This window comes from Fibrobacter sp. UWB10 (genome assembly GCF_900182935.1).
GTDB lineage: Bacteria > Fibrobacterota > Fibrobacteria > Fibrobacterales > Fibrobacteraceae > Fibrobacter > Fibrobacter succinogenes_O.
This window is the reverse complement of sequence record NZ_FXUE01000002.1, coordinates 1-922,746: the sequence shown is the minus strand read 5'-3', so window position 1 is coordinate 922,746 and position 922,746 is coordinate 1. Positions and strand designations below refer to the sequence as shown.

General features: G+C 49.9%; 745 protein-coding genes, 13 tRNA genes, 2 other RNA genes and 5 pseudogenes (1 of these 765 only partly in view). 310 read left to right on the top strand and 455 right to left on the bottom strand.

The genetic code is table 11. The features are described from left to right. Nucleotides 1-5,596, top strand: partial view of a tandem-95 repeat protein gene (locus QOL41_RS08415; RefSeq protein ID WP_283429396.1) — the 3' portion only. Its footprint begins 1,670 nt before the window's first position; the window shows 5,596 of its 7,266 coding nt (coding positions 1,671-7,266); the start codon falls outside the window, past its left edge; its stop codon occupies nt 5,594-5,596. A gap of 246 nt (nt 5,597-5,842) precedes the next feature. Then, nucleotides 5,843-8,698, top strand: coding sequence for a T9SS type A sorting domain-containing protein (locus QOL41_RS08410; protein ID WP_283429395.1), 2,856 nt, complete (start codon nt 5,843-5,845; stop codon nt 8,696-8,698). A 79-nt stretch (nt 8,699-8,777) separates the two neighbouring features. Here QOL41_RS08410 and QOL41_RS08405 read toward each other — a convergent pair whose 3' ends face one another. The 8 genes from QOL41_RS08405 to QOL41_RS08370 form a co-directional block, all read right to left on the bottom strand. Further along, entirely contained in the window at nt 8,778-10,373 is a 1,596-nt protein-coding gene (locus tag QOL41_RS08405) for an ABC-F family ATP-binding cassette domain-containing protein (protein ID WP_283429394.1), read from the bottom strand. A 17-nt stretch (nt 10,374-10,390) separates the two neighbouring features. Beyond that, complete coding sequence (locus tag QOL41_RS08400; protein WP_283429393.1) at nt 10,391-14,824, bottom strand: acyl-CoA dehydratase activase; 4,434 nt, start codon at nt 14,822-14,824, stop codon at nt 10,391-10,393. An 84-nt stretch (nt 14,825-14,908) separates the two neighbouring features. Next, entirely contained in the window at nt 14,909-15,400 is a 492-nt protein-coding gene (locus tag QOL41_RS08395) for a phosphatidylglycerophosphatase A family protein (RefSeq protein ID WP_502846878.1), read from the bottom strand. A 114-nt stretch (nt 15,401-15,514) separates the two neighbouring features. Next, nucleotides 15,515-15,721, bottom strand: a complete 207-nt coding sequence (locus tag QOL41_RS08390) for a hypothetical protein (protein ID WP_073054201.1) — start codon at nt 15,719-15,721, stop codon at nt 15,515-15,517. Between the two features lie 131 nt (nt 15,722-15,852). Next, nucleotides 15,853-17,589: an EAL domain-containing protein gene (locus QOL41_RS08385; RefSeq protein ID WP_283429391.1), complete on the bottom strand. Its 1,737-nt coding sequence runs from the start codon at nt 17,587-17,589 to the stop codon at nt 15,853-15,855. A 114-nt stretch (nt 17,590-17,703) separates the two neighbouring features. Continuing rightward, entirely contained in the window at nt 17,704-18,285 is a 582-nt protein-coding gene (locus QOL41_RS08380) for a TIGR01440 family protein (protein ID WP_283429390.1), read from the bottom strand. Between the two features lie 182 nt (nt 18,286-18,467). Beyond that, the gene (gene guaA, locus QOL41_RS08375; protein WP_283429389.1) at nt 18,468-20,303 is read right to left on the bottom strand and encodes a glutamine-hydrolyzing GMP synthase; all 1,836 of its coding nucleotides are present in this window, start codon (nt 20,301-20,303) and stop codon (nt 18,468-18,470) included. A 20-nt stretch (nt 20,304-20,323) separates the two neighbouring features. Further along, entirely contained in the window at nt 20,324-21,790 is a 1,467-nt protein-coding gene (locus tag QOL41_RS08370) for a leucyl aminopeptidase family protein (RefSeq protein ID WP_283429388.1), read from the bottom strand. Between the two features lie 162 nt (nt 21,791-21,952). On the opposite strand from QOL41_RS08370, the gene QOL41_RS08365 reads away from it, so the two are divergent. Then, nucleotides 21,953-22,972 (top strand): outer membrane beta-barrel protein, encoded by a 1,020-nt coding sequence (locus tag QOL41_RS08365; RefSeq protein WP_283429387.1) that lies wholly within the window; start codon nt 21,953-21,955, stop codon nt 22,970-22,972. A 3-nt stretch (nt 22,973-22,975) separates the two neighbouring features. Then, on the top strand, nt 22,976-23,947 hold the full coding sequence (locus tag QOL41_RS08360; RefSeq protein WP_283429386.1) for a calcium/sodium antiporter: 972 nt from the start codon (nt 22,976-22,978) through the stop codon (nt 23,945-23,947). A gap of 380 nt (nt 23,948-24,327) precedes the next feature. Here the strand turns inward: QOL41_RS08360 and QOL41_RS08355 are convergent, their stop codons facing one another. From QOL41_RS08355 to serS, 3 genes are all read right to left on the bottom strand, one after another. Then, nucleotides 24,328-25,572, bottom strand: coding sequence for a spore maturation protein (locus tag QOL41_RS08355; RefSeq protein ID WP_088628438.1), 1,245 nt, complete (start codon nt 25,570-25,572; stop codon nt 24,328-24,330). A gap of 69 nt (nt 25,573-25,641) precedes the next feature. Continuing rightward, nucleotides 25,642-26,991 (bottom strand): hypothetical protein, encoded by a 1,350-nt coding sequence (locus QOL41_RS08350; RefSeq protein ID WP_283429385.1) that lies wholly within the window; start codon nt 26,989-26,991, stop codon nt 25,642-25,644. A gap of 179 nt (nt 26,992-27,170) precedes the next feature. After that, nucleotides 27,171-28,457 (bottom strand): serine--tRNA ligase, encoded by a 1,287-nt coding sequence (gene serS, locus QOL41_RS08345; RefSeq protein WP_163439063.1) that lies wholly within the window; start codon nt 28,455-28,457, stop codon nt 27,171-27,173. A gap of 210 nt (nt 28,458-28,667) precedes the next feature. Here serS and QOL41_RS08340 point away from each other — a divergent pair, with 210 nt between their 5' ends. Together QOL41_RS08340 and lptE are read left to right on the top strand one after the other, a co-directional pair. Continuing rightward, nucleotides 28,668-29,813 (top strand): PHB depolymerase family esterase, encoded by a 1,146-nt coding sequence (locus QOL41_RS08340; protein WP_283429384.1) that lies wholly within the window; start codon nt 28,668-28,670, stop codon nt 29,811-29,813. A 63-nt stretch (nt 29,814-29,876) separates the two neighbouring features. Further along, nucleotides 29,877-30,389, top strand: coding sequence for an LPS assembly lipoprotein LptE (lptE, locus tag QOL41_RS08335; RefSeq protein ID WP_173654625.1), 513 nt, complete (start codon nt 29,877-29,879; stop codon nt 30,387-30,389). A gap of 190 nt (nt 30,390-30,579) precedes the next feature. Here the strand turns inward: lptE and QOL41_RS08330 are convergent, their stop codons facing one another. From QOL41_RS08330 to QOL41_RS08305, 6 genes are all read right to left on the bottom strand, one after another. Further along, nucleotides 30,580-31,074 carry an NUDIX hydrolase gene (locus tag QOL41_RS08330; protein ID WP_173654624.1) on the bottom strand — a complete coding sequence of 165 codons (495 nt, stop codon included), beginning with the start codon at nt 31,072-31,074 and terminating at the stop codon, nt 30,580-30,582. Between the two features lie 4 nt (nt 31,075-31,078). Continuing rightward, entirely contained in the window at nt 31,079-31,720 is a 642-nt protein-coding gene (locus QOL41_RS08325) for a hypothetical protein (protein ID WP_283429383.1), read from the bottom strand. Nucleotides 31,721-31,834: 114 nt separating this feature from the next. Then, entirely contained in the window at nt 31,835-32,926 is a 1,092-nt protein-coding gene (gene leuB, locus QOL41_RS08320; protein WP_283429382.1) for a 3-isopropylmalate dehydrogenase, read from the bottom strand. A 51-nt stretch (nt 32,927-32,977) separates the two neighbouring features. After that, a complete protein-coding gene (locus tag QOL41_RS08315) occupies nt 32,978-34,252 on the bottom strand; it encodes an endo-1,4-beta-xylanase (protein WP_283429381.1) in 1,275 nt (424 codons plus the stop codon). A 129-nt stretch (nt 34,253-34,381) separates the two neighbouring features. Beyond that, on the bottom strand, nt 34,382-36,037 hold the full coding sequence (locus QOL41_RS08310) for a hypothetical protein (RefSeq protein ID WP_283429380.1): 1,656 nt from the start codon (nt 36,035-36,037) through the stop codon (nt 34,382-34,384). Nucleotides 36,038-36,146: 109 nt separating this feature from the next. Next, nucleotides 36,147-37,040: a tyrosine recombinase gene (locus QOL41_RS08305; RefSeq protein ID WP_283429379.1), complete on the bottom strand. Its 894-nt coding sequence runs from the start codon at nt 37,038-37,040 to the stop codon at nt 36,147-36,149. A 128-nt stretch (nt 37,041-37,168) separates the two neighbouring features. Between QOL41_RS08305 and QOL41_RS08300 the strand changes: the two genes are divergently transcribed. Beyond that, nucleotides 37,169-37,241: transfer RNA gene (locus QOL41_RS08300), tRNA-Lys, on the top strand. Nucleotides 37,242-37,368: 127 nt separating this feature from the next. Then, nucleotides 37,369-38,292, top strand: a complete 924-nt coding sequence (locus QOL41_RS08295; protein ID WP_283429378.1) for a sugar nucleotidyltransferase — start codon at nt 37,369-37,371, stop codon at nt 38,290-38,292. A gap of 61 nt (nt 38,293-38,353) precedes the next feature. On the opposite strand, the gene QOL41_RS08290 is transcribed toward QOL41_RS08295, so the two are convergent. From QOL41_RS08290 to QOL41_RS08270, 5 genes are all read right to left on the bottom strand, one after another. Next, entirely contained in the window at nt 38,354-40,996 is a 2,643-nt protein-coding gene (locus QOL41_RS08290) for an FISUMP domain-containing protein (RefSeq protein ID WP_283429377.1), read from the bottom strand. A gap of 119 nt (nt 40,997-41,115) precedes the next feature. Further along, nucleotides 41,116-41,191 (bottom strand) — tRNA-Asp (locus tag QOL41_RS08285). Between the two features lie 202 nt (nt 41,192-41,393). After that, complete coding sequence (locus QOL41_RS08280; RefSeq protein WP_283429376.1) at nt 41,394-42,038, bottom strand: thiamine pyrophosphate-dependent enzyme; 645 nt, start codon at nt 42,036-42,038, stop codon at nt 41,394-41,396. Nucleotides 42,039-42,276: 238 nt separating this feature from the next. Next, entirely contained in the window at nt 42,277-42,711 is a 435-nt protein-coding gene (locus tag QOL41_RS08275) for a HepT-like ribonuclease domain-containing protein (protein ID WP_283429375.1), read from the bottom strand. Next, nucleotides 42,708-42,986 (bottom strand): nucleotidyltransferase family protein, encoded by a 279-nt coding sequence (locus tag QOL41_RS08270; protein ID WP_073322213.1) that lies wholly within the window; start codon nt 42,984-42,986, stop codon nt 42,708-42,710. Before QOL41_RS08270 ends, QOL41_RS08275 begins: the two co-directional genes overlap by 4 nt. Before the next feature lie 266 nt (nt 42,987-43,252). Here QOL41_RS08270 and QOL41_RS08265 point away from each other — a divergent pair, with 266 nt between their 5' ends. The 6 genes from QOL41_RS08265 (at nt 43,253) to QOL41_RS14250 (ending at nt 47,412) form a co-directional block, all read left to right on the top strand. Further along, nucleotides 43,253-44,461: an FISUMP domain-containing protein gene (locus QOL41_RS08265; protein ID WP_283429374.1), complete on the top strand. Its 1,209-nt coding sequence runs from the start codon at nt 43,253-43,255 to the stop codon at nt 44,459-44,461. Nucleotides 44,462-44,485: 24 nt separating this feature from the next. After that, complete coding sequence (locus tag QOL41_RS14255; protein WP_502846879.1) at nt 44,486-44,572, top strand: LEPR-XLL domain-containing protein; 87 nt, start codon at nt 44,486-44,488, stop codon at nt 44,570-44,572. A 67-nt stretch (nt 44,573-44,639) separates the two neighbouring features. Beyond that, complete coding sequence (locus QOL41_RS08260; RefSeq protein WP_283429373.1) at nt 44,640-45,785, top strand: FISUMP domain-containing protein; 1,146 nt, start codon at nt 44,640-44,642, stop codon at nt 45,783-45,785. Between the two features lie 31 nt (nt 45,786-45,816). Next, nucleotides 45,817-45,906, top strand: a complete 90-nt coding sequence (locus QOL41_RS08255; protein WP_283429372.1) for an LEPR-XLL domain-containing protein — start codon at nt 45,817-45,819, stop codon at nt 45,904-45,906. Between the two features lie 67 nt (nt 45,907-45,973). Next, nucleotides 45,974-47,242: an FISUMP domain-containing protein gene (locus QOL41_RS08250; RefSeq protein ID WP_283429371.1), complete on the top strand. Its 1,269-nt coding sequence runs from the start codon at nt 45,974-45,976 to the stop codon at nt 47,240-47,242. A gap of 68 nt (nt 47,243-47,310) precedes the next feature. After that, nucleotides 47,311-47,412 (top strand): LEPR-XLL domain-containing protein, encoded by a 102-nt coding sequence (locus QOL41_RS14250; RefSeq protein WP_405334321.1) that lies wholly within the window; start codon nt 47,311-47,313, stop codon nt 47,410-47,412. Nucleotides 47,413-47,671: 259 nt separating this feature from the next. On the opposite strand, the gene QOL41_RS08245 is transcribed toward QOL41_RS14250, so the two are convergent. Both QOL41_RS08245 and nifJ read right to left on the bottom strand, forming a co-directional pair. After that, the gene (locus tag QOL41_RS08245) at nt 47,672-48,871 is read right to left on the bottom strand and encodes an ATP-binding protein (protein WP_283429370.1); all 1,200 of its coding nucleotides are present in this window, start codon (nt 48,869-48,871) and stop codon (nt 47,672-47,674) included. Between the two features lie 230 nt (nt 48,872-49,101). Beyond that, nucleotides 49,102-52,671, bottom strand: a complete 3,570-nt coding sequence (gene nifJ / locus QOL41_RS08240; protein WP_283429369.1) for a pyruvate:ferredoxin (flavodoxin) oxidoreductase — start codon at nt 52,669-52,671, stop codon at nt 49,102-49,104. 525 nt (nt 52,672-53,196) lie between these two features. Here nifJ and QOL41_RS08235 point away from each other — a divergent pair. Further along, nucleotides 53,197-54,228 carry an FISUMP domain-containing protein gene (locus QOL41_RS08235; protein WP_283429368.1) on the top strand — a complete coding sequence of 344 codons (1,032 nt, stop codon included), beginning with the start codon at nt 53,197-53,199 and terminating at the stop codon, nt 54,226-54,228. Between the two features lie 130 nt (nt 54,229-54,358). Here QOL41_RS08235 and QOL41_RS08230 read toward each other — a convergent pair whose 3' ends face one another. Further along, complete coding sequence (locus tag QOL41_RS08230) at nt 54,359-54,496, bottom strand: hypothetical protein (RefSeq protein WP_283429367.1); 138 nt, start codon at nt 54,494-54,496, stop codon at nt 54,359-54,361. A gap of 164 nt (nt 54,497-54,660) precedes the next feature. Here QOL41_RS08230 and QOL41_RS08225 point away from each other — a divergent pair, with 164 nt between their 5' ends. Next, nucleotides 54,661-55,284: a thiamine phosphate synthase gene (locus QOL41_RS08225; RefSeq protein WP_283429366.1), complete on the top strand. Its 624-nt coding sequence runs from the start codon at nt 54,661-54,663 to the stop codon at nt 55,282-55,284. A 42-nt stretch (nt 55,285-55,326) separates the two neighbouring features. Here QOL41_RS08225 and QOL41_RS08220 read toward each other — a convergent pair whose 3' ends face one another. After that, nucleotides 55,327-57,129 (bottom strand): glycoside hydrolase family 43 protein, encoded by a 1,803-nt coding sequence (locus QOL41_RS08220; RefSeq protein ID WP_283429365.1) that lies wholly within the window; start codon nt 57,127-57,129, stop codon nt 55,327-55,329. Nucleotides 57,130-57,391: 262 nt separating this feature from the next. Between QOL41_RS08220 and QOL41_RS08215 the strand changes: the two genes are divergently transcribed. Continuing rightward, nucleotides 57,392-58,459, top strand: a complete 1,068-nt coding sequence (locus QOL41_RS08215; RefSeq protein WP_283429364.1) for an HD-GYP domain-containing protein — start codon at nt 57,392-57,394, stop codon at nt 58,457-58,459. A 12-nt stretch (nt 58,460-58,471) separates the two neighbouring features. Next, nucleotides 58,472-62,443 carry a response regulator gene (locus QOL41_RS08210; RefSeq protein WP_283429363.1) on the top strand — a complete coding sequence of 1,324 codons (3,972 nt, stop codon included), beginning with the start codon at nt 58,472-58,474 and terminating at the stop codon, nt 62,441-62,443. Here the strand turns inward: QOL41_RS08210 and QOL41_RS08205 are convergent. From QOL41_RS08205 to QOL41_RS08190, 4 genes are all read right to left on the bottom strand, one after another. Further along, nucleotides 62,440-62,679: a zinc ribbon domain-containing protein gene (locus QOL41_RS08205; RefSeq protein WP_173823389.1), complete on the bottom strand. Its 240-nt coding sequence runs from the start codon at nt 62,677-62,679 to the stop codon at nt 62,440-62,442. The genes QOL41_RS08210 and QOL41_RS08205 overlap by 4 nt on opposite strands. Nucleotides 62,680-62,807: 128 nt before the next feature. Beyond that, on the bottom strand, nt 62,808-63,809 hold the full coding sequence (locus QOL41_RS08200; protein WP_283429362.1) for a class II fructose-bisphosphate aldolase: 1,002 nt from the start codon (nt 63,807-63,809) through the stop codon (nt 62,808-62,810). Between the two features lie 157 nt (nt 63,810-63,966). Further along, nucleotides 63,967-64,992, bottom strand: coding sequence for an OmpA family protein (locus QOL41_RS08195; protein ID WP_283429361.1), 1,026 nt, complete (start codon nt 64,990-64,992; stop codon nt 63,967-63,969). Then, the gene (locus tag QOL41_RS08190) at nt 64,992-65,387 is read right to left on the bottom strand and encodes a hypothetical protein (protein ID WP_283429360.1); all 396 of its coding nucleotides are present in this window, start codon (nt 65,385-65,387) and stop codon (nt 64,992-64,994) included. The genes QOL41_RS08195 and QOL41_RS08190 overlap by 1 nt, the downstream gene beginning before the upstream one ends. A gap of 182 nt (nt 65,388-65,569) precedes the next feature. Between QOL41_RS08190 and QOL41_RS08185 the strand changes: the two genes are divergently transcribed. Continuing rightward, nucleotides 65,570-66,685, top strand: a complete 1,116-nt coding sequence (locus QOL41_RS08185) for an RICIN domain-containing protein (protein WP_283429359.1) — start codon at nt 65,570-65,572, stop codon at nt 66,683-66,685. Between the two features lie 165 nt (nt 66,686-66,850). Here the strand turns inward: QOL41_RS08185 and QOL41_RS08180 are convergent. From QOL41_RS08180 to QOL41_RS08155, 6 genes are all read right to left on the bottom strand, one after another. After that, nucleotides 66,851-66,926 (bottom strand) — tRNA-Asp (locus QOL41_RS08180). 23 nt (nt 66,927-66,949) lie between these two features. Continuing rightward, nucleotides 66,950-67,024 (bottom strand) — tRNA-Val (locus tag QOL41_RS08175). A gap of 8 nt (nt 67,025-67,032) precedes the next feature. Beyond that, nucleotides 67,033-67,221 (bottom strand): hypothetical protein, encoded by a 189-nt coding sequence (locus QOL41_RS08170; protein ID WP_088628316.1) that lies wholly within the window; start codon nt 67,219-67,221, stop codon nt 67,033-67,035. Between the two features lie 103 nt (nt 67,222-67,324). Continuing rightward, entirely contained in the window at nt 67,325-69,610 is a 2,286-nt protein-coding gene (locus QOL41_RS08165; protein WP_283429358.1) for an HD family phosphohydrolase, read from the bottom strand. A gap of 6 nt (nt 69,611-69,616) precedes the next feature. Then, nucleotides 69,617-70,570: a PhoH family protein gene (locus tag QOL41_RS08160; protein ID WP_283429357.1), complete on the bottom strand. Its 954-nt coding sequence runs from the start codon at nt 70,568-70,570 to the stop codon at nt 69,617-69,619. Nucleotides 70,571-70,592: 22 nt separating this feature from the next. After that, complete coding sequence (locus QOL41_RS08155) at nt 70,593-70,886, bottom strand: hypothetical protein (protein WP_173654844.1); 294 nt, start codon at nt 70,884-70,886, stop codon at nt 70,593-70,595. A 112-nt stretch (nt 70,887-70,998) separates the two neighbouring features. On the opposite strand from QOL41_RS08155, the gene QOL41_RS08150 reads away from it, so the two are divergent. From QOL41_RS08150 to ahbA, 10 genes are all read left to right on the top strand, one after another. Next, nucleotides 70,999-72,360 carry an aminopeptidase P family protein gene (locus tag QOL41_RS08150; protein WP_283429356.1) on the top strand — a complete coding sequence of 454 codons (1,362 nt, stop codon included), beginning with the start codon at nt 70,999-71,001 and terminating at the stop codon, nt 72,358-72,360. A 64-nt stretch (nt 72,361-72,424) separates the two neighbouring features. Next, nucleotides 72,425-74,119 (top strand): proline--tRNA ligase, encoded by a 1,695-nt coding sequence (locus QOL41_RS08145; RefSeq protein WP_283429355.1) that lies wholly within the window; start codon nt 72,425-72,427, stop codon nt 74,117-74,119. 195 nt (nt 74,120-74,314) lie between these two features. Beyond that, on the top strand, nt 74,315-75,148 hold the full coding sequence (locus QOL41_RS08140) for a TIGR02147 family protein (protein ID WP_283429354.1): 834 nt from the start codon (nt 74,315-74,317) through the stop codon (nt 75,146-75,148). After that, nucleotides 75,132-76,667 (top strand): hypothetical protein, encoded by a 1,536-nt coding sequence (locus QOL41_RS08135; protein ID WP_283429353.1) that lies wholly within the window; start codon nt 75,132-75,134, stop codon nt 76,665-76,667. The genes QOL41_RS08140 and QOL41_RS08135 overlap by 17 nt, the downstream gene beginning before the upstream one ends. Nucleotides 76,668-76,761: 94 nt before the next feature. Continuing rightward, nucleotides 76,762-78,045 (top strand): FKBP-type peptidyl-prolyl cis-trans isomerase N-terminal domain-containing protein, encoded by a 1,284-nt coding sequence (locus QOL41_RS08130; protein ID WP_283429352.1) that lies wholly within the window; start codon nt 76,762-76,764, stop codon nt 78,043-78,045. Nucleotides 78,046-78,054: 9 nt separating this feature from the next. After that, nucleotides 78,055-79,974 carry a tRNA uridine-5-carboxymethylaminomethyl(34) synthesis enzyme MnmG gene (gene mnmG / locus QOL41_RS08125; RefSeq protein ID WP_283429351.1) on the top strand — a complete coding sequence of 640 codons (1,920 nt, stop codon included), beginning with the start codon at nt 78,055-78,057 and terminating at the stop codon, nt 79,972-79,974. Nucleotides 79,975-80,071: 97 nt separating this feature from the next. Then, on the top strand, nt 80,072-80,359 hold the full coding sequence (locus tag QOL41_RS08120; protein WP_163438035.1) for a hypothetical protein: 288 nt from the start codon (nt 80,072-80,074) through the stop codon (nt 80,357-80,359). 160 nt (nt 80,360-80,519) lie between these two features. Then, nucleotides 80,520-81,125 carry a penicillin-binding protein activator LpoB gene (locus QOL41_RS08115; protein WP_173654361.1) on the top strand — a complete coding sequence of 202 codons (606 nt, stop codon included), beginning with the start codon at nt 80,520-80,522 and terminating at the stop codon, nt 81,123-81,125. A 75-nt stretch (nt 81,126-81,200) separates the two neighbouring features. Then, nucleotides 81,201-82,373, top strand: coding sequence for a putative heme d1 biosynthesis radical SAM protein NirJ1 (gene nirJ1 / locus QOL41_RS08110; RefSeq protein ID WP_283429350.1), 1,173 nt, complete (start codon nt 81,201-81,203; stop codon nt 82,371-82,373). Between the two features lie 71 nt (nt 82,374-82,444). Next, nucleotides 82,445-83,428, top strand: coding sequence for a siroheme decarboxylase subunit alpha (gene ahbA / locus QOL41_RS08105; RefSeq protein WP_283429349.1), 984 nt, complete (start codon nt 82,445-82,447; stop codon nt 83,426-83,428). Between the two features lie 9 nt (nt 83,429-83,437). Here ahbA and QOL41_RS08100 read toward each other — a convergent pair whose 3' ends face one another. Further along, the gene (locus tag QOL41_RS08100) at nt 83,438-84,247 is read right to left on the bottom strand and encodes a hypothetical protein (RefSeq protein ID WP_283429348.1); all 810 of its coding nucleotides are present in this window, start codon (nt 84,245-84,247) and stop codon (nt 83,438-83,440) included. A 124-nt stretch (nt 84,248-84,371) separates the two neighbouring features. On the opposite strand from QOL41_RS08100, the gene QOL41_RS08095 reads away from it, so the two are divergent. From QOL41_RS08095 to tgt, 4 genes are read left to right on the top strand one after another with little or no spacing between them, the layout of a single operon-like run. Continuing rightward, on the top strand, nt 84,372-85,637 hold the full coding sequence (locus QOL41_RS08095; protein WP_283429347.1) for a CotH kinase family protein: 1,266 nt from the start codon (nt 84,372-84,374) through the stop codon (nt 85,635-85,637). Between the two features lie 20 nt (nt 85,638-85,657). Continuing rightward, nucleotides 85,658-86,986: a glutamyl-tRNA reductase gene (locus QOL41_RS08090; RefSeq protein ID WP_283429346.1), complete on the top strand. Its 1,329-nt coding sequence runs from the start codon at nt 85,658-85,660 to the stop codon at nt 86,984-86,986. Next, nucleotides 86,979-87,932 (top strand): hydroxymethylbilane synthase, encoded by a 954-nt coding sequence (hemC, locus tag QOL41_RS08085; RefSeq protein WP_283429345.1) that lies wholly within the window; start codon nt 86,979-86,981, stop codon nt 87,930-87,932. Before QOL41_RS08090 ends, hemC begins: the two co-directional genes overlap by 8 nt. A gap of 12 nt (nt 87,933-87,944) precedes the next feature. Next, nucleotides 87,945-89,084 carry a tRNA guanosine(34) transglycosylase Tgt gene (tgt, locus tag QOL41_RS08080; protein WP_283429344.1) on the top strand — a complete coding sequence of 380 codons (1,140 nt, stop codon included), beginning with the start codon at nt 87,945-87,947 and terminating at the stop codon, nt 89,082-89,084. Between the two features lie 26 nt (nt 89,085-89,110). On the opposite strand, the gene QOL41_RS08075 is transcribed toward tgt, so the two are convergent. The 4 genes from QOL41_RS08075 to dnaK all read right to left on the bottom strand — a co-directional run bounded on the left by QOL41_RS08075 (nt 89,111) and on the right by dnaK (nt 93,668). Continuing rightward, entirely contained in the window at nt 89,111-89,695 is a 585-nt protein-coding gene (locus QOL41_RS08075) for a flavodoxin family protein (protein WP_283429343.1), read from the bottom strand. Between the two features lie 58 nt (nt 89,696-89,753). Continuing rightward, nucleotides 89,754-90,410 carry a hypothetical protein gene (locus QOL41_RS08070; RefSeq protein WP_283429342.1) on the bottom strand — a complete coding sequence of 219 codons (657 nt, stop codon included), beginning with the start codon at nt 90,408-90,410 and terminating at the stop codon, nt 89,754-89,756. A 103-nt stretch (nt 90,411-90,513) separates the two neighbouring features. Beyond that, nucleotides 90,514-91,656 carry a molecular chaperone DnaJ gene (gene dnaJ, locus QOL41_RS08065; RefSeq protein WP_283429341.1) on the bottom strand — a complete coding sequence of 381 codons (1,143 nt, stop codon included), beginning with the start codon at nt 91,654-91,656 and terminating at the stop codon, nt 90,514-90,516. Nucleotides 91,657-91,766: 110 nt separating this feature from the next. Next, a complete protein-coding gene (dnaK, locus tag QOL41_RS08060; protein ID WP_283429340.1) occupies nt 91,767-93,668 on the bottom strand; it encodes a molecular chaperone DnaK in 1,902 nt (633 codons plus the stop codon). 382 nt (nt 93,669-94,050) lie between these two features. Here dnaK and QOL41_RS08055 point away from each other — a divergent pair, with 382 nt between their 5' ends. Beyond that, entirely contained in the window at nt 94,051-94,296 is a 246-nt protein-coding gene (locus tag QOL41_RS08055; RefSeq protein WP_283429339.1) for a type II toxin-antitoxin system prevent-host-death family antitoxin, read from the top strand. After that, entirely contained in the window at nt 94,297-94,611 is a 315-nt protein-coding gene (locus QOL41_RS08050; RefSeq protein WP_283429338.1) for a type II toxin-antitoxin system RelE/ParE family toxin, read from the top strand. A gap of 101 nt (nt 94,612-94,712) precedes the next feature. Here QOL41_RS08050 and QOL41_RS14190 read toward each other — a convergent pair whose 3' ends face one another. Next, nucleotides 94,713-95,354, bottom strand: coding sequence for a carbohydrate-binding protein (locus tag QOL41_RS14190; protein ID WP_349362400.1), 642 nt, complete (start codon nt 95,352-95,354; stop codon nt 94,713-94,715). A gap of 165 nt (nt 95,355-95,519) precedes the next feature. Then, nucleotides 95,520-96,821: pseudogene (locus QOL41_RS14185) on the bottom strand (family 43 glycosylhydrolase); the annotation flags it as partial. Nucleotides 96,822-97,136: 315 nt separating this feature from the next. Between QOL41_RS14185 and QOL41_RS08040 the strand changes: the two are divergent. Further along, nucleotides 97,137-97,520: a hypothetical protein gene (locus QOL41_RS08040; RefSeq protein WP_283429336.1), complete on the top strand. Its 384-nt coding sequence runs from the start codon at nt 97,137-97,139 to the stop codon at nt 97,518-97,520. 145 nt (nt 97,521-97,665) lie between these two features. Here QOL41_RS08040 and QOL41_RS08035 read toward each other — a convergent pair whose 3' ends face one another. Then, complete coding sequence (locus QOL41_RS08035; protein ID WP_283429335.1) at nt 97,666-98,817, bottom strand: FISUMP domain-containing protein; 1,152 nt, start codon at nt 98,815-98,817, stop codon at nt 97,666-97,668. A 113-nt stretch (nt 98,818-98,930) separates the two neighbouring features. On the opposite strand from QOL41_RS08035, the gene QOL41_RS08030 reads away from it, so the two are divergent. Beyond that, on the top strand, nt 98,931-99,977 hold the full coding sequence (locus QOL41_RS08030) for a virulence RhuM family protein (protein ID WP_283429334.1): 1,047 nt from the start codon (nt 98,931-98,933) through the stop codon (nt 99,975-99,977). Between the two features lie 34 nt (nt 99,978-100,011). Here the strand turns inward: QOL41_RS08030 and grpE are convergent, their stop codons facing one another. Continuing rightward, nucleotides 100,012-100,665, bottom strand: a complete 654-nt coding sequence (gene grpE, locus QOL41_RS08025; RefSeq protein WP_283429333.1) for a nucleotide exchange factor GrpE — start codon at nt 100,663-100,665, stop codon at nt 100,012-100,014. Between the two features lie 218 nt (nt 100,666-100,883). On the opposite strand from grpE, the gene QOL41_RS08020 reads away from it, so the two are divergent. The 6 genes from QOL41_RS08020 (at nt 100,884) to QOL41_RS07995 (ending at nt 112,107) form a co-directional block, all read left to right on the top strand. Continuing rightward, on the top strand, nt 100,884-101,420 hold the full coding sequence (locus tag QOL41_RS08020) for a hypothetical protein (RefSeq protein WP_283429332.1): 537 nt from the start codon (nt 100,884-100,886) through the stop codon (nt 101,418-101,420). Nucleotides 101,421-101,577: 157 nt separating this feature from the next. After that, the gene (locus tag QOL41_RS08015) at nt 101,578-105,006 is read left to right on the top strand and encodes an MFS transporter (RefSeq protein ID WP_283429331.1); all 3,429 of its coding nucleotides are present in this window, start codon (nt 101,578-101,580) and stop codon (nt 105,004-105,006) included. 85 nt (nt 105,007-105,091) lie between these two features. Then, entirely contained in the window at nt 105,092-106,051 is a 960-nt protein-coding gene (locus tag QOL41_RS08010) for a hypothetical protein (RefSeq protein ID WP_283429330.1), read from the top strand. A gap of 137 nt (nt 106,052-106,188) precedes the next feature. Beyond that, a complete protein-coding gene (locus tag QOL41_RS08005) occupies nt 106,189-108,495 on the top strand; it encodes a T9SS type A sorting domain-containing protein (protein ID WP_283429329.1) in 2,307 nt (768 codons plus the stop codon). Between the two features lie 157 nt (nt 108,496-108,652). Then, the gene (locus QOL41_RS08000; protein WP_283429328.1) at nt 108,653-110,902 is read left to right on the top strand and encodes a DUF6055 domain-containing protein; all 2,250 of its coding nucleotides are present in this window, start codon (nt 108,653-108,655) and stop codon (nt 110,900-110,902) included. Nucleotides 110,903-111,036: 134 nt separating this feature from the next. Beyond that, nucleotides 111,037-112,107 carry a sialate O-acetylesterase gene (locus QOL41_RS07995; RefSeq protein WP_173654140.1) on the top strand — a complete coding sequence of 357 codons (1,071 nt, stop codon included), beginning with the start codon at nt 111,037-111,039 and terminating at the stop codon, nt 112,105-112,107. Nucleotides 112,108-112,213: 106 nt separating this feature from the next. Here the strand turns inward: QOL41_RS07995 and QOL41_RS07990 are convergent, their stop codons facing one another. Continuing rightward, entirely contained in the window at nt 112,214-113,599 is a 1,386-nt protein-coding gene (locus QOL41_RS07990) for a TrpB-like pyridoxal phosphate-dependent enzyme (RefSeq protein WP_283429327.1), read from the bottom strand. Between the two features lie 152 nt (nt 113,600-113,751). On the opposite strand from QOL41_RS07990, the gene QOL41_RS07985 reads away from it, so the two are divergent. Next, on the top strand, nt 113,752-113,919 hold the full coding sequence (locus QOL41_RS07985) for a hypothetical protein (protein WP_283429326.1): 168 nt from the start codon (nt 113,752-113,754) through the stop codon (nt 113,917-113,919). A gap of 158 nt (nt 113,920-114,077) precedes the next feature. Here the strand turns inward: QOL41_RS07985 and QOL41_RS07980 are convergent, their stop codons facing one another. Next, complete coding sequence (locus tag QOL41_RS07980) at nt 114,078-114,623, bottom strand: methylated-DNA--[protein]-cysteine S-methyltransferase (RefSeq protein ID WP_173654137.1); 546 nt, start codon at nt 114,621-114,623, stop codon at nt 114,078-114,080. Between the two features lie 183 nt (nt 114,624-114,806). Between QOL41_RS07980 and QOL41_RS07975 the strand changes: the two genes are divergently transcribed. Continuing rightward, nucleotides 114,807-116,213 carry a UDP-N-acetylmuramate--L-alanine ligase gene (locus tag QOL41_RS07975; protein WP_283429325.1) on the top strand — a complete coding sequence of 469 codons (1,407 nt, stop codon included), beginning with the start codon at nt 114,807-114,809 and terminating at the stop codon, nt 116,211-116,213. A 224-nt stretch (nt 116,214-116,437) separates the two neighbouring features. Here QOL41_RS07975 and QOL41_RS07970 read toward each other — a convergent pair whose 3' ends face one another. From QOL41_RS07970 to QOL41_RS07960, 3 genes are all read right to left on the bottom strand, one after another. Next, nucleotides 116,438-117,463 (bottom strand): agmatine deiminase family protein, encoded by a 1,026-nt coding sequence (locus tag QOL41_RS07970; protein WP_283429324.1) that lies wholly within the window; start codon nt 117,461-117,463, stop codon nt 116,438-116,440. A gap of 3 nt (nt 117,464-117,466) precedes the next feature. Then, the gene (locus QOL41_RS07965) at nt 117,467-118,333 is read right to left on the bottom strand and encodes a carbon-nitrogen hydrolase (protein WP_283429323.1); all 867 of its coding nucleotides are present in this window, start codon (nt 118,331-118,333) and stop codon (nt 117,467-117,469) included. Between the two features lie 102 nt (nt 118,334-118,435). Next, nucleotides 118,436-119,971 carry a DUF2914 domain-containing protein gene (locus QOL41_RS07960; RefSeq protein WP_283429322.1) on the bottom strand — a complete coding sequence of 512 codons (1,536 nt, stop codon included), beginning with the start codon at nt 119,969-119,971 and terminating at the stop codon, nt 118,436-118,438. 103 nt (nt 119,972-120,074) lie between these two features. On the opposite strand from QOL41_RS07960, the gene QOL41_RS07955 reads away from it, so the two are divergent. The 9 genes from QOL41_RS07955 (at nt 120,075) to QOL41_RS07915 (ending at nt 130,885) form a co-directional block, all read left to right on the top strand. Next, complete coding sequence (locus QOL41_RS07955; protein WP_283429321.1) at nt 120,075-121,013, top strand: hypothetical protein; 939 nt, start codon at nt 120,075-120,077, stop codon at nt 121,011-121,013. An 85-nt stretch (nt 121,014-121,098) separates the two neighbouring features. Further along, nucleotides 121,099-122,355 (top strand): putative DNA modification/repair radical SAM protein, encoded by a 1,257-nt coding sequence (locus QOL41_RS07950; protein WP_283429320.1) that lies wholly within the window; start codon nt 121,099-121,101, stop codon nt 122,353-122,355. A 104-nt stretch (nt 122,356-122,459) separates the two neighbouring features. Beyond that, nucleotides 122,460-123,218 carry a TIGR03915 family putative DNA repair protein gene (locus QOL41_RS07945; RefSeq protein ID WP_283429319.1) on the top strand — a complete coding sequence of 253 codons (759 nt, stop codon included), beginning with the start codon at nt 122,460-122,462 and terminating at the stop codon, nt 123,216-123,218. A 99-nt stretch (nt 123,219-123,317) separates the two neighbouring features. Beyond that, nucleotides 123,318-124,940: a cellulase family glycosylhydrolase gene (locus QOL41_RS07940; RefSeq protein WP_283429318.1), complete on the top strand. Its 1,623-nt coding sequence runs from the start codon at nt 123,318-123,320 to the stop codon at nt 124,938-124,940. Nucleotides 124,941-125,084: 144 nt separating this feature from the next. After that, a complete protein-coding gene (locus tag QOL41_RS07935) occupies nt 125,085-126,500 on the top strand; it encodes a GGDEF domain-containing protein (RefSeq protein WP_283429317.1) in 1,416 nt (471 codons plus the stop codon). Next, entirely contained in the window at nt 126,497-127,903 is a 1,407-nt protein-coding gene (locus QOL41_RS07930) for a GGDEF domain-containing protein (protein ID WP_283429316.1), read from the top strand. The genes QOL41_RS07935 and QOL41_RS07930 overlap by 4 nt, the downstream gene beginning before the upstream one ends. Nucleotides 127,904-128,242: 339 nt before the next feature. Beyond that, nucleotides 128,243-129,082, top strand: coding sequence for a TIGR02147 family protein (locus QOL41_RS07925; RefSeq protein ID WP_173654127.1), 840 nt, complete (start codon nt 128,243-128,245; stop codon nt 129,080-129,082). Continuing rightward, nucleotides 129,075-130,397 carry a hypothetical protein gene (locus tag QOL41_RS07920; protein ID WP_283429315.1) on the top strand — a complete coding sequence of 441 codons (1,323 nt, stop codon included), beginning with the start codon at nt 129,075-129,077 and terminating at the stop codon, nt 130,395-130,397. Before QOL41_RS07925 ends, QOL41_RS07920 begins: the two co-directional genes overlap by 8 nt. After that, nucleotides 130,394-130,885 (top strand): PAS domain-containing protein, encoded by a 492-nt coding sequence (locus QOL41_RS07915; RefSeq protein WP_173654125.1) that lies wholly within the window; start codon nt 130,394-130,396, stop codon nt 130,883-130,885. The genes QOL41_RS07920 and QOL41_RS07915 overlap by 4 nt, the downstream gene beginning before the upstream one ends. Before the next feature lie 112 nt (nt 130,886-130,997). Here QOL41_RS07915 and QOL41_RS07910 read toward each other — a convergent pair whose 3' ends face one another. From QOL41_RS07910 to QOL41_RS07880, 7 genes are all read right to left on the bottom strand, one after another. Further along, nucleotides 130,998-131,315: a hypothetical protein gene (locus QOL41_RS07910; protein ID WP_173654124.1), complete on the bottom strand. Its 318-nt coding sequence runs from the start codon at nt 131,313-131,315 to the stop codon at nt 130,998-131,000. Between the two features lie 24 nt (nt 131,316-131,339). Continuing rightward, nucleotides 131,340-131,424 (bottom strand) — tRNA-Ser (locus QOL41_RS07905). Between the two features lie 105 nt (nt 131,425-131,529). Next, nucleotides 131,530-133,224 carry a M3 family oligoendopeptidase gene (locus tag QOL41_RS07900; protein ID WP_283429314.1) on the bottom strand — a complete coding sequence of 565 codons (1,695 nt, stop codon included), beginning with the start codon at nt 133,222-133,224 and terminating at the stop codon, nt 131,530-131,532. A gap of 32 nt (nt 133,225-133,256) precedes the next feature. Continuing rightward, on the bottom strand, nt 133,257-133,847 hold the full coding sequence (locus QOL41_RS07895; protein WP_283429313.1) for a hypothetical protein: 591 nt from the start codon (nt 133,845-133,847) through the stop codon (nt 133,257-133,259). A 259-nt stretch (nt 133,848-134,106) separates the two neighbouring features. After that, nucleotides 134,107-134,952, bottom strand: a complete 846-nt coding sequence (locus QOL41_RS07890) for an HD-GYP domain-containing protein (protein WP_283429312.1) — start codon at nt 134,950-134,952, stop codon at nt 134,107-134,109. 133 nt (nt 134,953-135,085) lie between these two features. Further along, the gene (locus tag QOL41_RS07885; RefSeq protein ID WP_283429311.1) at nt 135,086-137,677 is read right to left on the bottom strand and encodes an InlB B-repeat-containing protein; all 2,592 of its coding nucleotides are present in this window, start codon (nt 137,675-137,677) and stop codon (nt 135,086-135,088) included. A gap of 129 nt (nt 137,678-137,806) precedes the next feature. After that, nucleotides 137,807-139,573 carry a PA14 domain-containing protein gene (locus QOL41_RS07880; RefSeq protein WP_283429310.1) on the bottom strand — a complete coding sequence of 589 codons (1,767 nt, stop codon included), beginning with the start codon at nt 139,571-139,573 and terminating at the stop codon, nt 137,807-137,809. A gap of 165 nt (nt 139,574-139,738) precedes the next feature. Between QOL41_RS07880 and ruvA the strand changes: the two genes are divergently transcribed. From ruvA to QOL41_RS07860, 4 genes are all read left to right on the top strand, one after another. After that, nucleotides 139,739-140,347 (top strand): Holliday junction branch migration protein RuvA, encoded by a 609-nt coding sequence (gene ruvA / locus QOL41_RS07875; RefSeq protein WP_283429309.1) that lies wholly within the window; start codon nt 139,739-139,741, stop codon nt 140,345-140,347. A 38-nt stretch (nt 140,348-140,385) separates the two neighbouring features. Continuing rightward, nucleotides 140,386-141,429, top strand: coding sequence for a Holliday junction branch migration DNA helicase RuvB (ruvB, locus tag QOL41_RS07870; protein WP_283429308.1), 1,044 nt, complete (start codon nt 140,386-140,388; stop codon nt 141,427-141,429). Nucleotides 141,430-141,542: 113 nt separating this feature from the next. Then, complete coding sequence (locus QOL41_RS07865) at nt 141,543-142,610, top strand: glycoside hydrolase family 16 protein (protein WP_502846877.1); 1,068 nt, start codon at nt 141,543-141,545, stop codon at nt 142,608-142,610. A 206-nt stretch (nt 142,611-142,816) separates the two neighbouring features. After that, nucleotides 142,817-144,208 (top strand): GntR family transcriptional regulator, encoded by a 1,392-nt coding sequence (locus QOL41_RS07860; RefSeq protein WP_283429307.1) that lies wholly within the window; start codon nt 142,817-142,819, stop codon nt 144,206-144,208. A gap of 13 nt (nt 144,209-144,221) precedes the next feature. On the opposite strand, the gene QOL41_RS07855 is transcribed toward QOL41_RS07860, so the two are convergent. From QOL41_RS07855 to gatB, 6 genes are all read right to left on the bottom strand, one after another. Then, a complete protein-coding gene (locus QOL41_RS07855; RefSeq protein WP_173654609.1) occupies nt 144,222-144,956 on the bottom strand; it encodes an IMP cyclohydrolase in 735 nt (244 codons plus the stop codon). Nucleotides 144,957-145,007: 51 nt separating this feature from the next. Then, on the bottom strand, nt 145,008-146,429 hold the full coding sequence (locus QOL41_RS07850) for a hypothetical protein (protein WP_283429306.1): 1,422 nt from the start codon (nt 146,427-146,429) through the stop codon (nt 145,008-145,010). A gap of 24 nt (nt 146,430-146,453) precedes the next feature. Next, complete coding sequence (locus tag QOL41_RS07845) at nt 146,454-146,954, bottom strand: hypothetical protein (protein WP_283429305.1); 501 nt, start codon at nt 146,952-146,954, stop codon at nt 146,454-146,456. A 67-nt stretch (nt 146,955-147,021) separates the two neighbouring features. Next, nucleotides 147,022-147,855: a TIGR02147 family protein gene (locus QOL41_RS07840; RefSeq protein WP_283429304.1), complete on the bottom strand. Its 834-nt coding sequence runs from the start codon at nt 147,853-147,855 to the stop codon at nt 147,022-147,024. 239 nt (nt 147,856-148,094) lie between these two features. Then, entirely contained in the window at nt 148,095-148,406 is a 312-nt protein-coding gene (locus QOL41_RS07835; protein WP_173654613.1) for a hypothetical protein, read from the bottom strand. A gap of 7 nt (nt 148,407-148,413) precedes the next feature. Continuing rightward, nucleotides 148,414-149,868: an Asp-tRNA(Asn)/Glu-tRNA(Gln) amidotransferase subunit GatB gene (gene gatB, locus QOL41_RS07830; RefSeq protein WP_088628381.1), complete on the bottom strand. Its 1,455-nt coding sequence runs from the start codon at nt 149,866-149,868 to the stop codon at nt 148,414-148,416. A gap of 125 nt (nt 149,869-149,993) precedes the next feature. Between gatB and QOL41_RS07825 the strand changes: the two genes are divergently transcribed. Further along, complete coding sequence (locus QOL41_RS07825; RefSeq protein ID WP_073321890.1) at nt 149,994-150,587, top strand: L-threonylcarbamoyladenylate synthase; 594 nt, start codon at nt 149,994-149,996, stop codon at nt 150,585-150,587. A gap of 420 nt (nt 150,588-151,007) precedes the next feature. On the opposite strand, the gene QOL41_RS07820 is transcribed toward QOL41_RS07825, so the two are convergent. From QOL41_RS07820 to QOL41_RS07795, 6 genes are all read right to left on the bottom strand, one after another. Further along, nucleotides 151,008-152,276, bottom strand: coding sequence for an FISUMP domain-containing protein (locus QOL41_RS07820; protein ID WP_283429303.1), 1,269 nt, complete (start codon nt 152,274-152,276; stop codon nt 151,008-151,010). Between the two features lie 157 nt (nt 152,277-152,433). Beyond that, entirely contained in the window at nt 152,434-152,919 is a 486-nt protein-coding gene (locus QOL41_RS07815) for a 3-hydroxyacyl-ACP dehydratase FabZ family protein (protein WP_283429302.1), read from the bottom strand. Further along, nucleotides 152,894-153,796, bottom strand: coding sequence for a UDP-3-O-acyl-N-acetylglucosamine deacetylase (locus QOL41_RS07810; RefSeq protein WP_283429301.1), 903 nt, complete (start codon nt 153,794-153,796; stop codon nt 152,894-152,896). Before QOL41_RS07810 ends, QOL41_RS07815 begins: the two co-directional genes overlap by 26 nt. A 113-nt stretch (nt 153,797-153,909) precedes the next feature. After that, nucleotides 153,910-154,983, bottom strand: a complete 1,074-nt coding sequence (locus QOL41_RS07805; protein WP_283429300.1) for a UDP-3-O-(3-hydroxymyristoyl)glucosamine N-acyltransferase — start codon at nt 154,981-154,983, stop codon at nt 153,910-153,912. After that, nucleotides 154,983-155,945: a diacylglycerol/lipid kinase family protein gene (locus QOL41_RS07800; protein WP_283429299.1), complete on the bottom strand. Its 963-nt coding sequence runs from the start codon at nt 155,943-155,945 to the stop codon at nt 154,983-154,985. Before QOL41_RS07800 ends, QOL41_RS07805 begins: the two co-directional genes overlap by 1 nt. Before the next feature lie 3 nt (nt 155,946-155,948). Continuing rightward, nucleotides 155,949-156,461: a gamma carbonic anhydrase family protein gene (locus tag QOL41_RS07795; RefSeq protein ID WP_173654832.1), complete on the bottom strand. Its 513-nt coding sequence runs from the start codon at nt 156,459-156,461 to the stop codon at nt 155,949-155,951. A gap of 99 nt (nt 156,462-156,560) precedes the next feature. On the opposite strand from QOL41_RS07795, the gene QOL41_RS07790 reads away from it, so the two are divergent. Then, nucleotides 156,561-157,997 (top strand): aldehyde dehydrogenase family protein, encoded by a 1,437-nt coding sequence (locus QOL41_RS07790; RefSeq protein ID WP_283429298.1) that lies wholly within the window; start codon nt 156,561-156,563, stop codon nt 157,995-157,997. Between the two features lie 83 nt (nt 157,998-158,080). Here QOL41_RS07790 and QOL41_RS07785 read toward each other — a convergent pair whose 3' ends face one another. Next, nucleotides 158,081-158,512, bottom strand: a complete 432-nt coding sequence (locus QOL41_RS07785; protein WP_283429297.1) for an acyl-CoA thioesterase — start codon at nt 158,510-158,512, stop codon at nt 158,081-158,083. A gap of 6 nt (nt 158,513-158,518) precedes the next feature. Continuing rightward, nucleotides 158,519-159,352 (bottom strand): pyridoxamine kinase, encoded by an 834-nt coding sequence (locus tag QOL41_RS07780; RefSeq protein WP_283429296.1) that lies wholly within the window; start codon nt 159,350-159,352, stop codon nt 158,519-158,521. An 87-nt stretch (nt 159,353-159,439) separates the two neighbouring features. On the opposite strand from QOL41_RS07780, the gene glgB reads away from it, so the two are divergent. Further along, nucleotides 159,440-161,656, top strand: coding sequence for a 1,4-alpha-glucan branching protein GlgB (gene glgB, locus QOL41_RS07775; protein WP_283429295.1), 2,217 nt, complete (start codon nt 159,440-159,442; stop codon nt 161,654-161,656). A gap of 322 nt (nt 161,657-161,978) precedes the next feature. On the opposite strand, the gene QOL41_RS07770 is transcribed toward glgB, so the two are convergent. The 6 genes from QOL41_RS07770 to QOL41_RS07745 form a co-directional block, all read right to left on the bottom strand. Further along, a complete protein-coding gene (locus QOL41_RS07770) occupies nt 161,979-165,167 on the bottom strand; it encodes a carbohydrate binding domain-containing protein (protein ID WP_283429294.1) in 3,189 nt (1,062 codons plus the stop codon). Between the two features lie 114 nt (nt 165,168-165,281). After that, nucleotides 165,282-166,016, bottom strand: a complete 735-nt coding sequence (locus QOL41_RS07765; RefSeq protein WP_283429293.1) for a DsbA family protein — start codon at nt 166,014-166,016, stop codon at nt 165,282-165,284. 182 nt (nt 166,017-166,198) lie between these two features. After that, on the bottom strand, nt 166,199-167,764 hold the full coding sequence (locus QOL41_RS07760) for a peptide chain release factor 3 (RefSeq protein ID WP_283429292.1): 1,566 nt from the start codon (nt 167,762-167,764) through the stop codon (nt 166,199-166,201). 129 nt (nt 167,765-167,893) lie between these two features. After that, nucleotides 167,894-167,966, bottom strand: a tRNA-Lys gene (locus QOL41_RS07755). Between the two features lie 225 nt (nt 167,967-168,191). Next, nucleotides 168,192-168,653, bottom strand: coding sequence for a 23S rRNA (pseudouridine(1915)-N(3))-methyltransferase RlmH (locus QOL41_RS07750; RefSeq protein WP_088628394.1), 462 nt, complete (start codon nt 168,651-168,653; stop codon nt 168,192-168,194). Between the two features lie 4 nt (nt 168,654-168,657). Next, on the bottom strand, nt 168,658-169,386 hold the full coding sequence (locus QOL41_RS07745; RefSeq protein WP_283429291.1) for a metallophosphoesterase family protein: 729 nt from the start codon (nt 169,384-169,386) through the stop codon (nt 168,658-168,660). A gap of 247 nt (nt 169,387-169,633) precedes the next feature. Here QOL41_RS07745 and QOL41_RS07740 point away from each other — a divergent pair, with 247 nt between their 5' ends. The 6 genes from QOL41_RS07740 to rpiA all read left to right on the top strand — a co-directional run bounded on the left by QOL41_RS07740 (nt 169,634) and on the right by rpiA (nt 173,282). Beyond that, nucleotides 169,634-169,909: a DUF4258 domain-containing protein gene (locus QOL41_RS07740; RefSeq protein WP_173654581.1), complete on the top strand. Its 276-nt coding sequence runs from the start codon at nt 169,634-169,636 to the stop codon at nt 169,907-169,909. Then, nucleotides 169,909-170,214 (top strand): BrnA antitoxin family protein, encoded by a 306-nt coding sequence (locus QOL41_RS07735; RefSeq protein ID WP_163414445.1) that lies wholly within the window; start codon nt 169,909-169,911, stop codon nt 170,212-170,214. Before QOL41_RS07740 ends, QOL41_RS07735 begins: the two co-directional genes overlap by 1 nt. A gap of 75 nt (nt 170,215-170,289) precedes the next feature. Further along, nucleotides 170,290-171,441, top strand: a complete 1,152-nt coding sequence (locus QOL41_RS07730; protein ID WP_283429290.1) for an FISUMP domain-containing protein — start codon at nt 170,290-170,292, stop codon at nt 171,439-171,441. 80 nt (nt 171,442-171,521) lie between these two features. Next, entirely contained in the window at nt 171,522-171,617 is a 96-nt protein-coding gene (locus QOL41_RS07725; protein ID WP_163453453.1) for an LEPR-XLL domain-containing protein, read from the top strand. A 346-nt stretch (nt 171,618-171,963) separates the two neighbouring features. Further along, on the top strand, nt 171,964-172,593 hold the full coding sequence (locus QOL41_RS07720; RefSeq protein WP_283429289.1) for an FKBP-type peptidyl-prolyl cis-trans isomerase: 630 nt from the start codon (nt 171,964-171,966) through the stop codon (nt 172,591-172,593). After that, entirely contained in the window at nt 172,593-173,282 is a 690-nt protein-coding gene (gene rpiA / locus QOL41_RS07715; RefSeq protein WP_233144359.1) for a ribose-5-phosphate isomerase RpiA, read from the top strand. Before QOL41_RS07720 ends, rpiA begins: the two co-directional genes overlap by 1 nt. A gap of 114 nt (nt 173,283-173,396) precedes the next feature. On the opposite strand, the gene QOL41_RS07710 is transcribed toward rpiA, so the two are convergent. Then, nucleotides 173,397-174,038, bottom strand: a complete 642-nt coding sequence (locus QOL41_RS07710) for a hypothetical protein (RefSeq protein WP_283429288.1) — start codon at nt 174,036-174,038, stop codon at nt 173,397-173,399. 288 nt (nt 174,039-174,326) lie between these two features. Then, on the bottom strand, nt 174,327-174,551 hold the full coding sequence (locus QOL41_RS07705) for a hypothetical protein (RefSeq protein ID WP_283429287.1): 225 nt from the start codon (nt 174,549-174,551) through the stop codon (nt 174,327-174,329). 56 nt (nt 174,552-174,607) lie between these two features. Here QOL41_RS07705 and QOL41_RS07700 point away from each other — a divergent pair, with 56 nt between their 5' ends. Beyond that, entirely contained in the window at nt 174,608-177,172 is a 2,565-nt protein-coding gene (locus tag QOL41_RS07700) for a U32 family peptidase (protein WP_283429286.1), read from the top strand. A 171-nt stretch (nt 177,173-177,343) separates the two neighbouring features. Here QOL41_RS07700 and QOL41_RS07695 read toward each other — a convergent pair whose 3' ends face one another. Continuing rightward, nucleotides 177,344-177,928 carry a ribonuclease H1 domain-containing protein gene (locus QOL41_RS07695; RefSeq protein WP_173654574.1) on the bottom strand — a complete coding sequence of 195 codons (585 nt, stop codon included), beginning with the start codon at nt 177,926-177,928 and terminating at the stop codon, nt 177,344-177,346. A 25-nt stretch (nt 177,929-177,953) separates the two neighbouring features. Between QOL41_RS07695 and QOL41_RS07690 the strand changes: the two genes are divergently transcribed. The 3 genes from QOL41_RS07690 to QOL41_RS07680 are packed head-to-tail and all read left to right on the top strand — an operon-like array spanning nt 177,954 to nt 181,401. Beyond that, complete coding sequence (locus QOL41_RS07690) at nt 177,954-178,502, top strand: hypothetical protein (RefSeq protein ID WP_173654573.1); 549 nt, start codon at nt 177,954-177,956, stop codon at nt 178,500-178,502. Then, nucleotides 178,502-179,374, top strand: coding sequence for a PHP domain-containing protein (locus QOL41_RS07685; protein ID WP_283429285.1), 873 nt, complete (start codon nt 178,502-178,504; stop codon nt 179,372-179,374). Before QOL41_RS07690 ends, QOL41_RS07685 begins: the two co-directional genes overlap by 1 nt. Then, entirely contained in the window at nt 179,365-181,401 is a 2,037-nt protein-coding gene (locus tag QOL41_RS07680) for a hypothetical protein (RefSeq protein ID WP_283429284.1), read from the top strand. The genes QOL41_RS07685 and QOL41_RS07680 overlap by 10 nt, the downstream gene beginning before the upstream one ends. A 42-nt stretch (nt 181,402-181,443) precedes the next feature. Here the strand turns inward: QOL41_RS07680 and QOL41_RS07675 are convergent, their stop codons facing one another. After that, nucleotides 181,444-182,190: a glutaminyl-peptide cyclotransferase gene (locus QOL41_RS07675; RefSeq protein ID WP_283429283.1), complete on the bottom strand. Its 747-nt coding sequence runs from the start codon at nt 182,188-182,190 to the stop codon at nt 181,444-181,446. A 47-nt stretch (nt 182,191-182,237) separates the two neighbouring features. Here QOL41_RS07675 and QOL41_RS07670 point away from each other — a divergent pair, with 47 nt between their 5' ends. The 3 genes from QOL41_RS07670 to QOL41_RS07660 are packed head-to-tail and all read left to right on the top strand — an operon-like array spanning nt 182,238 to nt 184,193. Beyond that, a complete protein-coding gene (locus QOL41_RS07670; protein WP_283429282.1) occupies nt 182,238-182,804 on the top strand; it encodes a DUF4416 family protein in 567 nt (188 codons plus the stop codon). 6 nt (nt 182,805-182,810) lie between these two features. Further along, nucleotides 182,811-183,182, top strand: a complete 372-nt coding sequence (locus QOL41_RS07665) for a DMT family protein (RefSeq protein ID WP_283429281.1) — start codon at nt 182,811-182,813, stop codon at nt 183,180-183,182. A gap of 30 nt (nt 183,183-183,212) precedes the next feature. After that, nucleotides 183,213-184,193 (top strand): M23 family metallopeptidase, encoded by a 981-nt coding sequence (locus QOL41_RS07660; RefSeq protein WP_283429280.1) that lies wholly within the window; start codon nt 183,213-183,215, stop codon nt 184,191-184,193. Nucleotides 184,194-184,242: 49 nt separating this feature from the next. On the opposite strand, the gene thiE is transcribed toward QOL41_RS07660, so the two are convergent. The 8 genes from thiE to QOL41_RS07620 all read right to left on the bottom strand — a co-directional run bounded on the left by thiE (nt 184,243) and on the right by QOL41_RS07620 (nt 194,060). Next, nucleotides 184,243-184,878, bottom strand: a complete 636-nt coding sequence (gene thiE, locus QOL41_RS07655; protein ID WP_283429279.1) for a thiamine phosphate synthase — start codon at nt 184,876-184,878, stop codon at nt 184,243-184,245. An 85-nt stretch (nt 184,879-184,963) separates the two neighbouring features. Continuing rightward, on the bottom strand, nt 184,964-187,483 hold the full coding sequence (locus tag QOL41_RS07650) for a glycoside hydrolase family 94 protein (protein WP_283429278.1): 2,520 nt from the start codon (nt 187,481-187,483) through the stop codon (nt 184,964-184,966). A gap of 117 nt (nt 187,484-187,600) precedes the next feature. Then, nucleotides 187,601-188,200: a PadR family transcriptional regulator gene (locus tag QOL41_RS07645; RefSeq protein ID WP_173654155.1), complete on the bottom strand. Its 600-nt coding sequence runs from the start codon at nt 188,198-188,200 to the stop codon at nt 187,601-187,603. Between the two features lie 323 nt (nt 188,201-188,523). Further along, nucleotides 188,524-189,966: an ATP-binding protein gene (locus QOL41_RS07640; RefSeq protein WP_283429277.1), complete on the bottom strand. Its 1,443-nt coding sequence runs from the start codon at nt 189,964-189,966 to the stop codon at nt 188,524-188,526. Nucleotides 189,967-190,151: 185 nt separating this feature from the next. Then, nucleotides 190,152-190,529: a hypothetical protein gene (locus QOL41_RS07635; RefSeq protein WP_283429276.1), complete on the bottom strand. Its 378-nt coding sequence runs from the start codon at nt 190,527-190,529 to the stop codon at nt 190,152-190,154. Between the two features lie 192 nt (nt 190,530-190,721). Beyond that, nucleotides 190,722-191,144 carry a hypothetical protein gene (locus QOL41_RS07630; protein ID WP_283429275.1) on the bottom strand — a complete coding sequence of 141 codons (423 nt, stop codon included), beginning with the start codon at nt 191,142-191,144 and terminating at the stop codon, nt 190,722-190,724. A gap of 158 nt (nt 191,145-191,302) precedes the next feature. Then, nucleotides 191,303-191,908 (bottom strand): hypothetical protein, encoded by a 606-nt coding sequence (locus QOL41_RS07625; RefSeq protein WP_283429274.1) that lies wholly within the window; start codon nt 191,906-191,908, stop codon nt 191,303-191,305. A 292-nt stretch (nt 191,909-192,200) separates the two neighbouring features. Beyond that, nucleotides 192,201-194,060, bottom strand: coding sequence for a phosphoenolpyruvate carboxykinase (GTP) (locus QOL41_RS07620; protein WP_283429273.1), 1,860 nt, complete (start codon nt 194,058-194,060; stop codon nt 192,201-192,203). 270 nt (nt 194,061-194,330) lie between these two features. Here QOL41_RS07620 and glgC point away from each other — a divergent pair, with 270 nt between their 5' ends. Next, nucleotides 194,331-195,581, top strand: a complete 1,251-nt coding sequence (gene glgC, locus QOL41_RS07615; RefSeq protein ID WP_173654158.1) for a glucose-1-phosphate adenylyltransferase — start codon at nt 194,331-194,333, stop codon at nt 195,579-195,581. 100 nt (nt 195,582-195,681) lie between these two features. On the opposite strand, the gene QOL41_RS07610 is transcribed toward glgC, so the two are convergent. Both QOL41_RS07610 and QOL41_RS07605 read right to left on the bottom strand, forming a co-directional pair. Further along, a complete protein-coding gene (locus QOL41_RS07610) occupies nt 195,682-196,092 on the bottom strand; it encodes a hypothetical protein (protein ID WP_283429272.1) in 411 nt (136 codons plus the stop codon). Between the two features lie 139 nt (nt 196,093-196,231). Further along, entirely contained in the window at nt 196,232-197,056 is an 825-nt protein-coding gene (locus QOL41_RS07605) for a hypothetical protein (RefSeq protein WP_283429271.1), read from the bottom strand. A gap of 145 nt (nt 197,057-197,201) precedes the next feature. Here QOL41_RS07605 and QOL41_RS07600 point away from each other — a divergent pair, with 145 nt between their 5' ends. From QOL41_RS07600 to QOL41_RS07580, 5 genes are all read left to right on the top strand, one after another. Next, on the top strand, nt 197,202-198,041 hold the full coding sequence (locus QOL41_RS07600) for a NifU family protein (protein WP_283429270.1): 840 nt from the start codon (nt 197,202-197,204) through the stop codon (nt 198,039-198,041). A gap of 5 nt (nt 198,042-198,046) precedes the next feature. Next, complete coding sequence (locus QOL41_RS07595) at nt 198,047-199,132, top strand: IMP cyclohydrolase (RefSeq protein WP_349362399.1); 1,086 nt, start codon at nt 198,047-198,049, stop codon at nt 199,130-199,132. 9 nt (nt 199,133-199,141) lie between these two features. Next, nucleotides 199,142-199,597, top strand: a complete 456-nt coding sequence (locus QOL41_RS07590; protein WP_283429269.1) for a hypothetical protein — start codon at nt 199,142-199,144, stop codon at nt 199,595-199,597. 28 nt (nt 199,598-199,625) lie between these two features. Next, a complete protein-coding gene (gene trmFO / locus QOL41_RS07585) occupies nt 199,626-200,957 on the top strand; it encodes a methylenetetrahydrofolate--tRNA-(uracil(54)-C(5))-methyltransferase (FADH(2)-oxidizing) TrmFO (protein ID WP_283429268.1) in 1,332 nt (443 codons plus the stop codon). Nucleotides 200,958-201,056: 99 nt separating this feature from the next. Then, entirely contained in the window at nt 201,057-201,989 is a 933-nt protein-coding gene (locus tag QOL41_RS07580) for a hypothetical protein (RefSeq protein ID WP_283429267.1), read from the top strand. Nucleotides 201,990-202,263: 274 nt separating this feature from the next. Here QOL41_RS07580 and QOL41_RS07575 read toward each other — a convergent pair. Then, nucleotides 202,264-202,337, bottom strand: a tRNA-Pro gene (locus QOL41_RS07575). Between the two features lie 86 nt (nt 202,338-202,423). Continuing rightward, nucleotides 202,424-202,496: transfer RNA gene (locus QOL41_RS07570), tRNA-Lys, on the bottom strand. A 126-nt stretch (nt 202,497-202,622) separates the two neighbouring features. On the opposite strand from QOL41_RS07570, the gene QOL41_RS07565 reads away from it, so the two are divergent. Together QOL41_RS07565 and QOL41_RS07560 are read left to right on the top strand one after the other, a co-directional pair. After that, nucleotides 202,623-203,633 carry a PorV/PorQ family protein gene (locus QOL41_RS07565; RefSeq protein ID WP_283429266.1) on the top strand — a complete coding sequence of 337 codons (1,011 nt, stop codon included), beginning with the start codon at nt 202,623-202,625 and terminating at the stop codon, nt 203,631-203,633. A 12-nt stretch (nt 203,634-203,645) separates the two neighbouring features. Further along, nucleotides 203,646-204,380 (top strand): hypothetical protein, encoded by a 735-nt coding sequence (locus QOL41_RS07560; RefSeq protein ID WP_283429265.1) that lies wholly within the window; start codon nt 203,646-203,648, stop codon nt 204,378-204,380. Nucleotides 204,381-204,424: 44 nt separating this feature from the next. Here QOL41_RS07560 and QOL41_RS07555 read toward each other — a convergent pair whose 3' ends face one another. The 5 genes from QOL41_RS07555 to QOL41_RS07535 form a co-directional block, all read right to left on the bottom strand. Continuing rightward, nucleotides 204,425-204,871: a hypothetical protein gene (locus tag QOL41_RS07555; RefSeq protein ID WP_283429264.1), complete on the bottom strand. Its 447-nt coding sequence runs from the start codon at nt 204,869-204,871 to the stop codon at nt 204,425-204,427. Then, on the bottom strand, nt 204,855-206,645 hold the full coding sequence (nrfD, locus tag QOL41_RS07550) for an NrfD/PsrC family molybdoenzyme membrane anchor subunit (protein ID WP_283429263.1): 1,791 nt from the start codon (nt 206,643-206,645) through the stop codon (nt 204,855-204,857). The genes QOL41_RS07555 and nrfD overlap by 17 nt, the downstream gene beginning before the upstream one ends. After that, nucleotides 206,645-207,526 (bottom strand): 4Fe-4S dicluster domain-containing protein, encoded by an 882-nt coding sequence (locus tag QOL41_RS07545; protein ID WP_283429262.1) that lies wholly within the window; start codon nt 207,524-207,526, stop codon nt 206,645-206,647. The genes nrfD and QOL41_RS07545 overlap by 1 nt, the downstream gene beginning before the upstream one ends. Nucleotides 207,527-207,548: 22 nt before the next feature. After that, the gene (locus tag QOL41_RS07540; RefSeq protein WP_283429261.1) at nt 207,549-208,022 is read right to left on the bottom strand and encodes a cytochrome c3 family protein; all 474 of its coding nucleotides are present in this window, start codon (nt 208,020-208,022) and stop codon (nt 207,549-207,551) included. Nucleotides 208,023-208,104: 82 nt separating this feature from the next. Then, nucleotides 208,105-208,470, bottom strand: coding sequence for a c-type cytochrome (locus QOL41_RS07535; RefSeq protein WP_173654170.1), 366 nt, complete (start codon nt 208,468-208,470; stop codon nt 208,105-208,107). A gap of 87 nt (nt 208,471-208,557) precedes the next feature. Here QOL41_RS07535 and QOL41_RS07530 point away from each other — a divergent pair, with 87 nt between their 5' ends. The 6 genes from QOL41_RS07530 (at nt 208,558) to fabF (QOL41_RS07505) (ending at nt 216,216) form a co-directional block, all read left to right on the top strand. Then, on the top strand, nt 208,558-209,358 hold the full coding sequence (locus tag QOL41_RS07530; RefSeq protein WP_283429260.1) for a hypothetical protein: 801 nt from the start codon (nt 208,558-208,560) through the stop codon (nt 209,356-209,358). 2 nt (nt 209,359-209,360) lie between these two features. After that, on the top strand, nt 209,361-209,924 hold the full coding sequence (locus QOL41_RS07525; protein ID WP_283429259.1) for a manganese efflux pump MntP: 564 nt from the start codon (nt 209,361-209,363) through the stop codon (nt 209,922-209,924). Nucleotides 209,925-210,019: 95 nt separating this feature from the next. After that, nucleotides 210,020-212,179, top strand: coding sequence for an NAD-dependent DNA ligase LigA (gene ligA / locus QOL41_RS07520; protein ID WP_283429258.1), 2,160 nt, complete (start codon nt 210,020-210,022; stop codon nt 212,177-212,179). 46 nt (nt 212,180-212,225) lie between these two features. Then, on the top strand, nt 212,226-212,996 hold the full coding sequence (locus tag QOL41_RS07515) for a DUF2334 domain-containing protein (RefSeq protein WP_283429257.1): 771 nt from the start codon (nt 212,226-212,228) through the stop codon (nt 212,994-212,996). A gap of 18 nt (nt 212,997-213,014) precedes the next feature. Further along, nucleotides 213,015-214,748 (top strand): AMP-binding protein, encoded by a 1,734-nt coding sequence (locus QOL41_RS07510; RefSeq protein WP_283429256.1) that lies wholly within the window; start codon nt 213,015-213,017, stop codon nt 214,746-214,748. 217 nt (nt 214,749-214,965) lie between these two features. Beyond that, entirely contained in the window at nt 214,966-216,216 is a 1,251-nt protein-coding gene (gene fabF, locus QOL41_RS07505; RefSeq protein ID WP_283429255.1) for a beta-ketoacyl-ACP synthase II, read from the top strand. Here the strand turns inward: fabF (QOL41_RS07505) and ruvX are convergent. The 3 genes from ruvX to QOL41_RS07490 form a co-directional block, all read right to left on the bottom strand. Beyond that, nucleotides 216,213-216,623, bottom strand: coding sequence for a Holliday junction resolvase RuvX (gene ruvX / locus QOL41_RS07500; protein ID WP_073054247.1), 411 nt, complete (start codon nt 216,621-216,623; stop codon nt 216,213-216,215). The genes fabF (QOL41_RS07505) and ruvX overlap by 4 nt on opposite strands. A 6-nt stretch (nt 216,624-216,629) precedes the next feature. Continuing rightward, nucleotides 216,630-218,072: an adenylosuccinate lyase gene (purB, locus tag QOL41_RS07495; protein ID WP_085490310.1), complete on the bottom strand. Its 1,443-nt coding sequence runs from the start codon at nt 218,070-218,072 to the stop codon at nt 216,630-216,632. Between the two features lie 104 nt (nt 218,073-218,176). Continuing rightward, entirely contained in the window at nt 218,177-219,670 is a 1,494-nt protein-coding gene (locus QOL41_RS07490) for a BamA/TamA family outer membrane protein (RefSeq protein WP_283429254.1), read from the bottom strand. Between the two features lie 121 nt (nt 219,671-219,791). On the opposite strand from QOL41_RS07490, the gene QOL41_RS07485 reads away from it, so the two are divergent. The 5 genes from QOL41_RS07485 to QOL41_RS07465 all read left to right on the top strand — a co-directional run bounded on the left by QOL41_RS07485 (nt 219,792) and on the right by QOL41_RS07465 (nt 227,571). Continuing rightward, nucleotides 219,792-222,212, top strand: a complete 2,421-nt coding sequence (locus QOL41_RS07485; RefSeq protein ID WP_283429253.1) for an MMPL family transporter — start codon at nt 219,792-219,794, stop codon at nt 222,210-222,212. Beyond that, a complete protein-coding gene (locus tag QOL41_RS07480; protein WP_283429252.1) occupies nt 222,184-223,377 on the top strand; it encodes a pyridoxal phosphate-dependent aminotransferase in 1,194 nt (397 codons plus the stop codon). Before QOL41_RS07485 ends, QOL41_RS07480 begins: the two co-directional genes overlap by 29 nt. Nucleotides 223,378-223,443: 66 nt before the next feature. Next, entirely contained in the window at nt 223,444-225,534 is a 2,091-nt protein-coding gene (locus QOL41_RS07475) for an ATP-binding cassette domain-containing protein (RefSeq protein ID WP_283429251.1), read from the top strand. Further along, entirely contained in the window at nt 225,531-227,033 is a 1,503-nt protein-coding gene (locus QOL41_RS07470) for a serine/threonine protein kinase (RefSeq protein WP_283429250.1), read from the top strand. Before QOL41_RS07475 ends, QOL41_RS07470 begins: the two co-directional genes overlap by 4 nt. A gap of 106 nt (nt 227,034-227,139) precedes the next feature. Further along, on the top strand, nt 227,140-227,571 hold the full coding sequence (locus tag QOL41_RS07465; protein ID WP_283429249.1) for a YraN family protein: 432 nt from the start codon (nt 227,140-227,142) through the stop codon (nt 227,569-227,571). A gap of 42 nt (nt 227,572-227,613) precedes the next feature. Here the strand turns inward: QOL41_RS07465 and QOL41_RS07460 are convergent, their stop codons facing one another. Both QOL41_RS07460 and QOL41_RS07455 read right to left on the bottom strand, forming a co-directional pair. Then, complete coding sequence (locus QOL41_RS07460) at nt 227,614-228,048, bottom strand: type II toxin-antitoxin system VapC family toxin (RefSeq protein ID WP_283429248.1); 435 nt, start codon at nt 228,046-228,048, stop codon at nt 227,614-227,616. Beyond that, nucleotides 228,041-229,123 (bottom strand): hypothetical protein, encoded by a 1,083-nt coding sequence (locus QOL41_RS07455; protein WP_173654182.1) that lies wholly within the window; start codon nt 229,121-229,123, stop codon nt 228,041-228,043. The genes QOL41_RS07460 and QOL41_RS07455 overlap by 8 nt, the downstream gene beginning before the upstream one ends. A 100-nt stretch (nt 229,124-229,223) precedes the next feature. Between QOL41_RS07455 and QOL41_RS07450 the strand changes: the two genes are divergently transcribed. Next, a complete protein-coding gene (locus tag QOL41_RS07450) occupies nt 229,224-230,774 on the top strand; it encodes a hypothetical protein (protein ID WP_283429247.1) in 1,551 nt (516 codons plus the stop codon). Between the two features lie 171 nt (nt 230,775-230,945). Here the strand turns inward: QOL41_RS07450 and QOL41_RS07445 are convergent, their stop codons facing one another. Further along, nucleotides 230,946-231,143, bottom strand: coding sequence for a hypothetical protein (locus tag QOL41_RS07445; protein ID WP_163439096.1), 198 nt, complete (start codon nt 231,141-231,143; stop codon nt 230,946-230,948). Nucleotides 231,144-231,265: 122 nt separating this feature from the next. On the opposite strand from QOL41_RS07445, the gene QOL41_RS07440 reads away from it, so the two are divergent. After that, nucleotides 231,266-232,006, top strand: a complete 741-nt coding sequence (locus QOL41_RS07440) for a TatD family hydrolase (protein ID WP_283429246.1) — start codon at nt 231,266-231,268, stop codon at nt 232,004-232,006. Nucleotides 232,007-232,010: 4 nt separating this feature from the next. On the opposite strand, the gene mfd is transcribed toward QOL41_RS07440, so the two are convergent. Further along, entirely contained in the window at nt 232,011-235,385 is a 3,375-nt protein-coding gene (mfd, locus tag QOL41_RS07435; protein ID WP_283429245.1) for a transcription-repair coupling factor, read from the bottom strand. 269 nt (nt 235,386-235,654) lie between these two features. On the opposite strand from mfd, the gene ssrA reads away from it, so the two are divergent. Both ssrA and lexA read left to right on the top strand, forming a co-directional pair. Further along, nucleotides 235,655-236,015: a transfer-messenger RNA gene (gene ssrA, locus QOL41_RS07430) on the top strand. A 173-nt stretch (nt 236,016-236,188) separates the two neighbouring features. Then, the gene (lexA, locus tag QOL41_RS07425) at nt 236,189-236,839 is read left to right on the top strand and encodes a transcriptional repressor LexA (protein ID WP_173654186.1); all 651 of its coding nucleotides are present in this window, start codon (nt 236,189-236,191) and stop codon (nt 236,837-236,839) included. 120 nt (nt 236,840-236,959) lie between these two features. Here the strand turns inward: lexA and QOL41_RS07420 are convergent, their stop codons facing one another. Together QOL41_RS07420 and QOL41_RS07415 are read right to left on the bottom strand one after the other, a co-directional pair. Beyond that, nucleotides 236,960-238,021, bottom strand: a complete 1,062-nt coding sequence (locus QOL41_RS07420; RefSeq protein WP_283429244.1) for a hypothetical protein — start codon at nt 238,019-238,021, stop codon at nt 236,960-236,962. A gap of 3 nt (nt 238,022-238,024) precedes the next feature. Then, the gene (locus tag QOL41_RS07415; RefSeq protein WP_283429243.1) at nt 238,025-238,564 is read right to left on the bottom strand and encodes a peptidylprolyl isomerase; all 540 of its coding nucleotides are present in this window, start codon (nt 238,562-238,564) and stop codon (nt 238,025-238,027) included. Nucleotides 238,565-238,709: 145 nt separating this feature from the next. Between QOL41_RS07415 and lepA the strand changes: the two genes are divergently transcribed. Continuing rightward, on the top strand, nt 238,710-240,530 hold the full coding sequence (lepA, locus tag QOL41_RS07410) for a translation elongation factor 4 (protein ID WP_173654189.1): 1,821 nt from the start codon (nt 238,710-238,712) through the stop codon (nt 240,528-240,530). A gap of 5 nt (nt 240,531-240,535) precedes the next feature. Next, a complete protein-coding gene (locus QOL41_RS07405; RefSeq protein ID WP_283429242.1) occupies nt 240,536-241,735 on the top strand; it encodes a S26 family signal peptidase in 1,200 nt (399 codons plus the stop codon). A gap of 237 nt (nt 241,736-241,972) precedes the next feature. Here the strand turns inward: QOL41_RS07405 and QOL41_RS07400 are convergent, their stop codons facing one another. From QOL41_RS07400 to QOL41_RS07395, 3 genes and pseudogenes are all read right to left on the bottom strand, one after another. Continuing rightward, a complete protein-coding gene (locus QOL41_RS07400; RefSeq protein ID WP_349362397.1) occupies nt 241,973-243,217 on the bottom strand; it encodes a DUF1015 domain-containing protein in 1,245 nt (414 codons plus the stop codon). A 99-nt stretch (nt 243,218-243,316) separates the two neighbouring features. Beyond that, a pseudogene (locus QOL41_RS14180) lies at nt 243,317-243,814 on the bottom strand (DUF2062 domain-containing protein); the annotation flags it as partial. Between the two features lie 511 nt (nt 243,815-244,325). Further along, the gene (locus tag QOL41_RS07395; RefSeq protein ID WP_283429240.1) at nt 244,326-245,366 is read right to left on the bottom strand and encodes an FISUMP domain-containing protein; all 1,041 of its coding nucleotides are present in this window, start codon (nt 245,364-245,366) and stop codon (nt 244,326-244,328) included. 412 nt (nt 245,367-245,778) lie between these two features. Here QOL41_RS07395 and greA point away from each other — a divergent pair, with 412 nt between their 5' ends. Beyond that, nucleotides 245,779-246,246 carry a transcription elongation factor GreA gene (greA, locus tag QOL41_RS07390; protein WP_073322025.1) on the top strand — a complete coding sequence of 156 codons (468 nt, stop codon included), beginning with the start codon at nt 245,779-245,781 and terminating at the stop codon, nt 246,244-246,246. Between the two features lie 3 nt (nt 246,247-246,249). Continuing rightward, nucleotides 246,250-247,053, top strand: coding sequence for a TatD family hydrolase (locus QOL41_RS07385; RefSeq protein WP_283429239.1), 804 nt, complete (start codon nt 246,250-246,252; stop codon nt 247,051-247,053). Here the strand turns inward: QOL41_RS07385 and QOL41_RS07380 are convergent. The 3 genes from QOL41_RS07380 to QOL41_RS07370 all read right to left on the bottom strand — a co-directional run bounded on the left by QOL41_RS07380 (nt 247,041) and on the right by QOL41_RS07370 (nt 251,320). Beyond that, nucleotides 247,041-249,086 (bottom strand): putative bifunctional diguanylate cyclase/phosphodiesterase, encoded by a 2,046-nt coding sequence (locus tag QOL41_RS07380; protein ID WP_173654805.1) that lies wholly within the window; start codon nt 249,084-249,086, stop codon nt 247,041-247,043. The genes QOL41_RS07385 and QOL41_RS07380 overlap by 13 nt on opposite strands. Before the next feature lie 145 nt (nt 249,087-249,231). Continuing rightward, a tRNA-Glu gene (locus QOL41_RS07375) sits at nt 249,232-249,304 on the bottom strand. A gap of 69 nt (nt 249,305-249,373) precedes the next feature. After that, nucleotides 249,374-251,320 (bottom strand): peptidylprolyl isomerase, encoded by a 1,947-nt coding sequence (locus tag QOL41_RS07370; protein ID WP_283429238.1) that lies wholly within the window; start codon nt 251,318-251,320, stop codon nt 249,374-249,376. A 147-nt stretch (nt 251,321-251,467) separates the two neighbouring features. Here QOL41_RS07370 and nadB point away from each other — a divergent pair, with 147 nt between their 5' ends. Genes nadB through QOL41_RS07355 form a run of 3 tightly spaced genes read left to right on the top strand, consistent with a single transcriptional unit; the run spans nt 251,468 to nt 254,874 of the window. Beyond that, the gene (gene nadB / locus QOL41_RS07365) at nt 251,468-253,051 is read left to right on the top strand and encodes an L-aspartate oxidase (RefSeq protein ID WP_173654807.1); all 1,584 of its coding nucleotides are present in this window, start codon (nt 251,468-251,470) and stop codon (nt 253,049-253,051) included. Nucleotides 253,052-253,085: 34 nt separating this feature from the next. After that, on the top strand, nt 253,086-254,147 hold the full coding sequence (locus QOL41_RS07360) for a serine/threonine protein kinase (RefSeq protein WP_283429237.1): 1,062 nt from the start codon (nt 253,086-253,088) through the stop codon (nt 254,145-254,147). A 25-nt stretch (nt 254,148-254,172) separates the two neighbouring features. Beyond that, nucleotides 254,173-254,874, top strand: a complete 702-nt coding sequence (locus QOL41_RS07355) for a CvpA family protein (RefSeq protein WP_283429236.1) — start codon at nt 254,173-254,175, stop codon at nt 254,872-254,874. A 9-nt stretch (nt 254,875-254,883) separates the two neighbouring features. On the opposite strand, the gene QOL41_RS07350 is transcribed toward QOL41_RS07355, so the two are convergent. From QOL41_RS07350 to QOL41_RS07300, 11 genes are all read right to left on the bottom strand, one after another. Beyond that, nucleotides 254,884-256,143: an amidohydrolase gene (locus QOL41_RS07350; RefSeq protein ID WP_283429235.1), complete on the bottom strand. Its 1,260-nt coding sequence runs from the start codon at nt 256,141-256,143 to the stop codon at nt 254,884-254,886. Between the two features lie 79 nt (nt 256,144-256,222). Further along, nucleotides 256,223-257,512: a histidinol dehydrogenase gene (hisD, locus tag QOL41_RS07345; protein WP_283429234.1), complete on the bottom strand. Its 1,290-nt coding sequence runs from the start codon at nt 257,510-257,512 to the stop codon at nt 256,223-256,225. A gap of 3 nt (nt 257,513-257,515) precedes the next feature. Further along, the gene (gene cimA, locus QOL41_RS07340; RefSeq protein ID WP_283429233.1) at nt 257,516-259,219 is read right to left on the bottom strand and encodes a citramalate synthase; all 1,704 of its coding nucleotides are present in this window, start codon (nt 259,217-259,219) and stop codon (nt 257,516-257,518) included. Nucleotides 259,220-259,228: 9 nt separating this feature from the next. Beyond that, nucleotides 259,229-261,391 carry a polysaccharide biosynthesis tyrosine autokinase gene (locus tag QOL41_RS07335; RefSeq protein WP_283429232.1) on the bottom strand — a complete coding sequence of 721 codons (2,163 nt, stop codon included), beginning with the start codon at nt 261,389-261,391 and terminating at the stop codon, nt 259,229-259,231. Between the two features lie 393 nt (nt 261,392-261,784). Further along, complete coding sequence (locus QOL41_RS07330) at nt 261,785-262,429, bottom strand: adenylate kinase family protein (protein WP_283429231.1); 645 nt, start codon at nt 262,427-262,429, stop codon at nt 261,785-261,787. A gap of 125 nt (nt 262,430-262,554) precedes the next feature. After that, nucleotides 262,555-265,095, bottom strand: a complete 2,541-nt coding sequence (locus tag QOL41_RS07325; RefSeq protein ID WP_173652632.1) for an ATP-dependent Clp protease ATP-binding subunit — start codon at nt 265,093-265,095, stop codon at nt 262,555-262,557. Between the two features lie 14 nt (nt 265,096-265,109). Beyond that, nucleotides 265,110-265,781, bottom strand: a complete 672-nt coding sequence (locus tag QOL41_RS07320) for an ABC transporter ATP-binding protein (protein WP_283429230.1) — start codon at nt 265,779-265,781, stop codon at nt 265,110-265,112. Then, nucleotides 265,774-267,021: an FtsX-like permease family protein gene (locus QOL41_RS07315; protein WP_283429229.1), complete on the bottom strand. Its 1,248-nt coding sequence runs from the start codon at nt 267,019-267,021 to the stop codon at nt 265,774-265,776. The genes QOL41_RS07320 and QOL41_RS07315 overlap by 8 nt, the downstream gene beginning before the upstream one ends. Before the next feature lie 6 nt (nt 267,022-267,027). Then, nucleotides 267,028-268,533, bottom strand: coding sequence for a lysine--tRNA ligase (lysS, locus tag QOL41_RS07310; RefSeq protein WP_283429228.1), 1,506 nt, complete (start codon nt 268,531-268,533; stop codon nt 267,028-267,030). Nucleotides 268,534-268,589: 56 nt separating this feature from the next. Then, nucleotides 268,590-269,387 (bottom strand): hypothetical protein, encoded by a 798-nt coding sequence (locus QOL41_RS07305; RefSeq protein ID WP_283429227.1) that lies wholly within the window; start codon nt 269,385-269,387, stop codon nt 268,590-268,592. A gap of 2 nt (nt 269,388-269,389) precedes the next feature. Next, on the bottom strand, nt 269,390-270,166 hold the full coding sequence (locus tag QOL41_RS07300; protein WP_283429226.1) for a YkgJ family cysteine cluster protein: 777 nt from the start codon (nt 270,164-270,166) through the stop codon (nt 269,390-269,392). A gap of 151 nt (nt 270,167-270,317) precedes the next feature. Between QOL41_RS07300 and QOL41_RS07295 the strand changes: the two genes are divergently transcribed. Beyond that, nucleotides 270,318-271,715 (top strand): hypothetical protein, encoded by a 1,398-nt coding sequence (locus QOL41_RS07295; protein WP_283429225.1) that lies wholly within the window; start codon nt 270,318-270,320, stop codon nt 271,713-271,715. A gap of 3 nt (nt 271,716-271,718) precedes the next feature. Continuing rightward, nucleotides 271,719-272,969, top strand: a complete 1,251-nt coding sequence (locus QOL41_RS07290; protein ID WP_283429224.1) for a hypothetical protein — start codon at nt 271,719-271,721, stop codon at nt 272,967-272,969. Between the two features lie 83 nt (nt 272,970-273,052). On the opposite strand, the gene QOL41_RS07285 is transcribed toward QOL41_RS07290, so the two are convergent. From QOL41_RS07285 to QOL41_RS07180, 22 genes are all read right to left on the bottom strand, one after another. Then, the gene (locus tag QOL41_RS07285) at nt 273,053-273,709 is read right to left on the bottom strand and encodes a hypothetical protein (RefSeq protein WP_173652625.1); all 657 of its coding nucleotides are present in this window, start codon (nt 273,707-273,709) and stop codon (nt 273,053-273,055) included. Then, nucleotides 273,710-274,348 (bottom strand): OmpA/MotB family protein, encoded by a 639-nt coding sequence (locus tag QOL41_RS07280; protein WP_173652624.1) that lies wholly within the window; start codon nt 274,346-274,348, stop codon nt 273,710-273,712. A gap of 2 nt (nt 274,349-274,350) precedes the next feature. Next, complete coding sequence (locus QOL41_RS07275; protein WP_283429223.1) at nt 274,351-276,096, bottom strand: fimbrial protein; 1,746 nt, start codon at nt 276,094-276,096, stop codon at nt 274,351-274,353. Between the two features lie 16 nt (nt 276,097-276,112). After that, nucleotides 276,113-277,021, bottom strand: a complete 909-nt coding sequence (locus QOL41_RS07270; protein ID WP_173652622.1) for a hypothetical protein — start codon at nt 277,019-277,021, stop codon at nt 276,113-276,115. A gap of 10 nt (nt 277,022-277,031) precedes the next feature. Next, nucleotides 277,032-277,757, bottom strand: coding sequence for a right-handed parallel beta-helix repeat-containing protein (locus QOL41_RS07265; RefSeq protein WP_283429222.1), 726 nt, complete (start codon nt 277,755-277,757; stop codon nt 277,032-277,034). After that, nucleotides 277,754-278,584, bottom strand: a complete 831-nt coding sequence (locus QOL41_RS07260; protein WP_173652621.1) for a hypothetical protein — start codon at nt 278,582-278,584, stop codon at nt 277,754-277,756. Before QOL41_RS07260 ends, QOL41_RS07265 begins: the two co-directional genes overlap by 4 nt. Nucleotides 278,585-278,599: 15 nt before the next feature. Further along, complete coding sequence (gene tadA, locus QOL41_RS07255) at nt 278,600-279,094, bottom strand: tRNA adenosine(34) deaminase TadA (protein WP_283429221.1); 495 nt, start codon at nt 279,092-279,094, stop codon at nt 278,600-278,602. After that, nucleotides 279,091-280,080 (bottom strand): putative heme d1 biosynthesis radical SAM protein NirJ2, encoded by a 990-nt coding sequence (gene nirJ2, locus QOL41_RS07250; RefSeq protein ID WP_283429220.1) that lies wholly within the window; start codon nt 280,078-280,080, stop codon nt 279,091-279,093. Before nirJ2 ends, tadA begins: the two co-directional genes overlap by 4 nt. A 36-nt stretch (nt 280,081-280,116) precedes the next feature. Beyond that, nucleotides 280,117-281,403: a glutamate-1-semialdehyde 2,1-aminomutase gene (hemL, locus tag QOL41_RS07245; protein ID WP_283429219.1), complete on the bottom strand. Its 1,287-nt coding sequence runs from the start codon at nt 281,401-281,403 to the stop codon at nt 280,117-280,119. A gap of 71 nt (nt 281,404-281,474) precedes the next feature. Next, nucleotides 281,475-281,858, bottom strand: a complete 384-nt coding sequence (locus QOL41_RS07240) for a hypothetical protein (RefSeq protein WP_283429218.1) — start codon at nt 281,856-281,858, stop codon at nt 281,475-281,477. Nucleotides 281,859-282,048: 190 nt separating this feature from the next. Further along, nucleotides 282,049-283,020, bottom strand: coding sequence for a porphobilinogen synthase (gene hemB / locus QOL41_RS07235; RefSeq protein WP_283429217.1), 972 nt, complete (start codon nt 283,018-283,020; stop codon nt 282,049-282,051). Between the two features lie 20 nt (nt 283,021-283,040). Then, nucleotides 283,041-283,970 carry an NAD(P)-dependent oxidoreductase gene (locus QOL41_RS07230; RefSeq protein WP_283429216.1) on the bottom strand — a complete coding sequence of 310 codons (930 nt, stop codon included), beginning with the start codon at nt 283,968-283,970 and terminating at the stop codon, nt 283,041-283,043. Then, nucleotides 283,970-285,496 (bottom strand): uroporphyrinogen-III C-methyltransferase, encoded by a 1,527-nt coding sequence (gene cobA / locus QOL41_RS07225; RefSeq protein WP_283429215.1) that lies wholly within the window; start codon nt 285,494-285,496, stop codon nt 283,970-283,972. The genes QOL41_RS07230 and cobA overlap by 1 nt, the downstream gene beginning before the upstream one ends. A gap of 5 nt (nt 285,497-285,501) precedes the next feature. Further along, complete coding sequence (locus QOL41_RS07220) at nt 285,502-286,620, bottom strand: hypothetical protein (protein ID WP_283429214.1); 1,119 nt, start codon at nt 286,618-286,620, stop codon at nt 285,502-285,504. Between the two features lie 34 nt (nt 286,621-286,654). Further along, nucleotides 286,655-287,968: an MFS transporter gene (locus QOL41_RS07215; protein ID WP_283429213.1), complete on the bottom strand. Its 1,314-nt coding sequence runs from the start codon at nt 287,966-287,968 to the stop codon at nt 286,655-286,657. Between the two features lie 19 nt (nt 287,969-287,987). After that, nucleotides 287,988-288,938 (bottom strand): tetratricopeptide repeat protein, encoded by a 951-nt coding sequence (locus QOL41_RS07210; RefSeq protein ID WP_283429212.1) that lies wholly within the window; start codon nt 288,936-288,938, stop codon nt 287,988-287,990. Between the two features lie 184 nt (nt 288,939-289,122). Then, nucleotides 289,123-289,764 carry an energy transducer TonB gene (locus QOL41_RS07205; protein WP_173652612.1) on the bottom strand — a complete coding sequence of 214 codons (642 nt, stop codon included), beginning with the start codon at nt 289,762-289,764 and terminating at the stop codon, nt 289,123-289,125. 11 nt (nt 289,765-289,775) lie between these two features. Then, nucleotides 289,776-290,180: an ExbD/TolR family protein gene (locus QOL41_RS07200; RefSeq protein ID WP_173652611.1), complete on the bottom strand. Its 405-nt coding sequence runs from the start codon at nt 290,178-290,180 to the stop codon at nt 289,776-289,778. Beyond that, a complete protein-coding gene (locus QOL41_RS07195; protein ID WP_283429211.1) occupies nt 290,180-290,842 on the bottom strand; it encodes a MotA/TolQ/ExbB proton channel family protein in 663 nt (220 codons plus the stop codon). Before QOL41_RS07195 ends, QOL41_RS07200 begins: the two co-directional genes overlap by 1 nt. Continuing rightward, the gene (locus QOL41_RS07190; protein ID WP_173652610.1) at nt 290,842-292,353 is read right to left on the bottom strand and encodes a MotA/TolQ/ExbB proton channel family protein; all 1,512 of its coding nucleotides are present in this window, start codon (nt 292,351-292,353) and stop codon (nt 290,842-290,844) included. Before QOL41_RS07190 ends, QOL41_RS07195 begins: the two co-directional genes overlap by 1 nt. Then, entirely contained in the window at nt 292,354-293,148 is a 795-nt protein-coding gene (locus tag QOL41_RS07185; RefSeq protein WP_283429210.1) for a DUF3450 family protein, read from the bottom strand. 81 nt (nt 293,149-293,229) lie between these two features. Next, on the bottom strand, nt 293,230-293,967 hold the full coding sequence (locus QOL41_RS07180) for an ankyrin repeat domain-containing protein (RefSeq protein ID WP_072799154.1): 738 nt from the start codon (nt 293,965-293,967) through the stop codon (nt 293,230-293,232). A 168-nt stretch (nt 293,968-294,135) separates the two neighbouring features. Between QOL41_RS07180 and QOL41_RS07175 the strand changes: the two genes are divergently transcribed. Continuing rightward, nucleotides 294,136-294,906 (top strand): hypothetical protein, encoded by a 771-nt coding sequence (locus QOL41_RS07175; RefSeq protein ID WP_173652608.1) that lies wholly within the window; start codon nt 294,136-294,138, stop codon nt 294,904-294,906. Here QOL41_RS07175 and QOL41_RS07170 read toward each other — a convergent pair. Beyond that, the gene (locus tag QOL41_RS07170) at nt 294,903-297,161 is read right to left on the bottom strand and encodes a LysM peptidoglycan-binding domain-containing protein (RefSeq protein ID WP_283429209.1); all 2,259 of its coding nucleotides are present in this window, start codon (nt 297,159-297,161) and stop codon (nt 294,903-294,905) included. The two genes, QOL41_RS07175 and QOL41_RS07170, sit on opposite strands and share 4 nt — an antisense overlap. A 15-nt stretch (nt 297,162-297,176) precedes the next feature. Beyond that, entirely contained in the window at nt 297,177-297,335 is a 159-nt protein-coding gene (locus tag QOL41_RS07165; RefSeq protein ID WP_173652606.1) for a hypothetical protein, read from the bottom strand. A gap of 98 nt (nt 297,336-297,433) precedes the next feature. Here QOL41_RS07165 and QOL41_RS07160 point away from each other — a divergent pair, with 98 nt between their 5' ends. Beyond that, nucleotides 297,434-299,566 carry an OmpA family protein gene (locus tag QOL41_RS07160; protein ID WP_283429208.1) on the top strand — a complete coding sequence of 711 codons (2,133 nt, stop codon included), beginning with the start codon at nt 297,434-297,436 and terminating at the stop codon, nt 299,564-299,566. A gap of 63 nt (nt 299,567-299,629) precedes the next feature. After that, nucleotides 299,630-300,208 carry an FKBP-type peptidyl-prolyl cis-trans isomerase gene (locus QOL41_RS07155; protein ID WP_283429207.1) on the top strand — a complete coding sequence of 193 codons (579 nt, stop codon included), beginning with the start codon at nt 299,630-299,632 and terminating at the stop codon, nt 300,206-300,208. A gap of 77 nt (nt 300,209-300,285) precedes the next feature. On the opposite strand, the gene QOL41_RS07150 is transcribed toward QOL41_RS07155, so the two are convergent. The 6 genes from QOL41_RS07150 to QOL41_RS07125 all read right to left on the bottom strand — a co-directional run bounded on the left by QOL41_RS07150 (nt 300,286) and on the right by QOL41_RS07125 (nt 307,590). After that, nucleotides 300,286-301,446 carry a hypothetical protein gene (locus QOL41_RS07150; RefSeq protein ID WP_283429206.1) on the bottom strand — a complete coding sequence of 387 codons (1,161 nt, stop codon included), beginning with the start codon at nt 301,444-301,446 and terminating at the stop codon, nt 300,286-300,288. 89 nt (nt 301,447-301,535) lie between these two features. Beyond that, on the bottom strand, nt 301,536-302,417 hold the full coding sequence (locus tag QOL41_RS07145; RefSeq protein WP_283429205.1) for an NAD-dependent epimerase/dehydratase family protein: 882 nt from the start codon (nt 302,415-302,417) through the stop codon (nt 301,536-301,538). Nucleotides 302,418-302,419: 2 nt separating this feature from the next. Next, a complete protein-coding gene (locus tag QOL41_RS07140) occupies nt 302,420-303,889 on the bottom strand; it encodes a DnaA ATPase domain-containing protein (protein WP_283429204.1) in 1,470 nt (489 codons plus the stop codon). A gap of 369 nt (nt 303,890-304,258) precedes the next feature. Next, nucleotides 304,259-304,693 carry a hypothetical protein gene (locus QOL41_RS07135; protein WP_173652600.1) on the bottom strand — a complete coding sequence of 145 codons (435 nt, stop codon included), beginning with the start codon at nt 304,691-304,693 and terminating at the stop codon, nt 304,259-304,261. Nucleotides 304,694-304,722: 29 nt separating this feature from the next. Next, nucleotides 304,723-306,036, bottom strand: coding sequence for a U32 family peptidase C-terminal domain-containing protein (locus QOL41_RS07130; protein WP_283429203.1), 1,314 nt, complete (start codon nt 306,034-306,036; stop codon nt 304,723-304,725). A 3-nt stretch (nt 306,037-306,039) separates the two neighbouring features. Then, a complete protein-coding gene (locus tag QOL41_RS07125; protein WP_283429202.1) occupies nt 306,040-307,590 on the bottom strand; it encodes a hypothetical protein in 1,551 nt (516 codons plus the stop codon). 234 nt (nt 307,591-307,824) lie between these two features. On the opposite strand from QOL41_RS07125, the gene QOL41_RS07120 reads away from it, so the two are divergent. Next, entirely contained in the window at nt 307,825-310,032 is a 2,208-nt protein-coding gene (locus QOL41_RS07120; RefSeq protein WP_283429201.1) for a carbohydrate-binding domain-containing protein, read from the top strand. A 69-nt stretch (nt 310,033-310,101) separates the two neighbouring features. Here the strand turns inward: QOL41_RS07120 and QOL41_RS07115 are convergent, their stop codons facing one another. The 14 genes from QOL41_RS07115 to QOL41_RS07050 all read right to left on the bottom strand — a co-directional run bounded on the left by QOL41_RS07115 (nt 310,102) and on the right by QOL41_RS07050 (nt 327,279). Further along, complete coding sequence (locus tag QOL41_RS07115) at nt 310,102-311,214, bottom strand: type IV pilus twitching motility protein PilT (protein ID WP_173652596.1); 1,113 nt, start codon at nt 311,212-311,214, stop codon at nt 310,102-310,104. Next, on the bottom strand, nt 311,214-314,033 hold the full coding sequence (locus tag QOL41_RS07110; protein ID WP_283429200.1) for a hypothetical protein: 2,820 nt from the start codon (nt 314,031-314,033) through the stop codon (nt 311,214-311,216). The genes QOL41_RS07115 and QOL41_RS07110 overlap by 1 nt, the downstream gene beginning before the upstream one ends. A 9-nt stretch (nt 314,034-314,042) precedes the next feature. Next, nucleotides 314,043-314,288 carry a Trm112 family protein gene (locus QOL41_RS07105; protein ID WP_173652594.1) on the bottom strand — a complete coding sequence of 82 codons (246 nt, stop codon included), beginning with the start codon at nt 314,286-314,288 and terminating at the stop codon, nt 314,043-314,045. 82 nt (nt 314,289-314,370) lie between these two features. Next, nucleotides 314,371-316,062 carry a glycosyltransferase family 2 protein gene (locus QOL41_RS07100; RefSeq protein ID WP_283429199.1) on the bottom strand — a complete coding sequence of 564 codons (1,692 nt, stop codon included), beginning with the start codon at nt 316,060-316,062 and terminating at the stop codon, nt 314,371-314,373. 45 nt (nt 316,063-316,107) lie between these two features. After that, a complete protein-coding gene (locus QOL41_RS07095; protein ID WP_173820191.1) occupies nt 316,108-316,821 on the bottom strand; it encodes a polyprenol monophosphomannose synthase in 714 nt (237 codons plus the stop codon). A gap of 14 nt (nt 316,822-316,835) precedes the next feature. Beyond that, complete coding sequence (locus tag QOL41_RS07090) at nt 316,836-317,771, bottom strand: glycosyltransferase family 2 protein (protein WP_173652591.1); 936 nt, start codon at nt 317,769-317,771, stop codon at nt 316,836-316,838. Between the two features lie 31 nt (nt 317,772-317,802). Beyond that, nucleotides 317,803-320,895, bottom strand: coding sequence for a glycosyltransferase family 117 protein (locus QOL41_RS07085; RefSeq protein WP_173652590.1), 3,093 nt, complete (start codon nt 320,893-320,895; stop codon nt 317,803-317,805). A gap of 1 nt (nt 320,896) precedes the next feature. Then, complete coding sequence (nusB, locus tag QOL41_RS07080) at nt 320,897-321,331, bottom strand: transcription antitermination factor NusB (RefSeq protein WP_283429198.1); 435 nt, start codon at nt 321,329-321,331, stop codon at nt 320,897-320,899. 17 nt (nt 321,332-321,348) lie between these two features. Continuing rightward, on the bottom strand, nt 321,349-321,810 hold the full coding sequence (gene ribH / locus QOL41_RS07075) for a 6,7-dimethyl-8-ribityllumazine synthase (protein ID WP_072799326.1): 462 nt from the start codon (nt 321,808-321,810) through the stop codon (nt 321,349-321,351). Between the two features lie 3 nt (nt 321,811-321,813). Then, on the bottom strand, nt 321,814-323,052 hold the full coding sequence (locus tag QOL41_RS07070) for a bifunctional 3,4-dihydroxy-2-butanone-4-phosphate synthase/GTP cyclohydrolase II (protein WP_283429197.1): 1,239 nt from the start codon (nt 323,050-323,052) through the stop codon (nt 321,814-321,816). Beyond that, nucleotides 323,039-323,638, bottom strand: coding sequence for a riboflavin synthase (locus QOL41_RS07065; RefSeq protein ID WP_072799199.1), 600 nt, complete (start codon nt 323,636-323,638; stop codon nt 323,039-323,041). Before QOL41_RS07065 ends, QOL41_RS07070 begins: the two co-directional genes overlap by 14 nt. A 72-nt stretch (nt 323,639-323,710) precedes the next feature. Further along, nucleotides 323,711-324,643 (bottom strand): YfiM family lipoprotein, encoded by a 933-nt coding sequence (locus QOL41_RS07060; RefSeq protein ID WP_283429196.1) that lies wholly within the window; start codon nt 324,641-324,643, stop codon nt 323,711-323,713. A 135-nt stretch (nt 324,644-324,778) separates the two neighbouring features. Further along, nucleotides 324,779-326,011, bottom strand: a complete 1,233-nt coding sequence (fabF, locus tag QOL41_RS07055) for a beta-ketoacyl-ACP synthase II (RefSeq protein ID WP_073322241.1) — start codon at nt 326,009-326,011, stop codon at nt 324,779-324,781. A 176-nt stretch (nt 326,012-326,187) separates the two neighbouring features. Then, on the bottom strand, nt 326,188-327,279 hold the full coding sequence (locus tag QOL41_RS07050; RefSeq protein ID WP_283429195.1) for an Rpn family recombination-promoting nuclease/putative transposase: 1,092 nt from the start codon (nt 327,277-327,279) through the stop codon (nt 326,188-326,190). A 173-nt stretch (nt 327,280-327,452) separates the two neighbouring features. Between QOL41_RS07050 and orn the strand changes: the two genes are divergently transcribed. From orn to QOL41_RS07005, 9 genes are all read left to right on the top strand, one after another. Next, nucleotides 327,453-327,989, top strand: a complete 537-nt coding sequence (gene orn / locus QOL41_RS07045; RefSeq protein ID WP_349362396.1) for an oligoribonuclease — start codon at nt 327,453-327,455, stop codon at nt 327,987-327,989. Nucleotides 327,990-328,004: 15 nt separating this feature from the next. Continuing rightward, nucleotides 328,005-329,354: a penicillin-binding transpeptidase domain-containing protein gene (locus QOL41_RS07040; RefSeq protein ID WP_283429194.1), complete on the top strand. Its 1,350-nt coding sequence runs from the start codon at nt 328,005-328,007 to the stop codon at nt 329,352-329,354. Between the two features lies 1 nt (nt 329,355). Further along, nucleotides 329,356-330,237, top strand: a complete 882-nt coding sequence (gene lgt / locus QOL41_RS07035; protein WP_283429193.1) for a prolipoprotein diacylglyceryl transferase — start codon at nt 329,356-329,358, stop codon at nt 330,235-330,237. 106 nt (nt 330,238-330,343) lie between these two features. Next, complete coding sequence (locus tag QOL41_RS07030; RefSeq protein ID WP_283429192.1) at nt 330,344-334,201, top strand: DUF3857 domain-containing protein; 3,858 nt, start codon at nt 330,344-330,346, stop codon at nt 334,199-334,201. A gap of 196 nt (nt 334,202-334,397) precedes the next feature. Further along, nucleotides 334,398-335,693 carry a histidine--tRNA ligase gene (gene hisS / locus QOL41_RS07025; protein ID WP_283429191.1) on the top strand — a complete coding sequence of 432 codons (1,296 nt, stop codon included), beginning with the start codon at nt 334,398-334,400 and terminating at the stop codon, nt 335,691-335,693. A 53-nt stretch (nt 335,694-335,746) separates the two neighbouring features. Continuing rightward, on the top strand, nt 335,747-337,459 hold the full coding sequence (locus QOL41_RS07020) for an SGNH/GDSL hydrolase family protein (protein ID WP_283429190.1): 1,713 nt from the start codon (nt 335,747-335,749) through the stop codon (nt 337,457-337,459). Then, nucleotides 337,456-339,138, top strand: a complete 1,683-nt coding sequence (locus QOL41_RS07015; RefSeq protein WP_283429189.1) for a GDSL-type esterase/lipase family protein — start codon at nt 337,456-337,458, stop codon at nt 339,136-339,138. The genes QOL41_RS07020 and QOL41_RS07015 overlap by 4 nt, the downstream gene beginning before the upstream one ends. Before the next feature lie 66 nt (nt 339,139-339,204). Further along, entirely contained in the window at nt 339,205-341,055 is a 1,851-nt protein-coding gene (locus QOL41_RS07010) for an MBOAT family O-acyltransferase (protein ID WP_283429188.1), read from the top strand. 354 nt (nt 341,056-341,409) lie between these two features. Then, nucleotides 341,410-341,988, top strand: coding sequence for a GNAT family acetyltransferase (locus QOL41_RS07005; RefSeq protein ID WP_283429187.1), 579 nt, complete (start codon nt 341,410-341,412; stop codon nt 341,986-341,988). A 94-nt stretch (nt 341,989-342,082) separates the two neighbouring features. Here QOL41_RS07005 and QOL41_RS07000 read toward each other — a convergent pair whose 3' ends face one another. From QOL41_RS07000 to QOL41_RS06915, 18 genes are all read right to left on the bottom strand, one after another. Further along, a complete protein-coding gene (locus QOL41_RS07000; RefSeq protein ID WP_283429186.1) occupies nt 342,083-344,026 on the bottom strand; it encodes a polysaccharide biosynthesis protein in 1,944 nt (647 codons plus the stop codon). A 49-nt stretch (nt 344,027-344,075) separates the two neighbouring features. Further along, nucleotides 344,076-345,563: a hypothetical protein gene (locus QOL41_RS06995; protein ID WP_283429185.1), complete on the bottom strand. Its 1,488-nt coding sequence runs from the start codon at nt 345,561-345,563 to the stop codon at nt 344,076-344,078. 96 nt (nt 345,564-345,659) lie between these two features. Continuing rightward, nucleotides 345,660-347,771 (bottom strand): OmpA family protein, encoded by a 2,112-nt coding sequence (locus tag QOL41_RS06990; RefSeq protein ID WP_283429184.1) that lies wholly within the window; start codon nt 347,769-347,771, stop codon nt 345,660-345,662. Between the two features lie 53 nt (nt 347,772-347,824). Beyond that, nucleotides 347,825-349,969, bottom strand: a complete 2,145-nt coding sequence (locus tag QOL41_RS06985) for a polysaccharide biosynthesis tyrosine autokinase (protein WP_283429183.1) — start codon at nt 349,967-349,969, stop codon at nt 347,825-347,827. A 98-nt stretch (nt 349,970-350,067) separates the two neighbouring features. Beyond that, on the bottom strand, nt 350,068-350,223 hold the full coding sequence (locus QOL41_RS06980; protein ID WP_283429182.1) for a hypothetical protein: 156 nt from the start codon (nt 350,221-350,223) through the stop codon (nt 350,068-350,070). Nucleotides 350,224-350,451: 228 nt separating this feature from the next. Next, nucleotides 350,452-351,138, bottom strand: a complete 687-nt coding sequence (locus tag QOL41_RS06975) for a hypothetical protein (protein ID WP_283429181.1) — start codon at nt 351,136-351,138, stop codon at nt 350,452-350,454. Nucleotides 351,139-351,344: 206 nt separating this feature from the next. Next, nucleotides 351,345-352,496: a polysaccharide pyruvyl transferase family protein gene (locus QOL41_RS06970; protein ID WP_283429180.1), complete on the bottom strand. Its 1,152-nt coding sequence runs from the start codon at nt 352,494-352,496 to the stop codon at nt 351,345-351,347. Between the two features lie 13 nt (nt 352,497-352,509). Further along, the gene (locus tag QOL41_RS06965; protein WP_283429179.1) at nt 352,510-354,201 is read right to left on the bottom strand and encodes a thiamine pyrophosphate-binding protein; all 1,692 of its coding nucleotides are present in this window, start codon (nt 354,199-354,201) and stop codon (nt 352,510-352,512) included. Between the two features lie 10 nt (nt 354,202-354,211). Next, entirely contained in the window at nt 354,212-355,063 is an 852-nt protein-coding gene (locus tag QOL41_RS06960) for an SDR family NAD(P)-dependent oxidoreductase (RefSeq protein ID WP_283429178.1), read from the bottom strand. Next, nucleotides 355,047-356,573 carry a lipopolysaccharide biosynthesis protein gene (locus tag QOL41_RS06955; protein WP_283429177.1) on the bottom strand — a complete coding sequence of 509 codons (1,527 nt, stop codon included), beginning with the start codon at nt 356,571-356,573 and terminating at the stop codon, nt 355,047-355,049. Before QOL41_RS06955 ends, QOL41_RS06960 begins: the two co-directional genes overlap by 17 nt. Before the next feature lie 23 nt (nt 356,574-356,596). Continuing rightward, complete coding sequence (locus QOL41_RS06950) at nt 356,597-357,688, bottom strand: glycosyltransferase WbsX family protein (RefSeq protein WP_283429176.1); 1,092 nt, start codon at nt 357,686-357,688, stop codon at nt 356,597-356,599. 16 nt (nt 357,689-357,704) lie between these two features. After that, entirely contained in the window at nt 357,705-358,655 is a 951-nt protein-coding gene (locus QOL41_RS06945; protein ID WP_283429175.1) for a glycosyltransferase family 2 protein, read from the bottom strand. A 3-nt stretch (nt 358,656-358,658) separates the two neighbouring features. Continuing rightward, nucleotides 358,659-359,615 carry a glycosyltransferase family 2 protein gene (locus QOL41_RS06940; protein ID WP_283429174.1) on the bottom strand — a complete coding sequence of 319 codons (957 nt, stop codon included), beginning with the start codon at nt 359,613-359,615 and terminating at the stop codon, nt 358,659-358,661. Further along, a complete protein-coding gene (locus QOL41_RS06935) occupies nt 359,616-360,662 on the bottom strand; it encodes an EpsG family protein (RefSeq protein WP_283429173.1) in 1,047 nt (348 codons plus the stop codon). A 3-nt stretch (nt 360,663-360,665) separates the two neighbouring features. Next, nucleotides 360,666-361,475, bottom strand: a complete 810-nt coding sequence (locus QOL41_RS06930) for a glycosyltransferase family protein (RefSeq protein WP_283429172.1) — start codon at nt 361,473-361,475, stop codon at nt 360,666-360,668. A 12-nt stretch (nt 361,476-361,487) separates the two neighbouring features. Continuing rightward, on the bottom strand, nt 361,488-362,684 hold the full coding sequence (locus QOL41_RS06925; RefSeq protein ID WP_283429171.1) for a CDP-glycerol glycerophosphotransferase family protein: 1,197 nt from the start codon (nt 362,682-362,684) through the stop codon (nt 361,488-361,490). Between the two features lies 1 nt (nt 362,685). Beyond that, nucleotides 362,686-363,504 carry a glycosyltransferase gene (locus QOL41_RS06920; RefSeq protein WP_283429170.1) on the bottom strand — a complete coding sequence of 273 codons (819 nt, stop codon included), beginning with the start codon at nt 363,502-363,504 and terminating at the stop codon, nt 362,686-362,688. 2 nt (nt 363,505-363,506) lie between these two features. Further along, complete coding sequence (locus QOL41_RS06915; RefSeq protein ID WP_283429169.1) at nt 363,507-364,190, bottom strand: sugar transferase; 684 nt, start codon at nt 364,188-364,190, stop codon at nt 363,507-363,509. Nucleotides 364,191-364,451: 261 nt separating this feature from the next. Here QOL41_RS06915 and QOL41_RS06910 point away from each other — a divergent pair, with 261 nt between their 5' ends. Further along, complete coding sequence (locus tag QOL41_RS06910) at nt 364,452-365,732, top strand: AAA family ATPase (protein WP_283429168.1); 1,281 nt, start codon at nt 364,452-364,454, stop codon at nt 365,730-365,732. 1 nt (nt 365,733) lies between these two features. Further along, a complete protein-coding gene (locus QOL41_RS06905; protein ID WP_283429167.1) occupies nt 365,734-366,363 on the top strand; it encodes an RloB family protein in 630 nt (209 codons plus the stop codon). Here QOL41_RS06905 and QOL41_RS06900 read toward each other — a convergent pair. After that, a complete protein-coding gene (locus QOL41_RS06900; RefSeq protein WP_283429166.1) occupies nt 366,344-367,609 on the bottom strand; it encodes a DegT/DnrJ/EryC1/StrS family aminotransferase in 1,266 nt (421 codons plus the stop codon). The genes QOL41_RS06905 and QOL41_RS06900 overlap by 20 nt on opposite strands. 214 nt (nt 367,610-367,823) lie before the next feature. Then, nucleotides 367,824-368,318 carry a hypothetical protein gene (locus QOL41_RS06895; RefSeq protein WP_283429165.1) on the bottom strand — a complete coding sequence of 165 codons (495 nt, stop codon included), beginning with the start codon at nt 368,316-368,318 and terminating at the stop codon, nt 367,824-367,826. A 58-nt stretch (nt 368,319-368,376) separates the two neighbouring features. Here QOL41_RS06895 and QOL41_RS06890 point away from each other — a divergent pair, with 58 nt between their 5' ends. Both QOL41_RS06890 and QOL41_RS06885 read left to right on the top strand, forming a co-directional pair. Beyond that, nucleotides 368,377-368,547, top strand: a complete 171-nt coding sequence (locus QOL41_RS06890; protein ID WP_283429164.1) for a hypothetical protein — start codon at nt 368,377-368,379, stop codon at nt 368,545-368,547. 256 nt (nt 368,548-368,803) lie between these two features. Then, nucleotides 368,804-369,283: a hypothetical protein gene (locus tag QOL41_RS06885; protein WP_283429163.1), complete on the top strand. Its 480-nt coding sequence runs from the start codon at nt 368,804-368,806 to the stop codon at nt 369,281-369,283. Nucleotides 369,284-369,474: 191 nt separating this feature from the next. Here the strand turns inward: QOL41_RS06885 and QOL41_RS06880 are convergent, their stop codons facing one another. Beyond that, nucleotides 369,475-369,696: a hypothetical protein gene (locus QOL41_RS06880; protein WP_283429162.1), complete on the bottom strand. Its 222-nt coding sequence runs from the start codon at nt 369,694-369,696 to the stop codon at nt 369,475-369,477. A gap of 246 nt (nt 369,697-369,942) precedes the next feature. On the opposite strand from QOL41_RS06880, the gene QOL41_RS06875 reads away from it, so the two are divergent. Genes QOL41_RS06875 through QOL41_RS06865 form a run of 3 tightly spaced genes read left to right on the top strand, consistent with a single transcriptional unit; the run spans nt 369,943 to nt 372,409 of the window. Continuing rightward, nucleotides 369,943-370,833, top strand: a complete 891-nt coding sequence (locus QOL41_RS06875) for a virulence RhuM family protein (RefSeq protein ID WP_283429161.1) — start codon at nt 369,943-369,945, stop codon at nt 370,831-370,833. 30 nt (nt 370,834-370,863) lie between these two features. Continuing rightward, nucleotides 370,864-371,034 carry a hypothetical protein gene (locus QOL41_RS06870; protein ID WP_283429160.1) on the top strand — a complete coding sequence of 57 codons (171 nt, stop codon included), beginning with the start codon at nt 370,864-370,866 and terminating at the stop codon, nt 371,032-371,034. A gap of 1 nt (nt 371,035) precedes the next feature. Then, nucleotides 371,036-372,409, top strand: a complete 1,374-nt coding sequence (locus tag QOL41_RS06865; protein ID WP_283429159.1) for a THUMP domain-containing class I SAM-dependent RNA methyltransferase — start codon at nt 371,036-371,038, stop codon at nt 372,407-372,409. Here QOL41_RS06865 and QOL41_RS06860 read toward each other — a convergent pair. The 8 genes from QOL41_RS06860 to QOL41_RS06825 all read right to left on the bottom strand — a co-directional run bounded on the left by QOL41_RS06860 (nt 372,406) and on the right by QOL41_RS06825 (nt 379,393). Then, complete coding sequence (locus QOL41_RS06860; RefSeq protein ID WP_349362395.1) at nt 372,406-372,945, bottom strand: DUF5662 family protein; 540 nt, start codon at nt 372,943-372,945, stop codon at nt 372,406-372,408. The two genes, QOL41_RS06865 and QOL41_RS06860, sit on opposite strands and share 4 nt — an antisense overlap. 2 nt (nt 372,946-372,947) lie before the next feature. Continuing rightward, nucleotides 372,948-374,570, bottom strand: a complete 1,623-nt coding sequence (locus QOL41_RS06855) for an ABC transporter ATP-binding protein (RefSeq protein WP_283429157.1) — start codon at nt 374,568-374,570, stop codon at nt 372,948-372,950. Next, nucleotides 374,567-374,836 carry a PqqD family protein gene (locus QOL41_RS06850; RefSeq protein WP_173652552.1) on the bottom strand — a complete coding sequence of 90 codons (270 nt, stop codon included), beginning with the start codon at nt 374,834-374,836 and terminating at the stop codon, nt 374,567-374,569. Before QOL41_RS06850 ends, QOL41_RS06855 begins: the two co-directional genes overlap by 4 nt. A 14-nt stretch (nt 374,837-374,850) precedes the next feature. Further along, nucleotides 374,851-375,303: a S24/S26 family peptidase gene (locus QOL41_RS06845; protein WP_283429156.1), complete on the bottom strand. Its 453-nt coding sequence runs from the start codon at nt 375,301-375,303 to the stop codon at nt 374,851-374,853. An 11-nt stretch (nt 375,304-375,314) separates the two neighbouring features. Next, nucleotides 375,315-376,208: a hypothetical protein gene (locus tag QOL41_RS06840; RefSeq protein WP_283429155.1), complete on the bottom strand. Its 894-nt coding sequence runs from the start codon at nt 376,206-376,208 to the stop codon at nt 375,315-375,317. A gap of 11 nt (nt 376,209-376,219) precedes the next feature. Beyond that, a complete protein-coding gene (locus QOL41_RS06835) occupies nt 376,220-377,326 on the bottom strand; it encodes a nucleotidyltransferase domain-containing protein (protein WP_283429154.1) in 1,107 nt (368 codons plus the stop codon). 93 nt (nt 377,327-377,419) lie between these two features. Then, complete coding sequence (locus QOL41_RS06830) at nt 377,420-377,560, bottom strand: hypothetical protein (protein WP_283429153.1); 141 nt, start codon at nt 377,558-377,560, stop codon at nt 377,420-377,422. Nucleotides 377,561-377,572: 12 nt separating this feature from the next. Then, nucleotides 377,573-379,393, bottom strand: coding sequence for a hypothetical protein (locus QOL41_RS06825; RefSeq protein WP_283429152.1), 1,821 nt, complete (start codon nt 379,391-379,393; stop codon nt 377,573-377,575). Between the two features lie 430 nt (nt 379,394-379,823). Between QOL41_RS06825 and ilvD the strand changes: the two genes are divergently transcribed. Together ilvD and thiC are read left to right on the top strand one after the other, a co-directional pair. Continuing rightward, on the top strand, nt 379,824-381,680 hold the full coding sequence (gene ilvD, locus QOL41_RS06820; protein ID WP_283429151.1) for a dihydroxy-acid dehydratase: 1,857 nt from the start codon (nt 379,824-379,826) through the stop codon (nt 381,678-381,680). Between the two features lie 11 nt (nt 381,681-381,691). Further along, nucleotides 381,692-383,398, top strand: a pseudogene (gene thiC / locus QOL41_RS06815) (phosphomethylpyrimidine synthase ThiC); the annotation flags it as partial. A 2-nt stretch (nt 383,399-383,400) separates the two neighbouring features. Here thiC and QOL41_RS06810 read toward each other — a convergent pair. From QOL41_RS06810 to rplU, 7 genes are all read right to left on the bottom strand, one after another. Continuing rightward, a complete protein-coding gene (locus QOL41_RS06810; RefSeq protein ID WP_283429149.1) occupies nt 383,401-385,398 on the bottom strand; it encodes an FISUMP domain-containing protein in 1,998 nt (665 codons plus the stop codon). Nucleotides 385,399-385,736: 338 nt separating this feature from the next. Next, nucleotides 385,737-387,086, bottom strand: coding sequence for an NADP-specific glutamate dehydrogenase (gdhA, locus tag QOL41_RS06805; protein ID WP_283429148.1), 1,350 nt, complete (start codon nt 387,084-387,086; stop codon nt 385,737-385,739). A gap of 333 nt (nt 387,087-387,419) precedes the next feature. After that, entirely contained in the window at nt 387,420-389,219 is a 1,800-nt protein-coding gene (locus QOL41_RS06800; protein ID WP_283429147.1) for a glycoside hydrolase family 9 protein, read from the bottom strand. Nucleotides 389,220-389,320: 101 nt separating this feature from the next. Then, entirely contained in the window at nt 389,321-390,106 is a 786-nt protein-coding gene (locus tag QOL41_RS06795) for an inositol monophosphatase family protein (RefSeq protein WP_283429146.1), read from the bottom strand. Between the two features lie 6 nt (nt 390,107-390,112). Then, a complete protein-coding gene (locus QOL41_RS06790) occupies nt 390,113-392,446 on the bottom strand; it encodes a fibronectin type III domain-containing protein (protein ID WP_283429145.1) in 2,334 nt (777 codons plus the stop codon). 79 nt (nt 392,447-392,525) lie between these two features. Further along, entirely contained in the window at nt 392,526-392,786 is a 261-nt protein-coding gene (gene rpmA / locus QOL41_RS06785) for a 50S ribosomal protein L27 (protein ID WP_173652540.1), read from the bottom strand. A gap of 3 nt (nt 392,787-392,789) precedes the next feature. Beyond that, a complete protein-coding gene (rplU, locus tag QOL41_RS06780) occupies nt 392,790-393,275 on the bottom strand; it encodes a 50S ribosomal protein L21 (RefSeq protein ID WP_173566654.1) in 486 nt (161 codons plus the stop codon). Between the two features lie 121 nt (nt 393,276-393,396). Between rplU and QOL41_RS06775 the strand changes: the two genes are divergently transcribed. The 10 genes from QOL41_RS06775 (at nt 393,397) to QOL41_RS06730 (ending at nt 406,515) form a co-directional block, all read left to right on the top strand. Beyond that, nucleotides 393,397-396,246, top strand: a complete 2,850-nt coding sequence (locus QOL41_RS06775) for a glycoside hydrolase family 2 protein (protein WP_283429144.1) — start codon at nt 393,397-393,399, stop codon at nt 396,244-396,246. A 224-nt stretch (nt 396,247-396,470) separates the two neighbouring features. After that, the gene (locus QOL41_RS06770) at nt 396,471-397,751 is read left to right on the top strand and encodes a glutamate-5-semialdehyde dehydrogenase (protein WP_283429143.1); all 1,281 of its coding nucleotides are present in this window, start codon (nt 396,471-396,473) and stop codon (nt 397,749-397,751) included. Nucleotides 397,752-397,753: 2 nt separating this feature from the next. Further along, nucleotides 397,754-398,104: a phosphoribosyl-AMP cyclohydrolase gene (hisI, locus tag QOL41_RS06765; RefSeq protein ID WP_173823315.1), complete on the top strand. Its 351-nt coding sequence runs from the start codon at nt 397,754-397,756 to the stop codon at nt 398,102-398,104. Between the two features lie 97 nt (nt 398,105-398,201). Then, nucleotides 398,202-398,741: a hypothetical protein gene (locus tag QOL41_RS06760; RefSeq protein WP_283429142.1), complete on the top strand. Its 540-nt coding sequence runs from the start codon at nt 398,202-398,204 to the stop codon at nt 398,739-398,741. 39 nt (nt 398,742-398,780) lie between these two features. Next, nucleotides 398,781-400,109 carry a histidine phosphatase family protein gene (locus tag QOL41_RS06755; protein ID WP_283429141.1) on the top strand — a complete coding sequence of 443 codons (1,329 nt, stop codon included), beginning with the start codon at nt 398,781-398,783 and terminating at the stop codon, nt 400,107-400,109. A gap of 228 nt (nt 400,110-400,337) precedes the next feature. Next, nucleotides 400,338-401,363 carry a tRNA lysidine(34) synthetase TilS gene (tilS, locus tag QOL41_RS06750; RefSeq protein WP_283429140.1) on the top strand — a complete coding sequence of 342 codons (1,026 nt, stop codon included), beginning with the start codon at nt 400,338-400,340 and terminating at the stop codon, nt 401,361-401,363. 17 nt (nt 401,364-401,380) lie between these two features. Continuing rightward, nucleotides 401,381-403,522 (top strand): ATP-dependent zinc metalloprotease FtsH, encoded by a 2,142-nt coding sequence (ftsH, locus tag QOL41_RS06745; RefSeq protein ID WP_283429139.1) that lies wholly within the window; start codon nt 401,381-401,383, stop codon nt 403,520-403,522. Further along, entirely contained in the window at nt 403,522-404,403 is an 882-nt protein-coding gene (gene folP / locus QOL41_RS06740; RefSeq protein WP_173652532.1) for a dihydropteroate synthase, read from the top strand. Before ftsH ends, folP begins: the two co-directional genes overlap by 1 nt. Beyond that, entirely contained in the window at nt 404,390-405,229 is an 840-nt protein-coding gene (cdaA, locus tag QOL41_RS06735; protein ID WP_283429138.1) for a diadenylate cyclase CdaA, read from the top strand. Before folP ends, cdaA begins: the two co-directional genes overlap by 14 nt. Nucleotides 405,230-405,267: 38 nt before the next feature. Continuing rightward, nucleotides 405,268-406,515 carry an SUMF1/EgtB/PvdO family nonheme iron enzyme gene (locus QOL41_RS06730; protein WP_283429137.1) on the top strand — a complete coding sequence of 416 codons (1,248 nt, stop codon included), beginning with the start codon at nt 405,268-405,270 and terminating at the stop codon, nt 406,513-406,515. Nucleotides 406,516-406,737: 222 nt separating this feature from the next. Here the strand turns inward: QOL41_RS06730 and QOL41_RS06725 are convergent, their stop codons facing one another. Continuing rightward, nucleotides 406,738-407,229, bottom strand: a complete 492-nt coding sequence (locus QOL41_RS06725) for a hypothetical protein (RefSeq protein ID WP_173652530.1) — start codon at nt 407,227-407,229, stop codon at nt 406,738-406,740. A gap of 83 nt (nt 407,230-407,312) precedes the next feature. Between QOL41_RS06725 and QOL41_RS06720 the strand changes: the two genes are divergently transcribed. Continuing rightward, nucleotides 407,313-407,666 carry a hypothetical protein gene (locus QOL41_RS06720; RefSeq protein ID WP_173652529.1) on the top strand — a complete coding sequence of 118 codons (354 nt, stop codon included), beginning with the start codon at nt 407,313-407,315 and terminating at the stop codon, nt 407,664-407,666. Here QOL41_RS06720 and QOL41_RS06715 read toward each other — a convergent pair whose 3' ends face one another. Both QOL41_RS06715 and QOL41_RS06710 read right to left on the bottom strand, forming a co-directional pair. Next, complete coding sequence (locus tag QOL41_RS06715; RefSeq protein WP_173652528.1) at nt 407,667-408,428, bottom strand: thioredoxin-like domain-containing protein; 762 nt, start codon at nt 408,426-408,428, stop codon at nt 407,667-407,669. A 2-nt stretch (nt 408,429-408,430) separates the two neighbouring features. Next, on the bottom strand, nt 408,431-409,618 hold the full coding sequence (locus tag QOL41_RS06710) for a beta/alpha barrel domain-containing protein (RefSeq protein ID WP_283429136.1): 1,188 nt from the start codon (nt 409,616-409,618) through the stop codon (nt 408,431-408,433). 95 nt (nt 409,619-409,713) lie between these two features. Between QOL41_RS06710 and QOL41_RS06705 the strand changes: the two genes are divergently transcribed. Continuing rightward, nucleotides 409,714-411,099: a M20/M25/M40 family metallo-hydrolase gene (locus QOL41_RS06705; protein WP_283429135.1), complete on the top strand. Its 1,386-nt coding sequence runs from the start codon at nt 409,714-409,716 to the stop codon at nt 411,097-411,099. Further along, the gene (locus QOL41_RS06700; RefSeq protein WP_283429134.1) at nt 411,099-411,800 is read left to right on the top strand and encodes an SIR2 family NAD-dependent protein deacylase; all 702 of its coding nucleotides are present in this window, start codon (nt 411,099-411,101) and stop codon (nt 411,798-411,800) included. The genes QOL41_RS06705 and QOL41_RS06700 overlap by 1 nt, the downstream gene beginning before the upstream one ends. Nucleotides 411,801-412,077: 277 nt before the next feature. Here QOL41_RS06700 and QOL41_RS06695 read toward each other — a convergent pair whose 3' ends face one another. The 3 genes from QOL41_RS06695 to QOL41_RS06685 are packed head-to-tail and all read right to left on the bottom strand — an operon-like array spanning nt 412,078 to nt 416,744. After that, nucleotides 412,078-413,085, bottom strand: coding sequence for an ABC transporter ATP-binding protein (locus tag QOL41_RS06695; protein ID WP_283429133.1), 1,008 nt, complete (start codon nt 413,083-413,085; stop codon nt 412,078-412,080). Then, nucleotides 413,082-414,161: an ABC transporter permease gene (locus QOL41_RS06690; protein ID WP_283429132.1), complete on the bottom strand. Its 1,080-nt coding sequence runs from the start codon at nt 414,159-414,161 to the stop codon at nt 413,082-413,084. The genes QOL41_RS06695 and QOL41_RS06690 overlap by 4 nt, the downstream gene beginning before the upstream one ends. Nucleotides 414,162-414,167: 6 nt before the next feature. After that, on the bottom strand, nt 414,168-416,744 hold the full coding sequence (locus QOL41_RS06685; protein WP_283429131.1) for a hybrid sensor histidine kinase/response regulator: 2,577 nt from the start codon (nt 416,742-416,744) through the stop codon (nt 414,168-414,170). A gap of 57 nt (nt 416,745-416,801) precedes the next feature. On the opposite strand from QOL41_RS06685, the gene hflX reads away from it, so the two are divergent. The 8 genes from hflX (at nt 416,802) to QOL41_RS06645 (ending at nt 426,110) form a co-directional block, all read left to right on the top strand. Then, the gene (gene hflX / locus QOL41_RS06680) at nt 416,802-417,971 is read left to right on the top strand and encodes a GTPase HflX (RefSeq protein ID WP_283429130.1); all 1,170 of its coding nucleotides are present in this window, start codon (nt 416,802-416,804) and stop codon (nt 417,969-417,971) included. A gap of 94 nt (nt 417,972-418,065) precedes the next feature. Then, the gene (locus tag QOL41_RS06675; RefSeq protein WP_283429129.1) at nt 418,066-419,130 is read left to right on the top strand and encodes an ABC transporter permease; all 1,065 of its coding nucleotides are present in this window, start codon (nt 418,066-418,068) and stop codon (nt 419,128-419,130) included. Between the two features lie 8 nt (nt 419,131-419,138). After that, nucleotides 419,139-419,924, top strand: coding sequence for an ABC transporter ATP-binding protein (locus QOL41_RS06670; protein ID WP_173652519.1), 786 nt, complete (start codon nt 419,139-419,141; stop codon nt 419,922-419,924). A 12-nt stretch (nt 419,925-419,936) separates the two neighbouring features. Further along, complete coding sequence (locus QOL41_RS06665) at nt 419,937-420,863, top strand: MlaD family protein (protein WP_173652518.1); 927 nt, start codon at nt 419,937-419,939, stop codon at nt 420,861-420,863. 3 nt (nt 420,864-420,866) lie between these two features. Then, a complete protein-coding gene (locus tag QOL41_RS06660) occupies nt 420,867-421,460 on the top strand; it encodes an ABC-type transport auxiliary lipoprotein family protein (RefSeq protein ID WP_283429128.1) in 594 nt (197 codons plus the stop codon). A gap of 121 nt (nt 421,461-421,581) precedes the next feature. Next, on the top strand, nt 421,582-423,066 hold the full coding sequence (locus tag QOL41_RS06655; protein ID WP_283429127.1) for a hypothetical protein: 1,485 nt from the start codon (nt 421,582-421,584) through the stop codon (nt 423,064-423,066). 107 nt (nt 423,067-423,173) lie between these two features. Further along, complete coding sequence (locus tag QOL41_RS06650) at nt 423,174-425,720, top strand: DNA gyrase/topoisomerase IV subunit A (protein ID WP_283429126.1); 2,547 nt, start codon at nt 423,174-423,176, stop codon at nt 425,718-425,720. Between the two features lie 54 nt (nt 425,721-425,774). Beyond that, nucleotides 425,775-426,110, top strand: a complete 336-nt coding sequence (locus tag QOL41_RS06645; RefSeq protein ID WP_283429125.1) for a hypothetical protein — start codon at nt 425,775-425,777, stop codon at nt 426,108-426,110. Here QOL41_RS06645 and QOL41_RS06640 read toward each other — a convergent pair. The 4 genes from QOL41_RS06640 to dapF form a co-directional block, all read right to left on the bottom strand. Continuing rightward, the gene (locus QOL41_RS06640; RefSeq protein ID WP_283429124.1) at nt 426,094-428,037 is read right to left on the bottom strand and encodes an NAD(+) synthase; all 1,944 of its coding nucleotides are present in this window, start codon (nt 428,035-428,037) and stop codon (nt 426,094-426,096) included. The two genes, QOL41_RS06645 and QOL41_RS06640, sit on opposite strands and share 17 nt — an antisense overlap. Before the next feature lie 29 nt (nt 428,038-428,066). After that, on the bottom strand, nt 428,067-429,587 hold the full coding sequence (locus tag QOL41_RS06635; protein WP_283429123.1) for a sigma 54-interacting transcriptional regulator: 1,521 nt from the start codon (nt 429,585-429,587) through the stop codon (nt 428,067-428,069). A 29-nt stretch (nt 429,588-429,616) separates the two neighbouring features. Then, entirely contained in the window at nt 429,617-430,825 is a 1,209-nt protein-coding gene (locus tag QOL41_RS06630; protein ID WP_283429122.1) for an LL-diaminopimelate aminotransferase, read from the bottom strand. A 123-nt stretch (nt 430,826-430,948) separates the two neighbouring features. Then, the gene (dapF, locus tag QOL41_RS06625) at nt 430,949-431,809 is read right to left on the bottom strand and encodes a diaminopimelate epimerase (RefSeq protein ID WP_283429121.1); all 861 of its coding nucleotides are present in this window, start codon (nt 431,807-431,809) and stop codon (nt 430,949-430,951) included. 336 nt (nt 431,810-432,145) lie between these two features. Here dapF and QOL41_RS06620 point away from each other — a divergent pair, with 336 nt between their 5' ends. The 7 genes from QOL41_RS06620 (at nt 432,146) to QOL41_RS06590 (ending at nt 441,913) form a co-directional block, all read left to right on the top strand. Further along, nucleotides 432,146-433,087, top strand: a complete 942-nt coding sequence (locus tag QOL41_RS06620; protein WP_283429120.1) for an Rpn family recombination-promoting nuclease/putative transposase — start codon at nt 432,146-432,148, stop codon at nt 433,085-433,087. Between the two features lie 91 nt (nt 433,088-433,178). Beyond that, on the top strand, nt 433,179-434,210 hold the full coding sequence (locus QOL41_RS06615) for an FISUMP domain-containing protein (protein WP_283429119.1): 1,032 nt from the start codon (nt 433,179-433,181) through the stop codon (nt 434,208-434,210). A 338-nt stretch (nt 434,211-434,548) separates the two neighbouring features. Next, nucleotides 434,549-436,339, top strand: a complete 1,791-nt coding sequence (gene aspS / locus QOL41_RS06610; protein WP_283429118.1) for an aspartate--tRNA ligase — start codon at nt 434,549-434,551, stop codon at nt 436,337-436,339. 97 nt (nt 436,340-436,436) lie between these two features. Continuing rightward, nucleotides 436,437-437,168: an aquaporin Z gene (aqpZ, locus tag QOL41_RS06605; protein ID WP_283429117.1), complete on the top strand. Its 732-nt coding sequence runs from the start codon at nt 436,437-436,439 to the stop codon at nt 437,166-437,168. A 259-nt stretch (nt 437,169-437,427) separates the two neighbouring features. Then, nucleotides 437,428-439,821 carry a CotH kinase family protein gene (locus QOL41_RS06600; RefSeq protein WP_283429116.1) on the top strand — a complete coding sequence of 798 codons (2,394 nt, stop codon included), beginning with the start codon at nt 437,428-437,430 and terminating at the stop codon, nt 439,819-439,821. 177 nt (nt 439,822-439,998) lie between these two features. Further along, nucleotides 439,999-441,663, top strand: a complete 1,665-nt coding sequence (locus QOL41_RS06595; RefSeq protein WP_085534894.1) for a diphosphate--fructose-6-phosphate 1-phosphotransferase — start codon at nt 439,999-440,001, stop codon at nt 441,661-441,663. A gap of 79 nt (nt 441,664-441,742) precedes the next feature. Next, nucleotides 441,743-441,913 (top strand): hypothetical protein, encoded by a 171-nt coding sequence (locus QOL41_RS06590; RefSeq protein ID WP_283429115.1) that lies wholly within the window; start codon nt 441,743-441,745, stop codon nt 441,911-441,913. A 70-nt stretch (nt 441,914-441,983) separates the two neighbouring features. On the opposite strand, the gene prfB is transcribed toward QOL41_RS06590, so the two are convergent. The 3 genes from prfB to QOL41_RS06575 all read right to left on the bottom strand — a co-directional run bounded on the left by prfB (nt 441,984) and on the right by QOL41_RS06575 (nt 444,803). Beyond that, a protein-coding gene (prfB, locus tag QOL41_RS06585; RefSeq protein ID WP_283429114.1) for a peptide chain release factor 2 occupies nt 441,984-443,091 on the bottom strand; the annotation gives its coding sequence in 2 pieces (ribosomal slippage) (nt 441,984-443,018 and nt 443,020-443,091; 1,107 coding nt in all). Beyond that, nucleotides 443,091-444,101, bottom strand: a complete 1,011-nt coding sequence (locus QOL41_RS06580; protein ID WP_283429113.1) for a peptidylprolyl isomerase — start codon at nt 444,099-444,101, stop codon at nt 443,091-443,093. The genes prfB and QOL41_RS06580 overlap by 1 nt, the downstream gene beginning before the upstream one ends. Before the next feature lie 180 nt (nt 444,102-444,281). Next, nucleotides 444,282-444,803, bottom strand: coding sequence for a nitroreductase family protein (locus QOL41_RS06575; protein WP_173566733.1), 522 nt, complete (start codon nt 444,801-444,803; stop codon nt 444,282-444,284). Between the two features lie 96 nt (nt 444,804-444,899). Here QOL41_RS06575 and QOL41_RS06570 point away from each other — a divergent pair, with 96 nt between their 5' ends. After that, nucleotides 444,900-447,263, top strand: coding sequence for a sodium-translocating pyrophosphatase (locus QOL41_RS06570; RefSeq protein ID WP_283429112.1), 2,364 nt, complete (start codon nt 444,900-444,902; stop codon nt 447,261-447,263). A 17-nt stretch (nt 447,264-447,280) separates the two neighbouring features. Here the strand turns inward: QOL41_RS06570 and QOL41_RS06565 are convergent, their stop codons facing one another. Both QOL41_RS06565 and QOL41_RS06560 read right to left on the bottom strand, forming a co-directional pair. Then, on the bottom strand, nt 447,281-447,547 hold the full coding sequence (locus QOL41_RS06565) for a hypothetical protein (RefSeq protein ID WP_163438152.1): 267 nt from the start codon (nt 447,545-447,547) through the stop codon (nt 447,281-447,283). Between the two features lie 32 nt (nt 447,548-447,579). Beyond that, the gene (locus QOL41_RS06560; protein ID WP_283429111.1) at nt 447,580-448,491 is read right to left on the bottom strand and encodes a DMT family transporter; all 912 of its coding nucleotides are present in this window, start codon (nt 448,489-448,491) and stop codon (nt 447,580-447,582) included. A gap of 135 nt (nt 448,492-448,626) precedes the next feature. On the opposite strand from QOL41_RS06560, the gene QOL41_RS06555 reads away from it, so the two are divergent. Continuing rightward, nucleotides 448,627-452,241 carry a hypothetical protein gene (locus QOL41_RS06555; RefSeq protein WP_283429110.1) on the top strand — a complete coding sequence of 1,205 codons (3,615 nt, stop codon included), beginning with the start codon at nt 448,627-448,629 and terminating at the stop codon, nt 452,239-452,241. An 84-nt stretch (nt 452,242-452,325) separates the two neighbouring features. Here QOL41_RS06555 and smc read toward each other — a convergent pair whose 3' ends face one another. Further along, nucleotides 452,326-455,880: a chromosome segregation protein SMC gene (gene smc, locus QOL41_RS06550; RefSeq protein ID WP_283429109.1), complete on the bottom strand. Its 3,555-nt coding sequence runs from the start codon at nt 455,878-455,880 to the stop codon at nt 452,326-452,328. A gap of 174 nt (nt 455,881-456,054) precedes the next feature. Here smc and QOL41_RS06545 point away from each other — a divergent pair, with 174 nt between their 5' ends. After that, nucleotides 456,055-458,361, top strand: a complete 2,307-nt coding sequence (locus QOL41_RS06545; RefSeq protein WP_283429108.1) for a putative bifunctional diguanylate cyclase/phosphodiesterase — start codon at nt 456,055-456,057, stop codon at nt 458,359-458,361. A gap of 343 nt (nt 458,362-458,704) precedes the next feature. Continuing rightward, the gene (locus QOL41_RS06540; RefSeq protein WP_283429107.1) at nt 458,705-460,774 is read left to right on the top strand and encodes a putative bifunctional diguanylate cyclase/phosphodiesterase; all 2,070 of its coding nucleotides are present in this window, start codon (nt 458,705-458,707) and stop codon (nt 460,772-460,774) included. A 13-nt stretch (nt 460,775-460,787) separates the two neighbouring features. Here the strand turns inward: QOL41_RS06540 and QOL41_RS06535 are convergent, their stop codons facing one another. Together QOL41_RS06535 and QOL41_RS06530 are read right to left on the bottom strand one after the other, a co-directional pair. Next, nucleotides 460,788-461,162, bottom strand: a complete 375-nt coding sequence (locus QOL41_RS06535) for a hypothetical protein (RefSeq protein ID WP_173653862.1) — start codon at nt 461,160-461,162, stop codon at nt 460,788-460,790. Beyond that, nucleotides 461,162-462,394, bottom strand: coding sequence for a hypothetical protein (locus QOL41_RS06530; protein WP_283429106.1), 1,233 nt, complete (start codon nt 462,392-462,394; stop codon nt 461,162-461,164). The genes QOL41_RS06535 and QOL41_RS06530 overlap by 1 nt, the downstream gene beginning before the upstream one ends. 182 nt (nt 462,395-462,576) lie before the next feature. Between QOL41_RS06530 and QOL41_RS06525 the strand changes: the two genes are divergently transcribed. Then, on the top strand, nt 462,577-463,452 hold the full coding sequence (locus QOL41_RS06525; protein WP_283429105.1) for a radical SAM protein: 876 nt from the start codon (nt 462,577-462,579) through the stop codon (nt 463,450-463,452). 32 nt (nt 463,453-463,484) lie between these two features. On the opposite strand, the gene QOL41_RS06520 is transcribed toward QOL41_RS06525, so the two are convergent. Both QOL41_RS06520 and QOL41_RS06515 read right to left on the bottom strand, forming a co-directional pair. Beyond that, complete coding sequence (locus QOL41_RS06520; protein WP_173653859.1) at nt 463,485-464,075, bottom strand: inorganic diphosphatase; 591 nt, start codon at nt 464,073-464,075, stop codon at nt 463,485-463,487. Nucleotides 464,076-464,193: 118 nt separating this feature from the next. Next, nucleotides 464,194-465,501: a POTRA domain-containing protein gene (locus tag QOL41_RS06515; RefSeq protein WP_283429104.1), complete on the bottom strand. Its 1,308-nt coding sequence runs from the start codon at nt 465,499-465,501 to the stop codon at nt 464,194-464,196. 136 nt (nt 465,502-465,637) lie between these two features. Between QOL41_RS06515 and QOL41_RS06510 the strand changes: the two genes are divergently transcribed. Next, nucleotides 465,638-466,102 (top strand): hypothetical protein, encoded by a 465-nt coding sequence (locus QOL41_RS06510; RefSeq protein WP_173653858.1) that lies wholly within the window; start codon nt 465,638-465,640, stop codon nt 466,100-466,102. A 27-nt stretch (nt 466,103-466,129) separates the two neighbouring features. Continuing rightward, on the top strand, nt 466,130-468,688 hold the full coding sequence (locus QOL41_RS06505; RefSeq protein ID WP_283429103.1) for an ATP-dependent helicase C-terminal domain-containing protein: 2,559 nt from the start codon (nt 466,130-466,132) through the stop codon (nt 468,686-468,688). Here QOL41_RS06505 and QOL41_RS06500 read toward each other — a convergent pair. The 15 genes from QOL41_RS06500 to thiL form a co-directional block, all read right to left on the bottom strand. Beyond that, nucleotides 468,681-470,231: a choice-of-anchor I family protein gene (locus QOL41_RS06500; RefSeq protein WP_283429102.1), complete on the bottom strand. Its 1,551-nt coding sequence runs from the start codon at nt 470,229-470,231 to the stop codon at nt 468,681-468,683. The two genes, QOL41_RS06505 and QOL41_RS06500, sit on opposite strands and share 8 nt — an antisense overlap. Before the next feature lie 22 nt (nt 470,232-470,253). Further along, nucleotides 470,254-470,652: a hypothetical protein gene (locus QOL41_RS06495; RefSeq protein ID WP_283429101.1), complete on the bottom strand. Its 399-nt coding sequence runs from the start codon at nt 470,650-470,652 to the stop codon at nt 470,254-470,256. Between the two features lie 82 nt (nt 470,653-470,734). Beyond that, on the bottom strand, nt 470,735-471,805 hold the full coding sequence (locus QOL41_RS06490) for a hypothetical protein (RefSeq protein ID WP_283429100.1): 1,071 nt from the start codon (nt 471,803-471,805) through the stop codon (nt 470,735-470,737). A 35-nt stretch (nt 471,806-471,840) separates the two neighbouring features. Next, nucleotides 471,841-472,803: an adenosine kinase gene (locus QOL41_RS06485; protein ID WP_283429099.1), complete on the bottom strand. Its 963-nt coding sequence runs from the start codon at nt 472,801-472,803 to the stop codon at nt 471,841-471,843. Next, nucleotides 472,803-473,657, bottom strand: a complete 855-nt coding sequence (locus QOL41_RS06480; protein WP_283429098.1) for a rhomboid family protein — start codon at nt 473,655-473,657, stop codon at nt 472,803-472,805. Before QOL41_RS06480 ends, QOL41_RS06485 begins: the two co-directional genes overlap by 1 nt. 105 nt (nt 473,658-473,762) lie before the next feature. Beyond that, nucleotides 473,763-474,260 carry a pantetheine-phosphate adenylyltransferase gene (gene coaD / locus QOL41_RS06475; protein WP_283429097.1) on the bottom strand — a complete coding sequence of 166 codons (498 nt, stop codon included), beginning with the start codon at nt 474,258-474,260 and terminating at the stop codon, nt 473,763-473,765. Between the two features lie 64 nt (nt 474,261-474,324). Next, nucleotides 474,325-474,873, bottom strand: coding sequence for a 16S rRNA (guanine(966)-N(2))-methyltransferase RsmD (gene rsmD / locus QOL41_RS06470; protein WP_283429096.1), 549 nt, complete (start codon nt 474,871-474,873; stop codon nt 474,325-474,327). 6 nt (nt 474,874-474,879) lie between these two features. Further along, entirely contained in the window at nt 474,880-475,893 is a 1,014-nt protein-coding gene (locus tag QOL41_RS06465) for a hypothetical protein (RefSeq protein ID WP_173653850.1), read from the bottom strand. Beyond that, nucleotides 475,890-476,804, bottom strand: coding sequence for a type IV pilus biogenesis protein PilM (locus tag QOL41_RS06460; RefSeq protein ID WP_283429095.1), 915 nt, complete (start codon nt 476,802-476,804; stop codon nt 475,890-475,892). The genes QOL41_RS06465 and QOL41_RS06460 overlap by 4 nt, the downstream gene beginning before the upstream one ends. A gap of 37 nt (nt 476,805-476,841) precedes the next feature. Further along, nucleotides 476,842-477,291 carry a ComEA family DNA-binding protein gene (locus tag QOL41_RS06455; protein WP_283429094.1) on the bottom strand — a complete coding sequence of 150 codons (450 nt, stop codon included), beginning with the start codon at nt 477,289-477,291 and terminating at the stop codon, nt 476,842-476,844. A gap of 30 nt (nt 477,292-477,321) precedes the next feature. Beyond that, a complete protein-coding gene (locus QOL41_RS06450) occupies nt 477,322-478,035 on the bottom strand; it encodes a 3-deoxy-manno-octulosonate cytidylyltransferase (protein ID WP_173653847.1) in 714 nt (237 codons plus the stop codon). 30 nt (nt 478,036-478,065) lie between these two features. Next, nucleotides 478,066-478,353 (bottom strand): Asp-tRNA(Asn)/Glu-tRNA(Gln) amidotransferase subunit GatC, encoded by a 288-nt coding sequence (gene gatC, locus QOL41_RS06445; protein WP_072797429.1) that lies wholly within the window; start codon nt 478,351-478,353, stop codon nt 478,066-478,068. 35 nt (nt 478,354-478,388) lie between these two features. Next, complete coding sequence (locus QOL41_RS06440) at nt 478,389-480,896, bottom strand: ATP-dependent helicase (RefSeq protein WP_283429093.1); 2,508 nt, start codon at nt 480,894-480,896, stop codon at nt 478,389-478,391. 95 nt (nt 480,897-480,991) lie between these two features. Continuing rightward, on the bottom strand, nt 480,992-482,926 hold the full coding sequence (locus QOL41_RS06435; protein WP_283429092.1) for a GspE/PulE family protein: 1,935 nt from the start codon (nt 482,924-482,926) through the stop codon (nt 480,992-480,994). Then, entirely contained in the window at nt 482,923-483,918 is a 996-nt protein-coding gene (thiL, locus tag QOL41_RS06430) for a thiamine-phosphate kinase (RefSeq protein ID WP_283429091.1), read from the bottom strand. Before thiL ends, QOL41_RS06435 begins: the two co-directional genes overlap by 4 nt. A gap of 200 nt (nt 483,919-484,118) precedes the next feature. Between thiL and QOL41_RS06425 the strand changes: the two genes are divergently transcribed. The 3 genes from QOL41_RS06425 to QOL41_RS06415 all read left to right on the top strand — a co-directional run bounded on the left by QOL41_RS06425 (nt 484,119) and on the right by QOL41_RS06415 (nt 486,356). Then, nucleotides 484,119-484,541, top strand: a complete 423-nt coding sequence (locus QOL41_RS06425) for a hypothetical protein (RefSeq protein ID WP_072797422.1) — start codon at nt 484,119-484,121, stop codon at nt 484,539-484,541. A gap of 84 nt (nt 484,542-484,625) precedes the next feature. Continuing rightward, nucleotides 484,626-485,600, top strand: a complete 975-nt coding sequence (locus QOL41_RS06420) for a hypothetical protein (protein ID WP_283429090.1) — start codon at nt 484,626-484,628, stop codon at nt 485,598-485,600. Nucleotides 485,601-485,618: 18 nt separating this feature from the next. After that, nucleotides 485,619-486,356, top strand: coding sequence for a hypothetical protein (locus QOL41_RS06415; protein ID WP_283429089.1), 738 nt, complete (start codon nt 485,619-485,621; stop codon nt 486,354-486,356). A 7-nt stretch (nt 486,357-486,363) separates the two neighbouring features. On the opposite strand, the gene QOL41_RS06410 is transcribed toward QOL41_RS06415, so the two are convergent. The 4 genes from QOL41_RS06410 to efp form a co-directional block, all read right to left on the bottom strand. Continuing rightward, nucleotides 486,364-487,944 (bottom strand): sialate O-acetylesterase, encoded by a 1,581-nt coding sequence (locus QOL41_RS06410; protein WP_283429088.1) that lies wholly within the window; start codon nt 487,942-487,944, stop codon nt 486,364-486,366. Between the two features lie 103 nt (nt 487,945-488,047). After that, nucleotides 488,048-489,022, bottom strand: coding sequence for a fibrobacter succinogenes major paralogous domain-containing protein (locus QOL41_RS06405; RefSeq protein WP_283429087.1), 975 nt, complete (start codon nt 489,020-489,022; stop codon nt 488,048-488,050). A 120-nt stretch (nt 489,023-489,142) separates the two neighbouring features. Beyond that, nucleotides 489,143-489,829, bottom strand: a complete 687-nt coding sequence (locus QOL41_RS06400) for a fibrobacter succinogenes major paralogous domain-containing protein (protein ID WP_283429086.1) — start codon at nt 489,827-489,829, stop codon at nt 489,143-489,145. Nucleotides 489,830-490,162: 333 nt separating this feature from the next. Further along, a complete protein-coding gene (gene efp, locus QOL41_RS06395) occupies nt 490,163-490,747 on the bottom strand; it encodes an elongation factor P (protein WP_072797414.1) in 585 nt (194 codons plus the stop codon). Nucleotides 490,748-490,788: 41 nt separating this feature from the next. Here efp and QOL41_RS06390 point away from each other — a divergent pair, with 41 nt between their 5' ends. Beyond that, a complete protein-coding gene (locus QOL41_RS06390; protein ID WP_283429085.1) occupies nt 490,789-491,763 on the top strand; it encodes a KamA family radical SAM protein in 975 nt (324 codons plus the stop codon). Between the two features lie 139 nt (nt 491,764-491,902). Here the strand turns inward: QOL41_RS06390 and QOL41_RS06385 are convergent, their stop codons facing one another. The 7 genes and pseudogenes from QOL41_RS06385 to rpsT form a co-directional block, all read right to left on the bottom strand. Next, nucleotides 491,903-493,252 (bottom strand): BamA/TamA family outer membrane protein, encoded by a 1,350-nt coding sequence (locus QOL41_RS06385; protein WP_283429469.1) that lies wholly within the window; start codon nt 493,250-493,252, stop codon nt 491,903-491,905. Between the two features lie 20 nt (nt 493,253-493,272). Continuing rightward, nucleotides 493,273-496,161: a DUF8818 domain-containing protein gene (locus tag QOL41_RS06380; protein WP_283429084.1), complete on the bottom strand. Its 2,889-nt coding sequence runs from the start codon at nt 496,159-496,161 to the stop codon at nt 493,273-493,275. A gap of 5 nt (nt 496,162-496,166) precedes the next feature. After that, a complete protein-coding gene (locus QOL41_RS06375; RefSeq protein WP_283429083.1) occupies nt 496,167-496,628 on the bottom strand; it encodes a hypothetical protein in 462 nt (153 codons plus the stop codon). 22 nt (nt 496,629-496,650) lie between these two features. After that, a complete protein-coding gene (locus tag QOL41_RS06370; protein ID WP_163438098.1) occupies nt 496,651-497,070 on the bottom strand; it encodes a roadblock/LC7 domain-containing protein in 420 nt (139 codons plus the stop codon). 425 nt (nt 497,071-497,495) lie between these two features. Next, nucleotides 497,496-498,059, bottom strand: a pseudogene (locus QOL41_RS14175) (GTP-binding protein); the annotation flags it as partial. 95 nt (nt 498,060-498,154) lie between these two features. Further along, nucleotides 498,155-498,991 carry a mechanosensitive ion channel family protein gene (locus tag QOL41_RS06360; protein ID WP_283429082.1) on the bottom strand — a complete coding sequence of 279 codons (837 nt, stop codon included), beginning with the start codon at nt 498,989-498,991 and terminating at the stop codon, nt 498,155-498,157. A gap of 93 nt (nt 498,992-499,084) precedes the next feature. Beyond that, on the bottom strand, nt 499,085-499,345 hold the full coding sequence (gene rpsT, locus QOL41_RS06355; protein WP_072797405.1) for a 30S ribosomal protein S20: 261 nt from the start codon (nt 499,343-499,345) through the stop codon (nt 499,085-499,087). 102 nt (nt 499,346-499,447) lie between these two features. Here rpsT and QOL41_RS06350 point away from each other — a divergent pair, with 102 nt between their 5' ends. Next, a complete protein-coding gene (locus tag QOL41_RS06350; protein ID WP_283429081.1) occupies nt 499,448-500,587 on the top strand; it encodes a DegT/DnrJ/EryC1/StrS family aminotransferase in 1,140 nt (379 codons plus the stop codon). Nucleotides 500,588-500,597: 10 nt separating this feature from the next. Here QOL41_RS06350 and QOL41_RS06345 read toward each other — a convergent pair whose 3' ends face one another. The 5 genes from QOL41_RS06345 to QOL41_RS06325 form a co-directional block, all read right to left on the bottom strand. After that, complete coding sequence (locus QOL41_RS06345; RefSeq protein ID WP_283429080.1) at nt 500,598-501,875, bottom strand: pyridoxal phosphate-dependent aminotransferase; 1,278 nt, start codon at nt 501,873-501,875, stop codon at nt 500,598-500,600. A gap of 29 nt (nt 501,876-501,904) precedes the next feature. Continuing rightward, the gene (locus tag QOL41_RS06340; RefSeq protein ID WP_283429079.1) at nt 501,905-502,894 is read right to left on the bottom strand and encodes a fibrobacter succinogenes major paralogous domain-containing protein; all 990 of its coding nucleotides are present in this window, start codon (nt 502,892-502,894) and stop codon (nt 501,905-501,907) included. A gap of 22 nt (nt 502,895-502,916) precedes the next feature. Further along, the gene (locus QOL41_RS06335; protein WP_283429078.1) at nt 502,917-503,282 is read right to left on the bottom strand and encodes a hypothetical protein; all 366 of its coding nucleotides are present in this window, start codon (nt 503,280-503,282) and stop codon (nt 502,917-502,919) included. Nucleotides 503,283-503,291: 9 nt separating this feature from the next. Further along, the gene (gene leuA2 / locus QOL41_RS06330) at nt 503,292-504,860 is read right to left on the bottom strand and encodes a 2-isopropylmalate synthase LeuA2 (protein WP_283429077.1); all 1,569 of its coding nucleotides are present in this window, start codon (nt 504,858-504,860) and stop codon (nt 503,292-503,294) included. 366 nt (nt 504,861-505,226) lie between these two features. Then, complete coding sequence (locus QOL41_RS06325; RefSeq protein ID WP_283429076.1) at nt 505,227-507,335, bottom strand: pectate lyase family protein; 2,109 nt, start codon at nt 507,333-507,335, stop codon at nt 505,227-505,229. 460 nt (nt 507,336-507,795) lie between these two features. Between QOL41_RS06325 and QOL41_RS06320 the strand changes: the two genes are divergently transcribed. The 3 genes from QOL41_RS06320 to QOL41_RS06310 all read left to right on the top strand — a co-directional run bounded on the left by QOL41_RS06320 (nt 507,796) and on the right by QOL41_RS06310 (nt 511,618). After that, nucleotides 507,796-509,370, top strand: coding sequence for an NfeD family protein (locus QOL41_RS06320; RefSeq protein ID WP_283429075.1), 1,575 nt, complete (start codon nt 507,796-507,798; stop codon nt 509,368-509,370). Between the two features lie 480 nt (nt 509,371-509,850). Next, nucleotides 509,851-510,822 carry a flotillin-like protein FloA gene (floA, locus tag QOL41_RS06315; protein WP_283429074.1) on the top strand — a complete coding sequence of 324 codons (972 nt, stop codon included), beginning with the start codon at nt 509,851-509,853 and terminating at the stop codon, nt 510,820-510,822. 16 nt (nt 510,823-510,838) lie between these two features. After that, nucleotides 510,839-511,618, top strand: a complete 780-nt coding sequence (locus QOL41_RS06310) for a hypothetical protein (RefSeq protein WP_283429073.1) — start codon at nt 510,839-510,841, stop codon at nt 511,616-511,618. On the opposite strand, the gene QOL41_RS06305 is transcribed toward QOL41_RS06310, so the two are convergent. From QOL41_RS06305 to QOL41_RS06245, 13 genes are all read right to left on the bottom strand, one after another. Continuing rightward, a complete protein-coding gene (locus QOL41_RS06305) occupies nt 511,619-512,416 on the bottom strand; it encodes a transporter substrate-binding domain-containing protein (RefSeq protein ID WP_283429072.1) in 798 nt (265 codons plus the stop codon). A gap of 60 nt (nt 512,417-512,476) precedes the next feature. Further along, nucleotides 512,477-513,241 (bottom strand): amino acid ABC transporter ATP-binding protein, encoded by a 765-nt coding sequence (locus QOL41_RS06300; protein WP_173653829.1) that lies wholly within the window; start codon nt 513,239-513,241, stop codon nt 512,477-512,479. Between the two features lie 8 nt (nt 513,242-513,249). Beyond that, on the bottom strand, nt 513,250-513,909 hold the full coding sequence (locus QOL41_RS06295; protein WP_283429071.1) for an amino acid ABC transporter permease: 660 nt from the start codon (nt 513,907-513,909) through the stop codon (nt 513,250-513,252). Then, entirely contained in the window at nt 513,909-514,697 is a 789-nt protein-coding gene (locus QOL41_RS06290; RefSeq protein WP_283429070.1) for an amino acid ABC transporter substrate-binding protein, read from the bottom strand. The genes QOL41_RS06295 and QOL41_RS06290 overlap by 1 nt, the downstream gene beginning before the upstream one ends. Before the next feature lie 159 nt (nt 514,698-514,856). Continuing rightward, nucleotides 514,857-516,191, bottom strand: a complete 1,335-nt coding sequence (locus QOL41_RS06285; RefSeq protein ID WP_283429069.1) for a LuxR C-terminal-related transcriptional regulator — start codon at nt 516,189-516,191, stop codon at nt 514,857-514,859. Nucleotides 516,192-516,417: 226 nt separating this feature from the next. Beyond that, the gene (locus QOL41_RS06280) at nt 516,418-517,194 is read right to left on the bottom strand and encodes a succinate dehydrogenase/fumarate reductase iron-sulfur subunit (RefSeq protein WP_283429068.1); all 777 of its coding nucleotides are present in this window, start codon (nt 517,192-517,194) and stop codon (nt 516,418-516,420) included. Then, nucleotides 517,194-519,107, bottom strand: a complete 1,914-nt coding sequence (locus QOL41_RS06275) for a fumarate reductase/succinate dehydrogenase flavoprotein subunit (protein ID WP_283429067.1) — start codon at nt 519,105-519,107, stop codon at nt 517,194-517,196. The genes QOL41_RS06280 and QOL41_RS06275 overlap by 1 nt, the downstream gene beginning before the upstream one ends. A gap of 11 nt (nt 519,108-519,118) precedes the next feature. Then, nucleotides 519,119-519,970, bottom strand: coding sequence for a succinate dehydrogenase cytochrome b subunit (locus QOL41_RS06270; RefSeq protein ID WP_283429066.1), 852 nt, complete (start codon nt 519,968-519,970; stop codon nt 519,119-519,121). 37 nt (nt 519,971-520,007) lie between these two features. Next, nucleotides 520,008-520,460: a nucleoside-diphosphate kinase gene (ndk, locus tag QOL41_RS06265; RefSeq protein WP_173447832.1), complete on the bottom strand. Its 453-nt coding sequence runs from the start codon at nt 520,458-520,460 to the stop codon at nt 520,008-520,010. 42 nt (nt 520,461-520,502) lie between these two features. Continuing rightward, nucleotides 520,503-522,572: a peptidyl-prolyl cis-trans isomerase gene (locus tag QOL41_RS06260; RefSeq protein WP_283429065.1), complete on the bottom strand. Its 2,070-nt coding sequence runs from the start codon at nt 522,570-522,572 to the stop codon at nt 520,503-520,505. Nucleotides 522,573-522,627: 55 nt separating this feature from the next. Continuing rightward, nucleotides 522,628-526,503 carry a phosphoribosylformylglycinamidine synthase gene (gene purL, locus QOL41_RS06255; RefSeq protein ID WP_283429064.1) on the bottom strand — a complete coding sequence of 1,292 codons (3,876 nt, stop codon included), beginning with the start codon at nt 526,501-526,503 and terminating at the stop codon, nt 522,628-522,630. A 147-nt stretch (nt 526,504-526,650) separates the two neighbouring features. Further along, nucleotides 526,651-527,226, bottom strand: coding sequence for a hypothetical protein (locus QOL41_RS06250; protein WP_283429063.1), 576 nt, complete (start codon nt 527,224-527,226; stop codon nt 526,651-526,653). Nucleotides 527,227-527,238: 12 nt separating this feature from the next. After that, on the bottom strand, nt 527,239-527,796 hold the full coding sequence (locus QOL41_RS06245; RefSeq protein WP_283429062.1) for a hypothetical protein: 558 nt from the start codon (nt 527,794-527,796) through the stop codon (nt 527,239-527,241). Between the two features lie 124 nt (nt 527,797-527,920). Here QOL41_RS06245 and QOL41_RS06240 point away from each other — a divergent pair, with 124 nt between their 5' ends. From QOL41_RS06240 to QOL41_RS06230, 3 genes are read left to right on the top strand one after another with little or no spacing between them, the layout of a single operon-like run. Continuing rightward, entirely contained in the window at nt 527,921-528,427 is a 507-nt protein-coding gene (locus tag QOL41_RS06240; RefSeq protein WP_173654672.1) for a hypothetical protein, read from the top strand. 12 nt (nt 528,428-528,439) lie between these two features. After that, nucleotides 528,440-529,396, top strand: a complete 957-nt coding sequence (locus QOL41_RS06235; RefSeq protein WP_283429061.1) for a glycosyltransferase family 2 protein — start codon at nt 528,440-528,442, stop codon at nt 529,394-529,396. Next, complete coding sequence (locus QOL41_RS06230) at nt 529,393-530,157, top strand: glycosyltransferase family 32 protein (protein ID WP_283429060.1); 765 nt, start codon at nt 529,393-529,395, stop codon at nt 530,155-530,157. The genes QOL41_RS06235 and QOL41_RS06230 overlap by 4 nt, the downstream gene beginning before the upstream one ends. Here QOL41_RS06230 and QOL41_RS06225 read toward each other — a convergent pair. From QOL41_RS06225 to QOL41_RS06215, 3 genes are read right to left on the bottom strand one after another with little or no spacing between them, the layout of a single operon-like run. Then, on the bottom strand, nt 530,154-531,119 hold the full coding sequence (locus QOL41_RS06225; protein WP_283429059.1) for a glycosyltransferase family 2 protein: 966 nt from the start codon (nt 531,117-531,119) through the stop codon (nt 530,154-530,156). The genes QOL41_RS06230 and QOL41_RS06225 overlap by 4 nt on opposite strands. Then, a complete protein-coding gene (locus QOL41_RS06220) occupies nt 531,104-532,378 on the bottom strand; it encodes an O-antigen translocase (RefSeq protein ID WP_283429058.1) in 1,275 nt (424 codons plus the stop codon). The genes QOL41_RS06225 and QOL41_RS06220 overlap by 16 nt, the downstream gene beginning before the upstream one ends. Continuing rightward, nucleotides 532,362-533,480, bottom strand: a complete 1,119-nt coding sequence (locus tag QOL41_RS06215; RefSeq protein ID WP_283429057.1) for a DegT/DnrJ/EryC1/StrS family aminotransferase — start codon at nt 533,478-533,480, stop codon at nt 532,362-532,364. Before QOL41_RS06215 ends, QOL41_RS06220 begins: the two co-directional genes overlap by 17 nt. Nucleotides 533,481-533,566: 86 nt before the next feature. Between QOL41_RS06215 and QOL41_RS06210 the strand changes: the two genes are divergently transcribed. After that, nucleotides 533,567-534,523, top strand: coding sequence for a GNAT family N-acetyltransferase (locus QOL41_RS06210; protein WP_283429056.1), 957 nt, complete (start codon nt 533,567-533,569; stop codon nt 534,521-534,523). A gap of 43 nt (nt 534,524-534,566) precedes the next feature. Here the strand turns inward: QOL41_RS06210 and QOL41_RS06205 are convergent, their stop codons facing one another. Further along, complete coding sequence (locus tag QOL41_RS06205) at nt 534,567-534,992, bottom strand: sugar 3,4-ketoisomerase (protein WP_173654667.1); 426 nt, start codon at nt 534,990-534,992, stop codon at nt 534,567-534,569. 172 nt (nt 534,993-535,164) lie between these two features. Between QOL41_RS06205 and rpsD the strand changes: the two genes are divergently transcribed. The 4 genes from rpsD to QOL41_RS06185 all read left to right on the top strand — a co-directional run bounded on the left by rpsD (nt 535,165) and on the right by QOL41_RS06185 (nt 538,479). Next, a complete protein-coding gene (gene rpsD / locus QOL41_RS06200; protein ID WP_073320591.1) occupies nt 535,165-535,770 on the top strand; it encodes a 30S ribosomal protein S4 in 606 nt (201 codons plus the stop codon). Nucleotides 535,771-535,916: 146 nt separating this feature from the next. Continuing rightward, nucleotides 535,917-537,572: a two-component system response regulator gene (locus QOL41_RS06195; RefSeq protein WP_283429055.1), complete on the top strand. Its 1,656-nt coding sequence runs from the start codon at nt 535,917-535,919 to the stop codon at nt 537,570-537,572. A gap of 26 nt (nt 537,573-537,598) precedes the next feature. Continuing rightward, a complete protein-coding gene (locus tag QOL41_RS06190) occupies nt 537,599-537,793 on the top strand; it encodes a hypothetical protein (RefSeq protein WP_283429054.1) in 195 nt (64 codons plus the stop codon). After that, nucleotides 537,793-538,479 (top strand): MauE/DoxX family redox-associated membrane protein, encoded by a 687-nt coding sequence (locus QOL41_RS06185; protein WP_283429053.1) that lies wholly within the window; start codon nt 537,793-537,795, stop codon nt 538,477-538,479. Before QOL41_RS06190 ends, QOL41_RS06185 begins: the two co-directional genes overlap by 1 nt. On the opposite strand, the gene QOL41_RS06180 is transcribed toward QOL41_RS06185, so the two are convergent. The 8 genes from QOL41_RS06180 to QOL41_RS06145 form a co-directional block, all read right to left on the bottom strand. Beyond that, nucleotides 538,457-539,605: a glycosyltransferase gene (locus tag QOL41_RS06180; RefSeq protein WP_283429052.1), complete on the bottom strand. Its 1,149-nt coding sequence runs from the start codon at nt 539,603-539,605 to the stop codon at nt 538,457-538,459. The two genes, QOL41_RS06185 and QOL41_RS06180, sit on opposite strands and share 23 nt — an antisense overlap. An 82-nt stretch (nt 539,606-539,687) precedes the next feature. Beyond that, nucleotides 539,688-540,164 carry a hypothetical protein gene (locus tag QOL41_RS06175; protein WP_283429051.1) on the bottom strand — a complete coding sequence of 159 codons (477 nt, stop codon included), beginning with the start codon at nt 540,162-540,164 and terminating at the stop codon, nt 539,688-539,690. Next, nucleotides 540,157-540,690 carry a type 4a pilus biogenesis protein PilO gene (locus QOL41_RS06170; protein ID WP_283429050.1) on the bottom strand — a complete coding sequence of 178 codons (534 nt, stop codon included), beginning with the start codon at nt 540,688-540,690 and terminating at the stop codon, nt 540,157-540,159. The genes QOL41_RS06175 and QOL41_RS06170 overlap by 8 nt, the downstream gene beginning before the upstream one ends. Further along, the gene (locus tag QOL41_RS06165) at nt 540,687-541,889 is read right to left on the bottom strand and encodes a PilN domain-containing protein (RefSeq protein WP_283429049.1); all 1,203 of its coding nucleotides are present in this window, start codon (nt 541,887-541,889) and stop codon (nt 540,687-540,689) included. Before QOL41_RS06165 ends, QOL41_RS06170 begins: the two co-directional genes overlap by 4 nt. 20 nt (nt 541,890-541,909) lie before the next feature. Next, nucleotides 541,910-543,859: a secretin GspD/PilQ domain-containing protein gene (locus QOL41_RS06160; RefSeq protein WP_283429048.1), complete on the bottom strand. Its 1,950-nt coding sequence runs from the start codon at nt 543,857-543,859 to the stop codon at nt 541,910-541,912. Between the two features lie 174 nt (nt 543,860-544,033). Then, complete coding sequence (locus tag QOL41_RS06155; RefSeq protein WP_283429047.1) at nt 544,034-544,801, bottom strand: hypothetical protein; 768 nt, start codon at nt 544,799-544,801, stop codon at nt 544,034-544,036. Between the two features lies 1 nt (nt 544,802). Next, entirely contained in the window at nt 544,803-549,275 is a 4,473-nt protein-coding gene (locus QOL41_RS06150) for an RHS repeat domain-containing protein (RefSeq protein ID WP_283429046.1), read from the bottom strand. Nucleotides 549,276-550,046: 771 nt separating this feature from the next. Beyond that, a complete protein-coding gene (locus tag QOL41_RS06145) occupies nt 550,047-557,780 on the bottom strand; it encodes a hypothetical protein (protein WP_283429045.1) in 7,734 nt (2,577 codons plus the stop codon). Nucleotides 557,781-557,939: 159 nt separating this feature from the next. Between QOL41_RS06145 and QOL41_RS06140 the strand changes: the two genes are divergently transcribed. The 9 genes from QOL41_RS06140 to QOL41_RS06100 all read left to right on the top strand — a co-directional run bounded on the left by QOL41_RS06140 (nt 557,940) and on the right by QOL41_RS06100 (nt 567,175). After that, entirely contained in the window at nt 557,940-558,827 is an 888-nt protein-coding gene (locus tag QOL41_RS06140; protein ID WP_283429044.1) for an FISUMP domain-containing protein, read from the top strand. A gap of 184 nt (nt 558,828-559,011) precedes the next feature. Beyond that, a complete protein-coding gene (locus tag QOL41_RS06135) occupies nt 559,012-559,317 on the top strand; it encodes a hypothetical protein (RefSeq protein ID WP_283429043.1) in 306 nt (101 codons plus the stop codon). Nucleotides 559,318-559,322: 5 nt separating this feature from the next. After that, on the top strand, nt 559,323-560,699 hold the full coding sequence (locus QOL41_RS06130; RefSeq protein ID WP_283429042.1) for a GspE/PulE family protein: 1,377 nt from the start codon (nt 559,323-559,325) through the stop codon (nt 560,697-560,699). A gap of 97 nt (nt 560,700-560,796) precedes the next feature. Then, nucleotides 560,797-561,930, top strand: a complete 1,134-nt coding sequence (locus QOL41_RS06125) for a hypothetical protein (RefSeq protein ID WP_283429041.1) — start codon at nt 560,797-560,799, stop codon at nt 561,928-561,930. 339 nt (nt 561,931-562,269) lie between these two features. Continuing rightward, the gene (locus QOL41_RS06120; RefSeq protein WP_283429040.1) at nt 562,270-562,674 is read left to right on the top strand and encodes a pilus assembly FimT family protein; all 405 of its coding nucleotides are present in this window, start codon (nt 562,270-562,272) and stop codon (nt 562,672-562,674) included. A 40-nt stretch (nt 562,675-562,714) separates the two neighbouring features. Continuing rightward, the gene (locus QOL41_RS06115; RefSeq protein ID WP_283429039.1) at nt 562,715-563,656 is read left to right on the top strand and encodes a glycosyltransferase; all 942 of its coding nucleotides are present in this window, start codon (nt 562,715-562,717) and stop codon (nt 563,654-563,656) included. Beyond that, a complete protein-coding gene (locus QOL41_RS06110; protein ID WP_283429038.1) occupies nt 563,656-564,774 on the top strand; it encodes a glycosyltransferase family 4 protein in 1,119 nt (372 codons plus the stop codon). The genes QOL41_RS06115 and QOL41_RS06110 overlap by 1 nt, the downstream gene beginning before the upstream one ends. Beyond that, nucleotides 564,771-565,736 (top strand): glycosyltransferase family 2 protein, encoded by a 966-nt coding sequence (locus QOL41_RS06105; RefSeq protein ID WP_283429037.1) that lies wholly within the window; start codon nt 564,771-564,773, stop codon nt 565,734-565,736. Before QOL41_RS06110 ends, QOL41_RS06105 begins: the two co-directional genes overlap by 4 nt. After that, nucleotides 565,730-567,175 carry a capsule assembly Wzi family protein gene (locus tag QOL41_RS06100; RefSeq protein ID WP_283429036.1) on the top strand — a complete coding sequence of 482 codons (1,446 nt, stop codon included), beginning with the start codon at nt 565,730-565,732 and terminating at the stop codon, nt 567,173-567,175. Before QOL41_RS06105 ends, QOL41_RS06100 begins: the two co-directional genes overlap by 7 nt. 36 nt (nt 567,176-567,211) lie before the next feature. Here QOL41_RS06100 and QOL41_RS06095 read toward each other — a convergent pair whose 3' ends face one another. The 15 genes from QOL41_RS06095 to QOL41_RS06025 all read right to left on the bottom strand — a co-directional run bounded on the left by QOL41_RS06095 (nt 567,212) and on the right by QOL41_RS06025 (nt 586,207). Continuing rightward, nucleotides 567,212-567,640: a PTS sugar transporter subunit IIA gene (locus QOL41_RS06095; RefSeq protein ID WP_283429035.1), complete on the bottom strand. Its 429-nt coding sequence runs from the start codon at nt 567,638-567,640 to the stop codon at nt 567,212-567,214. Beyond that, on the bottom strand, nt 567,641-568,654 hold the full coding sequence (locus QOL41_RS06090; RefSeq protein WP_283429034.1) for an aminoglycoside phosphotransferase family protein: 1,014 nt from the start codon (nt 568,652-568,654) through the stop codon (nt 567,641-567,643). Between the two features lie 72 nt (nt 568,655-568,726). Further along, a complete protein-coding gene (locus tag QOL41_RS06085) occupies nt 568,727-569,743 on the bottom strand; it encodes an ABC transporter permease subunit (RefSeq protein WP_072797323.1) in 1,017 nt (338 codons plus the stop codon). Nucleotides 569,744-569,758: 15 nt separating this feature from the next. Beyond that, entirely contained in the window at nt 569,759-570,589 is an 831-nt protein-coding gene (dapB, locus tag QOL41_RS06080; RefSeq protein WP_088627742.1) for a dihydrodipicolinate reductase, read from the bottom strand. 61 nt (nt 570,590-570,650) lie between these two features. Next, entirely contained in the window at nt 570,651-572,696 is a 2,046-nt protein-coding gene (locus QOL41_RS06075; RefSeq protein ID WP_283429033.1) for a DUF4129 domain-containing transglutaminase family protein, read from the bottom strand. Continuing rightward, nucleotides 572,693-573,826, bottom strand: coding sequence for a DUF58 domain-containing protein (locus QOL41_RS06070; RefSeq protein ID WP_283429032.1), 1,134 nt, complete (start codon nt 573,824-573,826; stop codon nt 572,693-572,695). The genes QOL41_RS06075 and QOL41_RS06070 overlap by 4 nt, the downstream gene beginning before the upstream one ends. Before the next feature lie 76 nt (nt 573,827-573,902). After that, a complete protein-coding gene (locus tag QOL41_RS06065; protein WP_283429031.1) occupies nt 573,903-575,150 on the bottom strand; it encodes a fibrobacter succinogenes major paralogous domain-containing protein in 1,248 nt (415 codons plus the stop codon). A gap of 34 nt (nt 575,151-575,184) precedes the next feature. After that, entirely contained in the window at nt 575,185-576,096 is a 912-nt protein-coding gene (locus tag QOL41_RS06060) for an AAA family ATPase (protein ID WP_283429030.1), read from the bottom strand. A 41-nt stretch (nt 576,097-576,137) separates the two neighbouring features. Continuing rightward, nucleotides 576,138-576,941, bottom strand: coding sequence for an FISUMP domain-containing protein (locus QOL41_RS06055; RefSeq protein WP_283429029.1), 804 nt, complete (start codon nt 576,939-576,941; stop codon nt 576,138-576,140). 563 nt (nt 576,942-577,504) lie between these two features. After that, the gene (locus tag QOL41_RS06050) at nt 577,505-578,260 is read right to left on the bottom strand and encodes a glycosyltransferase family 2 protein (protein WP_283429028.1); all 756 of its coding nucleotides are present in this window, start codon (nt 578,258-578,260) and stop codon (nt 577,505-577,507) included. Beyond that, complete coding sequence (locus tag QOL41_RS06045; protein WP_283429027.1) at nt 578,250-579,311, bottom strand: NAD-dependent epimerase/dehydratase family protein; 1,062 nt, start codon at nt 579,309-579,311, stop codon at nt 578,250-578,252. Before QOL41_RS06045 ends, QOL41_RS06050 begins: the two co-directional genes overlap by 11 nt. A gap of 2 nt (nt 579,312-579,313) precedes the next feature. Continuing rightward, entirely contained in the window at nt 579,314-579,751 is a 438-nt protein-coding gene (locus QOL41_RS06040; RefSeq protein WP_173654044.1) for a hypothetical protein, read from the bottom strand. Nucleotides 579,752-579,768: 17 nt separating this feature from the next. Further along, nucleotides 579,769-581,637: a GDSL-type esterase/lipase family protein gene (locus QOL41_RS06035; protein WP_283429026.1), complete on the bottom strand. Its 1,869-nt coding sequence runs from the start codon at nt 581,635-581,637 to the stop codon at nt 579,769-579,771. A 3-nt stretch (nt 581,638-581,640) separates the two neighbouring features. After that, a complete protein-coding gene (locus tag QOL41_RS06030; protein ID WP_283429025.1) occupies nt 581,641-583,500 on the bottom strand; it encodes a GDSL-type esterase/lipase family protein in 1,860 nt (619 codons plus the stop codon). 67 nt (nt 583,501-583,567) lie between these two features. Further along, entirely contained in the window at nt 583,568-586,207 is a 2,640-nt protein-coding gene (locus QOL41_RS06025) for a rhamnogalacturonan lyase family protein (protein WP_283429024.1), read from the bottom strand. 510 nt (nt 586,208-586,717) lie between these two features. Here QOL41_RS06025 and groES point away from each other — a divergent pair. Both groES and groL read left to right on the top strand, forming a co-directional pair. After that, nucleotides 586,718-586,999 (top strand): co-chaperone GroES, encoded by a 282-nt coding sequence (groES, locus tag QOL41_RS06020; protein WP_163438702.1) that lies wholly within the window; start codon nt 586,718-586,720, stop codon nt 586,997-586,999. Between the two features lie 39 nt (nt 587,000-587,038). Next, on the top strand, nt 587,039-588,670 hold the full coding sequence (gene groL, locus QOL41_RS06015) for a chaperonin GroEL (RefSeq protein ID WP_173654041.1): 1,632 nt from the start codon (nt 587,039-587,041) through the stop codon (nt 588,668-588,670). Nucleotides 588,671-588,946: 276 nt separating this feature from the next. Here groL and QOL41_RS06010 read toward each other — a convergent pair. Continuing rightward, nucleotides 588,947-589,020 (bottom strand) — tRNA-Arg (locus QOL41_RS06010). 412 nt (nt 589,021-589,432) lie between these two features. Next, nucleotides 589,433-589,506, bottom strand: a tRNA-Arg gene (locus tag QOL41_RS06005). A 194-nt stretch (nt 589,507-589,700) separates the two neighbouring features. On the opposite strand from QOL41_RS06005, the gene QOL41_RS06000 reads away from it, so the two are divergent. Then, nucleotides 589,701-595,154 (top strand): DEAD/DEAH box helicase, encoded by a 5,454-nt coding sequence (locus QOL41_RS06000; protein WP_283429023.1) that lies wholly within the window; start codon nt 589,701-589,703, stop codon nt 595,152-595,154. Nucleotides 595,155-595,227: 73 nt separating this feature from the next. Here QOL41_RS06000 and QOL41_RS05995 read toward each other — a convergent pair whose 3' ends face one another. After that, nucleotides 595,228-595,863: a recombinase family protein gene (locus QOL41_RS05995; protein ID WP_283429022.1), complete on the bottom strand. Its 636-nt coding sequence runs from the start codon at nt 595,861-595,863 to the stop codon at nt 595,228-595,230. 886 nt (nt 595,864-596,749) lie between these two features. Here QOL41_RS05995 and QOL41_RS05990 point away from each other — a divergent pair. After that, the gene (locus QOL41_RS05990; RefSeq protein ID WP_283429021.1) at nt 596,750-597,973 is read left to right on the top strand and encodes a tyrosine-type recombinase/integrase; all 1,224 of its coding nucleotides are present in this window, start codon (nt 596,750-596,752) and stop codon (nt 597,971-597,973) included. Between the two features lie 11 nt (nt 597,974-597,984). Here QOL41_RS05990 and QOL41_RS05985 read toward each other — a convergent pair whose 3' ends face one another. From QOL41_RS05985 to QOL41_RS05940, 10 genes are all read right to left on the bottom strand, one after another. Beyond that, nucleotides 597,985-599,040, bottom strand: a complete 1,056-nt coding sequence (locus QOL41_RS05985) for a tyrosine-type recombinase/integrase (protein ID WP_283429020.1) — start codon at nt 599,038-599,040, stop codon at nt 597,985-597,987. A 227-nt stretch (nt 599,041-599,267) separates the two neighbouring features. After that, nucleotides 599,268-601,298 (bottom strand): TonB-dependent receptor, encoded by a 2,031-nt coding sequence (locus tag QOL41_RS05980; RefSeq protein WP_283429019.1) that lies wholly within the window; start codon nt 601,296-601,298, stop codon nt 599,268-599,270. Next, nucleotides 601,228-601,791: a hypothetical protein gene (locus QOL41_RS05975; RefSeq protein ID WP_283429018.1), complete on the bottom strand. Its 564-nt coding sequence runs from the start codon at nt 601,789-601,791 to the stop codon at nt 601,228-601,230. The genes QOL41_RS05980 and QOL41_RS05975 overlap by 71 nt, the downstream gene beginning before the upstream one ends. A gap of 122 nt (nt 601,792-601,913) precedes the next feature. Next, nucleotides 601,914-602,180 (bottom strand): hypothetical protein, encoded by a 267-nt coding sequence (locus QOL41_RS05970; RefSeq protein ID WP_283429017.1) that lies wholly within the window; start codon nt 602,178-602,180, stop codon nt 601,914-601,916. Nucleotides 602,181-602,217: 37 nt separating this feature from the next. Further along, nucleotides 602,218-602,643, bottom strand: a complete 426-nt coding sequence (locus tag QOL41_RS05965) for a hypothetical protein (protein ID WP_283429016.1) — start codon at nt 602,641-602,643, stop codon at nt 602,218-602,220. A 1-nt stretch (nt 602,644) separates the two neighbouring features. Continuing rightward, entirely contained in the window at nt 602,645-603,496 is an 852-nt protein-coding gene (locus QOL41_RS05960; RefSeq protein WP_283429015.1) for a metal ABC transporter permease, read from the bottom strand. A 2-nt stretch (nt 603,497-603,498) separates the two neighbouring features. Then, nucleotides 603,499-604,224, bottom strand: coding sequence for a metal ABC transporter ATP-binding protein (locus QOL41_RS05955; protein ID WP_173654036.1), 726 nt, complete (start codon nt 604,222-604,224; stop codon nt 603,499-603,501). A gap of 48 nt (nt 604,225-604,272) precedes the next feature. After that, entirely contained in the window at nt 604,273-605,334 is a 1,062-nt protein-coding gene (locus QOL41_RS05950) for a metal ABC transporter substrate-binding protein (protein WP_283429014.1), read from the bottom strand. A gap of 65 nt (nt 605,335-605,399) precedes the next feature. Continuing rightward, nucleotides 605,400-605,666 (bottom strand): hypothetical protein, encoded by a 267-nt coding sequence (locus QOL41_RS05945; protein ID WP_283429013.1) that lies wholly within the window; start codon nt 605,664-605,666, stop codon nt 605,400-605,402. After that, nucleotides 605,659-606,060: a Fur family transcriptional regulator gene (locus QOL41_RS05940; RefSeq protein ID WP_173654033.1), complete on the bottom strand. Its 402-nt coding sequence runs from the start codon at nt 606,058-606,060 to the stop codon at nt 605,659-605,661. The genes QOL41_RS05945 and QOL41_RS05940 overlap by 8 nt, the downstream gene beginning before the upstream one ends. Nucleotides 606,061-606,263: 203 nt before the next feature. Here QOL41_RS05940 and metF point away from each other — a divergent pair, with 203 nt between their 5' ends. Then, the gene (gene metF, locus QOL41_RS05935; protein WP_088627729.1) at nt 606,264-607,154 is read left to right on the top strand and encodes a methylenetetrahydrofolate reductase [NAD(P)H]; all 891 of its coding nucleotides are present in this window, start codon (nt 606,264-606,266) and stop codon (nt 607,152-607,154) included. 12 nt (nt 607,155-607,166) lie between these two features. Here the strand turns inward: metF and QOL41_RS05930 are convergent, their stop codons facing one another. The 5 genes from QOL41_RS05930 to rapA form a co-directional block, all read right to left on the bottom strand. Beyond that, complete coding sequence (locus QOL41_RS05930; RefSeq protein ID WP_283429012.1) at nt 607,167-607,670, bottom strand: HD domain-containing protein; 504 nt, start codon at nt 607,668-607,670, stop codon at nt 607,167-607,169. Beyond that, entirely contained in the window at nt 607,667-610,279 is a 2,613-nt protein-coding gene (gene mutS, locus QOL41_RS05925) for a DNA mismatch repair protein MutS (RefSeq protein WP_283429011.1), read from the bottom strand. The genes QOL41_RS05930 and mutS overlap by 4 nt, the downstream gene beginning before the upstream one ends. Then, nucleotides 610,279-610,986, bottom strand: coding sequence for an SMC-Scp complex subunit ScpB (scpB, locus tag QOL41_RS05920; RefSeq protein WP_072797100.1), 708 nt, complete (start codon nt 610,984-610,986; stop codon nt 610,279-610,281). The genes mutS and scpB overlap by 1 nt, the downstream gene beginning before the upstream one ends. Nucleotides 610,987-611,063: 77 nt before the next feature. After that, complete coding sequence (proB, locus tag QOL41_RS05915) at nt 611,064-612,203, bottom strand: glutamate 5-kinase (RefSeq protein ID WP_173654030.1); 1,140 nt, start codon at nt 612,201-612,203, stop codon at nt 611,064-611,066. Between the two features lie 3 nt (nt 612,204-612,206). Then, nucleotides 612,207-615,191 (bottom strand): RNA polymerase-associated protein RapA, encoded by a 2,985-nt coding sequence (gene rapA / locus QOL41_RS05910; RefSeq protein ID WP_283429010.1) that lies wholly within the window; start codon nt 615,189-615,191, stop codon nt 612,207-612,209. Nucleotides 615,192-615,231: 40 nt separating this feature from the next. Between rapA and QOL41_RS05905 the strand changes: the two genes are divergently transcribed. Both QOL41_RS05905 and murA read left to right on the top strand, forming a co-directional pair. Beyond that, entirely contained in the window at nt 615,232-616,005 is a 774-nt protein-coding gene (locus tag QOL41_RS05905; RefSeq protein ID WP_283429009.1) for an RDD family protein, read from the top strand. A 139-nt stretch (nt 616,006-616,144) separates the two neighbouring features. Next, nucleotides 616,145-617,422, top strand: a complete 1,278-nt coding sequence (gene murA, locus QOL41_RS05900; RefSeq protein ID WP_283429008.1) for a UDP-N-acetylglucosamine 1-carboxyvinyltransferase — start codon at nt 616,145-616,147, stop codon at nt 617,420-617,422. A 176-nt stretch (nt 617,423-617,598) separates the two neighbouring features. Here murA and tnpA read toward each other — a convergent pair whose 3' ends face one another. From tnpA to QOL41_RS05850, 10 genes are all read right to left on the bottom strand, one after another. Next, nucleotides 617,599-618,036: an IS200/IS605 family transposase gene (gene tnpA / locus QOL41_RS05895; RefSeq protein ID WP_283429007.1), complete on the bottom strand. Its 438-nt coding sequence runs from the start codon at nt 618,034-618,036 to the stop codon at nt 617,599-617,601. Nucleotides 618,037-618,222: 186 nt separating this feature from the next. Next, complete coding sequence (locus QOL41_RS05890; RefSeq protein ID WP_283429006.1) at nt 618,223-619,167, bottom strand: tetratricopeptide repeat protein; 945 nt, start codon at nt 619,165-619,167, stop codon at nt 618,223-618,225. A gap of 75 nt (nt 619,168-619,242) precedes the next feature. Further along, nucleotides 619,243-619,830, bottom strand: coding sequence for an OmpA family protein (locus tag QOL41_RS05885; RefSeq protein WP_283429005.1), 588 nt, complete (start codon nt 619,828-619,830; stop codon nt 619,243-619,245). A gap of 3 nt (nt 619,831-619,833) precedes the next feature. Further along, nucleotides 619,834-621,117: a beta-propeller domain-containing protein gene (locus QOL41_RS05880; RefSeq protein WP_283429004.1), complete on the bottom strand. Its 1,284-nt coding sequence runs from the start codon at nt 621,115-621,117 to the stop codon at nt 619,834-619,836. A gap of 69 nt (nt 621,118-621,186) precedes the next feature. Next, nucleotides 621,187-621,936: an energy transducer TonB gene (locus QOL41_RS05875; protein ID WP_283429003.1), complete on the bottom strand. Its 750-nt coding sequence runs from the start codon at nt 621,934-621,936 to the stop codon at nt 621,187-621,189. Beyond that, the gene (locus tag QOL41_RS05870; RefSeq protein ID WP_283429002.1) at nt 621,937-622,344 is read right to left on the bottom strand and encodes an ExbD/TolR family protein; all 408 of its coding nucleotides are present in this window, start codon (nt 622,342-622,344) and stop codon (nt 621,937-621,939) included. A gap of 8 nt (nt 622,345-622,352) precedes the next feature. Continuing rightward, nucleotides 622,353-623,045, bottom strand: coding sequence for a MotA/TolQ/ExbB proton channel family protein (locus QOL41_RS05865; protein WP_283429001.1), 693 nt, complete (start codon nt 623,043-623,045; stop codon nt 622,353-622,355). A gap of 139 nt (nt 623,046-623,184) precedes the next feature. Further along, nucleotides 623,185-623,943, bottom strand: a complete 759-nt coding sequence (gene rnhB, locus QOL41_RS05860) for a ribonuclease HII (protein WP_283429000.1) — start codon at nt 623,941-623,943, stop codon at nt 623,185-623,187. A 3-nt stretch (nt 623,944-623,946) separates the two neighbouring features. Further along, entirely contained in the window at nt 623,947-624,537 is a 591-nt protein-coding gene (gene purN, locus QOL41_RS05855; RefSeq protein WP_283428999.1) for a phosphoribosylglycinamide formyltransferase, read from the bottom strand. A gap of 279 nt (nt 624,538-624,816) precedes the next feature. Then, nucleotides 624,817-626,718 (bottom strand): SulP family inorganic anion transporter, encoded by a 1,902-nt coding sequence (locus QOL41_RS05850; RefSeq protein ID WP_283428998.1) that lies wholly within the window; start codon nt 626,716-626,718, stop codon nt 624,817-624,819. Between the two features lie 91 nt (nt 626,719-626,809). Here QOL41_RS05850 and QOL41_RS05845 point away from each other — a divergent pair, with 91 nt between their 5' ends. The 5 genes from QOL41_RS05845 to serC all read left to right on the top strand — a co-directional run bounded on the left by QOL41_RS05845 (nt 626,810) and on the right by serC (nt 635,619). Further along, nucleotides 626,810-629,950 (top strand): cellulase family glycosylhydrolase, encoded by a 3,141-nt coding sequence (locus QOL41_RS05845; RefSeq protein ID WP_283428997.1) that lies wholly within the window; start codon nt 626,810-626,812, stop codon nt 629,948-629,950. 36 nt (nt 629,951-629,986) lie between these two features. Further along, the gene (locus QOL41_RS05840; RefSeq protein WP_283428996.1) at nt 629,987-631,276 is read left to right on the top strand and encodes an FISUMP domain-containing protein; all 1,290 of its coding nucleotides are present in this window, start codon (nt 629,987-629,989) and stop codon (nt 631,274-631,276) included. 59 nt (nt 631,277-631,335) lie between these two features. After that, entirely contained in the window at nt 631,336-633,609 is a 2,274-nt protein-coding gene (locus QOL41_RS05835) for an aconitate hydratase (protein ID WP_283428995.1), read from the top strand. Nucleotides 633,610-633,764: 155 nt separating this feature from the next. After that, a complete protein-coding gene (locus tag QOL41_RS05830; protein ID WP_173653459.1) occupies nt 633,765-634,289 on the top strand; it encodes a hypothetical protein in 525 nt (174 codons plus the stop codon). Nucleotides 634,290-634,512: 223 nt separating this feature from the next. Beyond that, on the top strand, nt 634,513-635,619 hold the full coding sequence (serC, locus tag QOL41_RS05825) for a 3-phosphoserine/phosphohydroxythreonine transaminase (protein WP_072797053.1): 1,107 nt from the start codon (nt 634,513-634,515) through the stop codon (nt 635,617-635,619). 112 nt (nt 635,620-635,731) lie between these two features. Here the strand turns inward: serC and QOL41_RS05820 are convergent, their stop codons facing one another. From QOL41_RS05820 to QOL41_RS05800, 5 genes are all read right to left on the bottom strand, one after another. Next, nucleotides 635,732-636,061: a GerW family sporulation protein gene (locus QOL41_RS05820; protein WP_173364933.1), complete on the bottom strand. Its 330-nt coding sequence runs from the start codon at nt 636,059-636,061 to the stop codon at nt 635,732-635,734. A gap of 23 nt (nt 636,062-636,084) precedes the next feature. Next, the gene (locus tag QOL41_RS05815) at nt 636,085-636,924 is read right to left on the bottom strand and encodes a glycosyltransferase family 61 protein (RefSeq protein WP_173653460.1); all 840 of its coding nucleotides are present in this window, start codon (nt 636,922-636,924) and stop codon (nt 636,085-636,087) included. Nucleotides 636,925-636,978: 54 nt separating this feature from the next. Then, nucleotides 636,979-637,845, bottom strand: a complete 867-nt coding sequence (locus QOL41_RS05810) for a hypothetical protein (protein WP_283428994.1) — start codon at nt 637,843-637,845, stop codon at nt 636,979-636,981. Between the two features lie 17 nt (nt 637,846-637,862). Beyond that, nucleotides 637,863-638,714, bottom strand: a complete 852-nt coding sequence (gene asd, locus QOL41_RS05805) for an archaetidylserine decarboxylase (RefSeq protein WP_283428993.1) — start codon at nt 638,712-638,714, stop codon at nt 637,863-637,865. A gap of 334 nt (nt 638,715-639,048) precedes the next feature. Further along, on the bottom strand, nt 639,049-640,212 hold the full coding sequence (locus QOL41_RS05800; protein ID WP_283428992.1) for an FISUMP domain-containing protein: 1,164 nt from the start codon (nt 640,210-640,212) through the stop codon (nt 639,049-639,051). A 324-nt stretch (nt 640,213-640,536) separates the two neighbouring features. On the opposite strand from QOL41_RS05800, the gene QOL41_RS05795 reads away from it, so the two are divergent. Further along, nucleotides 640,537-642,381 carry a DNA topoisomerase IV subunit B gene (locus QOL41_RS05795; RefSeq protein ID WP_283428991.1) on the top strand — a complete coding sequence of 615 codons (1,845 nt, stop codon included), beginning with the start codon at nt 640,537-640,539 and terminating at the stop codon, nt 642,379-642,381. Nucleotides 642,382-642,547: 166 nt separating this feature from the next. Here QOL41_RS05795 and QOL41_RS05790 read toward each other — a convergent pair whose 3' ends face one another. From QOL41_RS05790 to QOL41_RS05780, 3 genes are read right to left on the bottom strand one after another with little or no spacing between them, the layout of a single operon-like run. Continuing rightward, entirely contained in the window at nt 642,548-643,897 is a 1,350-nt protein-coding gene (locus QOL41_RS05790) for a hemolysin family protein (protein WP_283428990.1), read from the bottom strand. Continuing rightward, complete coding sequence (gene ybeY / locus QOL41_RS05785) at nt 643,897-644,379, bottom strand: rRNA maturation RNase YbeY (protein ID WP_083564456.1); 483 nt, start codon at nt 644,377-644,379, stop codon at nt 643,897-643,899. The genes QOL41_RS05790 and ybeY overlap by 1 nt, the downstream gene beginning before the upstream one ends. Beyond that, entirely contained in the window at nt 644,379-644,663 is a 285-nt protein-coding gene (locus QOL41_RS05780) for a hypothetical protein (RefSeq protein WP_163438680.1), read from the bottom strand. The genes ybeY and QOL41_RS05780 overlap by 1 nt, the downstream gene beginning before the upstream one ends. A 245-nt stretch (nt 644,664-644,908) precedes the next feature. Between QOL41_RS05780 and QOL41_RS05775 the strand changes: the two genes are divergently transcribed. The 6 genes from QOL41_RS05775 (at nt 644,909) to pheT (ending at nt 657,923) form a co-directional block, all read left to right on the top strand. Then, nucleotides 644,909-646,690: a FecR domain-containing protein gene (locus QOL41_RS05775; protein ID WP_283428989.1), complete on the top strand. Its 1,782-nt coding sequence runs from the start codon at nt 644,909-644,911 to the stop codon at nt 646,688-646,690. Beyond that, nucleotides 646,690-649,809: a right-handed parallel beta-helix repeat-containing protein gene (locus QOL41_RS05770; RefSeq protein ID WP_283428988.1), complete on the top strand. Its 3,120-nt coding sequence runs from the start codon at nt 646,690-646,692 to the stop codon at nt 649,807-649,809. Before QOL41_RS05775 ends, QOL41_RS05770 begins: the two co-directional genes overlap by 1 nt. Nucleotides 649,810-649,827: 18 nt before the next feature. Then, entirely contained in the window at nt 649,828-651,432 is a 1,605-nt protein-coding gene (locus tag QOL41_RS05765; protein WP_283428987.1) for an NAD(P)/FAD-dependent oxidoreductase, read from the top strand. Continuing rightward, nucleotides 651,429-652,493 (top strand): RluA family pseudouridine synthase, encoded by a 1,065-nt coding sequence (locus QOL41_RS05760; RefSeq protein WP_283428986.1) that lies wholly within the window; start codon nt 651,429-651,431, stop codon nt 652,491-652,493. The genes QOL41_RS05765 and QOL41_RS05760 overlap by 4 nt, the downstream gene beginning before the upstream one ends. A 78-nt stretch (nt 652,494-652,571) precedes the next feature. Continuing rightward, nucleotides 652,572-655,415, top strand: coding sequence for a TIGR02171 family lipoprotein (locus tag QOL41_RS05755; protein ID WP_283428985.1), 2,844 nt, complete (start codon nt 652,572-652,574; stop codon nt 655,413-655,415). 72 nt (nt 655,416-655,487) lie between these two features. Beyond that, nucleotides 655,488-657,923, top strand: a complete 2,436-nt coding sequence (gene pheT, locus QOL41_RS05750; RefSeq protein ID WP_283428984.1) for a phenylalanine--tRNA ligase subunit beta — start codon at nt 655,488-655,490, stop codon at nt 657,921-657,923. Between the two features lie 99 nt (nt 657,924-658,022). Here the strand turns inward: pheT and QOL41_RS05745 are convergent, their stop codons facing one another. After that, nucleotides 658,023-658,400, bottom strand: a complete 378-nt coding sequence (locus QOL41_RS05745) for a hypothetical protein (RefSeq protein ID WP_283428983.1) — start codon at nt 658,398-658,400, stop codon at nt 658,023-658,025. Nucleotides 658,401-658,618: 218 nt separating this feature from the next. Between QOL41_RS05745 and dnaX the strand changes: the two genes are divergently transcribed. The 8 genes from dnaX (at nt 658,619) to QOL41_RS05705 (ending at nt 671,179) form a co-directional block, all read left to right on the top strand. Next, the gene (gene dnaX, locus QOL41_RS05740) at nt 658,619-660,379 is read left to right on the top strand and encodes a DNA polymerase III subunit gamma/tau (RefSeq protein ID WP_283428982.1); all 1,761 of its coding nucleotides are present in this window, start codon (nt 658,619-658,621) and stop codon (nt 660,377-660,379) included. 41 nt (nt 660,380-660,420) lie between these two features. Then, the gene (locus QOL41_RS05735; protein ID WP_073055755.1) at nt 660,421-660,729 is read left to right on the top strand and encodes a YbaB/EbfC family nucleoid-associated protein; all 309 of its coding nucleotides are present in this window, start codon (nt 660,421-660,423) and stop codon (nt 660,727-660,729) included. A gap of 157 nt (nt 660,730-660,886) precedes the next feature. Continuing rightward, a complete protein-coding gene (locus QOL41_RS05730) occupies nt 660,887-662,296 on the top strand; it encodes a TolC family protein (protein ID WP_283428981.1) in 1,410 nt (469 codons plus the stop codon). An 18-nt stretch (nt 662,297-662,314) separates the two neighbouring features. Beyond that, the gene (locus tag QOL41_RS05725; protein ID WP_283428980.1) at nt 662,315-663,358 is read left to right on the top strand and encodes an efflux RND transporter periplasmic adaptor subunit; all 1,044 of its coding nucleotides are present in this window, start codon (nt 662,315-662,317) and stop codon (nt 663,356-663,358) included. Nucleotides 663,359-663,371: 13 nt separating this feature from the next. Further along, complete coding sequence (locus QOL41_RS05720; RefSeq protein ID WP_283428979.1) at nt 663,372-666,518, top strand: efflux RND transporter permease subunit; 3,147 nt, start codon at nt 663,372-663,374, stop codon at nt 666,516-666,518. A gap of 292 nt (nt 666,519-666,810) precedes the next feature. After that, nucleotides 666,811-668,085: a GspE/PulE family protein gene (locus tag QOL41_RS05715; RefSeq protein ID WP_283428978.1), complete on the top strand. Its 1,275-nt coding sequence runs from the start codon at nt 666,811-666,813 to the stop codon at nt 668,083-668,085. 22 nt (nt 668,086-668,107) lie between these two features. Continuing rightward, nucleotides 668,108-669,121 (top strand): MlaD family protein, encoded by a 1,014-nt coding sequence (locus tag QOL41_RS05710; protein WP_173653477.1) that lies wholly within the window; start codon nt 668,108-668,110, stop codon nt 669,119-669,121. A gap of 9 nt (nt 669,122-669,130) precedes the next feature. Beyond that, the gene (locus QOL41_RS05705; protein ID WP_283428977.1) at nt 669,131-671,179 is read left to right on the top strand and encodes an ATP-dependent DNA helicase RecG; all 2,049 of its coding nucleotides are present in this window, start codon (nt 669,131-669,133) and stop codon (nt 671,177-671,179) included. A 9-nt stretch (nt 671,180-671,188) separates the two neighbouring features. Here the strand turns inward: QOL41_RS05705 and QOL41_RS05700 are convergent, their stop codons facing one another. The 8 genes from QOL41_RS05700 to ilvC all read right to left on the bottom strand — a co-directional run bounded on the left by QOL41_RS05700 (nt 671,189) and on the right by ilvC (nt 678,830). After that, complete coding sequence (locus QOL41_RS05700; protein WP_283428976.1) at nt 671,189-671,494, bottom strand: hypothetical protein; 306 nt, start codon at nt 671,492-671,494, stop codon at nt 671,189-671,191. 225 nt (nt 671,495-671,719) lie between these two features. Next, nucleotides 671,720-672,089: RNase P RNA component class A (rnpB, locus tag QOL41_RS05695), an RNA gene on the bottom strand. A 66-nt stretch (nt 672,090-672,155) separates the two neighbouring features. Beyond that, complete coding sequence (locus QOL41_RS05690) at nt 672,156-673,493, bottom strand: carboxylesterase family protein (RefSeq protein WP_283428975.1); 1,338 nt, start codon at nt 673,491-673,493, stop codon at nt 672,156-672,158. A gap of 59 nt (nt 673,494-673,552) precedes the next feature. Beyond that, a complete protein-coding gene (locus QOL41_RS05685) occupies nt 673,553-673,870 on the bottom strand; it encodes a hypothetical protein (protein ID WP_283428974.1) in 318 nt (105 codons plus the stop codon). After that, nucleotides 673,867-675,555 (bottom strand): pectate lyase family protein, encoded by a 1,689-nt coding sequence (locus tag QOL41_RS05680; RefSeq protein WP_283428973.1) that lies wholly within the window; start codon nt 675,553-675,555, stop codon nt 673,867-673,869. Before QOL41_RS05680 ends, QOL41_RS05685 begins: the two co-directional genes overlap by 4 nt. After that, entirely contained in the window at nt 675,548-676,492 is a 945-nt protein-coding gene (locus QOL41_RS05675) for a TIGR02147 family protein (RefSeq protein WP_283428972.1), read from the bottom strand. Before QOL41_RS05675 ends, QOL41_RS05680 begins: the two co-directional genes overlap by 8 nt. A 123-nt stretch (nt 676,493-676,615) precedes the next feature. Next, on the bottom strand, nt 676,616-677,176 hold the full coding sequence (locus QOL41_RS05670) for a deoxycytidylate deaminase (RefSeq protein WP_283428971.1): 561 nt from the start codon (nt 677,174-677,176) through the stop codon (nt 676,616-676,618). A gap of 175 nt (nt 677,177-677,351) precedes the next feature. Next, on the bottom strand, nt 677,352-678,830 hold the full coding sequence (gene ilvC, locus QOL41_RS05665; RefSeq protein ID WP_072800835.1) for a ketol-acid reductoisomerase: 1,479 nt from the start codon (nt 678,828-678,830) through the stop codon (nt 677,352-677,354). Between the two features lie 507 nt (nt 678,831-679,337). Here ilvC and QOL41_RS05660 point away from each other — a divergent pair. Next, a complete protein-coding gene (locus QOL41_RS05660; protein ID WP_283428970.1) occupies nt 679,338-679,682 on the top strand; it encodes a hypothetical protein in 345 nt (114 codons plus the stop codon). Nucleotides 679,683-679,728: 46 nt separating this feature from the next. Next, nucleotides 679,729-680,478 (top strand): ribonuclease domain-containing protein, encoded by a 750-nt coding sequence (locus QOL41_RS05655; RefSeq protein ID WP_283428969.1) that lies wholly within the window; start codon nt 679,729-679,731, stop codon nt 680,476-680,478. A 58-nt stretch (nt 680,479-680,536) separates the two neighbouring features. Here the strand turns inward: QOL41_RS05655 and QOL41_RS05650 are convergent, their stop codons facing one another. The 9 genes from QOL41_RS05650 to QOL41_RS05610 all read right to left on the bottom strand — a co-directional run bounded on the left by QOL41_RS05650 (nt 680,537) and on the right by QOL41_RS05610 (nt 688,717). Further along, nucleotides 680,537-680,902: a helix-turn-helix domain-containing protein gene (locus QOL41_RS05650; protein WP_283428968.1), complete on the bottom strand. Its 366-nt coding sequence runs from the start codon at nt 680,900-680,902 to the stop codon at nt 680,537-680,539. Next, nucleotides 680,871-681,134, bottom strand: coding sequence for a type II toxin-antitoxin system RelE family toxin (locus QOL41_RS05645; protein WP_283428967.1), 264 nt, complete (start codon nt 681,132-681,134; stop codon nt 680,871-680,873). Before QOL41_RS05645 ends, QOL41_RS05650 begins: the two co-directional genes overlap by 32 nt. 23 nt (nt 681,135-681,157) lie before the next feature. Continuing rightward, on the bottom strand, nt 681,158-681,403 hold the full coding sequence (locus QOL41_RS05640) for a DUF2442 domain-containing protein (RefSeq protein ID WP_283428966.1): 246 nt from the start codon (nt 681,401-681,403) through the stop codon (nt 681,158-681,160). A gap of 173 nt (nt 681,404-681,576) precedes the next feature. Continuing rightward, the gene (locus QOL41_RS05635; protein ID WP_283428965.1) at nt 681,577-683,193 is read right to left on the bottom strand and encodes a fibrobacter succinogenes major paralogous domain-containing protein; all 1,617 of its coding nucleotides are present in this window, start codon (nt 683,191-683,193) and stop codon (nt 681,577-681,579) included. Between the two features lie 91 nt (nt 683,194-683,284). Continuing rightward, complete coding sequence (locus QOL41_RS05630; RefSeq protein WP_283428964.1) at nt 683,285-683,500, bottom strand: BrnA antitoxin family protein; 216 nt, start codon at nt 683,498-683,500, stop codon at nt 683,285-683,287. A gap of 454 nt (nt 683,501-683,954) precedes the next feature. After that, nucleotides 683,955-685,097, bottom strand: a complete 1,143-nt coding sequence (locus QOL41_RS05625) for a fibrobacter succinogenes major paralogous domain-containing protein (protein ID WP_283428963.1) — start codon at nt 685,095-685,097, stop codon at nt 683,955-683,957. A gap of 141 nt (nt 685,098-685,238) precedes the next feature. Next, on the bottom strand, nt 685,239-686,552 hold the full coding sequence (locus QOL41_RS05620; protein WP_283428962.1) for an ATP-binding protein: 1,314 nt from the start codon (nt 686,550-686,552) through the stop codon (nt 685,239-685,241). A gap of 113 nt (nt 686,553-686,665) precedes the next feature. After that, a complete protein-coding gene (locus QOL41_RS05615) occupies nt 686,666-687,262 on the bottom strand; it encodes an alpha/beta fold hydrolase (protein WP_283428961.1) in 597 nt (198 codons plus the stop codon). Between the two features lie 3 nt (nt 687,263-687,265). Beyond that, nucleotides 687,266-688,717 (bottom strand): fibrobacter succinogenes major paralogous domain-containing protein, encoded by a 1,452-nt coding sequence (locus QOL41_RS05610; RefSeq protein WP_283428960.1) that lies wholly within the window; start codon nt 688,715-688,717, stop codon nt 687,266-687,268. A gap of 114 nt (nt 688,718-688,831) precedes the next feature. Between QOL41_RS05610 and QOL41_RS05605 the strand changes: the two genes are divergently transcribed. Continuing rightward, the gene (locus QOL41_RS05605; RefSeq protein ID WP_283428959.1) at nt 688,832-689,164 is read left to right on the top strand and encodes a DMT family transporter; all 333 of its coding nucleotides are present in this window, start codon (nt 688,832-688,834) and stop codon (nt 689,162-689,164) included. 32 nt (nt 689,165-689,196) lie between these two features. On the opposite strand, the gene QOL41_RS05600 is transcribed toward QOL41_RS05605, so the two are convergent. After that, nucleotides 689,197-689,907, bottom strand: coding sequence for an SDR family NAD(P)-dependent oxidoreductase (locus QOL41_RS05600; protein WP_283428958.1), 711 nt, complete (start codon nt 689,905-689,907; stop codon nt 689,197-689,199). A gap of 47 nt (nt 689,908-689,954) precedes the next feature. Here QOL41_RS05600 and QOL41_RS05595 point away from each other — a divergent pair, with 47 nt between their 5' ends. After that, nucleotides 689,955-690,845, top strand: a complete 891-nt coding sequence (locus tag QOL41_RS05595; protein WP_283428957.1) for a YhjD/YihY/BrkB family envelope integrity protein — start codon at nt 689,955-689,957, stop codon at nt 690,843-690,845. Nucleotides 690,846-690,850: 5 nt separating this feature from the next. Continuing rightward, on the top strand, nt 690,851-691,381 hold the full coding sequence (locus QOL41_RS05590) for a GNAT family N-acetyltransferase (protein ID WP_283428956.1): 531 nt from the start codon (nt 690,851-690,853) through the stop codon (nt 691,379-691,381). Nucleotides 691,382-691,385: 4 nt separating this feature from the next. Here QOL41_RS05590 and QOL41_RS05585 read toward each other — a convergent pair whose 3' ends face one another. Further along, nucleotides 691,386-692,489 (bottom strand): PDDEXK nuclease domain-containing protein, encoded by a 1,104-nt coding sequence (locus QOL41_RS05585; protein ID WP_283428955.1) that lies wholly within the window; start codon nt 692,487-692,489, stop codon nt 691,386-691,388. A gap of 1,140 nt (nt 692,490-693,629) precedes the next feature. Between QOL41_RS05585 and QOL41_RS05580 the strand changes: the two genes are divergently transcribed. Beyond that, nucleotides 693,630-694,076, top strand: coding sequence for a GNAT family N-acetyltransferase (locus QOL41_RS05580; protein WP_283428954.1), 447 nt, complete (start codon nt 693,630-693,632; stop codon nt 694,074-694,076). Nucleotides 694,077-694,252: 176 nt separating this feature from the next. Here QOL41_RS05580 and QOL41_RS05575 read toward each other — a convergent pair whose 3' ends face one another. After that, a complete protein-coding gene (locus QOL41_RS05575) occupies nt 694,253-695,239 on the bottom strand; it encodes a RelA/SpoT-related domain-containing protein (RefSeq protein ID WP_173654329.1) in 987 nt (328 codons plus the stop codon). Nucleotides 695,240-695,512: 273 nt separating this feature from the next. Here QOL41_RS05575 and QOL41_RS05570 point away from each other — a divergent pair, with 273 nt between their 5' ends. The 4 genes from QOL41_RS05570 (at nt 695,513) to QOL41_RS05560 (ending at nt 698,214) form a co-directional block, all read left to right on the top strand. Continuing rightward, the gene (locus QOL41_RS05570) at nt 695,513-695,908 is read left to right on the top strand and encodes a hypothetical protein (RefSeq protein ID WP_283428953.1); all 396 of its coding nucleotides are present in this window, start codon (nt 695,513-695,515) and stop codon (nt 695,906-695,908) included. Between the two features lie 159 nt (nt 695,909-696,067). Beyond that, a complete protein-coding gene (locus tag QOL41_RS14245; protein ID WP_502846876.1) occupies nt 696,068-696,340 on the top strand; it encodes a DUF4143 domain-containing protein in 273 nt (90 codons plus the stop codon). A gap of 32 nt (nt 696,341-696,372) precedes the next feature. Continuing rightward, nucleotides 696,373-697,479, top strand: a complete 1,107-nt coding sequence (locus QOL41_RS05565; protein WP_283428952.1) for an iron-containing alcohol dehydrogenase family protein — start codon at nt 696,373-696,375, stop codon at nt 697,477-697,479. 114 nt (nt 697,480-697,593) lie between these two features. Beyond that, the gene (locus tag QOL41_RS05560; RefSeq protein WP_283428951.1) at nt 697,594-698,214 is read left to right on the top strand and encodes a formate/nitrite transporter family protein; all 621 of its coding nucleotides are present in this window, start codon (nt 697,594-697,596) and stop codon (nt 698,212-698,214) included. Between the two features lie 12 nt (nt 698,215-698,226). On the opposite strand, the gene QOL41_RS05555 is transcribed toward QOL41_RS05560, so the two are convergent. After that, nucleotides 698,227-699,102, bottom strand: coding sequence for an MBL fold metallo-hydrolase (locus QOL41_RS05555; RefSeq protein WP_283428950.1), 876 nt, complete (start codon nt 699,100-699,102; stop codon nt 698,227-698,229). A gap of 74 nt (nt 699,103-699,176) precedes the next feature. On the opposite strand from QOL41_RS05555, the gene QOL41_RS05550 reads away from it, so the two are divergent. Genes QOL41_RS05550 through fliB form a run of 3 tightly spaced genes read left to right on the top strand, consistent with a single transcriptional unit; the run spans nt 699,177 to nt 701,844 of the window. Further along, entirely contained in the window at nt 699,177-700,082 is a 906-nt protein-coding gene (locus QOL41_RS05550) for a hypothetical protein (RefSeq protein ID WP_349362394.1), read from the top strand. A 58-nt stretch (nt 700,083-700,140) separates the two neighbouring features. After that, nucleotides 700,141-700,875, top strand: a complete 735-nt coding sequence (locus QOL41_RS05545; protein WP_283428948.1) for a hypothetical protein — start codon at nt 700,141-700,143, stop codon at nt 700,873-700,875. Then, entirely contained in the window at nt 700,876-701,844 is a 969-nt protein-coding gene (gene fliB, locus QOL41_RS05540) for a flagellin lysine-N-methylase (RefSeq protein WP_283428947.1), read from the top strand. It abuts the gene before it with no gap. A gap of 2 nt (nt 701,845-701,846) precedes the next feature. Here the strand turns inward: fliB and QOL41_RS05535 are convergent, their stop codons facing one another. From QOL41_RS05535 to QOL41_RS05520, 4 genes are all read right to left on the bottom strand, one after another. Next, a complete protein-coding gene (locus QOL41_RS05535; RefSeq protein ID WP_283428946.1) occupies nt 701,847-703,274 on the bottom strand; it encodes an MATE family efflux transporter in 1,428 nt (475 codons plus the stop codon). A 43-nt stretch (nt 703,275-703,317) separates the two neighbouring features. Next, nucleotides 703,318-703,671 carry a MetQ/NlpA family ABC transporter substrate-binding protein gene (locus tag QOL41_RS05530; protein WP_283428945.1) on the bottom strand — a complete coding sequence of 118 codons (354 nt, stop codon included), beginning with the start codon at nt 703,669-703,671 and terminating at the stop codon, nt 703,318-703,320. A gap of 10 nt (nt 703,672-703,681) precedes the next feature. Further along, nucleotides 703,682-704,779: a hypothetical protein gene (locus QOL41_RS05525; RefSeq protein WP_283428944.1), complete on the bottom strand. Its 1,098-nt coding sequence runs from the start codon at nt 704,777-704,779 to the stop codon at nt 703,682-703,684. A gap of 117 nt (nt 704,780-704,896) precedes the next feature. Continuing rightward, on the bottom strand, nt 704,897-706,255 hold the full coding sequence (locus tag QOL41_RS05520) for an alpha/beta fold hydrolase (protein ID WP_283428943.1): 1,359 nt from the start codon (nt 706,253-706,255) through the stop codon (nt 704,897-704,899). A 183-nt stretch (nt 706,256-706,438) separates the two neighbouring features. Here QOL41_RS05520 and ffh point away from each other — a divergent pair, with 183 nt between their 5' ends. Then, nucleotides 706,439-707,803, top strand: coding sequence for a signal recognition particle protein (gene ffh / locus QOL41_RS05515; RefSeq protein ID WP_283428942.1), 1,365 nt, complete (start codon nt 706,439-706,441; stop codon nt 707,801-707,803). A 44-nt stretch (nt 707,804-707,847) separates the two neighbouring features. On the opposite strand, the gene QOL41_RS05510 is transcribed toward ffh, so the two are convergent. The 8 genes from QOL41_RS05510 to QOL41_RS05475 all read right to left on the bottom strand — a co-directional run bounded on the left by QOL41_RS05510 (nt 707,848) and on the right by QOL41_RS05475 (nt 715,377). Continuing rightward, nucleotides 707,848-708,699 carry a hypothetical protein gene (locus QOL41_RS05510; RefSeq protein WP_283428941.1) on the bottom strand — a complete coding sequence of 284 codons (852 nt, stop codon included), beginning with the start codon at nt 708,697-708,699 and terminating at the stop codon, nt 707,848-707,850. Between the two features lie 38 nt (nt 708,700-708,737). After that, nucleotides 708,738-709,634 carry an NAD(+)/NADH kinase gene (locus QOL41_RS05505; protein ID WP_283428940.1) on the bottom strand — a complete coding sequence of 299 codons (897 nt, stop codon included), beginning with the start codon at nt 709,632-709,634 and terminating at the stop codon, nt 708,738-708,740. Further along, nucleotides 709,634-711,010, bottom strand: coding sequence for a carboxyvinyltransferase (locus QOL41_RS05500; RefSeq protein ID WP_283428939.1), 1,377 nt, complete (start codon nt 711,008-711,010; stop codon nt 709,634-709,636). Before QOL41_RS05500 ends, QOL41_RS05505 begins: the two co-directional genes overlap by 1 nt. Continuing rightward, the gene (locus tag QOL41_RS05495; RefSeq protein WP_283428938.1) at nt 711,010-712,152 is read right to left on the bottom strand and encodes a prephenate dehydrogenase/arogenate dehydrogenase family protein; all 1,143 of its coding nucleotides are present in this window, start codon (nt 712,150-712,152) and stop codon (nt 711,010-711,012) included. The genes QOL41_RS05500 and QOL41_RS05495 overlap by 1 nt, the downstream gene beginning before the upstream one ends. Next, nucleotides 712,152-712,406 (bottom strand): chorismate mutase, encoded by a 255-nt coding sequence (locus QOL41_RS05490; RefSeq protein WP_283428937.1) that lies wholly within the window; start codon nt 712,404-712,406, stop codon nt 712,152-712,154. Before QOL41_RS05490 ends, QOL41_RS05495 begins: the two co-directional genes overlap by 1 nt. Before the next feature lie 36 nt (nt 712,407-712,442). After that, entirely contained in the window at nt 712,443-713,993 is a 1,551-nt protein-coding gene (locus QOL41_RS05485) for a glycosyl hydrolase 53 family protein (protein ID WP_283428936.1), read from the bottom strand. Between the two features lie 157 nt (nt 713,994-714,150). After that, nucleotides 714,151-715,014, bottom strand: a complete 864-nt coding sequence (locus tag QOL41_RS05480; RefSeq protein ID WP_283428935.1) for a hypothetical protein — start codon at nt 715,012-715,014, stop codon at nt 714,151-714,153. A gap of 60 nt (nt 715,015-715,074) precedes the next feature. Then, nucleotides 715,075-715,377 (bottom strand): type B 50S ribosomal protein L31, encoded by a 303-nt coding sequence (locus QOL41_RS05475; RefSeq protein WP_072977299.1) that lies wholly within the window; start codon nt 715,375-715,377, stop codon nt 715,075-715,077. A gap of 91 nt (nt 715,378-715,468) precedes the next feature. On the opposite strand from QOL41_RS05475, the gene QOL41_RS05470 reads away from it, so the two are divergent. Together QOL41_RS05470 and QOL41_RS05465 are read left to right on the top strand one after the other, a co-directional pair. Then, nucleotides 715,469-716,059 carry a hypothetical protein gene (locus tag QOL41_RS05470; RefSeq protein WP_283428934.1) on the top strand — a complete coding sequence of 197 codons (591 nt, stop codon included), beginning with the start codon at nt 715,469-715,471 and terminating at the stop codon, nt 716,057-716,059. A gap of 26 nt (nt 716,060-716,085) precedes the next feature. Further along, nucleotides 716,086-717,696: an FISUMP domain-containing protein gene (locus tag QOL41_RS05465; RefSeq protein WP_283428933.1), complete on the top strand. Its 1,611-nt coding sequence runs from the start codon at nt 716,086-716,088 to the stop codon at nt 717,694-717,696. An 80-nt stretch (nt 717,697-717,776) separates the two neighbouring features. Here the strand turns inward: QOL41_RS05465 and hisB are convergent, their stop codons facing one another. The 10 genes from hisB to QOL41_RS05415 all read right to left on the bottom strand — a co-directional run bounded on the left by hisB (nt 717,777) and on the right by QOL41_RS05415 (nt 729,959). Next, on the bottom strand, nt 717,777-718,361 hold the full coding sequence (gene hisB / locus QOL41_RS05460; RefSeq protein WP_283428932.1) for an imidazoleglycerol-phosphate dehydratase HisB: 585 nt from the start codon (nt 718,359-718,361) through the stop codon (nt 717,777-717,779). 9 nt (nt 718,362-718,370) lie between these two features. Next, nucleotides 718,371-719,357 (bottom strand): helix-turn-helix domain-containing protein, encoded by a 987-nt coding sequence (locus tag QOL41_RS05455; RefSeq protein WP_283428931.1) that lies wholly within the window; start codon nt 719,355-719,357, stop codon nt 718,371-718,373. Further along, nucleotides 719,357-719,929 carry a Maf family protein gene (locus QOL41_RS05450; protein ID WP_173653355.1) on the bottom strand — a complete coding sequence of 191 codons (573 nt, stop codon included), beginning with the start codon at nt 719,927-719,929 and terminating at the stop codon, nt 719,357-719,359. Before QOL41_RS05450 ends, QOL41_RS05455 begins: the two co-directional genes overlap by 1 nt. A 65-nt stretch (nt 719,930-719,994) precedes the next feature. Further along, a complete protein-coding gene (locus QOL41_RS05445; RefSeq protein WP_283428930.1) occupies nt 719,995-722,421 on the bottom strand; it encodes a putative LPS assembly protein LptD in 2,427 nt (808 codons plus the stop codon). A 273-nt stretch (nt 722,422-722,694) separates the two neighbouring features. Next, on the bottom strand, nt 722,695-723,507 hold the full coding sequence (locus QOL41_RS05440; RefSeq protein WP_283428929.1) for a PDZ domain-containing protein: 813 nt from the start codon (nt 723,505-723,507) through the stop codon (nt 722,695-722,697). 131 nt (nt 723,508-723,638) lie between these two features. Then, nucleotides 723,639-724,751: a hypothetical protein gene (locus QOL41_RS05435; protein WP_283428928.1), complete on the bottom strand. Its 1,113-nt coding sequence runs from the start codon at nt 724,749-724,751 to the stop codon at nt 723,639-723,641. A gap of 173 nt (nt 724,752-724,924) precedes the next feature. Next, complete coding sequence (locus QOL41_RS05430) at nt 724,925-725,578, bottom strand: HAD family hydrolase (RefSeq protein WP_283428927.1); 654 nt, start codon at nt 725,576-725,578, stop codon at nt 724,925-724,927. 6 nt (nt 725,579-725,584) lie between these two features. Next, the gene (locus QOL41_RS05425; protein ID WP_173653358.1) at nt 725,585-726,892 is read right to left on the bottom strand and encodes a deoxyguanosinetriphosphate triphosphohydrolase; all 1,308 of its coding nucleotides are present in this window, start codon (nt 726,890-726,892) and stop codon (nt 725,585-725,587) included. A 17-nt stretch (nt 726,893-726,909) separates the two neighbouring features. Continuing rightward, nucleotides 726,910-728,961: a cytochrome c biogenesis protein gene (locus QOL41_RS05420; RefSeq protein WP_283428926.1), complete on the bottom strand. Its 2,052-nt coding sequence runs from the start codon at nt 728,959-728,961 to the stop codon at nt 726,910-726,912. Further along, a complete protein-coding gene (locus QOL41_RS05415) occupies nt 728,958-729,959 on the bottom strand; it encodes a metallophosphoesterase (RefSeq protein WP_283428925.1) in 1,002 nt (333 codons plus the stop codon). The genes QOL41_RS05420 and QOL41_RS05415 overlap by 4 nt, the downstream gene beginning before the upstream one ends. A gap of 43 nt (nt 729,960-730,002) precedes the next feature. Here QOL41_RS05415 and QOL41_RS05410 point away from each other — a divergent pair, with 43 nt between their 5' ends. From QOL41_RS05410 to gatA, 4 genes are all read left to right on the top strand, one after another. Next, entirely contained in the window at nt 730,003-731,298 is a 1,296-nt protein-coding gene (locus QOL41_RS05410) for a THUMP-like domain-containing protein (RefSeq protein ID WP_283428924.1), read from the top strand. 7 nt (nt 731,299-731,305) lie between these two features. Next, a complete protein-coding gene (gene ung, locus QOL41_RS05405; RefSeq protein WP_163415143.1) occupies nt 731,306-731,983 on the top strand; it encodes a uracil-DNA glycosylase in 678 nt (225 codons plus the stop codon). 122 nt (nt 731,984-732,105) lie between these two features. Then, nucleotides 732,106-732,429: a DUF4321 domain-containing protein gene (locus QOL41_RS05400; protein ID WP_173653362.1), complete on the top strand. Its 324-nt coding sequence runs from the start codon at nt 732,106-732,108 to the stop codon at nt 732,427-732,429. Then, complete coding sequence (gene gatA, locus QOL41_RS05395) at nt 732,429-733,847, top strand: Asp-tRNA(Asn)/Glu-tRNA(Gln) amidotransferase subunit GatA (protein WP_283428923.1); 1,419 nt, start codon at nt 732,429-732,431, stop codon at nt 733,845-733,847. The genes QOL41_RS05400 and gatA overlap by 1 nt, the downstream gene beginning before the upstream one ends. A gap of 74 nt (nt 733,848-733,921) precedes the next feature. On the opposite strand, the gene QOL41_RS05390 is transcribed toward gatA, so the two are convergent. From QOL41_RS05390 to ispE, 7 genes are all read right to left on the bottom strand, one after another. After that, a complete protein-coding gene (locus tag QOL41_RS05390) occupies nt 733,922-734,725 on the bottom strand; it encodes a hypothetical protein (RefSeq protein ID WP_283428922.1) in 804 nt (267 codons plus the stop codon). Continuing rightward, on the bottom strand, nt 734,725-735,363 hold the full coding sequence (locus tag QOL41_RS05385) for a hypothetical protein (RefSeq protein ID WP_283428921.1): 639 nt from the start codon (nt 735,361-735,363) through the stop codon (nt 734,725-734,727). The genes QOL41_RS05390 and QOL41_RS05385 overlap by 1 nt, the downstream gene beginning before the upstream one ends. 96 nt (nt 735,364-735,459) lie before the next feature. After that, nucleotides 735,460-736,917, bottom strand: coding sequence for an IMP dehydrogenase (gene guaB, locus QOL41_RS05380; RefSeq protein WP_173653366.1), 1,458 nt, complete (start codon nt 736,915-736,917; stop codon nt 735,460-735,462). A gap of 88 nt (nt 736,918-737,005) precedes the next feature. Then, nucleotides 737,006-737,560 carry an aminoacyl-tRNA hydrolase gene (gene pth, locus QOL41_RS05375; RefSeq protein ID WP_283428920.1) on the bottom strand — a complete coding sequence of 185 codons (555 nt, stop codon included), beginning with the start codon at nt 737,558-737,560 and terminating at the stop codon, nt 737,006-737,008. 67 nt (nt 737,561-737,627) lie between these two features. Continuing rightward, a complete protein-coding gene (locus tag QOL41_RS05370) occupies nt 737,628-738,245 on the bottom strand; it encodes a 50S ribosomal protein L25 (RefSeq protein WP_283428919.1) in 618 nt (205 codons plus the stop codon). A gap of 39 nt (nt 738,246-738,284) precedes the next feature. After that, nucleotides 738,285-738,356, bottom strand: a tRNA-Gln gene (locus QOL41_RS05365). Nucleotides 738,357-738,404: 48 nt separating this feature from the next. Then, nucleotides 738,405-739,271: a 4-(cytidine 5'-diphospho)-2-C-methyl-D-erythritol kinase gene (ispE, locus tag QOL41_RS05360; RefSeq protein ID WP_283428918.1), complete on the bottom strand. Its 867-nt coding sequence runs from the start codon at nt 739,269-739,271 to the stop codon at nt 738,405-738,407. A gap of 148 nt (nt 739,272-739,419) precedes the next feature. On the opposite strand from ispE, the gene QOL41_RS05355 reads away from it, so the two are divergent. Genes QOL41_RS05355 through QOL41_RS05310 form a run of 10 tightly spaced genes read left to right on the top strand, consistent with a single transcriptional unit; the run spans nt 739,420 to nt 753,104 of the window. Beyond that, nucleotides 739,420-739,827: a DUF2147 domain-containing protein gene (locus QOL41_RS05355; protein ID WP_088628224.1), complete on the top strand. Its 408-nt coding sequence runs from the start codon at nt 739,420-739,422 to the stop codon at nt 739,825-739,827. A 24-nt stretch (nt 739,828-739,851) separates the two neighbouring features. After that, nucleotides 739,852-740,640 carry an outer membrane lipoprotein-sorting protein gene (locus QOL41_RS05350; protein WP_283428917.1) on the top strand — a complete coding sequence of 263 codons (789 nt, stop codon included), beginning with the start codon at nt 739,852-739,854 and terminating at the stop codon, nt 740,638-740,640. Nucleotides 740,641-740,642: 2 nt separating this feature from the next. Next, nucleotides 740,643-743,042 (top strand): efflux RND transporter permease subunit, encoded by a 2,400-nt coding sequence (locus QOL41_RS05345; protein WP_283428916.1) that lies wholly within the window; start codon nt 740,643-740,645, stop codon nt 743,040-743,042. Further along, nucleotides 743,039-744,385 carry a DUF1302 family protein gene (locus QOL41_RS05340; RefSeq protein WP_283428915.1) on the top strand — a complete coding sequence of 449 codons (1,347 nt, stop codon included), beginning with the start codon at nt 743,039-743,041 and terminating at the stop codon, nt 744,383-744,385. The genes QOL41_RS05345 and QOL41_RS05340 overlap by 4 nt, the downstream gene beginning before the upstream one ends. Before the next feature lie 18 nt (nt 744,386-744,403). Further along, nucleotides 744,404-745,390: a hypothetical protein gene (locus QOL41_RS05335; RefSeq protein ID WP_173653374.1), complete on the top strand. Its 987-nt coding sequence runs from the start codon at nt 744,404-744,406 to the stop codon at nt 745,388-745,390. Nucleotides 745,391-745,434: 44 nt separating this feature from the next. Further along, entirely contained in the window at nt 745,435-745,734 is a 300-nt protein-coding gene (locus QOL41_RS05330; RefSeq protein WP_173653375.1) for an STAS domain-containing protein, read from the top strand. Beyond that, the gene (locus QOL41_RS05325; protein ID WP_283428914.1) at nt 745,735-746,868 is read left to right on the top strand and encodes a PLP-dependent aminotransferase family protein; all 1,134 of its coding nucleotides are present in this window, start codon (nt 745,735-745,737) and stop codon (nt 746,866-746,868) included. Further along, on the top strand, nt 746,868-749,879 hold the full coding sequence (locus QOL41_RS05320; RefSeq protein ID WP_283428913.1) for an amino acid adenylation domain-containing protein: 3,012 nt from the start codon (nt 746,868-746,870) through the stop codon (nt 749,877-749,879). Before QOL41_RS05325 ends, QOL41_RS05320 begins: the two co-directional genes overlap by 1 nt. A gap of 40 nt (nt 749,880-749,919) precedes the next feature. Further along, nucleotides 749,920-751,641, top strand: coding sequence for an MATE family efflux transporter (locus QOL41_RS05315; protein WP_283428912.1), 1,722 nt, complete (start codon nt 749,920-749,922; stop codon nt 751,639-751,641). 2 nt (nt 751,642-751,643) lie between these two features. Then, nucleotides 751,644-753,104, top strand: a complete 1,461-nt coding sequence (locus QOL41_RS05310) for a PP2C family protein-serine/threonine phosphatase (protein WP_283428911.1) — start codon at nt 751,644-751,646, stop codon at nt 753,102-753,104. 14 nt (nt 753,105-753,118) lie between these two features. On the opposite strand, the gene QOL41_RS05305 is transcribed toward QOL41_RS05310, so the two are convergent. Next, the gene (locus QOL41_RS05305; RefSeq protein ID WP_283428910.1) at nt 753,119-756,118 is read right to left on the bottom strand and encodes an FtsK/SpoIIIE family DNA translocase; all 3,000 of its coding nucleotides are present in this window, start codon (nt 756,116-756,118) and stop codon (nt 753,119-753,121) included. A gap of 50 nt (nt 756,119-756,168) precedes the next feature. On the opposite strand from QOL41_RS05305, the gene QOL41_RS05300 reads away from it, so the two are divergent. After that, nucleotides 756,169-759,300, top strand: a complete 3,132-nt coding sequence (locus QOL41_RS05300) for a CHASE2 domain-containing protein (protein ID WP_283428909.1) — start codon at nt 756,169-756,171, stop codon at nt 759,298-759,300. A 3-nt stretch (nt 759,301-759,303) separates the two neighbouring features. On the opposite strand, the gene panC is transcribed toward QOL41_RS05300, so the two are convergent. The 3 genes from panC to folK are packed head-to-tail and all read right to left on the bottom strand — an operon-like array spanning nt 759,304 to nt 761,316. Beyond that, nucleotides 759,304-760,155 carry a pantoate--beta-alanine ligase gene (panC, locus tag QOL41_RS05295; protein ID WP_173653381.1) on the bottom strand — a complete coding sequence of 284 codons (852 nt, stop codon included), beginning with the start codon at nt 760,153-760,155 and terminating at the stop codon, nt 759,304-759,306. Then, nucleotides 760,155-760,805, bottom strand: coding sequence for a deoxynucleoside kinase (locus tag QOL41_RS05290; protein ID WP_173653382.1), 651 nt, complete (start codon nt 760,803-760,805; stop codon nt 760,155-760,157). The genes panC and QOL41_RS05290 overlap by 1 nt, the downstream gene beginning before the upstream one ends. Nucleotide 760,806: 1 nt before the next feature. Then, nucleotides 760,807-761,316 carry a 2-amino-4-hydroxy-6-hydroxymethyldihydropteridine diphosphokinase gene (gene folK, locus QOL41_RS05285; protein ID WP_173653383.1) on the bottom strand — a complete coding sequence of 170 codons (510 nt, stop codon included), beginning with the start codon at nt 761,314-761,316 and terminating at the stop codon, nt 760,807-760,809. A 305-nt stretch (nt 761,317-761,621) separates the two neighbouring features. On the opposite strand from folK, the gene rho reads away from it, so the two are divergent. Genes rho through QOL41_RS05270 form a run of 3 tightly spaced genes read left to right on the top strand, consistent with a single transcriptional unit; the run spans nt 761,622 to nt 765,757 of the window. Beyond that, nucleotides 761,622-763,547 (top strand): transcription termination factor Rho, encoded by a 1,926-nt coding sequence (rho, locus tag QOL41_RS05280; RefSeq protein ID WP_283428908.1) that lies wholly within the window; start codon nt 761,622-761,624, stop codon nt 763,545-763,547. 15 nt (nt 763,548-763,562) lie between these two features. Continuing rightward, complete coding sequence (gene proC, locus QOL41_RS05275) at nt 763,563-764,369, top strand: pyrroline-5-carboxylate reductase (RefSeq protein WP_283428907.1); 807 nt, start codon at nt 763,563-763,565, stop codon at nt 764,367-764,369. A 41-nt stretch (nt 764,370-764,410) separates the two neighbouring features. Further along, nucleotides 764,411-765,757, top strand: a complete 1,347-nt coding sequence (locus QOL41_RS05270) for a sigma-54 interaction domain-containing protein (protein WP_283428906.1) — start codon at nt 764,411-764,413, stop codon at nt 765,755-765,757. 4 nt (nt 765,758-765,761) lie between these two features. On the opposite strand, the gene QOL41_RS05265 is transcribed toward QOL41_RS05270, so the two are convergent. From QOL41_RS05265 to QOL41_RS05255, 3 genes are read right to left on the bottom strand one after another with little or no spacing between them, the layout of a single operon-like run. After that, the gene (locus tag QOL41_RS05265; RefSeq protein ID WP_283428905.1) at nt 765,762-766,490 is read right to left on the bottom strand and encodes an ABC transporter ATP-binding protein; all 729 of its coding nucleotides are present in this window, start codon (nt 766,488-766,490) and stop codon (nt 765,762-765,764) included. Then, on the bottom strand, nt 766,487-767,446 hold the full coding sequence (locus QOL41_RS05260) for a FecCD family ABC transporter permease (RefSeq protein ID WP_283428904.1): 960 nt from the start codon (nt 767,444-767,446) through the stop codon (nt 766,487-766,489). Before QOL41_RS05260 ends, QOL41_RS05265 begins: the two co-directional genes overlap by 4 nt. A gap of 12 nt (nt 767,447-767,458) precedes the next feature. Next, nucleotides 767,459-768,292, bottom strand: coding sequence for a hypothetical protein (locus QOL41_RS05255; RefSeq protein WP_173653388.1), 834 nt, complete (start codon nt 768,290-768,292; stop codon nt 767,459-767,461). A gap of 83 nt (nt 768,293-768,375) precedes the next feature. Between QOL41_RS05255 and nspC the strand changes: the two genes are divergently transcribed. Both nspC and tsaE read left to right on the top strand, forming a co-directional pair. Beyond that, nucleotides 768,376-769,515, top strand: a complete 1,140-nt coding sequence (nspC, locus tag QOL41_RS05250) for a carboxynorspermidine decarboxylase (RefSeq protein WP_283428903.1) — start codon at nt 768,376-768,378, stop codon at nt 769,513-769,515. Nucleotides 769,516-769,555: 40 nt separating this feature from the next. Next, on the top strand, nt 769,556-769,963 hold the full coding sequence (tsaE, locus tag QOL41_RS05245) for a tRNA (adenosine(37)-N6)-threonylcarbamoyltransferase complex ATPase subunit type 1 TsaE (RefSeq protein WP_173653390.1): 408 nt from the start codon (nt 769,556-769,558) through the stop codon (nt 769,961-769,963). 91 nt (nt 769,964-770,054) lie between these two features. On the opposite strand, the gene QOL41_RS05240 is transcribed toward tsaE, so the two are convergent. The 3 genes from QOL41_RS05240 to QOL41_RS05230 are packed head-to-tail and all read right to left on the bottom strand — an operon-like array spanning nt 770,055 to nt 772,306. Then, on the bottom strand, nt 770,055-770,645 hold the full coding sequence (locus tag QOL41_RS05240; protein WP_173653391.1) for a hypothetical protein: 591 nt from the start codon (nt 770,643-770,645) through the stop codon (nt 770,055-770,057). A gap of 7 nt (nt 770,646-770,652) precedes the next feature. Further along, a complete protein-coding gene (locus tag QOL41_RS05235; RefSeq protein WP_283428902.1) occupies nt 770,653-771,087 on the bottom strand; it encodes a SufE family protein in 435 nt (144 codons plus the stop codon). 22 nt (nt 771,088-771,109) lie between these two features. Further along, nucleotides 771,110-772,306: an NAD(P)/FAD-dependent oxidoreductase gene (locus QOL41_RS05230; protein ID WP_283428901.1), complete on the bottom strand. Its 1,197-nt coding sequence runs from the start codon at nt 772,304-772,306 to the stop codon at nt 771,110-771,112. A gap of 119 nt (nt 772,307-772,425) precedes the next feature. Between QOL41_RS05230 and QOL41_RS05225 the strand changes: the two genes are divergently transcribed. Then, a complete protein-coding gene (locus QOL41_RS05225) occupies nt 772,426-773,817 on the top strand; it encodes a pentapeptide repeat-containing protein (protein ID WP_173653394.1) in 1,392 nt (463 codons plus the stop codon). Between the two features lie 69 nt (nt 773,818-773,886). On the opposite strand, the gene radA is transcribed toward QOL41_RS05225, so the two are convergent. Both radA and QOL41_RS05215 read right to left on the bottom strand, forming a co-directional pair. Next, nucleotides 773,887-775,281 carry a DNA repair protein RadA gene (gene radA / locus QOL41_RS05220; RefSeq protein ID WP_283428900.1) on the bottom strand — a complete coding sequence of 465 codons (1,395 nt, stop codon included), beginning with the start codon at nt 775,279-775,281 and terminating at the stop codon, nt 773,887-773,889. A gap of 353 nt (nt 775,282-775,634) precedes the next feature. Beyond that, nucleotides 775,635-776,345: a type 1 glutamine amidotransferase gene (locus QOL41_RS05215; protein WP_072830128.1), complete on the bottom strand. Its 711-nt coding sequence runs from the start codon at nt 776,343-776,345 to the stop codon at nt 775,635-775,637. Between the two features lie 304 nt (nt 776,346-776,649). On the opposite strand from QOL41_RS05215, the gene QOL41_RS05210 reads away from it, so the two are divergent. Next, the gene (locus QOL41_RS05210) at nt 776,650-777,039 is read left to right on the top strand and encodes a hypothetical protein (RefSeq protein WP_283428899.1); all 390 of its coding nucleotides are present in this window, start codon (nt 776,650-776,652) and stop codon (nt 777,037-777,039) included. 8 nt (nt 777,040-777,047) lie between these two features. On the opposite strand, the gene QOL41_RS05205 is transcribed toward QOL41_RS05210, so the two are convergent. Then, on the bottom strand, nt 777,048-779,093 hold the full coding sequence (locus QOL41_RS05205) for a fibro-slime domain-containing protein (RefSeq protein WP_283428898.1): 2,046 nt from the start codon (nt 779,091-779,093) through the stop codon (nt 777,048-777,050). Nucleotides 779,094-779,212: 119 nt separating this feature from the next. On the opposite strand from QOL41_RS05205, the gene QOL41_RS05200 reads away from it, so the two are divergent. The 4 genes from QOL41_RS05200 (at nt 779,213) to QOL41_RS05185 (ending at nt 787,251) form a co-directional block, all read left to right on the top strand. After that, nucleotides 779,213-779,713 carry a hypothetical protein gene (locus QOL41_RS05200; protein WP_283428897.1) on the top strand — a complete coding sequence of 167 codons (501 nt, stop codon included), beginning with the start codon at nt 779,213-779,215 and terminating at the stop codon, nt 779,711-779,713. 36 nt (nt 779,714-779,749) lie between these two features. Continuing rightward, nucleotides 779,750-781,312: a right-handed parallel beta-helix repeat-containing protein gene (locus QOL41_RS05195; protein ID WP_283428896.1), complete on the top strand. Its 1,563-nt coding sequence runs from the start codon at nt 779,750-779,752 to the stop codon at nt 781,310-781,312. Between the two features lie 150 nt (nt 781,313-781,462). Then, a complete protein-coding gene (locus QOL41_RS05190; RefSeq protein ID WP_283428895.1) occupies nt 781,463-785,347 on the top strand; it encodes a translocation/assembly module TamB domain-containing protein in 3,885 nt (1,294 codons plus the stop codon). Then, entirely contained in the window at nt 785,344-787,251 is a 1,908-nt protein-coding gene (locus QOL41_RS05185) for a BamA/TamA family outer membrane protein (RefSeq protein WP_283428894.1), read from the top strand. Before QOL41_RS05190 ends, QOL41_RS05185 begins: the two co-directional genes overlap by 4 nt. Here QOL41_RS05185 and QOL41_RS05180 read toward each other — a convergent pair. From QOL41_RS05180 to QOL41_RS05165, 4 genes are all read right to left on the bottom strand, one after another. Continuing rightward, complete coding sequence (locus QOL41_RS05180; RefSeq protein ID WP_283428893.1) at nt 787,248-788,078, bottom strand: ABC transporter ATP-binding protein; 831 nt, start codon at nt 788,076-788,078, stop codon at nt 787,248-787,250. The two genes, QOL41_RS05185 and QOL41_RS05180, sit on opposite strands and share 4 nt — an antisense overlap. Nucleotides 788,079-788,217: 139 nt before the next feature. Beyond that, nucleotides 788,218-789,501: a serine hydroxymethyltransferase gene (glyA, locus tag QOL41_RS05175; protein ID WP_173653405.1), complete on the bottom strand. Its 1,284-nt coding sequence runs from the start codon at nt 789,499-789,501 to the stop codon at nt 788,218-788,220. 311 nt (nt 789,502-789,812) lie between these two features. After that, a complete protein-coding gene (locus tag QOL41_RS05170) occupies nt 789,813-790,940 on the bottom strand; it encodes an FISUMP domain-containing protein (protein ID WP_283428892.1) in 1,128 nt (375 codons plus the stop codon). A 96-nt stretch (nt 790,941-791,036) separates the two neighbouring features. After that, nucleotides 791,037-791,267 carry a hypothetical protein gene (locus QOL41_RS05165; RefSeq protein ID WP_173653407.1) on the bottom strand — a complete coding sequence of 77 codons (231 nt, stop codon included), beginning with the start codon at nt 791,265-791,267 and terminating at the stop codon, nt 791,037-791,039. Nucleotides 791,268-791,454: 187 nt separating this feature from the next. Between QOL41_RS05165 and QOL41_RS05160 the strand changes: the two genes are divergently transcribed. Together QOL41_RS05160 and QOL41_RS05155 are read left to right on the top strand one after the other, a co-directional pair. Beyond that, a complete protein-coding gene (locus QOL41_RS05160; RefSeq protein WP_283428891.1) occupies nt 791,455-793,212 on the top strand; it encodes a BamA/TamA family outer membrane protein in 1,758 nt (585 codons plus the stop codon). 100 nt (nt 793,213-793,312) lie between these two features. Next, a complete protein-coding gene (locus QOL41_RS05155; RefSeq protein ID WP_173653409.1) occupies nt 793,313-793,858 on the top strand; it encodes a TlpA disulfide reductase family protein in 546 nt (181 codons plus the stop codon). A 188-nt stretch (nt 793,859-794,046) separates the two neighbouring features. On the opposite strand, the gene QOL41_RS05150 is transcribed toward QOL41_RS05155, so the two are convergent. Then, entirely contained in the window at nt 794,047-796,353 is a 2,307-nt protein-coding gene (locus tag QOL41_RS05150; RefSeq protein WP_283428890.1) for a penicillin-binding protein 1A, read from the bottom strand. Nucleotides 796,354-796,538: 185 nt separating this feature from the next. Between QOL41_RS05150 and QOL41_RS05145 the strand changes: the two genes are divergently transcribed. From QOL41_RS05145 to QOL41_RS05105, 9 genes are all read left to right on the top strand, one after another. Next, a tRNA-Arg gene (locus QOL41_RS05145) sits at nt 796,539-796,612 on the top strand. A gap of 406 nt (nt 796,613-797,018) precedes the next feature. After that, on the top strand, nt 797,019-797,375 hold the full coding sequence (locus tag QOL41_RS05140; RefSeq protein WP_283428889.1) for a helix-turn-helix domain-containing protein: 357 nt from the start codon (nt 797,019-797,021) through the stop codon (nt 797,373-797,375). Between the two features lie 53 nt (nt 797,376-797,428). Next, nucleotides 797,429-798,496 (top strand): dual-specificity RNA methyltransferase RlmN, encoded by a 1,068-nt coding sequence (gene rlmN, locus QOL41_RS05135; protein ID WP_173653412.1) that lies wholly within the window; start codon nt 797,429-797,431, stop codon nt 798,494-798,496. Further along, entirely contained in the window at nt 798,496-799,116 is a 621-nt protein-coding gene (locus tag QOL41_RS05130; RefSeq protein WP_072800714.1) for a methyltransferase, read from the top strand. Before rlmN ends, QOL41_RS05130 begins: the two co-directional genes overlap by 1 nt. Nucleotides 799,117-799,240: 124 nt before the next feature. Continuing rightward, the gene (locus tag QOL41_RS05125; RefSeq protein WP_283428888.1) at nt 799,241-799,738 is read left to right on the top strand and encodes a YchJ family protein; all 498 of its coding nucleotides are present in this window, start codon (nt 799,241-799,243) and stop codon (nt 799,736-799,738) included. Between the two features lie 153 nt (nt 799,739-799,891). Further along, nucleotides 799,892-800,854, top strand: a complete 963-nt coding sequence (argC, locus tag QOL41_RS05120; RefSeq protein ID WP_173653414.1) for an N-acetyl-gamma-glutamyl-phosphate reductase — start codon at nt 799,892-799,894, stop codon at nt 800,852-800,854. Next, nucleotides 800,854-801,981, top strand: a complete 1,128-nt coding sequence (obgE, locus tag QOL41_RS05115) for a GTPase ObgE (RefSeq protein WP_283428887.1) — start codon at nt 800,854-800,856, stop codon at nt 801,979-801,981. Before argC ends, obgE begins: the two co-directional genes overlap by 1 nt. 3 nt (nt 801,982-801,984) lie before the next feature. Then, nucleotides 801,985-802,455 (top strand): SsrA-binding protein SmpB, encoded by a 471-nt coding sequence (gene smpB / locus QOL41_RS05110; RefSeq protein WP_173653416.1) that lies wholly within the window; start codon nt 801,985-801,987, stop codon nt 802,453-802,455. Beyond that, a complete protein-coding gene (locus QOL41_RS05105) occupies nt 802,455-803,618 on the top strand; it encodes an N-acetylmuramoyl-L-alanine amidase family protein (protein ID WP_283428886.1) in 1,164 nt (387 codons plus the stop codon). The genes smpB and QOL41_RS05105 overlap by 1 nt, the downstream gene beginning before the upstream one ends. A 42-nt stretch (nt 803,619-803,660) precedes the next feature. Here the strand turns inward: QOL41_RS05105 and QOL41_RS05100 are convergent, their stop codons facing one another. The 8 genes from QOL41_RS05100 to QOL41_RS05065 form a co-directional block, all read right to left on the bottom strand. Continuing rightward, on the bottom strand, nt 803,661-804,476 hold the full coding sequence (locus tag QOL41_RS05100) for a hypothetical protein (RefSeq protein ID WP_283428885.1): 816 nt from the start codon (nt 804,474-804,476) through the stop codon (nt 803,661-803,663). Between the two features lie 143 nt (nt 804,477-804,619). Continuing rightward, nucleotides 804,620-805,363 (bottom strand): YebC/PmpR family DNA-binding transcriptional regulator, encoded by a 744-nt coding sequence (locus tag QOL41_RS05095; RefSeq protein ID WP_173653419.1) that lies wholly within the window; start codon nt 805,361-805,363, stop codon nt 804,620-804,622. Between the two features lie 31 nt (nt 805,364-805,394). Next, nucleotides 805,395-806,201, bottom strand: coding sequence for a hypothetical protein (locus QOL41_RS05090; RefSeq protein ID WP_173653420.1), 807 nt, complete (start codon nt 806,199-806,201; stop codon nt 805,395-805,397). Nucleotides 806,202-806,225: 24 nt separating this feature from the next. Continuing rightward, complete coding sequence (locus QOL41_RS05085; RefSeq protein ID WP_283428884.1) at nt 806,226-807,839, bottom strand: phosphohexomutase domain-containing protein; 1,614 nt, start codon at nt 807,837-807,839, stop codon at nt 806,226-806,228. A 578-nt stretch (nt 807,840-808,417) separates the two neighbouring features. Next, nucleotides 808,418-809,584, bottom strand: coding sequence for an FISUMP domain-containing protein (locus QOL41_RS05080; protein WP_283428883.1), 1,167 nt, complete (start codon nt 809,582-809,584; stop codon nt 808,418-808,420). Nucleotides 809,585-809,685: 101 nt separating this feature from the next. Beyond that, on the bottom strand, nt 809,686-810,630 hold the full coding sequence (locus tag QOL41_RS05075) for an Rpn family recombination-promoting nuclease/putative transposase (protein ID WP_283428882.1): 945 nt from the start codon (nt 810,628-810,630) through the stop codon (nt 809,686-809,688). A 355-nt stretch (nt 810,631-810,985) separates the two neighbouring features. Further along, on the bottom strand, nt 810,986-811,594 hold the full coding sequence (locus QOL41_RS05070; protein ID WP_283428881.1) for a nuclease-related domain-containing protein: 609 nt from the start codon (nt 811,592-811,594) through the stop codon (nt 810,986-810,988). 1 nt (nt 811,595) lies between these two features. Then, nucleotides 811,596-813,278: a hypothetical protein gene (locus QOL41_RS05065; RefSeq protein ID WP_283428880.1), complete on the bottom strand. Its 1,683-nt coding sequence runs from the start codon at nt 813,276-813,278 to the stop codon at nt 811,596-811,598. A 135-nt stretch (nt 813,279-813,413) separates the two neighbouring features. Between QOL41_RS05065 and dapA the strand changes: the two genes are divergently transcribed. Both dapA and QOL41_RS05055 read left to right on the top strand, forming a co-directional pair. Beyond that, nucleotides 813,414-814,370 (top strand): 4-hydroxy-tetrahydrodipicolinate synthase, encoded by a 957-nt coding sequence (gene dapA, locus QOL41_RS05060; protein ID WP_173653426.1) that lies wholly within the window; start codon nt 813,414-813,416, stop codon nt 814,368-814,370. A gap of 18 nt (nt 814,371-814,388) precedes the next feature. After that, nucleotides 814,389-815,084, top strand: coding sequence for a hypothetical protein (locus QOL41_RS05055; RefSeq protein WP_283428879.1), 696 nt, complete (start codon nt 814,389-814,391; stop codon nt 815,082-815,084). A gap of 169 nt (nt 815,085-815,253) precedes the next feature. Here QOL41_RS05055 and QOL41_RS05050 read toward each other — a convergent pair whose 3' ends face one another. Both QOL41_RS05050 and QOL41_RS05045 read right to left on the bottom strand, forming a co-directional pair. After that, a complete protein-coding gene (locus QOL41_RS05050; RefSeq protein WP_283428878.1) occupies nt 815,254-816,738 on the bottom strand; it encodes a DUF1846 domain-containing protein in 1,485 nt (494 codons plus the stop codon). Between the two features lie 44 nt (nt 816,739-816,782). Next, the gene (locus QOL41_RS05045) at nt 816,783-818,111 is read right to left on the bottom strand and encodes a GGDEF domain-containing protein (protein ID WP_283428877.1); all 1,329 of its coding nucleotides are present in this window, start codon (nt 818,109-818,111) and stop codon (nt 816,783-816,785) included. 342 nt (nt 818,112-818,453) lie between these two features. On the opposite strand from QOL41_RS05045, the gene QOL41_RS05040 reads away from it, so the two are divergent. From QOL41_RS05040 to QOL41_RS04990, 11 genes are all read left to right on the top strand, one after another. Then, the gene (locus QOL41_RS05040; RefSeq protein ID WP_283428876.1) at nt 818,454-819,920 is read left to right on the top strand and encodes an amidophosphoribosyltransferase; all 1,467 of its coding nucleotides are present in this window, start codon (nt 818,454-818,456) and stop codon (nt 819,918-819,920) included. 219 nt (nt 819,921-820,139) lie between these two features. Further along, nucleotides 820,140-820,580: a 30S ribosomal protein S16 gene (gene rpsP / locus QOL41_RS05035; protein WP_173653431.1), complete on the top strand. Its 441-nt coding sequence runs from the start codon at nt 820,140-820,142 to the stop codon at nt 820,578-820,580. Between the two features lie 113 nt (nt 820,581-820,693). Continuing rightward, nucleotides 820,694-821,251: a ribosome maturation factor RimM gene (gene rimM, locus QOL41_RS05030; protein ID WP_173653458.1), complete on the top strand. Its 558-nt coding sequence runs from the start codon at nt 820,694-820,696 to the stop codon at nt 821,249-821,251. After that, entirely contained in the window at nt 821,248-821,952 is a 705-nt protein-coding gene (gene trmD / locus QOL41_RS05025; RefSeq protein WP_173653432.1) for a tRNA (guanosine(37)-N1)-methyltransferase TrmD, read from the top strand. Before rimM ends, trmD begins: the two co-directional genes overlap by 4 nt. 15 nt (nt 821,953-821,967) lie before the next feature. Further along, nucleotides 821,968-822,315, top strand: a complete 348-nt coding sequence (gene rplS, locus QOL41_RS05020; RefSeq protein WP_072978956.1) for a 50S ribosomal protein L19 — start codon at nt 821,968-821,970, stop codon at nt 822,313-822,315. 21 nt (nt 822,316-822,336) lie between these two features. Then, nucleotides 822,337-823,254 (top strand): cyclic nucleotide-binding domain-containing protein, encoded by a 918-nt coding sequence (locus QOL41_RS05015; protein ID WP_173653433.1) that lies wholly within the window; start codon nt 822,337-822,339, stop codon nt 823,252-823,254. Further along, nucleotides 823,251-824,192: a cyclic nucleotide-binding domain-containing protein gene (locus tag QOL41_RS05010; protein WP_283428875.1), complete on the top strand. Its 942-nt coding sequence runs from the start codon at nt 823,251-823,253 to the stop codon at nt 824,190-824,192. The genes QOL41_RS05015 and QOL41_RS05010 overlap by 4 nt, the downstream gene beginning before the upstream one ends. A gap of 90 nt (nt 824,193-824,282) precedes the next feature. Then, nucleotides 824,283-824,663, top strand: coding sequence for a preprotein translocase subunit YajC (gene yajC, locus QOL41_RS05005; protein WP_173653435.1), 381 nt, complete (start codon nt 824,283-824,285; stop codon nt 824,661-824,663). 3 nt (nt 824,664-824,666) lie between these two features. Then, nucleotides 824,667-825,206, top strand: a complete 540-nt coding sequence (gene def, locus QOL41_RS05000; RefSeq protein ID WP_173653436.1) for a peptide deformylase — start codon at nt 824,667-824,669, stop codon at nt 825,204-825,206. Between the two features lie 93 nt (nt 825,207-825,299). Next, entirely contained in the window at nt 825,300-826,853 is a 1,554-nt protein-coding gene (locus QOL41_RS04995) for a SpoIID/LytB domain-containing protein (protein WP_283428874.1), read from the top strand. A 4-nt stretch (nt 826,854-826,857) separates the two neighbouring features. After that, nucleotides 826,858-828,114 carry a MiaB/RimO family radical SAM methylthiotransferase gene (locus QOL41_RS04990; RefSeq protein ID WP_283428873.1) on the top strand — a complete coding sequence of 419 codons (1,257 nt, stop codon included), beginning with the start codon at nt 826,858-826,860 and terminating at the stop codon, nt 828,112-828,114. A 97-nt stretch (nt 828,115-828,211) separates the two neighbouring features. Here QOL41_RS04990 and QOL41_RS04985 read toward each other — a convergent pair whose 3' ends face one another. Beyond that, nucleotides 828,212-830,926 carry a fibro-slime domain-containing protein gene (locus QOL41_RS04985; protein WP_173653439.1) on the bottom strand — a complete coding sequence of 905 codons (2,715 nt, stop codon included), beginning with the start codon at nt 830,924-830,926 and terminating at the stop codon, nt 828,212-828,214. Between the two features lie 343 nt (nt 830,927-831,269). Here QOL41_RS04985 and QOL41_RS04980 point away from each other — a divergent pair, with 343 nt between their 5' ends. Both QOL41_RS04980 and QOL41_RS04975 read left to right on the top strand, forming a co-directional pair. Next, nucleotides 831,270-831,806, top strand: coding sequence for a hypothetical protein (locus QOL41_RS04980; RefSeq protein WP_173653440.1), 537 nt, complete (start codon nt 831,270-831,272; stop codon nt 831,804-831,806). Next, nucleotides 831,803-834,592, top strand: a complete 2,790-nt coding sequence (locus QOL41_RS04975) for a type IA DNA topoisomerase (protein WP_283428872.1) — start codon at nt 831,803-831,805, stop codon at nt 834,590-834,592. Before QOL41_RS04980 ends, QOL41_RS04975 begins: the two co-directional genes overlap by 4 nt. A gap of 491 nt (nt 834,593-835,083) precedes the next feature. Here the strand turns inward: QOL41_RS04975 and QOL41_RS04970 are convergent, their stop codons facing one another. Then, nucleotides 835,084-836,382, bottom strand: a complete 1,299-nt coding sequence (locus tag QOL41_RS04970; protein ID WP_173653442.1) for a hypothetical protein — start codon at nt 836,380-836,382, stop codon at nt 835,084-835,086. 111 nt (nt 836,383-836,493) lie between these two features. Between QOL41_RS04970 and mutL the strand changes: the two genes are divergently transcribed. Further along, nucleotides 836,494-838,392 (top strand): DNA mismatch repair endonuclease MutL, encoded by a 1,899-nt coding sequence (gene mutL / locus QOL41_RS04965; RefSeq protein ID WP_283428871.1) that lies wholly within the window; start codon nt 836,494-836,496, stop codon nt 838,390-838,392. On the opposite strand, the gene QOL41_RS04960 is transcribed toward mutL, so the two are convergent. The 3 genes from QOL41_RS04960 to QOL41_RS04950 form a co-directional block, all read right to left on the bottom strand. Continuing rightward, on the bottom strand, nt 838,360-839,445 hold the full coding sequence (locus QOL41_RS04960) for a lipid-A-disaccharide synthase (RefSeq protein WP_283428870.1): 1,086 nt from the start codon (nt 839,443-839,445) through the stop codon (nt 838,360-838,362). The two genes, mutL and QOL41_RS04960, sit on opposite strands and share 33 nt — an antisense overlap. Before the next feature lie 6 nt (nt 839,446-839,451). Then, nucleotides 839,452-843,312 (bottom strand): DNA polymerase III subunit alpha, encoded by a 3,861-nt coding sequence (gene dnaE / locus QOL41_RS04955; protein WP_283428869.1) that lies wholly within the window; start codon nt 843,310-843,312, stop codon nt 839,452-839,454. 61 nt (nt 843,313-843,373) lie between these two features. Continuing rightward, nucleotides 843,374-845,122 carry a LamG-like jellyroll fold domain-containing protein gene (locus tag QOL41_RS04950; protein WP_283428868.1) on the bottom strand — a complete coding sequence of 583 codons (1,749 nt, stop codon included), beginning with the start codon at nt 845,120-845,122 and terminating at the stop codon, nt 843,374-843,376. 136 nt (nt 845,123-845,258) lie between these two features. On the opposite strand from QOL41_RS04950, the gene QOL41_RS04945 reads away from it, so the two are divergent. Beyond that, entirely contained in the window at nt 845,259-846,353 is a 1,095-nt protein-coding gene (locus tag QOL41_RS04945) for a glycosyltransferase family 4 protein (protein WP_283428867.1), read from the top strand. 4 nt (nt 846,354-846,357) lie between these two features. Here the strand turns inward: QOL41_RS04945 and QOL41_RS04940 are convergent, their stop codons facing one another. After that, nucleotides 846,358-846,981, bottom strand: coding sequence for a class I SAM-dependent methyltransferase (locus QOL41_RS04940; protein ID WP_173653447.1), 624 nt, complete (start codon nt 846,979-846,981; stop codon nt 846,358-846,360). A 60-nt stretch (nt 846,982-847,041) separates the two neighbouring features. Between QOL41_RS04940 and QOL41_RS04935 the strand changes: the two genes are divergently transcribed. From QOL41_RS04935 to QOL41_RS04925, 3 genes are all read left to right on the top strand, one after another. Then, entirely contained in the window at nt 847,042-847,983 is a 942-nt protein-coding gene (locus QOL41_RS04935) for a lysylphosphatidylglycerol synthase transmembrane domain-containing protein (protein ID WP_283428866.1), read from the top strand. Nucleotides 847,984-848,082: 99 nt separating this feature from the next. Then, entirely contained in the window at nt 848,083-849,909 is a 1,827-nt protein-coding gene (locus QOL41_RS04930) for a hypothetical protein (protein ID WP_283428865.1), read from the top strand. Continuing rightward, on the top strand, nt 849,909-851,372 hold the full coding sequence (locus QOL41_RS04925) for a hypothetical protein (RefSeq protein ID WP_283428864.1): 1,464 nt from the start codon (nt 849,909-849,911) through the stop codon (nt 851,370-851,372). The genes QOL41_RS04930 and QOL41_RS04925 overlap by 1 nt, the downstream gene beginning before the upstream one ends. Nucleotides 851,373-851,377: 5 nt before the next feature. Here the strand turns inward: QOL41_RS04925 and QOL41_RS04920 are convergent, their stop codons facing one another. The 4 genes from QOL41_RS04920 to QOL41_RS04905 form a co-directional block, all read right to left on the bottom strand. Then, nucleotides 851,378-852,409: an NAD(P)H-dependent glycerol-3-phosphate dehydrogenase gene (locus tag QOL41_RS04920; RefSeq protein ID WP_173653451.1), complete on the bottom strand. Its 1,032-nt coding sequence runs from the start codon at nt 852,407-852,409 to the stop codon at nt 851,378-851,380. Between the two features lie 42 nt (nt 852,410-852,451). Then, the gene (plsY, locus tag QOL41_RS04915; protein ID WP_283428863.1) at nt 852,452-853,087 is read right to left on the bottom strand and encodes a glycerol-3-phosphate 1-O-acyltransferase PlsY; all 636 of its coding nucleotides are present in this window, start codon (nt 853,085-853,087) and stop codon (nt 852,452-852,454) included. Then, a complete protein-coding gene (gene der, locus QOL41_RS04910; protein WP_283428862.1) occupies nt 853,020-854,462 on the bottom strand; it encodes a ribosome biogenesis GTPase Der in 1,443 nt (480 codons plus the stop codon). The genes plsY and der overlap by 68 nt, the downstream gene beginning before the upstream one ends. An 80-nt stretch (nt 854,463-854,542) precedes the next feature. Continuing rightward, nucleotides 854,543-857,581, bottom strand: coding sequence for a CotH kinase family protein (locus QOL41_RS04905; RefSeq protein ID WP_283428861.1), 3,039 nt, complete (start codon nt 857,579-857,581; stop codon nt 854,543-854,545). Between the two features lie 142 nt (nt 857,582-857,723). Between QOL41_RS04905 and QOL41_RS04900 the strand changes: the two genes are divergently transcribed. The 3 genes from QOL41_RS04900 (at nt 857,724) to QOL41_RS04890 (ending at nt 861,726) form a co-directional block, all read left to right on the top strand. Beyond that, nucleotides 857,724-858,932, top strand: coding sequence for a glycoside hydrolase family 18 protein (locus QOL41_RS04900; protein ID WP_283428860.1), 1,209 nt, complete (start codon nt 857,724-857,726; stop codon nt 858,930-858,932). A gap of 76 nt (nt 858,933-859,008) precedes the next feature. Then, a complete protein-coding gene (locus QOL41_RS04895; protein WP_283428859.1) occupies nt 859,009-860,529 on the top strand; it encodes a hypothetical protein in 1,521 nt (506 codons plus the stop codon). 102 nt (nt 860,530-860,631) lie between these two features. Further along, complete coding sequence (locus QOL41_RS04890; protein WP_283428858.1) at nt 860,632-861,726, top strand: hypothetical protein; 1,095 nt, start codon at nt 860,632-860,634, stop codon at nt 861,724-861,726. Between the two features lie 23 nt (nt 861,727-861,749). On the opposite strand, the gene QOL41_RS04885 is transcribed toward QOL41_RS04890, so the two are convergent. Then, nucleotides 861,750-862,820 carry a hypothetical protein gene (locus QOL41_RS04885; RefSeq protein WP_283428857.1) on the bottom strand — a complete coding sequence of 357 codons (1,071 nt, stop codon included), beginning with the start codon at nt 862,818-862,820 and terminating at the stop codon, nt 861,750-861,752. A gap of 258 nt (nt 862,821-863,078) precedes the next feature. Between QOL41_RS04885 and QOL41_RS14170 the strand changes: the two are divergent. Both QOL41_RS14170 and QOL41_RS04875 read left to right on the top strand, forming a co-directional pair. Beyond that, nucleotides 863,079-863,345, top strand: a pseudogene (locus tag QOL41_RS14170) (ORF6N domain-containing protein); the annotation flags it as partial. A 220-nt stretch (nt 863,346-863,565) separates the two neighbouring features. After that, on the top strand, nt 863,566-865,017 hold the full coding sequence (locus QOL41_RS04875) for an FISUMP domain-containing protein (RefSeq protein ID WP_283428855.1): 1,452 nt from the start codon (nt 863,566-863,568) through the stop codon (nt 865,015-865,017). A 263-nt stretch (nt 865,018-865,280) separates the two neighbouring features. Here QOL41_RS04875 and QOL41_RS14240 read toward each other — a convergent pair whose 3' ends face one another. Continuing rightward, nucleotides 865,281-865,457, bottom strand: a complete 177-nt coding sequence (locus QOL41_RS14240; RefSeq protein WP_502846875.1) for a DeoR family transcriptional regulator — start codon at nt 865,455-865,457, stop codon at nt 865,281-865,283. Nucleotides 865,458-865,795: 338 nt separating this feature from the next. Here QOL41_RS14240 and QOL41_RS04870 point away from each other — a divergent pair, with 338 nt between their 5' ends. Next, nucleotides 865,796-866,449, top strand: a complete 654-nt coding sequence (locus QOL41_RS04870) for an SIMPL domain-containing protein (RefSeq protein ID WP_173654713.1) — start codon at nt 865,796-865,798, stop codon at nt 866,447-866,449. Nucleotides 866,450-866,458: 9 nt separating this feature from the next. Here the strand turns inward: QOL41_RS04870 and QOL41_RS04865 are convergent, their stop codons facing one another. The 3 genes from QOL41_RS04865 to QOL41_RS04855 are packed head-to-tail and all read right to left on the bottom strand — an operon-like array spanning nt 866,459 to nt 872,421. Next, the gene (locus QOL41_RS04865; RefSeq protein ID WP_173654714.1) at nt 866,459-869,479 is read right to left on the bottom strand and encodes a DEAD/DEAH box helicase family protein; all 3,021 of its coding nucleotides are present in this window, start codon (nt 869,477-869,479) and stop codon (nt 866,459-866,461) included. Nucleotide 869,480: 1 nt separating this feature from the next. Beyond that, complete coding sequence (locus QOL41_RS04860; protein WP_283428854.1) at nt 869,481-871,205, bottom strand: phospholipase D family protein; 1,725 nt, start codon at nt 871,203-871,205, stop codon at nt 869,481-869,483. After that, nucleotides 871,198-872,421, bottom strand: a complete 1,224-nt coding sequence (locus tag QOL41_RS04855; RefSeq protein WP_283428853.1) for a DUF6361 family protein — start codon at nt 872,419-872,421, stop codon at nt 871,198-871,200. Before QOL41_RS04855 ends, QOL41_RS04860 begins: the two co-directional genes overlap by 8 nt. 413 nt (nt 872,422-872,834) lie before the next feature. Between QOL41_RS04855 and QOL41_RS04850 the strand changes: the two genes are divergently transcribed. From QOL41_RS04850 to QOL41_RS04835, 4 genes are all read left to right on the top strand, one after another. Further along, nucleotides 872,835-873,137, top strand: a complete 303-nt coding sequence (locus QOL41_RS04850; protein ID WP_283428852.1) for a type II toxin-antitoxin system RelE/ParE family toxin — start codon at nt 872,835-872,837, stop codon at nt 873,135-873,137. Then, a complete protein-coding gene (locus QOL41_RS04845; protein WP_283428851.1) occupies nt 873,124-873,480 on the top strand; it encodes an addiction module antidote protein in 357 nt (118 codons plus the stop codon). The genes QOL41_RS04850 and QOL41_RS04845 overlap by 14 nt, the downstream gene beginning before the upstream one ends. An 84-nt stretch (nt 873,481-873,564) precedes the next feature. Next, nucleotides 873,565-876,312: a valine--tRNA ligase gene (locus QOL41_RS04840; RefSeq protein WP_283428850.1), complete on the top strand. Its 2,748-nt coding sequence runs from the start codon at nt 873,565-873,567 to the stop codon at nt 876,310-876,312. A gap of 288 nt (nt 876,313-876,600) precedes the next feature. Further along, nucleotides 876,601-877,476 (top strand): hypothetical protein, encoded by an 876-nt coding sequence (locus QOL41_RS04835; protein ID WP_283428849.1) that lies wholly within the window; start codon nt 876,601-876,603, stop codon nt 877,474-877,476. Between the two features lie 2 nt (nt 877,477-877,478). On the opposite strand, the gene QOL41_RS04830 is transcribed toward QOL41_RS04835, so the two are convergent. Then, a complete protein-coding gene (locus tag QOL41_RS04830) occupies nt 877,479-878,021 on the bottom strand; it encodes a hypothetical protein (RefSeq protein ID WP_283428848.1) in 543 nt (180 codons plus the stop codon). Between the two features lie 17 nt (nt 878,022-878,038). Further along, nucleotides 878,039-878,683: an ABC transporter permease gene (locus QOL41_RS04825; protein ID WP_283428847.1), complete on the bottom strand. Its 645-nt coding sequence runs from the start codon at nt 878,681-878,683 to the stop codon at nt 878,039-878,041. Between the two features lie 78 nt (nt 878,684-878,761). Here QOL41_RS04825 and QOL41_RS04820 point away from each other — a divergent pair, with 78 nt between their 5' ends. Both QOL41_RS04820 and rdgB read left to right on the top strand, forming a co-directional pair. After that, on the top strand, nt 878,762-878,953 hold the full coding sequence (locus QOL41_RS04820) for a TM2 domain-containing protein (RefSeq protein WP_283428846.1): 192 nt from the start codon (nt 878,762-878,764) through the stop codon (nt 878,951-878,953). A gap of 68 nt (nt 878,954-879,021) precedes the next feature. Beyond that, nucleotides 879,022-879,651: an RdgB/HAM1 family non-canonical purine NTP pyrophosphatase gene (rdgB, locus tag QOL41_RS04815; protein WP_283428845.1), complete on the top strand. Its 630-nt coding sequence runs from the start codon at nt 879,022-879,024 to the stop codon at nt 879,649-879,651. A gap of 82 nt (nt 879,652-879,733) precedes the next feature. Here rdgB and QOL41_RS04810 read toward each other — a convergent pair whose 3' ends face one another. Further along, nucleotides 879,734-880,606 (bottom strand): DUF3078 domain-containing protein, encoded by an 873-nt coding sequence (locus QOL41_RS04810; protein WP_173653346.1) that lies wholly within the window; start codon nt 880,604-880,606, stop codon nt 879,734-879,736. Between the two features lie 114 nt (nt 880,607-880,720). Here QOL41_RS04810 and QOL41_RS04805 point away from each other — a divergent pair, with 114 nt between their 5' ends. Further along, nucleotides 880,721-881,224: a hypothetical protein gene (locus QOL41_RS04805; RefSeq protein WP_173653345.1), complete on the top strand. Its 504-nt coding sequence runs from the start codon at nt 880,721-880,723 to the stop codon at nt 881,222-881,224. Between the two features lie 70 nt (nt 881,225-881,294). On the opposite strand, the gene QOL41_RS04800 is transcribed toward QOL41_RS04805, so the two are convergent. From QOL41_RS04800 to QOL41_RS04790, 3 genes are read right to left on the bottom strand one after another with little or no spacing between them, the layout of a single operon-like run. Next, nucleotides 881,295-882,566, bottom strand: coding sequence for an argininosuccinate synthase (locus tag QOL41_RS04800; RefSeq protein WP_072798409.1), 1,272 nt, complete (start codon nt 882,564-882,566; stop codon nt 881,295-881,297). Between the two features lie 48 nt (nt 882,567-882,614). Continuing rightward, nucleotides 882,615-883,649 carry a monofunctional biosynthetic peptidoglycan transglycosylase gene (mtgA, locus tag QOL41_RS04795; protein ID WP_283428844.1) on the bottom strand — a complete coding sequence of 345 codons (1,035 nt, stop codon included), beginning with the start codon at nt 883,647-883,649 and terminating at the stop codon, nt 882,615-882,617. Further along, on the bottom strand, nt 883,649-884,764 hold the full coding sequence (locus QOL41_RS04790) for a toprim domain-containing protein (RefSeq protein WP_283428843.1): 1,116 nt from the start codon (nt 884,762-884,764) through the stop codon (nt 883,649-883,651). The genes mtgA and QOL41_RS04790 overlap by 1 nt, the downstream gene beginning before the upstream one ends. Nucleotides 884,765-884,809: 45 nt before the next feature. Here QOL41_RS04790 and murB point away from each other — a divergent pair, with 45 nt between their 5' ends. Further along, on the top strand, nt 884,810-885,718 hold the full coding sequence (gene murB, locus QOL41_RS04785) for a UDP-N-acetylmuramate dehydrogenase (RefSeq protein WP_283428842.1): 909 nt from the start codon (nt 884,810-884,812) through the stop codon (nt 885,716-885,718). Here murB and QOL41_RS04780 read toward each other — a convergent pair. After that, nucleotides 885,715-886,143: a VanZ family protein gene (locus tag QOL41_RS04780; protein WP_283428841.1), complete on the bottom strand. Its 429-nt coding sequence runs from the start codon at nt 886,141-886,143 to the stop codon at nt 885,715-885,717. The two genes, murB and QOL41_RS04780, sit on opposite strands and share 4 nt — an antisense overlap. A gap of 62 nt (nt 886,144-886,205) precedes the next feature. Between QOL41_RS04780 and QOL41_RS04775 the strand changes: the two genes are divergently transcribed. Both QOL41_RS04775 and QOL41_RS04770 read left to right on the top strand, forming a co-directional pair. Beyond that, a complete protein-coding gene (locus tag QOL41_RS04775; protein ID WP_283428840.1) occupies nt 886,206-887,399 on the top strand; it encodes a class I SAM-dependent rRNA methyltransferase in 1,194 nt (397 codons plus the stop codon). Nucleotides 887,400-887,429: 30 nt separating this feature from the next. Beyond that, nucleotides 887,430-889,145, top strand: coding sequence for an MATE family efflux transporter (locus QOL41_RS04770; protein ID WP_283428839.1), 1,716 nt, complete (start codon nt 887,430-887,432; stop codon nt 889,143-889,145). Between the two features lie 2 nt (nt 889,146-889,147). On the opposite strand, the gene QOL41_RS04765 is transcribed toward QOL41_RS04770, so the two are convergent. Both QOL41_RS04765 and QOL41_RS04760 read right to left on the bottom strand, forming a co-directional pair. After that, entirely contained in the window at nt 889,148-890,653 is a 1,506-nt protein-coding gene (locus QOL41_RS04765) for a family 16 glycosylhydrolase (protein WP_283428838.1), read from the bottom strand. A gap of 231 nt (nt 890,654-890,884) precedes the next feature. Further along, a complete protein-coding gene (locus QOL41_RS04760; RefSeq protein ID WP_173653337.1) occupies nt 890,885-892,252 on the bottom strand; it encodes a tetratricopeptide repeat protein in 1,368 nt (455 codons plus the stop codon). Between the two features lie 68 nt (nt 892,253-892,320). Here QOL41_RS04760 and QOL41_RS04755 point away from each other — a divergent pair, with 68 nt between their 5' ends. Beyond that, on the top strand, nt 892,321-892,536 hold the full coding sequence (locus QOL41_RS04755; protein ID WP_173653336.1) for a hypothetical protein: 216 nt from the start codon (nt 892,321-892,323) through the stop codon (nt 892,534-892,536). 72 nt (nt 892,537-892,608) lie between these two features. On the opposite strand, the gene QOL41_RS04750 is transcribed toward QOL41_RS04755, so the two are convergent. Continuing rightward, complete coding sequence (locus QOL41_RS04750) at nt 892,609-895,368, bottom strand: putative glycosyltransferase family protein (protein WP_283428837.1); 2,760 nt, start codon at nt 895,366-895,368, stop codon at nt 892,609-892,611. A gap of 84 nt (nt 895,369-895,452) precedes the next feature. Continuing rightward, complete coding sequence (locus QOL41_RS04745; protein ID WP_255370601.1) at nt 895,453-895,575, bottom strand: hypothetical protein; 123 nt, start codon at nt 895,573-895,575, stop codon at nt 895,453-895,455. Between the two features lie 104 nt (nt 895,576-895,679). On the opposite strand from QOL41_RS04745, the gene QOL41_RS04740 reads away from it, so the two are divergent. Then, a complete protein-coding gene (locus QOL41_RS04740; RefSeq protein WP_283428836.1) occupies nt 895,680-896,510 on the top strand; it encodes a fibrobacter succinogenes major paralogous domain-containing protein in 831 nt (276 codons plus the stop codon). 20 nt (nt 896,511-896,530) lie between these two features. On the opposite strand, the gene QOL41_RS04735 is transcribed toward QOL41_RS04740, so the two are convergent. Next, on the bottom strand, nt 896,531-897,478 hold the full coding sequence (locus QOL41_RS04735) for an ArsR/SmtB family transcription factor (RefSeq protein WP_283428835.1): 948 nt from the start codon (nt 897,476-897,478) through the stop codon (nt 896,531-896,533). A gap of 55 nt (nt 897,479-897,533) precedes the next feature. Here QOL41_RS04735 and QOL41_RS04730 point away from each other — a divergent pair, with 55 nt between their 5' ends. Beyond that, complete coding sequence (locus QOL41_RS04730) at nt 897,534-898,334, top strand: phosphatase PAP2 family protein (protein ID WP_283428834.1); 801 nt, start codon at nt 897,534-897,536, stop codon at nt 898,332-898,334. 83 nt (nt 898,335-898,417) lie between these two features. Next, nucleotides 898,418-899,116, top strand: a complete 699-nt coding sequence (locus QOL41_RS04725) for an FISUMP domain-containing protein (RefSeq protein ID WP_283428833.1) — start codon at nt 898,418-898,420, stop codon at nt 899,114-899,116. A 76-nt stretch (nt 899,117-899,192) separates the two neighbouring features. On the opposite strand, the gene QOL41_RS04720 is transcribed toward QOL41_RS04725, so the two are convergent. Beyond that, on the bottom strand, nt 899,193-900,149 hold the full coding sequence (locus QOL41_RS04720; protein ID WP_283428832.1) for a hypothetical protein: 957 nt from the start codon (nt 900,147-900,149) through the stop codon (nt 899,193-899,195). Nucleotides 900,150-900,168: 19 nt separating this feature from the next. Next, on the bottom strand, nt 900,169-900,969 hold the full coding sequence (locus QOL41_RS04715) for an HAD-IIA family hydrolase (RefSeq protein WP_173653332.1): 801 nt from the start codon (nt 900,967-900,969) through the stop codon (nt 900,169-900,171). 98 nt (nt 900,970-901,067) lie between these two features. On the opposite strand from QOL41_RS04715, the gene QOL41_RS04710 reads away from it, so the two are divergent. Further along, the gene (locus QOL41_RS04710) at nt 901,068-901,781 is read left to right on the top strand and encodes an RsmE family RNA methyltransferase (protein WP_283428831.1); all 714 of its coding nucleotides are present in this window, start codon (nt 901,068-901,070) and stop codon (nt 901,779-901,781) included. A gap of 7 nt (nt 901,782-901,788) precedes the next feature. Here QOL41_RS04710 and QOL41_RS04705 read toward each other — a convergent pair whose 3' ends face one another. From QOL41_RS04705 to QOL41_RS04630, 16 genes are all read right to left on the bottom strand, one after another. Then, nucleotides 901,789-904,086 (bottom strand): hypothetical protein, encoded by a 2,298-nt coding sequence (locus QOL41_RS04705; protein ID WP_283428830.1) that lies wholly within the window; start codon nt 904,084-904,086, stop codon nt 901,789-901,791. Between the two features lie 72 nt (nt 904,087-904,158). Then, nucleotides 904,159-905,343, bottom strand: coding sequence for a formate-dependent phosphoribosylglycinamide formyltransferase (gene purT / locus QOL41_RS04700; protein ID WP_173351855.1), 1,185 nt, complete (start codon nt 905,341-905,343; stop codon nt 904,159-904,161). 37 nt (nt 905,344-905,380) lie between these two features. Next, nucleotides 905,381-906,352 (bottom strand): hypothetical protein, encoded by a 972-nt coding sequence (locus tag QOL41_RS04695; protein WP_283428829.1) that lies wholly within the window; start codon nt 906,350-906,352, stop codon nt 905,381-905,383. Nucleotides 906,353-906,385: 33 nt separating this feature from the next. Continuing rightward, entirely contained in the window at nt 906,386-907,930 is a 1,545-nt protein-coding gene (locus QOL41_RS04690; RefSeq protein WP_283428828.1) for a hypothetical protein, read from the bottom strand. A gap of 195 nt (nt 907,931-908,125) precedes the next feature. Then, nucleotides 908,126-909,757: a cell division protein FtsZ gene (gene ftsZ / locus QOL41_RS04685; RefSeq protein ID WP_283428827.1), complete on the bottom strand. Its 1,632-nt coding sequence runs from the start codon at nt 909,755-909,757 to the stop codon at nt 908,126-908,128. 36 nt (nt 909,758-909,793) lie between these two features. Next, complete coding sequence (gene ftsA / locus QOL41_RS04680) at nt 909,794-911,035, bottom strand: cell division protein FtsA (RefSeq protein WP_173653327.1); 1,242 nt, start codon at nt 911,033-911,035, stop codon at nt 909,794-909,796. Continuing rightward, nucleotides 911,028-911,870: a cell division protein FtsQ/DivIB gene (locus QOL41_RS04675; protein ID WP_173653326.1), complete on the bottom strand. Its 843-nt coding sequence runs from the start codon at nt 911,868-911,870 to the stop codon at nt 911,028-911,030. The genes ftsA and QOL41_RS04675 overlap by 8 nt, the downstream gene beginning before the upstream one ends. A 25-nt stretch (nt 911,871-911,895) precedes the next feature. Further along, nucleotides 911,896-913,278, bottom strand: a complete 1,383-nt coding sequence (gene murC, locus QOL41_RS04670; protein ID WP_283428826.1) for a UDP-N-acetylmuramate--L-alanine ligase — start codon at nt 913,276-913,278, stop codon at nt 911,896-911,898. Then, a complete protein-coding gene (gene murG, locus QOL41_RS04665) occupies nt 913,278-914,348 on the bottom strand; it encodes an undecaprenyldiphospho-muramoylpentapeptide beta-N-acetylglucosaminyltransferase (RefSeq protein ID WP_173653324.1) in 1,071 nt (356 codons plus the stop codon). Before murG ends, murC begins: the two co-directional genes overlap by 1 nt. Beyond that, nucleotides 914,345-915,520, bottom strand: coding sequence for a peptidoglycan glycosyltransferase FtsW (locus tag QOL41_RS04660; protein ID WP_173653323.1), 1,176 nt, complete (start codon nt 915,518-915,520; stop codon nt 914,345-914,347). Before QOL41_RS04660 ends, murG begins: the two co-directional genes overlap by 4 nt. Before the next feature lie 18 nt (nt 915,521-915,538). Next, nucleotides 915,539-916,921 carry a UDP-N-acetylmuramoyl-tripeptide--D-alanyl-D-alanine ligase gene (locus QOL41_RS04655; protein WP_283428825.1) on the bottom strand — a complete coding sequence of 461 codons (1,383 nt, stop codon included), beginning with the start codon at nt 916,919-916,921 and terminating at the stop codon, nt 915,539-915,541. Then, the gene (locus QOL41_RS04650; protein WP_283428824.1) at nt 916,914-918,341 is read right to left on the bottom strand and encodes a UDP-N-acetylmuramoyl-L-alanyl-D-glutamate--2,6-diaminopimelate ligase; all 1,428 of its coding nucleotides are present in this window, start codon (nt 918,339-918,341) and stop codon (nt 916,914-916,916) included. Before QOL41_RS04650 ends, QOL41_RS04655 begins: the two co-directional genes overlap by 8 nt. After that, the gene (locus QOL41_RS04645; RefSeq protein WP_283428823.1) at nt 918,341-920,239 is read right to left on the bottom strand and encodes a PASTA domain-containing penicillin-binding protein; all 1,899 of its coding nucleotides are present in this window, start codon (nt 920,237-920,239) and stop codon (nt 918,341-918,343) included. The genes QOL41_RS04650 and QOL41_RS04645 overlap by 1 nt, the downstream gene beginning before the upstream one ends. Next, complete coding sequence (locus tag QOL41_RS04640) at nt 920,236-920,544, bottom strand: hypothetical protein (RefSeq protein WP_173653319.1); 309 nt, start codon at nt 920,542-920,544, stop codon at nt 920,236-920,238. The genes QOL41_RS04645 and QOL41_RS04640 overlap by 4 nt, the downstream gene beginning before the upstream one ends. Next, nucleotides 920,541-921,578, bottom strand: coding sequence for a 16S rRNA (cytosine(1402)-N(4))-methyltransferase RsmH (rsmH, locus tag QOL41_RS04635; RefSeq protein ID WP_283428822.1), 1,038 nt, complete (start codon nt 921,576-921,578; stop codon nt 920,541-920,543). The genes QOL41_RS04640 and rsmH overlap by 4 nt, the downstream gene beginning before the upstream one ends. Next, nucleotides 921,565-922,041 (bottom strand): division/cell wall cluster transcriptional repressor MraZ, encoded by a 477-nt coding sequence (locus QOL41_RS04630; RefSeq protein WP_283428821.1) that lies wholly within the window; start codon nt 922,039-922,041, stop codon nt 921,565-921,567. Before QOL41_RS04630 ends, rsmH begins: the two co-directional genes overlap by 14 nt. Before the next feature lie 500 nt (nt 922,042-922,541). On the opposite strand from QOL41_RS04630, the gene QOL41_RS04625 reads away from it, so the two are divergent. Continuing rightward, a partial coding sequence (locus tag QOL41_RS04625) for a hypothetical protein (protein WP_283428820.1) occupies nt 922,542-922,746 on the top strand: 205 nt, incomplete at its 3' end.

The following is a 922,746-nucleotide window of genomic DNA, read 5'->3' as shown; positions in this document are numbered from 1 at the left end:
CTATCTCTCCGATGCCGACCACGATCTCTCCCAGTTGAAGATCGACATCGCAGGTAACAAGGACATCAAGGTTAACCTGAATAACAAGACTCGCGAAATTTCTTTCAAGACTCCGTCCGAACTCTGGAACGGTTCTGAAACCATTACCCTTACTGCTACTGACCCTGAAGGTGGCAAGGCTTCCACTCAGTTCAAGCTTTCCATTAAGTCTATCAACGACCCTCCGTCCATGAAGGATATTGCTGAACAGACCATCAAGGAAAAGGGCTCCTTCAAGCCGGTCGAACTTGACAAGTATGTCGAAGACCTTGACCACTCTAAGGATAAGCTCAAGTGGACTGTTACGGGTAACCGCGAACTCAAGGTATCTCTTGAAAACCGCGTGATGAAGGTGACTCCGCCGTCTCCGCAGTGGAACGGTTCTGAAACCCTCACCATCAAGGTCACTGACCCGGAAGGTGCAACCGATGAACGTACCGTTGCTTACACGGTTGAATCCGTGAACGACGTGCCGGAATTCACGAAGCAGATTGCTCCGCAGACCATCAAGGAAAAGGAACAGTTTAAGCCGATCAAGCTCGGTGAAATGGTTCGCGACCTCGATAACAAGCTTTCTGACCTTCAGTTCACTGTCGACGTGAAGTCTGCTAACGGCAAGAACGCTGGCCTCACGGTTGAAATCGATGCTCAGCATGTGGCTAACATCAAGATTCCGAACAAGTACTGGAATGGTGCAGACGAAATCATCTTTACGGTCACTGACCCTGAAGGCGCTAAGGCAACCTCTAAGGCTCTCTTCACGGTGCAGTCTGTGAACGACGTTCCGACTCTCAAGAAGATTCCTGACCAGATGATCGAAGAAAAGCAGGAATTCGCTTCCATCAAGCTTGCTGATCTCGCTTCTGACCCGGATCACTCCTTCAAGAGCCTCAAGTGGACTGTTTCTGGCAACAAGCAGCTCAAGATTGATATCGACGCCAACGGTGTTGCAACAATCAAGAAGCCGACCAAGAACTGGAACGGTTCTGAAAAGGTGACCTTCACGGTGACCGACCCGGAAGGCGCTTCTGCTAAGTCTGACGCTGTGTTCACTGTCAAGTCCATCAACGACCCGCCGGTCATGAAGGATATTGCTAACCAGACCATCAAGGAAAAGGGCGAATTCAAGCCGATCGAACTCGACAAGTTCGCATCTGACGAAGACCACGACCTCTCCAAGCTCAAGTGGACTGTGTCCGGCAACAAGGACCTGAAGGTTGTTATCGACCCGAAGCATGTTGCTACGATCACCACTCCGAACAAGTACTGGAACGGTACTGAAAAGATCACTTTCACGGTGACTGACCCGGAAGGCGCTTCTGACAAGCGTACGGTGACCTTCAAGGTTGAATCTGTGAACGATATTCCGGAATTCGTGAAGCCCATCAAGGACCAGAGCATTCCGGAAAAGCGTGAATTTGCAATCATTAACCTGAACGACATCGTTAAGGATGCTGACCACAAGCCTGATCAGCTCACCTGGAACTTTGACGTGAAGCCGGCTAAGGGTGCTCCGAAGGGTTATACCCCGAAGCTCAAGGTTACGGTCGACGGCCAGCGCATGGCTAAGATCGTGATTCCGGACAAGTACTGGAACGGTTCTGAAGAAATCACCTTCCGCGTGGAAGACCCGGAAGGCGGCAAGGCTCATTGCACTGCAACCTTTACCGTCCAGTCCGTGAACGATGCTCCGACCATCGGCAAGATTGATGATCAGAACGTTAAGGAAAAGGAAACCTTCAAGCCCTTCAACCTGAAGCAGCTCGTGAAGGATCCGGATCACTCTTATGCTCGTCTCAAGATCGAAGTCACTGGCAACAAGGACCTCAAGGTTAATATCGATAACGACGGTAATGTTTCTGTCAAGGCTCCGAGCCCGATGTGGAACGGTAAGGAAACTTTGACCTTCACCGTGACCGACCCGGAAGGTGCTTCTGCCAAGGCTACTGCTACTTACTCTGTGCTGTCTATCAACGACCCGCCGGTCATGAAGGATATTGCTAACCAGACCATCAAGGAAAAGGGTAGCTTCAAGTCTATCGCTCTCGACAACTATGTGGAAGACCTCGACCACCCGAAGGCTAAGCTCAAGTGGAAGATTGAAGGTGCCAAGGAACTCAAGGTTGCTATGGACGCAAGCCACAATGTGTCTGTGATTCCGCCTAACCCGAACTGGCATGGTTCTGAAACCGTCAAGTTCACGGTTTCTGACCCGGAAGGCGCAACTGATAGCCGCTCCGTGACCTTCACGGTTGAATCGGTGAACGATGCTCCGCAGTTCGTTCGCGAACTCAAGGATCAGTCCATCGACGAAAAGAGACAGTTCCAGCAGATCAAGCTTGACGATCTCGTTAAGGACCCGGACCACAAGAACAGCGAACTCAAGTGGACCTTCGATGTGAAGGCCAAGTCTAACGCTGCTCCGGCTCCGAAGGGCAAGAAGGCTGCTCCGACTGCAGAACCGGCTAGCACCAAGCCTGGCTTGACTGTTAAGGTGGACAACAACCACGTTGCTACGATTGCTATTCCGGACAAGTACTGGAACGGTGCTGCCGACATTACCTTCACGGTGACTGACCCGGAAGGTGCCAAGGCTTCCAAGACCGCTCATTACGAAGTTCGCTCTATCAACGACCCGCCGGTTATTTCTGCTAACGCCCCGAAGGGTGAATCCATCCGCGAAAACGGCGTGTTCAAGACTATCGATCTTTCGAACCTTGCTTCTGACCCGGATCACAAGGCTTCTCAGCTCAAGTGGTCTGTCTCTGGCAACAAGTTCCTGAAGGTGAACATGCTCAAGGACAACACCGTGAAGGTGTCTGTGCCTGACGCTCAGTGGAACGGCAAGGAAACGGTGACCTTCACCGTGACTGACCCGGAAGGTGCTTCTGCCAACCACAAGATGCTCTTCGAAGTGTCTCGCGTGAACGATCCTCCTGTTATCGCCAAGAAGATTCCTGACCAGAAGGTTAAGGAAAAGGAACTCTTCAAGCAGATCAAGCTTGACGAATACGTGAAAGACCCGGATAACAAGCCGAGCGAACTCAAGTGGACCGTTTCTGGCAACCGCCAGCTCAAGGCTGAAATTTCTCCGAGCCGCGTGCTTACTGTTACCGCTCCGGATAAGAACTTCTGGTGCGCTCCGGAAACCATGGTTCTCATTGTGAAGGACCCGGATGGTGCAGAAACTTCTCAGACTGTGACCTTCGAAATCACTTCTGTGAACGACGCTCCGGTGCTCAAGAATATTCCTGACCAGAAGATCAAGGAAAAGGGTCAGTTCAAGGAAATCGACCTGAACAAGTTCGTGAACGATCCTGACCACAAGCTCTCTGAACTCACTTGGTCCGTCAAGGTTGCCAAGGTGGGTGCTGCTCCTGCTCCGAAGCCGGTTAAGAAGCCCGCTAAGAAGAGCAAGAAGGGCAAGGAAGAAAAGGCTGAAGAACCGGCACCTGCTCCGGTTGACGAATTCCAGATTGAAATTGATAGCCGTAACATTGCTCGCGTGAAGATTGATAACAAGTACTGGAATGGTGAACGCAACGTGACCTTCACCGTGAAGGACCCGGAAGGTGCTTCCGACTCCAAGACGGTTAACTTCAAGGTTGAATCCGTGAACGACGCTCCGGAAATCAAGCCGATTGCTATCCAGAGCATCCAGGAAAAGGAACGCTTCAAGCCGATCGATCTCTCTCAGTATATCTCTGACCCGGATCATCCGCTCTCCGCTTTGAAGATTGAAGTCTCTCCGGCTCGCGCCCTCAAGGCTTCTGTCAACGCCAAGAAGGAACTCATCGTTTCTACTCCGGACAAGTTCTGGAGCGGTACCGAAAAGATCAAGATTGACGTGTTTGACCCTGAAGGAGCTCGCGCTTCTCAGCAGATTACCTTCGAAGTGACTCCGGTCAACGACCCGCCGGTCGTGAAGCACATTGCTGGCCAGAGAATCAAGGAAAAGGAACGCTTCGAAATTGTTGATCTCTCCAAGGCTGCCGAAGACCCGGATAACAAGCCCAATGAACTCCACTGGACCGTTACCGGCAATAAGGACCTTAAGGTTGATATCAAGGGTAGCCGTGCCCAGATCTTGACTCCGAACCCGAACTGGTTCGGTAAGGAAACCCTCACCTTCACGGTGAAGGATATCGCAGGTGCTACCGCTTCTACGCAGGCAACCTTCGAAGTTGTCGCTGTGAACGACCCGCCGACCCTCAAGCCGGTTCAGCCGTTCGTAATCGAAGAAAAGAAGACATTTGCTCCGTTCGACTTCAGCAAGGTTGTAAACGATCCGGATAACAGCCTCGAAGAACTTGTTTGGACTCTCGATAACGAAGTCCCGGCTCTTAAGGGTAAGAAGGCTGGCAGAAACGGCCCGGCTGTGAAGCATGAAATGAACTTCTCTATCGATGAAAAGGGTGTTCTCCATGCTGAAACTCCGAACCCGTACTGGAACGGTATGGAAATCGTGACTGTGAACGTGTTTGACCCGGCTGGCGAAAGCGCCTCTATCCAGGTGAAGTACACGGTGAAGCCCGTGAACGACCCGCCGATCGTGAAGGAAATTCCTGGCCAGGAAACCCTGCAGGGCACTACCTTCAAGCCGATCAAGCTCGACAACTATGTAACTGATCCTGACCATAAGGTTAGCGAAATCCGTTGGGGCGTGTCTGGTGCTAAGAACCTCGCTGTCCAGATCAACGGTAACCGCGAAGCTATCGTGAAGCCGAAGAAGGCTGACTGGTTCGGTGACGAAACCCTCATCTTTACCGCTAAGGACCCGGCTGGTGGTTCTGACAAGGCAATGGTGAAGTTCGTTGTGAAGCATGTGAATGCCGCTCCGATTATGCGCGATATTCCTGACCACACGATCAAGGAAGACGACAACAACGGTGTCGTGGCCGTGATCAAGCTCGATCAGTTTGCTCGCGATAAGGATAACCGCTTCGATGAACTCAAGTGGACCTTCACTGGCAACAAGTACCTGACTGTCAAGTATGACAAGTTCAAGAAGACCGCAACTGTTGCTCAGCCGCACGAAAACTGGAACGGTAAGCCGGAACGTATCACCTTCACGGTGACCGACCCGGATGGCGCTAAGGCTTCTAAGACCGCTCTCTTCACGGTGATTGCTGTGAATGATCCGCCGGTAGCCAACCCGCAGACTTACATGACTCAGGAAGGCGAAGAACTCAAGGTTAGCGCCGCCGAAGGTCTGATGTCTGGCGTGACGGATGCCGATGGTGAAAAGCCGGTGTCTGTGCAGCTCGTGCAGAAGCCGCGCAACGGTAAGATCAACCTGAACGAACGCGACGGTTCCTTCACCTACATGCCGAACAAGGGCTTCTCTGGCCTCGATGAATTCAGCTTCAAGGTCCGTGACCCGGCTGGCCTCGCCTCTCAGGTGACGACTGCTGAAGTCAACGTTTCCTTCAAGATGAAGGACCTCCGCGGTGGCGAAACCAAGAAGGCCGAAAAGAAGGAAGAAGTGAAGGATGATCCGAAGGAAGACGCTGCCCCGGCTAAGGGTAAGGCCAAGAAGCGCCGCAAGAGAAAGTAAAATTTTGAAGTAGGCGTCGCATAGCTTTGTTCTGCTCGCTTCCTTCAAAATTTCGATTTTTCTTGAAAATGAATTTGAAGAATCCCGCTCGTTGAGCGGGATTTTTTGTTTCAAAAATTGGGGTGTTGAAAAGTTCAAAACGGATATTTGGGGTGTGTGCGAAAAATTTGCGTGTTTCGGGGCTGCTGAAGGTATTTTATAGCTTGGTTATTTGGGCGTGGTGCCCAATAGTGTTTTGGGATGATTATGAAAAAATTTGGCGCAAAACAGACTGTTTTGACTATGATGGCGGCTGCCGCTCTTTCGCAGGCGGCCACGGCAGATTTCAATTGGAGCAACGTGAGCATGGGCGGGGGCGGATTCGTCTCCGCCGTGATAGCCTCTCCGGTAGACAAGGGGCTGTTCTACGCCCGTACCGACGTAGGCGGCGCGTACCGCTGGAATGAATCGACTGCCCGCTGGGAATCGATGATGGACTGGGTCGATGTTTCCGAGCGCGGCCTTTTGGGAATCGAGGCCATTGCCGTTGACCCGCAGGAATCGGGCGTCGTTTATATGGTGGCGGGAACCAGTTACTGGAATAGCGGCCGTACGGCGTTTCTCCGCAGTAGCGACAAGGGTGAATCCTGGGAAGTGATTTACACCTGGGACGAAGACGGGACCAAGGGCACCAAGGTGGCGCGCTTTGGTGCACACGGCAACGGTATGGGCCGCGGAAACGGCGAAGCCTTGGCGGTCGACCCGAACGATTCCAAAATTATGTTCTACGGTTCCAAGAACAAGGGCCTTTGGAAATCGACGGACAACGGTTCTAGCTGGAGCCATGTGGATGCGTGGACAAAGGCCGCCGGGAGCGATACGACTTGGAATGGTTCGGGGTTCAGCTTTGTGCAGTACGCTCCGGGCAGTTCCAAGGTGCTTTACGCCGGATTCTTGCGCGAAGGGACGACGGCCAAGGGCACGTTTGAAAACGTGTTCACCTCGACCGACGGCGGTGCAAGTTGGAAGGCTTTGCCGATTCCCGATTCGTTGCGCCGCACGGCCGGCGGGAGCATGGTGCGCTTGATGCCGCAGCGTGCGGTAGTTTCGGGTGATGGCTCGAAGATGACGGTGACTTTTGCCGATGGCGCGGGTCCGCATTCCATGATGTGGGACGAAGGCTGGGGTATGATTTACGACGGCTTTGGTCGCGGTGTCGTGTTGCAGTATGATGTGGCTTCGGCGACTTGGTCCGACGTTTCTCCTGAAAACTTCTTGGACGAAGGTGGCGATGCCAAGTACGACAAGGTGGACGTGAAAGGCATGGTCGACTGCGAAGCCGCAGGCGGCACCGGCAAGACTTGCGAAGAATATTACCCCTACATAGCTCCTTATGGTGGCATAGCCATCAATCCGAAAAATGCAAACGAAATGGTGGTGACCACCGAAGGCTATCGTGGCCCGCAGTTCTGGTACACGGCTACAAGTGACACCAGCGGCAAGTGGAGCGACCAGTGGGGTACTAACATTTACCACACGACCGATGGCGGCAAAACCTGGATTGCAAGCTTCAAGTATTACTGGATGGAAGGCGGTGTGTATCCGACGACCAAGCAGATGGATGCCAATGGAATTGGCTGGATGCATAACGGTTCTATTCACTGGTCCGGTAGCGTTGCCATGGATCCGTTCGACAACAACCGCGTCTTTGTGACTTCGGGTAACGGTATTTTCCGCTGCGACAACCTGAGCGATTATGTGTACAAGGAAGCGGAGAATTCTTGGGAAGAACCGCAACTCACCATGAACCAGGTGTGGCATTTCTCGGCGCATGGTGTCGAAGAAACGGTGCCTTTCGAAGTAGTGAGTATTCCGGGCGGACCGATGGTTTCGATTATCGGCGACTACGACGGATTCCGTCACGATGACATCGCAAAATATCCCGCCTTTAGGCACCAGACGAATGTGGGCGGCTCTAATGTATCGCTGGGCACGACGCAGGGCCTCGCTTACGCTCCCAAGAGCGGTAAGCTTGCAAAGGTGGCTGACAAGCGTGCCTATGAAGGCCTGTACAATGCAATTCCCATTGCCCCGGTGCAGTATTCGCTTGACTCGGGTAAGACTTGGACGGTAGAAACTTATACAGGACCTGACGAAAAGGCCGCTAAGGGCACGGTAGCTCTTTCGGCAAAAGGTACTTACACTATCTGGGTTCCGATGGAAGGAACGACCGATGTCTACCGCAATTACAACGGAACGACCTGGGAAAAGGTTTCGGGTATCGACAATTCTGCTTATGTGGTGGGCGATCCCGAAAATGACGATGTGTTCTATGCCTATACCAAGGCTGACGGCAAGTTCTACAAGAGCTCCGATGCGGGCGCAAGTTTCAAGGCAATCAGCACGCCGGGTGAAAGCGCTTTCAAGAAGTTCCGCGCAATTCCTGGCTTCGAAGGCGACTTGTGGCTGCCTGTCGCTATCCAGGATCCGTCTAATGGCAAGGCTGTCAGCGGTAAGCTGTTGCATTCGACTGATGGCGGTGCCACTTGGGCGGCTGTTGCTGGTGTCGGTTACTGCGAAGCCGTGGGCTACGGCGCTCCCAAGGAAAAGGGCGGCTATCCGGCGATTTATGTGTTTGCAACTGTCGGTAACGTGACGGGTGTGTTCGGCTCTGACGATAAGGGTAAAACCTGGACTCGCGTCAATGACGACGGTCACGAATACGGCGGACTTGCCAACGGCGAATTCGTGATGGGCGACATGAATACCTACGGCGTGGTGTACATGAGTACGGCGGGTCGCGGCATCGCTGCTCGCGTGCCGAGCAATTGGAAAATGGGTACGTCTAATTCGGACGGCACGACTAAGGTCGCTCCGGCTGCGAAAACGGTGGCTGACGCTTCTGTCGGCTATAGCCACGGAAATTTGGAACTCCGCCTGAATGCAAGCGTTGCCCGCGTAAGTGTGTTCGACATGCGTGGCAAGAAACTTTCTAGTCGCTATTACAGCAGTTCTGTGACGATTCCGGTCAAAGATCTGGTGAAGGCGAAGGGGAGTTACTTCGTGCGCGTCGATAACGGAAAGAAGGTCCTGTTTGCAAACCGTGTGATTGTGACGCGATAATTGAATTAAGACAACAGCTCTGCAAAATTAAAAAGTCCCGCTCATCAAGCGGGACTTTTTGTGGTCTAAACTTTATAGACTACTTCTTCTTGGTCTTCTTGCTTTCGAGCCATTCGTCGAAGGTAATGCTGCGATCGAGCACTCCGTTCGGCGTGAGTTCAAGCACGCGGTTTGCAACCGTCTGCACGAATTCGTGGTCCTGCGAGCAGAAGATAATCGGGCCCTGGAAAGCGGTGAGGCCGTTGTTGAGGGCTGTGATGGCTTCCAAGTCGAGGTGTGCGGTCGGTTCGTCGAGGAGCAAGCAGTTTGCGTTTGCAAGCATCATCTTAGAGAGCATGCAGCGCACCTTTTCACCACCGGAAAGAACGTTGGCGCTTTTGAGGGCTTCTTCGCCGGTAAAGAGCATACGGCCGAGGAATCCGCGGATGAACGTTTCGTCCTGTTCCTTGCTGTATTGGCGCAGCCAATCCACGAGGGAAAGGTCCGTGCCGAAGTAGGCGTCGTTGTTCTTCGGGAAGTAGCTGTAGCTAATGGTGTTGCCCCACTTGAGCACGCCTTCCGGGCACTTGGTTTCTTCGGCAATGAGCTGGAAGAATGCGGTCTTGAGGGTGTCGTATTCACCGACCAGGGCCACCTTGTCGCCGCTGTTCAGGCTGAAGTCGAGGCCCTTGCAAATGATGCCGTCACCGCCGTCAATGGTGGCGTTCTTGACTTCGAGCACAATCTTACCCGGTTCGCGGTCCATCTTGAAGTTGACCCACGGGAACTTACGGCTAGAGGCCGGCATTTCTTCGACAGTCATCTTGTCCAAAAGCTTCTTACGGCTAGTGGCCTGCTTGGCCTTTGCGGCGTTAGAAGCAAAGCGACGGATGAACGCCTTCAATTCTTCAATTTTTTCTTCGGCGCGGCGGTTCTGATCCTTGCGCTGCTTCTGGGCGAGCTGGCTTGCTGCGTACCAGAATTCGTAGTTACCACCGTAAATGTTAATCTTGCCGTAGTCGATATCGCAAGTGTGGGTACAGACTGCGTTCAAGAAGTGACGGTCATGGCTCACCACGATGACGATGTTTTCAAAGCGTTCGAGGTAGTCTTCGAGCCAGCCGACGGTTTCCAAATCCAAGTGGTTCGTCGGTTCGTCAAGCAACAGAATGTCCGGGTTGCCAAACAGAGCCTGGGCGAGGAGCACACGGATCTTCTGGCCACCATCGAGGTCTGCCATCAGGCTGTAGTGCAATTCTTCGGGAATGCCCAAGCCCTTCAGGAGCACGGCTGCGTTGGAATCGGCTTCGTATCCACCGATTTCGCCAAAGCGTGTCTCGATTTCCATGGCCTGCATGCCCTGTTCTTCGGTCATTTCGGGGAGCGCATAGAGTTCGTCGCGCTTCTTGCCGAGCTCATAGAGTTCGGGGAAGCCCATCATGACGGTTTCGAGAACGGTGTTCTGTTCGTAGGCGAAGTGGTCCTGCTTCAAGACCGCGATACGTTCGCCTGGGTCCTTAGTGACTTCACCTGTGTTGGGTTCGAGTTCGCCCGAAAGGATTTTCAGGAACGTGGACTTTCCGGCGCCGTTCGCACCGATGACTCCGTAGCAGTTGCCGCGCTTGAAGGAAAGGTTCACTTCTTTGAAGAGAACGCGGCTACCGTATTGAAGACTGACATTAGAGACGTTGAGCATGTATTATATAATTGGGGTTAGGCTTGATTTGCTTTTTCTAGTTCACGTGCGTTGATGATGAGCATCTGCAGACGGTTTTCGATGTTCGCGAAGCTCGTATCCGGATCGTAGTCGAGACTCAGAATCTGGATATGCGGGCAACGTTCCTTGACGGCCTTGGTGAGGCCGCGGCCACTGATGTGGTTTGCAAGGCAGGCGAACGGCTGCAAGATGATGTAGCTGTTGATACCATGCTGCGAGTTGTACAGGATTTCGCCCGGAATCAACCAACCTTCGCCAGTGTTGTAGGTCGGGTCGATGATGTCGGAAACATAGTCCTTGAGTTCCACGCAGTCGGCATGGTGTTCGTACAGCTTGAACTTCTGCATGGACTTGCGAGCGGTTTCGACGGCATGCGTATAGACCTTGGCCGTCACGCCGCCTTCCACGCGGTCCATAATCGGGTTTGCCGAGAATCCGCGTTTGATCTTTTCGGCTCGAACAACTTCGTCCACACGGAAGAAGTCCGTCATGCCTGGCAGGTAGACTTCCATGCCGTTCTTCATCAGGTAATCTTCGACGAAGCCGTTGGCACTCGGGTGGTAGTTCATGAGAATTTCACCGAGCACGGCAACGCGCGGCTTGCGGATACCCTTCTTGCGTTCTTCAGTGATTTCGATAGCGTTGAATGCATCGATGCACTGTTCGAATACTTCGATGAGCTTGGAGGGGCGTACAAGCTGTGTGGTAGAAAGGTGGCCTGCAACGCCGATTACCTTCGGCATCCATTCGTTGTAAACCTTCTGGGTGTCGCCTTCATGTACTTCGTACGGGCGGACTGCACGATACATGATTTCGATGGCATCCATGGTCACGAGGCCCCAAAGCATGTGGAGGCGGAAGTCGAGACCCAGCTGGAAGCCCGGGTGCATGCCCTTGTAGTCGACACCGGTCGTAATGATGGTCACATCCTTGAATCCCGCTTCATCCAAAGCCTTACGGGCGAGTACTGCGTACTGCACGGCGCGGCAGTTTTCGCAGTTCTTGGCAAGGCACATGGAAACTTGGTTCTGCGGAACTTCGGGGTGATCGACGAGCCAATGGAGGGCTTCGCCAATGTTCACCTGGCAGGGGAAGCAGATGTCGTTATGCACGTACTTCTTGCCGAGTTCGATTGCCTTCTTGTCGGCGACCGGCAGGTATTCGGCGATGAATCCTTCGCGCTTCATGTATTCGCTGGCGAGTACGGAGAAGGCGGGGGAGAGGTTCGGCGTCAGAATGCGGCGGCGGGTCTTGTCTTCGGGCAAGAACGGTGTATGGAACAGCGGTTCGTTGCTTTCCGGCTTGTCGGGCAGGTTCGCTGCACGGCGGGCCTTCACGGTTTCGATAAAGCTCTTGATACGGATTCCCACGGGGCCGCGGGCATCGCCTTCGTCGAGCTTCAGCATGAGCATTTCCTTGTTGGAATCAAGGTGCAGCATGCGCATCATTTCGTCGGTCAAAATCGAGTCATGTCCGCAACCGAAGCTTACGATCTGCGCAAGTTCGATGTTCGGATCCTTCGCCGCAATCATGGTCGCACCGATCATGCGCAAGTGGAAGGTGTTCTTGATTTCGATACGGGTGTGGCTCGGTACATCCTGGTCGTAAACGCCCGGGAGCGATTCGGTGGTAAGCACCGGAATGCCCATGGCGGTAAAGTGGCTTGCGATGTTGTGGTTGATGAGCGTGTCCGCATGGTACGGGCGGCCTGCAATCACCACGGCAAAAGAGTTCTTTGCGCGTACATCGTCCAAAATCTTCTGGCCTTCTTCAAGGAGCGTGGTGCGGTAGCTGTTGAGAGCCTTTTCACCTTCGGTCACTGCCTTGTCCAAAAGCTTCTTGTCGAGCTTCCAGTGTTCGTGGAACCAGTCAATGGTCTGGCTACGACGGAGCTTGGCGTTGAACCAGTGGAAAATCGGCTGGTCCATCGGAATGCCGTAATTCTTTTCAGGTTCGTCGGTGTTCTTACACACGTTCGGGTAGGCCTGCACCACCGGGCAAACAGACGTTGCCGTGAACTTGGTGTGGTCACTTGGCACAGCAACCATCATCGGGAAGAAGATTCGGTCGACCTTCTTTTCAATGAGGCTAAGCACGTGGCCGTGCACAAGCTTTGCCGGGAAGCACACCGTGTCAGAAGGCACGCTATGGAGGCCGGCTTCGAACATCTTGTAGTCACTCTGGCGGCTCACCACGACGGTGTAACCAAGGCTTGTAAAGAAGGCCTTCCAGTAGGGGAGCGATGCCCAGAATTCGAGAGCACGCGGAATACCGATGGTCTTGCCGTTGTTTTCAACGAGTTTGGCCGGAGCGTAGTCCTTGACCAGGAGCTGGTTCGTGCGCTTGATCATGTCGGGCACGGACTGCATCTTCTTGTTGATTTCGGCAATGAGAGCCTTGGTCTTCGGATCGTTCGGGTCGGCTGTGACTTCGCCGCGTTCGCAACGGTTACCCGTCACGAAGCTCTGGCCGTCGCTAAAGGTCACGATGGTACGAGAGCAATGGTTGGTGCAGTACTGGCAGAGCTGGCCCGGCTGGTTGTGCCAGCTGAAGGTCTTCATGGCTTCAAGACCGATGAACTTGGTCTTGAGTTCCGGTTCGGTCTTGCGCTTTTCTTCCATGAACTTCTTGGTAAGGAGGGCAATACCGATAGCGCCCATTTCGCCCGGACGTTCCGGACGGATAGGCTTGAGGCCGGTGTACTGTTCGAAGGCGCGGAGCACCGCGTTGTTCTTGAATGTACCGCCCTGCACCACGACCTTCTTGCCGAGGGTATTCAGGTTACGGATACGAATCACCTTCGTAAACACGTTGTTGATAATGGAGCGGCAGATACCTGCAATAATGTCTTCAGGCTGCTTACCGTCGCGCTGTTCGGTGATGATGGAACTGTTCATGAACACCGTGCAACGGGAACCCAACTGCGAGGGGCTCTTAGCGTTGAAGGCGAGTTCAGCAATCTTTTCCATCGGAATGCCGAGCGAGCGGGCATAAGTTTCGATAAAGGATCCGCAACCCGAGGAGCAGGCTTCGTTCAAAATGATACCCGTCACCACGCCGTCCTGCACGGAGATGGCCTTCATGTCCTGGCCACCAATGTCGAGGATAAAGCTTACGTCTGGGCAAATCTTCTGAGCGGCGTTGGCGTGAGCGACCGTTTCCACCGTGTGGAAGTCGGCATGCACGGCCTTAGCGAACAGCTGTTCGCCGTAACCTGTGGTACCTACGCCCAAAATGTTGAGCTTGCAGCCATATTCTTCGTAGCGGTCCGAAAGTTCATTCAAGGCGTTCTTGAGCACCTGCAGCGGTTCGCCGTTGTTGCTTGCGTAGAAACCGTCCACGATGTTTTCTTGTTCGTCCATGAGCACGAACTTCGTGGTGGTAGAGCCTGCGTCGATACCCAGATACACGTTGAGCGTAGAGCCCGATACGGGCTGCGGGTAGTGGTTGCCGGCCATCTTGTGTTCTTCGAGGAACATCTTGTATTCGGCTTCGTTTTTGAAGAACAAGTCGGCAGCGGCCTTGGCCTTGTTTTCGGCCTGGCGGGTTTCGTTAAAGTGGATGAGGGCGTCGAGAGAGCCATCCTTGCGGTAGAAGCATTCCTGGTCGGCGAACATGGAACCCAAGGAAAGGGCTGCACCCATGGCCACAAGCACTTCGGAATGTTCCGGCACAATAGCCTGCTCGTCATTAATACCCAAACGTTCCTTGAACGCACGCACGAGAGTCGGGTTAAAGGTCAGCGGGCCACCTTCGAAAATCACAGGCGGCTTGATTTCCATACCCTGAGCAAGGCCACCGATGGTCTGCTTGGCAATGGCATGGAAGCTGGAAAGTGCGATGTCTTCCTTGGCGATGCCGTTGTTCAGCATCGGCTGGATGTCGGTCTTGGCGAACACGCCGCAACGGCCCGAAATTTCGTAAACCTTCTGACCGCGCTTTGCGAAGCCTTCGAAGGCTTCGGTCTTGATGCGCAGAAGTTCGGCCACCTGGTCAATAAATGCACCCGTACCGCCGGCGCACACGCCGTTCATGCGCATGTCCGAGGCGATGAGTTTGCCGGTGGTCTTGTCCTTTTCGAAGAACACTACCTTTGCATCTTGTCCACCGAGTTCGATGGCAACCCTAGATTCCGGGTAAGTTGCACGTACAGCAAGGGCATTTGCCACCACTTCTTGTACAAAGAAGGCGTGAGTGGCTTCGGCAAACGGCTGACCGCCGCTACCGCAGAAAGCGACCCTGAAATTCTTATCGGGGAAAAGTCCATGCGCCTCGCGCAGCACTTCGAAAACCTTCTGTGCCTGCATAGCGTTGTGGCGCTGGTAAGTATAATGCAAAAGTTTATTGGTCTCTGGATCGACGACCGCAATCTTCACGGTGGTGGAACCTACGTCCACGCCGACCCATAAATCGTTCTTCAAATTGCTCATAGTGGGCGTAAAGATAGAAAAATGTAAACATTTTACACCCCCAATTATCGCCTAAAATCGTATAAAAACGAAAAAATCGTCGAATTAAGTAAGCGCGACGACAAGCACTAATCCAAGATAGAGAACGATTCCTGCGTAGAGACCGCCGAGCAAGTCATCGGCCATTACGCCCCATGCTTTGGGGAACTTTTCAAATCGGTGGATGCCGAGCGGTTTCAGGATATCGAAAAAGCGGAATAGGGCAAATGCGATGGCGAGAATCCAAGGCTGAGCGAGAATAAATTCCGTTGGAATGAACGCGAGAGCCATGAATATTCCGCAGACTTCGTCAATCACAATCCAGCCGGGGTCTTCGGTGGCGGTATCTTTCATCGCTTTGTTCACGAACGGAATTGCACCGAAGAAAACGATAAGTGCCGCACAGATAAAGAATAAATTAAAACACCAACCGAAATTAACACTTCCGACCATATAGTCGGTTTGTCCAAGAGGTTCTTTTGCTGCAAAAATAGCCATGGGGTAGGCGACAATAGTAGCGGCCAAACTTCCCATGGTTCCAGGAGCTTTGGGCGACATGCCCGAGCCAAAAAAGGTTGTTATGAGAGTAGACAACAAATCAGTACCCCGCCACTCACGGGGTACACGCTTTTTGCCGTATTTCTCTTTAAGTTCCTCGCGGTTCACGAGAAATTAGTTGTCCTCATATTCGGAGCTGCCCCAGCCGTCGAGGTCACCTGCAGCACGGCCAAGAGTTGCACCGCCGAGGATTTCGTCGATACCCTTGTCTTCGGAATCGTCGTCCTCTTCTTCGAAGATGGAAGCTTCTTCCATTTCGAGGTCGTCGTTCGGAATAATCGGATCGTCATCCAGCGCGTTCTTGCTCTTCTTTCCAGCCATATTTTCTCCTTGGTAAAGGCGTTTTCGTATTCTTTAACGCTATATTATAAAATTTTTCGGAAAAAAGTAAATTTTCCCCAAAAAAAAGTGAAAAATTTTGCACATTTTTATAGTTTGTGCGTTTTTTTGCTCTATTTTTTCGCTGACAAGACCTTAATGACGAACGCGTAGGCAATTTTGTCGCCCATTCGGGTCAAGAAACGAGCTTTGCTTACAATTTTAACGTCACCGAAATCTTCGAAGAATTCGACAATTTCGTGTGTTTCTTCTGAATGAATGAGTCCTTCATAACGTTTACGAAGGATTCCTGGGTCGTTTTTGTGTAAACGGTTGAGAACTTCGTCTGTGGTATCGGCTCCGAATGTCCTCATCACTTTCTTGAAGGCGTTGTTCACGAAAATAAATCTGTATTTACGGTTTTCACCTTCAATAATGGCAATCGGGATATCGCTTGCAATTTCGAGCTTGTGTTCGCGGAGCGGTGTGTTGTCCAGGAAGTTGATGCGGCCAATTTCGTCAAAGTAATGGCGTTCTTCAGGGCTCTCGTTTGTTTCGAAACTGCAGAGCTCCGCACGCTTTGTGTGGTAATCTTCAAGCGGAATGGGTTTGTAGAAATAGTAACCTTGAATGAGTTCGCAGCCGATACGCTTCAGGAATTCGTACTGTTCCTCGGTTTCGACCCCTTCGGCAAGCGTATGGATGCCGAGTTTTTTCGCCATATCGACAATCGAGGCGATAATCACCCTTGACTTCGGGTTCTGGTCGAATGTGCGCAAGAAATTCATGTCGATTTTGAGGAAATCAAAATCGTAGATCTGCAGGTTGTTGAACGAACTGAATCCGGAACCGAAGTCGTCTAGCCATACCTGGTATCCGTCATCACGGAATTCCTTGATTGTCTCACCAAGGCTTTTCTGATCCGAGGCAAAAGCGCTTTCGGTGACTTCCAACACCAGGTATTCCTTGGGAACGTTGTACTTGGCAACGACCCTGTCAATGACGCTCTTGATGTCGCTTAATTCAAAGTCAAGTCTAGAAAGGTTGACCGAAATGGGCTGGTAGGCGTATCCGCTATCGATGTCGTCACGAAGGTCCTTGCATGCTTGTTCGATAATGTAGGCGTCTAACTTGTGGATCAGGTGGACTTTCTCAAGAACATCGATGAAGATTAAGGGGGAAATCATTCCTTTTACGGGGTCAATCCAGCGGGCGAGGGCTTCGTATCCGCATACCTTTCCGGTAAGGGCGCGAACCACGGGCTGGTAATAGACATGGAAGTAGCCTTTTTCGAAAGCTTCTTCAAAATGGTCCAGCACATATTGCTTTTCTTCTAGCTTAATCTTGAGGGCATCATCAAAAACGGCGTATTCTTTATTGAAAATGCCGTGAACCTCGCGACAGGCTAGGGATGCTCGGTCCATCATCACGATGGGCTTTTGCGGTGAGCCGTCGGAAACGTAGATGCCCGCCTTGATCTGATTTCTAAGTCCGCCTTCGAAGCGTCCCATTACCAGGTTTAATTCTTTGATTCTGTCGGCTATATCTTCGATAGCGAGATTTAGGCTGATGACTACAAGATGGTCTGCGCCGGCTCGTAATACGTTTTCACCTTCAAAAATGCGCCTGAGTTCGTCCCTAAACTTGCACAGGTAGGCGTTTCCGCCCGGGTAAGAAAATCTTTGGTTAATCGTCTTGAAGTTCATTACGTTAAAGAACGTAATGGTGGATTTATGAAGCGGGTAGAAGTTTGGGTCTCTTTGGGTTTGTGAAAAGAACCAAGCCGTAGTATCTAGGCCTGTAATGGGGTCTGTTTTTTCAAGATTTATGTTACCACGATTTAAGTCGGGACCTTCTTGCATAACAAACATTTTCTCCTTATCTCGAACTCAATTTAACTAAACGAGACGAAAAAAGGGGCTTTTCCTTGAAAAAAGTCCCTTTTTATTACAATTTTCTTACTCCAAATTGGAATATTTGAATTTCTATTTCATTGTTTCGTCGTAGTGGGCGCGTTCGCCGCCAATGAATTTTGGGCGGGTGCGGGCCGCAATCAGGATTGCCTTGCCGACATGAGTTTGCTGCATGTGCAGGGGAACGGCGACTTCTTTCAGGTGCATGCCGATAAGCGTGCCGCCGATGTCGAGGCCTGCGTCTGCCTTGATATGCTCGAGGGCAACGGGATGCTCGAATGCTCCGTAGCAGGCGGTGGCGAACGAGCCCCCGGCCTTGGGTTGCGGAACTACGTTCACAATTTCGGCGTTCGGCACGGCCGCGCGCTCAATGATGATGGCACGGTTTAGGTGCTCGCAGCACTGCGCAGCAATGTAGATGCCGAGTGGTTTGAATACAGACTGCAAGCCCTCGAAAATGGCCTTGCCAACTTCGGGCACAGAATGGCTACCGATGTCGTTTCCGAGAGTGGAACTCGTGCTGCAACCGATAACCACGATATTGCCTGCCGTGAGGCGGGCCTTTTCGACAACTTCCTTCGCGGCGTTTTGTGCGTCGTTACGAATTTGTTCGACAAGGTTCTTGTCGTCTATTTCGTATGTAATACCAGCCATGTCTTACTCCCATTGCGCTTTCACTTTGTTCAAGCGCGTGTTCGCGCGGCTCGGTCATGACAAAAGCAATTTTTTGTCGCGACACTCGCCTTATTGACGCTTACGCCTACGGCTTCAGCGTCTGCTTGTTCGCCTCGGTCATAAAAATGAGCAAGCTCATTTTTGCGACACTCGGCTCCGCGCTACTCCCACTCGATAGTTCCGGGCGGCTTGTGGGTCACGTCGTACCACAGGCTGCCTGCGCCTTCGGCTTCGAACTTGCGCCAGAGTCCGGCGAGCATTCCCTGGTCGATTTCGGCGAAGTTTGCGGTCATGGCTTCGGTGGAGTTCACCGGGCGCATCACAATGCAGGGCTTGTTTGCCGTGCGGAGCGGCACGAGCACGACCGGCATCTGCCAGATCTTTTCGTACAAATCATTTGCCTGCAAGAATTCAGTACAAATGTTGTCGAACTTGCGGAGCGTATCGAAGTTTTCGCGGGTGGCGTACTGTTCAACGAGCTTCGGATCTTCATCGGCGACGCTACCAATCTGGTAGATGACGCGGTTGATTGCCTTGAAACGGTTGGCAAGTTCAGTAGAGAACTTTTCGCAATCCTTCCAGCTAAGGCCCGGAGTGGTGATGAGGAACGGCTGTGCGTAAGTACGGCCATCGCCCTGCACGCCCACGCTCTTGATGGGGAGCATGCGGCCTGCAATGTTGTTTGCCTTCAGGTAGTCGGCGAGGCTGTTGCCTGCGGTGTCCTTCACGTCTTCGAACTTGACCATGTCATCGGAGAGCTTGCCTTCGCTGCAGAGCAGACGAACGCCGAGGCCCGGACCCGGGAACGGGTGACGCCACACGAGGTTGTGCGGAATGCCGAGCTCTTCACCGAGGGCACGGACTTCGTCCTTGTACAGGTCGGCCAGCGGTTCGAGCACGAGTCCCTTTTCCATGAGGTCCAAGACTTCCTGGACGCGGTTGTGGTGCGTCTTGATCTTGTCGGCGTTCTTGGTGCCGCCGCTTTCGATGGTGTCGGGGTAGATGGTGCCCTGCGCCATCATCCACTGGTTCGGATCGAGGTTGAGTTTCGCCATTTCCTCGTCCTTCACCGTCAGGAATTCCTTACCGATGATGCCGCGCTTGGTTTCCGGCGCAGTCACGCCTTTGAGCTTTTCAAGGAAGTGTTCGCTGGCGTCGCGGACCTTGAGGTTGTTCATGCCTTCCTTCGTGAGGAAGTCCATAATCTTCTGGGATTCGCCGAGGCGCATCATGCCGTTATCCACATGCAGGCCGAGGACCTTTTCCGGTCCGAGCACGCGGTTCAAAAGAACGAATGCTACGGTGGAGTCTACGCCGCCAGACACGAGCAAGAAGACCTTGCGGTCCTTGACCTGGTCCTTGATTCTCTGCGTGATGAGCGGTAGGTAGCTCTTCATGTTCCAAGTTTTCTTGGCGCCCGTGAAGTCGATGAAGTTTTCGAGCAACTTCATGCCGAACTTGCTGTGTGTGACTTCCGGGTGGAACTGGATGCCGAAAATCTGGCGTTCGGGCTTGTCGCTGTCGAAGGCGACGGCGGCGATTTCGCAGTCCTTGGTGCTGGCCACAATCTTGTAGCCCTCGGGGAGCTTGGTGACTTGGTCGCCGTGGCTCATCCACATGGGGGAGGCCTTCGGGAGGTCCTTCAAAATCGGGCACTTCTCGTCGCCCACGATAAGGTCGGCGATGCCGTATTCCTTGACCTTGCCCGGTTCCACGTGACCGCCCAACTGCTGGGCGATGAGCTGGTGACCGTAGCAGATGCCAAGCTTCGGCACCGGGAGGTCCAAAATTTCGGGATTGTATTCCGGGGCGTCGGCCGCGTACACGCTGGAAGGGCCGCCACTGTAGATGATTCCCTTCACGCCTTCCAGTTCAGAGACCGAGGCGGCAGGGGAGTGGATTTCGGTAAACACGCCCAAGCGGCGCACACGGTTAGCAATCAGGTGGGCATACTGCCCGCCAAAGTCCAAAACGGCAATCGTATCAACGTTTTTCATACAATTCCAAAGATAGAAATTTACTCAGCGCAACTCATTTCGCGGGCAAGTTGAATCAAGGTCTGCACGCCAAATCCGGTTGCGCCGTATTCGGTGTACTTCCAGGCCTTGGTCACGAATGCCGTGCCGGCGATGTCCCAGTGCGTCCAAGCGGTATTTTCGGGCACGAATTCCTGGAGGAACAGGGCGGCAGAGATTGCGCCTGCGTCACTTCCCGTATTCTTGAGGTCGGCGAACTTGTCCTTGAGGGCATCGGCGTATTCTTCTTCGAGCGGCATGCTCCAGAATTTTTCGCAGCAGGCTTCGCCGCAGTTAATCACCTTGAGGCCAAGGTCGTCGTCATTGCTGAAGAATCCAGTGACAGCGTAGCCGAGGGCGCGGACCATGGCGCCCGTAAGGGTGGCGAGGTCCACGATGTGCGTTGCGCCGATTTCGCCGGCTTCGGCAAGTCCGTCGCTGAGAACCAGACGGCCTTCGGCGTCGGTGTTGTCGACCATGACGGTCTTGCCGTTCTTGGCGGTAAAGATATCACCCGGGAGAACCGACTGATTGCCGATTGCATTTTCGGCGAGGCAGCAGACGGCGCTCACGCGAATTGGGAGTTTGAGTGTGGCGATAGCCTGAATGGCGGCGAGCGCGGTCGCGGCACCACTCATGTCGCTAATCATTTCGGGCATGGATTTAGGCGGTTTCAGGCAGAGGCCGCCCGTATCAAAAGTGAGGCCCTTGCCGACAATCACCAAGTGGTCCTTGGAGGTGCGCTTTGCAGGCTTGTATTCGAGCGTAATCATGTGCGGCTCGTGAGAGCTGCCTTTGCCAACAGTCACGTGGCCCATGAAGCCTTCCTTTTCGAGCTGCTTCATGTTGCGAACCTTGATGCTCAAGCCTTCGGTGTACTTGGCAATGGTCTTTGCGCGTTCCACGAATTCGGCGGGGTAGAGGTCCGATGCGCTTGTGTTGATCAAGTTCTTGGCAAGCGTCACAGCCTTCTGTTCCACGGCCACGTCTTCGGCAATCTTCTTGAAATCCTTGACGTGCTCGCCAGCGACGATTTCGTAGGTCACCTGGAAGTTCGGCTTTTGCTTGCTCTTGTAGGCGTCAAACTTGTAGTCGGCGTAATGCAGACCATGCAAAATGGCTTTGAACTGTTCATCGGCGGCATCGGCTAGGAACAGGCTCACGCAGGGAACCTGCTTTTTCATGGCGCGCTTGGCTAGGCGGTAGGCGGCCATGCGCAGGTGGTCGAGGGCAGAAAGGCCGCGTTCCTTGGCTGCATTTACAAAGAAGGTGTTGCAACCATCAATTTCTAAGTATTCAAGATCTTCGAAGGGACCGTCATTCATGCCCTTCAGAATTGCTTCTACCTGTTCTTCGCCTTCAGGGGAGAGAACCGTGGAAAACTGGATAGATTGCTTGACAAAAAAGAGGGCGTATGCCTTATTGTCGACGTTTTTGAGATTTTCAGAGGAAACAATATTCAGATTCATGCTATAAATTTAGATAAAATGAATAATTAACAAGGATTATCTGTAGCCTTCATTTTTCATTTTATCGCTCAATGATACGATTTTGTCCTGTTTTTGGCCTTTAAACAGCTCTTTTAATAAAAAAATATGCTATAATAAACTTCAAGAAAATGGAGGCTCAATATGAATCGTAAACTTACTGGTATTCTCACCGTTCTCGCCTTTTCGGCAATGTCTTTCGCTCAGGATGCGGCCCCTGCCGCTGCGCCTGCTGAAGAATCTGCTCCTGTTGCAGTTCGTGGAGCCGAAACTGCTGCTCCTGCTGAACAGGCTGCACCCGTTGCAGAAGCCCCTGTTGAACAAGCCGCTCCTGCAGCAGCTCCCGTAAGCACAGTTGAAGAACCTGCCGTGGTTGTTGCTCCGAAGGCCGTTCGTAATGCCGATTCGGACGCCGATAGAACGGCTGCCTCCGCAAGGGCTGTTGAACAGTTCCGTGATGCAAGAAATGCGGTTCTTTACGAAACGGTCTACACCCGTGATGATGGTGTTCCTGTTCGTACTGTTTATGTTGCTCAGCGTGAAGGTAAGGATACGGTCACTATGGATGAACTTAGGGGCCTTTATCCGATGAAACTTAAAGTCGGTGCTCACGGCTCTGTTGGCGCTTACCAGTTGTCGGGTAACGATTGGGATGGCGACCAGTACAGTGGCTTAAGCTGGAGAGCGGGTATCATGTCGATTATTCCGCTGAACCAATATACGATGGGTATCAAGCTTGGCGTTCTTTATGAACAGAGTAAGGCTAGTGAATCTTATTATGTTAATGACGTTCCGACGAACTTCAGATTCAGCCAAAAGAAAATCGATGTCCCGGTTTTGTTCACCTTTAAGGCTGCATCTTCGAGAATATACTTCGACCTCGGTGTCGAAATGTCTATCCCGCTGTATGACAAGCTCCGTATTTCTTACACCGACAGTAAAGATGAAAAGCATACTAGTCGAATTGACATGATGGATGAATACCGTACTAGCGCCGATTGTGCGTTTGTCTTCGGCTTCTCCGTGCTTGCAAATGACTATCTTTCGCTTGATGTTTCTGCAAACCTCGGTGTGTCCGACTTGTACGACGGCCATCTTAAGTACATGAACTTGAACTTGGATGCGTCTTCGCTCAATCTCGGAATTACCGTTTATCCTTTTTAATATATGATTCTTGCAATTGTTGCTGTAATTGTTGGCTTAGCTGTTCTCGTTTGGAGTGCAGATAAATTTGTGGATGGAGCTGTTGGTATCGCCGAATATTGCGGCATGTCAACACTCCTCATAGGAATGGTAATCGTAGGCTTTGGAACCTCTGCTCCGGAGCTTACGGTTTCTGCTATATCGGCCTCCCAAGGGAATCCCGAGCTTGCGCTTGGTAACGCCTACGGTAGCAACATTGCAAACATAGCCTTGATTCTTGGCGCTACGGCTTTGATTTCTCCGATTCTAATGCAGCGCTCCGTGATTCGCGGTGATTTGCCGATTTTGATTGCGGTGTCGATACTTTCAATTGTGCTTGTGTGGGATGGAAGCGTGGTGCGCTGGAATGGCGTGCTTTTGCTGGTCGTCTTTGCGCTTGTAATGGGTTACAGCATTTGGCGTGAATTGAAGAAAGCGAAAGCCGAGGCTTCAAATTCTGCTGAAGATGAATCTGCTGGAAACCAGGCTTCGCTGGGCAAGTCTATTTTGTGGCTTGTTCTGGGACTTGCTCTGCTGGTTGCTAGTTCACGAGCCCTTGTTTGGGGCGCTGTTGAAATTGCCCGTACGCTTGGTGTGAGCGATCTTTTGATTGGTCTTACGATTGTTGCTATTGGTACGTCGTTGCCGGAACTTGCTAGTTCTATTGCCGCGGCCCGTAAGGGCGAAAATGATTTGGCTCTTGGCAATATCATTGGCTCGAATTTGTTCAATACGCTTGCGGTAGTTGGCCTTGCAGCAACCATTTCTCCGATGGATGAAATTGAAAAGGCTGTCACGTATCGTGACATGCCTTTAATGACTGCTTTGACGGTTGCCTTGATTGTGCTTGGCTTTAGGCGTAAAGGCGATGGTCGTTTGAACCGCATTGCCGGCGCTATTCTCTTAGCTATCTATGCTGGCTATCTTGCCCTGCTTATAGCTCAAGCGAAAGGCTAATTTTTTTATTGTCACACGGATGAACTAAAGTACTAAATGCTAGGCTCAGTTATAGGTCTGCAAGCAGACCTGCAGCATTCGCCTTACGCATTTATCGGATTTTACTAACGTAAAATCTGTTTGATAAAATACTTATCAATAAAAATTTTTTTTATAAAAAAGCCTTGAAAAAACGTTAGTTTTTAGTTCATAGAACTTAACTCAACTAAAACAAAGGCTCTTGTTTAGTTTCGTATATCGAATCCGTATGGTGTATAAAGATTCTTGCTATACGATACTCTGTTTGTTGTTGTTCAAGCTAGAACATAAAAAAATGAAGAATTTTCTTTCTTCATTTTCTTTCGTCTCTCGTCTGTAGGTGCGTAGCACCGTCCTCAAGTCTAATTAGGTGGGAAGAACAGGTAGGCGATTGCGATTGCGGCAATCACGCCTGCAGCATCAGCAATTAAAGCGCATGTGACTGCATGGCGAGTCTTTTTAACTCCAACTGATCCAAAGTAAACGGCGATAATGTAGAACGTCGTATCTGCTGCACCCTGGAACATGCAACTCAGGCGACCAGCGAAACTATCCGGTCCAAGAGTCTTCATGGCATCAATCATCATGCCGCGGGCACCGCTACCGCTCAAAGGTTTCATGATGGCGGTGGGGAGTGCGGGCACGATATCGTTACCGACGCCGCAAAGACCCAAAATCCAAGAGACTCCGTTCAGTAACAAATCCATTGCTCCGCTTGCACGGAATACGGCCACGCCCACAAGAATGGCAACCAAGTTCGGAATAATCATGACGGCGGTGTGGAATCCGTCTTTAGCGCCTTCGACAAAGGCTTCGTAGGCTTGCACCTTCTTGTACACGGCAAGTCCAAGGAAGGCGACAATAATTCCAAATAAGGCAATTCCGCTAATCAAAAGGCTGGTGGTGCCAATAGCTTCGGCGCTCAGGTGGCTGAAGTACACCATAATCGAAATAACGCAGGCCGAAAGTCCGGCGAGCCAGGCCACTGTGACAGGGTCTTTGAGCTTTACTTTCTGGAAGAAACTGAGTGCGAAAATACCGGCCAAAGTGCTAAAGAATGTTGAAAGCAAGAGCGGCAAGAACACATCGCTTGGGTTTGCGGCTCCCATTTGGGCGCGGTAAGTCATAATGCTCACCGGAATCAGCGTAAGGCCGCTGGCGTTCAGCACAAGGAACATAATCTGGGAATTGCTTGCGACGGACTTGTCTTCGTTCGGATTGATTTCTTGCAACTGCTTCATGGCTTGCAGACCCATGGGGGTGGCGGCGTTATCGAGTCCGAGCATGTTGGCACTGATATTCATGAGCATGGTGCCAATCACAGGGTGGTTCTTCGGAATCTCGGGGAAGAGCCTGCTGAACAGTGGCGAAACAATCTTTGCGAGAATTTGGACTGCGCCCGCTTTTTCACCAATCTTCATGATGCCAAGCCAGAGCGAAAGAATGCCGGTAAGACCGATGGCGATTTCGAATGCGGTCTTGGACATATCGAAGGCACCGAGAATGGCTTTGTTGAAAATTCCAGAGTCGCCAAAAGCAATCCACTGGACCATACAGGCGACAAATGCGCCAAAGAAGAAAACGAGCCAAATAATATTTAAAACCATGTCGAGAAAAATAAAAAAAGGCGAACCTTTTATTTTCAAAGGTTCGCCTTAAATCCGTTCTAGACGTACTTAGAACATGAAGAAGATGCCGAGGTTGCCAACGAGGCCACTCCATGCGGCAGTGCCCAGGTTGTCAGCAATGGATGCTTCGATGACCAAGTGGTCGTAGCTGAAGCGGAGACCGGCATTAGCGTTAGTCGTGTTGGTACGCATCGAAATGACGGAGGTGTCATCATAGTTGGCTCCAGATTCTTCAGATTCGGTATGGTAGTCAATGACCTTCCATTCGAAGGCTGCACCACCGAAGAGGATCCAGTGTTCGCCGAGGGTCATTTCAGCAAGCAGGTTCGGAGTAGAGAAGAGACCGAAGTCGTAGACGTTTGTGCTGTTGTCGCCGTTTTCGATTTCGTCGAAAATGAAGATCGGCAAGCGAGTATTCAAGCCAACGAACACCTGAGCGTTTTCAGCAACAAATACCGGGAGCGCGAAGTTGAAGCGCGGCTGGATGAAGAGGAATGCATCGTTGTTGGTGGTTTCAACGGTGTTCGGACCGGCCTTCTGGCGACGGTCACTCTTTTGACGCAAGAAGTCGAGGCCAGTAGACCAGGCAAAGTTCGTTGCGGAAGGACCGTTAGAGAGGGTCACGCTAGCACCGAGATCCCAGTAGTCCGGATCATTTTCGGTCTTGGCACCATCGTCGTTGGTTTCAACATCGACTTCCTGTCTGAAGGTGAGCCAGTAGACGTTTGCAGTAATGTCGAATGCACCGAGCGGGGCACCGAACTTCACGTTGATGTAGTCGCCAGCTTCAGTGACGGAGCGATCTTCGGTGTTCTTGGTGTTGCCGATTTTTTCTTCGTCGGACTGCCAAGCCTTATCGATTGCGATGTCGACTGCGACACCGAAGGCCGGAGTTGCGATACCAGCGGTGAACAGGCCCATGGCAACATACGGATCATCCGGGTGAGAAATGCCAGCCGGCAGCGGATCACGAGAAATGTTGTTGTCGAAAGCAACCAGGTAAGTCATAGCGCCAGAGCTGAGTGCGAGATCAGCTTCTTCGCCAGACGGTTCGATGTAGATAAGCTTGCGGCCGTACATCTTATAGACGGCGTTCATGTCGCCACCGATCGTGGAGGCGCCGAGTTCGTTGCCCTGCAGGTTGTATGCGTTGCCGTGAAGAACTTTGAAACCTGCAGCAGACGGTGTCGGAACACTTTCAGAAGCGGCAGGAGCTTCGAAGCTGGTGGTAGAAGAGGTTTCTGCTGCCGGAGCAGGGGCCGGTTCCGGTGCCGGAGCGGCAGGGGCTTCTTCCTGAACACTTTCGGTAGAAGAAGTTTCGTATTCGTCATCATAGTCCTGAGCGACTGCAGCAGACACTGCGAGCGCGGAGACGACAGAGATAAGCTTAATGTTCATACAATTCTCCTTTGGAGAGAGGTTGGGGGGATTTTAAGCAAAAGATAATAAAATGGTTATGGCACTGCAAGCCATAACCATATACTTTGTATTTAGCCTTCAATACGAGTGTATTGAAAAATTTTACTATGTAAAACTACTTTAATAAAGTTTGTTTTTTAGTAAAATAACTTTTTCGATTACTTCTTCGGTTCAATCACTTCCATGCCACCCATGTACGGACGCAGCACTTCAGGAATCTTGAGCGAGCCATCTTTCTGCTGGTAGTTGTCGCAGATACCGACCATCACGCGCGGGGTAGCAAGGCCAGAACCATTCAGCGTATGAACGTAAACGTTCTTGCCGCCGATTTTGGTCTTGATATTTGCGCGGCGAGCCTGGTAGTCTTCGAAGTTGGAGCAGGAGCTGACTTCAAGCCACTTCTTTTCGACCGGAGCATAAACTTCGAGGTCGTAGCACTTGGCGGCACCGAAACCGAGGTCACCCTTGCAGAGTGCCAAGCGGTGGTAGGGGAGGCCGAGCTTTTCCAAAAGCATTTCACCGAAGCGGGTGAGTTCTTCGTGGTCTTCGTAGCTACGATCCGGATGAGCGAAGTAAACCATTTCAACCTTGTTGAACTGGTGCAAGCGGAGAAGACCGCGAGTGTCCTTGCCGTAGCTACCAGCTTCGCGGCGGAAGCAAGCAGAGTAGGCGCAAATGCGCTTCGGAAGTTCAGATTCCGGAATCACTTCGCCGGAGTAGAGGTTGGTCAGAGGCACTTCTGCAGTCGGGATGAGGAACAGGTCGTCGTCCTTGTCGCAGCGGTACATGTCTTCTTCGAACTTCGGGAGCTGGCCCGTGCCGCGCATGGTATTGCGGGTCACCAGGTACGGCGGCGTGAATTCTTCGAAGCCGTTCTTCATGTGTTCATCGAGGAAGAACTGGATGAGGGCGCGTTCGAGGCGAGAGCCCCAGCCGCGGTAAACCGGGAAGCCGGAACCAGAAATCTTGGCGCCGCGTTCAAAGTCAAAAATGCCGAGGCGTTCGCCGAGGGTCTTGTGGTCCACGCGGGCGAAGTCATCGTTCTTGGTGTAGTAGTCGGCGGGAATCGGGCCGTCTTTTTCAACAACGTTGTCCGAGCTGTCCTTGCCTTCCGGAGAACGCGGAGCGATGTTCGGCACGTGCATGAGCATTTCGGTCTGCTTGTAGTCGAGGTCCTTGAGCTTCTTGTCAAGTTCGTCGATCTTGTTGCCGAGTTCACGCGTGGCGGCCTGAGCTTCGTCAGCGTTTTCGCCCTTCTTCTTGAGTTCGCCAATGCGCTTGGACTGAGCGTTGCGTTCGCTCTTGAGGCGTTCGACTTCGGTGAGGAGCGGGCGGCGTTCGTTATCGACAGCCAGCACGTCACGAAGGCTTACGGTCGTATATTTCTTTTCGGTTTCAGCAATATAATATTCCGGATTTTCGCGGATTTTCTTAATGTCAAGCATTTTATGCCTCGGTTGGAAAAATTTTACGCGGAAAAGATAGTTAATTCGGGATTCTGATTTCGAAATTCGAATTTCAAAATGCAGAAAAAAGGAGTGCAAATTATTTTTCTGTGTTGTCTTTTGCAACAACACAATTGAATCGTGGAATATTTTAATCCTATTTTTTCGGTATATATTATCCCTAGGTATTATATACATAGGGAGTGAAAAATGAAATACTTGTTACCAATTTTGGCAGCAGCGTCGATGTCTTTTGCTCAATGGGGCGGCTGGGGCGGAGGCGGTGGTGGAAAATCCATCAATGACTATAAAAAGGTGTCTGTTTCGGGCCGAGATGTCTACGTCTATGCTCCGTCCGGTATCGCCGACAATAGTCCGTTGCTCATGTCGTTCCACGGCATGGACCAGGATCCCAATTATCAGCAGTCCAATACCCACTGGGAAGCCGTTGCCGATACGGCGGGCTTTGTTGTAGCCTATCCCAAGGGCGCAACGGGTTACGGCACCTGGGATATCAGCGGTGACCAGGATACCAAATGGATTACGCAGATTATCGACCAGTTGGCCAACGACTACAAGATCGACAAAAAGCGCGTGTACATGTCGGGCTTCTCCATGGGTGGCATGCTCAGCTACCATGCCATGGGTAAGATTGCCGACAAGATCGCTGCCTTTGCTCCCTGCTCCGGCTACCTGATGATGGGAGCCGGCACGGCTCAGCGTCCGGTGCCTATTTTCCATACTCACGGAACCAGCGACAACGTGGTGGGCTATGATGGTCTCGAAAACAACCTGAAGAGCTACCGCGACCAGTTCAAGTGCCCGTCTCAGGCGGAAGTCAAGAGCAATCACCCGAACAGCGAGAACAGGGCTACGCTTTACACCTGGGGCCCGTGCGAAAACGGCATCTATGTGAAGCACCTGAAGCTCGAGGGTCGTCAGCATAGCCCCTCCAAGGCTGATGTTTCGGATATCTGGAACTTCGTGAAGCAATGGGACGTGAATGGCCTTATCAGTGATAAGCCTGAACCGGAATCTTCTTCTAGCGTCGTTGCCTCTTCCTCGTCTGAATCTCCGAAGTCTTCTAGCAGCGAAGCTCAAAAGCAGTCGTCTTCTAGTGAAGGTACTGAAGCTTTGGCCTTAGATGCTAGCATGGCATCGGTCTCTGTCTACAAGTCTTCTGACAACGGCATTATGGTTTCCAATGCGGAAGGCAAGTCCATTATGGTGTTCAACAGCCTCGGCCATCTTGTTCGTACTACCCGCGGTACCGCAAACGCTCGGAAGGTCTATACCGGAGCTAAGGGCGTGTACATTGTGAAGGTCGGTTCTAGGACGTTCAAGACATCGCTCTAAGATTTAGCCTAATTGTTGCCTAAAAGACACTCCCTCTGGGAGTGTTTTTTTTAAATTTGCAGTATGCTTTCAAAGAATCTGTCTCGTTTGATGTATTTGGTCTTGGTGGCTTTTGTGGCATGCCTCTTGTCTGGCTGTTATAGCTTTACGGCGTCTACGCTTCCGAGTCACATCAAAACGGTCAAGATTCATGAAGTTGACGACAAAACGCTTGATCCGGTGCTTGCAAACAATATTCGCGAGGGCGTTGTCGAAATGTTTCGCAAGAATGCGGGCGGTGTGCGCCTTGTTACCGGCGATGCCTCGGCAGACTTCGAGATGACTCTTTTGAGCTACACGAACAAGCCTGAAAACTATACAAGCAATAGCGATGTCGAAACTTACCGTGTGACCATTCGCGTGAGTGTCAAGTTCTTTGATAACGTGAAGGAAAAGGTCATTTACGAATCTAAGTCGCTCAGTGCTGAAGGCACCTACGACGTTCAGGCGAACGAGACTGAAGACCGTCATGGTCAGGCCCGAGCCATTGAAAAACTCCAAAATCTGATTATCACTAATGCTCTAGCCAAGTGGTAATTGCTGGGTAAAAAAATACACCGCCTTTGATTAAGTCGCTGGCGGTGCTAGGGGTTGGTTTGGAGTATTAATAAAGATAGTTCTTTTTACGTTAATAGTTTAATACAATCACGTAAAATATTTTTTCACAAGGACTTACATACTTAATTTGCCCTAAATTGGGGCATTTTGACCCATTTTTTTAAGAGGGTCATTTTCCTTGTGTGACCCCGCTCACAGTCACGGGTTCTTCGTTTAGCAACGCTTCGGTCAAGGTGCTGCCTTTATAGGTTAGTTTGAGCGAAAAGAACGGCTCTCCGCGTTCGAGTAACGCCAGGAAAATCAAGTCGCCATCCCAGTGGGGGAGTTTTGCCACGTTTTCCTTGGGGACCCATTCGAGCGTGCCTTCGTCGCATTCTTTGAGTTCACCGGTGAATTCGGTTGCTGTAAACAGGTGCATGAATTCCGTTTGATCCATGCCGTCGCTAATGAAGGTGACTATCCCTCTGTATTTGGGGCGAATCAGCGTGAGGCCCGTTTCTTCAAGTGCTTCGCGCTTGATACAGTCCTCGGGAGATTCCCATTCCTCGAACTTGCCGCCAATGCCAATCCACTTGTCTTTGTTGATGTCGTTCTTTTTCTTGACGCGGTGGAGCAGCAGGTACTTGCCGTCTTGTTCGATGTAGCAGAGGGTGGTGTTGAGCATAATTTTATTTTGTATAAGTGTAAGTCAAGCCGATTGTCCAGCGTTTTTTATCCGAAAAATCGATGAGTCCAAAATGGCTTTCTACAGCAAATCGGTGTTGTCGAGTTCTAAAGCTGATATACGGACCAATGCCGCATTCAACATTAGAGAAATCTTCTTGGGTCAGGTGCGCAATCCAGAAGTTGCGTGAAATGTATTCTTCAACGCCAATGCGCAGGTGATCGCCGATGGGGAGTTGTTGAATAAATGAGAATCCTCCTGAAAACAGCTCGAATACAAATAAAGTCAACTCATCGAGAGTTTCTTCATCGTCGGAATCGCTTTCGGTGGCTTCGGAACTGTTATCTTCGTCATCGGCATAAAGGGCGGTAAAAGCAGCGAGCCAGATGGTTGAAACCCAGCCTTTTATGGCTATGTACTTGTTGCCACCGCCGGCATGAAAATATGGAGACGGAAGCAAGCCCCAGCCTACAACATAGCCTGGCGAAACGGCGGTACTCTTTTCGAATCCAACCGGCAAGTCCCATTCATCGGCGGAATGACTATATTTAATGTGTTGAACTTTAACAGAATAACTCGACGAATTGTTTCCGTCATAGCTTTGTTCCAAGGCTTCCATAAACGCAGTAGAGCTAGGAGGGTGCATAGAGCATCCTGCCAAAATCAAAAGTGCTATTGCGTATAGGAGTATTCTCATTTTTTTGATAAAGGGTTCCCTTTTGCGGGAACCCTTAAAATTTAAATATATTGGGCTTTTTAATTAGCCGAGAGCTGCGATGATAGCGTCACCCATGCCGGTCGTGCCGACCTTGGTGCAACCTTCCTGGTAGATATCGCCAGTGCGGTAGCCCTGAGCGATGACCTTTTCGCAAGCAGCTTCGATAGCCTTTGCTGCTTCTTCTTCCTTGAAGGTGTAGCGGAGCATGAGGGCCACGGAGAGGATCTGGGCGAGCGGGTTAGCGATACCCTTGCCTGCGATGTCCGGAGCAGAACCACCGGCCGGTTCGTACAGACCGAAGGAACCTTCGGCGATAGAAGCGGACGGGAGGAGGCCCATGGAACCCGTGAGCATGGCGCATTCGTCGGTGAGGATGTCGCCGAAGAGGTTCGGGCAGAGCAGCACGTCGAATTCGCGCGGGCGCTTGAGGAGCTGCATGGCGGCGTTGTCCACGTAGAGGTGTTCGAGAGTCAGTTCCGGATAGTCCTTGATGACTTCGTTCACGACTTCGCGCCAGAGCACGCTCGTGGTGAGCACGTTGGCCTTGTCGATGGAGGCAACCTTCTTGTTGCGGAGCATGGCGGCGTCGAAAGCGAAGCGGGCAATGCGTTCGACTTCGTAGCGGCTGTACTTCATGGTGTCGAAGCCGATTTCTTCCTTGGAGCCCGGAACGCCTTCGCGGCCCTTCGGCTGGCCAAAGTAAACGTCACCCGTCAGTTCGCGGACGGTGAGGATGTTGAAACCGTCACCCACGATGTCAGCGCGGAGCGGGCAAGCGCCTGCGAGTTCCTTGTAGACACGGGCCGGGCGGAGGTTGCAGAAAAGCTTGAAGTGCTTACGGAGCGGCAGAAGTGCACCGCGTTCCGGCTGCAGGTTCGGGGGGAGGTGTTCCCACTTCGGGCCGCCCACGGAACCGAAAAGAATACAGTCAGAAGCTTCGCCCAGCTTGAGGGTGCTTTCCGGCAGCGGGGAACCGCTTTCGTCATAGGCGGCACCACCGACGTTTGCCCATTCGGCGTTCACGTCGAAACCGAACTTCTTGGAAACCACGTCCAGCACGCGGACAGCTTCTTTCATGACTTCGGGGCCGATACCGTCGCCCGGAAGCACTGCAATCTTGTAATTCTTGCTCATTGTTAATCCTTGGTTTAAATTTTGACCAAGGCAAAGATAGAAAAATTGCTTCTACCGTGCAATCCGCACTTGCTTTACTGAGCCGTTCTTGACGGAGCGGAGCATGTAGATGCCTTGGACCTTGATGTCGCTGGTATTCTGGAGCACGGAAACGGCCTCGTCCATGGTGTAGGCGCGCAGGCGGCCAAGGCGGACCCCGTTCAGGTCAAACACGTCGTATGCCTGGAGGGTATTCGCTTGCAGGTGGAGGCTGCTGCCGATTGAAATCGTGGAATCCGCGATAGTCGAATCCCTTGCGGTGGTATCTTCCTGAAAATTGAAATACTCCTTGAGCCAGGTCATTGCCGGGCGGTCTATGCCATCCCTGATAATGCCGGAACACCCTTGTTCCCTTGCGTTGCAAGATGCCCATGTCTTGCCGTAGATATAGCCCCAAAGGGTAATGCCAGCAATATGCTCCTCTTCCATGAAGAGGGGGATTTGTTCTGAATAGCATCTTTTCTGAATTTCATCGTCCAAAGTCGCAATATCGTATTCGGTAATGAACAATGGAATCTGCGTACTGTCTATAATTTCTTGTAGGTATTTTTTTAGGATATTGAAGTTGAGACAGTTTGTCGGGCTGGAGCCCGTAGCCATTAAATCATGTCCTTGCATTCCGTAGCCGTCGACTGGCGCACCGTTCTTTTTGATGGTATTGATAAGATTTATTCCGACATCTCTTTGCCATTGGAACGTATTGTAGTCGTTGTAAATGAGGATCGCCTTGGGCCAGCGCTCGCGAGCCATCTTGAAGGCTGTAGTGACGAAATTGTAGTCGCCATCGTTGTCACCGCCTAGGGCATCGATAAAGAGATTGCCTCTACCGAATCCAGAGTGGTACTGGTTTGTCGCTGATCGGCCAGCCTCGGTTACCACATCGATCATTTCTAGGTCGGGGTAATGCTCCGCGACAGCATCAAACCAGGCGGTAATGGCATCCTTGGTTTCTTCAACATTAAGTTGACTGACCCAACCTGGGTAGCGTGAGCCCCGTACGAGTGTGTTGAACTTGAATAGGACTCCGTTCTCTTTTGCCCAGTTGTAAATCGCGTCGCACTTGGAAAAGTCGAATTCGCCACGAGTCACTTCGATTTGGACCCACAGGCATTCGTATTCAGGGGTAATCTGGTTCCAGTATTTCGCGAAATCAGACGGGACTTCGCCATCAACCGGAATGTTGCCGACGAACTTTGCCGCACCGTCGGCAAGGCCGGGGCCGGCAAATACACCCGTAAATGCGTATAAAAGCGCAAGAGTGACAATTTTTAAAATTCGAGAAGTCATAGTTATCCATTATAAACATATATTCCCTTTAGGGATAAATTCCCAGGGCGGCGCCGTTTATCGTGGACAATACGTCAATATGCCAAAAAGGAACCTTGCGGTTCCTTTCTGCTTGTTTTGGCTTTGAAATTATTCGTCGGCAGCGGTGCTCTGTGGCTTAGCGCAGCGGTCCCTAGACCAGTTGGTTTGCTTGAAGCAGGCACTTCTGGTGTAACAACATCCCTCGGCGTTGTTAGTTGTTATTTCGCAATTGCAAGCGATTCCGTCTCCTTCCTTCTCTTCGTCGATAAGTTCACCGTTAGCGCAGACCACCATGAATCCCCCAGTGTGATAAGCCTTGTTAATGCAGGTCTGCAGGGTGTTGTGGCATTTGCCGAAGTAGGTTCCCAAGGCGTTGCACGATACGCGGCGCGTCTCGTTTGTAAGGTCAAACTCGAAAGGCCCCACTCGGTCATTAACGTCAGTGTGGGTATAGTCTTTCCAGTTGTATCCTGTAACGGTCTTCACAGCCATTTTTTCTTCGGGAATCAGGGCCTTCCATTTATTTTTCGTTTCGAAATCCCTGAACGGAGGGTAGGCGGGGTCTTCATCCTTGAGAATTTGTTTGCAACGTTTCTCATCGTAGCAGGGATTTGGATTGGAGGGAGCTCCCAGCATTGGCTCACCCCAGCATGGATCACAATCAGAACATTGGTCTATGTCGCATTCGATTTCCATCTTCTGTGGATCGGTGCCTTCTCTACAAGCGACGGGACATTTGTAATAATCCTTGTCGAGCGGGTCGAACTTGTTGTGGAGCCTTTCCCATTGCCCGTCGACGCACCTATACATGATGGCGTTGTTGTTGATGTCGTTGTCGCACCTCAGTTCGCCGTTAAGGCATTCGCCGCAGATGGCCTTGTCGGTACGGCATGACTTGTTGCCGCATATGGAAACGGCCTTCTTGGCTTCGCCGGCGACGCATTCGTAGACAGTTCCCTTTCCGGCTTCATCGTTGGTGCAGGTGTGTTCGTAGTTCGTGCACTCGCCGCAACCGTTGTCGCGCGGGTCGCAGGATTTATCGCCGCAGCTTTCGGTCACCTTCTTGCCCTTTTCGCAGCGGGTGACTGTTGCGTGGAATTTCTTGTCTTCGGTACAGGTCTGCACGTCGTCGAGGCATTCGCCGCAGTCTGTACCCTCTTCGTTGCAAGAGAGTGTAGCGCACGAGCGGTTCACGAGAACGCCCTTCACGCATTCCTTGACAATACCGATGCCCACGGGACTGTTGGAGCAAGTGCTTTTGTAGCTTTCATCGCATTCGCTTTCGTCGCTTGTAATTTGGTTGGCGCATTTCTTGGTCACGGTGTTACATACGGAACCGATGTCGCAAACTTCTTCGCTACAGGTGCAAACGCCGTCTTTCTCTTTACCGCCTGAGGCTTCACAGAGCTTGGCAAAATTCTTGAGATCTTCTTCGGAAGCCTTAGAGGAACTGCTTTTTGAGCTTGTTTTTTTACTGCTAGAAGAGGACTTTGCTCCTTTTTCGGCACTCGAAGAACTTTTGTCATCATCGGAGGCTACTGGTGCCCAGTTTTCTCCGTCGCAGAAATATTCTGCATTTTGTTCTTTAGCGTAAACGGTATCGCCTTCGTTTTCTTCACCGCAAAGGCCAAGTTCGTAAATCGAGTTGACTTCGGTAACAGGCTCTTTTTTCTTGTCGCTGCTGCTGGAATCTTTGTCGCTACAGGCTGCAAAGAATGCGGCGACAGTCAGAGCCGGAAACAAAAGGAGTGACAGCTTTTTCATTTTAGCCTCTTTTTATATTTTGTCCAAATATACCTAGAATTTAGGGAGGCGTCAAATCAGGGTATAGGCCGATGGAAAGAATTTGTCTGTTTGCAGACCGTGCGGTTGTTTATTTCCCGGCTAATTCTCTGGGATGGTAAGCGCGGTGTTCCTGCTTAATGAATTCCTTGTCGATATGCGTGTAAATCTGTGTGGTGCTGATATCGGCATGCCCGAGGAGTTCCTGCAAAACACGTAGGTCCATGCCCGCTTCAAGGCAGTGCGTTGCAAAACTGTGCCGGAATGTATGCGGTGAGACCTGTTTTGAGAGATGCATGGTATGCTGCTGTACGATTTTCCAAGCCCCCATGCGAGTCATGGGCTTGCCTCGAGAATTGAGAATTATGTTGTCTGTGGTCGGGTGGGTGAGCGGGCGTCCGAGTTCTATCCAAGCTTTCAAGTTTTCTTTTGCCTTGCTTCCGAGCGGTACCAAGCGCTGTTTGTTGCCCTTGCCAATGGGCGTGAGCCATTCGTTGTCCAGGTCGAGCTGGGCTAGCTTGATGTTCAGTGTTTCCGAAATACGGAGTCCGGCGCTGTACATGAGCTCGAATAGGGCGGTGTCGCGCAGCGGGTTCTTGCCGTTTGCGGCGCTCTCGAACACGCTGTCGATTTCTTCGCGGGTCAGGTATTGCGGCAGGTAATGCCCGAGCTTTGGGCGTTCAAGCATCGATTCGGTGCTGTAGTCGTACTCGCCCTGATTCTGCATGTACTTGAGGAACCCGCGCAGGCTTGAAAAATGCCTTGCGATCGATGTGGGGGAGTATTCCTCTTGTCCGGCGGTGAGCGTCAGGAATTCGTCCAGCTTTTCGGGCGTCAAATCCTTAAGGTCTAGGTTAATTTCGTCGAGCCAAGCTACAAAATGCCGCAAGTCTTCCTGATAGCTCTGGATGGTGGCGGGCGAAAGATTCCGTTCCACTCCCAAAAATGCCAAATAGGCATCCATGCGGTTTGAATTCAGGCTCATGGCCATAATATAGAACATAGAACCTAGAGCTTAGTGCTTAGAATTAGAAATTTTTTGAAAAAATGCGTTTTCACCCCTTGACAGCGGACCATTTTAATTCTATTATTGTGCGCGTCCTAAGCGACTATGGATGATTAGCTCAGTTGGTAGAGCAGCTGACTCTTAATCAGCGGGTCGCAGGTTCGACCCCTGCATCATCCACGAAAAACCGTCTCACCCCGAGGCGGTTTTCTTTTATTACAACAATATTATTATTTTCAGATACTCTCTCTCCATATAAAATGCTATATTGCGAGTGTAAAGTTTTGTTTTTGAGGAATTGGATTTAATGAAGATTGTTCTGCCCGTCGCTGGAAACGGACTGCGTCTGCGGCCTTACACTGAGAATGTGCCGAAGTGCTTGCTGCCTGTTGCTGGTAAGACGATTTTAGATTGGATTGTTGAAGATTCCTTGAGCTTGAAGCCCACGGAAACGATTTTTATTACCGGCTACAAGGCCGAAGCTGTAGACAATTTTTTGACCAAGCGTCCTGCCTGGGGTAAAACTCGCGCTGTGGTGCAGTCCAACCCGCAGGGACTGGGCGAAGCAATTAGCCTCGCACTGCCATACGTGGACGACGATGAACCTGTTCTCATTATTCTTGGTGATACCCTTTTTGAAGCGGATCTTTCGATTCTCCATAATGTAGACGAAAATATCCTCTACACGTTCAAGGTAGAAGACCCGCGCCGTTTTGGCGTTGCTGTGACCGAAGCCGATGGCCGCATTACGCGCCTGGTCGAAAAGCCGCAAGAATTTGTGTCTGACGAAGCCATTGTGGGTATCTACTACATTAAGGACACCAAGGTGCTCAAGCAGTGCCTCAAGTTCTTGATGGACAATGATATCCGCACCAAGAACGAATTCCAGCTGACCGATGCTCTCGAAATGATGCTCGAAAAGGGCTGCAGGTTCCGTACGGCTCCGGTACAAAAGTGGCTGGACTGCGGCCTTGCTGAAACGCTTCTCGAAACTAATGCCCACGTACTGACTCGTTGCGACAACTCCGCCTCGGTCAATGTTCCGGGCGTCAAGGTGATTGCTCCGTGCTATATTGGCAATGGCGCTAAGATTTCGAACAGCACCATCGGTCCGAATGTGTCGGTTGGCGATGGCTGTGTCGTTGAAAACAGCACTATCAGCAACGCTGTCTTGTGGGATGGCGTCAAGGTCGAAGGAAAGACGCTGGACAACGTGATTGTTCACGAATAGTCGTTTGGCTTTGGTTCAAAATTTTAAAAGCACCCTCAAAAGGGTGCTTTTTCTGTGGGCTTTATTTCAAGTCTTTTACGCAGCGGATGGGGAATGCGTAAGACTTTGAAACTCGGAATGCTGAGGGGTGCTTATCGCCTGAACCTATGGTTGTAAACTGGTCCGAGGGTGTATTGCTTGTCCAAGATTGGTTGTTTGAGTATCCATAGGCTTCAACGTAAACATTTCCTGCGGCAGATTCATCTGAGAACCATATTCCTCCAACACGATTTATAAATTCAAAACCTCCAGAAGCGTTCATCATGCCAGCAGCTTTGATTTCGAGTCCTTCGATTCTAGGATAGGCACTGGAGTAAGACGATGTTGGTGCGCCTTCTTGCCAAGACACATTTGATGTTATTGAAGGGGATAGAGGATGTTGCGTGTAAGTCCAGAAATCGTTTACACTCGGAACATGCCATCCTGTGGGGCAGGCGTCGCTGATATTGTTCCATGTGTATAGTCTTCCGAATTCGTCGCAATTATCGCTTTGGTTATTATAGCACCAACTATTGGCCGATTCATAATTCAGGTTTTCGGCAATCCAAAGCTGTTTGCCTACTTTGAGCGTTTTGTAGCTTTTTGATTTGCCTCTTGAATCTGTCATTTCTCCGTAGATCGGGGTCCAGATATTTTCTCCAGTGCACTTGTATTTCTGTCCAACAACATCTACGGTTCTTTCGCCGCTGCATCCGCCAAGGATTTCACGAAGTTGTTTGGTATCCCAATAGCTATCAAAGGAACCGCTTTTTCTACAGGTGTAATAGATTGAATCCTTGGATAATACAGTCTTTCCGGTGTTTTTCTGGGTGCAGGCGTAACCGACTTCCATGCCGACAGGACCGACGGCTCGCCATTTGTTAAGGGCCCACGGACAAAAGTAAATCATGTCGTTGTACAGTCCGATAGTACTATCTTTCATGCAATCTCTGGTTGTATCGATAGTGATGTTTTTGAGTTGGACCCAGTTCCCTAGGTAGCAGACTTTTGTCATAGAGGTGTTTTTAAGAATGCGCCCTTCGTCGGAGCAGGCTCCCATAGAGTTCATTTCTTCGGTAGCAGAAACCCAGCCTTTAGCTTGGCATGTATAGCTTTCTCCTGCATAATCTGCTCTTGTGCCAATTTTACTGTGAGAGCATGTTTCGCCGATATTTTTTTCTCTAGTAGTTTGCAGTCTCCATTTGGTGCTGTCACAAACGTAACCTTGGATGAGTTCGCCATCGTTTAGAGCGGTGCATTCTGCTCCTAATTGTTCCGCAATTGTGAGTTTAACCCACTGGTACGTACCTGATTTGTCCCTACATTCGTAATTCGACTTTCTAACGCCAACGCTGTCCTTGTTGCACATTCCGATTGTGTATGATAGCGAGTCGATCTTTTGCCATTGGTAGTTGTCGCAGATGTAATAGGCCTTAGGGCTTGTCGTTTTGGTCTTGGACCCTTGGTTTTTCTTGGTGCAGTAGGCGAGGGTGCTAAGGGGCGGTTCTGGGAGAACGGTCCATTTTTTGTTGATGCAGGCGTAGAGTTTGCTGTCATAAGAATATGTGGTATCCTGGAGCGCGTCAGTGCAGGCTCCATAGTATTCCTCGGCGTTCGTAATGCGCCATGTGCCCTTGTCGCAGATGTATTTCGTGCTGCCCGATTTTTTGATAGAGTCCTGGTTTTTGGCGTTGCAGAAGCCGTAAGAAATTTCCATTGAGGTTGGTGCGCGCCAGGTCCCGTTATCGCACACGTATTTGACGCTCGATACTATATAAATGGAGTCTGCTGTTTTAGTGCTGTCGCATTTCCCGATAATGTCTTCGGCTGCGGTGGTGGTGGTCCATTCGTATTCGTTGCACTTGTAGTATGTTGTATCCCTGTTGGAATATAAGGGCTTCACGCGTAGAACTTCGCCAAAGCGGTCCTTGCTGCAAACGCCCGAATCCTGCTCGATCTGGGTCAGTTTTTGCCAGGTGGTGCCGCGGCAAATGAAGTTTGTGTCGTTGTAAGATGTTGTTGTTCCGTTCTTGGCAGAGGTGCATTCGCCCTTGACTTCGGAAATGGTCGTGAGTCGCCACTTTGTGCTGTCGCAAACGTAGTTTTTATTATCGGTTGACTTGGTTGTGCCCGAAAGGGCCTTGGTGCACACGCCTAACTTGGCTTCGATTTCGGAAATGACTCTCCAGTTGCTGTTTATGCAAACGTACGGGTCGTTCTTGTAGAAGGTTTCGGCTTCGTTCTTTTTAGTGCAATCGGGAATATTCTTGAGTATCTTAAACCAAGTGCTGTAAACGCAGCGGTAAACGCTGGAATCTGCCGATACCGTTTTCTCTTCGCCGTCGGAGCAGGAATCCGCTAGATCGGTGACTGTTTTCACGGTTGTGGTGTCGATGTAGCTGCTGCTAGACGATTTTTCGCTAGAGCTACTGTAACGGCTTGAAGAACTGGAAGACTTGTTGCTAGAAGAGCTTGATTTTCCGTAGCTCGAGGAACTCGATTTGGCGTAGCTCGAAGACGATTCATCGTCGTCGTCATACCAGTTAGATTGGTTATTGTTGTTGTATTCGGAACCGTAGCCGCTGCACGAAGTGACAACGTTGATTCCGATAAAAAGAGTTGCGCATGCAATTGCGGCTTGCAGGTAATGGCGTAGAGATTTGTTCTTGCGTAAGACTTTGCGCATAGATCCTCCTGAACAAAATAAATTATAGAATTTTTACATTGAATTTAGGAGGGGTAAAATAAACGAAATAAAATAGGGGCGTAAACGAAAAAGACCCTCGAATCGAGAGTCTTTTTTCGCGGGATAGACGAGGCTTGAACTCGCAACCTCCGGCGTGACAGGCCGGTGCTCTAACCAAAATTGAGCTACCACCCCAGTGGTTTTTCGTTTGGTCAGTTTCCTAACCGAACTGAGCCAAATATAAAAAGTTTATTCGCGCTTGTCAAGGGATATTGGCGAAAAAAGATGAAAAAATGCAAAAAAAAAGGCCCCGTTCTTTCGAACGGGAGCCTTTTCGTAAAGGGGAGATCCTTCGACTTCACGCCTTGCGGCGTTCCGCTCAGGATGACACTTCCGATTACAGGCTGATCAACCCTTCGGTGTCCTTGCTCATCGCATCGTAGAATGCATAGCGTGCATCAACTTCCTTCTGGAGGTCGTCGGCGAGCTTCTTGGCCACTTCCGGATTGTTACGGGTGAGCTGCTTGTAGCGGTTTTCGGTGTAGATGTATTCTGCGACCGGGATCGTCGGCTTCTTGGAGTCGAGGATAAGCGGAGCCTTTCCTTCGGCGGCGAGAGCCGGATTGTAACGGAGCAGAGTCCAGTAACCGGAATCCACAGCCATCTTCTGGTGCTGAAGCTGGCTGTTGAGATCGAAACCGTGGTTGATGCAGGGGCAGTAGCAGATGATCAGAGACGGACCATTGTGTGCTTCTGCTTCCTGGAGAACCTTTAGGGCCTGAGCGTCGTTTGCGCCGAGGGCGATACGGCCCACGTAAACGTTCTTGTAGCTCATGGCGATAAGGCCGAGGTCCTTCTTGCCAGCGCGCTTGCCAGCGGCAGCGAAGAGGGCGACTGCGCCACGGTTCGTGGCCTTGGATGCCTGTCCACCGGTGTTGGAATACACTTCGGTATCGAGGACGCAGATGTTCACGTTTTCACCGGTGGCCCTATGATGACCGTTCGCGCTAGATTCTTGCGTGGCACTCCGGTCGGCGCTCACTCTCGCCTCCGACGACTCGTTATGACGAGTCGCCTACGGCTCACGGCGTGGTCGAGACCACCGTAACCGATGTCTCTTGGGCGTTCCCGCACATATATGTGCGGTCGGACTATATTTTAGGGGCGGCCGCCATCGCTTCGCTTGCCACCCGCCGCCTAAAACCAAGCCCCGCTACGCGGGTCTTGTCCCCAAGGGGTCACTATCCCTAACGCAAAACGACGGGACGGTGAAGCAGGCCTTAAAATATATTGAAATCAATGAACTTGTAAAAGCCGGAGCTTTTCGCCGCTTCAAATTCACCTTCGTCAAAGGACTTGTTTACTAGACCTTCATGAATGATTTTCACAAAGGTATCCTTTAGCGGGTCAAGGTCATTCTTTATAGTGTTGTAAACGATAAACGAGTCAAGCCCAGCATAATCGTGGACAATCCTATTTCGCATTCCGCGGATTGCCTGAATATTTTCACTTGCAATTCCTGCTTTGGCTGTGTCCGAGAGTTTGTTGATGGATTCGCCTATGTTTGCAAGCAAGGTCAGACACGCATTGAATACCATTTGATCTTCTTTCTCAAGAAGTTCTTCGGTGGAATGAATGTCCTGTGTATATTTCTGAATTTTCAGCAGGGACCTCGAGCATCCCCAACAAATGGAAAAGGTCGTTCCTGGGGTCATTCGACACGGATGGACTCCTTGTTTGCTCGATACAGGATAATGGGGTTTGCAAACTTCTCTATGACGACATCCACGGACTTGCCGGTCTTTTCGGAAAGTTCCTTCCGCAAGGACAACAGATCATTGTAGTCCTGGTAATCACGAACTAACAGGTCAATGTCGTTGGGTGTTGCAGTCCGGACAGACGAACCGAATACAAAGACATCCTTCAGGCGATACTTCGCAAGAAGTTTGTTTTCACGGAATATCCGTAGTATGTTTTCGGCAAATACCATATTTATCCCTTATTACATTACCAATATATATTTTTCTATCCGTTTGTGCAAGCTTTGGTGAGATAATCCTTTTTCATAAATTCGAAAATAGCCCGCGTATAATTCGCCAAATCTACCATAATGACGGAAAACCTTGAAAAAAGTTGTTTTTCTGCGTTATTCTGGACTCTTGTCTTGTTTCCTAAATTTTACAATGGGGGAGGTATGGACTTTGGCAGGGGCATTACCTATATTTAACAGGATAAACTATAGACGGGGATGTTTTTATGAAAAAGTCTTTCCAGCGTGTCATTGCGACCCTGAACTTGTTTCAGGGGAAGCAATCTCTAACCATCTTCTTGTTCGCGGCACTCTTCGCCCTTTCGGCTTGCGACGACTCGTCGTCGGCAAGTTCCGATGAAACAAGTGTTTCCAGTTCGTCTGTAGAGTCGTCTGATTCGAGTGTCACCCTGAGTCCTTCGACAAGTTCAGGACAGGCTCCGGAGTCAGCGGAGTCGAATGGGTCTAGTGACGAAAATATGGAAAAAGACCAGTCATCGAGTAGTAACGCTAAGTCGAGTAGTTCCGCGAAAGAAACAAAGAATTCATCTGACTCCAAGAGTTCAAGTTCTGTGAAGTCCGATGACTCATCCAGCAGCAACAAGGACAACTCTAGTTCATCGGTGAGTTCGTCTTCGAGTGAAATGCAAAGTAGCAGTTCTTCTGTGAAACAGTCTAGTTCAAGTTCTGTCTTGCCTAAATCCAGTAGTTCCGTTTTTGAAGTTGACTCTTCCAGATTATGCACGCCTGGGTATGCTTTCTGCAATCGAGCATTAGGGGCTGATAGTATGCATGCTGGGGCGTACAAAAAGTTTACATATGAGGGACGATCCTACTATTATCTGACAATCAATGGTAAAAATCAGGATGGTAAAGCTGCCTCTGTAACTGTCATGGCGGAAAATCTAAATGTCGGCGAAATGGTCGACGGCAATAAGGATCAAAATGATGATTCCAAGATTGAGCGGTATTGTTATGACAATGATACAATGAAATGCGAAGAGTATGGCGGACTCTATCAATGGGCGGAAATGATGAAGTTGCCGAGCGAATGCAACACCAAGAGTTGTGCTGACTCTATTAAGCCAAACCATCAGGGAATTTGCCCAGATGGATGGAGACTTTTAACTTATGATGATATGTATGTCGTTGTGCATGCAAATGGAAATAGAAATGGTGTTGCCGATATTCGGAGCATGGGCTTTGGTGGCTTTAATTATAGTGGATATGGACTGATTGGTGCTGGATATAATTGGAACTATGAATTTAGAAATATAGAAGAGTCTGCTTATTGGCACTATCCGGAAGAAGGTCGTTCTAATGATAATAATATTGCTTCTTTTGTTGGGCTTCAAACAAGAAGTTCGAAATCAAACAGTACGCAGGATACATACAAAACGCATGGATTCTCAGTTCGGTGCGTAAAAGTAGACTAACGGTTCTGTTAAAAAGGATGACATATGGCTAAGAAAAAATACAATCGCGGAATGAACAATTTCAAAATCGAACAGCTTGAACCTCGTCTGATGATGGATTTTGCGGTATAAATTCCACATTCCATATTTTACATTGCTTGGTTTGTGGGTGGTGAAAATTTTTACAGGAGATAATGGTATGAAGTGTGTCAAGGGTCTTGGTTTCTTGTGGGTGGCGGTGCTCGCGGCGTTCTTCGCCCTTTCCGGTTGCGATGACTCATCGTCGGCCTCTAGCAACGGACCGGATGAAAGTGCGGCGGTTGATTCTTCATCTTCGGTCTGTAAGGATTGTGATGACGAATCAAGTAGCTCTGATAAAAAGATTGAATCTTCTGATAATCAGAGTAAAGATTCTTCAAGCGATGCCAAATCAAATAGTTCGTCATCAAAAAAAGAAAACACAAAAAACAGTAGCTCGTCGCAGAAGGGAGAAAGTAGCAGCTCTGAATTTGTGTTCAAACTTTGTGAAGACGGTGATACCTCATCGATTGTTCTTGCCGGTAAAATCTATTACAATAGTTGCAAAAATGGCCAATGGAATCAAGATTCCATTGGTGAATATGTGAAACCCAAGGTTTACCCGAATATGGATAGCGTATTTGGGTCGGAGTTTAAAGCATACGGCACGTACGAAGATTTGCGTGATAACAATGTTTACAAGACAACCAAATATTATGAAAAGTTCCAGCAGAATGGTGGAACTGTAATAGACAGTTTTACCGTAATGGCTCAGAACCTGAATTACGCAGAAATAATGATTGACAGCACCACGACAGTATTTGATGACAGCAAGGTCGAAAAACGCTGCTACAAGGATGACCCCTGGTATTGCGACAACTACTTTGGTGCCCGTTACACCTGGAGCGAGGCGATGGGACTCCCCAAGGTGTGTGACAGCGTTGGTGTTGCAGATAACCCCAAGTGCAACATTGACCTTAGCAAAAAAGTTCAGGGGGTATGCCCGACGGGTTGGCACGTGATGACGGAAACCGAATGGAAGCACTTTGCCTACACAAACGGATTAAATATGAGTTATTCTCTACTATCTCATGCAGTATGGGAAAAGAAGAGAGGAAATAATCCTTATGGAATGTCCGTGCTACCAAGCGGTGATGAATACCCTTATAATAAAGTGTCCAGTTTTTGGATCCCCTACGAAAAGTCTGAGAGTAATGGCGGAGTAGTTGATTTTACTATTGATGATTTCACAGTAAGTTCGGCAAGAAAGTATGGTTTTATGAGTATTCGATGTGTACAAGACGAAGGCGATACTTTTTTAAGGTAAAAACAAGAAAAATAAAGAACGGAGCAGACTCATGGCTAAGAAAAATCCGAACGACAAGAATCTAAACAATTACAAAATAGAGGCACTTGAGCCTCGTCTGATGATGGATTTTGCGGTATAAATTCCACATTCCATATTTCACATTGCTTGGTTTGTGGGTGGTGAAAATTTTTACAGGAGATAATGGTATGAAGTGTGTCAAGGGTCTTGGTTTCTTGTGGGTGGCGGTGCTCGCGGCATTCTTCGCCCTTTCCGCCTGCGATGACTCTTCGTCGGCGAGTGGCGACGAAACCGGTACTTCCAGTTCATCGGTAGAAACTTCTGATTTGGATGAGTCATCATCTTCTGTTGACAAGAAGTCGTCAGGAAATGAATCTACGGAAAAAGACAAGTCTTCCAGTAGTGTCAAGGGTTCCGAGCCCGCCGAAGTGTCCAGTAGTTCCGCAAAAGAAACAAAGAACTCGTCCGACTCCAAGAGCTCAAGTTCTGTGAAGTCGGGTGAATCTTCTAGCAGTAGTAAGGATAAGTCCAGTTCGTCAGTTAGTTCATCTTCGAGTGAAATTTCCGTATCTTCTTCTAGTTCTAAAGATGTAATGGGGGGACCTTGCCCAAAAGAAGGCTTAAAGAAAAAAATAGGAGATGAATTCGCCAAATGTGTAGATGGTGTGTGGGTCGTTTATCTTCCTCCCTCATCTAGTTCCGTCGCCCGCAGCAGCAGTAGCCGAGGCTATGAACCCCTGCCGAGTCCATTGGGTTATAACTTGTCTTATGGTGAATATGAAGACACTCGTGATGGAACGAAGTATGCGACCATTGAAATAACGAACAAGTACGGCCCGGACAGCGTTCCTAAAATCACTTTTACAGTTTTTGCGCAAAACCTAAAATATCATGAAAAGATAACGCTCGGTGCAAATGAACAGGACGATGATACCAAGGTTGAAATGTATTGCTATAACGATAGCGTTGAATATTGTAACGACTGGTGGGGCGGACTCTACCAGTGGGCCGAAATGATGGCGTTGCCGTATGAGTGCAATAGCAAGAGTTGTGCCGACCAGATAGATCCCGACCATGATGGGTTCCACCAGGGAATTTGCCCGAGCGGTTGGCACTTGATTACTAAGCTGGAAATGCTCGCCGTATCTTATGCGACAGGCGGAAGCACTTATATTGAAGATCGAATGAGTACGCTTGCGTCGGAGGTCTCGTATTCGATTAGTTTTGGGTACAATACCTCTGGATTTAGTTTTATTGCTGCGGGATATAGATGCTTTGAGGAAAATGGAGATTCTTTTTTTGATAATATTGGAGGGGGGGGGTATTATGGTTTTCCAAGGGAAACCGAGCCTGTAGAAAATAAAAGCATGGGAGGTGGCATTTCAAAATACTCTACGTTTGATGCAGCTAATCCCAAAAAATATGGAGTCTCTGTTCGTTGTGTAAAAAATTATTAAAGTCGTGGTTTGCAAGGCCTTTGAAATATCACACATCTGTTAATTAAGAAACTCTAGAGGAATTCATTATGTCGAAAAAAGGAAAGATTTCTAATAACTATAGTGTTGAACCTCTTGAACCGAGATTCATGCTTAGTGCCACGGCTGAAGATGCTGCTGTCTCCGATTGATTTTTCTGTTCGTTGCGTCAAGGACTCGGACTAACCCGCCGATAAACAATCATCCCACACCCCACACTACACATTTCACATTGTTTCTGCGTTAGGGGGCGTCGCACCGCTGTGCGGTGGCGAGACGCGTAGCGGCTCGATGAGCCGACCCCGGATCAGGTCCGGGGTGACGAGAGGCGAGCAGCACCCGCCCCGGCCCTTCGGCAGGCTCAGGGACCTGGCCGGGGAACGCCCAAGGGAGGGCTTAATCCGTTGGGGGCTAATCCATGCCAAGAAGCCATCTTGAGACATCGACGATTCTGATTCCTTCGTACTGGGTCGTTTCGTGGTTTGTTCTCGCGATGAGCATTTTGGGGTATGCGTCTTTTATTCCGAGCAGCGGGGCCGTTTCCCTTTCAAAAGTCTTCTTGTCCGAGATGTTGTCCGATACCTGGATATACAGCTTTTCGTCATGTTTCATTGCTACAAAGTCGATTTCTTTCTTGTATAGGACTCCGACGTAAAGTTGGTAACCCCTTCGAAGTAATTCCATGGCAACCATGTTTTCGTACACGTGGCCGTAGTCCATGTTGCGGGTCCCGAGTCTTGCGTAGCGGAACGAATGGTCGCTCAAGTAGTATTTGTCTTCCGTGGTCAAGTATCTTTTTCCGCGAATGTTGAATCTTCGGATTTTGTAGAAGGCGAATGCCTTGCATAAATAATCGATGTAAGAACCTATGGTTTTATGGTTCGTCTTGTCGCCTGTGGTGCTGATTGTCTTGGCGACATTTCGGATGGAGGTGATGTTGCCGACATTGTCCATCAAAAAGTCAATCAGTTTTTCAAGAAAGACCTTGTTCCGAATCTTGTATTTTTTGACGATGTCGCGGATAACCAACGTGTTGAAAACATCTTCGTTCACATAACGGAACTTTTCGCTTTCAGTCTTGTATAAGAAGGAACCCGCCATCCCCCCTTCTTTAAGGTAGGATTCGAACGAGTCTTCCATTTTTTTCGGCTTGTAGTATTTTGTGTATTCCGCAAACGAAAACGGGAAGACGGGTATCTCAAAAGTTCTACCCGTAAAGAGCGTTGCCAGATCGCTACTAAGCAGGAATGCATTTGAGCCGGTTACATAGATGTCGAATTTTTCCGTGGCGTGCAGGCTGTTCAAAGCCTTTTCGAACGAGTCGCAAAGTTGAACTTCGTCGATGAACAGATAGTTTGTCTTTTTAGGCTTGTACGCCTGTTCTGCATATTCTTCGAGTGCGGAATAGTTCTGTAATTTTTCAAACTTCGTCAAGTTGAAGTTGATCTTGATGATGTTTGCCTTTTTATCATTTTTTGCAATCCATTCTGCAAAGGATTCTAATAATTTTGATTTGCCGGAACGACGGATTCCGGTTATCACCTTGATGTCGGGTGTACCCCTGACATTTTTCAATGTGTCCAAATACTCTGTTCTTTCAATCAGTTTCATTTGTTGACTCCCGAATTTCTATTTCCCAAAAATAAAAATATATAAAATTTGGGAAATTGTCTAGATGGGCCGGGCCGGGGAACGCCCAGGTCATTTCGGATTTAGAGAAAAGACTGCTTGTAATCGGTTGGCATCACAAAAAAAGACGGGTGATTGTTCATCACTCGTCTTTTGTGTGAGATCCTTCGACTTCACGCCTTGCGGCGTTCCGCTCAGGATGACACTTCCGATTACAGGCTGATCAGCCCTTCGGTATCCTTGCTCATGGCATCGTAGAATGCATAGCGTGCATCGACTTCCTTCTGGAGGTCGTCGGCGAGCTTCTTGGCCACTTCCGGATTGCTACGGGTGAGCTGCTTGTAGCGGTTTTCGGTGTAGATGTATTCTGCAACCGGGATCGTCGGCTTCTTGGAGTCGAGGATAAGCGGAGCCTTTCCTTCGGCGGCGAGAGCCGGGTTGTAGCGGAGCAGAGTCCAGTAACCGGAATCCACAGCCATCTTCTGGTGCTGAAGCTGGCTGTTGAGATCGAAACCGTGGTTGATGCAGGGGCAGTAGCAGATGATCAGAGACGGACCATTGTGTGCTTCTGCTTCCTGAAGAACCTTGAGGGCCTGAGCATCGTTTGCGCCGAGGGCGATACGGCCAACGTAAACGTTCTTGTAGCTCATGGCGATAAGGCCGAGGTCCTTCTTGCCGGCGCGCTTACCAGCGGCAGCGAAGAGGGCGACTGCGCCACGGTTCGTGGCCTTGGAAGCCTGTCCACCGGTGTTGGAGTACACTTCGGTATCGAGGACGCAGATGTTCACGTTTTCGCCCGTGGCCATCACGTGGTCGAGACCACCGTAACCGATGTCGTATGCCCAACCGTCACCACCGAAGATCCACACGGACTTCTTCACGAGGTAGTCGGCGAATTCGTCGCGGAGGCTGACGGATGCTTCGTCGGTTGCACCGGCGAGAGCAGCCTTAAGGGCGGCAACGTTTTCACGCTGGGCCTTGATGCCGGCTTCGTCGTCCTGTTTTTGGGTCGTGAGCTTTTCCTTGAGTTCGGCAGGAACGTTCACGGCTTCGAGGAGGCTGAGAGCCTGCTTGGCATGCTTCGTGATAGCGAGACGCATACCGAGACCGAATTCTGCGTTGTCTTCGAAGAGGCTGTTGGCCCAAGCGGGACCGCGGCCTTCCTTGTTCTTTGCCCACGGAGTGGTCGGGAGGTTACCGCCGTAAATGGAGGAGCAACCCGTAGCGTTGGCAACGACCATGCGGTCACCGAACAGCTGAGAAACGAGACGCACGTAAGCGGTTTCGCCGCAGCCTGCGCAGGAGCCGGAGAATTCGAACAGAGGTTCGAGGAGCATGGCCTGCTTGACGAGGTTCTTGTTGACCTTGGTGCGGTCGAATTCCGGGAGATCGACGAAGAAGTCCCAGCACTTGCCTTCCTGGACCTTGATGGGTTCCTGCGGCACCATGTTGATGGCCTTCTTGGTTTCGTCGGCCTTGTCCTTACCGATACAGGCCTGCGTACAAACGCCGCAACCCGTACAGTCGTAGCTGGACACGGAAATCGCGAATACCGGCTTGTCGGAACCTTCGAGTTTGAAGCCCTTGGCCGGAGTGAACTTGAAGCCTTCCGGAGCGTTCTTCACGGCGGATTCGTCCACAACCTTCACGCGGATGGCTGCATGCGGGCAGACCATGGCGCACTTGCCGCACTGCACGCAAGCGTCCGGATTCCAGGACGGGATGTTGAGGGCGAGGTCGCGCTTTTCGTACTTGGTGGTAGCGGTCGGGAACACGCCGTCGCAAGGCATCTTGGAAACAGGGAGGAGCTCGCCGTTGCCCTTGATGATTTCTGCGGTGACTTCGTTCACGAACTTCGGAGCGTCGCCGTGGATCGGAGCGCGGAATTCCTTCGTGCTGGTGACAGTGGCCGGAACCTTGACTTCGAACAGGTTAGCAAGAGAGGCGTCGATAGCGTCCCAGTTCTTCTGGACCACTTCCTGACCCTTCTTGGCGTAGGTCTTTTCGGCGTACTTCTTGATGTACTTGATGGCGGTTTCGGCATCGAGCACGTTACCGAGCTTAGAGAAGAAGCAGGTCTGCATCACGGTGTTGATGCGGCGGCCCATGCCGGTCTTCGCGGCAACGGCGTAGGCGTCGATCACATACACCTTGAGGTGCTTCTTGATGATTTCTTCCTGTACCGGACGCGGGAATGTATCCCACACGGTGTCGGCGGAGTGCGGGGTATTCACGAGGAAGGTAGCGCCATCCTTCGCGTACTTCAGCATGTTCACGGATTCCAGGTGCGGAGTGTGGTGGCATGCCACGAAGTCGGCTTCGTTTTCGCCAATCAGGTACGGGGCGTCGATGATGCTCTTACCGAAGCGGAGGTGAGAGGTGGTCATGGAGCCGGACTTCTTGGAGTCGTAAACGAAGTAGCCCTGTGCGTAGTTGTCGGTTTCGTTACCGATAATCTTGATGGAGTTCTTGTTGGCACCCACGGTACCGTCGGAACCCAGACCGAAGAACATGGCCTGGAAGAAGTCGCTTTCCAGCTTGAAGTTCGGGTCGATGGTGAGGCTCGTGTGGCAGACGTCATCGTTGATACCGACGGTGAAGCGTGCCTTCGGGTCGGCCTTGGCAAGTTCGTCGTAAATGGCCTTGACCATGGCCGGGGTGAATTCCTTGGAAGAGAGACCGTAGCGGCCGCCGATCATCTTCGGCATAGCTATCTTGCCGGCCATCACGGCTTCGGAGATAGCGGTCAGGGCATCCTGGAAGAGCGGTTCGCCAGCGGAACCCGGTTCCTTGCAGCGGTCGAGGACGGCAATCTTCTTGACGGTCTTCGGGAGGGCTGCAACGACGGCTTCCATCGGGAACGGGCGGTACAGGCGGATGTTCACGAGACCGACCTTTTCGCCCTTGGAGTTGAGGTACTTGACGGTGTCACCGATGGTGCAGGTCGAAGAACCCATGGAAATGATCACGCGTTCGGCGTCGGGTGCACCGACGTAGTCCACGATGTGGTACTGACGGCCAGTGTAGCTTGCGACCTTGTCCATGTACTTCTGGACAATTTCCGGAACCTTCAGGTAGAACGGGTTCACCGTTTCGCGGCCCTGGAAGTAGACGTCCGGGTTCTGGGCGGTACCGCGCATGGTCGGGCGGTCCGGGGTGAGGCAGCGTTCGCGGCAAGCCTTCACGTACTTTTCGTCGATGACGTTACGGATAACGCCGTCTTCGAGAGCTTCGATCTTCATCACTTCGTGGGAGGTGCGGAAACCGTCGAAGAAGTGCATGAACGGAACGCGGCTTTCGAGAGTGGATGCGTGGGCCACGAGAGCGAGATCCTGGCATTCCTGCACGCAGCTGGAGGCGAGCATGGCAAAGCCGGTCTGGCGGCAAGCCATCACGTCGGAGTGGTCACCGAAAATAGAAAGGCCCTGCATGGCAAGGGCACGAGCAGTCACATGGAAGACCGTGGGGGTCAGTTCGCCCGCAATCTTGTACATGTTCGGGATCATCAACAGAAGACCCTGGGAAGCGGTGAAGGTCGTGGTGAGGGCACCGGCCTGCAGAGCACCGTGAACGGTACCGGCAGCGCCACCTTCGGACTGCATTTCAAACACGCGGGGAACCTGTCCCCAAATATTCTTCTTGCCTGCAGCACTCCAGTTGTCGGCGTGCTCAGCCATAGGACTAGACGGTGTAATCGGGTAGATAGCCGCAACTTCGCTAACAGCAAACGCTACGCTAGCGGTGGCCTCGTTACCATCACACGCAATCATCTTTTTTGCCATGTGTGTCTCCAATTTTTAGGTTTTTTCGAAAAAATCTGATTTAAGTGCACTTTCGGCCCATTTGGAGCCAAAAGCGAAAAATCCAAGATGAAAAATATAAAGATTAAAGGGGAATGAACATACATTTTTTGAAAAAATGCGTAAATCTGAGTACTAAAGGGGGAGGAATCCCCCTGCTTGCAGCCCCGGCTATAAATCAAGCAATGGCCTTCACGATGTCTTTACCCGCTCAATGACAGACTGTTCGGCTTTACAGCCTCTCTCTCGCAATCGCCCTCGCTTAACGCTTGGGGCTTATTGCTCACAGACGGAAAAACCCGTGAATCGTTCGCTTGCTAAAAACATTCGCTTCGGCCATCAGCATTCTCCGCCGGGTCTTCCAGCACCCCCTCTGCGGGCGCTCGCCGCCCCGCAACGCCCCGGCATTCTCCGCCTGTTGTCATGCTGACGAAGGTCAGCATCAGCATTCTCCGCCGAGAAAATGCTACATTCTGCCCGAATTCATGAGGTTATCGGAGGTTTTCTGTGAAATATTTTGTTGCATTGTTGCTTTCTGCGGTTTTGTTTGTTGCTTGCGGCGATGAATCTAGCAGTTCTGCGCCTGCTCCGGACCCGAGCGAGGAATCCTCTTCTTCGGTGGAAATGACGAAGGAATCTAGCTCCTCGGCAGCAACCAAGAATTCTTCTAGCTCCGTTGATGGCGACAAGAGCAGTTCTTCAGTCAAAAAAGAAGATTCTAGCAGCAGCGTTGTGAATGAGTCTTCTTCCAGCGCCACGCCGAAGTCGAGCAGCAGCGAAGATGTAAAGCAGTCTTCTTCGAGTGTTGTTGCTTCGAGCAGTAGTGAAGAGGAAGAATTGAGCAGTAGTTCTTATGATCGAACTGTTGCTTTTAAAGGGATTCTTTGGCGTGCAGGTGATTATATCAAGTTTGTTGATCCGCGAAACAGCCGCGAATATTATTACATCCAAATTGATGGTAAGGACACTGCTGGTAAGGCTGCCTCTATCAAGGTGATGGCTGAGAATTTAGATATAGGTGAATTTGTTTGGGGCTTTGAAGATCAAGAAGATGATTCTAAAATTGAAAAGTATTGCTACAAAAATGACACGGCTAATTGCAATAACTACGGTGGTTTATACCAGTGGGCCGAAATGATGCAGTTGCCGAGTCGATGCAACACTGAAAGTTGCGCTGATTTAATCAAACCCAATCACCAGGGAATTTGCCCTGATGGCTGGAGACTGCTGACTTATAACGACTACTATATTGCCGTGCACGCTGATAACAATAAGGATGGAGTAAAGGGAACTCGTTCTGCATACGGCTTTGGCGGTAGTAATGATAGTGGCTTTAGCCTTGTTGGTGCAGGATATAATTGGAACCATAGCTTTACTAGTCTTCAAGAAGGTACGTATTGGCATTATCCAGAAGAACAATCTTTGAATGGGGCTCAGATGTCAAAGGCTTCTTGGCAAGACTTTTATTCGACGGCAAATCCTGTAACGAAAACACTTAAAATCCATGGTTTTTCTGTCCGTTGTGTAATGGTTGAATAACCATCACTTTCAAACTGTAAAATTTTAAATAAAAAAAAACTAGGCATTCCTGGGGAGGAATGCCATTGGGAGTTATTATGTCCAAGCATAGCGTGCTAAACGAGTGTCGCAGAATCAAACTTGTTTGATTCTATGACCGAGTGACGCCGCGGACGGCGTAGCCGTCAACAACATCAAGAGCCGCGCCTGATACATAAATAATCCTTTCAGAAATCACGTTAGTGATTTCGATAAATGCGTAAGGCGAGAGAAGCAGGATTGCTTGCAAGCCTACTTCCGAACCTAGCATTTAACGCCGTTGGCGTTCGTGGCTACGGTTATGCCATAACAGAAAACAAGTTTTCTGCTGCGTCATAACCTTGCACACTTTTAGTACGTAGTACAATCCGTGTGGCGATTAAAATTTGGCAGTCCATTTCTTATATTTGTTGCATGCGATTGTGGCTTACGACATCTCCTGACGATTTTGCTTCGGAATTTGACGATATTGAGCAAATGTTTTCCCGCGGGCTTTCGCGCTTGATTCTCTCGAAGCGCGGGCGAGGGGGCTCTCCTTATGCCACTGAAAGCGATTACGAACGCTGGCTTTTGTCGCTCCCGATGGATTGCCGTGACCGTATTTGGGTGCGTGGCACGCCGGATTTGGCGGAACGCCTGGATGTTCGCGGGTGTGTTGCCGAGGCGGGCTCGTTGTTGGGCGATGTTCCCGAAAGTTGGAAACGCGTGAATACGGTTGCTTTTTGCCGGAGCCTGGATCAGCTGGAACAGTTGCCGGAATGGGTGGCTGGGGCGCTTGTGGGGCCGGTATTTCAGCCGCAGTCGGTGTATGAGCCGGTCAAATTTCATGGAATTGAGCCGGTTTTGGGCAAATTGAATGCTTTAGCCGGTTCAAAAATCCCCCAGGTAATCGCTTTTGGCGGCGTTGACCACGAAACGCTGGATGAAATCAAAAAACTCCCGGTGCAGGGAGTCTCTGTTCTCGGGGGCATCTGGAATTATGCCGACCCGGTAAATGCTTTTATTAAATTAAGTCGTGCAGTAAATGTTAATGTGTAGTGACTGATGTGAAGTGTGAAATGATATACACCTCACATTGCTTTATCGTTGGATATAAACCGCGTTTCTTGGCTTGGCCTTGAGTCTATTGCCCAGCAAGTCAAAGTAAACCGGATTACGGTTCAAACGCGTGGATTTGCTGTAGTCACGGAGCCTTTTAGAAACGATTGTCGTTGTGGTGTCCGGTTCCTTGTAGGGCTTGTCGGGGTCGTCTACGATCATTCTGATTTTGGCGATGCTTTTGCAGCCGGTTTCGTTGGTGTAGGTCACGGTGTAGTAACCGCTAAAGTCTCCGTCCACATTCTTGAGCGTGTTTTCGCGGGTGGTGGACTTGAATCCGTTCGGACCTTCCCAGCTCCAAATCTTGCCGTCCCATGGGTGCGGCCCAAATGTGACTGACGCGCCCTTGGCAACCTTCAAGTCTAGCGTCTCGTTCCAGCCGTCATTGCCGACCTTCACGTAGGGGATAATCTTAGTGCCGCTGCACGGAGCTACGACCTTCTTGCCATCGCAAACACCGATAGAATCGGGAATGTCAATCACTCGCGGTTCAAAATCTGGCGTGGGGAAGGCCTTCATGAGGGCTGCCGTCTCCTGGGCGGTAACCGGGAGGATTGTCCCGTGGCGGGGCGTGAATGCGCCGCTCGTCTTGGTGTCCTGTACGAACTTGAAGTTTTCGAGGTCAGAACTGCTCGTAAATTGATAATGTCCGTTCATGTAGCAATCGTACATGAGCACCCAGGAATTCTGGTTGATAAGCTTGAATACGCCTGCACCTTCTACAGCTTCGGTCGTTTGCTGTAGGGCCTTACTCGGCTTGCTCCACTGCGAACCCGAGGTAGCTCCGCTCTTGGGCATGAGTGTCTGTGCGGTCACCTTGCAGATTCCGCCGTCGCCTTCGTTCTTGTAAAAGGCATGGTACTTCTTGTCGACCGGGTTATAGACGATATCCATATCGATAGTCGATTTGCCGCGGTCAAAGAAATGCTGCGGGTCGCCTTCCAGGTCGGTAAAGTCCTTGTTCGAGTAGGCATAGAAAACCTTGTCGTAGCTGATGGTGCCATCGTTGGTCAACAGCGAAAAATACACGAGCGGGCGACCCTTGGTTCCGTCGCCGTTGTCGTAGGTGTCGTCCCAGAAGGTTTCGGGGGCCCAGACACGGGTCACGTTCGCAAAATTTTTGCCTTTATATTTGTCAGGGAAGTGTACGGTGGCGTGCTTCCAGTTGATGAGATCGCGGGAGCGCATGAGCACCATGCCGCGATTGCTTGCCCAGCCCTCGGCACTCTTCATGTCGGTATTCACCATGTAGAACCAGCCGTCGGGCGCACGTAGCACGTGCGGGTCGCGGAGCCCCTTCTTGATGCTAACCGTGTCGGCGGCCACCACACGCTTTCCGTTGTTCATGGCGGTAAAGCTGTAGCCGTCGTTGCTCAGCGCGTAGTAGATATTCTCGTTGTCGTTGGCCGGGAAATACGCGAAAAGGTAGTTGGAGTAGGGTTCGTACCCATGGATGGAGATTTTGAAAGGTACGTCCTGTGTCTTTGCGCTCAGGCCATCGAGGATAGTCGCCGTGAGGGTCACTTCCTTGTTTTCGCCCACAAATCTGCCGTTAATGTGGCCATCGTTGGTGAGGAACAGTGTGTCGCTGCTTTCCCAGGTGATGGGGAAGATTTCCCCGGCAAGTTTTATGGTGTCGAGGAGGGAGAGGTCGGTATACAGGTCGTTGACTGAGTTGCCAAAACTCTTGCTTACGCTGTCAACTGCGCGCCAGAAGGGGGCTACATCGACTTGCGCAAAAGACGCTCCTGCTAAAGCGATTGCCAACGGTATAATTTGCTTCATCTCAAAAAATCTCCAAACCTGTAAAAGTATAGGCTAATGACCATCCATAAATATAATTCCACTTTTAGAGGGCGTTTTGTTAATTTTAATAAGAATGTTGACTTTTTTTCCATACCCCTTTTGTACATTATATCACATGTTGTAAAGGGGAAAACATATAAAAATGTTGCAAAAGGGCTTTTTCTCAAAAAAAATTGGATATTCCAAATTGGAATAAGTTAAGTTGGTCTATTCAGGCCGCTAAACATTATATTAGGGTTATATGGAACGGAAGCGCGCAAAGATTTTGGTAATTGACGACACGAAGACGAATATCGAAGTGCTCGAAGGAATTTTGTCCGGCGAGTACGACGTTTTTGTGGCCCTGGATGGCAAAAAAGGCCTATTTTTGACCGAAAAAGTCAAACCGGACCTGATTTTGCTTGACGTGATGATGCCAGAAATGGATGGCTACGAAACGCTTCGCCAGATGAACGAAAAAAAACTCGTCGAAAATACGCCCGTACTGTTCCTGACTGCAAAAGCCGATTCCAAGAGTGAGCAGACTGGCCTGGACCTCGGCGCCGTCGATTATATTACCAAGCCGTTCCATCCGAATTTAGTGCAGCTCCGTATCAAGAATCAATTGGAATTTAAGCACCAGCGCGATCATTTGCAAGAACTGGTCGAAGAAAAGACCCTCGATTTGCGTAAAACCCTCAAGGTCATGCTGACAAGTCTCGGTGCGCTGGCCGAATACCGCGACCCCGAAACGGGCGCCCACATTAAGCGTACGCAGGTGCTGGTGCAGATGCTTGCCGAAACCCTTCGCGAACATCCACGTTTTAAAGATGCGATTCCGAATAACGAATATATCGATTATTATGCGACAGCCGCTCCGCTCCACGACATTGGCAAAGTCGGCATTCCCGATGAAATTTTGCGTAAACCGGCCCGCCTGAATGCCGAAGAATGGGCGGTGATGAGTACGCATGCTCAAAAGGGTTACGATGTGCTGGTGAATGCCACGCATGAACTCAAGGACCATCCGTTGGTCAAGATTTGTGCCGATATTATCTTGAATCACCATGAGCGCTTTGATGGAACGGGTTACCCGAACAAGCTCAAGGGTGACGATATCCCCGTAGGGGCGCGCTTGATGTCGGTGGCCGACGTGTACGACGCCTTGGTTTCGAAGCGCCCCTATAAAGAAGCTTTCCCGCACGAAGTGGCTGTCGAAGAAATCTTGAAAGGCAGGGGGACTCAGTTTGACCCTGATGTCGTTGATGCCTTCATGTCGTTAGAATCTAAATTGCCCGAGATTTACGATCATTTTAAGGAAAATCCTTAAAAAGGAGTGGTCGTGTCCCGTAACCCGCTGAACGCCCAACGTCGTCGTTTACGTAACCGCATTTCTGTGGTTTATATGCTTCCGACATTGCTTGCGGCAGTGGCGATGGTCCTTATTTTTTCGCATGCGGTGCGTTCCATGCTGGTGGATTCTGCCGTCGCGAATACCGAAACAGCTCTCCGTGAACGCGTGCAGACCGAAGTCGAAGCTTTCTTGAAGGTCCGCGAAGAAAAATTCCTGACAACGGTCAAGCGTGTGCAGCAGGTGACCAAGGAAAAGGCTGTCAAGCCAGTTCTTTATAAGCAGACCCAAAGTGACGAAGGCATTGTCGATGTGTATTTCGGAACGACTACCGGCGAATTTGTTTCGGGCAGAGGAATCAAGCTTGAAAGTGATCAGGCTGAATTCCGTACCAAGGGCTGGTATCTAGAAGCTTCCCGTAAAAGGGGACTTGCCTACACGGGACCGACGATTCGCAAAAGTCTCAATCGTCAGGTGCTTTCGCTTTCTTACCCGATTTGGGACTACTATCAAAAATTCAGGGGCGCTGTCGGCGAAGATATCAACCTTCACCAGTTAAGGCTTGCGATGGGTGCGCTTGCCAAGGAAGAAGGCGGCATTACCATGTTGGTGGGCAGTGAAAACGATAATCTGTTCACGTATTTCCCGTACGAAACGAACCGCGGTAAGGTCTTGCAGGACAGTGTCGAAGAATTGTTGGAACTTGTATCTGACAAATTCAGTTCCGATACGCTGATGGATGGGCGCATTTTACGCTTTGAAAAGACGAATGAACACCACCAACAGTTGATTTTTATGGTGACGCCCTTGAAGCAGTTGCCGTTCTACTTGGTTCATGTAAGTCAGCATAACAAGATTGCTGCTAGTATCGATAATAATTCTTCGACCGTGCTTGGCATTGTGGCGATTTTAGTGTTCGCCTTGGTAGCGCTTGCGGCGATTACCTCGCACTTACTGTTCCGCCGCTATATTCAGCGCGACTTGAATGACAGCGTGAATTCCAGTACACTTTTCGATACGCTTTTGTGGAAAGGCGATAACTTCACGATTATTTTAACGAACGAAAACTTTGATATTCTGCATGCGAGTGCACATGTGGTCGATTTCTTGAACAATGGCGATGACATGAAAGAAGAAAGCCTGTTCAAGTTCTTCCCCTCGGATGCGTTCAAGAAGTTTGCGCATCGCGTGGCCATGGGCGGGCAGATGCTTGCAAGTGAACGTAAGACCATTGTGCGGGTGCAAAATGCTGATGGTGAAGTAGCATGGTGGGGCATGTCGTTCCAGGCGCTTGTCGAAGACAACGGTGCGACGCGATTCCTGATCATGATCAACGATGAAACGAGCGGAATCCAGAAAGATACGATTCTGGATACGATCATGCTTTCGGGCGATCATTCGATCCTGATTATTTTCGACAAGAACCTGCATATTAAATATATGTCACGCCAACTGGCGGAATTCTTGGGCAAGGAATGGCGCTCGTTTGTCGGAATTTCGATTAATGAACTGAAAGACATGGGCCTCCCGGAATCGATGATTCAGGCCATGATCAAGTCTTACCAGAATGACGAAGTCTGGAAAGATTCTTTGATGCTCAAGCCCGAAAACGGCACCGAAGAAACTTGGTTCCGCGGCGAAGGCTGTACCTTGAAGGTGCAAGAGACTGTTGTTGGCTACATGCTTTCGATGATTGATATTTCGGAAGTGGTGGCCGCCCGTGAAATTGCAGAACAGGCAACTCAGGCCAAGAGCGAATTCCTGGCCAACATGAGTCATGAAATCCGCACGCCGATGAATGCCATTATTGGTATGGCTCACCTGATTTCGGAAACGAATTTGGATAACCACCAGCGCGGTTTTGTAGACCGCATTGGACATGCTGCCAAGTCTTTGCTCGGAATTATCAATAATATTCTTGACTTCTCGAAGATTGAAGCGAAAAAGCAGGATTTGGAAATCACGCAGCTTGTGCTGCAAGATGTCATTGGTGAAGTGGCGGCGCTTGCCGAGGTGCGTATCGCTGGCCGCCCGATAGAATTGATTGTCGATATCGACCCGGATATTCCTGAAATCTTGATGGGCGACCCGCTTCGTCTTTCGCAGATTTTTACGAACCTGATTAACAATGCGACCAAGTTTACCGAAAAGGGTGACATTACCCTGAGCGTCAAGCTGTTGCAGCAGGCGAACAACATGGTCAAGCTGTATATCTGTGTCAAGGATACGGGTATTGGCATGACGCAGGAACAGGTGTCGCGCTTGTTCAACGCATTTACGCAGGCAGATGGTTCTACCACGCGCAAGTACGGCGGCACGGGCCTCGGACTTGTGATTTCTAAGTCGCTGGTGGAACTCATGGGTGGTCAACTCCAGGTTTCGAGTGAATCGGGTGTAGGTTCGCAGTTCTTCTTTACGATTACGCTACCGATTGCGCCGCAGGCGGGCGAAGAGCCCAAGTGGAAAAACGAAGACCGCTTTACGAACAAGAATGTGCTTTTGGTGGATGACTGCGCGAACCTGCGTACGATTTTAAGGCATTATTTGAATAGGTTGCACTGTGTGGTTGAAGAGGCTAGCTCTGTAGACGAGGCTTTGGATTTGATTCAGGCGCACGAAGAAGCGGGCGAGGCCCCGTACGATTTATTCCTGGTCGATTACAGCATGCCGATTTTGAACGGATTTGACTTTGTGCATGGCTTGACAGATAACATGAAGTCGATTCCGAAGGTGTTGATGCACCCGATTCATTTCGATGAAAACGAACTGAATACGGCAAAGAGCTTGGGCTTTAACAGCAATGTGTCTAAGCCGCTCCAGATTAGTACGCTCTTGAGTGCACTGCAAGAAGCCTTCGGTTATTCGCTGACTTACAAGAAGGTGGAAAAGAAGGAAAAGGGCAAGATTTACTTTAAGGAAGCGAAAATCCTGCTGGTTGAAGACAACCAGATGAACCAGGAACTGGCCGTGTCGCTCTTGAATAGCGTTGGCCTTACCGCGATGATTGCGAATAACGGTAAAGAAGCGCTCGACATGCTCAAGAAAGACGCCTTCGACATGGTGCTCATGGATATCCAGATGCCGATTATGGATGGCCTTACCGCGACTAAGGAAATCCGTGCCCGCGAAGATGAATACTTTAAGAAGGTGCCGATTTTGGCCATGAGTGCCCGCGCCTTCCAGAAAGATACCGAAGAATGCCTTGAAGCGGGCATGAACGCACACATTGTAAAGCCGATTGATCCGACGGTCTTGTACGAAGAAATGGCGAAGTTCTTGCCAGTGGCCGCCGAAACGCCGCATGCAAGCAACGGGCATGATTCTGACCTGTCGCAAGATGACAAGAATTTCATTTCGTATTTCCAGAAGGTGCGCGACTTTGATGCGGAATCGGGCCTTTACCATGCCAACAATAACCGCAATATGTACCTCAAGATTATGCAGGGATTTGTGCGCGACTATGGCGGAAATTCGTTCAATTTGCGCTCGCTTATCGAAGAATTCCATTACGAAGAAGCAACCCGCATTGTGCATACCATCAAGGGCCTGTGCGGAACAATTGGGTCTACCCATGTGCAGAACTTGGCGGCCTCGCTCGAAGCGGAACTCGAACAGAAACAGTGTAATTTTGGCAATTACAATGTGTTCGAAGAAAAACTGCATGCGCTAATCGAAGACTTGCAGATTGTGCTTGCTGATATTGCCTCGGAACAGAATGCGACGGTACAAAAGTCGCATGACCCTGAAGCCGCTCAAAAGCTCGCTTCTGCGGTCAAGGCGCTAAAGGATGCGGTGGATACCTGCTCTTCGACCCAGTGCAAGCGTATTCTCGATGGCATTGAAAATATTGCGTTTGAGCCGAACCAAGAAGTTCTGCTCCACAAGTTGAAGGAACTGCTGGACGATTACGACTTTAACGAAGCGTCCGAAATTCTGGAAACTCTCGAAAAGACTCTTGTCTAGTGTAGGATCATCGCCGCGATAAAAGCGAGCGCCACAATCACTGCCGCCGCTATGGCGAGCGGGTTTGCTTTGTTCTTCTTTTCGCCAAATTCATTCTCGACAATTTCGTCGTAATCCGGTGTTTCGAGGTCGGTAAATTCTGCGCCCTCGGACCAGCCGGTATCTTTGTCGCTCCCGCAATGCGGGCAGAACGTGGCGTTGTCTTTAATTTCTGAATGGCAATGAGGACAGAGCATGGCGATGTGAAATGTGGAATGTGGGGTGTGTGATGTATAATGAGAAAAGATTCAGATTTTATTGTTTAAAATAGAAAAACCGCGCGGTTTTACCCGCACGGTCTTTTAAGCTTATAGCTTCGTAGCGATTACAGCTTGTTGTTGGAACCAAGAACGTCGACGATCTTGTGTTCGTACATCTTCTGCATGTTTTCGCGAGCCGGCTTGAGGTACTGGCGCGGGTCGAAGTGTTCCGGATGTTCGTCGAAATACTTACGGATAGCGGCAGTCATGGCGAGACGGCTGTCAGAGTCGATGTTGATCTTGCAGACAGCGGACTTGGAAGCTTCGCGGAGCTGTTCTTCCGGAATACCGACGGCATCCGGGAGCTTGCCACCGTGGGCGTTGATGGTGTCCACTTCGTCCTGCGGCACGGAAGAAGAACCGTGGAGAACGATCGGGAAGCCCGGGAGCTTTTCTTCGATAGCGTGGAGCACGTCGAATGCCAGAGGAGGCGGAACGAGCTTGCCAGTCTTCGGGTCGCGAGTGCACTGTTCCGGCTTGAACTTGTAAGCACCGTGAGAAGTACCGATGGAGATAGCGAGGGAGTCGCAACCAGTACGGGTTGCGAAGTCGATCACTTCTTCCGGCTTGGTGTAGTGGGATTCTTCAGCCTGGACTTCGTCTTCCACACCAGCGAGCACGCCGAGTTCAGCTTCGACGGTCACGTCGTGCTGGTGAGCGTATTCAACAACCTTCTTGGTGAGGGCGATGTTTTCTTCGTACGGAAGAGCAGAACCGTCGATCATCACGGAAGAGAAACCGTTGTCGATGCAGTCCTTGCAGAGTTCGAAAGAGTCACCGTGGTCGAGGTGGAGCACGATCTGAGGATTGGCGCAGCCGAGTTCCTTGGCGTATTCAACAGCACCCTGGGCCATGTAGCGGAGGATGGTGCCGTTTGCGTAGTTACGAGCACCCTTAGAGACCTGCATGATCACCGGAGACTTCTGCTTGACAGCAGCCTGCACGATGGCCTGCATCTGTTCCATGGTGTTGAAGTTGAAAGCCGGGATAGCGTAGCCACCCTTAACAGCCTTTGCAAACATTTCCCTGGTGTTCACCAGGCCGAGTTCCTTGTAAGAAACTGCCATTGTTTTACCTCTTGATTTGATTGGCGACTTGCATCGCCGGTTTAAAAGTTACGGGGCTAAAAATAGCAAATTTAAACTGCTTTGTCACGCAAAATGCAAAAAAAGAAACCCCGCACCAAGTGCGGGGTGACTTTAGTGGAAAAGTATTCCGTTAGGCTTACTTAGCTTCCTGCTGCTGAAGAGCCTTGTCCTGGATCACGAGGTCCACGCGACGGTTCTTCTGGCGGCCTTCCTTGGTGGAGTTGTCGGCGACCGGCATGGTCATACCGAGACCCTTGGCTGTGAGTCGATTTTCGGCGATACCCTGTTCCACAAGGAAAGCCTTCACGTTATCGGCACGCTGCTGGGAAAGCTTCATGTTGTGTTCTTCGGAACCAGTGTTGTCGGTGTTACCTTCAATGGACACATTGAACTGCTGGTACACAGAAAGAATACCGGCCACCTTGGCAAGGCTCGTCTTGAGGTCTGCCTTAAGGTCAGCCTTGTTCACGGCGAACAAGATGTCGGACATGGAAAGGATAATGCCGCGGGCGGACTTGGTCACCTGAATCATCTGGGACTGCAGTTCGTTCAGCTTGTTCATGGCTTCCTGCTGGCGAGCTTCGGCCTTGGCACGTTCTTCGGCAAGTTCCTTCTGGAGGTCGGCTTCACGCTGGTTGGCAGCCTTCAAGGCGGCTTCCTGAGCGGCGGCTTCGGCCTGGAACTTTTCCTGGTTCTGCTGCATTTCGGCCTGCAGACGGGCTTCCTGGTCCTTCATCTTGGCCTTTTCGGCTTCGAGGTCGTTCACCTTACCAGTGCGAGCCTTGTTGATCTGTTCCTGAATGGCTTCGATAGAACGGGCCGTTGCGGCGCGCTTTTCCCACTTTTCTGCGGTGCTGTTGCGAACTTTCTGGGTTTCGGCCTGGGCGGCAATCGTCTTGGCGTAAGTGTCGCACTTGGCGGCGAGAGCCTTGGTTTGGTCAGATTCGGCATCGTCGTTGTAGGCGGCGTCAAGTTCCATGAGGTTGGCCTTGGCCGCTGCGAGCGTGTACTTGGCAGAGGTGGCGTTGGCCGGAATATTCTTGGCTGCGTTATCGATTGCGGTCTGGCAAGATTCTACGGCGTTCGGACCTTCTGCTTCTTCGGCAGCAAAAGAGAATGCGGCTGCCATGGCGCTAATGACTAAAAGATTTCTCGTTTTCATTACTTGGCACCTCCGTTCTTGGTTTCCTGGTCAAGGATATTCTGGTAAAGGAGCTTGCGTTCGACATCGCCCCTCAGTTCCTTTTCAACTTTTTCGTCTTCTTTCTTGGCGGCGTCAAGTTCAGCGTTAGCAATAGCAAGCTTGTATTCAAGAGAGCTCTGTTCGGCGAGTGCAGCGGCATCTTCTTCGTCACCATCGGCCTGCAGGGCTTTGGCTGAGTCAAGTTTTGCGTTTGCAGATTCGAGCTGGGCTGCATCGACCTTAGCATCTTGTGCAATCATCTTGTTGGAGTCGGCAAATTCAATCGACTTGGTAGCATTTACGCCACCGGCACAACCGGAAAGTGCGGCGAGGGCTATAATGGCCATTCCCGCAACGAGTATTCTGGATTTCATTAAAATCTCCTTTTGGGGTTTAAAAGTCGGTTTTTAATATACAAAAAAAAGAACAAAGAGCTTAGAACTTAGTGCTTAGATTATCTCTAAGTTCTACCAACTTAAATCTTCCAACTAAAAATTTACTTGATTTACCCTAACTTTGTATATAAATTTATACACGTGTTTGGATTGGAGATTGCATGAGATTTTTTAGCCCTGCATTATGTTCTTTTGCCTTAGTTGCTTGCCTTGCGGGCAACGCCTTTTCGGCTGTTGAATACACTTTGCACAAGTCTGCGAACCCGACCTCCGACGAGCAAGACGCCTACAAGCGAATTACGACCGTGATGGATTCTGCAGTCAAGCTCTACAACACCTATTCGAATCTTTCCAAATACATCAACGTGTATTATGCGCCTGGCGTGCCCACAGCCGAGGCCAGCAGCAACGGTGATTTGCGTTTTGGCGAAAACCGCAGCTACATGGTGGTGCCCACCGCCATGCACGAAATGGCGCACACGATGGGTGTCGGAACTACGTCGGAATATGCGGCAACATGTGTAGACGGTGTCTTTAGGAATGACAAGGTTCAGGCAAAACTCCGTGAAATGGACGGCCCGAACGCGGAGCTCCATTGCGACCGTCAGCATATCTGGCCGTACGGTTTGAACCAGGCTAGCGAAGCCAAGTCCGAGCAGGACCTGATTAACCATGTGATTCTTGTTGAAACCATTTACCAGCAACTGTTCAAGGTGGCGTTTTTCAAAGAGGGGAGAATCAAGTCTCTCGGCGATACAAAGAAATGCATGGGGATTACTTCGTCCAACGCTCTGGAATTGATGGATTGTAGAGATACGGCGACCTTCGTGAAGATTTTCTCGGTGGGCGACAATCCGGTTACATATTACATTCAACTCGGGAACCGCGTCGTGGATATCCCGAACGAATCCACAGCGGCTGGCATTAGAGCGGCAACCTACGGTTATAATGGCGGTGCTCACCAGCGGTATGTATTTGAAGGCGCTCCGGTCAATACGCCGAATGCGTTCTACCTCAAGAATTACAAGAGTGGACATTATCTGCAGGCGGTCGGAACGACGGTGGTTCAGAACCCGAAGAGCTCCGGCGATGATTTTATTTGGCAATTGATTGAAAGCTCTGCCGAAGTGGCTGACACGAGCGATACCTCGACGACTGCGATTCCGCTGGTTCGTAAAGTGGAACCGCCGGCTTTAATCAGGAAGGCCAAGTTCGATGCCATGGGCAGAACGCTTGCTCCGGCCCGCAGAACCCCGCGCGGCATTCGCTTGTATTAGCTGACCTCAAGAAGCTGACCCTGAACCGAGTTCAGGGTGACTTTTGGCGAACCAAGTTCGGGATGACTACAAACGAAAAAAACTCTCGAATCGAGAGTCGAGATTTTGTTTGTCCCGCTTCGCGGTACAAACGAAAAAGACCTTTCAGAGAAAGGTCTTTTTTCGCGGGATAGACGAGGCTTGAACTCGCAACCTCCGGCGTGACAGGCCGGTGCTCTAACCAAAATTGAGCTACCACCCCAAATCGTTTCCGATTTTCGGTAGTGGGCGATAACGGATTCGAACCGCTGACATTCTGCTTGTAAGGCAGACGCTCTGAACCAACTGAGCTAATCGCCCGAAAGGGTTTACTTGTCCTGCTTCTTGCCTTTCCAGAGGATTCCGACCGGAATCACGACCAGGTAGGCGGCAACCAGGATAAGCGGTGCAACCGTGAGAGATACCGGATTGTCTGCAGGGCCAGTGGCGAGGCAAATGAAACCGATAGCGAGGAGCAACACACCGACTGCAATCAGAATGATATTCTTTTTATCCATCAGTAAGTCCTCATCTCAAGATTACGAAGCCAAATATACAAAGTTTATGGCGTTTGTCAACCGAATTTGGCCTAAAAACGCACTTTTTTTTAGTCGAACGGCCTTATTTTTGGCCTGGATATTTAACGCGAGTATGGTAGGTTCCGTCCAAACTATCCAGGAATGCTCGTTCGAGCTTGAACAGTTCCCTAATAGACAGGTTACATTCGTTGAATTGGCCTTCGGTAAAGCGGCTTTCGATGGTCTTGTGGATCATGGCGGCCAATGCTTCGGGGCTAGTATCGGTCATGGAACGGCTAGTCGCTTCGATAATGTCGGCAAGCATCAGAATTGCGGTTTCCTTGCTCTGCGGCTTGGGACCCTTGTAGCTGTAATCTTCGACCTTGACTTCTTCGCCGGTTTCCTTGGCGTTTTCAAGAGCCTTGTGGTAGAAGTACTGAATAATCGAAGAACCATGGTGTTCGCGAATGCCTGCGGCCACGAGCGACGGAATGTTGTATTCGTTGGCAAGGGCTGTACCCTGTTCCACGTGTCCGGTAATAATCTTCACGGACTGGAGCGGATCGATGTTGTTGTGCGGGTTGATTCCTTGCTTCTGGTTTTCGGTAAAGTATTCGGGGCGCATGGTCTTACCGATGTCGTGGTAAAGCGCCATCACGCGTACAAGCAGGGAATTCGCGCCAATGCTGTCGGCCACGTGTTCGGCAAGGTTAGACACCTGAATACTGTGGTGGAATGTACCGGGGGCATATTCCGAAATGCGCTTGAGGGCCGGGCGGTTAAAGTCCGACATTTCCATAAGCGTAAGCACCGTGGTGATACCGAAAATACGTTCCATCAAGTGAATGAGCGCCACAGAAGTCAGGGCGTAGCAAAGCACGATGTTTGCACTTGCGGCCATCAGGTTCTGATAGAATGCTTCGAACGAAAGTCTGTTACGCAGCAGGAACATCACGCTAATGGCTGCGGCCATCGCCACAACGCCAACGATAATTCCCCATACGAACTGCACTCTGTAACGCATGCGGGCAATTGGTGCGGTTGCAGCGATAGTCACGGCAATTGCACAAGTCATGGCTGCCAAATCGTAGCCGTTCAAAATGCCGAAAATCATGGCAGAAAATACGGTGAACGCAAGGCCGATATGGCGGTCGTAAAGCACGGTTGCAGTAATCGGCGCAAAGGCAAACGGATAAATCCACATAAGATCCAGATTTTCTGGAATGATGGAAATATTGATGTTATTGATGCTTCCGGAAAGGTGATGCATGACCCAGAATGCGATAATCTGGAGCATGGCAAGAGCGATCAGACTCCAAAGCTGGCGAGCATTCTTGAACATTCCTCTAGACGGCGTGTTGTAAAGGAACAAGAAGAAGAATGTAATGATCAGGACAAAGATAAGGGCGTTACCGTAAATGGCGGTAAAGGTCTTGGAGTTTTCTTCTTTCTGCTGGGCGCGCTGCAAAGCGTCGATTTTTTCAAGAATTTCCTTGGTAATGGGTGCGCCCTGTGCCACGATTTCCATGCCGCGCGGCACCATGCCCTTAATGAGTGTCACCTTGTTGCGGGCTTCTTCGCGACTAGAAATGGTTTCTTTTTCCAAGTAGAAAACGTTCGGCATCATGAACACGAACAACGTTTCGTAGAAGGCGCTCAAGAGTCCCTGTTCGTTCGGGAAACTCATCTGGAGCTGAGCGAAAGCTTCATCGATGCGGCGGCGGAGCGGCTGGATACTGCTTGCTTCAACAGTTGTCTTTTCGTTGTCCTTGATAAGCGTGATGTTCGGCTTGGTGTAAACGATGTACTTGAAATCTTGCAGGTTGTAGTTGTCGCGGTAAAGCTGGGCTGCCGTTTCGGTGCTTGCAATGAATGTGTTCGAAACGCCTGCCTGAAGCATGCGGTTGAATACCATCAAGAGCGAGTCGCGGGCCTTGGAATTCAGGCTCAAGGGCTTAATTGCCGAGGTCGAAATACGCTGCTTTAAAACTTCGTAAATGCGTGAAGCCTGCACGACCTTGGATTGCAGGGTAGAGTCGCTTTCGCCGCTTGCGGTAAGCTGGTTGATTTGAATTTGCAGAGAACCATACTGGGAGAGTTTGTGCAGGAACGACTTGAGGTCTTCGTAGACGCGGTTGGTTTCATCGCTGTTGTAGCCAAAGATGGCGTTCACCTTTTCGGCGGCGCGGGTCTTTTCGGCTTCGATTTCTTGTTCGGACTTGGGAACTTCGAAGTTGATGGGAGCCACAATCGTGCGTGTACTCACCTGGCCCAAGTGCGGGCGTTCAGACTGGAGAGCGATGTTCTTGTCGGGGAACATGAAAATCGACGCGGCCACAATAAGTGCCCAGCCGATAATAAAGTGAAGTCTAGTCTGTTTCTTTTTCATAGGAGTTTATTTCTCCTTTTCGTATGCGTTCAAAATATCTTTCACGAGCGGGTGACGGAGTACGTCGGTTGCCTCGAATTCCACTTGGGCGATTCCATGAATACCTTTCAAAAGCTTCATGGCGTGCACAAGGCCCGACTTTTGGCCCTTGCCGAGGTCGATCTGCGTGGCGTCACCTGTGATAATTGCCTTGCTGTGTTGGCCGAGGCGCGTGAGGAACATTTTCATTTGTTCGGGCGTAGTGTTCTGTGCTTCGTCCAGAATGATAAAGGCGCGCTTGAGCGTGCGGCCGCGCATGTAGGCGAGCGGGGCGACTTCAATTGCACCGGTTTCTTCGTAACGGCGAAGTTTTTCCACTGGCAGGAGCTCGGCGAGGCTATCGTGAATGGGGCGCAAGTACGGCGCGATTTTTTCTTTGAGGTCGCCGGGCAGGTAGCCCAAGGATTCGCCGGCTTCAACTGCCGGGCGCACTAAGCAAATGCGTTCTGCCTCGTGGCGTTCCAAGCTTGCAACGGCGAGTGTTACGGCCAAGAAGGTCTTGCCGGTCCCGGCAGGGCCCTTGGCAAAGATGATGTCGTTGTGTTCGACCGCCCGTACCAGTTCGGCCTGAGCTTTGGTCTTTGCGAATACCGAGACACCCATGCGGTTCCTGAAAATCGGAGTCGAGGGAATTGTGTCCGGGTCTTTGAAATCGCTTACAGAAGAATCTGCCGGATCAATCAGCTTTTCGAGTTGGTTTGCCGTCAGGACTTTTCCGTTTTTTGCGGCCATTTTAAGTTGGTCAAGTACAGCGCAAACTCCCGCCGTGTCGCCGTTTTTCTTTTCGATAATACGGAGTCCCGGGAGTCTTGTCTGTATTTCAACACAAAAACGGCTCTCCAATAAGCGGAAAACCGTTTCGTTCTCACCTGAAATAGTTCGTTTCAGGTCGTCTGATAAAGAATAGCGCAGTTCGTTCATCGAGAACGTTGTCAGCTATAAATTATTCTTCGGAAGCAGGAGCCGTAGAGATACCGAGCTTGTTCTTGGCTTCGAAGATTTCCTTGCGGAGCTTGTGGTTTTCTTCGGTAATAGCGACAGCTTCGTCTTCGGTCTTTTTCAGCTTGTTTTCGTCAATCTTTTCCTTAGGAGCAGATCTCTGGGCAGAAGGCGTTCCGCTATCGTCGCTATAATCTTCGTCGCTAGAAGAACCACCACCGGAAGAACCGGCGCAAGCGGTGAACAGTGCTACAGTTGATGCTGCAAGGATCAATTTCCAATTTTTAAAAAGAGACATTTAATCAGGCTCCATTCTAGTCTGTGATGCCTCAAATGTATATAATTTAAAGCAAAAGCGGTGCGAAAAAGGTAAATTTATACCGAAATTTTACCTATTTAGAGGCAAAAAAATGGTCGAAAAGTCAATTTCTAAGCCCTATTCGCAAGTTTTTATATCGTCTGACCGCTACAATTCCAAGAATTTGTACAGAAAACGCCGTAAGGCCATGCTCAAGGAACTCGATTCGTTCTGCGTTTTTGCAGGAATCCCCATGGACCCCGGAACCGAGGAAGCCTACGTGCAAATCTGGAATAAAATGGTGCAGGAACCGGCCTTCATGTTCCTGACGGGAATCAATCAGGCGGGCTGCTACCTGCTGCTTGACCCTAAAACCGATGAAGAAATCCTGTTCGTGCCGCCCAAAGACCCGTTCAAGGAATTCTGGAATGGCAAACGTTTAGGTTTTTTGGAAGGCGATAACGAAGTTGCCCGCATTACGGGAATCCAAGATGTGCGTCCGGTGGATGAACTCATGGATACGGTGGTTGCCCGCGCGAAAAAGCTCCCGAAGGGAAGCTACGCTTACGCCTACTACTTTGAGAAGTTCAAGGAAGACCACAACGACCGGTTCAGGCACCAGCTGCTCAAAGCGCTCAGGCCTACAGGAATCAAGCTCAAGAGTGCTGCTGCTCTGCATTGGTCGCTTCGACTCCCGCTGGAACCTGAACGCATTATGGATGCCGTGGCAGCGCAGGCGGTAACGAATAACGCCTTCCGTAAGGTGCTCGCCGAAATGAAGACTTTCAAGACTGAACGCGATTTGGGCCTGAAGCTGGATTATGAAATGCAGCGTGAAAGCGATGGCGATTTGGCTTTCCCGACGATTGTCGCGGGTGGAGCAAACGCTTGCTGCTTGCACTACGTCAAAAAGGATGAACCGCTTAAAGCAGGGGAGTTGGTGCTGTTAGATTTCGGTATCCGCATCGGAAGCTTGCATAGCGATATTTCCCGCACTATTCCTGTGTCCGGCAAGTTTAGCCCGCTACAGAATTTGCTGTACCAGATTGTGCTCGATTCGGCGCTGGAATACCAAAAGCATGTGCGTCCGGGCGTTTCGCTTAAGGAAATCGGGACGGTCCCTTGGGATTACATTATGCAGGAACTGGAAACCCGCCTGGTCAAAGGCGCGAAGGGTTCGTACAAATTATTGTACGACAAACGCCCGCATGGGGTAAGCCACTTTATCGGCGAACAGATTCACGAAGGTGAACCGGGAACCCGCTCCTTGGATACTGTTTTAAGGCCCGGAATGCTCATTTCTTGCGAACCGGGGCTTTACGGCGAATTCAAGGCGACCATTGGGGGCAAGACCTACCGCGAAAAAATCGGCATCCGTATCGAAGACGACCTGCTGATAACCAAGGACGGCTTCAGGAATATTTCTGAAGATATCCCGAAAACGGTCGATGATTTGGAACGGCTGATGAAGTAGGCTTGTTGCTAAAACCATTGTATTTTCCTAAATTTTCGCCGAAAAAATTTAAAAGGTTACAACCATGAAACTCTCCAAGTACTTTTATGTGACGCTCCGCGAAACGCCGAGCGATGCCACCATGCCCTCCCACATCTTCCTCATGCGCGGCGGCTACATCAAGCCCGTTTCTACCGGTATCTATTCCATGATGCCGATGGGCTTCCGCGTTATCCAGAAGATCGTAAACATCATCCGCGAAGAAATGAACAAGATTGGCGGTATCGAAGTGGACTTGCCGGTGGTGCAGACCGCTGAACTCTGGAGCGAATCGGGCCGTTACCAGGCTATAGGCGAAGAACTCCTTCGCTTCAAGGACCGCAACAACCACAACATGGTGCTCGCCATGACCCACGAAGAAGCCATGACCGACCTCGTGCGCTACGTGCTCAACAGCTACAAGCAGCTGCCGGTGATGCTCTACCAGTTCAAGACCAAGTACCGTGACGAAGCCCGTGCCCGCGGCGGCCTTATCCGCGTCCGCGAATTCCTGATGAAGGATGCCTACAGCTTCCACACCAGTCAGGAAGACCTCGACCGTCACTACCAGGAAGAATACGACGCCTACCTCCGCATTTACCGTCGCGTGGGCATTGAACCGGTGGTGGTGCAGAGCGATACGGGTATCATGGGCGGTAAGGTCGCTCACGAATTCATGCTGGACACCCCGAACGGCGAAGATTACTTGATTCTTTGTAAGAAGTGCGGCTACCAGGCGAACCGCGAAATCGCCAAGTTCCAGCGTGTTCCGTTCAAGGGCGACGAAAATGCGGCCCTCGAAAAGGTCGCCACGCCGAACAGCGAAAGCATCGACGAACTCACCAAGTTCCTGAACGTCCCGGCTGAATCGACCGCCAAGTGCGTGTTCTTCGACTTCGAAGGCAAGCTCATCACGGTTGTTGTTCCGGGCAACCTCGACGTTTCCGAAATCAAGCTCCACAACTTGCTGAAGGCGAAGGAACTTTACCCCGCCGAAGACAGCCTCATCAAGGCTTGCGGCATGGTTCCGGGCTTTGCTTCCCCAATCAATTCTCACGACACGCGCATCATCGTGGACGAAGCGATTGCTGATTCCTTCGACCTCGTGACGGGCGCAAACGAAGAAGGCTTCCACTTCAAGCATTGCAACCCGAAGCGCGACTTCCCGAAGTTCGAAGTGGCCGACATCGCCGAAGCTTCCGAAGTCTGCAAGTGCCCCTGCTGCGGTGAACTCCTCACCGAAACACGCGGTATCGAAATGGGTAACATCTTCAAGCTCGGCACCAAGTTCTCCGAATCCATGGGCGCCAAGTACCTCACTGCCGAAAAGACCACCGCTCCGGCTATCATGGGCTGCTACGGCATCGGCGTGGGCCGCTTGATGGCTTCTGTTGTTGAAAACAGCCACGATGACTTCGGACCGATTTGGCCCAAGTCCATCGCTCCGTTCCAGGTGGAAATCGTCCCCATCGGCAAGGAAGCCGAACTCATGGAACTCGCTGAAAAGTTCGAAAAGGAACTCGAAGCTGCCGGCATTGACGTGCTCGTGGACGACCGCGACGAACGTCCGGGCGTGAAGTTCAAGGACGCCGACCTGTGGGGTTCTCCGGTGCGCATCGCCATCGGCAAGAAGGGCCTCGCCAACGGTGAAGTGGAATGGAAGTTCCGCAACGAAAAGGAATTCTCCATGGTCAAGGTCGAAGACGTTGTCGCCAAGGCCAAGGCATACTTCGCTGAATAAATCGGCCTCTTGGCTCTATCTAAATCGATTTGCCCCGGCTTAACAGCCTGGGGCTTTTTGTTTACTCCTAAAAAGTGTATCATGAAAGTACAGATTTTGATTTTTTTATAAAAAGTGTTGAAATTTATGAAAAATATTTAATTTTTGTATCATAAACTATTGACTTTCTTGAAATTTGGGTTTATATTTGTGGACATGAAAGCGATTACAGAATATCAAGATTATCGCTGCTATATGCAGGATTTTTATAACGAGAAAAAGCGCTTGTCGGCTTTTTCTTGGCGTGAATTTGCGCATGCGGCAGGCTTTTCGTCGCCAACGTACCTGAAATTGGTATGCGAGGGGAAAACAAGGCTTTCGCCCGCGGGCGCTACCAATGTGGGTGTTGCAATGAATCTTGCTGGTTTTGAACTAGAATATTTTGTGCGCATGGTGGATTACGGCCACGCCAAAACGGACCAAGAAAAGAAAATTGCCTATGAATCCATGTTGGAGCTTGCGAAGAACTGCAAGGCAAAAATTGTGGATGGCGAGGCTTTCCAGTATTTTGAATCTTGGTTGCATCCGGTGGTGAGGGAACTTGCTCCGGCCATGCACGGAGCGACTCCGGGTGATATCGCCAAGCGATGCTGTCAGGGGGTTACTGCAGGAGAAGTCCGTGAGTCGCTTGATTTTATGGTAAAGACGGGCTTGCTGAAAAAGAATGGTTCGGACTATGAACAGTCGGATAAGCATTTGAAAGGCTCGTCAGAGGTGATGCCGGTGGCATTACGCTCTATGCACCGTGAAATGGCGGACTTTGCAAGAGAAGCGATAGACAAATTCCCGCCTTCGGAACGTAATTTTACGGGCCTTACCATGGGGGTGTCTGCCGAAGACTACGAACAGATTTTAAAAGAACTCGAGGCGTGCCGCAAAAGGATTTCGCAAATTGCCTTACAAAGTAAGGCTGTTGAACGGGTTTATCGTTTGAATTTACAATTATTCCCACTGACGTGGGGGGAGGATAAAAATGAAGAAGTTCACTAAAATATTGGCAGGCACGATTGTGCTCAGCCTTGTCGCCTGTTCCGAAGGAAACAAAACTTCGGGAGTTACCGAAGATGACAATGCCATCGGAGAAAACGAAAGCAGTTCTTCTGTGGTGCAATTGAGCAGCTCCAGTGTGCTAGAATCTTCGAGTAGTTCTGAAGTGCAGGGTTCTTCAAGCAGCACGGTTGTGATTGTACCGGAACTCTGGAATGGTGCGAAGGGTATGACTCGGGTAAATGTCGGAAACGATGATGCCGGCTATTGGTTTAGTTTTGCTGATAGTGAAATGGGTGGCATGTCTAGAGTTCGGTATCCGGTAAATGTTGGAAATGAGTCCTCTGATGAAGATATGGAAGAACTCGTGTCCTATTGCGGAGGCATTTGCGCGACGATAGAACTGAATGGTGGTTCGATGCCTATGGCCGGTATTGGCTTTACCGTGGCTGAAAATGGTGCAACGGCGGACATCTCGGAATGGGAGGGGGTTTGCGTAACCTATTCGTCTGACTTTGCGATGAATGTTTTGCTTAGTGCTACCGGTGCAGGCGATACTTTGAATCTGGATGCGCCGTTTATCACGCTTCCGAAAACGATTAAGAATGCTCCTACACTAGACCAGTTGCTCAGTGCCGACAAGGTTGTGACGCGTTGCGCTAAGTGGAGCGATTTCGAGGCTCCGTTATGGGTTCCGGATAGCTCAAGACTTTCCGGCGAAGCGGCAGCAAAGCAAATCAATGCAATTGTGTTCGTTTACAAGAGCGACTCCGAAAAGGTTGGTATGTTCGATATCAAGGGAATTGGTAAATACGATGCGACTTTGCCGCAATGGAGTGAACCCGTGAAAGTGACGGATTTTGTGCCAAACAGTTCTAGTAGTGAAACTGATAGCTCGCTATGCCTGTGGAATGGCGCTAACGGCGATTATCGCGTAAATACCGGATTTGGCGATGGCTCCGAAACGAGCAGGGCCGGGTATTGGTATAGTTTCGATGATGCTGAACAGGGGGGAGCCTCTTGGTTCGAATGGAAAGCGGATTGTTCCATGAATGAGGCGGATTGTATGGAATATCTGATTGATGTTTGTGGTGGTTTATGCGGAAAAATGCATGTCAACAAGGGGACTGCTAGGGATGCGCATATTGGCGTGGCATTCCGTTTAGACGACTCTGAGCCTGGTGAGGCTCTCCCGAGATCGGTCGATATTACTGACTGGGGTGGAATTTGCGTAACATACATGTCTAAAATCGGTTTAGACCTTGTCTTGGGCATTGATTCCGTGGATTACTTTTCTTTTGAATTGGATGATTCGGCGGAATTGGTAGAAAAATGCATGACTTGGGATGATTTTGATGAATACGAAAACGAAATTCCGGGTGCAGAAGCCGCAAAACAGGTTCGCTTCATCAGTCTTGAACAATGGAGCGGTGAATCAATGACTGGAGATATCAACATCGTAGCCATTGGCAAATATTCTGAAACAGGAGCTTGTGGCGTAGGAAGGTTGCTGAAAGAATAGCCCTATTTTATACGCAAACAACCCCCTGTAGTAGCCCGCTACAGGGGATTTTTCTATATTTTCGCTCGGAAAAATTTTCTCTAAGGAGATACTTATGGACATGAAGAAGATTGCTCTTGGTTCTGCAGCATTGGCTGCATTTGGTCTTATGGCATGTGGTGAAAAGCCTATTGCAAAAGCCCCTGCTGCCATTACCGCTAATACGACCGACGACGAAAAGTTTGCTTATATGCTCGGTGCTCAGTTCGGTGGCCAGAACTTTACGATTATTCCGCGCCAGATGGGTGAAAAGATTTATGAAGATGCCCTTGTTCAGGCTATTCGCGACAACGTGAAGGCTAATAAGGACACGAACTTCAAGGTGCAGATGGATAACGACAGCTTGCAGGCTGTTGGCAACCGCTACACGGCAATTGCTCGTAAGCGTGTCGATGAAACTCGCCCGGATAGCGCTATGTTGGCCGAAGGCGATAACGACAAGATTAAGGCTTACATTGATTCTGTGGCTCGCTCTCAGCCGATTGCCGAAGCTCCGGCTTCTACGGGTGCAGAAGTGGTTATTAAGGGCGATTCTCCGGATAACACCAAGTTCTCTTACTTGCTCGGTCTCCAGTTTGCCAACCAGCTCATTGCTATCGGCAACCAGTTCCAGACTGAATTTGATGTAGACTACTTCATTCTGGGTATCAAGGAATCTGTGGCCAAGGTGGCTGATTCCACGTACGCTCTCCAGCTTCCGCAGGATTCTTTGGCCGCTGTCGGTCAGCGCTACCAGCAGAAGATGCAGGATTTGCGTGCCGCAGCAATCAAGAAGCAGCAGGAAGAAGAAGCCAAGCTCAAAGAAGAAATTGCTCCGCTCCGTGGCGATACGCTCTCTAACGGTATGCCGCAAAAGGTGAACTTCAAGGTGAAGGCCACGAAGATTTCTGTGGATAAGGCCATTGCGAAGGATCTCGAAAACCTCGAACCGTTTGCAGGCAAGCCGCTGTTCATTATGTACTTCTCTGCTACTTGCGGTCACTGCGCCCATGCAGCACCCGAAGTGCTCGAAATGGCCAAGGAATTTGCTCCGAAGGGCTTGATTACGCTCGCCGTTGCTAGCGGTGGTAACCAGAAGGTGGGTATCCGTAAGTTCATGGATAACGCCAAGTGGGACGAAACCATTAACGTGGTTTGGGACGAAGCTCGCCAGTTCGGTGAACTCTACAGCGATGGCTATGTTCCCAAGGTTTACGCGGTGAATCCGGATGGCACATACAAGATGTATGCTGCATTCGAAAGCCAGAAAGATATGATGAAGAAGGACCTCGCTGATCTTGTCGCTGGCAAGAAGGTTGAATGGGCTCCTGAAGCTCCGAAGGCTGAAGAAAAGAAGTAATCGCTTCTAATGTCACTTGTTGCTGAATTTGACGTTGTAGTCGTCGGTGGCGGTCATGCCGGCATCGAAGCGACTCATGCCGCCTGGAAGTTGGGCGTAAAGACTGCCATGCTCACGATGGATATTAATGCCATCGGGCGTATGAGCTGTAACCCGGCCGTAGGCGGGGTAGCGAAGGGCCAGATTGTTCGAGACATCGATGCGCTCGGTGGCTTGATGGGGCTCTTGACCGACAAGGCGGGCATCCAGTTCCGCATGCTCAATATGAGCAAGGGGCCGGCCGTGTGGGGCCCGCGTGCCCAGTGCGACATGAAGTACTACAGCGAAGTGGCCCGCGAAGTCATTACGAACTTGCCTGGGCTTTCGGTCATTCAAGGCGAACTTGCCGCGTTTGAACGTATGACTGATGGTCGCTTGGAACTCACGCTTTTGAGCGGTGAACGCTATATTACCCGTTCGCTTGTGATTACGAGCGGTACGTTCCTTGCTTCCAAGATGTTTACCGGGCTTGAAACGAGCATCGGCGGGCGAGTGGGCGAGCCCAGCGCCGACAAACTGTCGGAATGTCTTGCCCGCGAAGGGATTGCACTCCGTCGCCTTAAGACGGGTACGCCGAGCCGCTTGGATCCTGATTCCATTGATTTTAACGAATGCGACGTGCAACGTGGTGACGATGCTCCGTGGCCTATGAGCGACCGCCATTTGGCAGAAACCGTTCCTGGCCGCGATGCAAATTATTTCTGGGGTGACCCGGCAAATAAATTTATCCGTAACGATTGCGTGTGCTGGATTACCCGCACGAACCTTAAAACGCACGACATTCTGCGTAGCGGCTTTAAGGATAGCCCCATGTTCAGCGGCCGCATTCACGGCAAGGGCCCGCGTTATTGCCCGAGTATCGAAGACAAGATTAACCGCTTTGGCGACCGCGACGGCCACCAGTTGTTCCTTGAACCGGAACAGGCGGATATCGGTCGTGTCTATATCAACGGCTTTAGCTCTAGCCTTCCGGCAGACATTCAGCTGGCCGCTATCCACACGATTCCGGGACTTACCCGTGCCCGCGTGTTGCAGATTGGTTATGCGGTGGAATACGATTCCGTAGACGCCACGCAGCTTTACCCGACGTTTGAATGCAAGAAGGTTCCCGGACTCTATTTCGCAGGTCAGGTCTGCGGCACGAGCGGTTACGAAGAAGCCGCCGGTCAGGGTCTTTTGGCTGGCATTAACGCCGCCCTTAAGATCAAGGGCGAAGAACCTTTGATTCTTGGCCGTTCGGATAGCTATCTAGGCGTGATGGCCGATGATCTGGTGAATATTCTGCTTGATGAACCTTACCGCATGTTCACGAGTCGCGCCGAATACAGATTGTTCCTCCGTAGTGATAACGCAGAAACTCGCCTCAAGGAACGTGCCCACAAGATTGGCATGATTTCGGACAGCGACTACTCCGATTGGAAGCGCCGTCAGGAATTGATGGCGACCGCCCGCACCCGCATGACCGAAGAATCGGCAACGCCCGACCAGGCAAATCCGATTCTCGAAGCCGGTGGTCAGGCTCTTTCGACCGAGCGCACCCGCTGGATTAACGTGCTGCGCCGTCCGGGAATCGACCCTGAGCAACTGTTCCGGACCGCGCTGCCCGACCTGAATCTTACTCGCCGCGACCAGTGGTTCATGTACGCCGAAGAAATCTACGCAGGATTCTTCGACCGGCAGGCCCGCGAAATCGACGACCAGAAGAAGATGGAATCCGTGCGCCTGCCCGTCGACTTTGACTACATGCAGGTGACCGCGGTCAGTATCGAAAGCCGCCAGCGCTTAAACGCCCACAAGCCCTTAACGCTCGGCCAGGCTAGCCGTGTTCCCGGCGTACGCCCCGCCGACATTACCGTGCTTGCTCATTGGCTCGAAAATAGGCGTTTTTAGCCTAAAAAACATAATTTTTAATTGCAAAACCTAGGAATGGCCAGAAATTTTACTATTTTTGCGCCGTCAAATTAACAATATTTCCAAGAGGTCTATTATGTCAGAAGAAACTGAAGTCAAATCCACAGAAGAAGTCAAGCCTCAGGAAACAAAATCCCAAGAAAAGAAGGCCCCGGCCAAGAAGAAGCGCCCCCTGAACGCCAAGCGTAAGGGTCCCGCAGCTCCCAAGAAACCGGCTGTCTTTAGCGATTCCCTGGAAGAACGTTTCCCCGCCCTCGCCGCCAAGCTCAAGAAGCAGATTGAAGACGGTATCAAGCAGAAGATCAAGGACGCCCAGAATGACCCGAAGGTCAAGGCTGCCTCTAAGAAATTCGCTGAGAAGTAATTCGTTCTAACAAAACTGTTGGATTTAAAAGTCCCCGGGTTAAAGCCTGGGGATTTTTTTGTCTGCAAAATCCGGCGTCTTATCGGCGAAAGTCCAAGGTCTATTGACCAATAAACCATTTCTTGTTACATTTCTTAAAAATTTTACAAGGAGAAATCTAATGCGTAAACTATTTGCTATCCTCGCTCTCGGTTGCAGCCTCTGCATGGTTGCTTGCAGCAGTGGCGGTAAGACTGTGTCTCGTATCGATGAAACGTCCACGACCGACCTTTCTGGTAAGTGGAATGATACGGACTCCCGCTTGGTGGCCGACGAAATGATTCTGAGCTGCTTGAAGAGCGCAAAGATTGAAAAGGTTATCGGCGAAATGGGCAAGACCCCGACCGTCGTGATCGGTAAGGTTCGCAACAAGAGCCACGAACACATTAGCGTTGAAACCTTCATTAAGGACATGGAACGCGCTCTTCTGAATTCCGGTGCTGTTGACTTTGTTGCCAACTCCCGCGAACGCGCCGAACTTCGCACGGAAGTTGCTGACCAGCAGGGTAACGCTACCGAAGAAACCGCCAAGGAACTTAACCAGGAAACGGGTGCTGACTGGATGCTGACCGGTACCATCAACACCATCGTGGACCAGGAAGGCGGCCAGGCCGTTATCTTCTATCAGGTGGACCTCGAACTCACCGACCTCCAGAGCCACAAGAAGCTTTGGATGGGCGACAAGAAGATCAAGAAGTTCATCTCTAAGGATTCTGTGAAGCTTTAATCGCAACACAACACTTAATAGAGAAAGCTTTTAATAACCTCGGGCAACCGGGGTTATTTTTCTATCTTTGGGCTCATGATCAGTATTACCAAGCTTTTGATGGACACGCCGAATTACGGCGACCAGCTGCGTTACGAACCCAAGGCCCATGAATGCAAGAACGGCGTTGCGCCGGGTCGTGGCCCTGTGGTGGTGTGGAACTGCACCAAGACTTGCAACCTGAGCTGCGTGCACTGCTACGCCCGCTCCGAGGCCATCAAGTACCAGAACGAACTGACCCACGAAGAAGGCTTGGCTTTGATTGACCAGTTGGCCGATTTCAAGGTCCCGGTTATTTTGTTCAGTGGTGGAGAACCGTTACTCCGCCCGGATTTTTTTGAACTCGCGAACTACGCTGCCAGCAAGGGAATTCGCCCGACGATCAGCACGAACGGCACCTGCATTACGCCCGATGTGGCCCAAAAACTCAAGGATATGGGCGTGGGCTACGTGGGTATTAGCTTGGATGGCTGCGAGGCTACGCACGATAAGTTCCGCGGCAAAGAAGGCGCTTACAGGCTTGCCTTGCGCGGGATCCGCAACTGTGTGGCGACTGGCCAGAAGGTGGGCCTGCGCTTTACGATTACGCGCTACAATGTGCAAGATCTGAACGCCATTTTCGACTTGCTTGAAGCTGAAAACATTGACCGCGTGTGCTTCTATCACCTGGTTTATAGCGGCCGTGGTTCGGCCATGGTTGCAAACGACTTGAATCATGAAGAAAGCCGCAAGGCGATGGACTTGATTATCGACCGCACGCTCGACTTCAAGAAGCGTGGAATCGACAAGGAAATTTTGACGGTGGACAACCACGCCGATGCAGTCTACCTGTACCGCCGCATGTTGCGCGAAGACCCTGCCCGTGCCGAAAAGGTTCTGGAACTTATCCAGCGCAATGGCGGTAACCGCAGCGGTATGGCATTCGGCAACATCGATAGCATTGGTAATGTGCACCCCGACCAGTTTACGCAATACATTACGCTGGGTAACGTGCGCGAACGTAGCTTTGGTGAAATCTGGAGCGATGAATCGAACCCGATTATGGCTGGCCTCAAGAACCGCAAGCCGATTCTGAAGGGCCGCTGCCCCAAGTGCGCTTACTTGAATCTTTGCAATGGCAACTTCCGTACTCGAGCCGAAGCGGTGACAGGCGATTTCTGGGAACAGGATCCGGCTTGCTACCTGACGGACGAGGAAATTAATGGATAATGTGTAGTGTGGAATGTGTAATGAAAATCATTTCACACCTCACACTCCACACCACTCACTTCTAGTTTTACATGACTGAACTTGAACAGCTTCTTCTCTCTGTCATCCAGGACGCTTTTCCGCTGGAAGAACGCCCGTATCAGGTGCTGGCGGAGCAGCTTGGTTCCGACGAACAGAGCGTTTTTGCTGCAGTCGAGAATTTGCGCCAGTCGGGCATAATCCGCCGTATTGGGGGAGTGTACGACTCCAAAGCGCTCGGGTTTATTTCTCGCCTTTGTGCGGGCAAGGTGCCGTCAACCGTTTCCGGCGCTGCCGACGATTCTGCTCTAGAAAAATTTGCTGCCGTTGTTAATGTGATTCCTGCCATTACCCACAATTACGTGCGCAGCCACGAATACAACGTGTGGTTTACGGTCATCGCCCAATCCGAAGCGGAGATTCAAAAGATTGTCGATGAAGTTTGTGCGAATACGGAATTGCACGATGTCCATATTCTAAATGCGACCGAGAAGTTCAAGATTAACACGGTGATGAAGGGCGCTGGAGCGCCAGTAGACAGTAAACCGTTGGCAGTAGGTAGGAAGAATGCTGTTGAATCGTGTACGGAACTTTCCTCTTCCGACCACGTCCGTATTCGTATTGCTTGCAACGACATTCCGCATACACTTACCCCGTTCAAGGATTGGGACGTTTCTTGTGACGAACTACGCGAGGACTTGGCGTTAAGACGTATGCGCCGCTTCGGGGCGATTCTTCGACATCAAGAGGCCGGTTTTGCTTTTAATGCCATGGTCTGCTTTGCGGAAACAGTAGACAGGAACTCGGTTAATCCTGCTGGTGCAATTCTTGCAAGCAAGCCATTCATTTCGCATTGCTACGAGCGCCCGGCTTTCGAAGGTTTCCCGTACACGCTTTATGCTATGATGCATGCCCAGTCAGCTGAAGAGCTTGACCGCAATATTAAAGAGGCTGCCGAATCAATCGGCAACCCTGATTATGTTGTTTTGCATTCTGTGCGTGAACTCAAGAAAACGAGCTTTAAATTTTTCGCTTAAAAAGCCCGATTATCGGACTTTCATTTCGATTCCGACGCGGTGACCAGCTTCGAAGCCGAATAGCGTGCCTTCGTGAATTTCGTAATTCATCCCGAATCCGGTAGAAAAGCCTGCAATGTTGAAGTAGCGCATGGCGTCAAACTTCATTTTCATGCCGCGGTATTTGTCTTTCATGCCGCGATAGGGCTTGTCCAAGTTCCTGTTTTCGGATTCTTCGATTCGCGCTTGGTAAAGGAATACTTCGCTGAATTCCCAGCCTTTTTTTAAGGAATCGTTCCAGCCCGGTTTCCAAACGAACGAGGCCATGAATCCGATTTCGTCACCAGGCTTATAGTTTTTGTCTTCGAGGGATGTGTTGTAGCGGATTGCAGTGCCGACCGTCAGATTCTTGGAAACTCGCAACAGGCTGAACGGCTCTATATTCAGGCGGTGAAAGCGGTTCTTTTGGGAGCCTTCGCCGGGTGGGAATCGCCAGCCGAGATTCAGTCCTAAATAAGGGAAAATCAGGCCTTTTGCTCCCACATAAGTTTCGTTAAAGCCGTTCACATGCAGATTGCAGTAATTGTGAATGTAGCCACTGGTTGAAAACTCGTAGCTATAGCTCAAGAATCGGAATGCTCCATCTATGTAAAGGCTGAAGCGTGGGTGCACTGCGTATTCTGCCGAGACTTCCAAATCACCGCTGTAAACGTCTTCGTCAAGTTCGACCGTCCCTTGAATGCCAACTTGGGTCGTGGGCGCTGCAATCGGGTGCAGGCTCTCCGTAGCAAAGCATGCTACGCAAGCAAATAACAGAAAGCACCCGAAGAATTTGTTCATGCTCTGAAATATATAAAAGTAAATAGTAGACAAGTGAATAAAAAAGTTTGTATTAATCGAAAAAGCAATTTCACGTTACAGAAATCACAGCCGTATGACCCGTAAAAGAATTATATTTCGGCTGATGCGTTTAATGGCCCGCAAAATAAACTTGTACAAACAGCTTGCCGCAATCCTTTGCTGCATTTGTTTTACTGCATGTTTTTGGACCGAAACCGAAAGTGACCCTGATATTCTCCCTATGGATGATTCGATGTACCCGTATGCCGGAGTGCCGCGAGTCGTGATTGAAACCGAAGATTTTGCGGGCGTTCGTGACCGAGAAACCGAAATTCCTTCGCGTATGCAAATTTACGGCGAAAAATCGCCCGAAAGCGAAGTCTACGAACTCACCGTGCGTGGGCGTGGCAATTCCAGCTTTAAAATGCCCAAGTATGGCATGAAATTGGAATTCTCGGACAAAGTGTCGCTTTTTGGAATGCCTAAGAATAAAGATTGGGCTCTTATTGCAAATTTTGGCGATAAGTCTCATTTGCGAAATTACATGATGACGCGCCTTTCGGAATGGCTTGGTGCCAAGTATACGCCCAAAATGCAGTTTGTGGAACTCTACCTGAACCGCAATTATATGGGGTTGTATTTGTTGGCAGAAACCATTAAGGTGGGCAAAAATCGCGTAGACATCGAAAAAAGCGACACGACATTCCTTGCTGAAAAAGAAGACTCCAAGAAATACGACCCGCCGTACATTCAGACTAAAAACGACTACTATTATCACATCAAGTCACCCAAAAATCCGTCGCCCGAAACGGAACAGCTTTTGCTAGACCATTTGAATGATTTTGAAGATTTGGTTCAGTACCACCGATACGAGCACAAAAGTATTGAAATTCTGGATTGGCTTGATGTTGAAGATTACGTGTTGTTTTATTGGATGCAAGAATATTCCAAGAATGAAGATGGTAACTACGGCCGCAGCATTTATTTGACTTGGAAAAAAGGCGAGACAATCCATTATGGGCCTGTATGGGATTTTGATTTGGCTTTTGGAAATGCATCGCGTGAACAGAACAAAAATCCGGAAGATTGGTATATTCGCAGGTATCGACTGAATTACTACATCATGCGTAATGCGGTCGTTGATTCAGCTGCCTCGGTTTATTGGAGAGAACATCGCGAAACGTTCAAGATGCTTATTGATAGCATTCCGATTTATCGCGCGATTATTGAAAAAGCGGTCAAGAACGAATACCGTCGCTGGCCAGTTATCGGAAATACAGAAAACTGGGCGCTCAAGGATCCGTACGATTCGTATGATGAAGCGGTGAAGGTCATGACCGAGTGGATGAAAAAACGTTACCAGTGGATTGATAACGAAATAGGCCAATGAGTTTTTTCTAAATTTAGCCTATGCGCAAAATCTACATGGCAGGCATGAGCCACAAGGTGGCCGAAATCGCAGTCCGCGAAAAGTTCTACATCCCGATGGATGTCAAAACCAATGCGTTGAGCAATTCTCCCTTCGATGAACTTTTGATTCTTGCGACCTGTAACCGCACCGAGGTTTATGTAGCCTCTGACCGCGACTTGACCGACGCCGAACTTGTCCAGTATGTTTGCAAACTGGCGGGGCAGAGTTACGACGATTTTGCGAAATTCTTTTATTTTAAGTCGGGCGACGAGGTGGCGCACCACGTTATGAACGTGTGTGCGGGTCTTGATTCGGTGGCAATGGGTGAAGACCAAATCTTACACCAGATTGGCCGCGCCTACGAAACGGCGCACCAGTTGCATGCAACGGGGAATACCCTGAACAAGCTCTTTCAGAGCGCCATTCACACCACCAAGCGCATCAAGACAGAAACCAACTTGAGCAAACTCAGCTGCAATATTCCGTTCCTAGCCATGAAACAGGTGCAGCACACTTTCGATGACCTAGAAAATCGTACAGTGTACATTGTGGGCCTCGGCGAAATGGGCTCCTTGATGCTCAAGTATGTGCAAGAGAATACCACCAAGATTTTTGCGAGCAGCAAGACCTTTGCAAATGCTGAAAAATTTGCAGACGTGCTCACTCCGGTCAAGTTTGAAGACCGCTACCAAGTGCTTGGCAAATGCGATGTGGTGATTCTTTGCAGCGCTTGCCAAGAGCCAATCATTACGAAAGAAGAATTCACCGAGGCTTGCGGATTTGTTAAAAGTACAGATAGTTCTACCGCGAAAAAGGGTGCACTCGATGTCGTATTCGAACATCATTGCAGCAAGGTCGCAGAACATCCTGGTGTAAGCAATAAGACAAAGCGTTTGATTGTTGACTTGGGAAGCCCGCGTAATGCTGAATCTAGCATTGGGGATCTTCCGGGCGTTGAATACGTTTGCGTCGATGACCTTGAAAAGGTCGTGTCTGAAAATCGCCGCCTGCGCATGATCGAGCTTGAAGCCGCCCAGAAGATTCTGAAAGAAGGCATTGACGAATTCTTGCAGTGGATGCGCATGGACGAAGTCTCGAAACAGATTAGTGTGCATGCTGAAAGAATGCTGAAGTCGGCGAATGAAGAATCCGAAAAATTGCTGCGCTCCATGCCTGACTTGCCGGAAGAAGATCGCCACCGCGTGCAAATGATGTATGAACGTTTTGCCAAAAAGATGGCCAACGATTTCTTGTATAAGGTGAAGGCCGAAAATTCGCCTGAAGATGTGCAGGTGTTCCTCAAGTGCTTGGGGGCGAACAATGACTGAATGTAAGCTGCGTGTTGCAACCCGCAAGAGTGCGCTTGCCTTGGCACAAACGACTATGGCGGCCGATGCCATTGTGGCGGTGAATCCGGGACTGAGCTATGAACTTGTCTCGATGACGACCGAAGGCGACCGCCGTCTTGATAAATCTTTGGCTAGCTTTGGGGGCAAGGGCGTTTTCATTAAGGAACTTGAAGTTGCCCTTTTAGAAGGCCGCGCCGACATTGCGGTTCACAGCCTGAAGGATATGCCGGCTGAAGTTTTGCCTGAATTTAAGCTTGCGGCGGTATTGAAGCGTGAAGACCCGCGCGATGCATTTATTGCCCGTGGGGGAGCCGCCGGAATTAAGTTTATGGATTTGCCCGCCGGGGCCCGCGTCGGCACTGGTAGCATTCGCCGTGTGGTGCAATTGAAGGCGCTTCGCCCGGATTTGGAATACGTGCCTATTCGCGGGAATATCCAGACTCGCCTCGGTAAACTTGCGGAACTTGACGCCGTTGTGCTCGCCGCCGCCGGCCTCAAGCGCATGGGGCTTGCCGACCAGGTGACTGAATACTTTAGCACAGAACAAATGCTCCCGGCTTCTGGCCAAGGCATCCTTGCGATAGAAACTTTGTCATCGTGTCATCCTGAGCAAAGCGAAGCGAAGTCGAAGGATCTGGATGCAATTCTTGCGCGAGTCAATGACGCCGAAACTTATTGCATTGCTGTCGCCGAAATGGCCTACCTCAAGGCCCTCAACGCCGGCTGTCAATTCCCGGTCGCAAGCTTCGCTGAATTTAGCGATGCGTGCACCCTCGCGCTTCGCGGCATTTACTGGGATGAATCCTGCAAACGCCTGCTCCGCGCTCAAGTTACGCAGCCCCTTGACGCCCGCGCCGCTGACTCTGTTTCACAGGCCCGCGCCGCTGGCATCGCCCTTGCACAAAAAATCCGCGAACAACTTTAAGTCGGTTGCCCCGTGAATCAGAATCCCTTCGAACTCATAAAGACAAGCGACAAGAGCAAAGCCCGCCGCGGCCGGCTTCACACCGCCCACGGCGTGGTGGAAACGCCGATTTTTATGCCGGTGGGCACTCTTGCAAGCGTGAAGGGACTTTCTTCGCGGGACTTGCGCGAAATGCAGGCGCAGATCATTCTCGCGAATACGTACCACTTGTATTTGCGTCCGGGCACGAAACTTGTGGCCAAGATGGGCGGCGTGCAGAAATTCATGGGCTGGAATGGCCCGATGCTCACGGACAGCGGTGGATTCCAGGTTTGGAGCCTCAAGGAACTCCGCCACATTACTGAAGAAGGCGTGGAATTCCGCAGTCATTTGGACGGATCTCGCCATCTGTTCACGCCGGAATCGGTCATGAAGGCTCAGCGCGAAATCGGTGCGGACATCATTATGGCCTTCGATGAATGCACGCCTTACCCGAGCACCGTCGAAGAGGCTTCGCACTCGCTCGACTACACGCTCAAATGGACGCGCCGCGCAGTGGATTGGCTCCGCGAAAATCCGCCGGTCCACGATTACGCGCAATATTTCTTCGGGATTGTGCAGGGCGGCATGCACAAGGAACTCCGCCAAAAATCCATTGACGCCCTCAAGGAAATCGCTCCCGACGGATACGCGATGGGAGGTCTTTCCGTAGGCGAGCCTGTGGAAACCATGTACGAAATTGCGGATTTCTGCACGAATTCACTGCCTGCCGACCGTGCACGCTACGTGATGGGGGTGGGCACGCCCTGGAATCTGCTGGAACTAATCAAGCGCGGCGTCGACATGTTCGACTGCATTCTGCCCGCCAAGAACGCGCAGGATGGCCTCGTGTATACCAGCAGGGGAGTGCTCCGCTACAAGAACGCCAAATTTGCCGATGACGACCGCCCGCTCGACCCGGAATGCAACTGCCATTGCTGCCGGAACTACACCCGCGCCTACGTGCGTCACCTGTTCAAGACCAAGGAACCCCTCGGCTGGACGCTTTCAACGCTCCACAACTTGCATTTCTATCTGCATTTGATGCAACAGGCCCGCGACCATATCGAGGCCGGCGATTTCGAAGAATGGTCTGACAAAATGATCCCGCAACTCCAGCGCGAAGCGGAATAATTTAGCCCGATTGCGTTTTCACGCCTTTAATGCGAACCAAGTGACAAAGCAATTTTCTTGCACTTGGCAATTTCTTTGGGCGAAAGACCGGGCCTTTTGTGGGTTGCGCCTTTTTGAATCACGCCTGCAATCTTGAATCCGCTCCAGCAAAGGATTTCCTTGAGGGCACGGACGGTGCCCGCTGACTGCTTGAAAATGAGGTTGAATGGCCATTGGGTAGTGCATGTCGTCACAATGACAGCTTTCTTTCCTTTTAACAGTGGAATCGGGTAATCGCGTTCGCTGTGGTCCATCATTCCATAAACCCAGCGGTCAAATAGCATTTTGAGTTGTCCGGTCATGTTGCCCCAGTAGCAAGGTGAACCGACCACAAGGGCGTCGCTTTCTTGCACCAGGCGCAAAATTCGTTTCGCGTCGTCTTCAGGCATCACGCAATCGTGAGTGCTACGGCATTTCATGCAGCCGATACACGGGCGAAATTCCAGCTTGCAGACATCAACAATATTGACTTCGGAGCCATTTTCAAACAAAGTGTCGCCTATGATATTCAGCATTTGGCTGATGTTTCCGTCTTTGCGCGGGCTCGCATTCAAAATGACCACTTTTCTCATTGTGTCTCCCACCAGAAGAATTTGTTCTCCTGTTAAACACCTCACAATCTACAAAATGTCACTCATGGGGAAATCTTTCAAAAAATATGGGGAAAAGCTTTATATGAAAGAAAACGCCGAGATTCCGCCGTCTATTCGTTACTTCAAACTGAACACCTCCACCGACAAACATAAAAAGTAAATTGGCCTGCAGGCCGACGCTTTCCATAAATCCAACTTCTCTCATATCCCAATCGTCTTTGTCTATCCACCATTCAAATAGATGATTTTCGAATATGGATAGGCCAATCATGTTGTTTCCCAAAAGAGCATAATAGGATGTACCTGAAGAAAGCCATAATGATCCGAAAACAATGTAGTAGGCAACAGATTTTTCTTCTTTTTCCTCTTTGTAGCTTTCATTGGCTTGCAATATTAGATTTGCCGTGCCTGCAATCGCAAAAACACTTAAGCTACCATAAGATGGCTCATCAGCATCTAACCTTAAATCTAGCCGTGGGGAATATTCAAGATATAAGCCTATGTTTTTAAACGGCTGAAATCCATTTAAAATAAATCCTTCGATTGCAATTCTGTCTAGAGAGGAATATCCGAAACCTCCCAAAATAAGGGCGGGGTCAATTTGTCTTTTCCTATCTACTTCGGGGACTACGCCATCTTCGTCCGCAAATGCGATGGTGCATATTAAAAGTACGATGGCGATGAATTTGTTCATGAATGTAATTATAAAAAAATCCCGGGCATTGCTGTCCGGGAGAATCTTTTTTGGGGATTTCGGGGCGACGCCCCGTCACTTCCTACCATCTACTGTCTACTTCCTACTTGAACAGGTTCTTCATCTTCTCGAGGAAGCTTTCTTCCTGTGCGGTTTCCTTGTCGTGACGCAGTTCCGCGAGTTTCTGGTAGAGTTCCTTCTCTTCGCGGCTAAGGTCCTTCGGGATTTCCACGCCGATGTTCACGTAGAGGCTTCCACGGTCGCCGCGCTTGTTCAGCGGGTACAGGCCCTGTTCGCGCAGGCGCAAGATGCTCCCGGCCTGAGTGCCGGCCGCAATCTTGATCTGCACTTCGCTACCGTCCAGCGTCGGGATTCGCTGCGTACCGCCAAGAACCAGCTTGTGGACCGGCACCTTGATTTCGCAGTGTAAATCGTCGCCTTCGCGGGTGTAGAAGTCGTCGGGCTTTTCGGCAATCACTGCCAACAAATCGCCGCAGGCACCGCCGCGAGGCCCGCAGTTGCCTTCGCCACGCAGGTTCAGGTACTGTCCCTCGGCAACGCCCGCCGGAATCTTGATGGAAATTTCTTCCGTTTCCTGCACACGGCCCTCGCCGCGGCAACGGCTACACGGGTTCGCGATGACTTCGCCCATGCCGTTACAGGTGGGGCAGGCGCTTTCGGAAACCATCTGGAAGAACCCGCCAGATACGCGGCGCACGCGCCCCGTACCCTTACAGGTTTCACAAGTCTTGATGTCGGTGCCGCCCTTGCCGTTACATTCCGTACACGGCGTGTAGCGTTTCAGGCGAACCTTCTTGGTGCAGCCCTCGAAGATTTCCTTGTAGCTGAGCGCCACCTTGATCTGCAAGTCGTTACCGCGCGGAGGCCCGGCCTTGCGACCGCCCCGACGGCTGCCGCCAAAACCACCGAATCCGCCACCGAAAATATCGCCGAAGTTCGCAAAGATATCTTCGAAAGAGAATCCCTGGCCACCGAATCCGCCGCCACCAAAACCGCCACCGGGGGCGTTAAAGCCGAACTGGTCATACTGCTTACGCTTCTCGGGGTTGCTGAGCACATCGTAGGCCTCGGCAGCCTCCTTGAACTTCTCTTCGGCTTCCTTGTCGCCCGGGTTCTTGTCCGGGTGGTACTTGATGGCAAGCTTCTTGTACGCGTGCTTGATTTCATCAGCACTTGCGTCCTTGCCGACGCCTAGAACTTCGTAATAATCTCTTTTTTCAGCCATTTTGCCCTCCGGGCAAACTCGTCATATAAAAAATCAAGAATCGTTTCTTTACAACAAAAGGATTGCCCCTTTTTGGGAGGCGAATCCTGTTTGATTTTTCAAGGTTGAAATTAGTCAACCACTTCCGCGTCGACGACTTCCGGGCCATCGCCCTTCTTGTCGTTCTTCGGCTGTTCAGAAGCACCCGGTTGCGGACCCGGCTGAGCCTGGTTTGCACCGGCGGCCTGGGCCATGGAGCTGATCATGCCCTGGAGCTTGTCCATAGCGGCCTTGATCTCTTCCTTGGTGCCGTTGTCCTTCTTGGCCTTGATGTCGTCGATAGCAGCCTGGAGCTGGCTCTTGGTGTCAGCCGGGAGCTTGTCGCCAAATTCCTTGAGCTGACCTTCGGCCTGGTAAGCCATCTGTTCGGCCTGGTTCCTGATATCCACCAGTTCGCGCTGTTCCTTGTCCTTGGCAGCGTTGGCTTCGGCATCCTTCACCATCTTGTTGATTTCATCTTCAGACAAGCCGCTGGAAGAAGTAATCTTGATGGACTGTTCCTTGCCGGTTTCCTTGTCCTTGGCAGACACGTGCACAATGCCGTTCGCGTCGATATCGAAAGTCACTTCAATCTGCGGCACGCCACGCGGCTTCTTCGGGAGGTCAGTCAGGTCGAACTTGCCGAGCGTACGGTTGTCGCGGGCAAATTCGCGTTCGCCCTGCAGCACGTGAATCGTCACGGCCGGCTGGTTGTCTTCGGCGGTAGAGAACACCTGGCTCTTCTTGGTCGGAATCGTGGTGTTACGGTCGATGAGCTTGGTCATCACGCCACCGAGAGTCTCGATACCCAGGGAAAGCGGGGTCACGTCGAGGAGCAACACGTCCTTCACGGAGGAGTCACCGCTAAGCACGGCGCCCTGGACGGCGGCACCGATAGCCACCACTTCGTCCGGGTTCACAGTCTTGTTCGGTTCCTTGCCGAAGAACTTGCGCACAGCTTCCTGCACGGCCGGAATACGGGTAGAACCACCGACCAGGATCACTTCGTCGATTTCGCTCAGGGAGAGGCCGGAGTCCTTGATAGCCTTGCGGCACGGTTCCATAGAACGTTCCACGAGGTGAGCGGTCAGCTGGTCAAACTTTGCACGGCTGAGCGTGAGGTCCAAGTGTTTCGGGCCCGAAGCGTCGGCAGTGATGAAGGGGAGGTTGATGTTCGTAGAAGTCGTAGCAGAAAGGTCGATCTTCGCCTTTTCCGCGGCGTCTTTCAAACGCTGCAGGGCCATCTTGTCCTTCTTCAGGTCGATGCCCGGATTGTCCTTCTTGAATTCGTCGTTGATCCAGTCGATGATGACTTCGTCGAAGTTGTCACCGCCGAGCATCGTATCGCCGTTGGTGGCCTTCACGCTGAACATGCCATCGTCGATTTCCAAAATGGAGATATCGAACGTACCGCCACCGAGGTCATACACGGCGACCTTTTCGCTCTTCTTGGAGTCAAGACCGTAGGCGAGGGCGGCAGCCGTCGGTTCGTTCACGATACGGAGCACTTCAAGGCCAGCGATCTTGCCGGCGTCCTTCGTAGCCTGACGCTGGGAGTCGTTAAAGTAGGCGGGGACCGTAATCACGGCCTGCGTCACCGGCTGGCCCAGGTAGTCTTCGGCAATCTTCTTCATGGTCTGGAGAACCATGGCCGAAATCTCGGGAGGAGCGAACTGCTTGTCGTCCACCTGCACGCGCACCGGGTCGGAACCCGTGCCCACCAGCTTGTAGGGCATGTTCTTTTCGGCAGCGGAGCATTCGCCGGCGGTGCGGCCCATGAAACGCTTGATGGAGTAAATTGTCTTTTCGGGGTTGGTGATGGCCTGACGCTTTGCCACGTGGCCCACCAGACGTTCGCCGTTCTTGCCGAAAGCGACAATGGACGGGGTGGTGCGGAAACCTTCCGCGTTAGCGATCACGACCGGCTTGCCGCCTTCCATCACGGACACGCAGCTGTTGGTCGTTCCCAAGTCAATACCGATAATCTTGCTCATAATGAGTCTCCTATTTTTAAATTCTTGCCGCCCGCGAATCAATCTGAACGGGGCGATTTTTTACGCCCATACATAAGCAAAACCCGTGCCAAATGCTAATAACTGGCAAAAAACGGCCATTTTGTTTCGTTCTGAAACAAGAAAAGCCCCTAAATCGGGGCAAAAAAGGCGTGTTTCATATTAAAACGCTCTGTGTAGGAGGGGAGGGGGAAGCCTCCCCCTGGTTCGCACTCCGTCGCTCTCCACCCCCTCGCCTAAGGGGACACCCCTTAAAAACCCCGGCCCTTCAAAAAATATTGCACAAAAGCAATCTTTTTTATTTTACTACAAATTCTTCTTGTAATTTTACTTAAAATTATGTATATTTATGATGGAGGTTGTTATGCCCTGTATTTTACCTGTTTCAGACTTGCGCAATTACAATGAAGTGCTACAGAAGGTGTCCGAGGATGCTCCGGTTTTTTTGACGAAAAACGGCAGGGGGTGCTACGTCGTCATCGATATCAACGAATACGAACGGATGGTTGCCGAACTCAAGTTGAAGCACTCCCTTGAAGAAGGCGAACGCTCCGCAGAGCAGAATGGCTGGATGATGGCCGCCGATGTCCGAAAGAAATACGAGGTCTAGATGGCCGCAATCGTATTTTCGCCAAAGGCAAGCGAAGATCTGGACAACATCAAGGAATACATCGAGAAAGAATTAAAGAGTCCCATTGCTGCAAACAATAGGATTATTGAAATTCTTGATGCGATTGATCAGTTGGCCATTTTTCCGGAACTTGGACCTTCCTTGAAGGGAATAGTAAAAACACTTGCTCGCTATAGATATTTGTCTGTCGCGAACAGTATTGTCTTTTATAGAATTGAACTTGACAAGGTATTGATAATCCGTATTCTCGGAAGCAAGATGGATTATTTGAAAAATTTGGGAATAATTTGCTAAGTTCAAAAATACATTAAACATTGACGCTAAAAACCCCGGCCTTCTTTACGAGAGGTCGGGGTATTTTAAAGTATGGGGGAGGCGGATTGTCTCGCGGGAACTTATTCCCCGACTTGCAATTTCAAAGTCTTTCCAGCAGGGTTGCGGACGACGTAGACGCCACTCCCGAAGCCGGCGGTCTTGAGTCCGGCCTTGAGGTCCGTCAGCGTCGCGCCGGCGTTCAGGCGGATGTTCCCGAGTTCGGAGCCCATCAGGTCGAATACCTTGTAGCTGCCCGCGGCCCTCGCGAAAGCGTTTGCCACGCCCGCGGCTCCGGCGGCGATTTTCGGCACGATGCCCGTGGTTCCGTTCCTGATGTCCTCGGCGCTGCCTTCGCTTTCACCAAAGGCAATCCAGTCGAGGTTCACGTAGTCACTTGTCACCATCACCTTGAGCACGTGTTCGCCCGTGGTGAGTTCCTTGGTGGTCGTGCCCTTGAAGGTGCCGTAGGTGTCGAAATCCCCGGTGCCCGTGAGCGCGAGCGTGTCGGTAATCGGCTCGTCGTCCATGAACAGGCGCACGCCCGTGTTGTCCATGCCGCTTGCGTAGCTCAGTTCAAAGGGAAGCTTCCCGCCGGCCTGCACGTTCACGGTGTATTCGAGCCATTCGCCCTTCTGCGTGTAGCCCACGGCAAATCCGTCGCCGTTCTTCACGATGTCCACGCGGTCTTCGCGGTATTCGCCGCCCTGGTTCTTGGTGTCCATGTCGTAGTAAGCCTTGCCCGCACCGCCCACATCGTAGTTCTCGAAGTCGATGAAGTTGGCCGTGCCCTCGACCTTCGCGCCCACAACCGGCAAATTGCATTTTGCCTCGGGGTCGTTGAGTTTCGCCTTGCAGAACGGCCCCTGAGGAACTGCGGTCTTGCTGTCTTCAAATTCCCAGTAATCGGCTTCGAAATCACCTGCGAACATGAAGAATACATCATGCTTGCCAACTGCACCTTCGGCAGGCACGGTCACCAGACCGTCCTTACTGAATTCAGCCTTGGCAACCACGGGGCCATCCACCTTGTCCAGGCGAACCGTAACGGAGGATGCCCTCTTAACGCTCAAAACGGAAGCCGAGAAGGATTCTGCGCCGGCGTCACCGAATTCCACGCCGCTAATCTTGGTGTACTTGCCTTCGGTAAGGTTGGTGAGAACCGTATTGCCGGCAGCACCGCTCTTACGGACCCTCACTTCTTCGCCCCACGACATGGTTTCCGCTTCCACGCGCTTGTACGGGTCAAAATCTTCCAGCTGGGCCACACCATTATCCGGCCACCACTCAATCTTCTGGATGGTTCCGTCGGCATTATACTTCATCTCGGCAACGCCAACAGAACGGCGTTCCTTGTGCTGGAACTTAAGGCCCATTTTATCGGATTTCTGGTGCCAAAGCTGGTAATGATGGCCAAAAACGTATGATTTCCCCTTGTAATCCACAATTCCCGGGTGGTTTCCATTACTGCGGGAGGAATGAGGCATAATGTCGCCCTTGTAGGTCCAGGGGCCCGTGGGGGAGTCGCTCATGGCGTAACCGATGCCTTCGGCACAGCAGGTGGAAGCAAAAGCCATATAGTAATGTTTATCGTGCTTGTAGAGCCAAGGGCCTTCCTGGTAATCCTTGATCTTGGGGTAGGTAACAATATTGCCGGAAGTACTGATCATGTCTTCGTTAAGCTTGATCATATAGAGGTCGGGATTTCCCCAGTACAAATAGGCCTGGCCGTCATCATCCACCCATACGGTGGGGTCGATGTCGTTCCAATGTTGCCGCTGCCAAACCAAGGCCTTGTTCAGAGGTTCCTTGAAGGGGCCGTAGGGACTATCTGCCACCAAGACGGAAATGCCGTTGCCGTGAATGGGGACGTACATGTACCATTTGCCATTGCGAAACACAACCTGCTCGGCCCAAGCGCCATTGGTCTTAGTACTCCACTGGATATCGTTCAGGGAGGCCACAGCCCCGTGGCTAGTCCAGTTGACCATGTCTGTAGACGTGTGTAACAGCCAGTCGTACATGACGAACCCTTCGGCATTGTCCTCGTCGTGGGTCGTGTACAGGTAAACCGTATCCCCATGGACATAGGGCGCCGGGTCACACGTGTAGTTGGTTGTAATGATTGGTTGCTGGGCAAAGGCCATTCCAGCCAAAGCCAATACAGAAGTAACGGATAAAATATTTTTCATCTTAATCTCCAAACATGTTTTACACCAGAGATAAAGATATATCGCGAAAAGCCCCGCGGAACGCCCCGGGATTAACTTATCATTGACATTTTTACAAAGGTGGGGGAAGGCTCCCCCTGCTTGCAGCCTTGCCCTTGTGTCATCCTGAGCGGAACGCAGTGGAGTCGAAGGATCTAGACTGAACCAGGGCAAGTCTTCCAGCACCCCCTCGAACGGGCGCTCAATCGCCGCGCCCGTAACGCCTTGGGCTACAAATGCCCACGGCTCCAGAGCTAAGCTCGCCTCGCTCACATGGCCTCGGCCTTCGGCCGACGAATGTTCGCTCGACGACTTATCTTCTTCCGCCTTAGGGCATTCATTTCCGGTTGTCTTGCCGCACTTGCCAATAGCCACTTGCAGCTTTGCTGCTTAGTGGATATGGTCCTCGGAACGGGGAAGCCGGCACCTCCTTTCCCCGCCCGCGTCATGCCGATGGAAATCGGCATCAGCTTTTCATGTCCGAAAAAAGCGCTCCGGCTCAGCCTGCTCCGCACGCTCGCATGGCCTCGGGCTTCGCCCGACGAATGTTCGCTTAGCGGCCAGGCATTCGCCGTCGCTTTAGTGCAGACGCGGTTCAAGAGCTTCAGTAACGTGCAAGTGAGTGTCGCGACAAAACGCTTGCGTTTTGGCATGACCGAACGCAGCCGTAGACGCCTTTAGGCGTCCATTTTGTAGTTCTTGCGGGTGGAATTTTTCTTGTTGTTCTTGATGTTCTTCTTGGACATAATAACTCCCAATGGCATTCCCCCCAGGAATGCCTAGTTTTTTGTTTTTTATTTAAAATTTTACAGTTTGAAAGTGATGGTTATTCAACCATTACACAACGGACGGAAAATCCATGGGTCTTGTAAGTACTTTGCGTTCCTATTTTAGTCGAAGTACGACCCTGATACCCAACAAATGATGTATTATTCCCTATAGATCCTTCCTGTGGATAATGCCAATATGTAGATTCATTCAATCGTTCAAAAGAATAATCCCAATTATATCCAGCACCGACAAGACTGTAACCAGTTGTATTATACCCACCAAAGCCAAAGGAAGAACGTACGCCCTCAACGCCATGCGTATTTCCGTTACTGTTGACAATGATGTAGAAATCATTATATGTCAGCAAGCGCCAACCTTCAGGACATACACCTTGATGATTGGGCTTTATCGAATCGGCACAACTCTTACTATTGCATTCGAACGGCAATTGCATCATTTCAGCCCACTGATAGAGGCCTCCATAATAAAGGCAATTTAAAGTATCATTATCATAGCAGTAACGTTCTATTTTTGAATCATCTTTTTGGTCCTTATAACCACGAACCATTTCACCAACATTCAAGTTTTCCACCATCGCGTAAATAGTCGCAGCCTCTCCCGTGGTATCCTTACCTTCAAACTTCAAATATTTGTATGTGCGATTGTTTCTTTTATCCGTAAATTCAAGACACCCACCAAAGGCATTACAACTAAACGGCCACCATTCTTCTTCTGTGCCCCAAGGGTTCTGTTTACTACTACTCGACTTCACCGTTTCAGAAGAGGTAACGCTACTACTCGAAGCCACAACACTCGAAGAAGACTGCTTAACTTCTTCACTGCTGCTCGACTTCGGCGTTACACTGGAAGAAGACTTCACAGCGCTGCTGCTAGATTCTTCTTTTTTGACGGAAGAACTACTCTTATCGCCACTGACGGAGCTAGAAGAATTCTTGGTAGTTGTTGAGGAACTAGATTCCTTCACATTCTTCTCGCTAGAAGAAGACTTGCCCTTATCGGCGCTCTTTTGCGAGCTAGAAGAATTTTTGGAAATTTTTTCACTGCTAGAACTTGCGTCATCGCAATCATCGCTCTGTTCCTCGCACTGGCGGGGTTCCGGCGAAACAGAAGAAGAGGATTCATCGCCACATGCTGCTAGCAGGGCTAGGAGAATGGACAGAGCCAAAGCGTTTGCAAAAATCTTCACAGAAGACCTCCGGTAACCTCAAAAATCTACACCCATAATTTAGTTTATTTTCACACAAATTGTCCTCTCCGGCTATTGACGGCGGCGTTCAATTTATATATATTAGTGTTCAAATGAGCAAAAATGGTCAAAAAATCAATCCCGTGTCTATCCGCAGTTCCGCTGCAGAATACTTGACTTATGTGGCTGCTGTGGGCGGTTCCGAACAGAGCGTTGAAATGCGTTACGAAGACGAAAACGTATGGCTCACGCAAAAAATGATGGCAGAACTGTACGGGGTTAGCGTTCCGGCAATAAATCAGCATATCAAGAACATTCTCGAAGATGGGGAATTAGCAGAAGATTCAGTTATTAAGAAATACTTAATAACTGCTGGCGATGGGAAAAATTACCAGGCGAATCACTACAACCTCCAGATGATTATTGCCGTGGGGTTCAAGGTCAACAACGAGCGGGCGGTGCAGTTCCGCAAGTGGGCGGGGCAAATTGTCAAGGATTACACCATCCAGGGCTGGGTCATGGACAAGGAGCGGCTCAAGAATTTCGGGACAATCCTTACCGAAGACTATTTCGAGCGGCAATTGGAAGCCATTCGAGAAATCCGCGTGTCGGAGCGACGCTTTTACCAGAAGGTGACTGATATCTATTCGACTGCGCTAGATTACGATCCCTCTGCAAAAATCACCCGGGATTTTTTCAAGAAGGTCCAAAACAAACTCCATTGGGCGATTCACGGCCATACGGCGGCGGAACTCATTGTAGAACGGGCTGACAGCCAAAAGGAGCACATGGGGTTGAAGACCTGGGCGGCATCTCCAAAGGGCAAAATTCTTCAGTCCGACGTAATTGTCGCAAAGAATTATCTTGAAGAAGATGAACTCAAGGCCCTGGAGCTGATTGTCTCGGGTTATCTGGATTTTGCAGAAATGCAGGCCGCAAGGCACATTCCCATGACGATGGAAGACTGGGCGAGGCACCTTGACCGCATTCTTGAGGCTACGGAGCACGAACTTTTGACAAACGCGGGTAAGATTTCGATGGAAGTGGCCCACGCCATTACGGAATGGGAAAAATATCGCGTGGTTCAGGATAAGCTTTTCCACAGCGATTTCGACTACTTTTTGGAATTGCACGAAAAAATGGCACAGTACAAAGCGTAACTGTGCCTAAAAAGCGGGGGAGTGTCGCGCAGGTTTATTTTCCGGAAGAGACGATGACCTTCGCGGTCTTGAGAATCTTGTTCTTGAGTTTGTAGCCCTTTTGGAACACGGTGACCACGTGGCCTTCGGGCACGGTCTCGCTGGGCTGCTGCATCAGGGCTTCGTGCATGTTCGGGTCGAATTCTGCGCCGGTCGGGTCGATTTGCTCGAGGCCCGCGTCGGTCAAAATCTTTGCGAACTGGTTGTAGATCATCTGCATGCCCTTCTCGAAGGCTTCCAAATCCTGGGCCTTGTTTTCGCTGGCGAAGGCGCGCTCGAAGTTGTCCTGCACTTCGGAGAGTTTTTCCAGGAGTTTGCCGTTCGCGGTCTCGATGAGTTCGAGCTGTTCCTTGGCGGTGCGGCGGCGGTAGTTGTCGAATTCGGCCATCAGGCGCAGGTTGCGGTCAGTGGCATCGGCCAGCTGCTGCTTCAGAACTTCTTCAGCAGAGGGAGCGGCTTCGGCAGGTTCTGCCGGTTTTTCTGCAGCTTCAGCGGGTTGCTCGGCGGCTTCAGCCTGGGCGTCAGATGTGTCGGCCTTGTTGGCTTCGGCTTCCATTTTCATGGCTTCTTCGGCGGCCTTGAGCACGTCTTGTTCGAATTTTGCCTTTTCTTCTGCGGTCGGTTCCTGCTGATTCAAATCTTCTGCCATTTCTAAAAAATCCTTTTAAAATGCCTCACATTGATATGGCGGGGCGCTGTTTTACATTTTTCGCCCTATATTTAGCAATTTTCATGCCAAGTGCAAAGATTAGAAAGTTGTTTTGTTTTGAAACATACAACGACTTTTTTACAATTATTTGAACAGAAATGCTTTTTCTTGAAAAAAGAGTATATCTTTGTAAACATAAATTAAAAGAAAGGTTCCTTATGAGTACAGAAACACCGAATCGCGGTCCGAATCCGGCCCAAATGAAGGCCGTCGGCTTGAAAATTTCGTTTATGATGGCTTTGTGGATGAGCTTTACGCTCAGTATTTTTGGCACTGCTACGGCAGAACGCCCCGCTGGAATGCCGCTTGCTCCGATTATTATTGGCTGGTTCGGTAGCTTTATTTTGAGCTTTGTGGTGAGTTTCGGTATCGGTTTTGTGGTGCCCATGGGCAAGGTGAATGCCGCTCTTGGCCAAAAATTGCACCTGACGCCGCATAAAATCACGACTCACGCCATCGAAACCTTCGTTTCTAACCTGATTTATACACCGCTCATGACCGCCGTCATGGTGACTTTTGCCTATTTCGTGCTCATGCCGCCCGACCATAAGCCGCCTTATTTGCCCATGTTCGTGGGTTCGCAGATAGCCTGTTTCATATTCGGCTATATCATGATTTTTATCGCAATGCCCTTTATCGCCAAAAAAGCCTTCAAATCGGCTGGAATCGGCATGCCGCCCAAGCCTCAGCAATGAGATAAACTTTTAGTTACATAGTTAACTTGCAAATAGATTATTTCGGATATTCCCCGGTTGGTTATACCGGGGATTTTTTTAAATTTCCTTCAAAAGTTTTATTCATCCTTTTTGTAAGGTTACACTATAAAGGATTACATTTTTCGGAAGGTTTAATATGTGGAAAACTAAGGGCGCGATTCGCTACTTTTTGTCCATCCTTGCGATGACCTTTGTTCAGATGGGTGTGTTCATTTACGCCCAGAAGATTTTGTCCGGGTCTTTCACCAACGTAGAATCGGGGCAGACATGGCAAGCGTTCATGCTGCAAATTTTCTTCCTCGCTCCGTACATCTTGATGGTTTTCTTTGCGGGCTTTTTCACCAATAAATTCTCGAAGAACAAGGTGCTTGCCTGGTCGGCGCTGTTCATGACGGTATTCGTGATTGCGCAGGCTGTGCTCGTTTCTTGCAATTGCCCGCGCGTGGCATTCTGGCTGTCTATTGGCTTGAGCTGTGGTTTTGCAGTGCATAGTGCCGCCAAATACGGTATTCTAAAGGAAATGTTCGGCGTTCGCAACCTGAGCTTTGCGAATGCGTTTTTGCAGATTTTTGGTCTGGGTGGCATTATTTGCGCCTCTTGGCTTGCCGTGGTGGGCGTGAACCTGATTAACCTGGAATCGCTGCATTCTTATGCGGCCGTGAATTTCATTACCAGCAAATCGATTGTGATTCCTTGGATTTTGACCGGTGTTGCCATTCTCGGTACGGTGGCAAGCTTCTTGGTGCCCAAGGTCAAGTACGAAAACCCGAATGTGAATATTGAAAACGTCAAGAAGCACTTGAGCCTGGGTTGGCGCGTGCCGACCCTCCGTGCTTCGATTATCGCGCTTTCGATGTTCTGGGCCTTGGCTCAGGTGTTCGTGCTCATGTATCAGGACGTTTCGGGCTCCCACGATATCAATACGATTCAAAATTACCTGGCCTTTGCGATTGCTGGTTTGATGGTGGGCTCCATTATTGCCGCCACCAAGTCCCGCGATTTTATCGAAACAGGCTTTATCCCGATGGGCATGATTGGCGTGTCCGTGTGCATGTTCCTGGTGCCGTTCTTTGTGCATCCGGTGGCTCTTGTGGTGCTTTATTCATTGACCGGTGTGTTCGGAGGCCTGTTCTTGGTGCCGGTGAACGCCCTGTTGCAATATAATACGCGCCCGAATAACTCCGGCTCGGTACTTGCACTTGCAAACATGATTCAGGCAATCGTGCTGATTGTATTCCTGTTCTTGTTCTCGGCTTTGGTCCATTATACCGATATTGAGCCCCAGCGTTATTTCCTTGGTATCGCCGTCATTTCGATGCTCGTGTTCGTATGGACGATTTCGAACTTGCCGCAGGCATTGCTCCGTTCGATGCTGAAGCTCGTGTTCAACCGCTACAAAATCCGTGTTTTGGGCGTGCAGAACATTCCGAACGAAGGTCCGGTGCTCTTGGTGGGTAACCATCATAGCTTTGTTGACTGGGCTATGTTGCAGATGGCATCTCCGCGTGCCCTTTGCATTGCAAGCAACAAGGACCACTTCGAAAAATGGTATTTGCGTGCGGTGTTGAAGCGCTTAGGCATGATCCGTATCGACAATAACAACCCCAAAGAGGCTATGGACAAGATCCATGAAGCACTCTTGGCGGGCAAGGCCGTGGTGATTTTCCCGACGGGCGAGGTGTCCAAGTCCCCGCACGTGGAACCGTTCACTATTGACTATTCGGCGGCTGTGGACGATACCCATGCCATGATTATTCCGTTCTATATTCAGGGTCTGTGGGGAACGAACTATAGCTACAGCGGCTCTGACATGTACGGTGCCTCTGCTGACCGTGCGGTAACGGTTGCTTTTGGTAAGGCTATTCCGGCCAATACTCCTCCTAACGAAGTTCGTGCCATTATCCGTAGAATTTCGATTGATGCTTGGAAGTACGCCGTCAAGTTCGTACGCCCAATTGCGGCCTCTTGGATTCGTACTTGCAAGCGCTACGTGAAGCATGGTCCGGCTATTTATAATACTGATGGCGGTCACTTCTCGGGTTACAAGCTCATGGGTGCCGTAATGGCGTTCCGCGGGCTTTTGAAGAAAAAGCTGGGTAAGGACGAACAGAATATCGGCATTATGCTCCCGCCGAGCCCCGCTGGCGTGATTGTGAACCTGGTGCTCTGGGTCATGGGCAAGACCAACGTGAACCTGAACTATACCTCGTCTGTCGATAACGTCAAGTTCTGCTGCGAACGTGCCGATGTGAAAACGGTGATTTCGAGCAAGCAGTTTGTCCAGAAGTTGAAGGGCCGCGGTAACGACTATTCTCAAATTGCCTCGGACAAGGTGCGCATTCTTTATGCCGAAGACTTGATGAAGGAAATCCCGAAGGCAAAGATTGCCGCCCTGTTGGTGCTTTGCATTCTGTTCCCGGCTTGGTTGATTACCTTCTTGTTCTGCAAGCGTACAAGCATCGACGACACGGCTGTAATCGTGTTCAGTTCCGGTTCCGAAGGTACGCCGAAGGGGGTACTCCTTTCTCACCGCAACTTGATGGGTAACATTCAGCAGCTCGCTTGTATCTTGAATGTGAGCCGTGGCGACGTGATGCTTTCGGAACTCCCGCTGTTCCATAGCTTTGGCCTGACGGTCACGACGCTCTTGAACCTGACTGAAGGTTGCCCGATTGTGGCTGTGGCTGACCCGACCGACGTGAAGACCATGGCCCGCGTTTGCTCGGAATTCCATGTGACCTGTATGGTGGCAACCCCGACCTTCTTGCGCGCCTTTACGGTGAGCCGTTACGTGCACCCGTTGGTGTTTAAGTATGTGCGTGTGATTATTGCCGGTGCCGAAGCCTTGCGCCCGGAACTTGCTACTGCTTTCCGCCTCAAGTTCGGTAAGGAAATCTACGAAGGATACGGTTGTACTGAAACCGCCCCGGTAGCCTCGGTGAATACCGAAAATACCTTGCATAACGACTACATGACGCTCCAGGTGAACAACAAGCCTGGTACCGTGGGCCCGGCTCTTCCGGGTACGCAGTTCCTGATTGTGGACCCCGAAACGAACATTCCGTTGCCGACAGGCGAGGCGGGCATGATTTTGATCGGTGGCTGCCAGGTGATGCAGGGCTACTTGAAGGACCAGGAACGTACCGACAGCGTGATCGTGAAAATCGACGGCATTCGTTACTACCGTACCGGCGACAAGGGCTACCTCGACGAAGACGGATTCTTGACAATTGTTGACCGCTACAGCCGTTTTGCAAAGCTCGGCGGCGAAATGATCAGCCTCGGTGCCGTTGAAAAGAAGATTCAGGATACGCCTGTCTTGGAAGGTTGCGATTACCTGATTACGACCATTCCGGACTCTGCGAAGGGCGAAAAGATTGTGCTCCTGTACCAGGGCGAAAAAGACCCGAAGGACGTGCTTTCGGAACTTCGCGCAAGCGGATTCCCGCCGATTATGCTCCCGGCGCTCGCTTTCAAGGTCGAAAAGGTACCGAAACTCGGTACTGGTAAGGCCGACTTTACGACCGCCAAGAAGGTCGCTAGGGAACTCGCGGGTGTAAAATAAATGTGCAATGTGTAATGAGTAATGGATAATTTTGTAATTTAACATTGCACATTTCACATCACACATTTTACATCGACATTCGCTTATGAGAAAAGAACAGAAAAACAAAGGTTTGACTCCGGTACGCACGGCACGAGTAATTTCGTCGCTGATTGCCCTTGTTGGCATGGTATTCTTGTTCTTGGAACGAGCGCTTGCTGCAGTGCTGGAAATGGCTACCGAAGGCATTCAGCTTGGCCTTACGCGCTATGACAGTTTTACAGGCCGAATGGCGCTCCAGAACTTTGCCGAAGACCGTCAGCTGTTCAAAATGCTTCAAGACGCTCAGGAGTTGCTCCCTTCGGTTGATTCTGTCTTGTCATTTATCTTGTTTATAGCAATCCTGTTGCTTGCTATTGCTTTGGTTGGGCTTGCAATGCCCAAGTCTTTTGTCCATGTTCTTGTGGCCATCAAGCTCCTGAAATGGGATGGTTATGGTGTCGAAGAAAATGGCGAAGACGTTTCTTTCCGTGAATTGCTGAACAATATTGGTGAAGTTCCGCTCAAAAAGCTGGCTATTCCGGTTGTGACCATTATCGTCTTGGTTGGCGGTTTCGCAGGAATTCGCAGTTGCCAAGAATCGGCTAAAATTGCAAATGTAGAAGCGGCAGTCGAAGATTTGGAACAGCATACTTTGGACTATATTAAGGCACAAAAGGCCTATTTTGCCAGAGCAAAGAAGGTCGGTGGCCCCAAGGCATTGCAGTTGCCGGATACTTCTTCTACAGAATTCTTTGAATACAAAATTACCGGAGCCAGGTTTAGTGCATTTTCAAGAGTGCCTATCGAAGGCTGCCCTGCAGGGACCAAATGGAGTATTTATTCCGAGGCCAAGGGGGTATTTACCCCGGATCTCGCTCTCTACAGACAACCACCCAAGATTCCGGCCTGTATAAATATTACGCCTAATTACAAGAATATCGGTCGCCCAGAAAAGAAAAAGGTCGAAGACCCGAAGGCAACCGATTCCAAAGATTCTACCGCAAAAACCCAAAAGGCAAAATAGGTAGAAAGACGTAATTTTGCCTGTTGAACAAAACTCAGTGACAAATTGTTTAATTTCGTATACAAGAGCTCGTTTTAGCTAAACGAGCTTATATTTATTTATAGCGCCCATGTGGGTGTGTTGTTTGGGAAAAATGTATGAAAGTCAATCATGGTATAAATTTTGCCATGGCGGTATTTTGCGCAGGTGCAGTAAGCGCGAACGCCGCCATTGAATGGGTAAACCAGTGCGCAAGTAACGGATTTACGCAAATTGCAGAATCGGATCATTTTGAGGTCTGTAAAAAGCCCACGACCGATGACGGCCAGGCGAATAACGTCTCTATTCCGAATTCGGATGCCCAGGGCGTTCTTCAGTCGCTTGAGAAGGTTTATTCCTTCTATATAGATTCGCTCGGTTGGATGTTGCCGTTCCCGAAGAGCGCCGACAAAAAGCTTAAAAGCAACATTTACGTGTACGATAATTCCGTGATGGCGGCCCTTTATGGCGGCCAGGATTTCGTTAAAGACTTGAATGGCGAATATGGCCCGGGCATGTGGGTCGGCGTGGGTTCGCTAAAAGATTATTGGGGTACCTCCCACGAATTTGCACACGGCCTGCAGGGCGTTGCGGGCTGGCTCGGCAACAACAGCCATGCGGGTTGGATGGCGGAAAGCCATGCAAACTGGATGGCGCACCAATATAATCCAGATGACGCCCACTGCGCGGAATATTTAATCAATTACCCGTACCTGTATTACGGTTCCACGCGCGACCGTTATTGCAACTGGCAATTCCTGGAACACCTCAAGGAGGAATTTGGTGGAGGCAACAAGGGCGCGCACGAAGTCAACCGCATTTGGATGGAATCGATTCGCGATGGGGAAGATGGCCGCATGGAACAGACCCCGTTTACCGCGATGATGATGGTTTACGGCTGGTCGCTCGATAGCTTGAATGCGCAATTTGGCAAATTCGCCATGAAGAATGCGACGCTTGAATATGCGCCTGCAAAAAAGGCCTTGTACAAAAAATCTTGGGGCGACTACGGGTTTGCCACCCGTCGCACGGCCTCGGGCTGGGGCGACCTGTACCGCAGACACCCGCGCGTGACTATGCTGAACAAGATGGAATGCGCGGCGGGTAAGGAATGCGCAGACCATTACATTTCGCCGAGCTACTGGGCGCCGCAGCGCTGGGGCTACAATTTGGTGCGAATCTATCCGGATTCTGCCGGCAAGGTTACGATCAAGTTCCGCGGCATTGTGCAGGATAAGCCAGCTGTTAGCGGTTACCCATGCTTTGGCGACAATACGGACTACTACAAGGGCAAAACCTACAAATGGTGCAATTACGCGCCCGACAAGCTGCCGGACCCGGCCTCGGGCTGGACAGTCGGGCTAGTCGCGGAGGGCGCGGACGGAACGCCCCGTTACAGCGAAATGAAGCATGGAACCGCCTTCAATCTCGACATCGAGACGAAGGCTGGTGACAAGGCTTTGTGGCTTGCCGTGACGGCGACTCCGACTGAAATGCAGACGATTTTGTGGGACCAGTTCTACTACAGCATCTATCGCTATCCGTACATGATCGAAGTCGTAAACGGGGCGCCCGAAGGCTACAACAGGGGTTTCTGGAAGCCCTTAAATGCTAGCAGTTACAGCAAGCATGCAAACGGGGGCGGCCTCGTGAGCGGTAAAGCGAATGTGGCCGCGACCGCCTACGTGGGGCCCGATGCCGTCGTAAATGGCGGGACCGTGTCCGGCAATGCCCGCATCGAAGACTTCGCGGTCGTAGACGGCGGCACCATCAGCGGGAATGCCGTTGTCCGCGGACGCGCGCTCGTGACTGCGGGAACCGTCGGCGACGATGCCGTGCTCGAAGAAGACGCCTGGCTCGTTAGCGGAAGCATTACCGGCAAAGCGAAGGTCGGCGCGCTCTCAATTATTGCGGGCAGCACCACCGTGACCGACAACGCCCAAGTTTATGGCGTTATGTGGGCCGTTACCGACAAAAAGCTTTCTGGCACGGCACAGCTCCGCGGCGACCTCGAAAACAACTTCACCAAGGAAATTTCCAAGGGAATTTTCTACGGCATGGTCGACGACGGCATGCTGAATAATGCAAGCTACGGCGCAAACCTCACCACACCTCCGACCGATGCAACCGCAAGCATCGAGAAGGCTACTTGGTATGCAATCAAGGAAGATTCTACAGGCGTAATCACTCGAATTACGAATGATTCACCCAATCGCAATCTTGGTGTATACAAGACTGACAATGTGTTACAACTCCAGCTTCCTCAAGGAACGCGAAGCGTTGCCATTACAGACTATCAAGGGCGCATTCTCTTAATGCAACAGGGGAGTCCGTCAACAATGTCTATCGCCAAGTTCCCGCAAGGAATTTATTATGTTATCGTAAGAACGGAAAAGGGAAAACTTACCAAACGTTTCGTTAAATAGGACAAATTAATTAAGTTATTGATAAGGTCATCTTTCACAAGATGGCCTTTATTTTATTTTGATTATACAAAACTTGTCTTCAATCGTTTAAGTACAAAATAGAGTATATTGCTTCTATTCCCTTTGGGAATGGTCCCTTGAGGGAATAGGAGTCATCATGAAGAAAACAATTGCGATAGGAATCGCACTTTTAGGCGGCCTTGCGTGCACCGAGGCTACGACTTGGACATCTGTGTGCCCTACAAAAGGATATCGGCAAATTAATTCGTCCGATCATTTTGCTGTTTGCATATACGATGGATATTACAATGGAATCTATAATTCGATAAACGTAGATTCTGCTCAGGTTCAAAGAACACTAAACATTCTTGAGAGTACATTTCATTTTTATCATGATTCATTAAAATGGATGCTTCCGCAACCGAGTAATGCAAACAACAAAATAAAGAACAATGTGTATATTCTAAACGATGAAATCATCAATTATCTTTATGGAGGTCGAGACGGAGACGCTTGTGATGACAATGGTGAGTGTTCGGCCGGCATTTGGGCAGGAGAAAGCCAAATATATGCCTATATGGAACTTGCGCATGAGTATGCTCATGGATTGCAAAGCTTTGCAGGTGATATAGGAGATGGTAGCTTTGCAGGGTGGATTGTTGAATCCCATGCAAACTGGACGATGCATCAGCATTTTTCAGATAGGGTTCCTAATGGATCCGAGCAATTGATTGATTTCCCTTATATCTATTATGGTTCTTCGATAGACCAGTACAACAACTGGCATTTTTTGGAACATCTAAAAGAAAAATTTGGCGGTGGAGTTGCTGGTGCTCGAGTGGTGAACAAAATATGGACCGATTCTCCCAAAGGGGTAGTTGACCAAACGCCGTTTGATGCGATGCTTGCTGTTTTTGACAACTGGACGCTTGATTCTTTGAACGACGAATTCGGACGTTTCGCCATGAGACAGGCAACTCTTGAATATGAGAAAACTCACAAAAAAATGTACCGAGAAAAATGGGGCGACTACGAGTTTTCGACACGGCGTAGTACAGATTCTTTAAGAAAGGCGAATTCTCATGCCCGCGTCACGATGCTCAATAGGATTGACTCTGCAGACAACCGTTACATTTCGCCGAGCTATTGGGCGCCGCAGCGCTGGGGCTATAACCTTGTGCGTATTTACCCCGATAGCGTGGGACGCGTAAAGGTCAAGTTCCGCGGTATCGTTCAAGATGAGAAGGTCGTTGATGGCTACGATTGTTTTGATAGGCACGATGTGAACGGAGTTCATTGGTGCAAATATTCCCCGGATCAAGTGCCAAATCCCGCTTCGGGCTGGAGAGTTGGCCTGATTGCAGAAGGTGCCGATGGTACACCGCGTTATAGCGAAATGAAGGCTGGTACGGCATTCAATCTTGATATTGAAACCAAAGCTGACGATAAGGCCCTGTGGCTTGCTGTTGCCGCTACACCGACTGAAATGCACAAAATTCTGTTTGACCAATTCTACTACAGCATTTATCGCTATCCGTACATGATTCAAATCAATAACGGCAAGCCTGAAGGTTACAACAAGAACTTCTGGGTGCCTGCCGATACAACCAATTACAGAAGGCATGAAAATGGTGGCGGTTTCGTAAGTAACACAGCTTATGTTGCGCCCTCTGTATACGTTGGCCCGAATGCCGTAGTGAATGGCGGTAAGATGATTGGAAATGTACGCATTGAAGACTTCGCAGTAGTTGATGGCGGTACATTTGATGGAAATGTTATTGTTCGCGATCGAGCCTTTATTTCAGCGGGTTACTTTAGAGAAAACGCTGTAATCGAAGACGATGCCTGGATCGTAAGCGGTAACATTCGCGGAAATGCGAAAATTGGCGCTCTTTCGGTAATTAAGAACAGCAAAATTAAAGACGATGCCAAGATTTACACCGTATTTGTGCCGTTGGATAATATGAATGTTTCCGGAACGGCGCAGCTGCTTGGCGATTTTGAACCTGATCCGTATGAACCGATGAAGGATTATACCAAGGGCGTTTTCTATGGCAACATTGATACCAACAAGGTGAATAATGACAATTTCGGTGCCAATCGTACAGAACCCATGGTTGAAGTTACTGCAAGTATCGAAAATGCCGAATGGTACAGAATCTACGAAGATTACTATAGGGTACAAAAGCCCATTATCGCATCGATTTCGCCTGCGCAGAATACCAACTTGAAGGCTACAGACGAAACGTTCCAAGTCTTTGACTTAAAGGGCAAACGTCTCGGCTCTGTCAATATGACCCAGGGTGTATCTTTGAACGAAACTCTCCGTGCAGCCGGTTTCAACAGCGGTTTGTACCTGGTTCGCGGCAAAAACACCCATAAAATGCATCGCATAAACGTTCGCTAGGCATAAAGCATAGCCGATTAAAGAGGGAGGATTTATCCTCCCTTTAATTTTATGATTTTGCACAAATGCAAACTCCATTTTTCATTTGCATTTATTATCTTGGTATTGTTTGGTGTGGTAAAAAGGAGGCTCGTATGTTTGGAAAATCCCTGTTTTTGACGACGGCGCTTTGTGTCGCCGCCTTGGCTCAAGACCCTAATCTACATATCTACCTGGCCTACGGACAGTCGAATATGTCGGGGCAGGCGACCGTGACCGATTCGGACCGTCAAACCAATCCACGGTTCCAGGTGCTGCGTGCAGGCAACCATTCCGGGCAGACCGTGGGTGAGTTTTACCCGGCGGCACCCCCGATGGGGCATAGCCAATCCAAGGTCGGCATTGTCGATTTCTTCGGTCGCAAAATGATCAAGGAATTGCCGGATAGCATTACGGTGGCTGTCGCGAACGTGGCGATTGGTGGGCAGAGCATTGACCTGTTCGACAAGGACCGCAACAAGAGTTACGTGCAGAACGCCAAGAACAAGGGCGATACCTGGTGGATTCAGTACCTGGACGAATACGGAGGCGATGCTTACAAGCGCATTGTCGAGATGGGAAAAATCGCAAAGCAGAAAGGCGTCATTAAGGGATTCCTCTTCCATCAGGGCGAAGCGGATTACCAGATGAACGACTGGCCGAAACGTGTGAAAAAAGTCTACGACGACCTGATTGCCGAGCTGGAACTCGACCCGGAAAAGACTCCGATTCTGATTGGCGAACTTGCTCCTACGGGCGATCTCGGCTGGCGCAACGACGCAGTAAAGCAGGCGGCAGACCTTATTCCGAACGGTCACTTGATTTCGGCACAGGGCTGCCCGGCACTTAAAGAAGCCAGCTATACGCTGCACTTTACGCGCGAAGGTTACCAGACGTTTGGCGAACGCTATGCCGAAAAAATGCTGGAACTTTTGAAGGCTCAAGAACCCGAGCCTGATACGACCTCAAAAGATACCGTGAAGACGGATTCGGTCAAAACAGATTCCGTGGTGACGGATTCCACAAAACAGGACAGCACGGATGCTATCCGCAGCTTGCCGCGCCTGCAGGCCGTAAAACCGCAACAGCCGAAGCTCTATTACGACAAAAAGGAACAGGCCCTATTCGTTCGCTTCAAAAAGAATGGGCGAGAATTCCGCTACCGCGTCACTGGTAGCAAGAACTAGGACAGAACGATTAAAGATATAAGCAAAAAGCCCCGGATTAAATCCGGGGCTAATCTATTTAAGGATGGATTGCTTCGTCACTGCGTTCCTCGCAATGACGTTTTAGCTAGCCGTTGACCTGCGGGAGCTGAGCGAGACTCTTGGCGATGTCTTCATCCGTCGGGATGTAGTCGCTCATTTCACCGTCGTTGAACTTCTGGTAAGCAACCATGTCGAAGTAGCCCGTACCGGTGAGGCCGAACACGATGTTCTTGGCCTGGCCAGATTCCTTGCACTTGAGGGCTTCGTCGATGGTAGCGCGGATAGCGTGGCTGGATTCCGGAGCCGGGAGGATACCTTCGGTCTGGGCGAAGAGCTTTGCGGCTTCGAACACCTTGGTCTGTTCCACAGACGTTGCACGCATCAGGCCCTGATCGTAGAGTTCAGAGAGGATGCTGCTCATGCCGTGGTAGCGCAGGCCACCGGCGTGGTTGGCAGACGGAATGAAGCTGGAGCCGAGGGTGTACATCTTGGCCAGCGGGCAAACCTTACCGGTATCGCAGAAGTCGTAAGCGTACTTACCGCGAGTGAAGCTCGGGCAGCTTGCCGGTTCCACAGCGAGAATATCGTAGTCGGCTTCGCCACGGAGCTTTTCACCGATGAACGGGCTTACGAGACCGCCGAGGTTAGAACCACCGCCGGCGCAACCGATGATGAGGTCGGCCTTCACGCCGAGCTTGTCGAGAGCGGCCTTGGTTTCGAGACCGATCACGGACTGGTGGAGGAGCACCTGGTTCAGCACGGAACCGAGAACGTAGCGGTAACCCGGCTGCTTCACGGCTGCTTCCACGGCTTCGGAGATGGCGCAGCCGAGGCTACCGGTGGTGCCCGGGAATTCGGCGTTAATCTTCTTACCGATTTCGGTGTTCATGGAAGGAGACGGAGTCACAGAGGCACCGTAGGTGCGCATGACTTCGCGGCGGAACGGCTTCTGTTCGTAAGAAACCTTCACCATGTAAACCTGGCAGTCCAGTCCAAAGAAGGCGCTGGACATCGAAAGGGCGGTGCCCCACTGGCCTGCACCCGTTTCGGTCGTCACGCCCTTGAGGCCCTGCTTCTTGGCGTAGTAGGCCTGAGCGATAGCGGAGTTGAGCTTGTGAGAACCCGAGGTGTTATTGCCTTCGAACTTGTAGTAGATGTGAGCCGGAGTGCCGAGTGCCTGTTCGAGGAAGTAGGCGCGAACGAGCGGAGACGGACGGTACATCTTGTAGAACGTGCGGATGTCTTCCGGAATTTCGATGTAAGCGGTATCGTTATCGAGTTCCTGCTTGATGAGTTCGTCGCAGAAAACCGGCTGAAGGTCTTCGAACGTAACCGGCTTGCCGGTACCCGGATTCAGGAGAGGAGCGGGCTTCTTCTTCATGTCGGCACGGACGTTGTACCATGCCTTCGGGAGTTCATCTTCTTTAAGGTAAGTCTTGACCTGACCTTCGATCTTGAGCGAGTTTCTCATATATGTTCCTTTTTTGCGGTCCGCCAGGGGCGCAACCAAAATTTTGCCCTAACAATATAAAAAAAACGAATGTAGCCCAAAGGATGTTCTTCTCGCCAAGTAGTTTAATTTGGAATAGTTGACAGAAAAAAATTTTTTAGTAAATTCAAAGTATGGCTATCAATCATAACCTATTTACTGGGCAGACGGAACTAGCAGGGGAGGTCCGCGTGTCGCATGCTGGCGAGGGAGTCAAAGCGCTCCCGGTCCACAGCGGTAAAAAATTTATTAGACTCCGCCCGCTACGCCAGAAGCCCAAAGCCTCGACGACGGGCAAATAAGCCTTTAGTTGAAAGCACCTCGGTTCTCCGGGGTGCTTTTTTTACGATTTGTGAAAAGACCAAAGATCTATGAGAACTCCAAAAGGATTAGTTTGTCTTTGGTCTTCCTTCGTCTTACAAACAGGTTAATACCTGTTTGCAAGCCTCGGCAAGAATGCTTACTCTAATAGGAGTTCCTGCGGGATTGCGCCTTCGATAACGAGGAGTCTCCGCTTGAGATCAAGCCCCAGGGCGTAGCCGACTAGGCTTCCGCCCTTGCCCACCACGCGATGGCAGGGGAGGATAATCTGTAACGGGTTCGCGCGGAGGGCGGCGCCCACGGCACGCGTGGCGCGGGGCTCTCCAACCGCTTCGGCAACCTGCTGATAGGTACGAGTTTCTCCGTAAGGAATCTCGGTGATGGCATCCCAGACTTTCATCTGGAAATCAGTGCCGTACACCTTGAGCGGGAGCGAAAATTCCTGGAGCTTTCCGGCCAGGTACAGGTTCAACTGCTGTACGGCCTTGCGGTAGGCGCGGGCCACCGTCGACGATAAAGTCTGAACCACATCCGGCTCGGCGTAAGCGCAGGCCTGAACCGAACTCGGAACACCTTCTCCCGTATAGCGCAGGCTACACAGCTTGGATTTCTCGAACACGAACGTCCATTCACCCCACAAGTTGCGGTGCGCAATCGTCGTGAATCTTGAATCCGAGAAGTTCATGACTTTAATATATAAAAACAGATTCAAATCGCATTAAATATGCCACACGGATTGGAAAAAACTAACGTTTTTTTCATGGTATATCTGATTGTTTTTTAATTGATTTTACGTTAGTAAAATCGAATCCGTGTGATCATCAAAAAATTTCAATTAAAACTATCCTGATTTACTACATTTCCTCGCATGGAATCTTATTTTTTTATCGGTGTTGCGGGCGTAGGCATGAGTGCCATTGCCCAGTATCTTGTTGGCAAGGGTGTAGCAATTAGCGGTTCGGACCGCCAGTTTAGTGCGGCAGAAAAGCCCCTCGTTATGAATCAGCTTGAAGAATGTGGCGTTAAGTGCTTTCCGCAGGACGGCTCTGGCGTTGTAGAAGGCTTGAATGCAGTGGTGGTAAGTACCGCCATTGAAGACTCGAATCCGGACCTCAAGCGCGCCAAAGAGCTCGGAATCCCGGTGATGCACCGCAGCGAAATGCTCGCAAAGATTTCTAAAGAAGCAAAGACCATCGCCGTTTCGGGCACCAGCGGAAAGTCTACCGTGACCGCCATGATTTATCACATTTTGCAGTATGCAGGCCTCCAGCCTTCCGTGATGACGGGTGCTGGCCTCGTGAACTTGCAGAAAGAAGGCAAGATTGGTAACGCCGTTTCGGGCAAGGGTGAATGGCTCGTTGTCGAAGCAGACGAAAGCGACGGAACGCTGGTCCGCTACGAACCCGAAATCGGTTTGATTCTGAATGTGGACAAGGACCACAAGGAAATGAACGAACTCCAAGAAATCTTCCTCAAGTTCAGCCACAACATTTTGGACAACGGCAAGATTCTGATCGTGAACGACGCGCATCCGCTCGCTAAGAAATTCAGCGCCGGCCGTGAATTCGACTTCGGATTCGAAAACTATGTAGGCGTGCAGGGCACAGACTTCAAGTCTGTCGGAACCTCGATTCAGTTCCGTGTGCGCCACCAGGCAGAACTGGTAAAATTCGTCGTGCCGCTCCCGGGCAAGCACAATATGGAAAATGCCCTGGCCGCAACGGCTGCCGCTCTCCGCGCAGGCGTAACACTGCACACCTGCGCCGACGCCCTTGCCACATTCCCAGGCGTATTCCGCCGTCACCAGATTCTCGGAACCTTCAACGGCGTGACTCTCGTAGACGACTTCGCCCACAATCCGGCGAAAATTGCTGCCAGCATCAAGAGCGCACAGGACTTTACTGAAGGCCGCGTCATCGCCTGGTTCCAGCCTCACGGCTTTGGCCCCACGCGATTCCTCCGCAATGACCTTGTCGAATTCATCTCGAAGACGCTTCGCCCGAAGGACTTTGACGACGACCGCGACAACGACGTCATCTTCTTCAGCCAGATTTACTATGCTGGCGGCACCGTCACCCGCGACATCAGCGCCGGTGACCTCGCCGATGATTTGCTTCTGAAGGGCTGCGAAGCCATCTACATCGAAGATCGCGACAAGTGCGCTGAGAAAATGGTTGAAGTGGCTCAGCCCGGCGATACCATCCTCTTAATGGGTGCCCGCGACCCCAGCCTCCAAGCCTTCGCGCAACATGTTCAAAAATTACTAGAACAATAAATCATGTAATTCTTGTAATTAGAACTCTATAAAAACTGTGATTTTCAAGTCACAGTTTTTTTGTTGTGAGGATAAATAGTTAAAAAGAACAAATGTTCTTCATCGACAAGGTCCTGGCTGCGTCGGCCAGGGAAGGGGAGGGTGCAGGGAGGGGACCGGGCGGCCTTCGCAACTCCGAGCTGGGGCCCCTCCCGCATTATAAAAAAGATTTTTAAGGGTTTCCCTTAAAAACTTTCATGCTTGCTCATGCAATGCAGGCTGCCGCCCTCTTCAATCACAGTGCGGCAATCTAGCCCGATAACCTTACGGTCCGGGTACACGCTTTCAAAGTAAGCCTTCGCCTTCGCATCATTCGGAGACTTGTACTTCGGGAAAATCAGCGCACCATTTGCATAAATAAAGTTCATGTAGCTGGCCGGCAAAATCTGACCATCGTCAAGCTTACGCTGTGGCGGAAGCGGCAATGTATCGACCTTGGCATTCTTGCCATAATGGCTTTTGAGCCAGGTTTCAATCAAATACTTTGCTTCCGACAGAATAATGTTATTCGGAGAGCGCTTGTCGGTCGCTTCGCACATCACGATGCGGTCTTTCGCCACAAAACGAGCCACGTTATCGATATGGCCGTCCGTATGGTCGCCGTGGAGCCCGTGGGGGAGCACCAACATGTCACGCAAGCCAAAGGCCTTGCAAAGCGCCTTGACCACCTTCTTGACGTCTTTTGCATCGTTGCGGTTCTTGCCCGTCAAGCAATCCAGCGTGGTAATGGCGAGGCCGTCACCGTTGACTTCGATTGCACCGCCTTCAAAAATGTAAGGAACACTCGAGCCTTTCTGGTATTCGAAAATGTCAGCAATGCGGGCCGGAATCTGGTTGTCGTTTTTCCAAGGCGGAAATTTTGCACCCCAGGCGTTAAAGACTGTTTCCGAAACAATCGTTTCTTTCCCCTTTTTCAAGAAGAACGGACCGTAATCGCGGATCCAGATGTCATCCGTCTTAATGGTAAAGAAACTAGCCGGGAAAGGGCGGTCGGCTACAGCGATTTTTTCCGGCGTCGTCAGAAAATCTTTTTTAGGAACCAGCACATTCACGGGCTGAAATTCGCTAATCGTGCGAATTAAATCGATATAGAACTTGCGGATCATTTCTCCGCGTTCGCCGTACCAGTTCTTTTTGTTATGCGGAAAAGCGAGCCATGTGGCTGCTTGATCTTCCCATTCCGCAGGATAACGTACTTTTGCTTTTGGCATATCTTAATCCTTACACCAAATCTTGAGAATGTCCCCGTATAGGTCTACGCGACGGTCGCGGAAATGCGGCCACCAGCGGCGATTTTCTTCGGTTTCAGCAAGGTCAATTTCGACAATGCTTGCGCCCAGGAAATCGGTGTCGTTCTTGTGAATGATGTAGCCATCGGGTGCAGCCACGAAAGACGTTCCCCAGAAGGTGAGTTCGCCTTCGGTACCAATGCGGTTTGCCGAAAGAACAAAGGTGCGGTTTGCAATGGCGTGTCCACGCATCACCGTGACCCAGCTGTCCTGCTGGCGCGGGTAAATTTCAGCCGGTTCAGACTTCATCCAACCAATTGCAGTGGGGTAGATAAGAATGTCTGCACCCTTCAGGCTCATAATGCGAGCTGCTTCGGGGAACCACTGGTCCCAGCAAATCAGCACACCGAGTGTACCGGCGCTCGTCTTGATGGGTTCAAAACCCGTGTCGCCCGGAATAAAGTAGTACTTTTCGTAAAAGGCCGGATCGTCGGGAATGTGGCTCTTGCGGTAAAGACCGGCAATAGAACCATCGCGTTCAAAAACGAAGGCGCTGTTGTGGTAAATGCCGCGTGCACGTTTTTCAAAGAATGGGAAAACGACAACGGCGTTAATTTCTTTGGCAATGCCCTGCCACTGCTTTACCAGCGGGCTATCTTTTTCGATGGCCATGTCAAAAAAGTCGGCATTTTCTTCGAACGGAAAATACGGCGTATGGAACATTTCGGGGAGAACGACCAAGTCGATTCCCTTGCCCTTAAGTGCAAGCGCCTGATCAACGTACCATTGGTTATTGGTTTGGCTGTTGCCCGTCCACTTGCCCTGCAGTGTTGCTGTCTTGATTTTGTTCATGGTCCAAATTTAGATTATTATTGTTCAACTTCAAGAACCAATAGTCTTCACTATTGATAGAACTCGCGTTAAGAATCGGATCATTTTCTAAATCGTTCATAACTACCTCAACGTATCGCGCACAAAGCCGTCTTCAGGCGCTTCGTTAAAGACTTCGAATGTACCCGAGCCAATCACGGCCCCGTTCTTGTAAGCAATTTCTACACGGTACTTGCCCGGAGGAGTATTCTTCTTACGCGTGAAAGTCCTGAATCCAGATTCACGGCCGCCGTTAATCATCATGCGGCCCGAAGAAATACGGTCCGTCAGCATGTACTTGCCCGTTTTCGGGTCCTGGTAATACCACAGGTATTCCAGTTCAGCCTTGAGCTTTGCCGGCGCATAGACCGAGGTCAAGAAGTAGACTTCGCTGCTGTCGACACGATGTACGCTCGGAATCTTGAGGCCAATCATCTGCAGCAGGCTAGGATCGTCGACATCGCAGCTGTAGCTCACCTTATCGAAGTTCTGGCAGGCGAGCTTTTGCTTGAGCACCAGCGGTACAGGCGGCACCCAGTTCATAATGTAGGCAACAATCAAGAAGATACTAATGAGGGCGGGGGCGACAAGAATGCTCTTCTTGCGGTGCGAAATCTTCCAGATAAACAGGCACAAGCCAAACGAAAGCACCGTGCTAATCAAGAACCAGATGAATCCGATTCGGTGAACCAAGTGCGGAATCGCAAAGTTCATGAACATGGTACCCAGCAAACAGAAGAACGCAAGGCTTACGCCAAAGCTTTCGTACTTCTTTTGCAGGAATTCGTTACCGACAAGCAAAATGGCAAGCAAAATCACAAGCAAGAACGAGGCGAGCGAGCCGCTGCTCTTAAAGTAGCAGACTACCAGGGCGCTAAACAAACCGCCAAAGAAGAACTGAACAGCCCAAGTAAAGCGCTGTTTCCAGGTTTCGCTCCATTCACGGTCTAAGAAACGGTGGCGTACAACAATCGCATTTTCTGGAATCGCGGTCGATTCGTAGCCCACATTCTTGGCAAACTTGGTTGCAGCACCTTTTGCCTTGACTGCGGCATCTTTCGCTTCGATGGCGGCACGGCTTGCCGCTTCCTTGGCTTTTGCAGATGCAAGGGCCGCGGCCTTGGCAGTCGCTTCTTTAGCTTCAAGGGCGGCGCGGTTGGCGGCTTCCTTGGCGCGGGCGGGCGTTTTTTCTGCAATAAATGCGGCAGCCCTTCTGAAGCGAGATTCTTCCGTCTTTATTTCGGGGTCGGCCGCAGATTCTTCAACAGGGTTCTGAACAGTTTTTTCGGCAGCTGGTTCGACTTGCTTTGCCGATTTTTGGACGGGAGCCGTTTGCAGAGCGGCTGTTTTTGCTACAGCGGGTTTCGCTTGCGCCTTGGCGAGCGCCTGCAAGCGTTCTTTTGTCCAGCCTTCGGGATGTTCCAACTGCGCCGAAAGCAAGATCACTAGAATAAGCGCGCCGGTGTAGTAGGCGAGCAATATCAAAATATCGGTGCCATAGACCATCTGGCCAAGCGTAATGGAATCCCACGCAAAACCGCCCAAGAATGCTATAGCCGGAAAAAACTTCTCTAATTTTTGAACCGCGGGCTTTTCCCGCAACTTATCGACGAATTGCATACCCCAAAAATACAAAAAAGAAATTTTTAATGAATTGTTTAGTCTGTACGCTCATGAATTTTTGTATGTTTAGAACAATTACACAGGAATTGGAGGATGATTTATGCTTTTATCAGCAGATAAAAGTTTTATTATGCTTAAATCGGCTTGTATGGCCGCCTTCGGTTTTTCACTCTTTTTTACTGCTTGCGGCGACGAAAAAACGATTGTTTCGCCGGAACCAATTGGTACCCCCTCAAGTTCGTCCTATTTCGAAGAATTGACCTCATCTAGTGATGATGAAATAAGCTCTTCTAGTTACGATGACGAAATTGAATCCAGTTCGTCTTTGGAAACTGAGAGTTCCCTCTATCGCAAAAATTGCATGGAAGGTCCATCGATAGGAAGAATTTATTGTTACATGAATAGATTCGTGGACGAGTTCCCGGAATGCAATGCTGAAAATGAAGGCCTGATCGATTCAACATTTTTCATGACGGAACCTCCAACATATTACCAATGTGAGCAAGGTTCCTGGGTAGAAAGGAATTCAAGTGTTCACTGCGATACCATTAATAAATCGGAAGGGGATGTTTGTATCCTTTCCAAAAATGGCATTCCCACTGAAAGATACGTATACGCCGGTAATGGAGCCTGGTACGATATTGATAGTCTTGCAAACGCAAATCCAGAATGCAATGCTGAAAATGACAGCTTAAAGCAAAAACTGACTTATGGAGAAGATCCTAACAAGGTAACCATTTACCATCGTTGTTTTGATGGAGCTTGGGGCAAAATAACTGAATTGGAATATTATTGTCCAACTGAAAACATGTCTGCTAGAGATACGTGTTCATATGAAATAGACGGTCAAATGAATTACTATTTGTATGAACAAAAGAGCCGGAATGGCGAAAAAGCATGGCAGAAAAGCAACTTTGACCCCAAATTGGGTTATTGCCCCATTGACATTGCTCTAGATAAATATTTTGTCGAATCTGAAGATGAATATTATACATGTGAATATGGTGAATGGAAAAAGATAACCATCGAAAAAAAGTAAAATAATTTACCGACATCTTGCTTTTTTGTGCAGTTGTACTTATATTTAGTAGTGAACAAAGGTGCAGCTAAACAAAAAGGCATTTATGGACGTTCGCGAAAAACTGAACATTCTTTCGGCCGCAGCCAAATACGATGTTTCGTGTTCTTCTAGCGGTTCTGGCAGACAAGCGCCTAAGGGCGGGTTAGGGAGCGCCTGTAGCGCCGGCATTTGCCACACTTGGTCCTCTGACGGGCGCTGCATTTCGCTTTTGAAGGTGCTCTTGAGCAATGCCTGCAAGTACGATTGCGCCTACTGCATCAATCGCCGCAGCAACGACATTCCCCGCGCCACATTTACGCCTAAAGAACTCATCAACTTGACTCTTGAGTTTTACCGTCGCAACTACATCGAGGGGCTTTTCTTAAGTTCAGCGGTCGTGGGCAGTCCTGACCGCACCATGGAAATGCTGATTCAGGTTGCCAAGGAATTGCGTACAGTGCACAAATTTGGCGGCTACATTCACCTCAAGGCGATTCCTGGGGCTAGCCGCGAGCTTCTGTTTCAAGCGGGGCTTTATGCCGACCGCAGCAGCGTGAATATCGAAATCCCGACCGACAGAGCGTTACAATACCTAGCCCCCGAAAAGAATCACGCCTCGATTCTTGCACCCATGAACTTTCTGGCCGAACGCAAGCTGGAATATCACGGTGAGCGCTCCCGCTATTCGCCCAAGTTTTTACCTGCAGGCCAAAGCACGCAAATGATTGTGGGGGCAGCAGGGGAGACTGACTTACAGATTCTCACGCTTTCTAACGGATTCTACAAGCAACAGCAAATGAAGCGCGTGTACTTTTCGGGCTATGTACCGCTCAATGCCGACAAACGCCTTCCGGCGCTTACGACCAAGCCCCCTCTGGTACGCGAGCACAGGCTTTACCAAGCAGACTGGCTCATGCGATTCTACAAGTTCGGCTACGACGAAGTAGTCGACCAAGCGCACCCGAATTTAGACTTGGAACTAGACCCGAAAGCCGCTTGGGCGCTCAGGCATCCGGAATTTTTCCCGATTGATATTCAAACAGCCGACTACGAAATGCTCTTGCGTGTGCCAGGAATCGGCGTCAAGTCTGCGCAATTGATTGTCTCGGGCCGTCGATTCTCTAAAATCCGTCTGGAGCAATTGAAAAAGATGGGCGTTGTCCTCAAGCGTGCGCAGTACTTTATTTACCACCCCGATACGCCCGCCAGCTTGCGCAGGCTTTATCCTGAAATGGTGCGCCCCTTACTGCTCCCCAAGCCCAAATCCCTGCAGCTAGACCTATTCGCCAACCAACCCCTCGCACTCCCCGCCGCCGGTTAATTGCATATAATGTTAAATGTGTAATGTGAAATGAGTAATGAATAATCTCACACTACACACATCACATCTCTCATCCCACATCACTCATCTCACATCCTTACCCCATGCTTTCCATTTCATACGATTCAACATTTGACGGATTCCTAAGCGTAGTCTTCGAGATTTACCGCCAGCACCTGGATGTGGGGGAGATTCACCCCGACCGTAGCGAGGCCCCTTGCAACCTGTTCATGCAGCCTTTCCGCGTCGAGACCTCCGAAGAATCCGCCCAAAGGCTCAAGCGCGCCATCATCAATCAGGCGAGCAACGAGATTCTTGAGCTTTTGCATGTGGCGTTCCGCTCCGAAGAAGACGGCGTCGAAATGAAGATTCTTGCCTACCTCCGCAAGGTCTTCGAAGGCAACGACCCGCATTACGCCAAGAATCCGACTTCCGACGAAATGCTCCCGCTGTTCTTGATTGCACGCGCTGTTCGGCACGAAGAGGGCGGCATGCTTGGCATGGTCCGCTTCAGCAAAACCGCCGACGGCACGTATTTTGCCGAAATCGAGCCCAAGTACGATATTCTGGAGATGATGATTGGGCATTTCCGTGGGCGTTTTGCGAATGAAAAGTGGGCGATATACGATTCCAAGCGCGGTTATGGCGTGTATTATGACGGTCATAGTCCAGTCGAAATTACGATTCCAAACCTGAAACAGGTGAGCGCCTCGGTCTCAAGCCCCGATGAATTCGTGCGGCTGTGGCAGGATTACTACAAGTCTATCGCCATCAAGGAGCGTGAAAACCCTAAACTTATGCGGCGTTGCCTGCCGGTTCGCTATTGGAAACACCTGCCAGAAAGACAAATTGCCCCGTGTTGACGTTCTTCCAACCAATTTTTTGCAGATTTTCAAAAAAAAGGCCCCTGTTTCGGCAAATAATTGTATTTTTCTTTTGGAAATAATGGAGAATTTGTTGTTATGAATATGGTTTCGGCAAAACCGGGCTTTTTTGTACAAGATCGCTTTTTATATAGCAAAGACAACGAAAAGGTTGTGCTTCGTGGCGTTAACCACATGTTTATTTGGACCGACCGCGAAGGAAAAACTATTCCTGAAATTGCAAAAACGGGCGCAAACTGCGTTAGAATCGTTTGGAACACTCGCGGCCGAGTCAGTGACCTCGACAATATCATTGCACAGTGCATTAGCAACGGAATGATTCCCATTCCCGAAATTCACGACACAACCGGCAACTGGGAACGTTTGAGCGATGCCGTTGATTTCTGGCTTCGCGAAGAAACGGTGCAGATGATTTCGAATCACCAGCAGTATCTGATTCTGAACATCGGTAACGAACCGGGCGCCGAAGCAAAGTCTGCAGACGAATTCTTTACCGTGTACAATTCCATTGTCACAAGAATGCGTGCGGCAAACATCCGCATTCCCTTGATGATTGACGCTGACCAGTGGGGCCAAAGCGAAAAGAACTTGCTGAAGGTGGGTCCCAAGCTTTTGCAGGCCGACCCGGAACACAATCTGTTGTTCTCATTGCACATGTGGTGGCCCACGGAACGCCACGACCCCAAGGCAACTGGCTACGCAACTGTCCAGGACCGCATTCGCGGCGTACTTGAAGCGTCGGTCGAAAAGAATCTCCCCTTGATTGTGGGCGAGTTCGCGCCTGTTGCAGCTGGCGACGTGAGGGAAATTCCGTACAAGTTTATTTTGTCTGAAGCCGAACGCTTGAATATCGGCTGGCTCGCCTGGAGCTGGGGCCCGGGTAACTTTGATAGCCCTGAAATGGACATGACTGTCCATAGCTCCTTTAATACCTTGGTGGGCTGGGGCAAAGATGTCTGCGTGGACAATCCGAACGGCATCCAGAATACAAGCGTTATTCCGACTTTCATTCAAGAAAGGAATTTTGACACCGGTTCTCAGGCTATTGATGCCAACTTAATCCAGAATGGCGAATTCTCGGGCGAAGATCCCTTGGCCAACTGGCAAGTAGACTTCTGGGGCGGCAAGGGCGATGTCAAGGTCAACGACGGCGTTGTCCGCTTTGACATCAAGAAGGCCGGCAAGGAATCCTGGAACCTGCAGTTCAAGCAAAAGCTTGCTCTGCGCGAAGGCGTTACCTACATTTTCAGTATGCGCGCCAAGGCCGACAAGCCTCGAACCTTGAACGTGAACATCAAGAAAGATTCCGAAGAATACACGCCGTATGCCAACGGTCGTATTTTGGACTTGAGCACCAGCTGGCAGAGCTTTAGCTGGAAGTTCACCATGAAAGAAGATTCCGATGCGGAAGCCCTGCTGATTTACGACATGGGCGGAGTCCCCATTTCTTGGGAACTTAGCGACATATCGCTTGTGCAGGCCCGCAGTGTAGAAGACCGCCTCAACCGCACCTTCCAGCGCAACGTACAAAAGAATTCGGGCTATTTCAATGCTCCGAATGGCCCCTGGGAACTGCATTTGTATTCTACCAAGGGCGACCTTCTGGAGGTGCTGGATAAAGGTCATGGCGGTGAAGGCATGCGCCAGTACCCGAAGATCGAGCGAAGCGGGATTATGGTCGTCAAGGACCTGTCCAAATAAGCGTTTCACGCCTTATATTATTCCAATTTGAACTAAAAAAAATCTGAAAAATTTATCATGATAGCACTTTTTCACGAAAAAAGTGCTATTATATTAATTACTAATTATAAGTGTCCTTATTGGAATGCTTAAGAAGGAGATTCTATGGATTTACAGGAATATGTCGATCATTTCGACTCGATGACCTGTATCATGTCGGTCGAGAAAAATCCCGATGGATCAGTCGGGAAAATCTGTATCGAAGTGGGGAACAAGGCTTACCTTTCCACTTTTGAAAAAAGCGACGAATCTCAAGCGACCATGAATGATGGAAACGGTTTTACTCCGGGACTTGAATACACCCAGTATCTTCCGAGAGACCTTAATTTTGAGCATTTTATCGTTGCAAGCGCAGTCGAAAAAAAGCCGATGCATGCCTACATTCATCCGGAACGTTTTCCAATCTGGTTCAATATTTTCAGCCTGCCACTGAATATCGACGATCCAGACAAGTATTACTGCACCTACACTCAAGAACTGTCGAGCGAAGCAAATACCGAGCAGATGACCAATTTGTCGGCCAAGGCAACTTCGCAAGTCTTGCAGACCTGTATCAAGCTTCGCGGTTCTACGAATTTCTTGAAAACGATGGATGAAATCATCCATGACATTCGCGTTACATGCGAAGCTAGCTATTGCTGTGTCATGCTAACAGATTTCAAGGAAAAGACTTGCAGGCTTCTAAGCGAAGACATTGCGGAAGGGGGCTCGCAGCGTTCTCTCAAGAATTATTTGGATGATTCGTTCATTAATTACGCAAAATCGTGGCTAGAAACCATTGATGGTAGCAATTGTCTAGTTATTCGTAACGACGAAGACATGAACGAAGTCAAACTGCGCAACCCTAACTGGTACAGGTCTCTGAAGAGTGCTGAAGTGAATAGCATTGTTCTGTTCCCGCTTCAGTACAATGGCGAAACGGTCGGGTTTATTTGGGCAACCAACTTTGACACCAAAGATACCGATCATATTAAAGAAACCCTTGAACTTACGACATTCTTCATTGCTTCAGAAATTGCCAACTATCAACTTCTACAACGTCTTGAAATGTTGAGTTCGACAGACTTGCTGACAGGCGTCTTGAACCGTAACGCAATGAACAACAGGGTCCTTCGTATGGTATCCGGCCGCGAACGGGCACCCCAATCAATCGGTATTGTCTTTGCCGATTTGAACGGGCTCAAGCCGATAAACGACAACGAAGGCCATAATGCTGGAGACTGCCTGCTTAAAGAAGCGGCCTTGATTCTCAAATTGTCGTTTGAAGGTTGCGAAATTTATCGTGCCGGAGGCGATGAATTTGTCATCGTTGCCCTGGACAAGCCCAAAAATGAGCTTGAAAAGATTGTTGAAAAGATCCGTCAGGATTCTTCGAAGCCAGAAAATGTTAGTTTCGCAATAGGCTTTTACTACGACGACAAGGGGGGAGACATTCGTGCTGCAATGCGCGAAGCCGACGCCCTAATGTACGAAGACAAAAAGCAATACTACGATCGATTCCCAGAATCGAGGAGAAAATGAAAAAAGAAGAATTGCAAAATTTCGTTGAATCATTTCCGACGATGTCAAGCATCCTTTCTGTTGAAAAAAACGCAGATGGGGGCATCGGGACTATCCGCATCGAAGCGGGTAACCAGATCTATATCAAGTCCATGGAAAGAAAAGACGAGGACGGCAATTCTGTATTCACTGAAACTTTTGTCCCTGGCTCCAATTATGAACGGTACATGGAAAAGGAACTGAACTTCGAGAAGTTCGTTTACCAGAGCGCCATTCTGCATAAACCGGTTCACGCTTACATTCGCCCGGAACGCTTTAATTTTTGCATTAATCAGTTCTTGATGCCCGTCGATGTCGAAGACGACGAAAAAGGCTATTGCGTCTTTACGCTTGAAATCCAGCCCGAAGAAGACCTTGACACTTCCACAAGGCTTTCTTCTGAAATTTCGCAAAACGTGCTCAAGGCATGCATCAAGCTGCGCGGTTCAAAGGATTTCAAGAAAACCATGGACGAGGTGATTGAAGACGTTCGCATTATTTGCAAAGCGAGCACCTGCAGCGTTCTTTTGACCGACTTCAAGGAGAGAACTTGCTCCATTTTGAGCTGTGCCCGAAGGCAAGGAATGCCTCCGCTGGATCTTGATAGGGTATTCAACAACGAATATATCTATATCGCGGAATCCTGGATAGAAACGCTTAAAGGGAGCAACTGTTTGATTATCCAGAACGAAGCAGACATGGAAATTATTCGTCAGAGAAATCCAGTCTGGCATAAAACCATGATGGAAGCCGGTGTTGAAAGCCTGGTTCTGCTGCCGTTGACGCACAACAACGAATTTGTCGGATTCATTTGGGCGACAAACTTTGATACCTCCAGAGTCCTGCGCATTAAGGAAACCCTTGAACTGGTGACCTTCTTTATTGCCTCTGAAGTGGCCAGCTACAAGCTGGTGCAGCGCCTTAGGTTCTTGAGCAATGAAGATCTCCTGACTGGCGTGAATAACCGCAATGCCATGAACAACAGAGTTCTTCAGTTTGTAAGCCGCGAAGTCAACTACAGGACGATTTCCGTGGTCTTCGCCGACTTGAACGGGCTTAAGCCCATTAACGACAACGAAGGCCACAATGCCGGCGACGCCCTCTTGAAGAACGCCGCAGAAATTCTGAAGCAGACCTTCACTGATTGCGAGATTTACCGCGCCGGCGGCGACGAATTTGTCGTCGTGGCCATCGACGTTGCCAAGGATAGCCTTGAAGCTAGAGTCGAAACGCTCCGCGAAAAATCCAAGGTCAAAGGCAACGTGAGTTTCGCTATCGGGTTCTACCACGACGAAAACGCGGGAGACATCCGTAAGGCGATGCGCGAAGCCGATGCCCTCATGTACGAAGACAAGAAGGCTAACTACGCCCACAGCCGTGGTTAAAACACAAGACCGCTCGCGCCCAATCATACTAAGTACGTACCCAGAGCGCTCGCTCTCGCAACCGCCCCAGTTTAATAATTGGGGCTTTGTTGCTCACATAGACATTCATCTATGATACAAGATTTTGCCCTCGGATGATGTCCGGGGGCATTTTTTTTGGAAATTCGGCGAAAAAACGCAATTTCGTTGACTTGTATCAATCTTTTTTGCATGCTTGTATCATAATTTATCGTTGAAAATTGGGTAAAAAACGCCATTTACACGATTTTTTAATAAAAAATTGAATTTTTGTATCATAGGTTATTGACTTTGTTAAGAAAAGATTATATATTCAAGAACATGAAACCCGTAATGGAATACACCAGCTATCGCGTCTATATTCGCGACTACTATGCCGAGCGCAAGGAGCGCAACGGTTTTACGTGGCGTGATTTCGCGAAGGCTGCCGGGTATTCCTCGCCGGTGTTTTTGAAGCTTGTTTGCGACAGCAAGGCTAACTTGAGCGAAGCGGGTGTCGAACGCGTCGCTTCTGCCATGGGCCTTGTCGGTGTTGACTTGCAGTACTTTAGGCAATTAGTGGCCTTCAATCAGGAAAAATCTTCTGCTACAAAGAAAAAGATTTTTGCTGAACTGCGCAAAATTGCCAACGAAAACGCATTTGCGCTTGTGGGCGAAGACCAGTACGACTATTATGGCAGCTGGCTGAATCCGGTTCTCCGCGAAATGGCCCCGCGCCTGAATGGCGCGACACCCGCCCAAATGGCGGGGGAGCTCGTCTTTGATAGCGATGCTGCAAATGTCAAGAATTCCTTGAAGCTTCTGGAAAAGAACGGATTCCTCGAAAAAGACGAGCAGGGCCGTTACAGCCAGAGCAGCCGTTCCGTGACTACGGGCAGTCTCGATGTCGCCTCGCTCGCCATTCGTGAAATGCACCGCCAGATGGGCGAGCTCGGCGTTCAAAGCCTTGACCAAGTTCCTATTAATGAACGAGACATTTCGGGCCTTACAATTGGCATTTCCGATAATGCTTTCGAGAAAATCACTAAAGAAATCGCCGAATTCCGCCGTCGTATCAGCTCGATCGTGATGGAAGATTCTGGCGAAGAACGCGTTTACAGGCTCAACATTCAGTTGTTCCCCTTGACCAACACATTGCCCAAGGAGGAACACCATGCTTAAGCAATTTAAAAATGGCCTCCGTCTTTGGACTTTTGCTTCTGTCGCATTCTCTATGTCTGCATGCGGTATTTTCTGGGCAGGCGGCGTAGACGAAGAAACAAATACCGTTGCTGGTACAAGCGAAGAAGACAATTCTACGGATCCTCAAACCAACCTTCCGGCTGGAAATGATCCCGCCCCCGTTACTGGGGAGCCCACAGGTATTGCTCCGGGCGGTGTCGATCTTGTCGATACAGTGGTTAGAACCGACCCTGTTTATGTCGTTCCGGATCCATCGCGACAAGATGACATTCCTCATCTTGAACAGAGGACTCTTAAACTGTACGTGATCAACAATGGTTCTAAGAATGCCTCTATGGATCTTTCTGTGAAGGATTCCGTAATACACATTGAATCCGGCGCAAATGGAGCATTTGAAATTAAGGACTTGCCCGACGGAACGTACTCTTTCGTCTTAAAAACGGTGGGTAACGGATCTGTTTCTGAAACATCATACTTTATCCAACGCGATTCTACATCCACATATGTGTTGGGGCCTGTTCCTACAGATTTGGCAGGCAACGTCGATGCAGATGACTTGATTGCACCTCCGGTTCAAACAGTCGAGATGCCCGATGTAATCGGATGCACTCCGAGCCCGGATCCAGATCCGATTGAGCCTGAACCAGGTTGCGACGAACCGAAAGACACCATTCCTACGGACAAAGGCGGCGAAAAAGAGATTACGGTCGAATTGCCGCACGAATTGGATTACGGTATTGTATATAGCTGGGAAGGCAGCAATGTTCCTGCAATGGAATCGATTGTACAAGACACGCTTGTCTTTGCTAAAAATCTTGAAGAACTGACATTCGAAGTGACGTTCAAAGTCAATTCATTCCCGGAAAGTTACTACTACAGCAAGAATATTTTCGGCAAGAAGGGATTGTTCAACATTGCCATTACAAGGTCGGCATGCCATGTTATCCAACCGGCTCTGTCCTTCTTTATCGGAAACGGATTTGAATACACTTCTTGCTACGACAAGGCTGTTGTATCTTCGGCGACTCTTGAAGCAGGAAAAGAAATTACAGTGACTGGCGTCTGGGACGGAAAGCATGTGATGCTTTATATGGAAGGCTTCTTGATTGCCGAACAGACACTCACCAAGATTGGAGACATCAACTACATTACTGAAGACGACATTATCGAAACGCCGTTCATATTCGGCGACAAGGATTGGGATATCTCTATTATAGATGCGCGATTGGGGAATAAAGCGATCAGTTCTGCCGATGTCTTGTACCGGCACTATCTAAAAGGAGGCGCACAATGATGACAGAGAACTCTATCGAATTGGCCTACTTTGAGGTCAACCAACATGGCCGTCTGCTCAGCGGAAACAGACGATTCTGCCGCATGTTCGGTTTCGAGCCATCGGAACTGCAGTGGCATTACGTCACGGACCTGTACCGCTACGCAAGCGACTGGAACGCATTCCGGAATGACACCGTGAGCGCTAGCTTCAACATGCGCATGCGTAACCGCCGTGGACGCAGTTTTGATTGCTGCATCACGCGCGAAATCATCCAGAATGCCGATGGCGAAATCATATTCCGCAATACGGTACACAAGGTGGGCGAGGGCAAGGCTGCCAACGTGGCGACCACTCCGCTTTCCGTGGTGTTCCTGGCAAAGTGCGCCGACTGCGGTGCGCAGATCCGCGTGACATCTGTAGCCGAAACCAGGCTTCGCATGTTGTGCAATCATTGCGCCGCCAAGGCGTTCCCCGAAACATTCTATGCTAAAAGTGCTCAGATGTAATTGAGCTTTTTGGTAGCTCGGTGGAGAACGAGCAGGGAAGGAGAAAAGAAAAGCGACCTCGAATTGAGGTCGCTTTTTCAACAAGGATTCGTTTTTAGACGAAATTCTTTGCTTATACGCCGAAGGCGTCGTCAGCAGCAGCAGATACCTGAGCCACGTTTTCGGAAGTCATTTCCGGTTCGGCAGCTGCAACAGCTTCGTTATCAAACTGTTCGCCAGCCTTCTTTTCGGAAATGGAAAGCTTGCCTTCCTTGAACTTGTACATGGCGATGGTGGTCGGCTTCTTGGTAAGAGTGATATAACCCTGAGTTGCCTGCTTGTTAACGAAGCGGGCTTCCTGGGCCATCATGACCACTGCGCGGAAAACGGAGCCTTGACATTGTTCGTTAGCGTAAATGTCATCAAGATAGACTCTCTGTTCTTCAGCCATCTAGGTACCTCTGAAAATGTTTAGAAGAGGGAGAGGGATTCGAACCCTCGTTACCGTGAGGTAAACACGCTTTCCAAGCGTGCGCCTTCAACCACTCGGCCATCCCTCCAGGATGTGCGCCAAATATACCATTTTATTTTTCGTTTGTCAACCATTTTTGCCGTTTTTTTGCAATTTTTTGCAAAAAAAGCAAAAAATAATGACAACGGACCCCCTACGATCTGTTTAACTCGTCCCACACGACCTGCATAAGCGGTTCAATCGTCTTCGCGGTGAAGTCAAACTTGATGTTTGCAGCGGCAAAAAGCTCCGGCAACGGGCGGCTGTCGCCCAAACTTTCGGCCTTAAACAGGTCATCAATGGCCTTTTTCGGGTCTTTTTTGAAGTTTGCCCACACCTGGAGCGCTCCAAGCTGTGCAATTCCGTATTCGATGTAGTAGAACGGGCATTCGAACAGGTGCAACTGCTTTTGCCACAGGTTATTGCGAACCGATTCGAATCCGGAGTAGTCCACGCCCGCGTCGTAGCGGTCCATGATACCCTTCCAAATTTGTTCGCGGTCCTTGGCCGTATGGTTCGGACGGCTGTAAAGTTCATGCTGGAAGCTGTCGATGCTTGCCACCCACGGGAACAGCCAAATTACGTCTTCCAGTTCGCCTTCGATACTTCTGCGAATCGCCTCGGAATCGTTGCCGTAGAAGGGTTTGAGGTTGCTCATGCCGATTAATTCCATACTCATGCTGGCGACTTCGGCGAATTCCGAAGGCACGTCGCGATAAGCCAAAATCGGCTGGTTTGCGAGCGCATACTGGTGGAACGAATGGCCCGATTCATGCAACAGCGTGTAAATGTCGCGGTCGGTTTCGGCCGAATTCATGAAAATGAAGGGGAGGCGGCTTTCGTCAAAGCCAATCTGGTAGCCACCCGGAGCCTTACCGAGCCTGCTATCCGGATCAATCAGCTTCATGGCCTGCATTTCGCGGGCCCACTTGCCAGCCTGCGGGTGAATCGATTCGAAAATCTGGTCGACTTTTTCAATCAATTCTTCGCCATTCTGATACGGTTTGAGGGGTGGGCGTGAAAGCGGATCCACACTCAAATCCCACGGGCGAAGCGTCTTGAGATTCATCTTTTCGGCGCGCTTCTTGTAGACTTCCTTAAGGAGCGGGAGCACCAGCTTTTCAACGCTTTCGTGGAAAGCCTTGCAGTCAGCAGGGGAGTAGTCGAAACGGCGCTTGGCCAAGAAAATGTAGTCGATAAAGTTCTTGCAACCCGAATTTTTGGCAATTTTGTTGCGAATCTGGAACAACTTGTCAAAAGAGGCGTCCAGAGCGTCTTTATCTTTAAGGCGGCGATCCCACATAGTGCGGAAGGCCTTTTCGCGCAAGTCGCGATCCGTCTTTTCAAGATAAGCGCTCATTTGCTGCATGGTCTTAACGCCACCGTCAAATTCTACGCTCATGCCGCCAGTAATCTTCTGGTAGGCCTGAACGGCCATAGTTTCTTCGGTTTCGAGCGGAATATTTGCGGGGGAGAAAAGGTCCAAAGAAACCTGCACGCTCTTGAACCATACGCCGAATTCGTCTTTCAGCTGGTCCTTGGCGGGGTGAGCCATCAGTTTCTTATTCAACTTGTCGTCATATTCGCTCATCACGGGGTCAATATTTCCGACAAAGTCTTCGTATGCCTTGGCAGCCGCTTCATCTTTTGTATTTACGGTCATGGCCACGTAGCGGCGGCTAGAAACTTCAGCTAAAACGGAGCCGAGTTCGCTCCATTTTAAAATCCAGGTGCGCAGGGCATCGGGGGAGTTCGGGACATTTTCATCGAGAAGAGTCTTGAAAAGGCGAGTGACGTCTTCTACGCTGTCTACATTTAAATTTTCAGGTACAAATGTTCTTTTTGTCATATAATCATTGGTTATTAGTTAAAATCTATCGTCTAAAAAGATATCGCTCCAACCCAGTCGCTTACAATGTTGTCCAGAACCGAGGTGCGGGCCTTGTCTGCAAGCGCCTGCTTTTCTTCTTGAGTGATTTTGCGGTCCTGGTCAAAGTTGAGCGAGAAAGCTTCATCCCCTGCCTTAAGCGAGACTTCCATGTGGCCTACGATATGAACCACGTTCACATCCATGAGCTTGAAAATCCGGCGATCGATAGGCATTTCTGTCTTGAGAACCACCTTGTTGTCGCCAGGGACTAGTTTGACTGTATCAAGGAGCGCCACAGGGAGCTCCATCAAAGAATCAAGTACAAGACTAGCCGTTAGGCCACGAATCCAGAGCGTATCCTCGCCTGTATTTCGAGCAATGAGACCAGCGGTCAAATGAGCCTTGCCAATTTCTTTTTCCAGGATTCCTCGGGCAAAATCTTGCACCAGGGCGACCACGTGCGGGTTCGGCAACAAGCCCTTCATCAAATCTTCCGATTTCGGAAATAAATCCTTGTTGATGGTTGCTGAATCCAGCGACAGACTCACGAATTCGAGCTTGGTCTTGGAGAGGATATCAGCCGCCGAAAGTTTCTTGGTCATCGCGCAGCCCGAAAAAAGCAGCGCTAGACAGGCAAATGTTATAAAAATTCTTCGCATGTGTTATTGTAAACCAGGTTCAAGTACAATATAATAAAATGGGTTTAGCGCAAGGCTCCAATAAGGCTGCAATGCAGAAATCCTGTGATTTTCCTCAGTCTTTCACCCCGTCTACCCTCCGTCCCTTTATTGCCGATAATGTAGATTATGTAAACTAAAGAAACTGGAAAGAAGGCGGATTCCCGCCCATCTATAAGGTTTCTTAGTATTTCACCTGTTCGGGAATGCACTGAATCAGGCGTTCTTTGGGGATTGTCAAGAAATACTTGACGAGTTCGGCGTCTAGCTGCGTGCCAGCAACATCCTTAATAATCTGGAGAGCGTCTTCGTGAGTCTTGGGCGCTTTGTACGAGCGACGCATGGTAATGGCCGAATAAGTGTCCGCGATGGAAATAATTCGAGCGGGCAACGGGATTTTGTCACCTGGACAGCTGTAATAACCGTGGCCATCGATTCGTTCATGATGGTAAAGAATCCAGCTCATGATATGCCCAAAAGTCTGGAGCGGTTGCAAAATCTTGACGCCAACTTTGGGGTGACGCTTCATGATTACCCATTCTTCTGGATCTAATTTAGCGGGTTTGTTCAGAATTGATTCAGGAACGCCTAATTTGCCCACATCGTGCATCAGGGCTGCATATTCCAAGCTAACCGGATTGATACCACGTTTGATAGACGCCGGCAAATATTCAAAGAAAAGCATGGTCAGGCGTTGCACATGGCGGCTGTGGCCGTTCAAGTTCGGGTCTCGGGCATCAATCACGCCCACCAGGACCTCAGCAATATCAATACTCCTGGACTTTGCCGTATCGAGCAAATTGAACATGAGCGTAAGGACAATCGCTACAAAGACGCTCCCGCCAAAGAGGATCAGCGCCATCACAAAGTCCGGCTCCCCCACAAACGCACAGAACAGGTAGCCCATCAAGAAAAAACACAGCAAGCTTCCGGCAATAATTTTCCAGACGCGGTCACGATGACTTCCTGCCGAAAGCACATCGTGGGTACTTTTGACAAAAATGAAATACCTGACGATGTTTACCACCATCAGAATTGACCCCAAAATAATCAAAAATGTCACTAAAGCGTCCACTAAAGAGAAAATACATCTTTTTGGACGAAAAAACACATGGCGATTATTCCAAGTTGGAAAAATCGCCATTTAAGGGGTAAAAACTTGGTTAACGGATCGTGACAATCTTGGTTTCGCGACCATAACGAATCAAGAAACGCCCCGATTTCGGCAATTCCACAGTCATCGAGGGCTGCGTCGTCATTTTGCGTAAGACACGGCCTTGCACATCCATCACAAGGAGCGGTTTACCCGAAACAAGCCCGGAGAGAGCTACACGGCTTCCTTGTACATCGACGCGCCAGCTACTTTTCGCAGCAACGCTCGGAAGGGCCATGCGATCCCCTGTAATCCGGAGGCTGTCTATATAGCCATAACGCGTAGTATACGTGTTCTTAACCGTAACACCCGTTACTGTATTTTCGCCCCACACTTCATCAAATAATCCTCCATAATATTCTTCATTGCCACAATAATCATCCACCAATAATCCCGAAATAGAATGACCGTTCCCTGCAAACGTTCCTTCAAAAATCCCAAATGGTTTCCAGTTAAAGTAAACCATACTGTCAAGTTCATCCACAGATTTCTTCGGCACATTTTCATTAACGACAATATCGTTCTGGAGGGAGGCGCATGTTTCATAACCACTCATCCCCTCTATTCCTCCATTGACGAGTTCAGCAAGCCAATACAGTTCTTCCTTAGTCGTAATAAGATAGCACCCCTTCGAATTCTTTTTCGGTTGTTGCGGGACCGGAATCCATTCTGCGTACAAAGTATAATTTTTTGCTTTATCTATTTTTTGATTCACAGAATACCCGAGTGGACTGTTACCCCAATACAAGAATTTTGCACCCTCTCGTGTCGGTTCCTTAAAGACAAAGCCAGTATCAAGAACCGTAAACCGAGTTGGATTTTCTGAATCATTGACACCTCCGTTCAAATGGTACGTTATCGTGTAATCCAGCATTTTCCACTTGGCATGCACCGTAACATCTTCTGTATTCCCGGCAGGGACTTCCGTAATCTTATTCGTAAAGAGGGTATCCGTATACCAGCCCTCAAATTCATACCCGTCGCGCGAAGCTCTCTCAAATACAAATGTCGAAGAATCCGCAGACCAAGGGAACATCAGATTTTCATATTCGAGATTCCCTTTATAGCGATTACCGCCATTCAAGTCGATATAGATGGCAAAGTAGCTTTTCCATTTGGCATAAAGCGTCCATTCGCCATAAAGGCTTGTATTTATGGAATCGACCTTTTGCGTAAAGAATTCATCCGTAAACCAACCTTCGAATTCATCACCATCACGTACAGCGTCTTGCAAAGCAAATGGGCTGTCATTTTTCGTATAGCTATCCGGATTCAACGTGCTATTCTTGCCGCCATTCAGCACATAATGGATTCCAAACAGGAAATTATCAAGACGAGGGAACGCTTCGGAACCCACTTTTTGAACCCAGCGAAAACCGTTCTCCCCCTTCGAAAGAATTTCCAGAGCCGTTCCGTCCGCAAACTGCGATGCACTAAGCGATTTCGCCTGCGAAACGCTCGTATCCTTGGAATTCATGCACAGAGCGTTTTCCATTTCAAAAATGCTTTCGCTAGCATAGCAAGTAAAGCCCTTCTTTTCCACAATGCAGTCCGAAAAATTTCCATCCAGTTCGCCAGCAAAATAGACGTTTCTCAAAATGGCGGCATCCATTTCCGAAACAATTCCTCCGACATAATGCCCTTTGATAATTCCCTTGCTGTAGGCATTTTCGATAATGGAAACTCTCGATGAATCAATATTCTGCGCCTTCGAAAGAGACTTCGCAGAACCTGTCGGCGAAGGGGCAGCCGTCGGGCAAGCGTCATTCGTTACATTAATAACGCCGATTAAACCGCCTGCAATCCCTGAAGAAGCATGAACCGTCGCATTTGAATAGACATTGTTCAGTCGCACCGGACCGACTGCTTCAGCCGCAATACTCCCCGCGGTAGACCCGAAAAAGTAGGAATCCTCTATTCCGAAATTCCTTACACGAGTGATGTTCCCGAGCCAACTATACATTTCATTGCCAAGTTCAACAAAAAAGCCTCCTTCGCCCACAAGACCAGAAATCTTGAAGCCGTTGCCTTCAAATTCTCCCTGAAAGCCAAGCATAATCCACCAAACAGGGTTATCCAAGGCAACATCACCCTTTTCGTCCAGGAGATTTTCATTTACAACAATGTCATTCTGGAGCGAAATGCAGCCGTTAAAAAGGTAACGTGGCTTGCTGTAAGAATCCCTATTGGGAGTAGAGACCGACGCTATGCCGTAAAGTTCATTGGCATTATGAATTAGGTAACAGCCTCGCTCATCCTGTTTTGGGGTCTCCGGAATAAGCCCCCATCTCGCTTCCACGGTAAAACTTCCAAGGTAATAGCCAACAGTGTGCGTCGTTTTACCTTGATAGTATCCAAAATACATAGCATCTCGAAAATCACTCGAACTAGACGCGACAACATACCACCCTAAGAAGGAATATCCTTCGCGAGTCGGGTCCTTCAAAAAAAGGTCTGTTTTGTCCTGAACATAGCTTGTCGGGTTGTCCGGATCATTGACTCCCCCGTTCAAGTTATACTTGATGGTATAGGCGTTTGCCGAAATGGCTGCCACAAGTACAAAAAACGCAATGTAAGACAGCTTACGTGTTAAATGTGACATTTTATTCTCCTTCTTTTCCAATAAAAATATAATTCAAATAAAGGAGTTTAAACAAAATCTCTCAATTTCTTTGGATAAAATGTCACAAACGGCCCAAAGTCGAAAATCTTTGGTTTTTCGGTTCGTTGATTACTGGATGTAATAGCCTTTGGTTCTTCCCAAAAGGTCGTACAGTTTGCCGTTTTTTTGTGGCATCCGTTGTGCTTTGACTTTATGGATGTGAATCGTTTTTTGTTCTGGCACTTCCAGTTTTTGCATCGGATCTCCGATAATCGATTCTCCATAGAACCAATCGAAAAGGTCTTCCTTGTGACTGTACTGGTTCCTTTTCACCCTTTCGTTTACCCATTCCAGGAACGATTCGCCAATGAATTTGTGCTCAAAGGCGTAATACATGAAACCATCCATTTGGTCACTTCCACTGGTTTTGGATGAACCAATACTTACAAAACCGCCGTTAATCGTGTTAAAGATATGCTCGCTTCCAACAGAGGCACTATTGGCGTTGCCGTAGAAATCATAGCAGGTAAGTGGACCACAGCAGGCAAAGTGGAAGAATCTCGGTGACACGCACATGTTTCTTTCCACTCGTGTTATATCCAGCCCGTTTCCAAGGCCAGTCTGGCCTCCGTGCCCACCGTAAAGGGCCCAATCATACTTGTCTGATTTAATGTTGTCTAGATATTCCTGCCCGTCAGCGATGGACTTATCAAGGGAGTCTGGTGAATAAAGAACGCTCAAGCCATCAACGAATTTCTGGTCGAGAGGATTGTCTAGGCCTCCTTCCTCAGTTAGGAACATGGCGCTACGCGTAGCTTTCTTGAACAAACCGAGATAGTAGTTGTGGATTTTCTCGAAATAGTTCAATAAAAGTGTTTTGGGGTTACCGTAGAAACCGGCCGTGTTGGGGTCAATTCGAGAAACCCATATTTCAAAGGAATCAGAAACTGCGCCACTTTTGGAATAGTGCCCGTCAAAAACTCCATTGGATTTTCCAGAAATCCAAAGGTGCTTTATGTCCTCTTCGGGGAGCGAATCTATCATGAAAATATTTCCGTAATAGGTTTGATTGAGACCGCGTGTGCTCTTGTCATTTTGACGCCAAACGGAATCAGGGATTGGTTGATAGGAGGCATTATCCCCGCATTTCCATTTTAGGGTAAGATAAGCGTCGCCAAATTCTTCTGCATAGTTCAGTTTGAATTTGTAGAGACTGTCTTTTTGGAATTGAAAAGCGCTGTAATAGGGAATGTCCCAGTTGTTGAACCATGCGTCAATGAGCAGGGAATCGTTAATCCAAAGGCGTCTGTCATTGTCCGTGGTAAGCTGCAGGGAACAAAGTGCGGTGACTGGAGATTTGATGTATCCGGAATATGCAATTGAAAAACTATCTGCCGGTACTTTCCCTGGTACCGGAGAACCATCGCGTACATCAAAGTTTAATGTTGTCGTGGTGGTTTCAAACAACTTTCCGCCATAGGCTTCGGGGCCTCCGGCAGCAGTGTCTTTCCAAATACCGTCAAGATCCATGAAGTATAAGTCTGTTACCCAACGTTGGTATCGGAATCCTTCTTCTGTTTTCTGGTAGAATTCAAATTGAGCGCGCGGAATGTCTCCAACGAAAATGGCTCCCGCGATGGAATCCTTCTTGCTTACGAGTATTTCTTTTAGGTCGGTGACTTTCCCGCCGTTCTTCTGGGATTTGAAAGATATGACAGAGGCATTTACTTGATAAGTATTCCAAATGTCATCTGTATAGGTGTTGATGGCATCCCTGATTTCGTTGTCTTTTATCATTTCGTCGTCAACGACGATGAGAATGTCTGATGCTTTACTCCATGCGCAAACAGAAAATAGGAGAAATACCCCCAAAAAATATTTAAGTGTATTTTTCATGAAAGCCCCCCTAAACTTCATTAAAGACAAAACCACTTTTTGGAGAAAATATATAATTTTTTTGTAAAAAATGTGATTTGGCTTGACAAAATTGGCTAAAATAGTATATATTTGTGCAGTGAACAGATGTTTATGATTTAGAACTGTTTTGAGGCATTGTAGGCAATGATTGAACGGATTCGCGGAATTTTGATTGAAAAGTCCCCCACTTTCGTGGTTGTAGACGTGAACGGCGTGGGTTATGGCGTAAATATTTCGGCCTACACAGCGGGCAAGTTGCCCGAGGTAGAAAGCGAAGTAACGCTCTACACGAACCTGGTGGTGCGCGAAGATTCCATGACGCTGTTCGGTTTTGCGGACAAGACCGAGAAAGACTCCTTTATCATGCTGCTCGAAGTGAATGGCGTGGGGCCAAAGCTTGCTCAGCGTATTCTGAGCGGAAGCTCCCCCGCAGACCTTTTGAACATGATTGCAAGCGACAACAAGAGCGCCCTGGGCAAAATCAAGGGGCTCGGCAAAAAGACTTGCGAACAGATGGTGCTTTCGCTGAAGGATAAGGCGGGCGCCATGCTGCAAGCTTTGGGCGACGTGGAAGGCTCCGGAATTACCGGAATGGGAGCCCTGACGGGCCCGAAGATGGAAGCGGTTCTGGCCTTGCATACACTCGGCGTGAAGGATCCGGCGGCAGAAAAGGCCGTGATGAAGGCGGCTGAAATCTTGGGCGATTCGGCAGATGCCGCAACACTTATCCCCGAGGCTTTGAAATATTTATAAGAGGAGATGCCCGGTTCCGCCGGGCATGACAATCGAAAATGGACGACCAGCGCATTATTTCTCCGGAACGTAGAACGGGCGACGAAAGCGATGTAGAACGCACACTCCGCCCGCCTAGCCTTGCAGAATTTACCGGCCAGAAGAACATTAAAGAAAGCCTTTCGATTGCGATTGAAGCCGCGAAGCATCGTGGCGATTCGCTAGACCATTGCTTATTCTGCGGGCCTCCGGGTCTTGGCAAGACGACTTTGGCCGGAATCATTGCCAAAGAAATGGGCGTGAATATCCACATTACGAGCGGTCCTGTGCTCGAAAAAGCGAGCGATCTTGCGGGGCTTTTGACGAGTCTGCAAGAGAATGACATCTTGTTTATCGATGAAATTCATCGTCTGAATCGTGTGGTGGAGGAATACCTCTACCCCGCCATGGAAGATTTTAGGCTCGACATTATGCTGGATTCCGGGCCGGCAGCTCGCAGCGTGAATTTACCGCTCAAGCATTTTACGCTTGTGGGCGCAACGACCCGCAGTGGACTTTTGACAAGCCCGTTGCGCGACCGATTCGGACTACATTATCGCTTGGAACTTTACGACGAAGACGACATCAAGAGCATTTTGATGCGCAGCGCGAAGATTTTGAATGTGGGGCTCGAAGAAGATGCGGCCAAGCTTTTGAGCGGGCGTTGCCGAGGCACGCCGCGTATTGCAAACCGAGTATTAAGGCGCTGCCGAGATGTCGCCCAGGTGCGTGGCACCGGCGTCATCGACTTGATGTCGGCAAGCAAGACGCTTGAAATGCTTGGAATCGATGGCGAAGGCCTTGACCACATGGACAGAAAGATTCTGTCCATGATTATCGACAAGTTTGGCGGTGGCCCCGTGGGGCTGGGCACCATCGGGGCAGCGCTCGGCGAGGAGCCGGACACCCTCGAAGAAGTCTACGAGCCGTACTTGATTCGCAAGGGGCTCCTCGCGCGAACGCCGCGTGGCCGTACCGCCACGCGCACCGCCTACGAGATGCTTCATCGCAGCATTCCGAAGGCTCTTGCCGAAGCGTCGGCACAGGAATCGCTGGATTTGTAAAACACAACAAAACAACTGATACACTTGTTTTATTTTGATATTTGCAGGCGTTGTAACGTCTGCATTTTCTTTATAAATTCACTATTGGTGATTTGGATGTGTTTATTGGAGGCATGATGCATCTCAAAACGACTCTTTCCGTACTCGCAATCGCGGCGGTAGCAACCATGGCAAAAGACTTTAGCGGCGCAGAACTCTATACTCTGAAAGAATATACGTATGGCAAGTATGAAGCCCGCATGAAGATGGCGGCAGCCTCCGGTACCGTCAGTTCCATGTTCCTCTACCAGAACGGTTCCGAACAGGCTAGCGCCCCCCGTTGGGTCGAAGTCGATATCGAAGTTCTCGGCAAGAGCCCGAGCAGCTTCCAGTCCAACATTATTACCGGTAAGGCCGGCGCTCAGGTCACTAGCGAAAAGCACCACAAAGTCGATCCTGCTGCAGACCAGTCTTTCCATACCTACGCAATCGAATGGACTCCTGATTATGTGCGTTGGACTGTCGACGGTGTCGAAGTCCGCAAGACCACCAAGGGTCAGAACGACAGCAAGAACCAGGTCGAAAACCTGATTGGAACGCAGGGGCTGCGCTTTAACCTTTGGTCTTCTGAAAGTGCCGAATGGGTCGGTAATTTCGACGAATCCAAGCTTCCGCTTTTCCAGTTCATCAACTGGGTTAAGGCTTACAAGTATACTCCGGGCCAGGGTCCGAACGGCAGCGACTTTACGCTCGACTGGTCTGACAATTTCGAGAATTTCAATAGTTCCCGCTGGGGCAAGGGCGACTGGACCTTTGACGGAAACCGCGTGGATCTCACTGACAAGAATATTTATTCTAGGAACGGCATGTTGATTTTGGCCCTCACTCGCAAGGGTCAGGAAAACTTCAACGGTCAGGTTCCTCAAGACGCTGCCGGAGACGCCGAATTCAATAGTGTTGGTCCGGCCCCCCAGTCTTCGAGCAGCGTCCAGAGCTCTTCGAGCATCGCATCGTCTTCTAGCGTAGCTCCGAGCTCCAGCAGCCAATACAATCCGGTAAGCTCTAGCAGCGATCAGAACACCGGCATTCTCCAGAACCGCGCCAAGCTCCAGAACAAGGAAATCCGCGGTACCGTGAATGCCAAGGGCGCTCGCGTGAACCCGAGCAACAAGGCCAACTATCAGGTTGACTTCAACTTCTAGAAATTCATCCAACCCCAAACAACCCCGACCTGTGCAGGAACCTCCCCTGCGCAGGTCTTTTGTTTACAGACCGCTCGGCTCTGTTTCAAACATTAAAATGTGACGTCGCCTCGCTCTCGCCACCGCCCCAGCTTAACGCTTGGGGTTTTGTGGCTCACACAGACCGCTCGGCTCAATTGCAGATTATATTTTATTAATATTTAGGCATGAAACAGCGGATTATCAAGGCTTTGCTCGACATGAACCTCGCCGAGGGCGACCGACTCCCGTCGGTGCGTTCCATGATCAAGAGTTTCGGCGCTTCGTCGGGCACAGTGCAGGCTGCGCTTGCCGAGCTGGAATCCAACGGAAAAATTTGCAAGATTCAGGGTAAAGGCTGTTTCTGGGGCACGTCTCCCCTACGGACCAAGGTTCCCTTTATTCACGAGACGGTTTCCGAAAAGCTCGCCAAGGCTTTCGAACGCGACTTTGCGCAAGGCTATCTGAAGCCCTCGCAACCGCTTCCACTTTCCAAGGAACTTTCTGCCCGCTACAACGTGTCGCAGGGCACGCTCCGCAAGTTCTTGGAAGAAAAGGTGGCTCGCAACATCCTGAAAAAAGAAGGCCGCCAGTACCTCTTTTACCGCAAACAGCAAAAGAAAGACGACGCGCCGCTCAGCGAACTCATCTTCGTGACGCGCTGCAACAGCTGGGGCGGATTCAGCGCCGAAAGCGAACGCGAACTGGATTTTTTGCGGCTCGTGTACAAGACCGCAGGTAAAAACCATTACAAGCTGACCCTGTTCGGCATCAACGATGCCTCGGGCAAACTCATTGACCGAAGCGGAAAGCCATGCAAGCTTTCGGAACACCCGAACGCCGTGGGGGCCGTGCTTTCGACGCTTTTGGTGCAGAACTTTAGGCCCCTCCTGACGTTTTTTGCAGACGCCAAGTTCCCCGTGGCCGTGTGGTGGGAACACCCCATCGACGCAGTACCCCGCAGCTTTTTGCGCAAGGACAACTGGATATTCTTTAACTCCACCTTCGGCAAGAACCCCGGCAAAGAAATCGGCCGCTACCTGCTCGGCCTTGGCGTGACCGAAGTCGGATACTTTTCGCCGTACCACAACAGTTCCTGGTCCAAGGACCGCTTGACCGGCCTCGAAGAATCGGGCCTGGTGGTGCACCCCTACGTGGATGCGGAATTCGCAAGTCCCTGGGATTACAAACAAATTGCCCGCAAGAAAGTCGAAAAACTTTCCGTGGAAATCATGGCGCGTACCCTCGAAAAAGAAAAACTCAAAACGCTCGCTGAACGCGCCCTCGAATTCCAGGCGAAAAACGGCAACAACATGCCCTGGATTTGCGTGAACGACGAAGTCGCAGGCATCTTTATGGAAATGGTCGAAGAAAACAACATGGAAATTCCGCAGCCAAATATTGGTCCGACCTACATTGCCTTCGACAACTCCATGGAAAGCTATCTGCTGCGCATTCCCTCTTACGACTTCAACACCGATGCGCTGGTGGAGCAAATCTTCTACTATATCAGCAGCCCCTCGGCATTCGATGGCATAAAAAAAATCCACCACATCCTCGGGAACGTGGTGGAAAAATAGAAGACAATAATAATTACTTGTTTTTATTGACGATCAAGGTCTTGGCCTTGAAGGTCTTCTTGTCAATCCACTTGACCATCAGAGACACCTTATTGTCCTTGTCGAGAGCGGCCCAATACTTCTTGAGCGTGTCTTCGGCATTGTCAAAAATCGGCATCAGTTTCGGGAAACCGCTGAAAGACGGAATCGGGTTGCCATCGGTTTCGTAAGTGCTGATGAAGTGGCCGAGGCCCGGCAGAGCCTTTTCGTATTCAAACGTCATGCGTTCGCAACCAGCTTCTTCGCTATTGTTACGGCTCTTGAGAATGGAGAGCTTGTACACGGCGGGCTGGGCGTTCTTGTAGTGAATACCGGAAATACGCGGTGTGAAGTTCGGAGCGTCGTCTTCGTACTGGCGCGTAGCGAGAGCGCTTTCGAAAGTACCGCCGAGCTTGATAGCGTTATAAATCGTATCGGTCTGGTCACCGTTGGTGATAATCTGCACGTCGGCCGTGTGGCGAGCCGGGTAGTAGATAATCAGGTGCGGGTCGGTGAGCTTGGATTCGTCGAAGGCCTTCGTCTTCATGAAGCCGGTCTTGGCTTCCATTTCGAAAACGCGGTTACGGCTGTTAACGCTACGGCCCATAATCCAGTAGACCTGCACGTAGGACTTGCCATCGGCGCTTTCGCCGAGCACAATGCCACGACCAGGATACGGGTTATTGGAGAGGGCCTTGAAATTCTGTTTTGCTTCGTCTGTGTATTTCATGGCCCGAAATATAGAAAAATATTCCTTTATCAACCGCACTCGTCGCCAAGATTAACGTTGCCCTGCGTTCAACTGGATGTCATACGGCATAACTTCCTTTATCAGCCGCATTTTGTTGCCAAGATCATTGTCATACACCAGCATGGTCGCTTCGGTAAACGGGTCTCTAAGCTCCACGTTGAAGCTGACCCTTGTATTGCAAATGCAATCTGCCAGCGGGGCTGAAGTATCGTAATGCGGAGTCACATAAAATATACTGTCCTTTACCTGAGTTTCGATGCTTTCGATTACCGACCCGCAAGTAAGCGAAATACTTTCTATGACAACCTGCGCTGAATCACCGTCCCAGTACATGTGCGCCACAGGCGGGATAGCGGCATCGACCATCGGATCTTCGGAGAAAGCATTACCCATGCACTGCAAATCGGCATTGGAAATCTTCTGATAGCCCGGATCCGGCTGGTTTATCAATTTATGCTTCAGTTCCAGCGGTGGCCTGTTGTTTTCGAACGCCGTGTAGTCGAAGACGTTGTAGTTTTCGTCAAACGTGAATTGCACATCGGCCGTGCAGCCACACCTGAATTCCACCCCCTTTTCTTCGAAACGCTGGAAATTCACAAAGAGCGTATCCCCGATAACCGACGCCACGGTATTATCCGCTTTCAGGCTATCAAAGAAAGCTTTCTGCAAAGCGGAATCGCAGGCGTAACTCAACTTGACATTCTCCAAGTCAATTTGCGCATAGCTGTTGGAAATGCTGAGATACGCCGCAGGCAGCACGGGATCAACAACCGGTTCATTCGTCCATACTTTTTCCTGGCAGGTCGCCGTAATGCTTTTCAGTGGTACAGGACCGTTATATTCACGCCTAGAAGAAGAACTCGGCGGAATCTCGCTCGACGAAGAGCCTGGTTCACTTGAGGACGATACATCTTGTGAACTGGACGATTCAATCGACTCACTCGAGGAAGATTGCTCATTCCCGCTCGAAGACGGATTCTCGCTCGACGACGATGTATTGACCATACCCGAAGAAATCTTTTCCGGAGCAGGGCCTTCCACAATCTTGAAAACCGAATTCTCGTACGAGAAATACTTGATATCGGCATCTGCATCAGAGATATCGAACGTAAAGTCCGTAGTGCAGATCCAGTTCAAAGCCTCACTCGTCGAATCCGAATTCCAGATATGCAGGGTATCGCCGGAACGTTCGTACAGGCATTCATTGCACAATTCGACATCGTATTCCATCTTCGGAAGAAGAACTTGGTAGCCTTCATCTTTAGATCCTATCACGAAGGCCTCGCCCTCCCCTTCCCAGGGAGTAAAGACGCCGCAATTTCCAGCGTGTGCGATATCCTTTCCTGCGGGAGTTCCTCCCTTTTCGCCGCCTTTGGCGTTCGAAGACGAATCGTCCCCGCAGGCAACCATCATAAGCGAAAGCGCTGCCGCGCATGCAAGATACTTTTTCATATTCATTCTCCTCTTTAACTAAAGTTAATCTTCAATAACAAACTTTTGTCTGCCAAACACGAGATATTGCGTATTGAAGAACGCCTCGTTGTGCTCAATTCTGAAAGACACTCGTGTCGGGCAAACACAATTGGTTATCGGGCTATCCGCAGCCTCGACCACATCAACATAGAGAGTTCCATCGGATGCATAGACATCGAAACGTTCAAAAACAGCTCCGCAAGACATGTACATTTGGGGAATAACGATAGTATCAAAACCGTCGTCACCAACCTTTCGACTGGCAACAGAATCCCTCTCTGTATCGTCCGAAAGTTCTGCCGAATTGCTCAAAGGATCCACATTGTCCAAACACTGGAGCGAAAAGTCCTTCGTATGTGCAATACCTCCATCGATCATATCGGATATCTCAGATGACGAAGACACTTCTACCGGCTTGATATCCATCCCGTTTTCTGTTTCAGAGAGACCGTTGCTCGACGAACTCAACGAGTTACTGTTTTCAGCCAAGGTATTGGGATCCACCGTTCCTCCACCGGAACACGCAATCACAAGTATCAAAAACAGAGAACCTGAGACAAGAGCAAACTTCTTAAGCATGGGACGCCTCCTTAATCTTGTCCGTAAACGGGAAAAACTGGAAATTGATTCGACAGACCTGGTCTGAATCCTTATACTCGTTCACAATGGAGAGCACCTTCTTGCAACAAGCGTCTATTTCTTCGACAATCCTCTTGCTTGCCTCTTCGGTCACGCCGACTGTCAACCCCGTAAAATAGCGTTCGCTTGGGGAATAGCGATCTACAGCCCGCGCAGCCATGTTCGCCATTTCCTTGTGCATGGAACGGATTGCAATAGGCAGAGCCTCCTTCGACCCGATAACGTTCTGCTCCGTCTGCGAATAGACCTTGTCCCCGTCCTTCTTCAGGAACCCGGCCTTGACCAGAAAACTCAGGATATCGCGAACCTCTTCAGCCGACACGTGCTCTTTGCATTCTTCTGCAATATCACTCGGGTTGGCACCCGGCATCATCGGAGCAAGTTCCCTCATTACAGGGTATTTCCACGATTCATAATACTGAAAGGCGTCACCGTCAATAACGCGCATTTTGTGCTCCGTCGCAATTTTCTGCATTTCAAGCAGAGCGGCCTTTTTGACGGAATCCTTCTTGGCATTGCAAAACGTTACCATTTCGCGGAAATAATCTTTTTCGTAACCGAGAAGCCCCATAGCATTCGCGACTTTTTCAATTTTCGGTGCGCCCAACCTGCTTTCACCCAGGCAAACGAGCTTCAAAAAATTCGGCGAAGTAAAGCCGGCACTCTTGCAGAACTCTCGCCACGAGAACGCGCCCAAACGCTTGCGTTCGTCGTAGTAATCCTGTATATACAGGCGATAATCCTTATATTCGAGTATCGATTTCATATACACTAAGATATATTTTTACTTTCGATAAGTCAATAAAAATACTATACAAAATCAAGATTTTTATAAAAATTTCTCAATTTTTATGCAATTTCAATCAGTAGATTTAAAAATACTATACAGACTGTATAATAAAGCCCAAAAGCCACACGGATTGGAAATGCCTAACGGCATTTCAGTTTAACATTAAAAAAGGAATCACGTTAGTGATTCCCATCAGTGTGATAATTATGCTTGACTCACCGCTTCGGGTTGTAGTTGTTCATCAGGACCATGGCCAACGCAACGCAGAGCATCACCACGCTACCCACAATGACTTGCTGGCGGTGGTTATATTCACGCTTGATATACTTAGGGTCCTCTTCGTTGAGTTCCTGGAGAGTCGGCCCTTCAGCTAGCTTCGCAGAATCGATGCCACAAATTTCAGCAATCTGCTCCTCGGTCATATTCAGCGTGCTCACGCGCAGGCTGTCGCACTTGTTTGGAGTGTCGGCAGCTGCTGCGGGCAAAGCGAGAAATAACGCGAGAAGAATTGCAAATGCAAAACGCATTAAGGCATTATTCCTTAGCGAGCTTGTCGAGAATCTGGTTCACGAGGCCCGGGTTAGCCTTACCACCGGACTTGCGCATGGTCATACCGACCAAGAAGCCCTTCAGAGCAACCTTACCTGCCTTGAATTCGGCAAACTGGGCAGCGTTTTCGGCACAGACGGCGCGGACCACTTCTTCGATGGCGCCGGTGTCGGTCACCTGCACGAGACCCTTTTCCTTCACGATAGCTTCAGGATCCTTGCCGGTTTCGAACATCTCGGCGAAGACGGTCTTTGCAATCTTACCGTTGATGGTGTTATCGGCGATGAGGTTCACGAGCTTGCAGAGGTCTTCGGGCTTGATCTTGAGGGCGCTGAGGCCGCCTTCCAGTTCCTTCACCTTGGCCAAAAGTTCGGTAATCACCCAGTTGGCCAATACCTTGCCGTTCTTGCAATTCTTCGCGGCGGTGTCGTACCATTCGCTCACGTCGCGGTCTTCGGTCAGCACCATGGCGTCATATTCGGAAACACCGAAGTCGTCCATGAAGCGCTTGCGGCGGGCATCCGGCAGTTCCGGAAGCGTGCGACGGATTTCTTCCACAAAGGCCGGGTCAGTCACGAGGCGGACCATGTCCGGTTCCGGGAAATACTTATAGTCGTGGGCGTCTTCCTTGGAGCGAATGACGATGGTCTTGTCCGCGTTGGGGTCGTAACGCTTGGTGCACTGTTCCACTTCCTTACCGGCGTCGAGGGTCGAGGCCTGCAGGTTCATTTCGCAGTAGAGAGCCTTTTCGAGGTTCGTAAAGCTATTCAAGTTCTTAATTTCGGCGCGGATACCGAACGGAGCGTCTTCGCTGGCACGCAGAGAGATGTTGCCGTCGCAGCGCATGTTGCCGTTTTCCATGTTGGCGTTGGACACGCGGGTGTATTCCAGCGTCTGCTTGATCTTCTTCAGCACGAGCACGGCTTCTTCGGGGCTACGGATATCCGGTTCAGTCACGATTTCGCAGAGCGGAGTGCCGCAGCGGTTCGCGTCGAAGTGGGAATCGGTCGGGCTCATGTCGTGGATGAGCTTACCGGCGTCTTCTTCCATGTGGATACGGGTAATGCCCACGCGCTTCTTGGTGCCGTCTTCCTTGACAATTTCGAGCCAGCCGTTCTTGCAAATCGGGTGGTCGTACACCGGAAGTCCGCCCGTCTGGGTAATCTGGTAGCCCTTCGGCAAGTCCGGGTAGAAGTAGTTCTTGCGGGTCCACATCGCGTTCAGGTCGATTTCGCAGTTCAGGGCGAGGCCCAGGCGAATTGCATATTCCACCGCCTTCTTGTTCGGCACGGGCATGGCACCCGGCATACCGAGGCAAACAGGGCAAACGTGCTTGTTCGGGGTCGTATTCACTTCGATTTCGCAGCCGCAGAACATCTTGGTTTTAGTCGCGAGCTGACAATGGATTTCAAGACCGATAACAGGACAATAATTGGACATAAAAACTCCGTATTATTTTACGGCATACAAAATAGAAAAAAGACAGGCTAAACAGCAGGAATTTTGAGTTTTTAGCCCTTAAAATCAGCTATTGCAATTTCCTATGTTTTTACTATTTTATCGCCATGCGTTTTGAAGTTCACCCTGTAAATCCGCAAGCGAGAATCGTGAAGCTTGCCGCAGCCGCCCTCGAAGACGACGGTCTTGTTCTCTACCCCACTGAATCTGGTTACGCAATTGGCTGCAACGCCGAATCGCCCAAGGCAATCCACAAGCTTTATGCCCTCAAGAAGCCGATGAAGAAGTTCTTCATGGCGCTCATCATTCCGGATATTCGCAAGGCGACCGATTACGCCCGTGTAGACAACTTTGCATTCAATATCATGAAGCCGCGCGTGCCCGGGCCGTACACGTTTATTTTGCCCGCCGACCCGCATATCGCCCGCCGCCTGGACGTCAAGCGCCCGGAAATCGGCGTGAGAATGCCGACGCACCCGTTCTTCAAGGAACTTTTCCAGCATTTCGACAAGCCGATTCTGAGTACGGCCGCCAAGCTCACCGAAGAAGACATGTACGAGCCGGACGATATCTGGAAGACATTTGAGCATTCCGTCGACATGATGGTCGACTGCGGCCCCATCGAAATCAATCCGACCAACATCATCAGTTTGATTGGGGATCAGGTCGAAGTGATTCGTGGCGAGTTGCTAGACCCGTAAAAAAGGGGGAAGTCTCCCCCTGGTTCGCACTTCGTTGCTCTCCACCCTCTCGCCTAGGGGCTTAGCCCCTAAAACCCCAAAAGCCACACGGATTGTACTAAAGTACTAAAAGTGTGCAAGGTTATGACGCAGCAGAAAACTTGTTTTCTGTTATGGCATAACCGTAGCCACGAACGCCAACGGCGTTAAATGCTAGGCTCACTTATAGGTCTGCAAGCAGCCCTGCAATATTCGCCTTACGCATTTATCGGATTTTGCTAACGCAAAATCTATTTTTAGACACAGAAGGTGTTACTTATAACGAATAGCGCTTCGTCTCTGCCTACACCGCACGCTCACATGGCCGTTCCGGAATGTTCGCTTTGCGGTCAGGCACTCCCCTCCGCTTTCCTCAAAGCAAACCCCTTCAGAGGAAAAGAATTAATAGTCCTTAACGCAGCGAACGGAAGCGCCGTACCTTTTTTGATTACCCCATGCCAAATAAGCATCATCAGAATACACAGCTCCACCTCTACATGTAGCAGCATCCACGGCTTCATATTCTGCAGGAAAATCAAAAAAAGTTCCATTTCGAAGGTTTTTGAACACTACCAATTTATTTCCATCCATTCTATTCAAACGATAGCCTGTTGCAATTAGGCTCATTCCGGTAAGATTTCTTCCTCCGACCAACGAAAAGGAAATTTCTGATTTTATAGTATTCGATCTTTCAATTTCACTTACGCCAACGTCTGAAGCATAAGATGCCGCAAGCAATTCCCTTTCGGTCATTACATGCCAGCCACTCGGGCAAATACCTTGATGGAAACCGTCTCCATCCGTATCAATCAAATCGGCACAGTTTTTACTGTTACATTCATACGGCAAAGCCATCATTTCAGCCCACTGGTACAAGCCGCCCCACCAGTCTTTGCAATACTCAATGCTGTCGTTATAGCAGTACATTTCAACTTTTGTGTCGTCATCTTGCTCTTCTGTACCAGTAACCATTTTTTCATGATATTTAAGATTCTGGGCAAATACAGTAAAAGCTAGATGGACACTATCGGGGCCATACTCATTATCGATATCGATTGTGGCGTACTTTGTACCGTCACGAGTATCCGTAAATTCGCCATAGCTCATATTATAGTGCAACGGACTCGGCAAAGATTTGTACCCCTGGCTACTGCTACTCTTGGGTGTGGAACTAGAGGATGAATACTCATATTTCAGCCATCGGCCATCAACGCATTCATAAACAACACCTTGGTTTCTTTTAAAATCACCATCTTCCGGGCAAGACATTCCTAAAATTGTTTTCTCTACATACAGTTTCCAGCCATCCTCATAACAGATATACCCATTTCTATAATCAGGAAATTCTTCTATGTATATATCACCATAGGTACAAGGAGCATTTATATCAAAACTGCTACTAGAAGCAGGATTCGACACACTACTACTCGACTTATTTTTCGAAGAAGAAGATTTCACAACACTGCTGCTGGATTCATCTTTTTTTGTAGAAGAAGAAGACTGTTTGCCATCGCTAGAAGTGGGCTTAACGGAAGAGCTAGATTCCTTCGTCTTTTCCACGGACGAAGACGATTCTTCGCTCGGGTCTGGGGCAGGCGCAGAGCTACTCGATTCATCGCCGCAGGCAACAAACAAAACCGCAGAAATCAACAACGCAGCAAAATATTTCACAGAAAACCTCCTGGAACCTCAATCTTTTTTGCCAAATTTAAATTATAAAAAAAGGAATCACGTTAGTGATTCCCAATCAGCGTGACAATAAAGTCTATTTTTCTCAGGTATGAAAAGCTGATGCTGACTTTCGTCAGCATGACTCGGGCATAAATAATTACACCATGGCGGCGCTAAAGTCGGCCTTGGTGCAGAGGGTTTCCTTGCCTTCGGCATCGACGGTCAGGAGTTCGCCGCTGTACTTGTAAATGCCGTGGCGGGCCATGATGAGCTTGGCCTTCAGGACAATTTCGGCCTTCGGAATCACCGGAGCACGGAAACGGCAGTTTTCGACTCCCATGAATGCCGGGCGCTTGCCCGTGGTTTCGGCTTCGCGACCGATCATGGTGAGAAGCGTAGCGGCCTGGGCCATGGATTCAATCTGAATCACGCCGGGGAGTACCGGATTGCCCGGGAAATGTCCCTTGAGAAAACCTTCTTCACCGGTCAAGTGCCACTTGGCAACGATTTCCATGTTTTCTGCGTCGAGGCTCAAGATTTCATCGACAAAGGCAAACGGGGCCTTCTGCGGAAGCACGCTGTGGACGACTTCGGCATCGTAGAGGATTCCATCGACGTTAGACTTGGGTAAAGATTCCAGCATTGACATAAGGAATGATTTTCTCCATGATTTGGTGGTGGGACACATGCCCACCGTTGGTGATTTCGATTCGGACCCTCGGAAGGGCCGGACAGATAAAACTCAGGTCTCCAATCAAATCTAGTATTTTATGCATCGCGGGTTCGTTTGCGATGCGGAATTTAGGCGAACAGGCGCTGTTTTGAGTCGCGCAATCCCCCGCTTTGAGCAGGAGTCCGCAAGATTCATCGACTCCGGCGAGGAGCCCTGCCGCTTGAGCGCGCTCCAGTTCCACCTGGTGAATGAAGGTGCGCGCCATGAAAATTTGGTACAAGTTCTCGGGCGAATAAATGGAGACGGACGCCGCCGACTTCAGGTCGTAACCGTCGCGGGCGGTATTGCGATCGAGAACGTATTCGACTTCGAAAGTTTCCGCCGGCGTAATGCGGACATGGCCGTAAACCGCGGCATCGCTACCCAAGTCCCACTCGGCATGCACAGGCGCATCGAAGAAGACCAGCTCTTCGGGCGCACCGCAGAATTTTCGCATTTCGCAGAAGAACGGAATCGCAGAACCGTCCATCATCGGGACTTCGGGCTTGGCCGCATCAGAGAGTCGCACGTTAAAGCGCCGGTGCGGCCACATCAGGAACACGGGAGCCAAATGCTCCGGCGACAAAAGTTCCAAGCCAGATTCGCTCAACTTGTAGCCAGCGGTGCGCTTCGCAAAAAATTCCAGTTCCTCAAAACAATGACACGCATCGCTGCGGTAAAAAAGCTTTTCGCCCACATACCAAGCCACAAAGGGAACCTTCTGCGGGTCCTTTTCCAGAGGCTCGACAGAAACTGAAGTCGAACCAAAGCTTAAGCTGGGAGATGTAAAATTCAAAATGCCACTCATTACGGCAACAAATATAAAATAAGAGACCCTAGCTTTCGATTAGGATGACACAGATGCAATGTGAAATTGTGTAATGACAAATGTGAAATAAATAATCTCACATTCCACATTTCTCATTTCACATTTTTACTCTTCTTCGCCATGACGCGGAGCTCGACCATTTGACGACGCCAGATGTCGATGTCAATTGCGGGGAACCCAGCAACGGTCTTGCCAGCGGGAACGCTCTTGGTCACGCCCGCTTTCGCCGTCACAATCGCATTCTTGCCCACGGTCAAGTGCCCCGCCGCCTTTGCGCCGCCCGCAAACTGCACACCGTCTTCGAGGATCGTCGTGCCGCCAAGCGCCGTCTGCGAGGCCATGTAAATGTTATTGCCGAGAACGCAGTTGTGTGCAATCTGCACCATGGAATCCAGATGGCAATTGTCACCGATGGTCGTCGGAGAAATGAATCCGGCCGCCACGACCGTGTTCGCGCCAAAGCTTGAGCGGTTCCCGATGCGCACTCCTGCAAAATGCGGCACCATGCGGCGCTCGCCTTCGTGCTCGTAAAACCCGAACCCGCGGCTACCGACCACGACGCCCGCTTGAAAAATGCAGCCCTCGCCCACGATGACATTCGGGTAAATGGTCACGTTTGATTCTAGGCGGCAGCCTCGCCCGACGCTTGCACCGCGCATCACGACGCAGCCGGGCCCGACAAAGCAGCCTTCGTCAACAAAGCCTTCGACAACCGCCGACGGGTGAATCCAGGGGCCGTTTTCGCCATAGCCCACGCCCATGTAGTCGCAGTCAAAATGCACACCCGATTCCATATTGTCGGTGAATCCGTTGCCCTCGAAATGCTCCAGAAACTTGACCATGGCATGGTAAGGTTCAGCGACAGCAATAATGTTCTTTGCATTCGGGAAAATCTCGGTGAACGAAACCTCGCCCGATTGCGCAGCCACAGAAGGCACGAATAGGAGGCCGGCAGCCGTCTTTTTCAAATCATCGTTCGAAGGACCGTTCGCATGCGTCACGCTCTCGACGCGACCCACCCAGAAACTCACGTCGTTTTCGCGAGCCTGCGTAAGTGCCGCAAAGCCCGTCAAAGTAACCTCTGGCGATTCGCGCAAGACGCGACATTCAATTTGGGATATGTTTTGCAGGTAATCGACAATGTCTGAGGCGCGAACGGAGAACATTATTCCCCCAGCGCCATAATCTGCACCTTGCAGGCAAAGTCAATGTCTACATGGCCGCCGAGTTTACCGCTCAGATCTTCGCCATCGAGCTGCAAGAATTCGTCTTCGGCAAATTCAAGCTTAACGGATTTTGCCTTGCGAGTCTTGATAAAATACTTCTTGACCAGATTTCCGATTACAGGCAAGTTTCCGACGGCAATGGCCAGCAAGAACCTGAACATGTTCGGCACGCATACAATTTCGAGCAGGCCGTCCGCCATGTCGGACTTGTAGAACGGATTTGCGCCACTTGCAAAACTCGGGATATTGCCCACAATCACGGTGCGGTGACCATCCAGAATCTTTTGCCAACGACGGCCTTCAGCATCCACAAACGAAAGTTTGCCTTTCTTGAGGGCGTAAGAACGGTCCGCAAAGAAACTCTTGACATAGTGCAGCTTGTTCACGAGCACAGAATTCGAATTGAATTCGCCATTGGCACGGGCACGGTTAAAATCGTGAGCAATTCGGGCATCGATTCCGCCCGAAAAATAGTTCGCAAAAGCGATTTTCCCGTTCACCTTCCAGATATCGAAGGGTCGTGCCTTGGCCTGCAAAAGCCTGCGCACCAGGAACAGAAGACCCTTGTCCACATAGGGCTTGTAAAGGTTCAAAACGCGGGCAAGATCGTTACCCGTACCAAGGGGAATCAGGCCGATTTTTACGGATTTCGCGTATTCCGAAGAGACCATGACCGAAAGCACGGAAGACACGGTGCCATCGCCACCGACGGCAACCAACTTTTCGGTATTGGCAAGCGCATCGCTAATCTGCTTTTCAAGGCCATCGATCGTTGTAAATTCGGCCTTCCACTGGTCTTCCGTATAATTGAGCGACGCCATAATTTCGGGCAAGAATTGGTGAATCACCTTGCCCTGGCCGCCGCCACTGATTGGATTTATGAGAAAGACAAATTTATACATGGTCTACACCTTCATCAATTCGTCTTTCACAATCAAATAATGTTCTGCATTTTCGTGGAATTTGCGAATTTCGTCTTCGGTCAGTTCGCGTACCACATGCGCCGGAGCGCCCACAATCAGACTGCGTTCCGGAAATTCCTTGTTCTGCGTGACAACGGCACCGGCAGCAACTACACTGTCCGACTTGATATGCACGCCGTCCATAAGGATTGCACCCATGCCAATCAGCACGTTATCGTCTACATCGCAGGCATGCAAAATGGCATTGTGGCCAACGGTTACATTGTCGCCCACATGCACGCCAACCCCAGTCGAAAGATGGACTGTTACATTGTCTTGAATATTGGTACGTTTGCCGATTCGAATTTCAGCAAGGTCTGCGCGAATGACAGCGTTATAGAACACCGAAGAATCATCTCCGATTTCGACATCGCCAATGACTTTTGCACCATCGGCGATAAAAACGCGTTCGCCCAAGACCGGACGTTTACCTTTGTATTCAATTAAAGATGCCATGTCTATAATCTATAAAAAAAGATTGATAAAGTCATTAGTCTGCTTATACTCATTCGATAATAGTTGAGTTTGTATCAACAAAAAACTTATATTTTCGTTATGAACGATTCCTTGAAAACTCTTTTTGATGCGCAGGGTGAAAACCGCTGGAAAATTGCACAATCAAGCGTGAAAGAACGCATCGCCAAGTTACTAAAACTTCACAAGGCGATTGAAACGAGACAACAGGAATTTTACGATGCCGTATGGGCCGACTTTCATAAGCCGAAGACCGAAGCATGGCTCACCGAAGTCTACCCTGCTCTGCAAGAAATCAATCATACCGTGAATCATTTGCCCGATTGGGTCGAAGACCAAAACGGTAGCTGGAGTTTTCTGTTCCCGCTGAATTCAAGCGTGAGTCACTTTGAGCCCAAGGGCCGCGTGCTGATTATGGCCCCGTGGAATTATCCGTTCTTGCTGTTTATTTCGCCGATTGTTGCAGCGGTCGCCGCGGGCAACGTGGTGATTGCGAAGCCGAGCCACAAGACTCCTCATGTCGCCGAAGTTCTAGAATCGATTATTAAAGATGTATTCCCGCCAAACGAAGTGGCCGTCGTGCAGGGCGCAGGTGCCGAAATTGGCGACCAGTTGCTCGCTCTCCCCTTCGACCATGTGTTCTTTACGGGTAGCCCGAACGTGGGTGCCCATGTGGCAGAAGAAGCTGCAAAAATTCATGCCGGCGTTACACTTGAGCTCGGCGGAAAATCGCCGGTGATTGTTCTGGATGATGTCAAAATCAAGGATGCTGCGAAGAAACTTGCTTGGGGCAAGTGCCTGAATGCAGGCCAGACCTGTATTGCTCCCGACTACATGCTTTGCCCGCAACGTTTAATGCAACCGCTGGCCGAAGCCATTGCAGACAACATAAAGAAGATGTATGGCGATACCGATGAGGCCCGCCGTAACTCCGAGATTTTTGTGCACATTGTAGAAAGTCGTTCTGTCGAACGCCATCAAGCTCTCATCAAGGACGCCTTGGACAACGGCGCGAAAGCTGTCTTGGGCGCACAATTCAGCCCCGAAGATATTGAAAACCGTTACACGCCCGCAACCGTGCTGACAGATGTCAAGCCCGACATGCGCATTATGGAATCCGAAATTTTCGGACCGATTCTCCCAATTATCGCCTACGATTCATTAGAAGAGGCAATTGCCTTCGTTCAAGCGCGTCCGAAGCCGCTGGCACTCTACATTTTCGGAAAGTCCGAAGTGAAAATCAACGAAGTCATCGCCCGCACGACCTCGGGCTCTACTTGCGTAAACCATTGCATTTTGCAGATTGCAAATCAGTCGGTTCCGTTTGGCGGCGTGGGCATGAGCGGTACCGGCAATTACCACGGGATTTACGGATTCAAGACATTCAGCCACGAACGCAACGTAATGCGGCAGAGTGCCCTCGACACCATGACATTCCTGTACCCGCCGTACCACAAAGGCAACGAAAAAAGCCTCCGGGCAAGAATCCAACGGATTGCAGAGTATTTCTTAAAATAAAAGCTGATCCTGAACCAAGTTCAGGATGACAATGTGGATTGAAATGCTGATCCTGAGCGTCCTCAGGATGACATTCAGGGTGACTAGTGTCCGACGTACAGGCGTTTCATTTCGTCGGAAATGGCCATGGGACGGCCGCGTTTCATGTCGACAAGCACCCACTGGGTTTCCGATTCAAAAATCACCTTGCCGTCAGAGACGCGTTCAAAACGGCATTTGCGTAAGCTGGCCACTTTACCGTAGGCAGCCACCCACGTGGTTCCGCGAATTTCATCGCCGAGGAAAGCCTGGTTCTTGTATTCCACGTGCTGCACGTGAATCATCCAGCCAGCACCCAGGTCACGCATCAGCTGCGTACCGCCCACGGAATCGGAATGGGCAATCGCGATATCCTGTATCCACTGCACCGACCACACATTGTTGAAATGGTGGTTGTCGTCAATCATCTCAGGCGTTACCTTGAACACCTGCGTAAACTGCATCGGGTCAACCGTTTCTTCCATCGCAATTGCCATAAGAACCTACTCGTCTGCTAAATTTTTAATCAAGCTCGGGAGCGCAAGTTCAAACTTGACTCCATACCAGTGAAACTTGTCTTCGTACGTTTTTTCGATACATTCCAACACAAAGTCAGCCGCAATTCGGGCTGCATCGACCATGGAACGGCCACGGAGCATAGCACCCACAAATGCCGAGGCATAGCAGTCACCCGTGCCGTTAAAGCCCTTGGTAATCTTCTTGTGTTCGTAGTAATTGAAATCCTTACCGTCGTAAAGCATCACGCCCGTGTATCCCGCGCGGAACCCGACACCGGTCAGCACCACCGACTTGGTGCCCAATGCGCAGAGCTTTTTGCACAGCATTTCGACCGTTTCGCGGTCAATGTTTTCGCTATACTCTGTATCGGTGAGCATACAAGCTTCGGTCATGTTCGGGAGCAAAACATCGGCATGGGCGCACAAATCCTTCATGGCAGCGACAAATTCCATGTTAAAGCCGGGGTAAAGCGCCCCGTTGTCAGCCATGGCAGGGTCTACCACCCGAATCGCACCATCGACACCGTTGGTGTCCATAATGTGCTGAACCATGTTGATTTGCTCGATAGAACCCAGATAACCGGTATAGAAAGCATCGAAGCGGATATCAGCCACGCGCCAGTGCTCGCTAATCGGCAACATTTCTTTAGTCAGGTCCTGGAATGTCCAGCCCGTAAAGCCGCCCGTATGGGTCGAAAGAATCGCCGACGGCAACACCGCCGTCTCGACACCGCACGCAGAAATAATCGGCAGTGCCACCGTGAGGGAGCACTGTCCAAAGCACGAAATATCTTGAATCGTAAGGACTCGCCTGTACATGCCCCAAATATAGAATTGCAAAGCCCCATTTTTTTTGATTAAGTTATATTTATGACATTACAACTAGGTGTTTTACAGGAGTATGATATGGAATGGAATGACTTCACGAGCTTGACTTCGGAAGACATGCGTGCCATTTGGGATTTTAATACAAAGGATCCTTTTTCAATTTTGGGTTTGCATCCGCTGAATACGGACCGCGGCGTGAAGACGGTGATTCGCACTTACCAGCCGCAGGCAAGTTTTATTCGTGGTGAATCTTGCGACGGCGAGTTCGAGTTCGACTTCATGAAGCTTGGTAACACAGGATTTTTCGAAGCCATTCTCGACAAGGAATACGAACCTTTCTTTTATAACTTGGTCATTCGCCAAGACGACGGCAACGAATACACGCTGACCGACCCGTATGCATTCCTCCCTGTACTTAGTGACTTTGACCGCCACTTGATTACGAGCGGCACGCACTATGAACTGTACCGCAAACTGGGCGCAAACCTTGTAGAACACCAGGGCTTTAAAGGCGTACACTTTGCCGTTTGGGCTCCGAACGCCCACGCGGTCTCCGTGGTCGGCAGCTTTAACAGCTGGGACGGCCGCCGCCACCAGATGCGCATGCTCGGCAGCACCGGCATTTGGGAAATCTTTATTCCGAACATTGGCGAAGGCGAACTCTACCGCTTCGAAATTCATGGTGCCGACGGCAACCTGCACGTGAAGGTGGACCCACTTGCGAAGCTCAGCGAAGTCCGACCGGCAACCGCCTCCATTACCACTCACCTCGACGGCTACGAATGGGGCGACGACCTTTACATGACCACGCATTGGGCAACCAAGGTCTTCGGTTCGCCCATGAACATTTACGAAGTCCACGCCGGCTCTTGGCGTCGCGACCCCGCAAATCCGGACCGATTCTTGAACTGGGACGAACTTGCAGAAACCTTGATTCCTTACCTCAAGGAAATGGGCTACACCCACGTGGAATTCTTGCCGCTTGCCGAACACCCGCTCGATGAATCTTGGGGCTACCAGGTGACTGGTTACTATTCCCCCACGAGCCGCTACGGCACACCCGACCAGTTCCGCCACTTTGTGGACCTCTGCCACCAGAACGAAATCGGCGTGATTGTGGACTGGGTTCCGGCACACTTTCCGAAAGACGCCCACGCTCTCGGACGTTTCGACGGCACCGCCTGTTACGAACATGCCGACCCGCGCCAGGGTGAACACCCGCACTGGGGCACCTACATCTTTAACCTGGGCCGTAACGAAGTCAAGAACTTCCTCATTGCTAACGCCATGTACTGGCTCAAGGAATTCCACTGCGACGGCCTGCGCGTCGACGCCGTGGCATCGATGCTTTACCTCGACTACGGTAAGGGCCCCGGCCAGTGGGTGCCGAACAAAGACGGCGGCAACATCAACTACGATACGCTCGAATTCCTGAAGCACCTGAACAGCATCATGGGTCGACTCACGCCGCATGCGATTTTAATTGCCGAAGAATCCACTAGTTTCCCGAGCATTACGCGTCCGCCTGAGCAGGGCGGCCTCGGATTCCACTACAAGTGGAACATGGGCTGGATGAATGACTTCCTCAGCTACATTCAGCACGAACCGGTTCACCGTAAGTACCACCACAACCAGTTGACTTTCAGCATGGTGTACGCTTACAGCGAAAACTTCATTCAGGTGTTCAGCCACGACGAAGTGGTGCACGGCAAGGGTTCAATGCTTGGCAAGATGCCGGGCGACAACTGGCAGAAGTTTGCAAACCTCCGCCTCACCTACGCCTTCCAGTATGCGCATCCGGGCAAGAAGCTCAACTTCATGGGCAACGATTTCGGTCAGTTCCGCGAATGGAACGAAAAGCGCTCCCTCGACTGGCACTTGATCAGCTGGGATAGCCACGGCAAGCTCTTGCAGATGATGAAGGTTCTGAACCACCTGTACAAGGAAAACGCCCCGTTCTGGGAAATCGACCACTACTACACAGGCTTTGAATGGATCTGGTGCGACGATGCCGACAATTCCATCGTAAGCTTCGTGCGTAAGGATGACCACGGGAATGAAATCCTTTGCGTGTTCAACTTCACGCCGGTGGTTCGCAACGACTACCGCCTAGGCGCTCCGACTCGCGGCAAGTGGAAAGAAATCTTCAACACTGATGCAGCCATGTTTGGCGGCTCTAACGTAGGCAACTTCGGCGAAGTCTGGACGCAGGACATTCCGTGGCAGAATCGCCAGTGGAGCCTGAATATCAAGCTTCCGCCGCTTGCTGCCGTGTACTTCCGCCTGGAACGATAGGTTTCAAGCCCAGAAAGCACAGATAAATCAAATTATACAGGCTAAAACGAGAATTCAAGTCGATTTAGCCTGTATTTTTTTTGTTTTTTTCAAAAATTACTTTGTCTACAAATGCTTTGTACCGGCCAGATATCATTTATGAATGAGTTTAGCCTGTACAAGACACCAAAACATTCTTTTCTTGACATAAATGTACAGGCCAAAAGAAAACTAAAACGTGAATTAGCCTGTACGTAGAGATTTTCAACAGTTTAAAAGAATGCCCACACAATACAAAAAGGGCCGCATTGCTGCGGTCCCTTTTTTCGCTTTTAAGCGAGAATTATTCCACCGTGATGAGGGTGACAGTGCGCTTGCCGACCTTGATCGGCTTGCTCACGTCAACACCCTTCTTGGCCTTCTTGGACGGATCGTTTGCCCAGCCTTCCTTCAGCTTTTCAGTGCTGCGGTCGAGCGTCTGGACAGTGGCCTTGCCCTTGAAGCCAGGAATGTTCAACTTGAGTTCGTAGTCGCTGTACGGGCTCTTGTTAATCACGAGGAGGCTCTTCTTCTTGCCGTTTTCGGTGTAGTAGGTCGTGATGAGCGATTCCTTGTCACCGGAGATTTCGGTCTTGAGGAGCTTGCCGCGGAGAGCGTCAGAAGCCATCTGGAATGCCCAGTAGCTCGGACGCGGGCAGTTCATGCATTCTTCTGCAGAACGGGTCAGGTAACCGTAGTCACCGCCTTCCGGAGTGATATCGTTGTGGATATCCCAGTACTGTGCGTTGTCCACATTTTCAGTGGCGAGCATAGCGAGGTAGTCAGCAACGAACAGACCGTTTTCGAGAGAGATGGTCTGCGGACCCGGGTTGAAGTCCACGGAGTTCCATTCGGTGAGCCAGAGTTCGATCTTCTTGTCCTTCTTGAAGTGGCTGGTCCACTTGTCCACAACCTTATGGAGACGGCTGTAGATAGGAACGAGGTCCTGCGGAGCAGAGAGGAGGGCGAAGTCGTTTTCTTCACCGAAGTGCTGCGGATAGTGGTGAACAATGAGACCGTCGGCAATGTCGCCGGTTTCCTTGAGCACGTTGTCATTCCACTGGCCATCGAGCACGCCGAGGACTGCGACCTTAATAGTCGGGTCAACCTTCTTCATGGCTTCGATGAACTTACGGGCGCGCTTACCATAAATGGTACCGCCGTCCTTACCATACTTTTCATAGTACGGGTGCCAGTTACCATAGACTTCGTTACCGATTTCCCAGTAAACGATGCCTGCCTTCTTGTCGATGTTCGTGTGCTTCACCCAGTCAGCGGCTTCCTTTTCAGTGCCGGAACCGAAGTTCACAGTGAACATGGCGTTAGAACCAGTCTTCTTCAACCAAGCGAGGAATTCGTCGGTATCGACCATCCAGTCGTGGTTGTCGAGGATTTCCTTCCAGTGGTCGTCATCGGCACGGAGACCACCCGGATAACGGATGATGCCGTGGTTGATGCGCTTGGCGTATTCAGCAGTCTGAACCTTGAACTTCGGATTGTCGAGCATGTCGCCATCCCAAAGTGCAGCGTTGATACCGAAGAGGCCGCCCGAGATGTTCGGGTTGATCACGTCGCCGGTACCCTTAACTTCAACCTTCACGAGAGCCGGACGCTGAGCAGCCTTGACTTCCTTCTGGTTGGTGAGCTTAATGTTGTCGATTTCGAAGCTACCGTTAGAACCTTCTCCACCCGGTTTGAAGTCGAGAGAAACGACGTTCTTGAGGTCGAACACGCCGTTTTCCTTAGCGTTAGGCGGCTGGTAGTACGGGAACTTGGAGAACGTGCGGAACGGCACGATCACCGTGGTGCGACCGCGAGGTACACCGGTGTTGGAAACGAAGAGTTCGTTGCCAGCGTCACCGATCTGAACCGTAATGGACTGCCATGCACGTTCGGAGTAAACGTCGAACATGATGCCCCAGTGGTTCGTCCAGTCGCGCTGCTTAGCGTCGTGAGCGGCACCGTTCTTGGTAAAGTCAAGAACGAAGTCCACCCAGTCGGACATTTCGAAGTGCTTGATGTAAAGGCTGTTGCCGTCGAGCTTGGAGGTCTTGTACGGCATTTCGATTTCGGCCTTGGACTTCGGACCGAAAGACGGTTCCCAGTTGTCCTTGCCAAACTTGCCTTCGAAGTCAGAAATCACGACATCCGGAGCCTTGGACTTCCAGTTATCCCACTTGATATCCGGGTCAACCCAGTCAATATTTTCAGTGAAGGTAATCTGATCGACGAAGATGGTCACAGGAGCCGGCTTGCCCGGTTCGCCCTGGTTTTCACCCTTGCCCACAGAGAAACGGATTTCCTGAATCTTGTTCCACTGCACGTCCTTAGCAACTTCGGCCTGCTTGTTAGCGTCCCAAGCCTTACCCTTGTCACCGAACTTCTTCAGAGGAATCTTAACGAGCTTCCAGTCCTTGCTGACCTTGGAGCCTTCGATCCAGTCGTTCAGGCTGATCTTGGTCTGGCTCTTGATGTCATTACCCTGGTTGTCGAGGATACCCACGTAGACCTTTTCGCCGCCGAGCTTACCCTTGATCCAGAAGTAGAGACCGCCCTTGTTGCGCACCTTGGAGAGGTCAATGTACTTGCCTTCGCCAAGAGAGTAGGTCACGCCGGACCAGTCGTTGTTATCGATGTACAGGGCGAGCACGTTCGGGTTGCCCTGAGTCTTGGAGTCAGCTTCGCGCTGGGCAGAGAGACCACCGTAGCTGTAGCTGAAGCCCTTGAGCTGGTTATCGTAGAACGTACCGTTCTTGACAGGCTTAGCCTTGCCGTCGAGCTTTTCGGGGTTCTTCGGGCCGTCAATGACGTCGTTGTTTTCATCCCAGTAGACAACTTTCTTCTTCGGAGCGGCCTTCTTGTTGCCCTTCACGATTTCGATGTTGTCGACCCAGATTTCAAAGTCAGAAGCGCCGCTCTTGTCGATAGAGAAGCGGATTTCAGCAATCTTGTCCCAGTCAATGCGAGCCGGGAATTCGGACTTACGGGTGTTGTCCCAGTAGAGACCACGGTCCGGGAAGTCCACGAGAGGAATGGAAACCTTCTTCCAATCCGTCGTCACGGCACCGCCCTGGATGTACTTGTTCATCGGGAGAACGACCTGAGTCTTCTTGCCGTCAGAAACTTCTTCATCCAAAAGGCCGACCTTAACGGCTTCGCCACCCTTCTTACCCTTGATCATGAATTCGAGCTTGGAGTCGAGCATGAACTTGTTGAGGTCGAAGGTTTCGTTGTACAAGCAAACAGAAGCGCCCGAATATTCGCTCGGGTCGAGCTTGATGTTCAAGGCAGCCTTAGACTTGTAGCCGCCGTCTTTAGTGATGGTGATACCTTTGCTCTTGCCGCCGTAAGCGTAGTCAAAGCCCCCCGGACGATACTGTTCGTCGAAGAACTTGTAAGGAACTACACGCGGAGCTTTCGGCTGAGCCATTGTAGCCGTGACACCGAAGCCGAGGAGGGCGACGGTAGCGGCAGTCAATGTACGCTTCATCATATGATCGTGTCCTTTTTTTGTGTTTTTTAGTTTGATTTTGAAATTAAAATTTTCGCGTTCAAAAAGGGAGCACGCGACTTAAAGTCGCGTTTACAGATTGAACCGCTTCAGTAATTACTTGGCTTCCTTGAGGAGCTTTTCGACGAGGTCCGGGCTGAAACGGTCCTGACGCTTGCCGTTGATGTAGAAGTTCGGAGTACCCTGCACGCCGACTTCGGTACCGAGCTGGAAGTCCTTGTCGATACGGGCGTTCATGGCAGAATCGAGAACCATGTCCTTCTTGAACTGTTCCACGTTCAAACCAATCTGCTTGGCCACTTCGACATAGATGGAATCACCGAGTTCGCGGCTATGCGGAGCGAGGGCGTAGCGGTATTCCCAGAACTTGCCCTGCTTGTGTGCTGCGATAGAAGAGGCTGCTGCAGAGCGGGCGTTGGAGTGGAAGCTGAGCGGGAAGTGCTTGTACACGAACTTGATCTTGTCCGGATACTTTTCGTTGAGTTCCTTCATGACCGGAGCGATACGGGAGCAGTACGGGCACTGGAATTCGGTAAATTCAACAATGGTGAGCTTCGGGTTCTTGGTGTTACCAAAGACCGGGCTGTCTTCGTCGGGGATGTCCCAAACCTTGTTGTCCGCTTCCATTTCGGCGCGGGCCTGTTCCAGGGAGATGCCGCGCTTGTCGAGGGCATACTTGATGATTTCGAATTCTTCCTTGACCTGCTTGAAATCCTTTTCGAGGTTATCAAGCCTGGCCTGCTGGTTGAACGAACCGCCGGCGGAAGCCTGATTGCAGGCAACGAGACCAGCGAAACATACTGCGAGAGCAACAATGGGGAGACGTTTCATGTTTTTCCTTTTGATGTTAAAAAATCCTGGGTAAGCGCCATACTTACCTGTGTAGGGGAAATATATAAAATAGACTCAAGTTCAAATGCGTTAAAAAAACGGCAAATGCGCTTTTTACGACAATAAAAAACAGCACCCGAAGATGCTGTAAAAAATTGAAAACATTAGACTGCGTTAACGCATTACCCCTGCGAAGTGGCGGCGAAGGTCAGGTTCTTGTAATTCTTGATGGCGAGGTTCAGGCGGTATTCGTTCGGGAACAGGCAAACGAGGTTGCGTTCCTTGTCCATCATGCAGTCCATCGCGTATTCTTCGGCGAACTTGGCCACATCCTTTTCGGGGCCAGACACCCAGCGGATGCCGTGAGCGGGCACTCGGTCCAGCGACACATCGGCGCCGTATTCGCTCTGCAGGCGGAACTTGAGCACGTCAAACTGCAACTCACCCACCACGCCAATCACAGGGATGGCAGACTTGAGCGGTTCGTACAGCTGGGTTGCGCCTTCTTCGCTCAGTTCGGCAAGGCCCTTCGCCATCTGCTTAGACTTAAGCGGGTTCAAAAGCGTTACGCGGGCGAAGTGTTCCGGAGCAAAGTCCGGGATGCCGGTAAAGTTGATTTTTTCGCCGTCGGTCAAGGTATCGCCGATGCGGAACAGGCCCGGGTCGTTGATACCCACGATGTCGCCTGCCCAGGCGTGGTCAATCACTTCCTTGTCCTTCGCGAGGAATGCCGTCGGGGCAGCCAAGCGGATTTCGCGGCCAGTGCGCACATGATAAACCTTTTCTCCACGGGTAAAGCTGCCCGAGCAAATGCGCAGGAATGCCGTACGGTCGCGGTGCTTGGGGTCCATATTGGCCTGAATCTTGAACACGAAGGCACTAAAGTCGTTTTCGTCGGGGCTCACCGGGCGCTTATCGGTTTCGCGCACCATCGGAGGCGGCGCAAGTTTTGCAAAAGCGTTCAACAGCTGACGCACACCGAAGTTATTCACCGCAGAACCGAAGAACACGGGGCACATTTCACCCTTCAGGAACTTTTCGTGGTCGAACGGATCCATGGCACCGGTCACCATTTCGTATTCTTCCTTGAACTGGGCGACCCAGTTTTCGCCGCACATTTCTACAAGGCGCGGATCGTCCGGGCCTTCCATCTGGATGATTTCCTGATGGCCTTCTTCTTTATTGAAGGTGTGGAAGGTGTTTTCAGCGATGGAATACACGCCCTTGAACAGCTTACCCACGCCAATCGGGAGCGTAAAAGGGGCAACCTTGATTTTCAAAATGCTTTCGATTTCGTCGAGCAGGTCGAGCACATGGCGGCCATCCAAGTCCATCTTGTTGATGAACGTGATGATCGGCGTATGGCGCATGCGGCACACATCCATGAGCTTGATCGTCTGCTTTTCTACACCGTTCACGCTATCAATAAGCACGAGGGCGGCATCGACGGCGGTCAGGGCGCGGTAGGTGTCTTCGCAGAAGTCCTGGTGCCCCGGGGTATCGACCAGGTTGAACATGCAACCTTCGAACGGGAAATTCAGCACGGAACTCGAAACCGAAATACCACGCTGCTGTTCAATCTTCATCCAGTCACTCACCGTATAGCTGCGGTTTGCCTTGGCGCGCACGTGGCCCGCTTCGCGAATCACGTTTCCGTACCACAGGAACTTTTCGGTGATGGTGGTCTTACCCGCGTCAGGGTGACTGACAATAGCAAAAGTGCGGCGTTTTTCGATTTCTGCGTTCATGATTTATCCGTTTTTTACGGCGGCAAATATAGAAATAATGTGAACCTGATTAAAGATGCAGATTCCAGCGTAAGACATGAATGTGTTGCCGGTATAAAAGAAAAACCTCTCCGTGAGGAGAGGTCTTCGTGGATGATGCAGGGGTCGAACCTGCGACCCGCTGATTAAGAGTCAGCTGCTCTACCAACTGAGCTAATCATCCATAGTCACTTAGGACGCGCACAATAATAGAAAAGATTTTTGACTCCGTCAAGGGGATATTCGAGCTTTTTTTATAAAAAATCAAGAAAAAAACTTTTTTTGATGCGGGCGGGGCATCCCTGCACCCTCCCCATCCTTGGCCAACGCTATTGCTTCCACAACGATATACAACATTGATTTTCATCAACGTCATTCTCACTTGCATTTTACACAATATTTTGAATTTTTATCTATGATGATAGGGGTGGTTTTGCATGACCATCTGCACGCGGTAAAGCTGTTCAGCGAAAAGCACGCGTGCATGGTCATGGGTAAACGTCAACGGCGAAAGAGAAAGGAGCAAGTCGGCGGTCTTTTTCAGATTCTCGTCGATGCCGTACGCCGACCCGATCAAAAACACGATATTCCCCGGAAAACGGTCGCGCAAGGTGTCCGACAGCTTGACGGTGTCCATCAGCTTGCCTTCTTCAGACAAAATAACGCGCTTGTATTCGGATTTCGGGAACTTCTTGTCAAAAAGTGTCGCTTCTTGAGCCAACGCCTGCACACGGTCGTCTATCTTGGACTCCTTGAGTTCCACGACTTCGAGCGGGAACATTCCCCCACGCAAACGCTTGACATACTTGTCGACCTCGTCGGCAATGAACGGCGAACCAGCCTTACCAAAAACAGCTAAGACCCATTTCATGGGGCTAGCGGCCTACACTCAGGCGGTCAATCAAGAAACTCGGCATGCCGGCCTTTTTCATGCGTTCCTGCGTTTCGAACACGTCGTAATCAACGCGAATCAGACGCACGCACATGGTCTCGGTATCCAGCAGGCACCAGCAAGAGCGCGGGTCGCGGTCACGCGGCTGTCCCACGCTGCCCACGTTCACCAACAGGCGTTCCGTATCCTCGATCCTGTATTCGTATTCGTCCAGAATCTTGGGAATAGCGTTCGGGCGGCTTGCCACAATCACCGGACTATGCGTATGGCCCACAAAGCAGTAGCGGCCCTTGAAATGTTCAAAGGCGTCGAGGGCATCTTCGAGCTCGGTCACGTACACCCAGTCCGCAGGCGAAAGCGGAGAGGCATGTACAAAGCAAATGTCGTTTTCTTCGCAAACATACGGCAGCGAACGCAGATACGAAATAGAATCGTCCGACAAGTGGTTCTGCGTCCATTCGATGGCCTGCTTAGCATAGGGGTTGAACCCGGCGCTGGACTCATGCTTAATCGCCACGCTGTCGTGGTTACCGATAATGCAAATGTCCATATTTTCGCGAGCAAGACGAACGCATTCGTCTGGATCGGCTCCATAACCCACTAAATCACCAAGACAAACCCTCCGTTCTACCCCGTTGTCCTTCATAGAGGCAAGAACCGCCTCGAAAGCCACCGCGTTAGAATGGATATCAGAACAAATACCGTAAAGCATGGCTGTAATATAGTAATAAAACGTGTTTTGCTTTAATACAAAAATAATATCAAGCGCCCTTCTCCCCCAATCACGCACCTCCGCCCCGTTATAAAAATTTTACAAGCAGGAATGGTATTCAAACTCCCTAAAAAAGCGTGTATATAATGGAATAGGGGCGGTCTCTATTCGCTCGCGGGAAGCTTTCTTGCAAAAAACAGCATACAGAAAGTATTGACTTTTTGTGCATACAGAAATATATTTGTATATGAGGTATAACTGGAATCCAGAAAAAAATGAACTATTGAAAAAAGGACAGCGAAGCGTATCTTTCGAAGAAATTTCCGAGGCAATGGAAAATGGAAAAATCATCAGAGATTTTCCACACCCAAATCAGGAAAAATATCCGAATCAATTTATCGCGTGGGTGTTTTTCAGGGATTATGTGTGGCAAGTGCCATATGTAATTCAACCAGACGGAACTCTGTTTCTTAAGACAGCTTTTCCGAGTAGAGTGGCAACAAAGAAACATGGAGGTGTATAATGCTTACTTTTGAAGAACATGTCAAGAAGTACGAATTAGACGAATATGAACAAGAAATTCTTGCGGCATCTGAAGCAGGCTTGTTAAAGGAAGACGAGCATTCCGCAGAGCGTATTGCGCAACTTCAGCAGGCTGCGCACGAGACGATGGAAGAAATCAGGGCAAAACGGGCGGCGAATGCTACAAAGCCCATTACGTTGCGCGTGCCTGTACGCGTGATAGAACGTTACAAGCGCCGAGCATCTGCAACCGGCGTCAAATACCAGACTCTCATGAACGAAATCCTGGACGCAGCTCCGGTATAGTTACTTCAGGCGGTCGAAAGGCCGCCTATTCTATACACAACTTATTTTTATATTTGAGGTTATTGGAGGTCTTCTGTGAAGATTTTTGCAAACGCTTTGGCTCTGTCCATTCTCCTAGCCCTGCTTGCAGCATGTGGCGATGAATCCTCTTCTTCTGTTTCGCCAGAACCCCGCCAGTGCGAGGAACAGGGCGATGACTGCGATGACGTAAGTTCTAGCAGTGAAAAAATTTCCAAAAATTCTTCTAGTTCGCAAAAGAGTGCCGATAAGGGCAAGTCTTCTTCTAGCGAGAAGAACGCGAAGGAATCTAGCTCTTCAGCTGCAACCGTGAAAAATTCTTCTAGTTCTGCTGGCGACAACAAGAGTAGTTCTTCAATCAAAAAAGAAGATTCCAGCAGTAGCGTGGAGATTGCCTCTTCCTCTAGTGTAACGCCGAAGTCGAGCAGCAGCGAGGAGGTTAAACAATCTTCTTCGAGTGCTGTTGCTTCGAGCAGTAGCGTAAAGTCTTCCTCCAGCGTCTCACCGAAGTCAAGTAGTAGCGAAACGTATCAGCATTGGTATCCTTTGAATGGTGATTTAAAGGATATGTATGCTAAGTTTATAGACTCTCGCGACAACCGAGAGTATTACTATATCCAAATTACCGGCAAAGATACGGCTGGCAAGGCCGCCTCAATCAAGGTGATGGCTGAAAACCTGAATGTCGGCGAATTCGTTTGGGGCTTTGAGGATCAAGAAGATGATTCTAAAATAGAACGCTACTGTTACAAAAACGATACTGCTAACTGCAATAAGTACGGGGGCCTGTATCAGTGGGCCGAAATGATGCAACTGCCGAGTCGTTGCAACACCGAAAGCTGTGCCGATTTAATCAAGCCGAATCACCAAGGAATTTGCCCTGATGGTTGGCGCTTGCTGACTTATAATGATTACTACATTGTGGTGCATGCCGATAACAATGAAGATGGGGTTAAGGGAACTCGTTCTACTTATGGCTTTGGCGGTAGCAATGATAGTGGCTATAGCCTTATTGGTGCTGGGTATCTTTGGGATCATACGTCATCGAATGTCGGTGAAACCACATATTGGTATTATCCAGCAGAATCATCTAACGACGGAGAATTGTTTGTTTATGCATCTGCGCAAAGTAGGTCGTCGACAGGCAATCCAAAATATGAAGTGTATAAAACGCATGGATTTTCCGTCCGTTGTGTAATGGTTGAATAACCATTACTTTCAAACTGTAAAATTTTAAATAAAAAACAAAAAAATAGGCATTCCTGGGGGGAATGCCATTGGGAGTTATTATGTCCAAGAAGAACATCAAGAATAACAAGAAAAATTCCACCCGCAAGAACTACAAAATCGAAGCTCTTGAACCGCGCCTGATGATGGACGCCTAAAGAAAGCGACGGCGAATGACTGGCCGCTAAGCGGACAGTAAAGGCCGAAGGCCGTAATGTGTCCGCGTGCGGAGCAGGCTGAGCCAGAGCGCTGTTTTTTCAGGGATGGGAGAAGAGAAGCCGGGGCGTTACGGGCGCGGCGACTGAGCGCCCGTTAGAGGGGGTGCTGGAAGACCCGGCGAAAAATGCTAATGGCCGAAGCGAATGTTTTTAGCAAGCAAACGATTCACGGGTTTTTCCGTGGTAGTGAGCGGGTAAAAACATCGTGAAGGCCATTGCTTGATTTATAGCCGGGGCTGCAAGCAGGGGGAAACTTCCCCCCATTTTTAACTATATTTGGGCGCGTATGGAAATTATTCAAGACAAGCTGAAGGTCAGCATTGCCTATTCCTTGAAGGAACGCACCGGAAAGATTCTCGAAGAAGTGCCCGCGAGCTACCCGTTCGTGTACATTCACGGGTTCAACAATATTATTCCGGGGCTTGAAGACGCGCTGGAAGGCCGTCACTTGAATGAAAGTTTTACTGTCGATATTCCGTTTGAACAGGGCTACGGCCCCTACCGCCCCGACTTGGTGATGGAGGTCCCGAAGGACGAACTCCGCGAAGTGGGCGAAATTTGGCTCGGCATGGAGCTCGAGATGTACATGGACGAAGACGTGCGCGAATTCCAGCTGCCCGAGACGGCGGACGAGTTCGTGGATGGGCTGAATCTGGACGATGACGACGAATCCGACGGCATTTACACGATTAAGGAAATTAAGAAGGACACCGTGGTCGTGGACGGGAACCACCCCTTTGCAGGAAAGGACCTGACTTTCGACGTGACGGTGGTCGCCATCGAGCAGCCGAGTTTTACCGAGCTCGAAACCGGCTACCCCGACCGCGAAGATGATTTTGACCATTTTGACGACGGCTTCGACGGGGCCGACGGCGAAGATTTTGACGACAACAACCACAACAGGAGATGGCGCTAATGGCATCGATGGACGAACTCAAGAAGGCTGCAGGCGTTCGCGCGGCAGATATGATCAAGGACGGCATGACCGTGGGTCTTGGAACGGGTAGCACCGCCGCTCACATGGTGAACCGCCTTGCCGAGCGTATCAAGACAGAAGGCCTGCATGTGGTTGGCGTGAGCACGAGCTGGAGCACCACGCTGCAGTGCCGTAGCCTCGGCATCCCGCTGAAGGAAATGGGCGAAGTGAGCCATCTTGACATGGTGATTGACGGTGCCGACGAAATTGACGACCAGCGCAATTTGATCAAGGGCCGTGGCGCTGCCCACCTGCTCGAAAAGATTGTGGCCTCGATGACGGATAACTACGTGATCATCGCGGACAGCGGCAAAAAAGTGAACAAGCTCGGCGAAAAGTTCGCAGTACCGCTGGAAATCATTCCGGGCGCAATCGCCGTGGTGACCGAACGAGTGAAGAAACTCGGCGGCGACTTGAAGGTACGTATGGGCGCTCCCGGCAAGGACGGTCCGGTGATTAGCGACAGCGGCAACCTGATTGCAGACGCCAAGTTCGGCATTATCGAAGACGCCGACAAGCTCGCCCGCGACCTGGAACACATCGTGGGAATCGTCGGTCACGGGCTGTTCGTGGGCATGGCGACCAAGGTGATTCTCGCCGACGCCGACAAGGGCCTCGTGGAATTTTAGTAGACAGTAGGCTGTTAAAAGTATTGTCCCCGCTTCGGCGGGGATTTTTTATACAAATTAAAAATCCCTCGGTAAGAACCGAGGGATTTTTTAGCGTTATAAACGCGTGCTCAATTAGTCTTCGTCGGCGAGTTCCGGAGCCTTCTTGATCACGTTGCGACGGCCATAGCGGACCTTGGACGGATCGAAGGTGGTTTCGACGGCTTCAACTGCGGGTTCAGCGGCAGGTGCTGCAGGGGCAGCGACCGGAGCTTCAACGGCAGGAGCGGCCGGAGTTTCAACCGGAATACGCGGAGCGAGCGGGCGGCGAGCTTCAGGAGCTGCGGCCGGGGCGGCTTCGACGGCGGGAGCTGCAGCTGCGGGAGCCTGGGCTTCGGCAGCTACGTTCTGAGCTTCAACGTTCTGTTCGCGGCGGCCTTCGCGGCGGTCGCGACGATCGCGACGATTGTTGCGATCACGTTGTTCATTACGGTCGCGAGCGGGCTGCTGCTGTTTGTCGGCAGCGCGGTTGTCGCGATTTTCCTTAGCAGGACGGTCCTTGCCATTGTTGTTCTGGCGATTTTCCTTGCGTTCACCGCGCTGAGCCATTTCCTGTGCGCTGATCGGGCGACGGGAAGCCGGCTTCAAGTTCATGTCCGGGGTGAGCTTCTTGAAAATCGGGGTACGAAGCATGGTAAGGAGCTTGTTAACCTTCGAGAGGATAACGATGCACAGAATCACTGCAACGAGTGAGAGTGCGAGTGCGATGTATTCCATTCGGGGCACCTCATAAGTAAGGGTTGACCGCAGGTGCAGGCTGGAAATAAACCCGCAGGCGGTGTGGCTGGTTCGTGTTTGTGTGTGCTTAAAGCCATCTTACTAGCGCCTCCTGAGAGGCTTGACGGCGATAAGGTTTCGGGCAAATTGGGCCAGCGAAACTATTTAAGGGGCCACTGCCGCAGCAGAAGGCCATTGTGAGCCACGGGCGCAAATATAACAAAACTGTTAAATAATTGGGGATTGACAGTTAAGAAATATCCCCAAAACCGCTCTGCCGGTGGCGGTTTAAGGATGCATATCGAGCTTTTCGAGCGATTTTTTGACCGAATCATTGTAGGCGTTCAGCGAATCCAGATTCTTCTGCAACGAATCCAGCTGGCCCTGGAGCACCGCATTTTCGTCTTTCAAGCGGTTCATTTCGGCCTCAGCCGCCTCGTCGGTACAAGCAGAAAGCGAAAAAACAGCCAAAACGGCGAACAGGATTGCAGACAAAGTAATCTTTCGGTTCATGCGTAGAATATAGAAAATAAAAAAGAACAAAGCCAATATTTTCTATCTTTCGCCACATGAATTCAAGCGCACAGACATCGCCGGAACTCTTGCTGCCCGTAGGCACGCGCGAAATGCTCGAAGCCGCCGTGAACAACGGGGCCGACGCCGTGTATTTCGGAGTCCCCCATTGGAACGCCCGCGGCCGCACCGAAGACTTTACCTTTGACGATGTCCGCGACATGATACGCTACGCCCGCATTCACGGAGTGCGCACCTTCTTGGCCATGAACGTGCTCGTTTTTGAGCGCGAACTGCAAGAACTGCCTGAATTCCTCGAAAAAATCATTTCGCTTGAACCCGACGCCTTCATTATCCAGGACATCGGTCTTGCCCGCCTGATTCGCGCCATTTGCCCGAACCAGGAAATCCACGCCAGCACGCAGATGACGCTTGCTAGCGCCGAGGGCGTGAACCTAGTGAAATCCATCGGATTCAACCGCGCCGTGCTCGCCCGCGAACTTTCGGTCAAGGAAATTGCCGCCATCAAAGCCGCCACCGACCTGGAACTCGAAGTTTTCATTCATGGGGCGCTTTGCGTGAGCTACTCGGGCCAGTGCCTAACCAGCGAAAACTTTGGCGGTCGTAGCGCCAACCGCGGCCAGTGCGCCCAAAGTTGCCGACTTCCCTACCGCATTTTTGTAGACGGTAAGGAATACCGCGACACCAACGCCCAATACCTCTTTAGCACCCGCGACCTGTGCGCCCTCCCGAAGCTCCCCGAACTCGAAGAAATCGGCGTAAATTCGCTCAAAGTCGAAGGTCGCCTCAAGAGCCCCGAATACGTAGCCGCCGTATCCCGCGCCTACCGCAAAGCATTGAACCGGATTCCGCTTGACACCAAGGACATGGAACCCCTGGAAGTGCTGTTCAGCCGCGGTCTCAACACCGGATGGCTCGATGGCGATAACCACCAAGAGCTGGTGGATGGCACGTTCAGCAATCACCATGGTATGGTCCTCGGGCAAGTCGTGAAAACAGACCGCGGGCAAGTCATTGTCGGTCTCGACAGTGCAATCTCCGATGCCGGCGAAAACGCCACCTACCCGCAGCCAGGCGATGGCATTCTGTTTGAAAACGCAGCCCTCGGCATAAGCATTGGCAGCCGCTTGTACGCCGCGCAGGTCACTCATTTACCGCACGCAAAGCGCGGCGACCCCAAGCTCTTGAAGCTTGAATTCGGGCGTGAATTCGACACCCGCCAGATTGCGGTGGGCATGCAAGTTTACCGCAACGACTCGCCCGCGCTTGAACGCGAACTGCGCAAGACTTTTACCGACCGCGAACAACTCGCGCGCTTGCCGGTACACATGACGCTTTCAGGAAAAATCGGCGGCCCGCTCAAGCTTTCCGTTTACGACACGCCGAAAAACGCCGTCGAAGTCGAGGCCGATTTTACCCTCGAAGAAGCCCGCAACAAAGGAAACGATGCCGACAAGGCGCTCCGCGAACTTGCCCAAAAAGAACTTTCGGGCCTGAGCGCCACAGCCTACCAGCTAAAGCACTTGGACATTCAAGTGGACCGCGGCGCATTCATTCCAGGAAAAATCCTCCGTACGCTCCGCCAGGCCGCCATCGAAAAGCTCGATGAAAAGCGCACCGAATGGAAGACATTGAATCCGAGCGCTGAGGCCGGCAGAACCTTCTTGAACGAGATTCACGTCAAGTTCAAGTCCGGCGCAGCTAGCAGCGGTGCTCCTGCCGCCAAAGAAATCGCGCACCCGATTATCAGTGTCCTTGTCCGCAATCCGGACCAAATCGCAGCCCTCGAAGGCCTCGCCATCGAAAACGTCATCATGGATTTCGACTGGGGCGTTAAATACGACACCCCGCTGGAACAAATCCGCGAACTCGGATTCAAGGCGGGCATGGCGACGCTTCGCATCCACAAGCCGGGCGAAAGCCATTACCTCAAGAATATCCTGCGGCTTTGCCCGGACTTTGCCCTGGTGCGAAATCTGGGGGCGCTCTCGATTCTTAAAGAAAGTGAAATCCCGCTCACAGGCGACTACAGCCTGAACGCCGCCAACAGCGCAAGCTACGACTGGCTCCTTTCGCAGGGCCTCTCGACGCTCCACCCCTCTTGGGACCTCAACAGCACGCAGCTCTTTGATTTGCTCGAAAACATCGACGGACAGCGCCTCGAACTCACGCTGCACCAGTACATGCCCGCCTTCCATTCGGAATACTGCGCCTTCGCCCGTGCGCTTACCACAGGCCGTCGCTTCCCCGAATGCGACAAGATTTGCACCAAGCACAAGGTCGAAATCTTGGACCACAAGGGCGAGCGCCACTTTTTGCAGAGCGATGCCGAATGCCGCAACACGCTCTTTGTGGGCAAGCCGCAATCGGCCCTCAAACTTTTGCCGCGACTCCGCACCGCAGGCGTGAATCACTTCCGCCTCGAAATGCTCACCGAAGACGCCGAAACAGTGCGCCGCAAGGTGCTCATTTACACGCAGGCTATCCAGGGCAAAATTTCTATCGAAGATGCTATCCGTGAAGCGGGCATCCAAGAAAAATACGGTCTTTCCGAAGGCCAGCTCTTTAACGAAAGCACCTGGCAAGACCGCAAGAAGTAATGTTCTTACGCCTTCAAAAGAAGCCCCGCCGCGCCTAGAATTGGCGGGACTCCCCAACTGAATGTTCGCCGTCGTTGAACGACAAACCGCCGACTTTCGCCGGCGGAAACAAATGTAGGCTATGTATTTTAAAATCGTGCAATCAACCGATTGCAAAAGTTCGTAAAAAAATTATTTCTTCTTTGCGCGGGCAATCGCTTCTTTCGCTAGTTTGTCTACAAGCTCATTCCACTTGACACCGGTATGCGCTTCGACCTTTTCAAAACTCACTCGGTGCAAGTAAGGCTGAGCTGCCGCCACATAGCGCTTGGCAATATTGCTTTTCGCTTGCCATTCACCCTTAGCCCAACGGGCAATGCCCTCGTAGTCGTGGCAAATCGTACCCGTCTTATCATTAGAATCGAGCCAGCGCATCGCCTGGAAGGACGCCATCACTTCGCCGTCGATATTGCGGCTTTCAGCATCGAAAGCGGTAATGCCAGAACCGCGGGCGATTTCGACATCGTTTTCAGTCACCACGAATGCCCAGCCCGATTTCGGGAAATCTGGCGAAAAAGAGCCATCCACAAACACGCGAATTCCATCGGGTACAGGGGCTTCCATTCCAGAAATCCAGGCTTCGGCCTCGGCACGCGAACCGAACGACTTAAAAAGTACGCCCTTGACTCCATGGGTCAATTTTTCGCATTCGGCCCAAGTCATGACAATTTTGCTTTCATTCGGGGTCTTTATCGCATAATATTTCTGTTTAGGCATAGCCCAAAATTAGTATATTTTTCGTGTGAAACCATCGCCATATTTTGCAAGTCGTCTACGTTATTTTTTCAAGCGTTTCTACAGCCCAGAAAAGCTGTATCGCTGGTTTTTGAAACAAGCTGGTGAAGAATCCGGTGAATTCGATTTTCCGGCATCGCTTCAGGGCAACCCCAAGACTCTCATATTCCTTGCGCACGATCTTGATAAATCGGCGGCATTTATGCATGCCATGCCCGAATCGTTCTTCAAGAACGCCCTCATTTGCGCACACGAATCGCAGCAAGTTTTGGTTTCTGCCAAGCACGCAAAAGCAATCTACTATTCCGACCTCGAATGTCGCTTCGGCGAAGCCGCATTCGAAGAATTGCAATACCAGATCAAAGACTTCGGCCCGACAGTGTGCATTTACCTTGGCGAAGTATTCTGGCCAACCCTTTACCTGGCCAAGACAAGCAACGCAAACTGCCGCATCGGGTTTACAGAAGAACACTGCTTCCCGTTCCTGAACGTGTGTCTGCGCCCCAACAAAATGAGCGAAGCCGCCCTGATTAGTCAGTACTACGGGGTCAAGTAATGCAAAAGGGGTTTCCCACAATCATCACCGAAAACGGCGGGTATGCGGACCTCCACATGCACACCAAGCTTTCGGATGGAAACCTCTCGGTCGAAGAACTGCTCACCCTTTGCAAGCGCAAAGGGTTGCGTTGCATTTCAATTACTGACCACGACAACTTGGATAGCTACAACCTGGCCGTCGAACCGGCCAAGGAAATCGGTCTCGAAATCATTCCCGGTATCGAAATTTCGGCTGTGTGGCAAGGCAAAGACATTCATATTCTCGGCTACTTCTGCGACCCCACGAATCTCGCCCTGAACATGGAACTGCAGGATTTCGCCAAACAGCGAGTCACCCGCGCAAAGGCCATCATCAAGAAACTGAACGCACTGGGCATCGACATCACCTACGAAAAGGTGGTCTCCTACTGCAAGGGCAAAGTCATCGGACGCCCGCATATCGCCATGTCCATGGTCGACGAAGAATACATTTCGAACTTCTCGGAAGCATTCACCAAGTACCTGGGCGACGGCTGCGTAGCCTTTGTCGAAAAGAAAGGCCTAAACCCGCAGCAGACCATCAAGCTCATTGAAAACGCTGGCGGAATTGCCGTACTCGCCCACCCCTACAAGTCGGGCCTTTCCGACGAATTCATCGAAAACATGGTGGAATGGGGCGTACAGGGAATCGAAGTCTACAGCCCCGCCCAAAAGGGAGCGGTCGGCCGCAAGTACAAAGAAATGGCCCAAAAGTTCGGGCTCGTGGGCACAGGCGGTTCCGACTTCCATACCGAAGCAGGGGCCTACCCGCCGGGTTGCATGAAAATGCCTTACTCTGTGGTGAACGCGCTGCGCGAACGCCGTGAAAAACTGAGAGCGGAATGGTACTAACCAAAATGACATCTCTCGTCTCTCGTCTTTCATCTCTCGTCTTGATTTTCTTAGCGGCCACCCTATTTGCTGAACCGCTAAAGCCAGACCAGTACGTAAAACCATCTGCGCAAGATTCCGTCTACAAGACCCCCTGGGCCATTGACCCCGCTCCCCGCGAAACCGACGCCGGCCGTTGGGTGCTCCCGCTCCGTGGACTCCTGCAGCGCACCTATGACATTTCGGGCCAGAAATCCGAATGGCTCCTGGGCACCTCTATTCTTGGCGCACCGGAACTTGAAGCCGACTTTTTAGGCATGGGCTCAATCCAGAGCCGCTACCCGAGCAAGCTTGCAGGCCTTTTTACCACACGACTAGGTTACGACGCTACGACTCTCGGGCTGAATGGTGAAAACGGTATTCTGACCGAAGAACGCAAGGGAATCCCGGTCGACACTCCCGTGACCGACCTCAACTGGGAACGCCCCGCCTTTGGCGGTAACGCCCTGCGCCTCGACTTCCGCAGACTCGTGACCGATTCCGTTTCGCTTGAATTCGGACTCGCCAGCCATTCCGACGTCGATTCCAAAGAATACAGCTACCAGAACGTGACGCACTCGCCGTACTTCGCGCTGGGCCGCGACTCCACACAAATTCCTTTTGGCGGGCGTAACATCGCCATGAACAGCATGCACATCCAGCCGATTCTCACCTGGAGATTCGGATTCGGTAAAGCTTTCGCCAAATTGAACTATGTGAACCTTCGAAACGCCGACAACACGAACCACAAAGTTCTGCTCGACACGCTCGACAAGGCAATTCGAAACTTCCAAACCGACCCCTACGTCATCGAGATTCACAGCTTCGGCTACGGCGGCGGAGTCGAATTCTACCCGACCAAGAAGCTCACGCTTTCAGCCGACCTGCAATACACCGAACACGATATTGAACTGGATTCACTCGCCCGTATCTACAAGGGTTCTCACGAATATACCGACACCGCAGGCGTTCTCCACCGCGATTCGCTTTTCTACGACACAGAACGGAAGACGAATTACCAATCCATGCTCGGCAACTTCGGCATCGGCTACCACACCATCTTCAATCCAGCCATCAAGTTCAAGTACGAATTCCTGAACACCGACAACACGGGCGTTAACGATACCACGAATACCTATTATCAGGACCGCGAAATCGGCTACCTGGAACTCAAGGATACCCTCTGGAATAAAATTCTTTTCCGCACGCAAACGGGCTTGCAACGCAACAGCTCTGTACGTGATTCTGTCGATTACGCTCCCGCCTACTCCGCCGACGTACTCGCCTTCTTGCCCTTCCATTTTCGCGCAAGCGCTGGCTGGCGACACGACAACAAGTTCCCCGATGTAGGCCAACTCAAAATCAATGAAACGGGCCGACTCGCCTTTGCCCGCAAAGACCTCAAGTACGAAGAACGCGATCGCTATTCCTTCAACTTGGGCTACCAGCAGCGCGAAGTCTTTTACGGAATCGGGCTCCGTTACGAAGATGTCGACAACTTGATCAAGCCGCGCTGGGTCAAGCATGGAGCCGTCGATTCGACAGACGCCATCGACGACGTTTACACTTGGACCAACATCAGCAACGTGAACAGCCTCGACTGGATTTTGCAAGTCGGCTTCAGGCTTGGTAACTGGAAGTTCTACCTGGAACGCGGCGAAACTCTTGACCGCAGCTTCAAGCTCATCGATACGCCGGAACTCTACTACAAGGGCTCCATTCACTGGCAGAATCGCTTTGTGTCAGATCGCTTGGGCGTGAGTGTGCGTGTGGACTGGCAATGGTTCGGCGAACGCTACGACTGCACGATTGGGGAACACGGTGGGCCCGAACTGGAACTCATGAAAAAGTACTTGGCGCTTGACTTTGAAGCCCGCATGCAGATTCTTTCGTTCGAACTTTACACCCGAATCGAGAACTTCAACCACAGCATTTACATGCCTGCTAGCGGTTACACGCCCGAAGGCCTCCGCTTCGCCTACGGCATCGTCTGGACCTTCAGGAACTGACACGCAGTGTCATCCTGAGCTCGGCTCAGCATCGGCATTTCATTACTTCAGTTTATAAATCTGCGGCCAATTCTTGCCGGTAATCCAAAGATTCTTGCCGTCGTAGGCAATGCCATTCAGCACATCAATATCCGGGTGCTTGCGCTTGAGTTCTGCAACCTTGCGGCTTAAATCCAGATAACGAATTACCTTCCCGCTCGGGAGAGAAATGACAGCAATAGCGCCTGTCTGCCAGATGTTTGCATAAAGCGTATCGCCCACGATTTCAAGTTCGTTCAAGAGCTTTACCGGGCGACCGCCATCGGTCACAGGAATGGCTCCAACCACGTAGAATCCGCCGAGAGCCAGCTGCAAAAGTTCGCTAGAGCCGTTGCTCATAAGCAAAGTGCTCTTCCAGTAAGTAAGGCCCCAGCCCTCGGTAGGAATGCTGAATTCGCCCTTTCTCGCAAACGGCTTGCGACTGTAAATGAAGGCCTTCTTGGATTTCCAGGTCAAGTAGAAAATGTCGTCGCCCACAGCAATCGAGCCTTCGCCAAAATACTTGTCTTCTAGCCTTGCAGAATCCAGAATCTTGCCGTCAAGCGTACGGCGGTACAAGCCCGATTGCCCATACAAGCCCGTCGTTTCAATCAATTCCTTGCCGTCAAAGAACAAGCCCTGCGTAAAATGAGACTTTTCATGCGGAATGGAATCCAAAATTTCAGGAACCACGCGAGGAGCCTCGGCGAAGACCAATGTGAAATGTGAGATGAGAAATGAAGCTAGGATTAGTCGAAGATACAGTTTCATAGTCAGAAATGAATAATTAACAATTAAAAATTACTAAATTACGGCCCATGGGTGAATTAAGGACACCAGCCAAAGTCAAGATAATCGTAGGGATTCTCGCGAAAGATTCCCAGGCGGTAGAAGCTGTGCGCGACACACTCCGCAACCGCTTTGGCGAAGAGGAGCTAGCGCTCCCGCCGTTCCCGTTCACCTTCACGAACTACTACGTCGACGAAATCGGGAACGCCCCCGTGCGTGCCTTTTTCAGCTACGAGACTCTGGTCGACCGCGAAACCATAGTCGACATCAAGCTCTGGAGCAACGACGTCGAACTCGAAATTGCCAAGCAAAACGGCACGCCCGGGCTTCGCCCCGTGAATCTGGACCCAGGCTACATGACGCTTGGGCAATTCTTCTTGGCGACCACCAAGGACCAGCGCCAGCGCGTATACATGCAACGCGGCATTTTCGTAGAACCCACGCTGTACTTTCAGGACGGACATTTCCACGCCTTCGACTGGACCTACCGCGACTACCAAAGCGAAAAGTATATCACCTACCTGGAACAGGTGCGCGCCCGCCTCGCCTACCAACTCAGCACAGGCAAACCTTACCGCCTGCGCACCAACCATTAAACAATTATGAAAGCCGGAATCTTTACAGTCATTCTCCTCATCATCAGTAACGTCTTTATGACCGCCGCCTGGTACGGCAACCTCAAGCTCAAGGAAATGCACATCAGCACCGACTGGCCGCTGATTTTGGTGATTCTCGCCTCCTGGGGCGTCGCTCTCATCGAATACTTCTTCATGATTCCCGCCAATACCATAGGCAGCCGCATTAACGGAGGCCCGTTCACCCTGATGCAGCTCAAGGTGATTCAAGAAGCCATCTCGCTGACCGTCTTTACCGTCATCGCGACGACCGTCTTCAATAACGAAGCGCTTCAATGGAACCATATTGTGGCCTTCATTTTCACTGTGGCCGCCGTATTCTTCGCATTTTTAAAGTAAATTTCTCTCACTAGAATTTTCTTTAAAAACATGAGCTTTTTGGGACTTCACAAGTGGATGGGTTTATTTGTCGCGATCATCGTGGCAATCTCTTTCACGAGTGCCCCCGCTTACGCAAAAGCCGCAACCGCCAAGAAATCCGAAAAGGAAACCTCGGCCCAAACGACGAAAAAGAAGTCCGACACCAAAAAGTCCTCCAAAAAATCAAAAAAAGCCAAGCCCAAGAAGTCCAAGAAAGTCAAATTGAGCGAAGACGACCCGAAAGCATTCACCAAGGCATTGCTCTACGACAAACAGGGCGTCGAATACGAAATCGTCGAATCCAAAAAGAAAAAGCAAACCAAGAAGGATTCTCCCCAAAAGAAGGAAGAAGTCGAAGAAGTCAACACATTCGATTTTTCGACAATCCTCCCGCCCATCACGCACGAAGCACTCATTGGCTCGCCCTATGGCATTCGCAGTCATCGCCTGCACCGCGGCGTAGACGTGAACGTGATTAAAGACGAACCCGTCGTGGCCGCCTACCCCGGCGAAGTCACCATGTCGCGTTACAACAAGGGCGGTTACGGCCACTACGTACTGATCAAGCACCCGAACGGAATCGAGACCCTTTACGCCCACCTTTCCAAGCGACTGCTTAACGTTGGCGATAAGGTTTTCCCGGGCGATATCGTAGGCCTCGCAGGCAATTCCGGCAGATCGTCGGCCGCGCACTTGCATTTTGAAATCCGCTACGGCGAAATCAATATTGACCCGACTACCGTTATCGATTTCCCGCATTGGTCGCTAAAGCCGGGCGTCAGCAAATTCTCGATGAAAAAGGCTCGCAGCGAGCACCGCAAAATCCAGAGCAAGCTCATCAACAACAACTATTACGTTGTTCAAGCCGGCGACTCCCAAGGGGATGTCGCCAACTGGTTCAATATTTCGATTGAATCGCTCTGCCGCATCAATGATTTAAAGCCCGGCGCCCCGCTCAAAGTGGGCCAGAAGCTCCGCGGCAGTAAATGACACGCAGTGTCATCCTGAGCAAGAAACCATAGGTTTCTTGTCGAAGGATCTATACCGAATTTTTAAGCTCTAGAAAAGCTTGCTTCAATTCTCGCGTAGCAGTTTCCGGATCAGCAGCCTTCATAATCGCAGACACGGCGCAAATGCCCGCAATACCCGAGTCCTTCAGCACAAAGATATTGTCCTTGTTAAGCCCGCCAATGGCATTCACCGGAATTGGCACCGCCTTCACAACATCCTTCAAAGTTTCAACCGGAGTAATCACCGTTTTCACATGGGTCGTGGTCGGATAAATTGCACCACAACCCAAGTAGTCTGCGCCCTGTTCATAAGCTTCAAGCGCCTGCGGTACCGTCTTCGCGGTAGCACCTATAATCTTGCCCTCTCCCATAAGCTTACGGGCCAAACGCACCGGCATATCGCTTTGCCCCACATGAACGCCCTCGGCACCAATCGCCAAGGCCACATCCACGCGGTCATCAATAATCAGAGGAATCCCGTAACGAGCCGTAATCGCATGCACCGCCTCGGCCAGCTGCAAATACTCGCGGGTAGACCTATCCTTTTCGCGCAACTGAATAATGGTTGCTCCACCCTTGCAAGCAGCCTCCACCACAGGCAAAAAACGATCTTCCGGCACAGTCGTGCTGTCAGTAATAAAATAAAGCGTCGTATCGAGTTTCATGATGCGCACAAATATAAAAATCCGCCTCGTGAGAGGCGGACTTTTAAATTCCCAATTTGGATTAGAACTTAAATTCTAATTCAAATTAACCGAGGGTAACCTCAACTTTATGAGTACCCTTCGTGAAAATCGGGGCCACGTCAGCGTCAATCTTCTTGCCATCGACGATCATCTCGGCGACACCCTTGCACACGTGCTTCGGGTTCTTCACTTCGATTTCGTAGGTAGCGCCGCGGAACTTGCGGGTCACCTTGAAGCCGTCCCAAGAGCTCGGGATGCAGGGATTCACGATGAGGCCCTTGAAGCTTGCGCGGACACCGATGATGAACTGCGTTGCAGCCTGGTAAGTCCAGGAGCTGGTACCGGAGAGCCATGCGTTACGGCCCATACCGAACTGCTTGTGTTCGTCACCGAGGATGTTCTGCGGATAGCAATACGGTTCAGATTCGAACTCGTCGAGCTTGGTGTTCTTGGCAGCCGGGTTAATTTGGCTGTAATACTGGAAGGCCTTGTCGCCACGGCCGAGAATCGTTTCGGCAATCATCACCCACGGGTTGGTGTGGAGGAAGATACCGCCGTTTTCCTTGGCTCCAGGAGGATAGGTAGAAATGCCACCCACGTTCGGGTCGAAGCCGCGGTAGCCCGGAGTAGAGCTCTTCACGCCGTTGGCGGTGTTGAGGAGCTTGTTCAGGCTGTCCATGCCCATCACGGCACGGTCGCCAGTAGCAATGCCAGAAATCACAGACCAGGACTGGCTGTTGCAGTAAATCTTACCGTACTTGGCCTTGTTGGTGCCGTAGGCGTTGCCCTGCTTGTCGAACCAGCGGACCCACCACTTGCCGTCCCAAGCGCTGTCATTGAAGGCCTTCTTCACGTCTTCGTACCAGCCCTTGTACATTTCGACAGACTTGGTGTCGCCGAGAGCTTCGCAGATGTCCATCATTTCAAGGAGAGCCTTAGCATACAGGCCCGTGTTGAAGGAGGATTCTGCACCGAGCGGGAGGTTCATGCAGTCGTTCCAGTCGGCAAAGCCGAGGAGCGGAAGGCCGTGCTTACCAAGGTGAGTACGGGTAAAGTTGAGAGAACGCTTGAGGTGTTCGAGCACGGAGCCCTTTTCACGCTGGGCGCGCTTCTTGCCGGCTTCGTAGAACGGAACTTCCTTCTTGAGGAGGTCCATCTTGCCGGTTTCCTTGAGGTAGTTAGCAATGGTGAGCACAATCCACAGGTGGTCGTCGCCGTACCAGTCAGCGTAAGCCGGGTTGCCGTTTTCATCGAGCACACCCTTCTTTTCGCGGGAGTCACCGGCGTTAGCTTCGTTGCCGTTGTCTTCAGCAAGGGCAAGCGGAGCGTACTGGTGCATGGCGTTACCTTCAGGACGCTGCACAGAGAGCAGGTTCAAGGCGAGTTCCAATGCTTCTTCCGGCATGTGGCTCATCACGCCCATGAGGTCCTGGCTGGAGTCACGGTAACCGATACCGCGGCTGGTGCCGTAGCCCAGCTGATACAGGGACAGGTAGCGGCTCCAGTTCTTGGTGGTGTGGCACTGACGCGGGTTGTGCACGTTCACCATGGAGTTGAACGCTGCATCCGGAGTCTGCACCTGGATCGTAGAGAGGTACTTTTCCCAGAACTTGGCGAGTTCGTCGAAAGCCTTGTCGACGTTCTTCAAGTCGCGGTACTTGGCGATTGCCTTAGAAGCAACCTTCAGGCTCTGTTCCTGACCGAGCTGGGTGCAGGTGCGGAAGGTCTTGTTAGCGGCAATCTTGCCAGCGTGGATCATGAGAGCGGCAATGTTGTCGCCACGATCGCATTCGCTGTTGGAAAGTTCTTTGTTGGCGAGGCTGAGCGGAGCAGCCCAGGAACCCATTTCGTTTGCGCCGAGGAACACGCGGCGGTCGCCATCGAAGCTACCGACCTTGCAGTTTGCAGTCACATAGTTCACGGCGAAGTCACGCTTCATGTAAGCGTACTGTTCGAGCACCACGTGGCCGTCCTTTTCCCAGTGGCCCTTGAGGGTCATGGTCTGCGGAACCCAGTCGGCGTTGGTGAGCTGCTTTTCAGCTTCGAAGTGGCTGAATTCATAAACCGGGATAATATCCACTTCCTTGGAAGCCTTGTCGAGGTTCGTGACCTGGATATCCTGGAGGAGTGTGTTGGAGCCAGTCGGCACGAAAATCGTCACCTGCGTACGGAGGCCTTCGCATTCGGCGATCCAGCGCATGTAAGAAAGACCCACGTGGCATTCCCACTTCTTCATCTTGGTGAGAGTCGGAACCACGAACGGAGAGAACACGGTATAACCCTTGGCGTTCTTCACGCGGATATAGATGGTGCTGGCCTTAAAGTCAGAGCAAGGCATCTGGGCGATGTACTTGGTGATACGGTTCAGGGCCGGGTCGCCCTTGCAAACGAGGGTACCGCCAGTAGTATCCACGATACCACCAAAGTTCAAAGTACCAACATAGTTGCACCACTTGATCGGGGTTGCCGGCGTGGTAAGCACGTATTCTTTCTTGGCGTCGTCAAAGTAGCCGTACTTTGCAGCAGTCTTAGCTGCAACCTTCTTGGCCTTCGGGGCGCTCTTCTTGGTCTGTTTTGTAGCCATTGTTTCTCCGTAAGAGGGGGTTGTTAAATTCCGGGTGTAAATATAAAAAATGTGAGATGAGAAATGTGAAATGAGAGATCCTAAATTTCACATTACACATTCCACATTACACATTCATTAATCCTTTTTCTTATCCACAAAATCTCTGTTACCGAAATTGATGTAGAAGTAGCCGTTAAGCTTCTTGTTGCGTACCGGATCGCGCAAGATTCCGATAGCGGCGCGCACGTACTTGAGTTCCACCAGAATGTGGTCGCGGCTCATGCAGTTGAGGAACGGACCTTCGGCAAAAAGGGTCGGGCGCGGTTCTTCGGCAATCATCTGTTCCAAGCGTTCAACCTCTTTCACCAGTCGACGTTCATGCGCTTCCAGTGTGCGGATCAATTCCTTTTGTTCGGCACCGAAAAGGAAGGCAAAACCGAGCGTTCTCGGATCATCGTTAAAGCCGGTCAAATGCTTTAGCACTTCCTTGCGCAAAGTTTCTCGACCTTTTTCAGTAATCGAGAAAACCACGCGTTCAGGGCGGTTACCATCGCGTTCGCTACGGCCAGCAATGTCACCATGCTTTTCGAGTGTCGCAAGCCTGTTGTAAACGGTCGACGTGCTGAGGTTTGCCCAGCGGTCCAGTTCGCGATTGCGCACTTCGGTAATGATGTCGTAACCGCTGCGCTCCTTTTCCAGGATCAGGCCCAGAAGTACCAAGTCATAACGATTCATATATACCCTTCTTCTTATTCCAGAAAAAATCCATTAAGGTTCACTTATTGGACTATTCCAACTTGGAATATAACTAAAATTTGTCGTGTTGCGACATTTTTTTCCCAAAAAAAGTGTACACACGGCTATAATTTTTGACTATAACAGCAAAAAGAACCGCGATTGTGGATATATTTCAATTACATGGGCTTAGTTCTCTTTCAACGTGAATTCGCCATTTTCAATGTAACTTCGCGGCTTCAGCCGCGTCAATGCGTCTGTGTGAACTCGATAGGCATACCTCTCCAATCATAGGAATTTTTCAGACAATCAACACGCTAGCATCAGGGCTTCACCGTCACGAATTGCTGTTTCTTGCTCTTGGGCTTGTCCGGTATGGACAACTTCAACAAGCCCCGCTCTACCATCGGGAAAATGTGCCTTGTCATGAGGTAGGCAATGGTGATATCATCCTTGAAGCGTTCTTCCAGTTCGCCGCGTGTCCTTGGCCTTGTGCAAAAATCAAGGATACTCTGCTGGAACGGGGTCAAGGGTTCTTCTTTTTTCGCGATAGTGTTGTACAACGTAACGCGAAACACTCCGTAGGAGCTCTCGAACTTGGGTGGCTGCAGGCCGGCCTCCTCCATGGCACGCTTTATTGTGGGAATACCGCTATAGCGGTTTTCCGTCTGCCCTATGACTTCGAGGGCATTTGCCAGGTATGGGTTTCGCGTATCCGCGCCGAACTCTCCCAGCGTCTCGATGCGGTTCCGTCCATAAAGCCCTCCGGGGTTTTCCACCTCGATCCTGTCAGAAAACATCCTGATGGTGACCGGGCAATTGTCCGTATGGATGCTGTAGTCCCTGTGGACAAGCGCGTTGATGATGATTTCGCGGATGGCGACAACCGGATATTCCGGCCTGTCCACGCGGTTTCCCGTCCGTTCATCAATCGTGGTGCAGGTCTTCATGTTGCGCATGACGAACGCCACGGCCTCGTCACGCATTTGACGGACCGATCCTTCGATACGTTTGTTGTCGATGAACCTGGCTCCGGATTCTCCGACAGTGCCGATTTCTGTCCCCGCGACGGAAACTGCCGTGATGCAGAGCCCGGGGAAGAATCCCTGCGGATAAACCCCGAACATAAGGAGTCCCGTAACAGTCGGGTGGCCGTTCGCTACGAATCCTTGCAAACTCAGGCAGCGTTCCATGGGAAGCGAGGCGATGGCGGGCTTCTTTTCCCGCAGCTCCAGCATATATTTTTTCAGGGCGTCCGTTCTCAGTTCCTTTTCGCCGGCGCGTTCCACGACCCGCAACTCGTCCTCGATTTTTTTCTTGAACGCCTCATAGGTATAGACCTCGTATTCGGTCATCTGGCGGTCGCTTTCGCCGACACGGACAAAGGATCCGCGCAACCTGCCGCCACCCTTGTAAAAGCAGGGTTTCTGGAAGTCGTCTATCTCGGGGATTTCCGCACTTACAACCGCCTTTCCGTCAAAGACCGTCGTCGTGCAGAGTGCCTTTACGGGCGGCTCCATCTGCAGGCACTGTTCCGATATCTTTTTTATGAGGTCGGCAGCGTCATATACCCCGCAGACCTGGAAATCGTTTTTTTCGTCGATACCGAAAAGAATCACCCCTCCGTCCTTTTGATTCGAGAACGAGGACAGTGTATCAAAAAGCCTTGGGCAGCCCGCCCCGGCTTTCTTGATTTCAATGTGGCTGTTCTCGCATTTCTGCTCAAGGATGGTTCTGATAATCGAGTCAAGTTTCTTTTTGAGCATTTTTGACGAATCCCTTTTTCGTTAAATTTAATCAAAAATTCGTCAAAAATCAATACTTTTCGTCAAATTCACTCATTTTTCATTAAAAATTCGTCAAGTTTTCGTTAAAAATACCAAACCGTCTTCGAAAATCCCCTTATTATTGATTTTAAACTCGACTGGCATACCTCTCCAATCATAGCGATTCAATACGTAACTATCCTTTCACCAAAAGGACCTAAATAGATGTTGCAGACATTAAAATAATATGATTTAGATTCAAAACCATTCAAAAAATCTACATATTGTCCTCCTTCATACTTGACAACTCCAATTACACCATCAATGCCATAATAATGTATATCTAATTGAACAGTGTCTTTATATATTTTTTGTGATTGATCTTCAAGAAATAAAGCATCTTCAAGTGATATACAAGAATGGCAATTCGCTGTTGTAGAAACATAGAAATAACCTGACCCCCAATCACTTTTTATTGGAGATCTTTCATACTTTATATAAGCAAATATAAAGAGAAATATTAAAAATAATACTATAAAAAATTTCTTTCCAAATTTCTTCATCTCTAACCTTATTTCTGTGTTCTAGTTTTTCCTTCGGAACCGTATAAAATATGATCAAAATTATTTCTTTAGACAGAAATCCTTGACATATCTTTCTACAGAAACAAACACTATAAACCTATTCATATGCAGCATTCTCTGTAGTTTGTTTTTCCTAACCTCTCAAATCATAGAAAAAATGAACAGCATTAATTAACGCACCCTTGTACTAATAGTATTCTTACCTTTGTATTCATATAGCCAAAAATCTCCAAGATCTTTTAGAGAAACACTCTTTTTTCCCCTGAATTTTTTTATATGACAAATATTTTTAAACTCATATGTAATAACATTTTTTTCAGATAACGCGACTAAAGCAGCCTCCCTAAAACAAGAATCTTTATCATTTTTTATTCTTTCTATAGCTTTATCGGATATTTTAAAAACAGAATTGGGAATATCTTTAATTAAATAAAGTTCATCTATAGTCAAGCCAGATTCATATTTTGCAAGTGAATCAATAAGGCAACTAACCTTTGACGGTTCAACGCCATAAACAACATCTTCTGGATGACCATAATTAGTTTCACAATCAGGTTGTCCGGTGCAAATGTAGTCAAAAAACAATGTATCCATAGATGAATTCCAACATGTTTTTTCCTGAGCGCTCACTGCACAATGGAGAAAGATGCAACTAAGGGCCAATAGGAACAAATTCTTCCGCATCAACATAAATATCGTCTCCTTTTCCATTTCTATCAGCAAGCCGGTCATGAATCTAAATCGCTAATCATTCAAAAGGTCAAGAGAAGATGTTTTTTACATCCATGAACAAATACTTCTTTTGCAAAGAAATTGTACATGTTGTCTTTTCCTCTGATTTCTTCGTTGCCCGGGAAAAACTCAAATCTATCTTTTAATGAAGCATTCTTATTGCTTTTCCCCTTCCACACGAACAAAGAAATCCTTGGTCCATTTTTTGATGGCACTTCTTGCGTCACAGCTCTCACTTTATTTTCAATACTAATTAATCTTTTCATCTGTTCCGGTGATAGATCCTCATAAACACCGCAAACGCTAGACCAGACCCGATTGACTTTTTTGTTTTTAGAATACATAAAATAGCCATCATTCGCCGGGAACATATAAATCACAAGATCATCATCTAAAGAAAAAATGTCATCAAAATGTCCAAAGTAATATCTCAGAAAATGTTCAAAAGCCGAATAGGTATTTTCGTCATTCATGCATTGCTTGCATCGATTTATCGTTATACTGTCAAAGGAAGGTGGACAGGAACTATCTTCACTTTCCTCACAGCCTACGAAAATCAGCAGTAAAAAGCAGATAAGTAATCTACCGAGCATAAGACGATTTAAAGTCAAATTCTTGCGCATCATTTAGACACCATTTCTATTTCTTTAATTTACTTTTATTTTTTTTGTCTGCGGTAAGTTCACGCGTTCCATTTTTCATTTTAAGCATCTTTTTTTAAATATATAAAAAAAGAATCTTTTTCAAAAGATTTGTGTAAAGGGCTCCACATTTGACAGAAGTTCTCTACGGCTATAAAGGAACCACTGATTACGATTTTTCACAGACCTGTTACAGGTCAATTTTTTAAAAGAACCGCGGCCAGCTGAAAGCTAGTCGCGGTTTCTTTAAGGAATTCCGTTTGGAAAATAAGGTTGATTAAGCCTTATTCAAACGATCCTGGATCATTTCGATGATGTCAGAGAGTTCCTTCGGGAGGTGCTTGCCGAACTTCGGATAGTGATTTTCCTTAACGTCGGCGAGTTCCTTCTTCCAGCCTTCCACATCAACCTTGAGGATTTCCGGGAGGGTTTCCTTGTAGTAGTCAGCGAGACCATCGGTGTTGAGGGTCTTCGGCATGTAACCGATAGCGGTTTCAACAACGTTGGAGTTATCGCCGTTGCAACGGTCGAAGATCCAAGCGAGCACGCGGCTGTTGTCGCCGTAACCCGGCCACATGAAGCCACCCGGAAGCTTTTCGTTGTTGGCATCCTTACGGAACCAGTTCACGTAGAAGATCTTCGGGAGCTTGTCTTCGGTAGACTTCTTACCGATTTCGATCCAGTGCTTGAAGTAGTCACCCATGTTGTAGCCGCAGAACGGGAGGATTGCGAACGGGTCGCGACGGATCTTACCGACCTGAGAGGCGTCAATCGTAGAGGCAGCCGTGATTTCGGAACCCACGATGGAGCCGAGGAACACGCCGTGGTTCCAGCTGAGGGACTGGTGAACCAGAGGAATGGTGGACGGACGACGGCCACCGAAGAGGATAGCGTCGATAGGCACGCCAGCAGGATCTTCCCATTCCTTGGCGATGCAGGGGCACTGCTTGGCCGGAGCGGTGAAGCGAGCGTTCGGGTGAGCCATTTCTTCGCCCTTAGGAGCCTTGTCCTTCGGGAGAGCGTCACGGGTCTTGCCCTTCCAGTCAACGAGCTTGCCCTTAGCCGGGTAGCCGATGCCTTCCCACCAGATGTCGCCGTCTTCAGTGAGGGCGCAGTTGGTGTAAATGGTGTTCTTTTCTGCAGAGATAAGAGCGTTCTTGTTGGATTCTGCAGAGGTGCCCGGAGCAACGCCGAAGAAGCCGGCTTCCGGGTTGATAGCGTAGAGACGGCCATCCTTACCAAACTTCATCCATGCAATGTCGTCACCGATGGTTTCGACCTTCCAGCCCGGGATAGTCGGGATGAGCATGGCGAGGTTCGTCTTACCGCAAGCAGACGGGAATGCGCCAGTCACGTACTTGACTTCGCCCTTCGGGTTGGTGAGCTTGAGGATGAGCATGTGTTCAGCGAGCCAGCCTTCGTCGCGAGCGAGAACGGTAGCGATACGGAGAGCGAAGCACTTCTTACCGAGAAGAGCGTTTCCACCGTAGCCCGAACCGTAGGACCAAATGAGGCGTTCTTCGGGGAACTGAGTGATGTACTTGTATTCAACGTCTGCGCAGGGCCAGATGCCGTTGTCGCTTTCGCATTCGCGGAGCGGCTTACCAACGGAGTGGAGGCACGGAACGAATTCAGCGTTCACGTCTGCATTGAAGATGTCGAGAACCTTCTTACCGGCGCGAGTCATGATGTCCATGTTGAGAACAACGTATTCGGAGTCAGTGACTTCGATACCGTTCTTGGAAATCGGGGAGCCGAGCGGGCCCATGCAGAACGGAATCACGTACATGGTACGGCCGTGCATACAACCCTTATAGAGCTTACGCATCGTCTGCTTGAGTTCAGACGGGTCGATCCAGTGGTTGGTCGGACCTGCATCTTCTTCCTTCACAGAGGAAATGAAGGTACGGGATTCGACGCGGGCCACGTCAGACGGGAGAGAACGGAACAGGTAGCAGTTTTCCTTCTTGGCGAGCTTCGTGGCGAGGCCAGCCTTGACGCACTTCTGCATAAGGGCATCGTATTCTTCCTTGGAGCCGTCAACGACAACGACGTTGTCCGGTTCGCACATGGCAATCATTTCATTCACCCAAGTACTGATCTTCGGGTGCTTGATATCGTTAAGGGTAAGACTCATTATGAGCTCCTGTTTGGTTTAACGTTAAGTTTCGATAATTTCGAACGCGGTAAAATTTACAAAAAACAATGTCCAAATTGCAGGGGCGTTGGCAATTTTTTGAACTAAATCACCCCATCCATCCGCCACACGCAGTCCGCCCTATACAGACAAGCGCAAAAAAAATTCGATTTTTTTTGTAAAAATCTTTTCATTTAGCCTAAAATTACATAAATTAGGCTTGTATACACGAAAAGGGCGTTTTAGCCCTCATTATAAGGTTATTGCTATATGAGTTGGTCTTATTCTAGAGAACACCAGAAAAACATCCTTTGCATGATCATGGCCGGCGGTCAAGGCAGCCGTTTACAGCCCCTCACCCGCGACCGCGCGAAGCCTGCCGTCCATTTTGGCGGAACTTACCGCATTATCGACTTTGTGCTCAACAACTTCATCAACTCCGGCATCTTTAAAATCAAGGTCTTGACCCAGTTCAAGAGCGATTCCTTGAACAAGCACATTTCTGCCGCCTGGAACCTGAACGCAAGTCTCGACCAGTACGTGGACCTGGTGCCTGCACAGATGCGCACAGGCGACGACTGGTACAAGGGCACTGCCGACGCCATTTTCCAGAACATCAACTTGATTACGGACGAACGTCCGGACCTCGTGGCGATTTTCGGTGGCGACCATATTTATAAGATGGACATCAACCAGATGATTGATTTCCACCTGAGCCGCGCCGCCCTTTTGACGATTGCCGCCATTCCGGTGCCGGTTTCCGAAGCCTCTGAATTCGGTATTATCGAAGTGGATGCCGACAACCGCATGATCGGTTTCGAAGAAAAGCCCAAGAACCCGAAAGAAATGCCCGGCAACCCCGGCTACTGCTTGGCCAGCATGGGCAACTACATCTTTACGAGCAAGTTCCTGGTGCGTGAACTCTTGAAGGGCGCACAAAACGGCGCAACCGACTTCGGCAAGCATATTATTCCGAGCCTGTACAAGGACTACCCCGTTTACGTGTACGACTTCAACACCAATATCGTGCGCGGCGAACAGGCCAGCACCAAGGGATACTGGCGCGACGTGGGAACGCTCGATGCCTTCTTCGAAGCGAACATGGACCTCTGCTCCGAAAACCCGCCGTTCGACCTTTACAACAACTACTGGCCGATTCGCACGTTTAACTGGAACCAGCCGCCTGCAAGATTCTTCGCTGGCGACGGCGATGCTCACCAGGGCGCAGCTATTGACTCCATCGTGTCTTCGGGCTGTATCATTGGCGGCGGTACGGTTGTCAAGAGCATTCTCTCCCCCGGCGTTTCTATCCAGAAGGACGCCCTGGTCGAAGAATCCATTCTCTTCCCGAACGTGACGATTGGCCCGGGTGCCAAGGTGCGCCGTGCCATCATCGAAAAGGGCCTGCACATTCCGGCCGGCTTCCAGATTGGCTACGACTTGGAACGTGACAAGAAGCTGTTCCACGTAACCGAGTCCGGAATCGTCGTCCTTGCGAAGGATACCATCATTAAAGCCTAATAGTCATCCTGAGCCTGTCGAAGGATCTAAAAACAACAAGAAAAACCCCGACATTAAGTCGGGGCCTTTTTTTGAATTCTCTAAGTAAAGCTAGATACGATTAGTAAGCGTAATCGTCACCACCATCCATCATAGCATTACATTGTGCCTGGAGGGAAGACTCAATCTGACCAAGCGATAATGGATAGTAATCATAGATCACGATGGTATTGCCACTACAAGTCACATATTCACTTCCGAAATCATAGGTGTCATCATAGCAATCATCATCGATATCGGCCTGAGGAACATTCTTATAGGTCTTAGTCGTAACAGCGTAATCATCCTGGAGACGATATTCCTCTGTATACTTCATACCCAGATAACGATAAGTCTGCGTTACCGAATTGGCATCCGAGGTAATCTTGCAAGAGATTTCATTATCACTAGATGCTTCGGTTGTAGATTCGCAACCGACCAGACCGAATGCACCGGCCAACAAGAGGGCAACGCCCCATTTTTTCATACTCATCATGAGCTCCTTTCGAATAAGTTTGCTAGAAAGATAACTTTTTGTAACAAAAAAAGCAACAGAAAATGTTAAAAAAATTAAAAAGACCCCGACTAAAAAGTCGAGGCCTTGTTAGTGAGGTATTATTTTGAAGAGAAAACTATTGTTGGCCCGGGGTTTCTGCAGGAATTTCGCCAGCGCCACCACCGTAGTTGCCGCCACCGAAGTTGCCGCCACCGAAGTCGCCGCCACCGAAGTCGCCGCCACCGAAGTCGCCTCCGCCGAAGTCGCCTCCGCCGAAGCTGCCCATATCAATGCCCCACTTTCCGTCTTTGCAGACGTAGGTCATTTCAATCTGGTTACCCATCATTTCCATGGTTTCAGTCTTCGTGGCACCTTCTTCGGTGCACTTGTTGGCTTCGGCTGTTGCCGTAGAATCATATTCCCACTGGCCGTTTTTGCAAACCATCGTTGCCATACCCATCATATTCTGAGTGGCACCTTCTTCATCGCACTTCATCATATTCATGATAGCGGTAGAATCGACGGTCCACTGGCCATCCTTACAAGTCTGCGTCATGCCATACTGATCCCGAGTGGCACCTTCTTCGTCACACTTCATGTAGTCCGTATAATTGAAGCTTGTATCCGGAGTAAAAGCGGATCCGCCTTCGCTCGAAGAACTTTCTGCCGGAGGTTCCGTTACCGGTTCAGTCGTTTCTGAGCCCGGATTCGTTTCAGGAACAGTCCCCTCTTCCTTTGTACCAGAACCGGCATCTTCCTTCTTAGATTCCGAGCTTTTTACACTTTCTTCACTGGAAGAACTTGCAGCAGTCTTGTCGCCACCATCATTGGAATCACTAGAGACAATTTGCTGGGTTTCACCCTTGGAATCGTCGCTACTTGCCGATGCGGAATCATCGCAAGCTATGAATGTGAATACCGAAGCGGCTAGAACCGCGAGACTTAATTTTTTGAGATTCATACATCACTCCTTTTGAAACTCTACGGAGTAAAATATTTTTCCGTAAGAAAAAGGGTTGTTTTGTAAATTAAATTCTGTTGTTTAACACACCAACATCATTCAAATAGAATCTTCAAAACAGTCTAAATTTTCTAAATTTGGGCACATGAGTGAAGAATTGAGCGCAAACTTATCGAAAAAATTACAAGACATAGCCAAGGCCCCCAAGTACCGTGGAGCCATTTTCCAGATTGAAGCCGACGAAAAGGGACTTGCACTCGTAGACGTGAAGGAAGCTAGCCTGAAGGTCTACTTGATGATTGACCCGGAATGCGACAAGATTTTGGAAACGAGATTCTTTACCTACGGTGGCCCGATTTTCACCGCCCTTGCAGACACCTTCTGCAAGAAAATCCAGATGGCAACCATCGACGAAGCTTGCGCAATTACCGCCGAAAGTTTGGAACTGGAACTCCGCGACACGCCGGACGTGCCGGCCATTGCCGAAAATGCTCCTGAAATCAAGCAGATGAACACGCTGATCAAGCGCGTTTACGACGTTTACCCCGAAAAGAAGGCGACCGCCATTCTAGTGCGCGAAAAGATGGAACGCATCAAGTACCGCACGCAAACCGCCGAAGGCCGTGCCGAAGCGGACGCCGAATGGAACGCCCTCACCAAGATTCAGAAAATCGAAAAGATCGAAGCCTGGTTGCACCAGTCCGTGCGCGGCATGCTCCAAGGCGACGGCGGCGACGTTGAAATTCTCGACTTGACCGAAGACAACCGCTTGAAAATCCGCTACCAGGGTGCCTGCGCCGGTTGCGGTTCTGCCATGGGTGGAACGCTCTTCTATATCGAAGACGAACTCAAGAACAACGTGTACTACAACCTGATTGTAGAACCCGAAGACCCGCTCGACAACATCCAGCAAAACGAAATGTCCGATGCGGACCGAAATTTGGCCGGATTAGACGATAACAATCCTCCCCCCAGCCTTTTCTAAATTTTATATTAAAGTTTGAAAACAACAAAGGAAACCTTATGTCCGAAGAACTCGTTTTGAAATTCGTAGACCCGAAGCCGATGCGCTACGGTGAAAATTCCCACCAGTCCGCAGTATTCTACCGCGACCCGACTTGCACCGAAGCAAGCCTCGCTACCGCAAAGCAGCTCTGGGGTAAGGAACTTTCTTACAACAACATCGTAGACGCAGACGCCGCCCTCGAAATGGCCCGCGAATTTAGCGAAACCAACGCCGTCGTGATCGTGAAGCACATGAACCCGTGCGGACTTGCTACCGGCGAAAGCCTCCGTGAAGCCATGGAAGCCGCTTGGGCAGGTGACCCGGTGTCGGCGTTCGGTTCCGTAATTGCCGTGACCCGCAAGGTAGACCTCAAGACTGCTGAATTCTTGAAGGGCCGCTTTGTAGAAATCTTGCTCGCTCCGGCATTCGACGACGACGCTCTCGAATTCCTGAAGAACAAGTCCAAGGACATTCGCCTCCTCGAAGTGGGCGAAATCAAGAAGGCAACCCACTGCAAGGTGTACAAGCACGTGATTGGCGGCATGCTCGTTCAGGACCGCGACGTGGACACCTACGAAAAGTTTGAATGCGTGACGAAGGCCCAGTTCCCGAAGAACAAGGAAGACCTCGCCCGCTTTACTTGGCTCGTGACCAAGCACACCAAGTCCAACGCCATCGTGATGGGCTACGAATACAAGCCCGGCTACTTCCAGGTGATGGGTCTTGGCCCCGGCCAGCCGAACCGCATTGACTCCAACCTCCGTCTTTGCCAGCCGCGCGTGCGTGACAACGTCGCCCGCATGGAAGAAGCCAAGGCATTCTTCGACGAAAACGGCAAGCTCATCAACGAAGCCGGCCTCAAGGCCCTCGAAAAGAAGGTGTTCGGCGAAGTCGTGATGGGTTCCGACGCATTCTTCCCGTTCCCGGACAACGTCGAAGCCGCCCACGATGCTGGCGTGCGCTACATTGTGCAGCCGGGTGGTTCCAAGAAGGACGACCTCTCTATCGAGAAGTGCGACGAATTCGGCATTGCCATGGTGTTCACCGGCATGAGGCACTTCCGCCACTAAGGGTCGCCTATGGTTCCGACTTCTCAGAAGGAAATCAATCAGCGGGAAAAGGACCTGTACTACACGGTCCTTTCCTTCCTGAAAAAAATTCGTAAGGCAGGCAAGACTACCGCGAAGGAGTGGGACGAATACCGTTCCGCCATCAAGAGTGTTGCCATGTCTGCCGATATGGGTAAGGCCGCTGACTTGTGGACCATGGACAACCTGGACCAGTTCAGCCCCGACAAGACCCAGCTCCCCCCGCTCAACGACATGGAATACGTGGCACGCGTATCGCCCGAGTTCCTTTCGCAGCTCATGGAAGCATTGTATTACGGCATGCTGAATCCGACCCAGGCGAACATGATTTCCGACGAGATCCAGGACGCAGACCCCGAGTACGTGACTTCGGCCTCGCTCGAAGAACTGCTTGTAAAGCTCTGGATCGGGAATGCCAAAAGCTACCGCAAGATGGTGACGAATTAGTTAGAAGAACTTAGAGCTTAGATCTTAGATGACTCAAAAAGTTCGTGTAATTGGTGGCGGCCTTGCTGGCTGCGAAGCGGCTTTGCAACTTGCAAGTCGCGGTTTTAAGGTTGATTTGTACGAAATGCGCCCGGTAAGGCAGACTCCTGCCCACAAGGACGGCCATTTGGCACAATTAGTTTGTTCCAACAGCTTTAAGGCTTTGGGCATTACAAGTGCTCACGGACTTTTAAAGCAAGAACTCACGATGCTCGGGAGTTTTTTGCTGGATTCGGCCCGCGAAGCGGCCGTGCCCGCAGGCGACTCGCTCACTGTTAACCGCGATATTTTCAGCGAATCGGTCGAAAAAAAGATTGCTGAATCGCCAAACATTACACTCCACCGCGAAGAAGTCACAAGCCTCGAAGGCGACTGTCCGACTCTCGTAGCCGCAGGCCCCTTGGCTAGTGACGCGCTTGCCGACGACATTTTCAAGCGCCTCGGCAGCAATCGTCTACACTTTTTTGACGCCATCGCTCCGGTTGTCGAAACCGACAGTATCGACTTTGACCACGCCTTTTACCGCAACCGTTGGGAAAAGGGCGAAACGGCTGACTTTATCAACTGCCCGCTGGACAAGGAAACCTACACCGAATTTGTGCGCAAACTCTGCGAAGCCGAAAGCACCGAGCCGCGCCCGTTCGAAAAGAACGAGCTGTTCGAAGGTTGCTTGCCAGTAGAAGAAATGGCCCGCCGCGGTTTTGAAACGCTCCGCCACGGTCCCATGCGTCCGATTGGCCTTGGTCTCGGCAACAACGGAAAATTGTGGTACGCGGTGATCCAGCTCCGCGCCGAAAACAAGCAAAAGACTTTGTTCAATATGGTGGGTTTCCAGACGCGCCTCAAATGGGGCACGCAAAAGGAAATCTTCACCATGGTGCCGGCACTCCGCAATGCGAAATTTGCACGCCTCGGCTGCATGCACCGCAACACCTTCATTGAATCTCCCAAATTCCTGGACAAGACACTCCGCCTGCGCCCGGATCTTGAATGCGCCAAGAACATTCCGCCTACATGGTTTGCGGGCCAGATTACGGGTTCCGAAGGCTACACCGAAGCGGTCGCCACTGGCTGGTACGCCGCCTGGAATATGGCACAGACGATCCTACACGGGCATGCCGACCCGCTGCCGGACGAAAGCTGCATCGGCTCGCTCATGAACCGCCTGGTGGAAGAAAACGAAGACTTCCAGCCCATGAATTTCAATTTCGGGCTGCTCCCCCACCACGAAGGTCTCAAGAAAAAAAATAAAAAAGAGATTCTTGCGGCTCGCGCCGAAGAATCTGTCCGAAAGTGGATTGCGGATAGGAAGATAGTCTAGTCTTGGATACAGCAGACAAATCACAAAAAATTGTCTGATTTTCATTTTTCCTTCATATTCTCCCCTAAAAAGGTATATTCCATTAATAATGGAGGAAATATGAAATTCAAATACGGGATTGTTCTACCCTTCACATTTATTTGCGTTGTCGCCTGTTCCAGCGACGACGTAAGCAAAGCTACAGACGATCCATCACCAGAATCTTCCTCCAATTCGTTAATAAGTTCTTCAAGTGATTTACAGACTAGTTCCTCCAGCGAATTACCCGTGGACCAGTCATCCAGCAGCGAATTTCCCGCTATTCCTGAATTCTTTGAAGATTCCTGCACCGCGTCTGGAGGGCAGTTCCTGTATGGCGCCTGCATTTGCCGGTCTGAACTCTGCGACATTGCTGAGGCCTGCAATCCCGAAACCGGGCGATGCGCCAACTTTATTGAAGAGGAATGCCCTGTAGGCATGAACGAAAGATTGGCTGATTCGGCACACTTCTACCGATTCAATGTGTATGGCGGTTGCCAGATTATCGGGGCCTACGACGGAAGCGATTCTACGGAATCTTTTTACGGAGATTTCTATTTGCTGCGCAATCCGGGCGGGCTCACCATGACATACATAGACCAGCTAGCATCCATAGGCATATACAACCGCAAATATGCTGATAGACATGGCGATATAGATGCTGAATCCGTGCGCGCGGCGGTTCCTATCACCAAGGCGGAACTCAAGGCAAACGTGCCAGACTTCTTTAACGCATTCTATCCGGATACGGCCGGTCATCGAAGAACGATTGTAAGCGAATCAGACTTGAACGAGGACCACACTCTTGATTTGATAATGTACTGCGATGACAAGGTCTTTGGTTGTAAAAGCATGGCTTTGGAACTTGGTTGCAAGGAGGCCTATATAGACCGTTCCGAGGTCTTGGCAGTTTGCGATTTGGAGACGACCCAGAAAATGCAAATGAGGGGAATTTACCTTGGGGTTAATAGGCCTGGCGATCCAGATATTTTGTTGCCTGATCTTTTAGATTGAGAGAGAGGCTGCACCTTCGGTGAAGCTAATCTGGTTACCTAAGATACAAGAAAAGCCCCCAAAAGGGGGCTTATCTTGTATCGGGGTAACCAGATTGCCAAAATACTCACTTTGTTTCGTATTTTGCCCTTCGGGCTTACTTGAACTTCGTTCAAGTTAAGGCCTAAAACCATCTGAGTTCGCTACGCTCTCGATGGTTTTAGTCGAACTGGTCAGTTCAATCTGGCGTTAGCTCGATACAAAAAGCGACCCCCTGAAGGGGTCGCGTTTTGTATCGGGGTAGCCAGATTCGAACTGACGACATTCTGCTCCCAAAGCAGACGCTCTACCAGGCTGAGCTACACCCCGAGTGCGACAAATATAATAAAATAACATCCGTTTGAGGAGTATTTTTCAAAAGAAAAACCGATTCTAGAAATCTAGAATCGGTTTCCTGAGCTACGAAGGGCTCGAACCTTCGACCCACGCCTTAAAAGGGCGTTGCTCTACCAACTGAGCTAGTAGCCCGAACGCACCCAAATATATTAAACGTTTCGCCTTTTGTAAAGGCAAATCTTGCATTTATTCGTAAAAATTAACGCTTTTTTGCCAAAAATTACACCCGCGCGGCCGCAATATTTGTAAATTTCAACCATGACTTTCAAGCACTTTTTGATTACGGCTTTTTCGCTGCTCACAATCCCTGTAGCAAGCCATGCCTACTTCACTCAAGGCGATGCCGGACAAGAAGTGTTTTCGTTCATCAACACGTTTGATAGCCCGCGTAATGCGGCTCTCGAAAAGTCTGCCGGCGCAGTCATTTCGACCGATCCGACGATTACGCAGTTGAACCCAGCCGCAGTCATTTTGCCCGAAGGCAAGAACCACATAGCTGCAGTTCACTGGCAAACGGGCGACATGGCCGACAACCAGGGAAGCATTTACTACACTGGACACTATGACAAATACATATTCCAGGTTTCGTATAACTGGCTTTCGTATGGTGATATCGACGGCTACGACGAATATGGCGAAGCAACGGGCAAGACTTACGAACCGTTCAGCCAGTTGGCTACGGCAACAATCGCTTTCCCCATGAAGTATTTCCGCTTCGGTGCGACGCTTAAATTTGCAGCCGACAAACTGACTGACGAAGCAGGTGACCGCACCGCTCTTGGTGCCGCATTCGACTGGGGTATCGCTTGGCAGTCCGAAAGCAAGCGTTACGGTTTTTCTTTCATGGCACGTGATTTCGGTTGCCTGTTGCGCGACTACGTAGACGACGGCGAAGACGAATACTACCCGATGTCGCAGACGTTTGCGATTGCAGGCTTTTTCAAGCCTAAGGTTCTCCCCCGCCTTACGATTTTCGTAGACAATGAGTTTCCGCGCTACCAAGAAGCGTTCTTGAGCTTGGGTGGCGAATACGCACTTGGCCAGCATTTCTTTGTCCGCGCCGGTTTCCAGCGCACGTGGCTCGACTTGACTCGCGACGCCAAGGAACTATTTGCGTCTGAAGATCGCCCGGATGAAACAAACAACGCCCACATGTTGAGCGCTGGTCTTGGCTATGCCATGGACTTGTTCGCCCTCGACTACAGTTTTTCGTACCTTGCTCAAGGAATGGGCCACGAACACAGACTTGGCGTTCGTGTGAATTTCTAATTCAGGCGTGCGATGCGGCAGTTTGACGTCATTGTTCTAGAAGAAAACTCTCCGCAATTCGATAACTGGACTCCCCCTTTTGAAGACCCTGCATTAGGCTGGTCGCACGACAGCGACTGGAACCGCCCGTTGCAAAGCATCGATGCCGAATGGGTCATAATTGCGCAGCCTGCGGTAACGATTGACCGAGACTTTCTGAACAACTTAGCAGAAGTGATTGAAGGATTCCCGATGGCCGACGCATTCGCGCCGAGGGTCAAGAATAACGGGCATTTTTACGGCGGACTGTTGCTTAACAAGAGCAAAGGATTCGCCCCGATTTCAGAAAACGAGAAAATGCGATTTGTTGCGGCCCCGAATCCGATGATTGCGGTGTTTTCGAGCCGGATTATTCAACGCACCGGCCTGTTTGACTTGGACTTGCCGCCCGAATTCAGACTGATTGACTACACGCTGCGTATGGCTCACGCGGGCGGTAAAATGTTTAGCGTGCCGTATCTTGTGGCAAGAACGTCGCAACTTATCGACGCTAGCCGCCTAAATCAGGTCGAAGCGTTGTGGGAAATCTATTACAAGAGCCTCCCCGTTGGCCTGCTATCAGCCTTCACGTTCCGCCATCTGACCATGCTCCCAAAATTCTTGGGGCTCGACAAAGGCAAAAAACGCCGTCAGTTCAAGCGCGACAAGGCAACATCGCTCTCGAAACTTTCTGCAGAATACCTGAAAGATATAATGTGCAATGTGTAATGTGGAATGTGGAATTAAACATTTTACATCTCACACTTCACATTCTAAAAGAATACCCAAACAGCGAGCCAGAAGACCATTAGGCAGAATTCCATTTCTTTCGAAATTTTAGAAAGGAACGTGCTGCAAAGGGTCATGCAGAGCAAAGCCGCGATGCGAGTCCAAGCAATATCAATTCCGTGGTAATAGAGCGAAATTCCGCCAAAAAGTTCAATCCAGCACCAGAGCGACTGAGCAAGCACCAGGTAACGCCTGCGGTAAAACGAAAGCGATGTGGTCGAAAGGCAGAGGCAGAGAGCGAGCATGCGGAACGGATAATGTTCAATCGTCGGGTCGTTGATATCACCGGCAAAATAGCAGAACACACTGAACAGCACCAAGAATACAGACAGAAGCGCACCGTTGCGGTACGGTGACGAACCCTTGCGCCACAGGAACGAAGCGCAGCCAAGAGCGATCAGGCACGAAAGCGAATTAGCGAGCGGAGTCATTATCGCCCTCCTTTGCCGATTCAGTAGCTGATTTTGCCAGAGTCCGCATGTAATTCACAAGACCCAGAGCTTCGCTCGGAGTCAAGCGGCCCGCGTAAGCATTCATATTGTTGCGACCGTTCAAAATCACCTTGACCAAGGAATCTACGCCCAAGCTATCGAGGCGTTGTGTATCGAGCTTTTGCGGCACCGGATAAAATTCACGCACAAATTTTTCGTTGAATTTGCCATCAACGCCGTGACAAGTGGCACAGCGGGCATTCCAAAGCAAGCGAGCATGACTTTGAGAAATCGGAGCGTCAACGCCTATGGATTGCGAATCAATCGTATTCGTTGAATTGTGAGAAGAGCCGCCGGCAAAGAATGTGCCCGCACAAGCCGCCACAAGCACAAGCAAAATAGCAGCCATCCACTTTTCATGACGAGGCAAGGTAAACGCATGCTCCACAAAGTAGGCTCGGAGATACAATGTCACCGTCGTCACCAAGGCGATAACCGGATACAAAAGCGGGACAATGTTTGCAAACGAAAATTCAACGTTTGCAAAAACACTCTGGTTCAAAACCCAAATCGAGTAGACCAACGCAAAGGCAAAACCCACAAGCAATGGGAGGCGCAACACATGGTATTCTTCGGAAGCCCACGGCTGAATGTAAAAGCCTTTCTTGGGCTTTTCAATACCGCGCGCCCCCTCTTTTTCAAGTTCCTGCTGTTCGGCGTCGGCCAAATCAGTGCCATCAACTTCGCCAAAATAAGAACCGGCGCCTTCCATTTTCCAATTTAGACAGCGGCGAATTCCAAAGAAGAGCAGCATAAAGCCACCTACCGAGAAGGCGATAAGGCCCCAGTCAATCCAATTCAAGGGCGATGCCGCATACGAGCCGAATTCTGGCGAAACGATGTAAAGGCGTTCCAAGAAAAGTCCGATTAATACGCTCAACGAAAGCGCGATTCGGCCCCACTTGTTTTCGCGAATGACCGCAATCATGCGGAACTGCGGCAAGACGCCCGCAAAAATAAACGCCGAAGTGCAAAGGGAGCCTTTCAGCATCAAGTCCCAAACCCAAATGGCGCACATGAACCAAGAGAAGATCAACTGCAAGCGCTCCAAAAGACGCACTCGGTAGCCCTCGGAACACAGGAGCAAATTCATGAGAGCAAGGCCCGAGAATATGGCTCCCGCAATAAAGTAAACCGGAAAAAATGCCCCGCGCCACTCAGGCACAAATGTGGTCGCAAAATCGAGACTCACCACCGTATGCACCCAGAGCACCAGCGGGAACAAGAGCCACGCCATAGGCTTGCGGTATTTATCGAGGGCCGGGATTTCGCGCGTTTTGAGATGCGTCATGAAAAACACGAGCGAAAGGAACGCGTACACCGCAATGCAGCAGAAATCCCAAACCAAGGGCGAACCGACATTCGCAAAATTCCCGCGGGCATCTAGAAGCGGCATGACCATGTAAAAGTTGTTGATGACGCCCAAGTGCATGAGCGGGAAGATTCCCGCAAACACAAGGCATACAAGCGTCGAAAGTTCTGCAATCAATGCAGTACGGCGGTCAAGCTTAATATCGAGCGCAAGGAAAATTGCCGACAAAAGCGTGCCAGCATGGGCAAGCCCAATCCAAAAAACGAACAAGCTGATAGGCGTGCCCCAGAAGGTGCGAGAATCCACCATCCAGGCAGAAGGGCCTTCGAAAATCGAATAACCCAGCGCATAAAGCCCCGGCAAGAACAGCGCAAGGCCTGCAAGCATCAAGTACTTGAACATTAGCGCCTCCCCCGCATAAATACCACGGAAGGATCAAGGTCGGCTAGTTCTCGCGGCGCGTACAGTTCTCGATTCTTGGTAAGCTTTACCAGCGGCGACTTTTCGTCGAGCCAGTTGCCAAAGATGATGGCGTTCTTGGGGCAAGCTTCGGCGCAAGCGGTTTTGACGCCACGACCTCGCCATTCTTCAGCAGAGGCGTCAACGGTAAGCGAGGTCTTGAATTTTAGGCGGTCGTTCTGCAGGCGGTGCAGGCAAAGGCTGCATTTTTCCATGACGCCCTTGTCGCGGAGCGGAACTTCGCGATTGAACTGTCGGGCAAGCCCGAGTTTTTGGGCATCGTTAAAATTGAACTTTCGAGCCTGAACGGGGCAATTTGCGCCGCAGAAACGGCTTCCCGTACAACGCTTGTACATCATGGCGCTCAGGCCATCGGGCGTGTGATTGGCGGCCCCCGTCGGGCAGACGCGTTCGCACGGGGCATTGCCACAGTGCGCGCACATGAAGGGGGCGCTGCCGCGCATGTCGACCCAGTGCATAAAACGCCCGCGGGCAGCATCTTCGTCGGGAACCAGCGGCACGTTGTTTTCGAGGTTGCAGGCCAGAATGCACTTGCCGCAACCATCGCAGGCATCCAGGTCGATGGCCATGCCGAAACGGTTGAGAGTCGAGGCCCCCGGAATCTTGAGGGCACCCGGAGTCGGGACTTTCACGAGGTCGAGGGATTTTTTCGTCTGCGATAGGGCAAGCTTGACTTCGTCTTCAAAACGTTTGAGGCTAGGCAAGTCGCCGGCGAGTTCTTCGAGCGGAATCTTGCGGCAGCCAAACAGCAGCCCCATTACCGCTACCAGAGAACAACTCTTGATGAATTCGCGACGATCCATACCCATAAGATACCTTCACGAATCAGCGGTGGCAAGCGGCGCAGTACGTGGCCGCCGGCTTAAAGCCTTTTTCTTTGAAAGTTTCGCCCCTGTGGCACTTGAGGCAACTTTGCATATTGAACAATTCTGCGCCGTAGCGGTTCTGCATATAGCCCCGGCCATGACAATCGGCGCAAGCGACGCCTGCAGCGGCATGCACACCATGGTGAAACACTACATGATCCGGCAAATGGCGCTTGTGGGACCATGGGCGGTCATCAGCTTTTGCAAGCATAGAATCCAGCGTTTCGATTCCCGGATTTTCGGTCAGCGGGAGCCTGTGGCAGTCCATGCAGTCAGCTTTCGAGGGCATAAAGGCATTCGCCGAGGCGCGCGAGCCCGTATGGCAGGCGGCACAGTCCAAACCGATTGAATCGCCGTGCAACGCATGGTCAAAAGGAATCGAACCCACGGCACGTTCAGGAACGCGCGGCTCCCCCATCAAGAAATCCGCCAAGAAAAAGGAGAATACAACGGCAAAACAAATCGCCGACCATTTAAATATTCTTGTATTTTTCTCCCTTCTCACGTTCTCTCGCCTATTTGGGTCGTCCCGGGTCATCGGGATTCTTGAGAATGTACAAGAGCCACGCCGTCATCATTTTCGCCTGCTCTTCGGTAAGCGGAGTGATTTCCATGGCTGGCCATTCTTCGGGGTGCTGTGGAGTCGGATGCATCAGGTAACGCACCATACCTTCCGGATTTTCAGCATAATTTGCCACATTGTCGCGCATCGGGGGTGCTGCAAACTTGCGAGCCCAGCGGTGGCAACCGCGGCATTCGTTTTCAAAATATTCGTGAGCTTGTGTTTTGAGTTCGGGCGTAACCGGCGGAAGCACAAATGCCTCTACCGCAAATAAAGCACATACCGCCACAAAAACAATGACTGCCACCCGCAGTTTCAAAACACCATCCTTTTGAATACAAAATTCTTCTTAAATATAAACATTTTTTTTCAAATATATTCCTATTTTTAGGTCTAGGAGACACAAATGAAAAATTTCTTATTCTGCCTAATGCTTTTGGCGGGTTTTGCCGCAGCGAATACGTGCACCGAAGCAATTTTTATACTCAGCAAAGGAAGCTTGGACATTACCCAAGACATAGCATATCACGACTCCTCGTATTTTGTAGAGAACTACACCCATAAAAACGAATGGTCTCACAAAATATATTACACTAACGGGAAAATTGACAGTTTAGTCATGGACCCGATGGAAGATGGTGAAGCCCTTAGAGTTACTCATTACTATTGGAATTCCGACGAAAAAATCTCTGGCAAAGGTTCGGAGAGAGTCATTTTTCAGGAAACATCAGGCGATACAATCATACTTAATGAAAAAGTCTATTCCAACAGAGAATTTGGGGGCTCCTATACGGCAAAGATAACAGACTCATACATGTCCACATTGAATTCAGAGTACAACTCCTTTAAAGAACTTTATTTCTCGAACGACACTTTATTCGAGAAAAATATATATGATTATGAATCCAACAATCCTAGACCAGATACTAGTTTTACCATTGGCGATTCGACAAACGATTTTAAGTGTTATGATTACGCGGTGCAAAACGGAATTGCAGAACTTAATGAAACTATAGAATACATCAAAACAGATAACGGATTCATGCTTAAATATCTAGACGAATCTTCTGTTGGATATTATTTGCGAGAATTCTTCTTTGTAAATTCTAACGCCACCACGGCCATTCGCAAGCAACGTCCGGCGGTAAAGATTTCGCCGAAAGCTAGGTATTTTGACCTGTTGGGCCGCTACAAGTTTACGAAGTAATCATGGGCATTATTGAAATCATCATTATCGCGATTGTAGAAGCGATGGACTGCTTCGCCGTCTCGATTGCCACAGGCCTTTCAAAAAAAGGTATCAAATACAGCCGCGCCATGCTCCAGGCAGTTAGCTTTGGCGTTTTCCAAGGTGGCATGACTCTGCTCGGATATTTCCTCGGGAGTTTTGCTGAACGCTGGTTCAATTCTGTGGGAACGCCTATCGCCTGCACCATTCTTTGCATTCTGGGCGGGCGCATGATTTGGGGAGCCATTCGTGGTGACGCAGGCGAAGAGGAAGGCGAACAGATTGCCGCAAAAAACTTGACAATTGCAAATATCTTGCTGCTTTCGGTTGCGACAAGTATTGACGCATTCGCCGTCGGAATTTCGTTTGCATTCTTGAACGCGAACATGGTTCTTGCCACTAGCGCCATTGCGCTTGCAAGCTTTATCATGGGCGTTATCGGGTATGAAATCGGCCGTCACGCCGCCAAGCGTTTCAAGACCAAGATTCCCGAAATCATCGCAGGAATTATTTTGATTTCAATCGGAATCAAAATGTTTGTATAACGCCTTCGGCACGCCGATAATATAGCCCATACCTCAAAGTGCCGCAGGCACGAGCCCACACCTCACTACCTTAAACTCTTTCTATATTAGCAGGTATGGATCAGAAAGACATTGACCGCACCCGATATTTTGAGCTAAAGAAACAGCTAGAAGAAGCAAGCCGCCTTTACTACAAAGAAGGCGTCTCCCCCATGAGCGACCAGGATTTCGACTTTGGCCTCAAGGAGATGGAAGCGCTCGAAGCGAAGTATCCGGAACTTCGCGGCAATGCATCACTCACGCAGCGAGTCGGCAGTGACTTAACCAACGACTTTGCGAAGGTCGCACACGCCGTGCCCATGCTCAGTATCGCGAACGTGTACAGCGCCGAAGAAATGGCAGAGTTCGTGAAAGCCGCCGAGGACGGAATTTCAGCCCTTGAACCCCAAACCTCAAACCCCAAAGCGACCGAAGGTCGCGACCTCATACCTCATACCTGGATCTGCGAGCGGAAAATCGACGGTGTAAGTCTTTCGATTGTCTACGAGAACGGGCGCTTGAAACAGGCAGCCACCCGCGGCGACGGAGCCCAGGGCGATGACGTGACATTGAACGCGCTCACGATTGCAGACATTCCCGAAACCTTGGATGCGAAGAAGCTGAAAATTGACCCGAGCGAAATCCCGCAGGGCACCTTCGAAGTCCGCGGCGAAGTCTACATGGAGCGCGAAGCCTTCGAACGCCTGAACGAGCAGTTTATTTTGGAAGGCAAGAAGATTTTCCAGAACCCGCGCAATACGGTTTCGGGTTCGCTCAAGCTCAAGAGCGTGGCCGAATGCAAGACGCGCCCGATGCGATTCTTCGCTTACCACATTCCGCAGAGCAACAACAAGACGCACGAAGAAAACCTGCTGCAGCTCAAGAAGCTCGGGTTCCACACGAACGACTACTGGACGGCGAACAACACCGACGAAATCATGAAGATTTCGGAGCAGATTGGTGCAAGCCGCGACAGCCTCCCCTTCGAAATCGACGGCATGGTCGTAAAGCTGAACGACCTTGCCATGCAACGCGCCCTCGGTACTACGAGCAAGAGCCCGCGCTGGGCCATCGCCTATAAGTTCAAGGCCGAGCGCGCCTATACGCCGCTCCTTTCCGTAGAATTTCAGGTGGGGCGCACCGGGGCCGTGACGCCGGTTGCGAACCTCGCCCCCGTGCGCCTCGCAGGCACCACCGTCAAACGTGCCACCCTCCACAACTTTGACGAAGTCGCCCGACTGGACCTCCACTTCGGCGACACCGTCGGCGTCGAGAAGGGCGGCGAAATCATCCCGAAAATCACCGATGTCAAAAAGGAACTCCGCCCGGCGGGGGCCGTCCCTGTGACCGCCCCCGAAAAATGCCCGGTTTGCGGCGAACCGCTCACCCACATCGACGACGAAGTCATTCTTCGCTGCGAAAACATGCACTGCCCGGCGCAAGTCCAATGCCTATTCGAGCATTTCGTAAGCCGCGAGGCCATGAACATCGAAAACTTGGGCCCGGCCCTTATCGCAAGCCTGATTGCCACGGGCAAAATCAAGCGCATTCCGGACCTGTACCGCCTCACGCTCGAAGACCTCGAATCGCAGGAGCGCATGGCCAAGAAGAGCGCCAAAAACGTCTTCGACGCTATTGCCGCCTCCAAGGAGCGTAGCCTCGAAAACCTGCTGCACGGTCTCGGAATTCGATTCGTAGGCCGCACCAGTGCCCGAAACCTCGCCAAGCATTTCCGCACCCTCGAAGCGATCCGTACCGCCACCGTCGAAGACTTGCAGAACGTCAACGACGTCGGCGAACGCATCGGAAAGTCCGTCTACGACTTCTTCCACACGGAACGCTACACGCAAGAAATCGACGAACTCATCGCTCTCGGCTGCCCCACCGAATTCAAGGGCGTCGTAAAGACCTTGTTCCAAGGTCAAACCGCCGTCATTACCGGCACGCTCCCGACCATGGACCGTGACGAAGCCCGCAAGCTCATCGAAGAAAACGGCGGTAAGGTATCGGGCTCTGTCAGCAAGAAAACCAGTTGGGTTTTGGCCGGCGAGGCCGCCGGTTCCAAGCTCACGAAGGCGAACGAACTCGGGATTCCCGTACACGATGAAGCCTGGCTTCTAGCCCAAATCGCCGCCAGCGCTGACGAAACGCTTACAGAATCCGCAAACAGCACCGAAAACAAGCCAAATTCGCAACCGCTCAACCAAAGCGAAGCTGTCCAAACTAGTCTATTCTAGCCACATTTTCTATATATATGGCGTAAAATTCAATTAGGTTACCCTTATGGAAATCAACAAGGACATTGCCGACATCCGCGCCGCCGAAGCTATTCTTCATAAAAAGAAGAAGTACCTGCTGTGCTATCATAATTTTAACGTGAAGAACTGCAAGAAATCTGCCGAAGAAATCCGAAAGATTGCCGCAGCCGCAGGTTCGCCCATCTCGATTGCCGTCGTACCCTCTATCGGGGGCGTCCCTGAATCCGAAGCAGACGCTTTCCGTGAAGAAATCGGAAAATTCGTGCAGGAAGGCTACGAAATCTTGCTCCACGGTGTGCGCCACAACGCAGACCTGTTCATCAAGCGTAATCCCATCGGCAAGCTCGCGCTCACCATTTCGCACAATGGTGCCGAATTTGCGGGCCTGAACAAGAAAGTTTCCCAGATGCTTTTAAACCGTAGCATCGCCCTCTGGAAGGCCCACGGTTTTGGCCGCCCCTCCGGATTTATCGCGCCAGTCTGGCTCGACAACAAGCACCTCAAAAAACAGGTACTCGAAGAATTCAACTTTTACGAAGACATGCTCTACATTTACCGCAAGGTCGGTAAAAAAATCAAGCCGTCGTTCTCGCAGATTTTGACCTTCTCTATTTTCCCGCAGGCACTCCTCGGTGCCATGCAGGTATTCTCACGCATTGCACTACTCCTCTACCGCGGAACCCCCCGCCTGGTGATTCACGCCGGTGACATGAAGGCCATGGGCGAACAAAATCTTCTCTCGCTCGTAAAATTTGCCTCGAACCACCGCGAAAAGATCATGTACCAGGATCTATAAGAGACCGGAGAGACACAAATGATACTCAATAGATTCCTAGCACGAACCGAGTATTCCTCTTACGAGGACCTCTACGAAAACTTTAAGCTCAATATTCCCGAAGACTTTAACTTCGCCTACGACGTGGTCGACGAATACGCGAAGACCGAACCAAAGCGAGAAGCATTAGTCTGGTGCGACGACAACGACGAAAGCCATATTTTTACCTTCAAGGATCTTTCGATTGCCTCGCAGCGCACCGCGAACTTTTTGGTAAAAAAGGGAATCAAGAAGGGCGACCGCGTGATGCTGATTTTGCGCCGCCGCTACGAATTCTGGTTCTTCCTCTTGGCGCTCCACCGCATTGGTGCAATTGCCATTCCGGCAACGAACATGCTCGCCGCCGAAGACCTGGAATACCGCTTTAAGGCCGCCGACATCAAGATGGTCGTCTCTTACGACGATCCGGCACTCCAAAAGGAAATCGACACCGCCTGCGAACACACGCGCATTGTCGAAACGCTCGTGACCATCGGGCAGTCCCGTCAGAACTGGATCAACTTCTACGACGACTACGAAATCTGCCCGCCAAGTTTCCCGCGCCCCACAGGAGATGCCGCCACGCACAATGACGACATCATGATTGTCTACTTTACCAGCGGCACCAGCAGCAACCCGAAAATGGTCGCCCACACCTTCAGCTACCCGCTTGGCCACATCGTGACCGCCAAGTACTGGCAGAACGTGATTGACGGCGGCCGCCACCTGACCGTTGCCGAAACCGGCTGGGCCAAGGCGCTCTGGGGCAAGATTTATGGACAGTGGATTGCAGGTTCTGCCGTATTCACCTACGACATGAACGTGTTCATTCCGGGCAAGCTGCTCGAAAAGATGCAGGAATACAAGGTGACCACCTTCTGTGCGCCGCCGACCGTTTACCGCTACATTCTGCAGCATGGCGTCGAAAAGTACAACCTTTCCAGCCTCAAGTACTGCACCACCGCAGGCGAGGCGTTGAACTTGGACATTTACAAGAAGTTCTTCGAAAAGACGGGGCTCCGCCTGCACGAAGGCTACGGCCAAACCGAACTGACTCTCACTACGGGCAACTTCGAATGGATGGAAGCGCGCCCCGGTTCTATGGGCAAGCCCTCTCCGGGCTACCGCATGGACATCGTGGATGCCGACGGCAAGAGCTGCGGCCCCGATGAAGTCGGCGAAATCATCATCAAGATTGACGAAGGCAAGCCCTTCGGCATGTTCGGGGGCTACTACCGCGACGAAGAACGCACCCAGAAAGTTTTCGAGGGCGGCGTCTACCACACCGGCGACACCGCTACCCGCGACAAGGATGGTTTCTTCTGGTTCGTGGGCCGTACCGATGACTTGATCAAGAGTTCCGGCTACCGCATCAGCCCCTTCGAAGTCGAAGAAGTGCTCCACAAGCACCCGGCCGTCTTGGAAGTGGCCGTCACAGGCGTCGAAGACCAGTCTCGCGGACAGGCCGTGAAGGCAACCGTCGTGCTCCAGAAGGGCTATGAAGCCTCGAAGGAACTCGCCAAAGAAATCCAGCTGTTCGCAAAGAACGTGGCTGCCTCTTACAAGAGCCCACGCATCATCGACTTCGTGTCGGAACTGCCGAAGACCATCAGCGGAAAAATCCGCCGCGCCTCTATCCGCGACAAGGATAAGGAAGACGCCAACGCCGCTAATGCAGCCAAGGACACCGCCAACACGGAACAGTCCAAGACCGAAGAAAAGTCTGAAGGGTAAGAGGGGGCTTCGCCCCTCCCCCCCCCCCCGGTAGTGTCACACGGATTCGATTTTGCTAACGCAAAATCAGTTTATATATTTTTTCTAAAATGCCGTTAGGCATTTCTAATCCGTGTGGTTCATTATTTTCTTTATTCTCGGAATAAATTATTGAGGAAATGAACAAAAACAAGACTTTTCAACCGGCATAAAATGATGTTTTTCTATCTTTGTGCGCATGACTAAAAGACGCGTAGTAATCACTGGTATGGGAGCCGTGACTCCCATTGGCAAGAACATTAACGATTTTTGGGCAGCCATTCGCGCAGGCAAGTGCGGAGTCGCTCCCATCACCCTTTTTGACGCAAGCAATTGCCCGGTAAAGATTGCTGCCGAAGTCAAGGATTTCAAGCCCGAAGAACACGACATTGACCCGAAAGAAGCCCGCCGCATGGCCCGCTTCACGCAGTTCCTGCTCGCCGCCTCCAAGGAAGCGGTTGCAGACGCAAGCCTTACGCCCGAAGACCTCGCCCAGGATACCACAGGCATCGTGGCAGGCACCGGTCTCGGCGGCCTCGACATCGTCGATTCCACCTACACGCAGTACATGAACGGCGGCAAGCGCAAGGTTTCGCCGCTCGCCATGCCGCAGCTGATTCCGAACGAAGCGGGCGCAAACGTTTCTATCGCCCTCGGCATCACGGGCCAGGCCCACACGGTCTGCACCGCCTGCGCTTCGGGCACCGACGCTATCGGTGTCGCCCTCGACGCGATTCGCTCGGGTCGCTTGGATATCTGCCTTGCTGGCGGTTCCGAAAGCGGCATTACCGATTACAGCATCAAGAGCTTTGCTGGCATGCACGCCCTCACTGACAAATTCAACGACTGCCCGGAAAAGGCTTCTCGCCCGTTCGACTTGAACCGCTCCGGATTCGTGATGGGTGAAGGCGGTGCCGTGATGATTCTCGAAGAATTGGAACACGCCAAGGCCCGCGGCGCCAAGATTTACGCCGAACTCGCCGGCTACGGTGCTTCTGCCGATGCCTACCACATTACAAGCCCGCGCCCGGGTGGAGAAACCTGCGCGAAGGCACTTACCCGCGCCATCAAGGACGCAGGCATTGCCCCGACCGACATTAACTACTACAACGCACACGGTACCTCGACGCACCTGAACGATGCAACCGAAACTGCAATGCTCAAGGTTGCCCTCGGTGAACACGCCTACAAAATCAAGGTGTCTAGCACCAAGAGCATGACGGGCCACTGCGTGGGTGCCGCTGGCGTATGCGAAGCCATCGTCTCGACGCTTGCAATTCGCGACTCGTTCTACCCCGCCACCATCAACTACGAAACCCCGGATCCGGAATGCGACCTGGATTACGTACCGAACAAGGGTGTCGAAGGGAATATCGACGTCGCCGCCTCGGCCTCTCTCGGCTTCGGCGGTCACAATGGCGTCGTGATTATCAAGAAATACAACGGCTAGTTTTCATCTAGCCATCTTTGTAGAATTATGGCGGCAGCGAGTTGATCGATGACCGCCTTATTCTTTTGCTTTTTCTTCTTGCTAAAGTAAGAAGTTTTTTCTTGCGCCTGCACGCTGGAATACGATTCATCCTGCGTGTACACAGGCATACCCGGGAAACGCGTTTTCAAGTCCTCAATGAACTTTTCCACCACCACATTCTTGCCGTCTTTACGGCCATCAGGGTGATACGGCATTCCCACCACAAAGGCATCTACCTTGTTGATTTTCACCAGCTCGTCGAGCCGCACGAACAAATTCGTCGTCTTCTGGTCAATCGTTTCTCGCGAAAAAGCCATCCGAAACTCGGAATCGGCAAATGCGACCCCGACGCGGTGTTCACCATAATCAAGCGCAAGGTAGTTCAAGGGTAATTAGACCTTGAGTTCGCCAGCGTCGATGTTCGCCCAGTCCTTCACAGCTTCGATAGCCGGGCGGACTTCTTCGGTCACGAACTTCACGACCTGACCAGGAGCGCGGCCCACGAACTTGCGGAGGTCGAGGATTTCCTTGAGCTTAGCTTCGGTGATGCCGAGCTTCTGGAACTTTTCGTTCTTCAGCACGCGTTCGAGCAAGTCGTTGTCCTTACCCTGTTCCTTCACAACCTTACCGGCTTCCATAGACATCACGCGGATTTCTTCGTGGAGTTCCTGACGGTCGCCGCCATTCTTCACACCTTCCATAATGATGTTTTCGGTAGCCATGAACGGGAGTTCGGCCATGATGCGCTTTTCGATAACCTTCGGGTAAACCACGAGGCCGTTGGTCACATTTTCAGCGATGATGAGCATAGCATCCATAGCGAGGAATGCTTCCGGAATGGCGAGGCGCTTGTTGGCGCTGTCATCGAGCGTACGTTCGAACCACTGCGTTGCCTGCGTGAAGGCGGTGCTGTTGACCTGAGCCATCACGAAACGAGCGAGAGAGCAAATACGTTCGCTACGCATCGGGTTACGCTTGTAAGCCATGGCGCTGGAACCAATCTGAGTCTTTTCGAACGGTTCTTCCACTTCCTTCACGCCCTGCATGAGGCGCATGTCGGTAGCAAACTTGTGCAGAGACTGAGCGATGGAGCTGAGCACCTGGTTCACGCGGTTGTCCCACTTACGAGTGTAAGTCTGACCGGTGATGGTGAGCACGCGCTTGAAGCCAGCCTTGGCGGTCACGCGGCGGTCGAGTTCCATAATCTTTTCTTCGTCGCCATTGAACAAGTCCATGAAGCTGGCCTGCGTACCGGTCGTGCCCTTCACGCCGCGGAACGGAAGCACTTCGATGAGGAAGTTCAATTCTTCGAGGTCGATGAGCATGTCCTGGAGCCAGAGGCAAGCGCGCTTACCCACGGTCGTGAGCTGGGCGGCCTGGAAGTGCGTGGCACCGAGCTGGGCCATGTCCTTGTATTCCATAGCAAACTTGGAAAGCTTGTCCATCACGCGGCAAAGACGCTTGCGCACGAGAATCATAGCCTGCTGCATCTGGATAAGGTCAGTGTTGTCGCCCACAAATGCAGACGTTGCACCGAGGTGAATAATGCCCTTAGCCTTCGGGCACTGCACGCCGTAAGCGTAAACGTGGCTCATCACGTCGTGACGGCGGCGCTTTTCTTCTTCTTCGGCAACTTCGAAGTTGATATCCTTTTCGTGGGCCTTCAGTTCGTCCACCTGCTCCTGCGTAATCGGGAGGCCGAGCTCCATTTCGGATTCGGCGAGGTAAATCCACAGCTTGCGCCAAGTCTGGAACTTGTACTGCGGGCTGAAGATGAAACTCATTTCCTTGCTAGCATAACGCTTGATAAGCGGGCTTTCGAACTGATCGCGCATATTTTTATCCTTGTTGAAATTTTACTGGAGGAAATTTAGAAAAAAATGGAATACTACTCCAGGTAGTAATCCAATTGCTACGCTCCAAGATGACACATTCGTGTCTACTTGAATTCAGGCGCGATCGTCATAATCATATTCACGCCATGCAAGCCATGGAAACCGAACTGCAGGCGGAAAAGGTAGAGGTTCGGCTGGCGAACACGGATACCGAAGCCCCAAGAATTGTAGTAATGATCAAAACTCCACTTATTAATTTTGGGCGCAATCATGGCATATTCATTAAAAAGCACACCATCGATCAAACGGTCGACCGGCCAGCGGTATTCCAAACTCAACGACATCAAGTTATGGGTCGTCCATTTGTCATCGTAACCACGCAAAGGCGCTTTGGAATTCAAATTGATAAACGCATCGTGCGGGGCTCCACCTTCTTCCATTTCCCAAAGATTCACCATACGGAACTGGAGAGCAATGACACGACGTTCAAACAAGGTGTTCATGACCTGTTCCGGTCGCCAAATACGAACAGCCTCATCCCACGAGAAGTCCGTGTAGAACCTGCGATTTTCGCGAGCCTCTTTTGCCGAAAGCACGTAATTTTTAGAGCGACCAAGATAGAAGTAATGCTGGAAAATGAATTCCGTAGTAAAGAAATCGTGATTTAAGCCACCGTCCTTAATTTTATCCCCTTGCCCTTCTTCGGGAGTAATGCCCAAATCTTCGTAACGCACACCCGAATACTTACCCACAAACGTGTAATAACCATTCAGCACAATACGATTTCCGCGAGACGGGGCATAAGGCAAATCAAGATTGTCATACACAAACGAAAGACCTACCGGAACCTGTGTTACATTCTGGTACAAACCTCTGTCTTCGATTTTATAATCGTCGCTAATCAAGACCGAGTCTTCTTCAATATCGGGGTGACTTGCGCGACTGCAATACAACGACGCCCAAATTTCGGCATTCCAATTTGACGTGCTGGTTATAGGAGCTCCCAAGCGCCACGTAAACTCGTAACTTGAGTCAGGCTGCAAATAACTGCTCTTTGTTTCAGGAACGGTAAAACGCTTATCGCGGTCCAAGTCAAGATCGTAGCGGAATCCACCAAACAAGCGCGTTCCAAACAGAGCATGCTTTGTATAGCGTGCAGTCAAGCTGACATCGCCATTGGCGTAGTATTCCCCTTGCACAACCAAGTAGTCCTTGCTCAAGAACGCACTACGATGGCGGTAATTGGCACCCACCATGGTACGTGAACCCGGCTTGAAATTGAAGCTCGGGTAAACCATGATTTTGTAGTCTTCGCCAAAAGAAATCAATTCGACGGACTTTTCAATAATTCCGTTCTTGATAGCGTAGTCCATAGGCTTTGCCACCGGATAAATCAAGCCATTCAGGAACGGCTGGATAATGTATTCTAGCGGCCAAGTCCAAAACGATTTTTCAGACGCTTGTTCAGCAGAAGATTCTTCGGCAGACGATTCTTCGGCAGAATCCAAAGAAACTTCAGTTTGTTCGGTAGAATCCGAAAGAGTTTCTGTTTGTTCAGTCGAATCTGAGGGAGTTTCATCTTGTGCATGGGCGGACACCACGCAAAAAAAACATAGCGCGGACAACACCCAAACAAAGAGACTGTTAGACTCCCTTTTTACCATGTCCTTAATTTAGTTTAATAATTTGAACAAAGGCGATAATAGTTATATTATTTGTATGTTTTCGGCTTTTGCCAAATTAATCCGTAAGATAGCCCACTATCCTAAAGCGACTATTGGGCTTTTTCTTGCCGTTACGCTCTTGTGCATTTACCCTATCGAAAACCTTCGTTGGGAAATCCAGTTGCAAGACACCCTCAGAGGACACGAAGTTGAAGTCGACTACCAGGCAATCGAAAGCGCCTTTGGCGGACTCGGAAGCCTGACCATCGTCATTCAGTCCAAAGACAGTGCTGCCAATTTCAAGTTTGCAGAAAATCTCGCCAAGTACCTTGAGAACGACCCTCAAGTCCATTACGCCGACTACACGACCGATTTGGACTTTTTCAAGAAGAATCGACTCCTGTACGCAAGCGAAAGCGATCTGGACCAGGTCATTGAAAAGCTTGATAGCCTAAAGGCAGCCGAAATCAACAGGAACAATCCTCTTCTGGTGGACTTGACCGACGCCCCTGCACCGGAAGCCCCGGCACGAGATTCCATTGAAATCATCTCGCAGATTGAAAACAAATACTTCAAAAGCCTGCAACAAGATTTTTCGAACCAGCAAGGATCTATTCGCGTTATCGATGTCTACCCCACGACCTCGGTTTCGGACTTGCAGGCCAACAGAGAGCTTTTAAAGAAAGTCAAGAGATTCGTCGAAGAAAACGGTAACGGTATTAACGTCTACTACACCGGAAAGGTCTACGATTCGATTAAGGCCGGCAAAACTTTGCTCCCTCAAGCCAAATTCGCGGGAGCCATCGCCGCCCTCATTATCCTTGTCCTTTTGATTATCAATTTCTACCGCCAGCCGCAGCTGATTTTCATTTCGGCGGTTCCGCTTGCGATTCCGACTGTATTCACGCTCGCCTGCGCCTACCTGCTTTTCGGACGAATCAACCTGTTTACGCTTTCTCTTGGCCTTTTGCTCCCTGGGCATGCCTGCCAGGTTCTAACGCATGTCTACACAAGGTACTTCCATGAACGCGAAAAGAAGCTGAGCCCCGCCCTCTGTATCGAAAGCGCTCTGCTTGGAATCGGTCCGGTAGTCGCTGCATCGTCGCTTGTGATGGCGAGCCTGTTTATCGCCTTCATTCTGGTTCCCCTGCCTGGGCTTCGCGAATTCGGGATTCTAGGCGCTATCGGAAGCGTGCTCAACCTGATTGTCTGCCCGCTACTTACGGCATCGCTTTTATTGCTTCTGCAGCGCAAAAAGCCCTTTGAAATCACTTTCAACAGCATTACGCCCAATTACCGCAAGCGCCTGTTTTCGTTCAAGACCAACTGGATTATCATTATCGTTATCAGCATTGTAAGTGCGGTGGCTTGGCTTTACAGCGGAATCAACCTGAGATTCCTTTACGACTTTAAAAAGACCGAAATGCAGTTGGACGAACGCGAAGCAAGAGCCCTGATTGCAGAAACCGGCTTTTCGGCATACGACCCGATTATCGTCATGTTGCCCGATTCCTCTTACAACGACGACTTGGTCGAAAACTTCGAACACTTACAACAGAAAGGTCGCCTTAAAGACCTCGCTAGAATTTATACCCAATACCAGTTCCTGCCTAAAGCGAGCGTCGAAAAGAAGCACAAGATTGAAACTCTAAAGAAACTCATTTCCGAAGACATTCTTTCTCGGCTTAACCCGAAAGACAGTTCTGCGATTGTCGAAATGTTCGAGAATTACGAAAACGACATCAAGGATTTTGTGTTGTCCGAAAACATACGTCGCAAGTTTGCAGACAAAAAAGACAATCCGGGCGTATTCGCCTTCATTATTCCCAGTTCCGACCCGAACAACGGACTCACCTGCCGCCACATTGCAAAGCAGTTGATGCAACTTGACGGAATCCACGACAAGACCTTCAAGATTTGCGGCACCCCGATTTTGAGAGCCTCGCTTTTGGACACCGTTCTCGGAAACATCAACAAGTCCATACTCTTGGGCACCGTACTGCTCTGGATCATTCTCTTGATGTTCTACAACAAATTGAGCCGCGCCTTCTTTACCTTGCTGCCGTCGCTATTTGCCATGAGCTGGGTAACCATTCTGGTTCACGTGTTCAACATCCAGATTTCGGCATACAGTTCTATCGCGTTTGTCCTCTTGATTGGCGCCAGTGTTGACGGATCATTGCAACTTTGGTCTTCGTACTACGAAAAGCAAGGCGGAAATGCTTGGAGTGTTTTGCAAACGAAATTGATTTCTGTCATGATTGCGCAGGGCGCTTCGTTTATCGGTGCAATCGCCATGCTGTTCTCGTCACACCCGGGAATTAACGGCGTGGGACTCGTTGCAGCGCTCGGACTTATTTGCATCTTTATTTCGCATTTTACCATTTACCCCTTGGTGGCCAGCACCTTGGACGCCTACCGCATTTTGAAAAAGGCTAAACTCAGACATGAAAGACTTATCCACAAGAACTCTTAATATCGCCGCTTCTTTAACCGTCGCCATCGACACCTTGGCAAAACAGATGATTGCCGACGGCAAGGACGTTGTAAGCCTGGGTGCAGGCGAACCCGATTTTCCGACTCCGACACCGATTCAAGATGCTGCCTGCAAGGCCATTCGCGAAGGAAAGACCCGCTACACCGCTCCCGTAGGAATTCTAGAAGTCCGCAAGGCCGTTGCCGAAAAACTGAAGGTTGAAAACGGTCTGGACTATAAGCCCGAACAAATCATCATGACGAGCGGTGCCAAGCACGCCGTATTCAATTCGCTTGCAGCCTTGGTGAACGAAGGCGACGAAGTGATTATCCCTGCCCCGTACTGGGTGACATACCCGGAACTGGTGAAATGGCTCGGCGGAAAGCCGGTGATTGTAAACACCAAGATTGAAGATGGATTCAAGATCAAGCCCGAAGCCTTGAAGGCCGCCATTAACGCAAAGACTAAGGCAATCCTCTTGAACAATCCCTGCAACCCCACGGGTGCCGTTTACAGCAAGGCAGAACTTGAAGCCCTTGCCAAGGTGATTGTCGAAGGCGACATTTACTGCATTTCAGACGAAGTGTACGAATACTTCACTTACGACACAGAATTTTGCTCTGCAGCCGCCCTCCCCGGCATGGCCGAACGCACCATCGTGATTAACGGATTTTCCAAGTCGCACTGCATGACCGGTTGGCGTATCGGTTACGATGCCGCCCCTGCCGAAATCGCAAAGATTATCGGAAAGATTCAGGGCCAGGCAACGCACCACCCGAGCAATGTGGCGCAGTATGCAGCCCTCGGTGCCTTGCAGATGGACAAGAGCAATGTTCACGCCATGCAAGCAGCCTTCCGCAAGCGCCGCGACTACATGCTCAAGCGCACCGCCGAAATCCTGCCGGAACCGTGCCGCGCTCCCGAAGGTGCATTCTACCTGTTCGCGCCCGTCAAGAGCTTCTACGGCAAGAAAACGCCTGAAGGCAAGACCATCAATGGCTCTATCGAGCTTTGCGAATACCTATTGCAGTCGCAGGGGCTCGCCATTGTGCCGGGAGCAGCCTTCGGTGACGACAGTTGCGTGCGATTCTCTTATGCCGCCAGCGACGAAACCTTGCAGAAAGCATGTGACAGATTTATTAGAGGATTAAAGGAGTTAAAATAGTTCGGTCCTTCGGCCCTGCAGAACTTAGTTTCATCAACTATTTTCTGCCAACTAAGTTCTATTGTTATGCAGTCGTTTAGAATCATCACTCCGCGAGTAGGCGAACCGTTTACCATCGGTCGTAAGCCAGACAACAATCTGGTACTTGACAACCCGATGGTTTCGCGTTACCACGCCGTCATCGAAAATGCGGAGCGCGAATGGATTCTAAAGAACCTCACGCAGAACAGCGTCACCCAAGTTAACGGAACTGACGTCGAAGATAAGACTCTCGAAGACGGCGACACCATTCAAATTGGCCCTTTGCAGCTGCGCGCGACATTAAAACGCGGGCACTTGCAGTTACTGCTGATGGAATCGGTCGAACGAGACCTTGTGCAAACCATCAGTTTGAGTAATTCTTGGAACAAGCTGGACAGTCTGCACATGGACATTCCCGAAGGCTGTTGCGCAAGGATAAATGCCGGCAAGGCCGAAATTGCGTTCAAAGACAAAATCGTCAACACGCAAGGAAAATCGACCCGCCAGATTCAGCTTGAAGAAGGCCGAATGATTCGCCTTCCCGGCTGCACCATGAGCTACTCGCAAGGCGAACTCACTTGCAAGAACTTGCCGCTCGGATTCGATGTCGAAGTCGAGAACCTAGATGTTTTCGCCGGCAAAAAGCAATTGCTTTCAGGCATCGAATTCAAACTCCCCGCCGGAGAAATTCTCGCCATTATCGGACGCTCGGGCCAAGGCAAGTCGACCCTTTTGCGCCTGCTGCAAGGCAAGCATAAAAGCGGGAAAGATTCTTTTGTAAGCATCGGGAATCTCGATTACCGCAATGAAGAAATCCGAAAGCATATCGCCTTCTTGGAACAAGATCCGGAACTGCGCCGCGACTTGACCGTTAAAGAAACACTCTTGGACGGCGCAAGAGTCGGAATGTCGAAGCTCGACTTCAAGCGCAATGCGAACGGGCGACTCGAAAAGTTCTCTGAACTTTTCGGGCTGAGCGCGCGTCTCGACAACCCCATCCGCACGCTCAGCGGCGGTGAATGCCGCCGAGTCGCCCTCGCCAAAGAACTCATGGGAAATCCGGGCCTGATTATTCTCGACGAACCGCTTTCTGGCCTCGACCCCTACAATTCCAAAATTCTCTGCACGCATTTAAAGCAGCTCGCCTTTCTCGGGCACACGATTATCCTGACTACGCACAGCTACGAAGCGCTCGAAATCGCCGACAAGGTTCTCGTATTGCACCAGGGCAAGCAGGCTTTCTATGGCACCCCCAAAGAAGCGTTCCGCTATTTCGATAGCGAAGATCCCGAAACAATTCTCACGAACTTGAACGACGACACCGCATCAAACTGGCAAACCATTCTACAGAATCGTGTCGGCCCCGCAAGAAGCACATCTGTCATAGAAGCTCTTGTACCAAGCTTTTTCCCGAAGACCAACTTATCGCCCGTTTTCTTCTACAAGATTTCGCTCACTGCCAAGCAATGGTTCAGGGACAAGGGCAAATTCTTGACGCTTCTTTTGCAACCGCTCATTATCGGCTTTTTATTCTCGCAGATATTCTCGAACATGACATCCCTTTGGATTGTCGCGTTTGCAATCATACTCTCGGCAAACTGGCTTTCGCTTTCACTCTCGATCCGAGAAATCGTACAGGAAAAAGAAATCTTGCAGGCGGAATTCCGTAAAGGCGTACCCATTCTTTCAACACTCCTTGCCAAAGCGGTGCTCCCCACCTTAGTCGCCTTCATACAAACATTGATTGTATTTGCCTTTGTCGGTTTCCGTACCACCATTTGGCCCTCCCCCCTGCAGCTTTTAGTCGTGATTCTGCTGATGGTTCTGCCACCTGTTGCCGTTGGTCTTGCCGTAAGTTCGCTTTCTAAAAACGCCGGACAGGCAAACGCCATGCTCCCGCTTTTGATTATTCCACAAGTTGCCTTGGCCGGAGCCCTGGTACCCTTGGACCAAATGCAAGCCATCGGGCGCATTCTTTCGACCATTATTTGGTCCCGCTACAACCAGGCAAGCCTTTTAAACCTGCTCCTAGAGCGTAAAGACGCTATCGAAAACACAATTCTCGCCCTCGGCATCACATTATGTTTTTATATTGTGGTTGCAATAAAACTAAACTGGTCTAAGAAAGCAAAATGATCGCCCCGCAAAAGTCTGAATTATTTCCGCGTCCTTTTAACGAAAACTATGATCTCATTGGCACCCTTGGTAAAGGGGGCATGGGAAATGTTTACAAAGCCCTAGACAAGAGGCTCGGACGCGAAGTCGCATTCAAGATTTTGGACGCCTCTTCCGATGAAGAAGCGATCAAGCGTTTCTACATGGAAGCGCAGGCGATGAAGGAACTGGATCACCAGAATATCGTTCACGTGTTCGACTTCGGTCAAGAAAAGAACCAGCTCTTTATTGCCATGACTTATGTGGAAGGCATTAACCTTGCCGACATTCTGCACAAGAAAGAACAGCTTTCGTTCGAAGCAATCGAAGTCATTATCCGTCAGATTGCCCGCGGTCTTCTTTACGCTCATAGCAAGGGCATTGTTCACCGCGACGTGAAACCATCGAACATCATGCTTACCCGCGACAACCGAGTCTACATCATGGACTTCGGCATTTCCTACATCCAGGAAATGGAAAAGGACAGACTCACGCGCACGGGCATGACCATGGGTACACCCGAATACATGAGCCCTGAACAGTGCCACGGCGATAACGTGACCATTCAGTCTGACATTTACAGCATGGGCGTGATTCTTTTCGAAATGACCTGCGGCCGCCTCCCCTTCGAAGGCAATCGCCCGGTAGAAATCGCCCTGAAGCACGTTCAGGAACAGCCGCCTGCACCGGAACTTTTCCGCAAGGACATGCCTCCCGGACTTTCGAAGTTGATTCTCAAGTGCTTAAGGAAAAAGCTGAACGAGCGTTTCCACGACATGCAAGAATTTTTGGACGCATGCGACCAGGTGTTCCCCACCGAAAAGACGGTACAACGCCCCACCATGGGCCACACACCGCTCCGCCGCCGCACGGCTTCAATTGCCGAAATGGCAAACATCATCACGCCGCGCGCCCGCATGCTTCAAAAGAAGCTCACGGCTCTTGCCATTTTCATTTTCCCGCTCATCATCATGCTCTTGATTTTGCTGATGCTGACGCACAAGCCCGAAAGCACCTTGCGCGAGCTGGAATGGAGCGAAGCTCTTGGCAACTACGAAACCAAGGCTCTCGAAATTGACGAAAGCAACGGCTACCCACTCAAGAACTTGAACGACAACGATCTTAAAACGGCATGGCTCTACACGATGCCGCAAAAGCCGCAGAATCCGGTACTCACGCTCTACTTCGACGGCAATGCAATCGTGACGCATTTCGGCATCGCCATCGGTTACCAAAAGTCTGTCGACGACGCCTTCGGCGACCGCTTCCGCATTTTCAAGAAGCCTAAGGCCATCACGCTGGAAACCAAGGACGGCTTCAAGCAGAGAATCAAGCTTGATAACATTCGCGGTATGCAATACCCGAGCATTCAAGCTATGGAAACAAGCGAACTCAAGATTTATCTGGACGATATCTACGACGGAGAAAATGAAGACTTCGCTATTTCCGAAATCCGTCTCTTGGGTATGGAACTTCCATAATCCAAGAAGACCGTTTTTATATCATTCCTAGATTCAACTAAAAACAACCAAGGGGATATGCAAAATACTCTTTTGCATATTAATCTTTTTATCTACGGAGAATGGTATGGAAACCAACAACGAAACTTCGAAAGAAAACAACAAACCCTACAACAAACCTAAGGGCAACTACATCGAGACTCTTGCCTCGGCGTATTTATGCCGCGAAGGCTACCAGATTGTCGCCCGCAATTACGCCTACAAGGGCGGCGAATTAGACATAATCGCCCGCGACGGGAAAACGCTTGTATTTGTCGAAGTCAAGTCCGTATGGAACAACCAGCAAGGAAATCCTGCCGCAAGAGTCAACGCTTTAAAACAGAAAAAAATTTGGAAAACAGCCTGCCATTTTCTAGCCACACAAAAAGACGAGGCTCCCCAAGGATTTGACACCCCTTGCCGTTTCGATGTGCTGACCGCGCGAGCTTACCAAAAGCCACTTCAGTTCACACACTACAAGAATGCCTTCGAAGGCACGCAGGTGATCCCGCAGATATAATGTGAGATGTGAGATGATTAATTTCACATTCCACATTGCACACTACTCTACGTCGTCGAGCAGGACAACCGGAATATCTGTCAGGTCAGTAAACGCAGCAGAATCTGTCAAAATGCAATCGGCTCCGCATACAAAGGCCGTAGCAAGGCGCAGTGATTCTTCTGTCGTCAAATTCTTTGTGGCAAGTTCAGCCGCCTTCACGGCAATTTCGCCTGTCACCTCGCAGGGCTTGACGTTGCGGGAATGCTCAAAGAATTCACGGTACTGGCGCGACAAAAGACCTTCGCCTGCGGCAAAGGCCTTCTTTGAAATTTCAAACAAGGTAACGTCCGAAACCAGAACCGTCAGATTATTTTCGTAGGCATAATCGAGCACCGAAGATACCACCGGATAATAATCCGGATGCATCTGCAGCAGGCGCACAACGGCGCCCGTGTCTAAAAAAAGCACTCTCGATTTTTCAATTGCCTTATTCATAAATTTCCATGTAGGCAATGTCTTCGCGCATGCCTGCACGAACCATCTTGAAGCGTTCCGCCTTCGGGTAGAAGTACCAAATCATCCACTCGCCCGCCATATCGGTACGCTTGGTCTTGATGGCAATCGGCTTTTCGCCGTTAAAGAAGTCGCGCTTGTGCGGGATTACGTTTTCGAACGGACGATACGTATGCACGTCTTCGCCTGCAGCGCGTTCAATGAATCCATTGCCGCCCTTACTCCAGGTAATCGTCACGGTGCCATTGTCGTCTTTGACCTTTTCACAGCTATCAAAGCCGCTCCCGCACCACAAGTACTTTTTATACTTGAAGCTCTGTTCAGGCATATTGAAGGTTTCTACAGTACGGTGATTTCCCTTGTAGATATTGTATTCGCCTTCAAGCTTATACCTGCCGGCATTATATTCTTCGCAACCGCGCTGGGCAACCTTCACCTTGCGATCCACCACAGCGATATCGACGGTACAACCATCTTCAGAATAAGTCAAGCGGGCATGACCATTCGCTTCGCGAAGTTCCAGGTTGCTCGCTTCGAGTTCGGCACGATTTGCAAAAGGACCATTCTGAATCACAAACGAGAAATAACGCGGATTCGTCGGAGACTTCTTAAGGTAAACGCTACCAGTGCCCGAAGCATATTCACCGCTCAAATCAATAGATGCCTGCTGGAATCGAGCCAAGTCTGCACGCTTAACCCAAACTTCGCCCAATTTGCACTGAATCGGCACAAAACGGGGCGGTTCCTTGGGTTCGACCTTTTCCCAAGTAATGACACGGCGTCTTTTCACCTTGATTTTGGGGCGGCCTTTTTTGTCTTTTTTGACATTACCCTTGCGATCTTTCACTTCAATTGTATCTTTAACGACTATTACCTTTTTGACTGAATCCATCGGAGGCGGGAGTTCCCGAATTTGGTCAGTAAAGACAAGTGAACCTGCAGGAGAATTTTCATCGATACCGGTAGCGGTTTTCTTATAAACTGTCAAAGTTTCCTGAGCAAACGAAAGTGAGCAACAGAGCGAAATCAAAACCGTAAAAAAATGAACTTTTTTCAAAACTTAACCTCTTTGTGGGAGTAAAGTTAACTTTTTATTGTCGAAAGAAGGAATATTTTACTAAAATTTAACATGTGGAATATATAAAGGAGTTCCTTTTATGAAGAAAATGTTTATTGCCTCTTGCATTATGGCAGCAGCCGTATTTGCAGCACCGACTGCAAACGCACCTGCAGCAGCACCGGCAGCCGCTCCGGCCAAGACCGAAGTCAAGGCTGACGCCAAGCCTGCCGCCGCTCCCGCTAAGACTGAAGCCAAGGCAGAACAGCCGAAGGCTGAAGCTAAGGCAGCCGCTCCCGCTAAGACCGAAGCCAAGGCAGAACAGCCGAAGGCTGAAGCTAAGGTAGCTGAACCCGCTAAGACCGAAGCCAAGGCAGAACAGCCGAAGGCTGAAGCTAAGGCTGCTGAACCCGCCAAGGCAGAAGCAAAGCCCGCCGAAGTAAAGGCAGAAGAACCGAAGGCTGAACAGGCAAAGGCTGAAGAGCCGAAGGCCGAAGAAGCTGCACCTGCTGAAGCCGTTGCAGAACAGCCGAAGGAAGAAGCAAAGGCAGAAGAAGTGAAGGCTGAAGAAGCCGCTCCGGCAGCCGAAGTCGCAGCCGCAGAACCGGAACAGAAGCCGGCCAAGAAGAAAAAACGCAAAAAGAAAAAATTGATTCAGAACGCCGTGATGTCGGTGAACCAGATCAACTTCGACATCAATGCTGACTTTGAACTCGAAGCCGGCAAGGTTCTTTGGGCTACCGAAGACGACGAAATGGGCGACAACTTTGAAACCTGGAATGGCGAAGCTAACTTTGCCGTTATCGCCGAAGCTGAAGACTTCAAGGGCAAGATTGCAGTTGCATTCTACCCCGGTGATCTGAGATCCGATGACAATCTCGACAAGTCTGTCAAGAAGGAACAGCTCCGCGAAGGTACTCGCCAGTATGGTGATGACTACTACTCTCTGGACGAAGCATGGGCCATGCAGGAAACCGACCTGTTCACGTTCAAGGTCGGTCGTTGGGACAACACGGACAAGAGCGGTGACTACTTCGGTGGTTACATCGATGGTTACCTGGCCGGATTCCTTTCTACCCAGCCGTCTGAAAACCAGTTGATGTTCGGTTTCACTCCGTCTGACAACATGTCCGCATTCATTTCCTTGATCAGCAAGTCTGAAAACCTCGACAAGGGTGACCTGCGTGCTGCATTCAACTTCCACGGTCTCGCAGGCATTTCTGCCCTGAAGGTTCAGCTTGCTTATCGTAGCAACCTGTTCGATGCCGTGTATGACAGCAAGGCTGACATCAAGCACAACGCTTCTTTGAAGGCCAACCTGCCGGTTGTCCCGAACAAGTTCGACATCTTCGCAGAAGCCGCTCTCATGGATATGTCTGACGACCTCGTGATTCCGGTGACCGGTGGTATCGCCATCTACACGCCTGTTGTAGACCGCATCCTCCTCGAAGCCGAATACGTTGGCGACCGTTATGACCACAAGGACTTCTGGGGCATGAATAAGAAGCCGAAGCACGTGAAGGATGTTCTCGGTGCATTCTACCTGGAAAAGGCTTTCACCAGCCGCTTCAGCCTGTCTGCCGGTATCCACAGCTTCGGCTGCACCAAGGACTACACCATCTCGGGTAACTTGGTTGGCCGTATCAACTAAAAGACTGCTCGGCTCTATTGCATAAATAAAAATGTGATATCGCCTCGCTCTCGCAACCACGCCTCGTTAATACGAGGCGTTTGTTGCTCACAGAAGCATTTAAAAAGCTTAATACAAAAGTCCCGCGGAAAATTCCGCGGGACTTTTCATTTCCTATTTCAAATTGGAATATTACAAGCCTTTGCGTTCCAAGTCAAGCAAAAGGGACTGCAAGGAATCTTCAACGGTGGTGCGGAAATCAGCCGAACCGAGGCTGCAGGACGCAACGACATCGGCCCCTTTAGTAATGCGGATTACAGCAAAGCCGCCTTCATTCGTAAAAGAAACACCTAGACCCTTATTTAAGGCTTTTTCCAAAAGATCGCGCATAAAAACTCCTTTTTAACGCTAGAAACATCATTACCCTTAAATTAGGCTTTTTCTAACAAAAAAACAAGAACTTTTTTGGATTTATTTGGATAAAAAGTGAATTTTGGGAGTATATTAATGGTATGTTCGACTTTCATTTACATTTAGCAAGGTTACCGCAGCCCATGATGCTTGCACGAGCCCTTCAGAAGAAGGGGTTGTGCTTCAATGCGATTGCTTGTGAACCCACTGAATGGGAAGTCCTGCAAAAAATGGATGCAAACCTTTTCGAAGGTTCTACCCGCAGTTACGGCATTCATCCCGTATCAGCGACCGATGTCACCGAAGCCGACTGGGAACGCCTGGAATCGCTTCTGGACAACTACCCCGACGCTAATGTGGGTGAATGCGGATTAGACAAGCGCTACGATGGTTACGCCGAAGGCGGCATTCAGGAACAGGCTTTCAGAAGACAAGTCGAACTCGCTCGCAACCTGCACCGCGATTTGCATATTCACTGCGTAGGCGATTACGGGCGCATTATCAAGATTCTCGAAGAATGCGGTTATCCCGGCAAAAAATCGAATATCAAGTCTCGCCAAAGAGCTCCGAAAGTCCATGTGACATTCCACCGCTTTGGTGGCGATATTTCGATTGTAAAAGCATCGCAGGAACTCAATCCGATTTTCTCGCTGCACCTCGATTCCTTCCATAAGAAATCGACCCTTGCCGCCATTCCGCAGATTCCTGGAGAACAAATCCGTTTCGAAACCGATGCAGACGAAACGTTCTGCTCAGCAAACCTTCTCAAGAACGAATCCGTCGAAAAGATTGCGAAAGCCTTAATTGAGCAATTGAAAGAAACGGAGCAACTCGTTCGTTAGTTCGCTAGTTCGTCTGAGCTGACGAATTACTCTTCACAACAGTAGAATCAGCCTTAATCACCGCAAACGCTCGGAATTCCTTGAGCGCCTTTTCGGCGAGTTCTATGGCATTTCCCTTACCGAGTTCAATCACGACTTGCAGCGGCGAGCCGCCCATAATGCGCATGGGGAACTGCGTATTCGCATACATCTCGCTGATGATTCGCGGATCGGGTGGCGGGAATTCCACGAAGGTGGCCGCAAGCATTCCCTTGCGCTGCACCAAGCCTTGAATACGGAGCCGCCCCGCCAAGAGCCCGATTTCGGTGACCAAGAGCAACATCTTGGCGGCTTCGGGCACCGGCCCGAATCGATCCGCAAGTTCCTGCGCAAGGCCCGCGATTTCGTCGGTATGCGACACGCGAGAAATACGCTGGTACATCGAGATTCGAGTGAGGCCATCCTGAATGTAGTCTTCGGGCAAGTAAGCATCTACGCCGAGTTCTACGCGAGGCTGAATCGGCTTTTCGGACGGTCCACCGCGCAGCTGTTCCACCGCCTCGCGCACCAAGCGCACATAAGTTTCAAAGCCCACTTCGGCGATGAAGCCATGCTGTTCCTGGCCGAGCAAGTTACCCGCACCGCGGATTTCCAAATCGCGCATGGCCAGCTGATAACCGCTACCCAAATCGGTAAACTGTTCCAGAGCCTTAAGGCGGCGCATGGATTCCGCCGAAATTTCATTCTTCGCAGGAATCACCAAGAGCGCCTTCGCCAGCACGCTACTGCGGCCCACGCGCCCGCGCATCTGGTAAAGTTGGCTAATGCCAAAATGATGCGCGTTCATGATGATGATCGTATTCGCATTCGGGACATCCAGGCCCGATTCGATAATGCTCGTACTGACAAGGATATCGAACTTGCGGGAGATAAAGGCTTCCATCGCATTTTCAAGGTCGCGGTCGTTCATTTGCCCATGGGCAATACCGATATGCGCTTCAGGCACAAGCTGTTCAATATCGTCAGCCAATTCGTAAATGCTTTGAACGCGGTCATTCACAATGAACACCTGGCCGCCGCGGGCCAATTCGTCTTCAATCGCCTGCTTAATCACCATGTCATCGCGCTTCATGAGCTTGGTTTCGACCGGCAAGCGGTTCATGGGCGGCGTATTAATGAGCGAAATGTCGCGAACGCCAGTCATGCTCAAGTGCAGCGAGCGCGGAATCGGAGTTGCACTCATGCTGAGCGTATCGACAGCAAGGCGCATTTCACGCAGTTTTTCCTTCTGCTTCACGCCGAATTTCTGTTCTTCGTCGATGATTAGAAGGCCCAAATCCTTGAACTGGTTCTTTTCAGAAAGCAGACTATGCGTACCGACGAGAATGTCGACCTTGCCCTCGCTCACCTGCTTGAAAATTTCCTTCTTTTCCTTAGCGCTCTTGTAGCGGTTCACAAGAGCGATATTCACGCCAAAGCCTGCGAAGCGGTCCATAAAGTTTTCGTAGTGCTGAGCAGCCAGAATCGTCGTCGGCACCAGGAGCACCACCTGTTTTTTGCTCACCACGCACTTGAACGCCGCACGCATGGCAACTTCTGTCTTTCCAAAGCCCACGTCACCACAAATCAGGCGGTCCATCGGGCGGCGGGATTCCATGTCGCGCTTGATATCTTCGGTAGCCTTCACCTGGTCGGGCGTCGGATCGTATTCAAAAGCGTCTTCAAATTCTTTTTGCAGTTTGCCATCAGGCGGGAAATCGAAACCTTCCACCAATTCGCGCTTGGCGTAAAGTTCCACCAGTTCGCGCGCAATCTGAATAACCTTTTTCTTGACGCGTTCCTTGAGGTTTTCCCAAGCCTTGCCGCCCAGGCGATCAAGCTTTGGAGCATTTTCCTGCGTATCGAGGCGTTCAATCTTCTGCAAGTCCGCCACAGGGAACTTGAGTTTGTCTCCGCCCGCGTATTCCAGCAAGGCGCAGTCGACCATACCGCCATTCACATTCACGCGTACAAGTCCTAAGTACTTGCCCACGCCATGATCTTCGTGCGAAACGAAATCGCCACGGTTCAGCGATTCAATCATCAAAGCGCTCGAAACGGAGCCTGCGATTTTGCGCTTACGGGTCTTATTCGAATGACGATTGAAAATGCGGGTCTCGGTCAAGAAGGCAATTCCATCGTCTTCGAGCCAGAAACCTTCGGACATGTTGCCGACAATGTAGTCTTCGACCGGCAAGCCTTCAAGCATCTGCTTGATACGCCCAAGCGCACCCGCCGTCGGAGCAACCACGTAAACGGATCCGCCCCGGGCGGCAAATTCTTCGATTTCCTTGGCGACCGAATCCGTGCCGTTCGAAGAGAAATCTTGCGGTTTGCAATTCAGTTCGTGGCTGTTGCCGTCATTGAGCTGCACGCGAGAAACATCCATCGAGGTGCGGCCCACAAATTGGCGCGAGAGCTCGCCCATTTTGAACCAAGTATGCGCCGGGTCTACCGCTTCGGTATCGACTTCGCGAACTTCCCTGAAGGTATTCTCGCAGTTCAAATAATACTTCGCCGCATTCTCCGACAAAAGCGAAAGCTCTTCGAATACCAACGAGGCCTTCGGCAAATAGTCGAGCAAGCTGGAATTCAGCGTCTGGTAACGCCCGCGATGCCACCAGAGCCCCGAAAGGTCGCCGTTGTAGCACGCAGCCTCGTGTTCCTTGACCGTAAACTCACCCATCGGGAAAAGTTTCACCGACTTCATGGTCTCTACGGAACGTTGCGAGAAAATATCGAAGCTACGGATCGATTCAATCTCGTCGCCAAAGAATTCAATACGAATCGGATGCGGGTACAGAAGGCAGTTTACGTCGACAATGCAGCCGCGAATGGAGAATTCCCCCACGCCCGAAACCACAGGCTGTTCCACGAAACCGTGATCCAAGAACCAGGGGCGCAACGACGAAGGTTCGGCAACGCCGCCCACCTTGAGTTCAAGGCAATCCTTCATCACCGTATGCGGTGCCGGCAGGCGCATCAAGAACGAATCCAGCGGACACACCGTAATAAACGGGTCTTCGCTTTCTATATCGCGGAAAAACTTGAGGCGTTCTTCGACAACCCCTTCGAACGGCACCTTCTTTTCGTAAGGTTTCAAGCTAATCGACGGGAAAAAGCGGACAAAATTTTCGCCTAGAAGCCCTTCCAGATTTTCAACCCAATTCTCGGCGCTCTTGTAGTCCTTCGCCACCACCAGAATCGGGTTCGGCTTTTTAAGGAACCGGGTCGCCACCATCATGGCAGCCGCCGGAACCGTCGCCCCGTTTACATGAATCGCGCCCCCTTCAGCCTTGCTGAAGAGGTTTAGCGTTTCACTGCGGGCAAACGTAATGAATTCTGAAAGGGATTCTACCATTGAGGCGAAAGATAGAAAAAAGCTATTCTTCCGACAAAAAAGGCTTTTCGCTGTTACACAAGCATCTTTCCATCCAATTATTATTTTTCTATATTAAGCTATACATAATAAGCACCGATTGTGCTTTGGTTTGCCTCGAATAAAGCTATCCGCTTTATTCTCGCCCCTTCGGGGCCTTGCGCTCACGAAGTGAGCTTAAGGGCTTAAACGCTCCCCTTGGTCGCGTTTAATCGACAGGTCAAAACCAGAGCACCCCCGGTGCGAAGCACGGGGGTGCTCTGGTTTCGACAGGGTTACCGAAGTGTTAGTTGCAAGCCGAGGTCTCAGACGAGGGCACTCGTAAAAAAGTCTGAAAAAAAAATAAGTGCTGACGAAAACTACGCACTCGCTGCCTAATTAACGGCAACGCCGGGCCTCATTCCGCTCCCATCGGGGTGAAAGTCCGGACGCAATATGGGATAGGATTCTCGCATGCCTGGGGCTAGAGTCCGAGATTCACTAGGCTGGTCAAAGTCCGCGCCGACCTTCTTGGGCGTAGATCAGACGAGACCTTAAATACGAAGGGAACGCTTGTAGGAACGTGCATGGACGTGATTTTGGACAGGGGTTCGACTCCCCTCACCTCCATAAAGAAAAAGGACTCTTTAAGAGTCCTTTTTCTTTATGTTATTAAAAGACCGTTCAGCTCTTCTGATAACATAAAATTTGTAAAATAATGAAATTTTGTGCAGTGAACCTATTGACAATTGCCCAATTGTGCATTATATTTGTATATGTAATTTACAAAAAGCGAGGTCCAACTTATGGAAAACAACAGCAAACGCAAAGAGCTAACCACTCGTCAAGAAGAAATCTTGGAATACATCAAGAAGTATTCCAAGGAAAACCGCATGCCGCCTACGGTCCGCGAAATCGGCAACCATTTCGAAATTTCTTCGACAAACGGCGTTCGTTCTATCCTCGCAGCCCTCATCAAGAAGGGCTATATCAACCGCTCCCCCAGACTTAGCCGCGGTATCGAAGTTGTCGACAGCGGCAATAATGAAGCTTCGGAAGCACCGACCAATACCATTGAAATTCCTATCGTGGGCCGCGTCGCTGCCGGTACGCCGATTCTTGCTGTGCAGAACCTCGAAGGCACCGTCACTATCGACCGCGACTTCCTCGCTTGCCGTTCCGATGTCTTTGCGCTCCGCGTCAAGGGCGACTCCATGATCAATGCAGGCATTCTCGATGGCGACTTGATTTTCGCTCGCCAGCAAAAGACGGCTGACCGCGGTGAAATCATCGTGGCCCAGGTCGACAACGAAGCTACCGTCAAGTATTACCACCCCGCCGCAGACCATATCGAACTGCGTCCGGCCAACCCGCGTTACCGCCCGATTATTGTCAAGAAGGACAAGCACTTCTCTATCGCAGGCAAGCTCATCGGCGTCATGCGTAAGGTGAACTAACTAGAGACCGCGCCGACTACGGCGCCCTCGCCCGCCCATCGAAAAACTCGCTTATAAAAGAAATCCGCCCTCGGTTGAACCGGGAGCGGATTTTTAATTTCTGACTTTGTCCGAAAGGAATTAATCTTCCATTTCGGCGAGATCTTCTTCAGCTTCCTTCAGGTCGTCTGCGTCCGGTCCGATAATATCGTCATCTTCTTCATCCAGAGAGTCGCCGTCCATGGCACCGAGCTGGTATTCCACCTTGCGGGCTTCCTTGGACTGACCGAGCTTAAGGATGGCAGCGCATTCTTCGCAGAAGCCGAGATGCTTGTCGACCCAGAATTCCGGAGACACGAGGTTGCGGTTGCAGCGCGTGCACATCTGCGTGGCGGCTTCGCGTTCGAACATCTTGTTCTGTTCTTCGAGTTCCTTAAGAATGCGTTCCGTCAGTTCTTCCTGCGTTTCTTCGGCAAGAGACGACTTGTGGCGGATTGCAGAGGTCGGCTTCATGTCAAGGTTCTTGACATCGCTGGACATTTTCTTCTTGTTGGATCGGTCTTCGGATTCGTCGACCTTCACGAACATGATGGTCTTCGAAAGGCGCTTGACACCCTGCAGGAGCACGGCGTAAGCATAATCCGGAGCATTCTTAGACTTCTTTTCGGCAACCGGAGTTTCGACCGGCTGTTCGACTTCAACCGGCTTAACTTCAACCTTTGCCGGAGCCTTTTCGACCGGAGCTTTTGCAGCCGGCTTTGCCGGAGCCTTCGGTTCGGGCTTGGCGACAGCCTTCGGAGCAGGCTTTGCAGCGACCTTAGCAGGAGCGGCTTTTGCCGGAGCAGCCTTCGGTGCCGGAGCCTTTGCGGCGGGCTTAGCGGCGGCCTTCGGAGCAGGCTTTGCTGCCTTAGCAGGAGCGGCCTTTGCCGGAGCAGCCTTCGGTGCCGGTTTCTTAGAGTCCTTCGCCTTCGGGGCCGGCTTTGCCGGTTTTGCCGGAGCCTTTACTGCCGGTTTTGCAGCAGGCTTCTTTGCCGGAGCCTTGGCAGGCTTTGCCGGTGCAGCCTTCTTAGCAGGCTTTGCAGCGGGCTTCTTTGCCGGAGCCTTAGCAGCGGGTTTAGCAGGAGCGGCCTTCTTGGCAGGTTTAGCGGCGGGCTTTTTTGCCGGAGCCTTGCTTGCCTTGGACGATACTTTTTTAGAACTCATAGATTACTTCTTTTCCACGATAGTGATGTTAATAATTTTATCATCGGGTTCAATGCGGCAAACGACATCTTCGCCTTCAAGAACCTTGCCGAAAACCGTATGCTTGCCATCTAAGTGGTGCTGCGGAGTCTGCGTAATAAAGAACTGCGAGCCGTTCGTATTCGGACCACGGTTGGCCATCGAAATCACGCCGGTTTCATGCTTAAGCTTTGAAATTTCGTCATCAATTGTATAGCCCGGGCCACCCTTGCCATTACCTTCGGGGTCGCCACCCTGGATCATGAATCCAGGAATCACGCGATGGAACGTAAGGCCGTTGTAAAAGCCCTTGTTTGCAAGGTCTACAAAATTGGCCACGGTATTGGGAGCAGCTTTAAAATCGAGCGAAAGCACAATCTTGCCTTCATGCGTTTCGATTACGGCTTCAATCGCCTTGATTCCAGAGTAATCCTTGTTGAAAACTTTTCCTTCAGCAAATCCAAAACTGAAAAAGCCGAGTACGAGGGCAGAAACGAGAGCGATAAAAACTAACGGTCTTTTCATATCAACCATGATTGATGGTGCACATCTTTGATTTATATTGTTAATATAGCTTTTTTTGTCAAAGCCCATTGTGCATTTTCTATATTTAGCCCGAAAAATTAGCAGTATTCACCGGGCTACTACGCCCGATAATCTTATTGTACTTATGCCGCAAAACGACAACATTAGAAATTTCAGCATTATCGCCCATATCGACCACGGCAAATCGACGCTTGCCGACCGCATGATCGAACTGACCAAGACTGTCGCCAAAAACGAAATGACAAATCAGCTCTTGGACGACATGGACCTGGAACGCGAACGCGGCATTACCATCAAGGCGCACGCCATCCGCATGGTGTACGAAAAAGATGGCAAGGAATACATTCTGAATATGATCGATACGCCGGGGCACGTGGACTTCACCTACGAAGTCAGCCGCTCCCTGGCCGCTTGCGAAGGAGCCATTCTGGTGGTGGACGCAAGCCAAGGTATCGAAGCCCAGACGCTTTCGAACCTCTACCTCGCGCTTGAAAACGACCTCGAAATTATCCCGGTGCTGAACAAGGTGGACCTTCCGGGTGCACAGCCCGACCATGTGGCACAACTTGTGGGCGACCTTCTCGGTTACGACCCCGACAAGATTCCGCGCATTTCGGCAAAGACGGGCCTGAACGTGGACCAAGTTCTCGACAAGATTGTCGACGAAATTCCGGCCCCCAAGGGCGACAGCGGAAAGCCTCTCAAGGCTCTCATCTTCGATTCCGTTTACGACTCCTACCGCGGCGTGATTAACTACATCCGCATTGTCGAAGGCACCCTCAAAGCCGGCATGAAAATCAAGATGATGAAAACCGGTGGCGAATACATGGTCACAGAAGTCGGTACATTCAGCATGCGCCGCGATCCGCGCCCCGAACTTTCGGAAGGCATGGTCGGTTACGTGCTCGCAAACGTGAAGACGATTAGCGACGTGAAAATCGGCGACACTCTGACCGATTCCGCCAATCCGGCAACCGAGCCGCTCCCGGGCTACAAAGACATTCTACCGATGATCTATTCCGGTATCTACCCCATCAATCCGGAAGACTACAAGGACTTGCGCGAAGCTTTGGAAAAGCTCCGTCTGAACGATTCCGCTATCAGCTGGGAACCGGAAACTTCTGAAGCCCTGGGTTTCGGTTTCCGCACTGGGTTCCTGGGACTCCTGCACATGGAAATCGTGCAGGAACGCTTGGACCGCGAATTTAACGTGGACATCATTACGACGGTGCCGAACGTGGAATACCACGTGTACATGAGTGATGGCACGATGGTGAAAATCGAAAGCCCGTCCAAGCTCCCCGATGCCAGCCGTTACGACCACATTGAAGAACCCTACGTGAAGGCGCAGATCTTTACGCCCAAGGAATTCGTTGGCGCACTCATGACGCTCTGCGAAGAAAAGCGTGGCGAATTCGAGACCATGGAATACCTCGACGAAGAAAAGGTGATTCTTAAGTACAACCTGCCTCTCGCCGAAATCATGTTCGACTTCTACGACCGTCTGAAATCTGTGAGCCGCGGCTATGCAGGCCTCGACTACGCCCCGAGCGAATATCGCAGAAACAACCTGGTGAAGCTCGACATTCTTTTGAACGGCGACCCGGTGGACGCCTTCTCGGTGATTATTCACAAGGACAAGGCTCACACTTATGCAAACGCTATTTGCGTGAAGCTTAAAGACCTTATTCCGCGCCAGCAATTCGACGTGGCAATCCAGGGTGCTATTGGCGGCAAGATCATTAGCCGTTCCACCGTGAAGGCTGTGCGTAAGGACGTGCTTGCCAAGTGCTATGGCGGTGACATTACCCGTAAGCGCAAGCTCCTCGAAAAGCAGAAAGAAGGTAAGAAGCGCATGAAAAGCATCGGCTCTGTCGAAGTGCCGCAGAAGGCGTTCCTCGCCGTGCTTTCGCTTTCCGACAACTCCACCAACAACGGGGACTAAGTCTAATGTCCAGACTTTCGAGAAAGGTGAAAAGGCTGCAGCGAAAGAATTCGCAAAGCCATATCTTTCTCTTGTTCCTGTTCTTGCTGTTTGTTGGCGGACTCGCTTTTGTCGCACGCATTTACGCACTCGCGCCCGTCAAAATTATGGACGCCTCGATGACGCCCAAGTTCAAGGAACAGTCCACCCACTGGATGTGCAAACTCCCGCAGTGTCTTTCTGAAATCAAGGACCAAGACATTGTCTGGCTTTCGCTCAAAAGCGGCGAAACCATGGTGCGCAGGGTGCTTGCCATGCCGGGTGACTCCATTGAAATCACGGACAAAGGCCGCGTGCGTACGCCGCACCGCAATTTTAAATGGAAAGGCGAAGACGCCTTTATTCAAAGCCAAACGATTTACGTTCCTAAAGCCGGCGACACGCTCTATTTTGACAAATTAAACGACGTGGAGCAGGACTACATTTTGGCCTACCTGCATACGCATGGCGAAAAGATTGCTGTCAAGTCAACTCTCTGGCAGGGCGACCGCGAAATCAACATTGACCGCGTAGGCGCAACCAAGATTGCAAACCGCCAGGTTAGCCTTAAAGAAGTCGACTATTTGCCGTGGCAAGACCGCTACCTGATCGAGCTCCAGATTCGTCAGGCGGAACCGGGCAACGCCCCGATTAAAATCAAGCGCGAACTGTTCCGCTTGAAGCCAGCCAAGCTCGAACTCAATCCCCCGCCAAGTGCTTCTGCAGATTTTACCGCAAGCGATTCCGTCAAGACAGATTCTGTGAAAGTCGCTCTCACCGATTCTAGCAAAACCGCAAAGGCTGACACAACTCAAAAAGACACAACGAAAAAGGATTCTGCCGTTGCAGCACCTGCAAAACCGGCGCCCGCAAAAGAAGAGCCGGAGCAATATTTGGACGAGCCTCTGAACAAGATTGTGATTGAAGAAGACTGCTATTACGTGACATGCTTGAAGGGCTCTAGCTGCCCTGATTCACGCGAACTCGGCTACTTTACGCACAACGACTTTATCGGACGCTACTTGGAATGGCCGGACCGCTTCCAAAACCGAATCATCGTTCCAGCCAAGAAAATCCTTGACAAATCAATCGAATACGTTCTTTCGCTCTTGACTCCAGAAGAAGATTCAGAAGAGAATACTTCAGACAATGAAGAAGCCGAAAACAAGAGCAATTCCACAAAGTAAAATCTTTTTTCGCCACACGGATCTGATTTTGCTAACGCAAAATTATATATAATGATTTGTTTTTATAACAGGAATCACGTTAGTGATTCCCAATCAGTGTGACAATTTTATTGTTAAAAAATGCCGTTAGGCATTTCTAATCCGTGTGGCAACATCTAAGATCTTCACGCCTGATTGATACAATACAGAAAAGGTCGCGATATTGTCGCGACCTTTTGAATTTCTATTGCTCAGCAATTAGTCCAGCGAGTGAACCAGCAGACCATCGCGGAGCTTGGGTTCAAACCAAGTGCTCTTCGGCGGCATGATTTCGCCAGCGTCGGCAATATTCATGAGCTGATCGAGAGTCGTCGGATACATAGCGAAGGCGCAGGCGCATTCACCGCTGTCAACGCGCTTCACGAGTTCGCCGAGACCGCGAATGCCACCGACAAAGTCGATACGCTTGGAAGTACGCGGATCGTCGATATCGAAGAGCGGCTTGAGGATAAGCTTCTGGAGGAGAGCCACATCGAGGCTGTCGACCGGGCCGAGGTTCTTGAGGAATTCAGCCTTGAACGTGCAAGCATACCACTTGCCGCCCATGTAGAAGTTCACCTGGTTCTGCTTGGTCGGGCTCTGCATCTTGTCGAGGGCTTCGATGTCGAACACCTTCTTCATTTCGTCCATGAGCTGTTCCGGAGTACGGCCGTTCAAATCCTTGAGCACGCGGTTGTAGTCGAGGATCTTGAGCTGGGTGCTCGGGAAGAGAATGGCGAGGTAACGATTGTATTCTTCGTCGCCAGTGTTGTTCGGGTTCTGTTCAGCGCGGAAGCTTGCGGCGCGAGCACCGGCAGCACTGCGGTGGTGACCGTCGGCAATGTAGCTCACCGGAACGGCTTCGAAAGACTTGCGGATAGCTTCAATTTCGGCGTCATCGTCGATAATCCACACGGTATGACCAAAGCCATCGCCCTTGCTCACGAAGTCATACACAGGCTTACGCTTGGTCACGGCACCGAACACGTCGAACTGGCCCTGATCGCGGTAGGTCAGGAACACCGGACCGGTGTTGGCATTGGTAGCAAGCACGTGGCGCAGACGGTCTTCTTCCTTGTCGGCGCGAGTGAGTTCGTGCTTCTTGATAATGCCGTTGAAGTAGTCAGCAGCGGGCACGCAGCAAACGAGACCGTACTGTTCGCGACCGTTCATGGTCTGGCGATAAACGTAAAGGCACGGCTTCTTGTCGTAAGCAATCACGCCTTCTTCAATCATCTTGTCCAGATTTTCGCGGGCATGTGCATAGACCTTCGGGTCGTAGGCATCCACGGAATCAGGAAGTTCCAGTTCGGCACGGGTCACGCGCAGGTAGGAATGCGGGAGCCCTTCGGCCATGGCCTTTGCTTCGGCGCGGTTCATCACGTCGTACGGGAGGGCGGAAATCGTTTCGGCTTCGGCCGGATTAACCGGGCGCAGCGCCTTGAACGGGTAAATGTGCATCATAGGGTGTTTTCCTTTGTGTGCTGCTTTAATTAAAGCTTCGTCTTCGGCAATCAAGCTCTGGATGTAACTAGTCTTTGCATCCAGCCACTTTTTCTTGCGATAATTTACAATAAAATAGGCCAGGAAAAAGAAGATTGCACCGCCAATGGCAGCCACAATCGTGATTCCTATCATAAAGGCGGCCAAGTGCCCCGCCGCATCGTGCCACAGGTGCGAAATCACGGAAAGGCAGTTCTTGAACGAAAGGCCTTCGAATTCCGAAAGGAAGTCAAAATTGATCTTTTCGGGGTTTAAAATCTTGCAACCGATGGCATAACCCGTGGGGTAAAAGAAACCGAACTGGGTAAGAGGGTTAGCAACGAAAGAAGAAACAATCCCAGGCACCTTCGGAAGTCTGAACAAGGCGCAAAATGCAACCGTCAAAATGATGGCGACACCGATGGTTGGCCAAATGCCGATAAACACACCGGCAGCAACCGACCATGCCACCTTGAGCGCATCTTGGCGCTTGGGGAACATGCGGTTGTAATAGATGCGACTCAGTCTCTTGTACTTGGACTCAGACTTGTCGATAGGCTTATGCTTAAAACGAATCATTGCGAGCCAAATATAGTTTTTTTTACAAAAAATCCTAGATGGAATCGCATCTTTAAGCGCAGAATACCCCTCCCCTAAAAAGGGGGGAAGCCTCCCCCTGGTTCGCACTCCGTTACTCTCCACCCTCTCTAGCGGGGACACCCCGCAACGCCCCGATTGTAGCGCCCACGGCTCCTGAAAGTGAGCTCGCTTCGCTCACATGGATTCGGCCTTCGGCCTCTAATGTTCGCTCACCGACTTACTTTCCTCCGCCTTTGGGCATGCCACTCTAGATGTCTTCCCGCACTCGGTGCGGGATCTCCTTTGATGCCTGAAAAAGGAACGCTTCGTCTCTGCCTGCACCGCACGCGGACAAATTACGGCCTTCGGCCTTTACTGTCCGCTTAGCGGTCAGGCACTCGCCTCCGCATTCCTTAGCAATTGCTCTTCTGCTGTCGCGTTGTCCCTGTTCCGCCAGTTGTCATGCTGACGAAGGTCAGCATCAGCATTTCAGACCCGAGAAAAAAGACGATTATTCAACCATCACGCAGCGGACGGAGAAACCATGGATTTTCATAGTTTCTAGTCTAGGATTCTTTGTTGAATTTGTTCCTTGAGACGAATAGAAAGAACCCTCGTTCGTATATTGAGAAGATTCTTCAGGATAATGCCAATAGGTAGCACTATTCAAAGATGTAAAATTATAATCCCAATTACTCCCAGCACCGACTAGGCTGAAACCAGTTGTATTGTACCCGCCGAAACCGAATGTCGAGCGGGTTCCTTCTACACCATGCGTATTTCCATTGCTGTTTATGATAAATTTGAAATCGTCGTAAGTCAGCAAGCGCCAGCCATCCGGGCAGATTCCCTGATGGTTCGGCTTGATCTGGTCGGCACAACTTTTGGTATTGCATTCGCTCGGCAGTTGCATCATCTCGGCCCACTGATACAGGGCTCCATAGCGGTCGCACTTCGTGGTATCGTCATCATAACAATAACGCTCGATCTTAGAGTCATCTTTCTGGTCTTTAAAGCCCCAAACCATTTCACCGATGTTAAGGTTCTCGGCCATAACTTTTAGCGACTTGCCGTTCGCGTCCATTTCGAGATAATAATATTCTCGTCCATTTCGTGCATCAACAAAAGTTTTATACGCACCAGCCCGCCAAAGAGGACCATCAAAAGCTTTTGAGTGGTCAAACGGCACATACTCGCTGCTGCTGGACAAACTCGAGCTCGACTTCACCGTTTCAGAAGAGGTAACGCTACTGCTCGATGCAACAACACTCGAAGAAGACTGCTTAACTTCTCCGCTGCTGCTAGACTTCGGCGTAACGCTTGAAGAAGAAGCCTTCACCGCGCTGCTGCTAGAGTCTTCTTTTTTCGCAGAAGATGAAGACTGTTTGTCTTCGCCAGAAGTCGGCTTTACAGAGGAACTGGATTCCTTCGTCTTTTCCACCGATGAAGAAGATTCTTCGCTCGGGTCCGGAGCAGGCGCAGAGCTACTAGATTCATCACCGCAGGCAACAAATAAAACCGCAGAAAGCAACAACGCAGCAAAATATTTCACAGAAAACCTCCTGAAACCTCAAGAATTCCGACAAAGCAAATTTAATTTTTTGCCACACGGGTTGTAAATGCCTAACGGCATTTTAAGAAAAAATAAACTGATTTTACGTTAGTGATTTTCGATAAATGCGTAAGGCGAGTGAAGCAGGATTGCTTGCAAGCCTATTTAACGCTAAAGCGTTGTCTCTTGAGCTCAGAAATAGTCAAATAAATTTGACTGCTTCATTCGCTTTTCGAGACTTTCCGAGCCTAGCATTTAACGCCGTTGGCGTTCGTGGCTACGGTTATGCCATAACAGAAAACAAGTTTTCTGCTGCGTCATAACCTTGCACACTTTTAGTACTTTAGTACAATCCGTGTGGTCCTTTATCCCCTATCCTCAGCAAGGACTGTAATTTGCTACATTTACGGCGATGAAACACTTGATTTCTAAAGAAGGCTTTGAAAAGTTCAAGGCGGAATGGGAACACTTGAAATACGTGGAACGCCCCGCCATGATCAACCAGGTGCAGGCGGCAGCAGCCGAAGGTGACCGCAGCGAAAATGCGGCCTACACGTACGGACGCATGCGCGTGCGCGAAATCGACCGCAGGCTCCGTGAATTGGACCGCATTCTAGACGGTGCGCAGGTGGTTGAATCACAGGCAAGCGACGACGGTACAGTCCGCTTTGGCGCTACAGTCAAGATGAAAGACATCAAGACCAAGCGCGAACGTACCTACAGCATCGTGGGCGAAAAAGAAATCGACCCGTTGCAGGGCCGCATCAGCATGAAGTCCCCCGTTGGCGAAGCCCTGATGGGTAAGAAGCAGGGTGACCAGGTACAGGTACAAGCTCCGAAGGGACTGATTACATACGAGATTGTAGAAGTTAAGTATTAACTCATGTTTATCGATACGCATTGTCATTTGGATTCCTACGAACAGCATTCCGGCGAAGCCGTCGGCGATCTGTTTTCACGCCTCGCCCACGACCCAGACCAAAACGTCCAGGCGCCCGAAGCCTATATTCATGTGGCATGCGATCCGACGGATTTTAGCCGCGCCCAGGAACTTTCAGAGAAATTTCCGAATGTCTACGCCGCCTACGGGATTCATCCGGAATATGTTCTGACAGAAACTGCCGAAGACGAAGCCCGCATGCTGGAATATCTGAAGCACCCCAAGTGCGTGGCTTGTGGCGAATTCGGGCTGGATTACCACTATGGTTCTGACACCAAGGCCGAACAGGTCAAGCTTTTCGAGCGTCACCTGGAACTCGGGCTCAAATCGGGCAAGCCGCTGGTTTTGCACTTGCGAGAAGCCGACGACGATGCGCTCGCCGTGCTCCGGAATGCCGACCTTCGCGGAAGCAAGATTCACGTTCACTGCTTTACGGGCTCGCCCAAATTCTGTGCGCAATTGCTGGACTTGAAATACCGCGGCGCAAGCATTTTCGTAGGCTTTACAGGAATCGTGACGTTCAAAAATGCGCAAAACGTGCGCGATGCCGCAGCACTCGTGCCCATGAACCAGATGCTCCTAGAAACGGACTCCCCTTACATGGCCCCTATTCCTTACCGCGGAAAGCCCTGCCATTCGGGCTATATTCCCTACATTGCGCAGGCACTTGCCCAGGTAAAAGAAATCCCTGTAGAACAACTCTACAGGGACTGCCGTGAAAACACTCGCCGTTGTTACGGAATATAACTTTCTCCGACGTAACCTCTTTCAATTATCGGAATTTCTTTTGCAGGCTTTTGTGCAGAAGCCTTTGAGGCCGGCAGATAATGCTGCTTCAAGTATTCCTGCGCCTTGTCGGCAGAAAGAGGCTTGCTGAAATAGAATCCCTGAATCAGCTTGCAGCCTTCGGACTTCAAGAATTCGAGCTGTTCTTCGCTTTCAACACCTTCGGCAATCAAGTCAAGATTCAAGGACTTCGCAATGCCAATCACCATGCGGGCAAACGAGGCGTCTTCTTCGTCGTCGGTCACATGATCAATGAAGGACTTGTCCATCTTGAGCGTATGAATCGGGAACTGCTTGAGGTAAGAAAGGCTGCTGTAACCCGTGCCGAAGTCATCAATCGAAATCTGGATACCCATTCCCGAAAGGGCGTTCATAATCTTAACCGTCTTTTCGGCTTCGCAAACCGCCGTGTATTCAGTAATTTCCAGCTTCAGGTTTTTCGGGTTCAAATGAGTTTCAAGCAACACCTGCTTGATATCGTCGATCATGTTGTCGAGCGCAAACTGCTTTGCCGAGAAGTTCACGGCCACCTGCAAGTCGGTATAGCCCTGATCGGCCCAAGCCTTCGCCTGCAAGCATGCCATTCTCAGAATCTGGGCACCCATCGGGATAATGAGACCCGTTTCTTCGGCAATCGGGATAAATTCTGCTGGCGAAATAAACTTGTTTTCAGACTGGTTCCAGCGAACAAGCGCCTCGAATGCAGCCACGCGATTTCCGTTCGCAATATCGACAATCGGCTGGTAGAACAGCACGAATTCACGAGCCTGAATGGCCCTACGGATATCGAATTCGAGCTTGTAAAGCTTCATGGCCTTTTCGCGGATACCACCGCTAAAGAACTGGATACCACCATGAGCCACGCTCTTTTTCATTTCGCGCAGGCTCGAGGTCACGTTCGCCATAATGTCTTCGACGCAGTCGACTTCGCGGTTCAGGGCTACCGCCATCGACACGCCGATATAAAGTTCACGGCCTTCCAACTGGATCGGCTGCTTGACAGCGCTATGAATTCTGCGGACAATCGCCTTGATATCGTTATCGTCATCATTGAACTTGATATCGTGCAGAATAATCGCAAACACGTCGGGGCCAATACGTGCAATGGTATCGTCAATACGGCACTGGGCCTTGATACGGTCGGCAACCACCTTCAAGACACTGTCGCCGACATTAATAGAATAAGAGGTATTGATAGTTCCGAATCGGTCGATATCCAACAGGGCCACCGCAAACAGGTAATCGGGGCGCTTTAAGGCCATATCGACATCGACTTTGAGCTTTTCCAAGAAGAACTTGCGGTTATAAACGCCCGTAAGTGCATCCTGGTAGGCGTAATAGTAGCTCTGCTTGGCCTGGGCCTGCTTATCGGTGTATTCGTTCAAGGCACCGACAATACGAATCGGGTGTCCGGAATCGTTCATCTGCACATGACCCGAAAGCATCAAGCGGCCATCGGCCGACTTGGAATCCAACAGATTGACCATCATGTTGAATTTTTCGCCGTTTTCGAGAGCAGACTTCAAAGCCTTCTTGAACTGCAACCAGTCACTTTCGACAATGCGTTCCTTGAGCAGATCAAAGGAATCGAGCATGGTGCTGGCTTCGGCCTTCAAAAGCTTAATAGCGCGGTGGGACCAGTATACCTTTCCGGTAATCACATCAAAGGTCCAGAAGCCGCTAGCAGAAATATCGACCATCATCTGGAAGATTTCATCGCGTTCCATGAGGTCTTTCTTAAAATCGCGAATAGGTACAGATTCGGTGGCAGGAGGCTCAATATTCACGTCTTCGCGCATGCGCTTGCGGTTACCGATAATCGGGAACCTGTACAGGACTGCCACGACAACCAGGAAGAAATCTGCAAGAATATAGGGAATCGCCCAAATTAGACGTTCCCTACCTGATAAAATTTCTGGAATAAAGGCTGCGAAAAAAACGCTTGCAATCACCAGCAAGAACCGCAACACCACTTTTTCGTCAAATAATCTCATTTACCCATCCGTATGCCCCAAATATATAACTTTTTGTTAACAAATATGCTAAAATATTTATGTTTTTTTTCATAAGCAGTGTATACAACGCATTACAATTTGATTTATATCACAAAAAAAACAGGCCCAAGCGGGTCTGTTTTAATAGTGCCAAAGGGACTCGAACCCTTGTTACCGGCGTGAGAGGCCAGTGTCCTGGACCACTAGACGATGGCACCGAATTGCTTATTTAGCGTGCTAAACAAGCGACGCCAAATATAGCAAAGCGTACAAATTCTGTCTAGGAATTAGTCCCTATAGTAGAGGTCGAGGTTGCTTTCGACCGGAGTCGAATTTTCGAGGTTGTTCACAAATTCAGTGAACAAGGTCATAGCAACATAGCTCGAGGTATTAGCAACTTCGGTCTTCACGGCTTCCTTGACGGCAGCTTCTTCAGGAGCCTTCTTGGAAACAACCTTCACCATCACAGCACCGTTTTCGGTTGCAACAGCAGAGGACCATTCGCCTTCCTTGGCATTTTCAAGAACCTTGGAAATCAAGTTGCTGCCATAGCCGAAGCCCGGCACAAAGCCGTCAACAGAGGCGGTCACCTTTTCCATGCTCACATTTTCAATCTTGTTGGCAGAAGCGGCAGTGTCTGCGCTATCAGCCGGAGCCCAAGCCTTAACCTTGTCAGCAACAGAAGCGAGGTAAGCTTCAGCAGCGGCGGCAGACTTGTTGCGGAGCAGAGTGCTCTTGATGTTGTTGAAGTACAGGTCGAGGCTACGTTCGCCAGCCTTCAGTTCCTTAGACTTGAGAGCGACCACCACCCACTTGTTGTTCTTCATGATCGGAGAAACCTTGCTGGCTTCGTCCGGGAGGTTTTCGTTCGGCCAAGCGTAGGCGGCGAGACCCTTGAGGTAACCGACACCGTCGATGTTTTCGCCACGAGAAATCCAGTTAGAGGTATGAACGTCGAGGTTCTGTTCCTTGGCAGCATCGGCAAAGGTCTTGCCAGCATCCACAGAAGCCTTAACCTTGGTCAGAATGCCTTCGAGGCTATCGATCGTTTCAGAAGAAGCGTTCACAACCAAGAGAATGTGGCTTACCTTCACGAGGTCAGCACCGGTAGAGTCCTTAGACTTGCCATTGCTCTTGATAATGTGGTAGCCAAAACGGGTACGAACCGGTTCAGAAACAGCACCGGAATCGAGAGCGAATGCGACATCTTCGAATTCCTTCACATACACGCCACGACCCACATAGTCATCGCTCAAGACACCACCCTTTTCAGCGGTAGAAGCATCTTCAGAAGAAATACGGGCCATATCTTCGAACGTGGTGGTCGAAGAGGAATCGGTCAGCTGGTAGTAAAGCGTCATGGCGTATTCACGAATGCGGGCATCGTCGCCGGCAGTTGCTTCGACCGGGAGGTAAGCAAATTCGAACTGAGCCATGTCCTTCTTGACAAAGAAGCTGTCGCGATGTGCATTGAAGTAACCAGCGACCATCACGCTGTCCACGGTATTTTCATCGACCTTAAAGTTTGCGCCATTGGCAACCGCCACCTGCAGTTCGTAGTCGGTCATGCGACGATTGACATTCCAGTTGGCTTCGAGAGAAGTCGGGTGAACAGAAGCCCCAACCAGCACCTGCAGTTGGCGAGCCGGAATCGTGTTGGTCTTCAGGTCTTCTTCGAGCTGAAGCATCACACCCCAGCGGAATGCTTCGGGAGTCTTGAGCCAAGCGTCATATTCAGCCTTGTTGAAAGTCGAATCGGTAAGGAACTTCGGGAGGCTAGCAATGTAAGCCTGAGTGCGCTGCATCAGGTCTTCCTGGCTGGTAGCCTGCTGCTGAATCATGTACAGACGGCGCTGAGCTTCCTGCACCAAGCGGCCACGCACGGCATCCGGATTGCGGCTGAATTCGGATTCGAGTTCGGCAACCGAGGCGCTCAGTTCGGCTTTTTCAAACTGTTCGTTCAAGAGAATCTGGCGAACGAAGCTGCGGAACACTTCGGAGCGCAACTGGTTGTACTGTTCGTCTTCGAGGTGCTGACCCTGGTACTGGTTCTGCACGATATTCTTGATACGGGAGTCGAATTCGGCGTAAGTAATCTTCTTATCGTTTACAACGCCGACCGGATAGCTGTGTCCTTGGTTCGGGACGCGGTCCATGGCCAAAAGGCCAACCACGATACCCGCGGCAAAGATAACGATAATCCACTTGGCTTTTTCATTAATCCACGTTAACATAGAGTAGACTCCATAGAAATTTTTGTCGGGCAAAATGTAGCAAAAAAATTCAATTACTTTTATTTTGCATTCAAATAATGCCGAAATAGCCGTTTTTTTCTATCTATACATTACACAAAGACAAAGTTTACTCAACGGAGTTCGGTCATGTACGACATTTTGGTCCTGGGTGCAGGCATTTCTGGCTTGAGTGCAGCACTCCATGCAGCAGAAAAAGGCTTTTCGGTTGTTATCCTCACTAAAGGAGCCAAGCCGGACGGCTCATCGAACTACGCACAAGGCGGAATCGCAACCGTCACCGAAAAAACAGACAAGTTCAAATTCCATATCGACGACACGCTGGAAGCAGGCGCTGGTCTCTGCAAAAAGGAACCCGTGAACATTCTGACCAAGAGCGGTCCAGCCACCATTCAGCAGTTGGTCAAATGGGGAGTGCAGTTCACCCCCTCGCCCGCCGATAAGACTCAGTTCGACTTGCACTTGGAAGGCGGACACAGCCACCACCGCATTTTGCATGCCGCAGACCTGACCGGTAAAGAAATCATGCGCGCATTGCTTTGCGAACTGCACAAGCACGAAAACATTCACTACATCGAAAACTGCTACATCAAGGATTTGATTTGCAAGGGTGAAGGCAAGAACAAGCGCTGCATTGGTGCAAAGATTATTCACCAAAAGACTGGCCTTGTCGAAAACCTTTATGCAAAGGCTTCTATCCTTTCTACTGGCGGTGCCGGTCGAATCTGGCAGTACACCGTTTGCCCGCCCGATAGCTGCGGCGATGGCATGGCCATTGCAGCCCGCGCAGGCGCAGCACTCCAAGATATTGAATTCATGCAGTTCCACCCCACGAGCCTTTATGCTCCGAGCCTCAAGAAGCCGTTCCTGATTTCGGAAGCAGTGCGCGGCTTCGGCGGCATTCTTAAGAATTTCAAGGGCGAAGAATTCATGAACCAGGTGCACCCGCTCCATTCGCTTGCACCGCGCGACATTGTGGCCCGCGCCATTCACAGCGAAATGCAGCGCTTGGGCAAGCCCAACATGTTTATCGATCTTTCTGGCCGCACGCCGAAAGACATCAAGAGCCATTTCCCGAACATTTACGCCAAGTGCCTGGAAGCAGGCATCGACATCACCAAGCAGTGGATTCCGGTGGTGCCCGCCGCACATTACATGTGCGGAGGCGTACTGGTCGACACATGGTCTCGCACCGAGATTAAGGGCCTGTACGCCTGCGGCGAAGTCGCCGCGACGGGCGTCCATGGAGCTAACCGTCTGGCTTCTAACTCGCTTCTGGAAAGCGTTGTCTTTGCCATTCGCGCCGTCGACAACATTAGCGAAAGCGGTCTCTTGAAAGAAAAGATTGCAACAAGCAAGTCGAGCAAGAGCGAAAAGATTTCGTTCACCAAGTCTGCCTACTGGCGCAAGCGCAAGAAGATTCTGCAGGACATGATGTGGACTCATTGCGGTATCGTACGCACGACCGCAGGCCTGAATCAGGGTCTCAAGGTTGTCGAAGAACTTGAAAAAGATGTCGACGCCGCCATCAAGAACAAGGAAACAGAAAATCTGTACTTCATTGAATTCTTGAACGCCTTGCAGGTCTCCAAGATGATTCTGATTGCAGCACTCCACCGTAAGGAATCTCGCGGTCTCCACTACATTCTGGATTATCCGAATTTGGACCCCAAGACGAAGCACCACACGATTTACTTAGATGGAAAAAAATAAGTAAATTTCGGTTGGTGATTGTAGGAAGTTGGAAGTGTCAAGCGAAACAAAAAAGCCCTCTAAAATTGGCGGATACACGCCGACGCAGGAACTCGGTTCCGGCGCCATGGGTCAATTGTGGCTTTGTCACGATAAGTCGCTTGACCGCATGGTGGTTGTCAAGCAGATGCAGCAAGACATCGAAGACAGCGATGTCAACATTCGCCGCTTTATGCAAGAGGGCAACATTCTCGCCCACTTAAACCACCCCGCTATTACCAAGCCCTACGCCTTGTGGAAAGAAAAAGACGGCAAGCTTTCGCTTTCTATGGAATTCGTACACGGCCTTACGCTCCGCCAGATTCTCGATAAAGTAAAGCAGCCGCCTCTGTGGATTGTCTTGAATATCTTGCACGAAATTCTTTGTGCCTTGGGAGAAGCCCACCGCAAAGGAATCGTGCATCGCGATATCAAGCCCGCCAATATCATGATTGATAACGACGGACGAATCCACTTGCTTGATTTCGGCATCGCTCATTCGGAAAACTTGCTCCAGTTCAACAAAGGCGAAGATGCAGAACGCCTCACGCAAACAGGCGCAATTCTCGGCACCGTCACCTACATGAGTCCCGAGCAGACCGTTGGCGAAGAAGCCACGCCGGCATCGGACCTTTTCGCCGTCGGCATTGTCGCAAGCGAAATGCTCCTGGGTCAAAATATTTTCCGCGGTAGCAACTTTAGCGACACGCTCCAGAGAATCCAAAAACTTCGAGTGACAGAAAAAGCATTCGACAAGGATCTCCCCCGCCGCTTAAAGAAGTTGATAGTCAAAATGCTGAACAAGGATCCGCGCAAGCGCCCGCTCACCGCATTCGATGCCGCAGAACAGGTCTCGCTGATTATGCGCAATTACCCGCGCGATATGGTTCCTTACACGGCCATGTGGATTTTTGCCATCAAGGATTCTATCAAGCAAAAGACGGAATCCATCGACGAAACGCTTTATACCGAACCCCCGATTTATCCGACTCATGTCAAGTTCCACTTTTTCAAGGGACTTGCCGCTGGCGTACTTATCGGATTTTTAATTAGTTTTATCGTAACACGATTTATTTAGAAGAACCTTTTAGAAATAGAATCTCATGAACGCAATAGACATCGTCTGCCTCGTCATCATCCTTTTTCTAATGTTGCTCGGTTTATGGCACGGTTTTTTCCGCGGAATTTTCCGACTGATTGCCTGGGCAAGTGGTATTATTGGAGCCTATTTCGCATGCGACCTGCTTTCTGATTTCATTTCAAGCACATTGCAGTCTAGCGCCTTTTCGACCAAACTCGTTTGCATGTGCATCGGATTTTTAGTACCCTTCTTGCTGTTCCGATTTATCGGGCACTTTCTCCAGCACCTGACCGAAGCAACAACCGTCGGAAAAGTGGACCGAATCCTTGGTGGAATTTTTGGAGTCGTCAAGGCTCTGCTCATTTGCTTTGTACTGCTCACAATTTTGCACTTGTTCCCCTTCGGCGGAATCATTCCCGAAGTCCGCGACACCTCTTTTGCTTACGACTCCTACAAATGTACGCTTGAAATGATGGGCTATTCTTCGCAACCGGTGAACCTGCTTGAGGTTGCCGAACAAAAAGCAAGCGAAATCACCAAGTCCATTACAGACAAGGCTGCTGAAAAGGCGTCCGAGGCCGCCAAGGAAGCGGCAGACAAGGCTACAGAAGCGGTCAAGGAATCCGCAAAGGACGCCGCTGACAAAGCAACCGAAGTTGCCAAAGAATCAGTCAAAAACGCTGTCGATTCTCTGAAAAATACAGCGAAGCAAGTCGCGAAATAGCGATTTTAATTAGCGGACATACTTAGTTGCGTATTTACGCGCTTCTTTAATGATATCTTCTTCGCCATCGACGTGATGATTGCGCATCACAAATTTACCATTACAGATAACCGAATGAATGGCGCTAGAATCCGCAGCGTACACCCAATTGCTTACCAGGTTATAGTTCGGAACCAAGCGTTCATTCTTTAAATCGAGCAGCAAGGCGTCTGCCAAGAAGTCGTCGGCAATCAGACCCGCAGGAATTCCATAGGCAAGCGCCGTATTCCAAGTCGCCATTTCAAGCGCCTCTATCGCCGGCAAAGATTCGGCCTTGCCGGTCTTCGGTTCCACCTTTGCAAGGAGAGAAATCATCTTCATTTCTTCGTGCATGTCGAGGTTATTGTTAGACGAAGCGCCGTCAGTACCAAGGCCTACAAGCACGCCGCTATCGAGTAGCGCATTCACCTTCGGAATGCCGCTACCGAGTTTCAAGTTCGAACACGGATTCAGAATCGCAGCCGATTCCGATTCAGCCATCAATGACATTTCATATTCATTCAAGTGAACGCAGTGTGCTCCCACAAAATTTCCACCCAAGATTCCCCACTTGTCGAGGAGTTCTACGGGAGAGCAACCATACTGTTTTTTGCAGTCCTTGACTTCCTTGAGTGTTTCAGACAAATGAGTATGCAAGATATAGTTTTCTTCGCGGGCCACCTTAGCGCAGCGCTTGAAAATCTTTTCGCCAACAGTATAAATGGAATGCGGCATCACGGCTAGCTTCACGCGGTCCGATTCAAAACGGTGATCCTGCAAAAACTTGAAATTTTCTTCAATATGTTCGGGCGTATCCAGATTTTCAGCAATCGTCACACCAATGGTCGCACGGATTCCCATTTCCTTCACCACCTTCATGGTGACTTCGCGACGCCAGTACATATCCGAGAAAAAGACCGTCCCGGACTTAATCATTTCAAGCACGGCAAGACGCGATCCGATTTCGATATCCTTAGCAGTGAGCTTAGCCTCGAACGGCCAAATGTATTCCTGCAGCCACTTCTGAAGCGGCATATCGTCGGCATAGCCTCGCAGCAAAGTCATTGCAGCATGCGTGTGTCCGTTGTAAAAAGGCGGGATAATGGCCAAGCCATCGCATTTAACGATTTCGGCATTTGCATAATCACTCTTGGAAAGTTTACGACCGACCTTGGCAAACTTTTTGCCAGAAATCAAAATATCTTGTTTTTTTCCTTGGAACAATACAGATTGAAGAATCGTTTTAGCCATAAATTATCTCACCATTTTTCTATAAAAGTAGAAAAGGCTCCTCGAACGAGGAGCCTTTCTTCAAAAATTTTATTGAATATTAGAGGCGCTTCAGCACAGCTGCAGCGTGATGGATAAAGCCTTCTTCGGTAGCGACGGCAGCAATTGCCTTCGCATTCTTCTTGATGGCCTTTTCGCTGTAGCGGATGATGCTCATGCGCTTCAAGAAGTCGTACACGCCGAGCGGGCTGAAGAAGCGGCCCGTTCCGTTGGTAGGCAGCACGTGGTTCGGGCCGGCAAAGTAGTCACCCACCGGTTCGCTGGACCACGGACCGATAAACACGGCGCCAGCATTTTCAATCTGAGCAGCCATGGATTCAGCTTCAGCAGTCATCACTTCCAAGTGTTCTGGAGCAATACGGTTGGCGATTTCCACGCCGTCGAACCAGTCCTTCACCACCAAGATGCGGCCAAAGTTGCCGAGCACCTTTTCGAGAAGTTCACGCTTCGGAGAATTTTCGACCTGCACATCGACGCAGGCAGAAATCATCTGGGCGGTTTCCATGTTGTCGGTAATGCAGATAGCAGCTTCAAAGCCGGAACCGTGTTCAGCCTGGCTCAAAAGGTCAGCAGCGACAAAGTCCGGATCGCAAGTGTTGTCAGCCATTACGAGCACTTCGGAGGGGCCTGCGACCATGTCAATATCGACAACGCCAAAGACTTCTTTCTTGGCGATGGCAGCAAACACGTTACCCGGGCCCACAATCTTGTCGACGCGTTCCACAACAGTCTTGCCCTTGGCATCCTTAGCGCCATAAGCGAGCAAGCCGATAGCCTGAGCGCCACCAATGTGGTAGACTTCATCAATACCGAGTTCTTGCAGCACAAAGGCCACAGCGCGGTTGATTTCGCCCTTAATCGGGGTCACCACCACGATGTCTTGCACGCCAGCTACGAGAGCCGGAACCGCATTCATAATCACGGTACTCGGATAAATGCCTGCACCACCCGGCACATAAAGGCCCACGCGCTTCATCGGACGAATGCGCTGGCCGAGCACCACGCCGTCGGCACCTTCCATCAGCCAAGATTCTTCCATCTGGTTCTTGTGGAAGTCACGAACGTTCTTGATGGCCTGCTTCAGGGCCTTTTGGAGTTCCTTGGGGCACTTGGCAGCAGACTTTGCAATGGCGGAAGCCGGCACGCGAATGTTCTTGCCCTTGAGGCCGTCGAACTTCTGGGCGTATTCAGTAGCCTTCGCAATGCCACCCTTCTTGATGTCGGCAAGAATGCTCAACACCTTGTCGTGAATTTCCCTAGACGGAGCGACTTCGCGCCCGCAAATGCGTTCAATTTCAGCAGATTTCGGAGTAACTTTTACAATTTGCATGACTTACTTTTTCCTTGAAACACCCGCGAGATTACGAACCTTGCGAGCAGTCAATTTTTTCGCTTTCTCAGGCGCAGCCTCTTCTTTTGCCTTGACCGGTTCAACAGGCTTCACGTCCAAATGCTTGTATGCGCTTTCGATGACTTTATCGTCCACCAGAATCTTATAGGTCAAGCCATCAACAAAAGCCATCCAAGAAGCTTCGATGATGTTGCTCGAAACGCCCACCACATTCCAGTAGCCCTTTTCATCGCCGAAGGTTGTCCACACGCGAACCGTCGCATCAGAGGCAACCTTGGAACCGAGCACGCGCACCTTATAGTCGTCGAGCTTGACCTTCGCCATGTTCGGGAAGAACGGGAGCAAAGCCTTGCGGAGGGCGGCATCCAAAGCGTTCACCGGGCCATCGCCTTCGCTCACCTGATGGCTAATCTTGTCGCCAATCTGGAGCTTAACTGTGGCCTGCGAAACAGAAACACCCTGCGGGGTCTTGTCTTCAATAACGCGGTAGTTCAACACCTTGAACGGTTCCTTGACCATGCCCAAGTGGCGGTACACAAGCATCTTGAAGCTTGCTTCGGCGCTGTCGAAATGCCATCCGGCATTTTCGCGTTCCTTGATCAAAGAAAGCAGACTTGCCACCACCGGATCCTTCTTGTCGATGCCCGGCTTAATAGCCTTGAGCTTTTCGACAACGAGAGAGCCTCCGGCCTGGTCGCTGGTCACAAACACGCGGTCGTTACCCACAGCATGCGGGTCAATGTGTTCAAAGCTGCGAGACACCTTCATGACGCCATCGATATGAGCGCCACCCTTATGGGCAAAGGCAGCATCGCCTACATACGGGGCGTGAGCATCACTCGGAAGGTTCACAATCTGGTCCACATTGCTGCTCAACTGGCGGAGGCGAGCAATCTTCTTGGCAGCAAAGAACTTGGCACCCATTTTGAAATGGAGGTCGGCAGCGATGGTCGTGAGGTTTGCGTTACCACAACGTTCACCGTAACCGTTCACCACGCCCTGCACCATGGTCGCACCGCTCTTCACAGCGTAAATGCTGTTGCACACGCCAAGGCCGGCATCGTTATGCACATGAATTCCAATCGGCGTAGAAACGTGTTTCTTCACGTCCTTCACAATCTCTTCGAGTTCCCACGGCATGGTACCGCCATTGGTATCGCAAAGCACGATAAAGTCGGCATGGCCCAGTTCTGCAGCTCTCAGAGTTTCCAGAGCATACTGCGGGTTCGCCTTGTAGCCGTCAAAGAAATGTTCGGCATCGTAAATCACCTCTTCGGAATGTTCCTTGAGGTATGCCACAGAAGACTCGATCATGTCGAGGTTTTCTTCGAGCGTCGTGCGAATCACGTCGGTCACATGCAGGTCCCAGCTCTTACCGAAAATAGTCTTCACCGGAGCGCCAGACTTTACAAGAGCCTGCAACAGCGGGTCCTTTTCAGGCAACACCTTGGGGCGACGAGTAGAACCAAAGGCAGCAATCTTCGCATGCTTCAGCTTGACTTCCTTAATCTTCTGGAAGAATTCTTCGTCGGTGGGGTTGCTGGGATTCGGCCAGCCGCCTTCGATGTAGTCAAAGCCGAAATGGTCCAGAATGCGCGCAATCTGCAGCTTGTCTGCAAGAGAAAGGCTGATTTTACGGTCCTGGTTACCGTCGCGGAGAGTCGTGTCGTAGAGAAAAACTTTCATGAGTTGTAATTACTTTTTCTTTTTGTCTTTACCGTAATAGCTGTACTTACCGTAACCATAGCTGCCATAGCCATATCCATGGCCGTCAGATTCGCAATGGTTCATCACGAACGCGCGGGCCTTGCCTTCGCAGCAACGATCCAGCTTCATCATGGATTCCTTAATCTGGTCCATGGAATGCTTGCCGTAATGGAGCACGAACAAGGCGAAGTCCACAATCGGGTAAATGAGTTCGGAATCGGTTACGAGTTCCAGAGGAGGCGTGTCCACGATAACAATATCAAACTTGGACTTGGCTTCTTCCAAAAGGTTCTTGAAGGTTTCGCCGCGCAAGAGTTCGCTAGGAGAAACGTCGGTCTTACCGGCACCAAGCACATACAGGTTCTTGGTAATGGAATCGGCCACAGCGTTATCCAGAGAGCACTTGCCTTCGAGCACATCGCCCAGGCCCTGCTTGCGGTGGCTGTACACCACGCCGCGACGCATGTCAGCATCGATGAGCAAAGTCTTCTTGCCAGAGCCAGCAAAAAGGGCAGAAACATTCTTAGAAACAAAGGACTTGCCCACGCCCGGAATCATACCCGTCACCATCATGACGCGCAAATCGGTCGTTGCAAATTCAATAGCCGTATAAAGAGAACGGAGCGCTTCGCTTGATGGAGAATCGGGATCATCTTCCACCAAAGGCTTGGTATTCTTACCCTTATTGCGCTTCAAGAGAATTGCATTTTCAGCCTTCGGAATCTTGGCGTAAACGCTAATACCCGTTTCACGTTCAATTTCAAGAGAGCTGCGCACACCGCGCTTGGTCATCTGCAACAAGTAAATCAGCAAGGCACCCAAAAGGAATGCGCCGCCAACACAACCGGCAAAGATAAGCTTCTTGTTCGGCTTAGAAGGCGCACGTTCAATCTGAGCATAGTCCACAATACGCACGTTACCGACTTCACCGGCACGCACCACGCGGAGCTGCTGGATGTTGTTAAGCATTGCCGTGTACTGAGCATTGTTCACAGCCACTTCTTCCTGCAAGCTCATCACGTCTTGCTGAGTACGAGGCATATTTTCAGCAGACTTTTTGAGCCTCGAAAGTTCCGAACGCAAACGGCTCTGCTGTTGCACAATCGTCTGGACAGCAGGGTGTTCTTCTTTGAACAAACGGGTCGCTTCTTGACGCTGCTGATCCAATTCCAGAATCTGTTTTTCAAGTTGAGCCACTTTTTCCAAGTGCGACCTAGTTTCACCCGTCATGTCCACAGAACCGATTTTCAGACGATAGTCAGCCAGTTTCTTTTCAGAACTGTCCAACTTGGCCTTAACACCAGGCAACTGCGATTCAAGGAATTCCAAAGTCTTTTCAGCTTCGGCACTGCGCATTTCCACATTCTGGCGCAGGTAGATATTTGCGATGGTGTTCAAGACAGATGCAGCCTTGTCAGCATAGCGATCCGTATAGGACACACCAATGATACCCGTCTGCTTACCCTTTTCGGCCACATCAAGTTTCTTGACCAAGCCTCGGACTGCATCTAGCGGTTCGGACTGCGCAATTACGAACTGCTGACCCGGTCTTGCGAGCAAGTGCTTCACGTGGATTCTAAGCGTATCGCCACCATAAGGGGCCGACAGCGACTCACCCACCTTACCCTGCAAAAGCTTTACACCTTCAGGCGTATACACGGCAAATTCATCTTCACCGACAACTTCTGCAGTCCACTTTTCAATGCGGGCAATTTCAGGAATGTAAAGGTCTTCAAGATCCATGCGACCTTCCGTATGGAGCAAGCGATCGATTGCACCCTTCGGGAAGGCATTAAAGCACAGGCGTTCTTGTTCAACAACATAAGTCAGAACCATGCGGCTCTTCAAAAGTTCAATTTCAGCTTCGGCCGGAGATGCCACATCCAAAAGGGCACCCATTTCACCCATGGCCTTACCAGCCTTATTTCCCTTCACATCAATCTGCAAAAGAGCATCGCTCGTATATTGCGGGCGCATCCAGTTCGAAGCCAAGAAACCAAGCGCACAGCCAGCAACGATACAACAAGCTAAAAAGAATTTATGCTTCAACAGCAAACTAAGAACTTCGAGGATATCGATTTCGTCATCGTCCTTATTGTTCTTAGCTGAGGAAGAATTTCCCACTGAATTATACTGATTGTTTGGTTCCATTTTCATCCTTTCTAGATTTTATGCTCCAAAAATAGAAAAAACAAAAAGACCGCGGATTTATCCACGGTCTCTTTAAGCTTTATGATGCAAGCCTTGGAGCACTTGTTCCGTGAGCAACAAACGCCTCGTATTAACGAGGCGTGGTTGCGAGAGCAAAGGCCCGTCGACTATTACTTCTTAGCCTTCTTTGCAGCAGGCTTTTTGGCCTTTGCGGTCTTCCGTGAGCAAAAAAGCGACCGGTATTAACCGGTCGCGATTGCGAGAGCAAAGGCCCGTCGACTATTACTTCTTAGCCTTCTTTGCAGCAGGCTTTTTGGCCTTTGCGGTCTTCCGTGAGCAAAAAGCGACCGGTATTAACCGGTCGCGATTGCGAGAGCAAAGGCCCGTCGACTATTACTTCTTAGCCTTCTTTGCTGCCGGCTTTTTGGCCTTTGCGGTCTTATTAGAAGCCTTGCAGAACTTCACGTAGGCAGCGAGAGTGTCGCAGAACACTTCGTCCGGAGTGTTATCGCCATTGATGCGGCTGATGATGGACTTGCTGTACTTGCCGAGAACCTTGGCGGTAGATTCCTTGTAAACCTTGAGACGGTTCTTGATCACGGCTTCGTCGGCGTCGTCCTTGCGGCCTTCGATTTTCGCGCGGTTGAGGAGACGGGCTACGATGGTCTTTTCGTCCTTGATGTCGAGCACGAAGATGTGCTTCACGTCGACCACGGATTCGATGAGCTTGACCTGAGCAACCGTGCGAGGAATACCGTCGAGGAGGAGGGTATCCTTATCCGGGTTCACCTTGTTCGTATTGATGAGGCCTTCGATGAAACGGCCGAAAATTTCGACAGTGGCTTCGTCCGGAACCAAGAGGCCCTTGCTGGAATAAGAAGCGAGGAGCTTGCCAGATTCGCTGGAAGGAGCAATGCCACGGAAGATGTCACCCGTGGAAATGTGCTTGAGGGACGTAGTAGCAGCGAGCTTTGCGCCAACGGTACCCTTGCCGGAACCCGGTGCGCCAAAGATAAGAACTGCAGGAATTTTAGCCATTGTATAACCTCTTGGGTTTGATTGTTGAATTTTTTCGCGGGTAAATATAAAAAATGTGGGATGTGTAGTGTGGAATGTGAAATTAAATTCATTACACATTACACACAACACTCTTCACATTATCACTAGCTTGGTAACGCCTCGGATGTGAACTTGAGCTTGTTGTTTTCGACATCAATCGAAATTGTCGTGAAGTCCTTGTAGATTCCAAGCAACAGGCCTTCGGCAATTTCGTCTTCGACCAGGTTCTGAATGGAGCGGCGAATCGGGCGCGCGCCGAGTGCAGAATCGTAGTTGTGCGAAACGATGAATTCCTTGGCGGCTTCGGAAACTTCCAGAAGGATTCCGCGTTCAGACAAGTTCTTCTGCAAGAAGGTCAGCTGAATGTCTACGACAGAAGAGAGATCCTTCTTGGTCAGCGGACGGAACACAATCTGCTCGTCCACACGGTTCAAGAATTCCGGAGAGAACACTCGCTTGACTTCTTCGCGGATAGCCGTTTCCATACGTTCGTAGTCGTCGGTCTCGCCCATCTTGGTGAATCCCATGCCGCTGCTGTGGCGCACTTCGCGAGCGCCTGCGTTACTCGTCATGATGATTATCGTATTCTTGAAGTTGATTTTGCGGCCGTAGCTATCCGTAAGGATACCGTCGTCCAAAATCTGCAAGAGCAAGTTGTAAATGTCCGGATGAGCCTTCTCGATTTCGTCGAGAAGCACCACGCAGTAGGGGCGCTTACGCACCTTTTCGCTGAGCTGGCCACCGTTATCTTCGAAGCCTACGTATCCCGGAGGCGCACCGATCAAGCGGCTCACGCTGTGCTTTTCCATGTATTCGCTCATGTCGATACGGATCATGGAATCTTCGCTGCCGAACAGGCTCTGACTGAGAACCTTCGCCAGTTCCGTCTTACCGACACCTGTGGGACCGAGGAACAAGAAGCTACCCATGGGGCGCTTAGTATCGCGAATGCCTGCGCGAGTACGGCGAATGGCTTTCACCACGGCGTCTACAGCCTGGTCCTGGCCAATCACGCGTTCCTTGATTTCGTCGCCGAGCTTCAGGAGCTTCTGCGTTTCTTCACCAGCGAGGCGACTGACGGGGATACCCGTCATCTTGCTGATGCAATCGCGAATTTCGTTTTCATCAACAATCGGGAAATCCGCAGAGTCTTCTTTATTCAAGGCTTCGCGGCGTTCAGCGATGCGGTTCGTCAAATCTTCAATCTTGTCGCGGAGAGTGGCTGCCGTTTCATACTGCTGATCGGCAATGGCCTCTTCCTTCTTTTGCATGGTCGCGGCAAGTTCGTCTTCCATTTCCTTAAGGTCTTGCGGCGTACGAATCGAATTCAAACGCACGCGGGCACCGGCTTCGTCAAGCACGTCGATAGCTTTGTCCGGCAGGAATCGGTCGGTAATGTAGCGTTCGGCAAGCGTCACCGCAGCTCGAATGGCTTCGGGCGTGTAATGCACCTTATGGTGTTGCTCGTACTTCGGGCGCAGCCCTTCCAAAATCTGGATAGAATCTTCGGAATTAGGCGGATTCACGACAATCGTCTGGAAACGGCGTTCAAGTGCGGCATCTTTTTCGATGTACTTGCGGTATTCATCGATCGTCGTGGCTCCAATGCACTGGAGTTCGCCTCGGGCGAGCGCCGGCTTAAAGATATTGCTGGCATCAAGGCTACCCTCGGAACCGCCCGCGCCCACAATCGTATGCAATTCATCGATAAAGAGAATCACCGAATTGTCCACGCGCTGGAGTTCCATAATCAGGCCCTTCACGCGTTCTTCGAACTGGCCACGGTACTTAGTGCCTGCCACCATAGCAGCCACATCAAGCGTGACTACGCGCTTGTTCATCAAGAGTTCCGGAATCTTCTTCTGGACAATCTTCTGAGCAAGGCCTTCAATAATCGCCGTCTTGCCCACGCCCGGTTCACCAATGAGGGCGGGGTTATTCTTTTTGCGGCGGCAAAGAATCTGAATCAAACGTTCAATTTCGCGACCGCGACCGATAATCGGATCAAGCTTACCCTGCTTGGCAAGCGCCGTCAAGTCGCGACCAAAGTGATCGAGAATCGGCGTCTTGGAACGACTCTGGCTACGCACCTGCTGGCGGGTATCGCCACCGCGGCCCTGTCCCATAAAGCGGTCATCGCCGTCCATGCCATCGCCTTCTTCGCCAGAGGGCTGACCATTCATGGCCTCGCGCTTGATCTGCTGCAAGGTGTTTTCAAAATTTTCGTAGGTTACGCCAAAGGTCGAAAGAGTGCCTGCAGCCGGAGATTCAGCCTGCTGCAAAATGGCAAGCATCAAGTGTTCGGGGCCAATATACTGGTCCCCTTCTTCTTTAGCAATCTTTGCCGCATTAAAAAGAGCAGCCTTACAACGAGTCGTAAAAGAGAGCAACGCACCATGGGCATCGCCCACGGTCATAATGCCACCATTTGTGGTCAGCGAGCGCTGCACATTTTCGCCAAGTTCATTCAAATTGATCTTAAGCGCACGCAAGGTTTCGGCGGCAAAGCCGGAATCTTCGCGTACCAGGCCGAGCAGCAAATGTTCGGTCGTAACACTATCGCTACCTAAATTACGGGCAGCAATGCGTGCCGCCTGTAAAACAGCCTTCGCTTTCTTCGAAAAAATACCGTTGATATCAGACATATTTTCTCCTTAAGCTACTGAATGACGCCGCCATGCATTACAACACGGCGTTTTGCAAAACTAGCCAATTTTTCGTCGTGCGTCACAATCAAGAAAGCCTGATTAAACTTTTCGTTAAGTTCGCCAATCAATTCGTTCAGCATCGCGGAATTTGCTTCATCCAAGTTACCGCTCGGTTCGTCAGCCAGCACCAAGTCCGGATGGTTCATGAGCGCACGGGCAATAGCCACACGCTGGCGTTCACCACCGGAAAGTTCACGCGGCAAGTGCTTGAGGCGGTCCTTGAGTCCCACCGTTTCCAAAAGCATTGCAGCGCGTTCACGGCATTCCTTTTCAGACGTTCCAAGAATGCGGCCCGGCACGCACACGTTTTCAATCGCGGTAAATTCGCTCAACAGGTGATGGAACTGGAACACAAACCCCACCTGTACACGATGGTAGCGGTCGCGTTCAGAATCGTTAAACTTGGAAAGCGCCTTGCCCTTAAAAAGGATTTCGCCAGAAGTCGGTGTATCAAGCATTCCCACCAAATTCAAGAAGGTCGACTTACCCGAACCCGAAGAACCCGTAAGGGCCACAAGTTCGCCTTCTTCCATCGAGAAGTTCACGCCCTTGAGGATTTCAAGCTTTTCGCCCGTTTCAGAGAATTCTCGACGGAGGTCAACTGTTTCAAGCAAACTACTCATGTCTAATTGCCCCCACCGGATCCAAGCGGCTAGCCTTCCAGGCAGGCAGCAAAGTGGCCGCCACGCAAAGCGCAATGCCAATTACAAAAATCAAAATCACGTCAAGAATGTGCACCGAAATCGGGAAGTACGGAATCACGTAAACATCACCCGGGAGCTTGATAAAGTGGTAGGCCTCTTGCAGCTTGCAAAGCACCAAGCCAATGGTGCCACCAACAATCGTGCCGCCCACGCCAATAAAGCTACCCATAAGCATAAAGACACGCATCACGCTGCCTTTGCTCAAGCCCATGCTGCGGAGGATTCCGATTTCCTTGGTCTTGTCGATAACGACCATGATCAAGCTACTGATGATATTGAATGCAGCCACCAAAATGATGAGGCAAATCACCGCAGCAACAATGAACTTTTCGTAGTTCATCCACTTGAGGAGCGTAATGTTTTTCGTCTTCCAGTCCATGGCATAATACGGATAACCGAGCCAAGTGGCAAGGCTATCCACCGCCTCGCCCGCAAGCCAATGGTTATTCAAGCGGAACTGGATACCGGTTACGACATCTTCAAGGCCAAGCAACTTCTGGAGTTCCGGAATGCCCACGTAAGCAAGGTTACCGTCGTATTCGTAGGTACCCGTTTCGAAGATGCCGCTCACCACGCACATCATCATTTTCGGGCCACCACTTGTGACCATGGCGTCGGGGCTTTGGAATGTCTGCAACACAAGCTTGTCGCCGACCACCACACGAAGCCTATTGGCAAGGCCCGAACCCAAAATGATTCCGGGGCGGAGCGTTCCGCTCAAGTCTTCCAGGCTGTCCACCGAGTAGTTTCCAAACTTGATGTACTTGTGAATGTCGGTAACGCCCTTCGCCGTTTCGGTTTCGATACCGTAGATTACGATACCGTCGTTTACCTTCTTGGAACTCACGCCCACCTTGTAAATGATAAACGGAGACGAGGCGACCACGCGGGAATCGCGGCTGCGCACTTCTTTAATGAGGCTATCATACGGCGCAATGAATTCGCCATTGTACGCCATCACTTCGAAGTGAGCATCTTTGCCGATCATTTGAGCGGTGACTTCTTCTTCGAAACCATTTACTGCGGCAAGGGCCACCACCAGCGCAAACACGCCAATGGAGACTCCCAGCATACTAAAGATACCGATAAGCGAAACAAAGAGACTCTTACGTTGAGCCCCTAAGTAACGCCAGGCGATGAGCCACTCAAGTTTATTCATCGATAATTAGGTCTCCGGCTTCATGAGCGGGAAGAGTTGCACGTCGCGGATGGTCTGCTGGTTGGTGAGGAGCATGACCATGCGGTCGATGCCAAAGCCCACGCCACCGGTAGGCGGCAAGCCAGATTCAATGGCGTGCATGAAGTTTTCGTCCATCGGGTGAGTTTCACCTTCGCCACCACGGCCGCGGCGCACCTGGTCTTCCAGGAGCTCACGCTGACGGATGGGGTCATTAAGTTCGGTATAGGCGTTACCCAGTTCCCATCCGTTAGCGTACGGCTCGAACTGTTCGATAAGGCCTTCGATGGTGCGATGCTTCTTGCAGAGCGGCGTACTTTCGGTCGGCATGTCCTTGATGAAGGTCGGCTGGATGAGCTTGTCTTCCACGGTGAGCTCGAACAGTTCGAGGATACCGCGGCCGCGGCTGAATTCGCCGTCCAAGTGTCCGCCGAGTTCTTCCATCTTGGCCTTGATTTCATCGTCGCTCATTTCGTTGACCTTGAGGCCGCCAAACTTTTCAATGGCTTCGATCATGCTGTAGCGCGGCCACGGGGCCTTGAAGTCGATTTCCTTGCCCTGGTATTCAATCTTGGTGGTGCCGTTAGCGGCAATGCAGGCGCGTTCGTAGATGTTTTCGAAGTGCACCATCATGTCGTTGTAGTCGGCGTAAGCTTCGTAGAATTCGAGGCCGGTGAATTCTGGGCTGTGGGTGCGATCCATACCTTCGTTACGGAAGTTCTTGGAGAATTCGAACACCTTTTCCATGCCGCCCACGATGCAGCGCTTCAGGTAAAGTTCCGGAGCCACGCGCAGGTAAAGCGTCATGTCGCAAGCGTTGTGGTGCGTGGTAAACGGACGGGCGTTTGCACCGCCGTAAATCGGCTGGAGCGTCGGGGTTTCGACTTCGATGAAGCCCTTTTCGATCAGGTATTCACGGATAGCCTGCATAATCTTGGAACGCTTGATGAAGACTTCCTTCACATCGTCGTTCAAAGCCATATCGATATAGCGCTGGCGGTAACGGGTATCCACGTCGGCAAATTCGTTGAACACGACCTTGTTGCCATTTTCGTCGACCTTTTCCTTGGCGACCGGAAGCGGACGCACGGCCTTCGAAAGCATGGTCACCTTCTTCACGTGCACGGAGTATTCACCCGTTTGGGTTTCGAACATGGAACCGTTCACGCCGATAAAGTCACCGAGGTCGGTCATCTTGACGATTTCGTAGTTCTCCTCGCCCACTTCGTCACGGGCGACCACCACCTGCAAGCGACCGTAACGGTCCTTGAGGTGCATAAAGCACATTTTGCCCTTGCGGTTAAAGCGAACCACGCGGCCAGCGAAAGCGATTTCTTCGCCAGAAGCCATCAGGGCTTCCTTATTTTCTTTCAAAACCTTGGAATCATGCGTGCGGTTGAACTTGTGCGGATAAGCTTCCACACCCATTTCCTTGAACTTGTCGAGCTTAGCGAGGCGCGCTTGCACCTGGTCGTTCATATCTTGCATTGCCATAGTATTTATCCTGTGATTAAATCACGTTTAAAATTTACGGCAGAAAGATAGAAATTTTAGAGTTCGCCATGGCGGCGCATCTTGCGGATATTCTGCGGAAGCACGTGATTGTGCCAGTGAATCCATTCGTCGTAATAGATGTACTGGCGTTCGCGGCGTCTAAAGTTACGGCCATGCACAATGCGGCGGCCATTCTTGACTTCAACCGGAATGGCAATGTGCAGGCATTCATGGTACACGACACCGGCCACGGCATATTCCGGGCAATTCGCGGCATCGTAACCCTTGCTGATGCTGATCAAATGAAATTCTTCGCCGGTCACAGGGTCCTGACGCACTGAATGGAAACTGAGTCCGCCAACGCGGTTACTCCAAGTGATACGGCAAGTTAATTTATCTTCAAAATAAGTGCTGTTGATTGCGGCAAGCACATCGTTCAAATTGTGGTACTTGCCTTGCGGCTTAATCGGCGGGAGCCTACCCTTAGTCGACAAAGATTCATCGCCACGATCTGCCAGAATCTGCTCCACCAGCGTCCAAAAGCGGCTAACCAAATCCTTGATAATGGCCTTGTTCTTTGCCGTTTTGCGTTTTATGGCGTGTTCCGCCCATTCGGCGGCAAGCTCACGCGCAGGCGCAAATTCTGGCTCCTTCATGTAGGCCGGTAAAATCACCTCGGGGTGGCCAAACAGCACTCCCCCCTTGCAACGGATACTCTTCTTTAATTGCGAATTGTACTTGAAATGCACCAACCCATTCTGCGAAACCGAAGCCGGAACTTTCGGCTTTGCCGGTTCCTTGGGCGCATCGGTATTGTTCCCGAACAGGTCGAGTTGCATTCCAAACAGATTCATTTCTAATTTCCGCCAATCAAGCCTTCAAAGCGGTTTACGGCCAAAAGTCCGCCAAAGTAACTTTCGGGCAAATCCAATAGGGCATAATGCTCCGAAATTCCGTAAACGGCATCTTCGATGCTATCGGGCAAGTACACAATATAGCTATCGTTCTCGGGAGTCTGTAAATGCTCCGGCGTACAAAACTTCGGATCTGTTTCGCTAAAATACATGCGGCAAGAAACCGGGCGCAGCGGGTAGACCGTGCAATCGCCCTTCTTATCCGAAAACGGGCACGGATTCCAGGCGCTAAAATAGTCGTGCAGGGCTTTGTCTTCGGCGTAGTCGTCCAAATCCATCTGGTCAGGGACTGCTCCCTCGGCACGCCTCGTCTCAAAAAACTTGCTAAACAGCGACGACCTTACCTGGCACGCTTCCATAATATCGAGCAAGTCATTCCGCCCCCGGAGGTCACAATACAAAGTCACAAGTTCAAAGGGTTCCACCGACATCGGGTAATGGTGGCAGCAATTACCACAAGCGGGCCTGCACTGGATAGGTCGCGGCTGTTGCGGCAAAACCGCCTCTAAATACTCCGAAAAAAGCCGGTGGTATTCCCGCGTAAACTCCTTAATTTTAGGAAGTTCTTCGAGTAAATTATCAGGACCGATTGCCGATTCTCGACCAAGCGACATTGCAATCGCATCTAAACGGTCCCTTTCCGCCCTCAACAGGGTCGCAAGGCGCATTTCTGCTACACGAAACGCCTTTGTCGGAAAATACTCTCGATATGATTCCATACCCCAAAGATAGATATTTTAGGTTTCTAAGAAAAAGTACCTGAAAAAAGCGACAATAATCACTTAATTTTTCAAAATTCCGGCAAAAAACAGATTGATACATACTTTTCGTAAGAATAATGTTATCTTTTACGCAAATGGGGAACGTGTCATGAAACGCATACTTCAATCCAAAATTTTATGGGCAACGGCATTATTGCTTTCTTTAGGCATAGCCGGATGTAACATCTTTAACCCAACCGAAAGCATCAACATCAAGGACGATGACGCCGAAGCCCTCACCTACGAAGGCTACAAGAGAATCCGAGACAACGAATACTCTGAAGCGGAGTACTATTTCAACAAAGCTATTGCCGCCGACTCGAACCATTCGAAAGCATGGTTCGGCCTGATGAAGTCCACACTGAACCGCAAACTGAATGGCGATTCCACAAACATTTTTTCGCTCCTTTCTTACATAAACGCGAGCCGAGACAGCAAAGTTCCCTTTACCGGAATGTCTGACAATGTCGCAAACAAGCTTCAAGAAGCAATTGACACCGTAAACGCCATTGCAGATATTTTTATTAGTCGCGATAAAGAAGGCAAAACCGACAGCGTCGTGACCTACAAGACGATTTCTGAAGGTTACATGATTCTCCAGATGATGAAAACCATGTTGATTCTGCGCAAAACAACAGCAAGCATGCAAGGTTGCTCATTGACAAAGGGCAAAGACAATTCTTGCGACATGGGTACCGTCTTGAATAATCTCAAAAACGATCCGACCGAAACTGTCGAAGCGTTCCACGCCGTCTTTACTACCTGCGAAGACAACCCCGAAAGCATGTCCAAGATGTTTGACAGCTACCTGCAAGGTTTCGGCGATCTAAAAGAAGAATCTCAAAAGAATGCCGTGAGCAGCATGTGTGGCGCTTTGGCCAAGGAAGCCGAACACGCCAAGGAAACCGAAGATCAACAGACAAAGACATTGAACATTATCATTGGACAGTTCGGCTACAGCGATATTCTCGATGACGACGGCGATGGCTGCGTTGACGAAGAAATCTACGACGGCGAAGACAACGACGGCGACGGAGAAATTGACGAAGATATCAGCGACAAGACAAACGAAATCGAATACGACAATGACCTTATCCTGAAAAATATTACTAAAGGCAATACCGATATTAAGGATCTCCGCGTTGTCAAATCAATTGGACCGAACGAAAAGTACAAGAAGGTCGACATCGACATGAACGGAATAACCGTTGCAAACGACCCATCCAATGATCAAAAAGAATTGAGTCGCGAATGGGCATTTATTTACCCTGAATACAAGAACCGTAAAGCCACAAGCGACCACCGCCTTGTATTCGCATTCGAACTTGTATTCAACCCGCAGAACCTGCCTCCCGAAGAATACGCGGCATACAAAAAGGCCGTTGCCAAGGATACAGACATCAACAATATCCAATACAACCTGACCTTCAGAAAGCAATTCATTGGCGGATGTTGGGTAAACTATAACGAAGAACGCTTTATGCAATGGTTTGAGGGGAGGAACTAAGCAATGAAAAAAATTCTCATATTTTTGATTTGCGTTTTAGCAGTTGCCTCTTTTGCAGCCAAAGCTCCGACACACCGCTCGATTCGTGCCGAAGCCATGGGTAACGCCCATGTTGCCTTGGTCGACGACAAAGAAGCCATCTACTTTAACTACGCCGGTTTGAGCCAGATTAACCGTTTGGGCAACTATGAACTGCGCCCCGAGCAGGGCTACTATCCCCGCAACTTCATTGGCGATATGCGCTTGAACTTAGGCGGTGCGGGTCCGTTCGAAACCTATTTCTCGACCTACAATGTTGCCAAAGACCTGCAAAAAATGTACAAGGGCGCAACCAAAGAGGCAGAACAGGCAGGACTGAGTTCTTCAAACGTCCTTCTGGATTCGCTGTCAAAGCACCCTGAAATGATTCACAAAATCAACAACTACGACCACAAATACCTAACCATGAAAATCAAGATGGATGCTGAAATGGCATTCCATGGTTTCGGTGGAGCAATTTGGGTAGATGGAAACGTAGCTCCTTACATGGATGCAGGCCTAATCCTCCCCTTCCTCGTCGTAGATACTTTCTATGTCGATGGCGTTGCACAGATGGGTTTTTCGTACGGATTCACCAACAATTTCTCTGCAGGTATCGGCATCAAATTCGCCAAGCGTCAAAAGGTCGAAATGATTACCGTCGACGTATTAAACTATGACGCTTTGCAAGACACCCTTGAAGACCGTTACCACGATGCAACCGACAACATTTTCGATTTCGAATCTGTTTCTGCAGGCTTGGACTTCGGTATTCTCTACCAGCTCACACGCGAATTCAGGGTCGGTATGTCTCTGCGCGATGTTTACTTTAAAGATCTTGCCGGCGACAAGATTACGCCGAACTTCACAGCCGGTTTCAACTATAGCCCCCGATTCTTTAACAAGAATACCGGTTATGCAAGAAAGTTCAATATTGCATTCGACTATGCCGATGCCTTCAATAGCGAAAGAAACTATAAGGTGTTTTCACACTTGAACATGGGTTTCGAAATTGAACAAAACTTGCTCGCATGGCCCGGCTACAACAATGAAATCCGTATTCTCGCATTGCGTCTTTCGGGCGGTTTCAAAGGCGGCTACCCCTCTGCCGGTTTCGCCATCGAAGCGCTGCGCTTCATTACGGTTGAATTCGCCACCTGGGCCGAAGAACTCGGCTACTACACCGGCCAAGACGAAGAACGTATTTACATGGGCCAGTTGAGTATCGGCTTCTAAATTGCCCGATAATAAAATTTAAAAGAACTCCTTCGGGAGTTCTTTTTTTAGATCCTTCGACAAGCTCAGGATGACACTACGTGTCACTTTTTGTCTTGAGGAACGAGGCGTTCTACCACGCGAAACAAGTCATTATAGATTTCAAGGAAGTCTTCAATCCAAATCGGGTCACGCTCGCCCACCACATGGAATGTTTCTTCGAGCGTATGCAAAGCATTATAGGGGCCCACCAGGCTCCCAGCCGGCACCGAAGCCGTTCCACGATAAAGGTCTGTTGCCACCAAGCGTGCACGCAAGCTACGCCTTAAGCGAGCAATAAGCGCCGTTCTAAGCGACAAGAGTTCCTCGTGAGCCTGCAACAGTTGGCCCTCGCGAATCCAACCTTCCACAAGCGTCAAGCGACGTACAATCGATTCACGTTCCGTGCCCGGGACAAGCTGGCGTTTTTCCAAAAGTGTCTGTTTCAACTTCGCAGACATCGCCATAAGCATGTCCGCATTCCAGAAGACCATCGGATTATCCGCAAATCGTTCCGAAGAATCGACACGCGGAGTATGCGTCTTGATCCAGCGTTCCAATTTATCGGCCACCATGCCCGCTTCCGGGAGCCTGTCGACAGCCAAGTATTCTCCAGCACGGTTCAGCAGGTTTTCGGCATAGACCATACGCCAATGAGGCAGCTTTCCGCTCTTGCGGATAGCATCAATCCCTGTACGTAATGTTTCTAAGCGTTCCTGCATTTAGTTTTCTTTACCCGTTTTCTGAAGCGGCGTTACACCGATTTCCACGCGACGATTCAAACGGCGATGTTCTTCGCTGTCGTTAGGATACTTGGGCATATGTTCGCCAAAGCCTGCGGCAAAAAGTCTATCAGGCGGAAACCCTTGCGCAATCAAAGTCTTGACCACGTTCACCGCGCGTTCGGTAGAAAGATTCCAGTTGGTGTAAGTCTTGGACTTCACCGGAGTATCATCGGTAAATCCGCTCACCATAATCACGTCGGTAGAATCAAGAGCTTCCAAAAGGCCCTTGCTAATACCACGAATCACGCCTTCGCCTTCTTTGGTAAGGTCGGCACCGTTAATCGGGAAAAGGAAACTGGCCTGAATCTGAATTTTACCGTCTTCGAGAGCGATAAGGCCCGCTTCAATAGAAGTCTGCAAGCTCTTGGACAAAAGCGCGTTGCGTTCGGCCGCAATTTTACGCATCTGTTCCTGACAGCTGAGCACTTCTTCTTCAGTACGGGTAAGGTCTTCGGCCTTCTGTTCCTTAAGGGTAGCCATCGCCACAAACGCAAGGATGAACAACGAAACCAGGGCAACACCCAAGTCCGTGTACGCCATCCAAGGATTGCTGTTTTCGTCTTTCTTAAAGCGCATGCTTAGCCCTCAACATCGGATTTATGCTGCTGAATGGAAGAACGTTGCGTCTGTTCCAAGACTTCGAGCAAAATTTCCTGCGTCTTGACCGCATTTTCCATAAGCACTTCGCTTGCGCGTTCGTGGAAGGCTTCCAGAGACTGGTTGAGGTGCTCCACAAAGTTTTCTTCGTCGTCGCGTTCGGCGGTATCGCCAGAGAGCTTTTCGAGAATCGTTTCGAGGCCTGCGCGAAGCATTTCGAGGTTTGCGCTGAGTTCGGACTGGTTCACGCGCATAAGTTCTGCGGTTTCCACAATGTTTCCGCCCAAGGCGTCGGTTGCTTCTTTTTCCTTGACCACGCGGTTGTCGATACTTTCGGTAAGAGCCTTCTGGGCTTCAAGCAGCACGGCAGAAGTTTCGGAAAGTTTCTGGAATGCGCCGAGAATATCCGAAGAGAGAGCAGAGAGTTTTTCGGCCACGGAATTGCTGAGTTCGGCAGAACCGGCCTGAGCCTTTTCGGCCACCTGCAAAGCCACATTCTTGAGCGTTTCGAGGCCTTCTTTCTGGCTGTCCACATTTTTGAGCGTTTCGGCAGAAAGGCGTTCCATGAAAGATTTCCACTGTTCGTCGGACTGTTTGACCTGATCGGCCACAGCAGCAGCGATATTCTTCGTAGAATCATTCATAGCCGATTCCGTTGCAGAAGCAACGCCATCGAGGCCAGCCTTCACATCGGATGCCACCTTGGCAAGAGCCGTTTCGACGTTTCCAGACACGCCTTCGAGAGAGCTCTTGAGCGTCGTAGAAATACCGTTCAACTTTTCGTCGAGCTTACCCGGAATCGATTCCACAGAAGCAGAAAGCGTCTTGATGTTCTGTTCCATCGGAGTGAATGCGCCCGACAGAGAATCCTTGACAGAGGGGCCCAAGTTTTCGACAGCCTTGTTCATGTTCTGAGAAACGTTGGCAAGCGAATCATTGAGCTTAGATGTCATGGCAGAAAGTTCGTCGCCCACCATGGACACAACGCCGGAAAGGCCGTCCTTTACAGAAGATGCCACAACGGCCAAATTCTTTTCGACAGAATCGAACAGGCGTTCCAGTTCCGTCTGAGCCTGGGCTTCTTCGCTTTCGCCATTTGCAGCACCCTGCAAGTCGAGAGTCAAAGCATCAAGGCGAGCCACAAAAGTATCGCGGGCAGACACCATCATGTTGCGGCTAGCGTTCAAAATCAAAGCGGCGAACAAACCGCAAAGGCTCGTGCCGAAAATACCCTTCATGTTCAGGAACAAAAGCTGAATGGTATCGAGCGTACCCTGCGTTGTCGAATTGTCGATTGCACCGCCGGCCGTTGCCACAGAATACATAAGGCCAAAGAACGTACCCATAAGGCCAAGGAGAATCACCGTACCACCAGCACTCTTCGGAACAGCAATTTGAACGCTGTTCGAAAGGACTTCGTAGGCCATCGAAGAATCAAGGCGAATATTTTTAGCAATCAGGTTACGAGCAAGAGCGACACGCTTTGCGACAACGCCATCGCCAGCCACATAGCCACCACGCTTTTCGCAGGTTTCCAGAATTTCCGTTTCAGCAGCAATCTGCTTTACCGTCTTGAGGGCAACAAGTTGTTCTCCGATAAACACGGCAAAAATAGCAGCCATAATAACCCAGCCAAAGAGCGGTGCGCCAAAATAGAAGGCGGCAATCACCAAGGCAAGGAGTCCCACAATGGTAAGCGCTAAAATGATTTGGAATGCATTTTTCATTTCATACCTGCATCTTTTAGGACCTCGAAGGGCCCGTTGTTTCAAACAAATTCAATTGACCGCGCGAGAAACCGCGCAAAAACAGAGCCCACTTGCTCTGGTACCATTCAATAATCTGAAGGGTAAGCCCGCGGGCGTAATCACAAAAGTCATCAGTAAAGGCGAGGAATCCGTTTTCATAAGCATAATGCGGATTCCAGTAACGGCCCACATTACGTGCGCAAGAAGCAGCCGAGCTGTAGTAGTGCGGCGGATTCTTGGTATTGAAAGCAGCCGCAAAACGTTTCTTTGCCAAAGCATTCAGCGAGCTACGGAGCGAAACGACCAAGGCGTTTTCCTTATCGCGGAGCGACGCTTCCAAACTGGGGAGCAGTTTGGAAACCGCATCCACGGCGCTTTCGGAATGCCAATACTTGCACAACTTTTCCTGCAACTGCATGACGCGGCCGTGCATGCGGACGAACAACGGTTCGGCGTCGCTCACCAGCAAGTGAATCGTCGCGGAATAAAAAGCATTAATGTCTTGCTTGTTGTTCTTGACCGTCAGCGCCCAGCCCTTTTCTTCGTCGTGATGCAAGAAGTCTCCGCCTTCCAGAAGCAGGCGCATCACTTCGTCTGTCGAAAAACGCTGCATCCACTTGGTGCGAAATTCATCGTAAAGCTTGTTGGCATCAGCCACAATCTGCGGGAAACTGGAATCGGCCAATTTCCAAGCGGTTTCGCTAAAAGAAATCAGTTCTGTCGTACCGACATTTACCGCCGGATCGTTCAGCATGGCATCCAAGTGTTCGTGCAACACAATCGACCAAGTCACCATCATCGACTGCGAAAGCGTCGCCATCATGGTGGAGCGATTCGGTCGCACCGAAAGACGGACGCTACTATCCGTCATCTTGCGAATGGATCTGCGGAACGACTCTTGCACTAAAGATTCCTTAGAAAGAGGTTTCGATACGGTGCCAGATATTCCTGTTCACGCGCTTGCCCTGTGCGGCAAGTTCTTCGGCTTCGTTACGCACATCGGCTTCAAGATTATCCTTAATCAAGCTCTTGTCGCCATCGAACTTTCCACCCGGTTCCAGGTAAAGGCCATAAACGTTGTCGCTGATCTTGGTATCGGCAGACACCACCTGGCCGGCGCGAATCGAAAGGGCAAAGCGGTTGCGCACGAATTCGCAACGAGCAAGGAATACTTCGGGCACATCGTCAATCCAAAGGCCGTAGTAGTTGTTCACGAACTTCACGTTTTCGAAAATGCCCTTAGAGCGGAACACCGTATTGCGGAATGCATTTTCAACAACCAGGTTCTTGATTTCAAACGGCTTGTTCGCCGACACAAAATGAAGACCGTTCCAGCTCTTGAGCGAATCAGCGCTCTTGAACACCACGGGAGCAGCGTCGGTACCGATAATTTTGACGGAGCCACGGAACATGAGCTTTGCATATTCGCCCATCAAGACCGTTACACCCGGTTCAATTTCCAAGGTATCCTTTGCCGAAAAAACAGCACCCTGTTCCAGCAAATAAGGGCTATCCGCCACCACTAGTTTTACCTTGCCATTTTCAATCGGCGGGAAAGGCATCTCCCCCGCAACCGCGGCACCAACAAATAAGAACGTCGCTAAGGCAAGTCCTGACCATTTCTTAAAGTCTAAAATCAAAATTCACTCCTCAGCTTGATTTTCTGAATCACATGCATATCGGGAATCACGTTGTCGGCAACAATATCGTTTACACTCAGGTCGCCAGTCAATTCCATTTTCACATTCGAAATAGCACCATGCGTCATGTCGAACAGGATTGTACCCGTACCCACGATAAAGCCTTTGCTTTCCATGCGCAAGTCAGAGGTCGAATCAGCAAGTTCCTTGTACTTGATGTTCATGCCAATCTTGGCCATCTGGACACCATCATGAACATAATGGTCTTCGAGCGTAAAGGACTTGTACACCACCGTCTTTTTAGATGTACCCGGAATTTCGACCTGACGGTCCCAAGTTTCGCCCAGTTTGACCGGTTTGCCCGGCAAAAGCGGCTGGACTTTGAGGAAAATGCGAATCAAATCCAGAGCCTCGGTTCCGAGCATCACGGAGTCTTCGATAACAGCATCGCGAATATCGCCATCTTTAGCCATCTTGAACTGGAAATGTTCGGTGGACATGTAGCGTTCCATGCTGCTGAATTCTTCGACCGTACGCTTATCAGACTTGTAGTCTACCGAGTCAATTTTAAGCTGGAACTTGGCAGAACCATCGTCGTAAGCGGTCAAAAGAGAATTGGTCGCACGAACACTGAGATGCGTATTCATTGCTTCGGGCGTTCCAGACACGGAATCCGTCGTCGGCAAGATTGCATTCAAAGAAGATTCAAGGAAATATGTCTGCTGGGGAGCGTTCTGGGTGTTGAACGTAAGAACGAACTCATTACCATCACAGGCACACAGGGCAAAAAGAGCGCTAGCGCTCGCAAAAAACTTAAAGAAATTCATATGCAGAATATAGTATTAACTAATTCCCTTGTTGCCGCTATCACCTTTTTGTAGCCGCATCTTTTGGAAAAAAGCCTTCAAAATGCCCAAACATTCGTCGGCAAGGAGTCCCCCAACCACTTCGACTTCGCGTTTGAGCGCGTTATTCGTAATGACGTCAATTGTCGTGCCGCAGCCGCCAAAACGGGTATCCGGAGAACCATAGACCACACGGCTGATTCGGCTGTTCAAAATAGCTCCTGCGCACATCGGACAAGGCTCTAGCGTTACATATAAAGTACAACCTTCCAGGCGCCAATTGTCGAGGGCACTTGCAGCCGTTCCAATCGACAAGATTTCGGCATGGGCTGTGGCATCCTTGAGCATTTCAATCTGGTTATGGCCCTTACCAATGACAGCGCCATCTTTTACGATGACGCAACCGATAGGGATTTCCCCTTCGTCAAAGGCTTTTTCGGCCTCGCGAAGCGCCATGCGCATATATTTTTCATCGTCGGCGGTGAAACTCACAGGCCTCTCCCGTAAGCGCAATACGAGTCTTCTTGCATGTAGTCGCCGTCGTGATAGTAGGCAGCACGGGCGCGGCAACCGCCACAGCGGTCGTTGAACTTGCACTTGCCGCAGGCTCCGGCATAGGCCTTGGTGCGGAGCTTCTTGAACACTTCGGCATTCGCCCAAATTTCATCGAAAGGCGTGTCGTGTACATCGCCCGCTTCTTCCATCATGTAGGCGCAGGGGCGCACCTTACCTATCGGGCTTACGATGCAGTAATCCAAGCCAGCGAGGCAACCACGGCTGTAACGCGTCTTGATATCGAGCTGGTCAGCAATGCGCAGGAACTGCGGAGCGCAAGTGGGCTTCACCGGGATGCCGAGGGTGCGGCTCTTTTCCATAATCTTGCGGAGCAGACCTTCGTATTCAGCAACGCGGAGAGCGTGACCTTCAATTTCCTTGCCGCGACCCACGGGAATCAAGAAGAAAATCTGGTGGTTTACGGCACCAATTTCTTTGACCCAGTCCATAATGTCGAAAATTTCGTTCTGGTTCCAGTCCATAATCGTCGTATGAATCTGGAACGGGAGGCCTGCAGCCTTGCAGTTTTCGATACCCATCATCGTGAGTTCGAAGGCATTCGGAAGGCCGCGAAAATCATTGTGACGGTCATGATCGATACTGTCAATGCTGATACCCATAGCCATAGCACCGGCAGCCTTCAGCTTAAAAGCCAAATCATGGGTAATGAGCGTACCGTTGGTACCAAAAACCGGGCGAAGTCCCTTGCTCGAGGCGTGCGCGACAAGCTCCACAATGTCTGGGCGGGTCATGGGCTCGCCACCGCTAAAGATCATAATCTTGAACCCCGCCCTCGCGATTTCGTCAATCAGCTTCATGGCCTCGGCGGTCGTGAGTTCGGCAGCCTTGTTCTCGCCTGCGTCCTGGTAGCAGTGCTTGCAGGTCAAGTTACACTTGTTGGTGGTCATCCAAGATACAATCATTCAGAACCTCAATTTTTCAGAGCCCAAAAATAGAAATTACAGCGACTTGAAAACCTTGCGGGCAGCTTCAATGGTACGGTCGATATCATCGTCGGTATGAGCCGCACTCACGAAAATCGCCTCAAACTGGCTCGGGGCAAGGTAAATGCCTTCGTCGAGCATTCCAAGGAAGTAGCGGCGGAACAAATCCAAGTTGGACTTTTGCACATCGACAAAGCAGGTGACGGGACCTTCGGTAAAGAAGATACAACCCATGGAACCCACCTGGTTCGTGGCCAGCGGAATTCCGGCCAACTTTGCAGCCTCTTCAAGGCCTGCAATCAACTTCTTAGTGCTATTTTCGGCACGAACATAATATTCAGGGTGCGAATTCAATTCGCGCATCGTGGCAAGGCCTGCCGCCATCGCCACCGGATTACCCGACAACGTACCCGCCTGGTAAATTCCACCGAGAGGCGCAATCTGCTGCATCACATCCAAGCGGCCGCCATAAGCGCCCACCGGCATGCCACCGCCGATAATCTTACCGAAAGTCGTAAGATCCGGCTTAATTCCGTACAAGCCCTGAGCGCAGTGAATTCCGACGCGGAAACCCGTCATGACTTCATCCACAATCAAGAGCGCGCCATGCTTCTTGGTTTCTTCGGAAAGCGCCTGCAAAAATTCCGGCTTCGCGGGCACCACGCCCATATTCCCGGCCACGGGTTCTACAATGACGCCTGCAATCTCGTCGCCAATCTTATCGAATAACTCATGGACGCCGGCCACGTCATTGTATTGCAGCGTCAGCGTATACTTAGCCAAATCCGCCGGCACACCTTTGCTGCTCGGCTTACCGGTGGTAAGCATCCCCGAGCCCGCCTTAATCAGCAAGCTATCGCTATGGCCGTGGTAACAACCTTCAAACTTGACAATCTTGTCGCGGCCCGTGAAACCACGCGCCGCACGAATCGCACTCATGGTGGCTTCGGTGCCGCTGTTCACCATGCGAATCATCTCGACACTCGGCACAAGCTCCATCACGAGCTTCGCAAGTTCCGATTCCAGTCCGCAGGGTGCACCAAAGCTAAGGCCATTCTGGGCCGTATCGGCCACCGCCTTAATCACGGCTTCATGAGCATGTCCCAAAAGCATCGGGCCCCAACTGCCCACGTAGTCGATGTAATCGTTACCATCAACATCATAAATGTGGCTACCCTTAGCACGCTTGATAAACGGAGGCGTTGCCCCCACATTGCTATAGGCACGCACCGGGCTATTCACGCCACCCGGCATTAAGTTCTTGGCTTCGGCAAAAAGTTTTTCACTCAAAGAATGATTCATGCCACCAAAAATAGAAAATCCGACCCGAGGGCCGGACCTTCCGTAAAAAAATACCTAATGCTCAATAGATATTAGAAGTTGTGCGGGCCAACGCCTTCGCAACCGAAATGAGCGGAAGCGTCATCGTAGAAGTATTCCACCTGGCCGCCTTCCTGCGTATCGCAAGCAAGCACAGCACCCGTGCAACCCTGACCCGGAGTATAAACAGCCGTGTCGAATTCGTTATTTGCGCCGCACTTGGCCAAGAAAGCGTCAACGCCAGCGTCATCAGCGGCGATAGCATGGCAAGAATGGCTTTCAATACCAGCAATGGTCCTAACCACGTCGCAAGAAACAACAGACTTGCCGTCGAGCTGAGTCTTGGAAGAACCAGAAGCGTTAGAAGAGGAATCATCGCCACAAGCGGTGAGGATAGCAGCAGCGCCGAAAGCGGCAGCGAGCATCAACTTTTTCATTTTATTCTCCATTTTTATTTATGTGCGTTTTATCTAAAACGACACTACAAATATAATACCATTTTTATACAAAGTTAATAAAAATTAAACAAATTACAAAATCACACTTAAAAGTGTGATTTATATCATAATTGCACTTTTTTGAAAAAATTTATCTAAACTATTGTTTAGCAATAAGTTAGAACAAATTCTATTTCAAAAGGCCCTTTTCAAGGGCTTCTTTGGCATGGTAAGTAATGATGATATCGGCACCGGCACGCTTGAAAGCAATCAAGTTTTCACGGATAATCGCATCTTCATTGATCCAACCATTTTGGGCCGCCGCCTTCACCATGGAATACTCGCCACTCACGTTGTAAACGGCCACTGGCACATTGCTCATTTCAGCCGTTTCACGCAAAATATCGAGGAAGGCAAGCCCAGGCTTAACCATCACGATATCGGCTCCTTCTTCCAAATCAAGTTCCACTTCGTGCAGGGCTTCGCGACCATTGCGAACATCCATCTGGTAACTCTTGCGGTCACCAAAATGCGGAGCAGAATCAGCGGCATCGCGGAACGGGCCATAATAAGCACTTGCAAACTTGGCACTGTACGCCATAATCGGCAAATTCGTGAAACCATTTTCATCCAGTTTTTCACGAATTGCAGCCACACGGCCATCCATCATGTCAGAGGGGGCAACCATGTCGGCACCGGCTTCAGCATGCGAAAGCGCTGTCTTTGCCAAAAGTTCAAGTGTCGGGTCGTTATCGACATCGCCGTCTTCTTTGACAATTCCGCAGTGACCATGGCTCATGTATTCACAAAGGCAAACATCCGTAATCACGTACAAGTCCGGAAAATGCGCCTTAATTGAGCGAACCGCACGCTGCACAATGCCATCATCGTCATAAGCAGACGAAGCCAATTCATCTTTAAAGCTAGGAATACCGAACAACAAAATCGACTTGATTCCAAGTTTAACGCATTCTTCAAGTTCAGTCAGAATAGCGTCAATCGAAAAACGATACTGTCCCGGCATCGAAGGAATTTCTTCCTTGACATTCTCCCCCTCGACCACGAACATCGGGTATACGAGAGCATCGGGATTCACGGCGGTTTCGGCCACCATGTTGCGGATAGTTACATTCTTGCGTAAACGACGAGGACGGATAATCATATTTTCACCTCCGTTTTAAATTATAACAAAAAATCCCGCTCAATCTGTTCAAGGCCTTCGGCCCATTCGGTCTGGATTTTCTGTTTAAGTTTCTTGGCGAGCGAGGGGGCACGGCCCTGCGTAGAAACCGTAACGGCGATATTTTCGCCAAAATCCATGCGGGCAGGCACAATAAAGTCGCCATCGAGGTAGTCGCAGGCATTATTCACCAGAATACGGCGGGCGTGAGCATCGTTAGACACTTGAGCATTGACCGCGGGCTGGTCGGTGCAAATAAAGACCATAAAGATTCCGCGAAGGTCGAGCTGCTCATATGGGCGATTAATCAAGGTTACGGACGACAATGTTGCGAATTCCGGGTCGAACTGCGGGGCGACTACGGTAATGCGGGCCCCCGTGGGCAAAAGCGTTTTGACCTTGCGAAGGGCAATGCGGCCACCGCCTACCACCAGAACATTCTTGCCTTCGAGATTCAGTTCGATGGAGAAGAGGTTTGGCTTAGACGAGAGACGAGAGGCGGGAGACGAGAGATTATTCTGACAAGACTCATTTTCTTTCGTCTTTCGTCTGTAGCCCGCATCAGCGGGCGTTCTCTCGTCTATTTGCGCGCTACGGACTCCAGCAACCACCATATCGGCAAATTCTTTCCAGTCGCCGAGGCAAGGCAAAAGCGTAATCGGAATCTGAGGGAATTCAGCCTGCAGGTGTGCCACGACCTTGGGCACATCGTTCTTGGTATGCTGACCATTCAGCAACAAGTACGGCAAAAGCGTCACCGATTCCACATCTTCGCGCAAGAGCGTACGCAAGTCATTTTCCAAATCCAACAGGCTCGTACTTGCCACGCGCGTGCCGGGCAAATCATGGTGCAATTTATCCATGATTTCTTCGAAGCCCTTGTAAGCCCCCGGCAAAATGCAGTGATGCGCGATAATCAGAATTGCCTTCATTATGCGCGCTCCCCTGCGTAATATTCCGCGATTTTCTTGACGAGGGAATCCATGGTGGTTTCGTCGGAGGTAACGGTTTCAAAACCATGCTTGCGGGCTGCAGATTCCGTCATACGACCGATGCAAAAAGAGGTGTGAGGTACGGGGTATGAGGTCGCACCGTCGGTGCTTTGGGGCATGAGTTTAACGTAATTCTCGACGGCACTGGTGCTGGCAAAGACGATGGCATCGGCAGATTCAACCGCTTCACGCTTCCATTCAGGGAGTTCAGCCACCGGGAGCGTTTCGTAAACGACCCAGCGCACAGCCTGCGGTAAAAGTTTCAACAGGGTGTCATCAGCGAGATTGCCTTGAAGCAACAAGATGCGGGATGCGTCCAATTCGCCTTTATCAACCACATCTCGCAGCAGTTTTCCAAGGCCTTCACCGGTATGGTCTTCGGGCACGTAATCGCAGCGAATGCCATATTCCAGCAATTTCTTTTCGGTAATCTTCCCCACACTTGCAATTTTCTTGCCAGCTAGAATGCGAATGTCATTGCCAGAAGCAAGCAACTGCGTAAAGAAAGATTCAACACCGTTCGTGCTTGTGAAAGCGAGAATGTCGAAATTCGCGAGGTCAGCCCAATTGAACGAGCCTTCAACCGCGCGCGTTTCAATCATCGGAGTCTCGATGACTTCGGCACCGAGGGCCGTAAGGCGGGCTGTAATTCCGCTGGCCTGCTTGGCGGCGCGAGTCACCACCAGGCGTTTGCCCGAAAGCGGCAAATTCTTTTTCCAAGCGAGCGTCTTGCCCAGTTCAACGACACCGCCCATAATCGTAATCGCGGGAGCTGTCACATTTTCGCGAACAATCGTCTCCCCCGCTGTTTCAAGCGTCGCCACGACCGTGCGCTGGTACGGCGTGGTTCCCTTTTCGATAAAAGCAAGCGGAGTTTTCGGGTCCTTGCCGCATTCCACAAGGCGCTTGGCGATAAAGTCCATGTTGGCAATGCCCATCAAGAAAATGAGTGTACCCTGGCACTTCGCGAGATTTTCAAAGTCCAGCGAAAGTTCGCCATTCGATTCAGCCTTTTCGTGGCCCGTGATAATGTGGAAACTTGTTGCAATGCCGCGATGGCTTACGGGAATGCCCGCATAAGCTGGCACCGAAATGGCCGAAGTAATGCCCGGAACCACATCAAATTCAACGCCAGCCGCCACCAGTTCCAAAGCTTCTTCGCCACCACGCCCGAACACGAACGGATCACCACCCTTCAAGCGAGCAATAATGCCCTGCGGGTATTCCTGCGCAAATTGCACCAAGAGTTTGTTGATTTCAGACTGTTTCACCTTGTGGTGCGTCGGCATTTTGCCCACATCGACCATCTTCGCCTTTGAATTGCACATTCCAAGAATCGCCGGAGAAACCAGGCGGTCGTACACCACCACGTCGGCGCATTCCAGAATTTCTTTTCCGCGAATCGTCAAGAGTCCCGGATCGCCAGGACCTGCACCAATCAAGTAAACATGACCAAAATTCGCCATCAGACTTAATCCTTGTCATCAAAGGCTTGTGCGTCTTCCGGTTCTTCCACAATCCAGTCGCGAATGTGGTCGGCAAGAGCCTTCTGGCCGTCCTTTTCAACGGCGTCTGCAAACTCGGTCAGTTCTTCGGCATCGAGCGTCGTCAAGTCCTTTTCAAAGCGGTCCACGTAGCCCGAAAGCTGGTTGTAACGCTTCATGCCGGCGAGCAACTGCATAAATTCCAGATTCGCCGTATTGCCGTTACGGAACTGTTCATGTTCCTTGAGCACGCGGTCGGCCTCAGCATCGGGCAAGAAGGCGGCCAAACGCCCGAGGTTCATCACCTTCGGGAAAGTCTCATACAAGGTACGGGCAATCTTGATGCAATCGGACTTGCGACCTTCCTTGTCGGCAATGGCGGCCTGCAAATCCAGATACGCTTCTTCGTCTTCGGAGCCGGGGTTGCGAACATCGCCGAGCCACTGCTTGGCAAGTTCAATGTTCCCTGCCATAAACTGGGCGTTGGCGATATCGATAAGCGTTGCATTGCTCTTATCCGGATCCTTCAGGAGTGCAGCCTTCGCAAAGTTCGCCGCATCCTTGATAGAATCAGCCATATCGCAAATGGCATCCAGAATATCTTCGCGGTTGCCCTGGTCGACTTCGGTGACCTTGTTGATCAATTCTTCGAGCAAGGCCTGCGCGCGTTCCTTGGGCAAAATTTCTTCGACACTCAGGAACACCACCGAGCGGCCTTCACCACCCACATGGCGCATGGCGAGGTCATGAATCAAGTCTGCGACATAATCCTTGTCGGTATACTGCGATGCCAGTTCCACAAAAAACGTTCCCGCATCGTAAAAGAGGTTGTCCCAGTATTCCTTTTCTTCGTCGGTATCGGCCTTGAACGAAATAAAGTCTGCACGCAAAGTCCAAGCTAAAAGTTCCAGCTGGTCTTTCGGATTCTTGAAGTTTTCGATATCGTCAATGCCGTTTGCAATCGCCTCGTACAAATCTTCGGGGCGGTGTAAAAGTCTGCTCTGTCCGCTCACAATCTGCGTAAGCGTTTCACGGAGTTTGTCTTCTTTGCTGCGCATGGCCTGTGCCATGGCAGGAGATTTCCATACCTTTTTCTTCTTTGCCATGAAACCAAATGTAGAAAAAGACGCCGCACCCTATTTAATGGCGGTCCAGCTTTCGTTTGATTCGCGCTTGTTTCAGCTTGTTTTTCCGGCGTTCCCGACGACGTTCCTTACGGAGCCTTCGGCGCAGTTCCGCCATTTTCTCGACTTGGTGCAAAATGTCCTTGATTCGCTCGGTCGCGAAAGCATTATGTAACTTTTTGCGAGTCACATAATCGAGCAAGCATACACACAGCAAAAGACAACCCACAAACAACGCTAACGCCACCGGCCACACAATTACAGATGTCTTGATAGCAACAAGTCCAAACGCTGGCGGCATCAGAATGGACCCCACATAAGAGCCAGCCATTTGAATACTGATGGCGCGGCCCGAAAGTTCTTCACCAAATCGTGCTGGGGTCGCATGAATAAGTGACGGATACACCGGAGCACAACCGAGCCCAAGCAGACAAATACACACCGGCGTAAACCAGAGCGGCAAAGGCAATACCAGAACAAGACAGCCTAGCACCACGATGGCAATACCCGCATGCACCAAGCGCATATCCGTAAACTTAATAGCAAAAAAGCCACTCAAAATGCGGCCAATCATGACAGAAGCAAACATGAGCGAAACCGCAATCGCCCCGATTTCAGGTTCAAAACCGCGAGCCACCAAATAAGTACCGCACCAAAGACTTGTGGAAATTTCAAGCGACGAATAAAAGAAGAACACCCAGAAAGAAAGTTTCATTCCAGGCACCTTGAGCGCCGCCCACAGCGAGATATCCTTTACCGCAGGCGCCTGCTGCAAAGCATCGCGTTTTTCCGTCTTTTTCCAAATCGGGAGCGTTATAAGCATCATCGCGGCAATCACCGCAAGCAACAAGGCGACTATGTCGTAGGCTCCACGCCAACCGACACCCGTCACCACCGAGATAGAAAACAGAGCTGGACCAAGGCATGCGCCCACGCCCCAACTGGCATGCAGCCAACTCGTGTGTTTCGATTCCAAGTAAATGGCCGCAAAGTTGTTCATCGCGACATCGATTGCACCCGCCCCGATTCCCATGGGAACCGCAAACAGGCTCATCATCCAAAATGTCGTCGAAAATCCGTAACCAAACGAAGCCACCGCCGTAAGCGCAATACTCACAAAGACAAGCTTACCCGTTCCCATCAGGCGCAAAAGTGCCGGCGTCCACAAACTCGAAACAATCGTTCCCACACTGACGATAATCGACAAAAGCCCTGCTGCCGAAAGAGGCGCATTCAGGTCATGCTGCATCACGGGCCATGCCGCCCCAAGCACCGTATCAGGAAGCCCTAGGCCAATAAAGGCCGCATATATGACAACGAGTAAAAGCAAGCGCTACACCACGAAGAATCTACTTTTTCTCGCGAATGCGCTTGTACAGGCTTTCGGCTTTTTCGGTATCACCCGCATTCGAGAATACGTGGCCTACATTTTCAGCACCGATACGCCCTTGCGAATTGCCCGCAAGCCAAGCCTTCATGTAGCAATCGAACGCTTCGTCATAGCGTTTCTGGGTAAAGTAAATCTGTCCCAAATCCAGGTTCAAATCCGCCTTACCCTTATTGTGGCGAAGTCCTTCTTCAAGCGTAAAAATGGCCATCCACGGAGAATTGTTCTGCACATACATTTGCGCCAAGTAGCGGCGAGCCGAAACATTTTCCGGATCCATCAAGATTCCATTTTCCATTTCGTTCAAGGATTGTCTCGCAGAATCCATGCTGCGGTAGTAATAAGCCATCGTAAAATGAACATCGGCGCCCGCGGTAGCTGTCATCTGCAAAGCATTCTGAAGCGTCTTGATGGCGTATTCGTAGTCGCCCAATTTTTCGTAGACTTCAGCAAGGCCATACCAAGCATCCATACGGTCCGGGTTCAGCTGCAAAGCGCGTTCAAAGTTCTTCTGTGCAAGCGTCCAGTCTCGACCCTTCAAGTAGCATTCCGCCAGCGCAAAATGCACATGATCCGATTCCACGCCGAGTTCAATGGCGCGATTGTAAGCCGCAATGGCTTCACCCACATCATTGCCCAAGTAGTAAAGGTCGCCAAGGAGCATCCAGGCCTTTTCAAACGTCGGCAAAAGTTCTACCGTACGCTTGTAAGCGACCATGGCCACCTGCTTGCGGTCAAGTTGCACCATAGCATTGCCCAAGTTGAACCAAGCAAACGGTTCATAGCGGCCATCATCAATCGCAGCACGATACAGCGGCACCGCTTCCTTAAACTTGCCCTGGTCATACAACTCATTTGCCTTGAAGAAATAGTCTTCAGCGGCAAAAGCACTTTCAACAGAAACAGCAAACAATAATACACTAACAAAAAAAGATTTTTTTGTCCGCAGATAACTTTTTTTGTCAGAATTAGCGTCGGCCAAGGATGGGGAGGGTGCAGGGAGGGGCCCGTGCGGCCTTCGCAACTCCGAGCTGGGGCCCCGCCCGCATAAAACCTTTGTCATCTTTTTAAAAAAGAAAAACAATTTGTAATTAAAATCAATTAACAAAGCGGAACTCCTTTGTGGCCTTCTGTGCCACGGGGAATCCGCCCAACTGCGCCGGGCTAAACTTCCACTGTCTTACAGCCTTCAAGGCTTCGTTATCAAATCCATAGCCGGCAGGATCCTGCGTCAACACCTGAGCCTGCGCCACATCGCCATTCACATCAATCACAATCAAGACTTTTACGTAACCCGAAACGCCCATGCGCTTAGCCTTTTCGGGGAACTTGGGCTGGATTTCACGCAAAACTTGGGCCTGTTCGTCCACTTCGCCCGCTTCGTACACCACGTTTTCCATGGAGCCCGTACCAACAGCCACGCCATCGCCAGCAGCACCGCGGGCAAGCGACAAATCCATCTGGAAATTCTGACTGCGAGACACCCCCATGTTCGAGGTAATCTTGAACGGATTCGGGTTCACAATTGTGCGAATCACCTTCTGCTTGACTTCCGGTTTCTTTTCACTCACCAGGACTTCCACCTCGGTCACGGCCTCCAATTCCTTTTGCCCTTTAACGCCCTTATCAGACATCAATGCATTAATCACCGGAATCGCAAGGAAAAACACCGCGCTCAACACAAAGGAGAGCACTAGTGCAATCGGGTAACGGAGATATTTTCCAACAAAATCAAGCATAAAAAACGGGGCTATTCTTCCTTATTCGCCGAGATAGAAACTTTGCGGACCTTGGCGAGGTTGCATTCATCGAGAATATCGACAACGACACCGTTAGGGGCATCGCGATCGCTCACGATAATCACCGGGCGGTCAGGCGCTTCAGCCATCATCTGGCGGAGCACCGTATTCAAAGTCGTCAGATTCACCTGGGTTTCGTTAATGTGAATCGTACCCTGGCGAGTCACGCCAATCAAAATGCTTTCCTTGGCCAAATCCTTTGCAGAACTGGCCTTGGGCTTGGTAACGTCAACGCCCGTTTCGCGCGTGAAAGTCGACGTCACAATAAAGAAGATAAGCAGGATAAAGACGCAGTCGAGCATCGGCGACACGTCAATCTTTCCTGTATCATGAACTCTTTTACGAATAAAACTCATTATTTGACCTCAAACTTTCCTTCTTTAAAAACGTAGCTTTCGTACTTGAGCGCTTCGCTCCAGGCCAGTTCCTCGATTTTTTCGACACGGCCTGCCAAGAAGTTATAGGCAAGCATCAGCGGGAACGACATCAAAAGTCCCGCCTGCGTCGTGAGCAAAGCTTCAGAAATACCATCGGCAAAAAGCACCGGGTTTCCGAAACCGAAAAGCTTAATGTTTTCAAATGTGTGAACCATGCCCGAAACCGTACCCAACAAGCCAAGCATCGGAGAAAGAGCGGCGCATGTCGAAATCGTCTTGAGCGATCTAGACAAATTGAGCGATATACGGTGGCGCGTTTCTTCCATGGCGTTGCGGACCGCAGTAGGCCCTTGGTCGCGATAATTGCGGACATCACGGGCAAGCGCATAGAAATATCCGAACCGGTGGTGCGAAAGTTTTTCAAAAGCGAAATCTTCGCCCTTCTTTTCGAGATTCTTCCAGAATCCACCCACCACGCCGTTCACGGTACCGCCGCGAAGCATAAAGTAGTAGGCGTAGCGTTCGAGCATTAAAAACCAACCGAACCACCCCAACACAAAGATCGGGGCAAGCACCCAGCCACCTCTAAAGAGAATGGCCATTGCCGCTTCAAGTACGGAATTTTGGTCTACTGCAGGCACTACTTTTCCTTAATCCAAAGAGCATTCAACACGGCAAGACCGGCCTTTTCCATGCGACCGCGCAAGGCTTCAGAACGGTTCACCAGGAACGTGTGAATCAGCTGCAACGGAATGGCAACAATCAAACCCGTTTCCGTCGTGACAAGAGCAATCGAAATACCGCCTGCCAAAAGTTTCGGGTCAGAGGTACCGTGCATGGTAATCACGTCGAAAAGTTCAATCATTCCCATCACCGTACCCAAAAGGCCAAGCAACGGAGCCACAGCCGCAAACACAGAAATCCAGTTCAGACCAAAATCCAGCTTGGGAACTTCAGCAGAGAAAAGTTCTTCGAGGGCGCGTTCTGCACTTTCGCGGTCCTTGTAATTCTTGGTCAGCACCGTCTTGAGCACGCGACCGACTTCGCCGTGAGTCTTTACGGCAAGCTTGCGAGCAGATTCGATATCGCCCGCCTTCAGAGCCTTAATCACACGGTGTGCGGCAATAGAACCAAAGCCCCTATAAGAGAGCCACACAAAGCGCCACAAGGCAATCAAAAGACCCAGCGCAAAGAGCACAGACAGCGGGTACATCAAAAGACCACCGTTCTTAAAGAATTCCCTCAAGTCGTCTTTCCAGGTGGTTTCCTGGTGGTTCGCCATTTCAGACGAAAGTTCTGTACTCAAGAGTACATCGACCGGTACCATCACGTAGGCGGAATCCTTCGATTCGACAAAAGCCTTGCTGATTTCAGACTTGGTATCGGGAGTCAAGTTTTCTTGCCAGCTGAACACGCGCTTCTTTTCGCCAGCCACCGGGAGCATCAAAGCAGCCGGATGCAAGCCGTTGATATCGACAGCGTTAGCCATCTGCATCGCGTAAAGTCCGCCCAGGCGCATGCGACCACCTTGTGCCACTGCGTTTCCGAAAACAAGTTCGGCATTTTCTACCTGGACTTCGCGAGAGAATTCCATTTCATTCTTGGCTGCATTCAGAACTGCTTGAGCAATGCGCAAGGGATCGTCCCTGTACAAGCCCATTTCCTTTTTGACCTTGTTCTGCACTTCGACACGTTCAGCAATCTTGAACGGAATTCCCTGTTCGCTGAACTTCGCAAGCGTTTCCAAGCGTTCAGGGCCAGCAGCCAGCGACAAGTATTCGGCGCGAGCCTTTTCGGCCTGCAGCTTCACCTGAGCCAAGTCTTCGCGAGCAACGCGCACATCTTCGAACAGACGTGCACGTTCCGACATCAAGGCGTCGACCTTTTCCTTGCTTTCGTTATACTTTTCATTAAAGAGTTCGCGTTCCTGGTTGGCCGTTTCGCGGTCCTTCCAGCGAGCAGCAACGGCCATGTCACGCTTTTTGCGAGCTTCTTCCAAATCAGCCTTCGCGCTGTTTAACGCGGCACGCTGCTTCACGGCATCGATATCGGCATTCTGCTGAGCGTAAGAGAGCGGAGCCAATGTTGCAAGAGAGGCCGCCAAAACGAGAGAAGCCACTCCACATCTCACATTCCACATTTCACATTTCATTTACTTGCCCTCCTTCGGAATCGTCACCGGAATCATGACAAGTCTCGGAGCCGTCTTACCTTCGGCCACCTTCATCACATCCTTCATTGCCGTGCGCATGGCAAGGTCATCGGACACGTTCTTCCAGGCATAACCGCCATCGGCCGTCCGGCTAAGCCACAGCACATCGTTGCCATCGTTACTCACGAAAATCGAGGCGACAGCACCATAGCGCAAGTAAGTACCCGGAACATTGCGAGCATCCACCTGCAAGAATCCTTTGTACACTTCGGTCGTGTAACCCAGGCGAATGCGGTCGTAAAAGACTTCGAGCGCACGGTTCAAGCCGTCGTCTGCTTCAATCAAGCCCTTATGGAGCTGGTTTGCAATTTCTTGAATGCTCTTGACAGTTTCATCGTTGCGGTACGGAAAGTCCGATTCAAATACCGGCACCAAGGAATCGATTACCATGGCAAGCGATTCGCCGTACTTGGCCTTACGGTTTTCAAAGTACTTGACTGTGCCCAGGGATTTCTGGCGCACGTTAGCCAAATTCTGGAGTTCCGCCTTCAAGGAATCGATTTCGGCCTTCAAGGTCTTGTTCTGTGTGGCAAGCGCCTGCACTTTTTTGCGGCCCACTTCGACAAATTCGGCATGGCGTTTCTTTTCAGCCTCATGGAGCGATTTTTCGCGAGCCGTTTCAGCCTCAACCGCCTTAATTTGGCGACGGACACTTTCAACCGTTTCCTGCGCCTGCGAAACAACGCCCGCAAGGCTCAGGCAAAGGAATATCTTGGTCAGTAAATGAAATTTCATATGCGAAAAATACAAAGAACCGCGGCCACTAGACCACGGTTCTAAGCGAGAAAATCGCGAAATTTGCGTAAAATTCAAGAATTACTTCTTGGAATCCTTGAAGTACTGCGGAGTATTCTTGGCGCCAGCCTTCTTAAGGGCCTTGATCAGGCGGGTATAGCCTTCGTTGGTAGCCCAGTCGAGCACAGAATAGCCCTGACCGCACTTGGCGTTCACATCGACACCCTTGTTGATGAGGAACATCATGGCGTCGTAGTTACCGTTCTTCACGGTCCAGTGGATCGGGAGGTAACCGTCAGCGCTACGGGAATCGAGCGGTGCACCGGCTTCGGCCAAAACTTCGAGCATGTCGACCTTGCCAGTCTTTGCGGCGAGGAGAACTGCAGTACCGAGCGTCTGGGTTTCAGCACCTTCGGCCTTGAGCTGGGTCAAGAGGCGGTTCACCACTTCCTTGTTGCCCATCATCACGGCGTTGTCGAGCACAGCTTCGCCGTTGCCGTTCTTCACGTCGGCCTTTGCACCATGTTCGAACAAATAGTTGAGCACCACCATGTTGCCCTTGTTGGCAGCGATAGCCACAGCGTTGTTGCCGTTGTCGGCCGGAGCGTCAATTTCGAAAGAAGCCTGCAAGAAGAGCGTCATCTTGGCAGTATCACCGTTCACTGCATAAGAAACGAACTGGTTCGGGGTAAAGGGAATCTGTTGCTTGGTCAGGTACTTACGCACGGACTGCGGATCATTCGGATCCATCTTGTCGTTACAACCGGTAACGGAAACCATCAATGCGGCGGCGCAAAGGGCCAACAACTGCTTTTTCATAAAATTCTGCTCCAAATGAGGTTTTTCTTAATTTTGGTCTAAAAAATAATCAATTTTTGGGGAATAAATACAAAAAAACTCGATTTAGAACTTTTTTTTACCAAAATATCCCCCACGCCTCCACAGCCCCTTTTTTCTCTTTTCAACAATCATATATATATTTGAGGCATGAGAAAGAAAATTTTTACCCTGGTTTTGCTTTGCTGCTCCCTCACATTTGCCGACAGGATTGTCATAGACACCTCTATGGCAACCTCCACCGCCAGCGACTACAAGGAATTCGAAGACCGAGGATCGTTCGGTCCCTACATAGAATTCAACAACATCAAAGCAAAAAATGTGAACTACTCCTACAAAGTCAACGGCCGAAAGCACAACATCACCCTCGACAACACCTTTATTTACGGAGCTTCGGGTAGTCTTCCCCTAACCGAATGGTTCGACATTTACCTTATGGCGGGCTACCAGTACCTGGGAGTGAGCCACGAGCCCCAAGATAAGAAAGCTGCCTACGCAGACTTTGAAGAATACGACGATTTCTTTGAAGCCCCGTTCGACACAAGCGACATCGAAGGCCGCCACGAAATTCACACCGCCCTATTCCAACTCGGTTTTGACTTTGCCCTACCTATTGTCATGAATTACAAGCACCAGTTCATGTTCAAGCTTTATGCATTCGGCGGTGCCGTATTCGGAAAGACCTTCTTTGCCGACGACACCAAGTTCACCTCGCCCGCCATTTACGGTTACGCTTACGGCGCTGGCGCACGCATGGCCTGGCACGGATTCTTCTTGTCGGGCGGATTCCGCAACAATCACGAATATTTCCACACTTATTTCGAACGCAAGACTGGAGAATTCCGCGACGGCGACGAATTCATGCTGGATTACGACACATTCTTCCAGCCCTATGTCAGCTTAGGAATCACGCTGTTCTAGCGCTTGATTTTCAGTTTTTGACCCATCTTGATTTTGGTGTCCTGCAAATCGTTCCACTTGACGATGTCTTCAATGGTCACCTTGTACTGGCGAGCGATATCCCAAAGGCCCTCGCCTTTCTTGACGGTATGAATCTTGTATTCCACTTCGGGGGCGCCAGCAACCTTTAGCTTTTGGCCCACGCTCAAATTCGTATTCGAACCCATGTTGTTGAGTTCCTGAAGCTTTGCAACAGACGTTCCGAACTTGCGGGAAATCGAGCTCAGGTTATCGCCCTGCTGCACGATATAAACGGAAACCTTTTCGTTCGAAGGCTTCTTGGCGGCCGGCTTAGAAGATTCAGACTTAGCCTGTTTCTTTTCGCCCTTCTTGCGCACGTATTCCGGAATAACCAGGGAATCACCCACCATCAAGCGCTTGTTAAAGCCTTGGTTAGCCTGCATAAGCATCACGACCGGAATGTCGAAAATCTTAGCGATGGCAGCATAGGTATCACCTTCACGAACCGCATACTTTTCGCCCTTCGCAAGCTTCGGGCGATTTTTAGACGGCTGATTCTTAGCGCTTTCATTTTCGACCTGGGGTGTCGGTTCGGGTTTAGAAACGACCAAAGTATCGCCCGCCTTCACGACGGCTGCAACATCCAAGGAATTCCATGCACGAACAGAATCTTGAGAAATTCCGAACTTGCGAGCCACTGCGGCGACATCGTCACCGGACTGTACGATATAGGTGCGCACCTTTTGAGGTTTCTTGCCGCGATTGGCTTTCGGTTTCGGCGTCACCTTGATCGGAATCAGCAAGCTCTGCCCGGCTCTAATGCGGGTATTTTTCATGTCGTTTGCCTGCTGCAATTCCGAGATTTTGATACCATACTGGCGAGCGATAATGCCCAGGTTTTCACCCTTGCGAACCTTGTGGTGATGCCAGCTCGAGAAATTGTTCTTTTCCATTTTATCGTAGCCCTCGACAAAGGCACTACGAGTGCCTACCGGCAAGCGCAACAAATACGATTCCTTGTTCGGCGGCGTACACCACTTTACCAATTCCATATTCAGGCTACGCAAAGTATCTTCAGTCACCTTCAAAAGTTTGGCGACTTCTTCAAGCGGGAACGAATCAAAAACCGTCACCGTATCAAAATCCGGCTGGTACGTCTGTTCAACAGACATTTCATACTGTTCCGGATAATGTCCAATCACCATGGCGGCCAAGATTCTCGGCACATAACGCATGGTTTCTTTCGGGAGTTCCAAATCCCAATAAGTCACGGCAATCGTTGTGTCGCGGGTTGTATCTTCTTGCATTTCGCGAAGCAAGCGACGCACGCGGCCCTCGCCGCAGTTGTAGGCGGCCATCGCCAAAAGCCAGTCATCAAATTCATCGTGGAGGCGGTTCAAGTACTTGAGGGCGGCCTTGGTTGCAAGTTCCGGATTACGGCGCATGTCGACCCAGTAATCCACTTCGAGCCCGTAACGTTTACCCGTTTCAGGAATGAACTGCCACATGCCAGAAGCCTTGGCGCGGCTGTAGGCCTTGAGCTTGAAGCCCGATTCCACCAAGGCCAAATAAATCAAGTCGCGAGGCATTTTCGCGGCGTCTAACTGCGCATAAATCAAGGAATCGTAAGCAGTCTTACGGTTCAAGGAGCCCGACATAAAAGCGCGAGCCGAATTAGTCATGTAGTAGATTTCTTGCAGCACGCGTTCATTAAAGCGAACCGGGAGCGTAAATTGCGACACATCGAGCGTATCCAAGAAACTTTCAATCACCTGCAAAGCAGCGCTATCGGCTTCACTTTCATCAAGGGCATCGACACCTTCGATAGAGACTTCGTTCCTGACAAAATTTTCGGCACTTTCACCAAGTTCAGCCACATTGGGGTAAACTTCATCTAACGCACGCACAATGCGAATCGGCATCGAGGCATGGTATGCAGAATCTTCTGCAGCCGAAACATTCTTGTAGGTAGAATCAAATTTTTCAGAAACCAACTGACGCAAGGATTCGTCCAAGTAATGCCTGGCCAAAAGCCATTCCTGGTTATCCATTGCCTGCAAAGCATACTGGTAGTAAGTCCACGAGGGACGAATCGCAAGGGAATCCGAAATTTTTTCTTTAAGCGCGCGTTCCGAAAAAGATTCTGTTTCAGGCGGATTAATTGGTTCCACCTTCGGCGTGGTATCAGGTTTGCTTGCACAGCCCGAAAGCACCAACAAGAACAACGACAATATGCTAAAAACGAAACCTTTCATTGAAATCCCAGTCACCTAATTGCCAGTCACGCGTTCCACTCCGAACCAAATGACACCCGCCAAGACAAACGCGGCAACCATTTGCAAAATAATGATAATTCGGTTTATGCGATAGGCCTTTTGAGACTTGCGATGCCAGGACGGCAGTTCCTGATTTTCGTTCGATTCTTTCATTGCGGGCTTAAATATAACAAATAGTAATTTCTTTATCCGCTAATTCAGAAATCCCGATTCCGAATTCCGAATTAAATTTCTATGTTATAGCTAGGATTATGAAGAAGCTCTTTGCCGCATTATGTCTACTCGCGGTTTCTGCCTTTGCACAGGTGGGAATCGTAAAATCGACTAGCGGCATTCACGCGCCCTCGGCAAGAACTCTTCCGCAAGGATTCCTTTACATTTCGGGTTCGTTCGAAATGGTCAGCGACGGAAACCCCTTGAGCATGGAAGGCGGCTACACGAATGCCGACGGAGAATTTGTTTCTCTCGGCAAAGATACTCCTTCGAACGACGAGACCTTCTTTTTTAGTTTTTCTGTACTGGACAACCTTGAACTCGGACTTTCATTACCGTTCCATTACGACGGCACTATCCACAAAACAGATCTAGACGGAGCCGGATTCGGAGACCTTCGCTTTTCCATAAAAGGTTCCATCCCGGTCTACGAATGGTTTTATCTAGGCATTAGCAGCGATTTTCTTTTCCCGACTGGTTCCAAGACAAAAGGATTCCGCCCGAGACATCGTTGGTACATCAAGTCCGACGATAAAGCCTACGCCTACACTGCTGATGACTTTGCCATAGATTTAAACCTTCACCTTTCCTTCGATATCGAAGACCTTCTGACCATAAACAGTTACGTCGGCGTTCTGAACGATTTCGGAGACAAAGAAAAATATATTCTCTGGGGCGCAGGCTTCAACATCTTCCCCCAGAAAATTGTGACGGCCATTTTCGAAGCTTCGGGCGAAACACCCATGCGTGAATCCCCGCAAGGAAACAGCCTTCTTTATGGTCCTTTAAGGCTGACTCCGGGCTTGCGCGTACACCTGCCTTACGAATACTACCTTACGCTTTCGGGTGATGTCGGATTCCACTACTTCAATAAACTTGACACCGATGACGCTCTCTCCGTGAACCTGCAATCGGGCAAAGAAAACCTGCATTACACAATGACAGGATCGCCCGAAGTCGGAATCGCAATCACATTAAGCAAGGTGATTGACTTTAGCTGGAATGACAACGACAACGACGGCGTTATCGACCGTAAGGACATGTGCCCGAACACGCTTAACGGACAAATTGTGAACTCACGTGGTTGCCCCGTTGACGAAGACCAGGACGGAGTCTTGAACATCGTCGACTTGTGTCCGGGCACCCCTGAAGGGATTCTTGTGGATTACACCGGCTGCCCGTTGGATCAAGATGGTGACGGCATTGCTGATTATAATGACGTTTGCCCCAACACCCCAAGCGGTTTCGCTGTAGACTCTCTGGGATGTACATTCGACACCGATGGCGACGGCATTGACAACAATAACGACAAATGCCCAAGTACACCTCGCGGCGAATCCGTTGGAAAAGACGGCTGCCCATTGGACCAGGATAACGATGGTATTCCCAACCATGTCGACCAATGCCCCGACACGCCCGAAGGAATTTCAATCGACAAAAACGGTTGCCCCCTCGACTTTGACGGAGACGGAGTCCCCGACGACATAGACAAATGCCCCAACAGTATGCTCGGCGAAACCGTTGGCGAATCGGGCTGTCCGCTTGATTCAGACAATGACGGTGTGCCCGACACAAAAGACGACTGCGCAGAAACGCCCGAAGGCGTCACAGTAAATATTCACGGTTGCCGTATAGACCAAGACGGCGACGGAGTCTTTGACGAAGACGACAAGTGCCCGGGTTCGCCTGAAGGCGCCCCGATTGACAGTCTCGGCTGCCCGCTCGATTCTGACCATGACGGCGTTGCAGACTGGGCTGACCAATGCCCGGGAACAGCCCTGAACATGTTTATCGACAATTCCGGCTGTCCGACAAACCAGAGGCACAACTTCAACGTATTCGCAAAGCATATCCACTTTAAAGGCAGTCAAGACACCGTGCTTGTGAATTCGAGCTACACATCGCTAAACGATATCGTGCACTACATGCGCCAATACCCCATGAACCTGGAAATCCAGTGTTCTGCAAGCGATGTCTCGGCCGACAGAGCCGAACAGGTCTCTAACGAACGCGCCGAATTCATCTACAATTATCTGGTCAAGAAAGGTATCCGCGAAGACCGCCTCAAGTTCAAGGGATTCGGTAAAAAATTGCCGCCAACCCTCACGCAAAAGAACGGCAGCACCGATGTTGTGCGCTTTATTCCTTCGCCCGAGAATTCGAAGCAATAGTTTTTTACTATATTTGCACTTCCATTCTTACGGCTCTACGCCGAATCAACCAAAGGATTTTCTATGAAGATTGCCGACAAGACCGTTGTCCAGATGCACTACACCCTGACCTCCGACGAAGGCAAGGTCATCGACTCCTCCGAAGGCCGCGAACCGCTCCAGTACATCCAGGGCGCCCACATGATCGTCGTGGGTCTCGAAAAGGCAATGGTCGGCCACGAAGTGGGCGACAAGTTCGACGTCAAGGTGATTCCGTCTGAAGGATACGGCGAATACAACGAAGAAATGACGCAGGAAGTTCCGCTGGATGTTTTCCAGGGTGTCGACAAGGTTGTCGAAGGCATGATGTTCTACGCCCAGACGCCCGCAGGCCCGATGCCTATCCGCGTGAAGTCCGTTTCTGAAAAGACGGCAGTGATTGACGCCAACCACGAACTCGCCGGCCAGAACCTGAACTTCGCCATCGAAGTCGTTTCTGTACGCGAAGCCACCGAAGACGAACTGAATCCGGGTCACCACTGCTGCTGCGGCGGCAAGGGCGAAGGCGACCACGAATGCGAATGTGGCGGCCATGGCAACAAGGAAAACTGCGACGGCAAGGGCGGTTGCGGTTGCGAACACCACGCCGAACACCACGGCTAATCATTTTTTAGCTATCTAAAAAATTTAAAACGCTCCGCTAAGGCGGAGCGTTTCTGTTTTAAAGAGTCTATCCGAAATTATTCGTACTGCGGGACAGTCCAAGTCGTGGGCACCTTTGGAGAATCATCGTCGTCATGATTGAAGGTGAAGCCCTTCTTAGCATCAAAGCCTTCGATGGTTCCCTTGACAGCCGAAGCACATTCGCTCGTATGCATGCATTTCTTGTTCTTCAGCAAGAGAACATCACCGTAAACATCCCAAATGCCGGACTTGAGGTCTTCGGTATTGGCACCCTTCTTGGCTTCGACAGAATAATCACCCGACTTCTTAAGAGTGAGCGTCCAATCGTAACCATTTTCAGGAGCAACCCATTCGCCAGCAATTGCTTCAAAATCGATATCCTTATACTTAATTGTTTCCTTTTCGCACTTCAGAGAATCGCCCGTATCCATACGGATATCGAAGTCGGTGCTGACCATGCCAGAAACCATCGAGAACACAGGTGCGTTGAAGAACACCGGAAGCATCAGCAAGTGGCTACGTTCGATATCGTAGTAACCAGCCGACCAAGTTGTTTCCTTCTTGACCGTTTCTTCAACCACGTAGCGGCCCTTGTAGAACGAATAAACCTGCTTGGTATCGCCGTTCTTGCAAGAAAGCTGAACACCGTGCAGTTCGGTTCCGTCCGAAATCCAGCTCGCGGATATCTGCACCTTCGCCTTTTCGACATCGATGTAGTCACCACCATTGATAGAAACCTGCAGCTTCTTTTCGTCCTTCACAACAAACTGCATTTTTCCGGTCTTGTCAAAGAAAGCCTTCATTTCGTCGGCGGCCTCCGCATCGATACCCATGAACGAACCTTTCTCGGGGCCATATTCAATCACGCCGTTTTCAAAGTCCGAACGAACAGCAATCCATGCTGTGTCCGGAATCCAAATGGAGAACACCCCCTGCTTGGCGCCAGAAGCAAGATAAACTTCGGTTCCAAACATGGATCCAAGGGTTAAATTCTTTTCAAGATCATCCAGGGTAGCAGCACGCATTCCCTTGGGCAAATCCGACTTCACGGAAGAAGACGATTCTTCCACCGACGAGGAGGAAGTTTCTTGAACGCTAGAAGAGCTGCCTTCTTCGCGTTCCACGTTCGACGAATTGTCGTCGCTGCCACAAGCGGCGAGCATCATGGACAATGCAATGGCGGAAGTGAATACCGCTGACTTCGCTTTAAAATTCATACATACCTCTTTTTATGCATAGAATATATACAAAAAAAAAGCCAATGTAAATAATTGGTGATTTTTTGTGATAAAAAAAGGCTTTTTTATCAAATTTTTAAGGGCGAACCGGGATTATAGCCCAAATCGGCCTTCGCATTTTCGATATCGGGAGCGGCGTCATACAAAAAACCCGCCAAAGCCTGCTCCGCTGTCACTGGGCGCCCGCCAATCCAGCTTTTAAGAACAGCGAGTTTCTTGGAAATCCACCACGGCAAAGGAATCATGCAATGGCGCTTGCCGACCTGTTTCAAGACAGCCTTGGCCATATCCGCCATCGAAAGCACAGTCTCCCCCGCAAGGGCGTACGTTTTACCGACTGCATGCTCCGAAAGGCCTGCAAGGGCGATTCCCTTGACCAAATCCGTACTTTTCACAGGACGCTTGAGGCACTTGCCGCCCCCTGGCATAAAATACACCGGAAAGCGCTTTACGTAGGCCACGAACATGTTGAATTCGATTCCGCCCGAACCGATAGGCGAACTGATGACAAGTGTTGGGCGAACAATGGTCCACTGCAAACCGGAATCCTTGACGTAAGACTCCCCTGCGAGTTTGCTTTTGCCGTATTCCGTAAGCACGGGATACGTCACCGAAATACTAGAGACATAGACTAGGCGCTTGACACCCGCCTGCTTTGCCGCATTCACGACATTGCGCGTGCCGCCCGCATTAATGCGGTCAAACGCTCCCGGTTTTGTAGAAAGAAGAATGGCGGCAAGGTGATACACCAAGTCTACGCCAGCGAACGCCTTTTGAATTGAATCAGCGTCCGTAACATCCCCATAAAAGACCTCCACCCCCTCGGGTAAAAACCCAGCCTGGGTATCGCCCGGGAGCACAAGCACACGTACACACACACCGCACGCTAAAAGTTCCCGACAGAGCGCCGTCCCTACGACGCCTGCGCCACCCGTCACCAAAGCAATCATTGCTAGGCTTCCAGCAAATAGCGGATATCCTTGACCTTGCGGGCAAGGTCTTCATCAGAATCCATCTGCTTTGTAAGTGAACGGATTGCGGCGATAACAGAAGAGTAATCTCTGTTAAAGAATTCGCCAACATTCACAAGAGACGTATTCGTCAATTCGCGGCAAAGGAACATCGCCACCTTACGCGGAAGTGCCACACCGGCATCTTGACGCTTGCTTGCAAGCGCATTCAAGTCAGTTCCGAATTCCATAGCCACCGTTTCGGCAATTCCCTTGACCGAAAGTTCTTCGACGCCCGTCGTTCCCGGAGGAGCCACCAAGCGCTTGACAGCACCCAGGTCCAAGTTTTCTTCGCAGAATTCGTTCATGGCGCGAAGTCCGTTCAGCATGCCTTCGATCACGCGGAAGTTTTCGCGCGGCGGAAGCGACAGGAACCTGCAAATTTCTTCGCGGTCCTTGTCCACGAACGGAATGCTCATGGACTTCTTCTGAATCAACTTCATGCGGGTCGAAAGATCCGGAACATCGAGGCCCACGGCCACGCAAGATTCCAGCGGAGCCAAGAGCTTGGCCGAAATGCGCGGAATCGAAGTGCCGTCGTTGGCGGTAGCAACACAAGAATCAGTTGTTCTGAACTGCGACGGATGCCTGTCGCAAGAAAGCACCACCTGCTTGCCCATGGAGCGCAAATGCTTAATGAGAACAGCCAAGCGTTCCTGCGTAGCAGAAGCGTGTTCCAAGAGCTGGACATCGTCCAAGAGCAATATATCGCAGTTTTCGTACTTCTCTTGGAAAGCGACAGCCAATTCGCGGACATTACCAAGCTTTGCCTTCAAGGCCTTGCTCATGGCCGTAGCATCACGCAGGAATTCGTAAGCATGGCAATAAACCACGCGAGTCTGCGAGCTCGATTTAAGCATCTGCCCTGCAATCGACTGCAAAAGATGAGTCTTGCCAAGGCCGGACTTACCGTACACAAAAAGCGGATTCAAAGCCGGATCACCCGGTTTTTCGGCAACAGACTTGCAAGCTTCGCAAGCGGTAAAGTTGCAGTCGCCTTCAATAAAGTTTTCAAAGGTATAGCCGGCATACAAAGAAAGCTTAAGACGCGGAGCACGCTTCTTGGGGTGGGCAGGAGCCACATGCACGGGGACAAGCTTCGGAGCCGCCGGAGTAGCCATCACGGGCGCATTCTTTGCAGATGCCGAAATAGAAATAGTAAAATCAACGAAGGAATCGCCAAGAACTTCGGCAAAGGCCTTGCGCATAATTTCGGCATAATGAGCCTTCACCCAGTTCTCACGAAGTTCATCGGGAACAGAAAGCTGGACTACACCATCAAAAATGCCTTCATAGCAGACCGTATCCAAAATAGTCAGGCCGAAATAGTCATTACATTCCAGGCGCAAACGGTCCAGAGTCAACTGCCAGACCGAAGATTCCGAATTCAAGAGAGCAACAGAGTTTGTCACGTTTTACCAATCATCTAAAAAAGCATGAAAAAATTAAATAAAGCATACAACAAAATGTCCGAACCCTGTCATTTTTTTTGAAAATTGGCGATTTCAGCTCAAAAACGGCAAAAAAATATTTATTCCCAACATTACCCCCACTATTGCAAACAAATCACTCTTTTAATCACTCCACAATCAAGACAGACTCCCTATGATTGGAACAACTTATCAACAGAAAAATTTTGTTGCATGTCTTGACAAGAAAAAGCATACTTTTGGTACACAAACTAGCACCATTTCCAAAAACATACAAAAAAATAATCGCCATTTTTAGTCAAAAAACGGCGATTTTTCGTAGAAGGTATTGATTGTCAAGGATTTAGCGACCTATTTATTTTCATCCAGTTTCGACTGGAGATTTTCGATTCGCTGTTCCAGCATTTTTTCGACTTCGGGCAGCAATTTATCCTTAATGCGGTCCAGATAAAGGCACTGCAGCTGGATCATACGGTTACGATGCCTGCCGGCATGTTCCTGAATCCAGCGGCTCACCGCCACCTGACGGTCCTGCATGCGTTCTTGCAACACTTGCTTGATGTATGTCGTCTGTACGGACATATAGCGCTGCATATTAAAGGGAAGCTTGTAGGTGCGAATGAACTGCTTGAGCAATTCCAAAAGCGAGAGATTCTGCCCCCTGCGTTCCTGAATGAACTGTTTCAGTTCTTCCAAGTGGCATTCGAAGAAGGGCATAATAGCTTTATCGTCAATCTGATAAAGTTCCAGCTCGTCTTGCTTTTTAGTAGCTTCGTCTACTGCCATATTACAAATCTAAAAAAAAGTTCCCTTTTTTACGGATTTTTTCGCACAAAAAAGCAAAAAGTAGCGTTTTCTTCTAGGCCTTTTACATCTTCTGAAAAGAAAACCCAGCCTTCGGTTCCCGGATGCAAACGATCGACGTCTCCGCCCTTGAAATCCTTCATGGCCGAAACGCTGCAAGAAGTCATTCCCGAAGGGGTCATCAGTTCCAGAGAATCGTCGATTGAAAACGGATTCTTGACATTCACGCGGCAAGCATTTGCGCTCACATCGTAGGCAATGACCTGGGCCGCCACACAGCCACCAGGGGCTTCTTCATGCGTGGATTCGTAATTCTGCGGCACAGGTCCGCGCAAGAATCCGGGCATGAACCCGCGACCGTCCACAAACGAAATCGCTCGGCGGCTTTCTTCGGAAACCTTGACTGATTCCGTAGCAACGCCCTGTTTCATTTGAGTGGCGCAAGAATCAATTGCCATACGGTAAGCACGCACCACCTGGCTCAAGTAATACACCGACTTGGTGCGGCCTTCAATCTTGAACGAATCGAGCCCAGATGCCATCAGTTCCGGAATCACATCGATAGCGCAAATGTCGCGGCTGCTCATGAAGTACGTGCCCCAAGTGTCTTCGTCCAAGGCAATCGGGTCGAGTTCCGGGCGGTCCGTGCGTTGCAAGCTAAACGAGCCTTCTTGTTCGTGGTAATTTTCGCACTGCGGTTCCGGATTTGCATACAGGCGGTAAGGCATGCGGCAGCTGTTGTCACACGCACCCTGGTTTGCGTCGCGGCGAGTCACCCAGTTACTCAACATACAACGCCCAGACATTGACATACAAACAGCGCCATGCACAAACACTTCCAGTTCCAAGCCGGGCACGCGATTCTTGATTTCGACAACTTCGGACAAGCGAAGTTCGCGACTCAAGATGACGCGGCGCACGCCTAAATCGTGCCAGAACTTGGCAGCCAAATAGTTTGTCGTATTCGCTTGCACAGACAAATGAATTTCGACTTCCGGGCGCACCTCGCGAATCCAGCCTACAAAGCCGGGATCTGCCACAATCAAAGCATCCGGTTTCAAATCAATTGCCGAAAGCAAAGCATTCTGGAATGCTTCGACTTTCACATTGCGCGGAATCACGTTACTCGTGAGGTAAAACTTTTTGCCCAAGCGGTGCGCATATTCAATGCCTGCGGCAAGGTCATCTAAATTCTTGAATCCGTTTTCGCGGGCACGGAGCGAAAACGCAGGTTGGCCCGCATACACAGCATCGGCACCGTACGCAAACGCGTACTTCATACGAATCAAGTCACCAGCAGGAGCTAACAATTCAGGCTTTTGCATAAACTACCACTTGAAGCCAGTTCTTAAATAAACTTTCTTGTCGTTGAACAGCGTGATTTCGCCCAAGAAGAACGTATACTGTCCTTCGTAGCTAACCGAAGGCGTAAGCGAATATTCCATATCCGCGCCCTTCAAGAAACGCTTGTGAATTTTCATGTGGTCGCGACGCGGAGTCGTATCATTCACAGCGCTGCCGTAATCCGTTCCCTTCCAGAACCAAGTGTTACGAAGCGATGCAAAAATGCGATGATCCAAGCGACCATAAAGAGTAAAGTCAATCGTCTGGCTGTTCGGGCCAGCCTGGCTGCCGAGCGGGCGGCCCAAATGAGCCAGCTGCGCCGTATTCGCATGGAAATGAGAATACACGTAAGGTTCAATGCGGGCGTATTCTGCGATAAAGCCCGATTCCACCAAATGCGACTTGATATTGAAATCGTGTGCGCCATGCATACCGGCCATCCAAGCCCACTTGGCTTCGATGTTGTCATTCTTGACGAGGCTCACCGGGCTTTCCATATCGTCCAAGAAGAATTCACTGTAAACGCGGAGCGAGCGGAACAAGCGATAGTTAAAATCAAATGCGAGCGAGCCGTTGTTGCTGTCTTCGGAATAGTTGCCCTTTTCCATGAACAAAGGAACCACCGGCACAAACAACCAAGGTTTCAAGTTATCATACTGAATCTGGAGTTCGCTGATACCGAAGGTAGCGTTCCCCACAGCAAGTTCGTAGCGGTGTCCGAAAATGTTGCGGGTTTCATCTTTGTTATTCATGCCCATGCCCGGGTAAATGCGCAAGTCACCGTAGAACGAAAGCACGCGCAACGGTCCAAACTGCATATCGAGCGAAAGCATGTTGTACGGGAGTGCAAACTGGTTCAAACTCAAGTTGTTGTAGTAACCCGGGCCCCAGTGCATCACGTCGCGACCAAAGTCCAAACGCAGCCAATCGTAGTTCAGCGCAATGTGGGCGCGGTAGCGGGCGTAGCTTGTGTATTCCAGACCCGAATTATTTTCCGATTTCTGGTTTTCCAGGAACTCCCCGTCAAAAGACCTAGGACGATTATCCTTTTCTCTCTCCGTTGCAAAATGCGCCTCATCGTAAATACGGGCATCCAGCACGAAGTCAATGGAATCCGCATAACCGCGCAAATAGATCCCTCCATCAATTCCCGGCCAAATGGTATCATTCAGCGCTTCGCCGCCGCGATAATCCAAACCGCCCACAAGCGACATCGCCAAAGCAATGCGCGGAGCCTTATTTTCAAAAGCGCCATGTCCAGAAACAGAGGCTCCATTTGCGTTGTCGTAATAAAGCAAAGCATTCTTTTCGGTATCCACAAAATTCTTGCGGAACGTCGTATCGCGATGCGGGTATGCAAAGAACTGGGGACCATCGCCGGTTGTCACGCGATGCAAATCAAACAGCATCGGAGAATTTTCCAACAGGCGCAAGTTGCGGACATTTTCGGGACCGACTACAGGCGATGCTGCAAATACCGGTACAGAAAGCATTGTTGCCAACAAGAAGGCAAACGACTTAGTAAGTCTTTTCATAACGTCTCGATTTTTCAAGAATCAATATGGCGTAATTTATTTCAAAAAGATAGCTTTTTATTCCCTGATTACAATTCCGCTTACACATTTTGGAGCCTTTTGTTCCGAACGGGGCGAATCGTTCCATTTTACGTTTTATGTTTTTTCAAAATAACCCTTTTGTCACAAATATTCCCATATTAAGCATAGTATCTTTTGATTTAAGCAAATCACCCCCATAAAAAAGGTAAGAAAATGCTTAATTGGAAATGTTTGGGATTTACATCACTGTTATCGCTCGGGCTTATTGCAGCCTGTTCAAGCGATAGCTCAACCACACCGAAAGATGATGCAGGAACTATTTCCGAAGACCTTTCGGGAAACACTACAAACGTGTGCGTCTATGACGGCTACGCCGCCATGCAAGGCGCAAGCGGAGAAACACTTTGCCTCGATACCGAAGGTACACTTGCCTTCTGGATCAATACAGACGGAAGCTACGGGTTTCCCGAAGCCACGCCGGGCCCCACTGAAAACAACTCCGAGAAACCGGTCGAAACCAGCACAGACGTAGGCACAACGACGCCTAGCGATTCTACGGTATCCGCCGACAAACCCGCAGAAGATTCAACGGATTCCGGTTCTGCAAACGAAACCGAATCTTGCACCGCAGAAAAAGCCCTCTATACCGTAAACGGCATTTCTTACTACAAAGAACCCACCGGAAACATCTATTACTTTGATGCAGACTGCAACAAGATTTCTCTCACGGCTACGGTTCCTGAAAGCAGTGCTTCTCAGCCGGGCAATTCGTCTGCAGCAGAACCGACCTCTTCTGAATCGCAGAGCCCTGTATCGAGCAGTTCGAACGATACGCCGGCAATCAGCAGCACCACAGTTGTTACGCCTTCGAACGGTAGCCTCCCCACCATCACTTACGCAGCCAGCGGCGCCACGGTTGAAAACAATAACAACTGCGTCACGATTACCGGTGGCGAAGTGGTTATCACTTGCGCTGGCGACTACGACTTTAGCGGAACCTATAGCGGTGCCGACGCACAGATTCGTGTGTATTCTCCCAAGAGCGATTCGGGCGTTTACCTGAACTTGCGCGGACTCACGCTCACCAACACGGCTGACGCTCCCATTTATTCGCAGATGTCCAGCAAGACCTTCGTGGTCGCCAAAAGCGGAACCACCAACACGCTTAGCGACGGAAGCACTCGTACGAAGTCTTATACTTACGTCAATTCCAACAACGAAACGAAGGTAGATACCACGGGCGCCTGCATTTACGCCAAGGATGACTTGACCATTAAAGGCGAAGGCACCTTGATCGTGAAGGGCAACTACAACAACGGCATTCACACTAGCAACGACTTGCGCTTCCGCGGTACCACGACAATCAACGTGACCGCCGCAAATAACGGTTTGAAGGGCAAGGGCATCGTGGATATCGAAAACGGAAACATTACCATCGCAGCGACCAACGGCGACGGCATCAAGAGCGACGAAGGTGAAGATGAGGGCTCTGTAGTAGACAACAAAGGCATTGTCAATATCAAGGGCGGCAACATCACCATTACCAAGGCAGGCGATGACGGCATCCAGGCTTACAACTATATCATCGTCCAAGACTCGGTTTCTGAGCCGACCATCAAAGTAACATCGACCGGCAAAGGCATCGTCTCTGACAACAGAGTTTACATCAATGCAGGAAAGATCGATATTTCCTCTGGTGACGACGGTGTTCATTCCAACCAGAACGTCTACTTTAACGGAGGCTACACGACCATTGCGGCTCCCAAGAACGACGGCGTACACGCCGACTCTACCCTCATGATCAACGACGGTACCATCTACGTGACCAATTCCTACGAAGGTCTCGAAGCCTGGTACATCAAGGCAAATGGCGGCATTACCGATGTCTACGGAACCGATGACGCCTGGAATGCAGCCGGCGGCAATGACGGATCCGGCAACACCAATCAAGGCGGCCAGTCAAACTGGGGATTCGGCCCCGGAGGCGGCATGGGTGGCAGAATGGGCAGCAGCAGTGGATTCTTGACCATTACGGGCGGCGTACACCACGCAAAGACTGGCTCCGGTGACACCGACGGCATTGACAGCAACGGCGAACTCACCATTTCTGGTGGCGTTGTCATCGTAGAATGCCAAATTAGCGGCGGCATGGGCGGCTCCTTCGATGCCGACGGCTCAGCAAGCCTCACCAGCAAAACGGTTCTCGGATTCAGTAGCGGTTCCTCGGAAAAGGGCACGAACTATAACGTGAGCTTTACAACCGGCAACTACTACGGAACCTCTAACATCGCATTCAAGCCCACCATATCGGGTAGATACATGGTCGCTACTACGGGTCAGCCCGCACAAGTAAGCAATACCTCCAGCTACCAGAAAAGCGTCACCTTCCCTTCAGGAAGCTCCGTCTACTACAACGAATAGAATTCCTCCTAATCCACCAAAAAGTCCTCCGCGAATGCGGAGGACTTTTCTACATGCTCTGTTGGAACGTTACATCCAAGTACGTTCGGAAGTACCCGAAATACCGCGAATCTTAAGATCGAAGTCATCGGGATTCGTAGCAGCATTCATAGCAGTTTCCAAAGAAATCTTTTCTTCTTCGTAAAGCTTGAGAAGAGCCTGGTCGAACGTCTGGCTGTGATACTGCAAATGACCTTCGGCAATGGCCTGCTCGATCAAGTCGTTCTTATCTTTATCCTTGATGTATTCCTTGATAGCAGCCGTATTCACGAGGATTTCGGCAGCAGGCACACGGCCATTGCCATCCTTGGTCGGCAACAAGCGAAGCGAAATAATGCCCGCAAGCACTTCAGAAAGCAGCAAGCGGATTTCATCGTGCTGGTGCGGCGGATACATCGAAAGCACACGGTGAACCGTTTCAGTTGCATTCGTGGTATGGATCGTCGCAAACACCATGTGACCCGTATCAGCTGCGGTCAAGGCAATCTGCATGGTTTCAAGGTCACGAATTTCGCCCACCAGAAGCACGTCCGGGTCCTGACGGAGAGCGGCACGCAGGGCGTTTGCGTAAGAATTGGTATCCACGCCAATTTCACGCTGCGAAATAATCGCCTTGTCATCTTTGTAAAGGTATTCGATCGGGTCTTCGACCGTAATGATGTTGACCGCTTCTTTCTGGTTAATATAATCAAGCATGGCGGCAAGCGTCGTCGACTTACCCGAACCGGTCGTACCCGTAACGAGCATCAAGCCGCGCTTGGTCAAAGCCATTTCGGGAATGATTTCAGGCAAATGAAGTTCTGAGAATGCCGGAATTTTTGCCTTAATGTGACGAATCACGACAGCGATAGAACCACGCTGGCGGAAAACGTTCACACGGAAACGACCCATGTCGCGGGCGCCCACGGCAAAGTCGCATTCCTTGTTCGCTTCAAAGCGCTGTTTCTGGTCGCGGTTCATGATATCATCCAAGAAGGAATCCATCAGCATCGCATCGACCTTCACATCAAAGGGACGCTGCAAGGCACCGTTAATACGATAAACAGGCGGAACGCCAACGCGCAAGTGCAAGTCAGATGCGCCGCGATTCACCATTTCGCGCAAAAGTTTTTCAATACGAAGTTGCGGTTGCTGTTCAGCCATTAAGCGTTACCTCCAAACTTTTCGTTGTAGAGTTTTTCCACTTCGGAAAGTCTCACAGCAATATCTTCATTTTCAGGTTCTTTCTGAGCCAAGTCCTTGTAGATTTCAAGAGCCTTGCCATACAAACCTTGATCAAAATAAATTTCAGCAAGCGTACGTGTATTCAAGCTTTCATCCAAATCTTGTGCACCACGATCAAGCGGTGCGTCGGGATCATTAATCAAGCCAGCAGAAATCTCATCGTCGGAATCGCCGGACATCAAGAAATCAACCCCCTTATTCGTGGGCTTGGTTTCTTCGGTCAAGGAATCGTCGTCCATGTCGAACAAGCCCTTGAATGCGCCGGAAACTTCGGATTCCAGAGAATCCAAATCCTGAGCCGTTTCTACAGTCGGAAGTTCAGGAGCAGATTTAGCCGGAGCCTCCGATGCAGTCTGAGCAGACTTTTCAGCGGGCACGTCTAAATCATCATTTTCTCCGAACAAATTATCGAAGGACTTGTCGATATCCTTGGAGAGAGCTTCATCGACCGGTTTGTCAAAACCTTCTTCTACCGGAGCACCCGTCAATTCCTGGTCGTCCAGTTCCGGTTCCTTCGATTCTGCCGGAGCTTTCACTTCGGGCAAATCCAAATCGTCGTCGGAGTTGCCGAACATCGAAGCGAAGGCGCCACCCATTTCCTGAGCGAGATCCGAAGAGCCTTCAGACTTTGCGGCGGGCATTTCAAGTTCAGCTTCGGCCTTGTTCACCTGTTCTTCAAGCGATGCAGAATCTTCAGGCTGAATTTCGACAGGCTTAATTTCAGCAGCCGGTTTCACAGCTGCGGAATTTTCCTCCGGCAGATCATCGTCATCGCCGAAAATAGAACTGAAGGCGCTATCGACGCTCAATGCGGCGTCCTGCGTGATTGTCGGCTGTTCCGGTTCAGCAACAGGAGTTTCAACAGCAGGTGTTTCAGCAACAAGTTCTTCAGCGACAGGCGTTTCTTCCGCAAGAGTTTCAAGCGATGTTGCCGCCGGAAGTTCTTCTTCTAAAGTCGCTGTTGTAGCCGGAGTATCGTCGGCGAACAAATTATCAATCGGCGATTCGAGAGCCGGAGCATCATCAATCGTCAGAGATTCTTCGGTTGCAGGCTTTTTATCAGCAAGATTGTCATCAGCAAGATTGTCGTCTGCAAACAAGTTATCAATCGGAGATTCCAGCGTCGGGAGTTCGAAAGAATCCGCAGCCGGAGTTTCTTCTAAAGTTTTTTCTTCTACCGGATTTTCAGCAGCAGGTGCTGCTGCGGCAGGTGTTTCAACAGCAGGTTTTTCTTCCGGCAGTTCGTCTTCACCGAAAATCGAATCGAAGGCGTTATCAATCGTCGTCGGTTCGTCGGCAGGCTTGCTCAAGTTCATGTCCGCCGAGGCAGACTTTTCAAACAAGCCACCTTCTTCTTCGGCAGGCAAATCAAGGGATTCAGCAGCCTTCGGAGCTGCAGCCAGCGGCTTTTCTTCGGGCAGTTCGTCTTCGCCAAAGATATCGCCAAAGGCATCATCAATGCTCTGCGGTTTGTCTGCTTCAGCAGGCTTCGAGAAATCTTTGGACTTTTCAAACAAGCCGCCATCATGAGCAAAAGCATCATCAGCCGAGACTTCTTCAAGAGTGGCTTCGTCGGCCGGAAGAGCTTCAGAAGTTCCCTGAGCAAGCGGAGCTTCAGCGAGCGATTCCATCGACATCGAAGCGAACACAGAAGATTCAGCATCTTCATGTTGTTCTACAGGCTTTTCTTCGGGCAGTTCATCTTCGCCAAAGATATCGCCAAAGGCATCATCAATGCTCTGCGGCTTGTCGTCTTCGACGCGAGCCGTTTCAAACACAGAAGCCGCATTAGACACAGCGTTGTCATCGATGCTTACAGGAACGTCGGCTTTGGAAGCAGGGTTTGCAAACGGACTTGCACTAGTCGTCGTTTCTTCAGGTTCCAGGTCGTCGTCCAGACCGAACATGTCAGACAGAGCCGAAGACACGTCGGAGCCCGAAATGTTTTCCTCGGCACCAAATTCTTCGGTAAGGCCTTCGGATTCATCGGTCTTGATAGAATCCATTGCAGATTCAAGCGATGCAGACAAGTCTTCCATCGTAGAATCTTCGGCAGAATCACCATTAGGCAACATGGCCGCAAGCGATGCAAACGGGTCATCCACCATGTTTTCGCTGGAAGAATCTTCGCCAGCGGTTTCTTCTGCAACCGGAGTATCAATCGATTCTGCAGTAACGGGCATTTCAAACGAATCCGCACCGGCATCCGCAGTCGAAGGTTCGGCCGCAGTGTCGAAAGACATATCGAGCGACGAATCCTGTTCACCCGAGTCCGGAGTGGTATCGGACATGACAAATTCGGAATCCGCAGCAACAGCAGCCGTAGTGGCAGCAACCGTACTTTCAAGAACGACGTCGTACTCTTCTTTCCAGAAGTTGTTCAGCGGGTCCATATCGTGCAAACGACGGTAACACACGTTTCGCTCAGCCTGCATGCCAAGCTTGTCGTAGGCATTACCCATAAGCTGCTGGGCAGCCAGGTTGAACGGATCCATCACGATAATCCGTTCACATTCCTCAACACAAGGCTGATACGCTTCAAGCTGGGTAAGAATCTTCGCGCGGACAAGTCTTGCCGAAATATCATTCGGGTACAACGTGAGACCGCCGTCGACTCTCTGGAGAGCCTTATCCAGCTCCCCCGCCTCGCGTTCGAGATCTGCAAGCCATGCAAACACCATGGAATTGGTGTTTTTCTTGCCTACAGACTTTCTGAGTGATTCCAACGTTACCGCCATAAACACCTCTTAGAGCAAAATTGCTTCGTCCGCCAAAAGAACCGGAATTCCTTCGCGAACCGGATACACCCTGGAATTGTCTTCGGTAGCAAGAGCCTCGGTCAAAGGTTCCGTCACCTTTTCTCCGGCAACGTTCTTGAGCGTACCGGCGGAAATAGATTGATTTAAGGCGGCCAAGCATTCGTCAGACGCCAATTTCAGCTTACCCCTAGTTTCGGGGCAACAAAGAATATTTAAAAGATTCGTATCGAACATAAAACCTTAATAATCAAATACTTACACAAAAAAATAACTCATTTTTGTGCAACGTGTAAAGAAAATGTAGGATTTTTATGTTTTAATGCAGATATTTCAGGTTTACGAGGGCAAAATCGCCCATTTTTGTGTTTCCGATGAGCAAAAACACCTTTAAACCGAGACTATCGAGCCAATTTATGTCGAATGGTTCGCGGTAACCCGACAGGTTGGAAACCACCAAAAGTTCGCGACAACCGGTGCGGTTGCAAATCGATTCCATCGAAGAAAGGTTTCCAAGCAGGTGCTGGCGGTTTTCGTCGGATACCTTAGCCGGATCCGTGCTCACGCAACCAAGAATTTCGATACCCGGAATCACATTGTAGCGGTCAAACCAAGATTGCAGGGAATCTTCGGAACCGCCGAGCAAAATGGAACGATGGCGTTTCTTGGCAAAAATGCGGTAGAAATAGTTTATCCAAAATGCGAAGCGTCTCCAGATAAGGAGCGCAAAAGGAATTGCCAAACTGGAGCATGCCACAATGGCAATCCATTTCGGAGCGTAAGGCAAGAAACTCATCTCGTCGAAGACAATGGGAGTCTGGGAGAAATAGCGGAAAGCCAAATAACCGCCCACGGCAAGCACATTCAAAGGAATCAAGTAACGCAAGAACCGGTCGCCCTTAAGGCTCGAAACCGTATATTCCCCGCGGAACACAAGGAACACCATGTTCACGATAACGACGAGCCCTACAAGCCACCAGTCTTCAAACTGAGAAAAATCCAAAACAGAATGTTTTACAACAACTGTATAATTAATGCAATTCGAGGCAGCCTCGCCCACTCTATCGGCACAGGGGCGGTCCACCGTAATTCCGCTACCCAGGAACGCAACTGCCCAAAGAGCAATTGCGCCCAAGTCCAGGAACATCTTCCAGAACTTCGGAATCAAGCGCGAGAACATGCCCACAAAGGCAGCAAACAGAATACCGAAAGACACCAGGAAGTTCGGGACAAAGTAAAGGTCACGGTGCTTTTTCACAAAGATAAGCATGGCCTTATAGAAGTCCAAGTACGAGCCCCAGCGGCGCGTACGGCAACTCTGGCCCTTAAAATGCAGAATGTTCGTCGAAGGCGTGTAATAGTTCTTATAGCCAGCAACCTTAGCCCTAAAGCACAAGTCAAGGTCTTCGCCGTACATAAAGAAATCTTCGTCAAAGCCGTTCAAATGTTCATAGACATCGCGACGAATGCAGAAGAAAGATCCACTGATGGCATCCACTTCGATCATTTCATCGGGGTCGGCATAAGTCATGTTGTAAGAAGCCAACAGCTTACTCTTCGGGAACAGCGAAGAAAGACCGATTGTCTTTGAAATTGCAGAAATCGGAGTCGGGAACGAACGGCGGCAAGCCCACTGAATAGAGCCATCTTCGTTCAGAATGCGGCACCCCACCGTACCCGATTCCGGATGTTCTTCCATGAAATCGAGCACCTTGGTAAACGAATCACGCGAAACCACCGTGTCCGGGTTGATAAAGAACAAATAAGGCTTGGTCGCCTGCTTTTCGGCGAGGTTGCACCCCTTACCGAAACCCAGATTTTCCTTGGAATCAATCCAAAGGACTTCGGGGAAAAACGCCTTGATTTCAGGCAGAATCGGTTCGCTAGAACCGTTGTCCAACACGATAATCTGAGAATCAATGCCCTCGCACGCATCGCGAACGGACTTTAAGCAAGCCGGGATAAAGTCACAGGAATTGTAAGCGATGATAATGATAGAGCAAGAATACATATTAGAACTTAGTAGGCAGTTGGCAGAACTTAGAATTTTTCGGAGTTATGCGAGACCCAAGCGGAGTTTCAAAACAAGGAAGAACGCCTCAGATATAATGCCGCCGCTCATCTTGGAAGTACCGCGGGTACGGTCCGTAAAGATGATAGGAATTTCCTTGACGCGAAGTCCCTTCTTCCAAATCTTGAAGGTGGTTTCAATCTGGAAGCAATAGCCGTCGCTCTTCATTTTGTCGAGGTTCAAAGCCTGCAAAGCTTCGCGACGGAAGCACTTGAAGCCACCCGTGGCATCGCTAATCGGAAGCCCCGTCACAATGCGGGTGTAAACGTTTGCACCGTAGCTGAGAATCAAACGACGCAAATCCCAGTTCACCACGCTAATGCGGTGATTCTGGTAGCGGCTACCGAGCACAAGGTCGGCATCTTCAGCGGTTTCCAAAAAACGGTTCAAGTCGGTCGGAGCATGGCTAAAGTCAGCATCCATTTCAAAGACGCGTTCGTAGTCGCGTTCAAGAGCCCACTTAAAGCCCGTCACGTAAGCGGAGCCAAGGCCCATCTTGCCCTTACGGCGAATCAAGTGAACGCGCGGATTCTTCTTGGTTTCTTCTTCGACCATGTCGCCCGTACCATCGGGACTGCCATCGTCGACCACCAAGATTTCGATGCATTCGTTCTGTTCCAAAATAGCCGACATAATGAGCATGATGTTTTCTTTCTCATTATAGGTCGGAACAATTACAAGACTTTTAGGGTACGCCATAAACCAACTTTCTCCTAACTCAAATCTACAATTTCACGAATCGATTCGGCCACAGGATAGCTCTGTTTTTTGCTACCGTTCATCATTTCGCCCAAAAGGCCAAGAGAAATGAACTGCACGCCCATCACCAGCGAGAATCCGCCTGCCAAAAGGAGCGGACGCACATGGAGAGCGCCCGTCTGGAACCATTCGTAACCAAAATAGCCCGAAATACCAAAACCGAACAGCATAAAAATCAGGCCAAGCAAGCCAAAGAAATGAAGCGGCTTAGAGGCAAAGCTGCGCATGAACATCAGGGATACCAAATCCAGGAACCCAGACACCAGGCGCGACACGCCGTATTTAGAAACACCATGAATGCGGGCGCGGTGAGCCACCGGCATTTCGGTAATGCGGAAACCCTGCCACTTGGCCATCACCGGAATAAAGCGGTGGTAGTCGCCGTACAGGTGAATAAAGCGAACCACGGAACTGCGGTAAGCCTTGATACCGCAGTTAAAGTCGTGCAAACGCTGACCGCACACAATCGAGACCGTCAAGTTGAAAAGCTTAGAGGGCCAAGTCTTGTGCCAAGGATCGAGGCGGCGGATTTTCCAGCCCGAAACCAGGTCGTATCCGTCTTCGAGAATCTTGATCATCTTCGGGATTTCAAGCGGATCGTCTTGCAAGTCGCCATCCAAAGTAGCAACGTAGCGGCCTCGCGCCTTAGAAAAACCGAAAGCAAGTCCAGCAGCCTTACCGCAGTTAAACTGAAAGCGGAAAGCACGAACAAAGTCGTATTCCTTGGACAAGTTTTCGATTACATCCCAAGTGTTGTCGCGACTACCGTCATCAATAATAATGACTTCGAACGAGAATCCCGTAGGCTCGATAGCGGCAACGATTTCCTTGAAAAGTTCCGGAAGGTTTTCGCTTTCTTCTTTAACGGGAATGACAAGACTCAAATCCATGAAAAGCCTCTTACCAATACACTAAGCGCAATTAGTTTGCCGCGGCAACTACTGCAGGTTCCTTTGATGAATCCTTTTTAGCGGAGTCCGACTCCGGAGCGGGTTCCACCGGAGCTTCGACCTTCAGCGGTTCGTCGGACATCTGTTCAATCTGGCGACCGCTCATGAGCAAGCGTGCACGGCCACCTTCTTCGAATGCCGGAACATTTTCGAGACCGCGGTTCAGGACTTCCTGAGCCTTAGCCTTCTGACCAGCGGCTTCGTAAACGAATGCGGCAGCCCAGTAGTTACGCCATTCCGAGGGGAACTGCTTCATGCCCATTTCAAGATACTTGCCTGCTGCTGCAGCGAGGCTATCCACCTGGGCCTTCTTTTCGGCCGTGAACGGATGCGTGTTGCGGAGCGTCGAAATCTTGTCGCGAGCATCAAAAGAAATCTGCAAGTACAAGGAAACATAGCCCGAAAGCAAGCGAGACGTTTCTTCGTTAATGTAAGCGGTACCATCGCCGAGGCCACGGAACTTGAATACAGAATCAATCAAGTTGGCGGTGAACTTGGAATCGAAGGAATTGCGCTTCGGGGTCAAATCACCCTTCACGAAGTTGTAGACCATGCCTTCTTGCACCATGTACTTTTCAAGACCCATGAAGTTAGACGTACCGACCGTCGTCGAAATTTCAATCGGCTTATCCATGTTCTGGAGAGCAAGGTCAATCACAAGCTTGTGCTGCGTGAGCATCATGCCGCTACGAGTACGGGCAGCCCATTCGGTAAAGGCATCCCACACCTGGTAGTGAACCTTGAACTGCATGAGCTTTGCAGAATCGGCGGCAGAAAGCTGCTGGCCTTCCATAGCGTCAATACGGTTCTTGAGCTGCGGCATCAAGCGCTGAGCGTTCTTGACCCAAGTAGAAACCTGATGGTTCGGGTTAGAAGCAGAGCTATTGTCGAGCACCATGTCGCGGTCGATAGCGGCCTTGTCGTAGCTGAGTTTGAGAATCGGTTCGTTGTCGAGCATCTGCTTGATATACCAGTCGGTATTACCGAGCGAGAGGTTCACCACGCGAACGTCCTTACGCACGCCAGCGACTTCCTGAGCAAACCACAGCGGGAAGGTATCGTTGTCACCGTTCGTAAAGAGAATCGCGTTCGGGCGGCAACTGTTCAACAGGTTGAATGCGTAATCCCAAGGAACCCAAAGGCCAGAACGGTCATGTTCCTTGTAGTTCGAAATGCAAGGTACCAAGAAGGACACAGCAACCAAGGCTGCAGCCACCGGGTTTGCAAAGGCAGCAAAGCTAGACGTTGCCACCAAGAACACCAGGATTCCGGCACCGATACCATAAATCAGGCTCATGAAAATGAAGGCGGGCGTGTAGAAGTAATCACGTTCGCGCACTTCCAGGTGCACAGCATCGGGGAACGGAGCGCGGCTACCCACCTGGGCAAAGCCGTTTTCAATCTTCTGCCAGTTCTGCCAAATTGCAGAATTGGTATAGCCATCGAGTTCGCGCTGGAGTTCAGCAAGGCGGGTTTCGTTTGCACCGCGAGCCTTGAGCATTTCCATACGAATCTTGGTATGCTCGATATTCTGACGCATGTCGATGAGTTCGTTCGGGTCCGGCAAAGCGGAAATACCCATACCACGAGTGTTCAGGTCCTGAACATTACGACTCATGACAGACACCCAGTAATCGCGATCGCGCTGTTCCATGCGGGTGCCGTCGGCGAAGTTGATGTAGAACAACAGGCCAAGCGAGCAGAGAGCATAAAGCACAGAAACGAACACGCCCATGTTGCGGTTGCGCTTCCAAACGAACACGCAAACCATTACCAACAGGCCGTTAAAGAGCAAGAACATCATGAACTGCGGGAGCGTTGCATCGCCCATGAAGCTCATCTGCGTCGGGAACTTGATGCCAAAACGTTCCACCGGCTGGTTATCGCCAGCATCGAAGGTGTAAACACCGTTAGCGTAGTTCACGTCACCCACCTTGTACGGCAAGTACTGAGCCATCTGGTATCCACCGTAACCCATGTGCGGGAACGAAAGGAACTGGTGGCTAAGGCGAGAACGACGGTAGAAGGCACGGCTGATCATGCTTTCAGAGCCGTACTGCTTACGTTCAATGAAGTTGTTGAAGGCGACCCAGTTTTCATCCTTGAACAGGTTGCCGAGTTGCAGGTTACCTTGTTCGTCGCGGATGTTGATTTCGGGGTCGTTTTCGTCGATAATCGGGTTCAGTTCCGAACGAATCGGAATGTAGAGGTGCGTGCTGTAACCAATCAGGGCAAAGAAGGCAAAAGCCAAAGACAGGCGCATGCTGCGCTGCACACCCTTGCTCTTGAACGGCTTAGCAAGGCAGAGAATCGAAAGAGCAATCAAGCAAAGGAACGAAATTTCGATAAAGGCAGACACCATGTAAATCACGGAGCAAAGGAGCGTACCCGTAATCCAGATAGGAATGCGTTCCACAATCTTCTTGGGTTCGGCCACGAGCAAAAGAGCAAACACGGCAGGAACCGTAAGCATGGTGTAAAGGTGAGCGCCCACGCCAAGGAAGGCGATGTAGCAAATGAAAATCAGAATGCGGTCACTGTAGTCTTCGTTACGCTTGTTGTACCAAACGAGACCCAGGTAAGACACAAGCATCAAGATCAGCATGGCGATGCCGTAAACTTCGGCTTCGACAGCGTTGAACCAGAAGGTGTCCGAGAAGGTCAGGAGGAAACCAGCCACGAGAGCAGCAGAGCCAAGCACGGCCGTACGAACCTTACCGGTAATCTTTTCAGCGAGAGCGTCAGTCTTGAGCACGGTTGCCAAGAGTTCCCAGGCAAACAGAGCCGTCACATACACGGTTGCGGCAGAGCTCACCACCGAGATGTAGTTCACGCGCTTTGCGATTTCGCCCACGAACGGGAGCAGCACAATAACAGCACGTGCAAGGAACACGAAGAACGGCGTTCCAGGAGGATGCGGAATACCCAAGGTATTGGCGCAAGCGACAAATTCGCCGCAATCCCAGAAGCTTACCGTAGGAGCCATTGTCAGCACATACACAACCAGTGCCACTAATGCCGCAATGCCTGCGAAGATATGTTTCATCCATTTTTCCTTGAGCATTTTACTTTTCCTTAGGTTCGGTGACAACCATGCCACGGTTACGCATAAAGCCAGTCAAAAGGCCGTTCACGAAAGAATCCGAATTGTCGGTGCTGTACTTGGCGGCAATCTGCACCGCTTCGGTAATGGCGACCTTCATGGGGATTTCGGGAATGTAAGAAAGTTCGACCATCGCAATGCGGAGCACAATGCGGTCAAGGCTTGCCATGCGGTCCAGTTCCCAGTGAGCGGCCGCGGCCTTGATGTTTTCGTCGAGTTCTTCGCGATGGGCCTGCACCAGGTCCACCAACTTCATTCCATACTTTTTCTGTTCAGCGTGAAGGGGCTGGGATTCGAGCACTCCCGGAAGAGCCTCCCCTGCGGTCTGGCCCGTAATTTCCATGGCATACAACAGCTGCATGGCAAAAACACGGGCGGGTCTGTAACTTACTTTCATAATCGAGTCGCTAGTAATTAGATGGTCTTGTAAAGGTTTGCCATTTCAACGGCGGTAGATGCCCAGCTAGAGCCGAGGTTGCCGGCCTTAAGGCCTGCACGGTTCATAGCCTGGTCCACGGTATCAGTGGTGAGGATTCCAAGAATCACGGGGAGCTTACCTTCGGCAGCGATGTTTGCAATGCCACCGGTAGAAGCGTTCACCACCACGTCGTAGTGGCTGGTTTCGCCGCGAATCACAGCACCCAGCGCCATCACGGCACTGTACTTGCCGCTGTCAGCGAGGCGACGGCACACGCCCGGTAGTTCGAATGCGCCCGGCACATGCACAACCGTGATGTCCTTGTCTGCTACACCGAGCAGTTCAAGCTGACGCACAGCCCCTTCCAGGAGCTTGTCGGTCACGACCTCGTTAAAGCGGGCAACGGCGATTGCCACCTTGAGGCCACTACCATTGAGGGAATTCTTGATTTCGTTCACCATTTACTTATCCTCTTTCAAATTCGCTTCGGCAGCGGCATCCACGTGCAGCTGGTGTCCCATCTTCTTCTGCTTCGTAAGCAGGTAGAACAAGTTTTCCTTGTTCGGCTTAATTTCGATCGGCACGCGTTCCACGATTTTAAGGCCATAGGCCGTAATGCCCGAAATCTTGCTCGGGTTGTTCGTGAGCAGTCGCATTTCCTTGACGCCGAGGTCTGCCAGAATCTGGGCGCCCGTACCGTACTGACGCAGGTCCGACTTGAACCCAAGGTGCAAGTTCGCTTCGACCGTGTCCATGCCCTTTTCTTGCAGTTCGTAAGCGCGGAGCTTGTTGCAAAGACCGATTCCACGGCCTTCTTGACCGCGCATGTAAAGGAACACGCCGCCGTGCTCGCCAATGAACTTCATGGCGGCGGCCAGCTGTTCGCCACAATCACAGCGGAGGCTACCAAAGATATCGCCCGTAAGGCATTCGCTATGCACGCGCACATACACCGGCTTGCTGAAGTCGGGGTTTCCTGCAACCCAAGCCACATGTTCTACGCCGTCGGTCTTGCTCTTGTAAGCGTAGGCGGTAAAGTCGCCGTACTTGGTCGACACGTGCGGAGCGGCAACGCGCTGCACCAGCTTTTCATTTCTCAGACGATAGTCGATCAGGTCGCGGATCGAGATAATCTTGAGACCAAACTTCTTTGCGACTTCCTGAAGCTGCGGCATACGAGCCATCGTGCCGTCTTCGTTCATGATTTCGATCAAGGCAGCCGCCGGACGCAGGCCCGCAAGCTTTGCTAGGTCTACAGCTGCTTCGGTATGGCCTGCGCGACGGAGTACGCCCTCTTCCTGGGCGTACAGGGGCGAAATATGCCCCGGCCTGCCGAAGTCGCTCGGCTTGGAATTCGGGTCCGAAAGAGCGAGAATCGTTGCCGCGCGGTCGTGAGCGGATACACCCGTGGTGCAGCCTTCAATTTTATCGACCATGATGGTAAACGGCGTCCCAAGAATCGAAGTATTCTCGGCGGTCTGCCGCGTGAGGTTCAGTTCATGACAACGCTTGATCGGGAGCGGTGCGCAAAGCACGCCACGGCCTTCGTGGAGCATGAAGTTCACCTTTTCGGGCGTAATCTTTTCGGCGGCGATTACAAAGTCGCCTTCGTTTTCGCGGTCTTCGTCATCGACCACAATCAAAAACTTGCCGTTCTTAAAATCTTCTATGGCCTCTTCAATCGTATTAAGCAAGGTCACGTTCCTTCAGATAATTTTCAATATACTTGCCGAGCATGTCGACTTCCACATTCACGATTGTACCCGGAACCCAATTGCGCAGGTTCGTGCGAGCAAGCGTTTCAGGGATAATGCACACGCGAATGGAATCTTCGAACTTTTCAGCGACCGTCAGGCTGATTCCGTTAAGCGAAATCGAACCGCGGCGAATCACATAGCGACGCAGGTCAGCCGGAAGCTTCAAATCCACTTCGACACCCGTTTCACGCGGAGTCACCTTGATGACTTCGGTTATGCAGTCCACATGGCCCATCACAAAGTGACCGCCCATAAAGCTGTCTGCACGACACGGAAGTTCCAAATTCACCAACTTACCGACAGCGGCCTGCTTAAAGCCCGTATTTTCCACCGTCTGGTGCATCAGGCAAAAAGTGGCTTCGTCATCGGTACAAGATTCAATGGAAAGACACACACCATCGTTGGCGACACTGTCGCCCAACTTACAATTTTTAAAAAAGCCCGGTGACTTAAGGCGCATGGTAAGCGCATCGCCCCTACTTTCGATAGAAACGATTTCACCGGTAGATTGAATAATACCCGTAAACATACGGGGGCAAAGATAGAAATTTAGATAAGAGACGAGAGACGAGAGACGAGAGAAAGTAGGCTGTAGGAAGCACTAAAACTTAATCGGGTACAGCAAATACCAATGGAATTCGGGATAAACTTGCACGGTGGGGGCCGGCAGCTTGAAGTAATTCAGGTACTTGATAATGGTACGCGCCATACGGCTCTGCGGGCGGAAGGCTTCCAGGTCGTAATCAAAGGCAATATAGACTTCGCGATGGGGCGTAATGTTTTTATCGTGCAGGAACACGCCCTCGTCAATACTCAAGCCCGCTGCAATGGCAAGCCAACTCGGATAATACTGACGCGCGGCCTTAGGCAACATGCGGTAAACCTTGAACGACGCCCAGAATGTTTGGTTGCAATAGTCGTCGGTAAACACGCCTGTTTTACTTTGTCTGTAATACGCTTTGGTATTGATCCAGTAGCTCCACTTAAGGTCTACGTACTTGAACACGGGAACATAGCGTTCTGCCATCGGCAAAAAGCCGCCTAGAGTTCCCGAAAGCACGTCAAAAATACTGAAGCCCCATTCCGGCGAATAACCGTCTTTCACGTCGATTGCCACATGGGTTGCAAACGCAGAAAGGCCTGCGAAAATATATGATTTGAACTCCGAGACCCCAGCCCAGCGATAGCCTTCGTAAAAAGACTCGCCCATCATGACGCCCGAGGCGAAATGTCCAAGCTTATCCAGATTCAAGGCATAGTCAAAATCGTTTTCGAAGCGGAAACGCCCGCCACCTTCGTCCCACCAGCCTTTCTTGAACACAAGCCAATAGGCTGCACCGTAAGCAATCAAAACCGTAGAGGCAACACCGACACTTTTGGCAACCGAGAACTGCGTTGTATCGCCCGGATCTTCGCTGCGGAAATCCCACGTGGAATCGCGCCAAGTCAGCGGATCACCCGGAGCCGCCTGCAAGGAAACGCTTGCAAACAAGAGCGCCACCAAAGCAATCGATATGGAACGGAAAAATTTCACGGGCTCAATTATAGAAACATTTCTTTACAAAGGCAACAAAAAAAAGCCCCGGAGAACGAAACTCCAGAAGGCTTTTGTAAATGTGTAATGTGAGATGAGTAATTTCACATTACTCATTCCACATTATTCATCGAACTAGTTGCGGCCGAGGAGCAGCACGCTGTTCTGGCCACCGAAGCCGAAACTGTCGGACATGGCGTAGTTGAACGAGTGGCTGGTGTTCTTGTTGGCGCACACATCGAGGTGGATGCGTTCGTCCTGGTTGAACACGTTCGTGGTCGCATGAATCATCTGATTCTGCAAGGACTTCACGGTGATGATGGCTTCGAGGGCACCGGCGGCGCCGAGAGCGTGGCCGATCATGCACTTGGAGGAGTTCACCTTGAGGCTGTCGGTGGCGCCGGCAAAGACCTTTTCGAGGGCGGAGCATTCAGCAACGTCGCCGAGCGGAGTCGAAGTACCGTGGGTGTTCACGTAGCCCACATCCTTCGGGGAAATACCAGCTTCGCGGAGAGCCATTTCGATAGCGAGGCGAACGCCTTCGCCGTCTTCACGCGGGGCGGACATGTGGTGAGCGTCTGCGCTCATGCCGATGCCGGCCACGCGGGCGAGAATGTTGGCGCCACGCTTCTTAGCGTGCGTAAGGCTTTCGAGAACGAGAATGCCAGAACCTTCACCGATCACGAAACCATCGCGGTCCTTATCAAACGGACGAGAAGCCGTCGTCGGATCGTCGTTGCGCTTGCTCAAGGCCTTCATAGAGGTAAAGCCAGCGAGAGCGACATTGTTCACGGTTTCGTCGGTACCACCGGCGAGCATGATATCGGCGCGGCCCAAGCGGATCTGGTCGTAGGCGGCGGCGATAGAGTGGTTAGAGGTGGCGCAAGCGGAAACCACTGCGTAGCATGGGCCCATCCAGCCAGTGCGGTTGGAAACTTCGCCGGCGGGCATGTTCACGATAGACATCGGAATGAAGAACGGGGACACGCGGCTCGGGCCACGGTTCGAAAGCGAAACGACGGAGTCGCTATAAATCTGCATACCGCCGATACCGGAACCGATAATCACGCCAGAGCGGGTCGGATCTTCGTTTTCGGGAGAAATACCGGCGTTCTTAAGAGCCTGGAAAGAAGCATACACAGCGTACTGGATGCACCTAGAGAGGCGGGACGAATCGCGCGGGGAAATAAATTCAGAACCATCGAATTCCTTGACGGCTGCAGCTATCTTAATAGGATAGTTGGTCACGTCGAAGCGATCGATCGTTGCAAGTCCGGATTTACCTTCCAGCAGGTTGTTCCAAAGGAGTTCCGGCGTATTGCCGAGGGCGGAAACACACCCCATACCAGTGATTACGACTTCTTCCATAATGGCGGCAAATATAGAAAAAATGTAAACTTACATGGAGCTATTTTATCCTTAATTTTTAGAAATACATTACATTTTACTTACATTATTATCACAATCGCTAATTTTGAGATAAAATGGGCACCTGTACGGCACCCGTTCCAAATTCATTTGTAACTAGACTTTAAGAACAATTATTACTTGATAGCAAAAGCAGAGGCAATATCTTGAGAGGAAACGCCTATAGATTGCAAAAATTTAGCTATTTTCTTATCACGAGTCGCAAATTTCTTATTTACCTTCGCCACAGCCTCATCCCCAATTTTCTTGATGTATTCAGGATGATCTTCTGCAAAAGCCTCTTCTTCGCCGTATCTGTCCCATTCCGTGTACATAGTGCGCCTATACCTTTCAAGTTCCTTTTTATTGAATCTAGCTATTTTCGCCGGTTCAAGCAAGCCTTTGAACTTTCCAGCGTTTAACGCAGGCGGAAGCCGCTCCAGACGGTTTAGATACCGGAAAACAAACATCCACTTGGTCGCATCATCATCTTTTTTGCAAACAATCCTTTTTATCTTAGACAATTCCACAACTGTAAAGTTTGCACAGTCCACCCATTGTTCATGTGTTTTATAATCGAGAATTCCCGCACGGTGAATCGCTTCACCGTCATTAAAAACGGAGTGCCTCGCAATTGCAATAACATAGGTCGGCTTGATGTCGTGATTCCATTTGCGTCCAGGCTTTCCTTGTTTGACGACCATTTGACTTGAATAGAAAGCTAGCCTCTTTAAGAAATTTGTCCTTCTGCGAAGCTGAACCTCTATTTCTATCAGACGGCCTTCTTCATCAATGCAATGCAGGTCAAATATCGATGTTCTAGAAGCCTTGCTGCCGGAATCGTTCAATTCGGACTGTTGCGAAGAAACATCCTTTATCTTGCACAGGATTTGTCCCTTAAGCATATCGTTCAGTAGATTGATGAGATTGGCTTTACCAGTTTCCGTATCCGGCGAGAAAGCCTTTTTGAACGTGACATCACTGAGAAGACTCGCGTACGGTCCGTCAGTCTTTGTTTTCACGAAATATTCCGAAAGATCAGTTTCACCCGTATCATACGGAACAGACTTGTCATGCAGTTCGCTTGAGTCAGTTTTTCTTTTTTCAGCGGATTCTTTTCGGGAATACAAATCTGGAATCCACACCAACGGCCTTTTGCCCAGGTACAGATGTCCGAGACCAAGCATTTCAAGAATCGGGTCTGCGCATTTCTTTTTTCGCGTGTACATAGTTTCCTTTGGGTTAAAGTTGACCCCCGCTTTCTATACACGCTTTTTTAGGGCGTTTTGCAGCCAATTTTGCGAAAATTTATTTCTTTTTACAAAGCAGATTTTACGTTAGTAAAATCGAATCAGTGTGGCCTCTCTAATTTTTTTGCTAAATTGTCCGCGTTATGGCAAGAATTAAAAGCGCACCGAACCTCGTCTGGATGGACCTCGAAATGTCGGGTCTTGAGCCAGAGAGGGACGTCATTCTCGAAATTGCGACGATCGTAACCGACCCGAACTTGAATATTTTGGCTGAAGGGCCCGTCTTGGCGATTCACCAGACCGAAAACGTTTTTGAAGGCATGGACGACTGGAACAAGCGTCACCACACCCAGAGCGGGCTCGTGGAACGCTGCCGGAAGTCGACACTCACCATGGCCGACGCCGACAAGATGACGCTCGACTTCATCAAGCCCTTCACCACCGAACGCGGAAACGTGCTCTGCGGAAATTCTATTACGCAGGACAGGCGTTTTCTGTACAAGTACATGCCGCTTTTGACCGGCTGGCTGAACTACAGAAACATCGACGTGAGTTCTATCAAGGAACTGACCTTCCGCTGGTACCCGGACCTGCCAGAATTCCAGAAGATGGAAAAGCACCAGGCCTTGGACGACATCCGCGAAAGCATCGCCGAACTCCAGTACTACCGCAAGACGATTTTCAAGTAAAGTTTATACTTTAAGATGGACTATAATAATTACCTTCCGAAAAAAAGGCTCCCCTACGCCGTTAGGATTCGCAACCGAATTATCGTTTTTTCCGTTTTTATGGGACTTTGCGCCCTGATGGGCACCTGCATTTTTAGCGAAAAAGAGCCCCCGAAGCCCGCTGAAGAAGACGAATACGCCGAAGCAATCGATTCTACAGCCACAAACGACGCCACCCTGCAGGCCGAACAGCTAAGCGAAACGGGAATTTTCCCGAAGGCAGACTCCGAAGACCTGGCGAATACGCAGGCAACAGTTGCCGCCGCCGTGGTTCCCGATAATCCGACCGAAGCAGACGTCATCGACAGCGCGCACATCAAGGCCCAGAAAGATGTTTTCATGGCCGAAAAAATCGACAACCTGCTGCGCCGATTCCGCCCCGAACACGCGGTCATCTTGATGGTAGACCCCCAAAGCAACGAAATTATTGCCTGGGGCGAACGCCGCAACAACCACGTGCAAGAAAAGCCCGACTACTTTATCAAGAATACCTTCCCGGCGGCATCGCTTGCAAAGACGGTCACCATTTCGGCGGCCATGGAATCAAACCGCTACTCGCTCACATCGCAAATCCCGATGATTGGCTCAAGCATTCACCTTTACAAGAACCAGCTGCGCGTCAAGGAAGGCTACAAGGGTCCGTTTATCGAACTGCAAGACGCCTACGCCAAGTCCGCTAATCCGCCCATGGCCATCGTGGGCATGAACGTGGGTGCCGAACGCCTGCGCAGCGCCGCCAAGAAGCTGGGCTACAACATGAATTTCCCGGGTGCACTCCCCCCGCGTTCCAACTACGCACCGCCCGATACCGGCTACGGCCTCGCCGAAGTCAGCAGCGGCTTTACGGAAGCCACCACTTTGACCCCGCTCCTTGCAGCCGCACAGGTCCGCTCCATTCTCACGAAAAAGCCGCTGGAAATTCCCTGGGCCGCTAACTTGGACGGATTCGCTCCCAAGAGCCGTATCGCGCTTGATGTAGGCAAGTTCAGCGACAACACTTATTACGGCCTACGCGAAGCGATGATTCGCACGGTCACGCACGGCACCGCCCGCAAAAACATTTCGACCAGACACATGGCCCGCAAGAACTTCAACGCCCTCACCATCGGCGGAAAGACGGGTTCCCTCGACGGACACGACCCATACGGCCGCTACGAATGGTTCATGGGTTTTGCACAGTCCAAGGAAGACCCGAACAAGGCGGTGGTACTTGTGATTATGCAGGTGCACGACTTGCAAGGCATGCGTTCGCAGCCGGCAACCCAGGTCGCCGGAATGCTATTTAACTACTGGGCTCACCAATATTTACCCAAGAAAGGAAAGTAAAATGGAACCGACATGGTGGAATCTAATCCCTTCTTATTTTGACGGAACGGCCTTTACGCTGGGGAGCTTCCCGGTGCGCTGGTACGGCATCATGTACATTTTCGCCTTCGTGACGGGCTACCTGACGCTGATGCACGTGAACAAGAAGGAAAAGCTGGGCTACACCAAGGACCAGTTCGACAGCCTGTTCACCTGGATTATCGCGGGTATCATTATCGGTGCGCGCCTGGGCTACGTGTTCTTCTACAAACCGGGCTACTACCTCGCCAACCCGACCGAAATCATTTTCCCGATGACCCACGATGCGCTCGGCTACCACTTTACGGGCATTTCGGGCATGAGCTACCACGGCGGCATGATTCTTGGCACGATTTTCACCTACATTGGCCTGAAGCGCAACAAGATGAACGTGTGGGAAGGCCTGAACCTTTGCTTTATGCTGGCTCCGCTCGCCTACACCTGGGGCCGCTGGGGCAACTTTATTAACGGCGAACTTTTTGGCGAAGTCACTACAAGCGGCATTGGCATGTGGTTCCCGCTCGCCCACGATAGTCCGATTACGAACCCGATTCTACACCACCCGAGCCAGCTTTACGAAATGCTATTCGAAGGCGTTATTTTGTTTGTAGTTTTGTACAACTTAAGGCGCATTCCGCTGCTGCGCGACAAGATGCCCTGCCTGTACCTAATGGGCTACGGCCTCTTTAGATTCTTTATCGAATTTTTCCGCAGACCCGATGCACACCTTGGCCGCGTGGACCTGTTCGGCATGAGCCGCGGACAGACACTTTGCAGCGTCATGTTCCTGACCGGCTTAATCTGGCTGATTGTTCTGATTTATAGGCAGAAGAAAAAAGAGCCCAAAGAGAACGCATCAACCTAATAACCGTTTCGTTTTCTAATTTATTTTTACACAAGACAGAAACATATTCCACTTTGGACTATAGAAAGACGGGGCTTGCGCGCTCCGTTTTTTTATTTTTGTCGTCATGAGCAATTCTTTGTTTGAAAAATTGAGTCGTATCCCCAGTTTTTGCGCCCCGCTGTTTGGGCTGTTGTTTGTTGCATCTTTAATTTCTTGCGCCGGTAACGGAAAGCCGCTCACCGAATCGGACCCGCAGTCCGAAGGTTCGCAGGCAGCTAATTCCGGGAGCTACACCGACGACTATTTTGACGAAGGTTCGGCAGTAAATTCGGACGCGAGCACCAAATCGACCCGCAAAAACACCGCCAACAGTTTCAGTTCCGACGGATTCAGCTTCATTTTGCCTCAGGGCGGCGCAGGCGACTGGGCGCTCGTGGGCGATGACGACGGGAGCGCCCACGAGAGCGGCGTCCCCTACGAATTTTATAACGCAAGCACAGGACGCCGCGCGGTCCTGGTCGAAATCGAACTCCCCAAGGGCGAACCCATGCGACTCATGGACCGCGCCCAGATGGAGATGCAGGCATTTGAATCTAGCGGCAAGAAGGCAACTCTCGCAGAAACATATCCCGAAGAAAATTTCGGCGGTACAGGCGTTTTCTTTGACGTCGCGGGCAAGCGCTACGACAGCCCCTACGAGGCCGTCGGCTTTGTCACAGGCGCCGGGAGCCGCGTGTACACGCTCACGCTTTCGGCCACTGACACGCCGCTCCAGCCGGGCGAACTCAAGAACGAATGGAAGGAATTCTTCGCAAACTTCAGCATGCGCGAAACCGCCGCCAGCGAAGGCCCGGAACTCTCGCCGAACAACGTGCAAAGCTTCAACTCCCCCGCCCTCGGCTACACTTGGGCTGTCAAAGACACCCTCTGGCATCACTGGACAGGTATCGCCCGCCAGAACGACGACCCGGACCTGGTGCTTAGCAACAAGGCCGAGGACGTTTCGCTGTTCGTTTACGGTGCGACAGTAGAAAGCGACGCCGTGAATTCGCAGGATTTGTTCAAGGTGCTACTCGTACGCCTGGGCGTAGACCCGAATAATCCGACGCTTGAAAGCCACCGCCAAAAGGTCGGTGACCGCTATGCGCAAGACTTTAGCCTGACTCACGTAGTCAACAAGTTCGACTTCTATTATACAGGCCGCTATTTCTATGATGACGGCCGCGGAATCATGATTGTCAGCTGGACACAGGGCGTGAACAAAAAGAAATTCGCCAAGGTCATGCAGCACGGTATCGAAGGCCTGACCGTGGGCGAAAAGCCCGCCACCGCCAGCGACGCTGAATCCGCCAAGAAACAGGCTAAGTTCAACGCCGCCATCATGAGCCAAGTGGGTATTTTACGCCTGCTCGAAAACCAGCCGCTCGTAGCCCTCAGCTACTTTGAACGCGCCAACCGCATGGATCCCGAAGAACCGCTGTACCTGATTAACTGCGGATTCGTGTACCAGATGAAGGAACTTTACGGCCCCGGCATCAGCCATTTTGAAAGCCAGCGCGAACTGGTGCAAAAGAACGGCAAATTGCTCTCGATTTTGGGCGAAATGTACGAAGCCTTGTTCGACTACGGCCGCGCCCGCGAATGCGCCGAAGCAGCCCTGCGTTACACGCCGAACAATCCGGAATACGTCATCAACTTGAGCGATGCCCTCTGGGGTCTCGGTCAGCGCAACCAGTCCTTGGTCGTCGTGCAACGCCTTTACGACACGCAGCCGAGCAGCCGCTTGGGTGTTTACCTCGCCAAGACTTATATGGGTCTCGACCAGTACGCCGAAGCCGTGGACATTCTTTACCAGGTACGCCGTCGCTTTGGCATGAGTGTAGAACTCGGCACCACCTTGATGGATGCCCTCATGTTCCTTGGCCGTTACGAAGAAGCCCGCGCCATCAGCGAAGAAACGCTCGCCAAGGACCGCAACGACTACAAGATTTGGACCACGCAGGGCAAGATTCTCTTCTACAGCCGCAACTACCGCGACGCCGAAAAGTCGCTCACCAAGGCTCTCGCCCTCAAGCCCGATAACGAAGACGCCAAGAGTTTCCTCAGCGCCACGAAGGCATTCCTCGGCAAGGCTGACAACCGCACGTTGCAAAAGCCGATTACGCCGGTGGAAGAACGCACCAAGAATCTGAAGAGCCTCCTCAGCGAAACAGCTAAAAAGCAGGGCACCGAAGGCGACTTCCCCGCCGTCGTGCATTACAACAAGCAGACTTTGAAGGCCGAAAAAGGCGCAAACTGGGTCCGCACCGACGAAATGCTCATGGAAATCCTCGACATTCGCGGCGCCGCCATCTATCGCGAATTCAACTTCGACTTTTTGCCTGGATTCGACCGCATTTACCTGAACGCCCTCGAAGTCTACGACAGCAACTGGAACTTGAAGCAGAAGGCGAACCTGAACGGTGCCTACATTACCTACGCCACCGAAATCGGCGGGCAGAACGAATCGCAGACAGCGCACTTCCCGCTGCAAGAACTTGAACCGGGCGACTTTATTTACCTGCAGTTCAGCCGCACGAATATCGAAAACAAGGGCATGATTCCTTACACCGACTTCGTGAGCAGTAAGGATGTTCCCGTGGGTGAATCCAGCTTCCGCATTTACGCCGACACAGCCCGCTTCGTGACCGAAGAATACGGCCCGCTGGAAAAGAAGGCAATCAAGGGCGGCATCGAATGGAAAATCGAGAACCCGGTTATCATTCGCAAAGAACTTTACATGCCCGTGTACCGCGACTTTGGCGCAGGCCTGATGCTCACCGGCAAGCAGGAATGGAAGAACGTGGGCGAAGATTACCAGAACCTGATCAAGCACCAGTTCAAGCAGGCCGTGAGCGTGCGAGAAAAAGCCCGCGAAGTCCGCGGCAGCAAAGCCAACGACAACGCCGTCAAAGCCATCGTGAACTTTGTGCGCCACGATATCCGCTACCGCGACGTGCGATTCGGCGGACACAGTCTGATTCCGCAAACCGCCGAAGTCACGCTCAAAAAGCACCAGGGTGACTGCAAGGACATGGCACTCTTGCTCAAGGAAATGCTTGAATCCATCGGCATCAAGAGCTACCTGACGGCCATTCACCTGACCGAAGAAGGCTTTGCCGGCCTCCCGACGATTCAGCAGTTCAACCACATGATTCTCTATATTCCGGCGCAAGGTCAAGTCACCGAACGCTGGGTCGATGCCACCGACAAAACCGGCAACGATCGACCTGTGCCGCTCGACATGGAAGGCAAAGTCGCACTCGTAATCAACGACGACAGCAGCCATGTGGTCACCACGCCGATTCTCGAAGACAATCAGGAACACCAAATCGGTATTGAACACCGCCTGTTTATCGGAAACGATGGTGCCTGCGAATTCCGCGACTCCATTTCGCTGCAGGGCAAGTTCGCCAGTGTGATGCGCAACCGTTTCTTTGGCCGCGACGCCAAGGAACAGGAAAAGCTGATGGAAGAATTCCTCGCCTCGGGCATTCCCGACGTGAGCATCGGCAACATCCGCATCGAAAACCTTGCCGAATTCAACAAGCCGCTGGCCCTGATTGTGACATACGCCTCCAAGGGCTACTTCGGCCAAGGCGGATCCGAACTCAAGGGACGCTTCCCGAACGTGTGGGAACGCAGCCTGTTCAAACTCCCGAAGGTATCAAAGCGCCACCACCCGATTCGCATGCCGCACGAAACGCAGTTTGCATACAAATTAAGCGTTACAGCTGCAAGCGGCAAGACGGTCAAGATTACCGGCCCGAAGCCGCTTAGCCGCGACCCGGATTACGTGAGCTACGAGAAGAATTTTGACGGCAAGAACAGCATCAAGTGGACCACCTTCGCGCTTTACGCCGACCCGGCCGAATACAACAAGATTCGCGAAGAATGGACCTACTTGCTCAGCGAAACCAGCCCCATGATAGAAGTCAAGTAAGCACAAGAATCAATAAAAGTGCCACACGGATTTGATTTTGCTAACGCAAAATCTTTTATGAAAAAATATTTAAAGTCCAATTAGATAAAACGTTAGTTTTATCCAATCCGTGTGACCAAAAAAGAGCTTGCTTCCCTACTTTTAACGTTTACTTTCTTCTGCCTTTTGCCTGCATTTTTCTACATTTGCAGGCACTATGAGCATTTCTATTCCTCAGTTGCCTAAGGGCACACGCGATTTTTACCCGGAAGCCGAGCGCATCCAGAATTACATTTTTGACACCTGGCGTAGCGTCGCCGAATCTTTTGCCTACGAAGAATACGAAGGCCCGATGTTTGAACATCTGGAGCTGTATACAGGCAAGTCCGGCGAAGAAATCGTAAGCCAGCTTTACAACTTTAAAGACAAGGGCGACCGCGAAATCGCACTCCGCCCCGAAATGACTCCGACGCTCGCCCGCCTCGTAATCCAGAAGGCCCGCGAACTCAAGAAGCCTTTCAAGTGGTTCAGCATGCCGCGCCTTTTCCGCTACGAAAAGGCACAGAAGGGTCGTCTTCGCGAATTCTTCCAGCTGAATATGGACATCATCGGTACCGAAAGCATTTACGCCGAAGCCGACCTGATGGCAGCCATCGCTACCATGCTCCGCAAGTTCGGCCTGAAGGACGGCGAATTTGCGATTGGCGTTTCTAGCCGCAAGCTTTTGGCCACCTACCTCGAAGAAATCGGCGCCCCGAATCCGGCACTCGTTTACCCAGTGCTTGACCGCCGCTTAAAAATCGGCCCCGAAGCATTCGCCAAAGCTCTCGCCGATGCAGGCCTCTCCGAAGACCAGGTGAAAAAGCTGGATGACTTCATGAGCTGCAAGAGCATCGAAGAAGTCAAGACCAAGGTGCATAGCGAAAACGCAACTGCAGCCCTCGCCGAAATCGAAGACCTGTTCGCAACGCTTACCGCCGCAGGTTACGGCGAATGTGTGAACCTGGACCTTTCCATTGTTCGCGGCCTCGCCTACTACACCGGCATCGTGTTCGAAGTCTTTGACAAGGGTAAATCCATGCGCGCTATCGCTGGCGGTGGCCGTTATGACAGCCTCACCGAAAAGCTCGGTGGCGAACGCATTCCAGGCGTGGGCTTTGGCATGGGCGACGTGGTTCTCGCCGACTTGCTCTCCGAACACAAGTTGCTCCCGAGCCCCAAGCAGAGCGTGGACTTCTACATCGCAAGCTTCGGCAACGACATGAAGAAGGTTTTCGAAACCGCTCAGGTTTTCCGTAGCGCAAGCACGGGTAAGCCGTTCTCGGTCGCACACCCGCTCGCCGCCATGAAAATGGGCAAGCAGCTCGACCAGGCCAATTACCAGGGCGCGAAAATCGTCGTGTACGTCGACGGTTCCAAGGCAGCCGCAGGTGAATTCGAATACAAGGACATGCGCACCGGCGAAATGTTCGTAGGAAATACAGAAGCCATCGTGGAGCGCTTGAAGGCATAAATAATTAAACGCTTATGATGTCCCCCCTAAAAGTTCTCTTATCTATCATTAGCTTGTTCGCCGTACTGGGCCTTGTTGCCCTCATTTACCCGAATGACGGCATTCACATTGGCGACTCGACGCTCCGTTACCCGAAGCTCACCGAAATCTTCGAAAAGCAGTCTGTGCAAGATTCCCTGATTGATTCTACCGCAGCTGTCGACCCCGAAGAAGCTATCCGTGAGATGATGGAAGCGACCAAGCGTAAAGAGTTTGCCGCCTTCAGCGACTCGCTCAAGTTCTATGAGGACTTTTTTGAGAAGGGCAAAACGCGTTTCGATTTGCCGAACAACGACGCCACGTGGTTTGACCGATTCTTCTTGCACCTGGAACTCGCCGAACTCGATTCTAACGTTGTACACGTAGTGCATTACGGTGACTCGCAGCTCGAAGAAGACCGAATCTCGGCCACCATTCGCGAAGACTTGCAAGATGAATTCGGCGGTGCAGGCCCGGGTATGATGCCCGCCATTATGACCGTGCCGTCTATGACCACAAGCCACGCCGGCGTGGGCGCTCTCACCCGCTACATTCTGTTTGGCCCCAAAGAAGACGAAGCAGAACACACGCGCTATGGTCCGCTCGCCCAGCTTGCAAAGCTCGAAGGCGAAGCCTCTATCACTATCCAGCGCCGCAAGGAACGCAAAAAACAGTTCAGCCATGTGGGTGGTTACAGCACCATTCGACTCCTCACGAACAAGAACGCACGCCTTAAGGCCAAGCTCAACGTGAACCGCACCATCGTCGAAATCGTAGGCGAAGACGACGAAGGCAACCCCAAAGAAAAGCGCACGACCAAGGTCGTAGACGCAGGCGAACCAATCATCGACACTTACAACAAGCTCAAGGTATACACCTGGAAACTCGAAGACACCACCTCGATTGCCAAGATGTACCTTTCGGGCAACGCAGAAATCTACGCGATTTCTGCAGACGGCGCATACGGAGTCGCAGTCGATAACGTGGCCATGCGCGGCTCTTCGGGCACAATCTTCCACCGCATCGATACCGAACTTCTGGCCGAATCTTACAAGGCCATGAACGTAAAGCTCATCATCATGGAATACGGCGGCAACCTGGTGCCAAGCATTACCTCGAGCAACATCGAATGGACCAAGAAAATCATCACGCGACAGATTCAGGCGATTCAAAAAGCAAACCCCGACGCCGACATTCTGTTCATTGGCCCCGCCGACATGGCACGCCAAAAAGACGGCCAGTGGCAGACCTATTCTGGCCTTGCGATGACAATCAAGGCCCTGCGAGAAGTCGCTCTGGAAAACGGAGCCGCCTACTGGGACATGCACCGCGTGATGGGCGGCAACGGTGCCATGATCAAATGGGTTAACAAGGAACCCGCTCTCGGATTCACCGACCACATTCACTTTACACGCCGTGGCGCTGCCTACATGGGCGACCTGTTCTGCGCCGCGCTCCGCATGCATTACGACTACTTCAAGTTCCGCGACCGTCACCACATTACCGACGAAAAGCTCAAGGAACTGCACCAGTGGAAGGCCGAAAACAAACCGCTTGAAGATGCTATCGAAACGCCCAAGCCGGCCAAACCCGTCGTAAAGCCTGTCGCCAAACCTGCGCCTAAGCCAGTCAAAAAGCAAGTCGCGCCCGCCCCCAAGCCCGCGGCAAAGCCTGCTCCGGCAAAAACTTCGGCAACAAAGATCCCGGCGACAAAAAGACTTGAAATGAAAGGAGCGAAAAAGAAATGAAGCGCGTACTCCTGACCTTTGCGCTAGCAGCGCTCTCTATTTTTGCAGAAAATACTTTTGCAAAAGACGTGCCGCCTGCTCCCGGTGGCTTTTCCCTAGACCTTTCGCGCTACGACTTTATCGACACCACGCAGAACGTGATCAAGTTCCCCAAGGGCAACGCCTCGTTCACCACCTTCTTTAACAAGATGGACACGCTCGTGTTTGAAAACCGCGGCCAAGTCCGCATTCTGCACGTAGGCGGTTCGCACCTGCAGGCCGATGTGATTTCTGGCCGCATTCGCGAGCACTTTATCAAGGAATACCCGGGGGCTTCTGCTGGCCGTGGATTCGTGTTCCCGTATTCTGCCGCGCGCACCAACACGCCCGCAAGCTACGCCAGCGCCTACAAAGGCATTTGGGACATGAACAAGAACGTGCAGCGCGAAATCAAAAAGCCGCTTGGCCTTTTGGGCATTGCCGTAAGCACCAGCGATCCGCGCTCTGAAATCACGCTGCTTTTGGACAAGTACAATTCTACCCCGCTCTGGGGCGAAACCAAACTCCGCCTGTTCGGCTACAGCGACGCCGGCGATGTAGTGCCCGTGCTCAAAGTCGATTCCAACGAAATTTACGGCATACTCGACACCGCAAGCCAGAGCTACGTGTTCACAAGCCCGCGCCCGATCGATACAATTCAAATTGCCTTCCGCTGGATTGATTCTCTGAAGCAGGCCGAGATTGCGAAATTCATTACCGACTCGCTGTTGCAAGATTCCATTGCTCGCGCCAAAGAAGATTCTATCAAGAAGGCGAACGGCGATACCGCCCAAAAGAAAGTTCCCGAGCCCGCGAAGATTCCGAACAACGTAGCGTTGCCCGAAGTTGCCCGAGATTCCATGTTCCAGGGTGAATGCGACGTGCTCGACACCGCATGCTTGCGCCGCGAAGAAGCCAAGAATAAAACTCGCAGCTGCGCCGAAAAATTGGGCAAGCCTGTGGTGAACTACGCCGAGGGCGAAATCGATTCCACGAATTATGCCAACGAGCATTGCATTGCAGAACCTACAGCCGAGTCCGATTCCGTCAAAAAGAATGCACGCCCGCGTTTTACGCTCACCGGCATTTTGACCGAAACCGATGCGCCTGGCATTACCTACACGGGCGTTGGCATTAACGGCGCGAAGGTGCACGACTACTTTGAAGAAGTCTGCCCGCTTTTGGAAAAACAGCTCGCCTTCTACAAGCCCGACCTGGTGATTTTCGCCATCGGCATTAACGACGCGAACGTCGAACGCTTTAACGACAAGCAGTTCAAGGGCGACTACGACAAGCTTATTGCCCGAATCAAGAAAGTGAACCCGAATGTGGCTATCATTTTCGAGACGAACAACGACATGTTCCGCAAAGTCAAGAAAAAGAAATACGTACAGCACCCCAACGGCGACGTGGCCCGCAAGGCATTCTTTGCGCTGGCCGACAAGTACAAGGCCGGTGTGTGGGACAAGTTCGGAATTATGGGTGGCCTCGGTTCCATGGCCAAGTGGGAAAAGGCCGACCTCGCCAAAGCCGACAAAGTGCACTTCAAGCTTTCGGGCTACAACCTGCTCGGCGATCTGTTCTATAAAGCAATTATTCAGTCATACCAAGAACATATAGCCAATTTACCCGCCGAAAAAAGAAAGGAAGAAGTAAAATAAGGATTTGCACCAGTGTCATCCTGAGTGAGGAACCGAAGGTTCGAAGTCGAAGGATCTAAAATCAATATGCTTGACTATTTAATTCCATATTTATCTCGAACTTTTTCGTTTGACCCGAACAGTCCGCTGCTGTTTACGCAGTTCTATTTCTGGGGATTTTTCGCCTGCGTGTTCGCGGCGCTCACCCTGATTAAGAACCGCATTCTGCTGCGCAACGCCTTCTTGTTTGCGACAAGCATGTTCTTCTACTACAAAACGAGCGGTAGCTACGTTTGCATCCTTATTTTCTGCGTGGTCGCGAACTTCTTTATTGGCAAATGGATTGAACGCGCCGAGGAGCAGTGGAAAAAGAAACTCTGGATGATCATCGTGGTCATCATCGACTTGCTCGTTCTGTGCTACTATAAATATTCCTACTTCTTCTTGGACGCTCTCTACGACTTTACCGGCATCGAACTGCACGTATACAACTTCTTCGCCGCCGCAAGCAACAAGATGTTCGGCACGCATTCGCTGGTAGACACCATTATTCTGCCGGTGGGCATCTCGTTCTTTACGTTCCAGGCCATGAGCTACTGCATCGACATTTACCGCGGTAAAATCAAGGCCGTCGACAACATCCTGAATTTCGGTTTTTATCTCACATTCTTCCCGCAGCTGGTGGCAGGCCCAATTGTGCGCGCCGACAAATTCGTGCCGCAACTGTATCGCAAATACTTCTTGCCGCGCCGCACCTTTGGCATCGCCGTGTTCTGGATTCTGAACGGTCTCGCCAAAAAGATCATCCTGAGCGACTACCTGGCCACCAACTTTGTGGACCGCGTCTTTGACACTCCCCTGCTGTTTACCGGCCTCGAAAACCTGATTGCATTGTTCGCCTACTCACTGCAGGTTTACGCCGACTTCTCCGGCTATACCGACATCGCCATTGGCGTCGCCCTCCTCATGGGATTCCGCCTGCCGCAGAACTTCAACAGCCCTTACAAGGCGCTCAGCCCCACCGAATTTTGGCGTCGTTGGCACATCAGCCTTTCGAGCTGGTGGCGCGACTACCTCTACATTCCGCTGGGCGGTAACCGCAACGCCACCGTGGGCACGTATTTCTGGATGGCATTTCTGAGCCTTGTGGCCATTATGCTTTCGGGCAGCGTACTCGTGGGCGTCATGCTCGGGCTCCTGTTCGCCTACATTTCCGTTGTTGCCTACTTTAGGCCCGAATCGCGCAAGTTCATTACCACCAACATGAACGCCATGGCTACCCAGATTGTGGGCGGTTGGTGGCATGGTGCCAGCTGGAACTTCATTATTTGGGGCGGTCTGAACGGCTTTGGCCAGGTGTTCAACAAAATCTGGTGCAAGCGCAGCCTCAAGTTCCGCACTATTACCGCCTTCGTGCTGTTCGCCCTGAGCGCCATCATCTTCAAACAGTCGCACACCGCCATCTTCGCGATTACGGCAGCCTACTTCGGCGTGCTATTCACCGGTCTGTACATTGTGTGGGTATACCGCCTGTTCAGCGACAAAACCTACCACTGGCTGTATGTGGCCTGGAACGTGTCGCTCACCTTCGTGTTCATCACCTTCACGCGACTCTTCTTCCGCGCGGGCTCGAACCTGGACCCGGCCGAAGCCAACGAAGTCGCCTGGAACACCGCCAAGAACATGGTCCAGCAAATGGGCTGCGCCTGGAAATGGGGCACGCTCAGCACCATCGCCTGGGAGCACATCAACATCATCCTCGTGTTCATCGCGGGCATGCTCATCCACTGGATTCCCAAGAAGATCAAGAGCCGCTACCGCATCATGTTCGCCTCGCAGCCGATTCCCCTCATGGTCGTAACCACGGCGTTCATCATCTTCGTGATTTACCAGTTCATGAGCGCTGACAGCTGCCCATTCATCTACTTCCAATTCTAGCACACTCGCAGAACAAATAAAACACGCATTATTTTTTTACAAACCGTGCAATCAGGTGATTGCACGATTTTCTTTTTTAGTGTCTAGATTTGTGTTTCGAAAAGCGTAGTTTGCGTTTTCTTAAGGATTTTATTATATTTAAAAGAGGTATAATATGTCAACAGCTAGCATTTCAAAAGATTTTTCGATAAGGAGTCAGAAAATGGCTGATTCCTTGCTAGATGCTTTGGTTAAGTCCGGCAAAAAGTCCAAGTGGGTTTCTCTGGATTCCAAGAAAAAAGCATCTGAAATGAGAAGAATCAAAAAATTGTTTGCTAAATAATGCGTGTTTTTTCCAGCTACCGAATTGTAGACTTGCTCGAATCCGAAGCAAGTTCTTTTGTAAAGGGTGCAATTAAAAATTTCTCTAGTACGTATAAACCGGCTTTGGGAACGAATCCTGCACAAAAGAATGATGATGTTGAAACATTTCTGAAAAAGAAAGCAGAAAACTTTTCTAGACAGAAGTTGTCTATGACTCATTTAGTTCTGTCTTCCATCAATCAGGAATTATTAGGATACTTTTCATTGACTATTAAGCCTATTTCAATACCGGCAAAGTTTGTAGACATTTCTAAGAGTACAAAGCGTAAGTGGGCGAAATTTGCCTCTTATGATAAGGATCGTGATGTCTACGTAGCGTCTTCATATCTTATAGCTCAGCTTGGGAAGAATTATTCCAACGAAATACAACATCCCATAAGTGGAGAAAACCTGCTAGATGTTTGTATGGCCAAAATTAAAGAATGCCAGGATGTTGTAGGCGGCGGGATGGTGTTTTTGGAATGTGAAAAAAGAGAAAATGACGCAAAACTAGTTGATTTCTACCAAAAGAATGGTTTTGTAGAATACAATGTGAGAAATAATTTAGTTCAGATGGTGCAACGAATCTGAACACAGGTCTACCCCCTTATGCACCCCAGCGATTAGGGTGGGTGGTGGGAGGCGGAGGTTGGGTCGCGGCAACAGGGCGCGGGCAGACCGCTCACTATACCTTGGGCATCATGACGGTTTTGTTAAATTCTTCAGGAGTCGTGAAGGTCGGGACGATTTTGTGGAGGGCCTGAATGGCCTTCTGGTCGTCGTTTGCACTCGCGGCGTTTTTCAAATCCCACAGCTGGTCGACGAAGGAATCCAGGTCAATGGGAATCTGCTTGCCGATGTAAATGAGCTTGTTCTTGGTCTTTTGCAGGCCTTCCTCGCCCATCAAGAGTTCTTCGAGCAGTTTTTCGCCCGGGCGCAGCCCCGTAAACTTGATTTCAACATCCTTATACGGCACCTTGCCATACATACGAATCAAGTTCTCGGCCAAAGTCACAATCTTTACTGGCTGCCCCATGTCGAGCACAAAGATTTCACCACCGTGCGCAAAGCTTGCGGCTTCGAGCACCAGGTTCACCGCTTCCGGAATCGTCATAAAGTAGCGGATAATGTCCGGATGCGTCACGGTCACGGGCTTGCCCTGCTCAATCTGGCGCTTAAACAGCGGAATCACGGATCCGTTAGAGCCAAGCACGTTGCCAAAGCGGGTAGTCACAAATTCGGTGCGGCAATCCTTTTGCTGCGCAAAGAACTGCACAATCATTTCGCAGCAGCGCTTGCTGGCCCCCATCACGTTCGTGGGGTTCACCGCCTTATCGGTACTGATCATCACGAACTTCTTGACGTTGTTGATCAGCGAAAGCGTCGCCATATTGAACGTACCCACCACATTGTTCTTAATGGCTTCCATCGGGTTATTTTCCATGAGCGGCACATGCTTGTGAGCCGCCGCGTGGAACACCACCTGCGGTTTGTACTTCTTGAAAATCTGATTCATGCGGAAGTAGTCACGCACGCTCGCAATAATCGTGACCAGGTTCAGGCTCTTGCCGTATTCCATGACCAGTTCTTGCTGAATATCGTAGGCATTGTTTTCGTAAATGTCCACGATAATCACCTGGGCCGGATTGTACTTGGCAATCTGGCGCACGAGTTCGCTACCGATACTGCCTCCGCCGCCGGTGACCATGCAAACCTTGTTCTCGATAAATCCGCGTATCTCGGAATTGTCAAACTTAATCGGCTCACGGCCCAAAAGGTCTTCCACCTTGATATCGCGAATCTGCGAAATATAGTTGGACTTTTCGGACTCCGAGACATCTTGCAAGCAGCCCACGAACGGCAGAATCTTGACCGGGAGCCCCGTCTTGCCGCACAAATCGAGAATCACCGCGCGGTCTTTAGGCGGGCAACTCGGAATTGCAAAAATAATCTGTTCAATGCGTTCCAAGCGCGCAATCTTTTCGATATCACTTGTACCGCCGGCCACCAGCACATCGTTAAAAAACTTTCCAATCTTGTAGCGGTCATCGTCAATCAAGCACACCGGGTACATATTAACCGTATCAACAGCGCCCACAGCATCGTTTTCTTTGGGCGATTGCAAACGCTTGATTTCATCGAGCAGCACGCGCGTGGCCTCGCCCGCACCAATAATCATGGTACGGCGTTTTTTGCCCTCTTGTAGGCCCGCATTCACCAGCGAAATAAACGTTCCCTTGAACATGTAACGGAACAAGCACACACCCACCGTTGCAATCACGCAGGTGAGCACAGAAAAAATCGGGAACCCTGTACCAGAAATCAGATAAAACAGAACAACAGCTACAACAAAACCGCCCACAATTCCCTTGACGCAACTCAGGTAGTCGCGCAAGTTAAAGTAGCGCCACAATTTATTGTATGCACCGAACAAAAGCTGGCAAGCAAAACAGCAGAACGCGCAAAGGAGCAAAAAAGAAAACAGCTGAGCGCGACCAATGCGGTCCGAAAAAATAGGCAGCGGCAAATTCACCAACAAACCGGCCACTAAGACGATAAACGCATCGACTAGTGCCAAAAGCCTCTTGCGAAGTCTAAAATTCGTAAAGAGCTGCGAATATTTTGACATGGAATTTTGCCCCTATAGATTAACTTGTGACAAATATAGTAAAAAAAGTTTACAACATGAACATGACGCGGAGGTTGACGTAGCGGTCGTCAAAGAATCCGTATTCCCCGAAGAAAGCTACGTGGTTGCCGCGGTAACTGACGGCGGGTGTCAGGGAGTAATGGAGCGGAGCGTCATGCGTAAAGCGTTTGCGAATGGTCTTGTAGGGGTCTTCTACATCGCTACCGGCATCGGTCCCCTTCCAGAGCCACTTGTTGTGGAGTCCTACAAACACGCTGGATAGCCCCGCCAACTGGAGTTGGCCATACAAAGTCCAATCAATGGCCAAACTGTTCGGACCATTGGGGTTCCCGAGCGGTTGGCCTAAATGAGCCATTTGCGCTTGAGCGGTGTCGTAATGGCAGTAGGTATAAGGTTCAACACGGGCAATCTCGGCAATCGTCCCAACCTGCAGCGCATGACCGTTCACATCAAAGTCGTAACCGGCCTGCAGGCCAAGCATGCCCGCCCAGCGGTTGTTGCTGTACTTGTTTTCGTACACGGCCATCGGCGATTCCATATCGTCCAAGAAGAATTCGCCGTAAACACGCACCGCATTAAACAGGCGGTAATTCAAGTCAAAAGCAAGCGCACCGTTGTTTACGTGTTCAGAATAATTGCCTTTTTCAATAAAGAGCGGCACCAACGGCACAAAAAGCCAGGGCTTGTTTTCGTTGTACAGCACCTGCAATTCGCTCATGCCCACAGTCAAGTTACCCAAGGCAAGTTCGTAACGGTGCGCATACAGATTGCGGTCGTTCAAGTTGTCCATGCTATAGCTCCAACTGTTCACGCGCAAGTCGGCATACACGCTAAACACGCGGAGCGGGCCAAACGTAAAGTCCAGGTTGAGCATGTTGTAGGGCAACGCAAACTGGTTGAACGTGAGATTATTATAATAGCCCGGCCCCCAGTGCAAAACATCACGGGCAAGCGAGATTCGCGCCCAGGCGTAGTTCAGCCCCAAGTGCGCACGGTAACGGGCGTAGCTCACGTAGTCAGCACCGGCATTACCATCTTCGGTCTGAACATCGAACACCTCGCCGTCAAAGCTCTTGGGCTTTTTGGCCGCATGCTGTTCGGCATAAATGCGGGCGTCTAAATCAAAGTCCAGCGAATCCGCATAGCCACGCAAATACAATCCGCCATCGATGCCCGGCCAAATGGTATCGCCTAACGCTTCCCCACCACGGTAATCGAGCCCTACCATAGGTGACGCAGCAATCGCAAAGCGGTGAGCGTCTTTACCTGAGCCAATGGAATCGGCATAGTACACCATCGCGTTACTTTCTTTGTTCGCAAAATCACGTACAAAGTTGTAATTACGGCGCGGGTAGGTAAAGAATTGGCGAGCCTCGCCCACCGTATGGCGGTGGTAGTCCATGAGCATGGGCAAGTAGTCAAGCGTACGCAAATTGCGGTTGCGCTCAGAAGAGAACGTGGACTGAGCAGGACAGAGAACTGCGAGAATCAGTATGCAAATAATCAAGTGCTTCATATTCAGGATCCGAGAGGAGGTCCCCGGTCAAGCCGGGGAAGACAATAGGGCGTAAAAAAAGGGTCGGCGGAGCCGACCCGTTGTCAGTAGCAAGAATTACTTTTCAAACGGAACCAGTTCCACACGGCGGTTCTGTTCGCGGCCTTCCTTGGTGTTGTTGTCGGCAATCGACATTTCAGAGCCGTAACCGATAGCACGCAGGCGGTCAGCTTCGATTCCCTTCTTCTTCAAGAAGTCCACCACAGCCTGAGCACGCTTTTCAGAAAGCTTCTGGTTCGTGGCTTCAGAACCGGTGTTATCGGTGTGACCCTGCACTTCAAGGTTAGCAGACTTGACCTTGCGCATGAGCGAGGCAATGTCGTTCAAAGTTGTGTAGCTCTTCTTGGTGAGCTTGGTCGAACCGGTCTGGAACTGAATGCCCTTCTTGAGTTCATCCAGGTTTTCCTTCTTATTCACCGGGCAGCCATCTTCCTTAACAGCAATGCCTTCCAAGGTGTTCGGGCACTTGTCCTGGTTGTCGGCAACGCCGTCTTTGTCACCGTCGAGCACGCAGCCCACAGAGTCAACCGGCAAGCCAGCTGCGGTACCCGGGCACTTGTCCTGGCCGTCAAAGATGCCATCGTTATCGGTATCAGACGGGCAACCAGTGCTGTCTACTGCAAGGCCTTCCTTGGTGTTCGGGCACTTGTCCAGATTGTCAGGTACGCCGTCTTTGTCAAAGTCCATCGGGCAACCGGTGCTATCAACGCTCACGCCGTTCGGAGTGTTCGGGCACTTGTCCGCATTGTCAGGAACGCCATCTCTGTCAAAGTCGAGCATGCAACCCAAGTAGTCCACCACAATGCCTTCCGGAGTGTTCGGGCACTTGTCGCTTACATCCGGAATGCCGTCCTTGTCGCTATCGAGACGGTTCAGAGAATCCAAGCGAGCGCGTTCGGCGGCGTTCAAGGCAGCAGAATCCACCATCGAGTTTTCATCGGTCAAAATCACGGAATCCTTGTCGGCGCAACCATCGGTATTCACAGACACGCCAGCCGGAGTGTTCGGGCACTTGTCATAAGAATCAACCACGCCGTCCTTATCGGTATCAAGCGGGCAACCTTCGGAGTCAACCTTAATACCCTTCTTGGTATGCGGGCACTTGTCCTTGTTGTTGTTCACGCCATCGTCATCGGAATCGCGCCACAGGTCAGCGCCAAAGCGCCAAGTGAGGAGTGCGGCACCCGAAATAAGCGGAGTCGGAGCATAGCAGTACGTGACTTCGGTACCCTCGCGGCTCGTGTAACGGATTACACGGTCTTCGCAGCCATCCATTTCGTCTTCGTGATCGAAGCCAAGGTTCTTGAAGGTACGCACGGCCACTTCAAGTCCCATAGCAAAGTCGATGTTATACGGCAGGTGGAAACGGAAACCCGGAGTAATGAGCATCGGGTCTTCGCTCGGTTCAAACTTGTAGATACCCTTGGTCTGCAAGCGAGCTTCGCCGGAGTATTCCACAAACACATCCACCCAGTCCTTCGGAATCCAGTTCACGCCAGCGCTGTACATAAGCACATTGGTCAAGTCCTGGTCGAGCGGGTACACGTAGCTAGCCGACAAGTTAATACGGAACGGCTTACCCCACTTGGTAAAGTCCCACGTGCCAGCAAGGCCTGCGGCAAAAACCCAGTCGTTAGCAGTAAAGGGGTGAGTATAACCATCGCTGTTCAAGTACCACACATGGCGGGGGCGCACACCGGCAGCCTCTTCACCCGTAGGAATATACATGTTAAGCATCAAGGCAACGCCGAACACATTGTTGGTATCGAGCGGGAGCCTGATCTTGGACCACAGGTCCAAGTCGCCGCGGCTCGTGGCCCACTGGTTCGTTGTACCAGCCGGTCCTTTGGAGTTAGCATGTTCGTAGTACACTGGCAAAATAGCGCCCACGTCTAACCAGTTTAACAAACCAATGCCTACAAAGAAGTTACCGGCCTGGCTATAGTCCCAGTCATTATAGCTGTAAGTTTGACCATTCACCTCAAACATGCCGCCACGGGAAAGGCCCCACGACGAAAGAGAGATGTTGCCACCTGTACCAATGGTAAAGTTCCACTGGCCAAGCGTCTTGGCATTAATCTGGTGGAGACCGTCAGAGCCGCCCTCCATGCCTATCTGGGCAAAGCTAAAGCTTGCAGCCAATAGAGCCATTCCAAGTATTTTTTTCATGAGTTGTTTCCTTCTTCGGTAACCGTGTTTAATAGCAAAAATATAATAAATTATTACGATTTGCTGTAATAACCCTTACCGTAATAACCATGACCATAGTACCCATAACCATAATAATGGCCCGGTTCGTATTCACAGTGGTTCATTACAAAGGCACAGGGTTTGTCGGCATAGCGGCGCAAATTCGCCAAATTTTCCTTGACTTGGGCCACAGAATCGGTGCCATAGTGCACCACCATCAGGGCAAAGTCCACCAACGGGTAAATCAGTTCGGCATCGGTCACCATGCTTACTGGCGGGGTATCCACCAGAATCATGTCGTATTCGGCCTTCATTTCTTCGAGCAGATTCTTAAACGTATCGTGGCGCAAAAGTTCGCTGGGCGACATAAGGCGCTTACCGCAGCCCATTACAAACAAATTCTGACAACGGGTGTCGGCCACAGTTTCACGCCACGGCACCTTACCCGAAAGCACTTCGGTCAAACCAGCATGCTTAGAACTGCGAATCACACCCTTGCGCATATCGGCATCAATCAGCAACACACGCTTGCCATTCATAGCATAAACTGCCGCCAAATTCTTGGTCACAAAAGACTTACCCACGCCCGGCACCAGGCCACACACCATGAGCACCTTCTGGTCTTCGGCAAGCGAAAAATCCACCGCCGTCTGCAAGGTACGGAACGCCTCGCTCGCCTGGTCATTCGGGGAGGCTTCCACAAGAGTCAACTTGTGGCGTTTGTCGCGCAACAACTTATTCTTGCTTTCAGGAATCTTCGCAAACACACTCACATCGGTCGCATGCTCCAGTTCCTGCGAACTACGCACACCGTTACGCATCATGCGCAGCAAGAACACCCACAGCACACCCACCATAAAAGCCGTCGCCATGCTACACACCAGAATATTGAACTTTTTCGGTTTACTCTGAATGGGTTCAATCTGCGCAAAGTCCACCACGCGCACGTTACCCACCTCACCCGCGCGCACCACGCGCAACTGCTGAATATTGTTGAGCATAGTCGTGTATTGGGCGTTGTTCACCGCCACATCTTCTTGCAGGCGAATCATTTCTTGCTGGGTTTCCGGCATAGATTCTGCACTCTTTTTGAGGCGAGCCAATTCGCCACGCAATTTGTCTTGCTGCTTTACAATCGTCTGCACCGAGGGGTGTTCTTCTTTAAACAGGCGCGTTGCCTGCTGGCGCTGCTGTTCCAGCTGCAACAACTGGCGTTGGAAGTCCATTTCCTTATCCAAGTGAGCTCTAGTCTCCCCCGTCATGTCCACAGAACCAATGCTATGGCGGTAGTCGGCCAAAACCTTTTCGGAACTGTCGAGTTTGGCCTTAATGCCCGGCAACTGCGATTCCAAAAATTCCAAAGTCTTTTCGGCCTCGGCACTGCGCATTTCTACATTCTGGCGCACATAGGTATTGGCAACCGTGTTCAAAATAGAGGCTGCACGGTCGGGATAGCGGTGCGAATAAGACACACCAATCACACCAGTCTGCTTCCCCTTCTCAGCCACCTTCAGGGCTCCGGCAAGTCCGCGTGCCGCAAGCAGAGGGTTCTTAAGACCAATCCTGAATTCTTCGCCGAGAGACGCCTTCATGCGGCTCACGCGAATCTGCAAAGTATCGCCCGCATACGGAGCCTTGAGCAAAGCGCCCACCTTGCCTTCGACCAGTTTAACATCGTCTTCGGTGTAAACGGCATAATAGTCGCCCCCCGTGACCACGGCACGCCACTTTTCGGAACGGGCCAAATCCGGGATAGACAAAAAGTCGATATCCATGCGGCCTTCACGGTGCAACAAGCGGTTCAGCGCACTCGTAGGCGTTGCAGAATAGTTCAGGTGTTCTTGAGCCACCACGTAGCTCAGCACCAGGCGACTCTTAATGAGTTGAATTTCGGCATCGGCCGGGCTTGCCACATCGAGGATTGCACCCATTTCGCCCATGGCACGGTTTGCGGCCTTATTGCCCTTGGGGTCTACCTGCAACAGAGCATCGCTTGTATACTGCGGACGAATCCACTGGCCAACCACGACACCCACCACAGCGCCCACAATCAAAAACAGGCACAGGGTAAAGCGCTTTTTCCACAAAATAAACAAAGCTTCGAGCAATGTGATGGTGTTGTTGGCCGTTTGGGCCTGTGCACCAACCACAATCGTCTGCTGTTCACTATCGGCCATGTAAGTCTCCAAAATGCAATAAATACAACTTTGGATGCAAATATAGGAAAAATTATTATATGCTTACAGGGGGCGTACAAAAAAGGTGCAGAAAGGGGCTATTTGGAATTGAACATTTCTTTGGGATACCCCGAGACCTGTACAGCATCCTCTGCTGTGATTTTTCCTGCCGCAATCAAAGCTTTATATACTTTGAGTTCGGCATTGACAACGCCGCTAGCCAGTCGCGTTCTATATTCTTCGTCACGTTTCATAGCCTTTTCCTGCCTTGTCAAAATATACTTATTTTTAGAGAAAAATCAAAGTTCCTTGAAAGCCGGGTCATACTTGGGATCGAGATATGTTTTGCCCTTGAATTTTTTAGTCATGATAAAACCTCCATCAAATTTTCAAGAGGCACAAATCTAGACACTAGAAATGGAAATCGTGCAATCAGTTGATTGCAAGGTTTGTAAAAAAGTTTAACGCACAGGTTAAAAACGCTATTCTAGCGCATTCCTCGGAATTTTGCTGATATACGGTTCAAAGTACTTGTCGAAATTATCGTCGGAGAGTTCGTTATTCCAGAAAGATTCTATTCCTCTCTCAAGATCTACAACATCTTGGGTATTACTCAACTTATTCAGCATATCAAACGCATCCTGATTCAGCCAAACATCTTGCAAAGTGACAACGCCCTTATCAGCGAAAGCAACCCTCACCTGTTCAAAAGCCTTCATAAACACTTCTCTTTGAGCAAGGATAACCTGAAGTTCCCTTGAACTCAGTTCAAGGAACTTTTTCATAATCTTTTCCAATTGACCTATAATCGCCGGATCAGATTTAAAGATTAGTTTCGCCATGCCAAACGTATTGCAGACTAGGCTTCGATGCTCCTGTTGCTTTTTTACCTCTAATTCATTTGGCAAAATTCCCAACTTGAGATTTGCGCTCGGGTATTTCGTTATGAAGACTCGCCCACAATCGCCGAAAACCTTGTAGATATCAAGGATTCTGTTTTCACGATCCAGCAAAAGCTTTTGCTCATGGCTATTCTTTTGGAAACGATACTGACAGACCGCAATCACGACCGTTGCCACAGCCAATAGCAAAGAGAACAAGCCCAACACGCAGGTGTTAAGGAATGTAGAGTTGAGAAACTTGTCAGTAGCGAAAGCACAATAATCCATACTTACAATATAACCTTTTTATTTGAAACGGGCATTCCCTGCTGCGCAGGGGCGGGCTCTCGCGGCCGAGTTTATCCTGAGCGAAGCCGAAGGACCTGAGGGCCGAGCGCGGGATACGAGCGGCCCTCCCGGCCCTTCGGGCTTCGATCCCTAACGCGGATGCGGGAGACAAGATGTCCGCCGGACTCGCCGGCTCCCGAAACAGTCTAAGACCGTTTCTCCCCCACATCTTCTTCATACGCTTTATCAATCTGGTCAATAATCCCAGGGATATCGGCTGAGGTGATATTGTTTATCATTGCGGTTCGATTGTATATGCCATTATTTTCAAAAGCCCCCTGGAACTTGAAACTGTAAGCCAAGCCAAATACCGGGACTTTGGTAAAGATTGCCGCAAAATTGGCATGCATTCGGGTGCCGATAAAGAACGACATCCTTGAAATCACGTATTTGACTTGCGGAGAAATCAGGTCTTTATCAATCAGTACGACATTGGTTTTATCCTCTAGCGAGTTATAGAATTCCCGACTAGAAATCATGTCGTCATTATCCCATTCTGGATTATTATAGCCGTATGCGTGGGGAATAAGATAGACTGTTTTACCTTTTTTCTGGAAATGCTGAACCAATTTAGTCATCAATTCAGGGTAAGCAGCAAATTTCCCAGCAAGGTCGCGGAAATTGTTGGAATACGCAAGACCGCTCACATTGATTCCGATAGAACCCGGCTTGATATCTATATCCCAAGGCTCAGGTTTCATATACGCCGACAAGTCGTTTGTCAGTTCGTACTTGATTCCCATTTTATCAAGTTCTTTGGTGTATTTTGAATCACGAACATAAACAGCAGAAGCATATTCCATTATCTGCTTGGCTTCTTCCAATATTTTGGGGTCTTTGAAAGGGCCTATTGTTTGCGGCAACAAAATTACAGGGACTTTAATCTGCTTAGCAAGTTTAATTTCCCAAAGGCGGGAATTATACAACCTCACGCCATAAATATCAGAAAAGCCATCCCCACCATTAATCGCAGCAACTAGGGCCAAATTCCTTACCATTTTACCCCATGCACTAAAGGGAAAAGAAATCCCAAATTTTTTCCAAAGTTTATACTCAAAAACGCTCGTCGTTAAATAATTAAATGTAACAGAAGTTCCTTGAACATTAATGGATTCACTTTTCTTTCGAAAAAAACTGCATCGAAAGGGGTTACGTAAAATCCTATAGCAAATGACTTCTTGTCCTTCCTCCATATACCCTTTTTCACGTAAAAAGGCCAAGGAACCATAACCCAGTGCCGCAGTGCCACGATTTCGTGCTGTAAGACTAAAATCAGAAATAATGATGTATTTTTTCATATTAAATTCAAACTCAAATAATCTTTTTCAATTTACTTTTCAGACGGTTCGCTACTTTATCTGCAAAAGTTCTATAATCATTGGCTCTCATTATAGATGTATATGCAATATTTTCTTTTTCGTCATCCGTAAATATTTCCATAAGAATTGGAGCATCTGAAGACTTATTCAAGATATTCACATTTGCTAAAAAATCTTCCTTTGTCTTCACAGGAATATACTTGAATCCATTTGACATCGCCCATCCATCAGCGTTAGAAAAATGATTGGCTGCTGCAATATAACGGTCTATACTATTCTTTTTCTGCGCATCGCAACCGTATTTAAATTCCATTCCACCATTATTATTGACAAGAATAATTCTGACATTATTCTTAATATGCCTGATTGATAGAGAATTCATGTCGTAAAGAAACGCCAAATCCCCAATAACCATATAACATAATTCATCTGTTACAACGCTCTGACCGAAGAATGTTGACATTCCTCCATCAATCCCAAACGCACCCACATTACAGAAGCATTTTACCCGATTTTTCAAATGGAATAAATTCCATACACGAAGAGAATTAAGAATTGCAAAATTTACATATGAATTTTCGGGAATATTATCACAAAGTTGCTGCGCAGCCAACGCGTTGGACAACGGTAGATCTATAGATGTGTTATAATTATCTGTATAAGACTTCCAGGTCATTAAATAACCATTATTCGCACAAGTTCCATTAACGTTATTAAAAAAATCGTCTTGCGCGCATTCAAAGACTTTTGTCAAATGATCATAGGTGTCAACAATTTCGCCACCAGCAGAAATTCGCCAATGTTCATACTCACATTTTGTTTCTGCGAGCTTATGATACAACGGATAATCTCCAGTTTGTCCGCCAATCGTTATTAGAATATCCGGGCAAAGATTTTTGTCAAAATCTTCCTGACTCATGCGGGAGAGAATCAAATTTCCTTCAACCGTATAAACATTACGCATGTTAGACAGTTGGTTGACATAAATAGCAGCATTATTCTTTTGGGCAAACAGCTTTATCGCATTATCGTCATAGCCACAATTTTCGCCAACAACAATCAATACTTTTTTGCCATCAAGATTTACTGCAGACACATCATTTTTTGAAAATCTCTTTATTACCTTGATACTCGGCAAAGAATCTTCGGTATATAAGCCGAGTTCATTATCAAGCATAGGAACATTAAGTTGCACTGGAGCGGGAACAATATGAGTCAACTCAAGAATGGCTTCGTTTACCAAGCGTTCGCAATGAAGTCGATCATGCTCATTTGATACATACGGCAGCGAGAAAGACTTTCTGACCGAATCCACTGGGAGCGAAGTTTGATTCGGAGCCTGCATATAATCTTGACCCGTATATTGAGGATGCTTGGAAAAAGTTATGGCAAGTATCGGAACATGTTTATAGAACGCTTCCGTCAAGCCAGGAACATAGTTGCGGGTGGCTTGAGCACTAGTGCAGCACATAGCGACAGGCTTGCCAGTAGCTAGATATATGCCTATAGCAAAATATAAAGCACTTCGTTCGTCAACTACGGAGTAGAGCGTAAAAAAAGGATCATCCTGAATCCCTTTCACAAAAGGAGCATTTGTTCCACCGGGACTTACGACCATTTGGTTGATGCCATGCTCTTTGAGAAGGGCGGTTACAATTTGAACATTTTTTGCTTGAGAATACATACAAAAGCCCTTATTTTAAAATGTAACCGCCATCACACACAATGGTCTGACCAATAATAAAATTACTTGCATCACTTGCAAGGAACAACGCCAATTCGGCAATTTCTTCGGGTAAGCAGACTCGTTGAATCGGATTTTGGTTGGTATACAAATTGTCTCCTTGATTAAGCGAAAATTCTTGCATTGATGTTTTTACTACGCCAGGGGCAATCGCATTGACAATTATATTGTCCTTAACGAGTGTTTTTCCGAGCCCCTCTGTCAATCCCCGGACATCCCACTTGACCATTCGGTAAGGGTACGTGGCTCCCACAAATCCGCCCTGAGAAGAGATATTGATAACCTTTTTGTATCCTGAGAAAGCCAATTTTTTCCATTTCTTGACAATTTGTTGCGTCAAAAAGAACATTCCCTTCAAATTTGTGCTATAAATTCTATCCCATTCAATTTCATCCACGTCTCCCCAAAATTTTGAAGGGGCAAGACCCGCATTATTCACTAAAATATCAATATTTCCGTCAAGAATTTTAGATGCATCGCACAATTTTTCCTCGGCTAAACTCACGTTAGAAACATCCCAAACAATATAAAATCCGTTAGATCCAATTTCCTTTACGGCCGCTCTTAACTTTTCTTCGTTTCTGCCAGTAATCAAGACTCTTGCTCCGCATTGGGCAAATTTTTTTGCTATCGCTAAACCGATGCCAGAGCCACCTCCGGTAACACAAATTCGCCTACCCTCTAGAATATTTCCATACTGCGGATACGCGATATTTGCAGTAACGCAGCCTCCCGCCTTATAAAATTTTTTCGCCAGGCGAAGAGCCTTAAAGATTTCACTCAACTTATTTACCACGCCCATTAATAAGCCCCTTTAAATCAGAAATTTTAACTACACGTAATGCAAACAACAAACCGACATACGGTAAAAACCACAACAAAGACTTGATACAAAATAGAAATATATAATTAATTCTACTAATGCTTGATATTTCAATGTATGGAACCGTAATAAACATTGGGAAAACACAAGAAAGAAACCCCAAAGAAAGCGGAAGCATAAAAGACTTGAACACAGGAAACCGTTTAAGACCGATATAATATTTATAAATATACAGATAATATACGCCTATCAAACCGAGCATATACACAGCATACCCAACAACAGCAGAACCAACAGGAATAATTCTGCTCAAACAAATGTTAACAATAATCGAAATTACAGATGCGATTGCAGTAGAGACAACCAATACTTTTGTCCGGCCTCTTGCCAGAATAAAACTAAACGCCGGAGTCGAATGCATTTGGACAATCAAGAAAAAACACCACAACACAAGCCATTTTGAAAGATAACCAAACTCAGAACCAACATAGGCACTTAAAACATCTTCTGAAGCAACAATGAATGGAAAACATAGCATACAAACAAAAATCGTCGTACGTGTTGTCCATGTATTGATAAAATTTTGAATTTCGCCCAAATTATTTCTAACAATCATTTCAGATGAATTAGGCAAGAAAATCGCAGTAAGAGAGCCACAAAGCATAATGATAAACTGAGGCACGACTTCAACAATTCTAAAATCGGCAACCGATTCAGCCCCCCTTTCTGCAAACATACTTAAAATGACTGGTCGCGATTGAGTTGCAGCAACTTGAAATAAAGATAATGCAAAAATAGACAGACTAAAATAGAAAACAGCACTGAATTCTTTCCAATAAAAAGCAGGCTTTAAAGAATCGAGCAATCGATCCTTTTTGCATTTTACTATGTAAGGTATTATTGTCGCGGCAACAATTGCCGTGAGATAGAAAAAATATTCAATTAAGGAGAATTTGAAAAAAAGAACACAGAATATAAGTGCTATACGCATAAGCAGCATGACACTGTTAACCTGCATTGTAAAAGCAATTTTCTTAAAAGCCGTGAGTAATTGTGTATATGCAGATGTAGCCCAACTAACTGAAGAAAAAAGAGCCAAAATGTAAAAGCATGTTCTGAGTTTAAGGAACTGATCATAAGAAATTGAGAAGAACCTCTCTCCAAACCATGCTAAGAACAAAAGTCCGGCTATATTGACGAATGAAATGATTAAGTAAAACGTTGTATTTGTATTCGAGACCTTTTGGATTAAATCTCTTCTGCCTTCAGCAGACCATTGAGCAAAGAACTTTACCGCACCAGTATTCATGCCCAAGTCCAATAAATGCATACATCCATTACAAGCAGTAGCAATAGACAAAATACCGTAATCGGCTTTACCAAAATACCCCAACAAAATAGGCACAGACACAAAGCCAAAGATTGCATTTAGAACCTTTGACAAAGTACTCCAAAAAAAGGATGAAACGAAATAGCCTTTTTTTGCCATGGTCATCTATATTATAAAAATTTTTATTTAAAAGCCTTTCCTGCTTCTTCTATATACGCCTTGCCGAATCGAGTATCGGGTTCCATATAATTACCTTCGCCCCATTCGTTCCAAGCCTTGATGAAGATGAAATTGTCAGGATTATTTGGATTAGATTCAACCAACTTACGGGTTTTACAGCAAAGTTTTCCCCACAATTTAGGATCATTATTATGAAGAATTTGATGCACACCTTTACTTCGAGGAGAATGGTCAAACATAGGATCAATGCAAGGTATCACATCTACCAATTCTTCAAATCTTTCTATTGATTTTTCTACATATTGTGAATAATTGATCATTCTGAGCGGTTTTTTCAACATTCTTTTTATGTGATAAACAAACCATTCGAAGGAAAAACGATGAAAATGATAGTTTTTATAAGCATCATTCATAGCTTCATAAACAATTGTGTCATAATTTTGCAACACAGATACATTTAATTGATTACGTCCCTGTGTATACGCAAAAAATTCAAATCCACGTAAATGGTGTTCTGAAGCTAATTGATTCCACACCTTTTTGAAGTTATTAAAATCTTCAAATTTTTGTGGATCAAAAATTCCAAAAAGTAATTTTCCCTCGTTAGTTCGTATATATCTTTTGTCCTTAAATGCAGGCAGCATTTCTATAAAATGGGCTTTATAATCTTCAATTCCAGGATATGTTTGTTCTATAAGCAACTTGTCCGGAGCATTAGGTTTCCATGTTTTCTGGAACCAACTATGATTAGCCCAACAAAGGCAGAATGGAAAATCGGGTTTTCCAGATTCAACAACTTCACGAAACACCCGATCTAGAAGGCGTTTGCCATTCCCAAACCAATAATGCCAATAACAAAAGCCCTCTATTCCGGCCTCTTGAGCTAATTCAGCTTGTCGTTCTCGAGTTTCAGGAACTCGCAAATCATAGAACGACAGTTCCTGTGGTATACGAGGTTGATAATGTCCCTTAAACAAAGGGCGTGCTTGAACAACATTTGTCCATTCAGTAAAGCCTGGCTCCCACCACGCATTATTTTCCAGCGTAGGATAAAACTGCGGCAAATAAAATGCAATAGGTCTTATTTTATTCATAATTTACCATTTAAAGTCATTTTCTTAAAAGTAATGATTCAATCTTCCATAAGGAAAAACATAATCGAGAAATAGGCCACGAACAAAACAATGAAAAACGTATAAGGTGATCAAGTTTTCTAAAGCCACTAAATTTAGCATAATACAAATCATTAATATCTGGGCATATTTCGTAGAATTCTTTCCGTTTCATTTTTTTTAACAAAAAAGCCATTCTTTTCGCTTCAATTTTTCGCCTAATTAATAAAGACTTATCAAAACCATCAAGCTTATCAAAATATTCTATAAACGACAGCATTGAGTCAAGTTTTCTTCTAGAGATTGAAGCAACAATACTGTTTTCATTTGCAGAGCACATATAATGATATAAAGGTTCCGGAATATAAGAAACCCGTATATCATGCATTGTCAATTTTATACAGACAAACAAATCCTCCCAAACATTCATATTCTGTGGGAAATTAATGTCAAATTTGTCAAACAGGCATCTCTTTATAAGTTTATTACAACAAGATCCATGCAAGCTTCCAAAAAAATTTTGCATTACTATTTGATGTTCAAGAGATCCTGGATTTTGTGAAAATTCAAAGCAACGCCCATTTACATGCTTCATAAAATCACAAATCACCATATCAGACTTTTTTTCAACGGCATTACGATACATCTTTCCAAGCATTTCTGAATCGATCCAATCGTCTGGATCAACATGAATAACGTAATCCCCCTCAGAAAGTTCTAAACCTAGTTGCCTTGCTGAAGCGACGCCACCATTTTCTTTATGAATAACCTTAAATCTTGAATCAATAGACGCGTACTCATCACAAATCTGGCCAGAAGTATCTTTAGAGCCATCATCAACCAAAACAACTTCAAAATCACTAAATGTCTGGCTTCTTATGCTATCCAAACATTTTTGTAAATATTTACCAGCTTGATAAACAGCGACAATTACGGAAATTTTTGGCATATTCTACAGCCCCATATAATTAACAAACCATAATGGTATTTTAACATTCAAAAATGCCCCGAAAGCAAAAAACTTTCCTATAATAGAGCTCCTTTTGAAAATATAATGCCTCCAATATTTTCGATATAAAGGCTGAAGTTTTCTTAAAACGGAGACATCACATATTTTAGCACGACCCATACTTAAGATAATTTGATTACACGAGTAAATAATCGACCTATACGCAAGCCCTGTCAAATCTGGGTAATTTTTTTCAATAAATAAAGCACGTTCAACACTAGCATCAACCGAATCCATTTTTCGCATCGAATAAGATTCATTCATAATACTTTGCTCATTTTCACGGTACACATATCCGATATATGAACAAACACAAATTAAATTCGCTTCATGTATAGTCAAATACGTAGTGAACGCATCCTCGTTATATCGGCCAATAGGGAACCTTAAATGTTTAAATAACTTCTTTTTATATAATTTTCCCCATGCCGTTGTACCAATTTTTTTTGTTGTAAAGAAAACATTCATCTTATCATCATGGAATAATTCAACTGAATTATGTAGAGATTCTTCTATAGTCTTCATTGAATCATTTTCTTTACAACGACAATACCCACATACAGACAAATCCGCCCCATACGCAACGCTTGTTTTCACCAAAATTTCCAAATAATTTGGAAAAACAAAATCATCACTATCTATAAATGTTAAATAGTCGCCCGTTGCAATGTCAATTCCAGAATTACGTGCTTTCGAAAGGCCTCCATTCTTTTGATGAACGACCCTTATCCGAGGATCTTTTCTAGCAAAAAAATCGCATAATTCTCCACAATTATCCGGAGATCCATCATCAACTAAAATCAACTCAAAATCCTTGAACGATTGATTAAGGATGCTTTTTATACAATTTTCTAGGTAACGTTCCACTTTATAAACGGGGACAACAACACTTACCAACATCTACTCGCTCCATATTGTTGAATAAGGGAATATTTTTTGTCCATCAGAAATCAAATACATGATATACAAACTGGCTACAAGAACGAATATCAAAGATCTGTAAAATAACGGATAAAAACGAGACCGAGCAAAACTTCCCCAAAAAGGCATTTCAAACATCATAAAATACAAGGCAATCCTATCCATAAACAAAAAAAACGTCCCTATTGAACATAAAATTAGCCCTATCGCATATGAAAATGAAAACGACAAATTCAATTTTTCTTTTCCGTAAAAAACACCAGATTGCTGATAAAACCCAAATTTTGCAATAAAAACGGCCAAGCAAAAAAGAACTATTTTATATAGCATAATTAAACCAATGCCCGATCCCGAACGATTAAAATATCTAGAATAAGCATCTATTAGTGAAATTAATGTTGGGAAAGAAATCAAAACAACTAAAGAAAAAACAAGTATTCCTCCATAACGAAGCCATTTATTTATTTCCTTGTTAACAATAAAGAAAAGAATTAGTAGCAAATAACCCAATAGCGCCGTTTTGTGGAATAGAAAAGCCATTGTACAAAAAATAATGTATATCCAAAACGTTTTGTTTCTGAGGAAATATGTTCCTGCAAAAACCAATGCGACCGCTAAAAATTGACGCATAACATTCATTGATTCCGGATAAAAACTTGATATATATATTGCAACCATCACAAAAAAAGAACATTCTTTTCGCAACGTCCATAAACGTGAAATGATTAAAACATTGGTCAAAGAAGACATAAAGAAAACAAGGAAGGCAGGAGACTTAGATATAGCCTGCAAAAAAACACATATGTTGAGAAATGAATCTTCTATACCATACACATCCCTTCCGCTAAGAACATTGTGATAAACCATATAATACTGTGCCGTATCAATTCCTACGCTTTCATTTCGTAAGCCTGAAAACAGAGCCAAAGAAAGCACACATAGAAAGAAAAACGGAAATGAATTATGCCGTTCCGCAAAAAAAGCAAAAAATAAAACAAATATGGTAAGGACTGCAAATTCAACCATAAATTAACGCATTTCATTTGAAAATGGTATTAGATTATTAAAGTTTTTATAGCCCAATTTCAAAAAATGTATCTTTTCAAAAAAGGACAATGTACAATCTTCTTTTATCCTAAGTGCCATATACAACATGTAAGGAATTGATAATTTGCCAAAGGCAAACCTAGCTAAAGCGCCAGTATCATAAAAATATTTTTCATTGTACCCATGAAAACATGTTGAAGAATCTTTTGCAGTACAACCTATAACAGAGTCAAATGCATAAATCTTTAACTTTTTTTTATAACATTGCAAAATAAAATCAGAATCTTCACCATGTGAATATACACAACCGCCACCAAATAATTCCGTAAAATAAAGTCCAGCCTTTAACAACGACTGCCTGCGGATTGTCAAAGCAATCGTTCCATATTTCAAAGATTTAAATACAGGCAGGCGACCTTTGGGCGGAACCCTTTTTTTATATATTTCTCCATTTTTTGAAAAAGCAGATCCAAAAATAATAACATCAGCCTCAGGAAAACGATTATAAGCCTCATTAATAATTTGTTCTATTTTACTATCATATATTACATCATCATCTGCAAAAAGGAGAATATCTTTGCTCGAGGCAAGCAACGCAATATTACGATTTAAGCCCACTCCTCGTGTTTTTGTTGTTATCATTTTAGCCGTATGGCCATCAAATTCAAGCTCTTTAAAAGAATTTTCATCAGCTTGATTAGCAAAAACAACATCTGAATGGATGTTCATCGACTTAATTTTTGAAAAATCAGTCTGATGCATTGTAGCACATAAAATTTCTACAGAACTCATACGAAAACTCTCCTACAAGGTTTGAATAGCCTTAAAAGTTCTAAAACAGTTGTTCGAATCTCTATATGCATAAAAATCACGAGACCGATTTTCGTATAATATTGAATTTTTAAAATTATTCTTTACATATTCTTCAACTTTTTCACAAAGCTCATTTTCAGAGAAACAAATAGGTCCAAAACCATCCTCTTTGTATGAAAAATACCCCTGCTGATATTGTCCCTCACGATATTTTTCATAATCAAATTGATAGTATATTAAAGGTTTATTCATATATGCAAAATCAAAAAAAATGCTAGAGTAATCGGTTATTAATAATGATGATTCCATTAGCAAATTTTGCATATCAAAAAAATGCGATGAGGCAATTTTTATTCGATTAGATGCTGAAGAAAAATCACTCAAATATTTTTGCATTGCAGGGTGAGGATAAAAAAGTACGTTAACATCGTACTCATCTAAAATTTTATGTAGCAATTCTGAGTGAAGAAGACTCATCCATACCTTATAATACTCTGATTCCGTAAACAAATTAGACTTTTCATATTTAGTAGTCTCGGATGATATTTCTCTAAGCCATTCCCTCATTGTTGGCATAATGACAATTTGTCTTTTTACGACATGAGGAGAAAGCAAGTTATCAAAGCGGCATAACCCGGTAAGTTTGACCTTAGACTTTTCATATCCAAAATTTTCCTGAATAAAAATCTGTTCTTTTTTCGCTGCAGTGCACAACATTGTCAGCTTAGAAATATCATTATAAATCCATCTTTGAGCGTCTTTTATAATTCCATGCTTTAGATAAATTCTATTCTTTCGAAACCCAAAATAAACTTCCAACACAAAGCATAACGCAGCATTCGGTTTTCCTTCTTTTTGGGAGCTTATATTATATTTGGCACACCAATAATACAACCAATGCATAAAAGAACCAAATTCAATAACTTTTCCCAACTTTTTTACTTTTAGATAATCTACAGAGTTCTTTTTTATTGCATAAACAGCATTTATTTCGGAATGTTTTTCACACAAATATTTGAAAAACCAATAACCATTATCTCGAGCTTCTTTTTCTCTTTCACAAACAAGCCAAATTTCTCGATTAAGTAGGCGAAAAAAAAGAGATAAAAAAAACGAAGCAATCATTGGGAAAATTGCTAAAATATCATCAAATCGAACAAATTTCAGTCTTTGAATGAACTGACCCATATTAAGATCTCGCAAATTTCTTAAAAACAAACCCTCGCAACCAATTTGGCATAAGAACCTGCAAACAGAATCTTATAATGACATTGTATAGGTATATCGGCAAAGAAATAATCCCCTTTCTAAACATATACCATTGGAGTTTGGCTTCGCTTTTAAAGTACTTCCAACTGCCACGGCGCTTATACATATCTTTGCCTACACGGACATTTACCAAAATTTTAGGAACATTCCCAAATGTCATATTGGCAAGATACATACGGTTCCACAAGTAATAATCCTCGTCACAATACCAGTCAACATATCCACCAACTTTTTGGACAGAATCCTTCTTGAACATTACCGTTACCTGGTTCATCGGGCAACGTTTTTTCAGATATACCTTAATTTTCGAATCTGAATCTGGGACAATCCTTTTTCCGACTATATTTTTAGGATTATCAATAAATTCAGTTATATTTCCACCGACAATATCAAGATTTGGGTTCTTTTCGAACTCTTGGAGTTGTAATTCAAAGCGATTTTCAGCACTTAAATCATCGGCATCCATCAAAGCGACCAACTCATTAGTGCAATTTTCAAGTCCTGTTCGTCTAGCGATTCCGTGCCCCTTATTTTCCGAAAGTCGAACCACCTTGAAAATCGGGTTAATCTCATAACTTTTAATGATACCATCCAATTCATCTGGAACGGGTCCATCAACGACCAAAACAACTTCTGTAGGTTTGACTGTTTGATTAAGAATAGAACCGACAGCCTGTTTGAAATGAACAGGATTGTCCTTACCATAAACACACATGGAAACTGAAAAATTTAGCAGCATACCTACTCAGCCTCCGCAATGAGCTTTTTCGCTTCGGCTTGTCCACGGTCGTACTGTTCGCGGGTGATCTTGCCGCTTGCGAGCAGGTAGTCGCCGAGGTCGGTGGCGGTGTCGGAACCGTCTTCGGTGATTCCGTCGCGCTTGAACACCTTGCCGAGAGTGGTGAGGATTATCCTGATGTCGCCGAGGAGGGTGATTTTCTCGATGTACTGCAGGTCGTAGCCGATTTTCGATTCCCAGGTGACGGCGTTGCGCCCGTTCACCTGCGCAAGTCCGCTGAGCCCCTGCCGCACGGTGTGGCGTTTGCGCTGTTCGGGGGTCATAAAGACCATGTCGCGCACGAGCTGGGGTCTCGGCCCGATTACGGCCATGTCGCCCTTGAGGATGTTGAAGAGTTCGGGGAGCTCGTCGAGGCTGGTAGAGCGCAGGAACTTGCCGTAGGCGTTCAGGCGGACATCGTCTGGGAGCAGGTTGCCGTTGGCGTCCTTTTCGTTGGTCATGGTGCGGAACTTGACGAGCTTGAAAATCTTTTCGTTAAGGCCGGGGCGCGGTTGCGTAAAGAAGGGGTTGCCCTTCATTTTGACTGCACCAACGAGGGTGAGTGCCACGAGGAGCGGGCTCAGGCAGACAATGGCCAGGAGCGCGCAGCAGAAATCAAGGACTCTTTTTAGGCAGCGGGAGTACACCTGCGCAGACCTCGGGGTTAAGTTTGAAAGCCAAATTTAGACCAAATTTAGTAAACATTCATGTATATTGTGAATTTACTTTAAAAATAATGACGAAAAACTTACAGCAGCGGGTTCGAACAAACCAACATTAGGAGAAGAAAACTTTTTAACAGCAAAAATGTAAGAAAATTACGAAAATCAATAAAATATAATTACAACAAATAAAAATTTTGTATATTTTCGTAGTACAACTACCTGTTTTGCAAAAAAGGGTCATTTATGATAAGAAACTTTTGGGTGAAGAATTATCTTTCCATTCGCGACAAGCAAGAATTAAATTTCTTAGCCAAAGGCCCCTCATCGGAGCTTGTTACAGAAGTTGTCGATGGCGTTTTCTTGTATAAATTGGGTATCCTTTATGGTTCGAACGCTTCTGGAAAATCGAACATGCTTATTGCGTTGAATGAAGTGTTTCGCATATTGGTTTTACCGAAATCAGATGCAAGCAAAAAAATTTATAACAGCGTCCCGTTTGCTCTCACAAAAAACGAACCCATAGAGATGCATGTGTCATTCTACGCCAATGGTATTAGGTATGATTATGACGTAAAGTTCAATGAAAAATACATTTTGAATGAAGCTTTATACTATTACCCCAACAAGTCAAAATCATTATTCTACGAACGTTCATTTGTTGACGAAAATATACAGGCCGATATCAAGTTTGGAACCAGTCTGAAACTACAGGTTAAGACCCAAGAAAGTATTCGCGAGAACACATTGAACAACCATAGTGTCTTATCTGTTTGCAGAAAGGCTGCGCTGAAAGAGGATATAGCCCCCTTCAATGAGCTACATCATTGGATTATGGACAATTATCATGATGTGGATGGTGATGGGGAAAAGGGTATTGTCGAAATCCTTACGGAAGCTTATAATAATCCAAGGAAACGCAAGTTCTATAACACCATGCTACAAAAGGCAGACTTGAACATTGTGGGATATCGGCCTAGTACAGAAGATAGTTTTTTATCAGCAGAGCTTCGTGAACGCATTAAAAAGGAAAACTTTCCCGATAAAATGAAGGAAGAATTGCTTAAGCCAACAGTTGATTCTGTAGCATTTATCAATCATTCCATCGATGGCGATTTTGACATTTCTCTCAATTGGCAATCAAAAGGGACCCAGAAATACATACGCATTCTAGAAGCTTTATACGACATGATTACCGGCTCTCATGTGTACTACCTTGATGAATTAGGAGAGGATCTACACAACGACTTGTTGTATTATTATCTCAATGTTTTCATTTTTAACTCGGACAAATCTCAGCTGATTATCACAAGTCAGGAAACGACGCTCTTGTCTCAAGATTTGATTAATGAAAACAGAGGCGTTGTATGGTTTGTTGATAAAAACAAAGAGACTGCATCGTCGGCATATTCTCGCGGTGATTCATTTGGATTACATAAGAACCTTTCCCTTTACAATTCATATCGCATTGGTCGACTGGGAGCTAAGCCCGAACTTGGTAGCATCTTTATAAATCTGGAAGATTGATATGGGCAAATTACATCAAACAGCACTTATCTTGGGAGAAGGGCCTACTGAATTCTATTACTTCATGTCCCTGCGCGATGTATTCAAAAATCTGTCCATCAAACCAGACTTTCCCAAGCATACGAACCTAGCGGAACTCGAGGCCAAGATAAAAGAGGGCATTGATTTGGGCTACAACCATATCTTCTGCGTTATCGACATGGACACGAAGGACCAAGAGCCCGAACATTCTCAATATCAAATGTTGAAGAAAAAGTATGCCAATCCTATCAAAAAGCCAAAGAAAGGCATTGACTGTAAGGTCGAATTCTTCGAAACGCATCGCTGTACAGAGTTGTTTTTCCTTTACTATTTCCGTTACACATCGCGTCCTTACGACAATCAAGAGCAGCTTCTGAACGATTTGAACCAGAGTGTGAAATACAAAAAGACAGATGAATTCTTTAGAAAGGGACTACATGGCTACTTTGAACAAAACAAAGGAAGTTTTGCAAATGCTATAGCCAACGCAGAAAAATCAATGACGGAAAAGCAGAGAGATGGTAGAGAATATACTTACTCAGAGTTGGGGCGCTTGATGATTTCTTTGAAAGAATTATTAGAGCGAAACCTTACTCGAAGCAATCCTTGATGGTCTGGATGATGGCATCCTGCTGTTCGGGGGTCATCTTGTTGTCGCTGGGCAGGCACAGGCCGCGGGCGAAGATGTCGGCGCCGTTGTCCTGGCACTCGCCTGCGATGTAGGCGTTGGTGCGTGCGCGTCCGTTGCCGCTAGCGGTGATGAATGCGTGGCTCATGTACATGGGCTGCATGTGCATGGGTTTCCAGATGGGGCGGCCTTCGGCGTTCATGGCGGCGATGCGGTCCAGGATTTCCGTGGGGCAGCTCTTGCCTTTTTCGTGCACGTACAGGGCGTCGGTTTCGCCGCGCACCTGCTTGCACATGGCGTCCTTGTCGATAATCAGGCAGCTGAGCCAGAAGTTCGGTTCGCTGTTGCCCACGTCATAGGGGTTCATGGCCACGGGCAAGCCTTTCAGGCCTTCCTTGTAGCGCATGTAGATGGCCTTTTTCTGGGCGATGTGTTCTTCCAAATAGGGCATCTGGCCGCGGACTACGCCGGCGATCACGTTGCTCATGCGGTAGTTGTAGCCGATTTCTTCGTGCTGGTACCAGGGAGCGGCTTCGCGGCTCTGGGTGCTCCACTTGCGGACTTTTTCGGCGTCGTCTTTGCTGTCGGTAAGGAACATGCCGCCGCTACTGCCGGTGATGATCTTGTTGCCATTGAAGCTGATGGCGCTGTAGTCGCCGAAGTTGCCGGTCTGCTTGCCCTTGTAGCTTGCGCCGAAGCTTTCGGCGGCGTCTTCGATAAGGAGGGCGTTATGCTTTTTGCAAATGGCGCGGATTTCGTCAACTTTGGCGGGGGTGCCGTACAGGTGCACGAGCACCACCAGACGCACGTCGGGGTAAATTTCGAAGGCCTTTTCGAGGGCGACGGGATCCATGTTCCAGGTGTCGTACTCGGTGTCGATGAACACGGCTTCGCCGTTTTCGTAGGCGATGGGGTTCACGGTGGCGTCGAAGGTCATGTCGCTGCAGAACACCCTGTGGCCGCGGAGGCTCCCCTCGCCCACCTTGGGCATGCCGTACAAGGCCTCGCCCGCGAGCTTGGTGCACAGGTGAAGCGCGGCGGTTCCGGCAGAAAGGGCCACGGCGTACTTGCAGCCGACTTTTTCGGCAGCCAGACGCTCGACCTCGTTGATGTTCGCACCCACGGTGCTCATCCAGTTGGTTTCATAAGCTTCTGTAACGTACTTGATTTCTTCCCCGTGCATGGTGGGGCTAGAGAGCCAAACTTTCTTTTCGAACCGCATAGTCATGCGCGCAAATATAGGTAATTATTCCGTAACCACGGGCAAATTAAGCCCTTTTTATCACAGAAATCTTACTTTTTTGCGTAAAAGGGGAAACACTCCCGCCCACCCGGCCTAAAGCAGTTGTTTCCAAAATGGAAACAACTAGAAAAACGCGCAAAAATAAAGCACCCGAATCCGACGAATCCGGGCACAAAATCTTTTAGGGGAAGGGGTTCGGCTACTTCAGGGCGAGCATCGCCGAAATCACGCTGTCAGGCACGTTCTGCGAGCGCAAAAAATCAGCGCGTTTGGAGTCGCGAGCAGCATTGTCCGCTTCGTTCTTTTCGCGTTCTTGTTTAGCGCCAGCATTGAAGAAATGCTCGCCGAAGGTTTCGTAACCCTTATTTGCAATGGCTTCCGGACTGTCCATCTTGATTACCTCGCTCTTGTAGGGCCACTTCCAAAAGAAATACGAAAGCGACTGCTTGATGAAATCTCTCCCTTCGTCGGTGTTCTGCATCTTGAGCAGATGCAACGCCGCCTCGCGGAAAGTAATCGAGAACTTCTCGACATCAAAAATATACTTCATTGCCGTCAAGGCGACAAGGGTGGTGGGCGAAAAGTCCCTCAATTCAGCGTCATCAATGGCATGCCCAACATCAAGAAATTCCACCTTAAACGGAAAGCCGATATCGCGATAGTATTCGGGATAATTTGCACGAGTGGTTTTCACTCGCACCGCGGAGGCTCGTAAGGTCAATGGTGTCAAGGAAAGCCTTTAGTGAGGGATTATGACGCGAGAACAGAGTCAGAAGTTCAGCCATGCGAGATGGTTCTGCAAAAGCAAAGCGGAAATAGCGATCATGAATGAAGTCGCTCTTGCTATCTTTTACGGAATCGACAATGACATTGAATTCATGGGCAATATCGCGAATTTCAATATTTTCTTTTTCAGACATTAGCGTGTCCTTGTTTTAGGGTGGCCCTACGGGCACTCCCGTAAGGCGACAGAGATTTGGTCCCCATCTATACTATACACGCCGTTTTCAGCCATTTGAATACCATTTTTTTGTAAAACTTTTGTAAAAACAAGAATTCGCACCCGTCCAGCCGGCCCAGCCGCATACAAATTTCACGCCATTTTCACCGGAACATTAATCCGCTTGACAATTATCACATCCGAAAATATTTTCGAAATATCGGTACTAAGGAGAATCCATGTCAAGGTCAAATACCAGTCAAAAAGAAGTTCCCTGGAAAAGGTTAAAGTCACTATTAAAGAAACACGACATCGAAGTTTTCGCAGACGGCATAGGCAATATCGGTTTCGATTACAAAAACGCATGCCGTTTTTCAGAGCAAAATAACGATTGGATGTACAGCATGGAATACATTCAAAAATTAATAGAAGCCAAGAATCAACTAAAGGAATTTCTTGAGCAAAAGCAAGTACAGCGCATCCGTACTAAATACAAAGAAGCTCACCTGCAAACTTGTTACAGTTGTAATGTCGATTATAACTCCTCAAAAAAATGCTGGATGGGTACGGCATGTATACATGGCAAAACGCTAAAGGGAATAACCGGAAAAACCTTTTCCGACGTTCTTGAAAAAATTTTACAAACAATGAAGCTGCAGACGCAGAACAAACTGAACAAAAAAAATGTTCGAGCCGCTGGAAGGACCGGTGTCCATTGAAAAGGGCAACAGTCGTCGGGTTACATACGCCGCAGTCAAGCGTTTCACAGACAATCTGAAAAGGCAAGCCCTAAGCAAATAGACCTCTATCGCGGCAATCCTTCGCAAAGGAGGCGCAAACGACTAAAAAAGCACCCGAATCCGACGGATCCGGGCACTAAATCTTTTGGGGGGATGGGGGAAGAGTTCTGCTACTTCAAGGCGAGCATCGCCGAAATCACGTTCTCCGGCACATTCTGCGAACGCAAGTAATCGGCACGCTTAGAATCGCGAGCAGCATTGTCCGCTTCGTTCTTTTCGCGTTCCTGTTGAGCACCTTTTTTTACGCCACGGCGAAGAGCCGCACGTTCCGCAGCTCGCAGACGATCTCCAGCCGTCTTAATGCCCAAAGCTTGTCCGATACTCATGCGCATACGCAACTCCTCCACGACATCTTTGTCGAGATACTCATGTAAATATACTTAGTTTGTTTTTTGCAACTACGAATATATCTCCTTTATGCCAATTAAGCAAGCGTTTGAACTTTTCAACAAGAATCACCCCGCTCACTCACCCCAAAATCAAGAAAAATCTTTTACAAACCTTGCAATCACCTGATTGCACGATTTTCAATTTGGGTATCTAGATTTGAGCTTTAATCCAAAATTCAAGGATTTTTTATGAGCGAAAAAGAGATTCTGCCGGTTGCCGAAAAGAACGAGATTATCGTGTACCAACCTGAGGGCGGAGAATTCCACATCGAAGTGCGGGTTGAAAACGAAACCGTCTGGCTAACACAAGCGCAGATGGCGGAGTTGTTCGGCACTTCACGAACAAACATCGTTGAACACATTGGTCATATCTATGAAGAAAACGAGTTAGACCTGGAGTCAACCTGTCGGAAATTCCGACAAGTTCAAATAGAAGGATCCAGAAGAGTTAAGCGTCAGATTCCATTCTACAATCTGGACATGATTCTATCACTCGGTTACCGGGTCAAATCTGCCGTCGCGACAAAATTTCGCCGTTGGGCTAATCAAGTTTTGAAAGAGCATCTGCTCCGAGGTTGCAGCGTCAACCAAAGGCTCATTTCGCACGAAAACAGGCTAGAAAAACTAGATTCACGAGTCATTTATCTCGAAAAGCAGGTGGATTTCTTTGTGAAGGCGAACTTGCCACCTAGTGAGGGTTTGTTGCCGGCGAATGCTCATTGGAGCGGCTACGAGTTTGCTGTGCAACTGGTACGTTCTGCGAAAAAAGAACTAGTCATTATTGATCCGTTTGCAAACGACATGGTTCTATCTCTTATGGCAAAACGCGCCGAAGGCGTAAACGCTACCATCTATTCTGCTAGAATCACCCACGCCATGAGGGAAGAAGAGGCCCGTCTGAACAGGCAATTCCCGACAGTTCGTTTGGAAAATATGCGTGAGGTCCACGACCGATTCATCATCGTCGACGACAAGGTTTATCATGTGGGAGCGTCATTCAAGGATTTAGGAAACCAAATGACTGCCTTCTCAGTACTGAATCTTATTACCAAAGAACAGATACTCGCAATGGTGAAGTAACTGCACCCGAATTCCGATGGAGGTATTATCATGACTAAAAAAGACGCAATCAAGGATTTCCTCAACGAAATCCTTCTGCTGGCGGACGAAGACAAAAATAAAAGTGGAAATACGAATCCTTTATCGACCGTACCGTACTTTACAACGCAGCTAGTAAAACTAGACGTTACGAGTTCCCAGAAACAATTTCTATATTCATAGCATGCTCTCTACAGCCCTCGAAAAGCGCATCAAGCGGCAGGTGATTGGTAAGCCGCACCGTTTTTTGGCGATTACACCGCTTGGTTTCGAACAAACTCTAGTACACGAATTGCAGGGTTTCGGGCTAGAATTCGCTGATAGCGAAAGCGAGCCTCGTATTGCTGGCGACGGCAAGGTCGAATTTACCGCCAAGATTACCGAAGCGTGGAAGGTTGTTGCCTACAGTCGCATTGCAAACCGAGTGCAAATGCACATTGCCGACTTCAAGGCCGAAAACTTCCGCGACCTCGAAAAGAAAGCCGCCGAAATTCCGTGGGAGCTGTACTTATCAGACGAGAGAACGGGCTACGCCCTACAGACGAGAGACGAAAGGAGTATTTCTAGCAACTCGCTCCGTATTCACGTGACTTGCAAGCATTCGCGCCTGTACCACAGCGACGCCGTCGCCGAACGCCTGCAAAACGTCATCAACTCGCACGCCCCATGTCATCCCGGCGAAGGCCGGGAACAGCAATTTCTGCCGGAGCCTCAAAACATCTTCGTCACCCTCGTCGATGACCGCTGCACAATTTGGCTTGACCTTGCAGGCGAAGAACTTTACAAGCGCGGTCACGAGCGATTCGTGAATGACGCTCCGCTCAAAGAAACCATCGCCGCCGCGATGATTTTCGAATCATTCCACGGTCTACCATCTACTTCCTACTGTCTACTTGACTTAATGGCCGGCAGCGGCACATTCAGCCTCGAAGCGGCTTACACGGCAAACGGGATCATTCCAGGGAAATGCCGCGATTTCGCCTTAAAGCACCAGCCCGCATTCAAGCCCGCTACCTGGAACCACATCATCAAACAAGAGCGTGTCATTCTGAGCGAAACGCCGAACGGCGTGGAGTCGAAGAATCTAATCGCGCGCATCCTCACCAGCGACATTTCGCCAAAGGCTGTCGAAATCATCAAGCACAATGTGGAATGCTCGCCGCTCGCAGGCATCGAGCCCGCGCCCGTCTCGCCAGAGCTCCGCGATTTTTTCAGCTACACCGCGCCTGAAATTGCCGAACTGTGCGGAGAATCTTCGCCCGTTATCGTTCTGAATCCGCCCTACGGCAAGCGTCTCGATTTTGACGCGCCCAAGCTCTACACGCGCATTGGCCGCCGACTCGCCGAGCTCGCCCGCGCCCTGCGCACCCTCGGCAAACCGCTCACAGTCGCAATCCTTGCGCCCAAAGACGACAACCGCCCTGGCTCCGCATACACATGCACCGCAAACTTGCTGCGAGAGTGCCCCGGCTTATCGCCCGAGCACAATCCGGCCGCCAAATGCATCGCCACCAGCCACGGCGGCTTCAGCCTGAACGTATTTATCGCTAAAATTTAAACTTCTGCTTCAGGCAGAACCTTCGTCCGTTTCATGAACGCAAGCGTTTCTTTTTCACCTTTTTCGGCAAGCATTTTGAGCAAGTAAAGCAACTTGCGGTAAGTCTTTTCAGTCATCTTTTCGCGGGCCGTACTTTTAGTCAAATACAAAAGCGGCGATTCTTGCGTATAGCCCGCCTTGTTGTAAGTCTTAGAAGCCGCCACACGGTCGCAAAACATCTCTTTAATGTAGCGGTCCGGCATATCAATCGGCACAAGCTTTTTGGTCGCCATTTCGTAGTCATACCAGAATTCAAAATGGTGCTTGTTCCGGCCCTTATGATGCATCCAAGCCAAGCTATAGCCCTTGTCGTTGCGTTCCCCATTGTTAGGCGACTGATCGCCCATGTAATACTTGGCCCCCGGAATAAATTCAGTCGGGCTGTACTTCGACAAATCGTGGAACAAGCCTTGGAACCCGATTCCGGCCTTAAAGCAAAGCCGAATCACCTCGTTCCGGTGCTTCGTAATCGTTATAAAGTGTTTAAGCGGATGCATTTTCATAGTCGAACGACTTCGTCGCAAATTTCAGACATTGCCGAACGGTGCGTCACAAAAATCATGGTCTTGTCGGGGTAAGTCGCAAACAGCCTTTCGAACAATTCGCGCTCCGTCGATTCATCGAGCGAAGAACTCACCTCGTCAAACAGCCAAACATTCCCAGGCCGTAAAAGCCCGCGGGCAATTCCAATTCGTTGTGCCTGGCCCTCGCTCAGGCCACGGCCGCGCTCGCCGATTTCTGTATTCAAGCCATCGGGCAAATCCAGCACAAAGTCAGCACAGGCCGCATGCAGGGCTTGCAACATTTCTTGCTCGCTTGCATCGGGCTTGGCCAGTTGCAAATTCAAGCGAACGCTCCCGCTCAGCAAAGTATTGCCCTGCGGCACGTACACAAAATTCGTGCGAGTCTCTTTGCCAATCGCACACACCTCGGAGCTTGAATAAATTAACATTCGCCCGCTATCGGGCCTTACAAAGCCAAGCAACAGTCGGAACAGAGTCGTCTTTCCAGCGCCAGTCTTGCCCATAATCGCCGTCTTGGAACCAGGTTCAAAATCGTGACTGAATCCTTCCAAGACCTCGTGCCGGCCCGCCGCATAGCCAAAATGCAGGTTCTCGAGTCGAACCCCAAGCGAACCTTCAAGCGCCATAGGCGTTCCGTCACATTCAGGCTCCTTGGATTTTTCAAGATCTTCCAAGCGGTCAATGCTTGCGGTGGTATGCACCACTTGCGGCACCATGTTCAAAATCGAAAGAATCGGGTGCTGAATCTGGCCCACCAACTGCAAGAACGACGTCATCATACCAAACGTTATCGCCCCATCGCGCAGCCCAAGGCCGCCCCAAATAAAGGCCAGCAAGTAACCCAGCCCAAAAGCAGACCCGAGCGCAAAACGCGAAAGCGTCGTGAATCGCGTACGGCGCAACACATCGCTTTCCAAGTGCTGTTGCATGTCGCCCAGGCGACCCGCCACCCAGTTCTCGCTTTCGAGCGAACGCATGAGCACATTGTGTTCCACGCCCTCTTGCACCTGCATCTGGATTTTGGATTCGCGTTCACGAATTGCAAGCGTCATGTTCCTGAGTTTGCGAGACACCAACTTTCCGAGCACAATCGCCACCGGCGTAAGCAACAGCAAGGCCCACGCAAGCCGCGGATCAAACCAGCGCATCAAAAGGAACGCGCCCACCAGCTGTAACGCAGTCACAATCATTTGCGGCAAGGTTTCCATGGTCGTGGTCGACACCGACTCGATATCTTTCGAAAGCCTAGACGCCACATCACCCGAATGCAGTTCCGCCCCCGCGTAAAGCTTACGCAAGAACAAGCCCTCGAACACTTGCAAACGCAAGCGATTCGACTGGCGGACCATGGCCACATTCGTCATATAATAAAACACAATGCGCAAGACAATCGCGCCCACAACCGTTGCCACAAGCAACGCAATCATGCGCACAATGTCATCTTGACTACCTGTGCGAATCGTTTCATCAATAAAGCGCTTGCTGAGCCATACCATCAACAGCCCAAGCGAGATTCGCCCCACACCAAATACAATGCGGAGCGCTATGTTCAGGCGGAATCCTTCCGTCCTATTCCATAACCACGAAAGGTATTTCATTCGACTACGTTCACGTTTTGCCACTGCGAAACAATGCACTTGACATCGTTCAAGGCATCGTCGGCGGCAACGTCGTATTCGCTACAGAGCGCATCGGCAAGAGCTTCGACGGTAAATTCGCCGAGTTCGCTTGCACGCGCCCAAAGCCAAGACGCCGTTTCGTTCAGGCAAAGGAGCTTCCCGAAATCGAGAGCGCCAACGCCTTCGCCCATAATTACCTGTTCACCGCAGACTTCGCGCAGAACAAATCCTTTTCTAATGTGCATGGTGTACTCTCCTTCTAGAGGTTCCGGATTCGAATGTAGACTCTATATAATTTAAGCAAATAACGACGCAAAGGTAAAAGCCTCACCCACATTCTTTGGACAAATTGTATAAAAGGCGTGTAAAGAGATCTTTTGTAACCTTTTGGATGCACAACATGCGTTACTTTAGCATAAATTTGTTTACATTCAGTATGTTCGCGACCAAGCAAATTGCCGTCGCCCATCAATGTTACACGGTCGCCCGTCATTTCCATTACTCGGTGAATTACGAACCGACCGTCATCAGTCTTTGCGAGCACCACATCCATCGGCTTCACGTTTGTTGGGCGAACAAGCACCACGCTGTCACGGCCGCCTTCGATAAACGGGCGCATGCTCCGCCCATTCACCGGGAAAGTCACTTCGATACCTTCGCTCACTAGGCGAATCGCCTCGGAAAGAATCATTGCATCATCTTTCTTTTGCATCATGAATCCTGTTAAGCAGAAACCGTCTCGCAGCACAACTTTGCGGCAGCTTCATCCGGCAAGCATTCCAAATACCACACCGGTACATTCATGGCAAGTGCATTTTCAGTCTTGTGAAGCCCATCGGCAATCACGCTTTCCCAGCGTTTGCCCGAAATGCACGGAACAAGCGCAGCAAAAGCCTGCACGCCCCGCAAGCGAGCAATCTTGTTGTAGGGAGCCTGTGAAAGTAGCACAAAGCCACCCAGCGCAAATTCCTGATTCTTGTAGCAAGGCGTCTTGCCGCTCCACGGCGAGCCATAAACAACCGCACGTGCGCCATCAAAAACGCGAACCACCGGATTGTCGTCATTCAAAAGGTCTGTGCCCGCAATATGCTTGAGCCAAAGCCTAGCATGCGTACTCTTGCCCGTACCGCTTTTGCCCAAGAACAGGTAGCCGCGATCTTTGTAACTCACGACCGCCGCATGGAACAAGGCCGTATTGTAAGGAGCCGTCGCGATTGCATACAGCACCATCAGCGAATTGTTCACCGCAAACTTGAGAGAACTCAACTTTTGATTTTGGGGCACAAAAAGTTCAGCCTTTTTGTAGTCGGTCGAACAAACTAACACGCCCATCGCCTCGCCAAACAAGCGAAAATCAAAAGCCGATTCCTGTTTAGCCGTAAGCCCGCAAATAATCTGCTGACCTTCTTCTTCCTGGCGGGTTTCTTCGGTGTATTCGGGAGCCTCGCCACATTGCACATTCAACGCAAAAAGGCAATCGTCCGACTTTTCAATCGCAAAAGGAGCGTAATTGTCCATGCATTCCGCAAAAATCTTGTCGCCAACAGTTGCCTGCGCCGACACGGCAAACACATGTTCTGCCACCTTATAAAATCTTTCGTTTTCTGTATCAACCATATAACAAATCACTATAGCGCCACACGACGGCGTTTTATGCGCAACGGAATCAGCGAAATTGTTGCACGCCAATACTTGAGTTCCTTGAAAATCGCATTCACCGGGTCAAAGGGCAACCAAGAAAGCGTCTGTAAGCGGTCCTTGTACCAGCGCACAAAAACATTCTTGGGTTTCGACTTGTACTGGCCAAAATTGCCGAACGCAAGTGCGAGTTTCAAAAGGCGTTCACCGCGCCTGCGGTCAGGCGCACAAAGCATTAAGTTTTGTTCTAGCCCGAAAACCTGTTGCAACAGCCACATGACAGCACCGCAAGCACGCATCATGCTCAAGCGTTTCATGATAGCTACCGCCGCACTGCGATCGCTTTCGGTAGAATGCCGAAGCAGCATCAAGTAATCCATATACTGCCTAAGGCCAAGGCCACCGCTATAAAAATGCTGCTGCAAGTGCGCCATTTGCATCAAGAGCGCAAACTTGATTGACGGAGAATAAAAGCCCTCGGGCACTTTTTCGGCCTTGCGAATTTCTTCATTCAAAAATTCTTGCAATGCGCCATTGCGGAACGGGATTCCCGATGCCGGCTTAAAATGCACTTCGACAGCGATTCCGTCTTTCGTCTCGGGCAAATGAATGTGGTGCAGCGAATAAGCATGGTCATCGGTTTCCGCATTCAACAAATTCAATTTGTAAAGCAATTCAGAAACATTCTTACGACCGCCCTCGACCCAAATATCAATATCGCCCGCTTGCCTCGAAAGTACGTCTGGGTAAAGTCGCGCATTCGCCTGGCCCTTCAAAATGGCATTCTTGCGGCCAGCCCCCTCAAAAATTTGAGTCAGGCGCGCGCCCTCTTGGTCCATAAGCTTGTTCTTGCCGGCAATTGCCTCGGCATCAAGCGACCAGCGCAAAAGCAAAGCCCTTGCAGGCCGAACATTTTCAGGCAGTTTCTTGATTCCCAAAAAAGCGACGCCACGCACACACTGGCGCTTGGCAAGCTCATAAATGGCCTTCCACTGTGCATCTGTCGGCGCTTCTGCAAAACATTGCAATTCTCCTGTTGTATCTAGCGCGAACCGCAAAAGTTCAAACAAAAGCAAATCTGTCTTTTTCAGAACCATACCCATGCCCCCAAAGATAACATAAAAAAAGGCCCCCATGGGGCCCATTTAAAGATTTAAGCGAAGCTTTACACTTTATTCTTAAAGCTAGTCTTAGTTTTCTGATTCAACGATAAGTTCGTCCGGATCTCCATTATCAACATCTTTATCGCTACCGCATAAAATGCAACGGCATTCCATGTCAAACACTTCCATTTCAGGAGCAACATATTTTTTCTTTTCGTTAAAATTCATGATAGACTCCTTTTACTTAATGATTTCTCTTTTTCCGTTGTGGTAATAGGTTCCGCGAGTCGTTGGTTTTGCATTCAGCTTGCGACCATTCAAGTCGAACCAGCGATCCATACGAATTTCACCAGTCACCGTATTGAGCATACCCGTTTCAACCACATTGTTGTTGTCATCGACAAATTCAATATCAATTTCAAGCGGATTATCCAAGCCAAAATATTCCAAACTACCACGCGTTTTAGCGGCAACAGTGGCACCATGGTGAACCAAATAGGCTCGCATGGCAGGGGACCAAGCTCCACTCCCCACCTTTACAAACTGCCCCACCTTAACGCCATCGCTTTCCGTTGCAGCAAAGCCGTAAATTCGGCCAAGGTCTGGGTCATTTTCAAACGTGGTATAGGCATACACACCCTTGAACTCCCAAGAACCCGTACTCAAATTCTTTTCGGTTTTGACAGTCGTGTTGAAAATTACTGGAGTTTCGATATTAAAGGTGATATTTGTCGCCTTAGGCAAAACCATATAAGGCGTATTGGCAAGTATTGCTGCTGCTTTACGGACTTTCACCTTCCAAACGTCATCCACATGGGTTACTTCTTTAAATTCATAAATTACAGCGCCACTCACGTTTGCCGTATCGATCGAGAAAGGCATCATCATCGAAGACATCTTGTTCACATTAAATGTGCGGTTGAACACCACCTGATCAACAAGGATATCCTTTTCAATTTTTACTGTATCCGGTCCCATGTAAGAGCCATTGATTTCAGCAACAGTCTTATCGGGGTATTCCGTAATCTTCACGGCACCATACTGGGTCACCTTAACCGTCAAAACAGAAATTGTAGCCGCTCCATAACCATTCAAGGCCAACGACTTTTCGCCCACTGACCACGGAGACGCAACGGAACAATAACCGTCAAGCATTTCACCGTCATTCAAAGCGCATGCGATACCTTCGGCATTTACCAAATCAACCTTGGTATTACCAGATTCAGAACCATTGCCGATACCGCTCAAGTCTTCATCATAGTAATTGTTAGAGGTAGTGAGTGCTCCACTAATATGATTGCCGACAACAGCACCCGTCACACCATTGCCCAAATTGGTCAATCCCTCACCATCGTACACGCAAGATTTCACTGACAAGGTAGCCTTCGTAATCCCAATAATACCGCCAACAAAAGCATCATTGCCTTCAGCCAGAATCGTAACAGCACTCAAGCAATGCTCAATCGTTCCATTTTTGCCATTTCCAACAATGCCTCCAATACCTTGACCGTCACCAGTAGCATGAATGGATCCAGACACATAGCAAGCCGACACTACACCACCCGGATTTTTATCAGCCAGCCACCCCACAACGGCACCGACAGAGATCTGATTCGTCTTACTAGATAAAATGGAGCCAGCATTAGTCGATGTTACAATATCCACATTTTCAAAGACAATGTTTTTCACCGAGCCATTGCCCAAGACACCTACAAAACCAAGATTCTGAGCGAATTCTTTTTTTACAGCGGCAACTTCATCGCTATTGATGTACAAATTCGAAATAACATGGCCGTCACCATCAATAATTCCCTCGAACGCAACTTTACCCGTGCCTGCAGCCATCGGAATCCACAATTTGTGGTTCATGTCCAAGTCGGCATTCAACTTGGCATTGATATTCAACCTGGCGCCAGGATTTTTATTGGTTTCGTTAGCGAACCATGCCAATTCGGCTTCGTCATTAATCAAATAAAAGTTTTTGCCTTCTATCTCTTGAATTTCCGGCTCTTTCATGGAAGATCCGTCCCAAGCGGCAAAAACCTGTGTTGCAAACAACATAAGAGCGCATACAAATACGCCACAAAATCTATTCGTGAGAATATTTTTTTCCATCAAAACCAACCTCGTTTTTTAGAAGTCGGGCCTAATATAGACTTATTCCCCACCGGTTTAAAGGGTTTTTGAACAACGTTTTGTTGTATAAAATTCATCAAATGCCGTTTTTAGCTCAAAACAAGCAATTTTAAGATTATTTTAAATATTCCGTAACAAATAAACTACTTTGAAAGTGCCGTTTTTAGCGAAATTTCGGGGGTCAAAAGTGACGAGATACATTTATTGTTTTTCAAGAGAATACATCATCTTCCTTCTTACAGCCAACTTCATACTGTCTACTTTTTCTACATTTTAGCCCGAAATTTGGCGTTTTTTACCCGCAGATTTTTACGAGTAACGCCGCAGAGTTTAAAGACACAAAAAGAGGATTATTATGCCGAAACTTCGTTCGCTCAAGACTATGGAAGGCCGTGAAATGGCCGGTGCACGCGCCCTTTGGCACGCAACAGGAACCAAGGTGGAAGACTTTGGCAAGCCCGTGATTTGCGTGGTGAACAGCTATACCCAGTTTGTTCCGGGACACGTTCACCTCAAGGACTTGGGCCAGGTGGTCGCCCGTGCGATCGAAGCTGCCGGCGGTGTCGCCAAAGAAATGAACACCATCGCAGTCGATGACGGTATCGCCATGGGCCACGACGGTATGCTTTACAGCTTGCCCAGCCGCGACCTGATTGCGGACTCCACCGAATACATGGCTAACGCCCACCGCGCCGACGCCCTCGTTTGCATTTCCAACTGCGACAAGGTGACTCCTGGTATGCTCATGGCTGCCATGCGCCTCAACATTCCGGCAATCTTCGTTTCTGGTGGCCCGATGGAAGCTGGCCACGTGACCACGAAGGACGGCAAGGACCGCGCTCTTGACTTGATTGACGCCATGATCGATTCCGCCGACAACACCATCAGCGACGAAGAAGTGGCCGCCATCGAAGCTAATGCTTGCCCGACTTGCGGTTCCTGCTCCGGCATGTTCACCGCAAACTCCATGAATTCTCTTACCGAAGCTCTCGGCCTTAGCCTCCCGGGCAACGGCACCATCGTTGCAACGCACGCCGAACGTAAGAAGCTCTTCGAAGCTGCCGGTAAGCGCATCGTGGAACTCTGCCACCAGTATTACGATTTGAACGACGAAAGCATCCTCCCGCGCAGCATCGCCACAAAGGACGCCTTCGAAAACGCCATGCGCCTCGACATCGCCATGGGCGGTTCCTCTAACACCGTGCTCCACTTGCTCGCTGTCGCTCAGGAAGCTGGCGTTAACTTCACCATGAAGGACATCGACCGCCTTTCCCGCAACACGCCGTGCATCTGCAAGGTCGCCCCGACCGTTCACAACATCCACGTGGAAAACGTGAACCGCGCCGGTGGCATCATGGGTATCCTCGGTGAACTCGACCGCATGGGCCTCATCCACAAGAATGCAAAGACTGTTCACGCCGCCACCATGGGCGAAGCTCTCGAAGTGAACGACCTCAAGCGCAACCCGAGCGCCGAAGCCAAGCAGCGCTATCTCGCTGGCCCCGGCCGCAAGTACAATATCGAAGCTTTCTCTCAGAACTTCATGTACCCCGACCACGACCTCGACCGTGCCAACGGCGCTATCCGCGATGGCGAACACGCCTACACCAAGGACGGCGGCCTCGCTGTTCTGTACGGTAACCTCGCTATTGACGGCTGTATCGTGAAGACCGCTGGCGTGGACGAATCCATCTGGAAGTTCACCGGCCCGGCCATCGTGTTCGAAAGTCAGGAAGAAGCTGTCGAAGGCATTCTCGGCAACAAGGTGAAGGCTGGCGACGTCGTCGTCATCCGCTACGAAGGCCCGAAGGGTGGCCCCGGCATGCAGGAAATGCTCTACCCGACCTCTTATCTCAAGAGCCGTCACTTGGGCAAGTCCTGCGCACTGCTCACCGACGGTCGTTTCTCCGGCGGTACCAGCGGTCTTTCCATCGGCCACGCTTCTCCGGAAGCCGCCAACAAGGGTAACATCGGCCTCGTGCACACGGGCGACGTTATCGAAATCGATATTCCGAACCGCACCATCAATGTGGAACTCACCGACGCCGAACTCGACGCTCGCCGCAAGGAAATGGAATCTCGCGGTGCCAAGGCTTGGAAGCCAGAAACCCGCAACCGCGTGGTGTCCAAGGCTCTGCAGGCATACGCTGCCATGGCATCCTCGGCTGACAAGGGCGCTGTCCGCGACCTGTCTCTGATCGGTGTAAAGTAAAAAGGAAAGTAATGGATTCTCTCCTCAAGCCGTTTATGAATTCCCGCAAGGTGTATGTTCCGGGGAAAATGTACCCGGACATCCGCGTGGGAATGCGCGAAATTTTGACTGAAGACCCCGAGACGCCCGTAGTCCCGGTGTACGACACGAGTGGCCCTTACAGCGATCCGGATGCAAAACTGGACGTGACGAAGGGCATCGAGCGTTTCCGCGAATCGTGGATTATGGAACGTGGCGACGCCGAACAGCTCGACGACATGACGTCTGCTTATGGCCGCGCCCGCCGCGCAAACCATGAGCTGGACCACCTGCGCTTTAACGCAGAACACCACCCGCTCCGTGCAAAAGCCGGTCATCACCTGACGCAGCTTGACTACGCCCGCAAGGGGATCGTCACCAAGGAAATGGAATACGTAGCAATACGTGAAAACCAGCGCCTTGATGAATTGCAAGCCCAGGGTAAAATCCAAGTGGCAGGCTCCCCCATTACGCCGGAATTCGTGCGCGACGAAATCGCCGCAGGCCGCGCGATTCTGCCGGGGAACATCAACCACCCGGAATGCGAACCGATGATTATCGGCAACCGTTTCCTCACCAAGATTAACAGTAACATCGGCAACTCGGCCATTACCTCTTCTATCGAAGAAGAAGTCGAAAAAATGGCTTGGTCTGTACGATGGGGCGCAGACACGGTCATGGACCTTTCCACTGGAAAGCACATTCATGAAACACGTGAATGGATCATTCGAAATAGTCCCGTACCTATCGGCACGGTGCCTATCTACCAGGCGCTCGAGAAGGTGAACGGCAAGGCCGAAGAACTCACGTGGGAACTGTACCGCGACACGCTCATTGAGCAAGCGGAACAGGGTGTGGACTACTTCACGATTCACGCAGGCCTCTTGCTGGAACACATTCCGCTGACAGCCAAGCGCACCACGGGTATCGTGAGCCGCGGCGGTTCGATTCTTGCCCTCTGGCAGATGCGCCACCACCAGCAGAACTTCCTGTATACGCACTTCCGCGAAATCTGCGAGATTCTCGCCGCCTACGACGTAGCAGTTTCGCTCGGCGACGGGCTTCGCCCGGGGTCGTTAGCAGACGCCAACGACGCGGCCCAGTTCGGAGAACTGGACACGCTCGGCGAGCTTACGAAGATTGCTTGGGAATACGGCGTGCAGGTGATTATCGAAGGCCCGGGCCACGTGCCCATGCACAAGATTCAGGACAACATGGCGCGCCAGCTCGAAAAGTGCCACGGCGCCCCATTCTACACGCTCGGCCCTCTCACCACCGATATCGCCCCCGGTTACGACCACATTACGTCGGCCATCGGTGCCGCTCAAATCGGCTGGTACGGCACCGCCATGCTCTGCTACGTGACCCCCAAGGAACACCTCGGGCTCCCCGACCGCGACGACGTGCGCGCGGGTGTGGTCACCTACAAGCTCGCCGCCCATGCGGCCGACCTTGCAAAGGGCCATTTCGCAGCCCAGTTCCGCGACGACGCCCTTTCCCGCGCCCGCTTTGACTTCCGCTGGAACGACCAGTTCGCGCTTTCTTTGGACCCCGAGAAGGCAATGGAATTCCACGACAAGACGCTCCCCGGCAGCCAGGCAAAGAGCAGCCACTTCTGCAGCATGTGCGGCCCGAACTTCTGTTCGATGCGCATCACGCGCGCCGTGCGCAACTTTGTGGCGACAGGCGAAGTCGGCGACGTTTAAGGCGCAGGCGTAGCGCTCGCATCATTATTTGTAGCCTCGGTTTTCGGGGCTACATTTTTATTTTTCACGCAGCGGAGCGAGAAAGCATTGTGTTCAAAATCTTCTTCGCTCTTGAACTCATCTTTACTGCTGAGCACATACCAATAGGCGGCTCCCATGCCGCCACCGCCCTCGGCCGCCCAGAAGTAGGCACTGGAGCCAAGTTCCGTAAACTCGCCATCGGTAAAACGAGCGCCTGCAGGGAGAGCATTGAATCCGCTCGCATTGTTATTCTTGGCAAGGCTCCCCTGCACCCAGCCATCGCGACTCTTGAGGGCAGCCGCCAAGCCTTTGCGCTTGTTGACCGCAAACTGCCCCAGGCGAACCCATTCCTCTTGCCGCGGGATATGCCAGCCATCCGGGCAAATGCCCTGGTGTTCTGCAATCACCGCCCCCTGCGACACGCTATCGAGCGAATTTTCGATGTAATCCGCAGGCAGTCTCATGGCCACATGCCACGGATAAAGTCTTCCGTAATTGCGGCAACGAGTATCCTTGTCTTCGTAGCAGTAGCTCCCCACAGCCGCAAAGCGCAAGTTTTCGGCCATCCAAACATCTTCGCCCACAGCCACCGTTTTGTAGCGGTTATCGTCGCGCTTATCGTGAATCGATGTGCTATCGTAAATTTCATCTTCGTCGGGCGGATCCATCAAGCAACGAATCGAATACGCATTCAATTTGTTCACAGAATCCTTTATAAATTCATCTTTATCATACGGCAAAGTCCAAACCAGAGCCCGCGTCGAATCGCCTTCGGTTCCCGACCAGAATCCGGCAAACGTTTCAAAGCCATTGTAGCCACCCACAGAATCGCGGAAGCCCGCTGCCATCGCCGAGAATCCGAATCCGTTTTCACCCAGCAAGGCGTCTTCGCTTTCTTTCCAGCCTTCGTGACCGCGTAAATTCGTGCCTACGCCCACAGCGTCATCGATATCTTTCAAGTACGTTTCGAGCCTGTAAAAATCAAGCGCCGTCGGAATATGCCAGCCGTTCGGGCAAATGCCATGCGGTTTACGCTTCGAAATAGAATCCTTAGCCGGAACGCGCGCGAACTTCTCAAAAATCTTGAGGGCCGCCATCCAGGTGTAAAGTCTGCCGTACTTGTCGCAGTTTTCTTCTTTATTGTCTAGGCAGTAACTGCCCGGAACCTTCACGTTCAGGTTGTTCGCCATCCAAACCTGATCGCCAATATGGATAGTTTGGATTTCTTTGTTCTGCACCTTGACCACCTGCGGTACAACCTTGGGCGGTGGCGGAGGCGGTTCCTTGATTTCGTACAGACGATCTTCGACACAGCGGATAGACACCGCTGTCACCTTGGCATCGTACACCATTTCAAATGTTCTGGAATCGTACGTTAGGCGCCAGAATACAGCACCGCTAGCATCGTATTCGTTCGAGGCCCAGAATTGCGCCGAAGATTTCAGGTCCATAAATTCGCCTATATAATGGCGTTCACCTGCAGGCAAGGCGCCAAATCCGAATTCGTCGGAGCCCGCCGGAATACGGATTTCGTTTTCCCACAAATCTTGGGCCTTCAAGCTTATGCCCACGCCATCGCTCTTGCCCGTTTTACCCACATAGAACTTGAGTCTTTTCCATTCCTTGTTGGTCGGCACATGCCAGCCGGCAGGGCAAACATCGTGATATTTGCCCTTTACGCTCGAAAAATCGAACTTTGTGATGGAATGATAGTTGTAAAAATCGGCCATGCGCATGGCCATCGCCCAGTCGTACATTCGGCCGTAGGTTTCGCAGTTGTAGTCTTTATTGTCGTAGCAATAACTGCCCTTGAGCTTAAAACGCAAGTTTTCGGCAAACCAGCGCTGGTTACCGATTTGCACCGTCTTGTACACGCGACCGTCGCGTTTATCCTTAAAGTCGGGCATTTTTTCGACATGCGCAAAAGATGCTCCGCAGCAAATTAATAAAACAACAGCAAAAATCCTTCTCATATTCCACCCGTAAAAGGTATCCCTAACAAGTGAATATATACAAAAGAAAACAAAAAGCAATTATTCCAAGTCAGAATAGTGTAGGATTAAACCTTATTTTTTTTGCGGGAGGGACCCCAGCTCGGAGTGGACGCCTACTCCCCAAAGAGGATAACTCAACTAAGCCACTAAAGTGGCAAGTTTCGTATAGGCGTCCGTGGCTGCACTCGGTCATGCCGGTCTGCAAGCAGACCGTCGCGACACTCGTTTGCACACTACTGCGAAGGCCAGAACATATAAAAAAGCCCCCGGCTCTTGCGAGACCGAGGACTTTTTAGAGTGGTAATTTCCTTCGGAAATTACACCGCGCCCTGCCACTTCATGGCGTCGGCAACCTTGAGGAAGCCAGCGATGTTTGCACCCATGACGAGGTTGCCCTTCTGGCCGTACTTGACAGCGGCAGAGGAAGCAGCGGCGTAGATGCTCTTCATGATGCCTTCGAGCTTCTTGTCCACTTCTTCGAAGGTCCAGGAGAGACGTTCGGAGTTCTGAGACATTTCAAGGCCGGAGGTAGCAACGCCACCAGCGTTAGCAGCCTTGGCAGGTCCAAAGAGAACGCCAGCCTTCTGGAAGGCTTCGATAGCTTCCGGAGTAGACGGCATGTTAGCACCTTCAGCCACAGCCTTCACGCCGTTAGCGATAAGGGCCTTGGCACCTTCGAGGTCGAGTTCGTTCTGAGTTGCGCACGGGAGAGCGATGTCGCACTTGACAGTCCAAACGCCCTTAGAACCTTCGTGGTATTCAGAACCCGGAACGAGCTTAGCGTATTCGCTGATACGAGCGCGCTTGTTGTTCTTGAGGTCGAGAACGACGTCGAGGTTGATGCCGTTCGGGTCGTAGATGTAGCCGTTGGAGTCAGAAACGGTAACAACCTTAGCACCGAGCTGAGTGGCCTTCTGGCAGGCGAACTGAGCAACGTTACCAGAACCGGAAATCACGACAGTCTTGCCCTGGAAGGAGTCGTTAGCGAGATCCTTGAGCATTTCGCGAGTGAAATAGCAGAGGCCGTAACCGGTAGCTTCGGTACGAGCGAGAGAACCACCGTAGGAGAGGCCCTTACCAGTGAGAACGCCAACCCATTCGTTGCGGATGCGCTTGTACTGACCGAACATGTAACCGATTTCGCGAGCGCCAGTACCCTGGTCACCAGCCGGAACGTCCGTGTCAGCACCGACGTGCTTGCAGAGTTCAGTCATGAAGGACTGGCAGAAACGCATCACTTCGTTGTCGCTCTTGCCCTTAGGATCGAAGTCGGAGCCACCCTTGCCGCCGCCCATGGGGAGCGTGGTGAGGCTGTTCTTGAAGATCTGTTCGAAGCCGAGGAACTTCAGCATAGAAAGAGTAACTTCGTTACGGAGACGGATACCGCCCTTGTACGGGCCAATGGCGGAGTTGAACTGCACGCGGTAGCCACGGTTCACCTGAACGTTACCCTTGTCATCGAGCCAAGGTACGCGGAAAGTGATCACGCGTTCCGGTTCGACGAGGCGGTCGATCACGCCGTTGGTTTCCCAGGACTTGTCCTGTTCGAGGACCGGGTCGAGGGATTCGAGGAATTCGCGGACAGCCTGGTGGAAGAGGGCCTGGTCCGGGTCACGGGCGACGACCTTGTCATAAACCTTCTGAAGGTAAGCATTCTTGATTGCCATTTTATATATCTCCGTTGAGAGTTTTGATTGTTAATGTTTTCAACGGGTGTAAAGATAGCAAACAGCTATCACAAATAGTGAAAAATCGGGAAAAATCTTCAAAAACTTACATTTTTGTAAGTTAGTATTTTGCAAGTTTTCAAAATTGCCTTTTTTCGTTAAATTTCAAGGCACACAAAGTACAAAACCTACATTTTTGTAAGTTTATCTATTTTCAGATAGTTGGTAAATAAAGTTTTACAAATCATAGCTAAAAATGCTTTTCACATAATGGAAAAACCCGCCCTCAAAAGGCGGGTTTTTACGCAAATTTCGAATGTCTATTCGCGACGACTAGTAAGCCTTCACGGTAAACATTTCACTTGCTCGGGCAGACATCACGCGCACACGGAACACGCCCTTGCTTTCAATCTTAAATTCAAGGTTCTTGCCTTCGCTCTTGACTTCTTGCAAGAGCTTGCCAGTGAGGTCGAACACCTGCACCTTGAACGGCACATTCTGAGCCTGAGAAACGCTCACCATGGAGCCCTTCGAAGTCAGGTTGAAGTTCTTAGCCAAGGCAAGACGCGGGATAATGGCGTCGCTAGTATCCTTGACAACGGTATCCTTCTTCGTCGTGTCCTTCTTGACGATAGACTTGATGCCGAGATCTTCGTCGGTCTTCGGAGCCTTCTTGCTCAAGATATAGCCGAGAGCGCCAACGAGCGGAGCATTCAAGTCAACGCAGACTTCGTTCGTCTGCCAGTTAGACGTATTGCCGTCGTGATTGCCGCTCGTAAAATCACCAGCAATCATACCGCCCAAGAGCTTGTTCTTTTCAGGAGGATTCGGAGCGCCGCCCACTTCGACACCCGCATTTTCGTTGCCATAGTAGCCACGATGGTGCGGTCTAGACGGAGCGTTTGCGCCGTTTTTGTTAAAGCCAACCACATAGGACTTCTTGCTACCGTTGTCGCCAAGCAAGTAACCCACATTCTTCTCGATCATCTTCATGTGTTCATCTGTATTGTTGAACTTGTCGCTCAACGCATACAGGAATGCACCGCCAGACGGAACACGCACCGGGAACTTGCCCGACCCCATTCCGTTCGGATTCTGGAAAATGCCGTCCTTAGCCTTTTCATCGTAAATCAAATCCAACACGCCAACGGCTTCCTTACGCATGCCATGCGGAGTTTCTTCGAACACGGCTTCGGCCATCACGGCAGACAGGGGCACCACGTTGCTGTACATAAAGTGCGTGCCTTCGCCCAAGTTGAACTTCAAGTTATCATAACGGTCAATAGCGGCCTTCTTGTAAGACTCTTCATTCGTCGTGCGGTAAAGTTCGAGTTCAGCAAGGAACGGACCGTCTTCCCAACGGCCATCCCACCAGCTGGATTCATAGAAACCCTGAGAGTTCGTAACACCCTTGTGGCTCTTGGCGTAAGAATAGGCCGTCTTTGCAGCCTTCAGGTACTTAGCCTGGTTTGCCGTATCGGGGTCAACACGAGCCATCACGGCAAGCATAGCCGCAGCAAGGCCCGGAGTAAAGCCATCGTTTGCGTTACCCGTAATCGAACGCGGTTCGCCACCTTCGCCCGAGCCGAGCTTGCTCATGGCACCGGCAGTCACCCATTTCTGGTGGTCAGCGTTACCATCACCCTTGACCGTCACAAAGCTGTTGCCATCAATAGCGGCCTTTACCCAGAAGTCCGCTTCGTAACGGAGTTCTTCGAGCAAGTCTCGCACCTTGTTGGCCTTACCACTCTTCATGGAGTAGTTGTTAGCAGCCTTGTAGTCGGTGTAGTCACCGGTATAAAGGTCGTAGAAACCTTCAGTAAATTCGGCATAAGCCAAAGCGAGCACATAAGAGGCATAACCCTGAGACTGACCATACATCACGTGGTCACCGCAGTCAAACCAACCACCGCTCACGTCTTTGCCGTTATAGCTATCCTTGGTAAAGCTAGTCGGGTTGCTCGTGCCATCCAAAATCCAGTTGGGGCCCTGGCCAGAACGCTGCGCACCGAAGAATCGGGTTGTCATCCACGCAGCTTCCACATAGTCGTCGGTGCTAAGTGCGGCAACAGCACTCGTCGCAGCCAAACCAAAAACGGCAAGGCCCGACAAAAGGTATTTTCTACAATTCATGACTTTCTCCAAAAAATTACCACACCGCAAACCCAATGCCAATATAGCTTATTTTGGCAATTTTTCATTAAAAAGAATGTTTACACTAGAACGGCACGCCTCTATTGAAGCGTCGAAATCAACGTATTATGTAAAATTCCGTTACTAAAGGCGACTTGTTCGGCATCCACGAACTGCATGGGAGTCCCGTCAATATGGGTCGACTTGCCGCCAGCTTCTTCGACAATCAAGGCTATGGCTGCAATATCCCACGGGTAACTCATGGTCATCACAAAACAGTCCAGGCGCCCGCAGGCGGTAAAACAGCCCTCGATAACGGCCGAACCAAAACATTTTACACGTTCAAAGGTTTCGGCTTCGCGGGCAAAATTCTTGGAATTCTGGGCGTTGATTTTGGCCACCTCGCCCACGTTAAAATCGCCGTTCGATACAATCGCATGCACCGGGTCCGATTCATCGCTCACATGAATACGCTTACCGTTCATGAAGGCGCCCTCGCCCTTTACTGCCGTAAAGAGCTCGCCCAGCTTAGGCAAGTTCACCACCGCGACAAGCGGCTTGCCTTCAAAATGGAGCGCAATCGAAATGCCCCAGAACGGGATTCCACGGCTAAAGTTCACTGTGCCATCGACCGGGTCGATAATCCAGCGGTAACGCGGGTCCGAGCCTTCGATAACACCCGCCTCTTCGGTGCGAATCGAATGTTCAGGGAAAGCCTTGCGGAGTCCTTCTACAATCAGTTTTTCGCTTGCAATGTCAGCGCGGGTTACCACGTCCTTTTTGGACTTGTACTTGACATCGCCCAAGTTCTGTTGAATTTCAAGACAAAGAGCGCCCGCCTCTTTAGCAAGCGCTTCAGCGACTTTTAAAAAATCATCATTATTCATTTTTAATTATTCATTCTTGTAAGCGCAGCATCTAAACCCAATGCTTGGCGACTTATAGAAGTTCGAAACACCACGGTAAGAAACGCGTTCGCCTGTCAGGAATACGACTTCTATATGGTCAGGCACGTACTTCATGCCGTTAGAAATCGATTCGAGCCATTCGTCGCCGCCCTTCTTGTATTCGGCATAAGGAGCGTAATCGACACCCACCGAATTACCGCTGGAATCTTGCACGTCAAAGAACTGCAAGGTATCCTTGAAATCTTTCTTGGTCAGTTTCTTGTACAGCGTCCTCGACGTATCGGCCGTAAACACCGTATCGACCTTGGTTCCTTCGCGGTACAGATAAACTGTATCGGTCGTATAAGCCAAGCGCGTAAAGTACGGGAATGAACGGCCAACGCAAAGTCCACGCGTTTCGCGTTCAATGCCACCCATCACGGTATAAGAGCCACCCTTCAGCACGGCAGCCGTATCTTCGGAACGGCCAATCACCCATTCCTGGTACTGACCAGGCAAATCACGCACGCCCATGGGGTTCATGCAACGCGGGCTACGCTTTAAAGGATCCGCAGCCGAGGCTGAATCGTTCGAGAACACATTGCAATAGCGGAACAAGAAATCGGACATTTCAAGAGTATCGTCTTGAATCACGCCATAAGCAAGCGTACCGCCCGAAAGACAAACCAGTTCCCAATCGCGTTCATTGCAAAGGCTCACCTTAAAGCCATCCGCCGAAATCGCCTCGCATGCCGCAAGCGCTTCGGAATGCATAACGTTCGTGACAAACTCGCCCGAATCATTCTGGTGTTCCATGCGTTCCATGCAGAAGAAGGTCGTGTCAGACGACTTGACCGCGACAAAGTTTGCAGGGCATTCAATTTCGTTTGCAATCGCACCCGGAGACACAGCAATCGTATCAATCAGCGTAACCGACAAGTAGCCCGATTCATCAATTGCCGTAATTCGCAGAATGAGCGTGTCGCCCGGAGCCACATAGCGAATCGTATCGGTCACAAAGGAACCGGTGGCAGAAATCTTCATGGTATCGCCATTCAACTCATAAAGACTCGTGTAGCGATCCAACGTATCGAAATCGGAACTGATCATCCACTTGTTGGTATAGCGGTCCAAGTATTCAACGCGGTACTGATTCACGTTGTCATAACAAAGCGTAGAAATGCAAGAATCAGGAATCACAAGAACGGTATCGACCTTGATTGGGTGTTCGCGCTTAAGCGGGTCTACACTCTGACTCCAGAAAATGCGCAGGCGGTTGTTGCTGTCGAGTCGCGCCATACCAGGGAACAAGGTATCCTGCATCGTGAAAATTTTGGTCGGCATCAAAGGGGCCACCGAGTCCGTGGTATTAATGGTATGCCATGCGCGCATCTCCGAATGGTCTACGCCAGTATAGTTACCGCAAGTATCCCAAGCGGAATAACCAACCTTATATTCGCTTTCGGCTTTGAGCCCTTCGATAATCAAGCGGAAATTATTAGAATCGGGATTATTGACATTGTAGCCAAAGCCATCCGGAATAGCCAGATACAGTTCGTTCTTACGGCTGTCGCCATGTTCCTTTGTCTGCAAGAACACGGAATCCACGTTGGAATGATAACCCTTGTGGCGCAAGTAAAGCGTTTTGCCCGTAGAATCGATTCCTTCTGAAGATTCAAGCCGCACCTTTAGATTGCGCAAGTCTTCGTTCTTGTTTTCGGTATAGATTCTAATGTTGTAGCCGAGAATCGGGCCCGAAAGTTCATTCGGTTTGTAATAGTTCGTCTGGTCTGTCGGGCGCGCCCATTCCAAAAGAACACCTGTAGTCCAGGTAGAATCGGTGATGTTAATGTCCGAAGGCGCAATATTGTCGCCAAAATGCAAATAGGTTCTCTGGACTGTGCCCGGGCGACCGCTAGAATAGTCGCAATAAAAAGCCACCATCAAGCTTTCGCGTTCTTCCACATATTCCTGAATATAGGGAGTCACGTCGATGGTATCGAAAAGATCGCCGTTGGCCGTGAACTTGAAGGATTTGGTTGCCCTCGACATTTCATCGTCGTTCACAGTCTTCGAAGTGTCATCGATAACATCCGAATCGATCCACATGTAAATCGCTTCTAGGTTTGCGGTATCGTCCGGGAAACGGAAACGCACCATAAAGCAGTAAGCGCTGTCATCGGCATCCTTGGCGCACTGCAACAAGGTCGAAATATCCGAAATTTCGCGTTCAATCCTAAATTCTATAGAACTGTCGTCGTCAGAACAGCCAAAAAACATGGTTACCATCGAAAACAGGACCGCAACCAATAAAAAACGAATCGTCAAAAGTCTAGACATCGGCCATAAAATAGCAAAAATCCATAAAAAAAACCGACGGTACTTGTGGTACCGTCGGCTCTAAACGATTCAAAACCGATTAGTTTTCTTCCGGGTAGACAGAAACTTTCTGACGCTTTGCATCGAGGCGTTCAAACTTCACCTTGCCATCGACGAGGGAGAACAGGGTAAAGTCCTTGCCCATGCCCACGTTGGTGCCCTTGTGGAAGTGAGAACCACGCTGACGAACGATGATGTTGCCAGCCTTGACGACTTCGCCCGCATACTTCTTAACACCAAGATACTTGGCGTTACTGTCGCGGCCGTTACGTACTGAACCTTGACCTTTCTTATGAGCCATGGATTATACCTCCTTAGCCTTACGCAGAGAGTTCTTCTTGACCTTGGCGGGCTTCGGGAGACCCTGGGCAATCTTTTCCTTGCGAGTCAGAGGCACAGACTGCACCTTCTGCTTGGCGAGGGCAGCCACGCGAGCGCGGTTGCGTTCGATAACCTTGGAGTCGACCTTTGCGGATTCTGCGCCGGAGCGAAGTTCCGTAACCAGCACCTCGGTATAGCCCTGACGATGACCGTTACGACGTTCGTAACGGGTACGGCGCTTCTTCTTGAAAACGATGACGGTGTCATACTTGCCGTGAGCAAGCACTTCAACCTTCACGGATGCGTCGTTCAGGACAGGGGTGCCGATTTGCACTTCTTTTCCTGCGAAAAGAAGAACGGACTTGAGCTCCAGTTCGGAACCAACAGCGGCATCGAGCGTGGGGACCTTGTAAGCCTTGCCCAGCTCAACTTTATACTGGAAACCACCTGTTTCAACAATAGAATACATTTTTGTAATCCTTTTTTGGTTGCTATTGGGACCCCAAATGTAGCAAAATTTGCGAAATTGTAAAGACACGGGGCGTTACTTTTTCTAAATTTCACCTCAAAATTTCATAAAGGACACTCGAATGAGCAAGATTTTGAGCCTTGACGGCGACTGGCAGATGATTTGGGACACCGAAGATGCCGGTATTTCTAATCGTTGGTACGCTACTTACCCCAAAGACACCCAAGAAGTGCAAGTTCCCCATATCTGGGAAAGGGCTTTCGACAAGCTCCTGATGTCGCACGACTGCGCGTTCTACTTCAAGCGTTTTACCATCGACGACGAAAAGCAGGTCGCAAAGCGCATTTTCCTGCGTTTCGAACGCATTGCAAGCCATGCCACCGTTTGGCTGAACGGCAAGCTCTTGGGCACCCACTTTGGCGCCTACACACCTTTTACTATTGAACTTCAGAAGGCTTTAAAGCTCGGCGAAGAAAACGTGCTCTGCGTGCGCGTTGCCAACATGGGCGCTCTCAACAGCCGCATTGACTTTGGCCGCGAAAGTGCCGACGGCGCCGACGACCGCTTTGTACACCCGGGCGAACTCCCGGTCGGCCTCCCCTGGACCCAGTACCCGTTTGGCGGTATCTTTGGCCATGTGGACCTGATTCTTGGCACCGCAGCATTCATTTCTGACGTGAAGCTCGAACCCGATGCCGACACCCAGCGCATCGCCTGCGAAATCAGTTTCAACAACCCCCGCGGCTTCCAGACCAGGCTCCGCGTGCTCATGCGTAACCCCGATGGCGACGTTTACGAGCAGTTCGTGAACAACCTGAAACTCGACAAGGAAAACATGACCCAGCGTTTTGTTTTCGAAGTCAAGGAACAGCAGCGTCACAAGTTCCAGTGGAGTCCCGAACACCCCAACGTCTACGCCATTGAATTCCAGATGGAAATCAAGGCCGGCAAGGAAAAGGACGGCAAGGAAATCAAGCGTGCCGAATACGCATTCCCCGTGGTGCGCACCTTCGGTTTCCGCAAGTTCGACTGCCTCAAGGGTGACTACTACCTGAACGACCAGATTTTGAAGATCCAAGGCATTACCTACAACCAGCAGTGGAGCGAAGGTGGCCTTTGGACGTTCGACAACCCGAAGCTCGAAAAGGACCTGCAGGCTGTGAAGGCTGCCGGTTACAACGCCATTCGTAGCTGCGGCGCACCGCTTTCCACTCAGGCTCTCGACATTTGCGACAAGCTCGGCCTGATTGTGTTCCAGGAATTCCCGATCCACACCATGAGGTCTACCGCTCAGGGTCTTGAAATCGTCAAGAAACTGATCAACGACATCGTGGGCGAACAGCACCACCACCCCTGCATTGGCGCATGGGTCATGGGTGCTGAAAACGGCACGCTCCTGTTGCAGAACGGTAACAAGCTCTTGAACGCTATTAGCCCGGTCGACATGACTCGCCCGGTCATTAGCAACCTGAACAGTATTTTCCTTGACAACGAAGGCAACTTCCACAAGGATACCGGCAAGCTCTTGCCCGTGTCTGTCGACAAGATTTCGACTTACGCCACGCTCCGCGTGAACCCGCGCATGACGCCGAACGCCGCCTACACGCACTACCTCGCCCACAGCTTTGACCGCGACGGCGAAGTGCTGACCGTGCCCGATACAGGCCTTGGCGACAGCCACTTCCAGGACGAAGAAGAAAATGTGGCAAACGACATCAACAACAAGATGTTGGTGACGCTCAAGAACCACACGCTCCTCCCGGAAACGGCAACCAGCATCAAGGGACCGCGCAGCGCCAAGAACCAGAAGGCCATCAAGAATGCCCTCAAGGCAATCGAAACCTTCGTGGAAAGCGACATGTCCATTTGGAAGGACTACAAGAGCTTTGTGGCCGACGCAAACCGCATTGCCATCAAGAGCAAGCTCGACCAGATTACCGCCTTCCAGAGCAACCCGCAGATTGCCGGTTTCTTCTTGGACCAGTGGGCCGACTGCGGCACCGAATTTGACGGTCTGTGCGACGAAAACCGCGTAAGCAAGGGATTCGAAGATTTCTCGAAGGAAATCACGACTCCGAGCCGAGCCCTCATCAGCGAACTGGAACACGTGGTCGCCCCGCAGAGCGAAATCAGCTTCCAGGTAACGCTTTTGAACAACAGCCGTTACGAAGACGTGTCTGTCGAAGTCAAGCTCGTAGACGACAAGGGCAAGGAACTCGCCACCGACAAGATTTCTCCTGAAGAACCTGCCGGCAAGACCAGCCTTACGCAGATGGGCATTTGCACCATGATGGCTCCACGTACCGAAGGTAGCTACAAGCTCCAGGTGACGCTGATTAACGACGGCAACCGAATTCACACGACCGAAGAAGACTTGATCGTGATTGCCGAAGCCGACGTGAAGAGCGCCATGAAGAAGGTCTGCTTCTTGGACAACAGCGAAGAATCCAGCGATGCTCTCGCCGCCCTCACTGGTCCGGAACAGATTATCTTTACCGCGAACCTGAGCTCTTGGCCCGACGAAATTTTGGACAAGATTGTGGACGTGGTGAAGAACGGTGGCAAGACGCTCTTGCTTTCCGACCTCACGCAGGAAGACATCGACTACATGAACCAGAGTCACCAGTTCGACTGCAATATCGAATCTCACTGGAGCACGGGCGCAAGCGAACTCAGCCTGCACTACCTGCCCAAGGGTTCCGAACTTGCACCGGTATTTGGCGAAGCCACTGTGCTTGACAGCAATGCCGCAGCCATTATGCCGAGCATTTCGCTGAACGAACTTCCGGGTGCCAAGGTGTTTGCACGCTCCGTGACCCTGAAGGACGGCGAAGTCAAGACCGGTTCTGACCTGCAGCTCTACCCGTTCGGTAACGGTAAGATCATGTTCAACCAGTTCAACGTGTTCGAAGGTCTGGAAACGAACGTGCTCGCCGACAAGCTGTTTGCAACGATCGTGAATTTGCTGTAAAAGCTTAGAACAAAAAAAAAAGGACTCGGTGCTCCCCGAGAGAGAAGGAATGCACCGAGTCTAAACACCCAAGTCCGATACCTTGCGACTACAAACCCACGTCGCGGGTAATAACAAACCTGTACGATACTAACTTATACTCCAATGTGATGAAAATCAAGTTTTACATTGTAAAATATTTAAAACAATCGCAGAGGATGTTCAAAAAAGGATAAAAACGGCTTATGACTTGCTCCAATTTGAAATATTCCAACTTGGAAGAATACTCCGACCTTTTGGCCAGAAACGCCCAGAAGGCAAGCAAGACGCTCCGTACCCTCCCGGGAGAAAAGCGTAGCGCCGTGCTGAATCGCGTTGCCCAGATTTTGCGCGACCGTAAGCCAGAAATCCTTGCCGCAAACAAGATTGACCTTGAAGCAGCCGCCGGTAAGCTCGACGACTCGAAGATGGACCGTCTGACTTTGAACGACGCCCGTATTGAGGCTATGGCCAAGGGTGCCGAAGAAATCGCCTCGTTTGCTGACCCGCTGAACAAGGTGCTCGAAAGCCGCGAACTCAAGAACGGCATCAAGATTAGCCGCGTGGCCGTGCCTATCGGTTCTGTGTTCTTTATTTTTGAAAGCCGCCCGAACGTAACGATCGATGGTGCATGCCTCTGCTTTAAGGCGGGCAATGCCGTGATTTTGCGCGGCGGTAAGGAATCGCTGAATTCCGCCAAGTGCCTCGCCGGAATTTTCCACGAAGCACTTGCCGAAGCAGGCATTGACCAAGACGCCGTACAGCTCGTGACCGAAACGAGCCACGACCTGGTGGGCATGCTTTTGCAGCGCAACGATTGCCTTGACCTCGTGATTCCCCGCGGTGGTGAACGCCTGATTCGTGCTGTCGTTGAACAGAGCAAGATCCCTGTGATCAAGCACTTCAACGGCATTTGCCACGTGTACGTGGACAAGTCCGCCGATATGGACAAGGCGGTGAACATCTTGATTAACGCCAAGACGCAGCGCACGGGCGTGTGCAACGCCATGGAATGCGTGATTATCGACCGCCATATTGATGATGCCACCACCAAGAAGTTGATTGATTGCCTCGCCGACCGTGGTGTGGAACTCTTTGGCAACAAGGACGCCCAGAGCCACGACAGCCGTATCAAGGATATTGGCGACGACAGCAATTACCACCACGAATATTTGGCCCTCAAGGCTAGCGTCAAGTTCGTCGATAACGTTGCCGAAGCCTGCGACCATATCGAAAAGAACAGCAGCCGCCATACCGAAGCAGTCGTTGCCGAAGACGCTAGCGTCCAGGACTACTTTGTCGCGAACGTGGACAGCAGCAGCGTGATGGTGAACGCCAGCACCCGCTTTGCAGACGGTGGCGAATACGGCCTCGGTGCTGAAGTGGGCATTTCCACCGACAAGTTGCATGCCCGCGGCCCCATGGGCGTAGAAAGCCTCTGCAGCTACAAGTGGATTCTCCGCGGCAATGGCCAGGTGAGAGGTTAATTATGAAATTCGAAGATTTGATTAAAGAAGTAAAGTTCGAAGTGGAAGTCGATGGCGTGAAGCTTGCGCCGGCAATCGTTCAAGATGCCGACAAGGGCGACGTTCTGATGATGGCCTGGATGAACGAAGAAGCACTCCGCCGCACGCACGAATGTGGTGAAATGGTGTTCTGGAGCCGTAGCCGCAAGGAATACTGGCACAAGGGCGACACCAGCGGAAACGTGATGACCGTCGTGGAATGGGCTGCCGACTGCGACAGCGACGCTTTGCTCTTTAAAGTTCGCATGCAGGGTCCGCAGGTGGCTTGCCACACGGGTGCCCGCAGCTGTTTCTTTAAAGTCTGCGATAAATAACAGACCAAGTTTACCGTTTATCGGTCACTTTTATCCATTCGCCTAGTTTTCTCAGCAAAACTAGGCTTTTTCGTATAAAGTTATTTATCTTTCTAACATGCGCCTTATTAAGAACATATTCATTTTTTTATTTGCGTTAGCCACCATAAGCCTAGCGCATGGAATCGCAGAAAGCGATTCTCTTGATGCCGAGAAAAAGGCGCAGGACATTCAAATTAACTACGACGAACACTATAAAAATTTGATTGAACAAGAACAAAAAGAAATTGACACAAAAATCACAAAAGGCGGCATCAGCGGAATTGCTTTGGGAGCAGGAATCGGATTCAGCATCCTCGTTTTTAAAGACCACGGTTCAAGTTCCGAAGAACAAGAATCCATTAAAGAAGCCTTTACTGCAGATGCAATTATAATTGGCATAGGCCTCATAGTCGTTGGAACCATTGGGCTTTCATACAATCTTTACGCTTTATACAACAAAGACGGGCATTACAACCGGCTTGATTCACATAAGCGAGCCTATGACATTTACAAGCGGAGACGACAGGAACAAAACGAAGGTGCAAAGCTCGTTCTAACACCGACCTTTAACGCCTTAAATAGCTCTGCTGGTATGAATTTAAGTTTACTTTTTTAACGCGGTCGACTTTATTATTTTTGGCACAGGAGATCCAAGATGAAGAAAACCGCTTTTTTACTTTTTCTCGCTGTTGCTTGCTTTGCTCAGACCGATTCTATCAAGAATGAAATCACCAAAGATTTTCGAAAAATGGGTAGCAACTACTACGCCTACCCCACTCCGACCGCCAAGTATACCAAGGCTCCCGCCGGCTACAAGCCGTTTTACCTGAGCCATTACGGCAGACACGGCAGTCGTTTTCATCAACCTGCCGACCATTACCACGCTCTGTACAATACGCTCGCTAAGGCCGATTCTTTAGGCAAACTCAGCGATTTGGGCAAAAGCCTGCTTGAACGTGCCAAGTACTTAGACGAATACGCCGCCCCGCGCGCAGGCGATTTGACTCAGCTCGGCGTGGCCCAGCACCAGGGAATCGCCAAACGCATGGTCAAGAACTTCCCCGAAGTGTTCAAGAACGACGCCTACATTGAAGCCTATGCCAGCACCAGCGTGCGCTGCGTCGTAAGCATGGCCGCATTCCTCGAAGAACTGCATGCGCAAAAGCCCAAAGTCGAGATTCACCAGGAATCGGGCAAATACCTGATGAGTTTCATCAGTCCGCTTGATTTTGGCAAGATTATCAATGAATCGAACACGCCCGCATGGCAAAAAGAAAACGAAAAAATTTACAGCCATGTGAATCCGACTCGTATGATGCGCGCCATTTTCAACGATTCCAACTACATCAAGAAAAATGTAGACGCAGGCGATCTTTTCAGCAAGATTTATGAAATCGGCAACAGCCTGCAAGGCAGCCCCGAAATCGAATTCAGCTTTGACGATTTGTGGACCGCCGAAGAATTCACCGCTCGCTGGCACGCGCAAAATGCCTGGTGGTACAGCGTTCTCGGAAACAATCCCTTCGCCAAAAAGCAAGGCCTTGAAAATGCTCGCCCGCTCCTGAAAAACGTTCTGGACGAAGCCGACAAGGTGATTGCAGCCGACACAACAAAGGCAAACAAAACTGCCGCAAAGCCCGCCAAAAAGACAACGGCAACGCTCCGCTTCGGGCACGATACCGTCATCATTCCTTTCGCCGTATTGCTGCAACTAGAAAACGGCACAATGAATACCGGAATCGAAACCGCCGACATGGAAAACCTGCACAAGGTCTGGCGCGACTACGAAATCACCCCGATGGCCGCGAACGTACAATTTATCTTCTACAAATCAGCAAAGAGAGGCTCCCCCATTTTGGTAAAGGTGATGCTCAACGAAATCGAGCAAAAATTGCCCGTGACATGCGATTCAGCGACAATAAAGAACTGCCCCGCCGCCCCGTATTACCGCTGGGATGACGTAAGAGAGTTCTATAGGAAATAAAAGGAAAATCCCCCGCGTCGGCGAGGGACTTTTTGTGTTTAAGGGTTCTGGTGTACTTCGTCTTGTCGCGGACGATTCTTGTCCGCAGGGTGGCTCCATTCTGGGAGCCGTCGATGCGCAGCGTTCTGAGCCTTGCGCTTTCTTTTGCGTCGTTTTTAGCCATAACGGCCTCCTTGGGGGGCAAATATAAATTATTATCTTTAGGCAGTAAAGGGTTTAAGGTTTCTTTTGAAAGATTCCATTGCAGATAGTATTCGCCGTCATGGTTTCAAACGCTTGTTGCTTGCAGTTTCGGGCGGGCTGGATTCTATTTGTTTGGCGCATTATTTTATTTGCAATAAAGAGAGATTGGGCATTGAATGGCTAGGAATTGCGCATGTGCATCACGGACTGCGGGTCGGAACTGCCGACCGCGACGCCGCATTTGTTGAAGCATTCGCGAAGGCACACGACATTCCATTTTTCTTGAAGAAGCTGGATGGTGACGCTCTAAAAAGTGCCGAAGGATCACTCGAAGAAAACGCGAGGGATGCAAGGTACAAGGCGCTACAAGAAGCCGCCGAAAACTGCGACGCCATCGTGACAGCGCATCATGCAGGCGACCAAGCGGAAACCATGTACATGCGACTCCGCCGAGGAACAACGCTTGCGGGCCTCAAGGGGATTCAGGAAGTACGAAGCAACATTTACCGCCCTTTTCTGAATGTGACTCGGGCGGAACTTCTTACGTATGCTCGCGAAAACAATCTTGAGTGGTGCGAAGACGAAAGCAATTCCGATGTAAAATTTGCACGAAACAAGGTGCGGCACGAATTCCTCCCGCTACTGGAAAAAGAAAGCCCCAGCGCCGCGACGCAATTATGCAGAATTGCCTTGTTAGCAGACAAGGCGTATGCGAAAGTGATGAAAGCGAACGAAATTCTCTTCACGACAGCATTGAAGGCCGAGAAAGCTGATGCTGATATTCATCAGCATAACATACGGGCGGGTATCGCATTGGACAAGAAAAGGCTGAGGAAGGTTCTGCGGGAGCATGCCAGTGCGGACTTGTCAGAGATGTTCCGGTTATGGCTTTCGGAGCAGGGTTTTCGCTTTCCAATTGGGTTCTTTTACGACCAAAAAGAGCCCGCACATGTTAAAATTCCCGTACGCGCCGCTTACCGCAAGCGTTCTATCGTCAAAAACGGCTCTACTGTCTTGATTTGCGAATTTGAAAGCGTCGAGGCAGCCCTAAAATTTGTATCTTGCAAGTGAACGTATAAAAGGATTTTATGAGTCAAGGAAAACCTACTCCACCCTACCGTAGCAAGAACTTTATCATTTTGTTGGTGATGATTCTTTTGTTGTTCGTCATGTTCCCGCTCGCCGGGAAAGATGGCGAATCGGACATTACGCGCACCGAATTTTTGGCCATGATGGGTGACTCCACCAAGGTGATTACCGAACTCACCTTGCAAAAGACCCCCGATGGCGTGATTATTGAAGGCAAGCGCGAAATGAGTGCCGAAGAAAAGGCCGAAGCGAAAAAGAACCAGAGTGCTCTCGCCCGCTTTACCAAGTCAAACGACAACGGCAACACTAAAGCTTTCCGTAGCCACATGCTGGAAGTCAGCAATGACCAGATTACCGCCTGGGAAATGTTCAAGGGCGTCAAAGTCAAGGTCATTCACGAATCCAGCACCTGGCTCGACACGATTGTCGCATTCTTGCCCGCAATCTTGTTGATTGTATTCTTCTACCTGATGATGAATCGCCAGATGGGTGGCGGCGGCAAGGGTCCGTTCAGCTTTGGCAAGAGCCAGGCAAAACAGTTGAACGGTAAGCAGAAGACCACCTTTAACGATGTGGCTGGCTGCGACGAAGCCAAGCAAGATTTGCAGGAACTCGTGGAATTCTTGAAGGACCCGAAGAAATTCGATGCCCTCGGCGGACGTATTCCGAAGGGCGCATTGCTCGTTGGCCCTCCGGGTACCGGTAAGACGCTCCTCGCCCGCGCTGTTGCAGGCGAAGCAGGTGTGCCGTTCTTTAGCATGTCCGGTTCTGACTTTGTGGAAATGTTCGTGGGCGTGGGCGCAAGCCGCGTGCGCGACCTCTTTGAAACCGGCAAGAAGAACGCTCCGTGCATTCTGTTCATCGACGAAATCGACGCCGTAGGTCGCCAGCGTGGTGCTGGTCTCGGTGGCGGTCACGATGAACGCGAACAGACTTTGAACCAGTTGCTGGTGGAAATGGACGGCTTTACCGCCAACGAAGGCGTGATTTTGATTGCCGCCACGAACCGCCCCGACGTACTCGACAAGGCACTGCTCCGCCCCGGCCGCTTTGACCGCCAGATTGTGGTGGGACTCCCCGACCTGAAGGGCCGCGAAGAAATCTTGAAGGTGCACCTGAAAAAGCGCAAGGTGCCGCTGGCCGACGACGTGGACGTGAAGGCTGTCGCAAAGGGAACTCCTGGTCTTGCAGGCGCAGACCTCGAAAACCTGGTGAACGAAGCCGCCCTCTTGGCCGCTCGCTTCAACAACAAGAAAGTCACGATGCTCGACTTTGAAGAAGCCCGCGACAAGCTCAGCATGGGTGCCGAGCGCCGCACGCTCCTGATGACCGACGAAGAAAAGCGCCACACCGCTTACCACGAAGCTGGCCATGCATTGATGACGCTCTTGTGCAAGCATTCTGACCCGCTCCACAAGATTACGATTATCCCGCGCGGCCGCGCCCTCGGCGTGACCATGAGTCTGCCCGAACGCGACCAAGTAAGCTACAGCCGCGAATACGCCGAAGAACGCATCATGATCATGATGTCTGGCCGCCTCGCCGAACTCATCTTCTTCAACCACCAGAGCACGGGTGCCAGCAACGACATCCAGCGCGCTACCGAACTTGCCCGCAAGATGGTGACGGAATGGGGCTTTGACGACGAAATCGGACCGGTATGCTACAGCCGCACCGACGGCGAAGTGTTCCTCGGCCGCGAAATCAGCAAGCCGAAAGAAATGTCCGAAATGATGGCCGAAAAGATCGACAACGCGGTGAACAGCCTCATCAAGCGTTTGGACCTTGCCGCCAAGAAGCTCATTGAAGAAAACAAGGACAAGCTGATTGACCTCGCCGAGGCACTCTTCGAATTCGAAGTGCTTGACCGCGAAGAAATTGACCGCGTAATGGCTGGAGAGAAACTGACCGGCACCAAGAAGAGCCGCCAGTACAAGGCGCTCGAAGAAATGGAAGAAAAGAAGAAGCGCGAAAATACGCCGCCGCCTGACCCGGGCAAACAGCCGCCGGTAGCACCGGTCACTGATGCTAACGCTGCCCCCGTTGCCGAAATCAAGCCCGCCCCCGCCGCCGGAACCACCCCGGCAAATGACGGCGATGCCCAATCATCTACTGTAGAATCTCATCAGGAAAATTCGTAATGTTCAAAGAAGTTCTGGATCATAGTCGCTCTCTCCCTTGGAAAATCGGCAACAAGGTTTTGCCTTGCAAAACCCCGCTGATCATGGGTATTGTGAATGTGACTCCGGACAGTTTTTTTGACGGCGGCAAGCATAACAAGCCTGACGCCGCCTACGAACACGCCATGATGCTTTTGGATCAGGGCGCCGAAATTCTGGACATCGGTGGCGAAAGCAGCCGTCCAGGAAGCGCCCCTGTCAGCCTGCAAGAAGAACTGGACCGCGTATGCCCCGTGGTAGAACGCCTGGCCAAGCTCGCCAAGGAACGCGAATTCTATATCTCAGTCGATACGGTCAAAGCCAAGGTAGCCGAAGAAACCATGAAACTCGGCGCGCATATTATCAACGACATCAGCGCCTGCGCCATGGACCCGAATATGCTCCAGACGGTCGCAGACACCAAGGCTGCCGTCGTGCTAAACCACATTCGCGGAAATTTTGGTACCATGCAGCAGGACTTCAAGCCGTACACGAACGTGGTGCAGGAAGTCCGCGAAGAACTCTTGTCGCAGGTGAAAAAGCTTTTGGACCTCGGCGTCGAACGCGAAAAGATTTGCATTGATCCGGGTATTGGATTCGGAAAAACGGCGCAGGACAACATCGATTTGATGAAATCCACCGAAGAATTCCTGAAAGACGGCTACCCCGTTCTCATCGGAACCTCGCGCAAGTCCTATATTGGTAAAATGCCCGGCCTCGAAACGAGCGACCGCCTGATTCCGACCGTTACGGCAGGAATCGTGGCCGTACTCGGTGGCGCAAGCTGCATTCGCGTGCACGATGTGAAAGAGGCCAAGGAATCCTTGCTGTATTTGGAGGCGTTAAGAAATGATTCTGTTTAAGCTATTCGGGATTATCGATGTGCGTCCGGCAGATATTCTGGACGTGCTCCTGATATCCATCATCATTTACTACATCTTCTTGCTGTTCCGCGGTACGCGTGCCGCCCAGATGATTTTCGGTGGTTTGTTGCTGATTCTTGCCTGGATTATTGCACAGTGGTGGGAACTCCATACCGTCGTGTGGCTTATCAGTAACCTTGCGACCCTCGGTATTATCGCCCTCGTGATTCTTTTCCAGCCCGAAATTCGAAGCGCCCTTACCCGTATCGGTCAAGCGGCCAGTAAGCTCGATTTTCACAACCTGTTTTTCCATTCCAGCGGTCTCGACGAAATCACCAAGACCATCGCAAGCGCCTGCCAAGACCTGGCAAAGACACACACCGGTGCGCTGATTGTGCTTGAAAAGCGCGTGGGCCTGCGTAACTACGCCGACACCGGTGAAATCTTGGATGCCCGAATCAGTTCGAGACTTTTACGTGCCCTCTTCTTCCCGAATTCCGCTTTGCACGATGGTGCCGTGATTATGAACAGCAAGCGTATTATTGCTGCCGGCTGTATCTTGCCTATGCCCACGGGTAACGCCGAAAAAGAAGCGGGCTACGGCATGCGTCACCGCGCCGCCAAGGCACTTGCCGCCGAATGCGACGCCCTTGTGATTGTGGTGTCCGAAGAAACTGGCTACATCTCTATCGCCTACCGCAACACGCTGCGCCGAAACATCAGCGTCGCCGAACTCAAGCAAGAAATCATTCGCCACTGGGGCGAACTCTTTAACGACGTCCGCGAATCGGCAAAGACCGAAACCGCCGAAGAAAAAGCGAGTTAGTAGACAGTTAGAAGGTCGTAGGACTAAAAAGGATTTTTATGAGTAATAACGAAACAGAAGATCAAGTAAAATCTCGCCGCAAAAAGAAGAACATCGCGATTCTCGTGTTGATGTTCCTCTTGTTGGTGACCCTTTTTATTGTGCAATGCCACTTGGACCAGATTAAGCAAGAAGCACTTGCCAAGGAACAAGAAACCGCACTTGAATTGCAGCGCCGCCAGACGCTGGACAGCCTACGCGCTCTAGAACAGGCTCGCGCCGACAGCATTCGCAAGGCCGATTCTTTGGCAAAGCTTAACGCCGATGACAGTCTGCGCATTGCCGACAGTCTCCGTATTGCAGACTCGCTTGCCGCTCTCAAGAACAATGTGAACCGCGACAGCATCCGCCATGTGCGCGACAGCCTGAACCACATCAAGGATAGCCTTGCAGCTATCGACAAGGCCCGCGCCGATAGCCTGCAGCGCATCGCCGATTCTTTGGCAGCCATCGAAAAAGCCAAGGCAGACTCGCTCGAAAAGAAGCGCATTCAAGACAGCATCCGCGCCGCCGACCAGGTGCCGCCTGTTGCCGAAATCGTACCGCCTGCAGGCCGCTACTACGACCCCATCAAGCTCAAGGTCAAGTGCGAAGAAATCAAGTGCAAAACGTTCCTCTCTATTGGCGATACGCTCCACGCTCAAGAAGCAGGCAAGGCAATCGAATACAATACGACCGGAAGTGTATTCTTCTACGCCGAAGACTCCGTGGGCAACCGCTCTGCATGGGAAGAAGCCAAGTACGACATGGCTAGCGACAACGTTTGCGGCAAGAACGCCTACCCCGTTCCGCTCGGCGGCAAGACCGTTTGCGTAGACGCTTACGAATACCCGAACAAGGTTGACGAACTCCCCCGCGACATGGTGAGCCAGGAACAGGCCGCAAGCCTTTGCCAGCAAGAAGGCAAGCACCTTTGCAGCCTCGCCGAATGGCAGGCCGCTTGCAAGAGCAAAGACAACACTCGCTACAGCTACGGCGACAGCTACAAGCAGAACAAGTGCAATACCAACAGGAAGGCTGCCATGCGCAGTGGCCGTAAGGAACAGTGCCGCAGCTGGTACGGCATGTACGACATGAACGGAAACCTTTGGGAATGGACTTCGACTACGAGCAAGGATCACCCGAACATGTACTTAGTCGCTGGCGGTGCCTGGAACACCAACAACGAGAGCAAGTGCACCGACAACAAGTTCAGTTTCTATCCGCAGAACCAGTATCCCAACGTAGGGTTCAGGTGCTGCAAATAAGGCATCAAGCGACCAAGCGCTTTTATTTTTCCACACGGATTGTACAGTCACTTCGTTCCTGTACCAAATGCTCGCTTCGGTCATGACAATACAAGTATTGTCGCGACACTCAGCTTATGCATTTGTTGGAAAACCTAACGGCATTTTAGAAAAAGTATATAAATAGATTTTACGTTAGTAAAATCCGATCCGTGTGGTACCAAAAGAATCTTGTTGTCTGCTTTATAATTCGCTATCTATTAACTCGACATGCAGGTGTTCCATTTCACCTTTTTCCCAGAGCACCTTGAAGCGCGGCCCGAGTTTATCTTGGGCCATTTCTACAACCTGACGACGCTTGTTCATAGGCATATCGACAATGCGAAAATCCATAGCCGCATTCTTGTAATGCTTTGAATTTGGCAAGTGGTAAGGGTAATCGTTTCCGCTCGTAATCACAGGCACGTAATCGTCACCCATCACCTTATGATAGCAGCGAATGATTTCTAAGCCAGCAGTATCCATGACCGGCAACAGGCTTTCGAGGTACACGCCTTCTTTTTGGCGAGTGCGCTTGAGTAACAGACGATGAACTTCGCGCTGGTTGAATGGTTTCAAGTTCAAATGGCGCATGTATTCTTCGGCAGACCACGTATCTTCGACCTGCTTGGGCTCGTAATGCGGAATCGGTCGATCATTGGCTTTAATGAGTCGATATACCCCAAATAAGGCCAAAATAGCCAAAATTGGCGCCAACAAATACAAATGTTTAACAAAAAATTGCATTTTACAGCTATCAAAAATACTATTTTAAGAGCATGAAGAAAGTTATCCTTATTTCCGCATCTCTTATTTCCTCGATGTTCCTTTTCGGCTGCGGCGACAACGCCAACTATACTGGCTGCTGGAAGGGCGAAGCTAATATGATTTTTGAAGTCTTGAGCGAAAACAACAAGGACTTCACGATTCGTAACGTAAACGGCGACCTGACCGCCACTATGCAAGAAGGCAAGCTTTGCGGCAAGAATTCGCTCGACATGCCTTACTGCATGAGCGTCAAGGGCGACTCCGCTTACTATGAATTCGGCGGCATCACCACGGGTTACGCCCGCATCAGCAAAGAAGAATACGAAGATATCTTCGCTTCTCAGAAAAAAGCTGCTATTGAATAATTAATCCAGAACGTCCTTCAGGATTTGTTCAATCATGTATTCGGTCGGAGCCCCGCTCCAGACCCGCTTGATGTAGCCATCTTTATCGAGCAACATTAAAGTCGGAACTGCGTGGATGCCATAGCGCATCCACATTTCTTTTTTAGCATCGCGGTAAAGCGGATACGGCGACGCATGCTGGTGAGCGTAGAAATCGTTCAGCGTTTCGACAGGTTCGTCGGCAATACCGATGATTTCGACCCCCTTGGAGCTATACTTTTTATAGATGTTAGCCAGCACCGGGAGCGTCTTGCGGCAAGGACCGCACCAGGTAGCCCAAAAGTCGAGCAAAGTTGCCTTCGGTTTTTCTTTGCGCTTTTCACCATTCTTGTAGAAGTTTTCGCCGAATTTCGCGATTTTACTGCCGATGGCGGAACCCGTCAGACTGCTGATGTCGTCGGGGCGTTCCGTGAGGGCAACTGTCAGCGTTCGCTTTTTGCCTTCGCGGGCAATTTCAACCTTAATCTTCTGCCCCGCCTTGTGGCCTGTGACCGCAGACTGAATTTGCGACATGTCCGTAAGCGTTTGGCCCTGCACGCCGATAATCTGGTCGCCGGCCACCATGCCCGCCGTAAAGCAGCCCGATTCCGGATGCACGCCGTGCACGTCTAGAGCAAGATGATTTTCGAAAGTCGCCTTTTTAAAGGTAACGCCAAGCCAAGGGACGGCAAAAGAAGCGCCCGCCGTCACCAGAAGCGCGAGTATAGCATTGCGAATGGTCATGATCAAACAGCTTTAGTTTGCTTGGGATTGTGGTCGTCGTAATCCGAAAGAGTCTTGTAGCCCAGTTCAAAGAGAGCCGCTTCGAGTTCTTTACGCATGGCGTGTGCAGCCATCCAGCGGAAGGCCACCACAGAATAGCATTCCACCGCATCGACACCAAGCTTAATCAAATCAAAAATCTTGAAGCCGTGGTCAATGCCACCGCAAGCAATCACGCTGATTTCCGGGTAATGCTTACGGATGTAGGTCACATTCCACATCATGTTTTCGTAGAGCGGTCTGCCCGACATACCACCGCAGTCGCCATCAGCGCGAAGCGGAGTCAAGTCTTCGAACTTGGTTTCAACCGGAAGTTCGCTCATCTTTTTGGTCGGGTAAGTATTGCCAACCACCACACCGTTCACGCCCGTGCGCACAATCATGTCCATCACGTTCACCAAGTGGCGTTCCGACAGGTCGGGGCTGATTTTGGCATACACAGCCTTGCGAATCGCCTGGGCATTGCGGTACTTCATGATTTCGCCGAAAATGCGTTCGGTCAGCGACAAGTCCATGTCTACGCGAGATTCGCCGGTATTGGGGCAGCTCAAATTGATTTCGATAAAGTCGCCCGCCTTGTAAGCGATGGCAAAACTTTCGAGCAAGTCCTTCAGCTTTTCTTCGTCGTCGGTAAGGCCCGGGGTTTCGGCCACAGACACGCCTACGCAAAGCCCCACCTTGTGAGCCTTCATCAGTTGTTCATCGGCACGGCGTGCAATGACTTCGACACCTTCGTTGTTGAGGCCCATGCTATTGTGAATAGCGCGGTCATTTTCAAGAAAACCGATACGCGGGCGGTGCGTGTTGCCTTCGCGGAACTTGCGGGTCGCGGTTCCAACCGTAATGCCGCCAAAGCCCATGTTCGCATAGTCGCAAATGCGCTTGGCAGTCTTGTTAGCTCCTGCTGCCAGAATAATGGGGCAACCGAGGTACAGAGAATTACTGTGGTCCGGGAAGGTAATAACGCGCTTGAGGGTCTTGCTCAAGTCCGGTCGACCGCCCAAAAACGGGATATACGGAGCAAGCCTTGCGACATGTTTAAAAGAATCGTGACGGAATTCGGGATATTTGTGAAAAATGCGGCGAATCAGCGCAAGCATGCGGTCGCCAAAGTTCAGGTAATATTCGTGATTCACGCAGTTGAAAGACATGGGAATTCCTTTTGCCAAAACTTACAGGCTAAAAAATAGAAAATATCTATCTCCAACGACCATTTTTAAAGATGTTTACTATTTTATTGAACAGTATGGAACAGAAAACAATTGATTCTATCGTTTCGGCAATTCACTCTAAAATGCCGGATTATATCAAGACTTTAAGTGATCTGGTACGAATTCCTTCGATCAGTTTTGACAATTTTGACCAGAAATACGTGTTGGAATCGGCCGAAGCCGTAAAAAAGCTGTTTTTGGACGCAGGCCTAACCAACGTACAATTTTTGTTACCGCCGAGCGGTCGCCCCTCTGTATACGGCGAAAGCTTGACAAGCCCCGATAAGCCAACTGTGCTCTTGTACGCCCACCACGATGTGCAGCCCCCCATGCGCGAATTGCTGTGGAACACCAAGCCTTTTGAAGCAAGCCAGCAAGGCGACCGACTTTTTGGCCGCGGCACCGCCGACGACAAGGCCGGCATCGTGACCCACCTAGCCGCTCTGGAACAGGTTCGCGCCTGGAAGAAGAATGACGGTCCGAACCTCAAGTTTTTGATTGAAGGCGAAGAGGAATCTGGCAGCGCAGGCTTTGAAACGATTTTGAAAAAATACGCCGAGCTTCTGAAATGCGACGCCGTGATTGTGGCTGACCTCGGAAACTTTGCAAAGGGCACGCCCTCGATTACCACGACGCTCCGCGGCATGAGTGCCGTGAACGTGGAACTCAAGGCGACCAAGGCTCCGCTCCATTCTGGCAGCTGGTCTGGCCCGATTCCTGACCCCGGTCAAGTGCTTTGCCGCATGATTGCAAACTTGACCGACGGCAAGGGCAACATTTTAATTCCGAATTTCGAAGACACGCTCGTGCCACCGACGGAAGCAGAACTCGCCTCGTACAAGAGTCTCGGCATGACCGAAAAGATTTTCAGAAACGATGGCGGTGTTTTGGACAGCGTACAGCTCAAGGTGCCCGAAGACGAGATTCTCTTGTCGCTGTGGCGCAGGCCTTCGCTTGTGGTGACCGCGATAGAAGTCGGTAGCCGCATGAACGCCGGAAACGTTCTGCAGAACAGCGCCTACGCCCGCATTGGTATTCGCCTTGCCCCCGGCATGGACGCAGACATTGCCACCCAGCAGCTGGTGGAATTTTTGCAGGCGCAAGTGCCTTACGGGCTACAATGCAGCATTGTGACCGAAGATGGCGCAAACCCGTTTGTGACCGATACCGCTCACCCGTTCTTCCAGAAAATGAGCGAATCGATGGCGACCGCCTACAACGCCGAGACCAAGTTTATCGGCTGCGGCGCAAGCATTCCGGGCGCAGAACTATTCCGCAACACCTTCGGCGACATTCCTATTCTGCTGACAGGGCTTGAAGACCCCGAATGCAACGCCCACGGTGAAAATGAAAGCCTTTACCTGCCCGACTTCGAGCACGGTATTGTAGCCGAGACCCTTTTCTTTGGAGGAATCTGCTAATGACTTCTACCAAATTTCCGAGACTTGTGGTATTAACTGGCGCAGGCATTAGCGCTGAATCGGGCCTGCGAACCTTCCGCGGTAACGATGGCATGTGGGAACACGAAAACATTGATGACGTGTGCACGCCCGAAGGTTATTACCGTGACAAGAAGCGCGTGAAAGACTTCTACAACTTCTTGCGCAAGGGTCTCAAGGAACATGAGCCTAACGCCGCTCATTTTGCGCTTGCGGAACTCGAAGAACGCTTGGGCGATGACTTTTTGCTCGTGACGCAGAATGTAGACAACTTGCATGAACGCGCGGGTTCCAAGCGCGTGTTGCACATGCACGGCGACTTGATGCGCTTGACTTGCGAAAAGAATCCGAAGCATGAATTCGTTTTTGAAGGCGAAGAAACGCTTGATACGCGCTGTCCGTTCTGCGGTGGCATGAGCCGCCCGGACATTGTGTTCTTTGGCGAGCAGCCTCTTTACATGGAAGAAATCCAGGACGCCCTAAGGCACTGTAAGGATTTCGTGTACATTGGCACGAGTAGCGTAGTCTACCCCGCCGCCGGTTTCAAGAGTTTCGCGAAGAGCTTTGGCGCCAAGGTGACTTGCTTGAATTTGGAAGTTCCGGCAAGCGATCCTTACACGGATGTTTTCGTGGAAGGCAAGGCCACAGACATTGTGCCTAAGTGGTGCAAGAATTTTAAGTAATAGTTGGCAACAAGATTCTTTTGGAACCACACGGATCTGATTTTACTAACGTAAAATCTGTTGTTAGTTTTTTTCAAGCAACAGGAATCTTTTTAATGCCACACTGATTCGATTTTACTAACGTAAAATCTATTTATATACTTTTTCTAAAATGCCGTTAGGTTTTCCAACAAATGCATAAGCTGAGTGTCGCGACAATACTTGTATTGTCATGACCGAAGCGAGCATTTGGTACAGGAACGAAGTGACTGTACAATCCGTGTGGTAACATTGATTTCTATTTCGCGAAACAGAATGCTTCGTGAGAAGTAGAATTTGACGCCATAACGCGAGGCGGCAATTCGTCGCTGTGGCATTGTTCGGTGCATTTTTCGCAGCGGTCGACAAAGCGGCAACCCTTCGCAAAGTCGCGCGGATGCGGCACCGAGCCCGGAATCGACTTCATGGTACGCATGTCGCTATGGTTCTCGGGAATAGCCGCCAGCAAGCCCTGCGTGTACGGGTGCATCGGAGAATCAATCACATCGCGAACGGGACCCGTTTCCACAATGCGGCCCGCATACATCACGGCAACTCGGTCAGCATACTGCGACACAATTCCCATATTATGCGTAATCAACAGCACCGCCGTCCCTGTGCGGTTCGCCATATCCTTGAGCACCGCAAGCACCTGCGCCTGCACCGTGACATCCAAGGCCGTAGTCGGTTCGTCGGCGATAATGAGCTTGGGTTTAGAAAGCAAAGCCATCACAATGCAGACGCGCTGCAACATGCCGCCCGAAAGCTCATGCGGATACGAATCCAGAACGCGGTCAATATCCTTGAAGCCGGCAAGAGTCAGCATTTCGCGAATGGTGGCTAAAAGATTGCCCTTGCCACCACAGAACTTGAAGACTTCGAGCAATTGCTTTTTGATGGTCACCACCGGATTCAAGGCCTGCATGGGCTCCTGAAAGATACATGCAATTTCAGAGCCGCGGACTTTCTGCAATTCGGCCAGCGGCAACGTCGCGAGATCCACCGGCGCAGCATTTTCGCCTGCGCGATACAGCACCGAGCCTTCGACAATTTGTGCACTCGGTTGCGGCAGTAAACGCAGAATGCTCATCGCAGTCACGCTCTTTCCGCAGCCAGACTCACCCACCAGCGCAAAGAATTCGCCTTGATTGATTTCGAACGAGACCTTGTCCGTTACCTGCAGCGGAGTAATTCCTTCGCGAGGTTTGCCATTCTTGTCAAACCCGAAAGCCACCGAGAGATTTTGAACCTGCAAAACCGGAATCATAAATAGCGATCTCCCGACTTCGGATCCATTGCATCTCGCACGCCTTCGCCCACAAACGTAGTCAGCAACAGCGTTACAAAGAGTGCTGCTACCGTACTGACTGAAATCCACGGCGCATAAAGGTTGTTGAGCCCCTGGCTCATGAGTTCGCCCCAACTAGGTGTAGGCGGTTGCAGGCCAAAGCCCAAAAAGTCTAGCGAAGTCAAGCTTCCGATTCCGCCAATCAGCGTGAACGGGAATAGCGTGACCACGGGCGTCATGGCATTCGGCAAGATTTCCTTGAAGAATATATGGCGGTGTCCCATGCCCAAGACTTTGGCCGACTGCACGTAAGTCATGCCGCGCAGCTTCAAGAATTCCGCACGCATGTAATAGCTGAGCGAAATCCAGTTGAAAGCCGCCATAATCAAAATCAAAAGCCAGAAACTGCGGCCGTAAATGCTACCGATTAGAATCACCACGTAAAGCATCGGAAGCGACGACCAGATTTCAATAAAGCGCTGCATACCGGTATCCCAGAACTTGCCAAGGTAGCCTTGAATACCGCCAATCACAATGCCCAAGAAGGTTCCGAGCAAAGTCAAGAGCAAACTGAAGCTAATGCAAATGCGGAATCCATGAATCAAGCGAGCAAGTACGTCACGGCCATTGCTATCAGTTCCGAGCCAATGCCTTGCACTCGGCGCAAACGGAGGCGTTCCGTCTTCGCTCAAGTCCGCTTTCAAAGGGTCATGCGCAATCGGGGGCATAATCGCCCAAACGTCCGGGCAGCCACCGGCACGAGTAAAGCCTTCGGCCGCATCTTCTTCGCATTCCCGAACCGTTTCAAAAAGCTTGGCGTAATCTTGTTCCGTCTGGTATTCACCACCAAAATCTTTTTCGCTATAACGCACAAAAGCAGGGAAATAGGTTTTGCCTTCGTAGCGCATAAAAATCGGTTCGTCATTGACGGTCCACGGGCTCGTGAGTGACAACAGATACGCAACCACAAGTACAATCAAAGACCAAAACGCACGCTTGTTCTTGCGGAAACGCTTGAGTCGATTCAAAGTTTCTTGTGTCAGGCGAATTTTCATAATCCCTTACTTTACCAAGCGTGTAATCAACGCGAACAATTCCGTGAAATCAATCGGTTTTGCAACGTGTCCGTTCACACCGGCATCAAAAGCAGCCTGCTTTTCTTCTTCAAACGCACTTGCCGAAAGAGCAATAATGGGCAATTCCGATTTGCGATGGTCTGCCATTTTACGAATGAGCGCCGTCGTTTCAAAACCGTTACCCTTCGGCATTTTCATGTCCATCAGCACAACGTCAAAGGAACCTGTCGGCGACACATCAATCTTTCGATAGCAATCATCGCCACTATTGACGCAAACGACTTCGGCATCGACACTCTTAAGCATGAACGAAACAATTTCGCAGGTTTGCGGATCGTCGTCGGCCAATAGAATATGTTTACCGGCAAGAACTTTCTTAAACGGCGAGAAATCAAGCATCTTCGTGTCGGCATCGTCTTCGGCGATTCGGAGCGGTATCACGACCACCACACGGGTACCTTCACCCACGCGGCTTGAAATCTTGACCGTACCGTGCATCAAGTCGACCAACTTCTTTACAATGCAAAGTCCAAGCCCAGTGCCATCAATACCGCGAGTAAGAGCAGATTGTTCGCGTTCAAAAAGTTCAAAGACCTTCGGCAAGAATTCTTCTGAAATGCCCACGCCCGTATCTTCGACAACCATTTCGATATTGCTCATTTCGGGATTTTCATGCGGAAAATCGCGCATCGAAATACGAACAAGCCCGCCAGCACGTGTATACTTGATAGCGTTGCTTACAATATTCAAAAGAATCTGGTGGAACTTGACCTTATCAACATTCACGCAACGAGTCTTAATATTTCTCGAAACTTGCAGCATGACATTCTTTTGTCTTGCGCTCTGTTCGAAAGTCGTAATCAGGTCTTCGCTCAACGCAGCCGTAAGCACCGGACGTTCTTCAAGCTTTTCATAACCCGATTCAATCGTCGTAAGGCACAAGACTGAATTGATCATGTCGAGCAACAAAGTACCTGCAGACTGAATGCAACCCAAGTAATAATTCAACAGCGACGTTTCTGCTTCGGGGAAGTTCTTGTTCAGCAAGTACTTCTGGGCAAGCGAACTATAGCCAAGCACCGCATTCATCGGAGTACGGAGGTCATGGCTGATATTAAACAAGAAATTCGACTTTGCCTTATCTGCACGTTGAGCACGATCCAGAGCCTTCACAAGCGCCACGCGCTGTTCGTTCAGTTCCTTACGCTTTTCAAGTTCGGCATTCATGGATTCATCGATAACCTTAATACCCATGACAATTTCGGGGCGATCCTTAGAAGGCTTTACATAATGAATCTGCATGTAATGGATAACGCCGCCTCTTGAAATTCGATAAATGTATTCAAAGCGGTTATGCTTCAAAAATTCACGATTCAGGCGTTCCAAGGTGACTACACGGTCAAATAGAGAACGATCATCGAGCAGCACCATACGATTCACGTACAAAGACATGAACTGGTCATAAAGCGGAGCCTTGTCAAAAGCATCTTGCATGTAACGCGACACATACTGATCAATGCAATAACATTCACTCTGCCCCGTCTTGGAATCAATCACGAATGCACTGCCGTAAGAATCCGTAAGCGCATTAATCACGTTCAAGTGCTTGCCTTCCATTTCATTACGCAAGCGACGATTGGTACGGTAAACGGAATGGACATATATGATAAAGAACAACAGCACAAACAAAAGTGCAAAGAGAGCTTTAAATGCAATCACCTTGGTCGCATTAGAAAGTACATGATACGGTACCATTTGCACCACGAACCAACCCAGTTCGTTAGTCGGCATCACACAAGCAATAGATGTTCCATAAACCGTCGAGAACCTAAACGCCTTAGGTTCCTTGATTACCGCATTCTTTTTAAACTGGTCAAATATTTCTGGCGGAAAGAATTCCTGGGCACGTTTTTCAAAAGAGGCGCCATAATCGTTATCAACGATATTTGATGCAATAATATTCAATTGGTGATCGCAAAGGAGAACAACAGTCCGTTCCCCACCTACCGTATAATTGAGCATCGGCAAAATGTCTTTTTTGCCACCCAAAATTCCCGAAATCACACCAATGACGTTTTTACCGTAATACAACGGAGTATAGACGTTGATTCTAGATTCATTATAAGCTTTTGTCTTATAATCAATCCATATACCCGATTTCCCCGTCATTCCCAAGCGGAAAAATTCGCTTTCAGAAACATCGACCGGTTCTTCGTCGTAAGAGAGTTTCAGGCCGTCTTTACGGATATAATCGATTCTCGAAAAAGGAACTTCATCCATCATCGCCAAAAAAATCGATTCCGAGCGACGCAATTCGGGACCATCCATTTTCTTTGAAACCGACTGAGACACCAATTTAACACTGCTCTTGGCATAATTCATTGTGCTCGTGATTTCCGAAGCGATACGCTTTGTTTCTTGCGCTATCGATTCTTCGACTTGTTTAAAATAAGATTCACGAGCCATGACAGCATAAACAAAAACTAGAACCACAACAGCGATTGCAACCACTACAATAGCAGGGCTCAAAGGCATCCAGCGTTTTAACTTAATCTTTTTCATAGCAATTCAAAATATATAGTGCAATTATAACAAAAAGTTTTCTAATATGTAGCTCGTATGAAGGATTTGACCATAGAACACAAGCCCCAAAAGGAGCGCTGCATTCTCGTAGGAATTTCAACGCCGAAAGTGCGCCCCTGGCTTGCCACCGAACAACTTGCAGAACTCGGTAGACTTGCTGAGACTGCAGGTGCCGAAGTCGTACAGAGTTTTTTGCAGCGCGTACAGAATTTTAGCCCCGCAACCCTCATTGGCGAAGGCAAGGTAAACGAAGTCAAGCACGCCCTTGCTGAACTCGATGCCAAGATGGTCGTATTCGACGACGACCTTTCGGGCTCTCAGGTTCGCAACTTGGAACAGCGACTCCCGGGAATCAAGGTTTTGGACCGCACAGGTCTTATTCTCGACATTTTTGCAAAGCATGCCGTAACGGCAGAAAGCCGCCTGATGGTCGAAGTGGCGCAGCTCCAATACATGATGCCGCGCCTGACCGGTGCGTGGACCCACCTTTGCCGCCAGCACAATGGCGGTATCGGCACCAAGGGCCCGGGCGAAACCCAGCTCGAAACGGACCGTCGCATGATCCGCAAACGCATCCAGGAACTCAAAAAGAAGCTCGAAAAGATTGAAGATGCCCGCGAAAGCCAGGCTGAAAACCGAAACGACATATTCCATATCGGTATTGTAGGTTATACCAACGCCGGCAAGTCTACGCTCACAAACCGCCTGACAGGCGCCGATGTGTATGTCGAAGACAAACTGTTCGCAACGCTCGATAGCACCACCCGAAAGCTCTATCTGGACGGCGAAAACATCATTCTATCCGACACCGTTGGTTTTATCCGTAAACTTCCGCACAACTTAATTGAGACCTTCAAGAGCACTCTCGGGGTCGCCTCGCATGCAGACTGCATTTTAGAGGTGGTCGACGGTTCTGCCCCCGACTACCGCGAACACTTGGAAGTCACCCACCGCACACTCGAAGGCATTATCAGCCCCGAAACGCCGAGAATTCGCGTTTTCAACAAGGCCGAAGTCTGCGACGAAGCCCGCCGCACGGAACTTCTCGAAAATTACCCCGAAGCTATCCAGGTGAGCGCCCGCGAAAACATCGGCATGGAACGCCTGAAGGAAGCCTTCAAGGAACAGCTTGCTGCCTGGCATAAAAAACGCGAAGCCCACGAGCAAAAACAAAAAGAACGCAGCGAAGCGCCGTGGAAAGAATAGGCCATATTGCGCATTATCACGTTTATATGACTTTTCGTCGAAAAAACGCAAAATCCGTAACACGAATTTTACGGATTTTCTAAATTTGGCCCAAATGGAAGGAAAACTGATTACACTCCCCGCCGCTCTTACGGCCGCAAACAGCAAAGATTTGTTGCGGGAGTGCAGGCGCACGCTCCGAAACGAGCCGCTTTGTCTCGACGGATCCGCGTTACAGCGCATGGATTACAGCGCAGACGCCTTTTTCGCCCTTTTGGCAGACATCAGCGAAACCTCTGGGAATAAACTCACGCTTTTACACTTCAATGATGAAGTCAAAGCACACCTTCAAGGCCTCAAAAAGCAGAAAATTCCGGCAAATGACCACCTCAGAAAGGTCGGTTTTGTTGAAAAAATGGGCGATATCGGCTACCGATTCGGAAAAAGTGTGGCCGAAGTGTTCGTTTTGCTGAACATGGCCATTTATTGGAGCGTTTGCGGTCCCTTCGATAAGGGCAGATCTAAATTCGGCGGTACCGCCAAGCAAATCAACCGCCTCGGAAGCGAAGCGACCGGAATCTGCTTCTTGATGGTCGCCCTCATCTGCTTTACCATGGCTCTCCAGAGTTCCTTTATGCTCAAGGCCGTCGGTGGCGGATCATACCTGGCTTCTGGACTTGGTTACCTGATTTTCGCCGAAATCAGCCCGCTCCTTACGACAATTATTCTAGCAGGCCGCTCTGGCAGTGCTATTGCGGCCGAAATTGCGAACATGTCCGTTTGCGAAGAAATCAAGGCCATCAAGACCATGGCGATTTCTCCGGTGCAGTACCTGGTGGTCCCCCGCTTTATCGCCATGTCGCTTTGCACTCCGCTTCTTTCGTTCTGCGCCTCGATTGCAGGATGCCTTGCCGGTTTCTTGATTGCCTACTTCTTCTTCGACATTTCGTTCTGGAACTATTTCCAGTCCATTCGCGATGGAATTCCGCCTATACTCTTCCTCAAGAGTACCGTCAAATCGATTGTCTTTGGTTGGCTCGTGACGCTCATAGCCTGTAACGAAGGCTTGAATGCGACTGGCGGCGCCGAAGCCGTGGGACACGCGACCACCTCGAGCGTTGTGACTTCTATTTCTGCAATCATTATCACTGACTGCGCGTTCAGTTTCATTTTCTACTAGGAGAACAAATGGAAGATCCTGTCTTGAAAGTGGAACACCTGAAAGCCGGCTACGACGGAAAGCTCATTCTGGACGACATCTCGTTCGATGTCCGCAAGGGCGAAATCCGCATGATTCTCGGAAGTTCCGGCTGCGGTAAGTCGACGCTCCTGAACAACATTCTAAAGCTTGCCAAGTCCGAAAGCGGGACTATTTCCTACTTCGGGCAGAAATTCGACGCCCGCGAAGGCCTCGACAGCGAAATTCGTATGCGTACAGGAGTGCTGTTCCAGAATGGAGCACTTCTGTCTGACTTAACCGTTGCAGAAAACGCCATGCTCCCGCTGATTCGAAGCATGCCTTACATGCCCAAGAGCCAGATGGAAGCCATTGTGGCCGACCGACTTGAAAAAGTCCACCTATTGCATGCCTTCCACAAGTATCCTTCGGAACTTTCGGGCGGTATGCAGAGGCGTGCAGCGCTTGCCCGCGCCATCGCGTTAAAACCGGAACTTTTGTTCTGCGACGAACCGTCCACAGGTCTTGACCCGGTAACGGCACGTTCGCTCGACGAACTTTTGCTTGAACTTCGCGACACGCTCAAAGTTTCGATGCTCATTGTGAGCCACGAACTTGAAAGCATCAAGATTATTTGCGATCGATTTATTTATCTTAAAGATGCGCGAATCTTGATGGACGGGACCTTGCAACAAGGGCTCGAAAGCGAAGACCCGATACTCAAGCATTTCTTCAACAGGCAATGCCCCAAAGAAGAAGACAACAATGAATATTACCATTTTGATTTTAAAGACTGATTTGGAGTAACTATGGAAACAACACGCTCCGAACGAATAAAGATTGGCGCATTCATGCTCTTTTGCGGGGTTCTTATCCTCGTATTCTTGGGCTATGTTCTTTCGCGCTACTTGACTCGTGAATATGACAGCTATTACACCATCTTTAACGAATCCGTGATAGGCCTTTACAACGAGGCTCAGGTCAAGCTGAACGGTATCGATGTCGGTAACGTGACCGGAATCGAAATCGATTCTTCGAACCTGAACCAGGTGATTGTCCGTTTCCGCGTGAACAAGGGCACGCCTATTAAGATTGGTACCCGCGCCGGCATGACACACGGCATTTCGCTGACGGGCGAAAAGCAGATTGTGCTTTCGGGCGGACGCTTCGACGAGCCCGACGTTCAAGATGGCGGCTTCGTTCCGGCCGAAAAGACGGCTTTTGACGCCATGGCGAACAAGGCCACAGACATTATCGGTCACATCGATTCCCTTTTGACCAACATCAACAAGATTTTCTCGTCTGAAAACGCCGACAATATCAGCAGCGCCATCAAGAATTTTGAAGGGGCCACCAGGAATCTGAACAACATGACTCAGAACCTGAACAAGCCTATCAATAACATTTCGAATGCCGCCGCCTCCATGAAAAACGTCCTCTCCGAAATCGAAGAAGCTAAAATTGCGGCAAAGACCAGCGAAAACATGGACTTGGTCAAGGAAAAGCTTGAAGCCATCGACACTAAGAGCATGAACGAAAACATCACGCAGACTTTGGAATCGATCAACCAGCTTTCCAAGCGCCTCGACCAGATGGTTTACAAGAATCAGGATCAGGTCGGCGACGCTGTGGTGGAACTCAACGCCGTGCTTGAAAACCTCGAAGAATTCTCGCAAAAGATTAAGAATAACCCGTCGGTGCTGATTCACGCCGAAAACAAGTCTAGAAGGAAGTGATAAATGTTCAAGAAATTCATTCTCTTATCGGCAATCGCACTTTCTTTGACCGCCTGCCTGGGCGGCGGTTCCAGCGAACCCACCCGCTATTACACCATTGCGGTCGAAAACATTCAATCCCCCGCCGCCGGCGCATACGCCGACAAGCGCCTGCAGGTGCGCAAGTTCACGATTGAACCTGCCTACCAGCGCACAAACATTGTTTACCGCGAATCGGCCTACGACTTCATGTTCTATGATTTGGATTTGTGGGCCAGCCGCCCCGAGCACATGATGGCCCAGGTTGCAGGCGAATACATCGCCAAAAGTGGACTTTTCAAGACCGTAGAAACCAAGCCCACAGGCAAGCCCGACTTTGAACTTTTGGGCAATATTGTCGCCATCGAAGAAATTGACGAAGGCAGCAACCAATACGCCCGCCTTGCTGTGCAGCTGACTTTCCGCAAGACCGAAAGCGACCAGGCCATTTGGGAAAAGAGCTTCGACGAAAAAATGAGCATGAATGACCGCGAGCCGAGAACGACCGCCGAAACCATCTCCAAGCTCTTCGGCAAGTTCATGGAAGAAGCTCTCCAAGGAATTTCGTCCCAGAACTAGTAATAAAAACAATTGAGACTCTAGAAAAGTGCCCCCAAAAGGCACTTTTTTTCGTTTATTTTGTCAAGATCTAATTACATTGTTAAATTTCGAAAAGATTAACCTTCATAAAGGTGGGAAAATGAAATCCATGAAACTCTCCGCCATCGTGCTCGGCCTTGCCGCCGCAAGCGCATTTGCACAGGCAGCCCCAACAGCGGCTCCTGCAGCTCAACCCGCAGACTCCGCTAAGACCGAAGCAGCCCAGCCTGCGGAACAACCCGCAGAACAGCCGGCCGCAGCACCTGCAACCGATTCCGCAACCGTAGCCGCCCCGAAGGCCGAAGAGCCGAAAACAGAAGAGGTGACCGAGGCCAAGGCTGAAGAACCCAAAGCAGAAGAGAAGGTAGAAGCTCCTGCTGAAGAGGCAAAAACGGAAGAAGTCGCCAAAGCGGACGAGTCCAAACCTGCCGAAGCCTCGCTCATTGACCGCCTGAATATTTCTAAGGCCGACCCCGCTCCGGAAAGCAAGAAGGCCATGGAATTCAAGATATCCGGTCAGGCTGAATTCGACACCTACGTCAACTGGAAAAACGACAGCGAGCAGGATTTCTATCACACATTCTGGTCAACCGTTGATCTCGATTTCCAGGTCAAGTTTAACGACCAGTGGTCAGCACAGGTCGAAATCGAAGCCGACGGAGAAGGCTCCATGCCGTCACTTCACTACAATGGTGCATTCATTCAATTCCAGCCAAATGAAAATTTAGCCTTCAAGCTCGGTGACCTGACTTATTCCGAAGGCGCATTCAACTACTATGGTTATATCGATCCGGCTGAGAACGCCGCCGGCATGGTCGAGCATGACGTTCGCGGTCTCGAAATCAACTTCTACGGCCTGCAATTTGGCATCGGTTTAACCCGAAGTGAGTCTGATTATACCTGCGACCACCAAAACTATGACATGAACGGCAATCCCTATCCGAAAGATAACGTATGCCGAAGCTTCGATATCCATGGGGCCTACCAGTTCGACATTGCCGGCCAGATGCTCCGCCCGTACGTTCATTACCAGAACTGGCAAGAAGGTGAAGAAAACGAATTCCACGCCGGTTTGGACGCCGCGCTCGAATTCGGTCCGTTCGCTATTCATGCCGTATACGGTTTGCATAAAGACAACATCACCAATAGCCAGCCGGATATGACCCACACCTTCTTGGCTGAGCCCACCTTCAAGGTTGCAAACGTAAGCATCAAGGGAGGATTCTTCTACGCATACATCAACGAAGATGATGGCAATCCGACCATACACGCACCCGAAATTCCTGAATACATGTTCGCCTACGGTGAAGGCGACATTAAGTTCAACGACATCATTACCCTTGGTCTTGTTGGCGAATTGCACACAAACTCCCTCTCCGAAAACACCGACCTCGGTACTTTGAACTTCGGCCTGCGTTCCTACTTCACTCCGGTTGACGGTCTCGAAGTCACCGCCTTCGCCATGGGCATTCTCCCCATGGGTGACGACTGGGAAAAAGAAGACCACGCCTTCAATGTTTCGACCGAAGACTATGGCGAAGATCTGAACCTTAAATTCGGTATCGAAGCCGTGTTCAGCTTCTAATCGAACATTTTTGCCCCTTTGTGCAGTAGTGTCAATTTTTTGACACTACTTTTTTTTATATTGTGTCCGTACGTTGAAATTTAAGCCTTAAAACGCATTTTTTGAATATGAGCGAAGAAATTAAAGATTCGACCCTTGGACTTTCGAACGTTAACCACCTTGAAAAACTCTACGACGGGTGGTTCCTGGACTACGCCAGCTACGTGATTTTGGACCGCGCCGTTCCGTACTACGAAGACGGACTTAAGCCGGTGCAGCGCCGCATTTTGCACTCCCTTTTCGAAAACCACGACGGCCGCTACCAGAAGGTGGCCACCATCGTCGGTCGAACCATGGCCTACCACCCGCACGGCGACGCTTCCATTGGCGACGCACTCGTTGGCCTCGGCCAGAAGAATCTGCTGATTGACACCCAGGGTAACTGGGGCAACCCCTTCACCGGCGACCGTGCTGCAGCCCCCCGTTATATCGAAGGCCGCCTCACGCCGTTCGCAGTCGATGTCGTATTCAACCCCGAAACCACCGAATGGATCCCTAGCTACGATGGCCGTAGCCAGGAACCGGTGACGCTCCCGGTCAAGTTCCCGCTGCTTTTGGCGCAGGGTGTCGATGGTATCGCCGTGGGTCTTTCCACCTCGATCCTCCCCCACAACTTCAGGGAACTCTGCGAAGCAAGTATCGCCATCCTCAAGGGCAAGAAGTTTACGCTGTACCCGGATTTCTTTACCGGCGGCATTATTGATGTGAGCGACTACAACGACGGCCAGCGCGGCGGTAAGGTCCGCGTGCGCGCCAAGATTGAAAAGGTCGACAACAAGACGCTCGCCATCCGCGAAATCCCGTACGGCACCACCACCGTAAGCCTGATCGAAAGCATCGTGAAGGCAAACGACAAGGGTAAAATCAAGATTAAGCACGTCGACGACAACACGAGTAAAGAAGTTGAAATTCTCGTGCATCTGCAGCCGGGCACCGACCCGCAGGTCGCCATCGACGCCCTCTACACCTTTACCGACTGCGAAAAGTCCATTTCTCCCTGCACCTGCGTGATTGTCGACAAGCACCCGAAATTCCTCGGCGTCTCCGACATTCTGCGCATGAATACGGAGCACACGGTCAAGCTCCTGGAATGGGAACTGGCCAACGAACTCAAGCACCTCGAAGACAAGTGGCACATGACCACGCTCGAAAAGATCTTCATCGAAAAAGAAGTCTACGAGGTCATCAAGAAGGCGAAGGACCGCGAACAGATTATCAACTTCGTACGCGAAGGCCTTATGCCGTACGTGAAGCGCCTGCACCGCAAGGAAGTCACGGACGAAGAAATCGGCAAGCTCATCGAAATTCCGATCCGCCGCATCAGCCATTACGACCGCGAAAAGGCCGACCAGCTCTTGAAGGAACTGGAAGAAAGCATTGCGACCTGCAAATACAACCAGGAGCACATTACCGACTACACCATCGAGCACTTCAAGAACATTCTCAAGAAGTATGGCGAAGGCAAGGAACGCCGCACGCAGATTGCCGAATTCGGCAAGGTCGAAGCCGTGCACGTGGCTCTTGCCAACCAGAAGCTCTATGTGAACCGCAAGGAAGGCTTTGTGGGCACCGGCATGAAGAAGGAAGAATACCTCTTCGACGTGTCCGAATACGACGACTTGATTGTGTTCAAGGCCGACGGCAGTTTCAAGGTCGTTAAAGTCAGCGACAAGGACTTCGTGGGCAAGAACATCTTGCTCGTGGAAAAGTTCAAGAAGGACGACGACCGCCACATTTACAACGTGATTCACCAGGACGGCAAGGACGGCGCTTACTACATCAAGCGATTCAACGTGGGTGGCGTTACCCGCGACAAGGATTACTTTATGGGTAAGGGCAAGCCCGGCAGCAAGATTCTTTATATGTCGAGCAACCTGAATGGTGAAGCCGAAGTCGTGGAAGTCACGCTGAAGCCGCGTCCGCGTACCAAGCTCAACTTCGAGGTAGATTTCAGCTCTATCGACGTGAAGGGCCGTGGCGCCATGGGTAACATTGTGACCAAGTACCCGGTCAAGAGCATCAAGCGCGTCCGTAAGGGCGTGAGCACCTTGGGCGCCCGCGTACTCTACTTTGACGCCCTCGCCGGCATCATCAGCACCCAGAAGAAGGGCGACCGCATCGGCGAATTCGGCGAAAAGGACAAGATTCTCATTGTCAAGGAAAACGGCACGGCCCGCGTCCACGACATGGCCGACCCGATTCTCGTGGGTACTGGCATCAAGTATGTCCACAAGTTCGATCCGGAACAAGTCTTTACGATTCTCTACTTCGAAGGCGGCAACTTCAACTACATGGTCAAGCGTTTCAACTTGGAAGGCTGCCCCATGACGACCGAATTCAGCCTCGTGTCTGACCACAAGAACACGCAGATGATTGAATTCTTCGCGACCGAAGACGCCCGCGAACTCATGGAATACCAGGTAGGCCGCGAAGTCCAGAAGGAAGAACTTGATCTGACCGAAGTCGCCGAAGTCAAGGGCTACAAGGCCCTGGGTAGCAAGTTCACCGCCAAGAAGGTGAAGCGCGCTACCCGAATCACTCCGCCCGACAGTTTCGACGACGGCTCTAGCGAAGACGAAGGCTCCGACGAATCCGACCCGGAACTCTTCGACTAAGCCTTTAATCAAGCCCGCGAAAGCGGGCTTTTCTTTTTTGTTTATATTTAAGGCATGACCGATAAGATGAAAAATAGGCTATATACGTGGTTAGTCTTTACAGGACTTTACCTTGTACTCGCGCTATTTCTTTTTCTTATAAGTGCCGATTATTTTGCGTTCATTCTATTTATCATTATGACCGCAATCTCCGCAATAACTAGCTTAGTTTTCGGATTCATCCCCGGTAGGGGCAATTCATTTTATATAGATGAATATTTTAACGATGAACCCGTAGATTATCGTGATTCATCCGATATCTTTGACGAAGCTTTAGGTCTAAAGAAGCCTGAAGAACGCGAAAAAACGTTTGACGAGCTTATTGCTAAGAAGCCTACATCCAATCGCTGAAGCTTGAATCACTGGGCATGCGCCAGTCGGCGCGGGGCGACAGGGAAATCGTACCGACCTTCGGGCCGTCAGGAATGCAGCTGCGTTTGAACTGCTGCGTAAAGAATCTGCGCACGAATACGGCTAAAGCCTTTTCCAATTCTTCGTCGCTGAACTTGCCGGCAAAGGCGTACTTCGCAAGGAACAGGAGCTTTTGCGGAGCGGCACCATACTTTGCAAAGTGGTACAGATAGAAGTCGTGGATTTCGTAAGCGCCCAAGATACTTTCGGTCTTCTGTGCAATCTGGCCGTTCGCATCGGCGGGCAAAAGTTCCGGCGACACCGGCGTGTCCAAGATATCGCGAAGCACGTCGGCAAGTTCTTTCGCCGTCTTCTTGTCGGCGGTAAAGCTTTCGGCATGGTCGGCATACCAGCCCACCACATGGCGCACCAGCGTTTTCGGAATATCGCAGTTCACTGCATACATGGACATGTGGTCGGCATTATAAGTGCTCCAGCCGAGAGCGATTTCAGAAAGGTCACCCGTACCGATAACGATTCCGCCTACACTGTTGGCAATGTCCATCAGAATCTGCGTGCGTTCGCGGGCCTGAACATTCTCGTAAGTCACATTGAGCGTTTTCGGGTCGTGACCGATGTCGGCAAAATGCTGCAGGCAAGCCTTTTGGATGTCGACCGTGCGCAGTTCCACGCCCAAGAGTTCCGCCATCGTGACAGCGTTATTCTTGGTGCGCTTGGTCGTTCCGAATCCAGGCATCGTGAGCACGAGGATTTCAGAAGCAGGGCGTTTCAAGAGTTTGAATGTTTCTGCGACCACAAGCAAGGCAAGCGTAGAATCCAAGCCGCCCGAAAGGCCAATCACCGCGCGCTTCGAATGCGACGCTTCGAGTCGCTTCGCAAGTCCTGCGCATTGGATATTGAAGATCTCGGTGCAGGACTTGTCGCGAGTTTCGATGTTGCCCGGCACAAACGGCATCGGCGCCACAAAGCGGTACTTAAGGCTATCAATCGAACGCAGGCCATCGAAACTCGCCGCGCGCGCATAGAAGCTCCGGCTGTCGAAATCCTGGAACGAGCCTTCGCTCAAGCGTTGCATGTTCAGGCGTTCAACATCGATGTCAGCATAAATAATTTCAGATTCGCGGCTAAACGGCTTGCTTTCGGCAATCATGCTGCCGTTCTCGGCAATCATCAAGTGACCGCTAAAGACCATGTCCGTCGTAGATTCATGCACGCCCGCCGACGAATAAACATAGGCAGCCATGCAGCGAGCAGACTGGTTCATCACCAGATTACGGCGATAATCACGCTTGCCGACCAAGGCATCGCTTGCCGACAGGTTCACAATCACATTCGCGCCAGCCAGGGCAAGTTCGCCGCTCGGCGGCACCGCCGTCCACAAGTCTTCGCAAAGTTCCACGCCCACGCGAACTTCAGCACCAGACTTTCCGGCAACCGTAAAGAAGTTCGTCACCGGCACATCGCCAAAGCCCTCGACTGGGCAAGTCGTCGGAGCGCGAAGCAAGTCGCGACCGCTCGAAAAGTGACGTTTTTCATAAAATTCACGCTGGTTCGGCAAATGAATCTTGGGCGTCACCGCCACAAGTTTACCCTTCTGCACAAAGGCAGCGCAGTTGTAAAGGCAACCGAAGATTCGCAGCGGGAGTCCCACCGCAATCACCGTATCGCTCGTTGCAAACGCTTCTGCAATCTTCGAAAGCGATTCTACGCTCTTCTTAAGCAACAGTTCCTGATGGAACAGATCACTACAGGTATACCCCGCAATGCAAAGCTCCGGGAACACCACGAAGGCAGCGTCATTTTGGATAGCCTCGGTTGCACAGCGGATAATCTCAGCTGTATTGTAGGCGGTATCGGCGACTTTCAGCGTCGGGCAAACAGATGCGAATCGGTAAAATCCAAACATAACCTAAATATAGATTAGTTTGGCCCTTGTCAACGCCCGGACTTGATGCCGAGTTTATTCATACGGTAATTCATCATGCGCGGAGACACACCCAAATCGCGGCCTGCGGCAGAAAGGTTACCGTTATTGCGCTTGATTGCCTCGGTAATGATTTCACGTTCGTAATTGTTCATCATCACTTCGAGCGGAGCGGTCTTGGTTGTCACGGCACCAGAAGGTCCGACGCTCAGGCTTGTCTGCAGCGAAGGCGGCAAGTTGTAGCTGTGAATGCAGTCGTCGCTTGCGGTAAGCACCGCGCGTTCCATGCAGTTTTCCAATTCACGCACGTTACCCGGCCAGTGGTAGCTCATGAGCAAGTTGATCGCCGTCGTCGAAAGGCGGGCCACCTTCTTGTTGTAGCGCAGATTCATCTTTTCAATGAAGTGCTCCGCCAGCAAGATAATGTCGGACTTGCGCTTTGCCAAATCGGGCATGGTAATCGGGAAAATGTTCAAGCGGTAGAACAAGTCTTCGCGGAACTTGCCCTGCGCAATCAGCTCTTCCAAGTTACGGCTCGTAGCAGCCAAGAATCTCACATCGGAATGGAGTTCTTCGTTACTGCCCACGCGGCTAAAGGTACGTTCCTGCAAGAATCGCAGGAGCTTCACTTGAGTCTGCATGGTAAGGTCGCCAATTTCGTCGAGGAAGAGTGTACCCCCGTCGGCAGCTTCGGCACGACCAATACGGCGATTCACCGCACCCGTAAACGCACCCTTTTCGTGACCGAACAATTCGCTTTCCACCAGGTTCTCGGGCAGAGCCGCGCAGTTCAGCGTAATGAAAGGCTTGTCCTTTCTTTCAGACAAATTCACAATTGCACGGGCAATCATTTCCTTACCCGTACCGCTACCGCCACGAATCAGAACCGTCGCATCGCTCGGAGCCACCTGACGCACCTGTTCGTAAATCTGCTGCATTTCGCGGCAGTTACCCACCAGTTCGCCGGGGTTGCTCGAAAGCATGTCGCGAAGCTTGCGGTTTTCTTCGAGCATTGCTTCGTGTTCGTTATGCAGTTCAATGCATTCGTTAGCGGCATCACCCGTGATGTTTGCAATGATTTCAAGCAAAGCCACATCGCGGTCTAAATCAGTAGCGCCATCCACCGGGCGGTCAATCGAAAGCGTTCCGATCACCTGACCGTCGTGAATCAAAGGCACACAAATAAAAGCCACCTGGGAGTCATAATGGCGGCTACCCGTACGGTTCAAGAAGCGGGAGTCTTTGCGCAGGTCAGGAATCACATGGCTCACGCCGCGTTCAGCGACATGGCCCGTAATACCTTCACCCATGCGGTACAAACCGCGCTGTTTTTCGGATTCATCCAGTCCGCGAGACGCTTCAATCTTAAGCGTATCGCCAAAAAGCAACGCGAAAGTTCCGCGAAGCATGCCGAGTTCGGATTCCAGAATGTCGAGCACATTCTCGAGCAACTTTTCAACGTTGCGTTCGTGAATGATCGCAACACTGATCTTCTGGACGACCGAGATTTCTGAACCTATTGGAGAGGGCATGGACATAAGATAGTAAAAGAGGTTTGAGGTTAGAGTTTTTCCCTGATTCTCCTAAGGGCTTCACAGGTGCGTTCGTAGTCACCGAAGGCGGTCAGGCGGAAGTATCCTTCGCCGCAAGGGCCAAAGCCGCTACCCGGAGTACCCACGACTTCGCAGGTAGCAAGCAGGCGGTCAAAGAAGTCGAATGATTTTTCACCATCCGCGATTTTCCACCAGATGTACGGGGCATGTTCGCCACCGAACACCGTGTAACCCGCGGCAGTCAGTTCCTTGCGGATAACGCCCGCCGTGCGCATGTAACCGGCAATGACATCCTTGGTCTGCTGCCAACCAATCGGGCTGTAAATCGCCTCGGCGGCACGCTGCGTCACGTAGCTTACACCGTTGAACTTGGTGCACTGTCTGCGGTTCCACATAGCACGGAGTTTCGAAAGTTCGTGCGGGATCACCGTGTAGGCACAACGCACGCCCGTAAAGCCGGCAGTCTTACTGAAGCTGCGGAATTCAATGGCGCAAGTGCGTGCACCCGGAATTTCGAAGATGGAATGCGGCAGCGATTCATCCTGAATGTAGCAGTTGTAGGCGCCATCGAACAGGATCAATGCACCATTTTCGTTGGCGTAGTTGACGAACTTCTGCAAGGTTTCGCGGCTGAGTACCGTACCGGTCGGGTTGTTCGGGCTACAAAGGTAGATCAGCTGCACCGCTTCCTTGGGCAAATCCGGCTGGAAATTGTTTTCGGCGGTCGAAGCAAGGTAGGTCACCTTAGAAAAATGTCCGTCACTTTGCAACACGCCTGCACGACCAGCCATCACATTGGAGTCCAAATAGACCGGGTAAACCGGGTCCGGAATTGCAATCTTTACATTTTCTGTAAAAAGCTCCTGAATATTCGCCACATCGCATTTGGAACCATCGCTCACGAAGATATCGTCCGGATCCATTTCGATGCCGCGGGCGGTGTATTCGCCACGAACGATTGCTTCGCGCACGAAATCGTAGCCCTGTTCGGGGCCGTAACCGCGAAAGGTCCCCTTTTCGGACATTTCGTCTACGGCCTTGTGCATGGCCTTGATGACTTCCGGAATCAAGGGCGTGGTCACGTCGCCAATACCCAGGCGGATAATGTCAGCATCGGGTTTCTTCGCCTGATATTCCTTAATTTTCTGGGCGATAGTCGAGAAAAGGTAGCTGCCAGGCAGCAAGTCGTAGTTTGTATTGATGATAGATGAATTCATAATTTGGTTTTTAGATGTGTGATGTGGAATGTGGGATGTGGGATTATTCATTTGTCATTTCCTCATAGAGGATAACTCTACTAAGGTGCTAAAGCACCAAGTATCGTTTATCACATTACACATTTAAATTACTCCTCTAAATACTTCTTCAGCAGGGCCGGTCATGAGGACGGGGCCACCTTCTTCGTGCTTGATGTGGAGAACGCCGCCATCCAAGATGATGTCGGCTTCTACGCCCACGCGGCCAGTGCGCTGGGCCGCAACGAGGGTTGCGCAACTGCCCGTACCACAAGCCATCGTAACACCGCAACCACGTTCCCAAACCCGCATGCGGATTTGGGTGGGTGTCACCACCTGTGCAAATTCAATGTTGCAGCGATCGGGGAACTGCTTGTCGACTTCCAAGATGCTTCCCCACTTTTCCAGCTGAATCTTTTCGATGTCATCCACGAAAATCACCGCGTGCGGATTTCCCATGGAAACCGTCTCGGCAGTAAAGTCGAAGCTGTCGGCCGTGAGCTTGATGGAGCCCAAGAAATTCCTCGGGAGTCCCATGTCCACGCACACGCGACCGTCATCCAAAAGGGTGGGCTTCACCAAGCCGCTCTTGGTGTGCAGATTAAACACTTTAGTATTGGCGTCTTTTGCAAGACCGCGACTGCGGATGTACTTTGCCACGCAGCGAGTCGCATTACCGCACATGGCCGCTTCAGAACCATCGGCATTAAAAATGCGCATTTCGAAATCAACACCATTTGCAACAGGCTTTGCCAGAGGGCCTTCGCTAATCTTGTCGATTACCAGGCAACCATCGTTATCCAACGGCGTCACAATCACCACGCCATCGGCACCGATACCGAAACGGCGGTCGCAAAGCTGAATGACACGTTGTTCGAAATTATCGCTATAATCTAGCGTCACGCCCGGTTCCAGCAACACGAAATCGTTGCCCAACCCGGTCCATTTTGAAAAATTAATTGGCATAATTCAGTTCTCTTTATAATTTTCCACGCCCCCATTTGCAAAAAATGTGCCAACTTTACAAAAATTGTTAAATCACGCTAAAAACGCCAATTTTATCCAAATTTCACGGAAAACAAAATTTTGAAATATTACAAATTCTGTAAATCTAATAAACAAACTTTACATTTTATGTAAATAATTTCAGTCGATTGCAGAATCGAAATACGTACAGCAAAAAAAATCTTATTCATCAAAAAGGGGCAAAATCAGACACTATTTTCAAAAGTGGCGTATTAATATAAAGATAGGGGCGGTTCTCTATTCGCGAAAACCGGCGCGTTCCGGTTGTGAGAAAAAATGGAAAATAAACGCACGCCTTTTGAACAACTCCCCATTACAGACCGATTCATGTTTGCTATGGTGTTTAGTCATAAGGAGATAGCCAAACCCTTCCTCGAAGCGGTTCTCGGCATCAAGATTCACGAACTTAGGGATCCCGAGCCAGAAAAGACTGTTGAGGTAAGCCCTTTCTACAAGGGAATCCGCTACGACGTCTTTGTGAAGGAAACTGGTCCGGACGGAGAGACTCTCCGCAGTTTCGATATCGAGATGCAAATGGAAGACACCAAGGAAATCCCCAAGCGAACCCGTTATTACCAGGCGATGTGCGATAGCGAGGCACTGAACAAGGGTGAAGTATATTACAATTTGAAAGAACTCTACATCGTGTTCCTGTGTCCCGAAGATATATTCGGGCAGGGACGCGCCGTGTACATGTTCAAGAATCTCGAAGTCGACAACCCGAAAATTGAATTGGGGGACCTTTGTTTCAAGAACTTTTATATATTTAACAAGTACCGAGACATCGCTGAAAAATCGATTAGAGAATATATGGAATACTTTGCAACAAGGAAGCCGAGTTCTCCAGAAACAGAAAACATCGATCGCTTGGTGAAGTGGTATCAGACGGACAACGAAACGAGGAAACGCTATATGACTTGGCAACAGGAAATCGACATCGCCGTAGACCTTGAACGACAGCGTGCAAATGATGCTGAACGGCGCTATTTCGAGGCGAAGGACCGTGCTGATGATGCTGAAAAGCGTTTTTTCGAGGCGAAGGACCGTGCTGATGATGCTGAAAAGCATTTTTTCGAGGCGAAGGACCGTGCTGATGAAATCCAGAAGCAGGCTGATGCAGCGGAAGCCCGTGCAAACGAAGAAAAGGCTCGCGCTGACGAAGCGGAATCTCGTGCCAACAAGTACGAAAAAATGCTTCGCGAACTCGGCAAGTTGTAGTTATTTTTTTAAGCACTCGTTTCTTGCAAAACGCCCCAAAGTTCCCTATTTTGGGAACTTTTTACTATTTTTAGGTTCTAGGAGGTCTTCTGTGAAATATTTTGCTGTGTTGTTGTTTTCTGCGGTTTTGTTCGTTGCTTGCGGCGATGAATCGAGTAGCTCTGCGCCCGCTCCGGACCCGAGTGGAGAATCGTCTTCGACAGTCGAAATGGCGAAGGAATCTAGTTCCTCGGCAGCAACCAAGAATTCTTCTAGCTCCGTTGATGGCGATAAGAGCAGTTCTTCTGTCAAAAAAGAAGATTCTAGCAGCAGCGTTGTGAATGAGTCTTCTTCCAGTGCCACGCCGAAGTCGAGCAGCAGTGAAGAAGTGAAACAGTCTTCTTCGAGTGTTGTGGCTTCGAGCAGTAGTGAAGAGGAAGAATTGAGCAGTAGTTCTTATGATAGAACCATTGCTTTTAAAGGGGTCCTTTGGCGAGCTGGTGATTATATCAAGTTTGTTGATCCGCGAAACAGTCGCGAATATTATTACATCCAAATTGATGGTAAGGACACTGCTGGTAAGGCTGCCTCTATCAAGGTGATGGCTGAGAATTTAGATATAGGTGAATTTGTTTGGGGCTTTGAAGATCAAGAAGATGATTCTAAAATTGAAAAGTATTGCTACAAAAATGACACGGCTAATTGCAATAACTACGGTGGTTTATACCAGTGGGCCGAAATGATGCAGTTGCCGAGTCGATGCAACACTGAAAGTTGCGCTGATTTAATCAAACCCAATCACCAGGGAATTTGCCCTGATGGCTGGAGACTGTTGACATATAATGACTACTATATCGCCGTGCATGCTAATAACAATAAGGATGGCGTGAAGGGAACTCGTTCTGCGTACGGTTTTGGAGGCAGTAATGATAGCGGTTTTAGCCTTATTGGTGCAGGAAGTAGTTGGAATCATAGTTTTAGTGGCTTAAATGACAATACTTATTGGTTTTATCCAGTGGAGTCTTCTGTTGGTGGTGATCAATTTGTTCATGCTTCATTTCAGTATTCTACGGCAAAAGGAAATCCTGATGAAGAAGTATACAAAATCCATGGTTTTTCTGTCCGTTGTGTAATGGTTGAATAACCATCTTTTGGCTCGGACGGGGAATGCTGATGCTGACCTTCGTCAGCATGACAACTGGCGGAATAGGGGCAACGCGACAGCAGAAGAGAAATTACTAAGGAAAGCGGAGGCGAGTGCCTGACCGCAAAGCGAACATTCCGGAACGGCCATGTGAGCGTGCGGTGCAGGCCGAGACGGAGCGTTCTTTTTTTTGGCAGATAAATGTTTTGGGGTTTTAGGGGCTAAGCCCCTAGGCGAGAGGGTAGCAAAAGACGGGGCTTTTGCGAGGGGGAAGCCTCCCCCTTTGGCACAAATATTGCTATATTTCCCCGCGAAAAATTATCTTCAAGGATACAACCATGAAACGTACACATAACTGCGGCCAGCTTCGCAAGGAAGATGTTGGCCAGACCGTAACACTCGCCGGTTGGGTGGATCGCCGCCGTGACCATGGTGGTGTGATTTTCGTTGACCTCCGCGACAAGTATGGCAAGACCCAGATCGTTTTCAACCCGGACTACAACGCCGACGTGTTGAAGACCGCCGAACAGCTCCGTAACGAATACGTTATTTACGTGACTGGTAAGGTCTACGCCCGCGAAGAAGGCAACACCAACGAAAAGCTCGCCACGGGTGAAATCGAAGTCAAGGCCGACAAGCTCGAAATCCTGAACGCCGCCCTCACCTCTCCGCTCGCCATTAACGACCCGAACGAAGAATGCAAGGAAAACGACGACCTCCGCTTGCAGTACCGCTACCTGGACCTCCGCCGTCCGTGGATCCAGAAGAAGCTTCTCCTCAAGAGCCGCTTCCTCAAGGCCGTGTACGACTTCTTCTATGCCAACGGTTTTGAAAACATTGAAACTCCGTGCCTTTGCAAGTCCACTCCGGAAGGCGCACGTGACTACCTCGTGCCGTCCCGCGTGAACCCGGGCAAGTTCTACGCCCTCCCGCAGTCTCCGCAGCAGTACAAGCAGCTCTTGATGATTGCCGGTATGGACCGCTACTTCCAGATTGCCAAGTGCTTCCGCGACGAAGACCTCCGCGCTGACCGTCAGCCGGAATTCACGCAGATCGACGTCGAAATGTCTTTCGTCAACCAGGACGAAGTCATGGAAATGTTCGACAAGTTCGTGACCGAAGTTCTCGGTAAGGTTTGGGACTTCGAACCGCCCAAGAAGATTCGCCGTATGAAGTGGGCAGAAGCCATGCTCAAGTACGGTTCCGACAAGCCGGACCTCCGCTTCGACCTCGAAATCCACGACGTGTCTGAAATCGGTGCAAAGTCCGAATTCGGCGTGTTCAAGAACTGCGTTGCCGCTGGTGGCAAGATCCGCGGTATCGCAGCCAAGGGTTGCGTTGACTTTACTCGTAAGCAGATCGACGAACTCACCGCTTACGTTGCCAAGTACGGTTCTAAGGGCCTCGTGTGGATGCGCGTCAAGGAAAATGACGAAGTCGAAACTCAGGTCGGCAAGTTCTTTACTACCGAACAACTTAACGAACTCCGCGACGCTGTTGGCGCTAAGTGCGGCGACATGATGTTCTTCATCGCAGGCCCCGAAAAGGTTGCTGCAACCGCTATGGGTCAGCTCCGCTTGGAAGTCGCCCGTATCAAGGGTCTCCGCGATCCGAAGAAGCGTGAATTTGTGTGGATTACCGAATTCCCGATGTTCGAATACAGCGACACCGAAGGCCGCTACATGGCTATGCACCACCCGTTCACCAACCCGCTTCCGGAACACCTGGATATGATGCTCGGTGGCAACCTCAAGGATTGCAACGCCGAAGCTTATGACCTTGTTCTTAACGGCGTGGAAATCGGCGGTGGTTCTATCCGTATTCACAACCCTGAAGTCCAGGAAAAGGTGTTCCGCCTGCTCGGCCTTACCGAAGAACAGGTTCGCACCAAGTTCGGCTTCTTCGTTGACGCCTTCAAGTACGGCGCTCCTCCGCACGGTGGTCTCGCCTTCGGTCTCGACCGCGTTGTCGCTACCATGGAAGGTGAAGAATCTATCCGTGACTACATCGCATTCCCGAAGAACACGAGTGCTTCTAGCCCGATGGACCAGTGCCCGAGCGAAGTGGATCTGCAGCAGCTGCAGGACATTCACATCTCCGTGCAGATGCCGAAGGCTGCTGCCAAGTAATAAAGGCTAAAAAACTTTACAGAGCCCCGCGGTTTTTCGCGGGGTCTTTTTGTTATATTCAACAAAGACTCTTAACCCCAATATGGAGAAAATTCAAATGAAACTTTCTACTCGCGCTATTGCCGAAGCTATCGGCACCTTCTGGCTTGTGTTTGGCGGCTGCGGTGCAGCCGTGCTCGCTTGCGGCGTTCCCACCACCGGTATCGGTTACGTGGGCGTATCGCTGGCATTCGGCCTTACGGTGCTCACCATGGCATACGCCATCGGTCACATTTCGGGCTGCCACCTGAACCCGGCTGTCACACTCGGTCAGGTTGCCGGCGGTCGCTTCCCCGCTAAGGATGCCCCAGCCTACATCGTCGCCCAGGTTATTGGCGGTATCATCGCAGCAGCGCTCCTTTACGTGATTGCATACCCCGACCTCACTAACGCAGGCATCGGCGCATTCGCTACTAACGGCTGGTCCGATTCCCTCAAGGACGGCCTGAACGCCTTTGGCGGCAAGACCTCTGGCATGCTTTCTGCATTCCTGATTGAAACTGTGCTCACGGCCATCTTCCTGTTCGTGATCATGGGCGCTACCGACGGTCGCGCTCCGGCAGGCTTCGCCCCGATCGCCATCGGCCTCTGCCTCACACTTATCCACCTTATCTCTATCCCGGTGACCAACACGTCTGTGAACCCGGCCCGCTCTACCGCTATGGCTGTATTCGTTGGCGGCGCTGCCATCAAGCAGCTCTGGCTCTTCTGGGTAGCCCCGATTCTCGGTGGCGTAATCGGCGGCATCGCTTACAAGTGCATCGCCGAATGCAAGTGCGCAAAAAAGTAATCAGACAGCTCAATTTTCATACTCACTTTGAATGCCCGAACCCCCGCGTTCGGGCATTTATTTTTACACAAAAACCTGCGAAATTTTTACAAAAACAAAAATTCGGGACATTTCACCCCATGTAAAACTTAAACACCCGCAAAACGTGCCAAACCCACCCAAAATAGCTGTAAATAATACCTTAACAAAGGGCTTTTTCACCTTAAAACATTATAGTTTATAGCTTGGTGTATAAGGGTTGTAATACAAGGGGCAAATTATGCAAAAAAAAGCACTATTACTATCGGTTGTCGCAGGCGCGTTGCTGATTGGTTGTTCAGACGATCCTAAAGACACAAACCCGATTACTGAAACACCATCCGGCGAACTTGGCAACGATCCCAACGCCCCGTATATTGACCCCGTCACAGGCGATTATGTCGACCCCAATACAGGTGTAATCACCCCCACTGTTCCGTATGTAGACCCCAGTACGGGCGATACTGTTCCCGCCATTGAAGTGGTAGACCCGAGCACGGGTGAAACTGTCACGGTTCCCGTGGTCGTTACCGATCCTGTTCCCGAAAGCAGCGCCACAATTCCTGTAAGTTCAAGTTCTGTAGCAACCGTTTACAGTTCCTCTGACCCCAACAGCTCAGTTGTCCCCCCTCAACCAGGCGTTTCTAGCTCTTCTACCGGAGACATCTACATTCCGGTAGCCTCTTCTTCGAGTGGACTCAAGGAATACGACGATAACCACAAACCCAAAGAAAGTTTCTTGCCGAAGGCCGGTTTCTACAAGAGCCTGACCATTGACCCTCCGACCCCGAAAAAAGGTGGCCAGATCAAGTGTACTTTTGACGGCTCCTTCCCCACCCAGAATTCCGAATCGATCACGCAGTCAAAGCAGATTACCCAAAATACCGTTATCCGCTGCTCTGAATTCGTAAACGGTCAGCCCGCCGATACCACGACTCAGACCTACTTCATCAACGAAAACGTCTCGATGCCGGTGGTTGCCCTTACCGTGAATCATCACGACATGTTCGACTCCAGTGCAGGCCTTTACGCAACTGGTGATTTGAACGGTGGCGGCATGGGCGGTATGCCCGGCGGCATGAACTTTGGCGGAGGCAACGTCTCGGACAACAGCAACCCGAAATGCACCGAGCCCTGCCAACAGGCAAACTTCTGGCGCGATGACGAACTCCCCGTGCACGTGGAATACTTCGAAAAAGGAAGTGCTACGACTGAAAAAACGTGGGAAATTGACGCAGGCATTTCGATTATCGGAAACTGGAGTCGCTACAAACCCAAAAAGAGTGTCGCCATCAAGATGGACAACGACAACTACGGCGACAAGGTTCTCAAGTATTCATTCTTCTCGACCCGCCCCGAAGCCAAGAAAATGAAGAGCTTCAACCTCCGCAACAACGGTAACCGATTCTGGACCGACTATTTCGGCGACCCGATGCTTGTAAGCCTTATGGAAGGTACCGATGTGGACTACCAGCGCAGCCTGCAAGTAGTCGTATTCTACAACGGCGAATACTTCGGCATTCACGACTTGCGCGAACGCCTGAACAGAAGTTTTGTAGAAACAAATTATGGCATTGATTCTAAATCCATTAACGTCGTCAAGAACTGCAGCAACGGAGACAACGGCTGCATGAACGGATGGGCGCCCAGCGGCACCAACGGAGCCTCTAGCGCAGAATTTGGCCAGCTGACCAACTCGATTACCAGCGGAAACTTCGAAGGCGAAAACAACCAACAATACGCGCAACTCAAAGAAAAAATGAACGTCAACAGTTTCGCCCAGTACATGATTGCCGAAATGTATATCCATAACGGCGACTGGCCAAATAACAACATTCGTGCTTGGGGCAGCCCTCAGAACGGAATCCCGTTCAAGTTCATGATTTTCGACGTGGACCACGGCTACGGATTCTCTCCGGGCATTTCAGGATTCGATACCGAAAGCCAGAATATGTTCCAATGGGTGCTAGGTAGCGCCACCATGGATAACGGCCAAGGAAATGGTCAACAGCCTGGCGGACAAGACCCCGGACAAGGACAATGGCCTGGCATGGGCGGCGGCATTGGTGGCGGCATCGGCGGCGGCTGGGGCTTCGGTGGCGGCGCAAATACCACCATCGGTAACATGCTGAAAAAGCTCCTTGCAAACCCCGAATTCAAGCACTTGTTCATCAACCAGGGTTGCATTCTCCTGAACGACTACCTGACCTATGAAAAAGTCCAGAAGGCCGTGCAGAAAATGAGTGCGATGATTCCCTCTTCCGAACAGTCTCGCGACCAACAGCGCTGGCCGCGCAATCAGTCGGCATTCAACTGGTCTCCCAGCGGTAGCGATCTCTTAAAATTCGCACAAAACCGCACGCAGACTTTCAGACAGGAATTGGCGAACTACTTTGGTCTCCAAGGCGAAACCACCGTCAGCATCACCGCAAACGGAAACGGCACGATTCTTGCTGACGGCATGAGACTCCCGAGCAGCAATTATCAGGGCAAGTTCTTTACTGGCGTAGACATGGTGCTTACAGCCGTTCCTGAACCGGGCCGTGTATTCTCTGGTTGGTCTGACGGTTCTACCGAAAATCCGAGAAAAGTTCAATTGACAAACGGCGCAAACTTTACTGCTGTGTTCAAATAATTAAAGCTAACTCTCCCATAAAATACCCAAAAGTGGAAACTCAACGTTTCCACTTTTTTTGTGCAATAAGTTTGAAATGCAAAAACTAGTTTTCTATATTTGCATACGTAATTTTTAACCCGAAAACCGATGTGCGTCGCAACATGCGAGCCGTCGAAAAATCAAAAGGAAGAAACAATGGCTGACAATCTGTCCGTCCTCGGCAAGGCCCGCAAGGCCTACCAGCCGAAACTCCCCGCCGCTCTCCGCGACGGCGCTCTCAAGGTCTCTCTCAACAAGGGTAAGGCTACCGAATCTGTGCGCGACCAGGCCAAGATCAAGGCTCTGTTCCCGAACACCTACGGTGCTCCCTACATTTCCATGAAGAAGGCTACCAAGGCTCAAGCCGGTAAGGCCCTCAACGTGGGCGTGGTGCTCTCCGGTGGCCAGGCTCCTGGTGGACACAACGTGATTGCAGGTATCTTCGACGGTATCAAGAGCATCAGCAAGAATTCCAAGCTCCTCGGCTTCCTCGGCGGTCCGTCCGGCCTCGAAAACGGCAAGTTCATCGTGATCAACGAAAAGATCATGGACTCCTACCGCAACACCGGTGGATTCGACATCATCCAGTCCGGCCGTACCAAGCTCGAAACTGAAGAACAGTTCAAGAAGTGCATGGCTGTTGCCAAGGCCCAGAAGCTTGACGCTATCGTGATCATCGGTGGTGACGACTCCAACACGAACGCTGCTGTTCTCGGTGAATACTTCCAGGCCAACGGCGCAAGCTGCGTGGTTTGCGGCTGCCCGAAGACCATCGACGGCGACCTCAAGAACGAATACATCGAAACCTCCTTCGGTTTCGACACCGCCGTGAAGACCTACTCCGAACTCATCGGCAACATCATGCGCGATGCCAACTCCGCTCAGAAGTACTGGCACTTCATCAAGCTCATGGGCCGTAGCGCTTCCCACATTGCTCTCGAAGCCGCTCTCCAGACCCATCCGAACATCTGCTTGATCTCTGAAGAAGTCAAGGCCAAGAAGATGAAGCTCAAGCAGGTCATCAAGTACGTTGCAGACATCGTCGCTGCCCGTGCTGCTGACGGCAAGAACTTCGGCGTCTGCCTGATTCCGGAAGGCCTCCTCGAATTCATCCCGGATGTCGGCGTGCTCATTTCCGAACTCTCTGAAGCCCTCGCCCACCACGAAAAGGAAGTCGAAGGCCTCGACACCGCCGCCAAGGTTGAAAAGCTCTGCAACTGGATCTCTAAGGCTTCCGCCGAAGTCCTCAAGAGCCTCCCCTCCACCACTCAGGGCCAGCTGATGCTCGACCGCGACAGCCACGGCAACGTGCAGGTTTCCCTCATCGAAACCGAAAAGCTCGTCATCGAAATGGTGAAGAAGGAACTCAAGAGCCGCAAGAACTTCAAGGGCAAGTTCTCTGCCCTCAACCACTTCTTCGGTTACGAAGGCCGCTGCGCCGCTCCGTCGAACTTCGACGCCGACTACTGCTACAGCCTCGGTTACACCGCTTCTGTGCTCGCCTTCAACAAGATGAACGGCTACATGAGCTCTGTGCGTGACCTGACCAAGGGTATCGAAAAGTGGACTGCCGGTGGCATTCCTATCACCATGATGATGAACATCGAACGTCGTCACGGTGCCGACAAGCCGGTGATCCAGAAGGCTCTCGTTGAACTCGACGGCGCTCCGTTCAAGTTCTTCGCCAAGAACCGCGAAGTTTGGGCCAAGACTGAATCCTACACCTATCCGGGTCCGATCCAGTACTGGGGTCCGAGCGAAGTTTGCGACGTGACCAACTTTACGATTAAGTTGGAACGCGGCGCCATTAAAGTCAAGTAAGCGATAAACATCGTCTTGAATTTCGATCCCTGCAGTTCTCTGCAGGGATTTTTTATGTTTACTGAAAAGGAGCTACACTATGGCCTGTGCAAATTGCAAATTCCGCGCTCAGTATGACAAGAATCCCAAATCGCTTATCGGGCGCTTCTGGCGGTTCCACATCAACTTCTGCCCCGGCTGGCGCTCGTACTTGAAGAGCCTTTCCGACGAAGAGCGCATCGCCCTCAAGGAAAAGTACAACTTGAAGTAAAAGAAAAATGGCGGGCAATAGCCCGCCACTTTCAACATCCTACTGCTAACGGCCAACTGCAATCTGTCTACTACTTCTGCCCTTCGCTTGTACTCAGCAGGTACGCGTTGATGAACGGCTTGATTTTGCCGTCGAGCACGCCTGCGGTATCCGAGGTTTCGACGCCAGTGCGCAGGTCCTTCACCAACTGGTAAGGCTGCAACACGTAGCTACGAATCTGGCTACCCCATTCGACCTTTTTCTTTTCGGCCATGCGAGCATCGCGCTTGGCTTCTTCTTCCAAGCGGTAATGTTCAGCGACCATGGTCTTGAGCATCTTGTAGCAGGTTTCGCGGTTTTGGATTTGGCTACGTTCGGTCTGGCAGCTTGCCATAATTCCTGTCGGCAAGTGGGTCATACGCACGGCGGAGTCCGTCTTGTTAATGTACTGGCCACCGGCACCGCTACTGCGGTAAGTATCCACGCGCACGTCAGCCATATCCAAATCGAATTCGATGTCTTCGTGTTCGGGGTACAGGTACACGGCGGTAAAGCTCGTGTGGCGGCGGGCGTTTGCATCGAACGGGCTGATGCGCACCAGGCGGTGCACGCCGATTTCCGAACGGAGCAAGCCGTAAGCGTTTTCACAAGTGACTTCGATGGTCGCGCTCTTGAGGCCGGCGTCTTCCGCTTCCTGGAAGTCGACCACCTTGAAGTCCATGTTTTCGCGTTCGAAGAAGTGCGTATACATGCGGAAGAGCATCAAAGCCCAGTCCTGCGACTCGGTGCCGCCTGCGCCCGGGTGAATGGAAAGCAGGCATGCGCAAGCATCATCCGGACCATTCAGCATCTTCTTGAATTCCATCGCCTCAATCTTCGACTTGAGTTCAGCGATATCGGAATCAATCGATGCAGTCAGGTCAGCGGATTCTTCCGCCTTGCTCATTTCATAAAGTTCGGCCAAGTCATCGCAACTCTGCGAAACTTCTTTCCACGAGTCCAGCAGGGCTCGCAGATTGCCGATTTTTTTCATCATGGACTGCGCCTTTTCCTGGTCATTCCACAGGTTCGGGTCGGCGGAGTCCTTTTCCAAAACGTAAAGTTCTTCGGTCTTGGCCTCTAAGTCAAAGATACCCCCAGAGCTTATCGATGCGCGTACGCAAATCGATTAGCCCGGTGTGAGTTGTCTGAAAAGCCATTACTTAGAAGCTCCGATAGCCTGCGGCGGAGTGTACTTAGCGTCGAGGTACTGAACCTTGTAAGCCTTTCCAAGACCATCGAGGTAAGCCTTCAGCTGAGCCTGACGTTCCTGTTCGGCCTGCATACGCAGAATGTAGTCGATCTGGTGCTTGTAGCTTTCGTACTTACCATCGTTACGTTCAGTCAACATAAAGATGGCAACGCCGTCCTTATCGGTATAAACTTCGGTGATTTCGCCCACCTTAATCTTGTTCACGGCCTTCACAAAAGCATCACCCTTAGACTTGGCAACGAACTTAGCCATCACGCCGCCAGTCTTCTTGGCGGTCTGGTCGTCGCTGTACATGGCAGCGAGCTGAGCAAACGTAGCCTTCTTGCTGCGCACCTGAGCGGCGAGGCCCTTCAGCATGTCCTTAGCGTCTTCGATTTCCTGTTTGGACTTGCCCTTGGTGTAAATCACGATGCGGGCACCGCTAATGGAGTCGTTAACTTGCACCTTAGTCTTGTTGAGTTCCCAGAAAGCTTCCTTCTGCTTTTCGGTCGGATCCTTCGGATACGGCACCTTCTTTTCAAGGATTGCTTCGCTCTTCAGCTGGTCTTCAATCTTTTCCTTGAACTGAGCCATGGTGGTGTTAGACTTCTTGAGTTCCTTCTGGAAGGCGTCTTCGCTCGGGAACTGAGCCTTGAAGAGCTTGGTCAAACTATCGACCTTACCCTGAGAAACCTTGATACCCAACTTCTTGGCTTCGAGCTTAATGAGTTCCTGACCCACCAAGTTATCGATAACGGCATAACGGAGCTGAGTCATGGTCTTATCATCAATCTTCTTGCCACGGAACTGCTGTTCGCCGAGCATTTTAGCAAGGCTATCAATCTTACCGGCAGAAATACCGACCTTTTCGACGCGAATCACGTCCAGGCTCTTGGAATTCAACAACTGAGCAGAGGCGATACCGGCAGCCAAAGCGACCGTCAAAATACCGCGAGAAACAAATTTAAAAGAACGCATTTTTATTCCTTTTTAAAATTTTCCGGTGTAAATATAGAAAAAGGCGAGAGCCGCGACAAAAACATTATGTTTTTGGCATGGCCGAGCCATACTATATGCACTCCGAAGGAGTGCCATATAGTAAAATAGCCTTTTTAAGACCCGTTATCTAGCATTCAATGAAGGCATCAAAATTGCCAATTATATTTCTTCTGCGAATTCGCTCATGGGCTTACGCACGGGGTGTCTCGGCGAGGGGCCGCCTTCGGCAGGATCAGCGTAGCCTACATCCAAGAAACACGCGAGTTTCAGGTTTGCCGGGAAGTCGAAGGCCTTTTCGATTTCAGAAGCGTTGAAGCCACGAGCCCACAAGGTGGCAAGGCCGAGGTCGGTCGCCTGCATCATCATCGAAGTCGTCACGATGCTCGAATCCATATCGCCACTCACAAAATCGTCGTGGTAGGTCACGGGAGAATAGCACTTGTCCTTGTCGTAGCAGACCATGAGCACCACGGGGGCGTTGTAGGCCATGCGGGTAATGCCGCGGAGCTTGGCAAGAGCGGCCTCCGACTTGAGCACTTTCACCGTCACCGGCTGGCCATTCACGGCCGTCGGAGAAAGGCGTCCTGCTTCGAGCACGAGGGAGAGTTTTTCGGGTTCCACAGCCTTGTCGCTGAATTTGCGGCAGCTGTAACGATTTTGAGCGAGTTTAATGAATTCCATAGCATAATTTTAGCATTTTATTTTTTCCTATTCCGCCATTTTCAGTATAGATTTATATAGAAATCCGCCCCAAAAACGGTATCAAAGGAGTCTTTTATGGAAACATTCAGCATTCCTGTTTTTTGGTACACTGTTCCGGCAGCGTCAATTCTCGCCCTCGTAGCGGCATTCCTATTCTTCAAATCCATGATGAAAATGGATGAAGGAACGCCGCGCATGATAGAGATTGCGGGTTATGTCCGCGAAGGGGCACTCGCCTACCTCAAGCGCCAATACAGGACCGTCTCGGTCGTATTCGCCATTCTGTTCCTCATTTTCGTGATTCTCGCATTCCTCGGAATCCAGAATCCCTTTGTTCCGGTCGCATTCCTCACCGGCGGTTTCTTTAGCGGGCTCTGCGGATTCTTAGGCATGAAAACGGCAACGCAGGCAAGTTCAAGAACTGCCGCGGGCGCAAGCAAGAGCCTGAACCAAGGCCTCGTCACGGCATTCCGTTCTGGCGCGGTCATGGGACTGATTGTCGTCGGCTTTGGCCTGCTCGATATTTCCATCTGGTTCTACCTTCTGAACTTCATTTACGACCATAATATTTTCGGCATGGGCGCTACCCTTGCAAGCAAAATTTCGATGGACTTTTCGGACGGTTTGATTACGAATCCGGCTTTCGGTCACGCCAAGATGGCCGAAGTGACAACCACCATGCTGACCTTTGGCATGGGAGCCTCGCTGCAAGCGCTCTTTGCCCGCGTTGGCGGGGGTATCTACACGAAGGCGGCCGATGTCGGTGCAGACTTGGTCGGTAAAGTCGAAGCGGGAATTCCCGAAGACGATCCGCGAAACCCCGCCACCATCGCCGACAACGTCGGCGATAACGTCGGAGACGTTGCGGGCATGGGTGCAGACCTCTACGAATCTTACTGCGGATCCATCTTGGCGACAGCGGCGCTCGGCGCGGCCCTTCCTGGCATGAGCATGCACCATGTCATCGCCCCGATGCTTGTCGCGGCAATAGGCATCATTCTTTCGATTGTCGGCATTTTCATGGTGCGCACCAAAGATGACGCCAACACCAAGTCGCTCTTGCATTCCCTTCTCGTCGGAACGCTCGGATCTTCGATCCTTATTCTTTTGGCGCTCCTTGTCTTTGTCAAGTTGGGACTCATTTCGTGGGGCATTTTCGGATCTGTCGTCGCAGGCCTTGCCGCTGGCGTCATCATAGGACAGTTTACCGAGTTCTATACCTCCGACGCCTACAAGCCCACCCGCGCTATCGCTTCGCGCACGCAGATGGGCCCCGCCACGACAATCATCGAAGGCATTTCGGTCGGCATGTACTCCACCGCCCTCCCGGTGATTACCATCGTTCTCGGCATTCTCGCCTCCTTCGGTTTTGCAGGCGGTTTCAGTAACATTTCGCAGGGGCTTTACGGAGTCGGTTTCGCGGCCGTCGGTATGCTATCGACCCTCGGCATCACGCTTTCAACAGACGCCTTCGGGCCCATTGCCGACAATGCGGGCGGTAACGCCGAAATGGCAGAACTCCCCAAGAAAGTCCGCGAACGCACTGATGAACTCGACATGCTCGGCAATACGACCGCAGCGACAGGCAAGGGTTTTGCCATCGGGTCTGCAGCCCTTACCGCCATGGCACTCCTCGCCTCCTATGTCGAAGAAATCAAGCTCTGGCTCGGCAAATTCGCCCACGACGGCGCATTCGAATTCGGCAACGTCACCTTCTTCAGCAGTTCTACCGCGCTCACCTCTGGAGCAGCTACAAACAATTCGCATTGGCAAATTCTAGAAGGCGGCATCAAGGCCATCGCAAACGACGGTTCGCTCGCAGCGCTCTCTATTGCAGACGCTTCGTTCGGCGATTTCATGAACGCTTTCAACCTGAACCTGATGAACCCCATGCTTCTTGGCGGTCTCTTTATCGGCTGCATGATGACCTTCGTCTTCTGCGCCATGACCATCAAGGCGGTCGGCCGTGCAGCATCATCCATGGTCAAGGAAGTCCGCCGCCAGTTCAAGGAAATTCCCGGCATTATGGAAGGAACAGGCAAGCCGGACTACGCCAAATGCGTCGAAATTTCGACTCACGGAGCCCAGCGCGAAATGCTTCTGCCTTCGCTTCTCGCCGTCATTGTTCCGGTGGTTGTAGGCTTGTTCATGGGAATCGCAGGCGTATTCGGCCTGCTCGCCGGTGGGCTCGCTTGCGGATTCTCGCTCGCCTGCATGCTCAACAACGCAGGCGGTGCTTGGGACAACGCCAAGAAATATATCGAAAAAGGAAACTTCGGCGGGAAAGGCTCCGAATGTCACAAGGCAGGCGTTGTCGGCGATACCGTAGGCGATCCGTTCAAGGACACCGCGGGCCCCTCGCTGAACATCTTGATTAAATTGATGACGATGGTGAGTCTCGTGTTCGCAGGCGTCATCGTCGCGGTCGGCGGACTCTAGCCAAACGAGCTCAAGCTTTACAGCACATAAAGCGCGAGCACAACAATAATTCCCGCAAAGAGCAGGAATACGGGCAACAGCAGCAAAAGGCAAAGCAGACCGATTTTCAGGTCGTAAAAGAACATGCGCCAGCGACCGCGCTTGGTTTTGCATGTTTCTGCGCGGCAATCCGGACAAATGTTCCCGACCTTGTTCCGAACACGGATTGCAAGGTTGCTTTCCAGCGGGGACATCCCCACCTTATCGTTAAATTCCTTGTTGCAAACAGAACATGTGCACTGCATATCGGCAATTATAGTAAATAGTTGGCAGTGGGTTATTTCTTTACGGCAATCAAAATGGTGGAACAAAGGATCAAGATGATGCCCGCCATAATGCGCGTCGTCAGCGTTTCGGCAAAGACAGTCACGCCTATCGTCACTGCAGTCACAGGCTCCAGAGCGCCCAATATCGCCGTCGGTGTAGAACCCACAATACGCACCGCCTTCACCATGAAAATGAGCGAAAGCACCGTCGGCACAAGGCCCAGCATAAAGCCCCAGCCCCAGGAACTCGCCTGCGTAAAGAGCGGCGGGAGCCCTGAACCGAGCGTCACCGAATAAAGCAACAAGAAGAACATGCAAAAACAGATGGCATAAAAAGTCATCTTGACCGAGCCCATCTGCAAGTTGATGCGGTTCGCCATCACCATATAAATGGCGTAACTTATGGACGACAAGAACACGAGCAGGCAACCCACCGAACTGAGCGTTGCGCCGTCTCCCCCACGATACAAAAGCGCAATGCCCGCCATCGAAATCACAATCGAAAGGACTGTCCAAATTTTGATTCTTTCCTTGAAGAAAATCGCCATGAGCACCGAGACTTCGAGCGGATAAAGGAACAGAAGCGTAGAGGCTAGCCCCGCATCCATGTACTTGAACGAGGCGTAATACGTGAGTGAACTCGCGGCAAACAAGAAGCCGAACGCGACTAGCGCACGGAACTCGCGAAACGAAATTTTAAAGTGCGAGCCCTTGGATAGCATGACGATCATCAGCAACAATGCCGCCGTAAAGAATCGGTAAAAAAGCACCGTCTCGGGCGAATAGTTCTGTGCATACAAGTGGAGCGCACCCAGCGGATTCGTGCCGTAGCAGATAGCCGAAAGGGCTGCAAAAACAAAACCCTTGAGTGCAGACTTCACTAGAGCATGCTGTTTTTTACCTATGGATTCCCGAATAATCATTTTCGATGCATAAATTAGACTAATCCGACTCCAGTTGTAAGGGGTAAAATTGTTTTTTTCATACAAAATGCAAAAAAAGCACAATTGTAAACAAAAATTTCTATTATTGGCGCCAAAAAAAATAAGGAGAATACGGTGTTTATCAAACGCCTTTCAACAGCTGCAATGTGTGCAGCATTCACAATCTTCGTTACATCTTGTAGCAACGAAGAAACTATCACTAACGACAATCTCAGTATCGTCAGTTCCCTAGATCCAGAAGACTGTAACGATAAAACCGAAGGAACCATGAACTTCGTGAAGCCCAAAGCCACGATGTACATCTGTTCCGAAGGCGAATGGGTCGCCATGAGCGATCACGAAGCCATCCAATATCGTTGCGAATCCAAGGAACTGAAAGACAAGTCCGGTTTTGCCATTGTTTGCGACGGCGATACAATTGGCACCGTGAAAAACGGCAAAGACGGCGAAGACGGTGCAGACGGCAAAAAAGGCGCCGACGGCAAGAACGGAACAAACGGCACCAATGGTACGAACGGCACTGACGGTAAGGACGCCGACATGAACAAGATCCAGAAGGATATTGACGCCATGATCAGCAGCGCCTCTACACAAAGTCTGAAGGACATCGAAGACGCCCTCAAGAACTTGAGCTCTGCAACGGACAAGTTCGGCGAAGATATCGACAACAGGTTCAACGACGCCTACAGCAGCTGGAATGCAGAACTTGAAAACAAGTCTTGCGCCATCGATTCAATTGTTCGTAACAACGAAAAGGCAATCATCACCGTGTTCATCAAGTGCGGCGAAGCCGAAACCAAGATGGAAATCCCGTTCACGCCCGTGAACGAGAACCTCGCCAAGGTGTACAAGAAGCATGTTATCGTGCGTTTCCCGGTGCAGGCCAATAAGGAAACAAAAACTGACGACATCTATGAAGAAATCTGGAAGAACCTCAAGGGTGGCGACAATGCAGAACTTACCGTGACGGACCTTGACGAAAAGTTCGCCCCGAGCGGCAAGGTGTTTATGCAGGACTTGTTCGCCTCTGCCAATAAATCCTTTGTGACAATCGAAGAAACTAACGAAAAGACGGTGGAATACAAGGTTGCCCGCCTCGAAGGGGATCTCGACATCACGAACCTTACGACCCCGGTTGTGAAGCTCCGCGTCAAGCTGAACTTGAGTAACAACGCTTTCGGCACCTTTGGCGGATTTGGCTCGAACGCAACGGATGTCATTTACAACGCCTATGCAGACTTGTCCGATGCGTCCGATACGGTTGTCATCGACTTCTTGACCGACTACAAGGCTGCCCGCGTAAAGAAGTTGGTTGACGATGGTAACGGTTTTGGTGTTGCAAACGAGCAGGCAAACAAGGACCTTGCCGGTGCCCTTTATTTGGAAAACAGCGAAGAATATCCGTCTTTTGAACATTATGCCCCCGATCAGATTGGCCTGGCCGAAAACTTCAACAGCATCGTGTGGGTAATGGCCCTCATTGACCAAAAGGACAAGACTCCGGGTTTTAACTCGGTCTATAACGCTTTCCGCAATGTCTTTGCCGAAAACGGCGACTTTAACACCGCCGTCAATACGACTTACGCAGGCAAGGAACACAGCATGTTCTTTGTTGATTACCTCGCTTTGCTTATCGACGCGAACTTCTTCAAGTGGAACCAAATGCAGCATGGCGACTCTACTGCTGAAACGAATGTCTGGAGTGGTACGGATGCCGTCTATTACAAGATTTTGCAGAATGGATTTGTGGAAGCCTATAAGCTTAAAGTCGAAGACGCAAAGGTTTTCAATGATCCGTCTGGCTATAGCAGCAAGGTGTATAAGTCTGATGTCAAAGGGGGATATTTCCATTACTTTGAATATATCGAAAACGAACAAGTTTGGTATCCTATAACACTTTGGGCTGTAGGTGTTGCAACGGTGGAAAAAGGTTGCGATGCTGACGCTGTTAATTCGACCTTCTTCTATAGCTTTGAAGGTCTTGATGACAATGCCGTTTGTGTATGCAACAATGGAGAATGCTACTGGCAAGATACTGAAAATGTATGCTTGGGCCGTAATGAAGGCGATAAGGGATCGGCGTTCTTTGACGGGGAAATTCAAGAGTATGAGTGCGCAGAAGTAGAATGTAATCCATCCGCTTCTTCTTGCGTTGGTTTTGAACTTGGTCCTGTCAGTCCGAACTCTTCGAACTCTGTTGCATCCTCTTCTAGCGCTGCAAGTGGCAAGACTCCAGAAGAACAGGCCAACAATCCGGAATCCAAGCTTTACCTCGGTGAATGCAGCGCTACCGTAAACGAAGGCAAAGAAAAGCTGTTCGACACCAAGAATGCGGAACTTGCCACGACAACGAGCAAAATAACCCTTGTATGTGATGGCTCCAAATGGAGAAAGAAAGATTATCATGACGAGGAATATGGAATATGTACAAAAACCGTGATGGAAAAGGGAGTCGTCAAGGAAGAAAATGGTTCCGAACATTATAAGTGCGATTACCTTGATAAACAGGAAAAATACGAATGGATCCCTGCTGATTGGCAAGAAGTGTATTTAGAAAAGGCTTGCCATTATGGCTATGTCAATGAAAAAGTGGTTACTGAATCCGGTTATGAATATGTTTGTGAAGAAAATTCTGAATATACAGACAACGACGATAACCATATCCATGAATGGCGTGAACTTAGCTTTGAGGATATCTATGGCAAATGCGACGAAGATAAGATGAAGAATCAAACCAAAGTAGCTGTTTACGGAGGGGAAAAATACAAGTGTAACTACATTTCTGGAGGTTCTTCCAGCGGATACTCTTGGGTTAAAGCAAGCGATTTGGATGAAAACGCAACGCTTGGAATTTGCACGAGAAATCGAATAAAAGAAAAAGATGTCGCTATAGTCGGTGACGCATACTATGAATGTCTTAATAATGATAACGTAGAAGGAATCCCCGTAAGTTCTTCCTCCACAGATTGGCTAAAAATTGATGAAAATGAGTACCTTAACGCCAAGCTTGGTAATTGCGATACCGATAGAGGTAATACTAAAAATATTGCAGACATTAAGAGCGAAACCCTCAAGGATGGTAAAAGCCACAGTTTCAAGTGCTCTATAGCTAAAGAAGTCGAAAATGACAATGGTAAGTGGGTTGACGCCTCCACAGACATTGCTCTCGACCAGATTTGCAACAGAGATAACGAAGATGCAACTGTTACCAAAGAAAGCGTAATCTATGTCTGTGCGTACAAGGATGAATCATCCATGTATCAGTGGATTACTTTTGATGAGTACTGCGAAACTAATGGTAAAAATTTGACTTACGGTGGGTATCTTGACAATCCGTCTAGTTCTTCTAATATGTCTCACTGTGGCGAAAGTCATGAATGCCAAAAGGATACCAACAAGAAAATCTGCCATGTCGGTACCGAGTCTTTCGTCAAATTGGATAGCGTGTGGCAATCTGTGGCAGTATATTGCGAAGACCATTCTACAGGTTCCGCCTGTGAATTTGTCAATCATGATGGTAATATAGACGAGCCTTCTCTTAAGTATTACGAACAAACGGAATACTACGTAAATACAGAACAAGGTTATAAGAAAGCAGAAACTGCAGAAGAATATTGCGAAGCGTTTGATCCGGAGCATAAAGGGCTCTGCGTATTTGAATTTGACGTTTATTCTTATTGCGAAAGTTTCGGTGAATGGTACGCTGGGTGGTGCCCGACCCGTGGATAGAATTTGTACTAGAACATGAAAACATCCCCGCAAATGCGGGGATGTTTTTTTTTAGAGAAAAGCTCGGACGAACCGAGCAAAAGATTAAATCGCGAACTTGGTCGCATCAGCCAACTGCACGCTGGCGATGCGAGAAATACCCTTGATTTCCTGGGTCACACCGTAGAGCATGTCGGCTTCGGCCATGGTACGCTTGTTATGCGTCACCACGATGAACAAGGTCTGCTTGCTGAATTCGCGGAGCAGCGCCATGAAACGACCCACGTTAGCGTCATCCAACGGACCGTCGACTTCGTCCAGCACGCAGTACGGCGACGGTTTTTCCATGTAGATGGCAAACAGCAAGGCCGTTGCGGTCAGGGCGTGTTCACCACCGGAAAGCGCCTTGATACCGCGCATTTTCTTACCCGTGGGGCGCACGTTGATTTCGATGTCGGCATCGAGGATATCCATGGGCTTGCCCATTTCGTCTACCTTCTCGACAAGGCTCATCTTGGTTTCGCCGTTCAGGAACAGCTTGCTGAACACGAACTGGAAGTTTTTCTGAATGCGGGCAAACGTATCGAGGTAACGGCTGCGGGCAATATCATCGAGCTTGGTGATGGTGCGGTCCAGCGAGGCGCGGGCACGGTCCAAGTCGTCGAACTGCGCTTCGACTTCCAGAAGACGCTTCTTTTCGTCTTCGTAGTCTTCCATCACGTTCACGTTGATGGGGCCCAGTTCCTTAATCTTACCGCGGAGTTCGCGGATTTCACGGTCGGCTTCGGGCTGGCTATATTCCACACGCTCGATGTCGTCGGGGTTCGCAAGGTCTACACTGTATTCGTTTGTAATACGTTCGGTAAGGCGGTCGAGGTTTGCCTGCAAGGCTTCCTGCCTGCGGCCCACATCGTTCAATTCCTTCATTTTCTCGATCATGTCGTCGCGGAGGCGGTTGACTTCGCTGCGCCATTCTTCGAGGTCGCCCGAAACAAGTTCGTACTTTTCGCGGGCCAAGTCGCGCTGATTTTCCAGTTCGCGCAGAGCAGAATCCTTGCTCTGCACCTGGTCGGCGACTCCCTTGCCGTCTTCCTCGTTCTTCTGGATGGCGGCCAGATTCTTTTCCATTTCTTCTTTACGCGTGCGAACCGCATTTTCCAAGAAATCCACCTGTTCGGCGATGTAATTCAAGCGGTTCGTATTCTGCGTGAGCTTTGCAGTCTTGTCCTGAGCGCTGCGTTCCAGTTCGCGAACGTCTTCTTCTTTTTCGCGGAAGAGCGTATCCTGTTCGCTCAACTCGTCGTTCACGCGGGAATATTCTTCTTCGATCTTTTCAAGAGAAGCCTGAGCGTCCATGAGTTCCTGGTCGCTGTTCTTGGAGGCTTCTGCCGCCTGAATCTTGGATTCGGCGTTTTGCATTTCGCCCTGCAACTGAGCAAGTCTGCGGTCGCAACCGGCGATAATGTTATTCTGGATCGAAATGCCGGCGTTTCCGCCGCGCTTCATATCTTCTTTTTCGCGGATTTCGTCGACCAACGAGGCAAGCATTTGTGTGTCTTCGTCGACCAAATCCTGCAAGCGACCAATTTCTTCTTCGGCCTGAGAAACTTCAAGGTTCACGCCTTCCAACAGGCTGTTCGCTTCGGCAATTTCGTTCTTGCGGCTAAGCGTTCCAGACGTTGCCGTACCGCTGCTCATGAGGCCGCTCGTACGCACAATGCCTTCAGGAGCCACAAAGCAAAGGTCTTCACCACGCATGGCTCGCGCAAGGCGCACCGCGGTCGAGAGAGAATCTACGACAAAGTAACGAGAAAGCAGCGCCTTGAGCCAGCCTGCAATCTGTTCGTCGGCAGTCACATAATCCTTGAGGCAACCTACAACGCCATCGCCCTGGAGCGTGCCGGAATAGGGCTCAGCACCGGCACCCACCAGCGCGAGCACCGCCTTGCCTACGTTTTCGCCCTTCATGGCATCCACCGCGGCAATCGCCGCATCGTCCGAGGCTACAACCACGGCATCCATCAAGTCACCGAGGGCGGCCTCCACTTGAGCGGCGTATTCGGGAGCGGCTTCGATACGTTCCGACAGGAGCCCGCCCACCAGGTCCGCCTTATGCTCCATGAGCCAGCGGCTAGCGTCGGTGCCCTCGTTGGCAACGCTCTGTAAAACGTCAATTCGAGAGGTGAGCCTTGCCACCTCGTTCTTCAGTTCCTGCAGTTTCTTCTGGGCTTCGAGCAAGTCGGCGCGTTCGGCATCGAGTCGCTCTTCGCGCGTCGAGCGTTGCTCGGTCAAGCGCTCCAGGTCGGCATCGGCGGCTTCGAGGCCAGCGTTAATGTCAGCCAAGGCCGATTCGGCGCTCGCCTTCTGCGACTGCACCTGTTCCATTTCGCCGCGCCACTTGGCAAGGTTCGCCTGCAACAGTCCCGATTCGGCATCCATACGCTCGAAACGGCTCTTGAGGGCGTTCACCTGATTAGTCTTCTGCAGGCGTTCGTTCGAAAGTTCCCTTGACTGGGTACGCAGGTCGTCCACCTTGTCGCGCATGACCTGCAAAATTTCACGTTCACGCTCCAGCAGGGCGTTCATTTCGTCTACGTCGCTGTCGGAACTGAGTACCGCATTTTCTTCTTCGAGGCGGGCGCGTTCTTCCAAGAGTTCCTGGACCTTGCCCGTGTTGCGGTCAATTTCTTCTTGGGACTTTTCGTTCGCTGCTTCCAAGTTGGAAATCACGTCGCGAATACGGCCCATGCTGTTGTTCAAGTCGTTGAGTTCGATAGTCGCCTTCTGCACTTCGCGTTCTAGGTCGCGGTAGGCATTTTCATCTTCGGAAATCAACAACTTCTTTTCGTCAATCTTTGCCTGCAACACCGTCGCATTCGTCTTCGAATTTTCCACATCGTGATTCAGACGGCGAGTCGCAGTATCGAGGGTCGTTAACCCCTCTTTCATGTCTTCAAACTTGTCGATACTGACCGAGAGGTCCAGTTCACGCAGGCGCTTGCTCAAGCGCTTGAACTCGTTCACCTTTTCGGCCTGGGTTTCGTACAGCTTTACGGAACGGCGCACGCTGCGCAGGTTGTCTTCCACGCGTTCCATGTCCATCTGAACGCGTTCCAACTGGCGGCGGGTTTCCTTACGCTGCTGTTTGTACTTGCTCACGCCGGCGGCTTCTTCGAACAGCACGCGGCGGTCGTCGGCCTTGTCGCTCAAAACCGCCTTGATCATGTCGGCGTTCATCTGCGAATAAGTGCTAGAACCGAGGCCCGAGTCAAAAAGCAGGGCATGCACGTCGCGCAGACGGCATTCCTGGTTGTTGATCAGGTACTCGCCCGACCCGTCACGGTGCACGCGGCGGGTCACAATCACTTCGGAATATTCAGAATTCAGCGTTCCATCGCTGTTATCGATCACAATGGAAACTTCGGCAAGGCTCATGGCGGCACGCTCTTCGGTACCGCTAAAAATCACGTCCTGCATCTTGCTCATACGCAAGGATGCTGCCTTCTGTTCACCCAGAACCCAGCGGATAGCGTCGGTAATGTTCGACTTGCCGCACCCGTTCGGACCCACCACGGCGGTGAGACCCTTCGTCGGGAAGTTGATTTCGGTCCTCTGGGCAAAGGACTTAAAGCCAAAAATCTTTAGTTTTGTAATCTGCACTTCAAGGCGAAAGATAAAAATGATTTCTCTACAAAAATGCCCAAAACAAGTAAAAAAGCCCAAAAACCGCTTACAGGGTCAAAGTTATTCCAATTTGGAGTAAGTTTTTTGTAAAAAATGAAAAATTTACCCCAGTAATAGATATATTATGTTATTGAGAAGGACATTTTATTCATGAGACTGATTTTTGCAATCATCTATTCCGTGCTAATTATCCTTTTGGTGCTATGCGGAATGATATCGCGACGTTCCAAAAGGACCGTCGCCACTTCAGTCTCATATCTCGAATTCTCATTTATCGTTCCCATTGTCGGAAACCTGATTCTAGTCCTTTCTCAAAACGAACTCCTGTCCACCCTCGGTAGCTACACCTACTTTATCGGCATGGACCTGATGGCATTTAGCCTGTTCGACTTCACGCTGTCCTACTGCAACATTCCATGGCGAGCACACCGCAAGAAGTGCTATGTCATATACGCGATTCTCACCCTGGACATTATCCAGTACTTCTTCAACCCGTTCTTCGGGCAAGCCTTTGGCATGGAAGCCATAACGGTAGACGGTTCGCCCTACTACAGACTCGTTCCCTATTTCGGCCAGACCTGCCACCGTATCGCCGTCTATTTTGCATTCTTCACCTCCTTGGGGATTTTCCTGTTAAAGGCCATACGAGTTCCCCGTATTTATGCCGAAAAATACTACGTCATCCTCTTTACCATGATTTTTGCCGGTTTTTGGCAGTCCTACTACATTTTCTCCAGAACCCCCATCGACCGTTCGATGGTCGCGCTGGCCGTTTGCGCCTTACTCATCTTCTATTTTTCACTTTTCTACAGGCCGTTCAGACTTTTGGACCGCATGTTGGCAAACATCGCGTCAAAGATTCCTGAATCCGTCTTTTTCTTCGACGCCAACGACAGATGCATCTGGATTAACCGGAACGCAGAAAAACTGGTAGAGCTTCAATCCGACAATCTTGATCGCGTCCAGCATCGTCTGCAAGCCATGTTCGACGACCTAGGCGAAGGCGAAGACAACTGGTCTACCAAGCAGCAAGTCGGTTCCGGCAAGAACGCCCGGTTCTACTCGCTCGAAAGGCACTTCGTGACCGATTCGAGAAGCAAGAAAATCGGTTCGTTCCTAAACATACACGACCACACCGAAGACATTTTAAATCACCAGCGCGAAATGTACGAAGCCACCCATGATAAACTCACGGGGTTGTTTACCAAAGAGCATCTATTCAACGTCATCAAGCATAGAATTGCCATTGACAAGGACACGTCATATTCCATCGCCTACTTTGACATCAAAGATTTCAAAATGGTCAACGATATCTTTGGTAACACCGCTGGCGACAATGTCCTTGTAAGAGTCGCAAACTGGATCAAGGAAAACTCTCGTGACAACTGGAGCTACGGACGCATTGGCGGCGACGCGTTCGGCGTATGCTTTCCCACAGATACCGTCCGCTTGGCCATTGTCGAAGATAGGCTTTCAAAATTCGTCATTTCCAACGGCACTATCGACCAGCATATTCTATTGCACGTAGGCATCTATCATGTAACCGATACGAGCATAGACGTATCGATCATGTTCGACCGAGCACACCTCGCCCAAACAAGCATCAAGAACGAATACAACATGCATATCGCCATATACGACGACAAAATGCGCGACCAGGTGCTATGGGGTCAAAAGATATCGGCAGAACTCGAAGCCGCAATTGACCAGCGTCAAATCGTTCCCTACCTGCAACCCATTGTAGACAACAAGGGCACTATTATCGGGGCAGAAGCATTGGTCCGTTGGCTCCACCCCAAAGAAGGGTTCCTTCCGCCCTTCACCTTTATTCCTACTTTCGAAAAGAACGGCATGATTGCCGATGTGGACCTGTACATTTGGCGTTGCGCCTGCGAAATCCTCGCCTCTTGGACCGGCGAAAAAGAAAAACTCTTCATTTCGGTCAACATTTCGCCCAAGGACTTCTACTTCATGGATGTCTTTGCCGAAATCGATAAGCTGGTCAATGAATTCAAGATTAACCCGAACCGTTTGCGTATTGAAATTACGGAAACCGTCATGATGACCGACGCCGAAAGCCGTATGGCCATGTTGAAACGCTTCCGTGAGAACGGATACATTGTCGAAATGGACGACTTCGGAAGCGGGTATTCTTCGTTGAACCAACTCAAGGACATGCCTCTCGACGTTCTGAAAATAGACATGAAGTTCCTGAGCAAGGCCGAGGACAACATGAAAGCCGAAACCATTCTCCGGAATGTACTCCGACTTTCAAGCGATCTTGGACTATTCTCGCTCACCGAAGGAGTCGAAACCGAGGACCAGTACAACATGTTGAGCCAAATGGGTTGTAACTTGTTCCAAGGTTACTACTTTGCAAAGCCCATGTCGGTAAACGACTATGAAAAGCTTTGGTCCGAGCAGAACGAAAGCAAAAAGCACTCTCCTTGGGCTTAAAAACGCCCATTTTGCTCTAAAAACAAATAAAGTAATCTTTTGAACAGAAATTTGTAACAAACGAATTTCGTTAATTTGCCTATATTCACCATATAGAACGTATATAAAACTTATACAATGGGATTGTGGGCAAATGAGAGACATTTTTTCGATTATATTTATATTTTTAGCGGTATTGCTAGCTATTTGCGGAATAATAGCCCTCAGATCCAATAAATCTATCGGAAAATCAGTCGCAAATCTCTCTTTTGCCACATTTTTACCGGTTATCGGCAACCTAATTCTTCTCGTGTCCGAAAGCGAAACGCTTTCTATTATAGGGTGCTACACTTATTTTGTCGGCATGACCCTGATGGCACTCACCCTAATCAATTTCTCGTTTACGTACTGCGATATTGATTGGAAATACCACTGGGTACAAAGAATCATCTACGCCGCCCTCGCTATCGATGTCATTCAATTCGCCTTCAATCCGATATTCGGACAAGCCTTTAGCGTAGAACCCATCACCGTCGAAAACGCCATTTATTATAGACTTGTCCCCTATATCGGACAAATTTACCACCGAATGGCCGTATACACCGCTTTATTTATATCTCTCGCCATTTTCTTTGTCAAAAGCATTCGCGTTCCAAGAATTTATGCCGAAAAGTATTACGTCATCTTCTTGACCATGTTGCTTGCGGGCGCATGGCAGACTTACGCTATTTCGTCGAGATTGCCCATTAACCATTCCATGATTGGACTGAGCGTATTCGTATTCTTGCTGTTCTATTTTTCGATTATCTACCGTTCGTTCCAGCTCTTGGACAGAATGCTTGCAAACATTGCCGCCAACATGTCCGAATCTCTGTTCTTCTTTGACATGAACGACCGCTGCATTTGGGCAAACAGCTACGGCATGAAATTCCTGCAGCTAAGCCCGAAAAGAATGGATTTGGCCCCCTTGATGCTCGCAAACCTGTTCGATGACTTTCTTGATCCAGAACCCGAATGGAAATCAAAGCAAGTTCTCGGCACCGGAATCGACGCCAAATACTATTCCCTCGAAAAGAGAATCTTAAAAGACCTCAAAGGAAACCAGGTCGGATCGTTCTTTAGCGTAAAAGACATCACCAAAGATGAATTGCACCATTTGCAAGAAATCTATAACGCCACTCACGACAAATTGACTGGCCTTTTCACCAAGGAAACCTTGTTCAAGAAAATCAGGGACTTGGTTGACGAGAGAAAAAACACCCAATATTGGATTGCCTATTTTGACATCAAGGATTTCAAAATCGTAAACGACATCTTTGGAAACGCCATGGGCGACAGCGTATTAAGAAATGTGGCACAATGGCTCCGGGAAAATTCCACCAAGGAATGGGTTTACGGGCGCTTAGGCGGAGACGACTTTGGAATCTGTTTCCCCGCAGGAGACGCAAACCTGAAACAGCTCGAACGCAAGTTCTCTCGCCACGTCATTTCGAACGGATCTATTGAACACCGCATTTTAATGCACATGGGAATCTACAAGATTACGGAGCGCGACATCGATATCGCTATCATGTTCGACCGCGCACAGCTCGCCCTGACCTCAATCAAGAACGAATACAACAAGCATATCGCCTTCTACGACGACGACATGCGCGACCAGGTTCTTTGGGACCAAATGATTTCGGCCCAGCTTGAAAAGGCCCTCGAAGAAAAGCAATTACAGCCTTACTTGCAGCCCATTGTCGACAACAACGGAATCATTATCGGAGCCGAAGCGCTTATCCGCTGGGATCACCCGAGAGAAGGGTTCCTTCAGCCAGACACCTTTATTCCGACTTTCGAAAAGAACGGCATGATTGCCGATATAGACAAGTACGTTTGGCGTGCGGCATGCGAGATTCTTTCGACTTGGACAGGCGAAAAATCCCACATGTTCATTTCAATCAATATTTCGCCCAAAGACTTTTTGTTTATGGATGTCTTCGCCGAAATTTGCTCCCTGATCGAAGAATTCAAGGTCGACCCGTCTCGCTTGCGTATCGAAATCACGGAAACCTCGATGATGACCGATATTGAAAGCCGAATGTCGATTTTGAACAAATTCCGTGAAAGCGGATTCATTGTCGAAATGGATGACTTTGGCAGCGGTTATTCGTCGCTAAACCAGCTCAAGGATATGCCGCTTGACGTTTTGAAAATCGACATGAAGTTCCTGAGCAGTTCCAAGAACAGCCGAAAAGCAGAAATCATTTTGCGCAACGTGCTCAAGCTTTCGGGAGATCTCGGACTTTCTTCGCTCACCGAAGGCGTCGAAACCGAAGCCCAGTACAACATGCTGAACAAAATGGGTTGCAACCTGTTCCAAGGCTACTACTTCGCAAAGCCCATGACCGTGGGCGAATTCGAAAAAGTATGCGACACTAAGGTCGCTTAAAAAAGCCGTAAAGCTATTTGAATTCGTAGTGCAGCGAACCGTTTGCACTATCTGAAAGCACCATGTATTCGCTTCCGCCTTCGAACTTCAGGTCTTCGATTTCATAATCCGAATCGAGAGTTTTGATTTTCAAGCGGAATGTTCCGACCCAGTCTTCTTCGTAGACACGGCTTTTTTCACCCGTGCGAATTGTATCTTGAATCCACACTTTATAGTCAGAACCGTCGTCAGCAAGAATACCAACTTCGACAACGGTCTTGCTCGATTTATTTTCAATCTGGAGTCTTGTCGACGAATCAATAAACCAATGCGTTAAACAGCCCGAAAGCGTAAGGCAACAAGCAAGCAATACGGCAAAGATCGAAACTTTTTTCATTGCACCATTCATCAGTTGCCTCCTTCTGTACTACCCGTAGAGCCACCCACCTTTTCGTAGCGGATACCCTTGGCCTCTATTGTCTTGGGAGCCGAGTTTGCATTCAACGGAGTTATTTCGCTATACTTATTCTTGTCGAACGGTTTCACGACACCTGTTTCCATCGGAGCACTGCGGGCAGCGCCGCGATTAAACAGCCAACCATCGATAGAAGCAAGGTTAAATTTGAATTCCAAAAGGAAGGTTCCCTTGGCACCAAAGAAGTTGTCGTAATCGTAGGCGGCATTGTATGCAATGCGGGCAAACAGCAAATCGATTGCACCACCCCACAACCAGTCATCTTCTACAAACACTCCATCTCCTTCAACCGTCCTCTTGTCACGACGCAAGCATGTTGCCTCAAAACCAATCATGCGCGAAGCATCTGGGTAAAACTTGAGGGCTGCGCTATGGAACCAGTTATCGCTCAAGTCCACTGCGACTTCGGCATAAAGCTGCTGGTTATAAAGATTCTGTTCCCAAGTGACGCGCATAGAATCAATATCGCCTTCGTCGTCGGCATTGTACAAGGCAAGCGACACATTCGGCAAATAAGTCAGCAGGCCCGATTTTTTACCGCCATAAACGGCACGACTTTCTAAGTCAAGCGAAAAGCGGAACAAGCGCCAATCGGTGCGATAGAAATTCGCCTGAGCGCTGAACTTGCTCCAGCGCAAATGAGCCCAGCTGTACGCCAAAGAATCGTCTTCGTGCGGGTAAATCTTGCCGCGGTGTTCCAGATTCTGGTGCTGCATACCAGCCGCAATCGTCCAATCCAAATTGGCATCGGTAAAGGTCAAGCCCCAAGTGACAACAGAACGCTGGAGAGAAAATTCATTGTACTGCGGGAAGAATAAAAAGTCTTCGCCATCCCAACCGGAGCGGTCATACCAAAGGAGAGCGCCCATATGGCGGTTCTTGCCCACTTCGCCGGCACCAAAGCCAGCAAAATGATGATTGAACGCAAAGCCGTCATGTTCGCCATACTTGCTGTCTAACGGCAACTGGCTAGAAGTCGGCGTGTAATAAAAGCCGAAATCAATGTAACCACCTCGCCCACCACGCATAATATCGCGGATTTCAGTCAAGTGGCGATCGCGAGTCACCGCACCGTCTTTTGCAAGGGCTTCGGGCTTAATGCCGTCGGCCAAAGCATATCCGACAAGCGCAAGCGAAATCAAGACAGACTTCAATACAAACTGCATGCTGGAAATGTAGTTTTTTAGACGAGAGGCGAGAGACGAAATAAACGAAACTTGGAGCTTTATAGCTCCTTAGTTGAGTTATCCTCTATGAGGAGACGAGAGAACTTATAAATAATTCGCCATTTTGAACCTGCAACCAGCTATAGTTCTAGACTATAACGAGGATTACTATATTTGGCGGCATGAATGAACAGGAAAAAGCTTTAATAGCTGCGTGGAGCAGCCACCCGCGTGAATGGGAAAAAAACACCTGGGTATACCCGGTCATTAGCCGGCGTGCAGGCGGTCTTTCGCTTGGTGTAAATTTAAACCCCGACCACCACTGTTCTTTTTCGTGCGCATACTGCCAAAGCGGTCCGCAAGAAGGTCACAAACGCATTCCCGTCGACATCGATGCGGTTGAACGCGAACTGCGCGAATTTCTCGTTTTTTATGAATCCGGCGAATTTGCCAAGTGCAAAGCATTCGAAAATGTTCCTGCCCAAAACAAGCTCTTGAAAGACATTTGCCTTTCGGGCGACGGCGAATCCACTATTGTCAAGGAATTCCCGGAAATCTGCCAGCGCATGCGTGAAATTCAAAAGGAATTCACGCCGAAACTTGGTGATTTTAAGTTGCGCCTCATCACAAACGCTAGCCACCTCGAAAGCCCTGCGGTAGAACTTGGGCTTTCTCGACTGCTGGAAAGTGACGGCGAAATCTGGGCAAAGCTTGACTCCGGCACCGAAGATTGGTTCAAAAAAATGAACCGCTCTCCCCTGCATCTCGCCAAGATTCTAGACAACCTAACTAAAGCGATCAAGATTTATCCGATTTGCATTCAGACCATGCTCTGCAACTTGCAAGGCGAAATCCCGAGCGACCAGGAAATTGAACGCTATATCGAAAACTTGGCAGCCATCCATTCTGCAAGTCCGAACCACCTTGTCGAAGTCCAGCTGTACACGGTCATCCGTGACCCATTGCTTAAGGGCGTAGAAGCTCTCCCCAAAGAGTTCCTGGAAAGCGTAAAAACAAAAATCACCGACGCTCTGCCGGTGAAAGTAAGATGCTTTTAAACGAAAATCGCCGCTAAAAAGCGGCGTTTTTTTTAAATCAGCTCTTCAGGCGGTAAGTGGTCAACGCTTTCCGGTTCCTGGTAGCAAGTTTCAGGCACCTGAACCTGCATCTGGAAGTAAGCCTTGTGTGCCGCAATCACCTTTTCGCGAGCAAAGGCAGCATTCTGCCATTCACCAATCTGAACGTCCTTGCCTTCCAGTTCCTTGTAGTTCTGGAAGAAGTTACGCGTAATGCGCAAGAACATCTGGTCCACATCAGAAATGTCCTTGATGGGGCGCGGATTAAAAACGGGAACGCCCAGAACCTTATAGTCCTTGCGGCCACCGTCAGTCATGTCGAGTGCACCAATCACGCGGCAGGTGCAAACCGTACCCGTCTGCATCGAGGCGGGGCTGTAAATCAGCATATCGATAGCGTCACCATCGTCAGCCTTGGTGCTCGGGATAAAGCCGTAAGTACAGGGGTAGCTCATGGAGCTCAGCAGGCAGCGGTCCAGGCGGAACACGTGCAGGCGTTCGTCATATTCGTACTTGAGGTTGGTGTCTTTACCGATTTCCACGACGCAGTCCACTTCGAACGGGTACTTGCGACCAATCGGAAGATCCAGATAGTTAATTGCCATTTATACTCCAAAAGGCCCACTTTGAGCCATATTATCTTTTTGTTATAAATATAAGTCCTAATTTAGTATTTATCCAAAATTTGTAAAGGGCTGTTTACTTTATTTGGTTCTCTATTGGCTATCTGCTGCGCCAACGAGACGTCGACACCTTTTCAATCATGCCAAAGAAGAACTTGGGTTCACCCCTATCGGGGCTATATCCCACTTCAAAGCGCAAGCGGTCAACCGCGGGCACCACTAGATGGACGCCGCCATAGATGGCACCTTCGTAGTCATCCCAACCGGGGCGACCCGAGCTCCAAAGCAAGCTGCCGTCGAGACCTGCCACCAGTTGCACGCCATAGAAGAAATTCACGCCCAAGATGCTTGCCGGCTGACGGTCGAGCAGGATAAAGCGTTCTTCCAAATTGAGCAAGGCTTCGTGCGCTCCCAAGCGTTTCGAATCGCCATAACGGCCTCGGTAGGAATTCACGCCCCCATGCGAAAAGTAATCGTAGAATTTGACATCGCCCGGGCGGTAGCGAACTAGCGCCGTCGCACCGGTCACAAAACGACTTACGGAATAGTAGGCACGAGCATCGGTCAAAAGTTCCCAATAGTTTTCGCCACCCATTCCTTCGCAACTTTCGCCGTCAGACACATCGCAATCGGAATCTTGATTGTCTCCGGCGCCCACATGAGTCATCATGTATTCGTAATAAATGCCCTTGCGAGTATCAATCTTGCTGTCGCGGTAATCAAAGGCAAAGCCCGCACCAAATTCAGGCAAGAAGGCCGCATTCTTCAGGTTCCTACCCACAAGCGTTCCCAGAATGTACAGGTGAGGCATGAATTTGTAGTCCAAGTCCAAATCCCAAAGCCAGCTGTTGTCATAATAGCCGCGAATGTCATCGTAACTATCGGTGTGCGAAAATTCAAAATTCCAACCCAGCGGAGTCCCGAACAGATAAGGAGAACTTGCGTAGAAAGCATACTCGTTGTTGTCGAGGAAATGCCTAGTCGATGTACGGAACTGGACTTCGGCACGAATATCTTCGCCAAGCACATTCAAGTTCGCAAGAGCAAGGCCAAGCATAAGCCCGTCGCGCTCGGTCGTTTTGCCAGCAGGAGCCGGAATCCAGCGGAAGATTTCCTTGAAATGATACGTGAGATTTCCGCCTTCACACCCCGCCGAGATCTCGGTAAACAAGTCCAAGTCTTGCAGACGGCGTTTTTCTAGTTCGAACTTTTCTGCAGAGAACGGCGAGCCCGCCTTATTCAAGAGTTCGCGTTCCACCACGCGAGACTTGGTATGCTCTAGGCCCTCGAACTGGATCGAGGAAATAACCGTTTCTTCGGGGCAAGCACTCGTTTCAGCAAAAGCGAATTCAGAAAAACCCGCAGTTACAACACATGTAAAAACAATTCTTTTCAGAAAATCTAACACAATTATGAATATAGAAAAAGCTTGATATTTCCTAATCACCAACGGACTTCGTCCTACTGTTTACTGTCTACTTCCTACAGTCCACTCAGCTTTTTTCTATATTTGCGTGCGTAAAACAGATCCCCCTGAGGTTTTTATGTTAGATTTTCTCGCCAACTACTGGCCATTCCTTATTGCCTTATTTGTCATCGTATTGGGTGTTTTCGCATTCCGCGGTGTCCGCAAAGCCCTCAAAGAAGGCGGTGGTGCATTCAGTCTTGAAACAATCAAGAAGAACACCGAACCCAACTTTGCCGCTCTCAAGCAGAAGTCTCGCGCCCTGCTGGCCGATGCCGATATGATTTGCGAAGTCAAGGAAGGTTCTCACCTCGTGGTGCCCAAGAAAGAAGACCTCAAGTTCTTCCGCCGCGCTGTGTCTCAGAAGTACAAGCTCGCCATGTTCCTGGTGCCCGGCACCAACAAGGTCGCCTACTTCTTCTGCAAGACCGAACAGGGCCTGCGTCGCCGTATCGACAACCTGGTAATCAACCAGAAGTTCCACGAAGGCAAGAAGCCTTACAACGACGTTGCCACCGGCGAAAAGCTGAAGTTCCCGCGCTAGTTATTGATCTTTAATCAATAGACTTTAGTGAATTACAAAGATTTAGCACTCGCCGAAGAAGAAGGCAAACTGGAAGCCGCGATAGCGGCTTCTCGCAATTTATTGATTGAAGCGCCGACCGGCTCGGGCAAGTCGCTATTTATCCCCTACTTTTTAAGCAAGCATTGCAAAGGCCGCGTGGTCGTATTGCAGCCACGCCGTATTGCAGCACTCGCGCTGGCGCAGTTCTCGGCAAAACTCCACGGAGAAAGCTGCGGCAAGACCGTCGGCTACCAGTTCAGGCAAGACAGTTGCAAGAGCGCAGACACGCGCATACTCTTTCAGACCTACGGTAACTTTCTGCAAGAGTTGCTACACGGCAAGCTGGACGCCGAATGGATTGTCTTTGACGAATACCACGAACGCAAGGCTGACATGGACTTGCTGTTCGCGTATTTTCTTAGACGAGAGACAAAAGACGAGGGACGAGAGTGGCCACGTATAGCAGTGATGTCGGCGGCGTTGAACCGTTCCGAACTCGAAACGGTTCTCGGCGTCAAGTGCCTGAGCCTCGGCCACCCGCTCTACCCCGTCCAGATTATCAACCAGACTCCGGCCACGGGGACATCGCTTGTTTCGGGCGTTGGACTTGACGCCGAAGTGGTGCGGGCGCTCCGCACACTCTACCGCAACAACATCTGGCAGACCACGCTGGTATTCTTACCGGGCAAAGCCGAAATCGCCCGCTGCCACACCGCCGCCGCCGAAGCCCTCGGGCAGAACTGCGCCGAATTTCTGGAGCTCTACGGCGGACAGGACCGCGAAACGCAAGACCGCATTTTTGAAGTCACTGAACGCCCGCGCGTCATTTTCACCACAAACATTGCAGAAACATCTATCACTGTTCCGAATGTAACAGGCGTTGTCGACAGCGGCATTGAACGCGTGAGTTTGTATGATGACAGCGAAAAGGTGAATGTTCTGCGCACACTTCCGATTTCGATGCAGAACGCAATTCAGCGTTCGGGCCGTAGCGGTCGTACGCAGAACGGATGCGCCATTCGCCTGTGGAGCGAAGAATCCGAAAAGCGCATGCCCCAAGGAATCGTGCCCGAAGTCCTGCAAATCGAGCCCTCGGAATTGCTATTGCAGAAGGCGGCATTAGAGACTCTCGGCGGGGAAAGGAGATCCCGGAACGAGTCCGGGATGACAGAAGGAATAGTACTTCCGACTGCGATTCCGGAAGCACGCGAAAAGACGGCGACGGCACTCCTCGAAAAATTCGGGATGCTCCAAGACGGAGCCATCACCGCACTCGGGCTCAAAGCAATCCGCACGCCCGTTTCTAGTATTCCGCTCGCGCTGCTCCTCGCGTCGGCCCAAAGCAAAGCGGACCTACCCGACTTGCTCCTCGCCGCGCTCGCCTGGATTCACTCCGGCACAGAGTTCTTACAGAAAGCAAAAGTCGCCTACGACATTCTGACTCTCGCAAGCGATACTTTGTCCAAGAACAGGGATGTTCCGCGAGAAGTTTCGTTCACACTCCGGCAGTTGCGCGACTACCGCGACGGATTAAAGCAAGATCCTTCGACTGCGCAACAACGTTGCTCCGCTCAGGATGACACTGTTCGCAGCCTCTTAAAAGCTTTCCCGGACAGGCTCGCGACTCCAAGCGGAAACGCCTACAAACTCGCCAACCAGAATGTGATTCGCCTGCAAGTTACAGAACCGCCTTACGCGATTCTCGCACTCAGCATGCTCCGTACCGGCACCACCAAGTCCGAACTCAAGGTCAACCTTTACGCGCCCATTTCGCAAGACATGCTCGGCGGCAGCAACGCCAAGACCCGCTACGAGCTCTTGTGGCGCAGCGGACAAGAAAGATTCATCGGAGTCGAAATCAGCGAATCTGAAAACGCCGACGGTTCCACCACCGAACTTTCCCGCAAAGAAATTCTCACGCAAGATGCATCACCCAAGGTTCTCGAAGAACTCAAGAAGCTCACCGTCGACGCCTGGCGCGAAAAAATCGAGAAAGAAAACTGGAGCGGCAAATTTCTGACCGAAGCCGTTCAGACGCAACTCATCAAAATGCGCCTTGCCGCCAAACTCTACCCCGAATACGGCCTCCCCGAATTCAACGAAGAAGACATGGAACTTATCTTCGATGAATTCGCAAACGGCAAGTTCCTGCTCCGTGACATTAACGAAGACCGTTACCGCAGTATCGTCGAAGATTATTTCGGCAAGTCCATGTTGCAGTGGCTGGGCAAGACATTCCCCGACCATTACATGCTCCCGAACGGCAAGCGCGCTCGCTACAGCTACCAAGAAGTCGCCGTCAGCGATGACGGAAAATCCGTGCAAAGCATCGAAGGCGTTCTCGTCGAAATCTCGGCCCGAATTGAAGACTTGATGCAACTCCGCGGCGAGCACAAGATTGCCGACGGCAAATTAAAAGTCCGGTACGACATTCTCGCACCGAACTTCCGCACAATTCAAAAAACTTGGGACTTAACCGGATTCTGGCAGAACACCTACGCCGAGGTGCGCAAGGAATTGCGCGGCCGCTATCCCAAGCACCCCTGGCCCGAATCCGTTATTTAATCGTATAAATCGTCAGGGTCTTGCTGTATTCATAGCCGACAACGAGTAATGCCTGGCCTGCAATCGGGCTCTTGTCAGCCGGAATGAAAAGGATTCCCTCGGGGCCGCGGTCTAGCGGATCCAAGTAGTAATCCACCAGTTTCGGGGCTTCCGGGTCCGTAATATCGAACACCGCAACACCGCTCGTACGTTCCAAGCCCGCAAAAGCATAGCGACGTCTACCGACCTCGCCCACGGTCACGTTTTCGGGTTCGCAGCCTTTATCGCTGCTGCGCTTGTCCATTTTCGCCTTGCCTTTCTTGGAATTCCAGTTGAAGTATTCCGGCGCAATCTTAGCCAAAACACGTTCGAACATTTCGCCAGAATCCCAGAGCAATTTACCCGTTTCGCCATCAAAAATGCTCACGGAGCGAGAACCGAATGTATAAGCGTAAGGACACTTGCCGTTGTGGGTACGGTACTTGCCCTCATCGCAGCGTTCCAGCGAACTGACCGAAAGATCTTTCAAATCCGTAGTCATCTTTTCCGTAAACACGCTTTCATCCAAACGGCCTTGCGCCACAAGTTCCGGCACCGTCGTTACATCGGTCCAAACCTTGTAATCGTTTACAGGAGCGCCTTCGTTCGCGGTCATCACAAAGTGCCTATCCCCCGCCATAAAAGCGGCAATGCCATCGGGCTGGCGCAAGCCACGCAGCGGGTAGTAATTCTTGATATCAATCTTTCCATCGCTCACGGCATCAATTGCAAAACCATTTCTGGAATGGTCCACAAAGCCCAGCGAAAACACCTTCTTGATTTTCTTTGCCGGCACATCAATGATTGCCATGGCGTTATTTTCTTGCAGGCTCACCCATGCCAATTTGGAATCATCGGACACGGTAATGTATTCCGGTTCCAACGACTTTAAAAAGCCCTGATTTCCGGGAGCGCGAACACCCGACTTCTTAAGCGCATTCGTATCGAGCTTATCAAAGCCCAAAATCGACAATTCTGCATTTTTCCACGATTCAGCATTTGCCTTAGCAACCGACAAGAACGCAATACCACCTTCGGGGTCTACCGCAAAATCCTGACTAGGCGAACCTTCGCAAGCCACCAGCAAGTTCTTGCCATCGGGCGTAAACTTAATCATATCTGGCTGGCTACAAACCTTGTATACACCAAGCACTTCCAAGCTGTCGGCATAGCGCATCACCTGCACCTGTCCGTCGCGCCATTCCTCTATTTCAAGCATGCTCACCGCGACCAAGTCACCATGGACTGTCACGCTAGAAGCATTTCCCGGAATCTCTACTTCAGAAATCTTTTTAGCTTCGCTTGGATTGCTCAAGTCTACTACTTCGACAATATTAGCATCGCCCACAACAAACAGTTTTTTCTTGGCAGGCATATACGCCGAAATTTCGGCCGTAGCCATTTTAATTGTCGTAAGCGGAGCAAGTGTATGCCCCCACTGGAAAGGCCCTGCAGGCACCGCATTTTTTGCAAAACAAAAGCCTGCGCACAAAAGCAGGCTTGCACTCAAAAGAACTTTATTCATTTACTCCTCGATACGAGTCCAATTACTTCATGATCAGCCACATAATCAATAGGCCGATACCCACACCACCCAAGAACGAAGACGACGTAGCCATGGCTGCAGCCCTGCGGTCATTGTCTTCTTTTTCTTTCTTTTTTTCGTTCACTCCGATAGATGTGCTTAACATTTGGGCGCAAGTTTCATTATCCTTTTTAACGGTATTGTAACTCTTTTCCCAATTTTCACTTTTCGCTTTTTCCGTTTCAATCACGGAGCGCAGGGAATCTTTTTCGAGCGTACAAGCGTCACCCTGCACCTGCATCACGCTATCGCGTACGGCAAGTTCCTGTTTGAGTTCCGCTTCTGCAGACGATTCTTGAGCCAAGGCAATGGAACTGCAAAGCGCAAGAGATATCGCGAGAATTCTAATCAAACACATCATGGTTCAAATATACAAAAAAAGGCGAATCCCCGGTTAAAATAGCCGGGGACTCGCTGTAAAAGAATTTTAGGTGATTAAAATCTTACGGCAATTCGACTTGCTTTTTCCAACGACCGTCCACACCCTTCACGTAATACACGCCTGGCACAAGAGCTTCGCCAGCCTTGATTTTGGAACCGTCAAGTCTGCGAATTTCGCGAGCCTTGAATGCACGCGGCGAGCTCACCAAGCGGCCAATCGCAGTCGTTCCCTGAGAAGAACTCGATTCTTCCACAGACGAACTAGAAGCTTCGCTGCTAGAGGACTGTTCTACCGACGAAGACGATGCTACGCTACTAGAGGAAGCTGTTTCACTCGACGAAGATGCCACGCTGCTAGACGATGCGGCTTCGCTCGAAGACGACGCCACAGAAGAAGACGAGGCAACCTCTTTCTTATTCGGATCCGTCAAGACCACATGGAATTGATGAATCTGGATTTTTGAAATAGAATCCGGAATATCTAGACTTTTGAGCGCGTTAGTCAAAGACGAGAGAGAATCCAGCCCATAAGATGCAGTCATTTTCCATTTTATAGACGTAGTAGATACAACCGTATAAGCTGTATACGTATACCACCAGTCAAATTGGAACTCGAAAGTCCTTGACACCATCAGATCTTCTGCCTTATAAGACCCATCTTGAGGGAGCGAGCCCTTTCTGAAAGCCAAGATATTGTACGAATTCGATGCATTGTAACCAGGGAATTCAACCATGTTCACATCCATGATATAGGTCGCATAGTCATCGTTATCCGCATTCAAGTCCCAAGACAAACTCGACTCATTCCACTGTGCAATCTTGTACAGATTATACTGTGTTTCTGCACAAGATGCCGTTATTGAATAAGGCAAAGAAAGCGAGATTTTTTTGTCTCGGAATGGTTTGATTGATTCGTAACTCTTATAACGCTTAACGGACGAAGAATCCTTCTTGGAAAGATCCTTCGAACCATACCACTGGCCTACATCCACATAGGCCATTTTGAGTTCAACCAACGGTGTTGCAGAATTGGGCAACGTATCGCAGATATTGCGAATGTAGGTTTCGGTCTCTTCTTGGGCAAAAGAGAGTGCAGCGGCAATAAAGCCGATCAAGCAGATTTTTTTAAACATACTATTCTCCTTACCCCTTAAATATATATAAAAATTTACGAAAGCGTGGCTAAAATTCGCTTCCAGCCGTCTTCCGGAATCTGGGCGCCCATCACCTGGACCACTTCATTCGAGACAACACTGCCCAAATTGCCCGATTTTTCCATATCCCAGCCGTTCATATAGCCGAAAAGGAATCCCGATGCCCACAAGTCGCCTGCACCGGTTGTATCGATAGCCTTGGCAGCACCTGCCTGAACGCGAGTCACCTTGCCGTCCTTGGCAATCAGGGCACCACGCTTGCCGATTTTCACGACAGCGACCTTCGCCTTCTTAGCAAGAACTTCGAGGGCGGCTTCTTCCTTAACGCCAGCATAGGCGAAAGCTTCGTCTTCGTTTGCGATAATGATGTCAATCATTTTTTCGGCAAAGAGTTCGTCAAACAGTTTGCGGCAAGCGTCAACCACGCCAAAGCTGCTAAAATCGAGAGCGGTTTCTACACCCAGGCTGCGGGCCAAGGTGAACGACTTTTTAAAGCAATCCGCATTGAATGCACGATAGCCTTCGGCATACAACAGGCCCACGCCATCGTAAAGGGCGGGTTCAAAGTCTTCGCTAGCAAGAAAATCAGAAGCGCCGAGGTAAGTCCACATAGAACGCTGGGCATCGGGCGTCACCGCAGAGAAAACGCAACCGGTAGCAGCATCCGAAAGACCGACCTTGGATTCAACACCGTTGTCCTGCAAGTGCTTCTTGAAAATGTTGCCCAGTTCATCGTTTCCGACCTTCGAAATAAAGGCAGCCTTGCCACCCAGGCGAGAAAGTCCGACCATGGTATTGCAGGTAGAACCACCCGGCACGCGAAGCGGGTTCTTGAGCGAGCCCAGGAACTTTTCCATCTGCGGCCAGTCGACCATGTTCATGCCGCCCTTCTGCACACCCTGTGCTGCAATCCAAGCGTCATCTACGTTGGCCAAAATATCAACAAGGGCAGCGCCCATACCTAAAACTTTCTTCATTAGAAGCCTCCTCTGCGGCGGCGCAACTTTTCGCTCGCCTTAAGTAAAAATTGACGTTCGGTTTCGTTCAGCGAATTGATTCCCTCGCGGTTGACTTTAGCAAGGATTTCATCCATTCGCTTGTTTTCGTCTACATAAAAAACTTCGCCTTCAATAGCATCGTCCGGTTCTCTACTCGATTCCTTACGAGATTCGCTTTCGGCGCGGCCACCCGGATGCACCGTAAACTTCGGGCCATGCATTTTTGCGAACGCCTTGCCGAGGTTACCGAAGCCGCGTTCATAAAAGTACATGTAAAGGAATCCGCCTACGACACCACCCAAGTGGGCAAAGTGCGCAATGCCATCACTCGAATGCGCCATAAACACATCGACCGCGACCATGAACCACATGGCATACTTGATTCGCATCGGGAAAAAGAAGAACATCAAGAGCATACGATTCGGGAAGAACTTGTAGTACGCCACAAAGATTCCCATCAAGGCACCCGACGCTCCGATAATCGGGGCGTTCGTCATACCGAGCCAATACATAGCCAGGCTAAACACCGCAGCAAAAATTCCGCAGAAGAAATACATTCCGGTAAAATGCTTGGTGCCCATCATGTCGGCAACTTCGCTACCGAACATCCAGAGCATGAGCATGTTGAACAAGAAATGCATAAAGTCCACATGCACGAACATGTAGGTCACAAAACGCCAAGCCTGTTCCGGCGCAAACGGCCAGAAGGCGCCAAAGTAGGCCACGTATTCACGAATGCTACCAGCACCAACACCGGGCAAGTTCAATTGCAAACCAAGCAAGCCTCCGATAAAGGCCAATCCAAAAACAACGGCATTGCTAATCAGCAACACTCGCAAAACTTTAGGTAAAAATCTGAAAGGTCTCATAGGTAGTAGACAGTGATTAGTGGTTAGAAAATGTCATCCTGAGCGAAACGAAGTGAAGTCGAAGGATCTCTAGTTGAAGGTTAATAAAGGGATTACTTCAGCGGGGACGTATTTAGCGAGAATTTCGTTTCCGTCGGATTTCTTTGCGATGCCAACCTTCAAGAGTTCGCGAACGACGGTACTAGACACCATCAAATGTTCCGGTACGCTCGACAGGAATATCGTTTCGCATTCCGGGTAAAGATTCTTGTTATTCCAGGCCACCGTCTGTTCGTATTCCACATCGGCGCTGCCACGGATTCCGCGCACCAGGAACTTCGCCCCGACACGCTTCATAAATTCCACCGTGAGTCCGTCAAAAGATTCCACCATGACATTCGGAATATTTTCAACTGACTTTTTCACGATTTCGATTCTTGCCGATTCCGAAAGCGAATACTTCTTAGATGCGTTCACCGCCAACAGCACGTACAATTCGTCAAACAACGCTGCGGCGCGTTTCACGATATCAAGGTGCCCTAAGGTAAACGGATCGAAAGATCCTGCGAATACGGCAATTTTCTTCATGCGACAAATATAGAAAATTCGCATTCATAAAAAGCCGATGCCATGCCCGGCATGACATCAAGCGTTATAGTCTGTAAATCACTAATGAAGATTCGCCGTAGCGGCGGACTTGCACAGTTTCCGCCTCGTCGGCTTCCTTGACCCATGCTGGCAGATTGCGGCTCGGTGCTTCGAACACGGCAACGCCACCCGGATTCAACCACTCCCAATACGGGCGCAAGTCCGGGTAATCCATATCCTTGAACGGAGGGTCCGCGTAAATCAGGTCAAAGCCTTCACTTGCACACAAGGATTCCTTGTCTAACGTCAAGGCATTCTTTTCTAACAAAGTAAGTTTCGATTCCAGCGACAAGGCTTTGTACGCTTGCAACACAAGTCGCGCCTGGGCATGCGCCATTTCGACCGCCACGACGCTTGCAGCGCCTCGGCTCAAAGCCTCGATACCCATAATGCCCGAACCTGCGAACAAGTCGAGCATGCGGAAGTTTTCGACACCTTGTAAAATGTTGAACAAGGCCTCCCTTGTACGGGAAGCCGTTGGCCTAGTCTTCATGGTATCCGGAGAAGGAACATTCCTTCCCCGCATAAGTCCACCAGTAATGCGAATGGGCATTGATGATTACTTTATCACAAACATTTCAAAAAGGATTGTCGTGAACATATCCTTCTTGGCGAGTTTCATTTCGATATTGCGAATACCGATACGAGACGGCGAGTTCACAAACGCGGTGATAAAGCCGTTCAATTCGGCAAAGTCAGCCGTTGTCGTAGCCTTGATCGTGTAACGCTTGTACACACCGAATTCTTCAATCAGCGGCTTATCCAGCCCAGCAAGCTGAACCTTCTGGTTCGTGGCCAGAGCCTTCATAGACTTGATTTCGTTGTTGGCTTCGGCAGTAGGAACAAACGAAGAAACGGAACCCAAGTTCACGTTGCTCACGTTGTACATACCGAAGGCGGTAATGTCGGTGGCCGGAGCGTTTTCGGGCAGCGGCGGAGTTCTGAAGTCAGAGCTGACCGCGCGAATACGATCGAGGAAAGCCTTCTGAGAAGCCGGATTGGCAGCGACACCGCGAACGTAGAAGAAGTTCGGAGCCTGATAAATACAGTCAGAGAAGCCAACGTCGTCGGGCGTTGCCGTATTCAAGAAGGCAAGGAACTGGCCGACAGAAGCCTTCTGGTAAGAAAGCTTTTCGAGCGGCAAGTAGCTGTTGTAATCGTTGCGCTTGTTGTTGAACAAGGCCTGCGGGTTGATTTCGCCAACGACCTGCTTGACCGTCACGTTTTCACGTTTACGAATCATTGCACTAGCTGCAGCGGCTTCCGCTTCGAGCGAACCACCGGCGGAGGTCTTTTGTCCAATACCGATTGCAAGAGCCGAACGAGTCGGGTCTTCGGCACCAATCAAATCCAAATACGGTGTCGGCAGCAAGCCATGCAACTGCTTGGGAACGCCAGCGACGCTCAAGAAGCAGCTAAAGGCAGCAAACACAAACAGAGCGGCAACCAGAACCGTCAAGACCTTCTTGCGAGACTTATTCTGCAGATCCTTAACGTTGGTGACATGCACCGGAGCCACAGTTTCGGACTCGACCAGGCGTTCAGCCGCGTCAATCAAGTTCAAGTGAATCATACACCCTCCATCACATTCAAGGCAGCGCCGATAGCACCTGCGCAAGAAAGCACAGCCTCAGCATCAGCTTCTTCGGTCGGGAGCCTCAAGTTAGAGAAAGAATCCATCAATTGCAGCTGGCAATCGGGCAACTTGGCACGAAGGCCTTCCACAAAAGGCATATCGGCAGCCATTTCACCGCACAGGCGAATCGTCTTGGTCACGACCGATGCGTTTTCATCGTGGGCAACCTTGATCTGTTCGGCAATGCCGTCTGCCAAAATCTGGTAAGCTTCTTCCTTGGTCTTGTTAACCAGCGGAAGAGTCGACACGCAGCGGAGCGCATGCAGGTTATCCTTGGTGAGCCAAAGGAGCGTCACACCGGCATAGTCAGCCTTGACTATGCATGTCAGTTCGGACACCTTTTCGGCATAGTCCATCAAGTTCATGAGCGAAAGCACATCCACATCCATGGCCTTAGGTGCTAAAGCCTTGCTACGGAAGCCTTTACGTAAATTATCGACCCACTGTTCACGCACGGCAATCAGCATAATCGTGTAGCCGAGGTCCGGGTCACCGCTCATGATTTTGTAATCAATTATATACGCACTGGCGTCGGCGTTGGTAATCAGCGATACATACCACTTGACATAATCATCGATGTTCTTGGCCGCTTCTGCCGGAACAAAGATCTGGCGAATAATCGACCTGAATGCCGGAATAGCCACCGAAATGGCCTCGACGGATTCAATCTGGTTGAAATCCATCCAACCCTGGAGGGCTGTTTCAAAAGCATAGACATCGTCTAGAGGGGCGGTTTCTGTTTCGAGGACAGCCGTCTTCAAAACACGGCGTTCAGTCGCGTCCAAAAGGGCGACTTTCAGAGAAGCGTCCCCCGCTTCTATACCCATGTAAATCTTCGTATCACTCATATTATCAACGACTTATGAAAAAAACTACACTCTAAAACTAATCAAAAATTACCCCAGGAAGTAGCTTTTCCAATTTTTTCTTGCCGATTCCGGGCACTTTTTGTAAATCTTCGCCCGTTTTGAAGGGTCCAAAGGCGTTTTTTGCCTCCAAAATCTTCTCAGCGAGCTTCGGACCGACCCCATTTAGGGCACAAAGTTCATCGATCGATGCCGAATTAATGTGTACCGGAAGGGTCACTTTTTTGACCGATTTTCGCTCCTTTTTCGGTTTGCTTTCAAAATTATTGTCAAATTTCGACACCAAACTATCATTCGTGGCAATGGAGTCCCGAGCAACAGTTAAGGGAGTATCGTTCCCTACAATGAACGACTCGCCCACCTCGAATGTTTCGATAGATGGAAGTCCCCACGGGAGAACTCGGACAATGATTCCAATGACCAAAAGGCAGAGCGCCAATCGGACTACGTTTTTTTCTGGTGCATTCATAAGGATAACCTCCGTTGGTTACCCTCGACCTTAGTGATTTTTAAGAGTGTCCTCCACCGCATTCACGTCTGAAGGGACATCGACCGAAATCGAAGGATACTTGCTCTGGACAATGCGAATCGGGCGCTTGCCCAAAATGCGCAACTGTTCCAGCGAGCGTTCTCGCTCCGCTTCTGTCTGTGGCAAAGACGAAAATTCGTCGCGGCACACCCTGGAATAAGCGTAGATTCCCTGGTGCTGGAACCAGCGGGCAGCGTCCTCATTCGCTACCGACCGGCTAAAGTCCACCGCGTAATCGTCTTTCACCAATACCTTGACCACCGTCTTAAGACCCGCCTCAGCCGGATTCAAAGGGCACGCTACCGTCACCCATTCGTCCGGGTGTTTTTCAAGCGTTGCCGCCACATCGCACAGCACAGAAGGCTCTACCAGCGGTTCGTCGCCCTGCAAGTTCACCACCAAGTCCAAATCGAGAGCGCGAGCCGCAAAGGCAACGCGGTCAGAACCTGTGGCAGCAGGGCCTGTCAAGATAAATTCAAATCCCGCACGCGATACGACATCTGCAATTTCTTCGGAATCGGTCGCACACACAATGCGGTCAAAACATTCGGCAAGTTGCGCCCTTTCCAGGGTACGCACAATCATCGGCTTGCCAATGTTGTCTTTACCAAAAATTTTTACCAGGGGCTTCCCCGGAAAGCGGCTTGAGCCCATGCGGGCAGGAACTATGCAATGCACAGCCATAAAATTCCACACCCCAAAGCAGTTTACGAATTAACCGCCGATCACCTTCGGAATGGCGAAGTGGTCGTTTTCCACTGCCGGAGCATTCATGAAGGCCTTTTCGAGCGAGAAACCCTGCACGGGCACATCTTCGCGGAGAATCGTAGCGCCGTTTTCGACAGCGGTCATCGGTTCCACATCGGAAAGGTTCAGGGCCTTGAGGGCTTCGAGATGGTTCAACATCTTGTCCAAGTGACCCTTCACAGATTCGATATCTTCTTCGGCAACTTCGAGCCTAGAAAGCTTCGCGAGTTTCAAAACTTCTTCACGTTCGAGCATAAAACCTCTTTTCTTACAGAACGCAATATAGCAAATTAGCCCACGATTTGTAGCGCGGCATACTTCAAGATAATGGTACGAACCGTCGGATCGCTACCGAAACGCACGTCCACACGGGCATTGTCGCCAGAACCGTAGCACTTGACAATCGTGCCCACACCATATTTCATATGGCGCACGCGTACGCCCGGATGGTACGGATTCTCGCTGTATTCATCGTAAACCACACGCGGGCCCGAAGGTTCCACCGGCTTTACAGGGGCAGCAACCTTAACCGGATTGCGGTAAACGATGTGCTTGTCATTTTTCTTGACGGAATTCGGAATCGCCGAGGGACGGTTGTAACCATAAGAGCCAAAGTTGCTCGGGCGAGACGAACCTCCGCCATAGCCGCCGCCAAAGCTTCCGGACGGTCTACGCGGATAAGACGGTATGTTCGGGCGCGGCGGACGCGAAAATCCCGACGAGCCGCCGGCAAAATCCTGATTAAAATCGAATCCCGAGCCGCCGAAACCAGAATCGGTGCAAGGCGTAAAGTCAACAACCGACGGGTCCAATTCCTTCAGGAAGCGGGACGGCGCAAACGGGCGAATGTTTCCTTGGAAGAAGCGGCGTTCCGCGTGGTACAAGTACAGTTTCTTTTCTGCGCGGGTACAGCCCACATAGAACAAGCGGCGTTCTTCTTCCATCTGTTCGTTCATCTCGGCGCCAGACATAGCAGCCGATGCACGAATCAGCGGGAAGATTTCTTCGTCACAGCCCGCGATGTGTACGGTATTGAATTCCAAGCCCTTCGCCATGTGAATCGTCATGAGCGTCACCTGGCCCTTGGAATTATCCACCTTCTTGTCAGCATCGGTCAAAAGCGAAATATCCTGCAAGAACGCATCGAGCGTTGCGCCCGGATGTTCTTCGTCGAATTCGCGGATGGCATTCACCATTTCGTCCAAGTTACCGATGCGTTCGTCTGCAGTGAGTTCGTCTTCTTTGCGCAAGAATTCCTTGTAGCCCACATCGGTAATAATCTTTTCTGCCAAAATCGGAAGCGGAGTTTCGCCTGCGGCAAGCAAAGCCTTCCAGCTCTGCACCAAGTCCGTAAAGCCCTTAAGCTTGATGGCTGAGCGGCTTCCGCTGTTGACTTCGGCGAGCAAGTTATCCCAGAAGGAGCCTTCGCCGTTGCGTTCACGTTCAAGAATGTTTTCGACGGTTGTCTTACCGATGGCGCGAGGCGGAGTATTAATCACGCGCAGGTAGGCGGCATCGTCTTTTTCGTTAGCCAGCAGGCGCAAGTATGCGAGCACATCCTTGATTTCTTTGCGGTCCCAGAATCGCATGCCGCCAAAAATGACCGACGGTATACGGCGGTCATTCAGCGCCTTTTCCAAGGCACGGGACTGCGCGTTGGTGCGGTAGAACACAGCCGTCTTGGCATAAAAATCTTCGCCCGCCTTTGCAATCACATCGGCAATCGCCGAGGCTTCGGAACGGTCATCCATAAAGTGACGCACGTGAATGAGTTCGCCAGCATCTTCTTTAGAGAATACGTTCTTTTGCATTTCTTGCGGACGAATGTTGTGCGCAATCACGGAACCCGCACCCTTCACAATATTTGCGGTCGAGCGGTAGTTACGTTCGAGTTTGACAATCGTCACCGGAGCAAAGTCGCGGTGGAAGTTGCGGATAATCTTGATGTTTGCACCACGCCAGCCGTAAATACTCTGGTCGTCATCACCCACCACCGTCACGTTCTTATTGTCGTTAATGAGCAACTTCAAGAGTTCATACTGAACATCGTTCGTATCTTGGTATTCGTCCACCACCACATAGCGGAAACGCGCTTTCAGTTGTTCCACAAGCGTCGGCAACTTCTGCAGCATATAGACCGTGTTGAACAACAGGTCATCAAAGTCCATCGCGTTGGATTCCTTGAGGCGCTTCTGGTATTCGGCATACATCTTTGCGCGAAGAACTTCATCCGGGAAATTCGCCAATTCCTGCACCACATCGGGTGTCTGCAACTGAGCAACCTTACCGCGATACAGAATCGTGTTCTTGTATTTTGAAATGGCACCATGCAATTTCTTGACTTCTGACGGTTCAAAATTATCGCCCAATTGCTCCTTCATGATTTCTTTCAGGAGCCTTTTCTGGTCGTCATCATCGTAAATCGAGAAGTTGCCGTCGTACCACTTGCCGCCCAAAGCGTCAAGCACAGACTGCTTTGAAAGACAAAGCTTCAAAAGGCGCAAGCACACGGAATGGAACGTTCCCATCCAGGCAAAATTCATGTTGCAATCGAGCAACTTCTGGATACGCGACTTCATTTCGCGAGCAGCCTTGTTCGTAAAAGTCACCGCCAGAATGCGGTCAGGCTCCACATTATACTGCGAAACAAGGTGAGCAATCTTATAGGTAATGCAACGCGTCTTTCCCGAGCCAGCACCTGCCAAAATCAGCATCGGTCCATCAATCTTTTTAGCCGCAGCGGCCTGTTCCGGGTTCAGTTCTTTATCTAAAACACTTCCATCAACAATGTTGGCCATCAAATACTCCAAATTCTACACAAATGTGCAATGTAGTAAAAAAAGAAAGACGCCCTTACCGAGCATCTTTCTTTTTTATTTAAAAGCGATTCAAACTAGTCATCCGACGTAGATGCGCCGATGGCCTGTTCGAGAGTCGTGTGTCCGTCGAGAGCCTTCTGGATACCATCCATACGCAGCGTAATCATGCCGCATTCCTGCATGGCAGCGCGCTTAATCACGTCGCCCGAAGAACGCTTGATAATCAGGTTACGCACGGTTTCGTTCGGCACCAAGAATTCGTAAATACCGCAACGGCCCTTGTAGCCCGAACCATCGCACTTTTCGCAACCCTTACCATGGTAGAACTGCATGTCGGGGCTCAAGTGGAATTCGTCGCGCATGGCCTGCGAAATTTCGACAGGTTCCTTACAATACTTACAAATGCGGCGTACAAGACGTTGTGCCAGCACGCCCTTGATAGCGGTAGACACAAGGAACGGTTCCAGACCCATTTCGAGCAAACGCGGGAATGCACCGGCAGCATCGTTGGTATGGAGCGTACTGAAGACCAAGTGACCCGTCAAAGCAGCTTCGATAGCCATGGACGAAGTTTCTTGGTCACGCATTTCACCGATCATAATCACATCCGGGTCCTGACGCAACAGGGCGCGAATGCCCGCCGCAAAGGTAAAGCCTGCGGCGTTGTTAATTTGTCCTTGGTTCACACCATCAATATTCAATTCCACCGGGTCTTCCATCGTAGAGATGTTGATCGTGGAATCCAAAATTTCTCGAATAGAAGCATAAAGCGTGGTAGACTTACCGGAACCGGTAGGACCGGTCACCAGCACAATACCGTTAGGAGCATTAATCGCATCAATAAACTGCTTGAGCACGCGCGGGTCGAACCCCATATCCTTCAGCGGGAACTGACCGGAGTTCGGGTTCAAAATACGCATAACGATCTTTTCGCAAACACCACGCTTACGGAGCGAAATCGGGAACGAGCTCACACGAAGGTCAACTTCGGAGCCCTTGTAACGCACGGTAAAGCGGCCGTCCAACGGTTTACGTTTTTCGGCAATATCCATCTTAGAAAGGAGCTTAATACGCGAAAGAATCTGCGGCATCAAACGTGCCGGAATCGGGGACATCACCTGCAGGTCACCGTCAATACGGTAACGCAGCTTCAGGAAGGTTTCCTGCGGTTCAAGGTGAATATCAGATGCCTTACGGGCTATGGCTTCGTGAATCAGCGTGGTCACGATTTTCACCACCTGGCGACCTTCTTCGTCAGAAAGTTCAGGTTCATCGTTACCGCCCTGACCGCGTTCCACGGTTTCAAGTTCTTCACCGTCCTTAGATTCACTGATAAGTTCGGCCAAGGATTCTTCGGTAGGACCGTGACCCGCAAACACGCGTTCAATAGCCTTCGCCACATCGGCGTCAGAGGCCATGACCACGTCCACATCCATACGCACCTTGAACTTCACGATGCTGATCGTGCGCATGTTGGTCGGGTCGGTCATTGCAATGGTCATCACAGAACGCACCTGACGGCGTTCGTCTTCGCCCTTCTGCACGAACAGGGGAACCACCCTGTACTGCTTACACATGTCTTCGGGCAAATAGGTATAGGCGTTCGGGTCGATATTGAAGTTATCGAGCTTCACGTACGGAACTTCGAACTGCCTCGAAAGAATTTCAATAAGGCGTTCTTCGGGCATGTAGCCCAAGTCCACCAAGGTACGACCCAGGCGCTTGCCCGAGGTCTTTTGCGTCTCAAGAGCCTTGTCCAACTGCTCTTGGGTAATATAGCCCTGAGCAAGGAGCATTTCACCGATACGCATCTTGGTCGAAGATTGCATTTGCGAACCAAGAATGTTCGTCAAAGTTTCTTCGCTCACCATTCCCAAGCGAACCAAGATCTTACTGAGCATAAGACCGGTACGCTTGTGTTCGGCCATGGCATGGGCTAACTGGTCTTCGTCCAATACACCTTGGCGAAGCAGCAACTGGCCCAAGTTCATCTTATTGTTGTTTATCATAAATGCGACCATGCCCGCGGTTGAACGGGCAAAATTTCTCCATTTTTGCAAAGCATGCTTACAGGATCACCAACGGACTTTTCCGTCGCATTTCCAATTTTACACACCTCACCTAATTGGGTATTTTCAATAAATATACTTTCTAGGCACGAATTTGCAAATAGCAAGTGATATTCCTCACCCCCATTTAATGCAAAATTTAGGGGATTTTGACCAAATTTTGCGCACATTCGCAAAACTTCGGGATCTATGGGGAGCTTTTGCTCGTCAATTTGCAAGCTCACGTTCGAAGATAGCGCCAAATGGTTCAGTTCCGACGAAAGCCCATCGCTAATGTCCATACACGCCCCAAAGGCCCCCAAACGCAAAAGTTCCGCCCCCGCCCGTTCGCAAATCTTGGGCGACAGGTGGTATTCCACCAGCGTCGGGAATTCGTCTTTGGCTTCGGGGTGGTTCATCAACAGCCAAAGGCCCGCATCTGACTTACCGAGCGTCCCGTTCACATACAATGTATCACCCGGTTTTACAGCCGAGCGCAAAAGCGGTTTCGAATTTTCACCTTCGAGCGCCCCCAAGAGCGTTGTCGAAAACATGCCTACATCGCCCACCACGGTATCGCCGCCAATCAAGGCAATTCCGCGCCTAGCAAAGCCTTGCGAAAGAGCCGCCTGCACGCGGTTGCGGGTTTCTACAGACCAATTCTTGTTTATGCATAGCCCGAGAACCGCAAAACGCGGGACACCGCCCATGGCAGAAATGTCCGACACATTCGAAACGATATGCTTTTCGACCGCCTGTTCCGGCGTCGACCAATCCAGCCTAAAATGCGTATTTTCGACCGACAAATCCTTGGTCACGAGCCAGCCGTCGAATTGGGCGCAATCGTCGCCCACGCCGAGCCAGCCCCTAGATGCAGGGGGTTCTTTTTTAAAGTCGGCGGAACCCTTCAAAAGGGCCTGAATAAAATTGAATTCGCCTAGGTTAGGAAACATATTCCAAATTTATAAATCTTCAAAAAAACTCATTTATTATCAACACCGCGCGCCCGCTTCAACCATTCTAAAAATTTCAAACAAAACAATTTGGCGGTAAGTTGTTGATAAAATGAACACAACTATTGGACAAAAAATATTTTTTGAAAAAGGCGAAAAAATCTATCCACAATTTGGGAGAATTACCTATCTTTTAGGCCATGGGACACATTTTCTTCATCGCTCCGTCCTCCCCCGGTAGCTTAGACCGCCTCAGTCAATGGACATTCCGTTGGCTTTTGGAGCACGGCGATTTGGCAGAAGATTCCACCATGTACACTTGCAATTCGATCGAAGACGCAACGAACCTTCTGGAATCGGCCTTGATTATCGGACAGTCCCCCGCACTTATCATTCTCGACCACGCAGACCGCCCGCACGAACAGAACCTCAAGTTCAGCAAGCTCTTGCACGACGGAATTCCTGAATCGTGGATTGTGGAACTGGTGCCCGACAATATGCCGCTCCCCCAGTGCGACGAAAATTATTACTGGGTCCGCAAACCCGTGAGCGAAGACGAATGGTATAGCACCCTGGAACAGGTGTTGCTCAAGAGCGGATCGCCCCAATGGGCAAATAACTAGTGCCTGCGGCACAGTTGGTAGAACTTAGACATTTTCAAAGTTCTAAGCTCTAAGCTCTAAATTCTAAATACTACATTACTCACTATGATTAAAGGCGTAAGTTATTTTGGCGTGCGTTCGCCTAAGCATGTTCTTGCCGATATGCAAGACATCAAGGCAGCGGGTTTTAATGCGGTGCTCCACACCTGGAGCGAAGAAGACCAACAATATTACTACGGCACCATGAAAGACATCGTGGACCAGTCTGCAGAGCTCGGTCTGACAGTCTACGTGAACCCGTGGGGTGTCGGCCGCGTGTTTGGCGGCGAGGCTTATTCGGAACTCACCGCAAGGAACCATGACTTATGCCAGGTAGCGCTGGACGGCAAGCCCAAGGTGGCCGCCTGTCCGAACCATCCGGAATTCCGCGCCTACATGCACAAGTGGATTGAATCTGTTTGCGCCACGAAGGTGAGCACGATTTTTTGGGACGAGCCGCATTTCTATTTCGAAAAGGGCGGTCTTAGCAATTGGAGCTGTCGTTGCGAAAAATGCCAAGCCAAGTTCCGTAAGCAATTCGGGTACAACATGCCCGCCGAGCTCACCAACGACGTGAAAAAATTCCGCGAGGACTCGCTTATCGACTTCCTGAAAGAAATGACCGAGGACGTGCACGCCCGCGGCAAGCGCAACTGCGTGTGCATGCTCCCGCCTTGGTTCCCCGCAGGCCTCGATGACTGGGGCCGCGTGGCAAGCCTCGAAAGCGTCGATGAAGTCGCATCTGACCCGTACTGGGAAAAGGGCGCCACCGAAGAATGGGTCCGCGAAAAATACGCCGAGACCGCTAAGAAACTTGTGGATGTCGCCAGCCAATACGGAAAGGCCGTGCAGATGTGGATCAAGGCGTACCAGATAGAGGCGGGCCGCGAGAACGACCTAGCCATCGCCGTCGAGGAAAGCCGCAAAGCAGGCATCGACAACATCTTCGCATGGAGCTACCGCGGCACCGAGACGCTCAGCTGGCTCAAAAGCGACAACCCGGACGAAGTCGCAAAAGTATTTAGGGCTGCCATAAAATAAGTCAAAAAAGGTAAATCCTTGATGAAGAAAATTATTTCGGCATTATTGCTATCTGCGTTTTATGTTTTTGCGCAATCAAGCTCTAATTCAAATGAGAATGACGAATACTACCACGCCCACAAAGGATTTTACTTTTCCGTAAACACGGGAATCGTCCTTGCTAATTTGAGTCAGAAAACAACTTCTTTCCCAGACAAAAACGTTGAAAAAGAAAAGGAGAATTATTCCGGCTATCTTGGATACGACGAATTTCGTCTCGGAGGTTCAATCGCCAATGTAGCCTCCATTTATGGCGCGCTCGGATGGGGCTACGGTTCCGGCCGCTACGAAGACGAAATCGAACGCACCGGAACTCAACTGCACAGAGAAGGCTCTTTTGAAGAAGATGGGGACGATGACTTCAGATTTCTTCTCGGTATTGGCGGAGAATTCTACCCCTTCCAAGACAAAGAAAGTCCTTTCTACGGCCTGTTCCTTGGAATCTGTCCTGGTCTAATAATAGACATCGTCACCATCACAGACCACTATTACAACAGTATTTACGATAATACCATAACAGTCTCGTTTGCCAACATCTTTTGTCGATTTGAAATTGGCAAGGACTTTTGGATTAGCAGACGTTGGAGCTTAGGTTTCGCTTTAAACTACACCATCGGCGGCCTAGAAGAAGAAACTGGAGTTGAATATCTAAACGAAATAGAACACGAATCCAACTCAAGCTACTCTATCGGACTGATGATAAGGATATCTCACTAGCAAACGATTACTTCGTCACGCGGATTGTTGCGGAGCCTTTCTTTGACTTCACGTAATACGAGCCGCCGGTTTTCACGAGGGTTTTCGCGCTGGCACGGAGTTCCTGCATTCCAGAGGCCCGCACCGTTCCAAGGTAGTTGCCATTCATGTCGAACATGCGGTAACTTTCGGTTCCGGTCGCATGCGATAGCGCAGGCCTTACAAAGTCTGTGCATCTGTCAACGCAAACGATTTCGTCTTCTCCGAACACAAAGTAATCCACGTCCATCCAGGAACCGGTCACCGTAAAGCGCAATATGTGTTCGCCCGCAGGGAGGTTCACTGCCGCCTGCACCTTGTTGTAGTCGTCGTAGTTGTCCTCGCCTTCGTTTTTCGGGACAGAGATTACTTCCGTGATGTTCTTGCCGTCAAGCGACATCTGGAAACCGGAAGTCTCGTTTGCGGACGCAACCGCCGCCAAGAAAGCGTACTCGCCCGCTTCCTTGACATTCACGCTGTATTCGAGCCATTCGCCTTCCTGGTTGTAACCCACGATGTACCCCGTCGCCTTCTTGTAAATGTCGACGCCCGTCCCTTCGCGGTAATTGCTGCCGCCGTGGTCTTCGGAATCGTTTTCCTTGTAGGAGTCGTTGCCCGAGCCGACACCCGGAATGTCGAAGTCTTCGGCCTCGATCTTGCCGGGAATTTCAAACGATTTGTCCTTGAACGGCTTCTGCGGTTCGGGAACTACCGGAGCGCGGTTGATTGCCTTCAGCATCTGTTCGGCATAGCGTTTGCCGAACGTCACGTAGGCATCGTGACCGAAGTGGTAGCGGTCCACGCCGTTGCCGTCAAGGCCTTCGGACGACGCGTAATAGGTATTGTCCATCGAATTCGGGAGTTTCGACACGCGGTCGGAATAGCAGCAGCCCGAACGCAGGAGCTCGCCCGCCACGAACGGCACCGTGTCGGAACTCATGTCGAGCGCCTTGAGAATGTCGTCGCGAGTCTTCTTCACGATTTTCGGCCAGTCCGGGTAGCCGCCATCGGTTTCACCCTGATGGAAAATGAATCCCTTAATGACGCCCTTTTCCTGCGCCTTCTTTGCGATATCGATAATCGTCTTTGTCACGTTACCATCGCTCGCATATTCCTTCGCATAGTTCTGGAGCCAGCTTTCTGCCGTCGAAAGGTAGCTTGCGTACTGGTCCTGGTCAAAGAGCTTGATGCTTGCGCCACCCACCGCAACTGGAATAATCCCGACTGTTACATCGGGCATGCTGTCAGCCATCGTACGCCCGAACCAGTCGGCAATGGAAATCGTGTTGCCGCAGTTAAAGAGCGAAGGCACCGCCGGGTATACCTCGCCCAGCGTGTTGCGGCCCTTGCCCGAGCACTTTTGCGTCGCAAAAATCTTGAAACGCGGATTTTCGGCCTTGTCGGCACTCTGAGCATCTGCAGTGCCGCCCATATTGGACTGCCCGTACGCGATGTAAATGTGGAAATTCGGATCCGGAGCGGCATTCGCCTGAATTGCACCGAACGACATCAAGCCCGCAGCAACGCATGCTGCAGGCACGAAACCAGAGAATTTGTTAAAAAATCTCATGACAACCCTTCTTTTTCAAACATCCATCTTAAAATTATCCTGAAATTAGCAAAAAAGGCGACACCGGCGCCCTTATTTTATAGACAGATTGTCAATGGATGACCTATGGTTCATTCTTGATGCAACGAACAGAAAAACCGAGGCTTTTCTCCCAACCAACCAGATACACGTTCTCGATACTATAGTTCATGCTCAAGCGGTCTGCTTCTTCTTGAATTTTATAATACCTAGCTTGAGATGCGCTCCAAAATAAGCCCATGTAGCCACCTAAGGTAAATTTGAAATAAGAGTCATCCGGGTCATATTCGCCAGCAGGCAACGCAGAGAAGCCAAAATCATCCGTACCATTGCCACCGTGAACCCATCCCGTTTGCGACTTCAACATCTTGCCAGCCGTTGAATCTCCGCCTACTGTGGCAATCAAAGTTTTCCATTCTGTATCATTAGGCAGGTGCCAACCCGATGGGCAAATTCCATACACCGTGTCGGGCAGGGAACAATCTATACCATAACCACATTCCACGCCATTGCCATCGTCATATAACCCGACCGAATCAATCGCTGCAGCCCAAGTATAAAGGCGACCCGTAACCTCGCATTTTTTCGGGTCATTGTCATAGCACCAACTGATACCATCGAGAGTTTCATCGAAGTAGTTCAAGTTCTCTGCCATCCACACTTGATCACCAATTTTCACCGTCTTGTAGACTTTATTGTCGCGAGAGTCTATTATGGAGTCGTAGGAAATGTCCGGATTCAAGCGACTCTCCTTCGGAACATCCCAACTCCACCCATACCAATCGTCACTCTCCAAAACTGCCGAACTGCTACTAAACACAGTAGAACTGCTAGACACTTCTTGGGATACACTACTGGAACTCGACTCCGGCGTGACACTAGAGGATGACTTCACCGAACTGCCGCCGGACTTGGCCGAAGACGAGGATACGTTGTTGGACTCAACACTAGATGAAGATAAGTCTTCATCCAAAACAGGTGCTGATGCGGAACTGCTAGAATCATCACCGCACGCAACGAACAAAACTGCAGAAACCAATAATGCAGCAAAACGTTTCATAAAGGCCCTCCTGATAAGTCAAGGATTCAATAAAGCAAATGTAGTTTATTGTCACACAGATTCAGTGAGGCTCTCGTACAAAAAAGGCGCCACCGGCGCCCTTATTCTACAAACAGATGGTTAGGGATTGTCCTGGAGGCAACGAACCGAGAACCCGTAGTACTTACTGCAGTAGTACAGGCGCGCATCGTCGAGGTTGTAGACCAAGTACATGTAGGACGCGCCGAGGCTATTGCCCTCCGTAGAACTCCAGAACTTCGCGCAGTAGCCCTCGTAGCTGTAATCCCCAGTGTCGTACCTTTCGCCAGCAGGGAGCGCCGAGAACCCGCCGGCCGTCGATTGTCCGCCGACTGCGTTGAACAAAGTTTCCCATTCGGCCGTGCTCGGCAAGTGCCAACCGCTCGGGCATACACCCTGGATGTTTCCTGACGGCAAGGAACATGTTTTGCCATAGCCGCATTCACTCTCCGATTTACCTACCGCAGCAGCCCACCTGTAAAGCCTTCCGTACTTGGCGCAGTTGCTTTCCTCGTTGTTGTAGCAGAAACTAGAATCCGTTTCAAAGTTCAGGTTCTCCGCCATCCATACCTGGTCGCCGATTTTAACAATCCTGTAAGTTTGACCATCACGGTCATCCTTAATGCAGTTCTCATCTATTTCAACTTTGCACTGAGCCCTATTACTGTTGCTGGACTTGACCGAAGAAGATGTTTTCCCGTTCGAAGCTGGTGCAATGGGATCACCAGATTCACCACTGCACGCAACGAACAAAACTGCAGAAAACAACAACGTGGCAAAATACTTCAAAGAAAGCCTCCTAGACCCGCGAAAGAATCGTTTTTGTCAAATTTATAATATTAAAACAGGAATCACGTTAGTGATTTCGAATCAGTGTGGCTCCATTGAGGGTTTTAGGGGGCGGAGCCCCTTAGGAGAGGAGGTAGCGGAAAACGCCAAGGGCGGTTGCAGCGAGGGGGACTCTTCCCCCTACATACAAAGAAAGCTCCCAGCCGGAGCCAGGAGCGTTTCGAATTTCTAGATCCTTCGACTTCGCCCTTACGGGCTTCTACCCAAAGGGCATAACTCAACTAGAGAACTAAAGTTCTAAGTTTCGTATAGCTCAGGATGACAAAGTGAAAATTACTTTGCGCGTTCGAGGTAAGAACCGTCGCGGGTATCCACGCGGATCTTGGTGTTGTTTTCGATGAAGAGCGGGATCATCACCTTAGCGCCGGTTTCGACGGTGCATTCACGCATCACGTTACCGCTGGTGTTGCCCTGGACTGCCGGAGGAGCGTCGATGATCATGAGATCAACGAAGGTAGGCGGAATCACTTCGATCGGAAGCGTTGCCTGAGTCTTCGGGTCCTTCCACCAAGTGACTTCGACAGTAGCGCCATCGAGGAGCCAAACTTCGCAGCCATTGAGGGCTTCCTTAGCGATTTCTTCGGTTTCCTGAGTTTCGTTGTTCAGGAAGTACCAAGTAGAACCGTCGTTGTAGAGGTAAGTCATTTCGGTGAAGGTCACGTCGGCTTCTTCAACCGTATCGCCACTCTTCCAGGTGCGTTCGAGGGTGCGGCCAGTCACCAAGTTCTTGATGCGAACGCGGTTAAAGGCCTGACCCTTACCCGGCTTCACGAACTGGTTTTCAATGATTTCGTACGGCTGACCATCAACCATGATTTTAAGTTTCTTGCGGAATTCGTTGGTGCTTACAGTACCCATATTATCCTCTTGTTGATTTTGATTCTAAATTTAGCAATATAATGGACGACTCCTCAAAAGTTTTCACGCAAATCCCTGACTTTTTGGACTATTTGGGATCCGATTTGGCGACAACTATCGCCAAAACGACCGCACTTGCCGATCTTGACCTGAATCCGAAGTTTCCGTTTCTTTGTTCTAGGCATTATGCCGACCTAATCAAGAAGGCGAGCGACCCTGCCGCCCTGTTGCGCGAAATTTTGCCGACCAAAGACGAACTCAAGAAGGTCGATGGATTTGTAGATGACCCCGTGGGCGATTTACCGGCCGGAAAATCCGACTGCGTGATTCAGAAATACGACCAGCGAGCCTTGATTGTCTCGACCGCCACCTGCGGTGCCCGTTGCCGTTTCTGTTTCCGTAAGAACTACCCTTTCCAGAACACTCCTGATGTTGCGCGCCAGGTGAGCCACTGGCTCGACACCCACACCGACATTTGGGAAGTGATTCTTTCGGGCGGCGACCCGCTGACTCTCGGTCCCGGCGCCTTCCGCGAACTGATTGAAGCGATTGCGATGCACCCCTCGGTCACCACGCTCAGAATCCACACGCGCCTCCCCGTGATGCGCCCGGACTTGGTGATGCAGCATTTTGAATTGTTGCGCGAACTACCGGCAAGGTTTAGCTGTGTGTTGGTATCTCATGTGGACCACGCCGACGAACTCGACGAAAAATCGGCAACCGTATTTGCACAGCTGCGCTTTAGTGGTTGGACGCTCTTGAACCAGAGCGTGTTGCTGCGGGGAATCAGCGATGAAGCAATCAAGCTCACCGCCTTGTGCCGCAAACTTTTCGAGCAGGGAGTGCTCCCCTACTACTTGCACCAGCTGGACCATGCGAACGGAGTCGCCCACTTCGAAGTCGGCGATGACGAAGCCCGCAAGCTGATTGCAGAAATCCGCACCAAGTTGCCAGGCTACCTGGTGCCGAAACTCGTACGAGAAATCGCCGGCGAGAAGAGTAAAACTCCCGTTTAATTCGGGCAATAAACTCTATTGGTGTCACACGAATTCGAAATGCCTAACGGCATTTCAGAAAAATATATTCAAATCAGATTTTACGTTAGTAAAATCGAATCAGTGTGACAATCTTTAAGAACTTGATCGTCAACCTTTTTTAGAACAAGGTCTTTAGTCCGAAGCCGATGATGCCGTCGAGGTAATTCTCGCCGTTGCGGAGGGCATAGTACAGGTTCACGCTCCAGTTGCCGCGGTACTGCGTAAAAGCCACACCGTAATCATGCTCGCGTTTCCAGCCACGGTCAGGGCGGCTGAAGGCGCGGTAAAGCCCCGGCTGATAGAAAGCTTCAATGCTCAAGTCGTAACCATCTTGCCACAAGAGCGCGAATTCGGAATACCCGTAAGCGCGGGTCCGCATAAAGCGCACATCCATGCCCTTGAAGCTATCCATGCCGCCCAACGCAAAATAGTCGAAGCGGTCCAAGTCCGCATCCGTCGGGAAGATTCCGCCGGCGGCCCCGCTAAAGCGCGTAATCCAATTGCCGAACAAAGGAATATACCGCGAGAATTTGGCCGAGGCCTTCAGGTAATTGTCCAAGGAATCGGGACGAGCCATATTCCAAACAATCGAGCCGTTGAAGCGCGTGCCCGAGCGCGGCAGCACAAATCGATCAAGCGACACGTAAGAGAGCTCAAGCGAAGATGTCTTGCGATTGCTCCCGATGCCAACGAACACACCCATACTAAAATCAAAGCCGATATCGCGTGAAATTCCGATTTCGCCGTAGGCATCGCGTTCCGAAGAATCTTCGTCGAAGTAGCCGCGAGCAATTACATTCCATTCGGTGCCGAAAATCCATGGTTCCTTGTACGAACCTTCTAGTCTGCGGGCATCTTCTCCCGTATAGCCTTCTAGAGTCAAGTCGCGGGCGGTTCCGCGAATGTTATAGAGAGCCACATTCACGTTGCCTTCCCACTCGTCGGTTTCGCTAGAATAAGTCAGGAGCGCATACGCCTCGGACACCGAGGCCGCCTGCATGTGGTACACCGGAATAATGCGGTTGCGCACCGGGTCGCGGAACATTTGCGCCGGAGCCGTGCGGTTGTAATAGCCCAAGCTCGCCATTTTCATGTCGGAACGTTCGAGCTCAAGCGGCGACACAAATTTGCCCGGCTCGATTCTCGTTTGCCGACGGAATACTTCGATATCGCTTCCCGAAGAATCCAAATTCTCGGGGTCTGCCCACACCCAAGGAATGCCACGGTCTAAACTGACTGTCAGCACTCCGGCCGAATCTAAATCGCCCATAAGTTTTGCCGACAGGAATCCTCGATTTTCATAATGGCTCACGATGCGGTCTCGCGTGAGCGGCCAGCTTTCGCAAGATTTGCCTACCAGCGCTTGCACTTGGGATTCTTCGTACGATTCGCGCTCGCCCACCCACTGCACCGCCGTAATACGGCAATTCGCCGCAAACACATGCGCACAAGCGAACAACACGAACATCACACATCGCAAATTACACATCAGAAGTACGCCCTCGCTTCGGTGCTAAGCTTCTGGAAGATATTCTCTTCGGCGTCGCCAAACCGCAAAATGTAACTGCAACCCATCGACAAAAAGTCATTCAAATCAACCGAGAGCGAAAATTCAAAACGATACGTACGGCCATCGCTGTAGCCATCCATCACTTGGTACGGGATGATGTCACCATCGCTTTCAACTTGCACCACCGAGAAGTTCGCGTACGAATTCACCTTTTTCTGGCGATTGTAACCAATACGCAAAGCGCCTTCCCAAAGATTTGCTTCAAAATCACCGCTTTCGTAGCCCGAGCCGTCGGAGCCCTCACCCTTGCGGTAACGCCCGAGCGGTTGCACAAAGAATCCCTGCAAAAAGTCAAAGCGGTAACGCAGTGTTCCGTCGTAAACATTCCAGTTCCATTCCTGCATGGCAGAAAGTTCATTTTCTTGCATCAGGAACTTGCCGCCCACAAAGTGGTCTAGATTAATGCGGTAGCCTGCTTCGAACTCATGCGAGTAAGAGGTTTCGTAATAAGAAATCGAAGAAAGCTTTTTATCGAATGAGGCGCCCGGCTTATACGTAAGCGACACGCCCGAAGGGTGTTGCCAATCGACAAGGCCTTCCACCGCCATACGGCCCGATGTCATGCGGTGCAGTTGCGAAGTCGTAATCGGCGGGAAGTATATTTTTTTGCCCGTCGTATCGCTTCCTTCGCCCTCGTACGAACCGCCAAAAGTGACATCGCGCAGGAATCCTTCGCGTACGCCAAAGACAAGCCCCGGATTAAAGCGAAGTTCGATATTGAATGCAGCGTCTGACGAAAGAACTGCGCCCACGGAATCATTACGGCCCATGCCTTCGTACACAAAGTCACCGTTATCTACTCCCTCGATATAGCTTGCCGTCAAGCTATCGTAACGTACATCGCCTGTACCCGGCGCCACCGCCTTGTAAACCGCGGTATAAATCTGTTCTTCAGTCAAGCCCAATTTATACGACACATTACCCTGCCAGCCAAGATCTTCGCCGCCAAAGCGAGAATTCAAATTGGCAAGCCAGCTGTTTTCGCTTTCCGAAGAATCCGTACGCATGCGTTCGTATTGCAGCAAGTGCGACAGCGTAAAGTAGCGACTGTTATAATTCGCCTCTTGCACCCAGGTGGCCGCCCACAAGGAATCAGCCCATTCATCGCCGTATGTATCGCCACGACGCTTGGCCATTCGCCCGCCTACGCTTTCACGTATCTCGCCGCGGTCAAAGTAAATCCCTAAACCGCTTGAAGACTTTCCGTAAATCACGTCATCTTCAATTCCATGCAAATTGATTTTCGTATAGCGCAAATCGCCCGAACCATACGGTCGCACAGTCCCGCGCAAGAATTCCGCATTCAGCGTTCCCTGGTAGCGTTCCATTTCACGCTCTTGCAAGCTCGCCACACGAATCAAAGCGAGTTCGCCCAAGGTATTTCGATTGCGGTGCTGCACGCCCAACTGCACTCGCGAAGAATTCCAGTCTTCGTCGGCATTGCGACGGTAGCCCCACTGCGCAGACCCAAACCATTCTTTTGCAAACCGCGCACGCATCGTGAATTCATCGTGCAACAAGTCATCATTCAAGAAAGCCGAATCGCTATACGCCAAATCCCAACTATCGCGCAAGCCGAAAAGATTCCAGTCCAAATCGCTCCCAGGATTTTTCAGAATATCAAACCCTTGCTGCACGCGGTTGCCGTACACCGACATCGCCACCGGAAAATGCACAAGGTTGCGGGTAGAATCGGTTGTCACAAACCAGCGGAAAGCCTTGCCCTCATTACCGCCAACATGGCTAGAAACAATATTTGTATCGGTGCGATTCATTGCCATTTCAAAGTCGGCATAGAACTGTTGATTCTGTTGCACACGAATGCGGGCGTTCATGCGTTCCGTTCTGTCGGGCCTGTTCAAGGGCGGCAGCGTATCGTCGCGCACAAAATCGCCACCGCGGTCAGCCTTGAGCATGGCGTAATCGTCATCGGTCCAAACGCTACGCTTTAGGCGGTCCACATCATTTTCAAGCCTAAATCCAGAAATATCCAAATACAAGTTCGGATGCCTATAGCTTGCCGCAGCACCCTTAAGCATGTAAATGTTATCGTTTTCGTAGGCGTCATATTCAACGCGAATTTCATCATCGAAACTCGGCAATACCGAGCCCTTAAAATCGAGCATGCCGCCCGCGTAATTCACCAAGTAATCTTTACCGCGAGTAAGCTTAGTCCCATTCAGCCACACGGTTTCGGACTGCGGCACCACGGCAATAAAACTGCCGTAACCATCCAGCGAATAGCCCAACTGCTGGCCACTCACGCCATTAAACGTTCGCGCATAATGTTGCACCTCATCGGTACCAATCACGCCGCGCACCTGCGCATAGCCACCACCAAAATCACCGCGCACACCGGCCATAGCGCCCAAAGACGCACGCGACATTCCGGTAAAGCCCATGGTCGAATCCACCCAAGTCAAATCGCCCAAGTGCAAAAAATAATGCGGCGATTCTACGCGGAAATAAATTTGGTCTACCTCGCGCAACGTTGCCGTAGTCTGGTCGCCCGCACGGCGCCCCACATCACTCAGCAAGGCATCAATATACACGCTGTCGGTAATTTTTCCTGTAATCGACAAGCGGAGTTCCTGATCCACCTGAGTACCGCCATCGCCCACGGTAATTTGCACCGTCTTGTAACCATGGGTTTCCAAAGAATCTTTGCGGGTAGAAGTATCCGCATTTTGAACAAAGGAATTTCCACGCACAAGCATTGCCGGATCCCATACCGGCAAAGAATCCGTATCCATACCCCATGCGAGTACAGAAAGCAAAAGAAGTCCCAACCAGAACTGCCGGGACATGGAACTCACCTTTCGCTAGGTTCTACAATAAACTGGCGGGTCGAAAGCAGTTTGCGTCCTGCCACCAAGTCCACACTCCACTCACCCGGTTTCAAGAGATTCGGCACAATCGTCGTGAGGCAAACATCTTGCGTCATATCGCAAGCAAGCTTCTGCACCGTGTCGGCGCCATTGAACCAGATGTGCTTCAAGGTGTCGTCACCCAGCTGCAAGGCCGACGATACCGTGGAGTAATAATAGAGACGCATGCCCTCTTCGAACACGCTATCGACACCGAACGGAGACCCGTTCACAATATGGCTGCAGACAACGCTTTGCGCCATGGAAAGTTCTGTATCGGCAGAATTCCAAATGGTTTCGGCGCCATGCAAGGCAACCACAATTCGGTGAATCAAAAAACCAAGAAAGACCACCATCACGACAATCGTCGTTTTCCGCAAATTGCGAAGCGGAGGAAGTTTTGTCACAAGGCAGTCCTAAATCAAAAGTTTAACGAACCAGGCGGCTAGTATTCTGCGTAAAGGCAGGAACAGCGTCGACCAGTTTTTCGACCAACAGGCGGTTAAAGTCTTCGATACGGTTCGGAAGTTTGGAGCCGGGGAAAATCTGCACCAACAAGAGCGCCTGGTCTACAGGAGCAATGTAGATGGAACGGTTTTCACCCGAGAAAGACACAGCCTGGAAGTTTTCACCACCAAGCATCATACCCACCTGGCGAGCAGAGTCGAACGATGCGGTGCTAAGCACGGCAAGCGGAGTTGCGTCTATACCCAAAGAGCCAACTTCTGCAATAATCGATCCGTCACGATGGCAAAGAACAATATATTCGGCCTTGACACTCGCCTGGTAGGCAGTCATTAAACGCTGGACTTTGGCGGCATCATCAGAATAAATGGTAAAATCGCTCATTATGCACCTTCGTTAAATTACTTCTTCTTAGGTACGTACGGACGCAATTCAATTTCGTCATCGTTATCGGCAGCGGGCTTCGCTACATCGCGACCGAAAGTCGGCATACGGGGTACAGTGGTTGCTGCACGCGGACGACCAAACGGCGAAGATGTTGCCCCTTTCTGGAACAGACCGGCGCCGGCAGTCGAAGGTTGGGCAGGAGCCGCTGAAGGCGGTTTTGCCGCAAACGAAGGCATGCGGAACGGAGATGCCGGCTGGGCAGGTGCTGCAGGAGCAGCGGCAGCGGCGGGCTGAGCCGGAGCTGCAGGCTGGGCAGCCTTAACAGAAACACCTTCTTTAGTGAGCGACACATCGTGAACGCCGGTATTACCGACATTGGCTGCCGCCTGACGGAGGAATCCCTGCTTGACGTTAAACTTTTCAATCACGAGCATGGCAATCGTCTTAAGGGTCGTAACCACACCCTTACCATTATGAGCGGTTGCCGGGAAGAAAGGCACATTGCGCGGGTTAAGTTCCGCATTCAGTTCATCAAGCGTGAACACGTTGTCCATATCGCGCTTGTTATACTGGAGCACAAAAGGCATATCGTCCAGATCCATGCCATAGTCTTGCAAGTTCTGGCGCAAGTTCTGCAAACTTTCCAGGTTTTCAGCCTGACGGGATCTCTGGGAGTCCGCCACAAAAACAATGCCATCTACACCACGAAGCACAAGCTTACGGGTACTGTTATAATAGACCTGACCGGGAACCGTATAAAGCTGGAATCTAGTTTTGAACCCCTTGATATCCCCCAAGTTCAGCGGCAAAAAGTCAAAAAAGAGCGTACGGTCACCTTCAGTTGCAAGGGACACCATATCGGTGCGCTTGTCCTGAGGCATCTTCTGGTGGATCACCTGCAAATTGGTGGTCTTTCCGCTAAGGCCCGGTCCGTAGTAAACGACTTTACAACTAATTTCTCGTGTAGCAAAATTTATCGAAGACATTACACATCCTTGATATATCTACCTCAAATCTAATAAAAAAATAATTTCGTAGACCATAAATTATGCTTTTTTAGCATTCTAACCGAGAATACCGGTTAAACCGGACCTTGGGGGCAATCCACGAAATGGACAACGCGCTGCGGGAAAGGAATTGTAATTTTTTCTTCATCAAAGCGCTTTTTGATTTCGGCAGTATATTTCCAACGCAAATTAAAATAGTCCTGAGTGCGAGTCCATGCTCTAAAGGTCACGTTCACGGCACTATCTTCGAGGCCCGAAACAAAGAACTGGGGCTCAGGCTTACGCATAAAGAGCGGTTCAGTAGCCACCACATCGCGCATGATATCGAGGGCCTTTTCCGGAGAATCGCCGTAGTCAATTCCGACCGTAATTTCGAGCCTGCGGAGCGGATTCTTGCTAAAGTTCACAATCGGTTGGCCCCACAACGAGGTATTCGGCGCAGAAACGTACAGACCGTCTATAGTGCGGAGAGTGGTATTGAAAAGCCCGATTCCAATAATGTTGCCCTTGATGTTGCCGCATTCAATATAGTCGCCGGCCTTAAAGGGGCGAAGGAACAACAAAAGCAAGCCAGAGGCAATGTTTGCCAAGGCATCTTTCAAGGCAAGACCCACGGCCAAGCTCGCCGCACCAACTAGAGCCACAATGCCTGCGGTATTCACGCCCAGCACATGCAGCACTAACAACAAAGTAACAATGTAAATGCAGTACGAGAATAGCGAATAGACCAGCGGTTTGGCCGAAGAATCAAGCCCCCGGTTTTCGGCATGGCTAATGACATGCTTCAAGAAAATCAAAAGAAGGCGTGCCGCCACCAAAAGCAGCATCGCAACAAACAGGCGTTGAATCACGGAATGATCCAGGATTCCGCCAAAACGAGTTTCAAGAAAAAGCCTAATCGAATCCATCATAGGGGCAATATAGAAAATTGAATATACACGAACAGCCGACACACACTGTGTATCGGCTTATTCAAATTCGCACTAAATCGACTTAGCGATTAATTAGGCGAGACCGTTAACGACCTTAGCGGCCTTGGCCTTGTAGTTAGCGACGCGGTTAGCGCAGAAACCGGCACGACCCTTGGCAGCAGCCTTGTCGAGCATGCTGAACAGAGCCGGCATGGCCTTGAGGGCTTCTTCCTTAGAAGTTGCGCTACGAACAGCCTTGAGGGCGGTGCGGATAGCGGAACGGGTAGAACGGTTCATGGCATTGGCCTTTTCGGCCTGAAGCAGACGCTTTTTGCAAGATTTGTGTTGAGGCACCTTATTATCTCCGGGTGAAAACCTACTTAAAAATGTTGGTTCAAAGTTAGTAAATATTGGAAATTTTTCAAGGGGTGGGCAAAAATTTATATCTTTGGGCGCATGATTTCCTTTGTAAATTTAACTGCACAACGCGAAAAATACCGTTTTGAACTGGAAAAAGCCGAACGAGAGGTATTGGACAGCGGTTGTTACATAGGAGGCCCCCAGGTACAGGCTCTCGAAAAGGAACTTTCGGAGTATTTGGGCGGAAACACCCACACAATTACCTGCGCGAGCGGCACAGATGCCCTCACTATCGCCCTGATGACCATGGAGTTACACCCTGGTGACGAGGTGATTGTCCCCGATTTCACCTTTATCGCCCCCGCAGAATGCGTTGCCCTTCTCGGAGGCTTTCCCCAATTTGCCGATATCGACCGAAAAACCCTGCAAATCGACCCTAAAAGCGTCAAAGAACTGATTGGACCGCGCACCAAGGGCATTATTGCAGTAAACCTGTTCGGCCAATGCGCCCCTTTTAAGGAATTACGCGAAATCGCAACAGAACACAAACTTTGGATTATCGAGGACAGCGCACAAGCATTCGGGGCCAGGACCAACCAGATGGCATGCACCTTCGGAGACATCGCCATTACCAGTTTTTACCCGAGCAAGCCCCTCGGCTGCTACGGAGATGGCGGAGCACTCTTTACCGCCAACGAAGACTACGCCCAAAAGATCCGCATGATTGCAAACCATGGGAGCGCCGGGCGTTACCAACACGAAATTGCCGGCATGAACAGCCGACTCGACGCACTGCAGGCGGCAGTTCTCAGAGTCAAGCTCAGGCACTTGGATGAAGAACTTGTGGTTAGGCGCCAGAACGCGGCCATGTACGACGCCTTTTTTGCCGAATACAACCGCACCGCAGCCGCCGGTGAAAAGATTGTTCCGCAAAAAATCGAAACCGGATGCAAGTGCACCTACGCCCAATATACGGTTTTGGCCGAAAATCGCGAAGGTTTTATCCAGAAACTGAAAGCAGCCGAAATTCCTTACTGCATTCACTACCCCAGCGCCCTGCGGAACCAACCTTGCTTTAGGCTATATCGCAAAGAACCCTTAGGCGGCATCATTTGGACTGAAGAGGACCACCCTGATCCGAATTCGGTTAAGGTCTCCAGGAAGACCATCAGTTTGCCGGTCTGCGCCTTCACGGATGTAGCTGAAATTATCGAAAAGCTAAAGGCAAACCTGTAGCCCTAAACTGCTATTGCAGTTCTTTCATTCGCTGCACCGCTTCCTTGAAAGATGCGGGTTCTTGCAGCAAGCTAATCACCACCCAGCCGTCTTCATCAAAATCGAAGAAGAATCCGGGCTGTACAAGAACACGCTTTTCACGCAGCAAGCGAAGTGTGAGTTCCTCGTCGTCTTCACCGAGGCGCACGACTGCATACCAACCACCAAGAACTTCGGGGCAGTACTTGGCCGGGAATGCTTCGCGGAGTGTCTGCCAGTTTACGAGCAGGCGCTCGCGAACTTGAGATTCATAGGCACGGGCCTTGGGCAAAAGCGCGGTGCCGAGGGCCTGGGCCGGAGCGGACACACTCAGGTAGGCATCTTCCACAAATTCGAGAGCCGCGCGGATTTCTTCGAAGCGTTCACGCGGGGCGTAGAAAGCCATCCAGCCGAGCTTGAGCTGCGGCGAGCCCACAGCCTTGCTGAGGCCGTTCAGCCAGAAAATCGGGCACTTGGGGCCGTTCTCCGGCAGATTGATGAGGTCGTTACCGCCCGCATCCCAGAGATGCTCGGAGTTTACCCCGAACTTGTTTCGGGGCCCAGGATGACACGCGCCGAAAACATATTGCCATGTTCGCGAGGCCTTGTTCGAAAAGCCGTAATCACCGAAGACCTCGTCGACCACGAGAATCATGTCGTTATCTTCGCAGAAGCGAACTGCCACATTCCATTCTTCGCGGGAGACGCAATGACCCGTCGGATTATGCGGCGAAACCAGCAGCAAGATTTTCGCCTTCTCCGGAGCCGCCAACAAGCTGTCGGAATCGAGAACGAATCTAAAAGAAGACTTCTCTCGCTTCAGCTGCAGAAAATACGGCGCGCATTCCAAATGTTCGAGCTGCGCAAGCGTATCAAGCAGCGGATATCCCGGCATCGGCGTCAGAATCACATCGCCCGGGTCGCAGAAAGTCTTGAACAAAACAGAGTAAGCTTCGCTGGTACTTGCAGTCAGAATAATCTGGCCGGCCGTAAAGTTTCCGCCACGTTCGCGGTAATACTCCACCACCGCCTCGCGTGCCGACCTCCAGCCCGCCGCATCCGGATTCCAGCAACCGAAATCCTTGCGTGCCTCCTCCACCGCATCATTCAAATCAATCGGCAGCCCCGCCTTCACAGGCGAAGAAATCGTCATGTCGATGAATGAAAGACCGCCTTCGGCAGCATCCTTTTTCGTGCACGCCTTCGCGCGTTCCAGCTCGGCAAAGAACGGCGATGGCGAAAGATCTTTAGGCAAGCGGGAAGAAAGCATACGAGTAGGAAATTAGAAGTAGACAGTGGTTAGTCTTTGAGACAGCGGACAGAAAACCCAGTGTACATTATTTCGCTTGGATGCCAGCTCTTGTAGGTGTAGGTCAAGAAATAATAGTCTGCACAGTTATTGCAAGCCGGATCAGAGGTCCAGAAGTACGCATAGTACCCTTTATCGACAAAAGCCCCTCTGATAAGCCTTTGGCCTGCGGGCAAAGCCGAGAACCCGTAGGCGTCACTATTGCCGCCTCCACGGTACCATTCATCCGTAGACTTCAGCACAAAGCCCGCGTTATACTCGACCGCAAAGTGATCTTCTGTAACAGCTTCGTATAGAGTCTCAAATTCTTGAACACTCGGAATATGCCAGCCGCTAGGACAAACACCGCGCACAGGAGACTTCCGTTCACATGTCGATAAGCCATAACCGCAACCCTTGCCATTATCCGAAAACTTAGCGGCGCTGTCCATAGCCGCAGACCAGGTGTAAAGACGACCGTACTTGGCGCAATACTCGGCGGAATCATTATAGCACCAACTAGTAGAATCGGAGGTGAAAGAAGTGCTGTTTTGACTATAATCAAGCGGAACGTCCGTGTAAGCATAATTCAAATTTTCCGCCATCCACCACTGGTCACCGATTTTCACGGTCTTGTAGATCTGACCATCGCGGTCATCCGTCAACGTTCCGTATTCGCAGGCATCGGTGCTATCGGTCCTGCAAGGAGGAACAAGCGTCACAGAACTGCTACTCAAGACATTATCGCTAGAACTAGAAGGATCATTATCGCTTGAACTTGAAATATCGAGTTCACTAGAACTCGAAACAATCAACGAACTAGATGACAAAACGGAACTACTAGACGTTACTTTAATCAAGCTACTTGAACTTGAATTTTCATGCGAACTAGATTCTATTGACGAGGATGATTCTCCAGCAACGATAGGATTACTACTATTGCCGTCATCACAAGCAACGAGGAATAGAGCAAGCATAAGCGCACATAAATAATTCCTCATGTTTCCTCCTTTTATAAATTCCTTACTTCTTCCGGCGCAAGATTGCGGCAAGAGCAACGGCGATAAAGATTCCTGCAGGGAGCACAATAGCAATGGTCAAGAGTATCAACTTCTGGAAATCAGAAAGTCCCTTAAGAGATTTTTTAAAATCCTTGAACTTTGCGATAAAGCCTTTTATGCCGGAAGGTTTCCCGTTTCCTTCAACAGGAGCAATCTCACCTTCGGCCGGAGCTTCAGCCTGGTCTTCCAAACCGGCAAAGGCCTCCAGCTTCGGGAACAATGCGAACAACTTGGACGCAGATTCCTTAACAGGCCCGACAAAGTTTCCCGCATAAGAGCGGACCTTGTCGTAGCGTTTCTTGAAGGGGCGTTTCAGTTGTTCGAGCATAGGAGCCTCCTATTTTTTATACAGCAGGTTCACACCACCGAAGAGAGCGCGCATGTTTGCCTTGAGCGTATCGCTCGACACACCGCGGCCTTCGACTTCGACGTTGTTCGCCTTCAGCACAATGCGGCTGAGGCCTCGGCCTGCCCAGACCTTGTCCTTTTCGGGTACAACAAGCTGGCGGTACTTCACGAGTTCGACCGGCATGCCGATTTCACGCATGAGCATAAGGGCCGCCTCGATCGGGCCTTCGGCCGTCACGGACTTCACCAAAGATTCGCCATCCTTCTTGAAGTGGAAGATAAAGCGGTTTTCGTCGGGCACGACTTCGATGTTGTTGAAAATCAGGCGGCCGTTCACATTCACGAAATGTTCGCGGAACACATCCAGCACGCGTTCGGCAGACAGTTCGCCTTCCTTTTCGCTGCAAGCCTTCAAAATCGGCTGCAGTTCAGCGGCTTCAGCCAAAGACATCTTGTAGCCGAACTTCGTGATGATTTCGTACACGGCGGTACGGCCACTCTGGCTTGTAAAGCTGAGCGAATCGTTCTGGTGACGACCGATAATCGAGTAGTCGATCGGGCGGTAGGCGCCCTTCTTCATGTCCTTCGTCTTGGAGGCGCCATCCTGGTGGATGCCGCTACGGTGTACGATTGCTTCGGCGCCAATCAACGGAGCGCGACTATAGATGCTGATACCCGACCACTGAGAAATCAAGATAGCCGTTTCATAAATGCGTTCCATGTGCAGGCCCGTATTCACGCCGGAGTTATGCAGCGCAACCGCGACTTCGTAGAAGTTCGTGTTACCGCAACGCTCGCCGAGCCCGTTCAGGGCAACTTCCAGCTGGGTCGCGCCCACGAAGAAACTTTCGACGGTAGCAGCCGTCGCCATGCCCAAGTCGTTGTGGCAATGCACCGAAATCGTGATATTCTTCGGCAGGGCTTCGTACACCTGCTTGATTTGATTCACGTACAGGAACGGACGATAACGTTCGACCGTATTCGGCAGGTTGATGGTCGTCGCGCCGGCTTCGACCACGGCCTTCAGCACGTCAATCACAAAATCCATGTTTTCGAGGCAGTCGCCAAAATGTTCGGCGCTGAATTCCACATCGCCCTTGTCACCCACGAGCGACTTTGCAAACTTCACGCAATGAACGGCCTTTTCCTTCACCTGTTCCGGAGTCATGTGCAGCACATGTTCCATAGAGAGCGGGCTTGTGGCAAGGAAGGTATGGATACGCGGATGCGGAGCGTACTGCACCGCTTCCCAGCAGCGCTGGATATCGCTTTCCACGCAGCGGGCCAAGCCAGAGACCACGATGCGCTTTGCGACTTCGTCGCCTTCTTCGGCCATCTTGGCAGTCAGCTGGGCAAGTTCCTTACACGATTCGAAATCCATCTCGGACGAAGCCGGGAAACCGACTTCGGCGCCCTGCACGCCGAGTTTCAAGAGTTGCAGGTACACGTCCTTTTTCTGGGCATTGTTCCAGGGCTTCGGAAGAGCCTGGTTACCGTCACGCAGCGTGACGTCGTAAAAGAAGGGTTGTCTTTCAATCGTGTTCTTATTTTCGCTCATTTTTTATCTCCTTGCCAGTCCAACAAGGCGGCAAGCTCATTTTTCGTCTAAAAAATAGAAATTTGACTCAAAAACGAAAGCCCGCGTCCTTATTGGAGCGGGCCTTATGGTTTAAATCCTTGGGTTAAAACTCTAAAATCGTCTTGAACCTATGCTTAAAAACCGGCTTGCGCTCCAGCGCAATGTCCTAGTAGGTTAATAAGTCGTAGATCCAGAATCATGTTCATGTGCAGAAAGGTAATAAAAGTAGGGATTTTTGGCAAGAGTAATTGAAAACTCCCGGGCGTGCACGCCCGGGAGCTACTCCACACAAAGTTCTTGCCGTCCCGAACACCTCAGAAAACGCGGCAAGAACTATGCGACACTCTATCGTTTCACAATTTTCTGCTGGTAGGCCTTGCCGCCTGCCACCAGGCGCACTAGGTAAACGCCCGGCTTAAGGCTGGACAAATCCACACTCGACTGCGACACCGCTTCGGTCGACATCTTTACGACATGGCCATTCACATCGAAAATGTTCAGACGGCGCACATCCGCATTGATTTCAAGACGGCTTTCGCTTGCGATATAGCGCATCGGGGACGCCACCTGCATCTTAGCGACTATCGCCTGGGATTGTTCGCTCGAAGAACTTTCCACTTCTTCCTGAGAGCTGGAGGACTTTGCCTCGGAACTAGACGAAACCTCTTCGGAGCTAGAGGACTTGGCTTCGGAACTTGAAGACTTCGCCTCAGAGCTGGAAGACTGCACCGACGAACTGGATTCCGGCTTCACTGAAGAAGAACTTGCATATTCCATGACTTCGCCGTTGCTCCCCTTGTAAGCCATCAGAGCATCTTTCAACTTCTGGTTCACTTCGTAGGCGGCATCGTCCACCGAGTTGTCAAAGGTCCACTTGAAATCACCTCCCTGCACGCGGCCCGCATAGGCACGCACATTCGCCATGGCCTGCGCCGGAGAATCCGCCGTGTAGCTGTACATCACGGAATTGTCGGTATCGAAATTGTTGTAGGCATTCGCACCGGCATAAGACTTGACCGTATTCGGAACCTTGTCGTTGCGACTCGTCACCACGTAGGCGTCAAAGTCGGCCTTGGTATCGATGGAGCCCGCAGCCGTTTCAGCCCCCTTGAGCACATACTTGCTTGCACCATACGGAATGAACGTGTAAGAACCTTCCATGTGGTTGTTGTAGGCCTTGATCGTACCGCCATCTTCGCTGCTGAATGTCGGATTGTTCTTGGTATCGCGAGTGGTGCCGCCAGCATACACGTCGCTTCCCTGCATAGACGTCATCATCGGGTACTTGCAATTACGGAAGTAGTTCGCTTCCATAAACACGGAAGAGCCCTTCGTAGAACCGGCGCCGTATTTGGCCACGCCATCGTAGTAGTTATTGTACACATGGGCGCTGTAGAAGCGTACGCGCGGGTGGCGACTGTCGGAATGGTCGTACCAATTGTGGTGATAAGTAATGTAGAGGCCGTCGGTCGTGCCTTCGGAAAGGCCGAGCAAGTTTGATTTGCCATTATCCCAGAAGTGGTTGTAGCTGAAGGTCACGTAGGTGGACTTTTTGCAGTCCAAGGCACCATCGCCCTTGACCTGGTCCTTGTCGCTACCCGCATGGCCGTAGAAGAAGTCGCAGTTGTGCACCCAAATGTACTGGTTGTCCTGCTGCAGGCCAATGTTGTCGCCTTCGTCGGAATCGACATTCATAACACCGATGTTGCGGATTTCGATATCAAAAGCGTTCTTGATACGAATGCCCCAGCCGTTTGCCGTAGCGTCGTTACCGATACCTTCGATCGTCATGGCGCCACCTTCCTTTTTGCCCATGTCAATCAAGATATCGCCCTTGTCGGTCACTTCGGGATCGGTCACGTTGCCAATCAAGCGAATGGCGAGCGGACGCGTGTCATAGCCTTTCTTGAACGCAGTCAAGATATTCTGGAGGCCCACGCATTCCGTTACAGCACCCTTGCTGCTCGTCACCACATCAAGCTTGATGGTATTCTTGGTCGATTCGGTCACATAGAGAACCACGGCGCCGCTCTTGAGCGTACCATCGGTCTTATAAGCACCCGGAACATGGCCGTTGCTAAAAGCGAAACCCGCGCGATCATGGGCCTTAACGGTCAGGGACTTCGAAGTGGTGGAAGCACCTTCTTTGCCGCCCTTGACAGAGGCCACCTTGAGCGTGTAGCTACCGGCCTTGAGGCCGACCACGTCAACACGGTACTTGGAGCCGTACTTGCGAACAAGCTGGCCGTCTACCTTGACGTTGCTTGCGCCAGCGCCCGAATAGTAAACATTGTAGCTGTCCGAACCGTCGGAAGCCCATTCGGCAAAAGCCGATTCGAGCCAGCCTTCGGCAGAACTGAGCGTTACCTGGGCATAAGCCCCGGCAAATCCGAGCAACGCAACACCAAGCGCCACCCTAGAAACCATTTTGGAACCTGTTGAAACCATATTCATCCATCCCTTTTTGAAAATGTTCTCAAATTTCTTCTCAAAATATAAACTAAAAATTCGACAAAAGCAATACAAAAATCAATATTTATTTGATATTTTTGAAGATTTTACAATTTAAAATGTTCTCAAAATTCAAGAAAACAGTAAAATCTATTGAATTACCACACGGATTGTGAATCACTAACGTGATTCTTGTTAAGACAAAACAAAAGGTTATGAAAATGCCGTTAGGCATTTTCGATAAATGCGTAAGGCGAGCGAAACAGGATTGCTCGCAATCCTACTTCCGAGCCTAGCATTTAGTACTTTAGTACAATCCGTGTGGCCCTTTAGCAAGCATCAAAGGAGGTGCCGGGTCTACGCCCGGCATGACAGCGGGCCGAGGAAGTCTTCCCATGATCTTTTTAAGCTATTTTCGCGAGATTTTCCACTTTTTAGGCAAAAATCTTCATATATTGGAGGTATGAAGTTGTTTGAGCGTATTTTTTCCACCCTTTTGGTGCTTGCGGCATTCTGTTTTGCCGACACCACATCAATCGCCCCAGTCGATTCCGCAAAAGAGATTCCCGGTCAAGCCGGGAATGACAAAAGCGATTCGGTCATTACACAAGAAACTAAAAAGCATGCAGTCTGGATTAAGCTGGAAGGTGACGTAGAACCGTCGATGTACGATTTCTGCGCCCGCGCCATCGATGACGCGCTCCAGGAAAACCCGGACTACATCGTCTTTGAAATCAACACCTTCGGCGGCCGCCTCGACGCAGCCTTCGATCTGGTGGACACCATTATGGCCGTCAAGGGCCCGACCACCATCGCGCTCGTGAAAAAGAAAGCGATTAGTGCGGGCAGCCTTATCGCGCTCGCCTGCCAAAAGCTTTACATGCTCGAAGCAACCACGATTGGCGACTGCGCCCCCATCGTGCAGGGCGGCGACGGCACTCCGCAAATCGTCGGCGAAAAGATTCAGTCCCCGCTCCGTGCCAAATTCAGGAACCTTGCCCAGCGTAACGGTTATCCGGAACTCCTGAGTTCCGCCTTCGTAACGCCGGAACTCCAAGTTCTTGAACTCACCGCCACGCTCGACAAGGGTAAAAAGTCTCAGCGCGACACCACGCTCATTATCGAAGGCTCCAAGTATGAAGTCCTCGACAGCGCCACCAAGGCATTCTGGGGCGCCCCGAAGATTCTCGTGAAAGAAGGCGAACTTCTGACCATGACCGACAAGGAAGCGTTGGAACTCGGATTCTCGCAGGGCACCTTCAAGAGCCGCGACGAATTTGAAACCAAGCTCGCCATCGAAAGCAGAAGCGAAGTCGAAACCACCCTCGGCGAAGACATCGCCTCGGCCATCGCCGCGATTTCTGGCCTTCTCTTGATTCTCGGTTTCGGCGCGCTCTACATCGAATTCAAGACGCCGGGCTTTGGCTTGTTCGGAATCATCGGCATCATTCTCATCGGCATCGTGTTCCTCGGACAGTTCGCCCCGCAACTTGACGGCTACATTCCGGCGATTCTGCTGGTGGCCGGCGTGGTGCTGTTCTTGGTCGAAATCTTCGTGATGCCGGGAACATTCCTGTTCGGCATCGGCGGTATCGTGTGCATGATTCTTGCACTCGCGCTTTCGTTCGAGCCCTCGGAAATGCCCGAATACGTGCCCGAAACCATCGAAACGACTTTTGACGCCACGCCCTGGCTAATCGGGCTACTCTATATGTTAAGCTGTGCGGCAATCGCACTCGTATTCCCGATCGCCGCAAGCAAGTACCTGATTCCGCTTTTGCCCGAAGGCTGGACGCCCATGCTCAAGACTGACTTGGAAACCGCCGCCTCGCCCACCGAAGCAATCCAGGAAGTTGCAATCGGTGACGAAGGCATCGCCAAGACGTTCCTGCGCCCGGTAGGCCAAGCGCTCATTAACGGAAAACTGTTTGACGTTCAGACCCACGGCGAAATCATCGAAGCAGGCACTCCCGTGAAGGTAGAATCCATACAGGAAGGCCACATTTGGGTCGGGGCCAGTTCATCAAGCGAAAAATGAAAAAATTTCAGAGTAAAAAATTAATATTCCTATCAATGGTGAGCTCCATATTGCTCTCCATTGCGCCTCTCTATTCCATGGCAATATTGAACACTAGAAAAAGCGAAGATTTTACAGTACTACTTCTTCTGCTTCTAACATTGCCAATTGTATTAGGCGCCCCTATCAGTCTGCTACACTTACTGGTCTTTAAGAAAAACATCAGTGCGGACACAGCACGAAAGCTGATCTTTTTCCCCTCCATATGGATACAAATATTCATCGCTCCGTTCGCTCTTGTTCTAACATGTTCGATACTTGGAGAACTGTTTGATTTATATCATTTAATTCATGTGAAATGGCTGATAACCGCCATCATCATTGACGGTCTCTCAATATTTTATCTTTTCTATGTTCCTCAAATTCGAAAAAAAATCAAAGAATCTTTTTTTGACGAAGACAAATAACGTAAATTAAAGAAAATAACACCGGAGAAAAAAAATGGACACTCTTTTAATCGTCGGAATCATTATCGCGGCTATTGCCGTCATCATCCTCCTCGCCTTTATCGGCAAGTTCTTCAGCCTGTGGCTGCAGGCCTTGTTCTCCAAGGCAAACGTGAGCATTTTCCAGCTTATCGGTATGCGCCTGCGTAAGGTTCCGCCGCAGGTGATTGTGGAAGCCCGCATTCTTAGCTGCAAGGCAGGCCTGCCCGTAGACACCAACCTGCTCGAAGCCCACTATCTTTCCCGCGGTAACGTGCTCCGCGTAATTCAGGCTTTGATTGCTGCCAACAAGGCAAACATCAAGCTCGACTTTAAGGAAGCCGCCGCTATTGACCTTGCAGGCCGTAACGTGCTCGAAGCCGTGCAGATGTCCGTGAACCCGAAGGTGATTGAAACGCCGAAGGTTTCCGCTGTGGCTCTCGACGGTATTCAGCTGCATGCCGTGACCCGCATTACCGTGCGCGCAAGCATCCAGAAGTTGGTGGGTGGCGCAGGCGAAGACACTGTGGTCGCTCGCGTGGGCGAAGGTATCGTTTCTTCTATCGGTTCTGCAAAGAGCCACAAGGACGTGCTCGAAAATCCGAACATGATTTCTAAGAAGGTGCTCGCCTCTGGCCTTGATGCCGGTACCGCATTCGAAATTCTTTCGATCGATATCGCCGACGTAGACGTGGGTCAGAACATTGGTGCTATCCTTGAAACCGACCGCGCCGAAGCTGACAAGAAGATTGCACAGGCTAAGGCAGAAGAACGCCGCGCTATGGCATACGCTGCCGAACAGGAAATGAAGGCTAAGGTCATGGAAATGAAGGCCAAGCTCGTGGAAGCCGAATCCCAGATTCCGATGGCTATGGCATCTGCCCTTCGCGACGGCAAGCTCGGCGTGATGGACTATTACAACCTCAAGAATATCGAAGCCGACACGCAGATGCGCAAGGAAATCGGCAGCGCACCCGAGGCCAAGTAAGCGATTGTAGGGCAATATGGAAACCCTAATCTTCATAGGCATCGCAGTCGTTGTTGCGATAATCCAGAGTATGGCGAACAAGGCCAAGGAGCAGCAAAAGCCGCTCCCCCGCCAGCGTAATGCAGAGCCGGCTGAACCGCAAGGCAATCAGCCGCCGCGGTCCCTGCAAGATTTGATTCGCCAATTCGAAAACGCACAACGTCAGGCGACCCAAGGCAACATCGAGCCGCCCACGCCCCCTGTGGAAAGGCGCGATCCGGATCAGCCGCTCACACTTCGCGACATTGCCGAAGTCGTGATCGGGGTGGATTTTATCAACTTGGAATTCTTGATGGAAGAATTCGATGTTGACGAAAATACCGCCGCCGAAATGCTGATGGATTTGCAAGCCCACCGCATTGTGGGCCACGACATGGGCGAAGGCGACTGCGACGTGCTCGTGCATGACTTGGAAGAACTCGACAACTTACTCAGTCACGAAAAGCGTGCCGAGCAAGAAAGAAATGAGGCTCTTCGACAGGCTCAGGATGACTCTGATTCTGAAACGGAAGATTTGCGTCGCAAGGAACTGGAACGTCAGCGAGAATTAAATGCTCTCGAAGAACGTGCCAAGTCTGCACGCGAATCTGCAGCCGCAATCATGGGAAATGATACCGCAAACGGAACCGAACAGGCTCCGCGACGTGCGCCCCTTGTTTCGACCAGGAGTCTCACCGACGTGCGCAAGGGATTCATCTGGGCCAAAGTCCTAGACGAGCCCCGCTTCAAGCGCCGCTGGAGTGCTCAGTACCGGTAACTATTTACCGAACCACTTGACTGTAATATCAACGAATTTGCCGTCTTTCTTCATCGAAGTAAGGACGGCATTTATTGTATCGCGGAGAGCCTTGTCAGCCTTACGGAAACCGACGGCATAAAATTCATTGTGCAAGCCATCTTCCAAGGCAACGAAATCCTTGTTATTCAAAACATTCCAGTACTTGGCGGACACTTCGTCTCCGAACACGGCGTCAACAGAATCTTGCACCAAGGCTTCCAAAGCAAGGCTCAACGTTTCGAACAGCACAATTTCCTTCATGTCCTTTTTCATTTCGGACTGTTCCAGCATAGACCAAGCCGTAGAAGCTTTCTGGACAGCGACCTTTTTGCCCTTCAAGGAATCAAGACTATTATAAGCCTTGTTCTTTACCATGAAAACCAATCTGTTGGTGAGGTAAGGGTCGCTCAGATTCATATCCGAAGCACGCTTTTCATCGACACTCATACCGTCCCAAACGCAGTCAATGTTTCCATCATACAAAGCTTTTTCTTTATCCGACCAAGAAATCAAACGCAATTCAAGTTTCACCCCTAAGCGAGCGCAAACTTCATTTGCAAGGTCCACATCGAACCCTATAAAATTGCTGTCCTTATCCATAAAGACCATGGGCGGAAAATCACCCATGTGGCCCATTACCAAAGCGCCAGCTTTTTTCACATTTTCAAAAGACTGATCTTGATTCAGTGTAGAATCATTCTTTTCACTACAAGCTGAAAATACAACGGAAAAAGCAATAGCGGCAACAAAGGCCGCAGATGCGAAATACCTATTCATATTAGCTCCTTTGCGTTAAAAGATAAGAAATATTTGCAAAAAGAGCTATATGCTATGAGTTTAATTTTTAGAGAATCTTGACAAGAACTGCGACAAGCGTTCGTTCCCAGACTGGTTGAACACGAAATCTGGAGTTCCCTGTTCGACGATATAGCCGCCGTCCATAAAGATAACCTTGTCCGCCACATCGCGGGCAAAAGCCATTTCATGCGTCACGATAACCATGGTCATCTTTTCTTCGGCTAGCTTCTTGATAATCTTGAGCACTTCGCCGGTGAGTTCCGGATCCAGCGCAGAAGTCGGTTCGTCAAAGAAAAGAATCTTCGGGTTCATGGCCAAGGCGCGGGCAATGGACACTCGCTGCTGCTGGCCACCGCTGAGTTCACAAGGGTAAGCCTTTTCCTTGCCTTCGAGGCCCATACGCTTGAGCAGAGATTTTCCCGTTTCACGAGCTTGTTCACGGGAAACACCCAGCACACGCACCGGAGCCAGGCAAAGATTCTGGAGCACCGTCAAATGCGGGAACAGATTGAAGTTCTGGAACACGAGCCCTGTGGAGAGGCGGATTTCGCGCAGCACCTTTGCCGGCGCATACACCGGAGTTCCCTTGTCACCCGACTGCACCATATCCTTGCCATCGACCTGCACCAAGCCGCCGTTCACCGTTTCAAGCTGGGTAATGCAACGCAACAGCGTACTCTTGCCGGAACCGCTCGGACCGATAATCGAAAGCACCTCGCCCGCATTCAGTTCGAACGAGATATCCTTAAGCACATTCAAGTTGCCAAACAATTTCTTGACATGTTCCACTTTAAGAATCGGCATCACGGACCTCACTTATAGTAGTCGAGCTTGCGTTCCAGATAGGCGAAAAGCACGCTCAGCAAAAGGTTTGCCACATAGTAGAACACACCTGCCACGAACAGCGGATAAATGCTGGCGTATGCCGCCTGCTGTTTCTTGGCCAAAGCAAAAAGTTCCGTCACTGCAATCACCTGCGCAAGCGATGTATCCTTTACCAAGGTAATCACTTCGTTTGCACTCGCGGGCACCACGCGCTTTACCACTTGTGGTAAAATAATACGGAAAAATGTCTGCGAACGGGTCATGCCGAGCATGTAGGCGGCCTCGTACTGTCCTTTAGGAATCGACTGGATTCCGCCGCGGAAAATTTCGGCAAAGTACGCCGCATAGTTTATCGAAAAAGCGACAATCACCGCCGGGAATCGGTCAAACGAAAATCCGAGTCCCGAATATTCGCTCAGGTAATACGAGCCAAAATAAATTGCCACAATCTGCAACAAGAGCGGCGTTCCACGCATCACCGAGATGTAGAATGACACCGGGTAACGCACCACTCGCCACTTGCTCATTTTGAGCACGGCAATCAAAAGACCGAGCGGAATCGAGAACAGGAGCGTCAGCCCGAATATGGCGAGCGTCGTGCAGAAACCGCCCCAAAGGATAGGCAACAGAGAACTTAAGTCAGACACTACTTACCGAACCACTTGGCATAGATTTCGTCAAACTTGCCATCAGCTTTCATTGCAGCCAAGGTCGAGTTCACGGCATTGCGGAGAGCCTTGTCATTCTTGCGGAAACCAACGGCATAGACTTCGTCCGAAAGGCCTTCTTCGAGGACAATGTAGTCCTTAGCATTTTCAACGATCCAGTACTTAGCTACGATTTCGTCGAGGAACACGGCATCGACACCGCCCTTGTCCAAATCCATGAGAGCCGTCTGGTTGTCATCAAACGGAACGATTTCCTTGGCAGCCTTGCCCGCTTCGGAAGCATCGAGCAACTTCTGGGCGGTAGAGCCGTTCTGCACGGCAATCTTCTTGCCCTTGAGAGCTTCGAGTTTTGTAAGAGCCTTGTCCTTCACGGTAAAGATCATACGGTTCGTGAGGTATGCATCGCTCAAATTCATTGCGGCGGCGCGAGCGCTGTCCACACTCATACCGTTCCAAATGCAGTCGATTTTGCCGGTATTCAATTCCTGTTCCTTGGCGTCCCAGGAAATCGGCTGCGTCTTGAGTTTCACGCCCAGGCGAGCGCAAACTTCTGTAGCAAGGTCAATATCAAAACCCACGATGTTGTTGTCCTTGTCGCGGAAACCCATCGGCGGGAAGGAGTCATCGAGACCGAGCACGAACTCGCCTGCAGCCTTCACCTTGTTCAGGGATTCGTCAGCAGTAGACTGTTCTGCCTTTTGGTCGTTACAGGCAGAAAAAACAGCGGCACAAGCAAACGCCGCAAGCATCGCAAAGATTTTTTTCATAGAAAACTCCTTTTTTACCAAATATAAAAAACTCATGACGATCTAAAATTAAACCGTCATGAGCGAGGTGTTTAGAAATAAAAAATCCCCTAACCTTTTTAAAAATAAACAACGACGGTATTACTTGTCTATAGCCCAAACGGGTTATTTTTGCTTGTTTTATAGCGTAAAAACGTTGCTAACGCTATCAAGAAGCGTTTCCTTCGTCGGCGAAGGAATCCCCTTCAGAATTTGCTCCAGGTCAGACTTCTGGAAATTCGGATGGTATTCAAAAAACACTTGTCTATGCTTTTCGCTTTCCTTGAAATTGCCCCTCTTGTTATTGCAGGCAATCAGCATAAGCCTTGCTAAGGTCGATTCCGGATGGAACATCAAAACTTGATTCAACGTTTCTTCACATTCCGCAAACTTGCCCTGCAAGAAAAAGATGAACGCCCTTGGTGTAGAATGAAGGAGCACGCCTTCTGGCCCTTTAATAAATCGGGAGCCTTCATTCAGCAAATGCAAGGCCTCGTCCATTTGCCCCGCAAACATACAGAGCTGAACCAAAATACGCCGAGACCTAACACACTGCGGAAGATCCGCCAAAATCTGCCGAAGGTAAGGAACTGCTCCATTCTTGTTCCCAATCGCCATATTGTATACCGCCATCATGAACTGGGCGTATACAGAATAGGGATTCTTCCGCATTGCAGCACAGGCAAGCGATTCTATTTTTGCAACATACTCTTTAGCGTTCACCCAGGATTCCGTTATGGCAACATAATAGGCCCAAACAAGCGTATAGGGTACAAATATGGGGCTTTTCTCCGCTTTAGCCAACGGCTCCAATTCGTTGATTATTTCATCAAACGAATCCCGGCAGATATTATCTATTTTGACATTGGCAAAAGAAGTGGCATACCACCACCGGGGAAACAATTCTTTATTTTGTTCATAAGTCTGCGCCGCCGAATGGAACAATAGCCTAAAGATTTGCATTGCCACCTGCGTCCCCATCAGTTCAAAATCGTCGTTAGCGTTAACCTGTAGCGATTCCGACCAAAGAATATCTGCCGTTTTTCCTTTGTATAGAGTTACAAAGAAGGTATTTTCCTTATTCAAGACCGGGGATATTTTGACTTGATACGTTGCCGGAGCCGAAGCTTCTTCACTCTCGTTGATCGAAAAAAGCCGATACCGGTTCAAGGCTTGTATGATAGATAGGTAAAGCTCTTTTGCGGGGGAACAACCGTCCAAGGATTTCCCATCTATAAATGCGATGTGGATTTCTTCGTCAACAGCTGAATTTTCATTACTTTCTTCAATATCGACAGACACCGCTTCGGTCCTGTTCGAAACATCGAGAATCTTGTAAATGTTGGCCAAATGCACCTTGACCGTATTCGCCGAAATGTTCAACGCCTTGCAAATTTCAGCATTCGTAAGCCCCTTACGAAGCAAGGAGAGGATTTCCTTTTGTCGCGATGTTAAACATTTACAAGGCTCTGCCATACATAAGCAAATATATCTATAAAGTTAGATTTTATAGAAACTCAACCATAAAAAACATCTGTTTTTTTTATTTATTTCATTTATATGCCAAAAAGGGCCGCATCGCTGCGGTCCCTTTTTATATAATCGAATTAGTCGTTGCGCTTGCGCCCTACGGGCTTAAGCGCAGACTCGCGGCGCCTCGGTCATGGCGAAATGCAAGCACTTCGCCGCGACGCTCGGCTTGCTAGTCTTTGCCATAAACCTTTTCGGCGTAGGTCACGGTAGCGCCGAGGTATTCGCGGTTCATCTTGGCGATGTAATCCACGGTGATACCCTTCGGGCATGCAGCCTGGCATTCGTAAAGGTTCGTGCAGTTGCCGAAGCCTTCCTTGTCCATCTGAGCGACCATGGCGAGAACGCGCTTCTTGGCCTCGACCTTGCCCTGCGGCAAGAAGCTGAGGTGAGAAACCTTCGCAGAAACGAAGAGCATTGCAGAAGCGTTCTTACAAGCGGCCACGCAGGCACCGCAACCGATACAAGCGGCAGCGTCAAAGGCGCGGTCGGCATCAGCCTTGGGAACCGGGATCACGGATGCTTCAGGAGCGGCACCGGTGTTCACAGAAACGAAACCACCAGCAGCGATAATGCGGTCGAAAGCGGTACGGTCAACGGCGCAGTCACGGATAACCGGGAATGCGGCGGCGCGCCACGGTTCGATCACGATGGTATCGCCATCCTTGAACTTGCGCATGTGAAGCTGGCAGGTAGTCGTTGCATGGTCGGGACCGTGCGGCATACCGTTGATGACGAGAGAGCACATACCACAAATACCTTCGCGGCAGTCGTGGTCGAAAGCGAAGCCTTCCTTGCCCTGCTTCATCTGTTCTTCGTTCACAATGTCGAGCATTTCCAAGAAGGACATGTCCGGAGAAACATCGTTGATCTTGACAGTTTCGAACTGTCCCTTGGTCTTGGCATCCTTCTGACGCCAAATCTTCAAAGTCAAATTGAGTCCGCTCATTATTTGTAGCTCCTAGTAACAAGGTGGACGTTATCAAAGGTAAGGGGTTCCTTGGAGAGTTCCGGCTTCACGCCGTCGCCCTTGTATTCCCAGGCGCCCACGTAGCAGAAGTGTTCGTCGTCGCGCTTGGCTTCGCCTTCTTCGGTCTGGCTTTCTTCACGGAAGTGACCGCCGCAAGATTCTTCGCGGTGCAGAGCGTCGAGGGTAAGCACTTCGGCGAATTCGAGGAAGTCAGCCACACGGCCGGCACGTTCGAGGTTCTGGTTGAAGGAACCTTCGGAACCGAGCACGTTGACATTCTGCCAGAATTCTTCGCGGAGAGCCGGGATCTTTTCGAGAGCAGTTTCCAAGCCCTTCTTGTTACGGGCCATGCCCACGTATTCCCACATGATGTTACCGAGTTCACGATGGATATCGTTAACAGTGCGGTGACCCTTGATGGAAAGGAGCTTGTGGATGCGTTCTTCGGTCTGCTTCTTGCAGTCTTCGAAGGCAGCGTCGGATTCGGAAACCTTTTCGAGCTTGGTGCCAGCGAAGTAACCACCGATGGTGAACGGAATCACGAAGTAACCGTCGGAGAGGCCCTGCATAAGAGCAGAAGCACCGAGGCGGTTTGCACCGTGGTCGGAGAAGTTGGCTTCACCGAGAACAAAGCAGCCCGGAATCGTGGACATCAAATCGTAGTCAACCCAGAGACCACCCATGGTATAGTGGATGGCCGGGAAGATACGCATCGGAACCTTGTACGGATCTTCGTCGGTGATCTTTTCGTACATCTGGAAGAGGTTACCATACTTGGCAGAAACGCCTGCAACGCCCATGCGTTCGATAGCGTCTGCGAAGTCGAGGTACACAGCCTGCTTGGTGTTGCCCACGCCGAGACCGGCGTCGCAAACCTGCTTGGCGTTACGGGAAGCCACGTCACGCGGAACGAGGTTACCGAAGCTCGGGTACTTTTCTTCGAGGTAGTAGTAACGTTCAGATTCAGGAATCTGGTCCGGGCTACGGGTATCGCCCGCCTTGCGCGGAACCCAAATACGTCCGTCGTTACGGAGAGATTCGCTCATCAAGGTGAGCTTGGACTGCAGGTCGCCGTGGCGAGGAATGCAAGTCGGGTGAATCTGAGTGTAGCAGGGGTTGGCGAACAGAGCGCCGCGCTTGTAAGCACGGAAAGCAGCCGTCACGTTAGAACCCTGAGCGTTGGTAGAAAGGTAATAGACGTTACCGTAACCACCGGTGCAAAGGCAGACTGCATCGGCCACGTGGCTTTCGAGTTCGCCAGTGATGAGGTTACGCACGATGATACCGCGAGCCTTGCCGTCGATCACGACGAGGTCCATCATTTCGCGACGCGGGAACATCTTGACCTTACCGGCAGCAACCTGGCGCATGAGAGCCTGGTAGGCACCGAGCAAGAGCTGCTGACCCGTCTGACCACGAGCGTAGAACGTACGGGAAACCTGCGTACCACCGAAGGAACGGTTGTCAAGGAGGCCACCGTATTCACGACCGAACGGAACGCCCTGGGCGACGCACTGGTCGATGATGAGGTTGGAGTTTTCAGCCAGACGGTGCACGTTGGCTTCGCGAGCGCGGAAGTCACCGCCCTTCACGGTATCGTAGAACAAACGGTAAACAGAGTCGCCATCGTTCTTGTAGTTCTTAGCAGCGTTGATACCACCCTGAGCAGCAATGGAGTGTGCACGACGGGGGCTATCCTGGATGCAGAAAGACTTGACATTGTAACCAAGTTCGGCAAGAGATGCGGCAGCGGAAGAACCGGCAAGGCCAGTACCCACCACGATCACCGTGAACTTACGCTTGTTGGCGGGGTTCACGAGTTTGAGTTCGAACTTATGCTTGGTCCACTTTTCTTCGATGGAACCACCGGGGATTTTAGAATCAAGAATCATTAGTGGGCTCCTTAAATTTCAGCGTTAAAAGAAACTTCTACTTCGCCAACAGAAGGAATCACGAAGGCGGTCTTTGCGGCAGCCTTTTCCTGCTTCTGCTGTTCGTACTGCGGCTGCAGGCTACGAGACTTTTCAATCAGGGCCTGAGTTTCGGGCTGGTTACCGAGGTAGAAAGCAGCAACAGCGGTGATACCGAAACCGAGGGCAACGACGACACTGTAAACGATACCAGCGATGTCGATAATCGGGGTCCACTTCTGGTGAGCGATACCCATGGTCTGGAAGGCAGACGAAATAGCGTGGAAGAGGTGCATGCCAATCACGAACATGCTGATCACGTAGAATGCAGCCCAGAACGGGTTTGCAAACATCTGGATGGTGGTGAGCCACATGTCGCGGACGATTTCGCCCTTGTCGTTCATGTAGAGGTAGTGTTCACCAAACTTGAGCATCATGAGGTGCTGCACGAGGAAGCCGAGAATGAAGAGACCGGACCAGATCATGGTGAAGGTTGCGAAAGTCTTCTTACCCTTGCGAGCGTTGACTTCGTAATCGATGCCACCGCGAGCCTTCTTGTTTTCAATCTTCAGCGTAACAGCGAGGAAGATATGAAGAGCAAAGGCAGCCACCAGCACCAGTTCAATGAGGTAAATCATCTTCACCGGGAAGTGGAGCGGGTTGAATCCGGTCAGGAATTCGGTGTAGGCATTGTAGGATGCCTGAGCCGCGGCCTGATCGAAATTCAGAAGCTGGAAGTTACCACACATGTGGCCGAAGATGAACAGAGCCAAAAAGGCACCCGTGCATCCCATGATCTGCTTCTTACCGATGGAAGAGGTAAGATACTTGACGATCCATTGCATTGAGTTGTGTCTCCTTGAGGGGGGTTATTTTTGAAACTTAGAGGACGCAGCAGGCCTTGAGGCTCGGCATTTCGTAAGCGTAGCGTTCGTCTTCCTTGAACCAGAAGTCCAGTTCGCGCTTGGCGGATTCGGGGCTGTCGGAGCTGTGCACGACGTTTTCGGTCATGGAAGGAGCAAAATCGTAGCGGAGGGTACCGGGTTCCGCCTTAGCCGGATTGGTTGCACCGTTGATGGCGCGGACCTTGGCAATGGCATTTTCGCCGCCGAGGGCGAGCATCACGGACGGGCCCTTGGTCATGTAGGCTTCGAGTTCCGGGAAGAACGGCTTTTCCACGTGTTCAGCGTAGAAACCGCGAGCATCAGCAGAAGTCATCTGGTGCATCTTCACGGCGCAGACAGAGAGGCCTGCAGCGATGTAACGGTCGATAATGCGGCCCACGAGGCCGGATTTCACGGCATTGGGCTTGATCATTGCAAATGTCATTTCCATAGTTGGTACCTTTTATTTGAAAGTGTTGAAAATATAGGATTTTTAGTCTTCGGCTTCGATCTTTTTCATCAAATCATCGGCAAGTTTGCCTTCACTCTTGATGTTATCGACGAGCCACTGGGCGGATTCCTTAAGTTCGCTGTTCGGATACTTCTTAAGGAATTCCTCAAGCACTCCGAGAGCCTTGTCGTTCCAGCCCAAATTTTCGTTGAGCATAAAGCCGCGGCTAAACATGGCCTTTTCGGCATTTACACTATTCGGCCACATGGTGTAGAAGGCATAGTACTCCCCTTCTGCATCCATGAATTCTTCGTTTTCGCCCTGAACTTGAGCCATTTCATAAGCGACTCGTTCAAACAGGCTGTCATTTTCGGCATAGGCATACATCACATCACGATAAGCATAATAGGCATCGGACTTTTTACCGGCCTGGTAAAGAGAATCTGCACGAGCAATCAGCTTGTCAGCCGTCTTGTAGGGCTTGAATTCAGCAATTCTCGTATCGTACAAATGCACATCGGCGTTCTCATAAGCCTCCGTCGCAAATCTTTCCGTCTTTGCAACCGTGTAATCGCCGAGGTTTCTGTTATAAATTTCAGAAATACTTTGTTCGTAAGTCTTGCCCGCGTAAATCAAGCGATAGCACATGAAGTAATCATGCTTGTACAAGTTTTCGGGGAACAAAGCAATCTTGCGCACCAGATTCTTGGACTGTTCGTAAGAATAACCCGACTGAATAGCATTGCGAACATAATCGTAGTATGCTTTCAAAGTATCTTCCGGAACATCCTGGTCAAACAACTTTTTCTCGACATAACGGTTCGACAGGTATTCCAAACGATTGTAGCGGTACAAGGCCCTGTATTCCCAGGAATGGTTCAGCTTCAGTTCTCTTGCAATTTCAGCATAGGCGAAAGTTTCAGCCACCATTTCCACGATTCTCTGATGGACTCGGAGATTCATTCTTTGACGGAAATAAAGTTCGTTATAGCGCAACAAATCCGCTTCGGTAAATACCGGCTTGCCGGACTTCGTAATCAGCACCGTAGAAGAATCGATATCAAAATACGTTCCGTCCTTGACACCATTCTGGAGAGCCGATTCAACGCGGTCATAGGGTTTCATCTTGGCCGGATCCTGAGCGGCAAGATAAAAACGATGGAAGCTATTGCCAGCACGAAGGACTTCCGTCACAAAGCCTGGTTGCTTTCCTTCCAAAGCCGAAGCAAGGGCATCGACCATGCCGATTCCATAGGGCAAAGCAAAGTTTTGCTTGACATGACCAACATAACCGCTATCCTTTGCGGTTTTCGAGTTGGTGCTGTTTGCATACGCTGCAGCCTTAAACTGTTCAAGCGTCGGAGCTTCAGCAAACAAAGAGGCAAGCTTTGCCGAATCGCCCTGCACATGGTACAATTCATAGCCAGGAACGGTCATGAATTCATCTTTGTGCTTGTTGTAATAGGTCTTCGCATCGACAGACGGAGTTTCCTGAATTCCAATATGGGCTTTTTCAAGAATATGGTCCGAAAGAGAGCCGCGCAATTCACGACGGTACGCATCGGCAAAGGCCTTCTTTTGCTTCAAGATTTCTTCTTCCGAAGGATCTTGAAGCTTAAGCGTATCCTTCAAATAGGAATCAAATCGTTCCTGATTCTTTGAAACATAGTAGTAGCTTGCAACATCGCCACGAACCATCAAGAATTCGCCCGTTGAATCCGACGGGAACAATCCTCTATTGGAATCATAATACTGACGCAATTCAGCATCGCTATATGTCAAGCATTCCATGACATAATAGCGCTGGTAAATCATCGTCAAAAAGCGAGGTTCCAAGTCAGCGAAATGAGTCTTCCATTCCTCAGCCAATTCAGGATATTCAGCAAGAGCTCTCGTTACAAGTGCAGCCTTTGAATAGAGTTTGTCATACAGGAACTGACCTTTAGTCGTCTTGTACGTTTCTCCATTTTTCATGAGCAACGTGTAGTCTTCTTGATAGACCTTTTCTTTATCGATGCGAGCAAGGATTGTATCCTTGTCGCCGATACCGTTACAGCCGTTCAAGAAAAACAGCGACGCCAATGAAACAAGAGCCAGGAGTTTTGCCTTCATAATTCCTCTGGTTAAGATTTCAAGACAGCAATTTTCGACACTAAGCTACAAAAAATTAGCCGACAAAGATACGACCGTTGCGGAACAACTGCATCCACGGACCATCTTCGCCCCATTCTGCCGGGTGCCAGGAGTACTGGCAGGTACGGAACACACGTTCCGGGTGCGGCATCATGACGAGAGCGCGACCGTCTTCGGAGCAGAGGCCGTTGATACCGAACGGAGAACCGTTGGGGTTCAGCGGGTAGCGTTCGGTGTATTCGTGCTTGCCATCCACGTAGCGGAGCGCCACGAGACCGGTCTTAAGGCAGGCTTCAGCAGCTTCGCGGCTAGCGAATTCTGCGCGGCCTTCGCCGTGTGCGACCGCAATCGGGAGCACGGAGCCTGCCATGCCCTTGAGGAGCACTGCCGGAGTATCTTCGACCTTCAAAGAGCAGTAACGGGCTTCGAAGCGTTCGGAGAGGTTCTGCACAAAACGCGGCCAGTGCTTGGCGCCCGGAATCAAATCCTTGAGGTTAGAAACCATCTGGCAGCCATTGCAAACGCCGAGCGTGAAGGTGTCTTTGCGGTTGAAGTATGCTTCGAATTCAGCACGAGCCTTCGGGTTGAAGAGAATGCTCTTGGCCCAGCCTTCACCGGCACCGAGAACGTCACCGTAGCTAAAGCCACCGCAAGCCACGAGACCGTTGAAGTCCTTGAGGCTTACGCGGCCTTCGAGAATATCGGTCATGTGAACGTCGATAGATTCGAAACCAGCCTTCTGGAAGGCTGCAGCCATTTCGAGTTCGCCGTTGACGCCCTGTTCGCGGAGGATAGCCATCTTCGGACGGCTGGCGAAGTCCTTCACAATCTTGGCAGACGCCACCACGTCGAAGGTGACCTTCGGCGTGATACCCGGATCGTCCTGTTCCAACTTGAGCTTGTATTCGCTTTCGGCACAATCCGGGTTATCGCGGAGAGCCGCGATGCGGCGGGTCGTGTCACTCCAGATGGCGCGCAGGTCGGAAAGACCTTCGGCGTAGTCGCCGATGATTAAGTTGTAAGTATCGTTGAGCGTACCGATTTCAGAAACGGTATCGCCGAGGCCGACAGCAGCGAATGCTTCGAACACGGCCTTCAAATCAGCCTTCTTGACCTGGAGTACGGCACCGAGTTCTTCGTTGAACAGGGCATCGATCAGGTTACCCTTGAGGGCACCGGCATTGAGCGTGACACCCACGTGGCCAGCGAATGCCATTTCGGCAACCGTCGTGTAGAGACCGCCATCGCTCTTGTCGTGGTAGGCCATAATCTTGCCTGCGGCATTGAGTTTCTGGATGGTTTCGAAGAAGGCGCGGAGTTCCTGAGCGGAATCGACATCCGGAGCCTTGTCGCCGAGGTTGTTGTAAACCTGAGCAGCAATGGAGGCGCCCATGCGATTCTGACCGCGGGCCAAGTCAACGAGCACGAGCGTCGAATCCTTATCCTGCAACAGCTGCGGGGTAAGCGTCTTGCGCACGTCGGCGCACGGAGCAAAGGCACTGATGACGAGCGAAATCGGAGCGGTCACGCGGTGGCTACCCTTGTCGTCCTGCCACACGGTGCTCATGCTCATGGAGTCCTTACCCACCGGAATCGTAATGCCGAGATCCGGGCAGAGTTCCATACCGATAGACTTCACGGCTTCGTAAAGGTCGGCGCCATCGCCTTCGTAGTTCGGCGTTGCCATCCAGTTTGCGGACAAGTTCACGCGGCCCATATCAGGCACGCAAGCGGCAGCCATGTTGGTGAGGGATTCAGCCACCGTCATGCGAGCGGCAGCGGCCGGAGAAATCAAGGCGATCGGGGCGCGTTCGCCCATGCTCATGACTTCACCTTCGTAAGTATCGAGCGTTGCGCTGGTCACGGCGCAATCAGCAACCGGCACCTGCCACGGGCCAACCATCTGGTCGCGGCAAATCATACCCGTCACGGAACGGTCACCGATAGAAATCAAGAACGTCTTGTCAGCGACGGTCGGGTTTGCAAGCACGCGGTGAGCCACATCCTTGATGGAGGCATCTGCCGGAACCACCGTGGAAGAAAGCGGGCGCTTCTGGCTCTTTTCGTTACGGATCATGCGAGGCGGCTTGCCGAGGAGCACGCCAAGCGGCATGTCGATCGGAGTCGTACCGAAGTGCTTGTCGGTCAGAGTCAAGTGCTTTTCAGGAATAGCCTCGCCCACCACAGCGTACGGGCAGCGTTCACGCTTACAAATAGCGTCGAACACATCCAACTTATCGCCTGCAATAGCGATCACATAACGTTCCTGAGATTCGTTACTCCAGATTTCGAACGGGCTCATACCCGGTTCGTCGTTCGGCACATTACGCAGTTCAAACTTACCACCGAGACCGCCATCGTTCACCAGTTCCGGGAAGGCGTTGGAAAGTCCACCTGCACCCACGTCGTGAATGAAGGTAATCGGGTTTTCTTCGTTCATCGCCCAGCAACGGTCGATGACTTCCTGGCAGCGGCGTTCCATTTCGGGGTTTTCACGCTGCACAGAGGCAAAGTCGAGAGATTCATTACCGGCACCGTTAGCCACAGAGCTAGCAGCACCACCACCAAGACCGATGAGCATGGCCGGACCGCCGAGCACGATCAGGTGGTCACCCGGATCAATGTGGCCCTTTTCGATATGTTCATGCTTGATGTTACCGAGACCACCGGCCAACATAATCGGCTTATGGTAACCACGGACTTCCTTGCCGTTCTGGGCATCGACTTCCTGTTCGAAAGTACGGAAGTAACCGAGGATGTTCGGACGGCCGTATTCGTTGTTGAATGCAGCGCCACCGAGCGGGCCTTCAATCATAATGTCGAGAGCAGAAGCAATACGGGACGGGCTACCAAAGTCCTTTTCCCAAGGTTGGACTGCACCCGGCAGTTTCAAGTTCGAAACGCTAAAGCCCGTGAGGCCAGCCTTCGGCTTGGAACCCTTACCCGTGGCACCTTCGTCACGGATTTCGCCACCACTACCGGTAGCGGCACCCGGGAACGGAGAAATAGCCGTCGGGTGGTTGTGGGTTTCGACCTTCATGAGGATGTCGACTTCTTCGTGGTGGAAGTCGTACTTGTTGTTGCGCGGGTCGGCGTAGTAGCGGCCAGCAACAGCGCCCTTCATCACGGCGGCGTTGTCCTTGTAGGCGCTAAAGATGTTAGAGTTGTGGAGCTGGTAGGTGTTCTTAATCATCTGGAACAGGGACTTGTCCTGCTTGACACCATCAATCGTCCATTCGGCACCGAACACCTTGTGGCGGCAATGTTCCGAGTTGGCCTGCGCGAACATGTAAAGTTCCACGTCGGTCGGATTGCGCTTGAGTTCGGTGAAGTTCTTGACCAAGTAATCGATTTCGTCGGAGGAAAGAGCGAGGCCCATTTCCTTGTCAGCCTTCACGAGGGCGTCGCGGCCTTCGGTGAGCACCGGAATCACGTTCAGCGGACGCGGTTCTTCCTTGCTGAAGAGGACTTCCAAGGAGGCGGTGTCGGCGAAAACGGCCTGCGTCATGCGGTCGTGAATCTTGGCCGAAATCTTTTCGCGGGCACCGGCCGGAGCAGCACCTTCAAACTTCACGTAATAAGCAATAGCGCGTTCAATGCGCTTGATAGCCGGGAGGCCGCAGATGTGAGCGATATCGGTAGCCTTGGAACTCCACGGGCTGATGGTACCCGGACGCGGGCACACCACAAAGAGTTCGCCTTCGAGAGCCTTGGGTTCGCGGGCCGGACCGTAATGCAGCACCTTCTTCAAAGTTTCGGTTTCTGCATCGGTCAGGTCGGCGGACAAATCCACCACGTGCAGGAATTCAGCGTAAACGGATGCGACAGAAAGGCCTGCGCTCTTGAAATCGGAAGAAAGTTTCTGGAGACGGAAATCCGACAGAGCCGGCGTACCACGAAGAATGAGCATTATTAACCTCTATTTGTTTTTTACGCGCAAAATTTAGAAATTAGTAGACAGTAGGAAGTAGGAAGTAGACAGAAATAATCGCAACAAAAAACGGCCCGCCGGGCGGGTCGTTTCTTACAATTTTCTAACTCGTTGAGAGTCAAGCGATTAGCGCTTTTTACCCTTCTTGCCTTTCTTGCCCTTAGCAGCCTTGGCGGGCTTTGCAGCCTTCTTCGGAGCCGGAGCTTCTTCGACAGCTTCTTCAGCGCCTTCTTCGCCTTCTTCCTCTTCGGCGATTTCTTCGCCCGGATTACCGACGAGAGCGTTCACGTTCACAGAGACGAGACCAGCAAGAGACTTGACTTCGGTCTTCTTGTCGACTTCAACCTTCGAGAACTTCGAAATGATGTAGTAGGCACCCGTTGCTTCGAAGCGGCGAGTCATATTCGCAATGCTCATGGAGCCCTTGGTTGCCGGGAAATACTTGGATTCCAGGCGAGCCTGATCCTGCGAAGTCTTTACAGTCTGCACAGCTTCGCAAGCAAGCGTCCAAACACCCTTGTTCACGTCAATAGAGTTATTCACGTATTCAATGATCTTGGAGGCGCCCTTGTAAGAGTTCGTCGTGGTCTTGGTGTAGTGTTCCGTAGCCTGAGACACGTAACTACCCTTCTGCATCAAAAGTGTAGCAAGGAGAGCGATAACCAGAACGGTGAGTGCAATCGAAATATTCTTTACGTTCATTGGTACAACTCCTTATTCAAAGTGGTAAGCCGCCGGGGCTTCGAGCTTAAAGTTATCAGCCATGTTGTAGTTGACAAGAGCCTTGTAGTCGCTAGACTTGAGCTTACCCTTGGCAAAGGTGAAAGAAATCACGCAGTTCTTACCGCAAGCGACTTCCTTAACGCCACCTTCGTTCTTCAAGAGGAACTTGTCGGCAAGGCCAGCCTTTTCGTAAATGGAATTCTGGGCCTGGGCCGGAATGCCAGCGGCTTCATACATGTAAGAAAGCTGCTTGAAACGGGCATCCTTGTCGCCTTCGATAGCCTTGACCGCGGCATCAAAAGCAGCTTCGGTCTTAGCAGAGGTCAAAGAGGCATAAACCAAGCGCCATGCCATACCGTACTGGTCGACAGACTTCCACTGATCCTGAACGGCACCGTTGGAAAGTTCAAGGTAGGCATCCACCTGTTCTTTAACCGTCTTCTGGGCCTGGTCGTTGTACTGACCCTTCAGAACCATCATCAAGGCAAACAAGCCGATAATGAGCACAATATCGACAATCATCAAAATTTTGAATTTCTTTTTGTCCATAAGTATCCTTTTGCAAGTTTTTTGCATATAGAATTTACTTCCAAAATAAAAAAAAACAAGCAAACTTTCCGAAATTTAAGGCTTTTTTACAGAAAACACCCCCTTTTTTAGTATATTGCAGGCCATGAGCGAACAAGAAAACAAAGAAATGCTCCCGTCTCAGGTCATTTTTGAAAACCTGAAGGAACTTATCAGGGCCAAAAATACGGCCCACGAATCCATGTTCAAATTCCACTGGAAAAAGATGTGGCCGTTCAGCCTATTCTGGCCGCAAGTGGATTTCGAACGTATCGTTCGACTCATGAGCGAAATCCGCAAGAACGCCATCAACCAAAAGAACTTGGTCCTACAGGCAAAGTCCAAGGCAAAGCCTTTCGAAAAGACATTCCTTGATGCTATCCCCGCCTACCTGGACGCTCTCGATGTTTCTTGCCAGAAGCTCTCTGCCGCCGCCCAATGGAAGCAAGACATGCTCCTAAAGCGCATTCACAAAGATGTCAAGTTCCGCCGCGATGTGTCGGAATGGAGTCAGATTCTAAAAGAATACGAAGATGCGCAAGGCAATCTGGTTCGCGCCGGCGCCATCGTGCAAATGGGTTGGGGCGAAGTCGTCCAGAATTTAAATACGTAGAAAGGCATTTTCATGCCAGAAGTCAGCGTCATCATACCGGTCTATAACACGGAGCAGTTCCTTGAGGATTGCTTGAACAGTGTGCTAGCGCAGACTTTCACTGATTTCGAAATCATCGCAGTCGATGACGGTTCCACAGACAACAGTGCCGCCATCGTAAAACAATTTGCGGCCAAAGACAACCGAATCGTCATTATCCATCAAGAAAACAAGGGCCTTTCCGAAGCACGCAACACAGGAATTAAAGCCGCCCGCGGGAACTGGATAACCTTCGTGGATAGCGACGACATGCTGGCCCCCAGTTTTCTACAAAAGCTTTGGGATGCCGCCACGCAGAACAAAGCAAACATTGCCTGCAGCGACAAGCTCCTTTTCTGGAAAAAATCTGAAATTGAAACCAGAGACGCAACAGTTCAAGCGATTGCGCTCGCCCCTGAAAAAGCTTTAGAACGAGCCCTCTACCAAAAAAACGGGCCTGATTATTCTGCCTGGAGCAAGCTCTACGGCGCCCAAATTTGGCAAAGTCGCCGATTCACACCGGGAATCTATTTCGAAGACATGGACTGCATTCCACAAGTGCTTTTGGAAGCAGAAAAAGTCACATTCGTTCCCGAGCCGCTTTATTTGAACCGCAGGCATGGCTCAAGCATTTTGGCGACCGCATACAACAGCAAGAAAGCGGAACTGCTGGACATAGCCGAAAGAATCTGCACGCTTGTCGAAGGCAAAGGTGCAGAACTGAATCGCGCCGCCCACAGCAATCTTTTTAGCGCCAGCTGCAGCATTCTAATGCGCACGCCCGACACCGACGAATTCACAGATTTCCGGACTCGGGCTTGGAAACACATCAAGGATTTCCGTCTGGAAACGCTTTTTAACGCTAACAGCCGCACTCGCAATAAGGTGGCTGCGCTGATTTCTTTTGGCGGTAAAGCGATCTTCGGATTTGCACTCCGGAGGTTCGGATGATTCCTAAAAAGCTTCACTACTGTTGGTTTTCTGGCGAGCCATTCCCTGAAAGCATCCAGCGTTGCATTGACAGCTGGCACAAGTTTTTGCCCAACTTTGAATGGGTCAAGTGGGACTACGATAAAGCAAAAGCCCTCGACATTCCTTGGGTAAACAAAGCGCTCGTCCAGAAAAATTGGGCCTTTGCGGCCGACGCCGTAAGACTCTACGCGCTGTATACAGAAGGCGGACTTTACCTCGACACCGATGTCGAAGTTCTGCGTTCATTCGAGCCGATGCTGGATCAGCCCTACATTTTAGGCTACGAGAATGGCTCTGACCGAATCGAAGCCGCCACCATGGGCTGCGAAGCCGGATTCAGCCCGATGAAGGTTGCGCTGGACTTTTACAAAAATCAGGAATTCAATTACTCCGAAAATGTAGTCGACCAGATGGTCCTGCCGAATATTCTGCGAGAATCGTTCAAGGATTTCAAAGACCTGAAAATCTTGCCGGAAAGCGCATTTTCGCCCAAGAGCTTTATCGACGGAAAAATCCGCGCGACAAAAGATTCCTTCAGTATTCACCATTTCAGCAGCAGCTGGCGCCCCGAATCGGTGCGAAAGGGAATCGCCCGCAGGCAAATGCTGTTCGCCAAGTTCCCGCGACCCATCGCTAAAGCGTTATCAATTCCGCTTGCCCTATGGACAAACCTGCAGGCGCTTGGAATACTTGGAACCTTGCAGAAATTGAAGGCGCTATTCAAGCAACCCAAGAACTAACGCTTGAGCAAGAATTTCGGAATAAAGAGTTTCGGGAAGCGCTTGAGGAACGGAAGCGAGAACGACCACAATTCCGGCAACTTGCGCAAAGCTTCTTTCTTATTGGCATAGCACAAGGCAGAAAACCAGTGTGACATCCAAATGCGGCGAGCTTCTTTATAAAGCTTGTGCGAAGAATACTGGTCTAAAACCTTGAGCGTATTTTCATAAAGCCAGTTCTTATCACCAGAAACATTGGTCGAATGCGTGCGGTAATAGCAGCACACCGTATCAAGAACAGGCAGTGGCTCGTAGTGATAAAGGAATTTGAGCATCATTTGGAAATCTTCAATCACGAAGTCCGCATTGAAACCACCCATCGCACGGAAAGTTTCGCAATCGATCATTTCTGTGCAGCCATGAAGTTCCTTTTTCCCTAAGAAAATATCTGCAAAAGTCACCTCTGGAACAGCCGTCGTATACCGCGGATCACGTTCGCTATCAAGATTGCCTTCGGCATCCATGCGCACCACCTGCCCAAAGCATACGGGCTTACCACGATGGGTTTCCATATACTGACTTTGAATCCGCAAACGATCGGGCGGCATCATGTCGTCAGAAGCAATCGAACAGAAATACTTGCCCTTCGCCAACGAAAGGAGTTCAATCATCGTCGGAACGATTCCCTTGTTCGGGCGATGTACGTAATGAAAGCCAAATTCCTTTTGCAGGCGTTCAAGAATCTGCGGAGAGCTATCGGAACTTCCGTCATCGACGACAATCAATTCAAAAGCAACGCCCTTTTGCTCCATGACCGAGCGCACGGCGGCTTCAACATACTTTTCGTGATTGTAGCTGGGCAAGAGTACCGAAACAAGTGGCGGAAGTTCACGCTGTTCCATTTCTGAACCTTGTGCAAAGGCCTTCACGTAAACATTTTCCGTCATTTTTTCGGCAAACATGTTCGTTACTGAATATTCCACTTAAGCCTCCGCACAACGACATAGAGCACAATCACGTAAACCAGATTTTCAAAGGCGTACGCCATCATGGGCCCGTTAAAATCAAACAGGCGAATTCCAACAAACGTTCCCACGGCAAGTAGTAATTCTGCACATATTTCAATCACTAGAAACTTCGTGGTTTCGGCACGGGCAATCAGCACCAGCGCAAGCGCGAAGCCACCGGCTCTAAAGAAATCGCCCACCAACTGGAATGGCAGATAATCGACCGCCCCCATATATGCCTGCGAAAACAGCACTTGCACCAAGATTCCACGGCAAAAATAAAGGGCCAAGACCATGACAAGCGAAATTCCCATAATGCGGAGTAAAAGCGGATGCAACATGGCAAAGAAATCATGGCGGTTCATTTTGGGCGACACGCGCGGCAGCAAGATTACCGTCAAAATCGCAGACATGGCCATAAACAGAAAATCAGAAACCTTCCAGACGCTCTGCCAAATACCGGCGGCATCATTTCCAAAATTTGATGCAACCGTTGTTCGAATAAACGTCAACACCAACGGAGAAAGCACCATAGGAATAAGGCCCATTAAAGCATACGACATCCACGGACCACGGGTATCGAGAGCCGACTTCCAAATTTGCTTGACGCTAAAACCAGCGCGACTAGAAATCTGGATGGCAAAAATAGCAGCCACAATGGACTGGGTAGCGATAATCGAAAGCACCGACAAGCGACCCGTATACAAGAAGAACGCCACCCACAGCATTTGCCATACCGAAGTCACGATATTGATAAGCGCCCACTTGCGATTTTCGCCAAGACCATTCATGACGGCGGCCGTAATCGTAATGATGTTTGTCGCAAAAACACCCGGCAAAGCAAACAAGATTGCCGCCTGCGCCAAGCGAGTCGGGACTCCGGGCAAAAGCGTTTCGAGAGGCGCCATAAAGCAGAACAGGAGCGCCACGACAAACGTAAGCAGACTTGCAAACGTCGTCAAGCGGACACCGCCACGCCAGACACCCATCAATTTTTCTCGGTTATCCTTGTTCTGAGAAGTCAAGGCCGTCCAGCCATTCTGCAATGCCAAAGAAGACGTAGCCTGGCCAATGCACATTAGGTTCAGGAACTGCCCCACGCAGGCAAATGCAGCCGGTGGCAGAAAGATGGCAAGCAACTTGTTGATAACAAAAGCACGAAGCGCATTGAACAGCGTAACCGCACCAGAACCGGCAAAAAGCTTTGTAAAATTCGGATTAGCGGGCATAGGCATTGAGCGATTCTACGACATAGGAAACTTGATCTTCGGTCATGGACGGACCCATGGGAATGCTGAGTTCGGTCTTTGCAAGTCTTTCGGCAACCGGAAGTTTTCCGTGACGAAGTTCCCCACGGGATGTTGACCCACTAAAGGCTTGCTGCAAATGCGGCGGAATCGGATAATGAATCAGCGTTTCTACACCGCGACCTTTCAAGAACATTTGCAAATCATCTCGAGTTTCGCAAAATACCGGGAACACGTGCCATACATGCGACTGCGGATTCGCAGGAACTAGAGTCACACGCACCAACGGGTTCTTGATTTCGGCACAATAGCGGGCCGCAATTTCTTGACGGCGCTTGTTCCAGGAATCCAGATGCGGGAGCTTTGCCAGCAGTACCGCAGCCTGAACCTCGTCGAGGCGGGAATTTACGCCTACAAATTCGTTCACATACTTTTCGACAGAGCCGTAATTACCGAGAGACTTTACCACTTGGGCAAGTTCTACGTCATCGGTTACTACCGCTCCCCCATCGCCCATGGCGCCGAGGTTTTTGGTCGGATAAAAGCTATAGGCCGCAGCATTAGACGAATAGGACTCGCCGCAAGCTCCGTGAGCTTGGGCCGCATCTTCGAATACGAGCAAGCCTTTCGCCTTTGCAAATTCACAAATTGCAGGCATATCTGCCAAGCGGCCATACAAATGCACCGCGATAATAGCGCGGGTCTTTTCAGAGCACGCCTCTTGCAAGTGTTGCACATTCAGATTGCAAGTTACAGGATCCGGTTCAACCAAAACAGGAACAAGTCCTGCGGCACGCACCGCCAAAACAGTCGCCACAAAGGTATTCGCCGGCACAATCACTTCGTCGCCTTCGGCAATACGCCCCAGGATAATCGAAGCCTTCAGCATCAAGGTCAAAGCGTCAAGCCCATTTCCGACTCCGACACATGCCTTTTTCCCGCAATAGGCGGCAAAGGCGTCTTCAAACTCGCGGCAGCGATTTCCGCGAATAAACCACTTTGAATCAAGAACATCAGAAAAAGACTCGCGCAGGGCATCGCCTAAAGCGCGATTCACATAATCCAGCGAATAAAACGGGACATTCATCATTGTTTGAGAAAATAGAAAAATAGTAGGATGTAGAAAGTAGACAGTAGACAGTGATTAGTGGTTAGGAATTTACTATTTTAAAGGATATGTACGAAATTTTGCCTTACAGCCCCGAAAGAGAATCCCGCTGGGATCGATTTGTCATGGAAGAATCCATGAACGGGACTTTTTTGCAAACGCGCAAATTCTTGAATTACCACCCTGAAGGGCGCTTTACAGACGCCTCTTTCTTTATCGAGAAAAGCGGAGTGATCGCCGCGGTCGTTCCCGGTTGCAACATAGACGGCAAATTCGTATCGCATCAGGGCACCACCTTTGGTGGCCCCATCATTTCGAAAGATTTTTATTCCGGCGGAAAAGTCCTTAAAATTCTAGACGAAATCGACAACTATATCGTCTCCCATTTCAAGGGCATTGTGTTAAAACCCACTGCACCGCTTTTTGCTACAGCGCCAACAGACTTGTTGGACTACGCTCTAGAGCACAAGGGCTACAGCAGACATTCCGAACTCAGCTGTTTCACGCCGTTAAGCGAACTCACTGACCCCTTGGAAAATTGCAACGGGAAATGCCGTTACAGCTTTAGGCAAACCGAAAAATACGGCTTGACTTACGGCGAACTTCCTGATTCCGAAATGGAAAAATTCTACGAGTTCCTGACTCTTTCCAAAGCGCGTCACAACACGAAGCCCGTGCATACGATTGCCGAGCTGCGCGATTTAAAGCAAAGATTCCCCGAAGAAATTTTATTCCGCGGGGTATGGAAAGACGGCGTTTATCTGTCGGGCATGATGATTTTTGTTTTCAAGCAAGCCAAGGTATACCATTTCCAGTATCTTGCGCCCGACGACAGCCAGCGAGATACAAATGCATCAACCGCAATGCTCATAAATGCCTTGCGCGAAGCGGCCCGCAACGGAGCTAAGAATTTTTCGTGGGGTATTTCTACCGAAGATGGCGGCGAATACTTAAACGAAAACCTTTACCATTTCAAGGAATCGTTCGGAGCACTCCCCTGCGTAAATACCAGGTTCGAAAAATAGATGTAAAATGTGAAATGTGGAATGTGAGATTACACATTTCATATTAAATCTTGCCGACCTCTTTTACAAAGTCTTCGTAATCGTAGATGTAGTCGGATTCATCGTAATGTTCCGACGCAAGCACCATACACACCGCGCCCGACGAGAAGTTTTCGATTTCACGCCAGTGCATAGTCGGAATATAAAGACCATGGTAAGAACGGTTCAAAGAATACTTGGAACGTTTCTTGCCGTCATCCAAAATCACGTCAAAACTGCCACTAGCGGCAATAATCAGCTGACGCAAGTTACGATGAGCATGCCCACCACGGGTCGTTCCACCGGGAACGTCATACAGGTAATACACGCGCTTGATATCGAAGGGCACCAGTTCGCCCCCCTCGACCACACTCAGGTTACCCCGCTGGTCGTGGGCAATAGGGATATCAATCAAACGCGGTTCTTTTAGCTGATTTTCGTTCCAATCCATGGCCCTAATATAATAAAGTGGCGACCTAAAGGGGTGGTTCGGGCTGTTTTTGGGGTGATTCAGTTGAAAAACGGCAGATTTATTTCTATATATGTCGCACCAATGAGTGCATGTCGCGCCAAGCTCTGCCAACATGCATGTTAACCAAAGAGCTTCCTTTAACGAGGTAAAAATGTCCTCTTTCCGTGGACCAAAAGGTAAGGTAGCCCGTTCTCTCGGACTCGCCGTCTCTCAGAAGACTCAGAAGGCTCTCGATCGCCGTAACTTTGCACCCGGCCAGCATGGCCAGACCCGCAAGAAGTCTTCTTCCGTGTACAAGCAGCAGCTCGTCGAAAAGCAGCGTCTGCGTTTCACCTACAACATTTCCGAAGCTCAGTTGGCCAAGGCTTATGACGAAGCCAACCGTCGCGCCGGTTCTGCTGGTGACAACCTGATGATCTTGCTCGAAACCCGTCTTGACGCCCTTGTCTACCGCATGGGTTTTGCTCGCACGATTTTTGCAGCTCGCCAGTATGTCGCTCACGGTCACTTCACCGTGAACGGTGTCCGCAGCTACTCTCCGTCTCGCCAGATCAAGGCCGGTGACGTGATTGCAGTTCGCGAAGGCTCTAAGGAACACGTGCAGATCAAGGAAGCCATTGCTAACGCTCCGGCTGTCCCTGAATACGTGACTGTCGACGCCGGCAAGATGGAAGGCACGCTCGTGAAGCTCCCGCTCCGCGAACAGATTCCGGTCAAGCTGGAAGAACAGCTCGTCGTGGAATACTACTCCAGGTAGTAACCACTCAAACCAAGAGTTTGGACACCCTGCTTCGGCAGGGTGTTTTTTTTTGCATTCACAAAAAAAGACGGCCGCCAAAAACATATATTTATCTTACGAAGTGAGAAAATACGATGGCCTCGTTTAAGAGTAGACAAAATATAATGGTGATCGAAGACGATCCGAATTGCCAGGAAATTCTCCAGAATGTCCTGGAAGAGTCTTACAATATCACCGTAGTCGGCAATACGCAAGAAGCCTTGCTTTTGTTGATGGACGCCCCCACGACCTATTCCCTTATTTTACTAGAACTGGAACTGCCCGACGACGCCTGCATCGAATTTTTAAAGCAACGAAGCGCCCAAAGCTTTTTGCAGAACATTCCCGTTATCGTCATTACAGGAGAAGGCGATGACAACGGGTGTTACAAACTGGGCGCCGACGAATTTATACGAAAGCCCCTGAACTCCCCCGACGTTATTCTCGCCCGTTGCGAGCACACCATGGCGCTGTACGAAAGCAAGAACCTGGTGCAACAGACCGAAAAGGACAAACTCACGGGGCTTTATACCATTGACTACTTCTTTGAATACCTGAAGCAGATTATGCCCCTGGACATGGGGTCAGACCGCGACGCCATCGTTATCGATATAGAGCACTTTCGACTGATTAACGAAATTTACGGACGTGGAGTCGGCGACCAAATTCTTTCGCAAATCGGCAACTACCTACAGCAAACACTTGCAACCCTGAACGCGATCGCCTGTCGAGCAGGAGCCGACGTATTTTACGTTTACTGCATTCACCAGGAAAATTACGGGGATTTACAAGAAGCACTCCAAAGCATGCTTGCAAAGGTCGCCAAAGTCAACAACATCCGTATTCGAATCGGTGTATGGCAATATGTCGAACGAAACTTGGACCCCGAATCTTGGTTTGACCGCGCCAAAAACGCTTGCGACCGCATTGGCGGGAATTTCACGAATTCGATTGCATTCTACAACAGCGGACTGCATAGCAAGCACTTGCGTGAAGAGCGCCTGATTCGTGACATTTACGATGCAATTGAACATAAGGACTTAAAGGTCTACTACCAGCCGAAGTACGCCATTCAAGGCGATAAGCCGCACCTGCGCAGCGCCGAAGCCCTTATCCGCTGGATTCACCCCTCACTCGGTTTTATCAACCCGGGCGACTTTATTCCCCTGTTCGAATCAAACGGCCTAATCCAGATGGTCGACAACTATGTATGGAACGAGGCTGCCGCCCAAATCCGTCGTTGGAAAGACGAATTTGACTTTACGGTCCCGGTTTCGGTAAACGTATCTCGCATCGACATTTACGACCCCGAGCTCGAAAACAAGTTCTGCAACATTCTAGAACAGAACAAGCTTACGCCCAACGAATACATGATCGAGATTACCGAAAGCGCTTATTCTGACAACGCCCAAGGCCTGATTGATGTTTTAAACAGCATGCGCAGTAAAGGATTCCATATCGAAATGGACGACTTTGGAACCGGATACTCTTCGCTCGGCATGCTCACAGAACTCCCGATCGACATTCTAAAGATTGACATGTCCTTTGTGCGCAACATGGAAAAGCACGAAAAGAACAAGCGAATGGTCGAATTGATTATCGACATTGCGAAATTCTTGAAAGTTCCCTGCGTTGCCGAGGGCGTCGAAACGGAATCCCAGCTGCAGACCCTTAAGAGAATGGGTTGCGACGTGATTCAGGGATACTACTTCTCGAAACCCGTGCCCCCCGAAGAATTCGTGAAGTTTATTGAAAAAGAAAAGAGCCTGTGGACTAAGTAAGACCAAAGATTTTGTATCTTATGGATATGAAATCTATAGCTCTTAACGTTTTCGATTACACTAAAAACTATTTAAAATCCCTGAACTGGATTGTTCTTTTGGGGATTGCCGCATTCTGCATTGCGCTTGCCGTTATCAACAACATTCGCGTTGAAGACTCCAAGTCGGTCGACTGGATCGGCAGCCAGGAAATTCTTGCCAAGCCGGACGAGGTGCTGTAATGAAGAAGACGATTATCTCTGCAGTACTGCTCGTTGTAGCCTCGATTCTGGTAGCTATCGGTGTTGCCGAAATTTCGTTCCCGGAATCGTTCTTGACTTTTACCGACCAAGACTGGCTGATTGACATTTGGCCAAAGGCTTACCGCTACAATATTCATGTGGGTCTTGCCGCCATCATTATCGCCACGGGCATTTGCGTTCCGGCTTACCGCCTGCAAAAGGACTTTGCCATCCGAGCCCTCGAAACGCTGTTCCGCGTGGGCATTGGCGGCATGTTCATTTTCGCGAGCATTTACAAGATTCAGGACCCGCACCAGTTTGCTGTCCTTGTGGCGCAGTACCAGTTCTTCCCCGCTTTGCACTTGGAAAGCGTGAACAACTTCTTTGCCCTGGTGTACCCGCAGTTTGAATTCTGGTTCGGGCTTGCGATGATTGTAACGCCGTTCGTGCGTGAATCGGCATTTGCGATTTTCTGGATGTTCGTGAGCTTTATCATCGCCCTCACTTGGGCCTTGGGCAACGACCTCGGAATCACTTGCGGTTGCTTTGAGCTTGAAGACGGCGATGCCCACGACAAGGCCGAAGCCTGGACAAGCCTGATTCGCGATATCATTCTGATTTGGCCGACGCTTTGGCTTGCAACCAGAAAGAACCACAGCCTGATTAAGGTGTGGCGCCGGAAATAGAATTAAAAAAGTCGACAACTCGTTTGCTGAATGACTCCATGGAACAATGTTCCAGGAGTTTTTTTGCATTAGATTCATCGAGCACGTTTTCGCCAGCGAGCACGCGATCGATCACGCGGGCGTATGCCTCGGCATCCGTCGGCGGATTGATCAGCGGGCAAACTCCGTCAAGATTTTCCTTGACTGCTGAGGTTGCGGCGCAGAGCGCAGGCGTTCCGCAAGCAATCGCTTCGATAGGCGGAAGGCCGAAGCCTTCTAAAAGCGACGGATACACCATCAAGTCTGCGTGGCGATAAAAGTCGCGCAGTTCATGCGCCTTGAATTCGCTAAAGTGATAAACGTTATAAAGTTTCTTTTCATTCACGATGGCACGCAGGCGTTCAGAGAACTTGCCAACTCGCACAAAGGCCACATGCGGCCTGAGGCGCGCCATTTCAAAGAAAGTCTCGATATTCTTGCGGGGTTCATCGAGGCTTACGTTCAGGCACATGCCATCAAAATTCTTGATGCCGTACTTGCGCAGAAAAACTTTCTTTTCTTCAAACGTCGGTTTCGTTTCGGGCTTGTTAAACAAGGCGCTATCGATGGGGCAACCGATGACGGCTCCCGGCTTTGACGACATTTCTATGCCAAAATGGTCCGCCGCTTGTTCGCAAGTCCAGTTGGAATTGTACACGAAAAAGTCCGCCTTGACTGTCGGGCGAATGTAGAACAGGTTCAACAGCTTGAACTTCGTGCTGTTCGGGTACAAGGTTTCGGCAAAGGTATCATGCACAAACATGACCGTCTTGGCGCGCCCCTTCACCACCGGCACCAAGAAACCGAGTTCCGGCCGAATAAAGAAAACGATTTCGGGCTGGATTTTCTTGACCAGCTTTTTAAGCGGTGCGCGAAAACTCAAATATCCCGTATAGAGCGATTTCGCCCACACTTCGTGAGATACATAGTTCGAATCTTGCGAAGTCGCCGTTTTCTTATCGGCTTCACCAAAGAACTTGGGAGTCTTGAGCCAAAGCACATGGGCATCGAATTTTCCCGACACCGCCTTCACCAGATTCAGCGTCAATCGCCCGAAACTGGTACACTCGTTTTTATCGCAAACAAAAAGGACTTTCGCAAGGCTCATAGAACATCCCTTAATTCTTAAAATAATAGCAAAAGATTAGCACTATATCTTTTTCAGCAAATCAGGAAATGTCGCCAAAGAATCACTTTATTTCAAATGTTCCGCCGGCATAGCGTATTACCACACGATTCGTCTCAATCGCAGTGATAACCACATCCCAAATTTTCTGGCCAACGCTTACCACAGCCGTTTCACCGTGGTACTTGATAATCGCTACGGGATTGTCTCCTGGCAAAATAGCATCAAGCGTAATTAATGGCTGTTGCGGAGTTTGTTGGACGACTGTGTCAACCTTCGGCTTTACAACACGGGGCTGGGGTTTCGGTGCAGGCGCAAAACGCTTTGGTGTAAGAAAGGGATCGCGCAAATCGGCAGCAGGTTTCTTCTGAGGTTCCAACAGCGAAAGCATTCCCTGCATGTCAAAACCAGCAGCCGTCACCTGTTCGACATTTTCTGTATTTGGGGATTTTCCGGCATTAACATTGTTGGACATTTTCCACAAAAACATCCCCCACAAAAGCAACGTTAGAGAAACCATGAATACAATCAATTTATTCATTCGGTACTCCCTTGCTAAGAACTGAAAGGTGCACCGAGACATCCACGCGGCCACTTTCTTCACGGTTCATATTCACGTCGTGCAATTGTATACAATAAATCCCGTTTTCCAGTTCTGTAACAAACTCATGCATATCTGCAAAAGAGGCATTCATTCTGAAAGACACCGGTATTTCAGTTTTTCCCGAAGACCGTTTGATTTCACCTGTCGAAAGGTCATGCAACGAAACTTTTTTCTTTTGGGCGGTATCATGGATATAGGCGAGAATCCTTGACGATGTGGCCCTGGCGTTCACGTATCGGTCTATCTGCGAGGAGACCTTACGATATTCATCTATAAGCGAATCAGGAGATGCGACCATGTCCCCTATCGACTCAGCTATTTTCACCTCGGAACGTACCGACGTCAAGCGTTCACTAAAAACGACTGCCTTGGGAACAATGCAAAAGGCGAGCAAGGCAATTATTGCAAGCACGGCAAGCAACGTCAAGACATTGTACTTATTTTTCGAAAGGAACGACTTCACCTAACATTCTCCGCAGTCAAATCAAAGCGAACAACATCATGTTTTTTCCAAGTTGTTTTTTCAGTCGTGCGCAATCTAACATTGATAAAGGAACGGTCGTTTTCTAGTTTCTCTAAAAAGTCAGACAAATCTTTAGAGGTTACCGCATAACCCTGTACAGAATGAACCTGTCCCGATATCAACCAATGTGTAACCCAGATATCTTCGGAAACAACCGATGCAAAATTGGTGATAGTCGTAGACATCCTGCTTCTATGTTTTAGGAATTCTTCTGATTGGGCTTTTTCTCTGTCCAATTTTTCCCATATTAGAGCAAGGTCTTTTTGCTTTTGAACAATAGACTGGTGCGCTTGGATTTTCGCCTGCGATTCGCTTGTGTAAACAGACTCAACAATACCTAACGCCAGCACAACAAAAGCCGACAGGAGCAAAACGACAACGCACGCCTTTACAGTTCTCCTGAAAAGTGCCGCGTCACGAAGCCTTTGTAAAGCATCCTTATTTGCAGGCGTATGGAAGCTGGGCATGTTGTCTGTTCTAAAAAGCCAAGCATCTTCAGCGACCGTTTTGGCAATTTCTTCTGCATTAATCGTAAAAGGAATCTTTACCGGATCTTTTACAAGGTATTGCTCGCGAATGTATTTTTCCAATTCGTCCGTATTTTCGCCAAGAACCTTATAACCGGCGACAACCTTTCCTTCCGTAGCTAGATAAAGCCTTGCAAATCCATTTTCGTTATTGAACAACAAACAAGGGGCGTCTTCATTGACCTCAACCATTTCAGACATCGCCAAAACTAGAGGCAAATGGATTATGATTTTAAATCCAACCTTTTGAACGTCTTGGGCAAAACTTTCTATGGCACTGCGTAGCGCGACGACAGAAAAATCTCCCGACACGGTATCTACATGGTCCCAGCAATCCGGTTTATACCCCGGAAAATCAACAACCGGATTAACGCTGTCGGAAACTATTTTTACCGGAGTGGCATCGTCAACCAACAACACGCCATCATCTGCACCGCCATGCTGAATTTGAAAACGGCGACATTCTTCAAGCGTTCCAGAAAAGCTCCTGCAAATAGAACTACGACCTCTGCCAACCCCTCGCATAACGCAAAGGATTTGAGCAGAATCTCCAACAGCAGAGACGTCGCGGACAACCAGGACCCACCAGTATCGTCCTGCCGCAATATCCAATGCCCTGCCTAATGGAGATATCACTTCTTTTTGTCCTCGGACTGTTTAACAGGTTTCTTGTCAGACTTCTTTTTCTTAGGAACCAGCGGCTGTTTCGCCTTTTCGATTTCGTCAGCAACATCGACGCTGCCCTCGGCACCGTAATAAATGTGCGGAGTTACAAAAATGAGCAACTGGCTTTTGCTATGAACTTGTTCCACATTCCTGAACAACCATCCAAGAATTGGAATCGACCCAAGGAAGGGCACCTGACGGTGAACATCATTCACGCTTTCTTTCACCATGCCGCCCAATACGATAGTTTCTCCATCGCGAAGTCGCACTGATGATTTCACATAACGCTTGTTGAGAGTTGGAGGAACGCTACTGCTAAAACTACCCTCGGGTTCCGAAAAATCCGGAATAATTTCGCACGTAATTTCACCACCACCCGTTACATAAGGAGTCACGGTAATATTCGAGTTCGCCTCAATCTGTTCAAAGCGTTGCGTTGTTTTAGATGTAACGGCATCACCCTGATTATAGTCAACCTCCGACGACATCATGTAGTACTGCGTTTGGCCAATCGTAAGCACGGCCTTTTCGCCATTGAGGGTTGCAATTTGCGAACGGGCCTTCACATCAAGAATTTTTTCTTGTTCCATGGCCTCAATTTTCGCAACCAAGTCCTTAGGCACCTGAATCACGTCGCCAAGGCCAATGCCATTGAAAATCTTTTGAGTCTGCCTAGCATTCAAAGTCTGGTCAATATTCGGGAAAAGCATTTCGGAGCCCATATGCTGAGAAGCCTTTCCAAACAGCAAGTTCAAACCATGATTGTGCCCTTTTTCAATATCCATGTCTACAACAAGCACTTCAATCAAGATTTGCGCTACAGGCAAATCCATCTTGTCTACATATTGAGAGATGGCATCAAGAACATCGTAACTGCCAACAGCCATCAATGCGTTTTGCGACTTGACCACCTGTATTTGAGTGCTCTTGGTAAGGGTTGTAGGCAAAAGTTTAATCACATCTTCGGCACGCAGGTGTTTAAGCTTTATAAGCAACGAATTGTCGGCAGTCTGCATTTCATGCGGTCCGATAAAATATACTCCGTCACGTTCCCAGAAGGTATAAGCTGTTCCACGGAACAAATACTTCAATGCCTCGCGCACAGGAATGCCCGATATATGCGAAGTAACAGAACCATCCAACTTGCCGTAAACCATCGCATTCAGTTTAGTTTGCGAAAGGACTTCACTCAAAAGCGAAGCCAAGGGAGCGTCGACAGCTTCGATATTCAACAAGCTGTCGCTAATCAAGCGCACCTTGAATTTGTTGGAGTTATCGTTACCTTTCCCGCCCAAATTCCAGGATGCCTTTTTCAGCGAAACAATACCATCGTCATCTTCATAATCCAGTTCGGCTGATTCTGCCAAATAGCGCATTGCCCGATCAAAAGGAAGATTCTGCACGAATACTGATACAGACTTGGAAATACCTTGATCCAGCAATATGTTTTTTCCGGTAGCCTCTACAACCTTGCGAACCAACTTGTCTAACGGGGCGTCTTCAACATCAAGTGTCAGGGTATTGTTTGCCCATTCAACCCTAAAACGCTTTTCGGGAGGCTTGGGTGCTTCGGGAATTTTCTCTACCGGTTTTTGCACTCGGATAACAGAACCGTCTACCGTATATTCATAACCGTTACCCTGCAACAAAACACGCAAAGCGGACTTTAGGGGCTGGTTACTGAAGTTGACTGTAACAGGGCCCTTTACGTCGGGGGCCAAGAAAAGATTCAGTCCATACTGAACCGCAAGTCCTTGAAGCAAGTCGCGAATTTCAGTATTCTTGACATTCAAGTTTTTGACAACAAGCGAATCGGGAATTGGAAGCGGAGGAAGCGACGTTGGTTGCGCCCATATAGGCAAATTCAAAACCAACAATGCAAAAACAGCAACCTTAAATTTGCATAAAAATTTCATGAGATAAATTTAGAAAGATGCATCGCCCACAGAAGAGCTTATATGCAAAAGACTCTCCTTAAGGGAGAATCTTTTGTATGGAATTCAACGCCAATTCTTACAATTTTACTACAAAAAAAACGTAATGTCGCAAAGAGCCCTTAACCAAAGATTTTTGCGAACAGTCCCAATTATTCACCGTCCTAGAATCTCTGGATATTTATCTTTCCAACGCCAGTTGAATTTGCCACATTCACGGATCATTTTCTCCTTGTTTCCAAAATTATCCCAACGGCAAGCGCTAAAATCCTGTTTTATGAAAGCAGCCATTTCGTTATAAAAATCAATGTATTCGGGAATGCGGGGGTCTTTTTTTATATTTTCATCGAGACAGGAGGGCTTGGACATATCGAAATAATAATTTCTTTCGCCATCATAATAGATAATACTCAAATACTCAAAACAATCTGCAAAGTAGGTGAAGACAGATGGTTTCTTTTCCAGTAAAAAAGACTTCATTTTTGCATATAATGATTCTGGAATGTGGATATTTTTCTTGCAAAATTCATAAACAATATCGTTTCTTTCTTTTATATGCGATCCCATACAAGTATCAAATGAATAAGACCACATTCCTCCAAAGCCGTCTATGGAAAATATATCGTAGATTTCAGCTTCGGAAGAGTCTTTGTGCAACCTGAATATTTGATAATTTTCGTACGCAATATTATTAGTAAGAATTCCATAAAAAATGTTTTTATCCTTTTCCCATGTTGTATCCACACCTTTAAAGCGCAAACTATAATCAAATTTATAAGTATCATAACTTAATTGACCTGTTGGATCTGAGAATTTTGAAAGCGGAGAGCGCCTCTCCACAGGTTGTTCATTTTGGAATCCGCTCCCAAGGCAAGCGATAAAGAAAACAGGACACAAAATAAGAAGCAGCTTATAAATTTTCATATCAATACCCCCTGCCTTTCCAACCAAAAAGATCTATCAACATATGCGAGATATGATTATTTCCATAATTGTAGCTCGAATATGCTCGATTTTCGCCTTTACTATACATGAGTTCTAAGTTGCCATACAAAGTTGAGCCTGCCTTTCTGTATGTAACCTTTTTGAATCCGTCAGGATGGTTGTTCATCCGTTTAACATGCTCAAAACCATTCGCCAACAAGAACTGATCTAGTTTTAGAAATTCCGCATAGGTAAGATTATTCGGATTATTTCTTATCTTTTCTGCTAATTTCCAATCATCCTCATTTGAACTACTTTTCAGCAACGGAACTACTTCATCAGCAAGAGCCTTACCGAGACCGTCATTGCTCACGTCATACCCGTCACCGAAGGTAAAATGTCCGAATCGACCAAGAGACGGCATCCACAATTCCCACTTGACCATACTCGCCGTGGTGCCGTCGGCGGCTAGGGAACTGGAGTTGTTGCCGATTCCAGAATACAGGCGTTCTTCAAAACCCCAGCTCGTTCCGCCGTTCTGCGACACTTCCGCATGCAAACCGTAGCCACTTATTCCGGCGTACATGCCGCGGCCCTCGGCCCCGAAGAACCCCTGCTCGTATCCATATGAACTACGCCCTCCCGCAAAGGCCGCGTAGACTTCGGCGTAGACGGTCATCCCGACAAATCCGCCGCTGCGGTCCCAGCTATACCCCTGGCCAAGCTCATAGCCGGCACAGGCGTCACTGGAAGAACCGAAGCATATGCCGGCACTCTTGCTGACCGACGTTCCCGTATAGGTGTTCATGTTGAAGCCGCTTCCCCCGTTAAAACACACGCCGTCCACGCATACGCTCGCGTTCGTGTTCAGGCCCAGCGACCTGGAGCCGTCCTGGTTAAAGGTATACGACGCGTTCACACCGCTGTCTTCGAATTCAGCGGCAACGCCCACGCCGAGACTCCAGCCGTGCGACTCATCGTAACCAAAAACGAGGCCGGCGCCAAGCGCCCACATGCCCGTGGGGTCTATGTAGTTCAGCGGGTCGCCACCGTAGCTGTACGGGTTGGCGAACTGTCCCGCCGGATCAGGGGACATCCAAAGGCCAAAGAACGGGTCATAAAACCGGGCACCGAAGTAAAGCTTGTCGTGTTCGCCATCGTACTCCTTCCCCTGCCAGCGCCTGTCATCGTCGGACGCATAGCGGGCAAGGTCAATCGTGGTACCGTAGGGACGGTAGCCGAAGGCGCTCTTGAGCCCGGACTTGTTCACGTAACCGCGGACGCTGCCCTGCAGGTCCTTCACCGGGAAGACCGCCTCGCCATTCAGCCCCGTGCGGTACCCACCACCGAGAAGGTCTATGCGAGCCAGTTCAAGATCGTTAGAATAATTGCGTCCAGAATATTTGTACTCGCCGATTCCCGGATACGTGACCTCTGTCGTGTGAGACGGAGCGTTGGCCACGAATTTGGTCCAGATGCGTTGTCCACCCTCGTCGTAGGCCATTTCTGTCGTGGCAGAACGCGACTCGACCCATTCATCTCTAGCCAGCTGATCTGACGTAAGCGTTCCGGGAATTTTCGAAAATAGATGCACCTTGCTTGGTAGTCCCAAAGCGTTTATCGTGTAGGCACTCATGGAGTTTCTGTCCAGCCACACGTTACCCGACTCGTCATAGGCATAGTACTCTGTCTCGGGACCACCCTTGACCCGCATCGTAAGTGGCCTGAAGAACGCATTGCTGTATGTGTAGGAAATCAGGGTGTCATTGCCGAACCTGCCTTCACGCTTGAACTCGAGACGACCCAAGCCATCATAGGAATAGCGACCGCCACCAACATGGTTGTTGTCGGACTCATATCCAGTCAAGCGCCCCTGCGCATCGTAAGTGTAGTTTTCATTCGAATGGTAACCATCCCATACATGGTGGGCAGAATCTATACGGCCGACAACAGCGGACGGATATGTCGCGGTTTCGGAATAGAGTGTCTTGCCCGACGAATTCTTGTATTCCACGCGGGTCGTTCGCCCATAGATATCCTTCGCATAAGTCATGTCGTAAACAGGCGCACCCTTGTCGAAATATCTTTTCTTCGATACGGTGCCTGCATCAGTACGGTCAATCCGCATAAGGCTATCTCCATCCTCGAGGACCGACTTTAACCGACCCATTCCATCATAGGAATAAACAAGCGTTGAGATTTTGTTCCAAGAACCATTCTTCCACTCGGCAGTTTCCGTTGAAGAAAGCTCACCAGAAATGTTATAAGTGAAGGACGCCTGCGTTGCAGGTGCACCCTCTAGTCCGTAAATAGTCCACTGCTTGATTTTTTGTCCTAGCCGGTTGTAAGAGGACATTTTGAGGCTGTTCGCTCTGATTGCAGCTTCGGAACGAACACGACTTCCATCATAAGAAGCAACTGCTCCCACGTCATTCGGGGAAACCCCCTCCATCTCGTCGAGGATACCCTGCAGCAATTTCGAGTCCGTAGTCACATGCGTGGACAAAAGATCTCCTATCGTCGGTTTTCCGTAAAAATTCTCCGAAAGAATATACAATTTATCATCGGGAACCGAAGTCGCAGAATCATTGAAAGAGTGTCCACAATGGACTTCACCAGTCTTTGCCACTTTCCCCCTATCATCGTACTCTATCGTTGAGAAGTAATTTCCGCTACAACCAAGTTTCTCCGACATCGCCTGTTGACGCGCATCGCGGGTAAAACGGACACGGTCTTCTGCATCATACATACTTACAACAGTTCCCTTGTCAGGGGTCGTGAGCGTCTTGACGCGTCCTACCATATCGTAGGTATAGACCGTAGCCAAAATGAATGGACCTCTATCTACCGAAATATCCGTAGAATCAATCTGATTGTCTGAATTATAGTGACTTCTAGAAATAACCTCATGTTCCCCGGACTTTGCCCAAGTATACAGTACGTTACCATTGGCATCGAATATCTGCTGTGTGTACACGCCTTCAGCCGAGCGATTCACAACAAGTTTAAAACCGTAATCCGTCCAATTTTCAACACTGGATTTTTCATCAACAATCGCATTCTTTGCCGACGCATACTTTCCAGTAAGTACATTTTCATTGAGTTGCTCTTCAGAAATGAAATTTGTATAATCCGACGTTTCAATAGGAATCGTCCACTGCATCGAGGATTTTTGGCTCATAGCATAAGATGCCTCTGCCACCCCAGAAATGTCTTTAGTCACACCATTTCCCTCACCATAATGGTAGTCTTCCTTAGCATAAGGAATACCAAAAGCCAGCTGTCTATCTAAATTATCAGTACCGTTATAATAGTTCGAAGACTTTACAATACACATTTTACAGTACATGTCTTCGTAAGCAAAAGAATCCTTTGCAGAAAGGTAAGAAAGCGGAGCAAATTCAACATTTCCAAAATCGTCTAAATATGTAGCGCTAACATTGTAATAACCATTTCCGAGGTTCGTCTGCGTCTGCACCACCCGTCCAAGACCATCCTTCACGGCATAGGTTTCAAGTTTTCTCGACGTTTTTAACGGGTCAAGAAACACTTCTGTCTTCACATAAGAGGGATTTACTGCATGCAAAGCCCTTGTGCCACACTTTTTAGACGAAGCGACAACATTGAGATCACTAGATGAATGTTCAAGAGTCAAATCAATCGAACCATCTCCTGAAACGGAAACAAAATTGCTCCAAAGCACAGAATCACGCTTATAAACAGTCGCCCCATTGATTACGACTTCTTCAATCGTATCTCCCGGAGAAGGAATTATCTTAGCATAAAGGCTCGCCCCTTCAATGAATTCAAGCGGAAGACCACCACTAAAGTTACTACCCTTTATATAGCTCAAGCCATCGGATACAAACGTAAGCACATGAGTCTTAGGGGGAAGGAACTGCACGGAACGTGGTTGGCGCAAGCCATACATAACATTCTTTATGGAGATTGCTCTATCCTTAGCATCATCCCATGTCTGGAACTTAAATGCAACAGCCCTAGTCATATCTATATCCTGAACAGCTGAGTCAGCGACATTCCAGGAATCCATGTAAGCAATCGGCCAAATCACAGAATAATCGTGTGCAGTTGTAAATTTCCATGAATACGGAAGTAAATCTCCCCCCCTTAAACGAAGCCTATTGGAAACAGAAAGTAAGTCTTTTTTTGCATAAATAGGCATGGTTTGCTTAAGTTGAAAGCCATCAACAAAGTATGGATAGTTAGCAGCATGAGCTTCACTTATCCAATCTCCATTATCCTTGCCGAAATACCAAAAGAATACCGGAACAGCACTTTCCGCATTCAGGTTAAATCCATACGAAATCGAATACGCCTCCACAGTCACATAGTTAAAGCTTCCGACAACCGGCCGTTCACGAGAATGATCATACGCAAAAAGACCACCAGCAGCCTTTTCCGATCCAAAATAAACATTAATGCCATTCTCGCCAGGACTAAATGAAACACCCATATTATTAAAGGACTTTGCAACCCAACCAGGTCTTAATTGTCCATCGAAAACCAAAGGTTCTTTTTTTGAACTTATCATTGCATTATAATCAGCTATTACATCATGTCCACCATTATAAAGTCTCGGATAAAACAAGTCCTTTCCTACAAGTTTATTCAAAAGAGAACTATAATATTGTCCATTATACGCATATGCGGCAGCATCTCCCCATTTAACCCATGGCTGGAACTGGATTTCGCCATTCATATACAGAATCACCTGAAACAATACTGGATATTCAAAATCATCAATATTAAAGGGGCCAATCTCAATAACAGAATACGTTTCCAAAGAATTAATAGTCTGCCATACTACTCCAATTGAAGATGAGCCTGAAAGCGGTCTTATCTTTTTCTTCGTAGTTTCTAAAAAAGGAGTATATCCCCTAGCTCCGTCAGAATAATCAAAATCATTAGGCAAATGTCCTAGATAAACACGTCCTTTATTTGTAACAGTTACCTCACTATAAGTAGTCCCACCAAACTTTATATTGGCTCTCAAGTCCACATGAAGAACAGAATCATCCTCAGTAAGGACTCCATAAAGGGCAGGATATTTTATATTTTCCCATCCAGGAAGGCCATAAAGAATTCTACTGTCAGGGTCAAGTCTCGGCGGACAGATTTGCTCATCCGCAGCAGGACAGGTATCTGCAAGGGCAACGGAAATGCAAGCTGAGAAAAGAGCTATCTGAATAATTTTCTTGATAAAAGCACCCATGATCTTTTCTCCTTATTTCAGCTCGCAGAAAGGTTCTACATTTAAGTTTGCAGACCAGACAAAGCCTTCGAAAATAGTATGGTCAAACATCTGTACAGATGCTTGCGGGGCATAAAGCACAGCCTTCATCTGCACATTATTACCAATCGAGACAAGCCCACTATAACCCACGTAAACAAACAAATCACCAGTATTACCCGAATGCGTAACTCGGCTAAAATTGGCTATATTAAAGCCATTCGTAACCCAAATCCGAGTCCCGGGTTCAAATTCCAATTCAACATAAGGATCCGTCCAGAACGAATCAAAATAATAGTCCCCTGCAGCAAAATGAATTTTAGACTTTTCACGAGCAGCAAAGTTTCTATATGCACCCGGCGAAACATTTCCATTTTGACCAGGTTCAACGATAATATCCGAAGAACCTGTAGCGAACGAGAAAGAAGGCATCGTGGGTATCGCAAGGTTAGGTTCATTAATTACACTTCCATACACCGCGCCATCTTGTAGATGAAGATTACCTATCAACCGAAGGCCATCTACTTGAGATCTATTCGCAAGGAATATATCATCACCAGAGATTGTCCCTTCAAGAGCATACGTTTCAACACCTACTTCAACACGGCCCCCGGCTGCAATCGTCCCAGCAACCGACACCCGATTGCCCACACGTAAATTCCCCGTAATCAAGAATTTTGCATAGGCAATATCCTTCACACCATCAGGCACATTGTGAGTCAAAGAATCACGATATGATCCCCCATTCAACGAACTAGAAGAAGAACTTGTCGAACAGGAGCCTCCATAACATGACGATGACGACACAGACCAGCATGCATCGCCTTCGCATGACGAACTATAGCCACCAATACCTGATGAAGAGCTCAAGCCACCTTGATAAATATCATCATCATTTCCCTCGGACAAATTCGGCTCCCAAGGATTATTCGATGAACTAGATGTCGCATTCGCAGAGCTACTTGACCAGAACAAAGGTTGATTGTCAGGTCTTACAAAGAAATCAATAATAACAGTATCACCCTCAGGACTAACCGTATACACTCCTTTAGGAATAGAGTCGCCCAAGAAACGAAGCGTATCCCCACCGAACAAAACGGTATCCTTGTCTACCAATGGATTGGGCACGTGAATCACCCAACCACCGGTTACATGAATATGAATCTTGGTAGTATCATCCTTGCGAGTAGTCCTTGTCACGCTACTAGGATTCGGAACAAGCTTAGTCACATCTATTTTGGTGATATTTGAGCCCACCATGTAACCATTCACAACTAAGGAATTGCCCGTTCCCCACAGATTCGGATTAGGTCTCGGAGCTCGAATCGTATTGAGATAGTAAGACAATTCAGAGCTATCCTTCCCGATAACACGCAATTCTATCCTATTTAACCCTGAATCCAAACTGACGACAGAATATGCGTTTGAACTCGCAGTCCTATTTAAAACAAAATTGTCATTGACATAAATATCAATTCGGGCAACATCAGCTGATGTACGTAAGGTTGGCTTTATAGACAAGGAATCTTCATAACCAACATTGAGTGCATAGTTCAATATATACTGTCTAAACGCACACGATTCATTCAAGGAATCAGCACCAAGATCCAAGGAAGAAATGCTCAAATCAATTTTATCATCCGCATTATAACGCATCGCGACAAGTCTATCTTTACGGGTTGCATACCCCTCCGCAAAGCCCTGTTCAAACACAACATACGGATGAACAATAGAATCTTTTTTCACGGATATAGCCAAATCTGCGGATTTCCCTGTTTGAACAGGATAAGCAAAAGCAGGATTGCCTATCGATAACCACCTGTTGCCATCATGAGTTATAACTGAAATTTTATTCGCGTTGGCCTTATTTCTAAACAGAATATATGGAGTATCTCCGCGAACCTTCAAGTCGAAAGCATCACCGGGTTGCATGTAAATCACCCTATTCCGTTCATCAGCAAGGGAATTACCTCTCTTTGCTACAACAATTGACTTGTCTTCAACTGGCGTCCATCGAAGATAACTGCTGTAGGTTACACCATCCGAATTCACATTCTGTTCCAAAGAGGCCCTAAAAACGGTCAGAGCAAGCTCTCCATAATCCACATTTGCACCATCATTCGCATTATCTACCCCAGTATTTTCGTCATCATCAAACTGCTCATCCGCATGAGTCCTATAAGCCACAGCCATAAATAAAGATTTTCCATCGTACGCTAACTTTACAGATTTCGCATTTTCAACCGCATGCAAATTTGAGCCATCCCATGAAACAATATCACCTTCATACCGAGGCTGTCCTGAAACCTTACTCGGGCCCGCCCACACAGACCGTCCCATTGACGTTTCAGACGCATCATAGAGACGTTTCACAACTATATAGGCTGGAGCGACTTTCACATAGTTCACAGTTCCGTCATCTTCATCAACTTTCGCATTTACAGCAAAGTTTTTTGGATTTCCTATATAGGCTACATAGAGTTTATCTTCAGGCCCTGAAACCATATCGAAAGCATTATTATTGTAATCGCAGACAACTCCATCTAAATAGGAGACTATATTTCCATGAGTAACCTTCAACACCGTGTCCCTACCAGAAATTGACACCGAGAAGGTATCCCTATCAAACACTGGAATCGATCCAAGATTTTCCCATTGATTAGACTGTCCGTTCCAGATTTTACTATAAAGCAAGCTATCTGTAACAAGCCTAGTCAAGGTCGTATCACGGCCCGTCACCGAAAAAAGTTTTCCCGAGATGGAAACAACTTTTTCCCTTACATCCGCACGGAAAATTAATGCCGGTACATTTCCATTTACAGCTGTTTTCACATCATCGGCACTGAAAGTCGTGTCTTTCAGGTCTCTATAGATATAGTTTTTTCCATCATCACTACCATAAATTCTTGGATACGCAAGCGTTGTCGTAGAGTCACCGTCACTCTTGCCAGCGTCACTCGCAAGCGGAATAAGACTCAAACTATATGTTCCCTTACCACCATTCCCATAAGCAACATTATAAGCAACGGATCGTACGCCAACAATCGCCGACGAATCACATTCCCATAGGCTTTGTTTGAATATTGACTTATACAAGGAATCGTTGCGATCGTTCTTGTAAACAACATTCGATGAATCGTACGGATTTACGAACTGCGGAATTTCGCCATCAGCAAAGCCCTCAATTTGTCCATAGACAACCCAGTCCTTCTTCTTCATCCCGAACTGGAATGCATAATCACCTTTTGCTCCCTTAGCAGAATCAAAAGGAGCTACATCAACAAAGAGAGTCCATTCAGGATTATCCGTAAACTTGAACGATATTGGACAAAGTCCACCACATGCCGCAGGAATCCATTCTTGCAAATTCTTATTTTTCCAATCGGATTCACTTCCCTTTACCAACGCATACCTGATTTCGGAATCGCTTGCAGAATCCAAACCCAGAGAAACACTCACATCAATTGCATCAAGAGCAAAACTCCTTTTCGAAGAAGGATTCTTGTAAGTTGTGTTGTTTACTTTCACATAATCAAGTTTGTCTGAACCCGATGCCGTTATCACACAACTTCCATCGACAAATGTCTGGCGAGAGGCCAAGTAAACATTTCCTTCAGCCGTTTCCAAATAGGATTCAGCCTCTCTTCCCATATCATCATAGAGTACATAGGAACCCACCCCCCTATCGTTCACCGTAGTAATGACCTTGTCCCACATGTCATCCCAAAACAGGGCCGAAGACGTGGCGTCATACGGGAGAACGCGGATATCTTGAACTCGTATTCCAGACGGAGCCGTTGTTGTTAGCGAGAATTGTACGGCAGCATTAGATTGCATGGCAGATGTTTCAAAATCAACCTTTTGCCACCCCATATTTGTTTTCACATTCTTGTCCAGCACTTCTGTTCCCAAGGCTACTTGAACCTTCACAGAATCATTGTCCATGGTCTGGACCCATGCGGATATTCTGTATTTTTTTAACTGTGGGTTTTTAATTATTGCCGAAATTGCACCCGTAGAGGATAATTTGAGCATTTTCGTCGAAAAACGACCATATAGCTTACCTGAATTTCCATGTATAGCATAGCCGGTTATCCCGTCCATTTCTCTAGTCGGCACACAACCAGACCACACAACATCATTGACCTCACCACAATATTCACCAGAAAGCATGAGGCATTCGTTAACACCGCAGCCAGCTGCAGTACCATAAACACGGCGAGTCAACGGATTCTTGAAAGATGCCATTTTAATCTTTTTCGGTCCTTCTTCCGTTTCAATGACATCCCCTTTATTATATACGGAGTTATACGAGGAACGCTTCCAATTGGCATACGAAGATCCAGCCCCGTTTTGCACAATAGAACAGATATCCAGTTCAACATCACTCTTTAACATTCTTTTTTTCGGAACCATGTTCCAAGTGGATACTGACCGGAAAATGCTATCTACAGTATCCCAACCATTTGCGTACGCGGTAACAATTCGACCCTTGCTACATTCTCCAATGCAAGAATACCCTCCTGCAACAGCGTCAATTCTATTCGCATTGCCTAGTTTTGTTTCATAGTCGCGAATCGAAGAATCCATATCGACCACATATTTGACAACCTCTTCTGTTGTCTTTGTACCATTCTTCTTTTTCGTAGACACCACTTGTCCATTCTTGGAAGAATACTCGTAAGTGGTTGTTTCCTTAATCGTTCCATTGAACGAAACAACCTTCTTTACTCGATCCTGATACACTCTTGCAGGCCAACCGGATTCGCGGTGTCGTTCGAAAAACGTCTGCTTTCTAGATAAAAGCGCCGTATGGCCTGGCTCACCAGAATTCGAACGGCCCCTCTGGCTTTCAATACACGAAGAACCCAGTCCAACATTGTATTCTGCACTTTCCGGATATTTTCCGTCGCACAATACGCTATGCACTTCCCCTTGACCAAAGGGAAGAATGACATTCATTTCCTTAAACAACGGAGTATTGTTTGCCTCATCATAGGCTATTTGAGCATTATTCCTCGTAAAATCGTAATTATATTCAATCGTCTTGTCGACAACGGGATCAAAAATAGTCTTCGTTTTCACATAATATGAATCGTACGAACCGACAAATGTATTCCCAGTCTTATAGTAGACGTTCGTCTTGTTATTCTTCGCAGGAACAGCAAAAGCATTATCCCCCAGCGAATAGGCTTTTTTCAAATCAGGTATATTTTTTAAAGATTCCTCGACCCATTTTTCGCCGTCCCAAATCCAGGCAATAGACACACTATTTTTTTCAAGGAACCAGTCTTCGCCCGTTATGACATCCTTCTGTATCATTTTTTCGTCTTTGGCTCCGATATAGCTATAGCCCCAATCTTTATTTTCCACATCCTTCATGTAATAAAGTTGCAAATAGACATACTTTTTCACATCACAACCCCACCACTTGCACTTCAAGCGGCTCTGCCCAACAACAAAGAAATCACGGCCGCTAAAACCGGCCCATTTCCACGCTGCAGAAGGCCATGAAAAATCCTGAATATGCAAATGTCTATTCGGACTTGACCATTTCTCCGTATCCCAATAATAGTTGGTCAAGTGTTCCTTTGCATGGTGCCGTACTGTATAGTAATCCTGACCATGAGCCTGCAAATCCATCGCTGTAAAAAGATTTTCAAATTCATCCTTGAATTCCCTTACCCAGCCAGAGCCGGTCCAATGCCAAGCACGGAACCGGGATTGTCCCCAATAGGCCGAAGGTTCTTCAACACCGACAAAGTAGCCATCACCTAAAAAATATGTACTTCCATTATCCTGATTGTAATCCTCATAAGTCTGTTTCACGCCACCCTTGCTATCAAATGTATAGACAAAGAATCGTACAGAATTAACGGCTTCGGTCGAATTCACTTGGACGAGAATATGATTCTTCTGAGCCATAATTCTAATGCCGTCCTCATTCACCATCGCTTTATTAATTGTATCTAAAGTAAAGGACTCGCCCCATTTTGACCAAACAACGTCTAATGTCGAAACCGGTGTTGCAAGAGTTCCACCATTCGTTTCCACTCGAATGACATAATCTGGCCCAGCAAATACATTCATCGCTCTAGAACTCCACGACCAGAACTTCCTACCATTATCAACCGTTTCCTTATGTACTTCATTCCAATCTTTTCCGTCCCACTGATAAATCACAGCACCAGCAACATCCTTCTCTAGTTTATCCTTAATAAGAAACCACCCTTGGTCACCAAACTCAACATCAGACACTTTATTCACGTCGATATCCTTGACATGCACCCAACTTCCATTGATCCTGTGAAACACCACTACTTTCTTATCTGTCTTCTTCCCGACCAAGTACGGCGTACCATCATCCAGATATCCTTTACCGAAAATCTTTTCGGCATCAAGAGTATCGACATGTCCATTTCCAAGGGTTTCCTTCACGTATGTATATTCCACCCATCCACAATCTTTACCTTTCACCTTGAAAAGAGCTCCCCACGGAGACTCAGCACTATTTCCTGTTGTAACACCCGTTTCTTGTCCATAATACTTATAATACTCATAATCGCTTTCCACACCCGCCTTATTGAAAAAACGTACCGCAGAAAGAAGCCTCTTGGTAAAGCCAACCTTTTTATCACCATTTTCTGCATATTGTACCAAAGGCACGTAGCATAGTTCGACGGACCCAACCCTGCCATATCTACCCGAAATTTCAATCTTGGACAAATACTTGCGGTTCACCTTTTCTATAGCCATATCTACATCAGTATCACCCAAAAGTTCATTCTTTTTTCCTTCATAGTCGAGAAATTCGCCAAAAAACTCCCCCTCGCCCTTAGCTCCATATTTAAACTGAAGAACATCATTCATGGACGAAACGACCTTCGTCAGGTAAGATTCCTTTGTATATTCCATCGTACCAGATTTCCAAGGCCCACTTGTTTCAAAATCACCGGAAAGCCCCTCCGTAATCTGCTCGTAGGTATATTGAAGGTAGTTGCCTTCAACATCTATTTCCTTGCTAACATTCCATACTGTAGGGTAAAGCCATGGAGTCCCCTTTATAGCCTTACCAATCAAGCCATAACCAAGCGTTCCATCATCTTTCAATGGCCAAAACAGGTCGTATTCTGTAGCATTCCTTTCCGGGGCAATCAAAATTTTATCATTTTTCTCACCAAGGTCTCCATATTCATGAACAACCCCCTTCGTATCCGTGATTTTCCACCCTTTAACACAGGTTATAACGTCCCCCGTTCCAGTGACATCGGTCGAAACAACAATCTGTTCAACTTTCAAGAACGGGTTTCTTTCCACCCACCACTTATCACAGGAATCCTTGAAAATTTTGAACCTACCGCCAGAAGGCAGCATCAAATAGTATTGGTCATCGCCAATAAAACTTGTTCCGCGATTATCGCTGACAACCTTCGCCCGACCCAAGGTCCACCCGAGGCCTACAAGGCCTACAGAAGTCCGGTCATTCCTCGTTTCCATCTCCTTAAAGATGTTTCCCGAATAACTCAAATCAAAACTTACCGAGACTTCACCCACGGAAATGCTGACAAGCGACTTGGTCAAAGCAACCGTACCCGACAAAGGATTTACGCCCCCTTCAGGCGACATATATCTATTGAAGGCATTGGAATTGTTTCCATTTTCCGCATACGAGGTAGAAAATGCTAAAAACAGGCCACACGCAAGAAACAGTTGCTTAAACAATGTCATACCTTATTTCTTAAAAATTAAGTTGTAAATTTAGAACAACTTAGCAACTTTTAAAACAAACAAAAACATCATCAAATTCTGTTTTTTTTATTACGCAACACTAAATCTACTTTATTATTCATTTAATTAGTTATATTGACTAAGTTAAAAGGAATTAGCATGAAAGCCAATCTTTTCATTTACAGTTTGTTTGCAGCAGGCATCCTTATTGCTTGTGGAGATGAATCATCCTCAAGTCCCAATGATGCAAGCATAGAGCAAAATTCAAGTTCATCTATAGTAAACAATTCAGAGTCTTCTGATTCTAACCAAAACGAACAAGACGACTTTTCAAGCAGTTCAATTGCATCTAGCAACGCAACAATACTGTCCAGCAGTTCCGCTATACAAAGCAGTTCCGATCAAAAAGACTTATCGAGTAGTTCAACTGTAAAGGGATTTCCAGCAAACTACAATGCCGAAACAGGTCTTTTGACTGACGAACGCGATGGCGAAGTTTATACAACTGCAAAAATAGGCGACCAAATTTGGATGGGACAGAACTTACGTTACTATACCGAAGAGCCCGCCGAAGGCTGCGAATACACCTACAATGATTTAACAGAAGATGTTCCAAATTTATCAACTTATGGAAGAACTTATTCATGGATAGGAGCAACTCGTATTCCCTGTGATTACATATCCAAAAAAGCCACTTTTGGCAGTGAAGAATTCCCCTTACCACATCAAGGTCTTTGTCCCAAAGGTTGGCATATTCCTAGCTTAGAAGAATGGAAAATAATGATTGAAGCTATCGACAGTCAATTATACAAACTACTCTCTACAGGTTGGTCTGGAGAAGCATTTGATTATGCAGGAACAGACGATTACGGATTCAATGTACTTAAGCCACTTAATGGCATTTCTGTCTTGTTTATTATGCTAGACAATGGAGGAAGAGCCCAAACAATGGTTTTTGACAACATGGCAGGAGCAACGGTTCAATTGGAAACAGCTTATATCGTTAAAACTGTTTACGAGCTTTATCTCCGTTGTTTGATGGACTAATATTCAAGAAATGCCAATGAGAACATCATTGGCATTTTTTATTCTCATTGTATTTTTCTAAATTAATACATAACTTATTATGGTTTTAGTTTTGAAAAAATTTCAACTTCTCATTATCGCTTTTTTTTGTGCGTTCTTTTTTTCATCCTGTCTCCAAGATAGCGAAGAAAATGATCGCATTCCCGTGCGTTACACCGTCATCGTCACCGACAAGATTTCTGGCGAAGCGATTAAAGGCGCCAAAGTAGAACTGACAAACGAAGTGCAATCCGCACAAGATTTAAAAACAAATTCGAGCGGCACGGTAATATTCCCATCTGAAGAAAGCTACGTCAATCAGATTATAGTCACCAAAGACGGCTATTTTCCGAAAGACACCGTAGACGTCATTAGCAACCCGGACTCTAACCTGACGCTCATTCTCCGTTCTATCAGCATTTACCTTGTACCGACCGACACCGCGAAAACGGATTCAACGAACAAGCAATAAATTCCATGTCTTTTGAGCTCAAGAATCCGCCTCCGCAAAGCGCCCTGCGTTTTCTATCGCAGGAACTTATGATGCGGTATTCTTCTATACCCATAGATTTCAACGAAGAAAAAAGGGTATTGACAGTAGCGGTACCCGATGCTGGAGACATCGACCTCATAAACGATTTACAGGTTGCCTCGGGCGTTCATATTTTACCGGTAGAGGCCACAGAAGACCAGATTATCCAATGGATAAACGCTTTTGCAGAAAAGTCTATTCCAACTTTCGGGCTAAATTCTGCAAGTAGCAAGGCCAATTCTCCAATTATTCGTCTTGTTAACGAAATCATTTCAGAAGCCATGCACACGGGCGTTTCGGACATTCATTTTGAACCAGGAGAAAAAGCCTTTCTTGTAAGGTTTCGTAAAGACGGCGTACTTAAAATCGCAAGAAAATTGCCGCTACGTTCCATTTCGGAAGTCATTTCACGCATCAAGATTATGGCGAGCATGGATATCGCCGAAAAGAGACGCCCACAAGACGGCCGAATTCATTTTGACGACGAATCCAAGGCTGTAGACATTCGCGTATCAGCACTCCCAACCGATTACGGCCAAAAAATGGTCTTACGTCTTTTGGATAAAGGCCAGATTATCCACAAACTCGATTCCTTGGGTATGACCCAAGCCCAGATTGACCTGTGTGAAAAAGAAATTCACAAGCCCTACGGCATGTTCTTGATTACGGGTCCAACTGGCAGCGGTAAAACGACAACCCTGTACACCTTATTACAAATGATCCGCAGTACAGAGTTAAATATATCTACCATCGAAGAGCCTATCGAATACAAACTAGAAGGCATTACCCAGACCGCCGTCAACACCAAAATAGACCTTACCTTTGCGGCGGCGTTGCGAACACTCCTTAGGCAAGACCCCGATGTAATCATGGTGGGTGAAATCCGCGACAGGGAAACCGCAGAACTTGCCATTAGAGCGGCCCTTACGGGACATCTTGTTTTTAGTACGCTCCATACAAACGACGCCCCCTCTGCAATCGTCCGTTTGATTGACATGGGTATAGAGCCATTCCTGGTGGCGTCGGCAGTCAACTTTATCATGGCACAAAGGCTTGTTCGCCGAATCTGCCCCAAATGCGGCGGAAAAGACCCAAACTGCCTTACCTGTGGGAACTGCGGCTACAAAGGACGTATCGGCATTTTCGAAATGATGCCGCTTACCGAAACCCTTCGTGACATGATACACAAAGGCGCATCCAACTCTGAATTAAAGAAAGCCGCCATACAAGGCGGTATGAAGACTTTGGCCGCCGACGGAGCAGATAAAGTCGCAGCAGGCTATACAACGCAATCCGAAATCGCAGCAGAAGCCATCGTTTGATACAATGCCCTGTTTTAGCAAAAAAAACGGATTTACGCTCCCACTCACGATTGTAATTCTTATAGTTATCGGCGCTTTGGCCACATCTTTTTACAACATGGTCAAAAGCGAACGTATCGAGTCTTATCGCCGCTTTACAACCATACAAAATGAACTAGAGCTTGAAAGCGGAACAAATTACGTTTTTTTTCGAATGCAAAAAGAAAACAAACCCTGGCGTACCGACAGTTTGTGCCACACCTCACAAAACGGGACCATTCATTTTTGTATTTCACAAAAACAAGACGGTGCTTTCGCCAAAATAAGCGTATTCAACCACGATTCTTCGCAATCATTCGACGCACATTCCGGTTTTATTCCCCCTAACCGTCCAGCGCTAACGCTACTAGCATCGCAAGCAAACACAAGCCTTGCGGGAAAAGCAAGAATAGAGGGCGGAATAGCCCTAAAAACAGGATCGCTTAGCTATAGCACCCATTATAAAATGCAAGCCTCCAAAGAAGCATTTTATGACACTGTCTACACCGGAGAATTTTCGCCCTATTTTAAAACATTAAAATTCTATCCAGACTTAAGCCGCAACCAGTTTCCAAATCAGTTTGCAAAGGAACGTTGTGTTTATGACGGTTCAGAAACTTTAAGCAGTATGCTCAACTGTAAAACAGTCATTATGCAAGGCAGAAGTCGCTGCGACCGGTGTCGCATTACAGCAGACCGCATTTTCATACGCGAAAACGTACAATTAAACAACGCTAGTATTATAGCAAGAACAATATCCTTAAAAGATTCGGTAACTTCTTCAGGCACATTTTTCGCACGAGACTCAATCGAAATTTCTCTATCTTCAAAACAAGAACTTTCAAACAAATTTATTCTCCAGGGTTTCAAAACAGGTGAGAATGCATATACCGGTTCATTAAACATTCAAAAGATAAGGGCAGAAAACGCCTTGATTATTTTTTTAGCAGACAATTGGGAAGACACTTTCAAAAACATTCCTGTAACTATTGCAGATTCTGTGGACTTACGCGGAGCGTTGATTTCAGGAGGGACAGTTGATTTCCGAGGAAAAATCACAGGTCAAATGATTGCCTACAATTTCGGGTTCTACGAAGGATCAACCCTTTGGAGTGGGTTCCTTCGAGACGGCCAAATTATCGGAGACACCACAATCCACCCATTTTTGCCAGATATCGTATATTTAGGCGGGAGAGCTAGCTATGAAAAATAGATATTCTCGCGTTGGCAGCACACTCGTCGAAGTTCTCGTCAGTCTTTCAATCCTCGCAACAACAGGCGTTTTTGTTATGGGCTTTTTATTTCAAAACCCAATGAGCAACAAGGCATGGAATGATTGCTACGGGCAAGAATTAAGCAAAATCGTTCTATTTACAACAAATATTAAAAAAGACACAACAATCTTGCATACAGACTCCAACGGAGTCTTCTGGGAAACATTAGTTAAACAATCCCAAGACGAGTTCGAAACCTGTTACAAAGTCATATCGATCCGCAACAAGACTGACTCTACCCGAGCCCTAAACTATTGCATATACGGAGAATCAAGATAATGTCCCGATTCAATGGCAAAAAAGGCTTCACTCTAATAGAGCTCATAGTCACCATGGCTGTTTCGGGCATATTTACCATTTTAGCTTTTAATCTATACAGCACCGCAAACTGCACTTTTTTAAAAGACAAAAACAAGCATGATGTTTTTTTCGACTACAATGTCAAAAAAAGCAAAACAATACAAATGTTGCGAAACCACCCCGGCTCATGCGAAAAACAAGAATTTGCGGAAGAATTGCATTTTTCATTTAAAGGAGATTCTGCAGAAATTCTAAATGAGAATCTTCCTTTCAAACCATTACAATGCAAGCCTATCGACAAGAAACGATTTTTTATTTATTTCCAAGGTCATCTTGACTCCGCTACGCATTCCTTAGCAGGCTTTAGCACAATTATTGATTAAATACAGCTATTAAAACAGGAACTTTTGCTATATTCAGAGTATGGCAAAAATCGGCATAGTCCTTGCGACCTACAATGGCGAAAAGTATCTCTCTCAGATGCTTGATTCGCTTGTGGCGCAAACTAGGCAAGCCGACTTTATTGTCGCCGTCGATGACGGTTCAAAAGACAATACGCCCGCGATTTTAAAGAGCTATGAGAATCGCTTGCCGCTGCAAGTGACAATTCTCGAAAAGAATTCCGGGCACCGCGCCGCGTTTTCGAAGGCTTTGGAACTGGCGCAGCCGCAAGTAACTGATAGCGATTTGATAGCGCTTGCCGACCAAGACGACATTTGGCTCCCGCAAAAGCAGGAATTACTCGAAAAAGAAATCCTGGACAAAGCTCTCGTTTTCGGAGATGCCCAAGTGGTTGACGCCGACGGAAAAATCATGGCCACATCTTGGCGCAGCTATTCGAAGATTGAAAAGAAAATTTCGATGGAACAGCAAATTGCGGGAATCAACAATGTGACGGGTTGCCTTTCACTTTTCCGCGCCGCATTGCTGAAGACGATTCTCCCGATTCCCGAGGGTGTGACCGTTCATGACCGCTGGATTGCGATGATTGCCGACAGACAAGGCGGAATTGCCGCCATCGACACACCTGTTGTGCAATACCGTATTCATGGCAACAACGCCGTAGGCGGTGTGGCAGCGCCTTCGATGAGCAAGACGCTTGAAACCCAGATTCAATGGATTCAGACTATCCTTGATAACGCAGGCAAACTCTTGCTCACAAAAAAAGAGATTCGCTTTGCCAAAAAGCTTTTAGGCCTTACCAAGGCGCGACTCACGCGCGCCATTTCGCCGCTCCGTTTGCTGTGGATTGCCAAGCACCGTAAAGAACTTTTCTTGAAAGATTCCGCCGCTGTTACCCTGAAGCGCATTCTATTTACCGCTGTTGGCCTGCCGCTTGCACGCAAGATTTGGAAAAAAGACTAATGCGTATCGGAATCGACATCAAGTGTTTACGCTATAACAATAGCGGCATCGGCCGCTATCTGATTAGCCTGTTAGATGCGCTCCAGGAAATCGACAACGAAAACGAATATTTTCTGTTTTCGCCGCATGCAATCGAATACACGATTACAAACAAGAATTTCAAACTTTGCCCCTATTCCGGAAAATTCGCATTTCAAAAGAAAATTCCGGGCATTCTCTGGCAGCAACTGACGCTCCCGCGCCTGCTCAAGCAACACCAGATTGATGTTTTCTGGGGACCGGAGCAAACGCTGCCCTTGGGCAAGTCTGACTGCAAAAAAGTTCTGACGGTTCATGATTTCGTATACAAGCGCTTTCCTGAAACCATGCGCAAATCGGTCCGCTGGATTAACAACCATATCGGCGAGAAATCGATTCTAGAAGCCGACGTGGTCGCGGTCAATTCTGATTTTACGAAAAGCGAACTTCTGCATTTTCACCCAAACATAGCACAGGACAAGCTTGAAGTAGTCCCTTGTGGGATCAATTGCGTTGTCACGCCTTTGTGTGCGAACCCACAAAGAAAAGGATTGCTCTTTGTCGGAAGCCTAGAGCCGCGAAAGAATTTCGGCAACCTGGTGAAGGCACTTGAAATTCTCGACAAAAAGGGAATTCAGGTAACGCTTACCATGACGGGCCCCAAGGGGTGGAAAAACAGTTCCGAAAACAGCCTGTTGCAAAATTCGCCGGTGGCAAAGAACATTCAGCATTTAGGGTTCGTGAGCGACGACGAACTGCGGAACTTGTACGCCAACAGCGCCGCAGTCATATTCCCTTCTGTGTACGAGGGTTTCGGGCTCCCGGTGTTGGAAGCGCTGAACTACAAGACGCCGGTGTTAACCACCAAGGGCTCCGTGATGGAAGAAATCGCGGAAGATTGCGGGATTTATTTTGACGCCAAGAATCCAGAATCGATTGCGCAAACAATTGAAACCTTTTTAAACAGGCAGCAAGATTTCTTGAGCGACAAAGAAGACAAGCGCAAAGCCATTCTCGAAAAATACCAGTGGAAAAATTCGGCGAAGCAGTTAGTGGAAATTTTTGAACGACTGGGCCGTTCTCGCGGAGGTGCCGCATGAGAACCGCCGTCATTCTAGTGACTTTCAACGGGTGGGAAATGACCCGGAACTGCCTGAGCGATATGGCAGCGCAACTCACGGACAGCGAGCACTTTGTAGTCGCCATCGCCGACAACGCCAGCTCCGACGGCACGGTAGAACATTTGCGCAAAGAATTCCCGACAGTTCATGTTTACCCGAGCGACAAGAATCTTGGATTCGGAGCCGCCAATAATTTGGCCATCAAGGGATTGCTAGGCGACGGAGAATCGTTCGATTCGATTTGTCTGCTGAACAACGACACGCGATTCTTGCCGAACATGCTCCCCCGCTTGCAAAAAGCATGGGAAAAGGCAGAAGCGCTCGCTCGCGAAAGCGGAAATGCTTACGCCGTTATAGCGCCAAGCACCAAGAACAAAGACGGCAGCGACCAGCCGAATTACTTTGCAGGCCTTGGCCCCGAAGGAATCGGAAGCCTGAAGTTCTTCACGAATGCGCTCCGCAACGAAGAAGGCGCCGCCGAAATTTTGCAAGGCAAGCCGAGCAAGACCGCGCAAGAAAACCTTTTGGAAACGAATTGGCTCAGCGGCGTATGCTGGATGTTCGGCAAAGAGCTTTACAACGCCTTAACAAGTGAAGGCGGCTTTTTTGACGAAAAGATTTTCATGTATTACGAAGATGCCGACCTCGCCCTGCGCGCCCGCAAGTTAGGAACTAGATTCTTTATTTGCAAAGATATCGAGCTTACGCACTTGGGCGGAGGCTCTGCGCAAAGCAACACGAGCCGCGCCTTGCAGCACGACCGCGCCCAGCAATACGTATTTAAAAAGCATTTTGGCATGCACGGACTTTTGCTTTCAAAGGCATTCCGCATTTTGCGCAGTTCTGTACGAATTGCGTCGGCTATTCCGCACATCGGTTCTAGCGAAAAGAGAAAGTACCTTGTGCACCACTTGGCCTTGTTGAAGGCTGCTTTATGGTAAGGATTATGAAGAGTTCTTGTAAATTAACGGTTTTAGCGACACTTGCAACGTTTACCGCTGCATGGGCAAATCCGCATATTACGTTCAGCGATTCTGCGCGCCACCACGAGGTGAATATTACCGCGCAGTTGCTTGATTCCCTTGCGATTACGAACCTGACGAATGCGCCCACGCATTACGACAATTCGGCTTCGGTGCGCTTGTTCTTGAACGGGCACTTTACCGAACGATTCTTGTTCAACGCCCGCGTCAAGGTGAGCACGGACCACACGAATAAGGACATTTACGACAACTTTTACAACCCGAGCGAAGGAATCCCCTACAACAAGCAGAGTGACAACAAGCGCACTTGGGACCTTTTTGCAGCTAATGCCAGCTATGACTTGGATGCCGTTCGCCTGCTCGCAGGATTTGATTATTTGAGCATGGGACCCGCCCGCAGAAACCACGTGATTTTGCGCGGCGAACAAAGCAATTACCGCCCGTGGCAAGATTCTACGAGCCGCATTTACGAGCCCGCACCTACGCCGTATTTCGGCTACCAATTTGAATTAGGCCCGATTGTTTACACGCAGTACGCCATGAAGCTTTTCGAAAAGAAGAACTTCGGCAAATACATGCACGTACACCGCTTAGATTTGAACTTGCCCAAGGACATTACGCTGGGTATTTCGGAAACGGCACTCTACGGAAGCACCACCGAAGAATTCCCGAACCCGAACGAAGACGCTGACAGCACCGGCCGCGAATTCGAATGGGCTTACGTGATTCCGTTCATTCCTTACGTTTTCCAGGAACACCTGCAGGGCGACCAGGACAACATTTCGCTCGCGTTCGATTTGAGCGTGAAGACGATTCCGCATTGGGAATTTTACGGCGAACTTTTGTGGGACGACATGAAATCGCCCACGAGCATGTTTGACGACGGCTGGTGGGGCAACAAGTGGGCCACCTCGGTCGGCATTGCCCGCGACAGCCTTAAGCTCGGCAGCACGCTTTGGAACTGGTACCTGGAATACACCCGCGTAGAACCGTGGGTCTACACGCACCACAAGGGCGGCGGCTACACTTACCGCAGTTACTCGCAAAGTCTCGGCACCGATCTCGGCCCGAACAGTCGCGAAGTTTACAGCGAAGTCAGCGGACTTTACAAGGTTGAAAGCGGCATGCTGAAAGACGCCTTGTTCAAGGGAACGCTACATGCAAGCGCCGTCGCAAAAGACACGGCCTTCGGCGGAAACATCACCGACATGCACACGCCCGAAAGCGCTACCGATAAGAAATTCTTGAACGAAAATACCACCTTGCACTACGCGGAAGTCGGCGGTAAAATCGAAATCAAGCCGTGGGATTGGATGACTTTCCGCGCGGGCTATGACCGTTACTTTGGCGATTACGAAGGATTCCGTGCCATGGTCGGCGGAAGCGTACAGTACTAAGTCAGTTGGCAGTAAGCAGAAAGAAGTAGAAAGAGACTATTCTTCAAACAATGCGTTCAGCTGTTCGGGAGTTGTTGCCGCCAACGCCTTCGCACGCCACTCTGGATTCAGCAGTTTGCGAGCAATGCCTGCAATAAATTGTGTATGGCACGTTGCAGACTCCGCCGGAGAAAGCAGCAAGCAAATGTATTGCGGCACTTGCCCTTCTTTCACCTTGATATCGGTAAATCCTTTAGGGCAAACAGCAAAAGCAAACAGAGGCTGCGGAAGCCCAGGCACGCGGGTATGCGGCAAGAGCAGGCCCTCGCCCATATAGATTCCCTGGGACACGCGTTCCGACAAAGACTTCCATGTCGCCATGGGGTCGAACTTGACCGGGCCATGCACCAAGGCATCGTAAGCAAAGCCCAAAGCCCTAGCAAAGGACTCGGATTCTGCATAGTGTTTTACGTAGATTGGCTGCATTTATACCAGTGCGTTGTCCATGAAGTCGAAGGTCTTCGGAGATGTAGCCTTGGCAATCTTCTTGAATTCATCGAAGACTACGCGCAACTGACGCTTACCCGGTTCAATGTACTGTTCAAACTTCTGGATTCCCTTCACCTTGCTCAAGAAGCAGTAGGCGCCCATGGCCTGCATCACGCGCTGCAAGCTAGCGTGAATAAAGGCTTCCCAAGCGTCGTCCTTGGTGTAGGTCTTGGTTTCGCGATAAGAAACGCGCCAGTATTCAAAGAAATCCTTGATTTCGGTCAGAGAAAGTTCTACGTACGGGTCCCACAAGAGAGAGGCCAAGTCATAGAACATGGCACCACGGCGAGCGCCCTGGAAATCCACGAAGGCGATTTCGGAATTCGGCTTCACCATGATGTTCTGGCTCTGGAAATCGCGATGCATCAGGACCTTGTGCTGGGCTTCCACAGAAACAGCAATCAAGGAATAGAACTGACGCACGTATTCGGGGATTTCAGCAATGCCCTTGAAATTCTTCAGGTAGTTTTCAGTAAAGTAGTCCGTTTCCCACTTGAGAGCAGCGAAATCAAAGCGACGCAGCCAGAGGTCAGAGCGGGAACTGAACAGCGAACGAGAAATGTTCTGCCACTTGATCAAAGAATCAATGACTTCGGGGTAAAGAATGCGAACGTTGCCCGTTTTCTTTTCGGACCCCGGCGAAACAATGTTGTCGAGCAAATTGTGTGCGCCCAGGTCTTCTTGAAGCACGGAGCAAGAAGCTTCGTCTACGCAATAAATCTTAGGAACCGGAAGTCCGAAGGAATTGAAAGCTTCGGCATAATCCACAAAACGCTTAAAATCTTCATCGACCGAGGCAGATACCTGCAGCACAGCACTCTGCTTGCCAGAGGCAATTCGATAATATTTACGGCCCGAACCGGCACCGGCGATAGAGGTGACTTCGTAATCGGCATAGCCGCGGGACTTCAAATACTTTTCAATAACAGGCGAAACAATTTCGTTACTCATGCCTTCCAATATAAAAAAAATGATTCCACGCTAGTGGAACCGAATCCGTGTGGCAATAAAAAAGCTTTCTTATTACGAGAATTTGATACGCGGGTCTACGAGCGTGTAGAGGATATCGCTGAAAAGGCGGCCAATCATCGCCATCAAGCTGCTGAGGAAGATGACGCCCATGACCACGTTGTAGTCGCGGTTCACCATGGAGTTGTAGTAGAGCAGTCCCATGCCGTCGATATCGAAGACCTTTTCGATAAGGAGCGCACCCGCAAACATCAGGGTGCAGATTTCGGAAAGGCGCGTGGCAATGGGAATCAGGGCGTTACGGAGCGCGTGGCGGACGAGCGCCTGGTTAAAGCTCATGCCCTTCGCCAGAGCCGTGCGCATATAGTCCTTGCCCAGTTCTTCCAGTGCGGAGTTCTTCATGAGGAAGGTCAAGAACGCAAATTCGCTAATCATGTAGCAGAAAATCGGCAGAATCAAATGATGTCCGAGGTCCACAATCTTTTCGAAGAAGGTAAAGTCCTCGAAGTCATCGCTCGTGAGACCTCCCAGCGGGAAAATGTCGAGGTAAGAACCGCCCGCGAGGAAGATAATGAGCAAAATACCGAGAGCGTAGCCCGGCATCACGTAGCCCGAGAAAATCACGCCCGAAGAAAGGGAATCCAGCTTGCTTCCGTGATGCACCGCCTTCCAGAGGCCAAGCGGAATGCAAACCAGGTAGCTCAAGAAAAACGAAGTAATTCCAAAGAACAGCGAAATCGGGAAACGACTCGTAATCACGTCCCACACAGGGAGGCCATAGGTATAGCTAGAGCCCAAGTCCAGGTGCAGAACATTCCAGAGCCAAGTCAGGTAACGCTTCCAGGCGGGTTGGTCAAAACCGAAGTACGCCTGGATTTGCGCAATCTGATCGGGCGAGAGCGCCTTGGAGGCATCTACCCCGCCCTTCATGGCAGCGGCCTGCTGCGCACGCGAAATCATTTCCTCCACAGGTCCACCCGGCAACAGCTGGATAAGAATAAAGCATACCAGAGAAATCCCGATGAGGGTCGGGATCATCAAAAGTAAGCGGCGGAGGATATAAGAACGCATGAGCTTACAATGCGATTAGCGCATCTTGCCGGAGCGGAGCACGTCCATCATGTTGAAGGGTCTTGCCGTTCCGTTTGCAATGTGGCAAGCGAGGAAGTTCACGGCGTCCACAGTACCTTCGGCGTAAATCTTGCGGCCGCACACGTTATGCTGGAATTCAAAGTGAACCGTACCGTCAGCGCTGTCAAGGCTGTAGGTGTGGAATGCGTGACCGCCGAGGTATTCTTCGGGCACGTGCATGCGTTCCATCTGTTCCTTCTCGTCACGAACCTTTTCGATATCATCGACGGTAAAGTCAAAACCCATCTTCTGGAAGTCACCCACCACGGCGCGTGCGGTACCGCTCGTATCGGCCTTGGTCTTCTGGTGGCTTTCGACCACGGAGAGCTTGTAGCCGCTGAATGCCGTCGGGAATTCCTTAGCCAAGAATTCAATCATCGTTTGGAAAGCGACAATCTGCTTTGCCATATTCGGAGCAATCACGCTCGGGTGATTTGCATCGGCAACGAGCTTGGCGAGCGCTTCGCGGTCACCGCCGGTGGTGCCCATCACGAACGGAATCTTGTGCTTGACGTAGAAGGCGGCGTTGTCATTCACGGCCGTCGGGTGCGTATAGTCAATGCAAATGACGTTCGGATACTTTTCAAGAACTTCGCCAATGCGAGCTTCACGATTGCTCGGCTTCAAAAGTTGGATGGTCTTGCCGGCGACTTCGGCTTCGTTTTCAACGATAATTTCACCCGTCAGAGAATACGGAACGAGTTCGAGGCCGCGGGCCACGCAGGTTTCGGCCACAATGCGGCCCATGTTGCCCGGAATACCATTTACCATCACTTGTACAGACATAATAACTCCTAGTTTTTGGGAGGAAAGATAGAAAAAGAACTTAGTTGGTAGAACTTAGAACTTAGAATTTCCAGCGGTTTGATTCGTACTCGTCGAGAATGGACAAGGCCTGGCGAGCCTTCTGGATTTTTTTGAGATGGGTTTGGTCCTCGGCGAGGTGTGAAAGCGCAATCCTAACACGAGCCGCAAATTTGCCGACCGTTTCGCCGGGCTCCCGTCTAAAGCCGGCGCGGGCTAAATCACGCTCGGCGCGGTTCAGCTTGCTTACCCATTCTAGAGACCGCGCCGAGACATAAGCGCGATTCTTGGAGATTAATTTATACGCAATATAAATCTTGCGCCCCGCAAAGCCAACAACAAGAATCACCAGCACTGCATACAGAATCGGACTTTCCAAGAGGGCGGTCGATTGATTTTGCCAGCTATCGACAACGCGGCGCCACTCGCCTTCTTTAAGAGCATGCATCACGCGGGCGAAACGCCCGCGCACGCCCTCCCATTTGACGCTCCACCAGCTGGGAGCCTGTACAAACTGCGGCAAAATGGGAGGCGTCGGGTCGAAGATAACCCAGCGATTATCTACATACGCTTCGACCCATGCATGCGAATGCTTGCGGCGGAAAATGCTATAAGGCAAGCCCTCGACAATCTCAGGATTTGCAAAGCCAGTGACATACCGTGCCGGAATTCCAAGCCGACGAAGCACCAACGCCGAAAGCGTCGCATAGTATTCGCAGAAGCCCTGCTTTTCGCGCCAGAAAATCGCCAAAGGCTCATTCTTCGCACCACCCCAGCGCGTAATTCCCGGCACCGTAAGCGAATAGGTAAAGTTCGTGAGGTAATAGGCAAGCATTTTTTGCAACACTAGCGAATCCGGCATCGATTTTGCAGGTGCTGCAGAATCCACCGCCGCAGAGTCGCGCAAGTCCATCGCCGCAATCACGGAGTCAATCAGCGGCAAATACCGCTCGCCTACCATCAAGTCGCCATCACCCGGAGCCAGCAAAGAATCCGGCAGCGAGCAAGCCTCCGGCGCATTCTCCGCCGAAACAGGCCAACATTTAAAATAATGCCAGTCAGAGCGTTTTCCATTACCATTCAGGCCCTGCACCATACCGCCCGAATAATAGGTCAACGAGTCCACATCTTTTGCCGCAAAGCCCACGGCACCATAGGGCGCAAACACAAAGCCAAAGTTATCCAGCGTCGATTGAACCCAGATTTGTTCCACCTCACGCAAGGAATCGGCCTTCGTCAGCGAATCCGCAGTCTCAAACACAGCATAGTCCACCTGATAGTAGGCCGGATAAAGTCTTGTCGTAAATTGTGTCGGCAATTTCCAAATGCCCGCCACGTACTTTTCGTAGCTAGCCGCCTTAAAGTATCTTGACGGCTGTTTATCCCACACGCGCAACACGACTTGGCTATTATAACGGGAATTGTAATTGCTCCCGAAACTACCCAAGGCAGCGACCGGATCAAAGCCCATCATGCGTTCGCGCTGGTAGTAGTCTTCGGCCATTTTCGCACCGTAGCGGTAACGCTGCGATTTCCAATGTTGCCAACCGCCGTAAGAGATTGCACCGAGAGCAGCAATCACGAGCAAAAAGAGTCCGTACTTGTAAGGCGCTGTTCCGCGACGGCTATAAGCGCAAAGCGCAAGCAAGAATCCAACAAGTCCGACAAAGCCCCAGCCATGCGGCACCATGTACATTCCAAAGAGCAAAGCACCTACGCCATCGAAGGCGACAAAAACTTCAAAGCCTCCGTTTCCGCGACTCCGTTCCTGCAACGCCGCCAAATACAGCAAGTAAATTCCCGGCAAGAAAATCAAATAAGGCGACACGCCGTTTTCAACCGAAGGCGTCATCACCCAGAAAAGCGCAAGCGGGACAATCGCTCCGTACGCCAAAATTTTGTTGTAACGCGGGCGTTTCGCAAATTCGCGGCGACGCGTCGCATTCAACACACCGATGACCACAAAGTAAATTGCAAACAAAAGGCCGAGCCACAAGAAATCAAACGTATGACCCAAATTCACCGAAGCCAGGCAAAGGAACAGCACCTTAAAGGCGTAGCGAATGTCTACTTTCTCACTCGCCATCATAGCGTCACCCTCTCGCCTTCGCAATCTTCAGGCGAAATCACCAGCAATTTATCTTCGGTCGAAGCAGGCTGCGTTCCGACCACGACATGCTTGTTCACAAGCGGTTCATCGTTTTCGTAAAGTCCGATGCGAAGCACCGGATCCATCGGGCGCGCCGCAGGAGCCCAAGGTGCGGGCTGTTTTGCGTGCGCAAGCGATGCGGGCGGAATTCTCGCCAGAGCATCCAGCAAATTCTTGCGGCTTTCGTTACCGCCATCCAAGGCAATTTCTTCGCTATCGATAAAGAATCGTCCGAGAATTTCGCGGTTCAAGAGCCACTCGCCCACTGCCGCCGTCATTCGAATTGCATGTTCCAAGTACTGTCGCGACTTGAAATTCGGAGTCGCCGTATCCAAAAGCAAAATCACGCCTGCGCCGCGCTCGATTTCAAATTCTTTCGTAAAAGGTTTGCCGTAGCGGGCAAAGGCCTTATGGTGCAAATCGCGCAGAGAATCGCCTTCGCAGTAAGGCCGCACGCCGATAAAATTCATGCCTCGGGTAAGGCTTGGCATCAAGAAGGGCGCAAATGCCATGCCCGAAGCGCCCTGCGTCAGGAATGGAAATTCTTGCACCTTGAGCGCACGGGGGTAAACCAGCAATTCTACCGAGCCGTTAAAGCCATAAGGCCAGCGCAAAAGGCCCATAATTTCAGGCACATTCGCCGAGACCTTATTCAGCATGAAGGAGCCGCGGCGCGTCGTGCGCACTTGGCATTCCATCTTGCGCGGCGGCTCGCCCTTCTTAATCTTCTCGCGGTCCGATTCAAAGCCTGTAAGCGAGGGCGGCAAACGGTTCGCCCCCAAAGTCACGCAGTCAATCGTCGAACGCACCGCCACATACGCCGTCACCGTAGCCGTTTCGCCTTCGCGCACACGATTCACCGACACGCTTTCAACCGCAATTTTGCTCCGCTTCGCCGTCACAAAAAGGCTAAAGACAAGTCCCAAGAAAAGCAGGAAATCAATGCCCGCAAAAATCCAGGCCGCCCAAAATCCAGGCACCGCCCCCGCAAACATCGCCAGCAAAAATAACGAAGCAAATGCACGACCCGCCGGAGTAAAATAATCTAGCCACCAAAAGTAAACAGCCATCAAAATCCCCGATTTTTTCGGGGCCCGCGGAATCGCGTTCAACAGCCATTTAACTAAAGTAAGCATTCGATTTTACTCAGATTTCAGAATTTTTCAAACAACGAACAGAAAAACCGTAAGACTTTTTATGAGTATACATGAAAGCCTCCCAATAATGGTCATAGGTCAAGCCCATAAAGCGTGCATAATCTTCTGTATACTCCGAGGAACTCCAAAAATACGCAATAAGACCTTCGTAATCAAAATAATCATCAACAAATTTTCTACCAGCAGGCAAAGCACTAAAGCCCGTAGAATCTGTTCCGCAACCATGAAGGAACCAACCGCTTTGAGATTTAAGCACTCTACCGGCAATATCCTTTCCGCCCAAGGCATCTAACAATGCATACCATTCTTTTTCCTTTGGCAGGTGCCAACCCGGCGGACAAATACCATAAATAGTGTCCGGTAGCCAGCATCTTTTTCCATAGCCGCAATCCAAAGCTTCATTTTCAGCCAACCCGACAGAATCAATAGCGGCAGCCCAAGTATAATAACGGCCCACTACATCACAGTTCATGGTATCATTATGATAGCACCAATTGTTCCCTTTTAAGCTTTCCGTTTTAACGCTATCCGCATAATTCAAGTTTTCTGCCATCCATGTTTGAGAGGCAATCTTTATCGTCTTATAAACCTTACCATCACGAGGATCTACTAAAGTATCATAGCTTATTTCAGGATTCAACCGAGCTTCTTTGGGAACTTCCCAACTCCAATCCACATAATCAATCCAACCATTTGCCGTGCAGTAATATTTACTGTAGTCAGACACGGCTCCATTAATGATTTTTCCGACATCAGCCAAGGTACAAGTTTCACCGTATGTATCATACTCTGAAACTAATGCATAGACCCATTCAGAATCTCTACAGACATAATACATTTCATCCTTAACACTTCGAGCAATTTCGCCTTCATTTTCAATCGAGCAACTTGGCAAACCCAAGTCAGGTTCATTATTACCAGGTTCGATGCTGTCTGATTCAACGCTATCTAACTCAAGGGTATCCGGTTCAAACAACACATCATCATAAAGATGAATCAGCGAATCTACTTTTCTTTCTTCAGCAGCATCATCTAGCGGCAAATACAATACAGAGTCACCGCTACTACTAGAACTTACAACTGGTTCGAGCCATTCATTCTCATCATTGACACTCGTATCTTGCATAGCCTTATCAGCAGCTTCAAAAGGAGACTCTTCTAAAGCCTCATAATCAGCATTGCTGCAAGCCACAAACAAAAATATCAAGCCCACCCAAAACGGCAATATAATTTTCATAAAGATTCCGTTATCGAAAGCCGTCTTTGCAGTGTTATTTGGGTATATTGACCTGCTTCAGGATTCCCTGCAAAATCTTCTTGCTGGCATCGGGATCGCCGCTATCCTTAGCGAACACACGGTGTTCCATCACTGGGAAGAACACACGTTGAATATCGTCTGGATTCACGAAGTCGCGCCCGTTCACATACGCACACGCCTGCGCCATGCGCACCAAGTTCATGCCTGCACGCGGGCTTGCCGCCAAGCGCACGCTGCCGTCGTTACGCGTCGCCTGCACCAGCGAAATCACATAACGTTCCAGCGATTCATCAATATGAATATCACGCACCGTGGCGCGAGCCTTCAAAATTTCTTCGGGAGTCGTCACCGCCTTCAAAGCGTCAATCGGACGACTGCTGCGATGCGCACGCAAAATTTCAAGCTCTGTTTCTGCAGTCGGATACCCAACCGAAATGCGCACCATAAAGCGGTCCATCTGCGCTTCGGGCAATGGGAACACGCCGTGGAATTCCACCGGATTCTCGGTTGCAAGCACCATAAAGAGTTCCGGCAGTTTAAAGCGCTCGCCTTCCAACGAAACCTGGCGCTCCTCCATAGCTTCGAGCAAAGCACTCTGCGTACGCGGCGAGGCTCGGTTGATTTCGTCTGCCAGGAGCACCTGCGTAAATACAGGCCCTTTACGAATTTCAAATTCACCCGTATTCGCCTTGAATACGGCACCGCCCGTTACATCAGCGGGCAGCAAATCCGGCGTAAACTGGATTCGTGCAAAGTCAGCCCCAATTGCGGCCGCAAGCGCCTTCGAAAGTGTGGTCTTGCCCGTGCCAGGAACATCTTCCACCAGCACGTGACCATCGGCCAGCAGCGCCATCACCAAAAGTTCCACTGTCTCAGACTTTCCGAGCAGCACCCCATTCAAAGCATGAATTAAATCTTTAACCATGCTTTAAATATATGTTTTTTAGTTGATAAAACTTGTTTTCATCAATTCTTTACGCAACGAATAGACATGAAACTCGCTTTTTCATGGGCTTCGATTTTGAAAGAAGTCGATGAATGGTGCAATGTATACACTGTAAAGGTGGTAGCCGAGTTTTCCGTAGACGAAACCATCGAAAGCGTTGCTGAGTAGCCACTAAATAAAGAACCATTTGCCACACCAGAGAAACCCGTGGTATTCGTTGGATAAGAATCACCGGCAGGTATATCCCATAAACCATTAACCGATTCAAGTGATGGAGAAACGCCCGTCTTGACGTTGTTAACCGTATTTTGGGCAGCCACATAATTTATAAGCGTCTCGAATTCAGACTTTTGCGGGATGTGATAACCATCAGGACATAGTCCCTGTGCAGGATGATACAAGTACTTATCCGAGCCATCTGATTCTGTTGCACGATTAGAATTGTACATATCATCCAAATTCAGTGCTGCAGCCCATGTATACAAGCGTCCAAAACGACGGCAATACTCATCCCCATAGCCTTGAACAGAATTATTTCGGCAATAGCTTGTTACTCCACCATCGGCATACGAAAGATTCTGTGCCATCCAAGTCTGAGTTCCAATCTTTATCGTTCTGTAAACCTTATTGTCCCGTTCATCCACAAGAATTCCATAATCACCATTCTTAAGCATTTCCTGATTCAAGAATTCCGTAGTAACAGTATCATACTTGGGAACATAAACAACCGTATTCGTATCATAAACACGTAAGGTATCGTAATGATTCACAACAAGGGTGTCAAACGAATAGACTGTATCGACAAAATAGATTGAATCTTTCAAAACTAGCGTATCTTTCACAACCAAAGTATCATAAGAAAACACAGTATCTTTGGAAACGAGCGTATCCTTCACAACTAGGGAGTCATACACAAGAACAGTATCTTTAACGAAGAGTGTATCCTTAACAACTAGGGTGTCATACGAAAACACAGAATCTTTGTAGGCTATCGTATCCTTAATAACTAACGAATCATACAAGTACAGCGTGTCTCTAGATATTAACGAATCCTTTAAATAAAGAGTATCCTTAACAAGGACCGTATCCTTTACCGATTGTTTATCAAAGACTAAATTGACTAGAATCCATTTTCCCTCAGAACAAGACCAAAAGGAAGAAGAGTCTAAAAGAAATACAATCTTTTTGTCATTATCTACAGAACATGAATCTAAATTTTCAACAGACTCAATTCCCGAATACTGATCATCCACGATATACGTATTTTCATCACCGCAGGCAGAAAACATCGTCACATAAATCAACGAGCCCACAAGTATGCAAAAAATATTTCTATTAATCATTATTCGCTCCCTAATTGGTATTTTCCATAGTAATTATAAAAAAGCTAAGTGCCAAAACGGCGAACAACCTGACGCAAAACGCGCAGACCGTAGGTAAAGACGTTCAAGTTCGACTTTTCGCCGGCGTAACGCGTTGGAATCGGGAGTTCCGCAAGCTTGTAGCCCAAAGAATCCGCAATCGAGATAATTTCGAGATCAATATCGAACGATGTACTCAATTTATCGAGTTCAAGCGTCCTCAAAAATTCCGAATCATACACGATAAATCCGCTGTGACGATCTGTCAACTTCTGGTAAAAAGCCAGGTTCTCAACAGCCGTCAAGAAGGCACCGCCAACACGCTTGTGCAAGGGCATATTTCCCGCCTTTGCACCACCGCGAGTCAAGAGACGCGAGCCTTGAACCAAGGCAAACTTTCTTTCGTCTTCGTGGTCAACATGGTTGACCGTCTTGAGATAGTCAAAAAATTCATCGAGCTGTTCTGCCGGGTACTGTCCATCGCCATGCAAACATGCCACGAGTTCGGCACCAGAACGGAGCCCCTCGGCTATACCCTTCTTAACCACAGCGCCATAGCCCGCATTCAGTTCAAAGCGCATGTAACGCAGCCTTGACTTTTTATTACTATCGAGTGTCGCGACAAAGTTTTCAAAGGCTCCGCGGGTATCGTCAACAGAGCCATCATCAATCACCAAGATAACCGATGTATTCCAAACTTCGTCGGAAATTTTTTGCAGGACAGAGGCAAGAGTATCAGCTACATTATAAGCGGGGACAAAAATAAAATGGTCACACTTCATAATGCCCCACAAACCAGGCCAACGATTCTTCGAGAGCTTCTTTCAGCGGAATTTTCGCCTTAAAGCCAAGCAAGCGTTCCGCCTTTTCGACAGAAGGCAGGCGGCGCAACGAATCATCGTAGCCCTTGCCGTAATATTCTTCGCCCGAAACAATTTCGACTCCGGGAACCGCACTTTCAGGAATTCCCTTGACTTCGGCATACACCGAGCGCATCAACTGCGAGAGTTCTGCAATCGAAACTTCGTTTGCGGCATTTCCCACATTAAAAGCCTGCGAAAGCACTCCAGCACGACGTTCCGGATTTTCGCCCGCCGCAAATACGCAGAACATAAAGTCTACCGCATCGTGCACCGAGGTAAAGCAACGTTTGGCTAAGCCGCCGTTTACAAGCTTAAGCGTTTCGCCGCGTACAAGCGCCGTCGAAAAATTCGCAAGCACACGCGGGATTCCTTCGCCATCGACTCCCGGCATAAAGTCCATGAACGGGCCCACGAAATTAAACGGGCGGACTACCGTCCAATTCAAGCCCGCGAGCCCTGCCAAATAACGTTCGGTCAAGAGTTTCGCTGTCGCATAGCTCCAGCGACTTGCCGCTACCGGCCCAAGCACAATTTCGGACTCGTCTTCGAAAAGCGCGCCCGAATCAGCCGCCGTCTTGCCGTAAATTTCAGAAGTCGAAAAATGAATCAGCCAGCTACCGCTCTTGGCACAAGCATCAGCCAATACACGCGGATGATCGTAATTGCTGCGAATCACCTCGGCCGCTTCGGCCATGTAGCGACCGGGCGTACAGATGGCCGCCAAGTTCACCACTACCGGGAACTGCGCAATGCGCGCTACCACCTCGGGGTCAGCAAGGTCTGCGCTCAAAAATTCAAACCGAGGATTCGTCAAATGTTCTTGAATGCGGTACGAATCCAGGTCCACGCCAAAAACACGCCAACTAGTGCGTTCAAAAATGGCGCGCAAAAGGTGACTACCAATAAAACCACCGCAACCCACAAGGGCTACGGTGATTGAGGTGTCTTCGAATTTTAAAGTCGAGTTCAAGACTATTTTGTCACCTTAAAGGTGGCAGAATTACCAGCCTTGGAGGTCTTTTCGTACGGAATCACGCGAATGATAGCCGTTTCGGTCGGTTCAGCGACATCTTCAGTCAGCTTCACCTGCTGTTCATAGCAAGTCTTTCCGTCCGGTTTTTCAGGACCGGCAGATTCTTCGAGCATGTCGATACCGGCATCTTCTTCAGACGTCTTGAACACAAAGCGGTAACCGGAGCCCTGTACATCAGAACCGTAAACCACCGTGATGGTTTCGCCCATCTTGAAGGAATCGCCCTTCTTGGGAGAAACAACTTTCACGCCATCAGAAACCGAGCAATCAAGCTTTTCGTCGTCATTGGCACTTGCAGACGAAGAATCGTCACATGCAACAAACATAAATGCAGCAGACACTGCGCACACAGATGTAATCAATTTAAAAAGCTTCATAAAGCCTCCGTTTTTTCTTAATATACAAAAGGTTGCACCAGCAAGAGCCGCCCATTAAGCGAAATTCTTGCAAAATAGCGACCTTTAGCAAGTTTTTCACCATCAGAAAGCAGAGAAACCGTACCCGGAGCCACATTTCGGACTTCACGTTTCAAGGTTTTGCCCATGACATCCATCAATTGGACATCCATTAAACCACCCTGAGTCGAAACAGTCAAATGACGAGCATCAAACGAAACGCCCGAGGCAATCGGATTCACAAAAGAAGTCGTGCTGCTAGAAGATTCCACATCGTTTTCAACCTTAGCAGGCTTACAACCCGTGCGGTACACTCCCTTCATATCAAAGGCAATCATATCGATATTCGGGCCGCCGTCACTTGTCGTCGAGGCAATCTTCATCTTAAAGTCAAGAGCATCCACCCAAACATCTTCGATATAAGCGGTATCCCACTTGTCCCAACTGCCCGTCGAGGGGAAAGCCACATCGTAAGTTCCGTTATCGATCGTGAATTTCATATCGCGGTTAGAATTGCCTTGGAACGAATAGCGGATCATGACGCGGGCATTGGAGGCCGACTGGTCAGAAGTCAACTTATAAGTCGCGGTACTGTAAGCACTATTTTCAATATTGAAGAAGCCCTGCCCCGTATAGCCCTCATGGTTCGATTCCGTCAAGCCATCTGCAATTTCAGGATTCGACATATCAATCGGAGAAGGCCACGCCGCATCAGCGGTGCCGTCAAAGCAAAGTTTCGGATCAATGGAACTAGACGATTCCGGCCCTTCAGAACTAGAAGAAGTCGGATTGTCGCCACCCTGTTCTTCGGAATCGTGAGCAATTTTCTTGCATTCGGAACCGCCCTTGAACACCGCCGTATAAGTGATATTGCGGGCCTTGGTTTTGAAACCGTAATAAATCATATTCTTCGAGATTTCGTTACAGTCGTCGTCCACCCACTTTTCGAAGGTCTGACCGTTCGGAGTCACGCGGAGCGTCATCGGGGAACCCGCCGGGAAATACTGAGTCTGCGTGATGAGACCGTTGTAATTCGAAAGGTTTGTCTGCACCTTGATGGTGTAACGTTTCTTGATAGTAGAAACAAGCGTGGTGAGCGCCGCCTTTGCGTCGGCAGAAAGATTCGAATTGCTCTTGAGATTTTCTTCAAGTTCTTCGCAAATCATCTGGGCATGGCCCATGGAACCCATCTCCTGGAAATGTGTCGTTCCATCGTTCACGCCATCCGGGTAATTCGGATATTCGCCCTTCTCCAGTTTCTTGTACAGATAACGTGTCACGTAATCAGGCATGTTCTTGTAAGTCGTATTGTAGGTGTTGTACGACTTCATGTTCAAATCGACAAACGGAACCTTGTTGTTCTTCGCCACCGTCTGCATCATGCCTCGAGCATCGTAGTTCTTGTCGCCCGTAGAGAACACGTTACGGCTACCGTTCAAGTTCATCGGCGAAATCAAGATTGCATTGGCACCCTTTGCCTGCGCAGCATCCACATACTTCTGGATGTAGCCAGGAAACTGCGACGGTTCCACATAGCGGGCAGCCTTACTGTAGTCGCGGTCATTATGACCAAACTGCACGAACAGGTAATCCCCCTTCTGGAGCTTGCCCTTGACTTCGTCCAAACGGCCTTCTTCAATAAAGGTTCTAGAACTGCGGCCACCGATGGCATAGTTATTCACCTTCACGCGAGACGCATCAAAGAAATAGCCAAGAACCTGGCCCCAACCCGTTTGCGGATAAGCATTATCCTTATAAGTGCAAACAGTTGAATCACCCACCACGTAGATAGAGAAACTAGTGGAATCACTCACGGCAACGCCAGCAAAAATGGCGGCAGCAACGAAGAATTTTAAAACACCCTTCATAGCCTACCTCACCTTTGCCCATGTGGTTGCATACTTGGCGCTACCTTGGCGAACCATAACGCGGTACAGGCCATTTGCCTTCACCAAGTTCGACAAGTCAACTTCACCACCCGCAATCTTGCGAGCCATCAAGCGACCGCGCATATCGAACACATCAATACGGGCATTACTGCCATTAATTTTCAAAACATTGCCATTCAACTGAGCAAATGCAACCTGCGTAGAAGCCATTGCAATAGCTGTTTTCGAAGTATCCTGTTCTTCGCAGCCTTCGCTTACGCGGCAAACGCCGTCGATACTGAAACCGAAGGCATCCAGATTCGGAGCGCCATCGCTTGTAAGCGACATAATCTTGAGTTCGGCTTCACCTTGCGGGGCATCCATCACCACGTAGGCGGTATCCCATTTGTCCCAACCTCCCGTCGGCGGTGCACTCACGAGGTAGTCATGGTCCAAATAGGCATTGAACATACGATCCGACGATCCGCCGTTTGCATAGCGCACCGCAAGCGTCACGTAGCCTGCGCCTGGGAACTTGACCTTATATGCGGCAAACGAGGCATTCGTATTATCCAGATTGTAATAGCCTTCGCCCGTAAAGCCAGTCCATTCGTTCTGAGTCCAGCCAATTCCAGCCGTATCCGGAGTGCTTGCATCAAAGAATTTCTTGATATCCTTGTCAATTTTCACCGTATCCTGCGTGCTGCCTTCAATCGGGGTAAACGGAACAAAGGTCACATCGTCAAGGCTCTTCGGAGTCGTGGTCGGGAACGCAGTTAACGCAGCACCATCGCCGGTATATTTCTGCGCCGTTCCGCCCTCGTAAACCGCCGTGAACTGCGTCGAGGCACTACCCATCACGAACGTATGAATGTAAGGAGACTTCACGTTCGAACGGCTCGGGGCACCCACTTTGTTGCCGTTGCCATCGTACCAGCCCAAGAACTTCTTGCCGCTCTTCGGAATAGTCTTGAGCATCACGGTCATGCCCTTCGGGTAATAGGCGTTAATCGAAGTCGCTTCGGCAGCACCTTCGGGACTCACCTTGACTTCGACCTGGTACATGGGCGCCATATAGTCACCGAGTTTTTTCACAATCGGGTCACTGTGGGCGCGCATCTGCTCGGTAATGATTCGACCGAAAGCGTTCGCACCGTTCATCTGCAAATGCACGGCGTCAGTCTGGTCGCTTCCCAAGTTGCTGTATTCAGACTTGGTCGCATAATTGAAGACATACTGTTCCGCATAGCGTTCACCCACAGAAATCATGTAGTTCGCGACCATTTCGCTCATGTCGATAAACGGCACGTTGAGTTCTTCGGCGAGGCTCTTATTGAGCGCCGGGTAGCCGCGGTAGCTGTTATGAATCTGCGTCGGAGAATCGTAATACTTACGACGAATCGGGCTCATAATAATCGGGTAAGCGCCCTTCGCGCGGACATCGCTCACCATCTTTTTCATGTTCGAAGCAAAGAAATCTTCGGTACTGTAGTTCACGTCGTTAATACCGAACTGGATCACGACGTAGTCGCCCGCCTTGAGTTTTTCAGCGATGCAGTTGCCATTGGAGCAACCTTTCTTGAAGAACATGTCGTAATAGCCGACAGCGGTATTACCCTTCTTGTCAAGACCGCCGCCACCGAGCGACATGCCACCCTGGCCGCGATTCACGACCGTAGCCTTGGTCGGATCAAACCAAAAATGGAAATCCTGGCCCTGCCCCTGCTTGGGGTAGTAACCCTCGGCCCAGTCCTGCATGGTGGAGTCACCACACATGTAGATAGCCACTGCCGACCATGTGAGCGGAGCGACGACCATCGATGCGATTACGGCAGATTGCCAGATTTTATTAAACATCTTCATAACCAAAATCAAAAATCGCCTAGCCCCGGTCCAACATTCGAAAGACCAAGGCTAGGCAGTGAGGTGTTTATAGCTTCGAGAATTTCTTCGTCGAAACAGCCTTTCCGTCAAGCATTACCTTAACGAGATAAGTTCCCTTCGGAAGCATTTCGCGGTCAAGCGAAATCGTCGTAGAGCCTGCATTCACGTTCCGCGACACCCCCATGCGCATTGCGCCGGACATATCGTAGAAGTAGACTTCCGCAAAGCCAGCCTTGGGTGTAAAGAGCACGCCCGTAGAAGGATTGAAGGAGACTCCATTCTTGAACGGAATTACCGCAAGTGCAGTCGGATTATCAATCTTCTGCGTACCATCATAGAGTTCTACACCGTCGATACCGAAAGTGAACATGTCAAAGTTCGGGCCGCCGTCACTTGTCATCGAGGTAAACGTAATCGTATTCACGCCAGCGACAATTTTCACGTCGATCTTCGCCTCGGAATAAGTCGTCCAGGAGGCATCTGTCGAGGGGAAGCTAATCGTGCCGGCAGAAGCACCGTTCACGGTAACCGCCATATTGCGGGAAGTACTCCCACCGTTCGTGAAGCGCACCGTAAGCGTGGTCTTTGCCTCGGTCTTCGAGAAGATTTCCCAAGTGCCGTAGCTCGAAAGCGCATTGTCAAAGTTATAGTAGCCGTTCTTGAGGAAGCCTTCGTTTTCGCTCTGAGTCCAGCCCTTGCCATCCTTCGGGGTAGAGGCATCCAGTTCGGACTTTCCGTTGTTCACCACCGGGGTCGTGTCGGCAGGAGTCGGGTCCTCGCCCACTACGAAGATGCTCGGCTGCTTGAGCGACTTTACCATGTCGGGCAAGTAGTAGCCCAGGTGCGACGGCTGGTTATAGGCCGTATTTTGAGACGCAACCGCCGTGCGGTAGGTGGCATCGTGCATCAGCGTGTAGACACGAAGTTTGCTTTCTACCGGGGTCGAAACGATGTACAGCAACGTCGGATCCTTTTCGCTACGCACTACCATTTCTTCGCGCCAGTCGCCAAAGAGGTCGGCCACAAGGCTCGGGGTATTCTTGGTGCCATTGCAACCGGTAACACCGAGGGCAGATGGACCATCGAAATAAGTTTCGGATTTTTTCGACGTAGAATTGAACTTGGTCACAAAAGCGCCGTCCAAGAGTTCGTCATACTCATCGCCATCAAAATAAATGCGGAAGTTCTGAGACACTGCAGGCGTTCCAATGAGTTTGCCCTTGGCGGTTTTCATTCCACCGCCCTTTGCAGACCACATTTCATAGCCACGATATTCAGAATCAACGTCCGCCGCCATGCCACGGCCATTATCGACACCTTCGGCAGATGGCTGCGGAGTGCCCCAAATAATCTTGCCATCATTGGCACGCATTTCTTCGGTGTACTGGGCATCCTTGTGTTCGTGCACGTCCCAGGATTCAAGCCCCGGAAGATCCGGATCCAGATCACCGATGTGATGGGCATCGCCATGACCGAGGCCCGTGCGGTAACGCAGCGTTCCATCGTGGTTCAAGGCCGCAGCCCCGAAAAAGATTTCGTCGTAGCCGTCACCGTCAAGGTCCACCGCCTGAAGGCTGTGGTTTCCTTCGCCGTACAGGCCTTGGCCCGGATATTCCGACTTGTGGAGCCAGCGGAGCTTCAAGTCCTTACCGTCAAAATCATAGGCCGCCACATAGGAGGAACTGTAGTAGCCACGTGCAAAGATTGCACTCGGGTGCACTCCGTCCAGATAACCCGTTGCAGCCAAGTAGCGTTCACAGCGGTTGCCGTAGTTATCGCCCCAGTAGCCATGGGCATCCTTGCCCTTCACGTGCTGGTTAATATCACGGCTCGGTTCGTACGTAACGGTCGAAATCGCGGCACCGTCTACGCCACGGAAAACAGTCAGGTATTCAGGACCTTTAAGAATCGTACCACTCGCGTCGCGGTAATCCTTCGACTTGTCGCCAATCGCCTTGCCCGTACCGTCAATCGTGCCGTCGGCAGTCTTCACGATCATCTCGGCCTTGCCGTCGCCATCGTAATCAAAGACCTGGAACTGCGTGTAGTGTGCGCCCGCGCGAATATTCTTACCGAGGTCAATACGCCAAAGGCGCGTACCGTCGAGCTTGTAGGCATCGATGAATACCGTACCCGTATAGCCCGTCTGCGAGTTGTCGTGAGCGTTAGACGGATCCCATTTCAAAATCAGTTCGTATTCGCCGTCGCCGTCGAGGTCGGCCGTACTCACATCGTTCGGAGTGTACGTGCATTTTTCGCCGTCGGGCATCGTCTGTGCCGCGGGGACTTCCAGTTTAATCGTCTTATACGGGAAAGACTTTCCGCTGTTGGAGACCGTCTTGTCGAGCACCACGGAAACACCCTGCTTGGCACCTTCCTTGCCGCCAACTACTGCCGCGACCGTATATTTGGAAGTTGTCTTGCCGGCGGCGTCCAGGTAGTTCGTGCCACCCGTCTTACCAACGGAAGCAATTTTCTCGCCATCACGATAGAGATTGAACTCCACGTCCGGAGCGTCGGTACCCAAAAGGCGCCAACTCACGAGCATACCCTTGCCCGTGTTCGTGACAGCAAGACCGCGCGAAAGATTTTCCATCTGGCGGTTAGCAGAAAAAGCCGGAGATGCAAGCCCAAACGCCAGCACGACTCCTGCAAAAATCGTCGATGTTTTTAAACCAATACCCATATAAACTCCATTTTCTATGGCCTTACTGCTAATCTATTTCTAAAAGTTCAAAACAGAACGCAAATTATTCTTATTTGTAGTCTTTAGACAACAAGACTCTACAGCAATTCCTTTTCTAAATATAATCAAAAAATCTATAAAAAGTCCACATTATTTTAAAAATTTTCTAGACAATTTGGCATTTTTAAAAATTGTAATAAAAATAAAAAGTCTACATTTTTTCACTAATGCCGTCAAGTGTGGAAAATTACGGAATCGCCCGCAAGCCCGTCACAAGCAAAGCACCTTGTTTCAAATTAAAACACAAGCTCCTTAAAGCCTTAAACGCCGCCAAAAACGTTTCAAAACGATACTACGAATTGTCTAATAAGACCAAAACAGACACAAATCGCCCACCAATAGAACTTGGCACAGAAATTGCTTACTCTAGGGCGAAACAAAAAAAATAGTCCAGCTTGGACTAAAAAGTTCAATCAGGGCGCAAAAGCCCACAAAAAAGGAAAAGTGAAAATGATTAAGCCTCTTGCAGATCGAATCGTCGTCAAGCCGGCAGAAGCCGAACAGAAGACCTCCTCGGGTCTCTTTATCCCGGACAACGCCAAGGAAAAGCCGATGCAGGGTAAGGTCGTGGCCGTGGGCCCGGGTCGCAAGAACGAAAAGGGCGACCTCGTTGCCATGGAAGTCAAGGTCGGCGACGTGGTGCTTTACGGCAAGTACAGCGGTACTGAAGTCACCGTTGATGGCGAAAACTACCTGATCGTGAAGGAATCCGACGTCATCGCTACTCTGTAATAGCGCAACAAAAGGTTTTAATAAAAAAGGAAAAACAAAATGGCAAAGCAACTTAAGTTTGATGTAGCAGCTCGCGAATCCCTGATGAAGGGTGTGGACAAACTCGCCAACGCAGTGAAGGTCACTCTCGGTCCTAAGGGCCGTAACGTGATGATCGCAAAGGCCTTCGGTGCCCCGAACGTCACCAAGGACGGCGTGTCTGTCGCTAAGGAAGTGGAACTGGAAGACGCCTACGAAAACCTCGGCGCCCAGATGGCCAAGGAGGTCGCCAACAAGACTTCTGACGCAGCTGGTGACGGTACCACCACTGCTACCGTGCTCGCTCAGGCTATCACTCGCGAAGGCCTCAAGAACGTTGCCGCCGGCGCAAATCCGATGGACATCAAGCGCGGTATGGACGCTGCTGTCGAAGCCGTGATTAAGGAAATCGGCAAGATGGCCGTGAAGATCAACGGCAAGGAACACATTGCCCAGGTCGCAACGATTTCTGCTAACAACGACCCCGAAATTGGCGAACTCCTCGCCAACGCTATGGAAAAGGTCGGTAACGACGGTGTGATCACCATCGAAGAATCCAAGACTGCTGAAACCATTCTCGACGTTGTCGAAGGTATGCAGTTCGACCGCGGCTACCTCTCTCCGTACTTCGTCACCAACACGGACAGCATGGAAGTGGCCCTCGAAAACCCGTACATCCTGTTGTACGACAAGAAGATTTCTACCATGAAGGATTTGCTGCCGATGCTCGAACACGTTGCTAAGCAGGGCAAGTCTCTCCTCATCATCGCCGAAGACGTCGATGGCGAAGCACTTGCAACGCTCGTTGTGAACAAGATGCGCGGCACCCTGAAGGTCGCAGCCGTTAAGGCTCCGGGCTTCGGCGACCGTCGTAAGGCAATGCTCGAAGACATCGCTATCCTCACTGGCGGTATGCTGGTTTCCGAAGACACTGGCGCCAAGCTCGAAGACGCTCCGGTGACCGTGCTCGGCCAGGCCAAGTCTATCACTATCACGAAGGACAACACCACGATCGTCGAAGGTGCTGGCGACGCCGCTTCTATCAAGGCCCGTATCGGTCAGATTAAGAAGCAGATCGAAGCTACCACGAGCGACTACGACCGCGAAAAGCTTCAGGAACGCTTGGCCAAGCTCGCTGGCGGCGTAGCTGTGATCAAGGTCGGTGCTGCTACTGAAGTTGAAATGAAGGAAAAGAAGGACCGCGTCGACGACGCTATGCACGCAACCCGCGCCGCCGTCGAAGAAGGTATCGTTCCGGGTGGTGGCGTTGCCCTCATCCGCGCCGAAAAGGCCATCGATTCCCTCAAGTTTGATAACGCCGACCAGAAGACTGGTGCCGCTATCATCCGCCGCGCTATTGAAGAACCTCTCCGTCAGATTGTCCAGAACGCAGGCCTCGAAGGCTCTGTCGTGGTGAACAAGGTGAAGGAAGGCAAGGACAGCTTCGGTTACAATGCGAAGACTGACACCTACGAAGACCTCATCAAGGCTGGTGTGATTGACCCGGCCAAGGTGACTCGTACGGCCCTCAAGAACGCCGCTTCTATCGCTTCGATGATCCTCACGACTGACTGCGTGATCGCCGAAAAGAAGGAACCGAAGCCGGCAGCTCCTGCCATGGATCCGTCCATGGGCATGGGCGGCATGATGTAATCGGCCAAATATCTCCTTATGGACGTCCGGTTCTGTGAACCGGACGTTTTTTTTGTGTATGATTTTTTTGATTCTTAACGGCGGGAGTCTGCTCGGCAAAGGCGCTTTCTCGGCGGGATGCTTCTCCGCTTTGCGGAGAAGCTCCGGCTTCGGCTCAGCATTGCCCGAGCAAACTCGGTCGTTGCGTTCGCCTTACGCAGAGGTCGAACCCTTCGGGTTCGCTCCCTCCTACAAAAATAAATAGCCTAGACACCGTAAAGGTGTCTAGGCTATTCATACTCGAGGCGGGATTCGAACCCACGACCCATTGCTTAGAAGGCAATTGCTCTATCCAACTGAGCTACGCGAACAATTGTGAATTGTTCCAGCTATTGGATAGAATTTGCCGTTTTTCGTTCAAAATCGCCAAATTTCAGCCAAAAGCGCCAATTTCTCTGCGGAGTAATCTGAGGAGTCCTCTGTGGAGTATGCGTGCTGTTTTTTTCGGCCATCATCGTGTATTTTCCCAGTGTTGATGCGGTTTCCCGGCATTTAAGCACCACCAAAACAGCACGCGAAGGCTCAATTTTATGACACGAATATAGCACGCGTGCTGGTTTCTGTCAAGCACGTTTTGGGTATTCATGAATCCAACCAACACCACAAACCATAAGGGCTTGAAAGCAAAGCACCAGCACGGGTGGTCAGCACGCGAACAGCACGCTTTAAATTTGCCGTTAAATACAAAAAGGCGCCAGTCATCTTGACTGGCGTCCAATTTCCTACCGTCGGCGGGAGTCGAACCCACGACCCGTTGCTTAGAAGGCAACTGCTCTATCCAACTGAGCTACGACGGCCCGGCCTCATCTTTGAGGTGCCTCCAAAGATAACAAAACTTTGCTCATTTGTCACCCGGTTTTGCTTTGCAAGTTTGCAAAAATACGCAAATTTCGCCTTCAAAGCGTTTGCTCCACAAACACACAAAACCAATTCAAGGCGCCTCCTAAATGACTATATTTTCAGGCGTACAACATCCACCACTGAGTTTTACATGGACAAGCCGCTTCAGTACTTCGTCGTTCGATCCCCGTTCGCCCAACTCATCGTTACGGGAGTAAAAACATTCGAATATCGCACCAATGCAAAGACATTCGCAAACAAGCGCCTAGCCGTGGCTATATCACAATACACAGCCACAGACAACGACCTAGAAGCCGAATTCGGATACTGGCAGAAGCAGTTGAGCAAATCCATTAAAAAGCAGTCTGCTAGCGAACAGGAAGCGGCCCAGGAAGCATTCCAAAAGGCTTGTCGCAAGGCAAAGACCTTGTTTGGCAAGACCAACGGATCCGGCATGATTATCGGCGAAGTGGAAACTGGCGATGCAATGGAGTCCAACGGCGATTTTGGAGTCCCTATCCTTAGTTTCAAGTTGTGGCCCGAATCCGAATGGATCAAGTCGCCGGGTGGTCTCGGCATCCGTTATATGCCCGGAGTGGAGCACGAAAGCGAAATCAAGATGGATTATAGCAACGCCTACAAATCAACATTCACCCGCATACTCGACAAGTATCGTCAGGACTCGCTATCCCAAAAGCAAAAGGGGTACAAGTTCGAACTGTTGATGCAACGCTATTTGCAAACGGACCCGATTTTTGCAAGCAGTCTTTCGAATGTTTGGCTTTGGGAAAACTTCTTTGCTAAGGACCAGTTTGGCGGCAAGGATGTCGGCATCGACCTTGTGGCCGAAACGACTGGCGGAAACTACTGGGCTATTCAGTGTAAGTGCTACAAGGCAGACGCTATCATCGACAAGCCCGCTGTAGATACATTCCTGGCAACATCAGGAAAGACATTCAAAGATAAGGACGGAAACAAGGTCCACTTTGCGTACCGCCTATGGCTTGACACAACGGAACACGGTTTCAATAAAGAGGCGTTGAACTCGCTTGAAAATCAGGACCCGGAATTCCACCGCGTCGGACTTTTAGAGCTTGAAAATGCCATGGTGGATTGGGACCGCCTCGATAAGGGCTCCAGTGGCGAAAACGCCCAGGTGCAAAAGAAACAGCCCCGTGACCATCAAAAAGAAGCCATTGCAAAGGTCCATGAGTATTTCAAGGACGAGAAGCATGAGCGCGGCAAACTCATTATGGCATGTGGAACAGGAAAAACCTACACCTCACTCTGCATAGCCGAAAAGGAAACCGACAACAAGGGAACAATCCTGTTCCTGGTCCCCTCTATCGCGCTTTTAGGCCAAACCCTTCGCGAATGGACCGCCGATGCAACAAAGCCGATTAAGCCCATCTGCATCTGTTCCGACACGGGCGTTTCCAAGAAAGTCCATATAAGCGGAGAAAACGAAGGCGACGGCTACAGCGTCACAAGCCTTGCTTTGCCAGCATCCACAGATGTGAACTCCATCGTCAAGCAGTTGGAAATAGCCCGTTACAAGAAAGGCGGCATGACGGTCGTTTTTAGCACGTACCAGTCAATCGATGTAATTTCCAAAGCTCAGAAGAAAATAGGCGCCAGTTTTCAGTTTGACATGATCATCTGTGACGAGGCGCACCGCACCACAGGCGCAACCCAATTAGGCGCCGAGGCCTCGAACTTCGTCAAGGTTCATGACCCGGATTTCTTGCGGGCAAAGAAACGCGTCTACATGACAGCAACGCCACGCCTTTACAGCGAATCCAGTAAAAAGAAGGCTGAAGAGGGTTCTGTCGAAATATGCTCTATGGACGATCCGAAACTTTACGGCGAAGAAATGTATCGTATCGGGTTCGGTGATGCCGTCAACAAGGAACTTCTATCTGATTATAAGGTCCTTGTCCTTACCATTGACCCGCTCGCGATGAGCGAAAGTCTGCAACTCTCCCTAGCGACCAAAACAGGCGAAATGCTCACCGATGACGAAGCGAAGCTGATCGGCTGTTTTAACGCGCTCTCTAAGATTACGCTTGTCGATGACCGCCAGCTGAAAGATACAGACCCGCAACCCATGAAACGCGCGGTGGCGTTCTCGCAGAACATCAAAGTTTCTAAGGAAATCGTCTCGCAAATCAACGAATTAAAGGATTCCTATTACGAAGCCCTAACACCCGAAGCGCAAAAGCAAACCGTTCGCGTATCGGCAATGCACATTGATGGCGGCATGGGCGCCACCCAGCGTGAGGAACGCCTGGCATGGTTAAAGGCGGACATCGAAGACGGAGAATGCCGCATATTGAACAATGTCCGTTGCCTAAGCGAGGGCGTGGATGTTCCGAGCCTTGATGCCGTTCTGTTCCTGAGCGCCCGCGATTCCGAAGTCGATGTGGTGCAGAGCGTGGGGCGCGTGATGCGAACGGCGCCCGGCAAAAAATACGGCTATATCATTATCCCGGTAATTGTCCCATCCAACGAAAAACCGGAAGAAGCACTGAACAACAATGAGCGTTTCAAGGTCGTTTGGAAGATCCTGAACGCCTTGCGCGCCCATGATGACCGCTTTAACGCGATGGTCAACAAGATTCAGTTCAACACCCCGCAAAAGGGCAAAAGCATTACAGGCGGGCGCATTGGTGTTGCAAGCGGCCTCCCCGGAAGCGATGTTGAAAATCTGTCTCCCGAGCAAAGAAAAGTCCAGCAGGAATTGCAAGACCAGATTGAAATGCGATTCCAGGAACTTCAAGGCGCCATCTATGCCAAGATGGTCGAAAAGGTTGGAAGCCGCCGCTACTGGGAAGACTGGGCGAAGGATGTCGCCGATATTGCCAAACGCCACGAAGACCGAATCCGCAAACTCATTGCCCAGGACGGCAAGCCCAAAGCGCAGTTCGAGAAGTTCCTTGCGGCATTGAAAAAGAACCTGAATCCCGGCGTAAACGAGGAACAGGCAATAGAAATGCTATCGCAACATCTGATTACAAAGCCCGTATTCGAGGCACTGTTTGAGGATTACGATTTTGCGAAAAACAACCCGGTTTCCAGGGCCTTACAGCGTGTCATCAACGCCGTGGAAAGCACCACCGACGATGTAGATAAGAGCAGTCTCGAAAAGTTCTATCAGAGTGTCAAATTGCGTGCGGAAGGCGTAGAGAGCGCCGAGGGCAAGCAAAAAATCATTATCGAACTCTACGACAAGTTCTTTAAAAGCGCACTCCCCAAGACCGTCGAGAAACTGGGTATCGTCTATACGCCTGTGGAATGCGTCGATTTCATTCTCCATAGTGTCGATGATGTGCTCAAACAGGAATTCGGGCGTAGACTCACGGACGAAAATGTGAACATCATCGACCCGTTTGCGGGAACTGGAACTTTTATGACCCGCCTAATTCAAAGCGGTCTCATAAGCAAGAAGGATTTGGAGCGCAAGTTCACGAAGGAACTCAAGACGAACGAAATCGTGTTGCTGGCCTATTATATCGCAAGCGTGAACATAGAAAATGCCTATCACGATGTTATGGGCGCCTCTGATTATACGCCGTTTGAAGGAATATGCTTGACTGACAGTTTCCAGTTGGGCGAAAAGGATTATCAAGAAGACCTTAACGATGAAGTGTTCCCCGTAAACGGTCCACGCGCAAGGGCACAAAAGAAAGTGCCCATCCAGGTGGTAATCGGCAACCCACCTTATTCTGTGGGGCAGAAATCCGCAAATGATAATGCACAAAATCAGAAATATCCCGATTTGGATAGCCGAATAGATCTGAAATACGCACAGAATAGCACGGCAACAAATAAAAACTCGCTTTACGATAGCTACATCAAGGCATTCCGTTGGGCAACGGATAGGCTTGATCCTAAAAACGGGGGCGTTATAGGCTTCATTACCAACGGCAGTTGGATTGATGGAAACGCCATGGATGGGTTCCGCAAGAGCCTCGAAAACGAATTCAGCAAGATATATGTTTTCAATCTACGAGGCAACCAACGCACCAGCGGTGAACTTTCCCGAAAGGAGGGCGGCAAGATATTCGGCAGTGGATCCCGCACCCCTGTAGCCATTACCATCCTTATCAAGCAACCGACCGAAACTAAAAAAGCTGTCATCAAATACTACGATATTGGCGATTATCTATCTCGCGAAGATAAGCTGAAAATCGTCAAAGATACCGAAAGCATAACGCACCTTGAAATGACGGTACTCCATCCTAACGAACATGGGGACTGGATCAACCTTAGAAACGAAAGTTTTGGCAAATGGACGCCGATAGGTGACAAAGACGATAAAGCAAATAGTAAGACCTGGTTCTTACCTGTGTATAGCCGAGGCCTAGCGACAGCGCGTGACGCCTGGTGCTATAACTACTCAGAAGCAAAATTAGAAAGACAATTAAAGAAATCCATCAACTTCTACAATGAGCAACGACTGAATTTTGTAAAGGAACGTGAATTAAAGCCCAAATTAACGGCAAAGGAATTTGTCACTTACGATGTGACAAAACTTTCCTGGAACCGCGGAATTTTAAATTACTGCGAGCGAAATAAACCGATTGATTTTGAAGATAATTCCAAAAGAACTTCATGTTATCGTCCATTCTGCAAACAAAACGGTTATTTCAATGTTGCAATGAACGACATGACATATCAATTAGATAAGTTGTTCCCTACACGGGAACACCAAAACCTAGTGATATGCACAACAAGTCCTGGCGATAAAAACTTTACAGCGTTAATAACCGACTGCATTCCAGATCTTCACTTGGCCGCAACAACGCAATGTTTCCCGCTCTACTATTACGAAGAACCCAAGACAACGGGCCAAACAGACATCTTTGCATCCAACGAAAAATATGTCCGCAAGGATGCCATCAGCGATTACATTCTAAAACAGGCACGAACGCAATATAACGACCCCAAAATCCGCAAAGAAGATGTTTTCTACTACATCTATGGATTCCTGCACTGCGAAGAATACCGCACCGAATTTTCCACCGACTTAACGAAAATGCTCCCTCGCATCCCGCTTGTCGATACCGCAGACGATTTTTGGGCGTTCAGCAAGGCGGGCCACAAACTCGCCGATATCCACCTGAATTATGAACAGGCGGAGCCCTACAAAGCGCTCATCGTCTCAGCAAGCCAGGTGGCCTCCGAACTCCCGATGTTTAGCGGGATGGCGGCAGATGTTAAGGGCTTTTACAGTGCAGAGGCTCCCGAGACACTGTATAAAGTTCGTCAGATGCGTTTCGCTAAAAAGGCTGGTTACGACAGCAAGGGCAAACCCAAGAATGTCGATGACAAGACCCGTATCATCTACAACGATAAAATTGCCATTGCCAGCATTCCTGAAGAGGCCTATGAATATGTAGTCAATGGCAAATCCGCCATCGAATGGATAATGGAACGCTACGCCATCACCACCGACAAGGCGAGCGGCATCGTCAACGATCCCAACGACTGGGCATTAGAACATAACGACCCAAAATACATCTTTAACCTGGTCCTCCGCATCATCACCGTAAGCCTCGAAACTATGAAAATCGTCAAAGGCTTGCCCAAAGTGAAGTTCTAGGGACAAAAAAGGGTTACAAAAAGCCCCAAGGCGCCCCACAGGGCACTTTGGGGCTTTTTCATTGATGGGGCCACTATGCTTTAGAGCATTCTTGGGCCAAACGATAGAAGGTGCTGTTTTTTAAACCAAGCATTTGCTGAGCGGCGCGCGCTGTTATATTACCAACCTGCCATTCAGCATAAACGGAGTCCCAATTATCCGGCTTTTGAACCGTGGGACGCCCAAATTTCACGCCACGGGCATGAGCGCTCTTGATACCCTCCGCTTGGCGGCTCTTGATCGATTGGCGTTCCTTTGCGGCTGAGAAAGCCAGCACCTCCAACACCAGGGAGGCCAAGAACCGCTTTTCAAGCCCTTGTTCTTTGCCGCTATTCAGGATCGGCATATCAAGCACGACGATATCGACCCCAAGGGTTTGCGTGATGTAGGCATATTGTTCACGGATTGACTCATAATCGCGGCCAAGCCTGTCCAAAGAGGTGATAACGAGAGTATCGCCCGAATGAAGTAGGGGCATAGTTTCAGAAGTGCCAACCAAAGTGCGATAGCCGGGCCTGTTAAAGTCTTTGCCGGAGGCCTTATCCGTAATTAGGCAACGCTGATCGGTAACATAAGATTTCAGAGCGTCGATTTGTCTGTCAAGGTTTTGATCCAGTGAACTTACTCGAGCATAGGCGTATATCATTGTTATCTCCTTTTCTACACCCATAAATATAGAATCGTTTTAATGTCAATACATGTCAAAAAGTGGTCTTATTTTTGGGACATCTGAAAAGTCCAACAACTACTTTTTCAGAGACAACTTTGAATGCTTTTCGGGCCCTTTGGGCGCCTCCGTAAAAGCACACTTTTTGGAACACCTTGAATGCCCCCCCAGGATTTTTCGTCACTTGTTGCCCTCGATCTAAAAAAACAAAAATCCTAACGGCGACCCCCCGAAAAAAAATTAAAAATTAGGGGGGGGCTAGAATTATAGAGGTGAAAATAGAACTGATAGCTCAAACTCTAACGAGCCCATTCTTCACGCAAACCGCTCTACCATGCCGCATTGGCAGAGATTCGCACTCCACAGAACAGCGCCAAGATAAACACAGCAACAACCAAACACTAGGGCATAGGCGCCCGCCCTATTCCGAATACCGCCCTGGGAGATAGGCGCCTCTTATATAGGTCCACCAAACCGCAAATCCGACATTCCATAGTAAAGGGAGAATTTGATAAGAGTCCCGAGCCAAGGTTCGAACTTGACGCACCCAATGATGTATTCGTGAATAGCCCCAGGCCATTGAAGGCAGAAAAACGGATTATGGGCAACATGACAGGCCAAACGCCGTTTTTGCTATATTTCTGTCGAGTCCGGTGTTGGCACATGTAATCCCGAGGATAATTTAGTCCAGTATAAGGCCGGGCGCCGCCATGACGGCAATAATCAACTTACTGATTACGGCCTGGGGCATGGATTTCGCACGGCTGTAGAGAGTGTTCACCCCTAAAATTCCAAAAGCGGAAAAAAGTAGGACAATTCAAGTCCTGGTTTTAGCCTATTCCTTATAGGCAGGGGTAAACATTCTATGCAAGGAAACTCCTACGGGGAAATGACCACCGAAGCATTAAACGAATGGTGGAAGCAAATGAAATCGAAAGGCGCCGAATACCTCAGTATAGGTAAAGAGGGTAAAACCTGCAAACTTCACGCACGTAAACATGGGGAAAAACAACGCCTAGGGCAAATAAGCCTAGGCACAACAGATAAGAAATACGCTGATCGGATTCTTGGACTACTTTTAGCAGATGAATCAGACACATCACCAGCATCCGTTATTAGGCAATATTACGAACATAAACTTAGAATGGTTGATGCTTGTCGCGACAAGGAGCGACACCTTCGCTTTGTCCTTCCTCGCATAAAGACCGCAAAGACAAACTGTTCTCGTTTAAAATGCCATCTACTTCCATTCTGCAATAAATATCACATTAAAGATATAAAAGAACTTTACCAACGTGATAATGTCGGCAAATTTCTGAATTACCTAGACGATACTGTTCCCGAATCGGCAACCTGTGCAAGCATTGTCAAAACAACAAAGGCTTTTCTCCATTGGTATGATCGCCCCAGCAAAACACCCTTAGCGACCCGCGAATTTGAAGAAGCAATTCGAGGATATAGCCGTATCTTTGCACATAAGATTCGCAAGGTGAAAACATTCCTTAGCAATGATGATGTTCACAAATTACTCACTAGCGAAAGCGAAATTCCCGAGCTAAAAGCTCGCATCCTAGCTCATCTTGTAGGTGGTCTACGCCATAACGAAATTGGAGGTCTACGATGGTGCGATCTTGATAAACAACAAGGGCACCTTGTTGTTTCAAACGCGAAGGGAGGAATCGCTAGATACGCCCAATATCCAAAATGTCTTTGCGAGGCTTTTGAAAAAATTCGTCGAACTCGCACAAAAAACATCATGCAAGGAGACTTTGTTTTTACTTACCGCTCCTACAGCCAAATAAATGACATCATTCAACAACACATCCGAGAAGTTTGTGGAGCAAGCGGCAAGGATCTTGGCGGAAACTGCCTCCGTCGCTCGGGATGTCATAGCATAAACATGGCACATCCCGGACTTGGAGACAAACAACTAGGCCACGCCAACACTTCACGGATTACAGACACATATTACTGCGACCGCACAGACTTTAAAGATGTCAACAGCTACTGGGATGAGGTGTACGATGAATTAACAAACAGCAAGGGCGCAATCATCGGGCAAGAAGATCCTGCAATCTACACCGGGAAAATAATCACCCTTACAGCGTCCTAAAAGCCCCAAAGTCACAGCTTTTCAAGCGCATCTTTAACAGATTCATCTACGGTGTGGACATAGATGTCAAGTGTGGTGCTCACCTTAGCGTGTCGGAGTGCCGTCGACACGGTTTTTATATCAACCTGGGATCTTAAAAGGTTCGTCGCAAAGGAGTGGCGGAGCTTGTGATGTCCAATGCGTCCCGGGGCATTTAAGCCCGCCGACATAACCACGGTTTTTAATAAGGGCATTAGCTCCCAAGACTTTTGCGGAAACTTACCTTCAGCAAACAGGCGCCCCTCGAGGTTCTTTGGCCGGACTTTCTCGATCAGGCACCTGAGTTTATCGCTAATGGGCATTTTGGCAAATTTGTCCATTTTACCAACCAGGGCAAACTCACTAAGATCGGGCGCAAAGTCCTCCCAGCGCATATATAGAGCTTCAGACATCCTCAGGCCAGCATAGGCCATAAGCCCAAGAAAGAGCCTATATAGATCCGTTGGGCAAGCATTCAAAATAGCCTCAATCTGAGGCATGGTCCAAAACTCCTTTTCAGGCTCGGGAGGGAGTTGTTTCAATTTGACATTGTGCCAAGGTTCAAAGTCTGCTAGCTCATAATTATCGCGGCACCACACCAGCCACATTTTTAGACCTTTAAAGCGCTCTCTAAGCGTCTTTCTTCGGTCTTCACAAAAACTGCTAATCAGCTTTAAAAGCACTGGTTGCGTGATTTGGCGTAAAGTGGTTATCCCTTCGCTGTCCAAAAACCGCCAGCATGGACGCAAACGGCTCAAATAGGTATATCCAGTAATCTTCTTCACCGACACATCAAGGCAAGCAAAGAACTCATCCTCAGCCTGTTTTAGCGGAATATCCCGCAAGGCTTTCCTGTACAATGGGGGTAAAAGCTCCTCCGCTTGCATCCGAACAAGCCATTCTTTGGCCGCCTTTGCGCTGGTGGTTCCCAAAGATATGTTCCGAGGAGCCTGGCCCTCGGTGTGAACCACCCCGTACCAGGTCCTGTTACCCCGGGAAAGGTTGATTTGCCTGATAGAGAATGTCTTTTTGAGTGTATTTTCAGCCATTTTCGTCCTTTGGCGCCATATTGGAGGCGCCTTGACAATGGCCGAAAAAAGGGTGGTGCCAACACTCCTTCTGAGGAGAAAGCCAAGATTATCTGTGGAGAGGGATCGGCGCCGGAACCGCTATTTTACTGGGTTCATCGGTTTGGGTAGGCACATAAAAAAGTCCTACTCGAGCAAACTCATATAAGGTAGCGCAAATATAGACAAAAATCATGCTTGCGTCAATCTTAAAACTCCATCTTGGCAAGCAAACTGAAATTGCGGCCTTTTTCGGGCATCACCGACTTCAAGCGAGAAAGATGGTTGCGTACGTCAGCGTCAAACAGGTTGTCTGCGCGAAGCACAAGGCTATATTGCGCAAGGGATAAGCTCCAACGGAGTTCTGCCAGCAGGCCTAGAGTTACATAGCCCGGAGTCGATTCTTCGTAACGGTCTACGTACTTTTGCGCCAGCGCAAAATCGCTATAAGCCAAAGCGCGCAGACTCTCCCATACATACCCTAATTCGCCATGGAACTTGAACGGAGGAATCTGCGGCATATCGCCCCAGTCGCCATCGCGGAAATACCCTCGCACGTAACTCGCCGAAGCAGAAGCATGAAACCCTTGTTCAGCGACAGTCTGTATAGAGGCACTTCCGCCAAAGAGCAGAGCTTCGTCTCCGCGCACTTGATAAATAGGCAACAGCTGCGACCAGTTGGTATCGCCTGTAGCGCGCGGAGCAAGATGGTTCAAGAACCATGTGCCGTGCGCAGACGCCCGAAGCATCACCCATTCTCCATAAGAGCGGTACTCGAGTTCTGCGCCATAACCGCTTTCAGCATCTAACTTGTGATACCCGCGTTCGTATGTATACGCCGCCAAGTGCGGTCCCTGGTTATAGAGCTCCTCAATCGTCGGCGCCCGCGTCGTCCTGAAAAGGTCAAGCGTCATAAACTTACCGACACCGACTCGTTGCGAGAATTCGGCGTCGAATGCCCACAGCGCAAAATTGCGATCCGAGATAGCATCTTTGTCGGCAACCACGCTTTCACGCGGGCGGAAGAACGCACCGCCAAACCGCCCCGAAAGCGTGATTTCAAGACCACGCCACCCACCCATGCTCGCAACAGCAAATAAAGAGGACGTATACGAGCGGGTCGGTGGCGTAAACACGTAGCCGCCCATTTTAACCGAACGATTGTCTAATTCAGCCCCTAGGCGAACGCCAAATAGGGGGCCCAGATTCGCCATGAACTTCTCCAAACGAAGATTCCCCTCATTCACGGCGAACTCGGCCCCCACCGCTTCTCCTTCCAGTTCCTTGTGATGATATTGATTAAAACGCACCGTAACATCCAAAGTATCCGCAGGCTGGTGTGTCGGCAAATAGATTCCGCGCAAAGTCAGGTCCCGCTTCCACAAATCAATGTCTACCCCATTCGGATGCCCGCCAATAAAGCCGCCAGGAATTCCATAGTCACTATCAAACCATCGATAAGACGCACCCAGCCTTATGCGCCCTAAGGCGTACGCGGCACCCACGGCACCACTCTTGTTTTCGATTTCTGTATTTTCAAGAGTTCCGTCAGGAGTTTCCATATTGCGCATGCTGCGCCCCGAAAGTTCTCCTTTGAGAGAGAATCCCATTACCGAGGCATTTGCGCCAACGGCTGTCGCATAACCCGGTTGCCCCGTTTCTCCGTACCACGAAACATAACCATGAAACACCGAATCATCAAAAGGAATATCTTTGCGGTCCACTTGCACTACCCCGCCCGCTGCCGAGTACGAATGCAATAAAATACGCGGGCCTCGCAACACGCGCAAGCGCTGCGCAGTCAATACTTCCGATGCAACCGCATGGTCCGGCGATGTCGCGCTCATATCGCCACTTATAGAGCCATCTTCCGTCACTTCGACATGACTCCCCGAAAGGCCCTTGATTACAGGCCGCGCCGCCGCAGGCCCCATCGAGCGAATTGCCACATCGAGTTCATTTCCGATTGTTTCTGCAATCGTCGTTGAAATTTCACGTTCAAGAGTTGCGCCTTTCAAATCATCTTCATCGCGCAAACCTTCCAATAAAGCCTGTTTCGATTGTTCGGCCTCAATGGTCGAACTTCCTAAATCTTGTACAAATTCTTGGGCAAAAGAAAAATGAAGGAAGCCTCCCAGAAGGAGGCTCCCCATGGCAGCCCTAAATAGGCTAATCTTCATGTTCGTGCTCGTGATCGTGGTGGTCATGATCATGGTCTTCATCATCATGGTGATGTTCATGGAACGGGCATTCTTCTGCGTCCAATGCCTTGTCTACGACAACGCGGATTGCCGGCGTACGTGCATCAGCATGGTCGTGGTGATTTACCTTGAGAATCAAAGTCGTTTCGCCTTCCTTGACGCCCTTCAGGTGGAAACCCCAGCTGCCGCAGGAATGTACATCCAGAATTTTTTCGTCGGCAATTTCCCAAGCGAGGGAATGTTCGTCATCCGTCGGGGGCTCCACTTCTTTCTTGTTGTCGTCAAGAAATTTGACAGAGATATGCTCACTCATGCAATTTGCATTCACGTGCATCACTTCGATAGAGGAATCGGCCTTGCCGCGGTAAACGCTGTAGGCGAGCTGCCAGTCACCCCAGTAAAGGTTCCAGCCTTCGGCTTCAAAATGTTCGTGCTGGTCAGTAGAGGTGCTGTTGCTGTCGCCGCAGGCGGCAAAGAATAGGCTAAGGATAATGCCCAAAAAGGCGAAGGAAAGGGTCTTAATAGATTTCATTTTTCTCTCGTTTGAATACAACGATCCTATCCGCGAAAAGATTTGCGGACAACAAGGCCAAAAACACCTAGCGATTTTTCGCGAGGCAAAAAGCAGGATGTTGCGATTGAAGTTTTAGATGATTATATCGAGAGAATAGGCGGGGCGCGAGGCCTCGAAAAATGAAAGTGCGGATTCGTCTTGTATACACGAATTTCGCTTAGCAGTTCACAGATAACCACCAAAAACACGGCAACATCAGGGATATCGCCACTAAAGTCGAGACCATTCTGCACCAGCGCGCAAACCGGGCAATCGTCATGCTCGTCAAAATCATCATGATGGTGCTGGGCAATAGAAAGTAAGCCCGCCACCATCAACGCAACGATTATGGTCTTCAAAAATTTCACTAAAAATTCCAGTAAATCAATCTGTCAAACAACGAATTTATTTTTCGATATGCATTTCGGCATTGCGAATGATAGGGAAACCTCCGCCCCCTTCGTCGCTTTCAAAATCAAAGTCACCTGTAATCGTGATTATGGCACCTTCGGCCGGGTATTCTTTCGGAAACTTACGCGGCTTTGCAAGTTCAAAAGCAAGCCCCTGCGAACAACAAGCGAGGGCGTCCTGGATTACGCAACCGTAAAAGCGCCGTTCCTGTTCTTCATCGTAATAGCTCGAAAAGATACCCTTCATCTTGATATGCTTTCCGAGATACTTACTCGGGTACATGACCATCTGGTAAACTTGCCCATAGACCATAGTCCCGCTCATACGAGAAATGTCAATGTCGTATTTCTTTTTACCGCTGGATTCCTCTGCGAATATGGCCGCAAAGGCAAGCAAAACGGCAAGAAGGACTTTAGGCAACTTATACTCCTCTGCCTTGAATTAGACTGATTGAATAGAAGATACCGAATGCCACAATATCTGCCGCCACAATGGTCGAGCCCACAGGAGTGCCAGCAAGAATCGCGACAACGATTCCGATGAGCGAGCATACGACCGAGATAATGGCCGAAGCGACCGTTACCGCAAAGAAACTCTTGAACACGCGCATGGCCGAAAGCGACGGGAATACCACCAAGGCTGACACCAAGAGGGCTCCCACCAGGTTCATGGCAAGCACAATGATAACGGCCACGATGACTGCAATCAGCAAGTTGAATAAGGTCGTGTTGACGCCTGTTGCCTGCGCGAAATTCTCGTCAAAGGTGATGGCAAAAATTTTGTGGTAGAAAAGAATAAAGACTGCGAGGACTGCAATCGAAAGCGCAACGCACAAGTAAACTTCTTCTACTCGAAGCGTCAGAATAGAGGTCGAGCCGAAAAGCGTCGTGCAAACATCGCCCGAGATATTCGCCGAAGTCGAGAACACGTTCATCAGCAAGTAACCGATGGCAAGCGCACCGACCGAAACCATTGCGATGGCTGCATCTCCCTTAATGCGGGCGTTTTTGCCCGTGCACAGCAAGAGTACAGCCACAGCAACCGTTACCGGCAAGATAAGCAGCATATTGTTCGTAATCTTGAGCACAGCCGCAATCGAAAGCGCACCGAAGGCGACATGGGAAAGACCGTCACCGATGTAGGAGTAACGCTTGAGAACCAAGGTCACGCCCAAGAGCGACGAGCAAAGCGACACGAGAACGCCTACGATAACCGCATAACGCACGAAAGGAAAATCAACATAGAACGTGAGTTTTTCAAGAAGTTCTGGCATGATTATTTTCCCTTCACCGAAATGGTGTTGAAGTCCAGCACGCGGGTGGCGTCATCTAGGGCAGTATCCACATCGTGGGTGACCATGACAACAGTCATTCCCTGCTGATGCAGGTTTTCGATAATGCGGTACATCGTTTCTGTAGATTCCGGATCGAGACCCGTTACCGGTTCGTCGAGAAGCAGCAGGCGCTCAGCGGCGCACAGGGCCCTCGCTAAAAGCACGCGCTGCTTTTGGCCCCCCGAAAGCTCGCGGAAACAAGATTTCGCGAGGCTTTCGGTACGGGTTAGCGCCATGCATTCCATGGCGCGATCCCGGTGCGCCTTTCTGTAGAATGGCAGTAAGCGGTGCTTTCCCTGGAATGCCGACAGCACGATTTCTTCGACCGAGGCCGGGAAATCCTTTTGCACGATTGTCATTTGCGGCAGGTAACCAATCTGGTTTCGAGAAAGGCCATCGCAAAGTTCGATGACTCCCGATTTCGGCTTGAGCAGGCCCGCGATTCCTCTCAAAAAAGTCGTCTTTCCGGAACCGTTGCGGCCCACAATGCACAGGTAATCACCTGCGTTTACATCGTAGTCCAAATCGCGTACCAGATCCTTGTTCCCGTAACCGAGAGTCAACTGGCGACATTTGAGCAACGAGGTATGGGCAGTGAGCTCGGTTGCCTGCGGCTCCCTTTGAGAATTTTGGCTAAGATTTTTTTTCTGTACATCTTCACTATTCATTATTCATTCTCTGCTTTTGATTACTCACTACTCATCACTCATTACACATTACTTTATCGCTTTTTTCAATACTTCCAAATTTTCACGCATGATCGAAAGGTAATCTACACCAGATTGCATTTGGGCATCGGTCACCGACTGCATCGAATTCAGCGTGAGAACCTGAGCGTTCTTCGACTTCTTGCTAGCATCGAGAATCGCACGGGCAATCTTTCCATTGCTACCGTCAATCGTAAATATGGCAGGGAGTGCAAGCGAATCCATTTTGCCAGCCAAGAAGGCTACCGTCTCGAAGCTCGCTTCGCTTTCGGCGGAGCAACCAACAAACGCGGCAAAATACTTAATGCCGTAATCATCCACCAAATAGCGAAACGGAAAACGGTCACCGAATAGGATTGTCTTGAGGGCAGTGCTGTCCGTTGTTGCTCGATACTGGGCATCCAAAGCGCTAATCTTTGCAATGTAAAGACCCGCGTTCATGTGGTATTCCGTAGCATTCGCCGTATCCACTTTCGAGATGGCGTCTGCAAGATTCATCACCAATATTTCGGCATTCTTCAGCGAGAGCCAAACATGTTCATCGTTTTCGGCTTCTTCAGCATGTTCATGATGTTCGTGCTCATGTTCTTCTGCATGCTCATGATGTTCATGTTCGTGTTCTTCTGCTTCTTCGCCATGTTCGTGGTGATGATCCTCTTCGGCTTGCATGCCTTCGACGATTTCTTCTTCCTTGACGCGGTCACCCAAAGCCTGCATCAGATTCACCTGCACGCGGCCAGCCTTCGGTGTTGCAGCCAAAGCTTTTTCAATCCAAGCATCCGATTCGCCACCCACGTACACAACCATATCAGCGCTTGCAATTGCGGCAACATCTTGTGCCGACGGCTTGTAGCTGTGCAAATCTGTGCCGTTCTTGATGAGTAATTTCAGGTTCACAGAGTCCTGACGATCTCCGAGAACATTCTTCAGCCAATCATACTGCGGATAAATCGTCGCGACAATAGAAACTTTCTTTTTTGCAGGCGCTTTCTCGCTCGATTCCGCACTGCAGGCGACAAGCGCTAAGGCTGCCACCAAAACAAACATTGCATAAGCTGCAATTTTTTTCATTATAAGTCCTTTACCCTTTCGGGCTATAAATTGAATTGATAATTAAAACCGGAATACGGCAAACATCAATTCAGTAAAAGGACTTTCTGCGATACAAGTGTCATCGACTGCGAAGTCGCAGCCTTAAAACAAACTAGTTTGAAATAGAAAAATCGAAGTGCAAGTTCAAATGGTGCCACCACCAGTTCCATGCATACCGAAATCAGTTCCAGACAACGATGGATATGGTGACATACGTGGCAATGTTCGCCGTGACAATGGTGCTTCAAGTGCTTGGCGACATAGAGCGAAGCTAGCGCCACAAGCAATTTGTTGAACAAGGTGTTAATCATGACGCCTCCGCGAACAACCGGAGCAACGCCCGAGTAAAACTGATTGTTGCTGGTCTAGTTCGAAACCACTGCGCTGAACCGAAAGCTGCAAAACCTTGAGGGCGGGGCCTTCTAAATGGAAAAACTTGCCGCATTCCTTGCACACGAGGTGCATTTTCTCTTCGCATTGGCCAGGGCCTGTGTAACGGTATTGCAATTCATTATTATCTGCGGCACCGACAATCTGGATCATTCCCGCTTTTTCGAGCCTAGAAAGATTGCGATAAATGGTACTCAGCGAAACTTCCGGCAGACTTTGCGCAATTTCAGAGGCCATGAAAATCCGATCAGGATTCCCGACCATATAGTCCAAAATCATTTGGCGAGTCTGTGTTTTATATTCCGATTTGGCCATTTTAAATTGCAATCTATTTGCAAATTCAAATTTAGTCAATTTGCAAATGATTGTCAAGTTTGCTCAACTATCTAATTTTTACAGTGCAAGGGCTCTCCCGCCTTTTGCACTTGCCACATTCCCGAACATTTTATATATTTATGCATATATTAAAATATTTGCATAGACTTAGGGTGCCGGTTCGACCCGCCCACGGAGAGATTATGAAGATTGTTGACATTCTGAAGCAAGACAAGATGAGCCTTTCGTTCGAAGTGTTCCCGCCTAAAAAAGAGACGAGCTTCGAAAGCGTCAAGGCCGCCACCGAATCGATTGCAGCCCTTGGCCCCGCCTTCATGAGCGTGACTTACGGTGCAGGCGGCGGCGTTAGCCACTTCACTCTTGATATTGCCAAGAACCTCAAGCAAAAGTTCGGCATCCCGATGCTTGCCCACCTTACCTGCGTTTCTAGCAGCAAGGAAACGGTGCACCAGCGCATCGAAGACATGAAGGCCGCAGGCATCAAGAACGTCATGGCACTCCGCGGCGACTTGACCCCGGAACTCATCGAAAAGGGCCGCGACAATTGCGACTACCACTACGCCGTCGAACTCATTCGCGAACTCAAGGCCTCTGATGCCGACTTCTGCATTGGTGCCGCCTGCTACCCCGAAAAGCACCCCGAAAGTGCAAACCAGGCCGAAGACATCAAGCACCTTAAGGAAAAGGTCGATGCCGGTGCAGACTTTTTGACCACGCAGATGGTGTTCGACAACAACCTGTTCTTCAGCTTCCTCTACAAGCTGCGCGATGCAGGCGTCAACTGCCCGGTGCTCCCCGGTATTATGCCGATTACGAACGCCAACCAGGTGGAACGCGCCATCAAGCTTTCCGGTTCATTCATGCCGCAGCGCTTTAAGTCGCTAGTCGACAAGTTCGGTAGCGATCCCGAAGCTATGAAGCAAGCCGGCATTATCTACGCAAGTGATCAGATCATTGACCTGTACGCCAACGGCATCACGAACGTTCACGTGTATTCGATGAACAAGCCCGACGTTGCAGAAGGCATTCTCAAGAACGTCACTGCAATTTTGGGAAAAAATTTTGCCGGTTAATTATTCGCGAGGTTAAAGAACAATCGTCTTTAACCATTCGCGCATTTCATAGACATCAACTTTCGCCCGCAAAGACTTGTGGGCGATTCTTGCACCCGGTGCTGTCGCCATCTTTTTCGGATTGAGCGACATGCCCACACGGCCGAGATCTAGGCGGTCAGCGTCGTAGCAAGTGTTGATGGTCGGATCATCAGTCTGATGTTCCTTGGTGTGGTAAAAGCAGGCGTGATACAGTTTGTCGAACTGTTCCTGCGTGATATCAAGAAGGCCTTTTTCGAAGCATTCCTTGGCAAAGGCGGCTCCGCGTTCACCATGTTCGCCATCGTAGCCGTCATCTTCGCGTTTGCAATCGTGAAAGAGAGCGAACAGTCGCACGACTGTCACGTCGGCACCTGTAATGGGTGCGAGAAGCAAGCCATTGAATTCCACCTGCCGCCAATGAGAAAGTCCATGAATCGTCGAATCCACGATTCGATTGCTATAGACAAACTCTTGTAAGGCGGCAAAGTCAATCATTTCCCGTAATGTTCCTTCAAGTCCATCAGGCATTGGAGAGCCTGGATCGGAGTCATTTCTTCGGGTTTCAGGCGGCGGATTTCTTCTTTAAGGAGCTGCGTGGATTCGTCGGGAGGTGCGAACAGGTCGACCTGCGGCTTTTCCATAAGCTTCTTGTGGGTAGCGCCATCGCTCGGGTCAATCTTCTGCTTTTCGAGACGCAAAAGAATCTTGCGTGCACGGCGGAGCACATTGTTCGGGAGGCCCGCCATTTCGGCCACATGAATACCGTAGCTAGAATCGCAAGCGCCTTCGAGAATCTTGTGCAAGAAGATGAGCTTGTCGCCCTTTTCCTGAACACCCACCTGGAAGTTGCCGGCGTGTTCAAGGCTTTCTACAAGGCCAGTGAGTTCGTGGTAGTGCGTTGCAAACAGCGTGATGGCGGCGCGGGCAGGCTCATCGTGCAGAGTTTCTACAATCGCCCACGCAATCGAGAGGCCGTCAAAGGTACTGGTTCCGCGACCGATTTCGTCGAGGAGCACCAAGCTGTGCGAAGTCGCATTGCGCAAGATGTTCGCCGTTTCGATCATTTCGACCATGAACGTCGAAAGGCCACGGCTCAAGCGGTCGCTTGCGCCCACGCGCGTAAAGATGCGATCCACCACGCCGATGCGGGCACTTTCCGCCGGCACAAAGCAGCCGATTTGCGCCATGAGCACAATGAGTCCCGTCTGGCGCAGGTAAGTTGATTTACCGGCCATGTTCGGGCCCGTAATGAGCATCAAGCGGGTCGCTTCGGGCGAAAGATTCACATCGTTCGGGATAAAGTCAAGGTCCGAATTGACCGCGACAATCACCGGATGGAAACCGCCCTTGATTTCGATACCCGAGCCTTCGAAGACTTCGGGACAAACGTAATTGTATTTGCGGGCGGCGCGGGCAAAGCTATAAAGCGTATCCACGTGCGCAATCGCATTCGCGATTTCCTGGAGTTCGGCACGCCAGCTGTTCACGCGTTCGCGGAGTTCGCAGAAAATCTTGTATTCCAGCGCATGAATGTTGACTTCGGCATTGCTGATGATGGATTCGCATTCCTTCATCTCGGGCGTAATGTAGCGTTCGCCGTTCACCGTCGTCTGCTTGCGAATGTATTCGTCGGGAATCGGGGCTGTCGCCTTCGCCATCTGCGCCTTGGTAATTTCAATGTAGTAACCGAAAACGCGGTTGTAGCCAACCTTAAGGCTCGGAATTCCGAGGCGTTCTCGTTCACGGACTTCAAGCGAGGCAATCCATTCGCGGCGTTCCTTGATGTCTTCGTTCATGGCATCGAGTTCCGCATTTGCACCCGCGCGAATCATGCCGCCCTCGCGAACGGTCAGCGGCAAGTCATCGTTAAATTGCGAAAGAAGTTCTTCGCCACGGCCACGGGCGGCAATGAGGGCCGCTCGCATCGGTTCAAAAATCGGCGAATTCAATCCTTCAAGCACGTCAGCTACCTTAGAAGCCTGCGAAAGCGAACGGCCCATGCCCGCCAAGTCGCGGGCATTCGCGCGGCCAGAGCCCACACGGCCCATCAGGCGTTCCATATCAAGAATCGAAGTCAGCGATTCCTTCAGTTCGTCAAGCGCGACCGGATTATTGACGAGTTCTTCGACGGCTTCTTCGCGTTCCTTGATGCGGTCCACCGAAATCAAAGGATGGCTCACCCACTCCTTCAGATTGCGCCCGCCCATCGCGGTCACCGTAAAGTCGAGCACGTAGCAGAGCGTGCTGCTGATGTCGTCAGCATTCAATGGACGCACCAGTTCCAAGTTACGCAGCGTACTCGGGTCAAGCGTCATGTAATCGTCGAGATTCAGAATCTCGAGCGTCGTAAAATGCGAAAGTTCGGACTTCTTCTGGTCCATCAGGTACTGGAGAAGCGCTCCCGTCACCTGCGTTTCAACCACTCGCCCGTCCAAGCCGAGACCATCCAAAGCCTCGACCTTAAAGTGCGTAAACAGTACGTCCTTCGCGGAATCTTCACTGAACAGGAATGCCGGAAGTTCCGTCACCAGAATGTTTTCGGAGCGGATCAAATCCATCACGCCGCTAGGAATCACGGTTCCTTCGGGCACCACGACTTCTTTCGGCATACGGCGGCAGAATTCACATTCGAAAGCCTGCACCGAGCTCTTGCATGCAGCGAGGTAGCCGGTCGTCACGTCGGCAATCGCAAACGAAACCGAATCTTTTTCGGGAATGAACGCGCAAAGGTAATTTGCTTCTTTCGCATTCAGGTTCGACTCATCCATCGCGGTACCGGCACTGATAATTTCCACAATGTCGCGCTTGACGATACCCTTTGCAAGCTTCGGGTCTTCTACCTGTTCGCAAATAGCAATGCGGTAGCCCGCCGCCACCATCTTGGGCACGTAGCGATCCGCAGCATGGTGCGGGAATCCGCACAAAGGGGTCGCACCCGAGGCGCCGTTGTTGCGGCTCGTGAGCGTAAGTCCTAAAATCTTCGAGGCAACCACAGCATCGTCTTCGAAAAGTTCGAAGAAGTCGCCCATTCTAAAAAACAAGATGCAGCCGGGATTCTGTTTCTTGATCTCGTAATACTGCTGCATTAACGGGGTCACAGCCATTAGGCATCTCCCATCGACAATTCAACCTGGTCCGGATTTTCTTCGGGCTGCACCGGTTCTTCGGGGCTCACCGATTCGGGTTTCGCATACTGCGGCACCAAGGCTCCCGCTTCCAGAAGTTCACTGAATTCGCGGAGTCGCGGCAAATCTTCGGGAATGCGGTTGATGCCAAAATACTTCATGAATTCCTGCGTGGTCACGTAGGTATAGGGGTTTCCGACCGTATCGGCACGGGAACCGAGAGCAATAAAGCCCTTGTCGAGCAGGTTACGGATCGGGCCATCCACCGACGACACGCCGCGCACCTGTTCAATCGCCGCCTTGGTAATCGGCTGCTGGTAAGCAATCACAGCCAGCGTTTCAAGCGCCGCCTGGCTGAGCCTACGGGCGTTTGCTTCGGGGAACAGCTTGCGCACCCACGGGTAATACTTGGCGCGGGTCCTAAAGCGGTAACCGCCCGCCTGTTCCACAATTTCAAACGGGGAATTAATCTTGTTCAGCGAATCGTTCGCCGCAATCAAAGCATCGGACACCAAGCGCGCATCCAAAAAATCGCCCAGAATTTCACGCAGTTTCTTAAGCGTCACAATGTCAGGAGACGCAAACACGAGCGCCTGGATAATGCGGGCCAAATCCTCTTGGCTCTCGACTTTCGGGAGTTCCGCCGATTCTTCGGCCAAATCGTCCAAATTCTGATTTTCTTCCATACGCTTACCAAGATACAAATTTTCAGTTCAAGATCTACCAATAGATCCCGGCTCGGGGGCCGGGATGACATTCTAAGCTAGAACACGACCAGATCGTTCTTGTGAATCAGTTCGTCGGCGACATCCTTGCCCAAGAGTTCATGAACCTGGGCGGTCTTCTTGCGGAGAACAAGCTTTAACGTTTCGCTGTCGAACTTTGCGACACCGCGTGCCACGGCTTCGCCGTCTTGACTCAAGACTTCAATCAGGTCGCCCTTGTCAAAGTGTTTCTTGACGGCGCAAACGCCCACGGGGAGCAGGCTAGAATGCTTTTCGCGCAGAGCCTTCACGCCACCTTCGTCAACCACCACGGCCCCGCGCGGAGTCGTTACGAAGCTGAGCCAACGCTGACGGCTATTGAGCTTTTTCTTGGAGCCCACAAAGAGCGTGCCTTCGGCATTTTCAAAAATCACTTCGTGCGGCAACACCTTCATACCACTGGCGAGGAACGCATTGCAACCGCTCTTGGTCACGTTACGGATGGCTTCGAGCTTGCTGCGCATACCGCCGGTACTCACGGCAGAACCCGTTTCACCGGGCTTACCCGCAAGGGCCAAAACAGCAGGCGTAATTTCCGGCACAAAGCGGAGCAAACGGGCGTTCGGATTCTTCTTCGGATTATCATCGAAGAGTCCGTCTTCGTCCGTGAAAATCAAAAGCAAGTCGGCATCAAGGAACAGCGCCACATCGCTCGAAAGCTTGTCGTTATCACCCACCTTGATTTCGGCTACAGCGAGCGAGTCGTTTTCGTTGATAATCGGAACAATCTTACGGGCTAGCATTGCCTTGATGGTGTTCTGCAAATTCTTGTAGCGATTGCGGTCGCGGAAGTCTTCGGCAGACAGAAGAATCTGACCCACAGAAAGCTGCATCCAGCGGAACATTTCGCGGTAGGCATACATCAAGTCAATCTGACCCACGGCAGCACAGGCCTGTTTTTCAGCGAGAACCGTCGGCTTTTCCTTGTAGCCGAGCTGGCTCATGCCGGTGCCCACGGCACCACTAGTCACAATCACAACTTCTTTGCCGGCTTCCATCAAGCGCGACACAGAACCAGCAAGCTTCTGGATATAGCGGGTACGAACGCCGCCCTTTTCGGAGTCGACCAAAATACGCGAGCCGATCTTTACGACAATGCGACGGGATTCATCGAGAATATTCTTTCTTAATTCACTCATAGATTACCTACACACCAAAAGCCTGATTGCATCGAGGCGGAGTTGCGGGTTCGAAATTACTTTTTTCCATTCTTGGGCATTCTTGCGGAGCTGTTGCAACTGGGTGTTATTACCCGCCTTGCCACGCATGCTGAGCAAATGGTTCATACGCTGGTATTCCTGCTCGGCGCGGGCTTCGACAGCGGCAGCGGCCACTTCGGCAATTTCCTTTGCCTTGGCAGACACAATGCGGCGAGCGATGGCAAGGCCTTCTTTACCGAAATACTTGAGCGTCATGTTCACAGCGGCATTGCCCTGCGGAACAGGCACATCCTTGAAGTTTGCAGTCTTCAGTTCCGGAACCTTTTCGGTCAAGTCTTCGCCAGTCGGGTTCACAAGCACGCTAATGTAGCGCGGGCCAGCAAGGTCCGACACGCCCCATTCTTCGGCCACCGAGAAGTCCACCGCGAAATTGTACTGCATCACAAGGCCGCGCATTCCGGAATTCTGCCAGATGTTGCAAGCCACAGCACCGTTGTCCAGCGAGGTTTCAAAGTCAATCACGCCCTGCGAAAGCGGGTGTTCCAAGCTCACAAAGTCCACTTCGTCGTGCACCATGGCCACATTGCGGTCAAAGGTCACGGTCAAGCTAGACGTATCGCAGAAGCGAGCATCTTCGTCGCCACCGCCCGAGCTTTCTTCAAAGTTTCCGACAGCCTGCGTCACGCGGCCACCGCCACCGGCGCCCGCCATGCCAACGCTTTCGGGCATGCCAGGAATTGAGCCCGATTCCACCTGCGTGCCCATGCTAATGATGTAGCAGCCCTTGATCTTGCTCTTTTCGATTTCAAGACCGCGGTCCATCAGCGACGAGAACACGAGGGTTTCCAAGTCCTTGTCGGCATCAATCTTCAAGATGGCGTCGGTGATTTCTTTTGCCTTCGCCGGGTTGCGAGAGTTGAATTCCAGCAAGCGGTCGCGGCCCTTTTCAATATTCTTGCGCATGGTGTCGCAGTCTTTCTTGACCTGCGGAATCACCGTGTCCACAAAGTTCTGGAGCAATGCCTGCGGTTCGGCCAAGGCGGCAATCAGTTCGTCGGTGTACTTGAGGAACAATTCGCCACCGCTCATCATCGGAGTACCGAAGGCGTTCAAGCCGTTGTGGTACCAGCGGAACATAACTTCCTGGCCAGAGCCCTTCACATACGGCACGTGAATAATGATGTTTTCGGTCTGACCGATACGGTCCAAGCGGCCAATACGCTGTTCCACCAAGGCAGCATCAAGGGGCAAGTCGAACAGAATCAAATGGTGAGCAAACTGGAAGTTACGGCCTTCGGAACCGATTTCAGAAGCAATCAACAGGTTCGCGCCGTTTTCTCTGCTGAAGTTTGCAGCGGCCTTGTCGCGGGCCATAATCGTCATGTTCTCATGGAACATCGAGAACGCGCCCTCGCCCATGTATTCGTTCAAGAGCGTTTCAAGAGCCTGCACCACCTGAATCGATTCACAAATCAGGAGCACCTTATCGTTGGCATGTTCCTTCAAGAATCCCTTGAGCCACACGTAGCGTTCGTCCAGCGCCCAAGCGTCGGAATAGCTCGTGCAAAGCAAACCATTTTCCTGAATGTCGGTGGACATGTCCAAATCATTTTCGGCAGCCACGTTCACCATGTCGCGGTAATTCTTGTTCGGTTCCAGCGGAATTTCGTCGAGCACGCGCTTCGGGAATCCGCCCACACCCTTACGGGTATTGCGGAACACCACCGAGCCTGTACCCACAGCATCCACAATGCGGCGGATCCATTCGTCGGCGGGCATGCTCTTTGCGCTTTCCTGTTCAAGCCACGGGCGGATAATCGACTTCTTCGGCACGCATTCGTTCAAGTCGTCCCAGCTCATGGTCTGACCGGGGTCCGTCGGCAACTTCGAAAGTTCGTTCACCAGTTTGCGGTAGGCATCCTGGTCCTTGATAAAGCTGTTGTAGTCCGCAAAGCGTACGGGGTCGAGCATCTTCAAGCGGTTGAACTGCGATTCCGGATGGAACTGCAGCGGCGTACCCGTCAAAAGGAGCACACCCTTCGAGCGCTGAATCACGGCGTTAGCCAACAAATATTCGTGGCTCGTGAATCCGTCTTCGCAAACCAGGTGATGCGCTTCGTCGATAATCACCATGTCCCAAGTCGTCTTGAGCAAGTCTTCAATCAGTGCGGGTTGCTTGATCAAGAAGTCGATGGAGCAAATAATATCGTTTGCAATCGTGAACGGATTCGGGCGGTCATCGTCGTCGTTCACGAACAAGCCCTTGATGTAGCCTTCGTCCACCAGCGTGAACAAGTGGTTGAAGCGGCGCTTCATTTCCACAAGCCACTGGTGCTTCAGCGTTTCGGGCACAATAATCAATGTACGGGTCAGGCGGCCGCGAGCCTTGAGCGCATGCCAAATCATGCCGGCTTCAATCGTCTTACCGAGACCCACTTCGTCAGAGAGCATCAAGCGCGGGAGCGTCGAACTGTCGCAGGCGCGCTGGCACAAATAATACTGGTGCGGAATCATCGAGGTACGCGGGCCAATCATGCCACGCACCGGCGAAGAAATCCACTTGCAAGAAAGTTCCATGGCAGATTCACGGCGACCGAACTGCACACTGTTCGACACGCGATTTTCCATGAGGGCCTTGAACAAGTCCGCAGGACGCGCAATCGAAATCTTGCCGCTCAGTTCAGATTCCTTCATCTGTCTGCCGGCGCGGCCCGTATAAACCAACAAGCCGTCCACTTCTTTCACCGATTCCACGGTAAAAGACATACCCTTTTCGCTCTTGGCGGTATCACCCACCGAAAGTTCAAAGCGGTCCACAGGGGCACCCATGGAACGGTAGCAACGGACATCACTTACAGCGGGGAAAGAAATCTTAACAATACGGTCTTGCACCTCGGTGACTATACCAAGCCCGAGAGTAGGTTCCGATTGACTTACATAGCGTTGGCCAATCTTGAAATTCATCATACCTCCAAAATGTAGCTTTTTTTCTAAATTATGGCTCATCATGATTTGGTACTACATAGATGAAACCGTAACAGACGGTGAACGACGCAAGGGTCCCTTTAATATCGACGAAATCAGGGACTTTGTAAAAGACGGCACAATAAAAGACGAAACCTTAGTGTGGCATTCGGGCATGGAAGCCTGGGTCGCTTGGAAAGATACCGAAGAAGCCAAAGAAGTTCCGCTTTCCGAAGAAGAACAGATCAAGGCCGCACTCGAAGCAATCATTGCCGAGCACAACAAAAGCAAGCATTACGCCGGATTCTTTGTCCGTGCCATCGCCTACTTTATCGACAATGTTATTTTGTCTGCAACAGGCGTTTTGATTTTGATGATCATGAGCGCCGTTCAGGCGATTGACCTGAACACCCTTGCCGACGCCATGAACGCCTACATTAGCAATCCCACCTCCGAAGAGGCCTTGAACAAGGTGATTGACGTTCCCGGCACGCACCTGTTCCTGATTATTTGGGGCGTGATTCAGGCCGTTTACTTTATCGCATTTACCGCCATCAAGTCAGCAACCCCCGGCAAAATGCTCGTGAAAATTCATGTCGAAGTCGCCCACGGTGAACCCATGAGCTGGGTGAGCGCCGCACTCCGCTTTATCGCAAGCCTGATTACGCAATGCACGCTCATGTTCTACGGCCTTGGCTACCTGATTGTCTTTATCGACCCCAAGCGCCGCGCCCTCCACGACCACATCGCCCGCACAAGAGTTGTGCACGATATGATTAGACGAGAGACGAAAGACGAAAGAAAAAAGAATAATTAAAAGGGAGAGGTTTCTCCCTCGTTCAAACCCCGGCTGCACACAGCCGGGTTTTTCTCTACCCTCTCTCCTAGGGGCACGCCCCTAAAACCCGGTACTTTTACTATCTTATAAATGCAAAAAATTTAAGTCTAATTTTACTATGTACCAGTTTATTGTACCTCAGGTTAAAAAGCCGCTCGACGGCGAAGTTGAAATTTCCGGCGCCAAGAACGCAGTCCTTGCCGTAATGGCAGCAGCCCTCTTGGCCGACGGCGTCTCCGAAATCACGAACGTCCCGCACCTCAAAGACATGAAGACCATGTCCGATGTGCTGCGCGTAATCGGTTGCCACATCGGTGGCGAAGCCCACACCTTAAGAATCGACACCCGTGGTGCCGACCATCTGGAAGCCCCTTACGAACTCGTAAAGACCATGCGCGCAAGCTTCTATGTGCTCGGTCCTCTGGTAGCACGCTTTGGCCGCTGCCGCGTGTCTCTCCCGGGCGGTTGCGCTTGGGGCCCGCGCCCTGTGGACTTGCACCTGAAAGGCCTCGAAGCCCTGGGCGCGAAGATTACCGTGACTCACGGCTACGTAGAAGCCACTTGCGACGGACGCCTCCCCGGCGGTACATTCCATTTCCCGATTTCGAGCGTAGGCGCCACGGTGAACGTGCTGATGGCCGCAACGCTTGCCAAGGGCACAAGCGTGTTGCAAAATGCAGCCCTCGAACCAGAAATCGATAACCTCGTCGATTACCTCATCGGTATGGGCGCCAAGATTCAGGGTCGCGGCACGCGCACCCTTACGGTGCAGGGCGTAGAAGCTCTACGCCCGGGTAATGGCGTCACCATTCCCGACCGTATCGAAGCAGGCACCTACCTTTGTGGAGCCGCCATTACGCGTGGCCGCGTCAAGGTCACCAAGATTATTCCCGAACACATCGCATCGACCCTCGATGCCTTCCGCGACATGAACTGTAAAGTGTCCGTCGGCCCCGACTGGGCCGAAGTCGACGCCCGCAATGTGGAACTCAAGCCGATTACGATTCAGACACTCCCGTTCCCGGGCTACCCCACCGATATGCAGGCGCCCCTCATGGCGACACTTCTGTCGGTTCCGGGCAACAGCGTGATTCAAGATACCGTCTACAATGACCGCTTTAAGCATGTGGCCGAAATGGAACGCTTGGGTGCAAACATTACGCTCAGCGGCAACACCGCCACCATCAAGGGCGGGCTTCCGCTGGAAGGCGCCGACGTGATGGGCTCCGACCTGCGTGCAAGCGCAGCCCTCGTGCTCGCCGCGTTAATCGCAGAAGGCGAAACCAAGATCAGCCGCATTTACCACCTGGACCGCGGTTACGAAGATTTCGAAGCCAAGATGGCTAAGCTCGGCGCCCAAGTCAACCGAGTTGTCATCGACGCCGACGAACCGTAGACTAGACGAGAGAACGCCGCTACGCGGCTACAGACGAGAGACTAAAAAAAGTGACCCGCCGGCGTAGCCGGCGGTTCTTCATATACGGGCATAGCCCTAGGATACTAGCAACGCGTCACACGCGTTGACGGTCTGGCACTGGCGTACGGGTCCCTACCGGCATGCCCGCAAGCGGGCTACAGTTTACCCATCATGGTCAATTGCTCCCCAAGCCGGTCTTCATCCAGTTGATGTCGAATATAATTCGCTATCTTAACTGCATTTTTTCCAGCCGTGTCAACATAGTAACCTCGACACCAAAACTCCCTGTTCTTGTATTTGAACTTTAATTCGGGAAACCGTTCGTACAACTGCACACTGCTTTTCCCTTTCAAGAAGCCAACCACGCTGGACACGGCGAACTTGGGTGGTATTTCGAGCAACATGTGGACATGATCCGGACACACCTCCGCCTCAACTATCGTGATTTTCTTCCATTCACACAGCGTCCGGAGGATTTTCCCGATTTCTTGGCGTTTCTCTCCGTAAAAGACTTTCCTCCTGAATTTCGGAGCGAAAACTATGTGGTATTTGCAATTCCAACTCGTATGAGCTAATGTTTGTATATTTTCCATTGAATTTAATCCTTTGATTTTATTGTTATGCAGTTGTCAGGCCGCATTTCAATTATAATCAAAGGATTTTTTTTCAGCACCGCTAAAGCTTCTTTAGAACCACCTGCCTAGCAGGTGGTTTTCGATTATACAAAAAACTCCGGCGAATCAATCGTCGGAGTTTTCTTTTTGAAAGATTTTGAACTGTTACAGCGCGGCTTCTGTCGATTCAGCGGTTGCGCTAGCAGTCGGTTCAGAAGCGTTATTGGTTGTAGACTTGCGGGAGGTCGGCTTGACCGGTTCACGAACCACAGGCACGCATCTTTCCACGGGTTCACCGGCAGATTTCTTGTCTTCTTTTTCCAAGATTTCCTGCAACATTTCGGCTGCCTGTTCGAATTCGGCAGACTTTTCGCAAGACTTGGTAGAAAGAATCTTCTGCAGGTACTGCTTTTGCTTGTTGATGTCGCATTCTTCGCCATAAAGGGTCGAAAGTTTGAACAATGCGGGGCAGGTCTTCTGACCGTCGGGGAAGGCTTCCGACATGCGAGCAAAGACCTTTTTCGCCTTGTCAATCTGGGCCACATCAATCAGGCAGAGCGCCATCCAGTAGAGCGAATTCTCGGCGAGTTCGCCTTCTTTCATTTGTTCATAAACCTGTTTGAAACCGCTGTAAGCCAGCTTGAATTCACCGCGATGGTAATCGGAGCGGGCCGTATTGAACATCGCTTCGGCTTCAACCAACTTTTCGGCTTCGCGTTCCAGGCTATCCATGGAGACCGGTGCTGTAGGCGCACCGCTCACGACCACCTTCTTCGCCAAGATCTTGTCGGACTTGCCGAGCAACATATCCAAGCGGTAGATGATTTCTTCTTGCCTGGAATCGTTACGTTCAGACTCATCGCCCACACGGCGCGAAAGCATAGTGATTTCGGCCTGCATGCGCTTCTGAGCAAGGTCAGCCGCAGCCAATTCTGCACGCAGAGAATCGTTTTGAGCCTTTAAGCTCTGTACTACAGAATCAAGGTTGGCCTGAACTTCAGCGCCGACAGCCTTTATTTCCTTAGTACGGAGCACAGTCATCTGGCTACAACCCGTAAGGGCTGCTACCATAAGCAAGGGAAATACGATGTTCAATTTTTTGTTTTTCATATAACAAGTTCTTTTTAATTACCCGCATAATTCCTCATCCGCAACAAGCAAGACGAGGACGAAATTTAAAGAATCTTATTCCTTGATGTTCACGCGGAAGTTGGCGCGACGGTTCTGGGAGTAAGCTTCTTCGGTCGAACCTTCAACCTTCGGAGCTTCCTTACCGTAGCTGACCGATTCCATGCGCTTGGCGTCAATGCCGTAAGCAACGAGGAATTCCTTCACCTTCATGGCACGCTTTGCACCGAGAGTGAAGTTGTAGTCTTCAGTACCGCGAGCATCGGTGTGGCCTTCAATCGTAATCGTGAAGCGTTCTTCCTTAATCAGGAGTTCGCCCACCTGAGCCAAGAGTTCCTTAGCCTTTTCGGTGAGTTCAGAACGGTCAAAGTCAAAGTAAACGTCTTCGCTCATGATCTGGTTGATCAAAGCTTCGAGGCGGGCGCGTTCGGCTTCCAAGCGAGCACGTTCAGCAGCCAGGCGTTCAGCTTCGAGGCGAGCCTGTTCAGCAGCCAGAGAATCTGCATTCGGTTCAGCAGCCGGAGCGACAGCGGCAGGAGCCGGAGCGGCTTCCGGTTCAGTCTGGGGTTGCTGCTGCTTGGCGCAAGCGACAAGGCAGAGAGCTGCGGCAGATGCCACGACAGCGAGTTTCACGAAGTTCTTCATTTTTTACCTTCCTTTTGTTGGTTGTTTAAAATCGTCGTAGAAAAAAGACCACGTGGGCGAAGTGTTTTCACCGGAATTGGTAATACGGGTCACGTTCGAGCCGTCTTTTCTCATAATGTAGATCTGATACGAACCGCTACGGTTGCTAGCAAAAGCAATCAGCTTGCCATCAGGCGACCAAGTGGGGTGTTCGTTGTTGCCGGCGTTGCTCGTGAGCTGCACAATGTCAGAACCATCGAGAGCGCAGGTATAAATGTTCATGTGGCCAGCATCCATCGAAGTATAGGCAATGCGGTCACCTTCGGGCGACCAACTGGCACGTTCGTTATAGCGGCCCATAAAGGTCACGCGGCGCAAATCGGAACCATCCTTACCCATTGCAAAAATCTGCGGGCCACCGCCACGATCACTCGTAAAGAGCACTTCCGATGCGTACGGGCTCCATGCCGGGCTAGTTTGGTTCGACTTGAGGTAAGCAAACTTTTTAGCCCTACCCGTAGAAGGATCACCGATGTACAAATCCGTCTTGCCGTCAACCGTGCTCGAGAACAAAAGTTCACCCGTCTTCGGGTTTACAGCCGGGCTATAGGTCTGTTCCAACTGCGGGAACACCGATCTTTCAACGCCGCCAAAAGTCTTGGAATAAAGCTTCGGACGGTGCGTCTTGAAATTCACATAGTAAAGGCCAGCATTACCCTTCATCCAAACAGGCATCATGCTAATGGTCGTGTCGCGGGTAATCTGGCTGCGATGGAATCCATCGTAATCAGAAACCACCACCTGCTTAACGCCGTCAATCTTGGAAACATAGGCAAGCTTGGTCGATGCCACACCGCGTTCACCCCACAGGCGGTAAATCACCTGGTCAAAAAACTGGTGCAAGGCACGGCGCATATCCTTCTGTTCCACCGTATAAGATTCACCAAGCATCACGTCTTTGGTCTGCGATGCATACAAGAAACATTCCACCTTCAGCAACTTACCGACAGGAGTCACCTTACCCGTAATGTAATGCTTGGCATGAGTCTTGCTGAACAAAGGCAGGTCGAATTTGTCCGAGGAAACAACGTCGAAACGGCCCGAAAGATTTGCATCACGGGTCACAATCAAATGCGGTTTTTCTTCGATCCAGTCAATGGACTTCTTTTCTGCAAAAGGAACAACGCCAATGGGCATCGTCTTAAAGACAGAAATACCCACATCTACGGCAATCGTATCGATGGTCGCATGCGATGTCACCGGCAGCATGGCCAGCGCAAAGGCAGCGACGCTTGCAAGAAATCTCATTTTTTCCATTCTAATCCACTCGTTTGTTCAATATAATACAATTTTTCGCTACCCCAGACCACTATCACCTTAATTTGGCGTGAAATTAAAGTGAAGAACCAACGAAGGGGCTCTAAAGTTAGGCGGAAGCTCCGGAACCTTAGAAATTTGTACTGCACGAACTGACAAATGATCCCAAGTCTTATTTCCAGAACTACGCTTGAGGGTAATCGCTGTAATACCGCCAAAGCGGTCCACCGTAAACTGCACCGTGGTCTTTACATCGCGACGCACGTTCAAGTTCGAAGGCGGATTGAAATTACTCATGATAATTTGTTTTAAACGTTCCAGATAAACTTGCATAAGCGGGTCCATATCCACGGATCCCACCGGATTCAAGCTCGGGGCTTCGACAGCCGTCGGCAAATCCAGATCGTCTACTTCAAAATCATCCTGCGGTTCCGGCTCCGGTTCTGGTTCCGGCTGGGGTTCTTCCACCGGCTCCGGTTCGGGCGGTTTTTCTTCGACCTTAGGTTCAGGCGGCAACTGCTGGTCCACCTTCGGCTTCGGTTCGGGCTTAGGCTCAATCGGCTTGGGCTGTTCTGGCTTAGGTTCTACCGGCTTCGGGCGTGGCGGTTTCGGACGCGGCTGCACCGGCTGGTTAACCTGCACCATTTCAAACACCGGAATCGGTTCCGGTTCATGCTTAAAGTTCACAAAATGGAAAGCGATGCAAATTCCCGCAACGAGCAAGTGGAATACTACAGCGCACACGATGATTTTCACCATCGTTCCATCATCTTGCGACGAGAAGTATTGGATGTTTCTTTCTTCGCTCACCTACTTCCCCGGTTTTTCCTTGGGATTCATCGTCAGGAATCCGAGCTTGGTCACCCCGAGCTTTTGCACCTGGGTCACCACTTTCATCACAAGGCCATAGTTCACAGACTCATCGGCATTGATGACCACCGCCATCTCGCCGTTCCAGAGCGACTTGAACACGTTGTTGAAACTCGCAAAGTCGACCATCATGTCAGCAATGTAGAGTTCCTCGTTTTGTGTGATAGAAACCTTCAAGAGCTTCTCTTGTTCCATGGTCGGGGCTTCTGCCTTAGGCAGGTCCACCTTGACACCTTGGCTCATGAGAGGCGCAGAAATAATGAACACAATCAGAATGGCGAACACGATATCAATCATGTTCGTGAGGTTCATTTCCTGCTTAAGTTCTTTACCGCGACTGCGCTTCACTATGCCTCCTAGCCAGCCACTTCTTCAAGAGCGAGCAAGTCACCGCGCTTAAAGAGGCTAAGCACCTGGGAGCCGAAGTTGAAGTACGAAATTTCGTTCTGACCATTGCGGGCGGTGAAATAGTTATAACCGGCAGAAGCAGGGATTGCAACCACAAGGCCTGCAACCGTCGTAATCAAAGCCATAGCGATACCCGGAGCGACCACGGTAAGGTCTGCAGAACCATGCTGACCAATCTGGAAGAAGGCGACCATGATTCCCCACACCGTACCCAAAAGTCCGAAGAACGGGGCAAGGTTCGAGCAGGTAGCCAAGAAGCCAAGGTAGCGGTCTTCAGTCAGGCGGAGGCCTTCAATCGAGCGCTGGATGGTGTCTTCCAAAAGCGATGCACGGTGCTGAATGGAATCGTAGCTCACGAAGTTACTGAACTTGGATGCTTCCTTAAGCACTTCGGAGGTCAAGCTGCGGAGTGCACTGTCGTCTGCGGTTTCGCAGAGTCCCTGCAATTCCACGAACTGGCGCACGTTAATAAAATCGCGGAAGAACACGACGTTTGCGCGCTGGTTCTTGCGATTCACGATGTACTTTACAATGATAATGCCCCATGAACCGAGCGACATGATAGCCAAAATGCCCAAAATCACGATCGTCGCGATATCGGACTGCGTAAGCATTTGGAGTAAAGGTACCGAATTGTTCAAAATCACCTCCCGTTAGCCGGAAAAAGACTCGTATCTTGTTGTTTGGCAACAATATAGCAAAAGACCACGGAAAAGTTTCCGGGGTCTTAGGTAAAATTTGCAACAATATCGTAAGAAACAAAAGTTTACAAAAATGGGCCTAAAGATCTAGCTCGGTTTGTAAACTCTTGGGGTGAAAGCTTTTACGATGTTCCGCAGTCATGCCGAGACGGCGGATTGCGTCAAGGTGAGCCTTGGTTCCATAACCGGCATGCTTGTTGAAGCCGTAGCCGGGGAATTTCTTTTCGAGGTCATCCATGTAGCGGTCACGGAAGACTTTCGCCAAAATCGAGGCCGCCGAGATGCTTGCAATGCGGCCATCGCCCTTGACCACGGGAATCTGCATTTCTTCGGGAATCCCATGAATTTTGAGGTTGCCATCGACGGCAATGAGCAATGAGCTCTGGGCCTTGAGCGGCGAGCCGAAAACCTCGGCAAAGGAGCCTTTCTGGAATACCGGAATCTGAGGGGCGGATTCGTGAATTCCGGGCATGCCGAGGGCCTGCAGGGCGCGGCGCATAGCCAAAAAGTCCGCTTCCAGAATGTTCATGCGGTCAATTTCTTCGACCGAGGCGCTCGCTACAGCAAAGCAGGCGCAGGCATCTTGCACGTCCTGGTACATGGCTTCGCGCTTGGGGCGCGTGAGTTTCTTGGAATCGTTGAGCGTCAGAAGCGCATCGGGCGCCTTAAGGACAGCCGCACATGCCACAACCGGGCCAGCAAGCGGGCCACGACCGACTTCGTCGATACCGACTACGATTGCGTTCTCCCCTGCTTGCGTGGCGAACTTGCGCATGGCAATTTCGCCATCAACAGGAGCTTCTATTCCTTCGAGAAATGCCGGAACCTTGAACTTCATGGGCTACAAGCCTATTTGAGCGGCGTAATCCTTAATCGTCTTCCAGTAGAGGGCGTGTTCCTGCACCAGCACTCGGGCAGCAAGCGTTTCCGGAGTATCGCCTTCTTCAACAGGCACGCGAGTCTGCGCAAGAACTCGGCCTTGGTCGATTTCTTCGCTGACCAGGTGAACCGTCGGGCCCGATTCTGTATCGTGCGCGGCAATCACCGCTTCGTGCACGTGAATTCCGAAAAAGCCCTTACCGCCATACTTGGGCAAAAGCGACGGGTGAATGTTCAGAATGCGGTCCGGGAGCCTTTTAATGAGGCTTACAGGCAAAGCCTTCATGTAGCCAGCCAAAATCAACAAATCAATATCGTAGCGATCGATGACTTCTAAAAGGGCTGCTTCGTAGGCCGCCGTATCGGGGTGCGTTTTGCCCGAAATATGGAATACAGGTATTCCGTAGGATTCTGCATGAGAAACAGCCCCACAACCACCATTATTGGTAATCAGGAACTTGCATTGGGCTTCGAGGTCGCCCTCGCCAATGCGGTCAATAATTGCTTTAAAGTTGCTTCCTCCACCGGAAGCCATCACGCCTATTTTAAACATGGGCGCAAATTTAGAAAAAAATTAGCAGAAGCAGTGAACAAGAACCCAGGTCACTCCGCCAAATGCAACCAGATAGTTAAATGCGAAGTTCCAGAAGATTTTTGCTTTCTGTGCAGACTGTAAGGTAATGTTCTTAGTCATGTCCATAAATTAGATACAAATTGCACATAAATAAAGAGACGGAAATCACAATGCGATTTCCGTCACAAACTTGCAAAAATCTTACGAAATTTAGCGTTTTTTTAGGTTTTCTAATTCCTAAGAATTACAAATAAAGTTCTATTTTTCTTCGATCTTTACAACCGGTTCGTCCATCATCTTTTCGGCGATAACTTCCGGCGTTTCTTCGGCGATTGCAGCATTGGATTCTTCCGGCATCCACGGCTTGTCGAGGTTCTTTTCCCAAGACACGGTAGGTGCAGGCTGCACTTCGTGAGAGGCGTCCACAATCGGAAGGCCCAAGAGTTCGCGGGCACGGTTGAGAGCGGCATCAATGTTACCGAGGGCGTTTTCTTCGCCGAGCTGCTTGAGCACTCCGGCGCGAGTAAGCGCGACCACCGGCTGGGCATGCACGCCACTGAGCAACAACTGCGTACCTTCGCGGTTGCAACGGTTCAGCAAGTCCTCAATCATCTGGATACCGGCGGCATCGATGCTTGAAACGCTACGCATACGCAGAATAAGAATCTTCGGCTTGTCTGAGATGCGGGCCATGGTATCTTTAAACTTGTCGACCGCACCAAAGAAGAGCGAACCGGCAAGTTCGTACACAGCAACGCCCTTCGGCACCTGGCGGCTAAGCTCGTTATGAGCCGCTTCTTCGTCGTCTTCTTTAAGAGCTTCGGTCACCGTTTCCACTTCGGCAACGTCACTCATGCGCTTAATGAAGAGCACTGCGGCCAAAAGCACGCCCACTTCGATTGCGACAGTCAGGTCGATAATCACGGTCAAGAAGAAAGCCACAAGCATCACAGCAACATCGCTCTTGGGAGCCTTGAACATCTTGATAAAGCTGCGGTAGCCGCACATATTGAATGCCACCTGGAAAAGCACAGCGGCAAGGGCTGCCATCGGGATCATTTCGGCATACTTACCAAGCACCAGCATAATGAGGAGCAAAACAATCGCATGCACCAAGCCAGAAATCGGGCTCACGGCACCATTACGGATGTTCGTAGCCGTACGGGCAATAGCACCCGTAGCCGGAATACCGCCAAACATCGGAGAAAGCACGTTAGCCACACCCTGGCCAAAAAGTTCGGTATTGGAGCGGTGCTTGGTCGAGGTCATACCGTCAGCCACCACAGCGCTCAAAAGGGATTCGATGGCACCGAGAATGGCAATCGTCAAAGCCGGCTGGAACACCTTCTGCATCATTTCGAGGCTAATGTTCGGCAGGTGCGGCACCGGGAAACCACTCGGAATGTGGTTCTTCATGCCAATGGTCACCACGCCATGGCCCGTAATCGGATCGTCCCAGCCCAAAACCTTCACAAGCACTGTCGCCACGATAATAGCAATCAAGGAGCCCGGAACCTTCGTGGTAATCTTCGGCCAAAGAATGCAAACGGCCAGAGCCACAAGGCCCACAATCACAGCATAAATATTAATGGTATCCAAAGAAGAAGCATAAAGCTTGATTTTGCCCACAGCATCGGCCGGATCCTTCGAAAGGAATCGCAGACCGAAGAAGTTCGGCACCTGACCAAGAGCAATAATAATAGCGATACCGGCGGTAAAGCCCACGGTTACTGGATACGGGATAAACTTAATGATAGCGCCAAACTTGGCCAAGCCAAAGATAATCAACAAGATACCGGCCAAAAGCGTTGCCGAGGCAAGGCCATCGTAGCCGTACTGGCTCACGATACCGTAAACAATCACAATAAAAGCACCCGTCGGGCCACCAATCTGGAAGCGGGAACCGCCCAAGAGCGAAATGGTAAAGCCAGCGATGATTGCCGTGTAAAGGCCCTGTTCCGGACCCACACCCGAAGCAATTGCAAAAGCGATGGCAAGCGGGAGCGCCAGAATGCCCACAATCAGGCCCGACATGAGGTCGCTTACGAAGTTCTTCTTGTCGTAGCCCCTGCGGATTGTGCGGAACAATTCAGGGGTAACGGTCGTCTTGACTCCAGCAAGGAAATTCTTGACGGACTCTTTGGCGTTAATATTGGGCATGGGGGTCTCCAATCTTAGGAACGCGGCCAAATTTAGGAAAATTTACACCCTTTGTTAAGGGTAAAATTGGGCTTTTATTATCTTTCAAAGCATGAAACAGTCCGATTTTCACATTTTACAAACCATCGCGTTATTGATTTTGGCTATAACTATTTCAGCCAGCGCCATGGTTGCACGCCCCTCCATAAACGGAAAACTCCATGTACAAGGAACCGGCCTTTACGACGAAGCCGGAACGCAGGTCGTACTGAGGGGTGCAAGCACCCATGGTCTCACCTGGTTTCCGCAGTTCGTGAACAACGGACTTTTCAAGCAGTTGAGCACCGAATGGAACACGAACCTGATCCGCCTCGCCATGTATTCGGACGACTATGTGCATGGCGACCGTCAAAAGAACCTCGAAATATTGCGAAAGGGAGTCCAATATGCCATCGACAACGATATGTACGTGATGGTCGACTGGCACATTCTTACGGACAACAACCCGAACGAAAACCTCGCCGAAGCCATCAACTTTTTCAATATGATGGCAAAGGAATACGCAAATGTCCCGAACGTGATTTTTGAAATCTGCAACGAACCCAACGGCGACTGCACCTGGGAAGATATTAAAGAATATGCGAATATCATCATTCCCGTCATCCGCAGGCACAAGCCCGATGCATTGATTTTAATCGGTACACCAAACTACGACCGAGAAATTCAATTCCCGGCTAAAGATCCGATAAATTTTGAAAACATCATGTACACGTTCCATTTTTACGCGACCTCGCACAAAGACGAATTTCGGGCCAAGCTCCGCGAAGTTGTTGGGCAAGGAACACCCATCTTTGTTTCAGAAAGCGGCCTCTGCGAAGAAACCGGTGATGGGAAAATTGATTTTGAAAGCGTAAAAACATGGTACCGACTGCTCGATTCCCTGCATTTAAACTACACGATTTGGAGCCTGTCTAATAAAGAAGAAGAAGCCTCCATGATCAAGGACGATTCGTACGCCACGGATTCCTTGACTGACAAAGACCTTACGCTTTCGGGCCAATTTGCGAAGGCCATTTTCCAGGGAACCGACATAGACAAAATCGAGCTTGCCTACGAACCGAAATCCCAATTCAAGTTAATGGCTCGCACCGCGCCCTATAAGGTTTGGGCCCTATTCGCCATCCCTGTATTCATTATTCTTTTCATCACCCTTCTCTTTCACAAGTTCAAAAAAAGATTCAAGACTCAAAAAATCAAAACCTACGATGACTTGCTAAAGTACAGCCCCGATAAAGGCGCATTAAAGTTCAATTCCAAGCCCAGCAAAGTCATTCTGAGCGACCTGTTCCTGTTTTCAAGTTCTTTTTGCACCTTGATTTACCTTTGTTGGCGCGTTTCCTGTTCCATTCCCTTTGCCTACGGCTGGATTGCGATTATCGGAAGCTGCATCTTGCTAGTCATCGAGATTCTCGGCTTTTGCGAATCCATGATTCACTACAGCAGCATGCTCAAATTTCGCGAGCACCCGCTCCCTAAAATCGCCGACGAAGACTACCCCGATGTGGACATCTTTATTTCGACTTATAACGAACCGCCCGAACTTTTACGCAAGACCATTATCGGTTGCAAGTATATGGAATACCCCGACAAGAACAAGGTTCACATTTACCTGTGCGATGACCATCGCAGGCCTGAAATGCGCAAACTTGCCGAAGAACTCGGAGTCCATTATTTTGACCGCCCAGACAACGAAGGCGCCAAGGCCGGAAACTTGAACAAGGCTCTGGAACGTACCCATTCGCCTTACGTAGTGACATTTGACGCCGACATGATTCCGCAGAGGAAGTTCCTGCTCAAGACAATTCCCTATTTTGTGGACGCCGAACGCATCAACGAAAGCCTCCCCGAAGAAAAGCGCCGACCGCTGGGATTTATACAAACCCCGCAATCTTTCTATACCCCCGACGTATTCCAGCACAATCTTTACGCCGAGACCAAGGTTCCTAACGAACAGGACTTTTTCTACGACGTCATCGAAGCGGCCAAGACATCTACCAACAGCGTGATTTACGGCGGATCAAACACGATTATTTCGCGCAAGGCACTGGAAGCCATTGGTGGATTTTATACAAAATCCATTACCGAAGACTTTGCCACAGGCATGCTGATTGAATCAGCGGGCTTTGTGAGCCTCGGCCTTTCGGAACCATTGGCCTCGGGCTTAGCCCCCTCGACCTTCAAGGAGCACGTGCAGCAGCGCACCCGCTGGGGTCGCGGCGTGATTGCCACCGCAAAGCAGCTCAAGTTCCTGCGCAACCGCAAGCTGGACTTATCACAAAAGCTCAGTTACCTCAGTTCCGTGCTCTATTGGTTCTCGCCCATCAAGAACTTGATTTACCTGATTTCTCCTTTGATGTTTGCCGTTTTCTGCATTCCGATTTTCAAGTGCACCTTGGTTGACCTGGCCTTGTTCTGGCTCCCCATGCATTTGCTTTCGATGGTTGCATTAAGAATTACAAGCCAAGGAAAAATTTCGTCCCGCTGGAGCGGCATTTACGAGACATCGGTCATGCCATTCTTGCTTATTCCGATTATCAAGGAAACCTTGGGTATCACCCTTTCTACATTCAAGGTCACCAAAAAAGAAAAGTCCAACAAGCGACAAACCATCGACAAGCGAAGCCTTGTTCCCTTCGTGGTCCTGCTTGCATTAACGGTTGCGGGCATTATCCGCATGTCGTACATGCTGATAGCCTTGAAATATATCGGAATTTTGGCAGTTCTCTTCTGGCTACTTCGCAACACATACTACCTGACGATGTGCATATTCCTAGGAATGGGCCGAGATTCCGATGGCGAAAACGTCAAGGTCCGCGCCGCCGAAATGATTACCATTCAGAAAGAAGATGGCCGCCAAATTGACGGCATAACGACAAAGCTCTTGGAACATGGTGTCGACATTTACACGGACGAACTGGACGTACTTTATTTAGGCGAACCCATCGAACTTCATATTTCAAACAGCAAATACAATTTAAATGTCCAGGGAACCGTCGTTTCCATCCACAACTCTTGCAATCCCGACATTCCCAGTGTCTACACCATAGAAATTCTCGACTTCCATGGTCAAAAAGACGAATATATACAGATGCTCTACGATAGAAAGCCTACGCTACCGCAACGCCTGCGGCTTGGCGAAGGCCACATTGACAACCTTTGGAACAACGTCGCCCACCGCATCGCAAGCCGGTAATTTTTCTATCTTTTGTTATAAATAAAGGAGGAAAAAATGATCAAAAAATTATTCATTTGTTTTACATTCTTCGCATTTATCGCCTGTGGAGATGACGAATCCAGCACATCGCCAACTCAAGAACCTTCCGAAAGTTCCAGCAGTGCAAAAGAATCCAACCTAAAGGAATCTTCGAGCTCTGTATCTGACAAAGCTGGTTCAGAACAAGGCAAAAGTTCTGCGACAAACAATGAAAAAAGTTCATCTTCAACGGACCTCAGCAGCTCCAGCACCATTCCCACGATGAAGGAATGCGTCACGAGCGTCCGCTACAACGAAGTCATTCCCTCCTGGGAAGAGTATCAGGCATATAAAGGCAACAACTGCGATAAAGAAGGGCTCGTCCTGCTGACGGAAGACAGCAAGATACTTGTCACCTGTAAAGACGGAACCTGGTATCCTGAAATAATCAAGCCCTGCCCTGCAGGAACCGTGAAGAGTAGTTCTTCCTCGGAATCGCCTAAGTCTTCATCTTCAATTGCAATTTCGTCTTCGGCGGTGCAGATTTCCTGCCACCTTTACGACAAGGCTCCCACGGTTATCGGCTGCGAAGGCAAGTCGAAGCCCAATTGGAAATTCCTGAACCCGGACGTTGAATACCACTGCCTAGAGGACGAACGCGACGGTCAGTTCTACGCCACCGTTAAAATCGGGGAACAGACCTGGATGGCGGAAAACCTGGCTTACGCCGACGAAGAAAAAACGCCCAACCTGGCAGGCAACCATTGGTGCGATGCGAATGCAGACAGTTGCGCCCTGTACGGGCAGCTCTATAATTTCATGGGCGTCATGAATTTCAATACCGATGAAATGATGGAAGCTGGTTTAATTAAGGACTCCCTTTTCGGAAAATGGGAAAATCCCCAGCAGGGAATTTGTCCTAGCGGTTGGCATGTTCCCACGATTTCTGAATGGATGACTTTGAGCAAGGCCGTTGGCGCGGAATGCGATGACGAAACCAAGACAAGTTTCCCAGATTGCCGGGGAGGCATCGTAAAACTGAGATCCACCTGCGGATGGCAATACGACTCTGACGGGAACGAAGACATTGCGACAAACGAATTGGGATTTGCACTCCTCCCAGTCAGTAACACCTACGGCTCGGAACTTTTCCCCAACGGGAAGCGCGCATACGTTTGGACATCTACCGCCAAATATTGTAGCGAATGCGCTAACAATCGTGCATTAGCTTACCACATCGTTGCAACCACTGGCAAGGACGGATACGGAGTCGATGAAGGGACTCTGCTCGTTCGAGGTCGCAGTCTGCGTTGCGTAAAGGACTAAATTCTGTCTGATTTTTCTATCTTTACGCCCGAAAATTCAACCTAAACCCCCAAGAGACTATGCTTTTCAATTTCGACATGATCCAGGGCGTCTATGCCCGCATTCCCGCCCGCGTTGAAGCTGCCCGCAAGCAGCTGGGCCGTCCGCTCACCCTCGCCGAAAAGATTATCTACAGCCACCTGATCGATGGCGCCGAGAACAGGACCTATGAACGCGGCAAGGATTTTGCCGAATTCCACCCCGACCGCGTGGCCATGCAGGACGCTACCGCCCAGATGGCCCTTTTGCAGTTCACCACCGCCGGTAAGGCCCGCGTGGCAGTACCCAGCTCCGTGCACTGCGACCACTTGATTATCGCCCGCGAAGGTGTCGAAAAGGACCTGCCCCGCGCGAAGGAAGAAAGCAAGGAAGTTTACGATTTCCTCCAGTCCGTGTCCGCCAAGTACGGCATTGACTGCTGGCTCCCGGGTGCAGGCATCATCCACCAGGTGGTGCTCGAAAACTACGCCTTCCCGGGCGGAATGATGATCGGTACCGACTCCCACACCGTGAACGCTGGCGGCCTCGGCATGCTCGCGATTGGCGTGGGCGGTGCAGACGCTGTTGACGCCATGGTCGGCCTTCCGTGGGAACTCAAATACCCGAAGATGATCGGCGTGAAGCTCACCGGCAAACTCCAGGGCTTCGCTACCGCGAAGGACATCATCCTCAAGCTCGCAGGCATCTTGACCGTGAAGGGCGGCACCAACGCCATTATCGAATACTTCGGCGAAGGCGCACGTAGCCTCAGCGCTACCGGCAAGGCAACGATTGCGAACATGGGTGCCGAAGTGGGCGCTACCTGCTCCACCTTCAGCTACGACGATTCCATGAGCCGCTACCTCAAGGTGACTGGCCGTGCCGACGTGGCCGCCGCTGCCGACAAGATTGCAGAACACCTCAAGGCCGACCCCGAAGTCGAAGCAAATCCGGAAAAGTTCTTTGACCGCGTCGTGGAAATTGACCTGAGCACGCTCGTGCCGCACTTCAACGGCCCGTTCAGCCCGGACCGCGCCTACGCCGTGACCGACATGGCAGAATCCCTCAAGGCCACCGAAACGAAGCCGGAATCTACGCCGGTCGTAAGCGCCGCCCTCATCGGTTCTTGCACGAACTCCAGCTACGAAGACCTCTTCATGGCAGCAAACATGATCAAGCAGGCTCTCGCCAAGGGTCTTTCCCCGAAATGCCCGCTCCTCATCAACCCGGGTTCCGAACAGGTGCGCTACACCGCCGAACGCGATGGTCTCATCGACTTGTTCAAGCAGTTCGGTGCCACCATCATGACGAACGCCTGCGGTCCTTGCATTGGCCGTTGGGACCGCGCCGGTGCCGACAAGAAGGAACTCAACACCATCGTCCATAGCTTTAACCGCAACTTCGCAAAGCGCGCCGACGGCAACCCGAACACCCACGCCTTTGTGGCTAGTCCGCTCATGGCTGTGATTGCCGCCCTCTCCGGCGACATCCGCTTCAACCCCATGACCGACACCCTGGTGAACAACGAGGGCAAGGCCGTGAAGCTTGACCCGCCGGAACAATGCGAACTCCCGCCGAAGGGCTTCGAAGTCAAGGACGCCGGCTACCAGGCTCCTGCGGTCGACGGTTCCAAGATTACCGTTTCCATCAATCCCGAAAGCAAGCGCCTCCAGGCTCTCGCTCCGTTCGCGGCTTGGGACGGCAAGGACATCGCCGGCGCCCCGCTCCTCATCAAGGCCAAGGGCAAGTGCACCACCGACCACATCTCCATGGCCGGTCCGTGGCTCAACTACCGCGGTCACTTGGAAAACATTTCGAACAACATGCTCATCGGCGCCGTGAACGCTTTCAACGGCGAAACGAACAAGGTCCTCTGCCAGTGCGGTGAATACAAGGAAGTCCCCGAACTTGCCAAGATTTACAAGGCCAAGGGTACGGGCTCCATCGTGATTGGTGACGAAAACTACGGTGAAGGCTCCAGCCGCGAACACGCTGCCATGGAACCGCGCTTCCTCGGCGTGAAGGCCGTAATCGTGAAGAGCTTCGCCCGCATTCACGAGACGAACCTCAAGAAGCAGGGCATGCTGGCCCTCACCTTCAAGAATGCTGCCGATTACGACAAGATCCAGGAACAGGACGTGTTCGACATCGTTGGCCTCACCAAGTTCGCCCCGGGTTCCGAGTTCACCCTCGTTGCTCACCACAAGGATGGCTCTGTCGACAACATCGCCCTCAGCCACACCTACAACGAACAGCAGTGGGCATGGTTCAAGGCTGGCTCCGCCCTCAACTTGATCCGCGCGAACAACAAGTAAGGTCCAAACCTGGCGGAGCTACCCCCAAAAGCGGAAAAACTGTTCATTTTTTGAAAATAACACAAAAACGTGACACTTTTTTCGCTTTTGATTATATATATTGAGGGTATAGCACCGTCGGGTGCCAAAAGATTTTATTTATTAAAAGGATAATTATGCTTTCTTACGCTGAAGCCTACAAAATTGCAGCCGACGTCCACAAGAACCAGATGGACAAGGCCGGCGGCCCCTACATTGATTTTCTGCAGAACGTTGCAGACTACCTCAAGAACAAGGGTGAATCCGAAGAGGTTCAAACGCTCGCCATTTTGCAGGACTTGATTACCGATTCTACCAAGAAAACCCCTGAAGAAGTGATCGCTATGGGCGTTCCGGCCGACATGGTCGAAAAGATCCAGAAGATGACTTACCACAAGAACCAGGGCTGGATCGACGAATACAGCTGCAAGCTGATGGCCGAAGGTGTCCCCGCCGAAGAAGCAAACTACGAAGCCCGCGAAAAGGAATTCGTGAAGTTCATGGGTACCCTCAAGGATGACCCGCTGATGGCCAAGGCCAAGAGCGCCATTCTGAACGTGCTTTTGGAAGACAAGTACATCAAGCGTCAGGAACGCCGCGAACTCAAGACCAAGTTCCGCCTCAAGAAGTACCAGGCGGCTATCGAAGCCCTCGGCGTGTAACCCCATTCCGAATTCGGATTTCTGAGTTCAGAAACATTTTTATGGCAGACGAAAGTCTGCCATTTTCTTTTTGCGCTCCATCGCATTCCCATTGCAGTTCATCATAAGAGTTTTATCTCACGTCAAAAAACAGTAGCCGAAAAAGCCGTATTTTGCTATTTTTACGCGCGTAATTTAAGAGTCCCCGTAAACCATGCGGGGCAAAACAAAAAGGAACACAACCATGGCAAATAAAGTCTATAACTTTAGCGCAGGACCGTCTGTCCTGCCCGAACAGGCACTCAAGGAAGCATCTGCTGCATGCATCGACTTCGAAAACAGCGGCATCAGCATTCTCTCCATGAGTCACCGTTCAAAGCCGATTGAAAACATGTTCGCCCAGACGGAACAGTACCTCCGTGAATTGATGGGCATCCCTGAAGACTATGACATCGTTTTCCTCGGTGGTGGTTGCTCCCTTTTGTTCTGCATGCTCCCGATGAACTTCCTCGACCAGGACGCTACGGCCGACTACGCTCTGACCGGTGTCTGGGCAAACAAGGCTTACAAGGAAGCTAAGCAGTTCGGTAACGCTCTCGCCGCTTGCGACACCAAGTCTGAAACTTACAGCCGCATCGACAAGAACCTGAAGCTCTCCGACAACGCCAGCTACCTCCACGTGACTGCCAACAACACCATCTACGGTACCGAATGGCACAACTTCCCGAAGCCGAAGTCTGGCTTCCTCATGGCTGACGTGAGCTCCGACTTCCTCGCTCGTAAGATCAACGTGTCTGACTTCGGCGTTGTGTACGGTGGCGCTCAGAAGAACATCAGCTGCGCTGGCGTGACTGTTACCATCATCAAGAAGGGCCTCCTCGGCAAGGTGAACCGCACCATCCCGACCATGCTCAACTTCCAGACTCACATTGACGCTGCCAACATGTTCAACACTCCTCCGGTATTCGCCGTGTACGTGATGAACCGCACCCTCAAGTGGCTCAAGGAATTCGGTGGCGTGGACGCTATCGAAAAGGTGAACCGCTCCAAGGCCGCTCTCCTTTACAGCGCCCTCGACAACTCCAAGGTGTTCGTCGGTACTGCTGCTAAGGAAGACCGCTCCATCATGAACGTTCCGTTCGTGTTCAACAAGGACGTGGTTGCCGCTGACAAGGCTGACGATCTCGCTAAGGAATTCCTCGAATTCGCAAAGGCTCGCGGTCTGCAGCAGCTCAAGGGTCACCGCTCTGTGGGTGGCTTCCGCGCATCCATTTACAACGCAATGCCGGTCGAAGGCGTGCAGGCTCTCGTTGACTGCCTCGGCGACTTCGAAAAGAAGGTTCTCGGTTAATTAATCCGAACCCTCTCGAAACAATTCAAAAAGCCTCGGTGAAAACCGAGGCTTTTTCGTTTATAAAATTGATTAAGATTGCTTTCCCTCTTCGAGGGTCGCAATGACGTTATTAATCTTCGTTTTTCTTGAACTTGTTCACCACGTCGGGCACGATGTCCATGACCTTGGAGACAAGCGAACTGTCCTTGCTAATGGGCATCACGCGCACATCGTCACCCTTGATGACGAGGAAGGCGACCGGTTCCACCGAGGCGCCACCGCCAGAGGCAGAAGTATCACCCTTGGACTGGTGACCACCAAAACCGAAGCCCACCGACACGCGGCTCACGGGCACAACGGTAGATTCACCGGCCTGAATGGGGTTACCGATAACCGTTTCCGCCTTAGTGATGAAACGGAGCTTTTCCAAAAGAGTTTCTGCAAGTTTTTCAATAGCCATGTCTTTAATATAACAAATAAAAGTTAAAAACGAGCCTCAAAAATGCGGTCGCTGGCGGTAAAGAACGTGCGTTCCAAGTCCGGCCAAGACATATAGCCCCAGACAACGGCAACTCGCCCACCAGACAAACGACTTGCGATTCCGTAAGAGCCTTCGCCCGCTTCAAAGTAAACGCAATCATTTGCCGTAACAATTTCGTTCGGAGTCACCTGCTTAAGACCCGACGCCCATGTTTCAAACGCATCAGATTCTACCTGGTCCCAACTGCGGGCCACATTCCAGCGCAGGTTGCCGTCGCGGTAGCTTTGCACCAACACTGGGAAGGTCGACTTGACGCCCATAAAGAATCGGGTTTCTATAGAGGCGCGGCCTTGTTCGCGGTGTTCAAACGGCAAGCTCAAGAACGCCTGCGGGAATCCACCATGGTAGCCCGGGAACTTGCGCACGTAATCTTCCAGGTCAGCGCGCTCGTAACGGCGGTAGCTGTCATGCCTAAAGATAAAGATGCGCTTGTCAGCGCGGAAACTCTGTTCCAAGAAGTTTCCCCTCAGAATCGGGATACTCCCCTGGAAATGTCCGCTGTTCATGTAATAGTCAAGCGCGTAAACATCGCTTTCGAATTCAAGCACCGACACACCAAGCGTATCGCCAAGCATAATGGCGTAGCGGTAATCGTAGCGGCGTTCCAACGAAGGAATTTCAGCATTCTTCGAAGAATCAGCCTTGAACGAAGCCGGGCTCAAACGCTTGTAAGTAATCGAGGAATAATCAATCGGTTTTTCCACTTTCTTTTGGCAGCCTGCCACAAGCGCGACAACGCTTGCAACCAGAACCATCTTAAAGAATCGAGAAGAAAAACGCATAGCCTAAATTTAGTTAATAGTTGGTAGAACTTAGTTGGTAGAGCTTAGAAATTTCTACTCTGCAAAACTGCAATATTCCCGCAGGGGGCATTTGCGGCAATGGTCGGTAAAATGTCGGCAAATAAAGCCGTCGGTTCCGTCTTCCAAGTAGAATTGCAGGCTGTGTGCGGCCACGTAGGCGGTCAAGGCGTCAACCTTTGACTTTTTCACCTCGGCATTCTCGGATTGTTCCATCAAATGCTGCACAAGCGCCACATACATGTCAATCGCAAGCTTTTGCTTTTGCGCGGGCTCCAAGTCCGCAAAGCCGTCGCTTGCTGGCCCAAGAATTGAGAGGTAGCGGCGAGCGCCCATGGTCAGCGGCAAGGGCGGCCATTTAGGCGAAGGCGCACAGTCGAGCGAAAGCCCCACCGGTGCGGGCGCAAGCAAGCGGTAAATCGCGGCGCAAACTTTCGGGCGCGGGTTTCCCTTGCCCATAAAATAAATCTCGCCTAAATCGCGCCAGATTTCTTCGGGCGTGCGGGACTTGAGCCATTCCTGTAAATTCCCGTGCCGGCGCACAAAAAGTCCGACACTCCAGAAAATTCCTGCCACATTTTCGAACATGGACCAGGTGCGGCAACCGAATGCTGATTCTACGCATGATTCAATATCCTGCGCCTTCGGCACCGGCAGCGTCCAGAGTTTTTCACCAGGGAATTTTTCGTTCAGCGCCTGCAAAAGCGTCACAAATTCAGGGTAGCTTACATCTTGAAAAAGTGCCGTGCCTAAAAGCGTCCACGCGATGCGTTCGTTTGCGCCCTTTTCTTGCTTTGCAACCGTAAGAACCGGGTCATCGATTCGGGCAAACAACCGCACGAATTCCGCCGTCGCCTTGAACAACGCGGGCTCATCGTGAATAAATCGCTTGACCGAGACCATCGGCAAAACCTAAAATATTAGAGGGCCTCGCCCACCTTCACGGCAGTTCCTACGCGGCTCTGGAAGAGTCCCGGATTCCTTTCGCGGATTTTCTTGTCGACCACGAGGATCACGGTGCTGCCCATTTCGAAGCGGCCAAGTTCGCCACCCTTTTCCACGGTGATTTTCTGAGCGGGTTTCCAGTCGTAGCGCTTGCAGTTGCGCGGGAGCTTGCCCGCATTCACCAAGAGTTCGTCCGTGTAGGCAACCCCGATACGGCCCACGTTCGTGGCTCCGACCTTCACCACCAGCATTTCGGAACCGTCGTCCAAGCGCAAGTGGCTCGTAAGGCGTTCGTTGATGCAGAACAGGCCTTCTACGCGTTCCACGCTGCCGACATTCACCGGCCAAAGTGTACCCGGGCAGTAGCTCGCATCCACCACCTCGCCCTTCACGGGGCTATGAATGCGGTGGTAGTTGAACGGAGCAAGGTAAATCGTTGCGAAGGCGCCACCTTCAAAGCGGGCAGCCATTTCTTCGTCGCGAAGCAGGTCCTTGAGCGTGTAAGTCTTGCCCTTGGCCTGAATCAATTCCTGCTTTTCGTCGAACGTCGCCGTCTGCGAAAGCACTCCGTCCACCGGCGACACGATTTCGGAATCAGCAATCGGGCGCATTCCCGGCTTGAGCCTGCGGATAAAAAGTTCACCAATGTTTGCGTAATGATCAATCGGGAATTCCGATTCTTCCATGTTCAGCTTGTAGTAACTCGCAAAAGCATTGCGCATTGCCTTCGAAATCACGGGCAACTTGAGGCGAGTCAAAGCACCGAAGGCACGGCTAGCGGCATTCTTCGGCAACAACTTCATAAAGACATAAAAAGCAGTATTCATACGGCCAAAGATAGAAAACTTTTATTGCCAAGAAATTTGACTTAATAGCCACACGGATTGGAAATGCCTAACGGCATTTTTTATTAATATGATTATCACGCTGATTGTACTAACGTACTAAATGCTAGGCACGGAAGTAGGCTTGCAAGCAATCCTGTTTCACTCGCCTTACGCATTTATCGATATCACTAACGTGATTTCTGATGAGTTTAATAAGGTCCCCTATTGCGAAGAGCGCTCCGTCTCAGCCTGCACCGCACGCTCACATGGCCGTTCCGGAATGTTCGCTTTGCGGTCAGGCTCTCGCCTCCGCTTTTCCCGCACCCAAAAAGAACTAGTGAGTCAAGGTGTTGTTAGCATCCATCACACAACGGACTGGCTCAAACATATTTTTTCCACCTGAATTTCCATCAGAGTCTAAAGATTGCGAAACAGATGAAAAAAAGATGTTCTTTGCATTCTTTTGATTCAACTCAGTAGGCATCCAATAATTAACAAATTCATGGATTCCGGAAAAATCCTTCCCTCTAACCCATTCTCCAGTTGGAATAATCGCCATGCCAGAACTATTTGAACCAGCATTTTTTTCCCATACAGCCTTAGAACGGAGACTACTAGAATTTTTTGTAGTATGCGCCCATTCGTACTGATTCATAATATGCCAACCGTCCGGGCAAATTCCTTGCCAACGGACTACCCGAGGATCGCTAACGCTCTTGACAGCATTTGCAAAACTCTTGCACGCGTCATTACTGTCCACGGCAACAGAATCGCAAACCTTGGGTAAATTCATTGCCTCGGCCCAAGTGTAAAGACCGCCAAAATGGTTATCGCAGAACCATTCGTCATCTACGTAGCATAGTTTTTCTGTCACTTTGTCGTCAAATTTCGTTGCTCCGCCCAATACCATTTTACCGTAATTCAAGTTTTCGGCCATCACATAGAAGGTATCCCTTCCCTTACCATCCTCGGAATGCCAAATAAACTCAACATACTTGTACTTATGACCGTCTCGAGGGTCTTCAAACTCTAGATATTCTCCACGATAGCCAGCAAAAAGGCTATCCAAATTAGGGTGTTCCTTATTTTTTTCAATTGCAGCGAGAGAATCGAGGGAATCTTTTCGAACTGTGTATACGACAACCCAGTTATTGTTCTCACAAATATAGTGCGTGATAGTCTTCAAACCCTCAGCAGTCACATTATCCCCATTTTCGCAAAGATGAAATTCCTCGCTACTATTCGACTCAACCACCGACGAACTGCTATTCTTACCGCTTACGGAACTAGAGGATTTCTCTTCAATCGAGGAAGAAGACTTATCCTTGCCGGAACTCTTTTGAGAAGACGAGGATTGGAGATCCCCGCTCGAGGCGGGGATGACAGAAGACGAAGAACCGTCGCCCGGTTCCGGCGAAACAGAAGAAGAGGATTCATCGCCACATGCTGCGAGCAGGGCTAGGAGAATGGACAGAGCCAAAGCGTTAAAAATCTTCACAGAAGACCTCCGGTAACCTCAAAAGAACCTTTTTTCCAAATTTAAATTATTAAAACAGGAATCACGTTAGTGATTCCCCATCCGTGTGGATCCATCGGGGGTGTTAGGGGGCGGAGCCACCTAGGCGAGAGGGTGGTGAGCAACGAAGTGCGAGGCAGGGGGATTCTTCCCCCTTTTCCATGTAAAAACACTTTTTACTGCACATTCGCACACCAGGCGTATGCTTTTTGCTATATTGTGTCTGGAGCGATTTTGACACTCAGCTGTCAAAAAAATTGTTTATCTTTGTACCGACTTAAATTTTAACGAGAGTTTCTAATTACTATGGCAGCAGCAAAGTATACCGAAGACAGCATTAGAACACTGGAATGGAACGAACATATCCGCGAACGTCCGGGTATGTACATCGGCAAGCTCGGCGACGGCAACAGCCCCGACGACGGCATTTATGTGCTGGTTAAGGAAATTATCGACAACTCCATCGACGAATTCGTGATGGGTGCCGGTAAGCAGATTATCATAGACATTGAAGACCACAGCGCCCGCGTGCGCGACTTTGGCCGCGGTATTCCGCTCGGCAAGGTCATCGACTGCGTATCGAAGATTAACACCGGTGGTAAGTACGACTCCGAAGCCTTCCAGAAGTCGGTAGGTTTGAACGGTGTGGGTACCAAGGCGGTGAACGCGCTTTCGACCAAGTTTATCGTCAGGAGTTTCCGCGACGGCCGCGTGAAGGAAGCCGAATTCAGCAAGGGCAAGCTTGTCCGCGAAGAACGCGAAAAGAATACGACCGAAAAGAACGGTACCGAAATCTACTTTGAACCGGATGCCAGCATTTTCAAGAATTTCCGATTCCTGCCGGGCTACATGGAAGAAAAGGTCTGGAACTACGCCTACCTGAACAACGGCCTTTCGCTGGTGATGAACGGCAAGACCTACAACAGCCCGAACGGGCTCCTGGACCTGTTGCAGAACCATGTGGACGATTCTATCCGCTACCCGGTGGCCCATTTTAAGGCAAACGACATCGAAGTCGCCTTTACCCACGGCAACCAGTACGGCGAACACTACTACAGCTTTGTGAACGGTCAGCACACCACGCAGGGCGGTACACACCAGCAGGCCTTCCGTGAAGGCATCGTGAAGGGTGCCCGCGACCACTTCAAGAAGGACTTGGACCCGGCCGACGTGCGCAACTGCATTATCGGCGCCATTTCCGTGCGCATTCAGGAACCGGTTTTCGAATCGCAGACCAAGACCAAGCTCGGTTCGACGACGGTCGCTCCGGGTGGCGCCCAACTGCGTACCTGGATTGTGGATTACGTCGCCTCGCAGCTCGACAACTACCTGCACAAGAATCCGGAAACCGAAAAGGCCCTTTTAAACCGCATTACGCAGAACGAACGTGAACGCAAGGAAATCGCGGGCATCAAGAAGCTTGCGAACGACCGTGCGAAAAAGGCGAACCTGCACAACCGCAAACTCCGCGACTGCAAAATTCACCTGACCGACGTCAAGAATCAGTTGAACCGCGAAACCATGATCTTCATTACCGAAGGTGACTCTGCTTCGGGTTCTATTACCAAGGCTCGCAACGTGCAGACGCAGGCCGTGTTCAGCTTGCGCGGTAAGCCGCTCAACAGCTTCGGCATGACCAAGAAGGTCGTGTACGAAAACGAGGAATTCAACCTACTGCAGCACGCTCTCGATATCGAAAACGGTCTCGAGAACCTCCGCTACGACAAGGTGATTATCGCAACCGATGCTGATGTGGACGGCATGCACATTCGTCTGCTCTTGATGACCTTCTTCTTGCAGTTCTTCCCCGAACTCGTGGAACAGAAGCACCTGTTCATTCTGCAGACGCCGCTTTTCCGCGTGCGTAACAAACAGGTGACCAAGTACTGCTACGACGAAACGGAACGCGACAGAGCCGCCAAGGAAATCGGCAAGACCGGCCTCGAAATCACTCGATTCAAAGGTCTCGGCGAAATTTCTCCGGAAGAATTCGGCCAGTTCATCGGCGAAGACATGCGCCTTGAAACGGTGGTGCTTCCACCCGATGCCTCGTTCGGCAAGATGCTCGCCTACTACATGGGCAACAACACGCCGCAGCGTCAGGACCACATCGTGCAGAACCTCCGCGCCGAAGCAGTGGAAGAGCTGTAGTGATTAGTAGACAGTAGAAAATAGGCGGTAGGAAGTGACACGAACGTGTCATCCTGAGCGAAGCCGTTAGGCGAAGTCGAAGGATCTCTACTTAAGCAAAAAAGCAGCATTGAAATGCTGCTTTTTTTATCTTTAAGGGGCTTTGCCCCGAGCCCATGACTCAGTACTACACGACTTTGAACGCTTGTGTGCGGGGCACAGCCTTGATGTTCTTGGTCTTGCCCTTGCCGGGCTGGATCATGAGCACCTTTTCCATGCGGGTACCGTCCATCTTGAGCACGCGGAAAGTGTACCCCTTGATGGTGACTTCGGCGCCAGGAGACGGAATGATGCCGAGTGTTGCCTGAATCAGGCCCGAAAGCGTTTCCACATGGGAATTTTCGGGAGCTTCGAGTTCCACGCCGAGCTTGTATTCCAAATCGGAAAGCGTCATAATCGGGTCGAGAATGAAGCGGCCATCCTTAAGGCGTTGCACGTCTTCATCTTCGTCCACGTCATCTTCGTCCTTGATTTCGCCCACGATTTCTTCGAGAATGTCTTCGAGCGTGACAAGGCCAGCGGTTCCGCCATATTCATCCACCACGATGGCGAGCTGGTTACCCGTCTTGCGCAATTCGGTGAGCATGTCGTCAATCTTCTTGTGGTAAGGCACGAATACCGGCGGCATCACAAGCTTCATGATATCAAACGGTTCGTCGCGGTGTTCAGTGTACCATTCCAAGAAGTCACGGTTCGAAAGAATACCGACAATGTTATCGACGGTTTCCTTGTACACCGGCAAGCGGGAATGGCGTTCGGTATTCAAGACCTTCACCAATTCTTCAAGCGGAGTACCGGCTTCGACGGCGCACATGTCCACACGCGGCGTCATGATTTCGCGCACCGGAGTTTCCACGAAGTCGAAGATGTTCAAAATCATCTGGCGTTCTTCTTGTTCCAGGCCTTCGGCATCGGGGTCAGCCTCATCCGAAAGGTCGGCCTGAGCCTGCACAGCGTCGCGGCGTTCTTCAGGCAAGAAGCTCAACTTGGAATCGTAGCCCAAGACCTTCAGAATCTTGACAAAGAGCAGGTGGCAAATCTTTGCCGGCAGCGCAAACGGGAGTCGAATGAACTTGAACAGCGGAATCAGCACCACTGCAAAAGTGTCCGGCTTCAAGTTCCCGAGCAGGTTCGCCAAGAACACCGTAATGGTGTAAATGCCGATGCATGCGACCACCAGGTAAGCGGCAAAAGCCAGGAACCAGTAGTCCTGCACCCAGTTCCAGGGAATCATCTGGAACAGGTAAAAGCCCAGAACGCCCGCACCCACGTTACAGAAGATGCGACCGATCGAAATCGTCTCGTTAAAGCCCGGCAGTTCCACCAGGGATGCAACCACCTCTTCGCGACCTTCACGGTCACGAGCGTCACGCTTGGCATAAATGGCGCTAAAAGCAGCCTTGATCAGCGAAAACGAGAACGATGTCAGGACAAAAACAACTAGGAACGCGACGGCGTAACTTTCAGAAGATTCCATTAGGCACCTTCCTTGTACGGGTCAAGTCCCAGGAATTCGCATTCACGCTTGCGCATGACCTTACGGTCAGCGGCCTTGATGTGGTCGTAGCCCGAAAGGTGCAAAAGCCCGTGTACAATCACGCGCTTCATTTCGGCGTAAAACGTGTTGCCGTATTCGGGAGCCTGGCGGCGCACCTGCTCACGGGCGATGTAGATTTCGCCGAGCATGGCCTCATCTTCAGGGATTTCGACTCCAAGTTCGTTTTTCCATTCAAACGAAAGAACGTCGGTCACCTTGTCGAGACCGCGATAGTCGCGGTTCATGGTGCGCACGAACTCGTCGGTGCAGAGCACGATATTCACGTCTTTTTCCTTGCCTTCTTCGGCAAGGAGCTTGCGAGCCATCTTTTCGAACTTGTCCTTATACGGAAAAGCCTCGATGTCCCCCTCGCAAAGGAACTCGATATTATACTTCTTCTTTCGACTAGCAGGGTCTGGCATTAAATGTTATACCACTTCTTGAGGACGTCTATGATAGCTTCGGCCTGTGCCTTGCCCGTAATCTTGAACTTGCCCTGGGGTTTGAAATTGCCCGCCATCTTGCGGTAGCGGCGCAGCGACACCTTGGGTTCGGTAAATTCACCGGTCTTCGGGTCCCTTTCCTGGTAAAAGAACATCACGGTCGGCCATGCACCCTTCGAAAGGATTTCCTTGCCGATTTCCTTGATGACTTCTTCACCGGTATCTTCATCGCTATAGGCAACGGTCAGTTCTTCAACTTCCATATTCAGTCCTGTAGTTATAGGTTTCGACCTTCTTTCAAAATGCTTTGAAAAAAGTCTTTATTTCATTACTTAGGTGTATTGCACACATTCTAAGTATGCAAAAAAAATACATATATTTACGGCAGAATGTTACTATAAAGCGAGGCTTTATGTCTTTTTCACGTTTTTTTAGCCTTCAAGCCGCCCTTCTAGCCATTCTTGTCGGGGTTACATTTGCTGCAAAAACTGCTAAAATCCACTACGCTGTGGGTGAAGTATTCCTTTACCGCAATTCTGAAAAGCAGGTGGTAAAGTCTTCTGAACCGACTCCAGGCCTTAAAAAAGCCAAAAACGTCAAGGAAGGCGACAACATCGAAACCCTTTTGGAATCCGAAGTCATCGTCGCACTCCCCGACGGCGGTTCCTTCAGCATTCAGGAAAACACCTTTGTCGCCATCACGAAGCTTTCTTTTGAAAACGGCGAAAACAATTTTGAAACCGTCGTCAAAAAAGGCAGCATGAAGTTCGACGTGCAAAAGCAGGCGAACAACAAGAGCAAATTCAAGTTCAAGACCGGCAACTCCACCGCCGCCATCCGAGGTACAGACGGCTTTGTGGGCGTATCGAACAGCTGCTCCATTGCATCTCTTGCAACCGGAAATCTTGACTTTACCCCCGACGAAAATCAAAACATGACCTCTATTACAGGTGGTCAGACTATTGTTTATTGTAAAAAGGGACTTCTCATTCTCGAACTTGCCTCGTCGGGAAATTCGCAACTCTTTAACGCCCTCGACACGCTCCTGAGCAACACCTCTATTTCCCTTGATTCGCTCCAGAAAGCCATTCACGAAAAAGACAAGCAAATTTCGAAGCGCATAAACGAACAAAAAAGCAAGATTAAATGTTCCATTACCGCACTCCCCGACACGGTCTATTCTCCGAAACAGACCATCAAGGCAACCTGCACCAAGGGAACACACGTCCGCATTTTTGACCAGCCAATCCGTTCCAATGGTTCTGAAATCAGCATCAACGTCGACTGGGAACCCACCGAAGTCGGTCAAAAGAAATTCCCCGTCACCTGTTTCTTTGATGGAGATAATTCAACCTCATTCCAGTGCGGACTCGTAACAACCTATTACGCCCCAAATCCGAACGAATCTACTTCAAAAGCGCCCCTAACCATCACATCAGGAACTCCGCTAGAAGTTTGCGACCCAGCAATGGCCACAGTCGAAGGAACATTTGACACAACCGACCTGCAAGCAAATCTCACGGTTTCGCTCGGCAAATACACTTCGGCAAACCTTATACCGCTAAGCGCAAAAGGACAATTTACGCATTCAATTCCCGTGTCCGATAAAAACGGGAACTGGGACGAAAAAAATATCTATGTGAACTACACATCGTCTACCAACGGCAAGTACAAAGAAACCATACCGCTTAAGGTTATCAAGAGTTGCAAGACCGTAAACCTGTTGCCTCCTAAATTAACGCTTTCTGTAAACAAGTGCAAAGCATCGCTTTCTCTTGATCAAAGCAAAGGAGACAAATCTATTTATACCTTCTTCGTTGACAATGTCATCCAAAAGGAATCTTACTTCGAAAACGACAGCAAGTTTACCCAAAATTTGACTCAGGGTGTACATCTTTATACATTCCAGGTTGAAGATCTTGCCGGAAACAAGGACAAAATCAGCAAGACTCTTGAATGCTTCCCGCCCATCAAGACTGCCAAAATCCGCTTCGACAATGGCGACATTGAACTTCTTCCGCGTGTGCCGTCTCCGCCAGACAAACGAACCATTCCTAGATCTTTTGGCTTCTCGGTCACAGGGCTTCCGCAAAACGACCCGATTTACATCAAGCAAATCGTGATTTCGCAACCCGGTAAGCAGAACCAGATACTTCGCGGTACGGATTTACAGTCAAACCATATTGACCAACAGGTCAACATCCCCTACGGCACGACCAAAATCAAGGTAACAGTCACTTTAAAGAGCGGCGAAATTCTTGAAAAACCCAAAACATACGGGGTCCCGTAATGAAAAACAGCGTCCTTTTTTCAATTATCGCCCTAACGACCGTTTTGACATACGCCCAGGAACCGTCCGCTTTAGGACAAGGAACGCCACTAAGCGGTTCTGTCCACGGATTTATCAAAGTTGACCAATCTCCATATACCGTCACCGGAGATATCACCGTTGAGCCAAACCAGGTTCTCGTTATAGAACCGGGCGTCAAGCTTCAATTCGCTCCAGGAACAGGTCTTTATGTCAAAGGCCAGTTTGTTGCGGCTGGTTTAGGAGACGATGAAGTCGTATTCACTTCAGCAGCGAGCAATTCACAAAACGGAGACTGGAAGGGAATCTTTATTACCGGTAGCGAGCCTTCTGAAATCAGAGGTTCCATTATCATTGGTGCTGCAAACGGCATTGTCATTGAAAATAGTGCAGCCAGTATTCTGTCTAGCAAAATCAAAGAAACATCGAACCGCGGCGTATACGCCAAGAATTCAAAGGTGACAATCAGCGGAACGCAGTTCACCAAGAACAACGGTGCCGCAGTCCATATTGACAGTTACAGCGATGCCAACATTTTCGATGTTTATTTCGCCGACAATAACGTCGCCCTTTACAACGCCCCGCTCGCCATTACAGAAGTAACTTCGGCAAACTTTGAAAAGAACTCGTATGCCGTTTTGAACATGGCTAACAACCACTTGTCTTTCACCAACAGCCAAGTAAAGAACAACAAAGTGGGAGCAAGTTCCGCAGACGTTTTGGATAAAGGCGTCATTGAAAGCATTGGAGGAAACGAAACCGAATTCAAGAAGGATTACAACGGTGTCGCACAGGCACTCCCTGCAAGTCCTGAAATTCCAGGCATCGAAAGCCGCCCGATTAATGCTAAGGATAAAATCGCAGACTTATTTGCACAAAAAGAGGCAAACGAAAACAAAGCGGATTCCACACAAAAGCCTTGGAGCCTTATCGGTAGCGTTTCTCTCGACAACCACTACCATCACATAAAGACCCGCAAGGTGCATGGAGAACGCACCTCGAACAGCTTCGAAGTTCCCGGTTTTGGAACAGACGCGAGCATTTATCTTTTGATGCAATCGACCGACGGCAAGTCCATTGAATTCAACGGAGACATTTCCGCCAACACTTGGAACTATTTCTCGCCGAATCCGATTACGCTGACCTACACTGACAGCTACCACAAATTTGTGTTGGGTGACTTTACTCAAACCGGCGGTGACCTCTACATGACTTCGCTCCCGATCTTTGGTATCGGCTACACGCTATCACTCCTCAAGAATAACGCCAACCAGCCTGTGTTAGAATTGAACGGATTCTTTGGAGAAAACCGCAAGCCCTATTTGATTGGAGACCGCCACCCCGATATTTACAAGAACTATATAGAAGATGGTGAAGCCCAGGCACAACGCCTTGCTTACGGAGGATCTGTCAAATGGGCTCCCCTTCGCCACTTTGACATTAGCTTAGGCGCCATTTACGCCGATGATGAAATTCACGATCCGCTCCTACGCGATGGCGGAAGCCGCACCACCATTACAAGCGAGCCCTTACAACAATCGCTCACTTTGTACGCCGACGGAAATTGGCTATTCTACCCCGGCGATATCGAACTGAACGGACAAATTGCTGTTGGCCGTGCCGACACCGCCGACGTTTTCAGGGAACGCGCAATCAACAAGGTGTTTACCCAAGCCGGAATCAGCACGACATCGATGGCGAAGCTCCGTCAACTGATGATAAACGAAAACAAAATCAATTCGCTTTCGGCAGAAGAACTTGAAGAAATCTTTGGCGGTAATACCACTTTGACTCGTCCGCAAATGCGCGATTCCTTGCGTACTTTGATTCGCGAAGCCAAGACGCTAAAGAAGAACTACGACAGTGACCGTGACGAAGACCGCGTAATGGGTCTCAATTGGGGCAGTCAGAATTTCGCCTTCGGAGCTTCGCTCTACTGGAACATTTACAAGACATCGATTTCCACCCACCTCAAATATATTGGTGAAGACTTCTACAGCGCAGGTTCTCCGGATCAGCTTTCGGACACTCGTGAATTCGGCGCCAACATCAAGCAAATTATCACAGACTTCTGGACGCTTAACTTTGGGTACGCCCTTAATATCGAGAATGCCGCAAAAGATGGCAAAAACAATCTCTTTGGCCTTGGCGAAGGAACCCAATGGGGACTTTACAGCAACGACAATTCCAAATGGTTCGACGAACACGAACTGGATTATGACCGAACCAAATACATTCAGAACTGGACTTTGGGAAACGATTTCAAAATTGGAAAAAACATCGACGTGAATGTCGGATACAATCTGGAATACCGCACCCAGTACCGTCCCTACCAACTCCGTGGTAACTATATTCTGGAAGACGGTATTTATAAAGATGATTGGTTTGCCGCACGCATGGGCAACGCAACAACCGAAATCGTTGACGGAGAAACGATTACCGAAGTGGACGCTGCACGCTGGGCTCAGTACACGGGACTTTGGGGCGAAGAATATCTCGCTTCTAAATTCCAGGAAAGAATCTACAAGAACACATGGAACTTGGACCTTTCTGTCAAGGCTTTCAATACCACGTTCAGAGCCGGCGGACGTTGGACTCTCCGCACCGACGATTCCAAGTTCTATAAAGACGACTTGATTAAAGGCATGAATCTTTCGAATACAACTTGGGCTAAGCTGGGTTACTATTTTGGCGGCGCAGACTACTTTGAACACGCTTACCCACTTTCGGCAACAACCAATTTGAATAATATTCAGAATCACTTTGGTTTTACTCCCCGCTTTAAGAACTACGAACGCAACGACATGACCGAACGGGAATTCACAATTGACGATGAATTCGAAATTCCGTTCCGGAATCGATTCCTGATTCTCGGCCTTTCCGCTGAATTCCGTTACCTGAACACAGATTGGGAAGAGAACGGCAAAAGCGAAGACGAAACCGAAATGGACGTGTTGGGCAACATAAACCTGCGAGTAAACCACACCAAGCGTTTGAGCTCGGAATGGTATACGGGTGCAGCCTATTACCACCGCCCGGATAACTTGAGTGACGAATACAAGGATATTTACGGCGGTGTCCGCGTAAATTACGTGTTCTAATTTTTAAATTTGGAGGTGATGTTCACCTACCGCTACAGAGAACTAAGCGTTGCGCTTGCCAAGAAAGGCAAGTATCGCGAGGCTTTGGCCAAAGAACTCCGCCTGCACCCCGAAGAAATTTTCAATTTGCAGGTGGAGCGTTTTTCGTTGGATAGCCGTCGCAAAGGAGACCCTAAGTGGTCTTACAACGTGATTTTCGACTTGAAGCGCGAAGTCCGCGCCACAGGAAATCACGCCAAGGGACTTGTAGCGGCAACACGTGACAAAGAAAGTTTAGAGACCGACCCGCAGAAAAACAGCGTCGCAATGCCCGGGCATGTAGACGTGATTGGCGCAGGCCCGAGTGGACTTTGGGCAGCATTACATTTGCTACGTAAAGGTTTTGCCGTCGATTTGTACGAGCAGGGCAAATGCGTAGAAGAACGCTTCCGCGATATTCGCCGATTCTTTGTCGACCGGAATTTTAACGCCTACAGCAACGTGCTTTTTGGCGAAGGCGGTGCGGGGGCATTCAGTGACGGGAAGCTTAATACCCGCACCCGGAACCTGTTCGTGGAACAGGTTCTACACGACATGGTCGACTTTGGAGTCGACGAATCGGTCGTGACCTTCGCCAAGCCACATATCGGCACGGATCGTTTAGTGCTCTTGTTGCGAGAACTGCGCGCCGAAATTGCAAAACTTGGCGGCAAGATTCATTTTAGCACAGCACTTGAAGACATCGAGATTAAGGATAGCCGCATTGCGGCGATCCAGCTGCGAGACGTTTCAACGCCAAGTTCTCAGGCGAATTGGAAACCCTGCGAAGCCTTGGTGCTCGCCGTCGGGCATTCTGCCCGGAGCATTTACGAAATACTCCACGCCCGTGGCGTCGCGCTCGAAAGCAAGGCTTTTGCCATGGGCGTGCGCGTCGAGCACCCGCAAGCGCTTATCAACATGCGCCAACTCGGTCTGAATGTAGACACCAAGCTCACGGGTTCCGCCGAATATTTTCTCGCCACCCCGACACTAAACAAATCGAGCAGCGCCTACAGTTTCTGCATGTGCCCGGGTGGCGTTCTGGTGCCCTGCGCCTCAGAGCCCGGGACCCTTGCCACCAACGGCATGAGTTACAGCCGCCGCAATGGTCCCTTCGCCAACGGCGCCATCGCCGTGCCCATTGCCGCAAGCGACAAGCTCTTCGGCGGGCTTGAATTCCAGCGCAAAATCGAAAGCGACGCCTACGCGGTCGGCGGCAAGAGTTACGCCGCTCCGGCCCAAACCATCAAGGCGTTCCTCGCCCACCGCGAAGACATATCGCTTCCGAAATCCACCTACCCCTGCGGGCTTGTGCAAAGCAATCTGTGGGACTGGATGGACAAAACCATTTGCAAGAGCCTCGCCGAAGGATTCCAGAACTTTGACAAGAAGATTCCTGGATTCATCGAGGAAGGCCTAATTGTCGCCCCCGAAACACGCACCAGCAGCCCACTACGCATGAGTCGCAACAACGAAACGCTTGAAAGCGTGAATACCAAGGGCCTGTTTGTGCTCGGCGAAGGCGCCGGATATTCCGGCGGAATCGTCACTAGCGCCGCCGACGGCGTGCGACTCGCCCACTACGCGAAAAAGGAAAGCTTATGATTACCCGAGTCATTGACCGCAATTTTGCCAACATGCGCCTCGACCGTTTTTTGCGCAAGGCATTCCCCGACGAATCGCTGTCGGTCTTTTTCGCCGTTATTCGCAAAAAGAAAGTCCGTGTGAATGGCGTTGTGGGCAAGGCGAATCAAATGTTGCAAGAAGGCGACACCGTCTGCATCTATGAAAACTTTAAGAGCGTCGATGCGGATTCCCAAGGCGCCACCAATGTCATCCAATTCCCCGCAAGCCAAAACGAAGAAGCAAAATCTAACGCAGGTTTTGCAAAAGCTAAATCGACCTGGGGCAAGAGCGCCTCTTCTGCCGAAAAACAATCCGGCTGGGGCGCAAAGGAACTCGACATAGTCATTCAAACCGAAGACTATGTGGTCGTGAACAAACCCTCGGGCCTTGCAAGCCAACCGGGCTCCGGCACTCGCCCCGGCGAGAGCCTTGTAGAATACCTGTGGGAATGGGGCCGCCGCGAAGGGCTCGACTTTAAGCCCACCATCGCCCACCGCCTCGACCAAGAAACTTCCGGCATGATTATCGCCGCCCTCCACGGCGACACGCTCCGCGACTTTACGCGCATGATTCGCGAACACGAAGTCGACAAGTTCTATTACGCTCTCGTTAAAGGCAACCTCAAAAAAGACAAGGGAACCATCGACGAGACGCTTACTCGCACCGATGCCGCCAAGGGCAGCAAAATGAAGGTCGGCGAAACCGGCAAAGACGCCCAGAAGGCAATTACGCATTACCGAGTCAAACAGCATTACGAAGGCTACGACCTCGTGAAAATCAAGCTCGAAACTGGCCGTATGCACCAGATTCGCGCCCACTTCGCAAGCATTGGGCACCCGCTCCTCGGCGATACCCGCTACGGCGATTTCGCGCTCAACCGCGAAGTCAAAAAGCAACTCGGGCTCCACCGCCTCTTCTTGCACAGTTGCCGTTTGGAATTTGTGTGGCACGGCGATAAAATCGTGCTTGATTGCCCACTTCCTAAGGAACTGCAAAGCGTCGTGGACCAGCTAAAGCCAATCCGCCACGAACACCGATAAGAACTTCTAGACTTTTCTCCACCTCCAAAAAATTTTTTTGTACTTTTACAAAGGGATCGGGAGGTCTAAGGAGAAAATATGAAGTTTCTTTTGGCACTCATAGTGTCCCTCTATTTTATTGCTTGTAGCAATAGCGAATCGTTTACGCCTCCCGTAGACGAGACGGCCGTTTTGCCCGTCATTGACACAACCGAGGTCTCTCCCGCTTCAGAAGATACCGTCCAAAACGACTCTACTCAAGAAATCGAAGGAATGCTTCGTCTCTCCGGCGACAAAGTCATGCTGGGAACTAATGACAAATCTTTTAAAGCCAACGAACGCCCCGCCATGAAAGTCTCACTTGATTACGACTTTTACATGGACATTCATGAAGTCACTTGTGGCGAATACGCAAGCATTGCCAAAAAAGCAGAACTCAAGACCTTCGGCAAATGTGAAAACGACAGCCTCCCCCTCACCGACATTACCTACTACGACGCCATCCTTTTTGCAAACGCCAAAAGTAAAATCGAAGAGCGCGACACCGTATACACCTATCGCAGCGCCATCTTCGACGACGAAAAGCACTGCACCAATCTAGAGGGATTCGCATTTCATGCCGATGTCGAAGGCTACCGACTCCCGACCGAAGCGGAATGGGTCTACGCCACAACACTCGCATGGGACACCAAGAACAGCTGGAACAACAGTAACTCTGAATACAAGCTCCACCCTGTTTGCAGTAAAGATTCCAACTCCGCTGGCTTTTGCGACATGGCCGGCAACGCGATGGAATGGGTCAACGACTGGCTCGGACTATTCCGCGACACAACCGTTTCAAACTACGTCGGCGCTCCCGATGGTGGCGACATGGGCGAAAGAATCGTCAAAGGTGGCGGTTACAATTCTAGCGTTGCAGAACTCAATCCTTACAGCCGCGGAGATGTCTACACCGTCACCTCATCGACACGAGCAGAATATGTCGGATTCCGCCTTGCTCTCGGAGCAATTCCCAACGCCTTGTGGATGAACAGCGACGGAAACTCTACGGCAAGCATCGTCACACCGATTGCAAACTCCGAAACCGTCAAGAATTTCACGAAATCATACAATACAAAACTCGCATTCCGTAACGATGTCAACGGGAAAATCAACTACATTGATTACAGCGATGGCACGCTTTCCGTCACGGAACTTTCTAACGACATCAACGCCTACCACCCCGAAATTTCTCCTGACGGAGAATGGGTCGCTTTCAGCACCGGCTACGAGGGAATCAGCGGGACTTCTTCCGTTTACGTACAGAGCCTTGACACAGAAAATCCGTCAGAACCGATAAAGCTGAATGTTAAAAGTGCCGCCATTCCTCGCTGGCGAATTCTCGAAAACGGCGACACCGCCATCGTATACGTAACCGACGCAGGCAACAACAAAGACGAAACCGCATTCAAAGCTGCCTCTACATGGCAGGTTACTTTTGCAAACGGCGAATTCGGCACCCCGCAAAAGCTTTTTGATGGCGCATACCACGGCGGCATCCATGAAGACAATTCGCTCGCCGTTTCAGGCGCACGACTTTTACGAGCAAGAGTATCAGACAAAGAATCCATTTGGTACAACAGCGAGCAGGCTTGCAATGTTTCGCTCGCACAGGACGGCAGCAAGCGAGTTGCGTTCCTAGACTTTGGCGGAAAAACCGGAAAGGCGTTCGTTGGCAGCAATTATGCCACACACCAGCAAATTCTTATTGCCGACAGCACCGGAAAACTCATTCAGACCATCAAGGCTCCCGAAGGCTACACTTTCGATCATTCCGAATGGACTACCGATGGCGAAAACACAAACATTGTCGCCACCCTTACCAACGTAAACGGCGCACACACCAAAATCGTATTGATCAACCTCATTGACAGCAGCATTATCGATTTGGCCGAAGGCGATGAACTTTGGCACCCGAATCTTTGGGTCAAGAATATTCAAAAGATTATCCCCACAGTCGAAGATTCTACCGAAGTCGACACGACATTCCATCTTGACCTAGACAGCGCGGGAATGTACTACAACACCAGCGGCGTTTATACAAGAGCTAATATTCTCCGATACAAAATGGAGATGTTATGGCAATATAAGGATACTGCGAACACCGTTATTTTAGGTTCATCGCGCACATACCGAGGCGTAAACCCACTGCTTTTCAGCGAACCCATTTTTGCTGTAAACTTGGCCGTTGGCGGAACAATCATTCATTCGAACAACGAGTTCTTCCACAATTACGTTTTGCCGCATTATAAGAATCTAAAGCTACTCATCATTTCGATAGACCCTGACAGAGGCGGCAACGACGGAATGAATTCCGAAAACATGTTCTACGAAGCCTACAAATCTTATCCGGGATACGTCTACGATAAAAATCATAACTATTGGAAAGACGAGTATCCAGAAGGATTATTTGAAGCTACATACAATTCTCCAGGGCCTTCTAAAACAGCAAACAAACACAGACCGACAAGAGGATTCCTAGCAGACGTTGCTCACGGATGGGGTGAACCCGCCGTTACAACAGATTCTAATTGGCTCGACGAAAATTTTGAAATCTATCAAAGCAATTTCAACGAATTCGCGCAACTGCTTGAGACTTGCAATGAAAACGGAATTACCGTTATTGGCGTTATCACACCACAAAATCCTCGCTACAACGAAACAAGTGCCTTTGGGCGTGCCGGACTGCGGAGAAGCGACATGCCAAGGCTTATTCAAGAAATTGCTGATTTAAATATTACCTATCCGAATTTCATTCTAATGGATGAGAATAATATGGGAAATCATGATTATACAGACGATATGGCAAACGACACCGATCACCTATCCGAAGCCGGGGCCGCCAAACTGACCCATCGTCTTGATTCTTTGATAAAAACGCTAGATATCAATTTTACAGAATAACCATATTTTCTAAATTTACCACCGAATTTTAAGCAGGCACGGGTACGACACCGTGTCATAAAGGATAATACGATGAAAGTTTCTTTGAATTGGCTCAGACGTCATGTGGATCTTCCGGAAAATGCGGAAGAAGTTGCAAAGGCATTGACCTCCATCGGCTTGGAAGTCGAAGGTACCGAAGAACCGGGCAAGGTTTATGAAAAGCTCGTTGTGGCGAAGGTCCTCACCTGCGAAGCCCACCCGGACAGCGACCACTTGCACATCACGACCGTCAATAACGGCAAAGAAACCATCCAGGTTGTTTGCGGCGCCCCGAACGTAGCCGCCGGCCAGACCGTGGTGCTTGCCCCGATCGGTGCAGAACTTCCGCTCCCCGACGGCACCATGCTCAAGATGAAGAAGTCTAAAATTCGCGGCGTCGAAAGTTTCGGTATGATTTGCGCCGAAGACGAAATCGGCCTTTCTGACGACCACGCCGGCATCATGGTTCTCGACGACAGCATTCCTGCCGGCACCCCGTTCGTGAGCCTCGGCCTCTACGACGTCTGCTTTGAACTGAACGTGACCCCGAACCGCCCGGACGCCCTCAGCCACCGTGGCGTGGCCCGCGAACTCGCCGCCAAGTTCGGCCGTCCGCTCAAGCCGCTCGCCTACGAACTCAAGGAAGATTCCGAAGCCGCCAGCTCTGCTATCAGCCTCGAAGTGGTTCCGGGTTGCGGTTGCTCCCGCTATGTGGGCCGCGTCATCAAGGACGTGAAGGTTGAAAAATCTCCGGCTTGGCTAGCCAAGCTCCTGCATGCCGTGGGCATGAACAGCATCAACAACGTGGTCGACATCACGAACTTCATTCTGATGGACGTGGGCCAGCCGCTCCACAGCTTCGACATGGACCAGCTGCATGGCAACAAAATTAAGGTCCGCCGCGCTGTAAAGGGCGAAAAGATCGAAACCATCGACCACACCGCTCACGAACTGCTGGAAAGCGACCTCGTGATTTGCGACGGCGACCGTCCGGCTTGCGTAGCCGGCGTGATGGGCGGCGTTGAATCCGAAATTGTCGATGCCACCAAGAACGTGTTCCTCGAAAGCGCCTGGTTCAACCCGACCATCGTCCGCAAGCAGGCCAAGCGCCTTTGCATCTCGACCGATTCCAGCTACCGCTTCGAACGCGAAATTGATTTTACCACCCAGGACGAATACAGCCGCTACGCCTGCGCCATGATTCAGGAAGTCGCTGGTGGCCGCATTCTCAAGGGCACCGTCGAATACACCGGCGACGACCACAAGAAGAATTTGAACGAAGTCACGCTCCGCACTGCCCGCGCCGAAAAAGTCATCGGCATGAAGATTGCCGCAGCTGACATCGAAAAGTACCTCACGGGTATCGCCCTCGAAGTCGTGAAAAAGGATGCCGAATCCATCACCTTCAAGATTCCGGGCTACCGCCCCGACCTCGAACGCGAAGTCGACCTCATCGAAGAAGTCGCCCGCCTTATCGGTTTCGACAACATCCCGTACACGCTGCCGAGCTTCAAGATGCAGCCGAACGAACTTCCGCCGATCGAAGTCCTGAACCGCAAGATCCGCAAGACCTTGTCTGCAATGGGTCTGCATGAATGCTTGAGCCTCCGCTTTACGAGCAAGGCCCGCACCGAAGCTCTGTTCGGCGCCGAAAATGACGACCGCCGCAGCAAGCCCGCAGCTCTGTTGAACCCGCTTTCCGACGAACTCGGCGTAGTTCCGACCAGCCTCCTTCCGAACTTGCTCAAGAGCGTTGCCGAAAACGAAAAGAACCGCCCCGGTTCCGTTCGTCTGTTCGAAGTTGCCAAGGGCCAGTTCAAGCGTGACCGCAAGGATGTACGCGATCCGGGCTTCGACGAATCGAACTTGGTCGCCCTCACGATTGCAGGCGCCTTCGACGTGAACCCGCTGAACGACAAGCCCGCTCAGATTGACTTTGCCGCCTTCAAGGGCTTTGTGCAGAGTTTCCTCAAGCGCGTGGGCCTCGTAGTAGAATTCCGCGTTCCGGCTAAGGCAGAACTCTTCCTGCACCCGGGCAAGCAAGTCGAAGTCCTCGCCGATGGCGTGGTGCTCGGCACCATGGGTGAACTCCACCCGACCGCCATGGCCGCCTTCGAAATCGGCTACACCACCTACGTGATGGAACTCGACATGGACAAGATGGAACACGCTACCCACAAGAAGATCGTGTTCGAACCGTTCAGTCGCCAGGTACCGTCTAGCCGCGACATTTCTATCGAAGTCGAAAAGACCATGACTCACGAGCAGATTCTCGCTCGCATCAAGGGTCTGAACCCGAAGAACCTCGCGAAGATTACGCTCAAGAGCATCTACGAAGGCGACAAGATCGAAGCCGGCAAGAAGAACCTGGTCTACAGCTTGACCTACCAGGCCATGGACCGCACGCTTACCGACGACGAAGTCAACAAGGCACACAACAAGCTGCGTGACAAGCTCGTCGCTAACGGCGACATCGTTCTCCGCTAGGTCGCATTCGCTATCAAAAATTAAACCGCTGAGGCAATTTCCTCGGCGGTTTCTTTTTTCAAAATTTGCAGTGGTTGGCGCCGCAAGCCAAGCAGGCTTTTATTCCAGCGCTTCGCGAATCTGCTGAATAAAGTCCATTTCTTCAGGCGATACGTTGCTTTCGTTATCGTCTTCTTTAGAAGCATTCGCCACGCGGAGCATAGATTCCAGCACCTTGCTCTTGAATTCGCCAGACTCATTCTTGAGGGCTTCAATGCAAGCAGCGGCGCGGTCTTTGGCCGACTTGAACTTGGCGTAGGTATTGTTGAAATCATCCCAAGAGACATTCGGGGTCACTTCATCATGAATCGCATCGAGCGTATCACTTTCGGCTTCTGTTGCCGAAGTGGAACCATCCAACAATTTTTCAGTTTCAGTTTCGTGATACAGGCATGCCACCTGCCAAGAAAGAATCAAAAGAGCCAAATCCGGATTCATCGTAAACCTCGCTAGTTATCTTGGACAAATAATACAAAAAATGTTGAATGTGAAATGTGAAATGAGGAATGTGGAATTGGCCAATTCACATCAGTCATTACACATCTCACACTTTTTTACTATATGGCGTTCTTTCAGAACGCATATAGTACGGCTCGGCAATGTCAAAATAACAAGTTATTTTGCCGCTGCTCTCGCCTTTTACTATATTCCCGCACATGGCATACGTAGCAATGGCCCGTAAGTGGCGTCCGCAATCTTTCGCCGACATGGTCGGTCAGGAACATATCGCAAAAACCCTTCAAAACGCAATCGAAGGAGGCAGACTCCACCATGCATTCCTGTTTACCGGAACCCGCGGCGTCGGTAAGACTACCAGTGCCAGAATCCTTGCCCGCACGCTGAACTGCAAAGGCGGCGACCCGCTGCACCCCTGTGGAGAGTGCGAAAGCTGCAAGGACATTGCCGGCGGAAACCCGATGGACGTGTTCGAAATAGATGCCGCTTCCAATACTGGCGTCGACAACATCCGCGATGTGATTGAACGCGTGCAATACCCGCCCGTTATCGGCAAATACAAGATTTTCATTATCGACGAAGTTCACATGCTTTCGACAGGAGCCTTCAACGCGCTCCTCAAAACACTCGAAGAACCGCCTGAACATGTGATTTTCATTTTTGCAACGACCGAAGTCAACAAGGTCCCGCAGACGATTCTCAGCCGTGTGCAACGCTTTGATTTCAAGCGTCTGACTATCGAACAAATCCGTAGCCGCCTGCGTTACATTTGCGAACAAGAAGGCATTAACGCAACCGACGAAGCGCTCGATATTTTCGCCGAAAAAGCCGACGGTTCCATGCGCGATGGCCTCACCTACTTTGACCAGGCCTACGCATTCACCGGCAACGAAATGAACGCCGACGCAGTCCGTGGCGTCCTCGGAATTCCGCCGGTAGAACTGTTCTTCTCGTTGATTTCCTCCATCGAAAGCCACGACCTGAAGGGCTGTTTCAAGATGGTGGACGACGCCTGCAAGCGCGGTATCGAATTCACGCCGCTCCTCGACGGATTCGGCAAATTCCTGCGCAACCTGCTTTACGCCCGTCTCGATGCATTCACCCCGGATGCATTGAACATTTCCGAAGAAATGTTCACCAAGTACAAGAGCGTGGTGCCCGAACTCAAGAACGGCGACATTCTACGCATCAGCAAGCTTTTGATTGACTTGCAAGGAACGCTTCGCTACAGCACGAACCCGCGCCTGCTGGTAGAAACCACGTTTGCTCGCATGGCATGGCTCGACAGGCTTACGGACCTAAGGCGTGCGCTTGCCGCCATCAACGACCCGAAAAGCGCCTCCGACGAGGCGTTAAAAAAAAAAGTAACTGATGTTCAAAATATGCTGGAAGCCGAGGAAGAAGCCAAGGCTTTACAGCAACAAGACGAAAATCCCTTTGCCGCCCTCCAAAACGGCATTGCCAGCGGTTACAATGGCGACGTTTACAGCCGTTATGAAATTTCAGCCGCCTGGGGCTCTGTAAAGGCCCGCATTGCCGACTCTGGTGATTTCGCCTTCTCGGTCGCCCTGAACGACACCGTCCTTGAAACCGGCGACTTAAAGGCCACCCCCTTCCCCATTGCACTTACCTACTTGGGCGACAACGCAAGCGACGCCTGGGGCGTAAAGCAAATGGAAGACCACCCCGAATACATGGAGCGAATCAAGCAAATGCTCGAAGAAATGCTCCAGACACCGGTGGATTTGACCCTCAAGAGCCGAGCCTTTAACGAATCGGAACTTCGAATTCGCAAACAGGCCCAAATGTCGCCCTACCAGCTAGATTTGGAGAAAGAACCCGGGCTTCAGAAGCTCAAGGAACTTTTCCAAGCCGAACTGATTTACAGCCACAAGAGCAGCCGACCCATGGCCGCACCGCAACAAGCAGAAGGCTGCGACACCACTGAAAGTGACGAATAGTTTTCTATATTACCCCAAAAACATTTAACGAGGAAAACACTATGGACATGAGCAAAATGCTTCGCGATCTCCAGAAGATGCAGAGCAAGATGATGAAGGCACAGAGCGATCTTAAGGCACAGAGCTTCGAAGCCGAAGCCGGTGGCGGAATGGTTAAAGTCGCCATGAACGGTAAGGGCGTTCTGACCATGATCAAGATCAATCCCGATGCAGTCGACAAAGACGACGTGGAAGCCCTCGAAGACCTGCTCATGGCAGCTATCAACGCCGCCGTCAAGAAAAAAGACGATGCCACCCAGGAAAGCATCAGCGGCATTACCGGCGGCATGAAAATCCCCGGTCTGATGTAGTTTTCTGCTCAAATTTTCACCACTACAGCCTGCCCTCTCGGCAGGCTGTTTTTTATCCCCAAAATTGTGCATTTCGTCCCCAAATTCGACATTTCACCCTTATATATGGAGCAACATTTTTTTACATTTGCACCGCAAAATGTATATAGGAGATGGAATGTCAAGGCAATTAGCAGCATTATCGGCTCTGGCTCTGTGCATTGCGGTCCCCCAAACGATTTGGGCCACGACCTACACACGTGATGAAGCCGTCAAAATCGCCCTTGAAAAGTCCTCGGACGTAAAAACCGCCGAAGAAGAAGTCATTTCGGCAAATTCCCAAGTAGATGCCGGCTACGGCAACGCCCTTCCGACGGTTGACCTGAGCGCAACCGTTACACGTATTTTCGGATTGGACGACGTAGAAAACAAAAAGCCCATTTACAACACCTTGAACAGCACGAAAGCAGAAGACGGCAGTGCTCCTACCGTCTACGACTACGTGAATGCAGGTGCCATTGACGGCCTGATTTACGGTATGTCTCAACAGGGCTACCGCTGGCAATCCTCTGTGGGCATCACCGCCACCCAGATTCTTTACGCCCAGGGCAAGGTCGGCACAGGTATCGAAATTGCGAAGGCTTACAAGCACATGAAGGAAGTTAGCCTGGACAACGCCAAGGCAACCGTCCGTTACGATGTCGAAAACGCCTTCGACCAGCTCATTTACCTGGATTCCGCTATCGTTATTCTGCAACAGTCCAAAGATTTGTTGCAGGAAAACCTGAATTTCGTGGATCAATCCCTCAAAAGCGGCCTCGCTACCGAATTGGACTTGATTCGTGTGCAGCTCAAGATGGACCAGCTGACCTCTGAAATCGCCAGCACCGAAAAGAAGCGCGTTCTCGCACGCAACGCCCTCCTTAACACCATGGGCCTTGAATGGGATTCCGACGTCAAATTCCAGGGTGACCTTCGCGATCCGCTGGAAGGCTATACCTTCCCCGACACCGCCATGGCAAACGTGAAAAAGCGCCGTAAGGAACTGGTGATGCTCGAAGCTTCCGAAGAAATGCTCCAAAAGAACGTTTCGATTGAAGAAGGCGGCTACAAGCCGACATTGGTTTTGATTGGCGGACTCAAGTATACGAACAACAAGAACCACTTCTATCAGTGGGACGCTCCCGATTGGGACGAAAACATCAACAAGTACGTTGCCCTGAACTTCACGATGAACCTTTTCAACGGTATGAAAACCAAGGAAGCCGTGGTTCAGGCAAAGTCGAATCTGCGTAGCACGCAAATCAAGAAGGAAACCGCTGAACGTGGATTCCGCGTGCAGATTGAATCTTGCGCCAACACGCTCGAAGACGCTAATTCCCAGATTGAAATTGCCAAGCGCCAAATCGACCTGGCTCAAAAGAATTACGACCTGACCAACGACAGCTACAAGCTCGGACGAGAAACGCAGCTGAACCTTCTCGCAGCAGAAAACGACCTTCGCGTGGCGAAGCTCGGCTACATGGAAGCTATCGTAAATTGGAACAAGGCTTACAACGCCCTCCTTCAGGCCACCGGTGAATATTAATAAGAGAAAGAGGAAAGAATGAACAAGACTGTTAAAACCCTCCTGACTATCGCTGTCGCATCGCTGATGCTTGTCGCCTGCGACAAGAAAGAAGAAAATGCCGAAAAGAAGGCTTCGACCATCGAAGAAATCCAGAAAGAAAAAGGCAAGCCTGCCCGCGTAGTCAAGGCCGCCACCTCGAAACTTACCGACGTGCGTAAGTTCAGTGGCACAATCGAAGGCATCAACCAGAACAGCGCCATCTGCAAGATGGGCGACCCGATTGCAAAGATTAACGTGCAAGTGGGTTCCACCGTCCAGAAGGACCAGGTAATCGCCGAATACCTCTTTACAGGCGACAACACCCAGTACCAGGAAGCACAAGAAAAAATCGCTGTTCTTGAAAAAGCAACCGAACGCATGCGTGAACTCCATGCCAAGGGAGGCATTAGCCAACAGGACATGGACAGCCAGGAAATGCAACTCAAGGTCGCAAAGATGGGCCTCGAAACAGCTCGTCGCGCCACTTTGATTCTCGCTCCTGAAGCAGGCGTGGTGACCGAAATCAAGTTCAAGGTTGGCCAGACTCCGGGACCGGGCGCTCAGTTTGCAACCATTGCAAAGCTCAACAAGGTTATCTTGAAGTTGAACGTCACCAGCAAGGACATCGGATTCTTCAAGAAGGGCGCATCTGCCAAAGTCACTGTCGCCGACGAAACGTTCACGGGTAAGGTGACCCTGATTCCGCTCGCCGCAAACCCGACAACACACTTCTTCCCGGTTGAAATTACGTTCGACAACAAGGCCAAGAAGCTCCTGCCCGGCATGTACGTGACCGCAGAACTTGACGCCCGCCAGGTGGAAGGCATCGTGGTTCCTGCCGAAGCAATCGTTTACCGCAACGGCATTAACGTCATCTGGACTGTCGATGCCGAAGGCAAGGCCCTTCGCAAGATCGTGAAGCTTGGCGTGCAGACCAAGAACGATGTGCAGATTACAGAAGGTCTTGAAGGTGGCGAAACCGTGATTGTCGAAGGCCAGTCCAAGATGAACGACGGCGACAAAGTGCTGATCGTTGAATAGGAGATGATTCTGAATGATTAAGGCCAGTATCTATAAACCGATAACCATGCTCATGGTCATTTTGACCGTGGTGGTTTTCGGTCTCTACACCTACAGCATGATGGTGGTGGACCTGATGCCGAAATTCGACGTCCCCGTGGTCACCGGCACCATCATTTACCCGGGCGCAAACCCCGAAGAAATCGAAACGACCATCATCAAGCCTATTGAAGAACAGGTGGAACTGGTGGACGGTATCGACTACGTGCAGTCGATATGCCTTGAAAACTACGGTATCGTGGTTGCCATGTTCAACATGGGTATCAACGTGGACGTAGCTGCAAACGACGTGCGTTCCAAGATTGAACTTGCCGCAGCCGACTTCCCGGATGCCGTGCAGGCCCCGATTATTTCGAAGGTCGACATTAACGGTGCCGCCATCATGTCCATTTCGTTTACGGGTCCGCTAAACTCCACGGAACTCCGTCAAAAGGTGGAAGACGAAATCGAACCGCTGTTCACCTCTGTTCCGGGTGTGGCAAGCGTAGACCTTTTCGGTGGTACCACACGCCAGATTTCCATTGAACTTGACAAGGACAAAATGATCGACCGCAATGTAGACATTGCGACCATCATGGGAATTTTCGGACAAGCTAACGTCAACAACCCGATCGGTGAAGTCATCGGCAAGCACAAGAATACGACGGTGCGTACCGCAGGTAAGTTCACCAGCCTTGACGAAATGCGCGACCTGGATATTCCGACCCAAACAGGCGTAATCAAGCTTTCTGAAATCGCTGAAGTCAAGGATACGGTTGAATCGATTACTTCTGCATCACGCTTCAACGGAACGAACTCTGTTTCACTCGATATCAAGAAGCGTTCCGACGCTAACGTGGTTGAAGTTTCGAGAGGCGTGCTCAAGCGCATGGCCGAAATCCAGAAGACCTTGCCTGAAGGATTCGAACTTCACCTGGTTTACGACAAGTCTGAAGCCGTGAACGAAGCTATCGACAACGTGATTCAGAATATCGTTATCGCAATCGGCCTTACGGCTGGACTTTTGCTCTTGTTCCTCGGCAAGTTCTCGACCATGTTCATTGCGGCCCTTACGATGCCGATTTCCGTGATTGGTGCATTTACGCTTATGTACTTCGCCGGATTCGGTATCAACATGATGTCGCTCATGGCTCTGTCGAGTTCCGTGGGCCTGTTGGTGACAAACTCTATCGTGGTGCTTGAAAACATTAACGAAAAATTAAAACTTGGACTTGACCCGAAAGAAGCCGCCTACCGAGGCACCAGTGAAATCATGGTCGCCATCATGGCTTCGACACTCACCAACGTTTGCGTGTTCGTGCCGATTGCCTTCATGAAGTCCATTGCCGGTATCTTCTTTAGAACGTTCGGTCTGACCATGGTGTTTGCAACCTTCGTGTCGCTCTTGGTGACTTTCACCTTGACACCGCTCATGGCTGCCTACTTGTTCAAGGGCAAGAAGAAAGATGAAAACGGAAACATTATCGAAGAAAAGCCCTCGATTCTTGACCGTATTCTTGCGCTCTTCCCCAAGGCCTTGAATGGAATTCGCTTTGTATACCTCAAGACCCTTTCGTTCTGCCTTTCTGTTCCGGGTGTTATATTCCAAGTCGTTGCACTTGGCGCAGGAATTTTCTTTGTGGGTGTTCTTGCGAAGAACTTCTTGACCGTCGAAGTGATGCCGAAACAGGACCAGGGCATGATTTCGGTGAAGCTTGAAATGCCTGTGGGTACTAACATCGAAACCACCGACAGCGTTGCACGTATTATCGAAGAGAGAGTCAAGGGTGTTCCCGAAATTGTGCACTACAGCATGAACGTGGGTGGTTCTAACGGTTTTACGACCGTAAACCAGGCTACCATGCGTGTCAAGCTCTTGAAGGACTGGGAAGGCCGTACTCGTAGTACCGACCAAATCGTCGATTCGCTGCGTCCTTACCTTGCAAATATTCCTGACGCCTTTATTTCAATTAAGTCTACTTCTGCTTCTGAAATGCAGAACAACTCCGCCGGTGACGTGGTGCTCGAAGTGAGCGGTCTGCACGCCGACTCCGTGGTGAAGGCTTCCGAAATCGTGATGGATAAAATCAAGGAAACCATCGAAGGTGTCGTCGACGTGAAGATGAGCTACGAAGCGGGTAAGCCCGAAATTCGACTTCTCCCGAACCGTCAGGCGCTCGCCGATTACGGCGTGACCTTAAAGACCGTCGCCACCTACAACTACATTGCTGTTAGCGGTTACGAAGCAGGCCAGTATACCGATGACGGTGAAGAATATGACGTGTACGTGCGTATGATGGAAAAAGACCGTCAAAGCCACGCAGATATCGAAAACCTTCCCATCTTGACGCCCAAGGGATACGTAAATGCCAACGAGCTGTTCTTCATTGAAGACGGTGCAGGCCCGACCCGTATTGACCGTAAGCGCAAGATGAGACGTGTTGACGTTTCGATGAACTTGTTGCCGGGACACACCACCGGTGAAATCATGGGCAAGGTCGGAGCGCTCGCCGCAGAAATGAAGGACCAGGTTCCCGAAGGAATTTCGTTTGGCTTTGGCGGCAACGCAGACATGCAGAATGACATGGTGGACGAATTCAAGACGGCCATCGTGATGGCTATCATCCTCACCTACATTCTGTTGATTGCACTCCTTGAAAGCTTTGCCCAGCCGTTCATTATTATGACGACAATCCCGATGGGTGCTATAGGCGTGATTCTTTCCCTTATCGTTACCGGCAAGGCACTTTCGATGATCGCCCTCATGGCTATCGTGATGCTTATCGGTGTGGTGGTGAACAACGCCATTCTATTGCTTGACGAAGCAAACCGACTGCTACGAAGTGGCGCTATGGGAAGACGTTCAGCCATTATGACCGCAGGCGAAAACAAGTTCCAGCCGATTGTACTTGCAACGTTCGCTTCTGTGGTGGCCCAGCTTCCGCTGGCATTCGCTCTCGGTGGTAACGTGGCTGCCATGACCCAGCCGATGGGTATCGCCTCTGTGGGTGGCTTGATTGTGTCTGCAATCCTGACCATGTATTTGGTGCCGACCTTCTTCTGGCTCCCGAACGCCATCTTCCACAAGGCGAAAAAGAAAGCCGGAAATATCAAGAAGAATTTCCAGCGCCATAAAGCATAAGATTTAGACAATAGAGAGAGAAGTAAGTCCCGGTCATTCGACCGGGACTTTTTAGTACCGTTCGCGACCAATCACACTAAGTACGTACCCAAAGCGCTCACTACCACCTAAAGGTGGCCATGCCCACATAAGTGCTAAAGCACTAAGTGGTCAAAGGTCGCCCACACGACTCGTTCAGACGAGTCGCTTTGGGCTCACTGATACCGTTCGACTCACAAAAAGACAATCCGGCTAAAATTTTTGCAATCAGGTGTTTGCACGCATGCGCGGGAATGTTTTTTATTTTCGCGGTATGGAACCACAGCTTTCTACAAAATGGTGTCGCGAGCACGAGGTCGCCCTACTTGGCAATTTGAGTATTGCGGTCACAAACGACAGCGATGAATTCTTGCTGCAAAAGGTGCGGACAGAGCTTGGCGCCCCCATAAACGCATGCGTCAAGAGCAAGGCCGAAATTCACCTGTTGCTAAGCAAGAATTGCGACCGAATCGAAGACGCCATTTTAAAGCCCGAAAGTGCCCAAAGTACTTCTTGGGAGTCCGAGCCGATTGTGAACTTAGTCGATAGCCTGATTGAGCAGTCGATTGATTTGAAAGCGACTGATATTCACTTGGAGCCTACAGGTCAATCACTACGTGTGCGTTTACGGCAAGACGGCTTGTTGAACGATTTCAAGAACTTGCCTTTATGGATTAGCGAGCCGGTATTGGTCCGACTCAAGATTCTTTCTGAAATCGATATTACAGACAAAAGAATTCCGCATGATGGTTCTTTTCATTTCGAGGGTCTTAAGCATACAGCAAACATCCGTGTGAGCACGCTCCCCGTTCAGGGGGGCGAAAAAGCGGTACTCCGGATTTTACCGACAACGAGTAGCCCGATTGCGTTTTCACCCCTCGCCCGCGGACCACACACAAAGCTAGAATCACTTGGTTTGAGTAAAGCGCACCTGCAATTTTTGCAAGAGGTGTTCAACAGCCCGCAAGGATTATTCTTGGTGACAGGGCCGACAGGTTCTGGAAAGACAACGACTCTCCACGCTGGGTTGCAGGAAATTCTGCATAAGCAAGTGAATGTGACGACGATTGAAGACCCAGTGGAATATCCGCTTGAAGGTGCGGCACAAGTGCAAGTGAACGAAAAATGCAGTTTCACTTTTGCCTCCGCACTCCGCGCCATATTGCGCCAAGACCCCGACGTGATTATGGTGGGTGAAATTCGTGACCAGGAAACCGCGCAAATCGCGCTCCGTGCCGCTCAAACCGGACACCTGGTGGTTTCGACATTGCATACGAATTCTGCCAAGGCCGGTTACACCCGCCTCGAAGATTTAGGCATTTCGCGCACGGCCCTGCAAGAATCGCACCTAGGCATTATGGCCCAGCGCCTAGTCCGCTGCCGCCCGGCCCAAGCGCTCCCCTATTCGGGTCGCCAAGCGGTTGTCGAGATTCTAAAGCCCGACGGCAATTACGTAGATGGAACACTCCGGGAAAACGCAATGAGACTAGTTCAAGCGGGATTGACTGACGAACCTGAAATCAGAAGAGTATTAGGGAATGTGGGATGAGATTTTTACTACATTTCAGTCCATGAAGATTTCCGACCGTGCATTGGGTTACATTTCACTCGTAGCGTTATTTGGGCTATTTGCCATTATCGCCTACGGTATGTGGGATGCCCATCACGAAGCCCAAAAGATCATTCAGGTCGATTTCGATGAACTCGGTTCATTGCAGCCCGAAGACCAGGTTGTGATTCGCGGTTACACCGTCGGAACAATCGGCAAAGTGCAGTGGCTTGGCGACCGAGCACGCGTCGAAATCAAGTTTAACGAGCCAATCATTATTCGCGAAGGAACCCAGTTCAACAACATCAACTACGCGATTATGGGCCAGCGCAGGCTCGAAATCATTCCGTCCAAGACCGGCAAGGTGCTCCCCGACGACTACATTCACACCGGACATTTTGAACCGGGCATTGCCGAAGTTTTGCGCTATATTGAAAACGTGAACGAACAGGTGGAAACCATACGGCAAATCATTCACCTGGTCACCAATGGCGATTCAACACACCGTTCTGCAAGCGACCTTGTCGAATATGTAGTTAAGAACATCGAAGTCGCCCTTTCCAACACCGAAAGAACTTTGACGACATTGCAACCGGCGCTGAACAACTTGTTCGTTCAAGCGAACGTCGCCAGCCGCAATTTGCACGATATTACAGTCCAGGCAGATTCTGCTATCGAAACCGTCACCGGCACCATTAACGAAAAGATTGCTCTTGCCGAAAACGCCATGCAGAAGATTTCGGAAGGCGCCAACAAGACGAACGAGCTGATTACCACCATCGAAAACGATTCCTTGTACAGCAAGATTCTGTATTCTTCGGAAATGGCCGACAAGGTGAACGAACTGGTGACCAAGCTGAACGAAATCGTGCGTGCCATCGATACCAAGGGCATCAAGATTCTTGACGAAAACGGCAACCCGGTCAAGCCCTTCACTTGGAAGAATTTCAACCTGATTGGAAAGACTGCACGCGCAAAGGCTCGCGAACGCGCCGAAAAGTCTAATACCGAAAAAGCGGAACCCGAACAACCGTAGGCATTCGCCATGGATTTGAGCAACCTCCCCAAGATGGGCCCGAAAAGCCTTGAGGCTTTGAAGTCAGCGGGAATTGTTTCGCTTTCGGATTTTCTGTACAATATTCCGCGCACGTACCTGGACCAGACCAAGGTCAGTTCTATCGGGAACTTGCACGTAGGCGAACGCGCCGTTGTAATCGGGAAAATTATACGCGGAGGCGTTATTCGCGGGCGCGGCAGCCGATTTGTGGCGACTCTTGCCGACGGCACTGGCGAAATTACGCTGACTTTCTTTAAGGGAGCCTCTTACCAGAGCAGGCGCTTGCAACCGGGCACACGCTGGCTTGCCACGGGCGTTGTAGGCGAATACCGCGGACTCCAAATGACGCACCCCGACATGCAGCCCATGGACGACGACGAACAGTTCAGCGGGCAGATTCTGCCGGTGTATTCCATGACCGAAGCCATGACCAAAGCGCGCATTACTCAGAAAGCGCTCCGCAACTGGTACAGCGTCATCTTTCATTTTCCGGCATTGACGCTGTCAGGAATTTGCCCGAAGGAACTGACGGACTACCTGCATTTTAACGCCGTATTGAACGACTTGCGCGTGCTGCACAAGCCCGCCGATTTTGATTCGATTCGCAAGGCCAAGCAGGAATTGAAAGTTCTTGAACTGCTCCCCTTCTGCTTGCGCATGGTGAAGCGCCGCGAAAGCCAGAAGATTCGCGGGCATGAAAGACAGATTGATTTGGGCCAGGTGATGCTTGCCAAATCGCGCTTGCCGTTCAATTTGACCGGAGGGCAGGACGCGGCGCTCAACCGCATTATCGATGGCCTGAATGGCAAAAAGCAATTCCACGCCCTATTGCAAGGTGACGTGGGCTGTGGCAAGACGGTGGTCGCCCTGCTCGCCATGCTGGCCGTGTGCGGCGCTGGCGAGCAATGCGCATTGATGGTGCCGACCGACATTTTGGCCAGACAGCATTTTAAGCAGATGAAACCGTTCTTTGAGGCCGCAGGAATGCGCATACAACTTTTAGTTGGGGCGACCCCCGCCGCCGAGAAGCGCCAGATTCTGGGCGAGCTCCAGATGGGGCTTTGTCAGGCGGTCATCGGAACGCATGCGCTGTTCTCGAAAGATGTGACTTTTGCAAAGCTCGGATTCGTGATTATCGACGAACAACACCGCTTTGGCGTGAACCAGCGCGAAGCCTTGCTTTCGAAGGGCGAATACCCCGACATGCTCGTGATGAGCGCGACACCGATTCCCCGAAGCCTCGCTATGACCTTATACGGCGATTTACAGGTCATATCTATCAAGGAAAAGCCTGCAGGCCGAAAGCCCGTGAAAACGCGTCTGGTAAGCCCCGACAAGCGAAATGACATGAAGAAATTCATTTGCAGCGAGGCGAAGGGCGGAAATCTTTGCTACTGGATTGTAAGCCGAGTCGGCAGCGACGATGAAGGCAATGCCCGCAGTGTCGAAGATGTAGTCAATGAATTGCGTGCTTTTGATTCCAGCGTTGTTGTAGAAGGCATTCACGGCCAAATGGACGAAGAAGAACGCGAAGCCATTCTCAAGCGATTCGCTGCCGGAGAAGTCCATATTCTAGTGGCAACAACCGTCATCGAAGTCGGCGTGAACGTGCCCGAAGCAAACATTATGGCCATCGACCAGCCCGACCGTTTCGGACTTGCGCAACTGCACCAGTTACGCGGGCGTGTCGGTCGCGGCGATATGCAGGCTTGGTGTTTCTTGATGTTGCCCGATGGCGAAGCTGCCGAAAACTCGCTAGAACGCCTGACGCAATTCAGCCATACTGACGACGGCTTTGAAATTGCAGAACTCGACTTACAGACTCGCGGCGCCGGCAACCTGGAAGGCAACGAACAGAGCGGCAGCTGGGTATTCCGCTGGTTTGACTGGATTCACGACCAAGAGTTGATTGCGCAGACCCTGCAAATGGCCGAAAACATTCTAAAAGACAAAGACGCCTTCGATGAAGACGCCCGCGAAAAAATCCAGCTTTGGTACAGCGAAAAGAAATCCGCCAACGAAGACGGCGTGCATTAATCGCACAAATTATTCAAGCATCGGGGCGACAGTCAAAATGACAAGCCCGATCAAGACCACATTCAAGAAGAAAAAGGAACGTCGCACGATTTTATAGAACAGCGGAAGCCAGTGGAACACATGGTCGCTCGGCTGAACCAATTCCTTGAAACCGAGAAATACGCTGATAGCGCCCGTAACAATCATCATCATGGCGCCAACAAAATAACCTTCGTTCCACACGGCTACCGTAAGGATTGTTCCCATGAGCATAGCGATTACGCCAATGGCAGCCTCAATGCGCAGAATCAATTTACTCAGTTTTTCTTTATTCAAAATATTTCCCGTACGTTATAAAGTAAATATAAGATAAAATACAACGAGCGATTTCGCGATTGTTGTATTTTTGCAATGGGAAAGGAGGGTTTTAGGGAGGGCGGAGCCTTCCCTAATCGGAGAAGGCCTCTGCTGTTAGCGGTTGCCCGCGAAGGGAAAGGAGGGTATTAGGGAGGGCGAAGCCCGCCCTAGTTGGAGAAGGCTTCCGCTGTTAGCGGAAGCCTTCAAATAGGGGCAGTTGTAAGCCGGGTTTTGTTCCTTCTTGCGAAGGCGATGACCATCTCTCTGGACGAATCGTTACCGACCGCCTCAAGCAACCTACCCGAATTCCAGCTGGTGCGGGCCGCCCCAGGTTCACTTGCGTGAACGGAATTCTGCTTGGTCTTGCACCGGATGAGGTTTACCGTGCCATCCCTGTCACCAGGAATGCGGTGAGCTCTTACCTCGCCATTTCACCCTTACCTGCCTTGCGGCCGGCGGTTTACTTTCTGTTGCACTTTCTGTCGTGTTTCCACGCCTGGACGTTATCCAGCATCCTGCCCTGTGGTGCCCGGACTTTCCTCCAGCTTGCGCCGGCGGCCATCCGCCACCCCACCCCAAATATAGAAAAACGCCCTCCGAAATGAAAGGGCGCTTTAGAAAGTTTAGATTTTGGCGTTTTTTAGCGGGAAAGACCAAAGCGGATAGCGCGTTCGCCCTTTACACGAAGCACATACACGCCACGTTCAAGGTCTCTAAAATCGACCGTTTCGCCCGCAGAAACAACACCGTTCTTAACGATACGGCCGCGCAAATCCGTCACGGCGTATGCAAGATTACGACCTGTTGCCACCGTAAAGCACATGTTATTTTCACCCATGCGAATTGCAGACGGCTTAGCCAAAGCAAGCACAATGCGATCGCGAACAGCAGGCTTCTGAGTCAGACCATACAGAAAATCAAAAACCTTCTTTTGCACCTTCACGTCGTAATCATCGTAGTCGTAAAATTCATGGGGTTGGCCATCGACAAAGTAGGTATCGTGTTCCACATCGCTTGCCGTAAGGACCGAGTCAATCACATAGCTACCGTAAAGTGTCGGAGTCCCCACATGAAAAGCAAGCGCCCCAACCGTTGCCGCAGCAGAAGGCATCAGGTTTTCGAGAACGACAGCAATATTGCTCAAGGGGCGACCCGTTTTGAATACGACCGTACTGTCAGCCTTGCCATGCACCAAGAGAACCGGCTTTTTCACATCTTCAATAATTTTCGGATCATGCACAGCACCCCACAAGGCAGCTACGGCATTCGCCTGAGAACCATACCCCTGCACGCCATAAGCATCGAGGCCGCCCAAATCCGGAGTTCTCTTTGCTGCCGCCGGGATTTCAGACTCTTTATCCATGTAGATGTTTTCGAGCGAAAGGATTGCGCCTGCGCTATTGCCAATCAAGTAAACGCGATCCGGATCAATGCCCAATTCGTCAGCATTTGCCCTAATGTAACGAACCGCGGCACGAACGTCTTGAATCCCGCGATACACCGTTCTCGAGAAATCGAGGCTATCGACGGTGAGAGCCTTATTTTTGATGACCGCCGTAATGCCCAAGCGGTATTCCACAGCAGCACTCACATAACCGCGAGCGGCCAAAGAATCGCAATAGGTAATCGAATGCTGATCATAATCGTTCTTAGAGCCTGCCGCAAAAGCACCACCATGCATCACCAAAACTACAGGGCGTTTCTTTTCGGTATCTTTTTTCGGCTGGTAAATGTCCATGTGCAAGTCGACTTGCGTCAAGTCCGTCTCATTTTCATAAAGATAAACCGGCATACCATCATTCAATACGGCATACGCAATCGCGGCAGTCGAAATGGAATTTAATGTTTTGAGGTGATTTACTTTGGCTGCATAAACGACATTTTTCTGGACAGAAACGTCAAACATGCGGTCTTTGTAGCGTTCTGCGGCACCAGAAAAGGCTACCGCAAAAGCGATAATTAGGGCGAGTTTCTTCATATAATCTCCTTACGGGCCAAATATAGCTAAAGGAGATAATTTTGTTTGCAATAAGGCGCCTAAGGCTCAAGCTTATCTTCTAAAGCTCTTTTAGCCTCTAGTTCCTTTTGCATGCGCAGAATCTGTTCACGGGCAAGTTCAGCCTTTGTCTTTTTTTCTGCAAACAAGTTATCCAAGGCCGAGATTGCCTTACCATCGGCATCTTTCGCGCGGGAATTGAAGAACAATGCCAGCAAAAAGAAGATGACCAAATAGCAAGCCACCGCCGAAAGTAGCGCCACAATTTCAGAACCCGAGGCCGCCTCTACCTTCAGGTAAAGCACGATTGACAACGGAATTGCGAGCATGAACAGGAACGCAGGCAGTTTTTCTTTCATCGAGCACCACTCTCTTTTTTGACAGACAAAGCAAGGTCAGCATCGGCAGCATCTGCCGTATACTTGTAGTCGGGCTTGTAGCCGCGAGCATCGGTAATGGAATCTTCGCCACCGCCTGTATGCCAGTTAGACTTCATGTTGGCAAAGCCCACGGTAGAATCCACCGGAGCCCCGTCTTCGTAATACCAGCGGTATAACGTCACAGGCATTTCGTTATTGAAGATGTTCTTTTCTATCAGGCAGGTAGCGGAATCTGAACATACCACGCCCGACAAATCTAAAGAGTAGAAGAAGTTGTTGTAGGCATGAAGTTTGCCTCCATGAGCAAGAATTCCGTCGCGAGAGAGTCCCTCAAAGTAATTGTGATGCATTGTCAGGCTTTGGGCAGTATCCATAATGATATCGCCGGCAAGTCCGAACAGCACACCCGTCTGAGCATTTTCAAAACGAGACCAAGAAATCGTGACATTATGCGAGCAGCGCTTCACATCGAATTCCACCAGCGGGTATTCCTCGAAGGTGCAATGATCCACCCACACATGATGCGTACGGTTATGGATCGAAAGGGCGCGGCGAGAGGTCGTATCTTGCGCTGTAATAGACGGCGCCGTAAAGGTCAGATTTTCAAAGATCAAGTTGCTCGATGCATCGGTAAGCACACCCATGCCCGAAATGCGGATATCGCGGCCGCGGCCATCGAATGTCTTGTCGGACTTCAAACGGAGCGGAGCCTGCAGGTTATAAGTACCGTCTTTTTCGAACAGCACCCATACCGGGCCTTCCTTGTAAGCACATTCACGGAGAGACCCCGGTGCAATCACCGCCGTCGTTGACGCCGAATCCGTACTGGTCGTGTCTTCGACAATAATGTAGTCTTCGGTTGTGGTCACAATACAGACTTCGCCCTTCTGCTTGCTGATATTGCCCGCAGAATCGGTAACGCCCGCAGCACCGAGCACGCCTGTAGCATAGCCGTCGGCCAACTTAATCAAGGCATCGTGTTCGTTCCAGTCGGCATCGGGATATTCACTTGCTGCCGTTTCCTTAGGCTTGACCACATTAATGCTTGAAGTGGAATCAGAGCAGTCTACATACAAGGTATCGCCCGTCGTCGACTGCACCTTGGCCGAATAAACCTCTTGCGGGTCGCCGATTTGCACATCAAAATCGCCCACCGGGAGCGAGTCAATCACAAAGTGACCCGTGCTGTCCGGAATCACGTAGCGGTCAAGGCCCGCAATACGGACCACCGGCATCGAATCACCAAGCATCACGTAGCCTTCGATCGAAGAAAGTTCGCCGAGTTTGACCGTATCGATTCTAGCGACCGACTTTTTCTCCAAGTCTACGCTGCGGATAGCGCCTGTCGCCACTGTTCCATCGACATGGCGAGCCTCCACCGTGTAAGAACCCGGTTCCATCGGAATCTTGACAAAGCCCGAATCATTCGTTTCGAGCCAAGGCACCACGCGGTTGCCTTCGGGTAAAAAACCTTCCGGGAGCGCACGCACACGGCTATAAGCGGCTGGCTTACCGCTTGCCAACTGAATCTGCAACGCGATCGTCGATTCGGCTTCGGTACCGCCCGCGACATCGCGACGTTCAGAGCAACCCACAAAGCTACTGCAAAGCATTCCCGCCACCACGGGAGCTAGAACTGCATATAAAGATTTTCTCTTAAGCATTGTCCGCACCCCCTTCGGCATTTTCACCGGCGATATCATCACCGGCAACTTCTAATTCGTCGCCGTTCGTCATTTCCATACCGCGAATACGGCGCTTGCGCCCGCGGCGCTGCGGAGGCGGATACGGGTCCGAAAGCGGAAACAGCTGCATGCCGAGCTGGAATACCCGATTAGGCTTTGCACACTGCCCCACCTTCGCCAAGACTTCGCGCCTAAAGCGGCGAACCATCTCGACCAGTTCCTTGTAAGTCGGCTCGTCGCACGCAAAGGCCAGCGTCGACAAATTGCGTTCGCTGCGGTCAAAGCGGTCCAAGGCGTCTTGCGCCACATTCAAGTTCTGTTGAATGTACGAGTTGACCGCCGTGCTAAACGATTCGGAACCGCTGGAAATCAGGCCCTGCGTCTGTTCGTAAAATCCTGTTGCCTCGTTCTTCTTGATCATCGAGAGGCGTTCCAGCAACGCAATCGAAGACTTAACCTGCGAAGCGGTCAGCGGCGGGCGCACCATCAGGCCAAGCGCAGCGTCATCGCCCACATACGGATAAAAAGTCACCAGTTCACGAATCACCGCATGGTACCAGTGGTCAAAGTATTCGAACTGATCCTTGGCCACATTTTCGACCTTGCATTCCTTGGTTGCCACCAGTTTTTCCAGGTACTGGCGGCTTTCGGAATGGTTCTTGGCCTGGTTGAATGCCACCATGTCGGCAAAGTAGGCCTTTTCGCGAGCATCGCTACAGAAAATATCGGCAAAAACAGAGACAAGGCGGCTAGTCAAATTGCGCTTGCCTTGCAGAATCTTATTGAACATCGACGCATCGAATCCAGCTCGGTCGGCAATATAGCGGTGGCTAAAGCGCCAGTCGCCCTTGTGCCGCTCCTCGTAGCTATCCCGCAAAAATTCGCGGTAGTTCAGATATTCAAAAAGATTCACCATAAAAAATCCCAATAAAAATAACCGAGCGCAAATTGCTCCCGGTTATCAATATAATAAATATTTTGCCAAAAGTCTACATTTAAGCAAAAATTTATGTCCACACTTTTCGGTGTGTGATAAAAACTACTTTTTCGGTTTCGAAACCACGGGGCGAATGCGCTTACCGCAAAGCGTCACCACAATTCCCGCCTGCGCAAACATGTAGTAGGCTGTGTCACGGCTGTTGTTCAGCGTAGACTTCGGGTCGTAATCGTCCTTGGTCACGAACACCTCGGCAACGCCCGAAAGGCTCACGTCCAAAGCGCAGCGTTCGCAGGGGAAACCGATCACATAGAGCTTGGATCCCGGAGGAACCTTGCCGCGGGCATAGTGCAACGCGTTGATTTCCGCGTGAACCATGAACGGGTACTTGTTCGCCTCGAACTCGTGGTGGCTCAGGACCTCGCCCGAATCGGCATCCAGCAAATCGTACGCCAGCAGTTGCTTTTCGCGGGTGTACGGCACCGTCTCGTCGTCGAAACCGGCCGGAGCACCATTGTAGCCCGTGCTGATTACGCGACCATCGGCACTCACCAGCACCGCCCCCATCTGGGTATTCTGGTCTTTAGAAAGGCGCGCCTGCGCGCACATCATCTGGGTATAGACTTCGTCACGAAGCTTGCTGCGAGATTGAGAATTGTTCATGCCCTAAATATAGTCAACACAGAAAAAGCCCGCCAAAAGGCGGGCCAAATTTTCGCGATTTCGAGAACGACAAAACATCTTTCTCGAAAGTTGGATAATCAAGCAAGACAAGGCGCGAGCCCCCGTAGCGTACTAGAGCGTACGTGAGGGGGCGAGCAACGCCGTATTGCGCCGATTAGACAACTTTCGTCATGCCGCTCATGCGTTCACGCAGCCAAGCACCGACTTCTTCCACCGGATGCTGACGGATGTTCTTGTTCACCTTGATCAGTTCTTCGTTATCCACAGCGGTGGTCTTGCCTTCGCCGTAGATAGCGCCGATGTCGTCCTTCTTCACTTCGTTCTTCATGAAGTCGGCGAGCAGAGGCACGCACTTGTTGGCGAACAGGTAGCAACCGTATTCGGCGGTGTCGCTGATCACGCGGTTCATTTCGTACAACTTCTTACGAGCGATGAGGTTGGCAATGAGCGGAGTTTCGTGGAGGGATTCGTAGTAGGCGCTCATCGGCTTGATGCCCACAGAGCACATGGTTTCGAATGCAAGTTCCACACCGGCCTTGATCATGGCGGTCATGAGAACGCCGCGGTCGAAGTATTCCTGTTCGGTGATGACCTTGTCGGTAGCTTCGACCTTTTCGAATTCGAGCTCGCCCGTTTCGCCACGCCACTTGAGCAAATCCTTGTCGCCGGCTTCCCAGTCGACCATCATGGTGCTGGAGAACTTGCCAGAGATGATGTTGTCCTGGTGTTCGCAGTAGAGCGGCTTCATGATCTTCTTCATCTTTTCGGCGAGTTCCGTGGCGCGGATCTTGGCCGGGTTGGAGAGACGGTCCATCATGTTGGTGATGCCGCCGTGCTTCAGGGCTTCGGAAATGGTTTCCCAGCCGTACTGGAGCAGCTTGACCGCGTAAGCCGGTTCAACGCCGAAATCCTTCACCATCTTGTCGTAGCAAAGGATGGTGCCGGTCTGGAGCATACCGCAAAGGATGGTCTGTTCGCCCATGAGGTCGGACTTCACTTCGGCAACGAAAGAACTTTCGAGAACGCCCGGACGGTCGGCATGGAGGCCAGCGGCGTAAGCCTTTGCATAGTCCCAACCCTTACCTTCGGGGTCGTTTTCCGGGTGCACAGCGATAAGGCAGGGCATACCGAAACCGCGAACGTATTCGCTACGGACTTCGGAACCCGGGCCCTTCGGGGCGACCATGATCACGGTGATGTCCTTGCGGATTTCCTGGCCTTCTTCAACGATGTTGAAGCCGTGGCTGTAAGAGAGGGCTGCGCCCTTCTTCATGAGCTTCATGATGGCCGGAATCACGTTGTGGTGCTGCTTGTCCGGTGTGAGGTTGCAAACGAGGTCTGCATCCGGAATCATTTCTTCGTAGGTACCGACCTTGAAGCCGTTTTCAGTAGCGTTCTTCCAGGACTGGCGCTTCTGTTCGATGGCTTCCTTGCGGAGCGTGTAAGAGACGTCGAGGCCGCTATCGCGCAGGTCAAGACCCTGATGGAGACCCTGGGCACCGCAACCGACGAACACGATCTTCTTGCCCTTGAGGGCTTCAACACCACGGCTGAATTCAGAATGTTCCATGAAACGGCAGTGGCCAATTTCTTCGAGTTGGCGACGCATAGGGATAGAATTGAAATAATTCATTTTTTGAACCTCTGTTAATTAGAATGTTTCCGGGGGGAAAGATAGCATTTTAGACGAGAGAAGTGGTCAGTAAACAGTGGTTAGTGGTTAGGAATTGCACAAGAAAAGTGCAAAAAACGTCATTCTGAGTGAAGTGCGAAGCACGAAACGAAGAATCCAGTCCCGAATTACACAAAAGGGGGAAGGCTCCCCCTGATTGCAGCCGCGGCACGCCGCGTCTTCCATCACCCCCTCGCCTAGTGGCTCCGCCCCTAACACCCCGGATTCATTGGCAAAAGGCCTCACATGCGATTCCGCCACACTCAACACACTCGTCATTCCTCTTCGAGGCTTGACTATGCGTTTTTCCTATGCGAGAGCAAGCTCTCGCGCAGTCAAACCTTTTACGTCATTGCGAGCCCATTCGACAAGCTCAGGGTAAACTCCGCGAAGCAATCTATGCGTACACTTTGAAAGCCCGCCCTTTCAAAAATAAGTATATTCCCTAAGTCATCTCAACAAGGAAAAATGATGGGCAACCCGTTTTCTTTCATAAAAAATATCTTCGGCGGCAACACCAAAAAACAAGCAGTTGATTTAAAAGCCGCACAGACAACAAACCACGACAGCCCAGTCTATAGTACAGATTACATTTGCGACGTGATGAAGAACCTCATCAATCAATTAAAAGAAAGAAACATTCCCATAACAGAATGCAGGATGAGCGACTATCATTTCCATGAATACTACATTCGAGTGAATGCAAATCCAGAAATCATAAAAACGCTACATTTCGAAGGTGCAAAGATTGTCAAAAATTCAATTGTATGCGATTGCCACTGGAGCATAATGAAATTCAAAGAAGAAAGCTAAAAATTCTTTGCTACATTAAAAAAGTCCAACAACAAAAGGTTTCACCATGCCCATCACAAATAAAGCTACCGTCACGCAATGGAACGAAGAAAAAGGATTCGGTTTCGCCACAGTGAACGGAACAAAGTTTTTCTTCCACATTTCAGCATTAGGGCATCCTGTTCGACAGCCACGAGTCGGCGACACAATCATCATCAGTAGTTTCGGTAAAACCGAGAAAGGTGCCCGAATCGAGAAAGGCACCCTCGAAGGCGTAGCTTTGCGTCAAGAACCGCGACCGCGTTACTCATCAAACACCGGCTACCATAAAAAGAACAAATCGCTGCGCAGTTTTATGTTCGCGCTATGCGTTATCTTGGCAATCGTATCCGGTATCTATACATTTGTCGGCAAATCGTCGCCATTCTCCTCAAGTGCAGCCCCGATAGTTTCAACAAGCCAACCAGGAACTCAGTACACATCAAAGAATGAAGTCGCCAAATACATTTGCGAAAATGGGAGTCTTCCTTCGAACTACGTGAGCAAAAGCGAAGGTAAAAGGCTCTACGAGCAAAAAACCGGCCGGTATTTTACCAAATGGAATTTCAATCCTTTAACAACTCTCGGCGTGATGATTGGCGGAGATTATTTCGAAAATCGCGAAGGATTATTGCCCCAAGGGACCTGGTACGAAGCCGATGTCGATTACTTCGCAAGCAACCGAGGAACCAACCGCCTCGTCTATAGCAGCGGTTGCAATATCTATTACACCGGCAACCATTACAAGTCTTTCAGCAAAGTCGAATTCGCCCAATAAAAGAGCAAAGCCGCCCGCACATCACGGACGGCTAAAATTTTAGAGGCGATAAGCCACTCTACTTCCCGAAATCAAAGAATGCCGCAGGATCCGTTCCAAAGATTTCACCAAGTTTTACCGCCATCTTACGGGAAACCGTCCTGCGTCCGTTTTCCATAGCACACAGGTTTTGCACCTGGATTCCAAGTTTCTCCGCCAAAGTCACTTGCGACCAATTGCGCAAATCCCTATTTGCCACAATCATCTCGCCCGGAGTCGTTTCCAAGGACTTAAACCATTCCGATTCTTCAAAAGGAACAGCAACATCTTCGTCACTGACGATTACATTCTCCGGTTTATAGGTATTCTTCAAAAACCGGACAAGCGGAGCGGGGATATGTTTCGCCCTGATTTCAATACGGGGCCTTTTCACGACTGCCAGCATAATACACCTCAATATCTATAGAGCTATCCTTACAAGTCCAACATGCCACCCAGTTTAGCGCCAAGTGACAATGATACCTGTCGCCTCCGAGCTTGGAGTAATGCCAAAACAATGGCTGCACCGGCCCAGAGACCTTTAGAGACTGAACGAGAGCCTTGAGCTTGTTTTGCACAGCCTTCGGCATCGTCGCAGCACTTCTTTGGGCTCTTTTGGTTATAGTTACATTGTACATAGTTGAATATAATCAATTTTTGATTAGTCGTCAAGTTTTTCTGGAAAAAAGAAGTTCGAAAGTTCCAAACCTTCATCAAGATCATCAAAACACACACCATCGCAATCAACGCGACAGTTTTCCAGCTGTTTTCGAGTAGCTTTTCTCAGCGGTTCATAATCGCGGATGAGTTCCCACCCAATTCGACCATCTTTGAGTTCAACACAAATTGCATCGTCCTCTACCCAAACTCTTTTTACATCTTTTTCTGATAGGTTTGGTCTATCCATATAGCCTCCGTTGTTGTGGTCACATGGTGACCTGTTTGTTGTTAGAGGCGTTTTCGCTATAAAACGAAAACGCACCTCGCCTTAAAACAGCGAGATGCGTCGGGCATTAATGTACCTAAGATTCAGAAAACTGGCAAGGGGCGCATGAAAATTTTACAATCCACGAGACAATCTTATTCGTCCTTTACGCAACGGACTGAAAACCCGTAGTACTTAGTGGAGTTGCCCAGGCTCGCATCCGTGTGGTAGTAGTCCATGGCCGCGGCACACGCGCGGGAGCGATCGTTCTCAGTTGAGCACCAAAAATACGCAAGCCAGCCGTCATAATTGAAAGCATGATTCCATAAGCCAGCAGGCAACGCAGAAAAACCAAACGCATCCGTACCATTGTTCTTATACCAGCCACTCTGCGACTTGAGAACCTTGCCCGCACTGGATTGGCCGCCCACTGCCGTGAACAGGACATCCCATTCCGTTCGCGATGGCAAGTGCCAGCCCGTGGGGCAAATGCCCTGCACCGTGCCGGTCAGATTGCAAAATTTGTCGTAACCGCATTCAAGCGGATTATCGGCATCATTTGCTAGTTTCACCGAGTCAATCGCCGCGGCCCAGGTGTAAAATCGACCTGTCACATCACAGTTTGCAGGTTCATCGTTGTAGCACCAGGACCAATCATATTTATCCTCACCCGAGCCTCCCTGACCAGGGTCAAAGTTCAGGTTTTCCGCCATCCAGGTTTGTTCACCAATTTTAACCGTCCTGTAAACCTTGCCATCACGAGTGTCCGTAACAGAATCATACTTTATTTCAGGATTCAAGTAAGTCTCTTTGGGTAAACTCCAATCAAAGTCTTTCAAAGAACTTGATGATACTTCGCTTACACTGCTGCTAGACTCGCTACTACTAGACTTTGCCAAACTGCTACTGGATTTGGCTGAACTACTACTAAACTTCGCGGAACTGCTGCTGGATTTGACTGAACTACTTGATTTTACACTACTACTGGACTGCATTGGGGCATCCGAATAGTCCTTGAGACAACGGACGGAATACCCGTTGTACTTATCGGTATAGTCCAGGTCCGCATCATCGTAGCCGTAGCCCATGAGCACGTTGTACACGCCATCGAATCCGCCCTCCGTAGAACTACTCCAGAAGTGCACGACGGTGCCCTCGTAGTCGTAACCCCAATCACCGTAGATTCTGACGCCAGCAGGCAACGCCGAGAACGCATAGGTGTCCGTGCCGTTGCCACTTGCCCCGTGATTATCATTCCAGCCGCCGGCGGACTTGAGCATCTTGCCCGCTATTGAATCTCCGCCAACCGCTGTGAAAAGCGTATTCCATTCATCGTCGCTGGGCAAGTGCCAACCAATGGGACAAGCTGTTGTCGCAGCAGCCCATGTGTAAAGGCGACCGTACTTGGAGCAGTTGGAAGGATCGTCGTCATAGCAGTAAGAGTTCGTCGTTTCATAGTTCAGGTTTTCCGCCATCCAAACCTGCGTGCCGATGGTAACAGTCTTGTAGGTCTGGCCACCGCGGGAGTCGATCATCACCCCCATAACTACAGTCAATGGATCAACAACACTCGATGACGAACTCTTCGCCTTTCCACTGCTAGATTCCGGGTCGCCACCCGGAATGACGGAGGAGGATGATTCGCCTTGCTTAACCGAAGAAGACGATTCTACACCCGGTTCATCATTCTGCCCTGCCGATGCTGACGAACTATCATCGCATCCGACAAACGCAAATGCCACCAAACCCATCGCAAGAATAAACTTTTTCATAAATTCTCCGGTAACCCGATATAATAAATTCTAAGCAAATGTAATTTATTTCGCCTAAAACGACAAAAGGCGGCCTTTCGACCGCCTTATGTTACTTCCAATGCATGGTCAGTTTGCGTTTGCACTGGGCGCAATCCGTCAAATAAGAGTCAATAAGGGTCTGGTAGGGAATGCCGACCTCTTTCGCCATATTCTTGAAGTACTCAATAGTACTCGAATTCAGACGGATTGTAATCTGCTTTTTCAATGCGGCAGCATAAGGATTTTTCATCGCCTTCATGCTTGCAAAATCGTATTCCTTTTTCATAATCCGTCTCCCACAAAACAACCCACTCAAATTCTACTTCCATGCAGAACCTCATGGCGTAATTATAATATAATTACATTTAATGAGAAAAGCAACTAATTGTGTGATCATATTATACTTTTTACCGGGAACGCCTCCCGCGAGCGAATAGAGGTTATCCCTATTCTTATTTATACACGCTTTTTTGAAGCGTTTGAATACCAGTTTCCTGGTAAAAAGATGTTTTCAAAAAAAAGAGGGGGCACCACAACCGTCTCCGCCTTTGGGCCCACTGCCAGGCAGGCCTAGTTGTGGCACTATTTCGTAGTGCAGAATGCTGCGTCTCGGAAATGGCCGCTTAAGTATACTTGGCGACCGCTTCACTCGGCTTGCTAGGGGACTACTACGTAGTCCCTCGCCGCTCGGCTCGACAATGCAGAAATACAAGCATTTCTGCGCTGCACTCGCCTCACTGCTAGTCCTTTACGCAACGGACAGACATCGCATTGATTTTATTATGGCCGGCCACACCTGCATACTCATCAAGGTAGTTCAAGTTCACATCACCTGCATAGGTAGAATCGATTTCGAAGGCACTCCAAAAAAGGGCGTTACCACCATAACGATAGAATTTACCACCGACTTGTCCATTGCCAGCTGGCAACGCAGAGAATCCTACAGCATCCGAACCATTTCCATTATTATATCCATTATCTTTCCAACCAACCTGAGACTTGAGCACCTTGCCGGCTACTGATTGACCACCAACAGTCAAAAATAAGACTTCCCATTCTGTTGAATCAGGCAAGTGCCAACCCGGCGGACAAACTCCGTACACCGTATCGGGCAAGGTACAGGTTTTGTCATAGCCGCAATCCTGCGGGTTGTCCACATCGTTAGCCAATTTCACTGAGTCAATTGCCGCCGCCCATGTGTAAAAGCGACCGATCACATCGCAGTTTTTAGCATCATTAAGAAAACACCAAGACCAGTCATATTTATTCTCTCCCGAACCACCCTGACCAGGGTCAAAGTTCAAGTTCTCGGCCATCCATATTTGGTCACCAATTTTTACAGTCTTATACACTTTACCATCACGAGCGTCCGTAATAGAATCATACTCTATTTCCGGATTCAGGTAAGCCTCTTTCGGCAAATCCCATTTCCAGTCAATCTGAGAACTTGACGACAACACACCCTCACTACTACAGGATTTCACCACAGTTTCGCTAGAACTAGACAGCACATCAGTAGAACTGCTACTCGACAGAGTCTTCTCAACAGAAGGCGAAGATTCCGACTTTACCGAACTCGACGATTCTTCAGCAACATTCTCTTCTTTCGAAGACGAAGACTTCGCCTTTTCACTGCTGGACGAATTCTTCTGGGCACTAGAACTCGACGAGCTGTGCTCAGCAGCAGAAGAAGACTCTACAGCCGGTTCATCATTCGGCCCTGCAGACGCCGACGAACTATCGTCGCACCCGACAACAGCAAACGCCACAATAAGCATGAATCCTATCGCCGCCTTGCGGCTCCCACCTTGGTGGCCATGCGCACTAGGCAACAAGTTGCCAAGTGCTGTCCGCCAAGATGACAGATCAAGAATCTTCTTCATAAACGCCCCCTACTAAAGTTCATTCAGTGCAAATGTAATATATTCAACAACCTTCAATAGATTTTATTTTAGAATCCACTTATCCAGAAAAACCATCTGTTCGGCGGTATGGAACCAGTGTTCGCCGCCCGCACATCACAGTCAACGAAACATCTTTCCGCACAGGTAAAGCGGTAAATGCAATGTTTCCGTTTGTCCGTCATTCGTCACGGCGATATTCTTTTGCGAAAGTACGAATCCTTTCTTAGGCGAAAATCTCTTGCAAAAGACGCCATAGCTTTTCGCTTTCGTGTGTTCTTCCGCCTTGACTTCAACCGGCATCAACTCATTTTTAATCTCAATCAGAAAATCGAGTTCAGCCTTGTTCTCGGACCGCCAGAAATAAGGGTGCAGCCCCTGCTTCACAAGTTCATTCATTACATAGTTTTCCGTAAACGCACCCTTGAACGTTGCGTACAGCGGTGTTTCTTCAAGAATCGTGCTGGCGTCAATTCCAGACTTCACACGCAACAACCCGACATCGCTCATATAGACCTTGAAAACCGTGCCGTTAGCATTGTTCGATAGCGGCAGTTCCGCATTCGTCACACATTCTAGTTTGTGCAAAAGTCCCGCATTAAAAAGCCATTGCAGTGCATCTTCCAAATCAGCAGCACGCTTGCCCGCCTTCACATGCGAGAACATAAACTTGTTGTTGTCCTTTGCCAGTTGCTTGGGGACGGAATCCCAGATAAGCCCAAGTTTCGGTATATCCGATGGAGGAGCATGCTTTGAAAAATCATCTCCATAATCCAAGAGAATGTTTTTCAGAATTCGGTCCACTTTTTCAAAATCATTTTCCTGTACAAACGACGCTACCGCAGCGGGCATACCGCCGACAACATAATAAAGTTTCAGATAATTCTGTAACGGAATGGTGTACATTTCCGGTAGCGCACGACGCAGGTCATAGTTCGAAAGACCTTCGAGTAGGGACCGGCCGTCATCAATCGCCATCAAGAATTCCTCAAAACTCATGGGGAACATCTGCAGACGTTCCACCTTCCCCACGGGGAAAGAAATTTCCGACTTGCGGATAACCACTCCCAGGAGAGATCCTGCAGCAATCACATGAAGCCCAGAACGATCTTCGCAGAAATACTTCAGGCTCGTTATGGCCTTGGGGCACGCCTGGATTTCGTCGAAAAAGACAAGCGTCTTCCCATCCGTAATTTTCTGCTTAGAATAGCGCTCCAGTTCCATCACAATGCGAGCGACATCGAAATCGTACTCGAAGATGGACTGCAGGGCAGTATTTCCCTCGAAATTGAAATACGCCAAATTTTCAAAAAAACGGTTCCCAAAATCCTTGATTGCGTAGGTTTTTCCGCACTGACGCACCCCGGTCACCACCAACGGCTTACGCCCAGGCTCAGACATCCATTCTATGAAATTTTTCAGTATTTCGCGTTCCATGTCCCAAAATCTACATTATTCATATCAATTTTGCAATAATTTCTGCATTTTTCATACGAATAACGCAACAAAACTCGCAATTTTCGCACCAATAAGGCCAAAATCGTGTTTTTTTAACAATTTAGCATCCACTTGTCCAGAAAGGCCATTTGTTCGGCGGTGTGGAACCAGTGTTCGCCGCCGTCCATTACGGTCAAGGGAGCACCGATTTTCTGGGCGAATTCGCGCATCGTTTCTAGCGAGGTCAGGTTGTCGTTCGAACCGTACAGAATTCTCGTCGGGATGTGCCACTCGATCGGATTTTCACGCACGTAGCACAGGTATTCCCATGAAAGCGTTTCGCCGAAATTCGTGGGCACGGTTTTCTTTTCGCGAAGTTCCTCTTCGGAGACCCCCGCCCACATCATCATGTTGCAAATGAGCTTTTCCAAGTTGACCATCGGCGAAATAAAATAGGTCTGCTTGATGAGCTTGTCGCCCAGCGCATTCATCGAGAAGAACGCCCCGATGCTATTCGCAACAAGAGTCACTTCGCCGTAGCCCGCCGCGACAGAATCAAAATATACCGGGAATTCCTTCTTGGCATCCCACGGGGTTTCCGCCTTGTAATCGAAGCCGCGAACATCGGCATCAGGGAACAGGCTCTTGTAATGCAGCGCCTCGTCGGCGTTCCCGCCCTTTCCGTGCACGTAAATGACAAGGGGTTTCATTCGCTAATTGTTCTTGAGGCAACGGACGGAACTCCCGCCGTGCTTGTAGGCGAAGTCCAGGAACGTTTTCTCTTTATCATAGTCTATGCCCAGGTGTTCGGCATAGTCGGCATCGAATCCTGTGGCACTCCAGAAGTAGGCCCCATTGCCCGCGAGATAGAAACCATAGAGTGGAGCCCATCCGCCGACGGGCAATGCAGTAAAGCCGAATGCATCTGCACCATTTTTGCTTTCGGCCCAGCCGCTCTGGGATTTGAGGACATTGCTTGCGGTAGATTGCCCGCCCATCACCGTGAGCAGGGTTCCAAACTCCGCCTTGCTCGGCAAGTGCCAGCCCGGCGGACAAATCCCGTACACAGTGTCGGGCAAGGCGCATTTTTTGCCATCGCCGCAATCCTGCGGATTCTTGGTATCGGTCGCCAGTTTTACGGAATCGATTGCAGCAGCCCAGGTGTAAAGGCGGCCAGCCACATCGCAGGTAGAGCTATCCCCGTTGTCCTTCTTTCCAAAGCACCAACTCTTTTCCTTCACATTTAAATCCGAGGCATCATAGTAATTCAGGTTTTCGGCCATCCAAGTTTGGTCACCAATCTTCACCGTCTTATATGTTTTGCCATCACGTTCATCGGTCATGGAGCCGTAGTCAATATCAGGGTTAAAACGGCATTCCTTCGGTACATCCCAGCTCCAACCCGTTTCTCCTTCCAGAAGTGCCGAACAATCTACCTTGTCCTCGCTACTACTGGAACTTGACTCCGCTTCGCTAGAGCTAGACTGCACATCAGCAGAACTGCTACTAGACTCCGGCGTCACTTCAGAAGAAGACGATTCCTCGACGCTAGACGAAGACTCCACAACACTGCTACTCGACTTTTCACTGCTGCTTGACGAACTTTCCGGTTCGCATAAAACCCAGTCCCCCTGTTCACACCTAGCATAATAAGTTGGCGTACGCCCTGGTGCATGATTCGCCGCATACATATACGACCATGACTGCACCAAGCCTTCATTTTCAGCACTGCATACCCATTCATCTGGAGCAACGCGAACCACATCACCATCAATCACATTGCGATCAATCGCATCGCCACCAATTTTTTCCATCCATGGGTTTGCGTTTGTAATAGGTTCAGACCATTTACCACTTTCACATTTATAAAAATCTGTTGCGATTATAAAAGACGTACCCATGACATCTAGCACTTTCGTGTACTGATACATTAAGAATTTGCCTTCGTACTTTTCATCACAGGTGCGATAATCACTCGGATTAAAGGGTTCTTGCACAGAAGAACTTGAGGGAGGCACTTCCGAGGAACTTGAAATGATTGCCTCAGAAGAAGACGAATTCACAGAATCCACGGAATTTGCAATAACGGATTCAGAACTGCAGGCGCCCAATAAAGAAACGAATCCGACTTCAGCCACCCAACGCACAATAGAAAACTTTTTCATAAAACCTCCGGTAACCCGATATAAAAAAACTATAACAAATGTAGATAATTTAGCCCCTAAAAGACAAATAAAAAAAACACATTTTTTTATACTTTATTATAAAGCGGAGGTTTTATGCTCAATTATCTTTTCTTGATTCTAGCAATCGTCATGGAGGCGGCGGGGACAACGCTCCTTAAATTTTCGGAACAGTTCACGAAACTGGTTCCGAGCATCTTTTCGCTGCTGTGCTATGTGGCATCGCTGTACCCGCTCAGCCTTTGCCTGCGCACGATTCCTATCGGCATCGCATACGCCACCTGGTCGGCGCTCGGCATTGCGCTCATTACGCTGAGCGGTATGTTCTTTTTCAAGCAGACACCTGACCTAGGCGCCATTATCGGGCTTTTGCTGATTATCAGCGGTGTCGCCGTGCTGAATTTATTCTCCAAGATGGAGATTCATTAGAAAATTTGTGTACGGCTCACAAATAACTGCATTCACCCTTCAAATTTCCAGCCACAATCGTTGTGGTAAATCATCTGGCGGGTCATGCCGCCGTCGATGCAGATGTTTTCGCCAGTAATGAATCCGGCCTTGTCGCTCGCGAGATAAAGTACCATGTTCGCGATGTCGAGCGGGTTGCCGACGCGGCCTGCGGGCTGCTGCGTAGCATCGGGGCCTTCGTAGATCTTGAAATCCGTATCGATCCAGCCCGGCGAAATGGAATTCACGCGCACGCGGCCCGCAAAACTCACGGCCAGCGCATGCGTGAGCGCTGCAATCCCGCCCTTCGCCGCCGTATAGCTTTCTGTTTGCGGTTGGCTCATGCGGTCGCGACTTGAAGAAATGTTTATAATGCTCGCGCCCGACCCAAAATGCGGCGCGAAAAGTTTCGCGAGGTAGAACGGAGCCGTCACGCCGACCGCCAACGCATAGCTGAATTCCTCGTAGCTACATTCGTCAATGCCCTTCATCAGCGGGAGCGCGTTATTCACCAACACATCCACATGGCCATATTTCTCGATGACGAACTGCGCAAATTTTTCGAGGACATCCTTCTTTGAAAGGTCCCCCACAAAACAGGGATTCTCGCGAATGTCGATGTAGGCGACTTTCGCGCCCTCTTTCTCGAATTCACTCACGACAGTCGCACCAATCCCGTGCGCCCCGCCCGTCACCACGACCACTTTATTTTCAAACGATTTCATGTAGGTAAATATACCTTTCTCACCGCAAAAAAGGTATTTTTAAAGCTATGGAACCAACAGAACCGTTATTCGCGATTATTGCAAAGATTGTACTTATTATCATTTTTGCCATTATTCCATTTGTATTTGGCATTTTTGTCAACATTTCCACCAAGCACCGCAAGCCATTTCTTATTGCAGGACGAGTCGTTTCAATTCTGTCGGCCATTTTTATTGCAGTAGGTCATTCTGTCGTAATAGCGTATTCCATAGTAATTCCAATGGACGCATGGCCGTTCTATGTTTATGCATGCTGTTTTTGCGGACTAACTATGGGTGTCCTTCCTTTGTCCACTTTCTACTTCACCACAAGCAAAAAGTCAAAAAAGCGACGGGCCTGTTATCTAGCCATTTCGTTTATAGCATTCTCCTTAATCCTTTCGGGATATGAAGCCTCATACAATCGAGCTTATGGAAAAATCGCTTATCAAACGGAACGACAAGACCTATCCATAAATGATTTTTACGCGAACCATCCTGAAGCCGATAAAAATGGCGAAATCAACGTGTCGGCGTCTTTGTACAATGGAGGGGAATGGCTTACAGCGAATATATCCGTATATAAAGATTCAATTGTTCTAAAAACAAAAGAGCACCATTACGACATATCGGAAACAGATTCTTGTTATCGCAATGATTTGCCACCAAATCAGGTTCAAGATATTATTGAAGAAATCATCTATTACGAGCCAGAGATTGAATATAGCCAAGGTAAAGACATGTGTCTTCATCCATCAGCTACTATTGAACTTGCAGACAATAAAAAAGCGACTACGGTAAAATTACTCCTTCCAGACCTTGATGGTTATCACCCCAACGCACAACGTTTAGTAAAAAAGATTAACAATCTTATAAAAGATTCAAAATTCGACCCTACGAAGGGCTGTCGCAACGACTAATTTCTATGCTCCAGTTTTTCGACGTCACAAAGAAATCACCATGGTTGCCGCAGGTCAAGGCTCTGTACGAGTCGGCGTTTCCGGCCAACGAGCGGATTCCTATAAAGCATTTGCTGGACAACAAAATCAAGCGGGAATTTTGGGCGTTTTTCGATGGAGATCTGTTCTGCGGTTTTTCAAATTCCATTTCGCACGGCGACATCACGAACATTGTCTACTTTGCTGTAGAACCTGAACTGCGCTGCCGCGGGTACGGTTCGCAAATTTTGCAGGCCATCCGAGAAAAGCATCCCGACTCACGCATTGTCGTCGATATCGAAGTCGAAGAAGATTCTAAAGACGATGAGGAACTTGAACGCAGGAACCGCCGCCGCGACTTTTACACCCGCAACGGCTTTGGCTCCTCCCCTGTCGATTACGTCTGGCAAGGCGAGCACTACCGCCTACTCTCTGCAGGCGGCACCGTCACCGACAAAGAATTCCGCGATTTCTGGAAAGAAATCCTGAAGGATATTCCCGGTGCGAAATATCCGTAAGATTTTACAGCGGCTCTTCGCACAATCTTTTCTCAATTTCCTCAATAGAGGGCATTGTGCCTTCAACCTTTTCAGGGTAGAATTTTTCCAATTCATATTCCGAAATGCTGATAGGTTGCGTACTTGATTCCAGTGCGTACTGTGCCTGCACCTTGTCCTTTTCCTTGCAAATCAGCAGACCGATTGTCGGGTTGTCGCGCCCTTCCTTTTTAAGGATGTGGTTGCATGCCACCATGTATCCGCCCAGTTGCCCGATATCGGCAAATTCAAAGCGCCCGATTTTCACCTCGACAACGACATAGCAAGAGAGATTCAGGTTGTAAAAAAGCAAATCCATGAACTTCTCCCTTTCGCCTACCATAATGCCATATTCTCTGCCGACATAGGCAAAGCCCGTGCCCAATTCCACAAGAAAACGGGTAATGTTGTTCAGCAAACTATCTTTCAGCAGTTTTTCGTTGTAGCGGCCCGTAATACCCGTAAACGCGAAATTATAAGGATCTTTCGTCAGTTCTTGAGCCAAATCGCTTGTTTCGGCAGGGAGAGTCCGTTCAAAATTCGTCAAAGCCTTTCCCTGGCGCTCGTAAAGATCGGTAGAAAGCGCATTCAAAAGGGACGAACGGCTCCAGCCATTTTCTACCGTCTGGCGGGCAAAAAACAGGGCCTTTTGAGGATTTTCCTTGAACTTGTCCATTAAGACAACGTGATGTCCCCATGGAATTGAAAAGATGTCATGGGCAATTTGCTCAACAACTTGTTGAGTAATTGGAAAATCTTCCTTTTGTTCCCCGATCTTGGGTGCATTTTCCAAATAAGGGCGATACATAAGATAAAAGTTCTTCATGTACAGAATGTTCGTGGGAGAAAAACAAGTGGCACTGGGAATCTGAGCCTTTAAGTCTCGGCTCAGATTCTTCATGAAGCCGCTGCCCCATTTGCTTTCAGCCTGCTTGGTTACAATATCACGCCCCAATTCCCAGTAGTAGCGCAACATTTCGCTATTTACCTTCACCGCCGCCTTGATCTGGCTCTTGCGATAACGGGAAGAAAGTTCCTTGACCCAGTGAATGTAATCCTTGTCCAAGATATTGATAGATTTTTTCGACATAGATATCCTCTTTAAAATGGTTGCACAACGGTGCGAATACACCGTAAAAACGACGCACTATACGCCCTTGCTTTTTTGCTTTGTAATGGAGTTTCCACGCCTTGCGTGGAATGGGATAATCTTGCGATTCTGTTGGCGGGGGCTTTCCCCGGCGTTACCTGTCACTCTTTCGAATGAACCCGAGTAGGGTATTTTCCTACCAGCTATCCAACAGGACCGTCAAGAAGGTTGATGGGCCCCGCCGCGAATGCACGTACGGACCAAATGGTCTATGTCGACTGTCGCGAGGATTATCGAATTACGATTGTAATATAAGTAAATGTGTATTCCCGGTCAAGGGGCACGCCGCTAGTTTCAAACCACCAGAGTTTCATCTTCTTCAAGAAATCCGCATCCAGTGGCCACCCTGAAGCATCGGGGATTACGGAATCCACGGCGCAATAAAGGCACAATGCCGTCCGCCGACGAATCACCAATTTAATCGAGCCCCGCTCCACGGTTTGCCAGCTGAGCGTCACGGATAGGGAGTTCCTGGAAAGAATCTATCCAATTTTTCTGATTTTTTCAGCGTCAAACCGCTTGCGAACCCGCATAAAATAAGGTATATTCAGAAAGTAGGTCTTATAGGGGCTCTTTATGAGCGGAGAAAAAACTAAATTTGCCTATGTCTACGTCTGCATTGATAAAATCTGACATTTCCTATTGACTTCCGTTAAAAAAAGATGTATATCATGGGTGATCTCGGTTATCCCCTGATACATCCAGAATGAGGTAGCCGGGTGATCCCTTGTTGATGTATAGCCTGGGTGGTCTTTTTTTTCTATTTCACTTTGGTCCCCTTCATCTTGATTTTCGCATTGCTGGAATTGAAAGCTGTCCAAAGTTGAAGTCTCCCGTTCAAAGCTCTGAAAACAAGTTTTACGGCACTGTTTTTCTTGTCGCCTTGGAAAACGGACGCGAAGTCTACGTTTATGGCGGCTTGATTGGTGCCTTTGTTTTTCAGAAACTCGATATGTCTTATAGGGGCTCTTTTTGGGCAGAGGTAAAACTATACCTTTGAAAAAGTGGTATATTGTCCTAAAAGAGGTTTATCATGTTTAGTTAAGTCCTATAGGGATTCTTTAAAAGCCGAGGCAAGCAATGATAATCGCGATCAACAAAGATGAACCGTGGTGGGAAAAGACGCGCGCTTTCGCGAATGATTGCCCATGGCTGCCGGGGCGTCGTTTAGCCGAGCGAATGTCAAAAAACGATTTCCTAGACTGGGAAAAAATTTTCATTGCTGTACACGGTGAAGATGCTGTCGGCTTTTGCGTTCTCGAGGAGAACGGGAACATTCCTCCGAAATTCAATTGCAGCCCCTTTATTAACCTCGTTTATGTTAGCGAAAAATTCCGGGGAGAGCGGCTATCCAAAAGCTTAATTGACGCAGCGCTTAATTACGCCCAAAGGCTCGGCTACAAAAAAGTTTATCTCAAAAGCGAGCACCACGGCCTATACGAAAAATACGGGTTCAAGAAGATTGCCGATTTCGAACCAACGGTCGGGCTTGCAAACCAACTGTTTGAAATCAAAATTTCAATTTAACATTAGCTTTTAAGCATTCCTTCGCGGCAAAAAAATTTTTGACTTTCCGCCTTTTTAACCTATATTAAATGTATGAAATACGTAAAAATGGTTTTGAGGGTTCTGCTGGGCATTTTTATATTCTTTCCGTGAAAGAAATCCTGAAGGATATTCCCGGTGCGAAATATCCGTAATCCTTAATCAATCAGATCATTCTGGAACCTTGACAGGTGTTCAAACGGCAAGATTTGGCGGCCTCTGAACAATCCGCAGCCATCGTTAATTAACTGATTGTTGATGGCCTTGAACATGTTCACGTCGATTTTTGCAAGTTCAAGTTCCTGCAACTTCACAAGGCGTTCATACGCCTCGTCAAAATAAACGCACTCGCCGCTCGGAATCTGGTCATGCTTGGAGCGCCGCGTTTCTTGCGTTTTTTCGTAACCAAAATGATTCGCCTCACCGATTTCAGCGAAGTCATCCATATCCTTTGTACGCAATTGAACTTCCGTGTAGCAACGTGCAAGATTATCATACATCGTTATATGCAACGATTGATAACCGGATGTTCGCGGAGTCGCCACAGAGTCATGATAATACGGCTGAACTTCATCTTTTAGCAAGTCGCAATGGCCGCCATCCTTATGTCTTGAAATTTCTGGAGTAAATCCACGTTCTTCAAGGAATTCAGGCAGAGCATTTGCGATTTCATACAAATACTTCCGTTCAACTTCGCTTCTGTCTTCGCCTTTCTTGATATGGCAAACCGGCATCGAGATCACGATACGGTAGGCAATCAAATCGCGGAAATTCAGTTGGCTTTTAATTTCTGCTTCGGACGGAAACACTCCATTCTTTTTGTAATAATTGTAGACAAATTCAAGGATATAGCCGTTGAATTTTTCTTCGGCACGAATCAAAGACTTGATGCGTCCCTTGAACGTAAAGGCAAGGAAGGGATATTCCCTTGTCATGAACTTGTAGAACTCTTTTATTCGTTGAGACTGCGAGGTCAAGAAGTCGTTGTGTTCGAGTAATTCGATAATCTGAATCAGAAAATTCGAGTGTGCAAGATCAATGCTGTTGCGCGTTTCCTTCGCACCATTCCTAAGGTCATTCGAATACTGATGCAAAATTTTCAGCACCGTGTTTCCAGAGAACAAGTAGTCGTTCAAACAAATCATCTTAAGCCTCCAAGTCGGACTTCTTATCGGGGTTCACACGACGAAATATAAAAACGATTTTCACCCGCCACATCGGACAAATTATCCTCAAGAAACCTCGCGCAAAAGCGCTTTACACTAGGTGAAAAGCGGAATAGACTCTTTTACATTTTCTTCATAAAAATGTTTGCGACTCCGCAAAATAATGTATATTCAAAACAGAAATTAATTTTCTATACGTTTCTACATACCCACGGATATCTACGTTGAATTGAATTTTAGGAAGAGAAAACAATGTTTAAATTAGATGAGTATAAAAAACAAAATATTATTTTGGGAATAGGATGCTTTCTAATTGGTTTTCTCATAGTATTTTTAGGTAGTAATGGCTTTTTTACTGTCGGAGATTACGTACCTAAAGGTGCGACTGTGATTTGCCGTATGCCAGGGAAAAGTACGAGTTACCTCGTTATTCCTGCATACTTGAATGCTGATGTTTTTATCCGTTTTTTCTTCACATCGCTTTTGACTTGCATCAGTGCGGGCGCATCCATTTTCTTTGGCAGGAAATATCATCGAAAAGGGTATGGTAAAATGCAAATCATTGCTTATATATCTGCTTTTGTCGTGGTTTTTACCGCATGTTCAGTATATTTGATTATACTTTTCCCGACCCTGTTTGTAAATTGAAGCACTCTGGCTACCAATTTTATCCAGACGCCAAGAAATACGCTTCTAATGAAGACAAGCCTTGGCATATAGCAGACATTCGGGTGATTTTATGTAAAAAACAGCACAAACTTCCAGCATTTTTGTGTAAAAACAAACATTTTTAGGTATGTTTAGGATATGGAAAGGCGGATTCTCAAAGGAACGTGTTATGCGCGACCTGGGACTAATCTCGGGCATTTCGCTCGGTACGGACACGCTTTTTTGCTACAAAAAGGCGAACAAATTATTCCGATAGAAGTCAAGGCCGAAGAGAACCTGCGCGCTAAGTCTCTCAGACAGTTTGTTCAGGACCACGAAGGCACCCATGGACTACGTCTGTCCATGTCGCCCTATCGAAAACAGGATTGGATGGACAATATTCCTCTCTACCTCGCGGAACGAGCGAGGTGATTTGTATATTTTTGAGTTGAGGTAATCATTCTATGCGTTTCTATGTACCCACGGACATCTATGTCGAAAAAGACTGCGTGAAGAATCACGCATCAAATTTGCTTGCGGTTGGAAAGCGCGCGTTCATTATGACGGGCAAAACTTCTGCCAAGAAGAATGGTTCATTGAACGATGTTACTGCCGTTCTGGACGCTGGCCACGTGCCATACCAAATTTTTGATCAGGTCGAAGAAAATCCGTCTACCGATACCGTGGGAAACGCAGCCCAACAAGCTCGCGATTTCGGCGCCGATTACATCATCGGTATCGGGGGTGGTTCCGCCATTGACGCTGCAAAAGCAGTCGCTTTGCTCCTTGCGAACCCGAATCTTCTCGCGGACAATTTGCACAAGGCACCCGAAAAGCCGCTCGGCCATGTGCCTGTCGTTGCCGTACCGACTACTTGCGGAACGGGTTCCGAGGCAACACCGGTTTCCATCATCACAAACCACAAGATACAACTGAAAAAGAGCATTCCGCACCGCATTTTCCCGGCGCTCGCGCTTGTCGACGGAAAGTACCTCGCCTCGGCCAAGAAAACGCTGATTATCAATACCGCAGTCGATGCGCTCGCCCACATGGTCGAAAGCATCTTGAATGTCTATTCCAACGCTTTCAACCGCATGTGTCCGGAATACGGTCTCAAACTCTGGGGCGAATTCAAGGATGCACTTCTTTCCGACGCCCCCGTCGACGAAAGCCTTTACGAAAAACTCATGCTCACCTCGACTATCGCGGGCATGTCTATCGCGCACACAAGCACCTCCGTACCGCACGGCATGAGCTATGATCTCACGCTGCATCAAGGTGTACCCCACGGCCCTGCCGTCGGTTACTTCCTGGCCGGATATGTAGAAGTTTGCGAAAAGAAGGTTCCCGAAGATGTCAAGCACATTTTGGTTCTTTTAGGCCTCAAAAACACCGCCCATTTCACCGAAATGCTTGACAAGCTCATCGGCAAATGCAAGGTTTCTCGCGAAATGCGCGACCAGTTTGCCGCCGCCATGAAGGTGAACCGCTCCAAGCTCGACCTTGTCCCTGGCGGGATCACGTCCGAAGAAGTCGACTATATTTACGACAAATCGCTCGTCGTGGAATAAGTTTTTACGGAAAATGTCACACCGACAAAAACCGTAAATCCAAAAATAAAGAAAGAAATAATTATTTCAATTAAAAGTTAGACACGGGTATAATTTTTTCTAAATTTGCCGCCCGTGATTAAAAATCTTATTCTGTCTATTTACTCTGGCCTCTGCATCGGCCTTGGCGGCACCGCCTACCTTTCTTGCGATAACAAGGTTCTAGGATCCTTCCTTTTCGGACTCGGGCTGTTTACCATCTTGAATTTCGGCTTTAACCTTTTCACGGGCAAAGTCGGCTATTTCGTCAACAACAAGCCTAGCTACTGGGGATTCCTCGGAATCGTATGGCTCGGCAACTTTATCGGGACATTCCTTTTTGCTAGAATGATTGCGCTCACGCGCTACGGAGCCGCCCTGCAGGCCAAGGCAAGCGCCCTCTGCCTCGTCAAAGACGGCGACAGCATCGTAAGCCTTCTCATACTGGGCATTTTCTGCGGCATGCTCATGTTCATTGCCGCCGACGGTTACAAGAGCATCGAAAATCAGGCCGGAAAAGTCGTTGTCGTTTTTCTCCCGGTCATGGTCTTTATCTTGAGCGGATTCGAACACTGCATCGCAGATATGTTCTACTTCTCGCTCGCCGGAGATTTTTCAGCACTCATGCTTAAATCCCTCGTGGTTATTACCATCGGGAATTCTATCGGCGGCGGACTTATTCCGCTGGCGTGGAGATTCGCGCCTACGCGGGGATAACAACAGGAAACACTATTCCGCGAAGGCCGGAGGCGGCAGGTGCATACCCGCCATCAAGAGTTTGTTATCGCGGGCGTATTGCATTAAGCGTTTGCGGCTCTCGGCAGACTTAGCCTTATCCATGTCGTAGTTGGAATTGATTTCGGAGTGATCTTTCTGCAATGCATAACCATGCATCAAGTCGCCCACGACAAGCAGGTTTGCCAGCTGGAATGCAGTATGGCCCGGCGTGTGGCCCACGGCATCCATCGCAAGCACTCCATGCGGGAGCGTGTCGCCAAAGGCAAACAGATGAAGGCAATCCTTGTAAAGGGCCATGACATCTTTCTGCAAATCATTCTTCGGAATATCGTTCATCCAAGCGTCATATTCAACTTTGCCCGCATAGACCGCGGCATTCTTGAAAACCTTTTCCGTTTTTCCTGCATCGCCAGTTTTTACAAGGCCCGCAATATGGTCTGCATGGAAATGCGTCAAATAGACAAGCCCGATGCTGTCAGGATTCACGCCTAAGGCAACAAGGCGGTTCAGCAATTGCCCGCCCCAAGCGCCAAGGCCCGCATCAAATAAGATGTACTTGCCGTCGATTTGCACCAAGAAAGTACTGACCGAAGCGGGAATCCCTGCCGGCATGTTCAAGCTTGCATAAAGCGAATCGCTTGCATCGCTAAAAAGATCGCGCGGCATCAGTTTTTCGCCCGCGTTATCCTGAATCCAAGTAACCTTCGCCCCATTTGCAAGCGAAACCGTCTTCGTTCCTTCAACTGCAGCTGCAGTTTCAGGCACCACATTCGTTTCAGCAGTTTCTTTGACCGTCTTCGTATCGCTGCAGCCAGCCACCGTCAAGGCCAGCGCAACCGCAAATAAAGGGGAAAAGGCTTTTTTCATATAGACTCCTGTTTCAAGAGAATATATAAAATTATCTTCTCTTTTTTTATAATTTATCACGGATGAAAAATATTATGACCGTCTACTACCACCTTCCTGGACTGTTTGAATTCTACGAGCTGTACAAGGCGTTTTTGCCACTATACCGCGAGCACCGGGAATTCTTTTACGACTGGTGCGAAATCGGCTCTATTTACGGGGCGCCCAGTGACTGTATTTGGGGTGGTGGGCGCGTCGGATTTGGAGACGCCGAGCCCAATGCTGTCGCCGCCCTCATGAAGGAATACGGGATTTCGGCAAGACTCACCTTCAGCAATTCCCTACTCCGCGACGAACACCTTGACGACGCTCGGTGCAATGCCCTATGCGAAATGTTTAAAAACGGCGGGACAACCCCCGGCGCACCTCAAAACGGAATCATCGTTCATTCCGACCTGTTGTTGAATTACCTCAAGGCAAAATATCCCAATTTTTATTTTGTCTCTTCGACCACAAAAGTCATCACGGATTTCGAACAATTCAAGGCTGAGCTGAATCGCGAAGAATTCCGCTATGTGGTTCCCGATTTCAGGCTGAACAGACAATTCGACAAACTGAATGCGCTTACAGATGCCCAAAAGCAAAAGGTCGAATTCCTGTGCAATGAATGCTGTTGGTATGGCTGTTTTGACCGCAAGAAATGCTACGAGAACGTAAGCCAGAAAAGCCTTGGCGAAGACTGCGCCGACCACATTTGCGTTTCACCTACAGCACAAAGGGGCTATAGGTTCTCCGACGCCATGAAGAACCCAGGCTTTATCGGGATTGACAACATTCAGAACACATACGCTCCCGCTGGATTTCGCCACTTTAAAATCGAAGGACGAAGTCTCGGCAGCGCGCTCATTTTGGAATTTTTACTTTACTATATGACCAAGTCAGAATACCAACTCAAGGTACGCGAAGAAATTTACTTGGATAGCTCGCTGGATTTGTTCTAAGCAAATAGTACAATTACAAATAAGCTATATTTTTTGAAAACATTTAGGAGATTTATTTATGAGCGACGAAATTCAAAATGCCGAAGAAGTTCTTAAAGCCACAAGAAAGGCGAACAAGATTTGGCTAAAGCGTATTCGCGTTTTTGCGGGATTCCTCGGAATGTTGCTCCCGTGGATTGCGCTGCTCGGCGCTTATATTGTCTCGAAAGCACAACCAGACGCAATTAAGTCCGGTTTTTGGACAGATTTGTCTATTTCGGAAACCTATTACGTAACCCCGGCATTAGCAGGAGTTTTAACAACTGCCGCTGTGATTCTGATGAGCTACAAGGGCTACGACTTAATTGACCATGCCATAACTTCTATATCAGGCATCTTTGGCACCTTGATTGTTTTGTTCCCTTGCAATTGCGCGCAAGTAAATCCGAATGATTTAGTCGGCTTTTTCCAATTGCCGGCTGAGGTATCGCACATCATTCACTGCACCGCGGCAGTCATATTCTTTATCCTATTGGCATTTAACAGTTTGTTCCTGTTCACACGCTCTTGGTACAAAGACGAAAACGGCAACAAGGTTTATATACCGCAAACAAAACAGAAGAAAATCAAAAACATTATTTTTAGGGTTTGCGGCGTAGGCATGCTTTGCGGTTTGGTTTTGGTTCCCTTGAAGATGATTGAGATTTCTGCAAGAGTTTTCATCGCCGAAGCCATAGCGCTCACCTTCTTCGGTGTCAGCTGGCTTGTAAAGGGCGAAGTTTTCGGTTTGCTTTCTGACAACAAGTCAAACTAAATGATTCTTCGAAAGCCCGATTTTTATGACCAATTCAAGTGCATCGCCTCGCGATGCACGGACACTTGTTGCGTTGGCTGGGAAATCGATATTGACGAGGCAACGCAAGAAGTTTACCGCAAGGTATCGGGCGTTTTCGGCGACAGACTCCGCGCAAACATTGAAGACGGGCATTTTAAATTACTCCCCCACGACCGTTGCCCGTTTTTAGACAAAGACAACCTATGCGAGGTTTACCAGCATTTGGGCGAAGACGCCCTGTGCGATATTTGCACCGAGCATCCGCGATTTGTCGAGGTCTATGGCGATATTATGGAGCGGGGGCTCGGGCTCTGCTGCGAAGAGGCCGCGCGCTTGTTGCTTGAAGGCGAAGGCCCGCTGGCCTTTACCTGCGAAGAATGCGATGAGCCTGAAGACGAATTAGATGATGATGACCGCGAAGTCCGCGACCAAGTTCTTGGTGAACGCGAATGGATGTTCGAAACGCTTGCCGACCAAGGCTTGCCTTTCGCCGAAAGACTCTACAAAATTTTCGACTACACAGGCGAGAATCCGTTTGCGCCTTTTGAAAATGCGAAAGCTATGTTCGAACTTTTGGCAAAGCTCGAAAGCTACGGCCCAGATTGGGAAGCCGCCCTTTCGCGCATCAAGGCCCGAATTGAGTCAAGCGAACCGATTGTAGACCAAGGATTCTTCTCGGAAACCGAAAGCGCGCGACTGCTCGCCTACCTGATTTACCGACATTACGCCAAGTGCCTTTTCGAAGGCCGCGAACAGGGCAAGCGCCAATTCGCGCTTTTCTTCTGGAACCTGGCCCGATTCTTTACTAAGGAACTTGCAGGCGAAAATTCCGCTGTCACACCTAGCCCGCGGACCAACACAAAAATCAACGCGGCCAAAATTCTTTCGAAGCAATTGGAATACGCCGAAGAAATTATGGAAATCGTCGAGATTTCTCTAGACGAATAAGGCTAGGCTGCCAGGCGGTCTTTATCCATCACGTGCTTACGCCATTTACCGCTCTTCCAGCGGAGCCAGAAAATAAGCGGTGCCGTACTGTACACGGCAACGACCGTAATCCAGGCGTATTGAGGCGGCAGGTGGAAAATGTAAGCCGCCACGTACAAGGCACCCGCCACGCACCAGTTCATAATGGCACACGCGAACATGACCCATACGGTATCGCCCGCACCGCGAAGCGCACCCGCATAAATCACAAGCAAGACTTCCACGAAAATGTAGAAGGTCGCAATTCGTAGCATGAAAATGCTCATGGGCCGCGCCGCCGCAAAAATGGCCAGCGCCTCGGCAGAAGCTTCAGCCGCATCGGGCTTAAAAATGTCCGTGAGAATCCCAGGCAAGAAGATAAAGAAAATGCCCATCAGCAAGGAATATCCCCAGCCGAGTTTAAGGCCGGAATAAGTCGAACGCGAGGCCGCCGCACCGTCACGCGCACCCACGTAACGCCCCACCAAGCTCGTAGACGCCACTTCAAGGCCCATCAGCGGAACGTAGGCCACCATGTCCCAGTTGAACATGACCGAAGACGCCGTTGCCGATTCGGGCCCGAGCGCATGGAACATGAGAATCAGGAGCTGGAACGCCGCCATGTTCAGGCACATCTCGACACCCGAAGGAATACCCTTCTGCAAGAGTTCCTTGGTCAGGGGCCAACTGAATGCAAACGCATAACGGGTGCGGAAACGGTCGTGACAATTCTTGCCGAAGAATTTCGCGAACAAAATCACTGTCGAAACCAGGTTCCCGATCAAGGTACCGTAAGCAGCGCCCGCTACGCCCAAAGCGGGAATCGGGCCCATGCCGTAAATCAAGAAGAAGTTACAGGCCACATTCACAAGCATGCCCACAAAGGCAGCCTTCATGACAATCTTGGTTTCACCGATACCGCTAAAGAAACAGGGAGCCGCATTGCGCACCAAGTTGATGATGCCACCGAACATCAGAATGTTAAAGTAGGTCTTTTGGTACTGCAGCTGATCCGCCGGCAAATGCTCCATTCCAAAAGCCAAATGGCCAAGCGGAATCGTGAGGTACAAAAGCGGCACCGAAACAAGCGACAGGTACACCGCCTGCATAAACACGCGGGCGCAATCCCAGCGCTTTTTGCCACCCAGACGCTGCGCCACCATAGCGGTTGTGTAGCTGATGGCACCGGTAAAGAACATAGTGAGCGCAAGTTGCACCGCCCCCGCCCCAAGCGCCGCATTCATTTCGGCAGGGCCAAGTTTCGAAAGGAACAGGCGGTCGATAAAAGTCATGATGGTGTCGAAAGACATCGACATAAGCATGGGAAGTGCTACCACGAGCACATCCTTTACATCGCCGTTTTTCTTGAATTTAGACGGTCTGTAGAACTTATTGAGTATCGCGTCGACCATATTGGGCGACAAATATAGAAATTTTTACAATTTATGCAAGTTTCTATCGAGCAACACTTTCCAGTTTCTTTTTTAAGGTTGAAAGGACTTCTTTCTTTTCGGTATCGAGGCGAACCTGGAGGCTACCTGTATACAGTGCATCGACAAGCCCGTTTGAAAGCGCTTCGGATGCCTTGCCCTGGTCGCCCAACTTTTTTACCTGGAGTTGGATTCCTTCGCTAGAAAGCGAAGCCGACACTTTTTTCAGCGTTGATTCATCTTCTGCGTTTACGACGCCCACCGTCACGGTCACTGCCGTCACTTCTTTTTTGAGGGTTGCATGCTTACGGGCGCAACAGTCAAATCGAGCCGCAGCAAAAGAACTTAATAAAGCACATAATAAAAGTATTTTTTTCACAGCCCCCCCCCTAGAAATCGAACATAACTTCGACGCCGAATATCAGAGAAGGATCGTTTTTATTGCCTTCGGACGGCCAACCTTTATCGTCAGGGATATCGGCAAGAACCATCGAGATAATATTTATTTTGTAACCGGGAACATTAAAGTAGAACCGTCCACCGACGCGCCACGATTGCAAATCTTCATCTTTGTCTAAAGTATTCGTATGGTATTCAAGAGGGATACCGATACTTAAGGATTCCAGTAAGGCTACGCTCGGTTCTACCGCTACAAAAAAGTATTCCGGACGAGTTGTCATTTCCAAGAATGTACGTTCCGGGTCATCGATAACCGCATAGAACAGAGAACCTATGATGCAAAATCTCGAAAATTCAAACGACGGTTCAGCCAAGAATACATGATTCGATACCGCATCATCGCTAGCCAAGAAGACCGAATGAAAGCCGTATAATCCATGCAAGGCAAAATGTTCCGACGAAAGCGAAATATCTAGCCCAGCATAAAGTTCATTAAAATCCTTTCGCTGATAGCTTTTGTAATCGGCATAAGGGCGAAACACTTGTCCGGCCAATTCAAGATCGTAAGCGGCATGAATTTCGTACGTAAGGCCTTCTTTGCAATCCATTCCCATGTATTCGCCGAACATATAGTGGTAATAGCAACTTTGGTCGTTACTTCCGCTACCAAAGCCGGCATCGAGTTGCAAGCCATTCCACAAGAATTCAACGCCGCGAATAGACTTTTGCCTTATGCCCGCCGCATCGTCCCGAGGGTCGCCAAAATCATAATAATTTTTGAACAGACCTTCGAAATAATTTAAATCGCCAATACGAAAAGCCAAGTGTTCAGAAGGCGCATATTGAACATAAGCTCCGTTAAAAACGACAGTCGGGTGCACAGGATCCATGGTTGCGTCATCGCCCATATCCATGCCTTCCATCTCTTCCATTCCATCCATCGCCATTCCCATCGCTTCAATTTCGAGCCATGCAGACCAACGATCGTTAAAACGGACATCGAAATCCAAATCTAGCATAGATTCATAACGATGCACAACGTTTGATTCATCGGTATTCCAGTCGGCATAAGCGTGAACCATGATCATTCCCGAAAGGTCCAGCTTAGGACGCTCAAAGGCAAGCGATAAACCGACTAATAGAAGGACATATAGTAATATTCGTTTATTCATACAAATAAATTCTGGCACCCGTAACGCAACTTGTTACTTTTTCAAACTCTTAATAAATTCATCGATATAACCCATTACCGTTTTCACGTCTTCGGCAGAGCCCCAATGGGTATTGTGGTCGGCACCTTCGACTTCGTGGAACACAACACTTTTTGCTCCAGAAAGTCCCTTTTGCAAAGTCTTCTGAGATTCGTTATCGAACAAGGCATCTTTAGTACCCCATATGATTTGAACATCGGTCGCAATCGAAGAAAGGCGCTTGGTATTATCAATTTTCAAAAGATTCTTGACCAAGTATTTCCACACATAGTAAGGCACTTGTTTCAAGTGTTCCAGATTGGCGGCCTGAAAATCCTTATCCGGATTCGTGCTGTAGCCCCACGCCTGAATAAAGCTTTCAGGGAGTTTCTGGGTCGAATCGTATGCATAAATGCCATCGAACGATTCATCGTCGGTACCGTTCACAAGCCAATCCAGCGTGGCATTTTTCTTGTCGACCGAAGCGCCCGAGCCAATCAAGGTGATTGAAGAAACAATTTCTGCGTTCGTGATGGATAATTCCTGAGCAATAAAGGCTCCAAGCGAATGTCCCACAATGTGAACTTTTTTCAGGCCAAGTTTTTCGACAAAGGCTGCTATATCGCTTGCAAGTTCAGCAACGGAATACGAAGATTCATCAATCGGCTTGTCCGTTTTTCCGTTGCCGCGGTATTCGGGCACATAAACGCGATAGCCTTTTTTGGCAAGTGCCGGTGCCACCTGCGACCAAGAAACTCGACCATCGGTAAGTCCGTGAATCAATACGACCGGAGTTCCCTTTTCATCACCCGTCACTGTATAGGCCAAATGTATTCCCGTTGCAAGGTCAACCGATTTTTCAGTCCAGTCGACATTCTGGTATTCGGCAAAGCTCTTTGTCGTAAAGGTATTGTTCTTGCCCATAAAATGATGCCCGTTCACCTGAGCTTCATCTTCAAAGGCATAGACATCCGTATTGCTGCTCCCCACATGAACAACATCGGCACTTCCCGAAAAATCGACACGGCCAGAACGCTTGATGAGCAAATTTCCGGTCACCTTGACATTCTTTAGGACCGTTGCACCTGGCGTTGTCGTAGAAACCGTCAGCACACCATTGATTGTTGTATCTTGCAAGAAAATGAATCCATCTTGAATATCTTCATCTCCAAGCGTCAGGTCGCCTTCACTAGGTTCTTCCATGTGATGACCATGGTGCTCTTCGTGGGATGCATTTTCTTCGTGGGATGTTTCTTCTTCGTGAGAAGATTTTTCTTCGGGGGCGCTACTTGAGTCATCAGAGCAGGCGGCAAAGAAAAGTGTAGAAGCAAGAATTGCTGCCGAGAATAAAGCAAAATTATTATGAATTGTCATTGAAGCCTCCGTTTGTATTCGTTTTAAATCGGGCTCAATATTAGATTTTACGGAGGTTTACGTCCAATACTATTTTTTCATGGCAATTGATAGTTTTTTTCTATAACAAGTTCATTTTATCGTGAGCAAACGGCTTACCTCAAATTCAAAGTCCAAGCAAGAAATTACTATATTTGACCCACTATGTTTTCACAGCTGACTGACTCTCTAGAATCTACTCTCAAGAACCTGCGCGGGCAGGGCAAGCTCACCGAAGAAAACGTCGCCGAATCACTGCGCGAAGTACGCCGTGCATTCCTCGAAGCCGACGTGAACTTCAACGTGACCCGCGACTTCGTTAAGGCCGTTAAAGAAAAGGCCATGGGCTCCGAAGTGCTTTCCTCGGTGACTCCCGGTCAGCAGATTGTGAAAATCATCCACGACGAACTCGTGGCCGTGATGGGTGGCGAAACCAAGGAAATCAACCTTTCTGGTCCGGCTCCAGTCGGCATTATGATGGTCGGTCTGCAGGGTTCCGGTAAGACGACCTTCGCTGGCAAAATCGCCCTCTGGATGCGCAGCAAAAAGAAGCGCAAGCCGCTCTTGGTTGCCGCCGACGTGTACCGCCCCGCCGCTATCAAGCAGTTGCAGGTGCTCGGCAAGTCGATTGGCATTCCCGTTTACGACGAAGGCCAGGGCAATCCGGTGGAAATCATCAAGCACGGTTACCAGTACGCCAAGGACAACGGCTTTGACTTAGTGATTTACGATACCGCAGGCCGCTTGCAGATCGACGAAGAGTTGATGCAGGAACTGGAAAAAGCCCGCGACGCCGTTCACCCGGACGAAATTCTGTTCGTGGCCGACGCCATGATCGGTCAAGAAGCGGTGAATGTGGCAGAAACCTTCTGGAACCGTCTGAACTTTACGGGCGTTTGCCTTTCGAAGATGGACGGTGACACCCGTGGCGGTGCAGCGCTCAGCATCAAGAAGATGACGGGTGTGCCTATCTGCTTTATCGGTGTCGGCGAAAAGCTCCCCGAAATTGAACTGTTCCACCCCGACCGTATGGCCAGCCGAATCCTCGGCATGGGCGACGTGGTCAGCCTCGTGGAAAAGGCCCAGCAGGTTATCGACGAAAAAGACGCGAAGGACCTGAAGAAAAAGATTCTCAATAACACCTTCGACCTGAACGATTTCTTGAACCAGCTGCGCACCATCAAGAAGCTCGGCCGTATCAAGGACATTCTGAGCCTGATTCCTGGCCTGAACAAGCTCCCGATTGACCAGATTGACGAAAAGGAACTGGTTTACGTGGAAGCCGTGCTCAGCTCCATGACCCCGAAGGAACGCAAGAAGCCCGACATTTTGGACGGTAGCCGCAAGGCTCGCGTAGCCAAGGGTTCCGGCACTGAAATCGGTCGCGTGAACGCTGTGCTCAAGCAGTACGAAACCATGAAGGAAATGTTCAAGAAGGTCGGCGACATGGCCCGCAAGCAAAACAATGGCGGCGCCGTAGGTTCCAACTACACGCCGCCTAAGGACAAGAAGAAAAAGAAGAAAAAATAAAAGTAAAGCCCGGTCAAACCGGGCTTTTGCTTTAATAAAACGCTTTAGTGATTTTCGAGCTTGCTTAAATCAGTCGAAAGCATTTTCCAGAGGCGGGACGCGAAAGGTTCCGCCCATTCTTTTTCGGGCGCCACGCGGCTCGTAGTCGCAGCGGTAAATTCCGAATACACCAGGAACACAAGCTCCCCGTAGCGGGCGTCCCACAGCGTCCAGAGCGTCTGCCAAGTGAAGCCGCCATTTTTACCCAAATCGGGATCCATGCGCACATTCAGCACCACCGGAATCGAAAGGTAACGCAATTCGTAGCGGCTAGCTAATGCATTCAGCAAGTTCTTGAAATCCTTCGAAAGTTCACGGGAAATATCCTGCTCTACTCCGTCGCGTTCAAGCCACGGGCTCATATCGCTCAACTTTTTACCGTCGGCAAAAACCGAATTCAAAAGCAACTTGGAAAGGCTATCAACGTAGGCAGAATCAGCATCCGGCAGGCGCATGCCCGGGAGCATGAGTTCGCGACGCATCTTGGGGAACGCCTTGACCATCAAGGAATCTTCAACGCGGGCCAAGTCAAAATCCAAGGCGTCTGCACTGTAACTGTGGCAGAACTTGCATTTTTCGGGGCGATCGGCCTTGACCGAAAGCGCCGGGAAAACGCCCCAGACCGCCGAAGAATCCATGCGGCTATAAGCCTTCTTGTTCCATTCGCGGTAGAATTTTTCGTTTGAAATTTTGAGTTCGATATCGCCACGAGTTCCGCATTCCTGACATGGAGCGTCCTTCATGCTCGCATCGCCCGAAGCATCATCGCCACCCTGGCTACCCGCGCAACCTGCAAACAACAAAAAACTCATGCAGAGGAAACACGCAAAAGCAAATGTGATTTTATTTACCTTCATTTTCATTTCTCATTACTCATTTTTCATTGTTCATTAGTTTAAACCTGCCTCGGTTTTCCCGTCCAACCAAGCTTTTCGCGAAGCGCGCCCACAAATCCCGTATGGCGCAAGCGAATAAATGTCGTCACCGACTTGCTTTCGGCAAGAGTCAGCACATCATTCGGTTTCAAGACAACCGTGGTACGGCCATCAAATACCAAGTCCAGCGGTCCATCGACTGCAGATTTCATCTGGAGTTTCTTGGACGAAAGCGAAAGCACCAGCGGACGCACCGAAAGGCTGCTCGCCGCCACCGGAGTCAGCACCACCGCAGGCGTAGCCGGGTGAATGATAGGGCCACCAGCCGCCAGATTGTAGGCGGTAGAGCCTGTTGGAGTCGAAACGAGCACGGAATCGGCCCAGTAATCGGTCAGAGCAGTTCCGTTGTAAGTCACGCTCACATTCACCATGCGCTCGGGCGCGTGCGCACGAACGTGCACCTCGTTTAGCACCGTCTGCTTGGCAATCTGCTTTTTACCGTGGTAAACTACCGCGTCAATCATCATGCGCTCGCGGGTCGAAAAGTCGCCAGCAAGCAAGCTATCCAAAGTCTGCGAAAGGCCTTCAACACGAGTCTCAGCCAAGAAACCCACACGACCCGCGTTCACGCCCAGAATGGGCGTGTCGTGCCCGAGCGCCATGTGCGCCGCCGAAAGCACAGTGCCGTCGCCGCCAATAGCAAGCAACAAGTCGGACTTGCAAAGTTCGCTTTCCTTGACAATCTTGATGGGCTTGCGCACCAAATCTTTCAGGTTATTCAGCACGCAGAATGTCACCTGCGGATGCTCAACCGCCCATTTCGAAATCACGTCGAGCGCAAGCGCCAAATCCGGATTTTTGTCCTTCCAGCCCACGATACCAATCGTGCGGAATTGGAATTTTTTGACCTTGTTCACTACGACACCTCCGTTTCAGGCTTTGCCGTTGCCATTTCCAAAAGCTGTTCAAGCTTCTGCAAGACACCTGGGTAAGTGCTTTCAACAAGTTCAGAATTGGCCACAGGCTCGTCGTTTTCAAGTGCAATCGAAAGCACCGAAAGCGCAAGACCATTCTGAGGCACGTCTCCGCCGTCAAAATCGCTACCGTTCACAATCGTTTCAAGCCCGCGAATCACAAGGCCGTCGTCATAAACGCCAACCTCGGCACCCGTCTTACGCAAGTTTTCGGCCAGAGCCTCGTTAATCGGGCGCATTTCGGCACGCAATTCCTTGGGAATGCGCAAAATTGTTTCGCCTTCGGCAAAGCAAGCGGCCACCGCCAAGAACGGGAATTCTTCGATTCCGGTCGCCATCGTATCTTCCGAAAAGCGCCTACCCTGCAAGCGCTTTCCCGAAGCAAGCGGATACACCATGATATCGCCATAGACATCGCCAAAGCGTTCGCGACGGCTTACGGTTTCGAAATTACCGCCCATGCGCTTAAGGCAAGTGAGAGCGCCCGCGCGGGAACTGTTCAAATCCACATTCTTGAGGCAGACTTCGGTATTCTTCGGAATGCCCGCAATCGTCGTGAGCAAGACAAAAGCCATCGCTTCAGTCGCATCACCCGGAATGTAGTAGTCGCGGCCCGTAATCACTTGGGTTTCCGAAATTTCGGTAAACTGCGAACGTTCCACCTTCTGGCCGCGCGCAATCATCATGCGACGTTCCAGTTCGGTCAACTGTTCCATGCCACGGCTTTCGTACTTGACATTCACGCCAAAGTACATGAGCATTTTAGTCCACTGGTCGTGTACCGAGCCCTTTTCTTCGAAGGACAGGTATTCGCCGCGAATAAGCGTACGCAAAAGCAAGCGGTTACGCATCACGGTCGCTACGTTGCCGAGCGAATCCTTTTTAATTGCCACTTCTTCGGGCGCAAAGGTAAACGTAAACTTCGCCGGTTCATCGTCGACAGGCTTTACCTTGAAATACTTCTGCAAAAGTTCCTTGGCGTGTGCGACCTTTGCAATTCCCGCTTCGTCATTTTCGGCGGCAAAGGTATAAATCTGCTCGACATCCTTAGAAGCAAGCGTCCAAAGCATCACGCAGCGCGATTCGCCCAAATCCATCGGGAGCATGCTCGGGAGCGCATACTGAAAGCCCTTGCCTTCCAGCACCAACTGGTGACCTTGCTGCATATAATTCAGGCCAAATTCCTTGAGGGCCTCGGCAAAAGGTTCTACACCTGCGGCAAAAGAGAAATCTTCAAAAACGGTACGACCATTCACGAGCAGCGCCATCACCAGCGCAAGCTCCATGCGTTCGCGGTCGGGGTTTAAAACAAATTCCATTAGCGTTCCTTTACGTCGTAACCAAGCTGCAAGAGAATCTGCATGGCACGGCGGGCCTCTTCAGGGGTCTTAAACGCAAGCAGCAAAGTGCCTGCAATATTTTCGCGGACTTTCATCAGTTCAATATCGCGAATGTTCAAATTGTTGTCGGCAAGGGGTTGCAGCACCTGCAACAGCGCACCCGGAACATCTTTCAGGGGCACCGTAATTTCAGAGAAGGCAGCTGCGGCATTGCGACCCGGTGCAAACAAGCTTGCACGGCCATCGTTACCGGCCTTGAAAACAGTCTCCAACGCAGCAGAGCAATCATCGCCCGCGGGCTTGCCTTCGCAAACCACCTTCAGGCTTTCCATGGCTTCCACCGTTTTGTCGATTCCGGCGCGCACTTCTTTAAGCGCAAGCACGGTCTGATCGCGGTTGGTGACGGCGATATCGTGCCACATGTTCCAGCCAGAGGCGGCAATGCGCGTCATGTCTCTAAAGGCGCGGCCAGCGTAATGCTGGTAGTTGGGCTTTACCAAGCGTTCCGGCATACTCGCCGCCAACGTCGACGAAAGCATCTGCGGCATGTGCGACACCCAAGCCATGGTGCGGTCATGATGTTCCGGCGGAAACACCACGGCATTTGCGCCCACAAACGAAATCAAGTTCAAGAGCGGCTTGTACACCGATTCGTCTATGCCTTCTGGCGGGCATACAAACCAGTATGCATTTTCAAAAATCGAGGGATCGTTATATTCAAGCGTACGCTTTTCGGAACCCGCCATCGGGTGGCTGCCCACAAACACAAACGGCTTCGGGAGCTTGGCACCCGCCTTGCAAATTTCCACCTTAGTCGATCCGATATCGCTCACTAGAATCTGCTTTCGTGCATCCAGCAGCGACAAATCCATCTGAGACAAGTTTTCAATCGTCTTTAAAATATGGAGAATCGGGGCGCAAAGCAAAATCACATCGGAACCGGGAACCCAGTCCTTGATTTCATCGTAGCCGAAAAATTCATCGGCAAGCCCCAGTTCCTTTGCACGAGCAAGCGTTGCAGGGCTACTCACCGCACGTACCACCGTCGGCAACTTTGCCTGTTTAATGGCAGCGGCTACCGAACTTGCCAAAAGTCCAAAGCCAACAAAAGTAAAGCGCATTACTCCTCCACCTTTCGGGTTTCTTGCATAATGACGCGGAAAATATTCTTGATGGATTCCGGCGAAAGCGGGCCCTTTGTCAGGGACGAAACTTTTTCGAGAACGGCATCTTCCCTACTGGCATCGAAAACAGGGAGACCCTTTTCTTTCTTGATTTTTCCGATTTCAGTCGCATAACTTGCCCTCTTGTTCAAAAGGGCAATCAGTTCATCATTCAGTTCATCAATACGGTTGCGCCAGTCTTCAATATTCATAGTGTTGAATTTAGAAAAATGGCTCCTTGGTGTCGCTTAAAACTCCACCTTGTACTCGTCAAAAGCCTTCTTATTCGCCCTTAAATCCGGGCCATCCCAATCAAATAGAGACGGTCCCCAGGCCCCGCTCAAAGTGGGTTCCCAGAAAAAGGCGCCAATCCAGCGGTCTAGCCCGCGAACCATATCTACAGCCTTCTTGCGCGAGCCATCGTAAGAATATGTATTATCCGATTCGCCGCCGTTGTATTCGGCCACAATGAATTCCAAATTCGGATAAGTCGAAATCAAGTTTCTGAACAAACTATTCCACTTGTCCGGTTTGTCATCACCGTAAGCGGTATACGCCGAAAATCCCATCACGTCGGCAGGAACCTTCTGGTTCTTGAAGATTTCATTCATCCACCAATCGACCGTACTTGTCTTGCGGATGCTTTCGATGTGGAGCACAGTCTTGATGTCTTGCGACACCGCCTTGACAGCGCGAATACCCGCCTTAAAGTACTTGCCCGCATTAGCCTTGCCGGCACTTGTACCCATATCACCATTGATTGCAGTAGATGCCTTGTCTACCCCGTTGCCCCAGCAGTCTGTTTTGCTGTTCGGCACATGAATCAAAATGCCCGGCGTGGTTTCGTTACCGATTTGCACCATCTCTGGCGTCGCATTCACTTGCTTAAGCGAATTAATCAAGTCGTAAGTGTAATTGTATACAGAATCCGCCATCGCATCGGAACTTGTCACGCTGCGCCAGCGACTCGGAATAATCTGCTTGCCAGGATCCGCCCAGTTGTCGCTGTAATGAATGTCCAGCAAGAAGGCCATGCCAGCAGCCTTAATCTTTTTCGCATACGCAATAATATGGTCCTTGTCGGCGTAAGCTTCGGCATCGTGATCGCAGCCCGACGCGGCATAACCATACTGAGCCTTCGGACTCACAAAAGTCTTCAAACGAATCGCATTAAACCCGTGATCTTTCAGGAGCGTAAAGACATCTTTCTCGGTGCCATCCACATCGTAGAATTTGGCACCCCAGCGCTCGTATTCCTGCACCGTCGAAATGTCCGCACCGTTATAGAAGCTAAAGTCAAGCACCGGCCCCTTGCTCGAAGAAGAGGGTGGCACCATTCTAGAAGAAGATTCCGGAGGAGGTTCTATCTTAGAAGACGAGGAACGTAGCGGCCTCGAGTCCGAAGATAAATCAGGAACGATTCCCGACGAAGACGAATTCGGCAATATAACGCCCGAAGACATTTCCGACGACGAAGAGTGTGGCGGTTCCATGCCAGAAGAAGCACCCGGATCCACCTCAAGTGCCGATGAATTCGGAGTATCCGCTGTAGAAGAACTCAGGTAAGCAAGCGTATCCCCGCCTTGGGGCGGATAAACTAAGACCTCATCAAACGGTGGCATTTGAATGGTATCATAAATCGTATCGAGAACAGTTACCGCAGATGAATCGCGTTCATTATCTATGACTTCGTAGTCATATTCCGCAGCATTGTTAGAGCCGTTATCGCAACCATTCACGACAAGCGCAAATAACGTCGTAAAAGAGGCTAGACCAAATTTTCCCAATCGAATTCCCATGCTCCTAATCTATACAAAATGCCCCGAAAAATCAACAAACGAATTCTTTACACTAGGCCATGCGCGGCAAAAAACAGCTCCACATACAGCAAAAGGCCCCGCATTGCGGAGCCTTTCGCTAAATTCAACAGACAGGGCTAAGCCCTATGCCGTAAAATTACTTAACCATGAAGTAGTAGGTCTGCAGGGTCTTGCCATCCTGGGCGAGCTGAAGAATCTGCTTGCCAGACGGAAGATTGCCAGTCACCTGGAACAGGTTTTCGGCCTTGTATTCCACGTTCAGAGTCGTGCCCTTGGACTTGTCTACAAAGAGACCCGTCTTTTCGTCGGCGCCGAAGCCCTGGCAGTCGGAATGGTCAGCCACCTTGCCTTCCACAGCCGGGTAGGAGGTCACGACCAGCGGAGAAGTCACGGAGCTAGCATTCACGTAGAACACGTTGAGTGCAGCGTCCACAGCCAACGGAGCCGGGAGGCTAGAAACCTTGGCAGCGCCCTTGTCGGCCTTCTTCTTCTTCTTTTTGTCCTTCTTGCCCGGAACCTTGGCGGCATCGGTAGCAATCGGCATGGTCAAACGGTAACCGGCAACGGATTCGCTGCAGCTTGTAGAATAGACAACCCACTGGTTATCAATCTTTTCAGGACCTTCGGTCGTACCGCTCTTGTAGAGACCCGGCTTGATCTGGTCGCTGTATTCGTACAAAGTCACAGAAAGGTTCGGGTTCTTTTCGTCGGTAGCAATCTTCTGCTGGCCGAGAATGTACTTGGAACGACGGGCCTTGATCAGGTATTCGCCAACGGGAACCTTTTCAAACTTGAACTTACCCTGCTGAAGTTCGCCCTTGTAGGGGTACTTCGGGTTCTGCGTACCGAAGATGGTAGAATCCATCCAAACGGTCGGCATTTCAATAGCCTTGCCAGTAAACGGATCGAGGACGACACCTTCGATAGTGCCAGTCTTCTGGCAACCGGTCATAGCCATAGCCACGAGAGCGGCTGCACCAATAAAGAGTTGCTTTTTCATTTGAATCCTTTTGAAGAAAGGCCCCCTCTTTTACGAAGGGAGCCATTCATTTATCTGTAATTATTCAGCGTCTTCAGCCTTGGCAGGAGCAGCCTTGCGGGTCTTACGCTTTGCACCAGTGATGTTGCCAGCGAAACGCTTGTTGAAGCGGTCGATACGGCCAGCCGTATCCACGCGATGCTGCTTACCCGTCCAGAACGGATGGGTATCAGCCGTAATTTCGAGAGAAATTACGCTATATTCAACACCATCGATAGTCTTCTTTTCGGCGGAAGACTTCGTGGAGCGGGTGATGTATTCTTTACCCGTATTCGCATCGACGAACACGACCGGTTGATAGTTAGGGTGGATACCTTCTTTCATTTTTAAACTTCCTATGAAGTAGTTAGATTTTGAGAGCCTAAATTTAGAAGAATTTCGCCATTTTGGCAAGGGAAATAGTATTTTTGGGAACATGAATAGAATTTCTGTGGCATTTTTTACAATTATCCCTTCGCTTTTTATGGCCTGCGGGAACGAAACTCCCATGGCAAAAATCATCGTAACTGACCAAAAAATGCCCCTTACCGAGTGGCCCGACAGCGCCTACATCGCCTCGCTGGACTCTATTTTGGCCCTGGAACCCATTAAAAAGGGCGCAGACGCCGAAGCCAAAATCAACATGAACGTGTTCGACGCCCCGATTTTCAAACTTCCGGGCTCCGTCACAGGCAAAAAGGACGCTACTCCGAAGGCGAACCACACAGGCAAGTCCGCGGGGGCAAAACAGGCGCCCACCAAAACCGACAATTCTGCAGAACTCTTCGCCGACAAGTTCGCGACCGCCCTTTCCAAGTTGCAGTCCGACCCCAGCAACGCTAGCCTTTACAAGACCGTTACCGCAAACGACGGCGACGACCTGTTCAAGCTGTTAAAGCGCACCTACGGCGCCGGAGTCCAAGGTCTCCCCCGCTTCTACGTACTTTCGGCCTTACAATCCGTAAACGCCGGCGTTATGCTAGAGCATTTAAATGCAGGAGACAAGGTCCGCGTTCCTAAGCTCTAACGCGCAAAAAATTTGAAGGAGAGAACATGAAAAAGATATACCTTTTACCCTTATTGTCTATTTTATTCGCTTGCACCAGCGATAACACTATCGTGCAAGACAATATCTCGGAGCCGGACAATCAAGAAATTTCTTCGTCTTCAGAAGATGCTATAGAATCATCCTCTGACGAAGTGACGCCAACCTATTCATCGTCGGAACCCATCCCGGAATCTTCGTCAGAAGAACTGAGTTCGTCATCAGAAGCACCCGTATCATCTTCTGAAGAGCCGGTATCGTCGTCTGAAGAGCTACAGTCTTCTAGCAGCGAACGCATCGTCATCAATTTCGATTCGCTACCGAGTTTTATCGACGCAAGAGATTCCCAGTCCTACAAGTACATCACCATCGGCAAGCAAGTCTGGATGGCCGAAAATTTGCGCTACCGCAAGGGATTCGATTCGTTGAACCATATCAACGACTGGTGCTATAACAACCACGACGAAAGGTGTCCCGAATACGGAGCCCTCTACACTTGGAGTGGCGCCATGAATGTCGATGAAAAGTATAATACGGAACGCCTTTGGCGCAAGCGGCCAGACGCCCCTGTTCAAGGGATTTGTCCCGAAGGCTGGCACCTGCCCACCACAAAAGATTTCGAGGCCCTGCAAAAATTAAGCGGCAACACTAACGCCTACGAAAAGCTGCGCGCTCCCTACGGTTGGGAAAATAATACCGAAGGCACGAACGATATAGGATTCTTCGCCGTCGGTTCAGGATATATGGACTGGCGCACACCCACTTTTACCGACAGCCTTAACATTGCTGGTTTCTGGGCTGCCAGCGATATTTCTTACTCTACCGCAGACGTGTTCGCCATTATTGCCGGAAAAACATACCATTCCCCCACCAAAGACAAGCGAAACGGATACTCTGTCCGCTGCATTAAAGGCGAAGGCGAAGTGATTGACAGCAGCAACATCTATTACAAGCCCTTCTGGGACGACATGAAAGAGAGAATCGATTACGGCTTATTGATTGATGAACGAGACGAACACTTCTACAGAACGGTCAAAATCGGCGAACAGACTTGGATGGCAGAAAACCTGAACTATGACGGAAATTTCGGCGGATACTGCCAAGACGACTTAGAAGAAAACTGCGACCTGTACGGAAGGCAATACTTCTTTACGCAAATGCTCGAAATAAGCAAGCCGACCATCACGGTACACTATTACGGCGTCAATTTGCCCGCACAGGGCGTTTGTCCCAATGGTTGGCATATTCCTGACTCCACGGAATGGAATACCTTGATCGCATTTGCAAAAAGCGCCCGCGGGAACGAATTCCCCCATAATTTGGTTGCTAGGAAATCGTTCAGACGCATCAACGGAGCCCAAGACTCCGTCAGTTTCTGGGGGTACGACACTTATGGTTTCAGCATCTTCCCCTATTATAAGGCAAAATACTATTCAACCGGAGAATTCGGCATAGGCGCAGTATTTGCATCTAGCATCCAATACTCTGGAAGCATCAGCGGATACCACTCCTACCAATTCTGGGCAACTCCTATATCAGAGGAAACAGGCGTTACGTTCGAAGCTATAGGCCGTTCCGTAAAAGATTTCGATGCCCATGTCCGTTGCATCAAAAACTAGCAAGTACGACAAGTTCTAAATATGAAAAACGCTCCTGGAATCAGGAGCGTTTTTTTTAAACCAGATTTTCCAGCGAGGGATTAAAGCACGCCCTTGCTGCTTGGAATACCCTTCACCGTACGGCTCGGGGCAATAGCCATAGCCACGGCGCGGGCAAAAGCCTTGAAAATCGATTCCAGGCAATGATGGTTGTCGTTACCGTAGAACAGTTCCACATGCAGGTTCATGCGGGCATTTTCGCACAGGCTCTTGAAGAAGTGTTCGAACATGCTCGCTTCGATACCGCCAGCCATAGCAGCCGGGAGTTTCACGTTCCACACAAAACCAATGCGGTTGCTAAAGTCAATGCACACGCGGCTCAAAGCCTCGTCCATCGGCACAAAGTAGAATCCGTAACGTTCGATACCCTTCTTGTCGCCAAGGCATTCGACCAAAGCCTGACCAAGCACAATCGCAATGTCTTCCATGCTATGGTGCATATCGACATGGACATCTCCCACGCAAGTCAAATCCAGGTGGATTCCACCGTGGACTTGGAACAAATTAAGCATGTGGTCCAAGAAGCCATTACCGGAACTAATCTTACCCGGAGTAGAATCATCAAGATTCAGAGAGAGGGTAATATCGGTTTCGCCTGTCTTGCGAGAGATATTCGTGCTACGCATATTGAACCTTTACTTTACGATTTTGCCACCGTACACGCGGAAACGTGTCACGCGGCCAAACTTCATTTCCGGAAGCGGAGTTTCGACACCGTTCAGAAGCATCTTGGCAATAGCGACCGGATCGCCGATAGTTACGCACAAAGTATCATTCGTGTTGTAAACCATGCGAACGCCAGCTCTAGAAATATTAGCTTCTTTAAGGAAGGCATCCGAATTTTCACGACGCTTCAGGCCAACCCAAGAAAGGGCTTCGCCAGAACCGACCAAAACAAAATTCGTCTTGCTTGTTTTCGGAGCTTCTTCAGCAACGGTTTCCTTCTTGGAATCAGACGAAATGAAAATCGTTGCAGAAGCGGGCAGATCAGACTTCTTGACAGCCGAATCAACCACAGCCTGGCTTACTGTTGCATTGGCAGCAGCCTTTTCAGCAGACGAATCCTTGGCCGCAGCGGCTGTTGCCATAGAATCGGCCGGCACGGCTTCGGCACCATCCGGAATTTCCTGAGTCATAGAATCTTCGACAGCGGCCGGAACATTTTCTGCCGGCTGTTGTTCGTTAGCCTGCTTTTGAGAAAGGGATTCCACATCCAAGAAATGAGACGCGACTAGGAATGCCAGTACGAGAAGCACAATCACGACAGGCACTGCCATGCTCTTCTTCTTGATTTCACCTTCCTTGAGGGGAACAAGCTTCGTTTCGCGAGAAACGTCTTCAAAATCATTCTTGCGCGGGGCACCACTTTCGGCACTGTAAGCCTTAAGCACCTCGTCGGCATTCAAATTAAGGATTTGGCTGATGGAGCGTAAATAACCACGCACATAGGCGGCCACCGGGAAAGCCTTCCAATCGCTCGCTTCAATAGACTTGACATGCGTCACATTAAGCTTGATCTTATCAGAAAGTTCTTCAAGCTTCATTCCGCGACTCACGCGGACTCTTGCAATAAACTCGCCCAACTTTTCTTCGGGACGCATTTCTTCAGTCGGATTCGACATTATACCTCTACCTTCAACTCTCTTAACATTTGGAGCATTCGTGCAACGGGCAGCCCCACAACGTTGTAATAACAACCCCGAATTTCCTTGATAAGTCTCGCTCCTGCGGTCTGAATCCCATAGGCGCCAGCCTTATCCATCGGGTCTTTAGAATTTACATAATTTTCGAGCTCTTGTTTAGAACAGTCTCTAAAAACAACCTCTGTTTCTTCGCATTCCGCTTTAATAATTTGTCCGCCATGGGCAATCGCCACACCGGTTATTACTTTGTGCGACCTTCCGTTAAGGTTTGTAAGCATTTCAAGAGCTTCCGCTTCACTATGCGGCTTGCCCAAAGGCTTACCATCCAAGAACACAAGCGTGTCAAACCCGAGGACAATTTCCGACGGCATCTTGCGCGAAACGGCAAGCGCCTTGATCGAAGCATTTTCTTTCGGGAACTCAAGCGGGTCCTTGGCAGTCGGCTTTTCTTCTTCGTTCGAAACCACCACCTCAAAATCTACGCCTATCAGTTGCAGAATTTCTCTGCGTCTGGGCGACCCACTCGCCAAAATCACTTTCGTTTTTCCCATCTCTCACCTCTCATTCCACACTACTCATTGCTCATTACTCATTACACACTTCACACTACACACTGTTAATTCGTCTCCGTGCTGCCCGCATTAAGCTTGATGTCCGGCAAATCTCTCACGTAAATCGAGAAACTCCAGCCCGCGGCAGGACCAGTCGGCGTCCAGCTAAAGTCTAGCTGCCAGCAATGCAACACACGGTTAAAAGTAAAGCTATGCGTTACGAATCGACCTTCGTTGTAATTGTAACGCGTACTGTAAGTCATTTCCCAATTCTTGGTGGGCTGCAAAGTTGCACTGATTCCAGTAGAGTGCGTTACACGATCCTGGAACAAGTCGCGCGCCACTCGGGTACTGCTAAAGCTATAGCTATAATCGAGCCCGAAGGTCCACTTGAGCATTTCGTACTTACCCAGTTGCGACGGCAAGCCTGCGTTAAATTCACCGCTCCAGCTAAAGCGCTTGGAAAAGTCATAACCCCAGTAAGTGAGTTCCGGGAATTGAATCTTGTGCGGGTCTTCAGTAAACTTGTGGTAAACGCTGTGACGCGTATTGATTGTAAACAGGTAATCCGGCAAAATCTGGAATCCGAACGAAGACGTAATATCCGAGAACTGCAAAGAATCAGCAGCAAAGTTATAAGACATGCTGTGGCGAGTTGTCAGCAAACGACGCGTACCATACTGGTCTTCCACCGCCTTCGCCGTGTCACCCTTGGTCGTATCGGCAGCATGCCCCACCACCTTCAAATACTTGATATCAAAGTCATTGCTCAAACCAAAGCCAAATGTTTTCTGTTCAATTTGGTAAGGGTTCTGTCCCAGCAACGGATGCGCTGCGAACTTTTTCACGGTATCGATTTCTGGTGCATACGTATAAGAAACACTCGGCGAAAGCACATGCCTTACACCCGTAAAGCGACCGATTTCAGGCACCCAAATACCATACAACTTGGTATCGGCAGTAATACTGTAATTGTGGTTGTACGCCACTTGACCATATTCATCGTGCTCCGGGTCAAGGCTCATGTAACGCTTGCGGTATTTGAGCGAATCTTCAGGGTTAATCCAACCCGTTCCAGTCCAATATCCAGTAAACGATGCGCGCGGCGTAATGTTGATGACATCGAACAGCGAGCCCGAATAATCCAAAGAGAACGAGCCTGTGTAACCTACATACTCTGCGGTCGTATCTACTGCGTTCACAGTATCGCGGGCGCGCTTGGTGTAGTAATTAAAGCGGTTGTTAAAGTTGTAGTTGAACTTTTCCAAGTAGCTCACGAATGAGCCGTCTTCGTACGCTTCTTCGTCTTCACCCACTTCGAAATTAAAGAGCTGTCCGTTCATGCGGTACTGAATGTCAGGAATTTCACGTTCCATCATGTCAGTCACCAAGTTATGGTTCTGGCGAGCTTTAATTGTCAAGCTCTTGTTCGTTCCAAAGCGTCCTGAATAAGTCAACTGAGCGTTTGCCTGTTGGTCCAAAATCGTTTCGGCATCGAGTGCCTTATCTTTACGAATGCTCTGGCTAGAAACGAACGAGCCCGAACCACTCAAAGTCTGCTTTCCGTCTGGAGTCAAGTTCTGGTTATGCGTAAAGCGAATATCGTAGCCACTGTTTCCGAAATCGAATTCTTCGAGGTACGCCTTGTACGACACGTTTCCATCAAGCACGTAACGCTTTTTATAACGGACTTCACCAGTCAAAGTCGAGCGTTCAAAACGGGCTTCATCACCTTCGATAATGTCACCTTTGATGGTTGCATCCCAGTAGTCATTTGCGGCGTAATAAAAGCCGAGGTTACTCATGTAATACCCCTGCTTCTGGTCGCCACCGAACTTAGGCGTTAACAAACCTGACTTACGTCCGCTCTTTAAAGGAGCCACAATCATCGGGAGCACCGCCACCGGCACATCGGCAATATTCAACACCACCGGCCGTGCGGTAATCGTTTCCTTGGGCTTTACCACCATGCGTCGTCCGTAAAAATAGAAGTGCTGGTGCGTAGAATCATTACAGGTACTAAAGTCACCACGAGCAATCTGAATTCGCTGGTCAGGCAAGCGACGCACTTCCATACCGTTCAGCTGTTGGTTATCCTGATACGTAGTCGCGTAATAGATTTCACCAATACGGCTTTTCATGTTGTACTTAAGCCGCATACCCGAAAGCGATGGGTTCTTGGTTTCGCGAAGAACCGGTTCGCCAGTTGCCGCCAAAATGCTGTTTTCCTGATCGAACAAAATCGTGTCGGCATCCAAAGTCGCGGTACGGTACTTGAGCTGGGCACTATTGTTCAAGTTGAAAGTCGATTTATCGACATCGTAAACCAAGTCTACGGCGTGGTATTCAATCGTATCGACACCAGTCGTGTCGTTCATCCAGTCCACTTCGGTCGTATCTTCTTCGACCTGCTCGCGTTCTTCAAGTTCAAAGCGAGTCATCTCCTGACCGAAGGCGGTCGGAGCGGCGATGGCAAAAATCCATAATGCCAAAAAAGCCCACAGAAGATGATGGGTTCTAGATAAAATCACGTTGGGGCAAATATAGGAAGTTTCACTCCCTAAGACTCACTTCTTTTTCATTTAAATTCAAATATTATGCGGGAGGGGACCTAGCTCAGAGTTGCGAAGGCCGCACGGTCCCCTCCCTGCACCCTCCCCTTCCTTGGCCGACGCTTTGTTTCACAAGCAAGAATCTTATTTTATACAAAAAAAAATTCTCTGATGCACTCAGAGAATTTCTATAAATCATTAATCAAGTGTTTATTACTTCAGCACGGCGTTCTTGCCAGAGACAGAGCCGTTGTGGTCAATACGAACAAGGTAACGACCGCTCGGAACGTTTTCGCCATTCCAACGGAGAGTGTTGAAGCCCGGCTGAGCATTGTCGGCACGGAGGCTTGCCACTTCAGCACCATCAGAATTCAAGATCGTGATGTGAGCGGTACCTGCAGACTTAAGGTCAAAGCTAATGGCCTTGCGGCTAAAGCCCTTGAGCGTTGCCGAAGCCGGCTTGACATTAGCATTCACCTTGGGGCTCGGGGCAAATTCCTTTACGCGTTCCACATAAATGCCGTTCAAGTTCGTGGCCTTCACCTTGGCGTCAGAAGCGACCAGCGAACCCTGTTGGAGCACGGCCACCAGCTGTTTACTGTTGTCTTCGGTTGCGCTTGCGAAGGTTTCAAGTTCCTGAGCGTTGAATTCAGCCTTGTTGTACCAAGATTCAACCTTAGAGCTTTCCAGATCCTTCACGGTAATCTGGGCGCGGCGGATTGTAGCCGTATAAGTTTCGCCTTCGCTCACGTAGGTGATTTCGAGCGGCTTGTTCACTTGACCGCGAAGCATGGACTTGGAAGCTTCGATGTCGTTGCCCTTCAGGCTCACACCGTCGACAGCGGTAATCACGTCACCGGCCTGGAGCTTGGTTTCGGCAGCAGGGGTACCCGGAATAACTTCGGCCACCTTGACACCGTCGCGAATCTGATAAATGGTCACACCAATACCGCCGAATTCTTCATCGGCCATAATCGGAGCAGCAAGCATTGCTGCAATAAGAGAAGCCTTGATAAACTTGTTCATGAAATTCTCCTTGAAAATCTATCCGCTCTAAATATATATTATTTAATCGTTTCGGCAACTCCATTCGTCTAGATTCTTCTAAAATCAGTCTCATTGGAGCCAAATGTTGCAAAAAACGCTAAAATACACCTCTATTCGAACATTGTACCGTCGTTTTCTTCGCTGCCGTCGTCGTAATCTTCGATTGATTTGTCGCCACCAGGAACGATAATCAAGCCGAGAGTCACGGGGTCGCCCTTCAGGTTCAAATAGGCTTCGAGCCACAAGTTCGTCGAAAGGCGGAGCAGACGAAGGTCGAGCATGGTGCCGCCCTTATGAATGCTTTTCGGATTCCTGTTAAAGAACAGGAATTTTTTATTGATGTATTCAAAGCGGTCTTTGTCGTAATTGATGGACCAGTCGGAATTGCCGTCGTTTTCTTGGCGGTAAGTGCAGCGGTCGTTATCGATATCGCATTCAAAACTTGCACTTTCGTGGTAACGCTTGTTCCATTCACGGCTAAAGGCGCAGCTCTGCACGCGACCAGCACCATTACGTTTCTTGTTCAACTGGTCATTAATAACCACGTAGTCCATTTTCTGACTTTTAACTTGTTCATAAACATTCATCAAAATAATGTAGGCTTCGATATCTTTCGGGCATTTGCCGGTCAGGTTCACGTCTTCGTGGGCCTTCAAAAGCGTCTGCTGCAAGTCGATATCAATGGCGTCAGGAATTTCGCTTTCCTTGATTTTATCGAGAACCTTCTTGGGCGGAACAAATACAATCTTGTCGCCCTTCTTGATTGCATAGCCCAACTGATCGCGCACATAGTCCAAGCACTGTTGCACGTGAATATGCACCGTATTGGAACCGCCCGAAACAAAGTCTACGCCAATGCGCACATTCCATTCGCCGGCATTGCTGCCCGCATTCTTGTCCAATTCGCAGAACGGATCTTCGCGAATACCGTCAATGAAAATGACCTTCGCATTAAGCTTTGTCACCAGGGATTCTTCTTTTTTAAGTTCACCGCCCAAGCTCCAAAAGTTCGGATTCAGACGAAGCACTTCGGCAAAGGCCTTGTCGCCATCGAGGGCCGGCAAAAGCGAATCGTTACGGGCATTCTTTTCTTTCAAAAGTTCCGAATACTCCGTCGTAACAGTCATATTGTTAAAGCTATTACGCTTCGCAGGTTCAGGCATCGCTTGAGCAAACGACACCGCCAAAAGGCAAAACACAGCTAAAAAGGCAGAAATTTTCATACACATATAAAATACAAAAAAGAGTATTCAGACATCCATTACCACATCTTTTATAGAACAGATTTTGCGTTAGCAAAATCCAATAAATGCGTAAGACGAGTGAAGTAGGATTGTTTACAAGCCTATTTCCGAGTCTAGCATTTAGTACTTTAGTACAATCCGTGTGGCATTAATTAAAAAATCTTTGCCAAATCCATCAGATGCGGAATATGGTAATCCACCCAATTGGGGGTATCTGTAGTCGGATTCACAAAAATCGTTGTCCAGCCGCGGCGATGCGCCGGCTCCAGATTGCGGAGAGAATCTTCGAGCAGCACGATTTCCTTTGGATTTTCGGGATAAGCGATGCCCATACCAGCAAGCTTTTCGGCAAGCCACTTTTCCATTTTCACGTAGGCGCTGTCGTGCGGTTTACCGACCCAGTCAAGCTGTTTCAAGTCAAACACGCCATCGATGGCCGAATCAATCCCCATGTGAGCCATACCCGCCTCGCTCCAGTCGTGACGACCGTTCGTAAACACGAATCGCGGACCTTTCAAGCTTTGCAATAAGGCCAACTTTTCGGGCGCTTTCTTGGGGTAAATCAAAAAATCCGGCACATGGATAAAATCGAAGAAATCGTCGGGATCCGTATTGTTCATGGCCATCAAGCCTGCAAGCGTCGTTCCGAACCGTTCCAAATAATCAGTACGAATCTTATGCGCCGACTCAAAATCACCGCCGACTGTTTTTTGCACAAACAGAGAAATCCGGTGGTCCAGCGAATTGATGACACACCGTTCCTCGGTTCCGTATAGAGTCAAATCGTAATCGAACAGCCAAACCATACGGGCTTAGTATCCCATGGCAAGGCCGCCAATTTGGCGAGCAAGGTAGGTGGCGTAGTTATCCGTCATGCCGCTCACAAAGTCGAGCACCTGGTGGTAAGCTTCTGCCACCGTCACGCTCTGGCCAATTTTTGCCTGGCCGATAAGTCGCACAATGCGGTCGGCGCGGTAAGAATTGTTGCCATTCAAGCGGAAGTCGTAAACGCCGTTGATAAAGGCATCAAGCACCGTGGCAAGCGTCGTGTAGCTACCGACTTCAAGTTCGGTCTTACGGCGGTCAGGGTAAATGCGTTCCACACCCAAGCGCTTTGCAATGCGGATACCTTCCATTACGTCGGAACGGGAAAGATTCGTCAAATGCTTGACTCGCTCCCCTGCCATGATTTCTTCGTAATGGTTCACGAAGGTTACGGCCACATCGTCAATCAAGTTCTGGATAGCGCGACCACGCACGCTGCTCAAGAAGTCGCGGAAGTTCTGGCCGTTTTCCTGGAATTCGCGGTCAATGTCCACATCGGGGCCACACAAGTAGCTGAACATACCACGCACATCGCCGTAGCTCAAAATGCCAAGTTCAATGGCGTCTTCCACATCCAAAATGCTGTAACAAATATCGTCGGCAGCTTCCATCAAGTACACCAGCGGGTGACGCACCCACTTGCCCGTTTCCACTTCGGGAATGCCGAGCGTGTATGCCGTAACGCGGTAAAGGTCAGCTTCGGTCGCGAACAAGCTTGTCGGAGAACCGAACTTGGCAAGTTGCGGATACTTAATCATGGCGCCCAAAGTTGCGTAAGTCAAGCGCATGCCACCATCCAAAAAGTGGTATTCCAGCTTGCTCAAAATGCGGTGACCTTGTGCATTGCCATCAAAATTTTCAAAGTCGGCAATTTCAGTTTCGCTCAAATCACGGAGCGGAGCGGAATTGCGGTTCTTGCGGAACCATTCACGAATAGCAGCTTCGCCCGCATGGCCAAAAGGCGGGTTGCCGATATCGTGAGCCAAGCATGCAGACTGCACGATGGTTCCAAAATGGTATTCGTTAATATACTTGGGCAGATACTTTTTTATCAGGTGGTACACCGTAATGGCAAGGCTGCGGCCCACGCTCGAAACTTCGATACTGTGAGTCAAGCGGCTATGCACGTGATCGTTCACCGAGAACGGGTGCACCTGAGTCTTGCGACCAAGGCGTCTAAAAGCCGTCGAAAAAACAATGCGGTCGTAATCGCGATGGAAATCGGAACGGTTCGGGTCCAAATCAGCAGGGTGCCCGTAGCGCGTCGCAGAAAGCAAAGTATCCCATTGAAGCATGAACTAAATATAGATAATTAGTAGGCGAAAATTCGGCGAAGGCGATACGTAAGCAGGGCTATCATAATCAAATCTACCACTATAAACGCGACAAGCCAAATGACGGAATTACTTTGGAATCCGTAACTGTGCAAGCCTACGCCAAGCAGGTTCACGCCGAACCAGCAAAGGAACGTGACAATCACATTAAAGCAATTTATGATTGCAAAACCACGCAACGACACCAATTTACCCGCCCGCAAATGGAGGGCAAGCATAGCCCATAGAATCACAAATAGCGCACCGCATTCCTTCGGATCAAAGCCCCAAAAACGGCCCCAGGCAAAATCAGCCCAAACGCCACCGAGGAGCGTTCCCAGAACCGTAAATACGGCACCAAAAACAAGCGACGCATACATCAACGTATAAAGAGGCGTCGCTTTCGCACCACGGTACAGAACCAAATGCGCAACCACCCCCGACAAAATCATTCCCGCAAAGCCAAGCGCAATCGTAAACACGTGAACCGTCAAAAATACCGACGAATTCAGCACAGCAGAAATGGGCTGGAACGTATCGCCCGGTTCCAAGATAAACTTGGCAAAAAACAGGAGTGCGGCCGCCATTAAAGTTATCGGAATCATCAAGGTATAGCTACGGCGTTTGCAGAACACAAATGCACCCGATTCAAAACACATTAACAGCAGCGCCACCAACATTACGACCTCATACAAGCTCGACATTGGCGGACGGGCTGCGACATAGCTACGCATTGCAAACAAGGCTGTCAATATAACGGCCGTCACAATGCAGAAAACATTGGCAACAGTATCAAGCTTTAAAGACCGAAACGCCACATTCAACGAAGCCAAAAGACCGGCAAGCATTGCCGCCACAAAGGCAAACAAGGCCAGATTCAGCCAATGGTATAAAACTTCGGCCTTTAGGCGATGAGGATTCACATCGGAATGCGTCAAGGAATATTTCGTGACAATTGAAAATGCCGAATGGTCTGCCACAGATTCGTACAGTAGCAAATTCGAATAAAGTCGACGCATTTCTGCAGTCGCCGCCAAGTCATCGTTACGAGATGCATAAAGCTTAAGGACATCTTTTAACGGAGCGAGTTCCGCATAGCTCACATAGCGTTTTTCTTGCGGCAAATGTAGAATCACCAACACTTCATTGCGAAGCACCTTAAAAATTTCGTAATGTCTAGCCGATTCAGGAGAAACCAAAATATGGCGCACCACATCGGCTGCAGCAATCTTTTTGTACTTCACGCGACCGCTCAAATTATCAAGGAAACCTCGCGCAAAAGAATCAAACGGACGCACTGAAGATTCTACCAAAACCGGGGTGTCCGAATGCAAAGCTTCCCAAATCGGGATGGGGCGTGCAGAGGCATGAGAATCCACCGGCAAAGCCGCAAGCATCAAGACAAATGGCAAAGCTTTAACAACAGACGATGTTTGAGCTTTTTGTTTACAGCGAATTTTGACTACATAGTGAATAAACGCTCCCAAAAGGAACAGCACCATAAACGCATAAGGCACAAAACGCAAGGGATCGTAGGTTGCCTTGTACAAATCCACCGACGTTCCCATCACATCATCTACCCTGCCGTGATAATGGACCGAGTAGACATATTCATTTTCATCGACTTCAACTGGAGTCACTCTCAAGCTATCATCGACGGCGAAATAAGAAACTGTCGCATTGGCAATTGACACATCGCGATACCCGTTGTATTCCCGTTTGATTTCGCTTTCGACAACACCGCCTACAAGCAAGACCAATAAAGCAATATGAATCACCCATAGGCCTACATTTTTTAATCCGCGAGGCATGCGGAACATAAGCGAGGCAAGTACATTCACTGCCGCCAACACCGCAAGGCCTTTAAATGCCGGCAACGGAATCACACCTAAAATCCAAATGAAATAGCTGCCAAAAAAACGGTCTACCGCAACCGATGCGGGCAACCCCGCAGATTCGGCATTCACTTGGGCAAGTACGCCCCAAAAGGTTAGCAGCAAAAATGCGATTAACAGAACGACCGTAAATTTTAGAGACGAGAGTTTTTTCATCGAGTAGAGGCCTCGACCCACACAAATTTTCTTTCATCCAATTTCTGTTCGCCATCAAAGCGGTACGCCACCAATCGGCCGTCTCCGCGGTAACCGGCAACACTAAAATCTAGACAGCACACATTATCGCGAATCAATTTCGGGAGACCCGTCAACCAATAATGCCCAAAGAAAACGGGGCGTTCATTTTCGCCGTAAAATTTTCGAGCACGTACCGACGGCAATACATCGGCTTTAACATCCATCGAAACACCCGGTTGAAAGCACAATTCCTGAAAACTCGCCTTAGTGGGGTCCAGCCACCAAGCAATACGAGTCTTAATACGGCGAACGCCTTCGGCATCGGTAAAATGCTCGCCTTCGGGCAAAGGCATTTCCGGGCCCTTCAAAAGCGTGCTCATGGGCACAAAAAGGCTATCTTCGTATTCAAAATCTTCATCATTTGCACGGGCAATGAGTTCGTCGAAATTGCCATCGGCAAAGCAAGTAATGCCTTCGCGCTTTAACGCAGCAACTGCATCGACATCAAAACAAGCGTGTTGCGCCCTAAAAGATTCTGTTTCCAAGTAAACCGGCAACGTTTTCACAAATTCAAGAGCTTCTAGAAACTCTTGTTTGTGCCCCACGAAAGAGGTAACCGTCCGCGAATGGATTGCAATCTTGTTAAAGCTGTGTTCGCGCAAAAAGCCGTCTTTAAAGCGATGCAAGAAATGACCGCCACCAGCCCCATTCTTTTGCCAGAATGAAAGCATGTTAAATTCATGGTTTCCCATTAACGCAATTGCCGACCCGGCATCGCGCATGGCGCGCACCAGATTCAACGATTCGCGCGCATTGGGCCCGCGGTCTACGAAATCCCCCAAGAATACCACCGACCGTTCACCGCCCGGATACCGGAACGCACCTGCAGACTCCACATAACCTAGCTTTTGCAACAAGGCGCGGAGTTCATCGCAGTGTCCGTGAACATCGCCGATAAAATCAAGGGAATTATTCATGCCTTGCAATATAACTAAATTTAAAAAAGGTATCTTTGCAAACATGAATTTCTGGGACCTGCTCACCTCGGCTAAGATTCAAGGCTTTATTGAAGAAGCCTTTTCTAAGCGGCTAGACGCTTTGCAGGTTTCGACACGCCTTGCCAAAGAGGGCTACAGCAACGAAGAACGCTCCGCCATTATGGATTACATGGCACTTGTGCCCAAGTACCGTGAAAAATTCTTTGAAGACAAAAGCGGCAAAGGCAAATTTCTGCTTTGTGACCGCCTTGCCCTAGAGCAGAGCACCGCGAAAGATATCGGTCGCTGGAAAGCTAAACTTTGGCCAACCGAAGGCACTGTAAGCGACCTTTGCTGCGGCATGGGCGGCGATAGCCTTTTCTTGCCCGAAACCCTAAAGGTTACCGGCTTCGACCTCGACGGAGACCGCCTTGCCATGTACCGCTACAACATGCAGGCCCTCGGGAAATCTGTTGACACCCAGTGCCGCGACGTGCGCTCGGTCGAAAACGCGGCAGATTACTTCACCATCGACCCAGCCCGCCGCGCCCTCGAAGGCGAAAACCAGCGTGATTTGCGCAATCTGACGCCCACGCTCGAAGAAGTCGTTGAAATCAGCAAGCATTACAAAGGCGGCATGGCCAAGCTTCCGCCCGGATACCCGCCGGCAGAAATCCCCGACGGCAGCGAGATTCTTTATTTAGGCGGACACAGCGACTGCCGCGAATGCCTCGTGCTGTTCGGCGCCCTCGCCAAGAATCCAGACACCGTACGCGCAATCATTGTCGACAAATCTGGCGAAACACTTGCCGAATGGAGCCGTAAGCGCGACCGTTCAACAGAAACTCTGGACGACGACCTTCAAGAAAAATTGGACAAAAACGACAGCCTCGAAGGCAAAGACCGCACTTACCGCACTGCGACCAGCAAAAGCGACCTTCCTCTCGGCGAGATCAGCCAATACATCTCGGAACCGGCGCCAGTCCTTATTCGAAGCCACCTCTTTAACCAAGCGGCCCTCGCCTGCGACCCAAGTGCCCACCTGATTTCTGAAGGCATTGCCTACGTAGCAAGCGAATTACCCCTTCCGGCTCCCGAATTTGCCAGCTACAAAGTGCTCGCCCACGCCGAAATTGCAACGGGCGCCGTCCGCAATATGCTCAAGGAACATGGCATCGGCAAGATTACGCTCAAACTCCGCGGCGTAAAACTCGACCCAGACGCCGAAATCAAGCGTTTAAAGCCCAAGGGCAAAGAATCCGCAATCCTTTTCTACACCCGCGCCTATGGCGAAAAAATCGCAATTCTAACAAGGAGATGCCCGCTTCCGCGGGCATGACAACAGCATGTCCGTTAAACTCGAAGAATCTTGGCTCAACCTGCTCGCAGACCAATTCGAGCAGCCCTATTTTAAGCAGATTAAAGAAAAGCTTTTGCAAGAAAAAGCAGAACACCATGTGGTGTATCCGCCGGGATCCCAGATTTTTGCGGCCCTGGATTTTTGCCCTGTAGATAAAGTCAAGGCCGTCATTATCGGGCAAGACCCTTACCACAATCCGGGCCAGGCTCACGGACTTTGTTTCTCTGTGCCCATGGGCATTCAGCCGCCGCCTTCGCTCATCAACATTTTCCAGGAACTCCACGATGACTTGGGCATTAACCCGCCCCCGCACGGAAACCTCGAAAGTTGGGCTCACCAAGGAATTCTTCTGCTGAACGCATCGCTCACGGTTCGCGCCCACATGGCAGCAAGCCACGCCGGAATCGGTTGGCAACAATTCACCGACACCATTATCAAGCGATTGTCCGAAACGCGCGAAAACCTGGTATTCCTTTTGTGGGGCAGCTTCGCCATCAAAAAGCAAGAACTCGTCGCCAAGAATCGTGGTCACCTGATCTTGACCGCACCGCACCCGAGCCCACTTTCAGCCTACCGAGGCTTCTTCGGATGCAAGCATTTCAGCAAGGCAAACGAATACCTCAAAAGCAAGGGCCTCGAACCCATCGACTGGAGCATCAAGTAGGTGTGAGATGTGAAGTGTGAGATGAATATCAAAATGTAAATTTTAATTTCACATTACACATCACACATTACACACCACACATTACACATTTCCAGCGTCTAGTATTTTCTATATTAACTGCCATGAATCGAAATAATACTTTTGGTCGTCTACTGGTTTTTATCGTGTTGGGCCTGATCATCGGCGGAATCCTTGGCGAATGCCTCGGTATGCTGTTTGGTCAGCTTGGCGAACTGATGAACGCAGGTGGATTCAATAACGTAGTCCACAACTTCTTCGTTTCGTCCTTCAACCTCAACATCGGTTTTGCCGACAGGCCCGAGCCCGTGGTTCTTGACCTTTATCTGGTCAAAATCGCATTCGGCTTCGGAATCAAGCTGAACGTGGTAAGCATTATCGGCATGATTCTCGGCATCTACATCATGAAATGGTCCGGAGGAAAGTAATGGAGACCATCCAAGAATTGAGCGGCAAGCTCGCTAACGGCAGCAAGACTGCCGTGGCCCTTACCGAAGAATCCCTCGCAAAGATTGAATCTACTAAGAATTTAAACGCCTATATCAGTGTTTTGAACGAACGCGCCTTGCAGAAGGCCGCCGAATCCGACAAGCGTCGTGCCGAAGGCAAGACTCTCGGAGCCCTCGACGGAATTCCGGTTGCCGTAAAGGACAACATGTGCATCGAAGGCACACGCACCACGGCCGCGTCCAAGATTCTTGAAAATTTTGTCGCCCCCTACACCGCTACCGCTATCGAAAAGCTCGAAGCCGCCGGTGCAATCATCGTGGGCAAAACCAACATGGACGAATTCGCCATGGGTTCGAGCAACGAGACCTCCTACTTCGGTAAGGTCATCAACCCGCTCGATGAATCCCGCGTTCCGGGAGGCTCCAGTGGCGGTTCGGCCGTAGCCGTGGCCAGTGGCACGGTCGCCTGTGCGCTCGGCTCCGACACCGGTGGATCTATTCGTCAGCCCGCTGCCTGCACAGGCGTTGTGGGCCTCAAGCCCACCTACGGCCGTGTATCCCGTTACGGCCTGTTGGCTTACGCTAGCTCTTTGGACCAGATTGGCCCCTTCGGTGCAACCGTTAAAGATGCCGCCACCCTCCTCGGCGCCATCTGTGGTATCGACCCGCACGACAACACCACCAGCACTCGCCCGACCGAAGACTTTACCGCAAAGCTCGACGCCGGCGTGAAGGGCAAGGTGATTGGCGTTCCCAAGGAATACTTTGGCGAAGGCCTCGACGCCGAATGCAAGGCCGCTATCGAAGGCATGCTGGGGAAGCTCGAAGCCGAAGGCGCCACCCTCAAGGAAATCAGCCTTCCGCACATCAGCTACGCCGTGTCCAGCTACTACATCATTGCAACTGCCGAAGCTAGCTCGAACCTTTCCCGCTACGACGGCGTTCGCTACGGCTACCGCAGCAAAGAAGCCCGCAAGCTCTTCGACCTGTACGCCAAGTCCCGCAGCGAAGGTTTCGGTAAGGAAGTCCAGCGCCGTATTCTCCTCGGCAGCTACGTGCTTTCCGCAGGCTTCTACGATGCCTACTACGTGCAGGCCCAGAAGGTCCGTCGCTTGATTACCGACGACTTCAACAAGGCATTCGAAAGCTGCGACGTGATCGCAAGCCCCACGATGCCGGGTCTCCCGCTCAAGTGCGGCATGAACGAATCCGACCCGATGGCTGTGTACCTCAGCGACATCTACACCGTAAGCCTGAACCTTTCTGGCTTACCGGGCGTGAGCGTGCCGTGTGGCATGGCCGGCGGACTCCCCGTGGGTCTGCAGTGGATTGGCAAGCCGTTCCAGGAAGCCGACTTGCTCAGCGTCGCTGCTGCAACAGAGAAGTTGAACAAGTAAGTTCGCGCTCCGTTAAAATTTAAAGACCTGTTCTTCGGAACAGGTCTTTTTTCGTCGGCTAAAAAACAGCGGTCTTAGATTTTGCAATCTTTAATTGCCGAAAGCGAACCGGACGAATACGCCTTCTTGATGCACTCGGCAACAGATTCTGCAAGGTCTACAACTTCTTGAGGAATTTCAATGGGGTTTCCATCGTCATCGGTACTGTCAATTGTATTCGCCTTGATAATCGAATCGGCAACAGCCTGCGCAATAGAATCCGCCACCGCTTGGGCGATTGAATCGGCGATAGCCTTTTCCTTGGCCCTTCGATCTACAGCATCTTCATAGACCTTCGCCGGAACACGGTTCAGCGTGACACCATTCTTACTCACGACTCTGACAAGGCCATCATGGATACCGTAATAGAACGCCGAAATATTACATACGTTGTTGTCTTCATTTGCGTTGAACACCACAATGTCGTAATACGTAGAATCACCCACTTTGAGCGAATCCTTGAAACTCAGTTTATAATCATTCTTTGTCACCGGGAGATCGGGATCATCGAAAATGATTTTTGTATTCAAGGCTGGATTACAAAGAACAACAATAGAACCATCATTCAATTGTTGATCCACATACAGTCGTACATCAATGGCAGACGCAAGCGCCTTGGCTGCATAGTCCATCTTGGGTTGGTCTTCGGTACCGAAATCGACATACTGGTTTATCTTGTCGACAAAGTTGACCGTATCCGCAAAATAGATGACAGTATCCTCGCTAAAACCGTTCTTAGAATCCAGCAACATCTGCACATCTTTGGGAAGCGAAGAACTCTCATCATCGCCACAAGCACAAAGAAGCGCCGCAACAGCAAGAAAAAGCACCTTCTTCATTAGTCGTCCTCCTCGTTGATTGCGATGTAGCTGCCGTCTTCCATCTCTATTTTCAAAATGCCCTTCTTTGTCTGGTAATACAACTTGGCATCTGATTCAACAGTCTTTGTCTGATATTCACTCTTACGCGGTTGTTCGTATTTGCGCCCATCAACTACAGCGACATCGGTATACGTGACCCCATTTACTTCCATTTTTTCGATATACGACGAATCGTGTGTGTTTTTGAGAGTTTCCGGATTCTTAAGAGAAAAAACGTACTGACCGAATTCCACCGTAATAGTTTGATTCAATTTATCTTGTTCATTATAGTAGAAGGTTGTCGTTTCCGTAGAAAGAGAAACGGAATAGATGGGATACGCCGATTCCAAAATTGTATTCAAATGCTTATAGCACACTTCATCGATATAGTTATCACGATCAATGACAGCGAGCGAAAACAGGTAGCCATCCGAATGCTTGTACGGGATTGTCTTGCCAACTTTATAATTGCCAAATTCTGCGGCAAACCCACTGATTTTCGAATTGTCGCTACACTTGTAATAATTGGGTTCAGTCGTTGTCACTTCTCCGCATGCACAAAGAAACGCAAGCGAGAAATTCAACAAAAGCAATGATTTAGTACAAAATTTCATCATACTACAATTATATAATTTTTTCGAAAAAATGAGTACAAAAAAAATGCCCCCGGATTTTTTCCGGAGACATTTTCTAAACGCTAATCGAAAGCGAAATTAGTCGCCAGTCCTGTAGTTCGGAGCTTCCTTCGTGATGGTCACATCGTGCGGATGAGATTCACGGAGGCCTGCGCCCGTAATACGGACAAACGTTGCCTTCTTGTAGAGTTCTTCGAGGTTAGCAGCACCGGCATAACCCATGGCAGAGTGAATACCGCCAATCAGCTGGTAAACGGTGTCGCGGAGCGGTCCCTTGTAGGGCACGCGGCCTTCGATGCCTTCCGGAACGAACTTGCGCGGTTCCTGGACGCCACCCTGGAAGTAACGGTCAGCGGAGCCAGCCTTCATGGCGCCGAGAGAACCCATGCCGCGGTAGCTCTTGTAGCTACGGCCATCAGCGAGAATGACTTCGCCCGGAGCTTCTTCGGTACCAGCAAAGAGAGAGCCCACCATCACAGCGTGACCGCCGGCAGCGAGAGCCTTCACGATGTCGCCAGAGAACTTGAGGCCACCGTCAGCGATAATCTTCACGCCGACCTTGCGAGCCATCTTGCCGCATTCCACGACAGCGGAGAACTGCGGGTAACCCACACCAGCCACGATACGAGTCGTGCAGATGGAACCCGGACCGATACCCACCTTAACGATGTTGGCACCGCACTTGGCGAGTTCTTCGACAGCTTCCGGCGTGCAAACGTTACCGGCGCAAATCGTGAGCTTCGGATATTTCTTGCGAACGGTCTTCACCATGTTACGCACACCGATGTGGTGGCCGTGAGCCGTATCGATAATCAACAGGTCAACTCCGGCATCCACGAGGGCGGCAACGCGTTCAAGAGTATTTGCAGAAGTGCTGACAGCGGCACCCACGAGCAACTGGCCATTCTTGTCGAGGCTAGCGTTCGGGTTGTTTTCGCGCTTCAAAATGTCAGTCATCGTGATGAGGCCCTTCAAGGCACCAGAAGCATCCACCAGCGGGAGCTTTTCGATACGCTTTTCGGCGAGGATTTCCTTCGCCTTAGAAAGGCTCACCTTCGGGCTTGCCGTCACCGGATTCTTGGTCATCACGGCACGGATCTTCACGTTCATGTCGCTAACGGTGCGGAGGTCACGGCTCGTGAGCATACCAACGAGCTTACCCTTAGAAAGAATCGGGAAACCGCTCACCTTGTTACGGGCGCGGAGTTCAAAAGCAGCAGACACCGGTTCGTCGGCGTCGAGCGTCACCGGATTGGTCACAATACCGGACTGCCAACGCTTGACCTTGCGGACTTCTTCGGCCTGGTCTTCGATGCTCATGTTCTTGTGGATAATGCCGAGACCACCCTGCAAAGCCAAAGAAATGGCGAGCGGAGCCGTCGTCACGGTATCCATAGCGGCACTGATAATAGGAATGTTCAGCTTGATATTCGGAGCGAGCTGAGTGCTCACATCGGTCTGAGCCGGAAGAACAGAAGATTCAGCGGGAACAAGGAGGACGTCGTCAAACGTCAAAGCTTCTGGCAAAAGTTTCATATAGTACCTCTTTTGCGCATAGAATATAGTAATTTTCACGCGCAAATCCTAGCTCTATACCGCTAGAAATATTGTAAAAAGTCGGTTTTTATTTTCCGTTATAGCGTTCCATGCACTTTTCGATGCCGAACTTGAAGTAGCATTCTACAAGGGCAGGGACTTTAGCAATCGCCTCGTCAAAGGCCGGGCGGTCTTCGGGCGGGAACTTAGCGAGCACCCAGTTGCTCAAGTCATACTTGGGCGGGCACTTGCCTACGCCAAAGCGGATACGCGGGAACTTGTCGCCCACATGCTCAATGATATTGCGGAGTCCATTCTGACCGCCGTGACTGCCGTCCTTGCGGCAACGGATACGGCCTACATCCAAATTAATGTCATCACTGAAAACGAGCAGGTGATCCACCTTTACCTTGTACCAAGTCATGACCGCCTGAACCGCCTCTCCAGACAAATTCATATAAGTCTGCGGTTTCACCAACAGGCATTCTTCGCCTGCGATATTCACCTTCATGGTCAGCGCCTTGTGTTCGCTTTTCCAGTCCTTGCTCGAATCAGCAAGTTTTTCTACCGCCATAAAACCAGCGTTGTGATGTGTGTTAGAATACTGAGTACCAGGATTTCCGAGACCAACAATAATATACATGGCCCAAATATAAAAAAAGACCCACCCTTTATTCAGGGCAGGTCCTTTGAAATTTTCTTTTCGAAAATTACTTAGCTTCGGCAGCCGGAGCAGCAGCATCAGCGGCAGCAGCGTCATCAGCCTTCTTACCGCTCTTGGCAGTAATCGTGAAGATCACGGTGCGCGGCTGGCAAGCGAGTTCGATACCGTCAGCGAGCTTGAGATCCTTGGCGTAGAAGGTCGTCGGAGCCGGGAATTCGGAGATGTCCATTTCGAGGACAGCCGGAATCTTGGTCGGAACAGCAGCGAGCTGGATGTAGCGGTTCTGCTGAGCGAAAGTACCACCCTGGGTCTTAACGCCAACCGGAAGACCGTTCAACTTAACCGGAACGCGAACCTTAACCTTGGAGGCTTCGTCGATCTTGATGAAGTCGATGTGTTCGATTTCCTGAGAAATCGGGTTCTTCTGGTAGTTGTAAATTACGGCAGCGTTGCCGGCCTTGCCATCAATTTCCAGGTCGAGAAGCGTGTAACGCTTACCCGGGGCGAGAACCTTGCGAACATCGATTGCGCTAACGCTGATATTCACAGACTCTTGACCCTTACCATAATAGACAGCCGGGATCTTGCCTTCCTTGCGGAGACGGGCGCAGTCGCGGCTCTTGCCTAGCACTCTCGAGGTTGCTGCGAGTTTTGTGAGTTCCATAATTTTACTCCAATTAAGTAAATGGTTAAAAAAAATTCATTGGGGTAGCTGGATTCGAACCAACGAATAACGGAATCAAAATCCGTTGTCTTACCACTTGACGATACCCCAATGGTGGCGCAAATATAGCAAATTTACGCCAATTTCAAAGGGTTAAGGCTAAAAACCTTCAAAAAAGCGGGTTACAACCTGGTACCTGGAGATGGGTTTCAGCTCTTCGGCAGCCTCTTTTGCCTGCTTTCGGGTTTCAAAGACGCCAAAAACCGACGCACCCGACCCCGACATCAGGACGGAGGTTGCCCCCAAGCGCTTGAATTCGTTTTTCATCTCTTCGACAAGCGGGTGCTTGGGGAATACCGATTCTTCAAAAGCATTGAAGGTATTGGCAAGCGCAAAGTCGATCGACGCGGCCTTGCCCGTGCGCATGCACTTGGACTTGTAAGTTTCCCAACGGTCCGGACCGGATTTAGGCACACCAGCATAGGCATCCTTCGTCGGTACAGAATCGAGCGGAGTGGCCACCAGCAGGTACTGTTCGTCGTTCAACTGCAACGGCTTCACAAAAGTGAGTTTTTCACCAATACCTTCGGCCATGGCGGTACCGCCACGAACCAGGAAGGGAACATCTGCTCCAAGTTTCGCCCCAATTTCTTCGAGCTTTTCAAATTTGAATTTGAGCTTCCACAGCTGGTTCAACAAACGAAGCGTTGCAGCAGCATCAGCAGAACCACCGCCGAGGCCAGCACCCAAAGGCATCACCTTATTGAGATAAATGTCTGCACCGAGAGTCGTGCCCGATTCTTGCTGCAAGAGTTTTGCGGCCTTGTAAACCAAGTCCGATTCCAGCGGATAATTCTGCGGTTCGTTGTAGCAAAGCGTAATGCGGCCATCCTGACGCGGCTCGGCACTTACTGTGTCACCTGCGTCGATGGTCTGGAAGAGGGTGCCCAAATCATGGTAGCCATCTTCACGTTTACGAATAACATCCAAAAACAAATTAATCTTGGCAGGAGCGTATTCTTTCATGCCATTAAACTTAGCAAAAATATTCCAATTTGGAATACCTAGGACAAACTTTTCATTACCGTAAAAAAAAAACAATATATATTAAGGGATGATAGTTTCTAACTATTAAATAAGCCCAAAGCTTGTAAAACCAAAAGAAGAGAAAATTATGAAGAAAATCGTTTTCACCATTTTCTTATGCCTTGCTACATTGGCAGTGGAAGCCCAAGTCGACAAAATTCTGGGACCGTGGACCGCCATCGACCCCGATACCGACAAGCCTTACGCCACCGTACTCATCTATAAAAGCAGCAACGGGCTGTATTACGGCAAGCTCACCGAAATTCTGGATTCCGACGACCCAGCCGATCAAAAGCTCATCGGCACCATCATCATCAAGGACATGAAAGAAGATGACGGTATGCTGAAGGGTGGCTCCATTTACGACCCCGAAGAAAACAAGACCTACCATGGAAAGATATCACTTACCAAGGACGGTCGCCTAGAAATGCGCGGTTCGCTTGACCGCTGGGGACTTTTGGGTGCCACGGAATATTGGAAACGCAGTAAAAAGTAAAAAAAGATGGAATAAGGAGAAAATATGAAGAATCTGTTTATTAAAGTGCTCGGCACCAGTTTATTGTATGCGGCAGCCACCTTTGCCCAGTCGGCAAACGAAATCGCCAAGAAAGTCCACGACTTGCCGTCCGGAAAAACATCGTCTGGAACCATTTCAGTTACCCTAATTGACAAAAACGGAAAGACACGCAACCGAGAAATCGCATCTTACACCATGAAGGACGGCTCCACCGACAAGACGGTCCTTGTTTTCAAGACACCCAGGGACGTGGCGGGAATCAGCTACCTCACCTACGACTACCCCGACAAGGCCGACGGATCCACCGTAGATAGCGACAGCTGGATCTACCTCCCTGCCATGAAAAAGGTGCGCCGAGTTTCAGGTTCCAGCAAGGACGACGACTTCCAGGGGACGGACTTTACTTACGACGACTTGGGCACCCGCAGTCTTTCCAAGGACAACTTCGCCATTCTCGGCGAAGAGAAGGTGAACGGAATTGACTGCTGGATTCTCGAAGCCAAGGCAAAGGATCCCAAAGCAAAAGTAAGCCGTCGCGTGTCCTGGGTGAACAAGAAGACTTACGTAATCCACAAGGGCGAATACTTCGACAAGCAGAATCGTCTGCAAAAGACACTCGTTGCCGAAAACATTCAGCAAGTGAACGGCTACTGGACCTCTCTCAAGATGACCATGACCAACGTCCAAACAAACCACAAAACCGTCTACGAAATCAAGAACCTTAAGTACGACGAAAAAGTAAACGAAAGCTACTTTACAGTCAGCGCGTTGGAACGTGAACAGGTCAAATAAAAATGAGGGTTTCTCGAATCAATCAGTTTTTCCGCAAGGCCGGGGCCACCCAGATTCGTTACCGTTGGCCCATTCTTGCCATACTCTTCGTTATCACCGTAATCTGCAGTTTCGGTCTTGTCCATTTCGCGCTCTCGCGTGGCGAAGAGGGCTGGTTTGGCGATTCCGACGAAATCACCATTAATACGAAAAAATACGAACAGGTCTTCGGAAACCTGAACAGCATCGGAGTACTCCTCGTAAAACAAGACGATGGAGATGTCTTTAGCGAAGAGATCCTGAATGTCATCGACAAAATCGGGACTCGGTTACAAGACGAAATTCCGTTTGCGAACCGACTTACCTCGATTATCAATGTCAATATTCCCGTAGGCAATGAAGAAGGCTTCGAAATCGTCAAGCCTTACGAGAACGGAATCCCCTCGGACTCCGCAGAACTCGCCAAGGCACGTGCCCTCGTGATGCGCGGAAACGAAAAGACGAACGCCCTCATCAACGCACTCGTCAGTGACGACGGACGCGAGACCTGGATATCCTTGTCGCTCCACCCGTTCGAAGGCAAGGAACTTGAAGAAAAATTCGAAGGCGATGTAGAAGAAGTCAACCTGGCTATCGGCTACAAGCTGATGGAAATTATGGAAAGCGACGAATTCCAGAACAAGGACTATAAACTGTATGGCGGTGGAATCCCGTTCGACAGCGCCTGCGAAGACCGTTACGAAATCCCCGAATACGGCATTAGGGTGCTATGTAGCATCGGCGTGATGCTTTTATTCCTGGCACTTTTCTTGCGCAATTTCTTTGGCGTTTTCGTTCCGGCAATCACTACCCTCAGCGCCATTGCCTCGGTATTTGGCGGCATGGCCCTTTTCGGAGTAAAGGCAGATTCTACGCTCGTCACTTTGCCTGTCGTTCTGGGCATGGCATTAGCCGTTGGCTATTCGGTGCATTATATAAACATGTTCAAGTTGCAATTTAGACGCACCGGCATCCGTAAAGAATCAGCAATCAGATGCATCGAAGAATGTGGTTGGCCGGTACTATTTACAGTGCTTACGACCATGGCTTCGTTTATCAGTTTCCTGTTTGTCGACATGAAACCCCTTGTATGGATGGGTAAAGCCGCAGCCCTTGTGGTGCTCGCAATTTACCTCTATGTAACAATCCTGATTCCAATTCTACTGTCGTTCGGCAAGAACGGTGTGCCCGATACTACTAGCAAAGACGGAGCGACAAAACTGGACAAGGTGTTTTCAGCCTGGTCCGATCTCGTCTATAAAAGAAAATGGCCCTTTATTGTGGCTGCAGCCCTGATTATTGCAGCATTTATTCCGGGAATGTTCAAGATTACGGCGCAACTGGACTACCTGAGTATTTCGGGCGACAAGGTTCCCTATGTGCAAGAAATCAAGAAAATGCTAAAGACTAAGCTCGGAAACCAGTACAGCTATTCCATCATGATCTCTTTTGACGAAGAAGGCGCATTCAAGAAGCCCGAAAACATGAAAGCACTTTTGGAACTCGAAGATTACGTAGGCTCCCTTTCGCTTACCAAGTGGTCGGGTGGAAAGCCGCGCGTGACCTCGGCGACAAGCATCTTGAAAGAAATGAATCGCGCCTTGAACGAAGGCAAAGATTCGCTTTACGCCGTTCCCGAAGACGAATACGTGCTTGCGCAGCTGATGGAACTTTCGTCTATCGAAATGCGCGAAGACTTTAGCGAAACGATGGACGAAGAATTCAGAATTACAGAAGTCAGCGTGGACATGACCCAATTCGCTACCGAAGAAGCGCTCCAAAACATGAACGCTTTAAAGGCTAAACTCGCCGAATTGTTCCCGAACGCCCAATGCACACTGCTTGGCGACATGATCCGCTATTCCGAAATGAGCAATCGCATTGTTTTTGGCGGCCTAAAATCCTTCGGATTTTCGCTCATCATCATCGCCATCATGCTAATGTTTGCATTCTCCAGCTTCAAGCTTGGAATTATCGGCATGATTCCGAACGTGGCCCCTGTCATTTTGGTGGGCGGTGTCATGGGATACTTTGACTTTGCGCTGGACTTTAGCACTGTCACCGTGATGCCCTTGGTGTTGGGTATTGCCGTAGACGACACAATCCACTTGACCACACACTTGAAAGTCCGATACGAAGAATGTGGTTCCCTACCGAAGGCAATGGAAGCGACCTTCCGCGAAATTGGGGCATCGATGTTCCAGACCACGTTGATTCTATGTGCAATGTTCGGTGTTTATCTGTTTAGCCCCTTACGTTTCTTGATGGTACTCGGCCTGCTAATCATTGTTGGCCTTTCAAGCGCCTTGCTCGCCGACTATACGATTACACCCGCACTTCTGCAAGTGACAAAGCCGTACGGCAAAGAAAAGGAGAAAGCATGAAACGATTCACCGCCCTCGGTTTAGCTTTTGCCGCAACCGTTTGCGCCCAAGAAACAGTCTTCTTGGGTAGCCTTACTTCGCAGGCCGGGGTAGGACTTCCGAACACACACCACAACAAGGGTGACTTTCTACTCGGCCAAACCACTTTCGACGGCACAATCAAATCGTACCTGGACGAAGCCATGGTCTATGTGAACGCCCAGATTGTCCACGACGCCTTAGGCGCACAATCGACAAACGGCTCATCCGCATTCGTTGCCGATGACGGCACCTTCGCCTTAAAACTCCGCGAAGCCTATATCGACTGGAAGGGCGAAATGCTTGCACTCCGTATCGGTCGCCAAGTTGTTTCATGGGGCAAGGCCGACGACATCCAGATTACCGATGTACTCAACCCGAGAGACGAATCAAGCTTTGTCGCAAGTGACTACAACGAGTCTAAACTCGGAATTGACGCCGTACGTCTTTCACTCTTGACCGAAAAGACTCAAATCGATGCGTACTGGATTCCGTTTTTCACGCCAAGTATTCTCCCACTCGCGAGTGGAAACCCGCTCAACAGTCAAGTTTTCCCAAGAAAATTTGATGGATCGAGAGTTGGTGTTCCAGAAAAGTACAACGATTTCGAACTTCCAGAAAAGAAACTTTCTAAGAGCGAACTAGCCTTGCGGGCAAGCGCCTACACGTCGTTCGCGGACCTGTCTCTATATGGATTTTACGGGTGGGATGACCTTCCGCTTATCAAGTATTCTCCCTACATAAACGAATTCTACGAGGAAAACGATTTAGACACCCTTCTTGTTTCCGGTGAATACAAGAGGATGTACATGGTCGGTGCCGACGCCGCAATTCCTTACGGAGACCTTGTATTCCGATTCGAAGGCGCTTTTTTCCCAAAACGGCATATCCAAACAACCGCTTATTACCAAATAGAAAAATTCGTTAACGAAAACAAGATTCCTACAAGCGAGCGAAAGAATCAAGCCGTAGGCCTCGCGGGCCTCGACTGGACACCGAGCGGGGGCTGGACCATTACCGCACAGTACGTGATGGATAAAATTTTCGATTACAACGACAACCTTGACAGAAGAGATTACGAGCATCAGGCGACATTAAGTATCGAAAAGTCCGTCTTAAATGAGACACTGACACTCATGGCATCGGGGGCACTAGACCTGCGATATTTCTCCAGCGCAAGCGAACTTGAAATCGACTACAAGCTGACCGACGCCATCACGCTGAGTCTGATCGGGGACCTGTACTTTAGAGGGTATAAATACGGAATGTACGGCGAATACCGCGATTATAGCAGCGTCACTTTCAAAGGAAAAATGTCATTCTAACGTTTTGGAGGGGAAAGCATGAAAAAAGCATTATTTGCATTCGCTGCCGTACTTTGCTTAGGCAGTCAGCTTTTCGCAGAAGAAGCCCCGAAAAAAGCCACTCAAGCACCTTCGCCTTGGGAGTTTTCAGCGACGACATCAGCGGCCTACTACCCCGAAGTGGAACACCACCGCGGTTCAAACCATGTCACAGGAATCAGCGGTCCATACGACGGCATCGAGGCCGTTGCTGAATTTGACGCGGCCTACACGCTCCCCTTCTTGCGTGGCGACGACGAATTCACCGCCGACAACCATGTAACCTTCAATATGGGTCTAGAAATTTCACCCATTACGGTCGCACCCGTCGCATCGATTACCGTATCGCCCATTGCCTTTTTGGAACTAGCAATCGGCGGCACGGCAGGAACCGGCTGGAACGCATTCGATTTATTCCAAGGCATGGCTGCATACAACGAAACCAAGCCCGAATATAAAGACATGACTCCCTTTGCACACTGGTACTTGTACGGCTGGGGAAGCGCATGTCTCATGTTCGATCTTGCCGCCCTCTGGGAAGGCGACTGGCACCACGTTGTAGCGACTGCCACCTACAAAGCCGGCTACCAGAAATTGACTGGCACCGACAGCGATGTTTGGCTCTGGCAGGAGACAGACGGCATGGCAAGCGGCTGGGTGTACGAACAAGAATACTTTGTAGGCTACCAGATGCCTTTGAAACTTTCGATGATCGGCGTCGGCACCACGCTTTCGGGCCATTATGAGTCCAGCGATTTCGGCGACTATTCATCAAACTACAAGGGCGACTTTATGACCATCGACATTTGGCCCATGGCTGAAATCACACTTGACAAGAAAGACAAGCTTTATGTGCTTTTTGATTTTCAATCCCGCAGAAGCTTCCGCGAAAAATACAAGGGCGAAGAATACGAGCCCCTAATGACATACAGCGGTAGGGAATGGATATTCTATTCTGTCGGATTCCAGTGGAAACATCTGTTTTAATTCTTTTCACATTTTTTTTACTAAAATATAATACGGAGCCTAGAATGGAACTTAGAACTGTTTTGAACGATGCTGAAATGACAATTGCTCTTTCTGGCGAGCTGAACACCCTCACCTCGCCCAAACTCGCAGAAGAAATTGCAGCTCACATCGAAAAGATAAACTCGCTAATCATGGATTTCAAAGAATGCGATTATGTATCCTCGGCAGGGATCCGAGTATTACTTTCAACATTCAAGGTCTTAAAAAAGAAACAGGGAAACATGCAACTTCTCAATATCGGCGAAAACTTCAGGGAAGTCCTGGACGCAACCGGACTCGACGCCGTTTTCGGTTTAATTTAAATGACTAACTACGAAATAGAGATGGAACTTGACAAAGCTTCAAAAGCCCTGTCAAAAGAAACGCAATCTATAAATCTATCTTACTGGAATGCCGGCTCCGAATACAAGGCTCAGCTCAAAGATATCCTCAAATACGAATCCGTACAGGATATTTTTGACTATCAATATTATCTTCCTGAATCCATCAAAAAAAACATTGCAACCAAATTAGGCTTTTCAAGCGAAGATTTCTACGAATCTCAAGGTTTTGCCTTCTCGCAAAGCACACATTCGATTGTAACAATCGCAGTATTTCTTTCACAAAGAAATTTGAAAACAGGAATCATTGCGCCAGCATACTTTACGGCACAGACTTGTCTAGACGATTTAAAAGTCGACTACCACATTTTTAACGAATTCATTCCCAACTTCAATCAAAATTTTGACATCGGGCTCCTTATAAATTCGGACTGCGAAGCATTCTGGTTCACCTCCCCCATCAACTCGACAAGCGTTTATTTCAATCAAAATGTCATAAACGGCATTCAAGAACTTCTAGATGCAGGGAAATGGGTTATCTTGGACGAGGCCTTATGCGTAAACGGAAAGGAACTTTCAAGAACATTAGGAATACAAGAAAAATTAATTTACATCTATAGTCCGCATAAGGCTCTAGGAATTCAAGGGATTAAGTTTTCTGTCATTGTCACACATAAAAAATACTATGACGAAATTGATAGGCTCAAAGACTGTTACGGAGGCTCCCTAAATTATCTAAGTGAACTGGGTGCACGCCATTTCATCTCCAAAAACTACGACGAATGTCTTCGTTTTTACAATCAATTTTGGAGCGACAATTACAAACGAGTTCATCAGATTCTAGCAAATTACCATTTCGCCCATGTATCACCTGATATTTTCGGTCATTATGCCATGATTTTTCTTGATGGGTATATAGGAACTGAAAATTTTAATTTCGCCATAAAAAAACTAATCAAGGAAAAGGGATATTTAATTTTTCCGGGTGTCATGCACGGTTTTGACATAAGCAAACAGTTCTGTTTTAGAATCAACCTGCTCCTGAACAAGACTGATTTGGAAAAAGGACTTATTTCAGTTCTTGACTACATGGGCAAATTCATCGAGAATGCATAATGGCTAAAGAAAAATTTATCGCCGTACATGACAAACTTACCGAACACGCTCAAATGACGCCCGGTGCCATTGCCGTTATCTGCGCAGACAAGGAACTTTCGTACAAGGAACTTGACCAGGAATCAGATTATTTGGCGGCATCGCTTTTCGCCCTGATTCCAGAAATCAGACAAGGGGATTTCATCACTCTTGTATTGGACAGGTCTTTCTCTATTCATATCGCCATCATGGGCGTTTTAAAAACGGGTGCGGCCTTTATCCCACTTACACTCGACACGCCTCCTGAAAGAATTGCATACAGCATCAACGATTCCAAATCGAAAGCCATCATTACAACCGCAAAAATCAAGGCGGAACTTCTAGAAACAGGCAAATGCACTTGCAAGATTTTCACACTAGAAGAACTCCTTGCCAAAGCGAAAAAAGAACATTTAAAAAAACAAGTTGTTCATGTAAGCCCCGATGACATGGCAATGTGCATTTACACCTCAGGTTCTACAGGAAATCCCAAAGGGGTCACGCTTAATCACAGGGCCATTTACGAAGAATTCTTTCCAGAACAATGGATCGCCATTGCCCAATATCAAATTCATCGATTGGCCGACATATCCCCATTCACGTTCATCCTTTTTTATACAGGATTCTTTTATTGCATTTATGCAGGCGCCCTATTTTACCTTAACAAAGAAAATGAGCTTAAAGATTTAACAAAATTTTCAGAACAGATTAAGAAGTATCAACTGGATTCCGTAATTGGAATACCTTCATTCATAGAAATTCTACTTTCTGCGGCTGACAAAGAAAAATTTGAAAGCATTATTGGCCTTTACATGGGCGGAGAGCCGCTCTCTCCGGAGCATGCCACGAAAATCTTCAGCAAACTCCCTACCGTAAAAATCATCAATGGGTACGGTACGACAGAAACTTGCTCCATGGCCGTGTGCAAGGTATTGCAAAATACAACAAGTTCCTTCACAAATGGAATTCCATACCAGACAAAAGTCTTCATCGTAGACGAAGAAGGAAATGAACTAGGACCAAACCAGAAGGGAGAACTTTTAATACAGGGCAAGACGCTTTCTTGCGGATACTTGAATCGTCCCGATGATACGGCAAAGAGCTTTATAGAATACAGAGGCGAAAGAACATACAAATCTGGGGATCTTGCCTATAGGACCGATAGCGGAGAAATTGTGATCTGCGGGCGAGCCGACGATATGGTAAAGTTAAACGGACAGCGAATCGAGCTCCAGGAAATAGAACAATCCATCTTAAAAATTGAAGCCATTAAGCAAGCAACCGTTATTTTAAAGACCAACGAAAAAGAGAATTTCCTAGTCGCGTTCATTGTTGCAGACACAGACATATCTACAAAGGCTATCAAGGAAGAACTATCAAGGATTCTTCCACCTTATATGATTCCTTCGGTTTTTGTAACGCTTGACAAAATGCCCTTAAATAAACACGGGAAAATTGACAAGCAAAGCCTAAAAACAATGGATATTTCGTTTAAGCATTTAAACGAGGATTCTTCAGAAATTGGCATCGAAAACATCTTATGTTCAGCGGTCAAAAAAGTTCTTGATCTAAAAAAAGACCCCACTAAAGAGGATAATTTCTTTGAGCTTGGCGGATCCTCTATATCAGCCGTTGAGCTAATCATCGAAATTGAAAAGCATCATTTAACGCTAACCGTTTCAGACATCTACTACGGAAAGACAATCGAACGAATTGCAAAAAAAATACAATCAAACAAGAACTTAGACAACAGCGAAAAATATGAAGAGGAATGCCGAAAAAAAACATTCGACATAAAGGCAGAGCAAGAATTTTTCCTATCTGAAGAAGAACAAAAATCCGGCAGTAATTACGTTTACAACTTTTCGTACGTTGTCATACTCGGAAATCAATACGATGAAAAAAAACTATGCGAAGCCGTTGACAAGACACTTCAAAAGCATCCGATGATGATGTCTGTTTTTTCGAAAGATGAAACGGGAAAATATTCCGTCTCATACCGCCCTGAATTGATAAAAAAAACAGAATTGTGGCACACCTCCGAAAAAGAATTCAACAAGTTTAAAAAAAAGCCGGAGCGTCCATTCAATTTATTCGGAGAACATCTGTATAGAACCAAAGTCATTGTAACAGAGAAAAACAAGTACCTCTTTGTGGAAGTCCATCATTCTCTAGGAGACTATTACTCGTGTTTTATATTCGCCGTACAGACCTTCAACGAGTATTACCAAGAAAAATCAGGAGATGACTTTTATTATTCGTACTTACAAGACCTAGAAAACACCAAGAAGTCCACAAAATATGCTGAGGCAAAAAGATATTACGAATCCCTAAAGGGCGATTTCAAATGGTGTTGCGTACTTGAATACGACCATACAAAATCTTTCGGAAAAAGTGCTTATTTGGATTACGATTTAGGAATTACCCTAGATCAAATGAACCAAGCCGAAAAAAGACGTTCTACATCCAGGAATGAACTTTCTATCGCGGCGGCAATACTTGCCCTTTCCGAGATGACAGGAAAAAAGAAAATCTGCTACACCTGGACTTATGACAACCGGAAAGAAGGCAAATACCTAGAAACAATCGGCAGTTTCGAAGAAAATCTACCCATCTTTATTGATCTTGAAATTACGGATTCTCCCTCAAAAATTCTTTCCGAGATTTCAGAACAAATCCTAAAGGACATTTTCTATTCGGAATGCCTAGGTGATATTTTCTACAATGACGAACTGGACACTTACACCTTGGAAATCATCTATCAAAAACAAGTCCATGAAAACACCATGCTGAACCTGATTCCGCCGGAAGTTCAAATCGAAGAAGTGGGTTTGAACCGCAATGCGGCAATGCCTTTCGAAATAGAGGTCCGCGAAAGCCCTTCGGGACTATCCCTGTTTATCGAGTATGCGGAAAATCTATACACTCCAAAACAGGCGTTACAGTATGCGGAACTGTTAAAAAAGAATTTGAACCTTTTGATGAGTACCTAATCAAATTACCATTTTTTAACCTATTATTATATTTAAATGAATGAGCAAGACATTTCTGTCTAAAAAATTTCTTTCGCTACTGGTTTCGGGAACAGTCTACATGATTGTCGTTCCAATCCTGTTGCTGTCGGATTCCGTGATTGCAGGCCTTGTCTTAGGAGAAACGAGCGTCGCCGGCATCAGCCTTGTAACCCCCGCATATTCCCTAGCCGCTTTTTTTGGAGGAATCCTTTCGATTGGCGTTCCTATCTTGTACAACCGCGCCATGGGAGAATTCGATCAAGCGAAAGCAACCCAGTATTTCAGGGTCGGATTGACCGCTGCTGTTAGCATAGGCGTACTCTTGTTCTTTGCCTTTACGCTGTTGGGCGACACCTATCTCCATTTTTTTGAAGCGACCCCCGCTGTTTTTGAACAGGCCAAGCAGTATTTCTTTTGGTACAAGCTAACCATTCTCATTTTGCCTTTATTCCTACTGATGTGCGAAGCCGTATTTTCAGATGGAGACGACACGATTAGCACAATCGCAGGCATCGTACAGCTAGTTGTCAACATCGCCCTCTCCATCATCTTGGCAAAATCCATGGGCATCGAAGGTATCGCCCTGGGTTCGTTTATCGGTACAGCACTTGCGCTTTTAGTGACAAGCCTCCACTTATTCAAGAAAGGAAACTCGCTAAAAATCGGATTCCACTTTTCAATTGCAAAAATTTTTCACATAGCGAAATACAGTACGATCGATGCGAGCACCTATCTATTTTTCGCCTGCTTTGCCGTGATTGTCGAAAAATACATCACATTCGCATTCGGTTCTGAAATGCTGATTATTGCCTCCGTTATTTTCTTTGCAAAAGAGTTTCAGATTATTTTTGACGGCATCGGAGAGGCCATTACACCCCTCATCAACATCTATCTAGGCGAAGAATCCTACCGCGGCATTAAAAATTGCTACAAGCTTGCGCAGAAAGCGGCTATTGTCGAAGGGGTTTTAATGACCGCCATCATAGCGGCAGCGGCTCCACTCATCGTAAAAATTTATGGCATCGAGAATCCAAAAATCGCGGAGGAGGCCATCAACGGGGCCCGCATTATTGCACTAGGGCTCACCGGAACCAGTCTTCTCTACTTACTCTCTTCGTATTATCTGCTCATCGACAAGATTTTTCTTGGAGCACTTCTCTGCGGATTACGCGACGTGATTGTCGCCGCCCCCCTCCTATTCATTCTCGGCGAAAAATTTGGAATTTACGGTTTCTTTGTCGGGATAGCCCTTTCGACTATTTTCGCCTACATCGTCTCGACACTATTTATCCGCACCAAATACGGCAAAGAAAACTACCCTCTGCTACTTGCCGATAAAGAAAAACGACTGAACTACCGCTTTTACGAACTTAAGCTGGAACCGGAATCGATTATTGACGTTCAAAAGCAGATAGAGCGATACCTTCAGGAAAATGACATCAACAAAAAAATCATAGCCAAAGTCAAATTGCTCATTGAAGAACTTTTTATGCTTGTTTACGAAAAAAATGGGAATGCGACTACCTATGCGGAATGTTCCGTCTTTATTCGCGAAGATGGAATCCAGATTATCACCAAGGACGATGGAGTTTTATTCGACTTATCAAGCGACGATGTAATCGCAGGTTCCATTACCGAGTTCATGGTTTCAGGTTACATGGAAAAAATGAAAAATAACAAGATGTACCTCACGACCATGAGTTACAACCGTAACACATTCAAGGTAAAATTCGAGACATAAATATGACCTATGAAGAAATTGCAGATACCCTGTTTGTAGAAATATCCGTTTTCACGACCTTGCTAACCGCATTCATGTTATACAACAACATCGTGCTGTACAAGATGAGTTTCAAGGACAAACTTTCCATCATGCTTGTATCGGCAACGGTCTTATCCGCCTTTGACGGAATATGGCATTTTGTAGACGGGAATCTTACATACAAGATCCTTAACTACGCCTGCGCCTATATTTTTGCAATTGCAATGATGCTCGGTTCATCGATGTTTACGCGATTTTCGTTGAATCAATTTGAAATCAAGATGAGTTCAAAAAAATTGCACCACGCGCTATTTATCGCACCCACCGTCCTTACCGTTATTTTATGTCTAACGACACCTTGGACCGGTCTAGTATACTCCATCAACGAACATGGGGAAATTCAATATGGCATCATCTTTGATTATTGTTTGGTACCGATTGCGTTCATGTACGCAGGTTCACCATTGTTGCAGTCCTTCTATTACTTAATCCGACGCCGAAAATCAAATGCAGAAAAGAAATTCTATGGTCAATGTATTTTGATAACCTCCTTATTGATTGCAGGAATTGAATTTATTCAGCTATTCGTCTTGGATCTTGATGAAAATTATCTAGAAACCAGCCTTTCAACCGCCATCGCACTCACCTTCTTTACAACAAACGTGAACACGAATAGGTTCGTAAAAAATCGTGAGAAAATAGTGGCCGTCGAAACCGACCTGAACCTCGCCGCAAACATTCAAACAGGTTCTCTTCCTTCCGCAGAGGGCGCTCTTGTCAACCACCCCGACGTAAACATCTACGCGACCATGGATACTGCCAAGGAGGTCGGCGGAGATTTTTACGATTTCTTTGAAATCGATGGCACGCATATTGCATTTGTCATCGCCGATATTTCGGGCAAAGGTGTTCCCGCGGCCCTCTTCTCGATGACCGTAAAGACGATGATCAAAGACCACGCTTCGATGAAACTGTCCACGGCTCAGATCTTTACCGATGTCAACCGAATCCTGTGTGAAAGCAACCCCGAAGAAATGTTTGCCACAGCATGGATTGGCATTCTAGACACCAAGACTCGCATCATGAAATTCACAAATGCTGGCCACAACGCCCCCTGTTTTGCAAGAAAGGGCGAAAATTTTGAATTTTTGAAGAACAAGCATGGGTTATTCCTTGCAGGCATGGACGATACACAGTACAAGGAATCCGAGATTCAATTACAGGATGGCGACAACCTTTTAATCTATACCGACGGATTAACCGAAGCGCACAACGGCTCAGGGGAACTTTATGGCGAAGAGAGACTGCTGAAAAAACTCAATTCGGCCGATGTCCGTGGCGGCAAAGCATTCTTAACACAAATTAAGGAAGACCTGCAATCCTTTGTGGGAGATGCCGAACAATTTGACGACATTACCATGTTGTCAATTTCTCTCAAGTAGGCAAAGCCGCAAACTTACCCAAATTTTCCTGATCTTTCCATATTCTGGATTTCTTCGATTCCGAGCAGCATGGCGCGGGGTTTGGAGTTGCCCTTGGCAGGGCCACACACGCCGAGGCTGTAAAGTTGGTCCACAATTTTACCGGCTCGGCTGAAACCCACGCTAAAGTGGCGCTGCACCGCCGAGGTCGAAAGCCCGCGGCATTCGACAGCCCACACGGCCACATCGTAAAGTAGCTTGTCGAGCTTGCCCAAGTCCTTGGCTCCGCCTTCGCCGTCTTCGTCGCCTTCGCCGTCGCTGACGTCGAACGATTCCACCTGCGGGTAGAACACGTTCTGGTCGGAGCAGGCATCGGCAAGCTTTTCGGCTTCTTCATCGCTGAGGAATGCGCCATGGACGCGCACCGGTTCGGGGTCGTTCACGGCCTTGTAGAGCATATCGCCTCGGCCCAGGAGCTTTTCGGCGCCGGCATGGTCCATGACCGTGCGGGCGTCAATCTGCGAGGCCACCTTAAAGCTAATACGAGTCGGCAGGTTCGCCTTGATGATACCGGTAATCACCTTCACAGAGGGGCGCTGCGTTGCAAGCACCAGGTGAATGCCCACGGCACGAGCCTTTGCAGCTAGGCGGGCCACGTTCTTTTCAATTTCCTTTCCGGCAACCATCATCAGGTCAGCCATTTCATCGATAATCACCACGATGAACGCCATACGGTGGCTGCGGTCTTCTTCGGGCACTTCGTCGGGCAACTCGCCCGCTTCAAACTTGGCGTTAAAGCCACCAATATTACGCACCTTCGCCGCCGCCAGAACTTCAGTACGGCGGTCCATTTCATAGCACAGCCACTGCAAAGCCTGAATCGCAATTTCGGGCTTGGTAATCACCGGAGCGAGCAGGTGCGGGATGTTTTCGTACATCTTGAGTTCGACCGCTTTCGGGTCCACCAAAATCATGCGGAGTTCGTCAGGCGTCTTACTGAAAAGCATCGACGCCATGAGCGCGTTAATGCACACGGACTTACCAGACCCCGTCTGACCGGCAATCAGCAAGTGCGGAGCCTTGGCCAAGTCCATCGTGAATGCTTCGCCGGTAATATCCTTACCGAGAGCCACCAGAATCTTTTCGGGCGACGGCTTGAACTTTTCGCTCTGGAACACATCGAGGCTATACACCGTTTGGAATTTGCGGTTCGGAATTTCGATACCGACGGCAGCCTTGCCCGGAATCGGAGCCAAAATACGCACCGATGAAACGCGGAGGGGAAGCGCCAAGTCTTCTTGCAAAGCAGAGAATCGGCTCACCTTCATGCCCGGGCCCGGTTCCACTTCAAAGCGGGTTATCATGGGGCCTGTTTCGCAACCGATCACGCGGCCCTTCACCTTGAAGTTTTCAAGCTTTTCTTCGAGCATCTTGCCGATGGCGTTCAATTCTTCTTCGCTGTAATCGGCCGTCTGCGGCTCATGTTCTTCCAGAATGTCGCTAATCGCAGGCACCTTGTATTCGTCGTAAACCGTCGTCGGGTCACGCTGCGGAATCGGGGCAGCCTTCATGCCCGCTGTCGATGTACTGCTCGGCACATTCCCAATCGACGCGCCCAATGTCTCGTCCGGCATTTCAGGAACTTCGCCCACATCGTCGGCGCCATAAACTTCGGGTACAAACGTTTCATCGTCAGCAGCACCATCGCCACCGAGCAAGTCTTCGGCGTTAAACGAGGCTTGCGTTGGCTTGCCTGCCATCACCGTGCGTTCGTCTGCAGGAACCTGCGTCATGCTTCTTTGCGTAGCACCCTTTGCAGCAGGCATTGTTCCTGTCGGCATCGGAGCGGCTACCGTACGCGTTGCCATAGAACCCGTTACCGGAGCACATTCGCGGCGCACATCACCCTTCACCTGCATACGGCCACGGTGATCTTTTTCCCATGCAATCAAGTCGCGGGCACGCTTGAGGGCCGCAATCTTGTCCTTGACTTCCACAATTTCAAGAGCGTTCATCTTGCCGCCATTCTGGCGCAAGTAATCTTCGAGCCTGCGGATTTCGGGATCTTCGTCCAGATTGTATCCGCCCACCCCATTATTCGTAGAATCCGGAAGAGTTTCCGCCACCTCTTTGGCGCGGCGCGGCGTCATCGTCTGCAAGACTTCATCCGGAAGGTTCGGCACTTCATCTGTGGTTCCGTTCAGGCTGAATTCATCGTCCATCCAGTTGCTACGGCCATTAAACGGAGTCACCTTGTTCTTGCGACGAATCTTGAATCCATCGGGCCTGATATTCACCGTGTTGTCATCCATGTAAACACCACGCGGAAGCCCGCCCAAATCCATATTGGTCTGCACTTGGGGCATGCGGCGCGTATCTACAGGTTCATAAACTTCGCCTTCAACAGGTTCCCTTTTCTTAAATACAGACTTAAACCAATTGGTCGTCTGAACCACAAACTTGAAATGTCTCGGACGCAGCCCAAATGCAATCACCAGAATCATGGCAATCACAACCAACGATATCGCAAGCGGCATCAACAAGGATTTTCCAAAAACCGGCACCGCCACAAACTGGTTAAAGAACTGTCCAAAAGTACCGCCAGCCTGAATCAAGGCTTCTTTAGAAACCTTCACCTCGCCATAATTGCGAAGCGAGAACAAGAACGAAAATACAACAGACAGCAGCGAAAGTCCGACAGCGTAACGAACAAAACGCGCACGCCTAGAAACAGACACAAGGGCAGCGCCCCACAGCACAAGCGCCGACGACACAATCAAAGACGGCACGCGGCCGAAAACAAACGCGAGCGCATCGGGGAACATTTTGCCCAAGTAGGGGCCTAAAAAGTTTTCTTTTACCCCGCTGTAGGCAGAACAAATGCAACCAAGCATCAATATAAGGCCGAATCCTACCAGCGTCCATCCACCAAGAATCGATCCGAAACCCTGTTCAGACGGAGAAAATTCGTCTTTTTTCGAAGACTTTGAAGTTTTTCCCGCTTTTTTCGAAGATGATTTCTTTTGAGTAGCCAAAATGCCTCCGCAAGTACCCCCTAAATATAGTATTATATTATCTTTCTATTATGCAAATAAAGTTTTCTAAAAAGATTAAGAAAGTTTTATCCGGCTTCTCCATATCAGCCGTTATTGTTTTGATTATCCTTATTTTGGGTAGTACGCAAAACGATATTCAAGGCTCTACCCGCAATGGTGCCGAATCTTTGGAAAACATTTTTTACGATTTATTTTTTAAAGCCGCAACTCATTCCGACAAAGCAGACGAAGAAGAAGAAAGTTCCACTCACAGAAGAGTTTCCATTAGCGACAGCCTAGATCCGAACATTTACATTGTTGACATTGACGAAGCTTCTCTTACCAAATTGGGCAACTACAACGAATGGGACCGATCCATTCACGCTAAAGTCATCAAGAACTTGAGCGAAGGCGGCGCATCGGCAATCAGTTTCGATATCTTGTTCAAGAGCGCTGATTTCGGCAAGCAAAAAACAAACCAAGTCGTAAACGTTCTCAAGAACATTACCCCCGACGCCGAAGTCGACTCGCTGTACCCCTCTCTACTCGCTAGCTACAATTTCGATTCCATGCTTGTCAGCTCCGTCAAGGAAAGCGGAAACACCATCGTCTGCTACATGTTTGATGACCGCAAATCCTACAAGCACGCCTCGCAATGGATTCCCCTGAGCACGCAAGAACGCGCAGATGCCATTGGCTATACATCTGTATTCGACACCACTCAAGTAGACCAAATCGACGAAATCGAAGCCAAGGACTTGCTCGATAATATTTTCCCCGAACTTGCCCAAGCAGGAGCCAAATTCGGTTCCGTAAACGCCTACCCCGATAACGATGGCGTTGTCCGTAAAGTTTCAATGCTTTACCGCTATCCCAATCCAACACTTGACATTATTCCCCTCCTCGACACAACCATTGCAGCCGACAAAAAGCGATACGAAGCGGTTATCAATGGCGATGGCAGAAACTACGTGTATTCTACCATGTCGCTCATGACTATCTTGCACCTGTTCCATAGGGATCCTAAAGATGTCATTATTAAAATGGGGCAATACATCGATGTGGGCAAACCTTTCGGCATTTACCGCGATTCTAACGGTACTTACCACACGACCTACCCGAATTTCAGCTATTACATGTTCCAGCAACTTCGCGAAACCTTGGCCGAAAAGAAAATCCAGTCCAAGGCAAGCGAAGACAATATTGAAGTTTCGCACAAGGTCTTTGCCCGCAAAAACGAAGCCGGCAAAATCCTCCTGGAACTTTCCAACGGCGGCACAAGCAGCGCCCTAGACGAAGAAGATTCCAAGACGCTGATGAGCGTCACCCTAGACAAGCTCGCCGCTCTCGAAGACAAAGAAACCGTAAGCCTCGACAAACAACACTTCATTCGAAAAGACGAAGATGACGGCGAATTCTACCAAATTGTAAGAAAGCCCTCTGACGACGAAGAAGAGGAAGACGATGACGAAACCATCGACTTTACCGAAAGCGTCATCAAGACATTAATTTTCTACAAAGACACCCTCCAGCGCATGCCCGCAGGCAAAGAAATCATTTTGTCCCTCGACATGCAAATCAACTACAACAAGGCTACCAAAAAATGGAGATCGAACCAGGCGATTCTTTCGAACGACGTGATTCGAGATATCCAGGCCGCCAGCGACGAAGCCATCAACAATCTAAAGCCCGGCGAAGAACTCCGATTCGGAAAAGTCAAACGAATTCCTATTGATATACACGGTCGCTACCAAGTCAAGTATAAAGGCCGCTACAACGAAATCAGCAACAGACGATTCCAGCATTTGTCTTACTACGACGTTTACAAGGGACGCGTCGACAATCTGTTCTACCAAGGCAAGATTTTCATTCTCGGTTCTGCCGCGGCGGCTCTGTTCGACTTTGTGCCAGGCCCGCACGAAGAAAACTACCCCGCCGTGTTGATTCACGCCACCATTATCAAGAACATTCTTGCTGACGATTACCTCGTCACCCTGAGCGAAAAGAAGCAACAGATTATCGTTATTCTTCTCGCGCTACTTTGCCTATTCATCGGCCTTTACTTCAAAAGCTACATTTCTGTCGCCCTCTCACTATTCTTGATGTGCGTATACACGCATATCGCCTTCAAGTACTTCCAGAGCGGCATCTACATTGGCGTTTCAAAGCAACTGCTCGCCATGTTGCTGACCAATATTACAGCCTTGGTGGTGCAATTCTACTTCGAAAACAAAGAAAAAAGCTTTATCAACAACGCCTTCAAACAATACATATCGCCTGAATTGATCGACGCCATGGTGAACAACGAAATCATGCCGACCCTCGGTGGCGAAAAATCAAACATTACCGCCTACTTCACCGACATCGCAAGCTTCTCGACATTCTCCGAAAAAATTGGTGACCCGAGTAAGTTGGTTGAACTGTTAAACGAATATCTAACAGCCATGACCGACACCTTGCTAAGCAACAAGGGCACGCTCGACAAATACGAAGGCGACGCCATTATCGCATTCTTCGGAGCACCGATGCCTCTGGAAAACCACGCGCAGAACGCTTGCGAAACGGCTGTCGACATGCAGAGAAGGCTTATGAGACTGCGCCGCAAATGGAGTCACGAAGGCAACAAGTGGCCCACAGTCGTGCACAACATGCACATGCGCATTGGCATTAACTCCGGCGACATCGTGACAGGAAACATGGGTTCTACCATGCGTAAGAACTACACCATGATGGGCGACGCCGTGAACCTTGCCGCACGTCTTGAAAGTGCTGCCAAGCAGTACGGCGCCTACATTCAGATTAGCGAAGACACGCAAAAGAATCTGGAAGAAGGCTACTTCATTTACCGTTCGCTCGATACAATCCGCGTGATTGGTAAGAGCCAACCTGTAAAGACCTTCGAACTGCTAGAAAAGAGCGGTTGCGAAAACGAAGCCACACTTAAGGAACTCGTAGGCATTTGGGAAAAAGCTCGAGCCTGCTACCTGAACATGCAATGGGACGAAGCAATCGAACTGTTCCAGCAATGCCTTGAAATCGAGCCGCATCACCCCGACCGCGATCCGGGCAGCAAGACCACACCGTCGCATGTGTACATCAAGCGCTGCGAAGCATACAAAATAACCCCGCCTGTTGCAGAAGGCGAGGTATGGGACGGCGTATTCACCGCTACTGAGAAATAGCGGCTAGTTTAATTCGATGTTGTCGATCAAGCGAGTCTTTCCGAAGAAGGCGGCCACCAGAATCACAACCTTGTCTTCGGCTCCCAGGATTCCTGCGAACTTCTGGAGGTTCTTCTGGTTTACGAGTTCGACAAACTGCACAATACCATGTGCGCCCAGAATGGACTTCAGCACGATATCGCGAATCTTGCTCACAGCACGTTCGCCCTTTTCGTAGGCTTCCTTAGCCTGCTTCAGGCCTGCGCTAATCGACAAGGCATTTGCGCGTTCTTCGTCGGTCAAGTATTCGTTACGGCTCGAAAGGGCAAGACCCGATTCTTCGCGAACAATCTTCACGCGGTGAATCTGGATGTCGAAATTCAAATCCTTCACCATGCGTTCAATCAAGAACACCTGCTGATAATCCTTTTCGCCAAAGTAAGCGTGATTACAGCCCGAAATCAAGAACAGCTTAGAAACAACCGTGAGCACACCGCGGAAATGACCGGGGCGATAAGCACCACAATACAGGCTTTCAAGAGTTTCATCGCGCACAAGCGTCAGCGGGTCACCATCAGGGTACATTTCAGCAACACTCGGAGCAAATACGTAATCGGCACCCAATGATTCGGCAAGCTTAGCATCTGCTTCCAAGCGCTTGGGGTACTTATCCAAATCCTCGTTTTTACCAAACTGGATCGGATTCAGGAACACGCTGACAACCGTCACATCGCATTCCTTGACAGATTCCTTAATCAATGCACCATGTCCGGCATGCAGGGCTCCCATGGTGGGAACAAGCCCGATGGATTTGCCTTGCTTTGCAAGGGGTTTGATGATTTGACGAAGAGAATCAACAGTAGTTACGATTTGCATTATTTACCTTCTGGTACAAAATATGTCGTCTGCTTGGGGCATGCGGCAATGGCGTCGAGCACCAACTGCAGATGACTTTCGTTGTGGACAAAATCGATATTGTCGGTATTGATGATAAGCACCGGAGCGTACGGATAGTTCCAGAAATAATTGTCGAAACGTTCCAAAAGACCATTCAGGTAAGAACCTTCAATGGTTTTTTCCATGGCGCGACCACGGCCATGAATGCGCTTCAAAAGAGTCGGAACCGATGCTTGCAAGTATACGACCAAATCGGGCCTCGGAATATCGTGGTTCAAGGCCTTGGCCACCTGATCGTACATGGCGTATTCGCTTTCAGTCAGGTTCTGGGCAGCAAAGATTTGGTCTTTATCGTATGTATAATCGCTAATTAAAAGATCACGGAACAAATCGCTCTGTATGGCAGATTCCTGCAACTGCTTTAAACGGTCAAGCAAGAAGAACAGCTGCGTCTGGAATGCGTACGCCTCTTTGTTCTGGTAGAACTTTTCGAGGAACGGGTTTTCCCTGAAGTTTTCTTCGATCAGGGTCGCCTTCCAGCGATTTGCGATAATTTCTGCAAGAGAAGTCTTCCCTACACCGATAGCCCCTTCGATGGCCAAAAAATGAACGCCTTTTTCTGTCAGCATATTAGGGTTCCTCCGAGGTAATGACGCGGAACGGGATTTTTTCTTCTTTTTGCAAAAGGTTAGAAAGAATTTCCTTTACCTTTATTCCTAGCTGGGGATCTTCCCATTCTGGAGCAATATCGTTCAAGGGCACCAGCACGAACTGGCGGTTTACAATCTGAGGGTGCGGAAGATTCGGTCTTCCTTGATGGACTTCTTTACCAAAGTACAACAAATCCAAGTCGATTTCGCGAGAATTCCAATGTCCGCGGGGCTTGCGACCCAGCACAAACTCAGCGCCCTTCAAGTAATGCAACAGGCGCGTAGACGTTCCCGAATACCAGAAACTCACGACTTGATTGAAATAGGGACCCTGGCCCGCCGGTCCTACCGGTGGAGTTTCGTAAATGGGACTTTCTAGCCACCCGCCCGCAGCAATTTTGCGGAGCATCTCGCGACCCTCGTTCAAATGTTTTGAACGATCGGGGAGGTTTGAGCCCAAGGCAACAAAAACTCTTTCTAAAGAATCCACGAAATAAAATATAGATATTCAAAAATGTCATTTTTAAAGCAAAAACCAAAAACCAAACTGCCACAGGCGGTTTCAACCATCTACTCGGGCTGTCCAAAAATTTTTTCTTGAAAAAGGGCGTTTTTCCGTGACAAAATCATTTTTTTTAGTTATTTTATCGAGGCCCGTGACATATTATTGGTCAAAAGATTCGACCTGGGCATTATCCAACTACATTAACGTAATTAACTAACAATCATTTTCATTTATTAATTCAATAGGACACCATCGTGGCTCCAACTAAAAAGAATTCTAAGAGCGCCTATTTGGCTGATCAAGAACCAACAGGTGCAGAAATCCCGCCTGAATTGAACCCGGAAATTCCGAATATTGAAGAAAAAGAAGCCTCCCCCAAGCGCCGCGGCAGGCCTAAGAAAGCGAAAGAAGAAACGACCGAAGAAAAGGCCGTAGTCAAAGAAGAAAAGCCTTTCGTCGAAGCTCCGGCAAGCATTCAAGAAGCACCTGTACAAAGCGCCCCGATAGTCGAAAATGTAGAAGCCGCTCCGGCAGAAAGACCCGCCGAAGTTCAAGTGAACGCTCCGACTGAACCGCAAGGCGATGCAGCACAGGCCCCCGCACAAGACGCAAACCAAGGCGAAGGCACGAACGACGCCCAAGGCGAAGCACAAGGTGACAATCAGAACGATGGTCAACAGCGTTTCCAGAACCAGCAGAATCGCCGCTTCGACAAGTTCAACAAGAACAACCGCCGTTTTGACAAGAACAACCGTCAGAACCAGAGATTCCAGCCCGAAGAAGAAGACTCTACTCCGCTGCCGGAACCAGATTCTGAAGCCTGGAACAAGGCCCGCGAATGCTGGAGCAAGTACCGCAAGATGACCATGAGCGACTTGCAGGAGCTCGCCGCCCAAAAGGAAAACCTTGATTTTAGGCGTTACCGCAAGCAGTCCTTGGGACTTTTGCTACAAAGTCTTGAAAATGAAAACAACATTGTTTACGCCGAAGGCCTTCTGGAAGTCACGCCGCAAGGTCACGGATTCCTGCGCAATACCGAATTCAACTACCAGCAGGGCCCGGACGACGTTTACGTTAGCCAGAATTTGATTCGCAAACTCGGCCTTAAGGTTGGCGATACCGTTGCAGGCATTGCTCGCCCGCCGCGCGATCAGAACGACAAGTACTATGCGCTGCGCCGTGTGGACAAGGTCAACTTTGAAGACCCCGAAAAAATCAAGCGCCGCGTCGCCTTTGAATACCTGACCCCGATTCACCCGAACGAAAAGATTCAGCTCGAATGGGATCCCGAAGAACTTAGCACCCGCGTGATGGATTTGTTCTCCCCCATTGGTAAGGGTCAGCGTAGTATTATTCTTGCTCCCCCGCGCACCGGTAAGACAATTCTCTTGCAGAACATGACCCGCGCGATTGCCAAGAATCACCCCGAAATTATCATCATGGTGCTTCTGATCGACGAACGTCCTGAAGAAGTGACCGAAATGCGTGAAATTATCGGCAAATTGGTCGAAGCCAATCCGAACCTGCGCGCCGAAGTGGTTGCCTCTACCTTCGATGAACCGCCTGATCACCACGCCCGCGTGGCCACCATGGTACTCGAAAAGGCCAAACGCCTTGTGGAACAGCAGAAGGATGTCGTGGTGTTGCTCGACTCCATTACCCGTTTTGCCCGCGCAAACAACGTGGTAATTCCGCACTCCGGCAAGATTCTTTCGGGCGGTGTGGACGCCAACGCCATGCAGTTCCCGAAGAAGTTCTTCGGTGCAGCCCGTAAGATTGCCGACAAGCTCGGCGACTTCCAGAAGGATTCCAACGGACAGGTCGTTCACACTATTACAGGCGAACCCGTTCGCGAAATCATCCAGAAGAACGGCTCTCTCACCATTATCGGCACCGCCTTGATTGAAACCGGTAGCCGCATGGACGAAGTGATCTTCGAAGAATTCAAGGGTACGGGTAACATGGAACTGGTGCTTGACCGCCGTCTGGCAGAAAAGCGCACCTGGCCCGCCATTGATATCTTCAAGTCCGGCACCCGTAAAGAAGACCGTTTGCTCACCCTTTACGAACAGGACATTATCTGGAAATTCCGTCAGGGCGCCCAGAATGATACTGAAAACGGCATTATGGACAAGCTCATCAAGATGATGAAGCAGAATAAGACCAATGCCGAATTACTCGAATTTTTAAAGAAGGCCAAGGACAGCCTCCGTTAACAAAAGGAACATTCTATGTCAGAAAAAATCTTTTTCGCAGGCACCGGCAACATGGGTGGAGCAATCCTCCGTGGACTTTTGAAGGCCGGCACCAATCCTTCTACCATTTTCTTCTTCGACCCGTCCGATAAGGCCGCCGCCGAAGTCACCGCTCTCGGCTGCGTGCGCGTTGCAAGCTTTGCCGAAGGCATCAATAAGGCCGACGTGACTTTCCTTTGCGTGAAGCCGCAGATTTTCAAGCTGGTGGCCGCCGAATGGAAGGCAGCCGCTGCAGCCGAAAAGGCTACCAAGACTTTCGTGAGCATTATGGCCGGCGTTACCCGCAAGGCCCTCATCGAAGTCCTTGGCGAAAAGAACCAGATTCTCCGCGTGATGCCTAACTTACCGCTGACTGTTGGCAAGGGTTCCGTGGGCCTCGCTACTGACGGCGTTACCGAAGAAACGCTCGCCATCGCAGAAAAGATTTTTGGCAACATTGGCGTGACCTGCCGAGTCGCAGAATCGCTTATGGATGCCGTGACCGGTCTTTCTGGCAGCGCCCCCGCTTACGTGTTCGAATTCATTGAAGGTCTTACCCGCGGCGGCGTGAAAGCAGGCCTTACCCGCGATGTAGCCCTCAAGCTCGCTCTCGGCACCATCGAAGGCAGCGTCGAACTCGTGAAGCAGTCTGGCAAGAGCCCCTCTGACCTCTGCGCGATGGTCTGTTCCCCCGCAGGTACAACTATTGCAGGCATCAACGCTCTTGAAGAAGGCGCCTTCCGTAGTACGCTGATCAAGGCTGTTGTGGCCGGCACCGACCGCAGCAAGGAACTGGGAAAATAGCGGCTTCGCCGCAGTCGGTAGAACTTAGTTGGTAGAGCTTAATGGCAACCATCAATCTATTCGCGAAAGATAATGCAACGTCCTCGTTTATACAGGACGTTCTTTCGTCGGTAGATTACCAGATGGATATTTACCGCGAAGCACCAGCGGCAGGTGCCATTCCGCAAGTACCGCTGGTCATTTGGGATTTGGATTCCTTTCCGGAATACAATCTACAAACGCTCAAGGCATTCCGCGATCATTCGCCAGACACATTGATTCTGGTTTACGCGGAAACGCCCGAACGGTACAGCGAAATTTCGAACAAGCATTACGACAGCATTCTTTCGGTGGAATCCTTAAAGCTCCACTTGATGTCGCAAGTCGTAAAGCTCAAAGAAATTCATACCGCCCGCCAAATCTTTAACGAACGCATGAGTCACTTGGTCGGAAAAAGCCCGGCCATGCAGCAGCTCCGCAAAACGGTCCAGCGCGCCATCGTGCATACAGGCCCGGTGCTCATTCAAGGCGAAACCGGCGTAGGTAAGGAACTTATCGCTCGCGCCGTCGGCTGCATGTACGAAAAGTTCGTGACCGTCAACTGCAGTGCCATTCCCGAAAACCTGTTCGAAAGCGAACTTTTCGGACACACCCGTGGAGCATTCACGGGTGCTCAAAACGAACGTATAGGTCTTTTTGAGGCAGCCGACGGCGGCGCCATCTTTCTCGACGAAATTGGCGATATGCCCTTGCACGCCCAAGTCAAACTCTTGCGCGTGCTGCAGAACAAGGAAATCCGCCCGCTCGGCTCTAACATGACCAAGCATGTCAACGTTCGCATTATCGCAGCCACCAACCGCGAATTGCAACAAGAAATCGCCGAAAAACGATTCCGCGAAGACCTCTATTACCGTCTGAACGTGATTCCCATGCAGATTTCGCCGCTCCGCGAACGCAAAGAAGACATCGAAGACTTGGCGAACTACTTTATACACACTTACCAAGGAACCGGCGAGCATTACACGCTTTCAAGCGAAGCGCTCCACAAGTTGCAGGAATACGACTGGCCGGGCAACATTCGCGAACTCGAAAATGTAATTCAGCGCGCGCTTTGCTTTACCAGCGCAGGCGTTTTGCAGCCCGAAGACTTGCATATCGATACGCTTCGAGCATCCACGCCCATCAACGAAAGCGCCGCTCCAAAGGCAGCAAGCAAAGCCGTTCCCGCCTACGAAAGCTTTAGGCAAATGCAACTGGAACAGGAACGCGAGTTCCTCATCAAGACAATCCGTGAATGCAACGGTTCTGTGCGCGAAGCCGCCCAAAAGCTCGGACTTTTCCGCACCGCTCTCTACAACCGCCTGAATCATTTAGGCGTGAATATCAAAGAAGTAGGAAGTCGAAAGTAGACCGTTAGCCTTCAGTCCAATCCAGCAGGCCCTTTGCGCGGGCATCTTTCGCCGATTCTGTACGCACACGGCCTTTCTCAATAACCATGATTCGGTCGCAATACTTTTCAGCGTATTCTACAGAATGCGTTGACACCAGAATTCCCATACCACGTTCTTTTGCCAGCTTTTGCAAAAGCGTAAACAACTTACGGCTACGGGGAATATCCAGGAACGCATTCGGTTCGTCGAGCAACAAGACTTTGACCTGCTGCGCCACCGCCTGCGCCAAATAAACGCGGCTACGTTCTCCATCGCTGAGTTCCGTAAGCCAGCGACTTGCAAAATTTTCCAAGTCCAGCAAAGCAATCGCTTCGTCAACAATGCTTTCATCCTCTTTGCTGCGCCCATCAAAAATTCCGGCGTAAGGCGTACGGCCAAGGCCCACAAATTCGCGCACGGTCATGCGATCACACGTAACGCCACTCATACGCACAAGCGTTATAAAGCGGGCGCGTTCACGAGCAGTCCATTCCGACTTGCCAAGCAACAAGACGTTTCCAGACACAGGCGACAAAAGGCCACAAAGCGTTTTAAGAAAAGTGCTTTTGCCAGAACCATTTTCACCGAGCAACGCCACAACGTCACCCGCATTCAATTCAAAATTCACCGGCGTCACAACCACAGTCTTTTCATGGCCGTAACCAAGCACCAAATTTTCGCAATTCAAAAGCATCGTGTTCAGATCACTCATTTGCGGATTCCCCCACCACGAACAATGACCCAGAGCACCACAGGTACGCCCACCAAACTCAACACCGCGTTCAGCGGAATCTTCGTGAACTGCGATGCAGCTAAACAAAGCACCACGCCGCACAAAGCCGATGCAGGCATTAGCACACGATGGTTGCTCGTTTTGAACAACATAAAAGCCAAATGCGGAACAGCAATTCCGACAAACGCCACCGGGCCGCAAAACGCAGTCGAAGCAGCAGCCAAGAGCGACGCTCCCAGCAAAACCATCACGCGACCGCGACGCACATTCACGCCCAAGTTCTTTGCAAAGTCATCGCCCATGCGAGCCGCATTCAAATAGCGCACCGACAAGGCCACAAGGACCAAGCCAACTAAAGTACACAAGGCAAAAATCCAAATGCCATCGAAGGTCAGGCGCGAAAAGCTACCCATGCCCCAAGACACATACACACGCAGCGATTCCGAGTCGCTGCCCATAATCAAAAGGCTCACCAAGGCATCGATAAAGTAGCCCATCAAAAGGCCCACAATCAAGAGTATTGTCGTATTCTCAAAACGCGATGCCACAAACATCACAATCGATGTCACGACAAGCGCACCGACAGCCGCACCCGACAGCACTCCGAAGTGTCCGAAGCTGAATCCGGCCAAAAGCGAAAGCGCAACACCGAGGCTTGCACCGCTGCTAATACCAAGCACAAACGGGCCTGCAAGCGGGTTTCTAAAGAGAGTCTGTAGTGAAAGACCAGCGACCGCCAAAGAAATTCCAGACAGTACCGCCGCCACTAGTCGGGGCACACGAATCTCCCAAAAGATGCGAGATTCGACAGAATCATGATGCGATGAGTAAAAAGAAAGGTCAGACCACGATAGCCCGACCGCTCCATTAAAAAGAGCCAAATAAGCAAGAACGACTATTAAAACTGCGAGTAACGCAAAGCCCTTCTTCCCCATCCCAAGAAGACCTTACTTTTTCTTCTTGTTTTGAGTCTGTGCAGCAGCTGCCTGCTTCAGTTCCGCAGACTGCTTTGCATCGCGGATATAAAGTTCAGGCGGAATGTTGTCGAAACCCTGCAGAGCGTTAAGCCAGTTATCGTTCAGGTCACGGAATTCCAGTTTGTTCAAGTTGTAACGCAGAGAGTCATTCACGATATCGAACGTGATGTAGTCCCAACGAACCACCTGACGGTCCCTAAACACTTCACGGCTAACAAGCGACTGATCGGAGTCGAAACGGTAGCGTGCCTTGAAGGTGTATTCACCAGTCATCTGGTAACGACCGGAATCGGAATAAGTGCGAGTGATACCGACGAGAGTGTCGTTTGCGCCGAAGCGGAGTTCAGCATCGCGGAAGGCATGGCCGTGTGCGATAATCGGAGTGCGCCAGACGCCCACCACCTGGTCCTTCATGCGCTTCTGGAGCACCGTGTCGATACGCCAGTGGTCGAAGTTGCTCTTGTCGTAGCGAGCGCGTTGCACGTACTTGCCCTGCTGGACCAACTTGCGCACGCTGTCTGCCTGAACCTTAGCAGCGCTATCGGCGTTGCGAGAACCGACCGCCGTAGCTACATGGTTCATGGAATCAAGCTTTGCCTGAATCATTTCATCGAGTGTCGCCGTAGCGCCACGCGGGGTTGCCACCACCTGGGATTCAACCTTAGCCAAATTCGCCGGAGGCTGAGAGGTAGAAGATTGAACGGTTGCGGCTTTTGCCGAAGGTTGAGCGGCAGGAGCCGTCTGTGCCCAAGGCATTCCTACGAAGGCCAAAGACAATAAAGAAATAACAATATGCTTATACATAGATACACTCATCGCTCGTAAATGTAGTTAAAGCGTATGAAAAAAGGTAAAGAAAACATACAAAAAATGGCTATCTTTGGGCCATGTTCGGTAAAAATCTCGACTATTCCCAAGTTCCCTCCCCCTGTTTTGTACTAGATGAAGCCCGACTCCGCCGAAATATGGCGATTTTGGACGATATTCAGCAGCGTGGGAATGTAAAAATTATTTGCGCTTTGAAGGGATACAGCTTCTGGCGGTCCTTCCCGCTGATTCGTGAATATTTGGCAGGCGCCACCGCCTCCAGTCTAAACGAAGCGAGACTGGCCAAAGAAGAAATGGGAAAAGAGGTCCATGTGTTCGCCCCTGTCTACGAAGACGATGAAATCGACCAGATTCTCGCCTGCGCAGGCCACATTACCTTCAACAGCTTTAGCCAGTGGCAGCGTTTTAAAGACAAGACCCTCGCCGCAGGTGTGAGCGCCGGAATTCGCGTAAACCCGCAATTTTCCACAGTCGAGACCGACCTGTACAACCCGTGCGGCAAGTTTTCGAGGCTCGGAGTCACCGAAGCCGAGTTCAAACCGGAACTGTTGGACGGCATTGAAGGACTCCATTTTCACGCCCTCTGTGAACAAGACGCCGACGCCCTGGAAGGCGTACTCAAGGCATTCGAGCAACATTTCGGCAAGTACCTGCCGCAAATGAAATGGGTGAATTTCGGCGGCGGACACCACATTACCCGCAAAGATTACCACCGCGAAGACCTGGTCCGCATTTTGAACGACTTCCACCAGCGCTATCCGCACCTCACGGTCATCATGGAACCGGGAGAGGCCGTCGGGTGGCAGACGGGCGAACTGGTCGCCTCGGTCGGAGACATTGTCCATAACGAAATGGACATTGCCGTACTGAACGTATCAATTAGCGCACACATGCCAGACTGCCTTGAAATGCCGTACCGCCCCACCGTAACAGGCGCCGGCATGCCAGGTGAAAAGAAATTTACATACAAACTAGCAGGCAATTCTTGCCTCGCCGGCGACCAGCTCGGAGACTTTTCTTTTGACGAGCCCCTCAAGGTGGGCGACAAGATTATCTTCGAAGACATGATCCATTATACAATGGTCAAGACCACGTTCTTCAACGGCGTGCGCCACCCGAGCATCGGAAAATTCGACGAACAGGGCAAATTCCATTTGCTGCACAAGTTCACCTACGAGCAGTTCAAGGATAAGCTGTAGCGCCTTCGGCGAGTAGGCAGTAGACAGTAGGAAGTTGGAAGTGAAATTCAATAGCGAAGAAGAAACATACAACTGGGCGGTTGAATTCGGACGTAGCCTGAAGCCGGGCGACAAGGTGGCTCTTTATGGCAACCTGGGCGCCGGCAAGACGGTTATCAGTCGCGGGGTCTGCAAAGGTCTCGGTTTCACGGGGTCCGTTTGCTCCCCCACCTACACCATTCTGCACGAATACCCGAACAATCCGCCGATTTTCCACTTCGACCTTTACCGCCTAGACGGCGGCGCCGACTTGAACGAAGTCGGCCTCGACCCGGATTATCTGGAAAAGGGAATCAGTCTGATTGAATGGCCGGAACGCTTGGAAGACAACGACCCCGGCCTGACTCACAAGATTGAAATAAAAATTCTCTCGGAAACCGAGCGCGAAATCGAAGTCACGAATCTTTAAAAGAAAACCGCAACGAATTTCGTTGCGGGCTTCTTTATTCAAAAGTGATATGCCGACTCTGAAACAAGTTCAGAGTGACAAAGAGGATGAATTACTTCTTGGCGGCGGAATCAGCAGCCGGTTCAGCAGCAGCGGCAGCCTTAGCGGCTTCCTTTGCAGCCTGGACTTCGGCAATCTTCACGATTTCATCCCATTCGCTCTTGTCGCCGGTATAAAGGAGCATGGCGCCCTTATATTCGGTCACAATCTTTGCGGCAGCGGCGGTGTCGCCCTTGTCGAGAGCATCGTTTGCGCTAGAAAGCAAATCCTTCTGAGCGTTGCGCATATCTTCGATTTCACCGAGACGATTCTGACGGAGCACTTCGAGAGTATCGCTCACGAATGCCAAATCCCAAGTGGCCTCGTAGCAGGTTTCCACTTCGGCAAACTTAGAAGCATCTTCGCCAGCGGCAACGTAGAGGGCGTCACACTTGGCAAACGTTTCGGCACAGTTGCGCTTCACGTACTGGTAATACTGATAACCGCCCACAATCAGGCCAATGATTACCAAAAGGAACACACCGTCTTGCCAACCCATAATCGGGCCAGTAGGCAATTTCGGCTTTCCGTTTACGGTTTCCCCTGCTTCCAGGCGTTCTTCCGCCTCGTCAAAAGGACTCTTTCCATTCAAGAAACTGAACATGTTCTACCTACTTTTTTGAAAGGGCCATGTAGACCCGTGCATATAAATAAATCTGTTTGACAAGGCTCGCAAAACCATTCGAGCGCGTCGGCGAAAGGCCTACATTGAGTCCGATGTCCTGGAAAAACTTCGGGTCGACAGCAAGAATATCTGCCGGAGCCATATCATTATACACCTTGAGTGCGAGCGCACCGAGGCCGCGGCTAATGAGCGGGTTCGTAGTTCCGCCTTCGACATCCATTTCAAAATGAATCTTTTCGCCATCGAACTTCGGCACCAGATACATGGTCGAAGCACAACCCTGGATAATGAACTTTTCGTCTTTGAGCGAGGCATCCATACCCTTGTGGGCACGGGCCAAGTCGAGCAAGTATTTCCACTTGCCGTCTTCGTCTGCAAAGTTTGCAAACGTTTCACGCACTTCGTTCAAACGAGAATTCATCACATCACTCATAAAATCACCATCAATGCAAGAAAGAGCGCATCTTCCAAATCAGCGACGGACAAGACCACAGCACCGTCAAGAAAATACGGAGCAGAGTCTGCTTTTCGCGAGGAAGCTTAGAAAGGTTTTTAGCAGCACGGTCAAACTGGGCATCGCTAATCTTGTTAAAACCAATCTTGGCGTTTGCCACCTGCAAATGCTTTTTGCCGAGAGCAGCCATCCAGCGGTCAAGAACGTCAGCTTCAATGGCACTGCGTTTTTCGCCGGATTCTTCGAGCCATTCCTTGACCGATTCAGCTACGATTTTACCGCACAAAAGCGATTCGACAATGCCCGAACGGCTAATCGGATTCACGCAGCTAGCTGCATCGCCCGCTTTAAAGAGTCCGCACTTGGCCATAGGCTTTGTGGACTGGCCGCAAGCAATCATGCCGCCGTATACGGCCTTCACCTTTGCCTGCGGATAATCGCGAGCGATAAAATCCAAAAGTTTCTTACGCAAGGGTTCCTTGTGTTCGACATCTTTGCCGAGCACGAAACCGATATTGACCTCGACGCCGTCGCGCGGGAAAATCCAGCCGTAGCCTGCTTCGAATTCAGAACCGAAGAAGAGTTCGATGTGTTCCTTGCTGTGTTCGATGCCTTCGGCCACCGCAAAAATGGCGGGTTCCAAATCGGTATCGCCCGATTCGATTCCCTTGAGGCATTCGATATTGCGGGTAAGCCTGCAGCTCGGACCCGTCGCATCGATAACTGCCGCTGCCGAGAGCGTTTCGACTGCGCCACCGGCAACCGCCACAGAAACATTCCAACCGTCAGCCGTCTTTTCGAGACCCTTGATTACCGTATCGAAACGGCATTCCACACCTGCGGCCTTACAGCCGTCGGCAATGGACTTGTGGAAAAGCGAGCGGTTTAAAATCAGGCCACAGTCCTTGCTGTAGAATTCAGCACGGTAGCGCTTGGGCGACGTAAAGTAAATGCCCGAAAGCGTTCCGCGGACAAACGACGGATCGGCCGGCCACAACTTTTCGAGGCGTCCCTTGGATACCGCTTCTGCACAGAAAATCGGTTCCTTCCAAGGTTCCTTTTTATCCAAAAGCAAAACCCGTCTTGCACCAGAGGTCAAACGCCCCAGGGTACAAGCGGCCATGAGACCGGCAGGACCGGCTCCGCAAACCACTACATCGTACTGATTTGATGCAAAATTTGCCATTTCGGGGTACAAATTAGCTTTTATTTATAAAGTTTTTTTGTTTTCTATTGTTATTTGTCAATTTTTTTAGTTATTTTAGAGCTATCCGTTATTTGGTTTATCCTTAAAAGGGAATGTATATGAATATGAAGAGTGTATCAAAGTTCGGCCTGTGCCTGTTGAGCGCACTTGCCCTCAACGTTTACGCCCAAGACAACTGGGCAGGTAAGGACCTGAACGTTTCTTTCAGTAACAAGCGTATCGATGGTTTTAACTTCAAAAATGCAAAAGCCGTCGCACACACCACCGACTTCCGTCGTGCCACCGGTGAAGGTCCGAACTTCCAGGGAGCAAAGCTCAATGAAGTTTCCTTCCAGAATGCAGTGATTAACGGAGCAAACTTTGAAGGCGCTGACCTTACTAAGGCGACCATCAGCGGTGCCGACATCCGCAGTTCTTCGTTCGAAGGCGCCAACATGGAAGAAGCTAACCTCTACCGTGCAACGCTTCTCGACAGTAACTTCCCGAAAGTCAACTTCAAAAACGCACGCCTCGACGCTATGAAGGTGTCCGACAACGCTGACTTCAGCAAGTCCGACCTCACCCAGGCGTCCGTGATGGATGTGGACCTTACTGCAGCCGACTTCAGCAAGGCAAACCTCACCCGTGCAAACTTCTCCCGTTCCTTGATGGCTAACAGCGACCTCCGCAAGGCCACCATCGTCAAGACGGACTTCTCTGCATGTAACCTGATTGCCGCCAACTTCAAGGGCGTTGACCTCGTTGACGTGAACTTCGCAAAGGCCGGTCTTTCTCAGGCCAACTTCAGCGGTGTTGAATTCAACAACGTGAACCTGCAGGATGCAGACCTTTCCTTGACGACCTTCAATGACGTCGACCTTTCCAAGACTCAGCTCCAGAAGGCCAAGTTCGCTCAGTCCACCGTGAAGAACATGAAGTTCGACGGCCAGGACCTGACCGGCGTTATCTTCGACAAGGGTTCCGTGGCTAAGAGCTCGTTCGCTAAGACCAAGCTCTCCAAGGCTTCCTTCTACGACACCGAAGTGAGCAAGAACGCTTTCCAGAATGCAGAACTCCTGAAGGCTGTGTTCGACGGTGCCTACGTTCGTAAGAACATCTTCGACAAGGCTGACCTGACCAAGGCCAACTTCGCCAACTCCACCATCGAACGTTCCGACTTCATTCTCGCCCAGCTCAACGGCGTGAGCTTCGCCGGTGCTAAGCTCATCAAGGTGAACTTCACCAACGCCAACATGCAGGGCATCAAGATTGACGCTGACACCAAGATGGAAGACGTGGACTTCTCTGGCGCAAACCTCGAAGGTGCCAAGATCGAAAAGTTCACCGCCAAGAAGGTGATCTACGACAACAAGACCAAGTTCCCGTCTGGCTTTGACCCGCGTCAGTATGGCTTCACCAAGCGTGGAGAAAAGGCCGCCGACATCAAGGTCGAAGGCTCTGGTTCTTCTCCGAAGAAGAAAAGAAAAAAAGCCGCTGACGACGAAGAGTAGTCTAGAACCTTAACGGATTTTGAAAAGCCTCGGTGAAAACCGAGGCTTTTTTTAGTGGCTTGGCGACGCTCACTTTTTGTTCATTAACCAATTCACGGCGTCGGAGAGGGTGTGGACCTGAACAATCTTCATGCCGGAGGTATTTTCGGGCAGACGGCCGCCCGCAGGCACGACCGCCTCCGTGATTCCCAGGCGGCGGGCTTCCTTGAGCCGCTGTTCCAGCAGGCTCACGGAGCGGACCTCGCCAGACAGTCCAAGTTCACCGATGACAATGCACTGGCGACCGAGCGGAATCGCGAGGTGGTTACTTGCGATGGCAAGCGCTAGGGCGAGGTCCGACGAAGTGTCGGAGACCTTCAGCCCGCCAGCAATCGACACGAACACGTCGGAGGCACCAACGATAACGCCGCCGAACTTTTCGAGCAGGGCCAGAATAATCGTAAGGCGCTTGGGATCGATTCCGGCCGCCACGCGCTGGGGGACCGCAAACGTGGTCGAACTCACAAGCGCTTGCGTTTCAAAAAGCATGGCTCGAGTGCCTTCGAGCGTACAGCAAACGACGCTCCCGGGCGTCGGCGGAACGTTTTCTTGCAAGAACACTCGGCTCGGATTTTCGACCGGAGAAAGCCCGTGCCCCGTCATCTCGAACACGCCGATTTCATCGGTTGCGCCAAAGCGGTTCTTGATAGTCCGAAGAATTCGGTACTGGTGATTGCGGTCGCCTTCAAAGTACACAACCGTATCGACCATGTGTTCCAAAATGCGCGGGCCCGCAATCTGGCCATCCTTGGTCACATGCCCGATCAGAATCGTAATGCAGCCCGTATTCTTGGCAAAGACCATCAGGTCGAGCGTGCATTCGCGAAGCTGCGTGGCGCAGCCCGGAGTGCCCGACAAATCGCTCTTGTAGACCGTCTGGATTGAATCGATTACAAGCACTTGCGGCTTGAGTTCTTGCGCCTGTTGCAAGATTTTTTCGAGGCTGGTTTCGCAAAGCAAAAGCATGTCAGAGCCTGCGACATTCAGGCGCTCGCTGCGGAGCTTCACCTGAACCGCACTCTCTTCGCCGCTCACGTAAAGCGTCTTGACGCCGGCGGCTGTCATGGTGGCGAGCGTCGAAAGCACCAGCGTGGACTTACCGATTCCCGGATCGCCACCAATGAGCACCAGGGAACCTGGTGCAAGCCCGCCCCCCAGCACGCGATCAAATTCGACATTGGCGGAGCTCAGCCGCCGCGTATCCTCAGTCGCGACATCTTTGAGCGGTACCACCTTGTGCACCGGGCCCCCCAAGCCGCGCGAGGCTCGCCCGCCCTCGAGAATGTTTTCGACCACATGTTCTTTGAGGCTACTCCAAGCACCACAAAACGGACACTTGCCCGCCCACTTGGGCGTGGTGTTGCCGCATTCGGTGCATAGAAACTCAATTTCTTTTTTCGCTTTCGACTTGTTTAGTGCTACCATGTGCACTAATATAACAAAATGCGCCTGACACAAAATGTCAAGCGCAAATAAATGCACAAAAAAGCACTATCCTTCCTGGCTCTGTCGGGCTATTCCGTACGCCCGACCTCGGCTAGCAAAAAATCCTCAATCCGTAAGCCCTTCCAAAACTGTTTTTCGGCTGCATGACCGATGTTTTTAGGCTATTTCGGCAGGTTCCGACTTCGCAGCGTTTCCGTAGCCGTACAGAATGACTGGACAGAGCCAAAGGGTCATTTTCGCAGCTTTTTCGCAGTTTCGACCCAAAAGTACGGTCTGGCCCGACAGAGCCAACGGTCACAGAACCTATTTGCCTTTATTCAAAATCATCCTGCTTATTTTTCTTCCAACAGGTAATCCAAGATTTTTACCAGCAATTCGTTGGCGGGGCCCATGGCGGTCTTACCGGCAATGCGGATGTCCTTCGGGTTTTGAACGTAGTCAAAACCTGCGGCAATGCCTGCCTTGATTTCGTCGTCGCCGTTCTTTAACATGCTTTCCATGGATTCGGGCGTGGCTTCTAGATGGAACTGCAATGCGATTCCGCTGCCGATTTTGAATGCCTGATTCTGGCAGGCTTCACTAAAGGCGAATGGTTCTGCAATGCCCGGTAGTTCTGGAATGTCAAAGGTTTCGCCATGCCAATGGAAAACGTCCAGGCTTTCGGGCAAATTCATTTCTTCGACTGCATCGCCGGTGAAGGTGACGGGGAACCAGCCGATTTCCTTTTCGGGATTTTTCTTGATGGCCGCGCCAAAGGCGCTTGCGATCATCTGGGCACCGAGGCAGATTCCCAGAAGGGGCTTGCCCAGCTGCACCATGTCGCAGCAAAGTTCTTTTTCGCGAACAAAATGAGGGTACTTTGTTTCGTCCAGAACGCTCATGGGCCCACCCATCAAGATGGCGAAGTCCACGTCGTCTTCATGAGGAATGGGGTCGCCGGCGTAAAGGCGCACGATATGAACGTTGTGCCCCTTGGCCTGCAGGTAGGGGAGAATCGCTCCCGGACCTTCGTATTCAACATGCTGAAAAATATAGGTTTCCATAACCGCAAATATAAAAAAGACCCGCGATTTCTCGCGGGCTAATTTTTTGGGCGGTCGGATCGCCACAGCAGGTTCGCAGTAATACAAAAAGGCTTGACAGAGCCGAGGTCATGACCGCAGTGGAAATGCAGTTGGAATGCAGTTTTTTTTGTAAAAATCGTAAAAAAATACAGTTTGACTTGACAGGGCCTCCTTCCTATTGCGAATCCTTATAAGCCTTTTTGCCATAACACAAATATATCTTATTAAGGGAGACTAAAAGAATTTGCAGAAAATAATATTATCTTAGGGGTGTGAGTTTATTATGAAACTGCTTGTTGTGAAACCGTATATTGTTTTAACACTTTTTGCGACCGTACTCAACCTCGCCGGTTGCGCTATTTTGCTAAACCCCAAAACAGACACCCAGGAAATAACCTTCGAAGCAGAAGACGGCAGGGAATACGATTTTTATGTGGACAATGCTCTCGTTTGCCCCCATACCGACAAATGCGTTTTTGTTCACAACAAGAGAAACAGTATCTGCCAACATACAGTCGACCTCAAGCGAGGCGAAATTGTTTATGGGACACTGTTTTATGGCTACTGGCAAGAACGGTCGACGCTCGCCAAGGTGATGGCTGAGCGCAACGACAACGAGTGTCCCGAAGTATGGGACGGAGAAAGTGTAATCGTGGAAATTAATCCCGAATAACGATCAAGCTACCGGACATTCACTCGGTGAACGGTAGCCCCGACTCTCACAACGTACGAACCCGAACGCAAGTTCTGCACGACAGTCTCGGTTCCTGCAATAGCGCCTTGGCGCACGATACGGCCTTGCAAATCCATAATCGCATACGTTTTCGCAGAAGCGCCTGCAGCAACGATGGTAAGCGTCGAGCGAGAGCTGTTGCGGACTGTAAAGTCCGAAGCGATTTTGGCAGCACGCACAGCAGGTTTTACGGAAGGACCTGCCTTAGGCGATGCAACCAGATTCATGTTCGTTAAGACATGCAAGTTACTCATTGGCGTACGGCGGTCGCAGAGGAACATATCGAAATCGTAGTTCTTCCCTGCGACAAGCTTTCCCGAAACGCCTTCAAATTCGTCCAGATTCAGGTATCTAGGAGCAGGCAAGTGGAGGCCGCCCAAATCAATTGCCAGTTTGTTGTCGATATACACCCACATGTCATCATCCGCGCGAACCGCAAGGAATGCCCCCGGTCGATAAGTAAACTGCGAATGAGCCTCTAGGCAGAAATGCTGGTTAACATCGTTTACGACGCGATCGTCCCACGAAAGAACATCATAGACATCGGGGTGTTCCCCATCAGCAAACTCGCCCGCTGCAGCCGGATACAAATCAATATACGGAACTCCCGTCTTAGGCTCTATCGCAGACCAATCAACAACCTCGCCAAACATCTGTTTCGCAGTGTCGGAAATGAAGTCGTACTCAGGCGTGCCGCTACCCATGCCATACCTGACGCCGCCAGGCCCCATTCTCAAAGTAGCAGCTGTTGCACACGTTCCCGTACACGTCTCTTTTTCGACAGAATCGGCAAGGTCGTCCAAAGGAGTGAATGCCTGCGAAGGATACATGAATTTGTAGCTGTCAAATTCCCACAATCCGCTTTCGGTCATATAGAAATACACGCCACGCGAATCACCTTTATGAACGACATTCACACCCGAAGTTTCCTTGAACATCGCGTCGAACGCCTCTGTACTTACGAAGCAGCCGCTTGCTGTATCATAGGTCGGCTTTTTCGTCACCGAGTCAAGAACATCAGCAACGATTCCGGGAGTCAATCCAATGCAAGGAACCGTATTCGCGGCACCTTCGCCAGGATAGTTGTACTTGGCGGTCGTAGAATAGCACGTATTAGAAGCTACGTACGGGTAATCATCGCAGGTAAAGGCTCCATGCAAGTGAGCATCCGTATCGTAGAACGTTACCGGCAAGAAATAGCGGCAAGTGCCTTGAGCATCTAAATCAGATGCTGCAAAAACGTCGCCACCAGCCGGATTCATTTTAGGGTCAGCAAAGAAGAAAAGCGTGTCTTTTTCGTAGGCATCAAATGCCACATCCAACGGAATCGGAACCAGAGAGTCCCCCAACCCTTTTGCACCGATAGCTTCTTTTAGGGAACTGTCATCTTTCTTGAAGATGATGAAATCGCTCGGGGCATTTCCGTCAACCCACGCCGTATAGAACCAGCCGCACCTATCATCAGCGGGCCTGAGCGGCCTGCCACTCGCAAACTTTCCGTCACCCGACCACATGGGAGGAGTAATCCACCAATCCTCATCATCGGGCGGCAACACATAGAGATACTTGATTTTCGGCTGTGTCGAAGAAACCAAGGTTTTGCCCGGCTGCGTAGGATCTTCAAGAACGAACACACTGTTGCCAGCCCCCGGGCACTTGATATCCATTTTCCCGTCAAGGTAAACGAACCCCTTAGGCACGGAGCGGTCCCATTCCGTCTGGAGGACATACCTCATCGGAGCATACAGACGATCCACCAAGGCAAAAGTCGAATCCTTTAAACTACTCTCCGATTGAGACAAGTCCGCTTTAAAATAGCCCGTCGCGGCATCGTAGCGAGAAACAACTTCGACTCCCGTGTCAGTCGTCAAGACATAGAAGTGTCCCAACCAATTTTCAGGAATTTTGAAATAGAGCGTACCTTCGCATGTCGCAAAGGTATTTTGCACACCCAATACAGCCAACGCTGCAAACAGAATTTTAGACAATTTCATATAAAGTCCTCCTTCTTTGCTTGTTCTTAATATAAAAAAAGTTTACTTTCCAGTCAAGTTTGCAGTTTTAGACCCCTGAAAAAGATGTATATTTGTGTACAACTTAAAAATAAAGCCTAATGAACAAGTTTTTCGGTATATTTGCGATTATGGCGGCCCTGCTCCTTGCCGGTTGTGCGGCGGCCATACACATCATGTTGGACGACCAAAGTGTCACCATCGTTGCCGATGACGATGACAGCTACGATTTTTATGTAGATGGCAAGCTTGAATGCCGCAATACATACGAATGCATTTTTTTCCGCAGCACACATTCGCGTTGCCAAATGACGATTGAAGCAAAACGCGGTGAAATTGTCTTGGGAACGCTGCAATACGGCTATTGGGATGAACCGCCCTTAATCGTCAAAATACTTATAAACGACCAAACCGATAGAAACAAATGTCCCGAAGGACTTTTCGGAGCTCGCGCGAAGGTCGAAATCAACAAATTCATCAAGAAACAAGTAGACGCCGCCGAAATGAAAGAACGACTCGAAAGAGCCGACAATCTGTGGAACAAGTCCCCACTCAGCTCAAGTTCCAAGGAATTAGAAAAAAATTTTTCCGATTATCCCTAAAATCAAGTATATTAGAGATAAATACTTGAGGTGTATATGGGAGCAAAGTTCTTATTAGCTTTAGGGGTTGCCCTGTCGGCGGCCCAGGCATTCGGTGCCGTGTATTATGTAGCGACCGATGGTAGCGACAACGCGGCGGGCACAAAGGACAAACCCTTCGCAACTCTCAACAAGGCAAACAAGGTGGTAACCGCTGGCGATACGGTGTGGATTCGCGGCGGCGTGTACGACCTGCACGATACGGTGTTTTTTGCGCGCTATCAGATGACGGCGGGCATTCTGCTGACGGCGAGCGGCGAGAGCGACGATAACCGCATTCATTATCTTGCCTATCCGGGAGAGCGTCCGGTTTTTGACGGGGCGAACCTTCCGGTGGGTATCGGCAGGGAGTATAGCGATGGCACGCCTGCGAATGCGATGTACACGTCGCCTATCGTGATTTCGGCGAAGTTCCTGCATTTGAAGGGGTTTGAGGTTCGCAATACGCCCATGAAGCATAATTCAAATTCGGGTGTGTATCTGTATGCGAGCAAGCACATTTTTCTAGAAGAGATGGATAGCCACCACAATGCGGGTCCGGGATTCTTTGCGAACGACGGTGCTGCAGATGGCGGCGGGCACATTTTTTTGAATTGCGATGCCCACGACAATTACGACCCTACGGGTTGGCAGGGCGATGGCGAAAATGCGGACGGTTTCGGTGCGCATTACCAGAGGCCGGGCGATGGCGATACCACCAAGTTTATCGGGTGTCGCGCCTGGTGGAACAGCGATGACGGTTTTGATTTTATCAACCAGGAATTTCCGGTGGTTCTGGAGAATTGCTATGCCATGGGGAATGGCTACAGCGATTACGGGCGCGGGAACCCGAAAAATGGAAACGGTTACGGAATCAAGATGGGCCAGAGCACGTATGGCACCGGACATCATATCATTAAGTATTGCGTCGCTTGGAATAATAAATCTTCGGGCTTTTACGCGAACTACACCAATGCCGGCAGCCAGTGGCTCAACAACACGGCCTACATGAACAAGGATCGTTCTTTTAGCATGGCATCGACGCTCTACGCCAAAGACGGCAAAACTCGCCTTGCCGAGGTGGCCCCGCTTACGGGCGACAACGCGCATGTTATGAAGAACAATATCGCATTCCCGAACAAGCTTTCGCAAATCGGAACTTGCTGGGAAAAGATTTCGAGCCAGAATATAGACCATTATGTGGACTGCCCGGCGGGTGAAAATAACACCTGGAATTTGAATCTCGACCTGACCGAAGACGATTTTGTGAGTCTCGACGACCCGAGCATGACTGTAACCGGCGAAGACCTCTCGTTAATTCCGGGAATGCTTGGCCCGCGTAATGCCGACGGTAGCTTGCCTAACGTAGACTTCTTAAAGCTCAAGGAAGGGAGCCGCGCCCTAGAATTAGGCCTGGGAGCGTACCAATACAGTGCTTCTGCGGCTCCAATTGCCAAGAAAATCCGGAAATCAACGAACTCGCACGCCCAAAATGCGCCTGCGAGAGTGTTCGATTTGCAAGGCCGTTACTTGGGCAATTTCAGGCATAGCAAAACACGCCGTTATTTCATAACAAAGTAATAAAAATCACTTCCCAATTGCGCTTTCACGCCTTTGTTTGCGAACCCCATCAAAACAGGACTCTAACTCGTTAGCAGACAACGAATTAGGGACTCATTTTCGCATACTTCCAAGACCAAATTTCATGCATTTTCTATACTTGGAATCAAGTTGATCAAGAGACCGACGACATTTATAGGAACAGCCGCCTTTGCCACGGCTGTTGTTGGCGCCATTGCCCTTGGCGTCTGGTTTCTTCATGCACTTTTGGAGCGATTCCTGTCTACTCCGCACTCTGTTGCCGGTATAACGATCAGCCCTTACGGGCATAGAATGGATGACCTTCTGACCCACCATTTCGATTCGATTCGAGTTTCGTTGGACGGCACCGACATCAAGGTATCCAACCCGAACCTGGAAATCACCCTCATTGGAAACCCCAAGGGCCTACGCCTAGCTACGGACACGCTCATTGCCGAAATCCAGGTGCCCAAGGAATCTGACGACAAGAAATCGAAAAAGCTAGACAGCATTCCGAAATTCCCGGAGAAGCTCAAGATTCACCTTCCGGCGCAAATCGATGTGAAAGAAGCGCGAGTCAATCTTTCGGACGGCAAGAGCTGGCAGGCAAGCAACGTTTCGATTGAAAGCCGCGGGCAAAAGGCACTCACCCTTAGCGCAAAGAACATCAGCGGCGACTACATAAGCACGCCCACCAGCGTGAAGCTGAACGCAGACTTTAACACAGACAAGCTGAAGATTGACGGCAAAATCAAGACCAAGAAAGATTCTATTGCCTTAAAGGTCGAAGCCCCCAAGGACAACCTCGGGAAAATCAAGACGAGTACTAACCTGACCATCACGAATCCGGAAGACTGGATTCCGGTAGAATTGCCGAAGATTCTGCCCGAGCTAGGCAAAGTCAAGGTGAAGGCAGACGCCAACATAGACCTGCTAAAGAACAAGACCTCTTACGATGCAACCATCGAAACGAGAATCGGAGAATTTTGGCCGCTACTTGCAGAGAACGTGACCATCAACCTTTCGGGCGACATGGATAACGTCGATGCCGACGTGACTCTCAGAAACGACGAAGGCGGAACCATTGTTCTGAACGGAAACTTGGACAACAAGGAAAAGAACGTATTCTTTACAGGGCGAGTTGACCGCATGAGCGCCATGTTCGGACCGCAGATGATGCCGCTCGATTTGGAAATCAAGTCGGCTGAACTGTTCGACAACGAGCTCACGGTTTCTATCGAGACAAGGCAAGGTTCTCTGATTGATGGTATCATCAATTTCAAGGATTCGCTTTCGATTACGTTTACGGGCGACATTTCGCCTTACGAACCATGGGCGCTAGACTGGACACAAGGCAACCTGACCTTGGGTGACCGTGCAAAATTCTACGGTGCTTTTGACGGGCATTACCTGAGAGTTCTCGCTAAAATCAAATCGATTATTAACGCGTACCACATGACCGCAGACTCACTGCAGGTGACGCTCGCACTCAACACGAAGGGTATCGACTTTACGAACGGCACCATTTACACGCCGAACGAAACATTCGACTTTGATGGCGATGTGAAATGGAACGACGAACACCCGCACACTTCTTGGAACGTAAGGCAACAAAACGGCGGCAGCGCAAGCGCCTACATTCACATTGCAGATTCCATTGCTCTCGATGTTCAAGCCAACAAGGTCGTATTCGAAACGGTTCCGTTCTCTGACATAAAAATCGGTCGAAACATTCGAGGCAAGGTGAGCGGTGAATGGCACCATGACTTTGACAATCGCTTTGGGTACATGGAGGCGGCCGTAGATGGCGGTTTGGATGCGTTCAACGTAGGTCTAGAAACATCAATCCGTGCTAACGGCGACACGCTGTTCATTGACAACTTCAAGGCAATGCACAACCGAAACTCGGTAACCGCCTCAACCATATTCATTCTGCCGAACGATTCAAATCCAGACTTCAAGCCTACAACGTTCTTGCCGGTAGAAGTTCTGTTCGCCAACATTTCTTCGCACGACTTCAGTATTCCGCTGTTGCTTGAAGGCTTGAACGACAGCACCCTCACTTCGGGCATGCTGAACGGTGACCTCACTTACAGCCAGGGTAACAAGCTGATTGGCAACCTGAACTTTTCTGATATCAATTTCAGAAAGATATCGCCGGAGTTGTTCTACATTCGAAAGCTGAACATTTTTGCCGAAAACGACAAGGTCGAACTCAACTCTTACTTGGATATCGGCGGCGGTGGCTGGACGGGCAACACACAGGTAATTATCAACAACGTGTTTAACGATCAGCGCCATGTAAGCTTCTCGCACGGGAGCGACAACGGCGGTACACTCTGGGCAGAAGGCTTTATCGACAACGACTTCATATTCAAGGGCACGGTCGATGCAAATGGTTCCTGGTTTATTCCGGGCACCATGAACGAAATCAAGAACACCGACTTGCATATCGACGTTTCGGCAGAGCTACGTAAAGGACTTTCCGGCATTACAGCAGACTTGAGTCTCGATTCTACCATTTACGAACCGCCGCGAACCAAGGTTCCATTCCCGATTTACATGCGCGGGCATGTTGAAAACGGACTCCTGAATATTTACGAAGCCAAATCCAAGAACGAAAACGACGAAGTTATTTCGGGCACGTTGCAGTTCAACCTCGACAGCATGAAGTTGGATTCTATCACCGTGCATACCGACCGCTATTCCATTAAGACTGAATCGCACAACCTTGTGTTCGAAAACGTGAGCAGTACCATGGTCGACAACGAAGACGAAATGGTGGTTACTGCAAACATTCCGAAAATTTCGTACCAATTCCACAATATGATTTACGGCGATGCCGAAGCCATTGCACGCGGCGACATCGGTCTCATTATCCCGCACGGACAAGAAGGCATTATCAAGAACAGCACCATTACAGGCAATATCTCTGTCGACAAAATGGTGTTCTACAGAGACTTCGACATTGACATTACGCCGGCCGCATTGGATAAGTACTTGACCATGTTCAACAACTTTGTCGCCAAGTTGCGCAAGAGCAGCACGCAAGAAGAAAAGATATCCGTATCGAGCCCCATTAACCTTGCGGTGCATATCAGCGACTCTCAGACAGATTCCATGGCCGTCGTAACGCCATTTGCGACCTTCCCGCTTACGGTTGACATTTGGGTGCTTGGCAACACGGTGCGCCCGCTACTGCGTGGCGATATCACCAACACCAACAGAGGCTTTATTGGCGTTAAGGACATTTACGAATTCGAACTGAACTCGTTCATGATTTCTTGGAACGACGTTCCTTGGCAAAAGGGAGCGATTGACGTTTCGAGTAGCCAGGAACTCCCCTACTGCGCAGAAACAAGCGAGACCGAAAAAGAAACATGCCCGATTAACCTTGATTTGCAAGGAACCATTGCAAACCTGCAGGCCGTACCGTCGTCGAACTGCGGTACTGACGCTTCTACCGCATCGATATACTACAACATTTTGCTGGGCTGTATCGCAAACGACAACGGCGAAGAAACCGACTGGAACAAGCTTGCCGGTAAGGCTATCGGTAAAGTCATTTCGACAACGGCCAACAAGACCTTGGGCGGCGACTACATTGGCGATATCGACATGAAGGTGATGTTCTTTGAAAACAACACCACCGGCGATAAGGATTCCAGCTACTTCAAGATTCCGATTTCGCTGGACCGCTGGGTTAAGGATTTGAGCTTAATCTTTGGCTACACGCAAGACCAAAGCGTAAGCCCCACTTACGATCAGTCGTTCCAATTCGGCATCAATTACACGTTGCCCGTGTTCCAAGAAGACATTTACTCGCATGAAAACCACTTGTCGCCGACATTGTACTTGAACGGCATGCTGACTTCTAAGCAGTACCTGACAAATACAGGTGCCGGAAGTAATGACCGACTCGAAAAAGACGTCAGTATCAACTACGTGTATCGATTCTGGAATCCGTGTCTACTCGGTATCGGGCGATGCGAAGCTATAGAATCACCTTCCAAACAAAAGGAGGGTCGCAAATGAAAAAATTCCTGTTCCTTCTTTTAGCTTTTGCGTTCGTCTGTTTCGCAGCCGATGACGATAAGCACCCTTGGTACGTAAACCTGAAGGGTAACAAGGCATTTTCGAATTTCCAGCTCGAAGAACAGCTTGACATTCCCGAAGAATTCGGCAAGATGGACACAACCAAGCAAGACTTCATGATGCGTCTTTCGCTTGAAAACATCAAGGCGCTTTATTATTCTCGCGGCTATTACAGCCTTAGCATGTCCATGGAAATTCACCGCGACATTATTTCAGCAGACAGCAGCGTGCGCGGCTATTTCATTACCATTCGCGACGGCGAGCGTTACCGTTTTAGCGGCGGAAAAATTATCGTTCCCGAAGAAAGCCGAGTTGAACTAGACGAATCGAAATTGAATATCGCGCAAGACCACCTTTACAATCAAGACGACATTGCCGAAGATTTGGAAGACATTCAAAAGGCTTACCGCCGCGAAGGTTACTTGCACTCAACGCTTTCTTCAATCGAAATGATTGACACCACGCGCAAGAAAATCTTTGTCCAGATTACGGTGAATCCCGGCGCGAAAGTCATGATGGGCAACATGATTTCGTCTAGCCACCGTTCCAAAGACAAGCGCAATCCAAACGTAGTGATTTCTGAAACGGGCCTTACCGACACCGCATGGCTTTCAAGCCTATGGCGCATTCCAGAAGGCGAAATTATTGACGGTAACCAGTACAACACTTTCCGAAACAAGCTTTTCTCGACACAGCTATTCACGCAAATCAAAATGAGCGACTCGCTCCGAGAAGACGGCCTTTCAGACGTTTACCTGAACGTTACGGAACGTATTCCGGGCGAAACCCGCTACGGTTTCTTCTTCGAAGAAATTTACGGATTCGGTGCATTCGCCTCGGCAAAGCACAAGAACTTCTTAGGGCACTTTCATGAATTTTCGGCAAGTGCGCAAATTGCCCAGCACAAGCAGGAGGCCTCTATCGGTTACGCCAACCCGCTCTTGTTCGGAACCTCGTTCAGCTTTATTCCGACTGCAATCCGCTTTGAAGACCACGTTACGCTAAACCACGAAAAAATCAACCCGCCGGCATACCCCGACAGTTTGGAAGAACGCTACGAAGTCATCAACCGTGCAGACTTGACCTTCGGCATTACAAAGCACATTCGTTTCCGCGGTACATTCGATACTCGTTACGTGAACAAGAACCAAGACAGGCTCTTCAAAGTGAAGGGCGAAACTGCACTCACCTTCGACTACACCGACGACTATTTCAACCCCACAAAAGGTATTCGACTTGCCCCTACATTTGGCGCAGGCTCTAACTGGAAAGCCGATCTTCAAAACCCGACCATGGTGGGCAACCCTTACACCTACGGCGAAATGACCATCAACCTTTACCACCCGCTATTCTGGACTTTTTATGGAGCTATAAGCGGCAGCGCGGGTAAGTTCTTCGCCAAAGCACTCGAAGACGACGCCAGAATCTTTTACCAGGGCGGTACGCGTTCTGTGCGCGGTTATAGATTCCGCAGTATTTTCGCAAGCGATACAAGTTACGAAAGCACCGTCGATGACGACGGCAACGATATTATCGACACCGTCATCAACACAGGCCTAACACCGCTTTACTTTAGATTCAACGAAGAAATCCGCTGGACATTCCCGTGGAAATCTTGGCAGCGTTGGCAGATTGTGCAGTTCTATGATTGGGCGAAAGTCACCGACAGCGAAAGTTCTAAATACGCCGAAAAAGAACGCGAAAGCTTTGGTTTCGGAGTCCGTTATCGCTGGCAGTTCTTGACGTTCCGCCTAGATTATGCATTCAAGAAAGATTTGAGCAATTGGGATTTGGAGCACTTTGCTTCAGGCCGATTCGCCTTCGACCTATCGCAAACATTCTAGCCGCCAACCGTTTCGCGATAGACATTCGCGAGGTTCGATGCCGCAGGCACGACGTTTGCGTTGATTCCGGCAGCCGTAAGCGCCGCACGAATTTGCTCTAATGACGCGACAGAGTCTACTTTAAAGGTTGCGGATTCGCCGGCAAGGTCAGCGACTCGCCCGCTCTTCAAAAGCTGTCCACAGTCAATGATGGCGTAATCGGTCGCCTCTTCTTCCATTTCGGCCAGAATATGCGAGCAAACGATAGCGGTACCGCCTTCGTCTTTGCGCCAGTCGGCAAGCAGACTCCACACGGTTTCGCGAGCCATCGGGTCCAAGTTTGCGACCGGTTCGTCGAGAATCAAGAGCCTGGGAGACGGCGCCATAGCACGCAGCAATTGCACCTTCTGGCGATTGCCGAGCGAAAGCTTGCCCATGCGGGTTTCAAGGCTCGGCAATTCCAGCTTTTTCGCAAGAGTCGCAATACGTTCGCGGGCGGCAGATTCATTCCACTCGGGCTTGCGCGCCGCATAAAATCCAACAAAATAATCGACATATTCCGCAATCGAAAGCTTGGGGTAAACGCCCGGATTTTCAAGCAAGATTCCGCAGGCGCAAGGGTCAAGAAAACCATTCTTGCCGCGCAAACCGTCCGCAATTTCAAGCGAACCCGAAAACTTCGAGAATCGCCCGCACAAGAGTCGCAAAAGCGTGGTCTTACCCGCCCCATTCGGGCCCAAAAGCGCAAAGAAACTGCCTTCGGGAATTTCGAGATTCACCGAAGCAAGCGCCTTTTCCGACGCACCGGGGTAAGCAAACGAAACACCTTGGACCTTAATCGCAAACATAAGCGTAAATATAGAAAACGAAAAGTGGCCCGCCCACGCGAACCACTTTTCAATATCTTGCGCCAAAGGCGCCATTATTTAACTCAAAGCATTCCGAAGGAATGCGACCAATCAGCCCAAAGGCCGAAGGCCGTGCTCATTACTTATAAAGCGGATGCTTCTTGCAGAGAGCCACGATTTCTTCGCGGATTTTCTTGAGAGCAGCATCGTCGTCCTTAGCCTTGATAGCGCGGTCGATGATGCGGGCCACTTCGCGAGTGTCTTCTTCGTCGAAGCCACGAGTCGTGATAGCAGGCGTACCGAGACGGACACCGGACGGGTCCATCGGCTTGCGCGGATCGAACGGAATCGTAGAACGGCTGCAGGAGATGCCGACTTTTTCCATAGCCACTTCGGCTTCCTTACCGGAAACGCCCTGAGAAGTCATATCGACAACGATGAGGTGGTTGTCGGTACCGCCACTAATAACCCTGTAACCGAGCTTCTGCATTTCATCGGACATAGCCTGAGCGTTCTTGATGACGTTCTTGGCGTAGGTCTGGAATTCCGGCTGCAGAGCTTCGAGGAATGCAACGGCCTTACCGGCGTTGATGTGGTCATGCGGACCACCCTGCATACCCGGGAACACGCCCTTGTCTATTTCCTTGGCCAAAGAAACTTCCTTGAGTTCGCCCTTCACCATCTTCTGGATGGTGCGGTCCTTGCACATGATGATAGCGGAACGCGGGCCACGGAGAGTCTTGTGGGTCGTGGTCGTCACGATGTCGAAGTACGGCACCGGAGAATCGATTGCCTTACCGGCGATGAGGCCAGCGACGTGAGAAATGTCAGCCATGGTGAGGGCGCCGACTTCGTCTGCGATTTCCTTGAAGCGCTTCCAGTCGAGGTTACGGCTGTAGGCAGAGAAACCGGCGAGGATCATCTTCGGCTTTTCGCGGAGAGCGATTTCGCGGACCTTGTCCATGTCGATGCGGCCAGTTTCCTTATCGACTTCGTACTGCACGAAGTTGTAGAGCATGCCGGAGAAGTTCACCGGATGGCCGTGAGAAAGGTGTCCACCGTGGTCGAGCTTGAGGCCGAGGACCTTGTCGCCCGGTTTGAGGACGGCGAAGTACACGGCAGCGTTGGCCGGAGAACCGGACAGCGGCTGGATGTTCACGTGGTCGCAACCAAAGAGCTTCTTGCAACGGTCGATGGCCAAAGCTTCCATCTTGTCGATCACTTCGTTACCACCGTAGTAGCGCTTGCCAACGTAGCCTTCGCTGTACTTGTTGGTCAGCACGGAGCCCATGGCTTCCATGACGGCCTTGGAGGTGTAGTTTTCGGAAGCGATGAGTTCGATGCCATATTCCTGGCGTTCGGCTTCTTCCTGGATGATGTTGTAGATTTCCGGATCGGTCTGTTGCAGTGTAGATTTGAGCATTTAGCTACTCCTTGATTTGTACGGCGCAAATATAGCAATTTTTCCCGACCAAAGGGGTAGGTATCCCCCTGGTTCGCACTTCGTTGCTCTCCACCCCCACTGCGGGGACACCCCGCAACGCCCCGTTGCCCTCCATGCCGTCCATGGTTTGCCTACTGTCATGCTGACGAAGGTCAGCATCAGCATTCTATGTCCGAGAACAATGAGCGCTTCGTCTCTGCCTGCACCGCACGCTCACATGGCCGTTCCGGAATGTTCGCTTTGCGGTCAGGCACTCGCCTCCGCTTTTCCGCTCGAACAAAAGGAACTAACTAGTTTTTGGCCAAAGGATTATCTTCGTCCATTACACAACGGACAGAACGAAATGTTCTTCGTGTTATTTCTTTACCTGACAAATCAGCATTATTTGAAGTAGAGTAAAAATACACTGCTTTTGCGACATTACTTTCCAAAGCAGAAGGCATCCAAAGCGCAGTATAAACATCTGTTTGCAATCGAGCTGTCGGAATAATAGCCAAGCCATCAGAATTACGCCCAGCGTTCTCTTCCCACAGAATTTTCGAACGAATATCGCCATTGGCATATTTCCACTCCCTCTGGTTCATAATATGCCAGCCATCGGGGCAAATCCCCTGCCAAATGATATTCAAATACTCTTCACCTGGAATAGAACTCCGCTCTTTTGTTATTGCCTTGCACGCGTCATTACTATCCACAGCAACAGAATCGCAGACCTTGGGCAGATTCATAGCCTCGGCCCAAGTGTAAAGTCCACCAAAATGGTTATCGCAGAACCATTCGTCGTCTACGTAGCATAGTTTTTCGGTTACACTATCGTCAAATTTCGTCGTGCCACTAGGAATCATCTTGCCATAATTCAAATTTTCGGCCATTACATAAAAAGTTGTAAACGCATCAAAATCTTCTGAACGGCCTTCAAATTTTAAATACTTATACTTGCGACCATCACGCGGGTCTTCGAATTCAAAATAATTTCCATTGTAACCCGCAAACAAGCTATCCATATTCGGGTGTTCTTTATTTTTTTCGATAGCAGCAAGAGAGTCCAAAGAATCAAGACGAGCAGACGAATCCGTTTCCCAGCGTCCATTTCTACATGTACGATATCGGCGCTGTCCATAACCATCTTTAATAGACGTATCACCATCGACGCAGATAGGATCAATTTCTATACTACTACTCGACTCGACCACCGACGAGCTACTATTCTTACCACTTACAGAACTAGAAGAATTCTTTTCAGCAACCGAGGAACTAGATTTTTTAGAAGCTTTCTGAGAAGACGAGGAAGTAGAACCGTTGTCGTCATTGCTACTCGACGAGATTTCACCGATTGGATCGGGAGCGGAGCTACTAGATTCACCACTACAGGCGACAAACAAAACTGCCGAAAGCAACAACGCAGCAAAATATTTCACAGAAAACCTCCCGGAACCTTAAAAGAACCGTTTTCGCCAAATTTAAATTATTCTTCTATCTCAGATTAAAAAATGGATTTTCATTCATTATGAGAATTACTTAGACGGAATTTTCGGTAAATTGTTAATCTTGCGGAATCTGTTTTCATCATATACAGGAAAATGCAGCATAGCTTCATATGCAGCCCTAGCTTTTTTCCGCAAGGTTTTCATTTCCAATTTCGTCATACCATAAATATAACTATTTAGCATATCAAAATCAATACCTGTCCGTTTCAGTGCTTTTGCACCCTCGCATCCATCAATATTGTAGATGATAAAAGTCATTTAAATCCTTTTTAGTTTCATCACAAGACATTTCGTGAAGAGACAGAACCCCTGTCCATACTATACACGCTTTTTTTCAGCCAATTGTATACCAATTCCACGAAAATTTATTTCTTTTTACATTTCCAGCAGGTTCCATCCTGCACAAACAAAGGGCTATAACACTTTTTTCTATATTATCCACGCAATGCCTATTATTTTGTTTATTCTCTTTTTTGTACCTCTTGCGGTCTTTGCGCAAGATACTCCCGGTGCATTCAAGATTGATTCTATTCAGTACAATATCGGTGACGCTTTTGACGATTCCAAGTACCACACTAGATATGACAAGTGGGCGCTTGACCTGCTAAACTGGATTCATATCGAGACCCGCGAATCGACGGTCCGCAAGTTGCTCCTTTTTAGCGAAGGCGACGTGGTGACCGACCTCCAGATACAAGAAGCCGAACGTTTCCTGCGCACCCAAAAATACCTTTCCGACGCACACATCAAGATTTCTAACGAAAACGGCAAGAATATCGCCACAGTCAAGACCAGCGACAACTGGACGCTCGCCGTTCCCACGACTTTGGGCTTTTCCGGCAGCAAGTGGACTTACGACAATCTGAACTGGGGCATTGGCGTTCAAGAAAGCAACTTCTTGGGTCTCGGGCAAAAGCTCGGTTTCTACTTCGGGCACGACGAGTTCCGCGACATGTGGCAAGTGGAATATGGCGACCCGCACTTTCTGTTCCGCTACAACCATTTAGACTTTTTATATAGCTACAACACCGACGGCTACCTCGCTTACGGAAAAATGTACCTTCCGTTCCTTAGCCGCAGTCAAAACCAGTGGGCCTACACCATCGAAGGCATAAAAAACAAACGCAACGCTTACGTTTACGGCAGCGGAGATCTCCCGCCAGGCGTATCCGTTTATGACGCTCAGCTAAAGTTCAAGAACGCGCCCATTTACAACAACAAAAAAGCCCTGCTCGACTCGTTCCAGCTATACAACGGCAACGAAGCTGTAAAGCTCATGGCAGTCGAAGACTTTGTGGACGACTCGTTGAGCGTCAGATTCAGCCGTTCCTTCGGCGGAACCTACCGCAAGTTCTATATCGGCGCCACCTACGACTACCACCATACTACCGCAAGCGAAGGCAAGCTTTTCCGCTACATCTTTACCGACGGCGACACCACCTACGCCATCGATTCCGCTACCGCAGTCAACGAATGGCTCCCCGAACTGACAGATTCCCGCCTCGGCATGTACTTGATATTCTCAAACATCCGCTACGAAAAAATCAAGAACTTCCACAATGCCAAATGGACCGAAGACATCGAAAAAGGCTACATGCTTAAAGCTCAAATTTCCAAGAACTACGAGCAGTTGGGAGCCGCCGACAACGATATCCGCCTTGACTTTTGGGCAAACATGATGCTAGGCTATTCCACGCACCACCTCACGCTCAAATCCGAAATGAGTTTCTACCTAGATCATGGCGAACAGCGCGACTTTTACGGCAAAATTTCTGGAGAATATATTTTCCACCCGAACAATAAATTCTCGACAGCGCTTTCTGGCCTTGTAGACTTTTATGAAGACGCCCGCTACGGCAAGCAACTCACTCTCGGCGGTTCAAATGGATTCGCCGGATTCCCCACCGGATTCTACGCCGGGCAAGCTCGTGTATTTGCGAACTTCGAACAGCGCTACTTTACCGACTTTGAGCTAGCAACACTCTTGCCCGTATTCGCCGTCTTTGAAAGTGTCGGCGAAACAGCCTGGGATCTTTGGGATATCAACCGCAAGGATCTGGTTTACCTTGTCGGTTTTGGCATCCGTTTCGTGCAAACCAAGTCTATTAGCCGCCTGATTAACAAGGTAGACGTTAGCATTCCGCTTAACGGCGTTCGCAAGGCGGAACCCCACTACTCTATCATTACAACCTACAACCTGTAACAGTCCCGCCAACAAGGCAAAAGTGTGATTTTTCGCAAAAAATCGCATTTTTTTTGAATAAACCTGTCTTTCCGACCTATTTTTTCGTATTTTAAAGGGTATGAATTTCGTTTCTAGAATTTTAGGTATTGCCGCCATTGCAGCGGTTGCGCCTTTTGCGCAGCTCGCTCCGGAACCCCAGATGGCCGATGTGAAGTTGATGCAGGATACCACCACTAACCAGCCCATGAAGATGGACTTTTCGAAGCCGCTTTCGGGCATTAGCGATCCGGGAATTCTGTTCAGCCAGTTCGCAAACAGGCCTCTTTTGATCTACTATTTTAGCCCCAAGTGCCCGCACTGCCAGCGCCACATTTCCGAAATCCAGGATCTGGTCAAGGAATATGAGCCCAAGGGCCTCACTGGCATTGCCATCGGTCTCGGCGGCGGCATCAAGAAAAATGACATTCGCCTGTTTATCGACCAGTTCCACGTAGCGATTCCCGTTTTCCAGGATAGCGACTACAAGTTCGGTCCCGCTTACGGCACAGGCTACATTCCGGTTGTGTACGTGGTACAGAAAGACGGAACCTTCTACCGTTATGAAACTTTGAACGAAGCCAACATGAACCACATGCGCGCAACGCTCAATAAGATGTTTAAGTAGCGAGTGAGCTCGCCACTATAAGATGTTTAAGTAGCGAGTGAGCTCGCCACTACGTGGCTTTGAGGAATGAGGACGTGCCCCTATCCGGGGCACTTTTAGTTTAGTCACAAAACCTATAAAGCAAGGCCCCCTCAAAGGGAGCCTCAGCGACCGACCTCATAGCACAAAGCGTCCATAGGACGCGACCTCTAGAACATCTTGCGAGTGTTCTTCTTGGCGGGGCCACTGCTACTCGGCTTGGGAGCTGCACTTGCGCCCTTGTTGCTAAAGAGCGTGGCATCGTCGGCAGACTTGGTCTTGACTTCGAAGTGGTTACCGTCGCAGACTTCAGTCGGAGCGTAGCCTGCAGTATAGAGGCAGTAAGTCTTTTCAGAGCAAAATTCACCGGCAATCTTACCCGTATGGTTGCAAATGCCCTTGCTTACGACACCGCTCGGAACCGGGAACGGCTTACGCGGCAAGTCCTTGTGCAATTGCTTCATGGTCGCAATCCATACCGGCAAGGCATCTTCGGTACCTGTGTGGCCAGCACCTAAAGTACCCGGGCTGTCGGAGCCGACCCACACGCCCATGGTGTATTGCTTGGTAAAGCCAATGTACCAGCAGTCGGTATAGTCGTTGGTGGTACCGGTCTTACCGCCACTCGGGTGCGTAAATCCGTTCGCCCACACGCGGGCGGCCGTACCGCGAATGTTCACATCCTTCAGCATGTCGACCATCAAGTAGGCCGAAGCCGGACGCAACACTTCGTGTTCGACCTTGGAATTCTTTTCGATGACTTCGCCGTTGCGGTCCACAATGGATTCAATCATATACGGTTCAATACGGTTACCACCGTTCGGGAACACCGTATAGGCCGACGTCATTTCCATAAGCGTTGCACCCACGGAACCCAGAGCCAAGCTAGGCACGGCCATGAGCGGGGCACGCACGATACCGAACTTGCGGGCGTAGTTCACCACGTTGTTCAAGCCGTACTTCATGCCTGTCAAAATAGCTGGCAAGTTCTTGGACTTGTAAAGGGCGCGGCGGAGCGTCATCATGCCTTCGAAGTCATGTTCGAAGTTCGCCGGGCGCCAAACCTTATTCTTGTCCTTATCATCCGGGTCGGGAATGCTCACCGGCTGGTCGTTCACCGAGTCGCAGGGGCTTGCGCCGTTGTCCATAGCCGTCGAATACACAATCGGTTTGAACGACGAGCCGGGCTGACGCAAAGACTGCACCGCACGGTTCCAGCGAGACTGGTTAAAGTCGGAACCACCCACCATGGCACGAATTGCACCCGATTCGTTTTCAATCAAGATAGCCGCAATTTCAGGATGGTGGTAAAGGATAGAGTCCGGGAAACGGCGCTTGTCAGCGGGGCGCTTCAAGTCGTCGGCCAGGTATTCCTTTTTAAAGAGTGTATAAACGCTATCGAAGTGAGCGACCACGCTATCTTCGGGCATACCGTACTTTTTAGTCAGATACAGGCGGCGAGTAGCGCGATACTTGACACGGCGGCGAACCTTTTCAACCTGCACGCGAGCAACGCTGTCGGCGTAAGCCTGAATATCCGGGTCAATCGTCGAATTAATCGAAACGCCATCGGCATACAGAGAGTTTTCGCCGTACTTCTTTTCCATGTACTTACGAATTTCTTCGTAGAAGTACAGGCCCGATTCGTTGGAAACTTCCTTTTTGGCAAGTTCAATCGGAGTCTTGATATATTCATGATATTCGTCATCATTAATATAGCCAGCATCGCGCATGGCATAAAGCACCGTATTGCGGCGTTCAAAAGCGGCTTCCGGATGACGGTCCGGGCGGTAAGCTTCCGGGCGCTGCAACATACCGGCCAAAACTGCAAGTTCCGGAATCGTAAGGCTATCGAGCGGACGACCGAAGTAGAACTTACCTGCCGCCTGGAAACCATAGTTACCGCCAGCCAGGTACACTTCGTTCATGTAGAATTCAAGGATTTCTTCTTTAGTATAAGTCTGTTCGATGCGGATAGCCGTCATCATTTCCTTGATTTTACGAGAAATCGTACGTTCCGGAGTCAGGAACAAGAGCTTGGTGAGCTGCTGGGTCAAGGTAGATGCACCGCGGAGCTTTTTGCCCGACAAGGCGCTTTCCATAACAGCAGACGGAATCGCCCACACATTCATGCCCCAGTGACTATAGAAGGCGCGGTCTTCGGTGGCCATCACGGCGTGAATCGCATTTTCAGGAATCGAGTCGAAACTCGTCCATTCGCGGCGTTCCACAAAATATTCGTGGGCAATCTTTCCGTTCATGTCATAAATGTTCGTGACAAGTCTCGGATTGATCTGTTCCAACTGCGAAAGCGAAGGCAGTTCCGGAGAGAAATGATTGTAGACGGCAATTACAGCAATAAAAGCCGCGAGCACGGGTACCGCAAAAATGATTAACCACTTGACCACTCTGCGGTCGGTAAACCAGCTCTTCAAAGTGTTAAGAACCGAAAGTAATACGGGTTTGACTTTATCCATGGTCCAATACCGTTAAAAAATTTGGCCAAAAAGATAGTTATTGTAAGGCAATTCGATTACACGCCCCTCTTTAAAATCCCGCAAAAGCAGGGTAATCTGCCAACAAATCAAAAATTCTTAAAAAATTTTCAACAAAAACCCTTGACAACACTCGCGCTTTAAACTATCTTTGGGCCATCAATCAAGCGGATGTAGCCCAACTGGATAGAGCGTTTGGCTACGAACCAAAAGGCTCCAGGTTCGAGTCCTGGCACCCGCAGAAAAAAGGCGATTTGCGACTAGCAAGTCGTCTTTTTTTATCTGATAGAAATCAGGCGAGAAACCGGAGCCTTTGTGAGCAAATGGGCAAGCCCATTTGCGAGAGGATGTGCCATAAAAGACATTTTTTAATAATGATGTGGCACATCCGGTCCATATACTGCTCCAGGTTCGAGTCCTGGCACCCGCAGAAAGGAAGACGTTTCACGGTAAGTGAGACGTCTTTCTTTTTTATGCATGCAATAGACTTTTTTTGATACCAATTATCCCGATTTTCACAATCCGTAAAACACAGTTTAGATTATTTTGCAAAGCCTGCAAACACATGTTTGCACGGGCCATACACCCCCAATTCTAATTTTGGCCTTCAGAGAGTGTTGGTGTCCACGTTTTTAAGAGGTTGTTTTGTGGAATACAAAGATCACATTCTCAGCGAAGTCATTCGGCAGGTATTCTTGGAGTACCGACGGCAACGGGGCCTTACCCAAACAGGCTTATCCCTTGAATCCAATATCACCCGGCAGTTCATTTCGCAGTTCGAAGTCGGCAAAAGGCTCCCATCCATAACCACTTTAAGCGCACTTGCCAAGGCCTACGGCAAATCGCTTTCCGAAATGTTCAAGGAAGTCGACCGACTTTATCCTCTTGTCGAAAACACGTCGCCAATCTTTGAAATTTCACCCGATATAGCCGCCGAGACACAGCAAAGAATGACAGAATACATCAATAATGCTAGAAAGAAACGGGGGTACAAACCCCTTTAGGTACCTAGATTACCCTTAACAAAAATGTATTTTTTTGCTATCTTTACCCCCCGATGGAATGGCCAAAGAACATAAAGACACTGACCGAGGACGAGCTCAAGGCTTGGCTCCGCGACCAGGATGAAAAGCCGTTCCGGGCTAGCCAAATTCAAAAATGGCTATTTTGCCAACAGGTCAAAAGCTACGACGAAATGGGGAACATCTCCCCCGCCCTCCGCGAAAAACTGGCAAATCAGTTCAGCCTTCGTGCCCTGACCGAAGAACAGCGCATGGAGTCGGTCGACGGCACCGTCAAGTGGCTTTTCAAGACCCACGACGGCCACCACATTGAAACCGTGATGATCCCCGCAAACGGGCGTTTTTCCGTGTGCGTTTCGACCCAGGTGGGTTGCGCCATGAACTGCGCCTTCTGCCGCACCGCCAAAATGGGCTTTACCAGGAATCTGGAAGCGGGCGAAATCCTGGAAGAAATCATCAACGTGAACTGGTACCTGAAAGAAGCCGGTTTCTTGAACGAAGAAGGCAAAACGGCCCAGGTCACCAACATCATCTTCATGGGCATGGGCGAACCCCTGAACAACCTGGAAAACGTGCACCGCGTCTGCTGTACCCTGCATAACCAGAGTCTGTTCAACATGGGTTCCAAGCGCATGACCGTAAGCACGAGCGGTGTGGTCCCCAAGATCAAGGAACTGGTTGACCGCAATACCCCCTGTTGCCTTGCCGTTAGCCTGAACAGCACCAATAACGAATACCGTTCGTCCGTGATGCCGGTAAACAAGACCTGGCCCATCGAAAAACTTTTGGAAGCGGTTGACGAATACATTCGTAGAACCGACAATTATGTAACGTTTGAATTTGTCCTGATTCAGGACATCACCTGCACCCCGAAGGCGGCCAAGGAGCTTATTCGCATTTGCGCCCCCCGCCGCGTGAAGGTAAACGCCATCGTCCTAAACGACGGCGACGACCCCACACTGCACGCCCCCACGCCGGAACAGGTAGAAGACTTTTTGGCTATGGTTAGGGCAGCCGAAATTCAAATCACGATCCGCAACCCGCGCGGCCGCGACATTCTCGCCGCCTGCGGGCAGCTTGCGTACAAAAAGGAAGGTAAATAATGTTAACGCAGAACCTCCCGGATTTCTGGGATAATCTCTATGCCGAAGGCAAGGACTACTGGAATCTCAAGAAGGTGACGCCCGCTCTGACGGAATTTTTCAAGCACCCCTCTTGTCCCGCTACAGGTTCCGTTCTGGTTCCCGGCGCAGGCTTTGGCTACGACGCCGAAGCATGGGCTTTGCGCGGTCACGACGTGCTGGCAGTCGACTTTGCCCCCTCTGCCGTCGATGAACTTGACCACTTGAGCCGCAAGCACAAGAACCTGCGTTCTTTGGATCTTGACCTGTTCTCGCTTTCTCCCAAGGACGACAAGCGTGGCGGCCAGCTTTTTGATATCGTTTACGATTACTGCTGCTTTACGGCTATCCACCCGGGTCGCCGCGACGAATTCTTCGAAGTCTGCTACAAGATGATGAAGGACGACGGCCTGTTGATTCTGTTCTTGTACCCGCTCATGAACGGCAAGACCCTGCAGGGCCCGCCGCATGCCACCAGCGAAGGCGAACTCATGGCCCGTCTCGGCGGCGTATTCGATGTAGTCGAACGCATCAAGCCCACAAACAGCATCGCCGGTCGCGAAGGCAAGGAAGAAATCTGGCTCCTTAAAAAGTGCCTGTAAGCCTCTTCGCGAAACGCACGAATTTAAAAGGCGAGCGGTATTCAACCGCTCGCTTTTTTTCTATTTTTTTCACCAAATTTTAACGGCGGCCAAGCCGCTTCAACGAAGACACAAGGATTAAGTTATGGCTAAAGATTTATGCCCCTGCGGTTCCGGTAAGGAATACTGCGAATGTTGCGAACCGATTATCAAGCAGAAGACCCTCGCTGCAAGTCCCGAAGCATTGATGCGTTCCCGCTATACTGCCTACGTAAAGCAGGAAATTGGCTGGCTCAAGGAATCCCTCGAAGCTACCCAGCGTAGCGACTTCGACGAACCGAGCGTGACCGCCTGGAGCAAGGATTCCGAATGGCTCGGCATCGAAATCAAGCAGACCAAGACCGAAGAAGAAAAGAACATCGGTTGGGTCGAATTCGTCGCTCGTTTCAAGCAGGGCAACATCACCCGTAACCACCACGAACTCGGCGAATTCCACAAGGTGGGCGGCGCATGGTTCTTCTACGACGGTCGTGCTGTGAAGCAGGAAACTGTCCGTCACGAAGGTCCGGTCGTTGGCCGTAACGATCCGTGCCCGTGCGGTTCCGGCAAGAAGTACAAGAAGTGCTGCGGCGCTAATAAGTAGACGAAAGAACGGCTCTCCGAGCCTACAGACGAGAGACGAAAGGACAAGGGGAAAGCCTTCCCCAGACTCGCACTCCGAGAACTTCGTTGCTCGTCACCCCTTCGCCTAGGGGCTCCGCCCCTAAAACCCCAAACCTAACCCCTATTAACTAAAATGTTCAAAGTTTTCGTAGATGGTGAAGCAGGTACCACAGGCCTGCAGATTTATGAGAGACTCGCAAAGCGTAACGACATCGAAGTGTTGCGCATTTCTCCCGAACTCCGCAAAGACATTAACGAACGCAAGCGACTCATCAACGAGTCCGACGTAACGTTCCTGTGCCTGCCCGATGCTGCGGCTGTCGAAAGTGCAGCCCTCTGCGAAAATCCGAACACCCGCGTGATTGATGCATCGACCGCACACCGTGTAAACCCCGACTGGACCTACGGGATGCCGGAACTTTCGGCCGCCCAGCGCGAAGCCATTGCCAAGAGCAAGCGCATTGCCAACCCCGGTTGCCACGCTTCGGGCTTTATTCTCGGTGTACATCCGCTGGTTGCCGCAGGCATTTTGCCGAAGAGCGCAAACCTCGCCGCCTACAGTATTACCGGTTATTCCGGCGGTGGCAAGAAGCTGATTGCCGAATACGAAGAAGCCGCAGCCATGGAACACAAGACCGGCGAATCGAAGGCAATCATGGCGCCCGCCCCGTACGCGCTTGCGCTTGCACACAAGCACCTCCCCGAAATGAAGAAGTACTGCGAACTTGAAAACACGCCGTTCTTCAACCCGGTGCTTGGCCCTTATTACAAGGGCATGGCAGTCACCGTCGCCATCTTTGCAAATGAACTCACCAAGAAGGTCGGTCCCGAAGGCCTCACCGAAATTTTGGCAAAGCATTACGAAGGTTCTCGCTTTGTGAAGGTCATGCCCTATGAAGCAGCCCCTGTGCTGTTCAACGGCCGCCTTGACGCTACCGTCTGCAACGATACGAACAACGCCCGCATCCAGGTGTTCGGCAACGAAACCGTGATGCAGGTGACGACTATTATCGACAACCTCGGCAAGGGCGCAAGCGGTGCCGCAATTCAGAACATGAATATCGCGCTCGGCCTCGACGAAGGAATTAGCCTTTAATGTTCCTAGATGAAAAATCAATTGAAGTTCGCTCCGGTAAGGGCGGCGATGGCATTTGCAGTTTCCACCGTGAAAAGTTCGTACCCCTCGGCGGCCCCGATGGCGGTGACGGCGGTCGCGGCGGCCATGTGATTCTGCAGGTGAACGAACAGTTCTCTACCCTGCTCGACATGGGTAACGCTCGCCTCTATAAGGCTCAAAGCGGACAGCCCGGCGGCGCCAAGCGCTGCACCGGTCGTTCTGCTGAAGACCTGATCGTAGACGTTCCGCGCGGAACCATCGTGAAGGATGCCGAAGGTCGCATCTTGGCAGACCTTACCGAACCCGGCCAAAAGTGGATTGCGGCTCGCGGCGGCAAGGGTGGCATGGGCAACCAGCATTTTGCAACGCCTGCCAACCAGGCTCCGCGCAAATGCACACCTGGCGAAAAGGGCGAAAAGCGCGAACTTTTCTTGGAACTGAAGCTCATGGCAGACGTGGGCCTCGTCGGATTCCCGAACGCAGGCAAGTCTAGCCTTGTGAACAAGATTTCGAGCGGTCGCCCGAAAGTCGGCGACTACCCGTTTACCACTCTCGAACCGGTGCTCGGCATTGTGCAACTGAACGGCCACAGCTTTGTGGTTGCAGATATTCCTGGTTTGCTCGAAGGCGCCAGCGAAGGCAAGGGCCTCGGCCACCAATTCTTAAAGCACATCGAACGTACGCACACGCTCTTGTTCGTGATTGACGGCTTTGCCGAAAACGCCTACGAACAGTTCTCCGTTCTTAAGGACGAACTCAAGGCTTTCCACCCAAAGCTCGCGAAGAAGCCTTACGTGATTGCTTTGAACAAGAGCGACCTCGGCATCGACGAAGCCATCAAGCAGTTCAAGGCACACAAGGAAAGCGTCATTGTGACCTCTGCCGTAACTGGCGACGGTTGCAAGGAACTCACCCTGGCTCTGGACGAAGCGGTGCCCCACGTGCAAAAGAAGAAAGTCGGCTGGGAAAGCAAGAGCGTTATCGCCGCCAAGACAAGCGACAGCAAGAGCTCCGCAAAGAAAAGCGGCACTAAATCCGCAGCCAAAAAGACGACAGCTTCCAAAAGCACCGGAACAAAATCTGGCTGGAGCAAGAAGAAGGCTTAACGAATGGCGAAAAAAGAACAGAGTACGCCGGTCATCGTAAACCGCAAGGCAAACCACCTCTACTTCGTAGACGAAACCTTCGAAGTAGGTATCATGCTGATCGGTTCGGAAGTTAAATCTATCCGCGATGGCAAGTGCACTTTGGGCGAAGCGTGGATTGACATCGACGAAACCAAGAACGAAATCTGGCTCGTGGGTGCCCACATCGACGAATACCTTTTCGCCAACCGTTTCAATCATTTTCCGGCAAGGCGCCGCAAGCTCTTGGCCCATGTGCACGAAATTGCCAAGATGCGCAAGGCCAAGGAGCAAAAGGGTTGCACGCTCATTCCCTTGAAGCTCTACTTCAAGAATCGCCGCGCTAAGCTCGAAATGGGAATCTGCCGCGGTAAGGATCAGCGCGACAAGCGCCAGGATATCATCAACCGCGATGCAAAACTCGAAATGGCCCGTGCGGCAAAGGCTCACCGCTAATGAGAAACCTTGTTTGGCACATACTCGTTTGCGTGGCTCTCGCGACTAGCGCCTGGGCTGCCAACATGGTCGATGCCGAACAAGTCGCCAAGCAGCACAAGGCCAGCTTCCACTGGTTCCCCGTTCAAAAGACATTCATTCTCGCAGGCGAAAGCGACACGCTCAAGTTCGCCATCGGGCTCCCCTACGTAAATACCCACGGCAAGTCGGTAGACCTCAAGCATGCGCCCGAAATTGCAGACGGACACATTCTGCTCGATTCTCTCGACGTCGCAAACCTGTACAAGGCCGGCAACACGCAAACCGCCGCGGTCGCTCCTGCAAGCAGCAGCTCCCTCGCGAAAGTCTCATCGTCTTCCGTAAAAGTCGCCGCCGCGCCCGCAGCCGCCACAGCAAAGACAACACCAGTTGCCACCCCGAAAAATGAAACCGCAGGCACCCGCGAAGTCAAGACCATCGTGATCGACCCCGGCCACGGCGGCAAGGACACCGGCGCCCAGGGCAAGAATTCCAACGAAAAAGACATCGTACTCGCCGTCGGCAAGCTCTTAAAGAAGGAACTTGAAAAAGAAGGCTTCAAGGTCAAAATGACCCGCGACAAAGACGTGTTCATCGAGCTCGGCGAACGCGCGAACCTCGCCAACCAATGGGACGGCGACTTGTTCATTAGCCTGCACTGTAACGCCATCGACGCAAGCCCCGAGCGCAAAAAGCAAATCAAGGGCTACCATGTGTACGTGCTTCGCGCTCCCGAAAGCGAAGAAGACAAAGCCATTGCCCGCCGCGAAAACAAGGTGGCCACTCTCTACGGCGAAAAGAATGCCAAAGAAGAACTTTCTCCGCTCGAATGGTTCAAGCTTGAAGCCCGCTTGGAAAAGTACAAGCAGAACAGTTACATGTTCACCGAACAAATGCTCAAGGCCTTCGATGACGGCAAAATCAAGCGCCAAGGTGGCGGCGTCGGTGGTGCCGGATTCATGGTGCTCGTAGGCGCGTTAATGCCTGCAGTCCTCTTCGAAATCGGCTTTATCAGCAACCCTGAAGAAGAAGCCTACATGATGACCAACAAGGCCCAAGCAGACATTGCCTCCCGCATTTCAAAGGCAGTCAGCAATTACAAGGCCGCGGTCCACAACTACCGTGAAACACTCGGTCGCCAATAATAAATCTCACAAAAAATGGCAGCCATCAGGTTGCCATTTTTTTTATTGTCGGTAGACGCGCTCCTTCTCAACACGTATACCGCTCGCAGAATTTTTCTTAGCCGACTTTCCATTCACCAAATACGGTTTGTCGGCAACAGGTTCCACCTTTTTACGCAAAGGCTTCGCGACAACAGAAGGCGGATCCACAGGTTTTCCCTCCGGTAATTCACCCGTATACATAGGAATCTTGCTAAACGTAGGCGTTCCATCATCTTGGAAAATGCACTGATGCACAAAATAGGCAGGGAACCCCGTTTCCGTATCATCGCTCCAATTTTCAGAACGATTATACACTGTTATATATTGGCAAAGGGCGTAATAAGTAGAATCTTTTCTATAAACAAAGTAATTCGTATCATTCGCCGTCGAACCTTCTTTCGAGGTAAATTTATAAGTATCTATCAAAGAAGACTTACTACTAGGAGTCGCAACAAAAGCAGTCGTATCGTTCAAGTCTAGGGCAACTCCCGCTTTCAAGCTATCGCCCAGAACTACATTCCAATAGTTTTGGTCCAAGTCAAAAAAGTTCCAATGCTCAAGAAAAAGTTCACAGGCGCCAAACCTAATAATATTACATACACAAGTTTCATTCACATTCCAATACGTGCCCTCGATAGCAACACCCGGTTCTATCTCAACAAGACTGTCTTTAGAAAAGCCCCATTTAGTATAGCCATAGGTTGGCTCACCTACTTCATGACGGGTTAGGTTCACCACGAAGGCCTGCTCCCATTCCTTGGCCTGGGCAGAAACACCAGCCCCAAGCAAAACAGCCAGGGCAAAACTAGATACAAATAAACTCTTTCGGCATTTCATATAAGTTCTCCTTTTTTCACAAATATATCATTTATTCGACAAAAAGCACAAATTCGGCAATTTTTCTATTTAAAAAGTGTGCAAACGCACAAAAAAACCGACTGCTTTTGGCAATCGGCTTTTTGAATCTTTGTAGAAAAAGATTATTCCGCGTCCATATCGGCTTCGTCGATTTCGGCGTTGTGATAAACGTCCTGAACGTCGTCGTGATCTTCGAACTTGTCGATGAGCTTGAGGAGCTTCTGAGCATCGTCGTGACCGAGCTTCACCGGGTCGTTAGCGACGTAGGTGATTTCTGCGCTCATCATTTCGATACCGGCAGCTTCGAGAGCCTTGGACACAGCGTCGAAAGCTTCCGGAGAGGTGGAGATTTCATGCACGCCGTCTTCGGTGGACATGTCTTCGGCACCGGCTTCGAGAACGAGGTCCATGACCTTGTCTTCCGGATACTTTTCAGCGTCAACGATGATCACACCCTTGTAGGTGAAAGCCCAAGAAACGGAACCGGATTCGCCCATGGCGCCGTTGTTCTTGTTAAAGATGTTGCGGATTTCGGCAACGGTACGAACCTTGTTGTCGGTCAGGCACTGCACCATGATGGCAATGCCACCCGGGCCGCGTCCTTCGTACAACGGTTCCGTCATTTCGGTACCGGAGTTGGCACCCGTACCCTTGGCAATGGCGCTTTCGATGTTCTTGGTCGGCAAGCTCTGGCTCTTGGACTTAAGAATAGCGGCACGCAGACGCGGGTTTGCGTCGGGGTTTCCGCCGCCGAGCTTAGCAGCAATGGAGATTTCCTTAATCAGCTTGTTCCAAGCCTTGGCGCGAGCAACGTCAGTCTTGGCCTTCTTGCGTTTGGTGGTGGCCCATTTGGAGTGACCGGACATAGATTACCTCTAATTGGTTTTAGTTAAAAAATTACTTGTTTTTCAGTTGGCAACGACGGCGTTCCTTCACAGTCAAGTTCGGATCGTCGCAGGGATCGCCAGAAACTTTTTTCTTCTTTTTCTTCTTGGTCGGAGCAGGTTCGTCTTCTTCTTCGACGCGGCGCTTGCGCTTATTCAGCGTTGCCTCTTCTTCTTCGACTTTTTTTTTCTTTTTCTTCTTCGGAGCTACTTCTTCGTCGCTTGCCTCCACACGGCGCTTGCGAGTCGTAATGGTAGCTTCTTCTTCAGGCTTCTTTTCGCCCTTCTTCTGCAGGGCGCGGAGTTTCGCCTTGTCGAGCGGGTCAGCAGAGGCCTTCGTGATGGCCTTGTCGTACTTACCGCCCCACACGTTACCGAGCAAGGAACCAGATTCCAGAGCATCCTTCAGAATGCCCATGGCCCATTCGTCATTTGCCGGCGGCAAAAGCTTAAAGCGCAGGTTACGGATTCGGGTCGGTTCGTCTTCAAAGAAGAGCATCATGTCGAACAAGCCCACCTGATATTCCTTACCGTCGGAACCAGGAGATGCCGAAGGCACATAAGCAAGCACGGCATAGACGTCACCGTCAAAAAGGCCCGTGATCAAAGCATCGCCGTCACCACCCGGAGCCTGCACTTCACCGTCAGCCTGGAAAGCCCACGGAGCGACATCGACCGTCAAGCGGAACTTGTGATAGCCCTTATCGGCCTTTTTCAGCTTGAGCAACGCACCCGAGAAAGCCTGGAATTCAGGCTTCAGCGACTGCGCCGAGCAAACCGCCACAAAAACCAAACAAATAAACACTATAAGTTTTTTCATAGGAACCTCCCTTTGAAAAGCTTATTAATTCTTGAAGAACAGCGCCTTGGCAGCCTCGAACATCGGGTCCTTTTCATCCGGGTTGCGGCATTCCGTATAAATACGGACCTTCGGTTCCGTACCAGACGGACGCACCAGCATCCAGGAGTCATCGTCGAAGATCACCTTCACGCCGTCGAGCGTCAGGAGCTGCTTCACGGTCTTTTCGTTGTTGCCAACCATGACCTTAGCACCCGGCTTGGCGATATCGGCGATAGCGTTCACCTTGGCCTTCAGCGGTTCGCCCACGAGGGACTTGTCCACTTCGAAACCAGAGCGGGTCGGGTAGAAACGGCCGTATTCTTCGTACAGGGCATCCAGGTATTCACCCAGGTTCTTGCCCGTCTTGGCCATAATTTCGAGAGCGATAAGGAGACCGAACTGGGCATCCTTTTCGAGCGTGTTGTTCAAGCCAGAGATACCGTCGGATTCTTCGAAAGCGACGAGAGCCTTCTGCTTGGCATTGCGGGAAAGCCACGGGCGGAAGTTCTTGAAGCCCACCGGAGTTTCCATCACAGGCACGCCGAGCTTTTCAGCAATGATGTTCACAAAGTTAGAAGTAGCAACGGACTTAGCCACGCAGCCCTGTTCCTTGCGCCAGGTAGCCATGTAGTGGAAAGCGATAGCACCGAACTGGTTCATATCGATTTCGCGAGTACCGTCGTAGAAACGGATACGGTCGCCATCCGGGTCAAAGATTGCGCCCAAGCGGAACCAGGACTTGCTTTCGTCGAGGACCTTGCGGACCTTTTCGAGGTTCTTGCTGGACGGTTCCGGAGCGATACCGCCGAACAGGGAATCATCTTCGTTACGGAGCGTAATCAGGCATTCCGGATTGTCGAGGAGTGCAGCCGGACGGCGGCGGGTAGAACCGTGCACGTGGTCGCAAACGAGAGTCAAGCGGCCCTTCTTGATAAATTCCTTGATCAAGTCGAACTTGATCGTGCCCTGCTTCACAAGGAATTCCTTGTAAATCTTGAGGGAGTCGATAATTTCCCAGTCAACCTTGCCCACCGGTTCAAACTTCCAGGTGGCCATCATTTCGTTGCTGAGTTTGGTGATCACGTTCGTGATTTCCGGACCAGCAGGACCGCCGTCAGCCGGGTTGAACTTGATACCGTTGTAGTGGCTCGGGTTGTGGCTCGGAGTCATGTTAATCGAGCAGGCTGCACCGAGCATTTCGATAGCGGCGCTGAATTCCGGAGTCGGCATTTCGCCACCGTAGTAGACCTTCACGCCGGCCTTGGCAAACTGGTCAGCCACAGCTTCGCAGAATTCGTGACCGAGCAAGCGGTTGTCGTGACCCACGACCACGCCGCGCTTCTGAAGTTCGGCAAAGTCCTTCACGCCAAGAGCTTCGAACAATTCAGGAGTAGCTTCCTTATAGAGGCGCACAATGGCGGCACCCACCACCTGCAAGTTGCGGAGCGTAAATTCAGAACCGATTTCGCCGCGCCAGCCAGACGTACCAAAGCTCACCTTGGCGGGCTCTTGAGAAGTCAGGGCGACCTGCTTGACAGTTTCAACCAGGTTCATATCGGTAGCCGGGTTGAATTCGGGGGACTGAATCTTTTTCCAAATCTGGGTAATGTTTTCCATAAGGGATCCTTTTGTGATTTTTTCGCGAGAAATTTAGTAAAATCCCAACAACAAAAGGGGGAAGCCTCCCCCTGTTTGCAGCCCCAACAGGGGCTTCCAACACCCCCTCGCCTAAGGGGCTCCGCCCCCTAAAACCCCCGACTTCTCTTCTCCCATCCCTGAAAAACAGCGTTCCGGCTCAGCCTGCTCCGCACGCGGACAAATTACGGCCTTCGGCCTTTACTGTCCGCTTTGCGGCCAGGCATTCGCCGTCGCTTTAGTGCAGGCGCGGTTCAAGAGCTTCAGTAGCGTGCAAGTGAGTGTCGCGACAAAACGCTTGCGTTTTGGCATGACCGAACGCAGCCGTAGACGCCTTTAGGCGTCCATTTTGTAGTTCTTACGAGTGGAATTTTTCTTGTTGTTCTTAATGTTGTTGACGGCTACGCCGTCCGCTGCTGCGGCTCCCCTATGCGTGCGCTAGCGCCCGCGCAGTTGAGCCTTGCGCGCTTTTCTTGGACATAATAACTCCCAATGGCATTCCATATGGAATGCCTAGTTTTTGATTTTTTATTTAAAATTTTACAGTTTGAAAGAGATGGTTATTCAACCATTACACAACGAACGGAGAAACCTTCTAACTTTGTATAGTTATAGATATCTCTACTATACATATGGGTATCCGAAGAGTTTGTGTGGCCTGCATTTGGATACACAATGTTTTTTACAGTGATTTCTGTCGGATAATACCAAGCGGTCAATTCATTAAGAGAATCAAAACCACCAACCTCATTTACCAACACTCTTGCCCCAGCACCGACAAGGCTGTAACCAGTTGTATTATACCCACCAAAGCCAAAGGAAGAACGTACGCCCTCAACGCCATGCGTATTTCCGTTACTGTTGACAATGATGTAGAAATCATTATATGTCAGCAAGCGCCAACCTTCAGGACATACACCTTGATGATTGGGCTTTATCGAATCGGCACAACTCTTACTATTGCATTCGAACGGCAACTGCATCATTTCAGCCCACTGATAGAGGCCTCCATAACGATCACAATTGGTTGTATCATTATCGTAGCAGTAACGTTCTATTTTCGAATCATCTTTCTGATCTTTAAATCCCCGAACCATCTCACCAACATTCAGATTTTCAGCCATCACCTTGATAGAGGCGGCTTCGCCAGCCGTATCCTTGCCGTCGATCTGGATATAATAATACTCACGTTTATCGCGAGGGTCCGTAAACTTAGCATACTTATCATTTAAATCACCATTCAAAGGAAACCAATGCTGATAAGCTTCGCTACTACTTGACTTCGGTGTGACGCTGGAGGAAGACTTTATGCTACTGCTCGAAGCAACAACACTCGAAGAAGACTGCTTAACTTCTTCGCTGCTGCTCGACTTCGGCGTAACGCTTGAAGATGAAGCTTTCACAACACTGCTGCTAGATTCTTCTTTTTTGACAGAAGAACTGCTCTTGTCGCCATCAACGGAGCTAGAAGAATTCTTGGTTGCTGCCGAGGAGCTAGATTCCTTCGCATTCTTCTCGCTAGAAGAAGACTTGCCCTTATCGGTGCTCTTTTGCGAGCTAGAAGAATTTTTGGAAATTTTTTCACTGCTAGAACTTGCGTCGTCGCAGTCATCGTTCTGTTCCTCGCACTGGCGGGGTTCCGGCGAAACGGAAGAAGAGGATTCATCGCCACATGCTGCGAGCAGGGCTAGGAGAATGGACAGTGCAAAAATGTTAAAAATCTTCACAGAAGACCTCCGAGTATAAAATCCCACTGATTTTTGCAAAATATAGCAACTAAAAAGCCAGCCTTACAAGCTGGCTTTCGTTCTAGAAAAAAACAACTAAACTATTTTGCAAGACGACTTTGCTGAAGTGCTTCGAGCTTTGATTGAATTTTCGCAATCATTTCGTCGGAAAGCCCTTCTTCACGAAGAACGGCCTCGGTGTCAGCTTTATTTTGCGCAAGTTTGTCTTTAGCTTCTTGAGTTTCAGCATGAGCATCCGCAAGGCGCTTGCGGAACACGTCACCGGCACTCACAAAGCCGTATTTCTGTCCTACACTCTTGAAAGCCATTTCCAACTCCTTCAGATAGTCCTCGTCGACGTACTCCCTTAAATATACATTAATTTTGCTCAAAAGGGTCAATCCTACATCCGCAGGCAATTTCTGGAACGATTCCTTAAACTGCAACAACTTCGAACGAAGATTGTCCTTGTCAAAAGCATACTTCATTGCGGTAATTCCCATGCCCGTCGCAACGTCTTCACAAGCGAGACAATCACTGTCGGGAATGTCGGCCATGTTCACGAACGAGCATGCAAACGGAAGCACGCGACCGTGGAAAAATTCCGGGTACCCATCTTCAAGGTTTTTCAGCGGATTCCAATTTTCACGCCCATTGTAAAAGATAATCGCCATAGTCGGGAGTCCGTCAAACACACGATTTTCCTGATGAATTTTCATCACGGAACGCACATAGCGGGCAATCTGGTTGATAGTGTCGGGGTCACGTCCCGATTTGTGTTCCACCATGATGCCCACGAGCACGGGTGCGCCCGTCAACACGTTGACGCGGAAGGCTAAATCCGCATCACCGGTTTCATCAACTTCGGAATACGAATCAGGAATACGTTCCAATGTGCCGAGATTCACGGAAGACAGGAACTCGCCCACTTCGCGATCCACCTTGCCTGCAAACCCAAGCAACTGCCTAAGGCGCTTGAAATCGGCAAAAAGCCACCGGAAAAAGGGATCATGTGCACGGCGTGCATTATTTTTCTTTTCAGTCATAGTTTTCCTTTCTTTAGCGTTATTTTTTTTCGGAACCTATTTTTTTCGGAAGGCTCCTTTATTCTATACGCCACTTTTGAAGAAGCAGTCTGATTTTGCACCTGGTTTTCACGTAAAATTATATTAGCGGCATTTAGGGCTACTTTTGCTAAAAGGCTCAATCTTGACGACAACTTGTCGCCCTTCATTTTGCAATCAGGTGTTTGCAAAAATCTTCATTTTTTACAAAAAGCAACTTTAGGTTGCTATTAATCAAGCCGTCACGATGTTTTTGCCCGCTCGCTATCCGGGAATTACCGGAACCGCTCGCTTACCAAAAACATCTCGTGCCGGCTTACCGCACATAGCGCAGAATTCAACTTCTCTTACCCCTAATTTTCTGCCTATGCAACTTTTTGTATTCAGCTCTTTTAGATTCAAGAGTTTGGATTTGATTTACAAAATCTGAGATTTGTTGCTGAGACAATAAATTAGGCAAGCTATTATAGAACCTTTGGAAATCTGCATCTCGAATCGTATTCGCAGGAATTTTGTCACCAAGTTTAGCGTTATTACCAAATATAACGACATCAACGCACAAATTCTTCATCGCAGGGAAATTTTCAAGCAACGCTTGAATGTGACCGAAATTCTGATGATGCGGATTTTTCATAGAATATTTCCGCCGTCCCTGCGCAGCAAAAATTTTCCATTGCTTATCGTATTCCGATCCAACAATTAAACCGATATAAGTCTTCTTCTCAACAACAAGAATTCCTTTTTCAGTAACTGCGATAATATCAATTTGCTGAACTCCATGACAGCCATTCACATACACATCCCTAAAAACGCAACCTCTAGAAATAGCTTTTATAATACCCGCAGTATGTTTTTCTCCGATATGTCCAATAATTTGATTCTGAAAGATTTTCATCCATAAGATGAAAACCAGCATAACAAAAATAAAGCCCCAAAGAATAAGCATACTATTCCTTCTCCCAGCTGAGCACAGGATAGCCGTCATTTAGGCCAGAATCATAAACGAATTCATCGCCGAGGAGTTCGGCAAATTCATCCGATTTCATTTCATCAGCAGATTTGGGCGTGGCAACTCCACCGCTATTATTAAGGCCAAACGGTTCTTGTTCGCCTTGTTCCCAATAGTAGTAGTCAGCCATAGTGGTGTTGTAGTTATAGCCAATCATCAAGCCAACAAGAGAATCTCCGTCAACTTTACCTGTGGAATAGGCTGAGCTGGTGACACCTTCTTGGTTATAACCAATAATTCCACCAACATTTTGATTCCCCAAAACATCGCCAACATTATAAAGGTTATTTGTTGTTGAAAAATCAGCGTTTCCAAACAAACCACCAACATAATTCGTTCCCGAAATAGATGATGTATTACTTGCGGAAATCATTTTCCCACCAAATGTCCCTGCAATACCTCCAACAAATGTTAAACCTTGTACAATTCCTTCATTCCTAACATTTGTAAGCGTTCCACATTTTGCAGCGTTTTTGGAACCAACGCCATAATGGCCACAATACCCCGCTACGCCCCCCGTATAGGTTTGCCCAACAATACTGCCATAATTAACCAAATAACTTGCTTCAACTGTTGTTGATTGTGCACCACCCCAAATTCCACCAGTATATTTTTCACCTTCAACCAACCCATTGTTTTCTGCATGCGTTAATTTGATTCTATCTATAAAACCAATAACTCCGCCAACATCTGTTTTTCCTTTAATAACACCCAAATTATACACTTCGTCTACTAAATTCACATTACCATAGGTATCATTGGACGCACCAATAACACCTCCAACAGGTCCACTTTCACTAGTAACACTTGCTTTATTCGTAATATTTTTCAAAGTACCTGTATTATACCCCACCACTCCTGCTGTATATTTCCCTCCATATACCCAAGAATTATCAAGAGTCACATTCTGTACAGTTCCACTTGAATTACCAAACAAACCATTATTACTACTTGTCGTATTAATAAACATTCCACTTACCGTGTGTCCATCCCCATCAAAATATCCTGTAAAAGCAACACTAGAATTGCCTATAGGAGTCCACTTGTGAAGTTTCGTTGAATCCCCAACCAAAGCGCCCTTATCATCAATAATATCACCTTTATTCAGTTTGATATCTGCACCGAGTTTATAATACTTTCCCGCATAGTTACCGTCGTTTGATCCGACGACAAAAGATAAATGAGCCAATTGCTCTGCAGTCAAAATAATATATGGACTTTTCTTAGTACCCGCACCACATGCAAAATCCTTCGCAGTCGTTCCTTCCCAAGGATTACCAGGTTCTCCTACACAATTTTCATCTAATTCTTCAGCCACAGAACTGCTTGACAATTTTTCATCGTTGGGCTTATTGCTAGAACTACTACCAGCCTGTTTTTCTGTGCTGCTAGACGAAATCTTCCCAGAATCTTTGCTGCTGGAACTTTTTCCTTTTTTACTGGAACTGCTTGCTAAAGAAATCACTTCATCGTCAGAAGATGCAGATACCGTTTGCGAACACGCCGCAAACATCGCTGCAACACCCAAGATACCGATTATCGAATAACGCATAAAAACCTCACCAAATCTTTTTTCTTTGAATATATACCAAACCACAAAAGATTGCAAACATTTGTTCACACTTTTGGTACGAAATGAGCGGAATAGTTTCCTTTGACGCAAAATGTAAAAGACCGCATCGCAAGCAACAATCAGGGTGTATTTTCTAAGTTCTAAGTTCTAAGCTCTACGTTCTAATACTATATTTAGGCCACTATGCAGATTACTAACGCTTCTCAACTTACTGGTGTTTTCCCCGCGTTGTTCACTCCGCTCAAGAACGACGATCCCAAGAACCTTCGCAACTCCATCGACTACAAGAAGATGGGTCAGATGATTGATGACGTGATTGCTAACGGTGCAAGTGGCGTGCTCCCTGCCGTGACCACGGGTCAGAGTGCGACGGTTTCTCCGCAGCAGCACCTGGATATCATCAAGTTTACGCTCGACTATGTGGACGGCCGCGTGCCCGTGATTGCCGGTGCCGGTTCCAACTGCACTCGCGAATCTATCGAAATGATTGAAAACGTTCAGAAGATTGCCCCGGTGGCAGTTCTCTGCGTGACTGGCTATTACAACAACCCGCCGCAGGAAGGCCTCCTGAAGCACTACCGTACGCTCAGCAGCGAAACGGGTGCCAAGATCGTGATTTACAACGTTCCGGGCCGTACCTCTAGCTACGTGCACCCCGACACCTTGATTGAACTTGCCGAAGACAAGAACATCATCGGTCTGAAGCAGGCTGTCGAATTCGGCTTTGGCGAAAAGTTCCACGAAGACACGATGCGCGTGATCAAGGAAACGAAGGGCAAGGACTTCGCCGTGATGAGCGGTGAAGACGGTCTCTTCGCAGACTTGCTCGAAATGGGCGGCACGGGCCTCATCAGCGCTTCGGGCAACATTCCTGAAGCAACGAAGACCTTTGTCGATCTCTACAAGGCATTCCAGGCCGGTGACAAGGACACAGCTCACAACCTTCAGAAGGCTGCACGCGACTTTGTCGACATCACGTTCTGCCGCAAGAACCCGATTCCGCTGGGCACGCTGTTCAACAGCCCGCTGTTCCAGCCGCTCGTAAGCGTGAAGGACACTGCTAACGGTGCCGACGCTGTTGCCCGCATCATGAAGCTTATCGACGAAAAGGCCCCGAGCCTCAAGAAGTACCACGTTTAATTTTACCAGGAGATTCACATGGCAAAGACTCAGAAATCCATCAGTGACGAAATCTGCGACTACCTCAAGAAGCAGAAGCTCTCCCCCATTCCCGTTCAGACCCTGAACGAAGACATGGAAACCACCCGCTACTTCGGCGGTGACCTCAAGGAATTCATTGCCGCAGCCAAGACGCTCGGCGCAAAGGGAATCTTTGTTGAAACCCTGTACCTCGAAGAAGACGAATTCTACTACGACAGCGGCATGGACGACGAAGAATACATGGCCCTGTACGGCAACGAAGAATGCTGCGACGGTCAGTGCAAGTGCGGCAAGTGCGAAGACAAGAAGAGCAAGAAGTCTAAGGACGACGATAGCGATGTCGACGCCGTTTACTTCGAACCCGAAGACCTCGACGGTCTCGACCTGACGCTCCTCAAGCCGCAGATGGCCAAGTACCTCGACCGCGTGGGTGAAGCCTGCGGCGCACGTCTCACTGTTCCGGGTGTCGACCACCTCGAAGTGGAAATCTTCGCTGATTGGTACGATGACTTCGCCGAACTCGTAGACGAAGCCTCCGAAGCAATCGAAATCGACCCGACCGACGCTCTCCGCCAGGCTCAGGCAATTTTCGAAGCCGAAGAAGCTGAACTCGCCAAGGCCGAAGACAAGAGCGTGAAGAAGATTTCTGTACATCCTCCGAAGGGTGGCAAGAAGGCTTCCAAGAAGAAGTAATTCTTCAAAGCAAACGAAGTAATTGCATACAAGCTAAAAAGTCGCGACACCGTCGCGACTTTTTTGTATTTCTTTGAAAAAGCGTTAGCTTTTAGCCCAAAGAACTTAACTCAACTAAAACAAAAGTTTTTTGTTAAGTTTCGTATATCGAATCCGTGTGGCAATAAAATTAGCCATGGTACAGCTTACTTGTCTGATAAGTAGGTTCCGTGGTGAGATTTACTCCCAAGCGGCGGAACACGCCCACGTCGACCTGCGACAGAATCACGCTGGAATGCACTTCGCAGTGGCGAAGTTCCGGGAGTTTTTCCATAGCAATCTTGGCGTTATAATCCGTGAGGGCGCAAACAGAGAGCGCGACCAAGACTTCGTCCATGTGCAGGCGCGGGTTCTTGTGGCCGAGCTGTTTGGTCTTCAGGTTCTGAATCGGTTCAATCACCATGGGCGAAAGCAGACGCACCTCGTCAGGGATACCTGCCAAGTGCTTCAGCGAATCCAAAAGCATTGCAGAAGAGGCGCCAAGCAAAGACGAAGTCTTACCCGTAATGATAGCGCCATCGTTCAGCTGAATTGCTACAGCCGGGCCTTCGGATTCTTCGGCCTTCTTGACGGCAGCCGCAATCACGGGGCGGTTTGCAGTACTGATCTGGGCTTGTTCCATAATCAGTTCCTGCTTGTAAACTTGATCCTTGTCGGCGTTGCCCTTACGCACGTCGCAAAGCGTGTTGTAGTAGCGACGGATGATTTCCTGGCGAGCGGCTTCGCAAACAGCATCGTCATCAACAATGCAATTGCCGGCCATGTTCACGCCCATATCGGTCGGACTCTTGTACGGAGATTCACCGAGAATACGGGTAAACAGGGCGTTCAGCACCGGGAAGATTTCCACGTCGCGATTGTAATTGATGGTCGTCTGTCCGTAGGCTTCCAAGTGGAACGGGTCAATCATGTTCACATCGTTCAAGTCGGCGGTGGCGGCTTCGTATGCGAGGTTCACCGGGTGCTTAAGCGGAATGTTCCAAATCGGGAACGTTTCAAACTTGGCATAGCCAGCCTTTACACCACGCTTGTTTTCGTGGTAAATCTGCGAAAGGCACACAGCCATCTTTCCACTTCCGGGGCCCGGAGCCGTCACCACCACAAGTTCGCGAGAAGTTTCAACAAATTCATTCTTGCCGTAACCGTCATCGCTCACCACCAGCGGAATGTTGCTCGGGTAACCCGCAATCGGATAATGACGATAAACCTTGAGGCCTAAACCTTCGAGTTTTTTCTGGTAGGCAACGGCACTCGGCTGTTCCTGCCAGCGGGTCAACACCACGGAGCTCACATAAAGACCATAACCGCGGAAGGCATCAATCAGGCGCAAGACATCTTGATCGTAGGTAATGCCCAAGTCGCCGCGAACCTTGTTCTTTTCGATATCGCCGGCATTAATGGCGATAATGACCTCGGCCTTGTCCTTGAGCTTTTCGAGCATGCGGATTTTACTATCGGGCGCAAAGCCAGGCAACACGCGAGATGCGTGATGGTCATCGAACAGTTTTCCGCCAAATTCTAGATAAAGTTTTCCGCCAAACTTTGCAATGCGTTCGGCAATTTTTTCGGACTGCGTCTTGAGGTACGCTGCGTTATCAAAACCAACTTTAAACATCTTTTGCCTATCTATAGAATTAACTTTCCAAAGATAGAAAAGATTTATCTGCGAGCGCCCTTTAGGCTTACCTTATTTTGATACATTAAAGCATCGGCTTTTTTAAAGACATCGGCAACGCTATGGTCGCAAGTCTTGTCAAAAACAGAAATACCACAGGCCATAACTACTTGACCATCAAGGGCATTCCGTTTTACAGTTTCTGCAAAATCATTCTGCAACTTTTCGCGGATTTCAAAATCTCCACCACGAAGAATCGCTACAAATTCGTCACCACCTACACGGAACACCGGACTGTGTCTGAACGTGTTGCACACAAGCCTGCTAGCCGCCTTGATATATTCGTCACCCACGATATGTCCGCGCGTATCATTAACATCCTTAAGACCGTTCACATCGCAAATGGCAATGGCGAATACAACATCTTCGCCCGACTGGATTTGCTGGTTCAGTTTGGCTTCAAATTCACCATAAGCAGTCTTGTTCTTGATTCCCGTCAAGCCGTCACGGCGAGCCTTTTCATAGGCAATGCTGGCCTCTTCCCTAATTTTCTGTTCACGGCGAATTTGAGAATCAATGTTGGTCACGCTAATCACGATATGCTTTTTATCGGAATAAACGGCCACCATTTTTACAAACAAAGGACCATCAGGAGAATTCAGGCGATAGGTAAACGTAAACACGCCATGATCATCCAGTTCCTTCAAAAGGACACTTCTTTCCAAAGCAGCCGTCAGCAACGGGATATCATCTTTGTAAATGACGCTAAGAGCATCTTTTTTAAGCTGATTGAAGAAATCATCGCCTTCAAGGGCAATACTCAGTTCGCAGAACACACGTTCGCTCTTGTATTGCACATAATGGTTTGTTTCCAGATCCACCATGTAAAGGGCGTCGTAGCGTTCAGCAAGCGCCATCACGATCTGGCCGTACAGTTCACTTTTAGAAGCTTTCTGCTTAAGAGCCAGACTTTCTCGTTCCTGTTTGTCGATGTTTGTAACACCGATAATCAAATAATCGCGCTGTTTACCCTGCCCACGAACAACCTTCATGGAATACCAAACCGGGGTTCCATTCGCAACAATGCGATACTTTCCTCTAAAGGTATTTCCGTTCTGTACAGAAGCGACAAGCTTTTCTTTAGTAGCAATATTTTCAGCAAACCAGGTCTTGTCATCTTCATAGACAACCGTTTCCAAGTTTACGCGGGTATCGGCCCAGAAATTACTCGTTTCGTTCAATTCAAGGTTTTTATGGTTCCCGCTGAACGCAAACATGGCGTAGTTATCGCTTTCTATATCGACAAAAAACACGCACTCGTAATCGAGCGAGAGAGCCATCGAAATATCTTCTATAGACAAAAGCGAATCCATCGGCAAACCGTTTTAGAAACTTTACGTTCTATAAATTAATAAAATTTTAAGAAAAATCAAACATTTTTCCGGATTTCCTATAAAAATAATCCCGAAAGAGGCCGAAACGCCATTACCTAAACAGATGCGCAGTATCCGAAGGGATGTGAGGTGTGGGGTGTGAAGTGAGGGATGAGTAATGAATAATGAACAATGAATAATGAATATTGGATATGGAGGTAGAATGAATAGTTAAAGATGGTTTTGAGATTGGAAGTAATATTTATGTTTTTACGGCTTAACAAGTCGCACAAAATTTCTACCTTTGAATTCAAATTTTCCCCAATCACTCAAGGAGTATTTATGGGCGGCTTTTGCGGTGTTGTTTCTAAAGAAGATTGCGTAAGCGATCTCTTCTTCGGAACCGACTACCATTCACACCTTGGAACCCACCGTGGCGGTTTGGCTGTTCTCAAAGCTAACGGACACTTCCATCGTTCAATCCACAATATCCAGAACACCCCGTTCCGCAGCAAGTTTGAACATGACTTGCCCTCTTTTGCCGGAAACGTTGGTATCGGCGTTATTTCGGATACTGACCCGCAGCCGCTCGTGATGACATCTAAGCTCGGCACGTTCGCTATCGTGACCGTCGGCTTGATCACCAACATCGAAGAAATCAAGAACGAGCTGTTCAAGAACAACTGCATGCAGCTCCAGTATTCCACGACTAGCGGAATGGTCGGACCGACCGAAGTGGTGTCCGCCCTGATTGCAACGCAAGATTCCATTGTCGATGGTCTCAAGTACGTTCAAGAAAAAATCAAGGGAAGCTGCTCCGTTCTTTTGATGGACGAAAACGGCAAGTTCTACGCAAGCCGCGACAAGTGGGGCCGTACGCCGATCGTGCTCGGCAAGAAAGACGGCGCCATGATTGCCCTGCAAGAAAGCTGCGCCCTCCATAACCTCGGTTTTGAATATGTCCGCGACATGGGTCCGGGCGAAATCGCCGAACTCACACCGGAAGGCGACAAGACTCTCGTTGCCCCGGGCAAGAAGATGGCTATCTGCTCATTCCTGTGGGTTTACTACGGCTACCCGGCTTCGACTTACGAAGGCCGCAATGTGGAAATGACCCGCTACCGTTGCGGTTCTGCCCTTGCAAAGCGCACCCCCACCGAAGCAGATGCCGCCTGCGGTATTCCTGACTCCGGTACATCTCACGCCCTCGGCTACGCTCACGAAGCTGGCATCAAGTTTGCCCGCCCGTTCGTGAAGTACACTCCGACTTGGGCCCGTTCCTTTATGCCGCAAGACCAGAAGCAGCGCGAACGCGTGGCATCCATGAAGTTGATTCCGATTCCGGGACTCATCAAGGACCGCCGCCTGGTGTTCTGCGACGACTCCATTGTGCGTGGTACCCAGCTCGGTAAGCAGGCTCTGAAGCTTTATTCACTTGGTTGTAAAGAAACGCACATGCGTATCGCATGCCCGCCGCTCGTTTACCCCTGTAAGTTCATCAACTTCTCTCGTTCCAAGAACGAATACGACTTGATCACCCGCCGCTACATTCGCGACCAGGAAGGTGAAAACGCCGATATCGAGAAGTACACTAATCCGGATGGCGAAGCCTACAAGGGCATGGTCGAATACATCCGCCAGAAGTTGAACCTCACGACTCTCGCTTTCCAGCGCATCGACGACGTGATTCACGCTATTGGCCTGCCCGAAGACCAGCTCTGCACTTACTGCTGGAGCGGTAAGGACTACGCCGAAACGGGTGACTGCTACCACTGCCCCTGTCACAGCGACGACAGCGACAAAGAATAAAAAGCAGTAAAATCACCGATTTTAGCCCAAAAACGACGTTTTTGGGCTTTTTTCGTGCTTAAAAAACCTTAAATTTCAATTAATTTATCTGTAAAGAACGGAAAAATTTTACATTCCGTCCTTTACACACAAGAGTTTTTTTGCTATCTTTGGCCCAAAACAATAAAACAAACCCCATTTTCCCTGAAAAACGGGAAAATAAACAAATAAGAGGTTAAAATGGCAACCGTTATCCGTCTCGCTCGTTTCGGCAAGCGTCACAACCCCATCTACCGCGCCGTGGTGATTGATTCCCGCAAGGCTCGCGACGATAGCTTTATCGAACAGGTGGGTTTCTACAACCCGAATTCCAAGACTCCGGAAATCAAGTTCGAACAGGAAAAGGTCCTCAAGTGGCTCCAGACTGGTGCACAGCCGTCTGACACCGTTCGCAGCCTCCTCAAGAAGGTCGGCATCATGGACTTGTTCCACGAAATCCGCGCTGGCCGTTCTATCGAAGGCAAGACCGCTACTCCGCGTGCTGAAAAGGCCAAGAAGGCCAAGCTCGGTCCTAAGGCTCTCGCCAAGATCGAAGCTGAAAAGGCCGCTAAGGAAGCCGCCGCTGCTGAAGCCGCTGCCGCCGCAGAAGCTCCTGCAGAAGCACCCGCTGCCGAAGCATAATTTTCGCTTGAAAAGAAACCTCGTGCCTCAAAGCACGGGGCTTTTTTATCTAGCAAAACCGCTTGAACCAAGGTAACCACCTTCCGCTGATTCAAAACCCCACTAAGTCTTTCATGTCTGAGTCCGAAGAATACATCACCGTATGCCAGCTCATGCGCACGCATGGCGTCAAGGGATACATCAAGGCGATGCCGCTCACTCACGACCTTACGCGTCATGAGAAGCTCAAGGACGTGATGCTAAAGAAGACCAATGGTGAACAGGTCCAATTGACTCTGGAAGATTCCAGGCTTGCAAACAATCTGTGGTTATTAAAGTTCAAGGGGTACGACACGCCGGAATCCCTGACTCACTTCGTGAATGCAGACGTAATGATTCCCGAATCGGAGAGGCTCCCCGCCCCCGAAGGTGAATATTACCTGGACGATCTGATTGGGTTCCGCGCAAAACTGGAAGACGGTCGTGATGTAGGTGAAGTGCTCGAAGTCGAAGAGCTGCCTACCGTGAACGCGTTTCACGTCAAGTTCGACGCGGCCTTCCAACGCGAATTTTCCGCAAAGACAATCCTCGCCCCCTGGATAGACGACTGTGTCTTGGACGTGGACGAAGATGGCAACAGCATCATTTTTAGCGCAGACTACTTAAAGAGCCTGTGCCCGGAGGAAAGGTGAAGATCGACTGCATCACCATTTTTCCCGAGATGTTTGCACCCATGAAGCAATCGATCATGGGTCGCGCCCAGAGCAAGGGACTGATGGAATTCAATACCGTCTACCTGCGCGACTTTGCCATCAACGACTACGGCCAGGTGGACGACGTGCCCTATGGCGGCGAACCGGGAATGGTCCTTAGGCCCGAACCGCTCGCAAACGCTATTCGCAGCACGGGAGTCAAGGAAGATGGCGGCAAAGTCATCTACCTGACTGCAGACGGCGTTCCCTTTACCCACAAGCTGGCCAAGGAACTTTCCAAGGAAAGCCACCTGGTACTTGTCTGCGGGCACTACAAGGGAATCGACGACCGCATCCGCCAGTCCGAGGTCGACCTGGAAATTTCTATCGGTGATTTTGTTGTGAGCGGAGGCGAACTACCTGCCATGCTCGTGACGGATGCCGTAGTGAGACTCCTGGACGGGGCTCTCGGCAACAAGGAATCCGGCGAAACCGATTCCTTTGCGCAGGGGGTACTGGGATGGCCGGTCTATACCCGACCCGAAGTTTTTGAAGGAAAAAAGGTCCCCGAAGTGCTCCTTTCGGGCCATCACGCGAACATTAAAGCCTGGAGGCGCCAAGAATCGTTAAAAAGAACGCAAGAAAGACGCCCAGACATCTTTAAAAATCTTGAAGAAGATACTAAATTTGGCATCAAATAAAAACGAGGTACACAAATGTCCCTGAACATTGAAGCAATCCACAACGAAAACTTGAAGACCGACCTTCCCGAACTCCGCGCCGGTGACACCGTTACCGTGAACGTGAAGGTGATCGAAGGCACCAAGGAACGTATCCAGCCGTTCAAGGGTGTTGTGATCCAGAAGAAGAACACCGGTATTTCTGCAACTCTTACCGTCCGCAAGATGAGCGGCAGCGTGGCCGTGGAACGTATTTTCCCGCTCCACTCCCCCCGTATCGATTCCATCGTTCTCGATCGTCCGGGTAAGGTCCGTCAGGCTCGCATCTACTACATGCGCGACCTCCGCGGTAAGGCTGCTCGTATCGACGAACGTCAGGCTTAATCAGCTTAACACTCGAGGAACATGACCTCGCGTCAACAATTAATCCCGCCCACGCACCAAAGCGTGAAGGCGGGTTTTGTTGTTTATTCACCCGGGAGCGAATACCGGAGCATCGTTATCCTTGAAGAAGGAGAACTCGTTGCCCGCGAAGTTACGCCCCCGCATTCTGTCGTATTCACTATGCGACCGGGAGATCTGGTCGGAGTGGCGGCACTGCTTGAACGCGAACCGTTCAGGTATGAACTTTCGGCAAGCAAAGATTCCAAGATTACACTCGTAACCGAAGAGTGCATGGAATCTGAACTGAAAAGGCTTCCGTTGTGGCTCTTGGCCCTCATTCGTAGTCTTTCTGCAAAGACGCATCAGCTCAAGCGCGCAACCGTCAAGACCCGCGTGCAGAACTCGCTCAAGAGTATTGCCGAATACTTGAGCCACAAGCCCAAGGACACCGAATTCAACCTGGCTGAACTGATTCGCGAATACTGCTTTTTGACAAAGATTTCGACCGCCGCCGCACAGGAAGACTTGAAGTCGCTTTTGCGCAGGCACTTGATTAAACTGTCGCAAAAAGACGGTCGCATTTTCTGCAAAATTGCAGACCCAGAACTTTTGCACATTTTTACGGACTACCTGCGCGCCCAAGAACGCGGTGTCGAATACGCTCCGTACAAATTAAACATCGTGCAGAAAAAGATTCTTGTATTCCTTTCGGCAAGCGAAGGGATCAAGCCCAAGACCGGGCCAGAATGGATTACTTTCATTCACGAAAAGTTTAGCGACGCCGATGTTTCGCAGTGGATTAATTTGTTAAAAAAGGAATGGTTCGTGAAAGCCGAGCCAAACAATCCTGACTGCGACCACTTTGTCGTTAACAGGCTCCAAGTGCATTATTACTTGAAAGCCTTGCGCTACGAAACCAACATTCGGGGGGTACTATGATTCTTGAAGAAGGACAAGTACTGTTCCGCGAAGGCGCCCCGAGCGAAAAGCTTTACGTGATTCGCGACGGCGAACTGCAAGGCACCAATTCCCGCAACAGCGAAGTGAACACTTACGGCCCGGGCGTTCTGATTGGTGAACTTTCGCTCCTTAAAAAAGAGCCCTGCTCCGAAACGGTTACGGCAACCGAAGATTCTGAACTGATTGAAATCACGCCCGACAACTTAGACGAAACTCTGGAGCAGGAACCCACCTGGTTCAAGTCCATCATTACGTTCTTGACGGGCCGCCTGCAGATTGCTGGCGACAACAAGCGCAAAAGCGACAAGATTAAGGCGTTGCCTAGCCTGCTCTACATTCTGGATTCGCTTTCGGTTCGCACCAAGGTTAACGAAGAAGCCGACGTTTCTCTCGCCGAAGTCATAGACGGCGTCGAGAATCTTTTCAACCTTTCGAAAGACAACATCGAAGACTTGTTGAAGATTCTGGAAGACCTGGAAATCTTGAAGATTCAGGGGCCGCAGATTCATGTGAAGAACGCGAACGTGGTACACCTGCTGTACGAATCGATTCGTTACCGCGCCCGCTACAAGAAGATGCCGCCGCAGATTCTTTCGATGACCGAACAGATGGTACTGAACGCCGTCATCAAGACCGTGCAGCAAAGCAAGGAACCGCTCAAGAACGGCACCTTTACCGTATCAACCGATTCGCTCCTGAAAGTCGGCAAGCGCGCCATGTTTGGCGCCACGCTTACCACGCGCACCATGCTCCCGCTCTTGGAACGCAAGCTGTTGAACGCATCTATAAAAATTGCGGACACCAGTTCACTCCCCGAAATCACCGAGATTCCGTCGTTTTTCGGGGATTTTGATACCATCCTTGACTTGATGGAACTCAACCGCATTTACCCGCTGCTCGACAAGAAGCTCGTTTGACCTCTCTTGAGTCACGCTGACGAAGGTCAGCGTCAGCATTTTTTCTATCTTTACCCCCGTAAAATCAATTAACCCCTAGCAGGTAAAATTATGAAACTTTCTGCACTTCTCGTGACCCTTTCCTCCATTGCCGCCTTCGCTCAGGAAGCAGCCGAAGCTGAACAGCAGCCGAGCGCCATCAGCAGCTTCTTGCCGCTCATTCTCTTGTTCGTGGTGATGTGGCTTTTCTTCATCCGTCCGAAGAACAAGGAAATGAAGAAGATGGAAGAAATGCGCAAGGCCCTCAAGAAGGGTGACAAGGTGATCACCACCGCTGGCATTATCGGCACTGTTACCAACATCGATGAAACCGGCACCACGATTTCTGTGCGTACGGGTTCCACCACCATCATCGATTTTGAAAAGTCCGCAATTCTCCGCGTTCTGAACGCTGAAACTGCGACCGCAGCAAAGACCGAAGAAAAGAAGTAATCCATGGCTCTTCTCGAAATTAGAACTTACGGCGACCCGGTGCTTCGCAAAAAGTGCGAACCCATTACCGAGATTACGCCTGAACTGCGCCAGCTCGCCAAGGACATGCTCGAAACCATGTACGAGGCGCCGGGTTGCGGCCTTGCCGCCCCGCAAATTGGCAAGAACATTCGCTTGGTCGTAATCGACACCGCTATTCCCGGTGAAGAAGAACCGCGCCCCTACATTATGTTCAACCCCGAATGGGAAGCCGAACCCGATGCAAAGGTGGTGCCGTACGACGAAGGTTGCCTTTCTGTGCCGGATATCTTCTGCAACGTGATGCGTCCCGACAAGGTGTGCGTGCGTTTCTTTGACATCAATGGCGAACCGCAAGAACTGCATGACTGCGACGGACTCTTTGGCCGCTGCATTCAGCACGAAACGGACCACCTGAACGGCGATTTGTTCGTAGACAAGATTTCGACTGCCGACCGCACCATGAACCAGTCCAAGCTGCGTAAAATGGCAAAGGATACTCAGGCGAAACTAAAGAAGCGCTAAGGCTGGTCCAAAGCACTTTGAGCAATGTCATGCCCGCCATCGAGCGGGCATCTCCTTTTTTGTCAAAGAATAATTTGTATAATTACACAAGTAATGTCCTTTAAACTTCCACTGTTCTTTGCACTTACTTTCGGGATTTCGTTTGCTTTTGCAGACGATGACTTCGACTTGCCCGACGATGTGCAAAGTACGGAAGTGCCGGCGACCGCCGAAGATATTCCTGAAGGGCCTGTAAATTTCGTCCCTATTGAAGAAACTACTACCGGAACCGAAAATACAGCGGACACCGCATCTTCAAAAAAAGCAAACGTCAAGACAGAAAGTCCGAAGGCAAAAGAACCTGTTCAGCAAGCGAAGCAAAATAAACCGCTACCCGTAAAGAACAAGTCTGCCAAGGACATTGCAGACAGTTACTTGCCGCCCATGCCCGAAGCACCTGCCGTTCCGGCAAAGCCCGCTACTCCAGCAAAACCCGCGGCAACGACCGTAACAAGCTCTGCAACAAATGATACCGTCCGATTTGAAGACATGCAGATTCCCGAGGACTTGAACCGTCCGCTTCGTGTAGGGATTTTCACGGGAGTCAAAGAACTCTACATCAATTACCAAGGCGAAACCGTACGCGTCACTCCACGCGGTAACATGGTCCGCTTCGAAGCCGACGGCAATTCCACCGAAGACATCGCACACGAATTCAACAGCGAAGACGGCGGATGCCTCGCCGTCGCCCCCGATAAAAAGAGTCTCGGCAGGGCATGCTACCCCGGCAGCGTCATGTTCCGCACCACAAACGGCAAGCTCGACGCCATCAATTCGGTCGATGTCGAAGACTACTTGCGCGGTGTAATTCCCTACGAAATTGGCAAGCTCGATTCCAGCCGTATCGAAGCTTTAAAGGCACAAGCCGTTGCCGCCCGCACTTACGCATACAAACATTTTAACAGCCGCGAATCCATGGGCTTTGACGTTTACGCCGACACCAAGGACCAGGTCTATAAGGGCCTGGAATCGGCAACACCGTTGACCGATGCAGCCGTCAAGGCTACCGCAGGTGTCGTGATGACTTACGGTGGCGAATTCATTATCGCCTACTACCATTCCACTTGCGGCGGCGTCACTGAAACGCTTGCCACTTGGAACCGCGCAGACCTTCCGTACTTAAAGTCTGTTCCGGACAAGCGCCCGAATGGAAAGCCCTGGTGCGATGAATCCAGCTATACTAAGTGGGAACGCCGCTTCGCCGACAAAGAAATCGCAAAGTTGTTCAAGACAAACGCCACCGAAGCGAAGGCGACATTCAGTACTGCAGACGGAAAAGACTTCAAGAAAGTCAAATCCATCAAGATTAAAGACAATCTCAAGAGCGGACGCATTTTGACACTCCGCGTCGAAACAGACAGGGGACATTTCGACGTGCAAACCGATCGCACCCGCTGGCTGTTCAAGAAGGCGGGAACCATACTCCCCTCCTCTTTCTTTACCGTGAAAAAAGAAGGTAAGGAATGGTTGCTTACCGGCACCGGATTTGGGCACGGCGTGGGCATGTGCCAAATGGGAGTGCGGGCTCGTGCGCAGGCCGGGCAAAGCTATCAAGAAATCTTGAGTCATTACTACCAGGGAATCACTCTGGAAAAATTCGAGCGGTAAGCGCGTGGATTACTCCAACGAAAAGCCGCTACTCGCTGTAATTAGCCAAGGTTGCGCAGCCAACTTTGGCGATGGCGAAAAAATTGCAAGGGCATTTGCAAGCGAATACCACGTTGTCTTCGGAATGCCCGAATCGAAAACGTCTGAGAAGCCCGCAGCATTCGTGCTGAACGTCTGCACCGTGAAAGGGAATGCCGGCGCACTTAAGTTGTTGCGCGAAGCATTAAGCGCTGCCCCCGACGCCAAGATATTCATTACGGGCTGCGCCCCGAAAGACTTTAGAGAAGAAGCCGCCAAGATTTCCGATAAGGTCGTATTCACTAGCCTAAAGGAGCTCGGGTCGGCGGCCCCTCGTGGGACCCCCCTGCGAGAATCACCGCTGGTGGGGATAGTCAACATCGAAGAAGGTTGTCTGGATGCATGCGCATATTGCTCTACAAGGCTCGTGAAAGGGCGTTTGCATAGCTACCCTGCCGCAGACATCGTGCAACAAGTAAAAAGCCTCGTAAGCGACGGATGCGTTGAAATCCAGTTGACAGGCCAAGACTGCGGTTGCTACGGATTCGACACCGGCACCAACCTCGCTGAACTCGTTCAACAGATTCTGGCTGAAGTCCCGGGCAATTACAAGATGCGCCTTGGCATGGGTAACCCACGCCACATGATGCAGTATCTGGACGATCTCTTAAAATGTTTTGAAGACGACCGCGTCTACAAATTCATTCACCTGCCCGTGCAAAGCGGAAGCGAAAACATTCTCAAGGCAATGAACCGCAAGCATTCTGCAGACGACTACGTGATGCTTGCCGAAGCGTTCAACAAGTTCCCGCTATTCACGCTCAGCACCGACTTGATTGTCGGATTCCCGGGCGAAACCGAACAAGATTTTCAGGATACGCTCAACATTCTCGAAAAGACGCGTCCGACAGTTTGCAACATCACGCGCTTTGTGACGCGCCCGAACACGCCCGCCTACAACATGGCCGGCGCCGTTCCCGACGAAGTCAAGCACTTTCGTTCTGCCGCCCTTGCCGAAGCCTTCCAACGCATCGCGACTGAAAATAACGCCCGTTGGGTAAGCACCACCGAAACCGTGGTTATCGAAAAGCCCGGCTACCGCAAGGGCACCTACATCGCCCGAAACGCCGCCTACCGCCCGGTAGCTATCACCAGCGAAAAACCGCTACAGCCGGGCGAACGATTCACCGTCAGCATCGCTGCCGCCGAACCCTTCGCCCTCATTGGCAACATTATCGATTAACCTAATCGGGCCCTAAGAAAGCCATTCTTTCGTTATCTATAAAAAAATCCCGCCGGTTTTAAAACCCGCGGGAAAATTCTTTTAAGCGATTTCCAAATTACTTGGTCGATGCGCGCTTGTAACCACGTCTGTAGGTTTCAAACGTACGAGAGTAGTAAAGTGTATGCGGCCAAGCAGATGCGCCTTCCTTAATGCAAGCCGTGTAGGCTTCCTGAACGAAGGTCACCTGATAAATGTAAGGACCAGTTCCCACTTCTCTACCAGACTGAGACACCGGATACATCTTAATGGTAATCAAACCGGCACCCGTTTCGCCATAAAGCAATGCATCACCGCAACCCGGTTCAACCTTGCCCTGGCCCAAAGCGGCATGTAACTTAGCTTCGTCCATGGTTTCCTGGTACTGGCTCACAAAGTGGCCCAAGTGGTCGAACACGCGCACGTTAATGCGGAACGGGCCCATCACCGGATAAGACACGCTGAAGCAACTTTCCGTACCATTCGAATAGCACATCGAAGTTACAGACTGCTGGCCACCCACATAAGGCGTTGTATAGGGGTTAGAGCCACCTTCCGGAGTAGACTGCGAGAAGGCCTTCTTTTCTTCGTTAGTCAATGCGAGCGGGTTATTGTTCTTACCCACGCCACTCGGCACAGAGGTGAACAACAGGTCAGCCGTGTAGTTCTTCGGCAATTCGCCATCATGACTTTCAGCAATATTGGTAAGAATGGTTGCCTGAGTGGTAAAGTCCGGACGGGTAATTGCAGAGTCCATCACGAACGGAGAACCCTGAGTCGGAGCCTTGAAGATCACATCAGACCAATCTTCCGGAGTATCCGGGAAACCGACCACAGACTTACCCGAAGAAGAGGTCACCTTGTACTTTACAGCCAGGTTCCATTGAAGCATAACTTTCCATGTAGCTTCATCGATACCATAAGCGGCATAATCAGCCTTTTGCTGTTTGTATTCATCACTATTCACAGCATCCTGGTCATACGGGAAGTTGAACGCAACCTTATCGCCACCCACAATAATCTGGTTTTCAACGATATTGCCGTTGATATCCTTCAGGACACCTGTAAAGTTGTACTGCACACCAGAAGCGCCCTGACTAGCAATTTCTTCGATGCTTGTAACGTAATAGCCGTAAACCTCGGTTTTCTTGATACCAGTCGCAGGATCCGTCACAGAACGCATCACAAGAATTGGCGGTTGAGTAGTTCCATTCGTGGCAATATTTGCAATGGTTGCTTGATCCAGAGTGGTGTTCAAGTACATGGTCACGGTCTGGTTACCTGCAGAGTCAAGCTTTGCAAGCACCTTGCTCACAGCCGGCTGACCGTAACGGGACGGAGCCAGTTCAGAAAGCGAGCTACGGATACGCAGGTTAGAACCATCAGACTGACGGTCCGCATAGAAGAAGTGCAAATAGTGCCAAGAATCGTGCAGCCAGGTACCATCAGGACCAAGCTTTGCTGCACAGGAGTCTTGCATCGGATCGCCCTGACGGCAGCCATGCATGTTTGCAGCCAGGTAGTCCATATCGGCCGTACCTGCAGCAGCAAGGTGAGTACCACCCAAGTCAACCACCAACACGCCATCCACAAAGATCCACATGTCATCGTCACCGGTGAACTTAAAGACTTCGTGCTGGCCCTTCTTGTACTTGAACTTGGCAACACCCATCATGGTAAAGCCGTAGTTGCGCAAATGGCGAAGACCAATGTTGTTCGGCTTGCCCGCTACTCCAAGAGCTGCATCAATGGCAGCATTTTCGCTTCTAGGACCACCTGCACCTAACCATGCATTACAAAGAGACTCGGTATTTTCACCCATAAAGTCAGTCTGGGTGTCAGCCCACTGGTATGCATAGGGCGGGCAGAAAATCGAAAGGCTCTGAGGGCCATACTGGTTCGGGAACAACGGCTTTTGAGAAACCCACTGGAACTTGCCATCTTCCGTAATGCTATCGAGCGGGAAATAGCCACCATTGTTCCAGTTCTTATCAATTTCAAAATATGCCGGTTCAGTAGCATCCTGGTCCAGGATCAAAGTCGTGTTCGTACGCTTGTTCATGCCCTCAACATCAGTATACCACTGTTCGAAATACTGGTTGTCGCAAGCAAATCTAGCTCTTGTAATCACCGGCTCATAAATATCAAGGGCGCAGTTATTGTTTGCGTCACAGTCAGTGAGGTCAGGCGGGAAATACAATTTCTGTTCCACCATGCCCGGAGTCGTATAGACAATCTGGGACCAAGAGTGGGTCTTACAAACCTTTGTACCCGAGCAAGTCTTTTTGTCGTCAGCCAAGTTTGCGGACCACGTGCCAGAAGCATCGGAACAAAGATCGGTCACCAAGCCGCGCATCACCTTAAGGCCAAGCGGGTTCAATTTAGCATCGTATTGGCAATCCTTGAATTCGCCATACCAAGCATAACCGGAATTATCGACCAAAGCCAGCACGTAGTCAGGCATTGTCGAAAAAGCACCAGATGTAGACATCAAATCATGCGGATAGCCATTCACACCAACCGCAATACCAAGTTCAGGAGTCTGCGTGTTACCGCAGCCGAAAAGAGCGTCATTACTACGACGAGTGGACCATTCCGCATTAGACGTATACGAGACATGCCAAGTATCCGGATACCTACCAATAGTCCTTCCGCCACTCTTTTTGCCACCGTTATAAATACTATTATGCGCTTCTTCCTGGAAATTTTCAAAGTCCGGATGTGTTACCGGAAAGTCTCGAATAATGATATCCAATTCTCTCTGGTTATCAGCCACCTCAGCCTGAGAGGACATAGCCCCAACAAGTCCACAGATAGTCGCACTAAGTGCCAATCGCTTAACAGTATTCAATTTCATAATAATCCAATCGCCTTACCCATAATTATAGGTTTAGAATATTCCATCTTAAATATACACCTTTTTTTTGACTTTTATTAACTTTTTATTGTGAAAATTCGTTTAAAAAAACCGTTTGCTGAAACTTCGTGCCATAAAACACTTATTTTTAACTTGCGGCCGGAACAGTTCCTTACATTTTTCTAAATAATGGCCCATAATGAGTATTTCTACCCTTTTTACGATAGCAATGGCGCTCATTTTTGCGCGAATTTTTTGGTTAAAAATCAAGGACGTGAGCATGAAAGGCGAATCTTTCAAGAAACTCCCGCCCAAAGACCAGCTTGCCGTGCTCAAAGAATGCCTTTTGAACAACCCAACCGAGACAAATTTGCAAAACCTGAAGGATTTCATTCAAAAACAGGGTTTAAATCTCGACATTGAATCTTACAGGCCTTTCATCAAGAAACAGCAAGAACTGAGCAAACGTAAAGACGCCCTGGTCGAAGACAACGAGCTTTTTACCGCCGAATCCGAATGGGTGGACCAAATTTTGCCCCTGGAATTCGAAGAAGCCAAACTCGCCAAGCAAGAAAATCGGCACGAGGACTTTATTTTGCATTCGCTCGAAGGGATTGCCAGGCTTTATTCGGATAAAGCCATTCTAAACGAACTAGAGGCTCTAGTTCAGGATTACCCCAAAGCAAAGCAACTTGCCCAAGGATATCGCGATCTCATGGACCTACGAGACAGCAGCGGCGCCGATGACGAATCCCTCAAAAAATTGCGTAGCGCCAAGGAATCTTGGGAAAAATCACTTTTGGACGTTGAAACGTGATCCTGCTTGTCGCCGAAAAACCGTCTGTTGCAAACCAACACTACCGCCCTATGTTGGAGCGGTTGGAAGGGGAAAAATTCACCCAAGGCGACGGATGCCTGATTGGTAAGAACCACTGCATTACCTGGTGCGTAGGTCACCTGATTACCCTTGCACCGTTAGACGCCTACCCCGGATTCGAAGGCGGCTGGCGGCTTTCGAATTTGCCCCTGCTCCCTGAAAAGTTCAAGCTCATGGAAATCGAGAGCACCAAGAAACAGCTGAATGTGGTGCGACAGATGATGGAGCAGGCTGACGTGCTGGTGAACGGCGCGGATGCCGGCCGCGAAGGTAACTTGATTTTTGACCTAGTGCTCGACTACACGCCCTCTTTTAAGCAAAAAACCATTAAGCGCCTGTGGGTGAACAGCTATGTAGCCAAGGACTTGGACAAAGCCTGGAAGAACCTGGAAGATGCCACCCAACGCGTGAATTTGAGTTATGCAGCCCGTTTAAGACAGCGAGCCGACTGGATGGTAGGTCTGAACGCGACACGCGCCTACACGCTTACGGCAGGGCGCGGCAAGATGATTTCAGTGGGCCGTGTGCAAACGCCTACACTCAATTTGATTGTAGAACGCGACACCATCGTGGAGCAATTCAAGGAACTCTTTTACTACAGCGTCGTGGGCACATGGAAAGGGTTCCAGGCCCAATTTGTCAAGCGCGAAGAAGACGCCAAGGGCGAAGCGAACCTTAAAGTAGCCGTCTTTGAAAAAGAATCGGAAGCGAATTCGGTTGTAGCGCGTTGTGTTCCTCCTGCCGAAGCGACTATAGCTAAAATCGATAACCAGCAGAAAAAGCAGTTTCCGCAAAAACCATTCGACCTGACCGAATTGCAGAAAGAGGGCAACAAGCGTTTTAAATACAGCGCCCAGCAAGTTCTAGATTGCGCCCAGAATCTGTACGAAAAGAAACTGCTGACATACCCGCGTACCGATTCGCAGTACCTGCCCGACACCATGAAGCAAGAGGCATTCGCCCTCGCGCAAAAATTGGCGACCCCCGAGCAGCAAAAGATTTTCCGTTCCTTCGATGAAAATTTTGTCTTCATCAATTCAAGCAAGGTGACTGACCACTTTGCCATTATCCCCACCGGCGAAGCTCCAAACGATTTGCCCGAAATGGAGCAGAAGATTTACGACCTGGCCAAGGAACGCTTTGTGCAGGCGTGGCTAAAGCCGTACGTGTGGGACGAAATGGAGGTGATTCTTGAGGCGAAAGACGAGAGACGAGAGACGAGAGAATTATTCCGTTTGAAGCTCAAGCGCAACGAAGATCTCGGTTTCCGCGCACTCGTCAAAGAGACGAAAGACGACAAGAAAAAAGCGAAGGGCAAAAAAGGCGACGCCGAATCCAAGGACGCCGAAGGCAAAGGCGACAGCGACGATATCACGAATTTGGTCGAAGCATTCCCCGAATGGAACGCCGGCGACAGCGCGCCCTTCGATAGCGTCGAATTGCAAAAGAAAAAGAAGAGCAAGCCTAAATACTATACCGAGGCAACGCTCCTTGCCGCCATGAAGACGGCCGGTAAGCAAATCGAAAACGAAGAACTTGCCGAAGCTATGAAAGACCGCGGCTTGGGTACGCCGGCAACGCAGGCAGGCATTATCGAAACACTCAAGAAACGCGGCTTCATTGAAGCGCAAAAGAATTACTTAGTGAGTACCGCCCGCGGGCGCGAAGTCATCGCCTTGATGGATGAAAAAGTCAAGTCGCCCGAAATGACAGGCGAATGGGAATACAAACTTTCTCAGGTCGAAAAAGGCGTGCTTGCACCCGCTGAATTCCGCGACGGAATCGTTGAATACGTGAAGCAGCTGTTCACCGATTTGCATGCGCGATACGGCTGCCAGTTCGAGCGCGAAACCGTAACCGAAAGCATTCCATGCCCGAAATGCGGGAGCGCGCTCGATGTAGCCCCCTGGGGCTACGTGTGCCCCAAGACCGAATGTGGATTCCGATTCGGGCACACAGTGGCAGGCAAGATGCTTGCTCACGCCGAAATCAAGAAATTACTTGCCGGCGAAACTGTCGGACCTGTTTCAGGTTTCAAGAGCAAGAAAGGCACTGAATTTTCAGCAAAGCTTTCAGTCGATAAAGATTTCAATATTCAGTTTGAATTCGAAAGCGACGGCAAATTCCACGGACAGAAAACAGAATACAAGTGTCCGCTTTGCGGCGCCACTCTCGAAGAAAACAAGAACGCCTTATTCTGCACCAATGCAACCGATGGCGTCGATTGCAAATTCACGCTATTCAAAACCGTTGCGGGCCACACGCTTACCACCACCGAAATAGGCGAACTCTTTACTAACGGCGAAACGCCGCTGATTCAAGATTTCAAGAGCAAGAAGGGGTCTGATTTTGCCGCCCGCCTCAAATGGGGCGAAGGCGCCGACAAGGGCCGCACCGTTTTTGAATTCATGCGCAGGAACCTCCCCTGCCCCGTTTGTGGCGATCAATTGCGTTTCCGCAGCGGTACATCGGGCCAAGGCGCAAACGAAGCTACACACGCCGCTTACGTGTGCATGAACCCGCAATGTGGCTTTGGCATTCCGCAAGTATTCTACCAGCGCAAATTCACCGACGAAGAAGTCGAAGGCTTACTCAAGAACAAATTCACACCAGTTCTTGAACCGTTCAAGAAAAACGACACAACCTTCCGCGCGGCACTCGAAATCCGCGACGGCGGCAAACTCGCCTTCAACAAATTAACCGTCGAAGTCATCTCTCAAAAATAGACCGAGCCAAAGAGTTAACTTGAAAAGACATGTTCGCAGACCGAACTGTTTTTCTTGTAATAAAGACCGGTTCCCAAGGCGAGCGAAGCGGCAATGCTTGCATTGCCATTTCCGAGCCGCTATAAAAAAACTTGTTCGCAAGCCGTCCCTTTTTAGATTCTTGAAAAAGACTAACTCGTAAGGCGAGAGTCGCGGACAAGCCAAAGGCTTGTACATGACCGAGCCGAAGAGTTAGCTTTCATTTGGTTCTATAGAACCAAATGAAAGAAAGGCCCCTCTAACGAGGAGCCTTTCCTAAGAAGGAGAAAATATGAATCGGTATGTGGAACCTTGAACCTATCAGGAGGGGAGCAATGATAGTGTCGTTTCAGGATTTACCCTTCTACCGTTCACGATACCAAATATACCCATTTATTTGCCCGTAGGAACTACCAAATTTCTTATTTTCTAAAACCGTTTCGATTACATTTTCGAACTTGGTAAACTAGCGTTTACTCTTCGCGGAAAATGATCTTGCACTTCGGAACAAAACGGAAACCACCGCGGCGGTGACGTTCAATTTCGAAGAACTTCTTAACGCCTTCAGACGGATGTTCCGGATCGTCAGAACCGTTGATATGAGCAATCACGCGGTTCAAACGGCTTTCGAAATTCGGACGCAGCGGGTCCATGCAAATGGACGGGTCACGCTTGAATTCACGGTTTTCAAATTCTTCACGACCAGTGGCGCTGTATTCACGCAGCAAGTTGCGGAGAATACGAGCAGGCACGTTGCGCATCAAGTGTTTGTTGTTCACCGAGATAGAATCATCGCTCTTGTAGTAGATGATTGTTACGGAGTCGTTCATTGCTTCAAGGAGCTGTTCCTGAGCCTTCTGGATGGGTTCCCAAGAATCGAATTCCTGCTTAACGACTGCGCTCATGAGCTTGTTGAACGGTTCCGGTGCGACCACGTTGGCCTTGTAATCAAAGTAGACCACGCTAGCCGGTGCGCCGTAATAGCAACCCTTATGAATCAGGACTGCACCCACCTTTTCGTCGATAACGTCTTCGGTAGCGCGAATGCAAGCCATCTTCTTTTCGGCTTCAAATTCCCATTCAAGGCCATATTCGGCAAGGCAATCACCAAAGGTCATGTACTTACCGACCTGGCGACCGTTCACATAGACACAACCATCATCACGAACTTCAGCCGGGACTCTGTTTTCAAGTGCTTCAACAAACGAGGTCTGGCTTGCCTTGTATTCGATCAATTCGTACTGAGGCGTGTTCAAGAAAATGGGACCCAACTGCACCAAGCCGTTGAACCAGCGCATGGGGTTCGTAATCAGCATGCCCGGAGAATCGAAACGGTAGGTGAAGTATTCTTTGCGGAAGCCATCCACCAGTTCACGACGGAGGAACTTCGAGTTCGTGAGCAACGGATAGCGCTTCGGGATAATATCGAGGCAGAGCTGACGGACGTCTTCAGTCGCATAGAACTGAGAAACATACGGGAGGTAAGAGCGAAGCACGCTACGTGCAGGGACGGCTTCGAAAGATGCGCAGCGCTGAATGATCTTCTGCACAAATTCGTCCGGATTTTCGCCCCTTTCATAGAGCCAGTTCACCACGTTATTCATGATCAAGCGGTGAATGCCTTCATCTACAAACGAATCCTCAAAGTAAATATCATTAAGGACCTTGACCGTAAAGCGCGGATCACGCTTAATTAGAGTCAGAATATCCTTGACTGGATAAGAGATGAGCAACTCAATGTGAGTCAACTGAAGAAAGAGATTTGAAAGCACTTTTACCTCACTCTATTGAATGGTATTTCTTTAAAACGCCACTCAGCCTTTTTGGACATTTAATTTAGCAAAAATATACGAATAACAACCCCAAAAGGCTATATTTGGGGCATGAAATCGGCTGAAATTCACGTTTTATCGGATGAAATCATCAATAAAATTGCTGCTGGCGAGGTGATTGAGCGCCCCGCATCGGCCGTAAAAGAGCTGATTGAAAATGCAATCGATGCAGGAGCCACCCGTATACAAGTTTCTATCGAAGAAGGTGGCAAGAAAAAGATCCAGGTCACAGACAACGGAAAAGGCATGAACGAAGCCGATTTGGACCTGTGCTACCTGCGTCATACAACATCGAAGCTCTTTAATGCAGACGACTTATTCCATTTACAGACAAACGGTTTTAGAGGCGAAGCAGTCGCATCGATCGCCGCTGTATCCAAATTAACGATTACAAGCGCCACCGACGACGGCGATTCCGGCCGAATCATCCTGGAAGGCGGAAATGTTGTTCAAAAACAGGATGTTCAGGCTAGCCGAGGAACCACCTTTTTAGTCGAAAATCTGTTCTACAACACCCCCGTTCGCCGGAACTTCTTGAGCAGCGAAACGGCCGAAAGCACCCGAATTTTCGATGTTGTTCTAAAAACGGCCATTGCGCACCCCGAAATTCGCTTTGATTACAAAGTCGGCGATAAAACCGTGTTTACCGGCGTTCCGGGCGAACTTCGCAACCGAATTGCTGAAGCAATCGGCTCCAAAATTGCCAAAGTTCTTTTGCCGGTCGACTACACCGAAGCTGGAGTCCATGTTTGGGGTTTTGTATCCCCCACTACCGAAACAAACGGCAAGCGCAACCACCAGTTCCTGTTCATCCGCAACCGCCCCATTGAAAGCAAGATGATTAGCAAGGCGGTGCAACAGGCATACGAGCCTTACGGCGCCCAGTGCAAGCCCGTTTCGGTCTTGTTCTTGGACATGCCTGACATGGAATTCGACGTAAACGTGCACCCCGCCAAGCGAGAAGTCCGTTTTGCCAACCAGAATTTGGTATTCCTGGTGGTAGCCCACGCCATTCGCGACACATTCACCAAGGACATGGAAGCCAATTCTCCGCTTATCGACTTGAGCGAAGAAATAGCAGGCACAAGCCAAAACGATTTACAGGACAACGGGCCCAAGGTTCCTTACGGATTCGAAGAACCGATTGCAAAGCCCTCAGTCAGCGCAGCCAAGCCGACTTTTGCAACGAGCGAAACCGTGGGCGGCATTCCCGAAATGTCGAATTTCCCGACAGCAAGTTTCGCCTTCGAAAAGCCGCGCAAGAGCGCTCCGCAGAACGATTTGGTCCAAGACCTGTTCAGCACGCCCGAAGCAGGCAAGGTAATTTCGCTCGAAGGCAAGGTGAATGAGGTCGCGGAACCCGCCGTACAGTGGACCCCGCCGACATTCTTCCAGATTGCAAACACCTACATTGCCGGCGACGATTCCAACGGTCTCTTGGTAATTGACCAGCATGCAGCCCATTCTCGCGTACTTTACGAGCAAGCGCTGGATACTTTGAGGAACGGAGCTGCCCTCGACAGCCAGGAACTTCTGTTCCCAGAACTTCTGGACCTTTCCAAACTTGAAGTCGAAGCATTAAAGAGCGTCGAAGACCAGTTCAAGCGTTTAGGCTTTTATATCGAACACTTTGGCGGTGAGACCTATCAGATTCGTGCCATTCCGAGCGCACTTCCGCTTTCACGCGCCATCAAGGCGGTCAAGGACTTTTTGGACAGCATCGGCGACGAAGGCAAGGGCGAAGGCGACATGGTCAAGGTGCAAGACACCATCGCTAAAGCATGGGCAAACACGAACGCCTACCAAGCCGGCGACAAGCTTAAGCCCGAAGAAATGGCAGCCCTTGTCAATCAGTTGATGCTGACCGAGGAACCGCTCAAATCGCCCTACGGACACCCGACATTACTGCGATTCACGCTAGACGAACTGGCCAAGAAATTCAAGCGCTAACGATTCAAGCGTTTGACCGACAGCGAGCTTTTCTGAAAGCTCTTTCGCGACATTTTCTCTTTCACCCTTGGCAAATGACCAAGTTTTTTCCCCGGACCACGGGGGGACGATGTGTTCTGAGAACACAAGACGATCCAGAATAATGTTCGGCAGTGCGAAAAATTTTGTCTTAATAAACAAGCATCCTAGACAATAAGTCAACATGTCTGGCTTGGTGCAAACCGCAAAAGAAGCCCCCGACAAAGCAAGTTCCAAGGTCGATGTTCCGGGGGCGGTCAAAGCATATTCCGCGCTTTGATACAGAGCCATTCGCTCAGCCACACTTTGGGGAGCCACAATCACTGGGACGTTAAACTTCTTAAAGGCGTCCACCAGTTCTTGACGTGCAGCCACCACAACCACATTCTCAGCATTCTGCACCGCTTTCAGATAAATCGGCAAGTTGCGCAGAGCCTGCGACTTACGGCTCCCGGGAAGAAGGAGAATCAGCTTTGCTGCTCCGTCATGATTTTCGTTGCGAAAATTCTCGCCGCAACAATCTGCATTTTTGATTTCGGCAAACGGATGCTTGACGCGAACCACATTACAGCCGGCTTCGCGGTACACCGATTCTTCAAAATCAAAGAACACAGCAAGCTTGACATACGGATTTTGAGCAAGAACTTTTGCGCGCTTGCGTTTCCAGGCCCAAACTTGCGGAGGCGCCACATACAGAGCAGGCTTGTGAAGCTCCCCTGCCCGCGCCACAAGCTTCATGTTAAAGCCAGGATAATCGACAGCAATCAGCCCGAGACATTCCGGCGATTCAAGCGCCGTCTTTAGGGCATTAAAACTCTGGCGCAGTTTCAAGTACTTGGGCAATACATCGCCAAAGCCAGAGACCGGCAAAGTTTCGAAATCAATCAAAGGCAGCATTCCCGCCGCCTGCATGCGGCGACCGCCCGAGCCTTTCACGGCAAACTTTTGAGAAACAAGTGTCTTGACTAAGGGAGCGCCAATGGAGTCCCCGGAATCTTCGCCTGCGCAAATCAGAATGTACGGCTCGCACGCCATATTCTTTTACCGCTTGGCACGGTTAGATACCCAGACCTTCAACACGCCTAATTCTTTACGCAAATACTGCAGCAATTCGGGAGTATAAACGACCTTCTTATTTTTCAAGGTCAACACGTGTACATTTCCCGATTCCGTTTCAACATGGCAAACCAATTCACAGCCGCGTTCCCCTTCAAAGGGTTCGTACTTTTCCATGGCCGTCATCAACTTGTCGGTGAAATTGTCGTCGACCATCGATGAATAGAATACCATGTGAATATGGCTCACCATATCCGAACGAACGCGATCCAGCTGAATCACTTCTTCAACGACAATCTGGACACCGTCGCCCATACGTTGGTGTTCAAGCACGCCCTTTACAAGTACGCGGTCATCAAGTGCAACCGTGTCGCGGAACTTTTCCCACAAGTCCTTCTTGAAGAACATTTCCAAGTCACCATGGAAATCCTGAATAGAGCCTGCGCCAATGGTATCGCCGCGCTTAGTTTCAATCGAGCGGAGCTTGGTCACCACACCGCCCACAATCACGGTTCCGCCTTCGTGCTTTGTCAGTTCTTCTTCATCTAAGGAACACGAGGTAAAGCCCTGCAGTTCCGGACGGAATTCATCGAGCGGGTGGCCCGACAAGAACATGCCCACCACGTCGCGCTCCTTGTTGAGCATTTCCATGGCAGACCATTCTTCTGCTTCTTCAAGGACTTCGGCAGAGCTATCCATAGAAGGTGCACCGCCGCCCATGTCAAAGAGCGACATCTGTCCGCGGTCTTTGTCTTCTTGACTGCGGGCGGCCACTTCCATGGCGCGGTCCACAGTTGCCATAAGTACGGCGCGGTTTCCCGGGAATTCGTCAAGGGCGCCGGCCATAATCAAACTTTCGATAAGGCGCTTGTTCATGGGTGGGCGTTTTTCTTTCTGTTCGCCCTGGTATTCAGTCACGCGCTTGCAGAAATCAAAAATATCCTTGAACTTGCCGCGACGTTCTCTTTCAGCAATAATGTCTTCGACGACTGCGATACCCACGTTACGAATGCCCGCCAAGCCAAACAGAATCTGGCCTTCCGTATTGGCCACGAATTCTCCCATAGAGGCATTAATGTTGGGCGACACCACTTCGATATCGAGGCGTTTGCATTCCAAAATAATCGTCACGATATCTTCGGTCTTACCCATTTTAGACGTCATGGAAGCGGCCATGTATTCAGGGCCGTAATGCGCCTTCAGGTATGCCGTCTGGTAAGCCACGTAAGCGTAAGCAGCAGCATGACTCTTGTTGAATGCGTATCCGCAGAACGGAAGCACCGCATTCCACACCTTTTGAATCATGTCCTTGTCGTAGCCCTTGTCCAAACATTTCTGGAAAAACTCCGGTTCGAGTTTCGCCATCTTTTCGGGCATCTTTTTGGCCATGATACGGCGGATATTGTCAGCACCACCCAGCGTGTAACCGCCCAGAATCTGGGCCAGTTTCATCACCTGTTCCTGGTACACAATCACGCCATAGGTTTCACCCAGCACCTGTTCCAAGTCAGGGTGGTAGCAGTCAATTTCTTCTTGACCGTTCTTACGGGCAATAAAGTGCGGAATCTGATCAATCGGGCCCGGACGATACAGGGCGTTCATAGCGATCAAGTCAAAGATTCGAGTAGGCTTCAGTTCGCGCAGGTACTTTTGCATACCCGGAGATTCGAACTGGAACACCGTCGTGGTCATACCCTTGCCGAGCAAGTCAAACGTTTCCTTGTCATCCAAAGGAATATGGCCCATGTCAAGTTCAATCGAACGATTCTTCTTGACCATGTTCACCGTGTCTTGAATGATCGACAAGTTGATAAGGCCAAGGAAGTCCATCTTCAAAAGTCCGATGTCTTCGGCGTAGTGCTTGTCGTACATGACCACCGGCGTATCTTCGGGGGCGGCACGGTACAAAGGCGCAAGGTTATAAATCGGGGTCGGCGTAATCACCACGCCGCAAGCATGCACCCCCGTCTGGCGCGGCAAATCTTCGAGCTTTTTAGCGATATCCCACAGGTTCTGGTAACTGGCGCGGCTACCGATCATCGCCTGCAGGGGTTCGGGGCTGTAACCGTCTTCCAGGTTGTTGCCCTTCTTGTCTTTACCCGTCCAAGCCTGCTTTAGGCTAAAGTTCAAGGTACGCTGCGGGAACAGCTTGGTAATCTGCTTTGCTTCGGCAGGCGGAAGTCCCAAGACGCGAGCCACGTCGGTAATCACCGCTTTGGACTTGAGCATACCGTAGGTAATAATCTGGCCCACGCATTCCTTGCCGTACTTGTCCGTCACGTACTGAATCACGCGACCGCGGTCACGGTCCGCAAAGTCGGTATCGATATCCGGCATGGACACGCGTTCGGGGTTCAGGAATCGTTCAAAAAGGAGATCGAAGGTGAGCGGGTCAATGTCGGTAATACCGATAATGTAAGTGACCAGAGAACCAGCAGCAGAACCACGGCCCGGGCCCACGGGAATCCCATGTTCACGGGACCAGTTAATGAAGTCCCACACAATCAACAGGTAGCCCGCCACGTTCATGTTGCGGATACAGTTGATTTCTTTGTACATGCGCTTGCCCACATCGGTTTCGTGGGCAGGGAACTTAAAGTCTTCTTTCGGGAATCGCCACTTGAGACGCTGATTACAAAGGTGCGTAATATAAATATCGGCATCGCCACCCGGTTTACACCAACGGCGCACACTCTTGTCCCAAGCCTTATTGTCGTCTTCGTCAAAAAATTCCGGCTGCGACAGGCGTTCAATTTCAGCCTTGTCTTCGTCGGTCAGGGCGTCTTCGGCAATACCCTTGTCTGCGCAATAGCTTGCCGTCACCTTTTTCTTTTTGTCCTTGATAACGCCCTTGAGTTCACGTTCGCGTACGACCGGATATTCCGCGTCGTATTCCGCCTTCATGATGGCCTTGATATTCTGATATTCGTCGGAACTCAAGAATTCATCGGGAATCTTGAACCTAGGCCAGAATTCATCACCGATACCGGTCTTGACCGTATAATTACAGCGTTCCGCAATCTTCACCGTATTTTCGATGGCGCCCGGAATATGCCCGAACAGTTCCACCATTTCGGCTTCGCTGCGGAAATAGAACTTGTCCGTCGGGAAGCGTTTGTCATCAAAGCCGTTCAGCGTTTCTTTAAGCGAAATGCAACGCAAGACCTTATGCGCTTCGGCATCTTCGGCCTTAATGTAATGAACGTCTGCCACCGCCACAATTTCGCGGCCCAATTCTCCAGCCAACTGAACGTTATAATCGTTCAGCAGTTTCTGCTGAGGCACCCCGTTGTCGCACACCGAAATATACAGATGGTCGTGGTCAAAAATCTTGTCGAGGGCTTCCATGTATTCGCGGGCAACGCTATTGCGCCCAGCCGCAACACTCTGACCGTACTTGCTAAAGAAATCGCCCGCAATGGCGATAACGCCTTCTTTATGCTCTTCGATAACCGACAGCGGTACCGATGGAATTTCTGCCCAGCGGTCACCGTCTTCGTAGCGGTAACTCACAATGCGGAGCAAATTGTAATAACCGGCTTCATTTTCGACCAAAAGCGTCAATCGCTCAAATGTAATCGGATCTTTCTGATTAGCACTCGGCGTGTCCACATAAATATGGCAGCCGTAAATCGTCTTTACCGGCGGCAGCCCCTTTTCTTTGCGGGCCTTGTTCATGTCTTTTCCGCGGGTCTGAATTTCAAGAATACCGAACATGGCACCATGGTCGGTAAGTGCGACTGCAGGAGCGTTTTCTTCGGCTGCAGCAGCCAAAATGCCATCTAGACGAGCAGAAGATTGTAAAACAGAAAATTCAGAATGAACTTGCAGGTGAACAAAAGCCATACCTGCAATTTAAAAAAATCCCGGTGGAACCGGGATTCTTCAAACCAATTATTGATTTCAATTACTGACGAGAGGTCGTATCCACAATCGGTAGCGGATACAATGAATCAATCACTATCAAGGTATCTGTTTGTCCAATAAATGCCGTATCGAATGTGACGGAATCCTGTGGAACAAGAACCAAGGGTTCGCTTTCGTCAACATAACGAACCACATTCGAAATTCTCAGCTGGTCGTATGCACCCGAAGTCATCATCGGCTCTTCCTGACCGGGGCCTTCCATGCAGCAGGCCGACTTGTAGCCAATCACAAACAAATTCTCGTACGGAATATCTCGATTGGCGGCTTCGTAACCTTCGCTATGTTCCATGACGGCGACCTGTTGCCCATTCAGCCAGAGGCTCATAGAACCGTCTCCCCACTGGCCGGCAATCAAATTCCAGTCCTTCTGCAGTTCCACGGTTGCCTTCACAAAGTAATGCTCATTATGATGGTTCTTCTGGAAGTAAAGTACACCATCCTTGTAGAAGAAGTGAACACGGGCTCCATCGTTACCGAGGAGCGTACGAGCAGGAGCATCAAAGAAATCATCATTCGGGCGGAACCAGAATTCAACAGTTCCTGCAGGCATCGCATCAATCAGATTGATGCCCGTCGGAGCGACTTCACCGGCCTTTAAAGAAAGAGCCTTGCCGCAAACGCCATTGACCAATTCGCCTTCACGGTAAACCGTTTCCAACTCATCCAGGTAAAGGGTGGAATCATCCATTACAAGAGCAGGGGCTGCACACTTTTGAACCGCAGCAGAAGCAACCGGAACCGTTGCCTTCTCAAAGTAGCGAGTCCCCTGAGCGGCCAGCAGAGACCACAACGACACATCCAAAGGCAGGGGCATCGTATCGACAATAACCGTATCACCTACTTTGTCAATCTTTGTGGTGTCAGGGAAAGTCGTATCAGCAACATCCGTCATCTTGTAACGCGGAATATTGGAAATGCGGAACTGGTCGAAAGAACCCGAAGTAGTCATTGCGCTATACTGACCGGGGCCTTCCATGCAGCAATCGGACTTGTAACCGATTACGACCAAGTTTTCGAACGGAATACCGCGCGTGGCCGGAGCATAGCCCTTGTCATGTTCCATATGGGCAACTATCTTGCCGTTAAGCCACACACTCATGTAGCCGTCACCCCACTGGCCTGCAATCAGGTTCCAGTCATCATCTTTAAGCTTGGCGGAACCTTTGACATAGTAGTGCTGGTTGTGGTGGTTTTTCTGGAAGTAAAGTTCGCCATTCTTGTAGAAGAAATGAACACGGGCTCCATCGTTACCGATAAGGGTTCGCGGAGCATCATAAAAATCAGCATTCGGGCGGAACCAGAATTCAACGGTACCGGCCTTCATCGAATCGATCAGGTTTACGCCCAAGGGGGCCACCTGACCATCTTGCAACTTAAGACCATAGCCGCAAACACCTTCGACCTGTTCGCCTTCGTCAAACAGCGATTCCAGTTCGTCGAGGTAACGGGTGTTTTCGTCCATAGCCAAAGCAGGCGACGGGCAACGACCATTAATCTTAGCCGACACATCGACTACGGCCCCACCATTTTGAGAAAGAGAATCGAAATAGCCCGCAATTCCGAGTTCATCGATTCGCGCCCACATATTCTTGGCATCATTTTTCAGAAACACCGAATCATCGTTAGAGATGATCTTATCCGGAGCCGGATCCGATTCGGAACATCCCCAAAAGAAAGAGCCCATGGCCACCAAAGAAACCGAGAGCCATTTCACCATAGATTTGCTCATTTCATTCTCCTTTGCATGCAAGTAAGAATAATATAACAAAAGGCGTTCCCTTTTGCAAATTTTTTATTTTAGCTGTAATCTAGGTCGCACTTTTTTGCAAAAAAATGTATTTTTCGCAAAAAACGGCACTTTTTGTATGAGCCATACCGAAAAAAAGAATTTAAAAATCGCTATCGACGCCCGCATGGTCGCCCGTTCCGGTATTGGCACCTGTATTCAACACTGGCTCAAAGACGTCGGTTACACAATTGCCCTTGGCGACCCCAAGGACCTTGAGCCCTACAAGAACGTGCCCAAGCACATTCCGTTCATCAGCAGCATTTACGGTTACAAGGAACAGCTGAAATTCCCGTACCGAGCGCTCTACCGCGAAAAGCCTGATGTATTGCATATTCCACACTGCAATGTCCCGCTGTTTTACCGCGGCAAAATGGTCGTGACAATTCACGATCTCACGCACTTGATTTACCCCGAATTCTTGCCGATGAAAATTGTGCATTGGTACTTCAAGTTCATTTTCTGGTTCATTAGCAAGCGCGCTGACAAGATTATCGTGGTTTCTGAAAGCACCAAGCAAGACCTACTGCGCTTTTACAAGACCGACGAATCCAAGATAACAGTCATTCCCTCTGGCGTGGGCAAGGAATTCACCCGCAAGCCGCGCGAAGAATACGACTACCTGTACGAAAAGTACGGCATTCCCCGCGACAAGAAAATTTTGCTCTATGTTGGGAATCTGCTCCCCCACAAGAATCTAAACGGACTTCTCAAGGGGTTTGCCCAAATGAAGAGCAAGGAAAATTGCAGGCTCATTTTTGTCGGCAAGGCTTTTGATGGTCGCACCAAGGCCACGCAAGAACATGAGCTCGGCATTGAAGATTTGACGATTCATGCCGGCATGGTCAGCCAAGAAGACTTGGTGAACTTCTATAATCTGGCAGACCTGTTCGTGCTGCCGTCACTGTACGAGGGCTTTGGGCTCCCTGTTCTAGAAGCTTTTGCCTGTGGCACACCGGTCGCCTGTTCCAACACGTCGTCACTCCCCGAAGTCGGCGGTACCGTTGCCAAATACTTTGACCCCAAAGACCCCGAAAGCATTGCGCAGGCACTGGAAAAATCCCTTGACGACAAGGGAAAGTACGATGCTGAAATAGACGCTTGGGTTTCGAAATTTTCTTGGGAAGAAAGTTCCAGAAAAACCCGAGAAGTCGCCGAAAGTTTATTTCTTTAAAAACTTATTTCTTAAGCTTAGTCAAGAACCCGTACTGGAACGGGATAAAGCTTGAATGGCTCAAAAGGCCCGGCATAAACTTTAACTGTTTACGGATGCCCACAATTTTTTCGACTTCGAGGCCATTTTCCTTGGCAAAGCGCACAAAGCTCTTTTTAGTCCAGAAAGTCTTGTGGTTGATATCCAGAACACCCAGGGCATGTTCGCCTTCATCCGGCTTAAAGTAGCGGAAGTCACGGGTAATAATAATCTTGAGCAGGTTCTCGATGCAGCAGAAATTCGGGAGCGACACCAGAATGTGGCCTTCGGGATTCAGGTGCTTTTTGCAGAAGTTAATGAGGTCTACCGGATCGTTCACATGTTCCAAGACATCGCACATGACCACGAGATCAAACTTTTTATCTTCGGTGTACTCTTCATAAAATCCATGATGGTATTCATTGAATCCACCTGGGACTTTGTCGATGGTATGTGTATCGGTACGATTTTCGGGTTCAATGGCGACCTTGTAAGAATCCTGCGGGTAAATCACATAGTTCAATCCGGCACCGGCGCCAATTTCAAGGACACTCTTAACATCTTTCGGCACCAACATGGCCACATCATAACGCGCTTTATTCCGGTACATAAAAACCTCTTTTGCTCAAATATAATTTTTTATTTGTCAAAAATACTATTATTGTAACCGATGGCAACCGATAAGACAGTTTCAAAGCTCTTTATCAAGCGGATATTCCAGCTTCTTGTAAGTGTGGGCGGTTTCGCCTATATCTTTTACAAGATTCCGCTCGCAAGCGTTGCTGAAAACTGGAGCCTCGGGATGACGCCCTGGATTCTTGCAACCCTTGTGGCAGCAACCCTGATTATGGCGATTCAGGCAAACCGCTGGAAAGGGCTTTCGGTACAAGGGCCTGAAATTCCGTTCAAGACTTACTACGCCTACACCGCCATGGGTTACTTCTTTAACAACCTGTTGCCCACGGGCTTTGGCGGCGACGCCGTAAAGTCTCTTGCCTTCGGTAAAAAATTCAACCAGACTAGCCAATCCATTTCAGCCGTATTCCTTGCACGCATTCAAGGGCTGTTGGCTATGTTCCTGTGCTTTTTTATCGCACTCCCTTTCGCTTTGAACAAGGCTGAAATTCCTTTCACTTACACGCTTGTCATGACCATCGCCCTTTTGGTTTGCATGGTCATTGTGGTTCTTTGCCTTTTTTCGGACAAAATTCCCGTTCCGGCCTTTATTTTAAACAAGCTAACCTTTATTCCTAAAATGCAGAAAAGCCTGTCTATTTATAGGCAGTACAAAAAACAGGTTCTTTTGTCTTCTTTGGATTCTCTGTGGCTACAACTTTTGACCTTGTTTATGGCCTACGCCTACTTTAAGGCCGTCGGGCAATCTATCGACATCAGCATTCTTGTTGTATTCACAAGCATCACCACGATTGTTTCGATGCTCCCGATTTCTCTAAACGGCATTGGCGTGCGCGAAGGCGTTCAAGTCGCCCTTTTCACCGGGATTTTGGGAATTCCCGCCCCGGTCGTACTCTCGGCAGGACTTTTGGGCTATATTCCGCTGCTGTTCCAGGCCGCCCAAGGGGCAGTTGTGCTAATTATCACAAAGAAATAGCACTTTATCGCCTTAAAAAAAGAATCTTATTTTTTTGTTTGCAATCAGCCCCCTTTTTTGTTATTTTTTGAAAACAAAGACAGAAAGGAGGAAATCTTTATGGGATTTTCAAACAAATTATTTGCATGTGCCATCGGAGCAATGACACTTTTGGCCGGTTGTGGTGACAGTGGGAGCAGCAGTTCTGAAGACAACAATCCGTCTACCCCGACAGAAACTCCGGAGACCCCCAATTTTGATGTTTCTAGTTGCGAAGTTTCTACAGATCCAGAAGTCACGCAACAGCTTGAATCGGCAAAGTCCAATATTGCCGACATTCTGAAAAGCCTGGGCGAAGGCGATTTCCACACCGCACAGGCATTTAGCACCCAAACCAAGACAACCTTCAAGGCCATTCTTGACGCACACCCCAGCAACTGCGAAGCCCAGCTGGGTTACGCATTGAGTATCGTTACCGACCTGGTGAACAACAAAGAAATCAAGGGCTTTATCGATACCGTTTCCAACAAAAAAGACCTTGTTGACATGGGTGTAGAAGACTTTAACAAAATTCTTGTGACCACTGACGGCAAGCTTTTGACCAGCGTGGCCCAGACAGCCATGGCACAGGCCATTCCTTCTTTGGATTCCGCCGTTATCTACATGAGAAGCGTGGTGAACAACAAGGACTTTACTTGCAAATACACCTACGAAGATCGCACTTATGAACTGGACCGCGGCGAATTCGCTCCGGCACTGGGCGCACTCTTTGTTGCTAAGGCAATCCTTACCTTCGGCGCAAGCCTCAATATTGATATTTCGGACAATGGAAGCTACGATTGGATGAATGAAGCCGATAAAGAAGATTTCGGCGATGTTCCGGAAGATCCTCTTAAGCAAATCAAGAAAATGCTTGATCCGAAGAGTTCCTTGACTACCGTTTACAGCAACTGGACTGCAAACTACAAGAACATCCCGAACTTGCTGGATAGCGCCATTTCTTACGTAGAACTCGGCCTTCAGTATGGTATCGAAGAATCCAAGAATGGTGTAAGCACCCAGCTGAATGACCCCTACATTGTTGGCGACGGCGAAATGTCCGACGTTAGCGTAGCCGATTTCCAGAAGGCAATCGATTCTCTTGAATTCTATCGTCAGGGACTCCGTACTGGTATCGAAGTCACGCTCCCGCGCGGATCCAAGATAAAAATCAACATTGCCAAGTTCTTTGACATCACAGATGGTTTCCAGGACTACCTGCCGTACCACCACATTAACGATGCATCGGAATGGTTCACTCCGGTTGATGGTTACTTCTGGTCCGAAAATCTCGAATACAAATCCTACGCAGAATTGGAAATCGAACGCGAAATCGGGAAGCAGGTTAAGAAAGTCGGAAACGTCGAAAACTACAGTGCCTGGGTTCGTGACGCCTACAGCTGGAATGAACAGCTGGATTACGACTGGCAAGTATGTATGGATATCGATTACACCAACGGCGAATACGACTACAAGTGCTTCAGCATGACGTTTGACAACTGTACAATTACATTCGGCGGATCCACTAGCTATTACGGCGATGAAGAATCTATCGTAACTACTCCGTCTCCGATCAAGCTCAGTTCCAATGTTTGTAAGGTTGAAAACGGCACGCACCTCTTTGCAAGTGCCTACAAGTACGTAACCGCAAACGCATTCTACTTCACCGACGCAAAGGGCAACAAGACTCTTTCTTTCCAGGCTCTTGAAAACGGCTACATCGATGGAGAAGGACTCATAAAGTACACCGTCCGTGATTACGGCAAGTACATTTTCTTCCCGGATATCACCTTCGGCGGAGTGCTCCCCGGCATGACGGCTGAAAAGTTCTGGGATATCATCGCCACCGAATCCGAAGACGACGATGATGACTGGGATGAAGACTGGGACGACGAATATTACGAATAGTGAAAGCCTTTAAGAAAATTCTGTTTATTCTAGGGGTCGCAAACATTGCGGCCCATTCTTTAAGCAACACCGGGTTCACCGACTGCGGTGGGCTCTTTTTGCTACATACTAGCGATAAACAGTTTTCTGCAAGGCAGTGTGGCATAAACGACCAAGTTGAAATTCAAAACCTGAAGGTCTACGGAGATCTTAGGCATATCACCTATCAGGGTCGCTATACAGACAAATGGGATATAAAGGGCTACAACAGTCTCGACATTGCAAGCGCCGGTTTTGAAAGCCGTTTCAATTTCACAACTCTCGGTGTCGATGTAAGTAGCCTTCCCTTTGTAAAGTCAACGCTAGCGATTCATCCGTCTAATGATTTTTTCCGCTTAAGCACAAGCATTGCCCGAGGTTCTATAGAATTGGGCAACATCCGCTGGATTTCAGAACACGAAAACGATATCGTTCACGAAATTTCTGTCGATTGGGAAACCCACTTGCTTTTCCGTAATATTTCCGCCGAAATCAACCCAGGCGTTCATCACTTTGGGGTATCGGGCACACTCCTACAATCAACGCCCGAAAATCCAGAAAAAGAATACTACATCAGAGATTCAATCAATGTGATGATGGTTCGCGGAGAATACGAAGCCAACTTAGGCAAAAGCCGTTTAAGTCTCGAATACAACTACATCAACGCCGACATTTACCTATATGGAATTTTCCATCAGGAATCTAGTTACAAGCGCTTTATGTATGTCCCTCTTGACGCACAACTGCATTGGCTCTTGGCGCAATGGAAATACAACAATCTGAAAACGAACTTGAATTACGTTCATGCCGCCGGAAGGATTGAGGCAAATCAAGACCGTTTCTTTGAAACTCTCGCCCCCAACAGAGCTCTCCCCTCCTCGGTTTTAAAATCGCTTTCGTTCAGTTTCTTGCAAAAAATGTTTCGAATCGATGCAGACCTAGACGCCATGGGAATCTTTGGCGGAGCAGAATACCAATGGCACTTCGGCCATCAATATTCCTTCAATCCGCGAGCATCAATTGACGGCTACTATGCCAGCGGTTCAATCGACATGGACAAGCAAATCGAAACGCTTGTATTGCTGACTTACAACAAGAAAAACGAAATCTACCGGCGAGAACTAAAAAGTGCCGGCGGCATTCTTTCCCTTGGAGCAGAGCTCCGGCGCGAAGGCCCTATTACCATAGCCCTAGATTACAGCATTACGCAGTTGATTCCTGTTTTCTCGAGCTATAAAGAATTCCTACCCGGTGAAAATTCCAACGAAAATGACGACAACGAGAATTCTGGAAGCGGAAAATCTGGCAAGGGAAATTCTTCTAATTCCAATGATTCTAGCGACGATCAAGAATCCCAGAAAAAATCTGGCGACCTCCAAACAGAAAAAGGGGTCGCATTCCGTAACGGATTTGCGACCCACTTGGGAATTACTGTAAGGTTCTAGGGCGATTATTCCCAGACTTCCGTCTTGAGTTCGCGACCCCACATTTCCTTGATGACATCGTCCACATTCTTGCCTTCGAAAAGGAGGGCATGAACGGCATTCACGATCGGCATTTCAACGCCGAGTTTGTCTGCGAGAGCCTTGGTACTCTTGCAAGTCGGAACGCCTTCGGCCACCATTTTCATGCCGCCGAGGACCTGTTCAATAGTTTCGCCCTTACCGATGTGTTCGCCCACATAGCGGTTACGGCTGTGTTGAGAAAGGCAAGTCACAATCAAGTCGCCCATGCCGGCAAGGCCAGCAAATGTTTCGGGCTTTGCGCCGAGAGCCTTACCGAGGCGGCACATTTCAGCCTGACCGCGAGTGAGGATTGCAGCACGAGTGTTGTCGCCAATCTTGTACTTGCCACCGGCTTCGAGGCCATAAAGCACGCCAGAAGCGATTGCAATCACGTTCTTCACAGAACCGCAGAGTTCCACGCCCACAATGTCAGTGGAAGTGTAAACGCGCAGGTAAGAGCAGCTCATAGCCTTCTGTACGAGCTTAGCAGATTCTTCGTTCACGCTAGCAGAGACAATCGCCGTAAGAATGTGGCGGCTGACTTCTTCTGCATGCGACGGACCACTAAAGGCAACCATTTTGTCTTCGGTGAGCCAAGGTACATGTTCCAGAAGCACTTCGCTCATGAGCTGGTTCGTGCCTTCGAGAATACCCTTCGTGGCGCAAACCACCACCGGTTCCTTACCCTTAGCCGGAGTCCACTTACCAAGATTCTTGGCCACACCACCCATAAACTGGCTGGGCACCACAATCAAGACCATATCGCAGCCATCGAGGGCGGCGTTCATGTCGGTCGTATACTTAAAGTCTGCCGGGAAAATAACGCCCGGGAGTTTGTCCTTGTACTGGTGTTCTGTCGAAAGCAGGTCCACTTCGGCCTGAGAATTGGTCCAGAACATCACCTCATTCTTATTTTCGTACACCACTTGGCCAAGGGAAAGTCCCCAGCCACCTGTACCCAATACAGTAACCTTCATAATTAATCCTCGCCTATCACTTTTTCCTATAATCTACAATAATTATGCCTTCGGAGTCTTGCGTTTGCTGCCAAAACCGTTTTCAGTGCCATTCATAAGGCGCTTGATGTTGGATTTGTGCTTCACAATCACGAAAACAGCCACGATAAGGCTGGTAATCATCAATCCCAAGTTAATGTCATCGGGCGGGAACGGCAGCTTGAGGTAGCCCATTACGGCAAACACGCCAAGAGCGACACAGGCCGCAATACTACCCACCGATACATACTTCGAGGCAAACGTGAAAATAATCCACACGCCAAAAGCGCTAAGTGCCGTAATCGGACAAAGGGCAAGGAACACGCCCAAGGCCGCAAGTACACCCTTACCGCCGCGGAATCCGGCAAAGCAAGTAAAGCTGTGACCCAGAATCACCAGGAGGCCTGCAACAAGCGGCACCCAGTGAGAATAGTCAGCGCCACCGGCAGCCACCTGGGCTTCACACATCTTCATGGCAATCCACGGACCAAGGATACCCTTGATCAAGTCCATAAACACCACCGGGAGTGCGGGTTTCCAGCCGAGCACGCGGAACGTGTTGGTAAGGCCCGCATTCTTGGAGCCGTAATCTCTAATGTCGAACGACTTTCCCTTTGCGATTTTTGCGATCCAGATCGCGCTGGGGATTGACCCCAGCAAGTACGCTATTGGAAGACTCAGTAAACTGTTCAAGATCTTCATCCTTTCTAAGGGTTAATTTCTGGTCGAAGTTCAAGCGGAGGGGCGCACCCTGCAGCTGGAATTCTTCGTAAAACTGTTTGAGCAAGTAACGCTTGTAAGAATCGGCCACCAGTTCCGGCGTGCGAGTTTCAATCGCAATCACAGGCGGTTCCACCATAATCTGGCAGGCGCGAGTGAGCTGTACCACGCGGGCGTTCTGGCTCGGCACTGGATTCTTTTCCAAGAAACTTGCAAAGGCTTGCGCCACACGGTCGCGGCCAAGCACGCGACGACAGTTGGCATACACCGTCTGAATAGCCTGCACAATGCGGTTTACACGCTGGCCTTCCTTGGCGCTTGCCGAAATAATCGGCACGTATTCAAGCATCGGTTCGCGTTCGAGCATGTCCTTGACCATGTGGTCAAAGGACTTTTCGGTCTTGTCCGGGAAAATATCCCACTTGTTGAGCACAAGCACCAAGCCCTTGCCCGCCTTGCGGATTTCGGTAATAATGCGGAAGTCCTGAACTTCGAGACCACGCGTACAGTCGACCATGAGTACCGACACATCGGAGCGGCGAATACTTTCGAGCGTACGCATGTTGCTGAAAATTTCGACTTCGTCTTCGACCTTAGCCTTTTTGCGAAGGCCAGCCGTATCAGTCACCACGAACTTCTGACCATCGACCGCAAAGTCGCAGTCAATGGAATCGCGCGTTGTACCCGGAATATCGGACACCACGGCGCGGTCTTCATTCAGCAAGCGGTTCAAGAGCGTGCTCTTACCGGCATTCGGGCGACCGAGAATAGCAAAGCGAATCGGGCGTTCTTCGCGGCGTTCACCACGCACAGGCGTCGGGAGCACGGCAACGACTTCGTCCATCAAAGAAAGGCAGGCATAGCCCGTGAGCGCACTGATGGTACGCGGGAGGCCAAAGCCAAGTTTCAGGAACTCGTAACTTTCTTGACGGTCGGCACCGTTTTCGCTCTTGTTCGCCACAAGAATCACCTTCTTGTCGAGCTTGCGGACCATACGGGCAAACTGTTCGTCGAGTTTGGTAATGCCCACGCGAACATCGACCATAAAGAGCACCAGGTCGGCCTCTTCGACGGCGTTAAAAATCTGCGTGCGCACGCTATCGGCAAGCACGTCGATGGAATCGTCCGGCAAGAATCCGCCGGTATCGACCACCGTAAATTCATGGCCCTTGTAATTGGCCGTCTGGTAATGCCTATCGCGGGTCACGCCGTCGCGGTCAGAAACGACTGCGGCACGACGCCCCAAGATTCGGTTAAAAAGAGAGGACTTGCCCACGTTCGGGCGTCCAACAATACATACGACAGGTAATTTCATCGCATGTAAATATAGAAATTAAACCGCTAAATCCTAGTTACAATATACAAGAAAGCTCGGCCAAGGCCGAGCTTATTTGCTTACTTAAATGTTGCAGTGATGGTCGTCACTTCGCCAGGGTTAAAGGTTCGGGTCGCTTCTTGAACACCGTCGCTCCAACCACTGAACACGGCGCCAGCATTTGCCTCGGCGGTTACAGTCACCGGAACATCGCGGAAGAAGTTCACCGCCATCGAGCTTTGGTCAAGCGCCAAGTTATGCACCAAAATCTTGCCCGAGCCCTGCGACGAAAGTGTGACCGCGGCAGGTTCGCCCAAGCTAAAGTACTGTTGCATTTCGCTCATGATAGTCTGCTGGCGGCTCTGCGCAAAGGACTTAATCCTTTCGAGATTGCTGCTGTAAGAGCTAGCGTCAAAACCCCAGAATTCAATGTCACGATTCATTTCGGACTGCACCTGCGCCTGCAAATCATCGATTTGCTTTACAAGACGGTCTGCAGAGAAGTTCATCGACAAAAGCACGCAGAAGCGGTTGATAAACGCCTTCTTGAAGTTTTCGTTTTCGAGCAGGCGAATCATGAGAATCGTGTGTTCCGAGATAGAGCCACCAGACTGCTGGCCGCCACCCATGCCCGGCATCATACCCATGCCATTTGTTCCGTTACGGTTTGTGACATAGCTGAACACGTTGCTATTCTGCGTATTGTAAGACACGCCAAAGCCAAAGTCAACATCGTACAGGAACCATTTCCATTTGCTCTTCTGGCTTGCGACACGCCACTTTTTCATATTGTTGTGCGGCCAGTCGCCATTATTCAAGAACATTTCGGCCTGCATGTAATTCATGTAGTTGTCGACATCAATCTGGTCCGCAATTTTCTGGTAGTTGGCATCGCTTGTGAGTTCATTGCTTTGGAGCCAATCAAGCATAGCCAAGTAATCAGTTGCCGAACCCGTAGACGCTTCGTTTGTCGCATCAATCAAGTCGATGTCATTCGGGTCGAGACCATACCTAGTTTCGTAGAAATATTCGTTGTTGCGTTCACGCAAATCATGCAAGCCGTAATACTTGCCGTTATAGAATACAACCACGTAACGCCCGTGCTGGTAATCGACGCCCAAGCCTTCCGTCATCTGAGTTCCTATGCGGTCGCGCACATAGTCATTACCGCAATTATTACCGAAATTACGGAGCGAGAAAGCCTTGAATTTTTTGAGTTCGGGATAATCCGGGAACAGCGAATACTTGAGGCGTTTATCGCCGTATTCTTCGCGCAAGGTAATCGAGAACGACTTCTTTTCTTTGGCACGGCTGTACTGGCCCGAAATCTTGTAGTCGCCCATGATTCCGAATGCAGGAGTCTGCGGTTTGTTCGGCTCAAAGAGTTCTACATACACGGGGAGTTCGCGGTTACTCCAGAAGTTTGCGCCCTTCTTCGGATCCATCATGGCAGCACCATTACCTGTCATGTAAAGGCCTGTATCAGGGCTGAACATCGAAAGCGGATCAGTCGTTACAAACAAGGTTGCAATAGACGGTTGCGTTTCGAATACGTATGTACGAATCACTTCTTCGCTCGGGTAGGAACCTGCCGCAAACACACGGCAACGGAGCACTGTCGTAGCGCTGATATTCAGAGTCTGATCGACTACAGGAGAATTTTCCGTCGGCGCAGTACCACCCTGTTCGCAGCGAGTGCCAGCTGGGAAGGTGACCGATACCGGGGACGAATAGAATCCGGAAGCCGGAATATTCACTTCGTTAGTCTGAGCCTGTATTGCAAACACTTCGCCCACAGTATTGCCATAAGGCGAAGGCGTTGCAAAGCCCCATTTGCCAGCAGCATCGCGAGACCAAGATGCACCTGTAGGCACTGCAGAATAGCGCACGGAGTCAAGCACACCTGTTTCGCTCACCAAGTAAAGAGCGCCACCTTGGTCTTCGGCCTTGAATGTCGTATGCGGTTCATGGCCGCGCTTGCGAGCTATGTAAGAGGTTACCTTGATGGTTGTCGATTCAGAGCCCTGTGTTTCGGTCGCGAAAGTCGTCGCAGTCACATTGCTACGCTTGATATCGGCAGCATTGTCGCCGAGGCGCACGTAATACACCGTCGACGAATCGCCTGTACCGCGAAGATTCTTGCCAGTCCAAGCGCTGATATCATTGCCTTCTTTAAAATTCACACGAATCTTGTGGGTCTTGGTGATAAAGCCGCGAATCACAAGCTGGTCGGCATTACCAAGTTTTGCAGAGCCAGAATTGACGACTACACGCGTATACGTGCCGCCCTGCGCCACCTTCATGACAGCGCCAACCTGGTTCACGCCGCCTTCATTAAAGCAAAGCGAAGACTGTCCGGGCAGATTTTCGGCATTTCCGGTATTTCCCGTAGTACCGCCGATACCTGCGCCAGCGCCACCGACACCACCGCCAAAGTCGCCCATTCCACCACCGATGCCACCAAAATCGCCGAAATCAAAGCCGCCGCCCCACATGCCCGTACCACTAGAAACTTCGGAAGAACATTCCGTAGTAATCATGTTCACGGAATCAGAAGGCGGAATATAGTCGGCATAGTTCTTGCCCGAAAGGAACACAATCATGTGGCTCTTGGCAGGAATAGTCGCATTGCCAAAGACCCAACGGCGCGGGTACTTGACATCGTTACTCAAGGCTACACCCTTCAAACTTACCGGAGCATCACTCGTATTGTAGAGTTCGAGCCAACCGGGGTCATTGCCATCATTATCTTTAAAGTTTGCATTCGAAGGCGAAACTTCAGAGAAAATCACCGGGAAATTGCCCACAAAAGGCACTGTCGTATCTACGGCGACCATGCCCGGGTCTTCACCAGGGAGCGGGCCTTCGTGAGAATCATCTTTTTTAGAAGATGACGACAAACCGACCTGAGGATTTTGCGGATCATCGACAATCGCAGAACTCAGTCCTGGAATCGGCTGATTGTCATCACCTATAACCAACGAATCACCCGGAACATCAGAACCGGGTTCAGGAAATTCTGGATCTGTTCCAGAACTGCTACTGTCTGAGCAAGCCACCACACTCGCCAAGACCAACGAAAGCCATACATTCAAAAAAAGTAAATTCTTGGTCTTCATACCATAAAGATATACACCCCTCATTGTAATTCAAAGACAAAAGATTGTTTACGTGATGTAATACACAACAACAAAAATGCCTTTTTTTGCATTTATTAGGGAGTTTGGGAAAATTAGCCCCAAAAAAAGTTATTTTCAGAACATGAAGAGAGTCAAAATCGGAAAAATGTTTACCGCCGCCCTTTTGGGCATCGCCGGAATTTCTACGGCATGGGCAGCCCCCCTGTTCATTGGCTACTACCCCGATTGGGGAAAATGGCATAAACCCGCCTACACGGTAGACAAAGTGCCGTATGACAAATTGACTCATGTACTGTGGAGCTTTATCACGCCAAATACGGACGGTTCACTCAAAGGTGATGCCGCAGACGACCCGAGCGCACTTGATTCTATGGTAACGCTTGCGCATGCCGTAGGCACCAAGGTGATCGTCTCGCTCGGCGGTGGCGGACAAAGCGAGAACTTCGTCCCCGTCGCATCAGATGACGCTCTCCGTGGAAAATTCATTGCAAACCTCGTGCAGTTCGTTGCCGACCACAACCTGGACGGTCTCGACATGGACTGGGAATGGGAATACAAACCGCCCGAAGCCGACACGATTGCCTACAGCAAGTTGCTCACCGAACTTCGCGAAGCGCTCCCAAAAGACAAGAGCCTTTCAGCAGCGCTCCCCTGCTCGCCCTATTATGGCAAATGGTTTACGCCCGAAGTGCTCGTGAAAAATTTGGACTGGTTCGGATTCATGACCTACGACATGACTGGCGACTGGGATGAAAAAGCCATGTTCGATTCGCCACTCTACCCGCACGAAGGTTACACCACCTGGTCGTGGGAAGAAACGCGTGATTATTGGAAAGAGCGTGGCGTTCCTACCGAAAAAATGGTCTTCGGAATACCCTCGTTCGGGTTTGAATTCAAGGGTGCCACAGGCCCGGGCACTGATTTTACCAAGGGTTCTGCAAAGCAAGTCGCCTACAAGGATATTGTCAAGAACACCGACTGGGAATATTTCTACGACAGCGTCGCCGTAGAACCCTACGGCGTATCATCCACCGGCTACGTTACCTTTGAAGACCCGCATTCCTCTGCCATCAAATCCCGCTGGGTCAAGGAAAACGGCTACGCGGGCATCATGGTGTGGGAAGTCTCGCACGACTACATCGAAGGTACAGGCAACCCAATCCTCGACAGCATCTACATCGCTCTGCAGTACGCGAACGCAGCCATTAGGCCTCACTACGGCAAAGCTATGAGCAATGACAGGCGCAAAACCCGCGCCACCGATCTTAAAGGGCGTAATGTTCCCCCAAAAGCCGCACGCGGGGCATATTATCCGGTAAACGGGAAATAAGTTCATATTTTTTACTTGACTCAAGCCTTTCAACACGATAGATTTAGAATAACGGGTATTCCCGACAGGAGTGTGTATGAAGAAGAATTTGATAATCGCAGGTAGCGCGGTTGCATTATTGGCAACAGCGGCGTTCGCGGCGGATCGTTCCGTCGCGCTCAAAAAAGAAATCGAATCACTCGAACCCATGAAGGGAATCGTGTTCTGGCCCGACCAGGCCAAGAGCCAAAAGAATTTGCAGGGTTCCATTTCGCTCGAATTCTCGTACTGTCTCCCCTGCGCCGTGGTGAAGGGCAAGACCGACGACAAGATTGACTACGACTGGAGCAGTTTCGAAAAGATGCTCGACGATATCGCGAGCCGCGGGCACCAGGCCATCGTGCGGTTCCGCATCGAGTACCCAAGCGAAACCATCACGAACGCATCGGGCTGCACCGAGAAGGTAAAGGGCGCCACCGCAGTCCCCAACTACATCAAGGCGAACAAGTCCTACACCGAGACGTATTCCGAAGACCCGGGCGGCGACGGCCCCACGTATTATGCCGACTGGAGCAACAAGGAACTCCAGTGGTTCTACAAGCAGTTCTACACCGACTTTTCTGCGAAATACGACAAGGATCCACGCATCGCTTTTGTGCAGGCAGGTTTCGGACACTGGGCCGAATACCACATTTACGGCACGACGCTCAAGCTAGATACGAACTTTGCAGGCAAGGGTTACCAGAGCGAATTCCTGACGCATCTCGATAGTTTGTTCAAAGAAACCCCGTGGAGCATTTCCATAGACGCCGCCGATAAAAAATACACGCCCATCGCCGGCAACAAGACATTGCTCGGGCTCAAATTCGGCCTGTTCGACGACTCCTTCATGCACAAGGAACACGACATTTCACAGGGCGATGGCGACAACGAAAAGAACTGGCAGGCCATCGGCACGGACCGCTGGAAGACATCGCCCGCCGGCGGTGAAATCAGCTATTACGAAGACAAGGACCAGCACGAATTCTTGAACCCCGCAGGCCTTTACGGCGTCACCTGGGAAGATGCCGCCGCCAAGTACCACATGACCTACGTGATAGGTAACGATGCACCCGAAGGCAGTTACGCCACCAAGGAGCGCGTGTACGAGGCCAGTTCCTATGCGGGCTACAAGTTCGCAGTCACGGGCTATGCGGTCAACAAGATTTCTGCAGCCGTTCGCGTGAAAAACATCGGCATCGCCCCGCTGTACCACAACGCCTACGTAACCGTGAAGGGAGTGCGCAGCGAAAAATCGCTCAAGGGACTCTTGCCTGGCAAAGAAGCAACCTTTACTGTAGCGGGCATCCAAATCGGCGATAGCGAATCGCCCGAAGTTTCCATTACCAGCGACAAGATTCTGAAAGACGCAACTATTCCCTACAAGGCAAGCCTCGACGGTAGCGCAAAGCCGATTGAAGGCCTCCTTGACGAAAACGGAACGACAGCCATTGCTGGGGCTCGCATTCTAAACAGCGGCAATATCGGCAAGGCTCGAGCAGGCAAAATCGACCTCAAGGGTCGCAATGTTCCGGAAAAGGCAGCCAAAGGCGCCTATTACCCCGTTTTAAAACGCTAGTTTACACAATTTTATACAAATAATCCATACCAAAAACATTTTTTTGTAGAAAATACCCTCGCAAAAGGGTATTTTTATGTTATAGAAAATTGAGGAGAACTTATGAATATTCGCAAACACTGGAAAAAAGTCTTATTATCATCAACCGCATTCTTCTGGGCAAGCTGCGGAGGCGATAGCGAAAGCGTTTCTGCTGCAGGCGGAACCACCAATGAGGCCCCCGCCACCCTAATCCCCGACTCAAACTCAACGATTGACGACGGCGGCATGGTCGCCCTTTACGGCGTTCAAGCCGTCATTGATCTTGACTCGGGCGCCATTTCCAGTTCTGACTCCTGCGATGGCGACTGCACTGTTCCCGCTTCTTCTGAAGATGCAGCCGTTTCTAGTTCCAGCGAATCGGCTGAACCCAGTTCAAGCCAAAGCGCCGATAAAAAGCTCAGACTTGCAAGCGACACGACCATCACCTGCGTTCACACTTTAGACAACGACGGCGGCAGATGCCTTGATGCTGAGGACCATCAGAAATCAGTCAACGCAATCAAAAAACAACTCGCCGAAAATCAGACCCTAACTTTGGAGCAGCTACGAGAACTTGAAGACGAAAATGAAGACCCCAGCATGGACATGGAAGTCTGCCTATACGGCGTTTTCTCAACGTCTTGTACACATGTCAGTTCACCGTCGCCCATATACAAGTGCTCCAACGGAAACATCTATTCTTACAACACAGTCTATTCTCTACAACATGACGACGACCCTGACAAGGGCGGTTTGATTGAAGGGGAAGGCAAGCTTCTCTACACTCCAAAAGAATATAAAGAAAAATATCCCGAAAAATTCCTATCCAGCTCTAGCGAAGAACCGAGTTCTAGCAACAGCGCTCCGCCTCCGTCTCCGCTTTGCCAAAAGGACGATTTTGCCACTTATGGAGACATGGAAAAAGTCTTCGTAAAAGACAGGAATGATCTAGTGGACAGCACCAAGATTGCTGCCGGAGACAATCTTTCGGAAAGCGAATCCTTGTGTCTATCGGACATCCGGATTAGCACATCCTATGCATCGGTAGAAATTCTTCCCAAAAAGCAAATCTGCGACGGCGACACCACTGTGAACCCGACCTACCAGGAACGAATCGACAAACACAAGGAATTCATCCGCAAGCAAATCAAGGAATGCCTGGACGAAGAGAACTAGGTTATCAGGAATACTTGTTGTTTTTACAGCTCTAGTAGCCGCTTAAACGCAAGCCTGAACCATTCGGCATCAAATTCCGCTTTTACATCATCAGCCCAGTGGTTGTAATAACGCCACTGGCTAAAAATCGCATTACCTAAAACATGATAATCCGAACAAACAGCAAACAATTCTTTATACGAGTTGCCTAAAGTATTTTCAGAATCACAGTTGCAAAGTTTCTCGAAACTTTCAAAACAATCCATTTCAAAACCAAGATTTCGACAGTCTTCATCAAACCGACCACTTTCGATAAAATCATATACCTTTGCATGGGTTTCATCAGCATCAATTTCATCCAACAAAGCACCCCATTGTTCGACGAAAGTTTCAACATCGGTCGTAACATCAAGCCAATCGTAAGAAGGAGCATTCATCCTATAGAAAATATTGAGTACCTGATTATGAAAAGACTCGACCGCCTTCGATTCCTCCGAGTCACCATAAATCATACCCTTAAAATGTTTGCTCAAAAATTTATAGTGAGAAAAACCTCCATCGCAAACGAGGTCTTCAATCTTTGACGGCAACGCAGAAATACGCTCCCAATTTTCAGTTATCAGTTTCTTGACCGCATCGGCAGTTTCTTTGTATTTCCCTACATAAAAATAAGCCTGAATGCAAGGATTTAGCGAAACATTTTTAATGTAGACGCTCCCATCATAATAGAGTAAAACACCCACATCGATTGTATCGGGAGTATAGAACCCAGCATCTGAATGACTTTCAAAAATAGTCCGGCCACGCGGCTTCTTGAATTGAAGAGCATCCCCGATTGCAAAGTCCCTTGCAATTTCAATTTTTTCTTCTAAGGAGCAATAATCAAAGAGGGCTATATAGCGAGCGACATCCGGTTCATAGCCATAAGGTTCCCACTTGCTGATATGTGCCGCCACAAACGACAAGAAATCCTTCGCTGAATCCGAAGCGCGTTCACTGGCTAACTGTTCTGCCATCCAGGCGCGACCCTTGAAGGAATCCATATACGGATCCTGTTGTTCGCCATGATAATAGCGGCAGTATTTCAAGTCCCGATTTTCATCATCTGTCTGCATAGGAGCCTCCTTTTTAGAGTCACCTATAAATATAGATGATGTTTTACTTCAATGTTTATTTCCGCAGTTTCAATGGCAAAATTGTTTACACAAGACCCCTGCCTAACCACATAAACAGTCATGTATAACATCATCTTTTTCGGAAAAACGTCAATCTGTCATTATTTGACATTGCGGGAATCTATATTTTGCGGCAGATGCATAACCCCGCCTTTTCGTGCGTGTAGGCGGACGGAGGAATAGATGAAAAAGCAAGAAATGGCGCCGCAGGGTGCGGACGCAGCGGTTGCGAAGCCGGACTTTTCCCTGATTGACGAAAATTTGCTTAAATCGCGGATTTACACCATCCGCGGGGTCAAGGTAATGCTCGACGCCGACCTGGCGGAGATTTACGGGTACGAAACAAAGGCTTTCAACAGGCAAGTCAAAAACAATAATGAACGGTTTCCCGAAGAATTTAGATTCCAGTTAACGAAAACAGATATGGAAAATTGTCCAAGGTGCAAAATTTGCACCTTGGACAGGCCTTCCCAAAATATCTTTGTAGATTTTAAGGCGAAGGGCGAGAAGCTGTATCACTGCGGAGCATCTTCCAAAGACGCCGGCAACAAGATTACGACCATCGTGCAGCTGGATGACATCGAAGGATACCGCCCGATGTTCGAGGAATTGTGGGCACAAAAAACGCCACTTTAAATAAGGCGCAGCATCCTTTGTCTAAATCGTTTGTTCTATATTTTTCCCCATGAAGAAGTTCCTGTACATGTTTGCGCTGGTGTTCTTGCTTGTCGCCTGTGATGATGACGATTCCTTCGTGTCGCCGAATTCGGATTCTCCCGAGGAGCAGTCGTCTTCAGGCAAGTCTACGGACGGGAAATCCTCCGGCGGGAAGTCTTCCAGCGAGAAGTCCACGGCCAATTCTTCGTCGAGCAGGTCTTCTTCGAACAGGTATGCGGAAGATTGCAAGGGGCAGCCCGACTATGTGCTCTGCGATGCCCGCGACGGTCAGCTGTACAGGACGTTCGAGTACGCTTCGCAGGTATGGATGGCGGAGAACCTGAACTACGCCATGGAAGGCTCCTTCTGCTACGACGACCAGGATTCCAATTGTGTCAAGTATGGCCGGCTCTATCTATGGGATGTAGTGAACGATGCCTGCCCCGAAGGTTGGCACTTGCCTTACGAGTATGAGTACGAGGAACTGTTCGAGGCTGTCGGCGGCATGGGGACAGCGGCCATGATGCTGAAATCGGATACCGGCTGGTACATAAGCAAGGACGACAAGGGTTACGGAGGCAAGGGCATATACTCGTTCTCGGTTTTGCCTGCCGGACACAGACAGAAGGAAGGCTGGCGTGGGTATTACGAAGAGACATTCGACGCTTTTTTGTGGATGACGGCGGAGTTTGATGACGGCAAGACGAGGTCCGTCGTATTTACGTACGACAGGAAGGAGCCGTATTTCAGACATACCGACAAGGAGCGCTCTGTTGAGGAGGCGAATTCAATCCGCTGCATCAGGGGCGCGCTCGAAAAAATCACTCCGATAGAACCTTCGGGGGAAACCGGGACGGTGACCGACTCGCGCGACGGCCAGACCTACAAGACTGTGAAGATTGGCGACCAGGTGTGGATGGCGGAGAACCTGAACTACGATTACAACGAGGGCTCCGCGATAAGCGTATGCAACGACTCCATCGATGCCGACTGCAAGAAGTTCGGGCGGTTCTACACCTGGTCTGCCGCCGTAGACAGCGCCGGTCTCTTTGGCCCCGAAGGCATAGGCTGCGGGGATTCCGCGTGGTGCGAACTGCCCAGGAATTTCAGGGGTATTTGCCCGGAAGGCTGGCACCTGCCCGATTCCCTGGACTACGACGAGTTGATCCATTCGATGGGCGGAACGTTCATGGCGAGCAAAGCCATGAAATCTATCGAAGGGTGGAAGGAATGCGATGACCCTCAGTCCGTCGTGTCCAACGGGACCGACAAGTACGGGTTTAATGCATTGCCGGCGGGCTACATCTACACCGATGGCAGAGCCGTAAGTGTGGGCGTATATTCCGTTTTCTGGACATCCTCGCCTTCGTACAAGGGCCCGTGGGCCGTAGGCCTGTGGCTCACAAACTGCAGCAAGGGCTACCTGACGGGTTTCTCCACTGACCGGGACGCACTAAATGTCCGCTGCCTTAAGAACTAGGGAGCGGGAATTTTCTTCTATAACTTTTTTCTATAAAATGCCCGTTGACAGCAAAGAAGTCTTATTCTATATTTATTTCCTATTAAAATGACAGGAAATTAAAGAGAGGTAGCAAATACCCCTCCAGCAACTACGTTACGCCATCGGAATCGCAGAAACCGGCTCCTTCAACAAGACCCCCGCCTAACCACATAAACAGTCATGTATAACATCATCATAAATATAGATTCAAATATATGTCAGAAAGTGACAAAAATCGTTTTTTAGGAATCCTTCATAATTTGCCAATAGCCGCCTTTGTCTGGACCAATTCGACGGATAACGTTTTCTCTTTTTAGTCGGCCAAGGTCTCTCTGAATCGTTTTTGAAGCAACACCAATCTTTTGCGCAAGTTCTTTTAGAGAAACAGCATTATTTTCTCGTATAACATCCAAAATCAAATCCGTTCTAGATTTTTCATGGACATTTTCATGGACTTTTTCTTGGACATTTGCATTTTTTCATCAATTAGGGCGTTTTTTAGAGCCAATTTGACAAAGTATATCGACTTTCTGTGTACTTTTCTATGTACTTTTCTGTGTACTTTCCTGTATACTTTTCCGTGAGCCTGAGTCAAAATCGACAATTTACTAACGCACGAAAATGAAAGCCGAGTGACGAGCTTTTCTGGTGGAGTCCCACAAATCTGTAGATACGCGAAGTAAAACGCTCCTACAAATTGTCATTTTATGACATTTAAATGAATATATATTTGTGGTATAACCAAATGGAGGCTATTATGGAACAGAATCAGAAAACCATTAGAGTTATGGGAACGGGCTTTGTCAAAGTTGCTCCCGACACCACAAGGCTCACGTTTGAGGTGGATTCCCTGCACAATACGTACGAAGATGCGTATAACGAGGCCTCCATGGGAAATGGCGAAATGAAATCCTTCCTTGAAAGCTTTGAAATAGACAAGGACTCTCTCAAAACGACAAATTTTTCAATAACGAAAGAAACGGAATGGAGCCGCAAGGAAGACAAGCGGGTGTTCGTGGGGTTCAAATTGAGCCAAACGCTTTATCTTGATTTGCCTATTGACAGTGTTCTTATATCGCGCGTCATCGCGACATTGGGGGATGCATGGCCAGAACTTGAAGTGAAGATCTCATTCATCAAGAAGAATGCTCACGATGCAAAACTTCAAATTTTGGAATCTGCCGTCAAGGATGCACGCGAAAAGGCTGAGGTTATCGCAGCAACGTTGGGGCATAAGCTGGGAGGCTTTGTCAGTGCAGATTACTCCAAACGTAGCGTAGAGATCAATTTTAAGGCTGAGGAACCTTTAGATCTGCGTTGCGAAGCTTGCGTAGAGGATAAAGGAATCGATTTCACGCCCGACGATATCGAAGCTGGCGATACAATCGAAACCGTCTGGTATTTGGAGTGAGCAAAAGAGCTACGATCTAATTCTATTCTTTCTCACCGGACTTAACTGTATCAGAAGTTCTTCTATCTGCTCCTCAGATACCACACCACTAAGCATTTCTAGCAATTCTTCTTGTCGGGGCTGTCCCATTGTTAAACGATATAAAGTAAGGATTTTTATAAGGCGTTCATATTTGATTTTGTCTTTGCTCAATGGGTACATGGCGACAATGCGTTCAATCTTTTCGACAGGGATGTCTTCTTGACGCATATCTTCAAGCATTTTTGGCGGTAAGTACCAATACGGGACCATTTCGCAGTCATTTTCCTTGTAATCACGCTTTGCTGCCTCAAGCATTTCGTTCCAGTCAAATAATTGGCCGTATTTATGTGCCACATTACGGCGAACAGAAAGATTCAAGAATCGGTTTACACGACCTTCGCGCTGTTCCAGTTCCACCGGATTTGCCGGAAGGTTCCAATGCATTACCTTGCGTGCATATTTATGAAAATCAAGCCCTTCTTGACCGACAGATGTACTAGCAAGAACGAAAGGTCGGAAGGGTGAATTGAACACCTTCTGCACATTCAAATTTCGGCTTATTGTTTTGTCATCTAGTTTTGTATTTGCATAACTCAGTGCATAATGAGTTCGCATTCTGAATGGAGCTCGCCCCGTTGGTGTATAGGTATCAACCTGCAAACTGGATTCGCCGCCAACAAAACCGTCAAGCAGTTCTTCTTTGAGTTCTTCACCTTCTTTGCCTATCATGAATGCATATTCGTCCAACACGGCCTGCAAATTTCCCTTGACGCAATAATCGAGGACATATTCATAATAGCTGTCATCTTTGCGATTGTTGATCTTGTAGATGGCAGCAGCGCTTTCGCGTCGATTGAACATGGCTACAAACTCTTCTGCACATTCTTCAGCGATTTCCGCCCTATTTGTTTCATTTTTGAAAATACGGTAAAAACAGCTAGCCGGAGATGCTATCGCCACATTTGTCAAAACATCTGCAGCATAATCAGGAATGGAGAGAAGAGAGTTATTATCCTCAAATTCTTCGGTATATTCCCAACCTTCAATAAGGAATAGCAAACGATGCATGCCAATAGCGGTATTGTTGCCATGCCGCTCCAAGGAATACTTTTCGGCAACGGAATCTAATAATTCATTGACTTTGCGACGGATGGCTGAAGAAACATCTTTTAAATCCCAACCATAGTATTCCTGAGGATTATACAATTCTGCAATCTTCGGGGAGACAAATTTGACTATAGCTTTACCATGCTCGTTTTGGAAACCGTATTTAACGCCGCGTTTCCCTTCGTAAGTCAATTCCCTGCGTTTCCCGATAGTAAGGCGTTCGGCCTCATAGCTTAACAGTGTTGCAAGCATCCTAGGAACCATTGCCCAGGCCGAAAACACCAAGATTTTTGAAAAATCCTTGTTCTTCTCAAAAATGCCGCCCACATTCTTGTAATACGGATGTGAGGCGGGAACCCAAAGTAAGCACTCGCTTTGGGAATCTTCAAATAGCAATTTTTTCAAATACTCGAGTCTTGCGTTATTGGAATCAAGTTCGTTGTAGTTGTATATGTTGCTTTGGGTCAGCATATACTTGCGATGCTTTTTCACGAAATCCAACAAGGCAAATTCGTCATCTTTGAAAGACTTCTCAAAGAGATGTTTCTTTAAATCGTAATCATCGGTAAAAGAAAGGACAAAGGGAGTAGATTTTATATACTCAACGGGGACTTTGTAGGTATGGGCGCGATTATTCTTCTTTTTCAAATCGCTTTCGTAGCTTGCATCCATAATCCGTTGCAACTGGTTATATGAAAGAATATCTCCAATTTTTATCGGGATTTCTAGTGCTTTGGAGTCATCTACAATTCCAGTGTTGATTCTTTCTGTTCGGCACATGACCCTATACATGGCTTCTTCTGCTTTATTCTTACTTGCCTTGAGAATTGTGTAGTTTTCACCATCTAATTGTGAAAGGTTCTTAGAATAGGATTCCCAAACCTGCTGAAATTTTCCGTATTTCGATATGTCTTCGCCCTCGGTGTGCAAGAATTTCATCAACGAAAGAAAATCTTGATATTGCTCGTCAACATTATTCTCGTTCAGTTCTTCAAGTGTACTATAAGGTTTATAGGGTGTTGCCGACAATAGAAGAATCTTTGTATTGGGGTTTCCAAAGAACTTCTTTACCAACATGTTGGTTTCACTATTGTCATCAGGTTCATCGATCAGATTCCTAAACCGTTGGAATTCGTCCATGATGACTAAATCTGGGTCCATTTTCGCGAGACTTATCTCTGCGAAAATACGGCGAAGCCTGTTAATCAAGATTTTAGATTCTTTGCAAATATAGGATGGATATTTTTCCTCAAGTATCTTGAGTATGCTAGGAATAATATCGGAATTATCTTCTCGCGCAAGAATATCTTTTAGCGCGGCATTCATTTCCTCTAGATAATTGCTGCCATTGGCATCGCATTTGACGACTTGATTCTCATATTCTTCAATCCACCCCTCCCAACCATTCTCTACATTCATTCTCATGAATTTGGAAAATCTCTGCTGAACGTCAGAGAAATAGTCTAAACGGCTCAATAACACATAAAGCAGAGCTCGTTCTCTCTTATTTCCACACCCAAGGGTCATGGAGAAAGATGTTGAAGGAGTTAACGGAATTAACTGTTCATAGGCATGGTCCTTCCCCGCTTTTTGGTATATGGAAAGGTGTTGCATCGAAAGTCGACTTTCGCTAATATCTAGAGTATCATCAACACCAAGAGTGTGTGCATTTTGGTTAGCGATATTCGCATTAGAGCATACGTAGACAACCTTGAAATGGTCGTCTAGAATGTTGGGATCTGTACGATGCCATTCGCCGACTATCTTGATAACTTTACTCGCTACAACGGTTTTTCCAAGGCCAACTTCATCGGCCAATAGAACGCGTTTTTGACCGTTTTGGAAAACTTCCAAAATACGGTTTGCGGTAGCTAGCTGAAAATCTTTTGGTTCTTTTAGCATACTACCTCACATATTTCCGTGCTTCCAGGAAAACATCAAGCATTGTCTTGAACGATTCAGGAACCTTGTTGCCAAACTTGTTCAAATCTTGTTTTATAATATCTAATCGGTCTGGATCATTGGAAACAGCATTCAACATTTCTTCATAAAGTGAAGCTGTTACAGAGGAGTCTTTTCCGAGAACTTTGTTTCCTAAGAGCCGTTCCTGTTCCTTTTTATTGAAAAGAATTTCTTGGGGATGGTCGGATAAAAGGATGGATACGTAGTTGATAAACTTGTTCTCCGTATCTACGATACTCTGGAATATGGCATTATCACGTTCTTCGGGAATCCCCTCTGTGCGGATTTTTACGACAGAACGTTGTTGTGTCTTCGGGTCTTTTCCGGCCGTCAAGATATAGAATTCCGACAAGTCCTTCAAAAGCATTCCCGAAATCTTCGTTTCGGCTGAAACTTCAATATAGGGCTTGTTTGCAGGACCTTGCAACGGCGTTATGAACACATCGACATCCCACTCGCATTTTTTGAAGTAGACAATTGTGTCATATTGGTCCCCGGTCTTTACCACTTTGGCATGATCTATATTGCGAATGGCTTCGCCAAAGGCAATTTCTTCTGCGGTTAATTCTCTTGCGCAGTCATCGGCAAATATGGTGTCTACAGGAACATACTGGTTTTCTTCTTCACCTAGCATGGTTTCCTTGAATTTGTCGAAACTAGCCTTATAAGGCATATAATGCAAACGCAAAAGTAGTTCCGTATTACGGTTAAAAGCATTATGCGTTGCGTTTGCTGAGCCTAGATAAAGGTTGTTATTGCCGTCCTTTGAAACGAAATACATTTTTGCATGTAAATCAACTTTTGCTTCTTCGTCGTCTATAAGGTTCTCATTTACGGCAAAAATGTTGCCTAAGCCCATAAGGTCATGAACGTTTTGAGTTATATTGTTTCGGCGAGTGACAAGATGCTTCCTGTTAGCTTTTTCAAAAAGCCATTTTAGAGTTTTTTCGTCAATAAATGGGGAAAAAACAATCATGTCACGGCCCTGCATTTCATCGTAAACGTTTTCTTGTTTCATTAACCCGTTTATAGCAGGGTTGAAAGCGTAGAATTCGTAATCGTCAAAAGGCTCGTCTACGACAAATTTATCGACACGGCACAAACTGTCACATAGTTTGCGGACCATTTCTCGTTTTTTAGGTGATGCAAATTTTGCTACCCAATCTAGTAAGTTGACTACGGGCATGTATTTCGATTTATTCCTGACACTTCCGGTTACATCGCCTGTTAAAGTTACCACGATATCAAGGCTGTCGTCAAAAGTCAAATTTCGGCTCAAAACCACAAGTTTTATTCTTTGGCATCCTTCTTTATTGACTTCCTGAATTGCCCAAAGTTTTGGATGGAAATTTCCTTTCTGCTTGACAGGAAAAATGCTGTTTTCTAGCAGAGAATATACAGTACGGCAATCTCTTGGCACCTTTATACTACTTGGATTGCAGAAGACTGCGATTTTATCACTACTCTTACGGATTGCAGCCAATAAACAAGCAGGAGATTGCTTGGCAAAGTCTTCTGAATCGCCAAGCATTCCAAAGGAAATGGGAACAGAAATGAGCGTTTCGAGATCCAAAGAATAAGTCAATCCGACCGCAAATTCAACTTCATAGCCGGGCGAATTAAGCATATCTCCATACATCAGACTTTTGAAATACGAGTCAGCCATTGCCCACTCCTAGCCCTTCACAAATTTCATTTACCATTGTCCATGCCGTTTCCCATCGGTATGTAAGATGGTGGTAATGCACTAGATGGTTTGGATCAAAAGAATAGGCCGCAGGATGTCGTAATTTATAGCGAACATTTCCCTTAATATCTCTTTCTCGGTCAACTAAAATATCATCCAATTTTGAAAAATCGCCTGTTGATTTGCCTTCATGCGTCGCGTTTAACGCTTTCTCGCAGAAAAACCGTATACTAGGATCATTCAGATTGCTGCCAAGGAATGAGAAAATTTCACTCAACGTTTCTTTATTATGTACGTCATTTGATTTATCTAATTCTTCCAGAAACTGGTTGTGCAATTCATTCTTTGCCAATTCATTGCCACATCCGTCTGCGTAGATATAATTGTAGCGTACATGCATAGGGAATATAAAGCGAGTGAATTTTCTCGCTAATTCAAGTTGTTTGCGAATGTTCAAGTCTTGAATTTGCGAGATGTCAAAATCTAAAAAACTATTATTTCTGTTTGTAATCTCATCATGTTCCAAAAAATAAGCAAGCAGCGTTTTTCGAGTTTTCTCCGAAGATATAATATGTCGCTTGATAAACAAGGCTTCACTATTGTTCAGCTTTATGTTCATCTTTTTATTAATGTCAAAATTACATGTAGGTTTAGAATAGAAAGCGACGGTTCCATCACCTCCATCATCATCTATTCCACCTTCTTCGGCCTCGTTGCCTCTGTATTTTACGGTTTTTTCATGTCGGGAGTAATCGTAGATCAAATTGTATAGAGATCCGGACTCTTTCATGATGCCGAATGCGACTAATCCTGTCCAATAGATGTACGTTGGATTATACTTGACATACTTGCTGCCTTCAACAACACTGCTGCCTGTGATGCCACCAGTTCCTGGTTCCGAGCCCGCTACAAGATTTTTGGTTAATTTAATTTCTAGCTCTATTATTTTGGCTTTTACATCGCGGGGGCTTTTGTAAGTTTCTTTCTGTGCTAAATGGTACAATTGAGGCAATACTGCAAAATATTTTGCATGGTGTTGCAGTGTTGATATGCCAGGAAATAAAAGGTCGGCGAAAGCGTCCCTAACGCGTCCAATACCTAATTCATCGACGGATCCCTGTTCTCGCAATCGTTGTAGAGCGTTATTTACCCTGCGGCGTTCTTCAGAAGAAAAATGGACAAAACCTATTTCCATATCAAGAAATTTAATAAAAAGTATTCAAGATTATGAAGTTTACTCATGTCAGCTTTGCTTTGCGAACAAATAACGGGGCGTTGCGGGGCCGGCAGGCCCCGCTAGAAGGGGGAGTGAGCAACGTAGTGCGAGCGAGGGGAAGGCATTCCCCATCCAATCAAAAAAATACAAGTTACTATTGACAAACCATTTATTTTGATTTATATTATAGTGTACAAATGTATAGCTTGGCGTTTTTTTTGCTTGTACGTCAAAGGAGTTAATGATGAATAAAAAAACGATGCCGATACGGACGCTAATTTCAGCTAAATCACAAGAAATACGCAGTTTCATCAAAGCAAAAAAATTCTTTTTGGTTTAAACATCCCTGACTTGACAAAAAGTATCCAATTAGATACATTTGGAGAAACTGAATGATTGTAAATCAAACAGCCGAGTTCAAAAAATGGATGCGAAAATTACGTGATTTCCGAGCAAAAGCGCACATTCTCTCCCGATTGACTCAGGTCGAAGAAGGCAATCTAGGAGACTTTAAATCGGTCGGAAACGGTGTTTTAGAGATGCGCATCGATTACGGACCAGGCTACAGACTTTATTTTGCAAAAGACGGCGAAGCAATCGTAATCCTCTTGATTGGAGGCAACAAATCATCGCAGGATTACGACATCATAAAGGCAAAAAACATTTGGCAAGGAATCAAAAATGAAAAAAAATGAAATCACACATTTGGACATCGCGGAATACCTTGACAGCGAGGAAATGGTTGCCGAATATCTCAATTTGATTTGTCGAGAAAATGATCCGGCTCTGTTACTGCGGGCAATTGGACATGTAGCCCGTAGCAAAGGAATGGCAAAAATCGCCGAGGTATCCGGACTAGGTCGGGAAAGTCTCTACAAGGCTCTTGATGAAAAGGCCCACCCACGTTTTGAAACAGTATTCAAAGTACTTGCCGCCTTGGGAATTCAAATGCAGCTTATTCCCAAGGTCAAATTCAGGCGTAAGCGAAGTTCCGTGCCTTGCGCCGTTGCCGAAAAGCGGAAAGTATATAAGGTCTAGAGCGAAAGACCAAGGCTTTCCCCTCCCCTTTTTGTATAATCCTTTTTGCCATAATGTGTGAGAATTTCTAAATTTGCCCGCACTATGGAAACTCGTTACAATTCTAAAGATGTGGAAGCCCGATGGCATAAAACCTGGGCAGAGAATAACAGTTTTGCACCCAGCGGAAAGGGCGAACCGTTCTCGGTCGTGATTCCGCCCCCGAACGTTACCGGCGCACTCCATTTGGGACATGCGCTGAACGATACGCTCCAGGACATTTTGGTACGCTACCGCCGTAAGACGGGCCGCGACACGCTGTGGATTCCGGGTACGGACCACGCCGGTATCGCCACGCAGGCAGTCGTCGAAAAGCGCCTTTTCCAGGACGAACACAAGACCCGCCACGACATCGGCCGCGACGCGCTGGTGGAACGCATCTGGAAATGGAAGGACGAATACGAAGCCCGCATCACGAAGCAGCTCAAGAGCCTGGGCGTCAGCTGCGACTGGAGCCGTCAGCGCTTCACGCTCGACCCGGTCTGCGCGAAGGCCGTGCGTCACGCCTTCTTCAACCTGTTCAAGAAGGGCCTGATTTACCGTGGCAAACGCCTGGTGAACTGGGATACCAAGCTCCAGACCGCCGTTGCCGACGACGAAATCTACTACGAACACGTGAAGGGCCACTTCTGGACATTCAAGTATCCTCTGGCCGACGGTTCGGGATTTATCCCCGTTTCGACAACCCGTCCGGAAACGATCATGGGCGATACCGCCCTCGCCGTGCACCCGAACGACGAACGCTATGCGCAGTACATCGGCAAGATGCTGAAGGTGCCGTTCGTTGACCGCGAAATCCCGGTGATTGCCGACGCTATCTTGGTGGACAAGGACTTCGGTACGGGTTCCGTGAAGGTGACTCCGGCTCATGACCCGAACGACTATGCGACGGGTCTGCGCCACAAGCTCCCGATGATCAACATCATGAACGATGACGGCAGCTTGAACGAAAACGCCGGCAAGTTCCAGGGTCTCAAGGGCCAGGCCGCACGCGACGCCGTGGTGGCTGGTCTCGAAGAACTCGGACTTTTGATCAAGGTGGAAGACCACGAAATGGACGTGGGCCACTCCGACCGTTCCAAGACTGTGATTGAGCCGTACCTCAGCGACCAGTGGTTCGTGAAGATGGACGTGCTCGCCGAAAACGCGATGAACGCCGTGAAGTCGGGCGAAATCAAGATTATCCCCGAACGTTACGCCAACAAGTATCTGGACTGGCTTGCCGAAAAGCGCGACTGGTGCATCAGCCGTCAGCTCTGGTGGGGCCACCGCATTCCTATCTGGCACACCGACGCTAGCGAAGACGAACTGAAGGCCGCATTCGCGGGCCGCGACGACATCTACTTCTACAAGGCCGAAAACGGCGGTTACCTGGTGTGCAGCCAGGAAGAAGACCTGAAGGAAGATGCTGTTCCGGGTCGCGTGCTCAAGCAGGAAGAAGACGTGCTCGACACGTGGTTCTCCAGTGGCTTGTGGCCGCACTCCACCATGGGCTGGCCGGAAAATACCGACACGCTCAAGCGCTACTACCCCACCAGCGTGCTCGTGACGAGCCGCGACATCATTACGCTGTGGGTCGCCCGCATGGTGCTCTTTAGCCAGGAAAACATGGGTACGGTTCCGTTCCACACGGTGTACATCCACCCGAAGATTCTGGACGGCAATGGCCAGACCATGAGCAAGTCCAAGGGCAACGGCGTGGACCCGATGGATATCGAAGAGAAGTACGGTACCGACGCCCTGCGCTTTGTGATGGCAAGCCTCTGCACCGACAACCAGGACGTGCGCCTGCCGGTGAAGAAGGAAAAGCAGCCGGATGGCCGCGAAATCAACACCAGCGAAAAGTTCGAAATCGGCCGTAACTTCAGCAACAAGCTGTGGAACGCCTGCCGCTTCCTTTACCCGCAGCTGGAACAGGCCGGTGCGCTTGCCGCCGAACTCCCGATGGACAAGAACTTGTTCGCGCTCGAAGACAAGTGGATTTTGAGCCGCCTGCAGACGACCATCAAGGATGCCACCCGCATGCTCGAAGAATACCACTTCGCCGAGCTCGCCGGGTTCCTGTACCGCTTCGTGTGGGACGACGTCTGCTCCAGCTACCTGGAAATCAAGAAGTCCGTGATCAACAGCGAGACGCTCACCGCCGAAAAGAAGAACGCCATGGCCATCCTCAGCTACGTGCTGAAGAACGTGCTTGACCTGCTCCACCCGGTGATGCCGTTCATCACCGAAGAGCTCAACAGCATCCTGTTCCAGGGCAGCGAAATGGTGATCAGCCGCGCATGGCCCAAGGCCGACGAATCGCTCATTGACGCGAAGATCGAAGCCGCATTCGACCAGGCATTCGCCGTGGTGGAAAGCGTGCGTGGCGTGCGTGGCCGCTACAACGTGAGCCCCGCCACCAAGCTCAGCGCCGTGGTGAGCGTGGACGACGCCGCGACGGAAGCAAGCGTGAAGGACTGCATGGCAATCATCACCGAACTTTCGGGTCTTTCTGACCTGAGCGTTGCCGTGAAGGCCGCCAAGCCGAAGTTCAGCGCCAGTGCCGTGGTGCCCGGTGGCGAACTCTACATCCCGCTGGAAGGCATCCTCGACCCGGCAGCAGAAATCGCCCGCCTCGAAAAGGAAATCGAGAAGGCCAAGGCATTCGCTGCCAGCATCGAGAAGAAGCTTTCGAACCAGAAGTTCGTCAGTGGCGCCCCCGAAGCAGTCGTGAACGCCGAAAGGACGAAGCTCGCTACGCAGAGAGAAATTATTGCAAAGGATGAAGCAGCCCTTAAGGACTTGCAATAATTTCTCGACAGGACAAATGCGTAGGGCGAGAGTCGCAGCCATGCTTGCATGGATATGACCGAGCCCAGCATTTGGTACTTGAGCGAAGCGAAAGTACACATTATTGCTAAAAATGAGGCTGCACTTAAGGAACTTAAGTAGTCGCAGCGACAATCCAATTTAAAGAGGTGCCCCATGCGGGCACCTCTTTTCATTTTTCATTGACTCAAATCACTCGTTTTTGACAGGCTCGAAAATTGCTCTCTTTTTTTACTATTTTCTGGAGATAGACTAAAAGGAGAAAAGAGTATGAATTTCACCAAAATTCTATTTGCAGGCGTATTTGCCGCTAGCATCGGAGCCACAACCTTACAGGCTGCAGAATGTAACGTCACCCACCATCAAGGCACAGGTGGCAGCACTGATCCTTACCTAGGGTACCCGGCGACAGCGCTCTACCTGTTCGAGGACAGCTATCTGGACCTTTCCAAAATGAGCCAGCGCGAGCCCGCCGTCAAGAACGCCTCCGGCACCGATACGGCATGGGTGTACAGATCCGAACTGGATTCCACCATGATCGTGATTGTCACCGAGAAGGTGGTCAAGGTGGCACGAGTCACCTATTCTGAAGACGAGAGCACACGCGCAGACTCGCTTTTCACTGTGAAGCACAAAGACGTGTACAAAGACGAGTTTCCGCGCCTGCAGAATGCCGGCGTTTTCAGGGGCACGGCGGAACAGGCGGATTCCCTCGTGACGCATGTATTTGAATTGTGCCAGCGGTTCTACAGCAAAGATCTCGGTTACGCCGGTTGCGAATTCAATCCGCCCGAAAAGGGCAGGAAAGACGTCGACATGGTCGACATGCCTCTTGCACTTGCAGCCGTTGCCGGCGAGTTCACCATCCTTCTCGATACGCTGAACACTTGCCCAGATTACAAGTTCCCCGCCGAGGATATTACAGCGCTGCAAATTTCAAGACTACCCCGAGAAGCCAAATTCACTCGAGTTGGTTCCAACCGCTACCATATCGCAGATGTCGCGAGCAACACTCCGTACAAGGCTTTCAGCCTGAACGGTCAATTGATAGAACGCGGCATCTTGAACGACGGCATTTTTACAGCAAAAAAATTACCCGTCATTCTGATGTTGAATAACGGGCGAAGCATTTACTTGAAAGACTAACGTTATTTCTGAAATTCGTCGAATTCGCCGTCTTCCCACTCGCGCCTATACTGTTCGCAATCTTCTTTGTACTCATTCGCATGCTGCGCAAGATGATCTATGGGTGCGTCCTGGAAAGATATTACAAAGTAAGAGACTCCGTTTTCGCAGTATGTTTCGGTAAAATTCTTCTTCCTTGACTTTTCTTCGATACCCTGTTCGAATTCAAGGCACATAGCCCTTTTATTATATGAATTCAAATTGTAATAGGATTCTTCATAATATTGCGTACCATTACCGGCTTCATCAAAAGCAATTCTTTCTACATGTCCCTTGTAGTTCGGAATATTCACCTTGATCTGCCCAAAGGTTTTACCATCTTCATCGGTTCCACTAGTTACTTCACAATAAAAGTCCGGATCGCCATTTTGGGGGAAGCTACTTTTTGCAGAAGTTTTTCCATCGTTAGACAAATTTGAATCGGACACTCCGGATGAAGAATCTCCGCACGCTGTAAAGGCTAGCGCAAACACCAAGAATCCGAGGGCGAAAAGACTTTTTCTCATAAAACTCCTTTATTACATTATAAGCTTACAAACTTGCGCATGCTCATGTAGGTCGCCGCAATACTCAATAAGACCGACACGACAAGCGTTACAATAGGCACGAAGAGCCCACTCAAAAAGGCCTCGTGACCGAGCTGCACCAACAGCAAGAGCGGCACGATAAGGAACAACGTAATATGCGTCGCTGCACGAACCGTCTTGACTCGCAAAGACACAACCAAGGCAAACGAGGTCGTGAGAAGGACTGCCGAAAGCGCCCCAAGAACGGACGCCACCGCAGACATCGTCGAAATTTCAGGATGCGACACCCAGTAGCCGAGCTGCGCAAGCAATGCAAAAACCACCGGGAACGGAAGGATTGCCAAGAGCTTTCCCCAAAAGAGTTTTGCCGGCGCAATGGGGGCTAGCTGTAAAAGTTCAAGCGAATTGCGTTCGCGCTCGCCCGCGAAGGAATCCCCTGCCAAAGGCGAACCCATGGGCGCCATGAGGCAACCGAGCAAGAGCATCATGTAGCCCTGCATGCCCTGCATAATCTGCCCGCCGTAACGCGACACGGCAATGCCCTGGCTTGCCGCCAGAATCACCGGCGGAATGATGAACGGAATCCAGAAGCGCGGGTCCCTAAAAATCAGTCGAAGTTCATGTTTAAATACGTGGAGCATAGATTTAACTCCAATGTAGCAAATAATTCTAGGGTCGCGATTTTCTATATTTGGGCTGCCTTAAACCAAGGAGACTTTATGGCCGCACAAGGTGAACATAACAAATGGATTGCCCTCGCCCTTTGCATTTTGCTCGGTTACCTGGGACTGCACCGTTTTTACGAAGGTAAAATCTGGACTGGAATCCTTTGGCTTTGCACAGGCGGTCTCTGTGGCGTAGGTGTCGTTGTCGACGCGATTCTTATCGTGATGAAACCGGAACACTACTAATTCAGAATTCGGAATTCAGAGTTCGGAATTAAAAATTCTAGAACTAAGTATCGGGAATCAAATTATATATGAAACATTTATTCGTTATCGCGACGGGAAATCCCGGGAAGATTAGGGATTTTGCGCACATTCTCGGAACCGAGAATAAGGAATTCAAGACGCTCAAGGACATTGGATTCACTGACGACATTGTTGAAGACGGCGATTCATTCGAAGCAAACGCCATCATCAAGTCTAGCACAGTGGCCAAGTGGCTTTGCGAAAAGCATATCGAAGCAAGCGTGCTTGCAGACGATTCCGGCTTGGAAGTATTCGCATTGAACGGTGAACCGGGCATTTACAGCGCCCGCTACTGCGGCTACCATGGCAACGATCAAGCGAACAACGACAAGCTCATGCAAAAGCTCGAAGGCGTCAAAGACCGCAGCGCCCGCTATTTCTGCGCGCTCTCTTACCAGAAAGTCGCCGAAGTGGACGGCAAATGGACCGTGAGCGAGCCCAAGATTTACGAAGGCGAATGCCGCGGACAAATCAACTTCGCCCCCGTTGGCGACATGGGATTCGGTTACGACCCGCTATTCGTTCCCGACGGATTCGACCGCACCTTCGCTCAAATGGAACTTGCGGAAAAGAAAGGCATCAGCCACCGCGGAAATGCCATCCGCGCCATGAAAGCGGATTTAGAAGGCAGAACTTAGTTAGCAGAACTTAGTTGATTTTGCAAAAAAAGAAACCCGACAAAAAGCCGGGTTCTTTTTTTTGATATTTTAGGTTCTGCGATTAAAACCAGCGCCAGGTCAGGCCGAAGAGCACCATGCTCTTGTACTGAGCGTCTTCGTCGAGATCCCAGTCGTAGGCCATATCAAAGCCAACCTGGAGTTCAACGAGCGGTGCAATCATCACAGAGAGCAAGTTTTCCCAAAGGCCATCGATCTTTTCGACACCTTCAAAGTTGCAGAAGGCCCACAGACGGGTCTTGAAGCTCACAATGTCAGAGAAAGCATACTTGGCTTCGGTGATAGATTCGAGACCGGGTTCGTCACGGAACTTTTCAAACTTCTTGGTGTCCGGATCGTCTGCATAGCCGTAACCGTGAGAAATGGTCATGCGGTTAGCAAAGCCGAGGCGCTGAGAGAAGTTTTCGTTCGGGATGTAAGCAAGACCGGCAACCTGAGTTTCGTAGGCCGGATCCATGAAGCTAGAAATATCCTTCTTGACTTCGTTACCTTCTTCGTCTTCGCTGTATTCATAACCCTTCATGAACTGGGTTTCGAAACGGTTACCAATGTAAGGTTTCAGAACTTCGCTCAAATTGAAGTCAAGCATAGATTCCCAGAAGAGGCGGTCACTGGACTTGCGCTTACCCACGCCCTTAGTCCAAGTCTGGCCGAGATCGATGTCGATGAGGTTACGCCAGTTGGCGACCTTCCACTTACCCTGCACGTCGGCATCGTAAGTCACGAGCCAAGTGTAGTTCGAGGTACCGTCCTTCTGCCAATTGCTGAAGTTGTACCAGTTATAGCGAACTGCTGCGACAACGTCGGCAGTCCAGTTTTCCGGGAGAGCCCCTTCGAACATGCCACCTTCAGCCATTGCAGGAGCGGCGAAAGCGCAAGCAAATGCGCAAGCCTTGATAAGTGATTTCATCTTCATATTGATTCCTTTTTTGTGGCCCGTGCTACGGCGAGCCGAGTTTTACACAAAACAATATAGGAATAAAAACAGGTTTTTGCGAGTATAATTATATGTTTTGGCTATATTTGAACTATGTTTCGCGCTGTTTTTAGAACTCTATTTTTTGTAGTCCTTTTTGTCACGGTCATTAGCCACGCTAGTGAATGGCGTTTTAGCATTGGCGCAGGCCTTCGCAACCAAACGCCAGTTGTACTGATTGGTGGCGTCGGTTACAGCAATTTAATGCTTTACGTACAAGGAATGGGTTTTCACAACGGGCCTAACGACTATTGGTGCGGCGTTCGCGGGAGTTTGCTTTGGACCTTTTTCAAGGATTTCCCGTTCCACATGGATGCAGGCGTTAGCGGTGGCTACGAATACGCCGAGTCTCCAAACGAAATGCACCGAGCCCTAAACAAGGCAAACAACGCGATGTATGCGTTGCCTTACAACTACAAAGAAACCGCCGACATTTCGATAGAACTTTGGACGCACTTTTACGGGCTGTACACACAAATTAGCGTACCCGTTAATCGCTACAGAGAACATGACACCAAGAAGCTCCTATGGGGAGCTGGGTACATGTACGAATTTTAGTAGGAAGTAAGAAGTAAAAAAATCCTCGGTTTTTAAAACCGAGGATTTTTTTGACGAATGTCTTTACCGACTACTTCTTCGGGAGCACAACCGGCTTACCGAAGTCGACGTTGGTCTTGTTGCCAAGCAACAGAGCGCGCGTCTTGAGCGGGAGGCCGTAGCAGCGGATGAAGCCCGTTGCGTCCTTCTGGTCGTACATGTCAACGTCGGTGAATCCACCGAGGCCCATGTCGTAGAGGCTGTAGGGGCTCTTGATGCCAGCCGGAATGATGTTACCCTTATAGAGCTTGAGGGTCACGTCACCGGTAACAACCTTGTTCACTTCAGCGAAGAAGGCGTCCATAGCCTGGCGGAGCGGAGTGAACCACTGGCCATTGTACACGAGGTTCGCGTACGTCATAGACATCTTCTGGGCTTCGAACAAAGTTTCCTTGTCGAGCACGAGCTGCTGCAGGCATTCGTGAGCCTTGTACAGGAGCGTGCCACCCGGAGTTTCGTACACGCCGCGGCTCTTGAGGCCGACGAGGCGGTTTTCAACGATGTCCAAGAGACCGCAAGCGTTCTTGCCGCCAATTTTGTTCAGGTATTCGAGGAGTTCGACAGCACCCATCTTCTTGCCGTCGATAGCCACCGGATTACCCTTATCGAAGGTAATCGTCACGTGATCAGCCTTGTTCGGGGCCTTTTCATACGTGTTGGTGTGCTTGAGGAATTCGTACTTGTGTTCCTGTTCCGGGAATTCCAAAACGCCACCTTCGTGAGAGAGGTGCCACAGGTTACCGTCTTCGGAGTAAATCTTCTTCTTGCTGATGCCGTTCAGCGGAATCTTGTGAGCGGCAGCGTAGTCGATAGCGTCTTCGCGGCTATGGAACGTCCACTTCGGGTCCTTCCACGGAGCGATGATTTCGAGCTTCGGGTTGAGAGCGGCGTAGGTCAGTTCGAAACGGACCTGGTCGTTACCCTTACCGGTAGCACCGTGAGCAACAGCGTAGGCACCTTCCTTTTCAGCAATCTTAACCTGGTACTTGGCGATGAGCGGACGGGCGAAAGAAGTACCCAGGAGGTAGGTACCTTCGTACTTGGCACCGGCGCGAACGGTCGGCCAAACGTAGTCTTCAAGGAATTCCTTCTTGAGGTCAAGAACGTAGCACTTGGAAGCGCCAGTCTTGAGAGCCTTGTCTTCGAGGGCCTTAGCGTCCGGGAAGTCGTTCTGACCGAGGTCGGCAGCGAAAGCGATCACTTCGCAGTCGTAGTTTTCCTTGAGCCAGGGGATGATGATGGAAGTATCGAGTCCACCGCTATAAGCGAGGACAACCTTCTTCTTGGATTCTTTCTTAGCCATTTTTAGCGTCCTTTAAGAAAATTTTAGACAAGTCAAATATAGAAACTTTTATTTCTTTTTTGTAGAGGCTTTCGCGGGAGCTTTCGCTGACTTTTCAGAGGTCTTCGACGAATTTTTCTCCGCAGCCTTTTCGGGCTTTTTGTCCAGGTTTTTAGCCGAGCCTTTTTCTATAGATTTTTCCGATGCCTTGGAGCCCTTGGCGGAGCTGTCTTTCGGCGGCGGGGCCATCAGCTGGCGCAATGAATCCACCAGCACGCTGTCCTTCTTGGGGAACATGTTCTGGTAAATCACGGCACGGCGCTTGGCCATGAATTGGCTTTCGCGCATGTGCGGGTGGTGTTTGCCCGGGCTTGCGAGCATGGCAGCCAGGTTGATTGCCTGGTCTACACTCAACTTGGCGCAACTCTTCTTGTAATAGGTGCGGCAGGCTTCTTGGCAGCCGAAAATATCTTTTCCCCACTGGGCGTAATTCAAGTACAGTTCCAGAATGCGGTCCTTGCCGAGTTCATGCTCCATCAACAAGGCGTATGCGAGTTCCTTGAACTTGCGGCTGAAGGAACGTTCCCCGCTCAAGAACAGGTTCTTCGCAAGCTGCTGCGTAATCGTAGAGCCTCCGAACTTGGTCTTCCCTGCTATCTGGTTTGCATCCAAGGCTTCTGCAATGGCACGAATGTCAAAGCCCGGGTGGAAATAGAATCCGGCGTCTTCGCTTGCAATAACAGCCTTGCGCAGGTACGGGCTAATAGAATCGAGCGGCACATAGGTATGCTTGATTTCGATATTCGGATTCGAATCGCGCAGAGCTTCCATGTACTTACTCATTTCAGGCTGGGCATCCTTGAGTTGCGCCACACCATCGTAAATATCGTAGCCGTAAATAAAGGCACGGTACAAAGCGTAAGAGGCGGCCACCGAGAAAATGGCAGAATAGATAATCAGAATCAGCAACGCTTGGCGGATAATGAAATTGATCGTTCGGTAAAGCCACTTGAGTATAAACCCAGCTACCTTCGCAAACTTGGTTCCAACGAACCACTTAAAAAAGTCCTTGACCTTACCAAAATACAACTTCACTTTATCCATTACTTCTTTCCTCCGAACCAATCATTGATGTCTTCACCTTCCTTCATGGCCGTGGGCAAGTTTTCCATACCTTCGCCTAAAATTACATTATGAATGCCCGCTTGTGTGAACAAGTTGCCAATATATTCCATACCAGAGCGGCCCGCTTCATCGTGATCCAGACAAAGTACCACATTTTTGTTTCTAAAAAGATTCAACCACTCCACTTTGAAGCTGCGAACGCCAGGAATTCCGACTGCATTAATCTTTTGTCCTAAAAATGTAAGCGTGTCGACCACACCTTCGCACAAATAAACCCAGCCCGGCTTTTGGTCCAGCGCCACCATATTGTACGGGTACGGCACGGTACCGCGCAAGTTGAGTTCCTTAGGCACAACCGTGTTATCGATAGCACGCGATTGGAAATAGAACGCTCTGCGCTGCGGGTCCAGATACGGAAAAATCAACGGGTGCTTGTAGTAACGCAAATGCCCTTTGTCGTTAAAGAGACCCACGTACTTCAGCACCTCTTCGCCAAAGTCCGCCTTAAGGCTGTTGTTCACCTCTTCGTAATTGCTGATGGTGCGCAAAAGCATCTTGTCCCACACGGGCTTGTATATGCGGCGGCGTGCGAGCCACTTGCCAGCAGGCGTGTTATCGACAGGGCTTAAACGCTTGAGGAACGAAAGAATGATTTTCTTGCGGTCGTCTTCAGAAACAAGGGGTGGTTCTTCAGGTTCCTCTGGACGGACTATTTCGGGCATCGGTCGAGTATTCACCGGTGCATGTCCTTGCGCCATCTGTGCACGTTCGGTCAGGCGCTCCATTTCTTTGCGAGCAGAGGGCGGTACCAAGAACGGGTATTGCGCCATAAGCCAGCCGAGCGCTTCGACAAAACTGCAGTCCTTTACAATTTGCACCAACGAAATCACGTCACCACGAACATCGTCGCAAACCCAGCAACGGAACGTTCCACGTTCTTCAGAAATTGAAACCGACGGCGTACGATCACCATGCGTGTGGCGCTGCGGGAAGAAACAACGGCACTTGCCATGGGACACATCTACCCCTAGACTCTGTGCAACGGCAGTAATCGAAATCGCCGACTTAAATTGTTTCAGTTCCTCGTTAGTCATCGCGAGGTAATATACAATTTTTCTTGGCAAAGCTATATTTACAATATGCAGATTCTCGAAAACGAATTGATGAGCAAGCACACCTCCTTTAAAGTGGGTGGGTCCGCACACTATTACGTGAAGGCGGAATGCATAAACGACATTCAGAGCGCTACCGCGCTCGCCCGCGAAAAGGGACTTCCCTATTTTATTTTAGGAAACGGCACGAATCTGCTTGTTTCGGACAAGGGATTTGACGGAGTCGTAATTACGCTTGCCGGAGAATTTTCGGAAATCGTGGACCTCGGAAACGGGGCATTCAAAGTCGGAGCGGCTACCCCGCTCGGCAGGTTCGCCCGCAATGTACTCAAGTTGGGTTTTGCAGGCATCCACAAGCTCGCCGGAATTCCCGGAACCTTGGGCGGAGCAATTTACATGAATGCGGGCGCCTACGGCCAAGAAATTGGAACCTGTTGCACGCAAGTCACCGTTCTTGACAGCGACGGAAACATTCGCGAAATTTCTAACGCCGACTGCGCCTTCGGGTATAGACAAAGTATTTTCCAGAAGGACAAAGCAATTATTCTCTCGGCGACATTCCAGCTCCCCGCCGCCAACGCAGAAGGCAAGACGGTCGCCGACCTTGAAGCAGAACTCGCCGAATGCATGGCCAAGCGCAAAGCAAGCCAGCCGCTCAACATGCCGAACGCAGGCTCCACCTTCAAGCGCCTCGACAAAGGCTCCGCCGACATGCCGCAACAAATCGCGCCGGGCTATTACATTGAACAAGCAGGCCTCAAGGGCTACCGCATCGGTGGCGCCGAAGTCAGCACCGTACACGCGAACTTTATCGTGAACGCAGGCGGCGCTACCGCAGGCGACATCAAGCAATTAAGCGAATTCGTACAGCAGAAAGTCGCCGAGAAATTCGGCATCCAGCTCAAGCGTGAAATAATATTGCTAGGAAAATTCTAGTCTTCTGCGGCGGGTTGCTTTTCCGGCACCGGATCAAAGCGATTCAAGATTCGCGTGACAATGGCGTAAACAACGCCACCCATCAAGCCACCGGTCAAGTCAGCCACCAAGTCCAGCACACTGCTGTCGCGGCCATCGACAAAACTTTGGTGGAATTCATCGGTGCAACCATAAGCAAGCGCAAGAATACCCACTACCAGCACACGCAGCCACTGGCGTTTGGACCATTCGTTACGGGTCCAAAGCATGGCATAGCAACCGGCAAGCGAGGCGTATTCACAAAAGTGAGCAAGCTTATCCCAAATGTGCGGAAAGTCTTCAAGCTGTTCATTCGTGAGCGAAGACAGTTTAAAGATGATAGCCATGCAGAGCACGCAAGGCACTGCTCTAAAGAAGGGGTATTTGTCGAATACGCTTTCAAACATCTTGGCGGCAAAGATAGAATAATAGACGAGAAGCGCCCCCGCAGGTTACTATATTTACCCTCATGAAAGCAATTACCTTGAAAGCCGGACGCGAAAAGTCCGCACTGCGTTATCACCCCTGGATTTTTAGTGGAGCCGTTGACGAAGTTATCGGCGACCCGGAACTTGGCGACACCGTTGAAGTTTACAGCTACAAGAGCGATTTTCTGGGTCTTGCGGCTTACTCGCCCAAGTCCCAGATCCGCGGGCGCTTCTGGACGTTCGGCGAAAAGGCAAACATTGACCGCGAATTCTTTAGCGACTTGCTGGACCGCGCCATTGCCGCCCGCAAGAGCCGCGGCTTTGACATCGAAGACAAGGAATCCGCCTTCCGCCTGATTAACGCCGAGAACGACGGCATTCCGGGTTGCATTATCGATAAGTACGCCGACATTTACTCCGTCGAAATCCTCGCCGCCGGCGCCGAAGTCCATCGCAAAGACATTTACGAACTGCTCGCCGAAAAGACGCACTGCCGCGGCATCTATGAACGCTGTGATTCTGACGTACGCAAGAAAGAAGGCCTGCAATTGCGCACCGGTTGCGTCTACGGCGAAGTGCCGGACGAACCGGTCATCATCAACGAAAACGGAATCCTCTTCCCCATCGATGTAAAGAACGGCCACAAGACCGGTTACTATCTGGACCAGCGCGACGCTCGCCGCCGCATTGGTGAAATTTCCAAGGGCAAGAAGGTTCTGAACTGTTTCTGCTATACCGGCGGCTTCGGGCTCTACGCTCTCCGCGGCGGTTGCGAAAAAGTTTATCAGGTGGATGTTTCCAAGGACGCGCTCAAGCTCGCCAAGGAAGGCATCATGCGCAACAAGCTCAGCACCGCCCACGCCACCCATGTGGAAGCCGACGTGTTCCAGTACCTGCGCAAGTGCCGCGACAAGGCAGAAACCTTCGACCTCATCGTACTTGACCCGCCCAAGTTCGTAGAAAGCAAGGACAACCTGCAGAAGGGCGCCCGCGGCTACAAGGACATTAACTTGCTCGCCATGAAGCTTTTGGCCGAAGGCGGCATGCTCGCGACCTTTAGCTGTTCCGGACTCATGGAAATGGACTTATTCCAGAAGATTATCGCGGATGCCGCCGCCGATGCGAGACGGCGCGTTCAAATCATTGAACGCTTCGGCCAACCCGCCGACCACCCCGTGAATACGGCATTCCCCGAAGGCCAATACCTAAAGGGACTCCTGGTGCAGATAGTATAGCCTCGAAAAACTTGTTATATTGAATTCGTTATGCGCATTAACCAGACATTTTGCGGTAGACGATTCAAGTCCATGCTTCTAACAGCATCGCTTTCTGTTTGTGCAGAATTCATAAACATCTTTATCGATAAAATCGTTGCCGCCCGAATGCTGGGCGAAAACGCGCTTGCCGCCATTTCGTTCTTTACGCCTCTCTTTTCGGTCATTCTATTCGCCAGTTCGATCGTCATGGTCGGAAGCCTCGTTTGCTACTCCATTGAACTGGGGCGCATGAACAAGAATAAGGCGGACCGATTCTTTGGGCAGAGCATTATTCTTTCGGTTGGTATCGGCATTTTAATGGTCGTCGCTTTTGCCATAGGCAAGCATTTCCTGTTTAGCTACATGAATGTCGAACCCGAGCAAATGCAGTTCGTGAATGAATTTTACGGATGGTTCTTGGGGCTCGCCTTCTTGATTCCGCTCAACAACACCCTACAAGAAATGGTGTATGTGGACGGCGACACCAAAACATGCAACGCTTCGTACGCGGCACTGCTATTAGGGAACGTCATTTTATCTTGTATATGCTGTCATTATTGGGGAATGTCCGGCATCGCGCTCGGCACCGTCATTTCAGTCATTCTCAGTACATCTGTTCTCAGTACGCACTTTGCAAGAAAGCATAATTCGCTACGATTCATTTGGCATTTTAACATGCGCGACATCGCCTCGGTCATTCGCTTTAGCATGGCCGAAGCTTGCGAATTTTTATTCTTCGCCTTATTTGCCGGCGTGATGAACTTGTATTTTGCAAGCCACATTGGCAGCACCAAGTTCTCCATTCTTTCTATCGTATACGAAATCATTGAATTGAGCGTCATATTCAATGGCGTCTGGATGGCCGCCGAGCCGCTCATCAACATTTACCGCGGCGAAGAAAACAACAAAGGCATCGTACAGACCATGCGCTTTGTCAATTGGACTATTTTCAAGCTGAGTCTGCTTACCACGTCATTCCTTCTCTTTTTCGCACCTTTACTCACGAAAATTTTCAGTTTTGAATCCGAAGAAACCGCTATCGAAGCCGCATTCGCTATCCGTGCCTGCGGCATCGGAATTTTGCCTCTCGCAATAGTCAAAATCTACGCGGCATTCCACGTTCACGAAAAGCCCTTTCTTTCATTCCTGTTCATTTTCCTTGTTTCATTCGCATGCCCCTTGATTAGCGTCATTGCCATGAACACCTTTACCGGGCATGAATATGTATGGTTAGGCTTTGGAATCGCTCCCTTTTTAGCACTCGGCGCAGGAGCTACTTGCCAATTACTTTTCTACGGCAAGGAACACTTCCCGCTGCTCCTAGAGCATTTCTCCAAAGAAAACTACTGGTACACACACGATATCGACCTTACCCCCAAGAACCTGATTCACTACCTTGACAACTTTGGCAAGCTCTTGGACCACCGTTCCGTAAGCAACAAAAGCAAGCTCAAGGCCATGCTGCTTATCGAAGAACTTGGAATGACCATTTTCGAAAGCAACAAAGGAAAAAAGGTTTTCTTGGAAGTTTCCATCAAAATGAAAAAAGACGACTTCTTTATCGTCATCAAGGACGATGGAAAAATTATGAACCTCACGGATCTCGAACAATCCGTAACAGGCCTTCGAATGTATTTCGTGAATATGTTTATGACGGTGCAGCGCGAAAAGCAATACCTGCTAACTTCGAACTACAACCGCCATGTATTCCATTTCGAAAAATAATTTTATTTACTGAACCGCCGGATATCCGTGCGGTTTTTGTTTTGCACCACCACGTGGTACATTCCCGGAGCAAGTGATTTTACATCGAGAGCCACCGAATGGCCCGCATATTTGCGCATGACTTCGCGACCTTGTAAATCAAGGATTCGCACATTGGCACCACCCACAAAATTGCTTCCGAGTTCCACAAACAAATGATTGCCTGCATAATGGACCGAAGTTCCGTATGCACTTGCAAAATTGCCGAGCGCTGTTTTATTCGTATCCTTTGTCGGAATTTCATCATCCTTGCCGAGCAAGCGCCACACCTGATTCCATTCCCAGTCATCGGCCCAACTCTGCACCACGCGTTCACCATCTGTGGTCGCACGCAGGTACATGTTGCTGTGCTGCATTTTCATGCGCACCACGGAGCCTTCATAGCCGGACTGTTTTTCCATCACGACCTTCTGGTGTCCGCCCGCATTCCACTTATACAGTCCCATCGTAATGCCGGCATCAGTCGATTCGTTCGGAGTGTCAATGGACAAGTCGCCAAAGTTGATGCGGTAAGTTGTTGAAGAAAGCGGCGTGATTGTGACAACTGCATTGTCGCCCTTGCAGTCGCCAAGTTCAAGCTTATCTTCAGCAGTTCTGACCATGCACGTGCCGAAATTCATCGACATAATGCGCACGGTATCGGGCTTTGCGGGTTTGGCTTGCCACACGCGCACCCAGTCCGCTTCAAAATACGCGGGTTTGTCAGTTGTAATATCAATGTCATCGCCTGCCCAGCCACCAATAGCCAGATTCACGATAATGTACTGTGCTGCGAGCTGCTTGATTTCGGTCGGGCGGTTGTAACTTGCGAAGCGTTTGTCGTCAAAGTAAAAGCTGAGAGTGCCTTCGTCCCATTCCACACCGTAGTTGTGGAATCCTGCAGAACGATCCACGTCGTCATCTTTATGACCACCGAAGGATGCTTCGTGATCCCACGCTGAACCATGACTGCTGTACCAGCTCGGGTCAGTGTAATGCAAATAGTAATGGTGCTGTTTGCGCGATGCCGGAATTTCCAAAATGTCGATTTCAGGAGGCCAACCGTCTTGCAGAGTCCAGAAGGCAGGCCACGTTCCCTTTTGCGAAGGCGCCTTGAAGCGGCCTTCGATGTAGCCGTACTTGACTTCGAAATGCCCCTTGGTATCGATGGCACCGCTCGTGTAGTCTACAGGAATTTCTTTGTTGTTGAACTTCGCCTTTTTTCCGTTGGCATTCGGGTGAACTTTCTTTTCGCCTTTAAGTTTGAGTGTACCGTCAGAGACAATCACATTCTCTTCGGCACAATAGGCGCGGTGGTTATGCGTCGGGCCCCAGTTGTACGTGGGGTTCCACTTTTTCTTGTCGAGGCTGGCGCCGTCGAAATCATCTTCGAAAACCTTTTCCCAACCGCTAAAATTAGACGGAGGATCGGCGAACGCGAAAGACGCCGACAGAGCCACAATACTCGAGATTATAAAACGTTTTTTCATATCCAATCCTCACCCAACACTTGCCTCTTAAATATACTTTCAAGACAGCTTTTCGCAAAGCAAAAAATAAGTAGCAGGCAAAAAGAACGCTTGCAACAGGGGTTGCAAGCGCTTTAAATGCAATAAAGTCGAGAGATTTACCGTGAGTCTCAAGCGATTCGTATCAACGAATCGTGGAGACGAGAGCGAGGCGAAGTCACATTCGCGTGATCGCAATAGAGCCGAACGGTCTTACCGCGTACGACGCGGTAACTCGGAGGCGTGCTTTTCGAGCCACACGGCATCTTCGAGTGCGCGTTCGGCTTCGGCAGCCCAGTCAGAATCCGGGAACTGCTGCACCACTTCGCGGTAACGCACCACTGCACTGTGGAAGTCACGAAGTTCGCGGTAAGCATTGCCCAACTGCAACATGGTAAAGTAGCGTTCTTCGGGTTGCTGTTCGGTTTCAAGCAAAGCCTTGTACATCTTGACAGCAGACTCAATGCTACCAGCGCTGTAGAGCAAGTTTGCATTGGCAAGAGTCGGAGCCCCAGACGGAGCATCAGCAATGTCGGCCACCTTCGGTTGTGCAACCGGAGCTTCTTCCACCGTCTTTACCGGAGCGGGTTCAGCAGCCTTCACTTCTGCCTTTGCCACCGTTTCGGTAGCCGGAGCTGCTACAGCAGCAGGCTGATTCTTCGCTTCTTTTTCAGCCTTAATTTCAGCAATACGAGCTTCGGCAGCAGCACGATACTTGGCGCTGGGAGCAGCCTTCTTCATGTAGGCGGCCAAGAACTTGAGTTCCTGTTCAGGTTTCTTGTTCTTCTGGGCAATCAAGGAAAGAATGTAGTTAGCATCGTTGCCTTCTTCCTTGTATTCAAGGCCCTTCTTCAAGTTGAATTCAGCCTTGTCCAATTCGCCGAGCTGGAAACGGGTAAGGCCAGCATAGAAATACGCACCAGCGTGTCCTGGTTGCTTGCGCAAAACTTCGCGCCACATGGGAGCAGCTTCTTTATACTTGCCTTCGGCATAAAGAGCCTTGCCCTTTTCAAACGGGTCATTCGAAGAGGCGTCGGCCACATTAGCAGGTTCCGACTTAGCCACTTCTGCCGGCTTTTCAACAGGCTTTGCCACTTCAACCGGTTTCGGTTCCGGCTTGGGTTCGGCAACCTTGACAGGTTCCGGAGCAGGTTCAGCCTTAGCAGGTGCTGCAGCGGGAGCTTCAGCAGGGGCCGCCACTTCTTGAACTGTTTCTTCTACAATCGGATTGTTCTTCGGGTCCTTGGCGCGTTCGGCATCAGCCTTCGCCTTTTGACCAAGAGCTTCATAAACCTTGGCGGCACCTTCGTAGGCGGCGCTCATCGTCGGTTCAAACTTATAAGCAAGGCGGTAGTTAGCAAGCGCCCCACTGTAATCCTTCATTTTCATGCGAACTTGCGCAGCAGCAAAATAGGCAGCAGCATCTCTCGGATTTTCGGCCAGAACAGCGCGGTATTCACCGAGCGCCATTTCAAAATCGCCTTTCGCCTCGAAACGGGCACCTTGTTCCATTCGCGGGTCAGCACTGAACGATAGACCCACCAAACATGCCAATGCAATCGCAGAAATACGGATATTCATGCGTTCAATTTAGCAAATTTTACAGCAAAAACATTCCCTTTGGCCCAAAGAAATACTACATTCTTGGTATGAGTAAAATCATTGCACGAATTATCGTTGGCCTTCTTGTCGCTGTAGCGCTGAAACTGATCAGCATTCTGCTTCTGCCCGCATCGCTTACCGAAAGCTCGGGCTTTGACACATTCCTGAGCGCCTGCTGCATAGCATGCATTGTCGTTCCGTGCGTCATCTACTTCGTAAAGGCGCCCCCCGGAACAAACAACAAGGGCGAACGCGTCGGCTAATCACTAGGGATAGCAAAAAGGACTGTTTCACAACAGTCCTTTAAAATTTTAATTCGAATTTTTCTTCGTGAATTACTGCTTGCGACTACGCACGACAGCGAATGCACCGAGGGCAATCAGCAGCACAGCGGCAACCAAGCTCACCCAAACAGTCTTGTGGAACGGGGCGCTGCGGTATTCCATGCGGACTTCGGAATTGCCAGCCGGAATCTGCACGGCACGCAAAGTTCCAAAGGCATTGTAGACCTTAGCTTCCTTGCCGTTCACATAAGCCTTCCAGTACGGGTGATAGTTGCCTGCGACAACCATGAAGCCTTCGCGGTCAGCAGTCACATTGAACACCTGCGTATCCATCTTAGGGCTTGCGACAAGCTTTGCAGAGCCCTGAATCGGGCCCTTGGCAGCCACACTGCCCTTGCCGTCGAATTCCGGAGTTTCAGACAAAATAACTTTTTCGCGGTAGAAGAACTTGCCCGGTTCGTCACCGAATTCAGGAGCAGCAGGCTTTGCAGCCACAGCGCTTGCAGAATCAGCAGCAGCGCTATCAGCCGGAACCGCGGCGGAGTCAACAGCGGGTTCAGCAGCCTTCGGTTCACGAATGGCCGCCTGCGTCTGAAGCGTCTTGATCGCGGCAGAATCATCCATCACGACGGCTTCGCCGTAGAGGTAGGCCTCACCCATCGCCGTCGGAATCGGCATGTAAGTCGTACCCTGACGGCTATCGAAAATGATGGCACCCACGTTCATCAAGTCGAGGAACGGATGAGCAGCAGTCGGTTCGTTGATATTCATCAAATAGTTCGCATCCTGCTGACCACCACGGAAAGCGCGGTAGCTAGCGAGTTCGTTATCGTGAATACCGTCGGCATTGCGCAAATGATACTGCGGGAAGGCGTTACCGCTCAAAGCCTTGTTGCGCGATAGCGAAAGCACGCGCGGCGTATTCAGGGAGTCAGCCTTGTACGGAGCCTTGAAGGCGGCAACCACCGGGTTTGTCGGCTGCAAATATTCGTTTGCGGCAACATTCTGGATGAACGCTCCATCGATAAAGAAGAGTTCAAGACCTGCGGCAAGAGCAAGCACGCCAGCCTTCTGAGCAATCGGAGCCTTCCACTTGAACACAAAGAGCGTCACCGCGACAATCACCAACACCAGCACAAAACTGGGGATAACCTTGCCAGCGGTTGCACTCATCACAATTTCATTAAGCGGCTTAAAGTACGGAGCCGTAATCGGGTCTTCCAAAAGTTTCTGACCGCTCATGAGCATCACGCCGAGGTAAGCAAAGCCGATAAAGATGCATGCCTGCAAAGCACGCGGAGTTGCCGGGAGTCCCTTCTGGAAAGCTTCCGTCAAGTTTGCAACAGTGAGCTTTTTCTTCTGGTCATCAAGGCTCATCACGCCAAGGCAGAGGGCTGCATAAAGAATCATAACCACCAAGCCAACAGGGCCAATAAAGGTCGTCCAGGCAAAGCGGGCGATCAAAGCAAGCACCAAGAGCACACCATACATAGCAGTACCATGCAACAGAGCGCGACGGTTATCTTCGGCTTCGGCAGCTTCTTCAGGAGTCTTGCCTTCGGCACTCAAAGCCTTCAAAACCGGGCCCGCCATCATCACCAGCAACAGCGGCAACCAGAACAAGGCCATACCCGGAGCACGGAAGTTCTTGACGCCAGGAAGCACATTGTACCACAACTTGAACAACGGAGAATGGTCACCCATGCCGTAGCTCAAAGCAACGACAGCACCCAGACCCCAGAAAGCGGCATAGCGACGCTTGCCCGGCAAGAACAGGCAAAGGAATCCAAGGAAGGTCAGCAAGGCGCCCGCATTGTTATGGTCAAGCTTGAATGCATTGTGGCCCCAATAGAACGGAGAGTTACCCTGCAACTTACGGTATTCATCCATCGAGAAACTCACGAAAGAGGAACCTTCGAGGTCGCCCGTCTTTTCGTTCTGTTCATAAACGTCTACGCCCACAAAGCCCGGCAACAGAATCTGGGCCATTTCTTCTTGGTGCAAGGACCAGCTGACTGCGTGACCGTAATTGGTATGGCTATCGTCGCCGCGCACCGACTGCGTCGTGGTGTACATGTAAGGCGGCACAATCTGGAAACAAGAAAGCGCAAGGCCAAAGCCAAGACCCACCGCTGCAAGGCCAAGACGCTTACCGCGAGTCTTTAAAGCATCGCAATGGAAGGCTACTTCGTAAAGGGTATAAAGGCCGGCACCCCACAGGAACAAGTATGTGAGCTGCAGGTGGGAACCCAAAATCATCCAGGCCACCGAGAGCGCAAGCACAATCATGTAAGGAATGCTACCCGTACGCACAATCTTGCGAATGGCAAGCAGTGCAAGCGGAGTAATCGCAAAGACCATCATCTTGCCATCGTGGCCGCCGTAAATGTAGGTGAAATATTCCGGCGAGAATGCGTAAAGCATGCCGAGCAGGCCCGCCCACCAACGGTTCCCCGTCAGGTTCCAAGCAAGGAGCACGGCACTCATGAAGGCCACCCACAGCGTGAGGATAAACTTGAAGCCCACAGCGCGGGCCGGATCCATCAGGAACTGTACCCATACCAGCGGATGGTAGGCGTCGGCGAACAAGGCGTCGATCGTGGGCACACCGCCCAAGCGGGAATCGTCCCATTCCGTGAGCACGGCACTTTCGGCACGCAAAATGCGGCTACCGATACCGTTCAGCTGGTCACTGTTGAGCATGAGCTGGTTCGGGTCGAACGCGAAATCGCGGAACACGATCAGCAAGATTCCAAGGAAAATGGCGGAAAGCGCCACAAAGAAAGCAGGCTTCTTGTTTAAGAAATTCATGCGGATAATGTAGCAAATAGTTACAGACAAACACTAAAGGACGGCCGGGAATCCAGCCGTCTTATTCAAAAAGTGTTTTTAAGATTATTCTTCGGACTTGTTTTCGAGCTTGTCGTCGGCAGAAGAATACTTGATCAGGCAATACACACCAAATGCCGAGATAATGCATGCAGCGGCAATGGCGACATATTTAATGATTTTTCCCATAAGAAGCTCCAGAGGTTGTTTCTAGTTCTAAAATACTTTTTTTTCAATGAAATGCAAGTTTATTTTTTATAATTGGGGTTGGATATCGTGGAAAAGGAGAAAAAATGAAGAGAATCTTTATCGCCGCCTGCTTGATGTCGCTTCTGTTGTGCGGCTGTGATGATGACGATTCGTTTGTCGCAAGGCCTGATTCCGGCAATGACACCGAACAGAGTTCTTCTTCTAAAAAGAATGTTTCGTCTAGTTCTTCGTCGAACAAGGGAACTTCGACAAGTTCCACTTCTCTAAAGGACGGATCTGATACCCGTTATCCCGATGACAGGGACCTGGACATACCCGCCATTGTGAAAGGGTGCAAGACGGAAAAAGAAGACAACTGCGAATACGGAATCCTTGAGGACGAACGCGACGGCCAGGTCTACAAGACCGTCAAGATTGGCGGTCGGGAATGGATGGCGGAGAATCTGAAGTATGCCTATTCCTGGACCTACTGTTATGATTTGGATACGCTGAACTGTGAAAAGTACGGACGTCTGTATTCATGGAGCGCGGCGTCTCAAGCGTGCCCCGATGGTTGGCGCTTGCCGACCCACGATGAATGGGAAGACCTGTTCGAAACAGTTGGCGGAAGGGATGTTGCCGGCTATATGCTCAAGTCGTCGGAAGGCTGGGAAGAAGGGCTGTGGTTTGGCGGAAACGGAATAGATGCTTTCGGCTTTAACATGCTTCCGGCGGGTTTCTGCATGAGCTTTGGTTGTGATGAAGACCACCGCGAGTACAGTGGATTGGGCAACGATACGGATTTCTGGACCTTGAACGATCAGGGCCAGGGAAATAGCCATGAGGCTATCCGCTGTTATCCGTACAAATTAGATGCGAGTTGCTATTGGCTCGATGTGGATTACCACTTCTCGGTCCGCTGCATCAAGAAATAGCGCACTGTTGAATAAATCTGCTACGATTTCGTGAGAATCATGCAGATGACGGGCAGTTTCTTGTCGACTTCGTTTTCGCTGGGGATGATTTCGCTAGAAACGACTTCGCAGTTGAATTCCTTGACAAAGAATTCGAGCTGACTGCGGTCAAAACCAAGCCAAATGTGACCGTGCGTGGTGCGGAAGGATTCTTCCTTGTGCTGAGCCAAGTCGAGCAGGGCAAGCGTACCGCCGCGCTTGAGGATACGGACAGCCTCCTTGAGGGCAAGGCGCGGGTCCTTGGCGTGGTGAAGCACCTGGCTCATGAGCACGAGGTCGGCAAAGTTGTCGGGCAGGCCCGTGCTGACCATGTCAGCCACCTTGGGCGTCACGTTCTGGATATTTTTTTGCTTTAAAATCTTCTGGAGCCCACTAATGATTTTCGGGTCGCAGTCAAGGGCAGTCACGCGCTTGCAGCGGTTGCAGAGCATGAGCGTGAGGTCGCCGCCTTCGCCACAGCCCACATCGACCGCATTTTCGAACGGGTACATGAGGCGGCCGAACAGACTGATTTGCGCCTTAAGGCTACCACCCGCCTGGTCGAGCTTGTGGATTTGGCCCTTGGTCTTGTCGGTGCGGTCTTCGAGCACCTGGGCAGCACGACACTTGAGAATGTCCTTGTCCGGGAGTTCTTCGTAGGCATCGCGAATCATCGAAAGCATGCGGGTGCTCAGGTACAGTTCTTCGCTCAAGCGGTAGTAGGCCTTGATACCGTCGCGGCGGTCCTTGAGCAAATTGCAGGCAGAAAGCTTTGCCAGGTGGCGACTCGCGTTACTCTGGTGGATATCCAGAATATCCTTGATTTCGTTGACGGTGAATTCCGCCTGGTCCAGAAGCAACAAGATTTTGAGGCGCATTTCGTCGGAAATGGCTCCGAAAAGGTCCATGCTGGGTACAATCGGTTCGCGAGTATTTAAAGAATCTGCCACAAAAGCTCCATTCGTTTAGTATAAAGCAATATAATTTTTTTAGCTTAGGGGCTGTATGCGAATTTTCAAAAGGTCATTGATTGTAGCGGGTTTATGCTTGATTGGCTTGGTACAGGCCGAAGAGCGCCCAGAATACAAGATAGACCTTGCAACCGACGTGCCGCTTACCCTGTCATCCATAGGCATAATCAGCTTTGGCACCGTTCTTTATTACCGCATGGAAACGCCCGACAACCTAAAGGACCAAGACGTTCTTTTGCCCTGGGACAAGCCCCTAGCCGGCCGTTACAGCGAAAATGCAGACAAGGCAAGCGATATCGGGAGCATTTTGGCAGTCGCCCCCCTTGTGGTCGGGGGTATCGCCTGGCACGACGGGAGCTCCAGCGGAGCCGAATTTGCGACATTTTCCTTAATGTTTTTGGAGGCCATTGGCATCGGAAACGGACTCAACCTAACCCTGCGCTCGCTCGAAATTTGGCCACGCCCCCACATGTACGCCGAAAGTGGCGAAGGCAAGGAAAAAGCCGAAAATGCCAAAGCCGAAGCCAACGGTTCGTTCTTTTCGGGGCATGCCACCGCCGCCTTTACAGTCGCCACCTTCACCGACCAATGGTTCAGGACAACCTACCCGAACTCCCCATACAAAGGAATTATGCGAGCATCCGCTTACTCGCTTGCCACCCTCGAAAGCGTACTCCGCATCGCCGCAGGTAAACATTACGTTACAGATATGGTCGTCGGAGCCCTTGTCGGCACGGGTGTAAGCCTCGGAATTCTGGAAATGCACCGCGTTCGTAACGAAAAATTTTCAGTGTGGGTAGGCCCAAATGTTGCCGGCGTCACACTCCGCTTTTGAAACAAATTTATAAGATACCTTTTCAAAAACTCCTGTATATATTCAAAGCGTAGGCAAAACAAAACGCCTCAGGAGTGTGTGAAATGTTTGGTATCAACTTCAATCGTCTGGTCACTGCAACCGCTATTATGGCACTTTGCTGCGCAACAAGCTTTGCCGCAGGTCCCAAGAAGATGGGTATGCACAAGATGACGAAGGTCTCTGCCAAGAAGACGAACCTGGTTCACAAGAGCAAGGCCGCTAAGATTGAACAACCCGAACAGAACTTGAGCGAAGAAGAACTCTTTGCGCTCGCGCTCCAGAGCAAGAACATCTCTAAAGATGGCAACACGCTCACCGACGCTCGCGACGGCAAGACTTACAAGATTGAAATCAAGGGCGACAAGGCATGGATGAAGAACAACCTCGCCTTTAGCCTTTCGACCCCCAAGCAGTGCCTGCTCGAAGAAGAAGGCAACTGCAAAAAGTTCGGACGATTCTACAGCCATAAAGAAGCCACCAAGGCATGTCCCAATGGTTGGCACCTGCCCGATGACGGCGAATGGCGCGATTATCAGAAGGACCAGTCTAAGCTCGACTGGAACAACCTGGGTAAGGGCGGCTGCAAGGACTGGGACGGATACTGCGAAAGCAGCAGCACCGGTCACTACTGGTCTGCCTCCAAGGTCAAAAAGAACACCGCACGTTCCTGGGAATTCCGCAGTGTGGCCCACAGCATCAACCGCACCGACGAAAGCCTTTCCAAGGGACTCTACGTGCGCTGTGTAGCTGACCTCCGCTAAGATCTTTCAACTTCCTCCAAAAAGAAAGTCGCCCTTACAGGCGACTTTCTTTTTTACACTTTTGAGGGCGAAGTTATTACTTCAAACCGCCAATCATCAAATTCACGATGCCGCGGGCAAAGTCAGCCGTCTTGACCGATTTTGTCGGCGAGATTCCCATTTCTTTCTGGAGGTCCACCTTCAAGTACGTCAGGCAGAATTCGTCATCGGTACCGGTATAGGCAAGATTGAAGAAGTAATCCTTAAAGTCGAACTTGGAAGCGGCATGGTCGTCATTCTTATAGTCTTCGAATGCGGCAGCGCAATCTTCTTGTTCGTAAGCATAACGAATCTTGAAGCCGACATCGCAGGTTCTCTTTTTGAACGTAACCTTGATGTTGCCCGAAGATTCCGTAAAGTCTTCCAACTTAAGAACCAGCAGGGCATCGAACAGCGCAAGTTCTTCGCAATTCAAGGCGCTAATGTCCAAAAGCATCTGTTCGTCGTCGAATTTAGTGTCTTCCGGCAAGAAGTCCTTATAGAACGATCTCAGCTTGTCATTCATATTCTGAAGAACCGGAAGATTCTTGCGGAACTGAGAATAGTAATCCTTCATGAAGCAACTACCTTCATAACGGATCACTCGGTTCATCATTTTCTTTTTGGTCAGGCGGAAACCACCCTGAATCTTTTTAGAATCGTTATCCGGATCAGCCCAGAAACCGTTCGGGAACGAGCCGTCTTCGACATTATAGTTGACCGGGTCACCGGGGCCATTCTTTACCGTGATAACGCCCTTATGTTCATGGACCTTGTAAGTGAGCGTGTCCCATTCCTTTGCATCATCGGGGCCCACCAAATTGTGGAGCGTACCTTCTTTGCAAACCGGTTCAATTCGATTGAACGTCGAATCATCGTCGTCGTATGAATACTTTGCCTTTTCGAGAACCATCTCGAAGGATTTATCCATACTGAAAATTCCCGAAGAGGAATCGTCGCCACACGCAACCAGCGCTACAGCCGGCAAAAGGGCAAATGCAATTTTTTTAATCATATTTTCTCCGTTTCTAAAATCAAATTTCGCCTTTGAAAAAGGATTCAAAGTCGATATCGCTGACCATATCGACCACAAATTCGGGTTTCACGGTCAGCTTGTCCAAATCTTGCTGTTTAGTTTCGCCACAAAGCGGGAGCACGAACCGGCAGCCGCTACGCTTGGCGAGTTCAAAGTCTGTATACAGTCGGTCGCCCACGAACAGAATCTCTTCGGGCTTGTACTTTTTGAGAAGGCCCGAGAGCATGGCCGGATTCGGCTTGCCGAAACTGCGTTCAGGTTCTACGCCGTAAGCGGTCTTGAGGAGCGCCATGAAGCTTCCGATATCGGGCACGGGGCCGTTTGCATCGGGGCAAACAAAGTCGGTATGCGTGACCCAGAACGGAATCTTGCGCTGTACGCGGAACGATAGTTCGCAAAGTTCGCGGTAGTCAAAGCTGTTATGGTAAGCAATCAGCACGAGTTCCGTGTCGGCAACATCCGGGCGCAGGTTTAGCGTCGGGTCTTGCGCGGCAAACCATTCCGTGACTTCGGGGTTTGCAAAGAAGAACACATTCTTGATGCCTTCTTCGTGAATTGCATCAAGCGAAAGGTACAAAGCCGAGATAATGGCATCGTCGGCCAGCGGAAGGCCCATGACCTTGAGGCGGTTTTCGTAGAAGACCGGCGACTTGCTGGTATTATTGCTCAAATAGTAGACAGGCACTTGTTTAGCCACACGGCAAACCGTCTTAACCGCCTTCGGATAGGGGCGGCCACTCAGGTACAAGGTTCCGTCGAGGTCAAATACAACAGCTTTTATAGGTGTGCGCTTCGGCATGTCTTTGAATATAGCATATTATTAGACGAGAGACCAAAGACGAGAGACGAGAGATTGTAAAAACATGAAGAGGTAACATCTTTTTTATCTTTTATAGTATGAAAACTCCTGACAGTCGCTTTTATTGCCCGCTGATTACGGTCGGCACGATTACCCTTGACGAAAACGAGAGTACGCACGCGGTGCGCGTGTGCAGGGCGTGCGTAGGCGATGTATTACAGCTGTCCGATGGCGTGGGGCACTTCGCTGACGCAGTCATCGAGGTGGCCGACGCAAAAGCCTGCGTGGTTCGGGTGGACAACGTGATTGAGGCAGAACGCCCGCGGCCCAAGGTGTCGCTCGGAATTGCATGCCTCAAGGACGACGCCTTAGAAGAAGTCGTATTCCATGCGGCGCAGACCGAAATCGACAAAATCATCTTTTTGCGCACGGACTTTTCGCAGGAACCCAAGAATTCCGACTTGAAAAAGACCGTACGCCGCGCAGAGCTCAAGAGCCTCGTGAGTCTGAAGCAATCCAAGAAAGCCTGGATGACCGCAATCGAAGGCCCCGTTGAATTCGACAAGTGGCTCGAATCCTACAAGGGCGACTTAATTCTCTGCGACATCGATGGCGAACGCCAGCTGAATTTAAACGCCAGCGAAAGCGATACGCCTGTCACTCTGCTTGTCGGGCCTGAAGGCGGATTCTCGCCGCGCGAAATAGATGCAATAAAGACCTTCCAGAACGGGAAGGTCCACTTGCTGAATTTGGGCAATACGCGCTTGCGTGCACGCACTGCCGCGATTATTGCGCTCGGAAAGATTCTCTAGTTTTCACTTACCGTATTGTAACCGCTTTCACTTGACCCGCGACCCGGATCAAGTAGCGACCAGAGCGCACGACATTCAGACTCACGCTTGTGCCACTTGCGTAGCCGCGCTGCAAGAGCCTTCCTTGCATATCGAGGAGGGCGTAGGCCTCGCCCGTTTGCATGCCAAAAATTTCAATCATGCGATTTGTACTGCGGACCACAACCGGAGACATTTTCAAAGTCGTTGCAACCGACATCTTTCCGGTGCTATCCGGAACCGTTGTGCTAAAGACCGGGTAGCTATCGACACCGACATTCTGTCCCCACACTTCACCATTCACGCCGTCGGCATTAAAGTAATGAAGCTTTACGGCAACCGTTCCATTCGAGAAGTTTTCTGCAGTTTCTGTTTTCTCAGAGAAAGCATTAACGTATTCGACCGATGAATTGTCATCGACGCGACCAATTAACGGATAAACATCTCGCGACATTTTCTTCGCAGCCAAATCAAGCCCATAAGAATTGATAACAGAACCTTTGGATTTATCGCCAAAATTTGCAATCAAGAGGCCACTGCTTTCGTTTTGAAGATTAACAACGCTATAGGAATTGAGCACTTTAAAATTTTCAAACGCATTGCCAACTAAGCCACCACTGGCACCACCATCAATTCGGCCCGTTGCATAAGACTGTTCTATAGCGAGATTTCCCCCATTATGCAATCCAACAAGGCCACCCGATGCCCACGAATTTGTATACGATGAAGAATGGCAATTTTTGATAGACAACGTTGCCTTATTATCTACATCGACAATTCCAACAAAGGCACCTGCCGCCTGTTCGCTCACGAAATAAGCATCTTCGATACCGAGGTTTTCAATTTTCACTTCGCGAAGACTATCGTTCCCTAAAACCGAGTTGAATAATCCCGTATAAAGTTCACGAAAGCTGTTATCAAAATAAAGTCCCGATATTGTATGGCCTGCACCATCGAAAGTTCCGTCAAAGTTTTTGATACCAATCCACGGAATACGTCCGAACCGGTTGCCATTTAAAGTATCGTTCTTGATAATATCCTTATTAACAACAATATCCTTCGTCAACTTGCCACAAACAGGAACTTTTTTATACGAATCCCTATTGGCGATAAACGCGAATCCATAAAGTTCTTCTGCAGAACCAATCTGGTAACAGCCATCTACAAGAGCAGGGGCCTTAGACACGAATGTATGAATATCATAATTCGAATCAGAATAACGCATCGACATTTCGCCATCCAAGCCCGGGAAAGATATATTGGCTATACCAAAACTTTGTCCCCATACAGAGCCATCTACGCCATCTTTATTGTACTCGCGCAGTAACATTGCAATCACGCCTTTATTGATATCGTCTTTTTTGGCAAGGGTGGCAAATGCGTTAGCCTCATGTTCACTATCGCCATAATAAAAGCAGTTGTCAATGTGAGTTTCGGCTTCATTATATTTGCCTAAAAAACGGACCGGGTCTGTTGAAAAAGTTCCCCCTTTCGCATACGCATTAATCGAATTGACAATGCTCAATTTTCCCGTTGAATTTCCAACCATTCCACCAACAACTTTGCCCGAAGCCTGGCCGCCATTAGATGAATTCACGATAGAAAGGGAACCGTTACTATACCCCACCAAGCCACCTGCAGCCGCACTAACAGAATCTTGGTTCGATGTATAGGCATAGGCGCCACTAATCGATGCGCTTATTTTAACATCAGTTGCGCAACCAATCAAACCTCCTGCATAATTTCGAGAGTCTAGACTCACGATGTCATAAGCACGTACATTCAACAATTCAGCAGATTCCGCTTTTCCGGCAATGCCCCCAACGCAACCATAGTTCCCCATAAAATACGTTCCGCGCAGATTCAAGTTTTTCACGACAGCGGATTTTTTAGAATCCTGACTATCACTTACATCTCCACGAAGTTCTGCAAATATACCGATATCCGAAGTATCGGTCCATTGATAATGCATCAGGCCAGAAATGGCATAATTTTGTCCATCGAACACGCCGCTAAAACGTTTGATTGGAGTCCACAGGACCGTATCGCCGTCCACCTGAATTATACCGCCCCGACTGACGAATTTATTAACGACAATATCCTTCGTAAGCTTGCCGCATTCGTCGTGAGTGTCAGATGCGTTCACGACATCAGCAAAGCCGAAAAGTTCTTCGGGGGTTGAAATGGCGTAACACCCGTCGGAATCAAGCGTAGGAACCGACGGCGTAACAACGGCTGTGGCCGCAAACGCCATAGACGTTAAACTGAGAAACAGGATTTTTTTCATAGCATCCCCTTCTCAATGCACCAAACAGATGTAACGGTTTGCTCGGGGTATTGCCCCAAACATAGACAAAAACTACAAAGTCACTTTGACTTTTTCGCGCATGGCCATGACTTGCGCCTTGGCTTCTTCCACCGTATTACGGCGAGCAAGCAGCACGCCCAAGCGGCGGTGGCCCTTGAGTTCGGGCTTGCCAAACAGGCGGAGCGCGGTGTCAGGTTCTGCAAGCACCTCTTCCAAGCCGCCAAACTTCACGTGGTCGGAATTGCCGTCGACCACGATGGCCTTCGAGGCACTCGGGCCGTGGAAAGCAATGTTTGGAATCGGGAGGCCGAGAATGGCGCGAGCATGCAGCGCAAATTCGGAAAGGTCCTGGCTGATGAGAGTCACCATGCCGGTATCGTGCGGACGCGGAGACACTTCGCTGAACAGGACTTCGTCCTTACACACAAACAGTTCCACGCCAAAGATGCCGCGACCGCCAAGGGCGTCGGTCACCTTCTTCGCAATCACCTTGGCCTGTTCCAGCAGTTCCGGCTTCATCGGCTGCGGCTGCCAAGATTCCTGATAGTCGCCACCCACCTGGTGGTGACCAATCGGTTCCAGGAAACTCGTGCCCGCCACATGGCGAACCGTGAGCAATGTAATTTCGTAATCGAACGGCACAAAGCCTTCCACAATCACACGGCTAGCGTGTCCCGTGCGGCCTTCGTGCTGAGAAATATCCCAAGACTTCTGGATGTCGGCTTCGGTCTTAATGACACTCTGACCATGGCCCGAGGAACTCATGACCGGCTTGATTACGCACGGAATGCCGATTTCCTTGACGGCAGCCTTGAAGTCTTCAAAATTGTCGGCGAAGCGGTACGGGCTCGTCTTGATGCCGAGTTCTTCGGCGGCCAGACGGCGGATACCTTCGCGGTTCATGGTAAGCTTGGTAGCCTTGGCCGTCGGAATGACGTTGTAGCCTTCCTTTTCCATTTCCACGAGCGTGTCGGTCGCAATGGCTTCGACTTCGGGAACGATGTAGTCCGGCTTTTCAAGTTCAATCACGCGGCGGAGTTCGGCACCGTCGAGCATGTTAATCACGTGGCTGCGGTGAGCCACCTGCATGCCAGGAGCATTGGCATAACGGTCTACAGCAATGACTTCGACGCCGAGACGCATCATTTCGATGATAACTTCTTTACCCAGTTCGCCGGCCCCGCAAAAGAGAACCTTAGTTGCACTAGAACTTAGAGGTGTACCGATTTCTGCCATAAATTATGCTCCTTGGTTTACAGGAATAATATAGGAATTATAAACCAATGATACTGTCGATAGGACTATAACCCCACAAGAATCCCTCTTTCAATTCATTTCTGAAAACGAATACATAGGGATTAATCGGGATTTCTTCGCCTGCATCACCATAATCTTTGTTTTCGAGAGGCATTCCTTCGTAATAGGCACCATCAGCCAATGCATGCGGCATCCAAGACCAATCGCCAGATTCCTTGCTAAAGCGTTTCGCTGCAGATACGCGCATCGTTTCGCAGCTATGGTAATTGTCGTTTGACAAGCCCTTTGAAAAACCAAGATCTATCGACATTTTAGTTTTCGGCTTGAACGTAGTCGAGCCCAAAGAGATGTCAAAGTAATAAGCATACGTTTTCGCAACAGAATCATAAAGCTGAGCGACACGAACCGGAAGAGAGCGACGCATCAAGTCACGTATTTCGCGTTCATTTTCACATGGCGAACTCATACCTTCAGCATCAAACATCTGGCAAAGATCTTCGTCTACCAAGGTCGCGCATTTTTCAACTTCTTCGGGTTTTGCCGTAAAGTAAAATCTAAGCGAAAGGCTATCCAAATCACGTTCTTCATTATTAGCAACAGTCAAGCGCACAAAATCCATTTCGTTAAATACATATTGGACTGTGCGGACCTCTATATTCGCAATTTTCTTCGGTACCATGTCTGCACTGCTAGAAGATTCTTCTGTGATTGCACTAGACGAAGACTGTTCAGGGGCTTCGCTCGAAGATGAATCCACCGCCTCGCTGCTCGAAGACTGATCTTCACTGCTCGAAGGCTTTTCTTCAGACGCTTCGCTGCTCGAAGATTTCACATCGGACTTTTCACTGCTGGAAAGATTTCCCTCACTACTGCTCGAGGATTCTACAACAGTACCGTCATCGACTACAGGTGCAGAAGAGCTGCCTTCGTCTTCGCACGCCACAAGGAACATGGCGGCAAGGAATGGTGCAAATTTTTTCAAGGTCATCGTTTCTTCTCCTTCTCAAAGATTATCCATAGCTTAAAACTTTTTATCGACCGGATTGAAGGTCATCTTGATGCCGGAACGAATCCAACCATCGACGCCATCTTCGCTCTTATCGTGAGCCAAGTTGTCATACTTGCGGAATCCGCCGCCTAGGTAAACGCCAAACCAGCTGTTGTATTGCAGCGAGTAGAGCGCATCAACCAAGGTCTGCGATTCCTTCACGCCCGACGGAGCCTTTTCTTCTAGAATGGCGACATCGTAGTCGGTGTAAAGTTCCTTGTCGCCTTGCTGCAGCCAGGCGAGCGTCAGTTTCAGGTTATGCCATCCCCATTTCCAGCCGAGGTCGAGCCACATGTCCAAAGCATCGGAACCGCGACGGTAACCAATCGGGTAATCCACAAAGTACATATCAGCGTAATCGGAATCGTCTTGTTCACGATAGTTGCTGCGGTAAAGACGGCGGCTAGAATATTCCAGCAGCGGGAGGCGTCCGTTGTTATGCAACGGGTCCGTGCGAACCACGTCGAAACGCCAAGAGAATGTACCGTAACGCAGCGTCGGGATTTCCTGGTAATAGCCCGCCATAAAACTCATCATGCTGCGATTAGTTCCCTTGTCGTCATCTTCGCCCACGGGGCTGTTGAGGTCTTCCATGTTAATCTGGCCGTAGAATCTGGCTCCGCGAATCGGCGTAAGACCGAGTTCAAGCGTCGTGACCGCCTTGGTGTAACCACCCGCAAAATTGTTATGCAAGAACATGAACGGATTCATGGAACGGAATTCTAGTTCCTTGCCGCCCACCATGCTTTCTTCAATCACGTAGGCCCAGAAATGCGATGTTTCAACACCAATGCGGTGGTACACGAGATTCTTTACGTTATCGTCGTAAATACGATTGCGCTGATTACTCGCCTGCTTACCCGGCTGAGGGCATTTTTGCGCAGCAGCTTCAGAACCTTCGGGCGGGCAACCGGTTTCAGGATTAATCACATCGTCAAAGAGCCACGCGTTCAAAGAGCTGAGCAAGAAGTCATAGCGGAAAATGCTCGCCTTGAATCGCCAATGCAAACCATCGTGATAAGGAGTTCCGCCCAAAGCAAGATCGTTCGGAGAAACTTTCAAGTCAGGAGCAAAACGGCCCAACTGCACATAACCCACCGGGTTATTCCACAAGGCGTAAGCGTTAATAGGAACGCCAATATCGAGTTCACTCGGTTTGTAGGTAAAGTTCGTCTTGAGTTTACTGTCGTACCAGGCTTCGATATCTTTGCGAAGCGGCGCTTCCATCAAGAAATGAAAATCTTTGTAGCCCGCGCGGAAACTGAGTTTAAAGAATGGCTCGATATGTTCTTCGTAACTGCGACCGTTTTCAAGCGGAATGCGAAGCCCACGCCAATTATTTCCGTAACGTTCAGCAGTGTCAACAGCAAACGTCGGGTCCGTCGGACCTCCGTTAAACCCGAAGTTAAAATCCGTACCAATCTGGAAATAGCCCTTGTACGCCACAGAATCCGAAGACTCAGCAAAAGCCAACGCAACCAAACAGCCAATAGTCAACAAAAAAGTACGAATTCGCATAGAATAAATTTATAAAAAATTTAAAAAAAACACTAAGGATTACCCAGGCAGGGAGTCCCGGGTAACCCTTTTGTGTTGTGGTGAGTGCGCACCCGCGCACTCGTTGTGTGTGTGTTTAATTCTTGGGGAATTCAGCAAAACCCACCGGGGCTTTCGCCGCGGAACAGACCTTGCTGATTCTTTCAGCAAGACTCATTAGAAGTTGTTTGTGTTCATTCTGTTACGCAGGTAAGCAGGAAGGCTGAAGTCAATTGCAGACGGAGCAGCAACCGGTTCAGGTTCAACTTCTTGCTGACGCGTTGCAGCCGGGCGTTCCATAGTCACGGTAGCACCATTGGCAGCGTTGCGAGCGTAAGCAGGCATATCGTACTGAGCAGACTGCGATTCGTAAGCGGGAACTCCGCCGTTCATGCGATCTTCTTCAGCAACAGCAGACATTTCAGAAGTTTCGGAGCCCTGAGACACCACTTCTTCTTCGGCCGGAGCCGTTGCGTTGAATTCCGGAGAGCTGAACATAGCGGCATTCACAGAACGCATCACAGACGTTTCAGTCAGAGACGGGATAGAAGAAGTCATTGCTTCAGGAGCCTGCTGGGCCGGAGTGTACTGCGGACGATTAAACATTTCCTGAGAGTCGGTCTTGACAGTCTGGAAATCGAACACGTTAAAACCGGTCGGACGCGGAGTTGCCTGCTGGATGCCAGCCGGAGCGGCAGGAGCCTGCTGAACCGGAGCAGAAGCCGGAGCGGTCTGCTGCGGAACAGTGAAGTTACCGAAACCGAAGCCAGCGGTGCTGGGCTTGGGCTGATTCACAGCCGTGCCACCGCAACCAGTAGCAATGATAGTGATGCAAACCTTGTCGCCGAGAGCCGGGTCAGTGATATCGCCGATGATGATGTTCGGGTTACCTTCTTCGCCAACCTTTTCGTAGATGTGATCCATAGCATCGCTATGTTCGAGCAAGGAGTAGTTTTCGCCGTGGGCAACGTTCACGAGCACGCCCGAAGCGCCTTCGATGTTGATGTCTTCGAGAAGCGGAGAGGCAAGAGCCATATCGGCAGCCATGATACCGCGGTTTTCGCCCTGAGCGTAACCCGTACCCATGAGAGCCGAGCCACCCTTAAGCATGACCTTACGGATATCAGCAAAGTCAACGTGCACAAGGCCGTGACGGAACATGATGCCGCAAATGCTCTGCACTGCGTTACCGAGGATTTCGTCAGCCATTTTGAAGGCTTCATCCATAGTGGCCTTTTGGTTGGAGGCCTGGAGGAGGGTCAAAAGCTTCTTGTTTTCGACAACGATGATAGTGTCGACAGCAGCACGGAGGGCGTTGATACCTTCCTGTGCGATGGATGAACGAGCGTTACCTTCGAAGCGGAACGGCTTGGTGACCACAGCAACCGTGAGGATACCGAGTTCGCGGGCAATGTTTGCCACCACCGGAGCGGCACCCGTACCCGTACCACCGCCCATACCGGCAGTCACGAATACCATGTCTGCGCCCTTCATGGCGTCCTTGATATCGTCCAAGTTTTCTTCTGCAGCCTTACGGCCGATTTCGGGGTCCATACCGGCGCCCAAGTTTCTGGTGGTCTTTTCGCCAATCAGAATCTTGTGGTCGGCAAGGCTCAAGTCAAGAGCCATTGCGTCGGTATTGATGGAATAGTATTCGACACCATCAATGTTCATACGCTTCATGCGGTTCACGGTATTGCCGCCGGCACCGCCGACGCCGAACACCTTGACCTTGGCGTTGTTGAAAGATGGTTCCTCGCCCATTACGCGAGACTTTACCTCGAAGTTGAAGTTATCGATTTCACTCATGTGTTTTATCTCCCTGATGTTGAGTGTTGGTGTTTGTTATAAATAAGTCCTGATGATTTCGATGAAACGCTGGAAGCCCTTCTTCATAGAAACGGCAATTTGGGTTCCGGTTTCACGATTTTTCTTTTCACGGTGTTGCTTGTTCGCATAGTAAAGGAGGCCGATACCCGTTGCATAAGATGGATTTTGGTAGGCTTCCTGAATGCCGCTCATTCCCTTGGGGCGGCCAATACGAACAGGCTTTCCGAATACCTTGCAGGCGACATCTTCGATGCCATCCAGTGCGCAACAGCCCCCAGTCAAAACGATACCGCCATTGATAATGGTATCGAGCTGGTGTGCCTTAAGCTGTTCGTTGAGCATCGAGAAAATTTCACCCACACGGGCTGTGATAATTTCGGCAAGGAGCTTGCGAGAGCAAGATACATCGCCACGGTTGCCCACAGCAGGCACCGGGAAAGTTTCGTCTTCAATCAAGTTGCTAATAACGCAAGTACCGAACTTCTTCTTGATTTCTTCGGCCTTGGAAAGTGCGATAGGCACGTTCAAGCAACGGCTGATATCACTTGTGATCGAGTTGCCGGCATATTCGTAAGAGAAGGTGAAGCGAACGGATTCGTTCACGAACACGGCAATGTCTGCAGAACCTGCGCCAATGTCTACCAGAGCGACACCGAGTTCACGTTCGTCGTTGGTGAGCACTGCACTTGCAGCCGCCAAAGGTTCAAGCACAAAGCCAGCCACATTCAGGCCTGCGCGGTTCACGCACTTGGCCAAGTTCTGCAAGGCGGTCGGCTTTACAGCGACCACTTGGACATCGACGCCCAAGCGACGGCCCGAGCGGCCCTTCGGATTGCGGATATGCGGTTCGTCGTCCAGGTTGTATTCGCCCGGGAAGATATGGATGATTTCGCCGGCAGAGGCAGGCAAGGTGCTCGCCTGCTTTGTCACGTTGTCAATGTCTTCTTCACGAACTTCGCCCATGGGGAGCGTCACGATTCCCTGAGTCACCAAGGAACGCACATGCTTGCCAGCAATGCCCACGTAGACATCGTGCACATCGACGCGAGTCGTATTTTCAATGACTTGGACAGCCTGCTGCAATGTTTCCACTACAGAATCGAACTCGTCTGCGTTCTTGAGCGGGAAATCGCCGCATTCCACAACGCGAACGTTTTCGCCTTCGGAAACACCCACGAACAGGTTTATCTTCGATTCACCAATGTCAAGGCCAAAGATGTATTCGTCTTTTCTTTTGTCCTGTTTATTGTCATCCATTGACGCACCTCTTATCATAATTTCTTACATAGGCAAAGCCCGAATAGCGCATATCGACTTCACCTGCGCAAAGCAAATCCTTTGCAAACCCGTTTTCAAGCGACTTATACAGCGTAAACTGATCCTTGTTCGATTTCAAGTCCTTAAAGAGAGCGGTAAAGCCGACATCTCTGAAATAGACCTTCATGCAATCGTCTGCAGAAGACCAGCTCACCTGCGACACACGATTATAAAGTTCAGCATCGTAACTACGCATTTCAACCAAGAACTGAGTTACCGATTTCACATGTTCCATTGCCGTTACATCCATTACCGGGAGCCTCATTGCCGTTGCCACCGAGAACGGAAGCGGATAGCCCTTTTCGGAATAAATCGTTGCGCGACCTTCCGAAAGCACCGTAAGCACCGGCGACGTTTCGTGCAGCTTGATGTACAGCGACGACGGGAATTTCTTTTCGACCTTCGCCGACAAAATCATCGGAAGTTGCATGAGAGACGCTTCGACAGAATCGGCGTTCAATTCCGACATAAGCATTCCCGTTTCGACCTGGGCACCCTGCATTACGTCTTCCCAAGAAAGCATGCGGTTGCCTTCGATTTCCACATACTGCAAGTGGCGCAGTTCCAGCGGGTTGAAATGCTGCAAGTAAAAACGATTGTGAATGGCGAGAACGGCAAGAACCACCAGGATAATGGTGAAAATCCAGCCACGACGCTTGAACCAATGCCATACCGAAGACACGCCGCTCTTTAATTTGCGGACGCGCTCCTGTTTGCGCAATCGTTCATTGGTGCCTATGCGGCGTCCCAAGAATGTCGTTTTAGTTCCAGTCAATTCTAATTCCTTAATTCTTTCAACCTTACAGGCATTCCTTCAAAATTCTTTCGCCCAGCTTCCAGATGTTTCCGGCGCCCATGAGCACCACCACATCGCCCGGCTGCAATTCCTTCTTGAGAATCGGCAGCAAGTTCATCTGGTCGCCCACAAAGCGGGAATCACGGTGGCCGCGGTCAGAGGCGCTGTTAGACACAAGCGCACCCGTCACGCCTTCAATCGGCTTTTCACGGGAAGCGTAAATGTCAGTCACCAAGAGCACATCGCAGTTCGCAAACGCACCGCCAAAGGCATCGTGCTGGTCGCGGGTACGCGTAAACAGGTGCGGCTGGAAGGCCACGACAATACGGCGATCCGGGAAGGCGTCGCGGAAGCCAAGCAAGGTGGCAGTCGCTTCAGTCGGATGGTGAGCGTAGTCATCAAAGACCAGGACGTCATTCTTTTCGCCGATGAATTCGAAGCGACGCTTGACGCCTTCGAATTCGGCGCAGGCCTTGCGTGCGATATCGGCAGAGATGCCTTCTTCAATCGCGAGCGCAACAGCGGCAGTTGCATTCAGCACGTTGTGACGGCCCGGAATCTGGAGCTTAAATTCGCCCAAGCTTTCGCCATCGTTCAAAATTTCAAAGATCGGATAGCCCTTTTCAAAACGCAGGTTATCCACGCGGTACTTAGCCTGACGAGTAAAGCCGTAAGTAATCACCGGCTTCTTCAAGCGAGCAAGAATCTGCTGCACGTTCGGATCGTCGAGGCAAACAATCACCTGGCCGTAGAACGGAATCTTGTTGGCAAACTGCACGAAGGCATCCTTGATGTCTTCGATGTTTTCGTAAGTATCCAAGTGGTCAGCGTCAATGTTGGTGATGATTGCAGAAGACGGCATCATCGAAAGGAAGCTGCGGTCAAATTCATCACTTTCGGCAATCAGGTAGTCACCCTTACCGACCTTAGCGCCCGAGCCTTTACCCTTAACGACACCGCCCACGATAATGGTCGGGTCAAGGCCAGCTTCTTCCCAAATCTGGCCCACGATAGAAGTCGTGGTCGTCTTGCCGTGAGTACCAGCGATCGAAAGTGTGTACTTCATACGCATGAGTTCGCCAAGCATTTCGGCGCGGCGAATCACCGGAATACGGCGGTTGCGGGCTTCAACAAGTTCAGGATTGTCGTGCGGAACTGCAGAAGAATAAACCACCAAGTCCGTATCTTCGACATTCGATGCTTCGTGCTTCGAAAACACCTTAATGCCAAGGCCCTTCAGGTAATCAATCACCTGGCTTTCACCGGTATCAGAGCCGCTCACAACGAAACCGTTATCGTGGAGCACTTCAGCAATGCCGGACATTCCGGCGCCACCGATACCTACAAAATGAAGCTTACGGACACGCTTACAATCATTAATCTGCATTAATCATTCTCCTTAGACAGGATAACACGAGCAATCTGGTCGGCTGCATCGGGCATTCCAAGCTTTTTGGCAGCAAGAGCCATCGAATTCAGGCGGGGTTCATCAGCCAAGAGCTGTTCCACCTTTTCCCACAAGTGATTTTCTTCGGCATCAAGTTCCACAAGGGCGGCACCAGCATGTTCCACCACGCGGGCATTGTGTTCCTGGTGGTTAGCAGTAGCATGCGGGAACGGCAAGAGAATCGAGGGCTTACCGAAGGCCAAAATTTCAGCGAGGGCAGAAGCACCGGCGCGGCTGATAATCAAGTCGGCATGCTTCATGTAAGAATAAATGCCATCCAAGAAACCGCGAATCGCCACATTCTTGACTTCGCCCACGCGAGAGCTAATCGTTTCCACATTCTTCACGCCCACCTGCCAAACGACAGACACATCGTCGCGGGCGGCAATCTTCTGAATGCTTTCTTCAATCTTGTTGTTGATACCCACAGCGCCCTGAGAGCCACCGACAATAAACACAGCCTTTTTGCCCGGAGCAAATTCAGCCGGACGCGGCAAGGAATCACCCACCGGCAATTCACGAACCGGGTTGCCAAAAATCATGCACTTTTCTACCGGGAAGAACTTGGCAGCTTCTTCGGAGGTTACAAACACGGTCTTTGCGTAGCGGGCGCCCACCTTATTGGCAACGCCGGCCACAGCATTCTGTTCCTGCAGATAAACCGGAATGCCGGCAGTGCCTGCGGCAAGCACAATCGGAAGCGAAACATAGCCACCGGTTGCCACAACGACATCGGGCTTGACTTTCTTAATCACGCTCTTTGCACGAACAAGGGCCTTAGAAAGGTTAAAGGGCAGCGCCAAGTTCTTAAGGAACGGACCACGATGCAGAGGAACCGCAGAAATATATTCGTACGGCCAGTCTTTTGCAACCAAACGTTCTTCCATAGAATCTTTACGGCCGGCAAAAGTAATATCGGTCACGCCCATCTTCTTAAGACTATTTGCAATGGCTACGGCCGGGAAAATATGGCCACCGGTACCGCCACATACGAAAAGGAACTTTTTCATACGCCACTCCTTGAATATTCATAGTTTCTGTAGGCACTGCTTTCGAGCGAGGCGCCGCTCATATACGGTTCCTTGATCATTTTGCCTGTATTGGGTCTAGAAATGTTCAAAAGAATACCCACTGCCACACAGCTGTAAATTAAATTGGTTCCGCCGAAGCTTATGAACGGGAGAGGTTGGCCCGTCGTGGGGAAAAGTCCCACGCAAACGCAGACGTGAACCAAAAAGTTGAAGAAAAGCGAGAACGTAAGCGCCACCGCCAAATACTTTCCGAAACGGGTCGAAGACTGACGAGCAATCTTGAAACCCTGCGCAAAAAGAAGCGCATACAAAGCAAGCAAGAAGAACGTTCCCATGAATCCAAATTCTTCGCCTGCCACCGCATAAATCACGTCTTTGTGCACTTCGGGCAAGTAGCCCAATTTTTGCACGCCAAGACCGAATCCCGTGCCAGAGAACCCTCCGTTACCCAAAGCAAGCAACGCATGTTCACCCTGCCAGTTCGAAGCGACCATTTCGCCTTCGGCAGCAGTAAACGCCTGGAGACGCTTGCTGGAATGCCCAGTTTTGAGCAACATGATAATTCCCGGCGGAATCGCAGAGGCAATCGTAATTGCCAAATACTTGTAATTCACGCCTGCCGTGAGCAACACGCAAATCACCGTCACCGAAAGCATCAAAAGCATCGAGTAGTTCGGCTGCAAAATCAGCAAAAGCGCCGTAATGCCAAAGAAGATTCCCGGCTGGACAAGCGTACATGCAACACTCTTGATGTTGTCACCCGCCTGAGAAAGCTTTCCGCAAATGCAAATGAGCATTCCAAGTTTCATGATTTCAGACGGTTGAATACCCATAATCCAGCGGTTTGCACCCTTGACGCCGTGTCCCGACACAAGCGCTGCAATCGTAAGAATCACGCCCACCAAGAACGCAATGCGTCCAAGCCAAATCCAATGACCGTAATCCAAGAAACGAGCAAGACCAAGCATCAAAACCAAGCCAAGCACAGCCTTCATCAAATGCTTTTGCAGGTAGTATTCTGCCGGGAGCCCATGGGACACAGCAAAATGGGCCGATGCCGTATAGACAATAGGCACGCCCAAACAAATCAGCAGCAACACTACTACCAAGAGTAGCTTGTTCATGCCGGTATTTGCAACTGTGTTTTCCATTCCTTCGTGAGTCCTAAATTAAGCTTTGACCTTCGTGAGTTTAAGCATGGCATCGACCACCTGTTCCATGTGCATACCGCGGCTACCCTTAATCAAGAGCACGTCGCCTTCTGCCACGATTTCGGTGAGGGTGTCAATCAGTTCCTGAACAGATGCAAAGTGGTGAGCAGCCTTCATGCCCTTGGACTTTGCGCCCTTCACATAAAGCTTTGCCTTTTCGCCCACAGTCAGGAGCATGTCAAAATTCATTTCAGGCACCATGGCGCCCATTTCCAAATGCAGGGCGTCGGTCTGAGCGCCAAGTTCCAGCATATCGCCCAAAATGGCAATGCGGCGGTTCACCTTCATGTTGCCAATGGTCTGCAAAGCCATCTTGGTCGAAGACGGGTTTGCATTGTAGCAGTCCGACACAATCTTGAAGCCATTCGCATTCTTGATTTCCATGCGCATGTTGGTCGAACGGAAGTTTGCGAGAGCCTTTGCGATTTCAGCCTTCGGAACTCTGAACTGCTGGCCCACGGCAATAGCGGCGAGAGCGTTATACAGGTTATGAATGCCCGGCACGTTCAGCGTAAACTTGGTGCGGTCCACAAAGAAGGTGGCGCAGTTGTCTTCGCTCCATTCGAGCTTTTCAGGCTTGATGATGCCGCGCTTCACGCCGAAGGTAATCACCTTGTAGCTGGTATTGCTACGGCACTTGCAAAGACGCGGATCGTCTGCATTCACAATGAGCACGCCATTCTTCTTGAGGCCAGCGACAATCGTCTTCTTTTCGGCAAACACGCCGTCCAAATCCTTAAGGCGTTCCAAGTGAGAAGCGCCAATATTGGTAATCACGGCCACATCGGGTTCCACCGCCATAGAAAGCGGGCGGATTTCATCCGGGCCACTTGTACCCATTTCAATCACGGCCGCTTCGTGGCTGTGCTTGAGCTGGAACAACGTCATGGGCACACCAATGTGGTTATTGAAGTTACCAGCGGTGGCGTGCGTATTGTACTTCTGCGAAAGAACGGCCTTCACCATTTCCTTGGTGGTTGTCTTGCCGTTGCTGCCCGTAATGGCAACCTTCTTTACCTTGAAATTCTTCTGGTAGCCCTTGGCGAGCTTGAGGAGCGCTTTCGTCGTATCGTCGACGGGCGCATACATCTTGAAGTTTTCAATGCCTTCGGCATCAGCGTTCACGACACTCATCAATGCTCCATTTTTTTCCATTTGTGCTACAAACTGGTGGGCGTCAAAACGGGCGCCCTTGATCGGCCAAAACACAACACCTTTGGCGGGTTCGCGGGAATCCATGCAAAGATTCACCTTTCGGTTCTTGGTACGGCCATCAACGCCTACGGAGTAGGTTTCGAGGATTTCCAAGAGTTCCTTGATTTTCAAATCCAGTTTATACATTTTCCATTGCCTTCACCGCTTCTTCGCGGTCATCAAAATGATGCTTGGTCTTACCCACAATCTGGTAGTCTTCGTGGCCCTTGCCCGCAATCACGAGCCAGTCGCCGTCCTTAAGTTCTGCGCAAGCCTTGGCAATCGCTTCATCACGCTTTTCGACGACACTAAATTTGTCCGTCTTCATGCCAGCTCGCACGTCATTAATGATGTCAGTCGGATTTTCGGTACGCGGATTGTCTGAGGTGAGCCAGGCCTTGTCCGCAATGCGTTCGGCGATTGCACCCATAATCGGGCGCTTGGTCTTGTCGCGGTCACCGCCGCAGCCGAACACGCACGCGAGGCGGCCTCGGCAGAGGCTACGAGCGGTCGTAAGGACGCGTTCAAGGGCGTCAGGCGTGTGAGCATAGTCCACAATCACGTGGCGGCCATTCTTGTTCCAGACCTTTTCAAAGCGGCCCGGAACGCGGACTTCTGCCAAAGCCTTGCGCATGGCAGATTCGGCAAGGCCGATTGCCTTTGCCCAAGCAAGTACCAGCATCACGTTGTCTACGTTAAAGTCGCCGCACAACGGAGTTTCAAACGGTTCTGCGCTAATGGCAGGCAACAACAACTTGAGACCGTCTTCGGTATTCTTCACGGCACCTTCGGGCTTCACTAAAGCACCAACGACCCCTAGACGCGAGACAGCCACCCTCCGGTCCGCTTCTATCCCGGCTAGGGAATCGTATAGTTTCTTTCCGTACGCATCGTCAATATTGATAACGGCAACACCATCATCAGCAAGGTAACGCGTAAACAAAAGCTTCTTTGCCTCAAAGTAGGCATCCATCGTCTTATGGTAATCGAGGTGGTCTTGAGTCAGGTTGCTGAACAAGGCACTCTTGTAAAGCACACCTGCCATACGGCCCTGGTCCAAGGAATGCGAAGACGCTTCCATCACCAAGTCCGTACAACCAGCCTCGACTGCTTTTGCGGCAAAGGCATACAGATCCAATAGCCCCGGCGTCGTTAGTGTAGCGGGCACCGAAGTTTCGCCAATTTTATTTTTAATGGTTCCAAGGAGAGCAACCTTGTGGCCAGCAGCCGAAAGCATTGCATCCATCAGGAACGCACTTGTTGTCTTACCATTCGTACCCGTTACAGCATGAGCGTTAAGCTTTGCAAACGGGTCCTTATAGAAAATCTTCGCCGCTTCAAGGCGTGCAGCCTTCACGTCGGCAACTTGTATCCACTTAGATGTCAGTCCTTCGGGAGCAACATTTTCGCTCACTACGGCGACTGCACCCGATGCCACGGCGTTTCTCGCAAATTCGTCGGACTTGTCACCCGGCATCGAAAAGAATAAATCTTTTGCCTTTACGCGGCGGGAGTCGTCGCACAGGCCCTGCACATTCAATTTCTGCATCAACGTTTCAGAAATCATTAGCCTCTCTCCTTAAGCGTAAGCTTGCAAATTTGCCCTTTATGGAGCGTTTCCCCGACTTTCGGCGTCTGGGACACAACGCGGCCCATTCCGGTATATTCCACATTTATGCGAATGTTTCCGGCAATTTCAAGAGCATCTTTCAACGTAAGTCCTTTCAAGTCGGGCATGGTCGAAGCATCGACATCGCCTAGCTTGAGCACAAGTGCAATCGAATCGGTCAAGTCCCTGCGCACCGCAAGCACGCGAGAACCTTCGCCTTCAAAAATCACCGGGCACTTTTTGTTTGCGGCCACCGACTTTGCCGTCTGAGCAAGCATGCCCACATAATCGCCTTCGCAGGGCGACTTACCCTTCACAAAGGCAAGGTCATGCGATGCCGGCGAAAGCTTCGGGTGGTAATAAATGCCTTCCATAATGCGGCGGAAAATCGGGCCCGCCGTAGCACCACCCGTGTGGCCGTAAAGTTTGTCAGCGTTCGGATCGTCCACCAGCACCATGCACACATAGCGCACATCTTCAACCGGAGCAAGACCAATAAACGAAGCCACCTGGTGTTCGCGGTCATACTTGCCGGTTTCCTGGTTATACTTTTCAGCCGTACCCGTCTTGCCGCCAAAAATCACATCCGGAATCTTCTTGCTAGCAACACGCTTTGCCGTACCGCTGTTCACCACGCGATTCAGCATCTTGCGGATCGAAGCTGCCGTACGTTCCGAAATTACGCGACGTACCTTTACCGGTTCCTTCTTTTCGACCAAGTTTCCGTCGGAATCGCGCCATTCCTTCACAATCATCGGTTCCATCAGAGTGCCGCCGTTTGCAATTGCGGCATAAGCCATCACCATCTGAATCGGCGTCACAGAAACTGCGTGACCAAAGCCCATCGTTTTAAGGGTACGGTCATCTCTTGTAAGTTCATACGGCATGTACAAGCGGCCAGCTTCTTCACCCGCCAGGTTTTCAGACGTTTTCATGCCAAAGCCAAAGTTGCGGGCCATGCGGTAAAGCTTTTCGGCGCCCACCTTGTCAGCCACCTTCGCAAACACAATGTTCGACGACTGCACCATGCCTTCGGCCATGTCCATGTCGCCATAAATGTGCGTATCGCAAATACGTTCAGCACGTGCGCTCCAACTCCAGCATTTGCCTTCGTTAGCAAAAACAGTATCTTCAGGAACAGAACCGTTTTCAAGAGCTGCGGCAGCCGTAATCACCTTGAACGTGGAACCCGGTTCAAAAGACATGGCCACAATATCGTTTTTGGCCATCTTGCCCACACCCTGCTTTTTAGAGTTCGGGTCAAAGGTCGGGTAACTAGCCATCGCCAAAATTTCACCCGTATACGGGTCCACCACCACAGCCGATGCACTCGCTGCACTGAATTCGTTCACGCCGTCCTTGAGCGCCTTTTCCACGATTTCCTGCATATTGCGGTCAATCGTCAGCACAAGGTTCTTACCCGGCTTTGCTTCGGCCACATTTTCAGAACGGCCCAGAATTTCGCGTTCCTTGGCATCCTTGATACCCACACGGAATCCTTCGTTACCGCGCAGGCGCAAGTCGTACATGCGTTCCATGCCCATGCTGCCTTCGCCGTCGTAACCGACCTTGCCCACAATCTGCGAAGCAAGCTTACCCTGCAAGAAAATTCGGGTGTAGTCTTCGGCCTTGCCGGTATCGCGCAAGTTCTTGGCAAACACCACGCCGTTACGGTCCAAAATTTCGCCGCGTTCGGCATAAATGCTCTTGGTACGCGTGACCATGCTCTTGGTTTCAGCCTGGTACACTTCGCGGTTCAGCACCTGAATGTTAAAGGTCTGCCATGCTAGCACGCCAATCGCGCCAAGCACAATCATCTTCGCAACCGAAAGGGCATCCATATTCACAATATTCATGGAGCCCCCGTTACGCGCACCTTAGTCGGCACGCCGTTCAAATCAAGACCAACACTGTCTGCAAACACAGACAAGTTTTCAAGCGAAGACAACTTGTTGATTTCAAGTTCCTGCAAAGTTCTTTCACGCTGCAGCTGGCCAATCAAATACGAAAGCTCATGAGACTTCGAATAAAGCTTCGTCAGACGGTTCTGCATATAGAGCGGCAAAATCAGCAAAAGCCCTGCAACCAGCACGGCGCAGATAAACACCCACACAATGGTGCGGTTAGAGTTGAACAGGGATTTCTTGCTAGATTCACTCATACCCGTTCGTACACCCTAAGCTTTGCAGAGCGAGCTCTGCTGTTCTTTGCAATTTCTTCGTTAGAAGGCAGAATCGGCTTGCGATTCACCTTTTTAAGGCGCTGGTGATTACCACCGCACGTGCACACAGGCAAGTGTTCAGGGCAAATGCAGGCCTTTTCAAATTCAGCGGCTGTTTCCTTGACGCAGCGATCTTCCACAGAATGGTAGCTCATAACCACCAAGCGGCCACCCACCTTGAGGCAGTCTACCGCAGCGCGCAGGCTATCTTCGATTTCCTTAAGTTCGCCGTTCACTTCCATGCGAATCGCCTGGAACACGCGAGCCAAAAGACCATTCACTTCGCGGCGCTTGTCAGGGAACACCGATTCCACCACAGCCTTCACGTCAGAAGGCAAAATTTCTTGGTCGCCCTTAGAGGCAGCCATTTCAATCAAACGAGTCGCAAGCTTAAAGCCGCGATCCATATCTGCATTCTTGCGGAGTGCGGCAGCAAGCGTATCGGCATCGACTGTCTTGAGCCATTCCTGAGCGGAAACGCCTTCGCGGCGATCCATGCGCAAATCCAGCGGATTGTCGCCCACAAAAGTAAAGCCGCGGTCAGAAGCATCCACCTGATGGCTGCTAATGCCCAAGTCGTAGAGAATGCCGTCCAAAGTATTCGGCGCAATTTCGTTTTTCAGTTCGCCAAAGCGAACCGGATGCACAATGAACTTGGGTTTCACGCCGGCAAGGCGCTTGGTGGCAAAGGCAACGGCTTCTTCGTCGCGGTCAAAAGCGTGAAGCGTTCCGTTTTCATCTAATTTGTTCGCAATAGCGTAAGAATGTCCGCCACCGCCCAAAGTGCAATCGCTGTAAGTGCCATTCGGCTTGATGTTCAAGCCTTCAAGACATTCCGCAAGCATCACCGGATCGTGATAGAATACACCGTTTTCAACGCCAGCAAGGGCTGCTTCGGAATGAGCCGCCATGGCGCGGCCGTTCAAAACTTCATTTGTACGTAATTCGTTTTTGCGGAGGCTATTTATTGCCATTGTCGCCCTCCGTCAAGCTTTCACCATAGAACGCGGCATCGAATGCAGCAATAGCATCTTCAGACTCTAAGCCATACTTGGCATTATAGCGTTCAGGATTCCATAGTTCGAGAGTTTTTCCGCTAGCTTGTACGTAAAGGACCTCTCCTTTAAGACCAGCATACTCCAGCAATACCTTAGGAAGTAAAATGCGGTTCTGACCATCCAGCTCCACAACCGTGGGCCAAAGGCTTCTCCGAACTAGGTCAGCTTGACGGCGGTCGGACCGGCAGTCCAGGTCCGCCATGAACTTTTCGTATTCAGGCAAGGTATACAACCGCAGGGTTTGAGCAGGGCCACGCGTGACCACGAATTGCTCCCCTTCGGTTGGCCCGAGCTGACGACGGAATTCCCTGGGGAAGGAAGACCTTCCCTTTCCATCGATAGCCGTTTGGGCTTGACCTATGAAAGACGTAAAGTTCATTCTAGTTTACCACAATTTACCACAACACAGTACAAATCTACCATTTTCTCCCACTTTGGCAAGGCAATTTCGATTTACATAGCCGAAAAGCATACAAAAAACATACTTCGGTTCTTGGTTCGACAAATAAATAGTGAACATTAGTTCACTATATAAAAAGGCTCTGTCGGGCCAGACCGTACTTTTGGGTCGAAACTGCGAAAAAGCTGCGAAAAAGACCCTCTGGCTCTGTTAGGCCAGGCCGTATAGCTGCGAACATGCTGCGGACCGCCGAACGACCTTTTCAGCGTATGGTCAGCATATTGATAACATTTATAGGGACGATGAACTCCCTAGGGAGGCAACTATAAAGAAATTCTTTATAGTTCAACTAGGAGGGGCGAAAAGATATAAAAATTTTGAGTTTTTTTGTGGGAAAAGCCCCATCGCTTGTAAATCCCCCTCAAAATGAAGTATATTGAAGAAGCTGCTTTTTGAAGAGTTTTTCAAGCGTAGATAAAATGACGTTGCGTACTAGTTTCATCAAGGCGTCCGCTATCGGACTTGCTGTAGCCAGCACTTCTTTGTTTGCTGAGTCCAACTACGCGCCGAATACCTATCAGCAGAATGGCTGGTTTGCAGAATTTGGTGGCAATACTGCCATGTATGTGAACCCCGCAGGAATTTCTGAAACTGACCAGTTGGAATTCAGCGCGGCATTCTTCA

What these genes read in the sequence shown, in the direction of transcription:
- QOL41_RS08410 (WP_283429395.1), top strand. Translation starts at nt 5,843, where the DNA reads ATGAAAAAATTTGGCGCAAAACAGACTGTTTTGACTATGATGGCGGCT.
- QOL41_RS08405 (WP_283429394.1), bottom strand. Translation starts at nt 10,373, where the DNA reads ATGCTCAACGTCTCTAATGTCAGTCTTCAATACGGTAGCCGCGTTCTC.
- QOL41_RS08400 (WP_283429393.1), bottom strand. Translation starts at nt 14,824, where the DNA reads ATGAGCAATTTGAAGAACGATTTATGGGTCGGCGTGGACGTAGGTTCC.
- QOL41_RS08395 (WP_502846878.1), bottom strand. Translation starts at nt 15,400, where the DNA reads ATGTCGCCCAAAGCTCCTGGAACCATGGGAAGTTTGGCCGCTACTATT.
- QOL41_RS08390 (WP_073054201.1), bottom strand. Translation starts at nt 15,721, where the DNA reads ATGGCTGGAAAGAAGAGCAAGAACGCGCTGGATGACGATCCGATTATT.
- QOL41_RS08385 (WP_283429391.1), bottom strand. Translation starts at nt 17,589, where the DNA reads ATGTTTGTTATGCAAGAAGGTCCCGACTTAAATCGTGGTAACATAAAT.
- QOL41_RS08380 (WP_283429390.1), bottom strand. Translation starts at nt 18,285, where the DNA reads ATGGCTGGTATTACATACGAAATAGACGACAAGAACCTTGTCGAACAA.
- guaA (WP_283429389.1), bottom strand. Translation starts at nt 20,303, where the DNA reads ATGAAAAACGTTGATACGATTGCCGTTTTGGACTTTGGCGGGCAGTAT.
- QOL41_RS08370 (WP_283429388.1), bottom strand. Translation starts at nt 21,790, where the DNA reads ATGAATCTGAATATTGTTTCCTCTGAAAATCTCAAAAACGTCGACAAT.
- QOL41_RS08365 (WP_283429387.1), top strand. Translation starts at nt 21,953, where the DNA reads ATGAATCGTAAACTTACTGGTATTCTCACCGTTCTCGCCTTTTCGGCA.
- QOL41_RS08360 (WP_283429386.1), top strand. Translation starts at nt 22,976, where the DNA reads ATGATTCTTGCAATTGTTGCTGTAATTGTTGGCTTAGCTGTTCTCGTT.
- QOL41_RS08355 (WP_088628438.1), bottom strand. Translation starts at nt 25,572, where the DNA reads ATGGTTTTAAATATTATTTGGCTCGTTTTCTTCTTTGGCGCATTTGTC.
- QOL41_RS08350 (WP_283429385.1), bottom strand. Translation starts at nt 26,991, where the DNA reads ATGAACATTAAGCTTATCTCTGTCGTCTCCGCGCTCGCAGTGTCTGCT.
- serS (WP_163439063.1), bottom strand. Translation starts at nt 28,457, where the DNA reads ATGCTTGACATTAAGAAAATCCGCGAAAATCCGGAATATTATATTGCT.
- QOL41_RS08340 (WP_283429384.1), top strand. Translation starts at nt 28,668, where the DNA reads ATGAAATACTTGTTACCAATTTTGGCAGCAGCGTCGATGTCTTTTGCT.
- lptE (WP_173654625.1), top strand. Translation starts at nt 29,877, where the DNA reads ATGCTTTCAAAGAATCTGTCTCGTTTGATGTATTTGGTCTTGGTGGCT.
- QOL41_RS08330 (WP_173654624.1), bottom strand. Translation starts at nt 31,074, where the DNA reads ATGCTCAACACCACCCTCTGCTACATCGAACAAGACGGCAAGTACCTG.
- QOL41_RS08325 (WP_283429383.1), bottom strand. Translation starts at nt 31,720, where the DNA reads ATGCACCCTCCTAGCTCTACTGCGTTTATGGAAGCCTTGGAACAAAGC.
- leuB (WP_283429382.1), bottom strand. Translation starts at nt 32,926, where the DNA reads ATGAGCAAGAATTACAAGATTGCAGTGCTTCCGGGCGACGGTATCGGC.
- QOL41_RS08315 (WP_283429381.1), bottom strand. Translation starts at nt 34,252, where the DNA reads ATGACTTCTCGAATTTTAAAAATTGTCACTCTTGCGCTTTTATACGCA.
- QOL41_RS08310 (WP_283429380.1), bottom strand. Translation starts at nt 36,037, where the DNA reads ATGAAAAAGCTGTCACTCCTTTTGTTTCCGGCTCTGACTGTCGCCGCA.
- QOL41_RS08305 (WP_283429379.1), bottom strand. Translation starts at nt 37,040, where the DNA reads ATGAGCCTGAATTCAAACCGCATGGATGCCTATTTGGCATTTTTGGGA.
- QOL41_RS08295 (WP_283429378.1), top strand. Translation starts at nt 37,369, where the DNA reads ATGAAGATTGTTCTGCCCGTCGCTGGAAACGGACTGCGTCTGCGGCCT.
- QOL41_RS08290 (WP_283429377.1), bottom strand. Translation starts at nt 40,996, where the DNA reads ATGCGCAAAGTCTTACGCAAGAACAAATCTCTACGCCATTACCTGCAA.
- QOL41_RS08275 (WP_283429375.1), bottom strand. Translation starts at nt 42,711, where the DNA reads ATGACCCCAGGAACGACCTTTTCCATTTGTTGGGGATGCTCGAGGTCC.
- QOL41_RS08270 (WP_073322213.1), bottom strand. Translation starts at nt 42,986, where the DNA reads ATGGTATTTGCCGAAAACATACTACGGATATTCCGTGAAAACAAACTT.
- QOL41_RS08265 (WP_283429374.1), top strand. Translation starts at nt 43,253, where the DNA reads ATGAAAAAGTCTTTCCAGCGTGTCATTGCGACCCTGAACTTGTTTCAG.
- QOL41_RS14255 (WP_502846879.1), top strand. Translation starts at nt 44,486, where the DNA reads ATGGCTAAGAAAAAATACAATCGCGGAATGAACAATTTCAAAATCGAA.
- QOL41_RS08260 (WP_283429373.1), top strand. Translation starts at nt 44,640, where the DNA reads ATGAAGTGTGTCAAGGGTCTTGGTTTCTTGTGGGTGGCGGTGCTCGCG.
- QOL41_RS08255 (WP_283429372.1), top strand. Translation starts at nt 45,817, where the DNA reads ATGGCTAAGAAAAATCCGAACGACAAGAATCTAAACAATTACAAAATA.
- QOL41_RS08250 (WP_283429371.1), top strand. Translation starts at nt 45,974, where the DNA reads ATGAAGTGTGTCAAGGGTCTTGGTTTCTTGTGGGTGGCGGTGCTCGCG.
- QOL41_RS14250 (WP_405334321.1), top strand. Translation starts at nt 47,311, where the DNA reads ATGTCGAAAAAAGGAAAGATTTCTAATAACTATAGTGTTGAACCTCTT.
- QOL41_RS08245 (WP_283429370.1), bottom strand. Translation starts at nt 48,871, where the DNA reads ATGAAACTGATTGAAAGAACAGAGTATTTGGACACATTGAAAAATGTC.
- nifJ (WP_283429369.1), bottom strand. Translation starts at nt 52,671, where the DNA reads ATGGCAAAAAAGATGATTGCGTGTGATGGTAACGAGGCCACCGCTAGC.
- QOL41_RS08225 (WP_283429366.1), top strand. Translation starts at nt 54,661, where the DNA reads ATGCGATTGTGGCTTACGACATCTCCTGACGATTTTGCTTCGGAATTT.
- QOL41_RS08220 (WP_283429365.1), bottom strand. Translation starts at nt 57,129, where the DNA reads ATGAAGCAAATTATACCGTTGGCAATCGCTTTAGCAGGAGCGTCTTTT.
- QOL41_RS08215 (WP_283429364.1), top strand. Translation starts at nt 57,392, where the DNA reads ATGGAACGGAAGCGCGCAAAGATTTTGGTAATTGACGACACGAAGACG.
- QOL41_RS08205 (WP_173823389.1), bottom strand. Translation starts at nt 62,679, where the DNA reads ATGCTCTGTCCTCATTGCCATTCAGAAATTAAAGACAACGCCACGTTC.
- QOL41_RS08200 (WP_283429362.1), bottom strand. Translation starts at nt 63,809, where the DNA reads ATGGCAGTTTCTTACAAGGAACTCGGCCTGGTGAACACCAGGGAAATG.
- QOL41_RS08195 (WP_283429361.1), bottom strand. Translation starts at nt 64,992, where the DNA reads ATGAAAACGAGAAATCTTTTAGTCATTAGCGCCATGGCAGCCGCATTC.
- QOL41_RS08190 (WP_283429360.1), bottom strand. Translation starts at nt 65,387, where the DNA reads ATGAAATCCAGAATACTCGTTGCGGGAATGGCCATTATAGCCCTCGCC.
- QOL41_RS08185 (WP_283429359.1), top strand. Translation starts at nt 65,570, where the DNA reads ATGAGATTTTTTAGCCCTGCATTATGTTCTTTTGCCTTAGTTGCTTGC.
- QOL41_RS08170 (WP_088628316.1), bottom strand. Translation starts at nt 67,221, where the DNA reads ATGGATAAAAAGAATATCATTCTGATTGCAGTCGGTGTGTTGCTCCTC.
- QOL41_RS08165 (WP_283429358.1), bottom strand. Translation starts at nt 69,610, where the DNA reads ATGAAAAAGAAACAGACTAGACTTCACTTTATTATCGGCTGGGCACTT.
- QOL41_RS08160 (WP_283429357.1), bottom strand. Translation starts at nt 70,570, where the DNA reads ATGAACGAACTGCGCTATTCTTTATCAGACGACCTGAAACGAACTATT.
- QOL41_RS08155 (WP_173654844.1), bottom strand. Translation starts at nt 70,886, where the DNA reads ATGTCTCTTTTTAAAAATTGGAAATTGATCCTTGCAGCATCAACTGTA.
- QOL41_RS08150 (WP_283429356.1), top strand. Translation starts at nt 70,999, where the DNA reads ATGGTCGAAAAGTCAATTTCTAAGCCCTATTCGCAAGTTTTTATATCG.
- QOL41_RS08145 (WP_283429355.1), top strand. Translation starts at nt 72,425, where the DNA reads ATGAAACTCTCCAAGTACTTTTATGTGACGCTCCGCGAAACGCCGAGC.
- QOL41_RS08140 (WP_283429354.1), top strand. Translation starts at nt 74,315, where the DNA reads ATGAAAGCGATTACAGAATATCAAGATTATCGCTGCTATATGCAGGAT.
- QOL41_RS08135 (WP_283429353.1), top strand. Translation starts at nt 75,132, where the DNA reads ATGAAGAAGTTCACTAAAATATTGGCAGGCACGATTGTGCTCAGCCTT.
- QOL41_RS08130 (WP_283429352.1), top strand. Translation starts at nt 76,762, where the DNA reads ATGGACATGAAGAAGATTGCTCTTGGTTCTGCAGCATTGGCTGCATTT.
- mnmG (WP_283429351.1), top strand. Translation starts at nt 78,055, where the DNA reads ATGTCACTTGTTGCTGAATTTGACGTTGTAGTCGTCGGTGGCGGTCAT.
- QOL41_RS08120 (WP_163438035.1), top strand. Translation starts at nt 80,072, where the DNA reads ATGTCAGAAGAAACTGAAGTCAAATCCACAGAAGAAGTCAAGCCTCAG.
- QOL41_RS08115 (WP_173654361.1), top strand. Translation starts at nt 80,520, where the DNA reads ATGCGTAAACTATTTGCTATCCTCGCTCTCGGTTGCAGCCTCTGCATG.
- nirJ1 (WP_283429350.1), top strand. Translation starts at nt 81,201, where the DNA reads ATGATCAGTATTACCAAGCTTTTGATGGACACGCCGAATTACGGCGAC.
- ahbA (WP_283429349.1), top strand. Translation starts at nt 82,445, where the DNA reads ATGACTGAACTTGAACAGCTTCTTCTCTCTGTCATCCAGGACGCTTTT.
- QOL41_RS08100 (WP_283429348.1), bottom strand. Translation starts at nt 84,247, where the DNA reads ATGAACAAATTCTTCGGGTGCTTTCTGTTATTTGCTTGCGTAGCATGC.
- QOL41_RS08095 (WP_283429347.1), top strand. Translation starts at nt 84,372, where the DNA reads ATGCGTTTAATGGCCCGCAAAATAAACTTGTACAAACAGCTTGCCGCA.
- QOL41_RS08090 (WP_283429346.1), top strand. Translation starts at nt 85,658, where the DNA reads ATGCGCAAAATCTACATGGCAGGCATGAGCCACAAGGTGGCCGAAATC.
- hemC (WP_283429345.1), top strand. Translation starts at nt 86,979, where the DNA reads ATGACTGAATGTAAGCTGCGTGTTGCAACCCGCAAGAGTGCGCTTGCC.
- QOL41_RS08075 (WP_283429343.1), bottom strand. Translation starts at nt 89,695, where the DNA reads ATGAGAAAAGTGGTCATTTTGAATGCGAGCCCGCGCAAAGACGGAAAC.
- QOL41_RS08070 (WP_283429342.1), bottom strand. Translation starts at nt 90,410, where the DNA reads ATGAACAAATTCATCGCCATCGTACTTTTAATATGCACCATCGCATTT.
- dnaJ (WP_283429341.1), bottom strand. Translation starts at nt 91,656, where the DNA reads ATGGCTGAAAAAAGAGATTATTACGAAGTTCTAGGCGTCGGCAAGGAC.
- dnaK (WP_283429340.1), bottom strand. Translation starts at nt 93,668, where the DNA reads ATGAGCAAGATTATCGGTATTGACTTGGGAACGACCAACAGCTGCGTG.
- QOL41_RS08055 (WP_283429339.1), top strand. Translation starts at nt 94,051, where the DNA reads ATGCCCTGTATTTTACCTGTTTCAGACTTGCGCAATTACAATGAAGTG.
- QOL41_RS08050 (WP_283429338.1), top strand. Translation starts at nt 94,297, where the DNA reads ATGGCCGCAATCGTATTTTCGCCAAAGGCAAGCGAAGATCTGGACAAC.
- QOL41_RS14190 (WP_349362400.1), bottom strand. Translation starts at nt 95,354, where the DNA reads ATGGACACCAAGAACCAGGGCGGCGAATACCGCGAAGACCGCGTGGAC.
- QOL41_RS08040 (WP_283429336.1), top strand. Translation starts at nt 97,137, where the DNA reads ATGTTCGCTCGACGACTTATCTTCTTCCGCCTTAGGGCATTCATTTCC.
- QOL41_RS08030 (WP_283429334.1), top strand. Translation starts at nt 98,931, where the DNA reads ATGAGCAAAAATGGTCAAAAAATCAATCCCGTGTCTATCCGCAGTTCC.
- grpE (WP_283429333.1), bottom strand. Translation starts at nt 100,665, where the DNA reads ATGGCAGAAGATTTGAATCAGCAGGAACCGACCGCAGAAGAAAAGGCA.
- QOL41_RS08020 (WP_283429332.1), top strand. Translation starts at nt 100,884, where the DNA reads ATGAGTACAGAAACACCGAATCGCGGTCCGAATCCGGCCCAAATGAAG.
- QOL41_RS08015 (WP_283429331.1), top strand. Translation starts at nt 101,578, where the DNA reads ATGTGGAAAACTAAGGGCGCGATTCGCTACTTTTTGTCCATCCTTGCG.
- QOL41_RS08010 (WP_283429330.1), top strand. Translation starts at nt 105,092, where the DNA reads ATGAGAAAAGAACAGAAAAACAAAGGTTTGACTCCGGTACGCACGGCA.
- QOL41_RS08005 (WP_283429329.1), top strand. Translation starts at nt 106,189, where the DNA reads ATGAAAGTCAATCATGGTATAAATTTTGCCATGGCGGTATTTTGCGCA.
- QOL41_RS08000 (WP_283429328.1), top strand. Translation starts at nt 108,653, where the DNA reads ATGAAGAAAACAATTGCGATAGGAATCGCACTTTTAGGCGGCCTTGCG.
- QOL41_RS07995 (WP_173654140.1), top strand. Translation starts at nt 111,037, where the DNA reads ATGTTTGGAAAATCCCTGTTTTTGACGACGGCGCTTTGTGTCGCCGCC.
- QOL41_RS07990 (WP_283429327.1), bottom strand. Translation starts at nt 113,599, where the DNA reads ATGAGAAACTCGCTCAAGATCGAAGGTCAGGTCAAGACTTACCTTAAA.
- QOL41_RS07985 (WP_283429326.1), top strand. Translation starts at nt 113,752, where the DNA reads ATGGCTATCAATCATAACCTATTTACTGGGCAGACGGAACTAGCAGGG.
- QOL41_RS07980 (WP_173654137.1), bottom strand. Translation starts at nt 114,623, where the DNA reads ATGAACTTCTCGGATTCAAGATTCACGACGATTGCGCACCGCAACTTG.
- QOL41_RS07975 (WP_283429325.1), top strand. Translation starts at nt 114,807, where the DNA reads ATGGAATCTTATTTTTTTATCGGTGTTGCGGGCGTAGGCATGAGTGCC.
- QOL41_RS07970 (WP_283429324.1), bottom strand. Translation starts at nt 117,463, where the DNA reads ATGCCAAAAGCAAAAGTACGTTATCCTGCGGAATGGGAAGATCAAGCA.
- QOL41_RS07965 (WP_283429323.1), bottom strand. Translation starts at nt 118,333, where the DNA reads ATGAACAAAATCAAGACAGCAACACTGCAGGGCAAGTGGACGGGCAAC.
- QOL41_RS07960 (WP_283429322.1), bottom strand. Translation starts at nt 119,971, where the DNA reads ATGCAATTCGTCGATAAGTTGCGGGAAAAGCCCGCGGTTCAAAAATTA.
- QOL41_RS07955 (WP_283429321.1), top strand. Translation starts at nt 120,075, where the DNA reads ATGCTTTTATCAGCAGATAAAAGTTTTATTATGCTTAAATCGGCTTGT.
- QOL41_RS07950 (WP_283429320.1), top strand. Translation starts at nt 121,099, where the DNA reads ATGGACGTTCGCGAAAAACTGAACATTCTTTCGGCCGCAGCCAAATAC.
- QOL41_RS07945 (WP_283429319.1), top strand. Translation starts at nt 122,460, where the DNA reads ATGCTTTCCATTTCATACGATTCAACATTTGACGGATTCCTAAGCGTA.
- QOL41_RS07940 (WP_283429318.1), top strand. Translation starts at nt 123,318, where the DNA reads ATGAATATGGTTTCGGCAAAACCGGGCTTTTTTGTACAAGATCGCTTT.
- QOL41_RS07935 (WP_283429317.1), top strand. Translation starts at nt 125,085, where the DNA reads ATGGATTTACAGGAATATGTCGATCATTTCGACTCGATGACCTGTATC.
- QOL41_RS07930 (WP_283429316.1), top strand. Translation starts at nt 126,497, where the DNA reads ATGAAAAAAGAAGAATTGCAAAATTTCGTTGAATCATTTCCGACGATG.
- QOL41_RS07925 (WP_173654127.1), top strand. Translation starts at nt 128,243, where the DNA reads ATGAAACCCGTAATGGAATACACCAGCTATCGCGTCTATATTCGCGAC.
- QOL41_RS07920 (WP_283429315.1), top strand. Translation starts at nt 129,075, where the DNA reads ATGCTTAAGCAATTTAAAAATGGCCTCCGTCTTTGGACTTTTGCTTCT.
- QOL41_RS07915 (WP_173654125.1), top strand. Translation starts at nt 130,394, where the DNA reads ATGATGACAGAGAACTCTATCGAATTGGCCTACTTTGAGGTCAACCAA.
- QOL41_RS07910 (WP_173654124.1), bottom strand. Translation starts at nt 131,315, where the DNA reads ATGGCTGAAGAACAGAGAGTCTATCTTGATGACATTTACGCTAACGAA.
- QOL41_RS07900 (WP_283429314.1), bottom strand. Translation starts at nt 133,224, where the DNA reads ATGACAAAAAGAACATTTGTACCTGAAAATTTAAATGTAGACAGCGTA.
- QOL41_RS07895 (WP_283429313.1), bottom strand. Translation starts at nt 133,847, where the DNA reads ATGACCAAGAAACTTTCGGCGGCTGATATCCTCTCCAAGACCAAGCTC.
- QOL41_RS07890 (WP_283429312.1), bottom strand. Translation starts at nt 134,952, where the DNA reads ATGGTGGTAAACATCGTCAGGTATTTCATTTTTGTCAAAAGTACCCAC.
- QOL41_RS07885 (WP_283429311.1), bottom strand. Translation starts at nt 137,677, where the DNA reads ATGTCACATTTAACACGTAAGCTGTCTTACATTGCGTTTTTTGTACTT.
- QOL41_RS07880 (WP_283429310.1), bottom strand. Translation starts at nt 139,573, where the DNA reads ATGAAAAATACACTTAAATATTTTTTGGGGGTATTTCTCCTATTTTCT.
- ruvA (WP_283429309.1), top strand. Translation starts at nt 139,739, where the DNA reads ATGATTGAACGGATTCGCGGAATTTTGATTGAAAAGTCCCCCACTTTC.
- ruvB (WP_283429308.1), top strand. Translation starts at nt 140,386, where the DNA reads ATGGACGACCAGCGCATTATTTCTCCGGAACGTAGAACGGGCGACGAA.
- QOL41_RS07865 (WP_502846877.1), top strand. Translation starts at nt 141,543, where the DNA reads ATGATGCATCTCAAAACGACTCTTTCCGTACTCGCAATCGCGGCGGTA.
- QOL41_RS07860 (WP_283429307.1), top strand. Translation starts at nt 142,817, where the DNA reads ATGAAACAGCGGATTATCAAGGCTTTGCTCGACATGAACCTCGCCGAG.
- QOL41_RS07855 (WP_173654609.1), bottom strand. Translation starts at nt 144,956, where the DNA reads ATGAAATACACAGACGAAGCAAAACAGAATTTCAAGGCCCTCTCCAAT.
- QOL41_RS07850 (WP_283429306.1), bottom strand. Translation starts at nt 146,429, where the DNA reads ATGAAAAAGTATCTTGCATGCGCGGCAGCGCTTTCGCTTATGATGGTT.
- QOL41_RS07840 (WP_283429304.1), bottom strand. Translation starts at nt 147,855, where the DNA reads ATGAAATCGATACTCGAATATAAGGATTATCGCCTGTATATACAGGAT.
- QOL41_RS07835 (WP_173654613.1), bottom strand. Translation starts at nt 148,406, where the DNA reads ATGCGTTTTGCATTTGCAATTCTTCTCGCGTTATTTCTCGCTTTGCCC.
- gatB (WP_088628381.1), bottom strand. Translation starts at nt 149,868, where the DNA reads ATGTCCAATTATTGTCCTGTTATCGGTCTTGAAATCCATTGTCAGCTC.
- QOL41_RS07825 (WP_073321890.1), top strand. Translation starts at nt 149,994, where the DNA reads ATGCGTTTTGAAGTTCACCCTGTAAATCCGCAAGCGAGAATCGTGAAG.
- QOL41_RS07815 (WP_283429302.1), bottom strand. Translation starts at nt 152,919, where the DNA reads ATGCTGGAATCTTTACCCAAGTCTAACGTCGATGGAATCCTCTACGAT.
- QOL41_RS07810 (WP_283429301.1), bottom strand. Translation starts at nt 153,796, where the DNA reads ATGAGTGGCATTTTGAATTTTACATCTCCCAGCTTAAGCTTTGGTTCG.
- QOL41_RS07805 (WP_283429300.1), bottom strand. Translation starts at nt 154,983, where the DNA reads ATGTTCTCCGTTCGCGCCTCAGACATTGTCGATTACCTGCAAAACATA.
- QOL41_RS07800 (WP_283429299.1), bottom strand. Translation starts at nt 155,945, where the DNA reads ATGTATAAATTTGTCTTTCTCATAAATCCAATCAGTGGCGGCGGCCAG.
- QOL41_RS07795 (WP_173654832.1), bottom strand. Translation starts at nt 156,461, where the DNA reads ATGGCATCTTTAATTGAATACAAAGGTAAACGTCCGGTCTTGGGCGAA.
- QOL41_RS07790 (WP_283429298.1), top strand. Translation starts at nt 156,561, where the DNA reads ATGAACGATTCCTTGAAAACTCTTTTTGATGCGCAGGGTGAAAACCGC.
- QOL41_RS07785 (WP_283429297.1), bottom strand. Translation starts at nt 158,512, where the DNA reads ATGGCAATTGCGATGGAAGAAACGGTTGACCCGATGCAGTTTACGCAG.
- QOL41_RS07780 (WP_283429296.1), bottom strand. Translation starts at nt 159,352, where the DNA reads ATGTACAGGCGAGTCCTTACGATTCAAGATATTTCGTGCTTTGGACAG.
- glgB (WP_283429295.1), top strand. Translation starts at nt 159,440, where the DNA reads ATGGAATGGAATGACTTCACGAGCTTGACTTCGGAAGACATGCGTGCC.
- QOL41_RS07770 (WP_283429294.1), bottom strand. Translation starts at nt 165,167, where the DNA reads ATGATGAAGCGTACATTGACTGCCGCTACCGTCGCCCTCCTCGGCTTC.
- QOL41_RS07765 (WP_283429293.1), bottom strand. Translation starts at nt 166,016, where the DNA reads ATGAAACGTCTCCCCATTGTTGCTCTCGCAGTATGTTTCGCTGGTCTC.
- QOL41_RS07760 (WP_283429292.1), bottom strand. Translation starts at nt 167,764, where the DNA reads ATGAACGCAGAAATCGAAAAACGCCGCACTTTTGCTATTGTCAGTCAC.
- QOL41_RS07750 (WP_088628394.1), bottom strand. Translation starts at nt 168,653, where the DNA reads ATGAAATGGGTCTTAGCTGTTTTTGGTAAGGCTGGTTCGCCGTTCATT.
- QOL41_RS07745 (WP_283429291.1), bottom strand. Translation starts at nt 169,386, where the DNA reads ATGCTTTACGGTATTTGTTCTGATATCCATTCTAACGCGGTGGCTTTC.
- QOL41_RS07740 (WP_173654581.1), top strand. Translation starts at nt 169,634, where the DNA reads ATGAGGTATAACTGGAATCCAGAAAAAAATGAACTATTGAAAAAAGGA.
- QOL41_RS07735 (WP_163414445.1), top strand. Translation starts at nt 169,909, where the DNA reads ATGCTTACTTTTGAAGAACATGTCAAGAAGTACGAATTAGACGAATAT.
- QOL41_RS07725 (WP_163453453.1), top strand. Translation starts at nt 171,522, where the DNA reads ATGTCCAAGAAGAACATCAAGAATAACAAGAAAAATTCCACCCGCAAG.
- QOL41_RS07720 (WP_283429289.1), top strand. Translation starts at nt 171,964, where the DNA reads ATGGAAATTATTCAAGACAAGCTGAAGGTCAGCATTGCCTATTCCTTG.
- rpiA (WP_233144359.1), top strand. Translation starts at nt 172,593, where the DNA reads ATGGCATCGATGGACGAACTCAAGAAGGCTGCAGGCGTTCGCGCGGCA.
- QOL41_RS07710 (WP_283429288.1), bottom strand. Translation starts at nt 174,038, where the DNA reads ATGGAATACATCGCACTCGCACTCTCACTCGTTGCAGTGATTCTGTGC.
- QOL41_RS07705 (WP_283429287.1), bottom strand. Translation starts at nt 174,551, where the DNA reads ATGAACCGAAAGATTACTTTGTCTGCAATCCTGTTCGCCGTTTTGGCT.
- QOL41_RS07700 (WP_283429286.1), top strand. Translation starts at nt 174,608, where the DNA reads ATGAATTCAAGCGCACAGACATCGCCGGAACTCTTGCTGCCCGTAGGC.
- QOL41_RS07695 (WP_173654574.1), bottom strand. Translation starts at nt 177,928, where the DNA reads ATGCCTAAACAGAAATATTATGCGATAAAGACCCCGAATGAAAGCAAA.
- QOL41_RS07685 (WP_283429285.1), top strand. Translation starts at nt 178,502, where the DNA reads ATGCAAAAGGGGTTTCCCACAATCATCACCGAAAACGGCGGGTATGCG.
- QOL41_RS07680 (WP_283429284.1), top strand. Translation starts at nt 179,365, where the DNA reads ATGGTACTAACCAAAATGACATCTCTCGTCTCTCGTCTTTCATCTCTC.
- QOL41_RS07675 (WP_283429283.1), bottom strand. Translation starts at nt 182,190, where the DNA reads ATGAAACTGTATCTTCGACTAATCCTAGCTTCATTTCTCATCTCACAT.
- QOL41_RS07670 (WP_283429282.1), top strand. Translation starts at nt 182,238, where the DNA reads ATGGGTGAATTAAGGACACCAGCCAAAGTCAAGATAATCGTAGGGATT.
- QOL41_RS07665 (WP_283429281.1), top strand. Translation starts at nt 182,811, where the DNA reads ATGAAAGCCGGAATCTTTACAGTCATTCTCCTCATCATCAGTAACGTC.
- QOL41_RS07660 (WP_283429280.1), top strand. Translation starts at nt 183,213, where the DNA reads ATGAGCTTTTTGGGACTTCACAAGTGGATGGGTTTATTTGTCGCGATC.
- thiE (WP_283429279.1), bottom strand. Translation starts at nt 184,878, where the DNA reads ATGAAACTCGATACGACGCTTTATTTTATTACTGACAGCACGACTGTG.
- QOL41_RS07650 (WP_283429278.1), bottom strand. Translation starts at nt 187,483, where the DNA reads ATGGCTACAAAACAGACCAAGAAGAGCGCCCCGAAGGCCAAGAAGGTT.
- QOL41_RS07645 (WP_173654155.1), bottom strand. Translation starts at nt 188,200, where the DNA reads ATGAATCGTTATGACTTGGTACTTCTGGGCCTGATCCTGGAAAAGGAG.
- QOL41_RS07640 (WP_283429277.1), bottom strand. Translation starts at nt 189,966, where the DNA reads ATGCTCAAAAAGAAACTTGACTCGATTATCAGAACCATCCTTGAGCAG.
- QOL41_RS07635 (WP_283429276.1), bottom strand. Translation starts at nt 190,529, where the DNA reads ATGAAGAAATTTGGAAAGAAATTTTTTATAGTATTATTTTTAATATTT.
- QOL41_RS07630 (WP_283429275.1), bottom strand. Translation starts at nt 191,144, where the DNA reads ATGGATACATTGTTTTTTGACTACATTTGCACCGGACAACCTGATTGT.
- QOL41_RS07625 (WP_283429274.1), bottom strand. Translation starts at nt 191,908, where the DNA reads ATGATGCGCAAGAATTTGACTTTAAATCGTCTTATGCTCGGTAGATTA.
- QOL41_RS07620 (WP_283429273.1), bottom strand. Translation starts at nt 194,060, where the DNA reads ATGAGTCTTACCCTTAACGATATCAAGCACCCGAAGATCAGTACTTGG.
- glgC (WP_173654158.1), top strand. Translation starts at nt 194,331, where the DNA reads ATGAGTTGGTCTTATTCTAGAGAACACCAGAAAAACATCCTTTGCATG.
- QOL41_RS07610 (WP_283429272.1), bottom strand. Translation starts at nt 196,092, where the DNA reads ATGAGTATGAAAAAATGGGGCGTTGCCCTCTTGTTGGCCGGTGCATTC.
- QOL41_RS07605 (WP_283429271.1), bottom strand. Translation starts at nt 197,056, where the DNA reads ATGAATCTCAAAAAATTAAGTCTCGCGGTTCTAGCCGCTTCGGTATTC.
- QOL41_RS07600 (WP_283429270.1), top strand. Translation starts at nt 197,202, where the DNA reads ATGAGTGAAGAATTGAGCGCAAACTTATCGAAAAAATTACAAGACATA.
- QOL41_RS07590 (WP_283429269.1), top strand. Translation starts at nt 199,142, where the DNA reads ATGGTTCCGACTTCTCAGAAGGAAATCAATCAGCGGGAAAAGGACCTG.
- trmFO (WP_283429268.1), top strand. Translation starts at nt 199,626, where the DNA reads ATGACTCAAAAAGTTCGTGTAATTGGTGGCGGCCTTGCTGGCTGCGAA.
- QOL41_RS07580 (WP_283429267.1), top strand. Translation starts at nt 201,057, where the DNA reads ATGAAATTCAAATACGGGATTGTTCTACCCTTCACATTTATTTGCGTT.
- QOL41_RS07565 (WP_283429266.1), top strand. Translation starts at nt 202,623, where the DNA reads ATGACTTTCAAGCACTTTTTGATTACGGCTTTTTCGCTGCTCACAATC.
- QOL41_RS07560 (WP_283429265.1), top strand. Translation starts at nt 203,646, where the DNA reads ATGCGGCAGTTTGACGTCATTGTTCTAGAAGAAAACTCTCCGCAATTC.
- QOL41_RS07555 (WP_283429264.1), bottom strand. Translation starts at nt 204,871, where the DNA reads ATGACTCCGCTCGCTAATTCGCTTTCGTGCCTGATCGCTCTTGGCTGC.
- nrfD (WP_283429263.1), bottom strand. Translation starts at nt 206,645, where the DNA reads ATGTTCAAGTACTTGATGCTTGCAGGCCTTGCGCTGTTCTTGCCGGGG.
- QOL41_RS07545 (WP_283429262.1), bottom strand. Translation starts at nt 207,526, where the DNA reads ATGGATCGTCGCGAATTCATCAAGAGTTGTTCTCTGGTAGCGGTAATG.
- QOL41_RS07530 (WP_283429260.1), top strand. Translation starts at nt 208,558, where the DNA reads ATGAAAAATTTCTTATTCTGCCTAATGCTTTTGGCGGGTTTTGCCGCA.
- QOL41_RS07525 (WP_283429259.1), top strand. Translation starts at nt 209,361, where the DNA reads ATGGGCATTATTGAAATCATCATTATCGCGATTGTAGAAGCGATGGAC.
- ligA (WP_283429258.1), top strand. Translation starts at nt 210,020, where the DNA reads ATGGATCAGAAAGACATTGACCGCACCCGATATTTTGAGCTAAAGAAA.
- QOL41_RS07515 (WP_283429257.1), top strand. Translation starts at nt 212,226, where the DNA reads ATGGAAATCAACAAGGACATTGCCGACATCCGCGCCGCCGAAGCTATT.
- QOL41_RS07510 (WP_283429256.1), top strand. Translation starts at nt 213,015, where the DNA reads ATGATACTCAATAGATTCCTAGCACGAACCGAGTATTCCTCTTACGAG.
- fabF (WP_283429255.1), top strand. Translation starts at nt 214,966, where the DNA reads ATGACTAAAAGACGCGTAGTAATCACTGGTATGGGAGCCGTGACTCCC.
- purB (WP_085490310.1), bottom strand. Translation starts at nt 218,072, where the DNA reads ATGCGCGATCAGTTCGAAAGCCCGCTTATCAAGCGTTATGCTAGCAAG.
- QOL41_RS07485 (WP_283429253.1), top strand. Translation starts at nt 219,792, where the DNA reads ATGTTTTCGGCTTTTGCCAAATTAATCCGTAAGATAGCCCACTATCCT.
- QOL41_RS07480 (WP_283429252.1), top strand. Translation starts at nt 222,184, where the DNA reads ATGAAAGACTTATCCACAAGAACTCTTAATATCGCCGCTTCTTTAACC.
- QOL41_RS07475 (WP_283429251.1), top strand. Translation starts at nt 223,444, where the DNA reads ATGCAGTCGTTTAGAATCATCACTCCGCGAGTAGGCGAACCGTTTACC.
- QOL41_RS07470 (WP_283429250.1), top strand. Translation starts at nt 225,531, where the DNA reads ATGATCGCCCCGCAAAAGTCTGAATTATTTCCGCGTCCTTTTAACGAA.
- QOL41_RS07465 (WP_283429249.1), top strand. Translation starts at nt 227,140, where the DNA reads ATGGAAACCAACAACGAAACTTCGAAAGAAAACAACAAACCCTACAAC.
- QOL41_RS07460 (WP_283429248.1), bottom strand. Translation starts at nt 228,048, where the DNA reads ATGAATAAGGCAATTGAAAAATCGAGAGTGCTTTTTTTAGACACGGGC.
- QOL41_RS07450 (WP_283429247.1), top strand. Translation starts at nt 229,224, where the DNA reads ATGAAGAAAATGTTTATTGCCTCTTGCATTATGGCAGCAGCCGTATTT.
- QOL41_RS07445 (WP_163439096.1), bottom strand. Translation starts at nt 231,143, where the DNA reads ATGCGCGATCTTTTGGAAAAAGCCTTAAATAAGGGTCTAGGTGTTTCT.
- QOL41_RS07440 (WP_283429246.1), top strand. Translation starts at nt 231,266, where the DNA reads ATGTTCGACTTTCATTTACATTTAGCAAGGTTACCGCAGCCCATGATG.
- mfd (WP_283429245.1), bottom strand. Translation starts at nt 235,385, where the DNA reads ATGGTAGAATCCCTTTCAGAATTCATTACGTTTGCCCGCAGTGAAACG.
- lexA (WP_173654186.1), top strand. Translation starts at nt 236,189, where the DNA reads ATGGAAAACAACAGCAAACGCAAAGAGCTAACCACTCGTCAAGAAGAA.
- QOL41_RS07420 (WP_283429244.1), bottom strand. Translation starts at nt 238,021, where the DNA reads ATGAGTTCTAAAAAAGTATCGTCCAAGGCAAGCAAGGCTCCGGCAAAA.
- QOL41_RS07415 (WP_283429243.1), bottom strand. Translation starts at nt 238,564, where the DNA reads ATGAAAAGACCGTTAGTTTTTATCGCTCTCGTTTCTGCCCTCGTACTC.
- lepA (WP_173654189.1), top strand. Translation starts at nt 238,710, where the DNA reads ATGCCGCAAAACGACAACATTAGAAATTTCAGCATTATCGCCCATATC.
- QOL41_RS07405 (WP_283429242.1), top strand. Translation starts at nt 240,536, where the DNA reads ATGTCCAGACTTTCGAGAAAGGTGAAAAGGCTGCAGCGAAAGAATTCG.
- QOL41_RS07400 (WP_349362397.1), bottom strand. Translation starts at nt 243,217, where the DNA reads ATGATGCACATTTACCCGTTCAAGGCGCTGCGCCCGGTTAATCCGGCC.
- greA (WP_073322025.1), top strand. Translation starts at nt 245,779, where the DNA reads ATGAAACACTTGATTTCTAAAGAAGGCTTTGAAAAGTTCAAGGCGGAA.
- QOL41_RS07385 (WP_283429239.1), top strand. Translation starts at nt 246,250, where the DNA reads ATGTTTATCGATACGCATTGTCATTTGGATTCCTACGAACAGCATTCC.
- QOL41_RS07380 (WP_173654805.1), bottom strand. Translation starts at nt 249,086, where the DNA reads ATGAGATTATTTGACGAAAAAGTGGTGTTGCGGTTCTTGCTGGTGATT.
- QOL41_RS07370 (WP_283429238.1), bottom strand. Translation starts at nt 251,320, where the DNA reads ATGTTAACGTGGATTAATGAAAAAGCCAAGTGGATTATCGTTATCTTT.
- nadB (WP_173654807.1), top strand. Translation starts at nt 251,468, where the DNA reads ATGTACGACATTTTGGTCCTGGGTGCAGGCATTTCTGGCTTGAGTGCA.
- QOL41_RS07355 (WP_283429236.1), top strand. Translation starts at nt 254,173, where the DNA reads ATGAACGCAATAGACATCGTCTGCCTCGTCATCATCCTTTTTCTAATG.
- QOL41_RS07350 (WP_283429235.1), bottom strand. Translation starts at nt 256,143, where the DNA reads ATGGCTAAAACGATTCTTCAATCTGTATTGTTCCAAGGAAAAAAACAA.
- hisD (WP_283429234.1), bottom strand. Translation starts at nt 257,512, where the DNA reads ATGCAAATTGTAAAAGTTACTCCGAAATCTGCTGAAATTGAACGCATT.
- cimA (WP_283429233.1), bottom strand. Translation starts at nt 259,219, where the DNA reads ATGAAAGTTTTTCTCTACGACACGACTCTCCGCGACGGTAACCAGGAC.
- QOL41_RS07335 (WP_283429232.1), bottom strand. Translation starts at nt 261,391, where the DNA reads ATGGAACCAAACAATCAGTATAATTCAGTGGGAAATTCTTCCTCAGCT.
- QOL41_RS07330 (WP_283429231.1), bottom strand. Translation starts at nt 262,429, where the DNA reads ATGGCTAAAATTCCTGCAGTTCTTATCTTTGGCGCACCGGGTTCCGGC.
- QOL41_RS07325 (WP_173652632.1), bottom strand. Translation starts at nt 265,095, where the DNA reads ATGTCTGATATCAACGGTATTTTTTCGAAGAAAGCGAAGGCTGTTTTA.
- QOL41_RS07320 (WP_283429230.1), bottom strand. Translation starts at nt 265,781, where the DNA reads ATGAGTAGTTTGCTTGAAACAGTTGACCTCCGTCGAGAATTCTCTGAA.
- QOL41_RS07315 (WP_283429229.1), bottom strand. Translation starts at nt 267,021, where the DNA reads ATGAATAAACTTGAGTGGCTCATCGCCTGGCGTTACTTAGGGGCTCAA.
- lysS (WP_283429228.1), bottom strand. Translation starts at nt 268,533, where the DNA reads ATGGCAATGCAAGATATGAACGACCAGGTGCAAGCGCGCCTCGCTAAG.
- QOL41_RS07305 (WP_283429227.1), bottom strand. Translation starts at nt 269,387, where the DNA reads ATGAATCTGTTTGGAATGCAACTCGACCTGTTCGGGAACAATACCGAT.
- QOL41_RS07300 (WP_283429226.1), bottom strand. Translation starts at nt 270,166, where the DNA reads ATGGAATCATATCGAGAGTATTTTCCGACAAAGGCGTTTCGTGTAGCA.
- QOL41_RS07295 (WP_283429225.1), top strand. Translation starts at nt 270,318, where the DNA reads ATGAAACGCATACTTCAATCCAAAATTTTATGGGCAACGGCATTATTG.
- QOL41_RS07290 (WP_283429224.1), top strand. Translation starts at nt 271,719, where the DNA reads ATGAAAAAAATTCTCATATTTTTGATTTGCGTTTTAGCAGTTGCCTCT.
- QOL41_RS07285 (WP_173652625.1), bottom strand. Translation starts at nt 273,709, where the DNA reads ATGCAGGAACGCTTAGAAACATTACGTACAGGGATTGATGCTATCCGC.
- QOL41_RS07280 (WP_173652624.1), bottom strand. Translation starts at nt 274,348, where the DNA reads ATGCGCTTTAAGAAAGACGAAAACAGCAATCCTTGGATGGCGTACACG.
- QOL41_RS07275 (WP_283429223.1), bottom strand. Translation starts at nt 276,096, where the DNA reads ATGAAAAATGCATTCCAAATCATTTTAGCGCTTACCATTGTGGGACTC.
- QOL41_RS07260 (WP_173652621.1), bottom strand. Translation starts at nt 278,584, where the DNA reads ATGAATTTCTTTAAGTTTTTTGCGAGCGCTAGCGCTCTTTTTGCCCTG.
- nirJ2 (WP_283429220.1), bottom strand. Translation starts at nt 280,080, where the DNA reads ATGATTGTATCTTGGATGACCACCAACAAGTGTAACTTGACCTGCAAG.
- hemL (WP_283429219.1), bottom strand. Translation starts at nt 281,403, where the DNA reads ATGAATCATTCTTTGAGTGAAAAACTTTTTGCCGAAGCCAAGAACTTA.
- QOL41_RS07240 (WP_283429218.1), bottom strand. Translation starts at nt 281,858, where the DNA reads ATGAAAAAGTTGATGCTCGCTGCCGCTTTCGGCGCTGCTGCTATCCTC.
- hemB (WP_283429217.1), bottom strand. Translation starts at nt 283,020, where the DNA reads ATGATTATCCGTCCTCGTCGTTTACGCAAGAATGTAACTATCCGCAAC.
- QOL41_RS07230 (WP_283429216.1), bottom strand. Translation starts at nt 283,970, where the DNA reads ATGAAGGCAATTCTGATTATCGCGCATCACTGCATTTTGCCGGGGGCT.
- cobA (WP_283429215.1), bottom strand. Translation starts at nt 285,496, where the DNA reads ATGGCGAATTTTGGTCATGTTTACTTGATTGGTGCAGGTCCTGGCGAT.
- QOL41_RS07220 (WP_283429214.1), bottom strand. Translation starts at nt 286,620, where the DNA reads ATGGCAAAGAAGAAAAAGGTATGGAAATCTCCTGCCATGGCACAGGCC.
- QOL41_RS07205 (WP_173652612.1), bottom strand. Translation starts at nt 289,764, where the DNA reads ATGCTTGATTTTGTTGGAAAATATCTCCGTTACCCGATTGCACTAGTG.
- QOL41_RS07200 (WP_173652611.1), bottom strand. Translation starts at nt 290,180, where the DNA reads ATGAGTTTTATTCGTAAAAGAGTTCATGATACAGGAAAGATTGACGTG.
- QOL41_RS07190 (WP_173652610.1), bottom strand. Translation starts at nt 292,353, where the DNA reads ATGAAATGTGAAATGTGGAATGTGAGATGTGGAGTGGCTTCTCTCGTT.
- QOL41_RS07185 (WP_283429210.1), bottom strand. Translation starts at nt 293,148, where the DNA reads ATGAAATTTCATTTACTGACCAAGATATTCCTTTGCCTGAGCCTTGCG.
- QOL41_RS07180 (WP_072799154.1), bottom strand. Translation starts at nt 293,967, where the DNA reads ATGAAAAAGCAGTTGTTGGCCCTTTGCGCCGCCGCATTGATGGTTTCC.
- QOL41_RS07175 (WP_173652608.1), top strand. Translation starts at nt 294,136, where the DNA reads ATGAGAAAGAAAATTTTTACCCTGGTTTTGCTTTGCTGCTCCCTCACA.
- QOL41_RS07170 (WP_283429209.1), bottom strand. Translation starts at nt 297,161, where the DNA reads ATGAAAGGTTTCGTTTTTAGCATATTGTCGTTGTTCTTGTTGGTGCTT.
- QOL41_RS07165 (WP_173652606.1), bottom strand. Translation starts at nt 297,335, where the DNA reads ATGAAAGAATCGAACGAAAATCAGGAACTGCCGTCCTGGCATCGCAAG.
- QOL41_RS07160 (WP_283429208.1), top strand. Translation starts at nt 297,434, where the DNA reads ATGAAGAAGCTCTTTGCCGCATTATGTCTACTCGCGGTTTCTGCCTTT.
- QOL41_RS07155 (WP_283429207.1), top strand. Translation starts at nt 299,630, where the DNA reads ATGAAGATTGCCGACAAGACCGTTGTCCAGATGCACTACACCCTGACC.
- QOL41_RS07150 (WP_283429206.1), bottom strand. Translation starts at nt 301,446, where the DNA reads ATGAATTTTAAAGCGAAGTCAGCGGTATTCACTTCCGCCATTGCATTG.
- QOL41_RS07145 (WP_283429205.1), bottom strand. Translation starts at nt 302,417, where the DNA reads ATGATTGCTTTGGTGACGGGTGGCGCAGGCGTCGTAGGGACGGCGCTC.
- QOL41_RS07135 (WP_173652600.1), bottom strand. Translation starts at nt 304,693, where the DNA reads ATGGCAGTAGACGAAGCTACTAAAAAGCAAGACGAGCTGGAACTTTAT.
- QOL41_RS07130 (WP_283429203.1), bottom strand. Translation starts at nt 306,036, where the DNA reads ATGCAAAAGCCTGAATTGTTAGCTCCTGCTGGTGACTTGATTCGTATG.
- QOL41_RS07125 (WP_283429202.1), bottom strand. Translation starts at nt 307,590, where the DNA reads ATGAAAAGACTTACTAAGTCGTTTGCCTTCTTGTTGGCAACAATGCTT.
- QOL41_RS07120 (WP_283429201.1), top strand. Translation starts at nt 307,825, where the DNA reads ATGCTTAATTGGAAATGTTTGGGATTTACATCACTGTTATCGCTCGGG.
- QOL41_RS07115 (WP_173652596.1), bottom strand. Translation starts at nt 311,214, where the DNA reads ATGGCTGAACAGCAACCGCAACTTCGTATTGAAAAACTTTTGCGCGAA.
- QOL41_RS07110 (WP_283429200.1), bottom strand. Translation starts at nt 314,033, where the DNA reads ATGGCGGTAACGTTGGAATCACTCAGAAAGTCTGTAGGCAAGAAAAAC.
- QOL41_RS07105 (WP_173652594.1), bottom strand. Translation starts at nt 314,288, where the DNA reads ATGTTCGATACGAATCTTTTAAATATTCTTTGTTGCCCCGAAACTAGG.
- QOL41_RS07100 (WP_283429199.1), bottom strand. Translation starts at nt 316,062, where the DNA reads ATGTATTCTTGCTCTATCATTATCATCGCTTACAATTCCTGTGACTTT.
- QOL41_RS07095 (WP_173820191.1), bottom strand. Translation starts at nt 316,821, where the DNA reads ATGGCGTACCCTAAAAGTCTTGTAATTGTTCCGACCTATAATGAGAAA.
- QOL41_RS07090 (WP_173652591.1), bottom strand. Translation starts at nt 317,771, where the DNA reads ATGGATTTGAGTCTTGTCATTCCCGTTAAAGAAGAAAGCGAAAACCTT.
- QOL41_RS07085 (WP_173652590.1), bottom strand. Translation starts at nt 320,895, where the DNA reads ATGCTCAAGGAAAAATGGATGAAACATATCTTCGCAGGCATTGCGGCA.
- nusB (WP_283429198.1), bottom strand. Translation starts at nt 321,331, where the DNA reads ATGAAAGTAAGTTACAGACCCGCCCGTGTTTTTGCCATGCAGCTGTTG.
- QOL41_RS07065 (WP_072799199.1), bottom strand. Translation starts at nt 323,638, where the DNA reads ATGTTTACGGGTATTATTCAATCTACCGGTGAAATCGTTTCTATCGAA.
- fabF (WP_073322241.1), bottom strand. Translation starts at nt 326,011, where the DNA reads ATGGAAGAAGTCGTAATCACTGGTATGGGGTGTGTTTCCGCCCTCGGC.
- QOL41_RS07050 (WP_283429195.1), bottom strand. Translation starts at nt 327,279, where the DNA reads ATGTACACGCGAAAAAAGAAATGCGCAGACCCGATTCTTGAAATGCTT.
- QOL41_RS07040 (WP_283429194.1), top strand. Translation starts at nt 328,005, where the DNA reads ATGGACTATAATAATTACCTTCCGAAAAAAAGGCTCCCCTACGCCGTT.
- lgt (WP_283429193.1), top strand. Translation starts at nt 329,356, where the DNA reads ATGGAACCGACATGGTGGAATCTAATCCCTTCTTATTTTGACGGAACG.
- QOL41_RS07030 (WP_283429192.1), top strand. Translation starts at nt 330,344, where the DNA reads ATGAGCAATTCTTTGTTTGAAAAATTGAGTCGTATCCCCAGTTTTTGC.
- hisS (WP_283429191.1), top strand. Translation starts at nt 334,398, where the DNA reads ATGAGCATTTCTATTCCTCAGTTGCCTAAGGGCACACGCGATTTTTAC.
- QOL41_RS07015 (WP_283429189.1), top strand. Translation starts at nt 337,456, where the DNA reads ATGAAGCGCGTACTCCTGACCTTTGCGCTAGCAGCGCTCTCTATTTTT.
- QOL41_RS07010 (WP_283429188.1), top strand. Translation starts at nt 339,205, where the DNA reads ATGCTTGACTATTTAATTCCATATTTATCTCGAACTTTTTCGTTTGAC.
- QOL41_RS07000 (WP_283429186.1), bottom strand. Translation starts at nt 344,026, where the DNA reads ATGTCAAAATATTCGCAGCTCTTTACGAATTTTAGACTTCGCAAGAGG.
- QOL41_RS06995 (WP_283429185.1), bottom strand. Translation starts at nt 345,563, where the DNA reads ATGAAGCACTTGATTATTTGCATACTGATTCTCGCAGTTCTCTGTCCT.
- QOL41_RS06990 (WP_283429184.1), bottom strand. Translation starts at nt 347,771, where the DNA reads ATGAAAAAAATACTTGGAATGGCTCTATTGGCTGCAAGCTTTAGCTTT.
- QOL41_RS06985 (WP_283429183.1), bottom strand. Translation starts at nt 349,969, where the DNA reads ATGGCCGATAGTGAACAGCAGACGATTGTGGTTGGTGCACAGGCCCAA.
- QOL41_RS06980 (WP_283429182.1), bottom strand. Translation starts at nt 350,223, where the DNA reads ATGAAACGTGACGAAGAATATAGAACGCGACTGGCTAGCGGCGTTGTC.
- QOL41_RS06975 (WP_283429181.1), bottom strand. Translation starts at nt 351,138, where the DNA reads ATGGATTATTGTGCTTTCGCTACTGACAAGTTTCTCAACTCTACATTC.
- QOL41_RS06970 (WP_283429180.1), bottom strand. Translation starts at nt 352,496, where the DNA reads ATGAAAAAATACATCATTATTTCTGATTTTAGTCTTACAGCACGAAAT.
- QOL41_RS06965 (WP_283429179.1), bottom strand. Translation starts at nt 354,201, where the DNA reads ATGTATTCTCAAGCAAAAAATGTTCAAATTGTAACCGCCCTTCTCAAA.
- QOL41_RS06960 (WP_283429178.1), bottom strand. Translation starts at nt 355,063, where the DNA reads ATGGGCGTGGTAAATAAGTTGAGTGAAATCTTTAAGGCTCTTCGCCTG.
- QOL41_RS06955 (WP_283429177.1), bottom strand. Translation starts at nt 356,573, where the DNA reads ATGGCAAAAAAAGGCTATTTCGTTTCATCCTTTTTTTGGAGTACTTTG.
- QOL41_RS06950 (WP_283429176.1), bottom strand. Translation starts at nt 357,688, where the DNA reads ATGAATAAAATAAGACCTATTGCATTTTATTTGCCGCAGTTTTATCCT.
- QOL41_RS06945 (WP_283429175.1), bottom strand. Translation starts at nt 358,655, where the DNA reads ATGCCAAAAATTTCCGTAATTGTCGCTGTTTATCAAGCTGGTAAATAT.
- QOL41_RS06940 (WP_283429174.1), bottom strand. Translation starts at nt 359,615, where the DNA reads ATGTTGGTAAGTGTTGTTGTCCCCGTTTATAAAGTGGAACGTTACCTA.
- QOL41_RS06935 (WP_283429173.1), bottom strand. Translation starts at nt 360,662, where the DNA reads ATGGTTGAATTTGCAGTCCTTACCATATTTGTTTTATTTTTTGCTTTT.
- QOL41_RS06930 (WP_283429172.1), bottom strand. Translation starts at nt 361,475, where the DNA reads ATGAGTTCTGTAGAAATTTTATGTGCTACAATGCATCAGACTGATTTT.
- QOL41_RS06925 (WP_283429171.1), bottom strand. Translation starts at nt 362,684, where the DNA reads ATGGGTCAGTTCATTCAAAGACTGAAATTTGTTCGATTTGATGATATT.
- QOL41_RS06920 (WP_283429170.1), bottom strand. Translation starts at nt 363,504, where the DNA reads ATGCTGCTAAATTTTTCAGTTTCCATGTGTGTTTATGGTAAGGACAAT.
- QOL41_RS06910 (WP_283429168.1), top strand. Translation starts at nt 364,452, where the DNA reads ATGATAAGAAACTTTTGGGTGAAGAATTATCTTTCCATTCGCGACAAG.
- QOL41_RS06905 (WP_283429167.1), top strand. Translation starts at nt 365,734, where the DNA reads ATGGGCAAATTACATCAAACAGCACTTATCTTGGGAGAAGGGCCTACT.
- QOL41_RS06900 (WP_283429166.1), bottom strand. Translation starts at nt 367,609, where the DNA reads ATGACTATGCGGTTCGAAAAGAAAGTTTGGCTCTCTAGCCCCACCATG.
- QOL41_RS06890 (WP_283429164.1), top strand. Translation starts at nt 368,377, where the DNA reads ATGACGCGAGAACAGAGTCAGAAGTTCAGCCATGCGAGATGGTTCTGC.
- QOL41_RS06885 (WP_283429163.1), top strand. Translation starts at nt 368,804, where the DNA reads ATGTCAAGGTCAAATACCAGTCAAAAAGAAGTTCCCTGGAAAAGGTTA.
- QOL41_RS06880 (WP_283429162.1), bottom strand. Translation starts at nt 369,696, where the DNA reads ATGCGCATGAGTATCGGACAAGCTTTGGGCATTAAGACGGCTGGAGAT.
- QOL41_RS06875 (WP_283429161.1), top strand. Translation starts at nt 369,943, where the DNA reads ATGAGCGAAAAAGAGATTCTGCCGGTTGCCGAAAAGAACGAGATTATC.
- QOL41_RS06870 (WP_283429160.1), top strand. Translation starts at nt 370,864, where the DNA reads ATGACTAAAAAAGACGCAATCAAGGATTTCCTCAACGAAATCCTTCTG.
- QOL41_RS06865 (WP_283429159.1), top strand. Translation starts at nt 371,036, where the DNA reads ATGCTCTCTACAGCCCTCGAAAAGCGCATCAAGCGGCAGGTGATTGGT.
- QOL41_RS06860 (WP_349362395.1), bottom strand. Translation starts at nt 372,945, where the DNA reads ATGCATCCGCTTAAACACTTTATAACGATTACGAAGCACCGGAACGAG.
- QOL41_RS06855 (WP_283429157.1), bottom strand. Translation starts at nt 374,570, where the DNA reads ATGAAATACCTTTCGTGGTTATGGAATAGGACGGAAGGATTCCGCCTG.
- QOL41_RS06850 (WP_173652552.1), bottom strand. Translation starts at nt 374,836, where the DNA reads ATGCACATTAGAAAAGGATTTGTTCTGCGCGAAGTCTGCGGTGAACAG.
- QOL41_RS06845 (WP_283429156.1), bottom strand. Translation starts at nt 375,303, where the DNA reads ATGCAAAAGAAAGATGATGCAATGATTCTTTCCGAGGCGATTCGCCTA.
- QOL41_RS06840 (WP_283429155.1), bottom strand. Translation starts at nt 376,208, where the DNA reads ATGGTTGATACAGAAAACGAAAGATTTTATAAGGTGGCAGAACATGTG.
- QOL41_RS06835 (WP_283429154.1), bottom strand. Translation starts at nt 377,326, where the DNA reads ATGGTTCTGAAAAAGACAGATTTGCTTTTGTTTGAACTTTTGCGGTTC.
- QOL41_RS06830 (WP_283429153.1), bottom strand. Translation starts at nt 377,560, where the DNA reads ATGAATTTTAACGAAAAGAAAAAATATGTTGCTCCTGAAATGGAAGTG.
- QOL41_RS06825 (WP_283429152.1), bottom strand. Translation starts at nt 379,393, where the DNA reads ATGTTGTTTGCAACACAGGTTTTTGCCGCTTGGGACGGATCTTCCATG.
- ilvD (WP_283429151.1), top strand. Translation starts at nt 379,824, where the DNA reads ATGCCGAAACTTCGTTCGCTCAAGACTATGGAAGGCCGTGAAATGGCC.
- QOL41_RS06810 (WP_283429149.1), bottom strand. Translation starts at nt 385,398, where the DNA reads ATGAGAAGGATTTTTGCTGTTGTTTTATTAATTTGCTGCGGAGCATCT.
- gdhA (WP_283429148.1), bottom strand. Translation starts at nt 387,086, where the DNA reads ATGGCAATCAAGAATGCTTACCTTCAGAAGGTTTATGACAAGGTCGTC.
- QOL41_RS06800 (WP_283429147.1), bottom strand. Translation starts at nt 389,219, where the DNA reads ATGAATTGTAGAAAATACCTTTTGTCGGGCCTTGCCGTTTTTGGTTTG.
- QOL41_RS06795 (WP_283429146.1), bottom strand. Translation starts at nt 390,106, where the DNA reads ATGAATAATGATGATTTTTTAAAAGTCGCTGAAGCGCTTGCTAAAGAG.
- QOL41_RS06790 (WP_283429145.1), bottom strand. Translation starts at nt 392,446, where the DNA reads ATGTCTAGACTTTTGACGATTCGTTTTTTATTGGTTGCGGTCCTGTTT.
- rpmA (WP_173652540.1), bottom strand. Translation starts at nt 392,786, where the DNA reads ATGGCTCATAAGAAAGGTCAAGGTTCAGTACGTAACGGCCGCGACAGT.
- rplU (WP_173566654.1), bottom strand. Translation starts at nt 393,275, where the DNA reads ATGTATTCTATTGTTGAAACAGGTGGTTTCCAGTATAAAGTTGAGCTG.
- QOL41_RS06775 (WP_283429144.1), top strand. Translation starts at nt 393,397, where the DNA reads ATGAGCAAGATTTTGAGCCTTGACGGCGACTGGCAGATGATTTGGGAC.
- QOL41_RS06770 (WP_283429143.1), top strand. Translation starts at nt 396,471, where the DNA reads ATGACTTGCTCCAATTTGAAATATTCCAACTTGGAAGAATACTCCGAC.
- hisI (WP_173823315.1), top strand. Translation starts at nt 397,754, where the DNA reads ATGAAATTCGAAGATTTGATTAAAGAAGTAAAGTTCGAAGTGGAAGTC.
- QOL41_RS06760 (WP_283429142.1), top strand. Translation starts at nt 398,202, where the DNA reads ATGCGCCTTATTAAGAACATATTCATTTTTTTATTTGCGTTAGCCACC.
- QOL41_RS06755 (WP_283429141.1), top strand. Translation starts at nt 398,781, where the DNA reads ATGAAGAAAACCGCTTTTTTACTTTTTCTCGCTGTTGCTTGCTTTGCT.
- ftsH (WP_283429139.1), top strand. Translation starts at nt 401,381, where the DNA reads ATGAGTCAAGGAAAACCTACTCCACCCTACCGTAGCAAGAACTTTATC.
- folP (WP_173652532.1), top strand. Translation starts at nt 403,522, where the DNA reads ATGTTCAAAGAAGTTCTGGATCATAGTCGCTCTCTCCCTTGGAAAATC.
- cdaA (WP_283429138.1), top strand. Translation starts at nt 404,390, where the DNA reads ATGATTCTGTTTAAGCTATTCGGGATTATCGATGTGCGTCCGGCAGAT.
- QOL41_RS06730 (WP_283429137.1), top strand. Translation starts at nt 405,268, where the DNA reads ATGAGTAATAACGAAACAGAAGATCAAGTAAAATCTCGCCGCAAAAAG.
- QOL41_RS06720 (WP_173652529.1), top strand. Translation starts at nt 407,313, where the DNA reads ATGAAGAAAGTTATCCTTATTTCCGCATCTCTTATTTCCTCGATGTTC.
- QOL41_RS06715 (WP_173652528.1), bottom strand. Translation starts at nt 408,428, where the DNA reads ATGACCATTCGCAATGCTATACTCGCGCTTCTGGTGACGGCGGGCGCT.
- QOL41_RS06710 (WP_283429136.1), bottom strand. Translation starts at nt 409,618, where the DNA reads ATGTCTTTCAACTGCGTGAATCACGAATATTACCTGAACTTTGGCGAC.
- QOL41_RS06705 (WP_283429135.1), top strand. Translation starts at nt 409,714, where the DNA reads ATGGAACAGAAAACAATTGATTCTATCGTTTCGGCAATTCACTCTAAA.
- QOL41_RS06700 (WP_283429134.1), top strand. Translation starts at nt 411,099, where the DNA reads ATGACTTCTACCAAATTTCCGAGACTTGTGGTATTAACTGGCGCAGGC.
- QOL41_RS06695 (WP_283429133.1), bottom strand. Translation starts at nt 413,085, where the DNA reads ATGATTCCGGTTTTGCAGGTTCAAAATCTCTCGGTGGCTTTCGGGTTT.
- QOL41_RS06690 (WP_283429132.1), bottom strand. Translation starts at nt 414,161, where the DNA reads ATGAAAATTCGCCTGACACAAGAAACTTTGAATCGACTCAAGCGTTTC.
- QOL41_RS06685 (WP_283429131.1), bottom strand. Translation starts at nt 416,744, where the DNA reads ATGAAAAAGATTAAGTTAAAACGCTGGATGCCTTTGAGCCCTGCTATT.
- hflX (WP_283429130.1), top strand. Translation starts at nt 416,802, where the DNA reads ATGAAGGATTTGACCATAGAACACAAGCCCCAAAAGGAGCGCTGCATT.
- QOL41_RS06675 (WP_283429129.1), top strand. Translation starts at nt 418,066, where the DNA reads ATGGAAGGAAAACTGATTACACTCCCCGCCGCTCTTACGGCCGCAAAC.
- QOL41_RS06670 (WP_173652519.1), top strand. Translation starts at nt 419,139, where the DNA reads ATGGAAGATCCTGTCTTGAAAGTGGAACACCTGAAAGCCGGCTACGAC.
- QOL41_RS06665 (WP_173652518.1), top strand. Translation starts at nt 419,937, where the DNA reads ATGGAAACAACACGCTCCGAACGAATAAAGATTGGCGCATTCATGCTC.
- QOL41_RS06660 (WP_283429128.1), top strand. Translation starts at nt 420,867, where the DNA reads ATGTTCAAGAAATTCATTCTCTTATCGGCAATCGCACTTTCTTTGACC.
- QOL41_RS06655 (WP_283429127.1), top strand. Translation starts at nt 421,582, where the DNA reads ATGAAATCCATGAAACTCTCCGCCATCGTGCTCGGCCTTGCCGCCGCA.
- QOL41_RS06650 (WP_283429126.1), top strand. Translation starts at nt 423,174, where the DNA reads ATGAGCGAAGAAATTAAAGATTCGACCCTTGGACTTTCGAACGTTAAC.
- QOL41_RS06645 (WP_283429125.1), top strand. Translation starts at nt 425,775, where the DNA reads ATGACCGATAAGATGAAAAATAGGCTATATACGTGGTTAGTCTTTACA.
- QOL41_RS06640 (WP_283429124.1), bottom strand. Translation starts at nt 428,037, where the DNA reads ATGTTTGGATTTTACCGATTCGCATCTGTTTGCCCGACGCTGAAAGTC.
- QOL41_RS06635 (WP_283429123.1), bottom strand. Translation starts at nt 429,587, where the DNA reads ATGCCCTCTCCAATAGGTTCAGAAATCTCGGTCGTCCAGAAGATCAGT.
- QOL41_RS06630 (WP_283429122.1), bottom strand. Translation starts at nt 430,825, where the DNA reads ATGAATTCATCTATCATCAATACAAACTACGACTTGCTGCCTGGCAGC.
- dapF (WP_283429121.1), bottom strand. Translation starts at nt 431,809, where the DNA reads ATGCCAATTAATTTTTCAAAATGGACCGGGTTGGGCAACGATTTCGTG.
- QOL41_RS06620 (WP_283429120.1), top strand. Translation starts at nt 432,146, where the DNA reads ATGGAAAATAAACGCACGCCTTTTGAACAACTCCCCATTACAGACCGA.
- aspS (WP_283429118.1), top strand. Translation starts at nt 434,549, where the DNA reads ATGAAACGTACACATAACTGCGGCCAGCTTCGCAAGGAAGATGTTGGC.
- aqpZ (WP_283429117.1), top strand. Translation starts at nt 436,437, where the DNA reads ATGAAACTTTCTACTCGCGCTATTGCCGAAGCTATCGGCACCTTCTGG.
- QOL41_RS06600 (WP_283429116.1), top strand. Translation starts at nt 437,428, where the DNA reads ATGCAAAAAAAAGCACTATTACTATCGGTTGTCGCAGGCGCGTTGCTG.
- QOL41_RS06595 (WP_085534894.1), top strand. Translation starts at nt 439,999, where the DNA reads ATGGCTGACAATCTGTCCGTCCTCGGCAAGGCCCGCAAGGCCTACCAG.
- QOL41_RS06590 (WP_283429115.1), top strand. Translation starts at nt 441,743, where the DNA reads ATGGCCTGTGCAAATTGCAAATTCCGCGCTCAGTATGACAAGAATCCC.
- QOL41_RS06580 (WP_283429113.1), bottom strand. Translation starts at nt 444,101, where the DNA reads ATGCGTTCTTTTAAATTTGTTTCTCGCGGTATTTTGACGGTCGCTTTG.
- QOL41_RS06575 (WP_173566733.1), bottom strand. Translation starts at nt 444,803, where the DNA reads ATGGAATTCATTAAACTCGCTCAAAATCGTTACAGCTGCCGCAAATTC.
- QOL41_RS06570 (WP_283429112.1), top strand. Translation starts at nt 444,900, where the DNA reads ATGGAAACATTCAGCATTCCTGTTTTTTGGTACACTGTTCCGGCAGCG.
- QOL41_RS06565 (WP_163438152.1), bottom strand. Translation starts at nt 447,547, where the DNA reads ATGCAGTGCACATGTTCTGTTTGCAACAAGGAATTTAACGATAAGGTG.
- QOL41_RS06560 (WP_283429111.1), bottom strand. Translation starts at nt 448,491, where the DNA reads ATGATTATTCGGGAATCCATAGGTAAAAAACAGCATGCTCTAGTGAAG.
- QOL41_RS06545 (WP_283429108.1), top strand. Translation starts at nt 456,055, where the DNA reads ATGAGACTGATTTTTGCAATCATCTATTCCGTGCTAATTATCCTTTTG.
- QOL41_RS06540 (WP_283429107.1), top strand. Translation starts at nt 458,705, where the DNA reads ATGACCCTGATGGCACTCACCCTAATCAATTTCTCGTTTACGTACTGC.
- QOL41_RS06535 (WP_173653862.1), bottom strand. Translation starts at nt 461,162, where the DNA reads ATGAATGGTGCAATGAAAAAAGTTTCGATCTTTGCCGTATTGCTTGCT.
- QOL41_RS06530 (WP_283429106.1), bottom strand. Translation starts at nt 462,394, where the DNA reads ATGCAGTTTGTATTGAAGTCTGTCTTGATTTCGCTTGCGCTTGTCGGA.
- QOL41_RS06525 (WP_283429105.1), top strand. Translation starts at nt 462,577, where the DNA reads ATGAATGAACAGGAAAAAGCTTTAATAGCTGCGTGGAGCAGCCACCCG.
- QOL41_RS06520 (WP_173653859.1), bottom strand. Translation starts at nt 464,075, where the DNA reads ATGGCAATTAACTATCTGGATCTTCCGATTGGTCGCAAGTACCCGTTC.
- QOL41_RS06510 (WP_173653858.1), top strand. Translation starts at nt 465,638, where the DNA reads ATGTTAGATTTTCTCGCCAACTACTGGCCATTCCTTATTGCCTTATTT.
- QOL41_RS06500 (WP_283429102.1), bottom strand. Translation starts at nt 470,231, where the DNA reads ATGAATAAAGTTCTTTTGAGTGCAAGCCTGCTTTTGTGCGCAGGCTTT.
- QOL41_RS06495 (WP_283429101.1), bottom strand. Translation starts at nt 470,652, where the DNA reads ATGATGTGTTTGATTAGAATTCTCGCGATATCTCTTGCGCTTTGCAGT.
- QOL41_RS06490 (WP_283429100.1), bottom strand. Translation starts at nt 471,805, where the DNA reads ATGTTTAAAAAAATCTGCTTGATCGGCTTTATTGCCGCTGCACTCTCT.
- QOL41_RS06485 (WP_283429099.1), bottom strand. Translation starts at nt 472,803, where the DNA reads ATGAAGAAAGTTTTAGGTATGGGCGCTGCCCTTGTTGATATTTTGGCC.
- coaD (WP_283429097.1), bottom strand. Translation starts at nt 474,260, where the DNA reads ATGAAGAAAATTGCCGTATTCGCAGGATCTTTCGATCCGTTTACCTTA.
- rsmD (WP_283429096.1), bottom strand. Translation starts at nt 474,873, where the DNA reads ATGCCCATTCGCATTACTGGTGGACTTATGCGGGGAAGGAATGTTCCT.
- QOL41_RS06465 (WP_173653850.1), bottom strand. Translation starts at nt 475,893, where the DNA reads ATGATTCACTTGAACTTGATTGACGCGGCTGAACGCCTGGTCGAGTCC.
- QOL41_RS06460 (WP_283429095.1), bottom strand. Translation starts at nt 476,804, where the DNA reads ATGAGTGATACGAAGATTTACATGGGTATAGAAGCGGGGGACGCTTCT.
- QOL41_RS06455 (WP_283429094.1), bottom strand. Translation starts at nt 477,291, where the DNA reads ATGAATGCACCAGAAAAAAACGTAGTCCGATTGGCGCTCTGCCTTTTG.
- QOL41_RS06450 (WP_173653847.1), bottom strand. Translation starts at nt 478,035, where the DNA reads ATGGCTGTGCATTGCATAGTTCCTGCCCGCATGGGCTCAAGCCGCTTT.
- gatC (WP_072797429.1), bottom strand. Translation starts at nt 478,353, where the DNA reads ATGCTCGAACGTGAAGAAGTTTTGAAACTCGCGAAGCTTTCTAGGCTC.
- QOL41_RS06440 (WP_283429093.1), bottom strand. Translation starts at nt 480,896, where the DNA reads ATGGCCAACATTGTTGATGGAAGTGTTTTAGATAAAGAACTGAACCCG.
- QOL41_RS06435 (WP_283429092.1), bottom strand. Translation starts at nt 482,926, where the DNA reads ATGATAAACAACAATAAGATGAACTTGGGCCAGTTGCTGCTTCGCCAA.
- thiL (WP_283429091.1), bottom strand. Translation starts at nt 483,918, where the DNA reads ATGTTTCCTAACCTAGGCGAATTCAATTTTATTCAGGCCCTTTTGAAG.
- QOL41_RS06425 (WP_072797422.1), top strand. Translation starts at nt 484,119, where the DNA reads ATGGGACACATTTTCTTCATCGCTCCGTCCTCCCCCGGTAGCTTAGAC.
- QOL41_RS06420 (WP_283429090.1), top strand. Translation starts at nt 484,626, where the DNA reads ATGATTAAAGGCGTAAGTTATTTTGGCGTGCGTTCGCCTAAGCATGTT.
- QOL41_RS06410 (WP_283429088.1), bottom strand. Translation starts at nt 487,944, where the DNA reads ATGAGATTTTTTAACAAATTCTCTGGTTTCGTGCCTGCAGCATGCGTT.
- QOL41_RS06405 (WP_283429087.1), bottom strand. Translation starts at nt 489,022, where the DNA reads ATGAAACGTTTTGCTGCATTATTGGTTTCTGCAGTTTTGTTCGTTGCG.
- efp (WP_072797414.1), bottom strand. Translation starts at nt 490,747, where the DNA reads ATGGGTACTGTAAGCACCAACGAATTCCGCAAGAAACTTAAAATCATG.
- QOL41_RS06390 (WP_283429085.1), top strand. Translation starts at nt 490,789, where the DNA reads ATGGACGACTCCTCAAAAGTTTTCACGCAAATCCCTGACTTTTTGGAC.
- QOL41_RS06385 (WP_283429469.1), bottom strand. Translation starts at nt 493,252, where the DNA reads ATGTTCGTGTTGTTCGCTTGTGCGCATGTGTTTGCGGCGAATTGCCGT.
- QOL41_RS06380 (WP_283429084.1), bottom strand. Translation starts at nt 496,161, where the DNA reads ATGTCCCGGCAGTTCTGGTTGGGACTTCTTTTGCTTTCTGTACTCGCA.
- QOL41_RS06370 (WP_163438098.1), bottom strand. Translation starts at nt 497,070, where the DNA reads ATGAGCGATTTTACCATTTATTCTGATGATGCCGCCAAAGTCCAGCGT.
- QOL41_RS06360 (WP_283429082.1), bottom strand. Translation starts at nt 498,991, where the DNA reads ATGATGGATTCGATTAGGCTTTTTCTTGAAACTCGTTTTGGCGGAATC.
- QOL41_RS06350 (WP_283429081.1), top strand. Translation starts at nt 499,448, where the DNA reads ATGATTTCCTTTGTAAATTTAACTGCACAACGCGAAAAATACCGTTTT.
- QOL41_RS06345 (WP_283429080.1), bottom strand. Translation starts at nt 501,875, where the DNA reads ATGCTTTCTTCCCGCTTGCCTAAAGATCTTTCGCCATCGCCGTTCTTT.
- QOL41_RS06340 (WP_283429079.1), bottom strand. Translation starts at nt 502,894, where the DNA reads ATGAGGAATTATTTATGTGCGCTTATGCTTGCTCTATTCCTCGTTGCT.
- QOL41_RS06335 (WP_283429078.1), bottom strand. Translation starts at nt 503,282, where the DNA reads ATGCTCGAACAACTGAAACGCCCCTTCAAGAAACGCTACGACAAGGTC.
- leuA2 (WP_283429077.1), bottom strand. Translation starts at nt 504,860, where the DNA reads ATGAGCGAAAATAAGAACACGATTGAAAGACAACCCTTCTTTTACGAC.
- QOL41_RS06325 (WP_283429076.1), bottom strand. Translation starts at nt 507,335, where the DNA reads ATGAATATGGTTTCAACAGGTTCCAAAATGGTTTCTAGGGTGGCGCTT.
- QOL41_RS06320 (WP_283429075.1), top strand. Translation starts at nt 507,796, where the DNA reads ATGAAGTTGTTTGAGCGTATTTTTTCCACCCTTTTGGTGCTTGCGGCA.
- floA (WP_283429074.1), top strand. Translation starts at nt 509,851, where the DNA reads ATGGACACTCTTTTAATCGTCGGAATCATTATCGCGGCTATTGCCGTC.
- QOL41_RS06310 (WP_283429073.1), top strand. Translation starts at nt 510,839, where the DNA reads ATGGAAACCCTAATCTTCATAGGCATCGCAGTCGTTGTTGCGATAATC.
- QOL41_RS06305 (WP_283429072.1), bottom strand. Translation starts at nt 512,416, where the DNA reads ATGAATAGGTATTTCGCATCTGCGGCCTTTGTTGCCGCTATTGCTTTT.
- QOL41_RS06300 (WP_173653829.1), bottom strand. Translation starts at nt 513,241, where the DNA reads ATGCCGATTCTTAAAGTGGAACATGTCAAGAAATTGTTTGGCAACTTG.
- QOL41_RS06290 (WP_283429070.1), bottom strand. Translation starts at nt 514,697, where the DNA reads ATGAAAAAAATCTTTGCGATGCTTGCGGCGTTTGCTTGTGCCGCTGTT.
- QOL41_RS06285 (WP_283429069.1), bottom strand. Translation starts at nt 516,191, where the DNA reads ATGGCAGAGCCTTGTAAATGTTTAACATCGCGACAAAAGGAAATCCTC.
- QOL41_RS06280 (WP_283429068.1), bottom strand. Translation starts at nt 517,194, where the DNA reads ATGAGCGGACTCAATTTGACTTTGAAGATTTGGCGTCAGAAGGATGCC.
- QOL41_RS06275 (WP_283429067.1), bottom strand. Translation starts at nt 519,107, where the DNA reads ATGATTCTTGATTCTAAAATCCCCGGTGGTTCCATCGAAGAAAAGTGG.
- QOL41_RS06270 (WP_283429066.1), bottom strand. Translation starts at nt 519,970, where the DNA reads ATGCAATGGATCGTCAAGTATCTTACCTCTTCCATCGGTAAGAAGCAG.
- ndk (WP_173447832.1), bottom strand. Translation starts at nt 520,460, where the DNA reads ATGGAAATGACATTTGCAATGATCAAGCCCAATGCCGTGAAATCCGGC.
- QOL41_RS06260 (WP_283429065.1), bottom strand. Translation starts at nt 522,572, where the DNA reads ATGAAGGCAAAACTCCTGGCTCTTGTTTCATTGGCGTCGCTGTTTTTC.
- purL (WP_283429064.1), bottom strand. Translation starts at nt 526,503, where the DNA reads ATGCTCATTCTTCGTGGTACGCCGGCTCTGTCGGATTTCCGTCTCCAG.
- QOL41_RS06250 (WP_283429063.1), bottom strand. Translation starts at nt 527,226, where the DNA reads ATGAACGTAAAGAATATTTCGATTGCACTCACCGTTCTGGTTATCGCT.
- QOL41_RS06245 (WP_283429062.1), bottom strand. Translation starts at nt 527,796, where the DNA reads ATGGACAAAAAGAAATTCAAAATTTTGATGATTGTCGATATTGTGCTC.
- QOL41_RS06240 (WP_173654672.1), top strand. Translation starts at nt 527,921, where the DNA reads ATGAGCGAACAAGAAAACAAAGAAATGCTCCCGTCTCAGGTCATTTTT.
- QOL41_RS06235 (WP_283429061.1), top strand. Translation starts at nt 528,440, where the DNA reads ATGCCAGAAGTCAGCGTCATCATACCGGTCTATAACACGGAGCAGTTC.
- QOL41_RS06230 (WP_283429060.1), top strand. Translation starts at nt 529,393, where the DNA reads ATGATTCCTAAAAAGCTTCACTACTGTTGGTTTTCTGGCGAGCCATTC.
- QOL41_RS06220 (WP_283429058.1), bottom strand. Translation starts at nt 532,378, where the DNA reads ATGCCTATGCCCGCTAATCCGAATTTTACAAAGCTTTTTGCCGGTTCT.
- QOL41_RS06215 (WP_283429057.1), bottom strand. Translation starts at nt 533,480, where the DNA reads ATGATGAATGTCCCGTTTTATTCGCTGGATTATGTGAATCGCGCTTTA.
- QOL41_RS06210 (WP_283429056.1), top strand. Translation starts at nt 533,567, where the DNA reads ATGTACGAAATTTTGCCTTACAGCCCCGAAAGAGAATCCCGCTGGGAT.
- QOL41_RS06205 (WP_173654667.1), bottom strand. Translation starts at nt 534,992, where the DNA reads ATGGATTGGAACGAAAATCAGCTAAAAGAACCGCGTTTGATTGATATC.
- rpsD (WP_073320591.1), top strand. Translation starts at nt 535,165, where the DNA reads ATGTCCTCTTTCCGTGGACCAAAAGGTAAGGTAGCCCGTTCTCTCGGA.
- QOL41_RS06195 (WP_283429055.1), top strand. Translation starts at nt 535,917, where the DNA reads ATGGTGATCGAAGACGATCCGAATTGCCAGGAAATTCTCCAGAATGTC.
- QOL41_RS06190 (WP_283429054.1), top strand. Translation starts at nt 537,599, where the DNA reads ATGAAATCTATAGCTCTTAACGTTTTCGATTACACTAAAAACTATTTA.
- QOL41_RS06185 (WP_283429053.1), top strand. Translation starts at nt 537,793, where the DNA reads ATGAAGAAGACGATTATCTCTGCAGTACTGCTCGTTGTAGCCTCGATT.
- QOL41_RS06180 (WP_283429052.1), bottom strand. Translation starts at nt 539,605, where the DNA reads ATGAGCCTTGCGAAAGTCCTTTTTGTTTGCGATAAAAACGAGTGTACC.
- QOL41_RS06175 (WP_283429051.1), bottom strand. Translation starts at nt 540,164, where the DNA reads ATGAATAAATTGATTGTATTCATGGTTTCTCTAACGTTGCTTTTGTGG.
- QOL41_RS06160 (WP_283429048.1), bottom strand. Translation starts at nt 543,859, where the DNA reads ATGAAATTTTTATGCAAATTTAAGGTTGCTGTTTTTGCATTGTTGGTT.
- QOL41_RS06155 (WP_283429047.1), bottom strand. Translation starts at nt 544,801, where the DNA reads ATGAAAATTTATAAGCTGCTTCTTATTTTGTGTCCTGTTTTCTTTATC.
- QOL41_RS06150 (WP_283429046.1), bottom strand. Translation starts at nt 549,275, where the DNA reads ATGGGTGTTTCATTTAGTCCTGGCGAGAATGGCATTAATGTTTATTTT.
- QOL41_RS06145 (WP_283429045.1), bottom strand. Translation starts at nt 557,780, where the DNA reads ATGACATTGTTTAAGCAACTGTTTCTTGCGTGTGGCCTGTTTTTAGCA.
- QOL41_RS06140 (WP_283429044.1), top strand. Translation starts at nt 557,940, where the DNA reads ATGAAAGCCAATCTTTTCATTTACAGTTTGTTTGCAGCAGGCATCCTT.
- QOL41_RS06130 (WP_283429042.1), top strand. Translation starts at nt 559,323, where the DNA reads ATGTCTTTTGAGCTCAAGAATCCGCCTCCGCAAAGCGCCCTGCGTTTT.
- QOL41_RS06125 (WP_283429041.1), top strand. Translation starts at nt 560,797, where the DNA reads ATGGTCAAAAGCGAACGTATCGAGTCTTATCGCCGCTTTACAACCATA.
- QOL41_RS06120 (WP_283429040.1), top strand. Translation starts at nt 562,270, where the DNA reads ATGTCCCGATTCAATGGCAAAAAAGGCTTCACTCTAATAGAGCTCATA.
- QOL41_RS06115 (WP_283429039.1), top strand. Translation starts at nt 562,715, where the DNA reads ATGGCAAAAATCGGCATAGTCCTTGCGACCTACAATGGCGAAAAGTAT.
- QOL41_RS06110 (WP_283429038.1), top strand. Translation starts at nt 563,656, where the DNA reads ATGCGTATCGGAATCGACATCAAGTGTTTACGCTATAACAATAGCGGC.
- QOL41_RS06105 (WP_283429037.1), top strand. Translation starts at nt 564,771, where the DNA reads ATGAGAACCGCCGTCATTCTAGTGACTTTCAACGGGTGGGAAATGACC.
- QOL41_RS06100 (WP_283429036.1), top strand. Translation starts at nt 565,730, where the DNA reads ATGGTAAGGATTATGAAGAGTTCTTGTAAATTAACGGTTTTAGCGACA.
- QOL41_RS06095 (WP_283429035.1), bottom strand. Translation starts at nt 567,640, where the DNA reads ATGCAGCCAATCTACGTAAAACACTATGCAGAATCCGAGTCCTTTGCT.
- QOL41_RS06090 (WP_283429034.1), bottom strand. Translation starts at nt 568,654, where the DNA reads ATGAGTAACGAAATTGTTTCGCCTGTTATTGAAAAGTATTTGAAGTCC.
- QOL41_RS06085 (WP_072797323.1), bottom strand. Translation starts at nt 569,743, where the DNA reads ATGCGTTCTTATATCCTCCGCCGCTTACTTTTGATGATCCCGACCCTC.
- dapB (WP_088627742.1), bottom strand. Translation starts at nt 570,589, where the DNA reads ATGTCTGTACAAGTGATGGTAAATGGTATTCCGGGCAACATGGGCCGC.
- QOL41_RS06075 (WP_283429033.1), bottom strand. Translation starts at nt 572,696, where the DNA reads ATGATGGCGAGTGAGAAAGTAGACATTCGCTACGCCTTTAAGGTGCTG.
- QOL41_RS06070 (WP_283429032.1), bottom strand. Translation starts at nt 573,826, where the DNA reads ATGGCTGTTTACTTTTGGTGGCTAGATTATTTTACTCCGGCGGGTCGT.
- QOL41_RS06065 (WP_283429031.1), bottom strand. Translation starts at nt 575,150, where the DNA reads ATGAAAATTATATTGCCGTTTTGGGTGGGCTTGATATTTTTGTTTGTG.
- QOL41_RS06060 (WP_283429030.1), bottom strand. Translation starts at nt 576,096, where the DNA reads ATGGTTAAAGATTTAATTCATGCTTTGAATGGGGTGCTGCTCGGAAAG.
- QOL41_RS06050 (WP_283429028.1), bottom strand. Translation starts at nt 578,260, where the DNA reads ATGAAGTGTGACCATTTTATTTTTGTCCCCGCTTATAATGTAGCTGAT.
- QOL41_RS06040 (WP_173654044.1), bottom strand. Translation starts at nt 579,751, where the DNA reads ATGAAGCTTTTTAAATTGATTACATCTGTGTGCGCAGTGTCTGCTGCA.
- QOL41_RS06035 (WP_283429026.1), bottom strand. Translation starts at nt 581,637, where the DNA reads ATGAAGGGTGTTTTAAAATTCTTCGTTGCTGCCGCCATTTTTGCTGGC.
- QOL41_RS06030 (WP_283429025.1), bottom strand. Translation starts at nt 583,500, where the DNA reads ATGAAGATGTTTAATAAAATCTGGCAATCTGCCGTAATCGCATCGATG.
- QOL41_RS06025 (WP_283429024.1), bottom strand. Translation starts at nt 586,207, where the DNA reads ATGGGTATTGGTTTAAAAACATCGACGATTTTTGCAGGAGTCGTGCTG.
- groES (WP_163438702.1), top strand. Translation starts at nt 586,718, where the DNA reads ATGATTAAGCCTCTTGCAGATCGAATCGTCGTCAAGCCGGCAGAAGCC.
- groL (WP_173654041.1), top strand. Translation starts at nt 587,039, where the DNA reads ATGGCAAAGCAACTTAAGTTTGATGTAGCAGCTCGCGAATCCCTGATG.
- QOL41_RS06000 (WP_283429023.1), top strand. Translation starts at nt 589,701, where the DNA reads ATGGACAAGCCGCTTCAGTACTTCGTCGTTCGATCCCCGTTCGCCCAA.
- QOL41_RS05995 (WP_283429022.1), bottom strand. Translation starts at nt 595,863, where the DNA reads ATGGGTGTAGAAAAGGAGATAACAATGATATACGCCTATGCTCGAGTA.
- QOL41_RS05990 (WP_283429021.1), top strand. Translation starts at nt 596,750, where the DNA reads ATGACCACCGAAGCATTAAACGAATGGTGGAAGCAAATGAAATCGAAA.
- QOL41_RS05985 (WP_283429020.1), bottom strand. Translation starts at nt 599,040, where the DNA reads ATGGCTGAAAATACACTCAAAAAGACATTCTCTATCAGGCAAATCAAC.
- QOL41_RS05980 (WP_283429019.1), bottom strand. Translation starts at nt 601,298, where the DNA reads ATGAACATCACCATGATGATGAAGACCATGATCATGACCACCACGATC.
- QOL41_RS05975 (WP_283429018.1), bottom strand. Translation starts at nt 601,791, where the DNA reads ATGAAATCTATTAAGACCCTTTCCTTCGCCTTTTTGGGCATTATCCTT.
- QOL41_RS05960 (WP_283429015.1), bottom strand. Translation starts at nt 603,496, where the DNA reads ATGCCAGAACTTCTTGAAAAACTCACGTTCTATGTTGATTTTCCTTTC.
- QOL41_RS05955 (WP_173654036.1), bottom strand. Translation starts at nt 604,224, where the DNA reads ATGAATAGTGAAGATGTACAGAAAAAAAATCTTAGCCAAAATTCTCAA.
- QOL41_RS05950 (WP_283429014.1), bottom strand. Translation starts at nt 605,334, where the DNA reads ATGAAAAAAATTGCAGCTTATGCAATGTTTGTTTTGGTGGCAGCCTTA.
- QOL41_RS05945 (WP_283429013.1), bottom strand. Translation starts at nt 605,666, where the DNA reads ATGATTAACACCTTGTTCAACAAATTGCTTGTGGCGCTAGCTTCGCTC.
- QOL41_RS05940 (WP_173654033.1), bottom strand. Translation starts at nt 606,060, where the DNA reads ATGGCCAAATCGGAATATAAAACACAGACTCGCCAAATGATTTTGGAC.
- metF (WP_088627729.1), top strand. Translation starts at nt 606,264, where the DNA reads ATGAAGATTGTTGACATTCTGAAGCAAGACAAGATGAGCCTTTCGTTC.
- QOL41_RS05930 (WP_283429012.1), bottom strand. Translation starts at nt 607,670, where the DNA reads ATGATTGACTTTGCCGCCTTACAAGAGTTTGTCTATAGCAATCGAATC.
- mutS (WP_283429011.1), bottom strand. Translation starts at nt 610,279, where the DNA reads ATGGCTGTGACCCCGTTAATGCAGCAGTATTACGAGATCAAGAAACAG.
- scpB (WP_072797100.1), bottom strand. Translation starts at nt 610,986, where the DNA reads ATGGAAGAAAATCAGAATTTGGACGATTTGGCCGAAGAATCGGCGGAA.
- proB (WP_173654030.1), bottom strand. Translation starts at nt 612,203, where the DNA reads ATGAGTGAATTAAGAAAGAATATTCTCGATGAATCCCGTCGCATTGTC.
- rapA (WP_283429010.1), bottom strand. Translation starts at nt 615,191, where the DNA reads ATGATGAATTTCAAGATTGGCCAACGCTATGTAAGTCAATCGGAACCT.
- QOL41_RS05905 (WP_283429009.1), top strand. Translation starts at nt 615,232, where the DNA reads ATGATTTGGTACTACATAGATGAAACCGTAACAGACGGTGAACGACGC.
- murA (WP_283429008.1), top strand. Translation starts at nt 616,145, where the DNA reads ATGTACCAGTTTATTGTACCTCAGGTTAAAAAGCCGCTCGACGGCGAA.
- tnpA (WP_283429007.1), bottom strand. Translation starts at nt 618,036, where the DNA reads ATGGAAAATATACAAACATTAGCTCATACGAGTTGGAATTGCAAATAC.
- QOL41_RS05890 (WP_283429006.1), bottom strand. Translation starts at nt 619,167, where the DNA reads ATGAAAAACAAAAAATTGAACATCGTATTTCCCTTGCTTATGGTAGCA.
- QOL41_RS05885 (WP_283429005.1), bottom strand. Translation starts at nt 619,830, where the DNA reads ATGAAGAACTTCGTGAAACTCGCTGTCGTGGCATCTGCCGCAGCTCTC.
- QOL41_RS05880 (WP_283429004.1), bottom strand. Translation starts at nt 621,117, where the DNA reads ATGAGATTTCTTGCAAGCGTCGCTGCCTTTGCGCTGGCCATGCTGCCG.
- rnhB (WP_283429000.1), bottom strand. Translation starts at nt 623,943, where the DNA reads ATGAAGTTCAAGGTTCCGGCATTTCTCGAAGGAATAGAAGCTCCTGTT.
- purN (WP_283428999.1), bottom strand. Translation starts at nt 624,537, where the DNA reads ATGTTTAAAATAGGCGTGATGGCTTCCGGTGGAGGAAGCAACTTTAAA.
- QOL41_RS05850 (WP_283428998.1), bottom strand. Translation starts at nt 626,718, where the DNA reads ATGCCCAATATTAACGCCAAAGAGTCCGTCAAGAATTTCCTTGCTGGA.
- QOL41_RS05845 (WP_283428997.1), top strand. Translation starts at nt 626,810, where the DNA reads ATGAAACAGTCCGATTTTCACATTTTACAAACCATCGCGTTATTGATT.
- QOL41_RS05840 (WP_283428996.1), top strand. Translation starts at nt 629,987, where the DNA reads ATGATCAAAAAATTATTCATTTGTTTTACATTCTTCGCATTTATCGCC.
- QOL41_RS05835 (WP_283428995.1), top strand. Translation starts at nt 631,336, where the DNA reads ATGCTTTTCAATTTCGACATGATCCAGGGCGTCTATGCCCGCATTCCC.
- QOL41_RS05830 (WP_173653459.1), top strand. Translation starts at nt 633,765, where the DNA reads ATGCTTTCTTACGCTGAAGCCTACAAAATTGCAGCCGACGTCCACAAG.
- serC (WP_072797053.1), top strand. Translation starts at nt 634,513, where the DNA reads ATGGCAAATAAAGTCTATAACTTTAGCGCAGGACCGTCTGTCCTGCCC.
- QOL41_RS05820 (WP_173364933.1), bottom strand. Translation starts at nt 636,061, where the DNA reads ATGGCTATTGAAAAACTTGCAGAAACTCTTTTGGAAAAGCTCCGTTTC.
- QOL41_RS05815 (WP_173653460.1), bottom strand. Translation starts at nt 636,924, where the DNA reads ATGCGTTTTTCTTCTCGATTCTTTAAGATGGTTCTGGTTGCAAGCGTT.
- QOL41_RS05810 (WP_283428994.1), bottom strand. Translation starts at nt 637,845, where the DNA reads ATGGTCTCGGTCAAGCGATTTATTCACGATGAGCCCGCGTTGTTCAAG.
- asd (WP_283428993.1), bottom strand. Translation starts at nt 638,714, where the DNA reads ATGAATACTGCTTTTTATGTCTTTATGAAGTTGTTGCCGAAGAATGCC.
- QOL41_RS05795 (WP_283428991.1), top strand. Translation starts at nt 640,537, where the DNA reads ATGGCAGCAGCAAAGTATACCGAAGACAGCATTAGAACACTGGAATGG.
- QOL41_RS05790 (WP_283428990.1), bottom strand. Translation starts at nt 643,897, where the DNA reads ATGGAATCTTCTGAAAGTTACGCCGTCGCGTTCCTAGTTGTTTTTGTC.
- ybeY (WP_083564456.1), bottom strand. Translation starts at nt 644,379, where the DNA reads ATGCCAGACCCTGCTAGTCGAAAGAAGAAGTATAATATCGAGTTCCTT.
- QOL41_RS05780 (WP_163438680.1), bottom strand. Translation starts at nt 644,663, where the DNA reads ATGGAAGTTGAAGAACTGACCGTTGCCTATAGCGATGAAGATACCGGT.
- QOL41_RS05770 (WP_283428988.1), top strand. Translation starts at nt 646,690, where the DNA reads ATGAAAAACAGCGTCCTTTTTTCAATTATCGCCCTAACGACCGTTTTG.
- QOL41_RS05765 (WP_283428987.1), top strand. Translation starts at nt 649,828, where the DNA reads ATGTTCACCTACCGCTACAGAGAACTAAGCGTTGCGCTTGCCAAGAAA.
- QOL41_RS05760 (WP_283428986.1), top strand. Translation starts at nt 651,429, where the DNA reads ATGATTACCCGAGTCATTGACCGCAATTTTGCCAACATGCGCCTCGAC.
- QOL41_RS05755 (WP_283428985.1), top strand. Translation starts at nt 652,572, where the DNA reads ATGAAGTTTCTTTTGGCACTCATAGTGTCCCTCTATTTTATTGCTTGT.
- pheT (WP_283428984.1), top strand. Translation starts at nt 655,488, where the DNA reads ATGAAAGTTTCTTTGAATTGGCTCAGACGTCATGTGGATCTTCCGGAA.
- QOL41_RS05745 (WP_283428983.1), bottom strand. Translation starts at nt 658,400, where the DNA reads ATGAATCCGGATTTGGCTCTTTTGATTCTTTCTTGGCAGGTGGCATGC.
- dnaX (WP_283428982.1), top strand. Translation starts at nt 658,619, where the DNA reads ATGGCATACGTAGCAATGGCCCGTAAGTGGCGTCCGCAATCTTTCGCC.
- QOL41_RS05735 (WP_073055755.1), top strand. Translation starts at nt 660,421, where the DNA reads ATGGACATGAGCAAAATGCTTCGCGATCTCCAGAAGATGCAGAGCAAG.
- QOL41_RS05730 (WP_283428981.1), top strand. Translation starts at nt 660,887, where the DNA reads ATGTCAAGGCAATTAGCAGCATTATCGGCTCTGGCTCTGTGCATTGCG.
- QOL41_RS05725 (WP_283428980.1), top strand. Translation starts at nt 662,315, where the DNA reads ATGAACAAGACTGTTAAAACCCTCCTGACTATCGCTGTCGCATCGCTG.
- QOL41_RS05720 (WP_283428979.1), top strand. Translation starts at nt 663,372, where the DNA reads ATGATTAAGGCCAGTATCTATAAACCGATAACCATGCTCATGGTCATT.
- QOL41_RS05715 (WP_283428978.1), top strand. Translation starts at nt 666,811, where the DNA reads ATGGAACCACAGCTTTCTACAAAATGGTGTCGCGAGCACGAGGTCGCC.
- QOL41_RS05710 (WP_173653477.1), top strand. Translation starts at nt 668,108, where the DNA reads ATGAAGATTTCCGACCGTGCATTGGGTTACATTTCACTCGTAGCGTTA.
- QOL41_RS05705 (WP_283428977.1), top strand. Translation starts at nt 669,131, where the DNA reads ATGGATTTGAGCAACCTCCCCAAGATGGGCCCGAAAAGCCTTGAGGCT.
- QOL41_RS05690 (WP_283428975.1), bottom strand. Translation starts at nt 673,493, where the DNA reads ATGAAGAAACTCGCCCTAATTATCGCTTTTGCGGTAGCCTTTTCTGGT.
- QOL41_RS05685 (WP_283428974.1), bottom strand. Translation starts at nt 673,870, where the DNA reads ATGAAAGAAAAACTGCCTGCGTTCCTGTTCATGCTCGCAATTCCGTTG.
- QOL41_RS05680 (WP_283428973.1), bottom strand. Translation starts at nt 675,555, where the DNA reads ATGCTTAAGAGAAAATCTTTATATGCAGTTCTAGCTCCCGTGGTGGCG.
- QOL41_RS05675 (WP_283428972.1), bottom strand. Translation starts at nt 676,492, where the DNA reads ATGGTGAATCTTTTTGAATATCTGAACTACCGCGAATTTTTGCGGGAT.
- QOL41_RS05670 (WP_283428971.1), bottom strand. Translation starts at nt 677,176, where the DNA reads ATGAACAATTCTCAATCTCGCAGCAAGCTTCGTGACGAAGTCTATACC.
- ilvC (WP_072800835.1), bottom strand. Translation starts at nt 678,830, where the DNA reads ATGAATTATTTCAATTCTATCCCTATGCGTCGCCAACTCGAAGAAATT.
- QOL41_RS05660 (WP_283428970.1), top strand. Translation starts at nt 679,338, where the DNA reads ATGATGGGCAACCCGTTTTCTTTCATAAAAAATATCTTCGGCGGCAAC.
- QOL41_RS05655 (WP_283428969.1), top strand. Translation starts at nt 679,729, where the DNA reads ATGCCCATCACAAATAAAGCTACCGTCACGCAATGGAACGAAGAAAAA.
- QOL41_RS05650 (WP_283428968.1), bottom strand. Translation starts at nt 680,902, where the DNA reads ATGCTGGCAGTCGTGAAAAGGCCCCGTATTGAAATCAGGGCGAAACAT.
- QOL41_RS05645 (WP_283428967.1), bottom strand. Translation starts at nt 681,134, where the DNA reads ATGTACAATGTAACTATAACCAAAAGAGCCCAAAGAAGTGCTGCGACG.
- QOL41_RS05640 (WP_283428966.1), bottom strand. Translation starts at nt 681,403, where the DNA reads ATGGATAGACCAAACCTATCAGAAAAAGATGTAAAAAGAGTTTGGGTA.
- QOL41_RS05635 (WP_283428965.1), bottom strand. Translation starts at nt 683,193, where the DNA reads ATGAAAAAGTTTATTCTTGCGATGGGTTTGGTGGCATTTGCGTTTGTC.
- QOL41_RS05630 (WP_283428964.1), bottom strand. Translation starts at nt 683,500, where the DNA reads ATGAAAAAGGAATACGATTTTGCAAGCATGAAGGCGATGAAAAATCCT.
- QOL41_RS05625 (WP_283428963.1), bottom strand. Translation starts at nt 685,097, where the DNA reads ATGAAGAAGATTCTTGATCTGTCATCTTGGCGGACAGCACTTGGCAAC.
- QOL41_RS05620 (WP_283428962.1), bottom strand. Translation starts at nt 686,552, where the DNA reads ATGGAACGCGAAATACTGAAAAATTTCATAGAATGGATGTCTGAGCCT.
- QOL41_RS05615 (WP_283428961.1), bottom strand. Translation starts at nt 687,262, where the DNA reads ATGAAACCCCTTGTCATTTACGTGCACGGAAAGGGCGGGAACGCCGAC.
- QOL41_RS05610 (WP_283428960.1), bottom strand. Translation starts at nt 688,717, where the DNA reads ATGAAAAAGTTTTCTATTGTGCGTTGGGTGGCTGAAGTCGGATTCGTT.
- QOL41_RS05605 (WP_283428959.1), top strand. Translation starts at nt 688,832, where the DNA reads ATGCTCAATTATCTTTTCTTGATTCTAGCAATCGTCATGGAGGCGGCG.
- QOL41_RS05600 (WP_283428958.1), bottom strand. Translation starts at nt 689,907, where the DNA reads ATGAAATCGTTTGAAAATAAAGTGGTCGTGGTGACGGGCGGGGCGCAC.
- QOL41_RS05595 (WP_283428957.1), top strand. Translation starts at nt 689,955, where the DNA reads ATGGAACCAACAGAACCGTTATTCGCGATTATTGCAAAGATTGTACTT.
- QOL41_RS05590 (WP_283428956.1), top strand. Translation starts at nt 690,851, where the DNA reads ATGCTCCAGTTTTTCGACGTCACAAAGAAATCACCATGGTTGCCGCAG.
- QOL41_RS05585 (WP_283428955.1), bottom strand. Translation starts at nt 692,489, where the DNA reads ATGTCGAAAAAATCTATCAATATCTTGGACAAGGATTACATTCACTGG.
- QOL41_RS05580 (WP_283428954.1), top strand. Translation starts at nt 693,630, where the DNA reads ATGATAATCGCGATCAACAAAGATGAACCGTGGTGGGAAAAGACGCGC.
- QOL41_RS05575 (WP_173654329.1), bottom strand. Translation starts at nt 695,239, where the DNA reads ATGATTTGTTTGAACGACTACTTGTTCTCTGGAAACACGGTGCTGAAA.
- QOL41_RS05570 (WP_283428953.1), top strand. Translation starts at nt 695,513, where the DNA reads ATGTTTAAATTAGATGAGTATAAAAAACAAAATATTATTTTGGGAATA.
- QOL41_RS14245 (WP_502846876.1), top strand. Translation starts at nt 696,068, where the DNA reads ATGGAAAGGCGGATTCTCAAAGGAACGTGTTATGCGCGACCTGGGACT.
- QOL41_RS05565 (WP_283428952.1), top strand. Translation starts at nt 696,373, where the DNA reads ATGCGTTTCTATGTACCCACGGACATCTATGTCGAAAAAGACTGCGTG.
- QOL41_RS05555 (WP_283428950.1), bottom strand. Translation starts at nt 699,102, where the DNA reads ATGAAAAAAGCCTTTTCCCCTTTATTTGCGGTTGCGCTGGCCTTGACG.
- QOL41_RS05550 (WP_349362394.1), top strand. Translation starts at nt 699,177, where the DNA reads ATGACCGTCTACTACCACCTTCCTGGACTGTTTGAATTCTACGAGCTG.
- QOL41_RS05545 (WP_283428948.1), top strand. Translation starts at nt 700,141, where the DNA reads ATGAGCGACGAAATTCAAAATGCCGAAGAAGTTCTTAAAGCCACAAGA.
- fliB (WP_283428947.1), top strand. Translation starts at nt 700,876, where the DNA reads ATGATTCTTCGAAAGCCCGATTTTTATGACCAATTCAAGTGCATCGCC.
- QOL41_RS05535 (WP_283428946.1), bottom strand. Translation starts at nt 703,274, where the DNA reads ATGGTCGACGCGATACTCAATAAGTTCTACAGACCGTCTAAATTCAAG.
- QOL41_RS05525 (WP_283428944.1), bottom strand. Translation starts at nt 704,779, where the DNA reads ATGATCATGGTTCACGCTTATGCCGACTGGAATACCGATGAATCAAAC.
- QOL41_RS05520 (WP_283428943.1), bottom strand. Translation starts at nt 706,255, where the DNA reads ATGACAATTCATAATAATTTTGCTTTATTCTCGGCAGCAATTCTTGCT.
- ffh (WP_283428942.1), top strand. Translation starts at nt 706,439, where the DNA reads ATGTTTTCACAGCTGACTGACTCTCTAGAATCTACTCTCAAGAACCTG.
- QOL41_RS05510 (WP_283428941.1), bottom strand. Translation starts at nt 708,699, where the DNA reads ATGAAGGTAAATAAAATCACATTTGCTTTTGCGTGTTTCCTCTGCATG.
- QOL41_RS05500 (WP_283428939.1), bottom strand. Translation starts at nt 711,010, where the DNA reads ATGGAATTTGTTTTAAACCCCGACCGCGAACGCATGGAGCTTGCGCTG.
- QOL41_RS05495 (WP_283428938.1), bottom strand. Translation starts at nt 712,152, where the DNA reads ATGCGCTTTACTTTTGTTGGCTTTGGACTTTTGGCAAGTTCGGTAGCC.
- QOL41_RS05490 (WP_283428937.1), bottom strand. Translation starts at nt 712,406, where the DNA reads ATGAATATTGAAGACTGGCGCAACCGTATTGATGAACTGAATGATGAA.
- QOL41_RS05485 (WP_283428936.1), bottom strand. Translation starts at nt 713,993, where the DNA reads ATGGGAATTCGATTGGGAAAATTTGGTCTAGCCTCTTTTACGACGTTA.
- QOL41_RS05480 (WP_283428935.1), bottom strand. Translation starts at nt 715,014, where the DNA reads ATGAAAAAGCAACTCTTTATTGGTGCAGCCGCTCTCGTGGCTATGGCT.
- QOL41_RS05475 (WP_072977299.1), bottom strand. Translation starts at nt 715,377, where the DNA reads ATGAAAGAAGGTATCCACCCTAACTATCAACCGGTCGTGTTCGTCGAT.
- QOL41_RS05470 (WP_283428934.1), top strand. Translation starts at nt 715,469, where the DNA reads ATGAATAGAATTTCTGTGGCATTTTTTACAATTATCCCTTCGCTTTTT.
- QOL41_RS05465 (WP_283428933.1), top strand. Translation starts at nt 716,086, where the DNA reads ATGAAAAAGATATACCTTTTACCCTTATTGTCTATTTTATTCGCTTGC.
- hisB (WP_283428932.1), bottom strand. Translation starts at nt 718,361, where the DNA reads ATGCGTAGCACGAATATCTCTCGCAAGACAGGCGAAACCGATATTACC.
- QOL41_RS05455 (WP_283428931.1), bottom strand. Translation starts at nt 719,357, where the DNA reads ATGTCGAATCCGACTGAAGAAATGCGTCCCGAAGAAAAGTTGGGCGAG.
- QOL41_RS05450 (WP_173653355.1), bottom strand. Translation starts at nt 719,929, where the DNA reads ATGGGAAAAACGAAAGTGATTTTGGCGAGTGGGTCGCCCAGACGCAGA.
- QOL41_RS05440 (WP_283428929.1), bottom strand. Translation starts at nt 723,507, where the DNA reads ATGAACAAGTTTATCAAGGCTTCTCTTATTGCAGCAATGCTTGCTGCT.
- QOL41_RS05435 (WP_283428928.1), bottom strand. Translation starts at nt 724,751, where the DNA reads ATGAAAATTTCTGCCTTTTTAGCTGTGTTTTGCCTTTTGGCGGTGTCG.
- QOL41_RS05430 (WP_283428927.1), bottom strand. Translation starts at nt 725,578, where the DNA reads ATGGTTTGGCTGTTCGATTACGATTTGACTCTATACGGAACCGAGGAA.
- QOL41_RS05425 (WP_173653358.1), bottom strand. Translation starts at nt 726,892, where the DNA reads ATGCTTCAATGGGATACTTTGCTTTCTGCGACGCGCTACGGGCACCCT.
- QOL41_RS05420 (WP_283428926.1), bottom strand. Translation starts at nt 728,961, where the DNA reads ATGAAAAAACTCTCGTCTCTAAAATTTACGGTCGTTCTGTTAATCGCA.
- QOL41_RS05415 (WP_283428925.1), bottom strand. Translation starts at nt 729,959, where the DNA reads ATGAATAATTCCCTTGATTTTATCGGCGATGTTCACGGACACTGCGAT.
- QOL41_RS05410 (WP_283428924.1), top strand. Translation starts at nt 730,003, where the DNA reads ATGAATTTCTGGGACCTGCTCACCTCGGCTAAGATTCAAGGCTTTATT.
- ung (WP_163415143.1), top strand. Translation starts at nt 731,306, where the DNA reads ATGTCCGTTAAACTCGAAGAATCTTGGCTCAACCTGCTCGCAGACCAA.
- QOL41_RS05400 (WP_173653362.1), top strand. Translation starts at nt 732,106, where the DNA reads ATGAATCGAAATAATACTTTTGGTCGTCTACTGGTTTTTATCGTGTTG.
- gatA (WP_283428923.1), top strand. Translation starts at nt 732,429, where the DNA reads ATGGAGACCATCCAAGAATTGAGCGGCAAGCTCGCTAACGGCAGCAAG.
- QOL41_RS05390 (WP_283428922.1), bottom strand. Translation starts at nt 734,725, where the DNA reads ATGAAGAAGGTGCTTTTTCTTGCTGTTGCGGCGCTTCTTTGTGCTTGT.
- QOL41_RS05385 (WP_283428921.1), bottom strand. Translation starts at nt 735,363, where the DNA reads ATGATGAAATTTTGTACTAAATCATTGCTTTTGTTGAATTTCTCGCTT.
- guaB (WP_173653366.1), bottom strand. Translation starts at nt 736,917, where the DNA reads ATGAAACTTTTGCCAGAAGCTTTGACGTTTGACGACGTCCTCCTTGTT.
- pth (WP_283428920.1), bottom strand. Translation starts at nt 737,560, where the DNA reads ATGTATATTATTGTTGGTCTCGGAAATCCTGGTACTCAGTATTCTAAC.
- QOL41_RS05370 (WP_283428919.1), bottom strand. Translation starts at nt 738,245, where the DNA reads ATGGAACTCACAAAACTCGCAGCAACCTCGAGAGTGCTAGGCAAGAGC.
- ispE (WP_283428918.1), bottom strand. Translation starts at nt 739,271, where the DNA reads ATGAAAGAATACGCTCCTGCCAAGATTAATTTGTTTTTGGATGTTATT.
- QOL41_RS05355 (WP_088628224.1), top strand. Translation starts at nt 739,420, where the DNA reads ATGAAGAAAATCGTTTTCACCATTTTCTTATGCCTTGCTACATTGGCA.
- QOL41_RS05350 (WP_283428917.1), top strand. Translation starts at nt 739,852, where the DNA reads ATGAAGAATCTGTTTATTAAAGTGCTCGGCACCAGTTTATTGTATGCG.
- QOL41_RS05345 (WP_283428916.1), top strand. Translation starts at nt 740,643, where the DNA reads ATGAGGGTTTCTCGAATCAATCAGTTTTTCCGCAAGGCCGGGGCCACC.
- QOL41_RS05340 (WP_283428915.1), top strand. Translation starts at nt 743,039, where the DNA reads ATGAAACGATTCACCGCCCTCGGTTTAGCTTTTGCCGCAACCGTTTGC.
- QOL41_RS05335 (WP_173653374.1), top strand. Translation starts at nt 744,404, where the DNA reads ATGAAAAAAGCATTATTTGCATTCGCTGCCGTACTTTGCTTAGGCAGT.
- QOL41_RS05330 (WP_173653375.1), top strand. Translation starts at nt 745,435, where the DNA reads ATGGAACTTAGAACTGTTTTGAACGATGCTGAAATGACAATTGCTCTT.
- QOL41_RS05325 (WP_283428914.1), top strand. Translation starts at nt 745,735, where the DNA reads ATGACTAACTACGAAATAGAGATGGAACTTGACAAAGCTTCAAAAGCC.
- QOL41_RS05320 (WP_283428913.1), top strand. Translation starts at nt 746,868, where the DNA reads ATGGCTAAAGAAAAATTTATCGCCGTACATGACAAACTTACCGAACAC.
- QOL41_RS05315 (WP_283428912.1), top strand. Translation starts at nt 749,920, where the DNA reads ATGAGCAAGACATTTCTGTCTAAAAAATTTCTTTCGCTACTGGTTTCG.
- QOL41_RS05310 (WP_283428911.1), top strand. Translation starts at nt 751,644, where the DNA reads ATGACCTATGAAGAAATTGCAGATACCCTGTTTGTAGAAATATCCGTT.
- QOL41_RS05300 (WP_283428909.1), top strand. Translation starts at nt 756,169, where the DNA reads ATGCAAATAAAGTTTTCTAAAAAGATTAAGAAAGTTTTATCCGGCTTC.
- panC (WP_173653381.1), bottom strand. Translation starts at nt 760,155, where the DNA reads ATGCAAATCGTAACTACTGTTGATTCTCTTCGTCAAATCATCAAACCC.
- QOL41_RS05290 (WP_173653382.1), bottom strand. Translation starts at nt 760,805, where the DNA reads ATGCTGACAGAAAAAGGCGTTCATTTTTTGGCCATCGAAGGGGCTATC.
- proC (WP_283428907.1), top strand. Translation starts at nt 763,563, where the DNA reads ATGTCAGAAAAAATCTTTTTCGCAGGCACCGGCAACATGGGTGGAGCA.
- QOL41_RS05270 (WP_283428906.1), top strand. Translation starts at nt 764,411, where the DNA reads ATGGCAACCATCAATCTATTCGCGAAAGATAATGCAACGTCCTCGTTT.
- QOL41_RS05265 (WP_283428905.1), bottom strand. Translation starts at nt 766,490, where the DNA reads ATGAGTGATCTGAACACGATGCTTTTGAATTGCGAAAATTTGGTGCTT.
- QOL41_RS05260 (WP_283428904.1), bottom strand. Translation starts at nt 767,446, where the DNA reads ATGGGGAAGAAGGGCTTTGCGTTACTCGCAGTTTTAATAGTCGTTCTT.
- QOL41_RS05255 (WP_173653388.1), bottom strand. Translation starts at nt 768,292, where the DNA reads ATGTATAAGCATATTGTTATTTCTTTATTGTCTTTGGCCTTCGTAGGA.
- nspC (WP_283428903.1), top strand. Translation starts at nt 768,376, where the DNA reads ATGTTCGGTAAAAATCTCGACTATTCCCAAGTTCCCTCCCCCTGTTTT.
- QOL41_RS05240 (WP_173653391.1), bottom strand. Translation starts at nt 770,645, where the DNA reads ATGTTCAGTTTCTTGAATGGAAAGAGTCCTTTTGACGAGGCGGAAGAA.
- QOL41_RS05235 (WP_283428902.1), bottom strand. Translation starts at nt 771,087, where the DNA reads ATGAATTCTCGTTTGAACGAAGTGCGTGAAACGTTTGCAAACTTTGCA.
- QOL41_RS05230 (WP_283428901.1), bottom strand. Translation starts at nt 772,306, where the DNA reads ATGGCAAATTTTGCATCAAATCAGTACGATGTAGTGGTTTGCGGAGCC.
- QOL41_RS05225 (WP_173653394.1), top strand. Translation starts at nt 772,426, where the DNA reads ATGAATATGAAGAGTGTATCAAAGTTCGGCCTGTGCCTGTTGAGCGCA.
- radA (WP_283428900.1), bottom strand. Translation starts at nt 775,281, where the DNA reads ATGGTAGCACTAAACAAGTCGAAAGCGAAAAAAGAAATTGAGTTTCTA.
- QOL41_RS05215 (WP_072830128.1), bottom strand. Translation starts at nt 776,345, where the DNA reads ATGGAAACCTATATTTTTCAGCATGTTGAATACGAAGGTCCGGGAGCG.
- QOL41_RS05210 (WP_283428899.1), top strand. Translation starts at nt 776,650, where the DNA reads ATGAAACTGCTTGTTGTGAAACCGTATATTGTTTTAACACTTTTTGCG.
- QOL41_RS05205 (WP_283428898.1), bottom strand. Translation starts at nt 779,093, where the DNA reads ATGAAATTGTCTAAAATTCTGTTTGCAGCGTTGGCTGTATTGGGTGTG.
- QOL41_RS05200 (WP_283428897.1), top strand. Translation starts at nt 779,213, where the DNA reads ATGAACAAGTTTTTCGGTATATTTGCGATTATGGCGGCCCTGCTCCTT.
- QOL41_RS05195 (WP_283428896.1), top strand. Translation starts at nt 779,750, where the DNA reads ATGGGAGCAAAGTTCTTATTAGCTTTAGGGGTTGCCCTGTCGGCGGCC.
- QOL41_RS05185 (WP_283428894.1), top strand. Translation starts at nt 785,344, where the DNA reads ATGAAAAAATTCCTGTTCCTTCTTTTAGCTTTTGCGTTCGTCTGTTTC.
- QOL41_RS05180 (WP_283428893.1), bottom strand. Translation starts at nt 788,078, where the DNA reads ATGTTTGCGATTAAGGTCCAAGGTGTTTCGTTTGCTTACCCCGGTGCG.
- glyA (WP_173653405.1), bottom strand. Translation starts at nt 789,501, where the DNA reads ATGCTCAAATCTACACTGCAACAGACCGATCCGGAAATCTACAACATC.
- QOL41_RS05165 (WP_173653407.1), bottom strand. Translation starts at nt 791,267, where the DNA reads ATGACTTTTATCATCTACAATATTGATGGATGCGAGGGTGCAAAAGCA.
- QOL41_RS05160 (WP_283428891.1), top strand. Translation starts at nt 791,455, where the DNA reads ATGCCTATTATTTTGTTTATTCTCTTTTTTGTACCTCTTGCGGTCTTT.
- QOL41_RS05155 (WP_173653409.1), top strand. Translation starts at nt 793,313, where the DNA reads ATGAATTTCGTTTCTAGAATTTTAGGTATTGCCGCCATTGCAGCGGTT.
- QOL41_RS05150 (WP_283428890.1), bottom strand. Translation starts at nt 796,353, where the DNA reads ATGGATAAAGTCAAACCCGTATTACTTTCGGTTCTTAACACTTTGAAG.
- rlmN (WP_173653412.1), top strand. Translation starts at nt 797,429, where the DNA reads ATGGAATGGCCAAAGAACATAAAGACACTGACCGAGGACGAGCTCAAG.
- QOL41_RS05130 (WP_072800714.1), top strand. Translation starts at nt 798,496, where the DNA reads ATGTTAACGCAGAACCTCCCGGATTTCTGGGATAATCTCTATGCCGAA.
- QOL41_RS05125 (WP_283428888.1), top strand. Translation starts at nt 799,241, where the DNA reads ATGGCTAAAGATTTATGCCCCTGCGGTTCCGGTAAGGAATACTGCGAA.
- argC (WP_173653414.1), top strand. Translation starts at nt 799,892, where the DNA reads ATGTTCAAAGTTTTCGTAGATGGTGAAGCAGGTACCACAGGCCTGCAG.
- obgE (WP_283428887.1), top strand. Translation starts at nt 800,854, where the DNA reads ATGTTCCTAGATGAAAAATCAATTGAAGTTCGCTCCGGTAAGGGCGGC.
- smpB (WP_173653416.1), top strand. Translation starts at nt 801,985, where the DNA reads ATGGCGAAAAAAGAACAGAGTACGCCGGTCATCGTAAACCGCAAGGCA.
- QOL41_RS05105 (WP_283428886.1), top strand. Translation starts at nt 802,455, where the DNA reads ATGAGAAACCTTGTTTGGCACATACTCGTTTGCGTGGCTCTCGCGACT.
- QOL41_RS05100 (WP_283428885.1), bottom strand. Translation starts at nt 804,476, where the DNA reads ATGAAATGCCGAAAGAGTTTATTTGTATCTAGTTTTGCCCTGGCTGTT.
- QOL41_RS05095 (WP_173653419.1), bottom strand. Translation starts at nt 805,363, where the DNA reads ATGTCCGGTCACTCCAAATGGGCCACCACCAAACGCAAGAAGGCCAAG.
- QOL41_RS05090 (WP_173653420.1), bottom strand. Translation starts at nt 806,201, where the DNA reads ATGAAAAAACTTATAGTGTTTATTTGTTTGGTTTTTGTGGCGGTTTGC.
- QOL41_RS05085 (WP_283428884.1), bottom strand. Translation starts at nt 807,839, where the DNA reads ATGGAAAACATTACCCAGATTTGGAAAAAGATTCAGTCCCCCGAATTC.
- QOL41_RS05075 (WP_283428882.1), bottom strand. Translation starts at nt 810,630, where the DNA reads ATGACTGAAAAGAAAAATAATGCACGCCGTGCACATGATCCCTTTTTC.
- QOL41_RS05070 (WP_283428881.1), bottom strand. Translation starts at nt 811,594, where the DNA reads ATGCTTATTCTTTGGGGCTTTATTTTTGTTATGCTGGTTTTCATCTTA.
- dapA (WP_173653426.1), top strand. Translation starts at nt 813,414, where the DNA reads ATGCAGATTACTAACGCTTCTCAACTTACTGGTGTTTTCCCCGCGTTG.
- QOL41_RS05055 (WP_283428879.1), top strand. Translation starts at nt 814,389, where the DNA reads ATGGCAAAGACTCAGAAATCCATCAGTGACGAAATCTGCGACTACCTC.
- QOL41_RS05050 (WP_283428878.1), bottom strand. Translation starts at nt 816,738, where the DNA reads ATGTTTAAAGTTGGTTTTGATAACGCAGCGTACCTCAAGACGCAGTCC.
- QOL41_RS05045 (WP_283428877.1), bottom strand. Translation starts at nt 818,111, where the DNA reads ATGGATTCGCTTTTGTCTATAGAAGATATTTCGATGGCTCTCTCGCTC.
- QOL41_RS05040 (WP_283428876.1), top strand. Translation starts at nt 818,454, where the DNA reads ATGGGCGGCTTTTGCGGTGTTGTTTCTAAAGAAGATTGCGTAAGCGAT.
- rpsP (WP_173653431.1), top strand. Translation starts at nt 820,140, where the DNA reads ATGGCAACCGTTATCCGTCTCGCTCGTTTCGGCAAGCGTCACAACCCC.
- rimM (WP_173653458.1), top strand. Translation starts at nt 820,694, where the DNA reads ATGTCTGAGTCCGAAGAATACATCACCGTATGCCAGCTCATGCGCACG.
- rplS (WP_072978956.1), top strand. Translation starts at nt 821,968, where the DNA reads ATGTCCCTGAACATTGAAGCAATCCACAACGAAAACTTGAAGACCGAC.
- QOL41_RS05015 (WP_173653433.1), top strand. Translation starts at nt 822,337, where the DNA reads ATGACCTCGCGTCAACAATTAATCCCGCCCACGCACCAAAGCGTGAAG.
- QOL41_RS05010 (WP_283428875.1), top strand. Translation starts at nt 823,251, where the DNA reads ATGATTCTTGAAGAAGGACAAGTACTGTTCCGCGAAGGCGCCCCGAGC.
- yajC (WP_173653435.1), top strand. Translation starts at nt 824,283, where the DNA reads ATGAAACTTTCTGCACTTCTCGTGACCCTTTCCTCCATTGCCGCCTTC.
- def (WP_173653436.1), top strand. Translation starts at nt 824,667, where the DNA reads ATGGCTCTTCTCGAAATTAGAACTTACGGCGACCCGGTGCTTCGCAAA.
- QOL41_RS04995 (WP_283428874.1), top strand. Translation starts at nt 825,300, where the DNA reads ATGTCCTTTAAACTTCCACTGTTCTTTGCACTTACTTTCGGGATTTCG.
- QOL41_RS04985 (WP_173653439.1), bottom strand. Translation starts at nt 830,926, where the DNA reads ATGTCCTCTCAGGCTGAGGTGGCTGATAACCAGAGAGAATTGGATATC.
- QOL41_RS04980 (WP_173653440.1), top strand. Translation starts at nt 831,270, where the DNA reads ATGAAAGGCGAATCTTTCAAGAAACTCCCGCCCAAAGACCAGCTTGCC.
- mutL (WP_283428871.1), top strand. Translation starts at nt 836,494, where the DNA reads ATGAAATCGGCTGAAATTCACGTTTTATCGGATGAAATCATCAATAAA.
- QOL41_RS04960 (WP_283428870.1), bottom strand. Translation starts at nt 839,445, where the DNA reads ATGGCGTGCGAGCCGTACATTCTGATTTGCGCAGGCGAAGATTCCGGG.
- dnaE (WP_283428869.1), bottom strand. Translation starts at nt 843,312, where the DNA reads ATGGCTTTTGTTCACCTGCAAGTTCATTCTGAATTTTCTGTTTTACAA.
- QOL41_RS04950 (WP_283428868.1), bottom strand. Translation starts at nt 845,122, where the DNA reads ATGAGCAAATCTATGGTGAAATGGCTCTCGGTTTCTTTGGTGGCCATG.
- QOL41_RS04945 (WP_283428867.1), top strand. Translation starts at nt 845,259, where the DNA reads ATGAGCCATACCGAAAAAAAGAATTTAAAAATCGCTATCGACGCCCGC.
- QOL41_RS04940 (WP_173653447.1), bottom strand. Translation starts at nt 846,981, where the DNA reads ATGTACCGGAATAAAGCGCGTTATGATGTGGCCATGTTGGTGCCGAAA.
- QOL41_RS04935 (WP_283428866.1), top strand. Translation starts at nt 847,042, where the DNA reads ATGGCAACCGATAAGACAGTTTCAAAGCTCTTTATCAAGCGGATATTC.
- QOL41_RS04930 (WP_283428865.1), top strand. Translation starts at nt 848,083, where the DNA reads ATGGGATTTTCAAACAAATTATTTGCATGTGCCATCGGAGCAATGACA.
- QOL41_RS04920 (WP_173653451.1), bottom strand. Translation starts at nt 852,409, where the DNA reads ATGAAGGTTACTGTATTGGGTACAGGTGGCTGGGGACTTTCCCTTGGC.
- der (WP_283428862.1), bottom strand. Translation starts at nt 854,462, where the DNA reads ATGAAATTACCTGTCGTATGTATTGTTGGACGCCCGAACGTGGGCAAG.
- QOL41_RS04905 (WP_283428861.1), bottom strand. Translation starts at nt 857,581, where the DNA reads ATGAAGACCAAGAATTTACTTTTTTTGAATGTATGGCTTTCGTTGGTC.
- QOL41_RS04900 (WP_283428860.1), top strand. Translation starts at nt 857,724, where the DNA reads ATGAAGAGAGTCAAAATCGGAAAAATGTTTACCGCCGCCCTTTTGGGC.
- QOL41_RS04895 (WP_283428859.1), top strand. Translation starts at nt 859,009, where the DNA reads ATGAAGAAGAATTTGATAATCGCAGGTAGCGCGGTTGCATTATTGGCA.
- QOL41_RS04890 (WP_283428858.1), top strand. Translation starts at nt 860,632, where the DNA reads ATGAATATTCGCAAACACTGGAAAAAAGTCTTATTATCATCAACCGCA.
- QOL41_RS04885 (WP_283428857.1), bottom strand. Translation starts at nt 862,820, where the DNA reads ATGCAGACAGATGATGAAAATCGGGACTTGAAATACTGCCGCTATTAT.
- QOL41_RS04875 (WP_283428855.1), top strand. Translation starts at nt 863,566, where the DNA reads ATGAAGAAGTTCCTGTACATGTTTGCGCTGGTGTTCTTGCTTGTCGCC.
- QOL41_RS04870 (WP_173654713.1), top strand. Translation starts at nt 865,796, where the DNA reads ATGGAACAGAATCAGAAAACCATTAGAGTTATGGGAACGGGCTTTGTC.
- QOL41_RS04865 (WP_173654714.1), bottom strand. Translation starts at nt 869,479, where the DNA reads ATGCTAAAAGAACCAAAAGATTTTCAGCTAGCTACCGCAAACCGTATT.
- QOL41_RS04860 (WP_283428854.1), bottom strand. Translation starts at nt 871,205, where the DNA reads ATGGCTGACTCGTATTTCAAAAGTCTGATGTATGGAGATATGCTTAAT.
- QOL41_RS04855 (WP_283428853.1), bottom strand. Translation starts at nt 872,421, where the DNA reads ATGGAAATAGGTTTTGTCCATTTTTCTTCTGAAGAACGCCGCAGGGTA.
- QOL41_RS04850 (WP_283428852.1), top strand. Translation starts at nt 872,835, where the DNA reads ATGATTGTAAATCAAACAGCCGAGTTCAAAAAATGGATGCGAAAATTA.
- QOL41_RS04845 (WP_283428851.1), top strand. Translation starts at nt 873,124, where the DNA reads ATGAAAAAAAATGAAATCACACATTTGGACATCGCGGAATACCTTGAC.
- QOL41_RS04840 (WP_283428850.1), top strand. Translation starts at nt 873,565, where the DNA reads ATGGAAACTCGTTACAATTCTAAAGATGTGGAAGCCCGATGGCATAAA.
- QOL41_RS04835 (WP_283428849.1), top strand. Translation starts at nt 876,601, where the DNA reads ATGAATTTCACCAAAATTCTATTTGCAGGCGTATTTGCCGCTAGCATC.
- QOL41_RS04830 (WP_283428848.1), bottom strand. Translation starts at nt 878,021, where the DNA reads ATGAGAAAAAGTCTTTTCGCCCTCGGATTCTTGGTGTTTGCGCTAGCC.
- QOL41_RS04825 (WP_283428847.1), bottom strand. Translation starts at nt 878,683, where the DNA reads ATGCTCCACGTATTTAAACATGAACTTCGACTGATTTTTAGGGACCCG.
- QOL41_RS04820 (WP_283428846.1), top strand. Translation starts at nt 878,762, where the DNA reads ATGGCCGCACAAGGTGAACATAACAAATGGATTGCCCTCGCCCTTTGC.
- rdgB (WP_283428845.1), top strand. Translation starts at nt 879,022, where the DNA reads ATGAAACATTTATTCGTTATCGCGACGGGAAATCCCGGGAAGATTAGG.
- QOL41_RS04810 (WP_173653346.1), bottom strand. Translation starts at nt 880,606, where the DNA reads ATGAAGATGAAATCACTTATCAAGGCTTGCGCATTTGCTTGCGCTTTC.
- QOL41_RS04805 (WP_173653345.1), top strand. Translation starts at nt 880,721, where the DNA reads ATGTTTCGCGCTGTTTTTAGAACTCTATTTTTTGTAGTCCTTTTTGTC.
- QOL41_RS04800 (WP_072798409.1), bottom strand. Translation starts at nt 882,566, where the DNA reads ATGGCTAAGAAAGAATCCAAGAAGAAGGTTGTCCTCGCTTATAGCGGT.
- mtgA (WP_283428844.1), bottom strand. Translation starts at nt 883,649, where the DNA reads ATGGATAAAGTGAAGTTGTATTTTGGTAAGGTCAAGGACTTTTTTAAG.
- QOL41_RS04790 (WP_283428843.1), bottom strand. Translation starts at nt 884,764, where the DNA reads ATGACTAACGAGGAACTGAAACAATTTAAGTCGGCGATTTCGATTACT.
- murB (WP_283428842.1), top strand. Translation starts at nt 884,810, where the DNA reads ATGCAGATTCTCGAAAACGAATTGATGAGCAAGCACACCTCCTTTAAA.
- QOL41_RS04780 (WP_283428841.1), bottom strand. Translation starts at nt 886,143, where the DNA reads ATGTTTGAAAGCGTATTCGACAAATACCCCTTCTTTAGAGCAGTGCCT.
- QOL41_RS04775 (WP_283428840.1), top strand. Translation starts at nt 886,206, where the DNA reads ATGAAAGCAATTACCTTGAAAGCCGGACGCGAAAAGTCCGCACTGCGT.
- QOL41_RS04770 (WP_283428839.1), top strand. Translation starts at nt 887,430, where the DNA reads ATGCGCATTAACCAGACATTTTGCGGTAGACGATTCAAGTCCATGCTT.
- QOL41_RS04765 (WP_283428838.1), bottom strand. Translation starts at nt 890,653, where the DNA reads ATGAAAAAACGTTTTATAATCTCGAGTATTGTGGCTCTGTCGGCGTCT.
- QOL41_RS04760 (WP_173653337.1), bottom strand. Translation starts at nt 892,252, where the DNA reads ATGAATATCCGTATTTCTGCGATTGCATTGGCATGTTTGGTGGGTCTA.
- QOL41_RS04755 (WP_173653336.1), top strand. Translation starts at nt 892,321, where the DNA reads ATGAGTAAAATCATTGCACGAATTATCGTTGGCCTTCTTGTCGCTGTA.
- QOL41_RS04750 (WP_283428837.1), bottom strand. Translation starts at nt 895,368, where the DNA reads ATGAATTTCTTAAACAAGAAGCCTGCTTTCTTTGTGGCGCTTTCCGCC.
- QOL41_RS04745 (WP_255370601.1), bottom strand. Translation starts at nt 895,575, where the DNA reads ATGGGAAAAATCATTAAATATGTCGCCATTGCCGCTGCATGCATTATC.
- QOL41_RS04740 (WP_283428836.1), top strand. Translation starts at nt 895,680, where the DNA reads ATGAAGAGAATCTTTATCGCCGCCTGCTTGATGTCGCTTCTGTTGTGC.
- QOL41_RS04730 (WP_283428834.1), top strand. Translation starts at nt 897,534, where the DNA reads ATGCGAATTTTCAAAAGGTCATTGATTGTAGCGGGTTTATGCTTGATT.
- QOL41_RS04725 (WP_283428833.1), top strand. Translation starts at nt 898,418, where the DNA reads ATGTTTGGTATCAACTTCAATCGTCTGGTCACTGCAACCGCTATTATG.
- QOL41_RS04720 (WP_283428832.1), bottom strand. Translation starts at nt 900,149, where the DNA reads ATGATTAAAAAAATTGCATTTGCCCTTTTGCCGGCTGTAGCGCTGGTT.
- QOL41_RS04715 (WP_173653332.1), bottom strand. Translation starts at nt 900,969, where the DNA reads ATGCCGAAGCGCACACCTATAAAAGCTGTTGTATTTGACCTCGACGGA.
- QOL41_RS04710 (WP_283428831.1), top strand. Translation starts at nt 901,068, where the DNA reads ATGAAAACTCCTGACAGTCGCTTTTATTGCCCGCTGATTACGGTCGGC.
- QOL41_RS04705 (WP_283428830.1), bottom strand. Translation starts at nt 904,086, where the DNA reads ATGAAAAAAATCCTGTTTCTCAGTTTAACGTCTATGGCGTTTGCGGCC.
- purT (WP_173351855.1), bottom strand. Translation starts at nt 905,343, where the DNA reads ATGGCAGAAATCGGTACACCTCTAAGTTCTAGTGCAACTAAGGTTCTC.
- QOL41_RS04695 (WP_283428829.1), bottom strand. Translation starts at nt 906,352, where the DNA reads ATGACCTTGAAAAAATTTGCACCATTCCTTGCCGCCATGTTCCTTGTG.
- QOL41_RS04690 (WP_283428828.1), bottom strand. Translation starts at nt 907,930, where the DNA reads ATGCGAATTCGTACTTTTTTGTTGACTATTGGCTGTTTGGTTGCGTTG.
- ftsZ (WP_283428827.1), bottom strand. Translation starts at nt 909,757, where the DNA reads ATGAGTGAAATCGATAACTTCAACTTCGAGGTAAAGTCTCGCGTAATG.
- ftsA (WP_173653327.1), bottom strand. Translation starts at nt 911,035, where the DNA reads ATGGATGACAATAAACAGGACAAAAGAAAAGACGAATACATCTTTGGC.
- murC (WP_283428826.1), bottom strand. Translation starts at nt 913,278, where the DNA reads ATGCAGATTAATGATTGTAAGCGTGTCCGTAAGCTTCATTTTGTAGGT.
- murG (WP_173653324.1), bottom strand. Translation starts at nt 914,348, where the DNA reads ATGAAAAAGTTCCTTTTCGTATGTGGCGGTACCGGTGGCCATATTTTC.
- QOL41_RS04660 (WP_173653323.1), bottom strand. Translation starts at nt 915,520, where the DNA reads ATGGAAAACACAGTTGCAAATACCGGCATGAACAAGCTACTCTTGGTA.
- QOL41_RS04655 (WP_283428825.1), bottom strand. Translation starts at nt 916,921, where the DNA reads ATGTATAAACTGGATTTGAAAATCAAGGAACTCTTGGAAATCCTCGAA.
- QOL41_RS04650 (WP_283428824.1), bottom strand. Translation starts at nt 918,341, where the DNA reads ATGATTTCTGAAACGTTGATGCAGAAATTGAATGTGCAGGGCCTGTGC.
- QOL41_RS04645 (WP_283428823.1), bottom strand. Translation starts at nt 920,239, where the DNA reads ATGAATATTGTGAATATGGATGCCCTTTCGGTTGCGAAGATGATTGTG.
- QOL41_RS04640 (WP_173653319.1), bottom strand. Translation starts at nt 920,544, where the DNA reads ATGAGTGAATCTAGCAAGAAATCCCTGTTCAACTCTAACCGCACCATT.
- rsmH (WP_283428822.1), bottom strand. Translation starts at nt 921,578, where the DNA reads ATGGCAATAAATAGCCTCCGCAAAAACGAATTACGTACAAATGAAGTT.
- QOL41_RS04630 (WP_283428821.1), bottom strand. Translation starts at nt 922,041, where the DNA reads ATGAACTTTACGTCTTTCATAGGTCAAGCCCAAACGGCTATCGATGGA.